The organism is Gemmatimonadota bacterium (genome assembly GCA_016713785.1).
Lineage (GTDB): Bacteria > Gemmatimonadota > Gemmatimonadetes > Gemmatimonadales > GWC2-71-9 > JADJOM01.
This window is the reverse complement of sequence record JADJOM010000003.1, coordinates 1,348,874-2,263,900: the sequence shown is the minus strand read 5'-3', so window position 1 is coordinate 2,263,900 and position 915,027 is coordinate 1,348,874. Positions and strand designations below refer to the sequence as shown.

818 protein-coding genes, 13 tRNA genes and 11 pseudogenes (2 of these 842 only partly in view) are annotated in these 915,027 nt (G+C 72.2%); 482 read left to right on the top strand and 360 right to left on the bottom strand.

Annotated features, from left to right (window positions below; translation table 11 throughout):
• Positions 1-458 carry the end of a PAS domain S-box protein gene (locus tag IPJ95_18265; protein ID MBK7925547.1) on the top strand. Its footprint begins 1,651 nt before the window's first position, so the window shows 458 of its 2,109 coding nt (coding positions 1,652-2,109); the start codon falls outside the window, past its left edge; the stop codon is at positions 456-458.
• A gap of 22 nt (positions 459-480) precedes the next feature.
• Positions 481-1,125: a hypothetical protein gene (locus tag IPJ95_18260; GenBank protein MBK7925546.1), complete on the top strand. Its 645-nt coding sequence runs from the start codon at positions 481-483 to the stop codon at positions 1,123-1,125.
• Here IPJ95_18260 and IPJ95_18255 read toward each other — a convergent pair.
• Positions 1,101-2,243: a glycosyltransferase gene (locus tag IPJ95_18255; GenBank protein MBK7925545.1), complete on the bottom strand. Its 1,143-nt coding sequence runs from the start codon at positions 2,241-2,243 to the stop codon at positions 1,101-1,103. The two genes, IPJ95_18260 and IPJ95_18255, sit on opposite strands and share 25 nt — an antisense overlap.
• Positions 2,240-2,797 carry a hypothetical protein gene (locus IPJ95_18250; GenBank protein ID MBK7925544.1) on the bottom strand — a complete coding sequence of 186 codons (558 nt, stop codon included), beginning with the start codon at positions 2,795-2,797 and terminating at the stop codon, positions 2,240-2,242. Before IPJ95_18250 ends, IPJ95_18255 begins: the two co-directional genes overlap by 4 nt.
• Positions 2,798-2,905: 108 nt before the next feature.
• Between IPJ95_18250 and IPJ95_18245 the strand changes: the two genes are divergently transcribed.
• The 8 genes from IPJ95_18245 (at position 2,906) to IPJ95_18210 (ending at position 10,430) form a co-directional block, all read left to right on the top strand.
• Entirely contained in the window at positions 2,906-3,868 is a 963-nt protein-coding gene (locus tag IPJ95_18245; protein ID MBK7925543.1) for an LD-carboxypeptidase, read from the top strand.
• Positions 3,868-4,701 carry an alpha/beta fold hydrolase gene (locus IPJ95_18240; GenBank protein MBK7925542.1) on the top strand — a complete coding sequence of 278 codons (834 nt, stop codon included), beginning with the start codon at positions 3,868-3,870 and terminating at the stop codon, positions 4,699-4,701. Before IPJ95_18245 ends, IPJ95_18240 begins: the two co-directional genes overlap by 1 nt.
• Positions 4,702-4,815: 114 nt before the next feature.
• Positions 4,816-5,046, top strand: coding sequence for a zinc ribbon domain-containing protein (locus IPJ95_18235; protein ID MBK7925541.1), 231 nt, complete (start codon positions 4,816-4,818; stop codon positions 5,044-5,046).
• Entirely contained in the window at positions 5,046-5,609 is a 564-nt protein-coding gene (locus IPJ95_18230; protein ID MBK7925540.1) for a CoA pyrophosphatase, read from the top strand. Before IPJ95_18235 ends, IPJ95_18230 begins: the two co-directional genes overlap by 1 nt.
• Before the next feature lie 88 nt (positions 5,610-5,697).
• Positions 5,698-6,753, top strand: a complete 1,056-nt coding sequence (locus tag IPJ95_18225) for a FeoA domain-containing protein (GenBank protein ID MBK7925539.1) — start codon at positions 5,698-5,700, stop codon at positions 6,751-6,753.
• A 1-nt stretch (position 6,754) separates the two neighbouring features.
• Positions 6,755-8,956 (top strand): ferrous iron transport protein B, encoded by a 2,202-nt coding sequence (feoB, locus tag IPJ95_18220; protein ID MBK7925538.1) that lies wholly within the window; start codon positions 6,755-6,757, stop codon positions 8,954-8,956.
• Positions 8,953-9,639, top strand: a complete 687-nt coding sequence (locus IPJ95_18215) for a metal-dependent transcriptional regulator (protein ID MBK7925537.1) — start codon at positions 8,953-8,955, stop codon at positions 9,637-9,639. Before feoB ends, IPJ95_18215 begins: the two co-directional genes overlap by 4 nt.
• Positions 9,636-10,430 (top strand): transporter, encoded by a 795-nt coding sequence (locus tag IPJ95_18210; protein MBK7925536.1) that lies wholly within the window; start codon positions 9,636-9,638, stop codon positions 10,428-10,430. The genes IPJ95_18215 and IPJ95_18210 overlap by 4 nt, the downstream gene beginning before the upstream one ends.
• Positions 10,431-10,452: 22 nt before the next feature.
• Here the strand turns inward: IPJ95_18210 and IPJ95_18205 are convergent, their stop codons facing one another.
• Positions 10,453-11,394 (bottom strand): hypothetical protein, encoded by a 942-nt coding sequence (locus IPJ95_18205; GenBank protein MBK7925535.1) that lies wholly within the window; start codon positions 11,392-11,394, stop codon positions 10,453-10,455.
• A gap of 151 nt (positions 11,395-11,545) precedes the next feature.
• Here IPJ95_18205 and IPJ95_18200 point away from each other — a divergent pair, with 151 nt between their 5' ends.
• From IPJ95_18200 to IPJ95_18185, 4 genes are read left to right on the top strand one after another with little or no spacing between them, the layout of a single operon-like run.
• Complete coding sequence (locus IPJ95_18200) at positions 11,546-12,412, top strand: ABC transporter permease (protein MBK7925534.1); 867 nt, start codon at positions 11,546-11,548, stop codon at positions 12,410-12,412.
• Positions 12,409-13,584, top strand: coding sequence for an ABC transporter permease (locus IPJ95_18195; GenBank protein MBK7925533.1), 1,176 nt, complete (start codon positions 12,409-12,411; stop codon positions 13,582-13,584). The genes IPJ95_18200 and IPJ95_18195 overlap by 4 nt, the downstream gene beginning before the upstream one ends.
• The gene (locus tag IPJ95_18190; protein ID MBK7925532.1) at positions 13,581-14,261 is read left to right on the top strand and encodes an ABC transporter ATP-binding protein; all 681 of its coding nucleotides are present in this window, start codon (positions 13,581-13,583) and stop codon (positions 14,259-14,261) included. Before IPJ95_18195 ends, IPJ95_18190 begins: the two co-directional genes overlap by 4 nt.
• A complete protein-coding gene (locus IPJ95_18185) occupies positions 14,258-15,694 on the top strand; it encodes a hypothetical protein (protein MBK7925531.1) in 1,437 nt (478 codons plus the stop codon). Before IPJ95_18190 ends, IPJ95_18185 begins: the two co-directional genes overlap by 4 nt.
• Positions 15,695-15,774: 80 nt before the next feature.
• Here IPJ95_18185 and IPJ95_18180 read toward each other — a convergent pair whose 3' ends face one another.
• From IPJ95_18180 to IPJ95_18170, 3 genes are read right to left on the bottom strand one after another with little or no spacing between them, the layout of a single operon-like run.
• Complete coding sequence (locus tag IPJ95_18180; protein MBK7925530.1) at positions 15,775-16,311, bottom strand: DinB family protein; 537 nt, start codon at positions 16,309-16,311, stop codon at positions 15,775-15,777.
• Entirely contained in the window at positions 16,311-17,780 is a 1,470-nt protein-coding gene (locus IPJ95_18175) for a tetratricopeptide repeat protein (protein ID MBK7925529.1), read from the bottom strand. Before IPJ95_18175 ends, IPJ95_18180 begins: the two co-directional genes overlap by 1 nt.
• Entirely contained in the window at positions 17,777-20,422 is a 2,646-nt protein-coding gene (locus IPJ95_18170) for a hypothetical protein (protein ID MBK7925528.1), read from the bottom strand. Before IPJ95_18170 ends, IPJ95_18175 begins: the two co-directional genes overlap by 4 nt.
• 39 nt (positions 20,423-20,461) lie before the next feature.
• On the opposite strand from IPJ95_18170, the gene IPJ95_18165 reads away from it, so the two are divergent.
• Entirely contained in the window at positions 20,462-20,842 is a 381-nt protein-coding gene (locus IPJ95_18165; GenBank protein ID MBK7925527.1) for a nuclear transport factor 2 family protein, read from the top strand.
• Here IPJ95_18165 and IPJ95_18160 read toward each other — a convergent pair.
• On the bottom strand, positions 20,839-21,312 hold the full coding sequence (locus IPJ95_18160) for a hypothetical protein (protein MBK7925526.1): 474 nt from the start codon (positions 21,310-21,312) through the stop codon (positions 20,839-20,841). The genes IPJ95_18165 and IPJ95_18160 overlap by 4 nt on opposite strands.
• Before the next feature lie 26 nt (positions 21,313-21,338).
• Between IPJ95_18160 and crcB the strand changes: the two genes are divergently transcribed.
• From crcB to IPJ95_18120, 8 genes are all read left to right on the top strand, one after another.
• On the top strand, positions 21,339-21,716 hold the full coding sequence (gene crcB / locus IPJ95_18155; GenBank protein MBK7925525.1) for a fluoride efflux transporter CrcB: 378 nt from the start codon (positions 21,339-21,341) through the stop codon (positions 21,714-21,716).
• A gap of 149 nt (positions 21,717-21,865) precedes the next feature.
• Complete coding sequence (locus IPJ95_18150) at positions 21,866-23,671, top strand: NAD+ synthase (protein ID MBK7925524.1); 1,806 nt, start codon at positions 21,866-21,868, stop codon at positions 23,669-23,671.
• Between the two features lie 168 nt (positions 23,672-23,839).
• Positions 23,840-24,298 (top strand): acyl-CoA thioesterase, encoded by a 459-nt coding sequence (locus tag IPJ95_18145; protein ID MBK7925523.1) that lies wholly within the window; start codon positions 23,840-23,842, stop codon positions 24,296-24,298.
• Entirely contained in the window at positions 24,295-25,140 is an 846-nt protein-coding gene (locus IPJ95_18140) for a patatin-like phospholipase family protein (protein ID MBK7925522.1), read from the top strand. The genes IPJ95_18145 and IPJ95_18140 overlap by 4 nt, the downstream gene beginning before the upstream one ends.
• Before the next feature lie 104 nt (positions 25,141-25,244).
• Complete coding sequence (locus IPJ95_18135; GenBank protein ID MBK7925521.1) at positions 25,245-25,652, top strand: CBS domain-containing protein; 408 nt, start codon at positions 25,245-25,247, stop codon at positions 25,650-25,652.
• Position 25,653: 1 nt separating this feature from the next.
• Positions 25,654-26,082, top strand: coding sequence for a DUF2203 domain-containing protein (locus IPJ95_18130; protein MBK7925520.1), 429 nt, complete (start codon positions 25,654-25,656; stop codon positions 26,080-26,082).
• Positions 26,079-26,525, top strand: coding sequence for a DUF2269 family protein (locus tag IPJ95_18125; GenBank protein MBK7925519.1), 447 nt, complete (start codon positions 26,079-26,081; stop codon positions 26,523-26,525). The genes IPJ95_18130 and IPJ95_18125 overlap by 4 nt, the downstream gene beginning before the upstream one ends.
• A 183-nt stretch (positions 26,526-26,708) precedes the next feature.
• Entirely contained in the window at positions 26,709-27,023 is a 315-nt protein-coding gene (locus IPJ95_18120; GenBank protein MBK7925518.1) for a four helix bundle protein, read from the top strand.
• Between the two features lie 393 nt (positions 27,024-27,416).
• Here the strand turns inward: IPJ95_18120 and IPJ95_18115 are convergent.
• Positions 27,417-27,821, bottom strand: a pseudogene (locus IPJ95_18115) (A/G-specific adenine glycosylase).
• Positions 27,822-27,852: 31 nt separating this feature from the next.
• On the opposite strand from IPJ95_18115, the gene IPJ95_18110 reads away from it, so the two are divergent.
• The 8 genes from IPJ95_18110 (at position 27,853) to IPJ95_18075 (ending at position 34,655) form a co-directional block, all read left to right on the top strand.
• Positions 27,853-28,638, top strand: a complete 786-nt coding sequence (locus IPJ95_18110; protein MBK7925517.1) for an ABC transporter permease — start codon at positions 27,853-27,855, stop codon at positions 28,636-28,638.
• A 52-nt stretch (positions 28,639-28,690) separates the two neighbouring features.
• A complete protein-coding gene (locus IPJ95_18105) occupies positions 28,691-29,443 on the top strand; it encodes an ATP-binding cassette domain-containing protein (GenBank protein ID MBK7925516.1) in 753 nt (250 codons plus the stop codon).
• Positions 29,444-29,446: 3 nt separating this feature from the next.
• The gene (locus IPJ95_18100; GenBank protein MBK7925515.1) at positions 29,447-30,337 is read left to right on the top strand and encodes an MCE family protein; all 891 of its coding nucleotides are present in this window, start codon (positions 29,447-29,449) and stop codon (positions 30,335-30,337) included.
• A 102-nt stretch (positions 30,338-30,439) separates the two neighbouring features.
• Complete coding sequence (locus IPJ95_18095) at positions 30,440-31,060, top strand: HD domain-containing protein (protein ID MBK7925514.1); 621 nt, start codon at positions 30,440-30,442, stop codon at positions 31,058-31,060.
• A gap of 97 nt (positions 31,061-31,157) precedes the next feature.
• Positions 31,158-32,096, top strand: a complete 939-nt coding sequence (rnz, locus tag IPJ95_18090) for a ribonuclease Z (GenBank protein ID MBK7925513.1) — start codon at positions 31,158-31,160, stop codon at positions 32,094-32,096.
• A 101-nt stretch (positions 32,097-32,197) separates the two neighbouring features.
• Positions 32,198-32,689, top strand: coding sequence for a DUF2238 domain-containing protein (locus IPJ95_18085; protein ID MBK7925512.1), 492 nt, complete (start codon positions 32,198-32,200; stop codon positions 32,687-32,689).
• Positions 32,690-32,693: 4 nt separating this feature from the next.
• Entirely contained in the window at positions 32,694-34,061 is a 1,368-nt protein-coding gene (locus IPJ95_18080) for a DUF3943 domain-containing protein (protein ID MBK7925511.1), read from the top strand.
• A gap of 186 nt (positions 34,062-34,247) precedes the next feature.
• Positions 34,248-34,655 carry an autotransporter domain-containing protein gene (locus IPJ95_18075; GenBank protein MBK7925510.1) on the top strand — a complete coding sequence of 136 codons (408 nt, stop codon included), beginning with the start codon at positions 34,248-34,250 and terminating at the stop codon, positions 34,653-34,655.
• Positions 34,656-34,694: 39 nt separating this feature from the next.
• On the opposite strand, the gene IPJ95_18070 is transcribed toward IPJ95_18075, so the two are convergent.
• The 8 genes from IPJ95_18070 to IPJ95_18035 all read right to left on the bottom strand — a co-directional run bounded on the left by IPJ95_18070 (position 34,695) and on the right by IPJ95_18035 (position 41,295).
• Entirely contained in the window at positions 34,695-35,777 is a 1,083-nt protein-coding gene (locus tag IPJ95_18070; protein ID MBK7925509.1) for a deoxyribodipyrimidine photolyase, read from the bottom strand.
• Positions 35,672-36,739, bottom strand: a complete 1,068-nt coding sequence (locus tag IPJ95_18065; GenBank protein ID MBK7925508.1) for a cobalamin B12-binding domain-containing protein — start codon at positions 36,737-36,739, stop codon at positions 35,672-35,674. Before IPJ95_18065 ends, IPJ95_18070 begins: the two co-directional genes overlap by 106 nt.
• Positions 36,637-37,212, bottom strand: a complete 576-nt coding sequence (locus tag IPJ95_18060; protein MBK7925507.1) for a MerR family transcriptional regulator — start codon at positions 37,210-37,212, stop codon at positions 36,637-36,639. The genes IPJ95_18065 and IPJ95_18060 overlap by 103 nt, the downstream gene beginning before the upstream one ends.
• Positions 37,213-37,289: 77 nt before the next feature.
• Positions 37,290-38,105 (bottom strand): hypothetical protein, encoded by an 816-nt coding sequence (locus IPJ95_18055; protein MBK7925506.1) that lies wholly within the window; start codon positions 38,103-38,105, stop codon positions 37,290-37,292.
• Positions 38,106-38,232: 127 nt separating this feature from the next.
• Positions 38,233-38,305 (bottom strand) — tRNA-Ala (locus tag IPJ95_18050).
• 288 nt (positions 38,306-38,593) lie between these two features.
• Entirely contained in the window at positions 38,594-39,238 is a 645-nt protein-coding gene (locus IPJ95_18045; protein ID MBK7925505.1) for a hypothetical protein, read from the bottom strand.
• Between the two features lie 165 nt (positions 39,239-39,403).
• A complete protein-coding gene (locus tag IPJ95_18040; protein MBK7925504.1) occupies positions 39,404-39,580 on the bottom strand; it encodes a hypothetical protein in 177 nt (58 codons plus the stop codon).
• Positions 39,577-41,295, bottom strand: coding sequence for a hypothetical protein (locus tag IPJ95_18035; protein ID MBK7925503.1), 1,719 nt, complete (start codon positions 41,293-41,295; stop codon positions 39,577-39,579). The genes IPJ95_18040 and IPJ95_18035 overlap by 4 nt, the downstream gene beginning before the upstream one ends.
• Positions 41,296-42,374: 1,079 nt before the next feature.
• Between IPJ95_18035 and IPJ95_18030 the strand changes: the two genes are divergently transcribed.
• The 3 genes from IPJ95_18030 (at position 42,375) to IPJ95_18020 (ending at position 44,088) form a co-directional block, all read left to right on the top strand.
• Positions 42,375-43,412: an HD domain-containing protein gene (locus IPJ95_18030; GenBank protein ID MBK7925502.1), complete on the top strand. Its 1,038-nt coding sequence runs from the start codon at positions 42,375-42,377 to the stop codon at positions 43,410-43,412.
• Positions 43,413-43,621: 209 nt separating this feature from the next.
• Positions 43,622-43,852: a hypothetical protein gene (locus IPJ95_18025; protein MBK7925501.1), complete on the top strand. Its 231-nt coding sequence runs from the start codon at positions 43,622-43,624 to the stop codon at positions 43,850-43,852.
• 163 nt (positions 43,853-44,015) lie between these two features.
• Positions 44,016-44,088 (top strand) — tRNA-Gln (locus IPJ95_18020).
• A 188-nt stretch (positions 44,089-44,276) separates the two neighbouring features.
• Here the strand turns inward: IPJ95_18020 and IPJ95_18015 are convergent.
• The 3 genes from IPJ95_18015 to IPJ95_18005 form a co-directional block, all read right to left on the bottom strand.
• The gene (locus tag IPJ95_18015) at positions 44,277-44,690 is read right to left on the bottom strand and encodes a site-specific integrase (protein MBK7925500.1); all 414 of its coding nucleotides are present in this window, start codon (positions 44,688-44,690) and stop codon (positions 44,277-44,279) included.
• A gap of 61 nt (positions 44,691-44,751) precedes the next feature.
• The gene (locus IPJ95_18010; protein MBK7925499.1) at positions 44,752-45,141 is read right to left on the bottom strand and encodes a hypothetical protein; all 390 of its coding nucleotides are present in this window, start codon (positions 45,139-45,141) and stop codon (positions 44,752-44,754) included.
• Positions 45,142-45,257: 116 nt separating this feature from the next.
• Entirely contained in the window at positions 45,258-45,620 is a 363-nt protein-coding gene (locus IPJ95_18005) for a hypothetical protein (protein ID MBK7925498.1), read from the bottom strand.
• Between the two features lie 437 nt (positions 45,621-46,057).
• Between IPJ95_18005 and IPJ95_18000 the strand changes: the two genes are divergently transcribed.
• From IPJ95_18000 to IPJ95_17965, 8 genes are read left to right on the top strand one after another with little or no spacing between them, the layout of a single operon-like run.
• Positions 46,058-47,563, top strand: coding sequence for an ATP-binding protein (locus IPJ95_18000; protein ID MBK7925497.1), 1,506 nt, complete (start codon positions 46,058-46,060; stop codon positions 47,561-47,563).
• Entirely contained in the window at positions 47,563-50,373 is a 2,811-nt protein-coding gene (locus IPJ95_17995; GenBank protein ID MBK7925496.1) for a Z1 domain-containing protein, read from the top strand. Before IPJ95_18000 ends, IPJ95_17995 begins: the two co-directional genes overlap by 1 nt.
• 59 nt (positions 50,374-50,432) lie before the next feature.
• Positions 50,433-51,356, top strand: coding sequence for a PD-(D/E)XK motif protein (locus IPJ95_17990; protein ID MBK7925495.1), 924 nt, complete (start codon positions 50,433-50,435; stop codon positions 51,354-51,356).
• A 2-nt stretch (positions 51,357-51,358) separates the two neighbouring features.
• Complete coding sequence (locus IPJ95_17985; GenBank protein MBK7925494.1) at positions 51,359-53,401, top strand: AIPR family protein; 2,043 nt, start codon at positions 51,359-51,361, stop codon at positions 53,399-53,401.
• Positions 53,402-53,452: 51 nt separating this feature from the next.
• Positions 53,453-54,472, top strand: a complete 1,020-nt coding sequence (gene dcm, locus IPJ95_17980) for a DNA (cytosine-5-)-methyltransferase (GenBank protein ID MBK7925493.1) — start codon at positions 53,453-53,455, stop codon at positions 54,470-54,472.
• Positions 54,379-54,714 (top strand): DNA cytosine methyltransferase, encoded by a 336-nt coding sequence (locus tag IPJ95_17975; protein ID MBK7925492.1) that lies wholly within the window; start codon positions 54,379-54,381, stop codon positions 54,712-54,714. Before dcm ends, IPJ95_17975 begins: the two co-directional genes overlap by 94 nt.
• A gap of 35 nt (positions 54,715-54,749) precedes the next feature.
• Complete coding sequence (gene vsr, locus IPJ95_17970; GenBank protein MBK7925491.1) at positions 54,750-55,166, top strand: DNA mismatch endonuclease Vsr; 417 nt, start codon at positions 54,750-54,752, stop codon at positions 55,164-55,166.
• Entirely contained in the window at positions 55,163-56,344 is a 1,182-nt protein-coding gene (locus IPJ95_17965; GenBank protein MBK7925490.1) for a restriction endonuclease, read from the top strand. Before vsr ends, IPJ95_17965 begins: the two co-directional genes overlap by 4 nt.
• Before the next feature lie 70 nt (positions 56,345-56,414).
• On the opposite strand, the gene IPJ95_17960 is transcribed toward IPJ95_17965, so the two are convergent.
• Both IPJ95_17960 and IPJ95_17955 read right to left on the bottom strand, forming a co-directional pair.
• Positions 56,415-56,879: a hypothetical protein gene (locus tag IPJ95_17960; GenBank protein MBK7925489.1), complete on the bottom strand. Its 465-nt coding sequence runs from the start codon at positions 56,877-56,879 to the stop codon at positions 56,415-56,417.
• Between the two features lie 144 nt (positions 56,880-57,023).
• Positions 57,024-58,130: a hypothetical protein gene (locus IPJ95_17955; protein ID MBK7925488.1), complete on the bottom strand. Its 1,107-nt coding sequence runs from the start codon at positions 58,128-58,130 to the stop codon at positions 57,024-57,026.
• Positions 58,131-59,744: 1,614 nt separating this feature from the next.
• Between IPJ95_17955 and IPJ95_17950 the strand changes: the two genes are divergently transcribed.
• Both IPJ95_17950 and IPJ95_17945 read left to right on the top strand, forming a co-directional pair.
• Entirely contained in the window at positions 59,745-59,873 is a 129-nt protein-coding gene (locus IPJ95_17950) for an SEC-C domain-containing protein (protein ID MBK7925487.1), read from the top strand.
• A 382-nt stretch (positions 59,874-60,255) separates the two neighbouring features.
• A complete protein-coding gene (locus tag IPJ95_17945; protein MBK7925486.1) occupies positions 60,256-61,209 on the top strand; it encodes a hypothetical protein in 954 nt (317 codons plus the stop codon).
• Positions 61,210-61,542: 333 nt separating this feature from the next.
• On the opposite strand, the gene IPJ95_17940 is transcribed toward IPJ95_17945, so the two are convergent.
• On the bottom strand, positions 61,543-61,995 hold the full coding sequence (locus IPJ95_17940) for a Uma2 family endonuclease (protein MBK7925485.1): 453 nt from the start codon (positions 61,993-61,995) through the stop codon (positions 61,543-61,545).
• A gap of 492 nt (positions 61,996-62,487) precedes the next feature.
• Here IPJ95_17940 and IPJ95_17935 point away from each other — a divergent pair, with 492 nt between their 5' ends.
• Both IPJ95_17935 and IPJ95_17930 read left to right on the top strand, forming a co-directional pair.
• Positions 62,488-62,817, top strand: a complete 330-nt coding sequence (locus IPJ95_17935) for a Uma2 family endonuclease (GenBank protein ID MBK7925484.1) — start codon at positions 62,488-62,490, stop codon at positions 62,815-62,817.
• Positions 62,784-63,077, top strand: coding sequence for a Uma2 family endonuclease (locus IPJ95_17930; GenBank protein MBK7925483.1), 294 nt, complete (start codon positions 62,784-62,786; stop codon positions 63,075-63,077). The genes IPJ95_17935 and IPJ95_17930 overlap by 34 nt, the downstream gene beginning before the upstream one ends.
• A 94-nt stretch (positions 63,078-63,171) precedes the next feature.
• On the opposite strand, the gene IPJ95_17925 is transcribed toward IPJ95_17930, so the two are convergent.
• Both IPJ95_17925 and IPJ95_17920 read right to left on the bottom strand, forming a co-directional pair.
• Positions 63,172-63,513, bottom strand: a complete 342-nt coding sequence (locus tag IPJ95_17925; protein ID MBK7925482.1) for a BrnA antitoxin family protein — start codon at positions 63,511-63,513, stop codon at positions 63,172-63,174.
• Positions 63,422-63,751, bottom strand: coding sequence for a BrnT family toxin (locus tag IPJ95_17920; protein MBK7925481.1), 330 nt, complete (start codon positions 63,749-63,751; stop codon positions 63,422-63,424). Before IPJ95_17920 ends, IPJ95_17925 begins: the two co-directional genes overlap by 92 nt.
• A 413-nt stretch (positions 63,752-64,164) precedes the next feature.
• Between IPJ95_17920 and IPJ95_17915 the strand changes: the two genes are divergently transcribed.
• The 3 genes and pseudogenes from IPJ95_17915 (at position 64,165) to IPJ95_17905 (ending at position 65,392) form a co-directional block, all read left to right on the top strand.
• Complete coding sequence (locus tag IPJ95_17915; GenBank protein ID MBK7925480.1) at positions 64,165-64,398, top strand: hypothetical protein; 234 nt, start codon at positions 64,165-64,167, stop codon at positions 64,396-64,398.
• Positions 64,392-65,018: pseudogene (locus IPJ95_17910) on the top strand (IS256 family transposase). Before IPJ95_17915 ends, IPJ95_17910 begins: the two are co-directional and overlap by 7 nt.
• Positions 64,940-65,392, top strand: coding sequence for a transposase (locus tag IPJ95_17905; protein ID MBK7925479.1), 453 nt, complete (start codon positions 64,940-64,942; stop codon positions 65,390-65,392). Before IPJ95_17910 ends, IPJ95_17905 begins: the two are co-directional and overlap by 79 nt.
• A 116-nt stretch (positions 65,393-65,508) precedes the next feature.
• On the opposite strand, the gene IPJ95_17900 is transcribed toward IPJ95_17905, so the two are convergent.
• Positions 65,509-66,093 carry a hypothetical protein gene (locus tag IPJ95_17900; protein ID MBK7925478.1) on the bottom strand — a complete coding sequence of 195 codons (585 nt, stop codon included), beginning with the start codon at positions 66,091-66,093 and terminating at the stop codon, positions 65,509-65,511.
• A 186-nt stretch (positions 66,094-66,279) separates the two neighbouring features.
• Between IPJ95_17900 and IPJ95_17895 the strand changes: the two genes are divergently transcribed.
• The 3 genes from IPJ95_17895 (at position 66,280) to IPJ95_17885 (ending at position 70,828) form a co-directional block, all read left to right on the top strand.
• Positions 66,280-68,703, top strand: coding sequence for an ABC transporter permease (locus tag IPJ95_17895; protein ID MBK7925477.1), 2,424 nt, complete (start codon positions 66,280-66,282; stop codon positions 68,701-68,703).
• A 225-nt stretch (positions 68,704-68,928) separates the two neighbouring features.
• On the top strand, positions 68,929-69,903 hold the full coding sequence (locus IPJ95_17890; protein MBK7925476.1) for a DUF2157 domain-containing protein: 975 nt from the start codon (positions 68,929-68,931) through the stop codon (positions 69,901-69,903).
• A 70-nt stretch (positions 69,904-69,973) separates the two neighbouring features.
• Entirely contained in the window at positions 69,974-70,828 is an 855-nt protein-coding gene (locus IPJ95_17885) for a hypothetical protein (protein MBK7925475.1), read from the top strand.
• Here IPJ95_17885 and IPJ95_17880 read toward each other — a convergent pair.
• Both IPJ95_17880 and IPJ95_17875 read right to left on the bottom strand, forming a co-directional pair.
• The gene (locus IPJ95_17880; protein MBK7925474.1) at positions 70,759-71,364 is read right to left on the bottom strand and encodes a DUF1460 domain-containing protein; all 606 of its coding nucleotides are present in this window, start codon (positions 71,362-71,364) and stop codon (positions 70,759-70,761) included. The two genes, IPJ95_17885 and IPJ95_17880, sit on opposite strands and share 70 nt — an antisense overlap.
• Positions 71,361-71,666, bottom strand: coding sequence for a hypothetical protein (locus IPJ95_17875; protein MBK7925473.1), 306 nt, complete (start codon positions 71,664-71,666; stop codon positions 71,361-71,363). The genes IPJ95_17880 and IPJ95_17875 overlap by 4 nt, the downstream gene beginning before the upstream one ends.
• Before the next feature lie 109 nt (positions 71,667-71,775).
• On the opposite strand from IPJ95_17875, the gene IPJ95_17870 reads away from it, so the two are divergent.
• The 4 genes from IPJ95_17870 to IPJ95_17855 are packed head-to-tail and all read left to right on the top strand — an operon-like array spanning position 71,776 to position 74,234.
• Positions 71,776-72,261 (top strand): hypothetical protein, encoded by a 486-nt coding sequence (locus tag IPJ95_17870; protein ID MBK7925472.1) that lies wholly within the window; start codon positions 71,776-71,778, stop codon positions 72,259-72,261.
• Between the two features lie 17 nt (positions 72,262-72,278).
• A complete protein-coding gene (locus IPJ95_17865; GenBank protein ID MBK7925471.1) occupies positions 72,279-72,905 on the top strand; it encodes a YceI family protein in 627 nt (208 codons plus the stop codon).
• Entirely contained in the window at positions 72,902-73,738 is an 837-nt protein-coding gene (locus IPJ95_17860) for an MBL fold metallo-hydrolase (GenBank protein ID MBK7925470.1), read from the top strand. Before IPJ95_17865 ends, IPJ95_17860 begins: the two co-directional genes overlap by 4 nt.
• Before the next feature lie 55 nt (positions 73,739-73,793).
• Complete coding sequence (locus IPJ95_17855; protein MBK7925469.1) at positions 73,794-74,234, top strand: (4Fe-4S)-binding protein; 441 nt, start codon at positions 73,794-73,796, stop codon at positions 74,232-74,234.
• 26 nt (positions 74,235-74,260) lie between these two features.
• Here IPJ95_17855 and IPJ95_17850 read toward each other — a convergent pair whose 3' ends face one another.
• The 3 genes from IPJ95_17850 to IPJ95_17840 form a co-directional block, all read right to left on the bottom strand.
• Positions 74,261-74,977 (bottom strand): hypothetical protein, encoded by a 717-nt coding sequence (locus IPJ95_17850; GenBank protein MBK7925468.1) that lies wholly within the window; start codon positions 74,975-74,977, stop codon positions 74,261-74,263.
• A 604-nt stretch (positions 74,978-75,581) separates the two neighbouring features.
• The gene (locus IPJ95_17845; GenBank protein ID MBK7925467.1) at positions 75,582-76,772 is read right to left on the bottom strand and encodes an AAA family ATPase; all 1,191 of its coding nucleotides are present in this window, start codon (positions 76,770-76,772) and stop codon (positions 75,582-75,584) included.
• A 651-nt stretch (positions 76,773-77,423) separates the two neighbouring features.
• Positions 77,424-78,497 carry a hypothetical protein gene (locus tag IPJ95_17840; GenBank protein MBK7925466.1) on the bottom strand — a complete coding sequence of 358 codons (1,074 nt, stop codon included), beginning with the start codon at positions 78,495-78,497 and terminating at the stop codon, positions 77,424-77,426.
• Between the two features lie 647 nt (positions 78,498-79,144).
• Here IPJ95_17840 and IPJ95_17835 point away from each other — a divergent pair.
• The 12 genes from IPJ95_17835 (at position 79,145) to IPJ95_17780 (ending at position 89,607) form a co-directional block, all read left to right on the top strand.
• Positions 79,145-81,943 (top strand): PD-(D/E)XK nuclease family protein, encoded by a 2,799-nt coding sequence (locus tag IPJ95_17835; protein MBK7925465.1) that lies wholly within the window; start codon positions 79,145-79,147, stop codon positions 81,941-81,943.
• Entirely contained in the window at positions 81,843-82,283 is a 441-nt protein-coding gene (locus IPJ95_17830; protein ID MBK7925464.1) for a PD-(D/E)XK nuclease family protein, read from the top strand. The genes IPJ95_17835 and IPJ95_17830 overlap by 101 nt, the downstream gene beginning before the upstream one ends.
• The gene (locus IPJ95_17825; GenBank protein ID MBK7925463.1) at positions 82,280-82,954 is read left to right on the top strand and encodes a UvrD-helicase domain-containing protein; all 675 of its coding nucleotides are present in this window, start codon (positions 82,280-82,282) and stop codon (positions 82,952-82,954) included. The genes IPJ95_17830 and IPJ95_17825 overlap by 4 nt, the downstream gene beginning before the upstream one ends.
• Positions 82,951-83,178 carry a UvrD-helicase domain-containing protein gene (locus IPJ95_17820; protein MBK7925462.1) on the top strand — a complete coding sequence of 76 codons (228 nt, stop codon included), beginning with the start codon at positions 82,951-82,953 and terminating at the stop codon, positions 83,176-83,178. Before IPJ95_17825 ends, IPJ95_17820 begins: the two co-directional genes overlap by 4 nt.
• The gene (locus tag IPJ95_17815; protein ID MBK7925461.1) at positions 83,124-83,627 is read left to right on the top strand and encodes a UvrD-helicase domain-containing protein; all 504 of its coding nucleotides are present in this window, start codon (positions 83,124-83,126) and stop codon (positions 83,625-83,627) included. The genes IPJ95_17820 and IPJ95_17815 overlap by 55 nt, the downstream gene beginning before the upstream one ends.
• Positions 83,602-83,853 (top strand): hypothetical protein, encoded by a 252-nt coding sequence (locus tag IPJ95_17810; GenBank protein MBK7925460.1) that lies wholly within the window; start codon positions 83,602-83,604, stop codon positions 83,851-83,853. Before IPJ95_17815 ends, IPJ95_17810 begins: the two co-directional genes overlap by 26 nt.
• Positions 83,854-84,160: 307 nt before the next feature.
• A complete protein-coding gene (locus IPJ95_17805) occupies positions 84,161-85,060 on the top strand; it encodes a PD-(D/E)XK nuclease family protein (GenBank protein MBK7925459.1) in 900 nt (299 codons plus the stop codon).
• A complete protein-coding gene (locus IPJ95_17800) occupies positions 84,994-85,368 on the top strand; it encodes a PD-(D/E)XK nuclease family protein (GenBank protein ID MBK7925458.1) in 375 nt (124 codons plus the stop codon). Before IPJ95_17805 ends, IPJ95_17800 begins: the two co-directional genes overlap by 67 nt.
• A 71-nt stretch (positions 85,369-85,439) precedes the next feature.
• Entirely contained in the window at positions 85,440-86,363 is a 924-nt protein-coding gene (locus IPJ95_17795) for a hypothetical protein (protein MBK7925457.1), read from the top strand.
• 40 nt (positions 86,364-86,403) lie between these two features.
• On the top strand, positions 86,404-87,519 hold the full coding sequence (locus tag IPJ95_17790; GenBank protein MBK7925456.1) for a WYL domain-containing protein: 1,116 nt from the start codon (positions 86,404-86,406) through the stop codon (positions 87,517-87,519).
• Complete coding sequence (locus IPJ95_17785; GenBank protein ID MBK7925455.1) at positions 87,519-88,439, top strand: WYL domain-containing protein; 921 nt, start codon at positions 87,519-87,521, stop codon at positions 88,437-88,439. The genes IPJ95_17790 and IPJ95_17785 overlap by 1 nt, the downstream gene beginning before the upstream one ends.
• A gap of 169 nt (positions 88,440-88,608) precedes the next feature.
• Positions 88,609-89,607, top strand: a complete 999-nt coding sequence (locus IPJ95_17780; protein ID MBK7925454.1) for a serine/threonine protein kinase — start codon at positions 88,609-88,611, stop codon at positions 89,605-89,607.
• Positions 89,608-89,672: 65 nt separating this feature from the next.
• Here the strand turns inward: IPJ95_17780 and IPJ95_17775 are convergent, their stop codons facing one another.
• Positions 89,673-91,079, bottom strand: a complete 1,407-nt coding sequence (locus tag IPJ95_17775) for a hypothetical protein (protein ID MBK7925453.1) — start codon at positions 91,077-91,079, stop codon at positions 89,673-89,675.
• 311 nt (positions 91,080-91,390) lie between these two features.
• On the opposite strand from IPJ95_17775, the gene IPJ95_17770 reads away from it, so the two are divergent.
• Positions 91,391-93,757, top strand: a complete 2,367-nt coding sequence (locus IPJ95_17770) for a hypothetical protein (GenBank protein ID MBK7925452.1) — start codon at positions 91,391-91,393, stop codon at positions 93,755-93,757.
• A 7-nt stretch (positions 93,758-93,764) separates the two neighbouring features.
• Here the strand turns inward: IPJ95_17770 and IPJ95_17765 are convergent, their stop codons facing one another.
• From IPJ95_17765 to IPJ95_17755, 3 genes are all read right to left on the bottom strand, one after another.
• The gene (locus IPJ95_17765; protein ID MBK7925451.1) at positions 93,765-95,639 is read right to left on the bottom strand and encodes a PQQ-binding-like beta-propeller repeat protein; all 1,875 of its coding nucleotides are present in this window, start codon (positions 95,637-95,639) and stop codon (positions 93,765-93,767) included.
• A gap of 53 nt (positions 95,640-95,692) precedes the next feature.
• Positions 95,693-95,887: a hypothetical protein gene (locus IPJ95_17760; GenBank protein ID MBK7925450.1), complete on the bottom strand. Its 195-nt coding sequence runs from the start codon at positions 95,885-95,887 to the stop codon at positions 95,693-95,695.
• Positions 95,888-96,106: 219 nt separating this feature from the next.
• Positions 96,107-96,799 (bottom strand): VTT domain-containing protein, encoded by a 693-nt coding sequence (locus tag IPJ95_17755; protein MBK7925449.1) that lies wholly within the window; start codon positions 96,797-96,799, stop codon positions 96,107-96,109.
• 98 nt (positions 96,800-96,897) lie between these two features.
• On the opposite strand from IPJ95_17755, the gene IPJ95_17750 reads away from it, so the two are divergent.
• Complete coding sequence (locus IPJ95_17750; GenBank protein ID MBK7925448.1) at positions 96,898-97,464, top strand: hypothetical protein; 567 nt, start codon at positions 96,898-96,900, stop codon at positions 97,462-97,464.
• 21 nt (positions 97,465-97,485) lie between these two features.
• Here the strand turns inward: IPJ95_17750 and IPJ95_17745 are convergent, their stop codons facing one another.
• Positions 97,486-99,195, bottom strand: coding sequence for a PQQ-binding-like beta-propeller repeat protein (locus IPJ95_17745; protein ID MBK7925447.1), 1,710 nt, complete (start codon positions 99,193-99,195; stop codon positions 97,486-97,488).
• A gap of 102 nt (positions 99,196-99,297) precedes the next feature.
• Here IPJ95_17745 and IPJ95_17740 point away from each other — a divergent pair, with 102 nt between their 5' ends.
• The 6 genes from IPJ95_17740 to IPJ95_17715 all read left to right on the top strand — a co-directional run bounded on the left by IPJ95_17740 (position 99,298) and on the right by IPJ95_17715 (position 107,967).
• Positions 99,298-99,828, top strand: coding sequence for a sigma-70 family RNA polymerase sigma factor (locus IPJ95_17740; GenBank protein MBK7925446.1), 531 nt, complete (start codon positions 99,298-99,300; stop codon positions 99,826-99,828).
• 50 nt (positions 99,829-99,878) lie between these two features.
• A complete protein-coding gene (locus IPJ95_17735; GenBank protein ID MBK7925445.1) occupies positions 99,879-102,599 on the top strand; it encodes a serine/threonine protein kinase in 2,721 nt (906 codons plus the stop codon).
• 95 nt (positions 102,600-102,694) lie between these two features.
• Positions 102,695-103,852 carry a hypothetical protein gene (locus tag IPJ95_17730; protein ID MBK7925444.1) on the top strand — a complete coding sequence of 386 codons (1,158 nt, stop codon included), beginning with the start codon at positions 102,695-102,697 and terminating at the stop codon, positions 103,850-103,852.
• Positions 103,797-105,098: a hypothetical protein gene (locus IPJ95_17725; protein ID MBK7925443.1), complete on the top strand. Its 1,302-nt coding sequence runs from the start codon at positions 103,797-103,799 to the stop codon at positions 105,096-105,098. Before IPJ95_17730 ends, IPJ95_17725 begins: the two co-directional genes overlap by 56 nt.
• 251 nt (positions 105,099-105,349) lie before the next feature.
• A complete protein-coding gene (locus tag IPJ95_17720) occupies positions 105,350-106,195 on the top strand; it encodes a hypothetical protein (protein ID MBK7925442.1) in 846 nt (281 codons plus the stop codon).
• Positions 106,192-107,967 (top strand): glycosyltransferase, encoded by a 1,776-nt coding sequence (locus tag IPJ95_17715; protein ID MBK7925441.1) that lies wholly within the window; start codon positions 106,192-106,194, stop codon positions 107,965-107,967. The genes IPJ95_17720 and IPJ95_17715 overlap by 4 nt, the downstream gene beginning before the upstream one ends.
• 81 nt (positions 107,968-108,048) lie before the next feature.
• Here the strand turns inward: IPJ95_17715 and IPJ95_17710 are convergent, their stop codons facing one another.
• On the bottom strand, positions 108,049-109,344 hold the full coding sequence (locus IPJ95_17710; protein MBK7925440.1) for a DUF445 domain-containing protein: 1,296 nt from the start codon (positions 109,342-109,344) through the stop codon (positions 108,049-108,051).
• Positions 109,345-109,488: 144 nt separating this feature from the next.
• On the opposite strand from IPJ95_17710, the gene IPJ95_17705 reads away from it, so the two are divergent.
• A complete protein-coding gene (locus tag IPJ95_17705) occupies positions 109,489-110,970 on the top strand; it encodes a calcineurin-like phosphoesterase C-terminal domain-containing protein (GenBank protein ID MBK7925439.1) in 1,482 nt (493 codons plus the stop codon).
• A 6-nt stretch (positions 110,971-110,976) separates the two neighbouring features.
• Here the strand turns inward: IPJ95_17705 and IPJ95_17700 are convergent, their stop codons facing one another.
• The 4 genes from IPJ95_17700 to IPJ95_17685 all read right to left on the bottom strand — a co-directional run bounded on the left by IPJ95_17700 (position 110,977) and on the right by IPJ95_17685 (position 114,559).
• The gene (locus tag IPJ95_17700) at positions 110,977-112,626 is read right to left on the bottom strand and encodes a M1 family metallopeptidase (GenBank protein MBK7925438.1); all 1,650 of its coding nucleotides are present in this window, start codon (positions 112,624-112,626) and stop codon (positions 110,977-110,979) included.
• A gap of 130 nt (positions 112,627-112,756) precedes the next feature.
• Positions 112,757-113,191, bottom strand: coding sequence for a hypothetical protein (locus IPJ95_17695; GenBank protein MBK7925437.1), 435 nt, complete (start codon positions 113,189-113,191; stop codon positions 112,757-112,759).
• A gap of 173 nt (positions 113,192-113,364) precedes the next feature.
• On the bottom strand, positions 113,365-113,583 hold the full coding sequence (locus IPJ95_17690) for a hypothetical protein (protein ID MBK7925436.1): 219 nt from the start codon (positions 113,581-113,583) through the stop codon (positions 113,365-113,367).
• 241 nt (positions 113,584-113,824) lie between these two features.
• On the bottom strand, positions 113,825-114,559 hold the full coding sequence (locus IPJ95_17685) for a hypothetical protein (GenBank protein ID MBK7925435.1): 735 nt from the start codon (positions 114,557-114,559) through the stop codon (positions 113,825-113,827).
• Between the two features lie 237 nt (positions 114,560-114,796).
• Between IPJ95_17685 and IPJ95_17680 the strand changes: the two genes are divergently transcribed.
• Complete coding sequence (locus IPJ95_17680) at positions 114,797-115,147, top strand: hypothetical protein (protein MBK7925434.1); 351 nt, start codon at positions 114,797-114,799, stop codon at positions 115,145-115,147.
• Between the two features lie 10 nt (positions 115,148-115,157).
• Here the strand turns inward: IPJ95_17680 and IPJ95_17675 are convergent, their stop codons facing one another.
• Positions 115,158-117,881 (bottom strand): protein kinase, encoded by a 2,724-nt coding sequence (locus IPJ95_17675; GenBank protein ID MBK7925433.1) that lies wholly within the window; start codon positions 117,879-117,881, stop codon positions 115,158-115,160.
• Complete coding sequence (locus tag IPJ95_17670) at positions 117,871-118,464, bottom strand: sigma-70 family RNA polymerase sigma factor (protein MBK7925432.1); 594 nt, start codon at positions 118,462-118,464, stop codon at positions 117,871-117,873. The genes IPJ95_17675 and IPJ95_17670 overlap by 11 nt, the downstream gene beginning before the upstream one ends.
• A 124-nt stretch (positions 118,465-118,588) precedes the next feature.
• Between IPJ95_17670 and IPJ95_17665 the strand changes: the two genes are divergently transcribed.
• Positions 118,589-120,187: a hypothetical protein gene (locus IPJ95_17665; GenBank protein ID MBK7925431.1), complete on the top strand. Its 1,599-nt coding sequence runs from the start codon at positions 118,589-118,591 to the stop codon at positions 120,185-120,187.
• A 71-nt stretch (positions 120,188-120,258) separates the two neighbouring features.
• On the opposite strand, the gene IPJ95_17660 is transcribed toward IPJ95_17665, so the two are convergent.
• Entirely contained in the window at positions 120,259-121,452 is a 1,194-nt protein-coding gene (locus tag IPJ95_17660; protein ID MBK7925430.1) for a hypothetical protein, read from the bottom strand.
• Between the two features lie 193 nt (positions 121,453-121,645).
• Positions 121,646-124,189, bottom strand: coding sequence for a protein kinase (locus IPJ95_17655; GenBank protein ID MBK7925429.1), 2,544 nt, complete (start codon positions 124,187-124,189; stop codon positions 121,646-121,648).
• 151 nt (positions 124,190-124,340) lie between these two features.
• On the opposite strand from IPJ95_17655, the gene IPJ95_17650 reads away from it, so the two are divergent.
• Positions 124,341-126,077 carry an aminotransferase class V-fold PLP-dependent enzyme gene (locus tag IPJ95_17650; GenBank protein ID MBK7925428.1) on the top strand — a complete coding sequence of 579 codons (1,737 nt, stop codon included), beginning with the start codon at positions 124,341-124,343 and terminating at the stop codon, positions 126,075-126,077.
• Position 126,078: 1 nt separating this feature from the next.
• Here IPJ95_17650 and IPJ95_17645 read toward each other — a convergent pair whose 3' ends face one another.
• Positions 126,079-126,621, bottom strand: coding sequence for a spore maturation protein (locus IPJ95_17645; protein MBK7925427.1), 543 nt, complete (start codon positions 126,619-126,621; stop codon positions 126,079-126,081).
• A gap of 3 nt (positions 126,622-126,624) precedes the next feature.
• Positions 126,625-127,608, bottom strand: a complete 984-nt coding sequence (locus IPJ95_17640; GenBank protein MBK7925426.1) for a nucleoside recognition protein — start codon at positions 127,606-127,608, stop codon at positions 126,625-126,627.
• Positions 127,609-127,728: 120 nt separating this feature from the next.
• Between IPJ95_17640 and IPJ95_17635 the strand changes: the two genes are divergently transcribed.
• Positions 127,729-128,619 (top strand): PDZ domain-containing protein, encoded by an 891-nt coding sequence (locus IPJ95_17635; protein ID MBK7925425.1) that lies wholly within the window; start codon positions 127,729-127,731, stop codon positions 128,617-128,619.
• A gap of 69 nt (positions 128,620-128,688) precedes the next feature.
• On the opposite strand, the gene IPJ95_17630 is transcribed toward IPJ95_17635, so the two are convergent.
• The 3 genes from IPJ95_17630 to IPJ95_17620 form a co-directional block, all read right to left on the bottom strand.
• The gene (locus IPJ95_17630; protein ID MBK7925424.1) at positions 128,689-129,456 is read right to left on the bottom strand and encodes a TonB family protein; all 768 of its coding nucleotides are present in this window, start codon (positions 129,454-129,456) and stop codon (positions 128,689-128,691) included.
• Positions 129,457-129,534: 78 nt separating this feature from the next.
• Positions 129,535-130,959: an AarF/ABC1/UbiB kinase family protein gene (locus IPJ95_17625; GenBank protein MBK7925423.1), complete on the bottom strand. Its 1,425-nt coding sequence runs from the start codon at positions 130,957-130,959 to the stop codon at positions 129,535-129,537.
• 44 nt (positions 130,960-131,003) lie between these two features.
• Positions 131,004-131,870 (bottom strand): serine/threonine-protein phosphatase, encoded by an 867-nt coding sequence (locus tag IPJ95_17620; protein MBK7925422.1) that lies wholly within the window; start codon positions 131,868-131,870, stop codon positions 131,004-131,006.
• Positions 131,871-131,963: 93 nt separating this feature from the next.
• Between IPJ95_17620 and hrpB the strand changes: the two genes are divergently transcribed.
• Positions 131,964-134,480, top strand: coding sequence for an ATP-dependent helicase HrpB (gene hrpB / locus IPJ95_17615; GenBank protein MBK7925421.1), 2,517 nt, complete (start codon positions 131,964-131,966; stop codon positions 134,478-134,480).
• Between the two features lie 44 nt (positions 134,481-134,524).
• On the opposite strand, the gene IPJ95_17610 is transcribed toward hrpB, so the two are convergent.
• Positions 134,525-135,415: a hypothetical protein gene (locus IPJ95_17610; protein ID MBK7925420.1), complete on the bottom strand. Its 891-nt coding sequence runs from the start codon at positions 135,413-135,415 to the stop codon at positions 134,525-134,527.
• 382 nt (positions 135,416-135,797) lie between these two features.
• Here IPJ95_17610 and IPJ95_17605 point away from each other — a divergent pair, with 382 nt between their 5' ends.
• Positions 135,798-136,454, top strand: coding sequence for a YceI family protein (locus IPJ95_17605; protein ID MBK7925419.1), 657 nt, complete (start codon positions 135,798-135,800; stop codon positions 136,452-136,454).
• On the opposite strand, the gene IPJ95_17600 is transcribed toward IPJ95_17605, so the two are convergent.
• Together IPJ95_17600 and IPJ95_17595 are read right to left on the bottom strand one after the other, a co-directional pair.
• Entirely contained in the window at positions 136,451-137,614 is a 1,164-nt protein-coding gene (locus tag IPJ95_17600) for an alanyl-tRNA editing protein (protein MBK7925418.1), read from the bottom strand. The genes IPJ95_17605 and IPJ95_17600 overlap by 4 nt on opposite strands.
• The gene (locus IPJ95_17595; protein ID MBK7925417.1) at positions 137,611-138,462 is read right to left on the bottom strand and encodes a serine/threonine protein kinase; all 852 of its coding nucleotides are present in this window, start codon (positions 138,460-138,462) and stop codon (positions 137,611-137,613) included. Before IPJ95_17595 ends, IPJ95_17600 begins: the two co-directional genes overlap by 4 nt.
• A gap of 282 nt (positions 138,463-138,744) precedes the next feature.
• On the opposite strand from IPJ95_17595, the gene IPJ95_17590 reads away from it, so the two are divergent.
• Positions 138,745-141,123, top strand: coding sequence for a transmembrane domain-containing protein (locus IPJ95_17590; GenBank protein ID MBK7925416.1), 2,379 nt, complete (start codon positions 138,745-138,747; stop codon positions 141,121-141,123).
• 80 nt (positions 141,124-141,203) lie between these two features.
• Here IPJ95_17590 and IPJ95_17585 read toward each other — a convergent pair whose 3' ends face one another.
• Both IPJ95_17585 and IPJ95_17580 read right to left on the bottom strand, forming a co-directional pair.
• Complete coding sequence (locus IPJ95_17585; protein ID MBK7925415.1) at positions 141,204-141,668, bottom strand: response regulator; 465 nt, start codon at positions 141,666-141,668, stop codon at positions 141,204-141,206.
• 143 nt (positions 141,669-141,811) lie between these two features.
• Positions 141,812-143,905: a hypothetical protein gene (locus IPJ95_17580; GenBank protein ID MBK7925414.1), complete on the bottom strand. Its 2,094-nt coding sequence runs from the start codon at positions 143,903-143,905 to the stop codon at positions 141,812-141,814.
• Positions 143,906-144,125: 220 nt separating this feature from the next.
• Between IPJ95_17580 and IPJ95_17575 the strand changes: the two genes are divergently transcribed.
• Positions 144,126-145,289 (top strand): diaminopropionate ammonia-lyase, encoded by a 1,164-nt coding sequence (locus IPJ95_17575; GenBank protein MBK7925413.1) that lies wholly within the window; start codon positions 144,126-144,128, stop codon positions 145,287-145,289.
• Here the strand turns inward: IPJ95_17575 and IPJ95_17570 are convergent.
• Positions 145,286-146,275, bottom strand: a complete 990-nt coding sequence (locus IPJ95_17570) for a nitronate monooxygenase (protein ID MBK7925412.1) — start codon at positions 146,273-146,275, stop codon at positions 145,286-145,288. The genes IPJ95_17575 and IPJ95_17570 overlap by 4 nt on opposite strands.
• Positions 146,272-146,751, bottom strand: a complete 480-nt coding sequence (locus IPJ95_17565; protein MBK7925411.1) for a DUF4442 domain-containing protein — start codon at positions 146,749-146,751, stop codon at positions 146,272-146,274. The genes IPJ95_17570 and IPJ95_17565 overlap by 4 nt, the downstream gene beginning before the upstream one ends.
• A gap of 74 nt (positions 146,752-146,825) precedes the next feature.
• Here IPJ95_17565 and IPJ95_17560 point away from each other — a divergent pair, with 74 nt between their 5' ends.
• A complete protein-coding gene (locus IPJ95_17560; protein ID MBK7925410.1) occupies positions 146,826-147,770 on the top strand; it encodes a YncE family protein in 945 nt (314 codons plus the stop codon).
• Here IPJ95_17560 and IPJ95_17555 read toward each other — a convergent pair.
• Positions 147,767-149,074, bottom strand: coding sequence for a hypothetical protein (locus IPJ95_17555; GenBank protein ID MBK7925409.1), 1,308 nt, complete (start codon positions 149,072-149,074; stop codon positions 147,767-147,769). The genes IPJ95_17560 and IPJ95_17555 overlap by 4 nt on opposite strands.
• 199 nt (positions 149,075-149,273) lie before the next feature.
• Between IPJ95_17555 and IPJ95_17550 the strand changes: the two genes are divergently transcribed.
• The 4 genes from IPJ95_17550 (at position 149,274) to IPJ95_17535 (ending at position 154,169) form a co-directional block, all read left to right on the top strand.
• Positions 149,274-149,675, top strand: coding sequence for a BlaI/MecI/CopY family transcriptional regulator (locus tag IPJ95_17550; protein ID MBK7925408.1), 402 nt, complete (start codon positions 149,274-149,276; stop codon positions 149,673-149,675).
• Entirely contained in the window at positions 149,665-151,857 is a 2,193-nt protein-coding gene (locus IPJ95_17545; protein ID MBK7925407.1) for a HEAT repeat domain-containing protein, read from the top strand. Before IPJ95_17550 ends, IPJ95_17545 begins: the two co-directional genes overlap by 11 nt.
• Positions 151,858-151,859: 2 nt before the next feature.
• A complete protein-coding gene (locus IPJ95_17540; GenBank protein ID MBK7925406.1) occupies positions 151,860-153,368 on the top strand; it encodes a HEAT repeat domain-containing protein in 1,509 nt (502 codons plus the stop codon).
• A gap of 117 nt (positions 153,369-153,485) precedes the next feature.
• A complete protein-coding gene (locus tag IPJ95_17535; GenBank protein MBK7925405.1) occupies positions 153,486-154,169 on the top strand; it encodes a YceI family protein in 684 nt (227 codons plus the stop codon).
• Between the two features lie 73 nt (positions 154,170-154,242).
• On the opposite strand, the gene IPJ95_17530 is transcribed toward IPJ95_17535, so the two are convergent.
• Positions 154,243-154,809 (bottom strand): hypothetical protein, encoded by a 567-nt coding sequence (locus tag IPJ95_17530; protein ID MBK7925404.1) that lies wholly within the window; start codon positions 154,807-154,809, stop codon positions 154,243-154,245.
• 51 nt (positions 154,810-154,860) lie between these two features.
• Here IPJ95_17530 and IPJ95_17525 point away from each other — a divergent pair, with 51 nt between their 5' ends.
• Entirely contained in the window at positions 154,861-155,727 is an 867-nt protein-coding gene (locus IPJ95_17525) for a sulfurtransferase (protein ID MBK7925403.1), read from the top strand.
• Positions 155,724-156,401, top strand: a complete 678-nt coding sequence (locus tag IPJ95_17520) for a hypothetical protein (GenBank protein MBK7925402.1) — start codon at positions 155,724-155,726, stop codon at positions 156,399-156,401. Before IPJ95_17525 ends, IPJ95_17520 begins: the two co-directional genes overlap by 4 nt.
• A 65-nt stretch (positions 156,402-156,466) precedes the next feature.
• Here IPJ95_17520 and IPJ95_17515 read toward each other — a convergent pair whose 3' ends face one another.
• From IPJ95_17515 to IPJ95_17490, 6 genes are all read right to left on the bottom strand, one after another.
• Entirely contained in the window at positions 156,467-158,623 is a 2,157-nt protein-coding gene (locus IPJ95_17515; protein ID MBK7925401.1) for a TonB-dependent receptor, read from the bottom strand.
• Positions 158,624-158,874: 251 nt separating this feature from the next.
• On the bottom strand, positions 158,875-159,543 hold the full coding sequence (locus IPJ95_17510) for a response regulator transcription factor (GenBank protein ID MBK7925400.1): 669 nt from the start codon (positions 159,541-159,543) through the stop codon (positions 158,875-158,877).
• Position 159,544: 1 nt separating this feature from the next.
• Entirely contained in the window at positions 159,545-161,203 is a 1,659-nt protein-coding gene (locus IPJ95_17505) for a GAF domain-containing sensor histidine kinase (protein MBK7925399.1), read from the bottom strand.
• A gap of 83 nt (positions 161,204-161,286) precedes the next feature.
• Positions 161,287-163,392 (bottom strand): S9 family peptidase, encoded by a 2,106-nt coding sequence (locus IPJ95_17500; protein ID MBK7925398.1) that lies wholly within the window; start codon positions 163,390-163,392, stop codon positions 161,287-161,289.
• Positions 163,393-163,438: 46 nt separating this feature from the next.
• Positions 163,439-163,858 carry a VOC family protein gene (locus IPJ95_17495; protein MBK7925397.1) on the bottom strand — a complete coding sequence of 140 codons (420 nt, stop codon included), beginning with the start codon at positions 163,856-163,858 and terminating at the stop codon, positions 163,439-163,441.
• Positions 163,858-165,798 (bottom strand): protein kinase, encoded by a 1,941-nt coding sequence (locus tag IPJ95_17490; GenBank protein MBK7925396.1) that lies wholly within the window; start codon positions 165,796-165,798, stop codon positions 163,858-163,860. Before IPJ95_17490 ends, IPJ95_17495 begins: the two co-directional genes overlap by 1 nt.
• A 201-nt stretch (positions 165,799-165,999) precedes the next feature.
• On the opposite strand from IPJ95_17490, the gene IPJ95_17485 reads away from it, so the two are divergent.
• Positions 166,000-167,340 carry a Gfo/Idh/MocA family oxidoreductase gene (locus IPJ95_17485; protein MBK7925395.1) on the top strand — a complete coding sequence of 447 codons (1,341 nt, stop codon included), beginning with the start codon at positions 166,000-166,002 and terminating at the stop codon, positions 167,338-167,340.
• Positions 167,341-167,390: 50 nt separating this feature from the next.
• Here IPJ95_17485 and IPJ95_17480 read toward each other — a convergent pair whose 3' ends face one another.
• Positions 167,391-169,403, bottom strand: a complete 2,013-nt coding sequence (locus tag IPJ95_17480; GenBank protein ID MBK7925394.1) for a family 20 glycosylhydrolase — start codon at positions 169,401-169,403, stop codon at positions 167,391-167,393.
• Between the two features lie 147 nt (positions 169,404-169,550).
• On the opposite strand from IPJ95_17480, the gene IPJ95_17475 reads away from it, so the two are divergent.
• The 7 genes from IPJ95_17475 (at position 169,551) to IPJ95_17445 (ending at position 179,936) form a co-directional block, all read left to right on the top strand.
• Positions 169,551-170,939, top strand: coding sequence for an ethanolamine ammonia-lyase subunit EutB (locus tag IPJ95_17475; GenBank protein ID MBK7925393.1), 1,389 nt, complete (start codon positions 169,551-169,553; stop codon positions 170,937-170,939).
• 2 nt (positions 170,940-170,941) lie between these two features.
• On the top strand, positions 170,942-171,691 hold the full coding sequence (gene eutC / locus IPJ95_17470; protein MBK7925392.1) for an ethanolamine ammonia-lyase subunit EutC: 750 nt from the start codon (positions 170,942-170,944) through the stop codon (positions 171,689-171,691).
• Positions 171,672-172,238 (top strand): hypothetical protein, encoded by a 567-nt coding sequence (locus tag IPJ95_17465; protein MBK7925391.1) that lies wholly within the window; start codon positions 171,672-171,674, stop codon positions 172,236-172,238. Before eutC ends, IPJ95_17465 begins: the two co-directional genes overlap by 20 nt.
• A 95-nt stretch (positions 172,239-172,333) precedes the next feature.
• Positions 172,334-172,897, top strand: coding sequence for a hypothetical protein (locus tag IPJ95_17460; GenBank protein MBK7925390.1), 564 nt, complete (start codon positions 172,334-172,336; stop codon positions 172,895-172,897).
• A gap of 103 nt (positions 172,898-173,000) precedes the next feature.
• On the top strand, positions 173,001-175,130 hold the full coding sequence (locus IPJ95_17455; protein ID MBK7925389.1) for a S46 family peptidase: 2,130 nt from the start codon (positions 173,001-173,003) through the stop codon (positions 175,128-175,130).
• A 97-nt stretch (positions 175,131-175,227) separates the two neighbouring features.
• Positions 175,228-178,452 (top strand): MASE1 domain-containing protein, encoded by a 3,225-nt coding sequence (locus IPJ95_17450; protein MBK7925388.1) that lies wholly within the window; start codon positions 175,228-175,230, stop codon positions 178,450-178,452.
• A 173-nt stretch (positions 178,453-178,625) separates the two neighbouring features.
• The gene (locus tag IPJ95_17445) at positions 178,626-179,936 is read left to right on the top strand and encodes a M48 family metalloprotease (GenBank protein MBK7925387.1); all 1,311 of its coding nucleotides are present in this window, start codon (positions 178,626-178,628) and stop codon (positions 179,934-179,936) included.
• Positions 179,937-180,008: 72 nt separating this feature from the next.
• On the opposite strand, the gene IPJ95_17440 is transcribed toward IPJ95_17445, so the two are convergent.
• Positions 180,009-181,292 (bottom strand): VWA domain-containing protein, encoded by a 1,284-nt coding sequence (locus IPJ95_17440; protein ID MBK7925386.1) that lies wholly within the window; start codon positions 181,290-181,292, stop codon positions 180,009-180,011.
• Here IPJ95_17440 and IPJ95_17435 point away from each other — a divergent pair.
• The 3 genes from IPJ95_17435 (at position 181,282) to IPJ95_17425 (ending at position 184,265) form a co-directional block, all read left to right on the top strand.
• Positions 181,282-182,562 carry an MFS transporter gene (locus IPJ95_17435; GenBank protein ID MBK7925385.1) on the top strand — a complete coding sequence of 427 codons (1,281 nt, stop codon included), beginning with the start codon at positions 181,282-181,284 and terminating at the stop codon, positions 182,560-182,562. The two genes, IPJ95_17440 and IPJ95_17435, sit on opposite strands and share 11 nt — an antisense overlap.
• Before the next feature lie 10 nt (positions 182,563-182,572).
• A complete protein-coding gene (locus IPJ95_17430; GenBank protein ID MBK7925384.1) occupies positions 182,573-183,193 on the top strand; it encodes a cytidylate kinase-like family protein in 621 nt (206 codons plus the stop codon).
• Between the two features lie 64 nt (positions 183,194-183,257).
• Complete coding sequence (locus IPJ95_17425) at positions 183,258-184,265, top strand: glycoside hydrolase (protein MBK7925383.1); 1,008 nt, start codon at positions 183,258-183,260, stop codon at positions 184,263-184,265.
• 30 nt (positions 184,266-184,295) lie between these two features.
• Here the strand turns inward: IPJ95_17425 and IPJ95_17420 are convergent, their stop codons facing one another.
• The gene (locus IPJ95_17420) at positions 184,296-185,768 is read right to left on the bottom strand and encodes a magnesium chelatase (protein ID MBK7925382.1); all 1,473 of its coding nucleotides are present in this window, start codon (positions 185,766-185,768) and stop codon (positions 184,296-184,298) included.
• A 248-nt stretch (positions 185,769-186,016) separates the two neighbouring features.
• Between IPJ95_17420 and IPJ95_17415 the strand changes: the two genes are divergently transcribed.
• Positions 186,017-186,190 carry a hypothetical protein gene (locus IPJ95_17415; protein MBK7925381.1) on the top strand — a complete coding sequence of 58 codons (174 nt, stop codon included), beginning with the start codon at positions 186,017-186,019 and terminating at the stop codon, positions 186,188-186,190.
• Between the two features lie 57 nt (positions 186,191-186,247).
• Here IPJ95_17415 and IPJ95_17410 read toward each other — a convergent pair whose 3' ends face one another.
• The 15 genes from IPJ95_17410 to dacB form a co-directional block, all read right to left on the bottom strand.
• The gene (locus IPJ95_17410) at positions 186,248-187,237 is read right to left on the bottom strand and encodes an NAD-dependent epimerase/dehydratase family protein (GenBank protein MBK7925380.1); all 990 of its coding nucleotides are present in this window, start codon (positions 187,235-187,237) and stop codon (positions 186,248-186,250) included.
• On the bottom strand, positions 187,234-188,241 hold the full coding sequence (locus IPJ95_17405; protein MBK7925379.1) for a hypothetical protein: 1,008 nt from the start codon (positions 188,239-188,241) through the stop codon (positions 187,234-187,236). The genes IPJ95_17410 and IPJ95_17405 overlap by 4 nt, the downstream gene beginning before the upstream one ends.
• The gene (locus tag IPJ95_17400) at positions 188,229-188,888 is read right to left on the bottom strand and encodes an HAD family phosphatase (GenBank protein ID MBK7925378.1); all 660 of its coding nucleotides are present in this window, start codon (positions 188,886-188,888) and stop codon (positions 188,229-188,231) included. The genes IPJ95_17405 and IPJ95_17400 overlap by 13 nt, the downstream gene beginning before the upstream one ends.
• A gap of 65 nt (positions 188,889-188,953) precedes the next feature.
• Positions 188,954-190,234 (bottom strand): 4Fe-4S dicluster domain-containing protein, encoded by a 1,281-nt coding sequence (locus tag IPJ95_17395; protein MBK7925377.1) that lies wholly within the window; start codon positions 190,232-190,234, stop codon positions 188,954-188,956.
• The gene (locus IPJ95_17390; protein ID MBK7925376.1) at positions 190,231-191,445 is read right to left on the bottom strand and encodes an FAD-binding oxidoreductase; all 1,215 of its coding nucleotides are present in this window, start codon (positions 191,443-191,445) and stop codon (positions 190,231-190,233) included. Before IPJ95_17390 ends, IPJ95_17395 begins: the two co-directional genes overlap by 4 nt.
• Positions 191,442-192,872 carry an FAD-binding protein gene (locus IPJ95_17385; GenBank protein ID MBK7925375.1) on the bottom strand — a complete coding sequence of 477 codons (1,431 nt, stop codon included), beginning with the start codon at positions 192,870-192,872 and terminating at the stop codon, positions 191,442-191,444. The genes IPJ95_17390 and IPJ95_17385 overlap by 4 nt, the downstream gene beginning before the upstream one ends.
• Positions 192,872-193,525: an LON peptidase substrate-binding domain-containing protein gene (locus tag IPJ95_17380; protein MBK7925374.1), complete on the bottom strand. Its 654-nt coding sequence runs from the start codon at positions 193,523-193,525 to the stop codon at positions 192,872-192,874. Before IPJ95_17380 ends, IPJ95_17385 begins: the two co-directional genes overlap by 1 nt.
• A 110-nt stretch (positions 193,526-193,635) precedes the next feature.
• The gene (locus IPJ95_17375; GenBank protein MBK7925373.1) at positions 193,636-194,529 is read right to left on the bottom strand and encodes an RNA polymerase sigma factor RpoD/SigA; all 894 of its coding nucleotides are present in this window, start codon (positions 194,527-194,529) and stop codon (positions 193,636-193,638) included.
• 288 nt (positions 194,530-194,817) lie between these two features.
• Entirely contained in the window at positions 194,818-195,951 is a 1,134-nt protein-coding gene (aroB, locus tag IPJ95_17370) for a 3-dehydroquinate synthase (GenBank protein ID MBK7925372.1), read from the bottom strand.
• Complete coding sequence (locus IPJ95_17365) at positions 195,951-196,496, bottom strand: cob(I)yrinic acid a,c-diamide adenosyltransferase (GenBank protein MBK7925371.1); 546 nt, start codon at positions 196,494-196,496, stop codon at positions 195,951-195,953. Before IPJ95_17365 ends, aroB begins: the two co-directional genes overlap by 1 nt.
• Complete coding sequence (locus tag IPJ95_17360) at positions 196,493-197,038, bottom strand: GNAT family N-acetyltransferase (GenBank protein MBK7925370.1); 546 nt, start codon at positions 197,036-197,038, stop codon at positions 196,493-196,495. Before IPJ95_17360 ends, IPJ95_17365 begins: the two co-directional genes overlap by 4 nt.
• Before the next feature lie 42 nt (positions 197,039-197,080).
• Positions 197,081-198,187: a hypothetical protein gene (locus IPJ95_17355; GenBank protein ID MBK7925369.1), complete on the bottom strand. Its 1,107-nt coding sequence runs from the start codon at positions 198,185-198,187 to the stop codon at positions 197,081-197,083.
• Positions 198,187-199,566 carry an FAD-dependent oxidoreductase gene (locus IPJ95_17350; GenBank protein ID MBK7925368.1) on the bottom strand — a complete coding sequence of 460 codons (1,380 nt, stop codon included), beginning with the start codon at positions 199,564-199,566 and terminating at the stop codon, positions 198,187-198,189. Before IPJ95_17350 ends, IPJ95_17355 begins: the two co-directional genes overlap by 1 nt.
• Before the next feature lie 51 nt (positions 199,567-199,617).
• Positions 199,618-200,094, bottom strand: coding sequence for a histidine phosphatase family protein (locus IPJ95_17345; protein MBK7925367.1), 477 nt, complete (start codon positions 200,092-200,094; stop codon positions 199,618-199,620).
• Between the two features lie 4 nt (positions 200,095-200,098).
• Entirely contained in the window at positions 200,099-201,595 is a 1,497-nt protein-coding gene (gene dacB, locus IPJ95_17340) for a D-alanyl-D-alanine carboxypeptidase/D-alanyl-D-alanine-endopeptidase (protein ID MBK7925366.1), read from the bottom strand.
• 206 nt (positions 201,596-201,801) lie between these two features.
• On the opposite strand from dacB, the gene IPJ95_17335 reads away from it, so the two are divergent.
• Genes IPJ95_17335 through acpS form a run of 11 tightly spaced genes read left to right on the top strand, consistent with a single transcriptional unit; the run spans position 201,802 to position 215,512 of the window.
• Positions 201,802-203,892 carry a BamA/TamA family outer membrane protein gene (locus IPJ95_17335; protein MBK7925365.1) on the top strand — a complete coding sequence of 697 codons (2,091 nt, stop codon included), beginning with the start codon at positions 201,802-201,804 and terminating at the stop codon, positions 203,890-203,892.
• On the top strand, positions 203,892-208,316 hold the full coding sequence (locus tag IPJ95_17330) for a translocation/assembly module TamB domain-containing protein (protein MBK7925364.1): 4,425 nt from the start codon (positions 203,892-203,894) through the stop codon (positions 208,314-208,316). Before IPJ95_17335 ends, IPJ95_17330 begins: the two co-directional genes overlap by 1 nt.
• 3 nt (positions 208,317-208,319) lie before the next feature.
• A complete protein-coding gene (locus tag IPJ95_17325) occupies positions 208,320-209,225 on the top strand; it encodes a diacylglycerol kinase family lipid kinase (protein MBK7925363.1) in 906 nt (301 codons plus the stop codon).
• Positions 209,222-210,772 (top strand): GAF domain-containing protein, encoded by a 1,551-nt coding sequence (locus IPJ95_17320; GenBank protein MBK7925362.1) that lies wholly within the window; start codon positions 209,222-209,224, stop codon positions 210,770-210,772. Before IPJ95_17325 ends, IPJ95_17320 begins: the two co-directional genes overlap by 4 nt.
• A complete protein-coding gene (locus IPJ95_17315; protein ID MBK7925361.1) occupies positions 210,765-212,111 on the top strand; it encodes a sigma-54-dependent Fis family transcriptional regulator in 1,347 nt (448 codons plus the stop codon). Before IPJ95_17320 ends, IPJ95_17315 begins: the two co-directional genes overlap by 8 nt.
• A 20-nt stretch (positions 212,112-212,131) precedes the next feature.
• Positions 212,132-212,308, top strand: a complete 177-nt coding sequence (locus tag IPJ95_17310; protein ID MBK7925360.1) for a hypothetical protein — start codon at positions 212,132-212,134, stop codon at positions 212,306-212,308.
• Positions 212,305-213,090 carry a C40 family peptidase gene (locus tag IPJ95_17305; protein MBK7925359.1) on the top strand — a complete coding sequence of 262 codons (786 nt, stop codon included), beginning with the start codon at positions 212,305-212,307 and terminating at the stop codon, positions 213,088-213,090. Before IPJ95_17310 ends, IPJ95_17305 begins: the two co-directional genes overlap by 4 nt.
• A 14-nt stretch (positions 213,091-213,104) precedes the next feature.
• The gene (locus IPJ95_17300; GenBank protein ID MBK7925358.1) at positions 213,105-213,803 is read left to right on the top strand and encodes an HAD hydrolase-like protein; all 699 of its coding nucleotides are present in this window, start codon (positions 213,105-213,107) and stop codon (positions 213,801-213,803) included.
• Positions 213,793-214,389, top strand: coding sequence for a CYTH domain-containing protein (locus IPJ95_17295; GenBank protein MBK7925357.1), 597 nt, complete (start codon positions 213,793-213,795; stop codon positions 214,387-214,389). Before IPJ95_17300 ends, IPJ95_17295 begins: the two co-directional genes overlap by 11 nt.
• Positions 214,386-215,132 (top strand): hypothetical protein, encoded by a 747-nt coding sequence (locus IPJ95_17290; GenBank protein MBK7925356.1) that lies wholly within the window; start codon positions 214,386-214,388, stop codon positions 215,130-215,132. The genes IPJ95_17295 and IPJ95_17290 overlap by 4 nt, the downstream gene beginning before the upstream one ends.
• Positions 215,123-215,512 carry a holo-ACP synthase gene (acpS, locus tag IPJ95_17285; protein MBK7925355.1) on the top strand — a complete coding sequence of 130 codons (390 nt, stop codon included), beginning with the start codon at positions 215,123-215,125 and terminating at the stop codon, positions 215,510-215,512. The genes IPJ95_17290 and acpS overlap by 10 nt, the downstream gene beginning before the upstream one ends.
• Positions 215,513-215,524: 12 nt before the next feature.
• Here the strand turns inward: acpS and IPJ95_17280 are convergent, their stop codons facing one another.
• A complete protein-coding gene (locus IPJ95_17280; protein MBK7925354.1) occupies positions 215,525-217,075 on the bottom strand; it encodes an aldehyde dehydrogenase family protein in 1,551 nt (516 codons plus the stop codon).
• 89 nt (positions 217,076-217,164) lie between these two features.
• On the opposite strand from IPJ95_17280, the gene IPJ95_17275 reads away from it, so the two are divergent.
• Complete coding sequence (locus IPJ95_17275; protein ID MBK7925353.1) at positions 217,165-219,297, top strand: FTR1 family protein; 2,133 nt, start codon at positions 217,165-217,167, stop codon at positions 219,295-219,297.
• A gap of 434 nt (positions 219,298-219,731) precedes the next feature.
• Here the strand turns inward: IPJ95_17275 and IPJ95_17270 are convergent, their stop codons facing one another.
• The 19 genes from IPJ95_17270 to IPJ95_17180 form a co-directional block, all read right to left on the bottom strand.
• Complete coding sequence (locus IPJ95_17270) at positions 219,732-220,559, bottom strand: prolipoprotein diacylglyceryl transferase (GenBank protein ID MBK7925352.1); 828 nt, start codon at positions 220,557-220,559, stop codon at positions 219,732-219,734.
• Positions 220,556-221,626: a tRNA (adenosine(37)-N6)-threonylcarbamoyltransferase complex transferase subunit TsaD gene (gene tsaD / locus IPJ95_17265; protein MBK7925351.1), complete on the bottom strand. Its 1,071-nt coding sequence runs from the start codon at positions 221,624-221,626 to the stop codon at positions 220,556-220,558. Before tsaD ends, IPJ95_17270 begins: the two co-directional genes overlap by 4 nt.
• Positions 221,623-222,198: a TlpA family protein disulfide reductase gene (locus IPJ95_17260; protein ID MBK7925350.1), complete on the bottom strand. Its 576-nt coding sequence runs from the start codon at positions 222,196-222,198 to the stop codon at positions 221,623-221,625. The genes tsaD and IPJ95_17260 overlap by 4 nt, the downstream gene beginning before the upstream one ends.
• Positions 222,199-222,201: 3 nt before the next feature.
• Positions 222,202-222,867, bottom strand: a complete 666-nt coding sequence (gene rpe / locus IPJ95_17255; protein MBK7925349.1) for a ribulose-phosphate 3-epimerase — start codon at positions 222,865-222,867, stop codon at positions 222,202-222,204.
• Positions 222,867-223,640 (bottom strand): PASTA domain-containing protein, encoded by a 774-nt coding sequence (locus IPJ95_17250; protein ID MBK7925348.1) that lies wholly within the window; start codon positions 223,638-223,640, stop codon positions 222,867-222,869. Before IPJ95_17250 ends, rpe begins: the two co-directional genes overlap by 1 nt.
• On the bottom strand, positions 223,640-224,944 hold the full coding sequence (gene rsmB, locus IPJ95_17245; GenBank protein MBK7925347.1) for a 16S rRNA (cytosine(967)-C(5))-methyltransferase RsmB: 1,305 nt from the start codon (positions 224,942-224,944) through the stop codon (positions 223,640-223,642). The genes IPJ95_17250 and rsmB overlap by 1 nt, the downstream gene beginning before the upstream one ends.
• Complete coding sequence (locus tag IPJ95_17240; GenBank protein ID MBK7925346.1) at positions 224,941-225,747, bottom strand: thiazole synthase; 807 nt, start codon at positions 225,745-225,747, stop codon at positions 224,941-224,943. The genes rsmB and IPJ95_17240 overlap by 4 nt, the downstream gene beginning before the upstream one ends.
• An 86-nt stretch (positions 225,748-225,833) precedes the next feature.
• A complete protein-coding gene (gene thiS, locus IPJ95_17235) occupies positions 225,834-226,058 on the bottom strand; it encodes a sulfur carrier protein ThiS (protein MBK7925345.1) in 225 nt (74 codons plus the stop codon).
• Positions 226,040-226,675 (bottom strand): thiamine phosphate synthase, encoded by a 636-nt coding sequence (locus IPJ95_17230; GenBank protein ID MBK7925344.1) that lies wholly within the window; start codon positions 226,673-226,675, stop codon positions 226,040-226,042. The genes thiS and IPJ95_17230 overlap by 19 nt, the downstream gene beginning before the upstream one ends.
• Entirely contained in the window at positions 226,672-227,592 is a 921-nt protein-coding gene (locus IPJ95_17225) for a methionyl-tRNA formyltransferase (GenBank protein ID MBK7925343.1), read from the bottom strand. Before IPJ95_17225 ends, IPJ95_17230 begins: the two co-directional genes overlap by 4 nt.
• The gene (gene def, locus IPJ95_17220; GenBank protein ID MBK7925342.1) at positions 227,592-228,128 is read right to left on the bottom strand and encodes a peptide deformylase; all 537 of its coding nucleotides are present in this window, start codon (positions 228,126-228,128) and stop codon (positions 227,592-227,594) included. Before def ends, IPJ95_17225 begins: the two co-directional genes overlap by 1 nt.
• A complete protein-coding gene (gene yajC / locus IPJ95_17215) occupies positions 228,125-228,430 on the bottom strand; it encodes a preprotein translocase subunit YajC (protein ID MBK7925341.1) in 306 nt (101 codons plus the stop codon). The genes def and yajC overlap by 4 nt, the downstream gene beginning before the upstream one ends.
• A gap of 20 nt (positions 228,431-228,450) precedes the next feature.
• A complete protein-coding gene (gene tgt, locus IPJ95_17210) occupies positions 228,451-229,608 on the bottom strand; it encodes a tRNA guanosine(34) transglycosylase Tgt (GenBank protein ID MBK7925340.1) in 1,158 nt (385 codons plus the stop codon).
• Positions 229,609-229,656: 48 nt separating this feature from the next.
• On the bottom strand, positions 229,657-230,703 hold the full coding sequence (gene queA / locus IPJ95_17205; protein MBK7925339.1) for a tRNA preQ1(34) S-adenosylmethionine ribosyltransferase-isomerase QueA: 1,047 nt from the start codon (positions 230,701-230,703) through the stop codon (positions 229,657-229,659).
• A gap of 13 nt (positions 230,704-230,716) precedes the next feature.
• Entirely contained in the window at positions 230,717-231,751 is a 1,035-nt protein-coding gene (ruvB, locus tag IPJ95_17200; GenBank protein MBK7925338.1) for a Holliday junction branch migration DNA helicase RuvB, read from the bottom strand.
• 56 nt (positions 231,752-231,807) lie between these two features.
• Positions 231,808-231,984, bottom strand: coding sequence for a hypothetical protein (locus IPJ95_17195; protein MBK7925337.1), 177 nt, complete (start codon positions 231,982-231,984; stop codon positions 231,808-231,810).
• 38 nt (positions 231,985-232,022) lie between these two features.
• Positions 232,023-232,607 (bottom strand): Holliday junction branch migration protein RuvA, encoded by a 585-nt coding sequence (gene ruvA / locus IPJ95_17190; protein ID MBK7925336.1) that lies wholly within the window; start codon positions 232,605-232,607, stop codon positions 232,023-232,025.
• The gene (gene ruvC / locus IPJ95_17185) at positions 232,604-233,092 is read right to left on the bottom strand and encodes a crossover junction endodeoxyribonuclease RuvC (GenBank protein ID MBK7925335.1); all 489 of its coding nucleotides are present in this window, start codon (positions 233,090-233,092) and stop codon (positions 232,604-232,606) included. The genes ruvA and ruvC overlap by 4 nt, the downstream gene beginning before the upstream one ends.
• A gap of 13 nt (positions 233,093-233,105) precedes the next feature.
• Positions 233,106-233,855, bottom strand: a complete 750-nt coding sequence (locus IPJ95_17180) for a YebC/PmpR family DNA-binding transcriptional regulator (protein ID MBK7925334.1) — start codon at positions 233,853-233,855, stop codon at positions 233,106-233,108.
• A gap of 118 nt (positions 233,856-233,973) precedes the next feature.
• On the opposite strand from IPJ95_17180, the gene IPJ95_17175 reads away from it, so the two are divergent.
• Entirely contained in the window at positions 233,974-234,348 is a 375-nt protein-coding gene (locus IPJ95_17175) for a hypothetical protein (GenBank protein ID MBK7925333.1), read from the top strand.
• A gap of 20 nt (positions 234,349-234,368) precedes the next feature.
• On the opposite strand, the gene IPJ95_17170 is transcribed toward IPJ95_17175, so the two are convergent.
• Genes IPJ95_17170 through waaF form a run of 3 tightly spaced genes read right to left on the bottom strand, consistent with a single transcriptional unit; the run spans position 234,369 to position 236,667 of the window.
• Positions 234,369-235,244 (bottom strand): DnaB-like helicase C-terminal domain-containing protein, encoded by an 876-nt coding sequence (locus IPJ95_17170; GenBank protein MBK7925332.1) that lies wholly within the window; start codon positions 235,242-235,244, stop codon positions 234,369-234,371.
• Positions 235,245-235,270: 26 nt separating this feature from the next.
• Positions 235,271-235,660 carry a hypothetical protein gene (locus IPJ95_17165; protein MBK7925331.1) on the bottom strand — a complete coding sequence of 130 codons (390 nt, stop codon included), beginning with the start codon at positions 235,658-235,660 and terminating at the stop codon, positions 235,271-235,273.
• Positions 235,657-236,667 carry a lipopolysaccharide heptosyltransferase II gene (waaF, locus tag IPJ95_17160; protein MBK7925330.1) on the bottom strand — a complete coding sequence of 337 codons (1,011 nt, stop codon included), beginning with the start codon at positions 236,665-236,667 and terminating at the stop codon, positions 235,657-235,659. Before waaF ends, IPJ95_17165 begins: the two co-directional genes overlap by 4 nt.
• A gap of 102 nt (positions 236,668-236,769) precedes the next feature.
• Between waaF and IPJ95_17155 the strand changes: the two genes are divergently transcribed.
• From IPJ95_17155 to IPJ95_17145, 3 genes are read left to right on the top strand one after another with little or no spacing between them, the layout of a single operon-like run.
• Positions 236,770-238,338 (top strand): response regulator, encoded by a 1,569-nt coding sequence (locus tag IPJ95_17155; protein ID MBK7925329.1) that lies wholly within the window; start codon positions 236,770-236,772, stop codon positions 238,336-238,338.
• Positions 238,331-240,166: an ABC transporter ATP-binding protein gene (locus tag IPJ95_17150; GenBank protein MBK7925328.1), complete on the top strand. Its 1,836-nt coding sequence runs from the start codon at positions 238,331-238,333 to the stop codon at positions 240,164-240,166. The genes IPJ95_17155 and IPJ95_17150 overlap by 8 nt, the downstream gene beginning before the upstream one ends.
• Positions 240,163-241,158, top strand: coding sequence for a glycosyltransferase (locus IPJ95_17145; GenBank protein ID MBK7925327.1), 996 nt, complete (start codon positions 240,163-240,165; stop codon positions 241,156-241,158). The genes IPJ95_17150 and IPJ95_17145 overlap by 4 nt, the downstream gene beginning before the upstream one ends.
• Here the strand turns inward: IPJ95_17145 and IPJ95_17140 are convergent.
• Positions 241,155-242,096, bottom strand: a complete 942-nt coding sequence (locus tag IPJ95_17140) for a glycosyltransferase (protein ID MBK7925326.1) — start codon at positions 242,094-242,096, stop codon at positions 241,155-241,157. The genes IPJ95_17145 and IPJ95_17140 overlap by 4 nt on opposite strands.
• A gap of 38 nt (positions 242,097-242,134) precedes the next feature.
• Here IPJ95_17140 and IPJ95_17135 point away from each other — a divergent pair, with 38 nt between their 5' ends.
• Positions 242,135-242,995: a glycosyltransferase family 2 protein gene (locus IPJ95_17135; GenBank protein MBK7925325.1), complete on the top strand. Its 861-nt coding sequence runs from the start codon at positions 242,135-242,137 to the stop codon at positions 242,993-242,995.
• Here IPJ95_17135 and IPJ95_17130 read toward each other — a convergent pair.
• Positions 242,980-243,936: a glycosyltransferase gene (locus IPJ95_17130; protein MBK7925324.1), complete on the bottom strand. Its 957-nt coding sequence runs from the start codon at positions 243,934-243,936 to the stop codon at positions 242,980-242,982. The genes IPJ95_17135 and IPJ95_17130 overlap by 16 nt on opposite strands.
• On the opposite strand from IPJ95_17130, the gene IPJ95_17125 reads away from it, so the two are divergent.
• Positions 243,935-245,056, top strand: coding sequence for a glycosyltransferase family 4 protein (locus tag IPJ95_17125; protein MBK7925323.1), 1,122 nt, complete (start codon positions 243,935-243,937; stop codon positions 245,054-245,056). The two genes, IPJ95_17130 and IPJ95_17125, sit on opposite strands and share 2 nt — an antisense overlap.
• The gene (locus tag IPJ95_17120; GenBank protein ID MBK7925322.1) at positions 245,053-246,240 is read left to right on the top strand and encodes a glycosyltransferase family 4 protein; all 1,188 of its coding nucleotides are present in this window, start codon (positions 245,053-245,055) and stop codon (positions 246,238-246,240) included. The genes IPJ95_17125 and IPJ95_17120 overlap by 4 nt, the downstream gene beginning before the upstream one ends.
• Here the strand turns inward: IPJ95_17120 and IPJ95_17115 are convergent.
• A complete protein-coding gene (locus IPJ95_17115; protein ID MBK7925321.1) occupies positions 246,206-247,270 on the bottom strand; it encodes a patatin-like phospholipase family protein in 1,065 nt (354 codons plus the stop codon). The two genes, IPJ95_17120 and IPJ95_17115, sit on opposite strands and share 35 nt — an antisense overlap.
• A 65-nt stretch (positions 247,271-247,335) precedes the next feature.
• On the opposite strand from IPJ95_17115, the gene IPJ95_17110 reads away from it, so the two are divergent.
• A complete protein-coding gene (locus IPJ95_17110) occupies positions 247,336-248,487 on the top strand; it encodes an aminotransferase class V-fold PLP-dependent enzyme (protein MBK7925320.1) in 1,152 nt (383 codons plus the stop codon).
• 69 nt (positions 248,488-248,556) lie between these two features.
• Entirely contained in the window at positions 248,557-250,134 is a 1,578-nt protein-coding gene (locus IPJ95_17105; GenBank protein MBK7925319.1) for a DUF853 family protein, read from the top strand.
• A gap of 66 nt (positions 250,135-250,200) precedes the next feature.
• On the opposite strand, the gene IPJ95_17100 is transcribed toward IPJ95_17105, so the two are convergent.
• Both IPJ95_17100 and IPJ95_17095 read right to left on the bottom strand, forming a co-directional pair.
• The gene (locus IPJ95_17100) at positions 250,201-250,494 is read right to left on the bottom strand and encodes an MscL family protein (protein ID MBK7925318.1); all 294 of its coding nucleotides are present in this window, start codon (positions 250,492-250,494) and stop codon (positions 250,201-250,203) included.
• Positions 250,495-250,616: 122 nt separating this feature from the next.
• Entirely contained in the window at positions 250,617-251,879 is a 1,263-nt protein-coding gene (locus tag IPJ95_17095; protein MBK7925317.1) for a tyrosine--tRNA ligase, read from the bottom strand.
• A gap of 110 nt (positions 251,880-251,989) precedes the next feature.
• Here IPJ95_17095 and IPJ95_17090 point away from each other — a divergent pair, with 110 nt between their 5' ends.
• The 5 genes from IPJ95_17090 to IPJ95_17070 all read left to right on the top strand — a co-directional run bounded on the left by IPJ95_17090 (position 251,990) and on the right by IPJ95_17070 (position 259,387).
• Positions 251,990-254,749: an MASE1 domain-containing protein gene (locus IPJ95_17090; GenBank protein MBK7925316.1), complete on the top strand. Its 2,760-nt coding sequence runs from the start codon at positions 251,990-251,992 to the stop codon at positions 254,747-254,749.
• 9 nt (positions 254,750-254,758) lie between these two features.
• Entirely contained in the window at positions 254,759-256,939 is a 2,181-nt protein-coding gene (locus IPJ95_17085) for a PBP1A family penicillin-binding protein (protein MBK7925315.1), read from the top strand.
• Positions 256,936-258,225, top strand: coding sequence for an amidohydrolase family protein (locus IPJ95_17080; protein MBK7925314.1), 1,290 nt, complete (start codon positions 256,936-256,938; stop codon positions 258,223-258,225). Before IPJ95_17085 ends, IPJ95_17080 begins: the two co-directional genes overlap by 4 nt.
• Before the next feature lie 94 nt (positions 258,226-258,319).
• Positions 258,320-258,763 carry an arginine repressor gene (locus IPJ95_17075; GenBank protein MBK7925313.1) on the top strand — a complete coding sequence of 148 codons (444 nt, stop codon included), beginning with the start codon at positions 258,320-258,322 and terminating at the stop codon, positions 258,761-258,763.
• 117 nt (positions 258,764-258,880) lie between these two features.
• Positions 258,881-259,387: an HNH endonuclease gene (locus IPJ95_17070; protein ID MBK7925312.1), complete on the top strand. Its 507-nt coding sequence runs from the start codon at positions 258,881-258,883 to the stop codon at positions 259,385-259,387.
• Between the two features lie 95 nt (positions 259,388-259,482).
• Here the strand turns inward: IPJ95_17070 and IPJ95_17065 are convergent, their stop codons facing one another.
• The 6 genes from IPJ95_17065 to IPJ95_17040 are packed head-to-tail and all read right to left on the bottom strand — an operon-like array spanning position 259,483 to position 265,782.
• Positions 259,483-260,127 carry a hypothetical protein gene (locus IPJ95_17065; GenBank protein MBK7925311.1) on the bottom strand — a complete coding sequence of 215 codons (645 nt, stop codon included), beginning with the start codon at positions 260,125-260,127 and terminating at the stop codon, positions 259,483-259,485.
• A 3-nt stretch (positions 260,128-260,130) separates the two neighbouring features.
• Complete coding sequence (locus IPJ95_17060) at positions 260,131-261,879, bottom strand: BamA/TamA family outer membrane protein (GenBank protein MBK7925310.1); 1,749 nt, start codon at positions 261,877-261,879, stop codon at positions 260,131-260,133.
• The gene (locus IPJ95_17055; protein MBK7925309.1) at positions 261,876-263,279 is read right to left on the bottom strand and encodes a sigma-54-dependent Fis family transcriptional regulator; all 1,404 of its coding nucleotides are present in this window, start codon (positions 263,277-263,279) and stop codon (positions 261,876-261,878) included. The genes IPJ95_17060 and IPJ95_17055 overlap by 4 nt, the downstream gene beginning before the upstream one ends.
• Positions 263,280-263,315: 36 nt before the next feature.
• Entirely contained in the window at positions 263,316-264,524 is a 1,209-nt protein-coding gene (locus IPJ95_17050; GenBank protein MBK7925308.1) for a HAMP domain-containing histidine kinase, read from the bottom strand.
• 3 nt (positions 264,525-264,527) lie between these two features.
• The gene (locus tag IPJ95_17045; GenBank protein ID MBK7925307.1) at positions 264,528-265,142 is read right to left on the bottom strand and encodes a hypothetical protein; all 615 of its coding nucleotides are present in this window, start codon (positions 265,140-265,142) and stop codon (positions 264,528-264,530) included.
• Positions 265,066-265,782, bottom strand: coding sequence for a VanZ family protein (locus tag IPJ95_17040; GenBank protein MBK7925306.1), 717 nt, complete (start codon positions 265,780-265,782; stop codon positions 265,066-265,068). Before IPJ95_17040 ends, IPJ95_17045 begins: the two co-directional genes overlap by 77 nt.
• Positions 265,783-265,880: 98 nt before the next feature.
• On the opposite strand from IPJ95_17040, the gene IPJ95_17035 reads away from it, so the two are divergent.
• From IPJ95_17035 to IPJ95_16935, 21 genes are all read left to right on the top strand, one after another.
• Entirely contained in the window at positions 265,881-268,958 is a 3,078-nt protein-coding gene (locus IPJ95_17035) for a TonB-dependent receptor (protein ID MBK7925305.1), read from the top strand.
• A gap of 122 nt (positions 268,959-269,080) precedes the next feature.
• A complete protein-coding gene (locus IPJ95_17030; protein ID MBK7925304.1) occupies positions 269,081-269,971 on the top strand; it encodes a hypothetical protein in 891 nt (296 codons plus the stop codon).
• Positions 269,972-270,048: 77 nt separating this feature from the next.
• Entirely contained in the window at positions 270,049-270,528 is a 480-nt protein-coding gene (locus IPJ95_17025; GenBank protein ID MBK7925303.1) for a hypothetical protein, read from the top strand.
• A 183-nt stretch (positions 270,529-270,711) separates the two neighbouring features.
• Positions 270,712-271,218 carry a hypothetical protein gene (locus IPJ95_17020; protein ID MBK7925302.1) on the top strand — a complete coding sequence of 169 codons (507 nt, stop codon included), beginning with the start codon at positions 270,712-270,714 and terminating at the stop codon, positions 271,216-271,218.
• A 25-nt stretch (positions 271,219-271,243) separates the two neighbouring features.
• Positions 271,244-272,005: a hypothetical protein gene (locus IPJ95_17015; protein ID MBK7925301.1), complete on the top strand. Its 762-nt coding sequence runs from the start codon at positions 271,244-271,246 to the stop codon at positions 272,003-272,005.
• Positions 272,006-272,119: 114 nt separating this feature from the next.
• Complete coding sequence (locus IPJ95_17010; GenBank protein MBK7925300.1) at positions 272,120-273,025, top strand: DUF3473 domain-containing protein; 906 nt, start codon at positions 272,120-272,122, stop codon at positions 273,023-273,025.
• Entirely contained in the window at positions 273,022-274,047 is a 1,026-nt protein-coding gene (locus IPJ95_17005; GenBank protein ID MBK7925299.1) for a FemAB family PEP-CTERM system-associated protein, read from the top strand. Before IPJ95_17010 ends, IPJ95_17005 begins: the two co-directional genes overlap by 4 nt.
• Before the next feature lies 1 nt (position 274,048).
• A complete protein-coding gene (locus IPJ95_17000; GenBank protein ID MBK7925298.1) occupies positions 274,049-276,208 on the top strand; it encodes an HAD-IIIC family phosphatase in 2,160 nt (719 codons plus the stop codon).
• Between the two features lie 28 nt (positions 276,209-276,236).
• Positions 276,237-277,424 carry a DegT/DnrJ/EryC1/StrS family aminotransferase gene (locus IPJ95_16995; GenBank protein MBK7925297.1) on the top strand — a complete coding sequence of 396 codons (1,188 nt, stop codon included), beginning with the start codon at positions 276,237-276,239 and terminating at the stop codon, positions 277,422-277,424.
• 410 nt (positions 277,425-277,834) lie between these two features.
• Complete coding sequence (locus IPJ95_16990; GenBank protein ID MBK7925296.1) at positions 277,835-280,873, top strand: hypothetical protein; 3,039 nt, start codon at positions 277,835-277,837, stop codon at positions 280,871-280,873.
• 19 nt (positions 280,874-280,892) lie between these two features.
• Positions 280,893-282,098, top strand: coding sequence for an SGNH/GDSL hydrolase family protein (locus IPJ95_16985; GenBank protein MBK7925295.1), 1,206 nt, complete (start codon positions 280,893-280,895; stop codon positions 282,096-282,098).
• A 276-nt stretch (positions 282,099-282,374) separates the two neighbouring features.
• Complete coding sequence (gene asnB / locus IPJ95_16980) at positions 282,375-284,354, top strand: asparagine synthase (glutamine-hydrolyzing) (GenBank protein MBK7925294.1); 1,980 nt, start codon at positions 282,375-282,377, stop codon at positions 284,352-284,354.
• A gap of 8 nt (positions 284,355-284,362) precedes the next feature.
• Positions 284,363-285,232, top strand: a complete 870-nt coding sequence (locus tag IPJ95_16975; protein ID MBK7925293.1) for a hypothetical protein — start codon at positions 284,363-284,365, stop codon at positions 285,230-285,232.
• Entirely contained in the window at positions 285,162-287,159 is a 1,998-nt protein-coding gene (locus tag IPJ95_16970; GenBank protein MBK7925292.1) for a carbamoyltransferase, read from the top strand. Before IPJ95_16975 ends, IPJ95_16970 begins: the two co-directional genes overlap by 71 nt.
• Positions 287,156-287,542 (top strand): hypothetical protein, encoded by a 387-nt coding sequence (locus IPJ95_16965; protein MBK7925291.1) that lies wholly within the window; start codon positions 287,156-287,158, stop codon positions 287,540-287,542. Before IPJ95_16970 ends, IPJ95_16965 begins: the two co-directional genes overlap by 4 nt.
• A 27-nt stretch (positions 287,543-287,569) precedes the next feature.
• Positions 287,570-287,728: a hypothetical protein gene (locus tag IPJ95_16960; GenBank protein MBK7925290.1), complete on the top strand. Its 159-nt coding sequence runs from the start codon at positions 287,570-287,572 to the stop codon at positions 287,726-287,728.
• 14 nt (positions 287,729-287,742) lie between these two features.
• The gene (locus IPJ95_16955; protein ID MBK7925289.1) at positions 287,743-288,960 is read left to right on the top strand and encodes a glycosyltransferase family 4 protein; all 1,218 of its coding nucleotides are present in this window, start codon (positions 287,743-287,745) and stop codon (positions 288,958-288,960) included.
• Between the two features lie 5 nt (positions 288,961-288,965).
• Complete coding sequence (locus IPJ95_16950) at positions 288,966-290,423, top strand: O-antigen ligase family protein (protein ID MBK7925288.1); 1,458 nt, start codon at positions 288,966-288,968, stop codon at positions 290,421-290,423.
• A gap of 19 nt (positions 290,424-290,442) precedes the next feature.
• Positions 290,443-291,333 (top strand): polysaccharide deacetylase family protein, encoded by an 891-nt coding sequence (locus IPJ95_16945; GenBank protein MBK7925287.1) that lies wholly within the window; start codon positions 290,443-290,445, stop codon positions 291,331-291,333.
• Positions 291,324-292,445 carry a glycosyltransferase gene (locus IPJ95_16940; protein ID MBK7925286.1) on the top strand — a complete coding sequence of 374 codons (1,122 nt, stop codon included), beginning with the start codon at positions 291,324-291,326 and terminating at the stop codon, positions 292,443-292,445. Before IPJ95_16945 ends, IPJ95_16940 begins: the two co-directional genes overlap by 10 nt.
• A complete protein-coding gene (locus IPJ95_16935) occupies positions 292,442-293,329 on the top strand; it encodes a sulfotransferase (GenBank protein ID MBK7925285.1) in 888 nt (295 codons plus the stop codon). Before IPJ95_16940 ends, IPJ95_16935 begins: the two co-directional genes overlap by 4 nt.
• On the opposite strand, the gene IPJ95_16930 is transcribed toward IPJ95_16935, so the two are convergent.
• The 3 genes from IPJ95_16930 to IPJ95_16920 are packed head-to-tail and all read right to left on the bottom strand — an operon-like array spanning position 293,241 to position 297,056.
• Entirely contained in the window at positions 293,241-294,635 is a 1,395-nt protein-coding gene (locus IPJ95_16930; protein ID MBK7925284.1) for a glycosyltransferase, read from the bottom strand. The two genes, IPJ95_16935 and IPJ95_16930, sit on opposite strands and share 89 nt — an antisense overlap.
• A gap of 4 nt (positions 294,636-294,639) precedes the next feature.
• A complete protein-coding gene (locus tag IPJ95_16925) occupies positions 294,640-295,563 on the bottom strand; it encodes a sulfotransferase (GenBank protein ID MBK7925283.1) in 924 nt (307 codons plus the stop codon).
• Entirely contained in the window at positions 295,560-297,056 is a 1,497-nt protein-coding gene (locus IPJ95_16920) for a lipopolysaccharide biosynthesis protein (GenBank protein ID MBK7925282.1), read from the bottom strand. The genes IPJ95_16925 and IPJ95_16920 overlap by 4 nt, the downstream gene beginning before the upstream one ends.
• Positions 297,057-297,263: 207 nt before the next feature.
• Here IPJ95_16920 and IPJ95_16915 point away from each other — a divergent pair, with 207 nt between their 5' ends.
• The gene (locus IPJ95_16915; GenBank protein ID MBK7925281.1) at positions 297,264-298,538 is read left to right on the top strand and encodes a hypothetical protein; all 1,275 of its coding nucleotides are present in this window, start codon (positions 297,264-297,266) and stop codon (positions 298,536-298,538) included.
• Here IPJ95_16915 and IPJ95_16910 read toward each other — a convergent pair.
• Complete coding sequence (locus IPJ95_16910; protein ID MBK7925280.1) at positions 298,523-299,995, bottom strand: glycosyltransferase family 39 protein; 1,473 nt, start codon at positions 299,993-299,995, stop codon at positions 298,523-298,525. The two genes, IPJ95_16915 and IPJ95_16910, sit on opposite strands and share 16 nt — an antisense overlap.
• Positions 299,996-300,109: 114 nt before the next feature.
• On the opposite strand from IPJ95_16910, the gene IPJ95_16905 reads away from it, so the two are divergent.
• Positions 300,110-301,948, top strand: coding sequence for a glycosyltransferase family 39 protein (locus tag IPJ95_16905; protein MBK7925279.1), 1,839 nt, complete (start codon positions 300,110-300,112; stop codon positions 301,946-301,948).
• Here the strand turns inward: IPJ95_16905 and IPJ95_16900 are convergent.
• Positions 301,854-302,882 carry a flippase-like domain-containing protein gene (locus IPJ95_16900; protein ID MBK7925278.1) on the bottom strand — a complete coding sequence of 343 codons (1,029 nt, stop codon included), beginning with the start codon at positions 302,880-302,882 and terminating at the stop codon, positions 301,854-301,856. The genes IPJ95_16905 and IPJ95_16900 overlap by 95 nt on opposite strands.
• A gap of 53 nt (positions 302,883-302,935) precedes the next feature.
• Between IPJ95_16900 and IPJ95_16895 the strand changes: the two genes are divergently transcribed.
• On the top strand, positions 302,936-303,943 hold the full coding sequence (locus IPJ95_16895; protein MBK7925277.1) for a sulfotransferase: 1,008 nt from the start codon (positions 302,936-302,938) through the stop codon (positions 303,941-303,943).
• Here IPJ95_16895 and IPJ95_16890 read toward each other — a convergent pair.
• The 5 genes from IPJ95_16890 to IPJ95_16870 are packed head-to-tail and all read right to left on the bottom strand — an operon-like array spanning position 303,940 to position 311,661.
• A complete protein-coding gene (locus IPJ95_16890) occupies positions 303,940-305,652 on the bottom strand; it encodes a nucleotide sugar dehydrogenase (protein ID MBK7925276.1) in 1,713 nt (570 codons plus the stop codon). The two genes, IPJ95_16895 and IPJ95_16890, sit on opposite strands and share 4 nt — an antisense overlap.
• A gap of 9 nt (positions 305,653-305,661) precedes the next feature.
• Positions 305,662-307,545 (bottom strand): asparagine synthase (glutamine-hydrolyzing), encoded by a 1,884-nt coding sequence (gene asnB / locus IPJ95_16885; protein MBK7925275.1) that lies wholly within the window; start codon positions 307,543-307,545, stop codon positions 305,662-305,664.
• A 12-nt stretch (positions 307,546-307,557) separates the two neighbouring features.
• Entirely contained in the window at positions 307,558-308,571 is a 1,014-nt protein-coding gene (locus IPJ95_16880; protein MBK7925274.1) for a polysaccharide deacetylase family protein, read from the bottom strand.
• On the bottom strand, positions 308,568-309,911 hold the full coding sequence (locus IPJ95_16875; protein MBK7925273.1) for an NAD(P)/FAD-dependent oxidoreductase: 1,344 nt from the start codon (positions 309,909-309,911) through the stop codon (positions 308,568-308,570). Before IPJ95_16875 ends, IPJ95_16880 begins: the two co-directional genes overlap by 4 nt.
• Positions 309,904-311,661, bottom strand: coding sequence for a glycosyltransferase (locus tag IPJ95_16870; GenBank protein ID MBK7925272.1), 1,758 nt, complete (start codon positions 311,659-311,661; stop codon positions 309,904-309,906). The genes IPJ95_16875 and IPJ95_16870 overlap by 8 nt, the downstream gene beginning before the upstream one ends.
• 242 nt (positions 311,662-311,903) lie before the next feature.
• On the opposite strand from IPJ95_16870, the gene IPJ95_16865 reads away from it, so the two are divergent.
• From IPJ95_16865 to IPJ95_16780, 18 genes are all read left to right on the top strand, one after another.
• Positions 311,904-312,626, top strand: coding sequence for a glycosyltransferase family 2 protein (locus IPJ95_16865; GenBank protein MBK7925271.1), 723 nt, complete (start codon positions 311,904-311,906; stop codon positions 312,624-312,626).
• Between the two features lie 153 nt (positions 312,627-312,779).
• The gene (locus tag IPJ95_16860) at positions 312,780-314,405 is read left to right on the top strand and encodes a hypothetical protein (protein MBK7925270.1); all 1,626 of its coding nucleotides are present in this window, start codon (positions 312,780-312,782) and stop codon (positions 314,403-314,405) included.
• Positions 314,406-314,714: 309 nt separating this feature from the next.
• Positions 314,715-315,092 carry a hypothetical protein gene (locus IPJ95_16855; GenBank protein ID MBK7925269.1) on the top strand — a complete coding sequence of 126 codons (378 nt, stop codon included), beginning with the start codon at positions 314,715-314,717 and terminating at the stop codon, positions 315,090-315,092.
• Positions 315,093-315,111: 19 nt separating this feature from the next.
• A complete protein-coding gene (locus IPJ95_16850; protein ID MBK7925268.1) occupies positions 315,112-315,561 on the top strand; it encodes a hypothetical protein in 450 nt (149 codons plus the stop codon).
• Complete coding sequence (locus IPJ95_16845; GenBank protein ID MBK7925267.1) at positions 315,549-316,007, top strand: hypothetical protein; 459 nt, start codon at positions 315,549-315,551, stop codon at positions 316,005-316,007. The genes IPJ95_16850 and IPJ95_16845 overlap by 13 nt, the downstream gene beginning before the upstream one ends.
• A gap of 42 nt (positions 316,008-316,049) precedes the next feature.
• Entirely contained in the window at positions 316,050-317,558 is a 1,509-nt protein-coding gene (locus IPJ95_16840; protein MBK7925266.1) for an NAD(P)/FAD-dependent oxidoreductase, read from the top strand.
• 3 nt (positions 317,559-317,561) lie between these two features.
• A complete protein-coding gene (locus IPJ95_16835) occupies positions 317,562-318,737 on the top strand; it encodes a glycosyltransferase family 4 protein (protein MBK7925265.1) in 1,176 nt (391 codons plus the stop codon).
• On the top strand, positions 318,734-319,978 hold the full coding sequence (locus IPJ95_16830) for a glycosyltransferase family 4 protein (GenBank protein MBK7925264.1): 1,245 nt from the start codon (positions 318,734-318,736) through the stop codon (positions 319,976-319,978). Before IPJ95_16835 ends, IPJ95_16830 begins: the two co-directional genes overlap by 4 nt.
• 79 nt (positions 319,979-320,057) lie before the next feature.
• Positions 320,058-321,032, top strand: a complete 975-nt coding sequence (locus IPJ95_16825) for a GDP-mannose 4,6-dehydratase (GenBank protein MBK7925263.1) — start codon at positions 320,058-320,060, stop codon at positions 321,030-321,032.
• A 40-nt stretch (positions 321,033-321,072) separates the two neighbouring features.
• Positions 321,073-321,822, top strand: a complete 750-nt coding sequence (locus IPJ95_16820) for a polysaccharide deacetylase family protein (protein ID MBK7925262.1) — start codon at positions 321,073-321,075, stop codon at positions 321,820-321,822.
• A gap of 17 nt (positions 321,823-321,839) precedes the next feature.
• A complete protein-coding gene (locus IPJ95_16815) occupies positions 321,840-322,931 on the top strand; it encodes a glycosyltransferase family 2 protein (GenBank protein ID MBK7925261.1) in 1,092 nt (363 codons plus the stop codon).
• A gap of 48 nt (positions 322,932-322,979) precedes the next feature.
• The gene (locus IPJ95_16810; protein ID MBK7925260.1) at positions 322,980-323,360 is read left to right on the top strand and encodes a hypothetical protein; all 381 of its coding nucleotides are present in this window, start codon (positions 322,980-322,982) and stop codon (positions 323,358-323,360) included.
• Between the two features lie 34 nt (positions 323,361-323,394).
• A complete protein-coding gene (locus tag IPJ95_16805; GenBank protein ID MBK7925259.1) occupies positions 323,395-323,688 on the top strand; it encodes a hypothetical protein in 294 nt (97 codons plus the stop codon).
• Between the two features lie 11 nt (positions 323,689-323,699).
• Positions 323,700-324,605, top strand: a complete 906-nt coding sequence (locus tag IPJ95_16800) for a decaprenyl-phosphate phosphoribosyltransferase (GenBank protein MBK7925258.1) — start codon at positions 323,700-323,702, stop codon at positions 324,603-324,605.
• A gap of 175 nt (positions 324,606-324,780) precedes the next feature.
• The gene (locus tag IPJ95_16795; protein ID MBK7925257.1) at positions 324,781-324,942 is read left to right on the top strand and encodes a hypothetical protein; all 162 of its coding nucleotides are present in this window, start codon (positions 324,781-324,783) and stop codon (positions 324,940-324,942) included.
• A gap of 19 nt (positions 324,943-324,961) precedes the next feature.
• Positions 324,962-326,806, top strand: a complete 1,845-nt coding sequence (locus tag IPJ95_16790) for an adenylyl-sulfate kinase (protein MBK7925256.1) — start codon at positions 324,962-324,964, stop codon at positions 326,804-326,806.
• Complete coding sequence (gene cysQ, locus IPJ95_16785; protein MBK7925255.1) at positions 326,800-328,137, top strand: 3'(2'),5'-bisphosphate nucleotidase CysQ; 1,338 nt, start codon at positions 326,800-326,802, stop codon at positions 328,135-328,137. Before IPJ95_16790 ends, cysQ begins: the two co-directional genes overlap by 7 nt.
• Positions 328,138-328,151: 14 nt before the next feature.
• Complete coding sequence (locus IPJ95_16780) at positions 328,152-329,033, top strand: sulfate adenylyltransferase subunit 2 (GenBank protein ID MBK7925254.1); 882 nt, start codon at positions 328,152-328,154, stop codon at positions 329,031-329,033.
• An 84-nt stretch (positions 329,034-329,117) separates the two neighbouring features.
• Here IPJ95_16780 and IPJ95_16775 read toward each other — a convergent pair whose 3' ends face one another.
• The 4 genes from IPJ95_16775 to IPJ95_16760 all read right to left on the bottom strand — a co-directional run bounded on the left by IPJ95_16775 (position 329,118) and on the right by IPJ95_16760 (position 332,279).
• Positions 329,118-330,404 carry a tryptophan 7-halogenase gene (locus IPJ95_16775; GenBank protein MBK7925253.1) on the bottom strand — a complete coding sequence of 429 codons (1,287 nt, stop codon included), beginning with the start codon at positions 330,402-330,404 and terminating at the stop codon, positions 329,118-329,120.
• A gap of 272 nt (positions 330,405-330,676) precedes the next feature.
• Positions 330,677-330,880 (bottom strand): hypothetical protein, encoded by a 204-nt coding sequence (locus IPJ95_16770; protein MBK7925252.1) that lies wholly within the window; start codon positions 330,878-330,880, stop codon positions 330,677-330,679.
• Positions 330,881-330,999: 119 nt separating this feature from the next.
• Complete coding sequence (locus IPJ95_16765; GenBank protein ID MBK7925251.1) at positions 331,000-331,962, bottom strand: tryptophan 7-halogenase; 963 nt, start codon at positions 331,960-331,962, stop codon at positions 331,000-331,002.
• Complete coding sequence (locus IPJ95_16760; protein ID MBK7925250.1) at positions 331,935-332,279, bottom strand: tryptophan 7-halogenase; 345 nt, start codon at positions 332,277-332,279, stop codon at positions 331,935-331,937. Before IPJ95_16760 ends, IPJ95_16765 begins: the two co-directional genes overlap by 28 nt.
• A gap of 377 nt (positions 332,280-332,656) precedes the next feature.
• On the opposite strand from IPJ95_16760, the gene IPJ95_16755 reads away from it, so the two are divergent.
• The gene (locus tag IPJ95_16755) at positions 332,657-333,802 is read left to right on the top strand and encodes an acyl-CoA dehydrogenase family protein (protein ID MBK7925249.1); all 1,146 of its coding nucleotides are present in this window, start codon (positions 332,657-332,659) and stop codon (positions 333,800-333,802) included.
• 131 nt (positions 333,803-333,933) lie between these two features.
• On the opposite strand, the gene IPJ95_16750 is transcribed toward IPJ95_16755, so the two are convergent.
• Positions 333,934-334,233 carry a hypothetical protein gene (locus tag IPJ95_16750; GenBank protein ID MBK7925248.1) on the bottom strand — a complete coding sequence of 100 codons (300 nt, stop codon included), beginning with the start codon at positions 334,231-334,233 and terminating at the stop codon, positions 333,934-333,936.
• 217 nt (positions 334,234-334,450) lie between these two features.
• Here IPJ95_16750 and IPJ95_16745 point away from each other — a divergent pair, with 217 nt between their 5' ends.
• The 11 genes from IPJ95_16745 (at position 334,451) to IPJ95_16695 (ending at position 349,308) form a co-directional block, all read left to right on the top strand.
• Complete coding sequence (locus IPJ95_16745; GenBank protein MBK7925247.1) at positions 334,451-335,035, top strand: hypothetical protein; 585 nt, start codon at positions 334,451-334,453, stop codon at positions 335,033-335,035.
• Positions 335,032-336,570 carry an SGNH/GDSL hydrolase family protein gene (locus tag IPJ95_16740; GenBank protein ID MBK7925246.1) on the top strand — a complete coding sequence of 513 codons (1,539 nt, stop codon included), beginning with the start codon at positions 335,032-335,034 and terminating at the stop codon, positions 336,568-336,570. The genes IPJ95_16745 and IPJ95_16740 overlap by 4 nt, the downstream gene beginning before the upstream one ends.
• Before the next feature lie 2 nt (positions 336,571-336,572).
• Positions 336,573-336,827: an acyl carrier protein gene (locus IPJ95_16735; protein ID MBK7925245.1), complete on the top strand. Its 255-nt coding sequence runs from the start codon at positions 336,573-336,575 to the stop codon at positions 336,825-336,827.
• Between the two features lie 4 nt (positions 336,828-336,831).
• Positions 336,832-338,400, top strand: a complete 1,569-nt coding sequence (locus IPJ95_16730; protein ID MBK7925244.1) for an amino acid adenylation domain-containing protein — start codon at positions 336,832-336,834, stop codon at positions 338,398-338,400.
• Positions 338,397-340,943: an SGNH/GDSL hydrolase family protein gene (locus IPJ95_16725; protein MBK7925243.1), complete on the top strand. Its 2,547-nt coding sequence runs from the start codon at positions 338,397-338,399 to the stop codon at positions 340,941-340,943. The genes IPJ95_16730 and IPJ95_16725 overlap by 4 nt, the downstream gene beginning before the upstream one ends.
• Positions 340,944-340,965: 22 nt before the next feature.
• Positions 340,966-342,378, top strand: a complete 1,413-nt coding sequence (locus tag IPJ95_16720) for an oligosaccharide flippase family protein (protein MBK7925242.1) — start codon at positions 340,966-340,968, stop codon at positions 342,376-342,378.
• A gap of 94 nt (positions 342,379-342,472) precedes the next feature.
• On the top strand, positions 342,473-343,195 hold the full coding sequence (locus IPJ95_16715) for a polyphosphate polymerase domain-containing protein (protein ID MBK7925241.1): 723 nt from the start codon (positions 342,473-342,475) through the stop codon (positions 343,193-343,195).
• Positions 343,196-343,245: 50 nt separating this feature from the next.
• A complete protein-coding gene (locus tag IPJ95_16710; GenBank protein MBK7925240.1) occupies positions 343,246-343,935 on the top strand; it encodes a DUF4956 domain-containing protein in 690 nt (229 codons plus the stop codon).
• On the top strand, positions 343,932-345,068 hold the full coding sequence (locus IPJ95_16705) for a hypothetical protein (GenBank protein ID MBK7925239.1): 1,137 nt from the start codon (positions 343,932-343,934) through the stop codon (positions 345,066-345,068). The genes IPJ95_16710 and IPJ95_16705 overlap by 4 nt, the downstream gene beginning before the upstream one ends.
• Positions 345,065-348,283, top strand: a complete 3,219-nt coding sequence (locus tag IPJ95_16700) for a right-handed parallel beta-helix repeat-containing protein (protein MBK7925238.1) — start codon at positions 345,065-345,067, stop codon at positions 348,281-348,283. The genes IPJ95_16705 and IPJ95_16700 overlap by 4 nt, the downstream gene beginning before the upstream one ends.
• Positions 348,280-349,308, top strand: a complete 1,029-nt coding sequence (locus tag IPJ95_16695; GenBank protein MBK7925237.1) for a metallophosphoesterase — start codon at positions 348,280-348,282, stop codon at positions 349,306-349,308. The genes IPJ95_16700 and IPJ95_16695 overlap by 4 nt, the downstream gene beginning before the upstream one ends.
• Here the strand turns inward: IPJ95_16695 and IPJ95_16690 are convergent.
• The 7 genes from IPJ95_16690 to IPJ95_16660 all read right to left on the bottom strand — a co-directional run bounded on the left by IPJ95_16690 (position 349,305) and on the right by IPJ95_16660 (position 358,154).
• The gene (locus tag IPJ95_16690; GenBank protein ID MBK7925236.1) at positions 349,305-350,258 is read right to left on the bottom strand and encodes a glycosyltransferase; all 954 of its coding nucleotides are present in this window, start codon (positions 350,256-350,258) and stop codon (positions 349,305-349,307) included. The genes IPJ95_16695 and IPJ95_16690 overlap by 4 nt on opposite strands.
• A 3-nt stretch (positions 350,259-350,261) precedes the next feature.
• Positions 350,262-351,779, bottom strand: a complete 1,518-nt coding sequence (locus tag IPJ95_16685; protein MBK7925235.1) for a DUF2079 domain-containing protein — start codon at positions 351,777-351,779, stop codon at positions 350,262-350,264.
• A gap of 7 nt (positions 351,780-351,786) precedes the next feature.
• A complete protein-coding gene (locus tag IPJ95_16680; protein ID MBK7925234.1) occupies positions 351,787-352,956 on the bottom strand; it encodes a radical SAM protein in 1,170 nt (389 codons plus the stop codon).
• A 207-nt stretch (positions 352,957-353,163) separates the two neighbouring features.
• Positions 353,164-354,588 carry an FAD-dependent oxidoreductase gene (locus IPJ95_16675; protein MBK7925233.1) on the bottom strand — a complete coding sequence of 475 codons (1,425 nt, stop codon included), beginning with the start codon at positions 354,586-354,588 and terminating at the stop codon, positions 353,164-353,166.
• Positions 354,581-355,552, bottom strand: a complete 972-nt coding sequence (locus IPJ95_16670; GenBank protein ID MBK7925232.1) for a flippase-like domain-containing protein — start codon at positions 355,550-355,552, stop codon at positions 354,581-354,583. The genes IPJ95_16675 and IPJ95_16670 overlap by 8 nt, the downstream gene beginning before the upstream one ends.
• Positions 355,549-356,442, bottom strand: a complete 894-nt coding sequence (locus tag IPJ95_16665; protein ID MBK7925231.1) for a glycosyltransferase family 2 protein — start codon at positions 356,440-356,442, stop codon at positions 355,549-355,551. The genes IPJ95_16670 and IPJ95_16665 overlap by 4 nt, the downstream gene beginning before the upstream one ends.
• A complete protein-coding gene (locus IPJ95_16660; protein ID MBK7925230.1) occupies positions 356,439-358,154 on the bottom strand; it encodes a glycosyltransferase family 39 protein in 1,716 nt (571 codons plus the stop codon). Before IPJ95_16660 ends, IPJ95_16665 begins: the two co-directional genes overlap by 4 nt.
• 250 nt (positions 358,155-358,404) lie before the next feature.
• Between IPJ95_16660 and IPJ95_16655 the strand changes: the two genes are divergently transcribed.
• Positions 358,405-359,859 (top strand): amidohydrolase family protein, encoded by a 1,455-nt coding sequence (locus tag IPJ95_16655; protein MBK7925229.1) that lies wholly within the window; start codon positions 358,405-358,407, stop codon positions 359,857-359,859.
• Between the two features lie 8 nt (positions 359,860-359,867).
• On the opposite strand, the gene IPJ95_16650 is transcribed toward IPJ95_16655, so the two are convergent.
• Genes IPJ95_16650 through IPJ95_16595 form a run of 12 tightly spaced genes read right to left on the bottom strand, consistent with a single transcriptional unit; the run spans position 359,868 to position 380,502 of the window.
• Positions 359,868-361,394, bottom strand: coding sequence for an SBBP repeat-containing protein (locus IPJ95_16650; GenBank protein MBK7925228.1), 1,527 nt, complete (start codon positions 361,392-361,394; stop codon positions 359,868-359,870).
• 17 nt (positions 361,395-361,411) lie between these two features.
• Complete coding sequence (locus tag IPJ95_16645) at positions 361,412-363,181, bottom strand: hypothetical protein (GenBank protein MBK7925227.1); 1,770 nt, start codon at positions 363,179-363,181, stop codon at positions 361,412-361,414.
• The gene (locus IPJ95_16640; protein ID MBK7925226.1) at positions 363,178-364,593 is read right to left on the bottom strand and encodes a glycosyltransferase family 39 protein; all 1,416 of its coding nucleotides are present in this window, start codon (positions 364,591-364,593) and stop codon (positions 363,178-363,180) included. The genes IPJ95_16645 and IPJ95_16640 overlap by 4 nt, the downstream gene beginning before the upstream one ends.
• On the bottom strand, positions 364,590-366,434 hold the full coding sequence (locus IPJ95_16635) for a sulfatase (GenBank protein MBK7925225.1): 1,845 nt from the start codon (positions 366,432-366,434) through the stop codon (positions 364,590-364,592). The genes IPJ95_16640 and IPJ95_16635 overlap by 4 nt, the downstream gene beginning before the upstream one ends.
• The gene (locus IPJ95_16630) at positions 366,431-368,224 is read right to left on the bottom strand and encodes a sulfatase-like hydrolase/transferase (GenBank protein ID MBK7925224.1); all 1,794 of its coding nucleotides are present in this window, start codon (positions 368,222-368,224) and stop codon (positions 366,431-366,433) included. Before IPJ95_16630 ends, IPJ95_16635 begins: the two co-directional genes overlap by 4 nt.
• A complete protein-coding gene (locus IPJ95_16625; GenBank protein ID MBK7925223.1) occupies positions 368,221-369,735 on the bottom strand; it encodes a hypothetical protein in 1,515 nt (504 codons plus the stop codon). Before IPJ95_16625 ends, IPJ95_16630 begins: the two co-directional genes overlap by 4 nt.
• Positions 369,732-371,501, bottom strand: coding sequence for a sulfatase (locus IPJ95_16620; GenBank protein ID MBK7925222.1), 1,770 nt, complete (start codon positions 371,499-371,501; stop codon positions 369,732-369,734). The genes IPJ95_16625 and IPJ95_16620 overlap by 4 nt, the downstream gene beginning before the upstream one ends.
• A complete protein-coding gene (locus IPJ95_16615) occupies positions 371,498-373,375 on the bottom strand; it encodes a sulfatase (GenBank protein ID MBK7925221.1) in 1,878 nt (625 codons plus the stop codon). The genes IPJ95_16620 and IPJ95_16615 overlap by 4 nt, the downstream gene beginning before the upstream one ends.
• Complete coding sequence (locus IPJ95_16610; GenBank protein MBK7925220.1) at positions 373,339-375,078, bottom strand: sulfatase-like hydrolase/transferase; 1,740 nt, start codon at positions 375,076-375,078, stop codon at positions 373,339-373,341. The genes IPJ95_16615 and IPJ95_16610 overlap by 37 nt, the downstream gene beginning before the upstream one ends.
• Entirely contained in the window at positions 375,075-376,862 is a 1,788-nt protein-coding gene (locus tag IPJ95_16605; protein MBK7925219.1) for a sulfatase, read from the bottom strand. Before IPJ95_16605 ends, IPJ95_16610 begins: the two co-directional genes overlap by 4 nt.
• A gap of 26 nt (positions 376,863-376,888) precedes the next feature.
• The gene (locus IPJ95_16600) at positions 376,889-378,694 is read right to left on the bottom strand and encodes a sulfatase (GenBank protein ID MBK7925218.1); all 1,806 of its coding nucleotides are present in this window, start codon (positions 378,692-378,694) and stop codon (positions 376,889-376,891) included.
• The gene (locus IPJ95_16595) at positions 378,691-380,502 is read right to left on the bottom strand and encodes a sulfatase (GenBank protein ID MBK7925217.1); all 1,812 of its coding nucleotides are present in this window, start codon (positions 380,500-380,502) and stop codon (positions 378,691-378,693) included. Before IPJ95_16595 ends, IPJ95_16600 begins: the two co-directional genes overlap by 4 nt.
• Positions 380,503-380,761: 259 nt before the next feature.
• Here IPJ95_16595 and IPJ95_16590 point away from each other — a divergent pair, with 259 nt between their 5' ends.
• The gene (locus IPJ95_16590; GenBank protein ID MBK7925216.1) at positions 380,762-381,892 is read left to right on the top strand and encodes a glycosyltransferase; all 1,131 of its coding nucleotides are present in this window, start codon (positions 380,762-380,764) and stop codon (positions 381,890-381,892) included.
• Positions 381,883-383,055 carry a glycosyltransferase gene (locus IPJ95_16585; GenBank protein ID MBK7925215.1) on the top strand — a complete coding sequence of 391 codons (1,173 nt, stop codon included), beginning with the start codon at positions 381,883-381,885 and terminating at the stop codon, positions 383,053-383,055. Before IPJ95_16590 ends, IPJ95_16585 begins: the two co-directional genes overlap by 10 nt.
• Positions 383,056-383,073: 18 nt before the next feature.
• Here IPJ95_16585 and epsI read toward each other — a convergent pair whose 3' ends face one another.
• Genes epsI through IPJ95_16565 form a run of 4 tightly spaced genes read right to left on the bottom strand, consistent with a single transcriptional unit; the run spans position 383,074 to position 386,163 of the window.
• The gene (epsI, locus tag IPJ95_16580; GenBank protein ID MBK7925214.1) at positions 383,074-383,709 is read right to left on the bottom strand and encodes an EpsI family protein; all 636 of its coding nucleotides are present in this window, start codon (positions 383,707-383,709) and stop codon (positions 383,074-383,076) included.
• Positions 383,702-384,562 (bottom strand): exosortase/archaeosortase family protein, encoded by an 861-nt coding sequence (locus tag IPJ95_16575; GenBank protein MBK7925213.1) that lies wholly within the window; start codon positions 384,560-384,562, stop codon positions 383,702-383,704. The genes epsI and IPJ95_16575 overlap by 8 nt, the downstream gene beginning before the upstream one ends.
• A 45-nt stretch (positions 384,563-384,607) precedes the next feature.
• The gene (locus IPJ95_16570; protein ID MBK7925212.1) at positions 384,608-385,354 is read right to left on the bottom strand and encodes a sugar transferase; all 747 of its coding nucleotides are present in this window, start codon (positions 385,352-385,354) and stop codon (positions 384,608-384,610) included.
• A 32-nt stretch (positions 385,355-385,386) separates the two neighbouring features.
• Positions 385,387-386,163, bottom strand: coding sequence for a hypothetical protein (locus tag IPJ95_16565; GenBank protein ID MBK7925211.1), 777 nt, complete (start codon positions 386,161-386,163; stop codon positions 385,387-385,389).
• 496 nt (positions 386,164-386,659) lie between these two features.
• Here IPJ95_16565 and IPJ95_16560 point away from each other — a divergent pair, with 496 nt between their 5' ends.
• Positions 386,660-387,580: a response regulator gene (locus IPJ95_16560; protein MBK7925210.1), complete on the top strand. Its 921-nt coding sequence runs from the start codon at positions 386,660-386,662 to the stop codon at positions 387,578-387,580.
• A 10-nt stretch (positions 387,581-387,590) separates the two neighbouring features.
• Here the strand turns inward: IPJ95_16560 and IPJ95_16555 are convergent, their stop codons facing one another.
• Entirely contained in the window at positions 387,591-389,999 is a 2,409-nt protein-coding gene (locus tag IPJ95_16555) for a polysaccharide biosynthesis tyrosine autokinase (protein ID MBK7925209.1), read from the bottom strand.
• Positions 390,000-390,380: 381 nt separating this feature from the next.
• Between IPJ95_16555 and IPJ95_16550 the strand changes: the two genes are divergently transcribed.
• The 5 genes from IPJ95_16550 (at position 390,381) to IPJ95_16530 (ending at position 396,460) form a co-directional block, all read left to right on the top strand.
• Positions 390,381-391,907 (top strand): sigma-54-dependent Fis family transcriptional regulator, encoded by a 1,527-nt coding sequence (locus tag IPJ95_16550; GenBank protein ID MBK7925208.1) that lies wholly within the window; start codon positions 390,381-390,383, stop codon positions 391,905-391,907.
• On the top strand, positions 391,907-393,010 hold the full coding sequence (locus IPJ95_16545; protein ID MBK7925207.1) for a HAMP domain-containing histidine kinase: 1,104 nt from the start codon (positions 391,907-391,909) through the stop codon (positions 393,008-393,010). The genes IPJ95_16550 and IPJ95_16545 overlap by 1 nt, the downstream gene beginning before the upstream one ends.
• Positions 393,007-394,098, top strand: a complete 1,092-nt coding sequence (gene wecB / locus IPJ95_16540; protein ID MBK7925206.1) for a UDP-N-acetylglucosamine 2-epimerase (non-hydrolyzing) — start codon at positions 393,007-393,009, stop codon at positions 394,096-394,098. The genes IPJ95_16545 and wecB overlap by 4 nt, the downstream gene beginning before the upstream one ends.
• A 185-nt stretch (positions 394,099-394,283) precedes the next feature.
• Entirely contained in the window at positions 394,284-395,855 is a 1,572-nt protein-coding gene (locus IPJ95_16535; protein ID MBK7925205.1) for an NYN domain-containing protein, read from the top strand.
• Positions 395,856-395,857: 2 nt separating this feature from the next.
• Positions 395,858-396,460 (top strand): DNA-3-methyladenine glycosylase, encoded by a 603-nt coding sequence (locus tag IPJ95_16530; protein MBK7925204.1) that lies wholly within the window; start codon positions 395,858-395,860, stop codon positions 396,458-396,460.
• Positions 396,461-396,529: 69 nt separating this feature from the next.
• Here the strand turns inward: IPJ95_16530 and IPJ95_16525 are convergent, their stop codons facing one another.
• The 7 genes from IPJ95_16525 to IPJ95_16495 form a co-directional block, all read right to left on the bottom strand.
• Positions 396,530-397,213: a hypothetical protein gene (locus tag IPJ95_16525; GenBank protein MBK7925203.1), complete on the bottom strand. Its 684-nt coding sequence runs from the start codon at positions 397,211-397,213 to the stop codon at positions 396,530-396,532.
• Between the two features lie 143 nt (positions 397,214-397,356).
• Positions 397,357-398,556 (bottom strand): glycine C-acetyltransferase, encoded by a 1,200-nt coding sequence (locus IPJ95_16520; protein ID MBK7925202.1) that lies wholly within the window; start codon positions 398,554-398,556, stop codon positions 397,357-397,359.
• Positions 398,553-399,596 (bottom strand): L-threonine 3-dehydrogenase, encoded by a 1,044-nt coding sequence (gene tdh, locus IPJ95_16515; protein MBK7925201.1) that lies wholly within the window; start codon positions 399,594-399,596, stop codon positions 398,553-398,555. The genes IPJ95_16520 and tdh overlap by 4 nt, the downstream gene beginning before the upstream one ends.
• Positions 399,597-399,678: 82 nt before the next feature.
• Complete coding sequence (locus tag IPJ95_16510) at positions 399,679-400,572, bottom strand: alpha/beta hydrolase (GenBank protein ID MBK7925200.1); 894 nt, start codon at positions 400,570-400,572, stop codon at positions 399,679-399,681.
• Complete coding sequence (locus IPJ95_16505) at positions 400,572-401,357, bottom strand: SDR family oxidoreductase (protein MBK7925199.1); 786 nt, start codon at positions 401,355-401,357, stop codon at positions 400,572-400,574. The genes IPJ95_16510 and IPJ95_16505 overlap by 1 nt, the downstream gene beginning before the upstream one ends.
• 45 nt (positions 401,358-401,402) lie before the next feature.
• Complete coding sequence (locus IPJ95_16500; protein MBK7925198.1) at positions 401,403-402,362, bottom strand: squalene/phytoene synthase family protein; 960 nt, start codon at positions 402,360-402,362, stop codon at positions 401,403-401,405.
• Positions 402,359-403,234, bottom strand: coding sequence for a UbiA family prenyltransferase (locus IPJ95_16495; protein ID MBK7925197.1), 876 nt, complete (start codon positions 403,232-403,234; stop codon positions 402,359-402,361). Before IPJ95_16495 ends, IPJ95_16500 begins: the two co-directional genes overlap by 4 nt.
• A gap of 142 nt (positions 403,235-403,376) precedes the next feature.
• Between IPJ95_16495 and IPJ95_16490 the strand changes: the two genes are divergently transcribed.
• Complete coding sequence (locus IPJ95_16490; GenBank protein ID MBK7925196.1) at positions 403,377-403,901, top strand: hypothetical protein; 525 nt, start codon at positions 403,377-403,379, stop codon at positions 403,899-403,901.
• Positions 403,902-403,979: 78 nt separating this feature from the next.
• On the opposite strand, the gene IPJ95_16485 is transcribed toward IPJ95_16490, so the two are convergent.
• From IPJ95_16485 to mobB, 6 genes are all read right to left on the bottom strand, one after another.
• Positions 403,980-405,767, bottom strand: a complete 1,788-nt coding sequence (locus tag IPJ95_16485; protein ID MBK7925195.1) for a UbiD family decarboxylase — start codon at positions 405,765-405,767, stop codon at positions 403,980-403,982.
• 157 nt (positions 405,768-405,924) lie between these two features.
• Entirely contained in the window at positions 405,925-406,179 is a 255-nt protein-coding gene (locus IPJ95_16480) for a formate dehydrogenase subunit delta (GenBank protein MBK7925194.1), read from the bottom strand.
• Positions 406,176-409,028: a formate dehydrogenase subunit alpha gene (gene fdhF, locus IPJ95_16475; GenBank protein MBK7925193.1), complete on the bottom strand. Its 2,853-nt coding sequence runs from the start codon at positions 409,026-409,028 to the stop codon at positions 406,176-406,178. The genes IPJ95_16480 and fdhF overlap by 4 nt, the downstream gene beginning before the upstream one ends.
• 28 nt (positions 409,029-409,056) lie before the next feature.
• On the bottom strand, positions 409,057-410,616 hold the full coding sequence (locus IPJ95_16470; protein ID MBK7925192.1) for an NADH-quinone oxidoreductase subunit NuoF: 1,560 nt from the start codon (positions 410,614-410,616) through the stop codon (positions 409,057-409,059).
• The gene (locus IPJ95_16465; GenBank protein ID MBK7925191.1) at positions 410,613-411,101 is read right to left on the bottom strand and encodes a formate dehydrogenase subunit gamma; all 489 of its coding nucleotides are present in this window, start codon (positions 411,099-411,101) and stop codon (positions 410,613-410,615) included. The genes IPJ95_16470 and IPJ95_16465 overlap by 4 nt, the downstream gene beginning before the upstream one ends.
• On the bottom strand, positions 411,091-411,723 hold the full coding sequence (gene mobB / locus IPJ95_16460; protein ID MBK7925190.1) for a molybdopterin-guanine dinucleotide biosynthesis protein B: 633 nt from the start codon (positions 411,721-411,723) through the stop codon (positions 411,091-411,093). Before mobB ends, IPJ95_16465 begins: the two co-directional genes overlap by 11 nt.
• Before the next feature lie 178 nt (positions 411,724-411,901).
• Here mobB and fdhD point away from each other — a divergent pair, with 178 nt between their 5' ends.
• Positions 411,902-412,735, top strand: coding sequence for a formate dehydrogenase accessory sulfurtransferase FdhD (gene fdhD, locus IPJ95_16455; protein MBK7925189.1), 834 nt, complete (start codon positions 411,902-411,904; stop codon positions 412,733-412,735).
• On the opposite strand, the gene IPJ95_16450 is transcribed toward fdhD, so the two are convergent.
• From IPJ95_16450 to aroH, 4 genes are all read right to left on the bottom strand, one after another.
• Positions 412,732-413,652: a LysR family transcriptional regulator gene (locus IPJ95_16450; GenBank protein ID MBK7925188.1), complete on the bottom strand. Its 921-nt coding sequence runs from the start codon at positions 413,650-413,652 to the stop codon at positions 412,732-412,734. The genes fdhD and IPJ95_16450 overlap by 4 nt on opposite strands.
• 38 nt (positions 413,653-413,690) lie before the next feature.
• Complete coding sequence (locus IPJ95_16445; protein ID MBK7925187.1) at positions 413,691-414,560, bottom strand: hypothetical protein; 870 nt, start codon at positions 414,558-414,560, stop codon at positions 413,691-413,693.
• A gap of 114 nt (positions 414,561-414,674) precedes the next feature.
• A complete protein-coding gene (locus IPJ95_16440) occupies positions 414,675-415,835 on the bottom strand; it encodes a class I SAM-dependent rRNA methyltransferase (protein ID MBK7925186.1) in 1,161 nt (386 codons plus the stop codon).
• A gap of 60 nt (positions 415,836-415,895) precedes the next feature.
• Positions 415,896-416,288, bottom strand: a complete 393-nt coding sequence (gene aroH, locus IPJ95_16435) for a chorismate mutase (protein MBK7925185.1) — start codon at positions 416,286-416,288, stop codon at positions 415,896-415,898.
• Here aroH and thiE point away from each other — a divergent pair.
• Entirely contained in the window at positions 416,287-416,928 is a 642-nt protein-coding gene (thiE, locus tag IPJ95_16430; GenBank protein MBK7925184.1) for a thiamine phosphate synthase, read from the top strand. The genes aroH and thiE overlap by 2 nt on opposite strands.
• Here thiE and mltG read toward each other — a convergent pair.
• The 3 genes from mltG to rho form a co-directional block, all read right to left on the bottom strand.
• Positions 416,925-417,878: an endolytic transglycosylase MltG gene (mltG, locus tag IPJ95_16425; protein ID MBK7925183.1), complete on the bottom strand. Its 954-nt coding sequence runs from the start codon at positions 417,876-417,878 to the stop codon at positions 416,925-416,927. The two genes, thiE and mltG, sit on opposite strands and share 4 nt — an antisense overlap.
• A gap of 89 nt (positions 417,879-417,967) precedes the next feature.
• A complete protein-coding gene (ruvX, locus tag IPJ95_16420; GenBank protein MBK7925182.1) occupies positions 417,968-418,411 on the bottom strand; it encodes a Holliday junction resolvase RuvX in 444 nt (147 codons plus the stop codon).
• A 47-nt stretch (positions 418,412-418,458) separates the two neighbouring features.
• Positions 418,459-419,706 (bottom strand): transcription termination factor Rho, encoded by a 1,248-nt coding sequence (rho, locus tag IPJ95_16415; GenBank protein ID MBK7925181.1) that lies wholly within the window; start codon positions 419,704-419,706, stop codon positions 418,459-418,461.
• 241 nt (positions 419,707-419,947) lie between these two features.
• Between rho and IPJ95_16410 the strand changes: the two genes are divergently transcribed.
• On the top strand, positions 419,948-421,078 hold the full coding sequence (locus IPJ95_16410; GenBank protein ID MBK7925180.1) for a site-2 protease family protein: 1,131 nt from the start codon (positions 419,948-419,950) through the stop codon (positions 421,076-421,078).
• A 96-nt stretch (positions 421,079-421,174) separates the two neighbouring features.
• Positions 421,175-421,360 carry a hypothetical protein gene (locus IPJ95_16405; GenBank protein MBK7925179.1) on the top strand — a complete coding sequence of 62 codons (186 nt, stop codon included), beginning with the start codon at positions 421,175-421,177 and terminating at the stop codon, positions 421,358-421,360.
• A 94-nt stretch (positions 421,361-421,454) separates the two neighbouring features.
• On the opposite strand, the gene IPJ95_16400 is transcribed toward IPJ95_16405, so the two are convergent.
• Complete coding sequence (locus IPJ95_16400; GenBank protein MBK7925178.1) at positions 421,455-423,239, bottom strand: stage II sporulation protein M; 1,785 nt, start codon at positions 423,237-423,239, stop codon at positions 421,455-421,457.
• Between the two features lie 91 nt (positions 423,240-423,330).
• On the opposite strand from IPJ95_16400, the gene IPJ95_16395 reads away from it, so the two are divergent.
• The 7 genes from IPJ95_16395 to IPJ95_16365 are packed head-to-tail and all read left to right on the top strand — an operon-like array spanning position 423,331 to position 431,624.
• Positions 423,331-424,101 (top strand): hypothetical protein, encoded by a 771-nt coding sequence (locus IPJ95_16395; protein ID MBK7925177.1) that lies wholly within the window; start codon positions 423,331-423,333, stop codon positions 424,099-424,101.
• Entirely contained in the window at positions 424,098-424,721 is a 624-nt protein-coding gene (locus IPJ95_16390) for a DUF4129 domain-containing protein (protein ID MBK7925176.1), read from the top strand. Before IPJ95_16395 ends, IPJ95_16390 begins: the two co-directional genes overlap by 4 nt.
• Positions 424,705-425,910: a hypothetical protein gene (locus IPJ95_16385; GenBank protein MBK7925175.1), complete on the top strand. Its 1,206-nt coding sequence runs from the start codon at positions 424,705-424,707 to the stop codon at positions 425,908-425,910. Before IPJ95_16390 ends, IPJ95_16385 begins: the two co-directional genes overlap by 17 nt.
• Entirely contained in the window at positions 425,907-426,869 is a 963-nt protein-coding gene (locus tag IPJ95_16380; protein MBK7925174.1) for a MoxR family ATPase, read from the top strand. The genes IPJ95_16385 and IPJ95_16380 overlap by 4 nt, the downstream gene beginning before the upstream one ends.
• On the top strand, positions 426,866-428,779 hold the full coding sequence (locus IPJ95_16375; protein MBK7925173.1) for a M1 family metallopeptidase: 1,914 nt from the start codon (positions 426,866-426,868) through the stop codon (positions 428,777-428,779). Before IPJ95_16380 ends, IPJ95_16375 begins: the two co-directional genes overlap by 4 nt.
• Positions 428,776-430,098, top strand: coding sequence for a DUF58 domain-containing protein (locus tag IPJ95_16370; GenBank protein ID MBK7925172.1), 1,323 nt, complete (start codon positions 428,776-428,778; stop codon positions 430,096-430,098). The genes IPJ95_16375 and IPJ95_16370 overlap by 4 nt, the downstream gene beginning before the upstream one ends.
• Positions 430,099-430,142: 44 nt before the next feature.
• Complete coding sequence (locus IPJ95_16365; protein ID MBK7925171.1) at positions 430,143-431,624, top strand: caspase family protein; 1,482 nt, start codon at positions 430,143-430,145, stop codon at positions 431,622-431,624.
• Between the two features lie 73 nt (positions 431,625-431,697).
• On the opposite strand, the gene IPJ95_16360 is transcribed toward IPJ95_16365, so the two are convergent.
• The gene (locus tag IPJ95_16360; protein MBK7925170.1) at positions 431,698-432,975 is read right to left on the bottom strand and encodes an aromatic ring-hydroxylating dioxygenase subunit alpha; all 1,278 of its coding nucleotides are present in this window, start codon (positions 432,973-432,975) and stop codon (positions 431,698-431,700) included.
• On the opposite strand from IPJ95_16360, the gene IPJ95_16355 reads away from it, so the two are divergent.
• Complete coding sequence (locus tag IPJ95_16355; protein ID MBK7925169.1) at positions 432,955-435,624, top strand: hypothetical protein; 2,670 nt, start codon at positions 432,955-432,957, stop codon at positions 435,622-435,624. The two genes, IPJ95_16360 and IPJ95_16355, sit on opposite strands and share 21 nt — an antisense overlap.
• A gap of 3 nt (positions 435,625-435,627) precedes the next feature.
• On the opposite strand, the gene IPJ95_16350 is transcribed toward IPJ95_16355, so the two are convergent.
• Positions 435,628-436,971 (bottom strand): aminotransferase class V-fold PLP-dependent enzyme, encoded by a 1,344-nt coding sequence (locus IPJ95_16350; protein ID MBK7925168.1) that lies wholly within the window; start codon positions 436,969-436,971, stop codon positions 435,628-435,630.
• A 26-nt stretch (positions 436,972-436,997) separates the two neighbouring features.
• Between IPJ95_16350 and IPJ95_16345 the strand changes: the two genes are divergently transcribed.
• Positions 436,998-437,438, top strand: coding sequence for a RidA family protein (locus tag IPJ95_16345; protein ID MBK7925167.1), 441 nt, complete (start codon positions 436,998-437,000; stop codon positions 437,436-437,438).
• Between the two features lie 7 nt (positions 437,439-437,445).
• Here the strand turns inward: IPJ95_16345 and IPJ95_16340 are convergent, their stop codons facing one another.
• The 3 genes from IPJ95_16340 to IPJ95_16330 all read right to left on the bottom strand — a co-directional run bounded on the left by IPJ95_16340 (position 437,446) and on the right by IPJ95_16330 (position 440,073).
• A complete protein-coding gene (locus IPJ95_16340; protein ID MBK7925166.1) occupies positions 437,446-438,222 on the bottom strand; it encodes a glycerophosphodiester phosphodiesterase in 777 nt (258 codons plus the stop codon).
• A gap of 71 nt (positions 438,223-438,293) precedes the next feature.
• A complete protein-coding gene (locus IPJ95_16335; GenBank protein MBK7925165.1) occupies positions 438,294-439,118 on the bottom strand; it encodes an ABC transporter permease in 825 nt (274 codons plus the stop codon).
• Positions 439,108-440,073 carry an ABC transporter permease gene (locus IPJ95_16330; protein MBK7925164.1) on the bottom strand — a complete coding sequence of 322 codons (966 nt, stop codon included), beginning with the start codon at positions 440,071-440,073 and terminating at the stop codon, positions 439,108-439,110. Before IPJ95_16330 ends, IPJ95_16335 begins: the two co-directional genes overlap by 11 nt.
• An 84-nt stretch (positions 440,074-440,157) precedes the next feature.
• Between IPJ95_16330 and IPJ95_16325 the strand changes: the two genes are divergently transcribed.
• Genes IPJ95_16325 through solA form a run of 9 tightly spaced genes read left to right on the top strand, consistent with a single transcriptional unit; the run spans position 440,158 to position 449,918 of the window.
• Complete coding sequence (locus tag IPJ95_16325; protein ID MBK7925163.1) at positions 440,158-441,570, top strand: ABC transporter substrate-binding protein; 1,413 nt, start codon at positions 440,158-440,160, stop codon at positions 441,568-441,570.
• Positions 441,567-442,586 (top strand): hypothetical protein, encoded by a 1,020-nt coding sequence (locus IPJ95_16320; protein ID MBK7925162.1) that lies wholly within the window; start codon positions 441,567-441,569, stop codon positions 442,584-442,586. The genes IPJ95_16325 and IPJ95_16320 overlap by 4 nt, the downstream gene beginning before the upstream one ends.
• Entirely contained in the window at positions 442,580-445,321 is a 2,742-nt protein-coding gene (locus IPJ95_16315; GenBank protein ID MBK7925161.1) for a heparinase II/III family protein, read from the top strand. The genes IPJ95_16320 and IPJ95_16315 overlap by 7 nt, the downstream gene beginning before the upstream one ends.
• Positions 445,318-446,490, top strand: a complete 1,173-nt coding sequence (locus tag IPJ95_16310; protein MBK7925160.1) for an aminotransferase class III-fold pyridoxal phosphate-dependent enzyme — start codon at positions 445,318-445,320, stop codon at positions 446,488-446,490. Before IPJ95_16315 ends, IPJ95_16310 begins: the two co-directional genes overlap by 4 nt.
• A 47-nt stretch (positions 446,491-446,537) precedes the next feature.
• A complete protein-coding gene (locus IPJ95_16305) occupies positions 446,538-447,332 on the top strand; it encodes an amidohydrolase (GenBank protein MBK7925159.1) in 795 nt (264 codons plus the stop codon).
• Positions 447,329-448,114 (top strand): amidohydrolase family protein, encoded by a 786-nt coding sequence (locus IPJ95_16300; protein ID MBK7925158.1) that lies wholly within the window; start codon positions 447,329-447,331, stop codon positions 448,112-448,114. The genes IPJ95_16305 and IPJ95_16300 overlap by 4 nt, the downstream gene beginning before the upstream one ends.
• Entirely contained in the window at positions 448,111-448,449 is a 339-nt protein-coding gene (locus IPJ95_16295; GenBank protein ID MBK7925157.1) for a PilZ domain-containing protein, read from the top strand. The genes IPJ95_16300 and IPJ95_16295 overlap by 4 nt, the downstream gene beginning before the upstream one ends.
• A gap of 7 nt (positions 448,450-448,456) precedes the next feature.
• Positions 448,457-448,789 carry a PilZ domain-containing protein gene (locus IPJ95_16290; protein ID MBK7925156.1) on the top strand — a complete coding sequence of 111 codons (333 nt, stop codon included), beginning with the start codon at positions 448,457-448,459 and terminating at the stop codon, positions 448,787-448,789.
• Positions 448,686-449,918 carry an N-methyl-L-tryptophan oxidase gene (gene solA, locus IPJ95_16285; GenBank protein ID MBK7925155.1) on the top strand — a complete coding sequence of 411 codons (1,233 nt, stop codon included), beginning with the start codon at positions 448,686-448,688 and terminating at the stop codon, positions 449,916-449,918. The genes IPJ95_16290 and solA overlap by 104 nt, the downstream gene beginning before the upstream one ends.
• 79 nt (positions 449,919-449,997) lie before the next feature.
• Here solA and IPJ95_16280 read toward each other — a convergent pair whose 3' ends face one another.
• From IPJ95_16280 to IPJ95_16270, 3 genes are read right to left on the bottom strand one after another with little or no spacing between them, the layout of a single operon-like run.
• Positions 449,998-451,050 carry an ABC transporter permease gene (locus IPJ95_16280; protein ID MBK7925154.1) on the bottom strand — a complete coding sequence of 351 codons (1,053 nt, stop codon included), beginning with the start codon at positions 451,048-451,050 and terminating at the stop codon, positions 449,998-450,000.
• On the bottom strand, positions 451,043-451,969 hold the full coding sequence (locus IPJ95_16275; GenBank protein ID MBK7925153.1) for an ABC transporter ATP-binding protein: 927 nt from the start codon (positions 451,967-451,969) through the stop codon (positions 451,043-451,045). The genes IPJ95_16280 and IPJ95_16275 overlap by 8 nt, the downstream gene beginning before the upstream one ends.
• Positions 451,966-452,232 carry a DUF4031 domain-containing protein gene (locus IPJ95_16270; protein ID MBK7925152.1) on the bottom strand — a complete coding sequence of 89 codons (267 nt, stop codon included), beginning with the start codon at positions 452,230-452,232 and terminating at the stop codon, positions 451,966-451,968. The genes IPJ95_16275 and IPJ95_16270 overlap by 4 nt, the downstream gene beginning before the upstream one ends.
• Positions 452,233-452,347: 115 nt before the next feature.
• Between IPJ95_16270 and IPJ95_16265 the strand changes: the two genes are divergently transcribed.
• Positions 452,348-452,887: a GNAT family N-acetyltransferase gene (locus IPJ95_16265; GenBank protein ID MBK7925151.1), complete on the top strand. Its 540-nt coding sequence runs from the start codon at positions 452,348-452,350 to the stop codon at positions 452,885-452,887.
• On the opposite strand, the gene IPJ95_16260 is transcribed toward IPJ95_16265, so the two are convergent.
• The 6 genes from IPJ95_16260 to IPJ95_16235 all read right to left on the bottom strand — a co-directional run bounded on the left by IPJ95_16260 (position 452,884) and on the right by IPJ95_16235 (position 463,328).
• Positions 452,884-455,502 carry an alpha/beta fold hydrolase gene (locus IPJ95_16260; protein ID MBK7925150.1) on the bottom strand — a complete coding sequence of 873 codons (2,619 nt, stop codon included), beginning with the start codon at positions 455,500-455,502 and terminating at the stop codon, positions 452,884-452,886. The genes IPJ95_16265 and IPJ95_16260 overlap by 4 nt on opposite strands.
• A complete protein-coding gene (locus IPJ95_16255) occupies positions 455,499-456,236 on the bottom strand; it encodes an NRDE family protein (GenBank protein MBK7925149.1) in 738 nt (245 codons plus the stop codon). Before IPJ95_16255 ends, IPJ95_16260 begins: the two co-directional genes overlap by 4 nt.
• Positions 456,224-456,760: a hypothetical protein gene (locus tag IPJ95_16250; GenBank protein MBK7925148.1), complete on the bottom strand. Its 537-nt coding sequence runs from the start codon at positions 456,758-456,760 to the stop codon at positions 456,224-456,226. The genes IPJ95_16255 and IPJ95_16250 overlap by 13 nt, the downstream gene beginning before the upstream one ends.
• A 2-nt stretch (positions 456,761-456,762) precedes the next feature.
• The gene (locus tag IPJ95_16245) at positions 456,763-457,506 is read right to left on the bottom strand and encodes a 1-acyl-sn-glycerol-3-phosphate acyltransferase (GenBank protein ID MBK7925147.1); all 744 of its coding nucleotides are present in this window, start codon (positions 457,504-457,506) and stop codon (positions 456,763-456,765) included.
• A gap of 16 nt (positions 457,507-457,522) precedes the next feature.
• Positions 457,523-458,371, bottom strand: coding sequence for a GNAT family N-acetyltransferase (locus IPJ95_16240; GenBank protein MBK7925146.1), 849 nt, complete (start codon positions 458,369-458,371; stop codon positions 457,523-457,525).
• A gap of 172 nt (positions 458,372-458,543) precedes the next feature.
• Complete coding sequence (locus tag IPJ95_16235) at positions 458,544-463,328, bottom strand: CHAT domain-containing protein (protein ID MBK7925145.1); 4,785 nt, start codon at positions 463,326-463,328, stop codon at positions 458,544-458,546.
• A gap of 182 nt (positions 463,329-463,510) precedes the next feature.
• Here IPJ95_16235 and IPJ95_16230 point away from each other — a divergent pair, with 182 nt between their 5' ends.
• From IPJ95_16230 to IPJ95_16220, 3 genes are read left to right on the top strand one after another with little or no spacing between them, the layout of a single operon-like run.
• A complete protein-coding gene (locus IPJ95_16230; GenBank protein MBK7925144.1) occupies positions 463,511-465,619 on the top strand; it encodes a caspase family protein in 2,109 nt (702 codons plus the stop codon).
• A gap of 29 nt (positions 465,620-465,648) precedes the next feature.
• The gene (locus tag IPJ95_16225) at positions 465,649-467,088 is read left to right on the top strand and encodes a caspase family protein (GenBank protein MBK7925143.1); all 1,440 of its coding nucleotides are present in this window, start codon (positions 465,649-465,651) and stop codon (positions 467,086-467,088) included.
• Between the two features lie 9 nt (positions 467,089-467,097).
• Positions 467,098-467,850 carry a hypothetical protein gene (locus tag IPJ95_16220; protein ID MBK7925142.1) on the top strand — a complete coding sequence of 251 codons (753 nt, stop codon included), beginning with the start codon at positions 467,098-467,100 and terminating at the stop codon, positions 467,848-467,850.
• Here IPJ95_16220 and IPJ95_16215 read toward each other — a convergent pair.
• Positions 467,840-468,901, bottom strand: a complete 1,062-nt coding sequence (locus IPJ95_16215) for an acetate kinase (GenBank protein ID MBK7925141.1) — start codon at positions 468,899-468,901, stop codon at positions 467,840-467,842. The genes IPJ95_16220 and IPJ95_16215 overlap by 11 nt on opposite strands.
• Positions 468,902-469,079: 178 nt before the next feature.
• Between IPJ95_16215 and IPJ95_16210 the strand changes: the two genes are divergently transcribed.
• Complete coding sequence (locus IPJ95_16210) at positions 469,080-469,919, top strand: serine acetyltransferase (GenBank protein MBK7925140.1); 840 nt, start codon at positions 469,080-469,082, stop codon at positions 469,917-469,919.
• Between the two features lie 160 nt (positions 469,920-470,079).
• Positions 470,080-470,991: a cysteine synthase A gene (cysK, locus tag IPJ95_16205; GenBank protein MBK7925139.1), complete on the top strand. Its 912-nt coding sequence runs from the start codon at positions 470,080-470,082 to the stop codon at positions 470,989-470,991.
• A 49-nt stretch (positions 470,992-471,040) separates the two neighbouring features.
• On the opposite strand, the gene hypE is transcribed toward cysK, so the two are convergent.
• The 14 genes from hypE to IPJ95_16135 all read right to left on the bottom strand — a co-directional run bounded on the left by hypE (position 471,041) and on the right by IPJ95_16135 (position 485,600).
• Entirely contained in the window at positions 471,041-472,099 is a 1,059-nt protein-coding gene (gene hypE, locus IPJ95_16200; GenBank protein ID MBK7925138.1) for a hydrogenase expression/formation protein HypE, read from the bottom strand.
• A complete protein-coding gene (gene hypD, locus IPJ95_16195) occupies positions 472,096-473,214 on the bottom strand; it encodes a hydrogenase formation protein HypD (GenBank protein MBK7925137.1) in 1,119 nt (372 codons plus the stop codon). Before hypD ends, hypE begins: the two co-directional genes overlap by 4 nt.
• Complete coding sequence (locus IPJ95_16190; protein ID MBK7925136.1) at positions 473,211-473,510, bottom strand: HypC/HybG/HupF family hydrogenase formation chaperone; 300 nt, start codon at positions 473,508-473,510, stop codon at positions 473,211-473,213. The genes hypD and IPJ95_16190 overlap by 4 nt, the downstream gene beginning before the upstream one ends.
• A gap of 10 nt (positions 473,511-473,520) precedes the next feature.
• Positions 473,521-475,842 (bottom strand): carbamoyltransferase HypF, encoded by a 2,322-nt coding sequence (gene hypF, locus IPJ95_16185; GenBank protein ID MBK7925135.1) that lies wholly within the window; start codon positions 475,840-475,842, stop codon positions 473,521-473,523.
• Complete coding sequence (gene hypB / locus IPJ95_16180) at positions 475,839-476,513, bottom strand: hydrogenase nickel incorporation protein HypB (GenBank protein MBK7925134.1); 675 nt, start codon at positions 476,511-476,513, stop codon at positions 475,839-475,841. The genes hypF and hypB overlap by 4 nt, the downstream gene beginning before the upstream one ends.
• The gene (locus tag IPJ95_16175; GenBank protein ID MBK7925133.1) at positions 476,491-476,751 is read right to left on the bottom strand and encodes a hydrogenase maturation nickel metallochaperone HypA; all 261 of its coding nucleotides are present in this window, start codon (positions 476,749-476,751) and stop codon (positions 476,491-476,493) included. The genes hypB and IPJ95_16175 overlap by 23 nt, the downstream gene beginning before the upstream one ends.
• Positions 476,744-477,244: a HyaD/HybD family hydrogenase maturation endopeptidase gene (locus tag IPJ95_16170; GenBank protein MBK7925132.1), complete on the bottom strand. Its 501-nt coding sequence runs from the start codon at positions 477,242-477,244 to the stop codon at positions 476,744-476,746. The genes IPJ95_16175 and IPJ95_16170 overlap by 8 nt, the downstream gene beginning before the upstream one ends.
• Complete coding sequence (gene cybH / locus IPJ95_16165; GenBank protein ID MBK7925131.1) at positions 477,234-478,004, bottom strand: Ni/Fe-hydrogenase, b-type cytochrome subunit; 771 nt, start codon at positions 478,002-478,004, stop codon at positions 477,234-477,236. The genes IPJ95_16170 and cybH overlap by 11 nt, the downstream gene beginning before the upstream one ends.
• Positions 478,001-479,716 (bottom strand): nickel-dependent hydrogenase large subunit, encoded by a 1,716-nt coding sequence (locus IPJ95_16160; GenBank protein MBK7925130.1) that lies wholly within the window; start codon positions 479,714-479,716, stop codon positions 478,001-478,003. The genes cybH and IPJ95_16160 overlap by 4 nt, the downstream gene beginning before the upstream one ends.
• A 14-nt stretch (positions 479,717-479,730) precedes the next feature.
• Positions 479,731-480,879 (bottom strand): hydrogenase small subunit, encoded by a 1,149-nt coding sequence (locus IPJ95_16155; protein MBK7925129.1) that lies wholly within the window; start codon positions 480,877-480,879, stop codon positions 479,731-479,733.
• A gap of 279 nt (positions 480,880-481,158) precedes the next feature.
• Positions 481,159-482,799, bottom strand: a complete 1,641-nt coding sequence (locus IPJ95_16150; protein MBK7925128.1) for a DUF4445 domain-containing protein — start codon at positions 482,797-482,799, stop codon at positions 481,159-481,161.
• Positions 482,800-482,810: 11 nt separating this feature from the next.
• Positions 482,811-483,491: a hypothetical protein gene (locus IPJ95_16145; protein ID MBK7925127.1), complete on the bottom strand. Its 681-nt coding sequence runs from the start codon at positions 483,489-483,491 to the stop codon at positions 482,811-482,813.
• Position 483,492: 1 nt separating this feature from the next.
• The gene (locus IPJ95_16140; protein MBK7925126.1) at positions 483,493-485,037 is read right to left on the bottom strand and encodes a trimethylamine methyltransferase family protein; all 1,545 of its coding nucleotides are present in this window, start codon (positions 485,035-485,037) and stop codon (positions 483,493-483,495) included.
• Complete coding sequence (locus tag IPJ95_16135) at positions 484,938-485,600, bottom strand: corrinoid protein (protein ID MBK7925125.1); 663 nt, start codon at positions 485,598-485,600, stop codon at positions 484,938-484,940. Before IPJ95_16135 ends, IPJ95_16140 begins: the two co-directional genes overlap by 100 nt.
• Positions 485,601-485,757: 157 nt before the next feature.
• On the opposite strand from IPJ95_16135, the gene IPJ95_16130 reads away from it, so the two are divergent.
• The 3 genes from IPJ95_16130 (at position 485,758) to IPJ95_16120 (ending at position 488,137) form a co-directional block, all read left to right on the top strand.
• Positions 485,758-486,639 carry a homocysteine S-methyltransferase family protein gene (locus tag IPJ95_16130; protein ID MBK7925124.1) on the top strand — a complete coding sequence of 294 codons (882 nt, stop codon included), beginning with the start codon at positions 485,758-485,760 and terminating at the stop codon, positions 486,637-486,639.
• Between the two features lie 90 nt (positions 486,640-486,729).
• The gene (locus IPJ95_16125; GenBank protein ID MBK7925123.1) at positions 486,730-487,746 is read left to right on the top strand and encodes a lyase; all 1,017 of its coding nucleotides are present in this window, start codon (positions 486,730-486,732) and stop codon (positions 487,744-487,746) included.
• A 154-nt stretch (positions 487,747-487,900) separates the two neighbouring features.
• Positions 487,901-488,137 carry a hypothetical protein gene (locus tag IPJ95_16120; protein MBK7925122.1) on the top strand — a complete coding sequence of 79 codons (237 nt, stop codon included), beginning with the start codon at positions 487,901-487,903 and terminating at the stop codon, positions 488,135-488,137.
• Between the two features lie 67 nt (positions 488,138-488,204).
• On the opposite strand, the gene IPJ95_16115 is transcribed toward IPJ95_16120, so the two are convergent.
• Positions 488,205-489,131: a LysR family transcriptional regulator gene (locus IPJ95_16115; GenBank protein ID MBK7925121.1), complete on the bottom strand. Its 927-nt coding sequence runs from the start codon at positions 489,129-489,131 to the stop codon at positions 488,205-488,207.
• Between the two features lie 117 nt (positions 489,132-489,248).
• On the opposite strand from IPJ95_16115, the gene IPJ95_16110 reads away from it, so the two are divergent.
• The 9 genes from IPJ95_16110 to IPJ95_16070 all read left to right on the top strand — a co-directional run bounded on the left by IPJ95_16110 (position 489,249) and on the right by IPJ95_16070 (position 498,831).
• The gene (locus tag IPJ95_16110) at positions 489,249-490,739 is read left to right on the top strand and encodes a form I ribulose bisphosphate carboxylase large subunit (protein MBK7925120.1); all 1,491 of its coding nucleotides are present in this window, start codon (positions 489,249-489,251) and stop codon (positions 490,737-490,739) included.
• Between the two features lie 18 nt (positions 490,740-490,757).
• Positions 490,758-491,201 (top strand): ribulose bisphosphate carboxylase small subunit, encoded by a 444-nt coding sequence (locus IPJ95_16105; GenBank protein MBK7925119.1) that lies wholly within the window; start codon positions 490,758-490,760, stop codon positions 491,199-491,201.
• 18 nt (positions 491,202-491,219) lie between these two features.
• Positions 491,220-492,170, top strand: coding sequence for a CbbX protein (gene cbbX / locus IPJ95_16100; GenBank protein ID MBK7925118.1), 951 nt, complete (start codon positions 491,220-491,222; stop codon positions 492,168-492,170).
• Between the two features lie 25 nt (positions 492,171-492,195).
• Positions 492,196-493,290, top strand: coding sequence for a class 1 fructose-bisphosphatase (locus IPJ95_16095; protein ID MBK7925117.1), 1,095 nt, complete (start codon positions 492,196-492,198; stop codon positions 493,288-493,290).
• 28 nt (positions 493,291-493,318) lie between these two features.
• Positions 493,319-494,203, top strand: coding sequence for a phosphoribulokinase (locus IPJ95_16090; GenBank protein ID MBK7925116.1), 885 nt, complete (start codon positions 493,319-493,321; stop codon positions 494,201-494,203).
• Positions 494,203-496,254: a transketolase gene (gene tkt, locus IPJ95_16085; GenBank protein ID MBK7925115.1), complete on the top strand. Its 2,052-nt coding sequence runs from the start codon at positions 494,203-494,205 to the stop codon at positions 496,252-496,254. Before IPJ95_16090 ends, tkt begins: the two co-directional genes overlap by 1 nt.
• 8 nt (positions 496,255-496,262) lie before the next feature.
• Positions 496,263-496,952 carry an HAD-IA family hydrolase gene (locus IPJ95_16080; protein ID MBK7925114.1) on the top strand — a complete coding sequence of 230 codons (690 nt, stop codon included), beginning with the start codon at positions 496,263-496,265 and terminating at the stop codon, positions 496,950-496,952.
• Positions 496,949-497,722, top strand: a complete 774-nt coding sequence (locus IPJ95_16075; protein ID MBK7925113.1) for an HAD-IA family hydrolase — start codon at positions 496,949-496,951, stop codon at positions 497,720-497,722. The genes IPJ95_16080 and IPJ95_16075 overlap by 4 nt, the downstream gene beginning before the upstream one ends.
• A gap of 71 nt (positions 497,723-497,793) precedes the next feature.
• Positions 497,794-498,831 (top strand): fructose-bisphosphate aldolase class II, encoded by a 1,038-nt coding sequence (locus IPJ95_16070; GenBank protein MBK7925112.1) that lies wholly within the window; start codon positions 497,794-497,796, stop codon positions 498,829-498,831.
• A 55-nt stretch (positions 498,832-498,886) separates the two neighbouring features.
• On the opposite strand, the gene IPJ95_16065 is transcribed toward IPJ95_16070, so the two are convergent.
• Positions 498,887-498,960 (bottom strand) — tRNA-Arg (locus IPJ95_16065).
• Between the two features lie 33 nt (positions 498,961-498,993).
• A complete protein-coding gene (locus IPJ95_16060; protein MBK7925111.1) occupies positions 498,994-500,442 on the bottom strand; it encodes an alkaline phosphatase family protein in 1,449 nt (482 codons plus the stop codon).
• Between the two features lie 135 nt (positions 500,443-500,577).
• On the opposite strand from IPJ95_16060, the gene IPJ95_16055 reads away from it, so the two are divergent.
• Complete coding sequence (locus tag IPJ95_16055) at positions 500,578-501,678, top strand: hypothetical protein (GenBank protein ID MBK7925110.1); 1,101 nt, start codon at positions 500,578-500,580, stop codon at positions 501,676-501,678.
• A gap of 53 nt (positions 501,679-501,731) precedes the next feature.
• Here the strand turns inward: IPJ95_16055 and IPJ95_16050 are convergent.
• From IPJ95_16050 to IPJ95_16025, 6 genes are all read right to left on the bottom strand, one after another.
• Positions 501,732-501,806: transfer RNA gene (locus IPJ95_16050), tRNA-Pro, on the bottom strand.
• A gap of 48 nt (positions 501,807-501,854) precedes the next feature.
• Positions 501,855-501,928: transfer RNA gene (locus IPJ95_16045), tRNA-Arg, on the bottom strand.
• Positions 501,929-501,930: 2 nt separating this feature from the next.
• Positions 501,931-502,004, bottom strand: a tRNA-Val gene (locus IPJ95_16040).
• Positions 502,005-502,055: 51 nt separating this feature from the next.
• Positions 502,056-502,129, bottom strand: a tRNA-Met gene (locus tag IPJ95_16035).
• 47 nt (positions 502,130-502,176) lie between these two features.
• Positions 502,177-502,249 (bottom strand) — tRNA-Gly (locus IPJ95_16030).
• Between the two features lie 123 nt (positions 502,250-502,372).
• Positions 502,373-502,445, bottom strand: a tRNA-Ala gene (locus IPJ95_16025).
• Positions 502,446-502,712: 267 nt separating this feature from the next.
• On the opposite strand from IPJ95_16025, the gene IPJ95_16020 reads away from it, so the two are divergent.
• From IPJ95_16020 to IPJ95_15995, 6 genes are all read left to right on the top strand, one after another.
• On the top strand, positions 502,713-503,612 hold the full coding sequence (locus tag IPJ95_16020) for an RNA polymerase sigma factor RpoD/SigA (GenBank protein ID MBK7925109.1): 900 nt from the start codon (positions 502,713-502,715) through the stop codon (positions 503,610-503,612).
• Positions 503,613-503,715: 103 nt separating this feature from the next.
• Positions 503,716-504,465 carry an ABC transporter permease gene (locus tag IPJ95_16015; GenBank protein ID MBK7925108.1) on the top strand — a complete coding sequence of 250 codons (750 nt, stop codon included), beginning with the start codon at positions 503,716-503,718 and terminating at the stop codon, positions 504,463-504,465.
• Positions 504,466-504,472: 7 nt separating this feature from the next.
• Positions 504,473-505,234, top strand: a complete 762-nt coding sequence (locus tag IPJ95_16010) for an ATP-binding cassette domain-containing protein (GenBank protein ID MBK7925107.1) — start codon at positions 504,473-504,475, stop codon at positions 505,232-505,234.
• Positions 505,231-506,235, top strand: coding sequence for an MCE family protein (locus IPJ95_16005; GenBank protein MBK7925106.1), 1,005 nt, complete (start codon positions 505,231-505,233; stop codon positions 506,233-506,235). The genes IPJ95_16010 and IPJ95_16005 overlap by 4 nt, the downstream gene beginning before the upstream one ends.
• A complete protein-coding gene (locus IPJ95_16000) occupies positions 506,235-506,753 on the top strand; it encodes an NUDIX hydrolase (protein ID MBK7925105.1) in 519 nt (172 codons plus the stop codon). Before IPJ95_16005 ends, IPJ95_16000 begins: the two co-directional genes overlap by 1 nt.
• Positions 506,753-507,526 carry a helix-turn-helix transcriptional regulator gene (locus IPJ95_15995; GenBank protein ID MBK7925104.1) on the top strand — a complete coding sequence of 258 codons (774 nt, stop codon included), beginning with the start codon at positions 506,753-506,755 and terminating at the stop codon, positions 507,524-507,526. Before IPJ95_16000 ends, IPJ95_15995 begins: the two co-directional genes overlap by 1 nt.
• 7 nt (positions 507,527-507,533) lie before the next feature.
• Here the strand turns inward: IPJ95_15995 and IPJ95_15990 are convergent, their stop codons facing one another.
• A complete protein-coding gene (locus tag IPJ95_15990; GenBank protein MBK7925103.1) occupies positions 507,534-509,288 on the bottom strand; it encodes a chloride channel protein in 1,755 nt (584 codons plus the stop codon).
• 99 nt (positions 509,289-509,387) lie between these two features.
• On the opposite strand from IPJ95_15990, the gene IPJ95_15985 reads away from it, so the two are divergent.
• The 7 genes from IPJ95_15985 to IPJ95_15955 all read left to right on the top strand — a co-directional run bounded on the left by IPJ95_15985 (position 509,388) and on the right by IPJ95_15955 (position 515,395).
• Positions 509,388-510,965: a F0F1 ATP synthase subunit alpha gene (locus tag IPJ95_15985; GenBank protein ID MBK7925102.1), complete on the top strand. Its 1,578-nt coding sequence runs from the start codon at positions 509,388-509,390 to the stop codon at positions 510,963-510,965.
• Positions 510,965-511,852: an ATP synthase F1 subunit gamma gene (atpG, locus tag IPJ95_15980; GenBank protein MBK7925101.1), complete on the top strand. Its 888-nt coding sequence runs from the start codon at positions 510,965-510,967 to the stop codon at positions 511,850-511,852. The genes IPJ95_15985 and atpG overlap by 1 nt, the downstream gene beginning before the upstream one ends.
• Positions 511,853-511,953: 101 nt before the next feature.
• A complete protein-coding gene (gene atpD / locus IPJ95_15975; GenBank protein MBK7925100.1) occupies positions 511,954-513,366 on the top strand; it encodes a F0F1 ATP synthase subunit beta in 1,413 nt (470 codons plus the stop codon).
• Positions 513,366-513,614 carry a F0F1 ATP synthase subunit epsilon gene (locus tag IPJ95_15970; protein MBK7925099.1) on the top strand — a complete coding sequence of 83 codons (249 nt, stop codon included), beginning with the start codon at positions 513,366-513,368 and terminating at the stop codon, positions 513,612-513,614. Before atpD ends, IPJ95_15970 begins: the two co-directional genes overlap by 1 nt.
• A 3-nt stretch (positions 513,615-513,617) precedes the next feature.
• Positions 513,618-514,226: a hypothetical protein gene (locus IPJ95_15965; GenBank protein MBK7925098.1), complete on the top strand. Its 609-nt coding sequence runs from the start codon at positions 513,618-513,620 to the stop codon at positions 514,224-514,226.
• Positions 514,227-514,373: 147 nt separating this feature from the next.
• Positions 514,374-515,030, top strand: a complete 657-nt coding sequence (locus tag IPJ95_15960; GenBank protein MBK7925097.1) for a hypothetical protein — start codon at positions 514,374-514,376, stop codon at positions 515,028-515,030.
• Positions 515,030-515,395 (top strand): hypothetical protein, encoded by a 366-nt coding sequence (locus IPJ95_15955; GenBank protein ID MBK7925096.1) that lies wholly within the window; start codon positions 515,030-515,032, stop codon positions 515,393-515,395. The genes IPJ95_15960 and IPJ95_15955 overlap by 1 nt, the downstream gene beginning before the upstream one ends.
• 21 nt (positions 515,396-515,416) lie before the next feature.
• Here the strand turns inward: IPJ95_15955 and IPJ95_15950 are convergent, their stop codons facing one another.
• Positions 515,417-516,712, bottom strand: a complete 1,296-nt coding sequence (locus IPJ95_15950) for a hypothetical protein (GenBank protein ID MBK7925095.1) — start codon at positions 516,710-516,712, stop codon at positions 515,417-515,419.
• Positions 516,713-517,021: 309 nt separating this feature from the next.
• Between IPJ95_15950 and IPJ95_15945 the strand changes: the two genes are divergently transcribed.
• Complete coding sequence (locus IPJ95_15945) at positions 517,022-517,747, top strand: CPBP family intramembrane metalloprotease (GenBank protein MBK7925094.1); 726 nt, start codon at positions 517,022-517,024, stop codon at positions 517,745-517,747.
• An 18-nt stretch (positions 517,748-517,765) separates the two neighbouring features.
• On the opposite strand, the gene IPJ95_15940 is transcribed toward IPJ95_15945, so the two are convergent.
• The gene (locus IPJ95_15940; protein MBK7925093.1) at positions 517,766-518,437 is read right to left on the bottom strand and encodes a DsbA family protein; all 672 of its coding nucleotides are present in this window, start codon (positions 518,435-518,437) and stop codon (positions 517,766-517,768) included.
• Positions 518,438-518,499: 62 nt separating this feature from the next.
• Positions 518,500-519,240 (bottom strand): hypothetical protein, encoded by a 741-nt coding sequence (locus IPJ95_15935; protein MBK7925092.1) that lies wholly within the window; start codon positions 519,238-519,240, stop codon positions 518,500-518,502.
• A 139-nt stretch (positions 519,241-519,379) separates the two neighbouring features.
• On the opposite strand from IPJ95_15935, the gene IPJ95_15930 reads away from it, so the two are divergent.
• Genes IPJ95_15930 through IPJ95_15915 form a run of 4 tightly spaced genes read left to right on the top strand, consistent with a single transcriptional unit; the run spans position 519,380 to position 523,170 of the window.
• Positions 519,380-520,123 (top strand): TPM domain-containing protein, encoded by a 744-nt coding sequence (locus IPJ95_15930; GenBank protein ID MBK7925091.1) that lies wholly within the window; start codon positions 519,380-519,382, stop codon positions 520,121-520,123.
• The gene (locus IPJ95_15925) at positions 520,124-520,843 is read left to right on the top strand and encodes a nucleotidyltransferase domain-containing protein (protein ID MBK7925090.1); all 720 of its coding nucleotides are present in this window, start codon (positions 520,124-520,126) and stop codon (positions 520,841-520,843) included.
• Positions 520,840-521,409, top strand: coding sequence for a LemA family protein (locus IPJ95_15920; protein ID MBK7925089.1), 570 nt, complete (start codon positions 520,840-520,842; stop codon positions 521,407-521,409). The genes IPJ95_15925 and IPJ95_15920 overlap by 4 nt, the downstream gene beginning before the upstream one ends.
• A 3-nt stretch (positions 521,410-521,412) precedes the next feature.
• Entirely contained in the window at positions 521,413-523,170 is a 1,758-nt protein-coding gene (locus IPJ95_15915) for an ABC transporter permease (protein MBK7925088.1), read from the top strand.
• Between the two features lie 77 nt (positions 523,171-523,247).
• Here the strand turns inward: IPJ95_15915 and IPJ95_15910 are convergent, their stop codons facing one another.
• The 6 genes and pseudogenes from IPJ95_15910 to IPJ95_15885 form a co-directional block, all read right to left on the bottom strand.
• The gene (locus tag IPJ95_15910) at positions 523,248-524,099 is read right to left on the bottom strand and encodes a M23 family metallopeptidase (protein ID MBK7925087.1); all 852 of its coding nucleotides are present in this window, start codon (positions 524,097-524,099) and stop codon (positions 523,248-523,250) included.
• A 230-nt stretch (positions 524,100-524,329) separates the two neighbouring features.
• Positions 524,330-525,850 (bottom strand): methionine--tRNA ligase, encoded by a 1,521-nt coding sequence (locus IPJ95_15905; protein ID MBK7925086.1) that lies wholly within the window; start codon positions 525,848-525,850, stop codon positions 524,330-524,332.
• 501 nt (positions 525,851-526,351) lie between these two features.
• A pseudogene (locus tag IPJ95_15900) lies at positions 526,352-527,263 on the bottom strand (hypothetical protein).
• Positions 527,263-528,225, bottom strand: a complete 963-nt coding sequence (locus tag IPJ95_15895) for an acetyl-CoA carboxylase carboxyltransferase subunit alpha (GenBank protein ID MBK7925085.1) — start codon at positions 528,223-528,225, stop codon at positions 527,263-527,265. The pseudogene IPJ95_15900 and the gene IPJ95_15895 overlap by 1 nt, the downstream one beginning before the upstream one ends.
• 9 nt (positions 528,226-528,234) lie before the next feature.
• A complete protein-coding gene (gene dnaE, locus IPJ95_15890) occupies positions 528,235-531,717 on the bottom strand; it encodes a DNA polymerase III subunit alpha (protein MBK7925084.1) in 3,483 nt (1,160 codons plus the stop codon).
• Between the two features lie 81 nt (positions 531,718-531,798).
• Positions 531,799-532,446: a bifunctional phosphoribosyl-AMP cyclohydrolase/phosphoribosyl-ATP diphosphatase HisIE gene (locus IPJ95_15885; GenBank protein ID MBK7925083.1), complete on the bottom strand. Its 648-nt coding sequence runs from the start codon at positions 532,444-532,446 to the stop codon at positions 531,799-531,801.
• A gap of 76 nt (positions 532,447-532,522) precedes the next feature.
• Here IPJ95_15885 and IPJ95_15880 point away from each other — a divergent pair, with 76 nt between their 5' ends.
• The 4 genes from IPJ95_15880 to IPJ95_15865 are packed head-to-tail and all read left to right on the top strand — an operon-like array spanning position 532,523 to position 537,166.
• Positions 532,523-534,211 (top strand): hypothetical protein, encoded by a 1,689-nt coding sequence (locus IPJ95_15880; protein MBK7925082.1) that lies wholly within the window; start codon positions 532,523-532,525, stop codon positions 534,209-534,211.
• Positions 534,208-535,092, top strand: a complete 885-nt coding sequence (locus tag IPJ95_15875) for a hypothetical protein (protein MBK7925081.1) — start codon at positions 534,208-534,210, stop codon at positions 535,090-535,092. Before IPJ95_15880 ends, IPJ95_15875 begins: the two co-directional genes overlap by 4 nt.
• A 17-nt stretch (positions 535,093-535,109) precedes the next feature.
• Positions 535,110-536,192, top strand: coding sequence for an aminopeptidase (locus IPJ95_15870; GenBank protein ID MBK7925080.1), 1,083 nt, complete (start codon positions 535,110-535,112; stop codon positions 536,190-536,192).
• Positions 536,193-536,203: 11 nt separating this feature from the next.
• A complete protein-coding gene (locus IPJ95_15865; GenBank protein MBK7925079.1) occupies positions 536,204-537,166 on the top strand; it encodes a hypothetical protein in 963 nt (320 codons plus the stop codon).
• 6 nt (positions 537,167-537,172) lie between these two features.
• Here the strand turns inward: IPJ95_15865 and IPJ95_15860 are convergent, their stop codons facing one another.
• Positions 537,173-538,216 carry a DUF4097 family beta strand repeat protein gene (locus IPJ95_15860; GenBank protein MBK7925078.1) on the bottom strand — a complete coding sequence of 348 codons (1,044 nt, stop codon included), beginning with the start codon at positions 538,214-538,216 and terminating at the stop codon, positions 537,173-537,175.
• Positions 538,217-538,346: 130 nt separating this feature from the next.
• Between IPJ95_15860 and IPJ95_15855 the strand changes: the two genes are divergently transcribed.
• From IPJ95_15855 to IPJ95_15795, 13 genes and pseudogenes are all read left to right on the top strand, one after another.
• Positions 538,347-539,189 carry a serine/threonine protein kinase gene (locus IPJ95_15855; protein ID MBK7925077.1) on the top strand — a complete coding sequence of 281 codons (843 nt, stop codon included), beginning with the start codon at positions 538,347-538,349 and terminating at the stop codon, positions 539,187-539,189.
• Between the two features lie 6 nt (positions 539,190-539,195).
• Entirely contained in the window at positions 539,196-540,410 is a 1,215-nt protein-coding gene (locus tag IPJ95_15850) for an HDOD domain-containing protein (GenBank protein MBK7925076.1), read from the top strand.
• A 73-nt stretch (positions 540,411-540,483) separates the two neighbouring features.
• Positions 540,484-540,804: a hypothetical protein gene (locus IPJ95_15845; protein ID MBK7925075.1), complete on the top strand. Its 321-nt coding sequence runs from the start codon at positions 540,484-540,486 to the stop codon at positions 540,802-540,804.
• 65 nt (positions 540,805-540,869) lie between these two features.
• A complete protein-coding gene (locus tag IPJ95_15840) occupies positions 540,870-541,889 on the top strand; it encodes an alpha/beta hydrolase (GenBank protein MBK7925074.1) in 1,020 nt (339 codons plus the stop codon).
• A 171-nt stretch (positions 541,890-542,060) separates the two neighbouring features.
• On the top strand, positions 542,061-544,835 hold the full coding sequence (locus IPJ95_15835; protein ID MBK7925073.1) for a carboxypeptidase regulatory-like domain-containing protein: 2,775 nt from the start codon (positions 542,061-542,063) through the stop codon (positions 544,833-544,835).
• 1,276 nt (positions 544,836-546,111) lie between these two features.
• Positions 546,112-546,504: pseudogene (locus IPJ95_15830) on the top strand (PKD domain-containing protein).
• Between the two features lie 249 nt (positions 546,505-546,753).
• Positions 546,754-547,665, top strand: a complete 912-nt coding sequence (locus IPJ95_15825) for a PKD domain-containing protein (GenBank protein ID MBK7925072.1) — start codon at positions 546,754-546,756, stop codon at positions 547,663-547,665.
• A gap of 304 nt (positions 547,666-547,969) precedes the next feature.
• Positions 547,970-549,805 carry a carboxypeptidase regulatory-like domain-containing protein gene (locus tag IPJ95_15820; protein MBK7925071.1) on the top strand — a complete coding sequence of 612 codons (1,836 nt, stop codon included), beginning with the start codon at positions 547,970-547,972 and terminating at the stop codon, positions 549,803-549,805.
• Positions 549,806-549,879: 74 nt separating this feature from the next.
• Positions 549,880-552,183, top strand: a complete 2,304-nt coding sequence (locus IPJ95_15815; protein MBK7925070.1) for a hypothetical protein — start codon at positions 549,880-549,882, stop codon at positions 552,181-552,183.
• A gap of 98 nt (positions 552,184-552,281) precedes the next feature.
• Positions 552,282-553,667, top strand: a complete 1,386-nt coding sequence (locus IPJ95_15810; GenBank protein MBK7925069.1) for a hypothetical protein — start codon at positions 552,282-552,284, stop codon at positions 553,665-553,667.
• Positions 553,651-555,795, top strand: coding sequence for a hypothetical protein (locus tag IPJ95_15805; protein ID MBK7925068.1), 2,145 nt, complete (start codon positions 553,651-553,653; stop codon positions 555,793-555,795). The genes IPJ95_15810 and IPJ95_15805 overlap by 17 nt, the downstream gene beginning before the upstream one ends.
• Before the next feature lie 100 nt (positions 555,796-555,895).
• Positions 555,896-557,197 (top strand): carboxypeptidase regulatory-like domain-containing protein, encoded by a 1,302-nt coding sequence (locus IPJ95_15800; GenBank protein MBK7925067.1) that lies wholly within the window; start codon positions 555,896-555,898, stop codon positions 557,195-557,197.
• A gap of 4 nt (positions 557,198-557,201) precedes the next feature.
• Entirely contained in the window at positions 557,202-558,542 is a 1,341-nt protein-coding gene (locus IPJ95_15795) for an HDOD domain-containing protein (GenBank protein ID MBK7925066.1), read from the top strand.
• Between the two features lies 1 nt (position 558,543).
• Here IPJ95_15795 and IPJ95_15790 read toward each other — a convergent pair whose 3' ends face one another.
• On the bottom strand, positions 558,544-559,638 hold the full coding sequence (locus IPJ95_15790; protein ID MBK7925065.1) for a tetratricopeptide repeat protein: 1,095 nt from the start codon (positions 559,636-559,638) through the stop codon (positions 558,544-558,546).
• A gap of 158 nt (positions 559,639-559,796) precedes the next feature.
• Here IPJ95_15790 and IPJ95_15785 point away from each other — a divergent pair, with 158 nt between their 5' ends.
• Positions 559,797-561,164 carry a dipeptidase gene (locus IPJ95_15785; protein MBK7925064.1) on the top strand — a complete coding sequence of 456 codons (1,368 nt, stop codon included), beginning with the start codon at positions 559,797-559,799 and terminating at the stop codon, positions 561,162-561,164.
• A gap of 87 nt (positions 561,165-561,251) precedes the next feature.
• On the opposite strand, the gene IPJ95_15780 is transcribed toward IPJ95_15785, so the two are convergent.
• From IPJ95_15780 to IPJ95_15710, 15 genes are all read right to left on the bottom strand, one after another.
• Positions 561,252-561,815, bottom strand: a complete 564-nt coding sequence (locus IPJ95_15780) for a hypothetical protein (protein MBK7925063.1) — start codon at positions 561,813-561,815, stop codon at positions 561,252-561,254.
• 127 nt (positions 561,816-561,942) lie between these two features.
• The gene (locus IPJ95_15775; GenBank protein MBK7925062.1) at positions 561,943-562,569 is read right to left on the bottom strand and encodes a sulfite oxidase-like oxidoreductase; all 627 of its coding nucleotides are present in this window, start codon (positions 562,567-562,569) and stop codon (positions 561,943-561,945) included.
• 10 nt (positions 562,570-562,579) lie between these two features.
• A complete protein-coding gene (lipB, locus tag IPJ95_15770) occupies positions 562,580-563,302 on the bottom strand; it encodes a lipoyl(octanoyl) transferase LipB (protein ID MBK7925061.1) in 723 nt (240 codons plus the stop codon).
• Complete coding sequence (locus tag IPJ95_15765; GenBank protein MBK7925060.1) at positions 563,299-563,766, bottom strand: hypothetical protein; 468 nt, start codon at positions 563,764-563,766, stop codon at positions 563,299-563,301. The genes lipB and IPJ95_15765 overlap by 4 nt, the downstream gene beginning before the upstream one ends.
• 71 nt (positions 563,767-563,837) lie before the next feature.
• Positions 563,838-565,232 carry a dihydrolipoyl dehydrogenase gene (gene lpdA / locus IPJ95_15760; GenBank protein MBK7925059.1) on the bottom strand — a complete coding sequence of 465 codons (1,395 nt, stop codon included), beginning with the start codon at positions 565,230-565,232 and terminating at the stop codon, positions 563,838-563,840.
• A 72-nt stretch (positions 565,233-565,304) separates the two neighbouring features.
• Positions 565,305-566,603 carry a 2-oxo acid dehydrogenase subunit E2 gene (locus IPJ95_15755; GenBank protein MBK7925058.1) on the bottom strand — a complete coding sequence of 433 codons (1,299 nt, stop codon included), beginning with the start codon at positions 566,601-566,603 and terminating at the stop codon, positions 565,305-565,307.
• A 3-nt stretch (positions 566,604-566,606) separates the two neighbouring features.
• Positions 566,607-567,587, bottom strand: coding sequence for a pyruvate dehydrogenase complex E1 component subunit beta (locus IPJ95_15750; protein ID MBK7925057.1), 981 nt, complete (start codon positions 567,585-567,587; stop codon positions 566,607-566,609).
• A gap of 1 nt (position 567,588) precedes the next feature.
• The gene (pdhA, locus tag IPJ95_15745) at positions 567,589-568,602 is read right to left on the bottom strand and encodes a pyruvate dehydrogenase (acetyl-transferring) E1 component subunit alpha (protein MBK7925056.1); all 1,014 of its coding nucleotides are present in this window, start codon (positions 568,600-568,602) and stop codon (positions 567,589-567,591) included.
• Between the two features lie 6 nt (positions 568,603-568,608).
• Positions 568,609-569,583: a lipoyl synthase gene (gene lipA / locus IPJ95_15740; protein ID MBK7925055.1), complete on the bottom strand. Its 975-nt coding sequence runs from the start codon at positions 569,581-569,583 to the stop codon at positions 568,609-568,611.
• Between the two features lie 233 nt (positions 569,584-569,816).
• Positions 569,817-570,230, bottom strand: coding sequence for a hypothetical protein (locus IPJ95_15735; protein ID MBK7925054.1), 414 nt, complete (start codon positions 570,228-570,230; stop codon positions 569,817-569,819).
• Positions 570,231-570,368: 138 nt separating this feature from the next.
• A complete protein-coding gene (locus tag IPJ95_15730) occupies positions 570,369-571,523 on the bottom strand; it encodes a porin (GenBank protein ID MBK7925053.1) in 1,155 nt (384 codons plus the stop codon).
• A 327-nt stretch (positions 571,524-571,850) separates the two neighbouring features.
• Entirely contained in the window at positions 571,851-572,393 is a 543-nt protein-coding gene (locus IPJ95_15725; GenBank protein ID MBK7925052.1) for a hypothetical protein, read from the bottom strand.
• Between the two features lie 88 nt (positions 572,394-572,481).
• On the bottom strand, positions 572,482-574,149 hold the full coding sequence (locus IPJ95_15720) for a PQQ-binding-like beta-propeller repeat protein (protein MBK7925051.1): 1,668 nt from the start codon (positions 574,147-574,149) through the stop codon (positions 572,482-572,484).
• A 193-nt stretch (positions 574,150-574,342) separates the two neighbouring features.
• A complete protein-coding gene (locus IPJ95_15715; GenBank protein ID MBK7925050.1) occupies positions 574,343-574,480 on the bottom strand; it encodes a hypothetical protein in 138 nt (45 codons plus the stop codon).
• Positions 574,481-574,508: 28 nt separating this feature from the next.
• Positions 574,509-575,939 carry an OFA family MFS transporter gene (locus IPJ95_15710; protein ID MBK7925049.1) on the bottom strand — a complete coding sequence of 477 codons (1,431 nt, stop codon included), beginning with the start codon at positions 575,937-575,939 and terminating at the stop codon, positions 574,509-574,511.
• 93 nt (positions 575,940-576,032) lie between these two features.
• Here IPJ95_15710 and IPJ95_15705 point away from each other — a divergent pair, with 93 nt between their 5' ends.
• Entirely contained in the window at positions 576,033-576,551 is a 519-nt protein-coding gene (locus tag IPJ95_15705) for a hypothetical protein (GenBank protein MBK7925048.1), read from the top strand.
• A gap of 20 nt (positions 576,552-576,571) precedes the next feature.
• Here the strand turns inward: IPJ95_15705 and IPJ95_15700 are convergent, their stop codons facing one another.
• The 8 genes from IPJ95_15700 to IPJ95_15665 all read right to left on the bottom strand — a co-directional run bounded on the left by IPJ95_15700 (position 576,572) and on the right by IPJ95_15665 (position 583,318).
• Positions 576,572-577,750 (bottom strand): TlpA family protein disulfide reductase, encoded by a 1,179-nt coding sequence (locus tag IPJ95_15700; protein MBK7925047.1) that lies wholly within the window; start codon positions 577,748-577,750, stop codon positions 576,572-576,574.
• Between the two features lie 33 nt (positions 577,751-577,783).
• Positions 577,784-578,590, bottom strand: coding sequence for a DUF1684 domain-containing protein (locus IPJ95_15695; protein ID MBK7925046.1), 807 nt, complete (start codon positions 578,588-578,590; stop codon positions 577,784-577,786).
• 6 nt (positions 578,591-578,596) lie between these two features.
• Positions 578,597-579,385, bottom strand: coding sequence for an anti-sigma factor (locus tag IPJ95_15690; protein ID MBK7925045.1), 789 nt, complete (start codon positions 579,383-579,385; stop codon positions 578,597-578,599).
• Positions 579,382-580,107 carry a sigma-70 family RNA polymerase sigma factor gene (locus tag IPJ95_15685; GenBank protein MBK7925044.1) on the bottom strand — a complete coding sequence of 242 codons (726 nt, stop codon included), beginning with the start codon at positions 580,105-580,107 and terminating at the stop codon, positions 579,382-579,384. The genes IPJ95_15690 and IPJ95_15685 overlap by 4 nt, the downstream gene beginning before the upstream one ends.
• A gap of 84 nt (positions 580,108-580,191) precedes the next feature.
• Positions 580,192-580,629: a hypothetical protein gene (locus tag IPJ95_15680; protein MBK7925043.1), complete on the bottom strand. Its 438-nt coding sequence runs from the start codon at positions 580,627-580,629 to the stop codon at positions 580,192-580,194.
• On the bottom strand, positions 580,629-581,927 hold the full coding sequence (locus IPJ95_15675) for a tetratricopeptide repeat protein (protein ID MBK7925042.1): 1,299 nt from the start codon (positions 581,925-581,927) through the stop codon (positions 580,629-580,631). Before IPJ95_15675 ends, IPJ95_15680 begins: the two co-directional genes overlap by 1 nt.
• 73 nt (positions 581,928-582,000) lie before the next feature.
• Positions 582,001-582,561, bottom strand: coding sequence for a DUF4331 family protein (locus IPJ95_15670; GenBank protein ID MBK7925041.1), 561 nt, complete (start codon positions 582,559-582,561; stop codon positions 582,001-582,003).
• Positions 582,562-582,586: 25 nt separating this feature from the next.
• Positions 582,587-583,318 (bottom strand): DUF4331 family protein, encoded by a 732-nt coding sequence (locus IPJ95_15665; GenBank protein ID MBK7925040.1) that lies wholly within the window; start codon positions 583,316-583,318, stop codon positions 582,587-582,589.
• Positions 583,319-583,616: 298 nt separating this feature from the next.
• Between IPJ95_15665 and IPJ95_15660 the strand changes: the two genes are divergently transcribed.
• Both IPJ95_15660 and IPJ95_15655 read left to right on the top strand, forming a co-directional pair.
• Entirely contained in the window at positions 583,617-585,677 is a 2,061-nt protein-coding gene (locus tag IPJ95_15660) for a TonB-dependent receptor plug domain-containing protein (protein MBK7925039.1), read from the top strand.
• A 94-nt stretch (positions 585,678-585,771) separates the two neighbouring features.
• Positions 585,772-586,125, top strand: a complete 354-nt coding sequence (locus tag IPJ95_15655) for a hypothetical protein (protein ID MBK7925038.1) — start codon at positions 585,772-585,774, stop codon at positions 586,123-586,125.
• A 72-nt stretch (positions 586,126-586,197) separates the two neighbouring features.
• Here the strand turns inward: IPJ95_15655 and IPJ95_15650 are convergent, their stop codons facing one another.
• The 7 genes and pseudogenes from IPJ95_15650 to IPJ95_15620 form a co-directional block, all read right to left on the bottom strand.
• Complete coding sequence (locus IPJ95_15650; protein MBK7925037.1) at positions 586,198-587,610, bottom strand: FAD-dependent oxidoreductase; 1,413 nt, start codon at positions 587,608-587,610, stop codon at positions 586,198-586,200.
• A 70-nt stretch (positions 587,611-587,680) separates the two neighbouring features.
• Positions 587,681-588,643, bottom strand: a complete 963-nt coding sequence (locus IPJ95_15645; protein MBK7925036.1) for a hypothetical protein — start codon at positions 588,641-588,643, stop codon at positions 587,681-587,683.
• Positions 588,640-589,395: a DUF3108 domain-containing protein gene (locus IPJ95_15640; GenBank protein MBK7925035.1), complete on the bottom strand. Its 756-nt coding sequence runs from the start codon at positions 589,393-589,395 to the stop codon at positions 588,640-588,642. Before IPJ95_15640 ends, IPJ95_15645 begins: the two co-directional genes overlap by 4 nt.
• Positions 589,392-590,192 carry a glycosyltransferase family 2 protein gene (locus IPJ95_15635; protein ID MBK7925034.1) on the bottom strand — a complete coding sequence of 267 codons (801 nt, stop codon included), beginning with the start codon at positions 590,190-590,192 and terminating at the stop codon, positions 589,392-589,394. Before IPJ95_15635 ends, IPJ95_15640 begins: the two co-directional genes overlap by 4 nt.
• A 5-nt stretch (positions 590,193-590,197) precedes the next feature.
• Complete coding sequence (locus IPJ95_15630) at positions 590,198-591,265, bottom strand: glycosyltransferase (GenBank protein MBK7925033.1); 1,068 nt, start codon at positions 591,263-591,265, stop codon at positions 590,198-590,200.
• Positions 591,262-592,125: a response regulator gene (locus tag IPJ95_15625; GenBank protein MBK7925032.1), complete on the bottom strand. Its 864-nt coding sequence runs from the start codon at positions 592,123-592,125 to the stop codon at positions 591,262-591,264. Before IPJ95_15625 ends, IPJ95_15630 begins: the two co-directional genes overlap by 4 nt.
• Before the next feature lie 247 nt (positions 592,126-592,372).
• Positions 592,373-593,155, bottom strand: a pseudogene (locus IPJ95_15620) (PAS domain-containing protein).
• On the opposite strand from IPJ95_15620, the gene IPJ95_15615 reads away from it, so the two are divergent.
• Positions 593,154-593,834, top strand: a complete 681-nt coding sequence (locus IPJ95_15615) for a hypothetical protein (protein MBK7925031.1) — start codon at positions 593,154-593,156, stop codon at positions 593,832-593,834. The pseudogene IPJ95_15620 and the gene IPJ95_15615 overlap by 2 nt on opposite strands.
• Here the strand turns inward: IPJ95_15615 and IPJ95_15610 are convergent.
• On the bottom strand, positions 593,785-594,561 hold the full coding sequence (locus IPJ95_15610; GenBank protein ID MBK7925030.1) for a gamma-glutamyl-gamma-aminobutyrate hydrolase family protein: 777 nt from the start codon (positions 594,559-594,561) through the stop codon (positions 593,785-593,787). The two genes, IPJ95_15615 and IPJ95_15610, sit on opposite strands and share 50 nt — an antisense overlap.
• Complete coding sequence (locus IPJ95_15605; protein ID MBK7925029.1) at positions 594,558-595,094, bottom strand: hypothetical protein; 537 nt, start codon at positions 595,092-595,094, stop codon at positions 594,558-594,560. Before IPJ95_15605 ends, IPJ95_15610 begins: the two co-directional genes overlap by 4 nt.
• 32 nt (positions 595,095-595,126) lie before the next feature.
• Between IPJ95_15605 and IPJ95_15600 the strand changes: the two genes are divergently transcribed.
• From IPJ95_15600 to IPJ95_15590, 3 genes are read left to right on the top strand one after another with little or no spacing between them, the layout of a single operon-like run.
• A complete protein-coding gene (locus tag IPJ95_15600) occupies positions 595,127-595,699 on the top strand; it encodes a hypothetical protein (protein ID MBK7925028.1) in 573 nt (190 codons plus the stop codon).
• Between the two features lie 23 nt (positions 595,700-595,722).
• The gene (locus IPJ95_15595; GenBank protein MBK7925027.1) at positions 595,723-596,811 is read left to right on the top strand and encodes a DUF1028 domain-containing protein; all 1,089 of its coding nucleotides are present in this window, start codon (positions 595,723-595,725) and stop codon (positions 596,809-596,811) included.
• A gap of 22 nt (positions 596,812-596,833) precedes the next feature.
• Entirely contained in the window at positions 596,834-598,342 is a 1,509-nt protein-coding gene (locus IPJ95_15590; protein MBK7925026.1) for an MFS transporter, read from the top strand.
• An 81-nt stretch (positions 598,343-598,423) separates the two neighbouring features.
• On the opposite strand, the gene IPJ95_15585 is transcribed toward IPJ95_15590, so the two are convergent.
• The 4 genes from IPJ95_15585 to IPJ95_15570 form a co-directional block, all read right to left on the bottom strand.
• Positions 598,424-599,437: a cytochrome d ubiquinol oxidase subunit II gene (locus IPJ95_15585; GenBank protein ID MBK7925025.1), complete on the bottom strand. Its 1,014-nt coding sequence runs from the start codon at positions 599,435-599,437 to the stop codon at positions 598,424-598,426.
• Positions 599,438-599,440: 3 nt separating this feature from the next.
• Positions 599,441-600,781: a cytochrome ubiquinol oxidase subunit I gene (locus tag IPJ95_15580; GenBank protein MBK7925024.1), complete on the bottom strand. Its 1,341-nt coding sequence runs from the start codon at positions 600,779-600,781 to the stop codon at positions 599,441-599,443.
• 117 nt (positions 600,782-600,898) lie between these two features.
• Complete coding sequence (locus IPJ95_15575; protein ID MBK7925023.1) at positions 600,899-601,438, bottom strand: superoxide dismutase family protein; 540 nt, start codon at positions 601,436-601,438, stop codon at positions 600,899-600,901.
• 44 nt (positions 601,439-601,482) lie between these two features.
• On the bottom strand, positions 601,483-601,941 hold the full coding sequence (locus tag IPJ95_15570; protein MBK7925022.1) for a DUF1499 domain-containing protein: 459 nt from the start codon (positions 601,939-601,941) through the stop codon (positions 601,483-601,485).
• A 180-nt stretch (positions 601,942-602,121) separates the two neighbouring features.
• On the opposite strand from IPJ95_15570, the gene IPJ95_15565 reads away from it, so the two are divergent.
• Positions 602,122-602,463, top strand: a complete 342-nt coding sequence (locus IPJ95_15565; GenBank protein MBK7925021.1) for a hypothetical protein — start codon at positions 602,122-602,124, stop codon at positions 602,461-602,463.
• Positions 602,463-602,687: a hypothetical protein gene (locus IPJ95_15560; protein ID MBK7925020.1), complete on the top strand. Its 225-nt coding sequence runs from the start codon at positions 602,463-602,465 to the stop codon at positions 602,685-602,687. The genes IPJ95_15565 and IPJ95_15560 overlap by 1 nt, the downstream gene beginning before the upstream one ends.
• Positions 602,688-602,720: 33 nt before the next feature.
• On the opposite strand, the gene IPJ95_15555 is transcribed toward IPJ95_15560, so the two are convergent.
• The 3 genes from IPJ95_15555 to IPJ95_15545 are packed head-to-tail and all read right to left on the bottom strand — an operon-like array spanning position 602,721 to position 607,659.
• Positions 602,721-605,492 carry a TonB-dependent receptor gene (locus IPJ95_15555; GenBank protein ID MBK7925019.1) on the bottom strand — a complete coding sequence of 924 codons (2,772 nt, stop codon included), beginning with the start codon at positions 605,490-605,492 and terminating at the stop codon, positions 602,721-602,723.
• 2 nt (positions 605,493-605,494) lie between these two features.
• Positions 605,495-606,592, bottom strand: coding sequence for a hypothetical protein (locus tag IPJ95_15550; GenBank protein MBK7925018.1), 1,098 nt, complete (start codon positions 606,590-606,592; stop codon positions 605,495-605,497).
• Positions 606,589-607,659, bottom strand: coding sequence for a hypothetical protein (locus IPJ95_15545; protein ID MBK7925017.1), 1,071 nt, complete (start codon positions 607,657-607,659; stop codon positions 606,589-606,591). Before IPJ95_15545 ends, IPJ95_15550 begins: the two co-directional genes overlap by 4 nt.
• A gap of 370 nt (positions 607,660-608,029) precedes the next feature.
• Between IPJ95_15545 and IPJ95_15540 the strand changes: the two genes are divergently transcribed.
• From IPJ95_15540 to IPJ95_15450, 19 genes are all read left to right on the top strand, one after another.
• Positions 608,030-609,274, top strand: a complete 1,245-nt coding sequence (locus IPJ95_15540; GenBank protein ID MBK7925016.1) for an HlyD family efflux transporter periplasmic adaptor subunit — start codon at positions 608,030-608,032, stop codon at positions 609,272-609,274.
• Between the two features lie 57 nt (positions 609,275-609,331).
• Entirely contained in the window at positions 609,332-610,042 is a 711-nt protein-coding gene (locus IPJ95_15535; GenBank protein ID MBK7925015.1) for an ABC transporter ATP-binding protein, read from the top strand.
• Between the two features lie 67 nt (positions 610,043-610,109).
• Complete coding sequence (locus IPJ95_15530) at positions 610,110-612,569, top strand: ABC transporter permease (protein MBK7925014.1); 2,460 nt, start codon at positions 610,110-610,112, stop codon at positions 612,567-612,569.
• A 46-nt stretch (positions 612,570-612,615) separates the two neighbouring features.
• Positions 612,616-615,054, top strand: coding sequence for an ABC transporter permease (locus IPJ95_15525; protein ID MBK7925013.1), 2,439 nt, complete (start codon positions 612,616-612,618; stop codon positions 615,052-615,054).
• A 2-nt stretch (positions 615,055-615,056) separates the two neighbouring features.
• Positions 615,057-617,498, top strand: a complete 2,442-nt coding sequence (locus tag IPJ95_15520; GenBank protein MBK7925012.1) for an ABC transporter permease — start codon at positions 615,057-615,059, stop codon at positions 617,496-617,498.
• Positions 617,499-617,520: 22 nt separating this feature from the next.
• Positions 617,521-618,198, top strand: a complete 678-nt coding sequence (locus IPJ95_15515; protein ID MBK7925011.1) for an ABC transporter ATP-binding protein — start codon at positions 617,521-617,523, stop codon at positions 618,196-618,198.
• Positions 618,128-619,099: a hypothetical protein gene (locus IPJ95_15510; GenBank protein ID MBK7925010.1), complete on the top strand. Its 972-nt coding sequence runs from the start codon at positions 618,128-618,130 to the stop codon at positions 619,097-619,099. Before IPJ95_15515 ends, IPJ95_15510 begins: the two co-directional genes overlap by 71 nt.
• 3 nt (positions 619,100-619,102) lie before the next feature.
• On the top strand, positions 619,103-620,470 hold the full coding sequence (locus tag IPJ95_15505) for a sigma-54-dependent Fis family transcriptional regulator (protein ID MBK7925009.1): 1,368 nt from the start codon (positions 619,103-619,105) through the stop codon (positions 620,468-620,470).
• Between the two features lie 10 nt (positions 620,471-620,480).
• A complete protein-coding gene (locus tag IPJ95_15500) occupies positions 620,481-621,827 on the top strand; it encodes a PAS domain-containing sensor histidine kinase (protein ID MBK7925008.1) in 1,347 nt (448 codons plus the stop codon).
• Positions 621,828-621,868: 41 nt separating this feature from the next.
• On the top strand, positions 621,869-627,175 hold the full coding sequence (locus IPJ95_15495; GenBank protein MBK7925007.1) for a hypothetical protein: 5,307 nt from the start codon (positions 621,869-621,871) through the stop codon (positions 627,173-627,175).
• A 99-nt stretch (positions 627,176-627,274) separates the two neighbouring features.
• The gene (locus IPJ95_15490; GenBank protein ID MBK7925006.1) at positions 627,275-627,895 is read left to right on the top strand and encodes a hypothetical protein; all 621 of its coding nucleotides are present in this window, start codon (positions 627,275-627,277) and stop codon (positions 627,893-627,895) included.
• A gap of 61 nt (positions 627,896-627,956) precedes the next feature.
• Entirely contained in the window at positions 627,957-628,271 is a 315-nt protein-coding gene (locus IPJ95_15485; GenBank protein MBK7925005.1) for a transcriptional regulator, read from the top strand.
• 65 nt (positions 628,272-628,336) lie between these two features.
• On the top strand, positions 628,337-629,047 hold the full coding sequence (gene uppS / locus IPJ95_15480; protein ID MBK7925004.1) for a di-trans,poly-cis-decaprenylcistransferase: 711 nt from the start codon (positions 628,337-628,339) through the stop codon (positions 629,045-629,047).
• Positions 629,044-630,510 carry a DUF4173 domain-containing protein gene (locus IPJ95_15475; protein MBK7925003.1) on the top strand — a complete coding sequence of 489 codons (1,467 nt, stop codon included), beginning with the start codon at positions 629,044-629,046 and terminating at the stop codon, positions 630,508-630,510. The genes uppS and IPJ95_15475 overlap by 4 nt, the downstream gene beginning before the upstream one ends.
• Before the next feature lie 97 nt (positions 630,511-630,607).
• Positions 630,608-630,787 (top strand): hypothetical protein, encoded by a 180-nt coding sequence (locus IPJ95_15470; protein MBK7925002.1) that lies wholly within the window; start codon positions 630,608-630,610, stop codon positions 630,785-630,787.
• A gap of 115 nt (positions 630,788-630,902) precedes the next feature.
• Complete coding sequence (locus tag IPJ95_15465) at positions 630,903-631,157, top strand: hypothetical protein (protein ID MBK7925001.1); 255 nt, start codon at positions 630,903-630,905, stop codon at positions 631,155-631,157.
• A gap of 136 nt (positions 631,158-631,293) precedes the next feature.
• Positions 631,294-632,415, top strand: coding sequence for a sulfotransferase domain-containing protein (locus tag IPJ95_15460; protein MBK7925000.1), 1,122 nt, complete (start codon positions 631,294-631,296; stop codon positions 632,413-632,415).
• 116 nt (positions 632,416-632,531) lie between these two features.
• Positions 632,532-633,263, top strand: coding sequence for a metallophosphoesterase (locus IPJ95_15455; GenBank protein ID MBK7924999.1), 732 nt, complete (start codon positions 632,532-632,534; stop codon positions 633,261-633,263).
• Positions 633,264-633,265: 2 nt separating this feature from the next.
• Positions 633,266-634,366 carry a hypothetical protein gene (locus IPJ95_15450; GenBank protein MBK7924998.1) on the top strand — a complete coding sequence of 367 codons (1,101 nt, stop codon included), beginning with the start codon at positions 633,266-633,268 and terminating at the stop codon, positions 634,364-634,366.
• Between the two features lie 37 nt (positions 634,367-634,403).
• Here IPJ95_15450 and IPJ95_15445 read toward each other — a convergent pair whose 3' ends face one another.
• The 16 genes from IPJ95_15445 to IPJ95_15370 form a co-directional block, all read right to left on the bottom strand.
• A complete protein-coding gene (locus IPJ95_15445) occupies positions 634,404-635,063 on the bottom strand; it encodes a hypothetical protein (GenBank protein ID MBK7924997.1) in 660 nt (219 codons plus the stop codon).
• A complete protein-coding gene (locus IPJ95_15440) occupies positions 635,060-636,712 on the bottom strand; it encodes a hypothetical protein (GenBank protein ID MBK7924996.1) in 1,653 nt (550 codons plus the stop codon). Before IPJ95_15440 ends, IPJ95_15445 begins: the two co-directional genes overlap by 4 nt.
• Positions 636,712-640,065, bottom strand: coding sequence for a PD40 domain-containing protein (locus IPJ95_15435; GenBank protein ID MBK7924995.1), 3,354 nt, complete (start codon positions 640,063-640,065; stop codon positions 636,712-636,714). The genes IPJ95_15440 and IPJ95_15435 overlap by 1 nt, the downstream gene beginning before the upstream one ends.
• A 125-nt stretch (positions 640,066-640,190) precedes the next feature.
• Positions 640,191-641,498: a hypothetical protein gene (locus IPJ95_15430; GenBank protein MBK7924994.1), complete on the bottom strand. Its 1,308-nt coding sequence runs from the start codon at positions 641,496-641,498 to the stop codon at positions 640,191-640,193.
• A gap of 86 nt (positions 641,499-641,584) precedes the next feature.
• Positions 641,585-642,379 (bottom strand): PhzF family phenazine biosynthesis protein, encoded by a 795-nt coding sequence (locus IPJ95_15425; GenBank protein ID MBK7924993.1) that lies wholly within the window; start codon positions 642,377-642,379, stop codon positions 641,585-641,587.
• Complete coding sequence (locus tag IPJ95_15420; GenBank protein ID MBK7924992.1) at positions 642,376-642,762, bottom strand: RidA family protein; 387 nt, start codon at positions 642,760-642,762, stop codon at positions 642,376-642,378. Before IPJ95_15420 ends, IPJ95_15425 begins: the two co-directional genes overlap by 4 nt.
• A gap of 59 nt (positions 642,763-642,821) precedes the next feature.
• The gene (locus tag IPJ95_15415; protein ID MBK7924991.1) at positions 642,822-643,220 is read right to left on the bottom strand and encodes a response regulator; all 399 of its coding nucleotides are present in this window, start codon (positions 643,218-643,220) and stop codon (positions 642,822-642,824) included.
• Complete coding sequence (locus tag IPJ95_15410; GenBank protein ID MBK7924990.1) at positions 643,217-644,761, bottom strand: response regulator; 1,545 nt, start codon at positions 644,759-644,761, stop codon at positions 643,217-643,219. The genes IPJ95_15415 and IPJ95_15410 overlap by 4 nt, the downstream gene beginning before the upstream one ends.
• A gap of 49 nt (positions 644,762-644,810) precedes the next feature.
• The gene (locus IPJ95_15405; GenBank protein ID MBK7924989.1) at positions 644,811-646,160 is read right to left on the bottom strand and encodes a response regulator; all 1,350 of its coding nucleotides are present in this window, start codon (positions 646,158-646,160) and stop codon (positions 644,811-644,813) included.
• Positions 646,111-646,857 (bottom strand): hypothetical protein, encoded by a 747-nt coding sequence (locus tag IPJ95_15400; GenBank protein ID MBK7924988.1) that lies wholly within the window; start codon positions 646,855-646,857, stop codon positions 646,111-646,113. The genes IPJ95_15405 and IPJ95_15400 overlap by 50 nt, the downstream gene beginning before the upstream one ends.
• Before the next feature lie 22 nt (positions 646,858-646,879).
• Entirely contained in the window at positions 646,880-647,257 is a 378-nt protein-coding gene (locus tag IPJ95_15395) for a response regulator (GenBank protein ID MBK7924987.1), read from the bottom strand.
• Positions 647,258-647,290: 33 nt separating this feature from the next.
• On the bottom strand, positions 647,291-647,626 hold the full coding sequence (locus IPJ95_15390) for a hypothetical protein (GenBank protein ID MBK7924986.1): 336 nt from the start codon (positions 647,624-647,626) through the stop codon (positions 647,291-647,293).
• 624 nt (positions 647,627-648,250) lie between these two features.
• Positions 648,251-648,655 (bottom strand): flagellar export chaperone FliS, encoded by a 405-nt coding sequence (gene fliS / locus IPJ95_15385; GenBank protein MBK7924985.1) that lies wholly within the window; start codon positions 648,653-648,655, stop codon positions 648,251-648,253.
• 100 nt (positions 648,656-648,755) lie between these two features.
• Positions 648,756-649,058 (bottom strand): hypothetical protein, encoded by a 303-nt coding sequence (locus IPJ95_15380; protein ID MBK7924984.1) that lies wholly within the window; start codon positions 649,056-649,058, stop codon positions 648,756-648,758.
• A gap of 2 nt (positions 649,059-649,060) precedes the next feature.
• Positions 649,061-651,421 (bottom strand): flagellar filament capping protein FliD, encoded by a 2,361-nt coding sequence (gene fliD, locus IPJ95_15375; GenBank protein ID MBK7924983.1) that lies wholly within the window; start codon positions 651,419-651,421, stop codon positions 649,061-649,063.
• A 105-nt stretch (positions 651,422-651,526) separates the two neighbouring features.
• A complete protein-coding gene (locus IPJ95_15370) occupies positions 651,527-652,639 on the bottom strand; it encodes a flagellin (GenBank protein MBK7924982.1) in 1,113 nt (370 codons plus the stop codon).
• A 286-nt stretch (positions 652,640-652,925) separates the two neighbouring features.
• On the opposite strand from IPJ95_15370, the gene IPJ95_15365 reads away from it, so the two are divergent.
• Genes IPJ95_15365 through IPJ95_15355 form a run of 3 tightly spaced genes read left to right on the top strand, consistent with a single transcriptional unit; the run spans position 652,926 to position 658,620 of the window.
• On the top strand, positions 652,926-655,010 hold the full coding sequence (locus IPJ95_15365) for a tetratricopeptide repeat protein (GenBank protein ID MBK7924981.1): 2,085 nt from the start codon (positions 652,926-652,928) through the stop codon (positions 655,008-655,010).
• Entirely contained in the window at positions 655,007-656,497 is a 1,491-nt protein-coding gene (locus IPJ95_15360) for an FkbM family methyltransferase (protein MBK7924980.1), read from the top strand. The genes IPJ95_15365 and IPJ95_15360 overlap by 4 nt, the downstream gene beginning before the upstream one ends.
• 20 nt (positions 656,498-656,517) lie before the next feature.
• Positions 656,518-658,620: a tetratricopeptide repeat protein gene (locus IPJ95_15355; protein MBK7924979.1), complete on the top strand. Its 2,103-nt coding sequence runs from the start codon at positions 656,518-656,520 to the stop codon at positions 658,618-658,620.
• Positions 658,621-658,638: 18 nt separating this feature from the next.
• On the opposite strand, the gene IPJ95_15350 is transcribed toward IPJ95_15355, so the two are convergent.
• Together IPJ95_15350 and flgL are read right to left on the bottom strand one after the other, a co-directional pair.
• Entirely contained in the window at positions 658,639-660,000 is a 1,362-nt protein-coding gene (locus IPJ95_15350; GenBank protein MBK7924978.1) for a glycosyltransferase family 4 protein, read from the bottom strand.
• Positions 660,001-660,334: 334 nt separating this feature from the next.
• Positions 660,335-661,207: a flagellar hook-associated protein FlgL gene (gene flgL / locus IPJ95_15345; protein ID MBK7924977.1), complete on the bottom strand. Its 873-nt coding sequence runs from the start codon at positions 661,205-661,207 to the stop codon at positions 660,335-660,337.
• A 173-nt stretch (positions 661,208-661,380) separates the two neighbouring features.
• Between flgL and IPJ95_15340 the strand changes: the two genes are divergently transcribed.
• From IPJ95_15340 to IPJ95_15165, 36 genes are all read left to right on the top strand, one after another.
• Positions 661,381-662,805, top strand: coding sequence for a sigma-54-dependent Fis family transcriptional regulator (locus tag IPJ95_15340; GenBank protein MBK7924976.1), 1,425 nt, complete (start codon positions 661,381-661,383; stop codon positions 662,803-662,805).
• Positions 662,806-662,839: 34 nt separating this feature from the next.
• Positions 662,840-665,647: an MASE1 domain-containing protein gene (locus IPJ95_15335; protein MBK7924975.1), complete on the top strand. Its 2,808-nt coding sequence runs from the start codon at positions 662,840-662,842 to the stop codon at positions 665,645-665,647.
• A 215-nt stretch (positions 665,648-665,862) separates the two neighbouring features.
• Positions 665,863-666,156 (top strand): hypothetical protein, encoded by a 294-nt coding sequence (locus IPJ95_15330; protein ID MBK7924974.1) that lies wholly within the window; start codon positions 665,863-665,865, stop codon positions 666,154-666,156.
• Positions 666,149-666,577 (top strand): flagellar basal body rod protein FlgC, encoded by a 429-nt coding sequence (flgC, locus tag IPJ95_15325; GenBank protein MBK7924973.1) that lies wholly within the window; start codon positions 666,149-666,151, stop codon positions 666,575-666,577. The genes IPJ95_15330 and flgC overlap by 8 nt, the downstream gene beginning before the upstream one ends.
• 13 nt (positions 666,578-666,590) lie before the next feature.
• Entirely contained in the window at positions 666,591-666,863 is a 273-nt protein-coding gene (locus IPJ95_15320) for a hypothetical protein (protein ID MBK7924972.1), read from the top strand.
• Positions 666,864-666,866: 3 nt separating this feature from the next.
• The gene (gene fliE / locus IPJ95_15315) at positions 666,867-667,169 is read left to right on the top strand and encodes a flagellar hook-basal body complex protein FliE (protein MBK7924971.1); all 303 of its coding nucleotides are present in this window, start codon (positions 666,867-666,869) and stop codon (positions 667,167-667,169) included.
• 66 nt (positions 667,170-667,235) lie between these two features.
• Positions 667,236-668,771, top strand: coding sequence for a flagellar M-ring protein FliF (fliF, locus tag IPJ95_15310; protein ID MBK7924970.1), 1,536 nt, complete (start codon positions 667,236-667,238; stop codon positions 668,769-668,771).
• The gene (gene fliG, locus IPJ95_15305; GenBank protein ID MBK7924969.1) at positions 668,771-669,793 is read left to right on the top strand and encodes a flagellar motor switch protein FliG; all 1,023 of its coding nucleotides are present in this window, start codon (positions 668,771-668,773) and stop codon (positions 669,791-669,793) included. Before fliF ends, fliG begins: the two co-directional genes overlap by 1 nt.
• Positions 669,774-670,400, top strand: a complete 627-nt coding sequence (locus IPJ95_15300) for a hypothetical protein (GenBank protein ID MBK7924968.1) — start codon at positions 669,774-669,776, stop codon at positions 670,398-670,400. Before fliG ends, IPJ95_15300 begins: the two co-directional genes overlap by 20 nt.
• A gap of 16 nt (positions 670,401-670,416) precedes the next feature.
• On the top strand, positions 670,417-671,766 hold the full coding sequence (locus IPJ95_15295; GenBank protein ID MBK7924967.1) for a FliI/YscN family ATPase: 1,350 nt from the start codon (positions 670,417-670,419) through the stop codon (positions 671,764-671,766).
• Positions 671,763-672,218: a hypothetical protein gene (locus IPJ95_15290; protein ID MBK7924966.1), complete on the top strand. Its 456-nt coding sequence runs from the start codon at positions 671,763-671,765 to the stop codon at positions 672,216-672,218. The genes IPJ95_15295 and IPJ95_15290 overlap by 4 nt, the downstream gene beginning before the upstream one ends.
• The gene (locus IPJ95_15285; GenBank protein ID MBK7924965.1) at positions 672,215-672,748 is read left to right on the top strand and encodes a hypothetical protein; all 534 of its coding nucleotides are present in this window, start codon (positions 672,215-672,217) and stop codon (positions 672,746-672,748) included. The genes IPJ95_15290 and IPJ95_15285 overlap by 4 nt, the downstream gene beginning before the upstream one ends.
• 8 nt (positions 672,749-672,756) lie before the next feature.
• Positions 672,757-675,261, top strand: a complete 2,505-nt coding sequence (locus tag IPJ95_15280; protein ID MBK7924964.1) for a hypothetical protein — start codon at positions 672,757-672,759, stop codon at positions 675,259-675,261.
• A gap of 6 nt (positions 675,262-675,267) precedes the next feature.
• The gene (locus tag IPJ95_15275; GenBank protein MBK7924963.1) at positions 675,268-676,005 is read left to right on the top strand and encodes a T9SS type A sorting domain-containing protein; all 738 of its coding nucleotides are present in this window, start codon (positions 675,268-675,270) and stop codon (positions 676,003-676,005) included.
• Positions 676,006-676,012: 7 nt separating this feature from the next.
• Positions 676,013-678,103: a flagellar hook-basal body complex protein gene (locus tag IPJ95_15270; GenBank protein MBK7924962.1), complete on the top strand. Its 2,091-nt coding sequence runs from the start codon at positions 676,013-676,015 to the stop codon at positions 678,101-678,103.
• A gap of 297 nt (positions 678,104-678,400) precedes the next feature.
• Positions 678,401-678,985, top strand: a complete 585-nt coding sequence (locus tag IPJ95_15265) for a flagellar basal body-associated FliL family protein (protein MBK7924961.1) — start codon at positions 678,401-678,403, stop codon at positions 678,983-678,985.
• A gap of 7 nt (positions 678,986-678,992) precedes the next feature.
• Entirely contained in the window at positions 678,993-680,000 is a 1,008-nt protein-coding gene (locus IPJ95_15260) for a flagellar motor switch protein FliM (GenBank protein MBK7924960.1), read from the top strand.
• Between the two features lie 2 nt (positions 680,001-680,002).
• Positions 680,003-680,392 carry a flagellar motor switch protein FliN gene (gene fliN / locus IPJ95_15255; protein ID MBK7924959.1) on the top strand — a complete coding sequence of 130 codons (390 nt, stop codon included), beginning with the start codon at positions 680,003-680,005 and terminating at the stop codon, positions 680,390-680,392.
• Positions 680,393-680,613: 221 nt separating this feature from the next.
• Positions 680,614-681,486 carry a flagellar type III secretion system pore protein FliP gene (gene fliP, locus IPJ95_15250; protein ID MBK7924958.1) on the top strand — a complete coding sequence of 291 codons (873 nt, stop codon included), beginning with the start codon at positions 680,614-680,616 and terminating at the stop codon, positions 681,484-681,486.
• Positions 681,487-681,489: 3 nt separating this feature from the next.
• A complete protein-coding gene (gene fliQ / locus IPJ95_15245) occupies positions 681,490-681,759 on the top strand; it encodes a flagellar biosynthesis protein FliQ (protein ID MBK7924957.1) in 270 nt (89 codons plus the stop codon).
• Entirely contained in the window at positions 681,756-682,559 is an 804-nt protein-coding gene (locus IPJ95_15240; protein ID MBK7924956.1) for a flagellar biosynthetic protein FliR, read from the top strand. Before fliQ ends, IPJ95_15240 begins: the two co-directional genes overlap by 4 nt.
• 3 nt (positions 682,560-682,562) lie before the next feature.
• Positions 682,563-683,651 carry a flagellar biosynthesis protein FlhB gene (gene flhB, locus IPJ95_15235; GenBank protein ID MBK7924955.1) on the top strand — a complete coding sequence of 363 codons (1,089 nt, stop codon included), beginning with the start codon at positions 682,563-682,565 and terminating at the stop codon, positions 683,649-683,651.
• Positions 683,652-683,758: 107 nt separating this feature from the next.
• Positions 683,759-685,819, top strand: coding sequence for a flagellar biosynthesis protein FlhA (flhA, locus tag IPJ95_15230; GenBank protein ID MBK7924954.1), 2,061 nt, complete (start codon positions 683,759-683,761; stop codon positions 685,817-685,819).
• A complete protein-coding gene (locus IPJ95_15225) occupies positions 685,809-686,687 on the top strand; it encodes a hypothetical protein (protein ID MBK7924953.1) in 879 nt (292 codons plus the stop codon). The genes flhA and IPJ95_15225 overlap by 11 nt, the downstream gene beginning before the upstream one ends.
• A complete protein-coding gene (locus IPJ95_15220) occupies positions 686,684-687,511 on the top strand; it encodes an AAA family ATPase (GenBank protein ID MBK7924952.1) in 828 nt (275 codons plus the stop codon). The genes IPJ95_15225 and IPJ95_15220 overlap by 4 nt, the downstream gene beginning before the upstream one ends.
• 5 nt (positions 687,512-687,516) lie before the next feature.
• Positions 687,517-688,311, top strand: coding sequence for a FliA/WhiG family RNA polymerase sigma factor (locus tag IPJ95_15215; protein ID MBK7924951.1), 795 nt, complete (start codon positions 687,517-687,519; stop codon positions 688,309-688,311).
• Entirely contained in the window at positions 688,308-688,883 is a 576-nt protein-coding gene (locus tag IPJ95_15210) for a hypothetical protein (GenBank protein MBK7924950.1), read from the top strand. The genes IPJ95_15215 and IPJ95_15210 overlap by 4 nt, the downstream gene beginning before the upstream one ends.
• Before the next feature lie 72 nt (positions 688,884-688,955).
• A complete protein-coding gene (locus IPJ95_15205; GenBank protein MBK7924949.1) occupies positions 688,956-689,660 on the top strand; it encodes a flagellar hook basal-body protein in 705 nt (234 codons plus the stop codon).
• Between the two features lie 90 nt (positions 689,661-689,750).
• On the top strand, positions 689,751-690,545 hold the full coding sequence (flgG, locus tag IPJ95_15200) for a flagellar basal-body rod protein FlgG (GenBank protein MBK7924948.1): 795 nt from the start codon (positions 689,751-689,753) through the stop codon (positions 690,543-690,545).
• Positions 690,546-690,588: 43 nt separating this feature from the next.
• Positions 690,589-691,260 (top strand): flagellar basal body P-ring formation protein FlgA, encoded by a 672-nt coding sequence (flgA, locus tag IPJ95_15195; GenBank protein ID MBK7924947.1) that lies wholly within the window; start codon positions 690,589-690,591, stop codon positions 691,258-691,260.
• Positions 691,257-691,907 (top strand): flagellar basal body L-ring protein FlgH, encoded by a 651-nt coding sequence (locus tag IPJ95_15190; GenBank protein ID MBK7924946.1) that lies wholly within the window; start codon positions 691,257-691,259, stop codon positions 691,905-691,907. The genes flgA and IPJ95_15190 overlap by 4 nt, the downstream gene beginning before the upstream one ends.
• On the top strand, positions 691,904-692,998 hold the full coding sequence (locus IPJ95_15185; protein ID MBK7924945.1) for a flagellar basal body P-ring protein FlgI: 1,095 nt from the start codon (positions 691,904-691,906) through the stop codon (positions 692,996-692,998). Before IPJ95_15190 ends, IPJ95_15185 begins: the two co-directional genes overlap by 4 nt.
• Positions 692,995-693,312 carry a rod-binding protein gene (locus tag IPJ95_15180; protein ID MBK7924944.1) on the top strand — a complete coding sequence of 106 codons (318 nt, stop codon included), beginning with the start codon at positions 692,995-692,997 and terminating at the stop codon, positions 693,310-693,312. Before IPJ95_15185 ends, IPJ95_15180 begins: the two co-directional genes overlap by 4 nt.
• The gene (locus IPJ95_15175; protein MBK7924943.1) at positions 693,309-693,845 is read left to right on the top strand and encodes a hypothetical protein; all 537 of its coding nucleotides are present in this window, start codon (positions 693,309-693,311) and stop codon (positions 693,843-693,845) included. The genes IPJ95_15180 and IPJ95_15175 overlap by 4 nt, the downstream gene beginning before the upstream one ends.
• A gap of 2 nt (positions 693,846-693,847) precedes the next feature.
• Positions 693,848-695,218 carry a flagellar hook-associated protein FlgK gene (gene flgK, locus IPJ95_15170; protein ID MBK7924942.1) on the top strand — a complete coding sequence of 457 codons (1,371 nt, stop codon included), beginning with the start codon at positions 693,848-693,850 and terminating at the stop codon, positions 695,216-695,218.
• Positions 695,219-695,247: 29 nt separating this feature from the next.
• Complete coding sequence (locus IPJ95_15165; GenBank protein ID MBK7924941.1) at positions 695,248-695,490, top strand: carbon storage regulator; 243 nt, start codon at positions 695,248-695,250, stop codon at positions 695,488-695,490.
• A 26-nt stretch (positions 695,491-695,516) separates the two neighbouring features.
• Here the strand turns inward: IPJ95_15165 and IPJ95_15160 are convergent, their stop codons facing one another.
• The 4 genes from IPJ95_15160 to motA form a co-directional block, all read right to left on the bottom strand.
• Positions 695,517-696,263 carry a HAMP domain-containing histidine kinase gene (locus IPJ95_15160; GenBank protein MBK7924940.1) on the bottom strand — a complete coding sequence of 249 codons (747 nt, stop codon included), beginning with the start codon at positions 696,261-696,263 and terminating at the stop codon, positions 695,517-695,519.
• Positions 696,264-696,332: 69 nt separating this feature from the next.
• Positions 696,333-697,520, bottom strand: coding sequence for a response regulator (locus IPJ95_15155; protein ID MBK7924939.1), 1,188 nt, complete (start codon positions 697,518-697,520; stop codon positions 696,333-696,335).
• Positions 697,517-698,371, bottom strand: coding sequence for an OmpA family protein (locus IPJ95_15150; GenBank protein ID MBK7924938.1), 855 nt, complete (start codon positions 698,369-698,371; stop codon positions 697,517-697,519). The genes IPJ95_15155 and IPJ95_15150 overlap by 4 nt, the downstream gene beginning before the upstream one ends.
• Positions 698,372-698,374: 3 nt before the next feature.
• A complete protein-coding gene (gene motA / locus IPJ95_15145; GenBank protein MBK7924937.1) occupies positions 698,375-699,241 on the bottom strand; it encodes a flagellar motor stator protein MotA in 867 nt (288 codons plus the stop codon).
• Between the two features lie 104 nt (positions 699,242-699,345).
• On the opposite strand from motA, the gene IPJ95_15140 reads away from it, so the two are divergent.
• The 25 genes from IPJ95_15140 to IPJ95_15020 all read left to right on the top strand — a co-directional run bounded on the left by IPJ95_15140 (position 699,346) and on the right by IPJ95_15020 (position 730,458).
• On the top strand, positions 699,346-700,209 hold the full coding sequence (locus tag IPJ95_15140; protein ID MBK7924936.1) for an HDOD domain-containing protein: 864 nt from the start codon (positions 699,346-699,348) through the stop codon (positions 700,207-700,209).
• A gap of 588 nt (positions 700,210-700,797) precedes the next feature.
• The gene (locus IPJ95_15135; GenBank protein MBK7924935.1) at positions 700,798-702,063 is read left to right on the top strand and encodes a carbohydrate porin; all 1,266 of its coding nucleotides are present in this window, start codon (positions 700,798-700,800) and stop codon (positions 702,061-702,063) included.
• 259 nt (positions 702,064-702,322) lie between these two features.
• The gene (locus tag IPJ95_15130; GenBank protein ID MBK7924934.1) at positions 702,323-704,059 is read left to right on the top strand and encodes a methyl-accepting chemotaxis protein; all 1,737 of its coding nucleotides are present in this window, start codon (positions 702,323-702,325) and stop codon (positions 704,057-704,059) included.
• A 34-nt stretch (positions 704,060-704,093) separates the two neighbouring features.
• Positions 704,094-706,433: a HAMP domain-containing protein gene (locus tag IPJ95_15125; protein MBK7924933.1), complete on the top strand. Its 2,340-nt coding sequence runs from the start codon at positions 704,094-704,096 to the stop codon at positions 706,431-706,433.
• Between the two features lie 167 nt (positions 706,434-706,600).
• On the top strand, positions 706,601-707,365 hold the full coding sequence (locus IPJ95_15120; protein ID MBK7924932.1) for a hypothetical protein: 765 nt from the start codon (positions 706,601-706,603) through the stop codon (positions 707,363-707,365).
• Positions 707,366-707,463: 98 nt separating this feature from the next.
• Positions 707,464-709,752, top strand: coding sequence for a chemotaxis protein CheW (locus IPJ95_15115; GenBank protein ID MBK7924931.1), 2,289 nt, complete (start codon positions 707,464-707,466; stop codon positions 709,750-709,752).
• Positions 709,753-709,756: 4 nt separating this feature from the next.
• The gene (locus tag IPJ95_15110) at positions 709,757-710,200 is read left to right on the top strand and encodes a chemotaxis protein CheW (protein MBK7924930.1); all 444 of its coding nucleotides are present in this window, start codon (positions 709,757-709,759) and stop codon (positions 710,198-710,200) included.
• A gap of 531 nt (positions 710,201-710,731) precedes the next feature.
• Positions 710,732-712,009, top strand: coding sequence for a hypothetical protein (locus tag IPJ95_15105; GenBank protein ID MBK7924929.1), 1,278 nt, complete (start codon positions 710,732-710,734; stop codon positions 712,007-712,009).
• Positions 712,010-712,017: 8 nt separating this feature from the next.
• Complete coding sequence (locus IPJ95_15100) at positions 712,018-713,922, top strand: GAF domain-containing protein (protein ID MBK7924928.1); 1,905 nt, start codon at positions 712,018-712,020, stop codon at positions 713,920-713,922.
• 34 nt (positions 713,923-713,956) lie between these two features.
• Positions 713,957-715,615, top strand: a complete 1,659-nt coding sequence (locus IPJ95_15095) for a hypothetical protein (protein MBK7924927.1) — start codon at positions 713,957-713,959, stop codon at positions 715,613-715,615.
• A complete protein-coding gene (gene cheB / locus IPJ95_15090; GenBank protein MBK7924926.1) occupies positions 715,612-716,712 on the top strand; it encodes a chemotaxis-specific protein-glutamate methyltransferase CheB in 1,101 nt (366 codons plus the stop codon). Before IPJ95_15095 ends, cheB begins: the two co-directional genes overlap by 4 nt.
• A 16-nt stretch (positions 716,713-716,728) precedes the next feature.
• Positions 716,729-717,553, top strand: coding sequence for a protein-glutamate O-methyltransferase CheR (locus IPJ95_15085; GenBank protein ID MBK7924925.1), 825 nt, complete (start codon positions 716,729-716,731; stop codon positions 717,551-717,553).
• Between the two features lie 9 nt (positions 717,554-717,562).
• Positions 717,563-718,021, top strand: coding sequence for a chemotaxis protein CheX (locus IPJ95_15080; protein MBK7924924.1), 459 nt, complete (start codon positions 717,563-717,565; stop codon positions 718,019-718,021).
• A 9-nt stretch (positions 718,022-718,030) separates the two neighbouring features.
• Positions 718,031-718,417 carry a PilZ domain-containing protein gene (locus IPJ95_15075; protein MBK7924923.1) on the top strand — a complete coding sequence of 129 codons (387 nt, stop codon included), beginning with the start codon at positions 718,031-718,033 and terminating at the stop codon, positions 718,415-718,417.
• Between the two features lie 119 nt (positions 718,418-718,536).
• Entirely contained in the window at positions 718,537-720,147 is a 1,611-nt protein-coding gene (locus tag IPJ95_15070; protein ID MBK7924922.1) for a methyl-accepting chemotaxis protein, read from the top strand.
• A complete protein-coding gene (locus tag IPJ95_15065; GenBank protein MBK7924921.1) occupies positions 720,148-720,720 on the top strand; it encodes a response regulator in 573 nt (190 codons plus the stop codon). It abuts the gene before it with no gap.
• Positions 720,721-720,749: 29 nt separating this feature from the next.
• Positions 720,750-721,121: a response regulator gene (locus IPJ95_15060; protein MBK7924920.1), complete on the top strand. Its 372-nt coding sequence runs from the start codon at positions 720,750-720,752 to the stop codon at positions 721,119-721,121.
• Positions 721,122-721,124: 3 nt separating this feature from the next.
• Complete coding sequence (locus IPJ95_15055; GenBank protein ID MBK7924919.1) at positions 721,125-722,240, top strand: chemotaxis response regulator protein-glutamate methylesterase; 1,116 nt, start codon at positions 721,125-721,127, stop codon at positions 722,238-722,240.
• An 18-nt stretch (positions 722,241-722,258) separates the two neighbouring features.
• Complete coding sequence (locus IPJ95_15050; GenBank protein ID MBK7924918.1) at positions 722,259-723,107, top strand: protein-glutamate O-methyltransferase CheR; 849 nt, start codon at positions 722,259-722,261, stop codon at positions 723,105-723,107.
• Positions 723,104-723,688: a response regulator gene (locus IPJ95_15045; protein ID MBK7924917.1), complete on the top strand. Its 585-nt coding sequence runs from the start codon at positions 723,104-723,106 to the stop codon at positions 723,686-723,688. The genes IPJ95_15050 and IPJ95_15045 overlap by 4 nt, the downstream gene beginning before the upstream one ends.
• Positions 723,689-723,707: 19 nt before the next feature.
• The gene (locus IPJ95_15040; protein ID MBK7924916.1) at positions 723,708-724,067 is read left to right on the top strand and encodes an Hpt domain-containing protein; all 360 of its coding nucleotides are present in this window, start codon (positions 723,708-723,710) and stop codon (positions 724,065-724,067) included.
• A 3-nt stretch (positions 724,068-724,070) separates the two neighbouring features.
• Positions 724,071-724,451, top strand: coding sequence for a hypothetical protein (locus tag IPJ95_15035; GenBank protein MBK7924915.1), 381 nt, complete (start codon positions 724,071-724,073; stop codon positions 724,449-724,451).
• Positions 724,444-725,295: an HDOD domain-containing protein gene (locus IPJ95_15030; protein MBK7924914.1), complete on the top strand. Its 852-nt coding sequence runs from the start codon at positions 724,444-724,446 to the stop codon at positions 725,293-725,295. The genes IPJ95_15035 and IPJ95_15030 overlap by 8 nt, the downstream gene beginning before the upstream one ends.
• Positions 725,292-727,787, top strand: a complete 2,496-nt coding sequence (locus IPJ95_15025; GenBank protein MBK7924913.1) for a response regulator — start codon at positions 725,292-725,294, stop codon at positions 727,785-727,787. Before IPJ95_15030 ends, IPJ95_15025 begins: the two co-directional genes overlap by 4 nt.
• The gene (locus IPJ95_15020; protein MBK7924912.1) at positions 727,780-730,458 is read left to right on the top strand and encodes a response regulator; all 2,679 of its coding nucleotides are present in this window, start codon (positions 727,780-727,782) and stop codon (positions 730,456-730,458) included. The genes IPJ95_15025 and IPJ95_15020 overlap by 8 nt, the downstream gene beginning before the upstream one ends.
• 16 nt (positions 730,459-730,474) lie before the next feature.
• On the opposite strand, the gene IPJ95_15015 is transcribed toward IPJ95_15020, so the two are convergent.
• The 10 genes from IPJ95_15015 to IPJ95_14970 form a co-directional block, all read right to left on the bottom strand.
• Positions 730,475-731,449 carry an ATP-binding cassette domain-containing protein gene (locus IPJ95_15015; protein ID MBK7924911.1) on the bottom strand — a complete coding sequence of 325 codons (975 nt, stop codon included), beginning with the start codon at positions 731,447-731,449 and terminating at the stop codon, positions 730,475-730,477.
• The gene (locus tag IPJ95_15010) at positions 731,446-732,429 is read right to left on the bottom strand and encodes an ABC transporter ATP-binding protein (GenBank protein ID MBK7924910.1); all 984 of its coding nucleotides are present in this window, start codon (positions 732,427-732,429) and stop codon (positions 731,446-731,448) included. Before IPJ95_15010 ends, IPJ95_15015 begins: the two co-directional genes overlap by 4 nt.
• A complete protein-coding gene (locus IPJ95_15005; protein MBK7924909.1) occupies positions 732,426-733,253 on the bottom strand; it encodes an ABC transporter permease in 828 nt (275 codons plus the stop codon). The genes IPJ95_15010 and IPJ95_15005 overlap by 4 nt, the downstream gene beginning before the upstream one ends.
• Positions 733,250-734,224 carry an ABC transporter permease gene (locus IPJ95_15000; protein MBK7924908.1) on the bottom strand — a complete coding sequence of 325 codons (975 nt, stop codon included), beginning with the start codon at positions 734,222-734,224 and terminating at the stop codon, positions 733,250-733,252. Before IPJ95_15000 ends, IPJ95_15005 begins: the two co-directional genes overlap by 4 nt.
• Positions 734,221-735,858 (bottom strand): peptide ABC transporter substrate-binding protein, encoded by a 1,638-nt coding sequence (locus IPJ95_14995; protein ID MBK7924907.1) that lies wholly within the window; start codon positions 735,856-735,858, stop codon positions 734,221-734,223. Before IPJ95_14995 ends, IPJ95_15000 begins: the two co-directional genes overlap by 4 nt.
• 50 nt (positions 735,859-735,908) lie before the next feature.
• Complete coding sequence (locus IPJ95_14990; protein ID MBK7924906.1) at positions 735,909-736,673, bottom strand: hypothetical protein; 765 nt, start codon at positions 736,671-736,673, stop codon at positions 735,909-735,911.
• 45 nt (positions 736,674-736,718) lie between these two features.
• Positions 736,719-739,619 carry an aminomethyl-transferring glycine dehydrogenase gene (gene gcvP / locus IPJ95_14985; protein MBK7924905.1) on the bottom strand — a complete coding sequence of 967 codons (2,901 nt, stop codon included), beginning with the start codon at positions 739,617-739,619 and terminating at the stop codon, positions 736,719-736,721.
• A 179-nt stretch (positions 739,620-739,798) separates the two neighbouring features.
• The gene (gcvH, locus tag IPJ95_14980) at positions 739,799-740,188 is read right to left on the bottom strand and encodes a glycine cleavage system protein GcvH (GenBank protein MBK7924904.1); all 390 of its coding nucleotides are present in this window, start codon (positions 740,186-740,188) and stop codon (positions 739,799-739,801) included.
• A gap of 95 nt (positions 740,189-740,283) precedes the next feature.
• Positions 740,284-740,910 (bottom strand): dephospho-CoA kinase, encoded by a 627-nt coding sequence (locus tag IPJ95_14975; protein MBK7924903.1) that lies wholly within the window; start codon positions 740,908-740,910, stop codon positions 740,284-740,286.
• 62 nt (positions 740,911-740,972) lie between these two features.
• Positions 740,973-741,578, bottom strand: a complete 606-nt coding sequence (locus IPJ95_14970; protein MBK7924902.1) for a thymidine kinase — start codon at positions 741,576-741,578, stop codon at positions 740,973-740,975.
• A 72-nt stretch (positions 741,579-741,650) separates the two neighbouring features.
• Here IPJ95_14970 and IPJ95_14965 point away from each other — a divergent pair, with 72 nt between their 5' ends.
• Positions 741,651-742,022 (top strand): HU family DNA-binding protein, encoded by a 372-nt coding sequence (locus IPJ95_14965; GenBank protein ID MBK7924901.1) that lies wholly within the window; start codon positions 741,651-741,653, stop codon positions 742,020-742,022.
• On the opposite strand, the gene IPJ95_14960 is transcribed toward IPJ95_14965, so the two are convergent.
• On the bottom strand, positions 741,955-743,427 hold the full coding sequence (locus IPJ95_14960) for a DbpA RNA binding domain-containing protein (protein ID MBK7924900.1): 1,473 nt from the start codon (positions 743,425-743,427) through the stop codon (positions 741,955-741,957). The two genes, IPJ95_14965 and IPJ95_14960, sit on opposite strands and share 68 nt — an antisense overlap.
• Positions 743,428-743,622: 195 nt before the next feature.
• Here IPJ95_14960 and IPJ95_14955 point away from each other — a divergent pair, with 195 nt between their 5' ends.
• From IPJ95_14955 to IPJ95_14945, 3 genes are read left to right on the top strand one after another with little or no spacing between them, the layout of a single operon-like run.
• The gene (locus IPJ95_14955) at positions 743,623-744,822 is read left to right on the top strand and encodes a pyridoxal phosphate-dependent aminotransferase (protein MBK7924899.1); all 1,200 of its coding nucleotides are present in this window, start codon (positions 743,623-743,625) and stop codon (positions 744,820-744,822) included.
• Positions 744,819-745,748: a hypothetical protein gene (locus IPJ95_14950; GenBank protein ID MBK7924898.1), complete on the top strand. Its 930-nt coding sequence runs from the start codon at positions 744,819-744,821 to the stop codon at positions 745,746-745,748. Before IPJ95_14955 ends, IPJ95_14950 begins: the two co-directional genes overlap by 4 nt.
• Positions 745,745-747,673, top strand: a complete 1,929-nt coding sequence (locus tag IPJ95_14945; protein MBK7924897.1) for an ATP-binding protein — start codon at positions 745,745-745,747, stop codon at positions 747,671-747,673. Before IPJ95_14950 ends, IPJ95_14945 begins: the two co-directional genes overlap by 4 nt.
• Positions 747,674-747,745: 72 nt before the next feature.
• Here IPJ95_14945 and IPJ95_14940 read toward each other — a convergent pair whose 3' ends face one another.
• The 3 genes from IPJ95_14940 to IPJ95_14930 all read right to left on the bottom strand — a co-directional run bounded on the left by IPJ95_14940 (position 747,746) and on the right by IPJ95_14930 (position 751,987).
• Positions 747,746-748,513, bottom strand: coding sequence for a DUF481 domain-containing protein (locus IPJ95_14940; protein MBK7924896.1), 768 nt, complete (start codon positions 748,511-748,513; stop codon positions 747,746-747,748).
• Between the two features lie 62 nt (positions 748,514-748,575).
• Positions 748,576-751,476, bottom strand: coding sequence for a tetratricopeptide repeat protein (locus tag IPJ95_14935; protein ID MBK7924895.1), 2,901 nt, complete (start codon positions 751,474-751,476; stop codon positions 748,576-748,578).
• Positions 751,477-751,588: 112 nt separating this feature from the next.
• Complete coding sequence (locus tag IPJ95_14930) at positions 751,589-751,987, bottom strand: hypothetical protein (protein MBK7924894.1); 399 nt, start codon at positions 751,985-751,987, stop codon at positions 751,589-751,591.
• 144 nt (positions 751,988-752,131) lie between these two features.
• Between IPJ95_14930 and IPJ95_14925 the strand changes: the two genes are divergently transcribed.
• The 3 genes from IPJ95_14925 to IPJ95_14915 are packed head-to-tail and all read left to right on the top strand — an operon-like array spanning position 752,132 to position 756,688.
• Positions 752,132-753,310, top strand: coding sequence for an exonuclease SbcCD subunit D (locus IPJ95_14925; GenBank protein MBK7924893.1), 1,179 nt, complete (start codon positions 752,132-752,134; stop codon positions 753,308-753,310).
• Positions 753,310-755,736, top strand: a complete 2,427-nt coding sequence (locus IPJ95_14920) for an SMC family ATPase (GenBank protein ID MBK7924892.1) — start codon at positions 753,310-753,312, stop codon at positions 755,734-755,736. Before IPJ95_14925 ends, IPJ95_14920 begins: the two co-directional genes overlap by 1 nt.
• A 31-nt stretch (positions 755,737-755,767) precedes the next feature.
• The gene (locus IPJ95_14915; GenBank protein ID MBK7924891.1) at positions 755,768-756,688 is read left to right on the top strand and encodes a GNAT family N-acetyltransferase; all 921 of its coding nucleotides are present in this window, start codon (positions 755,768-755,770) and stop codon (positions 756,686-756,688) included.
• A gap of 12 nt (positions 756,689-756,700) precedes the next feature.
• On the opposite strand, the gene IPJ95_14910 is transcribed toward IPJ95_14915, so the two are convergent.
• Positions 756,701-757,936: an AI-2E family transporter gene (locus IPJ95_14910; protein MBK7924890.1), complete on the bottom strand. Its 1,236-nt coding sequence runs from the start codon at positions 757,934-757,936 to the stop codon at positions 756,701-756,703.
• Complete coding sequence (locus tag IPJ95_14905; protein MBK7924889.1) at positions 757,933-758,100, bottom strand: hypothetical protein; 168 nt, start codon at positions 758,098-758,100, stop codon at positions 757,933-757,935. The genes IPJ95_14910 and IPJ95_14905 overlap by 4 nt, the downstream gene beginning before the upstream one ends.
• A gap of 341 nt (positions 758,101-758,441) precedes the next feature.
• Between IPJ95_14905 and IPJ95_14900 the strand changes: the two genes are divergently transcribed.
• The 5 genes from IPJ95_14900 to IPJ95_14880 are packed head-to-tail and all read left to right on the top strand — an operon-like array spanning position 758,442 to position 762,376.
• Positions 758,442-758,855, top strand: a complete 414-nt coding sequence (locus tag IPJ95_14900) for a 6-carboxytetrahydropterin synthase (protein MBK7924888.1) — start codon at positions 758,442-758,444, stop codon at positions 758,853-758,855.
• Entirely contained in the window at positions 758,833-759,438 is a 606-nt protein-coding gene (gene folE / locus IPJ95_14895) for a GTP cyclohydrolase I FolE (GenBank protein ID MBK7924887.1), read from the top strand. The genes IPJ95_14900 and folE overlap by 23 nt, the downstream gene beginning before the upstream one ends.
• Positions 759,435-760,148, top strand: a complete 714-nt coding sequence (locus IPJ95_14890) for an SDR family oxidoreductase (GenBank protein MBK7924886.1) — start codon at positions 759,435-759,437, stop codon at positions 760,146-760,148. Before folE ends, IPJ95_14890 begins: the two co-directional genes overlap by 4 nt.
• Positions 760,149-760,165: 17 nt before the next feature.
• Positions 760,166-761,770, top strand: coding sequence for a M23 family metallopeptidase (locus IPJ95_14885; protein MBK7924885.1), 1,605 nt, complete (start codon positions 760,166-760,168; stop codon positions 761,768-761,770).
• 9 nt (positions 761,771-761,779) lie between these two features.
• Positions 761,780-762,376, top strand: a complete 597-nt coding sequence (locus IPJ95_14880; protein ID MBK7924884.1) for a hypothetical protein — start codon at positions 761,780-761,782, stop codon at positions 762,374-762,376.
• Between the two features lie 15 nt (positions 762,377-762,391).
• Here IPJ95_14880 and IPJ95_14875 read toward each other — a convergent pair whose 3' ends face one another.
• From IPJ95_14875 to IPJ95_14865, 3 genes are read right to left on the bottom strand one after another with little or no spacing between them, the layout of a single operon-like run.
• On the bottom strand, positions 762,392-764,212 hold the full coding sequence (locus tag IPJ95_14875) for a long-chain fatty acid--CoA ligase (GenBank protein MBK7924883.1): 1,821 nt from the start codon (positions 764,210-764,212) through the stop codon (positions 762,392-762,394).
• 20 nt (positions 764,213-764,232) lie between these two features.
• Positions 764,233-764,928, bottom strand: coding sequence for a hypothetical protein (locus IPJ95_14870; protein MBK7924882.1), 696 nt, complete (start codon positions 764,926-764,928; stop codon positions 764,233-764,235).
• The gene (locus IPJ95_14865; protein ID MBK7924881.1) at positions 764,925-765,368 is read right to left on the bottom strand and encodes a tetratricopeptide repeat protein; all 444 of its coding nucleotides are present in this window, start codon (positions 765,366-765,368) and stop codon (positions 764,925-764,927) included. The genes IPJ95_14870 and IPJ95_14865 overlap by 4 nt, the downstream gene beginning before the upstream one ends.
• A 166-nt stretch (positions 765,369-765,534) precedes the next feature.
• Between IPJ95_14865 and IPJ95_14860 the strand changes: the two genes are divergently transcribed.
• Genes IPJ95_14860 through IPJ95_14850 form a run of 3 tightly spaced genes read left to right on the top strand, consistent with a single transcriptional unit; the run spans position 765,535 to position 768,700 of the window.
• Entirely contained in the window at positions 765,535-766,041 is a 507-nt protein-coding gene (locus IPJ95_14860; GenBank protein MBK7924880.1) for a phosphoribosyltransferase, read from the top strand.
• Positions 766,038-767,414 carry a TldD/PmbA family protein gene (locus IPJ95_14855; protein MBK7924879.1) on the top strand — a complete coding sequence of 459 codons (1,377 nt, stop codon included), beginning with the start codon at positions 766,038-766,040 and terminating at the stop codon, positions 767,412-767,414. The genes IPJ95_14860 and IPJ95_14855 overlap by 4 nt, the downstream gene beginning before the upstream one ends.
• Positions 767,411-768,700, top strand: coding sequence for a TldD/PmbA family protein (locus IPJ95_14850; GenBank protein MBK7924878.1), 1,290 nt, complete (start codon positions 767,411-767,413; stop codon positions 768,698-768,700). Before IPJ95_14855 ends, IPJ95_14850 begins: the two co-directional genes overlap by 4 nt.
• 160 nt (positions 768,701-768,860) lie before the next feature.
• Here IPJ95_14850 and IPJ95_14845 read toward each other — a convergent pair whose 3' ends face one another.
• The 3 genes from IPJ95_14845 to IPJ95_14835 form a co-directional block, all read right to left on the bottom strand.
• Positions 768,861-769,418 carry a hypothetical protein gene (locus IPJ95_14845; GenBank protein MBK7924877.1) on the bottom strand — a complete coding sequence of 186 codons (558 nt, stop codon included), beginning with the start codon at positions 769,416-769,418 and terminating at the stop codon, positions 768,861-768,863.
• Between the two features lie 72 nt (positions 769,419-769,490).
• On the bottom strand, positions 769,491-771,494 hold the full coding sequence (gene ligA / locus IPJ95_14840; GenBank protein ID MBK7924876.1) for an NAD-dependent DNA ligase LigA: 2,004 nt from the start codon (positions 771,492-771,494) through the stop codon (positions 769,491-769,493).
• 11 nt (positions 771,495-771,505) lie between these two features.
• Positions 771,506-772,282: a GAF domain-containing protein gene (locus IPJ95_14835; protein MBK7924875.1), complete on the bottom strand. Its 777-nt coding sequence runs from the start codon at positions 772,280-772,282 to the stop codon at positions 771,506-771,508.
• A 90-nt stretch (positions 772,283-772,372) separates the two neighbouring features.
• Here IPJ95_14835 and IPJ95_14830 point away from each other — a divergent pair, with 90 nt between their 5' ends.
• Positions 772,373-772,702: a YtxH domain-containing protein gene (locus IPJ95_14830; GenBank protein MBK7924874.1), complete on the top strand. Its 330-nt coding sequence runs from the start codon at positions 772,373-772,375 to the stop codon at positions 772,700-772,702.
• Here the strand turns inward: IPJ95_14830 and IPJ95_14825 are convergent.
• The gene (locus tag IPJ95_14825) at positions 772,699-773,523 is read right to left on the bottom strand and encodes a hypothetical protein (GenBank protein ID MBK7924873.1); all 825 of its coding nucleotides are present in this window, start codon (positions 773,521-773,523) and stop codon (positions 772,699-772,701) included. The genes IPJ95_14830 and IPJ95_14825 overlap by 4 nt on opposite strands.
• Before the next feature lie 102 nt (positions 773,524-773,625).
• On the opposite strand from IPJ95_14825, the pseudogene IPJ95_14820 reads away from it, so the two are divergent.
• Both IPJ95_14820 and IPJ95_14815 read left to right on the top strand, forming a co-directional pair.
• Positions 773,626-774,947: pseudogene (locus IPJ95_14820) on the top strand (thymidine phosphorylase).
• On the top strand, positions 774,947-775,174 hold the full coding sequence (locus IPJ95_14815) for a hypothetical protein (protein ID MBK7924872.1): 228 nt from the start codon (positions 774,947-774,949) through the stop codon (positions 775,172-775,174). Before IPJ95_14820 ends, IPJ95_14815 begins: the two are co-directional and overlap by 1 nt.
• A gap of 50 nt (positions 775,175-775,224) precedes the next feature.
• Here the strand turns inward: IPJ95_14815 and gyrB are convergent, their stop codons facing one another.
• The 4 genes from gyrB to IPJ95_14795 are packed head-to-tail and all read right to left on the bottom strand — an operon-like array spanning position 775,225 to position 779,931.
• Positions 775,225-777,174, bottom strand: coding sequence for a DNA topoisomerase (ATP-hydrolyzing) subunit B (gyrB, locus tag IPJ95_14810; protein ID MBK7924871.1), 1,950 nt, complete (start codon positions 777,172-777,174; stop codon positions 775,225-775,227).
• Between the two features lie 57 nt (positions 777,175-777,231).
• Positions 777,232-778,671, bottom strand: a complete 1,440-nt coding sequence (gene recF, locus IPJ95_14805) for a DNA replication and repair protein RecF (GenBank protein MBK7924870.1) — start codon at positions 778,669-778,671, stop codon at positions 777,232-777,234.
• The gene (locus IPJ95_14800; GenBank protein MBK7924869.1) at positions 778,671-779,096 is read right to left on the bottom strand and encodes a hypothetical protein; all 426 of its coding nucleotides are present in this window, start codon (positions 779,094-779,096) and stop codon (positions 778,671-778,673) included. Before IPJ95_14800 ends, recF begins: the two co-directional genes overlap by 1 nt.
• 52 nt (positions 779,097-779,148) lie before the next feature.
• Complete coding sequence (locus tag IPJ95_14795; GenBank protein ID MBK7924868.1) at positions 779,149-779,931, bottom strand: enoyl-CoA hydratase/isomerase family protein; 783 nt, start codon at positions 779,929-779,931, stop codon at positions 779,149-779,151.
• 523 nt (positions 779,932-780,454) lie between these two features.
• Between IPJ95_14795 and mtnA the strand changes: the two genes are divergently transcribed.
• The 3 genes and pseudogenes from mtnA (at position 780,455) to IPJ95_14780 (ending at position 783,962) form a co-directional block, all read left to right on the top strand.
• A complete protein-coding gene (mtnA, locus tag IPJ95_14790; protein MBK7924867.1) occupies positions 780,455-781,477 on the top strand; it encodes an S-methyl-5-thioribose-1-phosphate isomerase in 1,023 nt (340 codons plus the stop codon).
• A 14-nt stretch (positions 781,478-781,491) separates the two neighbouring features.
• Positions 781,492-782,972: pseudogene (gene glpK / locus IPJ95_14785) on the top strand (glycerol kinase GlpK).
• Between the two features lie 3 nt (positions 782,973-782,975).
• Positions 782,976-783,962, top strand: a complete 987-nt coding sequence (locus IPJ95_14780) for a UbiA family prenyltransferase (protein ID MBK7924866.1) — start codon at positions 782,976-782,978, stop codon at positions 783,960-783,962.
• A gap of 18 nt (positions 783,963-783,980) precedes the next feature.
• On the opposite strand, the gene IPJ95_14775 is transcribed toward IPJ95_14780, so the two are convergent.
• On the bottom strand, positions 783,981-785,582 hold the full coding sequence (locus IPJ95_14775) for a hypothetical protein (GenBank protein MBK7924865.1): 1,602 nt from the start codon (positions 785,580-785,582) through the stop codon (positions 783,981-783,983).
• Positions 785,583-787,124: 1,542 nt separating this feature from the next.
• On the opposite strand from IPJ95_14775, the gene IPJ95_14770 reads away from it, so the two are divergent.
• Complete coding sequence (locus IPJ95_14770; protein MBK7924864.1) at positions 787,125-787,193, top strand: hypothetical protein; 69 nt, start codon at positions 787,125-787,127, stop codon at positions 787,191-787,193.
• A 925-nt stretch (positions 787,194-788,118) separates the two neighbouring features.
• Here the strand turns inward: IPJ95_14770 and IPJ95_14765 are convergent.
• Both IPJ95_14765 and IPJ95_14760 read right to left on the bottom strand, forming a co-directional pair.
• Positions 788,119-790,161, bottom strand: a complete 2,043-nt coding sequence (locus IPJ95_14765) for a hypothetical protein (GenBank protein ID MBK7924863.1) — start codon at positions 790,159-790,161, stop codon at positions 788,119-788,121.
• The gene (locus IPJ95_14760; protein MBK7924862.1) at positions 790,161-791,000 is read right to left on the bottom strand and encodes a hypothetical protein; all 840 of its coding nucleotides are present in this window, start codon (positions 790,998-791,000) and stop codon (positions 790,161-790,163) included. Before IPJ95_14760 ends, IPJ95_14765 begins: the two co-directional genes overlap by 1 nt.
• Before the next feature lie 380 nt (positions 791,001-791,380).
• Here IPJ95_14760 and IPJ95_14755 point away from each other — a divergent pair, with 380 nt between their 5' ends.
• Together IPJ95_14755 and IPJ95_14750 are read left to right on the top strand one after the other, a co-directional pair.
• Positions 791,381-792,727 carry an NAD(P)-binding domain-containing protein gene (locus IPJ95_14755; GenBank protein ID MBK7924861.1) on the top strand — a complete coding sequence of 449 codons (1,347 nt, stop codon included), beginning with the start codon at positions 791,381-791,383 and terminating at the stop codon, positions 792,725-792,727.
• A 45-nt stretch (positions 792,728-792,772) separates the two neighbouring features.
• On the top strand, positions 792,773-793,198 hold the full coding sequence (locus IPJ95_14750; protein ID MBK7924860.1) for a cytochrome c maturation protein CcmE: 426 nt from the start codon (positions 792,773-792,775) through the stop codon (positions 793,196-793,198).
• Between the two features lie 104 nt (positions 793,199-793,302).
• On the opposite strand, the gene IPJ95_14745 is transcribed toward IPJ95_14750, so the two are convergent.
• From IPJ95_14745 to IPJ95_14730, 4 genes are all read right to left on the bottom strand, one after another.
• The gene (locus IPJ95_14745; protein ID MBK7924859.1) at positions 793,303-794,742 is read right to left on the bottom strand and encodes a hypothetical protein; all 1,440 of its coding nucleotides are present in this window, start codon (positions 794,740-794,742) and stop codon (positions 793,303-793,305) included.
• Positions 794,739-796,229 carry a hypothetical protein gene (locus IPJ95_14740; GenBank protein MBK7924858.1) on the bottom strand — a complete coding sequence of 497 codons (1,491 nt, stop codon included), beginning with the start codon at positions 796,227-796,229 and terminating at the stop codon, positions 794,739-794,741. The genes IPJ95_14745 and IPJ95_14740 overlap by 4 nt, the downstream gene beginning before the upstream one ends.
• Positions 796,226-798,175 carry a hypothetical protein gene (locus IPJ95_14735; GenBank protein MBK7924857.1) on the bottom strand — a complete coding sequence of 650 codons (1,950 nt, stop codon included), beginning with the start codon at positions 798,173-798,175 and terminating at the stop codon, positions 796,226-796,228. Before IPJ95_14735 ends, IPJ95_14740 begins: the two co-directional genes overlap by 4 nt.
• Before the next feature lie 103 nt (positions 798,176-798,278).
• A complete protein-coding gene (locus tag IPJ95_14730) occupies positions 798,279-799,838 on the bottom strand; it encodes a hypothetical protein (protein ID MBK7924856.1) in 1,560 nt (519 codons plus the stop codon).
• Between the two features lie 260 nt (positions 799,839-800,098).
• On the opposite strand from IPJ95_14730, the pseudogene IPJ95_14725 reads away from it, so the two are divergent.
• The 4 genes and pseudogenes from IPJ95_14725 (at position 800,099) to IPJ95_14710 (ending at position 804,107) form a co-directional block, all read left to right on the top strand.
• Positions 800,099-800,245 (top strand): annotated as a pseudogene (locus IPJ95_14725) (zinc ribbon domain-containing protein).
• A 633-nt stretch (positions 800,246-800,878) separates the two neighbouring features.
• On the top strand, positions 800,879-802,927 hold the full coding sequence (locus IPJ95_14720; protein MBK7924855.1) for a heme lyase CcmF/NrfE family subunit: 2,049 nt from the start codon (positions 800,879-800,881) through the stop codon (positions 802,925-802,927).
• A 2-nt stretch (positions 802,928-802,929) separates the two neighbouring features.
• Positions 802,930-803,574, top strand: coding sequence for a cytochrome c-type biogenesis protein CcmH (locus IPJ95_14715; GenBank protein ID MBK7924854.1), 645 nt, complete (start codon positions 802,930-802,932; stop codon positions 803,572-803,574).
• Entirely contained in the window at positions 803,574-804,107 is a 534-nt protein-coding gene (locus IPJ95_14710) for a zinc ribbon domain-containing protein (GenBank protein ID MBK7924853.1), read from the top strand. Before IPJ95_14715 ends, IPJ95_14710 begins: the two co-directional genes overlap by 1 nt.
• A 6-nt stretch (positions 804,108-804,113) precedes the next feature.
• Here IPJ95_14710 and IPJ95_14705 read toward each other — a convergent pair whose 3' ends face one another.
• Positions 804,114-804,725, bottom strand: a complete 612-nt coding sequence (locus tag IPJ95_14705) for a hypothetical protein (protein ID MBK7924852.1) — start codon at positions 804,723-804,725, stop codon at positions 804,114-804,116.
• Between the two features lie 57 nt (positions 804,726-804,782).
• The gene (locus IPJ95_14700; protein ID MBK7924851.1) at positions 804,783-805,985 is read right to left on the bottom strand and encodes a hypothetical protein; all 1,203 of its coding nucleotides are present in this window, start codon (positions 805,983-805,985) and stop codon (positions 804,783-804,785) included.
• 168 nt (positions 805,986-806,153) lie between these two features.
• Between IPJ95_14700 and IPJ95_14695 the strand changes: the two genes are divergently transcribed.
• Positions 806,154-807,113: a threonine dehydratase gene (locus IPJ95_14695; GenBank protein MBK7924850.1), complete on the top strand. Its 960-nt coding sequence runs from the start codon at positions 806,154-806,156 to the stop codon at positions 807,111-807,113.
• Positions 807,114-807,125: 12 nt separating this feature from the next.
• Here the strand turns inward: IPJ95_14695 and IPJ95_14690 are convergent, their stop codons facing one another.
• Genes IPJ95_14690 through IPJ95_14670 form a run of 5 tightly spaced genes read right to left on the bottom strand, consistent with a single transcriptional unit; the run spans position 807,126 to position 812,358 of the window.
• Complete coding sequence (locus IPJ95_14690; GenBank protein ID MBK7924849.1) at positions 807,126-808,832, bottom strand: hypothetical protein; 1,707 nt, start codon at positions 808,830-808,832, stop codon at positions 807,126-807,128.
• Entirely contained in the window at positions 808,816-809,571 is a 756-nt protein-coding gene (locus tag IPJ95_14685) for an ABC transporter ATP-binding protein (GenBank protein MBK7924848.1), read from the bottom strand. Before IPJ95_14685 ends, IPJ95_14690 begins: the two co-directional genes overlap by 17 nt.
• Entirely contained in the window at positions 809,568-811,073 is a 1,506-nt protein-coding gene (locus IPJ95_14680; GenBank protein ID MBK7924847.1) for a transglutaminase domain-containing protein, read from the bottom strand. Before IPJ95_14680 ends, IPJ95_14685 begins: the two co-directional genes overlap by 4 nt.
• Positions 811,070-811,564 (bottom strand): macro domain-containing protein, encoded by a 495-nt coding sequence (locus IPJ95_14675; GenBank protein MBK7924846.1) that lies wholly within the window; start codon positions 811,562-811,564, stop codon positions 811,070-811,072. The genes IPJ95_14680 and IPJ95_14675 overlap by 4 nt, the downstream gene beginning before the upstream one ends.
• Entirely contained in the window at positions 811,561-812,358 is a 798-nt protein-coding gene (locus tag IPJ95_14670; GenBank protein MBK7924845.1) for a tetratricopeptide repeat protein, read from the bottom strand. The genes IPJ95_14675 and IPJ95_14670 overlap by 4 nt, the downstream gene beginning before the upstream one ends.
• Before the next feature lie 122 nt (positions 812,359-812,480).
• On the opposite strand from IPJ95_14670, the gene IPJ95_14665 reads away from it, so the two are divergent.
• The 27 genes and pseudogenes from IPJ95_14665 (at position 812,481) to IPJ95_14535 (ending at position 833,070) form a co-directional block, all read left to right on the top strand.
• Complete coding sequence (locus IPJ95_14665) at positions 812,481-813,257, top strand: hypothetical protein (protein ID MBK7924844.1); 777 nt, start codon at positions 812,481-812,483, stop codon at positions 813,255-813,257.
• 1 nt (position 813,258) lies between these two features.
• Positions 813,259-813,651, top strand: a complete 393-nt coding sequence (locus tag IPJ95_14660; protein ID MBK7924843.1) for a hypothetical protein — start codon at positions 813,259-813,261, stop codon at positions 813,649-813,651.
• A 79-nt stretch (positions 813,652-813,730) separates the two neighbouring features.
• The gene (gene uvrA, locus IPJ95_14655; GenBank protein ID MBK7924842.1) at positions 813,731-816,589 is read left to right on the top strand and encodes an excinuclease ABC subunit UvrA; all 2,859 of its coding nucleotides are present in this window, start codon (positions 813,731-813,733) and stop codon (positions 816,587-816,589) included.
• Between the two features lie 46 nt (positions 816,590-816,635).
• A complete protein-coding gene (locus IPJ95_14650) occupies positions 816,636-818,270 on the top strand; it encodes a serine/threonine protein kinase (GenBank protein ID MBK7924841.1) in 1,635 nt (544 codons plus the stop codon).
• Positions 818,271-818,317: 47 nt separating this feature from the next.
• Positions 818,318-818,995, top strand: coding sequence for a hypothetical protein (locus IPJ95_14645; protein ID MBK7924840.1), 678 nt, complete (start codon positions 818,318-818,320; stop codon positions 818,993-818,995).
• Between the two features lie 77 nt (positions 818,996-819,072).
• A complete protein-coding gene (locus IPJ95_14640) occupies positions 819,073-821,328 on the top strand; it encodes a S9 family peptidase (GenBank protein ID MBK7924839.1) in 2,256 nt (751 codons plus the stop codon).
• A gap of 2 nt (positions 821,329-821,330) precedes the next feature.
• On the top strand, positions 821,331-823,175 hold the full coding sequence (locus IPJ95_14635; protein ID MBK7924838.1) for a protein kinase: 1,845 nt from the start codon (positions 821,331-821,333) through the stop codon (positions 823,173-823,175).
• Between the two features lie 84 nt (positions 823,176-823,259).
• Positions 823,260-823,418 carry a hypothetical protein gene (locus IPJ95_14630; GenBank protein ID MBK7924837.1) on the top strand — a complete coding sequence of 53 codons (159 nt, stop codon included), beginning with the start codon at positions 823,260-823,262 and terminating at the stop codon, positions 823,416-823,418.
• A 66-nt stretch (positions 823,419-823,484) separates the two neighbouring features.
• Positions 823,485-824,150: an L-serine ammonia-lyase, iron-sulfur-dependent, subunit beta gene (gene sdaAB, locus IPJ95_14625; protein ID MBK7924836.1), complete on the top strand. Its 666-nt coding sequence runs from the start codon at positions 823,485-823,487 to the stop codon at positions 824,148-824,150.
• Positions 824,150-825,034 carry an L-serine ammonia-lyase, iron-sulfur-dependent, subunit alpha gene (sdaAA, locus tag IPJ95_14620; protein MBK7924835.1) on the top strand — a complete coding sequence of 295 codons (885 nt, stop codon included), beginning with the start codon at positions 824,150-824,152 and terminating at the stop codon, positions 825,032-825,034. Before sdaAB ends, sdaAA begins: the two co-directional genes overlap by 1 nt.
• Before the next feature lie 237 nt (positions 825,035-825,271).
• Positions 825,272-825,535, top strand: a complete 264-nt coding sequence (locus tag IPJ95_14615; protein MBK7924834.1) for a hypothetical protein — start codon at positions 825,272-825,274, stop codon at positions 825,533-825,535.
• Positions 825,532-825,855 carry a hypothetical protein gene (locus IPJ95_14610; protein ID MBK7924833.1) on the top strand — a complete coding sequence of 108 codons (324 nt, stop codon included), beginning with the start codon at positions 825,532-825,534 and terminating at the stop codon, positions 825,853-825,855. The genes IPJ95_14615 and IPJ95_14610 overlap by 4 nt, the downstream gene beginning before the upstream one ends.
• Positions 825,855-826,103: a hypothetical protein gene (locus tag IPJ95_14605; GenBank protein ID MBK7924832.1), complete on the top strand. Its 249-nt coding sequence runs from the start codon at positions 825,855-825,857 to the stop codon at positions 826,101-826,103. Before IPJ95_14610 ends, IPJ95_14605 begins: the two co-directional genes overlap by 1 nt.
• Positions 826,103-826,357 (top strand): hypothetical protein, encoded by a 255-nt coding sequence (locus IPJ95_14600; GenBank protein MBK7924831.1) that lies wholly within the window; start codon positions 826,103-826,105, stop codon positions 826,355-826,357. Before IPJ95_14605 ends, IPJ95_14600 begins: the two co-directional genes overlap by 1 nt.
• Positions 826,357-826,716, top strand: coding sequence for a hypothetical protein (locus IPJ95_14595; GenBank protein MBK7924830.1), 360 nt, complete (start codon positions 826,357-826,359; stop codon positions 826,714-826,716). Before IPJ95_14600 ends, IPJ95_14595 begins: the two co-directional genes overlap by 1 nt.
• Positions 826,716-827,006, top strand: a complete 291-nt coding sequence (locus tag IPJ95_14590) for a hypothetical protein (GenBank protein MBK7924829.1) — start codon at positions 826,716-826,718, stop codon at positions 827,004-827,006. The genes IPJ95_14595 and IPJ95_14590 overlap by 1 nt, the downstream gene beginning before the upstream one ends.
• Positions 826,999-827,289: a hypothetical protein gene (locus IPJ95_14585; protein MBK7924828.1), complete on the top strand. Its 291-nt coding sequence runs from the start codon at positions 826,999-827,001 to the stop codon at positions 827,287-827,289. The genes IPJ95_14590 and IPJ95_14585 overlap by 8 nt, the downstream gene beginning before the upstream one ends.
• On the top strand, positions 827,289-827,654 hold the full coding sequence (locus IPJ95_14580) for a hypothetical protein (GenBank protein MBK7924827.1): 366 nt from the start codon (positions 827,289-827,291) through the stop codon (positions 827,652-827,654). Before IPJ95_14585 ends, IPJ95_14580 begins: the two co-directional genes overlap by 1 nt.
• On the top strand, positions 827,651-828,001 hold the full coding sequence (locus IPJ95_14575; protein ID MBK7924826.1) for a hypothetical protein: 351 nt from the start codon (positions 827,651-827,653) through the stop codon (positions 827,999-828,001). Before IPJ95_14580 ends, IPJ95_14575 begins: the two co-directional genes overlap by 4 nt.
• An 11-nt stretch (positions 828,002-828,012) precedes the next feature.
• The gene (locus tag IPJ95_14570; GenBank protein ID MBK7924825.1) at positions 828,013-828,294 is read left to right on the top strand and encodes a hypothetical protein; all 282 of its coding nucleotides are present in this window, start codon (positions 828,013-828,015) and stop codon (positions 828,292-828,294) included.
• Positions 828,295-828,303: 9 nt separating this feature from the next.
• Positions 828,304-828,636 carry a hypothetical protein gene (locus IPJ95_14565; GenBank protein MBK7924824.1) on the top strand — a complete coding sequence of 111 codons (333 nt, stop codon included), beginning with the start codon at positions 828,304-828,306 and terminating at the stop codon, positions 828,634-828,636.
• A gap of 6 nt (positions 828,637-828,642) precedes the next feature.
• Positions 828,643-828,882 carry a hypothetical protein gene (locus IPJ95_14560; protein ID MBK7924823.1) on the top strand — a complete coding sequence of 80 codons (240 nt, stop codon included), beginning with the start codon at positions 828,643-828,645 and terminating at the stop codon, positions 828,880-828,882.
• A 41-nt stretch (positions 828,883-828,923) separates the two neighbouring features.
• The gene (locus tag IPJ95_14555; protein MBK7924822.1) at positions 828,924-829,316 is read left to right on the top strand and encodes a hypothetical protein; all 393 of its coding nucleotides are present in this window, start codon (positions 828,924-828,926) and stop codon (positions 829,314-829,316) included.
• A gap of 6 nt (positions 829,317-829,322) precedes the next feature.
• Positions 829,323-830,090, top strand: a complete 768-nt coding sequence (locus IPJ95_14550; GenBank protein ID MBK7924821.1) for a PspA/IM30 family protein — start codon at positions 829,323-829,325, stop codon at positions 830,088-830,090.
• A 165-nt stretch (positions 830,091-830,255) separates the two neighbouring features.
• The gene (locus tag IPJ95_14545) at positions 830,256-831,329 is read left to right on the top strand and encodes a DUF1611 domain-containing protein (GenBank protein ID MBK7924820.1); all 1,074 of its coding nucleotides are present in this window, start codon (positions 830,256-830,258) and stop codon (positions 831,327-831,329) included.
• A gap of 10 nt (positions 831,330-831,339) precedes the next feature.
• A pseudogene (locus IPJ95_14540) lies at positions 831,340-832,280 on the top strand (ATP-binding cassette domain-containing protein).
• A gap of 25 nt (positions 832,281-832,305) precedes the next feature.
• Positions 832,306-833,070 (top strand): ABC transporter permease, encoded by a 765-nt coding sequence (locus IPJ95_14535; protein MBK7924819.1) that lies wholly within the window; start codon positions 832,306-832,308, stop codon positions 833,068-833,070.
• A gap of 16 nt (positions 833,071-833,086) precedes the next feature.
• Here the strand turns inward: IPJ95_14535 and IPJ95_14530 are convergent, their stop codons facing one another.
• From IPJ95_14530 to IPJ95_14500, 7 genes are read right to left on the bottom strand one after another with little or no spacing between them, the layout of a single operon-like run.
• Positions 833,087-833,878, bottom strand: a complete 792-nt coding sequence (locus IPJ95_14530; protein ID MBK7924818.1) for an ABC transporter permease subunit — start codon at positions 833,876-833,878, stop codon at positions 833,087-833,089.
• Positions 833,875-834,591 (bottom strand): ABC transporter ATP-binding protein, encoded by a 717-nt coding sequence (locus tag IPJ95_14525; GenBank protein ID MBK7924817.1) that lies wholly within the window; start codon positions 834,589-834,591, stop codon positions 833,875-833,877. Before IPJ95_14525 ends, IPJ95_14530 begins: the two co-directional genes overlap by 4 nt.
• Positions 834,588-835,808, bottom strand: a complete 1,221-nt coding sequence (locus IPJ95_14520) for a nitrous oxide reductase family maturation protein NosD (GenBank protein MBK7924816.1) — start codon at positions 835,806-835,808, stop codon at positions 834,588-834,590. Before IPJ95_14520 ends, IPJ95_14525 begins: the two co-directional genes overlap by 4 nt.
• Complete coding sequence (locus IPJ95_14515; GenBank protein ID MBK7924815.1) at positions 835,808-836,275, bottom strand: nitrous oxide reductase accessory protein NosL; 468 nt, start codon at positions 836,273-836,275, stop codon at positions 835,808-835,810. The genes IPJ95_14520 and IPJ95_14515 overlap by 1 nt, the downstream gene beginning before the upstream one ends.
• Positions 836,275-836,889: a hypothetical protein gene (locus tag IPJ95_14510; protein ID MBK7924814.1), complete on the bottom strand. Its 615-nt coding sequence runs from the start codon at positions 836,887-836,889 to the stop codon at positions 836,275-836,277. The genes IPJ95_14515 and IPJ95_14510 overlap by 1 nt, the downstream gene beginning before the upstream one ends.
• A gap of 58 nt (positions 836,890-836,947) precedes the next feature.
• Complete coding sequence (gene nosZ, locus IPJ95_14505; protein ID MBK7924813.1) at positions 836,948-838,906, bottom strand: Sec-dependent nitrous-oxide reductase; 1,959 nt, start codon at positions 838,904-838,906, stop codon at positions 836,948-836,950.
• Between the two features lie 52 nt (positions 838,907-838,958).
• Positions 838,959-839,441: a cytochrome c gene (locus IPJ95_14500; protein ID MBK7924812.1), complete on the bottom strand. Its 483-nt coding sequence runs from the start codon at positions 839,439-839,441 to the stop codon at positions 838,959-838,961.
• A 161-nt stretch (positions 839,442-839,602) separates the two neighbouring features.
• On the opposite strand from IPJ95_14500, the gene IPJ95_14495 reads away from it, so the two are divergent.
• Positions 839,603-840,019, top strand: a complete 417-nt coding sequence (locus tag IPJ95_14495) for an Rrf2 family transcriptional regulator (GenBank protein MBK7924811.1) — start codon at positions 839,603-839,605, stop codon at positions 840,017-840,019.
• On the opposite strand, the gene IPJ95_14490 is transcribed toward IPJ95_14495, so the two are convergent.
• Genes IPJ95_14490 through IPJ95_14480 form a run of 3 tightly spaced genes read right to left on the bottom strand, consistent with a single transcriptional unit; the run spans position 840,016 to position 841,946 of the window.
• On the bottom strand, positions 840,016-840,432 hold the full coding sequence (locus tag IPJ95_14490) for a hypothetical protein (GenBank protein MBK7924810.1): 417 nt from the start codon (positions 840,430-840,432) through the stop codon (positions 840,016-840,018). The two genes, IPJ95_14495 and IPJ95_14490, sit on opposite strands and share 4 nt — an antisense overlap.
• Complete coding sequence (locus IPJ95_14485; protein ID MBK7924809.1) at positions 840,432-840,857, bottom strand: hypothetical protein; 426 nt, start codon at positions 840,855-840,857, stop codon at positions 840,432-840,434. Before IPJ95_14485 ends, IPJ95_14490 begins: the two co-directional genes overlap by 1 nt.
• Before the next feature lie 12 nt (positions 840,858-840,869).
• Entirely contained in the window at positions 840,870-841,946 is a 1,077-nt protein-coding gene (locus IPJ95_14480) for a hypothetical protein (protein ID MBK7924808.1), read from the bottom strand.
• A gap of 73 nt (positions 841,947-842,019) precedes the next feature.
• Here IPJ95_14480 and IPJ95_14475 point away from each other — a divergent pair, with 73 nt between their 5' ends.
• A complete protein-coding gene (locus IPJ95_14475; protein MBK7924807.1) occupies positions 842,020-842,676 on the top strand; it encodes a phosphoribosyltransferase in 657 nt (218 codons plus the stop codon).
• A 40-nt stretch (positions 842,677-842,716) separates the two neighbouring features.
• Complete coding sequence (locus tag IPJ95_14470) at positions 842,717-843,586, top strand: CHAD domain-containing protein (protein ID MBK7924806.1); 870 nt, start codon at positions 842,717-842,719, stop codon at positions 843,584-843,586.
• Here the strand turns inward: IPJ95_14470 and IPJ95_14465 are convergent.
• The 11 genes and pseudogenes from IPJ95_14465 to ccoN form a co-directional block, all read right to left on the bottom strand.
• The gene (locus IPJ95_14465) at positions 843,583-844,035 is read right to left on the bottom strand and encodes a DUF302 domain-containing protein (GenBank protein ID MBK7924805.1); all 453 of its coding nucleotides are present in this window, start codon (positions 844,033-844,035) and stop codon (positions 843,583-843,585) included. The genes IPJ95_14470 and IPJ95_14465 overlap by 4 nt on opposite strands.
• Positions 844,032-844,358, bottom strand: a complete 327-nt coding sequence (locus IPJ95_14460; protein MBK7924804.1) for a hypothetical protein — start codon at positions 844,356-844,358, stop codon at positions 844,032-844,034. Before IPJ95_14460 ends, IPJ95_14465 begins: the two co-directional genes overlap by 4 nt.
• A gap of 119 nt (positions 844,359-844,477) precedes the next feature.
• Positions 844,478-844,939 carry an Hsp20/alpha crystallin family protein gene (locus IPJ95_14455; GenBank protein ID MBK7924803.1) on the bottom strand — a complete coding sequence of 154 codons (462 nt, stop codon included), beginning with the start codon at positions 844,937-844,939 and terminating at the stop codon, positions 844,478-844,480.
• Positions 844,940-845,043: 104 nt separating this feature from the next.
• Positions 845,044-845,472 (bottom strand): cytochrome c, encoded by a 429-nt coding sequence (locus tag IPJ95_14450; protein ID MBK7924802.1) that lies wholly within the window; start codon positions 845,470-845,472, stop codon positions 845,044-845,046.
• Positions 845,473-845,560: 88 nt separating this feature from the next.
• Positions 845,561-845,701, bottom strand: a complete 141-nt coding sequence (gene ccoS, locus IPJ95_14445; protein MBK7924801.1) for a cbb3-type cytochrome oxidase assembly protein CcoS — start codon at positions 845,699-845,701, stop codon at positions 845,561-845,563.
• Complete coding sequence (locus IPJ95_14440; GenBank protein ID MBK7924800.1) at positions 845,702-848,104, bottom strand: heavy metal translocating P-type ATPase; 2,403 nt, start codon at positions 848,102-848,104, stop codon at positions 845,702-845,704. It lies immediately after the preceding gene.
• Positions 848,073-848,222, bottom strand: a complete 150-nt coding sequence (locus tag IPJ95_14435) for a hypothetical protein (protein MBK7924799.1) — start codon at positions 848,220-848,222, stop codon at positions 848,073-848,075. Before IPJ95_14435 ends, IPJ95_14440 begins: the two co-directional genes overlap by 32 nt.
• On the bottom strand, positions 848,212-849,543 hold the full coding sequence (ccoG, locus tag IPJ95_14430; protein MBK7924798.1) for a cytochrome c oxidase accessory protein CcoG: 1,332 nt from the start codon (positions 849,541-849,543) through the stop codon (positions 848,212-848,214). Before ccoG ends, IPJ95_14435 begins: the two co-directional genes overlap by 11 nt.
• A 26-nt stretch (positions 849,544-849,569) precedes the next feature.
• Entirely contained in the window at positions 849,570-850,136 is a 567-nt protein-coding gene (locus tag IPJ95_14425; protein MBK7924797.1) for a c-type cytochrome, read from the bottom strand.
• The gene (locus IPJ95_14420; protein MBK7924796.1) at positions 850,133-850,312 is read right to left on the bottom strand and encodes a CcoQ/FixQ family Cbb3-type cytochrome c oxidase assembly chaperone; all 180 of its coding nucleotides are present in this window, start codon (positions 850,310-850,312) and stop codon (positions 850,133-850,135) included. The genes IPJ95_14425 and IPJ95_14420 overlap by 4 nt, the downstream gene beginning before the upstream one ends.
• Positions 850,309-852,442, bottom strand: a pseudogene (gene ccoN, locus IPJ95_14415) (cytochrome-c oxidase, cbb3-type subunit I). Before ccoN ends, IPJ95_14420 begins: the two are co-directional and overlap by 4 nt.
• Positions 852,443-852,571: 129 nt before the next feature.
• On the opposite strand from ccoN, the gene IPJ95_14410 reads away from it, so the two are divergent.
• Positions 852,572-853,246, top strand: coding sequence for a sulfite exporter TauE/SafE family protein (locus IPJ95_14410; GenBank protein ID MBK7924795.1), 675 nt, complete (start codon positions 852,572-852,574; stop codon positions 853,244-853,246).
• A gap of 108 nt (positions 853,247-853,354) precedes the next feature.
• Here the strand turns inward: IPJ95_14410 and sulP are convergent, their stop codons facing one another.
• The 5 genes from sulP to IPJ95_14385 form a co-directional block, all read right to left on the bottom strand.
• A complete protein-coding gene (sulP, locus tag IPJ95_14405) occupies positions 853,355-855,061 on the bottom strand; it encodes a sulfate permease (GenBank protein ID MBK7924794.1) in 1,707 nt (568 codons plus the stop codon).
• Between the two features lie 2 nt (positions 855,062-855,063).
• Positions 855,064-855,462, bottom strand: a complete 399-nt coding sequence (locus IPJ95_14400; protein MBK7924793.1) for a DUF983 domain-containing protein — start codon at positions 855,460-855,462, stop codon at positions 855,064-855,066.
• Positions 855,463-855,505: 43 nt separating this feature from the next.
• The gene (locus tag IPJ95_14395; GenBank protein ID MBK7924792.1) at positions 855,506-857,350 is read right to left on the bottom strand and encodes a heavy metal translocating P-type ATPase; all 1,845 of its coding nucleotides are present in this window, start codon (positions 857,348-857,350) and stop codon (positions 855,506-855,508) included.
• Positions 857,347-858,054 (bottom strand): response regulator transcription factor, encoded by a 708-nt coding sequence (locus IPJ95_14390; GenBank protein ID MBK7924791.1) that lies wholly within the window; start codon positions 858,052-858,054, stop codon positions 857,347-857,349. Before IPJ95_14390 ends, IPJ95_14395 begins: the two co-directional genes overlap by 4 nt.
• A gap of 62 nt (positions 858,055-858,116) precedes the next feature.
• Positions 858,117-859,361: a GAF domain-containing sensor histidine kinase gene (locus IPJ95_14385; protein ID MBK7924790.1), complete on the bottom strand. Its 1,245-nt coding sequence runs from the start codon at positions 859,359-859,361 to the stop codon at positions 858,117-858,119.
• Between the two features lie 116 nt (positions 859,362-859,477).
• Here IPJ95_14385 and IPJ95_14380 point away from each other — a divergent pair, with 116 nt between their 5' ends.
• From IPJ95_14380 to IPJ95_14365, 4 genes are all read left to right on the top strand, one after another.
• Positions 859,478-860,329: a universal stress protein gene (locus IPJ95_14380; GenBank protein MBK7924789.1), complete on the top strand. Its 852-nt coding sequence runs from the start codon at positions 859,478-859,480 to the stop codon at positions 860,327-860,329.
• A gap of 11 nt (positions 860,330-860,340) precedes the next feature.
• On the top strand, positions 860,341-860,679 hold the full coding sequence (locus IPJ95_14375) for a hypothetical protein (protein ID MBK7924788.1): 339 nt from the start codon (positions 860,341-860,343) through the stop codon (positions 860,677-860,679).
• Positions 860,680-860,711: 32 nt separating this feature from the next.
• A complete protein-coding gene (locus IPJ95_14370) occupies positions 860,712-861,119 on the top strand; it encodes a hypothetical protein (GenBank protein MBK7924787.1) in 408 nt (135 codons plus the stop codon).
• Positions 861,120-861,378: 259 nt separating this feature from the next.
• Positions 861,379-862,422, top strand: a complete 1,044-nt coding sequence (locus IPJ95_14365) for a DUF4010 domain-containing protein (protein MBK7924786.1) — start codon at positions 861,379-861,381, stop codon at positions 862,420-862,422.
• A 64-nt stretch (positions 862,423-862,486) separates the two neighbouring features.
• Here the strand turns inward: IPJ95_14365 and IPJ95_14360 are convergent, their stop codons facing one another.
• Positions 862,487-863,737, bottom strand: a complete 1,251-nt coding sequence (locus tag IPJ95_14360) for a methyl-accepting chemotaxis protein (protein ID MBK7924785.1) — start codon at positions 863,735-863,737, stop codon at positions 862,487-862,489.
• Positions 863,738-864,105: 368 nt separating this feature from the next.
• Here IPJ95_14360 and IPJ95_14355 point away from each other — a divergent pair, with 368 nt between their 5' ends.
• From IPJ95_14355 to rpoC, 20 genes are all read left to right on the top strand, one after another.
• A complete protein-coding gene (locus IPJ95_14355) occupies positions 864,106-865,035 on the top strand; it encodes a universal stress protein (protein MBK7924784.1) in 930 nt (309 codons plus the stop codon).
• The gene (locus tag IPJ95_14350; protein MBK7924783.1) at positions 865,032-866,156 is read left to right on the top strand and encodes a DUF2157 domain-containing protein; all 1,125 of its coding nucleotides are present in this window, start codon (positions 865,032-865,034) and stop codon (positions 866,154-866,156) included. Before IPJ95_14355 ends, IPJ95_14350 begins: the two co-directional genes overlap by 4 nt.
• Positions 866,153-866,626: a hypothetical protein gene (locus IPJ95_14345; GenBank protein MBK7924782.1), complete on the top strand. Its 474-nt coding sequence runs from the start codon at positions 866,153-866,155 to the stop codon at positions 866,624-866,626. Before IPJ95_14350 ends, IPJ95_14345 begins: the two co-directional genes overlap by 4 nt.
• A complete protein-coding gene (locus tag IPJ95_14340) occupies positions 866,610-867,131 on the top strand; it encodes a hypothetical protein (protein MBK7924781.1) in 522 nt (173 codons plus the stop codon). Before IPJ95_14345 ends, IPJ95_14340 begins: the two co-directional genes overlap by 17 nt.
• Positions 867,132-867,211: 80 nt before the next feature.
• On the top strand, positions 867,212-868,195 hold the full coding sequence (locus IPJ95_14335) for a mechanosensitive ion channel family protein (protein MBK7924780.1): 984 nt from the start codon (positions 867,212-867,214) through the stop codon (positions 868,193-868,195).
• 35 nt (positions 868,196-868,230) lie between these two features.
• Positions 868,231-869,736 carry a cysteine--tRNA ligase gene (locus IPJ95_14330; protein ID MBK7924779.1) on the top strand — a complete coding sequence of 502 codons (1,506 nt, stop codon included), beginning with the start codon at positions 868,231-868,233 and terminating at the stop codon, positions 869,734-869,736.
• Entirely contained in the window at positions 869,733-870,503 is a 771-nt protein-coding gene (locus tag IPJ95_14325; protein ID MBK7924778.1) for a 2,4-dihydroxyhept-2-ene-1,7-dioic acid aldolase, read from the top strand. The genes IPJ95_14330 and IPJ95_14325 overlap by 4 nt, the downstream gene beginning before the upstream one ends.
• 84 nt (positions 870,504-870,587) lie before the next feature.
• Positions 870,588-870,660: transfer RNA gene (locus tag IPJ95_14320), tRNA-Thr, on the top strand.
• A 40-nt stretch (positions 870,661-870,700) separates the two neighbouring features.
• Positions 870,701-870,784 (top strand) — tRNA-Tyr (locus IPJ95_14315).
• Between the two features lie 57 nt (positions 870,785-870,841).
• Positions 870,842-870,914: transfer RNA gene (locus IPJ95_14310), tRNA-Gly, on the top strand.
• A gap of 63 nt (positions 870,915-870,977) precedes the next feature.
• Positions 870,978-871,050 (top strand) — tRNA-Thr (locus IPJ95_14305).
• Positions 871,051-871,069: 19 nt separating this feature from the next.
• Positions 871,070-871,222 carry a 50S ribosomal protein L33 gene (gene rpmG, locus IPJ95_14300; GenBank protein ID MBK7924777.1) on the top strand — a complete coding sequence of 51 codons (153 nt, stop codon included), beginning with the start codon at positions 871,070-871,072 and terminating at the stop codon, positions 871,220-871,222.
• Complete coding sequence (secE, locus tag IPJ95_14295) at positions 871,219-871,461, top strand: preprotein translocase subunit SecE (protein MBK7924776.1); 243 nt, start codon at positions 871,219-871,221, stop codon at positions 871,459-871,461. The genes rpmG and secE overlap by 4 nt, the downstream gene beginning before the upstream one ends.
• Complete coding sequence (nusG, locus tag IPJ95_14290) at positions 871,458-872,012, top strand: transcription termination/antitermination factor NusG (GenBank protein ID MBK7924775.1); 555 nt, start codon at positions 871,458-871,460, stop codon at positions 872,010-872,012. The genes secE and nusG overlap by 4 nt, the downstream gene beginning before the upstream one ends.
• Before the next feature lie 122 nt (positions 872,013-872,134).
• Positions 872,135-872,560: a 50S ribosomal protein L11 gene (gene rplK / locus IPJ95_14285; protein MBK7924774.1), complete on the top strand. Its 426-nt coding sequence runs from the start codon at positions 872,135-872,137 to the stop codon at positions 872,558-872,560.
• On the top strand, positions 872,560-873,249 hold the full coding sequence (rplA, locus tag IPJ95_14280; GenBank protein ID MBK7924773.1) for a 50S ribosomal protein L1: 690 nt from the start codon (positions 872,560-872,562) through the stop codon (positions 873,247-873,249). Before rplK ends, rplA begins: the two co-directional genes overlap by 1 nt.
• A complete protein-coding gene (locus IPJ95_14275) occupies positions 873,246-873,740 on the top strand; it encodes a 50S ribosomal protein L10 (protein ID MBK7924772.1) in 495 nt (164 codons plus the stop codon). The genes rplA and IPJ95_14275 overlap by 4 nt, the downstream gene beginning before the upstream one ends.
• Positions 873,741-873,754: 14 nt before the next feature.
• Positions 873,755-874,135, top strand: coding sequence for a 50S ribosomal protein L7/L12 (gene rplL / locus IPJ95_14270; GenBank protein MBK7924771.1), 381 nt, complete (start codon positions 873,755-873,757; stop codon positions 874,133-874,135).
• A gap of 202 nt (positions 874,136-874,337) precedes the next feature.
• A complete protein-coding gene (gene rpoB / locus IPJ95_14265; GenBank protein MBK7924770.1) occupies positions 874,338-878,801 on the top strand; it encodes a DNA-directed RNA polymerase subunit beta in 4,464 nt (1,487 codons plus the stop codon).
• Positions 878,802-878,811: 10 nt separating this feature from the next.
• The gene (rpoC, locus tag IPJ95_14260; GenBank protein ID MBK7924769.1) at positions 878,812-883,329 is read left to right on the top strand and encodes a DNA-directed RNA polymerase subunit beta'; all 4,518 of its coding nucleotides are present in this window, start codon (positions 878,812-878,814) and stop codon (positions 883,327-883,329) included.
• A 78-nt stretch (positions 883,330-883,407) separates the two neighbouring features.
• On the opposite strand, the gene IPJ95_14255 is transcribed toward rpoC, so the two are convergent.
• On the bottom strand, positions 883,408-884,283 hold the full coding sequence (locus tag IPJ95_14255; GenBank protein ID MBK7924768.1) for a neutral zinc metallopeptidase: 876 nt from the start codon (positions 884,281-884,283) through the stop codon (positions 883,408-883,410).
• A gap of 220 nt (positions 884,284-884,503) precedes the next feature.
• Between IPJ95_14255 and IPJ95_14250 the strand changes: the two genes are divergently transcribed.
• A complete protein-coding gene (locus tag IPJ95_14250) occupies positions 884,504-885,094 on the top strand; it encodes a hypothetical protein (protein MBK7924767.1) in 591 nt (196 codons plus the stop codon).
• On the opposite strand, the gene IPJ95_14245 is transcribed toward IPJ95_14250, so the two are convergent.
• Positions 885,039-886,019 carry a hypothetical protein gene (locus IPJ95_14245; protein ID MBK7924766.1) on the bottom strand — a complete coding sequence of 327 codons (981 nt, stop codon included), beginning with the start codon at positions 886,017-886,019 and terminating at the stop codon, positions 885,039-885,041. The genes IPJ95_14250 and IPJ95_14245 overlap by 56 nt on opposite strands.
• A gap of 116 nt (positions 886,020-886,135) precedes the next feature.
• Between IPJ95_14245 and IPJ95_14240 the strand changes: the two genes are divergently transcribed.
• The 29 genes and pseudogenes from IPJ95_14240 (at position 886,136) to map (ending at position 907,532) form a co-directional block, all read left to right on the top strand.
• A complete protein-coding gene (locus IPJ95_14240; protein MBK7924765.1) occupies positions 886,136-889,360 on the top strand; it encodes a protein kinase in 3,225 nt (1,074 codons plus the stop codon).
• 982 nt (positions 889,361-890,342) lie between these two features.
• Positions 890,343-890,753: a 30S ribosomal protein S12 gene (locus tag IPJ95_14235; protein MBK7924764.1), complete on the top strand. Its 411-nt coding sequence runs from the start codon at positions 890,343-890,345 to the stop codon at positions 890,751-890,753.
• Positions 890,750-891,220, top strand: coding sequence for a 30S ribosomal protein S7 (gene rpsG, locus IPJ95_14230; GenBank protein MBK7924763.1), 471 nt, complete (start codon positions 890,750-890,752; stop codon positions 891,218-891,220). Before IPJ95_14235 ends, rpsG begins: the two co-directional genes overlap by 4 nt.
• 510 nt (positions 891,221-891,730) lie before the next feature.
• Positions 891,731-893,827 (top strand): elongation factor G, encoded by a 2,097-nt coding sequence (fusA, locus tag IPJ95_14225; GenBank protein ID MBK7924762.1) that lies wholly within the window; start codon positions 891,731-891,733, stop codon positions 893,825-893,827.
• Between the two features lie 13 nt (positions 893,828-893,840).
• Positions 893,841-895,040 (top strand): elongation factor Tu, encoded by a 1,200-nt coding sequence (tuf, locus tag IPJ95_14220; GenBank protein ID MBK7924761.1) that lies wholly within the window; start codon positions 893,841-893,843, stop codon positions 895,038-895,040.
• A gap of 86 nt (positions 895,041-895,126) precedes the next feature.
• On the top strand, positions 895,127-895,435 hold the full coding sequence (gene rpsJ, locus IPJ95_14215; protein MBK7924760.1) for a 30S ribosomal protein S10: 309 nt from the start codon (positions 895,127-895,129) through the stop codon (positions 895,433-895,435).
• 2 nt (positions 895,436-895,437) lie between these two features.
• Entirely contained in the window at positions 895,438-896,061 is a 624-nt protein-coding gene (gene rplC, locus IPJ95_14210) for a 50S ribosomal protein L3 (protein ID MBK7924759.1), read from the top strand.
• Positions 896,054-896,917, top strand: a complete 864-nt coding sequence (gene rplD, locus IPJ95_14205) for a 50S ribosomal protein L4 (protein MBK7924758.1) — start codon at positions 896,054-896,056, stop codon at positions 896,915-896,917. The genes rplC and rplD overlap by 8 nt, the downstream gene beginning before the upstream one ends.
• On the top strand, positions 896,918-897,205 hold the full coding sequence (gene rplW, locus IPJ95_14200; protein ID MBK7924757.1) for a 50S ribosomal protein L23: 288 nt from the start codon (positions 896,918-896,920) through the stop codon (positions 897,203-897,205).
• 1 nt (position 897,206) lies between these two features.
• Positions 897,207-898,055, top strand: coding sequence for a 50S ribosomal protein L2 (rplB, locus tag IPJ95_14195; protein ID MBK7924756.1), 849 nt, complete (start codon positions 897,207-897,209; stop codon positions 898,053-898,055).
• Positions 898,056-898,346 (top strand): 30S ribosomal protein S19, encoded by a 291-nt coding sequence (rpsS, locus tag IPJ95_14190; protein ID MBK7924755.1) that lies wholly within the window; start codon positions 898,056-898,058, stop codon positions 898,344-898,346.
• Between the two features lie 3 nt (positions 898,347-898,349).
• On the top strand, positions 898,350-898,706 hold the full coding sequence (gene rplV / locus IPJ95_14185) for a 50S ribosomal protein L22 (GenBank protein ID MBK7924754.1): 357 nt from the start codon (positions 898,350-898,352) through the stop codon (positions 898,704-898,706).
• Complete coding sequence (gene rpsC, locus IPJ95_14180) at positions 898,706-899,365, top strand: 30S ribosomal protein S3 (protein ID MBK7924753.1); 660 nt, start codon at positions 898,706-898,708, stop codon at positions 899,363-899,365. Before rplV ends, rpsC begins: the two co-directional genes overlap by 1 nt.
• 3 nt (positions 899,366-899,368) lie before the next feature.
• A complete protein-coding gene (rplP, locus tag IPJ95_14175) occupies positions 899,369-899,782 on the top strand; it encodes a 50S ribosomal protein L16 (GenBank protein MBK7924752.1) in 414 nt (137 codons plus the stop codon).
• Positions 899,783-899,785: 3 nt separating this feature from the next.
• On the top strand, positions 899,786-899,980 hold the full coding sequence (gene rpmC / locus IPJ95_14170) for a 50S ribosomal protein L29 (protein ID MBK7924751.1): 195 nt from the start codon (positions 899,786-899,788) through the stop codon (positions 899,978-899,980).
• Positions 899,981-900,006: 26 nt separating this feature from the next.
• Positions 900,007-900,279 carry a 30S ribosomal protein S17 gene (gene rpsQ / locus IPJ95_14165; GenBank protein MBK7924750.1) on the top strand — a complete coding sequence of 91 codons (273 nt, stop codon included), beginning with the start codon at positions 900,007-900,009 and terminating at the stop codon, positions 900,277-900,279.
• Between the two features lie 42 nt (positions 900,280-900,321).
• Positions 900,322-900,690 carry a 50S ribosomal protein L14 gene (gene rplN / locus IPJ95_14160; GenBank protein ID MBK7924749.1) on the top strand — a complete coding sequence of 123 codons (369 nt, stop codon included), beginning with the start codon at positions 900,322-900,324 and terminating at the stop codon, positions 900,688-900,690.
• Positions 900,691-900,754: 64 nt separating this feature from the next.
• Positions 900,755-901,072 (top strand): 50S ribosomal protein L24, encoded by a 318-nt coding sequence (gene rplX / locus IPJ95_14155; GenBank protein ID MBK7924748.1) that lies wholly within the window; start codon positions 900,755-900,757, stop codon positions 901,070-901,072.
• A 122-nt stretch (positions 901,073-901,194) separates the two neighbouring features.
• Positions 901,195-901,758: a 50S ribosomal protein L5 gene (gene rplE / locus IPJ95_14150; GenBank protein MBK7924747.1), complete on the top strand. Its 564-nt coding sequence runs from the start codon at positions 901,195-901,197 to the stop codon at positions 901,756-901,758.
• A gap of 53 nt (positions 901,759-901,811) precedes the next feature.
• A complete protein-coding gene (locus IPJ95_14145) occupies positions 901,812-901,997 on the top strand; it encodes a type Z 30S ribosomal protein S14 (GenBank protein MBK7924746.1) in 186 nt (61 codons plus the stop codon).
• A gap of 13 nt (positions 901,998-902,010) precedes the next feature.
• Complete coding sequence (gene rpsH / locus IPJ95_14140) at positions 902,011-902,406, top strand: 30S ribosomal protein S8 (GenBank protein ID MBK7924745.1); 396 nt, start codon at positions 902,011-902,013, stop codon at positions 902,404-902,406.
• A 9-nt stretch (positions 902,407-902,415) separates the two neighbouring features.
• Positions 902,416-902,955: a 50S ribosomal protein L6 gene (rplF, locus tag IPJ95_14135; protein MBK7924744.1), complete on the top strand. Its 540-nt coding sequence runs from the start codon at positions 902,416-902,418 to the stop codon at positions 902,953-902,955.
• Between the two features lie 2 nt (positions 902,956-902,957).
• Positions 902,958-903,330 (top strand): annotated as a pseudogene (locus IPJ95_14130) (50S ribosomal protein L18).
• 2 nt (positions 903,331-903,332) lie between these two features.
• Positions 903,333-904,010, top strand: coding sequence for a 30S ribosomal protein S5 (gene rpsE / locus IPJ95_14125; protein MBK7924743.1), 678 nt, complete (start codon positions 903,333-903,335; stop codon positions 904,008-904,010).
• A 3-nt stretch (positions 904,011-904,013) separates the two neighbouring features.
• The gene (rpmD, locus tag IPJ95_14120; GenBank protein MBK7924742.1) at positions 904,014-904,274 is read left to right on the top strand and encodes a 50S ribosomal protein L30; all 261 of its coding nucleotides are present in this window, start codon (positions 904,014-904,016) and stop codon (positions 904,272-904,274) included.
• 21 nt (positions 904,275-904,295) lie between these two features.
• Positions 904,296-904,733 (top strand): 50S ribosomal protein L15, encoded by a 438-nt coding sequence (rplO, locus tag IPJ95_14115; protein MBK7924741.1) that lies wholly within the window; start codon positions 904,296-904,298, stop codon positions 904,731-904,733.
• On the top strand, positions 904,730-906,043 hold the full coding sequence (secY, locus tag IPJ95_14110) for a preprotein translocase subunit SecY (protein MBK7924740.1): 1,314 nt from the start codon (positions 904,730-904,732) through the stop codon (positions 906,041-906,043). Before rplO ends, secY begins: the two co-directional genes overlap by 4 nt.
• Before the next feature lie 137 nt (positions 906,044-906,180).
• Complete coding sequence (locus IPJ95_14105; protein MBK7924739.1) at positions 906,181-906,744, top strand: adenylate kinase; 564 nt, start codon at positions 906,181-906,183, stop codon at positions 906,742-906,744.
• A 38-nt stretch (positions 906,745-906,782) separates the two neighbouring features.
• Positions 906,783-907,532, top strand: a complete 750-nt coding sequence (map, locus tag IPJ95_14100) for a type I methionyl aminopeptidase (GenBank protein ID MBK7924738.1) — start codon at positions 906,783-906,785, stop codon at positions 907,530-907,532.
• On the opposite strand, the gene IPJ95_14095 is transcribed toward map, so the two are convergent.
• Both IPJ95_14095 and IPJ95_14090 read right to left on the bottom strand, forming a co-directional pair.
• Positions 907,522-908,160: a cyclodeaminase/cyclohydrolase family protein gene (locus tag IPJ95_14095; GenBank protein ID MBK7924737.1), complete on the bottom strand. Its 639-nt coding sequence runs from the start codon at positions 908,158-908,160 to the stop codon at positions 907,522-907,524. The genes map and IPJ95_14095 overlap by 11 nt on opposite strands.
• Positions 908,157-908,951, bottom strand: coding sequence for an inositol monophosphatase (locus IPJ95_14090; protein ID MBK7924736.1), 795 nt, complete (start codon positions 908,949-908,951; stop codon positions 908,157-908,159). The genes IPJ95_14095 and IPJ95_14090 overlap by 4 nt, the downstream gene beginning before the upstream one ends.
• Positions 908,952-908,987: 36 nt before the next feature.
• On the opposite strand from IPJ95_14090, the gene trpS reads away from it, so the two are divergent.
• The 5 genes from trpS (at position 908,988) to ypdA (ending at position 914,529) form a co-directional block, all read left to right on the top strand.
• Positions 908,988-909,983: a tryptophan--tRNA ligase gene (trpS, locus tag IPJ95_14085; protein ID MBK7924735.1), complete on the top strand. Its 996-nt coding sequence runs from the start codon at positions 908,988-908,990 to the stop codon at positions 909,981-909,983.
• Between the two features lie 36 nt (positions 909,984-910,019).
• Positions 910,020-911,042, top strand: coding sequence for a PilT/PilU family type 4a pilus ATPase (locus IPJ95_14080; GenBank protein MBK7924734.1), 1,023 nt, complete (start codon positions 910,020-910,022; stop codon positions 911,040-911,042).
• Entirely contained in the window at positions 911,039-912,115 is a 1,077-nt protein-coding gene (locus IPJ95_14075; GenBank protein MBK7924733.1) for a M28 family peptidase, read from the top strand. Before IPJ95_14080 ends, IPJ95_14075 begins: the two co-directional genes overlap by 4 nt.
• A gap of 135 nt (positions 912,116-912,250) precedes the next feature.
• Positions 912,251-913,534, top strand: coding sequence for an adenylosuccinate synthase (locus IPJ95_14070; GenBank protein MBK7924732.1), 1,284 nt, complete (start codon positions 912,251-912,253; stop codon positions 913,532-913,534).
• Positions 913,531-914,529, top strand: a complete 999-nt coding sequence (ypdA, locus tag IPJ95_14065) for a YpdA family putative bacillithiol disulfide reductase (GenBank protein MBK7924731.1) — start codon at positions 913,531-913,533, stop codon at positions 914,527-914,529. Before IPJ95_14070 ends, ypdA begins: the two co-directional genes overlap by 4 nt.
• Before the next feature lie 199 nt (positions 914,530-914,728).
• Here the strand turns inward: ypdA and IPJ95_14060 are convergent, their stop codons facing one another.
• Positions 914,729-915,027: the end of a pilus assembly PilX N-terminal domain-containing protein gene (locus IPJ95_14060; GenBank protein MBK7924730.1), read on the bottom strand. It continues 1,678 nt past the right edge of the window; the window shows 299 of its 1,977 coding nt (coding positions 1,679-1,977); its start codon lies beyond the right edge, outside the window — the gene reads right to left on this strand; the stop codon is at positions 914,729-914,731.

The window sequence follows — 915,027 nt, the reverse complement described above, 5'->3', positions numbered from 1 at the left end:
CCGTCCGGATCCACTTCCCGCTCGCCCGCGAGGACCACCCCCTCACCGAGATCACCCCGCCGCCGGTGGGGCTCCGCGGCGGCCGCGAGACGATCCTGCTGGTGGAGGACGAGGAGGGCCTGCGCCGCGTGGCCCAGCGCGCCCTCGAGAAGGTCGGCTACAAGGTGCTCACCGCCGGCGACGGCCTCGAGGCGCTGGAGATCTACCACCACCGCTCCCACGAGATCGACCTCATCATCACCGACGTGGTGATGCCCAAGCTCGGCGGCATCGCGCTGTACCGCACCCTCCGCCAGGATGGCCACGCCCCCCGCTTCCTCTTCACCTCGGGCTACGCCGCCCACGAGGTGATGCGCGGCGACGTGCCCGACACCGACCTGCAGCTGCTGCAGAAGCCCTGGACCCTCGCCGACCTCACCCATCGGGTCCGCGAGGTGCTCGATCGCGGCACCCGCTGACCGGCCCCTCCCGGGAGCTCCCATGCCCGACGCCCCCCTCGTCCGCCCGCTCGCCTGGCTGCTCCTCCTCGGCAGCCTGCTGCTGCTCGCCTGCAGCGCCGTCCACCCGATGCTCCCGCTCACCGCCGCCGGCGACCTGGCGCTGATCGCGGCCACGCCCTGGTGGCGCGGCATCCACCTGGGCCTGCTGCACGCCACCGGCCTCTGCCTCGTGGGGCTCTGGGCCCGGTGGCTCGCCGCCGATGGCGCCGAGCGCGCCGGACTCGGCGTGGCGTTCGCCGTGGCGGGGGTCGGCATGGCGCTCAACGGCGTCAACATCGCCTACATGACGGGGGCGGGAACCTACTTCGCGGAGCAGGCCCGTGCCGGCGCCGACGTCGCCGTGGCCTATGAGGCGACCCATCGATTCGCGGTGATGTGCGGCCGGCTGGCGGGGTTCGTCGTGGCGCTGGCGGCGGGGGTCATCGCGGCGGTCACCGCGCGGCGCGCGGACGAGCCGCGCGGGCTGGTGGCGGTGGCGGCGCTGGCGTGCGGCGGCGGGCTGGTGGGGAACCTCGTGGCGCCGCCGGGCCACCCCGTGATGCTCACCTCGGTGGGCGTCCTCGGCGTGTGGCAGGCGGCCACCGCCGTCCGGCTGCTGCGCTACCGGTTGACGCGCCCGTCGTAGGTGCGGCCCTTCCACTCCACCCGCGCGGCGCCGCGCAGGGTGGAGCGCAGCACGATGTACAGCGTCACCAGCGCCCCGACCGGGTAGCCCAGCCCGTACCAGGGCGGGATCTGCATCCCGATCGCGACCAGCGTCCAGTAGAGCAGCGAGGCGCCGGTGGCCACCCACGCCGCCACGCCGAGCCCGGGCAGCGGCAGGACGGCGCCCGCGGCGAGGGTCGCCGGCGGCAGCAGCCAGAACAGCATCGCCCCGCCCAGCATCACCGGCACCAGGGCGCGCAGGAGCGGCTCGTCCGGGTAGGTGCGGCGACCGCCCAGGTACACGTTCTTGGACCATCCCTCGACGAGGTGGCGGAGCCCGGTGTACATCCGGGTCTCCATCATCGTCTCGGCAAACGCAAAGTGCAGCGTCAGCCGGTGCCGCCACAGCGCCTGCGCCAGGGCCAGGTCCTCCGCCACCTCGGCGCGCACCGCCGCGTGGCCGCCGATCGCCTCGTACGCCGCGCGGGTAAAGAGGATGAACTGCCCGTTGGCGATGACGTCGCCGGCGCGGCGCGGGTGATTCACCCGCTCGGGCTGGAACCGCAGCCCGAGCAGCACCCACACCTGCGGCATGACCAGGCGTTCCCAGAAGCTCACGCAGCGCTGCCGGGGCGCCACCGTCACCGCGTCGGCCGGCCGGGCGCGGAGCGCCGCGAGCGCGCGGCCGAGCAGCTCGGGGCCGTGGCGGGTGTCGGCGTCGGTGAACACGAGCAGCTCGCCGCTGGCCGCGACCGCGCCCTGGTGGCAGGCCCAGGGCTTCCCGTACCAGCCGTCGGGGAGGTCGGCCCCCGGCACCAGGCGGAGCCGCGGATCGGACGCGGCGAGGCGCCGCACGATCGCGGCGGTGTCGTCGCTGGAGCGGTCGTCGACCACCAGCAGCTCGACGTCGGGATAGGCCGTGGCCAGTACCGAACGCACCACCGTCTCGATGACGGCGGCCTCGTTGCGGGCCGGGATGATGACGCTGAGGCGGGGACCGGCGACGGGCGGGAGCTCGGCGAGGTTGGGGCGGCGCCGGCCAAGCCGGAGGAGCGTAAGCAGGAACAGCAGCCAGGGCAGGGCGGGCAGCACCGTCACCGGTGCTTCACCACCGCCGCGAGCTCGGTCTCGATCTGCTCCAGCTGCTTCTGGATGTCGTGCTGGTCGAGCGCGCTGTCCGGCGCCGGCACCCCGTTCTGGGTGAACAGCGTCGCCACCAGCGCGTCGGTGTAGCCGACCACCGCCACGGCGATCCCCTTGTCCAGGATCGTGTTCAGGCGGAGAATGATGGCCATCGCCTGGCGCTGCCGCAGCGGGGTGAGCACCGGCCCGATGCGGCGGATCAGCAGCTCGCGGAGGTACTGCAGCTCCTCCACGATCTCGCCGGCCGCCAGGCCCCGCGCGGCGCCGAAGCGGCCGTAGTGCTCGGCGGCGTGGTGCCACACCTCGTTGACCGACCGCCGCAGCGGGCCGACGCTCTCGATCATGATATTGTACAGCAGGCGCAGCTCGCGCTCGATCGTGCCGGGGGGCATCCGGCCGGCGCTGGCCACCCGCGCATCGAGCCAGCTGGTCCACTCCTGGATCACGGCATCGCGATGGTCGGCCATGGCGCGGCCCACGGTCAGCAGCGTCGGATGCGATGCGCGCAAAGAGGGGGCTCCGGGGGTTCAACCGGGCGCAAATCTACACCCGCAGGGATGACGCGGTCAAAACAACCCGGGCCGGCGCAGCGCGACCGGCAGGAGGCAGACCCAGGCATGTCCATCGTTCCCCGGCGCCCGCCCCGGATCAGCCCCGGCCAGCGGGTGGCGCTCATCGCCCCGGCCGGCCCGCTCTCCGAGCGTGACGACCTCGCCCGCGCGCAGTGGCTCTGCGCCGGCCTCGGCGTGGAGCCGGTGCCCGGCGCCCACTGCCTCGATCGCCACGGCTACCTGGCCGGCACCGACGAGGCGCGCCTCGCCGACCTCAACCACGCCCTCACCGACCCCTCCATCGACGCCGTCTGGTGCCTGCGCGGCGGCTTCGGCGTCACCCGCATCCTCGACAACGTGGCCTTCGGCGCCTTCGCCGCGCGCCCCAAGCCGGTGCTCGGCTTCTCCGACATCACCGCGCTGCTCGTCGCCCTGCACCAGGTCACCGGGGTCACCACCTTCCACGGCCCGATGTCCCGTGCCCCGCTCACCAGCTTCAGTCGCGGCCACCTGGAGCGGGTGCTCACCGCCGCCGCGCCGGCCGGCCGCCTCGGCACCCTGCCACCCCCGGCCGGCGTGCTCGCGCCCCGGAGCCCGCGGCTCATCACCCTGCGCGAGGGCATCGCCGACGGCCCGCTCATCGGCGGCAACCTCACCCTGCTCGCCGCGCTCGCCGGCACCCGCTACTTCCCCGACCTCGACGGCGCCATCCTCTTCCTCGAGGACGTGGGCGAGGACCTCTACCGCGTGGACCGGCTGCTGGCCCAGTTCCGGATGATGGGCGCGCTCGACGGCCTGGCCGGCGTGCTCATCGGCCAGTTCACCGACATGAAGCGCGGCGCCGGCGACGGCGGCGCGCTCCGCTTCGACGAGGTGCTGGAGACCTACCTCCTCCCCCTCGGCATCCCGGTCGCCTACGGCTTCCCCTTCGGCCACGTGGACGACCAGTGGACCCTGCCGCTGGGCGTGCGCGCCCGGTTCGACGCGGGGCAGGGCACCGTGGACCTCATGGAAGCCGCGGTGTCCTGATGGCCACACCCTCCCTCACCCGGCACACGCTCGACGGCGCCCTGGGGCCGCTCCTGGTGGACGTCCGCACCAGCGACCGGCAGCTGCCCCGGCCCGCGGTGCTGATCGTGCACGGGTTCAAGGGATTCAAGGACTGGGGGATGTTCCCGCCGCTGGCCGAGCGCATCGCCCGGGCGGGGTTCAGCGCCGTCTCGTGCAACCTGAGCGGCAGCGGCGTCGATGCCCGGGGCGAGTTCTCCCTGCCCGACGCCTTTGCCCGCAACACCTACTCGGCCGAGCTCGCCGACATCCGCACCCTGCTCGACGCGCTCGAGTCCGGACGCCTCGGCATGCCACCCACGCCGCACGTGGGACTGGTGGGCCACTCGCGCGGGGGCGGCATGGCCATCCTCGCCGCCGCGGGCGATCCCCGGGTGCAGGCGCTGGTGACCTGGGCCGCGATCTCGAAGGTGTCCCGCTGGGATGGCAAGGAAGCGGCCTGGCGCGCGGCGGGGTACCTCGACTCGGTGAACACCCGCACCGGCCAGGTGCTGCGCATCAACACCGACGTGCTGGACGACGTGCGCGATCACGCCGCCGCGCTGGACATCCTCGCCGCCGCCCGCCGACTGGCGCAGCCGTGGCTGCTGCTGCACGGCGCCGATGATGAATCGGTGCCCGTGGACGAGGCACGGGCCCTGGCCGACGGGTGGCGGGCCGAGCAGTCGCGGCGATTCCACCTCGTCGAGGGCGGCGGCCACACCTTCGGTGCCGTGCACCCCTTCGCCGGGATGACCCCGCCCCTCGCCGAGGCGTTCGACGAGACCCTCAAATGGCTGGGGCGGCACCTCTAGGCACGGCCGCTCACCATTCCGCCGAGCCGTCCCCAGGGGGATTCCCTCGCGCCCGGGTCGCGGCTTCGCCGCTCCCGAAGGGCGCTCGGTCACCGAGCCGCCTATATTTCCCCCATGCCCATCTACGAATTCCACTGCCCGTCCTGCGGCAAGGCGTTCGAGCGCCTGGTCCGCGGCGACACCAAGGTCAGCTGCCCCGCCTGCGAGAACACCAAGGTGGAGCGCCTCATGTCCGCCCCGGCCCGCCCGGGCAGCGGCAACTCCGACTTCAACCTCGGCTCCCTGGGACCGATGGGCGGCTCCAAGGGCGGCGGTTGTGGCGGAGGCGGCTGCGGCTGCCACTGATGCCGGTGCAGGACCGGCTGGCCGCCGCCCTCGGCGGCCGGCAGCCCCAGGAAGGCCCCGCTGACCAGGATACCCAGCGGGCCGCCGTCGCCGTCCTCCTCTCCCCCGATCCCGACGCCGTCCTCCTCATCCGGCGCGCCGAGCGCGTCGGCGATCCCTGGTCCGGCCACCTCGGCCTCCCCGGGGGCCGGGTCGACCCCGACGATCCCGATCTCTGCGCCACCGCCATGCGCGAGACGGTCGAGGAGGTCGGCTGCGTCCTCTCCCGCGACCGCCTCCTCGGCATGCTCGACGATGTCTGGCCCCGCTCCCCGCTCCCCCGCCTGATCATCATCCGTCCGTTCGTCTTCGGGCTCGCCGACCGGCCGCCGCTCGCCGCCAACTCCGAGGTGGCCGACGCCTTCTGGGTGCCCCTGGCCGAACTGCGGGATCCCACCATCTACCGCGATGCCACCGTGCACCTGCGCGGCGAGTCACGGGTGTTCCCCGCCTACCACCTCTCCCAGGGGGTGGTCTGGGGCCTCACCGAACGGATCCTCACCCCCCTGCTCGACCTGCTGTAACCCCGCCCGCCGCCGACTGGATTTCGCACCCTTGATATTTCGTACATACTAAATTATTTGTTGCCTTGTACAACCAAGGGACTACTCCGTGCTCCAGCAGGCCCAGACCGTCGCCCCGGCCGTCGCCCTCTCGCTCTTTGCGCTGGGGGCGGGCGTCGTCGCGCTCATCGCCTGGCCGCGCCGGGGGCTCATCGCCCGCGCGCTCCGGATCTCCCGGATGACGGAGCGGGTCTGGCTGGAGGATGCCCTCAAGCAGATCCGGCAGATGGAAGAAGGTGCGCGGCCGGCCACCATCGATGCCCTGGCTGGCGCGCTCGAGGTCGGCCGCGCCCACGCCATGCGGCTGGTGGAACACCTGGCGGAGCAGGGGCTGGCGCTGAGCGACGACGGCCGGCTGTCGCTCACCCCCGCGGGACGCGACTACGCGCTCCGCATGGTGCGCACCCACCGGCTGCTGGAGCGGTACCTCGCCGACCAGACCGGCGTGGCGCCGGCGGAGTGGCACGAGGAAGCCGAGCGGCGGGAGCACCGGCTCACGGCGGCCGAGACTGAACGGCTCTCCGCCACCCTCGGCCACCCGCGCTTCGATCCCCACGGCGATCCGATCCCCACCAGCACCGGCGAGCTGCCGGTCCGCGCCGACCGGCCCCTCTCCGCCTTTCCGGAGGGAGCGGCGGTGACGGTGGTGCACCTCGAGGATGAGCCCCGCGAGGCCTTCGAGCGGATGCTGGCGCTCGGGCTCCGGCCCGGGGTACGGCTGCGGCTGCTCGCATCCGGGCCGCAGGAGGTGAGCTTCCGCTTCGACGGGCAGGTGCACGCCATCCCGCGCGTGGTGGCCGACCAGGTGAGCGCCGAGCCGCTGGCGGGGGGCGAGCCGCTCGACGAGCGGATCCACGGCAGCCTCGCCGCGCTCCGGCCCGGCGAGTCGGCGCAGGTGGTGCGGATCGCCGCGGCGTGCCAGGGTCCGGCGCGGCGGCGGCTGCTCGACCTGGGCGTGGTGCCGGGCACCGTCATCACCGCCGAATACGCCAGCCCCGGCGGCGATCCGGTGGCCTACCAGATCCGCGGGGCGCTGATCGCCCTCCGGCGGGTGCAGGCGGAGCTGATCCAGGTGGAGCCGCTCCCCGCGGCGCGGGCCTCCTGACGTGACGGCCACCCCCCTGTCCCGCCCCGCCCCGAAGGCCGGTGAGCTGGTGCAGCTCACCAGCCGCACCGGCCGCCACGACTTCCTGGTGGGCCTCGCCGGCAACCCGAACACCGGCAAGAGCACCGTCTTCAACGCCCTCACCGGGCTGCGGCAGCACACCGGCAACTGGCCCGGCAAGACCGTGAGCCGCGCCGAAGGCGTCTTCTCGCACGGCGGCAAGCGGATCCGGCTGGTGGACCTCCCCGGCACCTACTCGCTCCAGGCGGGCAGCACCGACGAGGAGGTGGCGCGCGACTTCCTGCTCTTCGGCCGCCCCGACGTGACCGTGGTGGTGCTCGACGCCACCCGGCTGGAGCGGAACCTCCACCTGGCGCTGCAGATCCTGGAGATCACCGACCGCGTGGTGGTCTGCCTCAACCTGATGGACGAGGCCCGGCGGCACGGCATCGCCGTCGACCCCGCCAAGCTTGAGCGGGAGCTCGGGGTGCCGGTGGTGGCCGCCGCGGCGCGCCGAGGCGAGGGCATCCCGGCGCTGCTCGACGCCATCCTGGCGGTGGCCTCCGGCCAGCGCGGCACCGCGCCGTACCGGCTGGAGGCCTATCCCCCCGAGGTGGACCGGGCCCTGCGCGAGATGCTGCCCGCGGTGGAGCGCGCCTTCCCCGCGCTCCCCAACGCCCGCTGGGTGGCGCTGCGGCTGCTGCAGGGGGACCAGCGGATCGAGGAGGCGGTGCGCGAGGGCGTGATCGGCGAGGAAGGGACGCCGGGGATCCGGGCGGTGGGGCCGGACGCCGCCAGCGCCCTGCTCGACACCGTGAACCGCCTCCGCTGGCAGCTGCAGCCGAGTTTCGAGGACAGCCTGGCGGAAGGGGTGTACCGCGCGGCGCAGGGCATCGCGTCGCGGGTGGAGCTGCGGGGCATCAAGCGGGCCCGGTTCGACTTCGACCGCCGGCTGGACCAGCTGCTCACCAGCCGGAGCTTCGGCTTCCCGGTGATGCTGCTGATCCTCACCGTGGTCTTCTGGCTCACCATCGCCGGGGCCAACGTCCCCTCCGCGATGCTGGCCGACGGGCTGATCGACCAGCTGCAGCCGTGGCTCAAGCAGGGCGGGGTGGCCATCGGCCTGCCCGCCTGGCTCAACGGCCTGCTGTTCGATGGCATCTACCTGGCCACCGCCTGGGTGATCAGCGTGATGCTGCCGCCGATGGCCATCTTCTTCCCCGTCTTCACCCTGCTCGAGGACTTCGGCTACCTGCCGCGGGTGGCGTTCAACCTCGACGCGCTGTTCCGCCGGGCCGGCGCGCACGGCAAGCAGGCGCTGACGATGTGCATGGGCTTCGGCTGCAACGCGGCGGGGGTGGTGGCCACCCGGGTGATCGACAGCCCGCGCGAGCGGCTGGTGGCCATCCTGACCAACAACTTCTCGCTGTGCAACGGCCGCTGGCCCACCCAGATCCTCATGGCCACGATCTTCGTGGGCGCGGTGGTGCCGGCCCCGCTGGCCGGGCTGGCCGCCGCCAGCGCGGTGGTAGGCGTCGCGGTGCTCGGCATCGTGCTCATGTTCGCCTCGTCCTGGCTGCTCACCCGCACCGTGCTGCGCGGCGAGGCCACGACCTTCAGCCTCGAGCTGCCCCCCTACCGGCCGCCCAGCATCCTGCGGACGCTGTACACCTCGCTGATCGACCGCACCCTCATCGTGCTGTGGCGGGCGGTGGTCTTCGCCGCGCCGGCGGGGGCCGTGATCTGGCTCATCTGCAACATCCACGTGGGCGGGGCCAGCCTCGCCGCCCACGCGGTGGACGCCCTCGATCCCGTCGGCATCCTGCTGGGCCTCAACGGGGTGATCCTGCTGGCCTACGTGGTGGCGATCCCGGCCAACGAGATCGTCATCCCCACCGTGCTGATGCTCACGGTGCTCACGGCGCGGATCGCCGGGGTGGGGCCGGGCGACGGCGTGATGTTCGAGCTCGACAGCCCCGCCGCCGTGTCCGCCCTGCTCCACGGCGCCGGCTGGACCGCGCTCACCGGCATCAACCTGATGCTCTTCTCGCTGCTGCATAACCCGTGCAGCACGACGATCTACACCATCTACAAGGAAACGGGCAGCACCCGCTGGACGGTGCTCTCGGTGCTCCTGCCCCTCGGGCTGGGGTTCGTGGCCTGCTTCCTCGTGGCCCAGCTCTGGAGGCTCGTCGCCCCATGACCGGCCAGCTCCCCCGCGAGCCCCTCACCCGCTCGGCCGAGGACTACCTCAAGGCCGTCTTCCACCTCTCGGCGGGGGGCAGCGCCGCCGGCACCACGGAACTGGCCCAGGCGCTCGACCTCGCCCCCGCCTCGGTGAGCGGCATGGTGCGCCGCCTCGCCGAGCAGGGGCTGCTGGCGCACGAGCCCTACCGCGGCGCCACTCTCACCGCCGAAGGCCGCCGCATCGCGCTCCGCATGCTGCGCCGGCACCGGCTGATCGAGTCCTACCTCGTGGCGCACCTGGGCTACACCTGGGACACCGTGCACGAGGAGGCGGAACGGCTGGAGCACGCCGTCTCCGACACCCTGGTGGAGCGGATGGCCAAGGTGCTCGGCGACCCGCTCGAGGATCCCCACGGCGACCCGATCCCCGGGCCCGACGGCACGCTGGCGGAGATCGTCTACGTGGCGCTGGCGGAGGTCCCGGTGGGGAGCGAGGTGGAGATCCGGCGGGTGCAGACCAGCCAGCCCGATCGGCTGCGCTACCTGAGCGCCGCGGGGCTGGTGCCGGGCGCGCGGGTGCGGGTGGTGGCGCGGGAGCCGTTCGCCGGCCCGCTTCGCCTCCGCATCGGCCGCAAGGAGCAGGTGGTGGCGCACGACCTGGCGGGCATGCTGCTCTGCGCCCCGGGCAGCCCCGCGTGAGCCGCGCCGCCGCGGCGCTGCTGCTGCTCCTCCTGCCGCGCGCCCTGGCGGCCGTCCAGGAGGAGCCGATCCGGGACAACAGCTTCCTCATCGAGGAGGCCTACAACCAGGACGCCGGCGTGGTGCAGCACATCAGCACCTTCAGCCGCTCGCCGGGGGGCGCCTGGGCCGCCAGCTTCACGCAGGAGTGGCCCTGGCGCGGCCTGGCCGACCAGCTCAGCTACACCGTCCCGCTGCAGCGCGAGGGCACCACCGGGTTCGGCGACATCCTGCTCAACTATCGCCGCCAGGCCGTGGGCAGCGGCGAGACGATGCTTGCCATGGCCCCGCGGCTCTCCCTGCTCCTCCCCACCGGCTCGGTCCGCGCCGGGCGCGGCCGCGGCGGCGTGGGCCTGCAGGCGGCGCTGCCGGTGAACCTGCAGTTCTCCCCCCGCTTCACCGCCGTCCTCAACGCCGGCGGCACCTGGATCCCCCGTGCCCACGACACCCGCGAGCACGTGGCGGCGAGCCTGGCGGGCTTCGCGGGCGGGAGCGTCATCTGGTCGGCCCACCCGCGGCTCAACCTGCTGGTGGAGGGGCTCTGGGCCCGCACCGGCGAGGTGATCGGCGACGGCCGCACCCGCGGGCGCTCGGAGGCGTGGCTCAACCCCGGCGTGCGCTGGGCGTTCAACGGGGCGAGCGGCTGGCAGGTGGTGCCCGGCGTGGCGTACACCCGCGGCCTGGGGCCAAGCGCGGGGGAGGAGGCGCTGTTCCTGTACCTGAGCGTGGAGCACGCCTTCAAGCGGCGGTAGGGCGGTAAGGCGGTAGCGGGGGTTATTCCCGGATGGCGCCGAGCATGCGGACCAGCCGCTGCAGGCGGGCCTCGCGCAGTTCGTCGGTGTGCGGGGTGTAGGCCCGGTCGATGAGCTTGATGACCCGCTTCTGCTCCTCCGGCGGCAGGTGCTTCCAGTCGGCGAGCGACTGCCAGATGGGCTCGTGCTCGGCGAACAGCCGCGAGAGGTAGAGCTCCACCCCCCAGCGCCCGGAGTCGAGGTGGTGATCGAGGTGGGGCCCGGTGGCCACCCACTCGAGCGCCGGGCCGATGGAGACCGCGCGGTCCACGTCCTCGACGTCCAGCACGCCATCGACCACCAGCTGGATGCACTCCCGCCACACCGCCGCCGAGAGCCGCCCCGCCAGGTTGCCAGGCACTTCCTTCTTGAGCACCACCGGCGCCCGGCCCAGCATGCTGAGCCAGAACCGGATGTCTTCCACGCAGGCCGGGTCGGTGTGCGGGCTCGGCACCACCTCCACCAGCGGGATGAACTCCACCGGGGTCTGGGGGTGCGCCACCAGGAACCGGTCGGGCCGCTCCAGCCGACTGGAGAGGGCGGTGGGGCCGTGGGCGCTGGCGCTGCTGGTGATGATCGCCGCGCGCCGCGCCACCTGCTCCGTCAGCTGCAACGCCTTGACCTTGACCTGCAGCTCGTCCGGCACCGCCTCGATGATCCAGTCCGCCTCGCCCACCGCCTGCAGCAGGCTGCGGCCCACCACCATCTGGTTGAGCGCCACCTCCGCCACGGTCGGGTCGGCGCGCTTGAGCCGCAGCAGCGCCACCACCCGGTCGGCAATGGCGTCGGCCGCCCGCGCCAGGGCGTCGGCGTCCGCGTCGTAGATGGTGATGGGCCACCCCGCCGCGATGCAGAGCGCGGACCAGCCCCGGCCGATCTCTCCGGCCCCAACCACGGAAACCCGCGGCGTCTCGAATCGTGTCATGGGTGTGACACTACACTAACGTTGAACCGGTCCCCCGCCAAGAGTGGGTAGATTGCCCGCTCCGTGGCGCGGTGACCGAGCGCCCCTCGGGAGCGGCGACGCCGCGACCCGGGCGCGAGGGAATCCCCTTGGGGACGGGTCGGCGTCTCGAGTGTGGAGGTGGGACCTGCAAATCTGGACGTTCATCGCCCTGGCACTGGCAACCGGCCTGGACAGCACCGCACTCCCCCAGCCGCCGAGCCGCCGAGCCGACGAGCCGTCTCCCATCGCCCTCGAGCGCCGGCTGGCCGCCGCCCTCGGCGCGCAGGTGGGCGACACCCTGGACCTCGGCATCGAAGCCGGGGCCCTCGACCGCCGGGTGGTGGTGGCCGCCATCTACGAGCCCAGCGCCGATCCCTCCACCATCACCCGGCGCGACTACCACCTCCGCTTCCACCTTCCCGACCTGGCCGCGCTGCTCGGTGCCCCGGACCGGGTGGACCGCTTCGGGGTGGCGCTCCGGCCCGGCGTGGCGCCCGCCGCCGCGGCCGCCGAGCTCAACACGGTGGCCTTCGGCTTCCGTGCCTACCCCTCCGCCGAGATCGCCCGCGAATCGTCGCAGACGTTCCGGGTGGTGAGCCGCTTCCACGACGCCATCGCCGTGATCTCGGTGGTGGCGAGCGCCATCTTCCTCCTCTGCATCATGCTGCTCAAGGTCGAGGAGCGGCGCCGCGACGCGGCAGTCATGCGCTTCACCGGCATCAGCCGGCTCACGATCTTCCTGGCCCTGCTGCTCGAGGCCATCCTGGTGGCCGCGGTGGGATCGGTGCTCGGCGTGCTCCTCGCCGCCGCCGCGAGCGCCGCGACCAACCTGTACTACCAGCGCTTCTTCGACACCACGCTGGTCTTCTCGGTGGTGACCCCCGCGATCATCCGCTTCAGCGTGGCCCTGTCGCTGGGACTCGGGCTCCTGGCCGGCGCGCTCGCGGCGTGGCGGCTGGTGCGGACCAGCCCGCAGATCCTGTGGGGACGGGGATGATCCGCAACCTGTTCCGTCACCCGGTCCGCACCCTGCTCGCCATTGCCGGCATCATGGTGACCACCGCCATGCTGCTCGACATGGTGCTGCTGGCCGGCGGGATCGAGCGGTCATTCGCGCAGCTCCTGCTGGGGCGCGGGTACCAGATCCGGATCTCCCCCAAGGGCACGCTGCCCTTCGATTCCGAGGCGACGATCCCCGACGCCGCGGGCGTGGCCCGCGTGGTGGCGGCCGATCCCGCCGTGACCTCGGTGGGCGCCGCGCTCGGCACGGCGATCTACGCGCGCCGCGGCGACTCGCTGGTGACGCTCTTCGGCAACGGCATCGATCCCGCCGCCCAGGCGGTGTACCAGGTGGAGGAGGGCGCCGATCTCGCCCCGGGCGACAGCACCGGCCTGCTCCTGAGCCCCCCCGCCGCCGCGCTCCTCGGCGCCCGCCTCGGCGACACGCTCACCCTGGTGAGCCGGCTCGACCCGCAGGTGGCGCTGGCGGGCACCGAGCGGCGGCTGGTGGTCCGCGGCACGGTGCGCTGGCTCTACGACTATCGCGGGCAGCCCTCCATCGGCACCCTGGTGCCGGTGCTGCAGGCGCTCGCGGGGAACCGCGCCGAGGACCGGGTGTCGCTCTTCGTGGTGCGGGTGCGCGACGACACGCTCGCCGCGGCGGCCACGGCGCGGCTCCGGGCCGCGCTCCCCACCCTCGAGGTGAACAGCGTGGCCGACCTCGTCATCCGCTTCCGGGAGCGGCTGGTCTACTTCCGCCAGCTCTCCTACATCCTCGGCGTGATCAGCCTGGGCGTGACGGTGCTGCTGGTCTCCACCCTGATGACCATCACCGTCAACGAGCGGCTGGGCGAGATCGCCACCCTGCGCGCCATCGGCATCGCGCGGGGCACCATCGTCCGTGGCGTGATGCTGGAGGGCGCGCTGCTCACCCTGATCGGCGGGCTGCTCGGCACCGGCCTCGGGGTGCTCACCGCGCGGTTCCTCGACCGGATCCTCACCAGCTTTCCCGGCCTCCCGGCCGCCATCTCGTTCTTCGTCCCCGAGCCGCGGAGCCTCGCGGTGGCCGCGCTGGTGCTGGTGAGCACCGGCATCCTCGCCGGCGCCTATCCCGCGCTGGTCGCGGCCCGGGCGCCGATCGCGGCCACGCTCCGCACGGAGGCCACCTGAGCACGCTCATCGCCACCGACCTCGCCAAGGACTACCCGATGCACGGCGAGGTGGTGCACGCCCTCCGGGGCGTCTCGCTCACCATCCGCCCCGGCGACTACGCGGCCATCGTGGGGCCGAGCGGCTGCGGCAAGTCCACCCTGCTGCAGCTGCTGGGGGGCATCGACACCCCGAGCCGCGGCACGGTGGAGATCGGCGGCGTGGTGCTCGGCGCGCTCCCCGACCGCGCCCTTACCCGGCTCCGCCTCACCCGGCTCGGCTTCGTGTTCCAGCGCTTCCACCTGCTGCCGGTGCTCACCGCGCAGGAGAACGTGGAGCTGCCGATGGCGGAGGCGGGGCTGGACCGGGACGCGCGCCGCGCCCGCGCCCGCGAGCTGCTCGACTACGTGGGCCTCGGCGCGCGCGCGGGCCACCGCGCCACCCAGCTCTCCGGCGGCGAGATGCAGCGGGTGGCCATCGCCCGCGCGCTCGCCAACCGGCCGGCGCTCATCCTGGCCGATGAGCCCACCGGGGAACTCGACGCCGCCACCGGTCGCGGCATCCTCGACCTGTTCCGCCGCCTGGCGCTCGACGGCACCACCCTGGTGGTGGTGACCCACGACGAGCGCCTCGCCGCCGAGGCGGGCCGCGTGGTCCACATGCTCGACGGCCGGATCTCCGCCGACACCGTCCGATGATCACCATCCTGGCCTTCCGCCACCTGCTGGTGAAGAAGGGCCGCTCGCTCTTCCTCCTGCTCGGCTACGGGCTGGGGGTCGGGGTGATGATCGTGCTGCTCTCGGTGGGGCAGGCCATGCTGGAGCAGTCGCAGGACGTGTCGCTGGTGGGGGGCGGCGAGCTGACCGTGCTGCCGCAGGGCATCGACGTCGAGGCGATGCGCACCGGCGGGGTGAGCGGGATGTTCTTCGGGATCGCGCGGGCGCGGTTCCTCACCCGCCAGCTGCTCGGCGGCGCGCGCCACGCCGCGCGGGTGGCGGCGGTCTCCCCCGCGCTCGAGAACAAGCTGGTGTACCTCCGCCACGGCGCGCGCTCCGTGGTGGCGCGGGCCGGCGGCGAGATCCCGAGCCGCGCCGCGGCGCTGGGCGCCGGGCTCAAGCTCCGCGCCGGCCGCTGGGCCGATCACGCCGCCGATTCCGCCTGGCTCGCGCCCACCCCCGGCCAGCTCTACGACGAACTCGACCGCTTCCACCTGCCGACCACCCCCGACTCCACCTGGGGGGAGTGGCACTACTTCAACGTGGCCGCCGGTCCCGACGAGTGGTGGTACATCACCTACCTGGTCGGCGGCGCGGTGCCCACCGGCCGCTGGGGCGGGCAGCTGCTGGTGACCCACCGCCAGCCCGGCGGCCGCTACACCCGCTACAGCGCCAGCTTCCCGTCGGACTCGGTGGTGTTCGATACCACCCGCGCCGACCTCACCCTCGGCGGCAACACCGTGCGCCAGGCCGATGGCCGCTACACCCTCGAGGCCGCCAGTGGCGGCCCCGGCGGCGCGCTCCGCCTGTCACTCACCGTGGTGCCGGCGCCCCATCGCTTCTTCCCGCCGGTGGAGCTGCGCGAGGGGGCGTCCCCCTCCGGCTACGTGGTGCCCGCGCTCGCCGCCACCGCGAGCGGGCGCATCTGTGTCGGGGCGCGCTGCACCACCCTGGCCGGCGCGCCCGCCTACCACGACCACAACTGGGGCGTGTGGCGCAACGTGACCTGGGACTGGGGTGCCGCCAGCGGCGCGCGGTTCAACATCCTCTACGGCGCGGTGTACGCCCCGGAGGACACCCTCACCCGCACCGGTGCGCCGCCCATCTTCGTGGCGCTGGTGGATTCGCTGGGCGTGCGGCAGATCCTGCGCTCCCACGTGGTGCGCTACGACGGGCGCCTTCCCGGCCGGGGCAACGTGGCCGTGCCCGCCCGCTTCGAGTTCCTCGCCGCCCGCGACGCCGACACCCTCCGCGTCCGTGCCACGATCCTCGACGCCCAGGCCACCCGCATGGGCGCGGGCGCCATGGGGCGCAGCTTCCTGCAGATGCGGGGGCGCTTTACGCTGGAGGGAACGGTGGCGGGAGCCGCGGTGGCCGACAGCGGGAGCGGGTTCTTCGAGACGTACGTGGAGTGACTGCGGGAAGCGGGAAGCGGGGGAGCGAGGCGGGTTCCAGCTTCGGTCCGTTTCCCGTTTCCCGTTTCCCCGGAGTTCTCTCATCCTCCCGTCGCCGCGTACTTCGCCCTCACCTCCCGCACCTGCTGCGCATGGCGCCGGGCGTGCGCGGCCAGCAGGATCATCCACTGCACCCCGTCGAGCATGCCCAGCATCGGGTGGGGCGAGCCGTAGCGCCGGAGGTCGGTGTCGGCGTGGGCCTCGACCCAGGCGATCTGCGCCTCGGTCGAGGCGGTGAACACCTGGGCGATCTCCTCCCGGCTGCTCCAGCGCCCCTTCGGGTTCACCATCTCGGGGGCGCGGACCGGCCGGCCGCCGGCGGCGAGGAACCGCGCGATGTCCTCGTCGCTGTGCTGCGGCTGCGCGGTGTCGGGGGTGAGGGGCTGCCCCAGCAGCTTGGCGCTGAACAGCCGCTCCACGCCGCGCTGCACGGTGCAGGTATGCTCCGCGATCTCGTACACCGACCAGCGGTCGGGGGCGGGCTTCCAGCCCCACTCGGACCGGGACGCGCCCTCGAGGGTGGCGAGGAACTCGGCGGTGGCGGCGCGCATCTCGCCGCAGTACGAATCGAGGCGCATCAGAGACCCAGCCTGAGGTTCAGGACCAGCGTGTAGTAGTCGAAGGCGCCCGTGGTGCTGCTGATGGCGCTGTGGGAGTATCCCAGGGCGAGCCCGGCCTCGTTGATGGTGGCCCAGCGGCGGGCCAGCCGGGCCTCGAGGTGCCCTTCGGCCTGCGCGGAACCGCCGCTCCCCACCTGCTGCACCCCGAGCCCGCCGGAGAGCCGGGTTTCCCAGCGCGACACCGCGTAGGTCCACGCCGCGCGCCCCTCCGCCACCAGGAACCGGTCGGGAGAGAAGTACCCCGTGCCCTTGCCGCGGTAGCTGAGCGAGCGGCCATACACCCCGATCGTGAGCCGCGGCGCCACCCGCTGGGTGAGCGCCACCACGGCGGAGGTCCGGCGGTTGTCGTCGGAGAGGAAGCCGATCCCGCCGCCCACCCCGAGCGAGAGCGACCGGGTCAGCTCCACGTCGCCGTCGGCCGAGAGGTCGTGGATGTCGAGGCCGCCGCCGATCAGCGCGGCGGTCTCGTCGAAGCTGGTGCGGGCGTACCCCACGCCGACCCCCGCGGTGGGGCTCAGCCGGAGCCCCAGCGCGGTGCGGACGGTGGCGGTGGAGCGGTCGATGCCGAAGTCGGACCGCAGCCGGCGGGCGCCGACCGCGCCGGTGAGCGAGAGGTCGCCACGCCACCAGGTGGCGCCGACTTCTCCGTGCACCCGGGTGCCGTCCTGCACCGGGTCGCTGGCCTCGAGGGCGCCGACCCCCGCGAACCCGCGCAGGCCATCCGCCACGATCAGCGAGGTGGTGACCGTCTGCCACGCGGTGTTGTTGTCGTCGGAGTCGTGCCCGAAGCCGAGCACCACCTCCACCCGGGGCCGGCTCAGCACCCGCGCCTGCCGCTGGATCGCCCGCGCCGCACGGTCCTCCGGCGCCACGGTCAGCGCCAGCGCGGCGTAGTGACTCGCCTCGTCGGGCCGTCCCTGCCACTGCCGCAGCTGCGCCAGCGCCACCAGCGCCTCGGCATCCGCCGGATCGGCCGCCACCAGCGCGCGGAACTCCCGGTCGGCCTCGGCGTGGCGGCCCGACCAGGCAAACGCCTGCGCCCGCCCGAACCGGGCGTCGCGGTGGCCGGGCTGCTCGGCCAGCAGCGAGTCGTAGCGCAGCGTGGCCTCGCGGTAGCGCCCCTGCCACGCCAGCACCTTCGCCTCCCACGCCCGCACGTCCGGCTCCGCCGGCTCCATCTCGCGTGCATCACGCAGCAGCGCCAGGGCCGAGTCGAGGCGGCCGTCCCACGCGGCGAGGATGCCGAGGCGGTACAGCCCGCGCACCCAGCCGGGGTTGTCGTGCAGCGCCCGTTCGTAGGCCCCCCGGGCGGCGGCGTACTCGCCCGCGGCCCACAGCGAGTCGGCGGTGGCCGACTGCGCGCGGAGCGCGGGCGCGGCGCACAGCAGGAGGGCCGCCGGCAGCAGGTGGCGCGGGGAGATCGTCATGGCCTGGACCACACCGCCTTGAGGGAGTCGTACACCGGCTTGAGGCGCTCATGATAGCGCGGGACGGTCCAGGTGGGCCACTCCCAGCTGGGGAAGTCGGCGGCGCCCCAGGTGCCATCCGGCCGCGCCGCGGGCAGGGTGGCCAGCAGCGCCGGTGCGGCACCCGGCGTGGCCGCCACCCGCGCCACCCCGATCCGGAACCCGTCGCTCCGCGCGGTGCCGATGTCGTCCCCGGCGCGCTCCTCGTACAGCAGGGTGGCGGTGGAGGGGTCGCTCACGTTGAGCAGGTTCCAGGGGAGGCGGAGCTGCAGCATCCCCGCCGCGCGGTCCCAGGTCCAGTCGCTCAGCGTGGACTGCGCCGCGGTGCCGTAGCGCAGCCGGCCGCGGTTGTGGCCCGAGGCGGGGAAGAAGCGCCCGTCCCGCGCAAAGCGGGCCCGGTTGGTGATGACGAACATCGAGTCGTAGCGGCCGTCGGCGAGCGCCGGGATGGTGATGGGGCGGCGGGCAAAGCGGCTGTAGTCGTCGCCCAGCGTGTCGATGGCCTCACCCCCCACGTACGGGCTGTACCCCGGCACGATCCGCAGCTCCGCGTCGGCGCTGTCGCGGAAGATCGCCGCGAACTCGAACCCGACCTCGCCGCTGAGCAGCCCGCCCGGCAGCGCGCGCTGGCCCAGGTCGCGGCGGTAGGTGTCGAGCGCGACGATCACGTCCTCGGTGGCCCAGGGGAACGGCTGCCCGGCCAGGTCGGGGAACTCCACCGCCAGGTAGAGGTACGACTCGTCGCTCCCCGCGCGCAGCGCCGGGCGCGCCCGCGCCTCCGCTCCCACCGGCGGGGCGGGGTAGGGCAGGGCGGGCATGCCCCGCCAGCGCGCCGCCGCGCCACCGAGCGGCCGCGCCGCCGTGTCGCTCCCGGCGTACATCCCGAGGATGCCGTAGTGCTGCTCGGCGTCCTCGACGTTGTGCCACTGCCGGGTGTTCTCCAGCGGGCGCTCGTACTCGAGCACCAGCCAGTTCTTCTTGAACCACTCGTCGATCCAGGCAAAGATGATCCCGCCCGCGGCGCCGCTCTCCCGGATCTCGCGGGTCAGCCGGGCGTCGATGCGCGCCATGGCCACCTCGTCGTGGCCGCCGTGGTGCCAGCCCTGCGGCTGGAGGTGCGCCATGCCGCGGCTCGAGGGCACCCCGTACTCGGAGAGCAGCAGCGGCACCCCCCGGTGGTGCCGCTTGAGCTCGCGCAGGTAGCCGAAGTAGTTGGACCGGCCCGCGCGGGAGCGGGTCGTGTCGTACCCCGGGTCGTACAGCATGAAGTCGGGGTAGTAGGGATAGGCGTGGTAGCTCGCGAACCAGCCGGCGGGGTTCTTCGCGGTGGCGCGCACCGCCATGGCGTCGAGGCCGATGGCGTCGTTCTCGTACTCCGCCGGCGCGCGCGGCACCGGCCGCCCCACCCGGTCCCGCCAGGCCTGCTCCTCGTCCCCGGTGGATTCCGTGGGGTGGGTGAGCGGGTCGAGCGTGGGCCAGTTGGTGTAGGCAATCGGCCGGAGCGTGTTGTAGCGCTCCACCTCGTAGCGCAGCAGGTCGTCGCAGGCCTCCGCCATCCACGCGTCGATGTGGAGCGCGAAGCCCGTGGTCTCGAGGTAGCGGCCGCGGTAGCTGTCGCCCATGCCCCGGAACCGCGCCTCGAACGCCGCCACCGCGTAGGGCTCCCACTCCCGTCCGATGATGTACCCCAGGGTCCAGCGGGAGACGTCGGCGTCGTAGCGCCCGCCGGCGTGGCCCGGCCGCACCGGGATCTCGGCGTGGCCGTGCAGCAGGTCCACCACCCGCCGCATCTCCTGCCGGAACTCGCCGCTCCACGCCGCGTCGTTGAAGTCGTGCTCGGGCGGCAGCTCGGTCCACACCCCGTGCACCAGCCAGAGCGCCTGCGCCGGATGCGCCCGGTTCCAGGCGCGGAGCGCGCGGTAGAAGGCGGGCGGCAGGATGGTGTAGAGCCGCAGCGTGTTGGCGTGCATCCCCGCGATCAGGCGGAACCACCCGGCATAGGTGGCCGAGTCGGGGGGGAACTCCGAGGGGAACTTCCCCGGCAGCGCCACGCCCATGTTCACGCCGTTCACGTAGAACCGGCGCCAGCCGCCGGCCGTCGGGACCTCGAAGAAGTCGCCCCGGGTGCGGGCATCCACGCGCAGGGTGGCGGGCCGCCGCCCCGGCGTGCGCGAGACGGGGCGGTCCCAGTCGGGGTCGATCCGGGTGAGGAGGTCGCGGGTGGTGGAATTGTCGGGGTGCAGCCGGAGGGCGATGCGGCCGGCGGCGAGGGCCCCGGCGCGGTCGCCGCGACGCCAGCGGGTGAGCACCAGGCCATCCCAGGCGTCGCCGTTGAGCGAGTCGCGCCGGGTCACCAGCGCAAAGAGCGAATCCGCCGCCCCCGCCTGGTCCTGCCGGAGCAGCGCGTAGCCCAGGCCGACCTTGGCGTCGAGCTGGCCCTCGCAGAGCCGGTCAGCCTGCCGGAAGCGCTCCGCCGCCGTGGGGATGGAATCGGCCCGGTAGGCCGTCCATCCCGCCGCCACGAGGCGACCGGCGTCCGGGGGGCAGGGCGGGGCCTGGAGGGTCGCGCAGAGGACCAGCAGCGCATGTAGATTCGGGGCCATGAGCGGTCCCGAATCATACCCATGGAGTGAGTGCCACGCATGACTGACAGCACGGGTGACATCCGCGCGCTGGGCCGGACCCTGGTCGACGAATTCGGCCGCGGCTGGGCCAGGGGCAAGGTGGACGTGATGATGGGCGTCTTCGCGCCGGAACCGGTGTTCCAGGAGACGCCCTTCAGCGAGCCGCTGCGGGGGATGGACGCGGTGCGGGGCTACTGGGCCGACGTCCCGCTGCACCAGTCGGAGATCAGCTTCACCGCCGGCGAGATCTTCATCGTCGGCCCCTGGTTCGCCACCGAGTTCAAGTGCACCTTCCGCCGCCGCCGTACCGGCGAGTGGGTCGATGCCCGCGGCGCCATGTTCTGCGAGACCGCGGACGGCAAGGTCACCGAGATGCGGCTCTACTGGGACCGGCGCTAGGCCCCGCTGCCCTGACGGTGGCGCCGGGAATAGTCGAGGCCCCACTGCTCCAGCTCCGGCGCGCGGAGGCCCACCCGGCGCGCGATCACCAGGGCGTCGTCCTCTTCCATGTCATGGTCGAGGATCAGGTGCGGCAGCAGCGCCCCGCCCACCCGGTTGGCGCTGGCGCAATGGAAAAAGATCGTCTTGCCCGCGTGGCCGCGCAGCACGTCGAGGATCTCCGCCATCAGCTGGTCGCTGAGCGGCGCGGTTCCCACCGGGATGTTCACGTAGGACATCCCCCGCGTGGTCACCTCCCGGGGCTCGTCGTAGCCGCGTGGCTCGTGCGGGGCGCGGAGGTCGAGCACCACGGCGCAGCCCGAGTCCCGGAGCCCGTCGAGGTGGTGGAGGTCGGGCTGGCCGCCGGTCAGGACGGTCGGCAGGGCCTGGCAGGCGTTGAGGACGCCCTGGATCGCATCGAAGCTCGTCATGGGGCGGTAAACTAAGGACTCCCGGCATGATCTGGTACATCGCACTGGGCAGCGCCATCGGCGGCGTCCTCCGCTACCTCCTGGGCGGCTGGGTCCAGCGCCTCGCCGGCCCCGCGTTCCCCACCGGGACCCTCCTCGTCAACATCTCCGGCTCGCTCCTGCTCGGCTTCCTGCTCCGCTGGGCCAGCCATCCGCCGTCCCTGAGCGCCGAGGTGCGCGCCTTCCTGACGGTGGGGCTGTGCGGCGGCTACACCACGTTCTCCACCTTCAGCGCCGAGTCGGTGACGCTCATGCAGGATGGGCAGTGGGGCAAGGCCCTCACCTATGTCGGGGCCAGCGTGGCGCTCTCCCTCGCCGCGACCGCCGCCGGCTTCGCCCTCGGCACACCGCTGGCCAGCCGCTAGCCTCCGAGTGTCGCTCGGGGCGGCCCGCGCGGCGGACGCCCAGTCCCGCCCCACCCCTCCGCCCCGTCGGACGCCCGCCGTGCGGGCCCCCCCTCGCTTCCCCAGCCGCCGAGCCGCCGAGCTGCCCCACCGCCTGCTATCTTCCCCCCATGCTCCAGATCGCCATCGCGCAGTTCCGGCCCGACAAGGGCGAGTACGCCGCGAACCTCGCGCGCGCGGGCGAGGTGTTCCGCGCCGTCGCCGCCTGGGACGAGCCGCCGGCGCTGGTGGTGTTTCCCGAGGCCGCGCTCACCGGGTACTTCCTCGAGGGCGGGGTGCAGGAGCTGGCGCTCCCGGCCGAGCGGCTGTTCGAGGACCTGGCCCGGGTGCACCGGGAGAGCGGCGCCCCGCCGCTCGAGGTGTGCGTGGGCTTCTACGAGGTCTGGAACAGCCACCTCCACAACTCCGCGCTGTACGCCAGCCTGGGCGGCGCCGACGCCGGCATCCGGCACGTCCATCGCAAGGTGTTCCTGCCCACGTACGGCGTCTTCGACGAGGAACGCTTCGTGGAGCCGGGCCGCTCGGTGCAGGCCTTCGACACCCGCTTCGGCCGCGCGGCGATGCTGGTGTGCGAGGACGCCTGGCATTCCTTGGCCCCCACGCTCGCGGCGCTGGATGGCGCCCAGGTGATCCTGGTGCCGAGCGCCACGCCGGCCCGCGGCCTCGCGCCGCGCGCCGGCGGCTCCCGCCCCGCCAACCTCGACCGCTGGGACCGGCTGGCGCAGGGGATCGCGGAGGAGCACGGGGTGTACGTGGTGGTGTCGCACCTGGTGGGGTTCGAGGGGGGGAAGGGGTTCGCGGGGGGCTCCATCGTGGCGGGGCCGCGCGGCACGGTGCTGCTGCAGGCGCCGCTGTTCGAGCCGGCCACGGTGCCGGTGGCCCTCGACTTCGACGAGATCACCCGCGCCCGGGCCGAGGCGCCGCTGCTGTCGGACCTGCAGCTCCGGCTGCCGCACCTGCTCGGCGATGGGCGGCTGGGCGGCTGGGCGGTTCGTCCGGGGGGCGCTCCGGAGGGACCCTCGCGGGCCCCCACCAGTCCCCCGAACCGGCGAACCGCCGAACCGCCTCCCGCCGTGCCCCGCCCATCCGCCGGGGCCAGCGATCCCCTCGCCATCGATCCCGAGCTCACCCGGACGTGGCTGGTGGAGTTCCTCCGCGACGAGCTCACCCGCCGCCGCAAGTTCGGCAAGGCGGTGATCGGGCTCTCCGGCGGCGTGGACAGCGCGCTGGTGACCTTTCTGGCCGTCGAGGCGCTCGGCAAGGAGAACGTCACCGCCGTCCGCATGCCCTACCGCACCTCGAGCCCCGAGAGCCTGGCCCACGCGCAGCTGGTCATCGACCAGCTCGGCATCCCCAGCCGCACCGTGGACATCTCCGCCGGCGTCGACGGCATCGTGCAGGCCGTGGGCGGCGACTCCACCCCGGCGCGCCGCGGCAACGTCATGGCCCGGATGCGCATGATCACCCTCTTCGACCTCTCCGTGGAGCTCGGCGCCCTCCCCCTCGGCACCGGCAACAAGACCGAGCGGCTCTTCGGCTACTTCACCTGGCACGCCGACGACAGCCCGCCAGTCAATCCCATCGGCGACCTCTTCAAGAGCCAGGTCTGGGCCCTCGCCCGGCACCTGGGCGTCCCCGACGTCATCGTCACCAAGCCGGCCAGCGCCGACCTGATCCGTGGCCAGACCGACGAGGCGGACTTCGGCATCTCGTATCCCCGCGCCGACCTGATCCTCCACTGGCTGCTGCAGGGGTACCCGGCCGAGCAGGTCGTGCCCCGCGGCTTCACCCCGGCGGAGGTGGCCCTGGTGGAGCGGCGACTCGAATCCACCCACTGGAAGCGCCGCCTCCCCACGGTCGCCATGCTCTCGCAGACGGCGATCGGGGAGTATTATCTGAGGCCGGTGGATTACTAGGCGGTAGGGCGGTAGGGCGGTAGGGCGGTAGGGCGGTAGGGCGGTAGTGAGCCATCCCCCATCCCCCTTCCCCGTTCCCCCTTCCCCTCTTCCCGTTTCCCTCTTCCCGTTTCCCTCTTCCCGTTTCCCTCTTCCCGTTTCCCGTTTCCCTCTTCCCGCTCCCGGCCCATGCCCGACTCCCACCCGATGTCCTTCAGCAAGGCCGAGCTCACCACGCTCGTCATGCCGCACATGCAGAACGTGCTGGGCGACCTCTTCGGCGGGCACCTGCTCGCCATGGTGGACCAGGCGGCGGCGGTGGCGGCGATCCGGCACGCGGGCGGTCCGGCGGTGACGGCGAGCTTCGACCGGGTGGACTTCAAGGAACGGATCCCGGTGGGGGCGCTGGTCACCTGCCACGCCTCGGTGGACTACGTCGGGAACAGCTCGATGGACGTCTCGGTCGAGGTGTACTCCGAGAACGTGGCGAGTGGCGAACGGCGGCACACCCACACCGCGCGGGTGGTCTTCGTGGCCATCGACGACACGGGGGAGCCGCGCCGGGTGCCCCGGCTGGTGCCGGAGACGCCCGAGGAGCAGGCCCGGCACGAGCGGGCGCGGCGGCACCGGGAGGAGCGGAAGCGGTGAGCCCGGCGGGGATCACCCTCGTCTGCGGGGGCGGTGGCGCCAAGGCGGCGGCGCACATCGGGGCGCTGCGCGCCCTCGAGGAGGCGGCGCTGGTGCCCACCCGCTTCTTCGGCACCTCGATGGGGTCGGTCTTCGCGGCGCTCTTTGCCTGCGGGGTGACGGCGCCGCAGGCGCTGGAGAAGATCGCCACCCTGGGCGAGCGGGAGATCGTGCAGACCGACCCCTTCGCCATCTTCAAGGGGCTGTGGGCCCGGGCGCTGCTCAAGCCGGAGCCGTTCCGCGCCGCGCTGGCGCGACTGGTCCCGGCGCGCCGCTTCGGGGAGCTGGTCCACCCGCTCACCGTCACCGCGGTGGCGCTCGACAACGGGGAACTCGCGCTGTTCGGGGACGGCGGCCGCGAGGCGCCGCTGCTCGACGCCCTCTACGCCAGCTGCGCCCTGCCGCTCTTCCTGCCGGCGGCGGAGATCGGGGGGCGGCGCTACGCCGATGGCGGGCTCCGCGCCGTGGTGCCGCTCGAGGCCGCCGCCATCCCGCCGGCCCGCCTGGTGGTGGCGGTGGACGTGGGCCCCGGCTTCGACGAGCTGGCCCAGCCCGGCCCGCCCAGCGGCCTCCCCCCGGTGGTCGACGCCCACAACGAGGCGCTCGGCATCCTGATGTCGGGACAGACCGCCGCGCAGTTCGCGCTGTGGCGCGCCAGCCCCAACCGGCCGCCGCTGCTGCACGTCCGGCCCCGCACCCGCCGCGGCTCCACGTTCAAGGTGGACCAGGTCCGGAGTTACGTCGAGGAAGGGTACGTGGCCACGCGCGCGGCGCTCGCGGGCTTGAATTCGGGGCCCGGATGAGCAAATTGCGGCCGTAGCGTGCCTGCCGCCATTCCGGCCCGGGGCCGTCCGCGGGCAGGATTCCCCCCAGGGCGCGCCCTTCCACTCCTTCAACCGGCTGAGCAATGAAAGCCTCCGACGCCATGGTGCCCAACCCCTTCGTGGCGGTGGCGAATGCCTCCGCGAGCGAAGTGGCGATCATGTTCCGGACCCGCAACATCTCCGTGGTGCCGGTGGTCGACGACCACCGCGCCCGCCGGTTCCTGGGGTGCCTGAGCGACCGCGACCTCGTCACCCGCTGCCTGGCCATGGGGCAGGACCCCCAGACCACCCGCGCCGACGAGATCATGCGCACCGACAGCTCGGTGGTGGGCCCCGACACCGAGCTCGACGGCTTCGCCATCTACCTCAACCAGGATCCCAGCGAGTCGCACCTGCGGCCCACCATCACGGTGGTGGACTCCGAGCACCGGGTCATCGGCTTCATCAGCCACCCGGAGCAGGTCGCCGGGATCCGGATCGTGTGGCGCTAGCATGACCGGGCCCCGCATCTTCACCGTCCGCGAGGCCACCGCCACCCTGCCGCTGGTGCGGCGGGTGGTCGGCGAGCTGCTCCTCGCGCACCCGCGGTGGAAGGAGCTGGTGGCCCGCTACGAGCTGCTGTGCGCGCCGCGGCGGGCGGAGCAGGGGGAGTCCGAGGAGATCCAGGCGCTGCGCGAGGCGGCCAGCCGCGAGGCCATCCGCATCAACGACTGCCTGGTGGAACTCGAGTCCATCGGCTGCGTCTTCAAGGGCTTCGAGGCGGGACTGGTGGACTTCTACGCCCTGCGCGAGGACCGGCTGGTCTTCCTCTGCTGGCACCACGGCGAGGACCGGATCGCGCACTGGCACGAAGTGGACGGCGGCTTCGACGGGCGCCAGCCCCTCGACGAACTCATGCTCATGGAAACGGTGGCCGGATGACGCTCTCCTACCTTGCCCACATCCTCGGATTCACCCTCTGGCTCGGCGGCGGCATCGCCGCGATGCTCATCGGCATCCGCGGGCGCAAGGAAGAGCGGGCCACCCAGGCGGTCATCGTGCGCATGCTGCACGGCATCCACCGCACCCTGATGCTCCCCGGCATCATCCTCACCATCCTCTCCGGCTTCCACCTGAGCGTCCCCGCCGCCCGGCAGGCCTCGCCCAGCTCCTGGCTCATGGCCATGCAGCTCTTCGGCGTCATCGCCGCGCTGCTGGTGCTCTTCGTCTCCCTCCCCGCGCTGGGCCGCCTCACCCGCATGTCGCCCACCGGCGACTCCGCCCCGCTCTTCGACGCGCTGCGCAAGCGCCAGTCGATGGCCGGGATGATCGCCGGCAACCTGGGACTCATCGCCCTGCTGGCGGGGGTGTTGCACAAGTACTAGGACGGTGGGAAGCGGGAAGCGGGAAGCGGGAAGCGGGAAGAGGGAAGAGGGAAGAGGGAAGAGGGAAGAGGGAAGAGGGAAACGGAACGGCGTGCGTTGATGTGGTGCCTGCAGGGCGGCCGCCCCGCTTCACCATGTGGCATGCACGGTCATCGCTCGCTCCGGGCCTGGCGGTCTGCCCGCGTGGTATCCCGCGAGTGTTTCCTCCTCGCCCGCGACTGCTGGGTGCCATGGGCCACGGCCCTGTTCGGACAGCTCCAGCGGTCCGCGCTCTCCGTGCAACTGAATATCGCCGAAGGGTGGAGCTTCGGTCCCGGCGCGAACTACACCCGCCACCTCGGTATTGCCTACGGCTCCGCGGTGGAGACCGCCGAGCTGCTCGACCTCGCCCGGGAGCTGGCCCTCATCCCCGCCGAGCGGCTCGGTCCCATCGCTGAGATGAACCAGCTCTCGCGACGGCTCCTCCAGGGACTACTCAGATCCCGTCGCCCGCTCTAGCCTTCTGCCCCGCTTCCCGCACTCCCTCGCGCCCGAGTCGCCGCTGCGCGGCTCCTGAAGGGCGCTCGGTCGCCGCTTCCCGCTTCCCTTCTTTCCTGTCCTGCACACCGCCCGCACCGGGCACACTTCGCACTTCGCCACCCGCGCCGTGCACACCAGCGCCCCCAGCTCCATGATCGCCTGGTTGAATGTCCAGGCCGCGTTCCCCGCGCGCGGCTGCAGCCCCGCGCCGATCTCCCAGATCCGGTGCTCCCGCGCCGCCGCGCCTGCCGCCGCACCCCGTTTCCCTTTTCCCCTTTCCCGTTTCCCGGCCTTCGCCGGTCGGGCCCTGGGCATGAACGCCCGTTGAATCACCCGTCCAACGTTCGTATCCACCGCCGGATGCGCCTGTTCGAAGGCAAAGGTGGCCACCGCGCCGGCGGTGTAGCGGCCCACCCCGGGCAGCCGGCGCAGCGCCGCGGGATCATCGGGCAGCACCCCGGCGTGCTCCGTCACCACCACCTGCGCCAGCCGGTGCAGGTGCATGGCGCGGCGGTAGTAGCCGAGGCCCTGCCAGGTCTCGCGCACCTGCCCGGGTGGGGCGGCGGCCAGGGCGTGGATGGTGGGGTAGCGGTCCAGGAAGCGGGGGAAGTACTCGGTCACCCGGCTCACCTGGGTCTGCTGCAGCATGAACTCCGAGACCAGCACCTGGTACGGGTCGCGGGTGCGGCGCCAGGGGAGGTCGCGGCCCTTGCGCCGGAACCAGCGCATCAGTCGCTGGCGGAAGGCCCGCATCTCGGGGGTGGACTTGGGGGGCATGGGGGGGCAAGATATTAGGGCCACGGGCCTCATGACTACGACCACGTTCGACCTCCGCCGCCCCCTCGGGCGCCTCGTCCTCACTGGGCTGGCTCACGTGGGCCGGCTGAGCCTGCTCGTGGCCGAGATGGTGCGGGGCCTCTCCGAGTGGCGGGTCTGGTTCCCCCGGACCATCATCGAGGCGTGGAACATCGGCGTGGGCAGCCTGCCGATCATCCTCCTGGTGGCCGGTTTTGCCGGCGCCGTCACCGCCCTGCAGACCGGCTACCAGTTCAGCGGCAACATCCCCTACTACGTGGCCGGCTCCCTGATCGTGGAGTCGGTGGTGCTGGAGCTGGGGCCGGTGCTCACCGGCCTCATCCTGGCCGGCCGCATCGGGGCCCGCTACGCCGCCGAGCTCGGCACCATGCGGGTCACCGAGCAGATCGACGCCCTCGAGACCCTGGGCCGCTCCCCGGCGAGCCACCTGGTGATCCCCCGGGTGCTCGCCGGCCTGGTGATGATCCCGGTGCTCACCGTCATCGCCAACGTCACCGGCATCTACTCCGGCTGGGTGGCGGTGCAGGCGGTGCTGCCGGTGACCGACTACGACTTCACCTACGGCGCCCGCATCTTCTGGCGCCCCTTCGACGCCTACTACTCCGTCATCAAGGGCTTCTCCTTCGCCGTGTGCATCACGGTGACCTCGTGCTACTTCGGCTTCAGCACCGAGCAGGGCGCCGAGGGGGTGGGGAAGGCCACCACCAGCGCCGTCGTCGCGAGCTGCGTGATGATCCTGCTGCTCGATACCCTGCTGGCCAAGCTGCTGCTGCACTGATGACCGGGAACCGCGTGCGCACGCTTCCCGCTTCCCGCTTCCCGGCGGTTCGATGATCGAACTCCAGGGCGTCAAGAAGCGCTTCGGCCAGCAGGTCGTCCTCGACGGCGTGGACTTCACCGTCCAGGACGGCGAGACGCTCGCCCTGCTCGGCCCCTCGGGCACCGGCAAGAGCGTCCTGCTCAAGCACATCGTGGGGCTGATCCACCAGGACGCCGGCACCGTGACCGTCGACGGCAAGGACGTGGCGAAGCTCAAGCGCGACGACCTGCGCGCGCTCCGTTCCACCATCGGCTACGTCTTCCAGAACGGCGCCCTGTTCGACTCCATGACCGTCTTCGAGAACATCCGCCTGGGCATCACCGACGACGAGAAGTACCGGGACGAGGACTACTGCCACGAGCGGGTGCACCGCTGCCTGGGCCTGGTGAACCTCACCGCCGAGACCGGCGACAAGTACCCGGCCCAGCTCTCCGGGGGGATGCGCAAGCGGGTGGGCATCTCGCGGGCCATCGCGGGGAGTCCCAAGTACCTGCTGTACGACGAGCCCACCAGCGGCCTCGACCCGGTGAACTCGGACATCATCGACGAACTGGTGAAGACCCTCGCCAGCGAGCTTCACGTCACCAGCGTCATGGTGACCCACGACGTCCGCGGCGCCTTCAAGGTCGCGGACCGCCTGGCCCTGCTCACCCGGGGCAAGATCGTGCAGCAGGGGACGCCCGAGGAGTTCCGGGCGTCCACCGTCCCGGAAGTCCGCGAGTTCCTCGAGCGCGACTTCGGCACTCACCCCTTCGCCGCCTGAGCCATGGACCTGCACTACCAGAAGGAAATCGCGGTCGGCACCCTGGTGCTCACGGGTGTGGCCCTGTTCGTCGGCGGCACCATGTGGCTCAAGGGCACGAGCTTCCGGCCCACCGCGCGCACCGCCGAGGTGGCGTTCACCGAGATCGGCACCCTGCAGAAGGACAACGAGGTGGCGGTCTCCGGCTACGCGGTGGGCAAGGTGACCGCGGTGAACTTCGTCGGCCCCGGGCGGATCCTGGTGACCATCACCCTCCCGCCCGAGCTCGACCTCCACGCCGACGCCTCGGCCAGCCTGCTCACCAGCCTCTTCGCCAGCGGCACCCGGCTGGCGCTCGATCCCGGCACCCCCGGCGCCGGCCCGCTGCCGCCCGGCCAGCCCATCCGCGGCACCACCGCCTCCGACCTCTTCGCCCGGGGCGCGCTGCTCGCCGACCGCGCCGATTCGGTGCTCATCGGGGTGCAGGCGCTCGCCAACCAGCGCACCGCCGATGAGCTGGTGGCCACCCTCAAGGCCATGCAGCGCACCCTGAACACCCTGAGCCAGCGGCTCCCCGCCACCACCGACGAGGCCGACGCCACCCTGCGCTCCATGCGCCGGCTGGCCGAGCGGCTCGACAGCACCATCGCCGTCCTGCCGGTGGGCAACGCCATCGAGCGCGCCGACACCCTGGCGCGGAACCTCTCGACCATGTCCATCCAGCTCACCGCCACCGGCGCCCGGCTCGACACCCTGCTGCAGAAGGCCAACAGCGGCGAGGGGACCATCGGCAAGTTCGTGGCCGATACCGGGCTCTACAGCGACAGCCGCGCCGCCCTGCAGTCGCTCAAGACCCTGATCGACGAGCTCAACAAGCACCCCGGCAAGCTGACGGTGCAGGTCAAGCTGTTCTAGACGGGAAGCGGGAAACGGGAAGCGGGAAGGGGCGCGCTCCCCTGTTCCCGTTTCCCGCTTCCCGCTTCCCGGCCCCCAACCTCCGGTCACCCCCGAGGCCGCTTGCCCGAACACGGCGCCACCCCCACCCTCACCCCCAAGTTCAACGAGGCGCTGCTCTACGCCGGGGAGCTGCACGGCCGGCAGCGGCGGAAGGGGAGCGGCATCCCCTTCCTGGCCCACCTGCTGGGGGTGGCGGCCATCGTCCTCGAGGACGGCGGCGACGAGGAGGAGGGGATCGGCGCCCTGCTGCACGACGCCGTCGAGGACCACCCCCGCCGCGGCGCCACCGAGCGCGAGATCCTCGAACGCTTCGGCCCCCGGGTGCACCGCATCGTGATGGGCTGCACCGAACCCGACCCCCACGCCCTGGACCACGGCATCAAGGGGCCCTGGGAGGACCGCAAGCGACGCTACATCGAGCACCTCCGCACCGCCGCCGACGCCTCGGTGCTCCGGGTGGCCACCGCCGACAAGCTCTACAACGCCCGCTCCATCATCAACGACATGCGCATCGTCGGCGAGGAGGTCTGGAGCCGCTTCTCCGTCCCCCGCGAGCAGACCCTCTGGTACTACAAGACCGTCACCGAGGCCCTCCGCGCCGCCCCCGCCAGCCCCGGCCGCCTGGTCCGCGAACTCGGCGGCATCGTCGCCGCCCTGGAGCGCGGGGTGCAGCGGATGTAAACCACGGGGAAACGGGAAGGGGGAAGCGGGAAGCGGAGTCGTCGCGGCGTCCGCTTCCCGTTTCCCGTTTCCCGCTTCCCGCTTTACCTTGTGTCCCATGTTGAAGCTCACCTTCCTCGGCACCGGCGCCGCCTGCCCCACCATCGACCGCAACGTCTCCGCCCTCGCGCTCGCCCGCGAGGGGGAGACCCTGCTGTTCGACTGCGGCGAGGGCACCCAGCGCCAGATGATGCGCTACGGCGTGAGCTTCACCTTCCGCGACATCTTCTTCACCCACTGGCACTCCGACCACCTCCTCGGCGTCATCGGCCTGCTGCGCACCCTCGGGCTGCTCAACATCTTCGGGGGCGCCGAACGGCAGGACGGGCTCACCCTCTACGGCCCCAAGGGCGCCCGGCGGGTGCTCAACCACGCCCTCGAGGTGGGGATCGAGCGGGTCAAGTTCCCGGTCGAGATCGTGGAGCTGGCGGTGGGCGACATCATCAAGCGTCCCGACTACGACATCGTCACCTTTCCCACCGAGCACCGCGCCGACACCATCGGCTACGCCCTGGTGGAGCACATCCGGCTGGGCCGCTTCAACCCGGAGCTGGCCCGCGCGCTCGGCATCCCCGAGGGGCCGCTCTGGGGCAAGATCCACAAGGGCGAGACCATCACCCTCCCCGACGGCCGCCGCGTGGCGCCGGAGGAGCTGGTGGGCCGCCCCCGCGCCGGCCGCAAGGTGGTGATCTCCGGCGACACCCGCCCGGTGCCCGCGCTCCGCGACGCCGCCAAGGGCGCCGACCTCCTGGTGCACGAGGCCACCTTCAGCCAGGAGGACGCCGCCCGCGCCCGCGAGACCGGCCACTCCACCGCGCAGGAGGCCGCCGCGATCGCCCGCGACGCGGAGGTGAAGCGCCTGGTGCTGACCCACATCAGCCCGCGCTACTCCCGCGAGGCCCCCGAGCTCGTGGCCGAGGCCCGCGCGGTGTTCCCCAACACCCAGATCGCCCGGGACGGGATGGAGATCGAGGTGCCGTTCGAGAGCGAGGAGTAGTGCGGGCCGCCCTCCTGGCCCTCGTCCTCGGCGTCCTCGCCTGGTCCGGCCTCGCGCCCCATGATCGCTTCACCTGGTTCCTCGAGGTGGCCCCGGTGCTCATGGGGCTCCCCCTGGTGCTCCTTACTGCGCGCCGCTTCCCGCTCACCCCGCTGGCGTACACGCTGCTGGCGCTGCACGCCTGCATCCTGATGGTGGGCGGGAAGTACACCTACGCCGAGGTGCCGCTGGGATTCTGGGTGCGCGATGCGCTGGGCTGGACCCGCAACCACTACGACCGGCTGGGCCACCTGGCGCAGGGCTTCATCCCGGCCCTCGTGGCGCGCGAAGTCATGCTCCGCACCTCCCCCCTCCGGCCGGGGAAGTGGCTCTTCTTCCTGGTGCTCTGCGTCGCGCTCGCGCTCTCCGCCACCTACGAGCTGATCGAGTGGTGGACCGCCGCCGGCACCGGCGAGGCCGCCGACGCCTTCCTCGGCACCCAGGGCGACGTCTGGGACACCCAGTGGGACATGATGCTCGCCGGCATCGGCGCCATCCTCTCCCAGCTGCTGCTCAGCCGCTGGCACGACCGCCAGCTCCGCGCCCTCCCCTGATGCGCTGGGCGCCACTCGCCCCTGGGCCTCACCCTGCTGGCGCCGTCCGTGGCCGCCGCGCAGGACTCCGTCCCGCCGCCCTCGCCGCCCGGCAGCGGCCTGGCTCGCCGTCGCCGAGGCCATCGGCGTCAACGTCTTCGTCAACCGGTTCGACGCCTGGGCCACCGACCAGGCCTGGGCCCGCGTCTCGCCCTCCAGCTGGCGCCGCAACCTCCGCCTCGGCTGGGAGTGGGACGAGAACGAGTTCGGCACCAACCTCTTTGCCCATCCCTACCACGGCGGCCTCTACTTCAATGCGGGGCGCGCGAACGGGCTCGACTTCTGGGAGTCCGCCCCGCTCGCCTTCCTGGGGTCGTGGAGCTGGGAGTACCTCGGCGAGCGGTTCCGCCCCTCGCTCAACGACTTCTTCATGACGAGCCTCGGCGGCATCGCCCTCGGCGAGAGCTTCCACCGGGTGGGCGCGAGCATCCGCGACAACCAGGCCCGGGGCGGCGGCCGGATCCTCCGCGAGATCGCCGCGCTGCCGCTCGACCCGATGGGCGGCCTCAACCGGCTGGTCCGCGGGGGAGTGGACGGCCATCGGCCCCAACCCGCCCGAGCACGACCCCTCCGGCTTCGCCCTCCGGCTGGCGGGCGGGGTGCAGGTCACCCAGGACACCTTCAGCACCGACCGCGACATCGAGTCGGCCACCCTGGTGGCCGACCTCCTCTACCGCGACCCGATCACCCAGCCCTACCAGGCCCCCTTCGACGTCTTCGGGGTCCGGGCCCAGGTGAGCGCCCACGGCGCCCTGCACCTGCTGCGCGCCTCCGGCCGCCTCTACGGCGCCAACCTCAACGGCACCACCCGCCGCCACCGCCACCTCTTCGCGGTGAACCAGCGCTTCGACTACGCCCGGAACCCCGCCCAGGAGTTCGGCGGGCAGAGCGTCGAGGCGGGGATCTACTCCCGCTGGCGCCTCTCGGAGCACTCCGGCCTCCGCACCCAGCTCTTCGTCGATGCCATCGTCCTCGGCGCCATGGACGCCACCGTGGCCGGCACGGGGCTCCGGGGCTACGACTTCGGCCCCGGGCTGGGGTGCGCACCGAAGTGGCGTTCGAGCGGAAGGGCGTCACCTGGCTCCGGTCGTGGGCCCGCTCCGAGGTCATCCACTCGGTGAGCGGCGCCCCGGCCGACCACGAGGCGAGCTTCGGCGGCTTCGAGGCGGTGGTGCCGCTCCCCTATCGCTTCGGCGTGGGGCTCCACACCGGCTACTTCCGCCGGGTGAGCCGCTACCCCGGCAAGGTCAGGGAGAAGCGCGACTTCACCGAGGCACGCCTGTTCATCAGCTGGGCCGCGGTGGGCAGCAACGCCCTGGTGGGCGCGCCATGAGCGCGGCGCGGGGAGTGCTCCTCCTGCTGGCGCTGGCCGCGGCACCCTCGCGGCGCAGCGGCCGCACCGCGGCGGGTTCTGGTTCGAGGTCGGCGGCGGCCCCGCCACCGCGCGCGTGGCCTGCGCCGGCTGCGCCGAGGTGACCACGGCCACCGGCTCGGGCGGCTACCTGCGGATCGGGGGACGGTGTCGGATGGGGTGCTGCTCGGGCTCGAGAGCTTCAGCTTCTCCGACGAGAGCTTCGGCTTCCGCAGCGATCCCGACCGGCGGGTCACGGCCGAAACCACCAGCCTCGGCGTCATCGGCCTCTGGTACCCGTGGCGGGCGGGCTTCTTCCTGAAGGGCGGGGTGGGGATCGCGGGCGGGGACTTCACCGTGAAGCCCGACAGCGGCCAGCGGCGCACGGTGAAGGGCACCGGGGTGGGGATGACCTTCGGGGTGGGCTACGACCTCAATCTCTCACGCCGCTTTGCGATCACTACCACCGGCGCCGCCTACGTCGCCGCCATCGGCGACCTGGTGCTGCCCACCGTGACCGTCGACGACGCCATCGCCTCCATGTACCACCTGACCATCGGCCTCACGATCCGGTAACCCACCCTTTTCCCTTTTCCCGTTTCCCCCTCTCCCTCCTCACGAATACCGCCCGACGTACCTCCCCACATCGAACTTGTCCTTCGCCGCCTTGAGGCTCTGGTAGCGCACCAGCCCGTAGATGGGGCGGGGGTAGAAGGGCCGGTCGAACTTCCCGAAGATCCACAGGATCCCGCCGTAGGAGTTCGGGTCGCGGCCGTCGAGGGCGTACTTGTTGTTGAGGTGCTCCAGCACCCGCAGGCACTCCGCCGCGTTGGCCGTCCACTGCAGCACCGTCTTGCCCCACAGCATCCGCATGTAGTTGTGCATGAACCCCTCGGTCAGGTACGAGCGCTGCGCCGCGTTCCACAGCGGCTCGGCGGTGCGCGCCTGTTCCATCTCCTCCATGCCGTAGAGGTGCGGTCGCGGGTCGGCCTCGTGGTCGGAGAGCTGCTGCCGGGCCCAGCCGGGGATCGCCTCGACGGTGCGGTGCTTCGGGTTCCAGTGGCAGAAGTTGTGCGCCAGCTCCCGCCACACCAGCGCCTCGTCGAGGAACTTGGCCACCTGGTCGCCCGGGCCGGTGCGCTGCACCGCCAGCAGGATCTCATGGATGGAGAGGTTGCCGAAGTGCAGCCACGGCGAGAGCCGGCTCACCGCGTCGGGCTGGTTGGGGTCGTTGCGGTCCTCGGTGTAGCGGGGCAGGCCGGTCTTGAGGAAGTCCGCCAGCCGCGCCCGCCCCGCCCGCGTCCCCCCCCGGAAGGTGGTCGACGGTGGCACCCCGTGGTCCACGTCGCACCCCGCCACCACCTCGGCGATGCTCCGGCCGGTCCCCGCTTCCCGCTGCCCGCTTCCCGTGTCCCGGATCACCGTCGGCTCGAACTCGAGCGACACCCGTGTACGCACCCGCGGCTCCGGATTCGCCACCGGCCACAGGTAGTGCGGCAGCGCCTCCATCAGCACCGGCCGGATCCCGCGCGCGGTGGAGTGCTCCTTCTGGTGATAGCGCAGCGGCACCACCGTGCACGAATCCACCGCGATCACCGGCGTCTCCACCTTCTCCCGGAGCCCCCGGAGCTGCCGCGGCACGATGAAGGTGGGGAAGTAGTCGGTAACCACCAGGGCGGCGCGACGCGCCAGGGCCACCAAAGGCGTCGGGGAATCGGGACGCGGGAATCGGGAACCGGAGGTGGAGCGGGCAGTTCCGCTTCCCGCTTCCCGCTTCCCGCTTCCCGTGGTTCTGCGCCCCGCCGGCCACTCCGTGTACTCCCCCCGCGCCCGGTCCAGCCAGAACGCGTACTGGATCCCCTTCGCCTCGAAGTCGGCGTAGAGGCCGGCCACCAACTCGAGGATCCAGGTGTGGAGGCGGTCGCTGGCCCAGGGTAGTCGTGCCGGAGGCCGTGGTACACCAGCACCGGCAGTCCCAGCTCGTCGGCGCGCGCGATGGCGTAGTTGAGGGCGAAGTTGTCGTGCGCCCGCATGGTCGTCTGCATCCAGTACAACACGAATTCCCCGCCGGCGCGCGGGCGCGCAGCGGCGGGGGCGTGGAGCCGGAGATCGTCGTCGGGTGCTGCGGTCACGTGCCTGCCAGGTTGAATTCCCGCCGGCTCAACATCCCTCTTCCCTCTTGCCTCTTCCCTCTTCCCGCTTCCCGCTTCCCGCTTCCCTCTAGATCGGCCTGAGATGCGTCCCCGCGCCTTGAGCTCCTGCAGCCGGAGCCGCAGGCTCGCGAGGTCGGGCAGCGCCTCCACCCGGCGCGGATTGAGCACCGACACATATCCCGCCGCGGCGGCGCCGCCCAGGAAGAGGTGGCAGGTGGGGGGCAGGGCGCGCTCCAGGTCCACCAGCTCGCGCGCCAGCACCATGTCGTCGGCGGGATGCACCAGCGAGCGCCCCACTGCCTGGGCGCCGGTGGCGCGGGCGGCGTGGACGATGTCGTCCACCGGCAGGTCGGCGCCCAGGTAGGTGAGCCGCCAGCCCAGCACCGCGGCGGTCACCGCCACCATCAGGGCGCCGAGTTCGTGAGGCTGGCGGCTCGGCGTGGCCACCAGCAGGTGGGGGCGCTCGGCGGGGCCGGCGCTGAAGTCGGTGAGCAGCCCGGCGAGCACGCGGTGCACCGCGGCGGAGGCCAGGTGCTCGTGGGCGGGGTCAGGTCGGCGGCGTGCCACCGCTCGCCGATCTCGGCCAGCATCGGGCTGACGATCAGGTCGAGCCCGCGGTGCACGCCGAGGCTGGTGATCGCCCGGCGCAGCGTGGCCTCGACGCCGGGACCGTCCAGCCGTTCCACCAGCTCCAGCGCGTCGGTGAGCAGCTGCTCCGCCTCCGGCGCCGCGGTGGGCGCGGAGTGGCGCGGCGCCTGCTGGTCGGCGCGGATCAGGTCCTGCAGCTGGTCGTTGGGGAGGCTCGCGATCTGGCCGATGTTCCGCCCCGCCTGGGTGGCGAGGTTGAGCAGCCGCAGCCGCTCGATGTCGGCGTCGGAGTACAGCCGCTGCCCGCCGGCCGACCGCGCCGGCTCCACCACGCCGTACCGCCGCTCCCACACCCGCAGCACGTGCGGCGTCAGCCCGGTCCGCTCACTCACCAGCCGGACCGGGTGTCTCGAGCCCGTCGATTTTGGGGGATTCATGGGTGTCAACTTGCAGCCCCGTCGAACATCCGTCAATACAAAAATATCGACGAATATTCGACGTTTGGCAGATGTTGACGGTCGTTGTTCAACGATACTTCGACATTATCGCCCGATTTTCCGGCACTCCTGCCCGCTCCCGCCGTGGCCCGGCCCTCGTCCGGGCCGCGGCGGGCGCGGTCAGCCGCAGACCGACGCGGTCCAGTTGCTCCCGTTGAGGTGCCGCTGGCGCCGCTGGCGCCGAAGGTCCCCGTGCCGGAGTAGCCGTTGGCGTCGTACTGCAGGCCGTTGCCGTTGGTCGTGCCCTCGACGGCGGTGCCGAAGTTGCTGTAGCCCCGCATCACCCCGCTCGAGACCACGAACACGAAGCGCTGGAGCCCGCTGCCCACGTCCCACTGCCCGCAGTAGGCGGTGCCGGCGCCGCCCTTGAGCGCGGTCCAGATGCCCGACGTCCCGGCGGTGTAGTCGATGCTCCCGCCGATCTGGTTGAGCGGGACGAAGTAGCCGCCGGTGATGGTGGCGAAGTTGCTGCTCAGGTCCAGGGTGTTGAGGCTCTCGTCCCAGGTGCCGCTGAAGCTGGCCGATCCGCCGTTGCCCCAGCCGACCAGGTTGCCGGTGGCCGGCACCTGGGCCACCAGCGAGGCCTCGGTGATCCCGCGGGTGCCGCTGACGCTGAAGCTGGTGGTATGGACGGTGAACGTGATGACCCCGATCGAGGAACCGTCCAGGTCGGCGTAGGCGCCCTTGAAGGTGGTGCGGCCGTTGCTCGACCCGCCCGAGCTGCCGCAGGCGATGGAGCCGACGATGGGAAGGGCGAGGCCAAGGAGGATCGGGACCAGCTTGCGCATGGGGCACCTGTCCGGAGAGGGTGGGCCGGCCGGCGTGACGCCCCTGAACGGAGGGATCCCCCCGATCCTCTCACCCCCCCCACGACAAAGGCCCGGATCCTTGCGGACCCGGGCCTGGTCGATGCCATGGAGCTGAGGGGGATCGAACCCCTGACCTCTGCAGTGCGATTGCAGCGCTCTCCCAGCTGAGCTACAGCCCCGTTTGGGGAGGGTTAAAGTACCCAGCCGCAGGGGCTTGGTCAACTTTGAGCCCAGCGGAAGGGCTCCCTCCCGCGTGACGGGAAACGGGAAGCGGGAAAAGGGAAACGGGGAAGGGGACCTCCCGCCCCCCAACGGCTGTCATTCCGAGGGCCCGCAGGGCCCGAGGAATCCCTGCGGGTCCGGCGCGGACCTGAAGGGATTCCTCGCTGCGCTCGGAATGACAGGTGGTAGCTTCGTGCCGCCTATTGGAAACTCGGCCGCCCCGGCTCCATCCCGCAGCGCGTCCCTCATCCACCACCGCGTCCGTCGCGTCCCACACGAACGTCACCGTGCTCGGCACCGTGAGCGGGTTGGCCAGCTGGATCACCTGCCCGTGCGAGAACCCCGCCCCGAACGCCGCGGTGGTGTCGGTCGCGAAGAAGATCCACGGCCGGTCGTTGCTCGGCGTGCTGTCGGTGCCGGTGGCCACGATCGAGTCCTGGTTGATGTCCAGCCACTGCTCGTTCGACTCCGGGCCGGTACACGTCGATGGTGTAGTCCACCCCGGTCTGGCAGGAGAGGCTGTCGGTGTCGCTGCGGAAGCCGATCACGTCGGAGAGCTTGATCGCCACGCACGGGTAGCTCCCCGAATCCACCTGCGCCTGGAACAGCGTCGGGGACTGGGTGAAGTCCTTCACCTGTCCGTTCACGCCGTAGTCCTGCACCTCCACCGCGCCGGTGCAGTCGGCGTTGGGCGAGAGCGCCAGCTTGTACATCGAGATGCTCATCGAGGCCGGCGCGCCCACCGGGGTGGAGATGGCCTGGAGCGGCCCTGACAGCCCCGCCGAGCCGAGGATGGTGAGCATGCTGGCATTGCCGCCGCCGCCATCGGTGGACGAGGCGCAGCCGAGCGCCAGGGCAAGGGTCGCGAGCAGCGTGGGACGGGTACGCATGGGCCGGGTCTCCAGAGGTGGGGCGGCTGAGTCGGACGTATCTGTCCTCCTATCGGCGCCGGACCTCCCGGAGTTGAGCGGAATCGCGACAGTCCAGATTCCCGTTTCCCGCTTCCCGCTTCCCCCTTCCCGTTTCCCTTTTCCCGCTTCCCGTCCTCCCCCCCCCTAGTTCACCGTGATCACCTGCACCCGCGTGTTGTTGCCCAGGTTCGGGTCCGGCTGATTGGCGCTGATGGTGTAGCTGGTGCTGTAGCTGCCCGCGGCCAGCGCCGCGAGCGTCACCGTGAAGTCGGTGCGGGCGCCGCTCGCCAGGCTCGGCAGCTGGCAGCTGGTTCCGGTCACGAGGTCGTAGCTGCAGCCCAGGTGCCGCTGCTGCCGGTGTAGGTGAAGCCGGCGCTCACCGGGATGGTGAAGGTGGACCCCACGGAGCTGTTGGGCCCGAGGTTCTCGTTCTGGAGCGTGACGGTGAAGCGGGCGCCGACGGCCACCACCGGCGGCGCGCTGAAAACGTGGAGCTCGAGGTTGGTGCTGGCGTCGTTGTCCGTGATCGACACCGTGACGGCGCCCGGCTTGGCCGCGGCGTAGGCCGGGTCGGTCGAGGTCACGGTGTGGGTCATCGACGCGGTGTGCGGCGAGGCCTCGAGCATGGTATCGTCGACCGCGGTCACGGACACGGGGCGAGGGAGGGCCCAGGTGAGGAGCCCGAAGACCTGCGCCCCCGGCGCGACGACCTGGCCGCCGCCGGAGGAGGGCGTGACGGTCACCGTGGCGCCGGGCAGCGGGGCGCTGCGGAGGCAGAGGGCGTAGCTCGCCGTGGTGCCGCCCTCCAGCACGCTGACCTGCCCCGGCGCGAGCGAGATGGCCTGGGTCGGATCGTGGCCCACGAGCTGGAGCACCCCGGCGGGGTTGTGCACCCGCCACCCGCGCGTGGGGGCGGGGGCGAGCCCGGTGATGGTCGCAAAGGCGCCGCGGCTGGCGCCACCGGAGCCGTCACTGATGAGCGGCAGCACCTGCCCACAGCCGCCGCCGAGGAACGGGAGTCGCTCGCGGATCGAGAGGGTGCCGCCGTAGGTGATCGCCCGCTGCACGTCCAGGCTGTCGTGGGCCCCGGTGGCGAGGCCCTGCAGGTCGAACCCGAGCGTGCTCGTGGCGTCGAGCGTGAGCGCGTCCGCCCTGAGAGTCCCGATCCCCGGGCTGGCGGGGGAGCTCCAGGTGCCGCCGGGCTCGATGGTGGAGGCGACGGCGGTGACGGTGCCAACGTTGCCCATCCCCCGGAGGGTGCTGTGGTCGAGGATCAGTGGCCCCCATTGGTAGCTCCCCCGCTCCGCGTTGTACTCCACCGACTCGAGCGTGAGGCTGCCCTCCACATCGAGCCAGCTCCGGTTGCGTAGGAGCATGGTGCCGGCCACGGTCACGTCGCTGATGATCTGCACCCTTCCGCTGTTGTTCACCAGGCTGTCCATCGAGAGCCTGCCCTGGTACACCTGGAAGTCGTCGGCGTTCAGGAGGCCGGGCCCGGTGACCTCCACGGTGTCGGGGCCGCCGGCGATGGCGTGAGCGCCGATGCTGAGCCTGCCGAGGTTGGTCATCGGCCCGGACTGGAGGTTGCGGAGCACGGTCACGGCCCGCGCCGTGGAAGGCGGTGGCGCGCCGGCCACGTCCAGCCAGACCCCCGGCCCGATGTCGCCGGTGACGTGCGGCGCGGCGTAGGTCTGGATGGCGCCCTGGAGCGCGGTGTTGGTCAGGCGGAGGTTGATCTCCTTCACCACGAACGAGTGGTGGCCCGGCTCCAGGATCCCGCCGCTCCAGACGAAGCTCATCGGTCTGGCTGGCAGGATGGTGGTGGCGCCGCTCACCGAGATCAGGCTGCCGACGGCGCTGCCGCCCTCCATCCAGGCCTCGCCACCGTTCTGGACCACGAGGTCGAAGTGGCAGGCGCTGAGGGTGCCGCTGTTGCGGAAGCCGATGGCGCCGGCGGTGGTGATGACGGGGTACGGAATCACCGCAGGGCTGCCGGAGTTGACGGAGAGGACGCCCCGGTTGACCAGGGAATCCACGAAGAACGGGGTCGCGGCGGCGGCCCCGGTGCGCAGGGTACCGCTGACCTCGATGTAGCCTGCGCTGACGGTGAGGCTGGAGTCGAGGGCCAGGGGTGGCGCCGCTGCGCACGTCGATGCCGCTGGTGGCCATCCACATCTGCCCTGGGCTGCCGAGGTAGCGGAGCGTGGGGAAGGCGCCGCTCCCGCCGACGATCACCGCCTGGACGACGGGGGCGCTGGTGACCGAAACGGTGTAGACGCCGGGCGCGTCAATGCAGGCCACGTCTACGGCGCCGGGCACTCCGATGGGGTTCCAGTTGACGCCCAGGCCCCAGATGCCGTTGACCGGGTTCTTCCAGTGCTTGGTGCAGGCCGGGAACGCGGCCACCGCCGGGGTGACACCGGGCGCGCGGGCGGGAAGCGCCGCCGGCTCGGCCAGCGGCTCCTGGCAGGCCAGGACCAGGGCGAGGAGCGGGAGGATGCAGCCACGGACCGACATACGGGCCTCCGACAGGGGGGGGATCGGGTCTTGTCGGAATGGCGCCAGGAGGCGCGAAAGCTGGACAGCGGTGGGGAAGCGGTCCTCCCGCCTACCCCTCTGTTCCCGCTTCCCGCTTCCCGCTTCCCCCCCTTCCCGCAGCTCCCGGCCCGCCTCTTGCCGAAATACCCGGCATGTCCCCGCTTTTCAACGACTTGGCCCCCGTCGCCCGGCCCAATCCCGGCATTCCGCCAGACCGGGAGCCGGCCGAGGTGCGTCTGTCGGAGGTGGTGTCCGCCCTCTCCTTTGCCCTGGACATCACCGAGGGCCAGCCGGCGGGGCACGCCGTCCGCACCTGCGTCATCGGCATGCGGCTGGCCGACCAGCTGGCCCCTCACCGCCGCCGAGCGCTCCGACCTCTTCTACGCCCTGCTCCTCAAGGACCTGGGCTGTTCCAGCAACGCCGCCCGGCTCGCCCGGATCTTCCAGGCCGATGACCTGGCCCTGAAGCGCGCCCACAAGGTCACCGACTGGACCCAGGGCGGCGACGCCGCCCGCTACGCCTTCGAGCACGCCCTGCAGGGGCGGCGCCCATCCGCTGCGGCGGGCCTGGCACACCGTGCTGATCGGGCTCACCGAGAAGGGCAGCGGGCGGGAGATGACCGAGACCCGCTGCGAGCGGGGCGCCGACATCGCCGGGCTGCTGGGCCTCACCCCCGCCACCCAGGATGCCATCCGCGCCCTCGACGAGCACTGGGATGGCGCCGGGCTCCCCTACAGCCGGAGCGGCGACGCCATCCCCCTGCTGGGCCGCATCGCCGGCCTGGCGCAGACGGTGGAGGTCTTCGCCAGCGGCTTCGGGGTGGAGGCGGCCTTCGAGGTGGCGCGGGCCCGGCGGGGCGGGTGGTTCGACCCGGCGCTGGTCGACGCGCTCTGCGCGCTCGAGTCCGACCACGCCTTCTGGAGCACGCTGCTCGCCACCGACCAGCTGGAGCACGTCTCCGACCTCGAGCCGCGCGACCGGGTGCTCCTGGCCGACGAGTCGCGGCTCGACCAGGTGGCCGAGGCCTTTGCGCGGGTGATCGACGCCAAGAGTCCCTACACCGCGCGCCACTCGGCGGGCGTGGCCGCCATCGCCGTCGCCATCGGCCGCGGGATGGGGTGCGGGCCGGCCGACCTGGTCACCCTGCGCCGCGCCGGCCTGCTGCACGACATCGGCAAGCTCGGCATCAGCAACCTCATCCTCGACAAGCCGGGCCGGCTCACCGACCCGGAGATGGCGGAGATGCGGAAGCACCCCCGCTATTCGCTCGAGATCCTGGTGCGGGTGCGGCGCTTCGCCGAGTTCGCCGAGCTGGCGGCGGCACACCACGAGCGGCTCGACGGGCAGGGCTATCACCTGGGACTCGGCGGCGCGCAGCTGGGCCCCCTGGCCCGGGTGCTGGCGGTGGCGGATGTCTGCGAGGCCCTGAGCGCCGAGCGGCCCTACCGGAAGGCGCTGCCGCAGGACGAGGTCCTGGCCATCATGCGGAAGATGGTGGGGACGGGGCTGTGCCTGGTGGCGTTCGAGACCCTGACGGGCCTGGAGACGTGGCCTGGTGGGGTGAGGTGGGGAAGGGGGAAACGGGAAGAGGGGAAACGGGAAACACTAGGGTAAGAGGGGAAGGGGAACGACACCCGCCCGGCGTCCGCTTCCCGCTTCCCGCTTCCCGCCCTAGATTGAAGACCACATAGCGACTGGGCCCCGGCCCTGTCCCCTTGGCGGCTGGCGGATTTGCGCCAGCAGTTGAAGGCGCGTCTCGGAACCCCTGCGGGGGCCCGGCCGCGCCTTTCGTGCGTTTGGGACCCTCACCCCTGGAGGCATAGATGAAACCCCTCGCGATCCTCGGCCTGCTGCTGGCGCTGGCTGGCGGCTACCTGCTGGCCAATGGCGGCAACTTTGCCATCCGGAAGGACGTCGTGAAGATCGGCGACGTGAAGATCACGGCGCCGGAGGAGCACTCCCTGCCCACCTGGGCCTCGGCGGCGCTGCTGCTGGGCGGGCTCGGGCTGATGGGGGTCGGGCTGCGGGGCGGGGGCCGCGGGCGGATGATCTAGCGCGGCGGGAAGGGGGGCGGGGAGCACCGGTTGGGTGGTTGTGGCAGTTGGGGGCTTCCCGTCTCCCGTTTCCCGTCTCCCGCGTCCCGCTTCCCGTCCCCCCCCGGGGGGGGGGCAGGGCTACCGCAACCCGGCCCCCGTGGGTAGTTTATCCCCCTCCTGATGCCCCTTGGTGTAACTGGCAACACGCCTGACTCTGGATCAGGAGAGTCCTGGTTCGAGCCCAGGAGGGGCAACTGAAGGCGCCGCATCGGCTTAGCCGACGCGGCGCTGCTTCGTTTCTCAGGCCTCGTTGTGTGTGATTTTGCCGGGACTCACACCATGTCACACGGTGTTGTGACCTTGGTTCAGAGCTAAGTCCCTGACAATCAACGACAATCTGCTGAACGACTGAGGAGAGTTGTCGGACTCTCCTGATCCCGCGTCATGACATCAGCGCGGGCGCCGAACGCAGCGTGGCCTTCGCGGGCTTCTCGAAGTCCACCACCTCCCGCATCGTCTCTTCGTCCGGCTGCTGGTAGCAGGTCATCAAGGTCTGGATGTCCCGCCATCCACCGGCAGCTGCCACATCCTTCGGCGGAAGGTGTTTCCGTTCGGTCGCCCAGACCCGGCGGAACACATGCCAGAGACTGCCGTCTGAGCGTCCGATCATTGCGAGCTGGTAGGCCCGCTTGAGCCAGTAGGCCGCGAGATGCCGGGTCACCGGCTTGCCCGGATGACGATCCTGCCTTGGGTGCGGAAAGAGCAGGCTCGCGCCGATCGCGCGCTGACTGAGCCTGAACCGCTGCAACTCCTTCCACGCCTTCTTCGGGATGGGGATCACCCAGGTCTTCCGCATCTTGTCGGTCTCGGCCCGCGCCGGCTGGCCGCGGCCGCTCGCGGCCGGCCAGCCAAGTCCTTTAGGGCCAGCGAATGGTGTTCTTCTCGAAATCGATGTCGTCCCAGCGAAGCCCGAGAATGGCGCTCAGCCGTCGCCCGGTGGCCTGGGCCAGGAGGATGATGGTCTCGAGGAACGGGTGTACCTCATCGGCGACATCCCGCAGAGCCTGCGCGGTCTGTCGGTCGATCACAGGCCGTTTGGGGTCCTTCTCCCGGGGGAGCTTGAGCTTCTCCATCGGGTTACGCGGCATGAGTGGCTGGCCGTCATCATCGTGAACGCTGCAGGCGAAGTTGAGCGCCGCCTTGAGCAGCCCTAGCCCACTCTCGATTGCGCCGGCTTTGACTGTCCGGCCAGAAATGAGACACTGGTTGCGCTCCGGGCGGTGTCCGAGAAGCTTGTCCTCATTCATAATCCTTGGTTTTCAAAGAGCCGTCTGCGTGGTACTTCCCGTCGGTAACGAACCGCCGGAACACCTCGCTCAGGGTGAGCTCGGGGTCACGGGCGCCGACAGGGCCCGCCATGCGCTTACGAGTGGCCATTGGGGCCTCCCTTGCAGGCGGGTTCGTGCTCGTCCGTGGCCTCAGTATGCCGCCCGGCGGGGCGGCGGGGAAGGTCCCCGCGGCGGAACAGGAGCCGGCCACGGTGCCCGGCCGGGCGCCGATCGGGGAGGACGCCCTGGCGGACCAGGCGGGCCAGGTGATCCGGGTGGTACCCAGACTCCTCAGCGGCCTGCCGGAGGCCCAGGATCTCATCCTGGTCCCCGAAGAAGGCGTCCTGGGCATCCTTGAGGACCGCGTCGAGGAGTGCGACGGGATCGACGCGCTGGTTGTAGCGGCCGAGCTGCTCCTGCTCGGCCCGCCACTTGGCGAGAAAGTCATTGATACGCACGACAAAACCCCGGAGGGCGAGTCCGATACTGGTGCTGCGGACTTTCCGCTGAGGGTTATTCCGGGGGAACAGCGCAGCGGTGGCGCAAAGAAAGGCCTGACGATCTCACAGGTGTTCGGAAAAGTCAACCGGTGTCAGGCAGGGTGGAGGGATTCGGGGACTTGGGGGGACTAAGGGGAGATAGGGGTTAGGGGGAGGTTGACGTTTGCTAATTGGAGGGAACATTTCATCGGCCCAACCTGCTAACCAACCGGACTTCCCGCCGGACTTCCCGCCGGACTTTCGCGGGACCTCCGCTGGACTTCCCTCTGGAAACTCCCACAGGACTCCACCGCGTAGAAGTCCGGGGAGAGATTCAGCGGCCGGTTCACTCATGGTCGACCCACGCTCCATTCTCAACGGGTATTTCTGTACTTCATCGCAAGCAAGGAGCTGGGATGGAACCCGTAGCCGGTGAACATGCGGTCCCCCATGCGGCGCCTTTCCTCGAGTCGATGCGAGGGGTTGGGTACTCATTGGAGAGTTCGATCGCAGATCTGATTGATAACAGTATTTCAGCGGGCTCACGAAATGTCTGGCTGGACTTTCGCTGGGCGGGGTCCACCTCCATTGCAATCATTGCCGATGATGGTTGTGGCATGTCAGAGGCTGGCTTGGTCGAAGCCATGCGGCCGGGAACCGAAGGGCCCCTTGCTATTCGCGGAGCGCGCGACCTCGGCCGGTTTGGCTTGGGCTTGAAGACGGCTTCCTTGTCTCAGTGCCGCCAGTTCACAGTAGCAACAAAGCGGCAAGGCGAGGATGCAGTGTCGGTGCGCTCATGGGATCTGGATTTCGTGGCGACCGTGAAAGACTGGATTCTCAGGCGTGATGTTTCGCCGGCATCGGAGGAATCCGTCAAACTGCTCGCGCCTATGGCTAGTGGCACCGTGATTACTTGGGAGCGCATGGACCGAGTGGTCGGATACGAGCAAGACAACAACCGGCAAGCGGAGGAGCACTACCTGCGACGTGTTGAATCCGTTCGCAACCACCTGGCCATGGTCTTCCACCGCTACTTGGAGGACACATCAGAAGGGGTGAGAGTCTACCTGAATGGCCATGAGGAGCGACACCGGATCCGGCCTTGGAATCCCTTCCTGGTCAGCAAGTCTGAGTCTACACCCGTGGAGAGGATACCCTGCCACGGCACCCACGTGTATCTGCAGGGGCACGTATTGCCACACAGGGATAGACTGTCTGACAAGGAGTACGATCTTGGCGGTGGACCAGCCGGCTGGAATGCACAACAAGGCTTCTATGTCTACCGCAACAGGCGAATGCTGGTGTCTGGGGGCTGGTTGGGTCTCGGCGAATCCCGTCCGTGGACACAAGAGGAGTACTACAAGCTTGCACGAATCTCGGTCGACTTTACCAACGACCTAGACTCGCAATGGCATATCGACATCAAGAAGTCGGTGGCGTTTCCTCCGCGGGCTATTCGGGACCGCATGATCCAACTTGCCAGAGAGGTGCGCGAAACGTCTCGACGAATCTACGCTCATCGAGGGGCGGGCCCAGACCATCAGGGAGGGGCCGAAGACATTCGCATCTGGGCGGTCCGCGAGACCGGGGCCGGCCCTAGATACAGGGTCAACAGGAATCATCCACTCCTCGTTGAGCTATTTGGTTCTCAGGAGGCTCGGTCGCTGTCCGAACAGGTTCTGAAACTGATTGAGATGAGCGTACCCATCCAGCGGATCTGGCTGGACGCCGCTGAGTCGGGTGACAAGCCCGTTTCGGAGCAGGATCTCCTTCCGGTCTCAGAGGTTCTACCGATCGCCCTCAAACTGGTTGCGGCGTTAACGGATTCCGCAGGGATGAGCCAGGACGCCGCCAGGCGGACTGTCTTGGCAACAGAGCCCTTCGCTTCATACCCGGCACTCACTGAACTTCTGAGGACGTAATGGATCGCCAACAAGCCTTGGAAATTGGCCAGATCATGCTAGCGGGACGGAAGGCTTCCGGCCAAGTGGTGACGCCAGAGGTCATCCGCGAAGTGGTCAGTGATGTGGCGGTCGTCGCACCGATTGCCAAGTTCGAGGGCGACCGCATCTGGCTGACCGAGGAGCTGGAACGGCGCTTCAAGGTCTTTGTCGGCAAGGGGATCATCCTAGAGGACCGGTCGGACCATGTTGAATGGCTGTCCGTTCGAAGCAAGGAGATCTTGTGGCAGTATTGGCCGCGCTATCGGACATTCCTTGCTCGTAGCATGGCGCCGGAGTCCATAGATCGCTTGGCGGAGCTCACAGATGACATACTTGGTCGTCTTGAGGACCCGCGTCGCCCCGGTGCCTGGAGCCGCAGAGGGTTGGTAGTGGGGCACGTGCAGTCTGGGAAGACCGCGAACTACGTTGGCCTCACCTGCAAGGCCGCAGACGCTGGCTACAAGCTAGTTGTTGTCTTGGCAGGGATCCACAATAGCCTCCGCGCTCAAACCCAGATGCGCCTGGAGGAGGGGTTTGTCGGGTACGGACAGGAAGGTAATCCGCTTCTCGGTGGGCCAAAGATGGCAGTCGGCGTCGGCTTGCTTGACCCCTCGCTGGTTGCCAACGCGGCAACTAGCCGGGCGAACAATGGAGACTTTAACGCGGCGGTCGCCAGCAACTGGGGTATCCACCCGGACCCTGGCACCCGGCCCCTTCTCTTCGTGGTAAAGAAGAACGCTCGGGTGCTCAAGCATGTGGTCGACTGGGTCCAGGCTTACGCATCCGAGGAGGTGTCCACCGGCCGGAAGTATGTGCGGGATGTACCGCTTCTCCTGATCGATGACGAAGCGGATCAGGCCTCAATTGATACCAATCCTCTCCTGTCCGATCCCAAAGGGTTCCCCGATCCGGATCATGAGCCAACTAGGATCAACAGCCTCATCCGCAAACTCCTGTACGCATTTGAGAAGAGCGGGTACGTCGGATATACCGCGACTCCGTTCGCAAACATTTTCATTCACCCCCAAGCTCCGACTAAGGACGAAGGTGAGGATCTCTTCCCTCGGAGTTTCATCGTAAACCTGCCGGCTCCTTCGAACTACTTTGGGCCGACGAAGTTGTTCGGGAAGCATGAGCTGGATGCGATCGCCGATATCCCAGGAGAGCCGCCTAGTCTGATACGTTTCGTCGAAGACTACCAGGACGCCAGAGGCACCGGCTGGATGCCAGACAGACACAAGTCAGACCATGAGCCCATGTTCGAGGGACGCTCTGAGCTGCCTTCCAGCTTGCGGATTGCCATCAAGGCCTTTGTGCTCGCTTGTGCGGCTCGCTTTGCTCGCGGCCAGGAACTCCAGCACAAGACAATGCTCGTACACGTTACTCGGTTCACGGCCGTGCAGTCGCGAGTATTCGAGCAGGTGCGATCTGAGCTTGAGAGCTTGCGGCGTCGGTGGACCTTGGCCTCCGCCCAGACTGAAAGTGAGATGCGTGCCGTGTGGGAGGCCGAGTTTGTTCCGACCTCCCTGACTCAACAGGCAATCGGTCCGACTCAGTCGCAATGGGAAGACGTTCGCTCACGGATCGGTGAGGTCCTCTCGCTGATCGAGATCCGGATGATCAACAACACGTCGAGGGATGTGTTGTCTTATCTCGAGCATCGAAATACGGGCTTCCATGTCATTGCAGTCGGGGGAAACAAGCTCTCCCGCGGGCTTACGTTGGAAGGATTGACTGTCAGCTATTTCCTTCGCGCATCACGAATGTATGACACACTGATGCAGATGGGGCGATGGTTTGGGTACCGCCCAGGATACGAAGACCTTTGTCGTCTGTACATGACGAAGGAACTGAATGAGTGGTTCGAGCATATCACCGATGCGTCGGAGGAACTCAGGGAGGAGTTCGACAGGATGGTCGCCGTTGGCCAGACACCGGTTGACTATGGCCTGCGGGTCAGGGCTCATCCGGCGCTGATGGTCACGTCCGCCCTAAAGATGCGCACCGGCGAGGAATTGGAACTCTCTTTTGCCGGCGATATCCTTGAGACGGTGGCCTACCACAAGGATCGTCCTGCACTCATCGATAATGAGCGGGCTCTTGCCGGGCTCGTGTCGTCTCTCGGAAACCCGCTCCTGAACCCGAGGCGCTCCAGGCCGGAGGGAGGAGCTCAGTGGGACGGCACGCGGCTTTGGGAAGGAGTTGGGCCGACGGCAGTTCTCGCCTTCTTGAAGCAGTACCGCAGCCATGAGGCGAACCGGAAGGTGCGTACTGAGCTTATCGGATCCTACATCCAGAAGCAGGTGGCGCGGGGTGAGCTCACGGAATGGAGCGTTGCCCTGATATCGAAGGCTGGTAGTCCGGAGCCATATGCTGGCCTGAGCCTTGTCCCGATCGAACGAGGGCTCCGTGTAGGTCGCTTGGATGACATGAGTGACCGTTATCAGATTCGCAGGCTCGTAAGCCCCAGAGACGAGGCGATCGATACCGAGGTGATGGAATGGGCGGCAGCTCTGAGGTTTACCAGAGACGAATGGCAGGCAGACCCTGGTCGAGGGCAGGGCGAGGAACCACCGGACGAGCCAAGTGGCAAGCATATCCGGGCGATGCGTCCGCTGAAGCGCGGCCTCATGATACTTTACCCCCTCAGGCTTCATGATGCCTCCACTGCACTATCATCGATCGTGCTGGGACTGGCAGTGTCATTCCCGGAGAGCCCAAACGCACCGCGCGTGAGGTATCAGGTGAATGGCATCTACTACGAACAAGAGTTCGGGCCTGACGAATGAACTCCAAGGCAAGACTTGCTGAGCTAGCCGACGACACGGGGGCAACGGCGGACGGCTGGATGCAACTGCGGGTGGATGCCCCGGCCGGAATGGACCTGTTTCTCGCGGTCAGGCACCCTGATCGATGCCCTGCGTTGATTGTCGAGGTCGCAAAGGAGAGCATCCCTCGTGGCTGGAGGGTCCCGGACGTCAGAGGACTACATGCGCTCCATGGACCGGGTCAGTACAGATCTGCGCGGATCGCCGTCATTGCCACGAAAGCAAGCTTTTGGGAGCCCTTTGGGGTTGTGGCTGATGACCTGATCAGCCATGTGAATGGGGCCGAGACCCCTGCAGCTGCTCTGGCAGTGATTGCACGCCGCTTGGAAATGTGGGCTCGGTTCTTTGACAAGGCTCCCTCAGGGAGACTGGCGCGTTCGGAGCGCCTTGGGCTCCTCGGCGAGCTTTACCTGCTCGCTCAGCATCTGCTCCCCGCCTCTGGGGGGCGTGCATTGCTGGGCTGGAAGGGGCCGGAAGGTGGCCCCCATGACTTTGTCATCGGCTCTGTAGGCGTCGAGGCAAAGTGCACCACTGCCCAAGAGCCAGTGCAACTGGAGATCACGTCTGCCAGGCAACTGGATGGGCAAGCACTCGATAAGCTGTTCCTCTATGGACTTTGCCTTGTCGAGGGCCCGGCGGGCGAGCTGACATTGGCCGGGCAGGTGTCATCATTGCGGTTGATGATCAAACAGCATCACCCAGAAGCTGGAGTCCGCCTGGAGGACCTTTTGCTACAGGCGGGGTATTCCGACGATCATGCGGCGTTTTACGGTGAAGACCACTACAGCGTCAAGCAGGACGGCTTTTTCCGGGTCGTCTCAGGCTTCCCGCGGATATTGGAATCTGACCTTCAGGCGGGTATCGGCAACGTGAGGTATACGGTGGATTGGTCGGCTTGCAGGCCCTTTGTGATACCTCCGTCAACCGCTCTCCTCGGACTATAGCAATGGCAGACGAGGCCCTCGAAGGCTTTGCCCGGAATCTGCACGCGGATGTGCTCTCTCGCGCGGCGGACGGGTCCATTGACGCCGAGCACCTCACATATGGCACTTTCAAGGAAGTTGTTTTCACGCAGCTGGTTCTTGAGCAGCTCGAGGAGCAGGGAATCACCGAGGAGGCGCAGGCGCTCCATTATGAGGGCCAACCCAGGCGGCGGATTCTTCGCATAAGTGGATATTCCCTGCGTAACCTCGAAGGAGAGGATGGGGTCGGAAAGATTGACCTGTTTACCACGGTATACCTGGATTCGCCTGACCTCATCGCGGTGGACCGGGCGAGCGCGAAGGAGGCCCTGGAGCGTGCAAGGCGGTTCCTGGAGGACATGCTAGGCGGTGATTACGAGAAGCTTGATCCATCTTCGGAAGCGTACGCACTGGCGAAGTCCATTTGCGACCGGCGAACGGCCATCAAGCAGGCGAAGGTCCTTCTTCTCACGGATGGCCTGCTCAAGAGCAAGGATGTGGAGCTTGATTCCCTCCCCGGAATCGAAGTCTCATCGGAGGTATGGGATATCGAGCGGCTCCAGCGAAGCCAGGCCAACTCTTCGCACCCCGCCGAAATCGAGATAGATGTTCGACAGGAACTCGATGGGAAGGGGCTGCCGTGTCTCAAGGTTCCGGCTTCCAGTGACGATTACGAGTCATTCCTGTGCGTCATTCCGGGGGATCTCCTGTACAAGTTGTATGAGAGATTCGGCCAACGGCTGCTCGAACTGAATGTTCGCTCCTTCCTCTCCATAACCGGGAAGGTAAACAAGGGAATTCGCCAGACGATCAGGGAAAACCCGGCACACTTCTTTCCATTCAACAATGGCTTGGCCCTCACTGCCGCTGGCGTAGAGACGTCGTGGACCCCCGAGGAAGGTACGATCATTACAGGCATCCGAGGGCTCCAGATTGTGAACGGGGGACAAACGACAGCCTCCATACACCGTGCTCACAAGGTCGATGGAGCTCCGTTGGAGGCGGTACATGTCCAGGCAAAGCTCACCGTAATTCGGACCGAGGGTGATGACGACCGATTTTTCGACCTTGTCCGACAGATCTCGCTATTCGCGAATAGTCAGAACAAGGTCAATATGGCTGACCTATCCGCGAATGAACCTTTTCATGTTGAGCTGGAGCGAATTGCGCTGAGGACCTGGGCCCCAGGCGAACAGAGTCAATGGTTCTACGAGCGCGCCCGTGGTTCTTACCAGGCAATCAAGGCCAAACAAGCCACGACGCCAGCTCAGAAGAAGTCATTCGATCGCAGGTATCCGTCGAATCAGCGATTCTCGAAGACCGACCTTGCAAAGGCCTTGAATGCCTGGGCGCCGAAGCCGCATGTCGCCAGCCTTGGTGGCGAGAAGAGTTTCGTTCACTTCATGCAGGGCCTGGGTGTTAAGGCCACCGAGCCGAAGCTGTCTGTTGAATTCTTCAAGAACCTGGTCGGTCTCTTGATCCTCTATCGACGCACGGAGAAGATCGTTCGTGAGGCGGAGATTCCGTCATACAGGGCCCAGGTCGTGGCATACCTGGTCGCCTATTTGTCCTGGCGAACCAACAAGAAGATCAATCTTCTCGACGTCTGGAACCAGCAGAAGGTGCCAGACCAGCTGGCTGGGACGATAAAGGGCTGGGCCATGCCGATCTACGATGCAATTCGCCAGAGTGCCGGCGCAGGCAATCCGGGAGAATGGTGCAAGAAGGTGGCCTGTTGGGATCACATCAGCCGGATGGATCTTGTAGCCGGGAAGAGTCTCGGGGGTATGGCGCAGGAAGGATTCGAATTGGTCGACACGGAAGGTCTACGATACATCAAGCTTCTAGTTGACATGCCCCCAGGGGACTGGGAGGAGATTCTGATGTGGGCTGCGACGACCAACCAACTCACCTATACCGAGAAGGGTGTTCTCCAGACTCTGGCCGGCTATGCGCTCTCGGGATGGAGTAAGCAGCCTTCTGCCAAGCAAGCATCGATTGCGCTTCGGGCCCTCGCCAAGCGTTAGACGCTCGGCCTGGTTGCGCGGGGGACAACTTGGTGACATATTGTCACCATCATGTCCCGCCGATCAAAGTCCGAAACTAGTGACTTTCGCCAACTTCGTGTCAGCTCGGGACTTACGCAAGCCGAGCTCGCCTCTCTTTCCGGGTTCAACGTCCGGGAGGTGAAGCGATGGGAAGCGGGGGATGCGTCCCCACGCGCGGGTGTCTGGGAGTTGTTGAGAGCGCGTCTCGCAAACCAGGCCCGCGCCTCCGCGGCCGGAGACTTCACCTTCATCGATCTGTTTGCGGGAATCGGAGGCCTGCGGCTGGGCTTTGAGGCCGCAGGTGGGAAGTGCGTGTTCACTTCTGAGTGGGACACCTACAGCCAGAAGACCTACAAGGCGAACTTCGGAAACGACGAGATTCATGGCGACATAACCCAGATCGACGCCAGGGAAGTGCCTGACCACGACGTGCTCTTGGCTGGATTCCCTTGCCAGCCCTTCTCCCTCGCGGGTGTTTCGAAGAAGAATGCCCTTGGTCGCCCGCACGGATTTGCCTGCGAGACCCAAGGGACCCTGTTCTTCGACGTTGAGCGGATTATCGCCGAGAAGCAACCCAAGGCTTTCTTGCTCGAGAACGTAAAGCACCTCGTCAATCACGACGGTGGGCGCACGTTTGCTGTGATTCAACAGGTCCTGAAGGAGAAGTTGGGTTACTACGTATTTCCCAAGCTAATTGACGGACGCCAATTCGTACCCCAGCACCGTGAGCGAATCTACCTCGTCGGATTCCGCGAGGACGTCGCGTTCTCATGGGATGAAATTGCTTGGCCAGCCGGGGAGACTGGCCCACTCTGGGGTCCATTCTGCATCCCGAGAACGGTTCCGAAGCGGGTGAGGCGCCTTTCACCAACGAGAAAGGGAAGGTTGATCCGAAGTACACGCTTAGTAACAAACTATGGCAGTATCTCCAAGCCTATGCTACCAAGCAGCAAGCAATGGGCAACGGCTTTGGGTTTGGCCTGGTTGGACCTCAAGATGTCGCCAGAACCCTCTCAGCCCGCTACTACAAGGACGGCTCCGAGATTCTGATTCGGCAGAAAGGCAAGAACCCGCGTCGCCTGACGCCGCGCGAGTGTGCTCGTCTCATGGGCTTCGACCGAGGCGGGCGCCGATTCACGATCCCGGTATCTGATACTCGTGCGTACAAGCAATTCGGTAATAGTGTGGTCGTCCCTGTGGTCGAAACCATTGCCAAGGCCATGCGGCCGTATATTCTCGGGGAGAAGGATCGCGAGGAACAACTTGACCTCGCTCTCGCCATGGCCGGATAGCGGGCCGGGGCAGTGCCTTCCCACCAGGTGCCTCTTTGACCGACATCGTCGACAGGGCTACACGCAGTAAGATGATGTCCGGGATAAGGGGGAAGGACACCAAGCCCGAGCTGCTCGTTCGCCGCTACCTGCATCGTGCAGGCCTGAGGTACCGCCTCCACGCAAAGGCGCTTCCAGGCCGCCCCGATCTGGTTCTCACGAGATACAGAACAGTCATCCAGGTGCACGGTTGTTTTTGGCACCGGCACCGTGGATGCCGGTACGCCTATTTCCCGTCGTCAAATGTCCCCTTCTGGCGAGCGAAGTTCTTCGAGAACACCTCAAGGGACAGGCGGAACGACCGTAAGCTCCGTGCGTTGGGGTGGAAGGTGCTCACCATCTGGGAGTGCGAGGCTTCGAAGCCGCAGAAGCTTGCAGGCCTGCTGGACCGAATCCGCGAGAAGCGGGCATGAGTTTCGACCTGCTGAGGTGGTTCGCGGAGGTCGCTTCCCAGGACTGGATTTGGTATGCCAAGTACCTGGCTGCGAATGACACGCTCGCCACGGGCGGCCACCAGGTTGGGCTCTACATTCCCAAGGTTGTTTTTGGGACGTTGTTTCCTACCGCAGTCTCAAGCCACACCCCGAATCCATCTCACACATTCCCGGCGGTCGTCGCTTCTGAAGGAAGGGAGAGGGTAGTACGTGCCATCTGGTATAACAAGCGGGTCTTGGGCCAGGGCACGAGGGACGAGTGCAGAATCACTCGGTGGGGAGGGCAGAGTTCAGACATTCTCGACCCTGAAGCAACTGGGTCGCTGTGCATCTTCGCGTTTCGGTTGGGTTCAACAAGAGATGCTGAGGAATGCCGGGTCTGGTTGTGCCGGGACCTCGTTGAAGAGGACATCGCTCAGGATTGGCTTGGGTTCGTCGATCCAGGTTCAGGTGCCCTCGTAAGCCCCTCCGGCCAGCAGCTCCCGGATGTGGCGATCTCGGAAGCGGACAGCCCTTGCGTCCTCTCGCCGGAGCGGATGCCAGCCGAGTGGCTCAAGTCTTTTCCGGACCCGACCGAGCTTGCGGCCCGTGCGGTGTCAAATCTTCCGACCGCTCGTCGCAAGCCCCCGGATGACCGGCTCCTCCTCAGGCGCGACTGCGAGTACCAGCTCTTCCGCTCGGTTGAGGAAGTGCATGTCTTCCCTAGAGTGCAGGAGGGCTTCTGCGGCGTCGACGAGTTTGTGGGTTACGCAAATGCGGTGACTAATCGGCGGAAATCACGAAGCGGTAGCTCGCTGGAGTTGCAGGTGAAGACAATTCTCGAAGAAGAGAAACTGCCCTTCTCTCACGACGCTGTTTCGGAGGCCAATAAGCGACCCGATTTCCTGTTTCCGTCTGCCGATCGCTATCGCGACGAAGGATGTCCTCCAAGCAAGCTTCGGATGCTTGGTGTGAAGACAACCTGTAAAGATCGATGGCGTCAGATACTCGAGGAAGCGGATCGCGTTCCTTACAAACACCTCCTGACGCTTCAGCGGGGTGTAAGTTCTACTCAGTTCAAGCAGATGAATTCCAAGTGGAATACGCTTGGTTGTACCAAGCGCGCTCCACACGTCGTATCCAAAGGAGGTGCAGGGCAGTCTACTGACATTCGCTGACTTCATCGCTGAGGCTCGTGCTGCTTGCGAGTAGCTTGCCTCACCTTCGGACCCGCCTGATTTGAGGTTCTCAGCGATCTGGGCTCACTAGTCCCGGAACCTCAGCATCGCGCCTCCATCGCATCCTGCGGCTTGCCTCCGGGCTGGTTAGCATCTGGAACTCGGGGATGATCCGCCCGAATACGAACCGGATAACTGCCGCGGTCTCCGGATCCCGTAGGGCGCTCCCCGCCTCTGCCTTGAGCCATCGCCCGGGCCCGGGATAGGGCCCATCCCGGAGGAAGCGGATGAAGAGCGCCGCCCGGTCCGACTGTGCCAGGCGGCCGATGGCCGACGCCAGGCCAGCCCGGAACACCTCCAGCGGCTCCCGGCCCGCCGGATGCACCGCCCCGCGGCCCAGGGCCAGCCCCAGCGCCGCCTCGAGGTCCCCGCCCAGCGCCTCGCCGGCATGCTCGAACTCCACCTCCCGCGCCAGCTCGGCGCCGTCGAGCGCCTGATGGATCAGGGCAGGGGAAAGGGCAGGCGATCGGGGCATCGGGGGCCCAGGGCAGAGGTGGGCGCTCGGAGGTGCCTCTCCAGAGGGTAGTAGTGGGCCGTCAGGGCGGCGTCAATCGCCTGATGTGGTGCGAGACCAGGGAGCCCCGCCGTGATCCATCGCTCCCTGGCCTCAGGCCGGCAACTACCGCGTCTGTGAGACGCATTCGATGAAGGCAATGCGCCCGCCTGCCGCCGCCTTCCGATCGAAGCACGCGGCGAGGCGGGAGGTTCCAGCTGGGACAGACCCTTGCACGCTTCGGGGCTGCGGCGACGGCGTCGCCAGGAGCCCGGGGGGGAGCTTCCATGCCGTAGCGTGGTAGCCCGATGCCGTGAGGGTGCCTCCGACGACGATCCCCTTGTCGTTGATGGCAATCGCGAAGGCGCTCGAAGGATCCGTGGGTGCGAGGTCTACCACCCCTCCCGACACTGGCCAGACGACCGGGCGGCTGACGTCCGACACTTCCAGCAGAACCTGGCCCACGACCCTGCCGAAGAGGTCAATGTCTGACCCAAACGCCACCTCTTCGGCCGTCGGGTCGAAGGGCGGGAGGATCTTGAACCCGTGTATCGGCCCCCACGAGTACGAGTAGAGCCCACCGGAGAGTGGGGCATCCCCCCACCCGACGTACTCACCCAATTCATTCATCTGACCGCCGCCGAAGTGCCCGTAGGGGTCAGCTTCCGGAGGCTGACCAAGGCTGACGAACCCGGTGAGTAGAGACCAGGTGAAAGGGCGGTACCAGCAGCCCACCGCGCAGTCGACATATGAGCCGATCACGACTCCATACGCGGTCATGTCCGCGGGGTAAACCTCATTGTGCCCTAAACCTGGTTGAATCAGGTCGAGCAGGCCCGTCTGCCGGCTCCAGAAGAACCCTTTGGCTGAGATATCGCTGTTGCCGGCTCCACCGGTTGCTTGCCGGAGGTCATTGATGGCCGTGATCCAGCCGTAGGTACTGCCCGCCGGGTACGGTACCTTGAGTCGCGAGGGCACACCCAGCGCATTCCACGTGACCGGCTGCCCCGATCCGCCAGTCGTATCGCTCACCCCGAGGATAGTCCCGGCGGGCGTGATCTGGTCCGCCCGGCTCCACTGGTGGCCGGGTAGGAGCGGCAGGGCCACCATTCCACTCTTGGACGTCCATCGGAACCCCCGCATCGTCCCCTGCGGCGTGTCGGACCATCCGACTGCCGTCCCTGCGTTGTTGATATCCGATGCCCAGGCATTGGCCCCGCCGAGGGTGCCCATGTCGATTCGGGAAATCGCCTCGGCGCCAACGCTCGCGGGCGCAGCTCCCGCAGCCGCGGTGGCTGTAGGCTCGGTGGCGTCACACCCCAGGATGCCGGAGAGGGCAAGAAGTGCGATCGAAGCTCGTCGGTTCACAGTCAGCCTCCAGGTGGGTAAGGGGAGACCTATGGTCGCATGAGCCTGTGACACGGCTGCGGACTGGCAGACTCGAGTGACTTCCACTTGTTGTTGCGATGCTTCGACAGCGGGCCTCGTCCCGGTCCGAGACACCGGTCTCTCGGATGCATGAACCGTGACGCGTGCGGGATTTCCGCCATGGAAGCGGCCTCCCGGCCCCGCAGTGAGGCTGTGTGATGCAGATTCAGCGGGGTCGACGTGTGAGGCGCCCGTATCTCCGCAAGTTCCGAGCCTCTGGGAAGGCCAGTTCAGCAGAGGAAACCGCACCTGCGCCGGCCCGCAGAGCACGGCTGACCCAACCCGCTCGCAGCCTGCACCGGTTGTCGGGTCGTGTCTGGTGCCGGCGCGGCCCAGGCGCATCGGCAATGGTGTGAGGCATGCCATCAACGAGTGGGAAGCCAGGCCGGATGGAACTCAACCCTTGCGCGTGGCCGGTGTGTTTGCTAGACTGTTCCCCGTTGTCCGGGAGTCGCGTCCCGTAGGTCATCGGCCTGACACCCGCCCACCGGGCGGGACCAGCGCCGCCGCAGCCGAACTTCGTTCGCTGCCGGAGACCTCGGAGACGCGACTTTTTGCGTTTCGGTACCCGTACCACCGTGCCACCAACTGGAGCCCTGGCCGTCCCATGACGCCCGCCGTGTCATGCCCCACCCGTTCCGCCCCGCGCGGCCACTCGGCCCCCCGCGGCAGCGCCAGCTACGCCCGCGGCCGGGGCCGGGGCTCGTCCTGTTCGGCCGGCATCGCCTTGCCGATGCGGCCGGCACGGGCGCGGGGCCGACGGGCGAGCCATTCGAGCCGCGGGGCGCAAAGGCAGGGAAGGGGAGGCGTGGGACCGGCAGGATAACATGACGCAGGCGGGAGGCACCGAGCCGGGACCGTGAGGCCACCGGTCCAGTCCACCTCCCACGGGGAGCCGATCGCCCCACCTGCGCGCACATGCGACGGGTGGGGCGATTGGCGTTGCAGGACCGTGGCCGGCGGACGGACGGCGTGTTCACACGAGATCACGCGACTCCCGGGTGGAGACGTCAGCCGTTCGTCGTGCCACGGGGGGGCGGTAGGGCGGTAGGGCGGTAGGGGCGCCGACGGAGCCCTTGCCGGGTTCGAGGGAATCCTCGGTCGCTGCGCTCCCTCCGAATGACAAGGAGGCGTGGCCGGCCGGCGCTTCAGCGCCTGATGCCGAGCCGCGGCTTCAGCCGCGAGCTCGCGGTCGCTGCGCGCCCTCGGAATGACGGGGAGGCGTGGCCGGCCGGCGCTTTAGCGCCTGAGGCCGAGCCGCGGCTTCAGCCGCGAGCTCGCGGTCGCTGCGCTCCCTCGGAATGACAGGGAGGGGGGAAGCCTCGGCTTCCCGCTTCCCTCTTCCCGCTTCCCCCTTCCCGTTCCCCCCTTCCCCTCTCCCCCCGCTTGCCCCGCCCACCCCCCGCCGTACCTTGAGGCATGATCGAGCCCCTCGGTCGCACCGGTCCCTGCCCCTGCGGCTCCGGCCGCAAGCTCAAGCTGCTGCGGGCGCCAGGGCGCCGAGCGGGCCCACCCCGGCGCCCCCGATCCCGCCACGGCGGTGGATGACCGCGAGTGCTGGGCGGGCTGGGGCTACACCCGCGCCGAGGTCCGCCTCCTGCTCGATGCGGCCGCCGAGTGCTTCGCCGCCGCCCCTGGGCCACCGTCGGCCCCGACCAGCCCCTCTTCCTCTGCCTGCCCGACGGTGAGGAGTGGCTCCTCAGCATCGAGGGCCCGAGCGATGACCTGGGCGGCTCGCTGCACCTCTACGAGGAGCCGGAGGACTACTTCGCCCTCGCCGCCGCGACCACCCTGGCGGAACCGCCGCTCACCGGCCAGCGGCACGGCCTCTGGTTCGAGACCCGCGACCAGGTGGCGCCGGTGGGACAGCGGGAACTGCTCGCGCACGGGTGGCCCCATACCCGCGGCGCCACCTGGCCGATCCTCCTGGGTGCAGGCGCCACCCGGCGCCGACTCGGCCCCCCTCCTGGCCGAGACCCTCGCCGCCTGCTGGCGCGCCACGCTCGCGTTCATCCGGAAGGAGCGCCCGCTGCTGGCCTCGGGAGAGCGCCCCAAGGCCATGGTGGAGTTCACCGACCCCGCGACCGGCATCACCTGCTCCTACGACGGCGTGCTCGGCGACACCTGGGACGCCATCTGGCCGCTGCCGGAGCACCTGACCCCCGCGCTCCCCCAGGGCTCCGCCGCCCGGCCCGCCGCCGCCCTGCTGACGCGCGACCCCGACGCGCTCGGCGCCGAGATGCTGGCCATGGTGCGGCGCTTTGAGGAGCGGCCCCTCGCCGAAGGGATGTCGCGCCGCACCGTGCGGGCTCCACGCCGCCAACGTGGAGCGGATGGGGGCATGCTGGCGGAGAGTGGTGTCCCCTGGGCGGCCCTGAGCGAGCTCGACCTCCGCATCTTCCTCTATCTCGATTGCTTCGACCCGGAGGCCGGCTTTTCGACCACCGCGCTGGAGGCGCTGCCGTCGTCCCTCGAGAAGCTCGTCATGGTCCTGCTGGAGCAGGGCATCGAGTGCCTCTGGGCCCTGCCGATCCTGGCCGACCGCGCCGCCTTCGCCGAACGGTGGGAGACCTTCCCCGCGGGCGACACCGAGGATGGGGCCATCGAGGCGTGGGTGATGCGGCTCGTGGACGACCTCATGGACCGCGCGCTGCTCCTGCCGCACCCCGATTGGCCGCCCGAGCTCGGACCCACCGGGCTCGTGCTGGAGGCCGAACTCACCCGCCGGGTGCTCGACTGGCGGGAGGAACTCATTCACGCGGGCGTGACCCGGCCGGCGGACGTCAGGGCCCGGCTGGAGCAGCGGCGGCAGGCGTGGCAGGAGACCCCGCACCCCGGCTTCCCGGGGCGCACCCCGCTCGAGGTGATCCGGGCAGGGGAGTAGGGGGTGCGGCGGTAGGGCGGTAGGGGCGATAGGGGCGGTATGGCGGTAAGGCGGTAGGGCGGTAGGGCGGTAGGGGCGAGGCGGGCCCTCAGGCATCACCTGTCATCCCGAGGGCCGCAGGCCCGAGGGATCCCTCGAAGTCCGCGCCGAACCCGCAGGGATTCCTCGGTCGCTGCGCTCCCTCGGAATGACAGAGAGGGGAGGCCGGCCGGCGCTTTAGCGCCTGATGCCGAGCCGCGGCTTCAGCCGCGAGCTCGCGGTCGCTGCGCTCCCTCGGAATGACAGAGAGGGGAGGCCGGCCGGCGCTTCAGCGCCTGAGGCCGAGCCGCGGCTTCAGCCGCGAGCTCGCGGCCGCTGCGCTCCCTCGGAAAGAAAGGCACGTGACGAACCGCCGAGCCGCCGAGCCGCCGAGCCGCCGAGCCGCCGAGCCGCCGAGCCGCCGAACCGCCGAACCGCCGAGCCCAGCCCTACCCCGGCATCCCCTCGAACAACGACTCCACCCCCAGCCGGAACTCCGCAGACGCGGGGGAGACTCGCCAGCACAGCTCGTCGGTCACCACCTCGGGGCGGTCGTCGCCAGGGGCCCCACACCTCCACCAACCGCGCCTCCGGGTCGACGATCCAGTAGCTCCCGACGCCCTGCGCCTGGTAGAGCCGGCGCTTCTCCACCCGGTCCATCCGGCGTGAGCCCGGGGAGACGATCTCCACCGCCAGCCGCAGGTCCCGGTAGGTGCGCCAGTCGTTCGTGGCCTGCGCCGCCGGCACCACGAACAGGTCCGGCTGCACCAGCGTCTGCGCATCCCGGAAACATCCGCCGGACTCGCCACCAGGCGGAACGGCTCCGGCTGCGCCTCGAGGTACAGGCTGAGCCGCACCACCAGCCGCCGCAGCAGCTCCTGGTGCCGGGGCTCCGGCGCCGGCGTCACGAGCAGCCCGCCACCCACGAGCTCGTACCGCCGCCCATCGGCCGGGAACCCCAGCACCTCGGCCACCGTGTACCCGCGCGCGGAGAGGGACATGACCATAGTATGGCGGCTCGGCGACAGGGTGGGCAACTCGGCATCGGCCACGATGGGGGCGGCCGCGCCTGGCCAGGGCATCATGGTGACGCAGGCCGGAGCGGCAAACACGGTAGGCCGGTAGGGGTACGGGCAAGGTATCGAAACACGCGCATTCGGACCACTCGGCGTTGTTGGGATACCCGATTCCCGACGGTCGCCTCGTACCGTGGCCGATGCCGAGTTGCGCCCTATCGCTGCCGAGGCGAATCTCATGGGTATGCCCGAGACGACCGAACCCGCCTACTGGACGGCCGCGATGGCGCGGGAGCTGCCCGACGACGGCCGGCGCTACGAGGTCGTCCACGGGGAGCTGCTGGTGACCCCGGCGCCGCGGGCCCCTCACCAGCTCGTTGTGCAGCGACTCCACCTGCGCCTCGCGGCCTATCTCGATACCGAGTCGGTCGGCCACGTCTGGCTGAGTCCCGCCGACATCAGCTGGGACCCCGGCACCCTCGTGCAGCCCGATCTCTTCGTCGTGGATCCGGCGCAATCGCGCACCTCGACTGGGGCGCCATGCAGCACCTGCTGCTGGTCATCGAGGTGCTGAGCCCTTCGACCGCGCGCGCCGATCGCTTCACCAAGCGGCGGCGCTACCAGGAGGCGCGCGTGCCGCTGTATTGGATCGTCGACCCGGAACGGGCGCAGGTCGAGGTCTGGACCCCGGACGCCGTCCTGCCCCCTCTTCGAGGCCCGCCAGCTCACCTGGCACCCCGCCGGGGCGCGGCAACCGCTCCAGATCCCGCTGCCGGAGCTCTTCCGGCCGCTGTAGGGGTGCGGCTGAATGGCGGTAGGGCGGTAGGGCGGTAGCGGCGACGGAGCCCGTGCCGTGTTCAAGGGATTCCTCGGCCGCGGCGCGTCCTCGGAATGCCAGCCATCCTTGCCGCCGAGCCGCCGCTTCCCTTCACGCCTTACGGTGCGCCCGCGCGGTTCCCGCCCGCCCCAGGTGCGCCTGCATGAAGACCCGGAGCGCCTGGTTGATTCGGGTCTGGTAGCCCGGCCCCCCCGCCTTGAACCACGCCAGTACATCCGGGTCCAGGCGCAGGAAGACCCCCTGCTTGGTGAGCGGCGGGAGCGGCGTCGCCGCGCGGAACCACGCCGCCGGGAGGAGCGGCGCCGCATCCGGATCGCCCGCCACCGCCGCGGCGATCTCGTCATCGGTCTGCCGATCCACCCGGTCCCAGTCCGTCCGGCCCCGCCGGCCCTTCGAGCCGGACCGAACGGTACGCTTTCGTTTCGCGGGCATTGGCCCTCCGCGCCGAGATGATCCTGAGGGTCGCGTCACGCAGGGAGTACACCACCACCAGCAACCGACCCGCCACCGGTCCGGTTGCCACGAACCGGGGTTCCCCGTACGCCCGGCGCAGGTCGGGGCGGTGCAGGGCCAACCCCTCGAACACCAGGGCGGCGTCGACGAAGTCGATGCCGTGCTTGGCCAGGTTGCTTCGCCGCTTGGCCGGATCCCACGTCACGCCCGGCGTCATATATACAGCGTGTATATACACGCGGGCAAGACGTGGGAGGCGGCCATGCCCCCATCGTGCACCGGGGCGACGGGCTGGACGTACCGCGCCGACGCCGGTCGGTGCGGTTCCGCGCGGCGTGTCGCGGGGCGGTATGGCGGTACGACGGAAGCCACTCACCTGTCATCCCGAGGGCCGCAGGCCCGAGGGATCCCTCGAAGTCCGCGCCGAACCCGCAGGGATTCCTCGGTCGCTGCGCGCCCTCGGAATGACGGGGGGGCGTGGCCGGCCGGCGCTTCAGCGCCTGAGGCCGAGCCGCGGCTTCAGCCGCGAGCTCGCGGTCGCTGCGCGCCCTCGGAAGGACAGGGCGTGGGGAAGCCGGGAGTGTTTGAAAGTTTGTGTATGAGCCATATCCTAGGGAGGGAGGAGGGGATATGGCACGGAAGAAGCGCCCGGCCGCGGACCCGCAGGAGGCTGCTGCCCTGGAGACCCTGCTGGCCCAGGTGCAGACGCCGGAGCAGCTCGAGGCGGTGTTCCGGCGGCTGAAACAGCGGATGGTCGAGCGGGTGCTGCAGGCGGAGCTGACTGAGCACCTGGGGTACGCCCCGGGGCCGGCCGCGGGCCCGACGGCAATGCCCGGAACGGGACCACGCCCAAGACGGTGCTGACCGACGAGGGGCGCTGCCGCTGGCGATCCCGCGGGACCGGGAGGAGCTTCACGCCGGCCTTCGTGCCCAAGGGGGTGCGCCGGCTGCCGGGCTTCGACCAGAAGGTCCTGTCGCTCTACGCCCGGGGCCTGACGGTGCGGGAGCTGCAGGCGCACCTGGAGGAGTGCTACCAGGTGGAGGTGTCGCCGGCGGTGATCACGGCGGTGACCGACGCGGTGCTGGCCGAGGCGGCGGCGTGGCAGCAGCGGCCGCTGGAGCCGGTGTACATCGCCGTCGTGCTCGACGGGCTCCGCGTGAAGATCCGGACCGAGGGGCTGGTGCAGCAGCAGGTGATCTACCTGGCGCTGGGCATCCGGCCGAGCGGCGAGAAGGAGGTGCTGGGTTTCTGGCTCGCGGCGGCGGAGGGGGCGGCCTTCTGGCAGCGGGTGCTGAGCGACCTGCAGGGGCGCGGGGTGCAGGACATCCTGATCGCGCTGGTGGATGGGCTGCCCGGCTTTCCGGACGCCATCCACGCGGTCTTTCCCCAGACGGTGGTGCACCAGTGCGTGGTGCACCTGGTGCGGCAGAGCCTGGCGCAGGTGAACTGGCGGGAGCGGAAGGCGGTGGCGAGCGCCCTGCGGGGATCTACCAGGCGCCAGGCGAGGCGGCCGCGCAGCAGGCCCTCGCCGACTGGGCCGCGAGTCCCCTGGGCCAAGCACATTCGGAGATCACGGCGCTGTGGCAGCGGCACTGGGAGCGGCTGGCCCCGGCGCTGGCGTACCCGGTGCCGGTCCGGCGGCTGCTCTACTCGACCAACGCGATCGAGAGCCTGCACCGGACGCTGCGGAAGAGCCTCAAGGTGCGGGGGCACTTCCCCTCCGCGGAGGCGGCGAGCAAACTGCTGTACCTGGCGCTGCGGAACGCGCAGGCGAAGCTCGGCACGCCGCAGCACTGGGTGGAGGCGCTGCGGCACATCCGGCTCCTCTTCGGGGACCGGGTCCCGGCATGGCAGTGAACCAGGCTCATACACAGAGAAACTGACACTCCCCCGCGCCGACCGCGAGCACGCCCGCACGCCGACCGAGCCTCGCCTCCCGCTTCCCGCTCCCCGTTTCCCGTCGCCCCCCTCCCCTACAATCCTGCCTTTCCTCCCACGCTCGCCCATACCGCACGCTCCACCATGGCCGGCGTCCACCCCTTGCCGAGCGCGGCGGCGCGTGCGCGGATCTGGTCGGCGTAGCGGGCATAGTAGCCCAGCGTGAACTTCACCTCGCCGAGCCCGGGGATCGCGGCGGCCACCAGTTCATCGAAGAACGGGTACGTCTCCGGCGCGGCGGCGGCCACCACCGCGGAGGCCGTCGCGGGGCCCACGCCCTCGAGCTCGGCGATGGTCGAGATCGGCGCCGTGGGGTGCGGCATCGCGGCCAGGCCGGCGGCCGTGGCGGCCTTCACCGCCTCGGCGCTGTTGCCCTGCACCAGCACCAGGTTCCGCGCCCGCCACTTGCCGCGCGTCATCTTCCATTCGGTGAGCTTCACCAGCTCGGGCAGTGTCACGTGCGGCGGGCGCCGCGCCGCGATCGCCCCCGGCAGCGTCTCGTGATACCAGCGGTCGCGGTCGGGGAGCTTGGCGCTCTCCTGCCGCGCGATCACGGCGTCGTAGCTCGCCAGCGCCGCCTTCCAGGCGGGGAGGCTGGTGGACGTCCAGAGCGATGGCATGCAGACCCCGAGGTGGTGGCGGCCTCAAGTTGCGCCACGCCGGTGCGGGGGGCTAGGGCACGCGAGGCCCAGGCCGTGCGGCCTGAAACCTCCCCCCGGCGGCGACACGTACGGCCCGCCCATCCTCACCCCTCCGTTCCGACACGACCTTCCGCGGCTGAGCGACTTCCCTCCACGGAGCCGGCCATGACCTGGACGTTGCACGAGTGGTCCACCGACCTGCGTCACGCCGCCCGCGCCCTGCGCCGCACCCCGGGCTTCACCGCCCTGGCGGTGGGCATGCTCGGCCTGGCCATCGGCGTCAACGCCGGGATGTTCGGCGTGGTCAACACCGTCCTGCTCGATCCGCTCCCCTATGCCCATGCCGACCGGCTGGTCCACGTCGCGGCGTCCGCGCCGGGCACGGACTTCCCGGAGGAGTTCGGCGTGGGGCCGGAGTTCTACCTGCAGTACCGGGAGCAGTCGCGCCTGCTGGAGGAGGTCTCCACCTACAACTCCTTCACCTCCACCCTCCGCGCCGACAACCGGGTGGAGCGGATCCGGATGTCCGCGCCCACCAATTCCCTCTACGCCACCCTCGGCGCCACGCCCATCCTGGGCCGCCTGCCCGTGGCCGAGGACGAGAACCGGGTGGCGGTGATCAGCTACGCGCTGTGGAGCTCCTGGTTCGGCCGCGACTCCTCGGTGGTGGGGCGCACCTTCTACATGGCCGGGCAGGACCGGACCGTGATCGGGGTGATGGGACCCGCGTTCGGGTTTCCCACCGAGGGCACCATGCTCTGGATCGCCAACGAGATCCGGCCCGCGGATGTGGAGCCGGGGCAGTTCGGCCAGGGGCTGGTGGCGCGGATGGCGCCGGGCGCGAGCCTGGCGGATGTGGCCACCGAGCTCGATGCCCTCGCCCGCCGGCTGCCGGAACGCTTCGGGGGGCCGCCCAGCTACGCGCGCATGATCGAGAAGCACCACGCCGTGGTGCGGCCGCTCGCCGACCAGCTGCTGGGGCAGGTGGTCCAGCCGCTCTGGGTGCTGCTCGGCGCCGTGGGGATCGTGCTGCTCATCGCGTGGGCCAACGTGGCCAACCTGTTCCTGGTGCGTGCCGAGGGGCGGCAGCGGGACCTCGCGGTGCGACGGGCGCTCGGGGCGGGGCGGGCCCAGCTCGTCCGGCTGCAGCTGCTGGAGGCCGGGATCGTGGCGGCGCTCGCGGGAGGGGTGGCGGTGCTCATCGCGGCGCTGGTGTTCCCGCTGTTCCTGCAGGCGGCCCCGCCCGACGTGCTGCGCCTGAGCCAGGTGCACCTCGACCTCCCGACCATCCTCTTTACCCTCCTGGCCGCGACGGGATCGGCGCTGGCCTGCGGCGCGGTACCCGCGCTCCGCGGCTCGGCGCCCGACCTGCAGCGCCTCCGGAACGGCGGGCGCGGCGCCACCCGGCGGCAGCACTGGGGCCGCCACGGCCTGGTGGTGGCGCAGACGGCGCTGGCGCTGGTGCTGCTGATCGGCTCGGGGCTGCTGGTGCGGAGCGTCTCGGCGCTGCGGCAGGTGGATCCGGGGTACGACACCCGCGACGTCTTCACCTTCCAGATCGCCCCCGACCGGCCCTCGCTCAACGACGGCCCGGGCTTCGCGCAGTTCGAGCTGGCCTTCATGGACCGGCTACGGGCGCTGCCGGGTGTCCAGGTGGTGGGGCTGGTGGACAACATTCCCCTCGACGAGGGCACCCGCACCCTGCGCTTCCGCGGCGAGGGCACCGACGCCGACGGCGGCACCCTGCTCCATTCCACCACCGCCGCGGGCGACTACTTCCAGGCGATGGGGATCGGCGTGCTGGAAGGCCGCCCCTTCGAGCCCACCGACCACACCACCGCGCTCGGCAACGTGGTGGTGAGCCGCTCCGCCGCGGCCGCCCTCTGGCCGGGCCAGGGCGCCCTCGGCCGCCAGCTCCGCGCCCAGGGGGACAGCGGCTGGTCCACCGTGGTCGGCGTGGTGGAGGACGTGCTGCAGGACGACTTCCGCGACGACCCGCAGCCGGTGGTCTATTACCCGCTGGTGGGCCCCACCGCCAGCGAGTGGCGCACCAGCTCCCCGGCGTACGTGCTCAAGACCACGCGGGCGGAGCAGATCGCCCCGGAAGTGCTGGCGCTGGTGCGCGAGGTGGCGCCTGAGGCCCCGATGTACCGGGTCTACACCATGGCGGGGCTGGCCCGGACGTCGATGCTCAACCTGTCGTTCACCATGCTCACGCTCGGCATCGTGGCGGGGCTGGCGCTCATCCTCGGCGCGGTGGGGCTGTACGGGGTGCTGTCCTACGTGGTGGCGGAGCGCACGCGGGAGATCGGCGTGCGCATGGCGCTCGGCGCCCAGGCGGCGCAGGTGCGCGCCATGGTGGTGGCCCAGGGGGCGCGGGTGGTGGGCGCCGGGATCCTCATCGGCGTCGGGGTGGCGCTCGCCTCGACCCGTGCGCTCAGCAGCCTGCTCTTCGGAGTCCGCGCCCTCGACCCGATCACCTTCCTGGCCATGCCGGCGGGGATGGTGGCCGTGGGGCTGCTGGCGAGCTACCTGCCCGCCCGCCGTGCCTCGAACGTCGACCCGATCGAGTCGCTCAAGGGAGAGTGAGCGGACGGGCGCGGTCTACCCGCCGAGCCCCAGGGCCCGCGCCGCCACCGCCGTGAGCCCGGCAACCCCGCGCGAGCGCCTGATCGCGATCAGGGTACGGCCCGCGGGGCACGCCGGGACGGTCCGCGATGCGTGCGCCAGCATGGCACGGCGGATGCTCCGGGCCGGATTCACCGACCGCGTGCCGCCCTATTTCCCTTCTCGCCGCTCCGCCTAGCTTTCCGCATGCCCTCCGAGCCGCAGGAACGGGTCGGCGCCATCCTCGCCTTCCGCGAGGAGCTCGCCCGCCTCGAAGCCGACGGGATCGCGCGCCTCGAGCCCACCGCGAAGGACCGGATCCGGGCCCACCACGACGCGGTCCTCGCCACCCTCGCGGCGTCGGGCGAGGTCGACCTCTCCGCCCGGGCCGCCCGCCTCTCCATCGGCATGCGGGTGGCCACGCTGCTCGGCACCATCGCACTCTCGGCGGCGTACGCCTTCTTCGTGAGCGCCCACTGGGGCCAGCTCGGTGAGGCCGCACAGCTCGCGCTCGTCATCCTCCCGCCGATCCTGCTGGTGGGCCTGACGCACCTGGCCGCCCTGCGCGAGCGCTCCGGCTACGTCGCCGCGCTGCTCGCGACCGTCGCCGCCATCGCCCTCGCCGTCAACCTCGGCACCCTCGGCACGCTTTACAACCTGCCGGACTCCCGTCGCGTCTTCCTCGCGACCGGCCTCTTCGCCCTGCTGCTCGCCTACGGCTATCGCCTGACGCTCCCGCTCCTCGTGGCGATCGGCGGGCTCGGTGGCTGGCTCTGGAGCCTCGGCGCCATCCCGCTCGGCCTCTGGTGGCGCGATGGCTTCATGCGCATGGAGCCGCTGCTCCTCGTCGGCGCGCTCGCCTTCGCGGTGCCGGCCCTGACCCGGGGGCCGGCGGCCTTCGCCCCCTGGTGGCGTGGCGTGGGCACCGCCGCCATCGTCCTCGGCCTCCTGCTGGTCCAGGGCAATGGCAACCTCTCGATGCTCACCACGGTGGCCCCGGAGACGGTGGAGCTCGCCTACAAGATCCTCGGCGCCGCCGTGCTCGTCGCGCTCATCACCTGGGGCATCCGGCACGGGCGGCCGTGGTCACCCGCATCGCCACCACCGGCGCGGTGCTCTACCTCCTCATGCGGCTGGTGGACTGGTTCTGGGACCGGGTGCCCAAGTGGGCCTTCTTCCTGATCGTGGGCGGCTTTGCGCTGGCGGTGCTGTTCGGCCTCCGGCGACTGCGGCGGCTCGAAGGGGCGCGCGCATGAGGTGGGCCCTCGGTGGCATCGCGCTGGTGGTCGTGGCCAACGCCATCGCGCTGGTGCCGGCGCGCCGGGAGCGGGCCGAACCGGCCGCGTTCAGCACCATCGCGCTCTGTCCCGGACAGCTCGTCGGCGGCGCCGGTTCCGACCTGGCCCCCGCCATCCGGCTCGTCCTGGCGCCGGACAGCGGCCCGCCCGCGCCCGGCCTCGACGCGGAGGGGCTCCGCGCGCTGGGATTCACCGAGCGGGTCATCGCCGTCATCGGCCAGGAGCGCCCGACGGGATTTCACTGGCCGTCGCCGCGCCCGGCGTGGGTGCGGCTGCGCCAGGCGCCCGAGGACTCCCTGCGCCAGTTCGTGGCGGCCGAGGTGCGGCCGCGGCGGGAGCTGCTGGTGGCGGACAGCGGGTCGATCGTCATCCGCGCGCTGGTGGGGCTGCGGCAGCGGATGGCCGCGCCCGCGGCGCCGCCGACGGAGGGGCACGATCACGGCGGGGCGGCCCGGCCGCCGGTGCCCGCGCTGATGTCCGCAAGCGTCCTGGGAATTGCTGCCCAGCCAGCTGCACCTCGACTGGGCGCAGGTCACCGCGCTCCGCGCCCTGCCAGGCGACAGCACCGCCTGTGGCGGCGCGCGCCGGGTGCGCATCGCGAACGGCGCGGAGGGTGGGATCTGGGTGGCGGGGGTGGCCACGGAGTGAGGTCTGGCGGTTCGGCGGTGCGACGGTTCCCGCTTCGCCAGAGCCGCATCAGCCCCACTTCCCGCTTCCCTCTTCCCTCTTCCCGCGTCTCCTACTCGACAACCAGGCGTAACGGCCTGGCCACCATGATCCCCGTCGCGCGCCGGATGGCCGCGACGTAGTCGGTCAGGGGGAGCCGCGCGATCTCTACCACGCCGCCCGAGAGCGGCGCGTGCAGCACGCCGAGCACGCCGTCGGGGCGGCGCCAGGCGAGGGCGGTGTGGGTGACGTCGAGCCCGGGGATGGCGGTGGCAAAGGCCAGCACGTCGCCGGTCTCGATCCGGCCGCTGGCTTCCGCGATGCGGGGGGTGGGGATCACCCGGCGCGGGACAGCGTCGAGGGTCCGCTCCATGGCGCCGATGGCCGCGAACGTGGTGTCGTCGGCGAGGGCGGTGTAGCTGGCGCGGTGCTCGGTCATGAAGCGGAGCGGGCGGGGGTCGGGTGCACCGCCGAGGTCCGCGGTGAGGTCCTGCAGGAGGCCGCGCCGTGCCCCGTCGGCGATCCACTCGCTGAAGTAGTGCAGCCGGCTGGCGTAGCCGCGGCGCCGGCCGTCGCGGTAGCGCATCCGCTCCATCTCCGTCCCGAACCGCGCCCACATCCCCTTGAAGGGATCCTGCGCCAGTCGCGCCACCGCGATGCACGACTCGACCAGCGTCACGCAGTCGAAGCGGGTGAGGAGAGCGCGAGTGGTTCCGCCGCGGGGTCCCCGCCGGCGCGGAGGTACTCCTCGAGCGTGCCCGCCACGTAGGGCGTGCCGAGCGCCAGTTCGGCGGCGTGGGCCACCGCGCGGCCGAAGGGCGCGTCCTCCGCCAGGAACCCCTCCGCGCGGAGCCGCTCCACCCAGGCGATCAGCCGCTGGATGTCGGGATCGGTGGCGAGGAGCGGGCGCGGGAGGCCGAGGGCGGCGGAGAGCAGCAGCAGCCGGGCGAGCGCCTCCCGCCGGGTGGGGTCGGATGCCATGGCGGAAAAGTAGCCGACGCGCCGGCCCGGTGCGGCACGCGGCGCCGCGGACGTCTCCGATGCACACCCCACTCTTCCATTGCTCACCCCGTGCCCCGGAGGCCCGCCCGTGGCAGCGCCGACCGCGACCGCTGATCGTCCCTCGCCCATCCTCCCCGTGCTGGCCGGCGGGTTCCTCGCCGGCACCATCGACATCCTGTACGCCTGGATCTTCTGGTCCTTCAAAGCGGGGGTCGGGCTGCTCCGGATCTTCCAGTCGGTGTCGGCCGGGCTGCTGGGTAAGGCCGGGCTCGAGGGCGGCCTCCCTACCGCGTTCCTCGGGGCGGCGCTCCACTACACGATCGCCTGTGCGATGGCGGTGACCTACTACCTGGTGGCGCGGCGGGCGCCGGTCCTGGTGCGGAACGCCGTGCCGTGCGGCCTGGCCTACGGCGCCCTCTGCTACGCTATCATGCACTACGTGGTGGTGCCGCTGTCGCGGGCCGGGGCCGGATCGCGGGACCCGCTCTGGGTGGGGCTCAGCATCGTGGTGCACGTGGTGGGGATCGGCCTGCCGATCGCGCTGGCCACGCGGCGGGCGCTCCGCGCCGCCTGAACCGACCGGGAGGATGGATGCTGCAGCATCGCATGGGATGCGCGATCGCCCTGGCCCTGGTGGCCCTTCCGCACGCCGCGCCGCTCGCGGGGCAGGGTGCCGCGGGATCGTACGTCCTGCTCCCCACGAGCCGGCTCGACGTGAAGACCGGCAAGTCCGGCCTCCTGGGCTTCGCGGGGCATGAGCACCTGATCCGCGCCCGCCTCTTCGAGGGCCGCGTGGAGTACGACCCGGCGCATCCCCAGGGCACCACCGTCCGGATCGCGCTGCGCACCGATGGCCTCGAGGTGCTGACACCACCCGACACCGCCGAGATCCGGAAGGTCACCGCCGCGATGCGGCGCGACGTGCTGCACACCGACAGCTTCCCCGAGATCACCCTGGTCTCCCGCAGCGTGACCGCGACGGCGGAGGGCTATCGGCTGGTGGCGGAGTTCACCATGCACGGCCGGAGCCGTGAGGTGACCATCCCGGTGATGGTGGCCTTCCGGGGCGACACCCTGGTGGCCACGGCGGCCTTTACCCTCAAGCAGACTGACTTTGGCATCCGCCCGTTCCGGGGCGGGCCCGGCGGCACCGTGCGGGTGGCCGACGAGGTGAAGTTCACTATCGATGCGCGGGCGCTGCCGGCGGGGCTTCCGTGAAGCGGCTGCTCTCTGCGCTGCTGGCGCTGCTGCTCGGCGCGCCGCTCGCCGCGCAGGGCGGGCCCGGCGCCGGGCCGCTCGAGATCCACTTCCTCGACGTGGGGCAGGGGGACGCCATCCTGATCCGCCAGGGCGGGGTCGGCGTGCTGGTCGACGCGGGGCGGGGCGATGACATCGTCCTGTGGCTCGAGGAACTGGGCATCGACTCCCTGGCCGCCGCGATCGGCAGCCACAACCACGACGACCATGTCGGCGGGATGGACGCGGTGCTCGCCGACGTCCCCGTCGGCGCCTACTACTACAACGGACGCCCGCCCGGGAACCGCAACGCGGAGGCGGTCGAGGACCTGATCCGCGAGGAGGGGATCCCCGCGCCTCCACCGCCCTGGGCGCCGATCCGGCTTGGCGACGCGCGGATCACGGTCTTTCCCTCGCGGCTCCGCGGCGCTGAGGTGAGCGAGAACAACAGCAGCCTCGGCGTGCTGGTGGAGCGGGGGCGGTTCCGGGCCCTGCTCACCGGCGACAGCGAAATCGACGAGCTGAACGCCTGGATGGACGCGGGCGACATTCCCGAGGTGGACGTGCTCAAGGCGGCGCACCACGGGTCCCGGGACGCGGTGACGCCGGGGTGGATCCAGCGCACCCGGGCCGAGGTGGTGGTGATCAGCGTGGGGGCCGGCAACAGCTACGGCCATCCGCACGAGGCGGCGCTGCGCTACTACCGCACCGGGCGGCGCCAGGTGCTGCGCACCGACCTGGATGGCACGGTCACCGTCACGGTGGACCGGGCGGGCGGGTACGAGATCACGACCAGCGGGGCCCGGGAGCGGTAGCGCGGCCCGGGTTCCCATTCGCCTCCGCGCCAGCCATGTTGAGGCAGGAGGGGCCATGCCCAAGCCGCTGCAGGTGGTGCACACCGCCGACATCGCCGTCACCTTCGATCCCAACATCTGCCGCCACGCCGGGGAGTGCATCCGCGGGCTGCCCAAGGTCTTCGACGTCTCCCGGCCCGACTGGATCCACCCCGGCGCCGCCTGGCCGGAGGAGATCCTGGCCGTGGTGGCCCGGTGCCCGAGCGGCGCCCTGCAGGCGGTGCGCGCCGGCCTGGCGCCGCAGAAGCCCGTCGACCTGCCGCTGGCCGGCGTCTCGGTGAACCCGAGCAAGGACGGCCCGATCATCATCAAGGGCCCGGTCATGCTGGAGTACGCCACCGGCAAGAAGGAGAAACGCTCCAGCGCCATTGCCCTGTGCCGCTGCGGCCAGACCGGCAGCTCGCCGTTCTGCGACGGGAGCCACAACCGGGTGGGCTTCACGTCGCGGGACGGGTGAGGCGGCACTGACCGCGGGGCCTTCCACTACTCCACGCGCACGGTGATCACCGCCGCGCCAACGGCCGTCGGCACCATCGCACGGGGGCCGAACTCCACATGGTTTCGCAGCTGCTGAATGGTCATGCTCCCCGTCTGCCTGGCCGCGTCGAGGTCGCGAGCTCCCCAGCCGGAGAGGTCGTTGCCGTCGCCCCAGACTGGCTCACCGATGGTCCAGTTGGTTCCCGACATCACGTAATCGCAGGACCGATCCGCGTACAATGCGAGGATTATGTGGTGCATCCCCGGGCTCACCGGCCCCTTGATGTTGAGGGTCGCGGTGCGCTTGGCGCCCTCGGCGGGCGTGGCGAGCGGGTACACCGTCCACCACGAGGCGGCGGGCTGGCCCCAGGACGTGCCGCCGCACATGAAGACCGCTGCCGCCGACCAATACGTGGAATACGACATCTCCACCGTCCCGACGATCGCCTCTCCTGGCCGGATCGTGGTCTCCGGATTGTCCGGGCGAATCGGGCGGTTGTTGAGTGTGCCACGAAGTACCCGGAGGCGGGGCGGGTTCGCCGAGGTCAGCCCTGCCCGGATGGTATCGCTGACGACCGGAGTGAACCCCGGGCTGGTGAACCGCAGGACATAGTTGCCGGGCACCTGGAGGTCGAGATCATCGAAACGGGCCCGGCCGTCCACCACTGCCACGGCGACGTTCCCGACGAGCGCTCCCGGGCCAGACGCGACTTCGACGCGCACCGTGTCTCCGGGGCGGCTGACGGCCCGGCCGGTGATCCCACGGAGCTCCACGGTGGGCGGTGGAGTGAGCGGCCCGGCTCCGGAGAGGGGTGGCCACGAGGTCAAGGTGGGGACGCTGCAGGAGGAGTGCGCCCGCGAGCAGGAGCGGGACCAGGCCGGATGCCACCATCGCCGCTCGTCGGGGGAAGTGGGGAATCCGGAGGGAGAGGGAGCTCCCGCAGCACCGACCGAACGAGCACGTCCTCCAGGCCGGTCCCGAGGAGGTCCGCGACGATGGCACTCGCCGCACGCGGGTCGCCGGTTGCCCGCCGCAGGCGGAGATACCCGATCGCGGCCCGGCGAACTCCCGCAATGTCTCGGCCGAGGCGCAGGTGAAGCGCCGCCTTCCGAAGCGCCGCGACGCTCCCGTCCGCGTGGTCCAGCAGCGCCAGGCCGATCCGCCGGTGGGCTGCTGGAAGCTCCTCCCCCAGGGTCTCGAGCAACAGGTCCCGGGTCCGATCGTGCGCGACCTCCCAGCCGCCGGGGCCCGAGCGCGCGAGGCCGTCGCGTTCGAGCGCCACGAGCGACTGGGCTGTGACTGCATCCGACTGACCCCCAATCACGCTCAGGCTGGTTCCAGGCAGGGGAGTGCCGGCAACGGCGAGCGCGACGAGCAGCTCCCGCCGGGAGGGTTCCAGCGCCTGGATGATGGCGCCGACGGACCCGCCGCGGCGCAGCTGTGCCTCCAGCACGTCCGGCAGGGGCGCATCCCATTCGCCCTCGCGGATGGCCAGGGCGCCGGTGCTGATGGCGTAAGCCAGCGATTCGATCGCGGCGAGGGTGAACCCTCGGAGGCCTGGTGAACGCTGCCCGGCAATCGGGCGGCCCACGCTGTCCCGGGCAGTCGCGCCAGACTGGTCACGAGGTCGAAGGTGGCTTCGGGGGGCAGCGGGTCGATGGTGATTTGCTGAGTCGCCAGCCCGCGGAGGTCCGGCCGGTAGTCTGGCCGTGAGGCGGTCACCAGGAGGAGCGGTTGCCGCTCCAGGCGGTTGACGAGCACCTGCAGGGCATCGTATGACGCGTCATCCGCCCAGTGCAGGTCATCGATCAGGAGGGCGAGCGGGGCCTCTTCGGTGACCGCGTTGATCAACTCGGTGACGGCCATGGCGCGACGGCGCGGCAGTTCCCGGAGGGGCCCGGGGGGCGGGGCTGCGCCAAACCGTGAGGACAGCCCCGGGGCGAGGTCAACCAGGTCCCCCAGGACCGCCGGGGGGACGGCCCCGGAGCCTGGAACGGCCCCGAGGGTGCCGGCGAGGTCGCCCGCGAGGGTCCAGGGAAGCTCGCGCTCACCGGGCCGGGCACGCTGGGTGAGCACGACCGCGCCAAGCCCCCGCAGGCGCTGCCGCAGGTCCGCGAGCAGCCTCGACTTGCCCAGGCCGGCCGCGCCCGTCAGGTGCACGTGCGTCGCGCGGCCGCCTTGTGCAGCCGTCCAGGCTGAGATCAGGGTCGCGAACTCCCGCTCCCGTCCGACCAGGTCCGGGCGGAGGGTCGCGGGTGGTGGCGACTCAGCCATCGACGCGGTGCTGCGGAGGCGACGGATCCACTCGGCCGTCGCCGGTTCGGGCTCGCGGTGTTCCCCTGTCAACATCGCGTCCAGCGCATCCAGCTCGACCGCCAGTCCGAGCCAGTCACCGCTGGCGCTGAGGGCCTCGAGCAGGAGGCGCCAGCCGCTCTCGCGCAGGGGGTCTTCCGCGTTGATGCGGCGCGCAAGACTGGTCGCGGCGGTGGGCTCGCCGCGGCCGAGCTGTGCTCGCACGACCGTTTCCCCCGGCGCGGAGGAACGCCGTCCGCAAGCGCGCTCGCTCGCCGTCGGCCCACTGCTCGAACGCCAGTCCGCCGGGCACGGCAAAGGCGGGAAGAAACGGGCCGGCATAGCGTGCGACAACGGCCGCCGGATCCGCCCGCTCGATCGCCTGCAGCATCTCGTCCCGGTCGGACACGATATCGGGGGAGAGCGTCACGGTGTCGTCGTCGCCAGTAATGACGGTGTCGCCGAATCTCTGCCGCAGGGTCCAGATGGTCTGGCGAAGCGAGTTGCGGCCATGGGTGACGTCGCGATCGGCCCAAAGCAGTTCCACCGCTTCCTCGCGCCGGATGGTCTGGTGCGGCGCGCAGGAGAGGTACGCGACGAGCGCGAAGGCCTTCCCGGGCCCGAGCACGACCTCCGCCCCGCCGGGCCCCGGCCGATGAAGCCGCATGCCGCCGAGGAGGCGCAGGCGGAGCGGGGCGTGGTGGGACGGGTGGGCCGACATGGCGGTCAGGCTCTCGGTGTGGCGGGGCGGACGGTCGCCGGGACGCGGCGCACGGGGTCGAGCCGCTGGCATGGCCAAGGATGCGCCAGGGTGGCGCAGGGCGCCAGACGGGCTGCCGGACGGCAGCCCGTCGTGCGGTGCTCAGCGGGCCCAGGTCACGGGAGCTTGTAGCTCCAGGCATCGTCCTGCCAGGACTGTCCATCGAGCCCGGAGATGAGGATCAGCCGGTGCCGGGGCGCGTCATAGTAGAGGCCGGCCTGGGTTCGGGGGCTCGGCGGTGAACCAGTGTTCCTGATGCGGGTCCAGGCGGGGCTGGCGCTGCCGGGCCGTGCCGAGCGCAGCTCATTGGTCATCGTGGAGCAGACGCCGGCGCCGCCGATGGGGGAACAACCGCCGAACCGGTAGAGCAACCGGGTGCGACTGGCGTACGCCAGCGCGCTTCCCAGCCGCGCATTCGCGCCACTGTCCGGGGCGATGAGGTTCCGCCAGGTGTTGGTGCGGAGGTCCAGGCTCCACAGGTCGTCATAGCCACCGCTGGCGGCGCCGAGGGAGCGTTGTCCGAGGAAGGCCCGCTTGCCGCCTTCATCCACCGCCACGGTGGAGGGCCCATGCCCGAAGCGTGGCGCCGGACGCGGTGAGGACTGCGGCGTATTGACCCACTGGCTGCCGGCACCATCCCATTCCCAGAGCAGGTCCTGCCAGGCGCCGAAGCCGTAGCCGGCAAAGACCGACAACCGGCGGCTCACCGGATTGAAGAAGGCGTAACCCTCATAGTACTGGTCCAGGTTGCCTGCGAATCCCTCGGGGATCCAGGCGCCGCCGGTCTCCGGGATCGAGTAGACCTGGCCCAGCCCGTCCCAGTAGGTGAGCAGGCGGCGATTCGGGGCGTCATAGATCAGGTTGCGGTACTTCCCCAGCGGCCAGTTGGTGGCCGTCAACTGGCGCCAGCTGTTGGTCCGCAGGTCGAAGCGCCACAGCGTCCCCGCCTGATCGTCCCACATCCTGGCGGCGAAGATGGCCTGGAGGCCGGGCGCATGGGTCGAGGCGTTGATCTCTGCCGGCCCACTGCCCTTGGGGGCAAGCAGGTGCCAGCCGGTCCCGGACCCATCCGCGCCCGGCGTCGTGAGTGTCGGATCAGTGGCCCCATCGCTGGTGATCACTTCCGCGCCGCATCCCGCCAGCAGGAGGCAGGTGGCGCCAATTCCCCAGAACTGTCGCGTGAGCTGCATGGGCTTCCCCTTGTTGTGTAGCCTTGTCGGAAGGAGGGCCGGGTCGCCTGCTGGCCTCCTCCGCCATGCTACGGGGGCGGCGTCACCAGGGCGTTAGGGGCCACGGCGACCGGCTATGTACAATCCGTACCGTGGCTTCCGCGGGAGGGTCTGGGGGACGGGAGACGCCGCCGCGCCGCGTGAGCTGTAGATTGGCTAGCCTCCGGGTGGACCGTAAGCCGCTTTCCCGGGGGGGTACGCCGCACCACGAACCACTCCGCGGCGCGCGAGTTCCCGTCGCGGGTGCAGGACAGCGCCGTGGCATTCGCCATCAATCTGCGGGCTCTGCCCGCCCCGGGGAGGTACCCCGTGCTCTACGTCGCCGAATGGAGACCGAGGCCCTGTACATCGCCTCTGGCACCAACTGGGTCTGCGGGCGCCCGATCTGGGGTGACGGCAACGATGTCGATGACTGGCCGTCAGAACGCGTTGTCGCCGCCGCGCACGATGGCTTCGTGGCCGGGGTGCCCTGGGACCTGCCCGTTGGCGATCCCGTGAAATCCCGGTCCAGGCTCCCTGTCCCCGAGCGGCGACGGCGCACCGCCCCGGCGACGTCAACTTCCCGGTCGCGTTGACCCGCCCGCGACCTTTCGCCGAGCCGCCAACTCATGCCCGCTTCCCTCCTCCTCCTCCACGGCACCGACCCCCGCGAGCTGCTGCTCCACGCGGCTGACGGGTTCCTGGCGCCGCCGGCGCCGGAGGATCCCGCGGCCTTCCCCCCTCGCCCCCTACCTCCTGGCGCTGCGGCAGGGGGCCTCCGCGAGGACCTGATCCGGCTCGCCGCCGAGCGCGGCCACCCCGGCTGGCTCGACCCGCCGCTCTGCACCTTCCAGCAGCTCCCCGAGGTCCTCGGCGCCACCGACCGCCGCCCCTGCGACGACTTCCAGCGTTCCACCATCCTCGCCATGCTCATCCGGCGGGGGAGCCGCGGCCCGCTCGGCCGCCTTCGCAACCCCGAGGCGTTTGTGGGCGCCGTGGATCGGCTCTTCGGCGAGCTGCTGTCGGAGGGGATCACGGCCGATGCGTGCGAGGCGGCCGTGGCGCCGGCGGCGGGGAAGGGGGAGTTCGAGGCCGCGCGCGACACCGAGCTCGCGACGCTCTACCGCGACCACCTGGCGCTGCTGCAGGGCGAGGGGCGCCGCGACGGCCGCGACCGGCTGCTCGACGTGGCGCTGGCCATCGCCGATCCGGCGCGGCTCACCGAGCGGCTCGGCGGCCGGCGCGAGATCCGCTTCGCGGGGCTGCAGGACCTCCGCGGCGGCTGGCGCGCGCTGCTCGGCGCGCTCTGCCGGTCGTCCGCCCTCGACCGCATCGTCATTTACTCCGCCGAACCGCTCGACCTGGGCCCCGACCTCCCCGCCATCGTCCAGCCGCTCGGTAGCGGCCACGCCCTCGCCACCCGGCTGTTCACCGAGCGCCAGGAACAGGTGCCGGGAGTGGTGGTGCAGGCCATCGCCGCACCGGATGCCGAGCGTGAGCTGGAGGAGGTCGCGCGCCGGGTGCGCGCGCTCGCGGACGGCGGCACGCCGCTGCACCGCATCGCGGTGGTGGCGCGGCAGGCGCGCCCGTACCTGGACCTGGCGCTGCACGCGCTGGAACGATTCGGCGTGCCGGCCACGGCGCGGCGCCGGGTGGCGCTGGTGGAGGTGCCGGCGGTGCGCGCGCTACGGGCGCTGCTCTCCGCCGCCGCCGATGGCTGGTCGCGCCACGGGCTGGTGGAGCTCGCGGAGCAGCCGTACTTCGCCAGCGGGCTCGACGCCGCGGTGCTCAACTACGCCGGCTACCGGCAGCGGGTCTCCGGACTGGACGCGTGGCAGGCTGCGCTCACCGCGCTGGCGGCGGAGTCGGCCCGGAGCGAGGCGGCCCGGGAGCGTGGGGACGACGAGGAACGGCGCGCGGGCCGGCCGCGCGCCGCGCGGGCGCGGCTGGCCGCGGACGGCTTTGCGCGGTTCGCGGCGCTCGCCGCCCCGCTCGATGAGCCGCGCAGCCTCGGCGCATGGGCCGACTGGCTGGTCACCTTCCTGGAGCAGGATCCCTGGGGCGTCCGGGAGCGGATGATGGAGGTGCCGGCGGGCCGCCTCGACGTGGTGCGGCTCGACCTCGCCGCCTGGCGCGGGCTCGCGGACGCGGCGACGCGCTGGCGGGAGGCGCTGGCCCGCTGGGGCGACACCGCGCCGATGACCGTGGACGACTTCCGGCGCCGCGCCGAGAGCCTGCTCGACGGCGACGTGGCGCTGTGGACGCCGAGCCAGGACGGGGTGCAGGTGGTCGAGGGGCTGGCCGCGGCGTACCGGCCGTTCGAGCAGGTCTTCCTGGTGGGGCTGACCGCGGGGCAGTGGCCGCTGGCCGCGCCCCGGTCGCCGGTCTTCGACGAGAGCGAGCGCGCCGCGCTCACCGCCCGGGGCCTGCCGCTCGAGTCGGAAGCCACCTGGGACCGGCTGGAGCGGGGGCTCTTCCGGGTGCTGGTGGCGGGGGCCGAGCGGCAGCTCACCGTCAGCTGGTCACAGCTCGACCCGGGGGGAGCGGACACCGTCCCCTCCGCGTACGTCGAGGCGCTGGGCGACGTGGCGCGGATGGACGGCGCGGCGGAAGGGGAGGAGATCCCCGCCACGCGGGTGGTGACGCCGGGGGCGCGGATCTACCGGGGTGCCGATGCCCTGGCCCGGGCGCGGCACGCCGCGCCGATCGAGCATGGACGCCAGTCGAAGGCGGTCTCCCCGTGGAATGGCGGGATCGAGGATCCCGCGTTGCTGGCGTGGCTCGCCCGTGAGCTTGGGGAGCAGCGGCAGTGGAGCCCCACCCAGCTCGAGGCGCTCGCCAAGTGCCCGTGGAGCTGGTTCTCCTCGCGGCTGCTCCACCTGGAGCGGCAGGACGATCCCGACGAGGCGATGGACCACCTCACCCGCGGCACCCTGCTGCACCGGATCCTGGCGCGGTTCTTCGAGCGGGCGGCGGTGCAGCTCGGCACGCCGGCGCGGCTGCTTCCGGGGCACCTCACGTGGGCGCTCCCGCTGCTGGCGGAGACGGTGGCCGCCGCCCTCACCGAGGCGGGCGACGCCGGTGAGTGGCTGGGGCACCCGGCGCTGCTGGCGGCGCGCCAGGGGGAACTCACCCGCCTGCTCACCCGGTACCTCACGTGGGAGGCGGAGGAGCACGACGCGCAGGAGACGAGCAACCGCGGCAACGCGCCCAGGCGCATCCGCACCGGGGTGGTGGCGCACGAGGTGAGCTTCGTGGACCAGGTGCTGGAGGTGGGGTGGCCTGCGGGTGCGGATCCGGGGCAGCGTGGACCGCATGGAGCGCGGGGTGGACGAGCGCTTCGCGGCGGGGGCGTACATCGCCGCGGTGGACTACAAGACCACCCGCTACGCCGCGCCCGGGGCGGGCAAGCCCGGCGCGTGGGATGACGGCGTGGTACTGCAGGTGCCGCTCTACGCCTGGGCGCTGGCCCGGCTGCACGAGGGGGCCACGGTGGCGCGGGTGGAGTACCGCAGCCTCAAGAAACCAGGCAGTCACCACCTGCTGGAGCTGGCGCAGTACGACCGCAAGGCGGGCGCCGTGGTGGCCGACCCGAAGCACGTGGCGCGCTACCAGGCGGCGCTCGCGGCGGTGGCCCGGCACGTGGAGGGCGCCCGCGCGGGCCGGTTCCCCGCGGCGCCCGCGCCCTCGTGCGGCTGCCCCAGCTTCTGCCACGCCATCGACATCTGCCGCGTGGCGGGGGGGCCGGTGCAGGCGGGGTGGCCATGAGCGCGCGCCGCCCGCCCACGCCCTCGCAGTGGGCCGCCATCGAGGCGGTGGACCAGCATGTGCTGGTGGCCGCCGGCGCCGGCACCGGCAAGACCACCACCGTGGTGCAACGCATCCTCTACCAGCTCGGCGTGGACTTCGAGGGCCGTCGCTGCCCCGCGCCCCTGGCGCTGCGCGACCTCGCGGCCATCACCTACACCAACGCCGCCGCCGCCGACCTCAAGCGGAAGCTGCGCGAGGAGCTCCGCGCGGTGGGGCTGCGCCAGGTGGCGTGGGAGGTGGACACCGCGCGCATCGGCACCATCCACGGCTTCTGCGGCGACCTGCTGCGGGAGTTCGCGCTGCGGGCGGGGCGGAGTCCCGCGCTCCGGGTGCTCGACGAGGGGGAATCCACCGCGCTGGTGGCCACGGCGGTGCACGATGCCGTGGTCGAGGCGGTCGAGCGGGAGGCGGTCCCGGGCATCGGGCTGCTGTTCGAGCGCGCCGACGCCGGCACCGTGGAGCAGTGGGTGGCGCGGCTGGCGGCCGACGAGTCGCGGCTCGAGGCCCTCCGGCGGCACCGCGACGCGCACCCCGAGGCGGAGCGCGTGCTCCTCGACCTGGCCTGGCTGGCGCGTGATACCATCCGCGACCGGCTGGACCGGGAGGGGCGGTCGACTTCGACCGGATGATCGTGTGGACCCGCGACCTCCTGGCCGGCGACGCCGGTATCCGCGCCGCGATCCGGCGGCGCATCCGGATGCTGATCGTCGACGAGTTCCAGGACGTGGACCCGATCCAGCGGGAGATCGCCTACCTCCTGGGGATCCCGAGGCGCGCGATCCCGCCACCACCCGCCTCATGCTCGTGGGCGACCCGAAGCAGAGCATCTACCGCTTCCGCCGCGCCGACGTGACCGTGTGGCGGCGGGTCGAGGACGACTTCACCACCCGCGGCCTCGGCCGCGTCCTGCCGCTCACCGACAACTTCCGCTCCCTCCCGCCGATCCTCGGCTTCGTGGAGGCCACCGTCGGTCAGCTGCTCGACCAGCCGATCGACGGCGCCACCCTGCAGCCCTTCGAGGTGCCGTTCCTTCCGGTCGACGCGCGCCGTGACCCGGTGCCACCGGAGGCGGAGCCGGTGGTGGAACTGCTCCTGGCCGAGCCGCCGGACGACGAGAAGGTGCTCGCGGACCCGCTCCGCGCCGCGGAGGCGCGGGCCATCGCGGCGCGGGCGCTGGAGCTCCACGCCGCCGGCACGCCGTGGCGCGAGATGGCGCTCCTGCTCCCGGGGTGGGGGCTCCCTCGAGCGGTACGAGTCGGCGCTCGCCGCGGCGGGGGTGCCGACCTACGCCCTGCGCACTGAGGGCTTCTTCGAGCGGCGCGAGGTGCTCGACCTGCTGGTGGCGCTGCAGGTGCTGCGCGATCCCACCGACGACCTGGCGCTCACCGGCTTCCTGCGCGGCCCCTGCGTGGCGGTGCGCGACGAGACGCTGCTGGCCCTGGCGCGCGCGGGGCCCCATCATTCCACGCGGCGCTCACCACGGTGGTGTGCGCCGAGGCGCCGCTGCTCCGCTGGGCGGCCGCGCTGATCGAGGAGCTGACCCCGCTCCGCGACCGGATCCCGACCGCGGAGCTGCTGGAGCTGCTGCTCGACCGGACCGGATACCTGGCCCACCTGCTGCTCTTCGGCGACGCGGGGCGGCAGGCGGTGGCCAACGTGCGGAAGCTGCTGGGTCTCGCGCGCGCGCATCGCGCCGGCGGGCTCGGCGACTTCCTCCGCATGGTGCAGGAGGTCCGGCGCCGGGGCGACCGCATCGGTGAGGCCCGGCTCCACGGCGCGCAGGACGAGGTGGTCACCATCACCTCGATCCACAGCGCCAAGGGGCTCAGTGGCCGGTGGTCTTCTGGGCCGACCTGGGCCGCATGCCGCCCCAGGACCGGGGAGAGAGCCTGCTGGTGGGCCGGGAGCGCGTGGCGCTCAAGGATGCCGATCTCGAGACCAGGGAGCAGGACGCCGCGTACCTGGCGCTCCTGGCGGGGGAACAGGCCGAGGCGCTGGCGGAGCGGAAGCGGCTCTGGTACGTGGCGGCCACCCGGGCAAGGGACCTGCTGGTGGTGTCGGGGTTCCAGACCGGGGAGCAGCAGAAGGAATCGGCCGCCGCGCGCATCCTGCCGCTGCTCCAGCGGGAGCGGAAGGACCGCTTTCGTTTCCAGGCGCGGTCGGGGCACCACGAGGGCGCCGTGCGCCCGGTGGCGCTCGAGGGTGCGCCGACCGATGCGGCCGCGCCGGCGCCGCTGCCGGCGGTGGAGATCCCGGCGCCGCTGCCGCCGCTCACCGTGTCGGCGGGCCGCGGCCGCCACTCCGCCACGGAGTTGATGGCCCACGAGCGCTGCCCGCGCCGCCGGTGGCTGCGCTACGTGGCGGGGCTGCGGGAGCCGGCGGTGGAGCGGAGCGGCGGCGCCTTTCTCGGCGCGGTGGCGCGGGGGTCGCTGGTGCATGACGTGCTGGAGCATGCCCGTGAGGGGCTCGAGTACGAGACCGCGCTCGAGGCGGCGATCGGCCGCTGGGACCCGGCGGCGCCCCGCCCGACTCCCCCGAGGGGCAGGGCTATCGTGAGCGGCTCCGCGCCGAGATCGACGGGATCCTCGCCGATCCCGGCTATCGCGCGCTCGGCGCGGCGCCCGAGGCGCGGCGGGAGCTGCCGTTCCTGCACCTGGTGGGGCCCGGGGTGGCGCTCGAGGGGAAGATGGACCTGGTGGCGTGGCGGGCCGGCGGGTACGCCATCCTCGACGTGAAAACAGGCGGGCCCGACGAGGCGACGGCGCGCCACAAGGCGGGATGGTACGCGCCCCAGCGGCAGGTCTACCTGGCCGCGCTCGCGGCGATCACCGGGAGGCCGGTGACGCAGTTTGCCTTCCACTTTACCGGGACCAACCTCCAGGTCGGGGGGCCGGTGACGCCGGGGGAGGTGGCGCAGGCCGCGGCGGCGGTGCGCGAACGGGCCGAGCGGATGCGCGCCGGCGAGCCCGCGCTCACCGACCGGCCCGAGGAGTGCGGCTTCTGCGGCTACCGGGCGGTGGGGTGGTGCCCGGGGGTGGGGTGAGTGTCCCAGGGGGCCGTTAGGGTTGGGCCGGTGGCACCCTGTCGCCACCGCCCCAACCCCGAGGAGGCTCCATGTCCCTGGTGGTCGATACCCTGGCCCGGCTGCGCCTTGGCGTGCCGACGACGCGCCAGAACCTCACCCTCTTCCCGCTGCTGGACAGCGACGCCGGCGGGCCGCAGTATGTCACCCTGCGCACCGCCCTCTCATCAGGCCGGCTCGAGGTCACCGAGGTCTCCGAGGCGGGTAGCGTGCCCACCCTCGTCGCCCGCAACCTGGGTGAACACCCGGTCCTGATCATCGATGGCGAGGAGCTGGTGGGGGCGCGGCAGAACCGGGTGGCCAATGTCTCCATCCTCGTGGCCGCCGGGAGCACGGTGGCGATTCCGGTGTCCTGCGTGGAGCGCGGCCGGTGGCGGTGGCAGAGCCCCCAGTGCAGCGACTCGAAGCAGGCCATGCATGCCTCGGGGCGGCGGAAGAACATCCGGCAGGTGAATCAGTCCCTGCGCAGCGACCGCGCGTACCGCGGGGACCAGGGCGGCGTCTGGGAGGAAGTGGAGCGGATGGCCGTGCACCTGCGGGTGGAGAGTCCCACGGAGTCGCTGGGGGACGTATTCCAGCAGCACGAGCAGGCACTGGCGGCCTATGCGGAGGGCGCCGCGCCGGCGCCGGGGCAGTGCGGCGCCGTCTTCGCGGTCAACGGGATGGTCCGGGGCGTGGAGGTGTTCGAGGACCCCGTCACCTTTGCCGCGGTGCTCGAGAAGCTGCTCCGCAGCTACGCGCTCGAGGCGATGGACCAGCCCGGGCCATCGGGCCCCCCGGCGGATCGCGCGGCGGTGGAGGCCTTCCTGGCCGCCGTTGGGGCCGCGCCGGTGCAGCGGTTTCCCGGCGTCGGGGGTGGCGAAACGCTGCGGCTCGAGAGCCGCGAGGTGGTCGGGGCGGGGCTCGCGGTGGCCGACCGGATCGTTCACCTGGTGGCCTTCGCGGCCGCCGGATGACAGGGGGAGACGTGATGCGGCACGATGGGAGCGCGGTCCGGTGACACGGCCCAGGCGGAAGCCGACGACGGTCCGGCGGGTGAGCCGGACCGAGCGCTGGCTCAACCTGCTCGCCTTCCTGCTCGACCGCCGCTATGCCGTCACCCGCAACCAGATCCTGAGCGAGGTGGACGACTACCGCGCCGACTGGCTGGGCGGATCGCAGGCCACCCGCGAGGCGGTGCGGCGCAAGTTCGAGCGCGACAAGGAAGGCCTGCGCGCGCTCGGCATCGTGATCGCCCCCGATGCGCAGAAGGTCGAGGCGGAGCACACCGACCAGGAGGTGGAGGCGTACCGGCTGCGGCCGCGCGACCTCTATCTCCCTTACCTCGAGCTCACCGCGGCGGCCGGCCGCCCGCGGCAGGGCTACCCCATCCCGAGCATCAGCCTCAAGCCCGACGACCTCGCCATCCTGCGCCGGGCCGCGGAGCGGGTGCTCGCCCTCGGCAGCTCCCCCCTCGGCGCCCCCGCCGCCTCGGCCCTCCGCAAGCTCTCGTTCGACCTGCCGGTCCAGGCCGCCGGCGACGCCGAGGTGGTGCTGACCCATCCGGTGGGCGCCCAGGCGGAGAAGGTGTTCCGCACCCTGCGTGAGGGGGTGGAACGGCGGCTCGCGGTGCGGTGCCGCTACTACGCCATCCGGCGGGATGAGGAGGCGGAGCGCGACATCGAGCCGTACGGCCTGATGCTCACCTGGGGCCACTGGTACTGCATCGGCCGCGCGCGCGACCGCGACGCCCTGCGGGTGTTCCGGCTGGACCGCATGCGCGCCGCCGCGCTGCTCGACGGCGCGGACGCCCGGTTCGAGATTCCGCCCGGCTTCTCGGTGCAGCAGTACCTCGACCGCGCCCCGTGGGAGTTGTCCGACGGCCCGGCAACGGCGGTGCAGGTGCGCATCGCGTTCCCCCACTCGCGCTGGACCCTCTCCGAGGGACTCGGGCGAGTCATCGAGTCGCTGGAACCCGATGGCAGCGCGGTGCTCGAGTTCGACGTGCGCGCCCCGGAGGCCTTCCTCCGGTGGCTGCTTCCCTTCGGCGCCCAGGCCGAGATCCTCGGGCCCGCGGAGTTCGTGACGCGACTGGCCACGGAGCGCGCCCGGGTGCGGGCGCTGTACGCCTGATGGCCGAGCTCGCCGAGACCCAGGTGCAGCGGCTGGTGGCGCTGGTGGCGTGGATGTCACAGCGTGACACCGGCCGCCCGGTGCGCTACCGCGATGCCGCGCGCGCCCTCGGCCTGTCCGAGGAGCTGCTGGAGGCGGACCTGCAGGTGCTCCTCAGCCTCACCGACAGCTACAAGCCGTGGCTCAGCAGCCTGAGCGTGGCGCTGGTGGCCAACGGCTTCACCCTGAGCAGCCGCGGGGCGTTCCGGCGCCCGCTCCGCTTTTCCCATGACGAGGCGCTCGCGCTGCTGGTGGGCCTGGCCGGGCTCCGCGGGGCCGCCGCGCTCGCGGGGAAGCTCGGGGCGGGGTTCGCCGCCGCGCCGCCGGTCACCGAAGTGGAGCGCAGCTGGGCCATGGGGCCGACGCCGGCCGAGCCGGTGGCGCCGCTGCTCGCGCTCTTCCGCCGGGCCCGGGATGAGCGACGCAAGGTGGAGCTGCGCTACTGCGGCAGCGGTGGCGAGCCGTCGAGCCGGGTCGTGCACCCGCACCAGGTGGTGCAGGCGGCGCGCGCCTGGTACGTGGTGGCCTGGTGCGAGCGGGCCCGCGCCCCGCGGCACTTCCGGGTGGAGCGGGTGCTCGGGGCGCGCGCCCTCGAGGAGGGTTTCGAGCCGCGGAAGGAGCTTCGCCGGGTGACCCGTGTCCGGGACCTCCTCGCCGCCGACGGCGCCGTGACCGCCACCGTCGCATTCAGCCCGGTGATCGCCCGCTGGATCCGGGAGCTGTACCCGGACGGGAGCGAGGGGCCGGATGGGCGCTACCTGGTGCGGCTCCCCGTGGCCGACCCCCGCTGGCTGGCCCGCGAAATCCTGCAGTACGGCGCCGAAGCGGAGGTGCTGGAACCGGCCTCCCTGCGGGACTTCGTCCGTGCTGTGGTGAGCTAGCCTCCGGCCGAGCCTCCCCTGCAACCATGTCCGCTTCTGGGACGTCCAATACCAGTAGCGGACGATCTGCCTTCCGGGCCTTCCGCTACCCATTGTCCCACAAAGAGTTGAGAATCCCGGATCGGGCACGGCGCCTGCCTTGTCTCCGGGCAGACCCTCTGGAGCAGGCATGCCCGCTGTCCTCACCGATCCGCAGCCGATGTCCCCCGCCGCCGAGCTGGAACGGTGGGGGGCGGGTGTGGCGCGGCTGACCGGTGGCCGGTATGAGGTGCGGCGGCTGATTGCGCGCGGGGGGATGAGCGTGGTGCTGCTGGGCTGGGACCTGCACGAGGGGCGGCACGTGGCCCTCAAGCTGCTCGATCCCGCCGAGGGGCAGTCGTTGGAGAACCGGGAGCGGTTCCGCCGGGAGGCGCGGATCGCGCGGGACCTGGCCCATCCGCATGTCGTGCCCTGCTACGGCTCGTTCCACCAGGATGGACTGACCCTCACCGTGCTGCGGTTCATCCCGGGGCAGTCGCTGGCCGACCGGCTGGAGCGGGTGGAGCGGCTCGCGGTGCGCTCGGCGCTCAACCTCCTCATCCCGGTGGTCGATGCGCTGGCGCACGTGCACCAGCGGGGCGTGATCCACCGTGACGTGAAGCCAGCCAACATCCTGCTGCACCAGGACGACGACTGGGTGTTCCTGACCGACTTCGGCGTGGCGACGCTCCGGACCTCGGAGCACTCGCGCTCGGAGGTGGCGAAGGGCTTCGGGACGCCGGCCTACATGGCGCCGGAGCAGGTGCTCGCGCGCTGGGACGCCGACGCCCGGACCGACATCTATTCGCTCGGGCTCGTGGCGTACCAGGCGCTGGCGGGGCGGCTGCCCTTCGTGAGCGAGACCACCATGGGGAGCGCGGTGCAGCGGACGGTGTGGGATGCGCCGCCGCTGCGGCAGTTCGCGCCCGAGGTGCCGGAGCGGCTGGCGGCGATCATCGACCGCTGCCTGGCGCGCGAGCCGGGGAGGCGGTGGCGGAGCATGGCTGAACTGCGGCGCGCGCTGGAGCGGTGCCGCCGCCGGCTGGTCGCCGCGGAGGCCCGTCCGTCACGGCTCCGCGCCTTGATGGAACGGCTCGCCGGGCGCGCGCTCTCCGCGGCCCCGCGGCTGGCGTCGCTGCTGCTGCTGTAAGTCACGGGGCGGCCGGCTGAACCACGCCGGCCGCCCCGTCCTGCCCGTCAGACCTCCGCCCGCGACTACCGAACCGTGACCGTCACCACATTGCTGGTGTCCGCGGCGCCCTGTGCGTCGGTCACCAGCATCCGGACCGTGAAGGTGCCGCGCTTGGTGTACTTGCGGGTGGCGGTGATCGTCCCGGCCGTGGTGCTGGTCCCGCTGGTCTTGCCGTTCCCCCAGATGAAGGAATAGCGCCACGGGCCGTTGTCCGGATCGGTGAAGGTGCCCGCCATCCGGACCGAGCCGTTCAGGCGGATCGTGGTCGAGGTGGTGGCGGCCAGCGTGGCCACCGGAGCCGTATTCCCCGGGGTGCCGCCGGTCGTGATCTTCCACGACAGCGCGTGCACCGGGCCCCCCGGCACCAGCGGACCCTCGCCGACGATCTCGGCGTTGTTGTTGATGCTGCGGGCCAGGGTCTGGGTGGCGCCGGGCCAGGGCGGCAGCAGGATCGCCTGGCCGTTGCGCCAGAACGCCGAGGCGTAGAGCACGCCCGGCGCCGTGGACGTGCCCCAGCCGACGATGTCACCGGCGTCATTGACGTCCACCGGGGTCGGCTGGATCACGCCGGCGGGCACCGGCAGCGACTGGATCGCGCCGTTCACCCAGCGCACCGGGAAGCCGCCGTTGCTGGTGCCGACGATGGTCCCGGTGTTGTTGAGGGCCAGGGCGGCCGAGGCGGCGCCCGCGGAGAGCGCGCCGAGGTTGGTGAAGCCGCCGGCCTGCCAGAGGAACGCGGTGGAGCTGAAGGTCGTGGTGTTGGTGCTGATTCCCACGACGCTTCCGGCGTCGTTGATATCCTGTGGGTTGGTGCTGGCGTAGCCCGCCAGCGCCCCGATGTCCTGCAGGAACGCGCCGTTCTGCCACAGGACGCCATGGGTGGTGATGGTCAGGTTGGGCTCGCGCACCATGCCGACGATCCGGCCGGAGGTGTTGATCCCCCGCGCCGTGACCCGGAGGCTGTCGCCGCCGGGGAACGGCGGCAGGCGGTGGTAGGCGCCGCCGGCGTCACGCCAGATGGCGTAGTTGATGGAGGTCCCGCCGATGTCCTCGTTCAGGATCACCTCGCCCGCGTCATTGGTACGGACCGGGATCAGCACGCCCGCCCCGTTGTAGTTGGGGATCGCGGTGATGGTGCCGGTACGCCACAGCGCGGGGCCCAGGTTGACCGTGGGGCTGCTCGCCACGCCGGCGATGAGGCCGGTGTTGTTCAGCGTGTAGGCTGACGAGTACGTGCCGCCGGGGAGGACGCCGAGGTCGGTGATGGTGATGGTGTACGGACCGACCACGACATCAACCGATGCCGTCTGGGCCAGGCCGCTAAACGGGGTGTCCACGGCGGCCGTGGGCGAGGGCTGATCGGCGCAGGCGGTCGCCAGCGCGAGGACCAGGACGAGGCCGAGGCCCCGGGAGCGTGCGGTGGATGGCATGAACGGGGGAGCCTTGAGAAGAGTGGGGAAAGGCCGAATGGCGAATGCAATGATAGTGATCGCCGGTGAACCAACCATGAACCAGCCGTGCGCAGCGTTGCGCTACGCCGGGTGTCAACGCAAGCGGTGGGCCTCGCCTAAGTCGTTGGGCCGCAACGGCACAAGTCCATCGGGCGACTCGATTCGGGACGGCTGCATCGCGGTGTGCGGGCTGGAGCATCCCGTAGGGGGCGCGGGCCGCGGGGGCCGGGATGTCCGGTGCCGCAGGGAAATGCCGCCATGCCTCAGGACCCCATGGAGGAGCGGTACCGATGCTCGAGCTTCGCCGGGCGGCCCCCCTCGCCGCCGCCATCCTGCTGGCCTGTGCCCCTGACCCCAATGCCCCGGCCCCAGTCGGCCCGCCGACGGTGGCTTCAGGGCCCGCCGGGGTCGCGGCAGCCGTCCTCCCGTGCGCCAAGCGCTGGAAGGCCGCCGTGAGCGGTGACTGGAACGTCGCCGGCAACTGGACCCCCGCCGGGGTACCGCGCGCGGGCTCGGTGGTCTGCCTCGATGCCCTCGGCAAGGTGCCGTACACGGTGACGCTCACGACTGATGCCACGGTGGCGGTCCTGCGGGTCGGGGGCGGGCTCGCCGCCGCCAAGGCCACCCTGACCTTCACGCCGGCGGGGGCGGCCCGCACCCTTGCCGTAACCGGGGAGGTGCAGGTGGCGCTCGGCGGGACCCTCCGGATGGCCACCAACGGGTTCGATGGAACGCTGACGGGTGACGCCCTGGTGATCGATGGGACCGTCCACCTGGGGGCCACGCTTCCCCTGACCACCAACTACATCACCGTGGATTCCCTGGTGAACCGCGGGCTGCTCGCGGTGGACACGGTCATCGTCGGGACCTACATCACCCTGACGGGCCCGATGGCCCTGCGGAACGCCGGCCAGGTCCAGATGGCGGCCGGCGTGCACGTGATAGCGACCGCGCCCGCCGCGAGCGCATACCTCGAGGGCGGGGGCATCTCGGGCATCAGCCTCCTGACATTCGGTGGAGGAGGGGGGAACACGGTCTTCGATGTCTGGTGGACCGGTGGCTCATTCACGGGGACAGACCTCGCGGTCAACAGCGGCACCCTGCACCTTGGCAACACCGCGCTGCAGGGGGTTGCCGTCCTGGATCCCTACGGCGGCACCTCGATCCTCGAGGGGGATATCGGGCCCGGGGTCCATGTGCATGCCCGGGCGGGGCCGACCGGCGGCACGCTGCGGCTGCAGGCCCCCGCCGGCGGCGTGCTTCGCAATGAAGGTACGCTCGAGTTCTACTCCCAGACGGACACGCTCCTGGTGCAGGGGGCCAGCCTCGCCAACGCGGGCCTGGTCCAGAAGTTTGCCGGCGTCACCGACCTGGACCTCGACAGCGTCACCAATGCCGGCACGATCCAGGCCCAGGGCGGCACCCTCCGGCTGGTCCGGAACACGGGCTTCCTGCGGAACGCCGGCACGATCGACGGCGGGCATTCGATACCCCACGTGATCCTGAGCGGCGCCGAGTACATCAGCGAGGCGGGCGGTGTGCAGACGGGTGGGCTCTGGGTCGAGAACGCGGTGGTTTCGGGAACCGGCGCGCTCGGGGACGTCACCCTGGTGAGTGCCTCGCTCGAGCCTGGCGCCCCGGTCGGCGTGCTCACGGCGACCTCACTCACCATGGATCCGGCGTCAGGCATGATCTTCGACGTGGCCGGGGAGACGGCGGGGAGCTACGACGTGCTGGACGTGGCCGGGCAGGTATTGCTTGCCGGCAGCTTCACCCTGCGGGAGGTGGCCCCCTTTGCCGGTGGCACCTGCGGCCAGGCGCTGCCGCTGATCCTGGACCAATCGCCGCTGCCGCGCGGCGCCTTCACCAAGCTGACCGGGCTCTCCCCGGGGCTGGGGCGAGGGTACCGGCTCTTTGCGCCGGCGGGCAGCACGTACCTCGTGGGGTACAACCCGATCCCGCTGGTCTCGCTCGCCCCGGCCACACTCGCGGTCGCGGAAGGCGGGCCCGCGGCGGGTTACGCCATTTGCCTCCAGCACCTCCCGACCGCGAGCGTGACCGTCAGCCCGGCGTCCGTCCTCGGGCAGCTGCAGTCCATGGCGCCGGTGACCTTCCTGACCGCCGACTGGGGTCTGCCGAAGTCGGTGACGGTGATGGCCGTGGACGACATCCTGGTGGAGCCCGGACCGCAGGCCGACGAGGTCATGCACACCGTGACCAGCACCGATCCCCTGTATGCGCCGGCCGGATTGTCGAATGTGGCCGTCAGCATCACTGACAACGACGGCAGCGCCAATCTCGAGCTTTCGGTGACCAGCGCCCCACCGGTCGTCCCCGGCGGCGCCCTGTTTACGCTCGCGTTCCGGGTGGGGAACAGCGGCCCGGACGCCTCGGTGGGCAGCAGCTTCGCGATGCCCGCGAGCGCGGGGTATCACTACGTGAGCTCAACGGGCGTGCTGGGCTGCAGCGGAGACCCGGTCACGGGCGTGCGCTGTGACCTGCCAGGAGTGGCGAGTGGCGGGGCATCCTTCACGTTCACCGTGACATTGGGCGCGGATGCGCCGGGCAGCTACCCGACGACGTACAGCCTGACCTCGGTCCAGGCGGACCCGGCGCCCGCCAACAACTCCCGGGTCCAGACCATCACGGTCCAGTAGCCGCCGCTCAGGGCCCCTGGAACCGCCGCAACAGCCCGTACTCCGCCGCGGCGCGAACCATGGGCAGCCGCTCGACGGTGGCGCCGAGGCCCCAGAGCTGCACGTAGCCCGCCCAGGGGCGGTCGGCACGGAACGAGACCTGCCAGGCGGTGGCCCAGCCATCGGTGTCGGTGGCCAGGACGCGAGTCACCACCGAGGGGGCCGTGGGCATGTCGCCGCGCCACTGGCCGTGGAGGCCCCAGCGTTCCCCCTCCGCGGTGGGCCGTGAGGGATACTCGTTCCAGTCGGTGGAGTCGGTCTCGAGCCCGGCCAGCCCGCGCGCCAGCGAGAGGTCGTGGCCGAGCGGCGTGCCGGCGGAGTCCCACACCAGCGCTCCCGGGAGTGGCCCCAGCCAGACGATCTTGCCGCCCGCGGCGAGGTAGCGCTGCCACCGCCCGTTCCGCCCGGTGTCCGCGCGGATGGTCTCTGGCAATGCGTCGAGCGCGAAGACCACGACGCTCGGCGCCTCGTCGGCCAGCTGCGCCGCGAAGAACCTCCCGAGCGCCGCGCCATCGAGCACTTCGTAGCCCAGTCCCGCAAAGTACTCCCGCGCCAGCCGCGCCCCCGGCATCATCCCCCGCGGCGCCAGGACCGAGTCGTAGTAGACCGCCAGCCGGGCGGGCGCGGGCGCGGTCTCGCCGATGGCGAGCAGGTCCCCGGCGTCGGTGCCCACGTAGATCCTGTCGTCGGCCACCACGGGGGAGCCGTACAGCGCCTCCTCGAGGCGCAGCCGCCACACCAAGGCGCCGGTGGCCGGGTCGAGGGCCAGCAGGTCGCCCCAGGGAGAATCGTTGGCCTCGGTGCCCACCACCAGCCGCTGCCCCGCGAGCACGGGGGAACTGAGCACGTTGGCGCCGGTGGCGTAGCGCCAGCGTTCCGTGCCGGTGGCGGCGTCGAGCGCCTGGACGAACTGCCCGTCCGAGCTCCCCACGTACACCGCACTCCCGGACACCACCGGCGAGGCGCAGACCCAGGAGCCGCGGTGGGTAGCGCGCCACAGTCGCTCGCCCGTGGCGAAGTCCAGCGCGTACAGCCCGCCGTCGCGCGAGCCGACGAAGACCCGGCCCTCGTCGATGGCGGCGGAGCCCTGGATGGCGCGCCGGTCGAAGCCGAAGGCCTGTGAGTCGAGCGTATCGCCGATGGTGCGGTGCACCCACTTCTCGGCGCCGGTGGCCAGGTCCAGGGCGTAGACGCGCCCATCCCACGAACCGATCACCACCGTGCCAGCCGCGATGGCCGCGCTGGCGCGCACCCGCCCGCCGGTATTGGCGGTCCAGCGCACCGCGCCGGTCATGAGGTCCAGCGCATAGACCCGTCCGTCGGCACCGCCCAGGATCACCGTGCGGCCGGAGACGGTCGGGGAGGAGGCCCAGAGATCCCAGGCGCCGGCGGGATAGGTATTGAAGGGGAGGGCGGGGCCGGCGTGGCGCGACCAGCGTAGCCGGCCGGTGGCGGCATCCACCGCGAAGAAGCGGCCGGCGTGGGTCGCGGCGATCACCAGGCCATGGGCCACCGCGGGTGAGGCCGTGACCGGGTCGCCGGCGGCGAAGCGCCACACGATGCGGCCGGTGGCACGGTCGAGGGCGTAGAGGGTTCCATCTCCGGCGCCGACGTAGATCCGGCCCGCCGTGACGGCCGGCGTGCTCCGGATGGCCCCGCCCAGCTGCCGACGCCAGACGATGCCGCCCTGGCCGGTGAAGAGGGGCGCGGCCGAGACGCCGGTGTGCGCCGCGTCGCCGCGGAACATCACCGGGCCGGCCTGAGCCGGGAGCGATCGTGCCGGACCTGCCAGCAGGAGAACCAGCACCGCGAGTGTGCCGGGGTGGAACGCGGATCGTGTCATGGAAGGGGCGCCCTTGGGGTTGCCGGGCTCCTACGATACCGCGTGGTGCGGAGTTACGCACGCTCCCGGGCCGCGCTCCAGGCGGCAAAGGCGGGATGCCGGGTCACTGGCAGCCAGCGCTGCGCGGCGGAATGGAACACCTCCCAGGCGGCGGTCACGCCCCCGCTCCGGATCGCGTCGGCGAGTTCCTCGACACTGCTGAAGGAGAATTCGCTCCCTGAGTCGTTGCGCACCTTGATCTCCGCCATCACCACCGTGCTCCGGGGTTGGGGTCGACCCCCTGGAGTAGCAACTCCCGGACCCGAACCGCTAAGCGGTTGCTTCCGAAGCGCTTCCTTGGCGGCCGTCGCGGGATCGGGCGGCGGCGGGGCGGCGCAGGATGCACGGCGGCGGGAGCGCGGGCGTGGCGCCACAGGGCGTGGTCACCGTGGGGGTGTGCGCGGGGTACGTCGGGGCTGTGCGGCCGGTCACCCCCTGGCGAGGCGCCGGTGCAGCATCCGGTACGTCCCCGCGCTGAGCGCCAGCGCCGCCACCGCGATGCCGGCCACGAGCGCCACCCGCCGCTCCATCACGCCCGCGCCCAGGGCCACCGTCACCAGGGCCCAGGGCAGCTCCGCGATCGCCAGCGACAGGAGGTACCGGGGAAAGGAGTAGTGCACCAGCCCCAGCAGGTAGCCGGGAATCTCCGAGGGAAGCGCGAGCTGGAACAGCAGCACCAGCCCGAAGGGGGCGCGGTGGGAGACGAACTCCTCGTAGCGGGTGAGCTGTGCCGCGGAGGCGAGCCGGTGGATCACCGGACGCCCCAGGGTCCGGCCGATGGCGTAGGCCAGCATGCCCCCCAGGAGCCAGCCCGACCAGAGCAGCAGGCCGGCGACCGGTGTGCCGAAGGTCGTGGCCAGGAACGGCGCGATGGCCGCGGTGGAGACGAAGGCAAGCATGGCGCTCACCGCCGCGAACAGCACCACCAGGAGCATGGCGGTCAGGGGGTGGGCCGCCTCCACCCGCTGGATGACCCCGGCCAGCTCGAGCATCGGTTCCCGCGCCTGCTCGGCAAACAGCACCAGGGCGAGCAGGGCGGCGAGCACGGCCACCAGCAGCGCCCGCCGGGAGGCCAGCGGGTGGTGCGCGGGAGGTGCGGCGGTGGCGGCAGGATCGGGCATGGGCTTAAGGGAATCTACTCCCGCCTTGTCTCCGGCTTCATGGACCGGGAGGTACGATGCCATCCGGGGAAGCCCGTCCGCTCGGCAGGGGAGGCGACATGTCCAGCATCCTCATGGTCTACGGCTCCACCCACGGCCAGACCGGCCGGATCGTGGAGCGGCTCGCGAGCAACCTGACGGTGGCGGGCCACCGGGTCACCACCTGGAAGGGCGACCAGCTCCCGGCGCGGCCGGTGCTCGCCGGGTACGATGGCTACGTGATCGCCGGGTCGGTGCGCTACGGCAAGTACCAGCCCTACCTGGTGGAGTTTGCCCGGGCCAACGCGGAGCGACTCTCCGCGATGCCGAGTGTCTTCGTCTCGGTGTGTGGCGCCCTGATCGGCGACTGGGCCGCGGGGCCGGCGGAGGCACGGAAGTACGAGGCGTCGTTCCAGCGGCTGACCGGCTGGACGCCGAGCCTGGCCCGCTCCCTGCCCGGGGCGCTCAACTACACGCGGTACGGGATGCTCACCCGGTTCATCATGCAGATGATCAGCCGCAAGACCGGCCGTCCCACCGATACCAGCCGCGACTGGGACGGGACCGACTGGGCCGCGGTCGACCGCCTGGCCGGGGAGATCGGGGAGCTGGTGCGTGCACCGGCGGTGGTGCATACGGTGGAATAGCGGCTCGGCGGCCTTACCGCCCTATCGCCCTATCGCAAACGCCACCACCGCATCCCCCTGCGTGAAGCCGAACAGCGCATTGCCGCCCGCCGCCACGGCCACATACTGCCGGCCACCCACCGCATAGCTGATGGGCGGCGCGTTGACGCCCGCCTCCGCCTGGTACGACCAGAGTTCCTGCCCGCTCGACGCGTCGAACGCCGCAAAGCGACCCTTGCCCGCCCCCGAGAAGACCAGTCCCCCCGCCGTCACCAGCACGCCGCCCACCAGCGGTTCCGGGGTGCGTACCTGCCAGGCCAGTCGGCCGCCGTTGGCCAGGTCGAGCGCGGTCAGGGTGCCCCACGCCTCGCCGGTGTTCTGGGTGCTGGCGTACTCGAGCACGCTGCCGTCGGGCCGGGTCACCCGGTGGGCGATGTAGCGGGTGGGCAGGTGCAGCGCGCCGACGTAGAACAGCTGCAGGCTCGGGTCCCAGGCGGAGGGCGACCAGTTGGCCCCGCCGGCGATGCCGGGCGCCACCACCACGCCCTCGCCCGGCTGCGGCGGGGTGAACAGGTTCCGCTGGGGGACGAAGGCGTCGGAGCGGAACAGCAGGGACCCGTCCCGGCGATCGTGCACGAAGACCCAGCCGAGCTTGCTGGCCTGCGCCACCGCGGGGACGCGGCGGCCGCCGTGGGTCACCTCGAGCAGGACCGGCGCACTGGCCACGTCGTAGCCCCAGCGGTCGTGCGGTACCTGCTGGTACGCCCACACCAGCGAGCCGGTGCGCTCGTCGAGCGCCACCAGCGACGAGGTGTGCCGGTTGTCGCCGGGGCGGGAGGCGTCGGCCATCTGGGGCGAGGGGTTGCCGGTGCCGAAGATGAGCAGGTGGCGCTGCCGGTCGATCACCGGGGTCGCGTAGATGGAGCCGCCGCCGTATCTCCACGCCTCCGCGTGCGCCGGCGCCGCGGCGCGCTCCGCCGCGAGGTCGCGATGCAGCGGCATGCCGGCCGCGTTGGCGGTGTACGGTCCCTCCCAGCCGGCCGCGGTCACGTCGAACTGCCACAGGCGCGCGCCGGTCTTTGCATCGAACGCCGCCATCAGGCCGGGGCGTCCGTACTGCCCCGACACCCCCACCACCGCGAGCCCCTGGTCGGGGTGCAGGCCGTACCCCACGCCGGCGATCCCGACGAACACCCGTCCGTCGTGCACCAGCGGTGCCGCGCTGATGCCCACGCCGGTGGAGCCGGTGGCGCCGACCTGGCCCAGGGGATCATCGGCGCGGAGCTGGCTCGAGGCCTCGGTGGTGCCCGCGTACTCGGCCACGGTCACGTCCCAGCGCACGGCGCCGGTGGCGGCGTCGAGCGCGATCAGCCGGCCATCGACGGTGCCCACGTACACCAGCCCATCCGCCACCGCGACGCCGCGATTGGCCGGCCCGCAGCAGAGTTTCTCGCTGCGCGACGCGTGCCGGTAGCGCCACCGCTCGCGGCCAGTGGCGGCGTCGAGCGCCGCCACGCCGCTGTACGGCAGGGAGACGAACATCACGCCGCCGGCCACGATCGGGGTGGCCTGGAAGGTGGCGGTCACCCCGCTGTGCCAGGTCCAGGCCGGCGCCAGGTGGCCCACCGTCGCGGGGGTGATGGCCGTGAGGGGCGAATGGCGCTGCCCGCCAAGGTCGCGGCCGTGCAGGGGCCAGTCCTGCGCCGCGAGGGTCGCGGGGAGGAGCAGGGCGAGCAGGAAGGGGTGGCGCATGCGTCTCTCGGGTGAGGGCCGGTACGGGAGAATACTCGTGCCGGCCGGCCGCGTCAGCCGGCGTGGCTTGAAGCGTTCCCGATTCCGCCCCATCTTGGCGCCATGCCCGACACCGCGGCGGACCTCATTGCGCTGCACTACGACGAACTCCGGAGCCTGGCCCGCGGGCTGCTCCGGCGGGAGCGGGTGGGCCACACCCTTGACACCGGCGGACTCGTCAACGAAGCCTGGCTCCGGCTCGCGGCGCAGGCCGGCCTGGGAGAGCCCGAGCGGGCGCGGTTCTTCGCCATCGCGGTGACCACGATGCGGCGCATCCTCGTGGACCACGCCCGGAGCCGCCTGCGGCAGAAGCGCGGGGGCGGGGCCCAGGTGGTGTCCCTGGATGACGCCGACCAGCTGCTCACCACCGAGGAGGCCGATCACCTGGTGGTGCTCGACGAGGCCCTCGAGCGCCTGGAGCAGGTGAGTCCCCGGTCGGCGGAGGTGGTGCGCTACCGGTTCTTCGGCGGTCTCTCCCTGGAGGAGACCGCGGCCCTGCTCGGCATCTCCGGCAAGACCGTCCAGCGCGACTGGCTCGCCGCGCGCGCCTGGCTCCGCAAGGAAGTGGCCCAGGCGCTCGACCTGCCCGACTGACCCGCGCGCCGGTGTCCGTCCGGCGCGGCGAATCTCGCCATGTGGCAAGGATGCCCGACACCAACCCGACCCCCCAGCAGCGCTGGACCCTGATCGCGGAGCTGTTCGCCGGCGCGCTCGAGCTGCCGGCGGAGGCCCGCGCGGCCTTCGTGCGCGCCGGTGCCCCGGGCGATGCGGCGGCCCAGCAGGAGGTCCTTGCCATGCTCGACGCCCACCACTCGGGCGAGCCGCTGCTGCTGGAGGAGGAGCGCCGGTTCCGCCCCTCGGACCCGGCGCTGCGCGCCGGCGACCTCCCGCCCGGCACCCGGATCGGGCCGTGGCGCGTCGAGCGGCTGGTGGGGCAGGGCGGGATGGGCGAGGTCTATCGTGCCGAGCGGGTGGATGGCGCCTATCGCCAGGCAGTGGCCATCAAGGTGCTCCGCCCGGGCTACCACACGGCGGAGACGGTGCGCCGCTTCCGGGTGGAGCGGCAGGCGCTGGCCCGCCTGGTGCACCCCGGGATCGCCGCGATCATCGACGGCGGGGCGCTGGAGGACGGGCGGCCCTACCTGGTGCTGCAGCATGTCGACGGGGTGCCGATCACCCGGTACTGCACGGAGCGCGGGCTCGACCTGGCCGCACGGCTCCGGCTCTTTGTCCGGGTGGCACGGGTGGTGGAGTTCGCCCACGGGCAGCTGGTGATCCACCGGGACCTCAAGCCCTCCAACATCTTCATCGAGGCCGACGGCACGCCGCGGCTGCTCGACTTCGGCATCTCCCGGATGCTCGATCCCGGCCTCGACGCCTCCCTGGTGCGGCCCACCCGGCCCGAGGGCCGGCTGCTTACGCCGGAGCACGCGGCGCCGGAGCAGCTGCGGGGCGAGCCGTGTGACACGCGGACCGACGTGTACGGGCTGGGCGTGCTGCTGTTCCAGCTGCTGACCGACCGCACGCCCTTCCCCGCGGCCCGGCGCACCCTGCTCGACCTGGAGCGCGCCATCCTCGACGCGCCCGCCCCGCTCCCCAGTGCCGTCGTGGATGGCCCCGCGCGGCGCCGGGCGCTGCGGGGCGACCTCGACGTCATCACCCAGGCCGCGCTCCGGAAGGAGCCCGACCGCCGCTATCCCTCCGCGGCGGCGCTGGCCGACGACATCGAGCGCTACCTCGCCGGGCTGCCGGTACGGGCCCAGCCGGACCGGCTGGGGTACCGGGCGCGCAAGTATCTCCGGCGCAACGGGGTGCTGGTGGGCAGCGGCGCGCTGCTGGCGCTGCTGCTGCTCGGCTTCGCGCTGACCGCGGCCACCCAGGCCCGGCGGCTGCGGGTGGAGCGCGACGCGGCCGAGCGGGAGCGTGCGGTGAGCGCCGACGTAGTGCAGATCCTCGCCGCGCTCTTCGAGCGCGCCAACCCGCGCAAGGTCCCGGGCGGAGACACGGTGCGAGTATCGGCGCTCCTCGACGAGGCCGAGCAGCGCATCGAGCGGATGGTGGACGACACGGCGCGGCAGGCGGCGCTGCTCCGCGCGGTGGGCCAGATGCACCTGGCGCGGGGCCAGTACAAGCGCGCCGAGCGCCTGCTGCGCCGGTCGGCCGAGCTCCAGTGGGTGGTGCGGGGCCCCGAGGACCTCGAGGCGGCGCGGACCTACCACGAGCTGGCCACGGTGGTGCACTTCTACCGCGGGTCGACCGCGTCGCAGCCGATGTTCGACTCCTCGCTGGCGCGCTTCCGCCGGCTGCAGGGACCGGACGGGCCGGATGTGCAGGTGGCGCTCACCGACCTGGCCACCGCCACCGCGGCGCCGGGGCCGCGGCGCGCCCTGCTCGATGAGCTGGTGGCGATCCAGGCCCGGCAGCCCGGGGTGGATTCCATGGCGGTGGCCGGGCGGCTGCACGCCCAGGCTGAAGATTTCCTGGGCCAGGGACGGGCGCGGGAGGCGGCCGGGCTGTTTCAGGCCACGCTCGACATCCTCGCCGCGCGCCTGCCCCCCGACCACCCCGACCGGCAGACCGTGACCAACAATCTCTCCGTGGCCCTCGGCAACGCCGGTGACCTTGCCGCGGCCGAGAGCCTGCAGCGCGCCGGCCTGGCGCGGGTACTGGTCCAGCAGCCGTCGGCCGACGTGCGCGCCGGGGCGCAGGAACGCCTGGCGCTCACCCTGGCGCACCGCGGGCAGCTGGAAGAGGCCGAGCAGCTGGAGCGCGCGGCCATCGCCGGGCTGCGGGCGGGGCTCGCGGCCGACAACCCGCTGATCGGCAGCTCCCTCCGCAACCTGGCGCTGATCCTCGCCGCGCGCGGACGGCTGGTGGAGGGGCTCGCCTACCTCGACTCAGCCATCGTGCAGGGCCAGGCGGCCGGCGCGGCGCGCGATCCCCTCGGCGCCGCGTACCTCATCGGCCAGCGGTCACCGATCCTGCTCCGGCTCGGCCGCCTCAACGAGGCCGTCGCCGCCGCCCGCTTCGGGGACAGCGTCATCCAGTCGAACCGGGACACGCCGGTCCGGCGCCGCGCGGATGCCGACCGCTGGATGGCGCTGGTGAGCTATGCGCTGGGCGCGCACGACACGGTCATTCTCCGCGCCACCGCCCACCTCGAGGCCCAGCCCCCGAATGGCGGGGTGCTCCGGCCGGAGTCGGCGCAGGTGGAGTGCGTGCTTGGCGCCGCGCTCGCGGCACGGGGGCGCCGGGAGGAAGCCCGCCGGGCGCTCGAGCATGCCTGCCCGGTGCACGACGCGTGGGGCCTCGCCAATCCGATGGTGACGGGCTGGGGCCGGGAGGCGCTCGCGCGGCTGCGCTGAGCCCGCCCCCGCCGCACGTCCCGGGATGTCCAGTCTGGCTCGCATTCCGCGCCACTCCACTCGGTCCCTCATCCTCACCGAGCCTGGAGACTGTCATGCCGCGGAACCGCCTCCGCCTCTGCCTTGCCCTCCTCGTGCCGCTCGTCGGGTGCGCCGACGACCCGGCCGGCCCGCGCGACATTGCTGCGCCGAAGCCAGCCGATGCGGCCCCCGCGTCGATCGTGAAGCTGCCGCCGTGCACCGCCCACTGGGCCGGGCCGGTCAGCGGCGACTGGGCGGTGGCCGGCAACTGGTCCCCCGCCGTGGTCCCCGGCTGGAATGCCGTGGCCTGCCTCGATGCCGTGGGTACCTACACGGTCACGCTGAATGGCCCCCGGGTGGTCAACGCGATCGTCGTGGGGGCCAAGGGGGCGGCGGTGACCCTGAGCTACTCCAACGCCGGCGTCCTCGCCGCCTGGAACGTGACCACCGGCATCCACGTCAAGGTGGGCAGCACCCTCAAGTGGAACGATCCGGTCGACCTGACCACGGGGTTCGTGCAGGTGGACGGCACCTGGCGGGCGGACTTCCCCGGGGAGGCGGCGGTGGTCGACGCCGATTCGATCCGCATTGGCGGGACCGTCGACGTCAACGGGGCCGACCTGGCGCTCAACGTCGGCGCCTTCCACAACACCGGCACGCTGCAGGCCACCGGCTCCGCCGCGACCCTGACCATCACCGGCGACGCCTTCGGCGCGGTATGGATGGAAGGCGGGACGGTGAGCGGGCAGGGGACGGTCGTCGCGACGACGGTTCCACCGTCCCTCGGCTGGCCGGTGCCGCCGTACTGGCCGGCCGTCTTCCACTGGACGGCGGGGACCATCCCGGCCCGGCTGACCGGACCCGGCGCCCGGCTCCGGGTGATCGGCATGCCGATCAGCCTCGACGCCACCACCCTCCAAGGAGTCATCGAGCTCGAGACGGTCTACATCAACTTCCTCGGCGTGATCTGGGCCACGCCGGTGGTCACCTCGGACGGGAGCCTCCCGGCCGGGGTGCGTCTCGACATCACGGGCAACGGGCAGGCGAGCCTGCCGCAGGTCAATCGCGGCACCATCACGGTCACGCCGACGGACAGCATGACACTCTGGGCCCCCGTGAGATTCCTCGACAACGCGAGGCAGCTTCATCATCAACGGTGGCACGGCCCGGGTCCGCATGGAGACGGACAGCGTGGAGAACAGCGGGACGCTGACGCTGGGCGGCCCCGCTGACTTCCCGACACTCGCGCGGATCCACAACCGGGGGACGATCACCTCCTCGACCGCCGCGCCGCTCGACCTCGGCGGCGCCGACTTCGTGGCCGAGTCGGGGAGCAGCCAGTCTGGCCCGCTCTCCCTCGAGGGCGGGGTGCTCTCGGGCACGGGCGCCGTTGGCAATGTGACCTCGGTGGGCGGCACGATCTCCCCCGGGGCCGCCCCGGCCTCGCCGGCGCTCCCCGGCCTGGGGACCCTCACCCTGGCCTCGCTGTTCCTGGATCCGGCCAGCACCGTCAGCCTCGACATCGCCGGCACCGCGCCGGACAAGCACGACCTGCTCGCCGTCACCGGCCTGGTGGTGTACAACGGGGCGCTGCGGCTGATCGAGTCGTCCGGATTCCTCGGTGGGCATTGCGGGGAGGTGGTGCCCATCGTCACGGACGGTTCCTTCCCGCTCGTCCGCGGCGCGTTTGCCAGCACCACGGGGCTGACCCCCGGCGCGGCCCGGGGCTGGCGGCTCTACAACCCGACGGCCAGCCTCCAGCTGGTGGGGCACGACCCCTCGGTGCCGGTCAGTGTGTCGCCGGCGGGGGTGACGGTCACGGAAGGCGGCGCCGGTGCCTCGTACAATGTGTGCCTTCGCAGCGCACCGACCGCCAACGTCACCCTGACGCCGAGTGCGGCGGGCGGACAGCTGGCGGCCTTCGCGCCGCTGACGTTCTTCACCAGCTCGTGGGCGCTGCCCGGGTTCGTGACGGTCGGTGCGGTGGATGACGCGGTGGTGGAGCCGCCACCGCAGCTGGCCACCATTGCCCACGCCGTGGCCAGCGCCGACCCGGCCTACGCCGGCGCCATGCCCGCGCCGGTCACGGCCACGATCGTCGACAACGATGGCGTCACCAACCTGGAGCTGCACGTATTCAGCGCCCCGCCGGTGGTGACGGTCGGAAGCAGCTTCACCCTGACGCTCCAGAACGAGAACCTGGGGCCCAACACCTCGGTGGGCGCAACCTTCACGATCCCGGCGAGCACCGGATTCAGCTACTCGAGCAGCACCGGGACGCTCGGCTGCAGCTACGACGGCATCAGCGGGACCACCTGCCAGCTGCCGAGCCTGGCGAGCGGGGGCAAGACCGACTTCACGGTCACGCTGACGGCCGTCCTGGCCGGCGTGTACCCCACGGTCTACACCATCAGCACCATCCAGGGCGACAGCAACCCGCTCAACAACGCCCGCTCGCAGACCATCACCATCAACTGACGCGGAGGGATGCCGGCGGCGCGCCCTCGATGGGCGCCGCCGGTCGCTGTTTCGAAACAGGTGAGGGTGCACCGATCCGAGTGGGCCACACGGCGCGCGCGCACGCGGGTGCCTGGCCCGTAACTCCATGCCGTGCCGCGAGCTGTCGCAGGTTCGCCACGGTGATGCCGGATGGTGCAGCTCCTGCCTAGCTCCAGGGTGTTCGCGCTCCATGAGGGAGCGCCGCGAGCCCTCACCCCCTGGAGGATCCCATGTCCCGCCGACTTCCGCGCTCCGTCTGGCGCGCGCTGCTCGCCGCCGTCCTGTCCCTCGCCACCCAGCCGCTGCTGGCGCAGGGTGCGCCGTCGCGCCCGTTCCTCGAGCTGAGCGCGTGGGGCGTCTACTCGCGCTTCAGCAACCCGCCGCGGGCCACCGCGAGCGACAAGGCCGATGGCGTGGGGATGCGGTCGGTGGAGCTGGCGGTGTGGCCCGCCGCGTCGTTGCGCCTCTTCGGCCGCTATGACAACAGCCTGAGCCTCGACAACCTCTCCCTGCTGCGCGCCGGGCGACGGGTCCCGACCTGGTCGGGCGGCGCGCTGCTCGACTGGGGTGGGCGGTTCACCACCGTGGTCCAGGTCGGCCGGCGCACCCTTCCGGGCCGCGTGGGCCAGACACTGCTGGGCCTGGAGCAGGTGGCCTACACCGCCGGCGGCACCGCGTGGAAGGCGGGGGTGGAGGTGGGTCCCCGCGCCGATGACCGCATCGAATGGGTCGGGCATGCCGGCGTGAACCTGCCGGTGACCGGGCGGCTGCGGGTGGAGCCGGTCGTGTTCTACGCGCGGAGCGGGCTCGGCGCCGAGGCCCAGTGGCGTGCCCTCCTCGCCGGGGAGCTCGGTCTGGGCGGCGTATCGGCGCTGGGCGGCGGGATGGCGGTGGGGCGGATCAGCGACTCGCCGGCCGGGCTGGATGGCACGGTGTGGGATGGTCATGCGCGCCTCACGGTCGGGACCGGCGCCGGGAGCCGGGCCCACCTGCTGCTCCGGCACGAGCGCGCCCCGGGCGCGAGCCCCCTGACGTCGGTGGCCGTCGGCCTGTCGTTCGCGGTGCGGCGGCCATGAAACCCCCGCGCCCCGTCGCCGCCCGCCCCACGCTCTACCTGACGATCTTCATCGCGTGGGCGGCCGCCCTGGCCTGGTTCCACCCGCGCCTGATGGGCCTGCTCGACCTGGCCCACGGACCGGTGGCCACCGTGGCGGTGCTGTACTTCATCATCTTCACCGAACTGGCCTGGCTGTATGGCATCTATAACGTGTGCGTGGTGCTGTTCGCCGCCCTGCACCAGCGGCGCCGGCGCCTCCACGGCGTGCGCCTGCCGCCTCCGCTCACGGTGGACCCCCCGGCGGTGGCGCTGCTCTACCTCACCTGCAACGACTTCGTGGAGGAGAGCGCCCACTCCTGCCTGGCCCAGGACTACCCCACCTGGCGGCTGTACCTCCTGGATGACAGCAGCGACCCGGTGTACCGGGCGCGGGTGGACGCATTCGCGGCCCGGCACCCGGAGAAGGTGCAGGTGGTGCGCCGGCCGGACCGGTCCGGGTTCAAGGCCGGCAATACCAACCATGGCCTTCGCACCGCCGCGGTCACGGAGCCGGTCTTCGCCCTGGTCGACGCCGACGAGATCCTGCCGCGCGACTTCCTGCGCCGCATGGTGCCGATGCTGTACGCCCACGAGCGCACCGGCTTCGTGCAGGCCACCCACCGCTCCAACCCGGAGGGCCGCGGCGCGCTGCAGTCGGCGGTGGGCGTGGGGATCGACATCCACTGGCGCTGGTACCACCCGCTGCGCAACCGCTATGGCTTCGTCATGCTGCTGGGGCACGGGGCGGTGGTCCGGCGGGAGGTGTGGGAGGAGGTGGGCGGCTTCCCGGAGATCGTCTCCGAGGACCTCGCCTTCTCGCTGCGGGCCCGCCAGCATGGGTGGCACGGGGTGTTCGCGGAGGACGTGATCTGCTACGAGGAGTTTCCCGAGACCATCCGCGCCTTCCGGGTGCGGCACATGAAGTGGACCCGGGGCACCTGCGAGTTCTTTGCGCGGGAGATGTGGCCGGCGCTGCGCTCCGGCAAGGTGCCGCTGGTGGAGAAGCTTGACGTGCTCTTTCCGGCGCTCAGCCTGCCGCTCGCGCTGGTGTACTTCCTGTTCGTCATCGACGCCAACATCGTCTTCGCGTTCCTCTTTACCCAGCCCCAGCCACTGACCCTGGAACTGGGCGGCCACGCCCTGGTGCTCCCGGTGCGCGCCCTGCATCCGGGGTTCGCGGTGGTGCAGAGCTGGGACTTCTTCCTCATCACCCTGCTCACCTTCGTGGCGCCGATCCTGTGCTTCGTGATCGACCTGGCGGGCAAGCCGCGCCAGCTGTTCCGCTTCCTCTGCCAGAGCACGGTGATGTACGCCGCGCTCGGGCCGATGAGCTCGCTCGGCGTGCTGGGCTATCTCATCACCGGCAAGGCCACTTTCCTGGTCACCGGCGATCGCGGCCGCGCGGTCACCGACGGGGGCCCGGCGCCGACGACTCCCTGGGCACGGGCGTGGCGCGGGCTGCAGCGGGTGGCGGGCGGAAGCCATCCGGATCACCCGCTGGTGCAGGGATTCGAGGTCGCGTGCGGGCTGGTCTTCGGCGTGGCCTGCCTCCAGCTGGTGCAGCTCTCGTTCCTCGGGCTGGCGTTCGCCTTCGTGCTGCTGCCGGTCCTGCATCACGTGCCCTGGGACAACCCGCTGGTGCAGCGGCTGGTGTACGTCCCGTTCCTGTTCATCCTCGGCGGGCTCCTGATCGGCGGGCTCGGGCTGCTCGGGCTGCAGCCGGTGTTCTTCGGATACGGCTTCCACTTCTAGCCCCGGGGACCCCTGATGCACCACGCCCCCGGATCCTGGCCAGGACCCCGGGGGCGTGCGGCGTCGGGTGCGACCGGCCGCCTAGCCGCCCAGCATCCTGGATACCACGTAGATCACCAGTCCGGCCAGCCCGCCCACCAGCGTGCCGTTGAGCCGGATGAACTGCAGGTCCCGGCCCACCGCCAGCTCCAGCCGCTCCGCGGCCACCTCCGGGTCCCACTGCCGCACCGTGTCGGCGATCAGGGCGCCGACCTCATGCCGGTGCCGCTCCAGCACCGAGGCCGCGAAGCCGGTGAGGAACTCGTCGAGCTCGGCCAGGCGGTCGGGATTCGCGGCCAGCGAGGTGCCCACCGAGCCGATGCCGCGGGCCAGCGGGGCGAGCGCCTGGTCGTCGGCGTCGGCGGTGAAGCGCTCCGCCGCCCCGCGCGCCTGGTCCCAGAGCGTGGCGGCGAACTCCCCCACCGCCGGGTGCGCCAGCAGGTCGGCCTTGAGGGCCTCCGCCCGGGCCTGCACCTCCTGCGAGCTCTTCAGCCGCTCGATGAACTGGCGGAAGGCGATGTCGAACTTGAGCCGGAGCGGGTGGTAGGGATCGGCCTTGACCTCGTCGATGAGGCGCTGGCTGGCCCCCTCGATCTTCTTCTGGAAGGCGTGGTCCACCGCGGTCGGGACCCACCACGGGCTCTCCTCCTTGATGCGGCGGCCGAGCTCGTCGCGGTTCTTCTCGATGGCCTCGCCCGCGATGCGGAGCGCCTCGTCGAGCAGCACCTGGTGCCGCTGGTCGGTGGCCACCACCGACAGCAGGTTGCCCAGCAGCGGGGCCAGCTGCAGCGCCTGCAGCCGGCCGATCGCGCTCTCGTGGATGAGCGCCCGGGCCTGGGTGTCCTCGACCGTCTTCATGGCCTGCACCACGCCCGCCGCGAGGTGCCGCGCCAGCCGGCGGCTGTTCTCCGGCTCGCTCAGCCAGCGCGCCGAGCGCTCGGCCACCTTCATGGTGGCGAGCCGCGTGACCAGGATGTCCTTCGAGAGGAAGTGGTTCTGCACGAAGTTGCCCAGCACCCGGCCGATCCGCTCCTTCTGGGTCTGGATGATGGCGGTGTGCGGGATGGGCAGGCCGAGCGGCCGGCGGAACAGCGCGGTGACGGCAAACCAGTCGGCCAGGCCACCGACCAGCGCAGCCTCGGCGGTGGCGCGCACGAAGCCGAGCCAGGGCCACCGGGTCTCGAGCCAGAGGGCCAGCAGGAAGATCACGAGCGCCACGACCAGCAGGCCGTTGGCCACCCGCTTCATCTTGAGCAGCTCGGCGCGACGGGTGGCGTCGTCCTTCCGCGGAGGCGCGGGGGGCGCGGGGTCCGGGACGGGGGGGAGGGGTGCGGGCATCGCCTGCAAAGAAATCATCTCCGGCGTGGTGGGGGTATCCCCGGGGTGGGTGCGGAGGGCTGGGGGTGGACAGGCCCCCCGCCGGGGCGGAGCTTGTGTCGGCGCCGCGACCCGTTCGTGACCACCCCCACCCAGGTTCCCCGCATGAGCCACTCCACTCGACGCGACTTCCTGCGCGAGGTTTCGGCCGCCTCGCTCCTCACCCTTGGCCTCACCCCCGCGCGCCTCCCGCGTCCGTGGCGACGGGCCCCGATCCGGGTCCGGGGCCGGGTCACCGCCGCTGGACGGCCCCTCGCCGGCGCCGGGGTGAGCGACGGCCGCACCGTGGTCCGCACCGATCGAGGCGGCGCCTACGAACTGGTGAGCGATGCCGGGCAACGCTGGCTGCACCTCTCGCTCCCCGCGGGGCACGAGATCCCCCGGCAGGCGAGCGGCACCGCGCAGCTCTTCCGCCCGCTGACCCCGGATGCGCGCGGCGAACTGCGCGCCGACTGGGCCCTCACCCCGCTCGCCGGCGGCGACGCGGCCCACGCCTTCTTCCTGGCCGCGGACCCGCAGACCCAGAACCGCTACGAGACCGACCTGCTCCACGCCGAGACCGTGCCCGCGCTGCGCCGCGCCCTGGCGGGGCTCGGGGGCGTGCCCGCCTTCGGGATCGCCTGCGGCGACATCATGTACGACGACCTGTCGCTCTATCCCGAGTACGAGCGTGCGGTCCGCGCGGTGGACCTGCCGTTCTTCCAGGTGGTCGGCAACCACGACATGGACTACGCCGCCCGCACCGACGAGGCCTCGACCGCCACCTTCGAGCGGCACTTCGGGCCGGCGTGGTACTCGTTCAACCGGGGCGAGGTGCACTACGTGGTGCTGGACGACGTGCTGTGGCACGGCGACGGCTACATCGGCTACCTCTCCGCCCCCCAGCTCGAGTGGCTGGCCGCGGACCTGGCGCTGGTGGAAGCGGGGCGCACCGTGGTGGTGGCGCTCCACATCCCGCTGGCCAGCTCGCTTCCGGCGCGCTCCGGCGATGCCGAGGGGCGGCACACCTCGATGGTAAACAACCGCGAGGCGCTCTACCGCCTGCTGGAACCGTATCGCGCGCACGTCCTCTCCGGGCACACCCACGAGCACGAGCACCTCTTCGAGGGTGGGGTGCACGAGCACGTCCACGGCACCGCGTGCGGCGCCTGGTGGAGCGGCCCGATCTGCTACGACGGGACCCCCGATGGGTTTGGCGTCTACGAGGTGCGCGGCAGCGAGCTGCGCTGGCGGTACCAGCCGTCCACCGCCGCCGCGGGCGAGGCGATGCGCCTCTACCGCCGGGGCGCCGACCCCACCGCGCCGGACGAGGTGGTCGCCAACCTCTGGGACTGGGATCCGGAGTGGACGGTGGTGTGGTACGAGGATGGCCAGCCCCGCGGCCGCATGGCGCGGCGCACGGGGCTCGACCCGCTGTCGGTGGAGCTGCACCGCGGGCCCGAGCTGCCGGCGCGGCGGAAGTGGGTGGAGCCGGTCCCCACGGCCCACCTGTTCTACGCCACCCCGGGCGCCGGGGCCACCGAGTGCCGGGTGGAGGCCACCGACCGCTGGGGCCAGGTGCGCACGGAGCGGCTGGCGCTCCGGTAGCGCCCGCTACTCGACCGGCGCCGCCTGGGTCTTCACGTAGTAGTCGGGGTGCACGGACAGGCTGTCCGTGGCGCCGCGGGTGTAGCGCACCGACTGCCAGGCCCCGGACGGGTGCAGGGTGGTGTAGCCCTCGCCCTCGAGCTTGACGGGCAGGGGCAGGTCGAAGCCGGGCACCACGTCCACCCAGCGATAGTGAAGCCGCCGCCCCGCGATGCGGTACTCGAGGGTCGGGATCTTCGTGGTGGTGAGGTACTGGGCGAAGATCCGGCTCAGGTCGCGACCCGCCTGCCAGCTGATGTAGTCCTGCACCTCACGGCCGGTGACCACCTGGTGGCGATACACCTCGTTGAGGCCCCGCAGCGTCCGCCGCCAGACCTCGTCGTCGCCGACCACCTGCCGGATGGTATGCAGCATGTTCCCGCCCTTCGGGTACATGTCGCCCGAGCCCTCGCGGTTGAGCCCGTACTCCCCCACGATGGGCGCATCGTTGCGGATGCTGCGTCGGTTGCCGCGGTTGTACTCGGCCCCCGCCTCCTTCCCCTGGCTGCACTCGACGAAGAGCCCCTCGGCGTAGTTCGCGAAGCTCTCGTGCACCCACATGTCGGCGATGTCTGCGGTGGTGAGGTTGTTGCCCCACCACTCGTGCGCGCTCTCGTGGATGATGATGAAGTCCCAGGACAGCCCGCGGCCGCTGCCGCTCAGGTCCCGGCCCAGGTAGCCGTTGAGGTAGCGGTTGCCGTAGGCCACCGCGCTCTGGTGTTCCATGCCGAGATGCGGGGTCTCCACCAGCTGGTAGCCGTCGGCGTACCACGGGTAGGGACCGAACCAGTGCTCGAAGCAGGCCAGCATCGGCTTGACCTGCGCGAACTGCCGCCGCGCCGCCTCGAGGTGATAGTCGAGCGGCCAGTAGTTGAGCGTCAGGCGGCCACCCTCGCCCTCGTAGCTGTCCTCGAGGTGCCCGTAGCTCGCGGCGTTCACCGCGATGTCGTAGTTGTTGATCGGGGAGGTGACGAACCACTCCCAGGTGGTGGTGCCGTCGCCATTGGGGGTGGACGAGCGCAGCCGCCCGTTGGAGATGTTCCGGATGGCGTCGGGCACGGTGATGGCCACCCGCTGGCTGTCCGGTTCGTCGGACTGGATGTCCTTGGTGGGCCACCAGATGCTCGCGCCGGTGCCCTGGCAGGCGGTGGCGATCACGGTGCGGCCCAGGCTGTCGGCGGTGAACACGAAGCCGCCGTCCCAGGGCGCGCGCTTGGCAACGTGCGGCTTGCCGCCGTAGAACACCGCCAGCGTGGCGGTGCTGCCGGCCGCCTGCTCGGCGGGGAGCGTCACGATGTAGGCGTTGCCGTCGCGCCGGCTCTGGAGTACCCGGCCATCCTGGACAAAGCTGTCGGCCACCAGCGGCTGCTGCAGGTCGATCTGCAGCGTCCGGCCCGGGGCCAGCGCGCGGTAGGTGATCCGGTTCGCCCCGCGGATGGAGCTGTCGGCCGGCTGGATCCGCACGCTCAAGTCGTAGTACGCGACGTCCCACCAGGCCCGCTCCGGGGTGACCGAGCCGCGGAGGCTGTCGGCGTGCAGCGTCGCGGCGTCCTGCTGGGCCGTGAGGGCGGCGCAGGGAGCCAGGAGCAATCCGGCGAGGAGGTGACGCAGGCGCATGCGGAGCGGCTCCGTGACGGTGTTGGCGGGTGGCGGGATGCCGGGACGAATGGCCCGGAAGGTGAACCCTCCCGGGGATGGAGGCAACTCTACGAGGTGGGGTGCCGCGAGGTGTCGGCGGCGGGTCGGCTCAGCGCTGGTGCACCAGGGTGGCCACTCCGAGGAGGGCGCGGGAGAAGGTCGGGACGGTGCGGAGGGCGGTCTCGAGCACCGGGTTCGAGGGGCGGGGTCGCGCGGGGCGGGCGGCCTCGGTCGGGGCGCGCTCGGGGGTGCGGTCGAGGTCTGGAGCGGCGAACTCGCCGGACGGGCGCACTTCCACCGAACCGTCGGGGTGAATCAGCACCAGGTCGGGGCTCCGCTCGGTCACCGCCACCCGTGGGGCCCAATTGGCGGGCCGCACGTGGAACGCGGGGTGCGCGCTCACCGGCAACCACTGCCGAGTCGTGGCGTGGTAGATCCGCCACTGCTCCCGCACCTCGCCCCGGAGGACGGCCAGCGCAAACTCCTCCCGGGAGGGGTAGCTCTGGTGCGTTCCGGAAGGACTCTGCAGGAGAACAGCCGGCATTCGTGACGCGCCTCACAAGGGGGTCAGGTCTGCCCTCCGGGATTTGCAACCTGTGGGCCAAGTGCGGAAAACGCTCAATGGCAATGACTTAGGTCATTTCATCGAACCCGAACCCGCAACGAGAAGGACCAGGTGTTGTAGCGGTGCGGCGGCAGGTCACTGACCACGGGCGATCAGGCCGCCGGAAGGTCCCCGCCGCGGGAGTCCTCCGGAACCACGCGGCGACGGCGAAAGGCCGGGTGCAGGCTGAGCGGGAGCCAGGTGCCGCCTCGAGCGTGGAAGACCTGCCACGCCTGGGTGATGCGGCCACCATCGAGCGCCCGCTCGAACTCCTCCTCGGTCTCGAAGGAGTACTGGCCACCATTCGGGTGGCGGAGCCTGATCCGCGCCATGACGACCTCCGATTTCGGGTCGCCTGGACCAGGGGCAACTCCCGCACCGGAGGTGAAGTCACCGCGCCGTAGCGGCTTGGCTGCTCATGAAGGCCTGGGCGCCCCGCCCAGCGTCACGTGCCGATGCACCGCTTCGTTCCAGCGACGGTCGTGGACGTGTGCGCAGGATCACAGGGACCAGACGCACACGCGCCGCGACGAGGAACTCGTCGCGGCGCGCGGAGCCGGTGGGAGGGTGGCGCTAGCCGGTGACGTTCAGGCTGAGGCCGGTCTGGGTGAAGCTCCCGGAGTTCCCGCCGTAGCTCCAGCTCACCTGGAGATACGAAAGCGACAGGCTGTACCCGGCCGCCGGGGATCCGGTGGTCGGCGTGCCGCCCGGCGTTCCGCTGGCCGGCGCCGTTCCGCCCGTGGAACCGGCCGGCGTGGTCCCGGTGGTCGGCGCGCCGATCTGCGGCACGGTGGCGCTGGCCCCGCCGGTGGCGGGCGCCCCGATCTGCGGCACGGTGGCCGCCGGCTGGGCGGTACCCGGCAGGCCGCCCTGCGCCGAGACGGTGAAGCCGAGCTGGGCGAGCACCTGGTAGACCACCTGGGGAATCCCGACGGGCTGGGTGCTGACCTCACCCGGATTCGGCACCGGCTGGATGCTCATCTCCGGCGGCGGGGGGCTGCCCCCGTCGCGGATGGCGCCGCGGAGGGCGTCGAAGGCCCCCTGCGCGCCGGCGAGGTCGCCGGCCTCGAGCGCCGTGCCCACCGCGGCGAACTTCGTCGCCAGATCGGTGGCGGCCGGGCTGGTCCCCTGGAAGCGGCGGCCTGGGCCGGCCTCCTTGAGGGCCTGATAGGCGGTGCCTGCCGCCTCCAGGTTGCCGGTCTCGAGGGCGCCGGCCAGGGCCCGCAGGGCCTGGCGCCGCTCGTGACCTTCGCCCCGGACCCCGTGGGTGAACCGGGTGTTGTTGAACGTGATCCCTGCGATGGACATGGCCTGCTCCCTGTGCATACGGTGTCGGACCCTCCATGGTCCGTTGTGGTACCATCGGCAGGGAGGTCGCCTGACTTTATACCTCCTTCATGCGGTCTTGCAGGCTGCCTGTCGCACCCCCTTGGCACATTGCAAGGTGCGGGGTTTGACGATCGGGTGACGGAGGAGGGACAGATTGGCGTGGGGCAGGCTGAGGCCGGGCAGGGGCCCGGGACCTTCAATGAGAGGCGGGGAGGCATGTGGATCGTCACCACGGTCGGCTTCTTCAGCGTGGTGGAGAAGCCGTGGGACCGGGCGCAGGGCACGCTCACCATCCGCGCCCGGGTCCGGGAGGACCTGGAGGCGCTGGGCGGGCTCTGCCTCCCGGTGCTGAGCGCCATCGCGGAGGACGGCGAGGCGGACTACCGCTTCCGCGCCCAGGCCCCCCGGGAGGCCGTCGCGGTCGCGATGGCCACGCTGGTGCGCGGGGTGGACTACGACAACTTCAAGGCGGCGGTGGGCCGGCGGCAGGGTGCCTCACGCGAGGCGGTCTATCACGATGCGTGGCGGGCCTTCTACCAGCTGCAGCGCGGCGAGGGCGGGGGGTAAGCCGGCGCGGTCACGGGGTGGTGTCCGGCTGCATCAGGGTCGCGTAGCGCGGATCGCCCACCAGCCCGCCGAAGTCGCGGAACGCCACCGCGTGGAGCCAGGGGAGCGACTCGTACCCCTCGGCCACGGCCTGGGCCAGCAGCGAGATGGCGTGCTCGCGGCGGCCCGCGATGGCGGCCAGCCGGGCGCGGTAGAGGGTGTGCTCGGCCGGGGTGAACCGGGGCCGGGGGCCGAGGCGCTGCTCCGCCGCGGCGGCACGACCGGCGCGTGCCAGCACCAGCGCCTCGAGGCCCCGGTACTGCAGCCGCTCCGGGAAATCCTCCGCCAGCGACGCGAAGTACGGCTCGGCCGACTGCCACTGGCCGGCGTCGTAGAGCGCCGTGCCCATCCAGTACCGGTGGGCCCGGTGGTGCGGGTCCCGCGCCAGCTGGTTGGCCAGCCAGCGGACCGCGCGGCGGAAGTAGGCCGGGCTCGCGAAACCGCGGCCGTGGGCGTTGAGCTCCTCGCCCGCCACCACCAGCGCCGCCCCCTCCGACCAGTAGCTGTCGGGCGAGAGCCCCCCCGCGACTGTCAGCAGCGAATCGACGGCCCGGGTGTCGCCCTGCGCGGCCGCCGCCCGCACCTCCAGCACCAGCGCGATCCGGCTCTCGGGGTGCCGCTGCTGCATCTGGCGGGCGCTCTCCCGCTCCGTCACGAAGCGGCCCACCCGGTGCTCGGCGTGGGCGCGCTGGATCCAGTACGGCGCCCAGCGACGCACGCTCCCGGCGTCGGGATCGATGCGCTGGAGCGCCGCGAGCGCCGCCGCCGGCCGGTTGGTGGCGTTGGCGATCCATGCCACGGCGTTGAGCCCGCGGGTGTCGCCGGTGAGCTCCGCCGCGCGCCGGGCCAGCGCGTAGGCGCCTTGCCCGTCACCGTCGAGCAGCGCCCGCAGGTAGCCGACCTGGAGCTGGTGGTACTCGGTGAGCTGCAGCCGGCGTGATCCCAGCAGGGCGACCACGGAATCCACCGCGACGTAATCGTCGGTGTTCCACAGGTCCACGGCTGCGGAGAACAGGGCCACGCCGAAGGTGGAGTCGAGCGCAAAGGCCTGCCGGAAGGCCGTCACCGCCTCCCCGTAGCGCTGCGCATCGTGCAGCTCGAGCCCGCGATCGAACTCCCGGTAGGCGTCGAAGGTGGGCGGGCGTTCCGCCAGCCCGGGAATGGCGGCCACCCGCTCGTCCTGCCGGATGGCGAGGGCTCCCATGACCCGGCCGCGCAACAGGCGCAGCCCCTCCGCCACCGAGTCCCGGCTGGTCTCCACCGGCTCGGGATAGGCCAGCAGCGTGCCGCGCACCGCATCGGTGATCTGCGCCTGGAAGCGGAGCCGGTCGCCGACGCGATAGTACGAGCCGGTGATCACCGTGCCCGCGCCGGTTTCCTCGCGCATCAGGCGCACCTGGTCGCCGCCCGCCGTGTGGCGGCCGGCCGCCTCCCGGGCATTGGGCCAGGGGATCACGGTGAGCGTCCCCGTCTCCTGCAGTCCCTGGGTGATCCAGTCGCCGGCCATCCGTCCCCACACCGCCAGCGCAGTGTCGCCGGTCTCGTTCTCCAGCGGCGCCACCGCGACCGGCAGCGGGAGGCTCCCGAGCGGCACCGGCGCCGGCCGGCGGCCCATGGTCCACCAGGCGGCGCCGGCCAGCAGTCCCACGCCCAGCAGCAGCAGCGGCAGCGTCCGGCGGCGGCGGGGGAGCGGCACGGGATGCTGGAGATCCGGCCGGACCAGGGGAGTGAGGGTGGCCAGCACCTCGTCCATGTCGGCGGGTCGTGCCGCGGGGTCGGTCTCCAGGCAGCGCTGCAGCAGGGTGCCGAGGGCCGCCGGCGTCTCGGGGGGGAGCGTTTCAGGGAGGATGCTGGTGAAGAGCCCCGGTTCCATGCCGGTCAGGAGTTCCCGCCCCACCACGCCGAGCGCGAAGATGTCGGCGCGGTGGTCGGTGTGGACCCCGGCCTCCTGCTCCGGCGCCATGTAGCCCATGGTGCCGACGACCGTGCCCTCGCCGGTGACCCGATCCGCCGTATCCGTCATCCGGAGCTGCGCGATCCCGAAGTCGAGGAGGTAGGCGTGGTCGCCGACGAGGAGGATGTTCTCGGGCTTGAGGTCCCGGTGCACCACGCCCGCGCGGTGCGCGCTGGCCAGCGCGTCCGCGAGGTCGCGCAGGATGCGGCACCCCGTGGCCACCGGGAGGCGCCGCTCCCGCCGCAGCCGGGTGCGCAGCGTCTCGCCGCCCAGCCATGGCATCACGTAGTACAGGAGCCCGTCGGCCTCCCCCGAATCAAGCAGCGCCAGGATGTGGGGGTGGGAGAGTTGCGCGGCCACGTGGATCTCGGCGAGGAACCGCTCGGCGCCGAAGGCCACCGCGGTTTCCGGCTTGAGCACCTTGAGGACCACCGGGCGCTCGTGCTTCCGCTCCCGGGCCCGGTAGACCGTGGCCATCCCGCCATGGCCGATCTCCTCGTCGATCTCGTAGCGGTCGTCGAGCGCCGCCTCGAGGCGGGCACGGATCGAGAGGGGCGAGACGTCGAGCGGGCGGTCGAGCGGCCCCTCGGTGGCGTGCGCGGCGAGCATGCGGGCCACCAGTGCCCGGAGTTCCGGGTCCCGGGTGGCGGTGGCGAGCCACGCCAGCCGGTCCGCGGGCGGGAGGTCGAGCGCTGCGTCGAAGAGCCGCTCGACCTCCGCCCATTCCGGTTCAGCGGCCACCGGCCGCTCCCTCGGGCGCGAGCGCCTGGTGCAGCCACGCCCGGGCCCTGGCCCAGTCCCGCTGCACGGTGCGGCTGGTCACTCCCAGCACCTGCGCGATCTCCTCCTCTTCCAGCCCGGCGAAGAACCGGTACTCGACCACCTGGCGCAGCCGCGGTGACTGCTGCCCGAGGCGCTCCAGCGCCTCGTCGAGCACCAGCAGCTCCTCCGGCGCGAGCGTCGCCGCGGCGCCCGCCTGCTCCAGCGTGACGGCCCGGACCCCGCCCCCGCGCTTGAGGGCCAGCCGCCGCCGCGCGTGATCGACCAGCACCTGGCGCATGAGCCGGGCGGCAATGCCCACGAAGTGCTGCCGGCTCTCGATGCGCGACGGTGCCTGGCCGGCCAGCCGCAGCCAGGCCTCGTGCACCAGCTCGGTGGGTTGCAGGGTGTGGCCCGGCCCTTCGCGCCAGAGGAGGCGGGCCGCCGCGGCACGGAGTTCGGTGTGCACCAGCGGGAGCATCCGGGCGAGCGCGTCCGCGGCCTCCGCGGCCGCGGGGGGAGCGGGTACATCACCCGGAGGATGGGGGTCGCCGTGAGGGGGCATCGGGCGCGGTCGGGCCGGGATGTCGGGTGGGTGTGGGATTGCCCGCAATATAGGTTTGACCCCCCGGGCCGGCCATGCGCCGTCCCCAACCATGGAGGCTCGCATGTCCCGTTTCCGTCACCTGCTGGCGCTGGGCGCCGCCCTCCTGCCCGGCGCCCTCGCCGGCCAGGGGCACGAGCAGCACGGCACCACCGACTCAATGCCCCTGTACGCCAATCTCGGCGCCCTGCACTATGCCATCACCACCGGCGACCCGATGGCCCAGGCCTACTTCGACCAGGGCCTGCGGCTCTACTGGGCCTTCAACCACGCCGAGGCGGTGCGGGCCTTCGCCGAGGCGGAGCGGCGGGATCCGGCGTGCGCCATGTGTGCCTTCGGTCAGGCGCTGGCGCTTGGCCCGAACATCAACGCGCCGATGGACAGCGCCACCGGGATGCAGGCATGGGCGGCGGCCCGGCGTGCGCTGACCCTCCCCGGGCGCGGGGAGCGGGAGGAGGGGATGATCCGCGCCCTGGGGGAGCGGTATGATCCCGCGCGGAGCCGCGCCGCGGCCGACACCGCGTGGGCCGACGCGATCGGCCGCGTGGCCGATCGGTACCCGGAGGACCTCGACCTGCAGGCGTTCCACGCCGAGGCCCTGATGGACCTGAGTCCATGGCGGTACTGGATGCCGGACGGCAGCGCGCGTCCGGCCACGCTCACCATTCTGGCGCGCATCGAGCGCGTGCTAGCGGCCAATCCGGATCACGCCGGGGGATGCCACCTGCTGATCCACGCGGTGGAGGCGGTGGAACCCGAGCGCGCCGTGGCCTGCGCCGAGCGGCTGGCGGGGCTCATGCCCGGGGCCGGCCACCTGGTGCACATGCCCGGGCATATCTACATCCGGGTGGGACGGTACGCCGACGCCATCCGCGCCAACGAGCACGCGGTGCACGCCGACGAGCACTTCTTCGAGGGGCCGAACGTGAGCCGCCAGGGGCTCTACGGCCTGGGCTACTATCCGCACAACTGGCACTTCATGAGCTTCGCCGCCTCGATGTCGGGCCGGCGGGCCGTGGCGCTGCGCGCGGCGCGGCGGGTGACCGAAACGGTGGGAAGCGAGCAGGCCCGCGCGCAGCCCTGGCTCGAGGCGGTCACGCCGGTGGTCTACTACACCATGGTCACCTTCGGCGACTGGGGCGGGATCCTGGCGGAGCCGCTCCCGCCCACCGACCTGCGCTTCACCACCGGGATGGCCTACTACGGCCGCGGGGTGGCCTTCGCCGCCCGCCGCCGCTGGGCCGAGGCGCGCGCGGCGCTCGACTCGGTCCGCGGCATCGTGCGGGGGCTGCCCGACGGGGACAACCGGATCGCCATGCAGATCGCCGAGCGGATGCTCGACGGAGAGATCCTGCTCCGGTCCGGCGAGCCCCGCGCCGCGGTGCGCGCGTTCACCGAGGCGGTGGCGCTGGAGGATGGGCTGGCCTACACCGAGCCGCCCACCTGGTACTACCCGGCGCGGCACTCGCTCGGCAAGGCCCTGCTGGCGGCCGGGGCGGCCGCGGAGGCGGAGCGGGTGTACCGCGAGGACCTCCGGGACTTCCCGGAGAACGGCTGGTCGCTGTTCGGGCTGGCCCGCAGCCTGGAGCGGCAGGGGCGCGCCGCCGAGGCCCGGGAGGTGGAGGCCCGCTTCCGCGCGGCGTGGAAGGACGCGGACGTCACGCTCACCGCCTCACGATTCTAGGCCGGGAGCCAGACGCCGCCGCCGGCGGACCAGGGGTCCGCCGGCGGCGGCGTGTACGGAGGGGACCGCGATCAGGGCAGGGTGGCGGTGAAGCTCAGCCCGTTGCGCGCGATGCCGCTGCCGGGGATCGGCGTGCCGGTGGCGATCACGGTGTTCGGCAGCGCGCCGGGACCCAGCACCCAGCCGCCCAGCCGCGCGATGCCGTTGGCGTCGGTCACCTGCATGGCGCCGCTGACCGACCCCTCGCTGCCGGCGGGCACGGAGAACGTGATGCTGATGCCCGGCACCGGCCGGCCGCTCGGCGTGATGATCTGCACCGCCGGCAGCAGGTTGGCCGGCATCGGGGTATTGGGCGTGCCAGGCACCGAGCGGAACGACGCGGCGTCCATCGTGGTCAGGGTGTCCACCGCGCCGAAGGGGCTGAAGTTCCTGGTGGTCCCGCCCAGGCAGCAGGTGCCATCGGCGGAGACGTCGCCGGTGCTGGCGAGCCCCGTGCAGTCGAGGAAGGCCGGCGCGGCCTTGGGCAGCAGCTCGAAGCCGGTCCCGCCCAGGTTGTGGCCCAGCTTGAGCCGCCCGTAGTCCACGGGGGCGAAGGTCCCCAGCTGGCAGGCCCCCACGATCACGTCCTGGGTGAAGCTCACCACCGGCGACACCTGGAACTCGTAGTAGGCGGGGTACTGGTCCAGCGCCGTGTTGAGCGGGTTCGGGGTGTCGGGCAGGCGGTAGACCGCGAGCACCGTCGTGGCCGGCGTCGCCGCGGCCGGCAGGGCAACCCCCGCCTGCGCGCTCGGAGTCACCACCGTCTGGGCGGGCGTGGTGGGACCGATGACCGCCACCACCCCGTCGTCGCCCAAGGCGCCGATCGGGATGTGCGGCGAGGCGAGCCCCACGTAGCAGTAGAGGTTGTCGACGAAGCTCACCACGGTGGCCTGGGTAGTGGCGCCCTGGTCGCCGATCAGCAGGTGGGCGTAGTAGTTCTTGATGGTGTAGTCCACCAGCGCCAGCATCTTGGCCTGGGCGGTGGGCAGGTCGGGCTGCTTCACCGACTTCTGGATCTGGGTGATCCAGGTGCTGGCCTCACGATTGAGCTTCCCGGCGGGGAACAGCGCGTTCACCTGGAGGCGCAGGGCGTCGATCGTGGTGCAGGCATTGGCCACCACCGCGCCGCGCGGCAGGGCCAGGCCATCGGGGCCCGACGGCGCGTCGCCGGAACAGGACAGGAGCAGGGCGAGACCGGCGAGGGCCGGCAGGGCGAGGGGACGCATGGGGGAATGCCTCGGGTGATCGGGAAGGAATCCGGAACTTTTGATGCAGGATATGTGCGCGGCATCACCGATCGGGGTCACGATTCGGTCAGCGCCATAAGCCCTTGCTGGTATTTGCTTTACGGTACTCGCCCCAGGCGGCGCTCGGCCCCGTCGAGCCCCCCGATTGCAGGGATACCACAGCAGGTGATGATCAGGCCCCACCAACCAGCTGCTTGAACCCCGGGTCCGTCGCCAGCTCCCGGAACCACCATCCCGGGTCCTCGGCCAGGTCCTGGGCCCGCCCCGGATTGGCCACCAGATAGGTCCGGAGCGCGTCCAGGGCCGCCTGGTGGTCGTTGAGCAGGGTGTAGACGAAGGCACCGGTGAGCATCAGGTCACGGGTGGGATCGAGCGTCGCGTCCCCGCGCGAGCGCGCCACCAGGTGCCGCGCGCTGTCGGCCTGCCCGGCCCGCGCCAGCACGGCGGCCACCAGCATCTGCCCGTTCAGTCGTTCGTACTCGCGCCCCCCCTCGGGGGTGAGTTGCACCAGGGTGTCGGCCAGCGCCCACGCCGCCGCCGGCGCCGGGTCGGTGGCCTTCATGGTCTGCAGGACCAGGCGACAGTAGACGAACTTGGCGTCCGCGGGGTACCGCCGGCGGCCCTCGTCGCACCAGTGGGCCACCTTGAGGGCGTCGCCCAGGTCGTAGGCGGAGAGGAACAGCCGCTGCAGGATCTTGTCGGCATTGCCGAGGAAGGCGTCCGCCTCGAAGGCGCGTCGCGCCGCGTCGTACACCTCGACCGAGGTGCGCGCCCGGGTGTAGAGGTGGGACAGCGTGGCCCACGCCCCGGCCTGCTGCGGGTTGAGCTCGGTGGCCTTTTCCAGGTTGGCGCGGGCGCTGTCGAGCAGCGCGCGGGCCCGCCCCGGGTCCTGTTCCAGCCCGAGCAGCAGGCGCCAGTAGCGGAGGTTGCCCAGCGTCTCGAGCGCGTCGGCGCTGGCGCCGTCGATCCGGAGCGCGCGCGCCGCCTCGGCCATCCCCTGGTCGATGACGCGGCTGGCGCGGAGCGGGTCGTCCCCGAGCTGCCGCGAGCGGCTGTACAGCAGCTGGGCGCGCAGCACCACCGGCTCGGCCCATTGCGGGTCGAGCGGCTCGGCCTGCGCCAGCAGCGAATCGGCCACCCGGTACTCGCGGCCCATGCCCGCGGTGTCGCCCTGCGCGGCGAAGGCCAGCCCGCGCCGCCGCGCCTGCTCCGCCCGCTGCACCAGCGACCAGGCGTTGACGTCGCGGGTGCCCTCCCGGCTGGTCCGGAGGCGGATCTCCTCACCCAGCTGGCTGCGGATCAGGCGGGCGGCCTCGCTGGCGAGCGAGTCGCGCAGCGCGAGCGGGTCGCCGCTGCCGGCCTCCACGGTGGCGCGGTCGAAGTCGGCGCCGCTGTTCCCATCCACCAGCCGGAGCCCCACCGCGATCCGCCCCCCGGTCTGCTCCACGGTGCCCACCACGAGGGTCCCGGCCTGGAGCGCCCGGGCGATGCTGTCGCGCGCGGCGCCCGAGCCCCGGAACTGCTCCACGCCGCCCCGCGACACCACCGAGAGGCCCTGCACCCCGGAGAGCGAGGTGATCAGCGCATCGGTGAGGCCGTCGGCCAGGTAGCCCAGCTCGTGGTCCCGGCTCAGGTCGTCGAAGTAGAGCACCGCCACCCGGTGCGGGTCGAGCCCGCCGGCGGTGGTGCGCGCCCCGCCGGGCCGCCCCATGAGGTACCAGCCCAGCCCGCCGAGTCCGAGCGCCAGCAGCGCGCCACCGATCCCGAGCGCGAACAGCGAGCGCTTCTTGACCGTCACCGTGACGGAGCCCGCGGGCGGGGTGCGCACCGCGCGGCGGGTGGCGGTGACGCGGGAGGCGGCGTAGCGGGTGGCGGTGCCACCGGCGGGGGCGCCGAGCAGTTCGGCGAACTGTGCCGCGGTCTGGGGCCGGTCGGCCACGACCTTGTTGAGCGCGGCCATGATGGCGTCCTCGACCTGGTCGGGGACGGTGTCGCGCACCACCTGGATGCTGGGCACCTGCTCCATGGCGTGCCGGGCCATGATCTGCCGGGCGTTGCTGCCGGAGAAGGGCGGGTGCCCGGCGAGCATCTCGTAGAGCACACAGGCGAGGGAGTAGATGTCGCTGGTGGGGCCCACGGTGTCGCCGACCGACTGCTCGGGGCTCATGTAGAGCGGGGTGCCCACGGCCATCCCCGTCTCGGTGAGCTTCTGGCTGCTGCCCGCCTCGGTCACCGCCCGCGCGATGCCGAAGTCGGCCACCAGGGCGTGGCCGCCGGAGAGCATGATGTTCTCCGGCTTGATGTCGCGGTGGACGATGCCCAGCATGTGGGCGTAGCCCAGCGCGTCGGCCACCTCCAGCGCCACGTGGACGGCGAAGTCCACTGGCAGCATGTGGTCCCGCTCCAGCCGCTCCCGCAGCGACTCCCCGTACACGAACGGCATGACGTAGTAGAGCAGGCCGTCGGCGTCGCCCGAGTCGAACAGGCCGAGGATGTTGGGGTGCTGGAGCTTGGCGGCGAACTTGATCTCGCGGTCGAAGCGCTCCGGCCCCAGAGTGGCGGCGAGCTCCGGGTGCAGCACCTTGATCGCCACCTCGCGGTCGTGCTTGAGGTCGGTGGCGAGGTAGACCGTGGCCATGCCGCCGCGCCCCAGCTCGCGCTGGATCCCGTAGCGGTCCTTGAGGGCTGCCTGGAGCTTGGCGAGGGTGTCGGACACGGCACCGTGTGAGGGTTCGGGACGAGGGCGGGGCAACCTTTCAATAATAGGCCACGCCGGAGACGGGGGCCAGCAGTCCCGGCGCACTCCGGGCTTCCGCCCCGGGGGGTGGCATCGGTACCTTCGGCCGACCCCACCCAAGGGACCGCGCATGTCCGGGTCGTTCCCGCTGCCGCCGCATCCGCTCATCGACACCATCGGGTCCTCGGTGGTGGGGGCAGATGCCGCTGTCCAGACGCCGTTCGGTCTGCGCCGGGTGACCTACGCGGATTACACCGCCTCGGGCCGGTCGCTCGGGTTCGTCGAGGACTTCCTGCGGGAGCACGTGCTGCCGCTGTACGCCAACACGCATACCGAGACCTCCGGCACCGGGCGGCAGACCTCGCGGTTCCGCGAGGAGGCGCGGGAGATCATTCGCGCCGCGGTGGGTGCCACCCGGGCAGAGCACGCGGTGATCTTCGTGGGCTCCGGCTCCACGGGTGCGGTCGACCGCCTGGTGAACATCCTGGGGCTCCGCCTCCCGGTGGAGCTGGCAGAGCAGCTCGGCCTGCAGGCGCGGATCCCGCCGCACCGGCGCCCCGTGGTCTTCGTGGGGCCGTACGAGCACCACTCCAACGAGCTGCCGTGGCGCGAGTCGATTGCCGATGTGGTGGAGATCGGGGAGGACGCCAACGGCGCGATCGATCTGCTGGAGCTGGAACGACGCCTCGAGGAGTACCAGGACCGCCCCCTCCGGATCGGGAGCTTCTCGGCGGCGTCCAATGTGACGGGCGTCATCTCCGATACCTCGGCGATCTCGTCCCTGCTGCACCGGCACGGCGCGCTCTCGTTCTGGGACTTCGCCGCCTCCGCGCCCTACGTGCAGGTCGAGATGCGCTCGCCCACGGCCCATGGCACCGACTTCAAGGACGCGGTCTTCCTGTCGCCCCACAAGTTCATCGGCGGGCCGGGGACGCCCGGGATACTGGTGCTCCGTCGGGACATCCTGCGGAACCGGGTGCCCGGCGTGCCGGGTGGCGGCACGGTGCAGTACGTGAACCCGGAGGGGCACCGGTACCTCGAAGATCCCGAGCACCGGGAGGAGGGTGGCACGCCGGCGATCATCGAGTCGATCCGCGCGGGGCTGGTCTTCCAGCTGAAGGAGGTGGTCGGGATCGAGGAAATCCGCCGACGGGAAGAAGCGTTCATCCGCGGCGCGATCGCGGCCTGGTCGGCCAACCCGCGGCTGCAGATCCTGGGGCACCCGGACGCCGAGCGGCTGTCGATCGTTTCCTTCGTGGTGCACGCCCCGCCGGTACTGGCGAACGGCTCCGCCCGCTACCTGCACCACAACTTTGTCGTGGCGCTCCTCAACGACCTGTTCGGCATCCAGGCCCGGGGAGGCTGTTCCTGCGCCGGGCCGTACGGGCATCGGTTGCTGGGGATCGATCTCGAGACGAGCCATCGGTTCGAGTCCGTCATCACCCAGGGGTGTGAGGTGATCAAGCCCGGCTGGGTCCGGGTGAGCTTCAACTACTTCATCGCCGAGGCGGAGTTCCGCTTCCTGCTGGACGCGGTGGACCTGGTGGCCCGGGAGGGCTGGCGGCTCCTTCCGCAGTACCACTTCGCGGTGGAGACCGGGGTCTGGCGCCACGCCACCATCACCCCCGAGCCGCCCATGACGCTGGCCGCGATCCGCTATGAGGACGGCCAGCTCCGGTTCGACGGGCGGCACTACCGGGAGCCGATCTCGCGGCTGGCCGCATATCTCGAGGAGGCGCGACGCGTCCTCGGGGCGGCGTCCCGTGCCCCGGGGCCCCCCGATCGGGGCGGGGGCCAGGCGCCACTCCCCGAGGCCGCCGAGCAGCTGCGGTGGTTCGTGCTGCCGACAGCGGCGGCGGCCGTCTAGCTCAACCGAACAGCCAGCGCACCACGTACACCGCGAAGAACATCGCCGAGATGTCCGCGATCAGGCCCGCGGGCACCGCGTGGCGGGTCTTGCGGATGTTCACCGCCCCGAAGTACACCGCGATCACGTAGAAGGTCGTCTCGGTGGAGCCGAACATCGTCGCCGCCATCTTCACGATCAGCGAGTCCTCGCCGTACTGCTTGATCAGGTCCAGCATGATGCCCGCCGACCCGCTCCCCGTGAGCGGCCGCACGATCCACATCGGCAGCGTCTCCGGCGGCACCCCGAGGGGCGCCAGCACCGGCCGGAGCCCCTCCACCAGGAAGTCCATCGCCCCCGAGGCGCGGAACATCCCCACCGCGAAGAGGATGGCCACCAGGTAGGGGATGATGTTCACCGCCACCTGGAAGCCCTCCTTGGCCCCGGCCACGAACTCCTCGTACACCGGCACCCGCCGGTACAGCCCGTAGAGCGGGAATCCGATGATGATCAGCGGGATGATGAACACCGCCAGCACGTCGAGCCCGGCGCGGAAGGCTTCCATGGCTCAGCCCTCCCCGGTGGCGGGGGCGCGCATCGGGTCGCTCTCGCGGTAGCCGCGGAGCCGGCCCAGCAGCTTCACGGAGGCGATCCCCACCACCAGCGACAGTCCGGTGCACAGCAGGATGGAGAAGAAGAGCTGGTTGATCTGCAGCCCCATGATCGCCACCAGCAGCACCGGCGGCACGATCTGCACGCTGGCGGTGTTGAGGGCGAGCAGCATGACCATCGAGTTGGTGGCGGTGTCCTGCTTCGGGTTGAGCTTCTGCAGCTCCTCCATGGCCTTGATGCCCATGGGGGTGGCGGCGTTGCCCAGCCCGAGGACGTTGGCCGAGAGGTTGAGCACGATGAACCCGAGGGCCGGGTGCCCCTTGGGGATCTCGGGGAAGAGCGGCCGGAAGACCGGCTCGGCCACCCGTACGATGACGTTGATGAGGCCCGCCTTGTCGGCGATGCGGAGCATGCCGAGCCACAGCGCGATCACCCCGACCAGGCCCAGGGCCAGCGTCACGGCGGTCTTGGCGAACTCGATGGCCGCCTTGCTGATGGCCACCATCTTCACGAACCGCACCGGGGTGAAGGCGACCGACGCCGGCGCGAGCGTGTCACCGGCCGCCGCGGCGAGCGCCAGGCGCCCGCGCAGGTCGTTGTCGCGCTCGGAGGTCATGCCCCGGATGGTGGCGAGCGGCTCCGGCAGCGTCGCGTCCTTCGCGAAGCGGAGCTCGCGGCCGTCGGCGTTCTGCAGCAGCTCCCCCGGATAGTCGGGGGCCAGCGCGAGCGCCCGGCCGTAGTGGCCGGCCAGTGTGGCGCTGTCCAGCCGCACCCGCACCGGTACGCTCCGGGCGGCGGGGTCGTAGCCGCCCGGGAAGGCCAGCGCCACCGGCACCGGCTGTCCGTTGCGGTAGGTGTCGCGGGAGAGTTCCCCCACGTCGGTGACCAGCGCGAACACGAGGCTCAGGATGATGAGCCCGGCCCAGATGTAGTTGAGCATGCGGGGGTGGGGAGAGAGGGTGACGCAAGGTAGGTCCCCGGCCGGGCCCGGGGGAGGGGGCTGCGACCCTTCCCCGGCCCCCCGCATCCCTTCCGGCGAACCCTGCTCACTGGAGCCACCATGCACCGCCGCTGGTCCGGGACCCTCGTCGTCCTCGCCTCGCTCGCACCGGCCTTCGCGCCGGCCACCCCGCTCGCCGCCCAGGAGCACGACGACGGCCCCATGCGGGTCTACAGCTTCACCGCCGGCCGTCCCCGCATCGGCGTCACCGTCGACATGCGCGCCGGCCGTGACAACGACAAGCTCGGCGCCACCGTCAAGGAGGTGACCGACGACGGCCCCGCCGACAAGGCCGGCCTCAAGGCGGGCGACATCATCACCCGGTTCCACGGCGTGTCGCTCGCCGGCGCGAGCGGCGACGACGAGGGCGGGCCCGGCGCCCGCCTGGTGGAGCTGGCCGGCAAGCTCGAGCCCGGCGACACCGTGGACGTCGAGTACCGCCGCGGCGGCGACAGCCGGAAGGCGAAGATCATCGCCGCCGACCTCGGTGGGGTGAACCTGGCCCGCGGCTTCCGCTTCGAGATGCCCGAGATGAACGAGATGCGCCTCGGCCCCGGCGAGATGCCCCGGATGATGCTTGACCACGGGCCCGGCGACGTACGGGTCTTCATGCGGCGCGCGGACGGCCTGGAGCTGGCCGAGCTGAGCCCCGAGCTGGGCGAGTACTTCGGGACGAAGGAGGGGATCCTGGTCCTCCGGGCGGCCGCCGACGGCTCGGAACTCCGCGCCGGCGACGTGATCCTCTCGATCGACGGCCGGGTCCCGACCTCCGAGGCGCACGCCCGCCGGATCCTCGGCAGCTACGACACCGGCGAGACCGCCAAGCTCGAGATCATGCGCAAGCAGAAGAAGCAGACCCTCAGCTGGAAGGCGCCGGAGCGGGAGCGCGACTTCCAGTGGAAGACCCCCGCGCCCGCCACCCGCGGCCGGGTCCGGGTGGAACGCAGCTGAGGCCCCCCCCCCCCGCCGCAGCGACGAAGGCCCGCACATCCGTGCGGGCCTTCGTGCGTCGGGGGGGCGTCAGTTGCTGGTGAGGGCGAACCGCACCGGCCACTTGCTCAGCTGGCGCACCGGGTGGCCGCCGTAGCGCGCCGGCTCGAACCGGGCCTGCAGCACCCCTTCCTTGGCCGCCGTGCCGAACGCCTCGTGGGTCTTCTCCAGGACCTCGAGGCTCGCCGGCTCCACCCGGCCCAGGGTGTCGATCACGAACTGGATCACGGCGCGTCCCGGCACGCCGGCGTCGAGCAGGATGGGCGGGAAGCGGAACTCCGGCCGCTCGACCAGCTCCGCCGGCACGAACCGGACGTCGCGGGTCTCGGCGCTGTAGAGCAGCTCCGCGATCTCCGCCGGCGGCTGGTCGGCCGGCCCCTTGCCGCCCACCACGCCCCAGCCCACGCCGCCTTCCACGCCACGCCCGGTGAAGTCGCGCGCGTCGATCGCGCGCATGTTCGGGTCCACCGGGGGGATGTCGGTGGGGATGGCGCCGATGGCATCGATCACCTGGAAGCCGCGGGCCGGAGGATTGGTGGTGATGATGAGGGCGCCTTCGCTGCCGCCACCCCCGCGGCCCCCGCCGCCCGGGTGCGGGCTCCGGTCGACCTGCGGGGCCGCCAGCCGTGGCAGGAAGACGAGCGTGGTGTCCGCCACGATCTCCCGGACCGTCTGCACCGCGGTATGGGTGGTGAGGATGACGAGGAACAGCAGGCCGGTGTGGAGGGTCGTCGAGGTCGCAAGTTCGGCGAAACCTGCCTGTCGCCGGGGATTCGAGGCCACCAGCACGTCCAACATGGCCGCCTCCCGTTGGGGCTCGGAGGGACCATAGCACCGGGGGGGTGACCGGGCGGTGACGCCCCCCTGAAGGTTCCTTCAGCGCTGCTTCACCCCCAGGAAGATCTTCTCCCCCACCAGCAGCTTGAGCTCCTCGCCGGCCCGGCGGAGAATCCCGCCCGCGCGGCTCAGGAAGTCCCCGAATTCCCGGGTCCAGTCGGCGGCGCGGGGGGCCTCGCCGTCGGCCAGGGCGGCCAGAATCTGGGGGCGCAGCTCGAAGAGGATCGGCGTGGCCACCAGCAGCGGGTTGAAGGTGGCGTCGTAGCAGGTGCCCAGCCCCTCGATCAGGGCGGCGGTCCGGGCAAAGTAGACCAGGTCGCCCGGGAGGACGATGGGCCAGTCGTACATCTCGGAGAGCAGCTGCTGGCTCAGGTACTCGATCCGCTCGGTGGCGGTGGTCCGGCGGTCGGCCAGCGCGAGCATGGCGTCGGCGAGGGCGCGGATCCGGGCCCGCTCGGTGCCGGGCTCCACCATGCCCAGGGCGAAGAAGCCGTCGACCACCCCCTCGGGATCGCGGCGGATCGAGGCGAGGGCGGTGTCGAGGATCTGGCGGCGCCGGGCGCGGCTCACCTTGACGACCATCCCGAAGTCCACCAGCACCAGGGCGCCGTCGGGGGCGAGCAGGACGTTGCCGGGGTGCGGATCGGCGTGGAACAGGCCGTCCATGAGCATCATCCGGATGTAGAGCTCGAGCACCCGGCGGACCACCGTATCGGGCTGGATCTCCCCGCGGGCGATGCGGTCGTGCAGCTGGTCCACCCGGTCGCCCTCGCAGTACTCGAGCACCAGCACCTGTTCCCGGATCATCTCCTCGATCACGCCCGGGATCCGGATGCCGCGGATGCCCGCGAAGCGCCGGCCGAACTCCATGGCGTTGGCGCCCTCGAGCCGGAAGTCCATCTCCTCGTGGATGCGGAGGGCGAACTCCTCGACCGCGGTGCGCAGCCCCCGCAGGTGCGGGTGGTCGAACCAGCGGGTGGCCACCCGGAGGATCCGGCGGGCGGACACGATGTCCTGGTCCACCAGCTCCGCCACGCCCGGGCGGAGCACCTTCACCGCCACTTCCTTCCCCTGGTAGCGGGCCCGGTGCACCTGGCCCAGGGAGGCGGCGGCGATCGGCTGGGGATCGAAGAACTCGAACAGCTCGGTGTAGGGCCGGCCGTAGCTCTCGAGGATGACCCGCTCCACCTCGCCGAAGGCGATCGGCGGCACCCGGTCGGTGAGGGTGGCGAACGCCCGGGCGTAGGGCTCGGTCAGGAGGTCGTTCCGGCCGGCGAAGACCTGGCCCATCTTCACGAAGGTGGGCCCCAGCCGGCCGAGGGCGGCCACCATCCGATCGGCGCGACGGGTGTGGAAGGCGGGTGACCGGGTGACCGGGCCCCCGAAGTACAGGAACCGCCGCTGGTCCCGGACAAGGCTCAGGGTCAGCGGCAGCAGTTCCCGCAGGATGGTCAAGGTGCGCATGGTCTGTCCGCGGGTACCCGCCCACCGGGCGCGGGTTCCCTCCGTTACGGCTGAGCGGGACGGCGCAGCCGTCCAACGATCAGGGTGGTGTTGTCGCTGCCACCGCGCTCGAGCGCGAGGGCGAGCAGTTCCCGGGCGGTGGCCTCGGCGCTGGTGGAACGCAGCAGCGCCTCACGAAGTTCGTCGTCGGTGACGTGCTTGGTGACCCCGTCGCTGCACAGCAGCATGACGTCGTCCCAGCGCACGTCGGTGGCGAGGGTGAACGGCTCCGCCCGGGTGGCACCCAGCGCGCTGTAGAGCACGTGCTTGAGGCTGGAACGCTCGGCCTGGTCCTCCGAGAGCGCGCCGGCGTCGACCATGGCCTGGGCCATGGTCTGGTCCCGGGTAAGCAGCTCCAGCTTCCCCTCCCGCAGCCGGTAGCACCGGCTGTCCCCGACGTGCACGAGGTAGCCGCGCGGCCAGCGGATGCAGACCATGGTGAGCGTGGTGGCCATCCCCGCGCGCTCCTCGTCACCCTCGCCCGCGGCCCGGACCGCCTCGTGGCTGCGCTGCACCGACCGCACCAGGTCGGCCAGGAAGACCGGCTCCACGTCGGGATCCATCTGCACGTACAGGTCCATCATGCGCAGCACGTAGTCCACGATCGCGCGGAGGGCGGTCCGGCTCGCCTCCTGCCCGCCCGGCACCCCGCCCACGCCGTCGGCCACCAGGAACACGAACCCCCGCGAGGGGCTGCGCAGCTCGCCCAGCGACTCCTCCGGCAGGCTCGACTGCAGCACGTTCATGGTCTTGTGGATGCTGCCCACCAGGAAATGATCCTGGTTCTCGGTCCGGACGCGCCCGGGGTGCGACACCCCGAAGACGTCGATCTGCTCGCTGTGCGGGCGTTCCGGCGTCAGGGCTTCGGTCACGGCAACCTCCGGGGACGGGTCAGATCTCCCGGGAAGGTATGTCGGCCGGGAGATGCATCAAGCGGGTGGGACGCTATCCTTTAACGCGTGCCCCTGCCCGTCCTTCCCATCACCCCGGTCCTGCCCGACCTGCGCCGCGCCCTGGCCGACCGCGGACTGGCCGTCCTCCAGGCGCCTCCCGGGGCCGGCAAGACCACCCTCGTCCCCCTCGACCTGCTGTCCGCGCCCGGCCTGGCCGGGCGGAAGATCCTGCTGCTCGAGCCCCGGCGACTGGCCGCCCGCGCCGCCGCGCGCCGGATGGCCTCCCTCCTCGGCGAGCGGGTGGGCGAGACGGTGGGCTATCGGGTGCGTCGCGACACCGCGATCGGTCCCCGCACCCGGATCGAGGTGCTGACCGAGGGCATCCTGACCCGCATGGTGCAGCACGACCCGGAGCTCGCTGAGGCCGGTATCGTCATCTTCGACGAGTTCCATGAGCGGAGCCTGCACGCCGACCTGGGCCTGGCGCTGGTGCTCGAGTCGCGCGCGGTGCTGCGGCCCGACCTGCGGCTGCTGGTGATGTCGGCCACCATCGACGGCGCCGCGGTGGCCACGCTGCTGGGTGGCGCGCCGGTGCTCACGAGCGAAGGCCGGAGCCACCCCGTCACCACGCGCTACCTGCCGCGACGGCCCGACACGTGGGTGGAACCGGCCACCGCCGCCGCCGTCCGCCAGGCCCTGGCCGAGGAGCCCGGCGATGTGCTGGTGTTCCTGCCGGGGCAGGCGGAGATCCGGCGAACGGCAGAGCTGCTCGCCGAGGAAATCGCCGCCCGCCCCGGGACCGACCTCTACCCGCTCCACGGCCTGCTCTCCGGCGAGGCGCAGGACGCGGCGATCCAGCCCAGCCCCGCCGGCCGGCGGAAGGTGGTGCTCGCCACCGCCATCGCCGAGACCAGCCTGACCATCGAGGGGGTCCGGGTGGTGATCGACAGCGGTCTCTCGAGGGTCCCGCGGTACGCGGCCCGCTCCGGGATGACCCGGCTCACGACGGTGCGCGTCTCGCGCGCCTCGGCCGACCAGCGGCGGGGCCGGGCCGGCCGCACCGCGCCGGGCGTCTGCTACCGGCTCTGGGCCGCGGGCGAGGACCAGGCGCTGCTCCCGCGCGCCACGCCCGAGATCCTCGAGGCCGACCTCGCGCCCCTCGCGCTGGAGCTCGCCGCCGCCGGAATCGCCGATCCCGCCCGCCTCACCTGGCTCGACCCTCCACCGGCCGGCGCGCTGGCCGAAGCGCGCACCCTGCTCGCGGAGCTCGGCGCCGTCGATGGCGCCGGCGCCATCACCCCGCACGGGCGCCGCATGGCCGCGCTCGGCACCCATCCGCGGCTGGCGCACCTGCTCCTCGCCGGGGCAGCGCGCGGCGCGCTGCCCGAGGCGGCCCGGCTCGCCGCGCTGCTCGAGGAGCGTGACATCCTGCGCGCCCCGCCCGGCGAGGGCGACCCCGAGCTCCAGCTCCGGCTCGACCTGGTGGCGCAGCGCGACACCCCCGCGATGGTCCACGGCCTCACGGTGGACCGGGGCACGCTGCAGCGGGTGCGTGCCGAGACGCGGGAATGGGAACGCCAGCTGCGCGCCGAGGCCGGCGCCGGGGGGAGCGGCGGGGGCCCCGCCTCGGTGGGCGCCCTGCTGGCGCTCGCCTACCCCGATCGCGTGGGGCTGCGGCGCGCGGGGCAGGGGGGTCGGTTCCTGCTCCGGAACGGGCAGGGGGCGTTCACCACCGCGCCGTCGCTGCTGCTGAGCGAGTGGGTGGTGGCCGCCGAGCTCGACGGCAACCCGCGCGAGGCGCGGATCTGGCTCGGCACCGCGATCGAGCGCGCCGAGGTGCTCGCGCTCTTCGCCGACCAGGTGACCGCCGAGGATGCCGTCTCGTGGGATCCCCAGGCCGACCTGCTGCTGGCGGTCCGGCGCCAGCGGCTGGGGGCGATCGTGCTGGAGGAGAAGCCGCTGCGTGACCCCGACCCGGCGCTGCTCCAGGCCGCCGTCGCCGGGCAGGTGCGCCGGGAGGGGCTCGGCCGGCTGCGGTGGGACCCCGCCGCCGTCGAGCTGCGGCAGCGGCTGGCGTTCTGTCACCGGCACCTCGGCGGCAGTTGGCCGGCGGTGGACGATGCCGTGCTGCTCGAGCGGCTCGAGGACTGGCTCGGCCCGCTGCTCGGCGCGGTGCGCCGGCGCGCGGATCTCGACCGCCTGGACCTTGGTGCCGCGCTGCTCACGCTGCTCGGCTGGGAGGAGCGGCGGCGGCTCGAGGCGGTGGCCCCGACCCACCTCACCGTGCCCACCGGCTCCCGCGTCCGCGTGGACTACGCCGACCCGGCGGCCCCGGTGCTGGCGGTGCGGCTGCAGGAGGTGTTCGGGCTGGAGGAGACGCCACGGGTCGGCGGCGGGGCGGTGCCGGTCACGATGCACCTGCTCTCGCCGGCGCACCGGCCGGTGCAGGTGACCCGCGACCTCGCGGGCTTCTGGCGCACCAGCTATTTCGACGTGCAGAAGGACATGAAGGGCAGGTACCCGAAGCACCACTGGCCCGACGATCCGCTGGACGCGGAACCCACCCGGCGGGCCAAGCCGCGGCGATAGGGCGGCAAGGCGTGACCGCCCGGCCGCCCTGCCGCCTTGCCGCCCTAGCGCTCCACGACAATCAGGTACCGGCTCGGTTCCCAGAAGCGGTCCGCGTCGCCGATGGCGATCCGGTCCTTGACCGTGCTGCGGTCGCCGACCCACGAGGTGAGGTGGGCCAGGTTCTGCCGCGACACGATCCGGTACTTCTGTCCCACCCGCGGCAGCGGAATCTCGTGGATCGCCGCGCGGTCGATGCTGGTGAACTCGCCCAGCGGCAGGTCCCGCGCCGGCGACACGCCGCGCCGCCCCACCAGCGGGATGGCGCGATGCCCATCCTCCACCAGCACGCCCTTCTGCAGCAGCTCCTCCCGGGTACCCACCACGAAGTACGCGGTGTTCCGGTCGTCGGTCAGGTGGCGGACGCTGTCATCCAGGGTGAGCGCCACGGTGGTGAGCGCCTCGACCTGGGTGGTGAGCGCCGTCACCTGCTCCCGCTGCTGGCCCACGATCTCCACCAGGTCGGTGATGGTGCTCTTCGCGGCGGTCAGCCCGGTGCCGAGGCTGTCGACCGCCCGGGTGAGGCGGCGGGCCCGGCGCTCGCTCTGCGCCAGCTGGGTTTCCGCCGCCTTGAGGCGGCCGGTCAGGGCCTGCACCCGCTCCAGCACGATGGTGCGGGTGTCCTTGGTCACTTCCAGGGCCGGGGACTCCGGCTGCCCCGGCCGGGGCTTGGGCGCCGACGTCGCCAGTTCGGCCTCGAGGTCGGCGAGGAGGCGGGCATTTGCCGCGACCTCCAGGAGGAGGCTGTCGCGCTCGGCGCCGAGGCTCAGCTCCTGCAGCTGGCGGTCGAGGCCCGCGGAACGCGGGGTGGCGGGTTCGGAACGGCACGCGCTGGTGACCAGGATCGCGGTCAGGAGCCACGCGCCGCCCGTGGTGGGGCCGTAGATGGCACGCATGGGAGGTACTCGCTTTCGGTGTGGGACTGCACGCACTCCCCGAGTCGGGTGACTGGCTTCCCGTCGCCCCGGCCGGCGGCTCGGGTGCCGCGCGGAGGGACGCCGTGTCTCCGCCCTGGGGGGCGGGCCGGTGGGATAGGGGTGCCTCGGGAACATGCGCGCGGCGATCCAGCAAGGGGACGGCGCCATGATAGGGGGCGGAGATGGAGCGGCCTAACAACTTGGATGACGTTTTCCCGTCCGCTCCATGACAAGTTTCCATGAAGCCGGTGTGAACCGCGTCACATCCCCCGCCCATGCCCGCTTCCGGGGACGGCGCGCATGTTGCCGCCGAGCCTGTGCGGCGAACCGATCAATCCAAGGGAGTGGAACGATGCGTGGGATGGCGAGGAAGCTGGTACTGGTGGCGCTGGCGGGGCTGCTGCCCCTCGGCCTGGCGGCCCAGGCGGCGCAGCATCCGGACACGGTCCGGGCCAACGCCCGGGGCCAGACCCAGGGCCGCACCTTTACCCGGCAGCCGGCCGGGACGGCGTGGCGGGTGGACCCGACCCACTCCGAGGTGGGATTCCGGGTCCGCCACCTGCTGGGCCGGGTCCGGGGGCAGTTCACCGAGTGGTCGGGGGTGATCGTCACCCGCGGGACGGACTGGCAGAAGGGCACGGTGAACATCGTCATCCGCAGCCGGAGCATCGATACCAATAATGATGGGCGGGACGCCGACCTCCGCTCCCCCCGCTTCTTCGCCACGGACAGCTTCCCGGAGATCACCTTCGAGAGCACCGGGATCGTGGCCGAGGACAGCAAGTTCGAGATGAGCGGACTGCTGACCATCAAGGGGCACACCCACCCGGTGGTCTTCCGCGGGCAGTACCTGGGGCTCGGGCCGGACCAGAACGACAAGGAACGCATCGCCTTCGACGGCACCGCCGTCATCAACCGGCACGACTACGGCATCACCTGGAACCAGGTGGTCGATCGCGGCAGCCTGCTGGGGGATGAGGTGGAGCTGGAGATCGCCGTGGAGGCGGTCCGGAACTAGCCGGCGAGCGTCCGCACCACCTGCGCGAGCAGGTCGGACGAGGGGGCGGTGCCCTGCGCGACGCGGGCACTGCCCCCGCCGCGTCCCCCCACCTCGGCGAGCAGCGGCTTGAGCCGGGCCCCCGCATCGACGCCGGTGTCGGCGGAGGTGGCCAGCAGTACCGTCGGCGGACTGGCCAGGGTCCCCACCACCAGCACACCCGGCCGGGCTATCAGCGCCTGGGCCAGGCCACGCAGGCTCTCGAGGCTCCCCGTCTCGGCGAGGAGGATGGTGCGGCGGCCCGCGGCGTCCGGCGCGGCCGCGTGATACAACTCACCGGCGCGGTAGCCGTGCAGCGCCTCCTCGAGCTTCCGTCGTTCGGCCTGGGCGGCGGAGAGGTCGCCCCGCTGCTTCTCGAGCACCGCCGCAAGGTCGTCGATCCCCGCGGAGCAGTGGGCGGCGATGCCCGAGAGGAGGTCGAAGTCCGCGCGGGCGCGGGCCACCGCCCGGCCGCCGCAGCGGAACTCCAGCCGCACCTGCTGCTTGACCCGCTCCACCCCACGGACCACGATCGGCCCGACCTCGCCGGTGGCGCGGACGTGGGTGCCACCGCAGGCACTCCGGTCCAGCCCCTGGATCGTCACGATCCGGAGCAGTCCCTCCCGTTCCGAGGCCTTTCGCAGGCCGCTGGCCGTCGCGGCCTCCTCGAACGCCACCGAAAGCGGCCGGTTCTCGGCGACGATGGCGTTGGCCCGCGCCTCCGCCTGCCGCACCTGGTCCGGGGGCAGCGCGCCCGCGTCGAGGTCGAGGGTGGCGTACACGGCGCCGAAATGGACGCTCACCGTGCGGTACCCGAACAGCTCCTCCAGCACCGCCGAGAGGAGATGCTGGCCGGTGTGCTGCTGCATGTGGTCGAAGCGGCGGGACCAGTCGACCTCGCCGGCCACGTGGTCGGCCGCGAGTGGCGCGGCGAGGCGGTGCACGATCGTCTCACCCTCGTCCAGGACGTCGAGGACGGGGATGCCGTTGAGGGTGCCGAGATCGTGGGGCTGGCCGCCGGAGGTGGGGTAGAACGCGGTGCGGTCGAGCACGATCCGCCGGCCATCCTCCGCCCGGCCCTGGACCGTCCCCTCGAACCGTGTCAGGTAGCTGTCGGTGTAGTAGAGGCGCTCGGTGCTCACGCCCGAAGGCTAATGGCCGCGGGCAGGGAGCTGAAGTCCGTGACAGGCCCCGGGGTGAGGACCTCCGCCAGGCGCCCGGCTGAACCGTAGCGGTCCGCCGGGAGCGCGGCGGTGGCGACCGCCACGGCCTCGTCCAGCCACGCCGGGATGCCTGGGACCCACCTGGCCGGCCGATGGCCATCGGCGGCGGGGAGCGGTGGCCGGCTGGGGTCCTGCCGGACCGGGAGGCGCCCCGTCAGTCCATAATAGAGGCACATGCCGAGGCTGTAGACGTCGGCGCGCGCGTCCGCGGCCTGGCCCGAGATCACCTCCGGCGCCTGGAAGTCGCGGCCGCTTCCCGCCGGCGCCCCCGCGCCGGCCGAGCCGAAGTCGGCGAGGCAGGCCCGGGTCTCGCCCCCGATCAGGATATTGCCGGGTGAGACGTGGCGGTGGAGGATCCCGCGGCGGTGGGCCGCGCGCAGCGCCAGCGCGATACCACGGCCCACCGCCGAAGCCTCGTCGCTGGTCAGCGGCCCGCGCTCGACGACCCGGCGGCCCAGATCGAGGCCCTGCACGTGGTCCATGACCACGCAGCTGAGCTCCCCCTCCTCGAAGCAGCCGTGCACCCGCACGATGTGGTCGTGCGCGATGTCCCAGGCGGCGAACACCTCCCGGCGCAGGCGAGCCTGCTCCTGCGTGGCCAGCCGGACCACCCGCACCGCCACCTCGGTGGCGCGCTGGGTGTCGAAGGCCAGGTAGACCGTCGCGGCGCGGCCGCGACCGATCTCCCGCTGCAGCCGGAAACGTCCGGAGAGGAGGGTGCCCATCGGCAGGACGAAGGCGGGACTGTTGTGGTACTGCGACACCATGCAATTCCCCGTGAGAGGCGCGGGATGCGCGGCGCTGCGCTGGCGATCCCGGGCGTACGTGAAAGACTGGCAACGCGTGGGCCACCGCACGGGCGGGGTGAACGCCAGCGTCCCTGGGTGATGCGGGTCACGCGGGCGGGGCGACCAGCAGTGCTATCCTGCAGAAGGGTGTCATGGGATCTGACACCGACCAGTTCCTCCGGATTGTGCCGCGGCCCCCGGGCGCCGATGATTGCCCGAGTCCCGGCCGTCCCGCTCCCCGATCATTGAGGGTCCCCCGAAATGCGACAGCTCCCCGGTCGCTTCGCCATTGCATTCAGCCTGCTGGTGATGGGCTGCGCCGCCGAGTCCACCGGGCCGGGCGGCGGGCCGCCGGTCGGTGACCTCAAGGCCTGGTCCGATCCGGCCACCTGGCCCTCGGGGCAGGTCCCCGCGGCCGGCGATTCGGTGGTGATCCCCGTTGGCCTGGCGGTGGAACTGGACCAGAGCCCCCCGGCGCTGCACAGCCTCACCGTCAACGGCGACCTGGCGCTCGGCACGAACGACGTGGCGCTCACGGCCGGCTGGATCCTGGTCAACGGCAGCTTCACCGCCGGCAGCGAGCAGAACCCCTATACCCACCGCGCGCTCATCACCCTGACCGGCACCGCCGGCAACCCGGACGTGAGTGGCGTCGGGAACAAGATGATCGGCGTGTCCGGGCGGCTGGAGCTGCATGGCGAGACGCGCGGGGGGTGGACCCACCTCGATGGCACCGCGCCCCAGGGCGCCACCAGCGTGACGCTGGTGCGGAACCCCGGCTGGCGGGTCGGCGACCGGATCGTGCTCGCCTCGAGCGACTACAACCAGAGCCGCGCGGAAGAGGCGGTGATCGCGGCCGTCAGCGGCCGGACCCTCACCCTGGCGGCGCCGCTGGCCCGGGAGCACTTCGGCGAGGTGCTCACGGTGAGCGGGGTGTCGCTCGACGAACGGGCGGAGGTGGGGCTCCTGAGCCGGAACATCACCATCCAGGGCGACACCGGCGCGACGCCGGGCTTCGGGGGGCACATCATCGTGCTGTCCGGCGCCACGGCGCATGTGGAGGGCGTCGAGCTCTTCCAGATGGGCCAGCGGGGCAACCTGGCGCGCTACCCGATGCACTGGCACATGGCCGGGGACGTCACCGGCCAGTACCTGCGGAACAGCTCGGTCTGGCGCACCTTCAGCCGCTGCGTGACCGTCCACGGCAGCGACAACGCGGCGGTGCAGGACAACGTCTGCTACGACCATACCGGGCACGGCTATTTCCTCGAGGACGGCGGCGAGAGCGGCAACCTGATCGAAGGCAATCTCGGCCTCACCAGCCGGGTGCCGCAGGGCGCCGATCGCCTGCTCGCCTCGGACGCCACCCCGGCCACCTTCTGGATCACCAACCCCGACAACACCATCCGCGACAACGTCGCGGCGGGGTCGGCCGGGTTCGGGTTCTGGTGCGCCTTCCCGGCGTCGCCCACCGGGCTCTCCACCGGGCAGCCCGACCTCCCCCGCACCACGCCGCTGCGCGAGTTCTCGGGCAACGTGGCGCACTCCAACCACAACGGTGGGCTCTTCGTGGATGACGGGCCTCTGCCCGATGGCACCACCGAGGTCACCAACTACGAGCCGCGGGCGGTCCCCTCTGACCCGAACTCCGCGCCGGTGCTGGCCGACTTCACCGGGTTCCGCGCTTACAAGCACTACTTCCGCGCCGTCTGGCTCCGGGGCACCTACCTCCGCCTTTCCCACGCACTGCTGGCCGACAACGCCATCGGCGCCACCTTCGCGGCGTACGAGACCTCGGTGACCAGCAGCACGTTCATCGGCCAGTCCGGCGCGATCGCCCAGCTGCCCTCCGGCAGCTACCTGCGCGGCTACGAGTTCTACGACGGCCGGGTGTGGGCCGACCAGGTCACCTTCATCAATTACACCGCCGCCACCACCGTGCCGGCGAGCGCGCTCGGCTACAACCGGACCAACGCCTTCCCGATCAACCCGCGCAACTACGCGGGGGGGATGACGTTCGTGAACGCCACGCCGGTGTTCCTGGAGAACCCGCACGCCGACAAGGACGGCGACAAGTCGGCCGTCTTCCTGGACCAGGACGGGGCGGTGACCGGCAACGCGGGGCGGTGGGTGGTCGCGAACACCCCGATCCTGCTCTCCCCGGGCTGCGCCTTCCAGGCCGCCTGGAACGCGCACGTCTGCACCAGCCGCTTTGCCAAGCTCTCGGTGGGAAGCGGGGCGTCGGAGCCGGTGGCGCCGCTCACCGTCACGCGGGACGACGCCGTGGCGCTCGACCTGAGCGGCACCGGCAACGGCACCGACCACGCCGCCCTCTCGGTGCTCCCGGCGCGTGGCTACGCGGTGACCTGGTCGGCGGCCACGCCCGCGCAGCCGCGGTTCTACCTGGACAACGCGCAGGCCGGTGACGCGGTGACCCTGTCGCTGCCCTATGCGGCGGCTCCCGGCCAGGTGATCCGCGACTACTGGGCGGGGAACCCGATGTCCGCCGCGGGCTCCCTCGCGGAGCTCCTCGCCTCGGCCGGCGACAAGTTCTTCTATGATGGCGCCACCGGGCGGCTCCACCTCAAGCTGGTGGTCATGGCCGACCGGGACTGGGCGACGCTGTTCGTGAAGCCCTGACGCGCCCGTGCCGCCCGAAACGCCAGAGGGGCACCCGTCCGCGGGTGCCCCTCTGGCGTTGCGCGCGCCGGCGGCGTCGCTCAGGCCCCGAGTTCGAGCGCCGGGCCGAGGATGCCGACGCCGTCCGGCGCCGGGAGGTCGAGGACGGCCTGGACCAGGCCCAGGAGTTCCGCCGGAAGGAACGGCTTGGCGAGGAACCGGGTGGGGCCGGGTGTCTCGACAGCCAGGCGCGCGTTGCGCGGCTCCCCGGAGACGAACAGCACCGGGAGCTCGGGCCAGGTCTCACGCACCCGCGCCGCCAGCTGCCCGCCCTGGATCCCGGGCATCTGGACGTCGGTGACCAGCAGGTCCACCGGGATGTGGGTGCCCTCGAGCAGCCGCAGCGCATCCTCGCCGTGCTCCGCGACGATCACGCTGAAGCCGGCGCGCTCCAGCACGCGGCGCATCGCGGCGCGGGCGGTGACGTCGTCGTCCACGACGAGCACCTGCACCGGGAAGAAGGTGCAGCGGAAGGCGGCGATGAGTTCGTCGAGCGACGCAGGCATGGGCAGGGCGGAGTCAGGGTGAATCGCGAGGAGGGCCCAAGTTGTCGCGCGACAGAATCGCCGTCAAGCCGCGCGGTGCGCGACTTGACGGAGCGAAGTTGTGGATTCTGTGGAGGGCTGTGGAAAGCTGTGGATAAGGGCGATCACTGCGCCGCGGGGAAGCCCTCGCCCAGCGCGCGCAGCAGCGCGGTCACCGTGTAGGGGCGGGCATTCTCCGGCTGCGCCCGCCAGGTGCCCATCCGCTGGTCGACCCAGGTCCGGATGCTCAGGTAGCGCGGCACCGCGCCGGTGGCGGTGAAGGCGATGCGATCCCCCTTCACCGTGTACTGCCCGTCGGACGCGGCCAGCAGGTCGAGCCCTTCGCTCACCTGGGCCACCATCAAGTCGGTAAGCTGGGCCACCTCGGCGGGCTCCGCGGCCGTCTGGCGCGCCGACCAGGCGCGCAGTTCCTCCGCCGGCCAGCGCTGGGCCCGCTGCGACGTCAGCGCGCTGTCCTCGTAGGCCTGCCCCAGGCGCGCCAGGCGGGAGCGGTACTGGCGGAGCGCGTCGGCGCCGGCGCCCCACGCGGTGCGGGCACGCGCGGCACCATCCGCGGTGCGGAGCCGCTCGGGGGTAAGCAGGTCCCGGAAGGCGCCGAGCCGGCCGGTGAGTTCCTCCTGCAACTGCGACTCCGCGCGCACCAGCCGCCGCGCCAGTTCGCTCGGGGCCACGGCCGCCGCGCCGGGTTGGGCGGCGGGAAGGTCCCCACCGATCGACAGGCTCGCGGCGCCGACATCCACCTCAGGCCGGAAGTTGGGCCGCGCCGCGGCGATGATCTCGTCCTTCGGTTCCTCGACCGCGCTGTCGGGCGTCGGGACGGCGCCCGCAGGAGTGCGGCCCGCGCTGCCGGCGAGCGGCCTGGGGGGCACCGACACGGCCGGCGCCCCGACCAGCGGGGTCGTGGTGGCGCTCTCGGCGGGGGCACTCGACGCGGGGCGGGTCACCGGCGGGGGGGCGGGCGTGTCGCCCGTGCCCCGGGCCCAGGGCTTCCAGGCCGCCACGGCGACGCCCAGCACCAGCACGAAGGCGCCGGCCCCGTAGAGCATGCCGGTGCGAGCCCGTGCGCCACCTGCCGCCGCGGGCGCGACCGGCGCCAGCGCCGGCTCGGTGAGCAGCGAGGCGTCGGGAATGTCGAGATCCACCTCCGCCACGGCAGGCGGCGGGGGGACGGGTGCCGCGGGCGCGGCCGGCTTGAGCGTCGCGAGCCGGGGCGCGGAGGTCTTCAGGGCCTCGAGCCGAGGTGCGGAGGCGCGGGCGGGCTCCGGTGTGGGCGCTACCGGCTCCGCCTTGGGCTGGGCCACGGGGGCGACGGTCTCGACCTGCTCCGCCGTGGGCGCGGGTTTCGGCGCCGGCTTCACCACCTCGAGCCTCGGTGAGGAGGCCCTGGGCTGCGGCGCCGGGGCGGGTGCGGGCTTCGGCGGCTCCGGCCGGGGCGGTTCGGCCACGGGGGCAGAGGCGGCCGGACGCACCGTAGTCTCGACCTTGGGCGGGGCGGGCGGAGCCGGCGGCGGGGCGACGGCCACGTTGCTCGCCGCGGGCAGCGGTGCATCGAACAGCAGGTCGAGATCCTCGGCCACGGTCCGGTGCCCGGCGGAGTTCCGCACCGGCGACTCGATGCCACCATCCATCACCAGGAACTGGATCTCGGTGCCGTGCTGCGGATGCTGCGGGGCGGGCGTCGGCTTGGGCGCCGGCTTCTGCGCCTCGACGATCGTCACGTTCTGCTTCTTGGGCGGCGCCGGCTCACCGAGGTCGATAAACGCGAGCTCCCGGCTCTTGCGCGGCGGGCCAGGAGCCGCGGGCGGCGCCGCAGCCGGAGTCGCCGCGGCCGTGACGGGGGGCCGGTCGGCCACCAGCTGCGGCCGGAGGACGGTCTGCTGGGCGGTGGCCGCGGGACGCGCCGGCTCGGCAGCCTGCGCCCGCGCCTCCGCGGCCTGCGGGGCCGGCGCGACGCGCGGCGCGGGCGCGGGCGGATGGGCAGCCACCGGCGGCGCCGGCGGCAGCGACGGCTCCCCCGAGCCGTTCCAGCCCACCGCGCTCCGGTAGTGCGGGTGACTCTTCACGTCGAGCCAGCGGTTGGCCCGGGTATGGAAGATTTCGTCCTCGGCGTCGACCTCCCCGCGACGGACCGCCGCGTGGAACTCCTCGAGCGAGTTGTAGACCGCTTCGCTCCCTGAAGCTGACCGGATCCGATACATGGCACCCGCCTCCGCACCCCGAGTCGTTGCAAAGCCCTGCTGATTGCGCTTCCTTAAAGCAACAGTTGGGCCCATACTTCATCTCGTTGTGCAACAACAGCTTGCATGACACACGCCGACCCAGCCCCACGCCCACCGGTGCGGTATTCTGCGGGGCCGCTGCGCGGCTCGACGGGCTGACCGGTATCAGGCCGACCAGAAATTGGAGACTCAGGTCACCATGAGTGAGCTGCTGCGCAATCCCCTCAGGCGCCCCGCGCTGCGCTACCCGGAACCCGACACCGCTCCCCGCGGCGTGCACCGCCGGCTGCCTGGCTACGCACCAACCCCGCTGCGGTCGCTCGCGCCGGTGGCCGCGCGTTTCGGGCTGGGGGCGGTCTGGCTCAAGGACGAATCGAGCCGCCTTGGCCTGCCGGCGTACAAGGTGCTGGGCGCCGCCTGGGCCACCTACCGCACGCTCGCGGCGCGGCTGGGTACCGCACCCGAGCCGTGGCGCGACGTCGAGGAGCTCCGGGCTCGCATCGCCGGGATGCCGCCGCTGCGGCTCATCACGGCCACCGACGGCAACCACGGCCGGGGGGTGGCCCGGGTGGCCCGCTGGCTCGGGTGGCCCGCCCGGGTGTACCTGCCACAGGGTTCCGCGCCCGCGCGCCTCGCGGGGATCCGCGGCGAGGGGGCGGAGGTGATCGAGGTGGCGGGGACGTACGACGCCGCGGTGGCACGCGCGGCGGAGGCCGCGACCGGGACGGACTGCCTGCTGATCCAGGATCATGGGTGGCCTGGGTACGAGGAGGTGCCGGCCTGGGTGGCGGAGGGCTACGAGACCATCTTCGCCGAGGTGGACGAGGCGCTCGACGCGGCGGGCGAAGGCCCGCCCGACGTGGTGCTGGTGCAGGTGGGGGTGGGGACGCTCGCGAGCGCGGTGGTGCGGCACTTCCGCCGCCAGGGGCTGGGGCAGCTCCCCCTGCTGCTCGCGGTGGAGCCGACGGGCGCCGCCTGCGCGCTGCGCTCGATTGCCGCCGGGGCACCCGTGCTGCTCGAGGCGGGGGCCGACGCCTCGATCATGGCGGGGCTCAATTGCGGCACCCCTTCCACGGCCGCCTGGCCCGACCTGCGGGACGGCGTCGACGCCTTCGTGGCGGTGGAGGACGCGCAGGCGGCGGAGGCCATGCGGACGCTGGCCGGGCTCGGAGTGGTGGCGGGGGAGTCCGGCGCCGCCGGGCTGGCGGGGCTCATGGAACTGATGGCGCCGCGCCACGCGGCGGCACGCGCGGCCCTCGGCCTCTCCGGCGGGAGCCGGGTCCTGCTGCTCAACACGGAGGGCGCCACGGACCCGGCGAGCTGGGAGCGGATCGTGGGCCACGCCCCGCCGATGCCGCGCTAGCCGGCGCCGGCCGCCGCGGCGAACCGCCGGAGGATGTCGGCGGCCGGCTCGATCCGGTCGATGGTGGCCACGCTCTTCCCCGCCTGCCAGTAGTCCTGCTCGCCCGATTCGTCCAGCGAGGCGCGCTTGAGCTGCCACAGCGAGCGCAGCGCGTACACGGTGCGCATCAGGTGCTTGGTGCGGCGGTGGCGGAGCATCCACCGCGCCACCGGCCCGGCGCGCAGCCCGATCCGCTCGATGTAGGGCGTGCGGATCACCGCGACCGGCACCCCGGTGATCCGCTCGCTGTGGACGATGTCGTCCTCGCCGGCCGCGAGGATCGCCTGCTTGTAGGCCTCGCTGGTGCGGCACTCGGTGGTGGCGATGAACCGGGTGCCCAGCTGCGCGCCGGCGTAGCCCATCCGCAGCGTGGCCACGAAGTCGCGCTCGTCGCCGATGCCCCCGGCGCAGACCAGCGGCGCCCCGAGCCCGCCCAGCTCCTCGAGCAGCTCCTCCGCGGTCCGGCTCCCGGCGTGCCCGCCCGCCCGCCGGTTCACCGCGATGAGCCCGTGGACCCCACCGGCGAGGCCCTTCTCCGCCCACTTCCGCTCGGTGACGTCGTGATAGACGATGCCGCCCACCGGGGTCACCCGGTCCACCACCCAGCGCGGGTTCCCGAGCGAGGTGATGAAGAACCGCACCCCCTCCTCGAGCGCGATGTCGATCCAGCGGGTCATCCGCTCGTGGTAGGTCTTCGACGACTGCTCGATCAGCGCGTTCATCCCGATCGGCCGGCTGGTGAGCCGGCGGATCAGCCGGATCCCCTCGCGGAAGTCGTGGCCGTGCACGTAGGTGAGGGAGATGGGCTGGATGATCCCGATCCCGCCCGCCTCGGACACCGCGGCGACCAGCTCGGGGTTGCTGCAGGGATACATCGCCCCGCAGATGACCGGGACCTCGATCCCGGCGTGGCGCGCCAGCGGCGTGTCGAGCAGGGAGGGGCTCATACCGGCGCGAGGCGCCAGTGCACCGTGGCGCGCGCCACCACTTCGCCGGCGGTGTCGGTGATGAGCGCGGTGACCTCGTAGTCGGTCGGCTCGGTGACCACTGGTATGGTCACCCGCGACTCGGCCGTCAGGGTGCCGCGCGCCTTCTTGAAGTACTCGATGCCGAGGCGGGTGACGATCCCGCGGACCCCTGGGGGGAGTCCCACCAGCATGGCCAGTCCGCTGGCGACCTCCGCCAGGTTCACCAGCGCGATCGCGTGCACCGAGCGCAGGTGATTGCGCACCGCGCGGCGGTCCCGGAGCACCACCCGCGCGTGGCCCGGCCCGAGCGTCACGACGTGGGCGCCGATGGAGCCGGTGTACGGGACCATCCAGCCGAGCACCCGGCTGAACAGCCAGGTGCCGCCGGGCAGCGGGGACAGCCGCGCCCACAGTCCGGCCAGGCGCGCGCCGGGGGCTTCAAGGGAAGGAGGCATGGGGGGAATATCAGGGAAGTGAAACCCGCCGTCTATGCCTCACCGTACGTCTGGCACTTCCTGAGGAGTCATTCATGGCCCTGTCGTCCCTCGCCCTGGCGGCGCTCGTCGCCCTCGCGCCCGATACCGTCCTGCTGGTGCTCAACAAGGCCGAACATACGCTCGTGGTCGTCGATCCGGTGGCGCTCCGCGTGGTGGGGCGCGTGGCCACCGGGACCGGCCCGCACGAGGTGGCGGTCGCCCCCGATGGCCGCACCGCCTACGTCACCAACTACGGCGACCGGCAGGCCGGGCACTCGATCTCCGTCGTGGACCTGGGCACGCTCACCGCCCGGGAGCTCCCGCTCGATTCCCTCGGGCGGCCGCATGGCATCGTGATGGCGGGGGGACGGGTGTACTTCACCGCGGAGGTCAACCAGGCGGTGGCGCGGCTGGACGAACCGGCCGTCGGCGTGGACTGGGTGGCCCGGACGGGACAGCTGGCCACCCACATGGTGGTCGCCTCGCCGGACGGCCGCGCGCTCTACACCGCGAACGTGGGATCGGCGAGCGTCACCCGGCTGACCCTCGCCACCGGGGAGGCACGGCACATCGCGGTCGGCCCGCAACCGGAGGGGATCGCGCTCTCGCCGGACGGTGGGGAATTGTGGGTGGGGCACAACGGCGACGGCGCCGTCTCGGTGATCGACGTCCGCACCGAGGTAGTGATCGCCACCTTGCCCGTCGGGACCATGCCCATCCGCCTTGCCTTCACGCCCGACGGCGGCCGGATTCTCGCCTCCGACGCCCGCGCCGATGCCGTGGTGGTCATCGATGCGCACCGACGCGCGGTCATCGGCCGGATCCCGGTGCCGGGCACGCCGATCGGCCTGGTGCCCTCGTCCGACGGCCGGCGGGCGTTCGTCTCGCGCAGCCAGGCCGGCGGGATCGCGGTGCTCGACCTGGAGCGCCTGGCGGTGGTGGCGGAGGTCGAGACCGGGCTCGGCCCTGACGGCCTGGCCTGGGCCGCGCGGCCTTAGCGCGGGCGGAGCCGCGCCACCCGCGCGCTGGTGCGGGACGGCGAGGCGCCGTAGGCGAGCCAGACGTCGCCGCTCGAAGGGTCGATGGCCAGGTGACGGATCAGTGCCCCCGCGCTCGGCAGCGGGTAGGCGGTGAAATCCTCGGTGTGCGGATCGAAGCGGAACACGAGGTCGGCGCCGGCGGTGCCGATCCAGACGGCGTTCCGCGCGGGGTCCACCCGCACCACGTAGGGCAGCGCGTCGGGCACCGGCAGCGGGAACTCCGAGAAGCGCTGCCCGGTCGGCTCGAAGCGGATGAGCATGTTCGACGCGTAGCCCGGGATCCACAGGGTGCCGCCGGGCCCGATGTCGAAGCGGCGCGGACCGCTCATGGGCGTCGGCAGGTCCCACACCCGGCTCCGGCGCGTGGCGGGGTGAAACGCGAAGATGCGATTGCCCTGCAGTTCGGAGCCCCAGATGGTGCCGTCGCTTCCGGCGCGCAACTCGTAGGGGATGGGCCCGCCCGCGGTGCGCGCCAGGCGCGGATGCGGGGGCAGGTCGAAGACCTCCACCCGCCCACTCGCCGGGTTCACCCGCCCGATCTGCTCCGGGAAGCGGGTGAAATGCCCGTTGAACCAGGCCACCCCGTCGGGGTCGAGTGCCACGCTGTGCGGGTACATCCCGAGCGGCCAGGTGGTCCACCGCCCGCTGGCCGGCGCATACCGCCCCAGCAGCCCCGCGCCCCCCAGCAGCACCCACCAGTCGCCCTGCTGGTCCACCTCGATCGCGCGGGGGCCCCCCTTGGGCACCGGCAGCGCCACCGGCGTCATGATCCCGCGCTGCGGCTCCAGCCGGTACATCACGTGGCTGAACATCCCCGTGATGACAACCTGGCCACCGCCGTCGATGGCGACGTCGTGGGGCAGGTCGGTGGCCAGGGGCATCGGGAACTCGGTTACCTCGGCGCGGCCGAGCCGGGGAGGCGGCACCGCCGTCGGGCGGCGCCCCGCCAGCTGCGCGACCAGCCACGCCGCGGTGGAGTCGGGGTCCCGGCCGGCGGAGATGATCGGAAAGCTGGTGGAGCTCCCGGCGTACTCGAGCATCTTGCGCACCGCGGCCGCCCACTCGTCCCGGGTCCGCTCCCGGCCCTCGGGCAGGGCCACCACGCTGTCGAACTGGTGGCAGTTGGTGCAGTCGATGATGAACTGTCGCTTGGCCACCCCGCCCGGAAGGAGCGAGAGCCACGCCGAACTCGATGGGCCGCGGGTCTGGCCATCAAGTGTGGCGGGAAGGAACAGCCCTGCGGCCAGCAGGAGGTATCGCATCCCGGATGCCTTGGGAGAGGGGTGAACCCGCGAGCTACGAGTGGGGCGGCACCCCGGTTTCCCGGAGGGCCGGCGCACCCTGAAACCGCGCGGAGGAAGTTCCCGTCTTGACGGAATCACTACAAGCGTAATATTACAGGTGTAGTCGGTGCCGGCCCCGAGGCCGGCGTGGCAGCTCCCCCGGGTCCGACGAGGTACCATGTCCGACATCCACCAGCTCACCGAACTCCAGATCGCGATCCTGCGGGTGCTCTGGGAGCGCGGCCAGGCCACCGTCGCGGACATCTGCGAGGCGCTCAGGCCGGAGCGAGGCCTGGCCCTGACCACCGTGGCCACGCTGCTCTCCCGGCTGGAAAAGCGCGGGGTGGTGGCCCACGAGACCCGCGCCCGGCAGTACGTGTACCACCCGCTGGTCACCGAGGCGGACGTGCGGCACTCGATGGTGCGGGAACTTACCGAACAGCTCTTCGACGGCAACGTGGCGGCGCTCGTCTCGCACCTGCTCAGCGAGCGGGAGATCAGTCCCGGCGACCTGGACCGGGTGCGGGCCATGCTCGAGCAGGCCCAGGCAGGGAAGGGAGGAGACTCCGATGCCCAGTAGCTTCGAGACCTTTGCCGGCAGCTGGCTGCTGACCTACGCGCTCCACAGCACCCTGCTGCTCGGGCTGACCTGGCTGCTGACGCGGCGGCCCGGCGTGAGCGCCTCGCGCCGCGACGTGCTCTGGAAGGCCGGGATGGTGGGGGGATTGCTCACCGCCACGCTCCAGACCGCCCTGCCGTTCGAGCCGCTGAGCGGCGTGCTGGCGCTTTCCACCGCCGTTCGCAACCCGGTGACAGCGTCCCAGGCGGCGGAAGTCTCCTGGCAGGGACTGCTGGCGGCCCCGGTGCCCGCGGCGGTGAGCCCGGAGGTCACGACCTCGTTTCCGGCGGCACCTCCCGCGGCACCAGTGGTCGCTGGGGATGGTTCGCCGGTCGTGGGGGCAACCGCGGGCGGGGCAGGGCGCGGGCTCACCCTGGCCCTGTGGGGCTGGGCCGGCGTCGGCGCCGCGCTGCTCGGGCTGTACCTGGTGCAGCGCCGCCGCGCGCTGCAGGGGATGGGCCCCCGGGTGCCCGTCACCGACCCCGGGCTGCTGGCCATGGTGGCCGAGTTGCGCCGGGCCGGGGCGGTCCGCCGGCCGGTGCGCCTGACACAGGCCGCCGGGCTGGCGAGCCCGGTGGCCTTGGGCCGCGACGAGATCGTGCTGCCGGGCGTGGCGCTCACCGAGCTCGACGCGGCCCAGCAGCGCTCCCTCCTGGCGCATGAACTGGCGCACCTGGTGCGACGCGACCCGATGTGGCTCGCGCTGGGGTGTGCCCTCGAGCGGGTCTTCTTCTTCCAGCCGCTCAACCGGCTGGCGCGCGTGCGGCTGCAGGAAGCGGCCGAATATCTCTGTGACGACTGGGCGGTGCGTCGCACCGGCTCCGGCGTGTCCCTGGCCAGCTGCCTGGTGAAGGTGGCGGAGTGGGTCACCGCCACGCCGCAGCCGGTGCCCCTCGCGGGCATGGCGGAGCGCCGATCCCAGCTGGTCACCCGCATCCACCGTCTGATCGAGGGTCGTCCCATGCCGAACGCTCCACGTACACTCTGGTTCGCCGCCGGCGCCGTGGCGCTGCTTGGCGTCACGGCGATCACCGTCCCGACGGTGACCGCGCACGCGCAACAGCCCGTGGCGCGGGACAGCGTCGCCACCGACAGCGCCGGGAGCGACAGCAGCGGCACCCTGCGCCGACTCTGGACGCGGATGCGGTCCGCGGAATGGCGCGCGGCGCGGGCCGACATGGCCCGGCTGCGGAGTGAGGCCTGGGCGCCGGCGCGCGCCCCGGTCGCGCCGGAGCCGCCGCGTGCGCCCCGGGCGCCCATGCCGGCCCTGGCGCCCATGGCCGTGGCCGGTGCGGATGCCTGGCGCGAGCTGGCGGCTGCCCGGGCGTACTCCGGGTTCGAGCGGGAGCGGCCGCGCGACACCACGAGCATCGCGGTGCCCGCGCTGATCGGCGCGCTCACGGATCGCGACGTGGATGTCCGGCGCGCCGCAGCGCAGGCGCTGGCCAACCTCGAAGACCCGCGGGCGGTCCCGGGCCTGATCGCGGCGCTGGAGGATGGTGACGCGCAGGTGCGGGCCTACGCGGCGCTGGCGCTGGGCTCGCTGGAGGATCGCCGGGCAGTGCCGGGCCTGCTCGGGCTGCTCAAGGACGGCTCGGTCGAGGTGCGCCGCCACGCCCTCTCCGCGCTCAGCAGCTTCCCGGACGGGGTGCCGGTGGATGTGGTGCTCAGCACCATGAACGACGCCGATCCCGAGATGCGCCAGGTGGCGATCTCCTACGCGCTGAGCCACCTCCACGAGAGTGAGGAGGACGGCCCGGCCGACCCGCGGTTCGTCGCCGCGTTCACGCGGCTGCTCAAGGACCCCGCGGCGGACATCCGGCAGATGGCGGTCAACGCCGTGGCCGAGGCCGGGCTCACCCAGGTGCCGGCCGAGTTGCTGGCGATGTCCACGGACCGGTCGGCCGATGTGCGGCAGCAGGTGGCCTACGCGCTGGGCCGCATCGGCGACGCGAAGTCGGTGCCGGCGCTCAAGACCCTGCTGGCCGACGCCAACGCGGACGTGCGCGAGGCCGCCATCAACGGGCTGAGCGAGATCCGGGACCGGAGCGCGCTCGAGGCGCTGGTCGGGGCGCTGCGCTCCGATGATCCGGTGATCCGTCGTCAGGCGGCGATGGCGCTGGGCCAGCGGGAGTCGGAGTAGCCGTGGCGGCCGGATTCCTGGCCCTTGGCGCGGCGGTGCTGCTGCAGGCCGCCGCCGCGCCCGCCCCGGCGCCCCCGGCCCCACCGCGGCCGCCGCGCGCCATGGTGGCGCCGATGGCGCTCGCGATGCCCGGTCCGCGATTTCACATGCCGAAGATCCGGGCCCCACGGCCACCGCGCTGGTCCCGGCAGGACGCGCGCCACGGCCCCGACTCGGCGCAGGTCGGGGCGCTGCTCACCGCGCTCGCGTCCACCGACGCCTCGGTGTGCGAGCTGGCCGTCGACATGCTCGGCAACGGCTGGTGGGGCGGTGGCCTGGAGGTCGCCGCCCTTCGGGATCGTCGGCCGGCGGTCGACTCGGTGCGGCGCTCCTATCAGGGCGGGGTCCTCGACCGCCGCGCCGTCCCGCTGCTGCTCGCGGCGCTTGCCCGGCCGGAGCCGTGCGTGCGACGGGCCGCAGCGCGGCTGCTGGGCATGAGCCCGCTCCCGGAGGCGTCGGCGGGCCTGCGCGGCAGCCTGCGGCACGCTGAGGGGCGGGTGCGTGAGGCGGCACTGCTCGGCCTGGGGACCTCCGAGGACCCGGCCGCGTTCGAGGCGGTGCAGCAGGCTCTCGCGGACCGTGACCCGGACGTGGTGCGACTGGCGGCGTGGGCCCTGGGCGAGTACGAGGATGCCCGGGCCGTGCCGGGCCTGGTCCGGCTGCTCGACCGGCCCGAGGCGGGGGTGCGCCGGGCGGCGGCCTACGCGCTCGGAGGCATCGAGGACACGCGGGCCACCCGGCCCCTGCTCCCGCTGCTCCGCGACCGCGACCCGGCGGTTCGTCAGGAGGCGGCGCGAGCGCTCGGGTCGATCGAGGATGCCGCCGCGACGGCCGCCCTCGTGGATGCCCTCGACGACCGCGATCCCGAGGTTCGGCTCGCGCTGGTGGAAGCGCTGGGCTCGATCGAGGATCCCAAGGCGGCGCGCCCGGTGGCGGAGCTGTTGCGCGACCCCAGTCCGGACCTGCGCCGCGCGGCCGCGGAGGCACTGGGCAGCATCGAGGACCGGGCGGCGGTGCCGGCCCTGATCCGGGCGCTCGAGGACCGGGTGGCCGAGGTGCGGGCGGCCGCCGCGTCGGCGCTCGGCAGCATCGAGGACCCCGCCGCCGCCGAGGCACTGGGGCGTGCCACCGGGGATCCCGACCGGTTCGTGCGGCACGAGGCGATCAGCGCGCTCGGGTCCCTGGACGCCCTGGACCGTGCCCCGGAGTCGCTCATCAATGCCCTGCGGGACCAGGATGCCGAGATCCGGCAGTCCGCCGCGAGCGCGCTGGGCTCCATCGGGGACCCGCGGGCGGTGGCCGGGCTGGGCCGGGCGCTGGAGGACCCCGACGTGCAGGTGCGTCGCGAGGTGGTGAGTGCGCTGGGGTCCATCGAGGATGCCACGGTGACTCCGCTGCTGGTCCGGGCCATGAAGGACGCCGACCCGGAGGTCCGTCGCATCGCCGCCGAAGGGCTGGGGCAGCACCGCTAGGGGAACCGGCGGGCCGGAGCTGGGTACTCAACGGAAGCCCCGTCCACGGCGTACCCTACCGTGACGGGGCGCCGCTATTTTCCGGTGCCCAGAGCCCTTCCCCTCACTGGAGTCTCCATGCTGGCGCTTGCGACCTCCCTTGCCCTCCTCGTGGCCCCGCCCGCCACGCCGCCGGTCGCGGCGGCCGCCCCCGACACCGGCGCCGCGACCACCTGGCAGATCGATCCCACCCATTCGGAGCTGCTGTTCCGGATCCGGCATCTCGTGGGCCGGGTCACCGGCACCTTCACGGACTGGGAAGGCACCATCACCGGGGAGCCGGCCGACTGGGCCAGGGGCTCCGTCAAGGTGATCATCCGGGCCAAGAGCATCTCCACCAACAACCAGCGCCGGGATACCCACCTCCGCTCCGACGACTTCTTCGCGACCGATTCCTTTCCCGAGATCACCTTTGTGAGCACCGGGGTGGCCGTCAAGGGCGAGGAGATCAGCCTCACGGGTGATCTCACCATGCGGGGCCGGACCAGGCGTATCACGCTCACCGGCACCTACAACGGGATCAGCCCCGGCAATCGGGGCCGCGACCGGGTGGGCTTCGCGGTGTCGACGAAGATCAACCGGCTGGACTATGGCGTGGCCTACAACCGGGCGGTGGAAGGGGGCGGCGTGCTGCTCGGCGACGAGGTGACGCTCGACATCACCATCGAGGCGGCGAAGGTCGTGCCCGGCGCGGACGGCCCCGGCCAGGGCCCCCCGCCGCCGCAGCCCGCCCCGGCGGCACCCCAGCGTCCCTCCCGCTGAGGCCCCCGGAACGGCACGAGGGCTCCCGTCGTGGACGGGAGCCCTCGCGTGCTTCCGGGAGTGCCGGCGCGGGTCAGCAGCCGGGCGAGGCCCAGGAGGTGCTGGTGCCGCCGCCGTTGTCCCGGCTGTTGAAGTAGGTGCAGCCGTTTTCGTCGCCGGCGATGAAGTTGTTCCCCTGGTTGGTGTACATGGACCAGCTCCGGCCGCCACGCTGCCGGGCGAGCATCCAGAGGTTGCCCAGCGCCGGTCCGCCCTCGGCGCCGAAGTTGCCCCGGGCATCCACCCACCACCGCCCGCGGTACACCGGCGTGATCTGCATCAGGGCGCGCACGTCCTGGTCCGGCAGCTGGCGGCCATTGATGAACACGCCGGTGGCGCCGTTGGAGGCATCGGGCGGCAGCCCGCCGCCGAGGGCAAGCCCTGGGAGGATCCAGCCGGCCGTCGGGCCGCCGTCCATGCCCCAGGCGCCGGACGTCGCGTCGTACCAGTAGCGGCCATCGCGGACCTGTACCGACCACCGCGTCTCGAGGTCCCGCACCTGCTGGTCGGGGAGGCGGACCCGGTTCACCACCACCGCCCGCTGCTGCGCGGCGAGCGGCGTGGCCAGCAGGGCAGCCAGGATCAGGGTGTGGGCGCGCATGGGATTTCCTCTCGCTCAGGTCCGGGGTTCCAGCTAAGATACGGCCCAACCATGACGACTTTCTCAATGCCTCCGGTGGTCCCCGACGCCTGGCTGGCCGAACGCCTGGGGACCCCCGGACTCGTGGTGCTCGACGCCTCCTGGTACCTGCCTCCCACGGGCCGGAATGCCCGGGCGGAGTTCGAGGCCGGCCACCTGCCTGGGGCGCGCTACTTCGACCTCGACGCCGCCAGCGATCCCGCCTCGCCGCTGCCGCACACCCTTCCCTCCGACGCCGCCTTCGGGGCCTACGTGGGCGGACTCGGCATCGGCAGTGACGACGCGGTGGTGGTCTACGACGGCTCCGGCACCAACCTGAGTGCCGCGCGGGCGTGGTGGATGTTCCGCGCCTTCGGGCACCGCGCGGTGGCGGTGCTGGACGGCGGCTCGGTGCGCTGGCGCGCGGTGGGCCGGCCGATGGACGCCGGTGCCGTGACGGCGGCGACGCCCCGGGCCTTCACCGCACGCCTCGATCGTGGCCTGGTGCGGAGTGCGGACGACGTGGCGGCGGCCCTGACACAGGGGACGGCCCAGGTGGTCGACGCGCGTTCGGCCGGCCGGTTCGAGGGGCGGGATCCTGAGCCGAGGCCGGGGCTCCCGAGCGGGCACATGGCGGGGGCAGTGAACCTCCCCTACACCGACCTGGTCGGGGCCGAAGGTCTCGTGCTGCCGGCGGAGGAGGTACGGGCGCGGCTGCAACGAGCGGGGATCGGCCTCGACCGGCCGGTCATCGCCACCTGCGGCTCGGGGACCACCGCCTGCAACCTCCTGCTCGCGCTGGAGCGGATCGGCGCCGCGCCGGGGGCGCTCTACGACGGCTCCTGGACCGAATGGGCCAGCTCGGGCCGGCCGATCGCCACCGGGACGGCGGGCGCATGAGCGGCCAACCGTGGGACGCCGAGAAGTGGGCCTCGGGCCGGATCGAGGACGACTACAAGAACGCCGGGTGCATCCTGACGGGGCTGGCGGTGGTCTTCAATGTGGTCGGATGGTCGGTGGCCCTGACGGTGACGCGCCAGAACCCGGGGGACGGGGGGGCGCTGTTCGTCTGGCTCTTCCCGCTCGTGGCCCTCGGGCTCGCCGCGGCCGCGGTGCATCAGACGCTGCGCAAGCGGCGCTTCGGCTCCCCGGTCTTCGAGCTGGCCACCCGTCCGGGGGTGGTGGGTCGCGCGCTGGCGGGGCAGGTGCTGGTGCCGCGGGGACTCCCGGCCGAGAGCGACGTCAAGGTCACGCTCAAGTGCCTGCGCCTGGTGACGACCGGGTCCGGGAAGAACCGTCGGACCACGACGTCCACGCTGTGGGAGCGGGAGCAGCAGCTGCCGGGTTCGCTGGTGGCGGGAGAGGGGCTCCGGATCCCGGTGGCCTTCGCCATTCCGTCGGACGCGCCGCCCACCGACGAGCGCAACTCCCGGGACACGGTCCGCTGGGACCTCGAGGTCCAGTCGGCGTTGCCCGGGGTGGACTTCAAGGCGCGGTTCGAGGTGCCGGTGTTCGTGACCCCGGAGAGCGCCAGGCCGCTCACGGACGAGGAGCGCCAGCGCCTCGGCGGATGATGCGACTCGACGGAACGCCACGGGGGCCGGACACCAGGGTGTCCGGCCCCCGTTTCGTTGCCGCCTCAGAAGTCGACGCGGTACGCGGCGGTGAGGCTCCGGCCCGGGGCGGGGCGGAAGAAATTCGAGTTCGAGGCCTCGCTGTAGAGCGTGTTGCCCAGGTTGTCCAGCACGAACGTCACCGAATGGCTGCTGCGGCCGGCCGTGAAGAGCCGCATGCCGGCCCGGGCGTGCATAATGGTGAACGAGGGCACCGGCGAGCCCACCGGGCTCAGCGTCACGGCGATATCCTTCTGCTCGCCGTTGTGCCGCACCCCGTAGGCCAGCCAGAACCGGTTGCCCGGATGGTCGTACCGGGCCTCGCCGCCCACCCGCAGGCCGTAGCTCTGCGCCACCGGGTTGGTCGGGTCGCGGACATCCTTCGAGTCGAACACGGTGAGGTTGGCCGCGGTGGAGAAGCCTCGTCCCAGGTTCAGCCGCCCGCTGGCCTCCACGCCGAGCACCCGGAGCTTGCCGAAGTTCACGTTCTCGTAGGTGGGCAGGAACTGGCCCGGGCCGGCGGCGATGCTGTCGCCGGTGGGGACGAGGCCGATGCCGTTGGTGATCTCGTTGCGGAACCCGAAGGCCTCGAGGGTGACGCGGGGGTCGCGATAGCGGAACCCCACGTCCACGTTGATGCTGGTCTCGGGCTTGAGGTCGGGGGTCCGCACCTGGTAGCCGAAGCCCTCGGGGGTCGGGCCCTCGAAGAACCGCTCGATCAGGTTGGGGGAGCGGAAGCCGCGGCCCACCGAGGTGACCAGGCTGACCCGGTCGCTCAGCAGGTACTCGGCGTTGAGGGTCCCGACCGCGGTGGCGTGCTCATCCGAGACCAGCGGCAGCGTCACGCCGGGCGTGGGCCGGGTCTCCGCCTTGATGCTCTGCAGCCGCACGCCCGCGATGACGTTGAAGCGGTCGCCGAGGTGGACGTCGCTCTGCAGGAAGCCGCCGATGCTGCGGAAGATCGCGTTCGGCGTCTTGGAGACGGGATCGGTGGACGGCGGGCCGAACCCGGTGGTGGTGCTGGTGTCGCTGTTGTTGGAGCGGTCGCGGAAGGCGTCGGCGCCGTAGGTGAGCAGCACGCTGCCCACGGCCTTGGCGGCTTCCAGCCGGACCCCATAGGTGTCGAGGTCGGTGTGGTTCCGGGTGGAGATCTGGCCCTGGGAGCCGGGCCCGGTCGGGATGATGATGTCGAAGTTGAGGCGGCGGGCGTTGCTCACGTAGTACGTGGTGACGTCGAGGCGGTCGGCGACCGCGATGCCCAGGGTGCGGTTGGTGTAGCCGAGGGAGACGCGGTCCACGCCCTGGGTCGGGTAGCGGATCTGGATGGTCGGATCGCTGGGACGGTTGAGGTCGGTCGGCTTGACGTAGCCGAAGCCGGCATCGGCGGCGCTGTAGCGCTCGTACCGGGCGCTCACCCCCTGCGTCTCGGAGAAGTTGTAGCCGAGCTGGGCGGCGTAGTTCTGGTCGCGGACGCCGCTGTCGCGCACCTTCACGTCCCTGGGGAGCGGCAGCTGGCCGAAGGTACCGGCGGGCGCGGTGTAGTCGCCGGCGTCGCGGTAGGAGCCGAAGGCGAGCCAGTTGAAGCGGCCCACCTGCCCGGCCGCCAGGCCCCAGGGGCGCTGCTGGCTGCCGGCGCTCTGGTAGCGGTAGCCCACGCTGCCGCGCACGCTGCTGCCGCTGATGGCGGCGGGCGGCTGGCGGGTGATCAGGTTCACCGCGCCGCCGATGGCGTCGGTGCCGTAGAGCACCGAGGTCGGCCCGCGGACCACTTCCACCCGCCCCAGGGCCTCGAGGCCCACGAGGGAGGGGATCTCGCCGAAGTCCGACTCGCGGCGGGAGTTGTTCATGCGGATGCCGTCCTGGAGCAGCAGGATGCGCTGTCCGAGGAGGCCCCGGATCATCGGCCGTGACTGGCTCGGGCCGATGCCGTTGACGTCGAGACCCGGCAGGTCGTAGAACAGGTCGGTGATGCTGCCGGGGGCGCGCCGGGCGAGCGTGGTGGAGTCCACCACGCTCACGGGCGCCGGGGTGCGGAAGACTTCGCGCAGGTCACGCGTGGCCGTGACGGTCATCTCCTGCAACTCGATGACGGTGTCCCGGGTCACGCGTTGCGGCGTGGCCTGCGCGCTGAGGGAGGAAGCCGAGAGCACTGCGATTGCGAGGCACGAGCGAGGGAAACGCATTCAGGTAGTCCTGCCGCAGGTTGGGAGTCCGCACCCATGTGGGTGCGGGTCTACGGTAGTGCCCGACCTGATTCGCGGTAATTCGGGAAGCTGCGGGGCTCGCGCTCCGTAGAACTACGGACGCGTCCCGCGTCCCTTGGCGCACCTGCATGCAGGCCAAGCAGTTGCGCGGGAACGCTGGAACGCGTGCGGGGGGGTACGTCGTGCGAGGGTGAGGGAAGCTTCACGCCGGCCGGAGCCGGCCGTTCACGTCAGCCGCGGGGTTCCTTGGCCAGCCCCGCCTCCACCGCGAAGCGGGTGAGCCCGGCGACAGTCTTGATGTCGAGCTTGCGGGCCAGGTTCTCGCGGTAGGTCTCGACGGTGCGGGGGGAGAGTCCGAGCCGCGCGGCGATGGCCCGGCTGGTCTCGCCGGCGGCGATCCCGGCCAGGACCTCGCGCTCGCGGGGCGTGAGCCGGGCCAGCCGGGTGGCGGCATCGTCCGCCGGGGTGTCCCCGCGGAGGGCCGCGCTCAGGTGGCGGGCCACCGGCGGGGAGAAGTACGACTCGCCCCGGGCCACCGCCCGCAGCGCCTCGCGGAGCTCGGCGGGTGAGGTGTCCTTCCGCAGGTAGCCCTGCGCTCCCGCGCGCACCGCGCCGAGGACGTACTCGGGATGGTCGTGCACGCTCAGGATCAGCACCCGCACCGTGGGCAGCAGGGTGCGCAGCCGGGTGGTGACCTCGAGGCCGCCGGCTCCCGGGAGCGAGAGGTCGAGCACCACGACGTCGGGGCGGGCCTCCTGCGCCAGGGCGAGCGCCACCTCGCCGTCGCCCGCCTCGGCCACGACCTCGACGCCGGGCGTGCCGGTGAGCACGTGCCGGATCCCCTCGCGCACCAGCACGTGGTCATCCACCAGCATCACCCGCAGGATCGGATCGGCCATATCAGTGCTCGGGGGCCAGCGGGAGGTGCAGGGTGAGCCGGGTGCCGCCGGTCGCGCCCGGCTCCAGGGCGACGGTGCCCCGGAGCGCCGTGAAGCGTTCCCGCATGCCCGCGAGGCCGGTGTGTTCCTCCACCACTGCGCCGTCGGCGAAGAGGCCGCGGCCATCGTCCTCGAGGCGGATGGTGAGGCCGTCGGGTCGCGCGGCGAGGGCCACGGTGGCGGTGGCGGCGTCGGCGTGGCGCGCCACGTTGGAGAGTCCCTCCTGCACCGCGCGGAAGATGGCGAGTTCGGCCAGCGTGTCCACCGGCGGCAGGCGCTCGGGGGCCGCGAACGTGACGACGATCCCGGTGCGGCTCTCGAAATCGGCCACCAGCGCCCGGAGCGCGGGGAGCAGGCCGAGGTCGTCGAGCAGGGACGGCCGGAGCTGGTCGGTGACACTGCGGATGCTGGCCATCCCTTCATCGACCAGCTCGGTAACCCGGGCCAGCCGCTCGGCCTGCGGCGCGGGCACCTCCTCGCGGACGATGCCCAGCTGCAGCTTCACGGCGGAGAAGACCTGGGCGGTCTCGTCGTGCAGCTCGAGGGAGAGGCGGCGGCGCTCCTCCTCGTGCTGCTCCACCATGCGCACCGAGAGCCGCTCCAGCTCCTCGGTGCGGCGCCGCAGCCGGCGGTCGAGGTCGGCGTTCTCGAGCGCCGCGCCCACCTGCTGCCCCAGCGCCTGCAGGAACGAGGCGTCGAGCGCGGCGAAGGGATCGCGGGCGTCGCCGACGATGAGCATGGCGCCGGCCACGGCATCGCGCCGCATGACGGGAAGCGCCGCGATATAGGCGAACACCCCGCTGCTGCCGGAGGCCGGCCGCCCGGTGGCGAGCACCTCCTCGATCAGCGCCTGGGTGTCCCCGTTCGGGGGGTGGCCTTCCCACGGGGCGCAGGCGCCGAGTCCCCGCACCACCTCGGCGCGGGTCCGGTCGTAGAGTGCGCCGCCACGCACGCCCGGCAGCACCAGCGCGCGGCCCAGGAGGGCGCCGACCTCGTCGGCGCCACCCTCGCCGCGCTGCAGGTCGCCCGAGAGGGTGGAGAGGGCGCGCAGCCCGCGCTCCAGGTCCTCGATGACCAGGATCAGGATCCCGCCGCCCACCAGCAGCGCGAAGACGATGTCGAGGTAGTAGCCCCAGGGGTTCCAGGCGCCGCGGGCCCGGAGCACCGGATAGTCGAGGTGGTGCAGCCCCCACAGCAGGAAGGCGAAGGCGAGCAGCAGCGCCCCCGGCGAGCCGGTCTTGCGGCGGAAGTGGAAGAACACGCCGGCGGTCCACAGTGTGGCGCCGCTCAGGAACGCCACCGCGGGCAGGGCGGCGTAGAGGAACCGTTCCTCCACGCCGAGGTGATAGATGGCAAAGTAGGACCAGAGCGGGGGGAAGAGCACTGCCACCCAGAATCCCGGGCGGAAGCGGGAGCCGCGGGAGAAGACCACCGCGCTCCACAGCAGGGCAAGCGCCGTCCAGCCGGTGGCCACCTGGTGGGCGTAGAGCCAGAATGGCCGCCCGGACGGGACGTAAATGAGGATGGCGCCGAGGCGGGCCAGGTACAGGCTCCACGCCACCGCCCACCAGAAGAAGTACGGCTTCCGGAACCGGGCGTAGAGCAGGCCGCAGACCGCCACCAGGCCGAGCGTGATGGTGGCCTGGAGCAGGGCGGCGTGCAGCTCGCTCAGTGGGGTGAGCCCGGCGGTCTCCAGGGGGTGGCCTACGGCGTGGCGGGCGCGGGCATCAGCTGCCGCTGGAGGAAGGTCCAGGCCAGCGCCGACATGAAGGCGGCCTGCCGGTTGTCGGCGGCGCCCGCGTGGCCGCCCTCGATGTTCTCGTAGTAGAGCACGTCGTGACGCTGCTCCAGCATCCTCGCCACCATCTTGCGCGCGTGCCCGGGGTGCACCCGGTCATCGCGCGTGGAGGTGGTGAAGAGCGTGGGCGGGTAGGTCACGCCCTCGCGCACGTTGTGGTAGGGGGAGAACGTCCGGATGAACTCCCACTCCGCCGGGTCGTCGGGGTTGCCGTACTCCCCCATCCACGAGGCGCCCGCGAGCAGGGTGTGGTACTGCCGCATGTCGAGCAGCGGCACCTGGCAGACGATGGCGCCGAACAGGTCCGGGCGGCGGGTCAGCATGTTGCCCATGAGGAGGCCGCCGTTGCTGCCGCCCATGATGCCGAGCTGTGCTGGCCGGGTGACGCCGCGGCGGATCAGGTCCTCCGCCACCGCGATGAAGTCCTCGTACGCCTTGTGGCGGTTGGCCTTGAGGGCGGCCTGGTGCCAGCGTGGCCCGAACTCGCCGCCGCCGCGGATATTGGCCAGCACGTACACGCCCCCCGGTTCCAGCCAGGCCGCCCCCACGGAGGCGCTGTAGCTGGGCAGCATCGAGACCTCGAAGCCACCGTAGCCATAGAGCAGGGTCGGGTGCCGGGCGTCGCGGGAGAGGTCGCGCCGCGCCACCTCGAAGTACGGGACCCGGGTGCCATCGGCGGACACCGCCTCATGCTGGCTGACCCGCAGTCCGTCGGCACTGAAGAAGGCCGGGAGCTGCTTGAGCCGCTCGGCCGGCCCGCCGCCCACCGTCCCGTAGGCCAGGCTGGTGGGGGTCAGGAAGTCGGTGATCGTCAGGAAGTAGGCGTCCGACTCCTCCGGGTCCACCGCGCTCATCCCCACCGCGCCGAACTCGGGGACGCCGGGGAGCGGGGCTCGCTGCCAGGCGCCGTCGCGCCACGTCAGCACGTACAGCCGGTTGCGGACGTTGTCGAGTTCGTTGACCACCACGTGGTGCCGGGTGACGCTGAAGCCCGCGAGCGACTTCCGGTCGGTCGGGAGGAACAGCGCCTCGAGCGCCCCCCCGCCCGCCAGGAAGTCCTCGAACCGGGTGGCCAGCAGCGCCCCCGCGGGCCAGGTGCGGCCCGCCACGGTCCAGTCGCTGCGCAGCTCGAGCAGGAGCCACTCGCGAAAGACGCTGGCGTTGGCGTCGTCGGGCTTGGGGATCCGGTGCAGCACGCCGTCGCGCCGCAGGAACATCTCGTTGCTGTAGAAGGTGATCCCCCGGGCCACGAACTCGCGCTCGAAGCCCCGCGTCAGGTCGCGCCAGCCGTAGGCCCAGACGTCGTCGGGCCGGCCCTCGTAGACCGTCTCCGCCTCGGCCAGCGGCGTGCCGCGCCGCCACAGCTGCACCAGCCGCGGATAGCCCGAGGTGGTCATGGAGCCCGGCCCGACGTCGGTACCGACGAAGATCGCGTCGTCGTCCCGCCAGGCCACGTTCGACTTGGCCTCCGGCAGCGTGAAGCCGCCGGGGAGGAACTGGCGCGTCACCAGGTCGAACTCGCGCACCACGTCGGCGTCGGCGCCGCCGCGCGAGAGCGACACCAGGCAGCGGCGGTAGGCCGGCTGGAGGCACGCCGCCCCGTGCCACACCCAGTTCTCCCCCTCGGCTGCCCCCAGCGCGTCGAGGTCGATCACCGTCTCCCAGGCGGGCGCGGGCGTCCGGTACTCCGCCAGCGTGGTGCGCCGCCACAGCCCCCGGGGGTGGGCGGCGTCGCGCCAGAGGTTGTAGTAGTGGGGCCCGATCTTCTCGACGTAGGGAATCTTGGCGTCGGAGTCGAGGATCGAGAGGATCCGCTCGCTGAGCGGCGCAAAGCCAGGGTCGGTGGTCAGCGCCCCGGTGCTGCGCGCGTTCTGGCCGCGCACCCACGCCAGCGAGGACTCGGCGCTGACCGCCTCCAGCCAGCGGTACGGATCGTCGGTGGCCTGCGCGGCCAGGGGATCGGTCATCGGGAGGAGGAGGGTGAGGGCCGGCAGCAGGCGGCGGAGACGCATGGGCGCGGTCCTGGCGAGGGGAGGCACGACGCGACGGGACGCCGGGTCAACGCGCGAAGATCCGGCTCATGTCGCGGAAGGTCTTGAACTCGAGCGCGTTGCCGGAGGGGTCGAGGAGGAACATCGTGGCCTGCTCACCCACCTGGCCCTGGAAGCGGATGCCGGGTTCGATGATGAAGCGCACGCCGGCCGCCCGGAGCCGATCGGCCAGCGCGTGCCATGCGTCCCAGTCGAGGATCACGCCGAAGTGCCGGACCGGCACGTCCTTCCCATCCACCTGGTTGGCGGCGGCGGGGCGGGCCTCCGCGGGCGAGAGGTGCGCCACCACCTGGTGCCCATGGAAATCGAAGTCCACCCAGTGTTCGGAGCTGCGGCCTTCGGCGCAGCCCAGGAGCCCGCCGTAGAAGGCGCGGGCGGCGGCCAGGTCGTGCACCGGAAAGGCGAGGTGGAACGGTGGCATGGGCATCAGGGGGCTTTCTCCGCGCGGATCTGGCGCCACCCCTGCGGGCCCAGGGTCAGCTGGGTCCAGAGGAGCCGGTCGCGTTTCTTCTCGATCTTCCCGTTCTGGCGGACCAGGGTGAGGATCTCCTTCACCCGGGCGTAGACCACATCCTCGGTCCGGCTGACGGTGCGCACCTCGTACAGCGCCTCGATCCGGGTGGTGCGATCATCCTCGAGGATGCCGCGCCAGTCGCGCTCCTCGGACTCGGTCATGTTGGGCAGCAGGCGCCGCACCTCGCCGAGCTGGCGGGAGCGGATGGCCTGCTGCAGCTCCAGGTAGAAGCGGACCACCGCCACCGAGTCGGACACCGGCTGGCCGCTGGCGCCCAGGGAGTCCGCCCGCGTGGTGGTGCCGGGGCGCGGCACCACCGGTGGAGTGCCGGGGCGGGCGGGGGTGGGACCGGGGCGGCGCGGCGGGGTGGATTCGGCCGGCGCCGCGGCCTGCGGCACGGGGGTGGCCACGCTCCAGAGGTTGGCGGCCCGCTCCAGCAGCACCGCGGCCTCCGGCTTCTGGCCCAGCGCCGCGAGGGAGTCGGCGAGGAGCCGGATCGAGTCGCCCGCGGCGATCGCGGCCGCGCTGGCCCCGCCGGTCACCGCCACCTCCCGGGCGTACTCCGCCCGGCCGCGCGCCACGATGAGCAGGCTGTCCATCCGGGCGGCCAGGGTGTCACGCGGCGGCGGGAGCGAATCGGCCACCGGCACCTGGCTCAGCTGGCCGCGCACCGCGAGGATCGCGGCCACCGCGCCCAGCCCGGCCAGGAAGAGGCCGCCCAGCACCCGGGTGAACTGCACCCGCCGCTGCCGGGCCATGGTCCGGGTGCTCGGGGGCACGCGCGCAAGCGGGGCGGGGCTCGCGGGCGTGGCGCGCGCCTCGCCCACCGGGCGGCCGGGCCGCGCGACCGCGAGCAGGCCGATGTGGCTGCGCACGTGCTCGTCGGTGCTGGTGAGCCCGTCGCCGGTCCGGCCCGAGATGCGGGCGCCCGAGATCGCGGCCCCCGCCTCCTTGAGCGTGGGGAAGCGGTCGGCGGGCGCCTTCTCCAGCATCCGCATGATGGAATCGCGCAGGTCGCGCGGGCAGTCGGGCCGCAGGTGCTCGCTGGGGCGCGGCGGCGCGTGCACCTGGGCATACATCATCCCCAGGCTCGACTCGGCGCTGAACGGCAGCTGGCCGGTGATCATCTCGTAGCCGACGATGCCCAGCGAATACTGGTCGGCCGCGGGGCCGGTGGACTCCCCCGAGCAGGCCTCGGGGGAGAGGTAACTCGGCGTGCCCACCGTGGTGCCGCTGCGGGTGAGCGTCTCGCCCTGCGCCGCCTTGGCGATCCCGAAGTCGGTGATGACCGCGAACCCCTCCTCGTCGATGAGGATGTTCCCCGGCTTCACGTCGCGGTGGATGACGCCCTGGCGATGGGCGTAGTCGAGCGCCGAGCCGATGTCGGCCAGGATGGAGCGCACCATCGGGAAGGGGAGCGGGCCGACGTCGCGGAGGATGGCGTCGAGCGGCCGGCCCTGCACGTACTTCATCACGAAATACAGCACGTGCTGCGACTCGCGCACGGCGTAGATCGGGATGATGTGCGGGTGGTTGAGGCTGGCCGCGGTGCGCGCCTCGCGCTTGAACCGCTCGATCATGTCCGCCCCGTGGACCAACTGGGGCGACATCACCTTGATCGCCACCTTCCGCGCCAGCGCGATCTCGTGGGCCAGGAACACCGTGGCCATGCCACCCTGGCCGATCTCCCGGAGCACCTCGTACTCCCCGAGCGTGGCCTGCTGCAGCACCTGGGTCAGGGTCGGCAGCGGGGCCGTCTGCTCGCCCGACACGCTCAAGCCGCAGACCTGGCAGAACCGGGCCCCGGAATCGAGTGGCGTCTGACAGCGATGGCAGGCGGAGGTCACGGACATCAGGAACCGGGCGATGGGCTATGAAGGAGGGCGGCGAGGGCCGCCGGCCGGATCGGGATTCTAGCACCCCCGGGCGTCCGGGGCTATTTCCCGGGGGCCCCGACCGTCTAGAGTTACTGACAGCGCGGGAGACGCGGAAGGCCGCGGACTCCGCACGCCGGCGCCACCCGGCCCGGTCCACCCACCCCAGCCCCCGCATCCATGACCGCCGACCCTACCCGTCGAGACGTTGTCCGTGCCGGCGCCGCCCTGGCCCTGGGGGGCAACCTCCCCCGGATCCTGCCGCCCGCGCCGCCGCACCCCGGCCCCGCCGCGCCGTTCCGCGCACCGCCCCTGGACCGGGTCCGCGTGGGGTTCGTCGGGGTGGGGGGAATGGGGTCGGTCCACGTGGAGAACCTGCTGGCCCTGGAGGGGGTGGAGCTCCGGGCGGTGTGCGACATCCGTGAGGCGCACGCCCGGCGCGCCAGCGAGACGGTGGTGGCCGCCGGCCAGCCCGCCCCGGCGCTCTACACCCGCGGACCGCGCGACTTCGAGCGGATGTGCGCCGAGGCCGAGCTCGACCTGGTGTACACGGCGACCCCGTGGGAGTGGCACGTCCCGGTGCTGCTCGCGGCGCTCCGCCACGGCAAGCACGCCGCCACCGAGGTGCCCGCGGCCATGAGCGTGGACGATTGCTGGGCCCTGGTGGAGGCGGCGGAGAAGTACCAGCGCCACTGCGTGATGATGGAGAACTGCAACTACGACCGGTTCGAGCTCATGGCGCTGCACCTGGTCCGCCAGGGGCTGCTGGGCGAGGTGCTCCACGGGGAGGCCGCGTACCTGCACGACCTCCGCGGCATCAAGTTCTCCACCGAGGGCGAGGGGCTGTGGCGCCGGGCCTGGTCCACCACCCACAACGGCAACCTCTATCCCACCCACGGCCTTGGCCCGGTGGCGAACTGCATGGACATCAACCGGGGTGACCGCTTTCTCCGGATCAGCTCGATGAGCTCGCCCAGCCGCGGGCTGCAGGCGTGGCGCGAGGAGCATCTCCCCGCCGATGACCCGCGCCGGACCGAGCGCTATGTCCTGGGCGACCAGAACGTGAGCCTGATCCAGACCGCGCGGGGGCGGACGATCTACCTGGCCCACAACACCAACAACCCCCGGCCCTACAGCCGGCTGCAGCTGCTGCAGGGAACCCGGGGGATCGTGAGCGGATGGCCCCACCGGGTGCACCTCGAGGGCCGCAGCGCGGGGCACGGGTGGGAGGACGCCGAGCAGTACTACCCGGAGTTCGACCACCCGCTGTGGCGCTCGGAGAAGATCCAGCAGATGGACCGGGGGCACGGCGGGATGGACTTCCTCGAGGACTACCGGCTGATCGCCTGCCTCCGCGCCGGGCTGCCGACCGACGCCAACGTGTACGATGCGGCGGCGCTGTCCTCGATGGTGGAGCTGAGCGTGCGCTCGGTGGCGCGGCAGGGCAAGCCGCAGGAGGTTCCGGACTTCACCCGCGGGCGGTGGACGAGCTGGGAGCCCTGGCCCATCGTCGGCGAGTAGCGCGGGGCTGCGCCGACGCTCGCGCGGCGGCGGCCGCTGCCATCCTCAGGCTAGGGCGTTCCCCGCACCAGGGTCCGCACCGCGTCCACGCCCGCCAGCCGCAGCAGGCCCTGCGGCTGGGCCAGGCTGTCGAGCCGCGCCAGCGCGGCCGCCCCCCAGGCCCCGTCGCTGCCGCCCGCGCCCCGGCGATCGAGCGCCTCCTGGCCGAGTCGTCCCAGCTCACCCATCGCCACCGCGGCCGGGATGCCGTCCGCCGCGAGCGGCACGGTGTCCGCGAGGGCGCGGATCGCCGCGCCGAGGGTCTGCCACCCCGCGAAGGCCCCCTGCAGCTCCGCGCGCGCCTCGACGGCCCCGGCGGGATCGGCGACCACCCGCCGCGCCTGCTGCTCCAACCGGGAGCGGAGCCAGGGATCGGGCCGCGCGGCGTCGACCAGGCGGGTGAGCGGCGTGGACTGGATGGGCCGCTGCAGCTGGGCCCGCTGCCCGAAGCTCGGCGGCATCGTGGCGGTGAGCAGCGCCTCGAGCAGCGGGTTGTCCCGTCGCCCGGTGAGCTGGCGGAGCATGCGCGCAGTGTGGCCCTCCTGGGTGAGTCCCACCCGTTCCAGCTCCAGGCTCACCTGGGAGAGCCGGCGATACATGTCCGGCACGTCCCGCACGCTCGCGGCGCTCCAGAAGCGCTCGGCCAGCGCCGCCATGCGCGGCCAGATGCGCGAGTCGACCGTCTCCGCTCCCACCTGCTCGGCCCACATGCAGGCCTCGGCGCCAAGGATGTTCGCTTCCTCCTCGGCGGTAAGCTTGAGGCCGGACGGGAGCGGGTCCACCACGTAGACCTCCGCCGCCGTCCGCATGTGGTCCAGGTAGTACGGCGCCGAGAGGATGCCGCGCAGCCCCTGCCGGGCGGCCTGGCCGAGGTACTCCGTACCGCGCCACGACTGGATCACGGTGCCGGAGGGGAGGGTGGAGTGCAGGATCTCGTCCCAGCCCACCATGCGGCGGTGATACTTCGTCAGGATCCGGCCGAGCCGCTCGTTGAAGTGGGCCTGCAGCGCCTCGTTGTCGCGCAGGTTCCGGGTGCGCCTGAAGCGCTGGATGCGGGGGTTCTGGTTCCACTGCGTCGGGTCGACCTCGTCACCGCCGATGTGCCAGTACGGGTCAGGGAAGAGCGTGGTCATCTCGCCGATGAAGCTGTCGATGAACGCGTAGGTCTCTTCCCGGGTCGGGTCGAAGGTCGGCTCGAAGACCCCGAAGCGCCGTTCGATGGTGTAGGGGCCCGGCGCGCTGGCGAATTCGGGGTACCCCACGAACCAGCTGGTGGCGTGGCCGGGGATGTCGAACTCGGGGACCACGCGGATGCCGCGATCGCGGGCGTAGGCCACGATTTCCCGGAGCTCCTGCTGGGTGTAGTAGAGGCCGTCGGACCCCGCCTGGTGCAGCCGCGGATGCCGGAGGCTCTCCACCCGGAAGCCCTGGTCGTCGGAGAGGTGCCAGTGCAGCACGTTGAGCTTGACCACCGCCATGCCGTCGAGCGTGCGCTTGACCACCGCGGGCGGCATGAAGTGGCGGCTGGTGTCGAGCAGCAGCCCGCGCCACCGGAAGCGGGGCCGGTCGGTGATGGTCGCCGCCGGGAGCTGGAACCCGCCCGGGGCGGGGGCCACCAGCTGCAGCAGGGTTTCCAGCCCGCGCAGGGCGCCCACCGTCGTCGGGGCCGTGAGCTCGATGCGCTCGGGGGTGATCCTGAGGTCGTAGGACTCGTCCTCGTCCGGGGTCTGGACCGCCTGGCCGGGACTCGCCACCGTCACCACCAGCCGCGCGGCGGGATCGGTGCCCGCGCCGGTGGCCACCCGCTGCCCGATGCGCCGGCCGAGGCGGCCCAGCGCGCGGGCCAGTCCGCGCTCCAGCCGATCGTCGGGGCTGGCCACGACGCGGGCGGTCAGGGTCGAGTCGAGCGGCAGCACGCCTGGGTCCCAGCGCAGCTGCACGGGCAGCGGCATCAGGGCGCCGGGGGCCTGGGCGGTGGCGGGCAGCGCGGCGAGCGAGAGGAGCAGCAGGGCGGCACGGGACACGGGTGCTCTCGGGGGAGGGAATTGCCGGGGAAGGTAGCCACCGCCCGGGGCGGGGCGCGAGCCCTCGATTGACGGCGATCCCCCTCGCGGCCCATCCTTGAGGCGCGCCGGTGGCGCGCGCGGTCCACCCCGGGAGACTCCACGGCGATGCACACCCACTCGGTCGGCGGCACCCGCTACCGCTTCGCCGACCTCCGCACCCTGCTGGCCCGCGCCACGCCACGCCGCTCCGGCGACGAGCTGGCCGGCCTCGCCGCGGCGAGCGCGGAGGAACGGGTGGCGGCGCAGCTCGCGCTCGCCGACCTGCCGCTCACCGCCTTCCTCAACGAGGCGGTCATTCCCTACGAGACCGACGAGGTCACCCGCCTCATCGTGGACCGCCATGACGCGACGGCGTTCCGCCCGGTGGCGCACCTGACGGTGGGTGGCTTCCGTGACTGGCTGCTCGACTACCACACCGACGCGGCCGCGCTGACCGCCCTCGCGCCGGGCCTCACCCCCGAGATGGTCGCCGCGGTGACCAAGCTGATGCGGGTGCAGGACCTGGTGCTGGTGGCGCGCAAGTGCCGGGTGGTCACCGCCTTCCGCACCACGCTCGGGCTCGAAGGCCGGCTCGCCACCCGGCTGCAGCCCAATCACCCCACCGACGACCCGCGCGGCATCGCGGCGAGCCTCCTCGACGGGTTGCTCTACGGCAACGGCGACGCGGTCATCGGCATCAACCCGGCCAGCGACGATCCGGAGGCCGTCCGGGTGCTGCTCGAGATGCTCGACGCGCTGCGGCTGCGGCTCGCGCTCCCGGCGCAGAGCTGCGTGCTGGCGCACGTGACCACCACGCTCGACCTGATCCACCGCGGCGCGCCGGTGGACCTGGTGTTCCAGTCCATCGCGGGCACCGAGGCGGCCAACGCGAGCTTCGGGGTCTCGCTCGCGCTGCTGCGTGAGGCACACGACGCGGCGCGCGGCCTGGGCCGCGGCACGGTGGGGCGGCAGGTGATGTACTTCGAGACGGGGCAGGGGAGCGCGCTCTCCGCCGGGGCCCACCACGGGGTGGACCAGCAGACCTGCGAGATACGCGCCTACGCGGTGGCCCGCGCCTTCGACCCGCTGCTGGTGAACACCGTGGTCGGGTTCATCGGCCCCGAGTACCTCCACGACGGCAAGCAGATCCTCCGCGCCGGGCTCGAGGATCACTGCGCCGGCAAGCTGCTCGGCCTGCCGATGGGCTGTGACGTCTGCTACACCAACCACGCCGAGGCCGACCAGGACGACATGGACGCGCTGCTCACCCTGCTCGGCGCCGCCGGCTGCACCTACATCATGGGCGTGCCCGGCGCGGACGACATCATGCTGGGCTACCAGAGCACCAGCTTCCATGACGCCCTGTACCTCCGGCAGCTGCTGGGCCTGCGGCCGGCGCCCGAGTTCGAGGCCTGGCTGGCGCGGATGGGCATCTGCGACGCGGCGGGCCGCCTGGCGCCGGTCAACCCGCGTGCCCTGCCCCTCGGCGACGCCATCGCGGCGCTGGCCCGGTGAGCCTGACCCCGGCGGATCCCTGGGCGCCGCTCCGCGCGCTCACCGCGGCGCGGATCGCCCTGGGCCGGGCGGGGAGCAGCCTGCCCACTCAGGCGCATCTCGCCTTCCAGCTGGCGCACGCGCAGGCACGGGACGCCGTGCACCACGTCGCGGATCTCGACGCCATCGCCGCGGCGCTGCAGGCCGGTGGCGCTGCGCCAGTGCGGGTGGACAGCGCCGCGCCCGACCGCGGCACCTACCTGCTGCGCCCCGACCTGGGACGTCGCCTCGCGGAGGGGGCGTCGGCCGTGCTCGCCGCCGCGGCGCCGCCGGGCGGCGTGGACCTGGCGGTGGTGATCGCCGACGGCCTCTCCGGGGTGGCGGTGGAGCGGCACGCCGCGCCGCTGGTCCAGCTGCTCTCCCGGGCCCTGGCCGGGGACGGCTGGACCCTGGCGCCCCCGGTGCTGGCGCGGCAGGGCCGGGTGGCCCTGGGCGACGCGATCGGCGTCGCGCTCGGCGCCCGGCTGGTGCTGGTGCTGATCGGTGAGCGGCCGGGCCTGTCGGCCGCCGACAGCCTCGGCGCCTACCTGACCCATGACCCGCGGCCCGGCCGCACCGACGCCGACCGCAACTGCGTGTCGAACATCCGGCCCGACGGCCTGCCGGTGCCGGCCGCGGCACGAAAGCTCGCCTGGCTGCTGGCGGAGGCGCGGCGCCGGTGCATCACCGGCGTGACCCTCAAGGACGATTCGGATGCGACGCTTCTTCGCTGAGGCCGAGGCCTGGGCGGCCGGCCGCTGGTGGCTGTGGCGGCTTCCGCTGCTGCTGCTGTTCGCGTGGGACGGCCGGCGCCAGCTGGTGGATCCCGAGGCGAGCGGCCTCTTCGGCGGCATCACGTTCGGCGCGCACGAGTTCGGGCACCTGTTCTGGTCGTTCCTCGGGCAGTTCATGGGCGTGGCGGGGGGCAGCCTCAACCAGGTGCTGATCCCGGTGCTGGCGGGCGTGCTGCTCTACTCCCATCGCGACTACTTCGGGCTGACCGCGGCCGGCGCCTGGCTGGCCTCGAGCCTGGCCCACATGGCGCGCTACATCGCCGACGCGCGCGCCAACGACCTCGACCTGGTCTCGTTCGGCGAGGACGCGATCCATGACTGGACCTGGCTGCTGGGGCGCTTCGGCGTGCTGCAGCATGACCTCGCGATCGCGGGGCTGGTGCGGGACCTGAGCGGGCTGGTGCTGCTCCTCACGCTGGGCTTCGGGGCCTGGCTCTGCCTGGTCATGGCGCGGACCCCGGCGCCGGAGGGTGTCACGCGCGGGTGACGGTGGCGCTGTCAGGTCGGTATGGCACACCTTGACCCGGGCCGGTTCGGCTGTAGATCGAGGGCGTGGTTCCCCTCCCCCCTCTGGAGTCGCCCATGGTGTCCCTCGCACAGCTCTGGCTGCCCATCCTCCTCTCCGCGGTCTTCGTGTTCCTGGCCAGCAGCGTCATCCACATGGCCTTCACCTACCATAACAAGGAATACCGCGGGCTGAGCAACGAGGACGAGGTGCGCGCGGCCCTGCGCAAGTCCAGTCCCGCGCCGGGGCTGTACTTCATTCCCTATTGCGCGGACATGAAGCAGATGGACACGCCGGAGATGAAGCAGAAGTGGACCGACGGTCCGAACGCGATGCTCACCATCTCGCCTTCGGGGGTGCCGAACATGGGGCCGCAGCTGGCCCAGTGGTTCGTGTACTCGGTGGTGGTGTCGCTGATCGCGGGCTACCTGGCCTCGCGGACGCTGGCCCCGGGGGTGGGGTACCTGCCGGTGTTCCGGGTGGTGGGGTGCGTGGCGTTCGTGGCGTATGGCTTTGCCTACATCCCGACCTCGATCTGGTTCAAGCGCCCCTGGTCGGCGACCGGGAAGGACCTGCTGGACGCGCTGGTCTACGGCCTCCTGACGGCGGGGACCTTCGGCTGGCGGTGGCCTGCCGCCTGAGTTCACGCTTCCTTCATCCGCAGGGCGGCATACTCCGCGGCCGGTTAGCTTACGGCCGCGGAGTTTTCGCGCCGTGCAGGCCCACCCCGACCCCGCTCATCCCATGCGATCCTCACGACTGCTGTCCCTCCTGGCCCTGCTGCTCCTGGCCGTGGTCCCGGCGCGCGCGCAGGCCCTGCTCGAGGGCGAGTACCCCGGTCTCGAGACCGGCAAGATGTGGACCTTCGACGTGCCGCCCAAGGAGTACTGGGCCACGCGCTACGGCTTCACCCCGTCCGACCAGTGGATGGACCACGTGCGGCTCTCCGCGGTGCGGTACGGCGGCGGCTGCTCGGCCTCGTTCGTCTCCGGCGACGGCCTGGTCATGACCAACCACCACTGTGCCCGCTCCTGCATCGAGAGCGCCACCCGGGAGGGCGAGGACTTCCTGACCAACGGCTTCTACGCCGGCAGGCGGGAGGACGAGCGCGCCTGCCAGGGGCTCTTCCTGGACCAGCTGCAGGCCATCACTGACGTGACCGACCGGGTGACCCGCGCCGCCGCGCCCACCGCCGACGCCAAGACCGCCGCCAGCCAGCGGGCCAAGGCCATCAAGGCGATCGAGGACGAATGCGGCGCCACCGAGCCCGACGCGGCCTGCCAGGTGGTGACGATGTACCGTGGCGGGCAGTACAAGCTGTACCGCTTCCACCGCTTCAAGGACATCCGCCTGGTCTTCGCCCCGGAGGGGCAGATCGCCTTCTTCGGCGGCGACCCCGACAACTTCACCTACCCGCGCTGGAACCTCGACATCTCGTTCGTGCGGGCGTACGTCGACGGCAAGCCCGCCGCGACCCCGCAGCACTTCACCTGGAGCCAGAACGGCAGCAAGGAAGGGGACCTGATCTTCGTCATCGGGAACCCCGGCTCCACCGGCCGGCTCAACACCATGGCCCAGCTCGAGTTTCTGCGCGACGTGCAGTACCCGGTGCAGCTGGACCAACTCAAGCGGGTGATCGGGACGTACCACGCCCTGGGGCGCGCCGACTCGGTCCGCGGCAAGGCGCTGCGCAACTTGATCTTCGGCCTCGAGAACACCCAGAAGGCCATCCTCGGCTACCAGTCGGGGCTGCTCGATCCCCGGCTGATGGAGCACAAGCGGGGCTGGGAACGCGCCTTCCGCGCCAAGGTCGATGCCGACCCCGCGCTCAAGCGGCAGTACGGCCGCGCCTGGCAGGTGGTCACCGAGGTGTCCGCGCGCCGGAAGGCCATCGACGTCCGCCGCCGCTACCACGCCGCCGGCGCCTATGGCAGCCGGCTGCTCAACCTGGCCCTCGCCGTGGTGCGCTACGGCGCCGAGACCGCCAAGCCCGACGCCGACCGGCTGGCGCCGTACCAGGACGCCAACAAGGCCGGGCTGGAGCGGAACCTCTTCGGCGGCGCCCCGGTCGATGCGGTGCAGGAAGCGGCGCTGCTGACGGCCTACTTCACGGCCATGCAGGCCGAACTGCCGGCGACCGACCCGGTCCTGCGACAGGCGCTGCAGGGCCGCACCCCCGAGGCCGCGGCGCAGGCGATGGTGGCGGCCGCGACCCTGACCACCGGCGATGCGCGCAAGGCGCTGGCCACCGGCGGCGCCGCCGGCCTGGCCGGGTCGCAGGATCCGTTCGTGCGCCTGGCACGGGTCATCGACCCGCTGGAGCGGGCGCTGGCCCGGGAGGCCGCCGACCTCAACGACCGCGAGGCCCAGGCCAACGAGCAGGTGGCGCGGGCGCTGCTCGCCGTGTTCGGCAACTCGGTGGCGCCGGACGCGACCTTCAGCCTCCGCATCTCGGACGGCGAGGTCCGCCGCTACCCGATGAACGGCAGCGTGGCCGCGCCGTACACCACCTTCAACGGGCTCTACGAGCGCGCCAGCGCCTTCGGCGGGCAGCCGCCCTTCGACCTGCCCCCGCGGTGGACCGAGCGCCGCGACTCGCTCGCGCCCGACACGCCGTTCAACGGCGTGGGAACCAACGACATCATCGGCGGCAACTCGGGCAGCCCCGTGGTCAATCGCGACGCGGAGGTCGTGGGCCTCATCTTCGACGGGAACATCGAGATGCTCCCGAACCGGTTCCTCTTCACCGAGCGGGTGGCACGCTCGGTGTGGGTCGACTCCCGGGCCATCACCCACGCCCTGCGCCGGATCTACGACGCCCAGCCCCTGGCCGACGAGCTCGAGGGGACCCGTCAGGCGCGTCCCGCGATGTAATCGAGTCTTCATCCTTTCTTCGACCGGCCCGGCGCTCGCCGGGCCGGTCGGCGTTCGGGCCTCTGGCGCCGCGGCGCCGGGCTCGTGACTATTGGGCATGAGCCGCATCGGATACGCGCTGCTGCGGGGCGGGGTGTTCTTCATCTCCCTGCTCATCGCGGTCTTCCTGCGCGAGCAGGGCGACGCCGTGGACATGGCCATCATCTGGCTGCCCACCGGCGTGGCCGTGGCCGGCCTCTGGCTCCTCGGCCTGCGGTACTGGTGGGTGGTGGCGGCGGCGACGCTGGTCCAGCGCGCCTCCCTTGGCTACTACCCCAGCGTAGCCTTCCCCGCCGCCCTGGGCAGCACCGCCGAGGCGGTGTGCGGCGTGCTGGTGCTGCGGCGCCTCGGGTGCCGGGGCCGGTTCGACTCCCTCCGCGACGTGCTCGCCCTCTTCGCCGCCGCCCTCCTCGCGCCCCTTGCCAGCGTCCTGGGGTCCTACCTGGGCCGGCTGTTCCTGTGGACCCACCCCGACATGCCGTTCTACTCCGGGTGGGACGGCTGGTGGCGCATGAATGCGCTCGGCCTCCTGGCGGTGGTCCCGGTGGCGCTGACCTGGCTCGGCGCTCCGGTCGCGCGGCCCCGGACCCGGGACATGCTCGAGGCGCTGCTGGTCGCGCTGGTCACAGGGGCCATCCTCTGGTCCGTCATGACCGCGGTGCCCGCCGGCACCACGGCGGTCATCCTGCTCTTCCTGGTGCTCCCGGTGGCGCTCTACGCGGCCATCCGGTTCGGCCCGCGTGGCGCGGCGTCGGCCGCCGTGATCGCCGCGGTGGTGGTGGCCATCCTTGCCACCCATGGCATCGGGCCGTTCATGGTGGTGCCCAAGCCCGAGCGGCACGTGGCCATCCAGGTGTTCGAGGTCATGCTGGTGACCATCCCCCTGGTGCTCGGCGCCCTGCTGGCGGAGCGCGAGGTCAGCGCCGCCCGGCAGCTCGAGAGCGACGTGGCGCGCGAGGCCTTCGAACGGCTCATCCCCGACATCACCTACCGCATCCGCGCCGATGGCACCTACCTCGACGCCCACGTGCCCCCCGGCGCCATCGTCACGGTCCCGCTGGGCGAGATCCTCGGCCATCGGGTGCGGGAGGTGGTCCCCCATGTGGCCGCCGTGATGGAAGGCGCGATCGCCGCGGCCCTCCGTGGTGAGCAGCCGGCCCCGGTGGAGTACGAGGTGGTGCGCGGGGGCCAGCGACGCATGCGTGAGGCGCGGTACGTGCGCCTCAACGACCAGGAGGTCCTGGGCCTGGTCCGGGACATCACCGAGCGCCGCCGGGCGGAGCAGGTGCTGGCCTGGCAGGCGGAGGTGCTCGAGCGGATCGCCACGGCGCAGTCCCTGCCGGACATCTTCGACCTCCTGGGCCGGGGGATCGAGGGGCTGTGCGACGGTGGCCTGGCCTCCGTGCTCCAGCTGGAGGGACGCCTCGTCTCCGTGGCCTGGGCGCCGGGGCTCCCGGCGGCCTACTCCGCGGCCCTCGAGGGCCGGGAGATCGGCCCGGCCGCCGGCTCGTGCGGCACCGCCGCGCACGAGAACCGCACCGTCGTGGTGAGCGACATCGCCACCGATCCACTGTGGGCCGCCTACCGCGACCTGGCGCTCGGGCATGGGCTCCGGGCCTGCTGGTCGGTGCCGATCCGCGCGCCGGGGGGCCAGGTGCTCGGCACCTTCGCGATCTACTATCGGGAGCCGCGCGCCCCCGGCGCGGGGGAGATCGCCCTGGTGGAGCGTGCCGCGGTCCTGGCCGGGATCGCGATGGACCGCGCGCAGCGCGAGGACCTGCTCGCCTCGATCAACCGCAACGTGAACGAGGGGCTGTACCGCAGCACCCCGGAGCGCGGACTGGTGTACGTGAACCAGGCGTTCGCCCGGATGTTCGGGTACGCCAGCCCGGAGGAGATGCTGGTGCTGACTTCCGGCATGCTCTACGAGGACCCGGACCGGCGGGAGCAGCTCAAGCGGCAGATCACGGCGCACGGCTTCTTCGTCAACGAGGAGGTCCGCTTCCGGCGGCGCGATGGCGCGGTCTTCTGGGGCCTGGTCTCGAGTACCGGCATCCCGGGGACCGACGGGCAGGTGGCCTACTACGACGGGGCCGTCGCCGACATCACCGCCCGCAAGGCGCTGGAGGAGCAGCTGCGGCAGGCGCAGAAGATGGAAGCCGTGGGCAAGCTGGCGGGCGGCATCGCGCATGACTTCAACAACCTGCTCACCGCCATCTCCGGCTACGCGGAAGCGATCCGCGAGGCGGTCCCCGCGGCGGGTGAGGTGCGCGCGGACGTGGAGGAGGTCCTCAAGGCCGCCGACCGGGCCGCCAGCCTCACCCGCCAGCTCCTGGCCTACAGCCGTCAGCAGGTGCTCTCCCCCCGGGTGCTCGACCTCACCGCCGTGGTGGAGCACCTGGGCGGCATGCTCCGCCGCCTCATCGGCGAGGACATCCGGCTCGTCATCCGCCACCACGCCGGCGACTCCCACGTGCGGGTCGACCGCAGCCAGCTGGAGCAGGTCATCCTCAACCTCGTGGTGAACGCGCGGGATGCGATGCCCGCCGGCGGCACGCTGACGATCACCACCACGGCGGTGGAAGTCGACGAGGCGCTCGCGGGCCGCCAGGTGGACCTCGAACCCGGCCCGTACGTGGCCCTCGCGGTGCAGGATACCGGCGTCGGGATGGCCAATGAGGTGCAGCGGCGCGCCTTCGACCCCTTCTTCACCACCAAGGAACAGGGCAAGGGCACCGGCCTCGGGCTGTCCACCGTGTACGGCATCGTCAAGCAGAGCGGGGGCGCCGTCTGGCTGGAGAGCGCCCCCGGTGCCGGGACGACCGTGTCCATATACCTTCCACGCGTCGCGGCCGCTCCCGAGGTGCTGGACGCCGCCGCCCCGGAACCCGCCGCCGCCCCGCGGGGTACGGTGCTCGTGGTCGAGGACGAACGCATGGTCCGCGACCTGGTGCGTCGCACCCTGGCCCGCGCGGGCTACCAGGTGCTCGAGGCCGCCGATGGCGAGGCGGCACTGGCCCTGGCCCGGACCGAGCCCGGCACGATCGACCTGCTGCTGACCGACGTGGTGATGCCGCGGCTGGGCGGGCGGCAGCTGGCCGCCCGGCTCCAGGTGGAGCGACCGGGGCTGCGGGTGCTGTTCATGTCGGGGTATGCCAGTGACGCCGGCGACCTGCACGACCTCGTGCTCGGCGCCGGGGACTTCCTGCAGAAGCCGTTCGCGCCCTCCCGCCTCCTCGAGCGCGTCGGCGCGCTCCTCGCGCCCGGGACGGTGCCGGGCTGACGCTCCCCCAATCCCTTCCCGTGGAGGTGGTCGTGCGTGTTCCATCCCCCCTCAGCCGCCTCGCCGGCCCGTGCCTCGCCGGGTGCCTGGCCCTCAGCGTCGCCACCTGCGCCACCAACCCGGTCACCGGCCGCCGCGAACTCTCCCTGGTGTCGGAATCCCAGGAGATCGCGATGGGCCGGGAGTACTCGGCGCAGGTGGCGCAGGAGATGGGCGTCTACCCCGACTCCGCGGTGCAGGCCTACGCCTCCCGCCTGGGCCGGGAGATCGCCGCCACCACCGAGCGCCCGAAGCTCCCCTGGACCTTCACGGTCATGGACGACCCCCAGGTCAACGCCTTCGCGCTGCCGGGCGGCTACATCTTCATCACCCGCGGCATTCTCACCCACATGAATTCCGAGGCCGAACTGGCCAGCGTGCTGGGCCACGAGATCGGCCACGTCACCGCCCGGCACTCGGTGCAGCAGATGACCCGGCAACAGCTGGCCCAGATCGGCCTCATGGCCGGCGCCATCGCCTCCGACCGGATCGCGCAGAACCTGGGCATGATCAGCCAGGGGCTCGGCGTGCTGTTCCTCAAGTACGGCCGGGACGACGAGTCACAGGCCGACGGCCTGGGCTTCCGCTACGCCCTCACCGATGGCTACGACGTGCGCCGCATGGTGGACATGTTCCAGATCCTGCAGCGCGTCACCGCCCGCGCCGGCCAGCGCATCCCCGAATGGCAGTCCACCCACCCCGATCCGGGCAACCGCATCGAGGCCACCGAGCGGCGGATCGCCAAGCTCACCGTGCCGCTCGACGGCACGAAGGTGAACCGGGATGCCTTCCTGCGGACCATCGACGGGATGGTCTACGGGGAGAACCCGCGGCAGGGCTACTTCAAGGACGGGACCTTCCTCCATCCCGACCTGGCGTTCCAGCTGGACTTTCCGGCGGGCTGGCAGACGGCCAACCAGCCTTCGTCGGTGATGGGGGTGAGCCCGCAGCAGGACGCGCAGCTGCAGCTGTCCCTCGCCGGCCAGGATCCGCCGTCCACCGCACTGCAGAAGTTCCTCGGCCAGCAGGGGATCCAGCCGGGACAGGGGCGCTCGCTCACGCTCAACGGCAATGCGGCGGCGCAGGCGCCCTTCACCGCGCAGACCGAGGACGGCCGCACCCTCTCCGGCCTGGTCACCTTCGTGTCCTACGGGGGGACCACCTACCAGCTGCTCGGCCTCACCGCCGCCGCGTACGCCACCTACGACCGGGCCTTCCAGTCCTTCGCGGGGAGCTTCCGCAAGCTGACCGACCCGGCTGCGCTCGGCGTCAAGCCGAACCGGATCCAGGTCACCCGGATCTCCCGGGTCATGACGCTCGCCGACTTCCACCGGCAGTATCCGTCGACCATCAGCCTCGAGGACCTGGCGCTGATCAACGGGCTGGCCGACGGCAATGCGACGATCGCGGCGGGGGAGTCGGTGAAGCGGGTGGTCGCGAAGTAGGGCGGGGAAGCGAGACGGGGGAGGGGGCAACCGGCCGCCCCTCCCCCCATGCCGGGCCATCGAGGGTCCCGGCTAGGAAACGCGCCGCGTCTTCCGCTTCATGAAGTCCATGAGGATGAACTGCCCCAGCGTCATGGTGCTGGTGAAGTACGCCTTCCCGCGGCAGATCTCCGAGACCCGCTTCACGAACTCCACCAGGGACCGCTCCCGCGCCAGCATGAACGTGTTGATCATGATGCCGGCGCGGCGGCAGTTGGCCACCTCCCGGTAGGTCTCCTGCAGGATCCGCGGGTCGAGTCCCATCGAGTTGACGTACACCTGTCCGTCGGGAAGGGTCATCGCCGAGGGCTTGCCGTCGGTGATCATGATGACCTGTCGCATGTCCTTCTTCTGTGCCATCAGGATCCGGCGGGCGAGCTTGAGCCCTTCGGCGGTGTTGGTGTGGTAGGGCCCCACCTGCACCTGGGGCAGCGCCGCGAGCGGGATCTCCTCCGCGGTGTCGTGGAACAGCACACAGCGGATGGAATCGCCCGGGAACTGGGTGCGGATCAGGTGGGTGAGGGCGAGGGCCACCTTCTTGGCGGGGGTGAAGCGGTCCTCCCCGTAGAGGATCATCGAGTGGCTGCAGTCGAGCATCAGGACGGTGGCCGCCGACGAGCGATACTCGGACTGGTGCACCATCAGGTCGTCGTACTCGAGGTTGAGCGGGACGCCGAGCCCCTCCCGGGCGAGCGCGCGGCCGAGGGTGGCGGGGACGTCGAGGTTGAGGGTGTCCCCATACTCGTACGGCTTGCTGGCCACCTCGGACTCGATGCTGGTGGCGAAGTGCGGCGTGTCGTGGGCGCCGGCGCTCGACTTGCCCACGGTCCCGAGCAGCCCCTTGAGCGTCTTGTAGCCGAGGAAGTCGGCGCCCTTCTCCGTGAGGCCGAACTGCACCTGGCGGGCCGCCGCGCGGGCCTGCCCGTCCGGTCCGGCCACGGCGGAATACCCGGCGGGCAGCTGCGGCGCCTCGGCCAGGTTGAGGTACCCCTCGTCCATCAGGCGCTGGACGATCTGGTCGAGCAGCTGGGCCAGCTGCTGCTCCACCTCCTGGTCCCGGGTGCTGTCGCCGGTGGATTCGCCCCGGAGCAGCTGCATCATCTCCGGGGTGAGCTGCCCGGACTGCATCAGCGCCCGGAGGATGGCGTCGCGCAGGGACTCCAGGGAGCGGTCCCCCTGGTCCTCGCCACCCCACCAGCTCTCCCCGCCGGCGAACCCGGACTGGAGCAGGAAGTCGCCCAGCTGGTCGAGCAGGGCCTGGAGGTTCACCGCCTCCGCGAGCCCGGGGACGTACTTGGAGTAGGTGGTGAAGCGCATATCCTACTATACACCTTACCTTTCGTTTGTGCTCCCCGGCGCCCAGAACCCCTTCCACGCCCTCCGCCACCGGAACTTCCGGCTCTTCTCCATTGGCCAGTTCATCTCCCTGGCCGGGACCTGGATGCAGGTGGTGGCCCTCGGCTGGCTGGTCCTCGAGCTGACCGACTCCCCGTTCTACGTCGGGCTGGTGAGCACCCTCACCTCACTGCCGATCCTGCTGTTCACGCTCTGGGGCGGGGTCCTCGCCGACCGCGTGCACCGGCGCCGGGCGCTCATCCTGCTCCAGTCGCTGATGCTGGGCGATGCCCTGGCCCTGGCGCTCCTCACCGTGACCGATCACGTGACGGTGGGGTGGGTCATGGCGCTGGCGCTGGTGCACGGCACGTCGGCCGCGTTCGAGGTGCCGATCCGGCAGGCGTTCATCGTGGAGATGGTGGGCAAGGACGACCTCATGAACGCCATCGCGCTCAACTCGTCCAACTTCAACCTCACCCGCATCTTCGGGCCGGCGCTCGCGGGGGGGATCGTCGCCTGGATCGGCGTGGCCCCCTGCTTCTTCATCAACGCCGCGAGCTTCCTGGCGGTGATCGCCTGCCTGCTGCTCATGGATGATTCCGGTGGCGCGGTGCCCGCGTCGGGGCGCTCGGCGCTCTCCACCCTGCGCGAGGGCACCCGCTTCGTGGTGGAGACCCCGCTTCCCCGGGCGCTGCTCACCCTGACGGCCCTGTACGCCATCTTCGGCTTCGCGTTCATCAGCATGCTGCCGGTCTTTGCCCGCGACGTGCTGCACACGGGGGCCGAGGGGTACGGCGGCCTGATGACCGCGGTGGGGGTGGGCGCAAGCGTCGGGGCCCTGGGCATGGCGGCGATCGGGCACCGGTTTGCCAGGCTCCGGATCATCCGATCGGCCGGGATGGTCTTTGCCCTGACGCTCGCCGCCACCGCGCTGGTGGACCGGTGGTGGTTCGCGGCGGTGGCGCTGGCGGTGGCGGGCTGCGCCATGATCCTCAACAACGTCAGCACCAATACCCAGCTGCAGATGACGGCGCCGGACCATCTCCGTGGCCGGGTCATGGGGTTCTATTCGCTCATGGTGCTGGGCATGGCGCCCTTCGGGTCGCTCCAGGCCGGGTGGGTCTCGGAACACCTGGGGGTGCCCATGTGCCTGGCCCTGGGCGCGCTGGTCACGGCCGCTGGCACCCTGTGGCTGGTGCGGCCGGGGGGTGTGCCGGCGCCCCCGTCTGGCGCCGCCGGGGCCGGCGCGTAACGTTGACCCCATGCTGATCACCCTGTCCCGGCAGTATGGCGCCGGTGGCTCCGAAGTAGCCCGGCTGGTGGCCGATGGGCTCGGCTGGAGCGTGCTCGACAACGAGATCGTGGACCGGGTGGCCCAGCGTGCCGGGGTGGCGCCGGAGGTGGTGGCCCTCGAGGACGAACGGGCGCCGACCTTCGTGGAGCGGCTGGCGCAGGCCCTCGCCGCGTCCTCCCAGGAGTACGCGGTCCCCGAGCTGGGCATCGCGCTCCGGCCCGGGGAGCCCGACCTGGTCCGCCTGACCGAGCTGGTGGTGCACGAGGCGGCGGTGCAGGGCCGCGTGGTGCTGGTGGGGCGTGCGGCCCCGGCGGTGCTGGGCACGGCCATCCAGGCGCTGCACGTGAAGGTGATCGCCGCCCGGCCGTTCCGGATCCAGCTCGGCATGCAGGCCTCCGGCCTCGAGGCCCGCGCGGCGGAGCAGCTGATGGACGACACCGACGCCCGCCGCGCGCGGTACCATCGCGAGCACTACGGCCGCGACTGGGACGACCCGTCGCACTACCACATGGTGCTCAACACCGGCCTGCTGGGCCTCGACGGCGCCGCCGGCATCATCCTCGCCCGGGCCCGTGCGCTCGGCTGGTAGGCGCCGCCTCGCCGCCCTCGCGCTCGGCGCGCTGCTGGCGTGCGCCCCCGCGCGGCCCTTCGTGGTGGTCGGCTACTACCCGGGCGATGCCAGCGCGGTGCATGCCTATCCCGTCGGCGACCTCACGCACCTCATCTACAGCTTCGGGCACCTGCAGGGCGCGGCGCTGGCCATCGACAGCGTGGCCGCCCGCACCACCATTCCCGCCCTGGTGGCGCTCAAGCGGCGGCACCCGGACCTCAAGGTGCTGCTGTCGCTGGGGGGGTGGGGGGGCTGCGGGCCCTGCTCGGAGGTCTTCGCCACCGACAGCGGTCGCCGCGCCTTTGCGCGTTCGGTGGGGCGGCTCGGCGACTCGCTCGGGACCGACGGGATCGACCTCGACTGGGAGTACCCCGCCATCCCGGGATTCCCCGGGCACCGCCACGATCCCGCCGACCGGGAGCACTTCACCGCGCTGGTGGCGGCGCTCCGCGAGGCGCTCGGCCCGCGCGGCGAGATCACGTTCGCCGCGGGCGGCTTCACCGAGTACCTGCAGGCGTCGGTGGACTGGGCGCGGGTGATGCCCCTGGTGGACCGGGTGCACCTGATGAGCTACGACCTCGTGCATGGCGTCAGCACGCGGACGGGGCACCATACCCCGCTCTACAGCACGCCCGCGCAGGTGGAGTCGGTGGACCACGCCGTGCGGCTGCTCGATTCGCTGGGGGTGCCGCGGCGGAAGGTGGTGATCGGCGCCGCGTTCTACGCCCGGGTGTTCGGGGAGGTGGATCCGGTCGATGGAGGGCGGTACCGCCCGGGGCGGTTCGTGCGGGGGGTGAGCTGGCGCGGCCTGGCGCAGGGTCTCGGGCCGGGGTTCGTCCGGCAGTGGGACTCGGTGGCCGCCGCCCCGTGGGCCTACGACGCGGCCGCGCGGGAGTACGCCACCTACGACGATCCCCGCTCCGTCCGGCTCAAGACCCGCTACGCCCTCGACCACGGGCTCGGGGGGATCATGTTCTGGCAGCTGCTCGACGACCTGCCGGCCGGCGGCCTGCTCGAGGCCATCACCCGGGAGCGACGCGGCCCCCGGTAACGCCCCGGGCCGGGCCGCGCGGCCGGTGGGCTAGAGCAGGCCGCCCTTCCCGTGGCCATGCCCGCCCATCGGGTCCTTCCGCTCGGGCCGGGCGCGGGTGTAGCCCAGCTCCTCGTTCCGGCTGATGCGCTTCTCCGCCGCGAGTCCCTCGAGGATCAGTTCGCAGGCGGCCACCAGGACCCCCGATTGGTCGCGCCGGGCCAGGCCGCCGGCCACCGCGGCATCCACCAGCCCCGGCACCACGGCGAAGCCCTTGAGGCAGAGGTCGGTCTTCTCGTCGCCGCGCACCTTGAGGGCGCCGCCTCCGTCGAACCAGCCCACCACGCCATCGAGCCCGATCTCGCCCATTCGCTCCTCGAGCGTGCGGCCGGCGGCGCGGCGGACCAGCTCCCGCGCGATCGTGTCGCCGCCCTGCATCTCCCCCTCGTACTCCAGCTCGAGCTTTCCGGTGATCGAGGGCACCGCGGCGTAGATGTCGCTGATGCGGGGCACCACCACCGGCTCGCCGCCCAGCAGGGCCCGGCGTTCGGCGTTGGAGAGGGCGTGCTCCAGCACGCTGATGGGCAGGCGCTGGCTCACCCCGGAGCGCCGGTCCACCCGCTTGTCCTCGCGGGCCTCGAAGGCCACCCGCTCCACCACCTCCCGCACGAAGTCGGGCACCTCCACCGGCTGTCCGCCCCGCCCGGTCCACGCCTCCTGGGCCGTGATCGCCATGCCGAGTTCCACGGAGCGGGGGTAGTGGGTGATGATCTCGGAGCCGATCCGGTCCTTGAGCGGGGTGATGATCTTGCCGCGCGCGGTGTAGTCCTCGGGATTGGCGGTGTAGGCCAGCAGCACGTCCAGCGGCAGGCGCACGGGGTAGCCTTTGATCTGGACGTCGCCTTCCTGCATGATGTTGAAGAGCCCCACCTGCACCTTGCCCGAGAGGTCCGGCAGCTCGTTGATGGCGAAGATCCCGCGGTTGGCCCGGGGCAGCAGGCCGAAGTGCATGGTGAGCTCGTCGGAGAGCAGGTGCCCGCCACGCGCCGCCTTGATCGGGTCCACGTCGCCGATCAGGTCGGCCACGGTCACGTCAGGGGTGGCCAGCTTCTCGACGTAGCGCTGGTCGCGGGGCAGCCACGCGATCGGGGTGCGGTCGCCCAGTTCCTCCAGCCGCTCCCGCGCGTACTTGGAGATGGGCGCAAAGGGGTCGTCGTTCACCTCGCTGCCCGCCACGATCGGCACCCGCTCGTCCAGGAACCGGGTCAGCTGCCGCAGGATGCGGCTCTTGGCCTGGCCCCGGAGGCCGAGCAGGATGAAATGGTGGCGGGCCAGGAGGGCATTGGTCAGCTGGGGGAGGATCGTGTCCTCGTACCCCACGATGCCGGGGAAGAGCGGCTCCCCGCGCGCCAGCAGGCGGAGCAGGTTGCCGCGGAGCTCGTCCCGGACGGGCCGGGACCGGAGGGGGGCGTCCGCCCAGGGGGAGCCCTTGAGGTCCCCGAAGGTCAGCGGGAGGGTGGTCATGACCCTAAGGTAACCCTGAAGGTCGGGGCGAGTTCCGGCCCGGCGGGCACGTGTTGCGGCCCCGGGAGCGTCACCCGGAGGGGGGCGGGTGATCCCGGTCACCTGCCGGGGAGTGGGGCGCCCGGGGGCGGTGCTTGACAACCCTCAGCCCGCGACTAACTTGCCCGCGGTTTTTGTGGCCTCCGGGGAGGCCTGACAGAGCCGTCACCGTCCGTTTTTCATCATTTTTCATCCTGTAGAGGGAAGCCATGAAGAAGTATCTCGCGCTGGCCGCGGTGCTCGTCATCGCCGCTTGCGGCAAGAAGGAAGAGGCCGCTCCGGCCGTTGACACCACCACCGCCGCCCCCGCCGTCGCGCCCGCCGCGGACTCGGCTGCGCCGATGGACACCACGATGGCCCGGGACACCGCCCACGCGATGTAAGGGCGTTGCCGGACCAGTGGTTGACGCGGGCCGCCCAGGAGGCGGCCCGTGGTCGTTTCAGGGGCCAGGGCGGCGCGCGGCATCCCGCACGGCGGCGGGCAAGGCGGTGGCGTGTGCCACCACCGGGCGCCACCCCAGGCGGGTAGCCAGGGCGCGGGCATCGTAGGGATTCCCCCCGCGGAGGAACCGGACGGCCGACCGGTAGCCCGGGAAGTGCCGGCCCAGCAGTCGGCGGATCCCGTCTGCCGCCGCCGCCCCACCCTCCGCCAGGAGGGTCGGGATGCGCACCACCCGGATCGGGTGGCCCAGCCCCGCTGCCAGCCCCGCCACGAAGGTCTCGCCGGTCAGCTCGCCATCGCTCGTCACGTTGAAGGTGCCGCCCAGGGCCCGGGGATCGTCCAGCGCCAGGGCCACCGCCGCGGCCACGTTCCGGGCGTGGACCAGCACCAGCGGCAGGCGGCCGCTGCCCACGAGGGGGAAGAAGCCGCGCCGGGCGTGGCGCACCACGTTGGGCAGGAAGAGGCGATCGCCCTCGCCATAGACCACGCAGGGCCGGAGGATCACCGCCTGGAGGCCGCGCGCCATCTCCTCCCGGACCGCGTCCTCCGCCAGCCGCTTGGACCGGGCGTAGTAGTTCCCCCGGGTCCGCGACCCGAAGGGGTAGTCCTCCGCGACGGCGCCGGGGCCCTCGTCACCGGCGGCGTCCCCGTAGACCGCGATGGACGAGAGGTGGACCAGGGGGACGCCCAGGGCGCGGGCACGTCGCGCCGCGAGGCGGGCGGCGTGGACATTCACCGCCTCGTAGTCGGACCACCCGCCGCCGCCCGCGATCACCGCGGCGGCGTGCACGATCCCCCGGACGCCCTCGACCCGGTCCCAGGCCGCCGGGTCGGACACGTCGCCATGCAGCGGACGGGCACCGCGGGCCGCCAGGGTTGCGGCGGCGGGCGCGCCACGGGCCAGGGCGAGGACCTCGCCGCCGCGGTGCCGCTGGTCTTCGAGGATGTGGAGGCCGAGCAGACCGGAGCCGCCGGTCAGGAAGATCACCCGGCGGCCTGGGAGAGGCGGGAGAGGTCGAAGGGCAGGGCGACCACCCGGGCGGCGCGATTGCCGGCGGTGATGGTGGCGCCGGGAGTCACCTCGCGGCGGATCACCGCCAGGCCCAGGCTCATGGCGTCGAGGTCGAGCACGGAACTCACCTGCCCCACCTCCTTGCCGTCCACGCCGCGCACCAGGGCGTCCTCCAGCAGCGGGGTGCCGTCCCAGACCAGGCCGCGCAACTCCCGGTTGGCGTGGCCGCGGAAGTGCAGCCGGGCCACGGTCTCCTGGCCGGTGTAGCAGCCCTTGGTGTAGGACACGCCGCCGATCTCGTCGTAGCGGACTTCCTGCGGCAGGGTCTTGTCCTGGATCTCGGCGCCCAGCAGCGGCCAGCCCGCCAGGACCCGGGCCGCCTCCTGCTCGGCCACGCCGCCGCGCAGGGCGCCGGCGCGCTCCAGCGCCGCCTCCGCGGCGTCGAGGGTGGCATTGCTGCCGAGGAGGAGCGCGCGAAAGGGCGCCCCGGGGGTGGGTCGGAGCAGCGCCAGCGTCTCAGCGCCCTCCCCGCTCAGGGTACCGTGGCCCTCGGCGTCGGGCACCGGAAGGTGGGCCGCGGCCAGCGCGGCGATGGCGAGGTCGCCGTAGAGCCAGCTGCCCTCGAGCGTCCCGGTACAGTCCTCGACCCGCGCCAGGCGCGGGGGGAGCCCCCGCGCAAAGAGCTGGCGCACCGCGTCCCGCGCGCCGGGCGCCGCCACCAGGAGGAAGCCGGCCGGCCCGCGGTGCACCCAGAGGTCCACGACGATCATGCCCTTGGGGGTGAGCAGGGCGCCGTAGACCACCGCGCCCTCGCCCGGCTTGTCGAGGTCGTTGGTGAGCAGCCCCTGCAGGCAGGCGAGCGCGCCGGGGCCGGTCACCCGGAACACCGCGGGCGCGGTGCGCGCCAGCAGCACGCCATGCTGCAGCTGGGAGAACCGGCTCCCGTCCAGCGCGGCCCGCCGCAGGATCAGCTCCGCCATGGCAGGTCGTCCGGGTGATGGCCCTCGAGGGAGTCCCAGACCAGGTCGGCGCCGGCGAGGTCGGCGGCGGGGTGCGACGTGGTGATCATGGCGCAGCGGGCACCGGCGCGCCGCGCCGCCTCGAGGCCGGGGAGGGAGTCTTCGATGACCACGCAGTGCTCCGGGGCCACGCCGAGGGCCTGCTGCGCCGCGCGGTAGCCCTGCGCGTCGGGCTTGCACTGGTCCACGTCCTCGGCGGCCACCACCACGGGGAAGTGTTCCTGCAGGTTGGCGGCGCTGAGCACCAGGTCGATCTCCCGCCGCAGCGCGCCTGAGACCACCGCCAGCCGGTAGCCGGCCGCGGCGGCGGCGCGGATGAAGCCGGCGGACCCGGGCACCAGCTCGAGGGAGGCGCGGATGGCCCGCTCGTACAGCACCGCCTTCCGTTCGATGGCCTCGTGCAGCTGCGCCGCGTCGGCCGGGCGTCCCATGCGCTCGAAGGTGAAGCGGAAGCACTCCCGATCGTCGAAGCCGAGGTAGTCGCGATAGTACCCCTCGCGATCGAGGGGATAGCCGTAGCTCGCCAGGGTGGCGATCAGGGCTTCGCAATGCTGCGGCTCGTCGTTGACGATGACGCCGTTGAAGTCGAACAGGATGGCGCGGGGCATGCCGAACGGTAAACGGGGCGGCGGGAGAATGGGAGAACGATCGGCGCGGATACCGCCTTACCGCCTTACCGCCTTACCGCCTTACCGCCCTCATACACCCCCCCCGCCGCGTACGACCAGTCCAGCAACTCCACCGGGTGTGCCACCCGGATGGGGAGCCCGGCGGCCGCGAGCCCGCCGCCGATCTGCATCAGGCAGCCCGGGTTGCCGGTGACGACGAACGCGGGGCGGGGCATCGCGGCGGCGATGCCCTCCACCTTGGCCTGCAGCACCATCTGCGACATTGCCGGTTCGAGGAGGGAGTAGATCCCCGCGCTGCCGCAGCAGCGGTCGTGGCCCGGCAGCAGCGCCAGCCGGAGGTCCGGGATGGCGCGGAGCAGCGCCAGCACCGGCTCATGCACCCGCTGGGCGTGCTGCAGGTGGCAGGGCGCGTCGTAGGCCACGTCGAGCGCGAGGGCGCCACCAGGGCGGGGGCCGCGCTCGGCGAGGAGTTCGCTCACGTCGCGGACCCGGGCCGCGAACGCCGCCGCCGCGGCGTCGCCGAGGAGGTGGCCGTAATCCTTGAGCAGCGCGCCGCAGCCGGCACTGTTGACCACGATGATGTCGGCTTCCGCGCCGAAGGCCGCGAGGTTGCGTCGCGCCAGCGCGCGGGCGGATTCGGGATCGCCGGCATGGTCGTGCAGGGCCCCGCAGCAGACCTGGCCCGGCGCCTCCCGCACGGTGTAGCCGTTGGCCTCGAGGGTGCGCCGGGTGGCCGCGTGCACGTGGTCGAAGAGCGCGTCCATCACGCAGCCGCGGAAGAGCGCTACCGTCGGCCCGGGAGCGGCCGCCCCACCCACGACCGGGCGGGCCGCGCCGCGCCGGGCCGGCGCGGTCGCCGCGAGCATGGCCAAGCCGAACCGCCGGTCCGAGGCCAGCAGGCTGGCCACCCCGGCCTCGCGCAGCAGCCGCGCGGCGCCGAAGATGGCCCGCCAGGCCCAGGTCCGGGCAAAGACCGCGAGCACCAGGCGCGCCAGCGGCCGGAAGCCCCGCTCCCGCGCCAGCAGGGTCCGCGCCGCTTCGAGGCCGCGGCCATAGCCCACGCCCGCCGGGCAGACCGGCTCGCAGCCACGACAGCCCAGGCAGGCGTCGAGATGCTGCAGCATCGCCTGGTCGGTGGGCGCGATCTCCCCCCGCTCCAGCGCGCGCATGAGGACGATGCGGCCCCGCGGGCTGTCGGCCTCGTCGCCAGTGGCCAGGTAGGTGGGGCAGGCCGGCAGGCAGAACCCGCAGTGCACGCACGGGTCGAGCGCGGCGAACGGTGAGGCGGCGGGCGTCGGTGGCCCGCCGGTGGCGCCGGCGCTCACTCCGGCGCGCCCTCGAGCGCTACCGCGATGACGCCCTTGGGGTCGAAGGTCTCCCGCAGCCGCCCCACCAGCATCCCGACGCCCTCGCGGTAGGCGCCGAAGTGCCCCACGGCGCGGCGGACCTCCCATGGGGCCCGCTCGAGCGTGACCGGGATCTCCCGCTGCGCGGCCCGGTGACGCAGGGCGCGGAGGCTGGCCACGTCGGCCTGGCCCGCCCAGCGGAGCTGGCCGCTGCCGAGCCCGGTGGCCAGCAGTCCCTCGCCCAGCTCCGCGATGATCAGGTCCATGGTGTCGTCGAGGGTGTCCACCAGGGCGCCGAAGCGGACCGAGACCGCGCCCTCGAGCGGCGCCCGCGCCACCAGCGTCCACAGGGCCAGGGCCCGTTCCGCGGGCAGCGCCTCCCAGCGCGCCCCGCCGCTGGCCGTGAGCCGCGCGGCCTCGGCCGCCACGCCCGCGGCGGTGCCGGTGAGCCGCGCGGCGAGGGTCCACTCCGCCGTGGCGGCGAGGGCGGGCGTGACGAGCTCGAGGGCGGAGCAGCCGAGTCCCTCGTGCAGCAGGACGCGCCCGGCATCGAAGAGCGCCTCGCGCGGGCCCTGCGCCACCAGCGTCAGGTCGGCGGCGGGCAGGGCCCGCACCCGGAGGTTGATCCCGGTCAGCACGCCGAAGGCGCCGAAGCCGCCGACGTGCAGCTTGGTGAGGTCGTAGCCCGCGACGTTCTTGACCACCCGTCCGCCGGCCTCCACCAGGCGGCCATCACCGGTGACCACGGTGCTGCCGAGCACATGGTCGCGCACCGGGCCGAAGCCGTGGCGCAGCGGGCCCGCGGTGCCGGTGACCACCACGGAGCCGATGCTGCGGTCGCTGCGGCCCGGCGGGTCCAGCGCGAGCCACAGGCCCTGCGCCGCGAGCGTGGCGCGGAGCACATCGAGCGGCACCCCCGCCTCCACGCGGCAGACGAGGTCCTCCGGGCTCACCTGGACGATGCGGGTGAGTCCCCGGGTGCTCAGCGCGAGGTCGGCCGGGGCGTCGGGCGCAAGCCAGCTGCCGCGGCCCTCCAGCCGCATCCGCCAGCCCTCGTCCTGCGCCGCCTGGCACACCAGCGCCAGCGCGTCGTCGCTTTCGGGCACGGCGCGGGGCAGGCCGCGCGGATCGCGCTCCACCCCCTCCGGGCCCAGCAGGCGGGTCAGCCGCTGCCACACGGCGTCGGTCATGCCACGCCTCCCCGCCGCCATTCGCGGCAGACATGCACGGGAAACACCTTGCCGGGATTGGCGCGCCGGTCCGGGTCGAAGGCGCGGCGCACTTCGCACATCACGTCGAGCGCCGCGGGCCCGAAGGCCCGGGGCATGTAGGCCATCTTGTCGCTGCCCACGCCGTGCTCGCCGGTGATGCTGCCGCCGGCCGCCAGGCACGCCTCCATGATCTCCCGGCTGGCGGCGTCCACCCGCTCGGCCTGGACCGGGTCGCGCCGGTCGAAGCTGATGCAGGGATGCAGATTGCCGTCGCCGGCGTGGAAGACGTTGCTGATCTGCAGGCCGTGGCGATCGCGGATGGCGGCGATCTGGTCGAGGATGGCCGGCAGCACCGAGCGGGGCACCACCGCGTCCTGCACCGCGAGGTCGGGGGCGATGCGGCCGAGGGCCCCGAACGCCTTCTTGCGGCCCTGCCACAGCCGGGCCCGGTCGGCGGGCCGGGTGGCCACCTGCACCTCGCGCGCGCCGTGGGCCCGGAGCAGGCGCTCCACGATGGCGCCCTCCGCGCCCGCCGCCGCCGGGCTGCCATCCACCTCCACCAGCAGCACCGCGGCCGCGTCGGTCCGGGCGCCGGTGGCGTAGATCGACGCCTCGACCGCCCGGATGCAGGACTGGTCCATCATCTCGAGCGCCGCCGGGACGATGCCCGAGGCGATGATGGCGCTGACCGCCTCGCTCGCGGCGCGCAGGGCCAGGAAGTCGGCAAAGATGGTCCGGACCTCCTGCGGCACCGGCTCGAGCCGGACGGTCACCGCCACGGCCACCCCGAACATCCCCTCGCTGCCGATGAAGAGCCCCACGAGGTCGGGGCCCCACGGCTCCCCCTGCGGCGAGCCGAGGGTGGTGGCGCTGCCGTCGGGGAGAATCACCTCGAGCGCCACCACGTGGTTGGTGGTGACGCCGTACTTGAGGCAGTGCGGTCCGCCCGCGTTCTCGGCGACGTTGCCGCCGATGGTGCAGGCGCTCTGGCTGGAGGGGTCGGGGACGTAGTGCAGGCCGTAGGGCGCGGCGGCCTCGGAGAGGCGGGTGTTGATCACCCCCGGCTCCACCACCGCGCGGCGCTCCGCGGGGTGGAGGGACAGGATGCGATTCATCCTGGTGAGGGTGACCAGCACGGCGCGCGGATCGGCGAGGGCGCCGCCCGAGAGGCCGGTCCCCGCGCCCCGCGCCACGAACGGAACCTGCAGCAGGTGCAGCAGGCGCAGCACCCGGGCCACCTCGTCGCGGGAGCCGGGCAGCACCACCAGGCCGGGGAGCGACTCGTGGGTGGGCAGGCCGTCGGCGGCGTAGGTGGCCAGCTCGGCGGGCCGGTGCCGCACCCATCGCGGCCCCACGATGCCGCCCAGTGCCTCGATCAGGCCCCGCTCGGCGCCCGGGCGTTCCATCAGCCGGTCACGATGTCGTGGCCGTGGTGGCCCTTGCCGTTGCTGCGGGCGCGCACGTGCACCTCTGCCCGGCCCTCGATGGCGTGCAGCCGCGCCGGCAGCAGCGCCAGCAGCGCGCGCACCCGGTCCCGGGTGCTCCGCTCCGCGAGCAGCGGGCCCCGCACCACGGGGTCGGCCTCGAGCAGGGCCGCCGCCTGGAACGAGAACGCCTCGGCATCCTCCGCCCATGCCGCCGGCTCGGGCGCCGCGTCGCTCAGCACGCCGAGCAGGGTGCGCAGCTGCCCCGCCAGCCCCTCGAGTTCGGCACGCTCCGCGGGGAGCGGGGCGCTCTCGGCCCGATCGCGGTAGGGTTCGACCGCCGCGATGAGGTAGGGCGTGCCCTCGTCGAGCAGCGCCCGGATGCCGAAGCGCCCCTCGCCCAGCACCACGATGTTCGAGCGGCCGTCGGGCATCGGGTCGGCGCCGCGGATGCGGGTGGTGGTGCCGAGCGCCCCGGGCCGGGGGGGCAGGGTGGCGGTGATGCCGAAGCGCTGGTCGCCCGCGAGGCAGTCGGCCAGGAGCTGGCGGTAGCGGGGCTCGAAGATGTGCAGCGGGACAAGCTCGCCGGGAAATACCACCAGGTCGAGCGGGAACAGCGGGAGGCGGGCGGGCATGCCGGGAATCTACGGGGATGGGTCGAACCGCGAAAAGGGAAACGGCCACGGGGAGGCGCGCCTGGCGCCTCCCCGTGGCCTGTCCGGTGCCGCGGGCCGGACCGCGGCCGCTAGGCGGCCACCCAGAACCCCTTGAGCCCCTTCACGTCGGGCGACTCGCGCAGCTTCTCGAAGGCGCGCTCGCGGATCTGGCGGATGCGCTCGCGGGTGACCCCGAGCAGCTCGCCGATCTTCTCCAGCGTGAGCGCCTCGCTGCCCTCCTCGAGGCCGTAGTAGAGGTACAGGATCTTGCGCTCGCGGGGCGTGAGGTAGCGGGTGAAGATGCGGTCGATGAACTCGCGCATCAGCCGGGCGTCGGTGCGCTCCTCGATGTCGCCGCCCTCGGTCCCGGCAAAGCGCTCGCCCATGGTGCCGCTGGTCTTGTCGCCCCGCTCCACCGGCGCGTCGAGCGAGAGCTCCGCGGAGGTCATGCGGCGGGCGGAGCGGATGTTCTCGGGGGTGTCGTTGAGGGCGGTGGCGATCTCCTGGTCGGTCGGCTCGCGGCCGAGTTCCTGGGAGAGGAACGTCTCGGCCCGCGACATCTTGATCAGGGCGCTGTTCTGGTTGAGCGGAATGCGCACGCTGCGGGTCTGCTCGGCCAGCGCCTTGAGCACCGCCTGGCGCACCCACCAGACGGCGTACGAGATGAACTTCACGCCGTGCTCGGGGTCGAACTTCCGGACCGCCTTGAGCAGCCCCTCGTTCCCGATCGCCACCAGCTCGGAGAGGTCGAGGCCGTGGCCCTGGTACTTCTTCACGTACGAGATCACGAAGCGGAGGTTGGCCGTCACCAGGCGTTCGGCCGCTTTTTCATCGCCCTTCTGGGCGAGCCGGGCCAGCCGCTTCTCCTCGGCCGGGTCGGTGATCATGGGGAGCTTCTGGATGTCCTGCAGGTACTGATCAAAGGCACCGGTGGCCACGGGACGAAAGAAGGCCTTGGACCGGCTGGAGTGCGGCGACGGCATGACGGCTCCGCGTGGAGAACGACCCGCAGGTTGTCGCTGGCTGGGCGCGGCCTGGGGTGGCCGCTTGAGAAGGTGTGCGAATATAGGACGCGCCAAAAAACCGGTCAAGAAGAAAATTCTTTCCACATCACAAATCGTTTGTTTGCTTCCCGTTGCGGCGTTTGTCCACCTCCCGGGCAGCTCCACGGTCACCTACCTGCAGGAAGGCTGCAGGTAAGCTATTGTCTAATATGTTGTTAGCTGTATTGCTCAGGTGGAGCCCCGGCAGGAGGTGCCGGGGAATCGGGCTCAGGCGAGCCCGGCAACCGCCGCCGCCAGATGGTCTTCCGTGACCGGCACCGTCCAGTGGCCGTCGCCCGGGTGCATCGCCCCCAGGCCGGTGGCCAGCGCCAGCCGCACCTGCCCCTCGCGGTTCTTCTTGTCGTGGATCATCGCCTCGAGCACGCGGGGCACCGCCACGCCGCTCCCGCTGCGCGTGGGGAGCCCCAGCGCGCGCAGCACGCCCAGCACCCGCTCCGCCAGGCCGACAGGCGCCAGCCCGAGCCGCTCCGCGATCCGGCACTCCCCGATCAGGCCCAGGGCCACGGCCTCGCCGTGGGGCAGGCGGTAGTGGGCCGCCAGCTCCAGCCCGTGCGCGATCGTGTGCCCGGCGTTGAGGATCGCCCGCTGGCCGCCCTCCCGCTCATCGGCGCTCACCACCGCCGCCTTGATCTCCACGCTGCGGTGCACCAGGTGGGTCAGCGCGTCGAGGTCCCGGGCCAGGAGCCGGCGGGCGTTGGCCTCGATCCACGCGAAGTACGCCGCGTCCGCGATCAGCCCGTGCTTCACCGCCTCGGCCATCCCCGCCTTGTACACCCGGTCCGGCAGGGAGAGCAGGGTCAGCGGGTCGGCCACCACGATGGCAGGGGGATGAAACGCCCCGATCAGGTTCTTGCCGAGCGAGGTGTCCACCCCGACCTTGCCGCCCACCGACGCGTCGAGCATGGCGAGCAGGGTGGTCGGGACCTGGGCGTACGGTACGCCGCGGAGAAACGTGGCGGCGACGAAGCCGGCGAGGTCGCCCACCACGCCCCCGCCCAGCGCCACGATCCCGGCCTGCCGGTCGAGCCCCTGGCCCAGCATCTCGTCCGAGAGCCGGATCCAGGTCTCGCGGGTCTTGCTCTCCTCGCCGGCGGGGAACGAGAGCCGCGCCTCGCAGCGCAGCCGGATGCCGGCGTCGCTGGAGCGGGCGCCGAGGGCCCGGGCCTCGGCGGTCCCGCGGGTCCACTCGTCGTAGTAGCGGCCCACGATGTCGTCAGTGATGAGCACCAGCTTGCGCCGGCCCAGGGCCGCGGTGAGCAGTTCCGGCAGCGAGAGCAGGATCCCCGCCTCGATGTGCACGTCGTACTGGCCGGTGGCGTGCCGGACGGGGACGACGGGCATTACCAGGTCACGTCGCCGGCGCCCTCGCGGTGGTTCGCGAGGCGGGCCAGGGTGAAGAGGAGGTCGGAGAGCCGGTTGAGGTAGATGACGAACAGGTCCGGGATCGTCGCCTCGTGGGAGAGCGTGACCACGTTGCGCTCGGCGCGGCGGCAGACGGTCCGGGCCAGGTGCAGCGCGGCCGCCTTGGGGGTGCCCGCCGGCAGCACGAAGGCGCGCAGTGGCGGCAGCTCGCGCTCGGCCTCATCCATGACCCGCTCGAAGAGCGTCACCCGCGCCTCGGTCAGTTCCGCCTTCTCCAGCGCCTTCTGCACCTTCTCCGGGTCGGGCGTGGCCAGCTGGCCGCCGAGGGCAAAGAGGTCCCGCTGGATGGACTGCAGCAGGTCGTCGAAGAAGTGCACCGGCTGGGTGGCGCGCACCAGGCCCAGGACCGAGTTGAGCTCGTCGACGTCACCGTACGCCTCGACCCGGGCGTGGTCCTTGAACACGCGCCCGCCACCGAAGAGCCCGGTCTCGCCCGCGTCGCCGGTCTTGGTGTAGATGGTCATGGCGTGGCCCCCGGCCGGATCTCGTAGAGCAGCACGTCGTCGATCTCCTCCTCCCAGACCGTCCCCGCCACCCGCATCCCCACCTTCTCCGCCACGCGGCGCGCCGGGACGTTGTCCGGCGGAATGCTCGCGCACACCCGTGCCACGCCGCGCTGGCCCAGGGCCCACCGGACCAGGGCCAGGGTGGCCTCGGTGGCGAGTCCCTGGTGGGTGGCGCCGGGATAGGTGGCGTACCCGATCATCACGCCGCCCTCGGCGTCGGGCGGCCCGCCGAAACCGAGGGCGCCGGTCACCTGCCCGGTGGCGCGGTCGATGGCGAGCCAGGTCCACCATCCCGCGGTGCCGGGATCGGTCCGGAGCCGGTCGCGGACCAGCGGCAGCACGTCTTCCATGAGCGGCGGCGGGCGCAGGGGCCGGGGAAAGCTGCCGCCGGCCAGCTGGTCGGCACGGGCGGCGTCGCCGGCCAGCAGGGCGTCGATGGCGTCGGCGCCGAAGGGGCGAAGCCGCAGCCGCGGGGTCTCGATCTCGAGGGTACTGGGCATCGGGGCCTCAGGGGTGCCGCGCGGCCGCGGCGGCGCGGAGGGTCAGCACGGTCCATCCATGTCGGCGGCGGCCACCACGGTGTTACTGCGGGGTTCGAGGATCACCCACAGCACGCGGCCCGCCTCGACATCCACCTGCTCCATCCAGAGGTAGTCGCGCCCGTAGGCAAAGCCGCTCACCGGGGCCAGCCGCCGCCAGAAGAGCGGCGGGGTGGTGCCGTGGCCGCGCACCAGCCGGTTGCGCCGGTACTCCAGCAGCGTGGGACGGAAGATGACCTGTTGCCACGCGCCTGTCGCGTCCCAGGCCATGACGATCGCCGCCAGGACCTCGGTGCCCTGGGCGGTCCGGCGCCGCTCCCGCAGGGAGACCGCGTAGCGGATGCGGCCGTCGTCCAGCCGGAAGGGCTGCAGGTCGGCGGCGTCGTCGTCTTCCAGCCCGTTGAGCGCGAGTGGCGCGGCCGGGGCCGGGGTGAGCGGCAGGTCGCGCGCCGTGGCGCGGAGCGCCACCAGCGAGTCCATGGCCCGCCGGGTCCAGCCCACAAGGCTGTCCTCGAGGGCCGACGTCGGATCGGGGATCGGGTCGCGCCAGGCGCGATTGAGGGCGGCGTAGTAGTCATCGGGCGCAAAGAACGCCCCCACCACCGGGCCGCGCAGCGAGGGGCCGCGACTCGCCCCGGTCTCGCGGACCACCAGCTCTGCCTGGGCGCCGAGCGGGCCGCAGCTCGGGGCGCGCAGCGTGATGCTCTCCAGCCGCACCGGCGTGTGCCCCTCGGGGGAGCCCACCAGGATGTGCTGCCCGCGGAGCACGGAGTCGCGCGCCGGGTCGAGGGGGATTACCACGCTGCGCTGCGTGGCGAGCCACTCCCAGGTATCGTCGCGGCGCGCGTCGACCGGGCGGTAGCGGCGCGCCAGGGCCCCGATGAGGGCGGTGTCGCTGGAGAGCAGGTGGACCGCGCGGCTGGTGCCTTCGCCCACGAAGCTCCCGGCCACCGCGCCGCTCGGGTCGAGCCGGGCGTCGCTCGCCACGGTGGCTTCGTCGAGCGGGGCGGGGGGACGCTCGGTGCCGAACTCGTTCAGGAAGCCGCCCAGCGCGGCGCAGCCCCCGAGGGCCAGCCCCAGCGCTGCCGCGCCCCACGCCCGCCCGCGCATCAGGCCCGGTCCAGGGCCGCGAGCATCTCGGCCACGCGGGTGAACTTGAGGCGCGGCCGGCCGAGTGCCTTGCCGTGGCCCTGCTCCAGCTGGTCGAGTCGCTGCCAGTCGCTCCACCCGACCACCCGCACCCCGCGCGTCGCGAGGAGGCGCTCGATCCCGGCCCGGCCCGGTTCCGCCGCGGGGTTGAGCCGGCCCGCGGCGGCGTCCTCGAGGAGGAGGTCGGCGCTCTCCACGGCGTCCGGCTTGTTGGTGCCGATCACGCCGCTCGGGCCCCGCTTGATCCAGCCCACCGCGTACTCGCCCGGCGCGCAGGCGCCGTCTGCCGTCAGCACCCGGCCCTGCTGGTTGGGGATCACGCCCCGCTTGCCGTCGAAGGCCACGCCGGGAATGCCGGTGCCATAGTACCCGACCGAGCGGAAGACGAGGCCGGTCTCGAGGGTCTCCCGCTCGCCGGTCGCCTCCGCCTTGATGTCTCCCCCGGGGCTGCTCACCAGGCGGTTGTGCCCGAGCACCATCCGCTGCACCCGGCCGGCGCCCTGCAGTTCCAGCGGCGAGCGCTGGAACCGCAGGTGGATCACCTTGCGCTTCCCGGTGGGGCGGCGGGCCGCGAAGGCGCGCAGGGTCTCGATGTTCCGCTCCAGGCCCTTGTCGTCGCCCCGCGCGAGCACGGCGGCGCTGCCCGGGTCGAGCGCGAGGTCCTCCGGGCGCACCAGGATGTCCGCGTCGGCCATCTCGCCCAGCTCCTTGAGCTCGGGATTGGTGAAGGCGCCCTGCACCGGGCCGCGCCGGCCGATCATGTGGATGTGGCGCACCTGGCTGTGCGTCAGGGCCTCGAGCGCATGGCCGGCGATGTCGGTGCCGTGCAGTTCCGCCGGGGTCCGGGCCAGCACCCGCACCACGTCGACCGCCACGTTCCCCATGCCGATGACCGCCACGCTCTCCTGCGCGAGGTCGAAGACCCGGTCGCGGTAGTCGGGGTGGCCGTTGTACCAGCCCACGAACTCGGTGGCGGCGTGGCTGCCCGGCAGCTCCTCGCCGGGGACGCCGAGGGCGCGATCACTCTGCGCGCCGCAGGCGTAGATCACCGCGTGGTAGTGCCGCAGCAGCTCCTCGCGGGAGAGGTCGGCGCCGATCCGCACGTGCCCGAAGAACCGGAACCCGGGATGCGCGGCGATCTTTTCGTAGACCCGGGTGACCGACTTGATCTTCTGGTGGTCGGGGGCCACGCCGCCGCGGACCAGGCCGAAGGGCGTGGGGAGGCGGTCATACAGGTCGAGCGCCACGCCGGGGAGCTGCTTGAGCAGGTGCTCGGCGGCGTAGAACCCCGAGGGGCCGCTGCCGATGATCGCGACGGAGTACGCGGGTGTGGTGGACATGGCGGGGGAAAATACAGCGCCGTGGCGGGGACGGCGACCGTGCCGCCGCGGCTAGCGGCGCCAGAAGAAGGCGAGGCGTGCGCCACCGGCCTCGAGGCCGCCGCTCTCCAGCCCGAGGACCCCGCTCTTCGGGACATCCACCGCCATGCCGGTCGCATTTCCGGTGAGCAGCAGCGCCGCCAGCTGGCCGAGCCAGGGCTCGTGCCCGACCAGGGCCACGATCGCCTCGGGCGGCTGGGGGCCGAGGGCCCGCGCGAGGGCGCGAAGGTCCGGGGCCGCAGCCAGCGCGGGGCAGGCCACCGGCGCCGGGCACCGGGTGACCTCCGCCGTGAGCAGCGCCGTCTGCCAGGCGCGGAGCCAGGGGCTCGCCAGCAGCAGCGTGGGCGCGACCTTCCGCCGCCGCAGCCGGCGGGCCACCCGCTTGTGCCGCTTCGCGCCCGCGTCGGTCATGGGGCGCAGGGTGTCGTCGGGCCAGCGGGAGGGGTCGTGCTCGCCGGCGTCGGCGTGGCGGATCAGCAGCAGGTGCATGGCATCACCTCCGGGTCACGCCGCGGGCCATCGCGGTCACGATGGCGTCAATCTGGCTGAGCGTGCGCCGGCCTCCCTGCACGTGGTGGTTGGCCTGCACCGAGAAGGTGAACGTGCGGCCGTCGGGCAGCTCGAGGTAGCCCGACAGGGTGTTCACCCGCGAGATGCTGCCGGTCTTGGCCCACACCCGTCCCTCGAGCGGGGTGCCGAGGAACCGGTTCTTGAGGCTTCCGGTGTTGCCCGACTGCGGCAGCCCCGGCGCGAAGCTGGACGCGTAGTGGGGGTGCTGGCGCATGAACCGCAGCAGCCCGGTGAACGCCAGGGGCGCCACGAGGTTGGACGCGGACAGGCCGGAGCCGTCCGCCAGGGCAAAGAGCGTCGAGTCGATCCCCATGGAATCGATCAGGAAGCGGCGTTCCACCGCGAGGCCGCCCGCCCAGCTGCCGCCGCCGCCGAACTGCCGGCCCAGCTGCTTGAGCAGCATGTCGGCGTACCAGTTCTGGCTGGTGTTGAGGATCGGGAAGATCCAGTCGCTGAGGGGCCGGCTGGCGGTCTCGGCCAGCGGCTCGCCCTGGCGGGCCGCGTGGTACTTGAGCGAATCGGCGGTGCTGCGAGTGGTGCCGAGCACGCTGATGCCCGCCTCCTCCAGCGCGCGGCGGAAGGCGCGCGCCGTGAAGAGGCTCGGGTCGGGGAGCGCGAACGACTCGGTCCCGCCGCGGGCGTCGAGCGCCACGGTGCCCTCGGCCCAGAGGTGCAGGGTCCCCGGCTCGCGGTACATCCGGTCACCGATGTCCGTCTCGCCCCCGGCGGCCACGGTGCGGGTACGGTTTTCCAGCGCCACGTCGCCGAAGTCGGGGTCGAGCGTCAGCCGGGCCGGGGCATCCTCGGTGGCGGCGGGGCTCCAGGCGATGTCCACGCTGTTGTCGTTGAAGCCGAGGCCGGCCACCGGCGCGGCATACCACCAGTTGAGGTCGTAGTTGCCCCAGTCGGGGTGGACCAGCTCCCCGTCGAACCAGCTGCCATCGCCGACCAGATCGCCGGCCACCACCCGGACCCCGCGGTCGTGCAGCGCCACGGCCAGGGCGCGGAGCCGGGTGAGCGGATCGCGGTCGCAGACCCCGGCCCGGGTGGTGTCGGTGTGGTAGCAGCGGCGCCCGAAGGTCGGGTCGCCGCGGCCGTAGAGCACCAGGTCGCCGTGGACGGTGCCGCCGTCGAGGGGGCCCGCGGCGTAGACGCTGGTGGGGATGGTCCAGTCGGGGGGAAGCCGCGCGGCGGCGACGGCACTCACCACCAGCTTGGTATTGCTGGCGGGGATGAACAGCTTGTCGGCGTTGCGGCCGTAGACCAGGCGGCCCTTCTCGTCCACCAGGGCCACGCCCCAGAGGTTGCGGTGGAATGGCGGGGTGTCGAGCAGGGAATCCAGCTCACGCACCGCCTTGCGCGACAGCTGCGCGGGGAGGCCTGCCGGGGTCACTAGCCCCAGCAGGAGCAGGGGCAGCAATCCCCGTCCGGCTGACCGCCGCACCCCGCGCCACACCCGCCACCATGTCGAAATCATTCAGTCTCCGGATTGGGGCTGCAACACGCGTTGACACTCCCGTGTAACCCCGCCATCCTACAGCACTTGCAGTGTGTCGTCAATTCGGGGAACCGGGCCGCCGGGAGTGTGGGTCTCTGTCTGATTTTCTGACGCGTCGTGCCGGGGTGATGCTGGCCCTGCTCTTCGGTGGATCCGTCGCCGCGCCGGTCGCGGCGCAGGATACCGTCGTGGTGCGGGGGCTGCACTTCGAAGGCAACCACGCGATCGATGACTATACCCTCGGCGTGGCCATCGGCACCACGAACTCCAGCTGGTTCGCGCGCAGCGCGCTGGTGCGCTGGATCGGGCTGGGCGAGCGGCGGTACTTCGACCCCGTGGAGTTCCGCCGGGACGTCCTGCGACTCACCCTGTTCTACCGGCAGAGCGGCTTCATGGACGTGACCGTGGATACCACGGTCGAGCGGCGCCGGCGCGAGGTGGAGCTGACCTTCCGGATCACCGAGGGCCCGCCGATCGAGGTGCGCGCGATGGCGGTCGAGGGCCTCGATTCCCTGGCCGTCCGGGACGAGGTCCTCGCCGACCTGCCGCTCCGCACCGGCGCGCCGTTCAACCGCTTCCTCTTCCAGGCCACGGCGGACACCATCATCAACCGGCTGCGCAACCGGGGGCATCCGGGCGCGGAGGTGTTCCGCAACTACGAGGTGGACCGGGCGACGCGGACCGCGCGGGTGTCGCTCCTGGTGGTGCCGGGGCCGTTCGCGCGGGTGGGGCCGGTGCGGGTGGAGGGGGGCACCCGGGTGGACTCGACCTTCGTGCGGCAGCTGCTGTCGGTGCGGGAGGGCCAGCCTTTCGCCCAGCAGGACATCTTCCAGAGCCAGCGCAAGCTGTACCAGACGGAGCTGTTCCGGCTGGCCACCGTGACCGTGGATTCGAGCCGCTACGCGGCCGACAGCACGGTGGTGCCGATCACGGTGCAGGTCTCGGAGGGACGGGCGCACCGGCTGCGGAGCAGCGTCGGCTTTGCCACCAACGAGTGCTTCCGCGGCGGGGTGGGGTGGACCGACCGCAACCTGTTCGGCACCGGCCGCCTGTTCGACATCTCGGGCCGGGTGTCCCAGGTGGGGGTGGGCACCCCGTTCGATTTCGGGCTCGAGTCCTCGATCTGCAAGGGCCTCGCGGGCGACACGATCGGCTCCTCGAAGGCCAACTACAACGTCACCGCCCTGGTGCGCCAGCCGCGGTTCTTCACCCCGGACATCACCGGCACGGTGAGCCTCTACGGCGAGCGCCGCAGCGAGTTCACGATCTACCGCCGCGAGGAGGTGGGCGTGAGCCTCCTGCTGCAGCGCGAGACCGTGCGGCGGGTGCCGATCGCGCTCTCGTACCGCCTGTCCTTCGGCGGGACCACCGCCAGCGCCGCCACCTTCTGCGCCTTCTTCAACGCCTGCAGTCCGGAGGACGCCACCCGCCTGCAGGAAGAGCGGCTGCTCGGCGTGGTCACCGCGGGGGTCAGCTGGCCCCGGCAGAACAACCCGCTCGACCCGAGCCGCGGCCACCTGATCAGCTTCGACGTGAGCCACAGCTCCCCGATCACCGGCTCCGCGCGCTTCCAGACCTTCACCCGCGTCACCGGCGACGCCGCGTGGTACCGCCCCCTCGGCACCGGCGGGGCGGTGCTCTCCTGGCACCTGCGCGGCGGGCTGATCTTTGCGCCGACGGTGTCCATCGACAGCGCCAGCGGCAGCTTCATCCCGCCCGAGCAGCGCTTCTATGCCGGCGGCCCCAATGACGTCCGCGGCTTCGACCGCAACGCGCTCGGGCCGGTGGTCTACGTGCTGGCGCGCGACACCATCACGCCCGAGCGGCAGGACTCGCTCGACCGCGGCACCCTGCGGCCCCGCTACAGCGCCACCGGCGGCAACTCGCTCGGCGTGGCCCAGCTGGAGCTGCGCTGGCCCGCGCCGGTGTGGAGCTCGCGCCTGCGGCTGGCGCTGTTCGTGGATGCCGGCACCCTGTACCAGCGCGGGGAACGCGGGCTCTCCCCGTTCCAGGTCCGCGTGACCCCCGGCGCCGGGCTCCGGCTCAGCACCCCCCTCGGGCCGGCGCGCTTCGACGTGGCCTACAACGGCTACGACCAGCCGTCCGGCGCGCTCTACCTGCAGAAGAGCGACGGCACGCTCAGCCGGGAGCCGAACGACTTCGTGCAGCGGCGCCGGAGCCGCCTGACCTACCATTTCAGCTTCGGGCAGGCGTTCTGATGCGCCGCCACCTGCGGCGCTTCCCCGCCGCGCTGCTCCTGGCGCTGGCGCCCACGGTGCTCGGCACCCTCACCGCGCTGCTCTATACCGAGGCGGGGCACCGCACCCTCGGGCGGGTGGCCAGCCAGGAGCTCACCCGGATGTTCCGGGGGCGCTTCACGGTGGGCCGCGTCTCCGGCTCGTTCCTCTCCACCATCGAGCTGGAGCGGGTGGCCATCCAGGACACCCTGGGCGAGCCGTTCGCCACCGTCGACCGGATGGCGGTGCGCTACCGGCTCGCGGACCTCCTCGCGGGGCGCATCGTCTTCGCCGGGGCGGAGCTCGACCATCCCGACGTGCGGATCGTGAAGCGGCAGAACGGGCGGCTCAACCACCAGGAGATCTTCCGCCTCGGGGAGGGGCCCGGGGGCGGGGCCTCCCCACTGGTGGAGGTGCGCGATCTGCGCATCCGCGGCGGGCGCATCGAGCTGCGGCTCCCGTGGCATCCCCCGGACACCGCGCGCACCGCGGCCCTGGTGGCCGAGGCGCTGGCCCGCGACCGCGCCCGTCCCGGGCGGGTGGTGCTCGCCACGCCGGACGGGCTCCGCCGCGTGGTGGTGCTCGACTCCCTGCACGCGCGGCTGCCGCGCCTGGTCATCAGCACCCCCGACCACGCCCCGCTCACCTTCGACGTCGACAGCCTGCGCACCCGGGTGAGCGACCCGGCGGTGGCCGTTGTCGACCTCGCCGCGCACGCCTGGACGCACGGCGACAGCCTGGCCTTCACCGCGCACCGGGCCGCGCTGGCCCACAGCCGCCTGAGCGGCGGCGGCATCCTCACCTGGCCACGCGGTCCGGTCCTCTACGACTTCACCCTCACCGCGGACACCCTCGACCTCGCGGACCTGCGCTGGATCTCCCCCGACTTCCCCGCGCTCACCGGCCGGACGGTGGTCACCGCGCGCTCCCGCTCCGACCAGCTCACCGCCTACACCCTGCAGGGGCTCGACCTGCGCGGTGCGCCGGGCCGGCTGACGGGCACCGTGACTGCGCTGGTGGACCAGCGGCGCGGGCTCGGGGTGGAGGCGATGACGCTCGACCTCGAGGGCCTCGACCTCGACGTGCCGCGGCCCTATCTGGATACCCTGCCCCTCCACGGCGTGCTCGATGGCCGCCTGGTCGGCGCCGGCTTCCGCGACGGCCTGGACCTCACCATGGACCTCGCCTTCCGCGATGACAGCGTCCCCGGCGCGCCGGTCACGCTCCTGGCCGGCGGGGGCCACCTGGTGCTGGGCGGCCCGACGGGGACGCTGTTCGACAGCCTCGAGCTGGTGCACGCCGATGTGGACCTGGGCACGGTGCGGCGGCTGGCGCCCGCGGTGGAGCTCCGCGGCCGGGTGCAGCTGGCGGGCGTGCTGCGCGGGCCGTGGCGCGCGGTCACGTACGAGGGCCAGTTCGCCCACCGCGACGGCGACCTGCCGGAGAGCCGCGGCGCCCTGCAGGCCCTGCTCGACACCCGGCAGGACACCGTCCACTTCGACGCGCTGTTCGACGCCGCGCCGCTCGTCTTCGACGGGATCCGCCCCGGGTATCCCGCGATCCCGGTGCAGGGCGCGGTGGAAGGGCCGATCGCGGTGCGCGGCACCACCGACCGGTTCTTCACCCGGCTCGACGTCACCGGCGACCTCGGCCGCCTGGCGCTGGAGGGCACCATCGGCCGCGCGCCGGGACGGATCGTGGCCGAGAGCCTCACGGCGCGCTTCACGGGGCTCGACCTGGCCCGCCTCCGCGGCACCGGGCCCGCCACCCGGCTGACCGGCGCCCTGCGCGCGGATGGCGCGCTCGACAGCCTGGCCGGTCCCTCCGGCAGCCTGGCGCTGGACCTGGGCCGGACGCGGCTGGGGCGCTTCACCCTCGACACGGTGCACACGCTGGCGCGCGCGGTCGACGGCGTGGTCCTCGTCGATACCCTCGAGGCGGGGTGGCGCGCCGGCGGCCTCGCCGCGAGCGGGCGCCTGGCCTGGCAGGGCGAGGAGGCGGGCCGCGTCACCGGGCGGTTCACCGCCGACAGCCTCGCCGCCTTCGCCCCGTTCCTCTCGGGCCTGACCGTCCCGGGCGAAGACTCCACCGCCGCCGCCGATTCCCTCGACGGCAGCGTCACCGGCGAGGTGCAGCTCTCCGGCACCGGGCGCGAGCCGCGGTTGCTGCTGCAGGCCCGCGGCACCGCCCTGGGCTGGCGCGGCGTCCGGGTGCCCGCCGCCGCCGCCGCCCTCGGATGGCGCGGCGTGGCGCGCCCGGAGGTCGGCGGTGGACTCCGGGCGGACTCGGTGGTGGTGGGGCGCTGGCGGCTGGAGGACCTCGACCTGGTGGTCGGGGGCTACCAGGACTCGCTCCGCTGGGGTGGGCAGGGCCGCCTCGCCGGGCTGGCCACGGTGGGCGCCGCCGGCAGCTTCCGCGCCCCCGCCGACTCGCAGGTGATCGTGGTCGACTCCCTGGCCGCCGACCTGCCGCACCACGACTGGGCGCTCACCGGCCCCGCCACGGTGGTGCTGGCCGGCGGGCGCGTGGCCCTCGCGGGCGTGACCCTGGCCGCCAGCGACGGCTCCGGCGCGTTCTCCGTGCAGGGCACGGTGCCCCGCGCCGCCCCGGGCGAGCTCGCCATCAGCGCCACCGGCGTGGACCTGCGCGACGTCTACGCGCTGCTCGAGCGCGACACCGCCGGCATCGCGGGCGCGGTGCAGCTCGACGTCGCCGTCGGCGGCACCGCGCGATCCCCCACGCTGCAGGGCACCGGGTCGCTCGCCGACCTGTCGGTGGGGGAGCTCGGCTCGCCGTTCGTGCAGGGGATCATCAACTACGCCGACCGCCGGCTCGACGCGAACCTCCTGCTGTGGCGCACCGGCGAGCCGGTGCTGCGCCTCGAGGCCGAGCTGCCGCTGGATCTCGCCCTGCAGGCCGTGCCGCGCCGGCAGGTGGAGGGACCGCTCCGGGTGCGCGCGATCGCCGACAGCACCGACCTGGGCGTGGTCGAGGCGTTCACCCGCAACCTGCGCCGGGTGCGCGGCACCCTCCGCGCCGATGTGGCCGTCGAGGGGAGCTGGGATGCCCCGCGCCTGGCCGGCCGCCTGGCCATCGAGGCCGCCTCCGCCCAGGTGCCGGGACTCGGGGTCCGCTACACCGGGGTCCATGCCGCCGCGCACCTCGTGGGCGACTCCATCGTGGTCGACTCGCTGCTCGCCCGCAGTGGCGAGGGGACGCTGCGGGCGGGCGGGACGGTCCGCCTGGCGCGCCTCACCCGGCCCGTGCTCGGCCTGACCCTGCGGGCCCGCCGCTTCCGCACCATCGACGTGCGGCGCTTCCTCACCCTCGATGCCAGCGGTGCCGTGGAGCTGACCGGCCCCGTCTTCGGCGCGCACCTGACCGGCCGGGTGACGGCCGACGCCGGCAACCTGCACTTCGCCGACCTCATCACCAAGCGGATCGTGGACCTCGAGAATCCCGGCGACAGCGGGCTCATCGACCTCGACCTGGTCCGTACCGAGCGGCTGGGCGCCAACTTCCAGAGCCGGTTCCTCGATTCGCTCGCCATCGACACCCTGCAGGTCCAGATGGGCGAGAGCTTCTGGCTCCGCTCCAACGAGGCCAACATCCAGCTGGACGGCAGCCTCGGCGTCAGCAAGGTGCGCGACCGCTACCGCTACGACGGCTCGCTCACCGCGCTGCGGGGGAGCTACACCCTGCGTATCGGGGGCATCGTGGCCCGCGAGTTCACCGTGGAGCGCGGCACCGTGCGCTACTTCGGGACGCCGGACCTCAACGCCGGGCTCGACATCGAGGCGCGCCACACGGTCATCGCCGCCGAGACCAGCGAGGAGATCCCCGTGATCGCGCGGATCACCGGGACCATGCTGCAGCCCAGGCTGGAACTCTCGAGCCCCCCCACCTCGAACCGTCCGGCGCTCTCCCAGACGGAACTGGTGAGCTACCTGATGTTCAACCGGCCCACCTTCAGCCTGCAGGGGCAGGCGGGGCAGGGGAGCCAGTACGCCGCGGTCGAGACCGGGCTCTCCTACCTCTCGAGCGCGCTCTCCAGCGAGATCCAGCGGACCCTGATCAGCGACCTCGGTGTCCCCATCGACTACATCGACATCCGCGCCGGCGGCGCCGGCGCGGCGGGCCTCGGCGGGCAGACCGGCGCGGCCCAGGTGGCGCAGGTCGCGGCCGGTTGGCAGATCGGGCGCCGCTGGTTCGTCACGGTGGTGGCCGACCTCTGCACCAACGCGCGGCGGTTCTATCCCAACGCCGAGTTCCGGGTGTCCCGGCAGCTCCGGCTCAAGACCAGCGTGGAACCGGCCTACTCCTGCCAGGTGGCGCTCAACCAGCCGACGCTGTCGGTCAACAAGTACCAGGTGGGCTTCGATGTGCTCTGGGACCGGGAGTACTGACGCGTGACCCGCGCCCTCGTCATCACCAACCCGGCCGCCGCCCGGACCGAGGAGGTCTCGGTCCAGGCGGTGGTGCAGACGCTGCAGCGCGGCGGCTGGGACGTGGTGCTGCGCGCCACCGGCGGCGCCGGGGACGCCCGGCGCTTCGCCGCGGAGGCGGTGCGCGACCGCTTCGACGTCGTCGGCGTCTTCGGGGGCGATGGCACCACCATGCAGGCCGCAGCCGCGCTGGTGGGGACCCCCGTGGCGCTGGGCGTCATTCCCGGCGGCACCGGCAACCTCCTGGCCGGCAACCTGCGCATCCCCACCCACCCCGTCCGCGCCGCGCGGGCCCTGCTCCAGGGCACGGTCTGCCCCCTCGACCTCGGGCGCATGGAGCGGGACGATGGCACCCACTACTTCGCGGTGGCCTGCGGCGCGGGCTACGACGCCCGGGTGATGGCCGAGACCACCACCCTCGACAAGCATCGCTGGCGCCTCGCCGCCTACGTGGCCACCACCCTGCGGCTGATGCCGGAGCTGCGCAGCGCCCACCACCTGATCACCGTCGACGGCGTGGAGTACGAGGCGCAGGCCGCGCTGGTGCTGGTGGCCAACTGCGGCGAGGTGATCCCGCCCTTCATCAAGCTGCGCCGCGGCATCGCCCCCGACGACGGGCTGCTCGACGTGGTGGTGGTCCGCGCCGAGAACTTCACCGAGAGCATGCAGGTGGTCTGGGAGCTGCTCCGTGGCCAGGCCGATGCCGGTACCCACCCGGCCCGGGTGGCGTACGCCCAGGGCCGCGTGGTCCGGGTGGAGACCGTGCCGGTGGAACCGGTGCAGCTCGACGGCGAGTCCCACGGCGCCACGCCGTTCGTGGCCGAAGTCGTGCCCGGCGCCATCCGGGTGATCCGGCCGCCGGCCCCATGATCCCCGCCGCCTACCTCGCCGCGCTGAGCCGGGTGGCCCGCGTCCTCGCCAACACCGAGGATGTCGGCGAGACCATCGCCGCGGTGGCCGCCGAGGGTCGCCGGGTCTTCGGCGCCGAGCGGGCCAGCGTCTTCCTGCTGCGCGAGGACGGCGAGGTCCTGCCGGTGGCGTCGGAGGGGCTCTCGGACGAGTACCTGGCGGCCGTCGCCACCCATTTCCGGCAGATGGCGGCGTGGCAGTCGGTGCTGCGCGGCGAGGCGTTCTTCACCACCGACGCCCGGACGCTCACCGCGAGCCCGGTGCACGCGGAGGTGCTGGCGGAGGGCTTCGCGGGGCTGGCGGCGCTCCCCCTGGCGTACGGCGGCCGGGTGATCGGCTGGCTCGGCTTCTACCACGACGCGCCGCGGGCGTACGGTGAGGCCGACCGGCTGCTGGCCAGCGCCTTCGCGGACCAGGCGGCGCTGGCCATCGGCCGCGGCCGCCTGCTCGCCACCGTCACCCGGGTCAAGCAGGAGTGGCAGGCGGCCTTCGACGGCCTGGGCAGCGGGCTGGCGCTGGTCGACCGCCACGGCCGGATCGAGCGCGCCAACCGCTACATCGCCGACCTGGCCGGCGTGGAGCTGACGGCCCTCCGCGGCCTGCCGCTCGCCTCGCTGTTCGCCGCCTGGCCCGCCGACGGGGCCGAGCTCGCCACCCTGGCGCAGGCCGGTGGGCACCGCGTGAGCTGCTACCTCGACGGGCCCGGCGGCCGGCACCTGGCCATCATGGCCTCACCCCGCGCCGGCGGCGGGTTCGTGGTCGGGGTCACCGACGTCACCGACGAGCTCGAGCTGCGCCAGCGGCTCACCCAGACCGAGAAGCTCGCCGCCCTTGGCACCCTGGTCTCCGGCACCGCCCACGAGCTCAACAACCCCCTCGCGGGCATCAGCGCCATGGCCCAGGCGCTGCTCATCGAGGCGGAGGGCGAGGAGCTGGTGCAGGGGCTCCAGACCATCCGCCGCGAGGCGATGCGCGCCGCGCGGATCGTCAACGACCTGCTCGCCTTCGCGCGGCTGCGTCCGCTGGAGCGCCGCGACACGCAGCTCAACCAGATCGTGCGCGAGACCTTCGCGGCCACCCCCTCGCTCTCCAGTGACGGCGCGGTGTGGATCCTGGGCCTCGACCCCACCCTCCCCGCCGTGAGCGGCGACCCCGACCAGGTGCGCCAGGTGATCACCAACCTGCTCATCAACGCGGCGCAGGCCATGGCCGAGGCCCCGCGGCGCGAGGCCCACGTGCGCACCGCGTGGGACGCCGACTCCGTGAGCTTCGAGGTGCTCGACAGCGGGCCCGGCGTCCCGGCCGACGCCATGCCGCGCGTCTTCGAGCCGTTCTTCACCACCAAGGGGCACGGTGAGGGCACCGGCCTCGGCCTGTCGATTTCCCACGGCATCATCCGCGCCCACGGCGGCGAGATCGCCGGCGAGAATCGCCCCGAGGGGGGCGCCCGCTTCGGCTTCCGCCTCCCGCGCGTCCCGACCCGCCTTCCGAGGACCAGCCATGCCTGATTCCGTCCTGCTCATCGATGATGACGTCGGCGTGCTCCGCGCCGTCGGGACCGTGTTCGAGCGCGCCGGCTACGAGGTAGCCCGCGAACTCGATGCCGAGAGCGGCCTCGCCGCCTACGACCGGCTCCGGCCCGAGGTGGTGGTGCTCGACCTGCACCTGCCCGGCATGGACGGGCTCGAGGCGCTGCGCCGCTTCCGCGAGCGCAACGCCTCGGTCATCCTGCTGACCGGCCATGGCGACGTCGCCACGGCCGTGCAGGCCATGCAGCTGGGGGCCGAGAACTTCCTGGCCAAGCCCATGGACGTCGAGCACCTGCTCGCCGCCGTGGCCCGCGTGGCCGACAAGGTCCGGCTCCGCCGCCTCAACGAGCTGCTCCTGCTCCGCGCCCAGCCCGGCGAGGGCCTGGAGGCCCTCGGTGATTCTCCCGCCATGCGGGAGTTCTCCCGCCAGGTGGGGCTGGTCGCGCTCTCGGAACGCACCCCCGTGCTGCTCATCGGGGAGAGCGGGGTCGGCAAGCACTGGCTGGCGCAGATGATCCACCAGCTCTCCCCGCGGGCGCAGGCGCCCTTCGTGGACGTCACCGCCTTCGGGAAGCCGGCGGCCGACCTCGATGCCGAGCTCTTCGGCACCGAGTCGGCGTCGGAGAAGGAGGGCCGCGAGCGCCGCCCCGGGCTGCTCGAGACCGCGGCCGGCGGCACGCTCTATTTTGACGAGATCACGGACGTCGCCTCCGAGCTGCAGCCCAAGCTCCTCCGCCTGCTCGAGACCCGCACCTTCCGCCGGGTGGGCGGCACCCGCGAGCTGGCCACCGACGTCCGGCTGATCGTGGCCAGCGCGGCCCCGCTCGAAGCCGCGGTCGAGGCCGGCCGGTTCCGCGAGGACCTGGCCTACCGGCTGAGCGTCATGCCCCTGCACATCCCGCCGCTCCGCGAGCGGGAGCGCGACGACCGGCTGGCGCTGCTGCTGGCCCTCATGAACGAACAGCAGCGGGTCATCACCGGCGCCCCCGCCGCCCTGGCCCCCGACGCCCTGGAGCGCTTGCTGAATCACGTCTGGCCGGGCAACGTCCGGGAGATGCGCAACGTGCTGGAGCGGGCGCTGATCCTCGGCCGGGGCCAGCCGGTCATCGGCCTGGAGCACCTGCCGGGCGAATTCCGCAACCGCCCCGGTCCCGGCGACCGCCGCCACACCCCGATGACCCTGGACGAGCTGGAACGGGCCCACATCGAGCGCACCCTCAAGCACCACGGCGGCAACCGGACCCGCGCCGCCCAGGAGCTCGGGATCTCGCGCGCCACGCTGATCAACAAGATCAAGCGGTACGCCATCGCCGGCTGATGGCCACGGAGGACGGGCAGATGAAGAAGGAAGACCTGAAGGAGAAGGACGCGATGGGCTGCCGGGCCTGTGGCCGCGAGGAGCGTGCCTCCGAGGGCTACCCCTGCGACAAGTGCGGCACGTTCATCTGCATCATGTGCAGCTTCAAGGGCATCACCCGCTGCCAGGCCTGCGTCAAGGAGCACGGCCCCGCATGACCACCACCGCGCTCATCGGCCACGCCGGCGTCACCCCGGTCTACCGCGAGCCGAACCTCCGCGCCGAGCAGGTGACCCAGTTCGTCCTCGGCGAGACCGCGCGGGTGCTCGAGGCCCAGGGCGACTGGCGCCGGGTCCGGCTGGACCTCGACCGCTACGAAGGCTGGGTGCACCGCGGCTACGCCCTCGAGACCGACCACGAGGTGGCCCGCGGCTGGCGCGACAGCGCCGGCGGCTGGAGCGAGGGCGCCGTGGTCCGCACCGAGGACGGCGTCATCGTCCGGCTCCCCATCCGCGCGCGGGTGGGGCTGGCCCACCCCCGGGTGGACCTCCCCGACGGCCGCCGCGGCACGGTGATCGCCGGGGAGATCACGCCGTACGACCGCGTGATCGCGCGCGCCCGCGCGGTCTCGCCCGACCTCTGGGCCCGCCGGGCCTTCGCCGGCACGCCGTACCAGTGGGGCGGGGTCACCCCCTGGGGCGTCGACTGCTCCGGGCTGGTGCAGACCAGCTTCCTCGTGCGGGGGATCACCCTGCCGCGGGACGCCGCCCAGCAGGCCACCGTCGGCGAGGCGGTGCCCCCCGGGCAGCACCGGCCCGGCGACCTGCTCTTCTTCTCCGAACGCGGGGAGCGCGTCACCCACGTGGCGCTGGCGGGCCCGTCCGATACCCTGGTCCACTCCACCGTCGCCTGCGGCGGATTCGTGCTCGAGCCCTGGAGCCCCGGCACCCGCGCCATGCTGCTCCGGGCCCAGCTGGTGGCGGTGCGGCGGGTGGAGTGACGAGATTGCCCTCCATGCGGACCCTCGTCCTCTTCGACATCGACGGCACCCTCCTCCTCACCGCGGGGGCCGGCCGCCGCGCCATCACCGCCGCGCTCTACGCCGAGCTCGGCGGCAGCGACGCCTTCGAGCGGGTGCGCTTCGACGGCAAGACCGACCCGCAGATCGTCAGGGAACTGCTCGACCTGGCCGGCCATCCCGGCGCCACCGACGCCGACTTCGTGTGGAGCCTGTGCCGCCGCTACGTCAGCTACCTCGCCGAGGAGCTGCGGCACCCGCGCAGCGAGACCACCGTCATGCCCGGCATCACGCCGCTGCTCGAGGCCCTCGAGGCCCGCGACGACGTGATGCTCGGGTTGCTCACCGGCAACATGCGCGAGGGCGCCGCGCTCAAGCTGCAGTCGGCGGGGATCGCGCCGGCCCGCTTTCCCGTGGGCGCCTTCGGCTCGGACTCCGCCCGGCGGCCGGACCTCCCCGCCATCGCCACGCAGCGCGCCGAACCGCACTTCGGCCGGCGACCCCATGGGCGCGAGGTCATCATCATCGGCGACACCCCCGCCGACGTGACCTGCGGCCGCGGCATCGCCGCCCGCGCCATCGGGGTGGCCACCGGCGCCTACCCGGTCGCCGAACTCGCGGAGGCCGGCGCCGACCACGCCTTCGAGGACCTGAGCGACACCGCTCGCGTCCTGGAGGCGATCCTTGGCGAGTGAACTGGAGCTCAAGGCCGTGGTCGAGGACCCGCACCGGGTCCGCGCCGCGCTCGCCGCGGCGGGCGCGACGCCCGTCTTCCGCGGGCTGCTCCGCGACACCCGCCTCGATGCGGCGGGCACGCTCACCGGGCGGGACCAGGTGCTCCGCCTGCGCCGCTGGATCCCGGACCGCGGCGCCGAGCGGGCCGAACTGGCCTGGAAGGGGCCCACCAGCGTGAACCCGGCGGGCTACAAGCACCGCGAGGAGCTCGAGCTCGGCGTGTCGGATGGGGCCGCGGCCCTGGGCCTGCTGGGGGCCCTCGGCTACGCGGTGACCCACGCCATCGACCGCGCGGTCGAGGTCTATCGCCTCGGCGAGACCGTGGCCCGGCTCGAGTGGTACCCCCGCATGGACGTGCTGGTGGAGATCGAGGGCCCCCCGGAGGGGATCGAGCGGATGATCGCGGCCACGGGACTGCCCCGCGCCGCCTGCACCGCCGACGCCCTGGTGGCCTTCACGGCCCGGTTCGAGGCCCGCACCGGGCGCCCGGCGGTCCTGGCCGAGGCTGACCTCGCCGGCGAGGCGCCGGACTGGGCGCGGCGATGACCCCGGCCACCGATCGCGCCGCGCTCCTGGTGCCCGAACTGGGGCCCGGCCTCGGCCGGCTGGTCGCGCCCCCGCCCGCCCCCGGCGCGCCCCAGCACTGGATCGCGCTCGACGACATCCGCCTGGCGCTGGTCACGCAGCTCTTCGACCTGGCCGGCGACGCCCGCCGCTGGGCCCGTGAGGGCGATCGCGAGCTCGCGCTCGCCACCCTCGACGGCGAAGCCTGGTCGACTGCCTGGCAGGTGGCCGTCGGCACCGTGGCCCAACGGGCCGCCGCCGCGATCAGCGCGCGGCTCCTCGCCGCGGCCGCGGAGGTCCGCCTCCCGGCCGCCCGGGCCCGGCGGCTCCCGCTCGACCAGCAGGAAACCCTTGCCCTGGCCGGCCGCCTGGGCCGCGGGACCGGCGCGCTGCAGGCCGCCCTGGCGGCGCTCGACCAGGCCATCCCCGGCGCCCGTGCCGCCGGGTCGGGCCAGCGCGCCTGGCAGGACGCGGTGGGTGCCTGCGCGCGGCGGCTCGAGGCGGCGTGGATCGCGCTTGAGGAGGCGCTGCACGAGGAGTGGCGCCGGTGGGACGCGGAGATCGCCGATCTCCGCGCCTGGCGCCGGCCCCGGTGGCCGCTCGTCCTCTCCGGCCTGGCGCTCTTCGGCGCCGCGGCCTGCCTGGGGTTGGTGCTCGGCGGCTACCTGCCGGTGCCGGACTTCCTGCGAAGCTTCGTGGAAATGGTCTGGGCACGATGGAACTGATCGGCGTCGGCATCGACCTGGTGGATATCGTGCGCGTGGAGCGGATGCTGGCGCGCCACGGGGACCGGGTCATCGCCCGCTTCCTCACCGACCGTGAGCGCGCGTACGTGGTGGGCAAGTACCGCCCGGCGATGCACATCGCCGCGCGGATCGCCGCCAAGGAGGCCGCCTACAAGGCGCTCCAGTCCCTCCCGGGGGCCCGGGCCGTGAGCTGGCATCACCTGGAAGTGGAACGGGAAACCGAGGGGCGGCCGTACCTGGTGCTGAGCGGCCTGGCGCACGAGCTGGCGGAGCGGCATGGCCCGCTCGAGATCCAGCTGTCGCTCTCCCACTCCGACGCCACCGCGGGCGCGGTGGCGGTCCTGCTGCGCCGGCGCTAGGCCCGGCGCGCCCTACATCGGCCGCCGGTTCCGCAGCAGGCGCAGTGCCCCGGGGATGGCCTTGATCCGTTCCCACCAGCCGGGCGCAAAGGCAAACCGCAGGAACGCATCCCGCTCCGCCAGGCTCTCCGCCTCGTAGCCGAACCACCACGGCTTCCGGATCAGGTCCAGCCGGTCGCTCCCCACGAACCGCACCCGGCAGGTCTCGTACAGGCCGTACTCCCCATGGGTGCGCCCGAGACCCGATGCCTTCTCCCCGCCGTGTGGCACCTCGGCGGCGCCGACGTGGAAGGTCGCGTCGTTCACGAGCACGGCCCCCGCCTCGATCCGGCGCGCCAGCCGCTCGCCCCGCGCCCGGTCGCCGGTCCAGATGCTGGCGGAGAGCCCGTAGGCGGTGTCGTTGGCGATGCGGATGGCCTCCTCCGCGTCGGCGGCCGGCACCACCGGCAGCACCGGGCCGAAGACCTCCTCGCGCCACAGCGGCGCGTCGAGCGGGAGGTCCGTCACCACCGTGGGCTGGAAGAAGGTCGGTCCCACCGCCGGCAGCCGGTGTCCGCCGGTGCGCACCCGCGCCCCGCACGCCACCGTCTCCGCCAGCTGGCGCTCCACCTCGCGCAGCTGGCTTTCGCGGATGAGCGGGCCCACCTCGACATTGGGCTCGGCGCCGGGGCCGACCCGGAGCCCAGCCACCTGCTGCACCAGCCGCTCCACGAACCGATCGTACAGGGGCCGCTCCACGATCAGGCGCTTCGCCGCGACACAGGTCTGCCCGCCGTTGGTGAAGCGCGCCCAGATCCCGCCGCTCACGGCGCGCTCCAGGTCGGCATCGGCGAGCACCACGCAGGGATCGCTGCCCCCAAGCTCGAGGCTCACCGGGATCATCCGCTCCGCGGCGGCGAGGGCCACCTTCTGCCCGGTGCGGGCGCTCCCGGTGAAGAAGACCTTGTCGGGACCGGCCGTCACCAGCGCCGCGCCGACCTCCCCCGCGCCAACCAGCACCTGGCACAGCGCCGGCGGCAGCCCCGCCTCGTGGAGCAGGTCCACGCCGGCGAGCGCGGTGCGCACCGTGAACTCGCTGGGCTTGAGCACGACGGCGTTGCCGGCGAGCAGCGCCGGGAGCAGTTCCCCGAAGGGGAGCAGCAGCGGATAGTTCCATGGGGAGATGATGGCGATGACGCCGAGCGGCTCGTGGTACACCCAGCCCCGCTTGCCCAGGAAGGCCAGGTTGCCGTGCCGGATCCGCCGCGGCCGGAGCAGGCGCTCGCTGTGCTGCAGGTAGTATCGCGCCAGGTCGAGCGTGACCGCGACATCGGTGAGCAGCGCTTCCGCGATCGGCTTGCCGTTCTCGCGCGTAATCAGCTCGGCCAGCGGCCGTCGCCGGGCAAAGAGCAGCGACTGGAACCCCGCGACGATCCGGAGGCGCTCAGCCAGGGGCCGGGCGGCCCAGGCCGGCTGCGCCTCGCGGGCGCGCGCCATGGCCAGTGTCACCTCGAAAAGCGGGGTCGCCGGCGTGTCGGCGAAGATCTGCCCGGTGGCCGGGTCGATGGCGGGGATGGAGGCCATGGGCCAAAGCTAGCGGTCCCGGGGGCCCGCCTCTAGCAATTCCGATGTACGTACTCTAGAATGTACGCAGACTTCAACAGCGATTGAGAATGGTTCTCATTTCTGCGGTCAGCCTGCTGGCGACCCTCCTCTCCGCCGTCCCGGGCGTTCCCGACCAGGGCGACCAGGCTCCAACTGTCAGGCGGATCGCGGCCACGGCGGCGCTCGCCGCCCAGGAGTACGACATCGGGGTCGAGGGCGGCCGGATCATCGCCGCGGCGGAGGTCGAGGAGGCGACCCTCTTCCTGACCGAGGCCCGGCGGACGGCGGGGCTGATGCCCGCCGTCGCGGCGAAGCCGGCCATCGCGGAGCTCGATCAGCTGCTGGCGATGGTGGCGCGGGTGGCGCCTCCGGAATCGGTGGCGGTGCGGGCCCGGCAGCTGGCCGAGACCCTCGCCAGCCGCTTCGGCGTGAGCCTCGAGGAAGTGCCGGCGCGGGCGCCGCTGCTGAGCCGGGGCGCCGAGGTGTACCAGGCCCAGTGCGCCTCCTGCCACGGCACCGTCGGGCGGGGCGATGGCGCGGCCAGCGCCGGGCTGTCGCCGGTCCCCTCCGACCTCACCGATTTCCGCAATCTCGCCGACCGGACTCCCCTCGACTTCTACCGCCGCGTCACCATCGGGGTGGCGGGCACGGCCATGCCGGCCTTCGAGAGCCGCCTGACCACCGAGGAACGCTGGGCCGTGTCGCTCTACGCCTCGGCCCTCCGCCTTCCGGCGGCGCGGGGCGAGGTGCCGGCCGGGCTGCGCGAGTTCCCCACCACCGCCCGCCTGAGCGACTCGGCGCTCGCCGCCGCCGTGGCGCCCGGCGCCGACCCGGCCTCCCCCGACACCCGGACGCGGGTGGCCGCGGTGCGCATCTACGGCGCCTCCAGTGAGGGTGCCGAGGATGCCGGCCCGGTCTTCCAGGCGGTCCGGGTGCAGCTCGATTCGGCCCTGGTCCAGGCCGATCGCGGAGAGGCGGAGCGGGCCAGCGCCACGGCGTTCGATGCCTACATGACCTTCGAGAAGGTGGAGCGCGGCGTCCGGGCCAAGAACGCGGACCTGGCCGATGCGCTGGAGGCGGCGTTCGCCACCCTGCGCACCCGGGCCGCCGGCGGGGCCACGCTCCCCGAGCTGCGCACCATCCACGCCAGCCTGCTGGGCGAGCTCGAGAACGCCGAGCGCACCATCGCCGACCGGCTCTCGCCCCTGAATCTCTTCTTCCAGTCGTTCATCCTGCTGCTGCGCGAGGGGCTCGAGGCGATCCTGGTCGTGGGCGCGCTGATGGCCTTCCTGGTCAAGACCGGCGCGCAGGAACGCCGGCGGGACATCCACATCGGGGTGGGCGCGGCCCTCGGCGCGAGCCTGCTGACCGCGGCGCTCCTGGAGACCATGTTCCAGGTGAGCCAGGCCCGTCAGGAGGCGCTGGAAGGCGGTGTGATGCTGATCGCCACCGCGATGCTCTTCTACGTGAGCTACTGGCTGCTGTCCAAGATGGAAGTGGCCAAGTGGAACCGGTTCGTGAAGGGACGGGTGCAGGATGCCGTCTCCAGCGGCTCGGCGCTGGCGCTGGCCTCGGTGGCCTTCCTCGCGGTGTATCGCGAGGGCTTCGAGACGGTGCTGTTCTACAAGGCGCTGTTCCTCGCCGGCGCGGGCTCGGTCTTCCCGGTGCTGGCGGGGATGCTGCTGGGCGCGATCGCGCTCGCGGTGGTGTACTACGCCATTAACCGCTGGGGGGTGCGAATCCCGCTCCGGCCGTTCTTCGCGGTCACCAGCGCGTTCCTCTACTACATGGCGTTCGTGTTCGCGGGGAAGGGCATCGCGGAGCTGCAGGAGGGCAACGTCGTCGGGATCACGGTGCTCTCCTGGGCGCCGCGCTTCCCGGCCCTCGGGGTGTATCCGACGGCGGAGTCACTCGCCCTGCAGGGATTGCTGCTCCTGCTGCTGACCGCGGGTCTGCTCTGGACCTTCGTGCTCGAGCCGCGGCGACTCCGCCTCACCGGGCACCTGGTGCCGGAGCCGGCCGCCACGGTGGCGGCGGCCGCCCTGCCCGTCGAGGGACCGATTCCAGTGGAGCGGGCGCTCAAGCTCGAGGGGGACATGCTGCGGTCGCTGGAGCGGATGGACGCCGACCTCGCCGAACTGCGGTCGGAGGTCGAACGGCTCCGGGGGCTGCTGGTCCGCTCGGCGCGGCGCGTCGAGTAGCGCCGTCGGCGCGGCGGGGGGAAATGACAAACGCCTGCCGAGTGGCAGGCGTTTGTGCGAGTAGGGTGGCAGGTCGCCCCCTGAGTTGTGGACGGAGACGAACAGAGTGTTCGCTCCACTCTTCTTCGACCTGCCACTTTCCTGCACCGTCCCCGCTGGCCCGGTGCGTCGGGGAGGTGATAGGCCGCCCCCTGAGTTTGTTCGGAAACGAACGGAGATGTCCGCTCCCACTCTTCTTCGGCCTATCACTTTCTCGTTGGCGCTTGGCGCCGACGCACCATTTCTTTGCACGACATGTGCCAAATATCACAAAATCCGTATGTCATTAAATTGAAATGACTTACGTGAGATATCCGAACATGCCGACTCGGAACAAAATGCCGGAACTGGAAAGAAGTTCCGGCACAAATTTCCTGGTGTGGCAGTTCCTGCCGCTAGGACGGGGTCTGCCGCAGGTACGGGCCAGGGGCGAGGTCGTCGTCGTTCCGGAAGGTCCCGAGGATCAGCGCCCCTCCGAGGCAGAGCGCGATGCTCACCAGCTGGGCGATGGTGAGGGGGCCGAAGAGCCGGTCGTCCTTGGCGCGGAAGATCTCGATGATGAAGCGCTCGATGCCCGCACACACGAGGTAGACGCCGAAGATCCACCCGACGGGGCGGGCCCGGAGCCGGAGCCGCCACAGCACCGCGAACGCCGCCAGCATCAGGATGGCCTCGTACAGCTGGGTGGGGTGCACGGCGAGGACCGCCGCCGGATCGGTGCCCGGTGGCAGCGTGAGGCCGAACTGCTCCTGCAGGTTCTGGGCGGTGGAGGGGGGGAGGCCCTGCGGGAACCTGACTCCCCACGGCAGGTCGGTGGGCCGGCCGTAGTCGTCGTTGACGATGAAGCAGCCGATGCGGCCCAGGGCGTACGCGGCCGCGAGCGCCGGGGCGCAGAGGTGAAAGGTCCAGCGGATCGGCACCTTGAGCCGCCAGCCGTTGAGCATCACCGCCAGGAAGCCGCCCACGAAACCGCCGTACCAGACCAGCCCGCCGCGGGAAAAGAGGCTGCCGCCGTTGAGCACCCAGTACCACAGCTTGGCCCCCACGATGCCGCCAACCACCGCCGCCACCGTGATGTCCGAGGCGTACTCCTCATAGAGGCCGCGGCGGCGGAGTTCGAGGGCGATGAGCCACCCGCCGACCAGGAAACCGACCATCATCATGATCCCGTAGCCGGTGAGCTCGACGGGACCGAGTTTGACGATGAAGGGATAGATGTTCATCGAGGGCTGCCCAGCGGTTCGGGGGAGGTGAGGAGGCCCGGGAAGGGGAGGTCGGCCCGGGCCTCGAGGTCGGCGTCGTGGCGCTCGCCCTGGCTGAGGCGGCGCCACCCTGCGGCGCCGATCATCGCGGCGTTGTCGGTGTTGAGGCGGTGGGACGCGGTCACCACCCGCGCGGCACCGGCCAGGCGGGCGGTGGCGGCGTCGCGCAGGGCGGTATTGCACGCCACGCCGCCCCCCAGCACCAGGACGGGGAGGTCACGCTGTTCCACCAGCATGGCGGCCTTCTCCACCAGCACCGCGACCAGCGCGTCCTGGAACCCGCGCGCCAGGTCGGCGCGGTCGGCGTCGAGGTCAGTGCTGGCCTGGACCGCGCGGAGCACCGCGGTCTTGAGCCCGCTGAACGAGAAGGTGTACCGGTCGGGCCCCTCGTGGCCCAGGGTATCGAGCATCGGGCGGGGAAACCGGTACCGCCCGGGCCGGCCGGTGGCGGCCAGCCGCTCGAGGGCGGGGCCCCCGGGGTAGCCCAGCCCGAGCAGGGTGCCCACCTTGTCGAAGGCCTCGCCGGCGGCATCGTCGCGCGTGGTGCCGTGGAGCCGGTAGCGGCCCCACTCCTGCACCTCGAGGAGCAGGGTGTGCCCGCCGCTGACCAGCAGCGCGGCGAAGGGTGGTGCCAGGTCCGGGTGCTCGAGGGTGGGCGCGAAGAGGTGCCCCTCGAGGTGATGCACGCCATGCAGGGGCACGCCGAGCCGGCGCGCCAGCGTCTTGCCGTACATCACGCCCACCAGCAGCGCGCCCACCAGCCCGGGCCCGGCCGTGACCGCGATGGCGTCGACCTCCTCGAGGCTCACGCCGGCCTCGGCGAGCGCCTGGTCCACCACCGGCCCGAGGGTGGTGAGGTGGGCACGGCTGGCCAGTTCGGGGACCACGCCGCCGAAGATCCGGTGCACGTCCTGCGACAGGATCACGCAGCTCGCGAGCGCGGGCCCCGCGGCCCCGCGCCGCAGGACGGCCGCGGACGTCTCGTCGCAGGACGTCTCGATGGCGAGCAGCGTGCCCGGGGTGGTCACCGGGCGGCGGGGAGGGTGTCGGCGGCCGGCGCGGCGGCCGCCGTGTCCCCGAGCAGCCGGCGGATCAGCGCGCGGTTGACCGGCGAGACCCAGTCGTGCGCCCCGATCACCCGCTTCATGATGACGCCGTTGCTGTCGAGCAGGAAGCTCTCCGGCACGCCGGTCGTCTGGTAGGCCTGCTGGATGGTGCCGGTCTGGTCGTGCAGGATGTCGAAGCTGAGCCCGAGGTCGCGGGCGAACTCCCGCACCACCTCCGGGCCCTCCTGGTCGATGCTCACCGCGGCGATGCGGAAGCCGCGCGGCGCCAGCGAGTCGTAGAGCTGCTGCATGGCGGGCATCTCCTGGCGGCAGGGCCCGCACCAGGTGGCCCAGATGTTCACCAGGGTCACATGGCCCCGGTACTTCTGCCGCAGCCCGACGCTGTCGCCGGTGGCGAGGTCCACCACGCGGAAGTCGGGCGCCTTGGCGCCGACCGCCACCGGCTGCACCTCCGGCCCGTACCAGACCAGCAGCGCGCTGCCGATCACCAGCCCGCCGATCACCGCGAGGACCAGCACCCACTGCTTCGACATCGGCTAGGCCCTTTCGCGGCAACGCTGCCGGAGCGCCGTGATGGCCGCGCCGATGTCCGGCTGGCCGAAGACAGCCGTGCCCGCGACGAAGGTGTCGGCGCCCGCCCGCCAGGCTGGCTCGATGGTCTCGACCGTGACGCCGCCGTCCACCTCGAGCACCGCCCGGGAGCCGGCACGATCGAGCAGGGCCCGGGCGCGGCGGATCTTGTCGGTGGCCCCCGGCAGGTACGATTGCCCCCCGTAGCCGGGATTCACGCTCATGATCAGCAGGAGGTCGAGGTCGGGCACCACCTCTTCCACCAGCGCGAGCGGGCTCGACGGATTGAGGGAAAGCCCGGCCAGCATGCCCCGCTCCCGGATGGCGCTCAGGTGCCGCTGGACATGCACCGTGGCCTCGGGATGGAAGGTGAACACGTTCGCGCCGAGGTCGGCGTATTCCGTGATGTAGCGCTCCGGTTCCACCACCATCAGGTGCACGTCGATCGGCGCGTCGGTGAAGCGGCGCAGCGCACGGATGAGGGGGGCGCCGAACGTCAGGTTCGGCACGAAGCGGCCATCCATCACGTCGACGTGCAGCCACTCGGCACCGGCGGCGAGGGCCGCCTCGACCTGCTCGCGCAGGCGGCCGAGGTCGGTGGAGAGGAGGCTCGGGGCAATCCGGACGCTCATCAGGGTCCCTTCCTCGTCACGATCAGTTCCATGGCGCCGCCGCGCGGACTCCGGGTACCGCCTGGGGGGCGCTGGTCGACCACCACCCCTTCCGGCTGGCCCGGGACGATCCGGTAGCCGACCCGGCCCACCACGAGTCCCGTGCCGGTGATCCGGTCGCGCGCCTCCGCGAGGGCCAGCCCGACGACGCCGGGCACGGTAAGCTCGGCCGGGCCAGAGCTGATGACAAGGTCGACCGGCGTGCGTGCCGGCCGACCCACGCCCGCGCCGGGCCGGGACTGGACCACCATGCCCGCCTCGCCGGCGGCGGGCAGGGTATCCAGGGTGCCGACGATGAAGCCGGCCGCCTTGAGCACCCGTTCGGCCAGCGCGCGGGGGAAGCCCGCAACGTCCGGCACGGGGACGTCGGGCGGCCCTTCGCTCAGCGTGAGCGACACCGGCGCATTGGGCGGGAGCACTACCCCGGGGGGTGGATCCTGCCAGATCACGGTGCCGCGGGGCGCGGACGGATCGGTCTGCTGATCCTCGATCCGGGGCCGGAAGCCCTGCTTTTCCAGGGTGGCACGGGCCGCGGTCACCCCGACGTCCATGACCGTGGGGACCATGTGCTCCCGCGACCACAGCGGGGCCGGAAACAGGGTGAACATCGTCACCAGGTAGCCGAGCAGGAAGGCCGCGACCACCACCAGCGCCTGCCGGCGCAGCCGCTGGCCGGCGATGGTCTGGAAGTACCCCTTGGCGGGCTGCGCGCCCGAGGGCCGGCGGAACTGCATCAGGCCCGCTTCCGCAGGCGGGCCGCGAAGGCGCCGTCGGTGCCGTGCCGCTGGGGCAGCAGCTGGAGGTCCCCGGAGGGAGTCAGGAGCCCGTCCGGCATGGGGGCCGGATCACGGTGGAAGTCGGGATGGCGGCTCAGGAACCGGTGCACCTGCTCCTCGTTTTCCTCGGGTTCGAGCGAACACGAGGCGTAAACTAACCACCCGCCGGGCCGGACGACGGCTGCCACCGACTCGAGCAGCCGCTCCTGTTCCCGGGCCAGCCGTTCGAGGGCGTCCGGACCTACCCGCCACCGGGCGTCGGGGTGCCGGGCCAGGGTGCCGGTGCCCAGGCAGGGCGCGTCGAGGAGGACCACATCCACCGGGCGGCAGGGTGGCGCGGCTGCCGATGCCACCACCACGAATTCCCGCCCACTCCCGGCCCGGGCCAGGTTCTCCGCCAGCCGCCGGGCGCGCGCCAGGCGCAGCTCCCCGGCCAGCACCCGGCCGGCCTGGTGGGCCACCGCGATGGTCTTGCCGCCGGGCGCGGCGCAGGCGTCGTAGACCGTGGCGCCGGCGGGGCAGGCGACGAACCGTGCCACCAGGGCCTGGGCGGCGTCCTGCACCATGAAGCCCCCGTCGGTGAAGCCCGGCAGCTCCGCCGGCCGCACCCCTTCCACCACCAGGCCGGCGTCGCAGGGGGCGCGCCGGGCGCCCACGCCGCCCGACCAGAGCGCGCGCTGCAGGTCGTCGAGCGTGGCGCGCGCCGGCTGCAGCGTGAGCGGCGGGCGCTGGTTGTCCCACGCGAGCAGCGCCTCGGTCTCTGCGTCCCCGAAGCGCGCCAGCCAGCGGCGGACCAGCCACACCGGGTGCGAGTGCACGCTCGCCAGCCGGACGGCGGGGTCGGCGTCGTCGGACGGGGGCGCGGCGCGGCCGCCCACCCCGCGGAGGATCGCGTTGGCAAACTTCGCCGCCTTCTCGCCCAGGACGGCGCGGGCCAGGTCCACGGTGGTGGAGACCGCGGCGTGCAGCGGGACACGGTCGAGGGCGGTGAGCTGGTAGGCTCCCAGGCGGAGCACGTCGCGCAGGTCGGCGGGGACGGAGGCCCAGCCCCGGTGGACCAGCGGCTGCAGCCGGGCATCGAGGTCGGTACGGCGCCGGAGCACGCCCGCGGCGAGCTCGTGCGCCAGCCGACGGTCGGCGTCCGCGAGGGGCTCGAGGCCGCGGTCCAGCGCCTGGTCGAACGGCACGCCGTCGTCCACCGCGCGGAGGATGGTCCAGGCCGCCCGCCGGGCGGGAAGTCCGGCGGGATCGCGGTGGGTCACCCCGCCATCCCCGAGGTCGGGCTCGAGGGCACGGCCACCTCGCGGCGCGGCATCCGGCCGGCCAGGTAGGCCAGCCGCCCGGCCTCGACGGCGTGCTTCATCGCCGCCGCCATGGCGACGGCATGGGTTGCCTCGGCGATCGCGGTGTTCATCAGGATCCCGTCCACGCCCTGTTCCATGGTCACGCAGGCATCCGAGGCGGTACCGACGCCGGCATCGACCAGCACGGGGACCTTCAGCCGCTTCTTGATGGTGCGGATGCTGTAGGGGTTGAGCAGCCCGAGCCCGCTGCCGATCGGTGAGGCCAGCGGCATCACCGCCGCGGCGCCGGCGTCTTCCAGGCGCAGGGCCATGATGAGGTCGTCGTTGGTGTAGGCCATGACCTGGAAGCCCTCCTGCACCAGGGTCCGGGTGGCCAGCAACAGGCCGTCGGTGTCGGGGAGGAGGGTCTCGCGGTCGCCGATGACCTCGAGCTTGACGAACTCGTTGAACCCGGCCTCGCGGGCCAGGCGGGCATAGCGGATGGCCTCCTCGGCGGAGTAGCAGCCGGCGGTGTTGGCCAGCAGGAAGTACCGCTTCGGGTCGAGGTGGTACAGCATCCCTTCCTCGCGGGTCCGGTCCAGGTCGACCCGCCGCACCGCGACGGTGACGACGTCGGCGCCCGAGGCCTCGATGGCCTGTACCATTTCGGCGTTGCTGCGGTACTTGCCGGTGCCCACCAGGAGGCGCGAGCCGAGGGTCCGGCCGCCGATGACGAGCGGCGGATCGGTGAGGCCGTGGGTGCTCGAACGGGCCGTGCTCATCTCATGACTCCATGCCCTGCGGTGTAGGTTGAGCCCGGGAACGCGCGCGGGCCCGTCGCGAGTGCGCGCGGTGCCACGGCCGGCGCCTAGCCCCCGCCCACGAAGTGCACCAGCTCGATCGTGTCGCCCGCGTGCAGCGCGACCTCGTCGTGGCGCGCGCGCCGGATGATCTCGCGGTTCACCTCGACCACCACCATGCGCGGATCGAGTCCCAGGTGCGCCAGCAGGGTGCGGACCGTGGCGGGACCGGGGACGGCGCGGGCGTCACCATTGACGGTGAGCTGGAGGCTGCTCACGCCGCCTCCCGCCATGGGGCGAGCATCGCGGTGGCGGCCGCGGCCGGATCCGCGGCATCCCACAGCGCGGTGATGGCCGCGACGCCGAAGGCGCCGGCCTGGTGCACCGCCGCCGCGCGGGCCGGGGTGATCCCGCCGATGGCAATCACCGGGCAGGGTCCGCGGGCGATCGCGGCGAGGGCCGCGAGGCCGAGGGCTCCCCGGTCTGGGTGCGACACCGTCGGGAAGATGCTGCCGAGCAGGAGCCAGTCGGCGCCGGCGTCGGTGGCGGCCGCGGCCTCGGCGATGCTGTGCACCGAGACGCCAATCTTCCCGCCCCAGGTGGGCCCGAGGACCGTGCGCGCTTCGCGGGGCGAGAGGTCACCCTGGCCGAGCTGGAGCCCGGTGGCCCCCGCGGCGAGGGCGAGGTCGGCCCGGGCGTTCAGCACCAGGGCGGCGCCGGCGCCGTGGGCCACGTCGCCGAGGAGGGCGGCGCGCTGCAGCAGGTCGCGGGCGGGGAGGGCGCGATCACGGGCGTGGAGGGCAAGCGCCGGCCCGGCGGCCGCGGCGAGGCTGGCGGCGCGGGCCGCGAGGTCGGGGAGGGCCAGGGTGCGGGCGTCGGTGACGGCGTGGAGGCGGGGCAGGGCGATCATGTGAAGCGCTGGCCGACGGCCACCCCCCGGCCGCGGACCCACGCCTCGACCGGCATGCGCTTCTTGCCCGACGGCTTGACCTCGGTAACCTCGAGCGCGCCCACCTGGGCCGCCACCTGCAGGGTGGCGCCGGCGTCCAGCACCGTGCCCGGCGGCCCGCCGGCATTGGCCACGCGGCCGCCGAAGAGCTTGACCTCCTGCCCCTCCAGTTCGGCCCAGGCGCCCGGCTCCGGGTCGAAGGCGCGCACGGCGCGCGCGAGGGTGGCGGCGTCGGCGTTCCAGTCGAGGCGGGTCACGGCGCGGCCGATCTTGGGGGCCAGGGTGGCGCGCGCGTGCTCCTGCGGCACGGCCTGCGCGGCGCCCCCGTCGATCATGGTCAGTGCCTCGATGAGCGCGGCGGCGCCCAGCTCGGCCAGCCGCTCGGCGAGCTCGCCACCGGTCTCGTCGGCGGCCACCTCGGTTTCGATGCGGTGGAACACCGGCCCGCTGTCGAGCCCGGCCTCCATCTGCATGACGCTCACCCCGGTGGTCTCCAGGCCCTGGAGGATGGCCCACTGGATGGGGGCCGCGCCGCGGAGCGCGGGGAGCAGCGAGGCGTGCACGTTGATCATGCCGAGGGGCGGGATGGCGAGGATCTCGGGGCGGAGGATGTGGCCGTAGGCCACCACCACGCCGAGGTCGGGCGCCGCCGCGCGGAGCGCCTCCGCGAAGGCGCCGACCGGCCGCTCCGGCTGCAGCACCGGGAGGCCCTCCTCGAGCGCCACGCGCTTGACCTCGGGTGGGACCAGCTGGCTGCGCGAGCGGCCCTGCGGCCGGTCGGGCTGCGAGATCACCAGCTGCACGTCGAAGCCTTCCTCGAGCAGCGCCCGCAGGGACGGGACCGCGAATGCCGGGGTGCCGAAGAAGGCGACGCGCATCAGCTGGAGCCGGCGGGAGCGGCGCGCACCGGGCGGGTGTGGCCGATGTCGTCGGCGTGTTCCTTCCGCCAGCGGGCCAGCAGCCGCTTCCGCTTGAGGATGCTCAGGTGGTCGAGGAAGAGGATGCCGTCGAGATGGTCGATCTCGTGCTGCACCGCTCGGGCCGCCAGGCCGGTGAGATCCGCCCGGTACGGCTGGCCCTGCTCGTCGAGCGCCTCCAGCACCACCCGGTCGGGGCGGGTCACGTCGGCGTAGAGATCGGGCACGGAGAGGCACCCTTCCTCGCCGGTCTCCTTGCCCGACGCCTCGACGATGCGCGGGTTCACCAGCACCAGGCGCCGGTCCTCGGCGTCGACCACGGCGATGCGGGTGGCGACGCCCACCTGGTTGGCGGCGAGGCCGACGCCCTTGGCGGCGTACATGGTCTCCCACAGATCGGCGATGAAGCGCCGGACGGCATCATCCACCACGGGGACCGGCTTGCTCGCCTCGCGGAGCACCGGCGATCCCAGCAGGTGGAGGTCGAGCAGGCTCATCCCGCGACTCCCTGCGCCGCCTGGTCCCCCACCTTGACGATACGGGCCCGGTCCACGACCACGGCGGCGGTGCCGGACTCGATGGTCACCCGGTCTTCCTTGATGTCCTTCACCTTGCCCATCAACCCGCCGACGGTCACGACCTCATCGCCCTTCTTGAGGTTCTTGAGCAGCTCCTCGTGCTTCTTCCGCGCCTGCTGCTGGGGGCGGAGGATCAGGAAGAAGAACACCAGGCCGATCGCGCCGATCTGGAGCAGCAGCATGGTCAGGCCGGCGGACGAGCCGTCAGGGGCCGGGGCCATCAGGGCCAGCAGGGAAAGCGTCACGAGTCTCCTCGATGGTGATAGCGCTCGAGCCAGACGGCCCGGAAGCGCTCGAACGTGCCCTGGCGGATCGCCTCCCGCGCCTGCTCGGCGATCCGGATCAGGAACCGGATGTTGTGAATCGACACCAGCCGGAGGCCCAGCATCTCCTCCGCCATGAACAGGTGCCGCAGGTACCCCCGCGGGAACCGGGTGCAGGTCTCGCAGTCGCACGCCGGGTCGAGCGGGGCGTCGCTCAGCTTCAGGTGGGCCGCCCGGATGTTGACCTTGCCCGTGCTGGTCCACGCGCTGCCGTGGCGCCCGTTCCGCGTGGCGGCCACGCAGTCGAAGAGGTCCACCCCCCGGGCGATCCCCTCCAGCAGGTCGTCCGGAAACCCGACGCCCATAAGATAACGGGGCATCTCGGCCGGGAGCGCCGGGCCGAGCCCCTCCAGCACCCGGTGCATCACCGGCTTGGGCTCCCCCACGGACAGCCCGCCGATGGCGATGCCGGTCCACGGGCCCCGGGCCAGGGTGCCCTCGAGCGAGCGCATCCGCAGGTCGGCGTGGGTCCCCCCCTGGACGATGGGCCAGAGGGTCTGGGGGCTCGGCGGCTCGCCGGCTCGGCGGCTTGCCCCGGCGTCGGCGAGCTGCGCATGCCGGGTCCGGCAGCGGTCGAGCCAGCGCAGGGTGCGTTCCATCCCCTCCTCGGCCAGCTCCCAGGTGGCCTGGCCCGGCACCACGTGGTCGAAGACCATCGCCACGTCGGCGCCGAGGGCCCACTGGATCTCCATCGACGACTCGGGGGTGAGGAGGCGCGCCGAGCCGTCGATGTGGCTCACGAACTCCACGCCGTGCTCGCTGATCTTGCGGAGCCCCTCCAGCGAGAAGACCTGGAAGCCCCCCGAGTCGGTGAGCATGGGGCGGTCCCACGTGGTGAAGCCGTGCAGCCCGCCGAGCGCCGCCACCACCGATTCGCCGGGGCGGAGGTGCAGGTGATAGGTGTTGCCGAGGATGATCTGGGCACCGGCCCGGCGGACTTCCTCGGGGTGAAGGCCACGGACGGCGCCGTGGGTGCCTACCGGCATGAACGCCGGCGTCTCGACCACGCCGTGCGGCAGGGTCAGCCGGCCGGCGCGCGCGCCGCCCTCGGTGGCCTCGAGCGCGAACTCAAACATGGGCAGATGGTAAGCGCGCCCGGCCGCGGGCGCCACCGATCCGGGCCCTCAGCGCAGCACCATCGCGTCGCCGTAGCTGTAGAAGCGATAGCGCGCGTCCACCGCGTGCCGGTAGGCGGCCATCACCCGGTCGTAGCCCCCGAAGGCCGCGACCAGCATCAGCAGGGTGGAACGGGGCAGGTGGAAGTTGGTCAGCAGCCGGTCCACCACGCGGAAGTCGTAGCCGGGGGTGATGAGCAGCCGGGTGTCGCCCCGGCCGGCGCGGACGGTGCCGCCGTCCGCGGCCGCGCTCTCGAGGGCGCGCACCACCGTGGTGCCCACCGCCCAGAGCTTTCCGCCGCGGGTGCGCAGCCGCCGGATGGCGTCCGCCGCCGGGCCGGGGATGTCGTACACCTCGCGGTGCATCGGGTGGGTGGCCGGATCCTCGACCTCCACCGGCTTGAAGGTCCCCGGCCCCACCTCGAGCGCGATTCGCGCCAGCTCCACGCCCCGCGCCTCCAGCGCCGCGAGCAGGGCCGGGGTGAAGTGCAGCCCGGCGGTGGGCGCCGCCACGCTGCCTTCCCGCTCCGCGAAGACGGTCTGGTAGCGGGTTTCGTCGGCCGGGGTCGGGGCGCGGTCGATGTACGGGGGGAGCGGCAGCCGGCCGGCGACGGCCATCGCCTCCTGGGCGGTGATGCCCACGAACCGCACTTCGCGATAGCCCTCCTCCAGGACGGCCACCGTCTCGATCCACGCGGCGGGGCCGATGGCCACCCGCTTGCCAGGCCGCAGGGCCGAGCCCGGCTTGCCGATCGCGATCCAGTGCTCACCCTGCGCGGGGTGGATGAGCAGCACCTCCGCCGGGGCGCCGCTGGGCCGCGTGGCCAGGAAGCGCGCGTGTCGCACCCGCGTGGTGTTGAGCACCACGAGGTCGCCCGCGGGGACCAGGGCGACGAGGTCGGGGAACTGCAGGTCGGTGCAGGCACGCGCCGGGTCGGGGGCGGTGCGGTCCACCAGCAGCAGGCGGCTCTCCCCCCGTTCGGCGATCGGCTCCTGCGCGATCAGGCCGGGGGGGAGCTCGTAGGCGAAATCACGGGTCTGGTAGGCGGGGGGCACGCCGGGCCGGTCGCTACGCGTCGCGCTCGAAGATGGTCCGCTGGGTGCCGGGGGGCGGGGTGATCCCGAACCGCTGGTAGGCGAGCGCGGTGGCCACGCGGCCGCGGGGCGTCCGCTCCAGGAATCCCTGCTGGATGAGGTACGGCTCGTAGACATCCTCGAGCGTGCCGGCATCCTCGCTCACCGCCACCGCGACCGTGCTGAGCCCCACGGGGCCCCCGCCGAACTTCTCGATGATGGTGGTGAGGATGCGGGCATCCATGTCGTCGAGGCCGAACTCGTCCACGTTGAGCCGCGCCAGCGCCTCGCGGGCCACCGGCCCGGTGATCCGGCCCTCGGCCCGGACCTGCGCAAAGTCGCGCACCCGGCGCAGCAGCCGGTTGGCGACGCGCGGGGTGCCGCGGCTCCGCCGGGCGATCTCGGCGGTGCCCTCCGCGTCGGCGGGCACGCCGAGGATGCTCGCCGAGCGCGCCACGATCACGCCGAGGTCCTCGGGCGGATAGAAGTGCAGCCGCTCGACCATCCCGAAGCGGGCGCGCATCGGCGGGGTCAGGAGCCCGAAGCGGGTGGTGGCGCCGATGAGCGTGAAGCGCTCGATGGCCATCGGGATGGTCTGCGCGTTGGGGCCATCGGCGATCCGCACGTCCACCCGGAAGTCCTCCATCGCGGGATAGAGGAACTCCTCGAGCACCGGGCGCAGCCGGTGAATCTCGTCGATGAAGAGGATGTCGCCCGGGGTGAGCGTGGTGAGCAGCCCGACGAGGTCGCCGGGCTTCTCGAGGACCGGGCCCGAGGTGGTGCGGAGCTGGACGCCCATCTCGCGCGCCAGCAGCATGGCCAGGGTGGTCTTGCCGAGACCCGGCGGTCCGAAGAAGAGCAGGTGGTCGAGCGGTTCCTTGCGCGCCTTCGCCGCGTCGATCGCGATGCGGAGCGACGCCTTCACCTGGCCCTGGCCCACGAACTCCTCGAGATGCCCGGGGCGGAGCGCGGCTTCGGCGCCCACCTCCTCGGGGAGGGAATCGGGGGTGGTGATCTCGAGGCGGCTCATGAAGATGGCTCGGCGGCTCGGCGGCTCGGCGGCGATCCGCCCAGCCACCCGGCCGTCTAGTCTTCCAGCCTCGCGTCCCAGCGCACCGGGCGCTTGCCCGGCTCGAGGACGTGCCGGGCGTGGCAGTGATTGCAGCGGTCGAGGGTGCGCGGCGTGCTGGCCGCGACCAGCACCCGGTTGGTGCTGCCGCACCGGGTACAGAGCCACTCGGCGGTGGTGGCGGGAACGGTCATGGTCTGGCTCCTCGTTGCTCGGCGGCCCGGTCGCGGGGCTACCGCTTGGTGGACAACCACTGCAGGGCGTACCGGATCACCTTGGCGGTCTCGGTGATCCCCTCCGCGATCGCCCGCCGCGTGGCGTCTTCCGCCTGCGGCGCCGGGTATCCCAGGCGGACGAGTGCCTGCACCGCTTCGCCGCCGGGGCCGGGGGCGACCGGCAGGTCCGCCGGCACCGCCGCAAAGCGGTCGCCCAGCTCCACGATCAGCTTCTCGGCCTTCTTCCGCCCGATGCCCGGCACGGTGGCGAGGGCGGCGATGTCCCGCTCCTTGAGGCTGCGCACCGCCCGCTCGGGGCCCAGTGTCGAGAGCACCGCGAGCGCCAGCTTGGGCCCCACGCCGCTCGCCGAGAGCAGCCGCTGGAAGACGGTCCGCTCACCGGTGCGGTCAAAGCCGTAGAGCGACCAGCCGTCTTCCCGCACCACCAGCTCGGTGTAGAGGCTGAGCCGGCTGCCCGGCGCGGGGAGCCGTTCCAGGACGCCGAGTGGCACGGTGACCGCGTACCCCACGCCCCCCGTCGTCTCGATGAGGGCGGTGTCCCCGTGAAGCTCGCGCAGCGTGCCGGTGACGAAGGCGATCATCGCCGCACCCGGCGGCGGGTGCCGAGGAGGTGGGTCAGCGCCACCGCGCAGCCATCGGCGGCGTCGGCCGGCCGGGGCACCGCCTTGAGGCGCAGCAGCTGGGCCACCATGAATGCCACCTGCGGCTTGAGGGCCTGGCCACGTCCGGTCACGGTCTTCTTGATCTCCGCCGGCGAATACTCCGCGATGGCGACGCCCGCGGCCGCGCCGGCCAGCAGGATGACCCCGCGGGCGTGGCCCAGCACCAGGGTGGTGCGCGCGTTGCGGGCGTGGAACGCCTCTTCCACGGCCAGCACCTCCGGCTGGTGCCGCGCCACCAGGCCGGCGAGCTGCTCATGGATCTGCAGCAGCCGGTGCGGCAGGGTGGCGCCGCGCTCCGGCCGGATCACCCCGCATTCGAGCAGCCGGTACATCCCGGGTCCCGCATCCTCGACCACGCCGTACCCGGTGGCGGCGGTCCCGGGGTCCACCCCCAGCACCTTCACCGGCCGCCACCGGTCAGGACGAGGCCTCCGCCAGCTGGCTCGCGTCGATGTCGAAGTTGGAGAAGACCTTGGAGACGTCGTCGAGCTCCTCCAGCGCTTCCATCAGCTTGATCATCTGCTCGGCCTGCTTGCCCTCGACCTTGACCGTGCTCTTGGGCACCATCGCCACCTCGGCCGACTCGAGCTCCAGCTGGCGCGCCTTGAGCGCCTCCTGGACGGCGTGGAAGGTGGGGACGGTGGTGGAGACGACGTACTGGTCGCCATCCCGGGCAAAGTCCTCCGCGCCGGCCTCGAGGGCGGCCTCGAGGGTGGCGTCCTCCGGATAGCGGGTGGCGTCGAGAAAGATCTGGCCCTTGCGGTCGAACATCCACGACACCGAGTTGGTGGCGCCGAGGTTGCCCCCATTGCGGTTGAAGGCGTGCCGCACCTCGGCCACGGTGCGGGTGGAGTTGTCGGTGGTGGCCTCGATGATGATCGCGGCGCCGCCCGGCCCGTAGCCCTCGTACATCACCTCTTCGTAGACCGCCCCCTCCAGCTCGCCGGTGCCCTTCTTGATGGCCCGGTCGATGTTGTCGGCCGGCATGTTCACGGCCTTGGCGGCGTCGATGGCGGTACGCAGGCGCGGGTTGCCGCCGGGATCACCGCCGCCGGCCTTGGCGGCCACGGTGATCTCGCGGATCACCTTGGTCCACGAGGCGCCACGCCGGGCGTCGGTGATCGCCTTCTTCCGCTTGATCTGCTTCCACTTGCTGTGGCCGGCCATGGGGAGGCTCCGAAGGGTGGTACGGGGCAGGAAAATAAGGGAAGCGGACCCCCGTGGCTACGCACCGGGCCGGCCTCCCTTGCCCGGAGACGGGCCGGGGCGCTACTCTCTCCGCCATATGCGACGCTCTCTCATGCTGGCGGGCCTGCTGCTCACCCTCGCCTGCCAGGAACAACGCCCGGAAGCCCGGCTGTCCGATGTCATGCCCACCATCCCGCTGCCACCGGCGGCGGAGGTGATCTCCCGCGAGGGGGGGGAGGATGCGCTCAAGATCCGCTTCCGCTCCACGTCCTCGCCCGACGCGATCGCAGCGTACTACCGGGAGGTCCTGAGCAAGGGCTCGTGGCAGCTGGTCAGCGACACCAAGCTGGAGGACGGCTCGGTGGCCCTCTACGCGGAGCACTCGAAGGGCCCGCCGCTGTGGGTCACGATCCAGAAGGCCGACGGCGCGTCGGGGACGTTCGTGGACCTGGCGGGCGCCAAGGCCAAGTAGCCGGAGGGCCCCGGGGCCGGCTAGCGGTCCGGGTCGAGCATGTCCTCGAAGCGCAGCCAGTGGCGGTAGAAGTAGAGGTCGAGGTAGCCGGTCCCGCCGTTGCGGTTCTTGCCGATGATCAACTCCACCGCGCCCTCCACCCCGGGCGCGGGTCGGTACATCTCCTCCCGATAGATCGCCAGCACCACGTCCGCCACCTGCTTGACCACGCCCTGGCCCCCCAGATCGTCGAGGGTGGGACGCGGGTCGCGTCGGCCGGCCCGGAACCGGGGCAGCTGCGCCGCGGCGAGGATGGCCACGTCGCGCTCCAGCGCCAGGTTCTTGAGCGCCCGCGCGGTGGCCGCGGTGCGCTCCTCGCCCTGCGGGGCGGGCAGCGGGCTGCCGGCCAGCTGCAGGTCGTCCACCACCAGCAGGCCCCGGCGGGGCACGGTATCCAGGGACGCCGAGATCTCCTCGAAGCGCTCGCCGGCCATGGGGCGCACCTGGAGCGGGAGGTCGCGCAGGCGGAGGGCGGCCGCGCCGACGGCGGAGCGGTTGAGGTCATCGAGGTCGCCGCCCCGGAGCGTGTCCACGGGGACGCGGGCCAGCAGCGCCAGCGCGCGTTCCAGCAGGCGCTCCTCGGTCATCTCCCCGGAGAGGTAGGTGACCGGGATGCCGGCCCCGGCGGTGCGGAGCGCGATGGCGAGCGCGAAGGACGACTTCCCCGCGCCCACGTCCCCGGCCAGGATCACGAGGTCCTGGCGCCGGAACCCGCCGCCCAGCTGGCGGTCGAGTGAGGGAAAGCCGGTGGGGACGCCATCGCCCCGGTCGCCGGTGCCGGCCTGCGCGTCGAGCCGGGCGACGAGCGCCTCGGCCGGGGAGGGGGCGCGGGAGGAACCGGGACGGGGTGGGCGCATGGCTCCCAAGATAGGAAGGGAGCCCCTCAGCGGGACAGGCTGGCGGCCGCGGCGCGGCGGGCCCGGGCGGCGCGCTGGACCGCGTCGGCCGCCTCGCCGCTCACGGTGTCGCGGGCGGGCGCCACCAGGGAGGCGAGCACCAGGGGCACCCCCGCCGCGCCTTCGCTGCGGAGCCCGCCGAGCGCCGCGCCCAGCGCGCGGCGCAGGGGGGGCGGCAGGGTCAGGCTGGAGAGTCGCCGTTCCAGCGCCTGCAGCCGGCGGCGGCAGGCCCGCTCGGCGAGGGGCGGCTCCAGGAGCAGGTCTTCGGCCACCCGGAGGGTGAGCCAGAGCGCGAAGGTGCCATCGCGCCGCGGCCCGCGGGCGGCACGGGGCAGCAGCTCCAGCAGCCCCTGCTGGCCGGTGTTGCCGTCGCTCACTGGCCGAGCTCCAGGGCGCGGCCGAGCACGAGGTCCGGCATCATCTCCTCCATGCACTGGTGATGGGTGAGGGGGCAGCGCGGCCCGCCCTTGCTGCTGCAGGGCCGGCACGGCATCGGGCGTTCCAGCACGGTGGCGCGGCCCCGGTAGGGGAAGAACCCGAACTGCTCGACGGTCGGGCCGAACAGCGCCACCACCGGGGTCCCGACCGCGGTGGCGAGGTGCATCGGCCCGGTATCGCCGCTGACGGCGACGGCGGCGCGGCGGAGCAGGGCGCCGCTGGCCTGCAGGTCGAGCTCCCCGGCCGAGCTGGCGGCCCGGCGCCCGGCCGCGGTGGCGATCTCGGCCGCCACCACCCGATCGCCCCCGCCGCCCAGCAGCGCCACCCGCCAGCCCCGCCGGACCAGGTCGGAGGCGAGCCGCCGCCAGTGCCGCACCGGCCACCGCTTGGTGGCGTGGGCGGCGCCCGGGATGAGCACCGCGAGGGGCGCGTCGAGATCGAGCCCCACCCGGAGCAGCCAGGCCTCCGCCCGGGCCTCGGCGGCGGGGCTCACGAACAGCTCCGCCGGACCGCCGTCGGGCACCACGTCGAGCGCGGCGGCCGCCTCGAAATACCGCTCCGCCACCGGCACCCGGTCAGAGTAGCGGTCCTCGTGCTGCCGGATGAGCCGCTGCCGGGGCCCGCGTCGCGCGTCGAACCCGGTCCAGGGTCCCGGCACCAGGAGCCGGAGCACCCGCGTCCGGACGCTGCCGTGCAGGTCGAGCAGGTGGGTGTAGCGGGCCGCCCGGAGGGCCCGGGCCAGCGGCACCAGCGACTGCCCCGGGGCCACGCTGATGACTTCATCGAGGTGGGGGTTGGCGGAGAGCAGCGGGGCCCACCCCTGCTTGGTCAGCGCGGAGAGTGTGGCGGCCGGATGGCGGGCCCGCAAGGCCCGGATCAGCGGCGTCGTGAGCACGACGTCGCCGAGCGAACTGAACCGCACCAGCAGGATGCGAGGGGAGGACACGACCGAATAGTAAGAGGATGCGGGGGCTTCGGGGGCCCCGCCGGCGGGCGGCCCCGCCGGCGCCGCGTCCCGGTTGCCGCGGTTCCCCCCTATCTTGGGGGCATGCCACGCCCCCGCAGCATCCTCTGGGTCGATGACGAGGTGGAGAGCCTCTCGTCCCACATCCTGTTCCTCGAGGAGCAGGGCTTCACCGTGGAGAAGGCCGCCCACGGCGACGACGCCCTGGTCCTGCTGCAGCGCCAGCCCTTCGGCGTGGTGCTGCTCGACGAGCAGATGCCGGGCCGGCGCGGGCTCGACCTCTTCCGTGCCATCCGCAGCATCGACACCACCATGCCGGTGGTGATGGTGACCAAGAGCGAGGAGCCGGCCACCCTCAAGGACGCCATCGGGGCCGAGATCTCGGACTACCTGGTGAAGCCGGTGAACCCGCGCCAGGTGCTGTCGGTGGTGACCCGGCTGCTCGAGGGCGACCGGATCCGGCAGCAGCGGCTCTCCCGCGACTTCGCCACCCGCTTCCGCGAGCTGGAGGCGAGCCGCCACCCCGACATGAACTGGCGGGAGTGGACCGAGCTGGTGGTGGAGCTGGCGGAGTGGGAGGTGCGGCTCGGGCTGGCCGACGAGCCGGGGCTCTCCGAGGCGCTGCGGACGCTGCAGGAGAGCCTGCGGGCGGAGTTCGCGCGGTTCATCGAGCGGCACTACGCCGGCTGGCTGCGGGGCAGCCGGGCGGAGCGGCCGCCGCTCAGCGTGGACATCGTGCCGGAGTTCGTGGAGCCGGCCTACCGGCAGCACGGCAAGGCGCTGCTGGTGGTGGTGGACTGCCTGCGGCTGGACCAGTGGGAGGCGATCCGCCCGCTGATCAGCACGCGGTTCGACGTCGAGACCTCGTACTACTTCTCGATCGTGCCCACCGCCACGCCGTTCGCGCGCAACGCGATCTTCAGCGGCCTGCTGCCCCGCGACCTCGCCGCGCGCTACCCCGGCTGGTGGAAGGACCAGGACGAGAACAGCCTCAACGCCCACGAGGCCTCGCTGCTGGCGGCGCAGCTGGAGCTGCGCTACGGCCGGGTGGTGCCGGTGCGCTACGAGAAGGTCTTCACCGCCGCCGACGGCGAGTCGCTGCTGACGCGGCTGCCGGCGCAGCTGGCCGCCGAGGGGGTCACGGCGCTGGTGTTCAACTTCATCGACCAGCTGACCCATGGCCGCACCGAGAACTCCACCCTCTTCGAGGTGGCGCGGGACACGCCCGCGCTCCGGAGCCTCACCCGCACCTGGTTCGAGCGCTCGCCGCTGTGGGCGGCGCTGCGGGAGGCGGAGCGCCGCAACGTCCCGGTGCTGCTCACCACCGACCACGGCTCCATCCACTGCCACACCCCGGCCACGATCTTCGCCCGGCGCGACGCCACCCAGAACCTGCGCTACAAGTTCGGCGAGGACCTGAAGACCCAGGAGCGCGAGGCCGCGGTGGCGGTGGACGACCTCCCCGCGTGGGGACTGCCGCCGCGACCGCCGGGCACCCGGCTGCTGCTCGCCACCGGCGACCGGTTCTTCGTCTACCCGACCAAGCTGCGCGAGTACCAGGCGCGCTATCGCGGGGCCTTCCTCCACGGCGGCGTGACGCCGGAGGAGATGGTGCTGCCCATCGCGCTGCTCACCGCGAGGCGGAGTGGCTGACGAGGGACGCCCGGCCGCGCGGCGGCTCGGGGGCTGGCTGTGGCCCTACCGCGGACGGCTCCTCTTCGGCATCGGGGCCACGACGCTCGCCTCGGTGCTCGACGGCGCCACGCTCCTCTTCCTGATCCCGCTGCTCCGCCACCTCTTCGGCTCCGCCGGGGCGCTCGCCGCGCCGGGCGGGCTGGAGCGCCTGGTGGACCAGCTGCTCGGCCCGCTGCTCGGCGGGCTCACCCCCGCCGGCATCACCGTGCGGCTGGTGGCGCTGCTGTGGGGCACCCTGCTCCTCAAGAACGGGCTGGCCTATTTCGCCGGCGTGGCCAGCGTGCGGGTGCAGGAGGGGCTGGTGCGGGACCTGCGCGGCGCGCTGTTCGAGCACCTGCTGCGGCTCGACCTGGGGTGGCTGGAGCGCACCCGCGGCGGGCAGGTGGTGGCGCGGGTCATGACCGACGCCGACCAGGCCAAGGGCGCGGTCAGTGCCGGCCTCGCCTCGTTCTTCCAGAACGCGGTGCTCATCCTCACCACCCTGCTGGTGCTGGCGCAGCTCTCGTGGCGGCTCACGGTGCTGACCCTGGCCGCCGCGCCCCTCCTGCTGGTGGGCATCCGGCTGCTGATCCGCCGGCTCAAGCGCCACGCGCGCTCCCGCGCCGAAGAGGCGGGGGAGATGACCGCCACCCTGAGCGAGCGGCTGGCGGCGGTGAAGCTGATCCGGCTCTCGGGGGCGGAGGCGCGCGAGGGCGAGCGCTTCCGCGCCCAGGCCGACCGTTACCGCCGCTCGGTGGTGCGGACCCAGCAGTTCGCCACCCTGACGAGCCCGGTGAGCGAGCTGTTCGGCGGCCTGCTGCTGGTGCTGCTCATCGCGGCCGGCGCCTCCCCCGGGTTCCGCGGCGGCTCGCTCTCGCCGGAGGGGCTGCTGGTGTTCATCGTGGCCGCCCTGCGGGTGATGGCGCCGCTCAAGGCCATCACCCAGTTCCCCGGCCAGATGGCCCTGGCCCTCGCCGGGGCGGAGCGGGTGTTCGACGTGCTCGACCTGCCCCCGGCGGAGCGGGATCCCGCGGGGGCGGCGGGGGCGCGATTCGAGCGGGAAATCCGGTTCGAGCAGGTGGGCTTCCGCCACGCGCCGGACGCGGCCTTCGCGCTTGCGGGCATCGACTTCACCCTGGCCCGCGGGGAGACGGTGGCGCTGGTGGGTCCCTCCGGCGCGGGGAAGACCACCATCGCCGAGCTGCTGCCGCGGCTTCGGGAGCCGACGGAGGGGCGGATCCTGCTCGATGGCGTGCCGCTCCCCGCACTGACCCGCGCCTCCGTGCGCGCGCTCATGGCGGTGGTGAGCCAGGAGACGGCCATCTTCAACGACACGGTCCGCGCGAACATCGCCTACGGGCGCCCGTCCGCCAGCGCGGCGGAGATCGAGGCGGCGGCCCGGGCGGCCCACGCCGACGGCTTCCTCGCGCAGCTGCCGCAGGGCTATGACACACTGCTGGGAGAGCGGGGCACCCGGCTCTCCGGGGGGCAGCGGCAGCGGATCGCGCTGGCCCGCGCCATCCTCCGCGACCCGCCGATCCTCATCCTCGATGAGGCCACCAGCGCCCTCGACTCCGAGTCGGAACGGCTGGTGCAGGACGCCATCGTGCGGCTGATGGCGGGGCGGACGGTGCTGGTCATCGCGCACCGGCTCGGGACGGTGCGCCACGCCGACCGGATCCTGGTGGTGGACGAGGGGCGCATCGTGGAGCGGGGGCGCCACGAGGAGCTCTACGCGCGCGGGGGGCGGTACCGGCGGCTGTGCGACGGGCAGTTTGCTGATAAATTGTCCCCCACCACGCCATGACTGCCCCCTTCGCCGGCCTCCGCCTCCTGTACGTCGCGCCCATCGACGACGCCGACCTGGCCCACAACGCCCTGCGGCGCCGCGCGCTCGAGCGCCTCGGCACCCAGCTGGTGCACCTCGATCCCGAGCGGGCCGGCTGGCTGGAACGGCTGGTGCGGCGCGATCTCGAGCACCGGCTCCGCTCCACCCTGGAGCAGCACGTCCCCGACGTGGTCCTGGTGGCGGGGCACGGCGTGGTCCCCGGCGAGGTGGTGGACCAGGTGCGCCCCGCCTTCAAGGCACGCTGGGTCCAGCTGCTCGGCGAACAGGTGACCGACCTCGGCGCCGCCACCCGCGAGGCGATGGCCTACGACCAGGTCTTCGTGGGGGGGAGCGGCATCGTGCGGGCGTTCGACCGCGAGGGGGTGAAGCACACCGACTTCCTGGCCGTGGGCTGCGATCCATCGGTGCACAAGCCGCTCAGCGCCCGCGGCCCCTTCCGCGCCAACGTGGTCTTCGCGGGAGCGGCCACGCCGCGGCGGGAGCGCCTGCTCTCGGAGCTGGTGGAATTCGGGCTGGCGCTGTGGGGGCCGGGGTGGCGCAGGACGTCGCTGCGCGACTACTGCCGGGGCGAGCTGCCCAACACGGAGGACTTCGTGCGGGCCTACGCCGGCGCCACGGTGGGCGTCAACATCCACCGCTTCGAGGCCGACGACCCGACCGGGAGCGGCAGCGCGGTCAACCGCCGGCTGTTCGAGATGGCCGCCATCGGCGTGCCCCAGGTGGTGGATGCCCGGGCCGACCTCCCGCTCCATTTCGAGGAGGGCTCGGAGGTGCTCACCTTCACCACCGCGGAGCAGCTCAAGGGGCAGGTCAAGCGCGCCGTGCAGGAGGACCAGTACCGGCAGCGCCTGGCCACCAACTCCCGCCAGCGCACCCTGCGCCAGCACACCTACATGCACCGGATGTCCGCGCTGCTCGGCGCGGTGACGGGGACCGGTCCCGGGGCCTAGGCGCCCGCCGCCGCGGTGCGCTCTCCCGCCGGAAGGACCCCGCCCGCCAGGAAGCCGGCGTACATCCGCAGGTATGCGGCGGTCATGGTGCGATGGGTGAAGTACCGTTCTGCCCGGGCCCGGCAGGCCTCCGGGTCCTTGGCCGCCGCCGCGCCGATCCGCGCCACCAGCTCCTCGACCGTGTCACCGCACTCCGCCACCTCGGGACTCAGGATCTCGGGCAGCGCCCCGCGCCGGGTGCCCAGCACGGGCGTGCCGGAGAGCAGCGCCTCGATGAGCGTGAGCCCGAACGGCTCGTCCCACTGGGCCGGCATCCACAGCAGCCGGGCGCCCGCCAGCCACGCTGCCTTGGCCGCGCCGCCCACCTCCCCGACGAACCGGACGTAGCGCGAGAGCGAGGGCCGCCAGCCGCCCGCCACCACCAGCTTGCGTTCCGCCGCCTTGGCCCCGGCGATGGCCCACTGGTACCCCTTGCTCTGGTGCAGGCGGCCGAGGAAGAGGTCGTAGTCGCCCTTCTGGCGGCGGAACTGGAAGTCGGCGGGGTCGAGGCCGTTGTAGACGAACGCGCTGGCCTGGTGGCGTGCCGCGTGGTCGGCGCTGACGTAGATGGTGTTCGGCGGGCGCACGGTGCCGGGCTTGGTGGTCCCCTCGAGGGTCCAGAGCCAGGGCAGCGAGGGCGGCTTGCGCAGCGGGTAGAAGGCGTGGAGGAGGTCGGTGCCGGGCGGCACGTGCGGCGTGAGGTCGAAGCCCTGGTCACCGAAGCGGCCGGGGTCGAGCGGGATCACCCGGGCCTCCGGCACCCGGGTGCCGGTCGGGGCGAGCAGGCTCACCTCGTGGCCGGCCTCCGCCAGGCCGCGGGCCAGGGCCACCACCACGCGCTCGGTGCCGCCGTACCCGTCGACCGGCAGCCGCGTGTGATGCACCAGCGTGATCCGCATATCTTTCCGTCGTCTCTTCCCCGCGCGAAAGTCCCGCGATGCGCGTCGTCGGTGTCAGCCTGGTGGCCAATGCAGTGCGGCTCGACTTTCCCATCGTCGAGGCGCTCCGCTCGATCCTGCCCCTGGTGGATGAACTGGTGGTAAACGTGGGCCGGTCGGGCGACGGCACCCGCGACCTCGTGGCCAGCCTGGCGGACCCGCGGCTGCGGATCCTGGACCACGCCTGGGACCCCTCCGCCGGCAGCGCGCTGCTGGCCACCGAGACCGATCGGGCCCTCGCCGCGTGCACCGGCGACTGGGCAATCTACATCCAGGCCGACGAAGTGCTGCACGAATCCGGGGTGGCGTCGCTGCGCGCGGCGCTTGACACCGCCCACGCCGATCCCCGGGTGGATGCCCTGCTGGTCGACTTCCTCCACTTCTACGGCGGCCCCGACCATGTGGCCGGCAATCGCTCCTGGTACCGCCGCGAGGTGCGCGCCCTCCGGCTCGGCCGCGGGCTCCGGAGTCACGCCGACGCCCAGGGGTTCCGACAGGCCGACGGCCGCGGCAAACCCCGCGTGCGGCGCAGCGGGGCCACCTATCATCACTACGGCTGGGCCCGTCCCCGTGCGGCGCTGGCGGCCAAGCGTGAGATCGACAACGCGCTCTACCACCCCGCCGGGCCCGGCCGCGCCCCGGTGGCGGCGGCGCTGCCGTGGGAGGTGGGACTCCGCCGCTTCACCGGGCGGCATCCGGCGGTCATGGAGGCGTGGCTGGCGCGGCGCCGGCCGGAGGCGCCGGTGGCCTTCGGACCGCGCCCCTGGGATGCCCGGCGCCTGGCACTGCTGGCCTCGCTGGGCGTGGAGCGGCTCACCGGGTGGCGGCCGTTCGAGCGCACCAACTACGTGGAGGTGTAGCCCTGTCCCGCGAGCAGCCGCTGGAGCCGGTGGGCGTAGGTATGCTGCGCCAGGACGTGGGCCCGGCCGGCCGCCGCGAGGCGGGCGCGCTGCGCGTCGTCGGCCAGCGCGCCCCGCGCCAGCTCCACCGCATCCGCGGGGTGGCGGTACCAGAGGGCATGGACCCCGTGCCGGGCGAACTCCTCGACGTTGTCCACGTACTCGCCCAGGTAGCACCCCCCGGCGGCGAGCACGCGCCACAGCCGGTTCGAGGTTCCGCCGCGTGCCTCCGCGCGCTGCGCCTCGAGCGCGTCGACGCCGAGCATGAGCCGCGCCCCGCGGGCCACCCGCGCGAACTCCGCCGCGCGCACCGTGCCGCCGGCCACCGGGAGCTGCCCCGCGAGTGCCGCCCACCCCGGGCCACGCACCTGCAGGGTGAAGTGCCGGGCCAGTGCGGTCAGCACCGCGTGCCGCCTCGGGTAGTCGCCCGACCCGACGAAGGCGAGGTCGCAGTGGTAGGCCGACGGCGCCGTCTCCGCGGGGCGGTCGAGCGCGGGATCGGCGCCCTGCGGCAGGAACTCGGCCCGGAGCCGGAGCGCCCGGAAGGCCTCGACCTGGTAGCCGTAGGTGGCAAAGACCGCGTCCACGCCGCGCGCCAGGGTCACCACGCGCCCGGGCAGCGGCTGCACGGCATCGAAGTACCAGAAGGCGCTCCGCCGGCCGCGCACCAGGTGCCGGAGGGTGCGCTCGCCGGCGCTGGCCGCGTGCCGGGTGCAGAGCACCAGGTCGGGCGCAAAGCGATCGGCCTGCCAGCGGAGCACCAGGCCGCCGGCCTCGCCGAGGCGCCGCCGCCAGCCGAGGGCGTCGAGGACGCGGGCCTCGTGGCCCAGGGTCCGCGCGGCGCGGGCCAGGGAACTCTCGGTGCGTTCGGCACCGGCAGCACCAACCACCAGGATGCGCATGCGTGAGGCGAAAGCTGGACCGGTGCCGGCCCCGGCGGTAGCGCCGCTCCGGGTCCTCGTCTCCCTCCACCAGGGGGGCGGCTCGGGCGCGGTGAACTCGGTGCTTCACCTGGCCCGCGGCCTGGCGCGGCGCGGACTCGTGGTGCGGTTCGTCTGCCCGCCCGACAGCGGCGTGGAGCTGGACGCCCGCCGGGCCGGGCTCGAGGTGCACCCGATCCCGCTGGCCACCGGCACCCGGCTCAAGAACGCCGGCGCGCTGGCCAACCTGCTGGCGGTCCACCCGGTAGACCTGGTGGACGCGCACGGCTCGCGCGACCGCGAGGCGTTCACCTGGCTCGGGCTGAGCGGGCGGCTCCCGGTGCCCGCCATCTTCACGCGCCGCTCCTGGCCCCGCACCACGCGGCTCGAGAACTGGCTGGCGGGCCGGGTGGCCCGCCGGGTGGTGGCGCTGAGCGAGCCGGTCGCGACCCGGCTGGCGGCCACGGGCATCCCGGCGGACAAGCTGCGGGTGATCCACAGCGGCGTGCTGCTCGACCGAATCGACCGGCCGGTGGTCCCCGACGACGTCGAGACCTGGCGCCAGCGGGTCGGCTGGTCGGCGGCGCGCCCGACGCTCGCCGTGGTGGCGCGACCCAAGGACCAGTCGGTGGTGCTCGAGGCGCTGGCCCTGGTGCAGACGCCGGTGCTGCTGGTGCTCACCGGGCTGCATGGCGAGGCGCTGAGCGGGCCGCTGCCGCCGATCCCCGAGCGCCACCTGGTGGTGCGGCTCCCCTTCCTGACCGACGTGCGGCCGTTCTACGAACTGGTCGACGTGGCGCTGCACCCGTCGCGCTGGGACGCGCTGCCGCAGGCGGTGCTCGAGGCCATGGCGCTGGGCAAGCCGGTGATCGCCTCCCACGCCACCGGCAACGCGGTGATCATCCGCGACGGGAGCGACGGGGTGCTGGTGGAGCCGATGGCCCCGGCGGCATGGGCGGCGGCCATCGACGCCCTGCTGGCCGACCCGGCGCGCCGGACGGGGCTCGGCGCCGCCGCCCGCCAGCGGTCCCGCGAGGGCTTCCCGCTCGACCGGACCCTCGACGCCACGATCGCGCTGTACCACGAGGTGCTGGGCCGGTGAAGGCCCTGCTGCTCGCGCGGGACTTCCCCCCCGAGGGGGGCGGCATCGCCCGGGCGCTGGGCGAGGTGGCGCGCCACGCGCCCGCGGGCACGCTCACCGTCTGCACCGGGCGGATGCCGGCGTCGGCGGCGTTCGATGCCGCCTGCGCGGCGCCGGTGGTGCGGGTGGGGGTGCCGTGCGACCGGCTGCGCACCCTCCCCGGGCTGGTGCGCTGGGGATGGCGGGCCGACCGGCTGGCGCGGCACGCCGACTTCCTGTGGGCCGGCAACGTGAAGCCGGCGGGCCACGTGGCGCGCTGGGTCGGGGGGCGCCGCGGCCTCCCCTACGGCCTCATCGTCTACGGACTCGACCTGCAGCTCATCGCGCGCCAGGCGGCCGCCGACCCGGCGCGCCGGCGGCGGGCCGCGGCGCTGCTGTGGGACGCCGCAGGCACCGTGGCGATCAGTCACTGGACCGCCAGCCGCTTCACCGCGCTGGCCGGGGAACTCGGCGTCGCCGATGCCGCCCGCCACCTGCGCGTGGTGCCACCGGGCGTGGATGCCGCGCGCTTCCACCCCGGCGCCAGCACGGCGGCGCTCCGCGACCGGTACGGCCTGGTCGACCGGCCCTGGCTCCTGACCGTTGCGCGGCTCATGCCGCACAAGGGCATCGACACCGGGCTCGACGTGCTGCAGGCGCTTCGGGCCGCGGGGCACGAGGTGGGATACATGGTGGCCGGCACGGGCCCCGACGCCGAGCGGCTGCGGCGGAAGGCCGACCGACTCGGCGTGGCGGCGGACGTCCGCTGGCTGGGCCGGGTGCCGGAGGAGGATCTCCCTGGCCTCTACGGCGCGGCGACGGTGTACCTGGGGCTCTCGCGGCAGGAGGGCGACGAGGTCGAGGGGTTCGGGCTGTCGCTGCTCGAGGCGCAGGCCTGCGCGGTCCCCGTGGTGGCGGGGCTCGAGGGCGGCACCGAGGACGCGGTGACCCACGGCGTCACCGGCTTCCTCGTGGACCCGGGGACCGAGGTGGCGGCGGTCCGGACCGTGGCAGCGCTGCTGGCCGATCGGTCGCGCACCCGGGTGCTCGGCCTGGCGGCCCGGGCCCGGGTGGAGCGGGAGTTCGGCTGGCCGCGGGTGGTGCGCGAACTCGCCGAGGCGGCCGCCGCGTTCAGGGGCGGGCGGGGGGCGCGAGTCGGGCGCTGATGGCGTAGGTCGGGCAGTTGCGCACGTAGGCGCCATCGAGCGGGGACCACGACTGGATCGCCTGCCGCACCACCGCGCGGCCCGCCTCGTCCAGCTCGAACACCCAGGGCGCGTGCATCACGCAGGCGCTGCACCCGACGCAGCGCTCCCGGTCCACCCGGATCTGCACCTTCCGCTGCGGGTGGATCCCGTGGCCGGCCGGGTCGAAGTCGGGGCCGAGCTGGTCGAGCAGGTCGGCGGTGGCGCGGTACCCCTCCTCGATCAGCTCGCGGTTGTGGCCGAAGGCGAACAGCGACACGTGCTCCACCCGGGGATGCACCAGGACCAGCGGGGGCGCGGTCCAGTGCCGCAGCCGGCTCTCCATCATGGTCTGCATCACGATCTCGAGCCCGCGGATGTAGGTGGCCGCGAAGCCGTCGTGCTGCACGTTGCTGCGGAGCGCGCTGGTGGCGCCGACATCCACCGCCATCACCGGGCCTTCCCCCTGGGCGGCGGCGATCTGCACCGGCATGTTCTCCGTCACCGCGCCGTCCACGAACCAGCGGCCGTCGATCTCGCGCGGGGGGAAGATCCCGGGCAGGGCACAGGAGGCGAAGACCGCGTCGGCCACCCGCGCCTGCCGCAGGCCCGGCAGGCCCCAGAACACCTGCATGCCGGAGTTGAGCTCCACCGTGTTGATGAGCAGGGGGCGGGGCAGCTGATCGAAGGTGCGGCTGCCCACGAGACTGTCGATCAGCGCGTCGAGCGGCTCCCGGCGATACACCGCCGGCGCGCGCATGCGCTTGAGCGCCATGTCCACGTGGGCCACCTGGAAGATGTCCTTCCGCCGCACCGCGAGCCCCCGCTCGGTCATCTCCGGGATCGACATCCCGGAGGCCCAGGCGGCCGCAATCAGCGATCCCATGCTGCTCCCGACCACCAGGCCGGGGTGCAGCCCGCGCTCCTCCAGCGCCCGGAGCACGCCGATGTGCGCCAGGCCCTTGAGGCCGCCGCCGCTCAGCACCAGCGTGAAGGGACCGCGAAAGGCCATTACCTTCTTCCACCGTGGTTGGGAGACCGTCGAAACGTACGCCGGTGACCGGAGGGATGAGAAGAGTGGCCTATGACATCGCGGCCCTGCGCGCCCAGGAGTTCCCCTGGGCCGGCGGGACGACCTACCTGGATCACGCCTCCATCGGCCCCACGCCCGAGCGTACCCGCCGCGCCGGCGAGGCCTACCTGGGACGACGGTCCCGGCCCTACGAACTCACCCACGACGACCTCTTCGGGGCCTTCGACGCCGCCCGGCGGGCGGTGGCCGGGCTCATCGGCGCCACGATCGACGAGATCGCCCTCGCCACCAACACCAGCTACGGGCTGGGCGTCGCGGCCCGCGCCCTTCCGTGGCTCCCGGGCGACATCGTGGTGGCGAGCGACCGGGAGTTCCCCGCGAACGTCTATCCCTGGAAGCGCCTCGCGGACCGCGGCGTGTCGCTGGAACTCGTCCCCACCACCGGCGCCGGCTGGCCCGACGAGGACCGGCTGGTGGAGCGCCTCGCCGACCCGCGGGTGCGCTGCCTGGCGGTGTCGCTCACCCAGTTCGCCAACGGCTATACCGTGGACCTCGCCCGGCTCTCCCGGGTCACCCGGGAGCTGGGCAAGTACCTCGTGGTGGATGCCATCCAGGCGGTAGGCCAGCGGCCGCTGGATGTCCGCGAGACCCCGGTGGACATCCTGGCGTGCGGGGCCCAGAAGTGGCTCCTCTCGCCCTGGGGGAGCGGCTTCCTCTATGTCCGTCGTGAGCTCATCCCCGCGCTCGAGCCGGTGCTCGCCGGCTGGATGGCGTTCGAGGGCACCGACGACTTCAGCCGCATGACCCAGTACCAGGACGCCCTGCGCGAGAACGCCCGCCGCTTCGAGCTGATCACCCTGCCGTACCAGGACTTCGTGGGCATGACCGCCTCGCTCGGCCTGCTGGCGGAGCTTGGCGTCGAGGCGATCGCCCGGCACCTCGCCACGCTCCAGGGGCCGGTCCTGGCCTGGGCCGACCATCACGGGGTGCGGGTCACCTCCCCGACCGGCGCCGCCGGCTCGGGCATCATCTGCGTCGCCCCGCCGCGCCTGGAGGAGTCGCACCGCGCCCTGCGCGAGGCCCGCATCTACTGCAGCCTGCGCGAGGGCGCACTCCGGTTGGCCCCGCACTGCTACAACACCCTCGAGGAGATGGGGCGGGTAACCGAGGTGCTGGAGCGGGTGCTGCGGCGGTAAGGCGGTAAGGCGGTAAGGCGGTAGATTTCCCGGTCCGTTTCCCGTTTCCCTCCAACACCCTGCGCCCCCATGCCCGGCACACTCGCTGACCAGCTCGCCACCGGCTACGGCTTCTCGGGCCCGGCCATCGTCCTCGGCGCCGCCCTCGAAGGCTCGCGCCTCCACCCGGAGCCCAAGGTCCGGATTCCCCTCGCCATGACCAATCGTCATGGGCTCATCGCGGGGGCCACCGGCACCGGCAAGACCAAGACCCTGCAGCTCCTCACCGAGCAGCTCTCGGCCGCAGGCGTCCCGGTCTTCGTGGCGGACATCAAGGGCGACCTCTCGGGGCTCGCCATGCCGGGGCAGCCGGGGGAGCGCATCACGCAGCGGGCCGGCGATGTGGGCTGGACCTGGACCCCGGCGGGGGTGCCGGTCGAGTTCGTGAGCCTCTCGGGCCGGCTGGGGGTGCAGCTCCGCGCCACGGTCTCGAGCTTCGGGCCGCTCCTGCTGGCCAAGGTGCTGGGCCTCAACGAGACCCAGACCAGCGTCCTCACCCTGGTCTTCAAGTACTGCGACGACCAGCAGCTCCCGCTGCTCGACCTCACCGACCTGCGCGCCGTGCTGCAGTACCTCTCCGGCGACGACGGCAAGGCCCAGCTCGAGGGCTATGGCGGGATGTCCCAGGCCACCGTCGGGGTGCTGCTGCGCAAGATGATCGAACTCGAGGTGCAGGGGGCCGAGCAGTTCTTCGGGGAGCCCGAGTTCGACGTGCACGACCTCCTGGCCACCACCCGCGAGGGCCGGGGGGTGGTCACCTGCCTGGAGCTGGGCGACGTGCAGGACAAGCCGCGGCTCTTCTCCACGTTCATGATGTGGATGCTGGCCGAACTCTACCACGCCCTGCCCGAGGCCGGCGACCTCGAGAAGCCCAAGCTGGTCTTCTTCTTCGACGAGGCGCACCTGCTCTTCAACGACGCCTCCAAGGCGTTCCTGGAGCAGGTGGAGCAGGTGGTGCGGCTCATCCGGTCCAAGGGTGTCGGGGTGTACTTCGTCACCCAGACGCCCAAGGACGTCCCCGCCGATATCCTGGCCCAGCTCGGCAACCGGGTGCAGCACGCCCTCCGCGCCCACACCCCCGACGACGAGGCCGCGCTCAAGGCCACCGTGCGCACCTTCCCGAAGACCGAGTACTACGACCTGCAGGCCACCCTCACCTCCCTCGGCATCGGCGAGGCGGTGGTGACCGCCCTCGACCCGCGCGGGGTGCCCACCCCGGTGGTGGCGGCGCGGCTGATTCCACCGTCGTCGCGGATGGGGCCCCTGACGCCGGAGGAGCTGGCGGCGGACATCCAGCAGTCCGACCTCCTCAAGGAGTATGGCCAGGCGGTGGACCGGGAGAGCGCGCGCGAGATGCTCGCGGCGCGCCTGGCCAGGCCGGCGGGCTCCGCGCCCGAGGACCGACCGGGCCCACGCGGCCAGGCGCCCGCCCCCGCGCCTGCGGGAGGGCGGGCCAAGATGTCCACCGGGGCCAAGCTCGGGGCCGCGGTGCTCGGCGCACTGGGGACGACCATCGCGCGGTCGGTGGGCCGGGAGCTGGTGCGGGGCGTGCTCGGCGGCCTGCTCGGCGGCAAGACCACGCGGAGCACCCGCCGGACCCGCTGGTAGGCTGCGTCGCGACGCACCACGGGGGCGCGCACCACCGGTGCGCGCCCCCGTGGCGTGCGCGGGGTGCTACTTCTTGGTGACGGTCTCTTCCTTGAGCACCTTCTTGGAGAACATGAACACCAGCCAGGCCACGATCACGAAGTTGAGGAGCGCGCCCAGCACCGGGCCGATCTGGAACGGGCCCACCGCCCAGGACTGCCATGCGCCGCCCGGCAGGACCAGGCCCACGACCGGCATCAGCAGGCCATCGACGATCGTCTTCACCAGCTCGCCCGCCTTGCCGCCGATGATCACGCCGATCGCGAGGCCGATGACGCCGTACTCCTTCAGGAACTTCATGAACTCGCCTTGCATAGCCACTCCGCTCTAGGGGGGTGAGACTGGAAGGGCCCGGCGCGTCCCTGCGCCGAGCCCGGCGAATATCCATGCATGGTCGGAACTGCGCCAGCGCGGCTGACCCGCGCGCCTGTCGATCCGGGGTGTCAGGTCAGCGTGACGAGCGCGTAGCTGCGCTTCCCCTTCTGCAGCAGCAGGTACCGCCCCGCCAGCACGTCCGCCTCGCCCAGGGTGTATTCGGCGTCGGTGACCTGCCGCCCGTTGAGCGAGTACGCCTTCTGCGGCAGGCCGCGCCGGGCCTCGCCCTTGGAGGCGGCGAGGCCGGTCCGCACCAGGGCGTCCACGATGCCCAGGCCCGGCAGCTCCACGCGGGGCAGGGCGGTGGTGGGGATCTCGGTGGCCAGCACCTCGAAGACCTCCGCACCGGCCTCCGCCAGGTCGAGGCCGCCGAACAGGAGCCGGCTGGCCCGTACCACCCCTGCGGCGGTGGCGGCGCCGTGCACCCGCGCGGTCACGTCCTCGGCCAGGCGGCGCTGGGCCGGCCGCTTGCCCGGGTCGGCGGCCTGCGCCGCCACCAGCGCGGCAATCTCCTCGAGCGACAGGAAGGTGAAGAAGCGCAGCAGGCGCTCCACGTCGCGGTCGTCGGTGTTGAGCCAGAACTGGTAGAACTGGTACGGCGAGGTGCGGGCGGGATCGAGCCAGACGTTGCCCGACTCGCTCTTGCCGAACTTGCCGCCGGCGGCGTTGGTCAGGAGCGGGAACACCAGCCCGTGGGCGGCCCCACCCTCGCGGCGGCCGATCAGTTCGGTGCCGGCGGTGATGTTGCCCCACTGGTCGCTGCCGCCCAGCTGCAGCTCGCAGCGATCGGTCTTCCACAGGTGCCAGAAGTCGTACGCCTGCACCAGCATGTAGCTGAACTCGGTGTAGGAGATCCCGGTTTCCATCCGGCTCTTCACCGCGTCCTTCTGCAGCATGTAATTGATGGTGAAGTGCTTGCCCACGTCTCGCAGGAAGTCCATGAGGCCGAGCGGCCGGAGCCAGTCGGCGTTGTTGCGTACCCGCGCGGCGGTGGGACCGTCGAAGGAGACGAACCGCTCGAGCTGGGTGCGGATCCGGGCCACGTTGTGGTCGATCTGGGCCACATCGAGCATGGGCCGCTCGTTGCGCTTGCCCGACGGATCTCCGACCATCCCCGTGCCGCCGCCGACCAGCACGATCGGCGTGCCCCCGAGCCGCTGCAGCCAGGCGAGACCCATCACCGGCACCAGGTTGCCGACGTGCAGGGAATCGGCGGTGGGGTCGAAGCCCACGTAGCCGGTGACCGGGCCCTGGGCGAGGCGGGCGGCCAGTCCGGGGGTGGCGTCCTGCACGAAGCCGCGGGCCGTCAGGATCTCGAGGAGGGTGCTCATGGGCGCCAATCCTAGGGCGGCCACCGGGTGCGCCGCAAGCGGGTACCGCTTGATTCTCTCCAGCCCCGTGCGCATATAGAGGAACTTTTCACCCTCATGGTGGCTCGTCCGTGCCGACCTCGCGGCATCCGGGCCTGACGGCGCTCGGCGTCGCGGTCCTCTGCTTTCTCCTGGGTTGCGCCCTCCAGTCGGGGCTGCTGCCCGTGGGACTGGTGCACCTGTGGCCGCAGACCGGCGTGGTGGTCGCGGCGCTGCTCACCACCCGGCGGGGGTGGCCCGCGATCCTCGCGGCCGGTTTCGGGGCCGAGGTCGCGGCGGTGGCCGTCTTCGGGGGGCTCAGTGTCCGGACGCCCCAGATGGCCGCCATCGGGGCGCTCTCCGCCTGGCTGGCGGCGCGGCTGCTGGGCAGCCGGGCGTGGCGCGGGCCGCTCCTCGATACGCTGGCGGAGGTCGCCCTTCTCGGACTCGCCACGATCGTGGCCACGACCGTCGGGGCGACGGCCGGGCTCCTGCTCGAGGCGCTGAACGGGTGGCGGATGCCGCCGGGCTTCTGGATCAACTGGGCGTCCACCCACGCCATGAGTGTGCTGCTCATCGCGCCCGCCATCCTTGCCCCGGTCACCCACCGCCTGGCGGAGCCCCTGGGCCGTCGGCGGCGGGTCCTCGAGGCACTGGCGCTCGCGGGGACGCTGGGCGTGCTCCTCTTCCAGCTGTTTGCCCGGCCGGCCACCCCGGTCGTCTCCCCCTCCTGGCTGGCCCCGGTGCTCCTGTGGGCGGCGGTCCGCTTCGGGTCGTCAGGGGCGGCGCTGGCGTGCCTGGCGGTGGGCGTCGTGGCGTTGCCCGCGGCGCTGAGCGGCCTGGGGCCGATGGGCTATGCGCCGGCGATCGCCGATCGGCTCTTCGGCACCCAGGCCATGCTGGCGATCTCCGCGGTCACCTCCCTTGCCGCAGCAGCCGTGGTGACTGAGCGCCGGCGGGCCGAGGAACTGCTCCGCGAGAGCGTCAGCCGCTTCGGGCGGATCTACCACTCCAGCATGGTCGGGGTGCTGGTGTTCGATGAGCAGGGGCGGGTGGTCGAGGCCAACCACTACGCGCTCGGTCTCCTGGGCTACACCCCGGAGGACGTCGCGGCCGGTGAGGTCACGGGCGGCCGGATCACGCCGCCCGAGCGACAGGCGGAGGCGCGCCTGGCCTGGGACACGCTGCGGCGGGAGGGGGTCACGCCGGCGGCGGAGATCAGCTGCCTGCGGAAGGATGGTGCCCGTGTCTGGGCCGCGCTCAGTGCGGCGCGCCTGGTGGGCGAGACGCCACGCTACCTCGCGCTGCTGCTCGACGTGACCGCGGAGCGCCGGCAGCTGACGCTCATGGCGGAGACCCAGTCCAGCGCGCGCATCGGCGGGTGGGAGTTCGAGCTGGCGACCGGCGCCACCTTCTGGACCGCGGAGACCTTCCGCCTGCACGGAATGCCCCCGGCGAGTCAGGTGCCCGACCTGGCCGTGATGGCGGCGCGCTATCCCTCGCCGGGACGGGAGCGGCTCCTGGCCGCCCTGCACCGGGCGCGGACCGAGGGGACCCCCTTCGACCTGGAGCTGCAGCTCCGCGCGGACAGCGGCGCCGAGCTGGACGTGCGGGTGACCGGTCGTGCCGAGCTCCGCCAAGGCGCCGTCACCCGTGTCTTTGGCACCCTCCAGGACATCACGGGCCGCAAGCGGCTGGAGCAGCAGTTCCTCCAGGCGCAGAAGATGGACGGGCTGGGGCGCCTCGCCGGCGGCGTCGCGCACGACCTCAACAACATCCTCACGGCGATCTTCGGGCACACCGCGTTGCTGGAACGTTCCCTGCCCGAGGGTGACCCCGTCCGGGAGGATGTCGAGGCCATCCATGCGGCGGGCGACCGCGCCGCCTCGCTGGTCGCCCAGCTGCTGGCGTTCGCGCGGCGCCAGACACTCGCGCCCCAGCCCGTGGACCTCGTGGCCCTGCTGCGCGGCCTCGAGCGGATGCTCGGGCGCGTGATCGGCGAGGACATCGTGCTGCGGGCCGAGCTCCCCGCGGAGCGGTGGCTGGCCCTGGCCGATCCGCACCAGCTGGAGCAGGTGGTGGTGAATCTCGCGGTCAATGCGCGCGACGCGATGCCGGGGGGCGGTGAGCTGTGCCTCGCGGTACGCCACGCCGTGCTGAGTCCCGCCGAGGCGGCGCTCCGGCCGCCCCTGCCGCCCGGGCCGGCCGTCTGCCTTGCGGTGACGGACCAGGGGGAGGGGATCCCGGCGGAGGTATTGCCCCACATCTTCGAGCCGTTCTTCACCACCAAGCCGCAGGGGCGCGGCACCGGCCTCGGGCTGGCCACCTGCTACGGGATCGTGCAGCAGGCCGGGGGGATGATCGAGGTGGAGAGCACGGTGGGGCGGGGCAGCACCTTCCGGGTCTGGCTTCCGCGGGTGGAGCCAACGGCCCCGGCCCGCCCGGCCGACGGCCGGACCCCTGCGGCCACCCGGGGCACCGAGCACCTGCTGCTCGTGGAGGATGACCCGGCGGTGCGCGCGCTCGCCCTGCGGGCCCTCGAGGGTGCCGGGTACCAGGTCCGGGCGGCGGGACGGGCCGGCGAAGTGCTGGCCCTCGACGCGCAGGATCTGGCCGGCGCGGCGCTGCTGGTGACTGACGTCATCATGCCCGAGATGAGCGGGCTGGCCCTGGCGGCCGAGCTGACGGCGCGGTTCCCCCGCCTGCGCGTGCTCTACATCTCGGGGTATGCCCCGGAGGTGATCGGCCGCGGTCTGGCGCCCGCCGGCGCCCGTCTCCTGTCGAAGCCGTTCACCCCCGACGCGCTGGTGCGCGAGGTGCGGGAGGTGTTGGACGCCCGGACGCCCGCCTAGATTCCCTCCATGGCCTTTCGTCCCCTGAGCACCCTGCAGCGGTGGTGGTATACCCCCCGCATCCGCAGCAACTTCCTGACCGCGGTGCTTGCCGTCCTCATGCTCGGGCTCGGCGTGGCGGTGGCGGCGTGGACCCGGGCGTGCGCCAACAGCGCCTGCCCGTCCATCGCGCCCCTGGTCCGCACCTACGATCCGGCGCAGGCCTCCAAGGTGTATGCGGCCGATGGCCGCCTCATCACCGACCTCGGGGCCGAGCGGCGCACGGTCGTCTCGCTCGAGCAGATGTCGCCGGCGGTGGTGGCCGCGTTCGTGGTGGTGGAGGACAAGCGGTTCTACGAGCACGAAGGGGTGGACTGGGTGCGGGCGCTCGGGGCGCTGCGCCACACCGCCGTCTACGTCCTGACGCACCGGGGCCAGATGCAGGGGTTCTCGACGATCACCATGCAGCTGGCCGGCAATCTCTTCCCCGACGACCTCAACCGCCGCGACCGGACGGTGAAGCGCAAGCTGCGGGAGATGCACGTCGCCTTCGAGATCGAGTCGAACTTCGCCAAGGGCAAGATTCTCGAGTTCTACCTCAACCAGATCAACCTCGGCAACGGGGCGTTCGGGGTGGAGGCGGCGGCCGAGCGGTACTTCGGAAAGACCGCCCGCGAGCTGAACGTGGCCGAGGCGGCGACCCTGGCGGGGATCCCGCGCTCGCCCACCCGGTACAACCCGCGGCGGAATCCCGACCTCTCGGTGGAGCGCCGCAACCTGATCCTCGAGCTGATGGCCGAGGAGGGCGTCCTGACCCGCGCGGACGCGGACCGGTGGAAGGCCTACCCGCTGCTCCTCTCCACCCGCTCCGACTTCAGCGAGGTGGCGCCGTACTTCACCGAGTACGTGCGGCAGCAGCTGCAGACCCGCTTCGGGTCCCAGCTCTACAAGGACGGGCTGCGGATCTACACCACCGTGGACCTCGACATCCAGCAGGCGGCGGAACGCGCCCTGGCCCGCCAGCTCGACGAGATCGAGCGCAACAAGGCCCGCTACGGGAAGTACCCCCGGCCCACGTATGCCGACTACCTCGAGAAGCGCGGTGACGACACCGACCTGCCGGCCGAGTCGCCCTACCTCCAGGGGCTGGCGGTGGTGCTCGAGGCGCGCACCGGCAAGCTCCTCGCCATGGTGGGCGGCCGGGACTTCAACGACAGCAAGTTCAACCGCGCGGTCCAGGCCGTGCGGCAGGCCGGCTCGACCTTCAAGCCGATCGTGTACACCGCGGCGCTGCGGGCGGGGCATCCCTGGTCGGAGATCATCGAGGATACCCCGCTCAGCATGGAGATGACGCCCGGGGAGCCGGCGTGGGAGCCGCAGAACTACGACAACAAGTTCGCCGGCCCCATGTCGCTCAAGGAGGCGTTCTACGAGAGCCGCAACATCCCCGCCATCCGCGTCGGGGATGATATCGGCCCCGGCGCCGTGGTCGGCGAGGCGGCGCGCTTCGGGATCAGCACCCCGGTGCCGCCGTACCCGTCGACCTACATCGGCGCGGCGTCGGTGATTCCGCTGGAGATGATCGCCGCGTTCAGTCCCTTCGCCACCCTGGGCATCCGGACCACGCCCTACGCGATCGAGCGGGTGGAAGACCGCCGGGGGAACGTGCTGTGGCAGCCCCGGCCCCGCTCCGAGGTGGTGATGGACTCGGCGCTGGCCTGGCTCATGCTCGATGGCCTGCGGGACGTCGTGCGCCGCGGCAGCGCGGCCGGGACCGTCGGCAGCCAGCTCGGCCCGATCCCCGCCGGCGGCAAGACCGGCACCACCAACGACGGCGCCGACGTCTGGTTCATCGGCTTCACCCCCGACCTGGTGGCGGGCGTCTGGATGGGCATGGACCGGCCGCAGAAGATCATGGACAATGCCCAGGGCGGCCGGCTCGCCGCGCCGGCGTGGACCATGATGATGAAAGAGGTCTACGAGCGCCGCCCCGTCCCCGCCGGCTGGCCGCGGCCCGACGGCCTGACCGTGGTCGAGGTGGACCGGCAGACCGGGCGCAAGTTCACGCCCTTCTGCCCCAAGGACTCGCTCGCGGTCGAGTCGTTCCTGATCGGCACCGAGCCGCGCGACTTCTGCCCCATCCACAACCCCTGGGGCGCCGGGGCGGGACCCGCCGCCGGCGGCAATCCGCTGCAGAACAGCCCGCCATGACCGGGGTGGCCCGGCGGTTCACCGCCGGCTGGGTGGTGCCAATGGGCGCGCCCCCGATCGCGGGCGGTGCGGTGCTGGTCGGGCCCGATGGACGCATCGCCGCCGTGGGCCCCGCGGCCACCGTGCCGCTCCCGCCGGGCGTCCCTGAGGAGGCCTGCCCGGGGATGGTCCTCCTGCCGGGGTTCATCAACGTCCACACCCACCTCGAACTGACCGGCCTCGACGGGCAGGTGCCCGAGGCCGACTTCCCGGCCTGGATCCGGCACATCATCGCGCTGAAGGCCGGCCGCACCCCGGCGGACTTCCTCGCGGCCGCGCGCCGGGGCCTCCAGGACTGCTGGGCCGCCGGCGTCACCACCGTGGCCGACACCGGGGATTCCGGTGCCGTCATCCAGGCGCTGGCCGAGGCGGGCGGCAGTGGCATCGCGTACCACGAGGTGTTCGGTCCCCACCCCGCCCAGGCGGACGAGGCCATTGCGAGGGCGGCCCGGCGGCTTGACGAGCTCGCGCCGTTCACCTCCGAGCGGGTTCGCCTGGGCCTGTCGCCCCACGCGCCCTACAGCGTGAGCGGCGCCCTCTACGCCCACGCCGCGCGGCTGGCCACGGCGCGCGACCTGCCGCTGGCAGTGCACCTGGCGGAGTCCGCCGACGAGTCGCTGCTCCTGGCTGAGGCCACTGGCGGGTTCGCGCGGGCCTGGGAGGGGCGGGGCATCCCTCTGCCGCCGCTGCCGGGTCGGACCCCGGTGGCGTGGCTCGACCAGCACGGCGTCCTGGGGTCACGGACCCTCTGTATTCACCTGGTGCGGGTCTCGGCGGAGGATGTCACCCGGCTGGCGCGCGCCGGAGTGGCCGCGGCGCATTGCCCACGTTCCAATGCGCGGCATGGGCACGGCGCGGCGCCGCTGCAGGCGCTGCTCGAGGCGGGGATCCGGGTGGGCGTCGGGACCGACTCGGTCGCCAGCGTGGCGCCGCTGGACCTGCTGGCCGAGGCCCGGGCCGCGCGGGCGCTGGCCGGACTCGGCGCGGAGGCGGCGCTCCGTCTGATCACCACCGGTGCCGCGCGCGCGCTTGGGCTCGAGGGCGAGGTGGGCAGCCTGACCCCGGGCCTCTGGGGAGACGTGGTGGCCGCCCGGCTGCCGGCCGGGCGCCGACCCATCCCGGATTCCGGAAGCCGTCTTGTCCCTCGGCCGGGACGCGATATTCTTGACCTGCCTCGCGGGCCGTCCACGGTACCGCGGGGAGAGGCTGTGACAGCTGAGTGCTGTCAGCTATCAGCCGCCGGCTGAACTGTGGGACGCCGCGCGCCCGCGGGGCTCCCATCGCTGACTCCAACCCGCTGCAGCGTCCCGCGCTGACAGCCTCCCGGGAGTTCCACTCCACATGAAGCTCCAGCGTCACGCGGCCATCCTCCGCATTGTCCGCGAACGCCGCATCCAGAGCCAGGATGACCTGCGCGAGGCCCTCTCCACCGAGTCCATCTCGGTGACCCAGGCCACCCTCTCCCGCGACATCCGGGAACTCGGCCTCGCCAAGCTGGTCGACCCGCAGGGCGGCTCTTACTACGCCAACCCGCACGAGGGCTCGCTCCGGCCCGACCTCGGCCAGATCCTCCCGACGCTGATGGTGAGCCTGGAGAGCACCGGGCCGCTGATCGTGATCAAGACGGCCACCGGCGGCGCGCCGGCGGTGGCCGCCGCGCTCGATCAGGCGGGGTGGAAGGAGATCATCGGCACCCTCGCGGGCGACGACACCCTGCTGATCATCGCCAAGAACCCGCGGATGCGGCAACTGGTCGAGGGGCGGCTGGCGGCGCTGACCCGGTAACCGGACCGTTGCTTGCGCCGCCCGGGCGCGCCGGAGTACGATTCACGGTCCCCTGACGGTGGAGTGTTGCCTCTGGTGCGGTGCCTGGCGCTCAACGCGTCGTTCGAGCCCCTGACCATGGTGCCCGTGCGGCGCGCCCTCAGACTGGTGATCGAGGGCAAGGCGGAGATCGTCGAAGCGGAGGGACGGGACGTGGTGCGCAGTGAGCGCCTCGTCCTCCCCAAACCGGCGATCATCCGGCTGGTCAAGTTCGTGCACGTCCCCCGCCGCTTCCGCCGCCAGGTCACCAACACCTTCCTCTTCGCTCGCGACGGCTATCGCTGCCAGTATTGCGACCGCTCCCCGCTCGACCTGCGGGGCCGCGAGTGCCTCACCCGCGACCACCTGGTGCCCCTCTCCCGTGGTGGCACCAACGAGTGGACCAACGTGGTGACCGCCTGCTCCACCTGCAACACCCGCAAGGGCAACCGGCTTCCCGAGGAGTGCGGCATGCAGCCGCACTCCCACCCGCATGAGCCGCACTTCGTGCACCTGGCCTGGGCCGTCCGCCGGCTCACCACGACCCAGTCCAAGTACATCAAGCTCTTCTACGGCGCCGACGCCCTGAAGGCCCTCGGCGGCTGACCGGCCGTGGTCCGGAATGGCAGGAGGGTGGGGCCCCGGACCGGGACTCCACCCTTTCTCGTCCGAACGCCCCATCGCCCTGCCGCCTTACCGCCCTACCGCACCTCGAACGGCTCGGACCGGCCACTGCGCTGCAGCGTGGGCAGGCCGGCCAGCCGGAGGACCAGCCGCCGGGCCCGGTCCACGAACGAGCCGCCGCTGTTCTCTCCCTGCAGCTCGCCACGCAGCAGGCGCTCGAACTTCTCGAGGTCCGTCTCCGAGAGGGTGACCACGTCGAGGGAGGCGGCGTAGTAGTACCGCCCAGCCACCTTGGGTCCGATCCGGAACTGGTAGGTCAGGCCGAGGACCTCGGCCAGGGCACCCGCGGTGCCGACCCTCCGGGTGGTGGAGAGGTTGCCCGGGCCCAGGCGGGTCACCGAGAACTGGTCGAGCAGCGGCTCGTGACGGACCACGAGGGTCCAGTCCAGGGTGCGGTCCACCTCGTCCAGCCACCCCTCGCGGGAACGCCAGGTCTCGAGCCGATACTGCAGCCGGACCGGCAACCCCTCCCGCAGGGCGGAGAGCCACGGCGTGTCCTCGAGCAGGTTGCGGGTCCGGACGATCGGGTCACGGGCCGGCCCGGTGACGCCGACCTCCAGGGTGACCTGGGTGGAATCCTGGGCGGCAACGCCACTGGGGGTGGCGAGGAGGGCCGGCACCAGGGCCAGCCCTCCAAGGACGAAGGCGATCCGCCGGGTCACGTCCTAGAACCGGCGATCCAGCCGGAGGAACACCCGCACCGGCTGGCCGTCCGTGACCGACTTGGCCAGGTACACCGCCACGCCGCCGGCATCGAGGCCCACCCCGACGTCGGCCTTCCATTCCGTGAGCGCGCGGATGCGGTCGGCGGGAACGCGGCCCGGCCCGTCCCCGGCCAGCCACGCGGACCCGGCGTCGCCGAAGATGACCAGGTCGGGATCCTCGAAGCCGACGAACCGGTCCAGCTCCTGGTGGGCGCGATCGCGGACGGTGTATCCGGCGCGCAGGCGGAGCCGGTGACGGAACTCCGCCTGCGCCACCAGGGCGCGGTCGCACAGCGCGGCCTGCGCGGGATCGTCGAAGCCGGCGGGGGCGCAGTCCAGCGACCGGAACAGGTACCCCGGGAGCAGGTCGGTGCCTCCGAGGGAGAGCCGCCGCTGCACCGGCAGCGGGTCACCGGAGAGCCAGCCGCCGGCCCACACCCGTGCGTTGAGCTGGATCTCGGGCGAGAGCCGGTTGTAGCGGCGCAGGTCGAGGGTGAAGCGGTTGAAGCCGTAGTCGCTGGTGGGCAACGGGCGTCGCACCGCCGCCGGCAGCGCCACGGGCGCCACGTCGTCGCTCGTGGCGTGCTCCACGCTGCCGCGCAGCCACCAGCCGGAAGACGGCGCGTCGGTCACGTTGCGGCTGTCGTAGGCGGCCGAGAGCGCCAGGATGGTGTAGTGCCCGTCGTCGATCAGCGGGTTGGGGCGCCAGCGGTCGCTGTTGCGGAACAGGGTCCAGGGATCATTGGCGCGGACCGAGCCCTGCTTCTCATAGCGCAGGGCCCCATCCACCCGGAGGCGCGGGTGCAGGTAGGCGTAGGCGGTGGCGCCGACTCCCTCGCTGGCGAAGTAGTCGCGGTTGTCACGCTGGAACAGGAACGCGTTCCACCCGATCTCGTCGCGCGGGAGGGTGTGCTCCTCGATGCCCGAGATGAGTGAATAGGTCCGGGCCCCGAAGCCGAAGCCGCGGGCGCCGTGGAAGCGCCAGTCGGTGCGGATCAGCCAGCCGAGGTCGCGCCGGAAGGGAGAGTTGTCGGGGGCGGTGCGCAGGATGCCGCGCAGGTCCAGCGTGGCGCTGGTGTGCGCCCCCGGGCGCCACGCGAACGCAGGCCCGAAGACGATCCCCAGGCCCTCGATGCGGTTGTAGGTCTGCGTGGTGGTGAGCCGCAGCGTGGTGGCGATGCGGCCCGACTGGAAGGTCCGCTCCGCCGTCGCGAGCGCGCCGATGGGCCGGCGGCGTTCCCGGACGCCGAGGGTGCCGTCCGATTGGCGGGTCACCGGTGCCGCGTCCCAGTAGACCCGCGCCTCCCCTTCGTGCAGCGCGCCGGCGCCGATGGTGAGCCGGCCCCCCGCCACCAGGATGGGGCCACGCACCACGCCGCCCGGCAGCAGCACCAGGTCGCCGTTGATCACCGTGAGGGTGCCGCGAATCTCCCCGGCCACCCGCAGCGTGCCGCGAAAGCTCGCGACGGTCCCCTCGAGGCGCGCGCCACCCGGGAGCGTGAGGCCGCCGGGCAGGCGGATGGTGGCGCTGTCGTTCCAGGTGGCGAGCAGCTCCTGCAGCACCTCGGGGGCGAGGCCGGAGACCCCCGAGTCGGCCCCCGGCACGTCGGGGTCGATCACGACGACGCTGTCCTGCGCCGCCGCCCCGCGCGCCGCGAGCAGGAGGACGCCGGCCAGACCGAGGACCCGCCGGGCCGCGCGCGCCGTCACCGGTCCTCCACCACCGGCTCGGCCCGGGCGGTGAGCCCGAGCCGCTTCATCCGGCGGTAGAGGTTGGCGCGGTCGGTCACCAGCACCCGAGCCGCCTCCGCCACGTTGCCTCCCGCCTGCTCCAGCGCGCCGGCGATGAGCGAGCGCTCGTAGTCGTCCAGCGCGTCGGTGAGCGGGAGCCCGGTCGCGGGGACCGGCGCCCCCTCGCCGGCGTGGCGGGGGGCCGGTCCCTCCGCGCGTTTGCCGGCGCCCGGGAGGATCGCGGCCACCTCGGGCGACCCGAGGGTCTCGCCGCCGATGATCGCCAGGCGCTCCACCACGTTGGCCAGCTCCCGGATGTTGCCGGGCCAGTGGTGCTGGCGGAGCAGCGCCAGCGCCTCGCCGGCATACTGCTGGGGCCGGCCCGGGCGCGCCCGCCGGGCCAGGTGCTGCACCAGCGCCGGCAGGTCCTCCAGGCGCTCACGCAGCGGGGGCAGGTGAATCGGGAAGATGTTGAGCCGGAAGAAGAGGTCCTCGCGGAACTGTCCCGCCGCCACCGCCTGGTCCAGGCGCCGGTTGGTGGCCGCGAGCACCCGGACGTTCACCAGGGTGGGCTGCTCCGCGCCCAGCCGCTGCAGCACCCCGGTCTCGAGCGTCCGGAGCAGCTTGGCCTGTGCCTCGAGGTTGAGGTCGCCCACCTCGTCGAGGAACAGGGTCCCGCCGTCGGCCAGCTCGAAGCGGCCCAGCCGCCGCTCCGTGGCGCCGGTGAAGGCGCCGCGCTCGTGGCCGAACATCTCCGACTCGACCAGCTCGCGCGGGATCGCGGCGCAATTGACCGTGACGAACGGCTCGGTGGCGCGGCGGCTCGCGCGGTGGATCGCGGCCGCCACCAGCTCCTTGCCGGTGCCCGACTCCCCGGTGATCAGCACCCGGGCGTCGGTCGGTGCCACCTGCTCGATGAGCCGCCGCACCTGCCCGAGCGCGGGACTCTCGCCCACCATCTGCTCCCGGGCCTCGAGGGCCTCCCGGAGCGCCCGGTTCTGGTGCCGGGTGCGCCCCAGTTCCACCGCGGAGCGCAGGGTGACCAGCACCGCCTCGGGGCTGAGCGGCTTCTCCAGGAACTGGAAGGCGCCGAGTTGCGTGGCGCGCACCGCGTCGGCGAGCTGGGCCTTGCCGCTCATCATGATGACCGGCACGTCGATGCCGCGGGCGCGGACCTGGGTGAGCGTCTCGAGGCCGTCCGGCCCCGGCGGCATCAGGAGGTCAAGGAAGATCGCGTCCGGCTCGAGCTGGTCCAGGGTGAGCAGGCCGGCGTTGCCGCTCCCCGCTTCCTCCACCGTGAAGCCCTCGGCCCGCAGCAGGGCCGCCAGCATCCGGCGGATGTTGGGCTCGTCATCGATGATCAGGATGCGGTGGGCCATGCGCTCAAATGTAGACGGACCGGCGGGGAGGCGCGCCTAGGCGGCCGGCCGCCGCAGCCGGGGCAGGGTGACCACGAAGGTGGCCCCGCCGCCGGGTGTGGGCTCGTGGCGCACCCGGCCCCCGTGCGCCTCGACCGTCTGCCGCACGAGGGCCAGGCCGAGGCCGGTACCATCGGCCTTGCCGGCGGTGACGTAGGGATCGAACAGGCGATCCTGCAGGTCGGCGGCGACGCCCCGGCCGTGGTCGGCGATCCGCACCTCCGCACCGTTCTGGCCCAGCGGGCTGCAGCTCACCTCGAGCCCGGCCGGACCGGTCCCCGCCTCCACCGCGTTGCGGAGCAGGTTGCTGAAGGCGCGCCGGAGCGGCTCGTAGTGGCCGGTGATGCGGGGCGTGGCCGGGTCGCAATGCACCTGCACCGGCACGTCGGCGGGGATGAGCGTGCGCAGCAGCTCGGCGAGGAGTTCGCCCAGGTCCACCTCGGCCATCGGCCCCTCGGGCAGCCGGCCCATCTCGGTGAACTCCCGCGCCAGCTGCTCCAGCCGGTCCGACTCGGTCGCGAGCACCTCGAGGGATTCCTGCTGATCCGGCCGCGCCGTCCGCCGGAGCGCGCTCACCGCGAAGCGGATGGGTGTCAGGGGGTTCTTCATCTCGTGGGCCACCCGTCGCGCCACCTCGCGGAAGGCGGTCAGGCGTTCCGCTTCGAGCTGCCGGGCCCGGGCCTCGGCCAGCCCGGCGGCCATTTCCCGGAAGGCCCCGCGGAGCGCGGCAAACTCGGGCGCGCCTCCCTCGTCCACGTCGGGCGGGAGCGGCTCCTCCCGCTGGATCCGCCCGGTCCAGCCCACCAGTTCATCGATCGGCCGGCTCAGCTGGCGCGACAGGTACCCGCCGACCCGCACTGAGGCGTAGAGCACCAGCGCGCCCAGGCCCAGGATGATCGCGGCGTAGACCGCGGAGTAGTAGGTGGCATAGGTCTCCTGCCGCTTCACGCGGGAGAGCGCCTCGTTGAGCGCCTGACTGTGGGCGGCCAGGGCGCGGCGTTCCTCCCGGCCCAGGCGGGTGGAGTCCACCGTCTCGACGAGGGCGCGACCGGTCTCGCGCAGCGATTCCACGGTTTCCCGGGTGGTGGCGAGGCCGCCCACCGGTGGCCGCACCGCGAGCGCCCAGCCGATCACCGCGACCGCGGTCGGGACGGTGCCGAGGGCCACCAAGGCGAGCAGGATCCGCCGGCGGAAGGGAAGCGCCATGCTCTAATGTAAGGTGGCCGGCGCGACCCGTCGGGCATCGCCCCGGCTCCACCGGCCGACGCCGGTCCCGGCCAGGCCGCCCACCGCAGTGCCGACCCACTCCGCGGCGGGTGGCGGGGCGAGGCCCGCGAGGTGGCCGGCCAGCCAGAGCATGCCCACCGCGAGTCCCGCGACGAGCAGGCCCGGGATCCGGCCTCGCCCGGCCCAGTACCCGGCGGGGAAGAGCAATGTGCCCAGCCAGAGCCCGGACCACACCGCCGCGAGCGGGCCAAGCACCGGGTGGTAGGGGATGAGGCTGGCCCAGAGCAGGCCGGCCTCGAAGGGGATCCAGCGCTCCACGCGCGCCGTGCCCGACGCCACCGCGACATACCACGCGCCGTGCACCACGCCGCCACGAACGGTCAGCGTATCACCCGGGCGGATTTCCGGGGGGGCGGGGAGGAAGGCGGTCAGTTCCCCGAGCTCGATGGCGCTGAGCCCTGTCCGCATCCGGAAGAAGAACTCGCCCCGGCGCTGGCCCAGCACGAAGATCTCGCGCTGCTCACTGTCGAAGATGCTGACGATGGGGGCAAAATCGCGCGTCGGGGGGCTGGCCAGCACCCGGGCCTCGACCAGCACCGAGTCCTGTAGGAGCAGCGCCCGCACTTCCTCCGAATTCCGGAGGCGGCCGGCCGGGAGTGGCTGGTCGGCGACCGCCGCGGCGAGCACCGCCCCCCCCCATGGGGCGAACTGCCCCAGTTCCGGCGCCCACTGTCCCCAGTAGACCGACCGTGGCAGGGAAGGGCGCAACAGGTACGCCGTCAGGGCTACGCCACTCAGCCAGAGCACGGCAGCCACGGCTGCGAAGCAGGCGCTGCGGCGGGGGGCGGGAGGACCAGGCCACGCCAATGGCCCCGGCACACAGCACGCCAATCCCGCCACCCAAGCTGTTGGTGAGGATATCGCGCAGGCTGGCATCACGGCCGATGAGCCAGTGGTACTGGGCGAACTCCACCGAGACCGTGGTGAGGAACACCAGGAGGAGCGCGCGGATCGGGTGCCCCATGGCCGCCAGTGCAAGGCCGAGTGGCACGAAGAGCGCGACATTGAGCACCGCGTCACGCAGCCCGTAGTCGCCGCAGGGGTAGAGGCAGGTCCAGGGCAGCCGGGCCGCCGCCTCGGCATCGTCCAGGGAGGGGCGGAGCGTGAACCAACCGATGATGGCCAGGGAGGCCAGCGTGAGGGGGAGTCCCCACCTCGAGCGTGGTTTCAGTGCCACATTTCTCCGGGTTTCGGCCCGCTTGCGCCGGTGGCATCATAACTGCACTATCCTTCAGCCCGACAGTGACCGCCCTTTCCTTCATTCCCGGACCCCCTATGCCTGCTGTCCGTCTGAAGCGCTTTCATTGGTATGCGCCGACGGTGGCCGCCATGATGCTGGGCATGCTGGCGCTCCCGCTGCATGGCCAGAGCCTCACCGAGGGTGCCCTGAACGGCGTCATTGCGCTGGCCGACGGGACCCCGGTGCCCGCCGCTACCCTCACCCTGGAAGACGTGTCCGGGGTGGTGGTCAGTCGCCTCAAGTCCGATTTCCGCGGCCGCTTCACGGTGCCACTGCTGGCGCCTGGCCGGTACGCTGTCCTGGTGGAGAAGGCGGGCTACCAGCCACTGCGGCAGCGCGGGGTCGACATCGCCGCCGCGGCGGCGACCCAGCTCACCATCCGGGTAGCGCGGCGCCCGCCGCCGATTTCCCAGGTCGAGGAATCGGTGGTGGCGGAGCAGCGCCTGGCGTGGTCGATGCCGGCGGTGGCAAGCGTCCTGACCTCGCCCACCGTTCCGGATCTGACGCCCCGCGGTGATATCACGGAACTCGGGCGCAACGCGGCCGTCATTGCCGGTCCCCGCGAGGGGACGTCCGGGTTCGCGACCGCGTTTGGTGGCCTGCCGCAGCCCTATGCTCGCCTGATAGTGGATGGCCTTCCCGGGAACTGGTTCCGACACCCCGGACTCGACACGGACGTCGGTGGGACCCCGGCCATCGGCCAGAGCCTGTTCGGCCAGATGCAGGCGTTCACCCATGTGCCCGACGCCGAACTGAGTGGGGGCAATGCGGGGATGGCCACCGCGGTGTCACGGCGGGGAACCAACCGGTTCCGGTTTGCGCCCTACGCGTCCTGGAGCGGGGCGATCGGCCAGCCTGCGATCCAGAATCCGGCCGATTCCTCGGTCAGTTCCTTCATGGGTGGCGCCACGATCTCGGGGACGCTCATCCCTGACCGGGCCAACTACATCGTGGGGGCGGAGTACCAGTCGCTCGATCTCCCGTCCTCCAATCCGTGGGACAACGACGCCGCCACGTTCGATGGCGGGGCCGTCTCGCTGCGGGGCGCCATCGCCCGGATTGCCCAGGACAGCTTCGGCCGAACGGTGAATCGCTTTGTGGCGCCGACGGTGCGTCACAGCACTGGCGGGTCCGGTGGCTTCCGGGTGGACTGGCGGCTCAGTAACAGCCATACCCTGGTGACCCGGGCCAACTTCGCCCGCCACAGCGAGACCAGCCCCGAGGCCCCCGGCGACGTGCTCAACGGCGCAGGCGGCGACCTCGACGCCCGCGATTTCTCCTCCGCCGTCTCGGTGATTTCCACCTTCGGCCCCACCATGGCCAACGAGTTCCGGTTCGGCATCCGCCGGACTACCCGGGCCTGGTCGGGATCGAGCCTGCCCAGCAGCTACTTCGTGGCCGACGGTGCGGGGATCGGCACCGCGCCGACCCTGCCGGGCGAGTTCGTCCGGAAATCGGTCGATTTCGCCGAGACGTTCCAGTACAGCTTCGGCCCCGGGGCCGTGCATCGGGCCAAGGTCGGCCTGCAGTATTCCAACGGGAGCTGGGAGCAGGACTACCTCTTCGGCCAACCGGGCATCTTCTCCTTCGGCAGTCTCGACGGGTTTTCCCAGGGCCGTGGGGCGTTCTTCGTCGCGGAGGCGCCATCGACGCGGACCACGACCACGCTCGAGGAGATCGGCCTCTTCGGCCAGGTGATCTACCGGGTCGGGCCCGGCCTGTCGGCGTTCGGTGGCATCCGGTGGGACCGGCAGAAGTACCCCCGGCAGAACGACTTGCCCATCCAGCGCGACGCACAGTTCAACGCCCTCTTCGGCCTCCCCAACTCGCGGGTCCCCGACGACAACAACAACGTCGGGCCGCGTCTGGGTGTGCGCTTCGAAGGGGGCCGGAATCAGGAGTGGACCGGCGGCTTCGCGCTCTCACGGCAGTATGGCGGGCTCAATCCGGCCACCTTTGCCGAGGCACGCCTCAACGACGGCGGCGTGACGATCCGCCGCGGGATCGGGGCCTTCGGCGCATGGCCCGCGTTGCCGGACACCGTGTTCGCGCCCCGGGTGGGCAAGCAGATCACCCTGTTCAGTCCCGACCGAAAGGGGTACAAGAACCCCCGGAGCTTCAAGGCGGACCTGGAGCTGTCGCGGGCGATGGCCTCGGGCCTGGTTATCCGGGCCTACGGCGGGTACCACCACACCGACTTCCTGCTCCGACGCACCGACCTCAACATCCTGCCTGGGCCGACGGGCCTGACCCAGGAGGGGCGGCCGGTCTACGGCACCCTGGTCCAGGAAGGCGGGATGGTGGTGGTCACGCCGGGCAGCAACCGGGCGATCGCCGGATTCGACCTGGTCTCGGCGCTCGCATCCACGGGGTTTCAGGACCACTACGAGGCAGGCCTCTCGGTAGGCCGCGAGGCGGCCGTCGGTTTGTCTGTCGTGGCCTCCTATACCTTTTCCCGCACGCGGGACAACTGGCTGCTCAGCTGGAGCGGCGACCCGAGTGACGCGCTGTCGCCGTTCCCCGAGGACCGGATCGGCCATGAGTGGGCCGAAGGGGTGTCGGACTTCGATGTGCCCCATCGGGCGGCTGTGCTGGCCAGCTGGCGCGCGGCGGGTTCGGTGCCGGTCACGCTGGCCGCGCGCTACCGTTTCCGTTCCGGCCTGCCCTTCACGCCTGGCTTCCGGCCCGGTGTCGACGTCAACGGTGACGGGAGCGGCCGCAACGACCCGGCGTTCGTGGACGATGCGATCCCCGGTCTCAGTCAGGTCATCGGTGATCACGACTGCCTGGCCGAGCAGGTCGGCCACATGGCCAAGCGGAACAGCTGCCGGGCCGACGCCAACCACGCGCTCGATCTCTCCACCGCGGTGGGCCTTCCGCTACGGTCCCTGGGCGGGCGGGTGGAACTGACCGTGGACGTGCTGAACCTGGTTTCCACACCTGTCGGCATTGTGGACCGTGCGCTGGTGCTGGTCGACCCCGCCGGGGCGCTCACCACCGATCCGCAGGGCAATGTCACGCTGCCGCTCGTCGCCAATCCGCGGTTCGGCAAGTTCCTGAGCCGCCGCACGGAGCCCCGGATGGTCCGGTTCGGCCTCCGGCTCGCGTACTGATCGAGGCCCCTATGCCGCGCACGTTTCGCACTTACCTCCGGCCGGGGCTCCTCATCGCCGCCAGCCTGGTCGTCGGAATCGCCTGTGGAAACGCGGGTGATGGGCTCGGAATCACCCCTCCGGTGAAACGGGCGGTGGTGGGGCAGCTCTTTGTCGATCGCGACTTCAACGGCGTGCTCACCCAGGCCGACACGCTCGTGGCCGGCCTGCGGGTCTTCCTGTTGGTGGCGGGCGGGCAGGGGGACACGGTGGCCGTGGACACCACTGACGTCAACGGCGCGGTGGGGTTCGACAACCTCCCGTTCGGACCGTACACCGTCTCGGTGGACTCGGTGCCCGGCCTGGGCGATTCCCTGCGCACCTTCCTGACGCCAGCGACGGTCCAGGTCGACGCCACCGGCACGACCCCGCTCTTCGCGATCCGCCTGGGCTACCCGTCGGACAACGTGATCGGGGTGCGAGGTAGCGCCCTGGGCCGGCGGGTGGTCACCTCGGGGACGGTGCTGGCCGGACAACAGTCCTTCGGCGATACCAGCGCCTACTTGCGGGACACCGGCGCCGCCCTCCGGCTCACCAACGCCCTCGTGACGGTGGGGAATTTCGTGGCGCCGGGGGACTCGGTCCGGGTACTGGGCACCGTGGCGGTGCGGAACGGCCAGCCGGTCCTCGACAGCGCGCGCATCGTGCTGCTGCGACCGGGCACCACCGCGCCTGCCGCCGATACCGTGACCACCGCCGAGGCCGCCGCCGCGCTGGCCGGCGCCCGCGACGCCGACCTGGTCCGAATCCAGGCCTCGAGCGTCACCGACTCCGCCACCACTGGCGCCGACTACACCGTGACCGTCGATGATGGCTCGGGTCCGCTGGTGGTCGTGCTCGACTCGGTGCAGGGCATTCCCTCCACCGCCGTGGTGCCGGGCGATTCCCTCCGCGTCAACGGGGTGCTGGTGCCCACCGGCACCGGGAGCTGGCGACTCAAGCCGCGGGTGCAGGCCGACCTGACGGTCTACTAGGTGCCTGACCGACCCATCCCGGCGGGTCTAGCCCCCGACGGCCACCCGCCGTCCCAAGTGCGAGAGGAGCGCGGAAGGTGAGCGACCGCCGCAGTCTGCCGCCCAATCAGGCCCTGCTCTGGCGCATGGTTGCCGTGCTGGGGTTCGCCTTCCTGCTCGCCGGGCTGCTCAACGCCGGCACGCTCTGGTTCCCGCTGGAGCTCGGCGAGTCAGAGTGGGAACTGGGCACCTCGAGCAGCTTCTTCGACACCTTTCCGATCCTCGGGCTGGGCATCGGCTTCCTCGCGGCGAGCTCGGTGGCCCTGGGCCGGAAATGGAGCGCCCGCTCGATCGCGGCCGCCTGCATCCTGATCGCCGTCTTCATGTGGCTGGCGTTCGCGCTGTATGCCACCGTCCTGCCGCTGGTCCTGCGGGTGATCAAGAATCCGGTCGCCTTGACCCCGATCAAGAAGGCCGCGGCCAAGACCGTGGTCCAGGCGCTGGTCTATCCGTTCGCCCTCCTCTGGGTGGCCGGTGTGGCCTGGCGGGCGACGCTGCGGCGTCGGGGTAGCGCCTAGTCGGGGCGGAGTTGTTGTTGTGTCACGACAACAAGTCACTTTGCCCTGCGCCGACGTTCCCTCTTTTGTGTTTCTCAACGTGTTGTCACATATCATCTTAACAGAGGCTGTCCGCGCTCGTCGATCTGGCCCGAACCCTGCACATGACAGCGGCGTGGCCAACGGGTGCGGGACAAGAAAGAGATGACCGGTTCCCGTATCCTGATCAAGTCGGACGAGAAAAACCGCTCCACCCTCGACCCCAATCCGGAGTCCGGGTGGTACCTGCTCGGAGGCATCGGGCTGGTGTTCTCGGTGGTGGCGCTCGCGGATCTGGTGCTGGCCTGGTACCCCCTGCAGTTCGGGGATGCCGAATGGGAGTTCGGGACCGCGACGACGGTTCTGGGTGGGATGCCGCTGCTGGCGATGGGGCTCGGGTTGAGCTTTGGCTCAGCGGTGGCGCGGGGCAGGCTGGCGATGGTGCGGGGCCTGGCCGTGGTTTTCGGCCTGCTGGCCCTGCTCCTCCTCGGGGTTCTCGCCCTATACGCCGGTACCATCACGACGGCGCTCGCCACGATCCAGCCGGAGCTGAAGGCAGGGCTGCAGAAGGCGATCCTCAAGACGGTGGCGCAGGGCCTGCTCTACCCCGCCGCCTTCCTCTGGATCGGAATCACTGGATGGAAGCACGCCCGCACGGGCGTGTCACCATAGTTCACCAACTGACGAGGAAGTCACAATGAAGACCGGCCGGTTTGTCGTCCTCCTGGGCGCGCTCACGTTGGCTCTTCCCGCTGCGGTGCACGCCGACGGGTTCCGGAGCTACCGTGTCTGCGGCGGCGACCAGTTCGCCACGTGTGCCGCCGTCAACATCAGTGTCGTGGGCTCCAACGTGACGGTGCGCCTCTGGAACCTGAGCGGCAACGCCGCGGGGACCTGGGGCCATGGCGCGGGGACCTACGCCGGGACCGTCTTCAACGGCATCGGGTTCTACAACACCACTGGCGCCTCCGCCGTGCTCGGCTCGCTCTCGGTGAACGGCCCGGCCATGGCCGGGACCAGCCCCGGCAGCTGGAAGCTGACCAACAACTCCCGCGTGAACTTCGGCGTGGATTTCCGGGTCGGCTCCCAGGGTTCGAACAACATGGACAATGGCGTGGCGAGCGGCTGCGGGTCCAGCGCCGCGTTCCCGACAGGGGTGGACCTCTACTCCAATCCGTGCACCTCGGTCACCGGCAACACCAATGACTGGGTGACCTTCAGCTTCAAGATCTCGGGTAACTGGGATCCCAATGCCTCGGACATCGTGATCCGCGGCATCAACGGCCCCACCGGCAACGCGACCGAGTGCTGGACCGGGAGCACCCCGGCCGGGACCCCGAGCAACTGCACCACTATCACCCCGGAGCCGGTCTCCATGACCCTGCTCGCGACGGGGTTGGCCGGGATCGGTGGCGCGGGCGCCTTCCGCCGCCGGAAGCAGAAGCAGGACGCCGCCTAGGCTCTACCGCAGTCACTTGGTGAACTGGCCCCGGGGTTCGTCACCCCGGGGCCGCTGCGTTCGGGGCCTGAAGCTTGCCTGCAAATGGCCCCATATGCGTAAGTTACGGCAGGTATGACCGGCCATCTCGCAGGACCGTCGCTTCCCGCCACACCCGGCGCACCCCACCTGTTCACGGTGGACGTCGAGGACTACTTCCAGGTCGTGGCCTTCGAGGGGGTCGTGGATCGCGCCCGGTGGGGCGACTACGCCAGCCGGGTCGAGGCCAATACCGACCGCCTGCTCGAGCTGCTCGCGGGCCAGGGCGTCCGGGGGACGTTTTTCACCCTCGGCTGGGTGGCCCAGCACCATCCGGGGATTGTCCGCCGGATCGCCGCCGCCGGGCATGAGGTGGCTTCGCACGGCCAGTGGCATCGGCGGGTCAGCACCCTCACCCCGGAGGAGTTCCGGCAGGACCTGCGGGAGTCCAAGGCCCGGCTGGAGGCGGTGAGTGGTCAGCCCTGCCTCGGCTTCCGCGCGCCGTCATTCTCCATCGTGCCAGGCCTCGAGTGGGCCTTCGACGTGCTGCTCGAGGAAGGCTACCGGTACGACTCGAGCCTCTTCCCGATCCGGCGGCCGGACTACGGCTATCCGGGCGTCCCTGACGGACCGTTCCTCATCCCCCGACCGGCCGGGACCCTGCTCGAGCTCCCGCTGGCGACCCTCCGCTTCATGGGAATGACGCTTCCCGCCGCGGGCGGAGGGTACCTCCGGCAGCTGCCGCTGGGCCTCCTCCAGCGCGCCTTCCGCCAGCACGCGGCGCGCGGCGCCTCGGCGATGTTCTACATCCACCCTTGGGAGTACGACGTGGAGCAGCCCCGCCTGCCGTGCGGCCGCGTGACCGCGCTGCGGCACTATCGCAATCTCGACCGCACCTGGCCGCGGATGGCGGCGCTGCTCCACGAATTCCGCTTCACCAGCGTGGCCGAGCGCTTCGGCATGCTGGCCGAGTTCGGCATGGCGGCGGGGGGGGCGCGATGAGCATCGCCGTGGGGCCCTTCGCGGGCACGGCCGCGGAGTGGGATGCGTTCGTGGCAGCGCAGGAGGGCTGGACGCACTTCCACCGTTACGGCTGGCGGGAGGTGTTCGGCAGCGTGTTCGGGCACGAGTGTCTGTACCTCGAGGCACGCGGGCCCGACGGCGCCCTGGCGGGCGTCCTGCCCCTGGTGCGGGTGAAGAGCCTGCCGTTCGGGCACTATCTCGTGTCGCTGCCGTTCGTGAACTACGGCGGCCCGCTCGGGACCGACGCGGCGGTGCGCGCCCTGGTGGCGTGGGCGGCCGCGCGCGCCACGCAGGATGGGGTGAAGCTGCTGGAGCTGCGCAGCCGGCGCCCGCTGCCGGTCGAGCTTCCGGTCTCACACCGGAAGATCACCGTGGTCCTCGATCTCCCGGCCGACCCCGAGAAGCTGATGAAGAGCTTCGAGGCCAAGCTGCGCAGCCAGGTGCGCCGTCCCGCCAAGGAGGGGATCACGGTGCGGTTCGGTCCCGACCAGGTGGCGCCGTTCTTCGAGGTCTTCGCGCGGCACATGCGCGACCTCGGCACGCCGACCCAGTCGCGGCGGCTCTTCGAGCGCATTGTCGAGGTCTTCCCCGACACCTGGGTCGGCTGCGCCTGGCTGGGCGACGTGCCCGTCGCGGGCGGCGTCGGGTTCGTCTGGGGGCGCGAGTTCGAAATGACCTGGGCCAGCTCCCTCTACGCCTACAACAAGCTCTCGCCCAACATGGGGCTGTACTGGGCGTTCATGGAACGGGCTTGCCGGGAGGGCCTCACCCTCTTCAACTTCGGCCGCTGCTCGCCCGGGGCCGGGACGCATCGCTTCAAGAGCCAGTGGGGCAGTCGCGACGAGCAGCTCTGGTGGTACCAGGTGGCCCGGGGAGGAGGGGAGGCCTCGACTCCCTCACCGGACGCCGGCGCCTATGCCTGGGGTCCACGAGTCTGGCGCAAGCTCCCCCTGGGCCTCGCCACCGCCCTGGGTCCGCACGTCGTCCGGGGGATTCCCTGACATGACCATGCCATCCGTGATCGTCGCCGCTCCAGACCGCGCTCGCCCGATCCCGCCATCCCCTGACGCGGGGCCGGACCGCGCGCTGCGGGTGCGCATCGCCGCGAGCCTCCGGCCGCACCGGGCCGCGCTCGTTGAGCGATGGTACGGCAATCAGTTCGATCCCGCCCTGGTTGGGCGCTATGCGGTCGCGGGCGTTGCCGGCGCCGATCCCGGGGAGCTCCGGCAGCGGTACGTGGGCCCGCTGCTCGATCTCGTCCTGGCCATGTTGCCGGCCGACGATCCGCGGCTCGCCGACGTCTACCTCGACGAGCGGCGCCGCTATGCGCCACATCTCCAGGCGCCGGAGGTGCTGCAGGCCTACTTCGCGGAGGTGCTGCCCCGGGACGCCGGCGCCCTCCTCGATCTTCTTGGGGGCGAGGAGCGCGAGGGGATGCGGCGCTGGCTCGAGACGCTGCACCGACCGCTCGTTGCCTCCATTTCGGGTGCACCGCTCCGCATCCTCGCGCTCGGGGACTGCCTGCTCGGGGAGGTCCGGGTCTTCCTGCTGGGTCACGCCCGGCGCGCGGGGTGGTCGGTGGACCTGCGCCAGCTCTACTTCAGTGCGCCGCAGGGCCGGGCCCTCGGCACCGACGAGGCCATCGGGATGCTGGCACAGTTTCCAGCCGACGTGGTGACCATGAGTTTTCTCTCGTACGAGGGGATCCCGCCGTACGCCGCGCTGCTGCGCGACGCCGACCGGCTCCGGGCCGGAGAGATCTGCGCGAGGGTCGGGGGGGTGCTAGGGATGGTGCGCGGCTACGTCGAAGCGCTCCGCGCCAGGACCGATGTCCCCTTCCTGCTTCACAACGCCTCGGGGCTGCCGCTCACCGGGTGGCGCCGGCGCTTCGGGTTCCTGACACCGCTTTCCCCGGGGCGCCGGCGCGTCCTGGCGGAGGTCAACGAGGGACTGGCCGCGCTTGCGGCGGGGCTCCCGAACGTGATCCTCCTTGACGAGGCTGGGGTGGTGGCCAGGCACGGGGCGCGCGAAGCCTCGCGCCCGGTGGTACCCCCGAGCGTGGTCTCCGATTCGTTCTTCCACGCCGCCAGGCTCGGCCAGTTCCTGGTGGAGCCCTACGCCGACGTCCTGGAGTCCTACCGGGCGCTGGCCCGCATCAAGGTGCTGTGCGTGGACTTCGACAACACGCTGTGGGAGGGCGTGATGGCCGAGGGCCCGGTGCGGCATTTCCGCGAGCGTCAGGAGCTCCTGCGGCGCCTCAAGGAAGCGGGCATCCTGCTGGTGGCAGTGAGCAAGAACGACCCGTCAAGTATCCGCTGGGATGAGCTCGTGCTCACGCCGGACGACTTCGTGCTGCACAGAATCAACTGGGACCTCAAGTCCCAGTCGATCCGCACGGCCGCGGAGCAGCTCGACCTCGGCCTCGACAGTTTCGTCCTCCTGGACGACAACCCGGTGGAGCGGGAGCTGGTGGAGGTCCAGCTCCCGAAGGTCCGCGCGCTCGACAGTCTGGAGCCGCGAACCTGGCAGTGGCTGGAGCGGATGCTGGCATTTCCCAACACCAGGGAAACCGCGGAGGCACGACAGCGGACCGAACTCTACCGCCAGCAGGCCCAGCGGAAGGAAGCGCTGGCTGGGGAGGTGGACTACCCTGCCATGATGGCCTCCCTCGGTCTGGTGGCGGAGTTCGGGCCGGTCACCCCGCGGGACCTGGACCGGGTGACGGAGCTGGTGCAACGCACTAACCAGTTCAACACCACCACCATCCGCTACGGCCGGCAGGCCCTGCAGGGCATGCTGGAGTCGGCAACACACGCGGTGTACGCCGCCCACCTCGCAGACAAGTTCGGCGCGGTCGGACTGGTGGGCGTCGTGATTGTGGAGCGTCAGTCCGGACGGGTCGTGCTCGATTCCTTCATCATGAGTTGCCGCGCCATGGGCTTCGAACTGGAACGGCTGATGCTGGCGTTGGTTCGGGAGGCCGAGGGGTCCGGGCGCGAACTCGTGGGGCGTTTCGTGCCGACCGACCGGAACGGTCCGGCAAGCGGGTTGTATCCGGGGCAGGGTTTCGAGCCCGCGGGCCCGACCGAGTGGCTTCTATCGGCCGGGGCCGCCGGGCCGGAACGCCCGGCCTGGTTCACCGTGCGACCGCGCGCCTCGTGAGGCGAGCCTTGCGCGCCGGCAGGGGGACATGAGCCTCGGCCGGCGCCCGCCGGTCGCCTCGCCGGTGCCGCTTCGGGGGTTCGCCCAGGCGGTGGGTACCGCGCTGCTGCCGGCCCACCGGGAGCGCGCCGCTGCGGCCATGCACGCCTGGCTGCGGAACCGCTTCGGCGGGAACGCCGCGCTCCTCCTGGACAGCGGAACCACGGCCCTGACGCTGGCGCTGGTCCTTGCCGTCAAGGCCACGGGGCGACGGAAGGTGGCGTTGCCGGCCTACGGCTGCTTCGACCTGGCCACCGCCTGCGATGGGGCGGACGTCGAGGTGGTGCTCTATGACTTGGCCCCGGGCACGCTGGGCCCGGACTGGGACTCACTGGCGCGCGCGGTGGACCGGCAGACGGCCGCCGTGGTGGTGGCGCACCTCTATGGCATCCCCGTGGACCTCGCGAGGGTCCGTGCCCATACCGGTCCCGCAGGTGTGGTGCTGATCGAGGATGCCGCGCAGGGGATCGGCGGGAGCATCGACGGGCGCCCGTTGGGCAGCCATGGCGACCTGGCCATCCTGAGTTTTGGTCGGGGGAAGGGACTCACCGCCGGCGGCGGAGGAGCGCTACTCTGTCACGCGGAATGGCTGGCGGCCCGGGTGGTGGCGGCGGGGCGCGATCTGGTACGCGGAGGGAGCGGCCTCAAGGGTCTCGCCATCTCGCTCCTGCAGTGGGGGCTCGGACGGCCGGGGTGGTACTGGCTGCCCACCGGCCTCCGGTTCCTGGGGCTCGGCGAGACCCCGTATCACGTGCCGTCCCCCCCCCGTGGCCTCTCCGCCGCGGGTCATGGGCTGCTGTCGGCCGCGATTGTGGTGGAGCCGTTGGCCTCCGACGTCCGCCGCGTGACCGCCGCCGCGCTGCGGAGCGCACTGGCCGGAGGCGCCGAGTTTGGCATCCCGGACGTGCCGGCGGGCGGCACCGCGGGCTACCTGCGCTTCCCGGTCGTGGCGCGGCCCCCGCTGGCAGAGCGGCTCCGGGGATCCGATGCGCGGGAGGAGGGGATCATGCCAGGCTACCCGCTGTCGCTTTCCGACCTCCCGGGCTTTCGGGAGCGGGTCTTGACCGGATTCGGCGAATATTCGGGCGCCAAGTCCCTCGTGGGCGGGCTTTTTACCCTGCCCACGCATCGATGGGCCCGGACCGCCCGTCTGGCGCGTGTCGTTCTCGGGCCATAGCAGGTGTGGAGTTTAGCCCAGAGATGCCGAAACTAACCTGTAGTTGTAACTTGACTTAGAGTTCATATAACAGAAGCGGAGCGCTCCGCCAGCGGCGCCGGTTCCGGAGAATGTGATCGCGGTCAGCGAACCACACCCCCGCGCCGGCTAGGTTGGATGCATCTCCCGACATGGGCATCCCGGACCGCCGTGCGGCGTTCCGGGCGGCTCTTGGATCACCCAAACCACTCAGCGGTTAGCGAGCGCGTATGCCTGCGCATCTTGTCACCAGCCGACGATCTTTCCCCCCCTTCTCCCGGGCCCTGCCGCTGGGCGTTGCCGTCCTGCTTTGGGCGTGCACCGCCGAATCGCGAGTGGGGACATTGCCGCCGCCACCGAATCTGCCGCAGCTGGTGGTCGCCCCGTCGGTCGTGAATTTCCAGTACGCGCTGGGCGGGACGGCGCCGGCGCCCGTGGCCGTGAACGTCACGGACAATGGCGGGACGGTGACCGGGCTCCAGGTCGGCACCATTCTGTACAATCCGATTTCCTCCGGCTGGCTCGCGGCGGACTATGCCGGCGGTGCCTCCAGCACGCCGACCACCATCGTCCTGACGCCCACCCCCCCGCCGGACCTGACGCCAGGGACCTACGTCGCGTCAGTACCGGTGCAGTCCACGGTGGCCGGGGTGCAACCGCAGTACGTCCTTGCCACGCTGACCATCGATTCGATCCCCGTGGTGGAGCTGTCCCCGGACACCGTGCTCATGGCGGCGACCGTGGGTGGCGCGAGCCCCTCGGCCCAGACGGTGCAGGTGGTCAACGCCGGAGGCCTGACACTGTCCGGGCTCTCGGTGGGCACCATCGGATACAGTGGGGCGCAGAGCGGCTGGCTCACCGCCTCCTTCAATCAGGCCACCGCGCCCGCGACGGTCACCCTCCAGGCCAGCACCTCGGGACTGGCCGCGGGGACCTACCTGGCCCAGGTGCCGATCCGTTCGAGTCTGGCCGGCGTGGTCCCCGACACGATCACCGTGAGCGTGGGTGTGGGTGCGCTGCCAACCCCGCCGTCGATCGCGCTCTCGCCGACCAACCTCGCGATGTCGGCCACAGTGGGCGGCGCCAATCCCTCGCTGCAGCTCGTGGGTGTCTCGAACGGGGGTGGTGGCACACTCTCGGGGCTGGCGCTGGGCGGGATTACCTATGTGAGCGGGCAGGGAGGGTGGTTGTCGGCCACCGTGAATGGGACCACCGCGCCGACGACCGTGAACGTGCAGGCGACGACCGGGGTGCTGGCGGTGGGGAACTACGTCGCGGATGTGCGGATCTCCTCCAGTCTGCCGGGCGTGGCGAGCAAGACCTTCCGGGTGACGTTCACCGTCGGGGCCGGCACCTCCCCCCCGGTGATCAACGTGGCGCCGTCGGCGATCCCGCTCGCGGCCAGCGAGGGAGGCGCGAGCCCGGCCCCCGTGACGGCGACGGTCTCCAACGGCGGCGGGGGCGCGCTCAACCTGCTGGCCCTCGGGACGGTGGTGTACACCGGCGCGGCCAGCAGCTGGCTTTCCACCGCCCTCAGCAACACGACGGCGCCCGCAACGATCACCCTGACCCCGAGCACCGGGGCGCTGGTGGCAGGGACGTACACGGCGACCGTTCCGGTGACCTCGGGGGTGGCGGGCGTGGCCGCCTCGAGCATCGTAGTGACACTGACCGTGACGAGCCAGACCGCCGCCCCGCTCATCGCGCTGTCCCCGGCGGACTTCAACCCGAACGTCACGGTTGGCGGCGCCAATCCCGCGCCGCAGGCGATCAGCATTTCTAACGCCGGCGGCGGCACGCTCAACCAGCTGGCCGTAGGGCCGGTGAACTACACCGCCGGGGGGGCCACCGGCTGGATCAGCGCGGCCCTCAACCAGACGACCGCGCCTGCGACCGTGACCCTGACCACGAACATCGCCGGCCTGGCCGCAGGCACCTACCGCGCGCTGATCCCGGTGAATTCACCGGTGGCCACCAACAGCCCGCGCAACATCGCAGTCCGCCTCACGGTTGGGTCCACGCCCGCCCTGACTCTCACACCCTCGAGCGTGGTCTTCACCGCCACCACCAGCGGGAGCAACCCGACCCCGGCCACCGTCACCGCCGCCAACAGCGGGACGGGGACCATCAGCGGGCTGAGCGTCGCCTCGGTGACCTATGGTGCGGGCCAGCCCACCGGCTGGCTCGCGGCCAACCTGAGCGGCGCTACCGCCCCGGCCACGCTGGCCCTCACCCCGACGACCGGTACACTCGCCGCGGGCAGCTACACCGCCACCGTGACCGTGACGTCCACCACGGCTGGGGTGGCCAGCAAGACGGTCACGGTCAGCCTGGGCGTGGGCGCGCCGAGCGGCGGCTTCGTGATCCTGCAGGGGAACAACCAGAGCGGCAACGTGGGCACGGTCCTCCCCGTGGCGCTGAAGGCACGGCTGCTGGATGCATCGAGCAACCCGGTGCCCAACGCCGCGGCCGTCTGGCAGGTGACCAACGGAGGCACCCTGCAGAATGTGGTGTCCACCACGAATTCCCTCGGCGAGGTGAGCGCCAATTGGCTGGTCGGTCCGTTGGCGGGCATTCATACCGTGACGCTCTCGGCGCCGGGTGTGCCGCCGGTGACGTTCTTCGCCGACGTGCTGCTCCCCGGAAACCCGAACGCGCATCCGAATGAGCCACCGAGCTTCGCGGCCTTCGCGGAACACAACCTCAGCTCCATCCCGAGCGCCCAGCGCTCTTTGGGTGGCCTGCTGGGGCAGTGGTATGGCCCGGGCACGGGGACGCTCAATCTGTCGGTGGTCTTTCCTGACCTCACCGCCCCGGAAAGCCCCCCCAACGTGCACCGCACCCGGTTCCCCAACGGCCTCAGGGCCGGCACCGGCCCCACCGACTGGGGCGGCTGGGACTCACAGGGGCTCTCGGCCACGAAGAGCAAGATCTACTTCTCGATGTGGCTGCAGATCGAGGGTGCCGACTTCGAGCAGAACAACAACGGCACGAAGATGGGCTACTTCGGGTACGGCCGCGCCGTGAACACCTCGGCGGGTAACGAGGGCATCATCATCCTCGAGGGCCAGGGGAGCCAGCACTTCATCGCGAACGCCTTCAAGATCCACTACTACCAGGGTGGGCACATCACGCCGGCGCGGATCATCTACCAGAACGCGGATACCCGGAAGCTGTTGACCGTCGGCGTCTGGCACCACATCGAGATGGTGAATGAGCTGAACACGCTGGGGCAGGCGAACGGGATCCTCAAGATGTGGGTCGACGGCATCAAGATCCTCGACTACAACGACCTCGAGTACATCACGGCCGGCAACACCGCCGGGTTCTGGTCGTGGCGCTGGAATCCCACCTGGGGCGGCGGGCTTGGCCCCAAGACCCGGGATGACTACATGCGCATGGACCACGTCTACATCTCCGGGGTGCCGTGATCGCCGGGCCCGCCGGGCAATGACCGACGCGACCACCGCCGAGCCCACCCCTACCCGGTTGCGCCGCTGGCACCTGTTGATGCTGGCGGCGCTGGGGGTGCTTGTCCTGCTTGGCATCGCCGAGGGCGCCTCGCGCCTCTACCTGCGCGCCGCCGAAGGCTACGACGGCGCGCATCTCTACCAGTTCCGGTTCGATCCTTACAAGAACATCCTCCCGGCGCCTGGATACGTCGATACCCGCGGGATCCGGCACAACAAGGCTGGCTTCCGCCGCACCACCGAGGTGAGCCGGGAGAAGCCGGCGGGGACCTACCGGATCTTCCTGATGGGCGCCTCGACGGCGTACGGGTTGGGCGGACTGTGGCCCCACCTCGACCCCAGCTGGCCGGTACTGCCCAACGATTCTACCATCGATGCCTACCTCGAGCGGGAACTCGGGGGCCGCTTCCCCGGCACGAAGGTTGAGGTCATCAACGCCGCGATCACCAGCACCTGGACGCACCACCACCTGATTTACCTGAACCAGCGCATCATCGGGTACCAGCCGGACATGGTGCTGTTCCTCGACGGCTACAACGACTTCTACTTCTTTAATCGCGACCACGACCAGTTCGACAGCTACGGCTACAACCTGGAAAGCCAGAAGATCCTGGGGGATCCCACTCTCAAGTCGCTGGGGTACGGCGTGGGATGGTGGTTCTACCGTCGGAGCGCGTTCATCCACCTGTTGGGGCAGGGGGCCCGCAACGTGGTGCTGCTCGCCAAGGGCAAGCCAGTGCAACGGCCAATGGCGGTGGATTCCGCCGTGGCGGGGTTCGAGTCGGTGTTCCCCCGCAGCGCCCTCAAGATGCACGAGCGGGCCGGTCTGGTCCTCCGCAACGAAGGGATCGTGCCGGTGTTCATGATGCAGCCGATGCTGCTGCTGGAACGCGGGAAGCCCAAGGACGCGGTCGAGGAGAAGCTGTTCCAGTTCGACGTCGGTTCCTGGAGGCCTGGCTACGAAGAGTACCTGCACCGGGTCGTCCCGATCGCCCGGGATTCCGAGGCGGCGATGGCTGCACGGGTCGGGGGCATGGCCATCGACCTCACCGACATCTTCCGGGCTATGCCGGAGCGGACCTACACTGACTACGCCCACCTCACGCCGCTCGGCAACCGGGTCCTGGCTCATCTCGTGGCCGAGCGCATCGCCCCTGCCATCGCCGACAAGCTCCAGCAGCCATAGCCTGAATGTCGTCCCGTCGCCACGGGGCGCCTCCGGGACGCTACACAATCCTCTGTTCTGTTGCGTGGATGCAACACCCACCGACCTCCCTTTGGACCGCGCTGCTGCTACAGTTCTTGCACTGAAAGGGCTGCGTGCAGCCGGGAGGTTCCCGGCAGGCGCTGGTTCCAGACCCTGCATCCCGGGCTTCCTGCCGAATGACAGCACCACGGGCAACGTACCGCACTCCTTCCGGCGCGATCACACGACCCCGCACCTGCCGACGGGGGGGCTAGCATGTGCGGGCTGGCGGGACTGATCCAGGCCGAGCCGGGGAGCCGGGAGGTGGTGTCGGCGGTCGTGAGCGCGATGACCGAGACACTTGAGCACCGGGGTCCGGATGACCAAGGGGTCTTCGTTGATCCGGCGGGGCGGGTGGCGCTCGGTTTCCGGCGACTGGCCATCACCGACCTCTCCGCGCTCGGGCACCAGCCCATGGTGTCGGCTTCGGGGCGGTTCACGATGGTCTTCAACGGCGAGGTGTTCAATCACCAGGCGCTGCGCCGGGAACTCGCTGCGGGCGGCGCCACCTTCCGGGGCCATTCCGACACGGAGACGATCCTCGGCGCGTTCGAGGCGTGGGGCATCCGGGCTGCGGTGCGTCGGTTCGTGGGGATGTTCGCCATCGCAGTGTGGGATGGGGAACAGCAGGAACTGACGCTGCTGCGGGACCGTCTCGGGATCAAGCCGCTGTTCGTCTACGCCGAGCCGGGGCTGGTCACGTTCGGTTCGGAGCTCAAGGCCCTGCATCAGGGCCCCGCTTTCGACCCCTCGCTCGACTCCACCGCGGTCCTGGCCTACCTCCGGTACCTCTACGTCCCCGCGCCGGCGACGATCTTCCAGCGGGTCCGCAAGCTGGAGGCCGGTCACCTGTTGACGATCCGCGACCCCGCGCAGCCGCTGCCAGCCTCCGAGCCGTTCTGGTCGCTCGCGGAGGTGGCGGCGGCGGGGCAGGCCTCGCGGCTGGGTGGCTCCGACGCCGAGGTCGAGGCCCAGTTCGATGCGCTCCTGGTCGACGCGGTCCGGCTCCGGATGGAAGCCGACGTGCCGCTCGGCGCCTTGCTTTCCGGCGGCGTGGATTCGAGCACGGTCGTCGCGGTCATGCAGGAGCTTTCGCCCCGGCCGGTTCGCACCTTCACCATCGGCTTCGACCGCGCGGAGCATGACGAAGCGGGCTACGCCCGCGAGATCGCGGCTCACCTCGGCACGGACCACACCGAGCTGTACCTGACCGGCGACGCGGCCTTGGAGGTCGTTCCCCGGCTCGCGGAGATGTACGACGAGCCCCTCGCCAATCCGTCGCAGATCCCGACCTACCTGGTCTGCCAGCTGGCTCGCCAGCACGTGACCGTGGCGCTCACCGGTGACGGGGCCGATGAGCTCTTTGCCGGCTACAATCGCTACGTGCACGGCGAACGCATGATTGCGCGGGCGGCCAGCCTGCCCGCGCCGCTGCGGCACCTGGTCTCCCGCGGCCTCTCGGCGGTGGGACCCGAGGGCTGGGACCGGGTCGAGCGGGTGGCCGGTCGGCTGGTGCCGGGGGCCGGGCGCGTCCGCCTGGCGGGGAGCAAGGCCCACAAGCTGAGCCGCCTCATGGCCGCCGACTCGGCGTTCGAGCAGTACCGCTCGCTGATGTCCATGTGGGACGCGCCCGCGCGCCTCCTGCGGCGAGCGGGGCCCGAGGTGGACCGGACCCGAGGCGTGTTCGAGGGCCCCGCGCCGCTCCTGGAGCGGATGATGCTCGCCGACCAGATGACCTACCTGCCGGACGACCTCCTCGCCAAAGTGGATCGGGCCAGCATGGCGGTGAGCCTCGAGGCGCGGGTTCCGCTGCTCGACCACCGCCTGGTCGAGTTCAGCTGGCGGCTGCCCCGCCAGTTCAAGGTGCGGGACGGGCGCGGCAAGTGGATCCTGCGCCAGTCGGCCTACCGGCGGGTGCCCCGGGCGCTGCTGGAACGGGAGAAGGTCGGCTTCACGGTCCCGATCCGCGAATGGCTGCGCGGTCCCCTGCGGCCCTGGGCGGAGGCGATGCTCGCGCCGGAGAAGCTGGAGGCCACGGGGCTGCTGGCACCGGCGGCCGTTCGGGCGGCGTGGGACCGGTTCCAGGGGGGCCAGGGCGATGATGGCCTGGGGCTGTGGGCGCTGTGCCAGCTCCAAGCCTGGTGCGAGCGGTGGCAGCAGGCGCCACGGATGACCAGCGCGGGAGGGATGCGATGAGCGGCGCCATGCCGGCCCTGACGTGGCTGCTGCTGCCGGCGGCGCTGGCGGCCCAGGACCCGTCCACGGCGACCTGGCGCCCGCACGAACCGACCGGTTACGAGCGTTTCGTCGAGGCCGACTTCAGCAACCCGGAGGGCGCCGGCGAGGCGGCCGCGACCCGGGTGGGCAAGTGGGAAGGTCGCGGGCCGCGGCAGGGCAATCTGCGGTTCGAGACGGATCCGTCCGCGCCGCACTCGGCCCCCGGCGTCATGACCACGCGCTTCCCGCGGGGACTCCTTGCCGGGCGTGGCCCGGTCGAGGTGGGCGCGTGGGCGCAGTCGGAGGGACAGGGGCGGCGCCGGTACCGGAGTATGTACTTCACCATGTGGGTGAGGATCCAGGGGACCGATTTCTACCAGAACTCCTCCGGCACCAAGATGGGGTACTTCGGGTATGGGCGGTCGCCGCAGCGGTCCCCCGGCAACGAGGGGATCATCATCCTCGAGGGCCGCGGGGCGCAGCACTTCACCGCCTCCGCCTTCAAGCTGCACTTCTACCAGGGCGGGCACACCCGCCCCGAGCGGGTCCTGCGGCAGAACGTGGAACGGCGGGAACTGATGACGGTCGGTGCCTGGCACCAGTGGGAACTGCTCATGCAGGTCAACGACATGGGACAGGCCAACGGGATGCTGCGCATGTGGATCGACGGCACGCAGATCATGGACTATCGCAACATCACGTTCATCACTCCCCAGGCGCCCAACGGGTTCTATTCCTGGCGCTGGAACCCGACCTGGGGTGGCGGGCAGGGGCCACGCATCCGGGATGACTTCATGCAGATTGACCACGTCTACATCTCGGGCCAGCCGATGGCGGGCGGGGACGACGCAGAATGAGGCAGGTGGCCTGCTTCTTGCCCGTCTGGCCGCGTTCGAACGCCGCCCGGCCGCGCCGGGCGGGAGTCCTGTCTCGCTGGGGGGGTGCGTGAGCGTGGCCCGTCGTCCGGTGTACATCCTCGGCATCTCCGCCTTCTATCACGACAGCGCGGCCTGCCTCCTGCGCGACGGCGAGATCGTCGCCGCGGCGAGCGAGGAGCGCCTCACCCGGATCAAGGGCGACCCCGCCTTTCCGCTGAAGGCGAGCGAGTTCTGCCTGCGCCAGGCCGGCATCACCGCCGCGGACCTCACCGCCGTGGGCTTCTACGACAAGCCGCTGCTCAAGTTCGAGCGGATCCTCGAGACGTACCTCGGGGTGGCGCCCCGGGGCTTCCGCCAGTTCCTGATGGCGGGCCCGCTCTGGGTCAAGGAGAAGCTCTTCCTGGATCGCGAGATCCGCGAGGCGCTCCAGTACGAGGGCGAGATCTACTACGCCGAGCACCACGACTCCCATGCGGCGAGCGCCTACTACCCGTCACCGTTCGACGAGGCCGCCGTCCTCACCATGGACGGCGTCGGCGAATGGGCCACCGCGTCGATCGGGGTAGGTCGCGGGGCCGAGCTGACGATGCTCCAGGACCTGCAGTGGCCTGACTCGCTCGGCCTGCTGTACTCCGCCTTCACCTACTACACCGGATTCAAGGTGAACTCCGGCGAGTACAAGGTGATGGGCCTCGCACCCTACGGGGAGCCCCGGTACGTAGACCACATCTTCCGCGAGCTGATCGACCTCAAGGAGGACGGCAGCTTCCGGATGAACCAGCGCTACTTCCGCTACCTCGACGGGCTCACGATGACGAGCCCCGCCTTCGACGAGCTGTTCGGCGGGCCGCCACGGGTGCCCGAGTCGAAGCTGACCCAGAAGGAGATGGACCTGGCCCGGTCGGTTCAGGCGGTGTGCGAGGAGATCATGCTTCGGATGGCGCGCACGGCCCACAAGGTGACCGGCCTGCCTGACCTCTGCCTGGCGGGGGGCGTGGCGCTCAACTGCGTCGGGAACGGACGCCTGCTGCGCGAGGGGCCCTTCCGCCGCCTCTGGATCCAGCCCGCGGCTGGCGACGCCGGCGGGGCCCTCGGCGTGGCCCAGCTGGTCTGGCACCGGCAGCTCCAGCAGCCGCGTCCATCGCCCCACGGGCGGGACGCCATGCGGGGGGCCTACCTCGGTCCGGACTACACGCCGGAACAGATCGAGACGTACCTCACAAGCGTCGGGGCGCGCTACGAGCGCCTCGACCGGGAACCGCTGCTGGAACGGGCCGCGGCGCTGCTGGCCGACGAGAAGATCGTAGGGTGGTTCGATGGTCGCATGGAGTTCGGGCCCCGCGCCCTGGGGGCGCGGAGCATTCTTGGCGACCCGCGCAGCCCGCGCATGCAGGCACAGATGAACATCAAGATCAAGTTCCGCGAGGGCTTCCGCCCCTTCGCGCCAAGTGTGCTGCGAGAGCGGGTCCAGGACTACTTCGAGCTGGACGGCGACTCGCCCTACATGCTGCTGGTGGCGCCGGTGAAGCGGGAGCGCCAGATCCCCATGACCGAGGCCCAGCGCAAGCTCTGGGGGATCGAGCAGCTCAACATTCCTCGCTCCGACATCCCGGCGGTGACCCACATCGACTACTCCGCCCGGATCCAGACTGTCACCGCCGACGTGAGCCCGAACTACCACGGCCTGATCCAGGCCTTCGAGCGGCGGACCGGCTGCCCGGTGGTGGTGAACACGTCATTCAACGTGCGGGGCGAGCCGATCGTGTGCGATCCGGCCGATGCCTATCGCTGCTTCATGCGGACCCACATCGACGCGCTGGTCCTGTATCCCTTCCTGCTGCGGAAGGAGGACCAGCCCGAATGGAAGGAGACGTCGGATTGGCAGAAGGAATTCCAGCTCGATTGAGCGCGGCGGAGAACCGGAAGTTCGGGCTCACCGTCGGCGGGGCCTTCGCGGTCTTCGGCGCGATCTCGCGCTGGCGAGGCCACGACGTGGCACCCTACGTCCTGTGGAGCCTCGGCGGCGCACTGCTCGCCGGGGGACTGCTGGTGCCACGGCAGCTGGACGCCGTGCGCCGAGGATGGATGGGCTTTGCCCATGCCCTCTCCAGGGTCACCACCCCGATCTTCATGGGCGTGGTGTACTTTGTCGTGCTCACCCCCATGGGGGTGGTGCGCCGGCTGTTCGGACACAACTCCCTGGTACGCGCGGCGCAGCCCGGCCAGGGGTACTGGGTGACGCGCACGCCCCGCCCTGACGCGGACGAGGCGATGCGGCGGCAGTTCTAGACGTGTATCTCCAAGCCAGGAGGCGCAGTGGCGAAGTCGAGTCTGATCGGCGAGTTGTGGGCCTTCATGCGGGTCCGGAAGAAGTGGTGGCTGCTACCCCTGATCCTGATCCTCACGCTGGTGGGTACGCTGCTGGTCTTCGCGAAGGGCTCGGCGCTGGCGCCGTTCATCTACACGATCTTCTAGTGGCGGATACGGCGGTGGCGGGACCGCGGCCGGCCCGGCGACCCCGGCGGCTGGTGTATGTCTATGACGGCGACTGGCCCAAGGGTGCCACCCGGGTGGTCAAGGAAACCCGCAGCCTCGCGGCCGCGGGCCATGAAGTACACCTCGTGGCCCGGAACGAGACCCGGGATCCCCGGGTGGAGCAGACCGGCTGGATGACCGTGCACCGGCTGCCGGCGCTCGGGCCCCGGCTGGTCAACAAGGCGATCAACTTCCCGTACTTCTTCAACCCGTTCTGGATCCTCGCGATCTGGCGGGTGGCGCGGACGGTCGGCGCCGACGGGATCCTGGTGGCCGACCTGCCGCTCGGGCCCACCGCGCTATGGGTGGGCCGGTGGCTCGGCCTGCCGGTGTACTTCGACATGGTCGAGGTCTATCCCGAGTTCCTTCGAACGCTCTGGCAGTTCGAACCGATGGGGTGGTCCGACCACCTGGTTCGGAATCCGCGGGTGGCCGAGTGGCTCGAGCGCCTGATCCTGCCCCGGTTCGAGGTGGTGTTCGTGGTTTCGGAGGAATCGCGACAGCGCGCCGTCGCCCTCGGGGTCCGGCCCGAGCGGCTGGTCATCCTGGGCAACACGCCAGAGCATCCGGAGGACTTGGCCGGGGACCGTCCCATGCCACCGCCACTGCTTCCCTACCAGGGCCGCCCGGTCCTGCTCTTCGTGGGCACCATCATCCAGGACCGCGGCGTGCTGAAGGCGGTCGAGGCGATGCCGCTTGTGCTGGCGAGCATGCCCGGCACCCTGCTCGTCGTAGTGGGTGACGGCCCCGCGCGGGCGGAGGCAGAGGCGGCGGCCGGTCGACTGGGCGTCGCCGAGCACGTGCTGTTCGCCGGTTGGCGTCCGCACGCCGAGTTGGCCGCGTGGTACCGGCATGCCGACGTTGGCCTGCAGCCGTTCCTGGACGGGAGCCACGTGCGCATCACCCTGGCCAACAAGCTGTTTGACTACATGGCGGCCGGCCTGCCGGTGGCCGCTACCGATCTTCCCTCCACCCGGCGAATCCTCGAGGATGCCGACGCCGGCATCCTGCTGCCCGTGGACGATGCACGGGGTTTTGCTGACGGGCTGATCGGCCTCCTCCGGGACCCGGAGCGCTGCCGGCGGCTGGGTGAGAATGGCCGTCAGGCGGTGGCAGACCGTTACGCCTGGCGTCACGATGAAGCGCGGCTCCTGGCCGCGCTGGAGTGCTGACCGCGATGGCCACCACCGCGTTGTCCTCTCGCTCGCTCCTTCCCCGGTTCGACCTGTACCGGGCGGCGCTGTTCCTGCTCATCATCGTCGCCGTCGGCAAGAGTCACCTGCACTTCCCGATCATGGTGCAGTTGCGGCCCGCGCTGGTGCTCACCGGGCTCACCATGGCCTATGCCATGATGAACCCCTCGGGCCTGGCCGACCGATCGGTCCTCAAGCTGTGGCCGGCGCGGCTCATCGCCGCGCTCGGCGTCTGGTCGGTGGCCAGCATTCCGCTCAGTATCTCCCCGGGCGGCACCGCGATGTTCGTCTTCACCGAGTATTCCAAGACCATTGTCCTTGCCCTGCTGCTGATCCTCGCAGTGCGCGACACCCGTGACCTGCTGACGCTCCTGTGGGGATTCGTGGCCGCCGTGGGCTCCCTCGCCATCCTCTCGATCCTGGTCTTCAAAGTGACGCAGCACGGCGACGACGAGATCGCCCGGATCCAGAACGGCTACGCCTACGACTCCAACGATATCGGGCTGGTGGCGGTGGTCGGGATCGCAATCACCCTGCTTCTGTTCCAGTCATCCAAGGGCATGGGAAAGCTGTTCAGCATGGCCACGCTCGCCGCGCTGGGTGCCACGATCGCCCGGACCGGCTCGCGCGGTGCGTTCGTGGGCCTGGTGTGCGTGGGGGGGGGGCTGCTGGTCTTGTTGCGGGAGGTGCCGATCGCCAAGCGCATGGCCTTCGTGGTCCTCTGCCTGGTCGGCGTCGGTGTCGCTGCGCCCGCCGGGTATTGGGAGCAGATGCAGACCATCCTCGTGCCTTCGCAGGACTACAACTGGGACGCCAGCCAGGGCCGCATGGAGCTGATCAAGCGCGCTTTCGGCTACATGATGCGCAATCCCGCGACTGGCCTCGGCGCCGGGCAGTTCGGGCGGGCCGAGGGCACCATGTCGCCGCTGGCCACCGCCCACAGTGAGGACCCGGGGTCGGCAGGCGTGAAGTGGTCCGCCGCGCACAACTCCTTCATGCAGATCGGGGCCGAGATGGGCGTCCCCGGGCTGGTGCTGTTCGGCATGCTGGTGTTCGGCTGCATCCTGGAGGGGCTCCGGCTGCAGCGACGCTTGCCCGCCTCCTGGCGACAATCGGATCCCGAGCGGAGGCTGCTCTATTCCTGCGCCACCTACCTGCCGGTGGCATTCCTGGGCTTCGCTTCCGCCGGGTTTTTCGTCTCCTTCGCCTACCTGGACGTGATCTACGTGCTCACCGCGTTCCACCTGGGCATGCTGCGCTGCATCCAGATGAAGGAGCAGGAAGAACTGGGTGGCGGGACGGGGGGAGACATCCCCGTCGCCGTGCCGCGCCGCGGCCGCGGCGGCGGCTGGGGCCCCGCGGTCCCGGCCCCATGGCCGCTCCCGCCGCCTGGCACGCCTGCCCGCCCGCTGGCGCCTGAACTGCGGGAACGGTCGCGGTGAGCCTGGCGGGCGTCCGAACGTGAGCCTCAAGTCGCTGGTCGAGCGTGGCCTCCTCCATTCCGGCGCCGCGGCGCTGCACCGGCGGCGGATGCGCGGCTGGGCACTGGTTCTTGCCTACCACAATATCCTGCCGGAGGGCGTGCTGCCCGCGGGCGACCGCTCGCTGCACCTGCCGGTGCGACGCTTCGCCGAGCAGCTCGATGCGCTCACCGCCGTCGCTGACGTGGTCCCTCTGGCCGAGCTCGATACCGCCATCACCACTGGCCGGCCACGGGTGGCGATTACCTTCGATGACGCATATCTCGGCGCGGTCACTGCAGGCTTCGATGCCCTGGCGCAGCGGGGGTTGCCCGCGACCCTGTTCGTGTGCCCCGGGATGCTGGACGGGGTGACCTTCTGGTGGGACGCCCTCGCCGGCGCGGAGCTGGCCCCTGCGCACCGTGACCACGCCCTGACGCACTGTCAGGGGCGCCAGGCGGAGGTCCTCGCCTGGGCGCGCGGGGCCGGGCTCCCGGTGGCCACGATGCCGGCCCCCTGCCGCAGTGCGCCGATGGAGGCGGTCATGGCGCTGGCCCGCCGCCCCGGTGCGACCCTCGGGTCGCATACGTGGGGTCACCCCAGCCTCCCGCGGCTCGATGGGGCGCTCCTCGCCGAGGAACTGGCCCGGCCACTGGCGTGGCTCCGCGAGCACGTCGGTGCGCCCGCCCCAGTACTCAGCTACCCGTACGGCCACAGTTCCCCGGCGGTGGCGGCCGCGGCGGCGGCCGCTGGGTACACGATGGGGCTGCTGGTCGAGGGCGGGTGGCGGGGACCGGAGCACCATGCGCTGGCCGTGCCGCGGTATAACGTGCCGGCCGGCCTCTCGCTCGAGGGGTTCCAGCTGCGCCTCGCGGGGCTGCTGTGCCGGTGAACCGCCTGCGGGTGCTCCATGTCGTGCAGAACCTGGGGTATGGGGGCATGGAGCGGGTTTTTGCCGACCTGGTGCGGCGCCTGGACCCATCCCGCTTCGAGTCCCATGTGCTGGTGCTCAGCTACTTCGGGGTGAACGCCCAGGGGCTCGAGGCCTTCGCGACAATGCACCAGCCGTTTAATCAGGGGCGCCTGTCACTGCTGCGCCCGGCCGCCTTCGCGCGCGTCATTCGCGAGATTGCCCCGTCGGTGGTGCACAGTCACCAGGGGGTCTGGTACAAGACGGCGCGGGCCGCCCGCCTCGCCGGGGTGCCCTGGGTGGTGCACACCGAGCACGGGCGGCAGCATCCGGATCCGTGGACCGCACGGCTGATCGGCAACCTCGCCTCCCGCCTGAGCGATGTCATCGTCCCGGTGTCGCAGGTGCTGCTGGACCAGATGGCCCGGTCGGTCGTGGCCCACCCGAAACGGTTGGTGCTGGTCGAGAATGGAATCGACACCGACGTCTACGCCCCCCGGCCCGACGATGGCCTGCTGCGGGCCGAGCTCCGGCTCGCCCCCGACGTGCCGATCATCGGCAGCATCGGGCGCCTGGAGCCGATCAAGGGGTACGACGTGATGGTCGAGGCCTACGGGGAGTTCCGGCGCCAGTGGGACGGCCACCCGGTGCCAGTGCTGGTGATTGCCGGGGACGGCAGCCAGCGGGAAGCGCTGCTGGCGCGGGCGCGGGAACTGGGGATCAGCGACGGCGTGCACCTGCTCGGCTGGCGCGACGACACCACCTCACTGCTCTCGGCGTTCAGCCTGTTCACCCTCTGTTCGCGCAGCGAAGGCACTTCCATCGGGGTGCTGGAGGCAATGAGCGCCGGCCTCTGCCCCGTGGTGACCGACGTGGGGGGGAACGCGCGGGTGCTGGGCGAGGCACTGCGGCACCGGCTGGTGCCTCCGGTCGATCCGCCCGCGATGGCGCGCGCCTGGCGCCACGCGCTGGGAGGCGACGCCCAGCGGGCACGCGACGTCGCCGCCGGCCGCGCCCGGGTGCTGGAGCAGTTCGGGCTCGATGCGACCGTGCGCAAGTACGAAACCCTCTACCAACGGGCGTTGCCGCGATGAGTCTCGACCGGCCAATCGTGATCGTGGGTGTCGGGCGGAGCGGCTCGACCGTCTTTCACCACCTGTTCACCCGGCACCCCCACGTGGCCTGGCTTGCCGATCTCGAGGATCGCTGGGCCTACAAGCCGTGGATCAACCGGCTGGTGCTGCGGGGCGTGGACCTGCCGCTGCTGGGCCGCGGCTTCCGGCACACCTTCGACCCGGGGGAATCGTACCCGTTCTGGGACGCGGTCTTCCCGGGTTTCACCATGCCCCACCGTGACCTCCGGGCCGACGACCTGCTGCCGCACGTGCAGCGGGCCCTCCTGGCCCGCTGCGCCACCGTGCCCACCGGGGCCCGCCAGCGGCTGCTCTTCAAGGTCACCGGTTGGCCGCGGGTGGGGTTCTTCAAGGCGCTGTTCCCGGACGTGCGCCTGATCCACGTCTCGCGCGATGGCCGTCCGGTGACGGCCTCGATGCTGCGGATGCCCTGGTGGAGTGGCTGGCGGGGCCCGGAAGGGTGGGGCTGGGGGGAACTCTCCGCGGAGCACCGCGCCGAGTGGGAACGGCACCACCGCTCCTTCGTCGCCCTCGGTGGCATCCAGTGGAAGATCCTGATGGAGGCGATGGAGGAGGGAAAGCGCGCCGTGGCGCCCACCGAGGTGCTGGAACTGCGCTACGAGGACATCTGCCGCGACCCGATCGCCGCCTATCGCTCCGCGGTCGCCTTCGCCGGGCTGGAGTGGACGCCGGGGTTCGACGCGGTGGTCCGGGCCCACCCCTTCCGCAGCGAAAACGACCGGTGGCGCCGCGACCTCACCGCGGAGCAGCAGGTGGTGCTGGAGTCGGTGCTGGCGCCGGCGCTGGCGCGCTACGGCTTCGGGGGGGCACCACCGACTCGATGAGCTCGACCAGCCGGCGCATCTGCACCGCGCTGGTCCACTGCGAGAGCAGCCCCGCGTCGGGGGCGCGCGCAGTGGGGTCGGCGACGAGGCCCAGGGCGCGCTCCAGGGCCAGCACCGCCGTGCCAGCGTCGGTGTCGGTGACGACCTGGTGCCCGCCCACCTGTCGCAGCATGACCGCACATTCCCCCTCCGCGTCCACGAAGGCCAGGATCGGCCGGCGGGTCCCCAGGTATTCGTAGAGCTTGTTGGGAATCTGCACCGGCTGTCCGCGGGCCAGCAGCAGCAGGAGTGACGCCCCGCCGACCAGCCGACGGCTCTCCTCGTGCGGCACCCAGTCGCGGAAGGTGACGCGGTCCTCGAGGTCGAGCCGGCGTACCTCGGCCTCCACGTCGACGGTCCCGAAGCTCCGGCAGTGCCCCACGAAGTCCACCAGCAGGCGGTCCCGGATCCCCGGGTGCCGCGCCACCACCGTGGCCAGCGCCTCCAGGAAGAGCCGCGGGTCCCGGTCGAGGTAGAACGACCCGACGTAGGTGATCCGGAGCGGGGCGCCCGGCAGGGGCGCCTCCGGCACCGGCGCTAGGTCGTCGATGCCATTCCGGACCGTCTCGACCCTGGCCCGCAGCGCTGGCGGCAGCTTGGCGGCCAGCAGTCCCGCGATCCCGTCGGAGACGGGGATGACGCGCACCGAGGCCCGCAGGCAAGCGTGCTCGAGCCAGCGGCCCACCGCCTCCGCCGGGCGGCTCCGGAGCCGGGCTGGCTTCCACGGATTGTCGCTCCACGGATCACGAAACTCGGTGATCCACGGCAACCCGGTGCGCCACGCCAGCCAGAGGCCCGCCAGGTGGGTGGAGAAGGGTGGGGCCGTGGTGTAGAGGACGTCTGCCGGGTCGGCCGCGAGCCGCTTGCGTGCGGCACGGGTCACGGCCGGGATGAAGCCCTGGCGGTAGTCCGGCAGCCAGAGGAACGAGAGGATCCAGCGTTTCCACCGCGGCACCCGCTCCTCAGGGTCCCAGCCACGATTGGCGGGCGCCGCGGCAGGCGGCGCGGGCTCCCCCTGAGTCGGCGCGGCGCGGGTCCGCCAGTCGTGCCACGCCTGCTGCGGATGCCGCCACGGGACCACCGTCTCCACGCGCAGCCCCGGCTCCTCCACCCGGATCCGCGCCCCCTCGTTCGGGAGGCAGGCGGTGAGCACCGTGACCCGGTGGCCCCGGGCGCGGAGCGCGGCCGCGACCTTGGCGGCGCGGAGGCCCCCCACCTCGGGCGCCGGCGGATAGAAGTAGCTCACCAGGAGCACGTGCAGCGTCATGCGCTCAGGCTCCGGCACGGGCACGCAGGGCGCGCCAGTAGCGGCGGCCCAGGAGGCGGAGTTCCGTGAAGGGCGCGCGGGGCAGCGGCGAGGGCAGGGTCTCGTACCCCAGTTTGGCGAGCATTCGCCCGGCGCGACGCTCGAAGCAGATCCGCTCGCCCGCGGTCATCCCCTCCCGCCAGCGGCCGGCGTTGTCGGCCACCGGGCGCTGGTTCAGCAAGGGCCAGAGGTGGCGCTTCTCCTCGGGGACCGAGCGGTCTACCCGCTCATGGTAGGTGAGCATCTCGGGCGCCCACGGGAGCCCCAGGAAGGCGGCTACGCCCCGGAGCACCTCCTCGGGCCGCGCGACGAGGTCCTCGTACTGCAGCTCGTGGTACCGGGAGGCGCCGAGGAGTACGCCCATCCGGCGCACCCACTCGACCTGCTCGCGCCACAGGTCGGCGCACTCGGTGAGGTCCTGCACTCCGAAGGACTGTCCCCGATGCGAGAGGCAGGCGTCCCGCCCATCACGGATGATGTGCACGATGCGGCAGGTGGGAAACCAGCGGTGCAGCCGGTCGATGCGATGCATGTTGCCCGGATCCTTGTCGCCCCACTGCCGCTTGCCGCGCGCCTCCGCGTAGGCCAGATGGAACGCATCCATCAGGCCGGGCAGGCCCGGGTAGCGCCGGAGGGCAAGGATGTGGTCCGCCGCCAGCGGGACCTGCCACAGCCGGATCCGTTCGTCGGCCAGGATGTCCCGGACCATGCGGCCGACCTCGGCCTCGTCGGCGAGTCCGCCATAGTCCGCCAGGCGGTCCTCGTAGCGGGCCCATAGCCCCACGGTGTCGAGCGGGATCGCGATGTCGGGGTGATTGTCCAGCATCAGCCGGAGCAGCGTGGTGCCGCTGCGCTGGAAGCCGACAATGAAGAACGGCGGCGCGGTCATTTCCGGATCTCCCGGGCCAGGGCTTTGAGGCTGCTCAGGCGGTCGCCGAAGGCAAGCAGCATAACGGCAGGGTAGGCCACGGCGCCCGCGAGCACGGCCGCGCCGAGATGCCAGGCGTCGGACCAGGTGCCCGGCATCACGAGCCGGACGGCCAGTACGACCGCGGCCATCGCCACCGAGGCGATCAGGGGCGGCCGCACGGCGTCGAGGTACTCGCCGAAGCCCAGTCCGGCCGCCCGCTGGACCGCGCGGAACTGGACCAGCACGAGGAACGGGTAGCCCACCACCCAGCCCATCGCCACCCCGGCCAGCCCCCAGTGGGACCCGATCAGGAACAGCGGCAGCAGGATCGCGATGCCGAGCAGATTGAGCCGCATGGCCAGCCCGGACTGCCCGACCGCCTGCAGCACGTGGGGGTAGGTGGCGGTGATGGAGCGCAGTCCGCCGTAGAATGTCAGGATCGCCAGGGGCGCGATCGCGGGCCACCAGCGATCGCCGAGGACCACCACCACGAAGAGGTCGGTGATGGAGGCCAGCCCGAATGCCAGCGGGAAAGTGAGCAGCGCGAGCCCCTCGGTCACTTTGAGCAGGTAGCGCCGCAGGGCCGGGAGGTCGTGCTGGACCGCGGAGAAGATTGCGGGGGTGACCTGGGCCACCAGGCCGCTGATGCGATCCACCGGGAGGCTGGCGAGGGTCCACGCGTGGTTGTAGGCGCCGAGCAGCACCTGTCCCAGCCGCTTGCCGACCACGGCATTGTCGGCGTTCGAATACGCGTACCAGGCCAGGCGGGACACCATGATGTGGGTGCCAAAGCCCACCGCGCTGCTCACCTCGCTCCACCTACGGGGCCAGGCGATGCGATGGGGCCGCCACATGAGGGCGAGTGTGGCGCTCACCACGGCGCCGAGCACCATCCCGGCCATCAGGGACCAGAAGCGGAAACCGAGCAGCGCCAGGATGAGGGTGGCCACGCCCTGGCAGCCGGCCTCGATCGCGTCGAGCGAGGCCACCCGGCGGAACTGGAGATCGCGCGAGAGCAGCGACTTCGGCAGTACCTTCAGGGCGGTGGTGATGAACAGGCCGCTCAGCAGCACCAGCGGCCAGCGCAGGTCGGGCGCGTTGAAGAAGGCTGCGACCAGGGGCGCAGTGAGGAACGAGAGGCCGAACAGACAGAGCCCGAGTGCCATCGATAGCCCGCCCAGGGCGGAGATCTGGTGATCGTCGAGGTCACGGCGACGGACGATCGCGGCGCCGAGCCCGAACTCGTTGACCAGCTGCACCAGATTGACGTACAGGGTGGCGTAACCGTACAGACCGTAGTCCGCGGGGCTGAGCACTCTGGCAAGCGCGATCGTGATGCCCCAGTTGAGCAGCTGGGTGATCCAGCGGAAGGCACCGGTCCAGGCGACCCCGTGAATCAGGGCGCGATCGAGCCCCCGCCGGTCGGGCGTCGCCGGGGGGACTGGGGCCGGGGTGTCAGGGATCCGATCCATCCTTGGCAGGGCGTGAGGCGCGTGAAATTCGCAAGATCGAGGCCAGTCCTAGCCGCATCATGGCGCCGGCCAAGACTCTGGTCAACGCCAGCAACATAATAGGGCACAATGTCTTACGCCTTGTTACGTTGGTGTGGGGCGCCGCGGGCCGTGGCACCCATCCCGGCACCAACCGTGCAGTAGGCAAGGAGCTCCTGAAACACGACCATGACTGCCGACTCCCAGACCCCGTCGTTCCGGAACCGCATCGCCCGCTCCCTGGCGGCCCGCTGGCGCACCCTCCGCGCTGCGCCGCTCTTCAACCCGCTCGGGCGGGCCGAGCTGGCGCGGGAGCGCGCCGGTGGCCACCCGGTCGATCCCGACCATCGCTCCCACCTGCGGGAGGCGATCGCGTGGGTGTGCCGGGCCCAGGACGCCACGCCGGATGATGGCGTCGCCCGCGGCTACAGCGTCTTCTACAGCCCGTACTTCCAGGGGCAGGGGTGGCAGCCCTCCTATCCCGAGACCACCGGCTACCTGATCCCCACCCTGCTCGAGGCCGCGCGGGAGCTGGAGGATCCGGCCCTGGTCGAGCGGGCGCTCCGGGCGGCGCGGTGGGAAATCGCGATCCAGCTCGAGAGCGGCGCGGTGCAGGGCGGGGTGATCGGCGAGGGACGCACCCCGGCCATCTTCAACACCGGGCAGGTGATGTTCGGCTGGCTCGCGGCGTTCGAGCACACCGGCGAGGGGATCTACGCCGATGCCCTCCGTCGCGCCGGCCGCTACCTGGTACAGTCGATGGACGGGGAGGGGCAGTTCCGGCAGGGGGAGTCGGACTTCGCGCGGAAGGACGCCACCCTCTACAACGCGCGGGTGACCTGGGCGCTCGCGGAGACCGGCAAGGCGCTGGCGGAGCCGGCGTTCGTCGCGGCCGCGGCGCGGCACCTGCGCATGGTCGCCGGCCGACAGCATGCCAACGGCTGGTTCCCCCACTGCTGCCTGAGCGATCCCGAACGCCCCCTGCTGCACACCATCTCCTACACCGTGCGCGGGCTGCTCGAGGGGGGCCGGGTGCTGGAGGACGCCGCCATCTTCGGCGCGGGGGTGCGCGCCGCGGAGGCGCTGCTGCCGCTGGTGCGCGCCGACGGGTTCCTGCCCGGGCGTTTCTCGGCGGACTGGACGGGGGCGGTGGACTGGAGCTGCCTGACGGGCGACGTCCAGGCGGCCAACAACTGGATGCGGCTGCACCTCATCACCGGCGAGGCCCGCTGGCTCGAGCCGGTGCCGCGGGTGCTGGCCTTCGTCAAGCGGACCCAGAACCGGACCTCGGACGATCCCGGCCTGCGCGGGGGGATCAAGGGCGCCGCGCCCATGAGCGGGGACTACGGGCGGCATGAGATCCTCAACTGGGCCACGAAGTACTTCGCGGACGCGCTGCTGCGGGACGGCCAGCTGGCCCGCGACACGGCGCGGGACCGCATGCAGCCCTATCGCCTGGCCTGATCCCCGGGAATGACCGCCAGGCGGCGCACCCGGGTCCGGCCCAGTTGCACCTGGTCCGTCGTCGCGAGCGAGTCGCCGGTGTATCGCCCGAGCGTCACCAGCGCGGAATCCGCCGCGATTGCGCCACGCTCCACGATCCAGAACGCTCCGGCCTCGCGAGCCTCGGCCAGGACCTGCCGCGCGATGCCCTCGTCCGAGGGCCGCATCTCCAGCTGGGCGCGCGGCCGCTTCCAGTTCGGCACCGGCAACGTGTAGACCGGGTTGGAGCGGGGAAAGTAGTACGCCAGCGGGAGCGCGCCGTCGGTGGCAAACAAGAGCACCGGGTCGGCGGCATGGATGTTCATGTTGAGGTACCGGCCCACCGCCTTCCAGTCGGCCTGGCCGCGGTAGTTGCGCGCGTAGCTGACCGTGCCGAGCGCAAAGGTCGCCAGCAGCAGCGCGCTGGCGACCCGGCGCGGCCATCCGGGCGCGGCGCCGGCCAGCACCAGGCCCGGCAGGAGCAGCAGGCCGGGGACCGCCACCACCCAGTGCCGCTCCTCCACCAGGGAGAGGTTGGTCACCCGCAGCAGCAGCAGCACGCCGACCGGCGTGGCGGCGGCGAGGAGCATCTGGCCCTCGGTGCCGCCCAGCCGCCGGCTGCCGCGGCGCAGCCGCGCGGCGAGGACGCCCGCGACACTGGCCAGGACCAGCGCCAGCCCGGCCGGCGTCCGCATGAACGGCGTGAACCGGAAGATGGACTCGACGACCGTGGCGAGGGACCAGCCGCCCGCCGCGCGGGCCAGCGTCGGCCCGGGCGGGAGCGCGGTCCAGTCGAGCGGTGGGAGGTAGTTGAGCCGCGCCTGCAGCTGGTCCAGGACCCCCGGGATCCAGGGGAGGAAGAGCAGGCCGACGGCGCCCAGCGCCACGGTCATCTCCCGGGCGCGGGAGGAGCGGAGCGCCGCGATCGCGTGGCCCAGCAGCACGAAGCCGGTGTAGTAGAAGGTGAGCAGGCCCAGGTAGGAGACCGCGGCGTAGGCGAGCAGGTCGCGGTCCCGCATGGGGCGGTCGGGGTCGAGCAGCCGCAGGAACAGCCAGGTGCTCGCGGTGACCGAGAGGATGGCGAGGGCGTACACCCGCGCCTCGGAGGCCGCCCAGAGGAGTTGCGGGGTGAGCGCGCCGAGCAGCGCCAGGTCCCAGCCCCGCGATCCGATGCGCAGGTCCCGCGAGATCCGGGCGAGCAGCGTGATCGTCCCCAGGCTGATCACGACGGACAGCAGGCGCAGGAACTCGACAGACGGGTGCATCACCCGCCAGCTCCACGCCAGCAGGAAATAGAGTGGCGGCTGCTGCTCGAAGCGCAGCGCCCGGCGCAGCGCGTCGCCGGGCCCGGCGGCCGTGGTCGCGAGGGTGCAGGCCTCGTCGTACCACAGGCTGTTCCGCAGGCTCATGAAGGTGCCGAGGGCGGCGACGATGGCCACGCCCGCCAGCCACGGCCAGCGTGGCGCGTGGCTTGACCCTGTTCCCGCCACCTCCCTACCTTCGTCCGTACGCACCATGCCTCCGGTTCCCCGGGAATCCCGGACCTCTACCTGATGCCCCACACCCCGCCGCGCCCGCCGCTGCTCCGTCGCCGGCGGCACGACCTGCTCGCGCTCGCGCTGGTCCTGCTGGTCGCGCTGCTGCCCCGGATCGTGGAGCTCGGCGCTGATCCGCCGGCCCGGGTCCTCGGCGCGTTCCTCAGCGACGAGGGCTGGTGGGCCCAGAATGCGCGGCAGCGGGTGCTGTTCGGCGAATGGGTCATGGACGAGCACAACCCGGCCCTCTTCGCCGCGCCCGCCTACACCGCGGCCCTGACCCTCACCTACCAGCTCGCGGGCCTGGGCCTGACGCAGACCCGACTGCTCAGCGCGCTCGCCGGGGCCCTCGCGTGCGGGGTCTTCTACCTGGGCCTGCGGGCCGTGATGCCCACCCGTCGCGCCCTGCCTCCCGCGCTGCTGCTCGCCCTCGGCGGCTTCGGGATCCTGCTCAGCCGCATGGCACTGGTCGAAACGCTGCAGCTGGCCTTTGCCATCCTGGCCATGGCCGGCGTGCTGGCCGCGACCCGCTATCCCCCGCTCGGGGCCCTCGGCGGCCTGGGGCTGGTCGGGGCCGTGCTCAGCAAGCCCAATGCCGTCATCCTGGCGCCGGTGTTCGCCGTGGCCTGGTGGTTCGACTATCGGCAACGGCGCCGGACCGAGGAGCCGCTGCGCCCCCTGGCCCTGCAGATCGCCGCATTCTCGGGCGCCGTGGCCTGCAGCGTGGTGGCGGTCCTGGTCTTCTTCATCTGGCCCAACTGGATCGCGGTGCGGGACCAGCTGGCGGTGAGCCTGGCCAACGTCACCACCCAGAACAACCGGCTCGCTGATGGCGGCGTGCTGGTGTTCTTCCTGCCCTTCCTGAGCCTTCGTCCCAGCCTGCTCTTCCTCGAAGGTGTGGTGCCGATGCTGGGGCTGGCGCTGCTGGCCTGGCGGCGGGTGGCGCGCCCCCTGGCCGAGCCGCTCGACGCCGCGGAACGGCTGGGCTGGGCCTGGTGGTGGGGCGTCCTCGCGTACGTGGCGAGTCAGGCCTACCAGCCCGACCGGCGGTTCCTGCTGCTGGTGCCCGCGGTGGCGCTGCTCGGCGCGCGGGGGCTGTTCGAGCGGGATGCGGGTGCATCCACGGCGCCGGCGCCGGTCTGGCGCGGCGCCTGCGGCGGCGCGCTCGCGGGGGCCGTGCTCGGGCTCTACGTCATGGCGTGGGGGATCCCGCCGCTCGTGGCCCTCACGTCGGGGCTGCACGTCGGGGGAGAGGATGGCATCTCGGTGTACCCCATGCAGCTGGGGCTGTGGCACCTGGCCGTGCTGGGCGGCGCCGCCATCGGCGCCTGGCTTGCCCCGCGGCCGGGGGCGTGGCGGTGGTCGGTGCCGGCCGGCGCGTGGGTGGTGCTCTTTGCCCTGACCGAACCGCTGAGCATTGCGCGGGACCTGCTGCGGCCAAGCTTCTCGGAGCGTGATGCCGCCCGCGCGATCGCGCAGGTGTCACGGGTGCTCCGGCCCGAACGGCGGGTGATGACCGGCTTCCTGGCCAACTCCCTCGCCCTCGAGAGCGACATCTTCCCGTTCTACATCCGGAACGAGCCCGGCATCGGTGCCGCGATGAACCTCGATGGCTGGGAGCGGTTCCGCCCGACCCTCGCGGTCACCGCCGCACGCAACGGCGTGCGGATGGGCCTGCCGCTCGACCCGGCGCGCCACGGCCTGCGGCCGCTGTGCCGGATCCCGCTCTGGCACGAGGTGCGCAACGCGACCCCGATCGAGGTCACCCTCTGGTTGACTCCGGACCAGCCGCCGCCGGCCTGTCCCCCGCCCGCGCGGCCGGTGGCGGGAGGCCGGGCCCTGCCCCCCGTGCCGTGAACAGCGCGCCCCCGACCAGCCCCGCGAGGAGCGGGCAGGCGAAGTAGCTCAGGCTGAGCGCCACGGCGTCGCCGGAGGGGACCCCGAACGGGGCCAGGAACCACACCCATGCCCACTCCCGCACCCCGAGCCCCGCGAGCGAGAGCGGCAGCATCGTGGCGAGGGAGACCAGCGGCACCCCCACCAGGAAACGACTGGCCGGCAGGGACAATCCCACCCCGCGCGCGATCACCATCCAGAGCAGTACCATCAGGGCCTGCACCGCGAGGGAGACGAGCAGCGCAAGCGCCGCGCTCCGGCCACGCGCCAGCGTGGCGCGGAGGGCGGCCGCGAGGGTCGCCGGCAGCGCCCGGAGCCGCGGCTGGCGTCGCGCCAGGAGGGCGAGGATCGCCAGGCCGGTGAGGCCGGCGGAGACGAGGAGCAGCAGTCGCCCCGGCGCCAGGGCCCCGGCCAGCCGCACGCCAAGCCCGCCGGCGCTGGCCGGATCGAGCAGGACGCCGGCCACCCCGAACAGGAGCAGCGCGAGCACGCCGAAGACGCGGTCGAGCACGACGCTGAGCACTGCCGCCTCTGGCTCCGGGGAGGACCGCGCCACCATGGTGGCGCGAAAGGCATCGCCCCCGACGGCGGTCGGCAGGAACAGGCTGAAGAACGCCCCCACCAGGTAGAGGTGGATGAGCGCGGAGAGCCGGGGCGCCCCGGGGCCGAGCAGCAGGCGCCAGCGGACCGCTGCCAGTGCCTGGGACAGCAGGAGGAGCACGCTGCCCGCCAGCACGGCCGGAAGCGTGGCCCGGGAGAAGCGCGCCCCGAGGGCCTCTGCCCCGGCGCCGCGCAGCACCAGCCAGAGCAGCGTGATGGCGATGGCCGCGCGGAGCGCGAGCCAGCCACCGCTTGACCCGGTTCCCGTGTGCGCCCTAGTTTCGGCCAGTGTCATCCTCCCCAGGTTCCGTCGAGTCGCGCGGCGTCCGGCGACTGTTGCATCGCTTCGTGCCCTCTCACTTCCAGGATCCGGTCGGACTCGCCCGCCGCCTGGTGGGGAGCCGGGACCCGGACGCCTACGCCGCGATGGGCCACGCGGCGCTGGGGCTGGCCTGCACGCCCCTCGACATCGCGCTCGCCGCCGGCGAGCAGGCGCTGTACCGCGCCGCCCCGCCGCCCTCGCAGCCGATGCTCTTCGTGTGCGGGCCGCCGCGCAGCGGGACCACCCTCGTGGCGCAGACGCTCATGGCGCACCTCGAGGTCACCTGGCTCACCAACCTGATGTCCGTATTCCCGCGTGCGCCACTCCGCGCGACGGCGCTGTTCCACGCCCGCCTCGCCCCCTGGCGCCCCACCTACCGCAGCTTCTACGGGCGCAGCCGGAGCCTCGCGGCTCCCAACGACTCCCTGGCGCTGTGGGACCGCTGGCTGGGCGCGGACCGGTCGCGGGTCCGCACCAGCCTGACCGGGGCGGAGCAGGCGGGGCTGGTGCAGTTCTTCGGCGCGCTGGAGCGCCAGGCGGGACGGCCGGTCGTCACCAAGAACAACAACCTCAACTGCCAGGCGCTGCCGGTGGCGGCCGCGCTGCCCGGCGCGCGCTTCCTGTGCCTGGACCGGGACCCGCTGTTCCTGGCGCAGGCGCTGCTCACCGCGCGCCGGCAGATCCACGGTGATGCCCGGGTGCCCTATGGCCTGCACCCCGCCTTCGACCCGGCGGACGACCCGGTGACCAGCGTCTGCCGGCAGGCGCGGGCCCACCACGACGCGGCCCTCGCCCAGGCCACGGCGCTCGGCCCCGAGCGCTTCCGGCGACTGTCGTACGAGACCTTCTGCGAGCGCCCGGCGGAGGCCATCCAGATGGTGGCCACGGGCCTGCTCGGCCTGCCGGCGTCGGCGATCCGCCCCGTCGATACCGGGCTCCGCTTCACCGCCTCGCGGTCGGCGCGGCTCGACCCCGCGGAATTCCGCGCGCTGGAAGCGGGGCTCGCCGCGCTGGAGCCTGCGCCCCCCGCCTAGACCGCCCGGCGCACCAGGTCCGAGGCGAAGCCGCTGCCGCCCGCGGGCGCCCGCGCCACGCCGGGCGCCACGATCGCGCAGCCGGTGACGCAGGTCCCGGCGATCCGCTGCACCTCGCTGAAGCGCACCCGGTTGAAGTCGTCCGGGGCATACTGTCCGTTGAGGAACTCCACCAGCGCGTGCACCTCGTTGGCCACGCCGGTCTCCACCGCCCGGAAGCCCTCGAGCACGTCGGCCACCAGCTCCGCCGACGGCGCCGTGCGGCCGCGCCCGATGCCGGCGTACCTGAGCCCGCGCCCGGTCACGTCCGCGGCGTGCCAGAGGTTGCAGCCGTCCACGACGCCCACCGCATGCCGCGCGGCACCGAGCAGCGCCTCCCGCTCGTCGAGGTAGACGCGGTGCGCGGTGCACATGATGAGCACCTCCGCCGGGGCCACCGCCGCCTCGAGGTCGCGGGTGAAGAAATCCGCCAGGCCGGTGCGGCGCAGGTTCTGGTCGGTGGGGTAGACGTAGGGGTCGTGGATGGTGACCCGCGCGCCGCGGTCGAGCAGCAGGCGGGCGAGCACCAGCGTCGGGGAGTTCCGGGTATCCTCGGAATTGAACCGGTACGCCGCGCCAAGCAGCGCCACCGCCCGCCCGTTGAGCGGCCCGAAGGCGCGCTCCGCGAGCGCGAGGGTCTGGGCTGGGGAGTCGTCGTTGATGCGCCGGGCGTCGAGGATCAGGCTGCGTGAGGTGTCGCGCTTCGCCTCCAGCGCCCGCCACCAGAGCAGGATGCCGTCCTTGGGGAGGCAGTGGCCGCCGACGCCGACCGTCGGCACCAGCAGGCCGCCGCTCGGCACCGCGTTGGGGTCGGCGCTGGCCTGGTCGGCCTGGGCGAGCCGGCTGTTCACCTGGTCCCGCAGGGCGTAGAAGTCGAGGTCGCGCTGGTCGCAGTGCCGCACGACCTCCGCGGCGAAGGCGATGCGCACGTCGCGGTACGCGTTCTCCAGCGTCTTCACCACCTCGGCGGTCATGCTGTTGGTGGGATGCAGGGTCCCGCGGGTCACGATGCGGGCGTACAGCCGCTGGATCAGGCCTGGGGTGTCGGGGTGCAGCCCCGCCACGAGCTTGTCTGAGGTGGACACCCGCTCCACCAGGCGGCCCGGCATCACCCGGTTGGGGCTGTTGCCGAGCAGCACGTCCCGCCCCTCCACCAGTCCGTGCGTCGCGAACAGGTCCCGGACCAGGGTGGTCATCGTGGAGGGTGCCAGGGTCGACTCGAAGATGATCACCGGGACGTTGCCGGCCGGCCGCTCGCGCAGGGCTGCGGCGAGGCCGTCCAGCGCCTCGAACAGCGGCCCGTAATCCGGGGCCATGCCGCGCTTGTCGGTCTGGGTGCAGATCAGCACCACGTCGGCGTCCCGGGCCGCCGCGTACTCGTGGCTGGCCGAGAGCAGGCCGGCCTCCACGGTGTCCGCCACCACCCGGTCGAGGTCGGGCTCGATCCCGCCGATGGGGGACCGGCCGGCGTTGATGGCGCCCACCTTCCAGCCCGAGGTCGGCGAGTTGCGCTGGATCACCGTCACGGTGGCCGGCTGGTCGCTGCCCTCGCGGATGCGGGCGTGCGCGAGCATGGCGGCCATCGGCATGCCCACGATGCCGGGCCCCACGACGGCGATGCGACGGACGGACCACTGGGTGACGCGCTGGTCGGTGAACGTAAGCGGCATAGGGTCGGGTCAGTCCCGGTCGATGAAGGTTCGGTACCACAGCTCGAGGTTCAGCAGGCCCCACAGCCGTCGGCTGAAGGCCGGTTCGTACTCCATCAGCTTCTCCACCTGGGGCACGTCGAACAGGCCGCGCTCCCGGCAGCGCCGGGACAGCAGGATGTCGGCGAAGAACTCCCGCGACCGGCCCCGGGCCCACAGGTGCAGCGGCACGGGAAAGCCCATCTTGTCCTTGCGCTCCAGCACCGCCCGCGGCAGCAGGTCGCCGATGGCGCGCTTGAGCACGTGCTTGGGCTCGCCGCCGTGGAACTTCATCCCCGGGGGCATGCTGGCCACCAGGTCGGTGATCCGGTGGTCAAGCAGCGGCACCCGCGACTCGAGCGAGTGGGCCATGGTCACGCGGTCCTCCACCTGCAGCAGCGCCGGGAGGTTGGTGACCATGTCGTAGTGGGTCATCTTGTTGTAGTACGAGCCGGTGTCCGGGTGGTTGAACACCGCCTGGAACCGCCCGAAGATCCGCTCCCGGTCGTACCCGGCGCGGTACCCCGCCGAGAGCAGCGAGAGCGCGCCGCCGCTGCGGTCGGTGAGGTGGAAGTAGCGCCGGTCCATGTCCTCGAACATGCCGCTGCGCCAGAACTGCTGCAGCATGGGGACGTACTGCCGCAGCACCGGCAGGTTCGGCAGGATCGAGGCCAGCGAGACGATGTGTTCCGCCTCCTCGTTGGTCTCATGGATGGCGCCCTTGAGGGCCTGCTCCAGGTACGCCACCAGGTAGCGGGCGTAGCCGCCGAAGATCTCGTCCCCCCCCTGGCCGCCCAGCACCACCTTGACCTGGCGCGCGGCGAGCCCCGAGACCATGTACTGCGGGAAGAGGCCCGGGCCGGCGACCGGCTCGTCCATGTGGTAGACCAGCCGCGGCAGCGCGTCCACGAACTGCGCTTCCGTCGGGGTGATCACCTCCATCCGCGCCCCGAGCTGCTCCGCCACCAGCCGGGCGTAGCCCGATTCGTCGAATTCCGGTCCCTCGTCGAAGCGGCCGGTGAAGGTGGTCAGCGTGCCCGGCGCCACCCGCGCCGCCAGCGCGGTCACCAGGCTCGAGTCGAGCCCGCCACTCAGGTAGGTCCCCACCGGCACGTCCGAGCGCATCTGCAGCCGCACCGCGTCCTCGAGCAGCCAGCGCAGCTTCTCCACGAAGTACGTGTCGGTGTGGGCGACGTCCACCTGGAACCGGGGCTCCCAGTACTGCACCGTGCGGTGGCTGCCCTGCGCCAGGTCCACCAGGTGATACTCGCCCGGCAGCACCTTGGTGATGCCGCGGAACATGGTCCGGTCGGCCAGCACGTACTGGAAGGTCAGGTACTCCTGGACGCCCTCGCCATCCGCCTCGGCCCGCACCTCGGGGTCGGTGAGCAGCGCCTTGATCTCCGAGGCGAAGAGCAGCCGGGCCGGCGTGGCGTGGAGGTAGAGCGGCTTGATGCCGAAGTGGTCCCGGGCCAGCAGCAGCTGGCGCTCCACCCGGTCGTAGAGCACGAAGGCGAACATCCCGTTGAGCCGCGCCACCGCCTCGGCGCCGTACTCCTCGTACAGCTGCAGGATCACCTCGGTGTCCGAGGCGGTCCGGAAGGTCCGGCCCCGCGCCATCAGCTCGCTGCGCAGTTCCAGGTAGTTGTAGATCTCGCCGTTGAAGACGATGACGGCCCGCGCGCTCTCCATCGGCTGGTGCCCGGTGGCCAGGTCGATGATCGACAGCCGCTGGTGCGCCAGCCCGACCGCGCCGTCGGTGAACACCCCACGGTCATCCGGGCCGCGATGCTCCAGCACCCGGCTCATGCGGGCGAGCAGCTCGGGCTGGGCGGGGCCCCCGTCAAAGCGGATGATGCCGGCGATACCGCACATGGGGCGTGCCGCCTACGCGGCGGGCCTCGGCGCGGCCGCCGGAGCGGCGGGTCGGCCGTCATCGGCGAGGCGCCGGGGCAGGCCGCCCCGGGCCAGGATGGCGCGCGCGTGCGTGCTCATGTCCACCAGCCGGAAATGCGCGCCCAGCCGGCGCAGCACCCGCAGGAAGAGCTGGATCTTCCGGGCGCCGGTCAGGTCCATCCCGGGGAAGAACGCCAGCTCCCGCACCTGGTCGCCGCCGAGCAGGTCGAGCGGGTGCAGCAGGAAGCTCGGCTCGGTGCCGGTGGCCCGGCACACCGCCAGGGCGGTGCCCAGGTAGGCGTGCATCAGCCCCTCGGAGAAGCGGCTGAGGTAGAGCAGGTAGCTCAGGTGGAACGGCACCTTGAGCACCGGCATGGTGGTCACCGGCAGCTCCAGCAGGGCGCGCCCCGAGGGCAACTGCCAGTGGTAGGGCCGCACCGGCCGCCGCCCATCCGCGAAGGTCCCGAAGAGGTGGGCCCGCTCCCGGCGCTGCTCCGCGCTCAGCTGGGCCGTCATGAAGTAGTACCGCCGCGCCAGCGGCCCGAGGTAGGTCGGCAGCGTGGAGGCGTCGTAGAGGTAGCCGCGGTCAGCCAGGATCTCGAGCAGGGTGGTGCTCCAGCTGTAGCCGGGTCCCCGGAAGCCGATCGGGCGCTGCCCCGTGGCCCGTTCCACCGCCTGCTCGGTGCGCTCGAGCTCGCGCACCAGCGCGTCCGGCGCGTAGAGGTGCAGCCAGGGCTCGTGCTCGTAGGAGTGATTGCCCACCTCGTGGCCCCGCGCCGTCAGCGACTGGAATGGCCGCAGGTTCTCCTCGCGGTCGGCGTCCACGCCCACGCAGAAGAACGTGATCCGGAGGCCGAGCTCGTCGAGCGCGTCGAGCACCGGGGGGAAGAAGCGGTCGAGGTAGGTCGGCCGCGCCTCCCACCCCGCGTCCCCGTGCGTCTTCATGTAGGACCAGAGGTTGTCCACGTCGAGCGAGACGCTCGCCAGCGGGCGCGGGTCGGTCATCGGGCCGGGGCGTCCGCCGGCGCCCGCCGTCCGAGGCGCGCGCCGATCTCGCGCGCCTTCGCGGTGGCCAGCCCGACGGTCTCGTTCAGGTTGAGGGTCCCGTTGGCGATCTGCGCCGAGTTCACCAGGTGGACGCCCGGCAGCGAGGTCGGCGTGGGCGGCAGCCGCTCGGCGCTGTAGTTGAGGGTGGAGAGCGCCAGCACCTCGCGCACCCGGGATACCTGGAAGGCCAGCACGTCGGCGGGCCGGAACGCCGGGTACATCCGGGCCAGCGCCGTGAGGAACTCCTCGCGGATCTCCGCGTCCGTCCGCTGCCAGAAGGCGTCGTCCTGGGTGAGGTAGCGCGGCAGGTACACCAGGCTGTGGCCGCCGAATGTCGCGCGGTCCACCAGGGTGGTCATCTCGATGACCGCGGTGAAGGGGACCCACGACTCGGTGATGTTGGTGACGTAGTAGGGCGCGAGCGGCTGCCGCAGCAGGACCGAGGCGCACGCGATGCCCTGGTAGGTCACGCCGCCGAGCCGGGCGCGTTCCTCCGGAGTCAGGCCCGGGCAGAGCGCGCCCACGCGGCCGCAGGGGACGGTCAGGATCACGTCGTCGAACTGCAGCGCCGTGCCGCCCTCCAGCGTCACGGTGACCCGCGGTTCGGTGCCCGATTCCACCCGCGTGGCGGCGCGCCCGGTGCGCAGCACGACGCCGGCCGCCTCCAGCCGCTCGCGAAACCGCCGCAGGACCGCCGCGTACCCGCCCTCCACGTAGCCGAACTTCTCCTGCTTGAGCCCCGAGCGGCGCGCGGCGTACATCCGCGCGATGATCGCCCAGATGAAGGAGGCGCTCGCGTGGCGGTAGTTCTCCCCCAGCTTGCTCTTGAGCAGCGGCAGCCAGATCCGGGTGAAGGTCCGGTAGCCCGACCACTTGATGAGCCAGTCCGTCACCGGCACCCGCTCCAGCGGGCGCCCGTCGGCGATCCGCGAGGCGCGCAGGATCGTCGCCGCCAGGCGCGCCTTGTCGATCAGGCTGAGGGGCGGGAACTGCAGGAACTCGAGGCTGGTCGAGAGCGAGTACAGGGTCCCGTCGGTGTAGAACCCGGTGCGGGTGGTGCCGAACCGCAGGCGGTCCTCCAGGCCGAGTTCGGCCAGGAGCCCGCGGAGGTGCTGGTCCGAGAGCAGGATGACGTGATAGAAACGGTCCCAGGTGAACCCGCCCAGCTCGGCCGGGGCCGCCAGGCCGCCCGGCTCGGCCGCCGCCTCGATGACCGTGACCTGGTGGCCCTCGGCCCGCAGCCGCCACGCCAGGGTCAGGCCGAGGAAGCCGCCCCCGACGATGCCGACCTCAGACACGGCGGACCTCGCCGCTCGGGCGCGGGGCGGGCAGGGGGAGCGGCGTGCTGGTGGCCCGCACGAGGGGGCGGACGCTGCCGCGCAGGCGGGCCAGGGCGAGGCGGGACAGCAGCCCCAGGTGCCCGAGGATGGTATGCACGATCTTCATCTTGGACCGGCCGAGCATGCGGACCTGGAGCGTGGTGGGGAACTCCACGATGCGTCCCCCCGCCAGGTCCAGCCGCCCCACCAGTTCGGCCACGCCGAGGAACCGGGTATCACTGATCTCCACCTGCTGCACGATGCTCCGGCGGTACACCCGGAAGCAGCTGGTGTAGGTGGCCAGCTTGTGATGCAGCACCAGGCGGTAGATCCGCGACAGGGTGCGGGACAGCACCAGCCGCCACTCGGGCACGTTGCGGACGTTACCCGCCGGGTGGTAGGGCGACGCCACCACCAGGTCTACCTCGGGGGTCAGCAAGGGCACCATCTCGCCCAGCAGGTGGGGGTCATAGGTGCAGTCGCAGTCGATGGAGCAGACGATTTCGGTCTGGGCGTGCTGCAGCCCGGTGCGCATGGCGCCGGCCACCCCCTGGTTCACCGTGTGGCGCACGAACCGGCAGTCGCGTCGCCGGCTGAACACCCGCTGCAGCGCCTCCCAGGTGGCATCAGTGCTGGCGTCGTCCACGAAGAGCCAGGTGATGTCGTACCGCGTGGCCAGCCGGGTCCAGACGCTGCGCAGCGTGTTGGCCAGGTAGGGGAGGATCAGCTCCTCGTTGAAGCACGGGATGACCACGGTGATGGGCACCAGCCCTTCGGCCGGAGTCCCGGTCGTGACCGTCAGGTGCTCCGGGCCCGTCGGGACGGGCGTCGACGTCGGGACCACGGGCTGGGAGCGGCGCCCTCCCGGCAGCTGCACCGCCAGCCCGAGGTGCTCGGCGATCGAGGCAAAGCGGTACTTCTCGAGGAAATACCCGAGCCGGGCCGGCATGGCCTCGAGGTTCCGGTAGGTCCGCACCCGCTGCAGCCACGGCGCCGCGCTGATCTTGGGCAGGTCGGGATCCAGCTCCCAGGCGTGGAAGTACATGACGAAGGGGGCGGTGTAGGTCCGGTGCCAGTGCGCCACGGCCCGGCGCACCAGCGCCTGGGGGATCTGCCGCAGCCAGTTGCCGCCAGCGACGGGCACCATCCAGCCCAGCACGTCCGCCGCGGAGATGGGGAACTCCCAGAGCGTGCGGGTCCCGAACTGGTGTTCGTGCGCAAAGCGGCGCCACGGCTCCGCCGCGAAGCGCCGGCCGATGGGCCCGACGCTCGAGTCGTAGTCGTAGCCCTCCTCCGCCAGGACATTGAGCGCCCACAGGTCGGCGGGGGTGAACCAGTCGTCGGCCACCCGATAGCCGAGCACCCGCTGACCGGAGGCGCGCTGCAGCGCCTCGCGCGCCCGCGCCAGGTCCTCGCGGAACTCCGACGGCGTCATCCCGCGCACGCTGCGGTGGTAGTAGCCCTTGCTGGCGATCTCGTGTCCGCGCCCCGCCACCTCCGCCACCAGCTCCGGCATGGTATCCGCGACCCAGCCGAGCACGAAGAACGTGGCACGGTGCCCGCGGGCCTCGACGAGGTCGAGCGCCCGGCGGGTATTCCGCGCCAGCCGCGACTCGAAGCGGTACCACTCCCCACGCTGGATGAGGTGGTTGAAGGCGCCGAGCTGGTAGTAATCCTCGAGCGCGATCGTGAGGAGGTGTGGGCCGTTGCTGTGCAGGCGAGGGTCCATGCGAAGTCGGGAATTGAGGTGGTGCCAGGACGGGCTATCCGCCAAGCAGTGCCAAGTTTGCAAGGTTTGCGCCTCCGCCGGGGACGGAGCGGCGACGGGCCCGGAATCGGCGCGGCGGGGGGGCCGGGCCCCCCCATCGGCACGGCTCTTGCCCGTCCGGCCTCAACTCTCGCATATCATCTATCACCGGGGCTCGGCTGGAGCTCCGGCGGTGTCATCCAGTGACGTTGTCTGGAGGGGGGATGGAGCAGTCGCTCGGCCTGTCGGTCATCGTGCCGGCCTACAACGAGGAGCGGACGGTGCGCCAGCTCATCGAGCGGGTCCGGACGGTGCCGCTCGCCATCGAGATCGTGGCGATCAACGACGCCTCCCGCGACAAGACCGGGGAGGTCCTGGAGCAGCTCCGGACCGAAGGCCTCATCGACGTGGTGGTCCATCACCCGCACAACCGGGGCAAGGGTGCCGCGATTCGCACGGGCATCCAGCACGCCACCCGGGACGTGATCGTGGTCCAGGACGCCGACCTCGAGTACGACCCCGCCGAACTGCCCCAGCTCCTCCGGCCGATCGCCCGGGGCCAGGCCGATGCCGTCTTCGGCTCCCGCTTCCTCGGCGCGGAGCATCGGGTGCTGTATTTCTGGCACTCGATGGGGAACAAGCTGCTCACGCTCCTGTCGAACATGTTCACCGACTTGAACCTGACCGACATGGAAACCTGTTACAAGATGGTCCGCGCGCCGCTCATGAAGCAGCTGATCTTCACCACCGATCGCTTCGGCTTCGAGCCCGAGATCACCGCCCGCCTCTCGCAGGCCCGGGCCCGCATCTGGGAAATGCCGATCTCCTATGCCGGTCGGACCTACGCCGACGGCAAGAAGATCGGCTGGAAGGACGGGGTCGCCGCCCTGTGGCACATTGTCCGGTTCAACCTCCTCCCGCCCAAACAGCCGATCTGGAGGGAGTGATCACCAACCCTGTTGCGCGTACGCAACAGGTGAGGCTTTCGTACCGGTTCCTTGCCGCCTGAGCCGTTTCAGCCGTGGCTTGCGTTACACTATCGCGTTGGCAGGACGCAACAGGTGTTGCGCTTTGGCGGACCCAGCCGGAGGAGCTGAGCGATGAACGGAGCCGAAGGCAGCCCGACCGCAGGCTCCCGGCTGTCCACGCTCGCCGTGGCCGCGCTGGTCCTGCTGCTCGGACTTCACCTCGTGCTGGCCTGGCTGATTCGCGAGCCGGGCATCACCGTCCGCAACGACGACGCGCTCTACCTCCTGCTCGCCCGCTCCCTGGCGCACGGGCAATTCCGCGATCTCCACCTGGCCGGGGCTCCCCCGCACGCCCTGTATCCCCCGGGGTATCCCGTCTTCCTGCTGGTCCTCGGCGCCCTCGGCGGCGAGCGGATCGACCTGTTCCTCGCCGCCAACATCTGCCTCTCGGTGGCGAGTCTCTGGCTCACCTTCGACCTGGTGCGCCGGCGGTGGTCGGTACCCGTCGCCTTCCTGGTGCTGATTCCCCTGGCAGTGAACAACACCCTGGTGCGGTACGCGGGCAGCCTGATCTCGGAGCCGCCCTACCTCTTCCTCGGTACCTTCGCGCTCTGGCTGCTGTCCCGCGGCGCGGTCGGTCCGCGGCTGCTGGCGGCCGGGACCGTGGTCATCGTCGCCGCCGGCCTCACCCGGTCGGTGGGGGTGGTGCTGCTCGCCGCCGTGGTCGGGTGGCTGTTCCTCGAGCGGCGTCCCCGCGCCGCGATCCTGGTCGGGGCGATCGGTGGGCTGTGCATCGGTGGCTGGCTGCTCCGCACCTTCCTCCTGCCGGATGAGTTCCGGACCATCGGCCGCTCCTACGCCGAGGACCTGGAGCGGATGGTCCACCTGGGCGGCGATTTCTACCTGACCAAGCGCTTCCGCATCGGGGTGTTCTACGCCACGGTCTTCCTGCCGGAGGCGCTGCCGATCCCCGGGGTGCGCGAGGGTACGCAGGCGATCACGCTCTGGGGCGCCGCGCTGGGCGCCCTGGTGCCGGTGGGGCTGGCCTTGTGGTGGCGGCGCGGCTGGACCCTCGGCGCTGCGTACGTGGTGGGCTACATCGTCCTCCTGGCGATGTGGCGCATGTCCTCACCCCGCTTCCTCGCGGTGATCCTGCCGCTGCTCATGGCGGCGATCGTCGTCCCACTCTCGGGGTGGCGGGGCCCGGCCCTGCGGCGCGTGGGGCTCGGGCTCGCCGGGCTGCTGGTGCTCCTGCTGGTCGTCGAAGCGGGACGCCGCTGGAACGCGGACTGGCGGGCGCTCGCGGGATGCGACCGTGCCGACCCGCTTGGCGCGCCAGGGTGCTTCCCCCCGGATACGCGCAGCTTCTTCCGCCTGGCCCGCCGGGTCCCGGAGGTGGTGCCTGCCGATGGGGTGGTGCTCACTGCCCGGGAGGCGACGTTTGCCTACTACAGCGGCCGCACCGGAGCGTACCTCAACCGGGCCTTCACGCCGGACAGCGCCCATATCCTCCCCGGCCTGGAACGGCAGGGCGTCGGCTATGTGCTCCTGGGCCACACCCATTCCACCGAGGTCCGCCTGCTGGCGCCCGCGCTGGCGCGGGACTGTCAGCGGCTGGACCTGCTGCTGACCGAGCCCGAGCGGAGTGCGCTCTTCCGGATCCGGGGTCCAGCCGAAGGGCCGGGGGACCTCCGCGCCTGCACCGCCCTGGAGCTCTACCGCGCCGACTCCACCCCGGTCGCGCGCCAGCGGAAGTGACGGGAATCGCCCCTCTTCACCCACCCCGCCGGACCGGTGCATCCCTGCGGCAGGCCTCCGCCGCCGGGATCGGGCGTCGAATGTCGACACAACTCTTTGTAAATCAACGTGTTTGGTCCTGGCGATGCCCCGCTTCACCTCGCCTTGGCGGGCTCGATGACCGTGGCACCACACTTGCCCCCCTCCGGCCCGGAAACCTGACAACCCACCATGCCATCGGGAGTTGGACGATTGACCAGCGGCAGCCCATCCACCGCACGAGGCAGCGAGACGGATACCCCGCCGGGCGTACCTGCCCCGAGCGTCGGTGTGGCCGTCCTGGCGCTGGGGACCTCGGCGGAGTTGAGCGCACTGCTGGCGGCGCTGGTGCCGTCCTCGCGCGAGTATCGGGTGGAGGTGGTGGTGGTGGCCCGGGGCGCGCCGGATCAGGCGGTCGAGGAGACGGACCTGCTGCGCGTGGTGGCGCTGGGTGCAGAGGCCACGGAAGAGGCCATGCGACGCCAGGCGCTGATCGAACTCACGACCGACGTGGTGGTCTTCACCAGCGACCGGGAACCCCTGGCGGCCGACTGGTCGGCGGTGCTTCCGCGTCTCACGCAGGTGGTGGTCAGCCGCGAGGAGGCAGTCTCCTCGACGGACTGGTTCGGGGTGTTGCGGCGGCTCGATGCCGCCGAGCCGGGGGCCTGATCGCGCGGGGGGCGAGCCGGTGAGTGCCGCCGTCCTGTCGGTGGTGGTGCCCTGGGTGAATGACGCGGCGGACCTGGCGGGCGCGTTGGCCGCACTCGCGCGGGAGCGGGAGTCGCTGGCGCTCGAGGTCCTGGTGCCGGCGCGCCAGACGCCGCAGGCCGTGGCCGAGATGGCGGCGCGCTTCCCCTGGGTACGGCTGCTCCCGGCCCCCGTGGAGTGCACGATCCCCGAACTGCGGGCCCTCGCATTCCGGACGGCGAGCGCCCCCGCGGTGGCGGTGATCGAGGATCACGTGCTGGTGCCCGAGGGCTGGGCCGGGGCCATGCTCCGGGCGCTGGAATCGGGGGCGGTGGCGGTGGGGGCGCGGTCGAGAATGCCGCGACTGAGACGCTCCTCGACTGGGCCGCGTTCCTGTGCGAGTACAGCCAGCTGCTGCCGCCGCTCGCGGCCGGCGAGGTGGGCGGGCTGACCGGCAACAACACGGTGTACCGCCGGTCGGCGCTCGAGGCGGCCCGGCCCGCCTGGGAGGCGGGCCGCTGGGAGGATCACCTGCATGCGGCGCTGCGGGCGGCGGGTGGGCGCCTGGAGCAGCGTCCGGAGATCGTGGTAGGGCACCGCAAGCACTACACGCTCGGCGAGTACACCGGGCAGCGGTACCTCTACTCCCGGGCGTGGGCCGGGATGCGGGCGACGGGATGGTCGGCCGGGCGCCGGGCCGCCACCGGGGCGGTCGCGCTGGCGCTGCCGCCGGTGCTGTTCGTCCGGATCGTGCGCACGGTGTGGGGCAAGGGCCGGCACCGGGGACTGCTGCTGCGGTCCCTGCCGTTGCTGGCGGTGTTCGTGCTGGCGTGGGGGTGGGGCGAAGTCGTGGGCTACTGGGCCGGGGCCGGGGCGTCGCTCCGCCGGGTCCGGTAGCCCTGCCGGGTGGGTCGTTCCGTCATTCCGATCGGAGACGTGATGTCGTCTGAGACTGCCGCGCCGCGCACCGTGACCCGCATCAAGCCGGGCGACCGGGTCGTCGTCATCGGGGCCGGGCCCGCGGGCCTGACCGCCGCGTACCTGCTGTCCAAGAAGGGGTACGCCGTCACGGTGCTGGAGGCCGACGACATCGTCGGCGGGATTTCGCGCACGGCGCAGTACAAGGGCTATCGGTTCGACATCGGGGGCCACCGCTTCTTCACCAAGATCAAGCCGGTCGAGGACCTCTGGTACGAGATCCTGGGCGAGGACTTCATCTCGGTACCGCGGCTCTCCCGCATCCACTACGACGGCAAGTTCTTCGACTACCCGCTCAAGGCGATGAACGCCCTGCGCGGCCTGGGCCTGTGGAACGCGATCACGATCATGCTGAGCTACCTGCGCTGGCACTGGTGGCCCAACCCGGTCGAGGAGAACTTCGAGCAGTGGGTCACCAACCGCTTCGGCAAGAAGCTCTACTCCATCTTCTTCAAGACCTACACCGAGAAGGTCTGGGGCATCCCCTGCACCGAGATCCGCGCCGAATGGGCGGCGCAGCGGATCCAGGGGCTCTCGCTGGCCAAGGCCATCCTGAGCGCCGCGAACCTCAACCGCCGCTCCGACAGCATCAAGACGCTCATCAACGAGTTCCAGTACCCCCGGCTCGGTCCCGGCCAGATGTGGGAGACCTGCACCGACCGGATCCGCGGCATGGGGAACCAGGTCCTGATGCGGCACTACGCGCACGCCATCGAGACCCGCGACGGGCAGGCGGTGGCGGTCCGCGCCCGGACCGACGCGGGTGAGCTCCGGTTCGAGTGCGAGCACGTGATCAACACCGCCGCGGTGCGCTCGCTGGTGCGGGCCCTCGACCCGGCGCCGCCGCCCGCGGTGACCCGCGCGGCGGAGGGGCTCAAGTACCGCGACTTCCTGGTCGTGGCCCTGATGCTCGAGGCCGAGAACCTCTTCCCCGACAACTGGATCTACATCCACACCCCGGGCGTGAAGGTGGGCCGCATCCAGAACTTCAACAACTGGAGCAAGGCGATGGTCCCGGTGGCGGGCCATACCTGCCTGGGCCTGGAGTACTTCTGCTTCAAGGGTGACGGCCTGTGGGACTCGCCCGACGCCGACCTGGTGAAGCTGGCCACCGAGGAGTTCCTCTCGCTCGACCTGGCGCCGCGGGATACCCGCGTCGTGGACGGCGCGGTGATCCGCATGCCCAAGGCCTACCCGATCTACGACTCCGAGTACCGGGCGCACCTCGACGCGGTCCGGGCCCACATCGACACGATCCCGAATCTCCACACCGTGGGCCGCAACGGGATGCACAAGTACAACAACGCCGACCATTCGATGCTGACGGCCATGTTCGCGCTGGAGAACATGCACGGGGCGAAGCACGACGTCTGGGCCGTCAACACCGACTACGAGTACCACGAGGAGCAGAAACTCGAGGAACAGCAGGTCGGGGGCCGGAGCGGCGCAGCCGCCGCGACCGCTGGCTGAGGCATGCGCATCGGGGTCGACGCCACCAGCTGGGCCAACGGGCGGGGCTACGGCCGGTTCATCCGGCACCTCCTCCCCGCGATGGTCCGCCAGGCGCCGGAGGACGAGTTCCTCTGCTTCCTGGACCCGGCGTCGGCCGGGGCGTTCGCGCTGGAGGCGCCGAACGTGCGGCGGGTGGTGGTGCAGCAGGGGGCGGCACCCACCGCCGCCGCCGCGGCCGACGGCTACCGGGCGCCGCTCGACATGCTCCGGCTCACCCGGGCCGTGTGGGGCGCGCCCACGGCGGTGTTCTGGTCGCCGACGGTGTACACCTACTTCCCGCTCCCGCCGGGCCAGCGGGCGGTGGTGACGGTGCATGACGCGATCGCCGAGCGGTTCCCGGAGCTCACGCTCCCCTCGCCGCGGGCGCGGCTGTTCTGGAAGCTCAAGGTGCGGCTGGCGCTGGCGCAGGCCCGGCTGGTGCTGACGGTGTCGGAGTACTCGGCCCGCGACCTGGCCACGGTGCTGGGCGTGGACCGCGCCCGGATCCGGGTCACCGTCGAGGCCCCCGCGGAGGCGTTCCGGCCGAGCGAGTCGCCGGAACTCGCGGCGGCGGCGGCGGGGCGCGCCGGCGTCCCAGCGGGAGCGGCGTGGTTCACGTACGTCGGGGGCTTCAACCCCCACAAGCACGTGGACACGATCGTCCGGGCCCACGCGGCGGTGTGCCGCGGGCGCGCCGAGCCGCCGCACCTGCTGCTCGTGGGCACCGTGGACAAGGATGTCTTCCACGGCGACCAGGCCGGGATCCGTCGGGCCATCACCGCTGCGGGCACCGAGGCCCTGGTCCACTGGACGGGCTTCGTGCCGGACGAGGAGCTGCGGCACCTGCACAGCGGGGCGGTGGCGCTGCTGCTGCCCTCCGCCTGTGAGGGGTTCGGCCTGCCGGCCGTCGAGGCGGCGGCGTGCGGGACCGCGGTGATCGCCACCACGGCGAGCCCGCTGCCGGAGCTGCTGGAGGGGGGCGGGGTGTTCGTGCCGCCGGGCGACGCCGCGACGCTGGAGGCCGCGATGCGGCGCCTGCTGGACGACGGGCCGTTCCGGCGCGGACTGGCGGCCACGGCGCGGACACGGGCGGCGGGACTGTCCTGGGACCGGGGCGCGGCGGCGGCGCTGGCCGCGCTGCGTGAGGCGGCGGCGTGAGCGGGCTGCGGTTCGCGTTCCTGACCACGTTCTACCCACCGCACAACTTCGGCGGGGACGGGATCGGGATCCAGCGGCTGGCGCGGGGGCTGGTGCGGGCGGGGCACCACGTGACGGTGATCCACGACGTGGATGCCTACAACTCGCTGCGCCAGGGCGCCGAGCCGGAGGCGCCGCCGGAGCCGGCGGGGCTGGAGGTGATCCGGCTGCGCAGCGGGCTCGGGACGCTGTCGCCGCTGCTCACGCAGCAGCTGGGGCGGCCGGTGGTGAACGGGCCGCGGATCGCGCGGATCCTGGACGAGGGGAAGTTCGATGTCATCAACTTCCACAACGTCTCGCTGATCGGCGGACCGGGCCTGTTCAAGTACGGCCGCGGGCTCAAGCTGTACATGGCCCACGAGCACTGGCTGGTCTGTCCCAGCCATGTGCTGTGGCGCCATAATCGTGAGCTGTGTACCGGGCGGCAGTGCTTCCGCTGCCAGGTGAGCTACCGGCGGCCGCCGCAGCTGTGGCGCTGGACCGGGTACCTCGAGCGCGAGCTGCGGCACGTGGACGCGTTCATCGCGATGAGCGAGTTCAGCCGGCGGAAGCACCAGGAGTTCGGCTTCCCGCGGGAGATGGAGGTCCTGCCGTACTTCCTGCCGGATCCGGAGGCGGGCGGGGCCAGGGTCGGGGGGGCCTCCCCGCATCCGCGGCCGTATTTCCTGTTCGTGGGGCGGCTGGAGAAGATCAAGGGGCTGGACGACGTGATCCCGGTGTTCCGCGACTTCCCGGATGCCGATCTCGTCATCGCCGGCGACGGCGAGTATGCCGCGACCCTGCGGGGGATGGCGGAGGGACTGCCCAACGTCCGGTTCCTGGGGCGGGTGGCGCCCGAGGCCCTGCGGCGCTACTACGAGCACGCGATCGCGCTGGTGGTGCCGTCGGTCTGTTTCGAGACCTTTGGCATCATCCTGATCGAGGCGTTCAAGCAGGGGACGCCGGTGATCGCGCGGCGGATCGGGCCGTTCCCCGAGATCGCCGCCACCTCGGGCGGGGCGGCACTGTTCGCCACGCCGGAGGAGCTCCGGTCGATCCTGGTCCGGCTCCAGGCGGAGCCGGCGGAGCGGGACGTGCTGGCGCGGGCGGCCAGCGACGGCTTCCTCGCCCACTGGACGGAAAGGGCGGTCATTCCGCGCTATCTGGCCATCGTCCGTCGGGCGGCGGAGCGCAAGGCCGCCGCGGAGCACAGCAGTCGTTGACCGGCGGGCCATCGTGGCCCGCCCGGGGCACTCCTGCCCCATCCCGGCGCTCCGGCGTCGCGGTGCCTTAGGGGGACGCATGCGGGTATTCATCACGGGCGGCGCGGGGTTCATCGGATCCCACCTGGCCGAGCGGCTGCTGGCGCGGGGCGACCGGGTGCTGGTCCTCGATGACCTCTCCACGGGCACGATGGACAACATCCAGCACCTGGTCGGGCAGCCGGGCTTCGAGTACCGGATCGGCACCGCGCTCGACCTCCCGCTGGTCACCGAGTGCGTGGACCGGTGCGACGTGACCGTCCACCTGGCCGCCGCCGTGGGCGTCAAGCTGATCGTGGAGCGCCCGGTCCACACCATCGAGACCAACGTCGGCTGCACCGAGGCGGTCCTCGACGCCGCCGCCAAGAAGCAGAAGCTGGTGCTGGTGGCGAGCACCTCGGAGGTCTACGGCAAGAGCGGCAAGATCCCCTTCAGCGAAGAAGACGACCTGCAGCTCGGCCCGACCAGTCACAGCCGCTGGGCGTACGCCTGCTCCAAGGCGCTGGACGAGTGGCTCGCGCTGGCGTACCTGCGGGAGAAGAAGGTGCCGGTGATCCTGGCCCGCTTCTTCAATACCGTCGGCCCGCGGCAGACGGGGCGCTACGGCATGGTGCTCCCCAACTTCGCCGCGCAGGCCCTGGCGGGGGATCCGATCACGGTCTACGGCACCGGCACGCAGTCGCGCTGCTTCGGCCACGTCAACGACGCGGTGGAGTCCATCCTGCGGCTGATCGCGACGCCCGCGGCCGTGGGAGAGGTGTTCAACGTCGGCAACGACGAGGAAGTGACGATCCTGCAGCTGGCCGAGCGGGTGCGCGCCGCGGCGGGCTCGAGTTCCGAGATCCGGCTGGTGCCGTACAACGAGGCGTATCCGGAAGGGTTCGAGGACATGCACCGCCGGGTGCCGGATGTGCGGAAGCTGGAACGGGCGATCGGCTTCCGTCCCCGCACGCCGCTGGTGCAGATCATCGCCGACGTGCTGGCGGACCAGAAGCTGAGGCTGGCGGCACGGTAGGCGCCGGGGGCGCCTGCCGCCGCCGCCCGGGCACCGGACGATGCGCGCGATCCTGACCTATCACTCGCTCGACGGATCGGGCTCCCCGATCTCGGTGGCCCCGGAGGCGTTCGGCCGCCACGTGGCCTGGCTGGTCTCGGGCCGGGTCCGGGTGGTGGACCTGGCGGAGCTGCAGGCGCTGCCGCCGGAGGCCGACGCGGTGGCGCTGACGTTCGACGATGCGTTCCAGAACTTCGTCGCCGTGGCCGCGCCGCTGCTTCGGGCGCATCGGCTGCCTGCGACGGTGTACGTGGTGCCGGGGCACGTGGGTGGCACCAATGCGTGGGGCGGGGTCAGCGACCCGCGGGTGCCCACGCTGCCGCTGGCGGACTGGGATGCGCTCGGCCGGCTGGTGGAGGCGGGGGTGCGGCTGGGCGCGCACACCCGGAGCCACCCGCACCTGACCCGGGTGCCGCCGGCCCAGCTCGCGGACGAGCTCGTCGGGGCGCAGGAGGCCATCCGCCAGGCCACCGGGCAGCGGCCGGACTGCATCGCCTATCCCTACGGGGACGTCGATGCCACCGTGGCCGCGCGGGCGGCCGCGACGTACCGGCTGGGGGTGACGACGGAACTGCGGGCGATGGGCGCGCGGGAGGACCCGCTGCGGCTGCCGCGCCTCGACATGTACTACCTGCGGGACCCGGGCCGGCTGGAGGCCTGGGGCAGCACGGCCTTCGCCGGCCGGCTGTGGCTCCGGGCCCAGGCCCGGCGGCTCCGCGCGACACTGGATTCGGCAGGGGGAGGCTGGTGAGAGCAGAGCATCCGCTGATGTCGGTGATCGTCCCCGTGTTCAACGGGACGCGCGTGCTGCCCAGGGCGCTCGCGGCGCTTGCCGCCAGCGACCTGCCGCGGGCGTGCTGGGAACTGATCGTCGTGGATGACGGCAGCACCGACGACACCCCCGGGGTGGCCTCGCGGTGGGCGGACCTGGTGGTGCGCATTCCCGGCGTGCCGCACGGGCCCGGGTACGCGCGGAACCGCGGGGTCGAAGCCGCCCGGGGCGAGGTGGTCGTGTTCATCGACGCCGACGTGGTGGTCCACCCCGACACGCTGCGGCGGATCGCCTGGGTATTCGCCCACGATCCGGGGCTCGGCGCCCTGTTCGGTTCGTACGACGACCGCCCCCCGGCTCCTGGGCTGGTGTCCCGCTATCGCAACCTGCTGCACCACTGGCATCACCAGCAGAACCCCGGGCCGGCGGAGACCTTCTGGGCCGGCTGCGGGGCGGTCCGTCGGCGGGTGTTCCTGGCAGCGGGGAAGTTCGACGAGTGGCACTACCGCAGGCCGAGCATCGAGGACATCGAGCTGGGCCATCGCATCGCGCTGATCGGCGAGCGGATCCTGCTGCGGCCGGAGATCCAGTGTGCGCACCTCAAGCAATGGACGCTGTGGAACGTGGTCCGGACGGACATCAAGGACCGCGGCATCCCGTGGATGCGGCTGCTGCTGCAGGAGGGGAAGCTGGGCCAGCGGCGCTCGCTCAACCTCAAGCCGATCGAGAAGATCAACACCGCGCTGGTGGGACTCGCGGTGCTGGCGCTCGCGGCGGCGGTGGCGCTGCGGGACCCGCGCTGGCTGCTGGTGGTGCCGGCTGTTGCGGCCTTCGTGGGCCTCGCCAACCTCCGGTTCTACGGCTTCCTGGTGCGCGCCGGCGGGCTCGGGTTCGCCTTGGGCGCGTTCCCGATCCACCTGCTCTACTACATTGTGAACGGCGTCTGCGCCGCGGGCGGATACGTGGCGCACCACCTGATCGGCGAGCCGGCCCCGGAGGCGGCGGTGCAGGCTTACGCCGAGGTCGGGGTGCGTCGCTGGCCGCCGATCCCGGCGCGGGCCCCGATCGGGGCCTGGGCGCCGCGATGACCCGCGGCCAGCGCTATCTTTAGAGGGTTGCCCATGACGGAGGCCCTGATGTCCCAATCGCGTCTCACCCCGGCGGACGGCTCGCTGCCGCCGGAACTCGAGCTGGCCTTCTCGCCGCTGCACAAGCGGGCCTTCGGCCTGGCGGTCGGCGCGGCGCTTGGCCTGCTCATCGCCGGCTTCACCCTCGTCTACGTGGCCAGGGCCGAGCCCGGAGATCTCCCGGAAATGGCACTGCTCCGCAATTACTTCGCGGGCTACACGCCCACGGTTCCGGGGGCGGCGATCGGTGCGCTGTGGGGCCTCTTCGTCGGCTTCGTGGGGGGCTGGTTCTTCGCCTTCTGCCGCAACTTCGCCGTCGCGCTCTCGGTGTTCATCATCCGCGCCAAGGCGGAGCTGAACCAGAGCCGCGACTTCCTCGACCACATCTAGGCCACCCGTGACCCGGACCGCCCGAGAGGGAACGATGGACCAGACCCAGAAGGACCTGAACGACGTCATCCTGCGCCTGAACGGCCGCTCCTGGGGGATCGCCGCGGGGCTGCTGCTCGGGTTCGGCCTGTTCCTGGCCACCAATATCCTGGTGCTCAAGGGCGGGCACGAGGTCGGCAAGCACCTGGGCCTGCTGCGGGTCTTCTTCCCCGGCTACTCGGTGACCTTCGTCGGCAGCGTGATCGGCTTCATCTACGCCTTCGTCCTGGGCTATGCCCTGGGCCGCGTGGTGGGGACCGTGTACAACCGCCTGGTCGCGGCGCGCTGAGCGGACCGTCCGTGGCCACCTCCGCGCCCCTCGCCCGCTCCGCGGTGCTCGCGGCCTGGATCCGCCTGCTGCGGCCGCAGCAGTGGGTCAAGAACGCCTTCGTGCTCACCCCGCTGGTCTTCTCCGGCAAGTTCCTGCAGGGGGAGGCGGTGGAGCAGGCGCTGGCCGCCTTCTGCGCCTTCTGCCTCGTGGCGAGCGGCGTGTATGCCGGCAACGACGTGGTGGACCGGCACGCGGACCGGGCCCACCCGGTCAAGCGGAACCGGCCGGTGGCGGCGGGGATCATCCCGGTGGGCGGGGCCCTCGCCATGGCGCTCTCGGCCGTCGTGCTCGCGCTTGCCATCGGGGTGGCGGTGCACCCGGCGCTGGCCGGGATCATCGCGGCCTACCTGGGCCTCAACGTGCTCTACACCCTGTGGCTCAAGCACATGGTGCTGCTCGACGTCTTCACCATCGCGGCCTTCTTCGTGCTTCGCCTGCTGGCGGGCGCCACGGCGATCGCCGTGGCCCCGTCGATCTGGCTGCTGCTCTGCGGCGGGCTGCTGGCGCTCTACCTCGGCTTCGCCAAGCGGCGGCACGAGCTGGTGCTGCTCGGCACCCAGTCCTCGGAGCACCGCAGCGTGCTGTCCGAGTACAGCCCGATGTTCCTGGACCAGATGTCCACCGTGCTGCTGGCGGTCACGGTCGTGTCCTACATCATGTACACGGTGTCCCAGGAAAAGCTGGCCGAGGTGGGATCGTACGCCCTGACCGGGAGCACGGTCTTCGTGCTCTACGGGGTCTTCCGCTACCTGTACCTGGTGCACCAGCGACAGGGGGGGAGTCCGACCGAGACGCTGCTCACCGACCGCTCCCTCATGGTGGCGGTGGTGCTGTGGTTTGCCTACTGCGGCATGGTGATCTACCTGCCCCTCTGAGCCGGGCATCGTGGTGTATCACTATGCAGCACAAGGACTTTTGGAATGCCGCCGGGACGGTCTCCCGGCGGGTCGAGGGGCCGTAAAGTGGCATGCCTATTGCACTTCGGCCATTGCTCCGCGGGAAGCAGCCGTGCTCCCGCGCACCACCACCGTGTCGTGAAAAGGTCGCCCCATGCCCACGCCCCTGCTCGCCGCGCATCTCGCCCTGTATGTCGGCCCGGACCAGCTGCTCCCGCTCACGTCGATCCTCGGCGCCATCGGTGGCGCCCTCATGATCTTCTGGCGCCAGGTCACCGGCTTCGTCAAGAAGATCTTCAAGCGTTCGTCGAACTAGTCCCCTGCCCGGCGCCCCGATGACTTCCTCGACCCTGCCCGCCCAGTCCGCCGGTGTCCGCGCCGAGGACACCCTGAAGGAACGGATGAACATCGTGATCGGCGGCCACGTCGACCACGGCAAGAGCACGGTCGTGGGCCGGCTGCTCGCCGACACCGGCTCGCTCCCCGAGGGGAAGCTCGAGGCGGTCAAGGCGCTGTGCGAGCGGACCGCGAAGCCGTTCGAGTACGCCTTCCTGCTCGACGCCCTCAAGGACGAGCAGTCACAGGGCATCACGATCGACGCGGCCCGGGTCTTCTTCAAGACCGCCAGGCGGCACTACATCATCATCGACGCGCCGGGGCACATCGAGTTCCTCAAGAACATGATCACCGGCGCCTCGCGCGCCGAGGCTGCCCTGCTGGTCATCGACGCCAAGGAAGGGGTGCAGGAGAACAGCCGCCGGCACGGGTACATGATGTCCATGCTCGGCATCCGCCAGCTGGCGGTGCTGGTGAACAAGATGGACCTGGTGGGCTACAGCCAGGCCCACTTCGACGGGATCGTCCGGGAGTACTCGGAATTCCTGGCCAAGATCGGGGTGCACCCCGCCTGCTTCATCCCGGCCGCCGGCCGCGAGGGCGACAACATCGCCGCGCGCTCGGCCGCGATGCCGTGGTACAGCGGCCCCACCGTGCTCGAGGCCCTGGACCAGTTCCACACCGAGCGGCCGGCGCTGGACAAGCCGTTCCGCATGCCGGTGCAGGACGTCTACAAGTTCACGGCGCAGGGCGACGAACGGCGCATCATCGCGGGCACCGTCGAGACCGGGGTGCTCCGGGTGGGCGACGAGGTGGTCTTCTACCCGTCGGGCAAGAAGGCGCGGGTGAAGACGATCGAGGCCTTCAACCGTCCGCCGCAGGAGGTGGCCTTCGCGGGCCAGGCGGCCGGGTTCACGCTGGCCGAGCAGATCTACGTGGGCCGGGGCGAGGTGGCCACGGTCGCGGACCAGGGCAAGCCCGAGGTCACCACCCGCCTGCGGGTGAGCCTGTTCTGGCTGGGCAAGCAGCCGCTGGTCAAGAAGAAGGACTACATGATCAAGATCGGCACCGCGCGGGTGCCGTGCCGGCTGGAGGAGCTGCATCGGGTCATCGACGCCAGCAACCTGAACGCGAGCGAGACGAAGGACCGCATCGACCGCCACGACGTGGCCGAATGCACCCTCAAGCTCAACCGGCCGGTGGCGTTCGACCTGGCCGACGAGCTGGCGGCGACGTCGCGCTTCGTGCTGGTGGACGACTACGAGATCCGCGGCGGCGGCATTATCCGCGAGGCGCTGGCCGACCGGCAGTCGGACATCCGCGAGAAGGTGATGCTGCGGAACTTCAAGTGGGAACCGAGCATCATCCCGCCGGAGCGGCGCGCCGAGAAGTTCAGCCAGAAGGCCTCGCTGATCCTGATCACCGGCGCGCGCGACGCCGACCGGAAGACGCTCGCCAAGGACCTCGAGGCGCGCCTGTTCGAGGACGGCCGGGTGGTCTACTACCTGGGCATGGCGAGCGTGGTCTACGGGGTGGACGCCGACATCGCCCGCAAGTCGGAGAACCGGGCGGAGCATCTCCGCCGGCTCGGCGAGGTCTCGAACATCCTCATCGACGCGGGCGCGATCCTCATCGTCACCGCGCAGGAGTTGACCCAGGACGACCTCGAGGTGGTCAAGACCGCGGTCGATCCCGACCGGATCGAGCTGGTCTGGGTGGGCGACCACGTGACCACCGACGTGAGCTACGACCTGATCCTCGGTGACCAGGAAGCCTCCTCGGAGGGCGTGGACCGGATCAAGCGCCTGCTGCAGGACAAGGGCCTCCTCTTCCGCCCATGGTAGGCGCGGTGGAGCAGGCCACCGACGGCGGCGTGGTCACGGTCAGTCCCGACGCGCTGGTCCGGCTCTGCGCCCTCGCGGTGGAGGCCGGCCGCGCCACGCTGGTCCACTACCACGCCGGCGTCAAAGTGGAGCAGAAGGGCGACAAGGGCCCGGTGACGGCGGCCGACCACGCCGCCCACGCCGTCATCGCGGCCGGGCTCGCCGCCTGGGACCCCGGCGTGCCGGTGATCTCCGAGGAAGCGGAGCTGCCCGGCTACGAGGCGCGCCGGGCCTGGCCGCGGTTCTGGCTGGTCGACCCGCTCGACGGCACCAAGGAGTTCATCCAGCGGAACGGCGAGTTCACCGTCAACATCGCCCTGATCGACGGCGGAGTGCCGGTGCTGGGCGTGATCTACGCCCCGGCCCTGGACCTGTTGTACTACGCCGGCCACGGCCTCGGCAGCTGGAAGCGGGAGGGCGGCGGCCCGCCGGTCCGCATCACCTCCCGCCCGCCACTGCCCCAGCATGCCCTCCGCGTGGCGGAGAGCCGGTCCCATCCCTCCAAGGAGCTGGAAGCGTACCTCCAGACCATCCAGGTCGCGGAGCGGGTCCCGGCGGGCAGCTCGCTCAAGTTCTGCTGGGTGGCCGAGGGCAAGGCCGACATCTACCCCCGTCTCGGGCCCACCATGGAGTGGGACGTGGCCGCGGGCGACTGCATCTTCCGGAATTCCGGGGAGGGCCGGCCGCGGCGCTCCGCGCTGGTGTACAACCAGCCGGAGCTGAAGAACCAGGGGTTCGTGATCGGCCTGGCCGACAGCGAGCTCGAGACCGGCAGCGGGGCGGGGCGGGTGATCTGGTTCACCGGACTCTCCGGCTCGGGGAAGAGCACCATCGCCCGCCGGGTGGTGGAGGCGCTGGAGGCGCGCGGCGCGGCGGTCGAGTACCTCGACGGCGACGCCATCCGCGACATCTTCCCGGCCACCGGCTTCACCCGGCCCGAGCGCGACGCGCACATCCGTCGGGTGGGCTGGGTGGCCAGCCGGCTGGAGCGGCACGGGGTGACGGTCATCGCCTCGCTGGTCTCGCCCTACGAGGAGTCGCGCCGCTTCGTGCGCGGGCTCGCGGGCCGGTTCGTCGAGGTGTGGGTCTCCACCCCGTTCGACGAGTGCGCCCGGCGCGACATCAAGGGGCTGTACGCCCGGGCGCTGCGGGGCGAGATCAAGCACTTCACCGGCCTGGACGATCCCTACGAGCCGCCCAGCGCGCCGGAACTGAGCATGGATACCACGCACCTGACGGTGGACGAGGCCGTCGCCCGGGTGCTTCGCTACCTGGAGGAACACGACGCATGACCACGACCGCCACCATGGACCACCTCGACCAGCTCGAGGCGAAGAGCGTCCACATCTTCCGCGAGGCCTACGCGAACTTCAAGAGCCTCTGCATGCTGTGGTCCATCGGCAAGGACTCGACGGTGCTGCTGTGGCTGGCGCGGAAGGCCTTCTACGGCCACGTGCCGTTCCCGCTGGTGCACATCGACACCGCGTTCAAGATCCCGGAGATGATCGCCTACCGCGACCGGCTGGCCGCGGAGTGGAACCTCAACCTGATCTACGGCCAGAACGTCGCGGCCCTCGAAGCCAAGCGGACCTTCCCGGACGGCGCGATCGACCGCATCGCCTGCTGCGGCGCGCTCAAGACCGAGGCCCTCAAGAAGACGCTCTCGGGCGAGTGGCCGCGGTGGAAGTTCAACCACGCCAAGAAGGGCTACGAGATCGACCGCAACAGCGAGCCCTATACCGGCGTGATCGTGGGGGCCCGGGCCGACGAGGAAGGCAGCCGCTCCAAGGAGCGGTACTTCTCGCCCCGCAACCAGCAGAGCACCTGGGACGTCGGGGACCAGCCGCCCGAGTTCTGGAACCAGTACAAGACCGACTTCGCGCCCGGCACGCACCTGCGGATCCACCCGCTGCTCGACTGGACCGAACTCAACATCTGGGAGTACATCGAGCGCGAGAACATCCCCACCGTGTCGCTCTACTACGACCACGGCACCGGGATCCGGTACCGCTCCCTCGGCTGCGGGCCCTGCACCAAGCCGGTGGAGTCGACCTCCCGGAACGTCCAGGAGATCATCGCGGAGCTCAAGACCGGCAAGTTCGCCAACATCGCCGAGCGCGCCGGCCGCGCCCAGGACAAGGACGATGGGGGCGGGCTGGAGACGCTGCGCCGCGACGGCTACATGTAGGCCTGGCCCCGCGGTTCCGGGCCGGAACGACGGACGGGCGGCGCTCCCAGGGGAGCGCCGCCCGTCGGCCGTCAGGGGGACCACCTAGCGGAGGAGGTAGCTGTCCTCCGGCTCCCCGGCCGCCTTCATGATGGACTCCATGTCCACCTTGTCGTACCCGCCGGAGAGCAGGGTGATGAACCGCTCGCGGAGCATCGGGATCTCCCGGGCCCGGCTGAAGATGCTGTTGGCGTCCTTCTTCTCCAGGATCCGGTACCAGTTGTAGATCATCTTCACGATCCGCTCGAGCGGATGCCGGACCCGCTCCTCGTAGACGGCCAGGCGGGCGGCACTGAAGTCATTCCCGTGCGCGAAGCAGTCCAGGATCGCGTCGGCGGCGTACACGCCGCCCCGGGTGGCCAGGGTCACGCCGGCCGAGAACACCGGGTCGATGAAGACCGCGGCATCGCCCACCAGCACGAAGCCGTTGCCCACGAAGTGGTCCGTGAGGTAGGCGATGCTGGAGATGGTCTTCATCTCCATCGTCTGCGTCGCCCCGGTCATCCACTCGCGCACGCAGTCACAGCTGGCGATCGCCTGGTCGAAGCGCTCCTGTGGCGACTCGCCCAGGGTCTTCGCGAACCGGGCATCGAGCACCACGCCGACGCTGGTCACGTCATCCTTGAGGGGGATGTACCAGACCCAGCCGCCCTCGATGGTGTGAATGTCGGTGGTCACCGAGTTGGGAATCACCTCGCCGATGGTGATGATGTCCTTCGGGTCGCGCCGGAAGGCCCCGGTGAAGTGGCTGAAGTGGCTGATCTTGTTGAGCTCGGGGTGGGGCCGCCGCCAGCCGAACTGCCGGGCGATGTGGCAGTCGCGCCCGGAGGCGTCGATCACGACCGACGCGTACACCGGGTGGGCCGGGGCCCCGTTGGGGCCGGCCATGACGCCGATCGCGGTGTTCCCCTCGAACAGCACCTCGGCCACCGACCACTCCTGGCGCACGTCTGCCCCGCTCTCCGCCGCGTGGTCGAGCATCACCTCGTCGAACCGGGCCCGCTCCACGTGGTAGGTCCACGGCTTCTCGAAGTACTCGGGAAACTCCGCCGTCATCAGCACCACCGGCGGCTTCTGGTTGAACATCCCGAAGTTGATGCCCTGCTTCACCGTGAAGCCCTCGGCCGCGAACTTGTCCACCACGCCGAGGCGGCGCCAGAGGTCCCAGCCGCCGGGCAGCAGCGACTCCCCGATCATGAAGCGCGGGAACCGCGCCCGCTCGAAGACCACCACGCGCTTGCCGGCACGGGCCAGGATGGTCGCGGCGCTCGCTCCGCCGGGCCCGCCGCCGATGATTGCCACGTCAAACCGCTCCTCAACGGGTTGCACCATGTTCCGGTCCGGGGTTGTGGGGAAGGCTCTGGCCGCTGATGCAGGGCCGCGGAGTCGTGAGCAAGTGTGCAGAATCCATGCGCAGCCTCTACCGGCCCCCGGAGGGGGCCTGGCCTCGCTAGGCTCTGGTAAGTGATTATGAAATAATCACTTGCGATACAGAATTGGGAGCAATGTTCTCCCATTCTGTCTCGCGGATTCGGCGGAGTGTGGGCAGGACGCTACTGACCGGGCCCCGGGGCAGGCTCTCGCGGACCGGTCGCGGGGCCGGTTCAGCGCAGCGGGCAGGTGTCCTCGCCCCCGCCCGCGGCGTGCATGATTGCTTCCATGTCGACCTTTTCGTAACCGCCGGAGAGCAGGGGGATGAACCGGTCGCGGAGCATCGGGATCTGTCGCGCCCGGCTGATGATGTTGTTGGTGTCCTGCCGGCAGAGGATCTTGTGCCAGTTGCAGGTCATCTTGAAGATCCGGCTCATCGGGAGGCGGATCCGCTGCACAACCTCCTTGAACCCATGCCGCGCGCAGCACTGCGCCAGGGGAAGCAGAAAGGCCCCCCGGGGTTCCCCGGGGGGCCTCGGTCAGGTGGTGGACGGGCTCAGGCGGCGCTGCCCTCGGGCTCGGCCACCGGGCGCGCCGTGGCGGCCAGCTTGATGAGCTGCCGGAGGCCGGGGCTCTGCTCCTCGGGGTAGATCCGCCCCGCGAAGAGATCGATGATGTCGTCCCGGCAGGACGACTGGTGCACCAGGTGCGCGAAGCCGATCGGGTTCTCCCAGAAGCCGTCGATCAGCGCCTGCACGTTGTCGAGACCGCGCTCCAGCCGGTCCTGGTGCGCCTTGAACGGGTTGCCCTCCCGGGGCAGCTGATCGTCGAAACAGGCGCGGATGACCGGCGCGGCCAGCCGCGCCTCCTGCATGGACACGTAGAGCCCGAAGGAGAAGATCGGGTCGATGAAGCGGTGGGCGTCGCCGATGGCGATCCACCCCTTCCCGGTGAAGGTGCGGCAGTGATAGGAGTAGTTGGGAATGGCCCGGGCCTCCTCGGTGAGCGTGGTGTCGACCAGCCGCCGGGTGAGTTCGGGGTTCAGCTCCTGCAGCTCCCGCTTGAGGTAGGCCTCGCGGCTCTCCTTCTTCTCGGCGAAGTAGGCGCCAGGCGCCACCACGCCCAGGCTCACGGTCTCGTCGTCGAGGGGGATGAACCAGGCCCAGTGGAACTTGCTCTTGTAGAAGATGAGGGTGTTGTCGGGGTGATCGGACCGTTCCGGGCCGTGATCGCGGAGCGGGTTGGCCACCTGGGAGAAGATGGCCACCTGCTTGTCGTAGCGGCCCGGAACCTTGTCCGAGGTCAGGCCCTGGTGGGCAAAGAAGGTGCGCTTGCCGCTGACATCCAGCGTGACCCGCGCCTCGACCCGCTCGGTCTGCCCGTCGGGGTGCCGGACCAGGACGCCGCAGACGCCGCCCTCGTCGTCCTGGAGCACCTCGACCGCTTCCGCCCGGAGGAACTCGGCCCCGCGGGCCATGGCCTCGTCGAGCATCATCTTGTCGAACTCGGAACGGCGCACCTGCCAGGTGAAGGCCGGTGTGAGGGTGTCCGGGCGGTCCGCGCCATGACCGGGACGAACCAGCCGTTCTTCCCGGTGGGGCCGAAGACCTTCACGCCCTGCTTGGCCGGGTGCCGCGCGGTGCGCATCTTCTCCTCGAGGCCCAGATCGCGCAGGATCCCGCCGCATTCCCCGGTCATCGATTCGCCGATATGATAGCGGGGAAACTGGTCCCGTTCGATGATCAGGGGGCGAAGTCCCTCGCGCAGGAGGTACATCGCGGCCGTGGTCCCTCCGGGGCCGCCGCCGATGATGGCGACGTCGGTCTTGATCGTCATGGTCGGGCTCGATGGTGGGTGAAGGGTGCAATGCCGCCGCAGCTTGAACAGGGGACATTGCGAATTCCATGCTACGTGCCGGGAAATCCTTCCGCGCAGGACCGGCCCATGGCTGCGTCGTAAGTGCATGATAGAAAACAACTTGACAATCATTTTACCTCGAATGATTCACCTGAACCGTGGATCCTGGGCCGGCGCTGTTGGCGAAATCCGACACCAGTCGCCGGCTGCCAGCCCATGAGGCCGCCCCCGTCCGAGCCCGGTGATGGACCCGGGGGGGGGGCGCCCTTCGGGGCCGGGTCAGCACGGATTCTGCTACGCGGGGGCCCGTGCCCTGCTGACGCGGGCTGCATCCCACTCCCAACTTCTGGTCCTCCATGGATTTCGCCTGGTCTGCCGAGCAGCTCGAGTTCCGGGGCATGGTGGTGGATTTTGCCCGCAAGGCCCTGCAGGACGACCTCATCGCCCGCGACGCGAAGGGAGAATTCTCCCGCGAGCACTGGCAGCGGTGCGGGGAGTTCGGCATTCAGGGGCTGCCCTTTCCGGAGGCGTACGGCGGGGGCGGGCGGGACATCCTCTCCACCATCCTGGCGATGGAGGCCCTGGGTTACGCCTGCAAGGACAACGGGCTGCTGTTCGGCCTGGCGGCGCAGATGTGGAGCGTCCAGATGCCGATCTTCCGGTTCGGCACCGAGGCGCAGAAGCAGAAGTACCTGCCGCGGCTCAACAGCGGCGAGTGGGTCGGGGCACACGGCATGAGCGAGCCGGACTCCGGGTCGGATGCGTTCGCCCTGCGCACCACGGCGACCCAGGATGGGCAGAGCTGGGTGCTCAACGGGACCAAGACCTTCGTGAGCGAGGCGCCGGTCGCGGATGTCTTCGTGGTGTTCGCCACCCTCGACCGGGGGAAGGGGGCCCTGGGCCTGACCGCGTTCCTGGTGGAGCGAGATACGCCGGGCTTCGGGGTGGGCAAGAAGATCGGCAAGATGGGGCTGCGCACCTCGCCGATGGCGGAACTTTTCTTCGACAACTGCCGGCTCCCGGCGGAGTGCCTGCTCGGCCGCGCCGGGCGCGGGGTCCAGATCTTCAACGACTCCATGGAATGGGAACGGGCCTGCATCCTCGCGAGCAACCTGGGCACCCTGGAGCGGCTGATCGAGGACAGTGTCCGCTATGCCAAGGAGCGGAAGCAGTTCGGCCAGGCCATCGGGGCGTTCCAGGCGGTGTCGCACAAGCTCGCGGACATGCGGACCCGGCTCGAGGCGGCGCGGCTGCTGCTGTACCAGGCGGCGTGGGCCAAGGACGTGGGCCAGAACCCCGGCCCCGCGGCCGCGATGGCCAAGCTCTATCTGGGAGAGGCGATGGTGCAGGCCTGCCTCGACGCGGTGCAGATCCGGGGAGGGTACGGCTACACCACCGAATACGAGGTGGAGCGGGACCTGCGTGACGCGGTGGGCGGCACGCTCTACTCCGGCACCTCGGAAATCCAGCGGAATCTGATCGTCCGTAGCCTGGGGCTCTGATCCGGCGGGGCTGGGGGAGTCCCCGGGGCGACAGGGTTTGTAGCGGCAATACAGCACCCTGTCGCGTATCCGCCACATTCGAGGGCGTTCCGCAGGATGCGCCACCGGCCGGCAGCCGGTGGGGCGCCACTTCATGGTGGCACGTTCTTGGCTAGTCGGGAACCCATCGCTTCCCGACCGGGCCGCTTCTGCGTCGGGTTGCCGGTATCCAAGCCATTGTCAAAATGAGGGTTATGACGACGTCGATCGGCCGGATGCCGGCTGCCGCTGCCGACAGCATCGACCGGGCAGTTGTAGAGAAGTCGCCCGTGCGCGTGGCGCTGCCTGCCCTCCAGCTGGGGCTGGTGGTGCTGCTGGTCTGGCTGTTCCGGCTGGAGAGTCGTGCCTTCTTCCACATGATGCTGGTCCTGTGGGCCGGGTTCACGGTCCACGCGCTCCTGCCGCTCCGCTTCCGCCTCCAATTCTATGTCCTGCTCTGCCTGACCAGCCTCGGGGTGCTCTTCGGCACCGCGGGCTCTGGATCGTGGCGCTCGTGGCCGCGTTCGTGGGCCTCGCGCACCTGCCCACCACGTTCTCGCTGCGGGTGGGCATCCTGGTGGTGGCGGGTGTCGCGGCGGGCGCCCTGCGGGCCGGGGCGGTCCCTCGCCGGTGCCGCCGGCGGTCTGGCCCATCGCCGCGTCGATGCTGATGCTCCGGCTCTCCGTCTATCTGTACGACCGGGAGCATTCCACGCTGCCGCGGAATCTGTGGCGCACCTTTGCCTATTTCCTGATGCTGCCGAACCAGGTCTTCGGCTGGTTCCCGGTGGTGGACTACAAGGCGTTCGAGCGGAAGTATTACGACGAGGATGCGCAGGTCATCTACCAGCGCGGGTTGCTGTGGATCGCCCGGGGCATCACCCACATGCTGGCCTACCGCTACGTCTATGCGGTCCTGGCGCTCGACCCCTCCGACGTGCGGGACCTGGGCGACCTGCTGCAGCACGTCGCCGCCGCCTTCCTGACCTACCTCAAGGTGACCGGACAGTTCCACCTCATCGCCGGCCTCCTGCTCCTGTTCGGCTTCAACCTGCCCGAGACCAACCACCGCTGGCTGCTTTCCACCAGCTTCGTGGACCTCTGGCGGCGGGCCAACATCTACTGGAAGGACTACATGCAGAAGCTGGTGTACTTCCCGCGTATTTCCGGCTGCGCCGGAAGTGGGGAGACACCCGCGCCCTGGTGCTGGCCATGATCCTGGTCATGTTCGTCACCTGGCTGCTGCACGCCTACGCCTGGTTCTGGATCATCGGGACGCCGCTCTTCACCGCCACCGACATGGCCTTCTGGGGCCTGCTGGGCGCCCTGGTGGTCATCACGGCGGCCCGCGACGCCCGGGGCGGCGCGGCGCGCCAGGCCGCCGCGCGGCGGCGCACCTGGGACTTCGGTCGCGGGGTGGCCACCTTCGCGACCTGCGCCACCCTCTGCGTGCTCTGGTCGCTGTGGACCGCGGACTCGATCACCGACTGGCTGGCCATGTTCGGCGCGGCGAAGGTGGTGACCGTGGGCGCCGTCGCGGCGCTGGTGCTGGTGGCCGCGGGCCACATCACGATCGCGGCCTACAACTGGGAGCAGGCCCCGACGCTGCCCGCATGGGCCCGGCTCGCGGCCTGGCAGCGCCAGGCGGTCCAGTCCGGCGCGCTGCTTGCGGGGATGGCCGTGCTCGCGCTGCCCGGGGTGGCGGGGCGCCTGGGCCGGCCCACCTTCGAGGTGATGCAGGTCTTCCGGCAGGGGATCCTCAACCAGCGCGACCTGGCCCGCGAGGTCCGGGGCTACTACGAAAACATGGGCGACGCCGGGGCCGACCTGCTCAAGCCGTGGGAGGGCACGGCCCCACGGGCAGAGACCATCATTGAGGCGGGGGTGGGGTTCCGGCGCGACGATTTCATGATCTACGGACTGTACCCCTCGGTGTCCAGGACGTACCAGGGCAAGCGCTTCACCACCAACCGCTGGGGCATGCGGGACCAGGACTACGAGCTTGCCAAGCCGGCGGGGGTGCGTCGGATCGCCATCCTCGGGCCCTCGGACGTGATGGGGTACGCCGTGGACGACGGGGAGCCCTACGAGGCGGTGCTGGAGGCGTCCCTGAACGCGCGGGGCCGCGGGCGCTACGAGGTGCTCAACTTCGGGGTGCAGGCGTTCAGCCCCCTGCAGCAGGCGCTCTACATCGACGAGACGGTGCTGCGGTTCAGCCCCGACCTCATCATCATGACGCTGCACAACCAGGACCTGGGGCTCATCGCCCGCCGGGTGGTCGGGGTGCTCAACAACCGCTTCCCCATCCCGGTGCCCCCCCTGGCGGCGGCGGTCGAGGGGGCCGGGCTCGACTCGGGGGCCACCTTCGAGCAGGTCTACCGGGCCCTGCGGCCGACCGGCGACGACATCCTGTTCTGGGCGGTGGACCGGGCGGCCAGCCGGGCGGCCCAGGCCGGGGCGCGATTCGTGCTCATGGGGGTGACCCTCCCCACCGAGCGGCCCGGCCGGAACATCGCCGCCATCCGCCGCGAGGCGCTGGCCCGGGGCTACCAGTACATCGACCTGACGGACGTCTGGGACGGGTCGGAGCGGAAGGACATTCGTGTCGGGCCCTGGGACCAGCACCCCAACGCCGCGGGGTACCGCCTGATCGCCGCGCGGCTGGAACGCGAATTGATTGCACGTGACAGCATCCTCCACCTCGGCCTTGGCCAGGGGTCGGAGGCCACCACCACCGGAGGGGGGCAGTAGCCATGGAAGACATTCAGGGTCAGGTCAAGCAGTACATCCTCGCGACCTTCCTCAAGGGCGAGGACCCGTCGGCCCTCCGGTCCGACACCCCGCTGATCACCGGCGGCATCCTCGACTCGCTCGCCACCCTGGAGCTGGTCTCGTTCCTGGAACAGAAGTTCGGGATCCAGTTCGAGGCCCACGAGGTGGACGCCGAACGGCTCGACACCCTGGACGCCATCACGGCGATGGTCCAGGGCAAGATGGCCCGGGTCTAGGCTCATGGCCTGCCTGCATGGCTGGCTCGACGCCTCCGCGGCCCGGGCGCCGGGGAGCACGGCCATCGTGGACCCCGGACGGGGCACGATCACCTACGGCGATCTCGCGCACCTGTCGGACCGGGTGCGGGACCGCCTGTGGGCCATGGGGGTACGGCCGGGCGACCGGGTCGGGATGTTCCTCGGCAAGTCCATCGACTCGGTGGCCACCATCTTCGGGATCCTCAAGGCCGGCGCGGCGTACACGCCGGTGGATCCGGACTCGCCCGGCGGTCGCGCGGCCTTCATCCTCACCAACGCGGCGGTGCGCGTGGTAGTGGTGGAAGAGCGGCGGGCCGCGGAGCTCACCGCCGAGGCCACCACGCTCGGAGCGTCACTCCCGCTGCTGCGGCTGCCCACGACCGGTGGCGGGGCGGGGCTGGTGGCGGCGCTCGACGCCGCCGACCGCTCCACGCCGGTGCCCGTGGTGCCCAGCCATGACCCCGGCCTCGATGGCCTCGCCTACATCCTGTATACCTCCGGGTCCACCGGGAAGCCCAAGGGCGTGATGCTGACGCACCGGGCCGCGATGAGCTTCGTGGACTGGTGCACCGACATCTTCGCGCCGACCGCCGACGACGTCTTCAGCTCGCACGCGCCGTTCCACTTCGACCTCTCGGTGCTGGACCTCTACCTCTCGCTCAAGCACGGCGCCACGCTGGTGCTGATCGGGGAGGAGCAGGGCAAGGACCCGGCGACGCTGGCGCCGCTGATCGCAGAGCAGCGCATTTCCATCTGGTATTCGACGCCGAGCATCCTGAGCCTGCTGGCCCAGTACGGCAAGCTGGAGCGCCACAATTATGGCCGCCTCCGGCACGTGCTGTTCGCCGGCGAGGTCTTCCCGGTGCCGCAGCTCCGGGCCATCAAGGCCGCCTGGCCGCACCCGCGGTACTGGAACCTGTACGGCCCCACCGAGACCAACGTCTGCACCTACTACGAGGTGCCGGCCGGGCCGATCCCGCCGGAGCGGAGCGAGCCGTACCCGATCGGGCGCTGCTGCGAGCACCTGCGCTGCCGGGTGGTGGACCTCGATGACCGCGACCTGCCGCGGGGCGAGGAGGGGGAGCTGGTCGTGGCCGGACCGGGCATCATGACCGGCTACTGGAACCTCCCGGACCGCAATGCCACCGCCTTCCTGGTGGATGAGGCCGGGGTGCCGTGGTACCACACCGGGGACCTGGTCGTGGAGGAGCCCAATGGCGACTACATCTTCCACGGCCGCCGCGACCGGATGGTCAAGCGGCGCGGGTACCGGGTGGAGCTCGGGGAGATCGAGTCCGCGTTTGCCGCGCATCCGGACGTCCGGGAGGTGGCGGTGGTCTCGCACAGCGCGGCCGACGGCGCGGTGACGATCACCGTGTGGCTGGCGCCCAAGACCGGGGACCGGCTGTCGATCATCGCCCTCAAGAAGTACGCGATGGAGAAGCTCCCCAAGTACATGATCCCGGATGCGTTCGGCTTCGTTCCCGCCCTCGACCGCACCTCGACCGACAAGATCGACTACCAGACGCTCAAGGCCCGGGGCACGCCATGACCAGCATTCCCTCCGGCCTGCCCGTCGGGGCGGCCGCCGCGCGCGCGGGCGCCGACGCGCGCGCCACGGCGGTGACTCCCGCCGCCCTCGTCCTGGCCACCGCGCAGCTCGCGCTGCTGGTGCTGCTGGTGCGGATCTTCCGGCTGGAGAGCGTCTCGTTCTACCAGGTGATGCAGCTGATGCTGGTGGGCTTCGTGGTCCACGCGCTGCTGCCGCTCCGCTACCGGCTGCCCTTCTTCGTGCTGCTGTCCTTCGGCGCGCTCTACGTGGTGCTCAACCGCGATGCGCTCTGGGTGATCGGCCTGGGCCTCGGCCTGATCGGGCTCTGCCACCTGCCGTTCCGCTGGCCGGTCCGGCTCGGGGCGGTGCTGGTCGCGGTGGCCCTGCTGGCCCTGCTCCGCACCCAGGCGCTGGCCAACGGCATCCCGCCGCATGTCTGGCCGGTGCTCGGCGGGCTGTTCATGTTCCGCCTGGCGGTGTACCTCTACAACCTCAAGCACAACGAGGTCCCCACCTCGCCGTGGCGCAGCCTGGCGTACCTGTTCATGCTGCCCAACCCGAGCTTCACGCTCTTCCCGGTGGTGGACTACAAGACCTTCGCCCGGCAGTACTACGACGCCGACGAGGGCCGGATGTATCGGCTGGGGCTCAAGTGGATGCTGCGGGGCATGGTGCAGCTGCTCGGCTACCGGATGGTGTACCATTTCATGGTGCTCGACCAGAGCGAGCTGGGCTCGCTGTCCGAGGTGGTCATCTACGTGGTGGCCACCTACGGCCTGTACCTGCGCGTCTCGGGCCAGTTCCACCTGATCATCGGGGCCCTGCACCTCTTCGGGTTCCGCCTGCCGGAGACGCACCACCGGTACTACCTCTCCAGCAGCTTCCTGGACCTCTGGCGGCGGATCAACATCTACTGGAAGGACTTCATGATGAAGCTGGTGTACTATCCCAGCTTCTTCCGGTTCCGCGCGCGCGGCAGCACATTCGCCCTGATGGCCGCCACGGCGATCGTGTTCGTGATCACCTGGCTGCTGCACTCCTACCAGTGGTTCTGGCTGCGGGGGAGCTTCCCGCTCCGGTTCACCGACCTCGTCTTCTGGCTGATGCTGGGCGTGGCCGTGGCGGTGCTCACCCTGCGCGAGTCGCGGGCGCCGAAGGTGAAGAGCCTCAAGCGCCGCGGCTGGAGCCTGGGCACCGGGCTCAAGACGGCCGGGTTCTTCCTGCTCATGTGCACGCTGTGGTCGTTGTGGAGCTCGGCCACCTTCGCCGAATGGCTCTCCATCTGGCGCCCGGCGCTCAACGTTGACCTCAAGGGCGTGCTGCTGCTCGCGGGTATCATCGTGGGCTTCACGCTGGTGGGCGGCTATCCCTGGGGCCCCGCCGACCTGGTGCGCCCCGACCAGACCCGCCTCGGCACCCTCGACTACGCCCGGTCCTTGGCGCCGCAGGCCGCCATGGCCTGCGGGCTGATGGCGCTCTGCCTCCCGGCGACGCGCGAGGCGTTCGGCCCGGAGTACAACGGCGTGGTGGCCCTGGTGCAGGATACCCGGCTCAACCGGCGCGACCAGCAGCTGGAGCAGCGCGGCTACTACGAGAACCTCGACGTGGCGCGCTTCGACACCCGGGCGTGGGAGTCGCGGATCCAGAAGCCGCTCGACTGGGTGGAGCTCAAGGAAACCGAGGCCTTCCTGCCGCGGCGCGACTTCCTGATGGCGGACAACCGGCCCGGCGTGTTCCTCCCGAAGCACAAGGGCAAGCCGCTCACCATGAATCGCTGGGGGATGCGGGACCAGGACTACGACCAGGTCAAGCCCGCCAGCACCTATCGGGTCGCGCTGCTCGGTCCCTCCGACATCATGGGCTCCGGCGTGGGCGACGGCGAGACCTTCGAGGCGGTGCTCGAGCGGCGGCTCAACCTCGAGGTCGCGGGCGAGCGCTACCGGCGCTTCGAGATCCTCAACTTCGGCATCCCGGGCATCGGGGTGATCCAGCAGCTCTTCGTGCTGGAGGACCGGGTCATGGCGTTCCAGCCGGACCTCATCGTGGTGTCGGCGCACGCGCAGGACGCGCGGACGGTGGTGCTCCACCTGAAGCGGGTGGTGGACTCCGGCTTCCCGATCCCCTATCCCTTCGTACAGCAGGTGGTCGAGGCGTCCGGGGTCACCCCTGGCATGGGTGAGACCGAGTTCCAGCAGCGCATGCGCCCGCACCGCCAGGCGCTGTTCGACTCGACCTACGCGCACCTGGCCCGCGCCGCGGCGGCCACCGGGCAGCAACCGATCGTGCTGCTGCTGCGGCCGCCAACCGACGACGTGGACCCGATGGACATCACCCGCGACGCGGCGGCGCGCGCCGGGTTCGACCTGATCGACCTGAGCCGCGGGGTGTATCCGATGCTCAGCGAGCCCGGGTACCGGGTGGCACCGTGGGACTACCATCCCAACGCCGAGGCCCAGAAGCTCACCGCCGACCGCCTCTACGAGGAGCTGAGCCGACGCGACGCCAGGCTGCAACTGGGGTTCACCCGAGCGCCGCGCCCCTGACGGGGCGCGGCTCCGGCGCGTCGTGACCGGCACTGAGCGCCCCGTCGCCCGGGGCTTCCTGGCCCTGGGCCTCGGCGAGGCCCTGGCCCGGCTGCTGGCCTTTGCCGCCATGGTGGTGGCCGCCCGCCGGCTGGGTCCCGCGATGTACGGCGTGGTCGGCGTCGCCAGCGCGCTCACCCTGTATCTCAATCGGGTCGTCGACTGGGGCCTGGAACTCGGGCTCGGCGTGCGCGAGGTTGCCGCGCGGCGCGAGAGCCTGGCCCGCGCGCTCCCGGCCCTCCTCACCAGCCGCCTCCTGCTCGCCAGCGCCCTCATCGCCGCCGCGGTGGCGCTGAGCCTGGCCGTGCTGCCGGCGCCCGACGCCGCGGTCGTGGCCACGACCACCCTGACCCTGACGGCCGTGGCGCTCGGCACCCGGTGGGCGCACATCGGGCTCGGCCAGACCCGCACGGCGGCGGTCGGAACCGTGGTGGGGCAGGCGCTCTTTGCGGTGCTGCTGGTGGCGCTGGTGCGCGGCCCGGGCGACGTGGCGCGGGTGCCACTGGCCCAGCTGGCCGGCGACCTCGGGGCGGCGCTGCTGTGGCTGCTGGCGCTGCGCCGCGCGGGCCAGCCGTTGCCCGTGCGCCTCGACCGCGCGGTGGTGGCGCCGCTGGTGCCGCGGGGCGCCGCCCTGATGGCCAGCGCGCTCCTCGGCATCTTCATTTTCAACGCGGGACTCATCTTCCTGCGCACGCAGCGGGGCGCGGCCGCCGCGGGCTATTACACCGCCGCGTACACCCTCGTCACCTTCTTCCTGAACGTGGGCATCGCCTACAGCCTGGCGCTCCTCCCGGAACTCACCCGGACGCGGGACGATCCGGGGGCCCAGCGGCGGGTGGCGCACACCGCCGCGGCCCAGGTGCTTACCCTGAGCCTGCCCATCGCGGTCGGCGGCGCGCTGCTGGCCGGCGAGGTTGCGAGCCTGTTCTACGGCCCGGGCTACGGACCGGCCGGACGGCCGCTCGGCATCCTGCTATGGACCCTGCCGCTCTGCGTGCTGCGCGATGTCCCGATCATGGTGCTGCAGGCCACCGGGCGGGAATCGGCCGTGCTGCGCCTGACCGCCTGGGCGGCCGGGATCAACCTCGTGCTGACGGCGGTGCTCGTGGCGCGCTACGGCCTGGTCGGCGCCGCATGGGCGGGGGTGGCTACCGAGGCCGCCCGACTGGCCCTGGCCTACGGGTCGATCCGGCAGCAGGGTCTGGACCTGCCCCCGATCCGCCGGCTGTGGCGGACCGGGCTGGCGCTGGCGGCGATGGCCGGGGCGGTGCTGGCGGTGCCCGGCCTGATGGTGCTCCTCCGTGTGGGGATCGGGGGGGTGGCCTATCTCAGCGTCCTGACCCTGACCGGCGCCATCCAGCTGCGGGCCGGGGGTCGGCCCCGCCTGGCCGTCTGAGCCGCGGAAGGGCCTCAAGTCGTTCAGCGGCATAGGTTTTGCCTGAGAGTGACGTCCAGTCTCGAGTCCGTTACCCCCTCACGCGCCGAGCGGCATGCCGACGTATACCGCCACCCTCAATCGCTTCGAGGTGAAGTACCTGGTGGCCACCCGCCGGGTGCCCGAGTTCCTGCGCGAGCTGGGGGACTACACCACCCCGGACCCGCATGACCTGGGGGGCCGGGGCTATGGCATTCTGTCGATCTACTGGGATACTGCCGACTGGCGGCTGTTCTGGGAGAAGGTCGAGGGACTGAAATTCCGGCGGAAGCTGCGGTTCCGGCGCTACGGGGACAGCAAAGACGTCATGATCGAGGTCAAGCAGCGGGAGGACCGGACGGTCCAGAAGCGGCGCGCCAACTGGCCGCTGGCCAGGCTGCGGGAGGCCTTCCCCCTGGGGGGACGCCCCAACTGGGACGCCGTGGGTGACGACCCGGTGGGCACCGAGGCCACCCTGATGATCGAGCGGCTGCACCTCCTGCCGCGGATGGCGGTCCTGTACCGGCGGCGGGCGCTGTTCGGTGCCTTCGATCCGGAGCTCCGGATCACGCTCGATTCCCGGATCCAGTACTCCACCACCGCCCTCGACCTGGGGCAGCCGCTCGAGACCGGGAAGTACGTGATGGACCCGCGGGTGACGGTGCTCGAGGTCAAGTACAACCATCGCGCGCCGGTCTGGTTCTCGAAGGTGGCGCGGCGGCACGAGCTGTCGATGGTGCGGATGTCCAAGTACTGCACGGCCGTGGACAAGGCGTGCTTCGGGCACCAGCTGACGTAGTCCGGCCCGGGCCCTGAACGGCCCGGACCACCACTTTTCCTGGGGGCGTTGTGGACGAATTCATCCGGCAGGCATCGGGCGGCGGGGTGTCGGGGTTCGGCGTCGCGGAGACCTTCGCGGCGCTGTTCCTGAGCTTCGGGCTGTGCCTGATCCTGGCGTACATCTACCGGCAGACGCACCGCGGCCTGTCCTACTCGGTGTCGTTCGTGCACGCCATGATCCTCATGGGCGTGACGGTGGCGGTGATCATGCTGGTCATCGGCAGCAACATCGCCCGGGCGTTCACGCTGGTGGGTGCGCTGTCGATCATCCGCTTCCGGAACGCGGTGAAGGACTCCCGCGACGTGGCATTCATCTTCCTCACCATGGCGGTGGGGATGGCGGTCGGCACCGGGTTCTACCTGACCGCGGTGATCTTCACGATCTCGGTCTCGTTCATGGTCTACTTCCTGTCGCGGTTCGAGATCGGCGCCACGGTGAGCCGGGAGCAGCTGCTCAAGCTGCACGTGCCGCCCGAGGTCGAGTATCACACCGCGTTCAACGACCTGTTCTTCCGCTACGCCCGGGAGCAGGCGCTGCTGTCCGTGGAAACCCTGCGGGACGGCGGCGCCCTGGAGCTCATCTACTCGCTGGAGCTCAAGCCCGACGCCGACGAGGCGAAGTTCCTCGGCGAGCTGCGCGGCATTACCCGCGGTGGCAAGGTGGCGCTCCTGACGGGCAAGGAAAACATCGACGTATGACCGGCCAGCCCCTCGTCCCGCCGGCCTGGCGGGAGGGGTTCCGGCGGCACGAGCGGGCCGTGGCATGGACCTACGTGGCGCTCGTCGCCGGATTCCTGGCGCTGCTGGTCCTGCCCCCCAGCCGGCACTGGCTGCTTGGCCGGGTGGAGGCCGGCGTGCGCGCCTCGGAGGGCCGCTGGACTTCCCGGCTCGAGGAGGGTGAGCGGCTGCTGGCCGCGGGGGACTACGCGCGCGCCGCCGAGCGGCTGGAACTGCTCAACCGCGAGTTCCCGGCACGGGATGTCCGGCACGGCCGTGACAAGGAAAAGGAGCGCGTGCTGCTGGCGCTCACCGCCGCCTACACCCGCCTGGAGCAGAAGGGCCGTGCCCTCCGCGCCGCGCAGGCCCTGGCCGCCTTCGACCCGCTCAACTATCGCAACCACTACGCCCTGGCCCTGGTGTCCGACCACTTCCTGAGTGGCTGGGCGCTCGCGCCCGAGGCCCGGGATGCCTACGCCGCCGTGCTGGCCATCCACCCGAGTCACATGCCGTCCATGCGCGGCTACGTGGCCTACTACGCGGCCCGTGGGGAGTGGCCCGAAGTCCGCCGGATCTGGGAGGTCTACCTCGACGCGTTCCTGCTGCAGCCCGTCACCCTCCGGGCCGGCCGCGCCAGCGTGACCGTGATGGCCAATGCCACTGGCCGGCCGCAGGAGGTGGAATTTCTCCTCCCCGCCGGCAGCACCGCTGACAGCCTCCACTTCGACGCCCGCGGCATGGCCCTGGCCGTGGACCGGGTGGCGCTGGTGCGCCCGCTCCGCGCCGGCCTCCTCGAGCGACGGGCGGACCTGCAACTGGCCCTGGCGGGACCGCTCCGCGGCGACACGGCGCTCACCGTGGCATTGCCGCCCGGCGCGGGGGCGCTCGAGCGGGTACGGGTGACGCTCCGGCTCTTCAAGCCCGCCGACAAGTCGCTCCGGAACAGCGTGGCCGCGGCCTATCGCAGCCTGCTCGACTGGGATGGACTGGCGGCGGCGGAGGCCCGGTTCGACGTGGTGCCGCGGCCCGGCCTGGCCGACTCGGTGCTGGCCCGCCAGGAATGGGCCACCGAGGGCCAGGCCGGGCGGCGGGACGAACAGGAGTTGCTGCGATGAACCGCCTGCGCGCGCTGCGCCTGGTCGACGCGGTGGTCCTCACCACGGTGCCCCTGCTGGTCGGCGTGTACCTCGTCTGGTCCGCCGCGGAGGCATTCCGGCGGGACATCCAGTTCGACGACTGGTGGTCCGCGCGCTCCTCGGTCGCGTCCCGCTTCGACGCGCGGGTCCGCGCCTTCCGCAACCTGCCCCAGCTCCTCCGGGTGGAGCGTCGGCTCGATGCCGGGCAGAAGGACGCGGGAATCGTCCGGCTCAACCTGCCCAGCGACGACTGGACCCGGATGTGGACCGACCCGCAGCTGGGATGGGGAGTGTGGACCGATGCCGAGCTCGCGCGGGATGGCAGCACCCTCCCGGTCAAGCTCCGCAAGCGCGGCGACAACAGCGTCCACTGGTCCACCGACAAGCACACGATCACGGTCCGGACCCCACGCGAGGAGTTCTTCAAGCGCTATCGCGCCTTCGGGCTCTCCGTGAAGGACCCGCTGCAGGCCTTCCTCGCCAACCGGCTGGCCGGGGAGTTCGGCCTGCTGGCGCCCAGCACGACGGTGGTGCCGGTCTTCCTCAACAACCGCTTCTCCGGGCTGTACCGCTTCATCGAGCCGGTGGACGAGTCCTTCCTCCGCCCGTTCGACCGCATGCCGGGGAACATCTTCCGCGGCGACGCGGCGGAGCGCAGCGACTACTTCAAGGGCCTCCCGCGCGACGTCTTCCAGAATCCCTACATCTGGAACCGGGTGGCGATGAACGACCGTCCGACCGGGCCCGGCACGTCGCAGCTCGCCCGGTTCCTGGCCGACGTGAACGGGAGCACGTTCGAGCGGCACCTGAGCCTGATGCACCGGCTGGACCGGGCGGAGCTTACCCGGCTCCTCGCCTACCTGCTGCTGACCGGCGACCCGTACCACATGGACGCGGTCCACAACCAGATGTGGTACGAGGACCCGTCCACCGGGATGCTGCACCCGATCCCGTGGGACACCCGGCTGCTCCGCCTCTCCCGCCAGGACCAGCGGCTGAGCCCGGTGTTCCGCGCCCTGCTGCGCGACCCGTTCCTGGTGGACGGAATCCTGCACGAGGTGCGGCAGCGCCTCGACGGGGGCTTCCTCGTGACCGCGGACAGCCTGCTCCGCGCGGTCGTGACCCGCTATCCCGACGCCATCGCCTACGACCAGCTCCGCACCGGCCTGGTCCCCGATCCGGGTGACCCCGACGCCGCGATCGGCGTGCTCCAGGCCAACGCCACGGAGCTCCGCCGCTGGCTCGACCAGGCGGAGGTGGCGGTGGCCGCCGGGCGCGCGGAGGGGCTGACGGTCCTGGACCTGGACCTCCGCGGCTACGTGGGGGTGGACCTGACGGCCCTCGCGCTGCCGGGCACGGCCACCACGCCGGCGCTCTTCCTCGACCGAAACCGGAATGGGGCGCTCGATCCCGGGGATCCCGCCGTGCGCGGCACGTTCCGGGCGGGCGTCTTCACCCCGGCGGCGCCCGTGGCCCTGCTCCCGGGCTGGCGCACCGATACCCTGGGCGTGCGCCCGGGCCGGCTCGCCTATCGCCTCTTCGTGCGTGGTGCGGCCGGCGCGGTGCGCCCGGTCCTCACGAATCGGGTCACCGGGGCCGCGGTGGAGCCGGGGCAGTGGACCGGCGGCGAGGCCATCCCCGCCACCCGCTCCTACAGCCCGTGGGCCTTCCCGGTGCCGGGCCACACCGTTCACCGGTGGAGCGGCACGGTGCGCCTCACCGAATCGGTCCGGATTCCCGAGGGCGACACCCTGATCGTGGCCGCCGGCACCACGCTGCGCCTCGCGCCCGACGTCAACGTCGTCTCCCGGGGCCCCATCCTGATGCAGGGCACCCGCGAGCGGCCCATCAACGTGATCCCCGATGTCCCCGGCAAGCCGTGGGGCGCCTTCTCGGCCCTGCGCCACGGCGCCGACGGGACGACCGTCACCTGGACCCGCTTCTATTACGGGGGTGGTGGATTCCTGGACGGGGTGGAGTACATCGGGATGGTGAACCTGCACCGGGTGAACCGGGCGCTGTTCCGCCACGTCACCTTCGAGCAGAACGTCCGCAGCGACGACACCTTCCACGCGCTGCACAGCCAGATCACGCTCGACAGCTCGGAGTTCATCAACGCCAACTCCGACGCCGTGGACCTCGACATCTCCACCGGCGTCATCGCCCACAACCGGTTCCGCAACTCCGGCGGCGACGCCATCGACCTCATGACGTCGACCCCGCTGGTCTACGGCAACCACATCGTGGCCTCGGGTGACAAGGGCGTCTCCATCGGCGAGGCCAGCAGTCCGCTGGTGTTCAACAACTACATCGAGGGCGGCAAGCGCGGCGTGGAGGTCAAGGACCGCTCCACGCCCCTGGTGCTCAACAACCACCTGGTCCGCAACGGCGTGGGGATCTACCAGGACCGGAAGAACTGGCGCTACGGCGGCGGGGCCTGGGCCACCGTGGCCAACAACCTGTTCGAGGGCAACACGCTCGGCATCCAGAGCGACGCCTTCTCGCGCCTCACCCTGGCCGACAACCCGGGGATCGACTCGGCGGTGGGTGCGGGGGCGGCCTGGGTCGCACGGCCCGCCGCCGTCGCGCCACCACGGGAACAACTCGGCTGGCTCTACGCGCTCTACGGCATCCCGGCGCTCGCCGACACCGCGGGGCCCGTTCCCGGGCTTGAGCCACGGCACCAGCCCGACCTGGTCGAATGGCAGGAGTTCGAGGACGACTTCGGTGCCTACACCGACGGCTGGACCGCGGCGGAGAACATCGTGCGGCTGACCAAGCGGCGGTCGACGCTGGTCCTCAGCGTGGAAGCCCGGCCCGCCGCGATCACGCGGGCCGTGGACTGGACCGTGCCCCCGGGCGAGGAGTGGATGGTGGTGATCGAGGCCTCGACCGCCGAGCTGACCGGCGCCGCGCTCGAGGTGCAGGGCGCCGCCGGCACCCTGGCGCGGCCGCTCGAGCTGACCGGCGACCCGCTGCTCTTCCGCCTCACCGGGATCCGCCTCCCGCCGGGGCACTATACCGGCCTGCGGCTCCGCGCCGCGCCCTCGGCCAGGGTCGAGAAGGTGGCCACCAAGACCGGCTGGATCGACCTCAAGCCGAGCGAGCTGTACCTGCGTGGCTGGCGGCTGGTCCGCCTGCCCGCCGCGCCCGTCTCCACGGCCCTCGCGGCGCCCTCCCCGGAGCACCCGTGATCTACCGGCACCTGGCACTGGCGCTGACGCTGGCCGGCGGGGCGCCCCTCGCGGCGCAGCACGAGGCCCCCTACACCTTCGTGGTGCTGGGCCACGTGCGGGGCGGCGCCACCGGCGAGCTGAGCCCCAAGCTCCCCGAACTGCTGCAGCGGGTCCGGGCGGAACGCCCGGCGTTCGTGGTCATCAATGGCGACCTGATCTGGGGGGACATCGACCACAACCCCACGCGCACCGAGGTCCTCGAGCGCCAGTGGGACCAGCTCGACTCGGCCCTCGCCACCCTCGGCGTGCCGGTCTACCGGACCCCCGGCAACCACGACATCAGCGACCTGCCCAGCCGCGACGTGTGGGTGCGCCGCTATGGCGCGCCGGCCATGGCCGTGGAGCAGCATGGCAGCCGGTTCATCCTGCTGCCGTCGCCCTGGATCCCGCCCGACGGAGACCTCCGGCACAACCCGTTCGTGCGGCCCACCGCGCTCGACAGCGGCAAGGTCGCGTGGTTGCGCGCCGAGCTGGGACGTGCCGGGCCGTGGGACCACACCTTCGTGGTGATGCACCACCTGCTCTGGTGGGATGCCAGCGCCCCCTGGTGGCGCGACGTGCATCCCCTGCTGCAGGCGGCCGGCGTGCGCTGGGTCTTCGGTGGCGACCTGGGTCCGCTCAAGTTCAGCTGGGTCACCAGGGACAGCGTGCGGTACGTGCAGTCGAGCATGGAGGCGGGCACCCAGCTGCAGACGCTGCGGAACCTCGAGAAGAGCCGGCTGCTCTCCTCGCAGTTCGATACCTACCTGGTGGTGCGGGTGGACGGACCGGCGGTGGATGTCGCGGTGCGGACCTTCGGCGAGTTCACCAACCCCATGTTCACCCCGGAACGCTACACCGCGATGCTGGAGCCGGTGCCGGTGCCGGTGCCGGCCAGCGCGCGCTGGGCGGCGATGTTCTCGGTGAAGCGGGTGCTGGCGGGGTTGCTGGTGCTGCTCACGGGGACGGCGCTGGGCTGGCGCCTGGCGCGGAGGCGCCCCTAGCCACGCGTCGCCGCACCCGCCGCCGCATCCCGCGCCGCCGCCCGCAGCTCCGGGGCGGCGTTCACGTGCGCGGGCGGGCCGTCGGTCACGTACCCGAGCCACTCCCCCCAGGTCCAGGCGCCGACCATCGCCAGCAGGGGCACCAGCGACCGCAGGTACATCACGCCGGCGGCGGGCGAGCGGAACGCGCGCCGGGCCATGCGCCACATGATCAGCGGCGGCAGCAGCGGGGCCAGGCAGGCGTACACCACGCGGCGCGCCGGCGAGCCGCCGAACCGGTTCCGGTTGCAGGCGAACATCCGCCCGAAGGCGTAGCGCTCGTAGACCGCGTCGGCGAAGGTCACGGCCCTGCGGGTGTGCACTTCCGCCTCGGGCACGATCCAGAGCACCCCGAAGCGCTCCGCCAGTGCGGCGTTGACCGCCGTCTCGTGGAAGGTCTCCCGCCACAGCGCTCGGACGGCCTCGAGCTGCTCGCGCCGGTACGAGACGTTGCACACCGTGAGGGCGGGCGCGGGCCCCGCCGTGCAGGGGCGCATGTACCGGTAGTAGTCCACGAGGTAAAACGCCCAGGTGACCGCGCTGCCCGCGTGGTCGGTCTCCACGGCGCCGCCCACGACGGCCCGCCCCGGCGCATGGGCACCGACCAGGCGGCGAAGCCAGTCGCGGGCGGGGCGGCAATGGTCCTCGGTGAGGACGATGATGTCGCCGGTGGCCTCACGCAGCGCGCGGCTGGCGATCTCGATCGGGGTGCTCTGGCCTTCGTTGCGGATGATCCGCACCGACGGGAAGCGCGGCGCCAGCTCCGCGACCCCGGGGAGGTTGGGGTCGGCGACCGCGAGGATCTCGTGCGGCGCGGGGCCCTCCTGCGCCAGCACCAGTTCCAGGCACCGGGCCAGGTGCTCCGCCCCGGCGATGGCGCACACCAGGACCGAGACGCGGGGTTCGGCCATCGGTCAGGCGTCGCCGGCTGGCTGGAAGGGCGCGTCGCGCCACAGCAGCCAGAGGATCACGCCGGCCAGCAGCAGGACCATGATCGGCGTCCCGCCCCGCGCGAGCGCCGGCAGATAGGCCATGGCGGTCTTCTGGAGCACGGTGTGCCACGGCAGCTCCGGCCCCAGGGCGAAGACCCGGAGCAGCGCGGTGAAGACGTTCTCGCGCGTCATGGCCATGGCCCACGCGATCGTCAGGGTCGGCACCACCAGCAGCCACGTGACGGCGCGGGGCAGGTGCAGCAGCACCGGCACCAGGGCCACGAAGAGGAGCGGTACCGCCGGCACCAGGTAGCGCACGCCCGTGTTCCACTGCAGCGCGGCGAACGACACGGCCGAGCAGAACAGGTACAGCGCCAGGCTGGCGCCGAGGAGCAGCGTGAGCTCGGCCCCGCCCGCGGCCCCCGGCCGGCGACGGTAGCGCGGGGCCAGCAGCGCCGCGAGGAGCATGGGGCAGGAGACGAGCAGCCCATACCGCGGGTCGAGCAGGTTGCGCCACAGCAGGTCTGGCGTGGGCACCTGCAGGCCGTTCCAGCCATCCGTGCTCAGGTCGGTGGCCGGCATGTAGCGCTGCGCGGGGAACCAGGGGCTCCCGAAGGCCACGGCCTGGTAGGCCAGCAGGGCCGCGATGGGGCCGACGGCCCCCAGGGTAAAGTCGGCTCCCTGCCGAACGCCGAGGGCGAGCCCGCCGCGGCGCCACCCGGTCGCCACGAGCCACACACCGAAGGCGATGAGCAGCGGCGCCGCGGAGTAGTCGCACAGCAGCCCGAGGCCCAGGGCAAAGCCGGCCCAGCGCACCCGTCCCCGGGGCAGGGGCCGGTCGGCAGTGGTCTCGCCGCCGTGCCAGGCCAGCGCCAGGTAGGCCGCCAGGGTGCAGTAGGCCAGGGCGAGGTTCTGGTTGAGGAATGCCGAGCGGAAGAAGACCGGCGTGCCGAGCGCAAAGAGCAGCGCCAGCCAGAGGGCGGCCCGCTCATCCCGCAGCCGGGCGCGCAGGAACAGGAACAGCACCACCGCCGCGAGCGCGCCCAGGGGGACGTTGAACAGGAGGTGGATGGCGGCCGCGGCCAGCCCGAGCTTCACGTCGAGGCCGCGGGCCCGCATTTCGTTCATGAAGCGGGTGCGATTGGGCCGCGGATCATCATAGGTGGCCGGCGGCTTCGGCGCCGCGAGGCTTGGCACCGCGCGGAGCAACCCCTCGATCGCCGGGGAGGCCGCGGCGTACGGGACCGCCGCGAGCAGCGAGACGCCGGGGTTGTTGTTGATGTAGGCGCCGCGGCCGGGAATCTCGAAGAGGTCGGGATGCAGGCCGAGGTAGCGATCCACCCGCACCGACGCGCTTTCGCCGAGCGCGATGGCGAGGTAGGTCTCCCGCACCACGTTCGGCGCAAAGTGGATGGCGTAGACCAGCGCCACCGTCAGGAAGAGACGGCCCGGGAGACCGAGGCCCCCGGGCCGTCGCGCACCTGCCAGCCCTTCGGTCATCGCGCGGTCAGTACGCCGATTCCTCGGCGGTGGCCGGCTCCGGCTCGCCACCGGGGGTCGGGCCGTCCGCCAGGCTCACCGGCAGGCGCTCGGAGGGGTGCAGCGGGAGCGGCTTGCTCCACACCTTGCCCTTGATCGTGGCCTCGAGCAGCGGCAGCGGCTGGTACACGATGCTCGACCACATGAAGACCTCCGTGGTGCACCAGCACTCCTTGCGCGCGATCGAGGCGCGCAGCGCCTTGGCCTCGGCCGAATGCCAGATCTCCGGGAAGGTCTTCTGCCGCAGGTTGCCGATCGGCTTGTGGATCTCGCAGACGCCGACGTCGCCGTTGGCGTAGACCACCCCGCTGATCTTGCCCGCCTTGCAGGGCACGACCTGCCGCTCCTGCTTCACGGATTCCGTCTTGGCCCACTGGAGCATCGGCTCCACCGCCGAGCCCGTGCGGCCCTCCTCGCGCGGCGCCCACAGCCGGCGGATGTACTCGTAGAGGTCCTCGTACTGCTTGAGGCTCGGGCCCTTGAGGGTCGGGTTCTTCCGGTCGCCGCGGATGATGGCCAGGTTGTGGTGGTCCATCTGCGGGCAGCGCTCATAGAGGTAGGTCGTGAGCTTCTTGATCTCCTCCATGTTCACGTCGGTGGCGGTGGAGATGGAGTGCACCCGGACCCGCGGGTCCTCCTTCTGCAGCTCGACGAGGGCGTCGTAGGTCTCCATCGCCTTCTTGAAGGCGTGGCGCGCCACCCGGAACTTGTCGTGGAACTCGGGCATGCCGTCGAGGGAGATCTCGGCCACGAACAGGTCGAGCGACGGCTCCTTGAGCACCTCGCGGATGGCCGCGATGCAGCGCTCGGTGAAGTAGCCGTTGGTCGGCACGTAGATCTGCTTGACGCCGTTGGTGCGGATGAACTTGCGGCAGATCTCGCCGAATTCCTTGCGCAGGAACGGCTCGCCGCCGGAGAGGTTCAGGTTCTCGATCTGTCCCAGGGAGTCGGAGAGCGCAAACATCTCCTCCTTGGACAGGTCGTCCTTCTTGTTGAGGCTGGTCCAGTAGAAACAGTGCTCGCACTTCATGTTGCAGATGCTGTTGATGAACAGCACCAGGAAGGGCGGGCTATCCATGTCGCGATAGGAATAGCTCGTCAGGCGCGCATGGCGGGCGATGCGCTTGATCGGGTTCATTCCAGCTCCTCACTCGGTGCGGCGAAACGACGGGTCGAGATTCGAGGCTGCAGGGAGCAAAGCTCATGCCCTGCGCCAGCTTAAGCGGATCGGCGGGAATATCCGACCCCGGTTCTGGTATTCCAAGGAGGACCCTGGAATCGGGCCCTCTCTACCGGTTTATGTTGCACAATCGCAGCGCATGTGGCGAGCACGCAACACTTCGGCTCAGTCCTCGACCACGTGGGTGCGAAAAACCTCGCGGAAGGCCTGCCACCGGGCCTCATCGAACCGGCCGTCCTTCAAGCACTCCACTGCGCTGTAGGCCATGAACAGCGCATGGTGCGTGTTGTCGTGCGCAAAGAGGCCCTGCCGGCCGTAGCTGATCATCTGCGGCAGGCTGTCCGCCCAGCGATCCAGGACCCCGAAGGGCACCTCGTAGCCGTTCAAGTACACCGGGTAGGCCTGACGCAGCCGCCGGGTGTAGACCGCCGTGGGCGCCGCGGGAAGGGAGAGGCCGGCCCGCGCCAGGTCGTCACCGACCAGCGCGCCGAGCGCGGCGTCGTCGAGCTTCCAGGTCGCGTCGTCGACTTCGCACGGCAGCTCGGCGCAGAGCGTGGTCCGGCCCGGGAGGTCCTGCCGGTCGGCGTAGTGCTTGGGCTCCGACAGCCGGGTGATCCGGATGCCCGCGTCGGGGAAGTAATGTGCGTCGTACTCGGTGAAGCGGTCGACCGGCAGGTCGAGGTAGATCAGCAGCATGGCGCGGTAGCTGATCTGGCCCGCCGCGGCGTGTACCTCGGCCGGGGTGCGCTGGCCCATGGCCCGCGCCAGCGCGGTGATGGGGATGCTCGACCAGACGTAGTCCGCCTCGAGCGTCGTGGGTCCCTGCGGCCGCTCCACCTGCACCGTCCACCGCCCGCCGGGCGCCGCCGGCGGGGTGAGCCCGGCGACCCGGCTCTCCATCCAGAACTCCGCGCCCATCCCGCGCGCCGCCTCGGCGTAGGCCTCGCTGATCTGGCCGAAGCCGCGCCGGGGGTAGAAGAACCGTCCGCTGCCCGGCGGCTTGAGTCCCGGGACGGCGGTCAGGACTTTCTTCACCAACTTGCCGAACGAGCCGGCGGAGACCCGGCGCCGGGCCTGGATGCCCGAGAGCTCCTCCGGCGTGCGGCCCCAGATCTTCCGGGCATACGGAAAGTAGAACTCGCGGCAGATCGTGGGGCCCAGGTTGGCCCACAGCACCGAGGCAAAGGTGTCGCCCTCGTCGGCCTTGCCGCCCAGGGCCTTCCGCGCCATGTCGCCGAGGGTGCCGAGCGCGAAGCCCGGGTCGAGGCGCAGCAGGAGGTCCACCGGCTTGAGCGGGAAGTGCACCAGGCGCCCGCGCAGGTGGATCCGGCCGTGCCGCGGCCGGTCGAGCAGGTCGGGGCCGAGCAGGCGCCGGATGTCGGCGAGGATCTCCGGCTCGCAGGCCGGGTGCAGGCGGTGACTGCCGAAGTCGAGGCGCTGGAAGCTGCCGTCGAAGCTGCCGGAGTTTCCGCCGACGACCGGGTGCTGTTCCAGCACGGTCACCCGCGCCTTGCCGGTCTGCCGCAGCCGCCAGGCCGCGCCGACGCCGGCGGGGCCGGCGCCCAGGACAACGATGTGGGGTTCAGCCATGCCCGGGGTGTGTCACCTGGTGAATGATGGCGCCGGGGCGGTCCACCGTGCCCTGGCGGGTCCGGCTGAGCACCAGCCAGACGAGGCCGCCGAAGAGCCCGCCGCCGATGAGCACGGTCTGCCACAACAGCGAGCAGACCACGCCCAGCGCGAAGGGCACGCCGAAGGGGGTAAGGAGGGCGGCCAGCGTGGTCTCGCGCACCGCCAGCCCGCCCAGGCTGATGGGCATCAGGCCGGCGATCTTGGCCAGCGGCCAGACGAGGAACCAGACCGAGAGCGGTACCCGGATGCCCAGCTGGTACCCCAGCCAGGCGTTGAGCAGCACGAACCCACCCTGGATGGTGAGCGAGAGGCCGAGGCCCTGCAGGCCGTGGGCCGGGTCGCGGGCCAGGCGGCGCAGCGCCACCAGCGTGCGGCCGATCGGCCGCCGCAGCTTCCTGGGCCAGCGGTGGAGTGGGCGCCGCAGCACGAAGGGCAGGGAGAAGCCCAGCGCCACGAAGCCCACCAGCAGTGCCACCGTGAAGACGCCCTCGCCCCAGCCGGGGAGGTCGTTGCGGGCGAAGAGCGCGCCGCCGGCCACGAGGATCGCCATCGCGATCATGTCGGTGAGGCGGTCGAGCACGCCGCCCAGGAAGGCGGCCTCGGGACGGCGGGTGAACTTGCCCGCCAGCGCCATGCGGAGCACGTCCCCGCCCACGATGCTCGGCAGGCACAGGTTGGCGAAGAGACCGGCGCCGTAGCAGAGCGCGGCGTCGCCCAGCCGGAGGGCGGCGTGGCCGGCGTTCACGAACAGCCGCCACTTGAGCACGCCGAGCGCATGGCCCGACACGAAGCCGAGCAGCACGAGCGTCCACATGCCCGGTGAGAGCCGGCGGATCGCCTCCTCGACTTGGTGCCAGGGCAGCACCCAGGCCAGCAGGCCGAGCAGCCCGAGGCTGACGGCGACCTTGAGCCAGACCTTCATCGCTTGAGCCCGATGCGCGCGTTCTGGTCGGCCAGCAGGCCGACGGCCCACACGATCAGCGCGCCCAGGAAGCAGAGGACGACCGTCTCGGAGAGGTTGTCCCGGTAGATGTCATAGGCCAGCTTGCCGAGGCCCACCAGCGACAGCCCCGCGCCCAGGGGGATGAAGACCTTGAGCGGGTTGAAGTAGATGATGGTCCGGAAGGTCAGCAGCGCGAAGTCGTAGGCGTGGCGGGGCCGGATCTTGGACTGGCCCTTCCGCGAGTGGTAGTCGATCGCGATGTACTCGACCGGATGCCCGTTGCAGTTGGCGGCCAGGGTGATCGTGGTGGTGAACGAGAACCCGTTGGGGAGCAGGTGCTCGTAGCGCGCGATCAGGTCCCGCCGCATGAGCCGCAGCCCCGAGTTGATGTCCGGGATCGGCCGCTCGCTCAGGTAGCTGGCCAGCCAGCGCAGGAAGGCCTTGGCGGGGCGGCGTACCAGCGGCACCTGCACGGTCTCCCCGGTGCGGGCGCCCACCACCATGGCGTTGCGGTCGGCGGCGGCGAGCAGCACCGGGATCGCGCTCACCGGGTAGGTGCCGTCGGCGTCGGTGATGAGGATCCAGTCGTGCTTCGCGCGGTGGATCCCCAGCTTGAGCGCCGCGCCGTACCCGCGGTTGGGCCGCCGCCGCAGCACCCGGGCCCCGGTGGTGTCGGCGGCCTCCGCGGTGTTGTCGCGGCTGCCGTCGTCGACCACGATGATCTCGTAGGTCCAGCCGGATTGCCGCAGCACCTCGTCCACGTCGCGCACCTGCTGCGCCACGTGCGCCCCCTCGTTGTAGGCGGGGATCACCACGGAAACGGCGTGGGGCAGGACGCCGGCGGCATCCTCGTAGACGTCCTCGATCACTCGGCGGTCCTCGGGGTGGAAGCGGAATCGGCCGGCACCGGCGGGCGGCTGGCCAGCACCACGATCGCGCCCCCCCCGACGGTGCCGGGGAAGGTGGCCATCTGCTGGTAGTCCGCGAGCTCCTGCCAGACGTCCGGATACGCGGCGGCCAGCCGCACCGGGAAGGTGTACAGCACCCAGGTGCGCGGATGGGCGCCGGCCAGCTGCCGCAGCGCCGTCGCCTGCTCCACCGGGACCCAGTCGCGAGCATAATAGCGCGTCAGCGGATAGGTGGTCAGGTCCACCGTGGCCACCGCGTCGTCCGGGCCGCGCTGGGCATCGACGTAGCGCATCGCCGCCACGAAGTCCTGCTTGGGCCCCCAGGCGCGGGGCACCGTGAGGGCACTGGCGAGGATCACCACCACGGTGCCCGCGAGTGCCAGGCGGCCGCCGTGCGCGCGGGTGACCATCCGCGACAGGCTGAACCCGCCCCGGATCACGATCAGGACCGCGAAGGTGGCGGAGAAGAAGAAGAACCGCGGCCACAGGTTGTGCCGCAGCAGGATGATCGCGGCCAGCGTCACCAGGCCGGGCAGGACCATGGCGCCCAGGATGGCGAGGCCCTGTCGGGCGTAGCTCACGAGGCCCGCGACCAGCACGCCGGCGCCGAGCCCGAGCGCCACCCAGCCGCCGGGCAGGCCGCCGGCCAGGCCGCGCATGGCCTCGAGCGCCATCCAGGTGGGGTTTTGCCACTCGGTCTCCGCGTGGAAGGCCGAGGGCTCGGTGAGCGTGGCGGCGAACTGCGGCAGCACCGGCGCGTAGAGCAGCAGGCTGAGCGAGCCCGCCAGGACCAGCCCGAGGAGCGAGGCCAGCGCCGGACCGCCGCGCGATTCCGGCCACCGCCGAAGCACGAGCAGCGCGAGGATGCCGGCATGGGCCACCGCCACCAGCACGGCGGTGGCGTGCGTGTAGACCGCCAGCGCCATCGCGAGGCCGTAGAGCAGCGCCAGGCGCCGCCCGTCCTCGTAGACGCCGGAGAGCAGGCGCAGGAAGCACCCGGTGGCGACCACGGTCCACAGCAGCAGGCCGGTGTAGCCCCGCGCGTTCTGCGAGAACCAGACATGGTGGTAGGAGACGGCGAGCAGTGCGGTGGCCAGCAGCGCCTCGCGCCAGCCCGCCACCGTCCGCCCGAACCGCCAGGTGGCCCACAGGCTCGCCACCCCGAAGGCCACCGCCGGCAGCCGGAGCGTGATCGCGCCCTCGCCTCCCAGGGTGGTGACCAGGCGGGCGGTCACGGAATAGAGCAGGTGCTGATTCTGGCTGTCGAACCGGGTCACGATCTGGCCGAGCGGCAGCCGGACGTACTCGACCAGCGTCTGGATCTCGTCAAACCAGAGTCCATCGGCGAGCGCCGGCAGGCGCAGCCCGAGCCCCAGGAGCACCAGCGCGCCGGCGGCCCATGCCGCCCAGGCGGGCTCCTCGCTCCCCCGGGCCAGGCTGCGGGGCGAGAGCAGCGCGGCACCCTCAGTGAGCAGCGGGAGCCGCCCCCAGGCGAGCAACAGCCCGCCGTGCAGCACGAGCATCAGCTTGAACAGCCACAGCCCGGTGGTCACCTCCCCGGCGTGGTGCAGACTGACGGGGGAGACCGCCGTGCCGAGGCTCCCCGCCGGCAGCGCGAGGCCGGTGAGCAGGAGGATGATGCCGAGCGCTGTCAGTAACTGCTTGGATCGCATCCGGTTGCGGGCGTTGAAGTGAAGCCTCCTGCCCAGCAAGCCCCGGACCACGAGGCGGCGGGCTGGGTGGGCGGTCGGTTCCGGGGGACGCGTCCGGAGGCTATATTCTAAGCTGTTGTCACGTCGCGTGTTACAGATTTGATCGCCGGGCGTGACATGGCGCGGTGGCGGGCCGGCCCACCCCCACGCTTCGTTCTGCAGGATGGCTTGGATTGTGCCCTTTGTCCCCCGCCTCCAACGACGGTCCGTGATGCTGCTCTTTCTCGCGCTCCCCCTGCTGGCCGCCCCGATGGTTGCGGACACGGTCCGGCCGCCGATCGCCATCACCGGCGTCACCGTGATCGACGCGACCGGCGCCGCGCCCGCCCCGGGCATGACGGTCCTCATCGCGGGCGACCGCATCGTATCGGTCACCCCCGCGGGCGCGGCGCGGCCGCCACGCGGCGCGGTCGTGGTGGATGGTCGCGGGAAGTTCCTGATCCCGGGGCTGTGGGACATGCACATGCACCTGGCCAACCGGCCGCTCCGGCCCGACAGCAACCGGGTGCGTGGTCTCGAGCGGAACCGCGCCGCGGTCTTTCCGCTCCTGCTGGCCTCCGGGGTCACCGGCGTCCGCGACATGGCGGGCGACCTGGCCGTGCTGCGGCGCTGGCGCGACGAGGCGGCGACTGGCGCCGTGCCCGGTCCACGGCTGGTGATCACCGGGCGAAAGGTCGGCAAGAACCCGGTCACCCCGGAGGCGCCATTCCCGATCGGCTCCGATGCCGACGTGCTCCGCTCGGTGCAGCTCCTGGTGGAGGGCGGCGCCGATTTCGTGAAGGTCGACGGCCTCGAGGGGCGCTACTACCTGCGCCTCTTCCAGGCGGCCAACGCCGCGGGGCTCAACGTGGCGGGACACACCGCCATCGACCTCGGCGCGGTGACCGTGGCGCGGATGGGCCAGCGGAGCATCGAGCACCTCGATGGTGTGGTGCTCGCCTGTGCCGCCGACGAGGCGTCGATCCGCGCCGATGCCCTGGCCGAGGAGGGATGGTGGCGGCGCCTGCTGGCCCGGGTGGGACTGTCGCACCCCGAGGAGAACTTCCGGCGTCGCTACCGGGAGATGCTGGCCACCCAGAGCGACCCGCGCACCGACAGCGTACTGGCGGGGTTCCGGAGCCACGAGACGTGGCAGGTCCCCACCCTGGTCATGCTGCGGGACATCCGGTTGGTGCCACCCTCGGCGGAGCTGGCGGGGGAGCTGCGCCGGTTCCCGGGCCTCAGCAGCGGCGAACCGTCGACCGACGTGCGCTGGGCCGGCGATACCACATTGGCGCACCAGCTCTATCGGCGAGAGCTCGCGATTCTCGGCGGGATGATCCGGCAGGGCGTGCCGATCCTCGCCGGCACCGACGGGCCGGGCGGGACCCGGCTTCCCGGGGCGAGCCTGCACGACGAGCTGGCGCTGCTGGTGGAGGCGGGGATGTCGCCGATGCAGGCGCTGCAATCCGCCACCCGCGAGGCGGCCCGGTTCCTGGGCCGGCAGGATACGCAGGGGACCATCGCCGTCGGGCAGGCGGCCGACCTGGTGCTGCTCTCGGCTGATCCGCTGGCGGACATCAGCAACACCCGGCGGATCGCCGGGGTGGTGGCGCGGGGGCGCTACTACGGGCCGGCCGCGCTCGATTCCCTGCGGGCCGTCGCGGCCGGCGCCTCGGCCCCGTAGCCGGACGGCTACTCCGGGTCGAGCCCGACCACGAAGGCGTCGATCACGCCGCCGAAGCCGACCTGGAGCGCGCCGAGCACGGGGAGGCTCTGCGACGTGGTCTGGCCCGTCAGGTACACGGTGCCCTGGGGCGACACGATGATCGACCGCCCCCGGTCATCGCCGGCCCCGCCCACCACCGCCGCCACGAGGAGCTGGCTCAGGTCCGGCGAGAGCTTGGCGAAGAGCAGGTCCTGGCCCCCGGCAAAGTTGTTGCCCAGGTTGGTGGGGAAGTTGCTCGAGGTGGTATAGCCCGTCAGGTAGATGTTGCCCCGGCTGTCGGTCGCCACGCCCTCCGCCCGTTCCGCCCCCGACCCTCCCAGGTACGTCATGGCCAGCAGGGCGCCCGCCGGGCTCACCTTGGCCACCATCGCGTCGGTCCCGCCCCCCGCGGGCTGCCGTTGGACGGCGGTGCCGCTGGTGGGCAGGTCGCTCGAGGAGGTGGGGCCCACCACGATCGGGTTGCCGGAGGGGTCGAGCGCCAGCTGGTGGGTCTCGGTGTCCTCGGTGCCGTTGCCGCCGACGTAGGTGCCCCAGAGCAGGCTGGCGCCGTCGAGGCTCAGCTTGGCCAGGTAGATGTCGGAGGTCCCGCCCAGGGTATGGTCGAATCCGTTCGGCGTCGGGATGTCATCGGAGCGGGTGAGGCCGTCCACATAGACGCCGCTCGCGTCCACCCGGATGGAATTGGTGTTGGCCTCCTGGCCGCTGCCGCCGAGGTAGGTGGCCCACAGCACCTGGGTGCCGTCGCCCTTGACCTTGGCCACCAGCATGTCGCGGCCGCCGGCGATGGCCGGCTGGTAGGCGTTGGCAAACCAGCCCGACGGGAAGCCCCCGACCGAGTCGGAGGTGACGATGTAGATGTCGTGGTTGGCATCCACCGCGATGTCGCGGATCGGCACGTAGTCGGCATTGCCGAAGTAGGTGCAGAACACCACGGAGGCCCCCGACGGGCTCAGCTTGCAGAGGAAGCCATCCTGCGGGCCGTACTCCGGGCCGCCATTGCCGCCGGCGAAGGTGCCCTGAAGCGCGCCCGCCGTCGGGGTGAAGCCGCTCCCCGCCCGTCCGGCCAGGTAGACGTAACCCTGGTCGTCCACCTCGATGGCGTAGGCGCGCTCATACTCCGGCCCACCGAGGAAGGTGCCCCACCCCTCCACGCCGGCGGGGGAGAGCTTGAGCGCAAACGCGTCGGACGGGAAGCCGCCGGCGCCGTTGTAGGTGACGTCGAAGCTGCCGGGGGTCACCGGGAAGCTGGCGGACTTGGCGCTGCCGGAGATGTAGCCGTTGCCCTGCGCGTCGGTCGCGGCGTCCCGCCCCATGTCCTCGCTCCCGCCCCCGGCGTAGGTCACGAAGCCCATGGTCAGCCCCTCGCCGGCGGGCGGGGGGGGCAGGGTGTCGGTGCCCCCGCCGCCGCCGGTGGGATCCCCGCCACAGGCGAGACCGGCGGTCAGGCAGGCGACCGTGGCGAGTCCCGCCAGGGTGGCGTCGCGGTGGGACATCGTGGGCACTCCCTCCGTCAGGGCGCCGCGAGGGGCGCCAGGCTCACCTGGCCGTCCCGCTCGATCCGGAGGCTCAGGTACTGCGATCTCGGGTAGCGCTGCCGCACCTGCGGGTTCAGCGCCGGGTCATCCCGGACAAAAAGTACCCGGTTCCGCTCCAGCGGGTACGCATTGAGCGGGAACGCGAACTTCCATCCCCATCGATGTTCGTCGACGAAGACCAGCGCGTCCGTGACGCCCGCCACATGGACAGCGTCCCGGATCCGGCCGTCCACCCCCCGGTAGAGCTGGCGGTACTCCCGGACCAGGGGCGGGTAGGCGAACAGCACGGTGAAGCACACCAGGGCCGCGACGATCGCGCGGCCGCGGCGGGTCGTCTCTTCCGTCCCGCGTTCCAGCCAGTCGGCGGCGGGACGCGCCATGAGGAGGGCGATCGCGGGGGTGGCCAGGTAGAGGTGCCGGGAACCGTAGGCCACCCCATGGTAGAAGTGCAGGAAGTACACGCCGGTGAGCGAGGCCGCGGCGGCCACGCTCACGCCGAGCCACTCGTCCCAGTCACGGCGGCGACGCACCGCGAGCACCATCGCGGCGATCGGCAGCAGGGGCAGGCCGTAGAGGTCGAGGAACAGCTGGCTCAGGCGGTAGGCGGTCACCACCACGGCATCGGCCGGGGTGAACCCGGGCCACTCCTCGCCGTGGAGCTTGGTCCCCATCTCGGGGCCGAAGCCGAGGCCGAACTGCTCATGCGGGTTCCGGACCTCGAAGTACCGGCTCACCGTCATCTCGGTGGCATGGCCGGTGAGCGCGCGGTTGTAGGCCAGGGTGGCCAGCACGCCGAGGCTCGCGGCCGCCAGCGCCAGCGCAAAGAGCGGCACCAGCCGCGGGCCGCGCCGCAGGCGGAGCAGGCCCTGCACCGCGAAGGGGACCCCGATGGCGACGGTGTCCACCGGGCGCACCAGGAAGCACGCGCCGAGCGCCAGCCCGGCCACCACCGCGTCGCGGCGCTGCTCCAGGCGCAGCAGGCGCGCCCAGCGCCAGCAGAACAGCCCGAACAGGACCAGGGTCGTGGCGTGCGACATGTAGGTGCCGTTCATGAAGACGAGGAACGGCGAGACGGCAAGGAGGAGGATGGCCAGGCGCGCGGTCCGCCCGGTGACACCCGCCTCGTGGAAGAAGCCGCGGAAGCACCACAGCGCCAGCACGCCGAGCAGCGGGTTGACCAGCCACGGGGCGCGGACCAGGAAGCCGAGGGCCAGGAAGGCGGGCCACCCCGGGTTCATGATGCCGTACCACTGGCCATTGTCCACCAGGGTGTGCAGGAAGACGAACGATTCCCGCGGCTCCGGCGGTGGCAGGCTCAGCCGGCCGAGCGCCATGGTCTTCGCCTGGAACAGGTACGCCACCTCGTCGCTCACGTGCGGGAACCCGTCGAAGACCAGCCACCCGGCGAGCAGGCTGGCGAGCATCCCCGCGCCCGCCACCTGCGCAAAGCTGCGCCGGTCGAGCCACTCCACCAGGCGGGCGGTGTGCGGCGCCAGCCCTTCGGCCAGCATGTACAGCGCCAGGAAGCCGACGGTACTGACCACGGTGCGCTCGGCGTACCCGGTCACGTCGAGGTAGCGCCGGGCGAGGAGCGCCAGCGTGCCGGCCACGACGAGGGTGGGCACCACGATGCGTGCCCCGAAGAGGGTGCGGGTGGCGCTCCGCAGGCTCAGTAGCCCGCTGGCGTGGCGCGGAGCCCCGAGCGCGAGCAGCACCAGGAAGACCGTGAGCAGGAGGCCGGTCATGGCTGTGGCCCTCCCGCCTGCTCCATCCGGAAGCGGTGCGCAGCGCCCTGCCGGAGCAGCATGTCACCGAGCAGCGGCACGTCGCGGACCCAGCCCGATCCCACCAGGACCAGCAGCAGGACGAGGGCGGCGCGCGCGGGGCGGGCGGCCGACCGCCAGCGCTCCAGCGGCCCGCCCGTGGCGGTGAGCAGCGCGGCGGCGCCGAACGCCAGCAGCGGGTGCAGCGTCAGGGAGTAGCGGGAGAGGGCGTACGTGGCGCCGAAGAGGAGCACCGTCTGTCCCACCAGGAGCACCGCCAGGCGGGAGAGCGGCGGCCGGGAGTCCAGGAGCAGCCCCGCCAGGCCGGCGAGGACCAGCAGGGCGTAGAAGCCCGCCGACGCCACGGTGACGAGCGGGGTGACCCAGCCCGGGAGTCCCTGGCCGTACCATCCGTTCCGCAGGTGGCGCAGCAGGAAGGAGTCGAGGGTCCACAGGTGCCCCGCTTCCCACAGGCACTTGGCCAGGAAAGCCGCCGGGTCGGCGGCGATGTTGACCTTCGCCTGCGCCATGGCCCCGCCCTGGGCCCGGGCGGCATCGGTCAGCACCAGCTCAGTGTACGGCTGCCCGTCCACGCGGCCATAGCGGCTGGACCAGACGTCGTCCTTGTCCACGAACCGTGCCTCGGGCTGGCTGCCGACGAGGAAGTTGAAGGGGCCGTTGCTGTCGATCAGGATGAACGTCCCGGTCACCCGCTGGTTGCGGGCGCTCCAGGGCAGGATCACCAGCAGGCAGGCCAGGCCGAGCCCGAGTGTCTGCAGCACGGGGCGGGCGAGGCGCAGGCCGTCGGCGCCGCGGTCGCGCCAGGCGTTCCAGAGGAACCACACGCCGATGAAGGGCAGCGAGGTGACGACCATCGGCCGCACCAGCGCGCTCGCGCCCAGCACCAGGCCGGTCAGCGCCACGCGACGCCAGCCCGGCGCCCGGGCCACGAGGAGCAGCTGGTCCAGCGCCACGAGGAACAGGGCGATGAACAGCGTCTCGGACCAGAGGCGGTGGGAAAAAGCCACGAGCAGCGGGTCGAAGGCGAAGATCAGCACCGCCACCCGTGCGGCGCGCTCCCCCGCCTCCCGTGCCACGATCCGGTGCAGGAGCACCGTGGAGGCGAGCGAGAGTGCCACCTGGACCAGCCGGATGCCGAGCGTGCCCGCCCCGAGCCACAGCCAGAAGGCCATGAAGGCCGGGTACCCTGGTGGACGGAAGGTGCCGGCAAAGCCGCGGCCCGCCGCCAGGCCCTGCGCCAGCTCCAGGTACGCGCCCTCGTCCAGGATCGCGTCGTGGTGCCGGACGGCCACCGCAAGGGCCAGCTTGAGCAGGCCCGAGGCCAGGAGGACGGCGGCGAGGAACCGGGGCGTGCCCCACGGCGTGGTCTTCACGGCAGCTCCGACGCGGGGCCGTCCGGTGGGAACTCCGCGACCTCACGGAGCAGCGCCAGGTAGCCCTCGGCGAGGGCGCGTCCCGGCGGGGAGCGGTACAGGTTCTCCCGCTCCTCCGGGTCCGTGGGCCACGCGAAGAGCTGGTGACTCCCATCGGCGTGCTGGATGAACTGGTAGGCCGTGTCGGTGAGCGACCGGAGCGCGCCGTGGGCGCCGGGGTACCACTCCGGCATGCGGATCGCCTTCTGCACCTCGGTGAGGACCGGCGCCTCCGGCGCGGGCACGCTGTCACCGAAGAACCGCTGCAGCGGGCGGCCCGGGAAGGCGCTGCCGGCCGCGGGGGTGAACTCGAGCAGCGTGGCAGGGAGGTCGCGCAGGCTCACGGGCCGGGCCACCCGGCGCGCCGCGGGCACGCGGCCCGGCGCCCAGAGGAGCAGCGGCACGTGCACCGCGTCACGGAACAGCGTGTGCCCGTGCAGGTAGGCCCCGTGCTCACCGAATTCCTCGCCATGGTCCGAGGTCACGACAACGATGGTGTTGGCCAGCACCCCGCGCGCCTCGAGGCTGTCGAGCAGCTGGCGGATGGCGTCGTCGAGCCAGGCGATGGACGCCTCGTAGGCGTCCCGCTCCAGCTGCACGTCGGCCGGCCGCATGCCAGCGTGACGCCCGGCCATCCCCAGCCGCCGGAAGGGGCTCAGGTGGCTGGGGCGGTCGTGCCCGGCGATGCGGCGGAACCAGTCGTCCGGCGGCAGGTACGGGTCGTGGGCGTCGAAGTAGTTGAGGAACGCGAAGAACGGCCGCTCGCCCGTGGTGGCCTGCCAGTCCAGGAATTCCGCGTTGACGACCGCCGCGTGCTTGCGGCCGAGGACCTGATCGGTGCCGAGCCAGCGCCGGAACGCCCGGGTGTCGCTCAGGCGGCGGGTGAGGGTGCAGCTCCGCAGCAGCGTGGCGAGGCCCAGGGGAAAGTCCTCGTACCGCTGGAACCCGCGGGCCAGTCCCTTCTCGTAGTCGGTGTAGATCAGGTTGGCCACGAAGCCGCCGGTGCGGTAACCCCGGGCGGCGAGCGCCTCCGCCAGGGTGGAATCCCGCGCGTCGAGCGGGCGAAACCAGCCGGTGGAGAGCTCATGGGGCCAGCGGCCGGTGAACATGCTGGCGTGGGAGGGCAGGGTCCACGGGGCCGGCGCGAGCGCCTGGTCGAAGACCACCCCTTCACGCCCCAGCCGCTCGAGCTCCGGCGAGGTGGGTCGGGGGTGCCCGTAGAGGCTGAGGCTCGCCGCCCGCACGGTGTCGAGGACCAGGAACAGGATGTTCGGTGCCCCGGGCGCCGCGGCCGGCAGGGCGGCGGCGGCCTGCCGCTCCCGGCGGGCCCGCCCCCCCAGCTGCACCGCGGCCACCGCCAGCAGCGCGACCAGCAGCCAGGGGGCGGCGCGGCGCGCCAGGCGGAGCGTGGCGGCTTCACGGGCCGCCGCGAGGCGAGCCGCCTGCGCACCGAGGCCCAAGGCCAGCAATCCCAGCGCGGCGGGGTGGAGTCGCTGGCCCAGCAGCAGGAAGGTCACGCTCAGCGCGATCCCGGCGGCCGCGGCGAAGACCGTCAGCCACAGCGCGGGGAAGCGTGGCCGCCGCCACGCGATCAGGCCCAGCAGCAGCGCGCCCAGCGCAAAGACGAGCACGTACCCCAGCGGCGCGAGCCACAGGACGTCACGGCTGCGCGCCGTGAACTGGCCCAGCCAGGCGCGCCGCAGCAGGACCGTCGCCACGTCCAGCGCGCCGCCCACGACGCCGAGCCCGGCGGCGAGGCGCAGCAGATCCAGGATGCGGCCCGCCGGTCGGGCATCGCTCACTGGCCGCCCGCCTGGCGGGCTGGGGCCGGCAGCGCCGCCGCGGTCGCCGAGGCCCGCAGCCGGCCCAGCACGTCCGAGTCGGCGGAATCCGCGGCCAGGTTGTGCCGCTCGGCCGGATCCTGGCTCAGGTCGTAGAGCTCCTCGCGCCCCTCGAGGTTCCGGATGTAGTGCCATTGATCGACGACCACCGCCACCAGCGGGCCCTTGGCGCTCGGGCCGCGCGCCTGCCGCTCGGGACTCGCCTGCACGGCGGCGGTGATGGTGTCCGGGACGGTGCGGCCGCAGGCGGGCGCCCGCCAGCACGCGGCGAAGGACTGCCCCGGGAACCGGGGCCGCGCGAGGCCGGTGAGTTCCTGCACCGTGGCGGCGACGTCCTCGAGGCTGGCGGGGGTGCGGACGCGCACGCCCTTGGGCACGCCGGGCCCGAGCATGAGCAGCGGCACGTGCAGCAGGGGGACGTACAGGCTCTGGGCGTGGCCGTGGAGGCCGTGCTCGCCGAAGTGCTCGCCGTGGTCCGAGGTGATGATCACCACCGTGTGCTCCAGGATGCCCTGCGACTCGAGGTCCCGCAGCAGCGCGCCGATCTCGCGGTCGATCGACCAGATGGCGATGTCGTACCGGTCCTGCTCGGTGCGGGTGCCGCCGAAATCGGGGTGCCCCGTCACCGGCAGGAAGTAGGGCTTGTGGGCGTCGAAGAAGTTGAGGAAGCCGAACCAGGGCCGGTCGGGGTTGCGGGCGAGCCAGCGGCGGAACCGGGTCTGGACCACGGCGGCGTCCATCTCGTCCGCCTCGCGTTCCTTCTCGTACCGGCCGAAGATGCGCCCGGCCACCATCTGGCCGGGTACCGACGACAGGAGCAGCTGCCGCACGGTCCGGGGGTGGTCCACGAACAGGTCGAACCCGCGGGCCAGGCCCGATTCCTCGGTCACGTAGAAGAAGTTGGCGGACACCCCGGCGGTGCGGTATCCCGCCGCGGCGAATGCCTCGGCCAGCACCGGCTGGGTCGTGTCGAGCGGCTTGAGCCAGTTCACCGAGAGCGCGCGGTGCGGCTCGCCGGTGAACAGCGTCCCGTGCGAGGGCAGGGTCCACGGGGCGGGCGAGTAGGCCGAGTCGAAGACCACACCCTGGGCCGCCCAGGCCTCGAGCATCGGGGTGGTCGGGCGGTGGTAGCCGTAGAGGCTGAGCGCGCTGGCCCGGACGGTGTCGAGGATCAGGATCAGGACATTCGGCGCGCCCGCCACCGGCGGCGGCGTGGCCGCCAGCCTCCGCCGCACCTGCCAGGGCTGCACCAGGAAGCTGTACGCCGCGGCGATCAGCACGCCCGCCAGCATCACGCTGGCCATCCACCGGACGTGGCGCCGGAGGCCCGCGCTGTACGCGCTCACCAGCCGTGAGCCCTGGATGCCCAGGCCAACCGACAGCAGCACCCGGGCCGCGATGTGCAGGCCATCGCCGAAGGTCACGGTGAGCGCCGAGAAGGCGGAGATCCCGATCAGGAGGCCGGTCACGAGGGTGGGATGCCGGTGCCGGGGCCGCAGGCGCCAGAGCACGATCCCGGGAAGGAACACCGCGCCGTACAGGAAGAGATAGGACAGCGGCGTCATCCAGGCGGTGTCCGGGCCGGCCCAGGTAAACGTCTGCTGGACCACCCGCCGGAACGCCAGGATGCCGACGCCGATCCAGCCCGACCCCAGGGCGAGGGCGGCGTAGAACGCCAGCGCCTCCGACGGCGCGAAGCGCTCCGTGGCGGCCGTGGCGCGGGGTGTCGCGCGGGGTTCGGACGAACTCATGACGGGTCCTCAGGGAGGGGGCGCAGGGCATCCCGCCGCACCAGCAATACGAGCGTCAGGGCGAGCGGCGCCCCATACAGGGGCAGGTCGAACCAGGGTCGCAGGCTCCAGTCGGGCCGGAGCACCCACGCCAGGTCGAGCACGGGAGTCAGGAGCAGGAACGCGAGCGCCACCGCGCTCCAGGGCGTCGGCCACGCGAGTGCCACCACTGGCACCAGCCAGAGCGCAAACCAGGGCCAGACGTGGCCGGTGAGTGTGGCCAGCGTGAAGCCGATGATGGCGGCCGCGCTGGCCAGCCATCCGGCCGCCGTGGGTGCACGGAGGTCCCGCCCCAGGAGGACGGCGACCCCCGCGAGGCCCACCACCGCGACGGCCAGGTCGACGGTCCGCTCGGGCAGGGCGTGCCCCGCCAGGCCGGTCACGGTGGTCACGAAGGTCGTGGGCACCCAGAAGATCCACCGCTGCATGGCGGCCGTCGCCGCCATGAAGCCGGGGCCATCGTAGTACCGACCCAGGCAGAGCGCCACGAGCAGCGCCGCCACCGCCCCGGCTCCCCAGTAGCCCGGTCGCCGGAGCGCCCCGGTGCGGGCCGCCAGCAGGAGTTCCAGCCCGAGCAGCGGGGCCGCCACCAGCTTCGTCAGGCAGGCCAGGACCAGCCAGAGCGGGGTCCAGCGGTGGTCCCGGCGGTCCGCGGCCTCGAGCCAGAGTGCCACGAACATCAGCATGAACATATCGTTGTGGCCCTCCGCCAGGCCAAACAGCAGCAGCGGCGGCAGCCACGCCGTCAGGCAGGCGGTGCGCAGCGCGGCCCGCACCCCCCGCCTGCCGGCGGCCCTGGTCAGGGCGCCGACGGTCACCGCCCAGGCCAGGAGCAGCACCAGCTTGCCCAGGACGAAGGCCGCCGCCGTGCGGTCGCCGGCCAGCACGGCCAGGCCGTGGCTCAGCAGCGCCCACAGCGGTCCGTAGGTGAACCGTTCCGTCTCCTCGAACCCGCCTCCCGGGATCCCCTGGAACGCCACATGGGTGAACGGCAGGTAGTAGGCGTTCTGGCCGACCGCGAACATCCTCCCCCATGCCACCGAGAGCCAGAAGTCCACGGTATAACTTGGCACGGCGCAGCTGGCCACCACACCGAGGGCGAGGCCCACGCCGAGGACCAGGCGGAGCTGGCCGGCGTGCAGCGCCTCGGCCGGCTGGCGCTCCACCCAGCGGAGCAGGGCCAGCATCGCCGCCGTGGCGAGGAGCACCGGCCCGAGGACCGCGACCATCCGCAGGTCGGGATCGGCCAGGGGGCCGGCGCCCCGGGCCGCGAGCCGGATGGCCTCGGCGAAGGCCGGCACCGCGGCGAGCCCCTGACTCAGGTGGTCCAGGAAGGTGATTTCGTCCCGTTGCAGGTAGAGCGTGGGCGAGAACCCGGCCAGCAGCGGCGACAGCAGCACGAGCGCCAGCATCGCCACGAGGCTCAGGAGCCCGGCGCCAAGAATCGTCGCGGGCGGCGGCGATCCCTTCACTGGCCGACCTTGCCCACGGTGCCCGGGGCCGGCACCGGCGCGCTGCCCTGCCAGCCGGGCGTGAGGAGGGCGCGGAGGGCCGCCCGTGCCGAGTCGAGCACCGCCTGCTGCGCCGGCTGGGCCGCCAGGTTGGTGGCCGCCGCCGGGTCGGTCGACAGGCGGTACAGCTCCTCCCGCCCATCCCCCCAGAGCACGTAGTGCAGGTCATGCCCGAGGACGGCGTTCATGGTCCCGCTGGTTACCGGGTCGGAGGGCGGCGTGTTGATGCCCTTGATGATCTGCGCCAGCACCGGGCTCGGCGTGGCGCTGTCGGCGCCCTGCCACAGCGGCGCCAGCGAGACGCCCGGGAAGGGCGCGCCCGGCAGCTGCACGGTGGCCCGGATCGTCTCGGCCAGGTCTCGCAGGGTCACCAGGCGTCGCACCCGCGCCCCCGCCGCAACGCCCGGGCCGCGGAGCAGCAGCGGCACGTGGAGCACCGGCAGGTAGAGGCTGTTGCCGTGCTCCTTCAGGCCGTGCTCCCCCATGTGCTCGCCGTGGTCGGAGGCGATGACCACCAGCGTGCTGTCGAGGATGCCCCGCGCCTGGAGGGAGTCCAGCAGGGCCCCCACATAGCCGTCGGTCAGGTTGATCGCGTAGTCGTACCGGTCCTGCAGCCGGTTGCCGGCGTCCCAGGGGCTCCCCGCCGGGATCCGCGGACGAGGGGCGTGGGCGTCGAAGAGGTTCAGGAAGACGAAGAAGCGCTCCGGTCGCCGCGCGTCGAGCCACTGCAGGAACTCGGCGTTCACCTCCGCGCCGGACTTGGGCTCGTTGTCCCGCCTGAACCGCTTGGTGCCGGTGTAGCGGAGGGTCACGCCGGCGCAGAGGCTGCAGTCGAGCCACGCCTGACGCAGGGTGAACTTGTAGTCGCGGAAGGTCTCGAAGCCGCGGGCCAGGCCGCTCTCGCGGGTGGTGTAGGCCAGGTTGGCGACGAAGGCCGCGGTGCTGTACCCCGCGTCCCGAAACGCCTCGGCCAGCACCCGGTCGGCGGCGTCGAGCGGCCGCAACCAGTCGGTGCTGATCTCCTGGTGATAGCGCCCGGTGAACATCGACCCGTGGCTGGGCAGGGTCCACGACGTCACGCTCATGGCGCTGTCGAAGACCACGCCGCCGCGGGCGAACTCGTCCATCCGCGGAGTGGTGGGGCGGGGGTAGCCGTAGAGGCTCAGGGACTCCGCCCGCACCGTGTCGAGGATGATCAGCAGCACGTTCGGCAGGGCGGTCCCCGCGCGGCCAGCCGCCAGCGCCACGCGGCGGGACCAGAGTCCCGCCCCCGCGCCGGCCGCGGTGACCAGCAGCAGCGCCAGGCTCGCCCGCCGGAGCCCGGGGGCCCAGCGCGCGAACCGGGCACCGATCCACTGCCCGCCCCGGATCCCGACGCCCAGGCTCAGGAGCACCAGCGCCGTGGTGGCCAGCCGGTTGCCGGCAAAGATGAACAGCAGCGTCGCGGTCAGGAGCGTGAGCGCCACCGCGGGGGCGAGCAGGGGAGCCCAGGCCGGCCGGAGGAGGCCCACCAGCAGCAACGGCAATCCCAGCCCCAGGAACACCGCGGCGTATACCGGGGGCGCCACCCAGAGCGCCTCGGGCGGGATGAAGGTGATCTGGTGCAGCGCCACGCGCTGGAAGGCGAACCAGCCGGCATCCAGGAGCCCGGTGAACAGCCCTGCGCCGAGCAGGAACAGGAGGCCATCGAGGAGGCCGACGGTGGCAGGGGTGCGCGGGTCCGTCATGGAGTCGTCCGTGGGGCGGGGGATCGCCAGCTGAGGCCATGGCCGGCGAGGGTCGAGGCCAGCCGGGTGCTGAAGTCCGCGAGCAGCGGTGCCCGCGCCGGTTCCGCGGCGAGGTCCGTCAGCTCCCGGGGGTCACGGCCCAGGTGGTACAGCTCCGCCCGGCCGTCTTCTTCCTCGATGTAGTGCAGGCTGTCGGTCACCAGCGCGGCCACCGACCCGCGCGAGGCGGGCCAATTGGACGGCACCGAGGAGCGCCGGGCCAGCTCCGTCTGGACCACCGTCCCCGGCCGCTCCACCAGCGGGAGCGGGTCGCCGGGAAAGGCCGCGTGCCCGAGCCCCAGCGCATCGAGGACCGTCGCCGGCACCTGGGTCACCCCCACCGGGGTCGTGATCACCCGCCCACCGTGACGTCCCCCCGGCCAGCGGACCACGAGCGGCACCGACGTCTGCTCCTGGTAGAGGCTGTGCCCATGGTAGATCATCCCGTGCTCCCCCCAGCTCTCGCCGTGGTCGGAGGTGATGATCACCAGGGTGTTCTCCAGCAGCCCGCGGGCGCGGAGCGCGGCGAACAGCTCGCCCAGCGCGGCGTCCAGGGACAGGATGGACTCGTCATAGGCATTGCGCAGGGCCTCGAGCCGCTCCGGCGGCGGCAGCTGCATCGTGGCGCCGATCGCCCCGATGTCGATCTCGCGTGCCGTCCCCGCCGTCGTGTCGCCACCGAAGCGGCCGGCGTAGGGCGGGGGCGGCGCCAGCGGCGCGTGCACGTCGAAGTAGTTCACGAACGCGAAGAAGGGCCGGTCGCCGAGCCCGTCGAGCCAGGCGAGCAGGTCCCGGTTGAGCCGGGGGGCCCATTTCCGTCCGGGCATCGCGGTCCACCCGAAGCGCGGCAGCACCTCGTACGCCAGCCGCCGGCCCAGCGTGGTCCGGGCCAGCGCGTCGCCCACGGTGCCGTAGAAGTCCTCGAAGTGGGTGAAGCCCCGGGCCAGGCCGGTCTGCCGCCCGACCCAGAACGTATTCGCGACAAACCCCCCGGTGCCGTAGCCCGCGTCACGCAGCGCCTCCGCCACGGTGGGAAACCGGCCATCGAGGTACGGACGGCGGAGGATGCCCGCCCGGTGCTGGTGCAGCGGCTGGCCGGTGAACATCCCGGCGTGGCTCGGCAGCGTCCACGACGAGGGGGCCGAGGCGTTGGCGTAGCGGACCGCCTCCGCGGCGAACGCCGTCAGGGCCGGCGAGGTCGGACGGCCATAGCCGTAGAGCGACAGGTGGTCGGCACGCTGGGTATCGAGCAGCAGCAGCAGGACGTTCGGGCGGCCGCCCGGGCCCGACGGCAGCCCCGCCAGCGCGCGGCGTTCGCCGAGCCGGCGTCCACCGATCGTGGCCAGCGCCAGCACCGCCACCACGGCGGTCAGCGGAAGCGCGGTGCGGGCGCAGAAGGGCAGCAGCCGATCGCGCCGGGCGCCGTACCAGCGGAGCACCACGGTCGTCACCCCCGCGGCGAGGAGGAGCGCGGCGACCTCCGAGAAGACCTGCCCCTGCAGCGTGGCCACCAGGTAGGCGCCCAGGAAGGTCACGAGGCCGACCAGCCCGAGATCCCACCGCCGCGGCTGGCGTGCCGGCGCCGCGGCGAGCGCCGCCATGGCACCCAGCGCCAGGCCAAGCGTGCCCATGACCAGCGGCGCCATCCAGATGGCATAGGAGGAATTCCCGGTGCGCCAGGAGAGCGCGCCGGGGATCAGGCCGAGGGCCAGCCACTCGACGCCCTCCACCAGGCCCACGACCAGCCCCAGCCACAGGCCGAGGCGCAGCAGGTCGGTGGCGGACGGCGCGCGTGGGCTCACGGGCGCCGGCCCCGCGCGGTGTCCGCGTGCCATGTGGCGGGGATCCTGGCACGCAGCGCGTCGTGCAGGGTATCGATGGTCCCGCGTCGCGCCGGCTCGGCCGCGAGGTCGTGCGTCTCGGACGGGTCGGCCCGGCGATCGAACAGCTCCAGCGCCCCGTCACCATTCACGATGTAATGCAGCCCGCCGCTGAGGACCGCGCTCATGTTGCCCCGGGTCACCGGCTCCGTCGCGGGCGTGTTCACCCCTTTGGGCACCCCGGCGAGGATCGTGTCCGGGGGCGCGGCGCTGTCGCGCCAGGCGCGGGCCAGCGTGGCTCCCGGGAACGGATGCGGCTCCCCCGGATAGGCCAGGTCGAACACCGTCGCGGGGAGGTCGCGCAGGCTCACCTCGCGCGGGATCCGCCGCCCCGCCGGCACCCGCCCCGGCGCCCAGATCACCAGGGGCACGTGCAGCACCTGACTGTAGAGGCTGTTGCCATGCTGGTGCAGGCCGTGCTCCCCGAAGAGCTCCCCGTGGTCGGACGTCAGGATCACGATCGTGCTGTCGAGCACCCCCCGGGCCGCGAGGGTGTCGAGCAGGCGCGCCACCTCCTGGTCGAGCAGGGCGATGGCCCCGTCATACTTGTCGATGAGCTTGACCGGTCCGTTGAACCGCGCCCGGTAGCCGGGCGGCGGGTAGTAGGGATCGTGCGCGTCGAAGTAGTTGAGGAAGGCGAACCACGGCCCCTCGCCGCGCCCTTCCCATGCCAGGAAGTTGTCGGTGATCGCCGCCGCCCGCAGCGGTTCGTAGATGCGCATCCCTCCCCGGAAGAAGGGGCGCCAGCGATCCAGCCGCTGCCCGAGCAGGGTGCTGCGCACGGCGGTGCCCACCGTGAACGGGAAGTCCTCGTAGCGCCCGAAGCCGCGGGCCAGCCCGCTTTCGCGCGAGGCCGCCACCAGGTTGGCCACGAAGCCCCCGGTCCGGTACCCGCGCGAGGCGAGCTCCCCGGCGAGGGTCGGCGCGCTGGTGCGCAGGGGCGTCCGCCAGCCTACCGAGAGGTCCTGCGTGTACAGGCCGGTGAACATCCCCGCGTGCGAGCCAAGGGTCCACGGCGCGGTGCTCATGGCCTGTTCGAAGGTCACGCCCGAGGTCGCGCGGCGGAGCGTCTCCGGCGTGGTGGGGCGGGCGTAGCCGTACAGGCTGAGGCTCTCCGCCCGCACCGTGTCCCAGATGATCAGCAGCACGTTCGGGCCGCGGCCCGACGCCGCGCCGCGCACGGCGCGTCGTTCCCGCAGCCGGTTACCCGCGACGAATCCGACCGCCACCAGCAGCACCGCGGCGACCAGCCACGGCAGGCGGCGGCCGGCCAGCGCCGGCGGGGCCACGCGACGGCTGTACTGGAGCCCGATCCCGACGGCCAGCAGCAGGTGCGCCGACCAGTGCAGCAGGCCTCCGAACAACAACGCCGAGAGCACCGCCGCGCCCAGGAACCCCGCCACGCCCGCCAGGCGGGCCCAGGAACACAGGCGCGGGGCCAGGCGGATGGCCAGGGCCGCGGCCACCGCGAGGGGGATCGCCGCCGTCAGGTACACCAGGGGCGCCATCCAGAGGACGTCGGCCGGCGCCCACACGGACTGGTGCTGCACGAACCGGCGGAAGGTGAGGATCGCGCCCTCGACCAGGCCGGTGAGCAGGCCGGTCCACAGCAGCAGGCGCGCGCCATCCATGGGACGGGCGGGGGTGGTTTGGGTCATGGGAGAAAGTGGACGCGGTCCATCATCGCGCGGAAGACGGGAAGCCGGGCCTGCCCCACGCTGTCCGGCGCCAGGTTGTGCGCCTCCAGCGGATCGCGCTCGAAGTCGAAGAGGCGTTCGTCCCGGGTGTCGAGGTTGCGGATGTAGCGCAGCCCCTCGCTCGTGAGCACGGCGAGGTTGCCCTGGGCGGCGGGATAGAACTCGGGCTGCCGGATCGCGCGCCGCACCCCGCCCAGCAGTGAGTCCGCCGGCACCGTGTCACCGAGGGCGCGGGTCAGCGAGCGCCCGGGAAACGCCGGACCACCGCGAATCCCCGCGAGGTCGAGGATGGTCGCCGGCAGGTCGCGCAGGCTCACCGGGGTCCCCACCCGCCCGCCGGCGGGGAGCCGCGCCGGGTAGCGGACCACCAGCGGCACCTGCATCGCCTGGCGGTAGAGGCTGTTGCCATGATCGAACAGTCCGTGCTCGCCGAATTCCTCGCCATGGTCCGAGGTGATGATCACGATCGTGCTGTCGAGCAGCCCGCGGCGCTCCAGGTCGGCCAGCAGCTGCCCGAGCTCCCGGTCCAGGAAGGCCAGCCCGCCATCGTACGCGTTCACCGCCCAGGCGGTCTTCTCCACCCGCGCCGTGTCGCCCGGCTGGGCGGTGCGCGCGGGGCGCGGGTCGGGCTGGGTGCCCTCCGGCACGAACATCCGGTCGTAGGGCGCCGGCGGCAGGTAGGGCCGGTGGGCGTCGTAGTAGTTGAGGAACAGGAAGAAGGGACGGTCGGTCGGCCGGCGGTCGAGGAACCGCGAGGCGCTCCGGTTGATCTCGGCCGCCCCCTTCCGCCCCAGGGCGTCCTCGGCCCCGAGGAACCGCTTCACGGTGCGGTTGCGGCTCACCACCCGGACCAGGGAGCTGTTGCGCAACAGCAGCCCCGGGCTGAGGACGTAGTCCTCGAAGGTGACGAACCCGCGCGCCAGCCCGACCTCCGCCGAGACGTAGTTGAGGTTGCCCGAGATGCCGGCGGAGTAATAGCCCGCGCGGCCGAGCGCTTCGGCGATGGTCGGCGGCCCCGGCTCCAGGGGCTCCAGCCAGTCAGCGCGCAGCTCGTGCGCCCAGTGTCCTGTGAACATCGAGGCGTGCGAGGGGAGCGTCCATGGCGCGGTGGAAAAGGCGCGGTCGAACGTCGTCCCGCCCGCGGCGAACCGCGCCAGCCCGGGCATCGTCGCGCGTCCGTAGCCGTAGAGCTCCAGGTTGAACGCCCGCACCGTATCCAGGACGATGAGCAGCACGTTGGGGGCCCGCAGGCCTGCCGGTCCCAGCGCCCGGGTGGCCGCGCGCTCGGCCAGCGCCTGGCGGCCCCGCACCCCGGCAAACAGCAGCAGCACCGCGCCGGCCAGGATCGGCAGGGCTCGCCGGGTCACCGCCGTGAGGCGCTCCTCACCGAGCCCGGCCGCCCACCGTCCCGCCTGGACGCCGACGCCCAGGGCCAGGGCCAGCGCCGCCACCCGGTGCAGTTGCGCGAAGATGTAGAGCATCCCGAACGTGCCGAGAAACAGCCCGGTGCCCACCAGCGTGGCGCTGGTGATCCGTGACCAGAACTGCGCCGCCACCCAGCAGATGAACCCCAGGCCGAGGAACAGCACGGCGTTGACGAGCGGCGCCGTCCACAGCACGTCCGGCCCGAGGAACAGGAACTCGTGGAGCAGGGCGTGGCGGATCCAGTGACCGGCAAGCTCGAGGAAACCCGCCAGGAGGCCGGTGCTGAGGGCGATGGCGAGAAACCGGCGAAGACGGGGCATGAGCTCTCGGGTTGACTCCAGAACGATCAGGGCGCGCGACGCACCGGCGGGCCCATGACCCGGTCCAGCTGCTCGGTGAGGGCGGCCCGCTGGGTGCTCCACGCAGGGAGCGGCGCCAGGTTGCGGGTTTCCAGTGAATCGGTGGCGAGGTCATAGAGCGCGATCCCGCCATCGGCCTGCCGGATCAGGTGGAGGTCTCCCACCACGACACCCTGCAGGTCGCCCAGACTCGTCGCATCCCAGGTCGGTCGGTTCCGGGCCAGGCGGGTCTGGACGTACAGGGTGTCCGGCGTGGCGCTTCCCTTCAGCCAGAAGCGGGCCAGCGAGGCCCCTGGAAAGGGGTTGGCCCCCCCAGGGGCCGCCAGGTCCAGGATCGTGGCCGGCAGGTCCCGGAGGCTGACCCGATCCCCCACAACTACGCCCGCCGGGATTTGTTCGGGGAGCGCAAGGATCGCCCCCACGTTCAGCGCCTGCTGGTTGAGGGTGTGGCCGTGCCCGTACAGCCCGTGCTCGCCGAATTCCTCCCCGTGGTCCCCCGTCACGATCACCAGCGTCCGCTCCAGTTCCCCCCGCGCCGCCAGGCTGTCCAGCAGCCGGCTGATCTCCCGGTCCAGGGTGGCCAGCGCCTGGTCGTAGGCGCGCTCCTCCCGCGGGCGGTCGTCCGGGTGGTCGCCGCCGTGGCGGCTGGGACGGGGCGGGGGATACGGCGGGGTCCCGAAGGCCGTATCAAAGGGCGCCGCCGGGAGGTAGGGATCGTGCGCGTCGAAGTAGTTGAGGAACGCGAAGTACGGCCGGCCCGGCGCCCGGTCGAGCCAGGCGAGCAGCGCCGCGTTGACCTCCGCCGCGGTCTTGCGGTGGTAGCCCTTGTAGTACGGGGCGAGCAGCGGCTTCACCCAGCGGCGGCTGGTGAGCCAGCTGGTCCAGGCGGCGCTCCGGGCCATCTGGGTGAGGCTCACCGGCACATCCTCGAAGTGGGCGAAGCCGCGCCCCAGCCCGACGCTCCGCCCCGCGTAGGAGACGTTGGCCACGACGCCGGCCGTCCGGTACCCACGCGCCGACAGGGCCTCCGCCAGCGTGAGCGTCGAGTCATCCAGCGGAATAGTCCAGCTGGCGCTGAGCTCGTGCGCCCAGCGCCCGGTGAAGATCCCCGCGTGGCCCGGCAGGGTCCAGGGCGCGGTGCTGATGGCATTGTCGAAGCGCGCGCCCCGCGCCGCCAGGGCGGCGAGGCCGGGCGTCGTCGGTCGCGTGTAGCCGTAGGCGCTCACGTTGAGCCGCCGGGCCGTGTCGAGCACCAGCAGTAAGACGTTGGGCGCGCCGGGGCGGGCCGCCGGCAGCGCGGCCAGCGCGCGGCGCTCCCGCAGCCAGTAGCCCCCCGAGACCCCGAGGGCGAGCAGGGCGGTGACCGCCCCCGCGAGCAGCGTCACCGTCGGCAGCCATCGGCGCACCCGGTCCGGCCGCGCGCCCAGCGCGCGTGACCCCTGCACGGCACAGCCGAGCGCCAGGAGGTCCACGGTGTAGACGGAGAGCGTGGCATCGAGGACGCGGAGGGCCGCCGCAGCCGTCAGGAACAGGAACACGAGCAGTGCCCGCGGCAGGGTCACCAGTCCGGGGCGGACCGCCGCCAGCAGCACCAGGACGGCACCCGCCAGCAGGAAGAACGCGGCGTTGGCCACCGCGGGCATCCACAGGGTGAACCACCCCAGCGGGAGCATCCCGTCGCAGCAGGCGTGGCGGATGAACTGGCTCGCGGATTCCAGCAGGCCGGCGACCAGCCCGCACCCGGTGGCCAGGAGCAGGAGATCCCGCGGGCCTGGCGTATCGCGCCCGTTCATGGCGCGGGCCGGTAGCCCGTATGGAGCCGCGCCGGGCCCACCTGCGCGGTGAGGACGGCACCCAGGGCATCCGCCCGGGCCATCCCCGTAGGGGTCCCGATCAGGTCCGACGAGGTGAGCGGGTCGGTGGCGAGGTCATACAGCTCCCGGCGACCGTCCGCCTCGCGCACCAGCAGGTCGTTCCCGGCGAGGAGTCCGTGCAGGGTGCCTTTTGAGGTGGGATACCAGGGCGGATTGTTGGCAGCGAAGCGCGAGCCCGCGTAGAGCGTGTCGGCAGCCGGGTCCGGGGCGCCCCAGGCGTGGGACAGGGGAGCGGCCGGGAAGGGCTGCGGAGCGTCGGGGGCCGCCAGCGCCATGATGGTGGGGGCCAGGGCCTGCAGGCTGACCCACGCCGGCACCCGGAGCCCCGCCGGGACCCCGGGGCCGGCCACCAATAGCGGGACCTGGAGCATCGGAAGGTACAGGGTGCTGCCATGCCCGTAGATGCCGTGCTCGCCGAAGGCCTCGCCGTGGTCCGCCGTCACGATCACGATCGTGCGCTCGAGCAGTCCCCGCGCCGCCAGTCCCGCGAACAGCTGCCCCAGGTCGTGGTCCAGTGAGGCGATGGCCTGGTCGTACGGGCGCATTTCCCGGGGGCGATCGAGCCCGGGACCGTCGGCGCGGGTCGGCAGCATCGGCCCGTACGTCGGGCTCGCGAACAGGGTGTCGAAGGGCGGCTGGGGCCGGTAGGGGTCGTGCGCGTCCATGTAGTTGGCGAACGCGAAGAACGGCCGGTCTCCTCCCTGGTCCACCCAGGCCAGCAGCGCGCGGTTGATGTCCGCGGCCGTCTTCCGCACGTAGTTGATCCGCGCCTCCGGCAGCCAGCCGCCGAAGGGCAGGGCCTTGTAGAGCTGCCCCGGCAGCTTGGCGCTCACCAGCACCTGCGGGAGCGACACCAGGTGCGCCTCGTAGTGCCCGAAGCCCCGTGCGATTCCCGCCGCCGGGGTGGTATGGGTGAGGTTGGCCACGAAGCCGCCGGTCCGGTAGCCGAGCCGGTCGAGCGTCTCGGCCACGGTCGGGTAGCGGGCGTCGAGCGGCACCAGGTGGTCCGCGGTGAGCTCATGCTCCCAGCGCCCGGTCATCATGCTCGCATGGGAGGGGCGGGTCCACGGCGCGGTCGCGATCGCCCGGTCGAACACCACCCCGCGCGCCGCCAGCCGCTCCAGCTCCGGGCTGGTGCGGCGCGCGTACCCGTACACCGAGAGGTTCATCGCGCGGACCGTGTCCAGCACCAGCAGCAGGACGTTGGGCCTCCCCGCCTGCGCGGCCGGCAGGGCGGCCAGCGCCCGCGCTTCGTTGCGCCGATCCCGCCAGATGACGCCGCCGGCGATCGCCGCCACAAGCAGCGCGCCACCCCACGCAGTCCGGTGCAGGTGCCGCCGACGCGCGGCCAGCCAGGGGCCGAGCCCCTGCCCGGCGCGGACGGCAATGCCCGCGGCGACCAGGTTCACGGTCCAGACGCCCAGCAGGTTGTCCAGCAGCCGCAATCCTGACAGCACGGCCAGCCCTGCCAGGAGGCCCGTGAGCGCGCGCCACGATCCGAGCCAGCGCCAGGCCCGCCCCACGGCCCAGGCCAGCCCCCCGGCCAGCAGCAGCAGGACCGCCATGGCCACCGCCGGCATCCAGGCCAGGTGCGCCCCGAGCATGAGGCGCCCCTCGCTTGCCGCGGAGATATCGCTGAGCAGCAGGAGCAGCTCGAGCGTCCCCCCGGCGATTCCGAGAACCAGGGCCAGGGCCCCGACATCCCCCAGGGTAGGGGACTCCTCCATTCGGGTATCGTCGCTCATGCGGGGTGGCGTCGGGTCTGCAGGGGTCAGCCTCGGGCAGCCAGGGGCGTCGTCAGGGGTGGTGCGGGTGGGTCCAAATCTGGGGCCGGCGCGGGGGACGCGGCAGGGGGCGTGTCCCGTCCGGGAGCCGGGCTCCAGCGGCCTGCCGGGGGAGTGTAGCTTTCGCGCCTCACCCCACGACCGGTCCGTGGCATGACCACCGCGGCGGGACAGTACAGCTCTTGCTCCAAGAGGGCGTTCCATGCCTGCCTTGCTCCCCCGCGTGCTTCATGCGCTGGCCCCCGGCCCCGCCGGTGGGCTGGAAAGCGTCGTCCAGATGCACGCCAGGGGCTGGGTGGCCCAGGGTGGGGAGGCGGCTGTCGCCCTGGTCCTCGATGAGGGGGCGGACCTGCCTGAGCCCTTCCGGGCCCTGGCAGACGTCGGGGTTCGGGTGTTCTGCCACCCGGTGCCGCACCGCGCCTACCTGCGGGAGCAGGCGCAGTACCGCTCGGTCCTCGCCACTTGGCGGCCGGATGTGGTGCACTGCCACGGGTACCGAGCCGACCTGATCGCTGGCCGTGCCGCGCGGACCGCCGGGATTGCGCGGGTGAGCACGGTGCACGGCTTCACCGGCGGGGACTGGAAGAACCGCCTCTACGAGCGGCTGCAGCTACGGAGCTTCCGGCGCTTTTCCGGCGTGGTGGCGGTGTCCCGTCCTATCGCGGCCCGGTTGGTCTCCACCGGCGTGCCGCGGGACAGGGTGCACCTGATCCCGAATGCCTGGGCACCGGGGCTTCCCCCGCTCGCCCGGGCGGAAGCTCGCGTGCGGCTCGGGGTCGGCCCGGCCGACCGGCTCATCGGATGGGTGGGGCGGCTCTCGCGCGAGAAGGCGGCGGACGTGCTGCTGGAGGCCCTCGCGCGGGTGGAGCAGGTGGCCGTCGTCGTGGGCGATGGCGGTGAACGCGACGCGCTGCGGCAGCAGGCCGGAGCGCTGGGCGTGGCGGGCCGGGTCCGGTGGGCGGGGCTGGTGCCGGAGGCGGGGCGGTACTTCTCGGCCTTCGACTGCTACGTCCTCAGTTCGCGGACCGAGGGGACACCCATCGCGCTCTTCGAGGCCATGGCCGCCGGCGTGCCCATCGTCACCACCCGCGTCGGCGGCGTGCCGGATGTCGTCGGCACCGCGGAGGCGCTGCTGGTGCCGCCGGAGGATCCGGCGGCGCTCGCGTCCGCGATCGACGCCGTGTTCACCGACCCGGGCGCTGCCGCCGCGCGCGCGGCCCGCGCCGCCGCGCGCCTGGCCGACGAGTACGCCCTCGAGCCCTGGCTCGAGCGGCACGCCGAACTCTACCGCGCCGTCATGGCGCGCCGTCCCGGGGACCTGGCATGCACCTGATGGATGTGGAAGTGCTCCTCGCCCTGTCGCCGGGGCTGCTGTTCGGGTACGCCTACTTCGTGTACCCGGCGCTGCTCAAGCTCTGGGGCGGGCTCCGGCCGGCCCCGCCGGTGTACCCGGACCCGCCCGAGTGGCCGGCGATCTCGATCGTGGTGCCCGCGTACAACGAGGTCCACGCCATTCGGCGCACCCTCGACTCCCTGCTGGCGATCGACTACCCCGCCGACCGGCGCCAGATCCTGGTCGTCTCCGACGCCTCGAGCGATGGCACCGACGACGTGGTGCGGGAGTACGCCGACCGTGGGGTCGAACTGCTCCGCCTGGCCCAGCGGTCGGGCAAGACCGCCGCGGAGAACGCCGCCCTCGCGGAGCTGCGTGGCCGCATCGTGGTCAACACCGACGCGACCATCCGGATCCTCCCCACCTCGCTCAAGCCGCTCATCCGGGTCTTCCAGGACCCGGCGATCGGCGTCGCCTCCGGACGTGACGTGAGCGTGGGCGACCTGAGCATCGAGGCCAATGAGGGGGAATCCGGCTACGTGGGCTACGAGATGTGGGTCCGCTCGCTCGAAACGCGGATCGGGTCCATCGTGGGCGCCAGCGGCTGCTTCTACGCCATCCGGCTGGAGTTGCACGAGACGCTGGTGCCGGCCGCGCTCTCGCGCGATTTCGCCTCGGCCCTGACGGCCCGGGAGCACGGCCTTCGGGCGGTGTCCGTGGATGAGGCGGTCTGCCTGGTCCCCCGCACCTCCTCGCTGCAGCGCGAGTTCCGGCGGAAGGTCCGCACCATGGCCCGCGGTCTCGAGACCCTCTGGTTCAAGCGCCACCTGCTCAATCCGTTCCGCTATGGCCGCTTCGCGTGGATGCTCTGGTCCCACAAGCTCGTCCGCTGGCTCGTGTTCCTGGCGGCCCCGGTCGCGGTGGTGGCGGTGGCGCTGCTGGCGGTGGACCATGTGGCGGCCCGGGTGATGCTGGCGCTCATCCTGGCGGGCGCGGGGCTCGGCGCCGTGGCGCTGCGGGCGCCCGAGGGGCGGCGTCTGCCCCGCCTGGTGTCGCTGTGCGGTTTCGTGCTCACCACGCACCTGGCGGGGTTCCTGGCGTGGAGCAAGGCGCTCCGCGGCGAGCTGAATCCGATCTGGGAACCGACCCGCCGCCCGGTGTAGTCCCGCGCCGGGCGCCGGTCAGCGCGGGGGGAGCGCCGCAAAGACCTCGGGAATCAGGTCCGTGGCGGCGCGCGTGGCCCACGCGGCCGCCACGTCCTCCGGGGTCTCCGGATTTAGCCAGACCACGATGCGCACCAGCGCTTCCTCCGAGCGGCCCAGCAGCGCGGCGTCACGCAGCAGCTCCCACTTGACCCGGTACTCATTGGCCGCCACGCGGCCCCGGCCCTGGTACCAGTAGAACACCAGGGCGCGCTGGTCCTTGCGCTGGAGCAGGTACCGATTGACCATCCACGCCCCGGCCGAGGTCGGGACGCTCGTCGTGGTCTGCTGCAGTGCCTCCCACCCGGAGCCGGGGAGGCAGTTCTTGGGGGAGTGGATGGTGCGGCCCTGGGTCTGCTGCTCGTAGTACCCGACGTAGATCTCGAACGGCGCCACCGCCCCCTCGAAGCGTCGCATCAGGTAGGTGGACACGCCCGCCACCGCGAGCTGGTCCTCCGGCAGCGTGCCGCGCAGGCCGGCCCGCCCGGCGAGCGTGTCCGCGATCTGGTCGAGGGGCCGGACCATCGGCATGGGGTGCTGGCGGTCCACCGCGAGCGTGAAGATGCACCCCAGGGCGAGCACGCCGCTCGGCAGCCAGCGCGTCCAGTCAGGCATCGGCGGGGGCCCCCGCACGCCGGTGCTCCACCCAGGCCACTGCCCAGGTGAAGGCGCCCAGAATCAGGAAGGCCATCACGAACATCAGCCATCCCTCGCTGAGGTGCATGAACCCCTCCCCGAGCTTGGGGTCCACCCAGTAGACGAGGTACCCGGTCAGGAACACCCGCACCGCGTTCACGACCATCGCCACGGGGATGGCCAGTGCCACCAGGAGCAACCGGCTGAGCGGGTGCCGCAGCCACAGCCCCCCCACCAGGACGCCGAGGGACAGGAGTGCCGTCAGCGATCGGAGTCCGCTGCAGGCCTCGGTGACGAACAGGTCCCGCAGGGGCTGGCCGGCGGGGTCAAGCAGCCGGATGATGTTCCCGGACAGTTCCACCGGCACATGGCGGACCGCGAGCATCGCGGCCCCCCAGCGGGACGCACGGAGCTGCAGCGGCAGCGCCAGCGAGGTGGTAAGCACGTCGGGGATCGGGATCGAGAGCGCCAGCAGCAGGATCGGCAGCCACCAGTGCAGCGCCTGCCGGATGCCGCGAAAGAACAGCACCAGGGCCACGGCCGCCAGCAGCATGGATCCGCGCATGGTGAACAGCTCGGCGGCCAGACCGGAGAGGTAGCGGATCGCCACCGCCGTCACCAGGAGCAGCAATCCCAGGAGGCGCTCGGGCGCGGCGGACACCAGGCCGCGCCGCCACGCGAGCCAGGCCGCCAGTGGCGCGAGGAGCAGGCCGTGCCCCGCGTCCGGGTCGTTCCACCAGTCGCGCAGCAGCAGCTGGAACGGCTGCCGGAAGAGCAGCAGGAAGAGGACGGCGGTGAGGACGAGCGGGGCGAGACGGAGAGGGTCCCGCACCAGGGCGGGAGGGCGGTCAGCTGGGAGCGTGGCAGCCACCCGGTGTTACCACCCACCCCGACGGAAGAGGATCACCGGGACCGTCTTGAGCATGATGAGGATGTCCTGCCACAGGCTCTGCCGCTTCAGGTACTGCAGGTCGTAGTCGAGCTTGTTCCGGACGTCGTCCAGGCACTGGTCGTACTGCTGGTTGACCTGGGCCAGGCCGGTGATCCCCGGCTTGACCCGCTGGCGCGCCTCGTAGCCGCGGATGTTCTTGCGCAGCTGTGCGAAGATGCTGGGCCGCTCCGGCCGGGGCCCGACGATGTTCATGTCGCCGGCCAGCACGTTGAAGAGCTGGGGCAGTTCGTCCAGCCGGTACTGCCGCAGGAACTTGCCGACCGGGGTCACCCGCGGGTCTTCCTTGGCGGCCCACACCGCGCCGGAGAGGTGCTCGGCGTTCACGCACATCGTGCGGAACTTGTAGATGGTGAAGACCTGGCCGCCGAGGTCGTGCGAACGCAGGGTCTCGCCATCAGGTGGCGGGGCGCGGTTCCACCGGCGGTCGAGCCCGATCCGGGTCTGGGTATAGAACACCGGGCCGCGACTGGTCAGCTTGACCGCGACCGCGATCAGCAGGAGCAGGGGGGCGATCAAAATGATGGCCAGCAGCGCGAGGCCGAAGTTCAGCGCGCGCGACAGCGCCTCCGATCGGGTCTGGGGGACGATCGGATCCTCCACTTCCTCCACCAGCTTGAGCCAGCGCTCTCGCGGGGTCACTCGGGCCGTGCGCGAGGTGCTACCGGTCGCCATGGTGCGGTCCGCTGCCTGGGTCTGCTGCACGCCTAGAAGATGCCGAACAGTTTGCCGATGCCGTACGTGCTGATGATCAGGGCGGGAATCACCGCGATCGTCCGCAGCGTCGTGTACCAGTCGCTGGGCTGCTTGATGCCCACCTCCACCACATCCCCCGCCCGCAGGTTCAGCTGGTCCAGGGTGACGCCGTCCGTGACGGCCTTGTTGAAGGCCTCGCCGTCCATGATCTGGTCCTCGCCCCGCAGGATCTTCGAGTCCTTGAGCTCCGTCTGGTTGCCGATCCCGCCGGCCTGCATGAGCGCGTCGCTCAGCATGATGTCGGCATCCATCTGGTAGAAGCCCGCCTTGCCCACGCCGCCCATGAACGTGAGCCGGATGGTCGGCCGCGCCTTGATCTGCGGCTCCCGCACGTAGCGCCCCACCTGCTCGGTCAGGTACGCCTCCAGCTCCGAACGCAGCACGCCACGCATGGGGATGTCCGGCAGGCCGGGCAGGGTCAGCACCCGGCCGGGGCCAATCGCCTTGATGCCGGTGGTGCCGCTGTCGCCGATCATTGTGATGTTGATCTGGTCGCCGACATAAAAGTCGCCCTCCAGCAGCCGTTCCCGGATCAGCGCCGCCTCGTCCCGCTTGGCCTCCCGGAAGCTGGCGCTGTACGCATCGGAGTTGGCCAGCGCCTCCGCCGCCTCCAGTGACTGCTGCAGCTGGGCCCGGGTGACTACCGGCCGGCGCCCGGAGGTGCCCGGATCGGCCTCGTCCTGGGCCCGGAGCGTCGACGGGCCGGCGAACACCGCGGCCACGAGCAAGGCCCATACCGACCACCGGCGGGCAACCGACAACGGAAGGGAACAGACGAAGGTCATAGGTCTCGGATCTCTCGGTGCACACCGTGTGCTAGGTTGAACGGCCGCGGTCCGGCCTGGAGGCGCTGGCCAACTGCCTGTGCTTGAAAGACTTGGGAAAGTGTGGCGCTCCACGCTGTGGACACAAGCCTACACCGTCCGATGCGTCCGCGCCACGCGCCGCGTCACAGAGTCCCGTTCCGCGTACCTCGGCCGTATCGGGCGCGGCTGGGTCGACAGGCACGGCATGCGAGCAATTCGCACTCTCGCGCCGCATTTCGTATTGCCCCGCGCGGCACCCGTGCGTATCCTACCATTGTCAGTGCGCGTTGGCCCCCGTCAGCTCCCGCCGAGCCGTCCTGGGTCGTCCGCCGCACTCCCATCTCCAGCAACCTGGGATCCCCGCAGTGCCGCCCCGCTCGCTGGGCGGCGGCACGCGGCGGTTGGCTCCCGAGGGATCATGACCGAACCCGTGATGTCGTCACCCCCGCTGGTCCTGATCGCCAACGACCAGGAGTGGTCTGCCCGGTCGCTGGAGAGCATCCTTGCGCCCAACGGCTACGCGGTGCTCCGGGCCTACACGGGGCAGCAGGCGCTCGATCGCGCCCGGAGTGCCCGACCCGACCTGGTCATCCTCGATGCCCAGATGCCGGACCTCCACGGCTTCGAGGTCTGTCGGCAACTGCGCGCCGATCCGCGCTTCAACGCCACCACGCCGATCATCATCACCACCGCAGGCCCCTCGGGCCGCGCCCAGCGGCTCGACGCCTACCGCGCCGGCGCCTGGGAGTTTCTCGGCCAGCCGCTCGACGGTGAGAGTCTGCTCCTCAAGCTCGCCACCTTCCTCGCCTCGAAGCTCGAGTCCGACCGCCTGCGCGAGGAGAGCTTCCTCGACCAGCTCACCGGCCTCTACAACATGCGCGGCCTCTCCCGCCGGGCGCGCGAGATCGGGGCGGAGGTCTCCCGTCGGCACCAGCCGCTGGCCTGCATGGTGTTCGCCCCCGAAGCCGGCGACGCGCAGGTCGAGGACCAGGCGCTCGAGCGCATCGGGCAGGTCCTGCGCGCCCAGGGCCGCTCGTCGGACGCGTTCGGCCGCCTCGGCGACGGCGAGTTCGCCGTCGTGGCCCCGGATACTCCATCGATCGGCGCCGTGCGGATGTTCGAGCGCCTGGAGGCGCTGCTGGCCCCCGCCAACGCGAACGGCGCAGGCCGGCTCCCGCTGCGGGCCGGTTACTGCGCCGTTCCGAACTTCGCCGAGTCCAGGGTCGACGCGGTGGAGATGCTGCTGCAGGCCACCTCGGCCCTCCGCCAGCTGCAGGCCGCCGACGGCGCCGAGCGGATCCGGGCCTTCGCCCCGGCCCCCGCGCCCGCCGCGGGCTGACGCCCGCCGCCTACTCCCCGCCGCTGGTCCCCGCGCTGGACTGGGCCGCCACCTGCGGCGGCGCCTGTTCCTCGTCGGACGAGTAGCCGTACAGGTACGAGTAGTACCGGTACACCCCGTCCGCCTGAATCTCGTTCAACACCGCCCCGAGTACCCGCACCGGCAGCCGGTCCAGCAGCCGGAGCTTCGCCTCGGCCATCTGTCGGTCGGTCTCGCCGGAGCGGAAGACCATCACCATGTGGCCGGTGGCCGTGCCCAGCACGAACGGGTCGATGCCGGCCCCAAGTGGCGGGCTGTCGACGATCACCACGTCGAAGCGGGCCTTCATCTCTCCCATCAGTTCGGCCATCGCGGCCGATCCGAGCAGCTCCGGGCCCTGGTGCCGGCGGGTGCCGCACGGGATGACCGACAGCCCCCGCTGGCTGGTGGGCCGGATGATGTCGTCGAGCGGCGCCTCGCCGGTGAGGTAGTCCAGCAGCCCGGGGCGACGGTCCACGCCGAACATGCGGTGGATCTCCCCGCGGCGGATGTCACCGTCGATCAGCAGCGTGCGGTACCCGGCCTCGGAAAAGGAGACCGCCAGGTTGGAGGAGACCAGTGACTTGCCGTCGCCGGCGCCTGCGCTGGAGATCGTCAGGGTTACCGGACCGGCCGCACCGTAGGAATGCGCCAGGTTGAGGCGCACGGTGCGGAAGGCCTCGACCACTTGGGCCGCCTGGTCCGCGGCGAGTTCACCGCGCCGCGTTTTCTTGATGGCGGGAATCGCGCCCAGGATCGGCAGCCCCAGCTCGCTCGACACCTGTTCCGGGTAGCGGAACCGCTTGTCCAACTGGTCGAGCAGCAGCGCCAGGCCCACCGCCAGGCCCACGCTCGCGCCCAGGGCCATCAGGATGATCTTCGGCGCGGAGTTGCTGGCTGGCTTCTGCGGCGCCACGGCCCAGTCCAGCACCCGGACATCGGGGATAGCGGAGAGCTCGGAGAGCTTGGCCTCCTCGAGTCGTCCGTTGAGCATCTTGAACAGCTCATCCGCCGCCTGCAGGTCCCGGGTGAGTCGCGTTTCCGTGATGGTCACCGTGGGCACGGCCGCCAGTTCGGTGGCGCTTTGCCGCAGCCGACCCTCGAGATCTGACTCCTGGTACCGGAGCTGGTCGATGAGGGCCTGCGCATACTGCGGAATCGCCTGGTTCCGGAGGTGGTCGATCGTCTGCTGGGTGGACTTCACCATCGGGTGGTCGGGCGTATACCGCTGGAGCAGCGCGGACATCTCCGCTTCCCGGATGGTGAGGTCGGAGAGGGCCTGCTTGAGCTGCGGGGCCAGGTTCACCGAGGGGATGGTCTGGAAGGCATCCACCGTGATGGCCCCGGCCCGTCCGCGCTCGAGCACGGCCTCGATCTGCTGCCGGTCCCGCCGGAGCTGGTCCAGCTGCACCCGCTGTTGCGTATAGAGCGCCGTGGCATCCCCGGTGGTCGTCGACAACCCGGGGGAGACCGGCAACGCCCCGGAGCGGGGCTGAGTGATCGTCGCGATCTGGAAGTTCTTCAGGCGTGCCTCGGCCTCCCGCAGATTCTGGTAGGCCGTCGTCACCTGGGAATCCAGGGCGACACGCAACTCGGTCAGCTTGCGGCGCTTGAGGTCCGCGGCGATGTCCACGAACTCCTGGCTGATGGCGTTGAGGACGCCGGCCACGCGGTTCTTTTCCTTGCTGGCCAGCGACACCCGCATGAAGGTGCCCTTCTCCGGCATCTGCGCCCGCAGGTCGGCCATCAGCTTCTGCAGCTCGAGGCGCGGATCGGTCAGCTTGAACTCGATCTCCGCGCGGCCCTTGAACAGCGCCGACGCAGGGGCCCACAGCCAGCCCTGACGGCGGCCGATGGAGTCCCCGAGTTGCCCGGTCTCGATCTCCTTGCCGGCCCGGAAGAGCGTGTACTGCTTGCCCCCCTCCTGGATGGTCAAGCTGAACTTCCCCGTCCGGAACCGCTCGCCAATGTCGAACGTGCTGAACAGCACGGTGTCCCGGATCTGCTTGGGCGCCACGTAGAGGCGCAGGCGGTGCACCACCGGTTCATACACCATCGGCGTCTGCAGCAACTGGACGTAGCCAAACTGATTGAAGAGCTCGCCGGACCGGAGCGGACCGGAGCGGCCGCCCTGGTCCTCGATCCAGATGGTGGCGGTGGCCATGTACTCCGGCGGGACGAACTTGGTGGCAACCACGCCCAGGGTGGTGCCCAGCAGCAGGATGAGCAGCATCAGCCACCGGTACCGCTTCAGGGCGGAGAGGTAGCGGCCGAAGTTGACGCCCTCTTCCCGGGGCTCCGGAGCCCCGAGCGGGGCGCCGTGTCCCTGGAACGGCGTGATGTCGACGGCGCGGTCACTGGTGAGCGCTGCGCTCTTCGACGTGACGATTTTGCCTGCCATTGGCGTCCTGGCGTCTGCTGGGGGTTCCGAACGACCCTGACGGTCGCTCATGGTCGGCTGACCCTAGTGCAAAGTCAATACCGCGGCGAGTCGGTGGGAGATGCGAGCCGGACGCCGACTTGCACCCTGCGAGGGGCCCCCCGTTTCAGGCTGGGATACCCCTAGGTGTTGCGTTCACGCAACATTGTTGCTCGCCGAAGGCAATAGAATGTAGCTTGTGCAACATCCTGCTGACTCCTCCACGCACCGGGGTGTGGCACCAAGGATGCAAGGTAAAGGTGTCTAACCACCGTTTGCGGCCCCACCGGCCGCGCGAGACACCGGAATCTGGCGGTTTTGCATGGTCCCCGGGGCCCCCCGGCTGGACCGAAGGAGTGACCGATGGGATCCTCGCTGACGCACACCCCCCGGCGGCCCGATGGGCCGCCGGGCGAATCCGGCGGACGGGATCCCCTCTCCATCCCCGGTGAGGTCAAGGCCAGCATCCGCATCCTCATCGTGGACGATGAGCGGACCCTCCGGGAGAGTTGCGCGAGCGTCCTCCAGATGGACGGCTACAACGTCACCCTCATCGGCCGCGGGGAGGAGGCGCTGGAGGTGGTCAAGCGGCGGAAGTTCGACATCATCCTCGTCGACCTCTACATGTCGCAGACCTCCGGGATGGACATCCTCCGCTCGGCCCTCGAGTTCAACCGGGATACCATCGTGGTGGTGATGACCGGCAACCCGAGCGTGACCAGCAGCATCGAGGCCCTGCGCGCCGGGGCCTGGGACTACCTGCCGAAGCCGTTCTCCGCCACCCACCTGCAGGTGCTCATCGGCCGCGCGTCGCATGCCGTCATGGTGGCGCGCGAGACCCGGGACCTCAAGCAGCAGCTCGCCACCCAGGGCGGTCACAGCGACAAGATCTCGCTCATCGGCATCTCGCCCCTGTTCCGCAAGGCGGTGGACCTGGCCCGGAAGGTCGCGGCCACGGATGCCTCGGTGTTCATCTCCGGCGAGAGCGGGACCGGCAAGGAGGTCATCGCCCAGTTCATCCATCAGCACAGCCGGCGCGCCAGCCGGACCCTGGTGCCGATCAACTGCGCCGCGCTGCCCGAGCCCCTGCTCGAGTCCGAGATGTTCGGCCACCGCAAGGGCGCCTTCACCGGCGCCGACCGCGACAAGCCCGGGCTGCTCGAGACCGCCAACGGCGGTACGCTGTTCCTCGACGAGCTCACCGAGATGTCGATGCCGCTGCAGGCCAAGCTGCTGCGGGTGATCCAGGACGGGGTGGTGCGCCGGGTGGGCAGCGAGACCCAGGACGCCGTGGTCGACGTGCGGTACGTGGCGGCCACCAACCGCGATCCGCAGGAAGCCGTGAATCAGGGCATTCTGCGTGGCGACCTGTTCTACCGCCTGCGGGTGGTCCCGATCAAGCTGCCCCCCCTCCGCAAGCGGCCGGAGGACATCCCGCTGCTGGCCAACCACTTCCTGACCTACTACTGGCAGCGGCACCGCCAGATGGGCGACCGCCTGCCCAAGCTCACCGACGCCAGCATCGCCTTCCTGCGCTCGCGCCCGTGGCGCGGCAATGTGCGTGAGCTGCAGAACGTGATCGAGCACGTGGCGGTCCTGGCTGAGCCGGACCAGATGATCCAGCCCAATGACATCCCGATCTACGAGGATGGCTCCGAGTACCCCTCGGAGTCCGCGATCGCCGCGCCGGTGCTCGATGAGGCCTACCACGTCGCGAAGGACCGGGTGGTGGCGCAGTTCGAGAAGGAATACCTCACCCGGCTGATCGGGCGGGCCGGCGGCAACATGTCCAAGGCGGCACGGCTGGCCAACATCGACCGGACCACCCTGTACCGCCTGATGGACAAGCACAACTTCCAGCGCGACGATCTCTCGGGGTCCGCGGAGTGATGGCACGCGCCGGCGAGCCGGTCTGCGCACGCGCCGGCGGGCAGGAGATCACCGCAGAGCTCTGGGACGCCTTCGACCGCGCGATCACCGCTGTCGGGGCGGATTGGGAGCAGGTGGCCGAGGACAGCCCGGCGCAGGAGGAGGTCCGCGGGCTGCTGGCCCAGGTCGCGGCCGCGGTGGGTCGGGCCGCGCGCGGCGAGGCGGCGGCTGTCGACGGCCTGCCCCGCACGGTGCTCACCCGGCGCCTGGTGGATCTCACCCGGCGGCACCTGGTGGGGCAGGCGGAGCGGCTCTCCCCCCCACCGGACGGTGCTGCCCTGCTCGGCCTGCTCTGCGCCATCGAGAAGGTGCACTGGGCCCTGGAGCCGGACTGGGCCCAGCACTTCGCCGACCGGCTCTCGGGGCCGGACGGCATGGAACTGGTGGTCGAGGTGGCCCACGACCTCCGCTCCCCGCTGACCTCCATCCTCTTTCTGGCCGAGACGCTGCAGCGCGCCCGCAGCGGGCCGATCAACGCGGTGCAGGAACGCCAGCTCGGGCTGATCTACTCCGCCGCGTTCGGGCTCTCCTCCCTCGCCAGCGACGTGATCGAGCTGGCGCGTGGGGGCGATCGGCTGGTGGACCTCGACCCGCTGCCCTTCTCGATCGCGGACATCTTCGAGTCGGTGCGGGACATCGTGCAGCCGATCGCCGAGGAGAAGGGGCTGTCGGTCCGCCTGTTCATGCCGCCGGAGGACTTCCGGGTGGGGCACCCGGTGGCGCTTTCCCGGGTGCTCCTCAACCTGACCACCAACGCGCTCAAGTTCACCTCGGAAGGGTACGTGGAGCTGCGGGGCGACCAGGGCGTCGGGAACACGGTGCAGTTCTCCGTTCGAGACACCGGCCGCGGGATCCCCCCCCACGCCATGCTGACGCTCTTCGAGCCGTTCCGGCGCCGCCAGAAGCAGGGCGAGTACGCCTTCTCCGGCGCCGGACTCGGCCTCTCGATCTGCCGGAAGCTGGTGGAGGCCATGCGATCGACCCTCAAGGTCGAGACCGCCACCGAGACCGGCACCCGTTTCTTCTTCGAACTCGACCTTCCGCTCGCCTCCGAACGGCAATGACCCGTCTCCTGCATATCGTCGGTGCCCGGCCCAACTTCATGAAGGTGGCGCCGGTGCTCCGGGCCGGCCGCGCACGCGGCGGCGTCGAGCAGTTCCTGGTCCACACCGGCCAGCACTACGACGCCGCGATGAGCGACCGGTTCTTCACCGACCTCGAGCTCCCGGCCCCGGACGTGAACCTGGGGGTGGGCTCGGGGAGCCACGCGGTGCAGACCGCCAGGATCATGACGGAGTTCGAGCCGGTGCTGGAGCGCCTGGCCCCCGAGTGGGTGGTGGTCTACGGCGATGTCAATTCGACGATGGCCTGTTCCCTGGTGGCGGCCAAGCGTGGGGTGAAGGTGGCGCACGTGGAGGCCGGGCTCCGCAGCCGTGACCGCGCCATGCCGGAGGAGATCAACCGGCTGGTGACCGACGTCCTCGCCGACCGGCTGCTCACGCCGAGCCGGGACGCCGACGCGAACCTGCTGGCGGAAGGGGTCCCCGCGGAGAAGATCCGGTTCGTCGGCAACGTGATGGTCGACACCCTGCTCACCCTGCGCGGGAAGGCGGCGGCACTCGGGGCCCCGGAGGCGCACGGCGTGGCCGGGCGACCGTACGCGTTCTGCACCTTCCACCGGCCCTCCAACGTGGACCACCCTGAGCTGCTCCGGGAGATCCTCGGCGCCCTGGACGACCTGGCCGGGCAGATGCCGGTGATCTTCCCGATCCATCCCCGGACCCGGCAGCGCATCGGGGAGTTCGGCCTGTCGGAACTGGCCCGGCGCGTGACCCTCCTCGACCCGCTCAGCTACCTCGAGACCGTCTCCCTGGTGGACCGCGCCACCCTGGTGCTGACCGACTCCGGCGGCCTGCAGGAGGAGACCACGGTGCTCGGCGTCCCGTGCCTGACCGCACGCCCCAACACCGAACGGCCCGTCACGATCACCGAGGGCACCAACCGCCTGATTCCCTCCAGCCGGGAGGGGATCAACCTTGCGGTGGCCGCGGTGCTGGCCCGGCGGGCGGGCGGCGGCTACCAGCCGGGGCGCCCGGAGGGCTGGGATGGCCGCGCCGGGGAGCGGGTGATCGCCGCCCTCTGTCTTCCCTGACCCCCTCGCCGCCGGACGGGCACCCGCTGTAGATTTGTCCCCTGATCCCGGCCTGCTCAGGACCGCCATGGTGGCGGCCGCGCCGGGATCCGCGATGGCGAGGCGGGCACGGAGGAGTGAGCGGCGCGAGCCCTCCCTCCCTTACGCCCCGCGCTCCCCCCGCGATCCCAGACCCAAGACGGAATGTGACCACACCCCACCTGCGACACCTGCGTGCCGGGGATCCTCCCCTCCACGCGCCCAACGCCGCGTTGATGATCGACTTCGACAACGTCACGCTGGGGATCCGCTCGGACCTCACCAAGGAACTGAAGCACCTCCTCAACAGCGACATCATCAAGGGCAAGGTCGCGGTCTCCCGCGCCTACGCCGACTGGCGCCGGTACCACCAGTACATCGTGCCGCTGTCGGAGTCGTCGATCGACCTGATCTTCGCCCCGGCGTTCGGCACCAACAAGAAGAACGCGACGGACATCCGCCTCGCCATCGACGCGATGGAGCTGGTGTTCACCCGCCCCGAGATCGGGACCTTCATCCTGCTCTCCGGGGACAGCGACTTCTCGATGCTGGTGATCAAGCTCAAGGAGTACGGCAAGTACGTCATCGGGGTCGGGATCCGGGAGTCGGCCAGCGACCTGCTGATCCAGAACTGCGATGAGTACTACAGCTACTCCGACCTGGCCGGCCTCACCAAGGAAGCCGACGCGCCGTCGACCCAGAAGGACCCCTGGGCCCTGGTCCAGGAGGCCGTGGCGACGATGGCGCGCGACGGCGACGTGATGCGCTCCGACCGCCTCAAGCAGGTGATGCAGCAGATCGACCCGAATTTCGACGAGAAGAACGCCGGCTACAGCCGGTTCTCGAAGTTCGTGCTCGAGGCGAGCCACAAGGGGCTGATCAAGCTCTCCAAGATGGAGAACGGGCAGTACGAGGTGGCGCCGCTGGGGGGTGCCGCCGAGGCGCCCGCCCGGGCGCCCACGCGTGCCCCCCGGCCGGAGGCCGTGGAACCTGCCGAAGAGGGGGGAGCCGGCGAGGAAGGCCGGAGCCGCCGCGGCCGTGGCCGCCGGGGCCGGGGCCGGGGCCGGGGTGGCGAGCGCGAGGCGCGGGACAGTGGAGAACACGCCCGTCCGGCGGAGGAGCGTGCGCCCACCGCGGCCGCCCCCGCCGCGCCGAAGCAGGAGGGCCTGACGCTCGCCCGGGCCTTCGATCTCCTGCGCCGGGCGCTGGCGGAACTGCCCTCGCCGTCGGGGCATGATGCCGTCCGCAATCGGATGTCGGCCCTCTACGGCCGTCAGGACCCCCTGCTCGACAGCGGCCGCTTCTTCCGCCTCCTGCGGCAGGCCCACGACGCCGAGGTGGCGGATGTGCGGAAGCTGGGCGAGGACGACTACGAGGTCATCGGGCGGCGCACCGACTCCGGCCCGGTGCCCGGGATCGCGCCGTCCGCGGCCACCGACGCCGCTGGCGGTGAGGACCAGCCGGCCCCTGCCACCAATGCCGAGGCGGCGTCGGTGCGCGGCGGCCTGCGGTTCCGTCGTGGTACCCGGCTCGGGTCGGCCTCCGCGGTGATCCCGATGATCGGCGTGGTGAACCTCGAGGAGGAGGCGCCCGCAGCCGAGCCGGTGAAGAAGGGCCGGGCCCCCGCCCGGAAGAAGGCGGCGAAACCCGCGCCGGAGGCATCGGAGGAGGCCGAGGCTCCGCCGCCAAAGAAGAAGGCGGCGCCCCGGACCCGGGCCAAGAAGAAGGCGGAGGAATAGCGATGCAGGCGGGACAACGGGCAGCCTCGCTGCCCGTTTCCTTTTTCCGGCGGGATGCCAGCATCGTGGCCCGCGAGCTGCTCGGGGCCGTCCTCGTCGTGGGCGCGGGCGGTCGCCGGGCGAGCGGGCGAATCGTGGAGGTCGAGGCGTACCTCGGCGCCGAGGATCCGGCCTCGCACGCCTACGGGTTCCGGCGCCACCGGCAGAACGCCGCGATCTACGGGCCGCCGGGGACCTGGTACGTGTACCGGAGCTACGGGCTGCACTGGTGCGCCAACCTGGTCACCGGTCCGCCCGGCCAGGGTGCCGCCGTGCTGCTCCGGGCCCTGGAGCCGCTGGAAGGACTGGCACTCATGCGGCGCCGTCGCGGTGGGGTGCCCGACCGATTACTCTGCGCCGGGCCCGGTCGGCTGTGCGCAGCGCTGGGCATCACCCGAGTCCTCGATGGCGCCCGGCGCCACCCGTCCACCGCCGTGGTACTGCGCGGCGAAGCGGCAGGCGCGGAGGTGGTGGCATCGCTGCGGATCGGGATTTCGCGGGCGCGCAACTGGCCCCTGCGATTTACCCTCCAGGGCTCGCCCTGGCTCTCACGACCGGTGCCCTGAAACAAAGCGGGGCGGGCCACCGTGGCCCGCCCCGTTGGCGTGGGCACCTGCAGGCCGCGCCCGTGAGGGCTAGTCGCCGCCGCTCGTCCCGCTGGCGCCGTCCGAGCCCTCTCGGGCACGGCCCAGGCCGAAGCGGATCCCGCCCATGAAGGCGTGCGTCGGTCCGACGAGCAGCTTTCCGTTCTGGGGTGCTGAGGCCAGCATGTACTGACCGAAGAGCATGATCCGCGACACGCGGAACTGTACGCCGCCCACCAGGCTGATGAACCCGCTGCCGCCGAGCCGGCTGGCGAGCGCCTCGGCGCTGTCGGCGTCGGCGGGGGTGGCGAAGAACCCCTGCGGGTAGTTCTTCACGGTGTGGATGTATCCAGCCCCGACGCCCACGTACGGCTGGGCGACGGTCTTGAGCGGGAACACCACCAGCGAAGCGGAATACTTGCGGATGTTGTTGAACAGGACCTGCCGCGAGCCCCCGAGTACCGTGGCGTCCGCGTAGGAGCTGCCCTGGTTCTTCTTGAAGCCCTCCTCCACGGCCAGGATGAGGCCGGTGCGCTTGGCCGTGACCAGCATGTGGACGCCGCCGGTGATGATGGCGCCTTTGGTCTGGGTCTCGGTTTCGAAGATTGTGGCGCCAGCCTGAGCCCCGATGTACCAGCGGTACGTCTCGAAGCCCGTCACCTGGGCGGCGAGGGACGGGGCGAGAGCCAGTGACGCCAGCCCGAGCACCGTCACGGTGCGACCGAGCATGCGCATCGCGATGCCTCCAGATGAGTGCGTGAGAGCCGCTATGGGCTTTTCCAGCTTCTGCTTGGAGCGTTGAGCTTCCAAACTACTTGAAGTCTACCGAACCCACAAGACTCCAAATACCCAAAGAGATGCCGAAGGTGTGCCGCCGGTCACACGATGCCGAGGCGCTGCCCCACCTTGCGGATGGCCCGGAGGGCCTGGTCCAGGTCATCCCGGGTGTGGGCCGCCGAGATCTGGCAGCGGATGCGGGCCTGGCCCTGGGGCACCACGGGGAAGCCGAACCCGGTGACAAAGACGCCCTCGGCCAGGAGCTGACGGCTCATCTCGATGGCCTTGGCGGTCTCGCCGAGGATCACCGGCACGATGGGCGTCTCGCCGGGGTGGGGGGCGAAGCCGCTGGCAAGCAGTTCCTCCCGGAAGTAGCGCGCGTTCTGCCGCAGCGTCTCGACCCGCTCGGGGTGGTGCTCGAGGTACTCGACGCTGGCGAGGGCGCTCGCCGCCACCGTGGGGGGGAGCGCGTTGGAGAAGAGCTGCGGCCGGGCACGCTGGGTGAGGAAATCGCAGACCGCGGGGGTCGAGGCGACGAACCCGCCCGCGGCGCCCCCGAGCGCCTTGCCGAGGGTGGAAGTGATGATGTCCACCTCGCCGACCATGCCGAAGTGCTCCGCCGTCCCGCGGCCGGTCTTGCCGAGCACCCCGGTGGCGTGTGAATCATCCACCACCAGCACGGCATCGTGCCGGCGGCAGAGCTCGGCGATGTCCGGCAGCCGGGCAATGGCGCCTTCCATCGAGAAGACGCCGTCGGTGATCACCATCCGCACCCGGCGGTCCTTGGCGGCCACGAGCCGGGCCTCGAGGTCGGCGAGGTCGGCGTGCTTGTAGACGGCGGTCTGGCACTTGGTGATGGCCTTGGCCAGGCGGACGCCGTCGATGATCGAGGCATGATTCAGCTGGTCGCTGATGACGATGTCCTCCTCGCCGAGGAGGGTGCCGGGCACCGCCTCGTTGGCGTTCCAGCAGCTCACGAAGCTGAGCGAGGCGGCCGTGCCGACCAGGCGCGCGCAGCCCGCCTCGAGGGCGCGGTGCACGGTGAAGGTGCCGCAGATGAAGCGCACCGACGCCGTGCCAGCCCCGTACCGATCGAGCGCATCCTTGCCGGCCCGGACCACCTCGGGGAGGTTGCTGAGGCCGAGGTAGTTGTTGGACGAGAGCACGATCACCTCGCCGTGCCCCTCCATGCGGACCCGGGGACCCTGGGCGCCGTCGATGTAGAGCAGGTGCTTGTAGACGCCGTCGCGCCGGAAGCCGTCCAGTTCGGCGGCCAGCCGCCGGTCGAGTGCCTCGATCATGCGCCGATCTCCAGGATGACCTTGCCGGCCTGCCCGTCCTTGATGACCTGGATGGCCTCGGCCATCTGCTCCAGGCGGAAGCGGTGGGTGACGACCGGCCGCGGGTCGAGCTGGCCGGCCCGCAGCAGCCGGAACATCTGCTGCCAGGTGTCGTACATCCGCCGGCCGGTCACGCCATAGAGCGTGAGGCCCTTGAAGATCACGTCGCGGGCGAAGTTCACGTCCGTGGTGCGGCTCGGCGTGCCCAGCAGGTTCACGCGGCCGGCCAGGCGCGCGGCGCTGAAGGCGGTCTGGTGGCCGTTGGGGTGCCCGCTCATCTCGCAGACGAGGTCCACGCCGTCCCCGCCGGTCAGGTCGCGGATGCGACCCACCACGTCGTCGGTGGCCGGATTGAGGGTGACATGGGCGCCCATGCGGCGGGCGAGGTCGAGGCGGGTGGGGTTGAGGTCGCTGGCGATGACCAGGGACGCGCCGGCCGCGCGGGCCACCCCGACGGCAAAGCACCCGATCGGCCCGCAGCCGAGCACCAGCACCGCGCTGCCCGCCACGTCGCCGCCCTCGAGGACGGTGTGGACGGCGTTGCCCATCGGGTCCATGATGGCCCCGATCTCGGTGGGGATGCCATCGAGCTTCATCACGTTCGAGGCCGGCATGGCGATGAACTCGGCGAAGGCGCCGTCGCGGTCGACCCCGATGATGCGGGTCCGGCGGCAGACGTGGGCGTCACCGGTGCGGCAGGGGAGGCAGTGGCCGCAGACGATGTGCCCCTCCGCGGTGACCCGGTCGCCGACGGCGAGCAGTCCCTCGGCCCGCGCCTCGACGCCCAGCTCCACGATCTCGCCGGCGAACTCGTGGCCGATGGTCACCGGCGGCTTGAGGCGCGCGCTGGCCCAGGCGTCCCATTCCCAGATGTGGAGGTCGGTGCCGCAGACCCCGGCGTAGTGGACCTTGATCAGGACGTCGCTGGGGCCGCAGGGCGGGACGGGCACGTCCCGGACGACCATTCCGGGACCGGCTTCGGTCTTGACGAGTGCGCGCATGGGCAGGGAGCGGGAGTCAGTCGGCGGCCCGGCGAGTCCGGGGGCACGGGCGACAAAGCTAACGGCTGCACGGCGCCCGGGGCTACGGTGCGCCGGGTTGCATGAAATCCCGCACCGCCGCATTGACCGAGTCGGGCTGGGAGCGGGGCAGGGTGCGCCCGCCGAGCGGAATACTGTGGAGCTGCGCCCGCGGGAGGCAACGCGCCAGCGTCGCGAGCGTCCCCCGCTCCTCCGGCGGTCCATCCGCGCTGCCCAGCAGCAGCACGGGAAGGTCGATCGACTGCAGTTCCGCGCAGCTGATGGCTGGCTGCGGGGCGGCCGCCGTGGGGAGCGTCTGCGCGTTGGCCAGCAGGCGCTCCCGGGTGTCACCCGGCAGGGCCTCCAGCGTGATCCCGGGCCCGAACCAGGCCGCAAGCAGCCGGTTCACCGCCGGTCCGGGCGCCCGGGCATCGAAGACCTGCAGCGCCTCGTCGTAGGCCTGTCGCCGGGCCGCCGCCACCGCGGCCCGGCGGGCGGGATCGGGAATCAGGGAGTCCACCACCGGATTCACCAGCACCAGTCCACCCACCAGCCCGGGAAACCGGCGCGCGAGTTCCAGCGCCGCGGGGGCGGCCCACGAATGGACCATCACGACGGGCCGCTCCAGGCGCAGGGCCCGGATGATGGCGGCCAGGTCGGCGGCGGTGGTGGTGAAGCCCGCGGGGGGATCCTCGGGGCGCCAGGGATTCGGGTAGTGCGCCCGGCGGCTCAGGGCGAGGACGCGCGCGCCGCCGGCGAGTCCGTCCAGCTGTGCGGTCCAGAAGCGGAGGTCGGTGAGCGCTCCATGCACCAGTAGCAGCGGCGGCCCGCTCCCCCGGTCGGCAAAGGCAAAGCGGTAGCCGTTGGCAAGCACCGCCTGCAGCGGCGGGGTGTCCGCCTGGGCCCGTACGGCGGCGGGAGCGGCCAGGAGCGCCAGCGCGGCCCAGGCGGCGCGCATCAGAGAATGGAGCGGGTGAGGCCGCCGTCCACGCTGAGCACCGCCCCGGTGATGTAGCGGGCGGGCTCCGAGGCCAGGAAGAGGGCGGCGGCCGCGAGCTCCTCGGGGGTGCCGATCCGGCGAATGGGCACCGACGCCCCCATCTCCGCCAGGACCTCCGCGGCGCCCCGACCCTGCGGGCCGCCGCGCGCCGCCGCGAGGCTGGTGAGTCGATCGGTGCCGAAGTAGCCGGGGCAGAGCACGTTGACGGTGATCCCCTGGGCCGCCACCTCATCAGAGAGCGACTTGGCGAACCCGAGGACGCCGGCCCGTGCCGTGGTGGACAGGATCAGCGCGGACGCCGGTTGCCGGGCCGCGACGGAAGTCAGGCAGAGGATGCGGCCCCAGCCCGATGCCCGCATGTGCGGCACAGCGGCCCGCGCCAGGTGCACGACGCTCAGCAGCGACACGTCGAGCGCCTGCTGCCAGGCCTCGGCGTCGTGGGCCTCGAACGGCCCGGCGGGCGGGCCCCCGGCATTGCAGAGGAGGATGTCGGGGCCGCCGAGGCGGGCGTGGACCTCCGTCACCAGGGTGGCGGCCTCCGGGGGGCGGGACACGTCGGCGGGGAAGGCGACGGCACGGTCGCCCGCATTGAGGGAGGTGAGGGCCTGCTCGAGGCGGGCGGGGTTGCGGCCGTTGAGGGCCACGCGCACGCCCTCCGCCAGCAGCCCGCGCGCGATGGCCAGGCCGAGGCCCGACGAGCCGCCGCAGACGAGCGCGACGCGATCACGAATGCCAAGGTCCATGGGGGAAACATGGCCCCGCCCCGAGGGGAATGGAAAGTGCCTCGGTCAGCGCCCCGCGGCGGGGTTCGCCCCCGGCCAGCCGGCGATGGCCGTGTGGAGGGCGGGATCGTGGGGCGGTTCCTCGGTCAGTCCGAGGATGCGCGGGTCGAGGGCAATCGCGGCCAGCTCGATGAGCCGCCACACGCGCATCCCCGCGCCCACCCTGTCAGGGGTGGATGGGGCGTCTGCGCGGCGGGCGGCGGCCCGCCCCATCCCGCCGTAGACGCGCCCCAGCAGCAGGATCCCGTGGCGGTAGCGAAGCGGGGTCCGCCACGCGGCCAGCTCGGCGCTGGCGTAGTACGCCTCCCCCAGCCGTGCGAGGTCCAGGAGCATGGGGCGGAGGCGGTCATGGTTGATGCCGGCGAGCACGTCGTCCGGCGTCAGGCCGTGCCGGGCCAGCCGGGTGGCGGGCAGGTAGACGCGATCACGTGCCGCATCGGCCCGGACACCCAGCAGGATGTTGCTGACCTGCAGCCCGATGCCCAGGTCGACCGCCCGTGTCAGCGCCACCGGGTCCCGGATCCCGAGCAGCGGGGCGAGCATCTGCCCCACGGCGGCGCTCACCTGGTAGCAATAGCGGAGGAAGGCGGTGTCATCGGGGATACGGACCAGGCCCAGGTCGCTGCGCATGCCGTCGAGCAGGTACCGGGTGCACCCGAGCGGGAGCCCGCTCCGGGCGGCCCCGGCACGGAAGGCGGCGATCAGCGGCCGGGGCTCGGCGCGCCCGACAGACTCGGCCTCGATCGCATCGAGCGCCGCGCGGGCGGCGCCTGGGCTCGGCGCCTCATCCACCGCGTCGTCGAGGTGGCGGCAGAAGCAGTAGAGCAGGGCCACGTCCTCGCGGTCCACCGGGGGAATGAGTCCCGGAATCAGGCCGAAGGCCCGGGCGGTCCGGTCGAACTCCTCCCGGGCCGCCGCCACGGTGTCTGCCCACCGGGCGTACCCGGGCCAGGCGGGACCGTTCATCCGACCAGGCGGTCGAGCAGGGCGAACGCGAAGACCGTGGAGGACATGACCGCGTTCATGGTGAAGAACGCCGCGTCGAGGCGGCGCAGGTCATCGGCCCGGATGAGCGAATGCTCGTAGAGCAGGATCCCGGCGGCGACTGCGACCCCGGCGAAGTACCACGCGCCGAGCCCGGCCCCGACCCCGAAGGCAGCGAGGGCGGGGATGGTCAGGGCATGCAGCACCCGGGCGATGCCGAGACTGCGCGCCACGCCGTACCGCGCGACCAGGCTCCGCAGCCCCTGGGCCCGGTCGAAGCTCTCGTCGGGCAGCGAGTAGAAGATGTCGAAGCCGGCCACCCAGGTGGTCACGGCCAGAGTCACCGCGGCGAGTGTCCACCAGGGCTGCGACCAGGCGCCGGTCACCGCGAGCCAGCCGCCCACCGGGGCGATCGCGAGCGAGAGGCCGAGCCAGAGGTGGGGCCAGCTGGTGAACCGCTTGGCCAGGCTGTAGCCCATCACCCACAGCAGGGCCACGGGTGAGAGCCTGGCGCAGAGGGGATTGATGCTCCCGGCGGCCAGGAAGAACACGGCCGCCGCCACCAGCACCGAGGCCCACGCCTGCCCCACCGTCAGGGCGCCCCGGGGGAGTTCGCGGGCCTGGTTGCGGGGGTTCCGGCGGTCGAATGGCAGGTCCGCGATCATGTTGAACCCGAGCGCGACCCACCGCGCGGCGGTGAAGGCCGCGATGGCAAGCGCCAGTGTCCGAAACGGGACCGGGGCCTGCCGGGCGGCGGCGACGGCGCCGAGGAGGGCAAAGGGCAGGGCGAAGAGGGTGTGCGGGAACTTGACCAGGTTGAGATAGCGGACCAGCACGGATCCGCCCCGCAGCACCTGACCGTCCGGATTGGCGACGACCGTGCCACCAGGAGGCCCCGCTCTGTCAGGTCCCCTCATGTTTGCTTCATTGGGCATGGGCTATCTTGCGCCGGTCGCGGGAAAACTATCATGAAGCCGTACTCACCGAGGAGCAGACATGATGGATCGTGAGACGATCGTCCGACTGGTGCGCGAAAGTGACGCGTTTCAGGGCGAAGCCCGCTACCTGGAGCGCGGCGGTTATCAGCTGACCGAGGAGCCCCGCCTGTTCAAGCACCTCGAGGACGACCTGGTCCGGGTGGTCTTCGCGACCAGCGCCACGGAGGTGATCGAGGGCACCGTGGTGGCCATGGTCACGCTGTTCGACCAGCGGCAGAAGTACAACATCTACGCGCACGCCATCTGCGCCGGCCCCGGCGTCAACATCCTGCTCAAGGCCCGCTTCAACCCGATGCCGCAGGCGCGGCCGCAGCCCGGCGTGGCCGGCGAGGCGGCGATCGCCAAGTTCGTGACCTGGAAAGAGGCCAGCTGGACCAAGTTCCTGAACGACGAGCTGGTGCTCGGCACCGAGGCGGCGTCGGCCATCTGGCTTGCCTGCTTCTGGAAGGCGCTCGACCGGATGTTCGGCGGCGGCCACCTGGTGAACTACGATCCGGACGCGATTCTCGCCGCGCACGTCTAGTCGCCGGCGGGGAGGGAAGGGGATTGGGGGAAGCCTGGCCGGCTTCCCCTTTCTCATTGCCCGCCCACGGGCCGGCCGCTACCGCCGGAGCCCGCCCGGGCCGAAGTACTCGGCCCAGCGCTGGTCCACCTTCCGGATGATCTCCTCGGGCATGGTCACGGGGAGGGGGTAGCCCTCCTTCCACGTGGCGTCGATCGCGATGGGGCCGGTGTAGACCGGCCGGGCCCCCACGAACTCCTGCCGCGCGAAGATCATGTCGAGCACCGGGTCGAACCGGTTGAAGATCCCCCAGAGCAGGCTCATCTCGTCCTGCAGGTCCACATCGCGACTGACCGCCGCGACGAACTTCACCTCGCCGAGGCCGGGCCAGCGGAGCAGTGTCTCGAGCACGGCGCGCGGGTCGCGGTCCACCGTGACCACCAGGAAGCCGCCGTCGAGCAGCCGATGGGACACCACCCGGCGGTCCGCGGTGGCGGGGTCGGGGAGCGAGGTCGGCGGGGGGCGGTCGGTCACCGCCTCGCCGGTGGCGTCGAGGACCACCTTGCTGCCCACGTGCATCACGTACGAGGTGTAGTCCAGCGTGTCGAGGGCGCCGATCGGCAGCAGCAGCATCCGCTCCCGGGGCTCGAAGCGGTACCACAGCTCCCGCAGCAGGGCGCTGAAGTTCCGCACCGGGACGTCCTCCCGCACCATCACCGCCACCTTGGTCAGCGCCAGCTGCCCCGTACCGAGGAGGGCGAGCGCCGTCTTGAGCACCTCCTTGGGGTGCCGTTCCTTGAGCGAGACGCCGATCAGGTTGTGGAAGCTCGCCGAGTCGTAGGCGTAGAGATCGGTGACGTTCGGGTTGAACAGGCGGATGAGCGGGCTGGTCATCTCGCCCACCGCGTTGCCGAGGTACTTGTCCTCCTGCGGCGGCTTGCCCACCACGGTGGCGGGGTACATCGCGTCCCGCCGGCGGGTGACGCGCTCCACGTGGAACACCGGGAACTCGGCCGCCTCGGAGTAGTGCCCGTAGTGATCACCGAAGGGGCCCTCCATGCGGCGCTCGTGCGGCGCCACGTAGCCCTCGAGGATGATCTCGGCGGTGGCGGGAACCAGGAGGTCGCCGGCGATGGTGCGGACCACCTCGGTGCGGGCGCCGCGGAAGAAGCCGGCGAAGGCGAGCTCGTCGAAGTCCTCGGGGAGGGGGAGGATCGAGGCCATCATGGTGAGCGGATCGCCGCCGAGCACCACCGCGGTGGGCAGGCGACGATCGAGCTTCTCGGCCTCGTAGTGGTGTGACCGGCCACCCTTGAGGCTCTGCCAGTGCATGCCGGTCTCGGCTGCGTTGAAGACCTGCAGCCGGTACAGCCCGAAGTTGCGCCGGCCGGTGAGCGGGTCGGCCGTCAGCGTGGGACCCCAGGTGACGAAGGGGCCGCCGTCGCGGGGCCAGCTGGTGATGTGCGGAAAGGCGTGCAGGTCCGGCGGCTCGACCACCGCCTGCACCGGGGCGCGGGAGACCACCCGGGGCCGGACGAAGCGCCCGCGGGCCAGGAACCCGCGCGAGGCCCAGAGGGAGGCGAGCGACGGCGGGTTGAGCCGCTGGATGGCGGCCACGAGCTCCTCCCCGATCTCGGCGGGGTCGCGGCCCAGCGCCAGCTGCACCCGCCGCTCCGCGCCGAAGAGGTTCATCACCAGCGGGAAGCGGGACGCGCCGGGGCGCTCGAAGACCAGCGCCGGCCCGTCCTCGCGGATCACCCGCTGGACCAGCTCGGAGACCTCCAGGTGCAGGTCGACCGGCGCGGCCACGCGGCGCAGGTCGCCCTGTCGCTCGAGGGCGGCGAGGAAGGACCGGAGGTCGGGAAACGCGGGCAGGGGCGCGGGCATCGGGGAGGCTCGGAGAAAATCGACCCCGTAGGCTAATCACGCCGGGGGATTCGGCAACGGCCCGTCGCGCCGGCCCGCGTCACGTGAACATTCCTTGCGACACGATGCGGCGCCGCGCCCCGGACGGGGCGCGGCGCCGCGTCGTGTCGGGGCTACCTCAGGTGCTGGCGGGCGTGGGCTTCGGCCTGGGCCGGAGGTCCGTGGCGCGGGTGCGGAGGGTCTCCAGCACCAGCGGGTGGAGGCCCTCGCCATGGTGCTGATCGAGGTACGCGTAGATGGCCGTCCGCATCCGCGGCTCCCAGAACCGCCGCAGGTGGGTGTAGATCCCCTCGATGGCCTCGGCATGCTCGGGGAAGGCCTCGTGGTACTGGGCGATCTGGTTGGCCATCTGGATCAGGTGCTCGGTGTTCATGGCCGGGCACCGGGGCTGGCCTGCTGCAGGAGGGCCAGCTGCTCCTCGGTGAACTTGCGGAAGCGGTTCTGCCACTCGGAGGTGCCGAAGACCGGCAGCACCTGCACCGCGGTGACCTTGTACTCGGGGCAGTTGGTGGCCCAGTCCGAGTTCTCGGTGGTGATCACGTTGGCGCCCGATTCCGGGTGGTGGAACGTGGTGTACACCACCCCCGGCTGCACCCGCTCCGTGATGCGGGCCCGCAGGGTGGTCTCCCCGGCGCGGCTCACGATCCCGACCCAGGCGCCTTCCGTGATGCCCCGCTCCTCGGCGTCGTGGGGGTGGATCTCGAGGCGGTCTTCTTCATGCCACTGGACGTTCGGGGTGCGCCGGGTCTGGGCGCCCACGTTGTACTGCGAGAGGATCCGGCCGGTGGTCAGGATCAGCGGGTAGCGGCCGTTCACCCGCTCCTCGGTGGCCACGTACTCGGTGATCATGAAGCGCCCCTTGCCGCGCACGAAGGCCGTCTCGTGCATCACCGGGGTGCCCTCCGGGTGGTCGGCGTTGCAGGGCCACTGGATGCTGCCGAGTTCCTCGAGCCGCGCGTAGCTCACCCCGGTGAAGGTCGGGGTCAGCCGGGCAATCTCGTCCATGATCTCGGAGGGGTGGCCGTAGCGCATCGGGTAGCCGAGGGCGTTGGCCAGGTCCACGGTGATCTCCCAGTCCTCCTTGCCGGCGAGCGGCGGCATCACCTTCCGGACCCGCGAGATGCGGCGCTCGGCGTTGGTGAAGGTCCCGTTCTTCTCGAGGAACGAGGAGCCGGGGAGGAAGACGTGGGCGAACTTCGCGGTCTCGTTGAGGAACAGGTCCTGGACCACGATGCACTCCATGGCCTCGAGCGCCGCGGTCACGTGCTGCGTGTTCGGGTCCGACTGGGCGATGTCCTCGCCCTCGAGGTAGAGCCCCTTGAAGCTTCCGTCGATGGCGGCGTCGAACATGTTGGGGATCCGGAGCCCCGGCTCCGGCTCCAGGGTCACGCCCCAGCTCTGCTCGAAGAGGTGGCGGGTGCCGTCGTCAAGCACGTGGCGGTAGCCGGGCAGCTCGTGGGGGAAGGACCCCATGTCGCAGGAGCCCTGCACGTTGTTCTGGCCGCGGAGCGGGTTCACGCCGACCCCCTCGCGCCCGATGTTGCCGGTGACCATGGCCAGGTTGGCGATCCCCATGACCGTGGTCGAGCCCTGGCTGTGCTCGGTGACGCCGAGCCCGTAGTAGATGGCGCCGTTGCCGCCGGTGGCGTACAGCCGCGCCGCGCCGCGCACCTCCGCGGCCGGGACGCCGGTGACGGCCTCGAGGGCCTCGGGGGAGTGATCGGCCCGGGCCACGAACGCCTTCCACTGCCGGTAACTGGCCACGTCGCAGCGGGCCTCGGCGAAGGCGTCATCCGCCAGGCCTTCGGTCACGATCACGTGGGCCAGGGCGTTGACCAGCGCCACGTTGGTGCCGGGCCGGAGCTTCAGGTGGTATTGCGCCTCGACGTGCGGGGTGCGCACCAGGTCGATGGCGCGGGGGTCGGCGACGATGAGCCTCGCCCCCTCACGGATGCGCCGCTTCATGGCCGAGCCGAAGACCGGGTGCCCGTCCGTCGGGTTGGCGCCGATCACGAAGATGACGTCGGTCTTGCGGATCGAGTCGAAGTCCTGGGTGCCCGCGGACTCGCCAAGGGTCTGCTTGAGCCCGTAGCCGGTGGGGGAATGGCACACCCGGGCGCAGGTGTCGATGTTGTTGTTGTGGAAGGCCGCGCGCACCAGCTTCTGCATCAGGTACGTCTCCTCGTTGGTGCAGCGCGAGGAGCTGATGGCGCCCACGGCGTCGCGGCCGTAGGCGGCCTGCAGCCGGTGGAACTCCGCGGCGGCGTAGCTGATGGCCTCTTCCCAGGAGACCTCGCGCCATGGGTCCGTGATCTTCCGGCGGATCATCGGCTTGGTGATCCGGTCGGCGTGGGTGGCGTAGCCCCAGGCGAACCGGCCCTTCACGCAGGAGTGACCGTGGTTGGCCTTGCCGTCCTTGTGCGGGGTCATGCGGACCACCTCGGTCCCCCGCAGCTCCGCCGCGAAGGCGCAGCCCACCCCGCAGTAGGCGCAGGTCGTCACCACCTCGCGCTGCGGGGTGCCCGCCTCGATGACGCTGGTCTCCATGAGGGTGGCGGTGGGGCAGGCCTGCACGCAGGCGCCGCACGACACGCACTCGGAGTCCATGAACGATTCCATCTGGCCCGGGGAGACCTTGGAGTCGAAGCCGCGGCCGTCGATGGTCAGCGCGAAGGTCCCCTGGACCTCCTCGCAGGCGCGCACGCAGCGGGAGCAGACGATGCACTTGCTCGCGTCGAAGGTGAAGTACGGATTCGACGTATCCTTCTCGGCCCGCAGGTGGTTGGCCCCCTCATACCCGTAGCGCACCTCGCGCAGGCCCACCGCGCCCGCCATGTCCTGCAGCTCGCAGTCGCCATTGGCGGCGCAGGTGAGGCAGTCGAGCGGGTGGTCGGAGATGTAGAGCTCCATCACCCCGCGCCGGAGCTGCGCCAGCCGGTCGTTCTGGGTCACCACCCGCATGCCCGGCTCGGCCGGCGTGGTGCACGAGGCCGGGAAGCCCCGGCGCCCGTCGATCTGCACCAGGCAGAGGCGGCAGGAGCCGAAGGCCTTGAGGCTGTCGGTGGCGCACAGCTTGGGCACCGCGATGCCGGCCTCTGCCGCCGCCCGCATCAGGGAGGTGCCGGCGGGCACCGTGACCGGGATGCCGTCGATGGTAAGGCTCACCATCGTGGCGCTCTCGGCGGCCGGGGTGCCGTAGTCGATCTCGTGGACAGCGGTCATCATTCGTCTCCGTCAGGCGAATGCAGGGTCAGCGGGCGGCCGCCGCCGCGGGGGCGGCGGGGAGGCCGAAGTCTTCCGGGAAGTGGTTCAGGGCGCTCAGCACCGGATACGGGGTCATCCCCCCGAGGGCGCAGAGCGATCCGGCGAGCATGGTGTCGCACAGGTCGCGGACCAGGGCCAGGCCGGCCTCCCGGTCGTCGCCGGCAATGATGCGGTCGAGCACCTCCACCCCCCGGGTGGAGCCGATGCGGCAGGGGGTGCACTTGCCGCACGATTCGATGGCGCAGAACTCCATGGCCCAGCGGGCCTGGCGCGCCATGTCCACGGTGTCGTCGAACGCGACGATGCCGCCGTGGCCCACCATCGCGTTGAGGGCGATGAAGGCCTCGTAGTCGAGCGGCGTGTCGAACTGCGACTCGGGCAGGTAGGCGCCGAGGGGGCCGCCGATCTGCACCGCCCGGATGGGCCGGCCGCTGAGCGAGCCGCCGCCGAAGTCGTACAGCAACTCCCGCACGGTGACGCCGAAGGCCTTCTCCACCAGGCCGCCGAACCGGAGGTTCCCGGCCAGCTGCACCGGGAGCGTGCCCCGCGAGCGGCCCATGCCGTAGTCGCGGTAATAGTCGGCGCCCCGGTCGAGGATGATCGGCACCGAGGCGAGCGAGATGACGTTGTTGATGACCGTCGGCTGGCCGAAGAGCCCCTCGATGGCCGGCAGCGGGGGCTTGTAGCGCACCATGCCGCGGCGCCCCTCCAGGCTCTCCAGCAGCGCGGTCTCCTCGCCGCAGATGTAGGCCCCGGCCCCGATGCGGACCTCGAGGTCGAAGGCCCGCCCGCTGCCGAGGACGCTGGCGCCGAGATAGCCCCCCTGGCGGGCGTGGCCGATGGCCTCGTTGAGGGCCGTGGCCGCGTGCGGATACTCGCTGCGGAGGTAGATGTAGCCCCGGGTGGCGCCCACGGCGAGGCCGGCGATGGTCATCCCCTCGACCAGCACCAGCGGGTCTCCCTCCATGATCATGCGGTCGGAGAAGGTGCCGGAGTCGCCCTCGTCGGCGTTGCAGACGATGTACTTCTGGTCGGCGGTGGTGCCGAGGACCGTCTTCCACTTGATGCCGGTGGGGAAGGCCGCGCCGCCGCGGCCCCGCAGGCCGCTCTGGGTCACCTGTTCCACGATGGCGGCGGGCGCCAGCGTCAGGGCGTTCCGCAGCCCGCGGAAGCCGCCGTGCCGTTCGTAGTCGGCGATGGACACCGGGTCGGTGATGCCCACCCGTGCGGTGGTGAGCCGCTCCTGCCGGGCCAGGTAGGGGATCTGCTCGGTGGGGCCGTGGGCCAGCGGGTGCGCGCCGCCGGTGAGGAAACCGGCCTGGAACAGCCCCGGCACCTCGGCCGGGGTCACCGGGCCGTAGGCCACCCGGCCCGCCGCCGTCTCGACCTCGACCATCGGCTCCAGCCAGTACAGCCCGCGGGAGCCGTTGCGGACGAGGGTCACCGCCTGGTTGCGGACCGCGGCCTCGGTGGCGATGGCGCGGGCCACCGCCTCGGCGCCCATCGACAGGGCACCGGAGTCGCGGGGCACGAAGACCCGGGTCACGAGGGCCTCCGGAGTCCGGCCACGATGGCGTCGAACCGGGCCGGCGTCACGCGGCCCACCACCTCGCCGTCGACCAGGAGGGCCGGGGAGAGGGCGCAGTTGCCGAGGCAGTAGACCGGCTCCAGCGTCACCGCGCCGTCGGCGGTGGTGCCGTGCAGCTCGATGCCCAGGCGCTGCCGCGCGTGCGCGGCCAGGTGCTCGCAACCGACCGCCTGGCACGACTCCGCCAGGCAGACCTTGATCACGTGCCGGCCCGCCGGGTGGTCGCGGAAGTCGTGGTAGAACGTCACCACGCCGTGCACCTCGGCCCGCGAGAGGTTGAGCGCGTCGGCGATCACCGGCACCGACTCGGGGGGGACGTAGCCGAGGTGGTGCTGGATCTCGTGCAGGATGGGCAGGAGGGCACCCGGCCGGTCCTTGTGGGCGTCCAGCGACTGCTGGACGGCGGCGGCCCAGGGGGCGTCGGTGGTGGTCTCAGGCGGCATGGATCACGGGAAGGTCGGCCGTGGCGGCCAGGTGAGCAAGCACGAACCGCGCGACGGCGTCGGCGGCGTTGAGGTCGAGGCGGTGCGCCGGCGGCGCGACGTCGAGCGGGGCGTCGGTGGCCACCGCCACCACCCGTGGGTCGGTGGGCCAGCACTTGGGCGGCTCGCCATGGGCGGGGCGGTAGACCTCGATCTTGGGAACGGCCTCTCCGGCGAAGCCCTCCACCAGCACCAGGTCCACCCGGGACCGGTCGAACCGCGCCAGCAGCTCGCGGAACGGCGGCTCGTCCCGCTCGCCTTCGCATTCGCCCAGCAGCACCCAGCGCGACCGGGAGGCCACCAGCACCTCCGCGGCGCCCGCCGCGCGGGCCCGGTAGCTGTCCTTCCCCGGCTGGTCCATGTCGAAGCCGTGCCGGGCATGCTTGAGCACCGCCACCCGGAGGCCAGCCTCGCGGAGGCACGGCAGGACCGCGGTGATGAGCGTGGTCTTGCCGCTGCCGCTGCTGCCGACGAACCCCACGGCGGGGAGCGGCAGCGGGTCGGGTCGGAGCGGAACTTCGTTGGTCAACGGACCTCCCGAACAACGGTCAGGGGCTCGGCGCGCAGGCCGGTGCGCCCCCATTTCTGAGGAGGCTCGGCCGCCTTCAATAAAACTTGACGTTCAGCCGGAAAGTGGCAAATCGACACACCCAATCGGCCCATTGACGGGGGCAATCGGCGCCCGGATGGCGGCGCCCTATATTCCGCCGGTCCACCGCTCCGCCTTCCCCGGAGACACCATGGCCAACGAACTCGAGCAGATGGAGCATCCCCTGGGGCTGCGGCGCCTGGGCTACGCCGGGGCCACCCTGGCGCAGGCGGCGCTGGTCTACGGTCCGGCCGGGGTGGTCCCCTCCGACGAGGTGGTGGCGGAGGAGGTCCCCGTGGCCCTGGTGTACAACGGGGTTCCTCACGCGGTGATGATGGCCACCCCCGAAGACCTCGAGGACTTCGCCGTCGGTTTCAGCCTGACGGAGGAGCTGGTGCCGGCGCCCGCGGACATCCGGGGCCTGCGGGTGGACCGCTACGCCCTCGGCATCGAGGTCCAGGTCAGCGTCAGCGAGGCCTGCGCCGCGGCGATTGCCCGGCGCACCCGCTCCCTCACCGGGCGGACCGGCTGCGGCATCTGCGGCTCCGCGACCGTCGAAGGGGTGCTCAAGCAGCTGCACCCGGTGGCGGCCGGTCCGGCCATCAGCACCACGGCCATCCGGCAGGCGCTGGAGCAGCTTGAAGCCCGGCAGCCGCTCAATGCCCGGACGGGGGCGGTGCACGCCGCCGCCTGGGCCGCCCTCGACGGTGGCCTCTGCCTGGTGCGCGAGGACGTGGGCCGCCACAACGCCCTCGACAAGCTGGTGGGCGCCCTCGCCCGCGGTGCCACCCGGCCCGAGGGCTTCGTGGTGGTGACCAGCCGGGCGAGCTTCGAGATGGTCCAGAAGGCCACCGTGCTCGGGGCGCCACTGCTGGCGGCGATCTCCGGCCCCACCGGCCTCGCGCTCCGGGTGGCCCAGCAGGCCGGCCTCACGCTGGTGGGCTTTGCCCGCGGGGAACGACTGACCGCCTACACCCACCCCGAGCGGTTGCGGGCGCCGGCCTAGCCGGGCGCCGGGCCGCCGGCCTCGAGCGCCCGGGCCACGTCGAGCTTTTCCGCGATCCGCAGCAGCTCCCGGGCGGAGGGCGTGAGCGGGTCGCGGTCGGGTACCACCAGCCCGATGGTATGGTCGTGCTCCCCCGGCTCCAGCGGGATGGCCCGGGTCCCGGGTGGTTCCCCGAACAGGTACAGGAACGGGTGCGGCAGCACGGTGCACCAGGCCCCGGAGCGGACGTGGGCCCACAGGGTGAGCACCGAGTTGGTCTCCACCATGGCCCGCGGCTCGGTGCCGGCCTCGGCAAACTGCGCGTCGAGGATGCGCCGGTTCTGCATGTCCGGGGTGAGCAGGCAGAGCGGCTGCGAGGCCGCCTCCTGCCACGAGACCCGGGACCGGTCGGCGAGCGGCCCGCCGGACGGGGTGAAGCACAGGAACCGTTCCCGGTAGAGCGGGATGGTCCGCACGTGGGTGAGCGGCTCGTTGTCGAGGTAGGTCACCCCGGCGTCGAGGCTGAAGTCGTCGAGCCCGCGCTGGATGTCGATGCTGGTGAGCGAGAGGATCGTGACGCTCACCCCGGGGTGGCTGCGGCTGAACGGCCCGGTGAGCAGCGCCAGCATCGGCAGGGTCACCGGGATCGCCCCGATCCGCAGCCGCCCCACCAGCCCCTCCCGCAGCTCGCTCGCCTCCTGCTCCAGGCTCTCCGTGTCAGCCAGGATGCGCCGGGCCCAGCCGAGCATCCGCTCGCCCTCGGCGGTGAGCCCCTCGAACCGTTGTCCCCGGCGCACCAGCAACAGGCCCAGCTCCTCCTCCAGCTGCTTGATGCCGGCGGAGAGCGTCGGCTGGGTCACGTCGCAGGCGCGCGCCGCGCGGGCAAAGTGTCCCTCGCGCGCCAGCGCGGCCAGGTACCGGAGGTTGCGGAGGAGCATGCGGCGGGGTGGGGGAGTATCGGTGGGCGCGCGGCGCCTCAGGCCGATACGCCCCGCGACTGGTGGGCCGCGGCGGGCGGGTCGGTCACCTCGGGCGGCTTGCTGAGGAGCAGCCCGGCGGACCGCGCGGCCCGTCGCTTCTCCGAGGGCGCGTCCTCCCGCACCCACTCGCCGTAGTGGGACAGCAGCGCCTCCGGCTTGAGGGCGTGCTCGCTGGGCAGGATCAGGTGCACCCCGCAGGGCGCGGTGCGCGCCATCAGCCGCTCCAGCACCACGCGGCGGCGGCCGGAGGGTTCCGCCTCGAGGGTGGCGGTGTCGATGGCCACGACCTGGATCCGTTCCGGCATGAAGTGCGGGATCTGGCCGGTCGGGGCCACGTAGGTGCTGCAGTAGTAGCCGAGCGCCTCCTCCGCGACCCGTGACTCGACCTGGTCCACGAAGGTCATGTCGCTGCCGCTGAAGACCACCTCGACATCGAACGCGGCGAGCAGAAAGGCGAGCGGCGCGGCATCGTTGCCGATGATGAGCGCGGTGTCGCCGGGCTCGAGCCGGGGAAGGATGGCCTTCACCGGGCAGCCGGGATCGACGCCCCAGTGGGTCGGCTCCCGCTGCGCCTCGCGCAGCTGCCGGAAGTGGCGGGCCCAGCGGTTGTACGGCTGCAGCCGGAGCCGGCGGTAGATCAGCCGGTCCACCCAGTCGGTGAGCAGCACCTCGGTGAGCAGGAACTGGGCGCCGTCCGCGGCGGCCATCTCCCCGGCGGCGGCATCCCCGAGCTCGAGCAGCTCGCGGCGCGAGAGGCTGTTCTTGTAGCCCTCGATGCGCTGCAGGATGTACTCGTGGTACTGCTGCTTGAGCGACGGGAGGGCGCGCCGGCGCCGCTGCTGCTGGAGCTGGAGGGCTGTCAGCATGGAGGTTCGTTCTGCCCGTTCCGGCGCCTGGGGGGAAGTGCTCTGGGCGACTGCTACAAAGTCGTCGGGGCGGGGTCCAAGTGTCAATCCTGCCTGAGGTTCCGGCCCCGGGCCTCAGCAGGCGCGGAGGGCCGCGCCCTTGAGATATCCGGTCTCCGGGATGGTCACGATCTCGGGGTGATCGGCCCCCTGCCCGAGCTGGTGGGTCAGTGCCAGCTGGCGCCCGCTGTCCCGGGCGGCGTCCTCGAGCATCCCGTAGAAGTGCTCCCGTCGCAGGTGGAACGAGCAGCTGGCGCTGACCAGCGTGCCGCCGGGGGCAAGCAGGCGCATGGCCCGGAGGTTGAGCTCCTTGTAACCGCGCACCGCCTGGGCCAGCGCGCCCCGGGTCTTGGCGAAGGCCGGCGGGTCCACCACCACCACGTCGAACCGGCGCTTCTCCCGCTCGTAGCTCCGCAGCAGCTCGAAGGCGTCGGCCTCCACCCACTCGATGTTGTCACGCCCGTTGAGCGCGGCGTTCTCCCGCCCCCGCGCCAGCGCCGCGGCGCTCGCGTCGACGGCCGTCACCCGGGCGGCGTGGGTGGCGAGGTGCAGGGCAAAGCTGCCATGATACGTGAAGCAGTCGAGCGCGGTGCCGCCCGGCCGGGTGAGCGCGGCGGCGAGCACCCGGTTGGGGCGCTGGTCGAGGAATGCGCCGGTCTTCTGGCCGGTCCACGGGGCGGCGAGGTAGCGGACCGGTCCTTCCCGGACCTCGATGGTCTCCGGGACCGATCCCGCGACCAGCTCGGTCTCCTCCGGGAGGCCCTCGTGGCGCCGCACCCCGACGTCGTTGCGGAGCAGGATCCCCTCGGGGGCGAGGATGGACTGGATGGCCTCGAGGATCAGCGGGCGCTGGGTCTCGAGGCCGGCGGAGAGGAGCTGGGCCACCACCCAGCGGTCGTAGCGGTCGATCACCAGGGACGGGAGGCCGTCCCCCTCGCCGTGCACCACGCGCCAGGCGGTGGCGTCGATCCCCGCCCGCCGCGCCACGGCGCGCGCCAGCTGCTCGCGCCACCACCCGCCATCCACCGGGCGATCGCTCCGCTCCAGCAGCCGCAGCCGGATCTCGGACCGGGGGGAGACCAGCGCCGTGCCCAGGAACCTGCCGCGCCGGTCCTGCACGGCGGTGATCCCCGGCTCGGCCGGGGCGGCGAGGACGTCGCTCCGGTAGATCCAGGGATGGCCCTGGGCCCAGCGGGCGGCGCCCTTGTCGGAGACGCGGGCGGTGGCAGCGGACATGGTCGGTGGCTCGGTGGCTCGGTGGCTCGGTGGCGGATGCCGCCGGACCGCCCAGCCCTCCTACCGCCGTCCCCCATCCGCCCGGTCCGGACGAAGCGCGACCGCGCCCCGGAGATAGACGTGCCGGATCTCCTCGCGGGTGCGCGCGGTATAGGCGTGCACCAGCAGGCGGATGCAGCGGGGCAGCGACCCCGGCACGGGGATCTCCGTGGAATGAAGCAGGGCCACGATATTCCAGCCGTAGACCTCCGCCGCGCGGGCAGGGAAGGCCGCGTTGAGGTCGGCGGTCATCGTGAACAGGCCGCTCACGATATCATCAGGCTGGAGGCTGTTGGCCTGGATGAGTTCGCGCAGGAGCTCGTCGGTGGCCTCGAGAATCTGCTGGGCCTCGTTCGCTTCCACGGTGATGGCGCCGCGGATGCCCTGCAACCGGATCGGGTGGGCTTCACTCATGGCGTCTAATCTAGCGCAGCAGCTGCGGCTCATGCTGGTCACCGACGACCGCCTCCTGGCCGGCCGGGACCTGGTGGACCTGGCCCGGCGGGCGGTCCGGGGTGGGGTCACCGCCGTGCAGCTGCGCCTCAAGCAGGCAAGTGCCCGGGAGCTGGTGGACCTAGCCCGCGCCCTGCGCGCCGCGGTGCCCGTGCCCGTGCTGGTCAACGATCGCCCTGACGTGGCCTTTGTGGCCGGCGCCGGCGTGCACCTCGGCCCCGACGACGTGCCGGTGGAGCTTGCCCGCCGGCTGCTCCCGCCGCCCGCGATCGTCGGCGCCTCCGCCGGCACCCTCGCCGAAGCGGAGGGGGCGCGGGGAGCCGACTACTGGGGCGTGGGGCCGTGGCACGCCACCGGCACCAAGGCCGATGCCGGCGGCGCCATCGGCGCCGCGGGGTTCCGCGCCATCGTGGCGGTCTCCGGGGGGATCCCGTGTGTCGCGATCGGGGGGATCCGGCCCGAGGACGTGCCGGCCGTCCTCGGGGCCGGTGGCGTGGGGGTGGCGGTGGTCTCGGGGATCCTGGCCGCGGACGACGTCGAGGCGGCGGCCCGGGCCTACGCCCGGATGTTCGGTGAGGGCGGCGCGGCGGGCGCCGGCTAGCGGGCGCTGCGGGGGCGGCGGACGTCGCCGATGGCGCGGTTGTGCTCCACCAGGGTGCGACTGAAGCGGTGGCTGCCGTCGCCCACCGCCACGAAGTACAGCCAGGGGACCTCCGCCGGATACAGCGCGGCGGTGATGCTCGCGAGGCCCGGGGAGTTCACGGGCCCGGGCGGCAGGCCGCGTACCCGGTAGGTGTTGTACGGCGAGTCGATCTCGAGGTCCTTGAACAGCAGCCGCGGCTTGCGGGCGCCGGTCTTGAGCTGGATGGCGTACTGCACCGTCGGGTCGGCCTGGAGCGGCATCCCGATCCGGAGCCGGTTGGTGTAGACCCCCGCGATGGTGGCCCGCTCGTCATCCCGCCGCGCCTCGCCCTCCACGATCGCCGCCAGCGCCAGCAGCTCGTGCCGGCTCCGCCCCAGCGAATCGAGCCGCGCCGTCCACGCCGGGTTCCACCGCCGGGTGAACTCGGCGGTCATCGCGTCCACCAGCGCCCCCGCCGTGACCGGGAGCGGCAGGGTGTAGGTCTCGGGGAGGAGGTAGCCCTCGAGGCTCGGGGCCGGCACGCCAAGCGCGCGGAGCCGCGCCGAGTCGCGGGCGGCGGCGGCCACCGAGTCGGCGGCGATGCCGAGCCGCGCCTCGACCAGGTCGCCGAGCTCGAGCAGGGTGAGACCCTCAGGGGCGGTGAACCGGATGGTGGCGATGCGGCCCCGCTCCAGCTGGGTGAGCAGCTGCCACGCGCTGGCGCCGGCGGGGAGGTCGTACACGCCGGCCTGCACCTTCCGGTCGATGCCGCGCACCCGGGCCAGGACGCGGAACCAGGGCCGCGACCCCACCAGCCCGCGCGCCACCACGGTGTCGGTGACAGCCCGGAAGGAAGAACCCGGGGGGATCGTGACCCGGACGGGCGGGCCGGCGGGGCCCGGGCGGGCGCAGGCCAGCGTCAGCAGCAACAGAGAAAGGGGAAGCGGGAAGGGGGGAGGGGCGCGCCGCGGCCGGCCCGCCTTCCCGCTTCCCGCTTCCCCCTTCCCTAACCGATGGCTCATCCGCGCGTGTTCCTTCGTCGGTCCAGGTAGCCCTGCAGCAGCACCGCCGCGGCGAGGGCGTCCACGTCCTCCCGGCGGCCCCGGGCCGAGCCACCCTGCGCGTGGATCTCGCGGTGGGCGCGGGCCGTGGTGAGCCGTTCGTCCTCCAATATGGCGGGGAGCGCCGTGCGGGCGCTCACCTGGGCGGCGAGCTCGCGGGTGAGCCGGGCGTTGTCACCCTCCAGGCCCTCGAGGGTGAGGGGCAGGCCCACGACGATCCCCACCGGCTGGTGCTCGGCGACGAGCTCGAGGAAGCGGGGCATGGGGAAGCGCTTCCCCGGCCGGCGCACCAGGGTCTCGAGCGGCGTGGCGAGGGTCTGGGTCTCATCAGAAAGGGCGAGGCCCAAGCGGACCTCGCCCCAGTCGATGGCGATGACGCGGCCGGCGGTCGGGATGGGCATGGGCTCGCGGGACGATGGCGCCGGGGGCCCGCACGGGGCGCGCGGGCCTATTGCGCCATCGTCGCGAAGAACTCCTTGTTGGTCTTGGTGCGCTTCATCCGCTCCAGCAGGAACTCCAGCGCCTCCACGGGGGGCATGTCGGCCAGGAAGTTCCGCAGCAGGTACACCCGGTTGAGCTCGTCCTTGTCCATGAGGAGCTCTTCCTTGCGGGTGCTGGTCCGCTGGATGTCGATGGCGGGGTAGATGCGGCGGTCGGCCAGGCGCCGGTCGAGGACCAGCTCCATGTTGCCGGTGCCCTTGAACTCCTCGAAGATCACCTCGTCCATGCGGCTGCCGGTGTCGATCAGCGACGTGGCCACGATGGTGAGGGAGCCGCCGCCCTCGATGTTCCGGGCGGCACCGAAGAAGCGCTTGGGCTTCTGCAGCGCGTTGGCGTCCACGCCGCCGGAGAGGATCTTGCCGGAGTGGGGCACCACCACGTTGTGGGCGCGGGCCAGGCGGGTGATGGAGTCGAGCAGGATCACGACGTCGCGGCCGTGCTCCACCAGGCGCTTGGCCTTCTCGATGACCATGTCGGCCACCTGCACGTGCCGGTCGGCGGGCTCGTCGAAGGTCGAGGCGATGACCTCGGCCTTCACGTTCTCCTGCATGTCGGTCACTTCTTCCGGCCGCTCGTCGATGAGCAGCACGATCAGCACGCACTCCGGGTGGTTCTCGCTGATCGCGTTGGCCAGCTTCTGCATGAGGATCGTCTTGCCCGCCTTGGGCGGGGCCACGATCAGGCCGCGCTGCCCCTTGCCGATGGGGGAGAGCAGGTCGACCACGCGCATGGAGAGGTCGCCGGTGGCGCGCTCGAGGCGGATGCGCTGGTCGGGATAGCGCGGCCGCAGGTTGTCGAAGGCGATCCGGTGCTTGGTCTTCTCCGGCTCCTCGTAGTTGACGCTCTCGACCTTGAGCAGCGCCAGGTACCGCTCGCCCTCCTTGGGGGGGCGGACCTGCCCCATGACGGTGTCGCCGGTGCGCAGGTCGAAGCGCTTGATCTGGCTGGGCGAGACGTAGATGTCGTCAGGGCCGTAGAGGTAGTTCCAGTCCTGGCTGCGCAGGAAGCCGTAGCCCTCGGGCAGGATCTCCAGCACCCCTTCGCCGCGGATGACCGTGTCCTGGTCGAGCAGCGTCTGCTCGATGCGGAAGATCAGGTCCTGCTTGCGGAGGCCCGAGTAGTTGGTGATGTTGAGCTGTTCCGCCAGCGCATGCAGCTCGGCGACGGATTTCTGCTTGAGTTCGGCGATATCCATGGGCGCAGAACTCCGCTCAGTGGGATTGCGCTCGGTCGGACTCCGCTCGGGAGTGGGCCGCCGATCAGCGGGCGGACGAGCCTTAGGGGCGGGCAATTGGGATTGGGGCTAGAAGTGACAGCGGGCCGGAGGGTCCGGCCGAGGCGCGCAGTGGCTGGGTTGGGTCGGTCAGGAAAGGTCTCAGAATCTACAGGGAGCGCCCCATAATAGGATGGGGCGCCACCAGCGTCAAGGGCAATCGGTGGACGCCATCACTCGGTGTTTTGACGCCTGGCGGCTGATCCGCGCCGGGCAGCGGGAGATCGTGGAAGGACTGGTGGCGCCCGCCCATCGGGGACCCTCGCCCGAACTCGCGGCGGCGCTCGCCGCGTGGCCCCACGTCCACTACTGGGCCACCCCCGACCGCTCCGAACTGGTGCTGGTGCGGCCGCTGGTTGCCCGGCGGCGGGAGGCGTGGGCCCTCCACCTGCTGCTCTTCCTCGTCACGATCGTGTGCGCCCTCGGCGCCGGCGCCGCCCTCGAGGGGAGCTACCACCCCCTCATCGGCCACGACCTGCTGAGCGCCCTCCGCGCCGGGGGGAGCTTCTTCCCCCAGTTCCTGCAGCTGGGCGAGGCCACCATCCTGAGTGGCTGGCGCTTCGCCGTCCCGCTCCTCGGCATCCTGCTGGTGCACGAGCTGGGGCACTACTTCGTGGCCCGCCGCTACGGGATCGATGCCTCCCCGCCCTACTTCCTGCCCATCCCGCCCTCGCTTTCCCCCATCGGCAGCCTCGGCGCGTTCCTGCGGCTCCGCTCGCCGGTCGTGGACCGCCGCCAGCTGCTCGACGTGGGCGCGGCCGGCCCCCTCGCCGGCTTCGTGGTGGTGCTCGGGGTGCTGGCCTGGGGCTACGCCAGTTCCGCCTCGGTGACGCCGGCCTTCGCGCCCACGGGCTCCTTCATCGAGTTCGCCGGTTACCAGTACGTGCTCGGGGACTCCCTCCTCACCCGGGCGTTCCGCGACTACTTCCTGCCCGGCGCGGTCTCGGTGCACCTGAGCGCCGCCGCCTTCGCCGGCTGGGCCGGCGCGCTGATCACCGGGCTCAACCTGCTGCCCCTGTCACAGCTCGATGGCGGTCATGTGGCCTTCGGCCTGCTCGGGCGGCGGCAGACGCCGCTCGGGCTGGCGGTGCTGATGGGCCTCATCTACCTGGCGCAGTTCTGGACCCCGTGGCTCCTCTGGGTGGCGATCACGCTCGCCGTGGGGGGGCTCCGGTGGACCCACCCCTCCGTGATGTGCCCCGAGCGCTCGGTCCCGACCAGCCGGCGGGTGCTCGGGCTGGTGTGCGTGCTCGTTTTCGTCCTCACCTTCATGCCGGTGCCCTTCGGTTCCTGACGTGGCCACGGCGCCGGGCGGGTTTACGGACCGGAATCCGTCCTTATATTCCCGCAGCCGGCCCGGCCGGTCTCCCCCCACGCCAGGTGTACGCACGTGACGTCCGAAAGCGACCGCTTCCACAAGCTGCGGCACGACCTGTCGAATCCACTCTCCGCGCTCCTGGCGGAGACCCAGCTCCTGCTGCTCAATGAGACCCGTCTCGACCCCGAGACCCTGACCAGCCTGCGGGAGATCGAGGCGCTGGCGGTGCGGATGCGGGGCATCCTGCGGGAAGGCTGAGCGGCCGGCGGCCTGCCGCCGCTCGGACACCGCGCGAGGGATCCTGCCGGGGACGCTCCCCGGGGGGATCCCTCGGTCGCTTCGGGGGGGGAACTCAGGCCGGGCCGGGCGCCGCGCGGCGGAGCGCCGTCCAGCCGTTGTACAGGTAGGCCAGCAGGAAGACCAGGCTCGCCGAGCTGACGCTGAGCCGGTAGGCGAGGCTCTGGGTGCTGGCGGAGACGAAGCCCTCGATCAGCCCCGCGATCACCAGCAGCAGCACGGCGGCCCCGACCATCCGGAGGGCCAGGCGGCCCGCGTGCACCAGCGCCTCCGCGCGGCTGAACGACCCCGGCGCGATCAGGGCGCGCCCGAGCAGGAAGCCCGCCGCGCCGGCCACCCAGATGGCGAACAGCTCCAGCACGCCATGCCCGATCACGAAGGTCCACAGATAGTCCAGCAGGCCCACGTTCGCGAAGTGCCCTGAGATGGTGCCCATCGAGAGCCCGTTGAACGCCAGCAGCACCAGCGAGCCCACGCCCGCGAAGATGCCGCCGGCAAAGCAGTAGAACGCCACCCCGATGTTGTTGGTCATGATCGACGACGCCATCAGCGGCCGGTCCTCCGCCTCCGCCTCGAAGTACCCCCGGCCCTCCCGCTCCCGCGTGACACCGGCCTCTGCGCGCTCCAGCATCACCTCGGGCAGGACCTGTTCCGCGAGCGGCGGGTCCTCCCGGAGCAGCGCGTAGCCGGCGAGCCCGGGCAGCGTGAACACCAGGAAGGCGAGCAGCACCGCCCGGCGGGCCTCGAGGATACCGGCAGGGCACTCCTCCATGAGGAAGCGCCAGATGCGCCCTCCGGTGTGGCGCTCGTCGCGGTAGAGCACGTTGTGGCCCGCGGCCACCAGGCGTTCGAGCCGGGCCCGGGTGGTGGCGGGGGCGCCGTAGGTACGGGCGCGGGCCAGGTCGGCGGCCACCTCGCGATAGCGCGCGGCGAACTCCGGCAGTTCGGCCCCCGTGAAGCTGTCGAGGCCCTGGGTGGCGGCCCGCTCGGCCAGCGCCTGGAAGGCGTCCCACCGGGGCGCCTGCCGCGCCACCAGGCGCTCGGCCGCCCCCGCGCCGGGGGTACGGCGGTCGCCGGCGGGCGCGGCCTGCCGGGCGCCGAAGCGGCCACGCCGGCGCGCCTGCTCCTCCTGGTGCAGGGTCGCAAGGAAAAGCCCGGGGTCGGCGGCGCGGACCGGGTAGCGGGGACCGAAGCGCTCCACCAGGCGGGCGGCCAGCCGGTCCCGGACCGGGGCGGGGAGGCTCGCCGCCCGCTCCACGTATTCGCGGAGCAGCCGGAACTCCTCGTCGTCGAGTTCGGGCACGCCCAGGAGGTCGGCCGCGGCGGGATCGAGGGCGGGGGCGGCGGCGGCGTGTTCGACGGGGCGGTCGCGGACCACCACGGTGCCGGCGACGAGGTCGCCGAGCCGTTTGCCGCGCGGATGCACCGCCACGGCGATGGCGCCGATCAGGTAGGGCGGCGGGAGGAAATCGGCGACGCGGAGCAGATTGCGGACCGCGGCGGCCCCGAAGGTGAGGGCGTGGCCGCTGTCGCGCACCACCCGGATGCCCAGTCGCCGCTTGCCGGGGGTCTGGCCGTGCCGCAGGCCCTCGAAGAAGGTGAAGTACCCCCACACGGACGCGAAGCCCACGAGCGTGAAGAGGGCCACGGCCCACTCGCCGAGCCCGGTGGCGAGCAGGGAGAACGCCACGCCGAGCAGGATGCCCCAGAGCCCGAGGATGCCGGTGTCCACGAGCGCCGCGAGCGCGCGGGAGCCGAGGCCCGCGATCTCGTAGTCGAGCAGCACGTGCTCGGGGGTTTCGACCTCGAGGTGCTGCCGGAAGTCGGGCGTGGTGGTCATGGGAATGCGGCAATCTACGCGGACGCGGCGCGACTTCCCAAGGCCGGGCACGGCGGCCATCTTAGACCATTCACCCCTGGAGCCCTCCGTCATGACGCCGCCGGTTCTCCGTCCCCTCTCGCTGGGCGAGATCCTGGATGTGGCCTTCGGGCTGTACCGGAGCCTCTTCCTGCCGCTGCTGGTGGTCACGCTCGTGACCAGCGCGCTGCCGGTGGTGCTGTCGGTGTACATCGAGTCGGCCGGCGGGGCGCTGCTCAACCTGCCGATGTACTTCCTCAACCTGCTGCTCAATGCCGTGCTGGGGGCCATCGCCTCGGCGGCGGCCACCTTCGTGGTCTCCGACAGCTACATGGGGCGCACCATTTCGGCGCGCGACGCCTTCGCCCGGGCCACCCCCTTCATCGGCCGCCTGATCGTGCTCGGGGTGCTGATGAGCCTGGTGATCGGGATCGGGCTGGTCTGCGTGATCATTCCCGGCGTGATCCTCTTCACCGGCCTGGCCCTCTCCACCCCGGCGCTGGTCATCGAGGAGCTGCCGAGCGCCAATGCGGCGATGGGCCGGTCGTGGGCGCTCACCCGCGGCTTCCGCGGCAAGCTGTTCTGGGTGCTGCTCACGGTCCTGGTGCTGATCCTGCTGCCGACGATCGCCCTGGGCGGTTTCGCCGCCGCCTCGGGCGACGCGACGCTGCTCGAGCCCACGGTGTCGCCCGCGACCCTGGGGTGGCTGGTGGCGGCATCGCTCATCCAGCTGCTGATCTATCCCCTCTTCTACTGCGTGCTGACCGTGGCGTACTACGACCTCCGGGTGCGCAAGGAGGCCTTCGACCTCGAGGTGCTGGCCTCGGGGCTCTCACCCGCGTGACCCTGCCCCAGGCGGATGGCGCCGGGCCCGAGGCGCTGCGGGCCGTGCTCGACACGGTGTTCCAGGGGGGTGAGTACCGCTGGGTGCAACGTCCGCATCCGTTCGCCTTCCTGGCCCGCTGGTGGGACGCCCTCCGTGAGGCGCTCGCGGGGCTCGAGGAGACGCACCCCGACCTCTTCTGGGTACTGTTCTGGGCGCTGGTCGGGGTGCTGCTGCTGATCTTCGCCCACGCCGCCTGGGTGATGGTGCAGACCATCCGCGCCGCCGCGGCGCCGCCCGCCGGCGCGACCTCGCCCGCCGCCGTGGCGCGGGGCGCCGCCTGGTACCGCGCCGAGGCGCGGCGCCTGGCCGCCGGGGGGGCGTATGCCGAGGCGATGCAGGCGGACTTCGTGGCGCTGGTGCTCGAGCTCGATGCCCGGCGCGTGGTGCGGTTCCATCCGAGCAAGACCCCCAACGAGTACACCTACGAGGCGGGCCTGGGCACCGGCGAGCGGGAGGCCTTCCGCGACCTGGTGCGGGCGCTGTACGGCTACGCCTTTGCGCGGCGGCCGTGCGGCCCCGACGAGTACCGTGCGTGGCTCGTGGCCGCCGCGCCGGAGCGGTATGCGCCCGCGCACTGAGGCGCTGGCCGGCCTGGCCATGCTCGGCATGCTGGTGGCCATGGCCGGCGCCCTGGGCCAGCGGGACCGGCGCGACACCGGCGAGAACCCGCTGGCCTCGTCGTTCGTCACCGGGCCCGCGGGCACCAGCGGCCTGGCCCAGGCGCTGGGGCGGCTGGGCCTGGAGGTCCGGCGCCAGCGCGGGACCCTGCGGCACTTCCGGGCCGACACCGCCGCCGCGCCCGCGACCGCGCTGCTGGTGCTCGATCCCCTCGCCCCGATGGCCGGCGCGGAGCTGGAGCAGCTGGTCGGGTGGTCCGAGGGTCCGGCGGGCGGGGACCTGGTACTGGCGGGGCCCGGCGCGGCGCGGGTGATGCGGTGCTTCGGCGCGGCACTTGACTGGCGCGACGGGGACAGCGTGACCGTGGCGGGGGGGCGCTTTCCTCCGCTGGGCGGGGTCCTGGCCTCCACCTCGGAGGGCTTCGTCACCGACTCGTCCCGCGCCGCCGACGCCGGGACCACCGGCTGCACCGTGCCGCCGATGGCGCGGGCGGAGACGCTCCTCACCACCATCAGCGGCCGGGTGGCCGCGCTGCGCCTCACGCGGGACGACACCGGGCGGAGCGTCGTGCTGCTGGCGGACGCGGGGCTGCTCCGCAACCGGGCCTTGCGCGACACCGATGCCGGCCCCTTTGCCCTTGGGCTCTTCGTGGGACGCTACGACCGGGTGATCTTCGAGGAGTCCCACCAGGGCTACGGCGAGGGTGGCTCGCTCCTGGCCGCGCTGCTCGGCTGGAGCCGCCGTTCCCCGTTCGGCTGGGGGCTGTGGCAGCTCGCGCTGGTGGGGCTGCTGGCGCTGCTGGCGGGGGCGGTGCGGTTCGGCCCCATCCGGAGCACCCTGGTGCGGCGACGCCGCTCGCCGCTCGAGCATGTGCGGGCACTGGCCACCGCGCTGGCCGCGGCCCGGGGCCACGACGTGGCCATCGGGCTGACCATCGAAGGGCTGCGCCGCCGGCTCCTGCCGGCGGGGCAGCGGCCCACCGGGGACCGCGGCGCCTGGCTGGCGCAGCTGGCCCAGCACGTCCGCACCGCCCGCGCGCGGGACGCGGTGCGCACCCTGCAGACACTCAACCGGCCCGGACACGACACCGACCAGGTGCGCCGCGCCGCCAACGCCGTGGAGGATGTGTGGGAGGAACTACGCCCGTGACCCCGGACGAACTCCGCCAGCAGGCGGACGTCGCGCACCAGCTCCTGGCCCAGCTCGGCCGCGTGGTGCTCGGCCAGGAGGCGGTGCTGCGCGAGGCGGTGCTCGCGCTGGTGGCGCGGGGGCACGTCCTCTTCGAGGGCGCGCCCGGCACCGCCAAGACCCTGCTGGTCCGCACGCTCAGCGAGACCATGGGGCTCGACTTCCGGCGCATCCAGTTCACCCCCGACCTGATGCCGAGCGACATCACGGGCGTGAACCTGCTCACCGGGCCCGGCGGCTTCACCTTCCGCCCGGGGCCGTTGTTCGCCGACCTGGTGCTGGGCGACGAGATCAACCGGGCCCCGGCCAAGACCCAGGCCGCGCTGCTCGAGGCGATGCAGGAGCGGCACGTGACCGTCGATGGCACCACGCACCCTCTCTCGGCCAGCTTCACGGTGTTCGCCACCCAGAACCCGATCGAGTTCGAGGGCACCTACCCGCTGCCGGAAGCGGAGCTGGACCGGTTCCTGATCAAGAGCCTGCTGGCCTACCCCGACGCCGCGGCGGAGCAGGGCGTGCTCACCCGGGTGCTCGAGGGCTTCGAGGCGGCGGAGCCGGCGAGCTTCGGCGTGACCCAGGTGCTCGATGCCGCCGGCCTGGCGCGGCTCCGTGCGGCCGCCCGCGCGGTGCGGGTGGAGCCGAGCCTCGTCGGGTACATCACGGCGCTGGTGCGGGCCACCCGCGAGGCGCCGGCGCTCACGCTGGGGGCCAGCCCCCGCGCCAGCGTGGCCCTGCTCAAGCTGGCCCAGGCCGCCGCGCTGCTCGATGGCCGCGACTACGTGGTGCCGGATGACGTGAAGACCCTGGCGCCGCCGGTGCTCCGGCATCGGGTGGCCGTGGCGCCGGAACTCGAACTCGAGGGCGTCACGCCGGACCAGGCGCTCCGTACCATCCTAGAACGGATCGAGGCTCCCCGATGAAGACCCTGCTGCTGCTCCCGTTGCTCGCGCTGCCGCTCGCCGGCCAGGAGCCGCCGCGCGCCATCCGGCGCACCGTGCCGATCACCCGCAGCTTCGAGCGGGCGCTCCGCCTTGGCACCCGAGACTCCACCGGCCACCCCGGTGCCAGGTACTGGCAGCTCACCACCGACTACCGGATCGACGCCCGGCTGGACGCGGTGGCGGGGCGGGTGACCGGCCACGCGACGATCACCATCCACAACCCGTCGGACAGCGCGCTCAAGCAGCTGGTCCTGCGGCTGTACCAGAACCGCTTCAATCCCTGGGCCCCGCGCAGCCGCGTGCCCCCCTCGATCACCGGGGGCACCGTGCTCTACCGCCTCAACGCCAACGGTGAGGAAGTGGACGTCAAGAGCATGGCGGCCCAATGGGCCGCCAGCACCGTGCTCGGACTGACCCTCGCCAACCCGATCCCCGCCCGCGGCACCGGCACCGTGGAGGTGGACTGGGCGGGCGACATCCCCGACATCCCGCAGGGCCGCGGGTCGGCCCGCGGCGGCCGGCGCGGGCTCAGGATCTTCCAGCTGGCGCAGTGGTACCCGCAGGTGGCGGTCTACGACGACCTGCGCGGCTGGGACCGCGAACCGCACCTGGGCGGCAGCGAGTTCTACAACAACTTCGGCCGCTTCGAGGTGAACCTCGACCTTCCCGGCGGCTACCTGGTGGGGGCCACCGGCACCCTCACCAACCCGGACGAGGTGCTCGCGCCGATGGTGCGCGAACGGCTCGCCTCGGTGCTCGAGAGCGACAGCCAGCGGACCATCGTGGGCGAGGGCGAGCGGGGGCCCAGCAAGGCGACCCGCGGCGGCAGCCGCCTGGTGTGGCGCTTCGTGGCCGACACGGTGAACGACTTTGCCTGGGCCGCCTCGGCCGACTTCGTGTGGGACGCCACCCGCGCCACGATCCCGGGGCGCGGGCCGATCCCCGTGCATGTCCTCTACCTGCCGGAGAACACCCGCTACCGGCAGACCGGGGCGCTCGCCCGGCACGCGCTCGAGTTCTACTCGACGCTGTGGTTCCCCTACGCCTTCCCCCAGTTCACCCAGGTGGATGGCCCCGAGAATGGCATGGAGTACCCGATGCTCACCATGAGCGGACCGGGCTTCGGGGTGACGGACCACGAGATCGGGCACCAGTGGTGGCCGATGATGGTCAGCAACAACGAGACCTGGTACGGCTGGATGGACGAGGGATTCAACGAGTACATGAACGTCCTCTCCGAGGCGGCCCACGAGGGGCGTCCCCCCGTGCTCGACAGCCTCGGCGGCCGTGCCGGCGCCCTGGCGGGGAACGAAAGCCAGGCGCCGATGATGTGGGACAACAACTACGGCGGTCCGCTCACGACCTACGTGACCTACTCCAAGGCGCCGATGATGCTCTCCATGCTCGGCGCGCTCGTGGGGGACAGCGCGGTGGCCCGGGCCATGAAGGCCTACGCCGCCGACTGGCGCTTCCGGCATCCCTCGCCCTGGGACTTCATGTTCGCCATGAACCGCGAGCTCGGCCGCAACCTCGACTGGTTCTGGTACAGCTGGCTCTTCACCACCGAATCGGTGGATGGCGGCATCGAGCGGGTCGTGGAGCGCGGCCGCGCCTGGGAGGTCACGGTGCGTCAGCGGGGGGAGATGCCCGCGCCGATCGTGCTCGCCGCCACCCTGGCCCCGGGGGGACCCTCGCCGCGGCTGCCCCGCAACGCGGTGCTCCGGGGCGACACCGTGACGGTGACCTGGCCGGTCGAGACCTGGTTCGACGGCCGGCGCAGCCGGCCGGTCACGCTCGACTTCGGCGGTCGGCGCATCACCGCCGTGACCCTGGACCCGGGGGCGCGATTCCCCGACCGGGACCGGACCGACAACCGCTGGCCGCGATGATCTACCTGCCGGACCGCCGCTGGTATCTCGGCGCGGCGGGGCTGGCCCTGCTGTGGCCGGTGGCCCTGGCCTGGCCACCCGCGGCCGTCGTGCTCCTGGCGCTCGACGCGACCTGGCTCCTGCTCCTGCTGAGCGATGGGTGGCGGCTGGCCGCCCTCGAACCCGCGAGCCTCACCGTGGAACGGGAGGCGCCGCCCGCGTTCTCAGTGGGCCGGGCCCTCCCGGTCGGCTACCGCTGGGCCCACCCGCTGCCCTGGCGGGTCACCCTCCGGATCCGGGAGGAGTACCCGGCCCTGCTCACGCCGCCGACGGTGGAGCGCCGCCTGGAGCTCCCGGCGGCGGGGAGCCAGCGTGAGGAGGTGCTGCTCCACCCCAGCCAGCGGGGCCGGGGGGCGGGGGGCCGGATCCACCTGCGGCTCCGGGGCCCCCTCGGCCTGTGCTGGCGGCAGCTGCGGCTGGAGCGGCCCTGGCAGGTGGTTGTGTATCCCAACCTGGTCGGCGCGTCCTTGCGCTCACTACCCACCCAGGCGCAACGGCGCCGCGAGGCCGGGTTCCGCAACATCCGCCGGATCGGCGAGGGGCGGATGTTCGAGAGCCTCAAGGAATGGGTTCCGGGGGAGGACACCCGGACCATCGACTGGAAGGCCACGGCGCGGCGGGGCAAGGTCATGGCCCGCCAGTACGAGGACGAGCGGCGGCAGCAGGTGCTGATCGTGATCGACGCGGGGCGGATGCTGACGGCCGAGGTGGACGGCCGCTCCCGGCTGGAATCGGTGATCGAGGCGGCGCTGCACCTGGCCCACAGCGCGGTGGAGCACGATGACAACGTCGGCCTGCTGGTGTTCGCCGACACGGTCCAGCAGTGGGTGGCGCCGGCCCGGGGGCGGCGGGCGCTCCGGGCGGTGCTGGATGGGCTGGCGGGGGTCGAGGGGCGGCTGGTGGAACCGAACTACCCGGCGGCCTTCGCGTACCTGGCGGCCCACAACCGGAAGCGGGCGCTCACCGTGCTCTTCACCGACGTGATCGACCGGACGGCGAGCGAGGCGCTGGTGGCGCAGGTGGGGACGCTCCGGCCGCGCCACGTGCCGCTGGCGGTGACGCTCCGGGAGCCGGGGCTCGAGCGCCTGGCCACCGCCCGGCCGGCCACCACCGCCGCGGCGTTCGAGCGGGCCGCGGCCGAGGAACTGCTGCTCTCCCGCGCGGCCGCGCTGGCCGAGATGCGGGGCCGGGGCATCCTGGTGCTGGACGTCCCGCCGGCAGGGGCCAGCGGGGCGGTAGTCGAGCAGTACAACCGGCTCAAGCGCCGGGGTGTGATCTAGCAGGCACTCGAGGCGGACGGGATCAACCACTTGAAGGGGGAGACATGCGTGCGGTCGTGATGGGGGGCCTTGGGTCCCTGATGCTCCTGCTGGCGGCCGAACCGGCCGCGGCCCAGGGCCAGCCGTCGCTGCGGCGACTGGTGGCGGCGCAGGCCCGGGCCGCGCGGGGCAATCCGAGCGAGCGGGCCTTCACCTCCACGCCGCTCATCCGGCCCAACCAGTTCCTCCCCGGCGAGCTCGGTGCGGGGGATGGGCAGCTGCAGAACGGCTGGGTGGTCGACCAGTGGACCTACCAGGGCGCCCGCAACGAGCTGGCCGCCTTCACGCTGAAGGCACCGTACGAGGTGACGCTCGCGATCTTCCTGCAGCAGGGCACCGAGCTCAAGTACTTGGGCGAGGTGAAGCCGGCCGCGGGCGCGGTGACCCTGGAGCTCAAGCTCCCGGTGGACGGTACCTACACGCTCTACGTGATCGGCACCCAGCCCACCTCCCGCGGCGCCTACACCCTGGCCACGAAGTCGCAGGGCTCGGTCACCAGCATCGACTACGCGCGGCTCTACCCCGGCGGCGGCGACCCCAACGGGCGCTACGCCCTGCTGGTGGCGGCCGATGACTACCCCGGCGAGGAGAGCGACCTGGTGGGCGGGCCCACCAATGACGTGATGCTCATGCGCCAGCTGCTGGTGGAGCGGTACGGCTTCCGGGCGCAGGACGTCGTGATCCTGCGCGACGTCGAGGCCAACCGCGACCAGATCATCGAGGCGTTCCGCCGGCACCTGGGGCAGGCCGGCCCCAACGGCGTGGCGGTGTTCCACTATTCGGGGCATGGCATGCAGCTGCCGGACAACCGCGGCTACACCGGCGCCGACGACCCCGAACCCGACGACAAGGACGAGGCGATCGCCACCTGGGGCACCCAGGGCGACCTCTACGGTTACCTCCTCGACGACGAGCTGGGCGTGCTCACCGCCGAGCTCCGCGCGGGCCGGGTGCTGATTGCGCTCGACATGTGCCACGCGGGGACCGGCACCCGGGGCGGCCCGGCGACCGCCCGCACCTGGGAGGAGGCCCTCGGCGCCGCGGCCCCGGCGGTGGCCAGCCGGTTCCGGGTGGCGGGTCCGGGCGCGGTGCCGGCGACGCGCTTTGCGCGGTACCGGGACATCGCGGCGCAGGTGGAGACGCCATCCACCTACGTGACCACCGGCAACACCCGCGGGGTGGGCAGTGAGTATGCCCAGCCGGCCAATCACATCCTCCTGGCCGCGGCGCAGCCCACGGAGACCTCGGCGAACTACATGCTGCGGCTGCAGAACGGCGAGACGGCGCGGGTGGGCTTGTTCACCATCCTGCTGTACCAGGCGCTGATCCAGAGCGGGCCCGACCTGACCTTCTCGCAGCTGATGACCCAGATGGCCCCGGAGGCCAACCGGCTGGCGATCGAGTTCAAGGAGTCGTCGCAGAACCCCGCGGTCGAAGGCGCCCGCGCCAACGAGTCGATCGCGCGCTTCCTGGGATCGCTGCGCTAGGCAGCGGGCGGGGGCCACAACGCGACGGGCGGGCCCGCGAGGGCCCGCCCGTGGCGTCTCCGGGAGGGCGCGGTCAGCCGGCCTGGTTCGGGAAGATCGTGTGGATCGGGTGGCCCATCGCCTGGAGGTAGTCCCGGTCGAAGGCGGCGGAGATGGTCTCGCGGCGGCTGTAGGGGCCCGGGGTGTAGGCGCGGCTGGTGACGCCGGCCTGGCTGAGTTCGCAGACGTGCCAGTCCTCGCGGTTGGTCATGTCCCAGAACCGGACGCCGTCCTCGATGTCGAAGGCGCCCGGCTGGAGCGACGCCTCGTTGAAGAGCCAGTGGCAGAAGATCGTCGTCCGGTCCGGCGCCACGGGCCACAGCACGTGGAACATCACGTAGTCGGGGTGCAGCGAGAGCAGCATGTTGGGCATGATGCTGTAGTAGTACACCCGGTCATGGTCCTCCACCGGGAGCCCGGGATCCACGGGCAGGCCGCAGACCCGCCCGCTCATGGTCATGCTCTTTGCGTCGTCGGCGAGGATCATGTACCCGCCGAGGAAGGGGCCCTCGACCAGGTCGTTCTCGCCCAGGGTGGGCGGGGTGCGCTTGGTGAGGGTCGGGTGCACCAGCGGGCAGTGGTAGCACTCGCTGTAGTTCTGCACCACCAGCTTCCAGTTGGCGTGGACGTCGTACGCGATGGTGCGACCCACCTTGAGCGACGGCAGGTTGAACCGGGTGAACCGGGTGAGCAGTGGCGCGTGGGACTCCTCGAAGGGCACCGGGTCGGCGGCCAGGTTGAGGAAGATGAATCCCTCCCAGAGGTGCACCGCCACCGGCTTGAGCGGCCAGTCCTGCTTGCGGAAGCCCTCGAGGTCGTGGGTGGCGGGGGCGCCGATCAGGCGGCCGTCGAGCCCGTAGGTCCAGGCGTGGTAGGGGCACTGCAGGGTCTCGGACAGCTGGCCCTGGTGCTCCTCGCAGAGCTTGCTGCCGCGGTGGCGGCACACGTTGTAGAAGGCGCGGACGGTGCCGCCCTGGTCGCGCAGGATGATGATGCTCTCGCCCGCGAACTCGTGCAGGAAGTAGTCGCCCGGCTTCGCGATCCGTTCCTCGCGATCGATGCAGAGCCACTGCCGGGTGAACAGCCGCTCGACTTCCTCGGCGAGGATCTCGGGCGCCGTGAAGTAGCGGCGCGGCAGGGTGGTCTGCCCGTGGGTGGGGAGTTCTCGAGGCTTCCAGACGGTCGTGGTCACCGGGTCCACCTGCGGCAATGAGGGAGGCGGAAATCTGGCACCGCGCCCGGGGGCGCGGAAGGGTCGCGGCCCTCCCCCGGCCCGGCTAGGATTCCCCCGATGCCCCGACCCGTCGTGCATCTCATCGCGCACACGCACTGGGACCGCGAGTGGTACCTGCCGCTCGGGGCGCTCCGCGCCCGCCTGGTACCGATGCTCGACGGGCTCCTGGCCCAGCTCGAGACCGACCCCCGCGTCGCTTCCTTCCTGCTCGACGGCCAGACCATCCTGCTCGAGGACTACCTCACCATCCGCCCCGAGCAGCGGGAGCGCGTGGCGGCGCTGGTGCAGGCGGGCCGCCTCGGCACCGGCCCGTGGTACGTGCTGGCCGACGAGCAGATTCCCGCCGCCGAATCGCTGCTGCGCAACCTGTTGGCGGGCCGGATGCACCTGCGCGCGCTGGGCGCGCCGGAGCACGGTGTGCTGTACTCCCCGGACGCCTTCGGGCACCCGGCGGTGCTGCCCGCGCTCGCGGCGGAGGCGGGCCTGACCGACGCGGTGCTGTGGCGCGGGCTCTCGCCCGAGCAGACCCGCGGCGGCGACCTCGCCTGGTGGGAGGGGCCGGATGGGCGGCGGGTGCTGGTGTATCACCTGCCGCCGGAAGGCTACGAGATCGGCGCCAGCCTGCTGGTGGCCGGGGACGCCCTCGCGGCGGCGTGGGCCGCGGTGCGCGCGCGGGTGCTGCCCCGGGCGGCCACGCGGCATGTGGCGGTCTTCGTCGGAGCCGATCACCACGCGCCCGACCCGGAACTCGGCGGGCTCGCCTCCCGGCTGGCGGCGGTCGACGCGTCCGTCGAATTCCGCTCCAGCAGCCTCGCCAGCTTCTTCCGCGCCGCGCGCGGCGACCTCGGCGACCTCCCCCTGCTGGCCGGCGAGCTGCGGTGGTCGTACGGCTACACCTGGACCCTCCAGGGGGTCCATGCCACGCGCGCCCCGCTCAAGCGGCGCAACAGCCTGGTCGAGCTGCTGCTCACGCGCCTGGCCGAGCCGCTCGCCTCGCTTGCGCCGCACCCCGGCGAGGCGGCGGTGCTGCGCCACGCCTGGCGCGAGGTCCTGCAGTGTCACTTCCACGACGCCATCGGCGGATGCTGCGCCGATCCGGTGGCCCGGGCGATGACCACCCGGTTCGAGGATGCCGAACGCGCGGCGCATGAGGTGGTGACGATGACGCTGCACCGCCTGGCCGGGCATGACGCCGACCGGGCCCGCGAGGGCGCCCCCACCGAGCCGATGCTGGTGTTGTGGAATCCCGCCGCCCGGGCGCGGCATGGCGTGGTGCTGGCGGAGGTCACCGGCTTCCGGCGCGACGTACTGGTGGGCCCACCCGGCGGACGCACACCGCGACGAGGGCGGGGCCTTCCCGCCTTCCAGTTCGGCTGGACGGCCGCCGATGGCAGCGTGCTCCGGGTGGCGCCGCAGGTGCTGGAGCGGCGGGTGCGGCCGGACCGGGTGGATGCCCCGCGCCACTACCCGGACCAGGATGAAGTGGACGCGGTCCGCGTGGCCTTCCCGCTCCCGGAGGCGCTGGAACCGCTGGCCGGGCGGCTGGTGTCCATGATGCCGGGGGACGGTCTGGCACTCGAGGCCTTTGCCCAGGCGCAGGGGCGGCTGCTCTGGAACGGGCGGGCGGAGCTGGCCCTCGACGATGACGGGACGGCCGTGCTGCAGGCGCCAGGCGCGCCCGCCGCCCTCCCGGGCCTGCTGGCGCTCGAGAGCGAACTGGATCGCGGGGACACCTACACCTTCTGCCCGGTGCGCGGGGACCGGGTGCGCCGCCCCGCGCGCGCCATGCGCGTCCGCGTCTCCGCGCCGGGGCCGTTCGTCGCCGGGCTCGAATGGGCCGTGGCGCTGCAGGCGGGGCGCGGACCGCGGGGCCGGCCGGGCCGGGTGGAGGCCCAGTTCCGGGTGGAGGCGGTGGGAGATTCGCCCGTGCTCCGGGTGCGCCTCACACTGGACAACCGGGCCCGCGATCATCGCCTGCGGCTGCGCTTCCCTACCGGGCTGGCACGGACCGGCATCGTGGCCGGGGCGCAGTTCGGCACCGTGGGCCGCCCCGCGCCGGGCCGCCACCCGGGGCGGTACCCGGCCGAGACGCCGGTGGCCACGGCGCCCGCGCACCGCTGGGTGGCGGCGGCCCAGGGCGCACGGGGGCTCGCCGTCTTCGCGCCGGGGTTCTTCGAGTACGAGTGGACCGCCCGGGGCGACCTGCTCGTGACCCTGCTCCGCGCGGTGGGGGAGCTGTCCCGCGACGACCTGGCCACGCGACGGGGCCACGCGGGCTGGCCGACCCCGACGCCCGGAGCGCAGTGCGAGGGCGTCGAGGTGATCGAGCTGGGACTGGCCGCGATGACGGAGGATGACCTGCGCGCGCCGGAGCGGCTGGAGCGGTGGTGGGAGGATGCCTTCGTGCCTCCGCTGGCCGTCTTCGTGCGGGACTACTGCGCCACCGACGTGCCCCTGATCGACGCGCGCCCGGTCGCGCTGCTGGGCGAGGGGCTGGTGTTCACCGCCATGAAGCCGGCCGAGGATGGGATGGGGTACATCCTGCGGTGCGCCAACCTGCGCGGCGAGGCCACGGAGGGCGCGTGGCGCTGGGCCGCCCCCCCGGCGCGGGTGACGCGGGTCCGGGCCGACGAGACCACGCTCGCGCCGATGGCCTGCGATGGCGCCGAGCTGCGCTTCGAGGTGGGGGCCGGCGAGGTGTGGTCCTTCCGGGTAAGCCCGGTCTGAGGGTCAGGTCGCGTCGGTGGCCGCGCTGAGGCGCTCCCACAGCGCCGGCAGCCACGCCAGGTGCTCCGGCTTCATGAGCACGGATCGCAGGCAGGTGAGGGTGGGGCGGTCGCGGACGAGTTCCCCCGCCGGGTCCACGAGGTCGGGCGGGAGCTCCGCCAGCGCCAGGTGCAGGTCGCGGCGCGCCGCCTCCTCGAAGATGCGCCGGGACCGGGCGCTCGCCGCCGCGACGCCGGCGGCCCGTGGGGTCCACACCACGATATCGAGCTCGGGCACCAGCCCGGCGAGGACGCGCGGGTCCGCGGCCAGCCGGCCGTGCAGCGCGAGCGCCGCGGCCCGGCTCGTGGCCAGTCGCCCGGCGAATTCGCCGCCGGGCACCGGCGGGAGCAGCCGCTGGGTGGCCCACAGCGCCACGGCCGCCGCCCCGGCGCGTGAGCACTCCAGGCTGATCTCCCCCAGGTGCAGCTCCGCCGAACTGAAGTAGGTGTAGGGGGAATCGTGCCGGTAGAACCGGCCCACCGACGGGTCACGGAACAGCACGGCGCCACAACCATAGGGCTGCAGGCCGTGCTTGTGCGGGTCGATCACCACGCTGTCCGCGGCGCCGATGACGTCGAAGGCGGCCCGCGCCGCGGGGGCGAGGTTGTCTGCCAGCCCGAAGTAGCCCCCGTACGCCGCGTCGACGTGGATCCGGAACCCCGCCTCGTGCTGCAGCGCCAGCAGGCCGGGCAGGGGATCCACCGCGCCGACGGCGGTGGTGCCGAGCGTGGCCACCACGGTGCCGACCGGCCCCGTGTCGAGCAGGGCGCGCAGGGCCTCGAGGTCCATGCGCCCGGCGCGATCGGCCGCGACGGTCGAGAACGGAAGGCCCAGGACCGCCGAGATGCGCTGGTGGGTGTAGTGCGCCTGCGCGGAGGCCACGATCCGCTCGCCCGGGCGGCACTGCCCGGCGACCCACAGCGCCTCGAGGTTCGCCATGGTACCCCCACTGGTCAGGTGACCGAGGTGCTCGGTCCAGCCCAGCAGGGTGGCCAGCGTCGCGACCGACTCCCGCTCCATCCGGGAGCTGGCGCGGCCGCCATCGAGGGCGTGATTGTTGGGGTTGAGATGGAGCGCCAGCATGTAGGCCAGCCGCGCCATCCGGTGCGGCGGGGTGAGCATCTGGCCCGCGTACAGCGGGTGCGGGTAGGGGAAGTTGTCGTGCAGGCGGTCGGCCACCTCGTCGAGCACCGCGGCGATCCGCGGATCGTCCGGGGTGGCGGCGGGGGGCAGGTCGCGGAAGCCCGTCTCGAGGCGGGCCAGGGCCCGGTCGAGGTGGGCCAGCGCGGCGCGGTCGAACAGGGTCATGTCACCATCAGCGGTCGGAGGATTGCATGCGATGGATCGAAGTGGCGCTCCTGGCGGGCTGCGTGGCCCCGGCACTGGCCGCGCAGGAGAAGGAGGTGCTCCCGGTGCCCGGCGCGGTGGCCGGCCTGCCGTTCTCGCCCGCGGTGCGGGTGGGCAACATCATCTATCTCTCCGGGCAGATCGGGAACCGGATCGGGACCCGCGAGGTCGTGCCCGGCGGGGTGGCCGCCGAGACCCGGCAGACGCTGGAGAACATCCGCGTCATCCTCCAGGCCGCCGGCAGCACCATGGACCGGGTGGTCAAGTGCACGGTCTTCCTGGCCGACATCGCTGACTATGCCGCGATGAACGAGGTGTACGCCACGTACTTCCCTGCGGCGCCGCCGGCCCGTTCCACCGTGGCGGGCAGCGGCCTCGCGCTCGGGGCCCAGGTGGAGATCGAGTGCTTCGCCACCGCGGGGAGCTGAGCGGGTCCTAGAGCCGGCCGGCCGCCATCGCGTCGCGCGCCGCGCGGATCACGTCGGGGCGATTGCTGACCATGCCGTTGGCGCCGTGGCGCCACAGCCGGAGCGCGCTCCGCGCGTCGTCCACCGTCCAGACGTGCACGGTCGCGTGCCGCGCGGCCGCCCGCCGGACAAACCGCCGGCTCGGGATGGTCAGCCCATGGTACCGCTCCGGCACCGCAAAGAGCCGGCAGCGCGGGTCGGGGGCGCCGAGGCCGAAGAACACCCGCGCGATGTCCCGCCGGCTCGCGCCGAGCTGGAACGGCGCGGTGCCGAAGGCCACCAGCGCCCGCCAGTCATCGCCCGCCACCACCGCACGCCCCGCCGCCCCCCCCTCGAGGAGCGCGCGCGCCGCCGCCTCCTGCACCTCGCGCTCCTTGATCTCGATCAGCAGCGGCGTGTCCGGAAAGGCCGCGAGGACCTCGGCCAGGGTCGGGATGCGCACGCCCTGGCCCCGCCACGGGGTGGCGCCATCGGCATCCACGAACCGATGGCCGGCGTCGACCTGCTGCAGCTCCGCGCAGGTCAGGGCCGCCACGGGGCCGCTCCGGTCGGTGGTGCGGTCGAGGGTGGGGTCATGAAAGACCATCGCCACGCCGTCGCGGGAGCGGCGGATGTCGAACTCCAGCGCCTCGGCGCCCTGCGCGAGGGCCAGGCGGAAGCTCTCGAGGGTGTTCTCCGGCGCGTACGCCGCGGCGCCGCGGTGGCCGATGACCGGCCGGGCGGACCGGTCGAGCAGCAGGGTCATGCCGGAGCGTACTGCCCTCGCGACCGTTCGCGCAACGTGCATCGCCCCGCGCCGGAAGTGCGCCGGCAGGGTCAGCGGCGGTCGAGCCGGTCCCGCAGTGCGTCGCCGATGAGGGTCGAGGCGATCACCACCAGCACCAGGGCCACGCCCGGCGCCACGGCGACCCAGGGCGCATTCACCAGGGTGTCACGGCCCGAGGCGATCATGCCTCCCCAACTGGGGAGCGGCGGCTGGGCGCCGAGGCCCAGGAAGGACAGCCCCGCCTCGAGGGTGATGGCGTTGCCGACGCCGAGCGCGGCCGCGACCGTGACCGGGGTCCAGGCGTTGGGCAGCACGTGGAGCAGCGCGATGCGCAGCCGGCCCTGGCCCAGCGCCTCCGCCGAGCGCACGAAGGGGCGGGCCCGCAGCGTCTCCGCCTCGCCGTAGACCAGCCGCGCCACGCTCATCCACCCGGTGAGTCCCAGCACGACCACCACCAGCGCCGCGCTCGGCGACCAGAGCGCCGCCAGCAGCAGCAGGAGCACCACGCGGGGCAGCGCCAGGGCGAAGTCCGTGAGCGCGAGGAGCGCGCCGCGGGCCGGTCCCCGCAGCACCGCGGCGCCGAGGCCCACCCCCACGCCGATCGCCACCGAGAGCACCGTGGCCAGCACGCCGGTGGCGAGCGAGATCCGCGCGCCGTACACCAGGCGGCTCCAGACGTCGCGCCCCAGCCGGTCGGTGCCCAGGAGGTGGAAGCCCCCGAGGCCGTCGTGGGCGAACGGGGCCGCGAAGCGGGTGCGGACCACGTCGGTCTGGGCGATGGGGTCGTAGCCCGTCACCAGCGGCGCGCCCAGGGCGAGCAGGACCATCACCCCCAGGACCGCGAGCCCGATACGGGCGCGAGTGTCAGCGGGCATGGCGGAGGCGTGGGTCCACCCACGCACGGAGCAGGTCGGCCAGCAGGTTGCCGGCCACCACGAGCAGTGCGCTCACCGTCGCGCCGGCCATGACCACCGGGTAGTCGCGCGCCTGCACGGCACTGATGAGCACCCGCCCCACGCCCGGCCAGGCAAAGATCCCCTCCACGAACACCGCCCCGGAGAAGAGCGCCGGCAGCGAGAGGCCGAGCAGCGTGACCACCGGACCGAGGGCGTTGCGGAGCAGGTGCCGCAGCAGAAGGCGGGTGGGGGCCAGGCCGCGGGCCTCGGCCGCCAGCACGAAGGGCTCGTCCCGGACGTCGAGGAGGGCGCCGCGCACAAAGCGCGCGGCCCCGCCCGCGCCGATCAGGGTGAGGGTGAGGAGCGGCAGGGCGAGGTGCCGCAGGCGGTCCACCAGGGCGGCGCCCGGCGGGAGGAAGTCCGCGTCGAGGCCGGCCGCGCCGAAGGCGGGGAGCAGGCGCCAGTGGTAGGTGGCGAGCCACACCAGCATCACGCCGAGCCAGTAGCCCGGCATCGCGAACAGCGTGACGCTCGCCAGCGTGAGTGCGGTGTCCGTCCGGGGCCCGCTCCGGGCCTGCCACAGGCCGATGGCGATCCCGCCGAGGTAGCTCAGGGCCAGGGAGAGGGCCACGAGCAGGGCGGTGGCGGGCCACGCCTCGCCCAGCATGCGCGCCACCGGCCGGCCGGTGGCGAGGCTCCGACCCCAGTCGCCTCGCGCGGCGCGGGACAGCCACTCGCCGAACTGGACCGGCAGCGGCCGGTCGAGCCCCAGCGCCGTCCGGGTGGCGGCCACCTGCTCCGGGGTCGCGGCGGGACCGCTCAGGAGCGCGGCGGGATCGCCCGGCGCCAGGTGCAGCAGGAGGAAGGTGAGGGCGACCACGCCCAGCACGATCAGGCCGCCGATGGCCAGCCGGCGCGCGAGCAGGACGAGCATGCGGCGGAATGTGGCCCCGGCCCGGGGTCCCCGCCAGCCGCCCGGGGGCGTTTGCTTTCCGGCGGGCGCGCCGCACCTTTCGGCATGCTTCGCCGTGCCCTCGCGCTGCTCCCCCTGCTGCTCGCGGCCTGTGCCCCCGACGCCACCCGCCGGGGCAGCACGGTGCTGTTCGCCTCGGGCGCGGACCTGCAGAGCATCAACCCGCTCTTCACGGTGCACCCGCTCGCCCGGCAGGTGCAGCGGTACGTGCTCCTGACCACGCTGGTGCGCCGCGACTCGAGCCTGGCCATCGAACCGTACCTTGCCCGCCGCTGGGCCTGGAGCGAGGGCGGCCGGCGGCTGACCCTGTTCCTTCCGGGGGCGCCGCGATGGCATGACGGCCGGCCCACCACCGCCGCCGACGCGGCGTGGACCCTCGAGCGCGCCCGCGATCCGGCCATTGCCTACCCGCGCCGGACCGACCTCGCCACGCTCGTGGCGGCCACCGCGCCCGACGACACCACGCTGGTGCTCCAGTTCTCGGCCGCGCCGGGGACGATCCCCGACGTGCTCACCGACCTGGCCATCCTGCCGCGCCACCTCCTCGACACCGTGCCGCCGGCACGGCTCCGCCAGGCGGCGTGGCAGGAGGCGCCAGTGGGGAACGGCCCGTTCCGCTTCGTGGCGCACGAACCCAACCGCCGCTGGGTCTTTGCGCGGAATCCCGACTTTCCCGCCGCGCTGGGCGGGCCCCCGGTGCTCACCCGCCTGGTGCTCGCCGTGGTGGACGAGCCGATGACCAAGCTCGCCGCGCTCACCTCGGGAGAACTCGACTTCGCCGGCATCCAGCCCGCGCATGCCGCCTTCGTGGCGCGCGACCCCGCGCTCGCCGTGCGCGACTACCCGCTGCTGCTGACCACCGGCATCGTGTTCAACGCCCGCCGGGCCCCCTTCGCCGCGGCCGCCGCCCGCCACATCGTGTCGGCGGCGCTCGACCGCGCGGCGCTCGTCGACGGCTTCACCTACGGCTACGGAAGCGCGGCGACCGGTCCGCTGCCCCCCGAACTGGCGCCGGCACCCGTGGCACCACCGTCCGCGCCCGCGGGCATGGCGTCCGGCCTCGCCTTCGAGCTGCTGACGGTGGGCTCCGGGGAGGCGGCGCTGGAGCAGATGATCCAGGCCCAGCTCGCGGCACGGGGCATCACGGCGCGCATCCGGCAGCTCGACCTCTCCACCTACCTGGACCGGGTCTACGGCGCCCGGCACGACTTCGACGCCGCGGTCGTGGGCACCACCGGTGACCTGGGGCTCGGGTACCTGCAGCCGCTCGCCGCCCTGTCGGGCCTCGACGCCCCCACTGACACCGCGGCGCTGCTCCGGCTGTTCCGCGAGGCGGCGCCGGTCGCGTTCATCTATCATGCCCGTGGGTTGCAGGGCGTGAACCGGCGGGTCCGTGGGGTCGAGCTCGGGCTCCGGGGCGAGCTGGCGAGCGTGACCCGCTGGAGCGTGGCGCCATGACGGATGGCACCGCCCGGATGCTGCCGCCCACGGTGCGGGCCAGCGCCCCGGTCCGGCTCGACTTCGCGGGCGGATGGACCGACGTGCCGCCCTTCGCCACCCGCGAGGGTGGGGTGGTGGTGAACGCCGCGATCGACCTCCGGGTCGAGGCCGAGTTCGAACCCGGCCGCGGGGGGCTGCTGCTGCGGTCGGAGGACACTCGTCAGGCAGCGATGGTCCGGCACGCGGGCGAACTCACCGCCGACGGGGTGCTCGACCTGCACAAGGCCGCGGTCCGCATGCTCCCGCCCGGGCCGGGCACGCTGCGCACGCGCTCCCCCGTGCCGCCCGGGTCGGGCCTCGGCAGCTCCGGCGCCCTCGACGTGGCGATGGTCGCGGTCCTCTCGCAGGCCCGCGGCGAGCGGTTGGCCGCCGCCGCGATCGCGCATGAAGGGTGGCATCTCGAGGCGGTGGAGGCCGGCCTGCCCGGCGGGCGCCAGGACCAGTACGCGGCGGCCCTGGGCGGATTCCACCGGCTGGCGTTCCAGGCGGACGCCGTGGAGGTGACGCCGCTCGCGGTGCCGGCGGCGGCCGCCGCCGACCTGGAGCGCCGCCTCGTCCTCTGCTACACCGGGCGCTCCCGTGTCTCGGGTGAGACCATCGCCCGGGTGATGGCGGCGTATGCCGCCGGCGACCGGACCGTCGCCGGCGCGCTCCACCGTCTCCGCGAGATCGCGGAGCGGATGGCCGCGGCGCTCACCGCGGGCGACCTGGCGCAGGTCGGCGCGCTCCTCAGCGCCAACTGGGCGGCGCAGCAGGCGCTCGACGCGGGGATGTGCACCCCGGAGATGGCCGCGCTGGAGCAGGGCATGCGCGACGCCGGCGCGATCGGGGGCAAGGCGGCCGGTGCCGGCGCCGGTGGCTCGATGTTCTTCCTCATGGGTGATGACCCGGAACCGGGACGCCGCGCGGCCGCGGCGCAGGGGGTTACGCTCCTCCCGGTCCGGTGGACCAGTGCCGGAGTCGAGACATGCTGACGTACGATGAGATCGAGGCGCGCCGCGCCGCGATCGAGGGCTCCCCCGACCTGACCGCGCTGCGCGACCAGCTGATGGCGGCCGCGGCGAGGGTGGCGGAACGGGCGCCGGCCCTGCCGCGGAGCAAGGGGATGCTGAGCGCCGACGGTGGCGTCTGCCCCTCCGACCACCGGCCGCTGGTCTTCGATCCCTGGTCGCCCGACGGGCATCGCTGCCCCGGCTGCGGGGTGGTCCACCGGGGCCCGCGGCACGACCGCCGCTGGGCCTGGCTGGCCCACCTGTGGCGCGCCGAACGCCTCGCCACCGCCGCCTGCGTCGGCACCCTCGCGGGGGATGGCGAGCTGCTCGGCTGGGCCGCCGACGCGGTGACGGAGTATGCGGAGCGGTACCACGACTATCCCAATCGCGACAACGTCCTCGGTCCCTCGCGCCTGTTCTTCTCCACCTACCTCGAGTCGGTGTGGCTGACGAACTACGTCGCGGCGGCGTTCCTGCTCCGGGAGCAGGGCGCGCTCGAGGACGCGGCGCTCGCGGCGGTGCATGCCACCATCGAGGAGTCGGCCAACCTGATCGGAGAGTTCGACGAGCGGCTGTCCAACCGCCAGACGTGGCACAACGCCGCGCTGGCCGCCGCGGGGGTGTGGTTCGAGGACGAGGACCTGGTGCAGCGCGCCATCGAGGGGCCGCGCGGACTGGTGGGGCACCTGGTGGACGGCTTCGGCGCGGACGGCATGTGGTATGAGGGGGAGAACTACCACCTCTTTGCGCTGCGCGGGCTGCTGGTCGGGGCCGACTGGGCCCGGCTGGCCGGGGTGGACCTGTTCGAGGCGGACGCCGGGCGCGACCGCCTGGCCGCGGCGCTCCGCGCCCCGCTGCTCACCGCGCTCCCCGACCTGCGGGTCCCCGCCCGGAAGGACGCGCGCTTCGGCCTCTCGCTGGCCCAGCCGATGTATCTCGAGCTCTGGGAGCGGGGCCTGGCGCGGCTGGCGGAGGCCGGGGCCGCGGAGGCCGCCGTGGAGCTGGCGGGGGCGCTGCGCTCGCTGTACGCGCTGCCGGCGCCGCCCGCCGAGACCTTCGACAGCTACCTGCACGAGGCCGGGGATCCGGTCCCGGCCGCCCGCACCCGCGCGTCGCTGTCCTGGTGGATGCTCGCCACCATGGCCCCGGAGCTGCCGGAGGGCCCCGGGTGGCAGCCTGGGAGCACGCTGCTGCCCGAGCAGGGGCTCGCCGTGCTGCGCGGCGCGGGCCGCTACGCCAGCCTGGAGTGCGGCGAGTACGGCGGCGGGCACGGCCATCCCGATCGCCTGCACCTCACCCTCCACGCCGGCGGCGTGCACTGGCTCGCCGACCCGGGCACCGGCTCATACGTCGATCCGGTGCTGCACTGGTATCGCTCCACCCTCGCCCACAACGCCCCGCGGATCGATGGTGCCGACCAGCCCATGGAAAGCGCCCGCGCCGAGATGTTCGAGCCGCGCGATCCCTGGGGCTGGGTGCGGGGGCGGTTCGGGCGGCTCACCCGCACCGTCGTCGCGGGCCCGGCCCACCTGGTGGACGTGGTCGAGTTCGCTGACGAGCAGGAACACCTGGTGGAGCTTCCCTGGCACCTCGACGGCACGGTCGAGCTGTCTTCGCCGGGGACCTGGGAGGCCGCGCGGCTCGACGAGCCGTGGGTCGGCGGCGCCGAGCGCTTCGTGCCCGCGGCCGCCGGGCCCATCCGCTGGCGCGCCACCCAGGGGGGCGCCACCCTGGAGGGCTGCTTCGAGGGCGGCGGCGAGCTCCTGCGCGCCCAGGTGCCCGGACGTCCCGGCGAGGCCGCCGGGCGCGCCATGCTCCTGCTGCGCCGCACCGGGCGCTATGTGCGCTTCGTGTCGGTGCTCGCGTGGGAGGGGCCGGCGCTCACCGGCCTGCGCGTGGCGCCCTCGGAGATCGTGGTCGAGACGGCGGCGGGCGAGACCACCCACCAGCAGACCAGCGAGGGGTGGGAGGTGCGCGACGGCGCGGTGGCCCACCCGCTTCGCGGGCTGCGCCGCGCGCTGCCGCGGATCGAGCTCACGGCCGCGGTGCGCGACAGCACGCGGGATGTGCCCGCCGCGGCCGTGGCCTATCACCTGGCGCAGCCACCGGCGCTCGACGGCACCCTGGCCGGCTTCGTGACCGAGGCCCCGCTGCACCTCGACCATGATGACCAGTACCGGCGGACGGAGGAGCCGTACCCGGGGCCGGAGGCGCTGGCGGCGCGCGCCTGGCTCGGCTGGGACGAGCGGGAGCTGTTCGTGGCGGTCGAGGTCGATCACCCCCGGCCGGTCTTCCGCTCCGCCGCCGCGCCGCCGCTCCTCCTCGACAACGAGCCCGACCTGATCCATGCCGACGGGATGCAGCTCTACCTGCAGCCGCCCCAGGGCGAGGTGCACGGCTGGCTGGTGGCGCCCGACCCAGGCGGCCCCGGGCTCGGCGTCCGCGTGGTGCAGGGCCTCGCGGGGGACGCCACGGCGGTGCGCGGCGCCTGGCGCCGCACCGCGACGGGCTACTGCCTGACACTGGGCCTCGCGGCGGCCGGCTGGCCGCCCGGCGCCAACGCCGGGCCCGCGCGCTTCGACCTGATCGTCAATGAAATGGCGGAGGGCCGGGAGCGGCGCCAGGGGCAGCTGGTCTGGTCGGGTGGCGGCGGCTGGGCCTACCTGCGGGGCGACCGGCAGGACCCCGCCCGCTTCGGCACGGTGGACCTCGCGTGAGGATCCCCGGATTCACCTCGACCGGCAGCAAGCGGCCGGACGCGCTGTTCGGCCCCGCCGCGCCGCGCGGGCTGCCCGTCAGGTTCACGCGCAGCGCGGGCGCCCGCCTGTGGGACGCCGAGGGCCGGGAGTACCTGGACCTCGTCATGGCGCTGGGGGCGGTCGGGCTCGGCTATGGGCACCCCGCGGTGGCGCGCGCCGCGCATGCCGCCATCGATGCCGGGGTGGTCGGTTCGCTGCCGCCGGAACTCGAGGAACGGGTGGCCGAGCGGCTGGCGGCGCTGGTGCCGGGCATGGAGCGAACCCGGTTCCTCAAGACCGGCGCGGAGGCGGTGGCGGCCGCCGTGCGGCTGGCGCGGGCCCACACCGGGCGGGAGGCGATCCTGCGCTGCGGCTACCACGGCTGGCTCGACTGGTGCCAGCCCGCCGGCACGCCCGGAGTGCCGGGCGCCGTGGCCGGCCTCCTCGGTGAACTGCCCTTCAACGACAGCGAGCGGGCCCGCTTCCTGGTCCGCCGCGCCGGCGAGCGGCTGGCGGCGGTGGTGATCGAGCCGGTGGTCGAGGCCGCGCCCGATCCCGAGTGGCTCGAGGTGCTCCGCGAGGAGACCCGCCGCGCCGGGGCGCTCCTCATCTTTGACGAGATCAAGACCGGGTTCCGCGTGGGCATCGGGGGCGCGGCCGCACGCTACGGCGGTGCCCCGGACCTGCTGGTCTTCGGGAAGGCGCTTGCCAACGGGTTTCCGCTGGCCGCCGTGGGCGGACGTCGGCCCGTCATGGAGGATGCCCGCCGCACCTGGATCTCCTCCACCCTTGCCACCGAGATGGTGGCGCTTGCCGCCGCCGACGCCACCCTCGAGGTCGCGGCCCGGGAGCAGGTGCCCGCACACCTCGAACGGGTCGGCACGCTGCTGCTCGACGGTCTCTCCCGGCTCGCCGCGCGGTATCCCGGCCTGCTCGGCCCGCCGATCGGCGTGCCCGAGATGTGCGCCCTGACCTACCCCAGCGAGGAGGCGGGCATCCGGCTGGCGCGGTTCGCGGCGGAGCAGGGGCTCCTGTTCAAGCGGAACGCCTACAACTTCGTGTCCCTGGCCCACGGGCCGGCCGAGGTGGCGCAGGCGCTGGCGGTATTGGAGGAGGGGTGCCGGATCCTCGAGGGCGATGGCACCTGAACCGGAGGCGCCCTAGCCCGCCGCCCCGGGCCACCCCAGATTCCGGCATGCTCATCGACGTGCACGCGCACTTCTTCCATGAGCGCGCCGGCCGCGCGGACTGGCAGGAGCGCAACGCCAGCCGCCTGGCGGCCGGCGAGCGCATCGGCATCCGCTGGCACGTGGCCTCCATCCTCGGCAGCTGGGGCCACACCTCGCCGGTCTACTTCCCGTCGCCCGACGACGTGACCTTCGCCAACCTCCGCCTGCGGGACCTCGCCGCCGCGCACCCCGCCCGGGTGCGGGGGTACGTGGTGGTCAACCCCAACCACACCACCCACGCGCTGGCGGAGATCGCCACCGGGGCGGGGCAGGGGATGATCGGCGTGAAGCTCGCGGCCAGCCGCCGGGCCGACGACCCGCTGCTCGATCCCGTCTGTCAGGCGGCCCGGGAGCACCGGCTGCCCGTGCTGCACCACGTCTGGCAGCACCGCCGGCGCGAGTGGCCGGGCCAGGAGGCCTCCGACGGCGTGGAACTCTGCCGGCTGGCCGCGCGGCATCCGGAAGTGTGGTTCCTCCTGGCGCACATCGGCGGCGGCGGCGACTGGCTGCACACGCTGCGGGCCGCGCGGGGCGCGCGCAACGTGCTGCTCGACCTGTCCGGCAGCGGGGTGGACGGCGGCATGCTCGACGAGGCGCTGCGCGCCGTGGGCGCCGAACGCCTGGTCTGGGGCGCCGACGTGACCCTGTGCACCGGCTGGGCCAAACTGCGGTACCTCGAGCGGCGCCTTCCCCCCGCGGACGTGGCGCTGGTCTGCGGCGGCAATGCGCAGCGCATCTTCCCCCCCGGGGCCTTCGCATGATCGACGTGAACGCCTTCCTCGGCGCCTATCCCTGGCGCCGGGTGCCCGGTACCTCGGCCGCGGGCCTGATCGAGGCCATGGACCGCGCCGGCATCGCGAGTGCCTGGGTGTCGCACCTGCCCGGATTCTGGTGGAAGGACCCGGCGGCCGGGAACGGCTGGCTGTTCGAGGCGGTGGCGCGGGAACCGCGCTTCCGGTCGGTGGCCACCATCCACCCCGGGCTCCCCGGCTGGGAGGATGACCTTACCACGGCCGTAGAGGCCGGGGCGGTGGCCGTCCGCGCCGATCCGGGCTACCTGGGGCTCTCCCCCGCGGGGCCGGAAATGCTGGCGCTGGTGCAGGCCGCGGGCGGCGCCGGGATTCCCCTCCTCGCGGCCGTCCGCCTCGAGGATGGCCGGGGCCGCCACCCGCTCGACGTGGCCCCCGAGCTCACGCCCTGGGCCGTGCGGCAGTGGATCCGGGCCAGCGCCACGGTACGCCTGGTGATCACCCACGCCGACCGGGGCTTCATCGAGGAGGTGCATCACGGATCCACCCCGGCCGAAGCGGGGCGGATCTGGTGGGACATCAGCTGGGTCTGGGGCCCCCCGGACGACCACCTGGCCCTCCTGCTTGCCACGATGGGCGCCGCACGCTTCCTTTTCGGCAGCGGGCAGCCGCTGCGCCTGGCGGAGACGCCGGGGGCGCGGCTTGATCTGCTGTCCCTCCCGGCGGCGGACCGGGCGGCGATCACCCACGACAACGCGGCCCAGCTGGCGGGCCGGCGGAGTCCACCGGCATGACCGAACCTTCCCGACGGCACCTGCCGCGCCTCTCGTTCCAGGGCCGCCCCGCGCCCAAGCTCGAGACGCCGGGCCACAGCTACGAGGTGCTCGACCTTTCGCCGGAGGGCCTCCGGTTCCGGGTGGCGACCGCCGACCGCCCGGCCGTCACCATCGGCGACGTGCTCCGGGCCACGCTCCACTTCCCCGCCGATCGCTCGGTCGAGATCGAGGGCCGGGTGCTCCGCGTGGTGGGCGACGAGGCCGCCGTGCGGCTCGATCGCGGGCACGACCGCATCGCCTCCACGCTCCCCGCGGGCCCGGCCCGGCCGCGGCGGACGGGACTGGCCTGGTAGGCGCGCCATGGCCTGGGTGCATGAGCGCGAGCATTACCGGGTGGCCTATCCCACCCAGCTGCGGCCGAAGTTCCTGGTCCAGGGATTCGCCTTCGACGTGATCGACATCTCCGAGCGCGGGCTGCGCTTCCGCCTGGCCGACGCCGCGACCCCCGAGGCCGGCAACGAGGTCCAGGGCACGGTCCGCTTCCGCCGCGGCGAGACGATCACCGTGCGCGGCGCCGTGCTCCGGGTGGATGGCCGCGAGGTCGCGGTCCGGCTCGAGGAGGGGGTCCCGCTGCGGGTCATCATGGAGGAGCAGCGCTACCTCCTCGACCGCCACCGTCACCTCGGCATGTAGGGTGGCGGCCGCCCCGCACGTCCTCGTCGTCGGGCTCGGCGCCACGGGCAGCGCCGCCGCGCTCACCCTGGCCCGCCGCGGCATCCGGGTCACCGGCCTCGACCGTTTCCGCCCGCCCCATCCACACGGCAGCTCCCACGGGCGCTCGCGCGTGATCCGCGAGGCCTACTACGAGTCGCCGGTCTACGTGCCGCTCATCCGTCGCGCCTACGAACTCTGGCAGGCGCTGGAGCGGGATGGCGGCCGTCCCCTCCTCCGCCAGACGGGCGGCCTGATGCTCGGGCCCGAGGGCGGCCCGCTGGTGCGCGGCGCCCGCCACAGCGCGGTCGAACATGGCCTGCCGTTCGAGTTGCTGGATGCCGCCACGATCCGCCGCCGGTTCCCCGCCTTCCACGCGCCGGCCGGCACCGTGGGGGTGCTGGAGCCGCGGGCCGGCTTCCTGGATCCCGAGGCGGCCATCGAGACGTCGCTCACGCTCGCGGCGCGCGCCGGGGCGGACCTGCGGTTTGATGTGGCCGTGGCCGGCTGGCGGGCCACCGCGTCGGGCCTTGCGCTCGACACCTCCGCCGGCCTGCTCGAGGCGGACCGGGTGATCCTCACCGCGGGCGCCTGGGCCCCGGCGCTGCTCGCGGGCGCCGCAGTGCCGCTCCGCGTGGAGCGGCAGGTGATGTACTGGTTCGCGCCCGCCAGGCCGGAGGGATTTGCCGCGGGCACGCTGCCGGTCTTCATCTGGGAGTGGGAGCCGGGGCGCCTCTTCTACGGCATCCCCGATCACGGCGCCGGCTTCAAGGTGGCCCAGCACCACGGCGGGGAGGCCACCACCGCCGACACCGTGCGCCGTCGGGTGCTGCCGGAGGAGGTCGCGGGCATGCGTCAGCTGCTGCGGCGCTTCCTGCCCGACGCCGACGGGCCGCCCACCGATGCCGTCACCTGCCTCTACACCAACACGCCGGACCACCACTTCGTCCTCGGGGCCCACCCGGGCGATCCCCGCGTCATCCTGGGCAGCGCCTGCTCCGGCCACGGCTTCAAGTTCGCGACCGTCCTCGGCGAGGTGCTCGCCGACCTCGCCCTGACCGGTCGCTCCAGCTTCGACCTCACCCCGTTCCGCCCGGGGCGCTTCGGCTGACGCGCCATGAGTGGTGTGCGGGGAACACAACGGCCCGGGCCTGCGCCCGGGCCGTCGCGGTTCCTGCACCCGGCTCCCGCTACTGCCAGCGGAAGATGCGCAGCGCCAGGAGGAAGCCGAGCACCAGCCACACCACCAGCACCGCGAGCTGGCTGGCCACCGCCGCGAGCCCGGCCCCCTCGAGCATGATGAGCCGCAGGGCATCGACCAGCGCCGTCAGCGGCAGCGCCCGGATCAGCGGCTGGATCACCTCGGGGAAGCGCGCGGAGGAGAAGAACACGCCGGAGAGCACCCACATGGGCATCAGCACCAGGTTCATCAGCCCCGAGGCGCCCTCGATCGTGGTGGGGCGCGCGGCGGCGAGCAGCCCCAGCGCCCCGAAGGTGAGCGAGCCGATGACGGCGGTGACGCTGAGCGCCAGGAGCGACCCCCGGATCGGGACCCCGAAGGCCAGCACCCCGAAGAGCAGGATGGTGCCGACCTCGAGCACCAGCAGCAGCAGCTGGGCCAGCGGGAACGAGGCGAGGTACTCCCCGCGCGACATCGGCGTGGCCAGCAGCCGCTTGAGCAGCTTGCGGCGCCGCGCGTCGACGATCGAGAATCCCGTGCCCCACACCCCGCTGCCCATCACGTTGAGGCCGATCAGGCCCGGCAGCAGGAAGTCGATGTAGCGCGAGCCCCGCTCGTGGACCACCTGGTCGGTGGTGCCCGCGGGATCAGCGCGGCCGGCGGCGCGCTGGAGCCGGTCGTCCACGCGGAGCCGCGCCATCGCCGCCTCGGGCCGGGTGTCGTCGAAGCGATACGCGTACCCGCCCCCCGCCGCGGGCACCACCACCAGCGCCACCTTCCCGGCGCGGAGCGCCAGCGCCGCGGCCGTGGAGTCGGGATAGCGCGTCACCACGAAGGCCGAATCGCCGGCGAGGGCCGCGGCCGTCGCGGTGGCGCTGCCATCCGTCCACTCCGCCACGCCCACCGGCACCTGGTCGACCGGCTTGTCGCGGAACGCGATGCCGAGCCCGCCCGCCAGCACGATCGGAAAGCCGTAGGTCCAGAACACCGCCTCCGGCTCCCGGAAGAACTCGCGCAGCCGGACCAGGATCATCGCGCGGATGCTCGTGCCGAACTCAGCCATCGCGCAGGTGCCTCCCGGTGAGGGCCACGAACACATCCTCGAGGGTCGGGGCGTGGGTGCGCAGCTCCTCGAGCGCCACCCCGGCCGCGGTCAGCAGGGCGAGCAGGCCCGGCAGCGCGGTGTGCAGCTGGCGCACCCGGAGGGTGACCGTGCGCCCCACCTGCTGCACGCCAAGGACGCCGGGCACCTGGTCCCACGCCGGCGCCGGCCCGCCGGCCCCCTCCAGCAGCATCACCTCGATCACCTGCTCGGCCCCGATCGAGGCGATCAGCTCGCGCGGGGTGCCCAGAGCGATCACCTTCCCCCGGTCCACCACCGCCACCCGGTCGCACAGCCGCTCCGCCTCGTCCATGTAGTGCGTGGTGAGGATCACGGTGCGGCCCTGGGCCCGGAACCCGGCGATGAGCTCCCACAACTGGCGCCGCGACTGCGGGTCGAGCCCGGTGGTCGGCTCATCGAGGAACAGCAGCTCCGGTGCGCCCACCAGCGCGCAGGCGATGGCCAGCCGCTGCTTCTGCCCGCCGGACAGCTGGCCCACCCGCGCGCCCGCCTTCTCGGTGAGCTGCACCCGGGCCAGCACTTCCGCCGGCGGCGCGCCGGCGGCGTAGAAGCTCCGGAACAGCGCCACGGTCTCGAGGGTGGTCAGCTTGTCGGAGAACTGGGTCTCCTGCAGCGACACGCCGATCCGCTCGCGCAGCGCCGCGCGGTCTCGGCGCCAGCCGAGGCCCAGGACCTCCACCGTGCCATGGTCGGGCTCGAGCAGCCCTTCGCAGATCTCGATGGTGGTGGTCTTCCCGGCGCCGTTGGGGCCCAGCAGCCCGAAGCACTCGCCGGGCCGGACCTCGAGGTCGAGCCCGTCCACCGCCCGCACGTCCTTGTACGCCTTGTGAAGGCCGGCGAGCCGGAGCGCGGCGGTCATGCGCCCCCCCGCGGCTGGCAGGCCGCCCAGTAGCGGAGCAGGTCACGGGTGGAGTCGAAGACCCGCACCGCGGGATCGGCCAGGGCCCGTTCGCGCGCCTCGAGCTTGAGGTCGAGGTGCGGCCGGCCGTCGCGCAGGTGGAAGGCGCGCCGCGGCGCGCCCACCCGTTCGCGCAGCGCGTCGAGCTCGGCGAGGTCGTTGGTGCTCGAGAGCACGTGCGACCAGCCCGGCACCATGAGGTTGTCGCGATCCATGAGGAGCATGCGGCGGAATCTGGGCGCCGCACGGGGCGGAAGTCCAGTCACGGGGCTCGACGCCCCGGCGCCGGGGTGAGTAGAATTCGGCCTGCCCCAACCGCCCATGATCGCCGGAGCCGCCGTGCCCGACCGCCCCGACCTGCAGGATGCCATCGCCGTGCCCCGCCTCGCCGCCGAGCAGCTGCTTGCGCGCGCGGGGGAGGTGGAGGTGCTCCTGCTGACCAACCAGTCTCCCGAGTCGGACCGCGCGCTGGCGGAGCAGGTGGCGCGGCGTGCCATGCGCGACACGCCGTTCCACGACCCCGCCTTCACCGTCGCCGATCGCGAGGACAGCCGCCTTTTCCTGGCGCGCGAGGCGGGCGTGGCGGTGGGGTTCGCGGTGTTGCGGCTGCGGCCGCGCTGGGCCTGGTGGTCGTGGGACGACTGGGACGCCGAGCGGCGTCCCTCGACCGGCGTGGCGCCGATGAGTTCGTGGACCGTCGAGACCATCTGGATCCACGCCGGCTGCCAGGGGCATGGGCTGGCGAAGCGCCTCCTCGACGTGGCGGCCGCGCAGGTGGGGCAACCCATCGAGTCATTGGGGTGGCACCGCCCCTTCACGCCCTCGGGTGAGGCGTTCGTGCGCCGCTGGTGCCCCGAGGGGATCTGGGTGCCGGACTAGGCCGCGTGCCCGCGCAGGGCCCGGGCGTGGCCGCGCAGCAGGGCCCACAGCTCCCGCAGTGAGGCCGGGCGCGCCCCTCGTGCCACGTTGGCTGCGGCAATGGCAAAGAGCAGCCGCCACTGGGCAAAGAGGGTCCGATACGCCGTGCCCAGCGCGTTCGCCGGATCGTAGATGCTGGTCGCCTCCGCCGTCGCCCCGTTCAGCTCCACCACCTGGAAGTCCTCGCCCCGCTGGAACGCTGCCACATCCGGCGTGCGGATATCGTAGCGCCCGAACCAGAAGCCCGCATACCCCTGGCTCAGCCCGTCGATGGCGGCCGCGAGTGCCGGCGTCTCCACCCAGCCGCCGTCGAGGAACACCGCCCCGCGGCAGTGCGTCCCGAGTTCCACCAGCGGGACCACCTCGCCGGCGGCCGGCACCCAGGTGAGCCGCGCCGCGTGCCGGCGGAAGTGAAAGGGCGCCATGCACAGCGCGCGCTCGTCCCGCAGGATCAGCTCCTCGAGGGGCGTCACGCCGTCACCGGTGAGGGTGGGGAGCCGCTTCTCGGTGATCGAGAAGATGCGGCCCGCCGGTTCGCCGGGGTGGCGCACGTAGAACACCCCGAACTCCGCTCCAGGCGCGAAGGCCTGCGCGATCGTATCCCCCGTGGCGCGCGCGAGGTACGCCTCCACCTCGCCCTCGCTGCGGGTGATCGCCACCCCCGAGCCCCGCTCGCCGATGTCGGGCTTGAGCACCAGCGGCCAGGGTGCCGGCAGGGTGGCCTGGAAGGCGCGCGCCGCCGCCACGCGCCCGGGGGCGGGAAGCGCCGCGGGCACCAGCGTCCAGGGGGCCACCCGTTCCGGGTTGCCCGCCAGCCCGCGGAGGATGGCAGACTTCGACTCGCCCACGAAGCCGCCGCCCGGGATCGCCGGGTTCACCGCGGTGAACAGCAGCAGGGAGCGGTGGCGCAGCGCGAGCCACAGGATGTAGAGAGCCACCGGTGGGTAGAACGCCCAGCGGGGCCAGAACTCCCAGCGCGTGAGGCGCCGCCAGCGGGCGAGCAGCAGCCGCCGGCCCCGCCAGGTCACCAGCGGAATCAGCAGCTTGAGCAGCACGAACAGCACCAGCGCGGTCACCAGCAGGTAGAGCGCCGCGTGCTCCCGGAAGACCGCCAGCGCCCGCTGCACGGCCTCGCCGAAGGCGACCGACACCCCCACGATGATCGGCGTCCAGATGGCACAGCCCACGAAGAAGTACAGCGCGAACGTCGCCATCCGGGTGCGGAGCATCCCCGCCGCGAAGTAGGTGGGGAGGCGGGTGCCCGGGAGCACGCGGGTGAGGAACACCAGCGCCGCCCCCCGCCGCTCGATCCACTGGGAGCTCCAGGCGATGGCCTCCGGGGTGATGAACCAGCGGACCGGCGCCCGCGCCAGCACCGCCCGCCCGAACGTGCGCCCGGCCTGGAACACCAGCAGGTCGCCGAGGAAGATCCCGGTGAAGCACGCCAGCGTGCCGGTCCAGAATCCCAGCGTGCCGCGTGCGATCATCAGGCCGGCGGTGATGCAGGTGAGGTCCTCGCTGATCAGCGTGGCCACCGCGAGCAGCAGGAACACGATCCCCAGCGCCAGCCCCTCGATGCGCGGCAGGCTGCGCGGGTCGAACGGCCGGGCGGCCGCCGCCAGGCGGTCGGCGGGCGCGGTGGCCCGGGTAACCGCGGCACCCGCCTCGACGGCGTCCACGAAGCGGCCGATGGGGTCCGCCACCGCCTCCGGGTGCGTGAAGGTGGTGAAGTGGTCGCCGTCGTCCAGGCGCAGCTCCGCCTGGGGCACCAGGCGGGCATGCTCCCGCGCCGCGGCCGGGCTGACCAGCACGTCCCGCGCGCCGTGGAGGATGAGCATTGGCCCGGCGTAGCGGGACAGGATGCCCCGGTACGGCCGCTGGTCGGTGTCGTAGAAGTTCCGGGCGTACGCCACGCTCAGCATGCCGTCGTCCAGCCAGCCGAAGTGCGGCACGCCCTCGCGCAGCAGCCACAAGCCCGCCAGCTGCACGCCGTGGATCAGGTGGTTCAGGTGGTAGTCGCCCAGCAGTTCGTACTCCTGCGCCCCGATGGCGGAGAGCAGCGTGAGCGAGCGGACCCGGGCCGGCGCCAGCGCCTCCACCTGCAGCGCGACCCCGCCGCCCATGCTGAAGCCCACGAGGTGCGCCGCGGGCACGCCGAGCGAATCGAGCAGTTGCAGCAGGTACCGGGCATGGGCCCGGTTGGAATACTCCGCCACGTCCCGGCTCGAGCCGCCGAAGCCTGGCAGGTCGGGCGCCAGGACCCGGTACCGCGTGCCCAGGATCCGCCCGAGCCCACGCACTTCGTCGTTGTCACCGGGGCTCCCGTGCAGCAGCACGATCACCGGGCGGGTCGCGGCGGAGTCCGCCGGGGCGTCCTCGCGATACGCGATGCGCACCGGGTCGGTGCCCTCCCGGTCACCCGCCACCGCCCGGACCGTGCGGGTGCGTTCGTCCGCATCGGCGGGGATCGTGGCGGGCGAGGCCAGCCGGAAGCCGTGGCTCGCCACCAGCAGGACAAGGTACGACCACGGCAGCCAGCGCCGTCGCGGCGCCGGCTCAGGCGGGCCGGCGGTCACTCAGGCGCGGGGCAGGGGAGGGCGCGGCGATCCAGCGTGAGCGGCGGGAGGGGCAGGCCGCGGCAGGGGGCATCGGGCACATGCAGGAGGGTAACCCGGTCGGGAGTCACCGTCACCTGCGAGAAGCTGCGCGTCTCGGCATCCTCCCGGTGCATGCAGACCGAGCGCTTGCCACGGTCCGGGTGATGGCTCCGGTGCAGCGCCGCCAGCTCCGCGGCCGTGCCGGGCGCCGCCGCGGCGAACTGGGCGCGCCGGGACGCGGCCACCTCCGGCGCCGTGACCGCCGAGCTGGTGAGCAGCAGGCCCGGCGCGTGGTGCGTGGCCATGGCGAGCGCGGCCCCGTCCCACTCCGCGATCCGCGGCGGCCGGTCCGGCTCGAGCGCCACCAGCAGGAACGGGGGGGTGCGACGCAGGTCCGAGCGTTCCAGCGCCTGCAGCGCCCCGGCCACGTCCGCCGCGGCGATGAGGCCGAGGATCACCAGGCCGCGGCTTCGCGCCGGCCCGGCCGTCACCACCGCCCCGGGACCGTAGCGGTTGAGCAGTCCCAGGGTGAGGCCGCCGTCGTTCACCGCGAGCCAGGTTCCGCCATGGTCGCTGTCGAAGGGGGCGAGGAACACCCGCCCCGACGCCGCCCGCCGCTCCGGCGGAAGCGCCGGGCCGCGGGTGTGCCGCTCATCGCGATTGAAGCAGAGGGTGTATCCGCCGGCGGCCGGCAGCCAGCTCACCGTGCACATGCCGTCTCGCGGTCGCGCGCCTGCAGCGTGGAGGGGGCCACGCCGAACTCGGCGCCCGGGTCGAAGCCCTCGCGCCGCAGCAGCTCCTTGATCAGCGCGTAGTGGTGCACCGTGTGGCTCACCAGGAACTGCAGCTCGCGCTTGACGCTCGAGTCGCTCCAGTCGGGCTCGCTGCCGCTCCCCGCCACGCTCCGGAGCGTCACCCGCACCGGCCGGCTGGCGATCTCGGACGGCAGGCGGGCCAGGTCGCCCAGGTAGCCGAGCGCCGTGGCCAGGGCCAGGGCGCGGTCGGTCTCGAGCGGGACCTGGCGCGTCCGGGCATCGTAGTCGATGGCCCCCGCGGCGAGGCCCGCCAGGAAGGCCTGGTAATGGTCGAAGACGTGGCGGAAGTGCACGCCCACGGGCGAGATCCCGGGGGCCGCGCCGCCGCCGGCGTACGTGGCGTCGTCCAGCCGGCGCAGCGCCGCGATCGCCTGCTCCAGCACGATCAGATTGCCCGCCACCGCTTCGAGTCGCTCCGGCATCCTCACTCCACGACAACAGGGATGAACTGGGCCGAGACTGCCGCGTGCAGCCGGCCCGCCAGCCGTTTCCGGTCCTGCTCCGCGATCGGTGCCGCGCCGAAGCGCACCGTCGCCGCCACCCAGGGGAGGCGCGCCAGCGCCGCCAGGTGATCGCCGAACGTCATCTCGCCCCACCAGCACACCGCCAGGTGCGCCGGCGGCCCGCCCGGCGGTGTCGCGTACGCGATGCTGGCGTAGTGCACCGGGTGCCCGGTGCGCGCGGCCCACTCGAGCAGCGCCGGCCGAAACGGCAGGACCCCATGCCCCGCGGTGCTGGTGGCCTCCGCGAAGACCAGCACGCCGTCGCCCTGGGCGATCGCCTCCGCCATCGCATCCAGGGTGCGCACGGCGTCGCGCTTCACCTCGCGGTCGATGAAGATCGTCCCCATCGCCGCCGCCGCCGCCCCGACCAGCGGCCACCGCCGGACCTCGCGCTTGGCCACGAAGCGCACCGGCGACAGCGCGGCGTAGACCAGGATGTCGAGGTAGCCCAGGTGGTTCGACACCAGGTAGAAGGGCGCCGCGGGAGGCCGCCCCTCCACCGCCAGCCGGATGCCGAGGATCCGCGTCCCCAGGCGTCCCCAGGCGCGCAACGCCCCGCGCCGGACCGCCCGGCGCGCGCCCGCCACCGGCGCCACCAGCAGCGTGAGCACCGCCCAGCTCCCGATCGTCGCGCCCGTGAGCAGGGCCAACAGGGTCAGCCGCACCGGCCCCCGCACCCGTTCAGCCCCGCCGGAAGAAGAAACGGTAGCTGTGCGGGTCGAGCGCCAGGGCGTCGAGCGAGACCAGGAAGTCGATCGTCTTGAACTCGCGGTCGATCGCCGGGGGTCCGAAGATCTTGGCGCCCAGGTTGAGGTAGCTCGCGAACAGGGGCGGAATGTGCACCGGCGCCGCGGCGACCGCGGCCGGGTCGGCAGCCTCGCAGCCCAGCCCGGGGAGCGGTGGCGCCAGCAGCGTCGGGTGCACGTGCCCGTCGCGCGCCAGCTGCCGCATGGTGGCCTGGCCGAGCGCCGGATCCTGCGAGGTCAGCGAGCAGCAGCCGAAGAGATAGCGCTTGCGGTTCCACAGCAGGTAGAGCGCCAGCCCGCGCCACAGCAGGTTGAGCACCCGGCCGTTCCGGTGCCCGCGCGCCACGCAGGCGCGGCCCACCTCCACCGCCTGCGCCAGGTAGTCCCGCGGCAGGCCGCCCAGGTCGAACTCCCCGGCGGAATAGAACCCCGCGCGGCGCTCGGCCATCTCGGCGGTCTGCAGGCGGTAGGTGCCCACGATCTCGCCGGTCTCGCCACAGGCGATCAGCAGGTGGTGGAAGTGCGCGTCGAGGGCGTCCTCGTCGCGGCCGGTCTGGAAGGCGCTGTCGAGCCCCTCGCCCAGCTCCAGGTTGAAGATCGCGAACCGCAGCCGCTGGATGGCGTCGAGGTCCTCGACCGAGCGGGCGAACCGCACCCTATAACGCCCCGCGACCACCTCGCCGTCCGGCAGCAGGGCCGGGAAGCTGGGGTAGGGGGTGCCGATCTCTCGGCGGGCAAACCCGGTGGTGGCGCGCGAGGCGCGGGGATCAGGGATGGGCGTCATAGGGACCCTCCCGTCCGGGGAGGGGGCACAGCCACAACGAGCCGGGGCGGCATTTGGTTCCTCCATTGGGGGTCCTGAATGGAGGACGGGGCCGGTCACGGGGCGGTCACGGCGGGGTCCCCCGCCGCCGGAGCCTAATGTCGGGCCGGGGGCGGCGGGGCGCTAGGGTGCCTCAGCGCCAGTCGCCCACCAGGACCCAGGCGCCCCAATAGTAAGGATGGGCGTACTTCGGGTTCGCCTTGACGGTCTGCTGGGCCTGCCGCAGCGCCGTGGCCGTGTCCATCGTCCGGAGGTTCCGGTAGAAGGCGGTGATCAGCAGCTCGGTGGCGGCATCGTCCACCGGCCAGAGCGAGGCGAGCACCGCGTCGGCGCCCCGCTTGAGGAAAGCGGTGGCCGGGCTGAGCGGCCACCCCGGCACCGCGCTGCTCGACACGGCCGTGTTGCACGCCGACAGCACCACCAGCCGGCGCTGGCGGAACACGGTGGAGCCGAGCACCTCGGTGATGGTCAGGCGGCCGTCCTCCTTGCCGTCGGCGCTGGGATAGAGGCTCAGGTAGCTGTCGCTGAACCGCTTGTAGTCCAGGTTGCCGTGGGTGGCAAAGTGGATCACCGTGAACTGCGGGCCCAGGGTCTTGGCGGCGCGCTCGTTCGCGTCGCGCCGGGTGTACACCTGCGCCGTGGGGAAGAGCCGCTTGAGGTCGCCCACCTCCCGCTCCGCGCTGGTGAGCAGCGAGTCCGCGGGCCCGAACGCCGCCAGGCGCACCGCCGGCCGCGGCCCGCGCGCCGCGGGACGGATGGTGAGGTCGGTCTCGTAGAAGACGGTGCGCTCATCCGCGAGGCGGCGGAAGCCGCCCTTGCCGTCGGGGGTGCCGAGGATCTGGAACGGCAGGTAGAGCAGCGCGCCGCTGGGCACGATGGCCAGCCGGGGACGGGCGCCGATCACGGGCAGCGCCGGCGCCACGAGGATCTGGTACAGTTCCGCGGCCAGCGCCAGGGGGTCGCCGGTCGGGGCCGGGCCCGCCTGGCCGGCCGCGCCCGCGCGATTGGGCAGGCTGGCATCGCCGGGCACCCGGGAGAGCGCCACCAGCTGCTCCACCCGCCGGGTCAGCTCGTCGCGGCCGATGGGCACCACCCGCGCCACCACGGTGTCGGTGGTGGCCACGAAGACGTACAGCTCCTTCGCGCCGGGGAGGTAGGTCAGCAGCGCCACGTCCCGGGGCAGCTCGGCGTTGGCGGTGGGCAGGTCGGTCAGGTTGATGCTGGCCAGCTCCCGCAGGTCGGGCTGCGCCTCCGCCATGCCGTAGACGAACGAGAGGTACTGGCTGTCGGCGATGGTCCGGATGCTGTCGAGCGCCCGCAGCTGCGCCTGCTGCTGGCCCGCGGCCGGGGCGGCGCGCACGGCCGCGATCTGGGCCTCGATGCCGTCCACCCGCGCCTTGAGCTCGCGCTCCTGGGCCAGGGTGCGCGCCTCGGTGGAGTCGCTGAGCCGGACGCCGAGGGCGCGGAACCGGCTGCGCAGCTCCTCGCTGTTGCTGCGGTCGAGCACGGCCAGCGCCCGTCCCACGTCGCCCCGGCGCACCAGCAGCCCCACCAGCAGTTCGTACGCCTGGTCGTAGTCCGCGCCGGAGGAGAAGCGCTTCTGCGCGTCCTGCCCCCCGACCACCCGGGCCCGCAGCGCCTCCAGCACCTTCGTCGCCTCCTCAAGGCGGCCCAGCGCCCCGGCCGAGTCGCCCTGGGCCAGCTGCAGCCGGCCCAGGTAGAACAGCGGCTCCCACAGGAGCTTGGTGGCGCCGATGGCGCGGGCGCTGTCGGCCGCGAGGGTGTAGTACCGGCCGGCCGCGGGCCGGTCGCCCCGGCGCTCGGCCAGCCGGCCGCGCTGCGTGGCGATCGCGGCGGCGTCCGCCCGGAGCCCCGCCGCGCGGACCAGGCTGTCCGCCAGGCGCAGCTCGCGGTCGGCGTCGTCGACGCGGTCCGTGGCGGCGTAGAGCTTCCCCAGGATGGTCCGCGCGCTCGACGCGATCCGCACCGAGCCGGCCCGCTCCGCGAGCGCCAGGCCGGACCGGAGCTTCGGCTCGGCCTCGGCGTACCGCCCCTGCTCGTAGTAGACCTCGCCGAGGTTGGTGGTGTAGGTCGCCGGGGCATCGCCAACGTCGGCGTCGGGGCCGGCGGTGGCCAGCAGCCGCAGCGCCTCCTCGAACTGCGGGATGGCGTGCTCGTAGTCGCGCTGCCAGAAGTAGATGGTGCCGATGTTGTTGACCGGGGTGGCCCGCGCCTCGGCGCGGTTCCCCGCCGCGTGCAGGCTGTCGGCCAGGTGGTAGAACCGGATGGCCTCCTGGTAGTCGCCGAGCTCGTTCTGGATGTTGCCGAGGCCCACGTAGGAACGCGCGATCCCCCAGCCGTTGCGGACCTCTTCGCTGAGGGCCAGGCTCCGCTCCTCGATCCGGGTGGCCTCGGCGTAGTTTCCCTGCAGCGTGGCCAGCCAGCTCAGGGAGGAGAGCGCGTCCGCCAGGCCCTTCCGGTCCCGGGCCGAATCGGCCCGCGCCGCGGCGTCGTTGAGCAGGGTGGCGGCGGCGCGGAAGTCCCCGCGGAAGGTCGCGAGGTCCCCCCGCGCCACGTCCACCCGCGCCGTCCAGCCCGCGTCGTTGACCTGCCGGTAGAGTTCGCGGGCGCGGCCAAAGGCGGCGGCGGCGCTGTCGAGCGCGTTCGCGGCGCGGTAGCGCCGGCCCACGGCGTACTCCAGCCAGGCGATGTCGGTCTTGCTCCCCGAGCGGGTGGCGAGCACCATCCCTTCCCGGTAGAAGGAATCCACCACGGCCGCGGGCTGGCGCAGGTTCTCGGCGACGAGCCCCAGGTTGGACAGCGACTTGGCCTGGCCCACCATGTCTCCCGTCTGGCGGTAGAGCGCCAGCGCCTCGCGGTAGGTCTCCAGCGCGCAGTCCCACCGCTCCTGGGCGTAGCAGGCCTCCCCGATGTCGTAGAGGGTGGCCGCCGCGTCGGCGGTGAGTCCGAGCCGCCGCTGTACCTCCAGCCCGGTCCGGTAGGTGGCGATCGCCGCCGGGTAGTCCGCCTGCGAGGAGTAGAGGTCGCCGAGCTCATTGCGGACCTCGGCCTCGCCCGCGGGGTCCTGCGCGTCGTGGTAGAGCACCGCCGCGCTGTCCAGATAGGCGAGGCCGCGGGCCGGATCGCCGGAGTCGCGGAACAGCGCCCCGAGCTTGCGGAGCGAGTACGCCGCCCCGCTGCGGTTGCCGGCCTGGCGCCGCAGGGCCACCGCCTCCTGGTGCGCGGCGATGGCGCCCGGAAAGTCGCCCAGCGTCCAGCGCGACTGCCCGATCTGGGACAACGCGTAGGCGGCATCCCCCGGGTTGCCGGTCTGCTGGTGCAGCGTGCGCGCGGTGTCCCACAGCGCGATCGCCGCGCGGTGCTCCCCCAGGCGGGAGAGGTTGTAGGCGATGTTGTCGAGCTGGTCGGCCTCGCCCTCGCGGTCGAGCAGGTCCCGATAGAACTGCAGCGTGGTCCGGTAGGTGGCGATGGCGCGGGCGTAGTCGCCCCGGTTGCCGTGAATGCTGGCCTGGCGGGCGCGCGCGTCGGCCTCGTCCCGGGCGGCGGTTTCGGTACTCGCGCCGGCGAACATCCGTTCCGCCTCTGCCAGGGCGGCCAGCGCGTCGTCCCACCGGCCCAGCTTCTCCAGCGCCCGGCCGCGCCCCATCATCGACTGGCCCAGCCGCTGCAGCGCAATGCCGGTCGAGTCGGCGCCGAGCCAGGCGCGCTTGGCCACGATGGCGGAGTCGTACGAGGCCAGCCCCTCCGCGCCCCGGCTCAGCCGGAGCTGGATGTCCCCGATGTTGTCCGCGGCATAGCCGGCGCCCTGCCACTCGCGCGCCGCGCGGAACAGCGCCAGCGCCGCGCGGTTCGCCGCAATCGCCTCGTCGAACTTCTCCTCGGCTTCGAGCAGCTGGGCCCGCCGCAGCTCCGACCACCCCTGGTTGGCGGTGTCCCCGAGCACGACCGCCACCTCGTACGCCAGCGTGCTCAGCCGCCGCGCCTCGGCCAGGCGGCTCCCCCGCACGGCCTCGGCGGCGTCGTTGTTCCACCAGGTCAGGAAGTTGTTCCGGATGTCCCCCGCGTGGGCCAGCACCACCGGTCGGCGCGCCGCCGCCGTGGGCAGCGCCAGCAGGCTGTCGCGGAGGTCGTCCTGGCCGAAGGGCGCGTCGTTGATGAGCCAGGTGGCGAAGGTCTCGTTGATCTTCCACCGCTTGCCCATGTACTTGCCGGGCCACGACCGGACGAAGACGAGGAACCGGCGCACGTCGGCCGGGGTGGCCGTCTCCATCACCCGGAAGGCCGACCGTCCCTGGTAGCGGCCCGCCGCCCGGACCCGCTTGAGGTCGCTGGTGGAGTCGAACATGTCGCGGACGAAGTCCGCCGTCTCGTGGATGTCCGCGGTCATGCTGTCGAGCATCACCCGCTCCAGCGAGTCCCCATCCAGCCGCAGGATCTGCCGGCGGGGGAGGAAGTCCTGCCGCGAGAGCCCGACGAACTCGATCCCCAATTCCATGAGGTCCGTCAGGATCCCGGCGCGGGGCGGGGTCGGCAGCCGGGTGGGGAGCGCCACTAGGTTCAGCCGCTCCAGCCGGAGGCCGGCCCCGGGTACCATGACCACCTGCACCACCGCGGAGTCGGGTCCCAGCAGCCGCACCGTCACCGCCCCCAGATACCGATCGCCGTTGGTGGCCCGGCCGCGAGCCCCCTCGAACAGGCCGTCGCCGCTGCCCGCCCGGATCACGCCGAGGGCGGTGTCCCCCCGCTGGCCCAGGAGGCTGTCGACGGGGTAATGGACCAGGCGGGACCGCAGGGGGCGCTGGTCCTGGCCCTGGAGGCCGGCGGCAGCGCCGAGTGAGAGCCCGGTGAGGGCCAGGATCCAGATTGGGAGCCGGAAAGACGAGGCAGGCCGAGGCATGGAATCCCTGGTTGGCACGGGGCAGTCGGGGGAACGGCAAGCTTCCTGCAGAACGCGGGCCGACAGCTAAGTCGCACGTCGCCAGCAAATTACAGCGTTGTCATCTGCAGTTCCACGTGCAAGTCGCGCGGGCGGGCGCATTCTCTGGCCCAAACACCCCACGGACCCGAACCCGAGCCGGTATGTCGCCGAGAACGCTCCCGCACCTCCCGCTGCTGGGTGCCCTGCTGCTGCTCCCCCTCTCCCAGCCGGCCCCCGATGGGGCATGGGATGGGGTGGGTCGCGGCGCCGCCACGGGAGTCCGGGCCGACAGCGGCCGGAAGCTGGCCCTGATCATCGCCATCGCCCGGTACCCGCGCGCCAGCGGCTACAGCCGGCTCAGCTCCGACAACGACGTCCCGCTCATCCGCGCCGCGCTGCTGCGGCAGGGGTTCGACTCGGCCGCCATCCGGGTCCTCGCGGATACCCAGGCCACGCGGGCCGGCATCCTCCGCGCCCTCGACGACCTGGCCGGTGCCGCCCGTCCCGGGGATGTAGTGGTGATCCACTACAGCGGGCACGGGCACCAGATCACCGATGACAACGGCGATGAACTCGACGGGCTGGACGAGGTGCTGGTGCCCTTCGACGCCCGGGCCGACGTCGATCCCGCGACCTACCATGGCGAATTCCACGTCCGCGACGACGAGCTGGAGCCTCGGCTCCTGGCCCTGCGGACCCGGGTGGCCGGGGGCGGCAACGTGGTGATGTTCATCGATGCCTGCCACTCCGGATCGGCCACGCGCAGCGCGCTGCCGGTGCGGGGCGGGCTGCCGCCGATCGGCACGCCGGCGCGCGCCGCCACGCGCGGCGGCGCCGAGGGCGGCGACTGGGTCCGGACCGCCGCGCCCACCCGGGGCGGGGGCGCGAGCGCTGATGGGTTGGCACCGATGGTGATCTTCTCCGCCGCGCGGCAGGACCAGCTGGCGAGCGAGGTGGAGCTCAAGGACCAGGACGAGACCGCCGGTTCACTCTCGGTCGGGCTCTCGCGGGTGCTCGCCAACCTGGACGGGGGCGCGCGCCTCACCTATCGCGGGGTGTTCGACCAGCTCAAGGGCTGGATGCAGGGCGAGGTCCCCCTGCAGACGCCCCAGCTCGAGGGCGACGCCGACGTCCAGCTCTTCAGCGGCCGGGCGGTGGTCCAGAAGCCGTATCACCGGGTGCGCGCGCTCGAGGGCGACTCGCTGCTCCAGCTCGACGGCGGCACCCTGGTGGGGCTGCTGCCCGGCTCCCGGCTGGCCTTCCATGCCGTGGGCACCGCCGACCCCTCCGCCGCCACGCCGGTGGGGCAGGGCGTGGTGGTCCGCGCGGACGAGCTGGGCGCGGTGGTGCGTCCCGACGCCCCGGCGCGTGTCACCGACCTGCGGTCCGCCTGGGCCTTCGTCACCGAGTACGCCTTCGCCGAGTTCCGGGTGCGGGTCCGGCTCGATCCGGCCATCCCGGCGGGGCTGCGGCAGGCCATCGCCGCCGACTTCAGCCGCAGCGGCGTGATCCAGCTCTCCGAGCACCTGGGCGAGCTCATGATCCGGCCGGTGGGCGCGCTCACCCGCGGGGCCGCGCCGCTGACCGTGGCATGGACCGAGGACACCACGGTGGCGCTGCTCGCGCCGGTGGATGCCACCACGCCGGCGGGCCGCGCCACGCTCACCGAGCGGGTCCGCACCCTGGCGCGGAGCGCCTACCTGAAGCAGGTCGCGATGGTCGACCCGCGGATCCGGGTGCGGATCGAGCTGGTGCCCGCCACCCACGTCTTCGGCACCGACGGGAGCTGCGACTTCCGGCAGTCGGACACCACGCGGGCGCGGGCCCACCTCTCGGCCGGGAACCAGTGGGTCCTGCAGCCGCAGGACGGTTTCCTGCTCCGCTTCATCAACGAGGGCACCGAGCCCGCCTACATCGCGGTGCTCGACCTCATGCCCGATGGCGAGATCGGCCAGCTCTTCCCGCGGCCCGAGCTCTCCGGCGAGGACAACCTGCTGCCCCCGGGTGGCCGCTACACCTCGACGCTCTGCTACTACGCGACGGAGCCGTTCGGGACCGAGGTGTTCAAGCTCTTTGCCACGCGCCGCCGGGTGGACTTCCAGCCCGTGCTCACGCAGCGCGGTCCCACCCGAAGCGGCTCGGCGCACCCGCTGGAGCGGCTCCTCGGCGAGACGTACACCACCACGCGCACCGGCACCGCGGCGGCCCCCCAGGGCACCGGCACCACCGCGACGCTCACCCTGCAGATCGTTCCCCCCACGGCGCCATGAAGCGCCCCATCCTTCACTCAGGAGCACGCATGTTCGACCGTTCGGCCCTGCGCCCGCTGCCCGGGCGCCTGCTGCTCGGTGCCCTCGCGCTGACCCTCGCCGCCGGCCCGGCCGCCGCCCAGCAGCAGAAGGCGATGAAGCAGTCTCCCGCCCGCAGCAAGGGGCGCGTGACCCTCGCGCAGGCCAAGGCCGTGCGCGGCAACACCACCCTGCTCCCGGGGCTCAACGCCCGCGGCGAGCTGGACCAGGCCGATCCCGTCATGGGCAACGACAAGACCCCGTATGAGGTCTGGTCGTACAGCGGCAAGGCGGGCGAGGTGCTCACCATCACCATGCGGAGCTACAAGGCTGACGCCTACCTGCTGGTGGTCCGGCAGACGGCCAGCGGCCTCGAGACCCTGGCCGAGGATGACGATGGCCTGGGCGGCGGCACCACCGACGCCGGGCTCCGCCTCCGCCTCCCCGCCGATGGCGACTACCTCATCGTGGCCAACGCGGCGACCACCCTCGGCGCCGAGTTCTTCTACGGCGCCTACACGCTCGAGCTGGTCTCCTCCCTCAGCAACCCCTCCGCCACCAACTTCGCCGCGCTCTACCCGGGCGGCGGCGCGGCCGGCGAGAAGTACGCGGTGGTCGTCGGCATCGCCGACTACCCCGGCGAGGAGGAGGACCTCACCGGCCCGCGGCAGGACGCCGCGATGTTCCGCGAGGTGCTCATCAGCAAGTACGGCTTCAAGGAGCAGAACATCGTCACCCTGACCGACCGCAATGGCAGCCGCGACCAGATCGTCAATGCCTTCCGGCGGTTCCTGGCCCAGGCCGGCCCCAACGGCACGGTGGTCTTCTACTACTCCGGGCATGGCACCCAGCTGGACGAGAACGTGGGCCTTACCGGGGCGGACGACCCGGAAGAGGATGGCAAGGACGAGGCGATCTACGTCTGGGGCAACACGGCCGAGGAGAAGGGGAGCCTGATCCTCGATGACGAGCTGGGCATCCTCGCCAACGAGCAGGGCGCGGGGCGGGTGCTGCTGGTGCTCGATGCCTGCTTCTCGGGGACCGGCAGCCGGGCCGGCGGTGGCACGCCCAAGCTGGCGCGCTTCAAGGACATCAAGGCCGTGGTGGACCTGCCCAAGGCCTACGTGGCCCCGACCGGGCGCGCCGCGGGCATGAAGATGGCCTCGGTGCCGGAGCCGGGGCGCCACGTGCTCCTCGCCGCCTCCAGCGACAAGGAAGTCTCGTGGACCGCCGGCGGCTGGCCCACCCGCGGCGGCATCGCCAGCGTGTTCACCTACTACCTGGTGGAGGCGATGGCCAAGGCGCCGGCCGGCGCCACGATCGACCAGCTGATGGCCACGATCACCAGCCAGACCAACACCTACGCCAAGGACAAGTACGGGAAGACCCAGACGCCCCAGGCGGAGGGATCCCGCCGGACCGACGCCCTCGCGGCGTACCTGGGCAACTAGGACCCCGGCATGGCGAGCGTCAGCTACCAGGCCAACTACGCGCCCCAGGGGCGCCTGCTCGGCCTGGCCTGGCGCTCGCTGCTGCTGCCGGGGATGCTGCTGTCGGGAATGCTGTATCTCGGGGTGCCGGTGGGGCTCGCGATCGTGGGCTTCACCGGCGCCATCACCTGGTCGCTCGCCAGCCGCATCCGCCGCGGCACCTTCACCCTGCACGATGGTGGCGTGGTCGAGGAGCTCGTGCCCTTCCTGGGGCGCGGGTCCGCGGCGCAGGTGGCACGGCGGGAGTGGCGCTGGGACCAGGTACGGCACTGGTCGCTGGAGGAGGAACTCACCCGGGGGCTCGAGGTGCGGCGCCGCCTGACGATTGCGCTGGCCGAGCCGGCGTGGCGGATCCGGCTCGATGAGGTGGGCGACGAGGCCCAGCGGGCGGCGTACGCGCGGTTCGTCAACGCCTTTGCCGCGCGGGCGCAGGGCGGGGCGCTCCCCGACCCGGCGGCCCTGCCCGCGGAGATCCCCGACGCGCTGCTCAGCCGGGCCCCGGCCCCGGCCGCGGTCGGGGCCGCCGGCGTCATTCCCCGGCGCGCGGCCTTCTGGGACCGCCCCACCGGCCAGGCGGTGGGCCTGGCCCTGATCCTGCTCGTCGCGGTGGTCGCGGCGGCGCTGGTCCTGCTCGGCGGCAGCGCGTCGAGCTGGTTCCGGCTGGTGGCGGTGATGCTCCCGGGCGCCGCCTGGATCTACTGGCGGCTCTTCCTCAAGCGCTGAGCAGGCGCGCGGTCTCCCGCGCGATCAGCTCTTCCTCACGGGTGGGAATCACCCACACCGCGAGGCGGCTCTCCTCCCGCGAGATCCGCTCCTCCCGCACCCAGTCCCCATCCTCCCCCAGCACCACCCCGGCCCACCCGAAGGGCGCCGCGATCCGGCCCCGGATGACGCTCGAGTGCTCGCCGATGCCGCCGGTGAAGATGATGGCCTCCGCCGCGCCTTCGAGCACCGCAAGGTAGGCCCCCACGTACTTCCGCACCCGGTAGCAGAACAGGTCGATGGCGAGCCGCGCCTCCGGATCCTCGCGGGCGAGCAGGTGGCGGAGGTCCGCCTCGCCGGCGAGGGCCGTGAGCCCCGAGCGCCGGTACAGCAGGTCGGTGAGGGAGGCCTCAGTGTGCCCCTCACGCAGCAGCTCCAGCAGCACGCCGGCGTCGAGGTCGCCCGGGCGGGTGCCCATCACCAGCCCCTCGAGCGGTGAGAGGCCCATCGAGGTGTCGACCGAGCGTCCGTCACGGATCGCCGCCGCGCTGGCACCGCTGCCCAGGTGCAGGATGATGAGGCTCGGGTCGGCGCGACCGGTGAGCTCGGTGTAGCGCTCCAGCACCGAGAGGTAGGACCAGCCGTGGAAGCCGAAGCGGTGAATCACCCGCGAGGCGGGCACGGCGTATCGGGTGGCCACCGGTGGCAGGGTGCGGTGGAAGGCGGTATCGAACGCGGCCACGTTCGGCACCGGGAGGTGCCGAGTGGCGCGGATGCCGGCCAGCGCGGCCTCGCCGTGGAGCGGGTCGAGGGGCACCAGCGCCTCGAGGTCGGTGAGGACGGCGTCGGTGATCGGGGCCAGCGCGCCGAACCGGTCCCCGCCGTGGACGCAGCGGTGGGCCACCGCGTCGGGCGGCACCGGCAGGGTGCCCAGCAGGTGCGCCACCGCGCGGCCATGACCGGCCGCCAGCTCCTCCCGACCCTGCGCCACGATCGTCAGGGCCTCGCCCACCACCCGGACCAGCTTGTACTTGAGCGTGGCGCTGCCCGCATTGATCACCAGGACGTGCATGCACTCCCTCCGTTCGGCGCGGAAGGATACGCCGTCCCTTCCTGTCGGGCGAGGGGTGTCCGCTTCGTGGATGAGGAGCCCTTCACCCATCGGCCGCAGCCCCGCGTTGTGCCGGCTCCCGTGGGGGAGTGGACCCGGGCCGCTCCCCGTCCGGCGGGCGGCGGTTAGCTTGCAGGGCATGACCGACGACCTGCAGGGCTTCATCGGCCGGGTGAGCGCCGCGCGCGAGGGCTACGCGCTGCCGGTGCAGGCCGGCCGGCTCGCGGAGGAACTCACCCACGCCGCCCTGGCGCTCCTGTTCCCGCACTTCGCCGCCAGCCAGAGCACTGCCGCGGCCGAGATCCGCGGGGAGCTGGAGCGGCTCCGGGGGCAGCTCGACGCGTTCCTCCTGGCCCAGGGCCTGGGCCCGGAGCGCGCGACGGCGGTGGGCCACCGCTTCGTGGCCGCGCTGCCGGCGCTCCAGGAATCACTGGCCCTGGATGCCCGCGCCACCTGCGAGGCGGACCCGGCCGCCCGGAGCGTGGACGAGGTGCTGCTCGCGTACCCGGGGTTCCTGGCCCTGGCCTGCTACCGGATTGCGCACGCCCTCTGTGCCGAGGGCGTGGTGCTCCTGCCCCGCCTGATCGCGGAGTTCGCCCACCGCGAGACGGGCATCGACATCCATCCGGGGGCCCGCATCGGCCGGTCGCTCGCCATCGACCACGGCACCGGCATCGTCATCGGCGAGACGACCGTGATCGGCGACGGGGTGCGGCTCTACCAGGGCGTGACCCTCGGCGCGCTGAGCGTGCGGAAGGACCTGGCCCGCCAGAAGCGGCACCCCACGATCGAGGACGATGTCGTGATCTACGCCAACGCCACGATCCTGGGTGGCGACACCGTCATCGGGGCCGGGAGCGTGATCGGCGGCAACGTCTGGCTCACCCACAGCGTGCCGCCGGGCTCGGTGGTGACACATGGCGCGACCGTCGAGCGCCCCCGGGTCGCGGACGAGCCGCTGCTGGAGTACAATATCTAGCATGGTATCCGCCTACCTCATCCGAGCGTGGCCCGCGCCGCCGGCCCGATGTCGGCCGGCGTCCCGGCATCCTCACCCCTCCTGATCGCTCCGCTCCGCCCCGGCCCGCACGGGCGCGGCTGAGCGGTTCGACCCGCTTCCCGCTCCGGAGACTCGCGCCATGAAGGCCAGGACCATCCTCGAGACCATCGGCAACACCCCGCACGTCCGCATCAACCGCCTCTTCGGGGCCCAGTCCGAGGTCTGGCTCAAGCTCGAACGCGCCAACCCCGGCGGCAGCATCAAGGACCGCATCGGCCTTGCCATGATCGAGGACGCCGAGAAGCGCGGGGTGCTGACCAAGGCCAGCGTGATCATCGAGCCGACCTCCGGCAATACCGGCATCGGCCTGGCCATGACCGCGGCGGTGAAGGGCTACCGGCTGATCCTGGTGATGCCGGAGTCGATGTCGGTGGAACGCCGCCGCATCATGGCGGCGTACGGCGCGGAGCTCGACCTCACGCCGCGGGAGAAGGGCATGAAGGGGGCGATCGAGCGCGCCAGGGAGCTGCTGGCCGCCACCCCCGGCGGGTGGATGCCCCAGCAGTTCGAGAACCCGGCCAACATCGAGGTGCACAAGCGCACCACGGCGCGGGAGATCCTGGCCGACTTCCCGGAAGGGATCGACGTGCTGATCACCGGGGTGGGGACCGGCGGGCACCTCACCGGGGTGAGCGAGGCGCTCAAGGAGAAGCTGCCCCGGCTCCAGACCTACGCGGTGGAGCCGGCCAAGTCGCCGGTCATCTCGGGCGGCCAGCCGAGCCCGCACAAGATCCAGGGCATCGGCGCCGGATTCATCCCGGCCAACCTGCACACCGCCACCCTCGACGGCACCATCCAGGTCACCGAGGAAGAGGCGTTCAGCTACGCGGCGCGCGCCGCGCGCGAGGAGGGGATCTTCGTCGGGCCCTCCTCCGGGGCCTCCCTCGCCGCGGTCGCGAAGAAGCTGCCCGAGCTCGCGCCAGGGGCGCGGGTGCTGGTGTTCTGCTACGACACCGGGGAGCGGTACCTGTCGATCGAGGGGTTGTTCTAGGCGGTGAGGCGGTAAGGGCGGTAGGTGCTACCACCCTACCGCCGTACCGTCAGCAGATCCGCGGCAGCTGGTCCCCGGGGAGCATGTCGACCACCCGGGTCCCTCCGATGCGCGTCTCCAGCACCACATACCCGGGATGGTTGGCGGTCACGGTGCCGATGATGCAGGCGGCGGCGCCGGTCGGGTGGCTGCGCAGGGCGGCCAGGGCGGCCTCGGCGCGTTCCGGCGCGACGATTGCCGTGAGCACCCCTTCGTTGGCGACATACATCGGGTCGAGGCCGAGCATGTCGCAGGCGGCGGCAACGTCGGTCGGGACCGGGATGCGGTCCTCGCGCAGCTGCATGCCTGCCTTCGAGGCCTGGGCGATCTCGTTGAGCGCGCTGGCGAGGCCGCCGCGGGTGGGGTCGCGCAGGGCGCGCATGGCGTCGCCGGCCGACGCCTTCAGGCGCTCCACCAGCGGCGCCAGGTTGGCGGTGTCGCTGGTGATGGCGCTCTCGAACGCCAGGCCCTCGCGCGCGGCCATGATGGCCATGCCGTGCCGGCCCAGCACCCCGCTCAGCAGGATCACGTCGCCCGGCCGGGCGCGATCGGGGCCGGGCCGGAAGGCCGGGTCGACCAGGCCCAGGCCGGTGGTGTTGATGTAGAGGCCATCGGCCTTGCCCCGCTCCACCACCTTGGTGTCGCCGGTGACGAAGGGGATCCCCGCCGCGTTCGCGGCCGCCGCCATGCTGCGCACGATCCGCTCCAAGGTCTCGAGCGGCAGCCCCTCCTCCAGCACGAAGCCGGCGGTCAGGAAGCAGGGCCGTGCCCCCATCATCGCCACGTCGTTCACGGTGCCGTGCACCGCGAGCACGCCGATGTCCCCCCCGGGGAACTCGAGCGGGCTGACCACGAAGGTGTCGGTGGAGAGGACCGCCTCCGCCCCGCCGATGGTCACCACCGCGCCATCGCCCAGCTGGGCAAGCCAGGGGTTGCCGAGGTGCGGCAGGAAGCGCTCCCGGATGAGCCGGGCGGAGAGCTTGCCGCCCGAGCCGTGCCCCAGCTGCACCCGCTCGGTGTCGTCGAGGGGCACCGGGCAGGAGAGGCCGTCGAACCGGACGCCGGTCATGAGCCCACTCCCGTGGGGCCCGCGGGTTCGCGGAAGCGGGCGTAGTTGTAGTAGGCGGCGCACGCGCCCTCGGACGACACCATCGGCGCGCCGAGGGGATGCTCCGGGGTGCAGCGGGTGCCGAAGGCCGCGCAGCCGTTCGGCTTGAGCATGCCGCGGAGCACGTCCCCGGCGCGGCACTCGCGCGGTTCCTGCGCGGTGATGTCGCCCAGCCCGAAGCGCACCTCGGCGTCGAAGTCGGCGTACTCCTCGCGCAGGCTGAGGCCGCTGCCGGGGATGGTGCCGATCCCGCGCCACTGCCGGTCGGTGAGGCGGAAGACCTTGCGCACCAGCGCCTGGGCAGGGGGCGTGCCTTCGCGCCGGACTGAGCGGACGTACTGGTTCTCCACCTCGTGCCGCCCCTCCTCCAGCTGCCGGACCGCCATCAGGATCCCCTCGAGAATGTCCACCGGCTCGAAGCCGGTGACCACGATCGGCACGTGGTGCCGCGCGGCGATCGGCTCGTACTCCTCCCAGCCCATCACGGCGCAGACGTGCCCGGCCGCGAGGAACCCCTGCACCCGGTTGTCGGGGGCGGAGAGCAGCGCGGTCATGGCCGGCGGCACGGTGACGTGGGAGACGAGGATGCTGAAGTTGGGCACGCCGAGCTCGCGGGCGCGCCACACCGCCATGGCGTTGGCCGGCGCGGTGGTCTCGAACCCGACGGCAAAGAACACCACCTGCTTGTCGGGATGCCGGAGCGCGAGCTCCAGGGCGTCGAGCGGGGAGTAGACCACGCGGATCTGCCCGCCCCGGGCGCGGACCTGCAGCAGGTCGCAGGTGGAGCCGGGCACCCGCAGCATGTCGCCGAACGACGTGAAGATCACGTCGGGCCGGCCGGCCAGGTGCAGCGCCTTGTCGATCTGCTCCAGCGGCGTCACGCACACCGGGCAGCCGGGGCCGTGGATCATCTCCACCGCGCCCTCGAGCAGCTGGTCGAGTCCCTGGCGGACGATCGTGTGGGTCTGGCCGCCGCACACTTCCATCAGCGTCCAGGGCCGGGTGGCGGTGGCGCGGATCTTCGCGATCAGCCCCCGGGCCACCGCGCCGTCGCGGTACTCGTCGAGGTATTTCATGGCTGCTCCCGCGGCGGGGCACCCGCCAGGCTCTGTTCGGCCACCTCGCGCATCCAGTCGAGCTCCTCCAGCTGGCTCATCTCCTGGAGCACCTCGAAGGTGCGCCGGGCCTCGGCCTCATCCACCCGGCTGATGGCGAAGCCCACGTGCACCGTGACGTAGTCCCCCACCTTCACCTCGTCCGCCACGTAGGCCAGGCAGACCTCGCGGCGGACGCCGCCGAAGTCCACCGTGCCCATCAGCAAGCCCCGGTCGTCCCGGGTGTCGAGAATGCGGCCGGGAATGCCCAGGCACATGGGATCCTCCTCAGGTAGCGGTGAACTCCGCCCGGCGGGCGAGTTGGGCGGCGGCGATGGCCGCCTGGCCGTAACTCACCGCGCCATCGTTGGGCGGCAGGTCACGGGCGGTCAGGACGCGGAACCGGCAGCGTTCGAGCCGGGTCCGCAGGGACGCGAGGAGGCGGGCGTTCTGGAACACCCCGCCGCCCAGGACCACGGTGTGCAGCTGCGCCTGCTCCGCCACCCGGCGCACGGCCAGCTCGGTGCCGCGGGCGATGCTGGCGTGGAAGTCGGCCGCGAGGTCGCCGAGGTCGCCGCCGCGCTTGCGGCGGAGCCCGAGCCGCACCAGCATCGGCAGCGGGTCCAGCACGAAGGTCCCGTCGGGCTCATCCTCGAGCGGCATCGGGTACTCCGAGGCGGTGCGGCCGTCGGCCAGGGCCTCGAGCTCCATCGCCGCCTGGCCCTCGTATCCCACCACCTCGCGCAGGCCCAGCACCGCCGCGGCGGCATCGAACAGCCGGCCCATGGACGAGGCCAGCGGGGCATTGAGGCGCGCCGCCAGCTGGCGCTCCACCAGGGAGAGCTCCGTCGGCGCGACCTGCGCCGTCACCGGCTCGATCACCGTGTGCAGCGAGCCGTCGAGCGAGGCGTACCCCATCAGGGCCCGCCATGGCCGCCGCGCCGCCAGGTCGCCGCCGGGGAGCGGGGCATAGCGCAGGTGGGCCATGCGCCGGTAGCCCGTGAGGTCGGCCACCAGGATCTCGCCGCCCCACACCGCGCCGTCCGGGCCGTAGCCGGTGCCATCGTAGGCCACGCCGATCACCGGGCCGGTCTCGCCATGCTCCGCCAGCACGGCCGCGATGTGGGCGTGGTGGTGCTGCACCGCGAGGGTCACCGGCAGGCCCAGCTCCTGGGCCACCCGGGTGGAGAGATACCCCGGGTGCAGGTCGTGCACCACCGCCTCGGGATCGATCGCGAACAGCCGGCGGTACCCCGCGAGCGTGTGCCGGAAATGCTCCAGCCCCTCGAGGTTCTCGAGGTCGCCGATGTGCGGGCTGAGCCACGCCTGATGCCCGGCCGCCACGGTGAAGGTGTTCTTGAGGTGCGGCCCCACCGCGAGCAGCGGGACCGGCGCGGGCACCGGCAGGCGCGCGGGGAGCGGGGCGTACCCGCGCGAGCGCCGCAGGAAGAGGGGCGCGTCCGCCACCACCCGCAGCACGCTGTCGTCGGCCCGGCTGAGGATCTCGCGGTCGTGCAGCAGGAAGCCGTCGGCGATCACCGCCAGCCGGCGGCGGGCCTCCTGGTTGCCGATGGCGATCGGCTCCTCGCTCAGGTTGCCGCTGGTCATCACCAGCGGCCGATCCAGCGCCTCGGCCAGCAGCAGGTGCAGCGGCGTGGCCGGCAGCATCACGCCGATGGTGTCCATCCCCGGCGCCACCCCGGGCGCGAGGCCGGCGCCGCTCCGGGCGCGCAGCAGCACGATGGGCCGCTCCGGCCGCTCCAGCATCGCGGCCTCCGCCGGGCTCACCGTGGCGAGCGCCCGCGCCGCCGCCACCGATCGCACCATCACCGCCAGCGGCTTGGCCTCGCGCCCCTTCCGCACCCGGAGCGTGTGCACCGCGGCCTCGCTGGTGGCATCGGCGGCCAGGTGGAACCCGCCGAACCCGCGCAGCGCCAGGATCCCGCCGGCCGCCAGCAACGCGGCCCCGTCCCGCAGCGCCCCCTCGTCCCAGGCGGCCGGCGCGCCCTCCCCGCCGGTCTCGAACCAGAGCGCCGGGCCGCAGGCGGGGCAGCTGTTGGTCTCGGAGTGATGCCGCCGGTCGCCCGGCGTCTCGTACTCGCGGCGGCAGTCGGGGCACTGGGTGAAGGCCCGCATCGTGGTGCGTTCGCGGTCGTACGGCAGGCGCTCGATGACGGTGTAGCGGGGGCCGCAGTCGGTGCAGGTGATGAACGGGTAGCGGTAGCGCCGGTTCATCGGGTCGAGCAGCTCGGCCTCGCAGGCGGGGCAGAGGGCCACGTCGGGGGGCACCGGCAGCCGGGCGCCCGGCACCTCGGCGCTGGGCTCGATCCGGAACCCCTGCAGCCCCTCCGGGTCGGTCCAGGCCACCGCCACCGACTCGATGGCCGCGAGCGGCGGCGCCTCGGCCCGCAGCTCGGCCAGGAACGCCTCCAGCGCGCCTCCCTCGCCCTCGAGGCCGAGGGCCACCTCGCCGGAGGCGTTGCGGACCCAGCCGTCGAGGTGGTGGCGGAGCGCGAGGCGGTGGACGAACGGCCGGAACCCCACGCCCTGCACCACGCCCTTCACCGAGACGCGGCAGGCGAGGCGCGGGGCCGGCGGGGCGGCGGTCACCGGTGGGCGGGGGCCCGGGCTTCCGCCCGGAGGAACTGGAACCACTCGTCGAGGCCCTCCCCGGACCGGGCGGAGGTGAAGAAGAACCGCAGCTCCGGGTTGATCTCGCGGGCGTAGCGGACGGCCAGGTCCAGGTCGAAGTCGAGGTGCGGCAGCAGGTCGATCTTGTTGAGCACGGCGTAGCGCGCCATGCGGAACATCTTGGGGTACTTGAGCGGCTTGTCCTCGCCCTCGGTCACGGAGAGCACCACGATCTTGGCGGTCTCGCCGAGGTCCCAGCTCGCGGGGCAGACGAGGTTGCCGACGTTCTCGATGAACAGCAGCCGGGTGCACTCCAGGTCGATCGCCTCCAGGGCGGCCGTGACCTGCGCGGCGTCGAGGTGGCAGGCCCCGCCGGTGACCACCGCCTGCACCAGGCGTTCGGTGCGGCGGGCCAGGCGGTCGGCGTCGTTCTGGGTCTGGACGTCGCCGGTCATGACCGCGATCCCGAGCTCCTCGCCGAGCACCTCGAGGGTGCGCTCCAGCAGGCTCGTCTTCCCGGAGCCGGGCGAGGAGACCAGGTTGAACGAGGGCACGCCGGAGGCCTGGAGCCGCTGCCGGACCAGGGCGGCGAGCTCGTCGTTCTTCGCCATGACCCGCTCCCGCACGTCAATCGTCCGGACGGCCATCATCCACCTCCAGGTGGGTCACCCTGAGGTCCGTGCCGGGGAGGGTCGTGAGCTCGGCCCGCGCGCCGGCGAACGGCACGTCGGAGAGCAGCGCCTCCAGGCAGAACCGGAAGTTCTCGAGCTCGATCCCCGCGTCCTCCCCCACCTCGACGGCGACGGCCCGCACCGCGCGCGCCGGGTGGGGTGCCGCGCTCGCCTCGGCGATGCGGCAGACTTCAAGGGCGAGGCTCAGCTCATGCATGGGCCAGCTCGGCGCGGCGCACCGGGCGGTGGCCCCAGTGCGCCAGGCGGTCCACCGCCCGGAGCACCACGTCCTCCACCCGCGCCTCGACGGCTGGCGTGAGGCTGGTCCCCAGCTCGACGTCCTGCGGCTCGGCGCCGATGGCCACCGCGAGCGCGGGCAGAGTGCCCCGCAACTCGGCCAGGCCGAGCACCTCGCGCAGGTCGATCTGGTGGGGGGAGATCTTGAGGCTGAAGTACCGGGGCAGGTCGTCCCGCTCGATCACCACCAGGGTGCCCGGCGGGGTGCCGGCCCGGATGGCGTCGAGCAGGATCAGCTGGTCCGCGGTCTCGATCTGGGGCAACAGGTTCATGCCCCACGTGCCGCCGTCGACCAGGGACACCGACGGCGGGAGGTCCCAGTCCCGGGCCAGCCGCGCGAGCGCGGCGAGGCCCAGGCCATCGTCCCCCATGATGGGATTGCCCAGCCCGAGCACCAGCGCGTTACATGTCATCCTGGTCCACGTAGTGCTGGGTGGCCGGGACGAACCGGCCGCCGGTGATGATCGAGGAGATCACGCCGGTCCGCTCCAGGTGGTCGGCGCGGATGGCCAGGTAGATGTGGATCGGGATGAACGCGACGAACACCCAGGTGAGCACGTGGTGGACGAACCGCACCACCGGGAACCCGCCGAACGCCATGCCCACCCAGTTGAAGCCCTTGTAGATCAGTCCGTCCGGGTCCGCCTGCCCGTACATCGCGAAGCCGGTGACCACGGCGAGGATGCCCGCGAGGTAGATGCCGGTATAGCTCATCTGCTGCAGCGGGTTGTGCCCCAGGTAGTGGGGCGCCTTCTCGGGCTCCACCATCAGGTAGTACTTGACCTGCTGCACCATGTTGACCCAGTCGCGCGGGCGGAGCGGGAAGAGGGCGCGGAGCCGCTCGAACTTGTTGCCCGCAAGCAGCCAGTACATCCGCACGATCCCGGTCATCACCAGCAGGCAGGCCGCGATGTAGTGCGCCAGCCGGAACCAGCCCATCACGAAGTGGTCCCGGGTGTCGCCCGAGGTGATGAAGTACGGCTTGCCGATGTAGAGCCCGGTGACGGCCAGCACCAGCAGGCTGATGGCGGCCACCCAGTGCATGGCGCGCAGGGGGGCGCCCCAGAGGTACACCCAGCGGTAGTTCCCGCTTGGCGGCGGGACCTTCCGGGCCAGGGTGAAGCCCTCGGCGTTGCCGCCGGGGGCCCCGGCGGCGGGAGTGTGGGCGGTCATTGCACCTTCACCTCAGTCACCTTGTTGCCCTGGGCGTCGAGCACGTGCACGCCGCAGGCCATGCAGGGATCGAAGGAATGGATGGTGCGCAGGATCTCGATCGGCTGCTCCGGGTTCACCAGCGGGTGGTTGTCGGTGAGCGCCGCCTCGTAGGGACCCATCTGCCCCTGCTTGTCGCGGGGGGAGCAGTTCCACGTGCTCGGCACCACGCACTGGTACCGGCTGATCTTGCCCTCCTTGATCTGCACCCAGTGGCCCAGCGCGCCGCGCGGGGCGTCGAGGTAGCCGTACCCCTCGCAGCTGGCCGGCCAGGTCGACGGCTCCCACTTCTCGCCGGCGAAGGTGCGGGTGTCGCCGCCCTTCACCCGCTCGATGAGCGCGTTGAACCAGGTGTCCATCCGGCGGGCGATCAGCACCGTCTCGAGCCCGCGGGCCGCGGTGCGGCCCAGGGTGGAGAACAGCGCCTCCGGCCCCACGCCCAGCTTGCCCAGCGCCTCGTTCACGATGCCCTGCACGTCGTCATGCCCGCTGGCATAGGCCACCAGCATGCGGCTGAGCGGCCCCACCTGCATCGGCTTGCCGTCGTACCGCGGGGCCTTCATCCAGGTGTACTTGTCGAGTCCCTGCAGGTACTGCCACGGGGTCGGCGGGCCGGAGTACTTGGCCTTGGTCTCGCCCTCGAAGGGATGCAGCCCGACGTCGTCGCCGCCCGGGTACTCGTACCAGGAGCTGGTGATGTACTCCTTCACCAGCTTGTGGTCGTACTCGTGCACGGTCGAGAGGTCGCCGTTGAGGATGATGCCGCGGGGGAAGTAGAGGTCCTTGAGGTCGTTGACGCCGCCCTCGGGGAACTCGCCCACGCAGAGGTGGTTGCGGGTGCCGCCGCCGATCGCCGCCCAGTCCTTGTAGAAGCCGGCGATGGCCACCAGGTCCGGGTAGTAGACCTGTTCCACGAACTCCCGGGCGCGGCGGATCATCGCCTGCACGTCCACCAGCTTCTCGGCGTTGATCGTCCCGGTGTCCTCAAGGTTGATGGCGCAGGCCATGCCGCCCACCAGGAAGTTCGGGTGCGGGTTCTTGCCGCCGAAGATGGTGTGCAGCCGGATGACGTCCCGCTGCCAGTCGAGCGCCTCGAGGTAGTGCGCCACCGCCATGAGGTTGGCCTCGGGCGGGAGCTTGTAGGCCGAATGGCCCCAGTACCCGTTGGCAAAGATGCCGAGCTGGCCGCCGGCCACGAACTTCTTGAGCCGGTCCTGCACCGCCTTGAAGTAGCTCTCGGAGTTGTTCGGCCAGGGGGAGATCGACCGGGCCAGGCGGCTGGTGCCGCCCGGGTCGGCCTTGAGGGCGCTCACCACGTCCACCCAGTCGAGGGCGTGGAGGTGGTAGAAGTGGATCACGTGGTCCTGGATGAACTGCATCCCGTGGACCAGGTTGCGGATCAGGTTGGCGTTGGTGGGGATGGTGATGCCGAGCGCGTCCTCCACCGCCCGGCACGAGGCCACCGCGTGCACCACCGTGCACACGCCGCAGATGCGCTGGGTGAACGCCCAGGCGTCCCGGGGATCGCGGCCCTGCATGATGATCTCGATGCCGCGGAACTGCGTGGAGGTCGCCCACGCGTTGCTGATCTTCCCGTTCTCGGCCTGGGCCTCGATCCGGAGGTGTCCCTCGATGCGCGTGATCGGATCGACGACGACTTTCGTTGCAGCCATGGGTGTCTCGCGCCTCACGCGTTAGGGGTGCCGGGGCCACCGGACGGGGAGTCGATCACGGGCAGGGAACGCTTGCGCTCCCGCATCTGGTGCACGCCCGTCGCGGCCGCGTGCGCCAGGACGCCCGCCGTGGCGCCGACCGCCAGCGCCGCCCCGAAGATGTCCACCTTCTGCTCGATGCCGAACCCGCCCACGTCCGGCAGCCGGTCGTAGAACGGCGTCATGGTGTCCCAGAACCCGCGCTCGGTGCAGCCGATGCACGGGTGCCCCGCGCCGATCGGCCAGTCGGTCTTGCTGTTCCACTGGAAGATCGGGCAGGGGGAGAACGTCGCCGGTCCCTTGCAGCCCACGTGGTACAGGCACCACGCCTTCTTGGCCGCCTCGTCATCGAACTTCTCGACGTACTGCCCGGCGTCGAAGTTGGCCCGCCGCGGGCACTGGTCGTGGATCCGCGCCCCGTAGGCGAACAGCGGCCGCCCGTCGGAATCCACCGACGGCAGCCGGCCGAACGTCAGGAAGTGCGCCACCGTCGCCGTCACCACGTCGGCGATCGGTGGGCAGCCGGCGATGTTGACGATGGGACGGTTCTTGATGATCTCCGAGATCCCCACCGCCCCCGTCGGGTTGGGCCGCGCCGCCTGCACGCTGCCCCAGTGGGCGCACGCCCCCAGCGCCAGGATCGCGGCCGCGCCCTCGGCCGCCTCCTCCAGCACCGTCTGCGCCGTCCGCCCGCCGATGGTCAGGTAGATCCCGCCATCCGCCGTCGGCACCGAACCGGTCACCACCAGCAGGTACTTGCCCTTCTCCGCCTCCATCACCGTCTTCGCGGCCGACTCCGCCGCGTGGCCCGAGGCCGCCATCAGGGTGTGGGAGAAGTCGAGCGAGATCTGGTCCAGCACGAGGTTCCCGATCGACGGCTCCGACGTCCGGATGACGCTCTCCACGCAGCCCGTGCACTCCTGCAGCTGGATCCAGATCACGCTGGGCCGCCGGTCCGCCAGGATCGCCGCCGCCATCTTCGGCGCCGCCGTCTTCCCGACACCCAGGACCACGCACAGGCTGCTGCAGTATTCCATGAACTCGCGCCGGGAAACCCCGTGGCGCTCGAGTTCTTCCTCCACCGATCCGCTGGCGGGGAAGAGGGAGGGTACGACTCCGGACATCGGGACTACCTCCGGTTCAGTGGGAGGAACCAGTGACCCATGCGGGCGAGGCTGGAGGCGGGGGATGCAGCAATCCAGCATGAATTGGGTCGGGATGTGGGGCGGAAGATCGGGGCAATCTCCTGAAGGAAACCTGAAGGGCCGGTGAAAGGGCTCGGTCGTCCTTCATCAACGGCTTCCGGCGCCTGAAGTTGGACAGGGGTGGAGGGATTTGGGGCAGCGCCGATGGGCGCACCGATGCGGCCCGGCACCAACGTTGGACGGGGCCCGGTGCCCGGATCAGCGCACCGCGCCGCCCACCCCGCCGGGGTGGCGGTGCGGAATCCACAGCGCGCCCAGGTAGCGATCGCGGAAGGAGGGCTCCCCGCTCAGTTCCACGTGCTCCGCCCGCCCCGCCAGCGCCTCCCCCCGACGCCGCCGCGCCGGGGAGACCAGCAGTTGCCGCGCGCCCAGGCCGGCGGCGTTGCCTACCTGCCGGATCCGGCCCCTGGGCACCGGGGGGAACATGCCGATGCGCAGCGCGCTCCGCAGGTCGAGGTAGCTGCCGAAGGCGCCCGCCACCAGCACTTCGTCCAGGTCCTCCGGTCCGAGGCCGGCCCGGTCGAGCAGCACGTCGATGCCGCTCCGGATCGCGGCCTTGGCCATCTGGATCTCGTGCAGGTCGCGCCGCACCACCGTGAGGTCCCGGCCCGTGCCGGTCTCCCGCGCCCCGGCCAGGACGATCTCCGGCCCCTTGGCCCCGGACCGCAGCGCCGGGTGGCTGCCCTGGAGGGTGCCGCGCTCGTTGAGCAGCCCCGCCTGCCGCAGCTCCGCCATCAGGTCGAGGATGCCCGAGCCGCAGATGCCGATCGGCGGCGCATCGTCGATGGTGCGCACCTGCACCGTGTTGCCGCGGATCCGGACCGCCTCCACCGCGCCCGGCGCGGCCCGCATGCCGGTGGAGAGGTGGGCCCCCTCGAAGGCCGGCCCCGAGGGCGAGGAGCAGGTGCGGAGGCGGCCGCCATGCAGCAGCGTCATCTCGGTGTTGGTCCCGATGTCCACGGCCAGCACGGTGCCGGCGCGGCGGTCGAGCCCGGTGCCGAGCAGCATGGCCACGTGATCGCTGCCGACGAATCCCGCCACCACCGGCGGCAGGTACACCCGCGCCCCGGGCTCGAGGTCGAAGCCCAGGTCCCGGGCCGCGAAGTCGAGCGGGCCCGTCATCGCCGGCAGGTACGGGGCCAGCCCCAGCTGGCGCACCGGGAGGTCGGCCAGCAGGTGGTGCATCGCGGTGTTCCCGACCACCACCACCTCCCGCACCGCCGCCCGGCGCACCCCGGCCGCGTCGCAGACCTCGCGCGCCAGCACCACCAGCGCATCGCGGATCTGGCGGGTGAGCTGGGCCGCGCCGTCCGGCTGCTGTCCGGCGTACGCCACCCGGCTGATGACGTCCTCGCCGTACGCGATCTGGGGATTGGGGGCCGCGCGACTGGCGATCGTCTCCCCGGTGGCCAGGTCCACCAGGTACATCGCCACCTTGGTGGTCCCGAGGTCGACGGCGAGGCCCAGGCCGCCGGGTCCCGCCTCGAGCGGGTCCACGGTCACCGCGCCGTGCGCCTCGAGCTGCAGCCGCTGGGTGGTGCAGAGGGAGTCGGCCGGGAGGTGCACCCGCGCGTCGGAGAGGGCGTAGGCCTGGCACGCCAACCGGAGCCCGGTGGCGCGCTCCGTGGCGTCGAGCTCCATCAACTCCACCGCCGTGGCGGGCGTGAGCTCCCCGCTGATCCACTGCACCCGGCAGCTGCCGCAGGTGCCGGCGCCGCCGCAGGTCGCCTGCAGGGCCACCCCGGCGGCACGCGCCGCGTCGAGCAGGGTGGCGGTCGGTTCCGTGTCCACCCGGCGGCCCAGCGGCTGGAAGTCGACGGTGCGGAGGGGCAGGGCCATGGCCGGTCGCCTCAGCCGGCCGGGCGTTGCTTGCAGCGCCCGCCCTGGTCGCAGGTGGCGCACGGTTCCCCGCCGGGCGAGAGGCCGCGCCCGAGCCCGAGCAGGAAGGTGAGCGACTTGGCCGGGGTCAGCATCCCGCTCTCCAGCACCGTGAGGCCGGCGGGGGGCGTCTCGAGCAGCGCCAGCAGCTCCCGCTGTCCCGGGTGCACCGGCCACCCCGGCATCCCGGGCCCGAACGGCGTGCCCGCCACCAGTCCGCGGGCCGCCCCCTCGACGCGCAGCTCCTCCCGCGTCTCCGCGGCGAGGGCCTGCACCAGCGCGGCCCCCGCGGCGTCGAGCGCCAGCGCCAGGCCGGGGGCCGTTTCCGCGTACGCCCGGACCCGTGCCTCGAGCGCCGGCCCGAGGGTGAGCGCCGCCGCCACCAGCTCCTCCGCGCCGGCCAGCGCCGCCGCCACCGCCGGCTGCCGGAGCCGGTGCCCCCCCTCGAGCAGCACCACGTCGGCGTGGCAGGCGGCGACCCGATGGCGGGTCACCGCGATCCCGGGCTCGGCCAGCGGCCGGGCCAGCGCGAGCGCCTGCTCCGCCAGGGCCACCAGCCGTCCCGCCCGCGCGCCCAGCCGGGCGGGGTCGGCACCCTGGGCCCGCAGCACCTCGGCGGCGTTCACCGCGGGCAGGGTTGGAAGGGTGCGCACCTCAGGTGCCCGGCAGCGTCGTGAGGCCCACCCGCGCGGCCTCGGCGCGCATCAGGGTGAGCATCGCCGCCTCGCGCTCGGGCGCGAGCGCCGGCCGCCGGTACTCCGCCACCAGCTGGTCGGCCCGCGCGCGGGCCCGCGCAAAGGCGTCCAGCGCCCCCGCGTCCTGCCAGCCGCGCAGCGACGCCCGGTCGATCACCGGCGAGGGGAGGTACTGCTCCTCGCGGAAGAGGTTCCGGGTCTCCTTGAGCTTGAGGAACTCCCCGCTACGCCCGGTCCGCGCGAACATCGCCAGTGCCAGCGACTCCCCCCGCGCCTCGATGCCCCGCCCGAAGCGCTGCGCGAACGCGATCGCCTCGGCGTCGAGCACCAGCTTCTCCGCGCTGTGGCAGGCCAGGAAGTCGAGCATCCCCGCGCCGGAGATCATGCTGATTCCCGCGAGCACGCCGGTGAGCGCCGCCATGCCCGTCTCGAGCCCCGCCTGGGCATCGACCACCTTCGCGTCGCTGCCGCAGAGGTAGCCGTGCGTGGGCAGCCCGAACGACCGGCCCACCTGGCTGCAGGCGGCGTTGAGCATGGCCGTCTCGATGGCGCCCATCGGCGCGTTGCCCGTCCGCATGTCGAAGATCGCCGGCGCGCCCCCCCACACCACCGGCGCTCCCGGGGCCGCGTGCTGATGGATGGCCAGGCCGGCGAGGCACTCGGCGGTGTGCTGCACCACCGCGCCGGCCAGCGTGACCGGGGCGGTGGCCCCGGCCAGCGGGACCGACACGATCTCCGCCGGCACCCCCGCGCGCGCCAGCAGGATCAGGCTTTCGCCGGCGTAGTCCGACCAGAGCAGCGGCGGCACCGGGCAGACGTCGAACACCGCGCGGGGCCGGGCCCGCAGCGCCGCCGCGCCGCCGCACTCCGCCTCGAGCAGCGCGAGCATCGCGCGGGTGGTCCCCGCGGAGAAGGCCCCGGTGACCACCGGCTTGCCCGAGTACCACAGCACCAGGAAGAGCCGGTAGAGGTCGGCGATCTCCTGCGGGATCTCGTCGCACACCATCGCCGTGGACTGGGCCGCGTACGCCGGCAGCCCCTCGGCCACCTGCACCAGCCGCACCAGGTCGGCGGCCATCGCGGGGCGCTGGGCCCGCGTGTCCGGGTCGAGCACGTTGACGCAGGAGGAGCCCGGGTCGAAGTGCGACCGCTCCCCGCCATACTCCACCGCCGGCGCGCCGGCCCGGTCGTACAGGTGGAACCGCGGCGGCGCCGTGGCCAGGGCGGCGCGGAGCATCGGCTCGGGGAACCGCGCGATGCCGTCGGCCACCGTGGCGCCATGGTCGGCCAGCAGCGCCTGCGCGGCCGGGGCCTGCACCCGTGCCCCCGTCTCCCCGAGGAGGGTGATGGCCTCGCCGGTGATCCGGGCGAGCAGGGCCTCGTCGAGCAGCGTGACGTGCGGCCTCATGCGGCGGGCGCCTCCCGTCCGAGCAGCGCCTTCACCAGCGTCACCGCGCGCATCGCGTCCTCGCCGTAGCCGTCGGCCCCGATCTCGGTGGCCCATCCCTGGCTCACCGGCGCCCCGCCGACGATCACCTTCACCTGCTGGCGGAGCCCCTCGCGCTCCAGCGCCTCGATCACCAGCCGCTGGCCCGGCATGGTGGTGGTCAGCAGCGCCGACATCCCCACCACGTGGGGCTTGAGCTCACGCACCGCGCCCACGAACCGTTCCACCGGCACGTCCACGCCGAGGTCGTGCACCTGGAAGCCGCTGGCGCTGAGCATGGTCTGCACCAGCGTCTTGCCGATCTCGTGGATGTCGCCGCGCACCGTGCCGAGCACCACGGTGCCGAGGCTCTCCCGCTGGGCGCCGCGCCGGGCCAGCTCGGGCTCGAGCACCGCCACGGCCGCCTTCATCGCCTCGCCGCCCAGCACCAGGTCGGGCAGGAACATCTCGCCCAGGCCGAACTGCTCCCCGACGTGCGTCACGCCCGGCACGAAGCCGCGGTTGATCGCCTCGAGCGGGTCGATGCCGAGCGCCAGCGCCCGCTGCGCGAGCACGCGCACCTCGTCCGGATCACCATCGATGACCGACTGCCGCATCGCCGCGAACAGCTCCTCGTGCATGAACCCCTCTGGGTGAATGGTCGGGACGGCGCAATATTCTGGGGCCACCAAGGGGTCCGCAATCACCGACGCGCAGGTCCCGTTTCCGGTCGCGCGCCGGGGGGCGGTTCCGCTCCACGACGCGCGACTCGCCCCAGAGAGAAAGGACGCGCTCCGCATGACCCGATGGGATGAGCTGCTCGCCACGCCCGGTGCCATCCTTGCCGACGGCGCCATGGGCAGCGCGCTCATGGCGCAGGGACTCGAGCTGGGCGCCGCGCCGGAGCTGTGGAACGTGATCCACCCGGAGCGGGTCGGCGCGGTGCATGCCGGGTACGCCGCCGCCGGCTCGCGGATCATCCTGACCAACAGCTTCGGGGCGAGCCGGTTCCGCCTGGAGCGGCACGGCCTGGCGGACCGCCTCGACGAGCTCAATCGCGCGGCCGTCGCGGTGGCGCGCGCCGCGGCGCCGGGGGCGCTGATCGCCGGGGACATCGGGCCGAGCGGGCTGATGCTCGCGCCGCTGGGGCCACTCTCGGTGGCGGAGGCCCGCGAGGGCTTCGCGGCCCAGGCCCGGGCGCTGGTGGCGGGGGGCGCGGACCTGATCTGGATCGAGACCATGGCCGACCTGGCCGAGGTGGCCGCCGCGGTGACCGGGGTGCAGGACGTCGCGCCCGGCCTGCCGGTGATCGCCACCATGACCTTCGACACCAAGGGCCGCACCATGATGGGGGTCCGCCCGGAGCAGGCGGTGAAGGAGCTGACCCGGCTCGGCGTGTCGGCCCTGGGCGCCAACTGTGGCAACGGGCCCGACGAGATGCTCGAGGTGATCGGGCGCATGGTGGCGGTGGCCCCGTCGGTCCCGGTGGTGGCCAAGGCCAACGCCGGGATGCCGCGGCTGGTGGAGGGCCGCGCCGTCTACGATGCCGGACCCGAGGTGATGGCGCGCTACGCCCTCGCCGCCCGCGACCGCGGCGCGCGCATCATCGGCGCCTGCTGCGGCAGCACCCCGGCGCACCTGGCCGCCATGGGAGCGGCGCTCGGCGCGGGCCCCGCGTAGCGAAACCCCGCGCGCGCCGCGGGGGTACAATGGTGGACCCGTGCCGTCCCGTGGCACGGCATCCGATCCCCTTCACCGGAGCCCGCCGCCATGCGCCATCCCTCAGTGGCCGTGATCCCCCTGCTGGCCGCCCTCGCCGCGCCCGCCGCCGCCCAGCAGGCCACCGTGACCGAGTGGACCGTTCCCTGGTCCGATACCCGTCCGCGCGACCCGACCGTGGCCGCCGATGGCCGGGTCTGGTTCGTGGGCCAGGTGGGGAACTACGTTGGCGTCCTGGACCCGGGCACCGGCACGTTCCGCCGCTTCGAGCTCGAGGCGGGAACCCTGCCGCACAACGTGGTGATCGGGCCCGACGGCGCCCCCTGGTTCACCGGCAATCGCAACGGCACCATCGGCCGTCTCGATCCCGCCTCCGGGCTGGTGCGGACCTGGCCCATGCCCGCGGCCGACCTGAGCGACCCGCACACCCTGGCCTTCGCCCCCGATGGCAGCCTCTGGTTCACCCTGCAGGCGTCCAACGCCGTGGCCCACCTCGACCCCCGGAGCGGCGCGATCCGCGTGGTGCGCATGCCGCTCCCGGGCTCCCGGCCCTACGGGATCGGCCTCGACTCGAAGGGGCGCCCCTGGTTCGTGGAGTTCGGTGGCAACCGCATCGGCACCATCGACCCGGTCAGCTACGCGCTGCGCGAGTTCACCATTCCCGATCCCGCCGCCCGACCGCGCCGGATCGTCATCGCCGCGAACGACCAGGTCTATGCCGGCGACTACAACCGGGGCAAGCTGGTGCGGCTGGACCCCGCCACCGGGAGCTTCTCCGAGTGGCCGAACCCCGCCGGCGCCCGCTCCGCCCCCTACGCCATGGCCGGGGACGACCAGGGCATGGTCTGGCAGGTCGAGACCGGGGTGCAGCCCAACCGGCTGGTGAGCTTCGATCCGCGGACCGGCCGGTTCGGGACGCCGGTTCCCATCGCCGGGAGTGGCGGGGTGGTGGTGCGGCACATGGTGTTCGACCGGAAATCGCGGAGCCTCTGGTTCGGGACTGATGCCGGGACCATCGGGCGGGCCACGCTCGGGCCTGGCACGCCGGCCACGGGGGCGACCCCGTAGCCGGCTGGCCCCCACGCCGCGTGATCGCACACCCCGAGGCGGCGTCCCCGCCGCTCGAGCCGCCCGCGAAAGCCCCTCGGACCCCTTCACGCCATCCCCACCCCCGCTTCAGTCCCCGGTCCCTACATATAGGAAGGGCCCACAGGAGGGTGCGATGACACGGCTGACCAGGAAGCTCGCCGCGAAGGGACGGGAGGCGGCGCGGAAGGCGTACCAGAAGGTGGAAACCCGGGTGCTGGTGGCGGAGGGCCGGAAGGCGGTGAAGGCCAAGGTGCGGGCCACCGGCAAGGTAGGCGCCAGGGCCGCGAAGACCGGCGCGCTGGTGGGCGCCCTCGCCGCCGCGGCGGTGGTGGTGCGCGAGGTGCGGAAGCGCCGGGCGCTCGACGCGTGACCGCCCGGGGACCTGGGTAACGCCCCGCCGCGCCCTGCGCGACGGGGCGTGGTGCGTCCGGCGGGCGCTACGCCGCCGTGGGGGCCTCGCCCGCGAGCAGGTGCGCCTCGCCGTGGGCCAGGATGAACTGGCGGAACCGGTCCGCCGCGGGCGAGAGGAGCTTGGACTGCAGGCTCACCACGTTCCAGGTGCGCATCACGGGCGTGGCCTCGAGGTCGAGCACCCCCAGCAGGCCGCTCCGCAGCTCCAGGTCGAGGGTGTGGCGGGAGAGGAACGAGAGGCCCATCCCGGCCATCACCGCCTGCTTGATGGTCTCGTTGCTCGAGGTGTCCATGGTGATGCGCGGCATGAAGCTCTGCTCGGCGAAGTACTGCTCCATCGCCGCCCGGGTCCCCGAGCCCGGCTCCCGCACGATGAACGGGTAGTCCGCGAGGTCGGTCACCTGCAGCCGGCCGATCGCGAGGAGCGGGTGGCCCGCCGGCGCCACGAACACCAGCGGGTGCTGGGCGAACACCTCCGCCCGCGTGGCCAGGGTGCGGGGCGGGCGGCCCATCACCGTCAGGTCGGCCTCGCCGGCCATCATCAGGTTCACCAGCGCCTCGCGGTTGCCGGCCACCCGGAGGCGCAGCTCCACCCCGGGCGCCGTCAGCCGGAAGCGGGCGAGCAGCCGGGGCACGAAGTACTTCGCCGTGCTCACGATCCCGATGGTCAGCAACCCCTCCTCCAGCCGGCGGAACCGCGCCATGGCGTCCTCGGCCTCCTTGAGCGAGGCCATCAGCTTGCGCGCATGCTCCAGGAACCACTTGCCGCCGGCGGAGAGGCTGAGCTTCCGCCCCTCCCGGTCGAACAGGGGCAGCCCGACCTGGGCTTCGAGGTCGCGGATCACCATGGAGATGGCGGGCGGGGTGACGTGGAGGGTGGCGGCCGCCCGGGCCATGCTGCCTTGATGGGCGACGGCGATGAAGACACGAAGCTGTCGGAAGGAGACTTCCATGGATAAGCCAAGGCTTATGTGAGCCAAAGGAAATTGTGACTTTCGCTTATTCGATAGTGATCCTAAGTTGGCATATCCGCAGTGTCAATCGTGCACGACAGACCTCCAGGAGCTGCCATGGCCGGCCATGTGGATCCCGCGACCCCCGCCGACGCGAATGATCTCGCCCGGGACAAGAAGAAGCGGTATGCCGCCGGGGTCCTGAAGTACCGGCAGATGGGGTACTGGGATCCGGACTACCAGCCCCGCGAGACCGACGTCATCTGCCTGTTCCGGATCACCCCGCAGGAGGGCGTCGACCCGATCGAGGCGGCGGCGGCGGTGGCGGGCGAGTCGAGCACGGCCACCTGGACGGTGGTCTGGACCGACCGGCTGACCGCCTGCGACAGCTACCGGGCCAAGGCCTACCGGGTGGACCCGGTGCCGAACACCCCGGGCCAGTACTTCGCGTGGGTGGCGTACGACCTGATCCTGTTCGAGGAGGGGTCGATCGCCAACATGACGGCGAGCCTGATCGGCAACGTCTTCTCGTTCAAGCCGCTCAAGGCCGCGCGGCTGGAGGACATCCGGATCCCGGTGGCCTACGTGAAGACCTTCAAGGGCCCGCCGACGGGCCTCGTGGTGGAGCGGGAGCGGCTGGACAAGTTCGGCCGGCCGCTCCTCGGCGCCACCACCAAGCCCAAGCTCGGCCTCTCGGGCCGCAACTACGGCCGGGTGGTGTACGAGGGGCTCAAGGGCGGCCTCGACTTCATGAAGGACGACGAGAACATCAACAGCCAGCCGTTCATGCACTGGCGCGACCGGTTCCTGTACGTGATGGACGCGGTGAACAAGGCCAGCGCGGCCACCGGCGAGGTGAAGGGGTCCTACCTCAACATCACCGCCGCGACCATGGAAGACATGTACGAGCGGGCCGAGCTCGCCAAGCAGCTCGGCTCCGTGGTGGTCATGGTCGACCTGGTCATCGGCTGGACCGCGATCCAGTCGATGGCCAACTGGTGCCGCAAGAACGACATGCTCATGCACATGCACCGCGCCGGCCACGGGACCTACACCCGCCAGAAGAACCACGGGGTGAGCTTCCGGGTGATCGCCAAGTGGCTGCGGCTCGCGGGCTGCGACCACCTGCACACCGGCACCGCCGTCGGCAAGCTCGAGGGCGACCCGATGACGGTCCAGGGCTACTACAACATCTGCCGGGATGCCTACACCAGGCAGGACCTCCCGCGCGGCCTCTTCTTCGACCAGGACTGGGCCGACCTCAAGAAGGTCATGCCGGTGGCCTCCGGCGGCATCCACGCCGGCCAGATGCACCAGCTGCTCGACCTCTTCGGCGATGACGTCATCCTGCAGTTCGGCGGCGGGACCATCGGCCACCCGTCGGGGATCCAGGCCGGCGCGGTGGCCAACCGGGTGGCGCTGGAGGTGATGGTGAAGGCGCGCAACGAGGGCCGCGACATCCTGCGGGAGGGGCCCGACATCCTGGTCGAGGCGGCACGGCACTGCACCCCGCTCAAGCAGGCGCTCGACACCTGGGGCGAGATCACCTTCAACTACACGTCGACCGACACCAGCGACTTCGCCACCACGCCCACCGCGTCGGCGTGAGCCGAGGAGATCCCGACCATGATGACCAATCCGACCGGCCGCCTGACGCAGGGGCAGTTCAGCTTCCTGCCGGACCTGACCGACGCCGAGATCACCCTGCAGGTCGAGTACGGGCTGCGGAAGCAGTACGCCTGGAGCGTCGAGTACACCGACGACCCGCATCCCCGGAACACCTACTGGGAGATGTTCGGGAACCCGATGTTCGACCTCAAGGACGCGGCGGGGGTGCTGCTGGAGCTCAACGCCTGCCGCAAGACGTTCCCGAACCACTACATCCGCCTGATGGCGTTCGACTCCACCCGCGGGGTCGAGTCGATCGCGATGAGCTTCCTGGTCAACCGGCCCCGGCACGAGCCCGGCTTCCAGCTGGAGCGGAACGAGGTCGACGGCCGCTCGCTGCGCTACACCACGCGGGGCTACGCCGCCGACGCGCCCGAGGGCGAGCGGTACCGTGACGGCTGAGGCCGGCCGGGGCGCGGCGTGAGCCAGCCGCGCTACGTCATTCCCGGCGCCACGCCCGCCGCGCCGCCCCCCCCGCCCCCGGCGGCGGAGGGGCTGCCGGCGGCGCGCACCGTGGCGGAGGTGCTGGCGCAGAGCCAGGTCGAGTCGGTGTTCACCGAGCTCGACCGCGACCTGATCGGCCTGCAGCCGATCAAGCAGCGGCTGCGCGACATCGCGGCGCTGCTGGTCATCGACAAGCTGCGGCTCAACTTCGGGCTGGCCGCCGAGACGCCGTCGCTGCACATGAGCTTCACCGGCAACCCGGGCACCGGGAAGACCACGGTCGCGATGCGCATGGCCGAGATCCTCCACCGCCTGGGGTACGTCCGGAAGGGCCACCTGGTGGCGGTGACCCGGGAGGACCTGGTGGGGCAGTACATCGGCCACACCGCGCCCAAGACCAACGAGGTGCTCAAGAAGGCGATGGGCGGCGTGCTCTTCATCGACGAGGCCTACTACCTCTACCGCCCCGAGAACGAGCGCGACTACGGCCAGGAGGCGATCGAGATCCTGCTCCAGGTCATGGAGAACAACCGGGCCGACCTGGTGGTGATCCTGGCCGGCTACAAGGACCGGATGGACACCTTCTTCCGCTCCAACCCCGGGATGAGCTCGCGGATCGCGCACCACCTCGACTTCCCGGACTACAGCCACGACGAGCTGCTGCAGATCGGCGACCGGATGCTCGAGGGGATGAGCTACCGCTTCGGCCCGGGCGGCCGGGAGACGTTCGCCGAGTACCTCACGCTGCGCCTGGCCCAGCCGCACTTCGCCAACGCGCGCAGCGTGCGCAACGCGCTCGACCGGATGCGCCTGCGCCAGGCCAGCCGGCTGTTCGCCCAGCCGGAGCGCGAGCTGTCGCGCGACGACCTGACGACCCTGGAACCCTCGGACATCCGCGCCAGCCGGCTGTTCGGCGGCGCCCGCTGACCCCGCCCGACCCCCGAGACCCGCCATGCCCCTGTCGCGCCGCTGGACGCTCACGCGGTACCTGATCGAGGAGCGCCGCCGCTTTCCCGAGGCGAGCGGCGACCTCAACGCCCTGATCCTCGACGTCTCGCTCGCCTGCAAGGCGATCGCCCGGATCGTGGCCTTCGAGGACCTGGCCGAGGCGCTCTGCCCGGGCGTGCCGGCCACCGCGGGGGGGATCAACGTGCAGGGGGAGGAGCAGAAGAAGCTCGACGTGGTGAGCAACGAGCTCTTCACCCGCATGAACGAGTGGAACGGCCACCTCGCCGGCATGGCCTCCGAGGAGATGGACGTGCCGTGGCAGATCCCGGCGCAGTACCCCCGGGGCAAGTACCTGCTGGTGTTCGACCCGCTCGACGGCTCGAGCAACCTCGACGTGAACGTCTCGGTGGGGAGCATCTTCTCGATCCTGCGGGCGCCGGCCGAGGTCTGCGAGACCGGGCGGGACGTGACCGAGGCCGACTTCCTGCAGCCCGGGGCCACCCAGGTGGCGGCGGGCTACGCCATCTACGGCCCCACCACGATGCTGGTGCTGACGGTGGGCAACGGGGTGGTGGGCTTCACCCTGAACCCGAACCTGGGCGAGTTCGTGCTCACCCACCCGCAGATCACGGTGCCCGCGGACACCCATGAGTTCGCGATCAACAGCTCCAACAGCCGCTTCTGGGAGCCGCCGGTCAAGCGCTACGTCGACGAGTGCCTCGCGGGGAAGACCGGGCCCCGGGGCAAGGACTTCAACATGCGCTGGATCGCGTCGATGGTGGCCGAGGCGCACCGCATCCTGATGCGCGGGGGGGTGTTCATGTACCCCCGGGACACCAAGGACCCCGCCAAGCCGGGCCGGCTGCGGCTCCTGTACGAGGCCAACCCGATGGGCTTCATCATCGAGCAGGCGGGCGGGCGGGCCAGCACCGGCCGGCAGCCGGTGCTCGATGTCGCGCCCAGCGCGCTGCACCAGCGCATCGGGCTGGTCTTCGGCTCCCGCCACGAGGTGGAGCGGATCGAGCGCTACCACCAGGAGCCGGCGTCCCGGGACACCGGGGCCCCGCTGTTCGGCGAACGCAGTCTCTTCCGCGACTAGGCCACCACCGACTCCACGGGACCAGGGCATGTCCGAACGGCACCCCATCGTCGCCATCACCGGCTCTTCCGGCGCGGGCACCACCTCGGTGACGCGCACCTTCGAGAACATCTTCCGGCGCGAGTGCCTCAAGGCCGCGATCGTCGAGGGCGACAGCTTCCACCGCTACGACCGGGCCGAGATGCGGCTGCGGCAGGCGGAGGCCGAGAAGGGCGGGAACAAGCACTTCAGCCACTTCGGGCCGTCCAACAACCTCTTCCCGGAGCTGGAGGCGCTGTTCCGCGCCTACGCCGAGACCGGGCGGGGCCGCAGCCGGAAGTACCTGCATGACCCCGTGGAGGCCGCCCCGTACCGGCAGGAGCCCGGGACCTTCACCCCCTGGGAGGACATGGGCGAGGGCACCGACCTGCTGTTCTACGAGGGGCTGCACGGCGCGGTGGTCACCGAGGAGGTGAACATCGCCCGCTACCCGGACCTGCTGATCGGCGTGGTGCCGGTGATCAACCTGGAGTGGATCCAGAAGCTGTGGCGCGACAAGCACGTCCGTGGCTACTCCGCCGAGGCCGTCACCGACACCATCCTGCGCCGGATGCCGGACTACGTGCACTACATCTGCCCCCAGTTCGCGCACACCCACGTGAACTTCCAGCGGGTGCCGATGGTGGACACCTCCAACCCGTTCATCGCCCGCGACATCCCGGCCGCGAGCGAGAGCATGGTGGTGATCCGCTTCGCCAACCCCAAGGGCATCGACTTTCCCTACCTCCTCTCCATGGTGGACGACTCGTTCATGTCGCGCGCCAACACGATCGTGGTGCCGGGGGGCAAGATGGAGCTGGCCATGCAGCTGATCTTCACCCCGTTCATCTGGCGGATGATGGAACGGCGCAAGCGCGCGATCGGGGCCCTCTGATGAGCAGCGCCTCCGCCGACCGCGTGGTGCGGCCCGACCACGGGCACCGCGACGTGATGGCCAACGCCCTCCGGGCGCTGGCGATGGACGCCGTGCAGCAGGCCAACTCCGGCCACCCTGGCGCCCCGATGGGCATGGCCGAGATGGCGGTGGCGCTGTGGCACGGCCACCTGCGCCACAACCCCGCCAACCCCGCCTGGCCGGACCGCGACCGCTTCGTGCTCTCCAACGGGCACGCCTCGATGCTGCTCTACGCGCTGCTGCACCTCACCGGCTACGACCTGCCGCTGGAGGAGCTCAAGCGCTTCCGCCAGCTGCACAGCCGGACCCCCGGCCATCCCGAGCGCGGGCTCACCCCCGGCGTGGAGACCACCACCGGCCCGCTGGGGCAGGGGATCAGCAACGCCGTGGGGATGGCGCTGGCCGAGAAGCTGCTGGCCGACGAGTTCAACCGCCCGGGCCACGCCATCGTGGACCACCACACCTACACCTTCCTGGGCGACGGCTGCCTGATGGAAGGGATCAGCCACGAGGCCTGCGCGCTCGCGGGAGCCTGGAAGCTCGGCAAGCTGATCGCGCTCTACGACGACAACGGCATCTCCATCGACGGCGCGGTGGCGGGGTGGTTCGTGGACGACACCGCGGCGCGGTTCCGGGCCTACGGCTGGAACGTGCTCGGGCCGGTGGACGGCCACGACACGGCCGCCGTCGGCCGGGCCATCGGGGAGGCGCGGCAGTCGGCCGACCGGCCGACGCTGATCGTGTGCCAGACCACCATCGGCAAGGGCTCCCCGGGCCGCGCCGGGAGCGCCAAGGCGCACGGCGAGCCGCTCGGGGCCGACGAGGTGCGCGCCACCCGGGCGGCGCTCGCGTGGCCCGAGCCCGCCTTCGAGATCCCGGCCGCGATCGCCGGGCAGTGGAATGCCCGGGCCGCCGGGGCCACCCGCGAGGCGGCGTGGCGCGGGCGGTTCGAGGCCTATCGCGCCGCGCATCCCGCGCTGGCCGCGGAGTTCGCGCGCCGCATGGCGGGCGAGCTCCCCGCCGACTTCGCCGAGACCCGGCGGGCCACGCTGGCGCTGGGCGACGCCCCCGAGGCCATCGCCTCCCGCAAGGCCTCGCAGAAGGCGCTCGCGGTCCTCGGCCCGCGGGTGCCGGAGCTGATCGGTGGCAGCGCCGACCTCACCGGCTCCAACCTCACCGACTTCCCCGGCTGCGGCGCGGTGCGCGGCGGCGAGCCCGGGGGCCGGCACATCAACTACGGCGTCCGCGAGTTCGGGATGGCCGCGATCATGAACGGGATGGCGCTCCACGGCGGCTTCATTCCCTACGGCGGCACCTTCCTCACCTTCAGCGACTACAGCCGCAACGCGCTCCGGATGGCCGCGCTGATGAAGCTCCGGGTGATCCACGTCTTCACCCACGATTCCATCGGCCTCGGCGAGGATGGCCCCACCCACCAGGCCGTGGAGCACGCGGCGAGCCTCCGCCTGATCCCGAACCTCGAGGTGTGGCGGCCCTGTGACGCGGCGGAGACCGCCGTGGCGTGGACCGAGGCGCTGGCCGCGGCCGAGCGGCCGGCGGCGCTGCTGCTCTCCCGCCAGAACCTGCCCGCCCAGGCCCGCACGCCGGCGCAGGTCGAGGAGATCCGCCGCGGCGGCTATGTCCTCAGCGACCGGCCCGCGCCGGTGGCGGCAATCCTGGCCACCGGGTCCGAGGTGGGCCTGGCCATGGCCGCGCAGCAGCTCCTCGACGCGCGCGGGGTGCCGGTGCGCGTGGTGTCGATCCCCTCGACCACCGCGTTCGACCGGCAGGAGCCGGCGTGGCGCGAGCGCGTCCTCGGCCCCGGACTCCCGCGGGTCGGGATCGAGGCCGGCGTCAGCCGCTGGTGGGCGCAGTACGGCTGCGGGGCGGCCCTCGGCGTGGACACGTTCGGGGAATCGGCGCCCGGGCCCGCCGTGTACGCGCACTTCGGCCTCACCGCCGAGCGGCTGGCCGAGACGGTGGAGCGCTGCGCGGCCGGGGCGGCGTCGCCGGCCGGGCCGCGGCGGTAACGCCCGCGGTGCGGTATGACCTCGTCAGCTTCGACCTCGATGGGACCCTGGTCGATACCGCCGCGGAGATCGCGGAGGCGGCGTGCCGCGCGCTCGAGGAGCACGGCATCGCCCGCCGGCCGGTGCCGGAGATCGTCGGGTTCATCGGGCACGGCACCCGCGAGCTGATCCTCCGGCTGCTGGGCCGGGTCTTCGAGGAGCAGCCGGGGCTGGCTGCTTCGGTGCCGGTGGATCGGGTGCAGCAGAGCATGGATCACCACTACGCGCTGACGACCGGCACGACCGCAGCGCCGTACCCGGGCGCCGTCGCCGCGCTGCGACGGCTCGGGGCCGCCGGCGTGAAGGTCGCCTGCGTCACCAACAAGGAGGCCCGGCATGCGCACCGCGTGCTCGAGGTCACGGGCCTGGCCGGGTTCTTCGCGCTGACGATCGGCGGGGACACGCTGCCGCACAAGAAACCGGATGCGCGCGTGCTCCGGTACGTGGTCCAGGTGCTGGGCGGCGAGCTGTCCCGCTCGGCGCACGTGGGGGATTCCGCCATCGACGTCCAGGCCGCCCGGAACGCCGGGGTGGCGGCGTGGGCGGTGCCCTACGGATACAACGGCGGCTCCCCGATCACCGCCGCCGACCCGGACCGGGTCTTTCCCGGGCTGCTGGACGTGGCCGACTTCGCCCTCGGGGTGACGCCCCGCGCGTGACGGGACCCGCCGCGCTGCTCTGGGACGTGGATGGCACGCTGGCCGAGACCGAACGGGATGGCCACCGGGTGGCCTTCAACGGCGCGTTCGAGGCCCTCGGGGTGCCCTGGCGCTGGGACGCGGAACGGTACGGCGCGCTGCTCGCGGTCGCCGGCGGGCGCGAGCGCCTGCTGCACGACATGGCCGCGCGGGACGACGCGCCCGCTACGCCCGACGAGCGCCTGGCCCTGGCCCGGGAGCTCCACGCGCGGAAGAACGCGATCTACGCCGAGCTGGTGGGCGGCGGGCGCGTACCGCTGCGGGCCGGCGTGCGGGAGCTGCTGGAGGAGTGCCGCACGCAGGGCCTCGGTCTGGGCATCGCCACGACCACCAGCCGCGCCAACGTGGCGGCGCTGCTCGAGGGCCACCTGGGGGCGGCGTGGCCGGCATGGTTCGGCGTGATCGTCTGCGGCGAGGATGTGGCGCGGAAGAAGCCCGACCCCGCCGTGTACCAGGCGGCGCTGCACGGCCTCGGCCTGGTGGCGGCACGGGCGCTGGCCATCGAGGACTCGCCGGCGGGCGTCGCGGCGGCCCGCGCGGCCGGCGTGCCGGTGATCGTGACCCGGAGCGTGTACTTCGCCACCGGCGAGCTGCCGGGGGCTCTGGCCGTGGGCGACGGGCTGGACCAACCGGCGACCTGGCACCCGTCCCCGGCCGCTGCCGCCACCGGCCGGGTATCCCTGGACGACCTGCGCCGGTGGCACGCCACCGGGGAGCACGCCCCCGACTGATCCCCGCATGCCGCCGGCCCCGCCGGCGGCCCGAGCGATACGCCCGTCACCTACCCTGGAGAGGATCCGGCATGGCCTTCGTGTCCCTGCGTCAGCTGCTCGACCACGCCGCCGAGCATGGCTACGGCGTCCCCGCGTTCAACGTCAACAACCTGGAGCAGATCCAGGCGATCATGGAGGCGGCCCAGGCCACCCAGTCGCCGGTGATCCTGCAGGCCTCGGCGGGCGCGCGGAAGTACGCCGGCGAGCCCTACCTGCGCCACATGGTGCTGGCGGCGGTCGAGTCGCACCCCGACATCCCGGTGGTGCTGCACCAGGACCACGGCACCTCGCCCGCGGTCTGCCAGCAGTCCATCCGCTCCGGCTTCACCAGCGTGATGATGGACGGGTCGCTGCTCGCCGACGCCAAGACGCCATCCTCGTACGAGTACAACGTCGGGGTGACCCGGAAGGTGGCGGAGTTCGCCCACGCCGTGGGCGTGTCGGTGGAGGGTGAGCTGGGCTGCCTCGGCTCGCTCGAGACCGGCGAGGCGGAGGCGGAGGATGGCGTCGGGGCCGAGGGGAAGCTGAGCCACGACATGCTGCTCACCGACCCGGCGCAGGCGAAGGACTTCGTGGCGCAGACCGGGGTGGATGCGTTGGCCATCGCCATCGGGACCAGCCATGGCGCGTACAAGTTCACCCGCAAGCCGACCGGCGACATCCTGGCGATGGACCGGATCGCGGAAATCCACGCGGCGCTCCCCACCACGCACCTCGTGATGCACGGCTCCTCCAGCGTGCCGCAGGAGTGGCTGGCGATCATCCGCAAGTACGGCGGGGAGATCAAGGAGACCTACGGGGTGCCGGTGGAGGAGATCCAGCGCGGCATCAAGACCGGGGTGCGGAAGGTGAACATCGACACCGATATCCGCCTGGCGATGACGGGCGCGATGCGGCAGGTCTTCGCCGAGCACAAGAGCGAGTTCGACCCGCGCAAGGCGCTGATCGAGGCGCGGAAGGCGGCGAAGGGCATCTGCGTGGCGCGGTTCGAGGCGTTCGGGTGCAACGGGCAGGCGGCCCGCATCACGCCGGTGCCGCTGGAGGAGATGGCCCGGCGCTACCAGTAGGGGCCCCCGGCAACACGAAGCCCCGCCGTCAGCGGTGACGGCGGGGCCTGGTGCATGCGCCCGAGACGATTCGAACGTCCGACCTCTTGCTCCGGAGGCAAGCGCTCTATCCAGCTGAGCTACGGGCGCGTTGGGGGAGGGAAAATCGCCTCCCCACCGCGTTTACGCAACCGCCGGGACTGCTCCCGGGCTCCAGACCCGCTGCCCGTCGATTCCCCCGGGGACCGGCACCTCCAGCCACTCGAGCATCGCCGGAAAGACGTCCACGGTGCGGAGCGCGTCCGAGGGCACCGGCACGCTGGCCCAGACCGGCACCTGCATGTGGGCCCGGATCAGGCTGCCGTGCCCCGCCTTGTGTTCCGGCACCTCGAACCGTTCGCGGAAGTCGTAGCCCTCGCGCGCGATGACCAGCAGGTCGGCGGTGCGGGGGGCGCGGAACTGGTCGAGCAGCTGCACCACGCCATCGGGGTAGGGTCCGTCCCAGGTGGCGGCGAGCCACTCCGCCGCCGTCAGGGAGCGGTCATCCCTGACGCCCAGCGGGTCGCCGGTGAGGCGCCGGTACGCGATCCGCTCGCCCGCGGATTCCAGCAGCGCCTCGCCGCCCCCGTCACCCGCCGCCACCCGCACCACGCCGGGCCGCTCTTCCGCCGCCACGCACGCCACGGCGGGTTCGGCCAGCAGGGCGGCGATGACATCCTGCGTGACGCCGAAGCTGGCGCTCTCGCGCAGGCGCGCCAGGGGCCAGCGCTCCCGTCGCGGCACGCCGGGCCGCGCATAGACCATCGCCGAGCCGTTGCCGGCCACCATCACGGCCGCGGCGGGGTCCCGCTCCCAGATCACCGGGTGCGACAGGGTCCGCACGCCCTGGCCGCGGAACCAGGTGGCGAGGTCCAGGTGGGTATGCACGACCGAGGCGCCGTGGTCGCTGACCATCACGATCAGGGTGTCGTCGAGTTCGCCGCGCGCGCGCAGGCGGGCCACCACGCGGGCCACCGTCGCGTCCACCAGGCGCAGCGCCCGCAGCACCTTGGGACCGTCAGGGGTGCTCTGGTGGGTATAGCCATCCACCGCGGGGAACTGGGCAAAGATGAAGCGCCAGCCTGCGTCCACCCCGCGGAGCAGGTGCCGGGTCACGGCATCGTCGGAGGGCTGGTGCCACTCGGCATAGTGGGCCAGCGCGCCCCAGAACTGGCGCTCGCCGCTGGCGGGATTGCGCGCGGGCGTGAGGCCCTGGGCCACCGGGGTGAAGATGCCGAGGCTTTCCGGGACCAGCTCGAAGATGGTGCGGATGCCGGGGGTTACGTCGCCGTCGAGCCGCCCCGCCTGGTAGCCGCAGTAGCTGCGGACCAGGTCGCGTTCCGCCCACCACCGGCCGGTGTAGCGCTCGCGGTCCAGCCACCGGATGGAGGGGATGTTGCAGCGGCCCGGCGTGCAGCCGGTCAGGAAGGGGAGGTAGGCCACGCTGGTGGTGGAAGGGAAGACTGTGATGCCGCGGGTCCGTCCCTGCGCCCCCGTCAGGGCGGCGAGCGCGGGCAGTTCGCCGCGGGCCAGCGCGGCTTCGGCGACGTCGGGGCGGAGGCCATCCACCAGCAGCAGGAGGCAGCGCTTCATGGCCGCCAACCGTAGCCGATCGCGCGGGCCCGGGCAAGCGGGCGTCGCGTCTCGAGCCGGCCCGGCGGCAGCGTCCGGGGATCGCGTTAGTATTCGCGGACGGAGTTCGCCTCATTCCTCCATCGTGAGAACCTCATGACACGCCAGCCGGTGTGGTTCCTCGCCGCGCTGGGGCTGCTGCTCGTCACGCCGCCCCAGGCCCTCACCGCCCAGGACGAGGTGCTGGAGGCGGCGTTCAGCGTGGCCGTCGATTCCGCCCATCACGACGTGGTGCTGACGATCGGGCCGTTCGTGCTGCCGTCGATGGCGCCGGGGGGCGCGGGCGGCCATGCGCACGCCGGGCACGACGAGGCCCAGATGCCGCAGTTCAACTACAAGTTCGCGTGGCCGGTCGGGGGCACCGGCCGGGGGTTCCGGATGGAACTGCGCGACGCCGAGGGGAAGAAGGTGTCGCAGCGGGTGCTGCACCACCTGCAGATCATCAACCAGGACCGGCGCCAGTTGCTGCTGCCGATGCAGGAAAAGATGATGGCGGTGGGGCGCGAGACGCCGAACATCATGCTCCCCAACACCATCGGGCTGCCGCTGGCGGCCGGGACCCGGCTTCGCCTCAACATCATGTGGCACAACGAGACGCCACGCGACATCGAGGCGGTCTGGATGACGCTCCGGATCCGCTACTCCCCGGAGAACCTGGTGCCGCGGCCCACCCTGGTGCTGCCGCTTTCGCTCGACGTGGCCGACATGAAGGGGCGGCCCAACACCTTCACCATCCCGCCGGGGGATCACCAGATCACCCGTGAGTTCCGGCTGCCCGTGTCGGTGCGGCTGATCGGGGCCACCGGGCACCTGCACGACTGGGGACAGGAGCTGCGGCTGGAGGACGCCGAGACCGGTCGGGTGCTCACCCGGGTGCGGACCGACCTCGATGCCGCGGGCCGGATCCGGGCGATGCCGGTGAAGCTGTACGGCATCGTGGGCGATGGCCTCCGGCTGCGGGCCAATCACCGCTACCGGATCGTGGCGCAGTACCACAACCCGACCGGCCAGCCGCTCCCCGGGGCGATGGGGCACTTCAACGGCCTGGTCTCGGTCAGCGACCGGGACCTGGCGCGCTGGCCCCGGCTGGGGGCACCGGACATCGCGTACCTTGATGAGGGGGCCTGGCGGGCGGAGTACCGCCTGGAGCCGCCGGCCCCGGTCGCTCCCGCCGACCCGCAGCCCTCCGCGCCGTAGCGCCGGGGCCGGGCAAAGGCCCCGCCGACTGGGCGGGGCCTTGTGCATTTCCATCGGGGCGCCGGGATTTGAACCCGGGACCTCCTGCTCCCGAAGCAGGCGCGCTAACCGGGCTGCGCTACGCCCCGCTTCCTCCAGCCTGCAGAGGAGCGCCACGGACCATCCTGGCGCTTACACGGGCCCTGAGGGACTCGAACCCCCAACCTTTTGATCCGTAGTCAAATGCTCTATCCAATTGAGCTAAGGGCCCGATGGGCGGTACAAGACTCGAACTTGTGACCTCCACGATGTCAACGTGGCGCTCTAACCAACTGAGCTAACCGCCCGAAACGCGGAGGGGCGAGGCGGAGCCTCGCCCCTACAACGCTGACTGCGAATAGCGGGGGTGGGATTTGAACCCACGACCTCCGGGTTATGAGCCCGGCGAGCTACCAGACTGCTCCACCCCGCGACGGATTCCTGCGTGTGCGAGCCAAGGCATGCCTCGGCAGTGTACAGAGCGGGAAACGGGACTCGAACCCGCGACCCCAACCTTGGCAAGGTTGTGCTCTACCAACTGAGCTATTCCCGCAGAGCGCCGGAGTTTATCGACCGGATCGCTTCTACGCAACCACCCTGGTCATGCTTCCCGCTCCGGCCGCCGATGATGGGCGAGGGAGGGGGAGCACCGATCCGGGGCCAGCGGGGCGCAGAGTGGAGGCGAGGGGGATCGAACCCCTGACCTCGTGAATGCCATTCACGCGCTCTCCCAACTGAGCTACGCCCCCATTATATTTGCGCGCCCGCTGGCCCCCGGATCGGGAGCACGACAAGCTACTCGGCTGCCGCCGGGCATGTCAAGCGAGCGGGCCTACTTTCGTGGGGTCGGAGGGGTCTTCGCGGTGAAGAAGAAGAACGGGTCCAGCGCCAAGCCAGAGAAAGCCAAGGCCGCCAAGCCGGTCAAGGCCGCCGCCAAGCCCCGCAAGGCCAAGGAGGCCGCGGCCGAGCCCGCCCCGGTGCGCGAGCGCAAGCTCACCCCGGTGCAGCAGATCCTGGTGAACAACCAGCCCACCAAGAAGCCGCGCCGGGGCAAGCGGGAGACCTCGAAGACGCTCGGCGTCTACGATGCCGACCGCGACATCCTGGACCAGTACCTCTACGAGGTGAGCCAGACGCCGCTGCTCACCACGCCCCAGGAGATCGCCATCGCCCGGCTGGTGCGCGAGGGCGACCCCGAGGCCATGCAGGAGCTGGTCAAGCGCAACCTCCGCTTCGTCATCTCGGTGGCCAAGAAGTACCAGAACCGCGGCCTCCCGCTCACCGACCTGATCGGCGAGGGCAACGTCGGGCTGCTGACCGCCGCGCGGAAGTTCGATCCCGACCAGGGGGTCAAGTTCATCTCCTACGCGGTCTGGTGGATCCGGCAGGCCATCCTGGCCTCGCTGGCGCGCCAGGGCCGCACCGTGCGGGTGCCCCTCAACCGCACCGCCGACCTCTCGCGCATCGTGCGCACCGCCGAGGCGCTCCGGCAGGAGCTCCGCCGGGAGCCGACCCCCGAGGAGATCGCCAAGTCCACCGGGCTCTCGCTGGAGGTGGTGCAGTCGCTGGCCGCGCTCAACACCAGCGACGTGCGGCTCGACGCGCCCCTCGACCCCGATGGCGACCGCTCCCTCATCGAGCGCTTCATCGCCGACGACCAGTCCGACGCCGAGGAGCAGGCGATGGACCGGTTCCTCACCGACGAGATCGAGAACGCGCTCAACACCCTCCCGTCGCGCGATGCCAAGGTGCTGCGGCTGTACTTCGGCCTCGACGGCGGCCGCGAGCACACCCTCGAGGAGATCGGCGGGATGCTTGGCGTCACCCGCGAGCGGGTCCGCCAGCTGCGCGACCGTGCCCTCAAGCGGCTGCGCGAGGGTGACGTGGGCAAGGCGCTGGCCAGCTTCGCGGCCTAGGCCTGCGGCCTGCCGGGGCGGGGCCGTTCCGGTCCCGCCCCTCCGCCGTACCGACCCGCGCGTCCCCTTACGCATCGCGGCTCCCGCTCCTACCTTAGCCGGCGTGAATCAGGCCTCTTCCTCGCGTGCCCCCTGGGTGGCCCGGGTGGGCCGGTGGGGCATCGACAGCGCGCATGCGGTCGCCGACGTCCGGACCTGGGCACCCCACGTGCTGCCCCAGATGCGGCGCCTCGGCGTGGACTCCGTGCCCATCGCCCTGTTCATCGCGACCTTCACCGGCATCGTCCTGTCGCTCCTCTCCAAGTACATCTTCACCGGCGCCGTCCCCCTCTACTTCGTGGGCGCGCTGGTGGGGAAGACCATCATGATGGAGCTCGGCCCGGTGCTCACCGGGCTGGCCCTCGCCGGCCGGGTCGGCGCCAACATCGCCGCCGAAGTCGGGACCATGCGGGTCACCGAGCAGGTCGACGCGCTCGAGACCCTGGCCTACAACCCCAACAGCTACCTGGTGGTCCCCCGCGTGGTGGCGGGCATGCTGATGTTCCCGGTGGTCACCGCGCTGGCGGTGGCGCTCGGGGTCACGGCGGGGTGGATCACGGCCATCAACCTGCTCGACCTCTCCACCCTCGAGTTCGTGAAGGGGCTCCGCCTCTTCTACCGTTTCAAGGACATCTGGTTCGGCCTGATCAAGGCGGCGAGCTTCGGCGCGGCGGTGACGCTGGCCGGCTGCCTGATGGGGCTGGCCACCCGCGGCGGGGCGGAGGGGGTGGGCCGCAACACCACCCGGGCCGTGGTCATCGGGTGCGAGGCGATCCTGGTGCTCGACGCCTTCTGGGCGCTGGTGCTGCTGTGAGCCGGCCATGATCCGCTTCACCGACGTGCACAAGGCCTTCGGGGCCAAGGTGGTGCTGGAGGGGATGACGCTCGACATTCCCGACGGCCAGACCACGGTGATCATCGGCTTCTCCGGCACCGGCAAGAGCGTGGCGCTGAAGCACATCGTCGGGCTGCTGGCGCCCGACCAGGGCCAGGTGGAGGTGGACGGCGCGGTGGTGCACCAGCTGGGCGCGGAGGCGCTCTCGGCCCTCCGGGGCCAGGTGGGCTACGTCTTCCAGTTCGCGGCGCTGTTCGACTCCATGACCGTCGCGGACAACATCCGGATGGGGCTCACGCGGCGCGGCCTCGGCCCCGACGAGGTGGCCACCCGGGTGCGGGAGAGCCTGCGGCTGGTGGACCTGCCCGGGGCGGAGGAGCGGTTCCCGGCGGAGCTCTCGGGCGGCATGCGCAAGCGGGTCGGCATTGCCCGGGCGATCGCGCTCAGGCCGCGCTACATTCTCTACGATGAACCCACCACCGGCCTCGATCCCGTGACCAGCGCCGTGATCGACGAGCTGATGGTCCGCGCCCGGCAGGAGCTGGGCGTGACCAGCGTGGTGGTCACCCACGACATGCGCAGCGCCTACACCGTTGGAGACCGCATCGCGATGCTCTACCAGGGCCGGATCCGGCAGGTCGGGACCATCGAGGAGATCCGCCACACCGACGACCCGGTGGTGCGGAACTTCATCGAGGGGCGTCCCTCCGACCCGGACCGGCTGCTGCCGGCGGTGGCGGGCGCATGAAGGGGCGGAACGAGTTCCTCGTCGGGCTGGTGCTCCTCGTCACGCTGCTCGTGGTGGTGGGCGGGGCGCTGTGGCTGTCGGAGTCGGACATCGGGCAGCGGGAGTCGCTGCACGTGGCGCGGTTCCGCACCGTGGGCGGCCTCACCCCCGGCGCGCCGGTCACCTACCGCGGCGTGCGCGTGGGGCGGGTGGAGGCGATCCGGCTGGCCGACCAGTTCGTGGAGGCCGACCTCAAGGTGTACCTGGGCGTGGAGCTGCCGGCCAAGCCCGCGGTGATCGCGGCTTCGCAGAGCCTCTTCGGTGAATGGGGCGCCACGATCATCTCCCGGGACCAGCCCCAGGACGACCCGAACGTCCGGATCATGCTGGCCGAGACCGCGCGGCCCGGCGGCGACCGCTGGCCCGGGGCCACCCTCCCCGACGTGGGGCAGCTCACCGCCCAGGCCGGCCGCATCGCCACCGATATCGCCGCCGTGGCCGCGCGGGTGCAGGAGACCTTCGACTCGAGCGCGGTGGCGGAGCTGCGGCGGAGCATCCGCGACTTCGGCGAGATCGCCGACAAGCTGGTGCGCTTCACCGAGAGCCAGACGGGGCGGCTCAACCAGGTCACCAGCAACGTCGAGCGCACCTCCGACGCCGTGCTCAGCGCCTCCGGCCACCTGGAGAACACCCTGGCCCGGGTGGACTCGGCCACCGCCGACCACCAGCTGCAGGAGATCCTCGACAACGCCCGGAGCGGCTCCGGTGACCTCCGCGCCGCGTCGCAGGACCTCCGCGCCCTGCTCGCCACCGCGCGGGGCCAGGAGGCGAGCCTGGTGCGGACCCTGCTGGCGGCCGACTCCATCCTGACCGGGATCCAGTCGGGGCAGGGGACCATCGGCCTGCTGGCCAAGGACCCGGCCCTCTACAACGAGACGATCGAGACCATGCAGGAAATGCGGCGGCTCATCGCCGACATCCAGATGAATCCCCGGAAGTACTTCAAGTTCTCGGTGTTCTAGTGGCCAAGCCCAAGCGCAAGCCGGAACGCGAGGTCTCCGCCGGCGGCATCGTCTTCCGCCGCCAGCCCGATACCAGCGCCCGGTTCCTCCTGATCCGCGACCCCTACGAACACTGGGGCTTTCCCAAGGGACACCTCGAGGGCGAGGAGTCGCCGGCCGAGGCCGCCTTCCGCGAGACCGCGGAGGAGACCGGCCTCAGCGACCTGGTGATGCTCGGCCCGATCCGGATCATCGACTGGCACTTCCGCTTCCGCGGCCGGTACATCCACAAGTACTGCCACTTCTTCCTGTTCGAGAGCGCCGCCGCCGACGTGGTCCCGCAGCAGGACGAGGGGATCACCGACTTCCGGTGGCTGGAGCTCGAGGCCGCGCTGGAGCAGCTGTCGTATGACAACGCGCGCGGCGTGCTCAAGCGCGCCGGGGAGATGGCCCGGACCCTGGTGGCCATGGGGCAGGGCCGGCCCCGGCGGCCCGCCGACGCCGCCCCGCCCGCGCCGCCGGCCACCGCGGGCAGCTGATGCCGGTCGTCGCCGCGCTCACCGGCGGCGCGGAAGCCGCCCAGGCGCTGCGCCGGAGCCTCCCGCCCGCCTCGCCCTGGACGGTGACGGCGTGCCGCACCGTCCCCCAGCTGCGCCAGCTCTTCGCCACCCGCCTCGTGGACGCGGTGATCTTCTCGCCGGTGGCCACGCCGCCGGCCGACCTCGCCCCGCTCCGCACGGCGTTTCCCCAGGTGCCGTGGATCGCGTTCGCCCCCTTCCGGCCCGACGACGCGCCGCTGCTGCTCCGGCTGGCGGAGGGCGACGTGCGCCTGGTCCTGGTGGATGGGGTGGACAACGCGGTGGCCGGCGACCTCGTGGTCCGGCACTCGGCGGCCGCGGAGCGGGAGGTGGCGCTGCGTGACGCGGTGCGGGTGCTGCGCCTGACGGAGACCCTGCAGCAGCAGGTCTGGCAGGCGCTGCTGGCCCGGGTGGACCAGCCGCTGCGCACCGCGGAGATCGCCCGGACGCTGGGCTGCTCGCGGGAGCACCTGTCGCGGCAGTTCGGCGCCGGCGGTGCGCCGAACCTCAAGCGGGTGATCGACCTGACGCGGATCGCCTGCGCGGCGGACCTGCTCCGCAATCCGGGGTACGACGTGGCCACCGTGGCCCGGATCCTCCGCTTTGCCACCCCGAGCCACCTCTCCGCCACCGCGCGGCGGATCGCGGGGGTGGCGAGCCGGGGCCTGGCCCCCCTGGGGCCCCGGGGCGTGCTGGCCAGCTTTGCCCGGGGCAAGACCCGGAGCCGGGTGTAGCCTGCCCTCAGGCGCGGGCCCGCTCGTACGCCGCGAACACCTCCCGCCGCCCGATCGCGCCCAGCACCACCCCGGTGGCGGGATCCACCACCGGCAGCAGGGCCGCACTCCCCTCGGAGAGCCGCCGGAGCGTGGTCAGCAGGGTGTCGGCGGGCACCACGCTGGAGCCCGCGGGGCTGGCCACCGTGGCGATGGGTCCGGCGAGTTCCTCCTGGGGGCGGCGGCTCGCGCGGCGCCAGTCCACCACCGTGAGCATCCCGGTGAGATGGCCCCGGGCGTCGACCAGCGGAAACTCGAGCTGGCTGCTGCCCTCCACCTGCGCCAGCGCCAGCCCGGCGGGCAGCGTGTCCAGCAGGACGGTCGCGTCCCGGCTCATCGCTTCAGCCACCCGAAGGCGTGACAGCAGTCCCTCGTCGGTCCCGTGGGCAATGTGCACCCCGCGCCGTGCCAGCCACTCCGTGTACACCGATTCCGGGTTCAGGCCGCGCGCCACCACCAGGGCCAGGGCCGCCGAGAGCAACAGGGGAAGGATCAGGCCCCAGTCACCGGAGAGTTCGAGCACGATGAAGATCGCGGTGAGCGGGGCGTGCGCGCTGCCGGCCACCAGCGCCGCCATGCCGAGGAGGGCGAACGCCGGCAGGGAACCGGCCGGGGCCAGGCCGGAGGCGATGGCCAGCTGGCCCAGCGCGGCCCCGGCCAGGCCGCCGGTGACCAGCGCCGGGGCGAAGAGCCCACCCACCTCCGCCGCGGCCACGCACAGCCCCGTGATGATCATCTTGGTCAGGGCCGCGAGCAGGAGCCAGCCCGCCGCATGCCCCGCGAGTGGCGTGAGGGCAAATGCGCCGACCCCGAGGCGATCGCTGCCGAACAGCGCGTAGGCACCGGCCACGGCGCCGGCGGCGAGCAGCAGCCGGAGCGCCATCGGCATGCGGCGCAGGGCGTCCCGACAGCCCCAGATGATGCGGGAATAGCCGGCGCCGAGGGCGCCGCCGCCGATGCCGACCAGGGCACTCAGCCAGAGGGCGGGGAGCAGCCCCGTGCCGAGGCCCGCCGGCACCCCGATGAGGGCGTGTCCCGGGGGCATGAAGTTGTGCGAGACGGCCGCCGCCGTGGCGCTGGCAACAATCACCGGGGTGAGGCTCGTGGGGGCCAGGCCGCCCAGGATCTTCTCGGTGGCAAAGAACAGCCCCGCGATCGGTGCCCCGAATGCGCCGCTGATGCCGGCGGCGGCCCCGCAGCCGACCAGGAGCCGGAGCCGTTCCGGCCCCAGGCCGAGCCACCGTCCCCAGGTGCTGGCGGTGCCGGCGCCCAGGACGGCCACCGGTCCCTCGGCCCCGATCGAGCCCCCGGTACCGAGGATGATGGCGGAGGCCACCGTCTTGGCGAGGATGGGTCGCTCGGGCAGGTCGCCGTCGCCGCGGGCCACGACACGCATGAGGTCGGGGACGTTCTCGCCCGGCGAGTCGTGGGCCCCATACCGGACCAGCAGGCGGGCGAGGGTCAGGCCCAGCAGCACGATCCCCGCCTGGACGGCGTAGTCGGCGAGGGGGAGCCGGGTGGTGACGGCGGCGGCGAGGTCGGCGGCGAGGGCCAGGAGGCGGTAGAACCCGACGATGGCGCCACCGGCCAGCAGGCCGGTGGCGGCCGAGACGAGCACGACCAGGGCGGTCTCGCCCAGGCCAAGGCGGTGCCACAGGCGGGGGAGGGCCGTCCCCAGCCGGAGCAGGTGGAGGCGAGCGGAGGTGTGGATCGGGTGGCCCATGGCCGAGTATAGTACAGCCGGACGGTTGCTTGGAGCGCGACCTTGTGATAGTTTTCACAAGCTAGGCCGGAACCTTCATCATCTACAACCCCGAGTGATATGGCGACCGAATCCGTACTCCGTCCGGGCGAGCTCAAGGATGTGCTGCTCCGGGAGATCGAGAAGGCCGACCTGGCGTCGGTCGACGTCAATGAAGTCGGCACGGTGCTCGAGGTGCGCGACGGCGTGGCCCGCATCTACGGCCTGACCAAGGCGGTGGCCGGGGAGATGCTGGAGTTCACCGCGACCGAGACCGGCGACACGGTGACGGGGATGGCGCTCAACCTCGAGGCGGACAACGTCGGCGCGGTGGTGCTGGGCGACTACCTGAAGCTCAAGGAAGGCGACGAGGTGCGCTGCACCGGCCGCCTGCTCGAGGTGCCGGTGGGGCCGGGGATGCTGGGCCGGGTGGTGAATGCGCTGGGGCAGCCGGTGGACGGCCGGGGCCCGATCGCGGCCAAGGGGGCGCGGGCGGTGGAGATGGTGGCGCCGGGCATCATCGTGCGGCAGCCGGTGAAGGAGCCGCTGCAGACGGGCATCAAGGCGATCGACGCCATGATCCCGATCGGGCGCGGCCAGCGGGAGCTGATCATCGGCGACCGCGGCACCGGCAAGACCGCCATCGCGGTCGACACGATCATCAACCAGAAGGGCACCGGCGTCGTCTGCGTGTACGTGGCGATCGGCCAGAAGCGCTCGACGGTGGCCACGGTGGTGGAGAAGCTCAAGGAGCACGGCGCGATGGAGTACACCATCGTGGTCGTGGCCAGCGCCTCCGACCCGGCGCCGCTGCAGTACATCGCCCCCTACTCCGGCTGCGCGATCGCCGAGTACTTCATGTACGAGGAGGGGAAGGCCACCCTCTGCGTGTACGACGACCTCTCCAAGCAGGCCGCGGCGTACCGCCAGCTGTCGCTGATCCTGCGCCGCCCGCCGGGGCGCGAGGCCTACCCGGGCGACGTGTTCTACCTGCACAGCCGGCTGCTGGAGCGGGCGGCCAAGATCTCCGAGGACCCGAACGTGGTGAAGCTGGACGGCCGCATCAAGACGCCGGGCGGCTCGCTCACCGCGCTCCCGATCATCGAGACCCAGGCCGGCGACGTCTCGGCGTACATCCCGACCAACGTCATCTCGATCACCGATGGGCAGATCTTCCTCACCACCGACCTGTTCTACTCGAACGTGCGGCCGGCGGTGGACGCGGGCATCAGCGTGAGCCGGGTGGGCGGCAACGCCCAGATCAAGGCGATGAAGCAGGTGGCCGGCCCGCTGCGGCTCTCGCTGGCGCAGTACCGCGAGCTCGAGGCGTTCGCCCAGTTCGGCTCCGAACTCGACGCCGCGACCCAGCGGCAGCTGGCCCGCGGCGCGCGCACGGTGGAGGTCCTCAAGCAGCCGCAGTACGCGCCGGTGCCGGTCGAGAAGCAGGTGGCGATCATCTACACGGTGGTCAACGGCTTCCTCGACGACGTGGACGTGAAGCACATCCGCAAGTGGGAGGCGGATTTCATCAGCTACCTCGAGTCGGCGCACGCCGGCATCCTCGAGGGGCTCCGGACCAAGAAGGCGCTGGACGACGACCTCACGGCCCGGCTCAAGGCCGCGATCGCGGCGTTCAAGCCGATGTTCAAGGCCGAGTAATGGCGAAGGCCTCGAAGGCGCTCCGCGGGCGGATGCGCTCGGTCCAGAACACGCGGAAGATCACGCGGACGATGGAGCTGGTGTCCACGTCCAAGCTCAAGCGGGCCCAGGACCGGGTGGTGGCCGCGCGGCCGTACGCGGCGGCGCTGGCCGAGGTCATCGCGGACCTGGTCACCCCGGAGCTGGCCGAACGGTTCCCGCTGCTGCGGCGCCCGGCGCCGCCGGCCAAGGGCGGTCCCCGGCGGGCGGCGGTGCTGCTGGTGACCAGCAACCGCGGCCTCTGCGGCGGGTTCAACGCCAACCTGATCAAGGAAGCCCGCAAGCGGGTGGCGGCGCTGGAGGCGCAGGGCTACGAGGTCGAGCTGCACCTGGTGGGCCGCAAGGCCATCGGGTTCTTCAAGTACATCGGCCGGGCCATGGCCACCCAGCGCATGGACATCGGCGACAAGCCGACCGCCCAGCACGCGGTGGAGCTGGTGGCCCCGCTGATCGCGGACTACGAGGCGGGGCGGCTGGCCAGCGTGGACGTGGTGTACGCCCGGTTCGTGTCGCCCATCTCCACGCCGCCCACCACCCTGGGCGTGCTCCCGGTGAGCACCCCGGCGGCGCAGAAGGGCGGGGTCCGGGCCGATTACATCCTCAAGCCCGGCGCCGACCAGATCCTCGCCGAGCTGCTGCCGCTCTACGTCCGCAACCAGGTGTACCGCGGGCTGGTGGAGACGGCGGCGGCGGAACACGGCGCCCGGCGGACGGCGATGAAGAACGCCACCGACAACGCCGGCGACATCTACGAGATCCTCAAGCGCACCTACAACCGCCAGCGGCAGGCCGCGATCACGCAGGAGATCGCGGAGATCGTGGGCGGGGCGGCGGCGCTGGAGGGGTAGTCGGGAGCGACGGGAGCGGCAGCAGGCTGGGACGCGCGCACGCCCGTGCGCGGCAACAGGCGACCTCGATAAGGATCGATGCGACAATGGCGACGGCGACCATGAAGAACGTTGGCAAGGTAGTCCAGGTGATCGGCCCGGTGCTCGACGTCGAGTTCGAGCCCGCCCACCTGCCCGAGATCTACAACGCGCTGGTCATCGAGGACGCGAGCGGTCCGCTCCCGATCCGGCTGACGGCCGAGGTGCAGCAGCACATCGGGCAGAACCAAGTCCGGGCGGTGGCGATGTCGACCACCGACGGCGTGGTCCGCGGCATGTCCGTGACCGACACCGGCGCGGCGATCTCGGTGCCGGTGGGCAGCGCGGCGCTGGGGCGCATCCTCAACGTGCTGGGCGAGCCGGTCGACGGCGGCGCCCCGATCCCGGCCTCCAACGAGCGCTGGCCGATCCACCGCGAGACCCCGAAGTTCGTCGACCTCGAGCCCAAGACCACGATCTTCGAGACCGGCATCAAGGTCATCGACCTGATCGCGCCGTTCGTGAAGGGCGGCAAGATCGGCCTCTTCGGCGGCGCCGGCGTGGGCAAGACGGTCGTGATCATGGAGCTGATCAACAACGTGGCCAAGGGCCACGGCGGCAAGTCGGTATTCTGCGGCGTGGGCGAGCGCACCCGCGAGGGCAACGACCTCTACCTCGAGATGGAGGAGAGCGGCGTCATCAAGAGCTGCGCCCTCATCTACGGCCAGATGAACGAGCCGCCGGGCGCCCGGCTGCGGGTGGGGCTGTCGGGCCTGACCGTCGCCGAGTACTTCCGCGACGTCGAGGGCCAGGACGTGCTGCTGTTCGTCGACAACATCTTCCGCTTCACCCAGGCCGGCTCCGAGGTCTCCGCGCTGCTCGGCCGGATGCCCTCCGCCGTGGGCTACCAGCCCACCCTGGCCACCGAGATGGGCGACCTGCAGGAGCGCATCACCTCGACCAAGAAGGGCTCGATCACCTCGGTGCAGGCCATCTACGTGCCCGCCGACGACCTGACCGACCCCGCGCCGGCCACCGCGTTCGCGCACCTCGACGCCACGGTGGTGCTCTCCCGCGCCATCTCGGAACTCGGCATCTACCCCGCGGTCGATCCGCTCGACAGCTCCAGCCGCATCCTCGACCCGCAGTACATCGGCGAGCGGCACTACAACGTGGCCATCGGCGTGCAGCGCACCCTGCAGAAGTACAAGAGCCTGCAGGACATCATCGCCATCCTCGGCATGGACGAGCTCTCCGAGGACGACAAGCTGGTCGTGGCCCGGGCCCGCCGCATCCAGCGCTTCCTGTCCCAGCCCTTCTTCGTGGCCCAGCAGTTCACCGGCTTCGAGGGCAAGTACGTCAAGCTGGCCGACACCATCGAGAGCTTCGAGCGGGTGCTTTCCGGCGAGTTCGACGACCTGCCGGAGCAGGCGTTCTACATGGTCGGCGGGATCGAAGAAGCGGTCGAGAAGGCCAAGAAGCTGGCGAGCGCGTGATGCGGGTCACGGTGATCTCGCCCGAGTCCGCCATCTTCGACGGCGAGGCCGACGCGGTGACGGCGCCGGCCTACGACGGCCAGGTCGGCATCCTGCCCCGGCATGCGCCGTTCATGACGCTGCTCGGGCGCGGCCCGCTGGTGGTCAAGGCCGGTGAGACCATCCACCGGTTCCGGGTGCAGGGTGGGTTCCTTCAGGCGGTCAACAACACCGTCCGCGTGGTCGCGGAACAGGTCAAAGGAGAGTAACGCATGCGTCGGATGATCTTCAGTGCGGTCCTGCTCGCCGCGCTCGGCACGACGGCCGTCGAGGCCCAGACCCTCGCCACCCCCGTCATGAAGAGCCCGTACACCTCGTTCAAGCACACCGAGCTCGGGGCCTACATCTCCGACCCGGGCGAGGCGTTCAGCGTCGGGCTGCAGGGCGAGTACCGCATGGCGCGCAAGAAGTTCGACTTCGGCTTCGGGCTCGGCTACCTCGACACCAAGGGCAACGGCAAGAGCGTCTTCGCGCTGGGCGTCGATGCCCGCGCCCCGATCGCGCGCCACACCCGGGACTTCCCGCTCGACGCCGCGCTCACCGGCGGGTTCGGCACCCTCATCTCCGACGGCAAGACCGGCTTCCTGATCCCGGTCGGCGTCACGGTCGGCCGCCAGGTGCTGCTCGAGGAGTCGAACATCAGCTTCACCCCGTACGTGAACCCGGTGGTGGCCCCGACCTTCGGCGAGCTGCTCGATGACGTGCAGTTCGGCATCGGCCTCGGGGTCGATATCGCCCTTACCAAGACCTTCGACATCCGGGTGAGCGGCTCCCTCGGCGACCTCGAGGGCATCGCCATCGGCGCCGCCTGGCATCGGTAGACGGCTCGGCCGTCGGCCGCAGGTGACGCGAGGGGCTCCCCCGACCGGGGGGGCCCCTCGTTCCCTTCTGGACCGGTGCAATTGACTTATCCCCATGCGGGACGGTAGCTTGCGGCGCTTTTCCACCACGGCCGTCCTGGAGGTGTCATGCTGCGTAACGCTGTCCGATCTCTCGCCCTGCTCGGGGCGATCCTCGTCCTGGCGCGGCCCGTCGCGGCCCAGGTGACCGGGCTGCCGGTCCGCAACGCCGGCGTCACCGGCGGGCTCACGATCGGCGCCGAGATCGGCTTCCCGGACGCCGATTACGGCAAGGGCACCGCGTTCGGCGCCCGGGGCGCGCTCGGGCTCGGCCCCCTCGGGGTGAGCGCCGTGGCGTCCCGCTGGAATCCCAAGGGCCCCGCCGACGCCCAGACGGCGGTCGGCGGCTACCTGAGCCTCAAGGTGTTCGGCGGCCCGCTGATCCCGCTCTCGGTGACCCTGCAGGGCGGCGCCGAGTACAGCAGCAACAGCGGCGTGAAGGGCGTGCACGCGCCGATCAGCCTCGGCATCGCGCTCAAGATCCCGAACCCCGCGCTGGCCATCAAGCCGTGGATCGCGCCCCGGCTCGACGTCTTCCGGGTGAGCGGGACCGGCATCAACAGCGACACCGAATCCAACTTCGGCCTCAGCGGCGGCGTGGACTTCAGCCTGCTCGGCGGGCTGGGCTTCGGGCTGGCGTATGACCGGACCTGGGCGGGGAACAGCGTGAATCCCTCGGTGCTCAGCGCCGGCGTCAACTACTCGATCAAGGTCCCGGGCCTCTGATGCGCGCCCGGCTCAGGATCGTGCCGCTCCTCGCGGCGGCGCTGTTGTGGTCCGGCTGCTCGATGACGCTCGACGCCACCCGGCTCGGCGTGCCCGCGACGCTGGCCAGCTCGGCCAGCACCCCGGCGGTCGGCGATTCGTTCAGCGTCACCAGTCACGCGGTGTACGGGCTGTGGGGCGCGGTCAAGTTCTCCGAGCCCTCGCTCAAGAAGGCGCTCGCGGCCCAGCTGGCCGGCGGGCAGGAAGTGGCCGACGTGCGGGTCCGGGTACGCAGCCGGCTGAGCGACATCCTGATCACCGGGCTCACGCTCGGCCTCATCGTGCCGCGGTCGGTCACGGTCGAGGGCGTCGTCGTCACGAAGTAGCGCCGGCTCCCACCGAGGCCGTCAGGGGCGGGCCTCCGGCCCGCCCCGCGTCGCATCCCCCATCAACCGTTCCACCAGGGCCGCCGAGCGGTCGGCGGCGCCACGGCCCGTGGCCACGCACTCGCGGGCGCTGGCGCCCGCGCGGCGGCACCACTCCGGGTCGGTGAGCCAGGTGGCCCACCACGCCTCGAGGACCGCCGCGGTGCGGCGCCGGGGCAGCCACTCCAGGGCGCCGACCTCGTTGAGCCGGACGGCATCGGGGCTGCGGCGGCCTTCGGCGCCCACCAGGATCGGCACGCCCGCCGCCGCCGGCTCCAGCACGGAGTGCAGCCCGGCCCCGCCGAGCCCGCCCCCGACGTAGGCGATCCGGCCCAACCCGTACAGCAGGGCCAGGCCCCCGACACTCTCCACCACGCGCACCGGCGCCGCCGCATCGGCGGGACCGAACGCGGGCACCTCACCGAGGCCGGCGGCACGGGCACGTGCCCGCAGGCCGGCCAGGTGGCCGGGCGTCGGCTCATGGGGCACAAGGAGGAGCCGGGCCGCCGGCTGCAGCTCGCGCACCGAGCGGAAGGCGGTGAGGAGCACGGCTTCGTCCTCGGGCCAGGTGGAACCCGCCACGAGGGTGCAGGGCTCCGGGCGGGGTGCCGGGCCGCGTTCCAGGCGTTCGAGCACCGCGTCGGCGCGGGGGTCGCCGGTGACCACGAGGGCCTCGTCCCGGGCGCCGAGGGCACGGAGCCGCGCGGCGTCGTCCGCGGTGATGGCGCCGACGGCGTCGAGCGACCGCAGCGCCCGGGTCAGCAGGGGGCGCGCCGGCCAGCGGAGCCGTCGGCTCCACGGCGGAATCGTCGCCGCGAGCAGGCCAAGGCGGATGCCCCGGGCCGCCGCCGAGTCGAGGAGCTCCGGCCACAGCTCGGCGCGGGACAGGACGATGGCGGTGGGGCGCAGCTGGTCGAGCAGGGCGCTGACGTCGCGCGGCGTGTCCCAGGGGAGCAGGCCGCTCTGGTCGGCACCGAGCGCCGCGGCCACCAGCAGGCCCGAGGGGCTGAAGCAGGTGACGGCGAGCTGCCAGCCGGGGTGGCGGGCGCGGAGGCGGAGCACCACCGGCTCCACCTGGCGCAGCTCGCCCGCGGAGGCGCCATGCACCAGCAGGAGCGGGCGGGCGGGGTCGCGGTGCTCGGCGCTCCAGCGCGCGAGGCGGTCCGCGCCCTCCCGTCGGCCCGCGAGGCCGGCGGCGAGCTTGGGCGACCAGCGCGCGGCGAGGGGCGCCAGGGACGCGACCGCGCGGATCGCAAGACGGTATGGTAACGGCGTCACGGCGGGGCGGGCCCGTCTTGCGTGCGCGCCGCGTGTTTCCTAGGTTGCATCGTCCGCCCGATGTTTCACCCGTTGAGAGGAGGTGATCCATTGTCTAGTGACAGTTGCATCCATGGCTCGAACAGGGCAAGCGATCGCCTGGTGAGCTGCTGATTCCTGGTGGGCCGGGCATGCCCGGCCGCAGATCCCCCGGGATCGCCTCGAGTCCGATGCACCCGTGAGGGCGGAGCCGATGCTCCGCCCTCACCGCTTTCCGCCATCCTCGCCGCCCCCTTCCGGCCGGCCGCTCCGCCCGCTTACGATACGGCCATGGCCTCCTACTGGCGCGACACCCGCGCACCCCGCTACAGCCTGCTGTTCGCGCTGCCGCTGCTGGCCCTCTACGAGCTGCTGGCCCGGCTGGTGACGGCCGACAGCGGCATCCGCAACGGCGCCGACGTGCTGCTCAAGAGCCTCTTCCTGCTGCTCGGCGGGCAGCACGGGCTGACGCTGTTCGCCGCGGTGGTGCTGGGGACGGGGCTGGTCCTGGTGATCCGCGACTGGCGCAAGAGCGGCGCCCCGGCCGGGGGCTGGTTCCTCGGCATGTTCGCGGAATCCGCCCTGTACGCCGCCTGCTTCGGCGGGATCACGAGCCTCCTCACCGGGCTGCTGCTGCGCGGCCCGGCGGCCCTCGCGCTGGTGCAGGGGAAGGACCTGGGACTGCCGACGGAGCTGGTGGTGTCGCTGGGCGCCGGCATCTACGAGGAGCTGCTGTTCCGGGTGGTGCTGGTGGGGCTGCTGGCCCGGCTCGCGCTGGCGGGCTTCGGGTGGCGTCCCTGGGTGGCCGGCGTGTTCGCCACGGTGGTGGGCGCCGCGATCTTCTCGGCCTTCCACTACATCGGGCCGCTGGGCGACACGCTGGAACTCCGCTCGTTCACCTTCCGGCTGGTGGCCGGCCTGCTGCTCTCGGGGCTGTTCCTGGCGCGGGGCTTCGGCATCGCCGCCTGGACCCACGCGCTGTACGACGTGTTCCTGACCCTGCGCGGCGGTTTCTAGGCCGCGCGGTCCCGTGCCCTAGCGGGTGCCGGCGCGCTCGGTGTAGAGCGAGTCGAGCACCTGCTTGTAGACCGCAAACGGCATGGCGCCGCGGAGCAGGCCCGCCCCCTCGATGTACACCGTCGGCGTGCTCTCCACCCCCGACTTGGCCGCCCCCTCCGCCTCCGCCTGGACCAGCGCGCGCATCTCGCCGTTCTGCAGGCAGGGGAGGATGTCGTCCCTGGGGATGGCGGCGCTGTCGGCCAGGGAGAGCAGGAACGGCACCGGGTCCTTGAGCGGCGCCCACTTGCCCTGGTAGGTGAAGAGGAGGTCGTGCGCCGGCCAGAACTTGTCGAGCTTGGCGGCACACATGGCGAATTCCGAGGCCGCGAGGGCGTTGGGGTGGATCTGGGTGAGCGGGAAGTTGAGGAAGATCCAGCGGACCTTGCCCGTGGTGATGTACTCGCGCTCGATGGCCGGGAAGGTCTCCACCGCCTGCCGGCGGCAGAAGGGGCACTGGAAGTCGGAGAGTTCGTAGATGGTGATGGGCGCGCTGGCCGCGCCGCGGGTCCGCTGGGTGATCAGCGGATCCCCCTGGCGGTAGGCGGCGGGCCGGGCGCCGGGCGCCCCGGTCCACGCCTGCCAGCCGAGGACGGTGGCCAGTCCCACGGCGCAGGCGGTGAGGGTGATGGACTTGCGCGAGACGCCCACGGGTTCTCCCTTGCTGTAGTTCCGAGCCGCCGAGCCGCCGAGCCGCCGAGCCGCCGAGCCGCCTAGTACCGCGGTACCCGCCGGCCGCTGGCGCGATCGAGCACCAGGCGCTCCCCGGTGACCTTCACATTCCAGTACCACTCGCTGTTGGGGTCCCAGGTATCCCAGGAGCGGGCGTAGACCCACCAGTCGCCGCTGGAGAGGCGCAGCGTGGCCCGGCCGTCGGCGCCGGTGCTGTCGCCGAAGGGCTCGCGGCCCAGGCCGGTGCCGAGCGACTTGGTGAGGCTGTCGTACGCCCGGTAGGCGCTATCTTTCCAGCGGCCCATCTGGCCGCGCAAGCTGTCGATAGCGGGGCCGTAGTCGTTGCGGGCCACCGCGAGCTTCTGCTGGGCGGCGTCCCGGCGGCGGAGCAGCGGGGCCAGGCTGTCGGAGCCGGCCGCGAAGGCGCGGTAGAGCGAGTCGTAGGCGGGACCCTCGCGCGACAGGGTATCGAGCCGGGCCTTGAGCTGGGCCAGCCGCGCCTGCTCACGCTGCGCGTGGTAGGCGGCGCTGGCGTAGGTCATGAACGGGGCGCGGTAGAGCTGAAACAGGCTGTCGAGCTGGCGCGTAATCGCGCTCGGCCGCGGGTGGGCCGCTTCAAGGAGGGCGAGCACGCTGTCACGATCGTACGGCAGGGCCACGAATCCCAGGTGCGCCACGGGGGCGTCCACGGAATCAGGACCGGGAATGGCCACTTCGAGCTGGACCTCGCGGCCGCCGCAGGCGGCCAGGCCGAGGAGCAGGACAATCGCACGAGGGGACACGGGCGGCGCACTCCGGCAATGGACGCGGAAAGCTACCTGCCTGCTCGGGCTCCTACAACTCGTCCCGGCGCTGCTTGCCGCACAGGGCGAGCGGCTCGCCGCGCTGTTTCCCGCCCGCCCCGCCGGCTACCTCACCGACGTGGCCGGGATCGTGGGGGGCGGGGAGGCCGTGGAGATCGCGGACTGGGCGGAGCGGCTGCGCTCGGCCACGGGGGCCGAGCTGGCGGTGGTGACCCTGCCGACGATCGGGGACGCGGCGCCGTCCGACGTGGCGCTGGCCATCGGGCGGAGCTGGGGCGTCGGCGCCCAGGGCGAGGCGGGCGACTCGGCCAAGAACGCCGGGATCGTGCTGCTGCTGGTGCCGCAGCAGAACCACCAGCCGGGCACCGGCCGGCTGTGGATCGCCACGGGGCGCGGCATCGAGGGCATCATCACCGACGCCATCGCCGGGCGGATCACCGACCTCATGGTGCCGGCGCTGCAGCAGGAGCAGTATGGCCCGGCGCTCGCGCTCGGCGCGCGGGCCATCGCGGCCACCGTGGCCAAGGGGTTCGGGGTCTCGGACTCCGCCCTGGTGAACGCCGATCCCTTCCGGGGCGGCAATGGCGGCGAGGCCGAGAGCCCCTTCGCGGGGATCCTGGTCGTCATCGTGATCATCGTGGTGCTCACGATCATCGCCCAGAACAGCGGCGGGGGCCGCGGGGGCCGCGGGGGGCGGCGCCCGCGCTACGGCGGCACCAGCATCGGCTGGGGCGGCGGTGGCGGCAGCTGGGGTGGGGGCTGGGGTGGCGGGGGCGGCTTCGGTGGCGGGGGTGGCGGCGGGTTCGGGGGATTCGGGGGCGGGGGCGGGTTCAGCGGCGGCGGCGCCGGAAGGAGCTTCTAGATGACGCAGGTACAGCCTCTCCTCGACCGGTTCCTCGCCGACTTCGACCGGCTGGGACTCGACGACGCGAGCGTGGTGCTGCACGGGTCCGCCGCGCGCGGCCAGCACGTCCCGGGCTTCTCCGACGTGAACCTCCTGCTGGTGCTGCCGGCGCTTCCCACCGCCACCCTCGAGGCGCTCCGGCCGCTGCTCCGCTGGTGGAAGGTCGAGGCCCGCTCGGTACCGCTGCTGCTCACCGGGGCGGAGTGGGGCCGCGCGGCCGACGCCTACCCTCTCGAGATCGCCGAGATGCGCACCGGCTACCGGGTGCTCCGGGGCACCGATCCGCTGGCCGGCCTGGAGGTGCGCCCGGCGGACCTGCGCCAGGCGCTGGAGCGCGAGTTCCGGGGCAAGCTGCTGCGGCTACGGCAGGTGTACGCGCTCCTGGGGGATGACGCGCCGGCCCTCGGCGACGTGGTGCGGCAGAGCATCCCGGCGATCCTGCTGCTCTGTCGCGGGCTGCTGGTGCTCGCCGGCCAGACCCCGCCGGGCGATCCGGTGGAGCTGGTGAACCAGGCGGGCCGGGTGGCGGGCTTCGCGGGGCCGGCGGTGGCGCGCATCGTCACCCGCCGGGGGCAGGAGGGCTGGGCATGCAGCCCGGAGGATCTTCGCGGGTACCTCGCCGCCGTGGAGACGGCGGCGGGTTTCGTGGACCACTTTCAGATCGGAGAACGCCAATGACGCGGTCGCTTCGGGTGCTCCTCATCGGGGCCCTCGCCCTCACCGCGAGTGGGTGCGGGTACAACCGGATCCAGACCATGGATGAATCGGTGGGCAAGGCGCAGGGGCAGATCCAGGCCCAGCTGCAACGCCGTGCGGACCTCATCCCCAACCTCGTCGCCACCGTGAAGGGCTACGCCCAGCACGAGGAGTCGATCTTCACCGAGGTGGCCAACGCCCGGGCGCGGCTCAACACCTCGCTGCAGGGCGGCAACCTCGAGGACATGGCGGCCGCCAACCAGGCCATGAACGCGCCGCTGGGCCGGCTGCTGGCGATCGTGGAGTCCTACCCCCAGCTCAAGGCGGACGCCAACTTCCGCGCCCTGCAGGACGAGCTGACCGGGACGGAGAACCGGATCGCCACCGCGCGGCAGGATTACAACGACGCGGTGAACGGCTACAACAGCTTCATCCGCTCCTTCCCCTACAACCTCACCGCCAAGCTGTTCGGCGCCAGCGGCCCCAAGCCCTACTTCGAGGCCAAGGACGGCACCGACGCGCCGCCGCCCGTGAACTTCGGGAACTGAGCGGTGGGCGCCACCGCGCTGGCCCTGCTCCGGGCCTACCGCCGCACCGCGCTGCTGCTGGCCGCGGCGCTGGCGGTCGCGCTCGGGGCGGGGCTCCCGGTGGCGCTGGCCCGGGGCCGGCTGGTGGTCGACCCGTCCCGGGCGCCGCTCGAGGGCCTGGCCTGGAACTCCCCGGTCACCCCGCCGAACGCGCTGCGCCAGCAGGCGGTGGACGGGTTGTTCGGGGCGCTGTTCGGAGCGGCCGGCCTGGTGGTCGGGGTCGCGGCCCTGGCGCTCATCGCCCTGGCGGCGGCCCGGATGGCCCAGCGCGAGCGGGAGGTGGCGGTCCGGCGCGCCGTCGGGGCCTCGCGCCGGATGCTCCTGGGGGGCTTCCTCCTCGAGGGCGCCGCGATCGCCGCGGTGGGCGTCGCCGTGGGCCTGCCGCCCGGGGTGCTCCTCGCCCGCCGGCTGGTCGCCGCGTGGCCCGAGCAGACGGTGGCCGGCGGGTTCCTGCCCGCGGCGGTGTTCGCCGCGGTCCCCCTCGCGCTGATCGTCCTGGGCGCGCTCTTTCCGCTCTTCTTTGCCCGGCGGCCGGAAATCACCGAACCCGCCGACTCGGGCATCGCGCTCCGGATCCCGTCGCTCCTGCTGGGTCTCTCCCTGGCCACGCTCGCCACCGGCCTGCTCCTGACCCGCCACATGCGGTCGCTCATGGCCCGGGGCGGCACCGACGCCCCGGAGACCCGGGTCTACCGGCTGACCATGACCTCTGGCGACTTGGCGCGGCGCGGGGCGGCGCTCGACTCGGTGCTGACCCGCCTGGCCGCGACCCCGGGCGTCACCGCGCCGAGCCTGGTGCAGCCCGGGGCCCTGTTCGGGCTCGCGGCGGCGAGCATCGCGCGCGCCGATTGCGGCCCTTGCTGGCCGCACCGGTTCCGGCCCAGGCCGGCAGCGCACTACTACGTGAGCGCCGACAGCTTCGACGCGATGGGGGTGCGGCTGGTGGAGGGACGGGCGTTCACGGCCGCCGATCGCTATGCCGCCGAGCCGGTGGCGATCGTCAACGCGGCGTTCGCGCGGGAACAGTTCCTCGGCTCGGCGCTGGGCAAGGCCGTGATGGTGGGCGACGACCGCGACCGCTGGTACCGCGTCATCGGGGTGGCCGATGACCCGCCGCCCCGCGGCCTCGGCGCACGCCAGCGCCCCGACTACGCCGTGTACCTGAGCATCCTCCAGCACCCTCCGCAGGCGGTCGACCTGGTGGTCCCTGACGCCGCCGGCCTCGATGACGCCATCCGTGCCGCGCTCGCCCCGATCCCGGGGCTGCAGCTGGCCGGCGCGGCGCAGCCGGTGGCCGCCCTGCTGGCGGCGGAGCAGGCGCCATTGCGCTGGTTCGGGCCGGTGTTTTCCGGGCTGGGCGTGGCCATGCTCCTCCTGGCCACGGTGGGCACCTTTGCGCTCATCCGGCTCTGGGTGCTGTCACTCTCCGGCGAGATCGCGGTGTGGCGCGCGGTGGGGGCGCGACGGCGGCGGGTGCTGGCCCTCCTGCTGCGCCGGGCCGCCGGCGCGGGGCTCGGGGGCGTGCTGCTCGGTGCCTGGCTGGGACCGCTCTTCTGGGAGGCCTTCCGGCTCTGGCTGCCCGGGCTGGGGGGCTGGGAGGCGGGGCTGCTGCTGCCGGTGGCCACCCTGCTGCTGGGGGTGGCGGTGCTCGGGGCCTTCCTGCCGGCGCGGGAACTGCTCTCGCAGCCGCCGGTGGCGCTGTTCGGGGTGCACGAGGACTGACCCGCCGGGCGCCCGACGCGACGCGGGGTCCGGCCGATGGCCGGACCCCGCGTTGGCATGCCGGGGACGCGTGGCGGTCAGTCGACCACGACGTCGGGGAGCACGTAGCGGAGCGGGTCGACCGGCTTGCCATTGACGTGCACCTCGTAGTGCAGGTGCGGGCCGGTGGCGAGGCCGGTGTTGCCCACCTCGGCGATGACCTGGTTGCGCTTGACCCGCTGGCCGCGCTGCGCGAGGAGCTTGGAGCAGTGCGCAAAGCGGGTCACGATGCCGTAGCCGTGGTCCACCTCGATCACGTTGCCGTAACCGCTCACCCAGCCCGCGGAGACCACGGTGCCGCCGGCGGGCGCCTGGATCGGCGCGCCCATCGGGGCGGTGACGTCGATGCCCTCGTGCGGCCGGGCGATGTGCAGGATCGGATGCTCGCGCATCGACGTGAAGGCGCTGGAGAGCCAGCCCGCCGTCGGCATGATCGACGGCATGGCGGCCAGCCGGTCGCGATGGTGGGCCAGCGAATCGCTCGCCTCATCGAAGGAGGCGGCCAGCAGGTTGGCGCGCCGGATCAGCGCACCCAGGTCCACCCGGACCTCCGCGGCGCGGCGTCCCAGCGTCCCGTAGCGGTCCTGCCACTTGCCGGCGGAGTCGCGGCCGCGCGGGCCGCCGATGCCGGCCAGTTGCACCCCGGGGTCGTTGGGCTCGAGATTGGCGAGCAGGCGGATGCGCGCGTCGCGTTCGGCGATGGTGCGGAGGGTGTCGCTCAGGGTCGAGAGCTCACCATGCAGGTGGGTGAGTTCCTCGGCCAGGGCGGCGTTCTGCCGCTCCAGCTCCGCGCTGCGCCGCAGGTCCACCGACCGCGAGACCGCGCCGTAGCCCAGCAGCAGCGCCAGGAGGGCTACCACGGTGGCGATGCCGGTCGCGGCCTTCAGCACGCGCTGCGACACCTCGATCATTCTCGAGGCGCCGGAGCCCGGCGGCACGACAACCAGCGTCCATTTCCGTGGCGGCATACTGACACCCATTATCGACGGGATACCCCGTCGGTATGAAAGTCCCGTGCCTGAATGGGGGGCCCGGCCGATGGGCCGGGCGAGGGCGGGATAACATGCCCCTGGGTACCGGGGCCGTCAAGTGAGATTTGTCACGTACAACTCCTTGACTGTCAAGGAGTTGTAGGGGCAGGCCGGGGAAAGAGTCCTTCAGGCTTGCGTACCTGGGCGCCAACTCCCTGCGGTGCCTCAGCCTGCGCCCAGGATGCCGCAGGCGACGCGGATTGCCCGAGGTAGCCCCAGAGCTCCCCGGCCTTGGCGGGCATGAACGGGAAGACCAGGACGGCCAGGCGGAGCAGGCAGCCGGCCAGGGCATGGAGGGCATCGTCGAGTTCCCCGTCCTTCCCCTGCTTGGCCAGGGCCCATGGGGCAGTCTGCACGATGTACTGGTTGGCTGCGGTGACCAGCTCCCAGGCGGCCTCGGCCCCGCCCCGGAGGTCCAGGGCGTCCATGGCGGCGCGGTACTGGGCGACCGCCTCCGCTCCCGCGGCATCGAGGCTGGTGGACTCCCCGGCCGGGACCCGGCCGCCGCGGTACTTCTCGATCATGGCCAGGGTGCGGCTCGCGAGGTTGCCGAGGCCATCGGCCAGGTCGGAGGTGTAGCGCTCATCGAAGCGCTCCCAGGTGAAGCTGCCATCGTTGGCAAACCCGACCTCGCGCAGCAGGAAGTAGCGCAGGGCATCGGGGCCGTGCCGGGTGATCGCGTCGCGCAGGTCGAGGCGCACCCCGGCGCTCTTGGAGAGCCGGTCGCCGCCGAAGTAGATGAACCCGTGGGCCCACACCCGGTCCGGCAGCGCCTCGCCGGCCGCGTGCAGCATGGCCGGCCAGATCACGCAGTGAAACCGGGTGATGTCCTTGCCGACGACGTGGAGCTGGGCCGGCCAGCTGGCGCCCGAGCCACTGAAGCGCGAGGCGGTCCAGTAGTTGGGAAGCGCGTCAAACCAGACGTAGGTGGTCTGCGCCTCACCATCGGTGGTGGGGCGGGGGAAGGGGACACCCCAGGTCACGCGGCTGCGGCTCGCGGAGACGTCCTCCAGGCCCTGGCGCAGCAGGCCCAGGATCTCGTTACGCCGGATCTCGGGCTGCACGAAGTCGGGGTTCCGCTCGAGCAGGTCCTCGAGGAAGCCCTGGTAGCGGCTCAGCCGGAAGAACCAGTTCCGTTCCTCGACGTCCTCGAGGACGCGCGTGGGGTGCAGCACGCACTTGCCGTCGACGATGTCGGCGTCGGTCTTGAAGGCCTCGCAGCCGACACAGTAGCGCCCCCGGTAGCGGCGCTCGTAGAAGTCGTCCGGGTTGCGGGCGAAGATCCGCTCGATCAGGTCGGTCACCCCGGCCTTGTGCTCGGCGGCGGTGGTGCGGATGAACTGGTCGTTGGAGATGCCGAGGTCGCGCCAGGTGGCGAGGAAGGTGGCGGCGATCTCGTCCGTGAGCGCCTGGGGGGACACGCCCCGGTCCTGGGCCACCTGCGCCACCTTCTGGCCGTGCTCGTCCATGCCGATGAGGAACCAGACCTCGTCGCCGCGGAGTCGGCGGTACCGGGCGATGGCGTCGGCGCCGATCTTCTCGAAGGCGTGCCCCATGTGGGGATCGCCGTTGGCGTAGTCGATGGCGGTGGTAATGAAGAAGCGCGCCACTCAGGCCTCGGGCGGGGTAGAGGGACCGGCGCTCTCGCCGGCGGGGCCGCGCCCGCCTCGCCGGCCGCGGCGGCGGCGGCGGGACTTGCGCGGCTGGTCGCCGGGTCCGCCCGCGGCGGGGTCGGCCTGGGGCTGAGCCGGCGCCGGTGCGGGCGCCGTCGGCGGCCGCGGGGCCGGGGGCGTGGCGGGGCGATCACCGCGGGGCGGTCGTCCAGGGGCCTCGCGGCCGGGGCGGCGCTCGGGGCGACCGGCACCGCGCTCCGGTGGGCGCTCCGACGGGCGCTCCGGTGGCCGCTCCCGCCGCCCTTCCGGGGCCGGCGGCCGCGGCTCGCCGCGGGGACGCTCGGGCCGGGGTCCGGAGGGCGCGCCGGGGCGTTCCCGCGCCTCTCGGCGGGGTGGCGGTGGCGCGGGCTGCGCGGCCAGGGCCTCGAGCGAGGGCGCGGTTTCCATCTCCTCGCGCAGCTGCAGCAGCGGGATGATGCGGGAGCCCTGCTCGTCGTGGCGGAGGAACACCCGCTCGCGGAAGATGTCCACGGCGATGACCTTCTCCCGGCCGCGGGCCGTGGCGATCGCCTTGCCCTCGCGCGGGAAGCGCTTGCGCGCCGCCACGTAGAACTCGTGCTCGTACTTGAGGCAGCAGAGCAGGCGGCCGCAGCCGCCGGAGATCTGGGTGGGGTTGAGCGAGAGGTGCTGGTCCTTGGCGAGGGCCAGGCTCACCGGGCTCAACTCGCCGAGCCAGGTGGAGCAGCAGTACTCGCGGCCGCAGCGGCCCACGCCACCCAGGCGCGCGGCTTCATCGCGGACGCCGATCTGGCGCAGCTCGATGCGGGTGCGGAAGATGCCGGCGAGGTCCCGCACCAGGGCGCGGAAGTCCACCCGCTTCTCGGCGGTGAAGAACACGGTGAGCTTGCTGCGGTCCCACTGCCACTCGAGGTCGCTCGCCTTCATCTCCAGCTTGTGGTGCCGGATCTTCTCGGCCACCTGCCGCCGGGCCTCCTCCTCCTGGCGACGGAGATCGTCGGCGGCACGGATCTCGTCCGGATTGGCGCGGCGGAGGACGGGGCGGAGGGTGGACGACTCGGCGGCTCGGCGGCTTGGCGGCTCGGCGGGCTCGGCGGGCTCGGCGGGTTCCGGTGCCTCGGAGGGAACCGGGTCGGCGCCGGGGAAGGCCTCGCCGGCCTCGCCGGTCGCGACGAGCGGGGTCTTGTCCGCGGTGCCGCGGTCGCAGCCGCCGCAGCTGGTGCCGCACTTGGCTTCGGCCGCCGCGCCGGCGGTGTGGACCCGTCCGAAATCCAGGCCCCGCTCCGCCTGCACGATCACCGCCTCGCTCAGGCGGAGCGGATCATGGGCGTCGGGCCACAGGAAGAAGTCCCGGCGGATCCCCTTGAAACGGACCTCGATGGTCTGCGGCATCACGCCTCGGAGTACGCGCCCATCGCCGCGAACTTGTCGGCGCGGCGGCGGACCAGCTTCTCCGGGCGGACCTTGCGCAGCTCGTTCACGTGGCGGATCAGCACCTCGCGCAGCGCCTCGCCGGTGGCCTCGGGGTCGAGGTGGGCGCCGCCGATCGGCTCGGGGATGATCTCGTCCACCAGCTTGGACTTGAGCAGGTCCTGCGCGGTGATCTTGAGGGCATCGGCCGCGCGCTCGCGCTGGCTGGCATCCTTCCACAGGATGGCGGCGCAGCCCTCGGGGGAGATCACCGAGTAGACCGAGTTCTCGAACATGAGGATCCGGTCGGCGGTGCCGAGCGCGAGGGCGCCGCCGGAGCCCCCCTCGCCGATCACCACGGCGACGATCGGGGTGGGGAGGGCGGCCATCTCGAGGATGTTCCGCGCGAGGGCCTCCGACTGGCCCCGCTCCTCAGCGCCCAGTCCAGGGTAGGCGCCGGGGGTGTCGATCAGCGTCACGACCGGCGCCCCGAACTTGGCCGCCAGCTTCATCAGGCGCAGCGCCTTGCGGTAGCCCTCGGGGTGGGCCATGCCGAAGTTGCGCTTGAGGTTCTCCTTCGTGTCGCGGCCCTTCTGGTGCCCGATGACCATGACCGAGGTGCCGGCCAGGCGGGCCCAGCCGCCGACGATCGCGGGGTCGTCGCGGAAGAGCCGGTCGCCGTGGAGCTCGATGAAGTCGGTGAAGATCGTGCTCAGGTAGTCGAGCGTGTAGGGGCGGCGCGGATGGCGCGCCACCTGCACCCGCTGGATGGGGGAGAGGTTGTGGTAGATCTCCGACCGGAGCGTGTTGAGCCGGACCTGGAGCAGCCGCGCCTCCTCGGAGACGTCGATCTGTCGCTCCTCACCCAGCTTCTGCAGGTCCTCGATCTGCCGCTCCAGCTCCTGCAGCGGCTTCTCGAAATCCAGCGAGTAGTTCGATGCCATGAGGGCTCCTCAGCCAGCCTTGACGAACGCCACGGCCTCGGGCCCGAGCAGCCGCCGGAGGCCCGACACCAGTTCTTCTTCCGCGGTGACCCGCACCCGCCGGGAGCGCGCCCGCAGCCGCTCGCCGTTGCCGTCGCTCCATTCAATATAGAGCGGGACTGGCCCCGGGTGCCGGGTGCAGAGGGCCACCGCCTGCTGCAGCAGGTCGGGCGCGGGCGCCTCGGGCAGCTTCCAGCGCAGCGCCAGGCCCAGCGCGCCGGAGCCCTTGAGGTCCTCGAGCGGCCGGGCCGCCTCGATGACGAACGGCGCCCGGTCCTCGCCCCGGTCCCGGGCGCTGTACCCGCCGGTCAGCAGCACCGCCAGGTCCTCCTTGATCACCGAGTTGAGCTTGGCCCAGGCGTCGGGGAAGACGATGGCCTCGGCGGTTCCATGGAAGTCCTCCAGGATGAGCCGCGCGTATTCCTTGCCGGTCTTCTTGGAGATCTGCCGCTTGGCCTGGGTGATCACGGCCGCCAGCGTCACCTGGTGCTCGCTCCATTCGTGCAGCGTGGCGGTGGTGCGGGAGCCGAAGACTTCCACCTCCGCCCGGAACCGCTCCAGCGGGTGGCCGGAGATGAAGAAGCCGATGACTTCCTTTTCCCGGGCCAGGCGTTCCTGCTCGGTCCAGGCGGGGAGGTCGGCGAGCACGCCGCTGGTGGGGCGGGGGGCCTGTTCGGGCGCATCGCCGAACAGGGAGGCCTGCCCCGCCTCCTTCTCCTGCTGGAGCAGCTGCGCCTCGCGGAGCGCCTCGTCCAGCGCGTGGGTGAGTTGGGCCCGGTGGCCGCCCATCCCGTCCATGGCGCCGGCGGCGATCAGCGACTCCAGCACCCGCTTGTTGCACAGCCGCAGGTCCACCCGCTGGGCGAAGTCGGGCAGCGTGGTGTAGGGCGCCGCCTGCCGGCCGGCGATGATGGACTCGATGGCGCCGCGCCCCACGTTCCGCACCGCCCCGAGCCCGAAGCGGATGCGTCGCTCGCCGATGACGGTGAACTTGAACCCCGACTCGTTGACGTCGGGCGGCAGCACCTCGAGACCGAGCTCGCGGGCCTCGTTGATGTACTGCACCACCTTGTCGGTGCTGCCGATTTCCGACGACAGCAGCGCAGCCATGAACTCGGCGGGGTAGTAGGTCTTGAGCCAGGCGGTCTGGTAGCTCAGCACCGAGTACGCCACCGAGTGCGACTTGTTGAACCCGTACCGGCCGAAGGTCTCGATCTGGTGGGCCAGGTCCTCGGCCAGCTTGCGGGGGTGGCCGAGGGCCACCGCGCGCTCCACGAAGGTGCCCAGCTCCTTGCGGATGAGTTCCGCGTCCTTCTTGCCCACCGCCTTCCGGAGCACGTCGGCCTCGGCGAGGCTGAAGCCCGCCAGCACGTTCGCGATCCGCATCACCTGTTCCTGGTAGGTGATGACGCCGTAGGTGGGCTCGAGGACGTCCTTGAGGCTCGGGTGCGGGTAGCTCACCGGCTCCTGCCCGAGCTTCCGCTTGATGAACACCAGGTGCATCCCGGTGTCGAGCGGGCCGGGGCGGAGCAGCGCGTTGGAGGCGACCAGGTCGTCGAACCGGTCGCACTTCATGTTGCGCAGGGTCTCGGTGGCCAGCGGCGACTCGAACTGGAAGACGCCGGCGGTGCGGCCCTGGCGGAGCAGCTTGTAGACCCCCGCGTCCTCGAGGTCGAGCGTGTCCATGTCGAGGGCGACGCCGTGCCGCTCCCGCACCATGGCTACCGCGTCGTGGATCACGGTGAGGGTCTTGAGGCCGAGCATGTCCATCTTGAGCATGCCGACCTTCTCGAGCGGCCCCATCTCGAACTGGGTGATGATGGAGTCCTCGCCCTCGGCCGACTGGCCGGCGCCCTTGGTGGGGGCGGTGCACACCGGCACGTAGTCGGCGAGCGGGCCCGGGGCGATCACCACGCCGGCGGCGTGCACCGAGGCGTGCCGGCTGATCCCCTCGATGCGGCTGGCCAGCTGCACGCAGCGCTCGTACTGCGGGCTGGTCTCCACCAGCTCGCGGAACTCCTTGACCTTGTCCATCGCCTCCTCGACGCCGAGCGCGAACGCCGGGCCCGAGGGGATGAGCTTGGTGAGCTTGTCGGCGTCGCCGGGGGGGATCCGCAGCAGGCGGGCCACGTCCTTCACCGCGGCGCGCGCCTTGAGGGTCCCGAAGGTGATGATCTGCCCGACGCTGGCCTTGCCGTAGCGCTGCCGGACGTACTCGATCACCTCGCCCCGGCGCTCGAAGCAGAAGTCCACGTCGATGTCGGGCATCGACACCCGCTCGGGGTTGAGGAAGCGCTCGAACAGCAGGTCGAACTTGAGCGGGTCCACGTTGGTGATGCCGAGCCCGTAGGCCACCAGGGAGCCGGCGGCCGAGCCGCGGCCCGGACCCACGGGGATGCCGCGGTCGCGCGCCGCCTGGATGAAGTCCTGCACGATCAGGAAGTAGCCCGCGTAGCCGGCCTTGTTGATCACGCCGAGCTCATAGGCCAGCCGTTCCTGCACCGGCGGCGGCAGCGGCGTGCCGTACCGCGTGGCGGCGCCCTGCGTCGCGAGGGTCTCGAGCAGCGCCTCCTCGGTCAGCCCCTCGGGGCGGGGGAAGGCGGGGACGTAGTACTTCTTCTCGAAGCTGAACTCGCAGGCGTTGGCGACCGCCTGGGTGTTCTCCAGCGCCTCGGGGTGGTCCCTGAACAGCGTCCGCATCTCGGCTTCGGACTTGACGTACGATTCCTCGCCGGTGAACCGGAAGCGCTTGGGGTCGTCGAGCTCCGCGCCGGTGCCGATGGCGAGCAGCACGTCGTGCGCCTCGGCGTCCTCGCGGCGCAGGTAGTGCGCGTCGTTGGTGGCCACCACCCCGAGCCCGAGCTCCTGCCCCAGGCGGAACATCCCCTCGTTGACGCCCTGCTCCTCGGGGATGCCGTGCAGCTGCACCTCGAGCCAGAAGTGCCGGTCACCGAAGGTGCGGGCGAACCACTCGGCCGACTTCTTCGCCTCCTCGTAGTTGCCCTGGCGCAGGAACAGCGCGATCTCGCCCGACAGGCAGGCGGCGAGGCCGGTGATGCCCTCGCTGTGCGCGGCGAGCACTTCCTTGTCGATCCGGGGCCGCCGGTAGAAGCCCTCGAGGTACCCGATCGAGGAAAGCTTGATGAGGTTCCTGTACCCCGTGCGCGAGTGGGCCAGCAGCACCAGGTGGCTGTACTGGGCGGGGGCCCACGACGGCTTCTGCATCGAGGTGCGCGGCCCGAACGCCAGGTAGGCCTCGAATCCCAGGATGGGGCGCAGGCCCTTGGCCTTCGCCTCCTCGTAGAACGACCAGGCGCAGTGCATGTTGCCGTGGTCGGTGACGGCCAGGCTGTCCATGCCGAGTGACTGGACGTGCTGGACCAGCTCCGGGATGCGGTTGGCGCCGTCGAGGAGGGAGTACTCGGAGTGGGTGTGGAGGTGGACGAAGGCCATGGCGGCTCGGCGGCTCGGCGGCGCGGCGACTCGGCGACTCGATCGGGGGTCGAGGGGGCGGGCCACGCGCTGCCTGGCGGCCTATTTCTCCCTTGCTTCGAGCACCTTCAGGACGTCATCCAGCGCGACACCCCGGGCCTGCAGCAGGACCAGGAGGTGGAACAGCAGGTCGGCGGCCTCGGAGGCCAGGCGGGGACCGCCCTCCGCGTTGGCGGCCACCACGACCTCGATGGCTTCCTCACCGACCTTTTGCGAGACCTTCGCCACACCGTGATCGAGCAGTTGCACCGTGTACGACCCGGCGGGCCGTTCGGCGGCGCGGGCGGCGATGGTGGTGACCAGGCGGCCCAGCAGGTGCCCGCCGGGATCGGCGCCGGCGGCGGTGCTGCCATCCGGGCGGACTACGGTGGAAAAGCAGGTCGGGGCCCCGGTGTGGCAGGCCGGTCCTTCCTGCTCCACCCGGTAGAGGACGGTGTCGGCGTCGCAGTCGAGCCGGATCTCCACCACCCGCTGGGTGTGGCCGGAGCTCTCGCCCTTCCGCCACGGCGCCTGGCGGCTGCGGCTCCAGTAGTGCGCCTGGCCGGTCTCGAGGGTCCGGGAGAGGGCGTTCCGATCGGCCCAGGCCAGCATCAGCAGGGTCCCGTTCCGCCGGTCCTGGGCCACGACCGGGACCAGTCCATCCGCGGAAAACCGCACCTGTTCGAGCCAATGGTCACGGGTCACGGCCACAAGGTATCGGCGGGTGATATGATTGTCAAAAGCCGTTGTGGCGCCTTATCTTGCCTTCACTCTACCCCCACCTTCCATGACCCGACGCTCCGCTCGCCCACCGCTGCTGCTGTCCCTGTCCCTGTCGGCCCTCGCGCTGGCCGCGTGCGGCGGCGGGTCCGATCCGGTGACCCCCACGGTCGATTGCGACGGGGTGACCGTCACCACCCTCGCGGTGGGGGGGCATGCCATCGTGGACCCGACCGCGTCCAACGGCTGCCTGCGGCTCCCGGCCGCCGATCCGGCGGGGGCCGAGTACCTGGTGGTGGCCTATTCGGCCAACGGGCAGGAGACGACCAACGGCGTGAAGGGGTCGTTCAGCCTCCGCGGGGTGACCGATGACTTCGCGGCGCTGCGCGGCACCACGGAACCTTCACCGCGGCTGGCCGCCTTCCAACCGCCGGCGGAGCCGGAGTCGTTCCACCAGATGCTGCGGGCCCGGGACCGGGCGCTGTCGCGGAGCCCGGCGGCACAGCTGGGGCGATACCGCGCCCCGCGCGCGCTGGTGCCCCCCACCGTGGGCTCCACTCGCGATTTCGAGGTCTGCAAGACCACCAGCTGCACCTCGTTCGTGACGGTGGCGGCCACCGCGCAGTACGTGGGGGGCCGGGTGGCGCTCTACCTCGATGATTCCGTTCCCTCGGGGGGCCTGAGCGGCGCCGACATCACCGGCTTCGGTGACCTCTTCGACCAGCAGCTCTATGGTTTCGACACCACCGCCTTCGGCCGCGAGTCGGACGTGGACGGGAACGGGATCGTGGCCGTGCTGCTGACCGACCAGGTCAACGCGCTCTCGCCCAACTGCGAGACCACCGGGCAGATCATCGTCGGATATTTCTTCGGCCTGGACCTCCTGCCGGGCCAGGCGCACTCGAATGATGGCGAAGTGTTCTACGGCCTGGTGCCCGACCCCTCGAAGCCCATCTGCGCCGCGAAGGCGCGGGTGCTCGACCTGCTGCCGCCGACGCTGATCCACGAGTTCCAGCACATGATCAGCTTCAACCGCCACGTCCTGCTCGGGGGCGGCGCCGCGGAGGAGACCTGGCTCAACGAGGGGCTGTCGCACTACGCGGAAGAGCTGGGGGGGCGCCAGGCCAACAACGCCAGCTGCACCGCCAACAACTGCCTGGACCAGTTCGCGGCCGGCAACCTGCTCAACGCCTACGACTACCTGACCGCGCCCGAGGTCACCTACCTGGTGGAGCCGGGGACGTCCGGCGGCACCCTCCGCGAGCGGGGCGCCAACTGGCTCTTCGTGCGCTGGCTGGCCGACCAGTCGCCCACCGACACGCTGCTCGGCACCGACATCACCCGCCGGCTGCTCGGCGCCGACCAGGCCGGCGGCCTCGCCACGACCGGCGCGGCCACGGCGGTCGCGGCGGCCCAGCTCTTCCAGCCCGGCATCACCTTCGCCACGCTGGCCGGCCAGTTCCACCTGGCCAACGGGGGTGAGGCCGTCACCGGCTTCACCGAGCCGAGCGGGCGGCTCCGATTCAAGAGCTGGAACCTCGCGGTGGCGTTCGACCAGGTGTTCCCGGGCCCCTATCCGCTCTTCCCCGACTCCACCGCCGGGCCGGGGTACGCCGGCGCCGGCACCCTGCGTGGCGGCTCCGGGACGTACGTCCGGGTGGTCCAGCCCGGCGACGCGGCCGCGGTGGCGCTCAGCCTGTCGGTGGAGAATGCCGGGGCGGTGCAGCCGCAGTACGCGGTGCTGAGGATTCGTTGATCGACCGGGCGGCGCGGCGGGCGCTGCTCGCGCTGCTGCTGCCCGCCGGCCTGGCGGGCCAGGCCCAGGCGCCGCTGGCACCGCTCATCCTCACCCTGCCCATCTCGGTCCGTTCCGCCGGCCTCGGGGGCGCGAGCGTGGCGCTCAACGGCGATGCCAGCGCCACGTTCCTCAACCCGGCCGGACTCGCCACGATCCGCAACATCGCCATCGAGGGCGCGGCCCAGCGCTATCCTGATGGCTCGCTCGAGGGCTTCGCGGCGGCGGGGTTCCGGTTCCTGCAGTTCGATTTCGGCGGGGGCATCCACTACCTCCGCTTCAGTGATTCCTCCGCCGTGGTGGACAACCTGCAGTGGACCGCCTCGGCGGTGTACCGGGTGGGCCTCATCGCCGCCGGCAGCACCCTCCGCTACGTGTCGCTGGAGGATTCCACCGGCGACACCCGCCGCACCGCCGCGCTCGATGCCGGGCTCGGGATCCACGTCTTCGACCTGATGACGCTGGCCTTCTCGGTGCGGAACCTCGAGAGCTGGCGGGTGACCGGCGGGCCGCTCCTGCTGCCGGTGAGCAAGCATGCGGCATTCGCCTTCAACTTCACCGATCCGCAGCTCACCGCCCGGGTGCTCGGCACCGTCGAGGTGGTGTGGCAGGCGCGGGCGGCGCGGCGTACCGTCATCGGGGTCGAGGCGGGGGCGGTGCTGAGCGGGGTGGGGCTGGTGGGGCGGGTGGGATACGGCGCCCCGCCCGAGGGCTCGGGGCAGAAGGAGATCTCCCTCGGGGCCGGGCTGGTGCTCAGCCGGTTCAACATCGACTATGCCTGGCAGCGGCGGACCCGGCTGGGCCGCGAGGTCCACCGCCTGGGGCTGCGCTTCACCCTCTGATGCGCCGAAAGGGCTGCATGATCCTCCTGATCCTCGCCGGGGCGCTCATCGCCGGCTATGGCACCGCCTACGTGGCGAGCGAGGACGTCCGCTACCTCACCCGCGCCGGGCTGGAGCAGACCAAGATCCTCGAGGCGCGGACCCCGATCGCCGAGATCCTGGGTCGCGCCGACACCCCGGCGGAGACCCGGGCCCAGCTCCAGCTGGTGCTCGACGCCCGGAACTTCGCCGCCGAGATCGGCTACGAGGCCAGGGAGACGTACACCACCTACGCCGACGTGGGTCGTGACACGCTGCTGCTGGTGCTCTCCGCCAGCCCGCGCAACTGCCTCTGCCCCTACCTCTGGAAGTACCCGATCGTCGGGCGCATCCCGTACAAGGGGTTCTTCGACCCCGCGATGGCGCGGCGGGAGGCCGGCCGCCTGGAGCAGCGGGGCTACGACATCTACCTGCGGCCGGCGGGCGCCTTCTCCACGCTCGGGTGGTTCAACGACCCGCTGTACTCCACCGCGATGAGCCGTGACTCGGTGGAGCTGGCCGCCACGGTGCTGCACGAGATCGCGCACAACACGCTCTACCTCAAGAGCGCCACGCCGTTCAACGAGAGCTTTGCCCAGCTGGCGGGGTACCGGGCCGCGGAGGCGTTCTTCCGGCGGCGGGGCTCGGAGGCGGCGGCCCAGCAGGCGGCCGATCGCTGGCTCGACGAGGTGGTGCTCAGCGGCTACTACACCACCCTCGCCGACCGGCTCGATGCCCTCTACCGGGTGGCGCCCGATTCCGCCGCGGTCGACAGCGGCCGGGCCGCGCTCGGCCGCTGGGCGCGGGAGCAGCTGGAGGGGACGGTCGGCCGGCAGCTCCGCACCTACACCATCGGCCCGATGGCCGATCGGCCGGTCAACAACGCGCGGCTGGTGGCGGCGCGGATCTACCGCACCCGGCTGGAGCTGTTCGAGGAGTGGTACCAGCGCCACGGCGCGGACATCCGGGCCTCGGTGGCCGCGCTCGATTCCCTGATGCAGGGGGTGGAGGGGGACAGCGCCTTTGCGCGTCTGGCCGCGGCCCTGGCCCCCGCGGCGGTCCCCGGCGACCCCGGGACCTGAAGGAGGAGCCCATGAGCGAGGGGGAGATCCGGGCGCGCAATCCCGCGATTGCGGGCGTGCTGTCGCTGCTGCTGCCCGGGCTGGGCCAGCTGTACAATGGGCAGCCCGGGCTGGCGCTGGGGGTCTGCCTCGTGGTGTATGGCTCCGCGCTCCTGGGGCTCTCGCGGGTGATCGCGCTGCTCGGCGCCACTGACCCGCGGCCGCTCATCACCGGGGTGCTGGTGCCGGTGGGCGTGTTCACCATGGGCTGGATCGGGTCGGTGGTGCTGGCGGTGTTCACCGCGCTCGACCGGCCCGAATACGAGCTGCGCCCCTACAACCGCGGCCTCGTGTATGCCGGGTTGCTGGTGTTCGTGTACGTGGTGTTCCCGGTGGCGACCACCGATGGCGTGCTGCGCTGGCTGCTGGCCCGCAACGGCATCCGCACGCCGGAGCAGGTGGCCGCGTGGGGCGCGCGGGTGGAGGCGCTGCGGGCCAGCGCGCGCCAGCGCGGGACGGCGGTCGCGGATTCGATGGTGGAGATTCCCAACCTGGAGATCGCCACCCCGCCCGATCCCGAGGTGCTGGCCCGCGACGCGGCCACGGTGATCCACCTGGTGCTGGTCGGGGGGCCCGATGGCGGCGTGTACGACGTGTTCTCCACCCCGCCGTCCTGCACCTACCGGGGAGGCGCCGCCCCGAGCTGGGCCAACCTCTACACCGACCCGTCCGACTCCCTGGGGATCACGGCGGTCCAGCTCCAGGTCGACGCCGACACCGGCACCACTCGCGCCTTCCAGCTGAGCGTGAACGTGGGCAACCTGCCCACGGGCCGCAGCTACGTGGTGGACGGTCGCTCGGTCCGGGAAGACACCCCGCCCAGCGCCGTGGTGGAACGACGCGGGGCGGGGGCGGTGCTTCGGCTGGTGGGGACGACCGAGACCGGCGTGCGGGTGGAGGCCACGGTGCAGTGCCGGGTGCTCGCCGCCCCCTGAGCCGGGCTAGCGGGTGAGGCTGATGTCGCCCGAACCGGTCTCGATCTCGATCCGGCCGCGACCATCGCCGAGCGTGCCGCGGATCTCTCCCTCCGACTTGCGGACCAGCTGGAGCGGGAGGGCCAGGTCCAGGTCGCCGCTGCCGGTTTCGAGGTCCACGGTGGCGTTCACCGACTCGGGCAGCCGCACGGTGACGTCGCCCGACCCGGTCTCCACATGCAGGCGCGCCAGCGTCCCGGTGAGCGAGATCCAGATCGAGCCGCTGCCCGCCTCGAGGGTGGCGTCGGGGACCTGGGTCCCTTCCACGCGGATGTCGCCCGACCCGGTGTCGATGGCGAGGGTGCGCGCGGCGATGTCGCGGGCCCGTACCTCCCCGCTCCCCGTGTCGACCGTGAGGTCCCCTTCCCTCATGTCCGAGACCTCGACGTCGCCCGAGCCGGTGTCGAGGGACAGCGAGCCGCTGGCGCCGGTCACCGTCACGTCGCCCGAGCCGGTGTCGATGCTCAGGCTGCCCCGGGTGCCACGGGCGATGACGTCGCCGCTCATGGCGTCGAGGTGCAGGGTACCGTTGACGTTGGTGGCCTCGATGCGCCCCACGCCGAGGTAGATCGCCACCCGGCGCCCCTCCGGCACGCTCACGGTGAGGTCGGCCGCCGCCTCGAGGCCGTCGCCGGACCCCCGGATGGTGACCTTGCGGCCTTCGCCGCGGCCCCAGCGGTGGTCGCCGTCGCCCCAGGTGCCGTCGGGGCGGATGGTGAAGTTGGAGTTGGAGCCGTGACCGAGCGCCGGGTACACGATCCGGTCCCCGGGGTAGACGACCCGCAGGGTGGTGCGGCCGCGGAGGTCGCCGGTCTCGACCGAGAGCCGGCCGGCATCGGCGCCGGTGGGGGTCACCGCCACCGTGACCGCCCCGCCACGGCCCCCTTCCACGCGGACCACGCCGGCGATGTTGTAGACGGCCACCGACTCGCCGGACAGGGCATAGCTCCTGGCCCCCTGGCCGGCGAGGGGCAGGGCCAGGAGCAACAGGGCGGGAAAGGCGGCACGCATGCGGAGACTCCGGGTCGGGGTATGCGGGTTGGACCGCGTCGGGAGGTCAGGGGTTGGAAGGGCCCCTTGCGGCCCCGTGTCACCTCCCCCTACTTACCCATTCCCCCTCAGGATTCACCGCGGAGCAGGCATGGCCCGCGATCTACTCCCGCTGGTGCGGCAGGCCCTGACCGGGCGCTACAGTATCGAGCGCGAGGTCGGCCGGGGCGGCGCGGCCCGGGTCTTCCTGGCGCACACGCCGGGGGGCGCCCCGGTGGCGCTCAAGGTGCTGCACCCGCAGCTCGCCGCCAGCATCACCGCCGACCGCTTCCTGCGCGAGATCGAGCTTGCCTCCCAGCTCAGTCACCCCCGGATCGCCCGGCTGCTCGACTACGGCGAGGGGGACTGGCTGCTGTGGTACGTCATGGAGTACGTGCCGGGACCCTCGCTGCGCCAGCACCTGGAACGGGTGCGCCGGGTGCCGGTCGCGGACACGGTCCGGCTGGCCCACGACCTCTGCGGCGCCCTGGGCGCTGCCCACGCCAGGGGCATTGTCCACCGCGACGTCAAGCCGGAGAACATCGTGGTCTCCCCGGAAGGCGCGGTGCTGGTGGACTTCGGGATCGCCAAGGCGGTGGCCGCGGCGGGCTCCGACCGGCTGACCCGCAGCGGCTTTGCCGTGGGGACCTCCACCTACATGAGCCCCGAGCAGATCACCGGCTTCGACGGCATCGACCCGCGGTCGGACCTCTATTCCCTGGCCTGCGTGCTCTTCGAGTGCCTGGCGGGCCACCCGCCCTACGACGATCCCTTCGAGGACCTGGTGCTCACCAGGCACCAGACCGCGCCGGTCCCCGACATCCGTCCGTTGCGGCCGGACACCCCCGAGTCCCTCGCCGCCGTCGTGGAGCGCGCGCTGGCCAAGGACCGGGCCGACCGCTGGGCCGGCGCCGCCGAGATGGCCGCGGCGCTGCCTTCCCTCGCCCATATCTGACCGCCCGTGGACATCTTCGTCGCCCGGCAGCCAATCTTCGATCGGCGGCGGAACGTGGTGGGCTACGAGCTGCTGTTCCGCTCGAGCCTGCAGAACGTCTTCGGCAAGCACGACCCCAACAAGGCGTCGCTCCAGATGATGGACACGACCTTGCTGGGGTTCGGGCTCGATGCGCTGGTGGGCGACAAGCCCGCCTTCTTCAACGCCTCCCGCGACGTGCTGGTGAAGGAACACTGGGCGGTGCTGCCGCCGGCCAAGGCGGTGATCGAGGTGCTGGAGACGATCGAGCCCGACGCGGAGGTGGCCGCGGCCTGCGGGGCCGCGCGCCGGGCGGGGTACCGGCTGGCGCTGGACGACTTCGTCTTCCGCCCCGAGTACGAGGCGCTGCTGCCCTACGCCAGCGTCATCAAGATCGACTTCCTGATCACCCGGGGGGCCGAGCGGGCGGAGCTGGTGCGCCGCTTCGCGCCGCGCGGCATCCAGATGCTGGCCGAGAAGGTGGAGACCTACGAGGAGTTCCACGAGGGGCTGCAGGCCGGCTACGAGCTGTTCCAGGGCTACTTCTTCTGCAAGCCGGAGATGGTCACCGGGAAGGACGTCACCCCGGTCAAGGCCAACCTGGTCCGCCTGATCCAGGAGGTGAACCGCCCCGAGCTTGACTTCGACGCACTCGAGGCGCTCATCAAGCGGGAGGTGGCGCTCTCGGTGAAGCTGCTGCGCTACCTCCACTCCGCCGGCTTCGGCTGGCGGCACGAGGTGAGCACCATCAGCCAGGCGCTGCGGGTCCTGGGGGAGCGGCCCACCCGGAAGTGGGCCTCGCTGGTGGCGCTCACCCTCATCGGCGAGGACAAGCCGGTGGAGCTGGTGGTGACCAGCCTGGTCCGGGCCCAGTTCTGCGAGGAGCTCGGCGCCGAGGGGGCGCTGCCCGAGACCGTGGCCGACCTGTTCCTGACCGGACTCCTCTCCACCCTCGACGCGCTGCTCGACCGGCCGCTGGAGCAGGTGCTGGAACAGATGGCCGTGAGCGACGACATCCGCCACGCCCTCCTGGGCGGGGACAATCACCTGGCGGACACCCTCGGCCTGGCGGTGGCGTATGACCGTGCCGACTGGGAGCGGGTCGAGCTCCTCGCGCGGAAGATCGCCTTCCCGGAGTCCCGCGTGCCCGAGGCCTACCGGCGCGCGGTCGAGTGGGTCTATCGCATTCTCTCCGGCGGCTGACCGGGCCGGTGGCGTCATCGGCCCCTGACGCGGCCGTCATCGGGACGTGATGCGCCGGGCCCATGCTGCTCGCATGGTGCGTCCTTTCCTCCTCTCCCTGCTCCTGCTGCTCCTGGCCATCCCGGCCGCCGCGCAGCACTCCGTCGCGCGCAGCACCCTCCAGCGCGGAGTGGCCGCGATCCGGCTGCGGGCCATGCTGGCGGGGCAGGGCACCGCCCGCCCCCCCGCCGCGGCCCTCGTGGTCGATCCCCGTGCCGCCATGCCGCTCCGGATTCCGGATCGTGCCGGCCGCCTGGTGACGATTCCCCTGGCCTCGGCGCTCGACCTGCGTGCCGGCATCCTCTGGTGGCCGACCGGGCCGCGGGCCCTGGCCGGGTTCCGCTACCGCTACTAGCGGCCGTTACCGCATCCTGTCTCCCGGCGTGACGGGCACGTGACGGCGGCGCGTACCCTTCTCGCATGTCACGCCGCCTGCCGCCGGACCGCGGACGCCTCCGCGCCCTGCTCACTTTCCTGGCCCTCGCCCTGCTTGCCTGTCGCGCCCCGGCCCCGCCGCTGGCGGCGGAGGGGATGATCGCGGTGCCTGGCGGGGATTCCCTGCACTACCGGATGGTCGGTGCGGGGCCCGACACGGTGCTCTTCCTGGCGGGGGGCCCGATGCTTGGCGTCGGCTACCTGCAGCAGGCCTTCGGCCGGCTCGGCGACCGGCACGCGCTGCTGTTCCTCGACCTGCGCGGGCGGGGGGAGTCGCCGGCGGTGCGCTCCGCCGATGCGCTCCGGCTGGAGACCGACGCCACCGACCTCGAGGCGGTGCGTCAGCACTTCCAGCTGGAACGCTTCGCGGCGGTGGGCCATCACTGGGGCACGGCGGTGCTGCTCAAGCATGCGTTGCGCTTTCCCGGGCACCTGACGCGCAGTGTCCTCCTGGCCCCCTTTCCCCAGCGGGCCAACTTCGTCTTCGAGCTGATCCGGCAGCCCCACGACACCGCCGCCCAGCGGCGGCACGGCCTGGCCCGCGCGGCCCGCGCCGACACCACCGACCCCGCGGGATACTGCCGGGCCTACTGGGGCTTCGCGCTGTCACCCAGTGAGGAGACCGACCCTGCCGTGGTCCGTGCGCTCGCCCCGGCGGTCTGCGCCGGCGATCCCGCACGGCTGCTCGCGCGCGAAGGCGAGCAGCGCCGGTTCTACCAGGCGATCGGCACCTGGAACTGGTGGGACTCGATCCCCCGCCTCGGGGGCGAGGCGCTGGTGCTGCTCGGCGATGGCTCCCCGATCCTCGCCTGGGGCGCCCGCGGCTGGGCGGGGCGCCTGCCGGGGAGCCACCTGCTGGTGGTGCCGGGCAGCGCGCTGTTCCCGTGGGTGCGCTCGCCGGCGGTGGTCGAGGAGGCGGTCCGCGGGTTCCTCGCCGGACGGGTTCCCGTCGACGCGAGGCGGGTGGATGCGCCGCCCGACACGCTCCTGGCCCAGCATGAGTGACGCGGCGGCGGGTCACGAACCTCATCGCTTCCTCGTGACCAGCTCGTGACGGCATCGGGCTGGAAGTCCCGCATGGGGGCGCGATACTACCTCGCCTTCCGCCGGCCGGCGTCACGCGCCGGTTCCGGCATCATGCTGGCGCACCCGTCACGCTGCCCCGAGCGAATCCCCATGCGGATTGTCCTCCCCGCGACCACCGCGCTGTTCCTGCTCTTCTCCGCCGTGCCGGCGGAAGGCCAGGAGCCGGCGCCCGCGCCGACCCCTGCGCCCGCCGCCCAGGCCCCGGTGCCCACCGGTCGTGTCACGGGACGGATCATCGACCGGGAGACGGGCCGGCCCATCCAGGGGGTGCGGGTCTCGGTGGTGGGGATCCCGGGCGTGGTCGAGACCGACCTGGACGGGCGCTACCGGACGGCGGCCGTGCCGGCCACCCTGCAGTCCGTGCTGGCGGCCTATATCGGCTACTCCCCCACGCGGCGGGACAGCGTGAAGGTGATCGCCGGCCAGACGATCACGGTGGATTTCGCGCTCTCGGTGAAGGCCGTGGAGCTCGAGGAACTCGCGGTCGAGGGCGCGGTGCCCTCCGCCCCCAAGACCGACGCGGGGCTGCTCGCGGCGCAGCAGGCCGCTCCCGGCGTGAGCGACGGGATCAGCGCCGAGGCGATCAGTCGCAGTCCCGACTCCGACGGCAGCGACGTCATCCGGCGGGTCACCGGGGTGACGGTGTTCGACAAGAAGTTCGTGCTGGTCCGCGGCCTCAACGAACGCTACAGCAACACCACGCTCAACGGCGCCGACCTGCCGAGCCCGGAGCCCCTCAAGAAGGTGGCGCCACTCGACATCTTCCCCGCCAGCCTGCTGGAGTCGATCGTCACCGCCAAGACCGCCACGCCCGACAAGCCGGGCGACTTCGCGGGCGGGTCGGTGGAGATCCGCACCAAGGACTTCCCCGAGAACTGGGTGATGCAGGTCGGGGTGTCCCAGGGGTTCAACAGCCTGACCACGTTCCAGCCGATGGCCCAGGCGCCGCGGACCACCAGCGACTTCTTCGGGTTCGGCGATGCCCGGCGGCGCCCCAACGCGGACGCGATCGCCGGCCGCCTCAACGAGCGCGCGCTCGAGTCCTACCGCAACGTGTGGACGGGGCGGCGGGTGGACGCGGCGCCCAACCTCGGCGTGTCGCTGAACATCGGCGGCCAGTTCGGTGAGGCCCTCCCGATCGGCTTCTCGGCCGCGCTCACCTACGGCAACAAGCGCAGCTACACGCCCGGCAAGCTGCTCGCCTACATCCCCAACAAGGACGGCCAGGGCGGCAACGGCCGGGTGCTCGACGAGAGCGCCGCGGAGGTCGAGGTCGGCGCCCTGGCCAACCTCTCCATCCGGCTGGGGAGCAGCAGCAAGCTGGGCTGGAAGAACCTCTACACCCGGAACGCCGAGGAGATCCTCAGCAACGGCTCCGGCTACAACACCGAGAACAGCACGATCTTCGACACCTATGGCGTGCAGTATGTCGAGCGGGAGCTGATGCAGTCGCAGCTCTCCGGCGAGCACGTGCTGGGGTTCCTGGCCGGCTCCCGGCTGGAGTGGAAGGGCACCCTGGCCCTGGCGCGGCGGCGGGAGCCTGATCAGCGGCGGGCCAACTACATCAAGAATACCGGGCTGCCGACGCTGTCCCAGTTCAGCGTCTTCCAGACCCGCGACCTCGAGGACCAGATCCGCACCGGTCAGGCGGACCTGACGGTGCCCTTCTCGCTGCGCCATGAATCGGACGCGATCCTCAAGTTCGGCGGCCTGCTGCGGGACAAGCCCCGGACCTTCACGTCGTCCTACACGCAGATCCGCACCCAGACCACCGACGAGGCGATCCTGAGCCTCCCCCCGGAGCGGCTCTTCGCGCCGGAGAACATGGGGAGCGTCCTCACGGGGCAGGCGCTCGACTTCGGCGGGGCCTACGCCTCGGACGACGACCTCACCGCCTTCTACGGCATGGCCGACCTGGCCCTGCTGCCGTCGGTGCGGGTGGTGGGGGGGCTGCGGGTGGAGCACTGGCGGCTCAACGTCTTCGAGGGCGGCCGGCAGGCCCCCGACTCGGTGACCTGGCTCCGCCCCTGGGACTACCTCTGGTCGGCGAACCTGACCTGGTCCCTCAGCGACCGGATCAACATCCGCCTGGCCGGCTTCCGCTCGGTGGTGCGCCCCGACCCGCGGGAGCTGGTCAACGACCGCTACGTGCCGATCGGCTCCGAGTGCGACATCACGGGTGATCCCGGGCTCCGGCCCGCCCGGATCCTCAATCTCGACGCCCGCTGGGAGTTCTATCCCCGGCCCGCGGAGCTCTTCGCGATCAGCGGCTTCTACAAGAGGTTCGATGACCCGCTGGTCGAGGTCATCCAGGAGTCGGCCAACGTGTGCACCTCCTTCACGGCCAACGGCGGCACCGCCCGCAACTACGGGGTGGAGCTCGAGGGCCGTCGCGCGCTCGACTTCCTCCCCGGATTCCTGGGTGGGCTTGCGGTGGGCGTCAACGCCACGATGCTGCAGTCGGAGGTCACGCTCGACCCGATCCGCTTCGGCGGCTCCAAGGGCCTGGGGCTGCAGGGACAGTCGCCGCTGCTGCTCAACGGCTCGCTGTCGTGGGCCAACGAGGCGTCCCGCACGTCGATCTCGCTGCTGTACAACTTCTTCGATACGCGGATTGCCCGGTACGGCGGGGCCCAGCCGTCGCAGCCCGATGTCCGGCCGGCCAACGTCCTGGAGCGCGCCCGGTACAGCCTGGACGCCAAGGTGCAGCAGGGGTTCGGGCCGATGAAGATCTCGGTCTCCGGCACCAACCTGACGGGCCAGCAGGTCCGCTGGGTCCTCGAGGGCTCCGGCAACCGGGTGCAGACCCGCCGGGCGCCCATCGGCACCTCCTGGTCGGTCGGAGTGACCTATGATGTCTTCTAAGTCCTGGCGCCGCCCGTGGGCCCTCCTCGGCCTGGCCCTGGTGGCCTGGGCCTGTGGCGCCGGCGAATCACTCGGCCTCGGCGGCGCCAATGCCCCGACCGAGGTGCGTGCGACGGCACTCAACCTCAGTACGATCCGGCTGGAATGGACGCTCCCGTCGGGGGTGACCGACCTGCAGCTGCTGCGGATCGAACGGCGGGTGGACCTGCACGGCGAGTTCAGGCTCCTGGCCGAGGTGGCGCCGAGCGCCACCAGCTACTTCGACGGGAGCCTCTCGCCGGAGACCTACTACGGCTACCGGATCCTCACCGTGGACCAGGTGGGCGACCGATCCCGCCCCAGCACCGTGGCCGGCGCCCTCACGCCCCCGCTTCCGGGCCTCGTCCTGTCCACCGCGCTCCAGGGCACGGCCCAGGGGGCCGAGGATCCCAACGGCTACCGGGTGGACATCAGCGGCCCCCTGGATACCTCGATTGCACTCGGATCGGTGGCGCAGCAGACGCTCTCCCCGCTGCCGGCGGGCACCTACACGGTGACCCTGCGCGACGTGCTTCCCACCTGCTCCTTCACCGCCGGGGATTCCGTGCGCACCGCCGTGGTGGCGGATACCGGCCTCAATACCCGGACCAGCATCGGGTTCTCGCTGTCGTGCGTGGACCCCACCCGCGGGCGGATGGCCGCGCGCGTGACCGTCACCGGCGACAGCGTGGATACCGACGGGTACCGGGTGGACTACGTGGGGATCGTGAGCGGGGACACCCTGCCAGCCCTGGGGGCGACCACGCTGAGCGGCTTCGGTGGCGTGCAGGGCTTCGCCAACCTGCGCCCGGGCGACTACGAGGTCACCATCAGCGATGTGGAGGCACCCTGCCTGCTGTCCGGCGTGGCGAGCCGGAGCGTGCAGGTGGCCCCGCTCTCCGCCGACACCGTCAGCTTCGCGGTGTCGTGTCCCACCAGGGGCGGCGGCAATCCGAACGCGCCGTTCATCCTGCGGAATGTGTGGACGCCGTCGCAGGCCGGGGCGGGGCAGACCATCACGCTCGACGTGAGCCTGGACCTGTCGGCGGTGAGCGGGCAGGACGTGGGCGCGGTGCAGGCGAGCCTGCAATACGACGCGGCGGTGCTCACCTACGTGAGCGCGACCGCCCCGGCCCCCGCACTGATGAACAACCTCACGGTGAACACCGGGACCCCCGGCACCATCACCTGGCTCAACTTCAGCACCGGCAGCACGCCGCCGACGGGCGTGGTGCCGGTGGCGCGGTTCACCTTCACCGTGGCGGGAAGCACGGGACAGACCGCCCGCACCCAATCCAGCATCGCGACCATCGGCAACTTCGATGGCAGTCAGACCCTCGAAACCCAGTTCCGCGTGGTGGAGGACACCTTCACGGTCGGGGCCGGCTCCGGCGGCGGCAACCAGAACCCGGTGGCGCAGGCGGGCGGCCCGTACACCGGCAGTGCCGGGAGCGCCATCAGCTTCAGCTCGGCCGGATCCAGCGACCCCGACGGGAACATCGCCAGCTACGGGTGGGCCTTCGGCGACGGCACGACCAGCACCCAGGCCAACCCCTCCAAGGTGTACGCCACCGCGGGGACCTACACCGCCACCCTGACGGTGACCGACAACCAGGGCGCCACGGCGACGGACCAGGCCACCGTGACCGTCACCGGGGGCGGGGGGGGCGGGGCGCAGCCGTTCACCTACCGCAACGTATTCACCCCGCAGACCGCCTCCAGCGGCCAGACCGTCACGCTCGACATCACCCTCGACGCCTCGGCCCAGCCCTCCCAGAACGTCGGCGCGGTGCAGGCGATCACCACCTTCAATCCCTCGGTGCTGCAGTACGTGAGCAGCACCGCCCCCGCCCCGACCCAGATGAACAACCTGACGGTGAGCACGGGGACGCCGGGCCAGATCTCTTGGCTCAACTTCACCACCTCCGCCACCCCGCCGACGGGCCTGGTGTCCGCGGCGCGCTTCACGTTCACCGTGATCGGGAACGGCTCCTCGATCACCGGGACCAGCATCGCGGCGATCGCGGACGCGGCGGGCAGCGTCACCCTGGACACCCTGTTCCGGGTGGTGGAAGACACCTTCGCCACCGGGGCCGGCGGCGGCAACCAGGGCCCGGTGGCCCAGGCGGGCGGCCCGTACACCGGCACGGCGGGCCAGGCGATCAGCTTCAGTTCCGCCGGTTCGTCGGATCCTGATGGCAGCATCGCCAGCTACGGCTGGACCTTCGGCGACGGCACCACGAGCACGCAGGCCAACCCATCGAAGAGCTATGCCGCGGCGGGGAGCTACACGGCCACGCTGACCATCACCGACAATCAGGGTGCCACGGCCACCGACCAGGCCCCGGTGACGGTCAGCGCGGCGGTCACGCCGATCACCTGGACCAGCGCCTTCGGCGGTTTCAACGCCGGCCTGGCCGCCTACCCGCTCGTGGTGACCCTCAACCTGAGCCAGGACATCCCGCAGACCTCGGGGCCCGAGGCGCTGGGGAGCTACGTGGTGGATTCACTGGTGTGGGACCCGGCGGTCCTGGAATATCACTCGCTGGTCTTCGCCAGTGGCGGCGGGTCGTCGAACATCACGAACGCCACCGGGGGCTGCAAGTGCAAGCTGAGCTTCACCGGGGTGGCGCTCTCGCCGAACACCGGGCTCGTGCCGGTGGCGACGATCAACTTCCGGCCCAAGGGCGCCAGCGGCAACACCGCGACGCCACGCTTCTACCTGAGCAGCGTGCTCAGCACCGCCGCGCTCGGCTCGTTCAACTACCTCGGTGTCCTGCAGAGGGTGGAGGGCAGCCTCACGCTGCCCTGAGCCGTGACAGAGTGTCGTATCCGCGCCGCGTTCGGGCAGCCGCTGTGGCGTCCCGGGGGCGGCGCTCCCCGTTGGTGTGGCGGCGCCCCGGCACTTCACGAATGTCACAAGTCCACATCACGGTCCCGTTTCTTCCCCACAGACTTTGGCCCGCTCGCCCGTGACCGCTCGTGGCCGCAACCGATACCGCGACGCGGCGAGGCCTTGCTGTTATCGGCCGACTTTACCCGCGGCTTGAGAGCCCGGCCGTCCCGAGGCCGTTCGGGGCCGCTGTCCTTCCACCATCAGTTCCTCTGGAGGTTCCATGCAGTTGGTCCGCCGTCTCGGTGGGCAGGCCCGGCGTGTGATGTCGGTCGGCGCGATCGTCGCCACCGCCGTCGTCGCCGGCGCGTGCTCGTCCGACAACACGGGCGCTGGCCCGGTGCTCCCCGGCACCCCGCAGCCCAACCCGCAGATCACCCGCGCCGCCTTCCTCGCCGACGTCAACGTGCGCACCGGCGAAGTGAAGATCCGCGCCCCGCAGCTCACCGGGACCCAGAATGGTCTCGGCGCCCTGCGCGGCGAGGACATCGACGCGAGCCTGCGTGGCGTGGATCTGTCGCTGGTCGGTGGTGACGTGGTCAACATCACCACCTCGAACTTCGTGGCCTCCGCCGTCGGCGCCTTCGCGCCCGGCAAGGTGCGGGTGACGTTCGACGTGAACATCACCAACAAGCTCTCCGGCGTGCAGCTCGTGGGCCCGACCGTCTTCCCGGCGCCCCCGGCCGGCACCACCGGCCCCATCCTGTTCCCCTACGACATCGCGGTGGCCGTCACCGCGGGTGGCACCGCCACCGGCGGCCAGGGCAACGACGTGATCGTCACCCTGCCGAGCTACGGCCTGGTGGCGCCGAGCACCGACTGGAACGGCGCCCCCCACAGCTTTTTCAACGACGTCTCCTGCACCCCGCCGAACAACGGCGGCGGCGGGAGCGGCGGGCAGGGCAGCGGCGGCGGGTTCGGCCAGAGCAACGGCTCGGACTGCTTCCGCTGGGAGGAGTTCGCGGGCCCGATCTTCCCGGGCTCGACCACGGCGGCGAGCGGCGTCGGCTTTGACCTCGACCCGACCGTCGGCCAGTTCACCGCCCGCCTGATCGTGGCGGCGGACCTGCAGAACAGCGGCCCGGCCCCGACCGGCACCATCGACGGCACCGTGACCTCGCCCCAGCTGGGCGCGCTCAACGGCGTGACCGTGACTGCCACCAGCGGCATCACCAGCCTCCCGGGCACCACCGCCGGCGCGGGCGCGTATGCGATCGCCAGCGTCCCGACCGGCCCGGCGTCGGTGGCCATCACCGGCGGCCTGCCGGCCGGCTGCACCAACCCCGGCAGCCAGGCGGCCACCGTCACCAACGGCGGCACCGCGACGGTCAACTTCACCGTCACCTGCCCGGTGCCGAACGGCAGCATCGCGGGCCAGATCACCTTCACCGGCTTCACGCCGGCCGGGGCCGCCATCGACGGCATCACCGTGAGCGCCACCCCGACGGGCGGCAGCGCGGTCTCGGGGAACGTCACCAGCACCGGCGCCCTGAGCATCAGCGGCGTGCCGATCAACCTCTCGGCGGACGGCGCCGTCGCCCTCGGCAACCTGCCGGCCGGCTGCACCGCGGTCCCGGCGGGCTCGTACACCGGCCTCACCAACGGTGGCAGCCAGACCGTCAACTTCACCGTGCCCTGCGTGGCCCCGCCGGCGTTCTATCAGTACAACGGGACCGCGGTGGACAACGGTGCGACCGTGACGATCAGCTACACGATCGACATGACCACCCGCGATGACGCGGCGATCCCCGGCGCGGATGATATCTCCGCCATCCAGGGCTCGTTCACCTACAACAGCGCCCGCCTGAGCGCCCCGGTGTGCGGCAACGTGTCCGGCTCGGGCCTGACCAACGGCACCTTCAACACCAGCACCGCCGGTACCATCGGCTTCCTGAACTTCACCACCACCGGCATCCAGACCGGCGTCCAGGGCGTGCTCACCTGCACGTTCACCGACGCGGGCAGCGGCGCCCTGACCACGCTGACCACGCTGACCGTGGCCGCCAGCGACAACGGCACCGACCTGCTGCCGAACACGCAGCGCAACGACATCCCGTAACCCGGCGGGACGGAGGCGGGCGCCCCACCGTGGGGCGTCCGCCCATCCGTTCAGACCTACAGGAGAAGCCCCACATGCAGAAGTCCTTCACCCGGCTCTACGTCCGCCCGGTCGTCGCGATCGCCGGCGTGGTAGCCGCTTTCTCCGCCTGCTCCGGGGATGATCTGACCCCCCTGGGCGGCAACCAGGCCGGCGCGGACCTCGCGATCGGTGTCGCGGTGTCGTCGGCGCACGCCGGCGCCGGCCAGCAGGTGGCCGTGGCGGTGCAGGCCGAAGGCCGCGAGGCCCTCGGTGGCCTGCAGGGCACGCTGTCCTATGACGCCTCCCGGCTCGAGTTCGTGGGCCAGGCGCCCGAGGGCGCCAAGGTCACCATCCTGAACACGACGAAGGCCGCCCGCGGTGAGCTCAAGCTCATCAGCTACCAGGGCGGCACCGGCATCGGCGGCCGTTCCGGCACGCTGGTGTTCGCGGTCAAGGGCGGCGACTACACCCAGTCCCTGAAGTTCGATCTGGAGATGGCGACGGACGTCAACGGCGCCCGGGAGATCGCCCGCTACACCCGCGCCGGCACGGCCGAGCTGGCCGACCTCGCGCTGCCGTCGGCCGCCCGCGCCATGTCGATGGCCGACTGGAACGAGGCGCTGTACCCGGAGGTCGTCAAGCAGGAGCGGAAGGTGATGCCGCACGTGGCCGGGCAGTACCTGGCCAACCTGCACTACGGCAACGCCAACCTGAGCGCGGAATCGGGCGCCAGCTGCACCTCGGTGAACGTGCTCGACGCCAGCTACATCGGCAACATCGCCGTCGGCAACAACTCCGTGCTGGCCACCGACTTCCCCACCCGTGACCCGGTCGTCGCGGGCAACGTGGCCCCGAACTCCTCGCCGATCCCCGGCGTGGGCGCGGGCGGCACCCGGGTGATCGACGTGCTGGACGCCCAGGCCGTCGCCAACGAGGCGGTGGGCAACCTCCGCCCGGTGGTCTGCGACCTCATTCCGGGCCGGTCGCCGCTGACGACCAACATCGCCACGGTCTCCGGTGCCATCACCAGCAACCGCACCTTCTTCAGCGACACGATCTACCGGATCAACGGCGTGGTGAAGGTCAACAGCGGCGCCACCCTGACCATCCAGCCCGGCACCCGCATCGAGGGCATGTACCTCGGCGCCGGCACCTTCCAGATCTCCGAGCTCATCATCGAGCGCGATGGCCGGATCGACGCCCAGGGCACCCCGCTGCAGCCGATCGTCATGACCTGCGACCAGACCCCCAAGTTCAAGGGCTGCTGGGGCGGCCTGGCCATCATGGGCAACGCGTCGGTCAACGCGGCGCAGTCGGCGGCGCTCACCAGCCCGGTGATCGCGGGGCGCGCGGCCACCGGTGGCTGCTTCGAGGTGGTCTTCGAGGGCACCACCGGCACCCCGTCCGAGACCCGGTTCGGTGGCTGCAACGATGCCGACTCGAGCGGCGTGGTGCGCTACGCCCAGATCGAGTACGGCGGGTACGCCTTTGCCGCCAACACCGAGCTCAACAACCTGACGGTCGGGGGCGTGGGCAGCGGCACCGTGCTGGAGTTCATCCAGCTGCATGCGGGCCTCGATGACGGGTTCGAGATCTGGGGCGGCACGTTCAACACCCGCAATATCGTCATGACCGCCAACTCGGACGACGACTTCGACTTTGCCTCCGGGTGGAGCGGCAAGGCCCAGTTCCTGATCAGCCAGAAGGACTCGCTGGACGGGGAGAAGACCTTCGAGATCGACAACACCGAAGTGGCGGCCACGTACAACAGCACCCCCCGCGTGAACGCCCAGATCTACAACGTCACGATGGTGGGCGCGGAGGCGCCGTCCAGCACCAGCGGCACCGCCGGCAACAACGTCAACGACGCGATCCAGCTGCGTCGCGGCGCCTGGCCGGACTTCTCCAACTTCGTGGTGATCGGATACCCGGTCGTCCTCGATATCGACGACGCGGCCACCTGCCCATCGGGCGCCGACCTCGACACCGAAGTGCTGTTCCAGTCCTTTACCTGGTTCAACGTGGTGGCCGTCGGCAACACCGACACGGACTTCCTCTGCCAGCCGTACACCATCGCCGGTGGCGCGGATCTCGAGGCACAGGCCCTCAACGACGTGGATCGTGGCAACACGGCCGCGGCCACCAACCCGCTGATCGCGCCGTACAACGTCATCACCCCGGACTTCCGTCCGGTCAGCGCGTCCGCGGTCTCGCAGGGCACCAGCATCACCCCCCCGAACGACGGGTACTTCGACGCCACCGCGAACTACCGCGGCGCCGTGGCCCCGCTGACCTCGGGCGGCATCCCGTGGTACGCCGGCTGGACCCGCACCTGGACCAGCGCCACCACGCCGTAAGGCGGCACGACCCCGTGCCGATGTCGCGCACACGAAGGCAAGGGCGGTCGGCCCGGAGTACCGGACCGGCCGCCCCGTCTCGCTCGCAGGAGTGTCCCATGGAATCGCTCCGACCCCGCTGGCTGCCCCGCGCCGGACAGCCGCCGCTTCCCCCCACGAGCCGGCGGCGGTGGCTGGGACGGCTGGCCACCCGGCTGCTGCTGCCGGCGCTGCTCGGAACCCTGCTGCTCGGGCTGGGCGGGTGCGACGAGAGCACCGGCCCGGCCGAACCACCCTACATCGCGATCGTCCCGGTGATCACCGCCGAGCCGGGGACCGATGTCGGGCGCGAATACACCTATCGCATCACCGAGATCTCCGGCACCCTCCACATCGACGAGATCCGCCGGGTGGCCCCGGGCGACACCGTGATCGTCCCGGTGAAGCCGGCCACCTACCGGGTCACGCTCAGCGGCCTGCCGTCGCAGTGCCAGGTGCAGGACGGGGCGGAGATCTACCTGCTGGTCCCGGAGAACAGCAACACCGCCCTGTGGCGCTTCCTGATCAGCTGCGAATCGCTGATCCGCGTCACCACCGCCACTGACGGCTACCAGAACGATGCCACGTACGCCTGGACCATCAGCCAGGCGGGGGCCACCGTCCGTTCCGGGGTCCTCGGCGCCAACGACACGTTGCACATCGACGACCTGCCGTCCGGCGAGTACGACGTGGACCTGCTCCACGTCTCCGGCAACTGCACCATCATCAGCGATGGCAGCCGCCGCCAGCACTTCACCGTCACCGGGAAAGGGGGCGCCAAGGCGGACTACCGGGTGGTCTGCTCGGACCCCGCCCAGCGGCCCGAGTTCCTGTCCGTGGCCACCTCGTACCACGACGGCGTGAGCGGCTTCATGTTCAGGGTGGCCGACCCTGACGGCGACGCCGAACGGTACTTCTGGGACATCACCGACTGCCACGGCACCAGCGTCATCACCACCGGCGGCCGGCAGCGGCGGGGCCTGCTGACCGGCGCTCCCTTCGGGCCCGATACCGCCACGATCTTCGGTGCCATCGAGCTGGGACTCCCCGACACAGACCTCCAGGGGCGATGCACCAGCCTCCGGGTACAGGACTGGAACGGGAACACCACCGCCATCGTCGAGGAGCCCATCGGCAATGAAGCCGGCGCCGGTCCCCAGCCCGCGGCCTTCAACGCCAAGCTGAGCACCACCGCGGCGCTCACCACCGTGCTGCAGGTGACCGAGCCGGACTATGCCGGCTTCTTCGGCGCGGCCACCCTCCGCGACGGCATCCTCTTTACCCCAGACGGGCGCCCCGACGTGGGGGTGTTCAACGCCTTCGGCTTCGAGGGCGATGTGCTGGTGCCGACCATCCCCCTCGGCGGCGGCCGGCCGCAGTACTACGACTACTACTCGGTGATCCTGTACCTCTTCGACCAGAACGGCAACTTCACGAGGATCGAGGACAATGACCTCTTCCAGTGAGCCGGGCCGGCGCCAGGCGCTCGCCGCCCTCTGGCTGGCCACGGCCGCCCTCGCCGCCGCCGGGTGCAGCCGCGACCTGCTCCCATCGGGGACGAGCCCGGTGACGGAGCCCCTCGCGGTGGGCCTGGCGGTCAGCCGCGCCGTCGCCCTCCCGGGCGACACCGTGGCCCTGTTGCCGCTGGTGCGGCGGACCGACCGCGGACCGCTGGCCGGCGTGCAGGGGACGCTCCGCTTCGACGCCACGGCGCTGCGCTATCTCGGCCAGCCCCTGGAGGGAGAGGCCTTCATCCTCGTCAACAGCGAGCGTGCCGGCGCGGGCGAACTCCGGGTGGCAAGCCTCCGGCTGGCCGGCTTGCCGGAGGTCACCGCCGACCTGCGGTTCGAGGTGCTCCGCCCGGGGTGGGCGGACCGGCTCGGCTATGACCTGGAGGAAGCGGCCACGCCGGCGGGCCAGGCGCTGTACCGCGCTGAACGACTGCCGCTCGAGGTCCGGGCGGTGGCGCCCGCCGCGGTGGCGCCCCGGACCCTGGAGGACTGGTGGGCCTACTTCCGGCTCACCGAGCGGGTCCTGCCGCGGATTGCGGGGCAGGGGTTCAGGTTCGGCGACGTGACCCTCAACAGCACCGTCGATGTGCTTGACGCCTCCGCGGTGGCCAACCTGGCGGTGGGGAATCGCGCGCTGCTCACCGAGGTGAATCGCGACTACGTCATCGCCGGCGATGTGGCCCCCGCCAACGGCCCCGGCCTCGGCGAGGCCGGGGACCCGATCCCGCCGGGGCGGAACCCCGATGGCAGCTACGGCATCACGGTCCTCGACGCAGTGGAGATCAACAACGAGGCGGTCGGCAACGATCGCGCCATTCCCGGTGAGCTGGTGCCGGGGCGCACGCCGCGACCCTTCACGGCCGTCCTCAGCGGGCTGCTCGCCACCAGCCGGACGCTCTACCGGGACACGGTGTACGAACTGCAGGGCAGCGTGATCGTCGGCCCCGGTGCCACCCTGACCGTCCAGCCCGGCACCCAGGTCGAGGGCGACCCCGCCACCCGTGGCGCCCTGGTGGTGGCCCGGGCGGGGAACGTCCTGATTCGCGGCACCCGCATCGAGCCCATCATCTTCACCTGCAAGGGCGCCACCAAGTCGCCGGGGTGCTGGGGCGGCATCGTGCTGAACGGGCTGGCGCTGCTCAACCACTCCGATCCCGGCACCACCGGCTTCTGCCCCGAGAAGTTCAGCATCGGGACCACCGAGCTGTACGGGGGCTGCCTGGTGGAAGACACCACCGGGGCCATCGAGTACACCCGCATCGAGTACGCCGGCATGGGCGTCGGCACCGGCCCCGTGGGTGGCCTGGCGCTGCTCGGCGTGGGCAGCGGGACCACCATCGATCAGGTGCAGGTGCACGGCTCCCTGGGCGACGGCGTCTATGTCTCCGGCGGCAACGTGAACCTGCGTCATGTGGTGGCCACCGGGAACTTCGGGGCCGGCCTGCACTGGGAACACGGCTGGGGTGGCAACGGCATCGGCGGCGGCGTGCAGTTCCTGCAGGTGCAGGTGCCCCAGAACGGCGCCGACGCCATCCTCGGCGGCAATCTGGTTGGGGCGCCCAACACCCTGCCGCGCTCCGAGCCGGACCTTTACCACGTGACCGTTATCGGCAACAGCGTGGGAGGCGGCCGGGGCTTCGTGCTGCAGGATGGATCCGCCGCCACGCTGCGCGACGCGATCGTCCTGGGCACCGCGGCCGACGGTTTCGACGTGGAGGGGCCGGACGCCTGCGGCCAGTTCGGGGCCGGGCTCGCGTTTCTCGACCATTCGATCTTCTTCGGCGCGACTCCCAACTACGCCGCCGACGCCGACTGCCTCGACGAGGCAGCCTACGCCACCACCCCCGTGCTCCAGAACCGGGAGGTGGATCCGATCCTCGTGGCGGGCACCAGCACCCAGACGCCCGATACGCGGCCCCAGCCGGGCAGCCCGGCGGTGACGGGGGCCGTAACGGCACCCTCCAACCTGTTCTTTGACCTGACGCCGACCTGGGTCGGGGCGGTGGAACCGGCCAACGCCACCCGGACCAATGTCCCGTGGTATGCGGGCTGGAGTCGCGGCTGGACCGGGGTGGCACCCTGAGGGGCCCATGGCCTCGTGGTTCGAGGCCGATGCGTCACCAGGCCGTCACCTCGTCGTGACGCCCGGCGGGGAGCTTGTACCCCCTCATGAGGAGTGGCTGATGCGAATCCCCCGGTCGCGTCGCCCCGCCACCGCGCTTGCGCTCCTGCTCGCGTCCCTGGTGCTCGGGTGCACGGCAGAACTGAAGACGCTCGGCCCCTACGGCATCCCCGAGGTACCCGAGGTGCCGGCCAGCGGCGTGGCCCGTGCAGCCTTTCTGGCTGAGGTCAACGTCCGCACCGGGCGCATCCGGATCTCCGCGCCCTCGACCGGCCTCGGTGGGATGGACGAGCGTGCGGACGGGCTGAGCCTCTCGCTCCTCGGCGGCGACGCCACCCTGCTGACCACCTCGAACTTCAGCGCCTCCGCGGTCGGGGCGTTCCAGCCCGGCAAGGTCCGGGTCAGCTTCGACATCGCGATCACCAACCGGCTCTCGGGCGTCGACCTGGTCGGTCCGACGGTCTTTCCCGCCCCGCCGCCCGGCAGCACGGGTCCGCTCCTCTTCCCCTATGACATCGCCATCGCCGTGACCGCCGGGGGCACCTCCACCGGGGGATCAGGGAACGACGTCATCGTGGTGCTGCCGAGCCGTGGGCTGGTGGCCGCGAGCCCCGAGTGGGATGGCGCGCCCTGGAACTTCTTCAATGACAGCAGCTGCGTCGGCGCGGACGACTGCTTCCGGTACGAGGAGTTCGCGGCGATTGCACCGGGGACTACCACGGCATCGTCGCGGGTCGGCTTCGACATCGATCCCACGGTCGGGCAGTTCACCGCCCGGCTGATCGTCGCCGCTGACCTCGCGGACCTGAGCCCGCCACCGCTCGGGTCGGTGCAGGGCAGCATCAGCTCGCCGACGCTCGGGCCCCTCGCGGGCGTCACCGTCCTCGCCACCCCGGGTGGCGCCTCCGCCATCACCGACGCCACCGGGGGCTTCACCCTGGCCGGCGTGCCGGTGGGCGCGGTGTCACTGACCCTCAGCGGCCTGCCGCCGATCTGCAGCGCCCAGCCCGGGTACCCGGTGACGGTGCAGTCAGGGATCGTCACCAGCTTTGGGCTGTCGCTCACCTGCACGGCACCCACGCTCCTCGGGACCATCACCGGGTCGGTGACCGACGCCCTGGGGGCTCCGCTCGGCAACGTGCTGGTGGCTGTGGCGCCCACCGGGCTCGCGGGGGAGCCCCTCGTGGCCACCGACGCCGCCGGCCAGTTCACCGCCCTCGATGTCGACGTGAGTGACGGTACCGGGACCATCACCCTCTCCAACCTCCCCCCGGCCTGCACCGATCCCGGGCCGCTGCCCTACTCCGGCCTGGTGAATGGCGGGTCGCTGACCCTGCCCCTCACGCTCACCTGCGGGCCGTAGCCGAGTGATCCCGCGCCGGGTCAAGCCCGGCGCCCCCCTGTCCGATACTGAGTGCGGGGATTCCGGCCGGCAGGAGGCCGACCGGAAACCATCCGCCGCCAGGGAGGGCACCATCACCGGCACATCCGTCACCAGCGAGATCTTCGTCGCCCGGCAGCCCATCCTCGACCGCCAGCAGGCGGTGGTCGGGTATGAGCTGCTGTTCCAGTCCGGGCTCGGGAGCGGCGCCGACGGGGAGAGCCCGGACCAGGCCTCCTTCGAGATGCTGCACACGGTGCTGCTCGGCTTCGGGCTGGACGCGCTGCTCGGGGACAAGCTCGGCTTCGTCAAGGTGGCGCACGACGTGCTGATGCAGGAGCTCTACCTGGTGCTGCCGCGGGAGCGCACCGTGCTCGAGCTGGTGGAGACCGTGGAGCCGTCGGCGGAGGTGCTGGAGGCCTGTCGCGCGCTCAAGAGCGCCGGCTACCGCCTGGCACTGGACGACTTCGTCCGGCGGCCGGCGCTGGCCCCCATGGCCGACCTCGCCGACATCATCAAGGTGGACTGGCAGGCCACCACGGAGGCCGAGCGGCGGGCGCTGGTCCGCGAGTTCGCGCCGCGGAAGGTCCAGCTGGTGGCGGAAGGGGTGGAGACCCGGGAGGCGTTCGCCGCCGCGGTGGAGGAGGGGTTCACCCTGTACCAGGGCTACTTCTTCTGCGAGCCGGAGCTGCTGCGGACGCCCGACGTGCCGGCCTTCAAGCGGAACTGTGTCCAGTTCATGACCGAGCTGCACCGGCCCGAGCTCGACTTCGACCGGCTGGAGCGGGTGATCAAGCAGGAGGTGGCGCTGGCGGTGAAGCTGCTGCGCTACCTCAACTCCGCGGGCTTCGGCTGGCGCCACGAGGTGACGTCCATCAAGCACGCCCTCCGGGTGCTCGGCGAGCGGGCCGCCCGGAAGTGGTGCTCACTCATCGCGCTCACCGTGCTGGGCAGCGACAAGCCGTCGGAGCTGGTGGTGACGTCGCTGGTGCGCGCCCAGTTCCTGGAGCAGGTGGGGCGTGAGGCCGGTCTCGGCTCCCGCGACATGGACCTCTTCCTGACCGGCCTGCTCTCCACCCTCGACAGCCTGCTGGGCCAGCCGATGGAGGAGGCGCTGGCGCACATGCCGGTCTCCAACGAGATCCGCCACACCCTCTGCGGGCGCCGGACCAGTCTCTCCGCCGTCTGGGCCCTGGCGCTGGCCTACGAGCGGGGCCAGTGGGGCGAGCTCAAGGAACTCGCCGAGCAGGCCGATGTGTCGGTGGGCCGACTGCCGGGCCTCTACCGCAACTCGGTCCAGTGGGTGAACCGGATCTTCCGGGGCTGAGCTACTGGAGGGTCCGGCCGGCGAGGCGTCCCTCGGGATGGCGGCCGGCCTCCACGGCAAAGGGGCCGTCCACCGCGGCGTCGGGCACCTCGCCGAGGTAGCCGCAGAGGTCCGCCGCCACCACCTCGGCGGGCTGCCGCAGCGCGAAGGTCGCCCCGCGCCCCGCCACTTCCACCTGCTCGACCACCCGGGCCCACTGCGGGATGGCCTCCGGTCGGCGCGCGACCACCAGCGGGATGGCGGCCAGGTCCCCGGGGAGCTCCGCCGCCACCGGGAGCTGGAGCGCCTGGGCCAGGTCGTACCAGCCGGGCCACGCGTCGAGGGCCACCACCACCGTGCACCGCCAGCCGAGCTCCTGCGCCAGCCGCGCGAGCGCCTTGCCGATCTCCGCCTCGGTCGCTGCCGGGCCACTGGCGCCGGTCAGCGGCACCGCGCCCTCATCCGCGAACCAGCGCCGCGCCGGGGCGAGCGTGTCGGGCCGGGTGCCGGGAAAAGTGGCGAAGCGCCGGGTCACCCGGATCTCCCGCGCGGCCGCCTCCCGCTGCACCGGGAACTCCGCCGCCTCCGCCGCACCCTCGAACGCCACCTCCGCCGCGAGGTAGCGGCCCGCCTGACGCAGCACCTTCCCGCGCAGGTGGAGGGTGCCGCTGTGCGGCTCCAGCGCAAAGGCGCGATCGAGCGCCATGAGCGCCCGGGAGAGCTCCCCCAGGCGCCATGCCGCGTACCCCGCCTCGTGCCAGATGAGCCCCAGGTCCGGGTCGAGGCAGGCGGCCTCGTCGAGGGACTCCAGGCCGTCGCGGAAGCGCCCCAGCTCCACCAGCGCCGCGCCGCGGAGCGCCAGCGGCAGCGCGTCGGTGCCGAACTGCACCGAGGCCTCGCCCGCCAGCGCCAGCGCTTCCGCGTGGCGGCCCGCCTGGCGCAGCAGCGCAAAGTACTCCATCCACGCCGTCCTGAGGTGCGGCTCCAGGCTCAGCACCGTGCGGTAGGCCTGCTCCGCCTCCGGGAGCCGCCCCTCCGCGACCAGTCGGCGGGGGCGGGAGAGCGCCCGCTCGGCGGGCGCGCTGGGGAAGACCCGGTACTGGTCGGTGGAGTACATGGGCGCGAATGTACCGCGCGCCGGGCCCGGCGCCAGAGGGTCATCGGGCACCGCCGGGACGAGGCGGCAGCGTCCCGGCAGCGGCCAGCCATCGCCGGGACGGCACGCTGGGCGCCTCCCTTCACGGCCCCTTTCCGGCGCTGTACCTTTGCAGCACCATGGATACCTCATTTGTGACCCGCGAGCAGCCGCGCCTCCTGCGCGAGCTCACCGAGTTCCTCAGCATCCCCAGCATCAGCGCCCTCCCCGATCATGCCGCCGACTGCCGCCGTGCCGCCGACTGGCTCATGCAGGACCTCCGGCGGCTGGGCTGCCCGGTGGTGGAGCTGATCGAGGGCAAGGGACATCCCGTGGTCTGGGCCGAGTCGCCACCGGTGCCCGGGGCCCCGACGCTCCTCATCTACGGCCACTACGACGTGCAGCCGGTCGACCCGGTGGATGAATGGCACACGCCGCCCTTCGAGGCCACCGTCCGCGACGGCAAGCTCTACGCGCGCGGCACCGCCGACGACAAGGGGCAGGTCTTCTGCCTGCTGCGGGCCTACGAAGCCATCCGCGACGCCGACGGCCGCCCCCCGCTCAACGTGCACTTCCTGATCGAGGGCGAGGAGGAATGCGGCGGGCACGTGCTCGAGGAGCTGATCGCGAAGGAGCCGGAGCGGGTCAAGGCCGACGCCGCGCTCGTCTGCGACATGTCGTACTACGCCCCGGGCATCCCCGGCGTCTACACCGCGCTGCGCGGCATGTGCTACGCCGAGATCTCGGTGCGCACCCTCCAGCGCGATCTCCACTCCGGCACCTACGGCGGCGTGGCCCCGAACGCCATCGAGACCCTGGTCCGCCTCCTCGCGGACCTCAAGGACGAGACCGGCCGCATCAACATCCCCAAGATCTACAAGTCGGTCATCCCGCCCACCAAGGCGGAACGGCGCGACTGGGACCGCCTGCCGTTCAAGAAGAAGCAGTACCTGCAGGAGGAGATCACCGGCAAGGCGCTGACCGGGCTGCAGAAGTACTCTGTCTTCGAGCGGACCTGGGCCCTGCCCACCTTCGAGATCCACGGTATCCGCGGCGGCTTCGTGGGCGAGGGAGCCAAGACGGTCATCCCCGCGGCCGCCACCGCCAAGGTGAGCCTCCGGCTGGTGCCGGGGCTGCCCTTTGCCCAGGTGGCCAAGTGGCTGGAGAAGGCCGCCAGGGCCGCCGCGCCCAAGTACGCCGAGGTCGAGGTCAAGATCCTCCACGGCGGCGACCCGGTGCAGGTCGACGTGAACCACCCGGCCTTCGCGGTGCTTGATGCGGCCTTCAAGGAAGTGGTGGGGAAGCCGGCGGTCAGGGTCCGCGCCGGTGGCTCCATCCCGATCGTCCCGCGGCTCGGCGCCATGGGCGCCCCGGTGCTCCTGACCGGCATCGGCCTCCCGGACGACGGGCTGCACTCCCCCAACGAGAAGCTCGACCTGGCCCAGCTGTGGGAGGGGATCACCGTGTTCGGGCGGTTCATGGAGCTGTTCGCCCAGACCCGCGCGTAGCCGCCACCGGGGCGGGGGGGGCAAGACATGAGGGCCCCGGCCGGCTGGCCGGGGCCCTCGTCCTTGCCGCGCCGCCGGTGAAGGAGGCTACTCGTCGTCGGTCACCGGCTGTTCCCCGGTGCTGCGCCGGCCGCCGGGGTACTGGGCCTCGGTGCGGGCATGCAGTTCGTCGATGCCGAGGACCGCGCGCACCGACGCGATGACGCCGGCCACGACATCGTCCGCCCAGTACGGGTCGGGGCGCTGGTCCTCCGGCGTGTGCCGGGCGCACCCCTCCAGGAACTGCACCGCGACGGTGATCCACTCCCCCTGGGCGGTGGGGACCAGCGCCCAGGAACTCGTCGACTTGAGCTCCAGCTCGCTCAGCGCCGCCAGCGGCTGCTCCAGCCCCTCCGTCACCGCCTCCGAGGCCAGCCGCCTGGCCACCAGCTGCAGCACGTTGGCCCGTTCCGCTTCCTGGGGCCCCGGGAGGGGCGCAAAGTAGTTCCGCTGGTCGGCCACCATCTCGGCCAGCCGGATGCACACGGCACGCACCGGTGGCATCAGGGCCGGGGGCGCTTCCCGCGCCCAGCCGTGTGCCGCCTTCAGGATGTCGCGGACCAGTTGGTCCGCCTGCGCCTCGGGACTGCGGCGCTCGGTCGGTGCCGTCATGGGAGAGAGAATGTTGCGCCCCGCCGGGAAACGCAATGGCGGGCGCGAAACGGGGCCGGGCCCGTTGACAACCGGTTGCCCGACCCCTATGCGCCGCGCCCGCCGGTCCGCCCGGGAATCCCGGGGGCTACTTCCGCGGCCCCCGCCGCATCCGGGCCGGATCGGGGCGCCCGTAGCGCTCCTCCGCCCAGGGCTCCCCCCGCATGTGGTAGCCGTTCTGCTCCCAGAACCCGGGGTAGTCCTCCTCCATGAACTCGAAGCCCCGGATCCACTTGGCGCTCTTCCAGAAGTACAGGTGGGGGATCACCAGCCGGACCGGGCCGCCATGCTCCGGATCCAGGTCCACGCCGTTGTGCTGGAGGGCCAGCAAGTTGGCCGGGCGCGACAGGTCGTCCAGGGGGACGTTGGTGGTGAAGCCATGCTCGGCGTGGACCAGCACGTACGCCGCCTGGGCCCGGGGGCGCGCACGCTCCAGGATCGGGGCCAGCGGGATCCCCGTGAACACGTTGTCGTACCGGCTCCAGCGGGTCACGCAGTGGATGTCGCAGGTGGTCTCCTGCCGGGGCAGGGCGAGCAACTCCTCCCACCCCAGCTCGAACGGCTGCTCCACCGCGCCGCTCACCTGGAAGCGCCAGCTCCGGGTATCCACGTGCGGCACCGTGCCGTAGTGCAGCACCGGCCACTTCTGCGTGATGATCTGTCCGGGCGGCAGGCGGTCCCGGTCCCGGGTCCGGACGTCGTGTCGAAGGGTCATGGTAGCAGTATTACGTCGTGGAAGGCGTCGCGGTTCCCCCGGCGAGGACCTGCGGCAGGGTGGCGGCCACCGGCGCCAGCCCGAACACCTCGGCGAACCCCCGGGTGACCGCGGCCGTGGCGGCCGTCCAGAGCGCGGCTGCGTCGCGCGTCCCGCCCAGCTCCTGCGCCAGGGTGGTCATCCGCACATCCGGGATGCCGCAGGGAACGATCAGGCCGAAGTCGGCCAGGTCATTGGAGACGTTGAGCGCGAACCCGTGGGTCGTCACCCACTGCCGCACGTGGATGCCGATGCTGGCGACTTTCCGGTCGTCCACCCACACCCCGGTGAACCCCGGCCGCCGGACTCCCGTCAGGTCCAGCGCGCGCAGGGCCACGATCAGCGCCTCCTCCACCGCGCGCAGGTACCAGTGGAGGTCCTGGCGGTGCCCCGTGAGGTCGAGGATCGGGTAGCCCACCAGCTGTCCCGGCCCGTGCCAGGTGACGTCCCCACCGCGCTCCACCTCCGCCACCGTCACCCCGCGCCGTTCCAGCTCGGCCACCGGCAGCGGGAGGCTCGAGTCCCGGCTCCCGCGGCCCAGGGTCACGGTGCGCTCGTGTTCGAGCAGCAGCAGCAGGTCGTGCTCCAGTGCGCGGGCGATCCGGTGGTCCGCCAGCCGCCGCTGCAGCGCGTGTGCCTCGGCGTAGGGTACCCGGCCGAGCTCCAGGACCTGCAACTGGCGGGGGGCGCTCACCGCTGGCCGTGCCGCCGGGCCGCCGCGCGCGCCACCCACCAGGCCAGCCCCCCCGTCGTGGCCGCCAGCACCAGGAGCCCCGGGCGCCCGAAGAGGCTGTCCACCGGCGCGGTGACAAAGGAGACCAGCAGGCTGGCGAAGCCGGCGACCATCGCCAGTCCGCCCCGACGGTAGGCGGAAGCGAGGGGCCGCATGACCACCCAGGCGGCCAGCGCCCCCGCCGCCGCGCCGCCCAGCCAGCCGAACAGCACCAGGTTGACGATCGGGTCGTGGGCCGTGGGGGCTGGGGGGGCGGTGCCGCTGGCCTGCAGGGCGCGGTAGGTCCACATCATCGCGGCCACGAAGGCCACGCCAGCGAGCGTCCCCGCCGCGATGGCGCGGAAGGCGAGCCCGACGTGATCCGGCGCGGCCGGTTCACCGGTGGGGGAGAGCTCCGGCTGCGTGTTGCGGTACGGCTCTGACATGACCCCACCCGGCCCCTTCGCCGCGTTGACCAATCACACCCCGTCGACCACCAGTGGCGCCGTCGAGCCGCCTAGATGTGCATCACCCGCCCCAGCGAATCGAGCGCGGCCTCCGCGATCGCCTCCGACAGGGTGGGGTGGGCATGCACCAGCAGGTCCACTTCCTCGACGGTGTACTCGTTCTCGCGGGCCAGCCCCAGCTCGTGGATCATCTCCGAGGCGTGCCCCCCCACGATGTGGGCCCCGAGGATCTCGCCGTACTTCTTGTCACGGATGATCTTGACGAAGCCCTCGGTCTCGTTGGAGGCGCGGGCCCGGCCGTTGGCGCTGAACGGGAAGCGGCCGACCTGGTAGTCGAGCTTCTTGTCCTTGCACTGGTCCTCGGTGAGCCCCACGCTCGCCACCTCGGGGTGGCAGTACGTGACCGACGGGATGTTGTCGTAGCGGATCGGGTGCGGACGGTGGCCCGCGATCCGTTCCGCCACGTTGACGCCCTCCCGGCTGCCCTTGTGCGCCAGCATGGGCGGGCCGGCCACGTCGCCGATGCAATACACGCCGGGGGCCGTGGTCTCGAGGGTCTCGAGGTTCACCTTCACCCAGCCGCGGTCGGTCAGCTGCACCCCGGCGTCCTTGAATCCCATGTCCTCGGTGTTGACCGCCCGGCCCGCGGCCATGAGCACCTTCTCCGCCTCGACCGTCTGGCTCTTGCCGCCGGCCTCGAGCGTCAGGACGACCTTGTCCTTGCCCACGTCGGCCTTGACCACCTTGGCGCCGGCGATCACGTCGATCCCCCGCTTCTTGTAGCTCTTGGCCAGGGCGTCGGAGCACTCGGCGTCCTCCAGCGGGAGGATGCGGGGCAGCGCCTCGATGACCGTGACCTTGCTGCCGAAGGCGTGGAAGATGTCGGCGAACTCGCACCCCACCGCGCCCGCGCCGATCACCGCGATCGAGGCCGGCGCCTTCTCCAGGAACAGCGCCTCGTCGGAGCTGATCACCGTGCTCCGGTTGATCTCGAGCCCGATCTGGGGGATGCCCTTGACCCGCGAGCCGGTGGCGATCACGACCGCCTTCTTCGCCTCGTGCGTCTCGGCCCCCACCTTGACCTTCCTCCCGGGGAGCAGGGTGCCGGCGCCCTTGAGCACTGTCACCTTGTGCTTCTTCATGAGGAACTCCACGCCCTTGGAGTTCTGCTCCGACACCTTGCGGGAGCGCTTCATTGCCACGCCGTAGTCGGTCTTGACGCTGCCGACCTCGATGCCGAGGTCTTTCGCCTCGTGCGCGACGATCCCCGCCACCCGCGCACTGTGCAGCAGCGCCTTGGTGGGGATGCAGCCGATGTTCACGCACACGCCGCCGAGCTTGTCCTTCTCGACGACGGCGGTGTTGAGCCCGAGCTGGGCGCAGCGGATGGCGCACACGTAGCCCGCCGGGCCGCCACCGATGATGATCACGTCAAACGATGCCACACTGGCCTCGGGATGGAGGTGAGGTGTCTATCAGTCGAACTTCCGTTTTCGCCGAGCCGCCGAGCCGCCGAGCTACCACACCAGCGCGAGCGGGTTCTCCAGCATGTGCTTGAACGTCTTGAGGAAGGTGGCGCCGGTGGCGCCGTCGATCACCCGGTGGTCGCACGACATCGTGACCCGCATCCGCTTGCGCGGGACCACGGCGCCGCCATGGACCACAGGCTTCTCCACGATGCTTCCAACCGCCAGGATCCCCGCCTCGGGCGGGTTGATGATCGCGGTGAACTGGTCGATCTCGAACATGCCGAGATTGGAGACCGAAAAGGTACCACCGGAATACTCCTCCGGCTTGAGCCGCCGCTCCTTGGCCCGGCCGGCGAGGTCGCGAACTTCGGTGGCGATCTCCCGCAGCGACTTCTGGTCGGCGTGGCGCACCACCGGCGTGATCAGTCCGTCCTCGATCGCCACCGCCACGCTCACGTGGATCTCGTTCCAGTAACGGATCCGGTCGTCCTGCCACCACGCGTTGCAGGCGGGATGCTGCCGGAGGGCGAGGGCGGTGCACTTGAGGACGATGTCATTGTAGGAAATCTTCGTCTCGTCGGCCCGGGCCGCCGAGCCGCCGAGCCGCCGAGCCGTCTCGTTCAGCGCCTCGCGCGCCTCCGCCACCCGCTCCATGTCCACCTCGGTGGTCAGGTAGAAGGTGGGAACGGGGCCGATCGACTCTGCCAGCCGGCGGGCGATGGTCTTGCGGATCTGGGTAAGCGGGACGTCGGTGAAGGCGGCGCCTGAAGGTCGCCACGACGCCACGGCGCCGGGAGTCGAGGGCGCGCTGGCCGCAGGGGGCGCGGCGGCGAGGTCGCGTACCACGATCCGCCCCTCCGGCCCGGAGCCCTGCAACCGGGCCAGGTCGAGACCCTGTTCGGCCGCCATCCTCCTGGCGAGTGGCGAGGCCTTGACCCGGCCTCCCGGCGCAGGTGGGGCGGCCGGCGGCGGCGCTGCGGCCGGCGCGGCAGGTGCGGGGACACGGGTCGGCGCCGCTGGCTGGGCCGGGGCGGGCGCCGCCGCCGGCCTGGGTGGGGCAGGGGGCGCGGCGGGAGCCGCGGAGCCCAGCAGCGCCGAGACGTCCTCGCCCGCGGCCCCGATGACGCCGACGATGCGGCCCACCGGCACCGTGGTGCCGGCGGCGATGCCGTGCTTGAGCAGCACCCCCGCCGCGCGGGCCAGCAGGTCCATCACCGCCTTGTCGGTCTCTACCTCGGCGAGCACGTCACCGACGGCGACCGCATCGCCCTCCTGCTTCTTCCATTCGACGAGGCGCCCCTCTTCCATCGTGGGGGACAGCGCCTCCATCAGCACTTTGGTTGCCATGGCCTATTCGAGGTAGAGGACCTGTTTCGCCGCCGCGACGATCTTGTCGGGATTCACCTTCGCCGCCTTCTCCAGATGCTTGTTGTACGGCATCGGGACGTCCGCCCCCGTCACCCGCAGCACCGGCGCGTCGAGCTCGTCGAAGATGGTCTTCTGGATCTCGTCGACCACCTGCGCCCCCGCGCCCGCGAAGGCCCAGCCTTCCTCCGCCATCACCGCCCGGTGGGTCTTGCTCACCGAGGTGAAGATGGCCTCGAGGTCGAGCGGGCGGATGGTCCGCAGGTCCACCACCTCCGCCTCGATCCCCTCGGCCGCCAGCTGTTCCGCGGCCTTGAGGCAGAGCGAGACCGTCTTGGAGTAGCAGAGCAGCGTCACGTGGTCGCCCGGGCGCTTGATGTCCGCCACGCCGATGGGGACCAGGTGCTCGCCCTCCGGCACCTCGCCCTTGGTGTTGTAGAGCATCTCGCCCTCCATGAAGACGATCGGGTCGTCGTCACGGATGGCGCTCTTGAGCAGGCCCTTGGCGTCGGCGGGTGTGGCCGGCATCACCACCTTGAGCCCCGGGATGTGGGCGTACATCGCCTCGAAGCACTGGCTGTGCTGGGCCGCCAGCTGCAGCGCCGCGCCGGCCGGGCCGCGGAAGACGATCGGCACCCCCACCTGGCCCCCGGACATGTAGCGCATCTTGGCGGCCGCGTTGATGATCTGGTCGATCGCCAGCAGGGCGAAGTTCCAGGTCATGAACTCGATCACGGGCCGCAGCCCCACCATGGCGGCCCCGACTCCCACCCCGGCGAAACCGAGCTCGGTGATCGGCGTGTCCACGATCCGGGTGGGTCCGAACTCCTCCAGCAGCCCCCGGCTGACCTTGTAGGCTCCCTGGTAGACGCCCACCTCCTCGCCCATCAGGAACACGTCCTTGTCCCGGGCCATCTCCTCGCGGAGGGCCTGGTTGAGCGCGTCACGGTACGTGATCACCGGCATGTCAGCGCCCCTCCCCGGTCGGTGCGTAGACGTCCTTCCACAGCATCTCCGGGTCCGGATCGGGCGACTGGTCGGCGAACTCGTACGCGTCCTGCACCTCGGCCTTCACCTCGGCGTCCAGCTTCTCGAACGCCGCGTCGTCCAGCAGCCCCTCGGCCTTGAGCTTCTCGGCCCACAGGGTGATCGGGTCGCGCTTGCGGTGCGCCTCGACCTCTTCCTTGGTCCGGTAGTGGCCATGGATCGGGTCGGACATCGAGTGCCCCACGAACCGGTAGGTGCGGATCTCGAGCAGCGTCGGCGCCGAGGGACGGCGGGCCCGGACCACCGCCCGGTCCATGGCGGCGATCACCTCGCCCAGGTCCTGGCCGTCCACCACCTCGCGCGACATGTCATAGCTGGTGGCCCGCTCGGAGATGTTCCAGGTGGCCGTGGCCCGGTCGAGGGCGGTGCCCATGCCGTACCGGTTGTTCTCGCAGATGAAGATGCAGGGGAGCTTCCAGATCCCGGCCATGTTGAGCGCCTCGTGGAAGGCGCCGTTGTTGATGGCCGCCTCGCCGAAGAAGCACACCGCGACCTGGTCGGTCTGCCGGTACTTGAACGCGAATCCCATCCCGGTGGTGAGCGGGATGTGCCCCCCGACGATGCCGTGCCCGCCCAGGAAGCCGAGCGAGGCGTCGAAGATGTGCATCGAGCCGCCCTTGCCGCCGGAGCAGCCGGTGGCCTTGCCGAACAACTCGGCCATCACCGCGCGCGCGGGGATGCCGCGGGCGAGCGCATGCCCGTGCTCCCGGTAGGTGGCGGTGATCGCGTCACCCTGCCGGAGCTGGGAAAGGCACCCGACCGCCACCGCCTCCTGCCCGATATAGAGGTGGCAGAAGCCGCCGATCTGGCCCAGGCTGTAGGCCTCGCCCGCCTTCTCCTCGAAGCGGCGGATCAGCAGCATCTGCCGGAGGTACTGGCGGTACTTCTCGGCGGTCTTGGTGTCGGCCTTCCGGCCGGCTTTGGGGGTCGCCATAGTGCCTCAGGGATGGGTGACGGCCGAGGCGCCGAACCGCCGGGTCGCCGTGTCTGCCTGCTCCCACGCATGGTACGACGACCGCGTCAGCGGGCTCGCCTGCACGTGGGTGAAGCCCAGCTGCATCCCGATCTCGCCGAGTTCACGGAACTCGTCGGGGGTGTAGTAGCGGGCGATCGGGAGGTGACCGTCGGTGGGGCGCAGGTACTGACCCAGGGTGAGGATGTTCACGTCGCTCCGCCGCAGGTCCCGCATGCAGGTCACGACCTCGTCCCACTCCTCGCCCAGGCCAAGGATGATCCCGGACTTGGTGAGGCCGTCCGGGCCGATCCGGCGGGCATTGGCCAGCAGGGCGAGTGCCCGGTCGTAGCGACCGCCCGGGCGGGCCAGCCGGTAGAGCCGCTCGCAGGTCTCGAGGTTGTGGTTGAGGATGTGGGGCCGCGCCTCCAGGACGATCCGGAGCGCACGCTCCGATCCCTTGAAATCCGGGATCAGCACCTCCACCGTCGTCTCCCCCCCTTCCGAGCCGGCGGTCCGCGATCGGATCTCGGTGACGCAGCCGGCAAAGGCTTCGGCCCCGCCGTTCTCCAGGTCGTCCCGGTCCACCGAGGTGATGACGACGTGCTTGAGCCCCATCCGGGTCACCGCCTCGGCCAGACGGACCGGCTCGACCGGGTCGTACGGTGCCGGCGTGCCGTGCGCCACGGCGCAGTAGGCGCAGTTCCGGGTGCAGACGTCGCCCAGGATCATGAACGTGGCCGCCCGGTGCTCCCAGCACTCCCCGATATTGGGGCAGCGCGCCTCTTCGCAGACGGTGTGGAGCCCGAGTTCCCGCATCATGCCCTTCAGCTGCAGGTAGGTCCCCCCGCCCGGGGCCTTCACCTTGAGCCAGGAAGGCTTGCGGACCAGCGGGAGCAGGGCCGGTGGCCCGGCCCCCTCCCCGGTGGTGCCCCGTGTCAGCTGAACGAGCGGTGTGGCCATCCCGGGATCCCCCAGGGGTGAGCGTCCGGCGCCGGCGAGCGGAACCAAGCTAGTGGCGAGGGTCCGGATCGGAAATGGGGAACGGGCCTGTTTTCAACCAGATGGTTGAGACGGCTGTCCGAAAGCCGTTCACCGAGCATCGACGGGGAGGGGGTGGATCCTGAAGCCGAGCCGCCCCGGCCCGCGGCGGGAGCCGGGGCCCGGGCGCCGGGGCGGGCGGGGGCGGGGTGGACCTACTTGGCGCAGGCCTGCTGGAGGATCTGGGCGTCGAGCTTGGCCCGCTCCGTCACCTGCCGCTCCTGGGAGTCGGTCCCCCGGGCGTTGGTGTACTCATCGAAGGACTTCGCCGTGATCTCGAGGACGGTGCTCCCGCTGGCGTCGGGCCGGACCCTGGTGTCGAGGACGTTCTTGGTGCCCCGGTAGAGCCCGCTCGGCACCCGGGTGTCGGGGTCGGCCTTCTGGGCCACGTACCACCGTTCCAGGGCGTCATACTGCAGCCGGTTGTAGCCCATGGTCTTGAGCTGGTTCTGCACGCAGGCAAAGATGTCGTCCGGGGCGGCGGAGCTGCTGGTGCGGGTGGTGGAGACCAGCGTTCCCCCACAGCCGGCGAGGAGGGTGCAGGCGACGAGCAGCGCGGACGACTTCACGGGAGGACCTCCGTTGGGGGCGCATGGGGCGAATGGGGAAGAAACCTAGTCGGCGGCGGGGCCTTCCGGCAGCAGCCGGCAAGAGAACGGCCCCCCCGGTAGCCGGGGGGGCCGTGCCCTGCAGCGAATGGCCTGAGCCTAGTAGAACAGCATCATGCCGAAGGCGCCGGTGAACGCCTTGTTCTTGCCGCTGCCTTCCTTGTCCTTCGACCACATGTAGTCGCCTTCGCCCACGATCTTGAGCGACTTGGTGGCCTGGTAGTAGATGCCACCGGAGACCAGGCTGTTCTCGGTCTTGAAGTTGTTGCCATCATCGGCCAGGAAGCTGGAGCCGAAGCTGCCGGCCAGCGTCATCTTGCTGTTGGCCGGGGTGAAGGTCAGCTGGCCGTAGTAGCCGTACGACTTGGTCAGCTCGCTGCCCGACTGCGAGTTGGCGTTGAACATCAGGGTGGTGCTGATGCCCTTGCCGTAGTAACCGGAGCCGTGGATCGAGAAGGTGCCGGTCTTGTAGGTCAGGCCGCCCGAGGCGCCGACCGCCGTCTTGCTCTCATCGGCGATCGGGTCCTTGCCGTTCTGGGCGGTGCCGCCCACGAACACGCTCAGGTTGTTCCCGGCCTTGAAGCTCACCTCCGCCTCGAGGCGGGGGATGGTCAGCTCGGTGTAGGCGCCGAAGGTGCTGGGCTCCATCAGGCCGATGTTGAAGCTGGTGGTCTTGCCGGCCGGCGAGGAGTAGCTGAACTGGGGGACGAAGTTCGGGTACACGTAGCCGAAGCCGATGCGGCCCAGGGTGGTGCCGCCCGGGGCGATGCCGCCGCCGCCGACGCCGAACAGGGTCTGGTCGTTCAGGATGTTGGAGCGCTGGTAGATGCCGAGTTCCTTACCGGCGGTGATCGTGCCCCAGCTGCCGCCGACCGTCATGAACACCTGACGCATGTCGATCTGGGCGCCGAAGCAGTCGTGGGCGTTGCCGCCGCACTGCACCTGGGGCGCAAAGCCGAACTGCACGCCGAGGTCGGTGTTGCCTTCCTTGCCCTTCGCCGTGAACGTGGCAAAGGCGGGGAGCAGGCCGGTGCCGTAGTACAGGCCCTTGGTGTCGGCGCCGGTCACCAGCTGGCCCGGGGAGCCGGTCGCGTTGTTGCTGGAGCTGACGCTCTGGTACATCGCGAAGATGTTGACGTTGCCGGCAAAGCCGAAGGTCCAGCCATTGCTCATCTGCATCGAAAGGGCCTGGGCATTGGCGCCGCTCGCGGCGCCGAGCATCAGGGCCCCGAACAACAGAGCGCTACGCTTCATCGGTGCTTCTCCTGACTAGAAGAGGACTGAAAACGACTGGTACGCTTCAGCACTTCCTGCCTGCACCTGCGTGCTTCGATTCCGACGATGTCTGGTGGGGCCCGGCACCTGGGGGAGGCGGCCAAAGCCGTGGGAGACACCTCCTGAAAGGACGGAACGGCCAGGACGCCGGTGGATTCCTGCCCGGGCGCGGTCCGCTATGTGGTGGAGCGCTCCTAAGATACGCGGTCCGGCGATGGCCGCAACCCGATGCGGCGGAATTGCGCCACACCTGTTCGGATAATCATGCGGCCGGGGGAATGCCCGCAAGGGGGGGCCGCCCCCTCCCTACCGGTTGGTAGGGGCCTCGAGCATCGCCGGGGCGGTCGCGGTCGAGTCGACCGAAAACCGGATCCACATGCCCGAGAGGCCATGGCCCGGCACCCCGCAGAAGATCCGGTAGGATCCCGCCGGGGCCGCCTTGAACCGGATCACGTCGGTGGCGAAGTACCCCAGCCCTTCCAGTGCCTTGATGGAATAGGCCCGGGGAATGGCCGACTGGTCGGACATGCTCGGCATCGGCTCGCTGTCGGGGATCACCACGGCACTGTGGGGGGTGCCGTCCTCGTTGACGAAATTGAACACCACGGTGGCCCCCATCGGGGCCACCAGCGTGAATTCCCCGTCGGTGTAGCCGTTGAAGTTGAAGGGGCTCTTGGCTCCCCGGCCGGTCAGCCCGGCCACCAGCTTGAACTTCATGGTCCGGGTGGTGGGGTTCCAGTCGAGCCAGGTGGAATCGGGAACGACCGGCCGCGGCCGCGCGGGCCTGGGGACGTTCGCGGAGGCGCCGGCCACCAGGGCCAGGACCAGCAGAGTGCGGAACACCGGCATCAGACCCCTCGTGTCGGGCGGAAAAGGGGCGGGAGCGCCCGCATCGGACGCCCCCGCCTGTCCTGCCATGCGACCAGCGTACCGGAACTTAACGCATTGCCGCGGTGAACGGCTTCGGCAGGCCGAAGACGTAGACCGAGTTCCCCAGCGGGTAGTTGAGCTGGAAGTTCCCGCCGCAGGCCACCGCGATGAACTGCTCGCCCTTGTAGGAGAAGCTCATGGGGGCGCTGTTGCAGCCGGCGCCGCCGTTGAACTGCCACAGCAGCTTGCCGGTGCGGGAGTCGTAGGCGTTGAAGTTGCCGTTGCCTTCACCGGTGAAGGTGAGGCCGCCGGCGGTCGCCAGGGCGCCACCCATCATGGGCTGCGGGACCTTGTTCTGCCACACGATCTTGCCCGTCGCCAGGTTGATCGCGGTGTAGGTGCCCCACTGCTCCTCGCCGGGGATCGCCACGAAGGCGGAGCCCAGCCAGAGCCGGCCCTTTTCCCACGGGGCGTTGTGGGTGATGTAGTTCATCGGCTGGTGCAGGCCGGTCACGAAGGCGTAGCCAAGCCGGGGATCCACCGCGATGGGCGACCACTCGGAGCCGCCGTTGGCGCCCGGGAGCATCCGGGTGCCCTGGGCGGACGGCAGGGCGAACATGTTCTCCTGCGGGGTGAAGTTCTCGGTGCGGCGCACCAGCTTGCCGCTGGCGGCATCGAGGACGTACACCCAGGCGGTCTTGCCGGCGTGCACCACCACCTTCTTGCCGCCCAGCGTGGTGACCACCGGGGGCGAGACGGCGTCGAGGTCCCACACGTCGTGCGGCACCGTCTGGTAGTACCACTTGGTCTTGCCGGTGGTCGCGTCGATGGCCACGACGCAGTCGGTGTACAGGTTGTCGCCGGGGCGGACGGCGCCGTCGAGGTCCGGCGACGGGTTGCCGACCGCCACGTAGATCATGTTGAGCGCCTTGTCGTACGCCGGCGTCATCCAGATGCCGCCGCCGCCGCGGGTCCAGGCGTCCGCATACTTCGCGCTGTCGGCCTTCTCCGCCGCCACGCCGCGGTTCAGGTCGGCCCCGTCGGCCGTATGGGTGGGCCAGGTGCCCCACCAGCCGTTCGGCGCGATCGGGTCGAAGGTCGGGTCGCCCTTGGGGGCCGGGATGGAGTACCAGCGCCAGGTCTGCTCGCCGGTCATGGCGTTGTAGGCGGTGACGTGACCGCGGATGCCGTACTCGCCGCCCGAGACGCCGACGATCACGTTGTCGCCGATGATGAGCGGGGCGTGGGTGATGCTGTACCCGTACGCCGGGTCCGCCACCTCGATGTCCCAGAGCACCTCGCCGGTCATCCGGTCCAGGGCCACCAGCCGCGAGTCGAGGGTGCCCATGTAGACGTGGGGACCGTGGACCGCGACGCCGCGGTTGTTCGGGCCGCAGCAGTAGATCGAGGTGCCGAGCTTGTGCTCGTAGCGCCAGACCTGCTTGCCGGTGCTCAGGTCGTACGCGATGGCCGTGTTGTACGGCGTGGTCACGTACATCATGTTGTCCACGACGATCGGGGTGTTCTCGAAGCTCCCCAGGCGGCTGATGCCGGTCTGGAAGACCATCCGGGGCACCATGTTCCGGACATTCGTCGTGTTGAGCTGGGCCAGCGTCGAATAGCGCTGATTCCAGTCGTTGCCGCCGTAGGTCGTCCAGTTGGCCTGGGCGGATAGAGTGGTCGCTCCGGCTGCGAGCAGCACGAGCGACAGACCCCACTGCGTCTGCCTCCGCATGGAATCGTTCTCCTGATAGGTTGTCGATGAACCGAGGAAACTGCTGGAACCAGCAACGCCCGAGGGCGATCGCTTTACTGGGAAGAGGCGCGGCGGCCCCGGCCAGGCCGCCATGCCGGTGGGTGGCCGCGAACGGCCCCTGCATGTGTGACTGGAATATTCCCCGTTCGGCCCCGGCGTCAAGCCAGCCTGACTACTTGAACAGCAGGGAGGCCTTGCGGATGGTCATGTAGATGCCCCAGAGCATCGGGATCCCGACCGCGATCCACGCCAGCAGCAGCACCGCCAGGCCGGACCCGCCGGCGGGGGCGTCGTTCCGTGTCTCGTCCATCCCGTCTCCTCCTGCGAGGCGCCCGCGGCTACTTGGCCGGGGCGAGCCCCTCGCGGCGCAGGTCGTCGTCGCTCATGAAGTGCTGTTCCGCCACCGGGCGGACCATCAGGTTGCAGCAGAAGCCGACCACCAGCATCCCGGCCAGCACGTACATGGTGAACGCGTAGGCCTCCACCGGTGCCGCGCCCCGGGCCAGCTGCCACTGCCGGAGGTAGCTGACCACCGCCGGGCCCACCAGCCCCGCCACCGACCAGGCGGTGAGCAGCCGGCCGTGGATGGCGCCCACGAACGCGGTGCCGAACTTGTCGGCCAGGTAGGCGGGGATGGTGGCGAATCCGCCCCCGTACATCGTCAGGATGAGGCAGAAGATCGTCGCGAACAGCGCCACGCTGCCGCCGCGGCCCGCGCCGGGCACCGCCGAGTAGAGCACGGCGCCCAGGGCAAAGAAGATGGCGTAGGTGGCCTTCCGCCCGATGAAGTCGGAGGCCGAGGCCCACAGGAATCGGCCCAGGATATTGAAGAAGCTGAGCAGCGCCGCGAACGCGGCGCCGATGGTGGCCACCTGGGCCTTCTGGGCCTCGTCCAGGTCCACGAGCGCCGTCGCCACGCCGATCAGCCGGCCGCCGAAGATCTCCTGGATCATCGGGGAGGCGAGGCTCAGCACCCCGATCCCGGCGCTCACGTTGAGGCAGAGCACCGCCCACAGGAACCAGAACTGCGGGGTCTTCCAGGCCACGTCCACGTGCACGTGCCGGGTGGTCTGCGCCGTCTTCTGGGTGACGGGCGGCGTCCATCCCGCCGGCCGCCAGTCCTTGGCCGGGATCCGGTAGCCGAAGGCGCCGCAGAGCATGGCCACGAAGTAGAGCAGGCCCAGCACCACGAAGGTCTCCCACACGCCCACCGAGGTGGGCGTGGCGAACCGCTTCATCAGCAGGTCGGCCAGCGGGGCGCCGATCATGGCGCCGCCGCCGAATCCCATGATCGCCATGCCGGTGGCCAGGCCGCGGCGGTCGGGGAACCACTTGATCAGGGTGGAGACGGGGGAGATGTACCCGAGTCCCAGCCCGCAGCCGCCCACCACGCCGAGCCCGAGCCAGAGCAGCGGGAGGATGTGGAGCTTGACCCCGACCGCCGCGATCAGGAACCCGCCCCCCCAGCAGAAGGCCGCGGCCACGCCCGCGCGCCGCGGGCCGACCCGTTCCAGCCACCGGCCGAAGACCGCCGCCGACGAGCCGAGGAAGAAGATCCCCAGCGCGAAGGTGAGGTTTACCTGCGAGATGGTCCAGTCGCCCTCGATCGGGCGGGTGACGCCGAGGGCCTGGGAGAGGGGCTTCCAGAAGACGCTGAGGCCGTATGCCATGCCGATCGACAGGTGGATCGCCAGGGCGGCGGGCGGGACCAGCCAGCGGTTGTAGCCGGGCCTGGCGATGATCCGTTCGCGGTCGAGCAGACCGGCCATCAGGGGACTCCAGGGATAGAGGGGAACCTGCAGACGGGATACATTATCGTACACCTGGCGAAAACGCCATCTCCTCCGGATGCCGAGGTCGCTGTGAATCGTCGTGCCGTTGCGCTGTGGCTGCTCGTCCCGTGCGCGCCCGCCGCGCTGCGTGCGCAGGTGCCGGCGCTGCCCGCGTGGGTGGTGGCCGATTCGGCGGGCCGGAGTGTCCGCCTCACGCTCGACGCCCTCCCGGGTGGTCCCGAGGGGATCGCCACCCTGAATGGCCTGCATCATGGCGCCGTGCAGCTGGTGGTACCGCAGCACTGGACCGTGCAGTGGACGTGGGTGAACCGCGACAGCACCCAGCCGCACAGCCTCGTGGTGATGGCGGAACGGGAGAAGCTGCCCATGGAGGGCGGCCGTCCCGCCCTGGAGAACGCCGTGAGCCGCGCCGTCACCACCGGGCTCAAGCCGGGCCAGCGCGACCTGACCACCTTCGTGGCCGAGGACGCCGGCTGGTACTGGCTCCTCTGTGGCGTCCCCGGCCATGCGATCCGGGGCGAGTGGATCGGCCTCAAGGTGGACCGGGAGGCGTCCGGGCCCGCCGTGGTGGTGAAGGCGGCGCCGTAGGCCCGCACGATCCTGCGAGGCTAGCGCCGCGCCGGCTCCGCCAGCAACCGCTCGACTTCCCGCGTGAACTCCGCCACCAGCGCCTCGTGCGCCGCCCCGGTGGCGGGGCCGTAGAACCCGGCATGGATCCGCCGGATCCGCCCGTCCCGTCCCACGAACAGCGTCGTCGGGTAGGCGGTGAACCCTTCCAGCTGCGGGAAGGCCGCGCTCACCGCCTCCACCTCGCTCACCCCGCCGAGCAGGAGGGGGAACGGGATCCCGAACTTCTCGCGGTAGCGCCGCACCAGCGGCGCATCCTGGGCGCTGTCGCCGGTCACCTCGAAGGCGATCCCCACGACCTCCAGGCCCCGCTCCCGGAACCGCTGGTACAGCCCCACCAGCGCGGGTGCCGCATCGTGGCAGGTGGGGCACCAGGTGCCGAAGAGGTCCACCAGGACCACCTTGCCATGGAAGCGGGCGTCGCTCGACGAGACCATCCGTCCGTCCACGTCGGGGAAGCGGAACGCGAGGGGCGCGCTGCTGTCGGCGCGGGTCACGGCCGTCGGGGGTGTGAGGTGCGGCCGGCCGGTGGCCCGGGTGGCGACGAACGCCGTGCGGGTCCGGAGTCCGGCGTGAAAGCTGCCCCGGAGGGTGTCGCCGTCCAGGCGCCCGGTGAGCAGGTAGACGAACGAACCGTCGAAGTGTCCCAGGGCCAGGCTGTCGCCAGTGGCCCGGCCCGCGAAGAGCCCGTAGTCGCCCGAGTTGGAGATGACTGCGCCCTCGAGGCCCTGTGGGCCGTTGCGGATCTCGAAGACCCGCGGCGTCTGCTCGAAGCCGCTCTGGAACCACGCGTCCCACCGGCCCAGCAGCGCGGCCCCTCCGGCGGTCCCGGTCCAGCGTCCCCGGCTGGCGCGGAGCGGGATGGTCCGCGGACCGCGCCGCCCCACGTTGTGGTACCGTCCCACCAGCGAGTCGCCCCGCGGCACCACCGCCATCGAGGCGGCGTAGTCCCCGAGTTCCAGCACCAGGCTGTCACCGTCCCAGCGCACGGCGGAGAAGGGGGTGCAGCTGCCGGCATTGCACAGCTCGCCCCCCAGTCCCGCCGTCGTGGAGGTGAGCACCAGGCCGAACTCGAGCGGCCCGCCGGCGAGGTCGAGGGTGGCGCGCCAGGGACCGGTGACGTCCGGGGTGGCGAGCAGCAGCGCGAGGAGGGAGAGCATGCGGGAAATCAGGTGGGGGAGCCCACCCGCGCGCTAGGGCGCGTGGTACTGCTCGCCCGCGCGGACCGCGGCCGCCAGGCGGTTGCCGGGCCACGGCGCGGGGCAGGGGAACACCGAGCTGTAGGCGCAGTACGGATTGCGGGCGCGATTGAAGTCCAGCTCGTACGCCCCGTCGGCCGAGGGCAGTAGTTCGATGAACCGCCCCGCGGGGTAGGTCTCGCGGCCGTTGGTGGCGTCGCGGAAGTAGATGAACAGCGGCGCCTCGTCATCGTCGGCGGCCCCCAGCCGGTACACGCGCAGCCGCGTGGTGGCGCCGGCCATCGTGACGCGCACGAGCCCGGCCTCGTTGGCGTCGGTCTCGGCGCCGTCGAGGCCCAGGACCGGGAACCGCCCTCGCCGCTCCGGTGGCTCGAGCCGGACGGCGATCCGCAGGCTCGGGGCGTATGCGAAGAACTGTGGAGGCGTGGCCCCTCGAACCGTGCCGAAGCTGGCCGCCACCGCGCGTCCGGGGCCGCCGGTGATGACCAGCCGCGCCGTCGCGGAGAGCGGCACCGCACGGCCGCGGGGCAGGATCCGCCGCGCGCCGTCGGTGGTGAGCACGACCGACGACCCCGCCTCGGTGAGGATACCACGCGGCACGCCGGCGAGCGGCAGGTCGCTCGGCTCCGCCCCCACGCTGATCCCCGGCCCGATGGGCTGGAGCCCGAGCGCAGCATACGGCGAGAGCGGATCGGTGGCCAGCCAGGCGGTGAACTCGGCCCGTTCCCGCCCGACCTCCGCGGCCGGCGTCTGGGCCCGCAGCGGGAGGGCGGTCAGGAGCAGCAGGGCCAGGCCGCGCATCGCGGGTCAGGATTCCGCGCGCGAGAACGTGCCGACCAGCAGCACCGGCGTGGTGGGCTGCGCCGAGCCGCTGTCGGGCTCCTCGGTGATCGCGGCGGCCGTCAGCTCCACACCCTCCGGGACCGGGACCGCATGCACCAGGCCGTGGCCGCTCGGTTCGGTGTTGAAGGTGACCGAGGCGATCGGCGCGCCGGTCCGCGGGAGGAACCAGAGCTGGTACGCCCGCCGCTGGCCCGCCGGCGCCAGCTGGAACGCGTGCAGCAGGAGCCGGTTGGATTTCCGGTTCCAGAACAGCTGGATCACGGGCCGCGGCGTCCCCGGCTCGCCCATGCGGGTGAGCAGCACGTTGGGATCGAGGATGGCGTTGAGCTCCGACTCGCGCAGCGCCAGCTGCTGCTCCCGGCCGCGCAGGCTGTCCTGCAGCGCCGTGACCGCGGCGGTGGCACCGGCCAGGGCGCGCCGCGAGGAGAACCACGCGGCGCTGACCCCCGCGAGCGCCACCAGCGATGCCGCGAGCGCCAGCCACGCCAGGCGCGGGGCGCGGGGAGCCAGCGCGGCCTCACGGGTGGCCGTGGCGCGTGCCACCACACGGGCCCGCAGCTCCGGCGCGGGCGTGGTGGCCCCTCCGGCGCCGAGCGCGAGCAGGGCGTTCACCTCACGGTACTCGGCCACCTCCCGCGCCGTCTCCGGCGAGGTGGCCATGAAGGCCTCGAACGCGCGAGCCTCTGCCGGGTCGAGTGCGCCCAGGGCATACGCCGCGGCGAGGTCGCGCAGGTCCTGCGGGCCGCCCGTCACACTGCCCCCTCGAAGTAGTACGGTCGCAGCGCCTCGCGGAGCTTCAGCATCCCGAGGCGCATCCGGGTCTTCACCGTGCCGAGTGGTTCCTGCAGCCGCTCGGCGATCTCCGACTGCGACAGCCCGTCGTAGTAGGCCAGCTCGATGGCCGTCCGCTGCGGTGGCGACAGGGTGGCCAGCGCGGCGCTCACCGCGCGGCTACGCTCCTCCCGCTCGAGCCCGCTCCCCGGCGGGGGAAAACCGGCGCTCATGGCGGGGGCGGTCTCCGCGGTGTCGCGCGCGGCGCTGTCGGTGGCGCGGGCGCGCCGGGACTGCGCCCGCACAAGGTCCAGTGCCCGGCTGCGCGCCATCACGGTGAGCCACGCCGCGACCGAGCCACGCGCCGCATCGAAGCGCGGCGCCTCGCGCCACGCCTGCGCGAAGGCCTCCATCACCACCTCCTCGGCATCGGCCGCCTGCCCGACCACCCGGAAGGCCACCGCGTACAGGACCACGCCGAACCGGTCATACAGGAGGCCCAGGGCACGGTCATCGCCGCGCGCCATCTGCTGGACCAGGTCGATGTCATGCGGGGCGGAAGAACGGTCGGTCATCGGCCGGTCGGTGGCGGTGTGAGCGACGGCGTCGAGGGCGGCGCCATGCTGCATCAGTCTATCCCGCATCCGGAGCGGGGCACAAGGCAACCCGGCGGCGCCGGGTGGCCAGGGCAGGGCGGAGGTCATGGGGTGAGGCATCGCTCCCGGGGGTCGGGCGGCCGCGCGGATGCGGCCGCCCCTGCCACTCTACGCCGGCCACCACGCCCCGGTTCATGGGAGTGTTTTCGGCCGGTCGCCCGGCAGGAAGAGCAGGCTCGCGTCGCCGGCCGGGCGACGCACCTGCACCACGTTGACCTGATCGTCGAACAGCTCCGTGAGCATCTCCTGGCGCAGCGTGGCGCCCGCCATTCCCTGCCGCGCCACTGCGGTCAGGGTCAGGAAGGTCATCTCGCCATCGACCCGCGCCCCGGCCCAGGCCAGCGGGATCTCGCGCCCTCCCGCGTCACGCAGCCCGAGCCGGCCCCGGACATACCGGGCCAGGCTCGAGTCGTCTGCTGCCCCCTGGGCCCGCCGCGCCGCTGCCTGCAGGTCCTCCGTGAAGGCGCGTACCGTCACCGTCAGCCGGCCCCCGGGCTCCTCGCGGAGTTCGGTGTGGGTGCTGTGCAGCGGGTGCGCCGCCAGGGCAAGCGCCAGCACGAAGACACGCATCAGCGATGCCCGAGTGCGGCGAGGAGGCTCCGGGCCTCGGCGGCCTGGCGATGGTGGAAGGCCGGATCGACCGCGAGTGCTTCCTTCAGGCGGCGCCGGGCCGTCGCCGTGTCTCCCACCGCGAGGGCGATCCGGCCCCCGTGATAGAGCAACGTGGCATCCTCCACGCCGCGGCTGAGGGCCTCGGCGACCAGGGGCGCCGCCGCCGCCGTATCCCCGGCACGGAACGCGGCCCAGGCCGCGAGGTCGAGGCCATGCACGTCGTGCCGGCTGCTCAGCCCGGCGGTGGCGCGGGCCCGCAGCTCCGCGATCCGCTGCCCGTGGTCGAGCAGAAAGAGACCCCACGCACGGTGGAATCCACTCCCGGCCTGCGACACCGCCACCTCGAGCGCGCGGGCATGCTGTTCGGCCGCCGCGCTGTCGCCGACGGCCTCCGCGGCCTCGGCCAGGAGGATCAGCGCCGCCGGGTCGAGTCGCTGGCCCAGGGCCCGGGTGCCCAGGTCGCGGGCCCGGGCCGGGTGACCGGTGCGGAGTTCGAGCGTCCCCAGCGCCACCAGGACCCGCGGATCCTCCGGAAGGCTGGAGAGGGCCCGCTCGAAGGCCGCGCGGGCCAGGTCCGGCCGGCCATGGTGCGCTGCCAGCTCGCCCAGCCGGAGATCGAACCAGGCCAGTTGGTCTGGGGTGGTGCGGAATCCCGCCGCGAGCGAGTCCCGCAGGGATGTGAGGAGTTCCCGGGCTTCCCCGCTCCGGCCGCTCAACTCGAGCCACCGGGCGTAGCGTGGGCCCACCGCGCCGGTGTGCCGGAGCAGGGCGAGGGTGCCGAAGAGGCGATCGGCCTCGGCGTAGCGGCCGAGCTCCAGGGCGATCTCGCCGAGGGTCGCCCGGGTGATCGCGTCGGTCGGGTCGGCGGCCAGGCGCGCCGCGGTGAGGTCGTACGCCTCGGGGAACCGGTGCTGCGCCATGAGTGCGCTGGTCAGCACAGCCGCCGCACCGTCATTGCGGGCGTGGCGTGTGCCAAGGCTGGCCCGGGCCAGCGTTTCCGCCCGGCGCACGTCACCCTCCGACCCGGTGGCGCGACTGCGGTCGAGGTAGAGCGCCGCGAGCATGGCCCGGTCGCGCGCGCCATAGGGGTCGCGTGCGGTCCGGGCCGTATAGAACGCGATGTCCTGCTCGCGCACTTCGGCGGCTTGGCGGCTCGGCGGCTCGGCCCCCGGGGTGACGGCCGATGCCCGTCCGCCACCACCGAGCAGCACCCCGCTGACCCCGACGACGAGTGCGATCGTGATCCACCACCGCATCTGGCATTTCCTCCACGGGCGGCGCCCGGTGGCTCGGCGATCCAGCCGCCGAGCCACCGAGCGACCGAGCCGCCTAGTTGGGTGGCGCGAGATAGGGGAAGGTGGCGAGGAACGGCGAGTCGCTGGCCACGTTGTCGGTGGTCAGGCTCGGGGTGGTGTGGGTCGGGTCGGCGCCGAACGGATCACCGAAGACCGCGAGCAGGGCCAGGTCCACCACGTCGTCGTCGAGCTTCCGCCCGCCCCAGCCGTTGGCCAGGGGCGGCACCCCGACCCAGTTGAGCCAGCTGGCGGTCGCGGGGTCCTTGTCGGTCTGCACGATCAGCATGTCGGGTAGCAGGACGCTCGCGAGGATCCCCACGTAGGCCGAGTCGCGGCCGGCGATGGTCGTCGGCGAGCCGAGCACCAGGTGCCCATAGAGCTCCGGGCCGATCAGCGCGCCGTCCTGGTCGGGCCCGATGGAGCCGTGGGTCGGGTGGCTGCGCTTGTCGAGCAGCACCTCGCTCAGCAACGGGTTGCCCAGCCGCTGGACCTGGTTGTAGGTGGTGGTCTTGCCGGGACCGGTCCCGGCGGAGGAGTCGTCGCTGCAGGCGGCCACGGTCAGGGCCAGGCCGAGCAGGAGGAAGGGGGCACGCATGGTCGGGTGTCTCCGGGGTCGTGGGTCAGCGGCTCAGGGTGCCCCAGATGCCGAGCTTCCCGGGCGCGCCATTCTCCAGCAACGACGAGGGAAGTTCCACGACAACCGAGAGCACGTTGTAGCCGGCGATGTAGTTGACGGCCTGCCCGGGGGCGCGGAAGCCCACGCTCGGCAGGGCACAGGGTCCCGCCAGCGCGCCACCGGCCGGACGGCGGTCGGGCAGGATGCAGAAGGCCGCCTCGAGGTCGAGGAAGAACGAGTCGTCACGCGGGCCCGCGAAGGCCTGGATGCCGGTGGCCGAGCCGAAGCTGGTGTTGAAGCTGCCGCGGAGGGTGGGGGCATTCTGGTCCACCACGTTCATCATGGCGCCCGGGACCACCGGGGCGTCGGGGCCACGCACCACCACCGTCTGGCCGGTGCCTTTCCCCTCGAAGCTGACCTGGATCACCTTGTCCTCGAGCGCGTCCCCGTCGTTGTCCACCTTGAACTGGTAGAGGATGTTGGGGTCGAAGGCCGCGGCCGCGGTCTGGGCCGGGGAGAGGAACCCGCTGGTGTTCATCACCAGCGCGATCCGCCCGGGCGCTGAACCGGGGAAGGCATAGACGTCGGTCAGGTCCATGCGGGGATTGAGCTCCACCAGGGGGGTGTCCTGGTGGTCGGAGGCGACCACCACCCCCGCGCCGCCGGCGAGTGCGCCGGTGACCGCGAGGAGGATGGCGAGCCGCTGGAAGCGCGAGAGCGCGCGCCAACGCATCATGGGGGGACTCCTGGAGCTGGGGGTGTCGGAACCCGGCGGGCTGCCGGGTCGGCCGGCGCGATCCGCGCCGCCGATTGCACCCCTTCTACGCCGCTCCCCCGCGACCGGATGTCCGGCCCGCGTGACGGATGCCATTGAGGGCCGTATGTTCCCGTGAGCTCCGGGCGCCGGCCCGGTCCATCCGATTCCCGCTGCCCGCCGTAGGAGGTGTGTCGCCCGAACGTCCGCCGTCCACAGTCGTCGCGTTTGACATCCTCTCTGAGGAGTTCGGTTCATGAGGCCCCCTGCCCGAATCCTGTTGGCTGCCGCACCGCTCCTGCTCGCCGCCCTGCCGGTCGTGGCGCAGGATTCCATTCCGTCGCCGGTGGCGCGGGACACCGCCCCCCGGGTCCTCACGCCCCTGACGGTCATCGGGCGCGCCGATGAGCTCATCGGCGTGGCGGCCACCGCCTCCCAGGGCCACGTGGGTGCCGCCGACCTGCGTTCCCGCCCCCTCGCACGCGAGGGGGAGCTGCTCGAGACCGTCCCCGGGTTCATCGCGACCCAGCACTCCGGCGATGGCAAGGCCAACCAGTACTTCATCCGCGGCTTCAACCTCGACCATGGCACCGACTTCCAGACCCGCCTCGAGGGGATGCCGGTCAACATGGTGTCGCACGCCCACGGCCAGGGCTACACCGACCTCAACTTCCTGATTCCCGAGGTGGTGGAGTACCTGGATTACCGCCTGGGCGTGTACCACGCCGACATGGGTGATTTCGGCAGCGCGGGCGGGGCCGAGTTCTTCCTCGCCCGGCGCCTGAGCCCCTTCGCGGTGGCCACCGGAGGCGCCAACGGCATGGCCCGGCTGGCCGCCGGTGGTTCACGACGCGCCGGTCCCGGCGACCTGCTGCTTGCCGGTGAGCTCAAGCGCTACGATGGCCCCTGGGTCCTCGACCAGGCCCTGCGCAAGTACAGCGGGCTGGCGCGCTACTCCTGGCGGCGGGGCGGCTCCGAGTTCTCGCTGCTCGGCATGGCCTACCACAACCGCTGGAACTCCACCGACCAGATCCCCCTCCGCGCGATGCAGGCCGGGAGCATCACCCGCTTTGGCAACCTCGACGACACCGACGGCGGGCGGACCCGACGCTACAGCCTCTCCGGCTCCTGGCGGCATTTCGGCGGGAGCTCCGTGCAGGACGTGCAGGTCTACGCCATCTACTCCGACCTGAGCCTGTTCTCGAACTTCGCCTTCTTCCTGGACGACACCACGAACGGGGACCAGTTCAACCAGCGGGAACGTCGCGTCGTGGTCGGCGCCAACCTCAAGCACCTCCAGCCGCTCCGGTTCCTCGGCCAGGAGCACGTGGCCAAGGCAGGATTGCAGACCCGGGCCGACCTGATCTCCGGACTGGGCCTCCACCATACCGTGGGACGGCGGCGGATCGGGACGGTGCGCGAGGATGACGTCCGGGAATGGGGCACCGGCATCTACGCGGAACTGGAGTCCCGCTGGCGGCCGTGGCTGCGCTCGGTGGTGGGGGGGCGAGCCGATGCCTACGCCTTCCATGCCGCCGGCGATATCCCCGCCAACAGCGGGAGCCGGAGCGCGGGGATCCTCAGCCCCAAGGCGTCGCTGGTCGTGGCGCCCAGCGCGCAGGCGGAGTTCTACCTGAGCGCCGGGCTCGGGTTTCACAGCAACGACGCGCGCGGCACGACAATCACCGTGGACCCAGTCGGGGGTGGTCCGGCAGCGCGGGTCGATCCGCTGGTGCGCTCCCGGGGCGCCGAGATCGGCGCGCGGGTGAGCCCGCTCGATGGCTGGCGCTCCACCCTGTCGGTGTGGGTGCTCGGCCTCGACAATGAACTGCTGTTCGTGGGGGATGGTGGCGCCACCGAGCCGTCGTTCGAGAGCCACCGGGCTGGCGTGAGCTGGGCCAACTACTACCGGCCGACGCCCCGGCTCGCGCTGGACCTGGACCTCTCGCTGGCGCGCGCCCGGTTTGCCGGCGTGCCCGGCGCCGTCGACCGGATCCCGGGGGCGCTCGAAAGCGTGGTGGCGGCGGGGGTGACATGGATGGCGCCGGAGCACGGGCCGTTCGCCACCGTGCGGCTGCGCCGGTTCGGCTCGTACGCGCTGGTGGAGGACAACAGCGTCCGGGCCCGCGCGTCGACGCTGGTGAATGCGGAACTGGGATACCGGTTCTCCGGCGTGCGCCTCGAGGCCAGCATCCTCAACCTGCTCAACTCCCGCGACCGGGACATCCAGTACTACTACGCCTCGCGCCTCCCGGGGGAGCCAGCCGCCGGCGTCGACGACGTGCATTTCCATCCCGCGGAGCCGCGGCAGGTCCGGGTGTCGCTGGCGTGGGGACTCTGACCGCCGGGCGCTCGGCGCGATAGGTTTGAGCAAGCCGGGAGGCAGTGCCTCCCGGCCTGCAGCGCACCGTCCACTGGTCATGGAGGCCGAGACCATGCCCTACCGCAAGGGCCTGTCCCACGAACACCCGCACCCCGACACGGGGGCGCCGCACGACCACCCGCACGAGCACGAGCACGAACACGGTCACGCCCACCCGCACGTCCATGCGCATGCGCACGAGCACCGGCACGGCGACACGGTGCACAGCCACCCGCATGGCCACGAGCATCGCCACCTGCACGCGCACCGGCACTCTCACCCGCACGGCCATGGCCCGCACGGGGTGGACCCCACCAGCGAGGCGCCCGCGCACTCGCACGCGCACGACCGGCCGGAGCACGATCATGCCCATCCCGAGCTGGAGGAACCTGGGCACGCCGGCGAGCCCCACGACCACGCCCACTGACCGGGGCCCTGACGCGCGCGAGCCCGCGCCGGGGCGCGGGCTCGGGGGGCGGCCGGGCGGGAGGCCGTCAGGCTACCAGTTGTAGAAGCGCTCGGGGCGCAGCGCCGCCAGGTGCTCGATCTCGTTCTCGCCGTTGAGCAGCCGCGCCAGCACCACGCCGGTGATGGCGGCGAGCAGGACCCCGTTGCGACCGTGGCCGGTGGCGTACCAGAGCCCGGAGAGGCGGGGCTCGCGGCCAATGATGGGGAGGCCGTCAGGGGTCACCGGGCGAAGCCCTGCCCAGGTCCGCAGCACTTCCCCCCGGGCCAGGGCGGGGCAGAGTGCGCTCACGCCCGTGAAGAGGTCCGCCAGGCCTGCCGCCGTGACCTCGGGGGCAAATCCGGCATGTTCCATGGAGCTGCCCACGATCGCTTCGCCGTCGCGGCTGGCCAGGTAGCAGCCGCGACCGAGCACGATGGAGCGCGGCACTCCCTCCGGCCAGGCCAGGGCGGCCATCTGGCCCCGGATCGGCTCCACCGCCAGCGGCCGCGGCATGCCACCCACCAGCCGTGACCAGGGCCCCGCGGCCACGATGACGTCCGCCGCGGCGTAGCTCTCCCGGCCGATGACCCCGGTGACCCGGTCGCCGCGCCGCTCCACCGCGCTGACCCGGTCCTGGATCACCGTCGTGCCGAGTCGCACGGCATCCTGGGTGAGCGCTTCGACCAGCCGCCCCGGGTGCAGGGCCGCGTCCCGCGCCGCCCACAGGGCGCCGCTGCTCGGCCCCATCCAGGGCCACCGTGCCTTCACCTCGGCGGCGTCGAACCAGTCGCAGGCATGTCCCTTCTGCCGCTGCCAGGCCACCTGGGCACGCAGGTACCCGGCGTCGGCATCGTCCACCGCCAGCCGGGTGATCCCCTCCTGCCAGAGCCCGATGTCGATCCCGGTGCTGGCCTGGAGCGCGGGCGCAAGCTCCACCAGGAGTTCACGGCCGGCCATGCCGAGCTCGAACAGCGGGTCTTCCCCATGGGAGCCCGCCTGCGCCGCGAGCATCCCCGCTGCGGCGCGCCAACCCTCCCCCTCGTCGCCATCCCGTTCGAGGAGGAGTACCTTTCGACCGGTATTGGCCAGCTCGCGGGCGCAGGCGGCACCCACCGGACCGCCGCCGACGACGATGACATCGTAGAGTTGAGTCACGGGTCCCGTCACGAAACTTTCTGGAACATCGACCGTACTGGCCACCACGTCTGACTTCCGCTGGGGGAAAATAGCATGTTCCGCAACCTGATCGGGTTTGCCGTGCTGGCCGTCGTGGCCTGGGTGGCGTTGCAGCTGGTCTTCGGGCTCTTCGGCATCGTGATCGGCTTGCTCGGCAAAGTCCTGTGGCTGGCGTTCCTGGGCTTCCTGGTCTACCTGGTGCTCCGGGTGTTTGCCCCGGCCACCGCGGACAAGGTCAAGGACACCATCTCCGGGAAGCCCTCCTCGTCCTTCTAGGGCGCAGGGCATACAGCACACGCAGCGGGCGGGGGATCCACGGGATCCTCCGCCCGTTCGTGTCTCCGCCCCGCCGGACCCGTCAGGCCGGCCGGTCGAGCGCCTCGCGGACGGCCCAGGCGAGGAGTGGGAGCATCAGTTCGTGGTGTCCGGTGAGCTGCACTCCGGTGCCGCCCGCGCGGGTGGGCCGTTCCACCACGTTCACCCGCGGCCGGTAGTGCCGGATCATGTCAAAGTCGGCGGCCAGGAACCCACGCGGCCTGCCCTCGCCGATGTTGCGGGCGATGGTCAGCGCCTTGAGGAAGACCTCGGGGAGCACCACTGCGCTGCCGAGGTTGAGCACCACGCCACCGTCGTGGAGGTCCGGGAGCGAGCCGGCCAGCCGGCGAAAGTCCCGGTGACTCGTCTCGCCGAGCGCGGCGCCGTCGGCGGAAGGGTGCTGGTGGGTGATCTCGGCGCCGATCGCCGCGTGCACCGTTACCGGCACGCCATGCGCGTGGCAGGCCATCAGCACCGACGCCGATGCCCCTGGGAGCCCCGGCCGGCCGGCCAGGTCCCGGGCCAGCCCCTCGCCGAAACCCCAGCCCGAACGATGGGCCGCCGTCACCGCGCGGTTCATCTCGGCCCCCGTCTCTTCGGCCATCCCGAAGGTGCCGTCCCCGATCCCGCGCTCCACCTCCTCGCTGGTACCCCCGAAGGCGGCCAGTTCGAAGTCGTGGATCGCGGCCGCGCCGTTGAGCGCCACATGGGTGAGGATGCCGGTGCGCACCCAATCGGCGAGCAGCGGCCCTAGGCCCACCTTGATGACATGCCCGCCCACCAGGGCCACCACGCCACGCCGGGCCCGGGCCGCCGACGCGATCGCGGCCGCCACCTGGCGCAGGTGGTCGGCCGCGAGGACGTGCGGGAGGCTCTCGAGGAAGGCCCCGAAGGAGCGCCCGGCTCCCGGGGGCGTCGCGAGGAGCGATCCATCCACCTTGTTCGGCCGGGCCCCGATGGGCACCGTCCGGACCCGGCTCAGGTCGGCCTCGCGATAGCCGCTCATGGCCGCGCGGGGCCCGCCACAATGCTCTCCAGTCGGAGGGTGACGGTCCCGAAGGGCAGCTTGGAGCGGATCTGGACGGGGATGCGCTTCTCATCCTCCGTGATCCACAGCTGCGCCTGTGCCCGCGGCGCGAAGACGCCATCGTCCCCCACCACCGGATTGAGCACCAGGCAGTTGACCTCGCGCCCGTCGGGCAGCTCCATCTTCTCCCGCTTGACCACCTTGATGGTCACCGGGTTGAGCTCCTTCCGGAAGTAGCGCTCGTAGCGGTACGTCTTCCCCACCTCCAGGGACAGCGTGCGCAGGAAGTAGAAGAAGGCCGCGTCGTCGAGCGGGTCGCTCACCGACGGCTTGGCGCCGGGGCGCTCGCGCTGGTTGAAGGACTGCGAGTCGGGGAAGATCTCGTAGTGGCGAGGCCGGGGCTTGCCGTTCTCCACCAGGTCCTGCTCGAACCGGCGCGAGATCAGGTCCTGGGTGCCGGTCCACGAGGTGAGGACGTTGCGCGCCTTGTAGAAGGGCGCGGACGCCTCGAGGCCGAACTCGAAGATGTACGACTCGTGGCCCCGGACGCTGTCGAGCCCGTTGACGGACATCCACGCCGTGCCCAGGCGCAGGAAGCCGAGCTTGGCGGAGTACTGGAACCGCTCACCGACCTGGAACGGGACGTCCAGGGGCGGCAGGGCGGGTCGGGGCGCCGGGGGGGCGGCGCTGAGGGTGGCCCCGGCGAGCAGGGCGAGGGTCAGGGTCTTCACTTGGATGCTTCCTCCAGCTCCGGTTCGTCGGCGGCGCGGGCGGCCGGTCCACGCCGGCTGTCCGCTGGCGGCCGCCCCGCGATCCGGAGCTGGCCGCCCACCCGCCACAGTTCCTTGGCCAGGGGCCAGGGGTCCACCCGGCTGGCCCGGTGACGGAGATCGAGTCGCTCGATCACGTCCACGGTGTCCACCCGGCGGGCCTGCTGGGCCACCCGCCCGATCAGTTCCGCATTGGCCGCCCAGCCATCACAGGTGAGGAACGGGCCCTCCTGGGCCCGCAGCGCAGTCTTGAGGCTCATCAGCCGCGCGGCGACATATCCGGAGCAGATGTCTCTGACGCCGGACACTTTCACCCCTCTGAGCAGCCATTTGGCATGCCTGCGCAGGAGGCGTGCCGCGCGGCGGGGCTCCCCCTGGAGTGTGGCCTGCGTCACCACCAGGTCGGCGCCGCTTTCCAGGCGACGGGCGATCTCGGGGAGATATTCGGGCCCGTGCGCGAAATCGGCGTGCAGGAGCACCGCGGCGTCGCGCTTGGGCCGGTCGGTGCGCTCCACGGCCATGCGGAGGAGTTCCTCGACCGACCGGGCATACCCGTGCCGCTCGCCGTGGCGCACGACGGTGAGCGGGAGCGCCTTGGTGTACGGCTCGAGCACCTCGGCGGTCGCGTCGGTGGAGCCGTCGTCGACCACGAGGATCTCGTACTCGCGGGTCGAGGGCTGCAGCGACTTGCGGATCTTCCACAGCAGCAGGCCGACGGTCTCGGCCTCGTTGTGGCTCGGGATGCAGAGGTAGAGCATGGTCCTCAGGGTTGGATCAGGGCCGAACGATACACGGCTGCCGTGCGGGCGGCCACTCCGGCGACGTCGTACTCCCGCACCCGTTCCTGCGCCCGGCGGGCGAGCGCCGCGGCCGGCGCCGGGGCGGCCAGCAGGTCGAGGACGGCCGCGGCAAGCGCGGCCGCGTCGCCGGGGGGCACCAGGCGGCCGTGGCCATCGCCTAACAGGTCCACAAGGCCGCCGGCGGCGCACGCCACCACGGGCGTGCCGACGGCCATCGCCTCGAGCACGGCGGTGCCGAGCGCCTCACGGCGGGAGGGGTGCACCAGGAGGGCCGCGCCGGCGATCCACGCCGGCGCATCGGGTACCTCGCCGGGCCAGGTCACCCGGTCCGCCAGGCCCAGGCGCGCCGCACGGCCCGCGAGCGCGGCGCGCTCGGGCCCGTCGCCGAGCACCGTGAGGCGGGCCGCCGGGACCTGCCGCGCCACGATCGCGAAGGCCTCCAGCAGCGTGGCGTGGTCCTTCTCCCGCGTCAGCGCGCCCACGGCGAAGAGGCGCGGGCCCCGCGGGCCGGGCGCGGCGGCGAGCGGTGCCAGCGCCCCGAGGTCCACCGCCGTGGGGATCACCACGATCCGTGCCTCGGGGACCCCGGTCTCGCGGAGGTGCCGTTGCACCGCGGGGGAGAGGGCGATGACACGATCAGGCCGGCGCCACAGCGGGCCGGCCGGGGTGTCGCTCCGCCGGGTGGCCACCAGCGGGAGCCGCCCGATGCGGGCGAGCAGCAGTCCGAGCTGGAGGGCGTGCGCATCGTGCGCATGGAGCAGGGCGGGATCCGGGCTCGCGCGACGCCAGGCCCGGAGCGCTCCCACCGCGGCCCACAGGGCGCGCGGGTCGAGGGCCCACCGCCATGGCACGGTCAGGGAGGGGATGTGGTCGGCCGCCAGGGCGGTAGCGAGCGCCGAGCCGGCGGCCGTCAGGACGGTGGGATCGACCGTGGGGCCACCGCGCTGGGCGCGGGCCAGCAGCCGCACCTGGCGCTCGCCCCCGCGCCACTCGCGCCCGCGCGAGAGGTGCAGGACGCGGATCCGGCTCATTCCCGCGCCGCGTCGCGCAGGAGGGCGCGCAGCTCGGCGAGGCTGAACGGCTTCTGCAGGCAGGGCCGTCCCTGCACCTCGAGGAAGCGCAGGGTGTCGCCCCGGACCGTGTCACCGGTGCTGAACGCCACCCGGCGGGCCACCTCGGGCGCCCGCCGCTGCAGCGCCTCGAAGAACTCCCGGCCGCCCAGCCGCGGCATCCGGAGGTCGGAGAGGATCAGGTCGAACGGCTCGGCGATCGCGCGCTCCAGCGCCGCCTCGCCGTCGCTGACGGTCGTCACCGCATGGCCCCAGGCCTCGAGGGTGGCGCGCATGTAGTGGAGGATGTGCTGCTCGTCGTCGACCACGAGCACCCGGAGCGGGTGGCCGGCGTCCGGCCCCGGCTCGGCGCTGGGCAGCGGCCGCGCCCCGACCGGGCCCGGCAGCTCCACGGTGAAGCAGGAGCCCGCCCCGGGCCGCGAGGCGAGCGTGATCCGCCCGCCGTGTTCCTTGACGATGCCCTGGCTGATGGATAGCCCGAGGCCGGTGCCCTGGCCCTCGGGCTTGGTGGTGAAGAAGGGCTCGAACACCCGCGCGGCGGTGCCCGGCTCCATGCCGCACCCATCGTCGCGCACCTCGACCGAGGCGCCGTCCATCCAGCGCTGGGCCGCGATGCGGATGGTGCCCGGCCGGCCCGCGCTGGTGATCGCGTGCGCCGCGTTCTGGATCAGGTTGACGAACACCTGCTGCAGCTGGTTCGGGTTCATGTCGAGGTCGGGCAGGTCGGGGGCGATCTCGCACTCGAGCACCACCCGGTCGGCGTCCAGGTAGTTGCGGAACAGGCCGATGGTGGCCTCCAGCATCGGCCGCAGCGAGGGCAATCTGGCGCGTCTCCTGGCGCCGCGCGAAGCTGAGCAGGTTCTTGACGATCTTCGAGGCCCGCTCGGCCTCCTGCTGGATCACCCGCAGCGGCTCGCGAATGCGGGGCGGGGTCTCGGCCGACTCGGCCAGGAAGTCCGCGAAGCCGACCACCGAGGTGAGCGGGTTGTTGAGGTCGTGGGCCACGCCGGCGATAAGCTGGCCGATTGCCGAGAGCTTCTCGGCCTGGAGCAGGCGATCCTGCAGGCCGCGCCGGTCGGTCTGGTCCTCGAGCAGGAGCACGGCGCGCCCTCCGGCGGGGGCGTGGAACACCGAGACCGCGATGGTCCGGCCCTCGAGGTGGAACTCGCGCTCCGCCGGGTCGCGATCGGCGAGGGCCGCGGCCACGTCACCCTGCCAGGCGGACGGGAGCACTTCAGCCCAGGGCCGCCCCGCCAGCCCGGCCCGGGGTGCCCGCAGGATCTCCGCGAAGGCCCGGTTGGCCCGTTCGACCCGGCCGCCGCGGTCCACCACGCAGAGGGCGAGGCGGATCGCATCAACCGCCTCTTCCCACGCCTGCCGCTGGCGGTCCGCGGCCTCCAGCAGCAGGGCGCCCTCGAGCGCCACCGCCGCCACGGCCGCGAACGCGGCGAGCTGGTCGCGCTCCGCCGCGGTGACCGGCCGGGGCAGCGCCAGGCCGACGGCGCCGAGCAGTTCGCGCCGTCCCTCGAGCGGGAAGGCCGCCGCGTGGAGTGTGCCATCCGAGCGCTCGTCAGACGTTCCCGTCTGGAGGACGGCGGCCAGCGCCTGCCGCAGGGGAGGCGGCAGCGGCCGTCCGTTAGCACTCTCGACATGCCCCTGCTCATCCAGGAGCACGGCGCGGACGGCCTCCGGCGCGAATCCTGCCTTGACTTCCTGCTCGAGGCGGTCGAGTACTGAGAAGGGGCGCAGCGAACCCGCCACGCCCCGGGCGAAGGCGGCAAGACGCGGGGGTGGCACCGGGCCGGCGGGATCCGGCAGCATCAGTGACTCATGGTCGGAGAGGGGGCACATGATTCTCGCGAACGTGCGCGGCCGGCTCTCCGCGCGTGACCTCGACCTCGTGATCCTGCTGCTGAGCCAGGGCTCGGCCGCGCGGCGCGGCGCGCTGGAGCGCCAGCTGGGCACCGAGGGGCCGGATGCGCTGCTCGACGACGAGGACCTGGCCGAGCGCCTGCTGGCGGTGCGGACGCTGCTCGCGCCGAGCGAGGTGCTTTTCCTTTATGTGATGGTCCGCCAGGCCCTGCGGAGGGGCGGCGTGCCCCAGCGGGAGCTGGCCGACTACCTCGCCGCGTTGCTGCTCGAGTTCGGCCGCCGCGACCGCGCCACGCGGGTGGGCTGGAACGATGACCACAGCCACCACTACCTGGTGGACATCCTCGCGGACCTCGAGGCCACCCAGGGGGAGCGCCGGTTCCGGGTGATGGTCCATCTCGGCAACTACGCGCTGTGGCTGGCCGGGCTCTTTCCGCAGTACGTGGAGGCGCGGCGGCTGCGCCGCGGCGGCCCGGACCTGAGCTACTACGACCGCCTGGGGCGCCAGGGCTTCGCGATGGCCTCCGACCACGAGGCCGCCGACCGCTACCAGCTGGAGGGCATCCTCGACGCCGCCGCCGAGCGCTACCCCGACGTGCGGGCGGCCCTCAACGGGCTGAGTGCGCGGGTCCTCTTTCCTTCGGGGTACGGGCAGTAACCGCGGTCCCGCGACGGGCCTCGCGGATCAGCGCATCGAACAGCCCGTGATCGGGCGCCGCGCCATGCTGGTGGAACTCCTCGGGGTGCCACTGCACCGCCAGCATCCAGCCATCCTCCCCTGCCGTCTCCACCCCTTCGATCTCCCCGTCCGGGGCACGCGCCGTCACCAGCAGGCCGGGCGCCAGGTCGCGAATGGACTGGTGGTGGAAGCTGTTGACCTCGCAGCAGGTGGTGCCGAGCGCGTCGGCCAGGCGGGAACCGGGGGTGATCTCCACGGGGTGGGTCCGGTCGTCACGCCCGGTCCCCTGGGCGTGCGGCATCGCCTCCGGCCGTTCACTCGGGATGTCCTGCCACAACGTTCCCCCGAGGGCCACGTTCACCAGCTGGATGCCGCGGCAGATGGCGAGCACCGGGAGCCGTCGGGCCGCGGCATCGCGGTAGATGGCGAGCTCGAAGGCGTCGCGCAGCGGATCGACCGCGCCGAGATCGGGGTGCGGCGTGTGGCCGTAGTGCGCGGGGTCCACGTCCTCGCCGCCGCTCAGGACCAGGCCGTCGAGGGCGTCGAGCAGGGTGCCATTGTGGGCCACCCCGATCAGCGGGGAGAGCACCAGCGGCACGCCGCCGGCGCGCAGCACTGCGCGAACGTAGGCGGCGTTCACCCCGGTGCGGTCGGCCCCCGACACGGTCCGGGTGATGCCGGTGATTCCGATGCGCGGGGCGGTCACGGCAGGATGCTGTCCGGGAAGAAGGGACACCCGGGGTCCTCGAAACGCGACGGGTCGAGCTGGATGCCGAGGAGGGGGAGCATCAGCGTGTCGACGCTGATGCGCCCGATCTCGGGCGCGCCGCGGATGGGGGCCGATTCGTAGATCATCACCCCACGGGCGGTGCCCGCGGGGTCGAGCACCAGCACGCCGAAGGCCGGGCGGATGGGCGCCTGGATGCTGCCCTCGATCCCGATGATCCAGCCGCTGTCGGAGGTGCGGCCGACCACGGCCTCGTACGCGGGGCCCGCGGCCACCCGCGCCACCAGGCGGGGCGGGAGCTGGTCCGGTGGCTCGCCGAGGGTCTGGTCGGGCGTCCCGAACTCCTGCAGCAGCATGGTGGCGCCAGCGATGGCGGAGATCCCGCAGGCGCCGCCGGACCGGGGGGCGCCGCAGGCGGCGAGGGCCAGTGCAAGACAGGGGAGGGCGGCGAGGCGCATTCCCAAAAGTAACGCGGCGGCTTCCTTGACGCCCCCCGGGGCGGCCCGTACCATTCGGCGACTCCCGCGCTCTGGATGATCCCACCGTGTTCGAAGGGCTCAAGGCCCGGCTCGAGAAGCTCCTCGCTGAACACACCCCTCCGGGCGACCCGCGCGCCCGGGCGGCGGAGCTGCACGCCGCGCTGCTGGAAACGAAGGTCGCCGTGGGGACGTTGCGCGACGCGCTGGTCCAGACCGAGCAGGCACTGGCGGTGGAGCAGCAGCTCCTGGCCGACGCGGAGCGCCGGGGCCGGCTGGCGGCGCAGATCCCCGACCCCGAGACCGTGCAGGTGGCCGAGCAGTTCGCGGCCCGGCACCGCGAGCGCACCGCCATGCTGGAAAAGAAGCGGCTGGCGCAGCAGGAGGAGGTGGCGCTGGCCGAGCGCGACCTCGCGCAGCTTGGCTCGGAGTACCGCGCGGCCCGGCAGGGGACCGAGTCGGCCCGCACGCCCGCGCAGGAGGCGGCGTGGCGCGACCTCGAATCGGCGGGGGGCGCGCGGCCGGAGACGGACGTCGAGGGCGAGCTGCTCAAGAGCCAGCTCCAGCGGCAGCAGCTGGACAAGGCGGTGGACGCACAGCTGGAGCACCTGAAGCGCAAACTCGGGAAGGACGGGACGTGAGGGACCATCCACGCGTGCATCGCATGCCCCGATCGACGGTCCGCCGGCGCCTCGCGCTGGCGGGCCTCTGCCTCGCTCCCCTCGCCCCCCTCGCCGCCCAGCAGCCGCTCGCTCCCCCCGCCCACTTCCAGAAGCTGGCCCATACCTACAGCATCGTCGCGTGGGACTCCGTGACCGGAGACCTCGGCGTGGCGGTGCAGTCGAAGTTCCCGAACGTCGGCGGCATCGTGCCCTGGGCGCGGGCCGGGATCGGGGCGGTGGCCACCCAGAGCCTGGGGAACACCGCGTACGGCGAACGGGGGCTCGAACTGCTCGCCATGGGCGCCACCGCCGAAGAGGCGCTGCGGGTCGTGATGCGGACCGACACGATGCTGGGCGACCGCCAGGTGGGCATGGTGGACGCGCGCGGCAACGCCGCCAGCTTCACGGGCGACCGGACCTTCGACTGGGCCGGGGGGCGGGTGGGATGCGGCGGCACGCCGGCCGGCCGCGCAGCGATGACCATCGAGACCGCGGGGCCGGGCGGGTCCTGCGAGGTGGTGGGCGGCAAGGGGCAGGTGATCGTGGGGCGGGGCTTCGCCGCCCAGGCCAACATCATGGTCTCCGACCGCACCGTGCTCAACATGGCCCGGACCTTCGAGACCGCGACCGGCAGCCTGGCCGACCGGCTGATGGCCGCCCTCCGGGCCGGCCAGGCCGGGGGCGGTGACAAGCGCGGCATGCAGTCGGCCGCGCTGCTCGTGGTCCGGAAGGACGGCGGCTACCTCGGCGCCAACGATCGCTTCATCGACATCCGCGTGTATGATGCCGTGGAGCCGATCGCCGAGCTCGAGCGGCTGCTCGCGCTGCACCGGCTGCACTTCTTCCCGAGCGCGCCGGCCGACCTGGTGGCGATCGGCCCCGAGATCCAGCGCCAGCTGGAGGCCATCCTGTTGCGGGAGCCGCCCGGGCAGGCCCAGAAGTGGCTGTCCCGCCCGCAGGGCCGCCTCACCCCGGAGTTCCTCGCCGCGCTCCGGGATTTCATGTACTGGGAAAACTACGACGTCCGGGTCCGGATGGATGGACAGATCGACCGCCAGGTCCTGGCCGACATCCTGCGGAAGCACCGGTAATCACCCTCACGGGAGCACACGCATGAGCAATGGACAGGGTTCGCCCCAGGGCGAGGCCGCCATCCCGCCGTTCCGGCAGGTCCTGGGCCACCCCGGCCCGCTGTGGATGCTGTTCATGGCGGAGTTCTGGGAGCGCTTCGCCTTCTACGGCATCCGCTGGGCGCTGGTGCTCTACATCGTGGCACAGTTCCACGGGGGCGCGGCCAGCGGGCAGGCCGACGCGAACCTGACCTATGGCTCCTACCTTGCCCTGGTGTACGCGGCCGCGATCCTGGGCGGCTATGTCGCCGACAAGTACCTGGGCCACCAGCGCTCCATCCTGATCGGCGCGGTGTTCATGGCGGCGGGGTTGTTCCTGATCGCCGTGCCCGACCCGACGGTGTTCAAGTTCGGCCTGGCGACGATCGTGTGCGGCAACGGCATGTTCAAGCCGATCATCTCCACCCTGGTGGGCCGGCTCTACGCCACCGGCGACGAACGGCGGGACAGCGGCTTCACGATCTTCTACATGGGCATCAACTCGGGCGCCTTCCTCGCGCCCCTGCTGACCGGCTGGCTGGCCAATACGGTCTTCGGCAGCGAGGGGATGCCGGCGTACAAGTTCGTCTTCATCGCGTCGGGCGTCGGCATGCTCATCAGCCTGGTGTGGTTCTACCTGGGCCGCAGCCAGTTGCAGGGCATCGGCGCCCCCGCCCCGGAGGCCACGGGCAAGCACCGGGTGTTCGTCGTGATGCTGGGCACGCTGGCGACGATCCCGCTGGTGTACGCCCTGCTGGCGGTGGGCGGGAAGCCGCTGCAGTACGTCCTGTCCGCGCTCTTCGTGATCCTGGTGTTCCTGCTCATGACGGAGGCCATCCGCGAGGGCAAGGTGGCGCGAGACCGGGTGATCGCCATGATGATCATCTTCCTCTTCAACATCCTGTTCTGGATGTTCTTCGAGCAGGCAGGCAGCTCGTTCACCTTCCTCGCCGACCAGATCGTCAACCGCGACCTCGGCGGGTTCACCTTCCCGACCGCCTGGTTCCAGAGCGTCAACTCGATCGCGATCATCGCCCTGGCCCCGGTGCTGGCGTGGGTGTGGGTGAAGATGGCGCTGCGCAACGTGAACCCGTCGATCCCGCGCAAGTTCGGCCTCGGCCTCCTCTTCAACGGCCTGGCGTTCCTGCTGCTGATGTTCGCGCTCTCGTCGCTGGTCAGCGCCGAGGGGAAGATCCCCTTCTGGACCCTGGTGGCGGTCTACTTCATCCAGTCGGTGGGCGAGCTGTGCCTCTCGCCGATCGGCCTGTCCATGGTGACCAAGCTGGCGCCGTCGCGCCTGGGGGGGCTGGCCATGGGGGGGTGGTTCGTCTCGATCGGCATCGGCAACAACCTGTCGGGCATCTTCGCCAGCGCGGTCAGCGGCGAGGCGGGGATGACCACCGCCTCCGCGCTGGGCGGGTACACCTTCGGCTTCTGGACGCTGTTCGGGGCAGGGGCGCTGCTCTTCCTGACGGCGCCGCTGGTCAACCGCCTGATGCACGGCGTGAAGTAGCGACCGGGCCGCAGGCGCGCCGAGCGGCCGCGGGCACGCGGCACAACGAGGCTCCTCCCGAGGGCGGGAGGGGCCTCGTGCTCATTCCGGCGGGCGGGTCTTGAAGACGCGGAACAGGTAGAACAGGGAGGGAAAGAGGACCAGTGCCCCCAGCCCCAGCGCGCCAAGCGTGAGCTTCAGGGTGATGGCCGGGGCGGCGGCGCCGGCGATGTCGAGGCCGGGGGGCAGCAGGTACGGGTACTGGGCCAGCGCCCAGCCCCAGAGGATGAAGCTCACCTGCGCCGCGGCGGCCACCCGGGCGAGTGGGAAGCGCCGCCGCCACAGCGCCCAGAGCGCCACCGTGGCCGCGACCCCGGTGAGCGCGTGCACCGGCAGCGCCCGCGTGCTGGTGGTGAGGCCGTGCCACACGAGCGGCGCCTCCCGCCAGGCCAGCCCGAGCGTGGTCATCGCGGCGGCGAAGACGGCCACCCCCGCGCCGAGGGCCCGGCGGCGGAAATCCTCCGCCAGTTCCTCATCCGGGCTTTCGAGTGTCAGGTAGACCGCCGCGAGGAACGCGAACAGCACCAGGGTGAACACCCCGACGCTCACGGTGAACGGGGAGAGCCACGGGTCCACGTAGTCGGCGCGGAACCCCGCGCCCGAGGGCGGCACCACCCGGCCCGCCGCGATGGCGCCCACGGCCACCCCGAGGAGCAGCGGCGTGACCAGCGATGCCACCGCGAACACCCGGCCCCAGCGCCGCTGCGCCGGCTCGTCCTCGCCGCCGTAGCTCCGGAATGTGAAGGCCGAGCCCCGCAGGACCACGCCCACCAGGATCAGGGTGAGGGGCAGGTGCAGGGCGATCGCCAGCCGGCTGAACACGGGCGGGAAGCAGGTGAAGAGCAGCACCACCACCAGGATGAGCCAGACGTGATTGGCTTCCCACACCGGACCGATGGCGTGGGCGATGAGGTCGCGCTGCCGCAGGCGGCGCGGGCCGGTGGCGAGGAGGTCCCACACGCCGCCGCCGAAGTCTGCCCCGCCGAACAGCACGTAGGCGTTGAGCGCCACCACCACGGCGCCCGCGAGGAGCTCCGCCGCACCGATGTCCGGCATCGCTCAGGTCCCGCCCCGCGCGGGGTGGTAGAGGCGATGCCACTCCTGCTGCCGGGGGCTCCGGATGATCTGCGCGTAGAGCAGCCAGGCGACGACCACGCCGAGAAAGAGGTAGAGGAGCGTGAAGCCGAGCAGGGTGTAGGCGAGGCCGGGCATGGGCGTGACCGCCTCGCTGGTGCGCAGCACGCCGTGGATGATCCAGGGCTGTCGCCCCACCTCGGTGACCACCCATCCCGCCTCGATGGCGATGAAGCCGAGGGGCGCGCACGCCGCCACCGCCATCAGGAGGGGCCGCCGGGTGCCGAGGTCCTGGCGGCGGAGCAGGGCCAGCAGCCCCCAGGCCGCCACCGCCGCCATCGCGGTGCCGATGCCCACCATCACCTGGAAGGCCAGGTGCACGGTGGGCACGTGGGGCCAGTCGGCGCGGGGAATCGAGTCGAGCCCGATGACCACCGCGTGCGGGTCGTGGTGGGCGAGCAGCGAGAGCCCATACGGCAGCTCGAGCCCGAACCGTACGGTGCGGGTGTCCATGTCGGGCCAGCCGCCCAGCAGCAGCGGGGCGCCGGCCTGCGTCTCGAAGAGGGCTTCCATCGCCGCCAGCTTGGCGGGCTGGAACGCCGCCACCTGCTGCGCGCTCAGGTCCCCCGAGAGCGGCTGCAGCAGCGCCGCGGGGCCGCCGACCAGCAGGCCCAGGGTGAGCGCCCGGCGGTGGAAGGCGTTCATCGGGTCCCGGAGCAGCAGGAAGGCGTGGATGCCCGCCACGGCAAAGCCCGTGGCTGCGTACGCCGCGAGCGTCATGTGGAGTGTCTGCTGCAGCGCGGCGGGATTGAAGATGGCCTTGATGGGATCGATGTTCGCAGGGACACCGTCGACCAGGTCGAAGCCGGTCGGCGTGTTCATCCAGGCGTTGGCGATCACGACGAAGACCCCGGAGAGCATCCCGCTCACCGCCACCAGCACGCCGGCGAACAGGTGCGCCCGCGGCGGGATCCGGTCCCAGCCGTAGAGGTAGATCCCGAGGAAGATGGCTTCCGTGAAGAAGGCAAACCCCTCGAGCGAGAACGGCATGCCGATGATCGGCCCGGCCATCTCCATGAACCCGGGCCACAGGAGCCCGAGCTCGAAGCTGAGCACCGTCCCCGAGACCGCGCCGACGGCAAAAAGGATGGCCGTGCCCTTGGCCCAGCGCCGGGCCAGTTCGAGGTCCACCGGGTCGCGGGTGGCGAGCCAGCGACGCTCGGCGGCGACCATCAGCAGGGGCATGCCGATCCCCACCACGGCGAACAGGATGTGGAAGCCGAGGGACATGGCCATCTGGGTGCGGGCGGCGAACAGGTCGCTCATGCGGATCCCGAGGGGCAGGGTCTTGTGAAACTGTTCACAATGACCGGCTGCGGCAAGCGGACCGCCCGACCACTGGTACAGAAAGGTTGGACCCGGCCGGGCGGTACGGCCACCGGTTCAGGGCGCGGGGGCGATGCCGACGACCGCGCAGGCCAGTCGGGGACCCGAGTTGCCGGTCGGATCGGTGGTGCCGTCGTCCTTGCCGGCGTGGATCACCAGCGCGGTGCCCGGGACGCCGATCGAGTGGGGCCCGGCCGTGAGTGTCAGGCCCTCGAGCCGGACCTGCGCCCGGCCCGTGCCGTCGGGCTGCACCTGGAGGTTGGGCAGGTCGCCGGCGTGTGGCCCCTCGGGATTGTCGCGGCCGTGCTTGCGGCCGGTCGGGTTGAAGTGCCCGGCGGCGCTCAGGAAGGCGGGCGGCTCGCAGGCCGGGGCCGCGTGGAGGTGCATGCCGTGCGGACCGGGGGTGAGCCGGGTGACCAGGAGCTGCAGTACGACCCCACCGGGGTCCTGCACCGCCGTGACCTGCCCGATGCGGTCACCGCTCGAGTCGATCACGGCGAAGGTGGCGCGGACCGGCGGGGGGCCGTCGGGGGCATCCTGCGCCCCGAGGGAGGCCGGCAGTCCGGCAAGGGCAGCGAGCAGTAGCGAACGGTGCATGGCGGTGCCTGAGGGGAGAGGGGTCGGGGGCGGCAGCGGGCGCCTCATGGCGCGCGACTTCGGGCCAGGGCGGCCCACAGCTCCGCGAGGTTGCGGCGGTTCTGGCCCAGGTCGCCCTCGCCCAGGCGGGAGGCGCTCCGGGCCAGCACCAGGGTCGAGTCGCCGCGGGCCTCGGCAAGGAGATAGATGTCATCGACGAACCGGAACAGGCGGGTGGTGCGGGTGGCCCAGAGGACCGGGCCCGCGCTATCCCTCACCGCCCATCGGGGCAGCCCGGCGATGGCCTCGAGCAGGCGGGCCCTGGCTACGGCGGGCTGCCCGGGGACGGCGTGCGGCTGCAGCCGCCGATCCTCCGCCGAGTCGGCGGTCACGGCGATATTGGCGCCGCCGCCCTCCGCCAGCAGGGCCCGGAATCGGGCCTCGTCCGGGACCCCGCCGGCAGGCGGGGTCCCGGTGCAGGCCGCAAGGAGCGCCAGAAGGGTGAGGGGCAACTCGATTCGCATGCTGAGATTGTACCGTTTCCAGCCAACAGGGTTCCGTGGATTAACCGCTTGCCCAACCGGAGGATAGCGTATCTGCGGCGAAGGCACATGCGGGAGCGATTCCGGGGCGGCTGGCCCCGGCACCCGACTTGCACCCCTGACACGGACGTCCGCGTCTCGCCGAACGCCCCGGAGGGTCCGATGAAAATGCTCGTGGTGCTTGCCGCGCTGGTGGCGGGCGCATACCTCTTCTACAAGCCGCTCCCCCCGGGGAAGGGCCCGAATGCCGCCGCGGGCATGCGCGCGGGCGGGACCATCGTGCAGGTCCTGGAGGGGTATCGGAGCAGCCGGGGGATGTACCCGCAGAGCCTCGAGGACATGGTGCCGGAGTACCTGGCGGGCGTGCCGCATCTCTCGAATGGCAGCAGCTTCGAGTACGAGCGGCTGGGCGCGAACTTCAAGCTGACCTTCAACTACACCAACCCACTCCCGGTGCATTGCAGCTACCAGCCCGCGACGCGCTGGGCGTGTGAGTGGTTCTGATGGGGTGGATGCTGGCGCTGGCCGCCGCGGTGCTCGCGGTGCTGGTGCTGCGCTCCCCGCGAAGGCGCTCGGCCCGCGGCACGGGGGCCGGCGATGCCGGGACTACGGCCGGGGACGGCGGGACGCTGGATGCGGGGGCGGGGGATGACTGCGGCGACGGGGCCGGCGACGGGTGCGACGCCGGGGGGGACGGGGGCGGAGGCGATGGCGGCGGGGGAGACTGACGGGGCGGCCGGGACGGCCGCCCCGTGTTGCGTTCAGAAGGTGAACTCCATCCCGAGCCGCACCAGGCGCGGCGCGCCGTAGTAGAAGATGGGCTGGAAGAAGTCCTTTGCCGCCGCGAGGAACAGGGGCTGGAGTTCAGCGGCACCGTCGACGTACCCGTTGTTGTCGAGGTCGGCCCAGCGGCGATAGCGCGGCGATTCATACGGGATCGGCGAGGCGTTGGCCTGGTAGGCGGAGTCGGCCAGCGCCGTCAGCTTCTCGACCGTGAGGGCGGTCTTCCCGGTATCCCGGCGCACCGCGATCACGTTGCGGCGGTTGAGCAGGTTGCGGACGTCGAGGTAGATGCTGCCGCCCACCCGGCCCAGGCGGATCGGGCGGCGGAGCAGCAGGTCCACGGTGCTGGTGCCCGGCAGCCGGCCATCGTTCGGCAGGCCGAGGATGGAGTCGCCGGCGGTATTGGTCCTCGAGAAGGGCAGCCCCGAGGCGTAGCGCACGATCGTGGTGGCCTCGAAGGCCGCGAACGGCCGGACGCCGAACAGCCGCGGCCCGAAGGCGGCCGGGGTGGTGCCGGTGAGGATCGCGGTCAGGGTGTGGCGCCGGTCGAAGTCGAGGGGAAACTCGACCTTGGCGGGCAGGATGGTGTCGCCCGAGACCGGGTCGATCTCCGCGCCGCGCCGCACAAAGAAGGCGTCGGAGGAATTGGCCGTGGCCTCCTGCAGCGTGTAACTCACCCGCGCCGCCCAGCCGCGCGCCATCTCCCGTTCCGCCAGCAGCTCGAAACCCTTCACCGAGCCCGCGTCCACGTTCCCGAAGATGCTCGAGTCGGGATTCACCCCGAGCGGCACCGAGGCCACCAGGCCGTCGAGCCGGCGGACGTAGATGTTGGCGCGGAGCGAGGTGACCGGGGTGGGCCGCACCCGCAGGCTGAACTCGTACTGGGTGGATTCCTCGAATCCGAGGTCCGGGTTGCCCTGCCGGAAGCGCCCGGTGCGGGTGGTGTCGTCGAACGCCGCGTCCACCAGGTACTGGTAATCCGGTGCCTGGCGGAACTTGCCGAAACTGGCGACGAAGGTGGCGCCCTTGAGCACGGTGCTGACGGCCACGCGGGGCGAGAGGGCCCGCTGCGTCCCGGTTGCCTTGCCGGGGAGGTCGTCGCGGCCGCTGAACTGGTCGTAGCGCACGCCGACGGTCAGGGCCAGATCGCGGGAACGGCCCTGGACCTCCGCGTAGAGCGAGCCCGCCCAGGGGGTGAAGTCGGAGGCCGAGGTGGCGGGCACCGAGTCGCCCGCGGGCAGGTAGCCCTGCACCCGCTGGAAGGTCTTCACGTGCTGGGCGGAGTACTCCCCGCCCACGTAGAAGTCACTCCAGCTCCCCGCGGGGAAGCTCACGTCGAGGCGGGTGCGGGTCTCACGGTACTGGTTCCAGGCCAGGCTCCCGCGCGAGGCGCGCCCCAGGAAGAAGGCGGGGACGCCCCACGGGGTCCGGTCGCTCCAGGTCGGGGCGATCATCCCCGGGAGGCCCGCGTTGGCGCTCACGGTGTCCTGACGCCGCGCAATGTCCTCGCCCAGGATGCCGAGCGAGGAGCCGGTGAAGGCGCCGAAGGCGTAGTCGGCGGTCTCGGTGGCGGTCCCCCGCAGGAACTCCCGGTCGAAGTAGCCCACCCGGAGGTCGGCGATGATGCCGGACCCGGAGAACGTGCGCTGCAGGTGGCCGTTGAGCAGGTTGCCGCTGGTGCGCCGCACCGGGGCCAGGTCCTGCTCGTACTTGTAGGCCTGGTCGTAGAGCAGGCGCTGGTCCGCGGAATGGAGCCCCAGGATCCGCAGGGTCTGCCGGGTGCCGAGGGGGATGGTGAGCTTGGCCGCGAGGTCGGCCTGCTCGCCGCTGTTGTGCGGCAGGAGGGCCGGGCCGCCGCTGCGGGGGTCGCGGGGGTTGCCGGGCCGGGGGGCATTGACCGGGTCGGCGTCGAGCCGGGCGGAGACGTCGGCCACGGCGAGGAGCCGGATGCCCGCCGGCAGCGGCCCGTCGACGCCGAGCAGGAAGCGGTCGAGGCCGAAGTCGTTGTTGGCGCCCATCGGCCGGTCGGTCTCGTAGGCGGCGCGGCCGCCCCAGTGGTCGCCGCCGTCGCGGGTGGCCAGGTTCACCAGCGCGGAGACCGCCTGTCCGTAGCGCGCCGAGAAGCCGTTGGTGATGAGTGAGGCCTCGGCGAGCATGTCGGGGGGGAGGCGCACGCCGAGGGAGCCGGTGGAGGCGTCGAGCTGGTTCTTGAGCCCAAGGCCGTCGAGGATGAAGGCCTGCTGGCCCAGCCGGCCCCCGCGATAGCTCTCGCCCACGGCGCCGGAGGAGAGGGCGATCGCCTCCTCGATGCTCGAGACCGGCAGCCGGCGGAGCTCCTCGGCGGTGAAGCGCTGCTGGTCCTGGATCGCCAGCGGGTCGAGCACCGAATCCACCCGGTCGGCGATGACCTCCAACGGCTCGAGGCCGACGGGGTCGGGCTGCAGGGCGAAGTCGAGCGGGGTGGTCTGGCCGGCCCGCACCAGCACGCTGTCGCGGCTGACCGGCCGGTAGCCGATGGCGGTGGCGCGCACCACGTGCCAGCCGGCGGGCAGTTCGCGGAGCCGGTAGACGCCCCGCGCGTCGGAGGTGGTGGTGTAGCGGCCGTTGTCGAGCGTGACCCGGGCACCGGCGAGCGGCTGGCCGCCCGCGCCGGCCTCCCGCACGATCCCGGCCACCGCGCCGACCGCCTGCGCCCGGAGGGGGAGGGCCCCGCCCGCCAGCAGCATCGCGCCCACGAGGATTCGCCGCACGCCTATTCCTCCAGAAGCCAGAGATCGGCCCACCGGCTCACGCTGGTGTCCGCCAGGATGATCGTGCCCGTGCTGTCGCGCAGGACGTTGATGGTCATCGGGTAGCCCTCCACCGCGAGCGCGCCGCCCCCGGGCGCCAGCCGCGGCCGCTTGTACAGGTGCAGGGTGTCCCCCTGCCGGGTCTCGGTGCCCGTGGCCAGGTCCACCGCCACCAGCGTGCCGCCGTAGTCCACCTGCACGTCATCGAATGGAGGCAGGTCGGTGAACCCGTCGTGCCCGTCCACGATCGCGAAGAGCGTGGTGCCGCGGAGCTGCGGGTCGCGCGCCACCCGGCCCGGCCCGAAGTCGTGCAGGGTGTCGACCTGCCCGGTCGTCAGGACCTGGGCAAAGACGCGGCTGTCGCCCGCGATCGTGTAGTAGATGGTGGCCCCATCGGCGGCCGCCTGCACCGCGCTGGCCCGGGTGGTGCCGGGCACGAAGCTCCGGACCGGCGCGGCGCCGCCCACGTCGAGCAGCACCACCTGCTCCCCGAAGCGCATGGTGTCCTTCCGGCAGCAGCCGTTCTCCGCGCCGATGAAGAGCAGGACGTCGTCGCGCAGCCACTGCAGGAAGAGCGGGGCGTCGTGGGAGCGGCCGGAGGGCGCGGTGTAGGGAAAGTCGAAGAGCCGCGTGGCGGGGGCAAAACTCGAGTCGCGCGCGAGCCACAGCGCGATCCGGAACGGTGAATGCTCGTCCACGCCGAGCGTGGACGAGGCATACACCAGCCGGCCGCCGCGCGGCGCGGGCTGGTCGAGGATCTCGGTGGTATCATTGCCGCCCGGGTCGGCGGGGCAGGCGAGCGGGCTGCGGGTCCCGCCGCCGCCCGGCATCCGCACGATGCAGCGGTCCTTGTCCACCGTGAACGTATCCTGCGCCGAGTAGTACAGCGTCGTGCCATCGGCCGACCAGGCGGCCCAGCCATCCTGCCCGATGTTGTAGGTCAGGCGCACCGGCGCCGTGGCGTCGCGTGGACCGCCGTCGCCCGGCGCATCGGTGGTGAAGGGCTCGGCATGACCGCAGCCCGCCAGCACGACCAGGAGGATGCAGCGCAGCGGCTTCACGGCAGGGTATAGAGGAAGAGGTCCGGGATGAATGGGCCGGCGGTATCGGTGGCCTCCGCCGCCACCACGCCCCGTCCGGCGACCGGCGCCGCATGCCGCAGCAACTGGTTGTCGGGACTGAGCGCCGTCGGGGTCGGCGAGGTCAGGTCCACCAGGTAGAGCGTGCCGCCGCTGTCGCGCTGGACCGGCCCGAGCAGCGGGTCGATGCCGAAGCTGACCCGTCCGCCCACCACCGCGGTGAGCTGGCTTCCGATCAGCCCGGCGTCGCGCGCGATGCCGAGGCCGCCGAAATCGAAGACCGTGTCGACCACCCCGGTCGCGAGCTGTCGCCGGAAGACCTGACTGTCCCCCCCCAGGGTATAGAGGATGCTGCCGCTCCCCGGCCACACGCTGGTGGCGCCCGCGGTGCCGGGCACGATCGCGAGCGTGGCGGGATCGGTGGCCAGGTCGAGGGTCACGACGTCGTGCCCGATCACGAGGGTGTCGAGCTTGCAGCCCTGGCAGGCCCGCGAGGTCACCACGTCCGCCCCGACGTACACCACCGTGTCTTCCCCGAGCCAGCCGAGGTGGGTGGCGGTGGCGTGGATGGCGCCGCTCGGGGCCAGGTAGGGCAGGGCCCGCAGCACGCGGAGCGACGCCACGGGGTCCAGGGAGCCCACCGCGATGGCCCCACTCGACGGGGTGCGGAACCCCGCCGGTCCATGCTGCTCCACCCAGGCCACGCGCCCGCCGGCGCTGGCCGCGGCCCATTCATAGACGTCCGTGGAATCCCCGCCGGCGTCGACAATCGGGCACTTCTCGGCCTGGCGGGTGCCGCCCAACGCCGGGAGCAGCCCGAGGCACCGGTCGAGATCGGGCCGCTCGGCCTGGTCGAAGGCATAGAGCAGGGCGGAGCCATCCGGATACCAGGAGGGCGCCTGGTCCACCGCGGGGTTGAGCGTGAGCCGCTGCGGGGGCGGACCGGAAAAGGGGCCGTCGTCGCCCGGGTCGCCGGAAGGGAAGGCATCCGGGTGGCTGCAGGCGCAGAGGCACACGACGACCATGACCCGCGAGAGCGATCGCGACATGCGTTCCAGGGGCTGGAGCGCGGCGCCCCCTCGGGGGGCGGAGCGCGGTGGTGGCGCGGTTGTGGTCCGGGATGCAGAGTAAGGCCGTCGGGCACGCACGGTCGGCCCAAGGTACTCCGGGCTAGGGGACGACGTAACCCCGGTGAGCGACACGCGGCCGGTTGCCCCGGGGCACACTGTCCGGTTCTGGGACGGCGAATCCCAGCGGCGGACGCAACCCTGGCGGGGCGGCAAGGGTCTGAATCGTAACCCGATGTCCCAAGGCGCTTTGTGGCGGCCGTGCCGAGGGGCACATCGGCACGCATCTTCCCATTGGGTCGGCACACCCTCGTAGGTGCGTTGATCATCACCTTGCCGCCAGGACCCGTGCGTGGACATTCCCCGAGAGCGCCGTCCGGACCGCCGCCGCTTCATCCTCATGGGGTCGGGGCTGCTGGCCCTGGTGGTCATCACCGTCGGGCTGTCGCGGCTCAAGCCCGCCGCGCCCTCAGTGGAGGGTGGCACGCTCTGGACCGACACCGTCCGGCTGGGACCGATGGTGCGCGAGGTGCGGGGGCCCGGGTCCCTCGTCCCGGAACAGATCCGCTGGGTGTCGGCGGTCACGCCGGGGCGGGTGGAGAAGAAGCCGATCCAGCCGGGGGCGCGGGTCACGGCCAGCACGATCCTGCTCGAGCTGAGCAACCCCGACATGGAGATCCAGCGGCTGCAGGCGGAGCGGTCGCTGACCGAGTCGCAGGCCCAGCTGGTGTCGCTCCGGACCCAGCTCGAGACCCAGCGGCTCAACCAGGCGGGGACGGTGGCCTCGGTGCGGTCCGAGTACCGCGAGGCGATCCGGAAGGCGCTGGCCGACTCCGCCCTGGCCGCGCAGAACCTCATCTCCACCTCGGAGTACGCCCGCTCCCGGGACAAGGCCGAGGAGCTGACGGAGCGGCTCGCGGTGGAGCAGCAGCGGCTGCAGATCTTCACCGACAACATCGCGGGGCAGCTGCAGGTGCAGGAGGAGCAGGTCCAGCGGCTCAAGGCCGTGGCCGACTTCCAGCGCTCGATGGTGGACGCGATGACCGTGCGGGCGGGCGCCGACGGGGTGCTGCAGGAGCTGCCGCTCGAGGTGGGCCAGTGGGCCATCTCGGGCGCCACGCTGGCGAAGGTGGTGCAGCCGGAGCGGCTCAAGGCGGTGCTCCGCATCCCGGAGACGCAGGCCAAGGACGTGGTGATCGGCCAGGTGGCGGCGATCGACACGCGCAACGGCATCATCAAGGGCCACGTGGTGCGGATCGATCCGGCGTCGCAGAACGCGACCGTGACGGTCGACGTGATGCTCGACGGGCCGCTGCCCCGGGGGGCGCGTCCCGACCTGAGCGTGGATGGCACGATCGAGCTGGAGCGGCTCGACCGGGTGCTGCACGTGGGGCGCCCGGCCTACGGCCAGGCCAACAGCACCGTGGGCCTGTTCCGGGTGATTCCCGGCACCGACGAGGCCGAGCGGGTGCGGGTCGAGCTGGGCCGGAACTCCGTCAACGCCATCGAGATCATCCGCGGGCTCGCCGAAGGCGATGTCGTGATCCTTTCCGACATGTCGCGGTGGGACGCGGTCGAGCGGGTCCGTCTCAAGTGAACCAGTCGTTTCCCTTCCCTCTTCCTCCCTCAGCCTGAACGCCGCCCTGGAGCGCGCATGACGACGAACGGCCAGCCCCTCATCCGCCTGGATGGCATCAAGAAGGTCTTCTACACCGACGAGGTGGAGACCCACGCCCTCGCCGAGGTGCATCTCGAGATCCGCAAGGGCGAGTACGTCGCCATCGCGGGCCCGTCGGGATGCGGCAAGACCACCCTCCTGTCGCTGCTCGGCCTGCTCGACACCCCCACGGGCGGCGAGTACTGGCTGGATGGCAAGCCGGTGGCGCAGCTCTCTCCCGCGGAGCGGGCCCGCATCCGCAACCGCGAGATCGGGTTCATCTTCCAGGCTTTCAACCTGATCGGCGACCTGACGGTGTACGAGAACGTCGAGCTGCCGCTGACCTACCGCGGGCTGGGCGCCGCCGACCGCAAGCAGCGGGTGCTCGCGGCGCTGGAGAAGGTAGGGATGTCCCACCGGATGAAGCACTACCCCTCCCAGCTCTCGGGCGGCCAGCAGCAGCGCGTGGCGGTGGCGCGGGCGGTGGCGGGCGAGCCGCTGATCCTCCTGGCCGACGAGCCCACCGGTAACCTCGACTCGACCAATGGCGAGGCGGTGATGGGGCTGCTGCAGGAGCTGCACCGGGGCGGCGCGACCATCTGCATGGTGACCCACGACCCGCGCTACGCGGCCCATGCCGACCGTCCGATCCACCTCTTCGACGGGCGGGTGGTCGAGGACCACCTGGTGGAGACGGCGCGGGGCTGATCCCCCGCCGGGCCATCCCCACGCGCGGCGGCACTCCGCCGCCGCGACCCGTTCCCGAGGCTCCGCCATGGATAACGTCCGGCAGGACCTTCGCTACGCCCTGCGCAGCCTGGCGCGGAGTCCCGCGTACGCCTGCGTGGCCATCGCCTCGCTCGCGCTCGGCATCGCGGGCAACGCGGTGCTGTTCACCTTCGCCAACGGGCTCCTGTTCAAGCCGCTCCCCGTGGGCGAACCCGACCGCGTGGCGGCGCTCTACACCAGCGACTTCAGCGGCACCCGCTACGGCGCCTCGAGCTACCCGGACCTGGTGAGCTTCCGGGCGCAGCTGCCGGCGTTCGACCATGTCGTCGGGATGCAGCTGGTGCCCACCAGCCTCTTCGAAGGAGGCAACACCTCGCGGATCGTCGCGGGGCTGGTCTCCGCCGACTTCTTTACGGGCATGGGCATCCCGCTGGCCCTGGGGCCGGGCTTCCGCCCGGACCAGGAGCGTCCCGGCGCGGACGCCCACACGGTGGTGCTGAGCCACGCCCTGTGGCGGGCCCGGTTCGGCGGGGACCCGGCGATCGTCGGCCGGTCGGTGACCCTCGGCGGGCAGCCCTTCACGGTGGCCGGCGTGGCCCGCCCGGGCTTCAGCGGGCTGCTCCGCGGCATCGGGCAGGACGCCTGGGTGCCCTTCGGCGCCTCCGGCGCCGTCAATCCCGGCAATGACTTCTTCGGCGAGCGGGGCAATCGCAGCCTGCTGCTCTTCGGGCACCTGGCGCCGGGCGCCACGCTGGCGCAGGCCACGGCGCAGGCCGCCGTCGCCGCGCGCGCCCTGCGGCAGGCGGAGCCCGCGATGTGGAGCACGCTCGACGGCGCGGGGCGGGACCTGACCGTCCTGCCCGAGGCCGCGGCCCGGGTGTTCCCGGACGCGCGGACGCCGGTGGTGCTGGCGACGCTCCTGCTCTTCCTGGTGGTGGGCGCGGTGCTGCTCATCGCCTGCGCCAACGTGGCCAACCTCTCCCTGGGGAGGGCCCTGGCCCGCCGGCGGGAGATCGCGATCCGGATCGCGCTCGGGGCGGAGCGGCGGCGCCTGGTGGCGCAGCTGCTGACCGAAAGCCTGCTGGTGGCCCTGGCCGGCGGCGCCCTTGGCCTCGGGGCCGCGGCGTGGCTGCACGGCCTGGTCTCCTCGCTGCAGCTGCCCCTGCCCGTGCCGGTGTCGCTGGACCTCACCCTCGATGGGCGGGTGCTCGGGTTCACGCTGGTCGTCAGCCTCATCGCCGGCCTGGTACTGGGACTGGCCCCCGCGCTGCAGGCCACGCGCCCGAGCCTCATTCCCGCGCTCAAGGACCAGGGCGCCCTGCTGGTGATGGGACGCAGCTGGCTGCGGAGCCTGCTGGTGGCCACGCAGGTGGCGTTCGTGCTGCCCCTCATCGCCCTGGCGTTCCTCTTTGGCCGCAGCCTGGCCCGCGCGTCCGCGCTGGATCCGGGCTTCGGCGCGCGGGACGGGCTGGTGCTCGCCACCGACTGGGGGCTCACCGGCTGGTCCACGGCGCGCGGACACCAGTTCCAGCGGGAGCTGGCGGAGCGGGTGCGGGCGCTGCCGGGGGTCACGGCGGCGGGGCTGACCGAGACGCTGCCGCTGTCGCTGGGCGGGAATCGCTCCGGGATGACGCCGGAGGGCTACGCCCCCGCGCCGTCGGAAGACATGGAAGCCGGTCGCGTGGCGGTGGGTCCGGGGTATTTCGAGGCGCTCGAGCTCCCGCTCCTCGAGGGACGGCGCTTCACCGACACAGACGCCGCGGGCGCGCCGGGCGTGGCGATCGTCAACGCCGCCTTCGCGGCGCGCTACTGGCCGGGGGGCTCCGCGATCGGGCGACGGCTCAGCTACCAGGGGCCCGAGGGGCCGTGGGTGACGGTGGTGGGCGTGGCAGGCGACGTGACGTACGGCAGCCCCGGGACACCGGCGGCGCCGTGCTTCTACCTGCCACTCGCGCAGGTGAGCGCGCACCGCACCACCCTGGTGGTCCGCAGCGCCGGCGATCCGCTCGCGCTGGCCGGCCCGGTGCGCGAGGTGATCCGCGACCTCGACCCCGCGCTGCCGGTGGAGGGTCTCGGGACGCTCAAGGCCTCGCTGGCCCTCTCCCTGCTTCCGGCACGGATCGGCGGGGTGGCCGCGGGGGCCTTCGGGCTGCTGGGCCTGCTGCTCGCGAGCCTCGGGGTATACGGCGTGGTCGCCTTCGGGGTCGGCCAGCGGCGCCGGGAGATCGGGATCCGCCTGGCCCTCGGGGCCGGGGCCGCGCAGGTGGTGCGGCAGGTCGTGGGGGACGGCCTGCGCCAGGTGGTCGTCGGAGTCTGCGTCGGGGTGGCGCTCACCATCGGGGCGAGCCTGGTGGCCCACCGGGTGCTGTTCGGCCTGGCCCCGCTGGAACCGGTGGCGCTGCTGGGCGGGCCGGCGCTGTTCCTCGCCGCCGCGCTGCTCGCGGCCTGGCTGCCCGCGCGCCGGGCGGCCGCGATCGACCCGTTGACGGTGCTGCGCGCGGAGTAGCCCGGTTCCCCGGCCGGTCCCGCCACCCCACCAGGAGACGCACGCCATGCTGAGCGGAGTGCTGCAGGACCTGCGATACGCGGTGCGCGCCCTGCGCCGCAGCCCGGGGTATGCCGGGGTGGCCATCACCACGCTGGCCCTGGGGATCGGCGCCACCACCGCGATCTTCTCCGTGATCAACGCGGTGCTGCTGCGCCCGCTGCCGTACCAGGACCCGGACCGGCTGGTGGTGGTGGAACACTTCTACCCCTCCCTCAACAACATGGAAGCGCCGGTGTCGGTGCCCGGCTTCCGCGACTACCAGGAGCAGCGGCAGGTCTTCCAGTCGTCGGCGGTCGAGATGGGGTGGGCCCCGAACCTCACCGGCCATGGGGAGCCGGAGCGGATCGCCGGGCTCCGGGTGGCCGGGGACTACTTCCGGACCTACGGCGTGCCCGCGGCGCTGGGCCGGGCACTGGGGCCCGATGACGCGGCCGCGGACGATGATCATGTGCTGGTCCTGAGCCACGGCGCCTGGCAGCGCCTGTTCGGCGGCGACCGCGACGCGGTCGGGCGCTCGGTGCTGCTGGACGGCGAGCGCTACCAGGTCATCGGCGTGATGCCCGCGAGCTTCCGCGGCTTCCGGTTCCGCGCGGCGCAGTTCTGGACCCCGCTCCGCTTCCAGCCCGAGCAGTTCAGCGACACCCGCCGCACCAACGAATTCCTGAACTTCACCGGCCGGCTCGGGGACGGCGTGACCCTGGAGCGGGCTCAGGCGGAATTCCATGCCCTGGCCACCCGGCTCAAGGCCGATTACCCGGACGCCTACCCGGCGGATTGGGACCTGCACGTCACCACCCTGCCCGAGGAAGAGAACGGCGGCTCGCGGGGCGCGCTGCTGGTGCTGCTCGGCGCGGTGAGCCTGGTGCTGCTGATCGCCTGCGCCAACGTGGCCAACCTGCAGCTGGCGCGGGCGGCGGGGCGAGGGCGCGAGATCGCCGTGCGGGTGGCGCTCGGCGCCTCGCCGGCGGACCTGGTCCGGCAGCTCCTGGCCGAGAGCGTGCTGCTGGCCCTCCTCGGTGGCGGGCTCGGGGTGGTGCTCGCGGTCTGGGGGGTGCCCGCGCTGCTGGCCATCAACAGCGGGAGCCTCACCCCGAGCAGCGACCTGGTGCTCGACCGGACGGTGCTCGGTTTTGCGCTGTTGCTCTCGCTGGTGACGGGCCTCCTGTTCGGGCTGGTGCCCGCGGTGCGGGTGGCCCGGACCTCCCTCGCCGAGACGCTGCGCGAGGGCGGGCGCGGCACCGCCGGCGACCGCGGCGGCATGGCACTCCGCCGCGGGCTGGTGGTGGCCACGGTGGCGCTGGCGCTCACCCTGCTGGTGGGGGCCGGGCTGCTGGTGCGGAGCTTCGCGCGGCTGGTCGGCGTGGACCCGGGCTTCACGCCCGAGCACGTCCTCACGTTCAACGTCACCCTGCCCGCCGCCAGCTATCCCAACGACACCCTGCGCAACGCCTTCTATGACCGGGCCATGGCCGCCATCGCGGCGGTCCCCGGCGTCACGGCCGTGGGCGGCACCTCGGTGCTGCCGTTCGGGGGCAACTGGTCCACCTCCGGTTTCGGGGTGGAGGGGTACCAGGCGCCGGCCGGCACACCCGGGCCCTGGGGCGACGTGCGGTTCGTGACGCCCGGCTTCTTCGCCGCGCTGGAGATCCCGCTGGTCCGCGGCCGCGGCTTCACCGCGGACGACGATGGCGACGCGCGCCGCGTGGTGGTGGTGGACGAAGAGATGGTCCGCCGCTACTGGCCCGACACCGACCCGATCGGCAAGCGCATCACCTTCAGCAACCCGGGCGACTCGGTCATCGTGTGGATCGAGGTGGTGGGGGTGGTGGGGCACACGATGCACGAGGGACTGGATGGCGGGCAGCGGGTGCAGGTCTACTTCCCGCTGCAGCAGACGGGGATCCCGTTCCTGGCGTTCGCGGTGCGGACGGCGGGCGAGCCGCTGGCCGCGCTGCCGGCGGTCAAGGCGGCGGTGGCCGGGATCGACCGGAACCTGCCGCTCTCCACCCCGGCCACGCTGGTGTCGCTGGTCGAGGGCACCACGGGGCCGCGCCGGTTCTCGATGGTGCTGCTCACGCTCTTTTCCGGGCTGGCGGCGGCGCTGGCCGCGATCGGGCTCTACGGGGTGATGGCCTACACCGTGACCCAGCGTTCCCGCGAGATGGGCGTCCGGCTGGCACTCGGCGCCGCGGCCGGCGACGTCCTGCGGCTGGTGCTGGGGCAGGGCATGCGCCTGGTGGCGATCGGCCTGGGGATCGGGCTGGTGGCCGCGCTGCTGCTCACCCGCCTCATCCGGTCGATGCTTTTCGGCGTGAGCGCCACCGACCCGGTGACCTTCCTGCTGATTCCCCTGCTGCTGGCCGCCGTCACGGCGCTGGCCACCTGGCTTCCCGCCCGGCGCGCCACCCGGGTGGATCCGGCCACCGTCCTCCGGGAGGAGTAGTCATGCTGCACGACCTGCGTCAGGCCTTCCGCGCCGTGCTCCGCGCCCGCGGCTTCACGCTCACCGCCGCCGCCACGCTCGCCGTGGGCATCGGGGCGGTGACCACGCTGACCAGCGTGCTCGACATGCTGCTGCTGCGGCCCCCGGCCGGTGTCGAGGAGCCGGGCCGCGTGACGCGGTTGCTGTTCCACCACCGGAACCCGCAGTTCGGCGAGTGGACCAACTCCTCGGTGAGCTATCCCGACTTCACCGACCTCGGCCCGGCGAAGAGCTTTGCCACGGTCTCGGCGCAGTACATCTCGCGCGCCTCGATGGGCCGTGGGGCGGAGGCCAAGCCGGTCTCGGCGGCGGCGGTGACCGGGGAGTTCTTTCCGCTGCTCGGGACCCGGCCCATGCTGGGCCGGCTGCTGGGGCGCGACGACGATCGGCCCGATGCCGGCATCCCGGTGGCGGTGCTGAGCGAGCGGCTGTGGCGCACCCGGTTCGGGGGTGACCCGGCGATCCTGGGCCGCACCTTCCCGCTCGACGACCAGACCTACACCGTGGTCGGCGTGGCACCGCCGGCGTTCGACGCCGGCGACTACGACGCGCCGGACCTCTGGGTGCCCTTCACGCCGGTCGCCCGCCGGATGCAGGGGAACGACGAGTACCGCACCGACCGGGGCTGGTATTTCATCTCCCTGATGGCGCGGCTGGCGCCCGGCATCACCCCCGAGCAGGCCACGGCCGAGGCCACCGCGCTCATCCGCGCCGGGCGGAGCGACTCGACGACGGCCAACGGCTTCCAGGACGTGCGCCTGGCGCCGGTGCTCGAGGCGGCGGGTCCCGACTTCAGCGCCACCGCCGGCCTGGCCCGCTGGCTCGCGGCGATGTCGCTGCTGGTGCTGCTGATTGCCTGTGCCAACGTGGCCAACCTGATGCTGGCCCGCGGGCTCGCCCGCGCACGCGAGCTCGCCATCCGCAAGGCGCTGGGCGCCGGGCAGGGCCAGCTGGTGCGGCAGCTCTTCCTCGAAGGGATGCTGGTGTCGCTGCTGGCGGGCGGCCTGGGCGTGTTGGGGGCGGCATGGGGCGGCGGGCTGCTGCGCGGGTACATCCTGCCCGAGGCCATGGCCGAGCGGTTCAGCGCGGATGGCCGGGTGTTCGCGATCGCGCTGGGCGCCACGCTGCTCGCGGCGCTGGCCTCGAGCCTGATCCCGGCGGTGCAGGTGACCCGGAGCGACCTTACCCCGGTGCTCAAGGAAGGGGGCCGCGGCAGCGGCTTCCGCCGGTCCCGGCTGCGCTCGGGGCTGGTGGTGGCGCAGGTGGCCCTGAGCGTGCTGCTGGTGGTCGGCGCGGGCCTGTTCCTGCGCAGCCTGCGCAACCTGCTGGCCATCGACATCGGCTACGACCGCGAGCACATCATCCTGGTGGACGCCGATCCCGCCGGCGCGGGCTTCAGCGGCCAGCAGACCGGCGCCGCCTTCGAGGCCATGGCCGCCGCCGCGCGGGCGCACCCCGGCGTGGCGGCCGCGGCCCTCAACTACGGCGAGCCCTTCGGCTGGAGCCTGGTGGAACGGCTGCGCATTGCGGGCCGCGACTCGCTGCCCCGGCTGTCGAGCGGCGGGCCCTACATCCAGCGCACCACCGCGGACTACTTCACCACCATGGGGCTGCGGCTGCTGCGCGGCCGCGGCTTCACCGACGCCGACCGGCGCCCGCACCCCGCCGTGGCGGTCATCGGGGCCACGATGGCCCGGCGCTATTTCGCCGACCAGGACCCGATCGGCCAGTGCCTGCTGCTCGGGAAGGACGCCACCGAGTGCACCGTGGTCACCGGCGTCGCTGAGGACGGCGTGCGCTACAGCCCGCAGGAGGAGCCGCAGGCCATCTACTACGTGCCGCTCCCGCCCACCAGCGGCGCCACCAGCCACCTGACGCTCTTCCTGCGGACGCGAGGACCGGCGCGCGACCTGGTCGCGGACCTGCGCCCGCTGCTGCAGACCGCGGTCCCGGACCTGCCGTACGTCCAGGCGCGGTCCCTGGAGGAGGTCCTCGAGCCGCGGTACGAGGCCTCCCGGCTCGGCGCCACGCTGTTCGGGCTGTACGCCGCGGTGGCGCTGCTGCTGGCCGGGCTCGGGCTCTACAGCGTGCTGGCGTACGCGGTGCGCGGCCGTACCCACGAGCTGGGCATCCGGCTGGCGCTCGGTGCCGCGCCGCGCAGCCTGGTGCAGATGGTGGTCCGGGATGGCGTCCGGCTCACGGCGATCGGCGCGGCCCTGGGAATCGGCGGGGCACTGGCGGCGGGGCGGGCGCTGGCGAGCCAGCTCTATGGGGTGCCGGCCTGGGACCCGCTGACCATCGGCCTGGCCACCCTCACGGTGCTCGCGGCGGCCGTCGGCGCGAGCCTGCTCCCGGCGCGCCGCGCGGCGGCCGTGGACCCGGTGACCGCCCTGCGGTCCGACTGAAGGTGCAAGGAGCGTTGATCCGATGATCCGACTCGTCCACGTCGAGAAGGCCCTCGACACCCGCCCCAGCCCGACCTGGCTGCTGCGCCGCATCGGCCTCGAGATCCCGGCGGGGGAGTTCGTCACGATCATGGGTCCCTCCGGGGCGGGGAAGTCGACCCTGCTCTCCATCCTGGGCCTGCTGGATGCCGATTTCCGGGGCGAGTACTGGCTCGACGGCCAGCCGGTGCACCGCCTCAAGCCCAAGGAGCGCTTCGCGCTGGGGCGGCGCTGCATCGGCTTCGTGTTCCAGCAGTATCACCTGCTGGATGACCTCACCGTGGCGGAGAACCTGGACGTGCCCCTGGGGTACCGCGACATGAAGTCCGCCGAGCGCGCGGCGCTGGTGGCCGACACGCTGGACCGCTTCCAGATCGTGGGGAAGAAGGACCTGTACCCGCGGCAGCTCTCGGGCGGTCAGCAGCAGCTGGTGGCGGTGGCCCGCGCGGTGATCGCCAGCCCCCCCGTGCTCCTCGCCGATGAACCGACCGGCAACTTGCACTCCGAGCAGGGCCGGGAGATCATGGAGCTCTTCCGGCGGCTCAACCAGCAGGGCACCACCATCGTGCAGGTCACCCATTCGGAGGAGAATGCCCGCTACGGCCATCGCGTCATCCGCCTGCGGGACGGCTGGCTCGCGGAGCAGGCTCCCGCGGCCTGAGCGGCTGCTGCTCTCCCTGCTGCTCGCCGCGGCGCCGGTTGCCGGGCAGCAGGTGCCCGACACCGCCTTCCGGCCGCCGATCACCCACCCCGCCCATCCCGCCGGCCGGGGCCCCCTCATCGCGGTCGACGGGGCACATCACAACTTCCATACCGCCGGCGGCCGCTACGCACCGTTCGCGGCGCTGCTCGCGCGCGACGGCTACCAGGTGGTGCCCCTCGCCACGCCGTTCACCGACGCGACGCTCGCGCCGGTGCGGCTCCTGGTGGTGGCCAACGCCCTGGCGGCGGCCAACGAGACCCGCTGGGTGAACCCGGTGCTGCCGGCGTTCACCCCGGCGGAGGTCGCGGCGGTGCGCCGCTGGGTGGAAGGGGGCGGCGCGCTCCTGCTCATCGCGGACCACATGCCCTTCGGTGGCGCGGCGGCCACCCTGGGCGAGGCCTTCGGCTTCCGGCTGGCCAACGCCTTCGCCCTGGACTCGGCGGGCAGCGACCTCGCGCCGTTCACCCGCGCGGCGGGTACGCTCGCGGATCACCCGGTGACCCTCGGCCGGGGGCCGGGTGAGCGGGTGGAGCAGGTGCAGACCTTCACCGGCCAGGCCTTCCCGCTCCCCGCCGGCGCGGCGCCCCTGCTGCTGCTGCCGCCGGGCAGCCGCCAGCTCTATCCCGACACCGCGTGGTCCTTCTCCCCGGCCACCCGCGTGGAGCCGGCGGGTGGCCTGGCGCAGGGCGCCCTCCTCCAGGTGGGCCGCGGCCGGGTGGCGGTGTTCGGTGAGGCCGCGATGTTCTCCGCCCAGCTCGCCGGACCCGCGCGGCGGCCCGTGGGGATGAACGCGCCGGCCGCCCTCGGCAACGCGACCCTGCTCCGCAACCTGGTCCGCTGGCTCACCACGGCGCCCTGACCCATGCCCATCCCGACCGGTGTCCCCACGATCCTCATCGCCGACGACCAGCCCGATGTGCTGCAGGCGCTCCGGCTGCTGCTCAAGGGCGAGGGCTTCGCGGTGGAGACCACCCACAGCCCCGGCGGCGTGCTGGCCTGCCTCGAACGGAGCGACTACGACGTCCTGCTGATGGACCTCAACTACACCCGCGACACCACCTCGGGGATGGAGGGGTTCGACCTGCTCTCGCGGATCCGCCTGCTCGACGGCTCGCTGCCGGTGGTGGTGATGACCGCGTACGGCAGCGTGGAGGGGGCGGTCGAGGCGATGCGCCGCGGCGCGCGGGACTACCTGGAGAAGCCGTGGGACAACACCCGGCTGGTGGCGCTGCTCCGGGTACAGGTGGAGCTGGGCCGCGCGCTGCGGCAGGGCCAGCGGCTGGAGAGCGAGAACCAGTCGCTGCGGCGGGAGGGGCTCCCCGACCTGGTGACCGAGTCGCCGGCGATGCGCCAGGTGGCGCGCCTGATGGAACGGGTGGGGCCCTCGGAGGCCAATGCCCTGATCCTCGGCGAGCATGGCGTGGGCAAGGAGGTGGTGGCCCGGTGGCTCCACGCCTCGAGCGCGCGGGCCACCCGGCCCATGATCACCGTCAATGTCGGCGGCCTGAGCGAGGGGGTGTTCGAGAGCGAGCTCTTCGGCCACCTCAAGGGCGCCTTCACCGACGCCAAGACCGACCGCATCGGCCGGTTCGAGCTGGCCGACCACGGCACGCTCTTCCTCGACGAGATCGCCAACATCACCCCGTCGCAGCAGGCCCGGCTGCTCCGGGTGCTCAACACCGGCGAGTTCGAGCGGGTGGGCTCGTCCAAGAGCCGGAAGGTGGACGTGCGGGTGCTCGCCGCCACCAACGTCGACCCGCGGGCCGAGGTGCAGGCCGGCCGGTTCCGCGAGGACCTGCTCTACCGGCTCAACACCATCGAGATCCTGATCCCGCCGCTGCGCGACCGCCGGGAAGACCTCCCGCGCCTGGCGGCGCTCTTCCTGCAGCATCACGCCACCCGCTATCGCAAGGCGGTCGGCGGCTTCCGGCCCGAGGCGATGGAGGCGCTGCTCCGCTATGGCTGGCCCGGCAACGTGCGCGAGCTGGACCACACCCTGGAGCGCGCGGTGCTGCTCGCCGACGGCGCCGAGATCCGTGCCGCCGACCTGGCGCTCGCCCCGCCACAGGACGCCGCCACCCGCCTCGACCAGCTCACCCTCGAAGAGGTCGAGAAGGTGCTCGTCCAGAAGGCCCTGGCCCGCGCCGGCGGCAACGTGACCGAGGCCGCGCGCGCCCTCGGCCTCAGCCGCTCGGCCATGTACCGCCGGCTCGAACGCTACGGGCTCTAGCCCGGCCGTGATGCCCAGCCACCCCCGACGGGTCCTGCTGGTGGCGGTGGCCGCGGCGCTGCCCGCCATCCTCACCGCGCTGCTGCTGCTGTGGCGGGGGGACTTCACCCTCCGCCTGCAGTGGACGCTCACGCTGGTCATCGCGGTGGCGCTGCTGCTCGGGCTGCTCTCCCTGCACGAGCGGGTGGTGCGGCCGCTGCAGACCCTCTCCAACGTCCTGGCCGCCCTCCGCGAGGGGGACTACTCGCTCCGCGCCCGCGGGGCAGACTCCACCGACGACTCGCTCGGCCTGGTCTACCTCGAGGCCAACCAGCTCGCCGATACCCTGCGGGGCCAGCGCCTCGGCGTGCTGGAGGCCACCGGCCTGGTCCGGGCCGTGCTCGCTGAGATTGATGCGGCGGTCTATGCGTTTGATGATCAGGGGGTACTGCGCCTGGTGAACCGGGGTGGGGAACGCCTGCTCGGGCAGCCCGCCGAGCGCCTGCTGGGCCGGGGCGCGGCGGCGCTCGGACTCGAGGCGTGCCTCACGGGGGAATCGCCCAGGGTGGTGGAGCATCCCGCCGGGCAGGGGGGCCGCTGGGAACTGCGCCGCAGCGGCTTCCGGCAGGAAGGGCGCCCCCACCAGCTGGTGCTGCTCACGGACGTGGGCCGGACGCTGCAGGCGGAGGAGCGCCAGGCGTGGCAGCGCCTGGTGCGGGTGCTGTCGCACGAGATCAACAACTCGCTGGCGCCGATCCGGTCACTGGCGGGAAGCCTGCGATCGATTCTCGACCGGGGCGCCGCCGGGACCGAAGCCCAGACCGACCTGCGGCAGGGGCTCGAGATCATCGGCCAGCGCAGCGAGGCCCTGGGGCGATTCATGGCCGCCTACGCCCGGCTGGCACGCCTGCCCCGGCCCGTGCGGCGACCGGTGCTGGTGGCGGAGTGGGTGGGCCGGGTGGCGGCGCTGGAGCGCCGGCTCGCCGTCCGGGTGGAGCCGGGCCCTTCCCTGCTGCTGCAGGCGGATGGGGACCAGCTCGACCAGCTGCTGATCAACCTGGTGCAGAACGCGGTGGATGCCACGTACGAGAGCGGGGGCGGGGTGACGATCGGCTGGCGGCGGGAAGGGGCCCGCCTGGTGCTGGAGGTGCTCGACGAGGGCCCCGGGGTCGGGGAGACGGCGAATCTCTTCGTGCCGTTCTTCACCACCAAGCCCGGGGGCTCCGGCATCGGGCTTGCACTGTCCCGGCAGATCGCGGAGGCGCATGGGGGGTCGATCACCCTGGCCAATCGTGACGACCGGCGGGGGGCCCGGGCCCGATTGCTCCTGCCGCTCACCGGCGGGGAGTTGTTTGACACCCCCCAGGCCCGTCCCTAGCTTGCGCTTGACCCCTTAACCAAAGCGCCTCCGTGCTGCCTATGCCGGTTCGACGCCATCGCCTAGTCCGCGCACTCCGAGCATTCTTCGGCGCGCTGCTGCTGACCACCTGCTCGACGGATGCCCCGGTGGGACCGCGGCAGACCGTGGTGGCCAGCATGGACGTGACCGGCCTGCTGCGGGCCGGAGGGCTTATCCCGGTGCCGGTGGACACGGTCTACATCGAACTCCGCCGCGCGAGCGATTCCTCCCAGGCGTTTGCCAAGTACCTCTCCGCCGCCGACTTTGCACAGCGCAACGATTCCCTGATCGTGCCGGTCCGGGTGGACCTGGCCACGTCGCCGGAACAGTTCTATCTCTACGCCGAGGCGCGCGGCGGCGGCGTGCTGTACTACACCGTCCGCTCCGTGGTGACCGCCTCCGCCGGCGCCAGCACCCCGACCGCGCCACTCGCCCCGACCTACGTCGGGCCCGGGGCCGCGGCAGATAGTGTGCGCCTGGTGCTGACCGCAACGGCCGTGGCGGCGGGCGACAGCGTGCTGGCCTATGCCGTGGTGTACCAGGGGGGCGCAGCCGTCACGGGCGTGCCGGTCGGGATCATCCCGGTGGACTCCCTGCTGGCGCGCAGCCGGGCGGTGGGCGTCGACAGCGCCTGGATCTTCGCGGCCCCCGCCGCCGTGGGCAGCGTGGCCATCGCGGCCGAGACGCCCACGGGCCTGGCCGATACGCTCACGCTTGCCTTCAGCGCCGCCGCCGATTCCCTCGCCATCGTCAGCGGGGACAGCCAGCAGGTGCTCACCGGAGGTTCGTCGCAGCCGCTCGTGGTCCAGGTGCTCGATGCGGCCGGCCAGCCGTATCGCGGCGGGCACCCCGTGACCTTCGCGCTGCTCTCGCCGCCGGCCGGCGCCACCATCGCGCCGACCTCGACCACCACCGACACCAATGGGTACGCCCAGGCGGTGGTGACGGCGGGGACCGGGACCGGGGCGCTCAACGTCGGCGTGGCCGCCGCCGGGCTCAAGGGCTCGCCTGCCGGCTTCCGGCTGGACATCCTCCAGGGGAGCAGTGGCCCGGCCACGATCACGGCTGCGACCGCCACGTCGCAGGCCGGCGTAGTGAACCAGCTCGTCACCCAGGTGCCGACCGTGCTGGTGCGGGACTCCGCGAACGCGCCGCTCGCCGGGGTGAGCGTCACCTTCGCGGTGGCCAGCGGCAGCGGGAGCGTGACCGGCGGCAGCGCCGTCACCAACGGTTCCGGACTCGCGGCGCTCGGCACCTGGCGGCTCGGGCAAGCGGCGGGCGCCAACACGGTCACCGCCACCGTCACGGGGCTACCGGTCGTCACCTTCTCCGCGACGGCCGCGCCGACGGCCGTGGCCGCGCTGGTCCGCATCCAGGGCGACTCCCAGGCCGACTCCGCGGGCCGCACCCTGGCCGTGCCGCTCGTGGCCGAGGTCCAGGACACCTTCGCCAACCCGGTGCCGGGCGTGCCGGCGGCGTGGAGCGCCACCGACGGCTCGGTGACGCCGGCCGCGGACACGAGCGATGCGCAGGGCCGGGTGCAGGGCAGCTGGACGCTCGGCGCCACGCAGTCGTCGCCCACCGCCACGGTGGTGGCCGCAGGGGCCCAGACCAGCTTCACCGCCACGACGTTCTTCGGGCAGCCGACCATCCTGCTCAGTTTCGTCGGCATCCCGGGCGTCGGGGTGGGACTGACCGCGCCGGTGCTGGTGACCCTCAACGCTCCCGCGCCCGTGGGCGGCACCACGGTGTCGCTGGCGAGCAGCGACGCGAGCCGCTTCACGGTGAACCCGGCCAGCGTGCTCATTCCGCAGGGCGCCACCCAGGATACCGTGGTGGTCACCGGGGTCGGGGCGGGGACGGCCACACTGGATGCCACGGCCTCCGGCTACACCGCCGGGGCGCTCACGGTGGACGTGCAGAACCGGAACATCTCCGTGCCGCCGACGCTCTCGGTGCCCTACGGCCAGACCCAGTCGCTGCCGATCGTGCTGCCGGCGCCGGCGCCGCCGGGCGGCGTCACCTTCACCGTGACCAGCGGCACGCCGTCCCTGGTCGGGGTGCTCACGCCGACGGTGACGATCGCCGCCGGCGGCCAGTCGGCCAACGCCACGCTGTCGGGCGTGCTGCCGGGGGCGTCCACCATCACGGTGAGCAACCCGAGCTACCTCGACGGCACCACGGTGGCCACCACGGCGGCCGCGCTCCGGATCGTGCAGACGAGCCTGACGATCAACGCCAGCTTCCCGAGCCCGATCACCGTCAACTTCGAGAGCAACGGCTCGGCCACGGCCGCCCCGGCGCCGGGGATCCCCGTGACCCTCACGCCGCTCCACCCGGCCTGCGTGGCGGCGACCTCGCCGGTCACCATCATCACCGGACAGGTGAGTACCACGTCGTCGGTGAGCTATGGCGGGGTGGCCAGCCTCCCGTGCACGGACACGCTCATCGCCACGGCCACCAACCTGCAGCCGGACAGCCTGATCGTCACCGTGAACCCGGCGCCGCCGATCACCGTGGCCACCAACTTCAACCAGGTGGGCCAGGGCCTGCTGGAGGTGGGGAGCGTCTTCCTGGGCGCCTCCAACCACGGCGGCGTGACGGTCACGCTGACCAGCTCCGACAGCAGCCTGTTCGTGCTCTCCACCTCGGTGGGCACTCCCGGGACCGGGAGCATCACGGTGCCGGTCCTGCCGCTGGGGACCAGCTTCACCTACTACGCCCATGCCCTCGAGGGGGTGACCGGCACGGCGGTGGTCACCGCCACCGCGCCGGGGTTCGCCGCGGTGCCGGATACCCTCACGGTGGTGGCGGCCGGCATCGAGCTGCAGGGCCTGCCCACGAGCACGACCACCCTCTCGACGGTCAACAACCTCTACGCCCAGGTGGGTGTGCCGAACGGCCCGTTGACCGCGCTCAGCCGGGTGCAGAATCACCGGCCGGGGGTGGCGCCGGTGCCGGTGACCTTCGCGCTGCAGGGGGGCACCTCCGTCGGCCTGATCGTGGACAGCCTGACCCCGGGCGGGGCCCAGACGGGGCAGGCGGCGATCGGGTCGGCGGTGTACTACACGCCCACCAGCGGGCCGGCCTCCGGCGGCATCAGCTTCAAGCCGGCGGGGCAGGGCACCGACTCGGTGTCGGTGTCGGCGTCCGGGTTCATCAGCCTGGCGAACGCCACCCGCGGCATCACGGTGACCCAGCCCACCGCCAGCCTGAACCTCAACTTCGCGCAGGTCGGGGTGGGGCTGCAGGAGGCGGGGTCGGTGTTCCTGAGCGCCAGCCAGCACAACGGGGCCTCGGTCACGCTCTCCTCTCTCGATCCGACGGTCTTCGTGCTGGACACGCTGGTGAACGGGCCCGGCCACGACTCCATCGTCAAGACGCTGCCCAACGGCCAGACCAGCTTCACCTACTACGTGCAGGTGAAGGAGTTCAGCCAGTTCCTCCAGGGCTACCTGCGGGTGTCGGAGCCGCGGTTCGCGGCGGACTCGGTCCTGGTCACCGCGGTGCAGCCGGCGCTGGATCTGCAGGGCCTGCCCGCGAGCACCACCACGCTGACCGGGGTCAACAACCTCTACGCCCAGGTGGGGGTGCCCAATGGCCAGTTCACCGCGCTCGCCCGGGCGCAGAACCTGCGCGGCGGGGCGCCGTCCCCGCTGGCGGTGACCTTCGCCAGCCTGCCCGGTGGCACCGGGATCCTGGCCGACTTCGCCACGCAATCGACTGGTGGCTCGGACACCGTCACCGCCCTGATCGATACCACCGGCAGCCTCTACTACACCCCCACCAGCGGCCCGAACGCGCAGGGCGTCGAGTTCCGGCCCCAGGCGGCGGGCAATGACACGGTCCGCGTGTTCGCCGTGGGGTACGCGACGGTGAACACCAGCACCCGCGGCATCGCCGTGACGCAGCCGACGACCAGCATCGGCGTCAACTACCCGACGCTCGGCGGCGGGCTGCAGGAGGCCGGCAGCGCCTTCCTCTCGGCCAGCCAGCATGGCGGCGCGGCGGTGACCATCACCTCGCGGAACCCCGCGGTGATCCTGGTGGATTCCGTGGCCAACGGTCCGGGGCGCAGTTCGTTCGTGAAGGCGCTCACCAACGGCCAGTCCAGCCTGACGATCTACTACCAGGCGCTCGAGGGCGTGGTGGACAGCACCTGGGTGGTGATCTCGGAGCCGCGGTTCGCGCCGGAGAGCGTGCTGGTGCGCACCGTGGTGCCCGGGATCGATGTGCAGGGCGTGCCCACGCAGCTCACGCCATTCGACCTGGACGCGAACTTCTACGCCCAGATCGGGGTCCTCAACGCCGGCAACACCGCCCTGGCGCGGGCGCAGAACCGGCGGGGCGGGGCGCCGGGCGTGCTCACCGCCACCTTCACCAGCAGCACCCCGGCCATCGGCACCGTGATCGACAGCCTGGCCGAGGAGGCCGGCAGCGGCGGCGGCGCCACGGGGACGGCGCGCATCGCGCCCAACGTGTACTACACGCCGACCAGCGGGCCGGCCACCGGCGGGATGGCGTTCCGCCCGCTGCTCGTGGGCACCACGAGCATCTCGGTCAGCCTGCCCGGGTTCACCACGGCCACCATCGCCGGCACCCGGACCGTGAACGTCCTGCAGCCGGGCATCACGGTCAGCACCAACTACCCGTCGGTGGGGAGCGGCCTGCAGGAGGCGGGCGGTGTCTTCCTCGGCGCGAGCCAGCACGGGGGCGTGACGGTGACGCTCACCTCCTCGGACAGCACCATCCTCAAGCTCGCGCCCAACGCCACCACGCCGGGGAGCGCGTCCATCCAGGTGCCGCTCCTCAACGGGCAGACCAGCTTCAGCTACTTCGCGCAGGGGATGGAAGGGATCAGCTCGGCGACCACCGTGACCATCACGGCGGTTGCCTCCGGGTTCACCAACGGTACCATCGGCATGACGGTGGACCAGCCCGGGGTGGAGGTGCAGGGTCTGGGCGGCCCGTACACCGGCGGCGGCGCGGACGTGAACTTCTACGCCCAGGTCGGCATGCCGAACGCGCAGGGCAGCGGCCTCATCCGGGCGCAGTCTGTCCGCGCCGGGGCCGCGGCGCCGTTGACGGCGAGTTTCACGAGCACCCTGCCGGCGGCCGGTACCCTGGTAGACAGCAGCGGGGTCGGGACGTTGCGGACGGCCCAGGTCAGCAACGCCGGGGGCATCTACTACACGCCGACGGGCGGCCCGGGGCAGGGCGGGGTGGCCTTCCGGCCGGTGGCGCCCGGGAGCACGACGATCTCGGTGGCCATCCCCGGTTACCTGACGATGACCACCAACGGCGTCCGGGTCGTTACGGTGCAATAGGGGCGGGGCGGCGCCACCGGCGCCGCCCCGTTGTCCGGGGCCTGTACTTTGTGAAACAAAGCACTTGACGGAGCGGGGGCGCTGCGGTAGACTGGACCCATGGCACGAACCCGGCCCGCGCGCGCGCCCCGACCCCCGACGGAGGACGTCCCCCTCCACGACCGGGCGTTCGAGAACCTCGCCTTCATCCGCGACACCATGGAGCGCGCCGGCGCGTTCACCGGGGTGCCCGGGTGGGGCGGGGTGGGCATGGGGCTCACGGCGCTGCTCGCCGCCTGGATCGCCCACCGGCAGCCGACGGTGGACCGCTGGCTCCTGGTCTGGCTGGGGGAGGGCTGGCTGGCGTTTGCCATCGGCGGCCTCGCGATGGTGCGGAAGGCCGCCGCGGGGGACACCCCGCTCACCAGCCGTCCGGGCCGCCGCTTCGTCCTGGCCTACACGCCGCCGGTGCTGGTCGGCGGGCTGCTCACCCTGGCGCTCTACCGCGCCGGGCTGGTCACGCTGCTGCCGGCCACCTGGCTGCTCTGCTACGGGGCCGGCGTGGTGACCGGCGGCGCCCTGTCGGTGCCGGTGGTGCCGGTGATGGGCGCCTGCTTCATGGTGCTGGGGGCCGCGGCGGTGTTCCTGCCCGCGGCCCTGGGCGACCTCCTGCTCGCCCTCGGCTTCGGCGGGCTGCACCTGGGATTCGGCTGGTGGATTGCGCGGAGGTACGGTGGCTAAGTCGAATGCGGCGCGCCGGGGCGACGGCGCGGAAGGCGGGCGCCGGCGGACGCTCGCGGGCGTGGCGGGCGGCCGTGCCACGCTCGCGCCGGACCTCGACAAGGTCATCCACGAGCGGCTCCGGCTCGCCATCGTGAGCGCGCTGGCGGTCAACCCGTCGCTCACGTTTAACGAACTCAAGGCGCTGCTCAAGACCAGCGACGGCAACCTCAGCGTGCACGCCCGCAAGCTCGAGGACGCGGGGTACATCCTGTGCGCCAAGTCGTTCGAGGGGCGGATGCCCCGTACCGAGTATCGCCTGGCCGCCGCCGGCCGCCGGGCGCTGGAGCGGTACCTGGAGCACATGGAATCACTGATCCGGATGACCCGGGGCTGATCCCGGCCGTCCACGTCGTTCCGGGCGACCTCGCGGTCGCCTCTTCTTGGAGGCTGTACTTTGTTATGCAAAGCACTTCGCTGCACGCCGCGATCATCATGGATGGCAATGGCCGCTGGGCCGAGCGACGGGGCCGGCCCCGCGCCGCGGGGCACCGCGCCGGCGCCGACCGGGTGCGCGAGATCGTCCGCGCCGCCCCCGACCACGGCATCGGCATCCTGACCCTCTACGCCTTCTCCTCCGACAACTGGCAGCGGCCCGCGGCCGAGGTGCGGACGCTGCTCGGGCTGTTCACCGAGTACCTGGGCCGTGCCCGTGACGATGCCGCGGCCGCGGGCGTCCGCCTCAGCGTCATCGGCCGCCGCGACCGCCTGCCCCTGGCGCTCCGTTCGGCCGTGGCGATGGCCGAGCGCGCCACGCGCGAGGGCAGGCGGCTCTGGCTGCGGATCGCCATCGACTATTCCGCCCGGGACCAGATTCTCCGGGCTGCGCGCCGCGCGCCCCCCGGCTCACCCCTCACCCGCGAACGGTTCGCCGCGCTCCTGGGGCAGGCCGGCCATGGCGCCGGCCCCGCCCCGGACGTGGACCTGCTGATCCGCACCGGGGGCGAGCGCCGCCTGAGCGACTTCCTGCTCTGGGAGGCGGCCTACGCGGAGCTCTGGTTCTGCGAGCGCTGCTGGCCGGAGTTCACGGCCGACGACCTCGCCGCCGCGCTCGCCTCGTTCCGCGGGCGGGATCGCCGCTTCGGCCGCCTGCGTGTCGGGGAGGGCGCATGACCGCGCCCATCCCGCGGGACCGCGCCCTGCTCTGGCCCGTCCTGCTGCTGGGGGTGCTGGGTGACCTCCTGTTCCGGGCAGGCGAGCTGGGCCTCAACGTGACGCTGTGGCTGTGGCTGGCGGCGGGACTCTGGTACCATCACCGCCGCACCGACGGCGCGGGGGTGGGCCCCCTTGAGGGGCGCCTGCTCCTCGGCGTCGTGGCGGTCGGGTTCGCGTGGATCTGGCGTGCCAGCGAGATGCTGCGGCTCCTCGATACCGCCTGCCTGCTGGTGGTGGCGGCGCTGCTGCCGCTGGCGGCGCAGGCGGGCCACCTGGCCGACCTCACCGTCGGGCGGCTGCTGCGCGCCGGCGGAGTCCTGGGCTGGCGCGGGGCCACCGGCGCCCTGCCCGTGCTCTTCGACGCCCAGCGGGATGCCTCCGCCCAGGGGGGCGGACCGGCGCGGGTGCTGCTCCCCGTGGCGCGGGGCGCGTTGCTCGCCGTCCCGGCGCTGCTGGTGTTCGGTGGGCTCCTGACCTCCGCGGACCCGGTCTTCGGCGACTTCCTCGGACGCCTGGTCCGGTTCCGCGTGGATGTGGCGATGTCGCACGTGTTGGGCACCGCGCTCGCCGCCTGGATCGGCGCCGGCTTCCTCCGCGGGGCGCTGCCGGGCGCCACCCGATGGGTCGACGCCCCCCTGCCGGTGCGCCTCCCGACGCTGGGGCCGGTGGAGGTCGGGATGACCGTGGGGCTGGTGGACCTGCTGTTCGCGTCGTTCGTGGTCTTCCAGCTGCCGTACTTCTTCGGCGGCGCCGCGTGGGTGCAGCAGGCCGCGGGCGTCACCCTCGCCGACTACGCCCGCCGGGGCTTCTTCGAGCTGGTGGCGCTTTCGGCGCTGGTGCTGCCCCTGCTGCTGCTGGTGTCCAGCCGGCTGGAACCCGGCCAGGCGCTCGCCCAGAGGATGTACCGCTGGCTGGCGGGGGCGCAGGTCGTCCTGGTCCTGGTGATCATGGCCTCGGCGGCGCACCGCATGGCGCTGTATCAGGCCGAGTTCGGCCTCACCGAGGACCGGTTCTTTGCCTCGGCGCTGATGGCGGGGCTCGCCGTCTCGGCGCTCTGGTTCGCCGCGACCGTCCTGCGCGGCCGGCCGACGGCCTTCGCGCGGGGCGCGCTCCTGTCCTGGGGGGTGTGGCTGTTCACGCTCAACGTGGTGAATCCGGAGCGGGTCATTGCCGAGACCAATGTTCGGCGCCGTGCCGAGACGGGGCACTTCGACGTCGAGTACCTCACCCGGCTGGGGCCGGACGCGGCGCCGGCCCTGGTGGCGGCCCTGCCCCGGCTCACGGAATGGGAGCGCGGGGAGGTGCGGCGTGCCCTGGAGCAGCGGTTCGGCCCGGAGACCTATCCAGACGCGCGCGCCTGGGACCTGGGGACCGCCCGAGCCCGTGCCGCCGTGGCCTCCCTCACGCCTGGGCGGCCATGATGGTGACGCCGGGGTGCCCGGCAGCCGTCCCGGGGATTGCGCCGTCCCGGGGTGGGCCGGCAGGGTGGCCGCGCTCCCCTGGCCGGTCCGCCACCCCATGACCCTGGTGGAGACGCTGCCCCTGCTTGCCGCCGCCATGCTGCTCACCGCGCCGCTCGCCTGCGGGACCGAGGGGTCGCGGCGTGGGGCGGAGGGGGACCCGGCGGACTGGCCGGCGGCCTGGGAGTGGATCTGGCTGCTGCCGGCGGCGCTGGCCCTGCTGGCCGGGAGCGGCTAGACTCCGGCCTCCACCCCTGGAGGGCGAGATGGGACGGATGCGTCGACGCGCGGGAATGGGCGGGACCCTGCTTGGGCTGGTACTCCTTGCTGCCTGTCCCCCGAAGGGAGCCAACATGCCGGCGCTGGCCACCGACGAGTTCCGGGCGACCGGAACCGTCAGCAAGACCGCGGTGGGCGTGAACTGCTGGCGGTTCGAGGCCACCGACGGCAGCGGCTACGAGCTGCGGCCCGACCAGGCCCCCGCGGAGGTCCTGGCCGATGGCAAGCGGTTCACACTGATCCTCAAGAAGCGCACCGACGTGATGAGCACCTGCATGGTCGGGCCGATCGTCGACGTGATCCGCATCGAGCCGGAGCCGGCCCCGTAGTCGGTCCCGGGGGTCCGCGGTAGATTCCCCACCCTGGCCGGCCACCGGCCGTGTTCCCCCCAGCGCAGGTCCCCGGTCGACCCCCGTCGCAAGGGTGTTCCGGCCGGCGCATCCGTCATCCTGGAGACCGGATTCCATGTCGCTCGTCTGGTGGATCCTCACGCCCATCGCCGTGCTCATCGGATTGTACATCGTGCTGGGGGTCTACCTCTCGATGGTCCTCAAGTGGGAGGACGAGCAGTCGGTGGGACTGCGCTACTACGGGCTGCCCCCGGCGGGCCGGGACGCCTTCAAGCGCACCCTGGCGCGGCACGCGCGCCTGCTGGCGCCGCTGCTGTGGCTCAACGCGAAGCTCGCCCGGATGGACTTCCGGCGGGTCGGCTTCCAGTACAAGGGCGTGGCGGCGCCGCACGGGAGCTGCAGTCCCGAGACCTTCGCCCGGGCGGAGGCATACGCCCCGCGGCCGGAGGACGTGTTCGTGGCCACGCAGATGAAGTGCGGCACCACCTGGATGGAGCATATCGTCTACGAGGTGCTGCACCGCGGGGCGGGGCGCCTGGTCGAGAGCGGCACGGCCCTGTACGCGGTGGCGCCGTGGCTCGAGGGGCGGAAGAGCGTCTCCCTGGAGGAGGCGCCACGCCTCGGGACCGAGCGGCCCTCCCGCATCATCAAGACGCACCTCCCGGCGCAGCTCTGCCCGAGCGCCGCCGCCGCCCGCTACATCTACGTGGCGCGGCATCCGGTCTCGTGCTTCGCGAGCTGTATCGACTTCGTGCTGACCAACGTCGGCGGGATGGCGCCGGAGCTGCCGGCGTTCGAGGAGTGGTACTGCTCGCCGGAGCTCATGTGGTGGGGCACCTGGCCGGACCACGTGCGGGGCTGGTGGGAGCGCAGCCGCCGTGACGGCAACGTGCTGTTCGTGCTCTTCGAGGACCTGAAGCAGGACCCGGCGGCGGTCATCCGCCAGGTGACGCAGTTCCTGGGGATGGCGCCGCTCACGGATGCCGAGCTGGCCCAGGTGGTGGAGAAGACCAGCTTCAAGTACATGCAGCGGCACCAGGGCAGCTTCGAGATGCATCCCCCGCACATCCTGCAGACCAACGCCGAGCTGTTCGTGAGCGGCACCGCCAACCGGCACGAGGACGTGCCCGAGGCGGTGCGCCAGCGGATCGCGGGGTGGAGCGTGGCCGCGCTGGCGGGCAGCGACGTCCCGGTGGCGCGGATGTACCCGGACCTGCCCGCGGCGGGCGGCGCCTGAGCCGGCGCGGCGCGCCGCTCTCCCGCCGCGCCTTTCTCGTCGCGGCGGGTAGCCTCGCGGCCGGAGCCGCCGGCGCCGGGGGCGATGCCTTCACCTGGGCGCTGCGGCGGGTCCAGGTGAGCCGCCACGCGGTGGCCGTGGCGGGCCTTCCATCAGGGCTCGACGGCCTCACCATCCTCCACCTGACCGACCTGCACCTGTACGCCGGCCTCCACTCGGCGGCGCGACGGGTCATGGCGCTCGCCGCCGAGCTTGCCCCCGACGTCACGGTGGTCACCGGCGACCTGGTGGAGTCCACCCTCCAGCTCCGGGAGCTGACCCCGTGGCTGGCCGCGTGTCGCGGGCGCCTGGCCACGGTGGTGACGCTGGGCAACTGGGAGCACCAGGTCGGGGTGACGCCCGACGCGATGGAGCGCACCGCCGCCGCCGCCGGGGCCACCCTGCTCTACAACCGGAGCCTGGTGGTGGAGCGGGGCGGGGCGCGGCTGACGCTCGTGGGCCTCGACGATGCCCGCTCGGGCGCCCCCGATCCCGAGGGTGCCCTGCGCGACACCGCGCCAGGCTCGCCGCAGGTGTGGGTGTTTCACGCGCCCGGGTACGCGGACGTGCTCCGGTCGCGGGCGCTCCCGCGGCCCGCCTTCGCGCTGGCCGGGCACACGCATGGCGGCCAGATCCGGCCACCGCTGCTCCCGCCCATCACGCCGCCGGCCAGCGGGCGTTTCGTGGCGGGCTGGTATCGTGACACCTTTGCGCCGTTGTACGTCTCCCGTGGCATCGGGACCAGCGGGATCCGGGCCCGCTTCCGTTGTCCCCCAGAGATCGGGGTCTTCACCGTGCACCGTTCCTGACGTTGCGCCCGCACCGCGGGCGGCTCGGGGTCCTGCTCCTCGTCCTCGCGGGGTGCGGCGACAGCACGGGCCCGGGCACGGGCGGCGGAATGCCGGTCACCCTCGTGGCCGCGGCCGGGGACTACACCTGTGCGGTGGACCTCGCGCGCCACGGGTGGTGCTGGGGCGCCGGCCTGACCGGGCAGCTGGGCAATGGCGATACCTCGATCTACCGTACCCCCCAGGCCCTGGTGCTCCCGCTGGAACTGCGTGCCATCTCCAGCGGCGAGTTCCATTCCTGCGGCCTCACCAGCGACGATGCCGCCTGGTGCTGGGGCACCAACTTCATCGGCGTCCTCGGCATCGGGCGGCTCTCGGGGCGGGAACCGGTGCCGCTACTGGTCTCCGGCGGGATCCGGTTCCGCGGCATCACCGCCGGGAACGCGCACACCTGCGGGCTGGATCGCTCCGGGGCGGCCTGGTGCTGGGGTCAGGGGGAGGATGGTCGCCTGGGCGTCGGCGATACGCTCGACCGGCTGGAACCGACCCCGGTGCAGAGCACCCTCCGCTTTGCGCACCTGGCCGCGGGCGGGGCCCACACCTGCGGCGTGACCGGAAACGGCGAGGCCTGGTGCTGGGGGGCCAACTTCCGGGGCCAGCTCGGCGCCGGCGACACGGTGGCGAGCGCGCTGCCCCGGCTGGTGGGTGGCGGGCATCTGTTCCGGACGGTCGAGACCGGCAACTACTACAGCTGCGGCCTGGCGCAGTCGGGCGCGGCCTGGTGCTGGGGCGACAACCTTACCGCCGAACTGGGCAACGGCGAGCTGTCAGCTGTCCCGGCCGTCCTCCCCGTGGCGGTGACGGGGGCGCGTCACTTCACCGCCCTCACGCTGGGGCGGCGAGCATGCCTGCGCGGTTACGGCGGAGGGCGAGGCGTGGTGCTGGGGATCGAGCATCTACGGCAAGCTGGGGAACGACGACTTCCTCCCCACCCCGGTGCCGGTGGCGGTGGCGGGGGGGCTGCGCTTCTCCTCGCTGGCCGCCGCGGGCAACCATACCTGTGCCGTGACCGCCAGCGGCGCGGTGTATTGCTGGGGGCGGAACAACGTGGGGCAGTTCGGTGATTCCACCCGCGCCGACGCGCTGCAGCCGACACCGGTGCTACCCTTCCCGGTCCCCTAGGCTCTCCCGCTTCATCTCCTGTAGCGCCCGCGCCGCCTCGGCGCCCCCCCGCGTGCCCCGGTAGCGCTCCGCAAACCGCGCCAGTTCGCTCATCAGGCGTCCCCGCTGGCCGGTGGCGCGATAGAGCTCGATCAGCAGGTTCGCCACCAGCACCTCCTCCCGCGGGCTTTGCGCCGAGCGTCGCACCTCGAGGTACAGCCGCTCGGCCGCCTCCGGCGCGCCGAGGTGGGCCCGGTGCACCTCCGCCAGCTTCACGCGGGCCAGGTTGTCCGTCGGATGGGCCACGAGGTGGGCGCTGTAGGCCTCCGCCGCCTCGCGGTAGAATCCGCGCGCCACCAGCGATTCGTAGCCCGAATGGGCCGGGTCGGGGGGGATGTTGCCGCCACCGAGCACCGTCTGGGTGAAGCCGGAGGCGGCTCTCTCCATCAGGCCGAAGAGGAGCCCCGTGGCGAGAAATACCAAGGGGATGTTCAGCACATAGATGACGAGGAGGGTGCCCCCGCCGTACCAGCCCCGGCCCATGCCCGCCGCCTCGCCGGCCATGAGGAGCGGCAGCCCGAAGATGAGCACCCGGATGAAGAGCGAGAGGAACTGGGCGCGGTCGGCGGCGTCGGTCGCGGAGAGCGGCGTGCGGATCATGGGTGGAGGCGGCCGAGGTCGGTGAGCAGCGCCTCGCTCGAGAGCGGGCGGCCGAGAAACGCCTCGAGCACCGCGCGCGAGGGTCGCGCCAGCCCATCCTGGTAGAGTGTCCGGGAGAGGACGGGATAGGTGCCGGGATCGGTCCAGGCCCCCGGGCCGAGCTGCGCGAGCACCCGGGCACGGATGTCGGCCACCATGAAGGCCCCCAGGGCGTAGTTGATGAGGTAGCCCGGATCCTCCACCAGCTGGCCGCGCAGCGCCCACCAGGCCCACTCCGGATGCGGCCGGATGCCCAGGTAGGTCGAGGTGATGTCGGCCCAGACGCGGTTCGGGTCGGCCGCGGCGGTGCGGTGCACCCGGAGCTCGAACAGCGCCCACGCCATGTCCAGCATGATCCCCGCGTAGCGGGCGCGCAGGGAGGCCGCTATCGGCGCGCTGTCGCCGAGGAAGCGGAGCTGCCACGCCGGCTCGTAGGCCTCCTGGGCGGCGAGGTCCGCCAGGGCCTCGGTGAAGGTGTCGTTGTCGGGCCAGTCGGCCAGGGCGGAAGGCCCCCGGATGGCCGCGATGTGGATGGCGTGGCCGGTCTCGTGGAGAAGCTCCGCCAGGTTGTCGAGCCCGCCCTCGAGGTAGCTGGCGAAGACCCACGGCTCGGCCGGGTGGAGCCGGCCCGCGGCATCGACCCGGCGATGGGCCCCGAAATCGGTGTATGCCACGGGGTACTTCCCTGGGCGCGGCGCCAGGTCGAAGTGCACGCCGAGCCGGTCGAGATCGGCGCCGAGCGCGGCGTGAAAGGCGCGGTTCACCTGCGCGATGGCCGCGACCGTGGCGATCCGTGGGCCGAGCCGTCGGCTGGCGGCGCCGTTGGCGTGGTACCAGTCCCATGGCTCGAGCAGGTGGTCGGGCCCGGTGCGGCGCCAGGCCGAGAGCGCGGCCACCAGCCATTCCTCCAGCGTCTCGGTCGGCAGGCCGAAGGCAGGGCCCTTCCGGGCCATCGGGGTAGGCCCGGTGCCCCAGGCGGCGCGGCGTAGGCGGAGCAGGGTGCGATAGCGGCTGTCGGGGCGGTTGTCCCCGTTGACGCTTGCCCACACCGGGGCGAGGGCCAGGAAGAGCCGACGCCGCGTGGCGCTGTCGTCGGCCTGGGCCAGGCGCCCGAGCACCGCCAGGCGGTTGAGGGTATCGCCCTCGACGAGGACCCGATTGGCGGCCTCACCGTAGCAGGCCATCGTGAGCGCGGTGAGCTCCACGAGGGTCGGTGACGGGCCGGTACCGTCGCGGCAACGGGCGGGGATCGGCTCGCCATCTCCGGGGTCCGCGGGAGCGAAGCCACGCCGGGCCGCACGGGCCAGGACGGCGTGCACCGCGCGATCGGTCGAGTCGAGGGGCACGCCGCCGAGCCGCGCAAACGCCGCCCGGAACCGCCGGGCATGTAGGGCCAGGCTGTCGCGGGCCTGACGGGCGGGGATGGCATCGGGCGTCGTGTCGCTCGCGAGCGAGGCGACGAGCCGGACCCGGTCGTCCCAGTAGCGGGCCGCCTCGTAGGCGCGCTCCGCCGCGGCGAGCGGTCCAGCGGGGGCCTGCTGCGCCCGCGCCGGCACGGCGGAGAGCAGCAGCAGCGCCGCCGTGCACCCCGCCAGGCCACCCCGGCGCATCACTGCTCCGCGGGCACGTCGTCGCCGTGGCTCACGCCTGGCGCCCCCACCCCGGCCTGCGCGTCCCACCACCACTGCGCCTCGAGTGCCCGCTGGCGTGGGTAGACCTCGTCCAGCGTATCCCCGGCGTAGAGGCGGCCATTCTTCATCACGTAGCGGATGCTGTTGGTCTGGTGGATGTCCTCGAGCGGGTTGCCGTCGAGGACCACGAGGTCGGCGAGCTTGCCGGGCTCGAGGCTGCCCAGGTCATGGTCCAGCCCGATCGACTGGGCGCCGAAGATCGTGCCGACCCGGAGCACGTCGAGCGGCCGCATCCCGCCGGAGGCGATGGCCCACAGCTCCCAGTGGTCGCCGAGGCCATCGAGCTGCCCATGCCCGCCGAGCCCCACCTTGCCGCCCGCCTCGACGATGCGGCGGGCCCCCTCGGCGAGGCGCTGGAAGACATACTGGTTGTCGCGGAACCAGGGCCGGCGCTCGGCCCGGGCGTCGATGGCCGCATGGGGGATGAAGCGCCGCACCTTGGGGTCGTCGTGGATGTCGTAGTGTTCGTAGAACCAGTTCTCGCTCCACGGGCCCCCGTAGGCGACCAGGAGGGTCGGGGTGTAGGTGATGCCGGCCCGGGCCCACATCGTCACCACGTCCTGGTAGAGCGGCATGATGGGCAGGCTGTGCTCGTGCCCGGGGTAGCCGTCCATGGCGATCGTCAGGTTCATCTTGAAGTCGAGCCCGCCCTCGGTGGTGGGCATCAGGCCCTGCTCCTTCGCCGCCATGATGACCCACTGCCGCTGCTTCCGGTTGCCTGCCATGTACTGCTTGATGGTGTTGGTGCGGTAGAACTCGCTGTAGCGGCGCAGAGCGTGGCGCACGTCCTCGAGGGACGTGAACGGCTCCTCGATGTAGGGCCCGAAGACCCCCGGTCCGGTGTGGTAGATCCGGGGCCCGAGGAGGCCACCCGCTTCCACGCGGTCGGCGTAGGTGAGCACGTCGGTGGTCGAGGTCTGCGGGTCGCGGGTGGTGGTGACCCCATACGCCAGGTTGGCCAGGTACTTCCACACCTGGGGCTGGTGCACGCCCCAGGCCGGCCAGGGGTGGGCGTGCACGTCGACCAGTCCGGGGATGATCGTCTTGCCCTCGAGGGGAATCACCTTGCTCCCGGCGGGCACGGGACAGTCGAGGGCCACGCAGGTGATCCGGTTGTCGGTGATCACCACGGTGCCGCCCTCGAGGACCTCGTCCCCCTTCATGCTGATGACGCGGGCGCCGGTGAGCGCCACCGTCCCGCGGGGCACGTCGCGCGGCACCCGCACCGCGACGTCGAGCCGGGCCGCCTCGTACGCCGGGGCCTTGGCGAGGGAGTCGATGCGCGCCTTGAAGGCGGAGTCGGGCTTGTCGCCCGCCTGCTTCAGGGAGTCGGCCCGCGCGGAGTCGGCGGACGCCTTGAGGCGGGCGAGCGAGTCGGCGCGGGGGAGGTCGTAGCGGAAGACGCTCCGGCCGATGGCCCAGGTCACGCCGCGCCCGTCGGGCTGCCAGGCGATGAAGTCCCCGCCGATCGTCGTCAGGCGCCGCGCGGGGAACGCGGTGGCGGCCGGGTCGGCGACATTGAGGACCAGCGGCTGCTGCCCGGTCAGCGGCAGGGGAACGAGGTAGACGTAGTTGTTGACCAGCGCGAGCGCCCGGGTGCTGTCGGGCGCGATCAGCAGCTCGTCGGCGGCGTTGGGCTCCGCGCCGGGGCTGTTGATCGTGAAGCCGGTGACCTTGAGGTGCGCCCGGCGGTCGGTGCCATCGAAGCGCATGGAGACCAGGCCGTCCCCGGGGTCGTAGAGGTAGATGCGGCCCGGGTCGCGGGCAAAGTGGGGCCGGCCACCGGGGGTGATCGGCGCCACCCGGGTGGGCGTGCCGCCCGCGGCCGGGATCCACACCAGCTCGTACCCGGGGCCGAACGACTCGGTGACCCGCGCCGCGCGGGGGCCGCGGATGGCCACGATGCGCGTCCCGTCGGGCGACCAGGCGGGATGCTGGTAGAAGGCGGGCGCCGCGGTGAGCCGGACGGGCTTGCCGCGCCCATCGGCGCTCATGCGCTGGATGTGCCCGCCGCCATTGCCCCAGGTCACGTACACCACCGTCCGGCCGTCCGGCGACCAGCGCGGCTGCTGTTCCAGCACCGTGTCGGTGGTGAGGCGGCGCGGCGTGCCGTTGGGCAGCGCCATCAGGTACACCCGGTCGAGGGCCGAGAAGAGCAGCCGGGTGCCATCCGGGGAGAACGACGGATCGCGCACCTGGCGGAGCAGGATGTCGCCGGTGTCCACCGGCGTGGCCGCCTGCACCAGCGGTCCCATCTCCAGGCGCACAGGGGCCACGAAGGGGATCTCGGTGGCCGCCTCGGTGGCCAGTTCCACCCGCCAGATCCGCCCGCCCCAGGTGGTGATGAACGCCTTGCTGTCCGGCGTGAACGCGGCGCCGGGCATGAGGTCCCGGGTGAAGCGCGACTCCTGGTCGTCGCGCTGCACGGGGTACTTGAGCCAGCGCTCGTCGCCGGTCTCGAGGTCGCGCAGGCGGAGGCCGGTCTCGGCGTCGTGGCGGACGGCGTACACCAGCCACCGCCCATCGGGGGAGAGGGCCGGGCGCATGGCGCTGCCATAGACGTCGGTCTGCGGGATGATGCGCCCGGTCTGCCGGTCGAAGATCGCCAGCTGCCACTGCGAGATGTCGATGTTGTAGCCGAAGCCGCCCCGCTTGCGGGCGTACCAGAGGTAGCGCCCATCCTTCCCGAAGGCGGCGCCGAGGCTGTTGATGTTGGTGCCGCGGCCGGAGCCGAGGGCGCCGGTCCCCTTGTCGTCCTTGGTCAGGCTCTGGCCCGGCCCGCCGTCCTTGTGGAACAGCCAGAGCTGGTAGCTGCTGCCCAGCGGCGCGTTGGTGCGGGAGACGACGATATAGTCGCCGTCCGGGGTCCACTCGGGCGAGGCGTAGAGGTTGTTGTCCCCCTTGCTCACCGCCTTCGTGCGGCTGCCGTCGGGATCCATGGTCCAGACGTTCTCGCCGCCGTCACGGTCGCTCAGGAACACGATCCGGGTCCCGTCCGGCGACCACCGGGGCTGGGAGTCGAACGCCGGCCCGCGGGTGATGGCGGTGGCGCGTCCCCCGGCGATCGGCAGGGTGTAGATGTCGCCCAGCAGCTCGAAGGCGAGGGTCCGCCCGTCCGGCGACACGTCGAGGGAGAGCCAGGTCCCCTCGCTGGTCTCGAACTCCACCGTCCGGGTGGGGACCAGCGGCAGGCTGTCGGTCTTCTTCCGCGTGGTGTCCGCGGCGGGGCGTACGAGGGACCCCACGAGGGCGAGCGTGGCGAGGGCGAGCATCCAGTCTCCGGTGACAGCGTTGCGTCGTGGGCGCGGCCGGGCGCGTGGTCGGTGCCACGGGGCCGGCCCTGAGGGTCCTCCAGCGAAGGTACTGCGTGGCGGCGGCGCAGGCCAACCCGCCGGGGTCAGCGGGGGCGGAGCGTCACCCGGCGGTCCGTGGTGTCCGCCGCGAGCCCGGTGAAGCGCCCCTCGATCCCGGGGGCACGCACCAGCACCGAGTCCCCGCGCACGGTGAGCTCCGGCGGCCGGTCGAGTCCGGTGAGGGTGACCGTGCGGATGCCGTTGAAGAGCGGGTGGGCGCCGGCCGGGACGGTGAGTGCCCACGCGCCGACGATATCGAGGCTGCCGTGCGCGCCCCCGAGCGTGAGCTGGCGGCGGTGCAGTACCTCGCCCGCGGGCAGGGGGGTCACGTTGAGCGGGTCGAAGCGCTGCGGCCACAGCGGCGTCGCGGGCGGCAGCTCGAGCACCAGCCCCCAGCCCGGCCGGCCGAGGAAGGCGGCCCGCAGGGAGTCGCGAGCAGCCAGCACCGACGCCACCTCGCGGCCGGCCAGCGCCGCGACCGAATCGGTCTCCGCCCGGGTGAAGTCGGCGCGGCAACGCACCGGCGCGAGCGCCTGGTCGAGCAGGCCGTCGAGGGTGCGGGCGGTGTCGGCGCTGAGCTCGGCCTTCCAGCGCGGCGCGAAGCGTTCCAGCAGCTCCGCCTGCGCCGGGCCGACCGCGTAGGTGCGGTCCCGCACGCCGTCGGGCCCGAACCCGGCGGCGGGGATGATGGAGTCCCACGGCCCGCGGCGCGCCACCCATTGCACCCAGGTGGCGAGGCCCTCGTTCAGGTCGTTGCCGCGCTCGTAGGCCATCGCGTCGGCGCCGATCCGCCCGGCACGTTCCCGCCGGAGGGCCAGCGCCCGTCCGCCCCAGCAGGCGGACGAGCCCGGCCCGGCCAGCGCGCGCCGGAACGCCTCGGTCTCGAGTCGCTGCAGCGCCTGGGCGGCGGAGTCGGTGACGGGATAGGTGAAGCGATGGGCCTCATTGCCGAACCAGGTGGGATGGGCCCGGGCCTGGTACACGTGGAAGGCCTCGTGGATGAGCACCGCGGCCAGGGTCGTCGGCTCGCCCCCCGCGGCGGGCCACAGCAGGGTGGCGGTCGGGGTCCCGTTGATGTCGGCGTGGGTATTGGCCCGCACCGCGGCCAGGCGGCCCACGATGACGTGGGCCCCGGGGACCAGTGTGGTGCCCTGGAAGCCCTCGGGCGGATGCGGGTGTCGCACCAGCCAGGTCCGGGTCCCGTCGTAGATGGCCACGGGCGTGGCGGCGGGGGTGAAGCCGGGCCACAGCGGCCGCGCCGCCATGCGGTCGTACGCGGTGACGAGCGCGGCCACCGGTTGCTGGGCGGCGAGAGGGGCGGCGAGGAGCAGGCTGGCCAGCAGGAGGCGCATGATGGCTCCGGGATTCGGGTCCATCCTCTGATGCCCGCCGCGCCCGAGGGGTCGCGGCGCCCGCGGGGGCGGGCGGGGGGCCCGCCTCAGAGCAGCGAGGCCCGCAGCACCGTGACCGCCTGGCCGCCGAGCAGCACGCGATCGCCGCGGCAGGTGACGTGCACCGTGCCGCCGCGGGCGGACGCCTGGTAGCCGGTCAGGGCGTCCCGGCCGAGCCTGGCGCCCCAGTACGGCCCGAGGGCGCAGTGTGCCGACCCGGTGACCGGATCCTCGTCGATGCCCGCGCCCGGCGCGAAGAAGCGTGAGACGAAGTCATACGGGCGGCCCGGGTCGGCCAGGCTGGTGACGATGACCCCCCGGATGCCGAGCGAGCGCAGCGCGTGGAAGTTCGGCGCGAGGGTCCGCACCTCGGTTTCGCCACCGACCTCCACGAGATAGTCGAACCGGTTCCGACCCACCCACCGCGCCGCCCCGAGGCCCAGGCCGGGGAGCAGGTCGGCGGGCGCCGGCACGGCTTCGGCGGCCGCGCGGGGAAAGTCGAGTTCGATGCCGTCGCCCGCTTGCACGGCGGTGAGCCGGCCGCTCCGGGTCTCGAACCGGGCCATCTCGCCGGGCACGAGGTGCGCCTCCTCCCACAGCACGTGCGCGCTCGCGAGGGTGGCGTGGCCGCAGAGGTCGACCTCGACGGTGGGGGTGAACCAGCGGAGCGCAAAGGCCTCGCCGACGCGGTGCAGGAAGGCGGTCTCGGCGAGGTTCATCTCCCGCGCCACGTCCCGCATCCAGGCCTCACTGGCCGGGGCGGCGAGGACGCAGACCGCGGCCGGGTTGCCGGCGAAGGGGCGGTCGGTGAAGGCGTCGACCACGAAGATGGGCTGGCTCACGGCAGGATCGCGTCGGCTTCGATCTCCACCAGCATCGCCGGGTCGATCAGGCGGCGGACCTCCACCATGGTGGCGGCGGGGCGGATGTCACGGAAGCACTCCCCGTGCGCCCGGCCCACCTCCTCCCACCGCCCGATGTCGGTGACGTACATCCGGGTCCGGACCACGTGCGCCAGGGTCGCGCCTGCCTGCTGCAGCGCGCGCTCGATGTTGCGCAGCGCCTGCGCCGCCTGGGCGTACATGTCGCCCGGGCCCACGATGGTGCCGTCGGGGCCGGTGGCGGTGGTGCCGGCCACGTGGATGTAGCGGTCGACGCGGACCGCGCGGGAGTACCCGACGATCGGCTCCCAGGGGGCGCCGCTCGAGATGTTGGTGCGAGGCATGGGAGAAGCGTACTGCACCGGTCCCGAGGCCGGCAAGCCGGTCCCGCCCCCGGCGGAGGTCAGGCCCGGTCGATGGCCGCCGGGTCGGGGAGGAGGGTGGGCAGCAACCGCTCCAGCCGGCGGAAGGTCTGCTCCATGTCGATGGGCTTGACGAGGTAGTCGGTGATCCGGAGCTCCACCAGCTTGAGCACGAGGTCCCGGTCCTTCGCCGAGGAGATCATGATCACCGGGAGCGTGGCGTACTCGGGCATCGCGCGCAGCCGGGTGAGGAACTCCACCCCGTCCATGTTCGGCATCTGCACGTCGGAGAAGATGATCACCGGCCGCTCCCGCTCGAGCAGCGCCAGCGCCGCCTCGCCGTCGGCGGCCTCCAGCACGTTGTGCGGGAAGAACCGGGTGAGGAGGCGCTTGAGCATGAGGCGGGTCATCGCGTCATCCTCGATGATCAGGGCCTTCATGCCGGGGTCCCGTCCTGCTTGAGCAGCCGCCGCACCTCGCCGGTGAGCTCGGCCAGGTCGTAGGGCTTGGGCAGGTAGGCGTCGGGCCGCGCCGGGTTGGCGGGGGGCGTGCTGTCCTCCCGGGTGTAGCCGCTGGTGAGGATCACCGGCAGGGCCGGGGCGCGGGCCTTAAGCGTGGCCAGCACGTCCCAGCCGGAGAGGCCGGGCATCTTGACGTCGAGGATCACCAGGTCGGGCGGGGTGGCGGACTTCTCGTGGATCTGCAGCGCCTCGCTGCCGTCGCGCGCCTCGATCACCGAGTAGCCGCACAGCGCCAGGGCCTGCCGCAGCGGCCGCCGGACCGAGGCCTCGTCGTCCACCAGCAGGATGGTGCCCGAGCCGCTGCCGGGGGCGAGCACCAGGGTCTGCATCGGCTGGGCGAGGGGATCGCGGGTGCGGGGCAGGAAGATCTGGAAGGTGCTGCCCAGCCCGGGTGCGCTCTCCACCGAGATGCCGCCCTCGTGCTGCTGCAGCACCGTGTACGCCGTGGCCAGGCCGAGGCCGGAGCCGCGGCCCGCCTCCTTGGTGGTAAAGAACGGCTCGAAGATGCGCGGCAGGATCTCGGCCGGGATGCCGGTCCCGGTGTCGCGCACGTCCACCCGGAGGTACTCGCGGCCGGCGGCGCCCTGCGGTGCCCCGGGCCCGAAGCCGCCCGCGACCCGGTGGGTGGCAAGGGTCAGCACCCCGCCGGCGGGCATCGCCTCGAGGGCGTTGTGGCCCAGGCTCACCAGCAGGTCGGTCAGCTGCTCCAGGTCGGCCTTGATATGCCAGTCGCCGTGGTCGAGATGGGTGACCAGCGTGATGCGGGGGTCGAGGTCGCGCCGCAGCACCTGGGCGGCCTCCTCGAGGAGGTGCCCCGGGTCGAGCGGGCGGCGCACGCCGGGCGCGGGGCGGGCGAAGTTGAGCAGGCGGCGCACCAGGCGCGCGGCGGCCCGGGTGGCCTCCTTGGCGTCGAGCAGCTCGCGGGGGGGCACCCGGTCCTGCGACACGATGCGCAGCCGGGCCGCCTCGATGCTGCCGCTGATGGCGGCGAGCGCGTTGTTGAAGTCGTTGGCGATGCCGGAGGCCAGGGTGGCCACCGCCGCCATCTTGGCCGACTCGCGCCGCTGCACCGAGGCGAACTCGCGCGCCCCGGTCTCCTGCACCACCACCACCCAGCGCCCCGGCGCCCCCCGGCCGGTGAGCGGCACCGCGGTCACGTCACAGGCGAACTCGCTCTGCTCCCCGCCGCGCCCGCGGCAGCCCGCCCAGCGGAGCGTCCCCTCGGTCCGCGCGGCGCGCAGCTCCACCGCGAGGCTCGCCGCCGGGTCGCCGCGGCTGAGCAGGCGGTCGAGGGGCATGGCGCGGAGCCCGTCCGCGGTGCGGCCGAAGAGCCGCTCCGCCGCCGGGTTCGCATCGCGCACCAGGCCGAGCGGGTCCACGACCAGCAGGCCGTCGGGCAGCGCGGCGAAGACGACGCGGTCACCGGTCGGGGTCAGGTCGGCGGGGATGAAGGAAGCCATCGGGATGCTCGTGAACGGGGCGGGGGATCCTGGCACGGGAACGTCCGGCTCAGGCGGAGGCCCGCGTCGCGGGCGCCGGGAGCAGGGAGCCGATGAGCTGGACCAGCTCGCCCAGTTCGTAGGGCTTCTGCAGCGCCGGGCAGCCGGCGGTGTGGAGGAAGTCCTGGGTCTCATCGCGCAGCATGTCGCCGCTGGTGAAGATGATGCGGCGGCGCATCTCCGGATGCTCCCGCTCCAGCCGGCGGAAGAACTCCTCGCCCGAGAGCCCGGGCATCCGGAGGTCCGAGACGATCACGTCGTAGCGCGCGGTGCTGAGGGCGTTGAGCGCGGCCTGGGCGCTCGGCACGTCGGTGACCTGGTACCCGGCGCGGCGCAGGTAGCGGCCCACGCTGCGCCGGATGCCCGACTCGTCGTCGACCAGCAGGATCCGCTGCTGCTCTCCCGTGACCAGGGGCGCCGGCGGCTCCGGCAGCGACAGGGTCGTGACCTCCGGGCGGTCCGGGGTGCCTGGCGCCGTCCCCAGGCTCCGGTCGGACGCCGCGAGCGAGGGCAGGCCGAGGCGGAAGGCGGCGCCCCCGCTGGTGTGGGCCGTCACCGCGATGCTCCCGCCGTGCGCCCGCACGATCTCGGCCGAGACTGACAGGCCCAGCCCGGTGCCCTGGCCGCGCGGCTTGGTGGTGTAGAAGGGGCGGAAGATCGCCTCCTGCTGCGTGCTGGGCACGCCGGGCCCGTCATCCTCGACCGTGAGGAGGATCCGGTCCGGGCCGTCGGGCGCCAGGGTGATCCGGACCGTCCCGAAGCCGCGGTGGGCGGTGATCGCCTGCTGGGCGTTGATGACCAGGTTGAGCAGCACCTGCTGCAGCTGGTTGGCGTCGCCCCGGATCCGGCTCCAGAGGGGGTAGCCCTCGTGGGGGTCGAAGTAGGGCGCCTGCAGGGTGACGTTGTGCAGCTTGAGGTGGTGGCGGCAGAGGCCGACGGTGCGGCGCACCACGTCGGCCAGCGACACGATGCGCCACTCGGGCGGATCCTGGCGGGCCGAGGCGAGCAGGCCGTGCACGATGTCGCCGGCGCGGCGGGCCTCGGCCAGGATGAGCTCCAGGTCCTCGCGCAGCTGCCGCAGCGGGACGCCCGAGGGTGTCCAGTCGGCCGGGGCCCCCGCGACCTCGCGCGCGCCGGGCGGCCCGCCGCCGCGGGGCCAGAACGAGAGGATCGCCTGGGTGCTGGCCACGATCGTCGCGAGCGGGTTGGACAGCTCGTGCGCGATGCTGGACGCCATGTGCCCGATGAGCGACAGCTTGTCCCGCTGGATGCCATCCAGCAGGGCGGGGCTGTCGGGCGCGGCCGGCGCCTCAGGCGCGGGCGCCGTCGGCGGCGCGGCTGCCGGAAGCGGTCGCACCATTCCGGGCCCCCTTGAACGCTTCATCGATCATGGCCTGGTCGGCGTGCGATCGCTTCATCGTCGCGTCGGGGTTGAAGGCGAGGTGGGTCGAGGAGGTGTCCATCGCCTTGCGCAGGATCTCGGCCTTGGTACCGTCACGCAGCGCGCTGTCGAACAGGGCCGCGACCGCGGCCACCCGCACCTCGAGGTCGAGCAGCGCGTGCCCGACGCCCTGCAGCTGCTGGGCGGTGATGTCCTGGAACTGGAGGTGGTTGTAGAGGGCGCTGACCTGGTCGCGCAGGTGCTGGAACCCGTCGGCCGAGGCGCTCACCGCCGACTGGCCCTCCAGGCGGTTGATGAGCTCGAGCGACCGGTCCAGGCCGTTCATGAGCTCCAGGGTGGCGCTCTCGGTCGTGGAGGTCACGTCGGACAGCTTGTCCTTGGTGTCCCGGATCCGCTCCACGGCGTGGGCCTCGATGGCCTCGCGGGTGAGCCGGATGCCGCCGAGGATCTCGGTGATGTCGGCGTGGGCGCGCAGCAGGACCGCCGGCAGCTCGGCCAGGTTGGGCCGGGTGGCCAGGGTGCTGACGATCTCGGTGGCGCGGCTCGACGTCGGCCACTGGCCCCGGTGGCTGGTCAGTTCCTCGATCAGCTCGCCGAGCAGCCCGAGCGTGGTTTCCAACTCGGTGGCCAGCGCCTTGACCTGGGCGGCATCCATGTCACCCTCCGTGGCGGACGGCTCAGGCCGAGCCTGAGGCGAGCGAGAGGATCTGGTCGATCTTCTCTTTGAGGACCTGCGGCGTAAATGGCTTCAGGATGTAGCCCGACACTCCCGCCTCGACCGCCTGGAGGATGTCCTCCTTGACGCTGCGGGTGGTGACCATGAGGATCGGGGTCTTGCCGTGCTGCGGGTTGGCGCGCATCGCCTTCACGAAATCGAGCCCGCCCATCACCGGCATGTTCCAGTCGGTGATCACCAGCTCCACCGAGGCATCGCACTTCTGCAGGGCGTCGCTGCCGTCGCCCGCTTCCGCCACGTCGTCGTACCCGATGCTCTTGAGGGCATTGACCACGATCCGCCGCATGGTGGCGCTGTCGTCCACGACCAGGCACTTCATCCGCTCGCTCCGTGAGCTGGTGGTTCGGACCGGCTATGCGGGGGTGGACCCGCCGAGGGCGTCCGCAACCTTGCGGGCGACCTTCTCCACCACCTGCGGGCTGTCGTAGTAGCCGGAGGTGACCCGCTTGAGGATCTCCTGCATCCGGTCCGCCGAGAGCCCCGAGGGGCTGGTGCCGGGCGCCGGCCGCGCGGCGCGGGCCTGCTCCGACAGCTGCACCTGGTCGTCGGCCGCGGCGCTGTCGCGCTCGGTGACTGCTGGCCGGGCCTGCCCGGACTGCCGGGCCGCCTGGTTGCCCGACGCCTGGTCGAGACGCGCGCCCGTCAGGGGGGACTGCGCTCCGCTCGCCTTCGTAGGATCGATTGCCATGGGACTCCTCGTTGTGACTCAACTGTCGGCATGCCGGCCCGGGACTTGAGGGGAATACAGCCATCCCTCGCGGCCGGGCCACCGGGGGCCCGGCCCGTCGCGGCACCGGTGGTGCGGATTACTCTCGGTCGTCGGCGCGGACCGGGTCCGACGGGGCACGAATGCCCGCCAGCTCCCGGAGCTTGCGCGGATCCAGCTGCAGCCCCTGTCCGCTCTCGGTGGCCGTTGCCGTCCCCGAGAGGGTGGAGGCGCTGGAGGAAGCCGCGGCGGAAAGCCGCCGCCCCTCCTCCGACACCTGGACCTGGTCCTGTGGTGCCGCGGGGGCGTGCCCCTCGGCTCGCCCGCGCGGGGCGCCATGGCCCGGCTGGACCGCCGGAACCCGCTCAACATTCGATGTCTGGATCGCCTGGACTGACATGCTGCCTCCCAGCTGCAAGGTCCCTCTCCCGGACAGTATCGTCCGGGACCGGCAAACCTTGAGGGGCAGAAACGACCGGGCGGCAGGTGCGGCGGGGTGGGGCGGGTGTTGCTGCCGGGCCGCGTGGCAAGTCCCGGCTCGGCAAGCACTTGGGTCTCAACCTCGGGGCGGGCCCGGCACCGGCCGGGCCCGTCGGTCCTGCGGGGCTACTCGCCGACGGCCGCCGCCGGGTGCAGCTCCGGCACCTGCGCGGCCGCCTGTTCCCAGGCCGCATGCAGCTCGGCGACCATCGCGGTGAGCCGCTCCAGCCGCTTCGGGTCCCGGCGGCGGTCCACTTCCAGCGTCTCGTCCATCATCCAGAGATAGAGGCTGGCCAGGTTCGCGGCGATCTCGCCCCCCTCCTGGAAGTTGAGGGTGCAGAGCAGCTCCCCCATGATGTCGCGGGCCCGGGTGAGGGCGCGGGAACGGGCCTCGACCTCTCCCCGCTCGAGGAACCGGCCCGCCTGCCGCAGGTTCGCCACCACCTGTCCGTACAGGAACACGAGGCGGCGGGCGGGCGACATCGAGAAGACGTCGTTCTGCTGGTACTTGGCGACGCCAGCGTAGCTCACGGAGGACCTCCACGGACGATGCGAGACGGTGACGCTCCTGCGGACCCCTCCAGTATCGGCACGCCCGGGGATCTTTGAAGCAACGCCGGGCCCCGGGGGGCTACCCGCGCCAGTCGATGGCCGGGGTCCGGGCCAGGGGTGACCGGTAGCCCTGCCGCTGCAGCGATTCCCGCTGCAGGGCCCCGAGCTCGCGCGCCACCTGCTGCTGCTCCCGCTCCAGGACCGCGAGGGTCCGCTGCAGGTCGGCCTGCAGCGCCTGGAGCAGCGCCGGGTCGCGCCGCTGGCCGGCGTCAGAGGCCAGGCCGCGGGCCTCGCAGAGCGCCAGCTCCAGCGCCTGCGGGGCGTCCACGCGCGCCAGGTCCACGATGGCCGAAAGGATCGGCCGGATGCGGTTGGCGGGCATGGTCAGCTGCTCGACTTGCTGAAGGACTGCAGCATCGCGGTGACGCTGCTCGAGGTCTGCTGCAGCCGGGCGATCGCGGTCTCCATCTGGGCGAACTGCTTGAGCAGGCTCTCCCGGCGCCGGTCGAGCCGCGCGTCGATGAGCAGCGCCTTGTCCTCCAGCGTCTTCACCCGGCCGGTGAGGGAGGCCTCCTTCTTGGCCATCGTGCCGGCATTGGCCTCGAGCCAGCTGTCGAGCGCCCGCTGCAGCTGCGCCGCGGTGCCCAGGGTGACGCTGACCGACCCCGCCGCGCCGGTGGCGGTGCCGGTGTAGCTCAGGGTCAGCCCCTCGACCGCGGTGCCGTCCCCGCCCACGAGGGTGCGGCCCGCGCCGGTCGCGGCGTAGCCGCCGATGGTGCCGGTCACGTCGAGCCCGCTGTAGGTGCCGGCCGCCAGCCCGAGCTGCGCGGTGCCGTCGGCGCCGCCCGCGGTGTACGCCAGGGTGAAGCCCGGGCTGCTGCCCCAGGCGGTGGCATTCACCTGCAGCTGTCCGCCCACGTCCGAGGCGGCGAGCGAGAGGATCGGGCGGCCGGTGGCGAGCGTGGTGGTGGCGCCGAAGTCGAGCGTGCCGCCCCCCTCGTTGCCGGGCGTCAGGGTGAGCGCCAGCTGCGAGGTGCGGCCCTGGCCGTCCTCCACGACGATCTGGCCCCCGCTCACGCTCACCGCCGCCCCGCTGCCGTACGCCGCCTGCACCTGGGTGACCAGGTCACCCACGGTCAGGCTGCTGGCGCTGGTGATGCTGAAGGTGCCGGCGAAGGTGGTGCCGTCGCCGCGCTTGCCGCTGAAGGCGATGGTCTGGCCGTCCACCACGCCGAAGGTCCCGCCGCCGGCGCTCCGCAGCTCGGAGAACTTGGTGGTCCCGGTCATCGGGACGGTGCCGGCGGCGTCGCCGTAGAGCACGGTGCCGGTGGCGACCTTGTGCTTGACGGAGGCGCCGAAGGCGCTGGTGAGCGCGCTGGCGATCTGGGCGGTGGTCATGCCGTTGGTGAGCTGGATGCTCACCGCCGCGCCGCTCCCCTTCTCGGTGACCGTCAGGGTGTCGGCGGTGCCGTCGTCGGCATAGGTGCCGCTGAAGCCGGTGCCGAGCAGCAGGGCCTGGGTGGCCGCCTGGGTGATGTCCACGGCGTAGGTGCCGGGCTGGGTGTCGCTGCCGGAGCTGACGTAGCTCACCCGCGCGTCGGTGGCGGTGCCCACCTGGCTGAACAGGGTGCGCAGGTCGTTGAGCCGGCCCTTGAAGGCGGTCTCGAGCTTGGTGGCGTTGAGGGTGAGCTTGCCGTCCTGGCCGATGCTCAGCCCGGCCATGCCGGCCGTGGCGAGGTCGGCCTGGGCCCCGGGCACCCCCGTCAGCAGGGTGCGCGCCAGCGAGGCCGAGATGGTGCGGAGCAGCGACTCGTTGTACAGCGTCGGCGCGGCGACGCCCTCCTTGGGCGGGGTCCGCTGCTCCTTGGTGAAGTCCACCAGCTTGTTCCAGGCGTCGGCGAAGGCCTGCACCGCCTTCTGCGCGCCATCGAAGGAGCGTTCGATGCTCACGCTGGTGACCGCGCCCGCCTCTTCCGCCGTGAGGGAGAGGGTGACGCCCTGGATGGCGTCGGTCACGGTATTGCTGGACCGCGTCATGGCGATGCCGTCCACCGTGAACTGGGCGTCGGCGCCCGCCACGAGGAGCGCGCTGCCGAGGATCTGGTTGCTGCCGTTGGTGAAGCCGAGCGCCTGCGGGACCCCGCCCGAGACGTCCGTCAGCGTCATGCCGGCCACGCCAGTCTCGTCGCTGGTGAGGACCAGGCGGTAGTTGGTGGCGCTCACCTGCAGGATCGAGGCGGTGACCTTGCTCGCGCCGGTGCCGCTGTTGGCGGCGTTGAACTTGTCGCGGATGCTGGTCAGGGTGTCGTTGGCGTCCACGGTGATCGTGGCGCCGTTGACGGTGAAGCTGCCGGCCGTCAGGCCGAGCGCGGTGCTCGGGCTCGCGGTCCAGCCGCTGCCGAGCTTCTGGGCCTTGGCCAGCGCGGTGACGCCCACCCGGTAGACGCCGGGGGCGGCGGTGCGGCTGCCGGTGGCGGAGACCACCGTGCGGGTGCCGGAGAGCGCGGCGGTGGTGGCCGAGACGGCGTCGAAGGCGGACCCGTCCTGCAGCGCCTTGGTGGCGGTCTGCAGCGCGGTGACGAGCTCCTTGTACTTGCCCAGGGCGGTGAGCTGCGCCTGGAGCTTCTTCTCCTGGTCCCGGAGCCGGGTGGCGCCGACCCCCTCGTTGGTGATGATCTGGTCCACCAGCGAGCGGTAGTCGATGCCGCTGACGAGCCCGGAGACGGAGCTGCTCGATGTCGCCATGATGCGGGTCCTCGGTCCGTGGGTCTGCTGCGACGACGAGCCCCCGGAAACCGGTGCTCCGGTTGCCGGGGGTCGTGCGTCAGGTCACCTGAAGCGGGCTCCGGGCTACTGGAGCAGCTTGAGGATGCTCTGCGGCGCCTGGTTGGCCTGCGCCAGCATCGCCGTACCGGCCTGCTGCAGGATCTGGCTCTTGGTGAAGACGGTCATCTCCTGCGCCATGTCGGCGTCGCGGATCGTCGACTCGGCCGCGGTGAAGTTCTGGATCACCGAGGTGATGTTGCTGCTCGAGTAGTCGAACCGGTTCAGCGCGGCGCCCAGGTCACCGATGGCGGTGTTCACCAGGGTGATGGCGCTGTCGATCTTGGTCAGCTCGGCCGCGGCGTTGGTCATGCTGTCGAGCACCGTGCCGCCGGTGGTCAGGCCCAGCGCGCTCACCGAGAGGTTGAGGCTGGACGCGGACACCGACACCAGGTCCTGGCCGCCGACGCCGTACGAGCCGCTGGAGGAGACCATGAAGTCGGCCTGGGTGGTGGCGCCGACGGTGACGTTGGTGCCGTTGAGCGCCAGCGCGCCGACCCAGCTCGACCCGCCGTTGACCGTGATGCCGAACTTGTCGAACGTGGCCGACCCGTTGGCCGAGGTGCTGATGCCGGTGATGATCTGGCTGCCGGTCGCCGCGCTCAGCGTCGCCGCCGACGCCGCCGCCGCCAGGGTGTAGGACCCGGCCGCCGCGCCGTTCAGGGTCACCTTGGACACGCCCGTGGCCGCCAGGGCGGTCGAGGAGGTGTTCACCGTCGCGCCGAAGGTGCCGTTCACGAGGCTGGCGCCCTGATACTTGGTGGTGGCCACGATGCGGTCGATTTCCTGCGTGATCTTCTGGTACTCCGCCGACAGCTTCGGCGCTTCCGCGCCGATGCTCGCCGAGTTGGCCTGGGTGGCCAGCTCCTTGAGCCGGTCCAGCATCCCGCTGATCGTGTTCACCGCGCCGTCCGCGATCTGCAGCATCGCCGACGCCTGCGAGGCGTTCCGCTGCGCCGACTGCAGCGAACGGATGTCGCTGCGCAGCTTGTTCGCGATCGCCAGGCCCGCGGCATCGTCGGCCGACCGGTTGATCCGGAACCCGCTGGAGAGCTTCTCGATGCTCTTCTGCAGGTTCATCGACGTCCCGGCGAGGTTCCGGTACGCGTTGTTGGCCGAGATGTTGGTCTGGATCTTCATATAGCGACTTCTCCTGAGTGCCCTGCGCTCCGGGGCGTCCCTGCTCCGGCACTGCGGTCTGACGGTCCGGTGTGACCGTCTGCCTCCACGTATCGGCGGGGCGGGGTCGAACTTGAGGCCCGGGGGGTCGTTTCCGCCGGGTGCCGGGAGCGCTGGCGGCAATTCGTACCGGTCCGCCCCCGATCGGCGGCGCCCCGAGCCGTTGATCAAGTCATTGCAGGGCAATCGCTTGGGGCGCCAACCCCGATCGGCACCGAGCGGTACGCCGCTTGCCCTTGCCCCCCGCATGGCTCCCAAGACCGCCGCGACCAGCCGCCCCGCGCCCGCCGCCGCACGGCTCGAGGAAGGCGTCCGCCACCATCAGGCCGGCCGGCTCGCCGACGCCGAGCTCTGCTACCGCGCGGTCCTGGCCGCCGAGCCCGGGCACCCCGACGCGCTGCACCTGCTGGGGCTCGCGGCCTTCCATCGTGGGGATCTCCCCGCCGCCGCGCGGCAGATCCGGCAGGCCCTGGCCCGCCGGCCCAGCTTTCCCGCCGCGCAGTCCTCGCTCGGCAACGTCCTGGCCGCCCTCGGGGAGCCCGCCGCCGCCGTGGCCGCGCACCGTCAGGCGCTGGCCGGCATGCCTGGCGATCCCGAGGTGCTGCACAATCTGGCCGCCGCGCTGGCAGCCAATGGGGAGCTCGACGAGGCCAGCACGGCCTATCGCGCCGCGCTGGCCCGCAACCCCGCCCAGCTGGTGTCACGCCTGGCTCTGGCCCGCACGCTCTGCGTGGCGGGCCACCTGCCGGAGGCCGCGGCCGAACTGCTCGCGCTGGTCACCGCCGAGCCGTCGCACGCCACGGCCTGGACCCTGCTCGGGACCATCCGCACCGATCTTGGGGATCTCGATGGCGCCGGCCGCGCCTACGCGGAGGCCGCCCGGCTGGCCGCGGCCGACTTCGACGTGCAGACCGGTCTCGGGGTGGTGGCGCTCCGCCGCGGGGATGCCGTCGAGGCGCTGCGGCAGTTCGAGCACGCCCACCGGCTCCGCCCCGACTCGGTCCTCGCCCTGGCCAACCTGGGTGCCGCGCTGCGCTCGGTGGACCGCCACGCCGACGCCCTCCCGGTGCTGGAGCGGGCGGTGGCGCTCGAACCCGGCCATGTCCTCGCGCTGTGCAACCTGGGCGCGGTGCACCTCGACCTGGGGCACCCGGCCGAGGCGCTGCGCTGGTTCGACGCCGCCGTGGCCCGCGATCCCCGCGCGGTGGAGCCGCGGAGCAATCGTGCCGTGGCGCTGTCGGACCAGGGGGACTACGAGGCCGCGGTGCCCGCGGCCGAGGCGGCGCTCCGGCTCGCGCCCGACACGCCCGGGGCGCTGGCCACCCTGGGGCGCGCGCTGGGGGAGCTGGGCCGCCACGCGGAAGCGATCGCCGCCTGCCGCCGGGCGATCGCCCTCCGGCCCGACTGGAGCGAGGCCCACTGGAACCTGGCGCTGCCGCTGCTGCGCACCGGCCAGTATGAGGAAGGGTGGCGGGAATTCGAGTGGCGCTTCACCGCGGCGCGGCGCCGGCTGCGGCCCGTGCCGTCCGCGCTGCCCGCGTGGCAGGGGGAGCCGCTCGCCGGCCGCACCCTGCTGGTGTACTGGGAACAGGGGTTCGGCGACACCATCCACTTCTGCCGCTACGTCCCGCTGCTCGCGGCCGCGGGGGCGCGGGTCCTGCTGCAGGTGCAGGCGCCGCTGCGGCGGCTGCTCGCGGGGCTGGCCGGGGTGGCGGAGTTCGTGGGCGAGGACGCGAGCGCGGTGCGCGCCGACTACAAGGTGGCGCTGATGAGCCTGCCGCACCGCTTCGGCACCACCCTCGAGACCATCCCGGCCACGATCCCCTACCTCGCGGCCCCGACGCGGCCGGAGGCGCTGGCGCTGCCGCGCACCGGCCGGCGCCGCGTCGGCGTGGCGTGGGGCGGGTCGCCGGCCCAGACCAACAACCGCTTCCGCTCCCTCCCGCTGGCCGAGCTTGCGCCGCTGTTCGCGCTGCCTGACGTGGACTGGTACGCGCTCCAGGTGGGCGGCCCCGCCGACGAGGCGGCCGCACTCGCCGCCGCGGGGGTCACCGACCTGGCCCCGCGGCTCGGCGACTTCGCCGACACCGCGGCGGTGATGGAGGAGCTCGACCTCGTGGTCACCGTCGACACCGCGGTGGCGCACCTGGCCGGGGCCCTGGGCCGGCCCACCTGGATCCTGCTGTCGCACACCTGCTGCTGGCGCTACCTGCTCGACCGCTCCGACAGTCCCTGGTACCCGACCGCGCGCCTCTTCCGGCAGCCGGCCCGGGGTGCCTGGGCCCCCGTCGTCGCCGCCGCCCGCACCGCCCTCGAGGAATCCCGTTTATGAGCAGCTCCGTCCTGCCGTCCGCCGACCACCGCGCCGCGCGGTTCGACGCCTTCCTCGACCGCCTGCGGGAGGATGTCTACCCCGAGCCGCCATCCGGCCAGCATTCCGAGATCACCCGGCAGATGTGGGCCCGCCTGCAGGCCCAGGTGAAGCTGCCGGCCGGCGCCCGGGTGCTCGATGTCGGCTGCGGGCAGGGCCTGGCGCTGGAGCTGTTCCGCGCCGCCGGGCACCGCGCGGTGGGGATCACCATCGGCCACGAGGACCTGGCCGCCTGCGTGGCGCAGGGCTACGAGGCGCTGGAGATGGACCAGTCCTTCCTGGACTTCCCGGAGGGAAGTTTCGACCTGGTCTGGTGCCGGCATGCGCTGGAGCACAGCGTGGCCCCGTACTTCACCCTGGCCGGGTTCCACCGGGTGCTGGCGCCGGGCGGCACGCTGTACGTCGAGGTGCCGGCGCCCGAGACGGCCTGCCACCACGAGCAGAATCCCAATCACTACAGCGTGCTGGGCCAGCCGGCCTGGCTGAGCCTGATGCAGCGGGCCGGCTTCGAGCTGCTCGACGGCATCCAGATCAACTTCGCGGTGCCCGCCGGGCCCGATACCTACTGGGGCTTCATCCTCCGGAAGCGCGCGGCGGCTCCCCGCCGGAGCGAGCCGGCGCCCGCCGGCGACCCCCTGCGGGAGATCGAGTTCCACTTCCCCGCCGCGGGCACGGAGCAGGCGCTCACCCTCCGCCTCGACACGCGGGAGGACAGCCAGGCCACGATGGCGGCCGAGCTGGCCGCGGGACGGTTCTACGAGCCCGAGGTGTCGTACTTCCTGACCAACGTGCTCGAGGCGGGCGACACCTTCATCGACGTCGGCGGGCACGTCGGGTACTTCACGCTGCTCGCCTCGCGCGCGGTGGGCCCGTCGGGCCGGGTGTACGCCTTCGAGCCGGAGGCGGGCAACGCCCGGCGGCTGCAGGGGCACCTGGCGCTCAACGACGCCGGGAACGTGACGCTGCTGCCGCAGGCGCTCGGCGAGACCGAGGGCGAGGTGCTGCTGCACGTCAACGCCGACAACGCCGGGGGCCACGCGCTGTGGGACGTGCGGGAGTTCCCCACCAACCACCAGACCCGGGCGCGGCCCGAGGTGCGGCGCGTGCCGCTCACCACGCTCGCCGGGCTGCTGGAGCGCACCCAGGGGGAGCGCGTGAAGGTGGTGAAGGTGGACGCCGAGGGATCCGAGCACGCGATCCTCAAGGGCGGGATGCTGCTCTTCATGGCCCGCGAGGTCCCGTTCATCATCTGCGAGATCAACGAGTTCGCGCTGCACCAGATGGGAGCGTCGGGGCGGGGGATGCGCGGCTTCATGGCGGCCTGCGGCTACCAGTGCTACCGCCTGAGCGCGGAGGAGCCCTGCCTCATCCCGTTCCCGCCCGAGGAGGAGCACGCCACGCCGTACGTCTACAACGTGCTGTTCACCACCCAGCCGGTGCTGCCGTGACCCACCCGGAGCGCGCGCCCATGCTCACCCTCGGCGCCGTGCCGCCGCCGCCCGCCGCCCGCGGCGCCCGTCCCACGCTGGACGAGATCACCGCCCTGCTGCGGGGCGCCAACGAGTATCACCTCGCGGGCCGGGTCCGGGACGCGGAGCTCCTGCTGGAGCAGGCGCTGCAGCTGGCGCCCGAACTCCCCGAGGTGCTGCACCTGGCCGGGGTGATGGCGCAACGGGCCGGCCGGCCGGTGGAGGCGCTCGAGTACCTCGACCGCGCGCTGGCGCGGTATCCGCGGCTCGCCGCCGCCCACACCGACCGCGGGGACATCCTCCGCGGCCTGGGCCGCGCCGATGAGGCGCTGGCCGCCTACCGGCAGTCGCTGGCGCTGTGGTCCGGCAGCCCGGTCGCCTGGTGCCACCTGGGCCACGCGCTGCGGGAGCTGCGCCGGCCCGATGAGGCACTCCGGGCCTATCGTGAGGCGGTGGCCCGCGACCCGGAGTCGGCCGAGGCGCGGCTGCACCTCGGGATCGTGCTCACGTCGCTCGGCGACCATGCGGAGGGCCTGGAGGCCCTCGAGGCCGCGGTGCGGATCGCGCCGGAGTCGGCGGTGGCGTCCGATCACCTGGGCGTGGCGCTGCAGCGGGCCGGCCGCCTCGACGAGGCCCTCGAGGCGTTCCGCCGCGCCGTCGCCCTTGATCCGCGGCACCCGGCGGCCTGCTGCCACCTCGGCGCGGCGCTGGTGGAGGGCGGGCAGTACGAGCAGGCCGCGGACGCGCTGCAGGCCGCACTGGCGCTCGATCCCGACGCCCCCGACGCGCACAACGCGATGGGACGGGTGCGCCAGGGACTCGGGTACCTCGACCAGGCGCTCTCCGCCTATCGGCAGGCGCTCGCCATCCGGCCCGACTACGCGGAAGCGCACCTCAACCTCGGGGCGCTGCTCGATGAGCTGGGGCGCCCGGTCGAGGCGCTGGCCAGCTGCCGGGCGTCGCTCACCTTCCGTCCCGACTGCGCCGCGGCCTACCGCCGCATGGGCGGCGTGCTCCGGCAGCTCGACCGGCGGGCCGAGGCGGTCACCGCCTGCCGCCGCGCGCTGGAGCTGGCGCCCGACCTCGCCGCGGCATGGACCGAGCTGGGCGACGTGCTGCGCGAGCTGGGCCGGTTCCCCGAGGCCATCGCCGCATACGACGAGGCCATCGCCCGCGACCCCGCCGCGGCGTGCGCCCGGTGGCGGCGCGGCCTGGCGCACCTCGCGCTGGGACACTATGCCGCGGGGTGGGAAGGCTACGAATGGCGCTATGGCGCCGCGGAGGCGGGGCTCGAGGCGCGGGCGTTCACCGCGCCCCGGTGGGCGGGCGAGCCCCTCGCGGGCCGCACCATCCTGGTCTACGCCGAAGCGGGGCCGGGGGAGACGCTCCAGTTCGCGCGGTACCTGCCGCTGCTGGCCGCGCGCGGGGGCCGGGTGGTGCTCGAGTGCGCCCCGGCGCTGCGGCGGCTGCTCGAGGGACTGCCCTGCGTGGCGCAGGCCATCGCGGCCGGGGAGCCATTGCCCACGGTGGACTACCAGCTGCCCTTCGGCAGCCTGCCCGCGGCGCTCGATGAAGGCCTCGACGCCCTGGCCGGCACCGTGCCGTACCTCCCGACTCGCATCTGGTCGGCGCGGGTGCCGCTGCTGCCGCCGGGGGAGGGCCTGCGCGTGGGGCTGGCCCTGGGCGCCGACGCGGCAGGCGAGCGGCTCTCCCCGGCCGGTCTCGGCGCGCTGCTCGGGACGCCGGGCGTGACCTGGTACCAGCTCGATGCCGGCGCGTGGCCGGTTTCCGAGGGTGCACTCGCGGCGGTGCCCGTGCACGCGCTGGCGCCGCTCATCCGCGACGCCGCTGACGCGGCGCCGCTGCTGGGGCAGCTCGACCTGGTCATCACGGCGGACCCCGTGGTGGCGCACCTGGCCGGTGGGCTGGCCATTCCCGCCTGGGTGGTCACCGACCCGGTCCCGGAGTGGGCGTTCTGTGGCGAGGGCAGCCGGAGCGCGTGGTATCCGGAGGCCAGGGTGTTCCCGCGATCACGCATGTCGGAGTGGGGGGCCGTCGTGGACCAGGTGCGCGCCGGCCTGCTCGAGATCGTCCGGGGCTAGGCGCGACGCCCGGCGGCGTCAGGCGGGCAGCGCCTCGAGCAGTTCGGCCGCGCGACGGCGCCAGCTCCACCGTTCCTGCATGAGCCGGGCGGCCGCGATGCCCCGGTGCGCCGCCTCGGCGCGATCCCGGTGGGCCGCCTCCAGGCACTCGACCATCTCCTCGACCGCGCTCTCACCCCAGTCGTCCATCCCGCGGTAGAGCGGGCAGCCGCCGCGCGGCCGCCCCTGGTGGTCGAGCCGCCAGGAGGCCTCGGGATCGGCGAGCAGGTCCAGGTGGCCGGTGTTGGCGGAGAGGATCACCGGCACCCCGCAGGCCATCGCCTCCATGGCCACCAGGTTGGTGCCGCCCTCGCAGCGGTTGGGGAAGAGCGCCACGTCCGCCTCGCGGAGGGCGGTGGCCATCCGGTGGTTGGGCAGCACACCGAGATCGAGGAACGACCCCGCGGGGAGCCCGTTGGCGAGCAGCCACGGCTCGAGGGCCAGCCGCCCGTAGGCATCGACCGAAGGAAGGCCCTGCACGTGCCCGGTGGTCTCGAGGCCCACCATGGTGCGCGGCCAGGCGTTGTGCCAGGCGGTGAGCAGGAGGGCTTCGGGGTGGCGGCGCTGGAAGGCGCGGAACGCCGCGATGACCAGGTCCTGCCCCTTGCGGTACTCGAGCTTCCCGCCCGAGAACACCACGAAGCGCCCCGCCAGGCGGCCGGCCCGCGGGGCAGGGTGGAACACCGCGGGGTCGATACCCTGCGGCACCACCCGGACGGCGTCGAGCCCGCGCGCGGCGAGCACCCGTCCGTTCCACGTCGATCCCGCGATGATGCGGTCGAAGCGCCAGGCCCGGTCCAGGGCGGCGGCGTCGAGCGCGGTGTCCTCGAAGAAGATCACCCCCACGTTGCGCTCGCTCAGCAGGCGGCGGCTGCCGTCGTTGCCCTGGAATCCATTGCCCAGGGCGCGCAACACCGGGTACTCGCAGGTGAGCCCGGCCTCGCCGGCGGCGGCCAGCATGGCGCGGAGGCCGGGTTGCTGGGCCAGCGGAAGGGCGAGCGCGTGACGCTGCAGCGGATCGAACTGGGTGAGGTCGGTCGGTTCCAGCAGGAGCGGGGTGACCCGGCCGTCCCGCAGCAGCTCGAGCGCGAGGTTGAGCCCGAACACCTGCCACCCGGTGGTGGTCCCGACCTGCCAGTCGAGGACCAGGGCCTGCGGCAATGGCGGCGGCGCCGCCGGACCGGGCGCCCCCGCGGGGCGCGCCTCGGCGACCGTCACCGCAGCTTGTCCCGGAGGTTGATCGGGTGCCGGGTGTGGTAGCGGGGGTCCTGCAGGATCACCTGCCGCGCCGTGCGGGCCGGCAGCTGCAGCACCAGCGGCGCCTGCAGGTTGCAGGTGCATTCCTCGCCCGGCTGGCGCGGCAGGGTGACGATCACCATGACCGCCACATCCCCGGGCGCCACCGACTCGGGAATCTCCGGGACGTCGGCCTCGTAGCCGGCGAAGAACGGGAACGGGTCCACCAGCAGGAAGATGAGGCTGCCGTCGTCCACGCTCTGGAGCCAGAAGATCCCGTCCGGCGCGGCGGGCAGCAGCACGAAGCGGCGCTCCCCGGCGAAGCCGAGCATCCCCTCGGGCATGCAGAGGATGTCCTCCCGGGGGACGGACAGCGGACCGAAGAGGCGGGAGGCGACCCACACCGTCTCGCCGGTCGCGGCCGGCGTCAGGGGTGCCGTCACCGCAGGTAGTCCGTCAGGCTGGTGCTGAGCAGCCGCGAGGTGGACAGCAGCGCCGCCTGCAGCGTGTTCTGGGCGCTCACGAAGCGGCTGGTGGCCGCGGCCACGTCGATGTCCTGCGCGTCGCTCTTGCGCTGGGTGTGGGTCGCCTCGAGGGCGTCGGAGTTCTGCATGGCGGACTCGATCTGGCGGGCGCGGGAGCCGTTCACGGCGAGGAGCGCCTGCACGTTGTCAAAGGCGGTGTCGATGCTGCCCGCCACCGGACCGATGGTGGACGGGGACCCGGTGCCGAGTTCGGTGCTGAGCTGCCGCAGCGCGGCGATCACGCCGCTGTCCACCAGCAGTTCGCGCCCGCTGTGGTTGGCCGGCATGGTGTACCCCTGGCCGACCTCCACCATCCGCTGCCCCGCATCGCCGAAATAGGCCCCGGTCGGGTCGAAGGGGACGGTGCCGGTCTGGTGCCCGGCGAAGACGTACTCGTTCCCGACCTGGGTATTCCCGAGGGCGATGACCTGCCCGAGGATCTGGTCGATCTCGGACTTCACCATGGCGCGGGTCTGGGGGGTGCTGCTGGCCGTACCTTCCTGGATGGCCAGCTCCTTGGCCCGGGTCAGCAGGTCGGTGACCTGGCCCAGGATGGACTCCTCGGCGTCGATCCGGGTCTGGGCCGCCGTCGAATTCCGGCGGTATTGCGCGATGGCACGGAGTCCCTGATCGGCCCCGAGCACCTGGATGCCAGCGAGCGGGTCCTCGCTCATCGCCTCAAAGCGTTTGCCTGTAGAGACTTGCGATTGTGCTGCGGCGAGGCGTGCGAGATTGCCCTGGAGGTCCCGGAGCACCCGCTGCTGCGTGAGACTGTTCGAAATGCGCATACCAGTGCCCGAGGCGGAGGGTGGCAATATTTTCCGTATCGGCTACATTATATGAAAGCTTTAGGCCACGGCCCCCGGACTTCGCTGACAGGGACACCCCCAGCCCCTCCACCGTCTCCCGTCCGGGCCGATTCGCAGCTCAGACCCGTTCTCCAGGGAGTCCCGCCGGGGGTATGGCTACCATTCTGTGTGTCGACGACGAACCGGCCACCGGCGTCGTCCTTGAGCACCACCTCACCCGCATCGGGCACCGGCCGCTCCTCGCTTCCAGCGTCGAGGACGCCCTCAAGACCATCGCTCGGACCCCCGTCGATCTGATCGTTGCCGACTACCGGATGCCCAAGGCCACCGGGCTCGACCTGCTGAGCGTCCTCGAAAAAGAGGGCTACCAGATCCCGGTCATCATCATGACCGGCTATTCCAGTATCGAGCACGCGGTCATTTCCATTAAGTCCGGCGCCATCGACTACCTCACCAAGCCCATCCGGCCGGAGACCCTCGAGATCGCCGTCACCCAGGCGCTCGAGGTGGTGCGGCTCCGCCGGGAGAACGAGCAGTTCCGGCGCGAGATCAACCGCTTCCGCTCCACCCGCGCGCTGGTCGGGGAGAGCCCACACTTCCGCCGGGTCATGGAGACGATCTCGACCGTCGCCCCGACCAAGGCCACCGTCCTGCTCGAGGGCGAGTCCGGGACCGGCAAGGAGCTCTTTGCCCGCGCCGTGCACGACCAGAGCCCGCGCCACGAGGGCCCGTTCATCGCCATCAACTGCGCGGCGATGCCCGACGGCCTCATCGAGAGTGCGCTGTTCGGCCACGAGAAGGGCGCCTTCACCGGGGCCACCACCCGCTCGGCGGGCGCCTTCGAACGGGCCCACGGCGGCACCCTCCTGCTGGACGAGATCTCCGAGATGCGGCTCGACCTGCAGGCCAAGCTGCTGCGCGTCATCCAGGAGCACGAGTTCGAGCGGGTGGGCGGGCACCAGGCCATCCGGGTGGATGTCCGGCTGGTGGCCACGACCAACCGCGACCTCCGCGCCGAGGCCGAGGCGGGCCGGTTCCGGACCGACCTGTTCTACCGGCTCAACGTGGTGCCGATCAAGACCCCGCCCCTGCGCGAGCGGCGGGAGGACATCCCGGTGCTGGTGCAGCACTTTGCCCGGCGGGCGGCGGAGGAGATCGGGGTGGCGGTCAACGCGGTGTCGCCCGAGGCGGTGGACCTGCTGATGCGGCACTCCTGGCCCGGCAACGTGCGCGAACTGGCCAATGCCGTGGAGCGCGCGGTGATCCTCTCCCGTGGCGGCGTGCTGCGGCCCGAGGTGTTCCAGGGCACCCTCGATGTGGCCCTCAAGCCGGCCGCGCTGCCGCCGCCCAGCGTCACCAACCAGCTGGGCGGCACCGTGGCCGCCGTCATTCCGGCCCCCGCGGGCGCGTCCGACGCCTTCAACCTCGACGAGCTGGAGCGGCAGGCCATCCAGCGTGCCCTGGTCGCCACCGCCGGGAACCGCACCCGCGCCGCCAAGCTGCTCGGCATCAGCGAACGGACCCTCCGCAACAAGCTCAATGGGCGCCGGGAAGAGCCGGCCACCGTCGAGGACTAGGACCCCACCCGCTCCGATGCCCGCCCCGACGGACATGGACCGTTCCGCCCGCCGCTGGGGCGGTGTGGCCCTCCTGGCCCTCGCCTCCGGGGGCGCCGGGCAGCTCCTCCATGCCACCATTCCCCAGGATCGCCTGCACCTGCTGTTCTGGCCGCCGGCGGGCATCGCCGTCGGGGCCCTGGTCCGGTATGGCGCCCGGCTCTGGCCCGGCGTCTTCCTCGGGATCTGCCTGGCGGAGGTGGGGGGACGCCTCGCGCCCGCGGCCATCCTGGCCCTGGCACTGGCGGGTACCGCCGGGGCCCTCGTGGCCGTCTGGGGCATGCAACGGGACAACGGGTTCCGCATGGACCTCAGCCGGCGGGTGGACGTCGGCCGCTTCGTGTCCTGGACCATGGGCGGCGCGGGGATCAGCGCCACGCTCCTCGTGGTGGCGCTGTTCCTGCTCGGCGAGCTGGTGCCGGGCTGGGGCGCCGCGCGGACCGCCTCGAGCTGGATCGGCATCCTGGTCGGCACGCTGGTGGGGGCCCCCCTGCTGCTGCTGCCGCGCCGCCGGACCCGTCCGTCGCCAGACCAGGTGCTCGAGTACCTGCTGCTCTCCGGCACCACCCTCGCCGTCGGCTCCCTCATCTTCTCGGCCGCGGACCTGCACACGGTGGCCTTCCTCGGGCTGATGCCGCTCCTGTGGGGGGCGCTGCGCTTTCCCGGGCTGGGCGCGGCGCTGCAGATGGCCCTCATGGCGGCGATCGCGACCTCGGGCACCCTGGCCAACCGGGGCCCGTTCGCCACCGCGGCCGGCGGGGACGAGTTCCTCCTCCTGGCCACCTTCCTCGCGTCCGGGGCGCTGCTCCACCTGGTCCTGGCGGCGCTCCTCGCGGAGCGCCGGGCGAGCGAGGTGCGGGCATCGGCTGGGGAGCAGCGGATCCGGCTCGCGATCGAGGCCGGGCGGATGGGAACCTTCGAGTGGCATTCCGCGACACGGCGCCTCGTCCTCGACGGCCCGAACGCGGCCCTGTGGGGCTTCGCGCCCGGGGAGTTCGACGGCACCTGGGCGACCTGCGCGCGGCGGATCCACCCGGACGACCTGCCCGGGCTCGAGGCCGCGCTGGTGGAGACCCACGCCCAGGGGACCGACCTGCTGCGGGAGTTCCGGCTGCTGCTGCCCGACGGGAGCACCCGCTGGATCCGGAGCCGCGGCCAGCGGCTCCTGCCCGACGGCGCCCCGCCGATGATCGTCGGGGTGGCCCAGGACGTCACCTCCGAGCACACCGCGACGGCCGCGCTCCGCCTGAGCCAGGCCCGCCTGCAGAGCGTCGTCGACTCGGCCCTCGACGCCATCATCACCCTGGACAGCTCGCACCGCGTCCTGGTGTTCAATCGCGCGGCCGAGCAGATGTTCGGCTGCCGGGCGGCCGAGGTGGTGGGGCAGCCCATCGAGCGGTTCCTGCCGCCGCGCAGCCGGGACGTCCACGCCGACCAGGTCCGGCGGTTCGGTGCCACCAACGCCTCGACCCGCCCGATGGGCGTGGGGCTGGAGGTGACGGGGATGCGGGCCAACGGGGAGGAATTCCCGCTGGAGGCGTCGATTGCCAGGATGGAGGTGGAGGGCGAGGTGGTCTTCGGCGTGGCGATGCGCGACTTGAGCGAGCGGCGGGTCCAGGAGCAGGGGCGGGATGAACTGGAACGACAGCTGCGCCAGGCCCAGAAGATGGAAGCCATCGGGACGCTCGCCGGCGGCATCGCGCACGACTTCAACAACATCCTCGGCGCCATCCTGGGGAACGCCGAGCTGGCGGCGGAGGACCTCCCGGCGACGCACCCCGCGCGCGAGAGCGTGCGGCACATCCACCAGGCCGGGCTCCGGGCCCGGGACCTGGTGCACTCCATCCTCACCTTTTCCCGCCAGCGGGAGCCCTCACGGGCATCCCTGGACCTTTCCGGGGTGCTGGGGGAGACGCTCGCGCTGCTCAAGGCCACGCTTCCCGCGACGATCACCATCCGGACCGCGGTGAGCCCGGAGTGTCCGCCGGTCTTCGCCGACGCCTCCCAGATGGGCCAGGTGCTGATGAACCTGGCCACCAACGCGCTGCACGCCATGCAGCCGGCGGGGGGCACCCTGGAGCTGGGCCTCGGGCCGGCGCCGGTGACACCGGGCGACCTCCCCCCCGGTCGGTACGTGCACCTGTGGGTGCGCGACACCGGGAGGGGCATGACGCCCGACGTGCTGGAACGAGCCTTCGACCCCTTCTTCACCACCAAGCCGCCCGACGAGGGCACCGGCCTGGGGCTGGCCGTGGTGCACGGCATCGTCCGCGCCCACGGGGGCGCCATCACGGCGCGGAGTGAACCGGGGCGAGGCACCCAGTTCGACATCTTCCTTCCCGCGGTGGCCTCGGCGCCACCCGTGGCAGCCGCCTTGGGGGAAGGCCCCGCTGGGGGCGCCGAACGGATCCTGCTGGTGAACGATGAGCCGGCGCTGGTGGCGCTGGGGCAGCGGCAGCTCGAGCGGATGGGGTACCGGGTCCGCGCCTTCACCAGCCCCACCGACGCCCTCGCCACCATCGCCGCCGACCCGGCGGACCTCGACCTGCTGATCACCGACCTCACCATGCCCGGCATGCGCGGCACCGACCTGGCGCGTGCCGCGCTGGCGCTGCGGCCCGACCTGCCGATCCTCCTCTCCACCGGGTATGGCGGCGCCGTGACACCGGAGGAGATCCAGGCGGCCGGGGTCCGCGACGTGCTCGCCAAGCCGATGACGCGCGAGAACCTGGCCCGCGCGGTACGGGCGGCGCTCGACCCCATCGGGGCGCCGATGCCGGTGGTGCCCGGAGGTGCCACCTAGCCGGAAGATTGTGCCGTCGTCCCTGCCGGCTCTGCCGTCCAGATGCTGGCCACTCGTGCCGCAGCCCCGCGTTCTCCCGCCTCGCCGGTCCGCCCCAACCCATCCCGCGACAACGACTTGCCCATGCAGCGCCGGGTCGGCGCGGCACGCCCGACCGAGACGGCACCGCGATTGCCTTAGCCGGGGGTGGACCCTTCCGCCCGAGCGAGGCCTCGATGTTCTCCGCGTTCTTCGGTAACCAGACCCGCATCGGCGGGTTGCGCTGGAGCCTGGATGATGCCAGCCGCACCCAGCGTGGCATCGCGGCGCGGGTGGCCAGCGCCCTGCCGGCGAGCGGAAACGCCGATTTCGACCAGGCGCTGGCGGGGCAGCAGGCCGGTGCCCCGAAGGTGGACCTGGAGAAGGAGATGGTGGACCTGGCGAGCACCCAGCTGCGCTACGACGCGAGCGCCAAGCTGCTGTCGCAGGCCTACCAGGGACTCCGCACCGCGATCAAGAACAATGGCTAGGATCCCCGGCGCCGGCGCCTGGCCGCCCCGACCGGTGCGTTCGCTGCTCAAGCCGCTGGGCGTGAGCGGGGCGGGGATGGGCGCCATGAGCCGCGCCCTCGACATCATCTCCCAGAACATCGCCAACGCGGAGACCACCCGCACGCCGGACGGCGGGCCGTACCAGCGGCAGGTGGTCGTGTTCCAGCGCGACGCCGCCGGCGGGGTGCAGGCCGCGGGGGTGGTGCAGGACACGCGGCCGGGGAGCGAGGACTACGACCCCGGCCACCCCGACGCCGACGCGAACGGGTTCGTCAAGCGCACCAACGTGGACGTCAACACCGAGATCGTGGACCTGATGATCGCGCGCCGGGTGCACGAGGCCAACGCCACCGTCTTCCAGGCGGCGAAGGCCATGCTCAAGCGCGCCATCGACATCTGAGCGAGACGGCCCCATGCAGATTCCCGGCGGTTCCTCCCCGTTGCCGTCCGCGCTCCGCGCGGCACGGGCCTATGGCATCACCCCCCGGCTCCCGGCCGCGGCGCCCGCGACGCCGGCCGGGATGGCGCCGTCGCAGGCAGAGCAGCTCCGCTCGGTCCTGACGGACGAGGAGCGGGCCTACTTCGACCAGATCGCGGCGCTGGGACAGATCACCTACGCGCGGGGCGGGCACGCCGGCCTCACCCCCGACGCGCCGCGGGGCCTGCGGCTCGACGTGACAGGCTGAGCGATGACCGCGCCGATTCGCCCTGATGGCCCGCGCCTCACGCCGCTCGACCGGGCGCTGGACCGGTTCCAGGCCCCCGCGAGCGGGCCGTCCTTCGCCGACACGCTGGCACGGGTGGTGAACGACACCCACCAGATGCAGGAGGACGCCTCCGCGCTGATCGCGCGCTTCGTGCGCGGGGAGCCGGTGGAGCTGCACCAGGTGATGGCCGCCAGCGAGGAAGCGGGGATCGCCCTCGAGTTCCTGGTGGAGATGCGCAACAAGGTCACCGACGCCTATCGGTCGGTGATGAACATGCAGATCTGATGACGGCGGCGTCCCGGCCCGCGCCGCGGGCCGGGCGCCGCCCCCTGAGCGAGAGATCCTGACGCAATGACCAGCGCGCTTCCGCCCGGCATGATCGACGGTGTCCGCGGCCTCAACGGCACCCGGCGGTTCCTCGCCTTCGGCGCGGTGGCCGTGGCGCTCATCGTCATGTGGACGATGTACCGCTACGCCGACCAGCCGACGCTGGTGACGCTGTACCGGGGCCTGGAGCTGCGGGAGGCGGCCGCGATGGCCGACGCGCTGACCAAGGGCAGCATCGCGTTCGAGCTGACCAGCGGCGGGACCGAGATCCTGGTGCCGGCCGCGGCGGTGGCGCAGGCGCGGGTGGCGATCGCCAAGCAGGGCATCCGCGCCGACGGCGAGAAGCCGGGCAACGAGCTGCTCGACGGCCCCAACTGGGGCCGCACCGAGAGCGAGATGAAGAGCCTGGAGCGGCGCGCCCTCGAGGGGGAGCTGGCCAAGACCCTGGAGCAGCTGCACGGCATCGAGCGGGCGGCGGTGCACCTGGGCGTGCCGGAGACGAGCGCGCTGCGCAAGCTGGACCGGCCGGCCAAGGCCTCGGTGGTCATCACCGCGCGGGGCGGCCGGGCGCTCAGCTCCGAGGAGGTGGCCAGCATCACCTACCTCGTGGCGAACGCCGTCCCCGCCCTCAACCCCGACCAGGTGGCGGTGCTCGATGCCGACGGCCGGCTGCTCTCCGCCCCCAACGACGCGGCGGCGGGAGGCCTGACCTCCCGCCAGCTGGACCAGCAGAGCCGGGTGGAGCACTACCTGGCCGCCAGCGCGGAGAAGATGCTCGCCACGGTGCTCGGCACCGGCGGGGCGCAGGTGACGGTGAGCGCCCGGCTCGACGTGGAGCAGAAGGAGACCACCAGCGAGAGCTACAACCCCGACGGCGCCGTGCTGCAGAACGAGCAGCGCAGCGAGGCCTCCGGGGCCGACAGCCTCGACGGCGGCACCTCGACCGTGGTCAACAACACCTACCTCAATTCCCGGGTGGTGGAGAAAGTCACCGGCGCGCCGGGCCAGATCGAGCGGCTCACCGTGGCCGTGCTCATCGACCAGAAGGCGATCGAGAAGGTGGCCGGTCCCGGCGCCTCCCTGGCGCAGGAGCTGCCGCGCTACGAGCAGATCGTCCGCGACGCCATCGGCATGGACTCCACCCGCGGCGACCGGATCACCGTGAACGCGCTCCCGTTCGAGCCGCTCGTGCTGGTGGCCGACTCCGGGACCAGCGAGGGCGGCGGCACCGAGCAGGTCCTGGTGGTGGTGGAGCGCTTCAGCCGCCCCGTGGTGGGCCTGGTCGGCATCCTCGCGGCCTTCCTCCTGGCGCTCAAGGCGCTCAAGCCGGCGCGTGGCGGGGCCACGGGTGGCGGGGCCGCGGGGACCGGGGGCCGCAGCCTCGGGGGGGCGGGGGGCGGGGATGACGACGGCGACGGGGAGCGGGAGCTCCCCGCGGTGAAGGTGCCGGCGCTCTCCGCGTCGACCAGCAAGCTCAAGAACGAGGTCCAGGCCGAGTCCACCCAGCGCCCGGACATGGCGGCGTCGGTGGTCAAGGCCTGGCTCACCCAGGACGCCTGATGGCCACCGCCGCCGAACGCGAGCCGCTGAGCGGCGCCCAGAAGGCCGCCGTCCTGTGCATGTCGCTCGGGACGGAGGTGGCCTCCAAGGTCATGCAGCTCCTCGCCCCCGAGCAGGTGGAGGTGGTGTCGCGCGAGATCGCCGCGATGCCGCTCGCCGACACCCGCACGGTCGAGGGCGTGCTGATGGAGTACCGCCAGGTGGCGCGGGCGGTGCAGTCGCTTTCCGAGGGCGGCCTGGGCCGGGCGCAGGAGATCCTGGAGCAGTCCTTCGGCCCGGCCAAGGCGCGGTCCATCCTGGAGCGGATCAAGGAGCAGCTCACCGACAGCGGGCTCAAGAAGCTCAAGAAGGCGGCGCCGGAGGTGCTGCTCTCGGTGCTGCGCGGGGAGCACCCGCAGACCCTGGCGCTCATCCTGGCCCACCTGGAGACCAAGCAGGCCGCCACCGTCATCGAGGTGATGGACACCGACCTGGCCAGCGACGTGCTCTACCGGGTGGCCCGGATGGAAAAGGTGGCGCCCGACATGGTGGCGGTGGTGGAGCAGGGCCTCTCCAGCAAGACCGACCTGACGCTGTCGCAGGAGATGACCCTCTCCGGCGGGCCGGCGGCGGTGGCCAAGGTGCTGACGCTCGCCAGCGGTTCGGTGGAGAAGGCGATCATCGAGTCGATCACCCAGCGCAACCACGACCTGGCGCAGCAGATCACCAACCTGATGTTCGCCTTCGAGGACCTGATCACGCTCGACGGCAAGTCGATGCAGCGGATCCTGCGCGACGTGGACAGCAAGGAGCTGGCGCTGGCGCTCAAGGCGGCCAGCGAGGAGCTGCGCCAGCACATCATGAAGAACATGTCGGAGCGCGCCGCCCAGGCGCTCCAGGAGGAAATGGAGTTCCTCGGCCCGGTGCGGGTGAAGGACGTCGAGGCCGCGCAGCAGCGGATCATCGCCGCGGTGCGCACCCTCGAGGAGGCCGGCGAGATCGTGCTGGGCGGACGGGGCGGGGATGACGAGCTCATCGTCTGACGTCGCGGCGGACGGGACGCGTGCCCCGGCCATCGCGAAGTTCTCCCTGTGGCCGCTGCCGGAGCTCGCGGGCCGGGCCGGGGCCGAGGCCGCCGACGCGGAGCCCGTGGGGCCGGACCCGGTGCAGGAGGCGCTGGCCCGGGGGCACGAGCGGGGGCGCGCCGAGGCGATGGACGAGGCCAACCGGACCCTCAAGCGGGCGGCGGGCCTGCTGGTCTCCACCGCCGAGGCGCTCGACGCGGCACGGCTCGGCGTGGTGCGCGAGCTCGAGGACAGCGTCTACGTGCTCGCCCTGGCGATCGCGCGGCAGCTGGTGCAGCGGGAGGTGATCGCGGACCCGACGATCGTGCGGGACCTGGTGCAGAAGGGGCTGGAGGCGTTCCCGGTCGGGTCACGGGTGGAGATCCACCTGAACCCGGAAGACCTCTCGGCGCTGCGCAGCCAGTTCGGGCTCCCGGGAAGCGATGGGCGGGCAGCCGACCTGCAGTGGGTGGCGGACGCGTCGATCGAGCGGGGGGGCTGCACGCTCGAGACGCCGCACCGGGTGGTGGACGGCCGGGTGGACCTGGCCCTCAAGGAAATCTATCACAAGATGCGCGATGACTGAGCTCCTCCACGGCGGGATGCTGTCGCTCCAGGAACGGGCCGAGCAGGCAGCGCAGCGGGCCGCCGATGCCCCGCGCTTCCTGGTGCACGGCCGCGTCACCCGGGTGATCGGCCAGGTGGTCGAGGCGTCCTCGCTCGACGTGGCGCTGGGCGAGCTGTGCCGGATCGAGAGCCACGGGCGGCCCCGCGTCACCGTGCAGGTGGTGGGGTTCCACGAGCGGGGCATCCTGCTCATGCCGCTGGGCGACCTCGAGGGCATCCACCCCGGCGCCACCGTGCGGCCGCTGCGGCGCTCGCTCGACGTGAAGGTCTGCGACGGCCTCATCGGCCGGGTGGTCGACGGCCTGGGCCGGCCGATCGACGGGCTCGGCCCCATCGGGCCGGCCACCCGCTACGCGCTGTCGGCGGAGCCGCCCCACCCGCTGGAGCGGAGCCGGATCGAGCGGCCGCTGGGCACCGGGGTGCGCGCCATCGACGGGCTCATCACCCTCGGCCGCGGGCAGCGGATCGGCATCATGGCCGGCAGCGGCGTGGGCAAGAGCGTGCTGCTCGGCATGATCGCGCGGCGCACCACCGCCGACGTCAACGTGATCGCGCTGCTCGGCGAGCGCGGGCGCGAGGTGCGGGAGTTCATCGAACGCGACCTGGGCGTGGAGGGACTGCGCCGCTCGGTGGTGGTGGTGGCCACCAGCGACCAGCCCGCCGTGATCCGCGCCACCGGGTCGTTCGTGGCCACGGCCATCGCGGAGTACTTCCGCGACGCCGGCAAGGACGTGCTGCTCATGATGGACTCGGTGACCCGCGTGTGCATGGCGTGGCGCGAGATGGGGCTGTCGGTGGGCGAGCCGCCGACCACCAAGGGCTACCCGCCGTCGGTGTTTGCCCAGCTGCCGCGCCTGCTGGAGCGGGCCGGGGCGGGGCGGCGCGGCACCATCACCGGGCTGTACACGGTGCTGGTCGAGGGCGACGACTTCAATGAGCCGGTGGCGGACGCCGCCCGCTCCATCCTCGATGGTCATATCGTCCTCACCCGGAAGCTGGCCGCCCAGAAGCACTTCCCCGCCATCGACGTGCTCGACAGCGTGAGCCGGGTGCGGGACCAGGTCATCGCGCCCGAGCACCTCAACGCCGCCAACGTGCTGCTGCGGCTCGAGGCGGCCTGGCGCGCCAACGAGGACCTGATCGCGGTCGGCGCCTACAAGGCGGGCGGCGACAAGCTGGCGGACGCGGCCATCCAGCTGCGCGACGAGACGCTCAACTTCCTGCGCCAGCGGGCGGAGGATGGCACCAGCTACGAGGAGACCCGGGTCCGCCTCGCGGCCATCGCGCAACGGACGAACGCGATGCTCGGCGGGAGGCCCGGATGAAGCGCTTCAGCTTCCGGCTCGAGCGGGTCCTGCAGCTGCGGGAGATGGCCGAGCGCGAGCAGGCGCGCGCACTGGCCGGCGCGCTGCGCGAGGAGGAGGAACGGCGCGCCGCCGCGCTGGCGGGCGAGGCGCGCCTGGCCCAGGCCCGGCACCAGTTCCTGGAGACCCCGCGCGAACTGTCCCAGGCCGGGACGCTGCAGAACCTCGATCTGGCCATCGAGGCGCTCTCCGCCGAACTGCGCACGCTGGCCGACCACCACGAAGCGAGCCTTGAACGCGTGGAGGCGGAGCGGAGCCACTTCGAGCAGGCGCGGATGGCCCGGCGGGTGATCGAGCGGCTGCGGGAGCAGCGGCGCGAGGCGTGGGGCGAGGAGCTGTCGCGCCACGAGCAGGGGGTCAGTGACGAGGTCGGATTGCAGCGCAGCCAGCGCAACGGGCAGGAGGCGACGTGAAGAAGGCGCTGCTCTTTGCCCTGATCGCGTTCCTGGTCTCCACCGGGGCGACCACCGCGTACCTGGTGAAGACGGCGCCCCCTCCGGTGGCGGCGCCCGACTCCGGCGCGGCGGACCACGACAGCACCGCCGCCGATCCCGGCGCGGCGGACAGCCTGGCGGCGCGGGACTCGACGGCGCAGGACAGTGCCGTCGCCGCGGCCAGTGACAGCGCCACGCAAGCGGCGAGGGACACCGCCGCCCGCCCGCCGGCGCCGGTCCGTCCGGCGGCGGCGCGCACCGGACCACCGCCGGTGGACCCGGCCGCCAGGGCCCAGGCCAACAAGCAGGTGGCCCGGGTGCTCTCGGCCATGAAGCCGCCGGAGGCCGCGAAGGTGCTCGCCTTCCTCTCCGATGATGAGGTCGAGGGGATCCTGCGCGCCGTGGGTCCGCGCCAGGCCGCCGACTTCCTGACCAATCTCCCGAAGGAACGGGCCGCGGCGCTGAGCCGGCGCCTGCTCCAGCCCCAGCCGAAAGACGCCACGCGGTGACCAGTCCCTTGAGCCTCCTGACCGCGCTGGGTGCGGCGGAACCCGCCAGCACCGCGCCGGTCCCCGCCCCGGAGGACCCGGGGCTCTTCACCGCCGCGCTCACGGCGGCACTGCAGGCCGGAATCGCGCCGCAGGTGCCGCTGGCGGCCGCCGTGCCCGTGGCGCTCGAGCCGCCGCCGATGGCAGAGCAGGCGGACGCGGACGGGGCGGACGAAGGCGATGCCACCACCGCCTCATCGGTGGACAGTGGCGCCGAGACCCCGGGCGCCACCGGGAAGGCCGACCCGACTCCCACGACGGAGGCGCCGGACGGCGGCCCCCGCGCACCGGTACCCACCGGGCGCCCCTCCGGCGCATCGCGGCCCCGGCAGGAAGACGGGGCAGGGGCCGGGCCTGTCCCGACGGGCACGAAGCGCTCGCTGGCTGCTGGTGCGCCGGCCACGGCACGGGATGCAAGTCCCGAACGCGCCTCGAAGGCGGCACGGAACGCCCGCGCGACGGCGCGTGCGCTGGCACTGCTGGAGTCGGAGCGTCCGGCGCCGCGCCTGGCCGGGGAGATCGCGCGGGGGCGGACGACGGTCCCGGTGACGACGGTGACCACGCCCGCCGCGGCCGGCCACGTCGACGCCGGAACGACCTTCCGCGCCGACGCGGACGCGCGGCCCGCCCCTGCGGACCTGGGAGCGCCGAGTGCTCCGCCAGCGCCCGCGGAGCCCGGGGTGGGCGCAGCGCCGCCGCCCCAGGTGAGCGTCCCCCCGCTGGCCGACCCCGTGGCCGCGGTGCGCAGTCCGGCGATCGGGGCGGCCACCGTCGGCGAGCCCAGACCCAGGCGCGCGCCGCACACGGCGCCCGCCAGCTCCACTCCGGCGAGCGGGTCGGTGCCCCCCGTGGTGGGCACGCCGGTGCCGCTGACCGGTGAGCGCGCCGTGCCGCAGCCGGCGCCGCTTCCGGCTGCGTGGAACGCCGCGCGGCGTGCCGCGATGCCGGTGGAGCGAATGGCGCCGGAGGCCTCGACCGGGTTGGCGGCCACAGCCGCGCGGCCGGCGCGCGAGGAGGCCGCGGACGAGCGCGAGCCCGCCACGGCGACCGCAGACGGCCGCGCACGAGGCGAGGCGGTGGTGTCTGACCCGCTGCCGACGGCCAGGGTGCCCGTGGCGGCGCCGCCCGTGAGCCCGCTGGACCGGGCGGGGCGGCCGCCGGCGGCCGAGGAGGATGAGGCCGAGGCACTGATTGCGCGGGCGCGGCGCAACCTCGAGCAGCCGGAGGGGAGTGCTCCCGCCGTGCCTCGGACACGGGTGGTGGGGGCTCCGCCCCGGGCGGAACCCCGCGGAGCGCCGCAGGGCGGTGCTTCCGCGATGGCCTCGGGTTCGGCCTTCCCCGCGGGCGCATCCGGCGGCGTCATGCGCGCGGCGCCCACGGTGCCCGCCGTCGAGGCGCTCATGGAGGCGCTCGGCCGCACCCTCGAGGGCGCCGAGATCGCCGCGGTGCGGGTGACCATGGGGCAGGGCCGGTCCACGGGGGTGGGGCGAGCCGAACTGCCGGACCCTGCCACCGCCGGGGAGGCCGCCGGGAAGGCGGCGACGCCGACCGTCAGCGACCCGGCCACGGGGGTGGCGGCGCCGAAGGTGACTGTTTCGCGGGAGCCGGTGGAGCGCGGAGCGCCGGTGGATCGTCGGCCACGCGCCCCCGCCCCGGCCGGTGCCGCGGACGATGGTGACACGGTGGCGGCGCCGGTGGATCGCCTCGTCGTGGAGCGGGCGCCGACCCGGGTGGGGCGCGCCGACCTGACCGGCTTTGAGCCGACAAGCCGGGCGCTGCGTGAGGCGGTCGCGGCACGACCGACGGCGCGGCCGGCGCCAGATCTGCCGAGTGACCGGCAGGAGCTTCCTGTGACGGCGTCGGGTGGCGCACCGCGCGCCGCGCGCCGGGACCGCGAGGAGCGTACGGCCGAGCCGGCGCCAAGTGACGCCGGGGCACGCGGTTCCGCGCATGGGCCTGACGGGAGCCTGCGCGCCGCGCGCGCCGCGGAGGGTGCGGAACGCGGCGGCGTGCGCGAGGCACACGAGTTGCGCGAGGCATGGGTGGAGCGCGGACGACCGGCAGGAGCTGCCGACCGCGTGACGCTGCAGGTGGCGGACAGCGATGGACGCCAGACCCGGATCAGGGTCGCGGTCCTGGGTGACCAGGTCCGCGCCACGATCCTCCCGCCGGACAGCACGTCGGCGCGACAGCTGGAACAGCGGATGGACGAACTGCAGGCCGCCCTGGTGCGCCAGGGCTTCACGGACGCGAAAGTGACGGTGCAGGCCGGGCGAGGGGACGGGGCGCTGCCGTGGGGCGCCGGCCAGCCGGTCGCGCCACACGAGCTTCGCTCCTCCAGCGGCACGGACCAGCCGCCGGGCGATCAGCGCCAGGGAACCGGGCGACGGGATGGGGAACGGCAGGGGGATGGCCAGCGCCATCCGCACCAGCGGCCCCGCGAGCGCGATCTGAACGATCGCCGGAAGGAGTAGGAGCACATGCTGCAGGCCATCACGGGCGCGCGCTTCACGGCCGGGCCCACGACCACCTCGGACACCGGGACCCGCACGGGGACCGGCAGCGCGGAGCTGGGCAAGAGCGAGTTCCTGAAGCTGCTCATCACCCAGTTGCGGTACCAGGACCCGATCAACCCCTCGAAGCCCGAGGAGTTTGCCAGCCAGCTGGCGCAGTTCACCAGCCTGGAGCGGATGCAGAACATCGAGGACATCCTCGCGGGGCAGACCGACACCACCGCGCTGACCACCCTGGCCCTCAAGGCGGACCTGGGGGCGTCGTTCATCGGCCGGCAGGTGCTGGCGGCCGGGGAGACGCTCGCGGTGGGGAGCGATGGCAAGGCCACCGCGACGATCGACGTCGGCACCGGCGGCGGCAAGACCAAGGTCACCGTCTACGATGCCGACGGCAAGGAAGTCCTCAGCAAGGAGATGGGCTTCCGCACCGCGGGCCGGCAGGTGCTCACGCTCGGCAGCCTGCCCGCCGGGACGTACACCTACAAGGTCACGGCGACGAGCCTGGCCGGGTCGGACGTCCCGGTGCAGACGTACACGGCCGGCATCGTGGACGGGGTCTCCTTCCAGGGGGGCACCGTGATCCTCAAGTCCGGCACACTCACCTTCCCGCTCGACAATGTCGTGGAAGTCGAGCAGGCGCCCGCGGGCGCGGCGGCGCTGGCCGCCGCGAGCAGAGCCCGCATCATCCCTTCACCGACGGAGTAGTCCAGCCATGATGCGGTCGCTCTTCGCCGGCGTCTCGGGTCTGCGCAACCACCAGACCCGCATGGACGTCATCGGCAACAACATTGCCAACGTGAACACCGTGGCGTACAAGTCGTCACGGGTGACGTTCGCCGAGGCCTTCGCGCAGCTGCTGCAGGGCGCGTCCCGTCCGCCGGGCGACCTCGGCGGCGTCAACCCGATCCAGATCGGCCTCGGTAGCAAGATCGGGAGCATCGACCAGAACTTCGCGCAGGGCAACCTCGAGTCGACCGGCCAGAACACCGACCTGGCGATCCAGGGCGACGGCCTGTTCGTGCTGAGCGACGGCAGCCGCAACTACTTCACCCGCGCGGGCAATTTCCAGCTCGACGCGAACGGCCGCATGGTGTCGCCGGCAAACGGCTTCAAGGTCCAGGGCATCAACGCGGACTCCGACGGCGTGCTGTCCACCGGCTCGGCGATCACCGACATCGCGCTGCCGTTCGGCAAGAAGTCGCCGGCGCGGGCCACCACCTCGGTGACCATGACCGGCAACCTGGACGCCCGGGCGCAACCGCTGGGCACCATCCTGGCCACCCAGGGCAGGGTCTACGGGGTGGAGCAGGCCAGCAGCAACGGTGGCCTCGGGTCCGACCTGAGCGGCCTCTACGCCTCCGGCGCGGCCAACGGCGGGATCTTCGGCATGGTGCCGGACAGCACCACCGTGACCATCAGCGACGGGACCAACGCGCGGACGTACACCTACGTCAACGCGGACACCGGCGTGGGCACGCTCGACTTCCACTCGCTCAAGGACCTCGTGGGCGAGATCAACAACGACTTCGGGGCCGCCGGGTTCAACACCCTTACGGCCGCGCAGAACAACAGCACCGGCGCGCTCGACTTCACCGCGATCGCCGGCATCACGCTCGACATCGACAGCTCCAACCCGGCGCTGCTCAAGGCGCTGGGCTCCGCCAACGGCACGCTGGCCGCGGCGGCCACGTCCTCGACCGACCAGTTCAGCCACATCGCGGTCGCGACCGACCTGGTCACCAACCTGCGCAACGGCACCGGGCAAAGCCTCGGCCTGGGCGCGGGCGACACCGTCCTCATCGACGGCAACAAGGGCGGCACCGCCGTGACCTCGGGCAGCCTCGCCGTGGCCGCGGGCACCACCTACAGCCAGCTCCTGGCCCAGATCGGGACCACGCTCAACCTGACCAACATCACCGGGGCGGGGATCGACCCGACCACCGGCGCCATGACCATCAACGGCGACGGCGGCCTGGTGAACGCCCTCACCGGCGTGAACATCCGCTCGGCGGCCGCGGGGGCCACCAGCTTCAACGCCGTCTTCGACAGCCGGCCGGGCAACTACGTCGAGCGCCAGGCGGCGAGCGACGTGACCCACCAGGCGGCCATCACGGTGTACGACTCGATCGGCACCCCGATCAGCCTCACCATGACGTTCACCAAGGACCCGACGGCGCCCAACCGCTGGCTGTGGGATGCCAGCGTGCCCTCGCCGGCGGCCATCACCGGCGGCGGGAGCGGGTTCGTCACCTTCGACACCGACGGGCGGCTCGAGACCTTCGCCTACAACGGCGGGGCGAACAGCCTCCAGTTCGATCCCGGCAGCGGTGCCACCGCCCCGGTGGACCTGCAGCTCGATTCCGGCGTCCTCGGCGACATCAACGGCCTGTCCCAGTTCGCCAGCGCGTCCAACGCGGTGGCCTCGAGCCAGGACGGCTACCCGATGGGGAACCTGCAGGACATCAGCGTCGACTCGCGCGGCGTGATCACGGGCTACTTCACCAACGGCGTCAACCAGACGCTCGCCCAGATCGCCCTGGCCTCGTTCAACAACCCGACGGGCCTGCTCCGCGCCGGCAACAACATGTACGGCGAGTCGGCCAACTCCGGGAGCTCGATCATCGGCTTCTCGGGGACCAGCAACCAGTCCACGATCACGCCGGGCGCGCTGGAGAGCTCGAACGTGGACCTGTCGGAGGAGTTCACCAACATGATCATCGCGCAGCGCGGCTTCCAGGCCAACGCCCGCGTGATCACCACCGCCGACGAGATGCTCACCGAACTGGTGAACCTCAAGCGGTAGGCAGGCGCCGGGCCGGCGCCCCCCGTCCGGGGGTGGCCGGGCCCGGGCGGGCGGGTCGCCGGCGTCCGGCGGTCAGCGAAGCGAAGGCCGGCACCCCGCGGGGCGGCGCACCAGCGCCGCCCCGCACCCGTTTCCTCCCCCGGCAACTCCCGCCCCGCGGGCTCGGCACAAAGTTCCTCCCCGGCGCCGATCCGCCACCGTCCAAAACACCAAGGCATTGCCGCGCAACCACTTGGCCCCGTGCCACGGGATGGTACGCGCGTTGCCTTTCCCCACCGCAGAGGTTCCACCGTTCCGGTGATCCTGTCCACCTGGGAGAAGGCGACGATGGCGGAAGCAGCGGCGGTGCCGGCCGAGGGCGCGGCGCCGGAAGGCGGCAAGAAGACCGGGCTGATCGCGGCCCTGACGTTCGGCGGGGCACTGCTCGGCGGCCTCGCGGCGAGCCTCGTGGTGGCGCCGAAGATCATCGCGCGGCAGCAGCCGGCCGCGGCCCACGCCGACTCCGCCGCGGGGGGTGAGGCGGCGGCGGAAGGGGAGCACGGCGCCCCCGCGGAAGGGGAGCACGGCGGGGGCGAGGGGGAGAAGAAGTTCATCGAGCTGAGCAACATCGTGGTCAACCCGGCGGGGTCGCAGGGCAGCCGCTTCCTGATGCTCAGCGTGGCGATCTCGGTGGGCAACGAGGAGGCGCACAAGGTCCTGCAGGATCGTGAAGTGGAGATGCGGGACAAGGTGACCGGCCTGGTGGAGAGCATGACCCTGGCCCAGCTGACGGCCCCGGGGGTGCGCGACACGCTCAAGGCGCGGATCGCGGTGGCGGCCGGGACGATCGTCGGCCCGAAGGTGCCCGTGAAGGTGTTCCTCCCCCAGTTCGTCATCCAGTGAGCATCTGATGGCCGACGTCTTCTCCCAGAAGGACATCGACAGCCTGCTCAAGGGCGCCGCGCCGGTGGCGATGCCCGACCAGGCGCTCGAGGTCATCCCGTACAACTTCCTGCGCCCGCCCCGGATCGCGAAGGACCGGCAGGCGCTGCTCAACGGCATCTACCAGCGGATCGCGGTGTCGCTGCAGGCGCTGTTCTCGTCGCGGCTGCGCACCTCGGTGGACGTGGTGCTCTCCAGCGTGGAGCAGGCCACCTTCGCCGAGTTCATCTTCTCGCTGGCCACCCCGTGCGCCGCCTACGTCTACGAGCTGGGCGACAAGATCGGCGGCCAGGGCGTCCTCGACCTCGGCACCGACTTCTCCTACCACCTCATCGACCGGCTGTTCGGCGGGCCGGGCGAGGCGCAGGAGATCAAGCGGCCCCTCACCCTGCTGGAGCGGGCGGTGGTGCGCGGCGTCGCCGACAAGGTCTGGGGCCTGGTGGAGGAGGCGTGGGCGGACCACCTCGCCTTCCAGCCGGCCTACACCGGCTTCGAGTCCTCCCCCGACGCGCTGCAGATCGCCAACCGCGAGGACAACGTGCTGGTGAGCAACATCGAGGTGCGGTCCGGGCCGTTCTCCGGGCTGATCACGATGTGTTTGCCGCTGCTCTCGCTCGAGTCGTTCCTGCAGGAGAAGCCCACCCGGCACTTCCACACCGTCAAGACCTCGCCCGCCGAGCGCGAGGCGGCCCGGCACCACATCGAGGAGGCGCTGCGCGCGGCGCGGCTCGACGTGCGGGCCCGGTTCCCGATGTTCCAGCTCCGGGCGCGTGACGTGGGCCGGCTCGAGGTGGGCCAGGTGATCCACACCGGCCATTCCTCCGACGTCCCGGTGGAGCTCCACGTCCGGGGCCAGCGCCGCTTCCTCGGCGTGCTCGGACAGAGCCGGCGCTACGTCGGCCTGCGCATCAGCAACGTCCTCCATTCCCAGCGCCTCGAGGGCGCGCCCAAGGCCTCCCGCGGAAGGCTGGTGTAGTCATGGATCAGAACGAGATCGACAAGCTGATGGGCGGCGGGGCCGCCCCCAAGTCGCCCGACCTCTCCGAGCTCGCGCCGGCGGCCGCCGCGCGGCCGGCGGGCCTGGCCGCCGTCCCCGGCGGCGGCTCGCTGGAGACCCTGCTCGACGTGTCGCTGCCGGTGGCGATCGAGTTCGGCCGCACCCACATGACGGTGCAAGAGGTCCTCGAGCTCGGCAACGGCTCGGTGATCCAGCTCGACCGCATGGTCGGCGAGCCGATCGACATCTTCGTCTCCGACCGCAAGCTGGCCGAGGGCGAGGTCGTGGTGATCGGCGAGCACTTCGGGGTGCGCATCACCCGCATCGTCGCCGGGAACGACCAGCCCGCCGTGGCCCGGGAGATGGCCTGATGCTCTCCGCGGTCGCCTCGCTGCTGGTCACGGTCGGGCTGCTGGCGCTCGGACTGTGGGCGCTCAAGCGCTTCGTGCCCGGCGCCGTCCGGGCCGACGGCGCGGCGGGGCTGCCCTTCCGGCTGCTGCGCCGCCTGGCCACCGGCCCCAAGCACGCGGTGGCGCTGGTGCAGGTGGGAAGCCGGGTGCTGGTGGTGACCCTCGCGGAAGACGGCGCCCGGATGCTCACCGAGCTGGAGGGCGAGGACCGCGCCCTGGCGCTGGGCGAGCCGGCGGCCCGTCCCGCGGCGGTCCCGGCGCGGCCGGCCTTCCTCCGCTTCCTGCCGGTGGTGGCGCTGCTGCTGCTCGCGCCGGCGGCGGCGGGGGCCCAGGCGGCCGCGCGGCCGGCCACGGCCGCATCGGCGGTGACCGGCCCGGTGGCCCCGAAGGTGACGCTCACCATCGGCCAGGGCGCCGACCAGCTGCAGCTCTCGGGCGCGGTCGGGGTGGTGGTCTTCATGGGGGCGATGACCCTGCTCCCCGCGATGTTCCTGCTGATGACCAGCTTCACCCGGATCCTGATCGTGCTGCACTTCGTGCGGTCGGCGCTCGGGACCCAGAGCGCGCCACCGGGCCAGCTGCTGGTGGCGCTGTCGGTGCTGCTGACCGGCGTGGTGATGCAGCCGGTGATCCAGCAGGCCAACACCGACGCCATCCAGCCCTACCTGAGCGGCCAGCTGCCCCAGACCGAGGCGTACCACCGCGCCCTCGCGCCGCTCAAGACGTTCATGATCGCCAACACCCGCGACAAGGACCTGGGGATGTTCGCCGAGCTGACCGGCCAGGAGGAGGCCGACAGCGTCGAGGCGCTCCCCATCCTGACCGTCACCGCCGCGTTCGTGACCAGCGAGCTGCGCACCGCGTTCCAGATGGGCTTCGTGATCTTCCTGCCCTTTGTGGTGGTGGACCTCATTGTGGCCTCGGTGCTGATGAGCATGGGCATGTTCATGCTCCCGCCGGTGATGATCTCGCTCCCCTTCAAGCTCATGCTGTTCGTCCTCGCGGACGGCTGGACCCTGGTGGTCCAGCGCCTCGTCACCGGCTTCCAGGTCTAGCCCATGTCCGCCGGCCTCGCCATCGAACTGCTCAACCGCGCGCTGCTCACCGGGCTCATGGTGGCGGCCCCGCTGCTGCTGACCGCCCTGCTGGTGGGCGTGCTCATCAGCCTGATCCAGGCGCTGACCCAGATCCAGGAGCAGACGCTCACGTTCATCCCCAAGCTGGTCGCGGTCGGCGTGGTGATGCTGCTGGCGCTGCCGTGGATGGTGCGGGAGCTGGTGGGCTACATCACCCAGACCTTCAACCTGCTCCCCGGGCTGGTCGGGTGACGGCCCCCGGCCTGCTCGACCTGGTCGGGGTGCAGGACATGCCCGCCTTCGTGCTGGTGAGCGCGCGGGTCTCGGGGCTCTTCCTCGCGGCGCCGCTGTGGTCGATGGCGGGGATGCCGAAGAGCGTCCGCGCGGCGGCCGCGGTGCTGCTGTCGGTGATCCTGCTGCCGGCCCTGGGGCCGGTGCCGCGCCTTCCCGATGACCAGCTCGCCATGAGCGTGATCCTCGCGAGCGAGACCCTGGTGGGCCTCGCCATCGGGCTCACGGGCGCCTTCCTGATGCACGGCGTGGTGCTGGCGGGCGAGGTCATGTCGATGCAGATGGGCCTCTCGCTGGGCCAGGCGCTGGGCTCGCTGCCCGAGGGCGCCACGGTGGGCGTGGGCCAGCTGCTCGGCTACTTCGCGCTCACGATCTACCTGACCTTCGGCGGTCACCTGACGCTGTACCAGGGCCTCGCCGCGAGCTTCGCCGCCATCCCGCCGGGCCAGGCGCTGGTGTCCCTGGCCGGCGGCCGCGAGATCGCGGACCTGGCCGGCACGGTCTTCAGCGTGGGCATCCGGGCCGCCGCGCCGGTGATGGTGGCGCTGCTGCTCGCCAACCTCGCGCTGGCCATCCTGGGCAAGGCGGTGCCGCAGCTCAACGTCATGATGCTCGCCTTCCCGGTCACGATCTCCATCGGCCTGGTCGCCTTCGGCGCCGCGCTCCCGTTCCTGGCCCAGTTCCTGGCCGCGGGGGTGGAGGGGCTGCCGGGGCAGGTGGGCCGGACCATCGGCGCCTTCACCGCGGTCCCGGTGAGGTAGCGCATGTCCGACGCCGACGGCCAGGAGAAGACAGAGGCCGCCACGCCCCGGCGACGGGACGAGGCGATGAAGGAAGGCCGGGTACCCCGGAGCGCCGAGCTCTCGGCGGCCACCCTGCTGCTCGCGGGCACCAGCATGCTGGCGCTGGCCGGCGGCACCGCCCTGGCGCGGCACGCGGTGCAGCTGATGCGCGAGGGGAGCACCTGGCTCGTGGCGGCGCCGATGTCGCCCGGCATGGCGATCGGCATCGTGGAGCAGGTGGGGCGGACCACGCTGCTGGCGCTGGCGCCGTTCCTGGCCGGCGTGCTGGCCCTGACGGTGCTGGTGAATGCCCTGCAGGCGCGCGGCGTGATCTCCACCGACCCGCTGGTCCCCAAGTTCTCCCACGTGGACCCGGTGGCCGGCCTCAAGCGGCTGTGCAGCCTCGAGGCGGTCTTCAGCCTGGTCAAGGCCGTCCTCAAGCTCGTGATCATCGGTACCGTGGCGTGGCTGGTGCTGCGCCGGGCCTGGCCCGAGCTGCTGTCCACCACCGGCGCGGGCGTCCCGATCATCTTCGGCGTCACCCGGTCGCTGGCGCTCCGCATGGCGCTGTTCGTGGGGCTGGTGTTCCTCGCGGTGGCGGCGCTCGACTACGGCTTCCAGGTCTGGCAGTACGAGAAGAGCCTGCGGATGACCAAGCAGGAAGTGGTGCAGGAGCATCGCGAGACCGAGGGCGACCCGGCGGTGAAGGGACGCATCCGCCAGCTGCAGCGCGCCATGGCCCGCAAGCGGATGCTCGCCAACGTGGCCACCGCCGACGTGGTGGTGACCAACCCGACCCACATCGCGGTGGCGCTCAAGTACGACCCGCTGGTGGCCCCGGCGCCGATCGTGCTCGCCATGGGTGAGCGGCTGCTGGCCCAGCGGATCAAGGAGATCGCGTTCCGGGCCGGCATTCCGGTCATCGAGAACAAGCCCCTGGCGCGCGCGCTGCTGGCCAACGCCAAGGTGGGCAACCCGATCCCGCCGGCGCTCTACATCGCGGTCGCCGAGGTCATCGCCTTCGTGCTGCGCAAGAAGGGCGCGCCGCTGCCGGCGCGGAGGGATAAGTGACGGCGCCGAGCGCGGCGGTAGGGTCGGTGGGGGCCACCGGACCGGGCGTGGGCGCCGGCGCGCCGCGGGCGCGGGGGCAGCGCGCCCCGGTGGGCGCGGGTGCCAACATGCTGGCCCGGCTCTCGGCCGGGGCGGAGGTCTGGCTGGCGCTGGCGGTGGTGGTGGTCGTGGCGCTGCTGATCGTGCCGCTGCCGCCGGCCATCCTCGACGCCCTGCTGGCCACGTCGCTCGCGATCTCGGTGCTGGTGCTGCTGGTGACGCTCTCGGTCACCGACCCGCTCGAGTTCAGCATCTTCCCGAGCCTGCTGCTGCTGGTGACGCTGCTCCGGCTCGGGCTCAACGTGAACAGCACCCGGCTCATCCTGAGCCACGGCCACGCCGGCGAGGTCATCGCGGCGTTCGGCAACGCGGTGATCGGCGGCAACTACGTCGTCGGGCTGGTGATCTTCCTGATCCTGATCGTGATCAACTTCATGGTGATCACGAAGGGCGCGGGCCGCGTGGCCGAGGTGGCCGCCCGCTTCACCCTGGACGCCATGCCGGGCCGGCAGATGAGCATCGACGCCGACCTGGGCGCCGGGCTCATCGACGAGACCGAGGCGCGGCGGCGGCGCGAGGAGATCCAGCGCTACGCCGACTTCTACGGCGCGATGGACGGCGCGGCCAAGTTCGTCCGCGGCGACGCGATCGCCGGCCTGATCATCGTGGCGATCAACCTGGTCGGCGGCTTCATCATCGGCGTCACCCAGCAGGGGATGTCGGCCACCGAGGCGCTGGGCACCTTCACCAGCCTCACCGTCGGCGACGGCCTGATCACCCAGATCCCGGCGCTCATCGTCAGCACCGCGGCCGGCATCATCGTCACCTACGGCTCGCACAGCCCGTCGGTCGGCCCCGCCATCGCGGCCCAGCTCACCCGGCACCAGAACGCGCTGTGGATGTCCTCCGGCATCATCGGCGGGCTCGGGCTGGTGCCCGGGTTCCCGTTCCTGCCGTTCTTCGTGCTGGGCAGCGCGCTGGGCGGCATCGCCTGGCTGGTGCGGGGCCGCGACGCGCGGGCCCGGGAGCCGGAGGCGGTGGTGGTGTCGCGGGGCCAGGCGCCCAAGTCGGAGCCGGCGCCCATCAAGGACCTGCTGCAGGTGGAGCCGCTCGAGGTCGAGGTGGGCTACGCGCTGGTGCCGCTGGTGGACGAGGCCCAGAAGGGCGACCTGCTGCAGCGCATCGGCCTGATGCGGAAGCAGCTGGCCATGGAGCTCGGCATCATGGTGCCGCCGGCCCGCATCCGGGACAACATCCAGCTCCCCGCCACCGAGTACGCCATCAAGCTGCGCGGCGTGCGGGTGGCCACCGGCGAGATCCTGCCCCGGTACCAGCTGGCGCTCGACACCACCGGCATCGCCGCCCCGATCGAGGGGATCCGCACCACCGACCCGAGCTTCGGGCTGCCCGCGGTGTGGATCACCGCCGACCGCCGCACCGAGGCCGAGGCCAACGGCTACAGCGTGGTGGAGCCGCAGACGGTGCTCGCCACGCACCTGATGGAGACCATCAAGGCCCACGCCGCCGAGCTGCTGTCGCGGCAGAGCGTGCGGGAGCTGCTCGACGGCCTCAAGGAGACCCACCCGGCGCTGGTCGATGACACCATCCCCGGCAAGCTCTCCCTCGGCACCGTGCACCGGGTGCTGCAGCGGCTGCTGCGTGAGGGCGTGCCGATCCGCGACCTGGCCCTCATCCTCGAGACCCTCTCGGATGCCGCCGAGGTCACCAAGGACCCCGAGGCGCTCACCGAGCAGGTGCGCCGCTCCCTGGCCCCGGTGCTGGTCCAGCTCTTCGACGACGGCGATGGCGCCATCAGCGGGATCACCATCGGCCCCCGGCTGGAGACCGCGCTCATGGGCCTGTTCAGCCCGCGGCCCACCCGCGAGGGGCAGCGGCCGATGGAGCCCGAGGACCTCACCACCGCGCTGCGCCAGCTGAACGACCTGATGACCGAGTACCGCCGCGACGGCCAGCTGCGGCCGCTCATCACCCCGCCCGCGTTGCGGGTGGGGATCCGGCGGCTGGTCGAACCCGTGATGCCCAACGTGCCGGTGCTCTCCCTGGGCGAGCTGCCGGCACAGACCCCGATCCACAGTCTCGCCACCTGGGAGCTCACCCGTGCCGCTTGAGTCCTTCACCGGCCCCGCCATGGACGGGCTGCTCGTCCGCGCCCGGCGGTCCCTCGGCGCCGAGGCCGAGATCCTCGCCGTGCGCACCCTGCGCGGCCCCGACGGCGCCACGGTCTACCAGGTGCTGGCCACGGACGCGGAGACCGCCGCGGGGGAACGCCGCCGCATGGCGCCCGATGGCGGCAGCCACCCGCTGCTCAAGAGCGCGCCGGGCCTCGCGGACCTGGCCCGCCGCCGCGAGTCGGTCACGGGCCCGCGGACCATCGCCTTCGTCGGCCCCACCGGGGTGGGCAAGACCACGTCGGTCGCCAAGCTGGCGACCCACCCCGACTACTTCGGCCGGCAGCGCATCGGGTTCCTCTGCCTCGACACCTACCGGGTGGGGGCGGTGGAGCAGATCCGCACCTACGCCGACATCGCCGGGCTGCCGCTCGAGGTGATCTACGAGGCCAGCGACCTGCCGGCCGCCCTGCGTCGCCTCGGCGACCGCGACCTGGTGTTCGTCGACACCCCGGGCCGTGGCCCGCGGAACCACTCCGACAGCCAGCAGGTGCGGCAGTGGCTGGCGCAGGTCCAGCCGGACGAGACCCACCTGGTGCTGCCCGCCGGCCTGCAGCCCGACCTGGTGCGGCGCACCCTCGAGGCCTACCGCCCGCAGGGGGTGACCCACCTGCTGCCGAGCAAGCTCGACGAGGCGCCGGACGACTGGACGCTCTTCGACCTCGCCGCCGAGGCGCGGCTCCCCATGCGCTGGGTGGCCGACGGGCAGGAGGTGCCCCGGGACCTCAAGGCCGCCGCGCCCCGCCTGCTGGCGGCGGTGCTCGCGCTCCGGGTCCGCACCGCGCAGGCGTCGGAGGTGGTCGCATGACCGACCAGGCCGCGCTGCTGCGCGCCATGATGGCGGCCCGCCGGCCCGAACCGGCGGAACCGACCGGCCCGCCCGCGATCGTCGTCGGCAGCGGGAAGGGCGGGGTGGGGAAGTCGGTGGTCAGCGTGCTGCTGGCCCAGCGCCTGGCGCAGGACGGCCGGCGGGTGCTGCTGGTCGACGGCAGCCAGAACCTCGGCAACCTGCACGTGCTCCTCGGCGTGCAGCGCAGCCACCGGCTGGAGCACCTGCTGCAGGACGCGATCAGCCCCCGGGACCTGCTGGTGCCGGTGACCGAGCAGCTGATGCTCCTCCCGGCCGACAGCGGGGCCGAGAGCCTGTACGCGATGTCGGCGGTGGACCGGGCCCGGCTGCACCACCGCCTCAGCGGGCTGTACGACGACTTCGACGCCGTGATCATCGATGCCGGGCCCGGCCTCGAGAGCGTGGTGCGGGTCGCGACGATGCGGGCCACCCGCTGCATCGTGCTGGCCGCGCCGGAGCCCGCGGCGCTGACCGACGCCTACGCCACGATCAAGATCGTCGGCCTGCAGGTGGCGGACATGGGCGTGGACATCCTCGTGAACCGGGTGATGGACCCGCACGAGGGGTACGAGACGTTCGAACGGCTGGCCACGGCCACCGAGCGGTTCCTCCATCGCCGCCTCCGGTACCTCGGGGCGCTGTGGGAGGATGACGACATCCGGCGGGCAGTACGCGTGCCCGGACACCTGGTCCAGGGACTGCCCCCGGGCCCCAACCATGACGTGCTGACCACGGCGCTCGATCGACTCGAGGTGCCGTCGCCGGCGAGGGTAGCGGGATGAAAACCATGAAGCGGAATGAGAGCACGACCCAGGCGCCGCAGCCCATCGCCGACGCCCTGTGGCAGCGCTACCGGTCCACCGGCGATCCCGAGGCCCGCACCCAGCTGCTCGACCGGTACCTCGGCCTGGTGCACCACGTGGCGCGGCAGGTGGCGGCGCGGGTCTCCGATGTCGTCGAGGTCGACGACCTGGTGAGCGCCGGCACCCTCGGCCTGGTGCAGGCCCTGGAGAGCTTCGACCTCTCCCGCGGCCTGGCCTTCAGCACCTACGCCATGCGGCGCATCCGGGGCGCCATCCTCGATGAGCTGCGCAGCCGCGACTGGGTGCCCCGGTCGGTGCGGGCCAAGGGCCGCCAGATGGCCGCCGTGGTGGCGAGCCTCGAGAGCCGGCTGGGCCGCTCGCCCGAGCCGACCGAGGTGGCCGGCGCCCTCTCGCTCGACATGGAGACCTACTGGCGCTGGCGCGAGGAGGTCGACGGCGCGGTGCTGGTCTCGCTCGACGGCAGCGTCACGCTCGACCACGCCGAGGCGGCCTCCCTCGAGGAGACCCTGCCCGACCAGTCGGTGCGCCTGCCCGGCGAGGCCCTCGGTGAGCAGGAGACCGTGGCGACCCTCAAGCAGGCCATCGCCATGCTCCCGCCCAAGGAGCGGACGGTGCTGGCGCTGTACTACTACGAGGAACTCAACCTCCGGCAGATCGCCGAGGTGCTGCACGTGACCGAGTCCCGCGTCTCGCAGATCCGCACCCAGGCGCTCAAGCGGCTGCGGCAGCGGATGTCCCCGTCGGAGGACGTGGCATGACCCCCATGATGCGCCGCCTGGTGGCCGGCTTCCTCGCCATCTTCGTGCTGCTGTCGCTCGCGCCGTACGCCCCGGAGGGACTCGCCCTGGCGCGGCGGGCCGCGCCCGTCGTCGGGGCCGCCCTCGCCACCGTGGCGGCCTTCGCCGGCGGCTGGCTGGGCACGATCGACCTCACGGGCCCCGTCGCCGACCTGCTGCTCGTGGCGGCCGCCGGCCTCACGCTCACCCTGCTGGTGCTGCTGCTGGTGCGGCACCGGGCCGAGGCGCCCCGCCGCCGCGCGGGTCGTCCCCCCGCGCGCGGCGCCGTCGCGCGCCGCGCCGCCGCCGCGCCGGCCATCTCGATGCTCAGCCGCCGGCTGCGCGAGGCCGCCCACGGCGGGGAGCGGGTGCCCGAAGTGGCGCGCCGGTTCCAGCTCTCCCAGGACGCGGTCCGGGTGGCCATCGGCCGGCCCGCGCCCAGCCCTGCCGCCCCGACGGGAAAGAGTTTCCGGTCCCGGCAGCCTGTGCTCCCTGCGAAGCCCCGGGCCACGCCCCTGGCCTCCGGGCGAAACCCTTACAAGGCATTGGCTTAGCAATCTCCGCCGGGCGGGTCTATCGGGGCATGGCGATTGCCCCTCCTCGGCGGGAACCAGGAGGATGCACCGATGGGCCTCAACGCGCTCCGCAGCACCGCTCAGACCCTGAGCTTCTACACCAGGATGCAGGCGCTGACGGCGAACAACCTCGCCAACAGCGAGACCGAGGCGTTCAAGGCGGACGTGATGTCGGCGCGGCTGATCGGCGACGCGACCTTCCCGGTGCCAGTGACCCGGACCGACCTCTCGCAGGGCGCCATGCAGCAGACGGGGCGGCCGCTCGACCTGGCCTTGGACGGGCCCGGCTTCTTCGTGGTCCGGCTGGAGCAGGGGGGCGAGCGGCTCACCCGGGGCGGCTCACTGGCCCTCGACGGGGCCAACCGCCTGAGCGACCGGCACGGCAACCTGCTGCTGGGCGAGAACGGCCCCATCGCGATCCCGCTCCGGCACGCCACCCTCGAGGTGCAGGCCGATGGCGACGTGGTGGTGGACGGCGTGCGGCTCGACCGCCTGCGGGTGGAGAACGTCGAGAACGCCGCGAGTCTCAGCAAGGACGGGGCGGGGCGCTACCTCGCGAGCCAGCCCACCGTCCCGGTGGACACCACCACCACCCTGGTGCGCCAGGGCGAGGTGGAGGAAAGCAACCAGGACACCCTGCGCGGCGTGGTGGACCTGGTCACGATCCAGCGGGCCTACGCCGCCAACGTCGACAGCCTCAAGGCCCTCGACGGCGTGCTGGCCAACGTGGTCAACGAGGTGGGCAAGGTCGGCTAGCGCCGGCGCACCCGCAGGCACGGACGCACGGCGACGTGCACAACCAGGAACGCGCGCACCCCGGTGCGCGCGGCCGACAGGGAGCAGACGATGAACCCCGGACTCCGCGCCTCCGCCTCGGGCATGCGCGCCCAGCAGACCCGCATCGACGCGATCGCGAACAACCTCGCGAACGTGAACACCACCTCGTTCAAGCGCAGCCGCACCAACTTCGAGGACATGCTCTACGAGACCCTGCAGGGGGCGCAGCTGGTCCGCTACGAGGGCACCGAGACCCTGGCCCCGATCCAGATCGGCCGCGGCGTCCGGCTGGCCGACGTGCAGCGGGTGCACACCCAGGGCTCCTTCGAGGTGACCAACAACCCGTTCGACTTCGCCCTCGAGGGCGAGGGGTTCTTCCAGCTCCAGATGCCCAACGGCAGCACCGCCTACACCCGCGACGGCACCTTCACCCGCGCCGCCGACACCGGCGCCCTGGTGACCCACGCCGGCTTCATGATCCAGCCCGAGATCACCGTGCCCCCCGAGGCGGTCCAGATCACCGTCTCGACCACCGGCCAGGTCAGCGCCGTCCTCGGCAACACCGGCGAGACCGTGGACCTGGGGCAGCTCGAGCTGGCCCGCTTCGCCAATCCCAGCGGGCTGCTCTCCCTCGGCGGGAACAACTACCAGGCCACCGCCGCCTCCGGCGATCCGATGACGGGCGTGCCGATGGAGGATGGCTTCGGCGCGGTGGTGCAGGGATCGCTGGAGGCGTCGAACGTCGAGATCGTCCAGGAGATGGTGGACATGATCGCGGCCCAGCGCGCCTACGAGGTCAACTCCAAGGCCATCAAGACCGCCGAGGAGATGATCCAGACGGTGACCAATGAGCTCATCCGATAGGGACCGCGGACCGGCCCGGTGGCCGGTCCGGCTGCTGACGCTCATGACGCCCTTCCTCGCCCTCTTCACCCCGCTCGCGGGGCAGCAGGCCGCCCGCCTCACCGCGGTGAGCGGCGCGCTCTCCCCCCGCCTCGCGGCGCGGGTGGCCGAGGCGGTGGCGCGCTCGTGGGCGGTGGATACCACCGGCCTGGTGCTGAGCTGGGGCAGCGGCGCGCTCGGCGACCTCCCCGATGCGAGCGGCTTCCGCCTGCTCGGCAACGGCGACGGCGGCTGGTATGCCGTGACCTTCGAGCCGCGGGGCCGGCCGCCCGTGGCGGTGCGGCTCCGGGTGGGCGTCACGGTGCCGCGCCTGGTCGCGGCCCGCGCGCTCCGCCCGGGGATGACCCTGGTCGAGGGAGACCTCCGCGCCGAGCCGCACGTGCAATGGGGACCGCCCCTGGCCGATCTCGCGCCGCGACCGGCCGCCGGCTGGCTGGTCCGCCGGGCGGTGGCGGCGGGGGAGGCGCTGGTGCCGCCCCGGGTGGCGCCGCCGCCGGTCATCGCCGCGGGGCAGCCGGTCCGGGTGCACTGGAGTGAAGGCAACGTGTCGGTGGCCCTCGAGGGCACCGCACTCAATGACGCCGTGGTCGGTGAGACCGTCCGCGTGCGCACCGGCCGGCGGACGGGGGTGCTCATCGGCACCGTCGTCGCGCCCGGCGAAGCGAGGATGCCATGAGTCGTTCGTTCCTCCGCGCCGCGGTCCTGCCGCTGGCGCTCCTCGGCGGCGCGGCGGGCCTGGGGGCGCAGGCCGCCCCGGCCGCGCCGAGCACCGCCCAGCCCGCGCCGGCCGGCGCGCCGGCGGTGCAGGCCGCCCCGGTCGCCGCCCGCGCCGGCTGGTTCAGCGACAAGCGGCCGCTGATGGTGGGCGACATCGTCACCATCGTGGTGGACGAGACCGTCAACGCCAGCGAACGGCAGAGCCAGAACGCGGTGAGCAACCGCAAGCAGGAGATGGGGCTCAACCTGAACGTCGGGACCGACCTCGCCATCGGGCCGCAGAAGGGCTTCCAGAGCGGGGTCAACAACAACAGCCGCAACACCGCCGACGCCGGCCGCCAGGGTGACCTCACCGCCGTGATCAGCGTGCGGGTGGTCTCCATCGAGCCGTCGGGCATCGCCCACCTCAAGGGCGAGAAGACCGTGGGCGTGGATGGCCGCAACCAGGTGATCCAGGTCGAGGGCGTGGTCCGGCCGGAGGACGTCTCCTCCCAGAACACGGTCCCCTCCTCGCGCATCGCCGAGTCGGTGATCAGCTACAAGGGCAAGAAGATCGGCCCGGCCAAGGGGATCCTTGGCAGCATCCTTTCCATCTTCTGGCCATGAGCGCGCCGCGACGGCTGGACCTCGTGGCGGCGCAGGCGCTGCGCATCCTTGCGGCGCTGGCGCTCCTGGGTGGACCGCTCGGCGCCCAGGCCACCCAGCGGGTGGGCGACCTCGTCACCCCGGCCGGGAGCATCCCGCGCCGGGTGATCGGCTACGGGCTGGTGATCGGCCTCGAGGGCACCGGGGACCGCTCCTTCGGCACCGCCAACGGCGGTACCCAGACGGTGCGGTCGATCGCCAATGCGCTGCGCCGCTTCGGGCTCGAGGTGCCGGCCGAGCGGCTGCGGCCCCGCAACGTCGCTGCCGTCGTGGTGACGGCCGAGATGTCGCCGTACCTGCGGGCGGGCGGCCGGTTCCCCGTGGAGGTGAGCTCCATCGGGGACGCGACCAGCCTCCGGGGCGGGGTGCTGTGGATGACGCCGCTGGTCGGGGACGTCAGCCAGGCGCCCGTGGCCACCGCGCAGGGCCCCTTGCTCCTCGCCGACCAGGAGGTCCGCTACGCCGGCCGCCGGGGCAATTCGGGCAGGATCCCCGAAGGGGGCGTGCTCGAGGTGGACCCGGCCACCATCGTGGCGCTGACCCCGAAGCTCCTGTTGCGCCAGCCGGGCCTCGCCACCGCGCAGCGCGTGGCGCAGGCCATCAACCAGGGGCTGGGCGACAGCGCCGCCGCCCGGGTGGATGATCCCGGCTCGATCACCCTCAACCCCGGTACCCGGGGGGCCGATAATCTCATCGGCTTCCTCGCCGCCGTGGACACGCTCCCGGTCCGAATGGTCCCCGAAGACCGGATCGTGATCGACGCCCGGAGCGGGACCGTCGTCGCCGGCGGGAACGTGCGGGTGGCCGCGGCGACCGTGAGTCACCGGGGCCTCACGCTGCGGATCGGCGGGCCGACGGTGGTGGCGGCGGCGCCGGCGGACTCGGGCCGGTCGGCACCGCCCGAGGGGCTGCTGGCGGTGGGTGACGGCGCCACGGTGCAGGAGGTAGCGGCTGGCCTCCACGCCGCGGGCGCCAAGGCGGACGAGATCGCGGCGATGTTCCGGGCCCTGCACGACGTCGGCGCGATCGGCGCCGAGGTGGTGGTCCGGTGACCGCGCCGGTCGGGGGCGCGGGGGGGGGCCGCCCGGCGGAAGCTGGCCTGACCGGGGAGCACGCGCGGCTCCGCAGGGCGGCGCACGACCTCGAGGCGGTGTTCGTCAACGAGCTGTTCAAGGCCATGCGGGAGACGGTGCCGCACGAGGGGATCCTGTCCCAGGACCCGGGGCAGGAGCTGTTCACCGGGGTGCTGGACCAGCGGCTCGCGGAGGTCTATGGCGAGCGGGCCCGGGGCGGGGTCGGCGAAGCGCTCTACCGGCAGTTGAGCCGCAGGCTGCCGGACCCAGGTCCGGCGACGGGAGTCCCATGATCGTCCACGGAGTCCAGGAATCGATCGCCGCAGAGCCCTCGCTCGCGGAGCGCACCGCCGACCTCGCGGAGGCGCTGCTGTACGAGGCGCATGTCATCGAGGAGCTGCGCCAGGCGCTGCTCCGGCAGCGCGCCGGCGTGGCGGCCGATGATCCGGAACTGGTGGAGGCCAGCGTCCACGCCATGGGGCGCACCCTGCTCACGCTCGACGAGGCCAAGCGCCGCCGGGCCGCGCTGACCTCGCTGATCACCGGCGGGGAGGCGGTCCCGATGGACCGGCTGGAGACGATGCTGGGCGGGTCGCTGCCGGCCGAGGTGGCGGAGGCGCGGGCGCTGGTCAAGCGGGTGGCGCTGCTCACCGCCCAGGACGTGGCCATCAACCAGCACATCCTCCGCCGGGCCCTCGAGGCCGGCGACACGTTCCTGCAGAAGCTGTTCTCGATGGCCGGTGACCCCGCGCCGGGCTACCAGCGCCATGAGCCGGCGGGCGACCCGCCCGCGCGCAGCGGCGTCATCCTCAACCGGATGGCCTGACGATGAGCCTCACGAGCCTGCTCTCCATTGCCCGGTCGGCGCTGCTCACCCAGCAGAAGGCGATCGACACCACCGGGCACAACATCGCCAACGCCAGCACCGACGGCTACACCCGGCAGCGGCTGCGGCTCGGGGCCGCCGACCCGCTGGTCACCCCGATCGGGCAGCTGGGCCGCGGCGTGGTGGCCGAGGGGATCGACCGGATCCGGGACCAGTTCCTCGACGTCTCCTACCGCAAGGAGAACGGCGACTTCTCCCGCTTCGCCACCCAGCGCGACCTCCTCGGCGGCATCGAAGGGATCTTCGGCGAGCCGTCCGACACCGGGCTGGCGGCGGCGCTGGACGGCTTCTGGAGCGCCTTCGGCGACCTCGCCAACGACCCGACCGGCCAGGCGCCGCGCGAGCTGGTGCGCCAGGCCGGCGCCGACATCGCCCGCCGGTTCCAGCAGGCGGACAGCCGGCTCTCGGAGGCGCAGGCCAGCGTGATCGCGCAGATGGAGTCGCGGGTCGACGAGGTCAACGAGATCATGCGGGAGATCGCGGACCTCAACACCCGCATCCGCTCGGTGTCGGCCGGCCAGCGCGAGGCGCCCGACGTCAAGGACCAGCGCGACCGGCTGATCGACCGGCTCTCCTCGATCGTCGGCGTGCGGGTGCTGTCGCGCACCGACGGCACCGTCGGCGTGGCCGCCGGCGACGCGCTGCTGGTGGACGCGGGGCAGTTCACCGCGTTCGAGGTGCGCGATCTGGGGAACGGCCGCTACGGCGTGGGCGTGAAGGGCGGGATCGGCACCATCAACGTGCAGAGCGGCGAGCTGGGCGCCCTGGCGGAGCTGTCCGGCACCACCCTGCCCGACATTCGGGCCCAGCTCGATGCGCTGGCCCGGGGGCTGGTCACCGAGGTGAACGCGCTGCACCGCGGCGGGAAGAACCTGGCCGGCGCCACCGGCATCGACTTCTTCAATCCGACCGGGCTGACCGCCGCCAGCTTCCAGCTGAGCGTGGCCCTGACCACCTCGACCGACAACATCGCGGCGGGCGCGAGCGGCGGCGTGGGCGACAACAGCGTGGCGCTGGCGCTCGCGGGGCTCCGCACGGCCGGGGCGGCGAGCTTCGGCGGGCAGCCGGTGGGGACGGCCTACCAGAAGCTGGTGTCGCGGCTCGGCGTGCAGCTGCGCGACGCGACCGACAAGGCCACCGCGCAGGAGGCGGTGGTGAACCACGTGGACGGGCTCCGCAAGAGCGTCAGCGGGGTCTCGGTGGACGAAGAACTGACCAACCTGATCGCGCAGCAGAACGCGTTCGCGGCCGCCGCCCGGATGGTGACGGTGGCGGACGAAATGATGCAGTCCGTCATCGGCATGGTGGGCTGACGGGTGCGGGAAGGAGGCGGGACGGCGCCGTGCTGATACTGAATCGTCGCCAGGGAGAGGCGATCATCATCGACGGAGGGATCCGCATCGTCGTGCTGTCGAGCGACCGGCGCGGCGCGCGCATCGGGATCGAGGCGCCGACCTCCATCAACATCCAGCGCGAGGAACTGGTCTCCCGGGTGGCCGAGGAGAACCGGCGGGCCAACGCCCGCTCCACCGGGACCGAGTGGCTGGAACAGCTCCCCTTGAGAAAGCCGGTCCCCGAGCCCTGAGGGCGCGACCGCGCCCGCGGGGGGCCCTAGCCCCCGCGGCGCCAGGTCGGGAGCCGGAGCATGGCCCGGGTGCCGCCCGTGGGGGCGGTCGCCAGCTCGAGGCTGCCGCCATGCCGCGCGGCCAGGCAGCGCGCCACCGCCAGGCCGAGCCCCAGGTGGCCCTCGCGGCCGTGCACGAACGGCCGGAAGGGATCGGCCGCCACGGCGGCCGGGAGCCCCGGCCCGATGTCTTCCACCACGATCCGCACCATCCCGCCTTCCGTCGCGGCCAGCAGCCGGAGCGCCGGCTGGGGCAGCTCCGCCATGGCCCGCTTGGCGTTGGAGATGAGCCCGAGCAGGATATGGCGCAGCTGGGCCTCGTGCCCCCGCACGGGCGGCAGCCCGCCGGGGAGCTCCAGCTGGGTCTCCACCGCGGGCAGGCTGCGCTGGTAGCGCTGCAGGTCCACCACGTAGGCCAGCAGGTCTTCCACGATCACCGGTGCGGGATCGGTCTCCAGCGGCGCGTACACCTGGCTGAAGCAGCCGATGGTGTCGGCGAGGTGCTGCACCGATTCGCTCACGGCCTGCCGCAGCCGCGCCCCCTCGGGCCCGCCGAGCAGGTCGGCGTTGGGGTCAACGAGGAGGGTGAGGGTCTGGAGCGGGCCGCGCAGGTCGTGGGCCATGCCCCGGGCAAGGGAGGCAATGACCTGGGCGCGGTCGGCACGGATGAGGAGTTCTTCGAACTGCGGAGACGACACCTGCGCCGAGAGGCTCGGCTGGGCGGTGACGGTCACGGCTGTGTTCTCCCGGGGGGATGGAAGGTTAATGCGGTCCCCCCGGGCCCGACAAGCGCCCGCCGTGCCTCAGCGCCGCGCGATCCAGACCCCGTCGATGATCGGGTCGGCCAGGTGGCGCCGCTGGATCACGTCGAGCATGCTGGCGGTGACCGTGGCCCCCTTCGCGAGCAGCTTGACCCCCGAGCTGGTCGAGAGGTCCGCTGCGAGCACCATGCCCTCGTGCAGCTGGTCCACGCCCACCTGCATCCGGCTGGTGCGCCACTCGCTGCGGGGCCGGTCCAGCACGATCGACTCGAGGTGCACCACCGCGAGCGGGTCGTACCAGGTCCCGCTGTGCTCCTTGAGCACCTCGATCGCGGCATCCGGGGCCAGGCCGCCCCGGCGGCCGTCGCCGTCGACCAGGCGGTAGAAGTCGGTGGCGATGCGGAGGATCCGGGCGCGGAGCGGGATCTGCCCCGACACGAAGCGATTGGGCATCCCGGTGCCATCCCAGTTCTCGAACATGCCGCCGATCAGCTCCGACGCCCCGCGCAGCCGGGCCACCTGCTCCAGCAGCGAGCCGGTCACGACGGCGTAGTGCCAGTCGGGCTGCGCCGGGGCGCCCAGCGCGTGATGGGCGGCGTCCACCACCTTGCCCACCTCGTGCAGCTGGGCGGCGAGTTCCAGGTCGGCCAGCAGCTCCACCGGCACCTCGAACCGCTCGCCCACCTGGCGGGCGAGGGCGGTGAGGCGCCGGCCCCGGTCGGCGGCGCCGGGGAGGCCCAGGTCCACCAGGTGGATCAGCAGGTGCAGCAGGCCGTCGAAGCTGTCGCCGAGCTCGCCGTGCAGCCGCTCCAGCTCCGACTTGCCGTTGCGGAGCTCGTCCTGCAGCCGCTTGATCCGCAGGCTGGCCCGCACCCGCGCGATCAGCTCGGGGATCTCGATCGGCTTGGTGAGGTAGTCGTCCACGCCGAGATTGAGGCCCCGCACCTTGAGGCTGGTGTCCGTGAAGCCCGAGAGCACCACGAACAGGCACCCCTCCAGCGCCGGCTCCTGCTTGACCCGCTGGCAGAACTCGAACCCGTCCATCTCCGGCATCATGTAGTCGGAGATGATCAGGTCGGGGAGGATCTCCCGGGCCCGCGCCAGCCCGTCCCGCCCGTTGATGGCGGTGGCCACCCGCAGGGCGGGCTCGTGCTCCAGCACCGCCTTGAAGTGGGCGAGGGTGGTCGGATCATCATCGACCAGGAGGATCGTGCTGACGAGGCTGGTCATGGCGCGTACGCCGCCCCGCCGGTGGAGTCCGGCGCGTAGCCGGCCGCCAGGGTGTCGGTCGGGAAGCCGAGGGTATCGGCGGCGGTGACCGGCGGCAGCAGCATCGTGACCGTCACCCGGCGATTGCTGTCGGCCTGGGGGTGCTCCGGGTCGCGCAGGCGGCGATCGGCCCAGCCGCGCACCTGCTGGAGCTGGGCGTCGTTGAGCCCGCCGGCCAGCATGATCCGCCGGGCGGCGTTGGCCCGGTCCACGCTGAGCTCCCAGTTGCTGTACCCGTCGGCGCGGTGGTAGGGCCGGGCGTCGGTGTGCCCCTCGATGACCACGGCGTTCGGCATGCCCCCCAGCTTCTTGCCGAGCAGCTCGAGCAGCGCCGCGCCGGCCGCCTTCGGGGCCGCGCTGCCGGACTCGAAGAACACCCCGGTGGAGTCCTCCAGCAGCTGGATCCGGAGCCCTTCCTCGGTGATCTCGACCTCGACGTGGTCGGCGATCTCGGCCAGCGCCGGGGTTTCGCGGATCTCCTGCTTGATCTGCTCGGCCACGTAGCGCAGCCGGTCCCGCCGCAGGTCGATCACCTGCTGGGCGGTCATGGGGCGGGGACTCTGGGTCTGGGCGCCTTCGCCGGGCATGATGGAGCTGCCGAACTCGTCGGCGCGGCCCAGCGGATCCTGGAAGTAGCCGGCGATGGCCGACTTGACGTCGCTGGACTGGTTCACCAGCCACAGCACCAGGAACATGGCGAACATGGCCGTCATGAAGTCGGCGAAGGCCACCTTCCAGGCGCCGCCGTGGTGGCCGTGCCCGTGGCCCTTCTTCTTGATGATGATGATCGGCTGCTCGCGCGCCTTGTTCACGGGCTACTTCCCGGCCTTGGCCGCCTGCTTGCAGGACGATTCCATCTCCTGGAAGGTGGGACGGGCAGTGGAGTAGATCGCGCGGCGGGCGAACTCGACGGCCACGATGGGGGCGAAACCCTTGGCGAACGCGACCACGCTGGCCTTGAAGAACGCGAAGAAGCGGCTCTCCTCGGAGTTGGCGCCCTCGATCGCCCCGGACATCGGGGCGATGAACCCGTAGGCCATGTACACGCCGAGGAAGGTGCCGGTGAGTGCCGCGGCGACGTGCTCGCCGATCTGCTCCACCGGCCCCGAGATGGCGCCCATGGTGATGACGATGCCGAGCACCGCCGCCACGATGCCGATGCCCGGGAGCGCGTCGCCGACCTTCTGCAGCGCGGCGGCGGGCTTGGCGGCCTCCTCGTGGTGCACGTCCATCTCGGCGTCCATGAGGGCGTCGAGGTCGTGCGGCGGGACGCTGCCCACCAGCACCAGGCGGAGGGAGTCGCACAGGAACTCCATCGCGTGGTGCTCGTGGAGCACCTTGGGGTACTTCTTGAAGATCGCGCTCTTCTCGGGGTCCTCGATATGCGCCTCGATCGCCACCAGGCCGTCCTTGCGGGCGATCTGGAACAGCTCGTAGAGCATCCGCAGCGCGTCGAGGTAGAGGTCCTTGGTGAAGCGATTGCCCTTGAAGACCACCGCCAGCTTGGCCCCGATCGCCTTGAGCACCGGCGCGGGCGTCGAGATCAGCACCGTCCCCAGGGCCACGCCGCAGATGGTGACGATTTCCGAGGCGTGGAAGAGGGCCATGAGCTGGCCCCCGGCCATGGTGAATCCCACCACCACGGCGCCCAGCACGATCACCAGGCCGATAATCGCGATCATGGCGCAGCCGTCCCTTGCATGGCTGAAGTATCGGAGCCGCTTGCCGATACCTTGAGCAGGGATGGATGGACCACACGGGGCCGGTCAGGCCCGGAGGGAAGGGATTGCCCTACATCATCAACGGCATGCGGGACCTGCTCGCGCGGGGGGAGAACCTGCCCACCCTGCCGACCGTGGTCTTCCAGCTCCACAAGGTGCTGGACAACGAGCACGCCGGGGCGTCGGACGTGGCCGCGATCATCGAACGCGACCCGGCCCTCACCGCCCGCCTGCTCCGGGCCGCGAACTCGGCCGCCTTCCATCGCGGGGGCGACCGGATCGGCTCCATCCTCACGGCCGTCTCCCGGCTGGGCATCAACCAGGTCCGCGCCATCTGCATCGTCCTGGCGGTGGTCAAGGCGTTCCGCACCCGGACCGGGGGGCTCAACCACGAGGCCTTCTGGATCCACTCGGCGGCCGTCGGGATGACCGCGCGCATGCTGTGGGAACGGTTCGGCCAGCCGGGGGAGGTGACCACCGACGACGTGTACGTGGCCGGGCTGCTGCACGACGCCGGCCTGCTGGTCCTCGAACAGCACTTCCCCCGGGAGTTCGCCGAAGTGATGACCGCCCGCGCCACCCTGGGCGGCCGGCTGTGGCAGTATGAGGAAGAGCACCTGGGGATGGACCACGGCGCGGTGGGTGGCCTCCTGCTGGGGCGCTGGTCGCTGCCACCCTTCATCGCCGAGGCGGTCACCAACCACCACCACCCGCACCAGGCCGACGACGCCTTCCAGCACCTCGCCCGCGTCATCCAGGCGGCCGAGGTGCTCTGCACCGACCTCGGCGCCTCGCTCCACGAGGAAGGCAACGCCGACTGCTCTGCCGCCGACGTCCTCACCGAGCTCGGCGCCACCGACGAAGACGTCGCGTGGCTGACTGCCGAAGTGCCGCGGACTGCGGCGCGGGCCCAGCAGTTCCTCTTCTAGGCCCGCGCGGGACGGGGACACACGAACGGGGCGGCCGTGATGGCCGCCCCGTTGGCGTATCTAGGCTGGACCGTGCCGCCCTCAGGCGAGTGAATGCCGGGTGAGTCGCTGAACCATCCGGGCCGCGTAGTCGTTGCTGAGCACGATCATGACGAACAGCGCCTTGAGCATCGAACCTCCCGGGTGATTGGACTCTGTACAATTCGTCGCGCTGCAACATCGAGGCCATCGTCCGTCCCGCCCTCGTCCTGCTCGCCCAAGTCTCGGAAAGCCGTTGAAAAACATGAGGATAGGGGACAATCGCTGCCCCGATACCGACGCCGCCAGGTTGGGGGACGGGCGCATCGCGTGTCGGTCCCGGACACAGTTACCGGGGCCGGTCGGCATGGGACCCGGAGGCCGACCCGCCGGTATCCGTGTGAGCCTCGCCCGTTCGATGTGGGTATTCGGATGTTCAAATATAGTTCGTAGTTGTATCTTGCGGCGCATGTAAATACTTGTTACGTATTGTTTTACGCAACTTGCAATAGTGACTAAAGTTTTCGCTGGCTGTGGCGATACTGAGGCTGAACCTCCGTGGAGCGCCGCATGTTCTCGCATCGCTGGTCCCTGTACCTGGTCGCACCCCTGCTCTCAGGCCCCCTGGCAGGCCAGATCGAGTTCGCCGCCCTGACCCCTGCGGCCGCCCTGCTCGACTCCACCGTTGGTGCCTCGTCGTCGGTTGCTTCCGCTCCCGAGCGCGTCGTCCCCCTGCCCTGGGTCCGCTGGGCCGAGGCGACCGGTGGGTGGGGTGGTGTGCGTCCGCGGCTGGGCGCCGCCGGCCTCGTGCTGGAGGCGAGCTATGTCTACGATCTCTCCGGCGTTGCCCGAGGCGGGCTCCGACGGGGCCGCGCCGGTCGTGGGCTGTTCAGCGCCGGCCTGTCGGGCGATCTCGAGCAGCTGGTCGGCCTGCCCGGCGCGAGCGTCTTCGTGGGGATGCAGTCCCAGGGTGGGGCCAATGGGTCGGCGCTGGCGGGGGACTTCCAGGCCTTCTCGAACATCGACGCGGAGCACTTTCACCGCCTGGCGGAGGCATGGTACGAGCAACGGCTGGCGGGCGACCGTGTCCGGATCAAGGCGGGCCAAGTGGATGCGAACAGCGAGTTCGCGGTGCTCGAGCCCGCCGGGGAATTCCTGAATGCCTCCGGCGGGTTCAGCCCCACCATCTACGCGCTCCCGACGTACCCTGAGCCGACGCCCTCAGTGAGCGCCTTCGTGCGGCCGACGGGCTGGCTCGGCGTCTCGGGCGGGCTGTTCCGGGGATCGCTGGCGCGGTCGGACCGGCCTGACGCCCCGACCGGCGCCGCGTTCGTCATCGGCGAGGCCGCGGCACAGTGGGCCTCGGGCCATCTGGCGCTCGGGTACTGGCGGCATCCCGGCGGGTACGCGGAGCGGTTCGCCGGCGGGTTCGCCGCCGCGCCCAGCGGCTTCTATCTCACGGCCGACCAGCGCCTGTCCGGGACGCCGGGCACGGAGGAGCAGGGGCCGAGCGGGCTGGTGGCCCTGGCCAAGTTCGGGTGGGCTGATGACCGGGTCAGCGAGGCGGGCCAGCACCTGATGCTGGGCGTAGTGGCGGAGGCGCCCTTCGGCCGGGGTGGGGAGGCGGCGGGTCTCATGGTGAGTCACGTGGACCTGAGCGACGACCCGGCGGCTGGTTTCGCGGGGGACGAGACCGCGGTGGAGCTGTTCTACCGGCTGCCCGCCATGGGGTTCCTCACCCTGCGGCCGGACCTGCAGCTGATCGTCCGGCCTTCCGGGGACGTCCGGGTGGGCAACGCCCTGGTCGGCACCCTCCGCGCCGAGGTGGCCTTCTAGCGGCGGCCCGCCCCCGGTCGCCGCACCCACGCCCCCGTCCGGCTCTGCCGGGCGGGGGCGCGGCGCGTCGTGCCCCCCGGCCGATGGGCTGGAGGACTCCAGGCGGGCGTCCAACCCCGCTGTCCAGCATCCGGCGGCGGGTGGCATCGCCTCCCGCTGGAGAAACGGCCCTGCTTGCCGATACTCGGACTGACTCACCGGGCCGGCATCAGTGCCGGGGCCGGCTTCCATTCATGACAGCCACGAGAAGAAGGACCCCATGCTCGGATTCCGCGACTGGAGCGTCAAGGCCAAGCTCACGCTCCTGGTAGGCTTGAGCGCCGTCGGCCTGATGGCCGTGGCCGCCCTCAGCATCCGGACCATCAACCACGTCAAGGTCTATGGCCCGTTGTTCCAGGAAATCGTGATCCAGAAGGACCTGCTGGCAGACGTCCTGCCGCCGCCGGTCTTCCTGCTCGAGACCTACCTGGTCGACAACCGGATCGTCATGGAAGCGCACGAGGGTGGCCGGCGGGAATACCTGGCCCGAGGTGACCAGCTGATCAAGGACTTCGCGGCCCGGCGCGAGGTCTGGGCGCGGGACTTGGTCGAGGGCAAGGAACGCGACCTGGTGCTGCAGCAGGTGGTGCCCACCGCGGTGCGGTACCTCGCGGTGCGCGACAGCGCCTTCCTGCCGTCCGTGCGCGCCGGCGACCTCGCCGCAGCGCGGCGCGTGGTCGACGGCCCGCTGACCGAGGCGTACAAGGCGCACCGGGCAGCGGTGGATGAACTGGTGCAGCTGTCGACGGCCACCTACGCGGAGCTCGAGGGTCAGGCCAAGGTGATCGACGTCCTGCCCAAGCGGGAGATCTTCGCCATCAGCGTTGGCATCCTGGTCCTGATCGGCGTCCTGGGCGGACTGGTGGTGCGCCAGGTGGTCTCGAGCCTCGGGCGGACGGTCGCGGCGCTCAACACCGCCGCCACCGGCGACCTGACCACCAGCACGGGGGTCACCACCCGGGACGAGTTCGGCACGATCGCGACGGCGCTGGACCAGTTCCTGGCCACGCTGCGGACCAGCATGGGCGCCATCGGGGAGAACTCGGCGGCGCTGGCGGCCACCTCGGAGGAGCTGACCCGGGTGAGCCAGACCATGAGCGCCGGGGCCGAGGAGACGTCGGTGCAGGCCAACGTCGTAGCCCGGGCGACCGACGGTGTCAATCGCAACATCCAGACGGTGGCCACGGCCTCCGAAGAGATGAGCGCGAGCATCGTGGAGATCAGCAAGAACGCCTCCGAGGCGGCGCGGATCGCGGCTGAGGCGGTGGGGACGGCGGAGCAGGCCAACGCGTCGGTGCAGCGCCTGGGGAGCTCCAGCGAGGAGATCGGGCAGGTGATCAAGACGATCACGTCGATCGCCGAGCAGACCAACCTGCTGGCGCTCAACGCCACGATCGAGGCGGCGCGGGCCGGCGAGGCGGGGAAGGGCTTCGCGGTGGTGGCCAACGAGGTGAAGGAGCTGGCCAAGGAAACCGCCCGGGCCACCGACGATATCAGCCGGAAGATCCAGGCCATCCAGACCGACACCACCTCCGCGGTGGCGGCGATCCAGGCCATCACCGAGGTGGTCTCGAGCATCAGCGCGGCGCAGAACACCATCGCCAGCGCGGTGGAGGAGCAGACCGCCACCACGACCGAGATCAACCGCAACCTGGCGGAAGCGGCGGGGGGCGCGTCGGAAATCGTGCAGAACGTGGGCGGGGTGGCGACGGCGGCGGAGGAGACCACGCGCGGGGCCACCGACACGCAGTCGGCGGCGCAGGAGTTGTCGCGGATGGCGGCGGGGCTGCAACAGCTGGTGGGCCAGTTCCGGATCGATGATGGCGGGCCGACCCCACCGCGGCGCGCGGCGCCCGCCCGGCCGGGCACCGCGGCGGCCGCGCCGGACGGGCTGAGCGACTACGCCCAGGCCTTCGTGGCGGAGCGCGCCGGGCGCGACGCCCTCGCGGGTCGCTAGGCGGGCGGGAATCACACGAGCCGTGGGGGGGCGGATGCGGTGGACGGTACAGCGGATTCTCGGGGCCTCGGCGTGCCTCAGCGCAGTGCTGCTGGCGCTGAGTCTCTCAGTGGCCAAGTGGCAGGGGCGCCGGCACGACGAGATGACGGCGCGGATCGTGGTCGCCGAGACGGCGCTGCGCAATCATCTCGAGGGGGACATGATGCACGACGGCATCCGCGCCGACGTGCTCAACGCCCTCTTTGCCTCCCAGTTCAATCCGGGGGAGCGGGACGCCGTGCTGGCCCAGCTTGGGGAGCATGCGCAGTGGTTCCGCGATGCCCTGGCCCGCAACGACTCCCTCCCGCTCAACCCCGAGATCCGCGCCCAGCTCCAGGAACTCCGGCCCGCGCTCGAGACTTACCTCGCGGCCGGGGAGCGCCTGGCCGTCACCGCCTTCCGCAACCCCGCGGCCGCGCGGCGGGAGCTGCCGGCGTTCCAGCAGGCCTTCGAGGACCTCGAGACCAGGCAGGAGGCGCTCAGCGACCGGATCGAGGCCAACGTCGGGACCGTGATGCAGGCGGCGGCACGGGTGTCCCGCCAGGCCGACCAGCTGGACCTGCTCCTGCTGGTGGTGGGGGTGTCACTCACGCTGGCAGTGGGCTGGTGGGTCGGGCAGCGGATCGCCCGTGACGTCGGCGTGCTGGCAGCCGCGAGCGCGGCGGCGGGCGCCGGCGACCTGACGGCGCGGGCGCAGCTGGAGGGCGACAACGAGCTGGTGGACGCCGCGCGGGCCCTCAACCGCGCCATCGAGGGGATGCAGCAGGCGCTGGACGCCTCCCGGGTGGACTGGCGCGCGGTGGGGCAGCAGCGCAAGGAGGTCACCCTCATCAAGCAGCTGGTCGAGAACGCGCCCATCAACATCATGTATGCTGACCGCGACCTGGTGCTGCGCTACCTCAATCCCGCGGCGCAGCGGACCTTCCAGCGCCTCCAGGCGCACCTTCCCGTCGCGGCCGACCAGATGGTCGGGCAGTCGATCGACGTCTTCCACAAGCACCCGGCCCACCAGCGCGCCCTGCTGTCCGACGCCTCGAAGCTGCCGCACCAGGCGCGCTTCCCGCTGGGACCCGAGACGCTCGACTTCCTGGCGGCGCCGATCCTCGACGAGGAGGGGGCGCTGATCGGGACCATGGTGACGTGGGAGGTGGTGACGGAGAAGCTGCGCGCGGAGCGGGTGGTGGCCGAGGCCAGGGCGACGCAGGAGCGGGTGGCGGAGGAACGGCGGATCGCGGAACGCGGGGACGCCGAACGCCGGCAGCGCGAGGCCGCCGAGCGCGAGGCGGAGCAGCGCGGGAGCGCGGAGCGCGAGCGGGCCCAGGCGGCCGAGCTGCGCGCCAAGGTCGACGCGATCCTGGCGGTGGTGGAGGCCGCGGGGGAGGGCGACCTGACCCGGGAGATCCCGGTCCGCGGCGAGGACGCCGTCGGGCGGCTGGCGACGGGTCTCGACGCCTTCTTCCAGAACCTGCGCGGCAGCATCGCCAACATCGCCCAGACGGCGGGGACGGTGGCCCAGGCCACCGGTCAGGTGACGAGCGTGGGCCGCCGCCTCAGCGCCTCGGCCACCGAGACCTCCGCCCAGGCGGGGGTGGTGGCCTCGGCGTCGGACGAGGTGTCACGGAACGTCCAGACCGTGGCCAGCGGGACCGAGGAGATGTCGGCGAGCATCCGGGAGATCGCCAAGAACGCGGCCAGCGCCGCGCAGGTGGCGGCGCAGGCGGTCAAGGTGGCGCAGCGCACCAACGGCACGGTGGGCAAGCTCGGCGCCTCCAGCGACGAGATCGGCAAGGTGATCAAGGTCATCACCTCCATCGCGGAGCAGACCAACCTGCTGGCGCTCAACGCGACCATCGAGGCGGCCCGCGCGGGCGAGGCGGGGAAGGGGTTCGCGGTGGTGGCCAACGAGGTGAAGGAGCTGGCCAAGGAGACCGCCCGCGCCACCGAGGAAATCGGCCGGAAGGTCGAGGCGATCCAGGCCGACGCCGGCGAGGCGGTGACCGCGATCCGCGAGATCAACACGATCATCGACCAGATCGGCGAGATCCAGACCACCATCGCCGGCGCGGTGGAGGAGCAGACGGCCACCACCAACGAGATGAGCCGCAACATCGGCGAGGCGGCGCGTGGCGCGCAGGAGATCGCCCATAACATCCAGGGCGTGGCCCGGACCGCGGACGAGGCGAGCGGCGGCGTGGCCGAGAGCGAGGTCGCGGCCCGCGACCTGGGCCGGGCCGCGGAGGAGCTGCAGATGCTGGTGGCGCAGTTCCGCATCGGGGGCACCACCGGCGCCCGGGTGTCCGGGGCGTTGCGGCGTCCGGCCGGCGCGGCGCGGTAGTCCCCGGGGGGCGGGGTGCCTGCCGGCGCCCCGTCACCCAATCCCGGTGGCGGCGGTCCCCCTTCAATCTTGCCTGTCGGGTTCCGATACCTCCGGGAGGCTCGCGGGCGACCGCCCGGCCCTGGCGGGGCGGGAGCCCGGCGACGTCCCAATGACAGGAGCACACGATGGCACGCTGGTCGGATCTGCCGGGCACGGGGAGCATCCGCGGCCGGATGGCCTGGCTTGCCGCCCTGACGGCGGTCGGCTTCGCGCTGTTCACGGTCGTCGCCTTCCGGGCGCTGGACCGCCTGCGGGTGAACGGGCCGCTGTACGGGCAGATCGTGATGGGGAAGGACCTTGTCGCGGACATCCTCCCACCGCCGGCCTACATCATCGAGGCGTACCTCACCGTGCACCGGCTGCTGGATGAGCCGGACCCCGCCGTGCGGCAGGGCCTCATCGAGCGGGGCCGGGTCCTCGCGGCCGACTTCGAGTCGCGCCAGGCGTTCTGGCTCACCCAGCCGCTGCCCGACGGATTGCGCCGGGGGCTCACCGAGTCCGCGGCGGCGCCGGCGCGGGCGTTCTTTGCGCTGCGGGACACCGCCCTGGTCCCGGCGGTGCATGCCGGAGACCACGCCCGGGCGCTGGCCCTCTCGCAGGGGCCGCTGCTCGCCCTGTACGAGGCGCACCGGCGAGCCATCGACGAGGTCGTGGAGGAGGCCGGCCTGCGGATCGCGGGCCAGGAGGCGGAGGCGCAGGCGCTCGTGGCCACCGGGCGGCGCCGGCTCCTCCTGACTGGGGTGGGGCTCGCTGGCGTCCTGTCGGCGCTGGGCCTCCTGCTGGCCGGCGCGGACACGCGCCCCGCCGGGCGGCCGGGCGAGGCCCCGAGGCGGGGGGCGGCCGGTCCGGCGCCCGGAAACAGGGCGGGTGCCTTGCGCACGGGCGGCTGAGCGCTCAACGAAATCCGGCGGGCGGCCGATACTCCGCTCATCAGTGGTCCTTCCTCCCAGCAGGACGCGCCGCGAAGGCGGGCGCCGGAGAGCCGAGCATGAGCGACATGGACGACATCGTCAAAGAGTTCCTCGTGGAGAGCAGTGAGGGGCTCGACACCCTGGATCGCAACCTGGTGGCGCTGGAGCAGAACCCGGGCGACAAGAACCTGCTGGCCGGGATCTTCCGCTGCATCCACACCATCAAGGGCACCAGCGGGTTCCTCGGCTTCGGCCGGCTGGAATCGGTGACGCACGTGGGGGAGAGCCTGCTCTCCGACCTCCGCGACGGCAAGAAGACCCTGACGCCCGAGATCACGAGCGCGCTGCTCCAGCTGGTGGACGCGGTCCGGTCGATGCTCTCGGCAGTCGAGAGCACCGGCACCGACGGGCAGGAGGGCTTTGCGTCCCTGGTGGAGCTGCTCACGCGGCTGCAGAAGGGGGAGCCGGCCGCCTCGGGAAAAGCTGAAGGGGCGTCGCGGGCCAAGGGCGGCCGGAAGAGCGGCCCGCAGGCGGCTCCGGTGGCGGAGGTGCCGCCGCCCGCGGCCGTGGCGCCCCCGGTTCCCGCGCAGGTCCCCGAGCCGGTCCCGGCCCCCGCGGCGCAGGTGGCGCCGGTGGCCGCGGCCGAGCCGGCGGAGGTGAAGGCGCCGGCGGCTTCGGACAGCAACATCCGGGTGGATGTGGGGCTGCTGGACAAGCTCATGAACCTGGTGGGCGAGCTGGTGTTGGCCCGCAACCAGATCCTCCAGTACACCACGACCGCCGACGACTCGGGGTTCGTGGCGACCTCGCAGCGCCTGAACCTCATCACCACCGAGCTGCAGGAAGGGGTCATGAAGACCCGGATGCAGCCCATCGGGAATGTGTGGGCCAAGTTCCCGCGGGTGGTGCGCGACCTTGCCCTGGCGTGCAAGAAGCAGGTGCGCATCGAGATGGAGGGGAAGGAGACCGAGCTCGACAAGACGATCATCGAGGCGATCAAGGACCCGCTGACGCACATCGTGCGGAATTCGGTGGACCATGGCATGGAGCTGCCGGCCGAGCGGGTGGCCCGGGGCAAGCCGGCCGAGGGGCGGCTGCTGCTGCGCGCCTACCACGAGGGTGGGCAGGTCAACATCGAGATCTCCGATGACGGCGGCGGGGTCAACACGGAGCGGGTGAAGGCCAAGGCGATCCAGAAGGGCGTCATCACGGCCGAGCAGGCGGCGCGGATGGGGGACCGGGAGCTGGTGAACCTGATCTTCGCGCCGGGCTTCAGCACGGCGGAGCAGGTGAGCAACATCTCCGGCCGCGGCGTGGGCATGGACGTGGTGAAGACCAACATCGAGAAGATCGGTGGCACGGTCGACGTGCAGAGCGTGGCCGGCCAGGGCACCACCCTCAAGATCAAGATCCCGCTCACGCTGGCCATCATCCCGGCGCTGGTCGTCACCACGGCCGGGGACCGCTTCGCGATCCCGCAGGTGTCGCTGCTGGAGCTGGTGCGGCTGGAGGGCGACGAGGCCGAGGCGGGCATCGAGATGGTCTACGGGGCGCCGGTGTACCGGCTGCGGGGCCGGTTGCTGCCGCTGGTGAACCTGGCGCACGCCCTGGGGCTGCAGGAGGGCTTCCGGTCCACAGGGGCGCAGGAGGCGGTCAACATCGTGGTGCTGCAGGCGGACGAGCACACCTTCGGCCTCGTCGTGGACGAGATCAACGACACCGAGGAGATCGTGGTGAAGCCGCTGGGCAAGCAGCTCAAGGGCATCGGGGCCTTTGCCGGGGCCACGATCATGGGTGATGGCCGGGTGGCGCTGATCCTCGACGTGCTCGGCCTGGGCCAGCTGGCGCAGGTGGTCACCGAGTCGGCCCGCAAGGCGCCGGGCGCGGTGGTGGAAGCGGCGCGCGCCGGGGAGGCGGAACGGCTGATGCTGCTCCTCTTCCGGCTGGGGGCCGAGCGGCGGATGGCCATCCCCTTGTCGATGGTGGCGCGGCTGGAGGAATTCCCGCAGGGCACGATCGAGCGGGCGGGGGCGTACCAGGTGGTGCAGTATCGCGGGCGGCTGCTGCCCCTCATCCGGCTCACCGAGCTGCTGGGCGAGCCGGGCGGCGCGGAGGAGCGCGACCCGCTCCAGGTGGTGGTCTACCGTCACGAGGGCCGGGACGTGGGCCTTGTGGTGGAGAACATCGTCGACATCGTCGAGGAGCAGCTCACCGTGCACCGGCGGGAGCGGCAGGGCGCCGTGTACGGCACCGCGGTGATCCAGCAGAAGGTGACCGACCTGCTCGACGTGCGGGCACTCATCGAACAGGCGGACGTGCTGCTCTTCGCGGGCTCGGACGCCGAACCAGTCGGCGCGGGGGTCTGAGGCCATGGCCATGGAACGCCAGTTCTGCACGTTTCAGCTCGATCGCCTGTTCTTCGGCATCGAGGTGCTGCAGGTCCAGGAAGTGATCCGCTCGCAGCAGATGACGCGGGTGCCGCTCGCGGGGCGGGCGGTCCGCGGGCTGATCAACCTCCGGGGACAGATCGTCACCGCGATCGACCTCCGCGAGCGGCTCGGGCTGGCGCCCTTCGCCGCCGACCGGCAGCCGATGAACGTGGTGGTGCGCACCGACGAGGGCGCGGTCAGCCTGCTGGTGGATGAGATCGGTGACGTGCTGGAGACCGAGGAGTCCGCGTACGAGGAACCGCCGGAGACCCTTCCTCCGGCAGCCCGCGAGATGATCCGCGGGGTGTACAAGCTCCCCGGCCGCCTGCTGCTGGTGCTCGATACGGAGAAGGCGCTTGCCCTGGAGCCCACGGGCGCGCGCTGACGGATGGCAGACCCCCTCGAACGGTGACGCAAGGAGCGCGTACCGATGACCGCATCCCCGGAACCTCACGCCCGTGTGCTGCCCCAGGCCGCCGCGGTGACCGACCCGCTGGCCACGCCCCGCCTGCTCGGCGGGATCACCGAGGCCGCGGCCATCCTATTCCTGGCCGACCGGCACCAGCGGGTGCTGCACGCCAGCCGCCAGGCCGAAGCGGCGGTGGCGAAGCTGGGCTACGCCACCGGCCCGGTGGCGGGGCAGGAGCTGGCCACCCTGCACGGCGCCCCCGCGGGCTTCCGTGAGGCGGTGGCCGACCCGGCGCGGCTGCCTTACGAGCACAAGATCAAGACCGAGGGGGCGGTCTACAAGTGCCTGGTGCACGCGGTGCGGGACGAGGCCGGCGCGCTCACGGGATACGTGGCGGCCTGGGAAGACCAGACCAAGCGGAACCGCGTGGAGGTGGAGCTCGGCCGGGTGCTCTCGATGATCGAGAGCTGCCCCACCAACATCATCTGCGGCGACCCCGACCTCACCATGCAGTACGTGAACCCGGCCGGTCGGGCCTCCCTGGAGCGGCTGGGCCGGGTGCTGCCGGTGACCGCCGACGGGGTCCAGGGCGCATCGATGCTGGTGTTCTTCGAACGCTCGGACGACCTGCGGCGCCGCCTGCTCGACCCGGCGGCCCTCCCGTACCGCGCCCAGGTCACGTTCGGCCCGGAGACCCTCGACCTCACGGTGTCCGCCACCTTCGACCACCAGAAGCGCTACATCGGCCCGATGCTCACCTGGGAGGTCGTGACCGAGACCCTGGCCGCCCAGCGGGCCGTGGCCGACGCCCACGCCCGGGAGCAGCGCGAGGCCGCGGAACTGCGGAGCAAGGTGGACCGGATCCTGGGCGCGGTCCACGCGGCGGCGACCGGCGACCTCACCCGCACGGTGGGGGTCGAGGGCCAGGACACGATCGGGCAGCTGGGCCGCGAGCTGGCCACGTTCCTCACGGACCTGCGCCAGAACATCGGCCAGATCGCGGGGCACGCCGACACCCTGGCCGCCGCGGCGGAGGAGCTCTCCGCGGTCAACCGGACCTTGGCCACCGGGGCCGCCGACACCAGCACGCAGGCCGCGGTGGTGAGCAGCGCCTCCGAGGAGGTGACCCGCAACGTGCAGACCGTGGCGGCGGGCACCGAGGAGATGGGGGCGAGCATCCGGGAGATCGCCAAGAACGCGTCCGAGGCGGCGAAGGTGGCCACCGAGGCCGTCGGGCTCGCCGGGCGCACCAACGAGATGATGGCCCAGCTGGGCGGCTCGAGCCAGGAGATCGGCAAGGTGCTCAAGCTGATCACCACGATTGCGCAGCAGACCAACCTCCTGGCGCTCAACGCGACCATCGAGGCGGCGCGGGCGGGCGAGGCGGGGAAGGGCTTCGCGGTGGTGGCCAAGGAGGTCAAGGACCTGGCCAAGGAGACCGCGCGCGCCACCGAGGAGATCGAGCAGCGGGTCGAGGCCATCCAGGGCGACACCGGGCGCGCGGTGCAGGCCATCCGCGACATCGGGCAGATCATCACCCGGATCAGTGACATCCAGACCGTCATCGCCGGGGCGGTGGAGGAGCAGACGGCCACCACCAACGAGATGGCGCGGAACATCACCGACGCGGCGCGCGGGGCGCAGGAGATCAGCCACACGATCGCGACGGTGGCCGGCTCCGCCCGGGCCACCAGCGAAAGCACCGGCAACAGCGACCGGGCCACCGCGGAGCTCGCCGCCATGGCCACCGAACTGCGCCGCCTCGTCGGCCGTTTCACCCACTAGGCGGCCCGATGATCGCTCCGACCGAGACCAGCGTCGCGGCCCCCGTGGCCCCGCGCGCCCGCGCCGCCGACGTTCCCACCGGCGGGGAAGTCGTGACCCGTGCCATCGAGGCCGTGACGCGCGCCGCCACCGTGAAGGGCGCCGTGGCCAGCGTGCTGCAGCTGCTGCGCGAGGGCCAGGGCTGGGACTATGCGGCCTGGCTGCGCCGTGACCCGATCGACGGCCTGCTCAAGTGCAGTCTGGATTCCGGCCAGGTGGCCGACGAGTTCCGGGAGAAGACCCGCGCGGCCCAGTTCCGCGAGGGCGAGGCGCTGTCGGGCCGCGCCTGGCGGGCCGGCGACCTGGTGGTGGTGGACGACTTCGGCGCGGTGCCGGAGTTCGCCCGCGCCCCGGTGGCCCGGCAGGCCGGGGTGCAGACCGCCGCGGCGGTGCCGCTCCTCGTCAACGGCGAGATCGTCGGGACGCTGGAGGTCTACGCCACCTGCCGCCGGACCCTCTCCGCGGCCGAGAGCGATGCGCTCCGCAAGGTGGCGGGCCAGGTGGCCGGCGGCATCGCGCGGGTGGAACTGGCCCGCTATGCCTCGATGGTCCGCAACTCGCCGATCAACATCATCTCCGCGGACCGGGACCTGGCCATCCAGTACCTCAACCCTGCGGCCCACGCCTGCCTGGCCCAGCTCGAGGAGTTCACCGGCGTGGCGGCCGACCAGCTGCTGGGCCGGTCGCTGGAGCTGCTCCATCCCGAGCTGCGGGCGCTCCGCGCCCGGCTGCTCGACCCCAAGCAGCTGCCGCACGGGCTCCGCCTCGGCGTGGGGCCGGAGACGCTTGAGATGGAGCTCAGCCCGACGTACGACGCGGGGGGCCAGTATCTCGGCCCGATGGTCACCTGGGAGGTCATCACCCAGCGCCTGGAGGTGGAGGCGCAGATCGCCGCGGCGCGCGAACGGGAGCGCGCCCAGGCCGCCACGCTGCAGGCCCAGGTGGACCAGATCCTCGCCGCCGTGCGCGATGCCGCCGCCGGCGACCTGACGGTCGATGTCCCGGTGCGCGGGAGCGACGCCGCCGGGCAGCTCGGTGAAGGCCTCGCCGCGCTCCTCGCCGGCTTCCGGGCGCAGGTGGCGGGCATCGGGGGGCACGCCCGGACCCTGGCGGGCGCCTCGGAGCAGCTGTCGGGGATCAACCGCACGCTTGCGGGGAGCGCGGAGCAGACCTCGGCCCAGGCGCGGATCGTGTCGAACGCAGCCGCGGAAGTCTCCGGCAACATCACCGTGACCGCCAGCGGCACGGAGGAGATGGGGGCCTCGATCCGCGAGATCGCCCGGAACGCGGCGGACGCCGCGCGGGTGGCGCGGCAGGCGGTGCAGGTGGCCGACCGCACCAAGGCCACGGTGGCGAGGCTGGGCGAGTCCAGCACGGAGATCGGCAAAGTGGTCAAGGTGATCACCGCCATCGCGCAGCAGACCAACCTGCTCGCCCTCAACGCCACCATCGAGGCGGCGCGCGCGGGGGACGCGGGCAAGGGCTTCGCCGTGGTGGCCAACGAGGTGAAGGAGCTGGCCAAGGGCACCTCCAAGGCCACCGAGGAGATCAGCCGGAAGATCGAGGTCATCCAGGGCGACACCCGGGACGCGGTCGGCGAGATCCATGAGATCGCCGGGATCATCGAGCAGATCAGCGGGATCCAGACCACCATCGCCGGCGCGGTGGAGGAGCAGACCGCCACGACCAACGAGATGAGCCGCAACGTGAGCGAGGCCGCCCGCAGCGCGGGCGCCATCGCCGAGAACATGGTCGGGGTGGCGGAGGCCGCGGACGCGACCACCACCAGCGTTACCCAGAGCCAGGACGCGGCTGACCAGCTGGCACGGCTGTCGGAGCAGCTCCACGGCATGGTGGGGCGGTTCCGGTGCTGATCACGGAAGCAGGAGTGCACACATGTCAGGAGTGATGTCTTCGAGCCCCGCGCGAGCCGGGCTGTTCGACCGCCTCGGCGGATTCGACGCCCTCGACCAGGCGGTGGCGCGGGCCTTCGTCCGCGCCAGCGCCGACCCGTCCCTGGCCGGGCGCATCCCGGCCGCGCCCGGCGCCGACGCCACCTGGCAGGCCCAGATGTTCCTGACCGAGCTGACCGGCGGCCCCATGGCCTACGATGGCCCGGACCCGCGCGGGGTGGCCGCGCGGCTGGCGCTGACCGGCCAGGATGTCGGCACCCTGGGCGCCCATCTCGGTGCGGCCTTCGAGGCCGCTGGTGTCCCCGAGGCGGCGGTGGCGGAGCTGCGTGGCCTGCTGGCCCGGGAGGCCGCGCGCCTCGGGCTGGGCGGCGCCCCGGCCGACCCGGTGCCACCGGCGGTCCCGTCGGTGTCGCCGGTGGAATCGCTCGTGGCCGCGGCGGTCCTGGAGGCGGCACGACTCGGGCTGGATGACGGCAACCTCTTTGTGCTCGATGCCCAGCTCACGCTGGTGCACCTCAACCCGGGGGCCGTGGCGGGGGTGCAGGCGGCGGACGGGGAGCTCCGGCGGGCCTTCAACCTCGGCGCCGCAGAGCTGGTGGGCCACCCGATCATCCGGATCCACCCGGCCCCGACCCAGTTCTCCGCCCTCTTTGCCGATCCCGACCGCCTGCCCCGCGAGACCACCTGGTGCTTCGGGCGCGCGGTGTGGAAGGCCCACCCCTTCGCGGTGCGCCAGGCGGGCGGGGTCGTGGGGTATGGCGTCGCGTGGCGCGATCTCTCGGAACAGCACCGGAACCAGGCGGTGTTCCAGCGGCTGCGCAGCCAGGCCGAGGACTTGCCCGTGCCGGTGATGCTGCCCGACGCCACGCTGGAGCGCTGGTTCGGCAACGCCGCCTGCGAGGCGGCGCTGGCGCGGCTGGCGCCCTACCTGCGGACGCCGGTCCAGGCCAGCGATGGCGTGCCGGTCGGGATCTTCTTCCCCGATGTCGCGGCGCGGCGGGCGCTCTTTGCCGATCCCGCGCAGCTGCCGCACAAGACCCAGGTGCAGTTCGGCCCGGAGACGGTGGCGGTCCTGGTGTCACCCGTGCTGGACCAGGATCAGCGCTACGTCGGGCCGCAGATCACCTGGGAGATCGTGCATCGGACGCCGCCGGCCCCGGTGCCGGGCCCGACCCCGGCGCCGGACGCCGCCCCGGTCACCATGCCCTCGCCCGACCCCGTGGCCACTGGGGCGCCGGGCGTGGCGGTGCTGCGGCAGGAGGCTCGGGCCCTCGAGGGCGTCTCGGCCGATCTCCTTACCCTGACCCGGCTGCTTGACGCCGTGGCCGAAGAAGCGGAGCAGGCCGGGCTGCCGGTGCCGGACCCGGGGAGTGACGCGGCCACGCGGCCGGAGGCGCTGCGGCGGGCCGACCAGGCGGTGGTCGAGGCGCTGCGCGCGGTCCAGGCAGCGGCCGCCGAGGCCGCGGCGGCGGTGGCGGCCGAGGCGCAGGGGTTGTCGGGGACGTTCGGCTCACGGCTGACCGAGGCGGTGGACCGTGCCCAGGCCAGCGCCGACGCCATCCGCCGGATCCGTGCGCTGGCGGCGGGGCTCGCGGAACTGCGCGGTGGCGCCAGTCCCGAACCGGCGGTGCCCGCCGCCGCGTGGGTGACGTGAAGCGGCTCCGCGTCCTGGTGGTGGACGATGCGGTGATCGTCCGCCGGGTCATTGCCCAGGCGCTGGGGCGCGAGCCGGACATGGAGGTCGTCGGGACCGCGAGTGACGGCGACCTGGCCCTCGGGGTCATCGCCGAGCAGGGTCCCGACGTGGTCACGCTCGACATCGACATGCCCGGGCTCGACGGCCTGGAGACCCTGCGCCGCCTGCGGGCGCAGTGGCCCCACCTGCCGGTGGTCATGTTCACCGGCGTGAGCGCCCCCGGTGTCGCGGAACTCGAGGCCCTGGCGCTCGGCGCCGACGACCTGATTCCCAAGTTGCCCCACGAGGGCAACATGGTGAACGCCATCGAGTGGGTCAGCCGCCGCCTGGCGCCCCGGGTCGCGGCGCAGGTGGCCCGGGCCCGGGCGCTGGCGGCGGCGCCACCGCGGCCGGTGGCGCGCGTGACGGCGGGGCCGCGGGTGGCGCCGCCCCCGTCGGCGGGGCGGATCGCCGCGAGCCTGCCGGAGGTGCTCGCCGTGGCGGCGTCCACCGGCGGCCCCAACGCCCTGGAGGCGCTGCTCACGGGCCTGCCCGCGGACTTCCGGGTGCCGATCCTGATCACCCAGCACATGCCCACGGGATTCACCCGCCTGCTGGCCGACCGCCTGCGGGCGGCCACGCACTTCCAGGTGGACGAGGCGGTCCCCGGCGCCCACGTGGCGCCCGGCCAGGTCTGGATCGCCCCCGGCGACCACCATTTGGTGGTCCAGCGAGTCGGGATGGAAGTCGTCCTTCAGACAAACCAGTCAGCACCCGAGAATTCCTGCAGGCCCGCGGCGGACCCGATGTTCCGGTCGGTGGCCCGGGTGTACGGCCCGCGTTCCCTGGCGGTGGTGCTGACGGGGATGGGACAGGACGGGATGGCCGGCGCCGGCAGCATCACCGAGGTGGGAGGCCGGGTCCTGGTCCAGGACGAGGCCACGAGCGTGGTCTGGGGCATGCCGGGCGCGGTGGCCCGCGCCGGACTGGCGGAGGCCATCCTGCCGCTCGGTGAGTTGCCGCAGGCCATTGTGGAACGCTGCCGGGGCGGTGTCGCCCCGGTGCTGATGCGCTGAGTCAGGAGAGCGGCCGATGGCCCTCAACCCGATCGATTTCCAGTTCGTGAGCACGCTGGTCCGCCAGCGGTCCGCGATCGTGCTCGAGCCGGAGAAGAGCTACCTGCTGGAGGCCCGGCTCACGCCGCTGGCCCGGGCGGAGGGCTTTGCGTCGCTCGAGGCCCTGGTGGCCCAGATGCGGGCCCAGCCCTTCAACGGGCTGCACCGCAAGGTCGTCGAGGCGATGACGACCAACGAGACCAGCTTCTTCCGCGACCTGCACCCGTTCGCGGCGCTGCGGCAGGTGGTGATTCCCGAGGTGCTCAAGCACCGGCAGGCCACCCGCACGCTCAACATCTGGTGCGCGGCCTGTTCCAGCGGGCAGGAACCCTACACCGTCGCGATGACGCTGCTGGAGCACTTCCCCCAGCTCACCGGATGGAACTTCCGGATCCTCGCCACCGACCTCTCGGGCGAGATGGTGACGCGTTCCCGCGCCGGGCGCTATGGCCAGATCGAGGTCAATCGCGGGCTGCCCGCCAACCTGCTGGTGAAGTGGTTCGAGAAGAAGGGGATGGAGTGGCAGGTGAAGCCCGAGGTGCAGCGGTACTGCGAGTTCCGCGAGATGAACCTGATCGAGCCGTGGGGCCCGCTGCCGGCGATGGACGTGGTGTTCCTGCGCAATGTCCTGATCTACTTCGACGTCGAGACCAAGCGGCAGATCCTCGGCAACGTCCGGAAGGTGCTGCAGTCGTGGGGGTACCTGTTCCTGGGCGGGGCAGAGACCACGATCAACCTCGGTGACACGTTTGAGCGGGTGCAGTTCGACAAGGCCGGTTGCTACCGGATCAAAGGCAGCTAGGAGGCGGTGATGCAGTTCCTCGAGGAAGAGATCCGGCAGGTGGCGGAAATGGTCTGGGACTCGGTCCTGGGCACCCCCCTGGTCCGGTCGCCGGAGATCCCGCCGCCGCCGGACCGGGTGGTGTCGGGCTGGGTGCACTTCACCGGCGCGTGGGAGGGCGCGGTCACCATCGAGTGTTCGGCCGAGTTCGCGCGGACCGCGGCGGCCACGATGTTCGGCGTGGACCTGGCGAACGCCACCCCATCCGACATGCAGGATGCCATGGGTGAGCTGACCAACATGACCGGGGGCAACGTCAAGGCGCTGCTGCCCGAGGGGTGCCGGCTGTCGCTCCCCACGGTCGTCGAGGGCAGCGCCTACACCGCGCGGGTCCCCGGCAGCGAGTTGGTGACCAGCGTGGGGTTCAAGTGCCAGGGCTCACCCGTCGTGGTGCGGCTGCTCAAGAAATCCGAGAACGGGAAGCACTAGGAGGCCCAGATGACCGACGTACCCTTGCCCCACCGCCGCGAATTCAGCCGGGTGCCGGTGCACCTCCAGGCCGAGGTGACCCTGGATGGGGGCACGCGCCTGGACGGCACGCTGGAGAACCTGAGCCTCAAGGGCGGCTTCCTGCGCACGGCGGCGGCGCCGGCACCGGGAACGCCCTGTGACATCCGGATGCACCTGGAGGGGACCGAGATCGTGGTCCACGCTCAGGGCGCCGTGGTGCGTCCGGGCCCCGGGGGTGTCGCGATCCAGTTCACCGAGATCGTCGGCATCGACAGCCTGGAGCACCTGCGCAACCTCATCCTCTTCAACACCCACGATCCGCACCAGGTGGAGCAGGAGTTCCACGACCACCTGGGCCTCAAGCGGGACGCCTGATCCCACCTCCCGGCGCGGGTCAAGCCCGCGCCCCCCGCTGCCGATACCAGTGACGTGGGGGCATGCGCCCGGCGACCGCCGGGCCCGGGCCCCGGACTCTTCACAGGTCAGGGCGCTCCATGGCGTGGACCATCCGTCGCAAACTCTTCGGGCTGGGCTGGGTCTCGGTGGCGCTGGCGGCCGCGCTCGCGGGCATGTGCTTCTGGAGCGTCCGGCAGCTGGAGGCGGCCATCGAGGACCTGCACCTGAGCGGGACAGCGCTGGCCAACCACCAGCAGGCCGACATGATGCACGACGCCATTCGCGGGGACGTCCTGGCCAGCCGGCTGGCCTCCGGGCCGGCCCTGCGGGCGGAGGCGCGCGCCGAGCTTGATACCCACTTCGCCGCGTTCGACTCCCTGGTGCAGGCCAATGGGGCGCTCGACCTGACGCCGGAGACCCGGGCGGCCCTGGCGGGCCTGGCCCCGCTGCTGGCGCGCTACCACGAGAGCGCCACGTCCGCGATGGACGGGCGCGAGACGCTGGAGCAGTTCCAGTCGGTCTTCCGGGAGGTGGAGCGGCAGGCCGAGGCGGTGCGCGCCGTGATTGAGGCGGCGAATGACGCCAGCGTGGCCGCCGCGGGGACCAGGGGGCGGCAGCTGGAACGGCTCGCCCTGGGCCTGGCCGTCGGCGGCGCGGGGCTGCTCGGGCTGGTGCTGACGCTGGTCGGCCGCTCGATCCTCACGCCCATCCGCATGGTGGGCCATCGGCTGGCGGAGGTGGCGGAGGGCGACGGCGACCTGGGCGCGCGGGTGGAATACACCGGCGAGGACGAACTCGGGGAGCTGGCCCGCTCGTTCAACACCTTCGTGGCCAAGATCGAGCAGACGGTGGTGCTCATCGCCGAGAACGCGACCTCGCTGGCGGCGGCCGCGGAGCAGATGTCGGCGGTGAGCCGCCAGCTGACCGTCTCGAGCGATACCGGCCGGGCGCAGTCGGGCCAGGCCGCCAGCACGGCGGGTGGCGTGAGCAACAGCGTGCAGAGCATCGCCACGGGGGTGGAGCAGCTCTCCTCGGCGATCAAGGAGATCGCGCGCAGCGCCGCCGAGGCGGCCACGGTGGCGTCCGAGGCGGCGGTGCTGGCCGGCGAGGCCGACCGGACGGTGGAGCGGCTGGGGCAGGGCAGCGCGGAGATCGGGGTGGTGCTCACGTCCATCACCGCGGTGGCGCAGAAGACCAACCTGCTGGCGCTCAACGCCACCATCGAGGCGGCGCGGGCGGGCGACGCCGGCAAGGGCTTCGCCGTCGTGGCGCACGAGGTCAAGGACCTGGCCAACCAGGCGGCGGCCTCGAGTGAGGACATCGCCCGGCGGATCGAGGCGGTGCAGCAGCAGGTGGGCGAGGTGGTCCAGGCCATCCGGCGCATCGCCAAGGTGGTGGACCAGATCAACCAGTACCAGGGCGGGATCGCCAGCGCGGTGGAGGAGCAGAGCGCGGTGGCCAACGAGATGGGCCGCGGGGTGCAGGACGCGGCGGGGGGCACCACCGAGATCGCCCAGGTGATGCTCGCGGCGGCGCAGACGGCGGAGGAGTCGAGCACGGCGGCCGGGGAGGCCGCCCGCACCGCCGCCGACCTGGCCCGCATGTCGTCGGCGCTGGAGCGCCTGGTGGGGCAGTTCCGGACCGGGGGGCAGGGCAGGGCGCGGCGCACCGGGGTGCGCCCCGAACCACGGGTGGCGGCAGAGGTCTAGGTGCGGATCCTGATCGCGGAAGACGATACCACGTCCCGGCTGGTCCTGGAGCGGACGCTCAAGAAGCTGGGCTACGGCGTGCTGGCGGCGCGGGACGGCGCGGAGGCGTGGCAGCTGTACGAGCAGGAGCGCCCGCCGGTGGTGATCACCGACTGGATGATGCCGCGCCTCGACGGCCTGGACCTCTGCCGCCGGGTGCGGCGCGACGCGCCGGATGACCGCTACACCTGGCTGGTGGTGCTGACCGCGCTGGGCGGGAAGCAGAACTACCTCGAGGCGATGAACGCGGGGGCGGACGACTTCCTCACCAAGCCCTTCGACCCCGACGAGCTGGTGACCCGGCTCCGGGTGGCGGAACGGATCCTGGGGATGGAGTCCAAGCTGGCGTACCTGGAGGCGATGCATCACTGCTGCCCCGGGTGCGCCCGGGTCCGGCAGGACAATGGCCGCTGGGTGGACCTGCGGCAGGTGGCGGCAGAGGTGCGGCGGCGCAACCCGCGCGTGCAGTGCCCCGAGTGCCGGCGGCGGGACGCCCGCCCGGCGCGGGTGTCCGAGGCGGTCGAGCAGGGCTGACGAGCTAACCCTGGAGCAAGGAGGCGGCAGTGCGTGCGCTGGTCGTGGATGATTCGCGGGCAATCCGCAGCATCATCGGGAAGACCGTCAAGGAGCTGGGCTTCGAGCTGTTCGAGGCCGGCCACGGCAAGGAAGCGCTGGACCGCCTCGCCGAGGTCGGCAAGGTGGACCTGATCCTGGTCGACTGGAACATGCCCGAGATGAACGGCTTCGACTTCCTGGTGGCGGCCCGGGGCAACCCGGCGTGGAAGGACACGGTCATCATGATGGTCACCACCGAGACCGAGATGAGCCAGATGCAGCGGGCGCTCGAGGCGGGGGCCAATGAGTACGTCATGAAGCCCTTCACCAAGGACGTGCTGCACGAGAAGCTGCAGCTCGTGGGGCTCGCCGCGGGCTGAGCCATGGCGAAGATCCGCGTGCTGGTGGTCGATGATGCGGTGGTGGTGCGCCGCATCGTCACCGACGTCCTCTCGTCCGATCCGGACATCGAGGTGGTGGGCACCGCGGCCAACGGCCGCCTGGCGCTGCAGAAGCTGGCGGGCCTGAAGCCGGACCTGGTGACCCTCGACATCGAGATGCCGGAGCTGGACGGGCTCGGGACGCTGGTGGAGCTGCGCAAGCTCTACCCGCGCCTCCCGGTCATCATGTTCAGCACCCTCACCGAGCGCGGCGCCGCCGCCACGCTCGAAGCGCTGACGCGCGGCGCCTCGGACTACGTCACCAAGCCGGCCAACGTCGGCAGCGTGACGCTGGCCCAGGACCGGGTGCGGGACGACCTCATCCCCCGCATCAAGGCGCTGTGTGGCCGGGGCGCCGTGCGGCCCCGGCCCGCGACCGCGCCGCCCCGCGCCCCGGCGGCGGCCGGCGCGGCCCCGCGGCCGGCGCTGCCGCAGCGGGTGGACCTGCTGGCCATCGGGGTCTCCACCGGCGGCCCCAACGCCCTCGCCAGCGTCATCCCGGCGCTCCCGGCGGACTTCCCGCTGCCGGTGGTGATCGTGCAGCACATGCCGCCGGTGTTCACCCGGTTCCTGGCCGAGCGGCTCGCCTCCACCTCCCGGCTCGCGGTGCGCGAGGGAGAAGAGGGCGGGGTGGTGGAGCCCGGCGTGGTCTGGGTGGCGCCCGGAAGCTCCCACATGGTGCTGCGGCGGGACGGCGAGGTGCTCCGCCTGCGGCTCACCCAGGACCCGCCGGAGAACTCCTGCCGGCCGGCGGTCGACCCGCTCTTTCGCAGCGCGGCCGCCCTCGTGGGGAACCGGACGCTGGGCCTGGTGCTCACCGGGATGGGGCAGGACGGGCTCCGCGGGGCCGAGGAGATCCGGAAGGCGGGCGGGGTGGTGCTGGCCCAGGACGAGGCCAGCGCGGTGGTCTGGGGCATGCCGGGCGCGGTGGTCGGCGCCGGCCTGGCCGATGCCGTGCTGCCGCTGGAGAAGGTGACGGCGGAGCTGATCCAGCGGGCCGGCGTGGGACGCCTGGCGCGGATCGGCGGCGTGCCACCGGTGACGGTGAGCGCCCGATGATCAGGGAGGATCGCGGCGATGCTGGGACCGGCGGAGTTTGACTTCCTGCGGGGGCTCGTGCGCGAGCGCTCCGCCATCGTGCTCGAACCGGGAAAGGAATACCTGGTGGAGAGCCGACTGGTCCCGTTGCTCCGCGACCGCCAGCTGCCCTCGCTCGCGACGCTGGCCGCGGCGCTCCGCGCCGACCCGCGGGGCGAGCTGGAGCGGGCCGTGGTGGAGGCGATGACCACCAACGAGACCAGCTTCTTCCGCGACCATCATCCGTTCGAGGCGCTGCAGCACCGGCTGCTGCCGGAGCTGATCGCCGCCCGGGCCAGCGAGCGCCGCCTGCGCTTCTGGAGCAACGCCTGCTCCAGCGGCCAGGAGGCGTACAGCCTGGCCATGCTGCTGGCGGAGCACTTCCCCGGGCTGCGCGCGTGGGACGTGAGCATCCTCGCCACCGACCTCTCCCGCGACATGGTGCGGCGCACCCAGCAGGCGAGCTACGGCCAGCTCGAGATGAACCGTGGGCTGCCGGCGCCGCTGCTGGTGAAGTACTTCGACCGGCAGGGCACGCGGTGGCAGGTGAAGCCCGACCTGCGCCGCTGGGTGCAGGCCCGTGAGATGAACCTCATGGAGGGGTGGCCGCCCCTGCCCCGGTTCGACGTGATCTTCCTGCGCAACGTGCTGATCTACTTCGACCTCGACACCAAGCGGGCCATCCTGCGCCGGGCCCGGCAGGCCCTGCGCCCCGACGGCTTCCTCCTGCTCGGCAGCGCGGAGACCACCGTGATGGTGGACGACGCCTGGGAGCGGGTGGTGGTCGGCGGCTCGGTGGCGTACCGGGCCGGCGGCGCCAGCCTGCGGGCGGCGGGGAGCGCGGCATGAGGGTGCTCGTGGTGGATGACGATCCGGTGTCCCAGCGGATCCTGGTGGCGACCCTGACGCAGCTCGGTCACGCGACCGTCGCGGCCGATGACGGCCAGGCGGCCTGGGAGGCGTTCAGCCGCGAGCCGGCCGACGTGGTGATCACCGACTGGATGATGCCCCGGATGGATGGGCTCGAGCTCACCCGTCGCATTCGGAGCCGCGCGGCCGACCGCTACACCTGGGTGGTGCTGCTCACCGCCCTGGCCGGGCATGACCGCTGGCTCGACGGCATGAATGCCGGCGCCGACGACTTCGCCACCAAGCCGCTCGACCGGGCCGAGCTGCACGCCCGGCTGCGGGTGGCGGAGCGGGTGCTCGGGCTGCAGCTCGAGGTGAAGCAACTCGAGGGGCTGCTCCCGATCTGCTCATACTGCAAGCGGGTCCGCGATGAAGGGGACCACTGGTGCCAGGTCGAGGAGTACGTCTCGCACCGCACCGAGGCCCAGTTCAGCCACGGCATCTGCCCCGAGTGCTACGACACGCAGATCCGGCCCCAGCTGGAACGCGCGGAGCGCCACGACCCTGGCGCCCGCGCCTGAGACGGAAGGAGGCACACCCATGGCCGAGCGGCCCGTGTTGGACCCGCAGATCCTGCAACGCCTGCAGGGGATGGACGACGACGGCACCTTCGTGGCGGAGCTTGCCCAGGTGTTCCTGACCGAGGCCCCGATCCGGTGGACCGCGATCGCCGGCTGCAGCCGTGCCGGCCGTGCCCCGGACGTGGTGGGCATCGCGCACGCGCTCAAGGGCTCCGCGGCCAGCCTGGGACTGGTCCGGGTGCAGGAGGCGAGCCGCGCCATCGAGGCGACCGCTCGCGCGGGACAGGTGCCCGGCGCCGACGCGCTGGCGCTGCTGGAGCGGGAACTCGGGGCGGCGCGCCAGGTGCTGCAGCCGCTGGCCCGGCCGGTCGAGGCCTGAGGCATGGCGGCGCCCCTGCAGGCACGCGTCCAGGGTGTCCCGACACCGGTCGATGACCTGGTGGCGGGCATGGTCATCGCCGAGGAGGTCCGCGACCAGCAGGGCCGGTTGCTCATGCCCGCCGGCACCGCGCTCACGGATCGGCACCTGCGCGCCTTCTCCCTGTGGGGCATCATGACCATCCGGGTGCGGGGCGAGGGCGGCGCCGACGCCGAGGAGGCGCCGCTCGAGCTGACGCCGGAGCAGGTGGCGGAGGCGGAGGCCATCGTCCGCGCCCGCTTCCCGGTGGCCGACCTGGACCACCCCTTCATGGCCGAGCTGCTCCGGCTGGCGGCGCTCCGCGAGGCGCGGCGCCTGGCCCTGGAGGGCCGGCGCCATGGCTAGGGCCTCGGAACTGCTGCGCGGGGTGCAGAGCGTGGCGTCGCTGCCGGGGGTGTACCTCCGGCTGTCCACGGTGGTGAGCGACCCCCGCTCCTCCGCCGCCGATGTCGGCAACGTGATCGCGGAGGACCCCGGCCTGACGGCCCGGCTGCTGCGGCTGGTCAACAGCGCCATGTACGGGTTCCCCTCGAAGATCGAGACGGTGAGCCATGCGATCTCGATCGTCGGCACCGCCCAGCTGCAGGACCTGGCCCTGGCCACGTCGGTGATCCGGCTGTTCGCCAACATGCCCGAGCACCTGGTGACCATGGAGTCGTTCTGGCGGCACTCGGTGGCCTGCGGGGTGGCGGCCCGGGCGCTGGCCGCGCGGCGCCGCGAGGCGAACGTGGAGCGGTTCTTCGTGGCCGGGCTGCTGCACGACATCGGCCGCCCGATCATCTACATGCAGGCGCCCGACGCCGCGCGCGAGGCCGTGACCCGGAGCCGGGAGACCGGCCGGCCGCTGTACGAGCTCGAGCACGAGGTCCTGGGCTTCGACCATACCCACGTGGGGCACGCCCTGCTGGAGCAGTGGAAGCTCCCGTCCAGCCTCCGCGAGGCGGTGCTGCACCATCACCACCCCGATCGGGCCCAGCGCTTCCCGATCGAGGCCGCGATCGTCCACATCTCGGACCTGCTGGCCAACGCCATGGGCTTCGGCTCGAGCGGCGAGAGCGGCGTGCCGCCGCTGTGCCGCAAGGCGTGGGACACCGCGGGGCTGCAGCCCGACCTGGTCGAGGACGTGGTGGACGAGGTCGAACGCCACTACGAGGCGGCGGTGCAGGTCATCGCCACGGATCGCGCATGACCGGGCCCCAGGCGTCCGCCGGCGATCCGCAGTGGGTCCTCGAGGCGCTCGACCTCGTGGCCGCGCTCGGCTCCTTCCGCGCCGACCAGCCGAAGGAACGCACGCCCGAGGCGGTGCTGAGCGCCGCCCGCCCGGTGCTGCGGCGGCTGCTGCCGCTCACCCGCTCCGCCTTCTTCCTCCTCGAGGAGGATGGGCTGGGCCTGGCCCTCGTCGACGCCGATCCCGCCGGGGACGCCGCCGCGCTGCAGGCCGAGGTCGACGCCCAGGTGGCGGCCGGGATCTACGCCTGGGCGGCGCAGCGGAACAGCGCGGTGCAGGTGCCGGCACTCACCGTCCCGGATGGCACGGTGCTGCTGCATGCCCTGGCCACCCGCTCCCGGGTGCTCGGCATGTTCATCGGCCTCGGGGGCGAGGAGCTCGGCCGGACCCCGGAGGCCAGCAGCAAGCTGCTGGCGATCCTGCTCGGCAACGTCTCCGCGGCCCTGGAGAGTGCCGACCTCTATCGCGAGCTGGCCACCTACAGCGAGGGGCTGGAGCGGCTGGTGGACGAACGGACCCACGCGCTGGTGGAGTCGAATGAGCGGGCCCAGGCGGCGAGCCGCGCCAAGAGCGAGTTCCTCGCCAACATGAGCCATGAGCTCCGGACCCCGATGAACGGGGTGATCGGGATGGCCAGCCTGCTGCTCGATACGGAGCTCGACCCGGAGCAGCGCGACTACGCCGAGACGGTGCATCACTCCGCCAACGCCCTGCTGGTGCTGCTCAACGACATCCTCGACCTCTCCAAGATCGAGGCGGGCAAGCTCAGCCTCACGCCGGTGCCGATGTCGCTGCGCGACGAGATCGAGGAAACCGCCGCCCTGCTCGCCGTCCGCGCCGCGGAACGCGGGCTCGAGTTCGTGGCACGGGTGGCGCCGGAGGTGCCGGAGGAGGTGCTGGCCGACCCGGTGCGGATCCGCCAGATCCTCACCAACCTCGCCGCCAACGCCATCAAGTTCACCGAGCGCGGCCACGTGCTGGTGGACGTGTCCGTCGCGGAGCGCAGCGGCTCGCGGGTGGTGATCCGGCTGGCGGTCGAGGACACCGGCATCGGCATCCCCGCCGACAAGCTGGACCACATCTTCCACAAGTTCACCCAGGCCGATGCCAGCACCACCCGGCGCTACGGCGGGACGGGCCTGGGGCTGGCCATCACGCGCGAGCTGGCGGAGATGATGGACGGTCAGGTCGGCGTGGAGAGCGCCGAGGGGCGGGGGAGCGTGTTTACCGCCCTGATCACCCTGGAGGACACCGGGCGCCCCGCCGTGGCCGGGATGCTGGCCGGGCACCGGGTCCTGATGTGCCTTCCCTCGGATCTCGAGGGCCAGGTCGTCGGGGAGCTGCTCACGGCCGACGGCGCCACGGTGATCCAGGTCGCCGGGGCCGAGGCGGCCCTCGGGCAGCTGGCCAGGGAGCGGGCGCGGGGCGAGCCGTTTGCGGCCGTCATCGTGGACGGCGCCCTTGGCGCCGCGCCCCTGCGGGCCCTCCGTGCCGCCACGGGCGTCGAGACACGGCTCGCGACCTGTGGAGGTGCGCGGCAGCCCGGGTATGAGATGCTGAACCGGCCGGTGCGCCGCGGCGAACTGCGCGCCTGCATCCGGCCCCATGCGCCTGCGCCCGTCGAGCCGGCGCCCGTCCCCGTCCCCGACGCCGAGCCCCACGAGGATGTCCGCCTCGGCCCGGCGCGGGTGCTCCTGGTGGATGATGCCGCGGTCAATCGCAAGGTGGTCACCAGCATGCTCCGCCGCCTGGGGTGCGTCATCGAGCTGGCGGAGAACGGCCAGGAGGCCCTGGCCCGTCTCGGCGAGGCGCCCTACGATCTCGTGCTGATGGACTGCCAGATGCCGGTCATGGATGGCCTGGCCGCCACCCGGGTGCAGCGGGCCCGCGAGGCGGTCGGCGCCAGCCGGACCACGATCGTGGCCCTGACGGCCCACGCCATGCGCGGCGACCGGGAGCGGTGCCTCGAGGCCGGCATGGATGACTACCTCTCCAAGCCCGTGCAGCGCGAGGAACTGGAGCAGGTCCTCGAGCGCTGGCTCCCGGGACGGTACCTGCCCAGCGCCGTGCGGGGCCGGCACCGTGCCGCCGCCGATGCCGGCCGGCCGCTGGATGAGGTGGTGCTGGCGGGCCTGCGGGCCATCGAGGCCGACGGCATGCCCGGGTTCGTGTCCGAGGTGGTGGAGCTGTTCGCCTCGCAGGGCCGGCTGCTGCTGGATCAACTGGCGGCGGCGCAGCACGCGGGGAATGCCGGCGCGTGGCGGTCCTCGCTGCACCTGTTCAAGGGCAGCGCCGGCTCCGTCGGGGCCGCCAGCCTGGCGGCCCGGTGCGCCGGGCTGGAACAGGCGGCGGAGGCGGATGCTCGCCCGGACCCGCGGGCCATCGCCGAGTTGCGCGAGGAGTTCGAGCGGGCCCTCACCGCGCTGACCGCGGAGGGGGTGCTCCGTGCGTAAGGGACTGGTGCAGGTGCTGCTGGTGGTGTTCGTGACCGAACTCGTGATGATGACGGTGTTGCCCTCGTTCGAGGCGGGCCTGCCGTGGTGGCTGGTGACGCTGCTCGATGCCACCGCGATCCTGCTGGCCGGCGGGCTGTCCCTGTGGCTGCTGGTGCTGGTCCCGGAGCGACGCCGCACCGAGGCCGCGGTCCGGAGCAGCCACGAGACGCTCCAGGCCGTGGTCGAGTCGGTCGGCGAGGTCATCTTCCGCACCGACGCCGCCGGCACCTGGACCTACCTCAACCCGGCCTGGGAACGGATCACCGGCTTCCCGGTGCTCGAGACCCTGGGCCACCCGTTCCTCGCCTCCGTGCACCCCGACGATCGCGAGGAGAACGAGCGCCTCTTCGGGCCGCTGATCGCCCGGGAAAAGGAGCACTGCCGCCACGTGGTCCGGTATCGCACCGCCCAGGGCGGCGTCCGGTGGATCGAGGTGCACGCGCGCCTGCTGGTCGACCGCGCCGGCACGATCACCGGCACCTCCGGCACCCTGCGCGACGTGAGCGACCGGCACCTCGCGGAGGTGGCGCTGGCGGAGCAGGCGGCGGTGCTCGCGCGCCAGGCGGCGGACCTCGAGGAGGCACGGGATGCCGCGCTCAGCTCCACCCGGGCCAAGTCGGAGTTCCTGGCCAGCATGAGCCACGAGATCCGCACCCCGATGAACGGGGTCCTCGGCATGGCGGGGCTCCTGCTCGACACCGCACTCGACCCCGAACAGCGCGACTACGCCCAGTCGATCCAGCGCTCGGCCGACGCGCTGCTCGGGATCATCAACGACATCCTGGACTTCTCCAAGATCGAGGCCGGCAAGCTCACCATCGAGCCCATTTCCTTCGACCTCCGCGTGGCCGTCGAGGAAGTGGCCGACCTCCTGGCCCAGCGTGCCCAGGAGAAGGGCCTGGAGCTGATCGTGCGGGTGGCGCCGGACGTCCCCCGCCACGTCCTCGGCGATCCGGGCCGGATCCGGCAGATCCTCACCAACCTCGCCGGGAACGCCGTCAAGTTCACCAGCCGGGGCCACGTGCTGATCAACGCGGAGCTCGACAGCGGTCCCGGCGCCGCGGCATGGGTGCGGTTCGCGGTGGAGGACTCCGGCATCGGCATCCCCGCCGACCGCCTCGACGCGGTCTTCGAGAAGTTCTCCCAGGCGGACCACACCACCACCCGGCGCTTCGGCGGGACCGGGCTCGGGCTCACGATCTCGCGCCAGCTGGCCGAGCTCATGCACGGGCGCATCGGGGTCCAGAGCATCGAGGGGCAGGGGTCGACCTTCTGGGTGCTGCTGCCGCTCCCGGTGGACCACGGCGCGGTCACCGCCCGCCGCCCGCGGGCGATCCCCCCGGGGCTGCGCGCACTCGTGGTCGATCCCGACGCCACCAGCCGCCACGTCCTGGCCGAGCAGCTCGACGGACTCGGCCTCCGGCCCTGCACCGTGGCCAACGGGGAGGAGGCTCTGGCCGAACTGGCCAGCGCCGCCGCGCAGGGAGACGGCTACGGCGTGGCGCTCCTTGCCTCGCAGCTGCCTGACATGGACGGGGAGGCGCTGGGGCGGCTGATCACGGCCGACGCCCGCCTGCAGCAGCTGGTGCTGGTGTACCTCACCACCCAGGGACGCCCCGGTGACGGCCGCCGGACCCACCAGGCCGGGTTTGCCGCGTACCTGGTCAAGCCGCTGCACCACGATGACCTGCACGACGCCATGGCGCTCGCCTGGGAGACCCGCGCTGCGCCGGAGCGCCTGCCGCTCATCACCCGGCATTCGCTGGAGGAGGCGCGCGCGGCGGAACGGCCCGCCCACACCCCGGAGCAGCGCGAGGTGCCGGCCCGGATCCTCCTCGTCGAGGACAATCCGGTCAACCAGAAGCTGGCGATCCGCCTGCTGGAAAAGCTCGGCTGCCGGGTGGACGTGGCGGCGAATGGTCGCGAGGCGGTGGAGATGCTGGCCACCCTGCCGTACGACCTGGTGTTCATGGACTGCCAGATGCCGGAGATGGATGGCTACGAGGCCACCCGCGCCGTCCGGGCGAGCGACACGCCCGCCCGGCAGGTGCCGATCGTGGCCATGACCGCGAACGCGATGCAGGGCGACCGCGAGCGGTGCCTCGAGGCCGGCATGGACGACTACATCTCCAAGCCGATCCGCCGCGAGCACCTGGCGGCCATGCTGGCCCGGTGGATCTCCACCGAGCACCCGGGCGAGCAGGCCGCGGGCGGCTGGGCCGAGGCCGGGCACCCGGAGACGGTCGAGATCACGCCGCTGGAACAGCTCCGCGCGTACGACCAGAGCGGGGGCTCGCGGCTGGTGGAAGACCTCTGCCGGCTCTTCCTGTCCGACACGCCCAGGCGGCTCGCCGACCTCGAGGCGGCGGTGGCCGCCGGCGACGCGCCGCGGATCCACCTGGTCTCCCATACGGTGAAGGGCGCGGCATGGCTGGTGGGGGCGCGGCAGCTGGGCGCGGTGGCACAGACGATCGAACAGCTGTCCGGGAGCGGCGTGCTGCGGCGGGTGCCGGAGCAGACGGCCCGGCTGCTGCGCGAGTACGAGCGGATCCGGCCGTTCTACGAGCGGGCCCTGGAGGCGGCGGCCAGCGGCGCACCCCTCCCGGCCGAACTCGAGGTGGTGGAGTAGCCGGGCGCCGCCCCGTTCAGGCGGTCGGCGTCGCGTGGTGGCAGGCGGCCAGCCCCGGACCAAGGGCGCGCAGGGCCGGGCGCTCGGCGGCGCAGCGGCCGTCGCGGGCGGGGTGGAAGCACCGGGGGTGGAATGCGCATCCCGCGGGCGGCGCCAGCGGGCTCGGTGGCTCGCCGCTCAGCACGATCCGTCCCGATGCCCCTCCGCCCACCAGGGCGGGCACCGCCGAGATCAGCGCCTGGGTGTAGGGATGGGCCGGCGCGGCGAGCACCGCCTCGGTGGGCCCCATCTCCACCACCCGTCCCAGGTACATCACCGCCACCCGATGGGCCACCTGCCGCACCACCGCCAGGTCGTGGGCGATGTACAGGTACGCCAGGCCACGCCGCTGCTGCAGGTCGAGCAGCAGCGTGAGCACCTGGGCCTGCACCGACACGTCGAGGGCCGAGACCGGCTCGTCGAGGATCAGGAACGCTGGCTCCACCGCCAGCGCCCGCGCGATCACCACCCGCTGTCGCTGGCCGCCGGAGAGGGCCCGGGGATAGCGGCCCGCCAGGTCGGGCTCGAGTCCCACCTCCTGCAGCAGCGCGCGTACCCGGTCCGGGCGCTCGTCGGGCCGGCAGAGGCGGTGGATCTCGAGCCCCTCCGCCACGGCGTCCCCCACCGTCATCCGCGGGTTGAGCGCGCCGGACGCGTCCTGGAAGACGATCTGCATCCGCCGGCGGAGCGCCCGCAGCGCCTCGCCCGTGAGCCCCCGCACGTCGGTGCCTTCGAAGCGCACGGTGCCCGCGTCCGGCTCCTCCAGCCGCAGCAGTGCCCGCGCCAGGGTCGATTTGCCGGAGCCGCTCTCCCCGACCAGTGCCAGGGTCTCACCGCGCGCCAGTTCCAGGGACACGCCCTCCACCGCGCGGACCACGGGCCCGGGCCGGAGCCAGCCGCCGCTCGGGTAGTGTCGGCAGAGATCCTGCACCACCAGCAGCGGCTCGGTCACGGCGCCGCCACGCCAGCCGGTCCCGCCAGCCAGCAGGCCGCGCGGCGGGCCTCGCCCACCGGCAGCTCGGGCGGTTGCGTGCCGCAGCGCGCCTCGGCCACCGGGCAGCGGGGCCGGAAGCGGCAGCCGTCCGGCCACTGCGACGGATCGGGGACGTTGCCGGGAATGGCCACCAGGGGCCGCCGCGGGCCGCGCAGCGACGGGAGCGAGGCCAGGAGGCCCCGCGTGTAGGGATGTGCCGGCGCGCCGAACACCGCCGCCGTCGGCCCCGTCTCGACCAGCCGACCGGCATACATCACGAGGGTGCGATCGGCCCGCCCGGCCACCACGCCCAGGTCGTGGGTGATGAGCAGCACCGAGAGGCGCCGGCTGGCCCGGAGCCCGTCAAGCAGTTCCAGGATCTGCGCCTGCACCGTGACGTCGAGCGCCGAGGTCGGCTCGTCCGCCACCAGGAGCTCGGGCTCCGCGGCGAGCGCGATGGCGATCAGCGCGCGCTGGCGCATGCCGCCGCTCAGCTGGTGCGGGTACTGCCGTGCCCGAAGCGCCGGCTCGGCCAGGCCCACCTCGCCGAGGAGGGCCACCGCCCGGTCTGCCGCCTGGCGGGCCGATCCGGGAAGGTGGGCGCGGATCGTCTCGGCCACCTGGTCGCCGATGGTGAGCACCGGATTGAGGCTCGTCATCGGGTCCTGGAACACCATGCCGATCCGGCGTCCACGCACCCGCCGCAGCGCCTCGCCGGTGAGCGGCAGGAGGTCGGTGCCTCCCAGGCAAACCACGCTGCCCTGCTCGATGCGCCCGGGTGGCGGGATGAGCTGCAGCAGCGCCAGGCTGGTGAGGCTCTTCCCCGAACCGGACTCTCCCACCAGCGCCACGGTCTCGCCGTGCCCCACGGTGAACGAGACGCCGTCCACCGGCTGCACCCGCCCGTGGCGGCCCGGGAAGCTCACCCGGAGGTCGCGCACCTCGAGCAGCGGGGTCATGTGGCGGCCTCGCCGGCGGGATCCTGCAGGGCCTCGCCCACCAGGTTTACCGCGAGCACCGTCAGCACGATCGCGACGCCCGGTGCGAGGCTCACCCATGGGGCGTTGACCAGGTCGGAGCGGGCCGCGAGGATCATCCCGCCCCACGAGGGGGTGGGTGGCTGCACCCCGAGCCCCAGGAACGAGAGCCCGGCCTCGAGCAGGATGACGTCTCCCACGGCGAGGGTGGTGGCCGCGGCCAGCGGACCCAGCACGTTCGGCAGGAGGTGCCGGAACACCACCCGGCGCGGCCCGGCTCCCAGCGCCTGCGCGCCGCGCACGAAGTCCAGCGTGCGCAGCCGCAGCACCTCGGCGCGCACCAGGCGGCTGGTGCCGAACCATCCGGTGGCGCCGATCGCGACGATCAGGACGCCGAGCGGGATCCGCTCCATGATGCCGACGATGATCAGCAGCAGGAACAGGCGCGGCACCGCGAGCGCGGCATCCACCAGCCGCATGAGCAGCTGGTCCACCCAGCCGCCGAGGTAGCCGGCGGTGAGCCCCACCAGGGTCCCGAGCGTGACGGAGAGCAGCACCGCGCCGGCCGCGACGGCCAGCGACACGCGGCCCCCGGCCACCACCCGCGCCAGGACGTCCCGGCTCAGGTCGTCGGTGCCGAGCAGGTGGCCGGCGCCGGGCGGCAGCAGCCGGCCATGCTCGGGGTCGGGCTGGAGGTAGGGCGCCGGGAGGAAGGGCGGGGCCAGCAGCACCAGCAGGATGAGCGCGCCGAGCAGGAGCATGCCGGCCCGGCCGCCGGCGTGGCGCCACAGGACGGCCGCCGTCATGCGGCGCGCAGCCTCGGGTCGAGCCAGCGCTGCAGCACGTCGGCCAGCAGGTTGCCCCCGACGATCGTCGTGGAGACCAGCAGCGTGGCGCCCATGAGCACCGGGTAGTCGCGGGTGCCGATGGCATCCGCCACCAGGCTGCCCAGCCCGGGCCAGGAGAAGATCTGTTCCACGAACACCGAGCCGGCCACCAGGAGCGGCAGCCACAGCCCGAAGAGGGCGAGCATCGGGCCGAGGGCGTTGCGCCAGGCGTGCCGCCAGCGCACCGCGCGCTCCGGCAGCCCCTTGCTGCGCGCCGTCCGGACCGCGTCGAGCCGCAGCGCCTCGATCATCGCGGCGCGCTGGAAGCGGACGGTGGCCCCGATGGTCCCGGCCGACAGGGTCACGACGGGGAGCACCAGGTGCCAGAGCAGGTCCCGGAACCGGGTGAACGGATCCGCGTCCGGGGGGAGCCACACGGCATGCATGAAGCCGACGGGGAACCAGCGCAGCTCGGTGCCCAGCCCCCAGGCCAGCACGATGCCGAGCCAGAACGACGGGGTGGCGTAGGCCACGAGGGTGAGCACCGTCGCGGCGTGGTCGGCGGCGCCGCCCCGCCGGGCGGCCTGCCACACCCCGAGCCACACGCCAAGCGTGAAGTTGAGCAGCAGCGCCGACCCGCCCAGCAGCAGGGTGGCCGGCAGCCGCTCCCCGAGAAGCGTCCGCACCGGGCGGCCACCGTGCTCGATGGAGCCACCCAGGTCGCCGCGGAGCGCGCCGCCGAGGAAGGCGGCATACTGGCGGGGCAGGGGCTGGTCGAGGCCGTAGCGCGCCCGCAGGGCGGCGATGGCCTCGGGCGGCAGGGGGCGATCCTCGCTGAGCCGGGCCAGCGGGTCGCCCGGGGTGAGGCGCATGAGGAAGAAGACGAGCGTGATCGCGAGCAGCAGCGTGACCGCCGCCCCCAGGAGGCGGCGGAGCAGCCACCGGCTCACCGGCCGTCGCGCTCCAGCGCGAGCTCGGGCCGGAGGCTCCAGCGCCAGGCGTCCGCCCAGGTGGATTCCGCGCGCAGCTGCACCCGCGTGAACCGGCGGTGCACCACGATCCCGGCCACCGGCGCGGCCAGGAAGATGGCCGGCTGGTCGGCGGCGATGAGGCGCACCGCTTCCTTATAGTAGCGGCCGGCGTCCCGGGTGCTGAGCTGCCCCCTGGCGAGCAATGAGTCCACCCGCGGGTTGCAGTAGTGGATCACGTTGGACCCCCCGGTGCCGGTGCAACTCCAGCTCTGGGTCAGCCCAGAGGGGGTCGGGTCCTGGTTGACCCCGTGCATCGCCACGTCGAACTGCCCCGCGGCAAACCGGGCGCTGTAGACCGCGCGCTCCACCTGCTCGACCTCCGCGCGGATCCCGAGCCGGCGCCACGCCTCCTGCATCTCGGCTGCCATGCGGATCCGGCTCGCGGACACCGATGGCACCATGACCCGGAAGGTGAGCGCGCGCCCGTCGCGATCGAGGACCCCGTCGCCATCGTGATCCCGCCAGCCGGCCGCGGCCAGCGTCCGCCGGGCGGCCGCGGTGTCGTACGGAGGCGGGGGCGGCGCGTCGAGGCCGCGCCCCACCAGCGCGGAGACCGGGCCCGAGGGCGCGTGGGTGAAGGGCCCGTACGCCGTCCGGCTCATCGACTCGCGGTTGACCGCGAGCGTCAGGGCGCGCCGCACCGCCACGTCGGCCAGGACGGGATGCGGCCGCGCGGTGTCGGCGGGGTCCCGGAGGTTGAGGCTGGCGAAGTTGAGGACGAGCCCGGGGAGCGGGTAACGCTGGAACTCCGGCGCGGCCTCGAGCCGGGCCGGGTTGGGGAGGGCGTAGATGTTGTCCATCGCATCGGCCTCGCCCGACAGCAGCAGGTTGACCCGCGCCTCGGGCGAGGGCGCCAGCAGGAAGATCAGCCGCCCGATGCCCACCCGGCCCAGGAAGAACCGGGGGTTGGCCACCAGCGTCACCTGCTGGCCCGCCACCCGCTGGCCCAGCCGGTAGGGCCCGTTGCCCACCGGGCGCTGCACGAAGGGGCTGGTACCCACCGAATCGGGGGGGAGGGCCGCCAGCAGGTGGGCCGGGAGCGGCGGCGCGTGGAACACGGCATCGTAGAACTGCTCGCTGTAGCGCTCGCGGAAGCGGAACACCACCACCCGCTCCGACTCCGCCGTGACGCTGGCGACGCGGCGGAGCAGCGTGGCCAGGGCGCCGCCCAGGCGCGGCTCGCGGGCCCGGTCCGCGGCGAACGCCACGTCGCGGGCGGTGACCGCCACGCCGTCTTCCCAGCGGGCCCGTGGGTCGAGCTCGAAGGCGAGGGTCAGCGAATCGCGCCGCCGCCAGCTCCGCGCCAGCGCGGGCTGCCAGGCCTTCTCGTCCGTCAGGCGGTACGAGGGGTCGGGCGTGGCGAGGTGCAGGAACAGGAGGTCGGAGACCTCGCGATTGCCCTGGTCCCCGCGCCAGAGCGTGGGCACCGGGCTGGTGGGCTCCGAGGCAACCACGATGACGAGGGTCCCGCGCCCTGGGGTGGCCTGGGCGGCGAGTGCGGGGGCCCCGGCGAGCAGGGCGGCGAGCAGATATGGGAGGCGTGTGGGCGTCACGCCTAGGATAGTAGCCCGGGGCTCCGCACCCGCGCTACGGGCGGCGGCGCTCAGCGGCGCCAGGTCCACGCGGGATCGCGGAACCGCGCGGCGTGGCTGGCCGCGACCGCGTCCAGGACCGGGCCGCCCGTGACCTCGGTCCACTGGCCCGGCCAGGCGCGGAACGCCGCCGCCACCGCGGCCGCCACCTCGCCGAACGCCACGGGCCGGCCACACGCCGCCACCAGCGTGGTCTCGCCCCCGGGCGGGACGGTGCCGCGGGTGAACGCCGCCACGGTCGATTGGTCATCCTCGAGCAGCAGGCTGCCGTGCTGCAGCAGCGCGCTGCCCTGCCGCAGTTGCGCGCTGCCCACCAGCTTGCGCCCCCCGACCAGCACCTCGCCCCCGGCCGGGCTCGCGAAGCAGGCGCCGGCGCCGGGATCGAGCGGCCGCGCCGCCGGGGCCAGCGAGGCCGCCACGCCGAGCCGGCCCAGGGCCATGGCCAGCCCCTCGTGGATGGCGTGGTACGAGGCCGCCAGCGAGCCGAGCACCGCGAGCGGCGCCGCGACGGCGTAGGTGAGCTCCCGCGCATGCCACACCGCGCGCCCCCCGGTGGGGCGGCGCACGACGTCGATCCCGGCGGCGTCGAGCCGGGCGCGGTCGTAGCGCCGCAGGGCGGGTTCGTGCCGCCCGAACGAGAGACACCAGGGCGCCCAGCGGTAGCAGCGCACGAAGCCCTCGCCGGTCTGCTCCGCGCGGTCGAGGAGCGCCTGGTCGAGGGCCATGTGCCACCAGCCGGGATGACCGGCCGGATCGGTGATCAGGGTCCAGCGCATGGCGCGTGGGCGACCGGACGCCGGGGCGAGGCGCCGGGACGCCGCCTACGACCCATACTCCGCCATCGGCGGGCAGGTGCAGACCAGGTGGCGATCGCCGTAGGCACCGTCCACCCGGCCCACCGTGGGCCAGCTCTTGTGCTCCCGCAGCCCCGGCATGGGGAAGGCCGCCTGCTCCCGGCTGTAGGGCCGGTCCCAGGCGTTGCCGATCACCTGCACCAGGGTGTGCGGCGCGTTGGTGAGCACGTTGTTGTCCCGCGGGACCTTGCCCTCCTCGACCTCGCGGATCTCCTGCCGGATGCTGATCATCGCGTCGATGAAGCGATCCAGCTCCTCCCGCGGCTCGCTCTCGGTGGGCTCGATCATCAGGGTGCCCGGGACCGGGAACGAGACGGTCGGCGGGTGGAACCCGTAGTCGATGATCCGCTTGGCGATGTCCTCGACCTCGATCCCCGCCGACTGCTTGAAGGGCCGCATGTCGAGGATGCACTCGTGCGCCACCAGGCCGTGGGCGCCGCTGTAGAGCACCGGGAAGTGGGGCGACAGCCGGTGCGCGATATAGTTGGCGTTGAGGATCGCCACCTTGGTGGCCTCGGCCAGGCCGTCGCTGCCCATGAGCGCGATGTAGGCGTAGCTGATCGGGAGCACCGCCGGGCTGCCCCACGGCGCCGCGCTGATGGTGCCGCAGCTCTGCGGGATGCCGAGCGGCACCACCGGGTGATCGGGGAGGTGCGGGGCCAGGTGCCTGGCCACGCAGATCGGGCCCATGCCCGGGCCGCCGCCGCCGTGCGGGATGCAGAAGGTCTTGTGCAGGTTGAGGTGGCAGACGTCCGCGCCGAAGTCGCCGGGGCGGCACAGGCCCACCTGCGCGTTCATGTTGGCGCCGTCCATGTAGACCTGCCCGCCGTGCTGGTGCACGATCGTGCAGATCTCGCGGATGGTCGGCTCGAACACCCCGTGGGTGGACGGGTAGGTCACCATCAGGCAGGCCAGGGTGGCGGCGTGTTGCGCCGCCTTGGCCCGGAGGTCGGCCAGGTCCACGTTGCCCTGCGGGTCGGTGGCCACCGGCACCACCGTGAGGCCCGCCATCACCGCGCTGGCCGGGTTGGTGCCGTGCGCCGACATCGGGATCAGGCAGGTGCGCCGGTGGCCCTCGCCACGGCACTCGTGGTACTTCCGGATCACCAGCAGCCCGGCGAACTCCCCCTGGCTCCCGGCATTGGGCTGCAGCGACACCCGGTCGAAGCCGGTGATCTCCGCCAGCGAGGCCTCCAGCTGGCTGAACAGCTGCAGGTAGCCCTGCACCTGCGAGGCCGGCTGGAAGGGGTGCAGCCGGTTGAACTCGCGCCACGAGACCGGCATCATCTCGGTGGTGGCGTTGAGCTTCATGGTGCACGAGCCGAGGGGGATCATCGCCGAGGTGAGCGAGAGGTCCTTGGCCTCCAGCCGCTTGATGTACCGCAGCATCTCCGTCTCGCTGTGGCAGCGGTGGAACACCCGGTGGGTCAGGAAGGGCGAGGTGCGGCGGAGCCCGTCCGGGATGCCCGGCCGCACGTGGCTCGCGGTGTCGCCCAGCATGCTGGGAAGCGCCACGTCGAGCGAGAAGATGGAGATCAGGTCGGAGAGGTCGGCCACCGACACCGACTCGTCCAGCGCCACGGTGATGTGGTGGCTGTCGAGCACCCGCAGGTTGATCTTGCGCGACCGCGCGGCGTCGAGGATGCGGGGCAGGTTGGCCGGCCGCACCTCGACGCAGACGGTGTCGAAGAAGTGGTTGTGCACCACGTGGTAGCGCAGCTGCCGCAGCGCCGCCGCCAGCATGGTGGCCTGGGTGTGCACTCGCTCCGCGATGCGCGTGAGCCCCTCGGGGCCGTGGTACACCGCGTACATGCTGGCCATGACGGCCAGCAGCACCTGCGCGGTGCAGACGTTGCTGGTGGCCTTGTCGCGCCGGATGTGCTGCTCCCGGGTCTGCAGCGCCATGCGCAGCGCCAGGCGGCCGCTCGAGTCCCGCGAGACGCCGATGATCCGGCCGGGCATGTGCCGCTTGTGCTCGTCCCGGACCGCGAAGAACGCCGCGTGCGGGCCGCCGAAGCCCATCGGCACCCCGAAGCGCTGGCTGTTGCCCACCGCGATGTCCGCGCCCCACTCGCCGGGCGGCGCCAGCAGCGTGAGCGCCAGCAGGTCGGTGGCCACCGTGACCAGCGCCCCCGACTGGTGCGCCCGGGCGCACACCGCGGCGTAGTCGTGCACGCCGCCGTCGGTGGCCGGGTACTGCACCAGGCAGCCGATCACGTCCCCGCCGAACTGGAAGTCCTCCGCGCGGCCCCGCTGCACGGTGATCCCGCGGGCCCAGGCGCGCGTCTCGACCACGGCGATGGTCTGGGGGTGGCAGCGCTCGTCCACCAGGTAGACCGGGGTGCCGTTGACCTTCTTGACCGCCAGGGTCATGGCCATGGCCTCTGCCGCCGCGGTGCCCTCGTCGAGCAGGGAGGCGTTGGCCACCGGCAGGCCGGTGAGGTCGGAGACCATCGTCTGGAAATTGAGCAGCGCCTCGAGGCGGCCCTGCGCGATCTCCGCCTGGTAGGGGGTGTAGGCGGTGTACCAGCCCGGGTTCTCCAGGATGTTCCGCTGGATTACCTGGGGCGTGAAGGTGCCGTAGTACCCCATGCCGATGTAGTTGCGGCACAGCCGGTTCTGCGCGGCGATCCCGCGCAGCGCCACCAGCGCCTCCCGCTCGCTGCGGTTGGGCGGAAGGTCGAGCGGGTCCCGGAGGCGGATGTCGCCGGGGACCACCGCGTCGATGAACTGGTCGAGGGTCTCGTAGCCGATGAGCCGGGCCATCTCCCGGATGTCCTCGGGGCGGGGGCCGAGGTGCCGGTGCACGAACCGGTCGGTGCGGAGCAGGGTGTAGGAGGCGTGGGTCTGGCTGGTGGCGTCGGGCATGCGCGGGGTGGGCTCGTCTGCGTGTCAGGAGAGGGGGCGCCGGCCAGCGGCCACGCCCGGGAACGATCTCGCTGCCGACGGCTCACCGACCATCCGGCACTGTCGGGAGCGCGCCCGCGCTCCCCCTGCGACGCGGCGCCCCCGGGACACTGCCCGTGAGGCGCCGCGGGGGGCGGGCGTCAGCCCGCGATCTTGGCCGTGTAGTCGGCGGCGCTGAGCAGCGTGCCCAGCTCGGAGGGGTCGGACAGGGTCAGCCGCACCATCCAGCCGGCGCCGTACGGGTCCCGGTTCACCGTCCCCGGGTCGCCGTCGAGCCCGGTGTTGGCCTCCGTCACCGTCCCCGACACCGGGCAGAAGAGCTCGGAGACCGCCTTCACCGCCTCGACCGTGCCGAAGACGCCCATCCGGCTGAAGCTGGCGCCCGCCTTGGGGAGGTCCAGGAAGACGATGTCGCCGAGCTCGCCCTGGGCGAAGTCGGTGATCCCGATCTCCACCACCTTCGGGTCCTGGGTTTTCCGCACCCACTCGTGCTCGGGGGTGTAGAGGAGGTCGGCGGGAACGTTGGCCACGGGAAGCTCCGGATGGGTTGCGTGCGGCAACGATAGACGCCGCCGGATGTCAGATCAAGTAGGGGCCGGCCCGGGGCGGGCCGGTGCATATCCATTCATCCGGGCGGCAGGCGGGCCTGGAGCGCGTCCCACACCGCCCGGGTGCGACTGGCGAGCGTGGCGCGGTCGCCATCATTCTCGATCAGCAGCACCCCCTCCCCCCGCGGGCCGCGCCACCCCCGCTTCCGCTCCGCCGGCACCTGCGCCGCGACCAGCGCCCGCGCCTCGGCCGCGCTGAGCCCCGGCCGGGCCGCGAGCCGCGCCAGGCGCACCGCCTCCGGCGCGTCCACCAGGATCACCGCGTCGAACGCCGCGGGATCGAGCGCCTCGAAGAGGAGCGGGATGTCACTCACCACCAGCCGGTCGCCCCGGGCCGCGGCCTCCCGCACCAGGGCCTCCCGCCGCGCGGCCACGGCCGGGTGCACGATCCCCTCGAGAAGCCGGCGCCGCGCCGGGTCGGCGAGGACGATGGCCCGCAGCCGCGCCCGGTCGAGCGCGCCGTCCGCGCCGAGGATCTCCGGTCCGAACGCGGCCGCGATGGCGGCGAGCGTCGGGGTGCCCGGGGCCTGTGCCTCACGGGCCAGCTGGTCGGCGTCGATGACCGTGGCACCCCAGCCGGCCAGCAGCGCGGCCACCGAGGACTTGCCCGCGGCGATGTTGCCGGTCAGCGCGACGTGGACCATGGGCGAGGGCGGGGTGGGAGGTGGGACGCGGGGACTGCCGACAACGGCCCCCGCCGCGCCGCCTACAGCAGCGCCGTCTGGTCCTCGTCCTTGCGGGGGACACGGTGACAGTGCCGGCAGCGGGCCTCGTAGGACTCCCGGCCGCCGACCAGGATCGTCGGGGAGTCGTAGCGCGCCGGCTTGCCGTCCACCAGGCGCTGGTTGCGGGTGGCGAGGTCGCCGCAGATGACGCAGATGGCCTGCAGCTTGTCCACCGTCTCGGCGATGGCCAGCAGGTTCCCCATGGCGCCGAAGGGCTCGCCCCGGAAGTCGGTGTCGGTGCCGGCAAGGATCACCCGCACCCCCCGCGCCGCCAGCGCGCTGGCCACCGTCACGATCTCGGGGTCGAGGAACTGCGCCTCGTCGATGCCCACCAGTTCGGTGTCCGGCCGCACCAGGCGGAAGATCTCCGCCGCCGCGTCCACCGGCGTGGCCTCGAGCTCGCGCCCGTCGTGGGTGGAGACCGTGTAGAGCCCGGCGTAGCGCGAGTCGAGGTGCGACTTGAACACCTGGACCCGGCGGCGCGCGATGATGCCCCGGCGGATGCGGCGGATGAGCTCCTCGCTCTTGCCGCTGAACATGACGCCGGTGATGACCTCGATCCAGCCGGGTCGCGAGCCGTGGTACATCCGGCCAGCCTCTGGGGTGGGAGTGGGAGCGCTGAGGATACGGCGGGCGGCCAGCGGGGTCAAGCGAGCGTGATGGCGCGGCTTGCGGCGCGTCGGAGCGGGGCGCTATTATGCCCGCCCTCTTCCTGCCACCCATCGACGCCGCAGGAGCGCCTCGTGACCAAACAGCAGCTCGCGCGGGCCCTCGCCACCACCCTGGATCGCTCCAAGGCCGACGCGGTGCGCATCGTCGAGGCCATCTTCGGCGCCGACGGCCTCATCGCCGCCGAGCTCCGCCGGGGCCGCAAGGTCCAGATCACCGGCTTCGGCAGCTTCGAGACCCGCAAGCGGGCGGCGCGCACGGCCCGCAATCCCCGGACCGGGCGCGCCATGACCATCAAGGCTTCCGTGGCGCCGGTTTTCCGCGCCGGATCGGCTTTGAAGGACCGCGTGAATCGCCGCTAGGCGCCGGGCGGCCCTGGTCCACCTTCGCCACCACCTGCCGCCGCCGGATCGTCTTCCCGCTGATGGCGCGCGCGATGCCCTCCGCGTCCGCCGCCGGCACCTCCACCAGGCAGAAGAGCTCCCGCAGCTCGATCCGACCGATCTTGTCGGCCTGCACCCCGGCGTCCCGCGCCAGCGCGGCCACCACGTCGCCGGGGCCGGCGCCATCCTTCTTGCCCACGCCGATCCACACCTGCGCCTTGCCGGCGGCGGAGGCCGGCGCGCCGTCGCGCGCGGGGGCCGCGTCCGTGGGGACCGGCCGGTCGCGGAGCAGGCGGGCCAGCGCCGCCGCCACCAGCGCGGGGTCGTGGCGCTCGAACAGCGGCGCGAGCGCCAGCAGTTCCCCCTCGAGGTCGCCCCGGGCGATCTCCGCCTCGGTGGCCTCGCGCCGCCGTGCCGCCGCCTCACGGGCCTGGTCGGCCGGTCCGGCAAACCGCACCCGGCCGGCCTTGGCCGTCACCTGCGTCACGTACCCCACGGCGTGCGGCGGGACCAGCAGCACCACCTCGCCCAGCGCCCGCAGCTCGGCCAGCCGGGCCGGAGCGGGAAGGTCCCACGCCACGATCAGGCTCCCCGGCTCCGGCATGCCCGTGGTCACCACCAGCGAGGCATCGGCCACCGGGAGGTCGGCGCTCGCCTGCGCCGCGCTCCGCGCATCGGCGCACCAGACGGTGACCCGCGCGGGATCCTCGGCTTCGAGGAGGCGGCTCAAGGTGCTCCCGCGCTGCGCCCAGCCCGCCACCGCCATCCGCACATCCACCGGGGCGGCACGCTCGGTGGTGGTGGCGCCCGAGAGCGGGCCGAGCAGCAGCGCCCGCCGGGCGTACCGTTCGAGCACCGGATGGCTGGCGGCGGCACGGGCGAGGACCACGATCCGCTGCGCCTCCGCCGGGACGTCCTGCATCAGGGCGGCCAGCGGCTCGTCGGCGGGGTAGAGCTCCGGCCACGCCAGCACGACGTGACCGAGCGTCTCGGCCTTGAGCGCGCTGCGGGTGAGCAGGGCGAGGGCCGTCTCGGGGGTGGTGAGGAGGAGGCGGAGCCGGCCCTCACGGAGGCGCCGGGTGGCGCGGGCCGGTTCCTGGGTGACCGCGGCCGGGAGGCCGGCGGCCTGGACCAGGGGGAGGAGGACGGCGGCCCACTCGTCGAGCGCGTGGGGCGGGACCAGGATAAGCGCCTGGCGGTCGCTCTGGGTGAGCGCGCTGACCAGCCCGGCCAGCGCCGGCGCGGCGTAGCGTGCGGCCGGCGGCCACGCCAGCGCGAGGTTGGTGCCCCGCGCGGCGGGGGGCACCTGGTCGCGCACCGCGGGGTCATCCGCCGTGCAGCCAAACGACTCCAGCGCCCCCGCCACCGCGGGCGCGAGCGACAATTCCGTCAATCCCGACATCGCCGTCCTCAGTTGTCAAAAAGCCAGTGTGAATCGCGGCCGGAAGGTAACCCGCGGGGCGCCGATTGACCAGTTGACATGGCTTCGCGCCAGAGGGACTTTACGCCATCCGCCCAGCCGCAGTCGATGGTCGCTCCCCCATCCGTCGGCGTGCATCCACCCCAGCAGGACTCTGGCATGTCCGACAGCCTGTCGCCGAACCTCGCCTACCTGAAGCCGTCCGAGACCGTCGCCATCAGCAACGAGACCAAGCGTCGTCGGGCGGCGGGCGAGGACATCATCGACATGAGCGTCGGCGAGCCCGACTTCGACACCCCGAAGCTGGTGGCCGACGCGGGCATCCAGGCGATCCAGAAGGGGTACACCCGCTACGCCGCGAACCCGGGCATCGTGGAATTGCGCGCCGCGGTGGCGCGCAACCTCTCGCTCATGTCCGGCGGGCGCGCCATCAACCCCGACCAGATCATCATCAGCAACGGCTCCAAGCAGTCGATCTTCAACGCCTGCTTCTCGCTGTTCGGCCCCAAGGACAAGGTGCTGATCCCCACGCCGGCGTGGGTGTCGTACCCGCAGATCGTGCACCTCTGCCGCGCGGAGCCCATCGCCGTCACCGGCGATCCCGAGTGGGGGCTCAAGGTCAGCGTGAAGGACCTCGAGGCCAGGTACGACAAGCTGGTGAAGGGGCTCATCCTCTGCTCCCCCTGCAACCCCACCGGCGCCACCTACTCCGCCACCGAGATCAAGGCCATCGCGGAATGGGCCCGCACGCACGGGGTGTGGATCATCGCCGACGAGATCTACCGCCGGATCTACTACGGCAATGGCCCGGCGCCCTCCTTCCTCGACCTGCCGGACGAGCTGCTGGAGCGGGTGGTGCTCATCTATGGCGCCGCCAAGGCCTACGCCATGACCGGCTGGCGCATCGGCGCGGCCTACGCCCCGATGCCGCTGGTGCGCGCCATGGGGGCGCTGCAGTCGCAGACCACCACCGCCGCCAACCACCCGGCCCAGTGGGCCGCCGCCACGGCCTTCGCCGACGAGCGGGTCGACGCCGACGTGGGGAAGATGGTGAGCGCCTTCCGCCGCCGCCGCGACACCGTGGTGGCGCGGTTCCGCGCCGAGGCCCCGGGGGTGGAGTTCGTGGAGCCGACGGGCGCCTTCTACTTCTTCTTCCGCGTGGATGGCGTCACCCGCCTCCACGACTACACCGGCACCGCCTTCTGCGAACGCGCCATGGCGGCCGGGGTGGCGCTGGTGCCGGGCGCGGCCTTCGGCGACGACCGCTGGGTCCGCATGAGCTACGCGCTCTCCGACAAGGACCTCGACACCGCGCTGGCGCGGCTGCTGAGCCTCATCAAGACCCTGGGCGAGACATGACCACGCGGGGGTGGACCCGGCTGCGTCGCGCGGTGGCGGCGTGCGGGTTCACCCCCGCGACCTGGATCCCCGCCGCGAGCGAGGGCCGGGCCGAGGAGGCCACCATCCGGCCCGCGCGGCTGGTGGAGGACCTCCGCGTGGGCGGGCACCCGGTGGGCGTCCCCGAGCCGTGGCCCGGGACGGTCGCCTTCCTCGACGGCACTCAGCGCTATGAAGTGATGGCGTACGCCGGGGCGAGCCCGGTGGTGGTGGCGGAGATCGCGGCGGCCGTGCTGGAGCGGCGCGACCGCCAGCTGCACGTGGCGGAGTCGGCGCGCCGCCGGCTCGTGATCGCCCGCCCCGAGGTGTTGCGCGACCTGGGCGACGCCATCGAGGGCCACGCCGCCGTCGAGATCCCCGAGGACGAGCCCGCCCACCCGGTCAAGGACTTCCAGCTGGCCCGGCGTGAGGTCGATGCCGCCCGCGGCCGCCTGGAGGTCGAGATCGGGCACCGCTACCGCAGCGCCTCCAACGCCTGGCTGCTCATCGACGGCGCGCTCTCCGAGAGCCCCCAGTGGGCCACCGATGGCCGCATGCTCGGCATCGCCAAGAGCCACGCCACGCTGCCCTTCGGCGGCGGCGACCTCGAGCACTACCTCCGGCTTCCCGCCGGCACCCGCTCCCCGGTGTTCGAGCCGGCCGGCGGCCGGGTGGCCCCGGTGTACTCCTGGGCCCTCCGGCTCTGGCCCTGGCAGGGGAAGAACCTGCTCCATGGCCTCGTGCGCATCGAGGCGGCCGCCACGCCCCAGACCGTGGCCCAGGCCGACCAGCTCTCCCGCTGGCTGCTGGCCGAGCGCTGCCCGGTGAGCGCCCCCGATCCCCGCTGGGACCGGCTCCTCTACGGCATCCGCGCCGTCGAGCAGTACCTCCGGGCGAGCGGCGAATGACCACCCCCATCGGCCGCGTCGTCGCGACCGAGCTCAAGCCCTCCACGCCCCACCAGTTCCACTTCTGGACCGCGCGGGAGTCGCCGGTGGGCATCGGCGCGATCGTGCGGGTCGAGGCGCCGGGCCGCACGGTCTTCGGCATCGTCACCGATGGCTTTGCCTATTCCGACCTGCTCACCCCGATCCACGACGTCATCGGCGCCGATGGCGATCCTGCCACCGCCGGCGACGCGCCCACCGAGCGCACCGAGATCCGCCTGTACACCGCCGCGGTGCTGCGCCAGCTCCCCGAGGAGCCGCTGCAGCCGGTGCCGCTCGGCGCGGTGCACCTGGCCGGCGACGCCGACGTGGTGACCGCCCTCCGGATGGACGCCTTCCTCCATGGGGGGAAGCCGACCGGCATCCCGGCGGGGGTCTACGCCGCCGGTGGCCTCGAGGCGCCGATCTACCTCGATGCCGACTTCCTGCTCGGCCCCGAGGCGGCCCACCTCAATATCACCGGGGTCTCCGGCCTCGCCACCAAGACCAGCGCGGTCGAGTTCCTGCTCTCGAGCATCTTCCAGACCTTCCCGGCCCACAAGGGCAGCGTGGCCGCGGTCTGCTTCAACGTGAAGGGCCCGGACCTCTGCTTTCTCGACCAGCCGGCGGACCTCTCCGACGAGGACCGCCGACTCTATGACCGGCTCGGCCTCCGCCCGGAGCCGTTTCCCGACGTCACCTATCACGCGCCCTACAAGGCCGACGGCGTCAACCTCAACACCCTCCGGACGCACGAGGCGCTGGCCGGCAACACGGTGCCACTGGTGTGGGGGCTGCGCGAGGTGCTCGACTACGCCGAGGTGCTGCTCAACAAGGACGACGTCGACGCCAAGGCCGGGGCCTTCATCGACTTCCTGGGCGAGCGGGTGGTGGGTCGCGAGTTCCGCGACATCACCCTCTCGGAGGAGACCCTCGAGGTGCGCAGCTTTGCCGACCTCGAGGACTTCTTCCGCCGCATCTTCGACTTCATGGAGGTGCAGGCCAAGGGGAGCGAGGTGTGGCGCAACCACCACCTGGCCACCATCCGGAAGGTCCGCAACCGCCTCGGCAACATCAGCGTCCGCGCCAAGGGGCTGGTCACCGATGACGGCCAGTCGAGCGACCTCCCGTGGGGCGCCTTCCGCGACCGGAGCGTCCACGTCATCGACGTGGCCGGGGTCGACCCGCTGGCGCAGGACCTGGTCTTTGCGCGCGTGGTGAACAAGCTCAAGGAGCACCTGGAGCGCCGGGACCTGGGCGTGGACCACGTGGTGGTCTTCGTGGACGAGCTCAACAAGTATGCTCCCGCCGACGGCCAGGATACCTACGTCCGGCGCATGCTGCTCGAGCTGAGCGAGCGCGGCCGCTACCTCGGCCTGGTGCTCTTCTCGGCCCAGCAGTTCCGCAGCCAGGTGCTGCGTCGGGTCGTGGGGAACGCCGGCACCGCGCTGCTGGGGCGCATGGACATGGACGAGATCGCGACGCCGGGCTATGCGATCCTGTCGCCGGCCACCCGGGCCAAGCTGGCGGCGCTCCCCAAGGGCGAGCTCATGGTGCGCCACCCGCACTTCACCCAGCCGCTCTTCGTGCGGTTCCCGCGGCCGGCCATGCTGCCGGGGCGGGCCGGGGTGGAGCGCTTCCCGCCGGCGGCCGACCTGCCATTCCCCCAGGCGGTGGCCCGCCAGCTGCGCGCGCTGGACCCGTCGGTGACGGCCCCGAAGGTCGAGGCCGTGATCGACGGACGGCGCGAGGACGACGTGCGCCGGGCCCTGCACGCCACGCGCCGCGCCCGCCCCGACCACGTGCTGGCGTACTTCACGGCCCAGCTCGGCAAGCGGGTGGAGCGGCAGGAGCCGACGGGTCGCAGCGTCACCGGGCTCAAGCGGACCACCGACCCGTACGGCTGAGGTGGTGCCTCGCACGCGACGAGGGCTCCAGGCCGGTCGGCCCGGAGCCCTCGTCGCGTCGGTCCCGCCCGGCTAGCGCAGCTCGACGATCAGCCCCGTGGTGATCGCCCGGTCGGAGCGGCTGGTGACCCCCGGGGCGGGGGAGGAGTCGTAGTTGTACTGGTAGCTCGTCTGCAGCGCGAGCCCGCCGGTGAGCAGCACCCGCAGCGAGGTCTGCGAGCTGAACAGGTAGTCCCCGAGGTGACCGGCCACCGGCTCGTACTGGGTGCGGTGTTCCGCCGTCACGCCCTTGCGGAGCACCGGCCGCGCCACGAAGCGCAGGTTGAACCGGGTGAGGGAGACGGTCTCCGCCGAGGTGCTCCCTTCCGGCAGGAGCCGGCGCTCGTAGTCCTGCAGGATGGCCACGCCGAGCGAGACCCGCTGGTCGGTCGGCTGCAGCAGGTTCACCTCGGCGCCCGCCGCCGCGGCGACCCGCACGTCGACGTTCTTGAGCCGGTCCCGCGAGGCCTTGCTGTAGAAGAACGGCGAGACCCACGAGGCCGGCCGGAAGCGGGTGCTGAGTTCGGCATCGTAGTTCTCCGCCGCCACCTCGCCTTCGCTCTTGCCGTAGCGCATCCCGGTCTGGAAGACGAGCTCGAACACCCGCCCCCCCTGCCGCTTGAACCCGAAGCCGGTGCTGAAGAGCGAGAGCGACTTGTTGCCGTTGACGTCGGTGTACGAGAGCTCGGCGGTGGCCGACCAATGGGCGGTGCTGTCATCGGGCGCCCACGCCGCCAGGCGGGCGGGAGCGAGGCCGGCGAGCAGGACCCAGGCGGCCGGCAGGAGGAGGGGGCTTCGCATGGGCGGAGAAGATAGCCCGGCGCTGCGGCCGGGGAAGTCGGGGCGGGCGCCGCGGCGCGTGGTCAGCCGGGCCGGGGCGGTCCCGCCTGGACCCGCGCGAGTACCCGCGCGAGGTCGGCCGGCAGGAACGGCTTGGCGAGCGCCGCGGCGAAGCCCGCGGCGCCGAAGTTGGCCATGGTCGGGTCATCCGAATAGCCGCTGGCCACGATGGCGCGGGCGCGGGGATCGTGCGCGTGGATCTCCGCCAGCGCCTGACGCCCGCCCATGCCACCCGGGATCGTCAGGTCCATGATGAGCAGGTCGAAGGGTGCCCCGCCCCGCCGCCGCTCGAGGTAGCGCTCGACGGCCATCCGGCCCTCGGGCACGACCTCGACCTCGTAGCCCCACTGCTGCAGCATGCGGCGCAGGACGTTCTGCACCAGTGGCTCGTCTTCCAGGACCAGGATCCGTCCGCCGCCGCGCGGCGTGGCGGCTGCGACGGCCTCGGGCACCACGGGCGCCTCGGCGGCCGCGGGGACGATGGCCGAAAAGGTGGTGCCGCGTCCCTCCTCGGAGGTGCAGGTGAGCTGGCCGCCGTGGTTCTGGCAGATCGCGAACGCCGTGGCCAGCCCGAGGCCGTTGCCGCCCCGCTTGGTGGTGAAGTACGGCTCGAAGACCCGGTCACGGATCGCGGCGGGGATGCCGGAACCGTTGTCGCGGAAGTCGATGCGGACGAACCGCTGCCCATCCGGCTCGGTGCCGCCCGACGCGCGGTCGAGGACGTTCGCGGCCGTGATCAGCAGCCGCCCGCCCTCACCGGTGGCCTGGGCGGCGTTGATCACCAGGTTGCTCACCACCTGGCTCAACTGGCCGGGGTCCACCTGCCCGGGCCACAAGTCGGCGGGCAACTCGAGATCCACCCGCATGTGCGAGCCCGCGCCGGCCAGCACCACCGCATCGCGCAGCAGGCGCGCCAGGTCGGTGGGCCGCCGCTGCGGCTGGCCCCCCTTGGCGAACGCCAGCAGCTGCACCGTGAGGCGGCTCGCCCCGACGGCGGCCTGCTCCGCGCAGTCGAGCAGCTCCCCGCGCTCGGCGGGGTCGGCGTCCTTGGCGAGCGCCACGTGGCCGAGGATCGAGGTGAGCGCGTTGTTGAAGTCGTGGGCGATCCCGCCCGCCAGGACGCCCAGCGACCGCAGCTTTTCCTCCCGCTGGCGCGCCTCCTCCTGGACCCGCACCTCCGTGGCGTCGCGCAGCGTCACCAGGCGACAGGCCCGGCCTCCGAGTGCCACCTCGCTGCCGCGGATCTCCGTCCACCGGACCTGGCCGCCGGGCCCGGTCCAGCTGTCCTCGAGGGCCAGGTGGTCCCCGGTCACGGGTTCCAGCGCCCGGCCCAGGGCCCGCCGCAGCCACTCAGGGGCCATGGCCTCGACGTCGACCGGCGCCGACCACGACATGAGGCCGGCGAGGGCGCGCGCCGGCGCGTTCAGGTCGAGCACCTGGCGCGCGCCGGTGTCCAGCAGCAGCGTCGGCACCCCGGACGTCTCGAACAGGGCGCGGTAGCGCAGCTCCGATTCGGCCAGCGCCCGCTGGCCCCGTACGCTGCGGGCGTGGACCACGGCCAGGAGCCCGAGCGCGGTGGCCAGCACGATGGTCCCGGCGACCAGCCACCACAGGCGCCGCCGGCGCTCTTCCGCCTCGGTCCGGGCCGCCAGCAGCTCGCGTTCCCGTTCCCGGGCCTGGTACTGCGCGTCGAGTTCGGCGGTCCGCCGGCCCAGGGCGCTGTCGGACTGGGCCACCGTCAGTTCGTGGAGGCGCCGGAGTGCCCGGAAGGCGCCCGCGGTGTCTCCCGTGATGGCCTTGATCCGGGAGAGGGTGTCGAGCTGGTCCGCCTCGTCGAGGGAGCTCTGGAGTTCCCGCGCCAGTGCGCTGGCCTGCTCCAGCATCCGGATGGCCCCGGCCGTGTCGCCCGCCACAAGCGCCAGCTCCCCCAGCGCCCCCCGGGTGCGGGCCACGCCGTCCTTGTCCCCGATCTCCACCCGGATGGCCAGCGCCTGCCGCTGGTATTCCGTGGCGCGGTCGTACTGCTTCAGCTCCTTGTAGCACCAGCCCAGGTTGCTCAGCTCCTTGGCCTGCCCGAACCGGTCGCCCGAGGCGCGGTCCAGGACCAGGGCGCGCTCGAGGTAGGGGATGGCCTCGCGCGGCCGGTCCATCTCGAGCAGCACCAGCCCGAGATTGTTGAGGGTGTTGGTGAGGCTCGGCTTGGCGCCCGGTTCGAGCAGCGCCAGCGCCCGCTGCAGCGCCGCGAGCGCATCCGCGAAGCGATTGAGATCCCAGTAGGCCAGGCCGATGTTGTTGTGCGCCCGGGCGATCATCTCCTCGTCGCGGAACTCCTCCCCGAGGCGCAGCGCCGCCAGGTAGCGATCGAGGGCCGCATCCAGGTTGCCCATGCCATGATGGATGCCGCCGACGAGGTTGTAACTGCGGGCCAGCGCAATCGAGGGGCCCCGGGCCCCGATGCGGGCGGCCGCGGACTCGGCCCTGGCCAGCGCGGGAGCGAAGCGCGACAGGCGCCACAGGGCACGCCCCGCAGCGATGCTGGCTGCATCACGGAGGGTGTCGGCGTGCAGCGTCACGGCCAGCGACTCCGCGCGCTCCGCCTCGGCCAGCGAGGCGGGGTATTCCCCCTGCATCTCGAGCGCGGTGGCCCGCAGCAGGCGGGCCTGCGCCTCGGACGCCGGCGCCGGGTGTCCGCGCAGCAGGGCGAGTGCCTCATCGGCCAGGCGCAGCGCCTCGATGGGCTGGTGTTCGCGCAGTGCCGCGAGTTCGAGCAGGAGGGGAATGCGCGCCGCGTCACGAGCGGCGGCCAGCTGTCGCGCCACGAGCGCGGAGTCGCGCGGCGGGCGCGCCTGCGCCACTGCGGCCGAGGCAACGGTCGACAGCAGCAGGCACCCGGCCAGACGGACAGCGTGGCGGATCGCGAACATGCGCTCTAAGTGTAAGGCGACGGGCGGGGTGGCGGCCAGAGGCGCCCGGGCGAAAGCACGCACCGGGGGATCGGGATTGCGCCCGGCAGGTGCCCGATGCCGTGCTGCGCCGCTACTCCGCCTCGAGGATCAGGATCTGCCGGCAGGCGTGGCACTTGAGTTCCCGCGGCAGCCGGTAGGGTGTCCCGGTGAGGCCCAGCGACTGCTCCTGCCCGCAGCAGGGGCAGGTGCCGCGCGCGGCGCCAAACAGCGCCCGGACCAGGCCCCGGCGGACTCCCAGCACCACCCCGGTCAGCAGCGCCACGGGCGGCAGGACCAGGTGGATGATCGGCACCGGCAGTACCGCGACGGCCACCACGAGCCCCCCGAGCGGGCCCAGCGCCGCCCGCCGGAGCCGGGCCGCGGGCCCGAGGCTGCGGACCGGGAAGCGCACCGGCACCGGCGCCGCGCCCAGGCCGCGGAGCCGTGCCGCCTGGGCTCGGTCGGGGTCCGCGCGTGCCAGGCTGTCCATGGCTGGTATGGTCGCTGGGAGGGGCGGGAGGGGGCAAGGTGCGGAAATGGCGCGTCGCCCGGCGGGCCCGTGCGACCGGCCCGCCCCCGCACGAGGCCCCTCGCCGCCCTTACGCGATGTCGTGCCCGGCTTAGAATTCCCCCCGTGAAGATCGCGCACCTCGCCGACCTGCATCTCGGCTTCCGCCAGTTCCATCGCCAGACCGCCACCGGCCTCAACCAGCGTGAGGCGGACGTCGCGCATGCCTTCCGCCGCGCGGTGGACCAGGTCATCGACGCCCGGCCGGCGGCCATCGTCGTGGCCGGCGACCTCTTCCACTCGGTCCGGCCCACCAACCACAGCATCCTCTTCGCCTTCCAGCAGTTCCACCGGCTGCGCGAGGCGCTGCCGGAGGCCCCGCTGGTGCTCATCGCCGGCAACCACGACACCCCACGCTCCACCGAGACCGGCTCCATCCTGGGCCTGTTCGAGAGCCTGGGCGCCGACGTGGTGGCCGATGAGCCGCGGCGGCTCGCCTGGCCGCGGCTCGGCCTGTCCGTGCTCGCCGTGCCCCACATGGCGCTGATCACCGGCGAGCGCCCGGTGCTGCAGCGGGAGGGCGGCGAGCCGCACCAGGTCCTGATGCTCCACGGCGAGGTGGAGGGCATCTTCCCCTCCGACCGCTCCTCCGCCGAGTACGGCGGCGCGCTGCTGGCCCGCGACGAGCTGGCGCGCGGCGGCTGGAGCTACGTGGCGCTGGGCCACTATCACGTGCAGCGCGAGGTGGCGCCGCGGGTCTGGTACAGCGGCGCGCTCGAGTACGTGAGCCCCAACCCCTGGGGCGAGCTCGCTGACGAGCGGGACCAGCGCATTCCCGGCAAGGGCTGGCTGCTGGTGGACCTGGAGAGCGGCGCCGTCGAGCGGCGGCCAGTGCCGCTGGCCCGGCGGGTGCTCGACCTCCCGGCCATCGACGGCGCCGGCCGGACCGGGGCGGAGATCGATGCCGAGCTGTCCCGCGCGCTCGAGGCGGTGCCCGGCGGCTATGCCGACCAGGTGCTCCGCCAGGTGGTGCGCAACATCCCGCGGCACACCGGGCGGGAGCTCAACTACTCGGCCATCCGAGGCTACAAGGCGGCCGCGCTGCACTACCAGCTGGACCTGCGGCGGCCCGAGTCCCATCGCGAGGTGGGTGTGGGCGCCCCGGGCCGTCGCCAGACCCTCCCCGAGATCGTGGAGGACTACCTCGGCCGCCGGCTGCTGCCCGGCGAGGTCGACCGCGAGGCCTTCGTCCGGGCCGGGGTGGAGATGATGGCGCAGGTCGAGCGGGAGTGGGCGGAGGGCTGATGCAGATCGAGCGCCTGCGCCTGCTCAACTTCCGCCAGCACGAGGACACCGAACTCGTCCTCGGGGCCGGGCTCACGGGCATCATCGGCCCCAACGGGGCGGGGAAGACCACCCTGCTCGAGGCCATCGCCTGGGCCCTCTACGGCGCCGACGCGGCGCGCGGCACCCGCGAGACCATCCGCCGCCGCGGCGCGGGGCCCCGCGCCCCGGTCAAGGTGGAGCTCGACTTCGCCCTGGGGCCGCATCGCTACCGCGCGGTCCGGACCCTGAACGGCGCCGAGCTGTACCAGGACAACGACACCGCCCCGGTGGCCAACAGCCTCCAGGCCGTCACCGAGAAGGTGAGCCGCCTCCTCGGCATGACCCGCGAGGAGTTCTTCAACACCTACTTCACCGGGCAGAAGCAGCTCGCGGTGATGGCCGCCATGAAGCCGGTGGAGCGCGCCCAGTTCCTGGCGCGGGTCCTGGGCTACGACCGGTTGCAGCGGGCCCAGGAGCGCCTGCGGGAGGAGCGCACCCGCATCCGCGCCACCCTCACGGCGCTCGAGGCCCAGCTCCCCGATCCCGCCGAGCTCGACCGCGAGGCGGCGCGCGCGGCGGAACGGCAGGCGACCGCCGCGCGGCTGGTGGCGGAGGCGGTGGCGGCCATGGAGGCGGCCGAGCGCCGGCGGGGCGAGGTGGCCCCGCGCTGGCAGGAGATGCAGGCCAAGCGCGATCAGGTGGCCGCCATCCAGGGCGACCTCCGCCTGGCCGACCACCGGGTGCAGACCGCCCGGGAGCGGTTCCAGCAGCTCGACCGCGAGCTGGTCGGCGCCAATGAGGCCCGGGGGCGGCTGGAGGGTCTCCGGCAGGAGCTGGCGCCCCTCGAGGAGCTGCGTGCCGAGCGGCATCGGCTGGACGAACTCGCGGGACAGTACGCCAAGCGCCAGGTGGCCCAGGCCCAGTTGGAGGAGACCCGGGCGCTGCTGCAGCAGGTGCGGGCGCGCGCCGCGCGGCTTCCCGCGCCGGAGCTGCTGGAACGGGCACGGGTGCGGCTGGCGGAGTACCGGCAGCGGCACGAGGCGCTCGAGGAGGCGGCGCGGGAGCGCCGCTCGGCCTGGGACCGCGACCTGCAGGACGCCCGCACCAAGCGCGAGGCGCTGCGCGACCAGTACAAGGAGCTCAAGGACCAGCTCGACAAGATCACCCAGACGGGTCCCGATGGCGCCTGCCCCACCTGCGAGCGGCCGCTGCGCGCCGAGTACCCGAACGTGGTCGGGATCCTCGACCGTCAGCTGCAGGACGTGCTCTTCAACGGGAACTACTTCAAGTCGCGCATCGACCAGCTCGCCGCCGAGCCGGCGGAGCTCAAGGAGCTGGAGCGGCAGCGGGCCGAGGCGGAGAAGAGCCTGGCCCACGCCAGCGCCGAGATGGCGCGGCTCGAGACCCAGGCGCAGGAAGGGCCCGGCCTCACCGCCGAGCTAGTCCGCCTCGATGCCCGCGCGGCCGAGCTGGCGCTCGTGGCCCGGGAGGGGCCGGCCAACTACGACCCCAACCGCCATAGCGAGGTGCGGCGGATGCTGGCGGCGCTCGACCCGGTGGCGCTGCAGGCGGAGCGGCTGCGGGTGGCGGCGGAGCGCGCCGAGGCGCTGGTGACCGAGGCGGAGTCCGCCGAGCGCGAGCTCACCGGGCGGGAGGCGGAGGCGCGCGCGCTGCGCGACCGGCTCCAGGCCCTGGGCTACTCCGACGAGGCGTGGGGCGAGGCCCGTGCCGCCGCCGAGGGTGCCGATCGCGCCCGGCGCGAGGGGGAGATGGCCGCGGTCCGGGCCCGGGCGGAGCAGGGCGCGGCGGCGGAGGCCGCCACGGCCGTGGAGCGCCGGCGCGAGGAGCGGACCCGGCGCGAGGAGGAGGCGCGGCGGGCCGCCCGCGACCTCCTGCTGCACAACGAGCTCGACCGGGCCTTCACCGACCTGCGCACCGACCTCAACCAGCAGCTGCGGCCGGACCTGGCCGAGCTGGCGAGCGGCTTCCTCCGCGACCTGAGCAACGGCCGCTACGGCGAGCTCGAGCTCGACGAGGACTACGTGGCCACGATCATCGAGGGGGGCGAGCCCAAGCCGGTGATCTCCGGGGGCGAGGAGGACATCGCCAACCTGGCGCTCCGGCTGGCCATCAGCCAGATGATCGCCGACCGCGCGGGGCAGCCGCTGTCGCTGTTGGTGCTCGACGAGATCTTCGGCTCGCTCGACGAGGAGCGGCGCGCCGCCGTGGTGGACCTGCTGCGCAGCCTGGCCGACCGCTTCCCGCAGGTCATCCTGATCACCCACATCGAGGGGGTGCGCGAGGGGATGGACCGCGTGGTGCGGGTGGACCTGGATGGCGAGCGCGGGGTGGCGCGGGTGCACGACGACCTCGGCGGGGGCACGGGCGATGGCCTGGCTGCCTGAACGTGATGTCGTCGGCCCCGAGCGGCCCACCATGCGCGATGTCGAGGCGCTCAATCGCGTCTTCTCGGAGGCGTTCACCGACCGCTACCGCCGCGACGGGATGAGCGGGGTGCGGGTCCCGCACCTCAATCCCGTGATCTGGCGCTACGCGGTGGATGACGCGGGCGATGGCGCCATGATCTGGCGCGACGCCGATGGCGAGCTCTGCGCCTTCAACATGGCCCACCTGTCGGGCCGCGAGGGCTGGATGGGCCCGCTCGCGGTCCGTCCCGACCGGCAGGGCGCCGGCCTCGGCAAGACCATGCTGCTCGCGGGCCTCGCCTGGCTCAAGGACCGGGGCGCGAGGACCATCGGCCTCGAGACCATGCCGCGGACCATCGAGAACATCGGGTTCTACAGCCGGCTGGGCTTCGTCCCCCGGCACATGACCGTCACCCTGGTGCGGGACCTGCCGCGGCGGCCGGTGCTCCATCCGGAGGTGCTCTCCACCGCCGGCCCGGCGCGGGCCGAGCGCCTGCGGGAGTGCCGCGACCTCACCGGCCGGCTCCAGGCCGGTACCGACCTCTCCCGCGAACTCAGCATCACCGCCGACCTCCGCATCGGCGATACCCTGCTGCAGCGGGAGCCCGCGGGCGCGCTCCGCGGCTTCGCGCTCTTCCACACCGCCGCCCTCGCGGCCGGGCGGCCGCAGGACGAGCTCCGGGTGCTCAAGCTGGTGGCGGGAGACCTCGACGCCTTCGAGAAGCTGGTCGCGGGGCTCGAGGCGGCGGCGCTCGCCGCCGACATCCGGCGGGTCACCTTCCGCTGCCAGACCGCCTTCAGCGAGGCCTACCTGCGGCTGGTCCACCTCGGCTACCGGACCCACTGGACCGACCTGCGGATGACCCTGGCCCAGCACGCGGAAGTGGCCGTGGTGCCCGGCGCGGTGGTCTGGTCCAACTGGGAGATCTGATCCCCGGCGCCGCTACCCCGTGCCGCCCGCGTAGACCGCGCTTTGCCGGTAGCGGACCAGGAGCCGGCTCCCCAGCATCTTGAGCAGGACGGCCAGCGGCACCGCCAGCAGCAGCCCCGCGAAGCCGAGCATCGCCCCGCCGAACGCCAGCGCCAGCATGGTCACCACTGGATGCAGCCCCACCGAGCCGCCCACGATGCGCGGGCCGGTGACCGACCCGTCGATGAACTGCACCACCAGGAACACCCCGCCCACCCGCAGCAGGCCGCCGACCGGATCGTCCATGGTGAGGGCCACCACCAGCGCCGGGATGGCCGAGATGGCGATGCCGATGTAGGGGACCAGGTTGCAGAGGCCGGCGATCACCCCGATGAGCAGCGCGCTCGGCACGCCGAGCACGGCGAGGCCCGTCCCGGTGAGAATGCCCACCAGCGTGGCCTCGATCAGCTGGCCTCGGAAGAACTTGCCCAGCGAGCCATCGTATTCCTCGATGAACGCCACCAGCGCGGGCCGCCGGGTGGGCGGGATCAGGTCTTCGAGGAAGCCGAGCAGCGGCCGCCAGTCGCGGAGCAGGTAGAACGCCACCACGGGGGTCACCACGAGGTAGCCGAGGAAGCCGAGCAGCGTCCCCAGCCGGCGGCCGAAGGCGAGGCCCCACTCGGCCAGGGCGCGCAGCAGGCCGTCGGCATTCTCCTGCAGCAGGGCGGCGAGTTGCTGCGCGTCGAGGGTGTGCAGCCAGTCACGCTGCGCCGCGGTCAGGAACGGGAGGCCCTCGAGCCGGGTGCGGAGGGTGGTGACGAAGCTCATCAGGGTGGTCGCGAACCGCGGCAGCGCCGAGACCAGCGTCACCGCCTGGTTCCATACCTGCGGCCCCGCCAGCGCCGCGAGCAGCGCCAGTCCGAGGATCGGGGGCAGCGCCACCAGCAGGATCGCCGTCCCGCGGCCGATCCGCCGCTGCTCCAGCCGGGCCACGAGGGGGGCCAGGAGGTAGGCCACGGCGAGCGCCAGCAGGAACGGCCCCAGCAGCCCACCGTAGAGCTTGAGGCCCCACACCAGCGTGAGGGCCACCGCGATGCCCATCGCCACGCGCACCCCCGGCCGGTCCCGGAGGGGCCACAGCGCCAGCAGCGCCAGCGGCAGCACCAGGGGCGGGGCGAGGATCTCCCGCAGCGTGACGAGCAGCAGGACGTACATCATCCCGCCCAGCACGGCGGGGAGCGTGTCGCGACCGGGCGCGGGGCCGGTCATCGGCCGGGCTGGCGCAGCGCCCACCAGCGCACGAACAGCACCCCGGCGGCACCCAGCAGCAGGTGCAGCACCGTCGCGGCGGGGCCCAGCGGATACAGGAACGTGACGACGATCCAGACCAGCAGCGCGACGATCGCGCCCACCAGCGGGAGTGCCATGGTCATGCGCCTCGGGTTTGTTGACGGTCCGTGGACCGGGTCCTATCTTCGGGACAGAGGGTGGCGTCGAGGAACCACGTTATTGAGCCAACAGGTCCGGTGAGGGGCCCAGATACCGAGTCTGATGCCACGCCCCCTCGGGGGGAAGACAGACGACCTGGTGAGGGTGCCACATTTCTTCGTCGGGCTTCAATAAACCTCTTCGGCGCTGCCCAGTTCTGTCCCGGGGGCACCGGTCCCAGTGGCCGGTGCCCCCGTTGTTCAAGGCTGTGGCCGGCCGCCTTGACCCGCGTCCCGGGTGCGCCATCTTCCAGCCATCCGCGTTCCCCGGGGACGGAACCAGTCGCATGCCGATCGTCAGCGTCACCCGCCGGGTGCACTTCAATGCCGCGCACCGGCTGTACAATCCCGCGTACCCTGAGGACTGGAACACGCGGATGTTCGGGGTGTGCGCCAACCCGAACTACCACGGGCACAACTACGAGCTGGACATCACCGTGACGGGGCCGGTGGCCGCCGAGACCGGCTACGTGCTCGACATCAACGTACTGAAGCGGCTGGCCGAGGAAAAGCTGCTCGACCACCTCGATCACCGCAACCTGAACCTCGACGTGGCCCACTTCCGCGCGGTGAATCCCACCGCCGAGCACATCGCGATCTACTGCTGGGACGTGCTGCGGCCGTCGGTTCCCGCCGACCTGGCCCTGCGGATCCGGCTCTGGGAGACCCCCCGGAATTATGTCGACTACGAAGGCCGCTAGGGCGGCCCGGCGCGCCCGCACCACCCCCTTCCAGGCCGAGGTGCGCCACATCCTCGCCGCGCTGGGGGAGGACCCCAAGCGCGAGGGACTGGTCAAGACACCGGAGCGGGTCGAGAAGGCCTTCCGCTGGCTCACCCGCGGCTACGGCCTGTCGGTGATGGACGCCGTCGGCGATGCGCTCTTCGAGGAAGAGCACAACAGCATGATCCTGGTGCGCGACATCGAGCTGTATTCGCTGTGCGAGCACCACATGCTGCCGTTCTTCGGCCGGGCCCACGTGGCCTACATCCCCAACGGGCGGATCGTCGGCCTCTCCAAGCTGCCCCGCCTGGTCGAGATCTTCGCCCGGCGCCTGCAGGTACAGGAGCGGCTCACCGACCAGATCGCCGACGCCATCATGGAAGTGCTGGAACCGCACGGCGTCGGCGTGCTGATCGAGGCGACCCACCTCTGCATGGCCATGCGCGGCGTCGAGAAGCAGAACTCCCGCACCGTCACCAGCGCGGTGCGCGGCATCTTCCGCAGCGACATCCGCAGTCGCGAGGAGTTCCTCCGCCTCGTCTATGGACGGGGGGGCGAGTGAAGCCCCTCGAGGGCCGGCTCGCGGTGGTCACCGGCGCCAGCCGGGGGATCGGCGCCGCCAGCGCCGCCGCCCTCGCTGCGGCCGGCGCCACGGTGGTGCGGCTCTCCCGCTCCCTGGGCGAGGGCACCCACGGGCCGTTCCGCGACCTGACCTGTGACCTGGCCCGGACCGACGAGATCGTCCGCACCACCACCCGGATCCTCACCGAGTGGGGCACCCCCGCGGTCATCGTCCAGAACGCCGGCCTGTTCGTGCTCAAGCCGTTCGAGATGACCGACCCGGCGGAGCTCGAGCAGCAGCTCAACCTCAACATCCGGGCCCCCTTCCTGCTGGCCCAGGGGCTGCTGCCCGCCATGCGCGGCGGCGCCGGCGGGTTGCATATCACCATCGGGAGCACCTGCGACCACCGGGGCTTTCCCGACAACGCGGCCTACACCGCGAGCAAGTTCGGGGTGCGCGGCCTGCACGAGGCGCTCGCCGCCGAGTATCGCGGCACCGGGGTGCGCTTTTCCCTCATCTCCCCCGGGTCCACCGACACCCCGATCTGGGATCCCTTCGATCCCGACGCCCGGCCCGGCTACCTCCGCCGCGCCCTGATGCTGCGCGCCGAGGATGTCGCCGAGGCGGTGGCGTTTGTGGCCACCCGGCCCGCCCACGCCACCGTCGAGTGGCTGCGCCTCGCGCCGACGCCGGTGGATCCCGGCAGCTGACTTCCCAGGATGGTCCCGTGGCTCCCCTGATGCGTCGCTTCCGCCGCCCGGCTCCGGCCCCGGCCGCCGTGCTCGCCGCGCTCCTGCTCGCCGCCCCGACCCTCGCCGGCCAGGCGTTGCCGCGTCTGCCCGACCCGACCGGCTTCGGCATGCCGGTGCTCGCCGTCACCCGCGACCCCCGCGGCGGGCTCTGGGTGGGCACGTATGGCGAGGGCATTTTCCGGCTGCGGCCCGGCGCCACGGCGTGGGAGCAGGTCCGGCACGATACCACCGGTAGCAGCATCTCCTGGGATTTCGTCCACGCCTTCGCCTTCGGGCCCCGCGGCGAGATCTGGTACGGCACCGTGGGCAACGGCTGGGGCCTCTCCACCGACGACGGCCAGACCTGGACCAACTGGACCTTCACCCAGCTCGGGCCCCAGTGGCAGTACGTGGCGCCCGATGGCATCGTGGTCCGCGGCGACACCGTCTGGGTGGGCACCGCCGACGGCGTGCAGATGACCACCGACGACGGCCAGCACTGGATGGCCTTCACCGACCGCACCGGTCCCGCGGCCCGCGGCCCGGCCGACACCGCCCTCACCGTCCTCGGCAACGAGTACATCCGGCGCATCGGGCTGGACCGCCGGCGGGGCATCCTGCTCACCACCCTCAAGGGGAACGAGCGGCTGGCCCTCGGCCTCACCGGCTGGGGCGCGGAAGCGGTGCCGTCCGCCGCCTTCGCGCCCCGCAATCGCTTCCTCCTCAACGGGGTCCCCTGGCGCGGCTCCCCCTGCGGGCTGCGTCCCGTCGCCGACACCTTGCCCTGCCTGCGCACCGCCCCGAAGACCGGGGAGGCGCCGCGCTTCCCCCGGACCACCTGGTACCGCCGGCCCATCGAGCGCACCGACAACCCCCAGATCGACCAGACCTACCGGTACGGGTCCACGATGGGCGGGAACTTCCAGCAGCACCAGGGGGTGGAGTTCAACAACCCCGACGGCACGGCGGTGCACGCCATCAGCGACGGCCGCGTGGTGTACGCGGGCCCGGCGGAGCAGGGTGCGCTCACCGTGGCCATCCGCCACGACAGCATCCTGGTCGCCCCCACCGGCCCGCGCCGGATCTTCAGCGTGTACTATCACAACAGCGCGCTCAAGGTGAAGGTGGGCGACCGGGTGCAGGCCGGCCAGGTGATCTCGCTCGTGGGCAACACCGGCCGCGCCACCAACGATCACCTCCACCTCGAGGTGCATACCGTCCCGCTGCCTGGCGAGGACGTCCGGGAGGTCGTGGACTCGCTGGAGCGCTTCCCGGCCTTCACCACCAACCCCGAGCTGTGGATCGAGCCGCTGGCTGGCACCGGGATCGTGGCGGGCCAGGTCTTCGACGCCGCCGGCCAGCCGGTGCCCCAGGCGCGCATCTACGGGCTCGCCAAGCCGGAACCGGCGGAGACGCCGTACGTCTACGCCGAGACCTACGGTGACAAGGCGCACCCCCATCCGCTCTACGGCGAGCACTTCGCCGTCAGCGACGTGCCACCCGGATCCTGGGTCCTCGGCGTCGACATCGGGGGGAAGAAGGTCTACCGCCGCGTCACGGTGGAGGCCGGCAAGCTCACCTGGGTGGTCTTCCGCCCGTAGGGCCCGCCGATGTTCATCGAACTCACCGATCATCTCCGCTGCCCCGCGGAGCACCCCGAGTCCTTCCTGGTGCTGATCCCGCACCGGATGGACGGTCGGCGGGTGCTCGAGGGGCTGCTGGGCTGCCCGGTCTGCCAGGCCGAGTACCCGATCACCGCCGGCGTCGTACGGTTCGGCGATCCGCTGCCGCCCATGCCGGCCCCGGGCGCGGCCGCCGACCAGCCGCCGGCGTCGGCATTGCACGCCTTCCTGGGCCTCGAGGGGCCGGGGGGATACGTCGGGCTGGTGGGGGAGGCGGCCGCCGCCGCCGACGCGCTGGCCGGGCTGCTGCCCGGGGTGCACCTGGCGCTGGTCAATCCCCCCGGGGTGCCGCTTCCCGCGGCCGCGACGAGTGTCTTGCGGTCGCCCCGCCTGCCGCTCAAGGCGCGGTCCCTGCGGGGCATCGTGCTCGGGCGGCCCTGGGCCGATGCGGAGGGGTGGATGGCGGCCGGGGTCGGGGCGGTGCTGCCGGGACTCCGCGCGGTCGGGCACGGCGAACCGCCGGCGCTCCCGGGGTTCGAGCTCCTGGGGGCGGCCGGCGGCTGGTGGGTGGGGCGGCAGGGCTGAGGCGCCCCCGGCGGCTCAGTGCTCGGTGGTGGCCCCGCTGCGGTCGGCGTAGGCGGCCTCGATGGCGGCGTTGTAGTTCTTCTCCACCACCCGGCGCTTCACCTTGAGCGTGGGGGTGAGCTCCCCCGACTCGATCGAGAAGTCGTTCTGGATCAGCACCACCTTCTTCGGCATCTCGAACTGCGCCAGGTCGCGCAGCGACTTCTTGACCTCCCGCTCGATCTTCTCCACCGACTCCTTGCTGGCCACCAGCGCGGCATCGTCGGGGTAGGTCCGCCCCTCGCTCGCCGCCCACTCCCGCAGCGCGTCGAGGTTCGGCACCACGAGCAGGATGGGGAACTTCCGCTTGTCCCCGATCATCACCGCGTTCACGATGAACTTGTTGGTCTTGACCCGGCCCTCGATCGGCTGCGGGGCGATGTTCTTGCCCCCCGCCGTGACGATGATGTCCTTCTTGCGGTCGGTGATCTTGAGGAAGCCGTCCCCGTCGATCAGGCCGATGTCGCCGGTGTGGAACCAGCCCCCCGTGTCGATGGCCTCGGCGGTGGCCTGGGGCTTGTTGTAGTAGCCCTTCATCACGTGGGGGCCGCGGGTGAGGATCTCGCCGTCCGCGGCAATCGTCACCTCCACCCCGGGGATGGGCCGGCCCACCGCGCCCAGCTTCACGTGGGTGCGGGAGTTCACCGAGATGACCGGCGAGGTCTCCGTCAGGCCGTACCCCTCGTAGATCGGCAGCCCGGCGGCAAAGAAGAACTTGGCGATCTCCGCCGAGAGCGGCGCGCCGCCCGAGACGAAGTACCGCAGCCGCCCGCCGGTGCGCGCCACCAGCTTGGAGAACACCAGCTTGTCGGCCAGCGCCTTCTTCACGCCGAGCGCAAACGGCACCGGCTGGCCCGCGAGCACGGTCTCCGCCCACGCCTCGCCCGCCGCCCGGCACCAGTCGAAGATCCGCTTCTTGAGCGGGGAGGCCGCGGCCCCCTCGACCACCTTGGCGTAGATCTTCTCGTACAGCCGCGGCACCGACAGCACCACCGTGGGCCGCACCTCGACCAGGTCGGCGGAGACGGTGTCCACGCTCTGGGCGTAGGTGATCACCGCCCCCGACTGCCACATGCAGTAGTGTCCCGCCATCCGCTCGAAGACGTGGGACAGCGGCAGGAAGGACAGGCAGGAGTCCTCGGTGCGGAGGTCGAGGTACTGCAGGCCGCCCACCACGTTGCTGGTGAGGTTCCCGTGGGTGAGCATCACGCCCTTCGGGTCGCCGGTGGTGCCCGAGGTGTAGATGAGCGTCGCGAGGTCGTCCGGGCTGGCCTCGAGCGCCTCCTCCCGCCACCGCGGGTACTTGCCCAGGGCGGCGCGGCCGCGGGCCACCAGGTCGGCGAAGGGCATGACGCCCGGGCCCGTGGCGTCATCATCCATCGCGATGATGTGCCGCAGCGCGGGGGTGACGTCGGGCTGGCGGATGGAGAGGATCTTCTCGAGCTGTGCCTTGCTCGACACGAAGACGGCCACCGCCCCCGAGTCGCGCAGGATGTAGCTGATCTGCCCCGCGGGCAGCGTGGGGTAGATCGGCACGTCGGCGCAGCGGGCCGTGAGGCAGGCGAAGTCGACGAAGGCCCACTCCGGCCGGTTCTCGCTGAGGATCGCGACGTTGCTCCCGGCGACCACCCCGAGTTCCCGCAGGCCGGCGGCGAGGCACCGGACCGTGTCCGTGACCTCGGCGTAGCCGATGTCCCGCCACGCCCCGCCGCGCTTGGCGCGGAGGACGACGGGGCGCGTGCCGAAGCGGTCGAGGCTTCCGAAGAAGAGCTCGTTCAGGGTGCGGGGCGTGGCCATCTGCGTGGCCTCCGTGGAGTTTACGGGAATGTGAGCGTGAACAACTGCCCGGACCCGGGGACCGGGGTGCCGCTCGGCCGGGTCGCGCTGACCCGGACCTGGACGGTCGCCGGGGGCGTCGCCCCCGGCACCTTGCGGAGGGTCACCGCTGGCGACGGCGTGCCCCCCGTGGCGGTCGTGGCGCGGAAGACCAGCACGTCCCCCGCGAACCGCACCAGGCCGCGCGCGGCGGCCGTGTCGACCACTTCATACAGGATGCCGGCCCCGCTGATCCCGCCCGCGGGGTCGTTGCTCTCGAGCGCCGCGTCGAGCGGCCCCGAGGCGGTGTCCCCGGCCAGGACGGTCAGGGTGTCCGGCACGGTCAGGCGCAGGGTATCCGACCGGGGACGGATGGTGAATCCCGGGCTGGAGACCGCGGAGTAGAGGTTGCCCGCCCGGGCCTGCACCCGCCCCGTCCCCGACGTCAGGGCCGTCGTCATCCGGCCCGTGCTGTCCACCAGTATGAGGGTCGTATCGGGGGTGCGCCAGTACACCGGGAGATCGAGGCTGTCCCCGTCGATGTCGTAGGCGACGGCGTGCAGCGTCAGGGTGTCGAGCGGTTCGACCACGGGCGGGGAGGGGAGCCGGAGCTCCAGGGCCACTACGCCCTTGCTCCCGGAGATGTCGCTGCAGCCGGCGAGGAGCGCCAGCGCCGCCACGAGTCCGCGCCGCGTCATTCGGGGGCCCGGTCCGGCGTCGACTCGATCTCCCTGAGGGTGTCCTCGGCGTGCCGCACCCAGCGGTCGGCGTCGGGCCCCCTCGGGGGCCGCGCCAGGAACTTCCGCAGGTGCTCCGCCGCCTCCTGGAACTCCCCCCGCTCCTTGAGCCGGAACGCCAGGCCGTAGTGCGCGCCCACCAGCGTGTCGTCCAGCCCGATGGCGCGCCGGTAGTGCCGGATCGCCTCTTCCTGCTGGCCGGTCTTGGTGAACGCGATGGCCATGTTCTGCAGGATCCGCGGGTCGTTGGGATTGTCCCGCAGCGCCAGCCGATAGGAGGTCAGCGCTGCCTCGAAATCACCCTGCCGCTCGAGGGCCAGCGCTTCATTGAGGTAGTCGAGCCGTTGCGGTTTCAGCCCTTCGGTCGGGCCGCCGCCGAGCAACCGACGCCAGAAACTCATTGAGGGACAACGTCCTCGCGGGTCGGGAAGGAAGGATGGGCGTAACATAGTCCCGCCCCGGGGGGGCCGCAACGTAGTTTACGCCGCCCCCGACGGGGGGTAGTATTGTTCTCCAGCGCCGTTACCCGACCGCCTCCCCGACGATCCCATGAAACGACCCCCTGCCGTGCCCCAGCCTCGCGGTGTCCTCGAGGTGGACTGGCCCTTCTTCGGCGAGATCTGCCGGGCCCTCGCCCTCAAGGTGGTGCGCGACTTCGAGCCCGAGGTGGTGCTCGGCATCGCCAAGGCCGGGGTCATCCCCGGCGTGGTGGTCGCCTCCATCCTGCAGGTGGAGTTCGCGTCCATGGCCGTCACCCGCCAGGACGCCGGCGGCGAGCCCATCCTGGTCACCGGGCCGCCGCCCAGTATCCGCGGCCGCCGCGTGCTCCTGGTGGACGAGACCTGCGATACCGGCTCCACCATCAAGCTCGCGCTGAACGAAGTGCGCGCCCTCAAGCCGAAGGAAGTGCGCACCGCGGTCTCGTTCAAGACCGGGGGCTACACGCCCGATTTCCACGCCTTCGCCACCGAGCACCTGATCATCCTTCCCTGGGACCGCGAGATCATCGCCGACGGCGAGCTGGTGACCCGGCCCGACTACGTCCAGTGGCTCAAGGGGAATCCGGCGGGGTGAACGACCGGCTGGCCGAGGCGCTCCGCGCCGCCCGCGCGGACTTCACCGAGATCCGGCTCGAGCGCACCTGGGCGAGCGCCGTGGCCTACCGCGGCAGCCGGCTGGAGGGGGCCACCACCGCGCGCGAGGTGGGCGGCATGGTCCGCTGCCTCAATCACGGCAAGGGCTGGGGTGTCGCGAGCTTCACCGGCCTCGACCAGCTCGGCGCCATGGTGGCCCGGGCCCATGAGCTCTCGCTGGCCCTGCCCGTCGACGCGCCGATCCGCCTGGCCGAGATCCCGGTCCGCGTGGCCGACCATCCCGCCGACCTCGATGGCGACGTCCGCGAGGTCCCCCTCGCCGAGAAGCGCCAGCTGCTCGAGCGGCTCAACCAGGAGATGCTCGCCAGCGACCGGCGCATCGTCGACGCCCGCGCCTCCTACGAGGACCGGGTCACCGAACGCTGGATCGCCACCTCCGCCGGCGTGATGGTCTCTGACCGCCGCCCCGAGGTCCGGCTCGCCGCCGGCGCCATCGCGCGCGAGGACAGCTTCCTGGAGCGGGCCTTCGAGTCGTGGGCGGTGCGGGGCGGCTGGCGGGCGGTGCAGGAGACCGACCACCTCTTCCGCACCGCCGCCCGTCGCGCCATCGCCCTCCTCAACGCGCCCCGGGTCCAGGCCGGCAGCTATCCCGTGGTCCTCGACCCCCGGTGCATCGCCGCCCTGCTGCACCAGACGGTTGGCCACCTGAGCGAGGCCGACACCCTCGCCGCCCGGCCGGACCTGCACCAGCTCATGCCCCCCGGGCGCCGGATCGGCTCCGACCTCCTCACCATCGGTGATGACGGCAGCGCCACCAGCCTGCCGGGCTCGCTCGCCTTCGACGACGAGGGCGCGCTCACCCAGCACACCCTGCTGGTGCAGCACGGCGTGGTGGTGGGCCGGCTGCACACCCGCGAGACCGCCGGCCGCGCCGGGACCCGCCCCACCGGGAACGCCCGCGCCCCGTCGTTCCGCCAGGTCCCGACCGCCCGCCTCACCAACACCTACCTCACCAACGGGCAGGGCACCCTCGACGACCTGATCCGCCCCATCCGGCACGGGATCTACTGCTGCGACGCCATGGGTGGCAACGTGCACCACGGCCGCTTCACCCTCACCACCGGGTACGGCCAGGTGATCCGCGACGGCCGCCTGGCGGAGACCGTGCGGCCCCTCGTGCTCCAGGGCGATGTCACCGAGACGCTGCTGCGGCTGGATGCCATCGCCGGCGACTTCCGGTGGAACCTGCAGGCCACGGGCTGCGGCCAGCCGCCGGCCGGCCGGATCACCGTGGCCGACGGCGCCCCGCACGTCCGGTTCGAGCAGATGACGGTCGGGGGCGAGAGCGCATGATCCTCCCCCTCCTCGAACGCGCCGCCCGCCGCGCGGCGCTCGCCGATGCGGTCCACAAGACCGACGAGACCACCACGGTGACCTTCGTCGATGGGTGTCCCGTCGGGGCCCGCACCACCCTGTACCAGGGGGTGAACCTCCGCGTGGTGAGCGAGGGGCGGGCCGGCACCGCCGGCAGCGTGGTGGAGGATCCCGACGACCTGCTCGATCGCGCGCTCGCCTCGGCCGCGCTCGGCGAACCCACCAGCCTCAGCCTGCCGCGCCAGGCCGCGCTCCCCGCGGTGGTCACCCACGTCCCGCGCGCCGCCGCCGCCACCCTCGCCGAGCTGGCCGACCTGGGGCACTTGGTCCGTGACCGCCTCGGCAGCGAGCGGGTGAACCTCGGGCTCACCATCGAGCGCTCCCTGGGCCAGGTGCGGGTGGCCAACACCGCCGGTCTCGATGCAGAGTACGATGTCTCGCTCGTCGTCTTCGCGGTCCAGGCGGCGCGGCAGCAGGAGGGCCGCCGCCTGGTCGTCGAGGCGGCCCTCGCCGGCGCCGACCTGCCCTCGCTGACCGATCTCGAGCTGCTGGTGGCCATGCTGCGGCAGCGCTTTGCCTGGGCGGAACGGAATGCCGAGGCCCCCATGGGCCGGCAGCGCGTGGGCTTCCTCCCGACGGCCCTGCCGCCGCTCCTGGCGGCGGTGGAACAGGCGCTGGTGGGCAAGGCGGCGCTGCACGGCGGCTCCCCACTCGCGCGCCAGCGCGGGGCCCGGGCCTACAGCGAGCTCCTCACCCTGGTCGACGATCCGCTCCTCGACGGCCGTCCCGGTTCCCGCCCGCTCGACGACGAGGGCGTCACCAGCCGCCGCCTGCCCCTGGTCGAGGCGGGGCAGGTGGCCGGGATCATCTATGATCTCGAGACGGCGGGGCGGGTGGGCGCCACGCCCACGGGTCACGGACGGCGGAGCACCTTCGCCAAGCCGCAGGCCGCCTGCACCAACCTGGTCCTCGAGGCGGGGGCCGCCAGCTGGGACGACATCCTCGCGACGATCGGTGACGGCCTGGTGGTGGAGCAGCTCCGGCCGGGCACCCATGCCGACATGATGGGTGGCACGTTTGCGCTGCCGGCGGCGCTCGCGTGGCGGGTGCAGGGGGGCGAGATCGTGGGGCTGGTCCCGGAGGTCACGGTGGCCGGCAACGTGCACGACCTGCTGGCCCGCCTGCTGGCGGTGGGCCGGGACCTGATGTGGGTGGGGAGCCGCGCCATGCCGCCCGTGGTGGTGGACGGCGTGTCAGTGTTCTAGAAGAGGTACCGCCGGGCCAGCCAGTAGACCAGGTACAGCGCCCCGATCCCCGCCGCCCAGATGCCCAGGTCCCGGAAGAAATCCAGCGTCCGGGCAGCCCCGGACGCCGGTTCGTGGTCCACCGATTTGTTCTTCCGGACGTTATAGGCGCACATCGGGCTCAGGCGCCCAGGGCGTCCAGGTAGTTGGCGCCCTCCGCCATCCGGCCGTAGAGGATCTGCAGCGTCTCCGGCGCTCCGGCCAGGAAGCGGCAGCGTGCCTCGCCGCGGGAGCGGCACTCCACTTCCATCACGCCCAGCGTGGTCTCCGACACCCGGCTCAGGAACTCCGCGAGCAGGCCGGAGGAGATGTGGCAGGACGGGTAGGCGGCCCCGGAGGTCGGGTCGGCCTCGGCCCAGTCGGTGGAATCGATGGCGATCACGGCGGGCGTGACCGGCGAGACCCGGACCGTGCCCCAGCCATATTCCTCGAAGAACGCCGACAGCGTCTCGCCCAGGTGCCGCACATCCAGGGAGGCGGGCCGGCGCACCGCGTAGTGCTCCGCCAGCCAGCCGGCGTAGACCTCGTACAGCGCGGCCCCCCCCGCGAAGCCCGCCTCCTGGAGCCAGGTGGCGGCCTGGATCCCCGCATCCCGCTCCAGGACCTGGCGCAGGTGGTGCAGGGTCTGCCGGGACAGGAGGACGGCCTGGGCCGGGGCGGCGACGGCGGACGGCGACATGCGGTAGGCTCCGAAGGGACGACGAAGGTTAGGGTCGGGCACAGCGACGGGCAAGCCCCGCGGGGAGGGTGCCTATCCCCCGGCGCGGCGGAGGAGCTCCGCCTCACTGATGATCTCGATGCCCAGGGTGCGGGCCTTCTCCAGCTTGCTGCCGGCGTCGTCGCCGGCCACCACCGCGTCGGTCTTCTTGCTCACGCTGCCCGTCACCCGCCCCCCCGCCTGCTCGATCAGCTCGGTGGCCGCCTGCCGCGACAGGGTAGGCAGTGTGCCGGTCAGCACGTAGGCCTTGCCCGCGAGGGGGCCACCGGCCGCCACGGCACGGGGCTCCGTGAGGGAGAGCCCCGCCGCCGCGAGGCGCGCCACCAGCCGGCCGCTGTCGTCGGCCGCGAAGAACTCCACCACCGCCGCCGCGATCGTCGGGCCCACTCCCGGCACCGCCTCCACCTCTTCGAGCGTGGCGCGGGCCAGCGCCTCCATCGTGCCGAACCGGCGGGCCAGCACCTGGGCCACCGTCTTCCCCACATGCCGGATCCCGAGCCCGAACAGCACCAGCGCCAGCGGCCGGGACTTCGAGGCGGCGATGGACGTGACCAGCTGCCCGGCTGACTGCTCGGCGAAGCGGTCCAGCGCCACCAGCTGGTCCGTCCCGAGGTCGTAGAGGTCGGCCACGTCGCGGATGAGCCCCTCGTCCAGCAGCTGCCGCACCCGCTCGTAGCCCAGGCCCCGGATGTCCATCGCGTCGCGGGAGGCGAAGTGGACGATGCCCTCGAGCACCCGGCCCGGGCAGGCGGGATTGGGGCAGTAGCGGACGGCCTCCTCCGCATCCCGCAGCACCGGGGTGGCACAGCGCGGGCACTCCGCCGGCATGCGGAAGGGCCGTTCGGTGCCGTCCCGCCGCGCCGGCAGCGGCCCCACCACCTGCGGGATCACCTCGCCGGCGCGGATGACCTCCACCCAGTCACCGATCCGGAGGTCCTTGGCCTCGATCAGGTCCTCGTTGTGGAGCGTGGCGCTCGACACCGTCACGCCCCCCACCTCCACCGGCGCGAGCACCGCCCAGGGGTTGAGCGCCCCGGTCCGGCCCACGTTGAGCTGGATGTCGAGCAGCCGGGTGACCGCCACCTCCGGGGCGAACTTCCGCGCGATCGCCCAGCGCGGCTCCCGGTCGCTCACGCTGCCCAGCTCGGTGTGCAGCGCCAGCCGGTCGATCTTCACCACCACCCCGTCAGCGTCGAAGGGCAGGGCGCGCAGCTCGGCGTGCAGGGCGGCCACCGCCGCGTGCACCGAGGCGAGGTCCGCGTGCCGCGCCCGGTGCGGCTCCACCGGGAATCCCCAGCCGGCCAGCTGCTCCAGGATCTCCCACTGGCTGCGTGCGGGGAGCGTCCCGTCGATCACCTCCACGTGGAAGGCGTACATCCGGAGCCGGCGGCGGCGGGTGACCTTCGGGTCGAGCAGCTTGAGGCTGCCCGCGGCGGTGTTGCGTGGATTGGCGTAGAGCGGCTCGCCCGCCTGTTCCCGCTCCCGGTTGAGCCGCTCGAACGCCTGGCGCGGGAGGTAGACCTCGCCCCGGATCTCCATCAGCGCCGGCCAGGACACGCCCGCCAGCCGGAGCGGGACATCGGGGAGCGTTTTCAGGTTCTCGGTGATGAGTTCGCCCACCCGGCCGTTGCCGCGGGTGGCCCCGCTCTCCAGCCGCCCGTCGCGGTACGTCAGGCTCACCGCCGAGCCGTCGATCTTCACCTCGGTGGTGTAGCCGCCCGCCCGGGCATCCTCGGTGATGCGCGCGTTGCGGTCCTCCCACGCCGTGAGCTCCTCGGGCGTGAAGGCGTTGGCCAGCGACATCATCGGGCGCAGGTGGGTGTGCTTGCGGAGGGCCGCGGCGGGCTCGGCCCCGACCCGCTGGGTGGGACTGTCCGGGACGCGGAGCGCGGGGTGGGCCTCCTCGAGCGCCCGCAGCTCCACCATCCAGCGATCGTACTCGGCGTCCGGGACCTCCGGCGCGTCGAGGACGTAGTAGGCGTGGTTGGCGCGGTCGATCCGCGCACGCAGCCGCGCGGCCTGTTCGGCGGGGGTCATGGAGGCGGGCCCTACCGCGCCGCGGCCTCCTGCTGCAGCACGGTCAGCGCCACGCCGACCAGCCGCTCGATCTCCTCCGCGCTCGCCTTGGCGAGCACCCCCTCGCTCCACGGCCCCTCCCGCGAGGCGAACTCGTCCAGCAGCCGGCGCAGGAAGCCCACCAGCGCCACCCGCTCCCGTTCCACCGCCCGGCTGCTGGTGTCGCCCACCCGCTGCTGCAGCTTCTCGAAGCGGTGGGCGTTGCGGAGCGCCTTGGCCGTCAGGCTGGCCACCACCTGGCAGAAGCGCACGTCGGCCTCCGAGAAGGCCGGGCCGTCCCGGAAGGTGCGCAGCAGGATCGCGCCGATCGAGACGCCGCGCCAGGTGATCGGCACCACGGTGATCGCCCGGACCTTGCGGGTGTCGAAGGCGCCCTTGAGGTGCGCCATCGTCGGGTCCAGTTCCACGTCGGGGATGTAGACCGTCTCGCCATCGGTGAGCGCCCGGCGGAGCTCCGGGTAGCGGTCGAGGTCGACCACGTAGTTCCGGATGCTCGGGTCCTCGAAGCTGGCCACCAGCCGCGCCGTCCGGCCGTCGCGCTCGGCCAGGAAGATGGACGACCGGTCCAGCCCGAACGCCTCCCCCAGCCGCCGCGCGATCGACTGCATGATGTCCACGAAGTGCAGCGAGCCGGCCAGCTCCTGCAGGATCTCGATGATGGCGAGCAGGTGCTTCCGCTCGTGTTCCAGCTCCCGGACCCGGGTCTGGAGGCGCTCCACCTCGTCGGACAGGACAGCCTGAACGGTCATGGGATCGTCTGGTAGGGGTGACGAATTGTCACCGCATGGCGGAGGTCGGTCAAGCGGGGGTACCTTTCTCCCCCATGCCAAGGAGGACCGATGCGTGAGGACCGTGAACGCCGCCCCAGGCCGGCGGACGACGACGAGGATGGCCCCGGCGGCCCGACCCGCGACCGCTCCAGCTTCCTGACCGGCCTGGTGATCGGCGCCGCCGTCGGCGCGGGCCTGGCGCTGCTGTTCGCCCCGGCCTCGGGCGAGGAGACCCGGCGGATCGTCCGCAAGCGCGGCCGGGCCCTGGCCCGGGATGCCCGGGAGGGGGTCGAGGCGCTCCGCGCCGGGGCCGGCCGGACCCTGCGCGAAAAGAAGGAAGCCCTGCGCGAGCGGCTCGCGCAGGGCCTCGACGACCTGGGCGAGGAGCTGGGCGTCTAGCGGCCCTTGTCCTCGCGGCCATGGATGCGGCGCTCCAGCGCCTGGGCCTGGTCCTTGTACGCGGGATCCATCACGTCGAACACTGGCAGGCGCGCCACCTCCTCCAGGTGGCGCCGGGCCTCGGTGTAGCGCCCCCGCTCGGCCAGGATCTCCGCCAGGTCCAGGTGGTGGTAGATGGTCTCCGGGCTCGCGGCCACCGCGCGGTCCATGTACACCACCGCGCTGTCCCAGCTCGCCGCGCTGAAGATCTTGCCCCCGAGGAAGGTCTTCGCGAAGAACCGCTCCAGCCCCGACAGCCGCATGATCTCGGCGTTCCACCGGCCCAGCACGTGGTAGGCCTTGTGGTTCGACGCGTCGAGCTCGAGCGCCGTGAGCGCCTCCGCCCGGATCTCGGCCGCCCGCCGCACCCGCTCCTTCTTGCTCTTGGTGAGGGAGGCCCGCCCGATCGCCGCCGCAAGCACGTACCGCCCGTCGGTGCCCCCCGGGTTGAGGGCCACCGCCTGCCGCCCGTAGCCCTCCGCCCGCGCGTACAGTGAATCACGGGCCGGACTCTTGACCGTGTCCGGGGTCTGCTTCCCGATGTCCAGCAGCGTCTCGCCGGCGCGCCACGCAGCCTCGTAGCTGGTGGAGTCGGCGGCGAGCGCCGCCTCGAACCGGGCCAGCGCCGTCGGCATGTCCCGCGCCAGGTGTGCCGCGATGCCCTCCTGGACCAGCGCCGTGGCATCCGGCGCTGCCTGTCCCACCGCCACCTCGGCCAGTCCCAGCAGCGCCACGAGCAACACGCCGGCGCTTCGCTTGCGCCCCGCGGTCAGTATCGGCATCCTTGCTCCCGTTTCCCGTTTCCCGTTTCCCGTTTCCCGTTTCCCGTTTCCCGTTTCCCGTTTCCCGTTTCCCGTTTCCCTCGCCCTCCACTCGCAGGCTCAATGCTCGTCCAGTCTCTCATCGAGCGCAAGCGTGACGGCGGCGCCCTCTCCCCGGCCGAATGGGACGCACTGCTCGCCGGCTATCTCGCCGACCAGGTGCCCGACTACCAGATGGCGGCCCTGCTCATGGCCATCGTCTGGCGGGGGCTCACCCCGGATGAGCTGACGGTCCTCACCCGGCTCATGCGCGACTCCGGCGCGCGGCTGGAGTGGCCAGCCGGCTTCCCTGCGCGGGTGGACAAGCACTCCACCGGCGGCGTGGGCGACAAGGTCTCGCTGGTGCTCGCGCCCCTGGTCGCGAGCCTCGGCATCGCGGTGCCGATGATGTCCGGCCGCGGCCTGGGGCACACCGGCGGCACCACCGATAAGCTCGAGTCCATCCCCGGGTTCCGCACCGACCTCCCGCTCGCGGCGGTGCAGGCCCAGGTGGCCCGCCTCGGGGTGGCCATGTTCGGCCAGACCGAGGCCATCGCCCCCGCCGACCGGCGGCTCTACGCCCTCCGCGACGTCACTGGCACGGTGCCGGCGATCCCGCTCATCGCCGCCAGCATCCTGTCCAAGAAGCTGGCCGAAGGGCTCACCGGCCTGGTGCTCGACGTCAAGGCCGGGAGCGGCGCCTTCCTCCCCGCGGTGGACGACGCCCGCGCGCTGGCGCGCACCATGGTCGACCTGGGTGAAGCCGCCGGCTGCCGCACCACCGCGCTGGTCACCGCCATGGACCGGCCCCTCGGCCGCGCCATCGGCAATGCCCTCGAGGTCGAGGAGACCCTGCTCGCGCTCTCGGGGCAGGGGCCGGAGGACCTCCTCACCGTCACCCGGGCGCTGGCCATGGAGATGGTGCTGCTGGCGGGGCGGGCCCCGATCCCGCCGCGGCCCGCCGCCTGGTGGACGACGCGCTCGCCTCGGGTGCCGCGCTCGACCGATTCCGCGAGCTCATCGAGGCGCAGGGCGGTGATCCCGCGGTGGTGGACGATCCCGGGCGCCTGCCCCAGGCGGCGGAGGTGGAGCTCTTCGAGGCCCCCGCCGCGGGCACCATCGCGGCGGTCGATCCCCGTCCCCTGGGCGAGGCGGTGGTGGCCATGGGCGGCGGCCGGCGCCGCCTGGGCGACACCATCGATCCGAGCGTGGGCTTCGTGGTCTCGGGGCGGCCCGGCGCGCCGGTGGCCAAGGGGGAGCCGATCGCCTCGGTCTTCGCCGCCGACCCGGCGGGGATCGCCGTGGGCCTCGCGGCGCTGGGCCGCGCCATCCGCTTCGGCGAGCCGGCGCCGCAACTGCCGCTCCTGGTCAGCCGGATCACCGCCCAGGGGGAGACCCGCACCTGATGGGCGCGCTGTTCACCACGGTCCTGCTCGCGGCGGTGCTGGCGTGGCTCCTCGCCCCGGGGCGGGCCCGGGCGCCGGCCCCCGACGATCCGGTGGAGCCGCCCGAGGCGGACGAACTGGAGGCCGCGGAGCGGGAGGTTCGCGACCTCGACCTGCACCAGCGCCCCGAGGAGGGCTTTCAGGGCGACGACTGGGGACCGGGCGCCGGGGGTCCACCAACGCGATAGGGGTGGAGCCGCGGCTCCACCCCCACCTTCCCACCGACCCGCCGAGCCGCCTAGACGTCCAGGTGGCTCACGTACTTCGCGTTCCGCTCGATGAAGAGCCGCCGTGGCTCCACCTCGTCACCCATCAGCTCCTCGAACAGCTTGGAGGCCTCCACCGCGGCATCGAGGGTGACCCGCAGGATGGTGCGCCGCGACGGGTCCATGGTGGTTTCCCACAGCTGGCCCGGGTTCATCTCGCCGAGACCCTTGTAGCGCTGGATCACCACGCTGCCCTTGCCGTCGCCGCCCGAGACGCGCTTGACGTACTCGTCGCGCTCCTTCTCGTCGTAGGCGTAGTACTTCTCCTCCTTCTTGCCGGCGCCGCGCGCCACGCGGAACAGGGGCGGCTGGGCGATGTAGATGTAACCCGCGTCGATCAGCTCCGGCATCTGCCGGAAGAAGAAGGTGAGCAGCAGGGTGCGGATGTGCGCGCCGTCGACGTCGGCGTCGGTCATGATCACGATCTTGTGGTAGCGGACCTCGTCGAGCTTGAAGTCCTCGCGCACGCCGGCGCCGATCGCCGTGATCATGGAGCGGATCTCCTCGTTGGAGAGGATCTTGTCGATCCGGGCCTTCTCCACGTTGAGGATCTTGCCCCGCAGCGGCAGGATGGCCTGGAACTGCCGGTCCCGGCCCTGCTTGGCGCTGCCGCCGGCCGGAGTCCCCTCGACCAGGTAGAGCTCGCAGAGCGCCGGGTCGTCGAGGGAGCAGTCGGCCAGCTTGCCGGGGAGCACCGCCCCCTCGAGGCCCGACTTCTTGCGCACCAGGTCGCGGGCCTTGCGGGCCGCTTCCCGGGCCCGCGCCGCGCTCACCGCCTTCTCGATGACGGCGCGGCCCACCGCCGGTTTCTCGTCGAGGAAGGTGCGCAGCTGGTCGTACACCACCTGCTTGACGATCCCCTCCACCTCGGAGTTGCCCAGCTTGGTCTTGGTCTGGCCCTCGAACTGGGGCTCCCGGACCTTGCAGTGCACGATGGCCGTGAGTCCCTCGCGGATGTCCTCGCCGGTGAGGGTGAAATCCTCCTTCTTGAGCGACCCCTGCTGCTTGGCGAACTCGTTGATGGCGCGGGTGAGGGCCGCCCGGAACCCGGTCAGGTGGGTGCCGCCCTCGTGCGTGTTGATGTTGTTGACGAAGGTGAAGATGTTCTCGTTGTAGCCATCCTCGTACTGGATGGCCACGTCCACCTCGACCTCGTCCTTGGTGACGGTGAAGGCGATCGGCTTGGGGTGCAGCGGCTTCTTGTTGCGGTTGAGCCACTCCACGAACTGGACCAGCCCGCCCTTGGCAAAGAACGTCTCGGCCCGGGGCTCGTCCGGCCGGTCGTCCTTGAGGCTGATGTTCACGCCCTTGTTCAGGAACGCGAGCTGCCGCAGCCGGTCGGACAGGGTGTTCCAGCTGTACTCGAGGACGTTGAAGATCTCCGGGTCCGGCTTGAAGCGGACCAGGGTGCCCGTCTCCTTGGCCTTGTCGAGCTTCTCCAGCTTCTTGACCGTCTGGCCGCGGACGAACGTCATGCGCCACTTGAAGCCGTCGCGCCGGACGATCACCTCGGTCCGCTCCGAGAGGGCGTTCACCACCGACACGCCCACGCCGTGCAGGCCTCCCGAGACCTTGTAGTTCGACTTGTCGAACTTGCCGCCGGCGTGCAGCACCGTCAGCGCCACCTCCACCGCGGGCAGCTTCTCGGTCGGGTGCATGTCCACCGGGATGCCGCGCCCGTTGTCCTCCACCGAGATCGAGTTGTCCTTGTGGATGGTGACCTTGATGTCGTCGCAATAGCCGGCCAGCGCCTCGTCGATCGAGTTGTCCACCACCTCGTAGACCAGGTGGTGCAGCCCGTTCTCGCCGGTGGAGCCGATGTACATCCCCGGCCGCTTGCGGACCGCCTCCAGCCCCTTGAGGACCTGGATCGACTCCGCGCCGTACTCCTGCTGCTCGCCGTTCCCGTTTTCCTTGGCCATGCCCCATCCGTTCTGGTGATCCGTTGGGCTGCGTCCCTTCGCGTACCGCCCTACCGCCTACCGCTCCACCCCGCCCGCCAACCAGCGGATCTGCTTGATCCGCCCCGTGCGCCCGGTGTTGAGCCGGGCCAGGATCTGGGGCGACATGAGCGAGAGCTCCGAGGCCCACGCCGCCGTGGCCACCCGCACCCGCAGGATCCCGTCGGGCGTGACCGATTCCGCCGCCGTGACCTTGGCGATCTGCGGCCCCACCAGCTCCGCCCAGGCCTCGATCACCCCGGCCTGCCCGATCCGCTTGGCGAGCCCGGCGCGCTTGAGGTAGCCGGCGATCACCTCGCCGAGCGGGGTGGGGCGCACCGGCCCGCGATCGTACTTGATCCCCATGCTCCTCCCTCCGCCGGTGCCTGGCCGGCTCAGCGCTCCTCGGACACCGCGCCGGCCGCCACCCGCCACACCGGGAGCTCCAGGTCCGCGGGCAGTTCGTCCTCGCGTGGCGCCGAGACGAAGACCTGCGCCGGCCGGCCGCCGAAGAGCCGCCGCGACAGCCGGGCCTGCCGGTCCGGGTCGAGCTCCGCGAAGACGTCGTCGAGCAGCAGGGCGGGGCAGCGCCCCGTGGCCCGCTCGATGGTCTCCAGCTCGAGCAGCTTGAGCGCGATCGCCGCGCTGCGCTGCTGCCCGGTGGAGCCGAAGTCGCGCAGCGCGCCCGCCCAGCCGCAGCTCGAGGTCGTCGCGGTGCGGGCCCACGGTGGTCATGCGCCGCGCCAGGTCCCGCGCCGCCGCCTGCGCCAGCCGCTCGGGCCACGCGCCCGGGTCGGCGAGCTCCGGGTGCCCATGGTACGCCAGCGTGGAGGCGCCGCCGTGCTCGCCGAGAGCCACCAGCGCCGCGGCAAAGGGCTCGACCGCCCCGGCCACCCAGGTGGTCCGCCGCGCCACCACGATCGCGCCGGCCTCCGCGAGCGGCGCATTGAACGCCGCCGCCAGGTCTGGCCGCCCCTGCCGCAGCGCGGCGTTCCGCTGGGCCAGCGCCGCGCGGTACCGCGCCAGCGCGGCGAGGTAGCCCGGGTCGGAGAGCGCCAGCGTCCGGTCCAGGAAGAGCCGGCGCCCGGTGGCCGGCCCCGAGGCCAGCCGCACGTCATCCGGAGCGAACACCACCGCGAGCCAGGCGCCGGCCGCATCGACCAGCCGCGCCGTCGGCGCGCCGTCCACCTGCAGCTGCTTCTTCCGGCCCAGCGCCCGGAACGTCGTGGCCACCTCGTGGGCGCCGTCCCCCTTGAGGAACCCGAGTTCCACGTGGAAGCCGCCATCGCCGAACCGGACCAGCTCCGCGTCGAGCACCGTGCGGAAGGAGCGGAACAGCACTGGGTAGGCGATCGCCTCGAGGAGGCTGGTCTTGCCCTGCCCGTTGGCGCCGAGCAGCACCGCCCCCGCGTGCGGGACGGCCAGGGTGGCGTCCGCCAGGTTGCGGAAGCCCCGCACCGTCAGTCGCTGCAGCCGCATTACTCGACCGCGATCCGCCGGGTCGCGGTATCGCCCCGGTTGCCCAGCCGGTCGGTGCCGAAGACCCGGAGGGTGAGGGTGTCGCCTGCCAGCCCGCTGGTGGTCAGCGGCAGCCCGAACCGGACGCTGTCCTCGCCACCGGTGAAAGGCGGGAACCCCGAGGCGCCGCCCTCGGTCTCGAAGTACAGGGTGTCGATGCCATCGGGATCGGTACTGAGGCCGGTGACCACGTAGCCGGGCCCCGCGGTCACGGTGGTGTCGGCGGCGGGCACGTCGATCAGGGTCAGCGGCCCGGTTCCCCCCGGCCCCACCGGATCCGGGAAGAGGAGCCGGTCCCGGGTCTGGCAGCCGAGCAGCAGGCCGACGGCTGCCGCCGCCATGCCCCGGACGACCCGCCGGTCCGGGATCCGGCGCCCAGGTTCCATGCGGGGAAAATTAGCCGCGTTCGAGGGGGATTGGCAGTCGTCCCGGGGCGGGTCAGCGGCCCTCGAACCGGGCGGGACGCTTCTCGAGAAAGGCCCGCATGCCTTCCTGCATGTCAGCCGTGGCGGAGAGCAGGCCGAAGTGGTTGGCCTCGAGCAGGAGCGCCTCGTTCTGCGGCATCTCGAAGCCGGCATCCACGGCCTCCAGGACAGCGGCCACGGCGAGGGGGCCCATGGCCAGCATGGTCCGCAGCATGGCCTCGGTCGTGGGCAGCAGCTGCTCCGCCGCGACCACCCGGTTCACCAGGCCGATCCGCAGGGCGTCCTCCGCGGCGATCATCTCGCCGGTGAGCAGCAGCTCGAGCGCCCGCCCCCGGCCCACCAGCCGCGGCAGGCGCACCGTGCCGCCATAGCCGGGACCGATCCCCAGCTTGACCTCCGGCTGCCCGAACCGGGCCGTGGTGCTCGCGATGCGGAGGTGACACGCCATCGCCAGTTCGCACCCGCCGCCCAGGCAGAAGCCGTTGACGGCGGCCACCACCGGCTTCCGCAGCGCCTCGAACTGCCGGAACACCGCCTGGCCTTCCAGCGAGCGCCGCTTCCCCTCGAGGGGGCCCTGGCTCGCGAGTTCACTGATGTCCGCCCCGGCCACAAAGGCCTTGGCGCCCGCCCCGGTGAGGATCGCGCCGCGAATCGCCGCGGTGGCCGCCAGCTCCGCCGCCGCCTGACCCAGTTCGGCGATGACGGTGCCATTCAGCGCGTTGAGCTTGTCGGGGCGGTTGATGGTGACGGTGGCGAGGCCGTCGCTGACCGAGAAGAGCAGGGTGGTGTACGACATGGCCGGGTCCTGGCGCTGGGGAGCGGAGTGGGAACGGTGGCGGAAATTAGCGCGCCGCCGCCTTGTGTGCTCGCGATGACAGCCTGATGGCGGCAGGCGCGGACTGCACCCCCGGTGGGCGGGCGCCGTCGGCGGGGACTCGATTCCGAGCGCAACTATCACCGCCCACCTCCCGGTGATTCTCCAGGTGATCAACGACTTGTGAGATAGGTGATGTTTTGTAATCAATTACTGCATAAGTACTTAGATGTGTATCGCTTGCCGTGCATGACAAGATCGCTGACAGTCGAACCACCACGATGGATTCGCGGTGCCCCTCCGCTGGCGAGCGATGCTTCACCCGTCCGGTCACTTCACTCTGCCCGCCCGAACCCGGCCCGAGCAGAGACGATGCTGCACCCCCGGCGGCCCTGTTGCCAGCCCCGCCCCAACGGCCGACGCGCGCCGCCGACCGGCTCGGGCGCATGCAGGTAGCGGCCGCGGACGCCTCCCCCCCGCTGCGGCCGCGCGGTACCTTCCCGGCATGGAATTCCATCCGATTGCCTGGGCCGACCCGGCCGCCGTCCGCATCCTCGACCAGACCCTGCTCCCCAACGACGAGCGCTATCTCACCCTCGAGACGCTCGAGCAGGTCGCCGAAGCCATCCACAGCCTCCGGGTGCGGGGGGCACCGCTGATCGGCATCTCCGCCGCGATGGGACTCGCGGCCCTCGTGGCGCGGCTGGGGGCCGCCGCGACCCGGGCCGAGGTGGAGCGCCTGGCGGCGCTGCTGCAGGCCACCCGTCCGACGGCCGTGAACCTGGCCTGGGCGCTGGGCCGGATGCGCGCCCGGGCGGCGGCCGTCGCCGAGGGTGAGGTGCTGGTCGCGGCGCTCCGCGGGGAGGCGCAGGCGATCTGGGATGAGGACCGCGCGATGTGCCACCGCATCGGCGAGGCGGGGCTGCCGCTGCTGCCCGATGGCGCCACCATTCTCACCCACTGCAACGCCGGCGCCCTGGCCACCGGCGGCGTCGGGACCGCGCTGGCCCCGATCTACCTGGCCCACGCGGCGGGGCGACGGATTCAGGTCATCGCCGATGAGACCCGCCCGCTGCTGCAGGGGAGCCGGCTCACCGCCTGGGAGCTGTCCCGCGCCGGCATCCCCACCACGGTCATCGCGGACAACATGGCGGCCAGCCGGCTGCGCCGGGGCGACGTCACCTGCGTGATCGTCGGGGCCGACCGGATCGCCGCCAATGGCGACGTGGCGAACAAGATCGGGACCTACCCCCTGGCGCTCGCGGCGCGGGCCCACGCGGTGCCGTTCTACGTGGCGGCGCCGCGTTCCACCTTTGACTTTGCCACGCCCGATGGCGCCGCGATTCCCATCGAGGAGCGTCACGCCAACGAGGTGCGTCACCCGGGTGGCGCCACCCGCCCCACCGCGCCCGCCGCCGCCGCCGTCTGGAATCCCGCCTTCGACGTGACCCCCGCCGCGCTGGTGAGCGGCTACCTCACGGACGCGGGCCTGCTCGACCGGGACACGCTGGCCCGGCTCCGCGACTAGCCCGCGCCGAGCCCATGCCCGCGATCCTTGCCCTCGACCAGGGCACCACCGGGTCCACCGCCCTGGTAATCCACCAGGACGGCCAGGTCCTCGGCCGCGGGTACCGTGAGGTGACCCAGCATTTCCCCCAACCCGGCTGGGTGGAGCACGACCCCGAGGAGATCTTCCGGATCACCCTCGAGGCGGCCCGGGAGGCGATCGCCGCGGCGGGGGAGCGCCCCGTGGGCCTCGGTATCACCAACCAGCGCGAGACCATCGTCCTCTGGGATCGCGCCACCCTGCACCCCGTGGCGCCGGCCATCGTGTGGCAGGACCGCCGCACCGCGGAGCGCTGCCGCGCGTTGCGGGCCCTGGGGCACGAGGCTCGCCTGCGCCGGCGCACCGGCCTGGTGCTCGATCCCTACTTCTCCGCCACCAAGCTTGAGTACCTGCTGCAGGATGCCGCGCTCGCGCGGCGCGCCGGCCGGGGGGAACTCGCGGCAGGGACCATCGATGCCTGGCTCGTGGCGCGCCTGACGGGCGGCCGGGTCCACGTGACCGACCATACCAACGCCTCCCGCACCCTGCTGTATGACCTGGCGGCGCGGGACTGGTCGCCGGAGCTGCTCGAGCTCTTCGGCGTGCCTCGGGAGATCCTGCCAGGGGTGGTGGCCTCCGCCGGCGTGGTGGGGATGACCGATCCGGAGCACCTCGGCCTGAGCCTGCCGGTGGCCGGCCTCGCGGGCGACCAGCAGGCGGCGCTCTTCGGCCAGGGGTGCGTGGGCGAGGGGCAGGCCAAGAACACCTATGGCACCGGGGCCTTCCTCCTGACCTACACCGGCCAGCGGATGCCGGCCTCGGAGCATGGGCTGCTGCTCACGGCGGCGGCCGGCCCGCGGGGCGAGCCCGCCTACGCGCTCGAGGGGAGCGTGTTCATCGCGGGGGCGGCGGTGCAGTGGCTGCGCGATGGCCTGGGACTGGTGGCCCGCGCGTCGGAGACCGAGGGCCTCGCGCGGAGCGTCTCCGACACCGGCGGGTGTACTTCGTGCCGGCCTTCGTCGGGCTCGGTTCGCCGCATTGGGAGGCCGAGGCGCGGGGCACGATCGTCGGCCTGACCCGGGGCACCTCGCGGGCGCACCTGGTCCGCGCGGCGCTCGAGGCCATGGCCTTTTCCAGCGCCGACCTGCTGCACGCCATGACCGCCGACGCCCACCTCGACGTGCCCGCCCTGCGGGTGGACGGCGGCGCCGCCGCCAATGACTGGCTGATGCAATGCCAGGCGGACCTTCTCGGCGTCCCGGTGGAGCGCCCGGACAATGTCGAGACCACCGCGCTGGGCGCGGCCGGGCTGGCCGGCCTGGCACTCGGCGTCTGGCGCTCCGTCGACGACTTTCTTTCCCACCGCCGCTTCGCCCGCTTCGAGCCCCAGCTCGATGAGGCGGGCCGCGCCCTCCGCTGGGAGGGTTGGCGCCGTGCCGTCGGCGCCACCCTGGCCTGGGCCCGCCACCCTTCCTGAACCATGCCTGAGACGACCCGCAGCTTCGGCGCCGGTTTCTGGCGCCTCGCCGACCCCAAGATCTCCCTGGCCTCATTTGCCTCCCTCTTCCTCGGCGCCGCGGCCGCGGCGGCGGGCGGGCCACTGCACTGGGGTTGGCTGGCGGTCACGGTGGCCGGCATCTTCGCGCTGGAAGTGGCCAAGAATGCCTCCGGAGAGGTCTTCGACTACGACTCGGGGACCGACCTCGCCATCCGGCCCGAGGACCGGAGCCCCTTCTCGGGTGGGAAGCGGGTGCTGGTGGACGGCCTCCTCTCGCGGGGCGAGACCTGGGCGATCGCGGTGGCCGGCTACGCCCTCTCGGTGGCGGCAGGTCTTGGCATCGTTGCTTTCCGGGAGCCGCGGGTCCTGTGGATCGGCCTGGCCGGGGTGGCCTGCGCGTACTTCTACCACGCGCCGCCCCTCCGGCTCGCCTATCGGGGCCTGGGGGAGCTCGCCGTGGCGTTGTGCTACGGGCCCCTGATCGCGGCCGGCGCCTACCTGGTCCAGCGGGGTGAACTGCCGGTCGGGATCATGGTGCTGGGGATTCCGCTGGGGCTCCTGATCGGCGCCTTCCTCATCATCAATGAGTTCCCGGACTACCTGGCGGACCGGGGCAGCGGCAAGCGCACCCCTGGTGGTCCGCCTGGGCCGGGTGGGGGGCAGCCGGCTGTTCGCGCTCGTGGTGGGATCGGCGCTGCTGTGGTCGCTGCTCCTGCCGATCGCCGGCATGCCACTCCCGCTGCTGCTGGGGCTCCTGGCCGCCGCGCCGGCCGTTGCCGCGGTGCGGACGCTGCTGCGGAGCCCCGAGGTGACGGCGGCGATCGTCCCGGCGCAGGGCCAGGCGCTGCTGGCATTCCTGCTTTATGCCGTGGGCGCGGGCATCGGGTTGCTGCTCGGCGCCTGAGCCCTGATTGCGGCGGGCACCAAACACGCGGGGCGGCCGGTCACCGGCCGCCCCGCGTCACGTGACACCTGTCCCGGGGAGCGCTAGAAGCGCCAGGTGATCCCGCCGTAGAACTGGTTGGTATTGCCGTCGGGGCCGTTCTCGCGCTGGGCGGAGAACGACATGAACCAGGCGCGGGCCAGGCTCACGTCGAAGTCGAGACCATACCAGGTGAACTTGCGGATGTTGGTGCCGGCGGCCGGGTTGTCCTCGCGGCGCAGGCCCCCGTTCAGGTCGACGTGGATCGCCTGCCAGGGGTCGGCGCCCACCCGGAGCGTGTAGAGCTGGCCGTCGAGCGTGGGGTTGGTGTACCACGTGCCGCGGGTGGTGAACGACAGGTGCAGCGGGGTCACCCGGTCCATGCCGAAGGTCCCGCTGTACGAGGTGGCATTGCCGGCCGAGGCGCCGTCGGAGCGCCGGACCTCGCCCCCCAGCCGGACGCGTCGGCCGATGATCGAGATGCCTCCCGCGATCCCCTGCCGGTAGGCGTCGTCGAACGCGATGGCCGGGTCCAGGAAGTCCCGGTACAGCCGGACATTGCGCCGGTTGTCGTAGGAGCCGTTGAACGCGAGCCACCGATAGGGCCGGAGCGACGTGCTGATGTAGGTGCTGGTCCAGGAGAGCGAGTTCTCCCCCGCGGCGACCTTCCAGTCCCGGTAGTAGTCGACTTCCTGCAGGGCGTAGATGGAGAGCGGCCGGGTGCTCACCGACAGCTGCGCGAACCCGAACTCGCGGTTGGCCTTGCCGCTGGCGTAGGACCCGACCGCGCCGGTGGTGAGCGCCCAGATATTCGGGCTGCCCGGCCGGCTGTGGAACTGGGTGTAGGCGCCGAAGTCCTGGATGTCGCTCGAGAAGCCGAGATCCACCGGCTCCGGCTCCATGCCGCCGAAGGCGCCGAAGGAGAACCGGGAGCCGTTGAGCTCCACCAGGCCGCCGTCGAACAGGCTGATAGAAGTGACCGCCGTGAGGTACTGCCGGCCGAGCACGGTATGGAAGCGCGCGCCGGGGGCGTTCCAGTGCAGCGCGGCCTGGTACACCCGGGTGTGCCCGTCCACGGCGCTGGAGCCGTCGGCGCGCGTCGTCGTCGTGCGCCGCGTGCGCAGGTCCACCGCCAGGCCGATCGGGCTGCCGCCGATCCGCTGCCCGTCGAGGCGCAGGTCGGCGTTGGGCTGGCTGAAGCCGCTGTTGGTGGAGTCCTCCTTGGCCACGAAGTAGCGGGCGCCCACCCGGCCGTGGATGCCCGGGCCGCTCAGCCGGCGCGCGCCCTGCCGCCGGGGCGTGGCGGCAGCCGTCGTGGGCGTCGTTGCGGAGGGCTGGCTCGGGATGTAGCGGACGAGCTCGCCCACCAGGATGTCGGTGGCGCCGCTGATGACGGTGCAGGAGGCCTGCCGGGAGGAGAGGAACACCACCCGGAGGGTGGCCGCCACCGCGTCCCGGCGCAGCACCTGGAGCTCCTGCCCCTCGACCAGGCCGTCGGCGCGGCCGGCGCCGACGTAGATCGAGGTCCCGGCCAGGTAGGTGACCGTGGTGGTGCGGACGGCGCTGCTGTCCTGCGCCGCCAGCGGGCGGAGCCCGGCGGCGGCGAGCAGCAGCCCGGCGAGGGCAAGACCGGAGGCGGCGCGCCTCAGGAACCGCGAGGATGGCATCGCAGGCACTCCGTGCTGATGTACGCGTACCCCGACCGGCCCCGGTGCTCGCTGTCCATCGAGCTCTTGTTGTGCTCGTGGCAGGTCAGGCAGGTGAACTGGCCGTAGTCGGTCGGCACCTGGTGGCATTCGCTGCAGGTGCTCCACTTGTTCTTGTGCTTCCCGCTGTAGATCGGGAAGAACTGCCCGTCGTGATCGAACGTGGCGCCGAGCCAGGTGGTGGTGGTATGGCAGGAGACGCAGTTGTTCGAGAAGCCCGACGCCGTGTGGTTCGGGTTGGTGGTCTGGTTGTAGTCCGTCTGGTGGCAGCTCACGCAGGTGGTGGGCTTGCCATTGTAGACCCCGTCGGCGTGGCAGGCGCTGCAGGCCGTCGTGGTGTGGGCGCCCGTCAGCGGGAACTGGGTGGTGCTGTGGTTGAAGGTCCCGCCCACCCAGGTGGTGGTCGTGTGGCACGGGGTGCACGTCGTCGAGAACCCGGCGGCCTGGTGCGGCGGGTTGGTCGTGGTGTTGAAGTCGGTCTGGTGGCAGCTGATGCAGGTCGTCGGCTTGCCGTTGTAGACGCCGTCGGCGTGGCAGCCGCTGCAGGCCGTGGTCACGTGGGCCCCGGTCAGCGGGAACTGGGTGGCGCCGTGGTTGAAGATGGCCCCGGTCCACTGGTTGGTGCTGTGGCACGACGTGCACGTGGTCGAGAACCCGGCCGCGCCGTGCGGCGGGTTGGTGGTGGTGTTGTAGTCCGCCTGGTGGCACCCGATGCAGGTGCTGGGCGTGCCGGTGTAGATCCCGTTGGTGTGGCAGTCGGCGCAGAGCGTGGCCTGGTGGGCGCCGGTCAGCGGGAAGGCCGTCAGGCTGTGGTTGAAGGTCGCCCCCAGCCACGACGTGGTGGTATGGCACGCGGTGCAGTTCGTCGGGAACGACGGCTGGGTGTGCTTCGGGTTGGTGGTGCCGTTGTAGTCCGCCTGGTGGCAGCTCGCGCAGGCGGTCGACTTGCCGTTGTACACGCCGTCACTGTGGCACTGGGCGCAGGTCGTGGCCTTGTGGGCGCCGGTGAGCGGGAACTGGGTCGCGTCGTGGTTGAACACCGCCCCGGTCCACAGCGTGGTCGAGGTGTGGCACGCCTGGCAGTCCGTCGGGAAGCCGGCGGTGGTGTGGTTCGGGTTGGTGGTGGCGTTGAACTCGGCCTGGTGGCAGCTCACGCAGGTCATGGGCGTGCCGGCGTACTGCCCGTTCTTGTGGCACTGGTCGCAGGTGGCCGCCCGGTGGTTCCCGGTCAGCGGGAACCGGGTCAGGTCGTGATTGATCGTCGCGCCCAGCCAGGCGACGGTCGTGTGGCAGGTGGCGCAGGTGCTCGGGAACGCCGGCGTGGTGTGCTTCGGGTTGGTGGTGGCGGTGTAGTCGGCCTGGTGACAGGCGGAGCAGGCCGTCGGCTTGCCCTTGTAGATCCCGTCCCCGTGGCACTGGGCGCAGGTGGTGGCCTTGTGGGCGCCGGTGAGCGGGAACTGGGTGGCGTCGTGGTTGTAGACCGCGCCGGCCCAGACCACCTCGGTGTGGCAGGCCTGGCAGTCCGTGGGGAAGCCCGCGCTGCTGTGCTTGGGCGTCGTCGTGTTGTTGTAGTCGGTCTGGTGGCAGCTCACGCAGGTGGTGGGCCGGCCGCCGTAGATCCCGTCGCCGTGGCACTGCTGGCAGGTCACCGCGCTGTGGGCGCCGTTGAGCGGGAACTGGGTCTTCCCGTGGTCGAAGCCGGTGTTCCAGGCGGTGGTGACGTGGCAGCCCACGCAATCGGTGGTGAAGCCCGCCTGCCGGTGGTTGGGCTGGGTGCTCCGGTCGAACTGGGTCTGGTGGCAGTCCACGCAGGTGAGCGGGGTGCCCTGGTAGCGCCCGTTGGTGTGGCACTCGGTGCAGACCGCGGCGCGATGCGCGCCGGTCAGCGGGAACCGGGTGGCGTCGTGGTTGAACTTGCCCCGGCCCCACATCACGGTGTTGTGGCACCCGGAGCAGTCGTGGGGCATGCCGCTGGCCACGTGGTCCGGCGCCTTCGCCGCGGTGAACTGCGGCTGGTGGCAGCTCCAGCAGTCGGCCGACATGGCCACGAACTGCATCCGCCCCTGGTCGGTCGGCTTGTGGCAGTTGGTGCAGTCGGTGGTGAGGTGCCCCCCCTCCAGCGGGAAGCGGGTGGACTGGTGGGCCCGGGTCATGGTGGAACGGTCCAGGAAGCTGCGCGGCGTGTGGCAGCGGGTGCAGTCCGCGCCGAGCTCGCCCCGGTGCACGTCCTGGTGGCAGCTGGCGCAGGTGGTGGTCGCTTCCTTGAAGTCGAGCCCCTCATGGCAGCTGCGGCAGCTGGAGGTCTTGTGGGCCCCGACCAGCGGGAAGCCGTACCGGGAGTGGTCGAACACCCGGCTGATCTTGGCCGGCGTCCAGCCATCGGACCGGTGGCAGGTCTCGCACTCGAGCGCGAGCTCGCCATGCGGCGAACGGGTCCGGTCCTGGGCCGCGAGGGGGGCGGCGAGGGCCAGCGCCAGGCCCAGCAGGAAGAGAGGCCTCATTTGGGCTCCTTGCCGTGGCAACTCTCGCACTTGCCCTGGACCGGCCGGTAAATCAGCCGTTTCGGGTCGGTGCTGGTGAGGTCCGAGGGGTGACAGCGGTTGCAGGGGACGCCTTCGTGGCCGCCCCGCAGCTTGAAGGTCGCGTCGCGATCGTGGTTGAACGTGTTGGCAGGGACGAAGGCATCCTCGCCGTGACAGGCGTCACAGGCGCCCTTGTCCTTCCGCGCGTCGAACTGGGTCCCGTGGACGGTCTCGTGGCAGTCCACGCAGGTCTTCTTGGCCTCCAGCCGCAGCACCCCGAAGGTGCTGCCGGCCCGGACCAGCGAGGACCGGCGCCCCGGCGGCCGGCGCTCCAGCTCCTTGTGGCAGGCGGCGCAGGGCGTGGCCCGGTGGGCGCCGTTGAGCGCAAAGCCGAAGTCCTTGTGCGCGTCGATCCCCGCCGTCGAGGGCGTGAACACCCGGGTGTCATGGCAGGCCGCGCACCCCTGGACCTTCGGGCGGGCGCCGCGCGCGGCGAACCGCCCCTCGTGCGGGTCCACGTGGCACGCGGTGCACTCGATCTCCGGCACCTTGAACAGGAACGTCGCCTTGCCGAGCCTGGCCGGGGTGGCGATCGGGGGCAGGGACTTGCGGTCGGTCCCATGGCAGGCGCGGCACTCGACGTCGGCGTGCCGCCCCTCGAGGGCCAGCTTGAGCCGGCCGTGCCGCACCCGGTCGTAGGTGCTCGGCGTCCAGCCGTCCACCTTGTGGCAGTCCGCGCACTCGCCCTTGTCGGGCTGGGCGGCCAGCTGCCCCCCGTGGTCGTCGGCATGGCAGTCGAGGCAGCGGGCGAACGCCGGCCGCAGGATCACCTTCGAGGTGCCCCACCGCGCGGCGAGCGCGGGCGTCGCGGCCTGGCCATGGCAGCTGGTGCACTTGACCGTCTGGTGCTTGCCCTCCAGGGCGTACTTGCTGGTCCGGTGCTGGGCCACGGTGTAGGTGGAGGGCGTGAACCCGCTCACGTTGTGGCACTTCTCGCAATCCACCACCTGGCCGGCGAGGGTGGCCGTCTTGTTGTGGGCGTCCTTGTGGCAGGCCCCGCAGGTGGCGAAGGCCGGCTTCTTGAGGGCCGGCGTGGAGAAGTTCCCGTGGCAGTCCACGCACTTCACCGCCGCGTGCTTGGCCCGCAGCGGGTACTTGGTCTTGTCGTGGTTGAAGCGGTCGCGGTCGATCCGCTTCCAGTCGACCGTGGTGTGGCAGTCGGTGCAGGTCGGGCCGAACTGCCCCTTGTGCACGTCGGCGTGGCAGTCGGCGCAGCTCTCGTGCGGCACCGGCTGGTAGACCGGCACCAGGTGGCCCCGCCCGTCCGGCTTCGGGCGCAGCGACTGGGCCAGGTGGCAGTCGTCGCACGTGACCTTCTCGTGCTTGCCGTCGAGCGCGTAGCCGGTGGTGTCGTGGTCGAAGCCGGGCGTGACGGTCCACTTGCCGGCATCGTGGCACTTCACGCAGTCGGCGCTCTTGCCCAGCGCGCCGCGATGAATGTCCTCGTGGCAGTCGGTGCAGCCGGTCTCGAGGCCGGTCCATCCGGTGCCGGTCTTCCGCGCCGTGAGCCGGGAGGCGGGGGAGACCTGCAGCTTCGTGACGTGGCACTCCTCGCACTTGAGCTCGGCGTGGGACTGCTCCAGCTCCCACCCGGCCCGCAGGTGGTCGAAGCGCTCCGCGCTGCCGTCGGGCCACTTCACCATCGGGAAGTCGAGGCCGGCGTGGTCGGGGTGGCAGGAGGCGCAGGTGGCCGCCTTGGTGGCCCGCCCGCCATGGAACCCCCGGTTCCGTTCCGCCAGCCAGCCGATGTCCTTGTGGCAGCTCAGGCAGCGTTCCTTCATCCCCGCGTTGCCGCCCCCGTGGCACTTGGTGCACTTGAGCGTGCCCTCCAGCTCCGCGTGTGGCTTCGCCAGCGGGCCAGGGGAGACCTGGCCCTCGAGCCGCGATCCGCGGCCCTCGGCAAGCGGTGCCACCACCAGACCCAGGAGCAGGATCCCTCCGAACCGAAGCAGCCGCATCACCAGAACCAGGTCATCCCCATGAAGACCACGACGACCACGTGCAGGGTGACCGCGGCCAGGGCCGCGATCGCGAACGGACGGTGCGCCACGTGCCAGAAGCGGAAGACCTCGTGAATGGCCTCCAGCATCCGCGCCTGCTGGGTGAGCGCCATCTCCCGGTTGGCGAGCTGCAGCACGTTGGCCAGCGCCTTCCGGTCGAGCTTGGCGCCGGAGCGGTGTGCCACCATGCGCCGGAGCGCGCGCGCGGCCTTCCGCCGGGTCAGGTCGTCGCGCACCATCAGCTGTAGGGTCTTGAGGAGGCCCGCGCCCTCCATCGGCGAGGGGTCCGAGCGCAGGAGCGCCTCGACCTGGGGGCCGGCCAGCCCCGATGCCGCGGCCAGTTCACCCATCAGCTCCCGCCGCTCGACGGCAATCTCCTCCGCGGTGAGCTCCAGTCCATCGGCCCGTCGCGGGATGTGCACGTAGAGGTAGCGCCCGACGATCCCGCTGGCGCAGACCACGATCATCGACCAGAAGCCGAGGCCGATGACCCCGCCGAAGCGCCAGGTGGCATGAATGGCTGTAATGAATGGCACCACCAGGGCGACGGCGACGTGGGAATCCAGCCACTTCGACATCATCCCGGTCCATCCCAGCCAGCGGTACTTCTTCCGGAGGGGGTAGAGCCAGAGAAAGATGAAAATGACGAACGCCAGAATCCCGGCGCTTTGCCCGATGTAGCCCGAGGGGCGGAGCCAGGGGTGCAGGGGGCTCCGGACCCGGTCGGAAAGGGGGGCGAGATAGTAGGAACTGCCGGCGATGCTCCCGGCCAGCAGCGCGGTGATGGCGAGGTACACCCAGGCCAGCGCAAGCCCCTTGCGGGCAGGCTTGGCCGTGGCTTTCGCGGGGGAAGTGTGCGGCGGCGTGGCCGGGCTCGTGGGCGCGCCTGCGGCGGTGGGAGGGACGGGAGAGGGCGCATGCTGCGAAGCAGACAGAGGCCGGGTCATCACTGCTCGGTCAGGAGTTGAGGCTCGAATTGTCGGGCTTGCCATGCGTCGTTACGGCACAAACCGTGCGAGGTATGAGGTCGGCATCATGAGACTGCATAGGCACTTGGACCGCTATAACTCGTTGCTGGCTCGGCCTGTCCCCTCGTGGTGAGAGGCGTCACACGTTCATCTTCTGGCACGGTTCGATCCGGCTGGAACGAAACATTCCTGTTCATGAATAGGACCTCGTGACGGACAGCCTTATCTACCTCGCCTTTGCCCTGGTCCTTTTTGCCGCGGTCGCCTCACACGTCCGCGGCCTCAAGCGCCGTGAGGCGAAGGCCCAGAAGGCTGCGGAGAAGGCGGGCCTGCGGAGCGATGGGCCGCGGGCGCAGCATCCCCACATCGACGTGAACTGGTGTATCGGCTGCGGCGCCTGCGTCACCGCCTGCCCGGAGGGTGACGTCCTCGCTGTTATCGGCGGGAAGGCCGCGCTGGTCAACGGTCCCAAGTGCATCGGCCATGGGCTGTGCGCCGACGCCTGCCCCGTCGGCGCCATCGAGATCGTCATGGCGCCCCCCAGCATGACCGCCGACATGCCGGCGCTCACGCCCCAGTACGAAACCAGTGTGCCGAACCTCTTCGCCGTGGGCGAACTCGGCGGGCTGGCCCTCATCAAGAACGCGGTCAACCAGGGCCGCGACTGCGTCGACGTCATCGCCTCCCGGGTGGCGGGCCTGCGGCGGCGACGGGTCGGCGAGGTGGTGGACGTCGCGATCATTGGGGCCGGCCCCGGCGGCCTGAGCGCCTCGCTCCGCGCCATCGAGAAGAAGCTCAGCTACCTCACGCTCGAGGCGGAGGACTTCGGCGGGACGGTGGCCAAGTACCCGCGCCAGAAGCTGGTGATGACCAGTCCGGTCGAGTTCCCGATGCACGGCAAGTGGACCAAGCTCGAGATCACCAAGGAGCAGCTGCTGGCCTTCTGGGATTCGGCAGCGCGGAAGGCGGGGCTCAAGGTGAACACCCAGGAGCGGGTGGACCACATCCAGCTCGAGCCGGACGGGGCATTCACCATCGAGACGGTGAAGGGCCGCTACCGGGCCCTGACCGTGGTGCTGGCCATCGGGCGGCGCGGCACGCCGCGGAAGCTGGGCGTCGCCGGGGAGCAGCTGCCCAAGGTGATGTACAGCCTGATCAGCGCCGAGTCCTACACGGGCAAGCACATCCTCGTGGTGGGCGGCGGGGACAGCGCCGTCGAGGCCGCCATGGGGCTGGCGTACCAGAAGGGGAACAAGGTCACGCTGTCCTACCGGAAGGACGTCTTCAGCCGGCTCAAGGAGCGCAACAACCAGCGCATCCGGGAGTGCATCAAGAGCGGCAAGCTCACGGTGATCTTCAACTCCCAGCCCGTCGAGATCCGGGAGCAGTCGGTGATCCTGGAGGTGCAGGGCGGCCGGCGGGAGATCCCGAACGACTACGTCTGGGTGTTCGCCGGGGGGACCCCCCCCAATGCCTTCCTGGAGAAGATCGGGGTCCGCCTGGGGCAGACCGACCTGGCTGCCCGGGTCAAGGCGGAGTCGCGCGAAGTTGCCTGAACGGGAGTATATTTCTCCCTGCAGACCCAGCCAGAGGATGACCAGATGAAGGCAGGCACGAAGTTCCTGATCGGCGCGGGCATCATCGTCGGGGCCACCACCATCCTGATGGCCCAGGGCGTCAAGCAGTTCGGGCAGTACTCCCTCAAGCCCTCGGAGCTCGCCCAGCGGGTCGAGCGGGATCCGAGCCTCTACGAGACGGGCGTCAAGATGGAAGCCAAGGTGGTCCCGGGCACCATCCGGCGGGACGCGGCCAGCCAGACCATCCAGTTCTCGGTCAGCGACGGTCTCAAGACCATCCCGGTGACCTACCGGGGGTTGGCCCCGGACACCTTCACCGACGCGCAGGAAATCGAGGTGGTCGTCGAGGGGCGCCTGAGCAAGGATGGCGTATTCCACGCCACCACCCTCCTGGCCAAGTGCGGGTCCCGGTACGAGGCCCAGTACAAGGAAGAGGGCACGCAGGCCTGAGTGGGTCCCGCCGCCGCGGCGGCCCGGTGACGAAACACGAGGGGGTGGGCTTCCACGGGAAGCCCACCCCCTCGCCGTTGGCGCCCCTCCCGGTCGGCCGAAGGCTAGTCGCCGCCGGGGATGTTCCGGCCGTGGCAGGCGGCGCAGGTCTGCGGGTTCTTCCGGCGCAGGCGCTCGGGGTCGAATCCCGGGCCATGCGGGTTGAAGCGCCGGGTCTGGGCCGAATGACAGGCCAGGCAGTCCCGCTCAGTATGGCAGGTGACGCAGCTCTCCAGGTTCTGCCGGGCGGCCGTGCCGTGGCTCAGGAGGAAGGACCCCCGCGAGTCGTGGTAGCCCCCGGACAGCGCCCGGCCGGTGCCCGCCAGCCCGGACTGCTCGTGGCAGCTGGCGCAGAAGTTCGCCTGGTTGTGGCAGGTGGCGCAGTCGGACTCGCGCGAGAACGCGGCGGACGGGTGCCGCACCAGGAAGCCAGCCGCGTGGTAACTCCCCTCCGCCCCGGCCGCGGGCCGGTGGCAGTCGAGGCACTCGGTCCGGGCATGGCAGGCGGCGCAGGTCTTGGGCGAGGCACTCGCCTCCGGCCCGTGCAGGTCCGCGAATCGGACGGTGTGGGTGGCCGGCTTCTTCCGCTCGATCCTGGCGCCGATGCCGCGTCCGGCGCCCGCCGCCGGCATCGCCACGGCCACGGCCGGCTGGGAGCGGTGGCAGGCGATGCAGCTCTGCTGGGTGTGGCAGGAGGCACAGCTCTCCGGCTCGCGCCGGGATGCGGCGCCATGCCGCGCCAGGAAGGTCCCCGCCGTGTGGCCGGCAGGGGCCTCCAGCTTGGCCTCGATCGCCGTGGAGCGCGGATCCGGGGCCAGCGCCTGGATGAGGCGGATCTCGGGCGCATTCACGTGGCACTGGGCGCAGAAGTCGCGCGCGTGGCAGGTGGCGCAGTTGGGAGAGACGTCCCAATGGCCGCCAGCCGGTGGCTTCGCGGCCTGGCCGTGCCCCTTCTCGGTCAGGAAGTCCTTCGCCTCGTGGTTGGCAGGGACCTCGAACTTGGCGATCCGCTCCCGGGGCAGGGTGGTCGCCTCCGCCAGCGTGAGGTGGCAGGTGGCGCAGGCCGTATCGGCCGCGGCCATGTGCTTCTCGGGCAGCTCATGGCAGGAGCGGCACTCGGCCGAGCGGGTCCGGGCCACCGCCATCCACTTGCCGTCCGTGGCGATGTGGCATGACCGGCAGGCCAGCGTGGAGTCGGCGGGCAGCTTGGCGGCCGCGGCTTCCCCGTGGCGCGCGTGGGTGAAGCGCAGGTTGGTGGGCGGTACCCGGGTGGGCGTCGTCCAGTTCACCTTCTCCTCGACCTTGCCGTCGTGGCAGCTGGCGCACGATTCCACCGTGGGCCAGACCGCCCGGGTGGAATCGGTGATGCCGGCGTGGCAACTCTCGCAGCTCGGGAAGAGCCGCGCGTGCTGCTCATGGTCGAAGCCGTCCTTCTCGAGGGCGGAGACCCCGGCGGCGCCCGCCAGCAGCGCCCCGGTCAGCAGGAGGAAGCGTGACAGGTTCATCGGCCACGCTCCCGGCGGATGGCGGGGGGCAGGGGCATCTGGTCGGCGGAGGAGCCGAAGACCCAGCTCAGCCCGGCGCGGAGCCGGGTCTGCGACCAGTCGATGCTCGAGGCATCCCCGCGGCGGCGGTTCTCGTCATACCGGGTCGCCGCCACCGAGAGGCGCAGCCGGTCATTCGGGCGGACGTCGAGGCTCACCCCGTACCAGGTGAGCGCCGGGTCCTCATTGCGGAACTCTAGGGGGCGCACCAGGTGGCCACCCTCGGCCGTCAGCGAGACCGCGCGGCTGGGGCGCCAGCTCAGGCTCCCCTCCCCACCCTGCGATGCCGCGCCCGGCCCGAACTCGGCGTGATACCCGCCGTCGATGCTCCAGGCGTCGGAGAGGGCGTAACCCAGCCCCGTGTTCCAGCGCCAGCCATCCTTCTCCTCGCTGACCAGCGGCGAGTTGGTCTCGGTGTCGTCATAGCGGTAGCGCTCGCCACCGACCCGCAGGGTCAGGCCATGGAGCGGGGTGACCCAGAGGGAACCACTCAGGGCGTTGTACGGCACGGGGCTGAAGACTCCCCAGATGGTCCAGAGGTCGAAGTAGGGCCGGTAGCGCCGGACGCCCGCCGCCGCCCCACCCCAGCTCCGGGTATGGCGCAGGGTGAGGTCGGAGCTGCCCCACCAGCCGTAGGCGAGGTCATACTCGGTGCCGCCGGTCAGGCTCCAGCCGGTGAACGGCCGCAGCGTGGCCGACAGCGCGGCACGCTCGGACACGAGATTCCGCGGGTCGCGGTCGACCTCGCGCAGGTAGTCGATCCGGGCATCCACCCGCGTCGTCTGCCATTCGACCGCCGCGCCGGCCAGGAGCTGCCGCTGGCGGGGCTGGAACTCGTCGAGGGGGTTGAGCACGTCACTGGTGACCGGGAGCGCGGTGGCCCGCGCCAGCCCGAAGCCGCCGTAGCCGATGACGGCAAGGCCCGCGGACGGGAAGCGCCAGGAGAGCCGCGCGCCGTCGTAGCCGGTGTACCCCAGCCGGGAACGCTCCACCTGGCGGCCCAGGCGGCCGGTGAGGCGGGCGGAGGCGTACTCGCCGTAGCCCTCGTTGAGCTGCAGGGCGGGCTTGCTGCCGGGCCAGACCGCCGAGGAGCCCAGATCCACCCCCAGGCGCCCGTTGAGGTGCAGGCTCACGCCCCGGAGCCCGAAGCCCCAGGCGGTGAGGTCCACGGTGGAGGTCAGCGGCCCGCCCCGGCGCACGGCGCCTTCGCGGAAGAAGCTGCAGTGGGTCCGGCCGCGTACGCAGGTGACGGCGTAGCCATCGGGCGTCACCAGCCCGCCGGATCCGCTGGTGTCCACGCTGCCCACGGGGATGCTGTCGAGCTTGACCCCGCGGTAGGCGGCGCTCTGTACCCGCGTGTCGAAGCGGACCAGGTACTCCTGGGCCCCGGCCGGCGCGGCACCCAGCGCGGCCAGGCCGAGCAGGAGGATCGTCGGGCGCGCGGTCATCGGGTGCTCCGGGCCCGGAGCAGCCTGGGGCGATAGTCGTCCGGGTGCGCCTGCAGGTGGCAGGTGGCGCACTCCCGCTCGGGGTAGTGATCCACCGCCGGCCCATGGCAGGCCAGGCAGAACGACCGCGTGGGCCGCAGGGAGGCGATCCGGTCGGTGGTATGGCAGGCATCACAGGCCACGTGGGTCCGTGCCGGCGCGCTGTGCGCGGCCACGCTCTGGGCGGTCCGGTGGCAGGCCCCGCAGTCCCGCGCGGGCTCGTGATGCTCCTCGTGACAGCCCTTGCAGCTCAGCGCCGAGTCGACAACAGCCAGGGTCACCCGCTGGGCGTGGCAGGCGGTGCAGCTCACCGAGTCGTGCGCCGCGTGGGCGAACCCGGTGGTGCGCTCGCGCGCCGGCTTGCCCGCGGCGGCGACCGTGAAGGTCACGGCGGTGGCGGCGGGGAGGCTGGTCTTCTCGTGACAGCTGGTGCAGTCGCTCTTGTCGGGCGCCTGGTGGTGGCAGATCTGGCAGCCGCGGGGCTGCTCGAAGGTCAGGGTCTCGCCTGTGGAAGTGGAGTGGCAGGTCAGGCAGGCGAGCTTCTTGTGCGTCGGGTGGGAGAAGGAATCGGCCGGAAGGGGGGGCAGCGACGCCACCCCCCGCTCCGGTGGACCGTCGTCGGGGGGGGCGTCACCCTTCACCTTGCTGGGCCGCTCGTGAAAGACCGGGTCCTCGTGGGGCGGCGCCGCGGACTGCAGCGCCTTGAGGGTGTCGAACGGCACGGGCGGCTTGAGCCAGCGGCCACCCGGCCGGGAGCGGACGTCTTCATGACAGCCGGTGCAGTCGCTGGCATCCACCCGCGAGCTGTGCGGGTTGTGGCAGGTGATGCACTTCTCGCCCTGCTTCTTGTGCTGGGCGCCCACGTGGAAGGGGATCTTCTTCCAGTCGGCGTGGCAGCCCGCCGTGGCGCACGACTGCTTGGTGTCCGACGCCACCTTCTGCTCGTGCGGGTTGTGGCAGGTGCCGCAGGTGCCCCCGTGCGGATCGTCGATGGAGGTGAAGCTGGGCAGCTGGTCCTTCATCTGGTGACAGGAGAAGCACTCCTCCATCCCCGGCCGCAGTGCCCCCGCGGCCGAGTCCCGGGTGGCGAGCAGCGCCACCGGACGGCTGAATTCGTGACACAGGGTACAGTGCAGGTCGCTCTGCCCCTGCATCTTGCCCAGGACGATCTTGGTCTCGTCGGTGAGGTGACACCCCTTCTGCACGCAGGTGCTGTCCGCCGGCAGGAACCGGTGGGCGGTCCGGGCGTGGCAGGTGAGGCACTCCACCTTGTCCTTGAGCGCGCTGGAGTCGGACTCGAAATGGGTCCGGTGCCCGGCGGTGGTGGCGATGGTCTGCCAGGTCTCCTTGGCGGCGCCCTGGACGTGGCAGCCCTCGCAGGTCTTGCGGGGCACCTTGCCGTGCTCCGGGATCTTCTCGTCCCGGACGCCCGACATCCACAGCACCATCTTCACCGCCTCCTTGGCGGGCTGGAGCGCGTGGCAGGTGTGGCAGTTGATGGTGTCGTGCTTGCCCTCGAGCTTGGGCACCAGGGAGTAGTAGCCGGTGTCCGGCTGCACCCACGCCTGGCCACTCGGCACGAAGATGTGGCAGCCGTTGCAGAACCGGCGGTCCGTCTCCATGAAGTGGAAGCCTTCGTAGCCCGCGAAGGCCGCGGCCAGGACGGCGAGGAACGCCGACCCGACCATGGCCAGCTTGACGGCCTGGCTCCGGGTGGCGAGCCAGTGGAGGATTGCCTGCCGCCTGGGCCACAGCCACCGCAGGATGAAGAACGCGATGACGGCGCCGACGACCACGCCGCCCCACATGATCCAGGGCTCCTGCTGGAACACCCACTGGATGACGGGGGTGACCCGGTCGCCGAAGATCGTCTTGTCCACCAGGGAGTCCACGGGGTGGACCCCCATGCGGGCGACCGAATCCTGGATGCCGGGGGCGCCAAGTACAGCCGCCCCGGCAAGGCGAGCCTTGCCGGGGCGGATGGTGCCTTCATGTTGCAGAATCATTCAGTTAGCGCGAGCTGAGTGGGACTGCCGCTCCACGAGCCTTCGCCTTGGCCACGCCCTGGTCCATCAGCGCCTTGATACCGGCCGGCGGCGCCGGGAGGAAGGGATACTGGGCCTGCATCGCCGCGATCGTGGCGGCCAGCTGACGCTGGGCCAGGAACGGGTTGTGGGTGCCGAAGGACTTGTCCGGGTGATTGGCGAAGTTCTCGCCCCAGAGCTGGACGTTGTACAGGGCGCCCTCGGCCACGCTGAGGAAGTTGTCCGTCGTGTTGAACTCGGTCGTCGGTACCAGCGAGAGGTACCCACCGTCGGTGGCCGAATCCACACGCCGGTCGCCGTCGGTGTCGACGAACAGCTGGTTCACGAGGGTCTGCAGCACCGCGCGGCTGGCGCTGAGGGCATTCGCGGCCTGCGTCGGGTTGGCGTGGCAGCCGCTGGTGGTGCAGGTCGACCAGTTCCGCGACGCCGCATCATAGGCGCAGGTATTGTCGGAGCCCGGCAGCGGGTTGCCCTGGGCGTCGGCGCAGGGGATCGGGCGGAACAGGTGCCCGACCGACTGCAGCTGGAAGGCGCCACTGGTGTCGTTCACCGTGAAGGCCGTGACGTGGCAGCCGGCGCAGAGGCGCGGGTTGAGCGTCGGGTCGCCGTGGGTCGTGGCCTGCGGCGTCGTGTCAGAACCCGACGGCCACCAGCCGGCCGTGCCGAGCAGCGCCGGACCCTGCGGACCGTGCGGGCCCGAGCTGTTCGAGGTCGTGGTCGGCTCGAACCGGCGGGAGTGGCACTTCATGCACAGGTTGTTCTCGAGCGACGGATCGTCGACCGGGAAGCGGAGCTGGCCGGGCTGGCCGTTGCCGTGCGGATCGTGGCAGACGGTGCAGGTGATGGCCATCGCGTTGGTGGTGTCGACGACGTCCAGCTTCTCTTTGTAGTTCGCCGTCACGCCCCAGGCGCGCAGCACGCCGCGGCCTTCGTGGCAGGGCTGGCAGGAGGCGTTGGTGGCGGTGTGGGTGTTGGGTTCGCCGTGGCGGGATTCACGCCACTGCTCCACGAAGGGGTGGTGCACGCCGGTATGACACTCGGCGCAAGTGCCGGAGCCGAGGAGGCCGGTGTCGGCCTGGGCGCTGGCGAGCGGGGCCGCCGAGGCGTCCGGGGTCTTCACGTGGGTCTCGCCCGGGCCGTGGCAGTTCTCGCACTGCACGTCGTGGTAGGCGTTGTCCTGCTTCACGTTCCAGCCGGCCGCGCTGTCGACCGCGTTGCCCAGCTCGCTGACCGTGTGGCAGCCATAGCAGAAGCTCTGGGCATGGCCCGAGTTCTCGAGGGTCGCAAAGGCGCCCGAGTGCCCGTGCTTGGTCCAGTCACCCTGGTGGTCCACGTGGCAATTGCCACAGGTGGTCTGCTGCTCGTCGGCCGAGAAGTAGCCGAGGAAGCCGCTCGCGGCATCCGGCGGCGGGTTGAAGGGGGGACGGTCGCGGTAGACCGTGTCAGTGCAGGCGCCCAGCCATGCTGCGGCTGAGACAAGCAGCGCCAGGGACCCGAGGCGGGACAGGATCGGCGTTCTACGCATGGGCGTTAACCGTGTTGTAAGGGTTTCGCGCCTACAGTAAGCGATTCCGGATAACGGTCAAGACATTTCGCGGTGAGACTTTCTTCATGGATTCGCTAAGTTCCGCTCATGTACGGTGTTCTTCATAGCGACCCGCGGAACGTTGGGCAGATCGGGCGCTTGCATCGGGCCCGCCGGGACCTAGCTTTCGTTGTCGTTCGGGGTAGTCGGCTTTCGCGCAGTCTTCTCGTTCCCTGCCAATTCTCTGTGGAGTTCCCCCGGTGAGCGCCACCTGTCCCAGTTGTGGTAAGGAGTCCGGCGGCAAGTTCTGCCGCCATTGCGGCGCGACCCTCGACGCGCGGTCGTGCGGCAAGTGCGGCCAGGCGCTCGCCCCGAACGCCCGATTCTGCGCCAGCTGTGGTGCCAGCACGGCGGCCGTTCCGGCCGGACCCGCGGGCAATCCCATCCTCTGGTTCGCGGCGGGCGGCCTGACCGTGGCCCTGGTGGGCGCGGCGGTGCTGGCGCTCTCCAAGGGAAACGCCGCGGCTCCCGAGGTCGCAGCCGCCACCGCGCCCTTCGCGGCCGGCGCCGATGATCCGAGCGCGGTGGACCTCGCGAGCATGACCCCGCGGGAGCGCTTCGACCGGCTGTTCAACCGGATCATGCGCTCGGCGGAGCAGGGGGACGCCAACACCGTCACCAGCTTCGCGCCCATGGCGCTGCAGGCCTACGGCATGCTCGACACCGTAGACGCCGATGCGCGCTATCACGCCGCCCTGATCATGCTGCACACCAGTGACGTGGACGGCGCCCGCGCCCTGGCCGACACCATCCTCAAGCAGCAGCCCGGGCACCTCTTCGGGTACGTCATCAAGGGGACCATCGCCCGGTTCCAGTCGGACCAGGCGGGCCTCAAGAAGAGCTACGCCGACTTCCTGGCCCACTACGACACCGAGTCGAAGCAGGCCCGTCCCGAGTACAGCGAGCATCCCCGCGCCCTCGAGGAATTCCTCAAGGCCGCGCAGGCCGCCCGCGGTCAATCCTGAGCTGGAGCCCCTCCCATGACCCTCCTCGGCCAGTTTGCCCTCTGGGCCGCGTTTCTCCTCGGCGGGTGGGCCGCCGTGGTCGGCTTCTCCGGCCGCTGGCACGGCCGGCCCGAGCTGGCGCTCTCCGTCACCCGGGCGGTCTACGCCCTCTTCGGGGTGCTGGTGGTGGCGGCGATCTCCCTGTGGAAGGGGATCATCGTCCACGACTTCAACATCGAGTACGTCGCGGCCTATACCTCGCGGAACCTGCCCGGCTACTACCTGGTGTCGGCCTTCTGGGCCGGCCAGAAGGGCTCCCTGCTGTTCTGGGCGATCGTGCTCTCGTTCTTCGCGGCCCTGGCGCAGTGGCTCACCCCCGCGCGCTACCGGGCGCTCATGCCCTACGTGGCGGCGGTCACCAGCGCGGTCACCGTGTTCTTCGTGATGGTGATGCTGTTCGCCTCGAACCCGTTCGAGCGGCTGCCGTTCACCCCGCCGGACGGCAACGGCCTCAACCCGCAGCTGCAGAACATCGGCATGGTGATCCATCCGCCGATGCTCTACCTGGGCTACATCAGCATCACCCTGCCGTTCGCGTTCGCCATCGCGGCGCTGCTCTCCCGCCGGCTCGACACGGGCTGGCTGCAGGCCATCCGCAAGTGGACGCTGATGAGCTGGCTGTTCCTGTCCATCGGCATCACGCTCGGCATGTGGTGGGCCTACGTGGAGCTGGGCTGGGGCGGCTACTGGGCGTGGGACCCGGTGGAGAACGCGAGCCTGCTCCCCTGGCTGACCATGTCGGCATTCCTGCACTCGGTGATGATCCAGGAGAAGCGGGGGATGCTCAAGCGCTGGAACATGACCCTCATCATCGGGTCGTTCCTGCTCAGCATCTTTGGCACGTTCATCACCCGCAGCGGCGTCATCGCCTCGGTGCACAGCTTCACCCAGTCGAATGTCGGCTACTTCTTCCTGGGCTTCCTGGTCACGGCGGCCATCCTGTCCTTCACCCTGCTGTACACCCGCTGGGACCGGCTCGAGGCCGACGTCCAGCTGGAGAGCATGGTGAGCCGCGAGGCGGCGTTCCTCTTCAACAACCTGCTGCTGGTGGGCATCGCCTTCTCGGTGCTGTGGGGCACGCTCTTTCCGATCCTCTCCGAGGCGGTGCGGGGCACCAAGATCTCCGTGGGCCCCCCATTCTTCAACAAGGTGAACGTGCCTCTCGGCCTGCTGCTGCTGGGCCTGACGGGGATCGGGCCGCTCATCGCGTGGCGCAAGGCCTCGACGGCCAACCTCAAGCGGCAGTTCACCTGGCCGGTGGCGTCGGGCGTGGTGGTGATGCTGGCGCTGCTGGCCTTCAAGGTGACCGACTTCTACGCCCTCATGGCCCTCGCGCTCGCGGGCTTCGTGGTCGGCACCCTGACGCAGGAGTTCGTCCGGGGCACCCGGGCCCGGCACCGGATGTACGGGGAATCGGTGCCGACCGCGTTCCTGCAGCTGGTGGCGCGCAATCGTCGCCGCTACGGTGGGTACGTGGTGCACCTGGGGATGGTGATCTACTTCGCGGCCTTCGCGGGCTATGCCTTCAAGACGGAGATGGAGGCCACCCTGCGGCCCGGCGACTCCGCCACGCTCAAGAGCCCCTTCGGCCACACCTACACCTTCACCCACCTCGGGGTGTCGCAGTTCGAGCAGCTCAACCGCGTGGTCACCCAGGCCTCGGTGCAGGTGTCCAAGGACGGGGTCCCGGCCGGCGTGATCAACTCGGAGAAGCGGCAGCACTTCTCCGAGCCGGCGCCGGGGGTACGGCAGAAGTCGTTCGAGCCCTCGACCGAGGTGGGCATCCGGAGCACGATGCAGGAAGACCTGTACATCGTCTATGCCGGCTCCGTGGAGGGCACGGAAGAGGCGGTGTACCGCTTCACGATCAACCCGCTGGTGCTGTGGGTCTGGATCGGCGGCGTGGTCCTCGTCGTCGGGGGACTGATCACCATGTGGCCCGGCGGCACGGGTGGCGCCGTGGTGCGGCCGCGCCAGGCCGGCTACGAGGTGCAGCTGGCCGGCAGCAGCGGGGCGGGGGCGTGACCATGAACCGACGGGGGTTTCTCGGTGGCCTGGGCCGCGCAGCGGCCGCTGGCGCCGTCGTGGCCGGGCTCGCGCCCCGCGCCGGGGTGGGGCAGGGACAGGAGGTGCTGCCTGGGCAGGGGGAGGCGGGAACGCTGCGCGATCCCGCGTCGGCCGGCCGGTCCCGGGAGCGGGTCACCGACCACGACAACGACGCCATGATCACCGGCGTCGAGAAGCGGATGCAGTGCACCTGCGGCTGCACCCTCGACATCTACACCTGCCGGACCACCGACTTCACCTGCACCTACTCCCCGGCGCTGCACAAGGAAGTGGTGGCGCTGGCCCAGGACGGGAAGACCGCCGACGAGATCGTGGCGGCCTTCGTGGAGAAGTACGGCGAGAAGGTCCTGATGGCTCCCAAGCCGGAGGGATTCAACATCGCCGGCTACGTGGTGCCCGGGGTGGCCATCCTGCTGGTGGCTGGCGCCATGCTGGTGATCCTGCGCCAGCGGACCCGTTCCCTCCAGCTGCGGACCGTGGCGGCCGTCCCGGGCGACGCTGCCCCGATGGCGCCGGGCACCCTGCGGGCCGTGACCGCCGCGCCGCCGGCCTCCTCCGATGAGCTGGCCCGACTCGAACGTGAACTGCGGGAGCTCGACTCGTGATGCTCGCTGAAGTCCTGGCCGCCGTGCTGGTGGGCCTCGTCGTGGTGGCCGCCATCATCAGCCCGCTGACCCGCCCCGGCGTGACCGCCCCACCCGGGGCGGACGAGCCGGAAGACCTCGAGGAAACGCCCAAGGGCATCGCCCTGGCGGCGCTGCGCGAGATCGAGTTCGACCGCGAGACGGGCAAGCTCTCGGACGAGGACTACGCCACGCTCAAGGGCCGGTACACCGCCGAGGCCCTCGCCATCCTCCGTCAGGAGGAAGGACCGAAGGTGCCCGAGGCCAGCGCGACGCCGACGGACGCCCCGGGGGTTCCCGGCGACCCGGTGGAGGCCATGATCGCCGAGCGGGTGAAGAAGCTCTCGGGCCCGGCCATCCGCTGTCCCGGCTGCGGCCCGAGGCCGGAGACGGACGCGCTGTTCTGCTCCGGCTGCGGCCGGTCCCTGACGGTGGGGGGCTGCGCCAGCTGCGGGTCGCCGCTGGTGCCCGGCAGTCAGTTCTGCGAGGGGTGCGGCACCGCCGTCGCGCGCTGAACCCCGCTACAACCCGATCCGGAGTCCCGCGCCCACGCCCAGCGTGCGCAGGCTCCGGATCTCCGCTTCCGGGGGGAGGGTCTCGCGCCGGAAGGGCGATCCGCCGAGGCCGCCGAACACCCGGTGCTCGAACTCGACCCGGTTCCCCAGCGGGAAGCGGAGCGCCAGGCCCGCCTGGACGGCGAACGTCGTCCGGCCCCCGTAGCCCCCGAGTTCCCAGTGGTCCACCGCCGGCCCGCCGAGCAGGGTCAGCGTGGCGTTCCCCAGGTGGGCCAGCCGTCGCCCTAGGAGCAGGGCAGCGCGGTACCGGGTCACGTCGGCGATCCGGTCGTCGAGCTGGAGCTCGTCGGTCACGGCGCGCAGGGCGCCACTGCCATAGCCCAGCTCGACGCCCGCCTCCCAGGCACCCCATCGCCGATGCAGGCCGGCGGCGAACGCCAGCCGCGAGGCCGGCCGCACCTCCACCTCGGTGCCGGCGATCGTCGAGGTATCCGCGGACGCCCCGCCGAACGCCTCGAGGGCGGTGCCGATCTGCAGGCGCCAGCGGTGTTCGGGGGCCTGTGCGGCGAGGGCGGAGGTCACCAGCAGGAATCCACAGGCCAGCCAGGTCGAGCGCATGAGGCACGTCCTCGGGTCGGGGGGGAGGCCGGCGGGAAGCTCCCGCCGGCCCGTGGGTCACTTCATCTGCAGGTTGAGCCAGCCATTGGTCACGTTGTCGTCCGCCCGGAGAATCCAGTTGTAGCCCGGGTGGAATTCGCCGACCACCTTGTCCTCCATGGCGTTGCCGATCAGGTCGTCGTTGGTCTTGATCACGGCGCCCAGCCTGCTGAAGAACTTGCGCAGGCTGCGCCCGGCCGCGAGGAACCTGGTGACGCTCCCCGAGTCGATGGCGCCCGTGACGTCCTGGTACAGCGGGCCGATGGTGCCCACGAAGCTGGCCCAGCGGTTCTGGTCGACCTTCAGCTCGCAGGCCGTGTCGTCGTCCTCCACGGCGACGATCCGGAACGCCTCGCCGGGGTGGGCCTGGTGGTAGCTGTTCATCTCCGCCTGGCTGAAGAGCAGCACGCTGCCGGACCAGTCGGTGTCGCCGTTCCACTGGTAGGGGCTTGGCTGGTGCTCCGCCGAACACCGGTACTTGGTGAGCGAGTCGGTGGTGCCCGCCTGGCCCAGGACCTGGATCTCAAGTTCGGGACTGCCCTTCAACCAACTCTCAAAATCGTCCACGAAATGGGCCTTGGTCATGTACAGCCCCGGGGCCACCAGCGACCCCCCGCCGCCGCAGGAGCTGGGCGGGAGGCAGGTGGCATCGCCGTTCACCGGCGCCTGGTCGAAGTCGGTCTCGACCGGGACCACGGCGAGCACCGGGGTGCGGGGCGGCCGGGTGGGATCGAGCAGGTGCCGGCCCCCCGCGAGGTCGAAGGCGACGGGGAGGTCGCCGTCGCGGGCGGCGGTGGCCACCAGCAGGCCCGCCTCGCCCTGCCACCGCTCCCGGTGGACCGGGACGGGGAGGTACACCTCGAGGGCCTGGGCGGCGCCGAGCACGGAGTCGGTCTGGCGGTCGGGCTCACCGTTCAAGCGGGCCACCGCCCGCAGCTCGGCGCCGCCCTCCCCGGCCAGGGTGCGCTGCAGGTGCAGCTTGTGCTCGGGGAACGGGGAGGCCTCGAGGCGGGCGCGGAAGCGCGCCCGGAAGGCCGGGTCGCCCAGGGCGATGGCCAGGCGCCGCGCCAGGCCTTCGAGGCGCGCGGTTTCGGGACTCACGCGGATGCCGGGGTCCACCCGGGACGCGGGGCGATCGGGGACGGCCACGGGTTCCGGCCCGGCACAGGCGGCCAGCAGCGCCGTGCCGGCCAGGCAGGCAAGGAGCAGACGGGGTGACATGGGTGCCTCTCAGGTTGGGGTTGTGTGCGGTCAATCCGCACGCCCAACCTCCGCCCGACCTCATGAATCCTTGGGCTCGGGGAAACGCCACGCGGCGCGAAAAACGGCGCGGCGCTTCCGCGCCCGTGGCTAGATTGCGTGTCATCTCCCTCGTGCCGGAGCCTTCACATGTTCACTCGTGACGACCTGGAAGCCACCAGTCGCTGGCTCGGCGGCCTGGTGCCGCCGACCCCCCAGATCGCCTGGCCGCTGCTGGCGGAGCGCTACGGCGCCGCGGAGGTGTGGGTCAAGCACGAGAACCACCTGCCCACCGGGGCCTTCAAGGTCCGCGGCGGCCTGCACTACCTGGAGCACCTCCGCCGGGAGGAGCCGGGCTTCGGCGGGGTGATCACCGCCACGCGGGGCAACCATGGCCAGAGCATCGCCTTCGCGGCGCGCCGGCTGGGGCTGCGCGCGGTGATCGTGGTGCCGCAGGGCAACAGCCGCGAGAAGAACCGCGCGATGCGGGCCCTCGGGGCGGAGCTGGTGGAGGCGGGGCACGATTTCCAGGCGGCGCGGGAGCACAGCATCCAGCTGGCGGAGCAGGAGGGGCTGCACCTGATCCCGTCGTTCCATCCGCTGCTGGTACGCGGGGTGGCCACCTACGGACTGGAGTGGCTGCGCGCGGTGCCGGGCCTGCACACGGTGTACGTGCCGATCGGCATGGGGTCGGGGATCTGCGGGGTCATCGCGGCGCGCGACGCGCTGGGCAGCGCCACGCGCGTGGTGGGGGTGGTGGCGGAGCGGGCCCCGGCCTATGCCCTCTCGTTCGAGGCGGGCCACCCCGTGGCGACCGACCGCGCCGACACCTTTGCCGACGGCATCGCTACCCGGTCACCGGACCCCGACGCGCTCGCCATGATCCGGCGCGGCGCGGAACGGGTGGTGCAGGTGAGCGAGGAGGGCATCCGGGAGGCGATGCGGGCGTGCTTCAGCGACATCCACCAGGTGGCGGAGGGCGCCGCCGCGGCGCCGCTGGCGGCGCTGGCGCAGGAGCGGGACCGGATGCGGGGACGGAAGGTGGGGGTGGTGCTGAGCGGCGGGAACATCGACCGCGAGGTCTACGCCGGCATCCTCGCGGGCCGGTAGGGTCGGGCCGGGCTAGAACTCCATCGCCTCGATGCGCCGCAGGCCGAGGCGCAGGGGAATGATCGTGGCGGCGATGCAGACCACCACCACTGCCACCAGCGAGCCTACCATCCACGGTCCCGGGACCGGCGTGTCGCCCTGCAGCTGGGCCCGCAGGTAGCCGAGCACGGGGGCGGCCTCGAGCACCAGCACGACGCCGAGCAGCACGATCGCCGACATCATGAACACCATGCCGCCGAAGCTCGTGGGGATCTGCGCGGCGTTCTCGGTGTCGAAGCGCGGGTACAGTGCGCCGAAGCCCAGGGCCATGGCGCTGATCGCGAAGGTGAGCAGGACGATAGTGCCGAGGCTGATGGCCATCATGAAGGTCGTGGCGCGCAGCAGCACATTGGTGCTGAAGGTGATCACCACGGCCAGGACGAGCAGCGGCAGGGTGCCCGTCCAGTACTTGCTCCACAGCAGCGCCTGGAGGTCGAGCGGGCTGGAGCGGAGCAGCCACATCTGCTTCCCCTCGAGCGAGACCGCGGGAAAGACGAACCGCGCCGCGATGGCGGCGAGCACGAAGCCCGCCAGTCCCAGGTTGAGGAACACCACCAGCGACACCAGGAACACCGGGACCTTCTCGCCCGAAAAGAGCGGCAGGGACTTGATGTTGAAGACGTAGACCACGAGCAGCACCGCCAGCAGGATGAGCTGGCTCCACTGCGTGGTGTCGCGGAAGAACACCCGCAGGTCCTTGAGCACGAACTCCCGGCGGGCCGGCGGCATCCCCCGGAACAGCCGCGCCGTGATCCCCGACCAGCCCCGCGCCCGGACGAACTTCTCCGCCCCCTCCTGCGCCTTGGAGTAGCCGGCGTGGTACAGCCGCGCGTGCAGCATGGCGCCCAGGACGATGAACGCCGGCGCCGTGGTCCACAGCAGCAGGATGGGCAGCGGGTCGGCCACCTGGCGGAGCCAGTTCATGATCATCGCGGTGGCCCATTCGCTGGGCAGGAACGGGCTGGTGGGGGCCTGCAGTCCGGAGAGGTAGTCGAGCAGGTTGCGCACCCCCTCGGGGCGCACCAGCTGCTCGGGCCGCACCAGGCGGAAGAGCAGGGCCAGGCCGCCGAAGGCGCCGAGCGCGATCAGGCTGAGCAGGTCCCGGGTGCGCCGGGCCGGGAAGACGTTGACCAGGATGAGCGTGATGGCGGAGCCCAGCACCGAGGGCAGGATGAAGTAGGGCAGCAGCGCCCCGATCACCACCAGGGGGAAGAGGGGGCCGCCCTCGAAGACCATCCCGTAGGCGGTGAAGATCGGCACCGCCATCAGCGCCACCATCCACGAGGAGTGCAGCAGCGTCTCGCCCAGCTTGGCCAGGTACAGGCGGAGCCAGTCGGTGGGCGAGGAGACCAGCAGGTCGAGGTCCTTGGCCAGGAAGAAGCTCGACAGCGCGGTGATCAGGTTGGAGAGCAGCAGCAGCGAGGCGAAGGCGAGCAGGATGATGCTCAGGAACTTGGCGGCGAGCGGGACGCCCACCTCGCTGGTGGACTGGATGTAGTTCAGGATCTTGTAGCTGAGCCCGAACACCGCAGCCCAGAACCCGAGCGCCACCAGCGCCAGCAGGAAGAACTTGCCGTTGCCCCCGGCCCGCTCCTGGCGCAGCCGGTTGAGGGCGCTGCGCCACTTGGGCGTGGTGATGGTCTGCAGCGACGGCTGGGGCAGCTCACTCGAGGATGGCATCCATCTCCCGCTCGATGATGCCGCCGGTGAGCTTGAGGAACAGCTCCTCGAGCTTCTGGTCGCCGCCCTGGAACCGCTGCCGGATCTCGGCCATGGTACCGCAGGCCAGGATCTTCCCGCCGGCGATGATCCCGATGCGGTCGCACATCTCCTCGACGGTGTCGAGGGTATGGGTGCTCATGAGCACCGTGCCGCCCCGCTCCACGAAGGCGCGGAAGAGGTCCTTGAGGAACTTCTGCCCCTTGGGGTCGAGCCCGACCATGGGCTCGTCCACCACGATCACTTCGGGCTTGTGCAGCAGCGCGCTCGAGATGATCAGCTTCTGCCGCATGCCGTGGCTGTAGCTCTCGACCAGCTCGTCCTTCCAGGGCGTGAGCTCGAAGAGGTCGAGCAGCTCCGCCATGCGGCGCTCGATGGGCTCGCCGTCCTGTCCGTAGAGCGCGGCCACGAACCGCAGGAACTCCGCCCCGGTGAGCTTGTCGTAGACGAATGGCCGGTCCGGGATGAACCCGAGGCGGCTCTTGGCGCGGATCGGGTCGCGGGCGAGGTCATCGCCGGCGATCTCGATCCGGCCCGCGGTGGGCTGGAGGATGCCGGCGATCATCCGCATGGTGGTGGTCTTGCCGGCGCCATTGGGGCCCAGGAAGCCGAACAGCTCGCCCCGCCGGATCTCGAGGTCGATGGCATCCACCGCGGTGAACTTGCCGTAGCGCTTGGTCAGGCCGGTCAGCCGGATCATCGGTCGTCCTCGAGAACCTGGAGCCGGAGCGCGCCCGCGCCGACGGCGAGATCGAGCAGGCGTGGCTGGCCCCCGGTGGCCAGGCGCACGCGATCGGCGCCGGGCGGGATCGCCGCGACGTCCGGGTCCACCGCGAGCCAGCGGTCGGCCCACACCTCCACCCAGCCGCGCTGCTGCCAGCGGCCCTCCACCAGCGCCAGGCCCCAGACCCGGCGGGCCCGCAGCCCCGCGGTCCGCGCCAGCCCCACCAGCAGGCTGATCCGCTCCGCCGGCGAGCCCCGCCGCCGGGCCAGGGTCACCGCGGCGGGCGCCTGCCCGGGCCCCTCCCGAACAGTAATCGACCGCCGGACCCAGTCATTCAGCCGCCGGGCCATCACCTCGGGCCGCCGCTCGGCGCCCACGATGGCCGCCGCCTCGCGGGCGAGGGTGCCGTCGTCGGCCAGCAGCGGTTCCGCCACCGGCGGCATCGGCGCCAGGCTGTCATCGGCCATGGTGGTGTCCCGGCCCAGGGTATCCGCGCGCCACGCCTGTCCGGCGCCGGCCATTCCCGCGGGGATGGGCAGGTGCATCGGGCGGCCGCCCTGCCGGCTCGCGACGGCGCGCAGCGTGCCCCGCCGTGCGGGCAGCCCGCCGAAGCGCCGCAGGTCGGGGGCGGCGACCGTGGTGTCCCAGTACGCCCGCTGCTGGGCCCGGAAGTTGGTCTGCACCAGCTCGAACGCGGAGCGGTCCAGGGTGGCGCCGAGCGGATGCTCCACCCGTACCGGCATGCCCGCGGCGTCGATCCATCGCGCCACGGGCAGCCCCGCCTCCGCGCCGTCGAGTCGCCAGGCGCGCACCGTGTCGCTGTGCACCGCCGCCCAGCGCCGGAGGTCCGGGGAGAACTCGGCGCTGTCGGCCACCGTGAACAGCGACTCGGCCGTGACCTGGAGCCGGGCCAGCCGGACCTCGTGGTCCAGCGGGTCGTAGACCTCGAGGTTGAGCTTGTCGCCCACGCGCGGCAGCCGCCGCGAGGCGACCACCAGGGTGATCGCGCCCGGCAGGATCACCGGCCGGCGCAGCCGCACCTGCAGGGTCTCCGGCGTCGCCCCGGCCGCCGTCACGATCTCGGTGAGCAGCGTATCGCCTGAGACTGTCCCCTCGGAGGCCACCCGCCCCTGCTCGGTGAGCACGTCGGCCTGCCACCGGAGCAGCTGCAGCCCGCGCGAGTACATCGCCACCACCCGGGCGCTGGTGCGGCGCGGGGTGGTGTCCACGGCGGGGAGGTCAATGGTGGTGAGGTCGCTGACCCGGAGGCTGTCGCCCAGGGTATCCACCGTGGCGGTGGCGAGCCCGATCTGGCGGTCGCCGAGCCGCACGGCGAGGAACGCGGAGCCGGGCGGCACCGGCCAGCGCGCTGCCGACTCGGCACCGCCGGGGCCGGGGCCGTACTGGCGCTGCACCAGCCAGCCCAGGGCCCCGAACCACGCCAACAGGATGAGCCCGGCGAGCGTCCGTCGGCTCATCGCGCCCCGTCGCCGAGCCAGGGCGCCAGGGCCTGGCGCTGCTCCGGCCGGTCGATGGTCACGTGCAGCTCGGCCGGGAATCCGGTCGCGTCGGGCCGGTCGCGGAAGCTCTCCACCAGGGCGTGGGCGGCATCGTCATCCCCCACGACCAACCCGGAGAGCGCCGCTCCGACCGAGCGCAGCTGCCATCCCTCCGCCCGGTGCCAGGCGGAGGCGAGGGCGCGGCGGAGCGTCTCCCGCGTGGCGGGGCGGTCGGCGTCCTGGACCACCACATGGAGGATGAACTCGGCGGCCAGGTCACCGGCCCCGGTGATCACCGCGGCGCCGACCTGCAGCGGGGCCTGCACCCGCCGCTGCGCCTCGCCCGCGGGGCCGGCCGCGGCATCGAGCTGCCGGCTCACCAGCCCCACGGGGCCGAGCGTCTCATCCGCGGCGCGGACCACGGCGTCCACCGGGAGGCCGGCGAGCGGCTGTTCGACCACCTGGATCATGCGTCGCCCACGGCCTTCGCGCGGCGGTACATGGCCATGGCCTCGTCCGGCTTGCCGAGGCGGTCGAGGACCCGCCCCAGCAGGCGAAAGGTGCGGCCATGGTCGGGGCCGAGGGTGGCGGAGGACTCCAGCGCGGCGCGGGCGCCGGGCAGGTCCCCGGCCTGGTTGAGCGCCTCGCCCAGATAATAGAAGGCGGTGGCGTTCCCGGGCTCCAGGGCGATGGCTCGCCGCAGCGCCTCGGCCGCTTCCTTCGGCACACCCTTGCGCCACAGGATCAGGCCCAGGGTCAGGTGGGCCTGGGGATGTTCGGGGGAGAGGCGGAGGGCGCGACGCAGGTCCTGCTCGGCGTCGCCGTACGACTTGAGCCGGCCGTGGATGGCCGCCCGGGAGACCAGCATGTTGACGTTGTCGGGGGCCACCCGGAGCGCGGCGCTGAGCTGCTCCAGTGCCTCGGCCGGGTCGCCGGTGGTCTCGAGCAGCGCGGAGAGATTGTTCCGCGCACTCACGTTGCCCGGATCGACGGCCAGGAGCTCGCGATACCGGTGGATGGCCTCGCTCACCCGCCCGCGGCTGGCCGCCTCCACCGCGCGCCGATACAGCCGTTCGGCCGGCGACTCGTCGGTCCGTGGCTCGGTGGCCACGAGATCATCCTGCGGCGACGCTCCGGCGAACGGACGCAGCGGGTAGCCGGCATCGGGGATGTCCGCCGGGAGGTCGCCCTCGAGGCCCGCGGTGCCGAACAGCTCGTCGAGCAGCGAATCGAGGCCGGTGGCCCGGCTCCGGTACGAGGTCATCAGCGGGTCGGGAAGGGGTGAGGGCCCACGCGCACGCCGCCGAATAATAGCCCGGTCCCGTTCGCCTTTCACCACGCCACCGCAAGGTTGAACGCCTCCACCCTGCCGCCTACCTTGCGGCCATGCCCCCGCCGCCCCGGATCGTCAGTTCGCCCTCGCCCGAACGGGTGGCGCGGCTGGAGCGCGTCCGCGAGCTGCTCGAGTTCCGGCGCAACCCCTCGCGGCGGGTGGGGATCTTCTCCGCGACCAATCTCACCCGGCTGGTCCTCCGCTTCGGCGCCATGGGCGTGGCCGCCGGCCTGGTCCGGGCGCTGTTCGGCACCTCGGTGTTCCAGGTGCCCGCGGCGGCGATCGCCATCGGCGTGGCCGACCACTACACCGACCTGCTGTGGCGCCGGATCCGGGAGCGGGTGCGCAAGACCTGGAACCTGGTGGGGCTGGTCGGCGCGGCGGTCCTGGTGCTGGTCGTGGTGGTGGGGCAGGCGGCACCGGATGCGGCGCTCACCCGCGGGGTCCGTGGCTGGGTCGGGGGCTGGGTGGACCGGCAGAACGCCGCCATCGACGCCCGCGCGCGCGGCCGGCGCACCCCGGTGGACTCCGCCGCGGCCGTCGACCCGCACTGGGTGCTCCTCTCGGACAGCGGCTTCGTCCGGCGCGGGACCTTCGCGGAGGCCCGGGAATGGTGTGGTGCCCTCGGCCCGGGGTGGTCGCTGCCGGCGGGGCTCGGCGCGCTGCCCGAGCTGAGCCGGTGGCCCGACGTCGGGTCGCTGTTCTACGTCTGGACCCAGGGCGGGATGGGGCTGCAGGTCGGCGACGGACAGAAGCCCGGTGTGGGCGTCTCGGGCGCGACCCGTCCCACCGAGACGCGGGCGGTCCTCTGCCTGCGGGCGGGGGGCTAGCATGGCCTTCGAGATCGGCACCCTGCGCGATGAGGACCTTACCCAGTTCAGCGACACGGAGCTGGCGGAGCTCGAGGACGAACTGCTGCTGGCCGAGGAGCTGGACCTCTCGAGCCGGGCGCGCTTCACCGCCGGACGGCTGGTCGTGTACGCGCTCAGTGCCGTCGGGATCGTCCTGATGCTGGCGCTGTTCTCGCGCCTGCCCACGGAGAGGCTCGGGCCGCTGAGCATTCCGATCTACCTGCTGGCGTTCGGGCTCGGCGCGGCGGGGGCCCACCTGGCCTGGGCGCGCGCCGGCCGGCGGGTCCGGGAGGGGGTGCGCTGGGCGCTGGGCCACTGGCCGCTGCTGCTCTACGCCGTCGGCGTGGTGTACCAGCTGACGCGCGCGGGGTAGGCCGCCCGGGGACACCCGCCGCTGCGGGGGATTTCCGAGGATTGAATCCCCCTCCCGCCGCGGGTACGTTCCCCTGCTTATGGCCCAGGAATACCTCGTCGTCCGCGGCGCCCGCGAGCACAACCTCAAGAACGTCTCGGTCCGCATCCCGCGCGACCGGCTGACCGTGATCACCGGGCTCTCGGGCTCGGGCAAGTCGTCGCTCGCGTTCGACACCATCTACGCCGAGGGGCAGCGGCGCTACGTCGAGTCGCTCTCGGCGTACGCCCGCCAGTTCCTCGGCCTGATGGAGAAGCCGGACGTCGACGCCATCGAGGGCCTCTCGCCCGCGATCGCCATCGAGCAGAAGACCGCCGGCCACAACCCCCGCTCCACCGTCGGCACCGTCACCGAGATCTACGACTACCTGCGCCTGCTGTGGGCGCGGGTGGGCGTGCCGCATTGTCCCAACGACGGCAGCCCGATCGAGCGCTCCAGCGCCACCCAGATCACGGACACCATCCTTGGCTGGCCGGAGGAGACCCGCATCGAGGTGCTCGCGCCGCTGGTCCGGGGCCGCAAGGGCGAGTTCCGCGACCTGTTCGAGGACGTGCAGAAGCGCGGCTTCGTGCGGGTCCGGGTGGACGGCGAGACGTACGACGTGAACGACGTGCCCACCCTCAACCGGCGCCAGAATCACGACGTGGCGGTGGTGGTGGACCGGCTGGTGGTGCGCCCCGCGGACCGCGGCCGGCTGGCCGACTCGATCGAGACGGCGCTCAAGGTGGCCGACGGCATGGTCGAGGTGATGCGCCACGCCGCGCGGGGCGGGCGCCCGGTGCCGGTGACCTTCTCGGAGCGCTTCGCCTGCCCCACCTGCGGCCTGTCGCTGCCCGAGCTGGAGCCGCGGCAGTTCTCGTTCAACTCCCCCTTCGGCGCCTGCGGCGAGTGTCACGGCGTCGGGGTGCGGCGCGAGGTGAACGCCGAGCTGATCCTGGGCGACGGCAGCATCTCCATCCTCGAGGGCGTGGTGCTCCCCTGGGGGGAGCCCACCGGCTACCTGCGGAAGGTCGTGCTCCCGACCCTGGCAAAGACCTTCAAGTTCGACCTCGCCGCCCCGTGGCGGGACCACAGCGCCGCCGCGAAACACGCGCTGCTGCACGGCGCGCCCGGCAAGAAGCTCAAGTACCAGGTGGAGGGCGCCCGGGCCCGGGACGACTACGAGAGCGAGTGGGAGGGCATCGTCGCCAACGTCTCCCGCCGCTACCGGGAGAGCTCCAGCGACGCGGTGCGCACCCAGCTCGACCAGTTCATGGTGGAGGAGCCGTGCCGCGCCTGCGGCGGCAAGCGGCTCAAGCCGGAGAGCCTCGCCGTGCACCTGGCGGGCCGGGGCATCGGCGAGATCGTGGACCTGCCGGTGTCGGAGGCGTACGAGTTCTTTGCGGGGCTGCCGATCCGGCGCGACGGGGGCGCCGGGCTGGACCCCGAGATCGCCGGCCCCATCCTCAAGGAAGTCTGCGACCGGCTGCGCTTCCTGCGCGACGTGGGCCTCGACTACCTCACCCTCGGCCGCTCGGCGGGTTCGCTCTCGGGGGGCGAGGCCCAGCGGATCCGCCTGGCCACCCAGATCGGCAGCCGGCTCACCGGCGTGCTCTACGTGCTCGACGAGCCCAGCATCGGCCTGCACCAGCGGGACAACGAGCGGCTGCTCGCCACGCTGCGCGACCTCCGCGACCTTGGCAACACCGTGCTGGTGGTGGAGCACGACGAGGACACCATCCGCGCCGCCGACCACGTGGTGGACCTCGGGCCGCGGGCCGGCCGCTTCGGCGGCGAGGTGGTGGTGGAGGGCACGGTGGACGACGTCCTGGCCCATCGCGACTCGCTCACCGGCCGCTACCTGCGCAACGAGTTGCGCATTCCCATCCCGCCCCGGCGGCGCGCCGGGGATCCGGGCCGCCGCCTCCGGCTCACCGGCGCCCGGGCCAACAACCTCCGCAACCTGGACGTCGACATCCCGCTCGGCCGGTTCGTGGCCGTCACCGGCGTGTCCGGCTCGGGGAAGTCCACCCTGGTCACGGACATCCTGTACGCCGCGCTGGCGCGGCACTTCTACCGCGCCAAGGTCATCCCCGGCGCCCACACCGCCCTCGAGGGACTCGACTTCCTCGACAAGGTCATCGACATCGACCAGAGCCCGATCGGCCGCACCCCGCGCAGCAACCCGGCCACCTACACCGGGCTGTTCACCCCGATCCGCGAGCTGTTCACGCAGCTGCCGGAGGCCAAGCTCCGCGGCTACGGGCCGGGGCGCTTCTCCTTCAACGTGAAGGGGGGGCGCTGCGAGGCCTGCGAGGGCGACGGGCTGGTCAAGATCGAGATGCACTTCCTGCCGGACGTCTACGTGCCGTGCGAGGTGTGCAAGGGCAAGCGCTACAACCGGGAGACGCTGGAGGTCCGCTACCGGGGCCGCAGCATCGCGGAGGTGCTGGACCTCACCGTGGGCGACGGGCTCGAGTTCTTCGAGGCCCAGCGCCGCATCGCCGAAAAGCTCGAGCTGCTCAACGACGTCGGGCTCGGGTACATCCACCTGGGCCAGGCGGCCACCACGCTCTCCGGCGGCGAGGCGCAGCGGGTGAAGCTCGCCACCGAGCTCGCCAAGCGGGACACCGGGCGCACCCTCTACATCCTCGACGAGCCCACCACCGGGCTCCACTTCGAGGACGTGCGGCTGCTGCTCGAGGTGCTGCACCGGCTGGTCGACAAGGGCAACAGCGTCCTCGTGATCGAGCACAACCTCGACGTCATCAAGACCGCCGACTGGATCATCGACCTGGGCCCCGAGGGGGGCCAGCGGGGCGGCGCCATCGTGGCGGCCGGTACCCCGGAAGAGGTGGCCCGGGCGCCGGAGAGCCACACCGGGGCGTTCCTCCGCCGGACCCTCGGGATCGGGGTCTGAGCCACGGGCTCGCGGGCACCGCCCCGCGCGCTGTACCTTCCGCCTGGTGACCACCCCCATCGACGCCCTCGCCGACCTCCGCGCCCAGCTGGGCGAGCGCTACGCGTTCGAGCGGGAGCTGGGCCGCGGCGGGATGGGGGTGGTGTACCTGGCCCGCGACCGCCAGCTCGACCGGCCCGTGGCGCTCAAGGTGCTCCCCGCGGAGCTCGCCGCGAATGCCGAGTTGCGCGAGCGGTTCCTGCGCGAGACCCGCACCGCCGCGTCGTTCTCCCATCCCAACATCGTCCCGGTGCATGCCGTCGAGGAACGGGCGGGGCTGCTGGCCTTCGCCATGGGCTTCGTCGAGGGAGAATCGCTCACGGGGCGGGTGCGCCGGAGCGGGCCGCTTACCGTGCGGGAGGTCGTGCGCCTGCTCCAGGACGCCGCCTACGCGCTGGCCTACGCCCACGGCCGCGGGGTGGTGCACCGCGACATCAAGCCCGACAACATCCTGATCGAGCGGGCCACCGGGCGCGCGCTGGTCACCGACTTCGGCATCGCGCGGGAGATCGCGCCGGTGGCCGCCCGGCCGGGCCTCACCCGGGTGGGTGAGGTGGTCGGGACCCCGGAGTTCATGAGTCCCGAGCAGGCGTCCGGGGACACCGTGGACGGCCGGAGCGACCTCTATGCCCTGGGGCTCACCGCCTACTTCGCCCTGACCGGCACGCCGGTGTTCACCGGCACCTCCACCCAGCAGCTGCTGGTCAAGCAGCTCACCGAGCCGGCGCCCCCGATCGCGTCGCTCCGGCCCGACATCCCCGCCGCGCTCGCCGCGGCCATCGACCGGCTGGTGCGCAAGGAGGCGGCGGAGCGCTTTGCCACCGCCGAGGCGCTGGTCGAGGCGCTGGAGACGGCGCAGCTGGCCGGGCCGGAGGTGCCCCTCCCGGTGCGGCTGTTCGCCCAGGACGCTGGGCAGGCCTCGCTGATCCTGGTGGGGGCCATCATCATCGGCTGGCTGCTGCTCCAGGTGCTCGGGCAGGTCTACGGCGGCGATCTCGACGTAGTGCTGCCGGTAGTGATGTTCGCGGCGGTGGTGTGGGGCCGGCTGGCCCAGACGGTCCAGCAGGCCCGGCGCCTGCGGCAGCGCGGCTTCGACGTCGCGGACATCCAGGCGGGATTCCGCGCCATCCTGGCCGAACGCGAGGCGGAGCGGGCCCAGCTGCGCACGGACAACGCCGTGGTGGCCCGCCGGCGCCGGCAGCTCGTCATCCTGGTGGCCATGTTCGCCGCGACCTTCGCGCTGCAGTGGTGGGTCAAGGCGGCGATGCGCACCGAGGTGCGGCCGGGGTGGTTCGAGGTGTCGCGCCCGGGTGTGTTCATCATCGTATCTGCCTACGTGATGCGGGGGCTGGCGATCATCGGGATCCTGCGCAGCCCGCTCCGGGCGCCGATCGGCGAGCGGCTCTTCCGGCTGTTCTGGGCCGGGGCGCCCGGCCGCGCCATCCTCGCGGCGGCGGGAGGCCGGGGACCGCGGCCGCCGGGCGGCGTGACCCTCCCCCCCTCCAGCCGCCCGGTGCCGCCGCCGGCGGCTCGTGCGGCTGCGACCGCGCCCGCCGCTGGCGAGGACCGGCTGGCCCGGCTGGAGTCCCGGGTCTCCGACCTTGAACAGTGGCGGGAGGCCGGCGGCGGCCCGGGCCGCTAGCTTTGACTGGAACCCGGCCCGGCCTCCACCCGTCCTACAGGAAGATCGTGCAGCCCTCCTCCCGTCTGCTCCTGCTGGCCGCCCTGGTGGCGTGCCCCCTCTCGGCCCAGGGCCCGAGTTCCCCCGGGCGCGCCATCGAGGTGCTGCGCGACGTGCCCGTGTTCATAGCCATGGACGCCAGGGGGACGCCGGTGGTGGCTACCCCGCCGGGCGGCGGCAAGCCGGTCGTGGGGCTCTTCCTGCGGCGGGGCACCGCCAACGGCTTCCTCGCCAACCTGCAGCGGCAACGGCCGGACCTGGCCCGGCAGGTGGTGATCCGCGCCGCGTCTCTCGGCAACACGCTGCGCCTCTTCACGACCGGCCAGCCGGTCGAGTACGCCTACGTGCCCGACCCCGATGAGGTCGCCGCCGCCACCCGCGTGCTCGCGGCGCAGGGCAAGCCGACCGAACTGCCGGGCACCCCGGTCTTCATGGCCAAGGCGGCCGATGGCGGGTACCTCACCTACACCCAGAATGGGCGGACCGTGGTGCCGGGATTCCTGAGCCTGCGGGAGCTCGAGTCGTTCCGGGCCCGGTACCAGCAGACACCGGGCGCCGGACAGGTGTCGGTCGAGGTGAGTACCCTCGAGGTGCTGGCCCACCTGCTCAGTACGTCCACCGATCCCCTGCTGGCCGAGCTCGACATCGTGCCGGCCAGCCGGGCGGTGGACGAGGCGCGCCCCTGACCGGGACGCGCGTGCCGTTCCCCCGAACCGAGGTGCCCGTGCGGACGTCCCGCTCCCTTCGCTGTTTCCTCGCGGTCCTGGCCCTGGTGCTGCTCCCGGTCCGGGCGCTCCCCGGCCAGGCCGCCGACCCCAGCCTGCTCACCATCGAGCGGGTGTACGCCTCCGGCGACTTCCGGCCCGAGTTCTTCGGCCCGGCGCGGTGGCTCGCCCGTGGCGCGGCCTACACCACCCTGGAGCGCTCCCGCGAGGGGAAGGGGGGACAGGACCTGGTCCGCTACGACGTGGAAACCGGGGTGCGGACCGTCCTGGTGCCGGCCACCCGCCTGGTCCCGCGGGGCGACAGCGTCCCGCTCACGGTCGAGAACTACCTCTGGTCGGCCGACGAGCGGCAGCTCCTGGTCTTCACCAACAGCGCCCCCGTGTGGCGGCAGAACACCCGGGGCGACTACTGGACCCTCGACCTCCGCACCTGGCGCCTGCGCAAGCTGGGCGGGCCGCGGGCCAGGCCGTCCACGCTGATGTTCGCCAAGTTCTCCCCGGACGGCGGCCGGGTGGCCTACGTCCGGGAGAACAACCTCTACGTGGAGCAGCTCGCCACCGGCCGGGTGGTGCAGCTCACCCGGGACGGGTCACGCACGATCATCAACGGCACCTTCGACTGGGTGTACGAGGAAGAGCTGGACCTGCGCGACGGCTGGCGCTGGAGCCCCGACGGCCGCAGCATCGCTTTCTGGCAGCTCAACGCCGACAGCGTGCGCAATTTCACGCTCATCAATGACACCGATTCGCTCTACGCCCAGGCGATCGAGATCCAGTACCCCAAGGCCGGCGAGTCCAACTCCGCCGCGCGGGTGGGCGTGGTGCCGGCGGCCGGTGGCCGCACCACCTGGTTCCGGATCCCCGGCGACCCGCGCAACCACTACCTGACGCGCATGGAGTGGGCGGCGTCGAGCGACGAGGTGGTGATCCAGCAGCTCAACCGGCTGCAGAACACCGATCTCGTATACCTCGGCGCGCGTCGTGACGGCAGCGTGCGGCCGCTCCTCGAGGAGCGGGACAGCGCCTGGGTGGACTTCCCCGACGAGACGCCCTGGCTCGATGGCGGGCGCAGCTTCCTGTGGGAGAGCGAGCGCGACGGCTGGCGCCACGTCTACCGGGTGTCCCGCGACAGTGCCCGGCTCACCCCGCTCACGCCCGGCGAGTACGACGTCGCCAGCCAGGCCGCGGTGGACACCGTGGGCGGCTGGCTCTACTACATCGCCTCGCCCGGCAATCCGACCCAGCGCTACCTCTACCGGGCCCGGCTGGATGGCCGCGGGGAGGCCGAGCGGGTGACGCCTGCCGACCAGGCCGGCACCCACGCCTACAACATCGCGCCCGATGCCCGGGTGGCCTTCCACACCTGGTCGCGCTTCGGGGTCCCGCCGGTGACGGAACTGGTGACCCTGCCGGCGCATCGCCCGCTGCGGACACTGGTGGCCAATGCCCAGCTCACGGAGCGCGTCGCGGCCCTGCGCAAGGGCCCGGCGGAGTTCTTCCAGGTGGACATCGGCGACGGCCTCCGGCTCAACGGCTGGATGATGAAGCCGGTCGACTTCGACCCCGCGCGGAAGTATCCCGTGTTCTTCTCCAACTACGGCGGGCCGGGGTCGCAGACCGTGCTCGACAGCTGGGGCGGCACCAACTACCTCTGGAACCTGCTGCTCACCCAGAAGGGGTACATCGTCGCGAGCATCGACAACCGCGGCACGGGCATGCGCGGGCGGGCCTGGCGCAAGATCGTCTACCGCCAGCTGGGGGTGGTGGAGACCCAGGACCAGGCCGCCGCGGCGCGAGCCATCGGGCGCTGGGCCTTCGTCGATTCCACCCGCATGGGCGTCTTCGGCTGGAGCTACGGCGGGTTCATGAGCCTCAACGGGCTGTTCCAGGCCCCCGACGTCTACAGCATGGCCGTGGCGGTGGCGCCGGTGACCCACTGGAAGTTCTACGACAACATCTACACCGAGCGCTACAACGGCCTGCCGCAGGACAACGCGGCCGGCTACGACAAGGGCTCGCCGCTCAGCTACGTGGACCGGATGCGGGGACGCCTGCTCCTGGTGCACGGCACCGGGGACGACAACGTGCACTACCAGAACTCGGAGAACCTGCTCAACCGCCTGGTCGCGGCCAACAAGTCCTTTGACTTCATGGCCTACCCCAACCGCAACCACGGGATCTTCGGGGGCAACACCACGCTGCACCTGCGCACCCTGATCACCAACTTCATCGACGAGACGCTGGGTCCCCCCCGGGCGCTCCCGGCCGGCGCCCCCGGCCCGCTCACCAACTGACCATGACCGATCCCGTCCGCGCCGCGCTGGAACCCCTGCTCGCCGGCAGCTACCAGATCGAGCGGGAGCTCGGTCGCGGCGGCATGGGCGTGGTGTACCTGGCCCGGGAGCTCCGGCTGGAGCGCCCGGTGGCCATCAAGGTGCTCCCCCCGCACCTGACCGGCGACGCCACGGTGCGGGAGCGCTTCCTGCGCGAGGCGCGGACCGCGGCCCAGCTCTCCCACCCGCACATCGTGCCGATCTACCGGGCGGAGGAGGCCAACGGCTGCGCCTACTTCGTCATGGCCTTCATCGAAGGCGAGAACCTCGCCGAGCGGGTCCGGGACCGGGGCCCGCTGCCGGCCGTGGAGGTGGTGCGGCTGCTGCGCGAGGCGGCCTGGGCACTGGCGTACGCCCACCTGCGCGGGGTGGTGCACCGCGACATCAAGGCCCCGAACATCATGGTGGAGCGCGGCAGCGGGCGCGCGGTGGTGACGGACTTCGGCATCGCCCGCGATACCCACGCCGCCGGGCTCACCCAGGCGGGCGAGCTCGTGGGCACCGTGCACTACATGAGCCCCGAGCAGGCCAACGGTGAGCCGCTGGACGGCCGGAGCGACCTCTATTCGCTTGGCGTGGTGGGATACTACGCCCTCTCCGGCCGGCTGCCCTTCGAGGGGGACAACCCGGCGGCGGTGCTGCTCGCGGTCGCCTCCCGGACCGCCCCGTCCCTCGCGTCGGTGGCGCCCGGGGTGCCCCGCCCGCTGGTCGAGGTCATCGATCGCTGCCTGCGCAAGAACCCCGCCGAGCGCTTTGCCACCGGCGAGGAACTCGCCGAGACGCTGGGACGGGCCATTGAGAAGGTGGGGCCGGCTTCCGCGGGGACCACGCCCGACCGGATCATCCCCATTGAACGCGCCGAAGCCATCTGGCTCCGCGCCGCGCAGCTGCAGGCCGATGCGGCCACCCGCCTGGAGCAGCGCTCCCGTCAGGGCACCGGCCTGACGGGCATCACCAGCGCGCTGCCCACCGGCGGCTACCGCCTGCGCGACGTCGAGGCGGCCGCGCAGGAGGTCGGGATCGCCCCGGAGTTCGTGGCCCTGGCGCTGGCGGAGCAGCCGGCACCCAATGCGCCCGCCGTGGCCGTGACCGGCACCCGGCAGGATCGGCTCACGACCCGGCTCCTGGGCACCAGCGAGCGCAGCCTCTCGGTGTCGCGGGTGATCCGCGGCACGCCCCGCTCGGTGCTCGAGGCCATCGGCCGCGTGTGCCCCGCGCGGCCCTACCTGATGAGCCTGCGGGACACGGTCGGGGGGCACCCGCTCGATGGCGGCGTGCTGGTGTTCAGCGTCCCGAACATGATGAAGACCATGGTCGCCGGGTCCACCGAGTCCTACACGCCCTTCACCTATCGGATGTACCAGCTGGAGCTCTTCCAGCTCAACGTCACCCTGCGCCCGCTGCCGGCCGGCGGTGGCTGCGAGGTCACCATCTACGGCGACCTCCGCTCCGGCCTGCGGAAGAACCTCAAGGCTGATGGCTGGATCGCCGCCGCGCTGGCCGCCACCGGCGGCACGGTCGGCACCGCTGCGGGGGCCACTGGCATGGCGCTGGGCATGCTGGCGTTCCTCCCGGGAGTGGCGGCCGCGGCCGCGATGGGCGGCGGCAGCCTGCTCTGGTACCGCTGGCTGTACCGCTATGCGCTCCGCAAGGCCACGGAGGAGCTGGAAGGGCTGCTCGGGTCCGTCGAGGGGGTCCTCCGATCCCAGAGCGTCTTCGGGGTCATGCCCCCGATGGATCAGGGCCCGGTATACCGGCCTCCCAGCGACGACGGCGGCATGGGCGGCGTCATCGCCGCCATCGGGTAGCGCGACCCCCGCGCGCGGGAGGCCCCCCTGGACTACGAACAGATCGTCGCCGTCCTCGGCTACGCCGGCAGCAACGAGCTGCCGGTGCGGATCGTCACCCGGGACGGCCAGGAAGTGACCGGTATTCCGACGAGCGTGGACACCCACGTCACGGCCCACGAGGTCTACCTCCACCCCTCGGGCGACGACACCACGGAGATCGCGCTGAGTCTTGGCGTGATCCGGCAGGTCGAGCTCCTCTAGGCCGACCGGGGTGCGGGTCGGGGCATTCCCTGTTCCCCGTACCACGTATGCCGTAACTTCCCCGCCATGATCTCCCTGCTCGATATCATCGGCCCGGTCATGGTGGGGCCCTCGTCATCCCATACCGCCGGTGCCTGCCGGATCGGCCTCTTCGCCCGTGGCCTCATCGGAGGCCAGCCCGACAGCGCCGAGGTGGAGCTGCACGGCTCCTTTGCCCGCACCGGCACCGGTCACGGCACCGATCGCGCCATCGCCGGGGGCCTCCTCGGCTTCTTCCCCGACGACGAGCGCCTGCGGGAGAGCATCGACCTCGCGGCGGCGGCCGGCTTGCAGGTCAGCTTCCGCAACACCAAGCTGCACGGGGAACCCCACCCCAACACCACCCGCATCACGCTCCGGCGCGACCAGCACCAGGCGGTGGTCACCGGCTCCTCCCTTGGTGCCGGGCGGATCCAGATCACGGAGATCGACGGCTTCCCCGTCGAGGTGAACGGCACCCTGCCGACCATCGTATTCGTGGCGCAGGACGTCCCCGGGATCGTCGCCGCGGTCACCAGTGCCCTCGCGCGCCAGGGCGAGAACATCGCGACCATCAAGGTGTCCCGGCGCCAGAAGGGCGGGGAGGCGATCCATATCTACGAGCTGGACCACCCGCCGCACCCCGAGACGCTGGGCGTCATCCGCGCGCTCCCGGCGGTGAGCCAGCTCCGCGCCCTCGCGAGGATCGCCTGATGTTCGAGTCGCTGGGGGACCTGGTCCGGCGGGCCGAGCAGGATGGCATCTCGCTCGGCGAGCTGGGGCTGCGGCTCGAGGCCGAGGCGGGGCTGCGCACCCGGGAGGAGATCGAGAGCGCGCTCACCCGGGCTCTGGCGGTCATGCGGCACGCCATCGAACGGGGCCTCCCCGGCGACCTCCGCAGCGTGAGCGGGCTGGTGGGTGGCGACGCCGCCCTGCTCACCCGCCCGGTGGGACCGCTCGCCGGCACCGTCTTCACCGACGTGCTCGCCTCCGCCCTCGCGGTGCAGGAGGTGAACGCGGCGATGGGGGTGATCGTCGCCGCCCCCACGGCCGGCGGGGCGGGGGTCCTGCCGGGCGTCCTGCTGGGTCTGGCCAAGCACCGCCCGGTGACCGACGCCGCCCTGGTGCGCGCCCTGGCCACCGCGGGACTGGTCGGCGCCGTCGTGGCGCACCGGGCCTCCCTCTCCGGGGCCGAGGGAGGATGCCAGGCGGAGACCGGCGCCGCGGCGGCCATGGCGGCGGCGGCCGGCGTGGAGCTGCTGGGTGGTTCGCCCACGGTGGCGGCGCACGCCGCCGCGCTCACCCTGCAGGGCACGCTCGGCCTGGTCTGCGATCCGCTCGGCGGGCTGGTGGAGGTGCCCTGCGTATACCGGAATGCCACGGGGGGAGCCATCGCCCTGGCGGGGATCGAGATGGCCCTGGCCGGGGTGCGGTTCCCGATCCCGGTCGATGAAGTCATCGACACCATGGGCGAGATTGGCCGGTCGATGGATGTCCGCTACCGGGAGACCGCCGGGGGTGGACTCGCCGCCACCCCCACGGGCCGACGCCTGGCCCGGGAGCGCCTGGTCCAGCTCAAGCGGTCGCCCGAGCCCTAGCCCCGACTGGGGTTCTGCGGCATGAAACAAGTTGAAACATGCGTCCGTACGTGGCCAGACCACGGGGACGGTCCCGCCCCGGGTGATCCGAGACACGGCTGGCGCAAGGAGGCTGGATGAGCGGCGCGGAAGTGCTGATTCCCATCGGCTTCTTCGTCATGGACGGACTGGTGTTCCCCTCCCGGTCCGAGATCGGCAAGGTTTTCACGCACGACCAGCTGCCGCGGGGATAGTCGCATGGATCCGGGACAGGCCATCGTCGCCATCGCCGGGATGCTGACCGGCATCATCACCACCGGGGTGATCGCCTGGGCCATCGTGCAGGGGCTCCGGGCGCGCTACAAGGGCGTGACGCTCTCGCCCCAGGTGGAGGAGGAACTCGCCGCGCTGCGCGAGCAGGTGGATGGCCTGCAGCAGGCGCTGGCCGAGACGCAGGAACGGGTGGATTTCACCGAGCGCCTCCTGACCCGGGGTCAGGCCGAACGCGAGGACGTGCATTGACCGCAGCCCTGGTCCTGGTGCAGGGAGTGAACGACGGCCCGAGCGTGGGGCAGCTGCTCGCCATCATCGGTGGGGCGATCCCGATCATGGGGATCCTCGGCTACACGGCGGTCAAGATCCTTGGGCCGATCGCGCAGGCATTCGCGCGGCGGATCGGCGGGGGCGGGGCAGACGGCGACGCCCTGCGGGGCGAGGTGGACGACCTGCGGGCCGGCATGGAGGAGCTCCGTCACCAGCTGATGGAGACCCAGGAACGGCTGGACTTCACGGAACGCTTGCTGGCGCGCCAGCGCGCGCCGGAACAGCTGCCGGGGGGCTGATGGAAGACATTCTGGCGCTCATCCTGATCTTCGGCGGCGGCACGCTGATCGCCATCTCGTTCAGCCCGGTGGGGCGCGCCATCGCCGACCGGATCCGCGGCCAGGCTCCCCAGGAACCCGACCAGGCGCTGTACGAGGAGCTGGAACGGGTGCGCGGGGAGCTGTCGGAGCTGCACGAGCGGGTGGACTTCACCGAGCGGCTGCTGGCGCAGCGCCGCGAAGAGGGCCAGTTGCCGGGAGGTCACTGATGGAAGGCGTCCTGTTCATCCTGATCTTCTTCGGCGGCGGGATGCTGTTCCTGCTCTCCAAGACCGAGATCGGCCACGCCATCGCCGACCGGATCCGCGGGGTGCACGCCGAGGCCGCCCAGGACCCGGGGTTGCTCGAGGAAGTGGACCGGCTGCGCACCGAGGTGGCCGACCTGCAGGAGCGCATGGACTTCGCCGAGCGGCTCCTGGCCCGCGGGCGGGAAGCCGGGCAGCTGCCCGGCGGGGAGGCCTGATGCAGGTCGCCGCGCCGCCGCTGCCCCCGATGCCGCCGGTGATCGTGCAGTCGCCGGAGGTCATCCTGCCGCCGTGGATGACGCTGCCGCCCGGCGTGACGATGCTGGTCGCGCTCGGGTTCCTCGCCACCACGGCGATCGTGCTCTACCCGCTGATGCGGGCGCTGGGCCGGCGCCTCGAGGGGCGGGCTCCCGGGCTCGACCCGGAGACCCGGGCCGAGCTGGACCAGCTCCGGGAGCGCGTGGCGGAGCTCGAGGGGATGCAGCACCGGATGCTGGAACTCGAGGAGCGGGTGGACTTCGCCGAGCGGCTGCTGTCCCAGCGCCGTGAGGCCGAACGCCTGGCGCGGGGCGACTGATGGACGACGTCGCCAAGATCCTGGGGATCCTGCTCGCCTTCGGTGGCGCGGGGACGATCTCCTACGCCCTGATCCGGCTGGTGAACGTCTTCTCCCGCCGGCTCGAGCGGGCCAGCGGTCCGGAGCTGCAGGCGATCGCGGCGGAGCTCGATGAGCTGCGGGCCCGCGCCGCGGGCGCCGAGGAGCTGCAGCATCGGGTGGCCGAGCTCGAGGAACGGCTCGACTTTGCCGAGCGGATGCTCGCCCGGCAGCGGGAGCCCGGGGCCCTTCCCGGCGGGCACGATGGGTGAGCCGCTCATCACCCGGCTTCTGGTCGAGAACCTGGCCACGATCCTCGCCATCACGGGGATCCTCGGGTTCGTCGCCCTGGGACCGATTGGACGGGCCCTGGCCCGGCGGATCGAGGGCCAGGCCACCGGCCCTGGGGAATGCGGCGACCTGGAGCGGCGCCTGATGGAGCTGGAGCACCAGGTGGCCCGCACCGCTGAGCTCGAGGAACGGCTGGAATTCGCCGAGCGCATGCTGCTCCAGGGTCGGGAGGCCGGTCGCCTGCCGGGGCAGGGGAGCAGCTGATGGCGCGCCGCGGGCTTGGCCTCGACTGGTTCGACCTGCTGCTGCACGCGGGCGTGACCTTCGCGCTCTGCGTGGTGGCTGGAAGCGTGGCCACGGAACAACCGGAGGCCCTCATCGGCACGGTGGTGGCGGCCTCGCTGGTGGCGCTGGGATTGCGCCGCAAGCGGGCGCTGCAGCAGGCGCCGGGGGAGACGACCGGTGAGGTGCAGGCGGAGCGGATCTTTGCCCTGGAAGACCGGGTGGCGGAGCTGGAGGCCACCCAGGGACGGACGCTGGAGCTCGAGGAACGGCTCGACTTTGCCGAGCGGCTGCTGGCGCAGCAGCGGGAACCGGCCCGGCTGCCCGGGGAGCGGCCGGCGCCATGAGCTACAGGATTCTCGGGCTCGACTGGTTCGACGTGCTGGTGCATGGAGCCGTCACGCTCGCGCTCGGCATCGGCGTGGACAGCATGTTCCTCGGCCCGACCAGCGACTTCGCCATGGGGGTGCTGCTCGCCTCGTCTCTCGGCGTGCTGGGCTGGCGCCGGAAGCGCGCCCTCGCCCTCGGGGCCGAGCCGACGGACTCCGGCCGGTGGGAAGCCGTCGAGGCGCGCATGGGCGAGGTGGACCACCTGGAGCAGCGCGTGATGGAGCTGGAGGAGCGGCTGGACTTCACCGAACGCATGCTGGCCCAGGCCCGCGAGAAGGACCAGGCGCGGCTGCCGGGGAGCTGAGGAGCGAGGCCATGAGCGGGGCATTCTGGGTGGCGCTCAGCGCCTTGGGGATCGCGATGTTTCTCGGCCCGGTGGGCCAGGCGCTCGGATCATACCTCGAGTCGCGCCGGCGCCCCGTGCCGCCTGGGGCCGATGCGGAGGAAACCGAGCTGCGGCTGGCCCACCTGGAGGCCATGGAAGCCCGGGTGGAGGAGCTCGAAGAACGGCTGGACTTCACGGAACGCATGCTGGCACGAGGGCTGCCGGGCCCCGAGGCGGACACGCCGCCCGAGCCCGTCGAGTCGGCCCGCTAGGAGGAGCCCATGGGCGACGGCATTGGAGACCTGGCATTCTGGCTGGCGGTCGGCTTGATCGGGCTCGGGGTCACCACCGGCCCGCTCGGCCGGGCCATCGGTCGTGCGGTGACGGTGTCCGTGGAGCTGGTCATGGGCCGCCTGTTCGGTGGTGGGACCGCAGGCACGGACGCGGAGGTCGCGCGTCTGGCACAGCGCCTGGAGGAACTGCAGGGGGTGGAGCACCGCGTGCTCGAGCTGGAGGAGCGGCTGGACTTCACGGAACGGATGCTCGCCCGCGGGCTGCCGGCACCCGGCCGTCCGGCGGACACCCCGCCCGAGCCGGTGGCAGCGGCCCGGTAACGACCGATGGAAACCGTCGTGGTCGTGATCCTGCTCGGCGCGGGCGCCACCGCCTCCTGGGCCCTGTTCATGGGGCCGATCGGGCGCGCGGTGGCCCGCTGGATCGAGGCCCGCACCCCCCAGGCCCACGGCCAGCTGATGGCCGACCTGGCGGAGCTGGAGGGCCGGGTGAACCGCCTGGAGCGGCTGCTCCGGGAGGCCAGCACGGCCCGGGGGGCCCGGCCCGGCCGGGGCAGGGCTGATTAGATTGGGGAGCCGGTAGCCCGAACCGCCCAAGGAGGGCGTGGATGCGAGCCAAGGACGACATCGAGAACTTCCTCGACCGCCTCGACAGCGGCAGTGCCGATGTGCGGGAGATCGAGTCCGGACTGTGGGTGGTCCGCACCACGGCCGGCGCCGAGGTGGTGGTCCACTTCGCCCCGCCGGTGGTCATCCTCCGGGTGACCGTGATGACCCTCCCGGTCGGCGCCGAGAAGCAGGCGGAACTCTGCCGGGCGCTGCTCGGCTACAACGCCCGCGACCTGGTGCACGGCGCCTACGGCCTCGAGGGAGACCGCGTGGTCCTGGTCGACACGCTGGAACTGGAGAACCTGGATTTCAACGAGTTCGAGGCGAGCTTCGATTCGCTGACGCTTGCCCTGGCCACGCATCTCGGCGCGCTGGCGCCGTACCGGGAGTGACATCGCATGGGGATCTTTGACCGTCTGTCCACGCTGATCCGGTCGAACCTCAACGACCTCATCTCGCGGGCCGAGAACCCGGAGAAGATGCTCAACCAGCTGATCGCCGACATGAAGGGCCAGCTGGCCAAGGCGAAGCAGCAGGTGGCCTCCGCCATCGCGGACGAGAAGAAGCTCCAGGCCGACGCCGAAGCCATGCGCAAGCAGGCCGAGGACTGGGAGCGTCGCGCCATGCTCGCCGTGCAGGAGGGCCGGGACGACCTCGCCAAGCAGGCGCTGCTGCGCTACAACGAGGCGATGCAGGGCGCCCAGCAGCTGCACGAGACCTGGGTCAAGCACAAGGCCGAGACCGAGAACCTCAAGGCCTCGCTGCGCGGCCTCAACGACAAGATCGAGGAAGCCAAGCGGAAGAAGAACATCCTCATCGCCCGGGCGCGCCGCGCGGAGGCCCAGCAGCGCATCCAGGAGACGATGTCGGGGATGTCCGACAAGTCCGCCTTCGAGTCGTTCGAGCGGATGACCGAGAAGATCGAGCAGCAGGAGCGCAAGGCCATCGCCGCGGCCGAGCTGCAGAACGAGTTCGAGGGCGACCAGCTGCTGCAGCAGTTCCAGGCGCTGGAGTACAAGGGCGCCCCGGACCAGCAGCTGCTCGAGCTCAAGGCCAAGATGGGGATGCTCGGCGCGGGCAGCGGCGGCCCCGCCAAGCAGCTCGGCAAGGGCGCCGGCGAGGCCGTCGAGGCGGAACTGGTCGACGACGAGGACGAGAAGAAGTAGGCGTCCGGGGCCAGCCAGGGGCCGGGAGGGAAGGGGGCGGCCTCGGCCACCCCCTTTGCCGTTGCCTGTTTCGCCGCGGTTGGCCCGGTGATACCTTACTGCCCGATCGCGGGGGGCGGATGCCCCCCGGTGCACCGCTCCCCCTTCCCCATTCCCCAAGCTCCCATGCACGGCTCCCGCTTCCTCATCCTGGCCGACGGCGAGTTCGGCCCGCTCACCTCCAAGACCGCCAACTCGGTGATCCGCTACCTCCCCGACCGGATCGCGGCGGTGGTGGACCGCGTCACGGCGGGCCAGACGGTGCAGCAGGTCCTCGGCTTCGGCGGTGACATCCCGGTGGTCGGTTCCATGGCGGAGGGCCTGGCCCGCCAGCCCGACCAGGTGCTCATCGGGATCGCGCCCATGGGGGGCAAACTGCCGGAGGAGTGGCGCGGGTGGCTGCTCGCCGCGCTGGACGCCGGCTGTGACCTCTGGAGCGGGCTGCACACCTTCCTGGCCGACGACCCCGCCCTGGCGGCGCGGGCACGCGAACGCGGGCGCGTCATCCACGACCTGCGGCGGCCCCCGGCGCACCTGCCGGTGGCCTCGGGCAAGGCCAAGGAGGTGGAGCCGTTCGTCATCCTGACCGTGGGCACCGACTGCAACGTCGGCAAGATGACCAGCCAGCTCCAGATCACGAAGGATCTCAATGCCCGGGGACTGCGCACCCGGTTCGTGGCCACCGGCCAGACCGGCATCATGATCGAGGGCTGGGGTCTCGCGGTCGACGCTGTGGTGGCCGACTTCATCGCCGGCGCGGCCGAGTGGCTGGTGCTCGAGGGGAGCACGGACGCGGATATCGTGCTGGTGGAGGGGCAGGGGAGCCTGAACCACCCCGGGTACTCCGGGGTGACCTGCGGGCTGCTGCACGGCTCCTGCCCCGACGCGCTGATCCTCTGCCACCAGGCCTCGCGCGAGTATATCGGGGACTACCGCGAGGCCTCGTGGCTCCGGATCCCGCCGCTCTCGGAGTACGTGCGCCTGTACGAGACCGTCGCCGGGTTCGTGCATCCCACCCGCACCATCGGGATCGCGCTCAATACCTACGACCTCTCCGAGGCTGACGCCCGCGCCGCCTGTGACGCGGCGGCACGGGAGACCGGCCTTCCCTGCACCGACCCGGTGCGCTTCGGCCCCGGGCCGCTGGTCGAGGCGGTGGTCCGGGCGCGCCTGGCCTACGTCGCGGGCCGGAAGGCCTGAACGGAGGCGCGTGGCCCCGGCGCTGCTGATCGAAGGACTCCGCAAGACCTTTCCCGGCCCGCCCCCGATCGAGGCGGTGGCGGGCATCGACCTCGAGGTGGCCCCCGGCGAGATCTTCGCCCTGCTCGGGCCCAACGGCGCGGGCAAGACCACCACCGTCGGGATCTGCACCACCCGGGTGCGCGCCGGCGCCGGCCGGGTGCTGGTGGGCGGGCGTGATGTCACCGCGCACGGCGCCGCCATCAAGCGGTCCATCGGCGTGGTCCCGCAATACAACACGCTCGACCGCGCCTGCACCGTCCACGAGAACCTCTACTATCACTGCCGCTACTTCGGCTTCTCCGGGGCCGAGGCCACCCGCCGCACCGCGGAGCTGCTGGAGCAGTTCCGCCTGGCCGACCGCGGCGCCAGCATGGCGCTGAGCCTGTCGGGGGGCTCGCCCAGCGGGTGCAGATCGCGCGGGCCATCGCGCACCGCCCGGCGATGCTCTTCCTCGACGAACCGACGGCGGGCCTCGATCCCCAGAGTCGGCTGGCGCTGTGGGAGCTGGTGCGCGGCCTCAAGGCCGCCGGCATCACGGTGCTCCTCACCACCCACTACATGGAAGAGGCGGACCGCCTGAGCGACCGCCTGGCCATCATGGACCACGGGCGCATCCTGGTGACCGGCACCCCGGCCGAGCTCAAGCAGCGGGTGAGCGCCGCGACGGTGATCGAGCTCGACGTGGAGCGGCCCACCGAGGCCCTCCGCGCGGCGGTGGCCGCCCTCCCAGCGGTGCGGGAGGTGCACCCGACCGGCACCGGGTACCGGGTGCTGGCCACCTCGCGCGAGGGGCTGCTGCCCCGCCTGGTCGAGCTTGCCGTCCCGGCCGGCCTGCGCGACGTGGCGATCCACGACCCCACCCTGGAGACGGTGTTCATCCAGCTCACCGGAAGGGAGCTCCGTGACTGACGGCTACCTGCGGCCCCTCTGGGGGATGGTATTGCGCGACCTCCGGGTGCTGCGCCGCGGCTTCCTGCCGCTCATGACCCGCACGGTGATGAACCCGCTGCTGTTCGTCTTCGTGTTCACCTACGTCTTCCCCCACATCGGCCAGGGCTTCCAGGGGGGGGCGGCGGGGGTGAACTACGCCACCGTGGTGGTGCCTGGCCTGGTGGCGGTGGGGATGGTGTTCACCGGCATCTCGAGCGTGGCACTCCCGCTCTCGATGGAGCTCGGCGCCACCCGCGAGATCGAGGACCGGGTCCTCGCCCCGGTGCCGGTGGAGCTGGTGGCCATCCAGAAGCTGGTCATGGGCGCCGTCCAGGGCGTGATCGCCGGGCTCGTGGTCTTCCCGCTCGTGGCGTTCATCCCCGCCACCCCCGTGGCGCTGCACGTGACCAGCTGGCCGCTGCTGGTGGCGGTGGTGCTGCTCGCCAGCCTCACCGCCGGGGCGCTCGGGCTGGCGCTGGGCACCATCGTCCGGCCCCAGCAGATCGGCCTCATGTTCGCCGTGGTGGTGGTGCCGATCACCTTCCTGGGGTGCGTCTATTACCCGTGGGCCACGCTGCGCCCGCTGCGCTGGCTGCAGGTGGCGGTCCTGGTCAACCCGCTGGTCTACATGAGCGAGGGACTGCGCGCCGCGCTGACGCCCGAGCTGCCCCACATGCCGCCGTGGGCCTTCCTGGGCGCGCTGGGCTTCGCCACGCTCGCGCTGGGCGCCGTCGGCGTGCGGGCCTTCGTGCGGCGGACCATCAGCTAGGCAGGGAGGGTGGGCCTCAGAAGTCGCGGCGCCGGAAGCGCCGGAGGCCCAGGGCGAGCGGCACCGCGGTCCACAGCAGCAGCGCCCCGACGGCCACCGCCATCCCGAGCGGCGTGCCCAGGAAGCGCTGGAAGACGGCGCCGGTGTAGCCCAGCAGGGCCGCCACGTCGAAGTCGAGCAGCAGCAGCACCCGCCCGAGGTCCAGCGGATTGAGCAGGGTGAGGACCAGCAGCGGCGTCTCCAGCGGCCAGCGGCTGAACAGCGCCACCACCAGCAGGACCAGGCCGTCATACAGCACCGCGCAGCCCAGCCAGGTGAGGAGCGCCACCCCGAAGCCGCGGGCCCGGTCTTCCCACCAGAGCGCGATCAGGAACGCGATGGCCGTGAAGGCCAGGGTCAGCAGCACCCCCGTGCCGAGGAGGACCAGCGCCGGCCGGAGCGGCGCCGCGCCGTCCCCCAGGTGCAGGAGGAAGGGCAGGCCCACCCCGGCGACCAGCGCCCCGGACAGCGGGAGCGCCAGGCCGGCCCACAGCCCCGCGAACATCGCCCCCCGACCCACCGGCTGCGCCAGCAGCAGCTCGATGAACTCCCGCGCCGAGTAGAGGTAGAGCGTGCCGAAGACCAGGGCCACCAGCGGCACCAGGATCAGCACCAGGTTGAGCAGGGAGAGCACCACGCGCCCGGCGTCTCCCCCGAGCTGGAACAGCGCCTCGGTGAGCAGGAGCAGCAGCCCCGTATAGCCGAGCACCCAGCGGTTCCTGGCGATGTCGCGCAGCTGGTAGCCGAGGATCTTGCGGGCGGTCCTCACGCCGGCCCCCGCAGCATGAGCGACGCCACCGCCCGCTCCAGGTTGGCGAAGCCGGTCCGGGCCTTCAGGTCGGCCAGGGGCCCGTGGAAGCAGACCCGTCCCTCGAGCAGGAAGACGATGTCGTCGGCCAGCGCCTCCAGCTCGCTGAGGGTGTGGGTGGCCAGGAGGATCGAGGCGCCCCGCTCCCGGGCCGCCGCCAGCGCTTCCTTGAAGATGCCGCTGGCCACCGGGTCGAGCCCGGCGGTGGGCTCATCGAGGATCAGCAGGTCGGGCCGGAACAGGAAGGCCACCGCGGCCGAGAGCTTCTGCCGGGTCCCGCCCGAGAGGGTCCGCACCGGCTTGCCGAGTTCGGCGCCCAGGGCGAAGCCCTCGAGCAGGCCCTGGTCCAGCGGCACGGTGCTGCCCCGGAGGTCGCGGACCATCGCGAGGACCTCGGCGCCCGTCAGATTCTCGGGGAAGCGTGCCGCCTGCGGCATGTAGCCGATCCGGTGGCGATACCGCTCGTCGCCATTGACCGCCTGGCCGAGCACGGAGAGCTCGCCGGCGTCCGGCCGCACCAGGCCCAGGATCGCCTTGATCAGGGTGCTCTTGCCGGCGGCGTTCGGCCCCACGAGTCCCGTGATGCGGCCCGCGGGGACGGTGAGGTCCACGCCCCGGAGCGCCTCGAGGCGCCCGAAGCGCTTGGTGATCCCGCGGGCGGTGACGGCGGTCATGGGGCCGTCGCGGTCCACTGCATCATGGGGCGGGGGTCTTCCATCGTCCGGGGCGTCAGCACCGGGGCCACCCGTTCGGCGGCGTCGAGCAGCGACACGAAGAAGCTGCGCAGCAGGATCAGCGCCGGCTCGTGCTGCTGCACGACCACCGCGAAGAGCCGTACCGGCGCGAAGGGCACGTCGCCATAGCCGTCGCGGTCGAGGTCGTAGCCGGTGTACCGGTCCCAGGCGTTCTCCCGGAAGGCGCTGGCCGCGTTCACGCTGTTGGTGCTCACGTCAAACGAGTTGCCCGCGAAGCGGTTGCGCTCGAAGCGCGTGTCCTGCGCGTCGGCCATCACCTGCACGCCCCAGCCGTTGCCCAGGAACTCGTTGCCCCGCGCCAGCACCCGGTTGGTGCCCTCGGCGTACAGTCCGATGGTGTTCTGGTCGAACCGATTCCGCTCCAGCCGGCTGTCGCTGATCTCCTTGAGGAGCAGGCCGTAGGCCGCGCTGCCCCAGCTGCGCCGGAAGGTGTTGCCCGTCATGACCACGTGGTGGCTGTACATCACGGCCACCCCGGCCCCGTTCCCGTCGAAGGTATTGTCCTGGTAGCGGCACCCGTTGGAGAACATGAAGTGCAGGCCGTAGCGCAGCTGGCCGGTGCTGGTGTTGCCACGCACGGTGGCGTCGCTGGTGAACTCGAAGTAGATGCCGTCGCGGTGCCCCCGGACCACGTTGTCCTCGATCAGCAGTCCGCTCGAGCTCCAGGCATGAATGGCATTCCCGGTCAGGGCCTCGGTCGTGCCATGGCCGCGCACCCGGTTGCCGCGCACGACGCACCCGGTGACCCCGGACAGGTAGATCCCGAAGAAGGTGTCGAGCAGGGTGTTGTTCTCCAGCCGGCAGCCGCGGGCCTCGCGGACCTTGATGGCCGCGCGGTCGTCGGTGGCGCTCGGGCTGATGTCCCGCAGCACCAGGCCCGTGATCGTCACGCTGTCGGCGGTCACGGTGAGGATCTGGTGGTTCCCCCCCACGAGCACCGGCCAGCCCTCGCCCCGCAGGGTGAGCCGGCGGCTGATCCGCAGTTCGGGCTCATGGTAGGTCCCCGGGCGGATCACGATGGTGTCACCATCCCCGGCCAGGGCCAGCGCGGCGCTGACCGTCGACAGCGGGCCGCCAGGCTCGACAACATGGGTGCGCGGGGGGAGCGCGGCGAGGGTGACCGCGAGGAGCAGCATCAGGACGCCGGTGGTGGGGGGCGGGTGTTCCGGATCTCGGCCCAGGCGCGCAGGGCGCCGCCGAGGGCCGCCCGGAGGCTGTCGGCCCCGGTGCCGGGACGCGCCGCCGCGAGGTTGCCACCCATCGGGGTCCGGAGGCTGTCGCTGTGGATATACACCGCGTCGGCCGCCGGCAGCCAGCCCTCGCCCGGGACCGCGCTCCACACCCAGACCGAGGCCGGGACGTCGGGGCTGGCCGCCAGCCAGCTGGCCAGGCAGCCCACGTCGTCGAAGACGAAGGACTTGCCGGTCGGCAGGATGGCCTGCGCCGTGAAGCGCTCCTGCATGATGGTCATGTGGCAGTGGGCGCACGGCTCGCGGCCCAGCGCCAGCGGGCGGGGCCCGCGCGGGGCGCAGGCCACGACCAGCAGGGCGAGGAGCACCCCACCGGGGACGCCGGCGCGCCAGCTCCCGGGCCACGTCCGCATCAGGCGATGACCGCGGCGGAGTGCGGTACCGCCGGCGTGCGGCGCGCCCCGCGGTATTCCCGCGCCGCGAGGACCACGCCCACGAGGATGGCCGCGATCAGGACCATCCCGCCGGACGCGGGCCACGAGGTGGCGTAGAAGTTGAGCAGCTGCTTGGCGCCGAGGAGGGGCGGCTGGTACGTCATGCCGGGGATCTTGATGATCGCGTCCGGATCGAGGTTGTGACCGTAGTCATAACCCCAGCGGTAGAAGTCGGCGAGTCCCGCCAGCGCGCCCGCCAGGAACAGTCCCACCCAGGCATAGAGCAGCGGCCGCTTCCCGGTCAGCGCCGCCAGCAGCCCGATGCCCATGAGGCCCGCGACCAGCCACGGCATGTACCGCAGTTCCGGGATGTCGGCCGGGGTGATGCGCTTCATGCCGATGTAGTGATTCAGGTTGTTGATGCTCTCCAGGTCCTGGGGCTTCTCCCCCACGATCCGGTTGACGGCGATGTAGAGCCCGAGCCCCTCGGGGTACTGCGGGGCCTGGAGCCCGATATGCCACAGCGGCAGCCAGTAGACCAGCGCCAGCGAGAGCGCGGCGGCGGCGAGCCAGAGACGGGAGGTGCGTGCCATGGGTCTTCCTGCCCGATGGCCGGCCCGGGGCGGAGCGCCCCGGGCCGGCCGTCCGGGGTCACTTCGAGGTATTGAAGGTGAGCGGAACACCCGCTCCCCGGGCCGAGATCCGGATGTAGCCCTGCATCTCCTGGTGCAGCGCCGAGCAGAAGTCGGTGCAGTAGAAGGGCAGCACGCCCGGCCGCTGGGGCACCCACGCGAGCGTCCGCGTCTGGCCCGGCATCACCAGGAGCTCGGAGTTGTTGGCTCCGGTGATCGCGAAGCCGTGCGGCACGTCCCAGTCCTGCTCGAGGTTCGTCACGTGGAAGTACACGCTGTCGCCGACCTCGATCCCCTCGATGTTGTCGGGCATGAAGTGGCTGCGGATCGCGGTCATGTAGACGTGCACCACGTTGCCCTTCCGCTCCACCCGGGCGTCCTTCTCCTGCCGCGTCGCGAACGGGTCCGTGTTCTCGGTCAGCGGGAAGGTCCGGATCTGCCGGTCGCGGATCGCGGAGGCGGCGATGGCCTGGGCGTAGTGCGGCTCGCCGATGGTCGGGAAGTCGAGCAGGAGCTGCATCTTGTCGCCCGTGATGTCGATCAGCTGCGCCGACTGGGCCAGCTCGGGGCCGGTGGGGAGGTAGCGGTCCTTGGTGATCTTGTTGAGGGCGATCACGTACTTGCCGTCGGGCTTCCGGGTGTCCCCCCCGGGGACCAGCAGGTGCCCGATCGCGTAGTAGGTCGGGATCCGGTCCAGCACCGCGCAGTCCTTGACCCGCCACTTCACGATCTCGGACGAGACGAACATGGAGGTGTAGGCGTTGCCCTTGTCGTCGAACTCGGTGTGCAGCGGGCCCAGGCCCGGCTCCTTCACCTCGCAGGAGATCACCGACTCGTACGTGAGGACGGGGATGCCGCCGATCTCGCGGTCCACGGCCTTGTCGGCGATGGCCTTCGCCATGCGGCTGTACCCGAAGACCGGGATCACGGTGGCGAGCTTGCCGCCGGCGGAGATGAACTCGCCGGTCGGGTCGACGTCCACGCCGTGCGGCGACTTCGGGGTCGGCAGGTAGTACACCATGCCGGGGCAGTCCGACGGCTCCAGGACCGTCGAGCCGCTCACCATCTCCGAGTGCGCCACGTCCCCGGCGTCCACCCAGTTGTGGGCGTACCGGGTGGGCCAGCGCTTCGCCTTGCCCTGCGCCACGCACTGCTCGGCCACCTGCCAGTTCACCGCCGCGATGAAGTCCTTGTCATTCTGGGAGGCGTTCCGTTCCTTGAGCGTGTTGGCCTGCTCGCTGTTGTATGACGTGAAGAACGCCCAGCCGTGGGACGGCCCCTTGCCCGGCCGGGCCAGGTCATAGTCGAAGCCCGGCATGTGGATCTGGAAGGCGAGGGTCATCTTCCCGGTCTTCGGGTCGACCGCGATGAACGAGATCTGCCCGCCGAAGTTCTCCTTGTAGCTCGCGATCGGCACGTCCCGCTGCGGGGTCGGGACGCTGAACCGGGTGGCGGCCACCACGTACTCGGTCCCCTGGGTGACAAACGGCGAGGCGTGATTCCCGGCCGCGTTCGGGATCTCGATGATCTCCTTGGTGTTCATCTCGGCCAGGTCGATCCGCGCTACCCGCGGGGTGTTGTTGCCGTTGATGAAGATCCAGCGGCCGTCGTTCAGCGCGTCGGTCTTGGAAAGGGACGGGTGATGGGAGTCGTCCCACGGCACGAAGCCGTAGCTCGTCTGCAGCATCGGCTTGCTCTGCTCGCTGTAGCCGTAGGCCTTCTCGCCGTCCTGCGAGAAGACCGGGATGACGCGGAGCAGCCGCCCGGACGGGAGCCCGTAGACGGCCAGCTGCCCCGAGAACCCGCCCGAGGCGAACATGTAGAACTCGTCGTACTGCCCGGGGGCGACGTAGACGCGGCTGGCCGCGTCGCCGGTCCCGCCGGCCTGGGCGGCCGGCTTGGCGCAAGCGGTCGCCAGCACGGCGGCCGCGAGGCCGGCGCTGGCCAGAGAGGTGCGGAAGAACGGGAGTGCGCGCATCGTGTGGATCTCCAGGTTCATGCCATTCGGACCATCGCGGTCCACTGCCGGATCACTTCGGGGCCTGCGTCCGCAGGTACTCCACGACCTCCCGCGCCTGGTCCCGGGTCAGGGCCAGGTTAGGCATCTGGGTCATGTATTCGCCCAGCAGCTGCCGCGCGGCCGGGTGCCTGACGTACATTTCCTCGGGGTTGAGGAGCATGTTCATCACGTAGGCCGGCGAGCGGCGCGTCGTGACGTCCCCCAGCGGGGGACCCACGTACTTGTCCGTCATCTTGTGGCAGGCGGAGCACTTGCTGTCGAAGGTGGCCTTGCCCGCCGCCGCCAGCGCCGCGTCGACCGGTCCGAGGGTGACCACCTCGGTCACCGGGCCGATGCCGTGCTCGATCTGGAAGGGGGTCAGGCCGCCGGGCGCGGCCGGGGCCGCCGACGTGGTGGCGGCCGGGGCCGGGGCCTCGGATTTCCCGGAGCAGCCAAGCAGGAAGGCCACCGCCAGCGTGCCGAGCCGGAGGGTCGGGGTGAGCGCGTGTCGCATCTGGGGACTCCGTCGCGGTGAAGACTGTTTCATGGAGATCGTTGGGGTCTCTGCGCCGGCTGGCGCCATCTTGCAGGCACAGTATCGCGATATTCGCATGAATAGATGTGAATTGGGTCCATGAAATCACCTTCAGAGAACCGTTGTCAGCAGGGGGCGTGGTGCTGAGCCAGACGGCCGAGTACGCGTTGCGGGCGGTCCTGACGATCGCCGAGGAGCCGGGGGGCCAGCCCGTCGGGGCCTATCGGCTCGCTGATGCGCTCGGGATCCCACAGAACTACCTGTCGAAAACGCTGCACCAGCTCGCCCGGGCCGGCATCCTCGACTCCACGCGCGGCAAGCTCGGCGGGTTCCGGCTCGCCCGGGACCCCCGCGAGATCCCCCTCGTCGAGGTGGTGGGCCTGTTCGATGATGTCACGGGGAAGCGCACGTGCCTGATGGGTAGGGCCAACTGTACCGACCACAACTCCTGCGCGGCGCACCGTCGGTGGAAGGGCGTGTCGGAGCGGATCTCGGAGTTCTTCCGCGAAACCACCGTCGCGGACCTGGTCAGCGAGCGGCGCGCGGTGCGCTCCTAGGGCCGGGCTCGGCCGGCGCCGAAGGGCCGGACCCGTCCCCACAGCAGGCCGATCAAGCCCGCCGCGCCCACCGCAAGGCACAGGGCGCCGGGCGCCGCCAGCCGCCCCCCGCCGGGAACCAGGCTCGCCAGGCGCAGGCCAAGGCCCGCGCCATAGGCTGCCACCGCGGCCCGCCCGAGGGTGGGGACGCCGCGTCCGGGACCGGTCGCGTGCCGAGGCAGCATCCAGTAGGCCGTTCCCAGGACAAACGGCAGCAGCCAGCCGAAGAGCAGCAGGAGCAGGTGGGCCTGCCGCAGCCCCGGGTGCAGTGCTCCCGCGGCGGGCGCGCCGGCCAGCAGGAGCGCGCCCAGGATGGTCCCGCCCACGAGGCTCGCGAGGGCGGCGCGCAACAGCCAGACGGTAAGGGGGGGCATCAGTCCTGCCCCGGCAGTGCCCGGATCCTGGGCCACAGCAGGCGGACCAGCAGGATCACCGCGACGAGCTGAAGGGCGGCCGAGAGCTGGAGCGGCCAGGCGGGCCCATGCCACCCCATCTGCCACGACTCACCCACCACCCGGCAGAGCAGCCCCGTGTTGAGCAGCGCCCAGCCCGCCCACCCCGGCCCGGTCCGGCCGCGCGGCGGGTCGCTGGGATGCCGCGGAAACATCCAGTACGCCACCCCCGTGATCAGCTGCAGCAACCACCCCACCGTGAGCAGGTGCAGGGCGGTCAGGTGGAGGGCGGCGCGCGGCAGCGCGGGCCAGAGGCTCGTGGGGCGCACCTGCAGCAGCTCCCCGGCGAGGGCGAGCAGCAGGGCGACGAAGCCGGCCTTCACGAACGCGCGGGAGAGCGGCGGCATGGCGTGCCTGGCTCAGCGATGGGTGAGGCTCAGGATGATCTCGATCGCGATCAGGATGATCACCACCCATTCCAGCCCCTCCATCCGCACCCCGGCCGCGCGGTCGGAGAGCTTCTGGTAGATGCTCTCGATCGTGCCGAGCTTGCGGGTGATCGACCCATCCAGCTCGCCCAGCTGGAACCGGCTGGCCGCCAGGCGGTAGATCCGCGTCAGGTACTCCTCGCCGAACACCTTCAGGGCGTTGGAGACCCGTTCCAGCATGACGGCGCTCTCCAGCTGCAGCTCCGCGACCTGGTGCAGGTCGGCGCTGGCGGAGGAGGGGAGCAGCAGCCGGAGTCCCTGCGGCCGGCCCAGCAGGTGATAGGAGCGTTCCATGGCCCGGTCGAGCTGCAGGTCGAGCCAGCGCATCTCGAGCAGCTGCACGTTGGCGAACTCGAGCACCGCCCGCACGTCCTCGGGATCAGGGTCGAGCACGAACGCCGCGTCCCAGTCGATGATGGTGACGTCGTCCGGGCCGAACGAGATCCGCACCTCGGTGGCGTTGGCCACCTCCTCCGCCGACAGGCCGCCCGCGTCCGGCCGCAGGATCCGGGCGATCAGCCCGGCCTGCGCCTCACAGAAGGCGGTGGCCGTGCCGCCGCCGGGCAGCTGCCGCATGCCGATCAGCGTGTAGTCCTCGGTGAAGTCCGCCACCCGCGGCCGCTGGACGGCGGCACCGACCGAGGTGAGCAGGGCCTCCACCCGCGCGTGGGCATCGAGCCGCAGCACCTCCGAGCGCCGCAGCGCGATGCTCGCCTCGAGCAGCGCCTCGAGCCCCCCATCCACGGGGAGCTGGTAGGTCACGGTCGCGGCGCCGAAGTCGTAGAGGACCAGGTCGATCTGCGGCTCGGTGGCCCACCGGTCGATGACGAGCGACGCACGTTCCTGCGAGATCCGCAGTGGCGCCGGGCGATACTGGAAGAACGAGGTGGCCCGGCCGCGATGGCGGAAGGTCTGGCGCGCCGAGGTGCCGCCCAGTAGCCGCTCGACCTGGTCGAGGTCGATGGCCTGCGCCACCTCGAACACGAACATCGGATGGATCTCGGGCATCCCTCACCGCTCCTTCATTGTTTGCTCATGTCGTTGCCCCGACATTTTCGTTGCCCCTCATCTGGAGGACCTCATGCTGATCCTGACCCGGGCCGAAGCAGGGCGGCGGCTGGCGGTGGGGCTGGGCGCCCTGGTGCAGGATGTCCCCGTGGTGGTGGCGCTCTCGGCGGGTGGCGCGCGGGTGGCAAGTGAAGTCGCTCGTGCGCTGGAGGCGCCGCTGGATGTCATCGCCGTCTGCCGGCTGGAGGTCCCGGGCCGGGCGCATGGCGCGTTCGGCGCGGTGGCTGATGGCGCGGTCTCGCTGGAATCCGAGCGGCTCCGGGCGCTGGACCTCCCTCCCGACTACACCGAACGCCTTGTCGCCGAAGCCTCCCGCGCCGCAGAGCGGCTTGCCCGCTCCTGGCGCGGGGGGGCCGCGCCGGTGCCGGTGGCGGGCCGCACGGTGATCCTGACGGATGACGGCCTCGCCGAGGCCATCACGGTCATCGCCGCAGCGCGGGCGCTCCGCGATCAGGGAGCGGTGCGGGTGATCTTCGCGGCGCCGAGCGCCAGCCGGGACCTGGTCCGTCGCCTCGAGGCGCTGCCCGCTGTTCCGGTGTTGCTCTACCCGGTGGAAGCGCCGGTGGCCGCGATGATCTGCGACCCGACTTTCGAGCAGACCACCGGGGGCGAGGTCGGCTCGATGGTGCGCCACAGCCGGCCCGGGCTCCCTGCGGTCCTCGGCGGCTGAACCGCGAATCTACCGGGTGCCCCCCGGGGAGGGGAGGGCCGTGTCCGCCCCGCTTGCACCGGCCATCGCCGACGCGCTGGCGCAGCGGCTTGACGCCTTCCGCGGGGCCGCGGAGGCCAGTGGCGACACGGGCGACGACGAGGCCGCGCACCGGGTGCGGGTCACCGCCCGACGGCTGCACGCGGCCCTCCTCCTCTGGCGCCCGCTGCTGGCGCTACCCGCGGCCGCGCGGCCCGGAGTCCTCCGCCGGGTCGAGCAGCGGTTCGGCGCGCGCCGGGACCTCGACGTGCTGCGCGCGCGCGTCGAGGCGCTGCGCACCAGCGAGCGGCCGCTCGCCGACGTGATCGCGACACTCCGGGCGCGTACCGACGACGCCGAGGAGCGGGGCCGGCTGGTCCTGCGGCGGCGCTCCACCCGCCGCATGATCGCGGCGCTCACGGAGTGGATCGCCACGCCGGCATGGACTCCCCTCGCCACCCTCTCCCCACCACACCTCCTCCCCTGGCTGATCGCGCCCACCGCGTCCCGGGTGCTGGTCCACCCGGGGTGGGCCGTGGCGGGCATCCCGGAACCCGACGACCCGGGTGGCCGCCCGCTGCACCGCCTGCGCCGACGGCTCAAGGCGCTCCGGTACCGGCTGGAGTGCCTGTCGGGCTGGTACGGTGCACCGATCGAGGCGTGGCTCGCCGAGCTGCACGCCATGCAGGACGCACTCGGGGCCTGGCACGATGAAGGGGTGATGCTGCGGATGCTGGTCCACGCCGGCCTCGAACCCGCGCTCGGCGCGGTGGCGCGCACCCGGGCCGCCGCCGCGATGGCCCCGTGGCCGGCGTGGCGGGCGCGCTACCTGGATGCCGGCGTGCGCTCCCGCTGCTGGGCGTTGTTGGGCCCGCCGTCAGCGGCGGTCTAGAACGCGATCGTCCGGGCGTGGGCGCGGAGGTGATCTGCCACCCGGCCCAGCAGCTCTCGCGCCTCGGCCGCCACGGTGGCGAGGGCTCCATCGCCGGCGATGGCCGCGGGGTCCGCGATCCGCACGACGGTCCCACCGGCCGGGTCCGCCTCGACCGTGACCGGGCAGGGCAGGTGCAGCCCGGCCTCAGGGTCCGCCTCGAGGGCACGGTGTGCGAGGGACGGGTTGCAGACGCCGAGGATCAGGTACGGCCGATAGGTCAGGCCCAGCTTCTCACGAAACGTCGCCTGCAGGTCCGCGCGGGTGACGATCCCGAACCCCTCGGCGGCGAGCGCATGGGTCAGCCTGGCCACGGCCTGTGCCTGCTCCACGGGCAGCTTGACCCGGAAGGCCCGGGGTGACGCCGGGGCGGGCGCTGTGGCCTGCCCCTCAGCGATACGGAATGTCATGGGACCGCCACAGTCGTCGGGTTTGGCTGCGTGCCGCGGTAGTCGGCCAGTTGGAGCCGGGCGGCGGTGAAGGCGTCGGCCAGCGCCTCCGTGAAGCCTGGTTTCGCGGGCCGGGTGATGGCCAGTTCGGCGTCTTCCACCGTGAGCCCAAGCCTGAACGAAACGGCGCCAGGCTCGCCGTGGGCGTTGCGGAAGGGCACGCTCAGCACCACGTGGCATTCCGCCAGCTCCGGGAACTCGGAGGCGAGGATCGCCGTCGCGGCCTCGATGGCCTGCTCTTCCAGCGAGGTGGGACGGTGGCCGCGCCCGCTCAATCGCAGCATGGATGCTCCCGCGGCCCGAGGCCGCCACAGGGTGGTAGGCCGGGGTGAATCGCACCTCTGCCCCTGAAGCCAACGCCGCCCCGGTCCAGGGGGCCGGGGCGGCGCGGGGTGGCGGGAGCTCAGGCCTTGATCAGGATCTTGTTCTTGACTGCGGTTTCGATCTTGGGCAGGCGCACGGTCAGGATCCCGTCCGTGTAGTGCGCATCGACCTTCGTCGGGTCGACCGGGCGGGGCAGCCGCAGCGTCCGCACGAACTTGCCCGTCTCCCGCTCCTCCCACAGCACGTTCTCGTTGGTCTCGCGGACGACCTTCTCCCGGTGGCCCGTCAGGGTCAGGATCTCCCCCTCGAGGTGCACATCCAGGTTTTCCCGCGGGACCCCAGGCACCTCGGCGCGGATCACGAACTCCCGTTCGGTCTCCGTCAGGTCGAGCGCCGGCATCCAGGTCCCTTCCATGGCCCGCTTCAGGGGCTCCAGGTTCATCGCCGGGAAGGGCAGCGGCCCGTTCAGCAGCCGGTCGAACACCTCGTCCATGTCACGGACGATCGTCGGCACGCCTGCCTGCATCTTGGTGAGTTTCATAGGATCCTCCTTGCGAAACCGTTCACCGGTGCGATGCTGACTCAGGCACGATCAAGCTAGCCATCGACCGCTGAAGCGCGGCTGAACCACCACCGAATCTTCGCTCATGAAGGCGGGCGCGGCGCCGCGGGCGCGGCCCACGCGTGGCTCAGGCGCCACACGTAAGCGGCCACGTCCCTGGCCTGCAGGTCCGTGAGCTCCGCCCACCCCCGCATCGGCATGGTGACCCCGCGGGTGGTCCACGCCTTGGGCAGGCCGTGAATCACGCGGTTGAGGATCCCCTCGAAGCTGTCGGAGCCGTGCAGCCAGACGCCCTGGGCGAGGGCAGGGCCGCTGTCGGTCCCCACGCCTTCAAGGCCGTGGCAGGCCACGCAGTTCGCCGAGCCGTGGAAGAGCTCGCGCCCGCGCGCCACGGCGGAATCGGTCACCTGGCTGGGCGGGGCCATCGGCGGCATGCTGGGGTCCTGGCCGGCGAGTGGCGCGACGGCGCTGAGCGCAGCGAGCAGCAGGGGCAGGAGGCGCGTGGCGGGCATGGGGCCTTCCCGAGGGGGTACCGGCAAAGCTGGCGCGCGGTACGTGAAGCGCCCTTCAAGCGGCGCTGAAGGGGCCTTGTGGCGGGGATCAGTCCTGGTCGTGCAGGATGCGCTGGGGCGGGTCGTCCAGGTCGTCGAACTGGCCGTCCTTCATGGCCTTGAGCAGCAGCCCGAGGAAGATGGCCCCCACCAGCAGGGCCAGCGGCAGGAGGAGGTAATAGGCGCGCATTCAGTCTCCGTTCCGCACCAGGCGTTCCACCCGGGTGGCGTTCCAGATCACCAGGGTGCTCGAGATGGGCATCAGGATGGCGGCCACCAGCGGGTTGACGAGCCCCAGCGCCGCGGCACCGACCGACACCACGTTGTAGATGATCGCCTGGCGCAGGCTCGAGTTCACCATGCGCCGGGCGGCCTGCCCGGCCCGGATGCCCGCGACCACCGGGCCCAGCGCGCCGGTGGAGACAATGCCATCGGCGACCAGCACCGTGCTCGCGGCGCCGCTGGCCATGGCGATGCCCACGTCGGCGGCGGCAAGGGCGGGGCCGTCATTGAGGCCGTCCCCGGCAAAGAGCACCCGCTCGCCGGCCTGCTGCTGCGCCCGCACCCACGCCGACTTGGCGGCGGGGTCGCGGCGCGCCTGCACCGCGGGAATGCCCGCATCCTGCCCCACGCGCTTGGCGGCGGCGGCATGATCGCCCGTGAGCAGCACGCTCCGGATGCCAAGGCGGCGGAGCGCCTCGACCGCCTGCCGGGCATCGTCGCGGGTCGTGTCTCCGAGCCGGATCAGCGCCGGCCCAGGCGCCCCCGTGCCATCCTCCGCCGTCAGCCGGACCGCGCCGGCGCCGGCGCTCGCGAGGCTCCAGCGACGGCCGTCGATCTCCCCGCTGATCCCGGTCCCGGGCAGCTCGCGGACGTCGCGGGGCTGTGGGAGCGGGATGCCGCGCCGTGCGGCCTCCGCGGTGATTGCGCGGGCGATCGGGTGCACGCTGTAGCGCTCGAGCCCCGCCGCCACCCGGAGGGTCGCGTCGCTTGCCTCGGTCACGGTGATCGTGCCGGCGGTGAGGGTGCCGGTCTTGTCCAGGCCCGCGACGGTCACGTCGGCCAGCCGGAGGAGGGCGTCGCTGGAGCGCAGCAGCAGGCCGCGCCGGGCGGCGCTGGCCAGGCCGGCGGCGGCGGCGAGGGGGTGGGCCAGCGCCAGGGCACAGGGGCAGGCCACCACCAGCACCGCCACGGTGTTGGCGATCGCGGGCCCGAGGCCGCGGGCCACCCACCAGCCCGCCAGCGTGAGGGCCGCCACCACGAGCGTGCCGACGGTGAACCAGGGGGCGATGCGATCGGCGGAGGTGGGCGCCAGGCCGCGGTCCTGCGCCGCCCGCAGCTCGGCCGCCATGCGATGCACGACCGTGGCCCCGCCCACCGCCTCGACCCGGACCGTGATGGCGCCGTCCACCAGCAGCGTGCCGGCCACGACCTGGTCGCCGGGGCCGACCAGGACCGGCGCCGCCTCGCCCGTGAGCAGGGCGAGGCGCACCTGGCCCGACCCCTCGACCACGGTCCCGTCTGCCGCCAGCTCCTCGCCGGCGCCGACGTCGATCCGGTCGCCGGCGTGGAGCGCCGACACCGGCACCACCTCGAGCGTCTCGCCGGGGGTTCGCGCGCCGGTGGGGGCGGGGGTCGCCGCGTCGGTCAGGCGGCGCGCCGTCTGGGGCACGGTCCCGACCAGGGCGGCCGCGGCATCCGTGGTGCGCCGGCGGCTGCGCGATTCGAGCACCCGTCCGGCGAGCAGCAGCGCCACCAGCATGGTGAGGGAGTCGAGGTAGGCATCCTGGCCCAGCAGGGTCGCCACCAGGCCGTGCAGGTAGGTGATGGCGATCCCGAGGGCGATCGGCAGGTCCATGTGCAGGACTCGGTTGCGCAGGCCTGACCAGGCGCCGGCGAAGAACGGCTCGGCGCACCAGAAGGTCACCGGGGTGGACAGCAGCAGGCTGGTCCACCGGAACAGCGTCGCCAGCCCGGGATCGATGCTGCCGTACCACCAGCCCGCATAGAGCCCCTCGTAGAGGCCCATGGTGGCAATCGCCACGATGGCGGCGAATCCCATCCGGAGCAGGAGGCCACGGTCGGGGGCGGTGTCGCCGCCGAGGGGGCGGGGCCGGTAGCCCAGGGCGGCGATGCGGCGCGCCAGCGCGGGGAGGTCCACCTTGGCCGGGTCCCAACGCAGGGTGGCGCGGCCCGTGGCGTAGCTCACCATGGCGTGCTCCACCCCCGGGGTGCGCTCCAGCACCTTCTCGGTGACCCAGACGCAGGAGGCGCAGCGGAGGCCGTCGACCACCAGGCGCGCCTCGCAGCGGCCCGCGGGGTCGGTGGCCACCTCGACCCGGGACCAGTCCTCGCCGAGCGCGGCGTCGGGGCGGGGGGCGAAGTCGGTGCGGTCCTGGTAGTAGCGCTCCAGTCCCGCGCCCCGGATGATGGCCGCGGCCATCTCGCAGCCACGGCAGCAGTAGGCGTTGGTGTCGCCCTCGACGGCGGCACCGCAGTGCGGACAGCAAGCGCCCGGGGCGGCGCGATCGCTCGCGGCGCCCCGGGCGCGGTCCGGCCCGTTACCGGGCTTCGGTGTTGTAGGAACTGACAACGTCGTCCGCGCCGTGGATGGCCAGGTAGGCGAACAGGACATTCACCACCACCACGAGGAACAGGCCGATGGCGATGGCCCGGGGCCAGCGCCGGCCGGCGGGGCTGCTAGTTGGCAACGTGACCTCCGGTCTTGAAGGTGGCGGCGACCTCCACCTCCTTGGTGGGCGAACTCACGTGCACCGCGATCGGGATGGTCCGCGCCATGTCCGGTGTCGACTTGACCCGGATGATCAGCGGCACCGTCTGGCTCTCGGTGCTGCCCAGGGCGAGGTCCTGCACCAGGATCTCGGCATCCGGCAGTCCCTCGACCCGCACGTGGAACCGGATCGGTGCGGCGGCCTGCTGCTTGTTGGTCACCCTGAGCAGGAAGGTATTGCGGACGTAGCCGTCGGCATCCTGGGTGTAGAGCGTGCCCGGCGCCCGCTGCACCGCGGCGTCGAACGGGGCGCGGGCCACCATGAGGATGGTGCCGGCGGCCGCGATGCCCGTCAGCAGCCCACCATACACCACGGTGCGGGGCCGCAGGGCCCGGGGCTTCCGGCCCCGCTGCTCGGCGATCGAGGCGAAGCTGATCAGGCTCTCGTGCCCCTGCTTCTCCATCACCATGTCGCAGGCGTCGATGCAGCGGGCGCAGGCGATGCACTCGAGCTGGAAGCCATTGCGGATGTCGATCCCCGTGGGGCAGACGAACACGCACTTGTTGCAGTCAATGCAGCGGCCCACCTCCTTGGCGTTGAGGCCGCCACGGGGCTCGCCCCGGGTGATGTCGTACTGGACCAGCACCGTCTCCTCGTCCGTGAGCGCGCTCTGGAAGCGGGCGTACGGGCAGAGGTAGGTGCAGAACTGCTCCCGGAACCAGGCCAGGTCGAAGTACCAGCCCACCGCGAAGATGCCCACCAGGGTGTACGAGGTGCGTCCGGCGGTGCCGCTCCACAGTTCCCGGGCCCCGGCGAAGTAGCTCATGAACGCCATGGAGATCAGGAACGAGAACAGCGCGAAGACGCCCCACTTGGCCGCCTTGCGCCAGGCCTTGTCGACCGTCCACGGCCCTTCGTCCCGCTTGCGGCGCTTGGTCCAGTCGCCCTCGATCCAGCGCTCCACCGGCCGGACCCAGGCGTCGAGGAACACCGTCTGCGGGCAGGCGAACCCGCACCACAGCCGGCCGAACAACGAGGTGAAGAAGAACAGCGAGAAGGCGAGGAACAGGAGCAGGAACAGCAGGAAGATCGTGTCGGCGGCGGTGAAGATCCCGCCGAACGCGAACAGCCGCCGGCCCGGCAGGTCGATGCGCAGGGCCGGGTTGCCGTTGATCGTGACCCAGGGGGTCACGAACAGGATCAGGTGCAGCGCCCCGAAGGTCCAGCCGCGGAGCCGCTGCCACTGGCCCGTGACCGTCTGGGGATAGATCCACTTCCGCTTGTGGGTGAAGCCGATCATGCTCTCCGCCTTCTCGTTGTCCGGTCTTACGACTGGCCCGCGCTGTCGGGCTTGGTGTCGGCGTCCCCGCCCGTGGTCCCGGTGGCTTCCCGGTTCTTGTGCACCAGGTACGCGGTCACCTGGGCCACCTTTTCGGGGCCGAGGATCGGGCCCCAGGTCAGCATGCCCTTGTCCGGCACGCCCACGGTGATGGTGTGCTGGATGTTCTCCGGGGTCCCGCCGTGGATCCAGGTCGTGTCGAGCAGGTTGGGCCCGATCCCGCCCTTCATGTCCGCCCCATGGCAGGCGACGCAATTGGCGGTGTAGATGCCCTCACCCGCCTCCACGTTCGCCTCGGACAGGTCCACGGTGACGGCGGCGGCGGCCGCCGCCTGCTGGGGCCAGCGCTGCTTGGCGTCCTCCATTTCGGCCGCGAGGGCGGCCACCTCGGAGCGGTGCGCCACGAAGTGATAGTGGATGCCGTAGACGATCGCCCAGACGATCGTGAAGTAGAACAGGCCCAGCCACCAGTTCGGCAGGGGGTTGTCGTATTCCTCGATGCCATCGGCCTCGTCGGCGTGCCCCAGCACCTGGTTCAGTTCCTGCTTGCTCACGCGTCGCCTCCGTCATTGAAGGGGAGCCGGCTGGCCGCCTCCCACCGGGTCTTGTGCTTGTCGGTCCAGGCCCACCAGGTCCAGAACAGGAAGGCCGCGAGGAACAGCACCGTCGTGGTGCCCAGGAGCCACCCGAGCTGGACGCTCTCGGCCGCTTCCCGGAAGAGCGGGTTCATGGCGTCACCCCCTGCTCCGGGGCCGGGGCCGTCGCGGCCTGCACGGCGGGCGCGGCCGGGGTGGGCGCCGGGGCGGTGGCCCCGGCGGCGATGGCCGCCCGGCCATCCTTGCCCAGGCGCTGGAGGTACGCGATCATCGCCACGATCTCCTTCCCGGGATCGGCATCGATCCCGGCGGCCTTGAGCCGCTCGCTGATCCCGGCGGCCTGGGCCTGCATGTCGGCCGGGGCGCCGGCGATCTGCTCGTCGGTGTAGGGCACGCCCACCTTCTTGAGCGCGCGCAGGGAGGCCTGGATGTCGGCCGGATCATAGGCCTGCCGGTGCAGCCAGGTGTAGGGCGGCATGACGCTGCCCGGGGAGGTGGCCCGCGGGTCCCGCATGTGCTCGAAGTGCCAGGCGTCGGGGTACTTGCCGCCCACCCGCTGCAGGTCCGGCCCCAGCCGGCGGGAGCCGAGCAGGAACGGGTGGTCGTACGCGTACTCGCCCGCGCGGGTCCACTCGCCGTAGCGCAGCACCTCGGCCCGCATCGGCCGCACCATCTGCGAATGGCAGGTGTAGCAGCCCTCGCGGACGTAGATGTCCCGGCCCGCGACCTCCAGGGCGGTGTACGGCGTCACGCCCGCCAGCGCCTCGGGCCCGTAGGTGGTGGAAAAGAGCGGGATGATCTCGACGATGCCGCCGATCAGGATGGCCACCGTCACCATGACGGCAAAGAGCGCGCTCTTGCCCTCCAGGGTGCGGTGCGCCGAGGTGTAGCCAGTCTCGTTCGGAGTGCTCATGGTCATGTCCTCAGCGCGCGGCGGCCGGGGCGGGCGCCGGGGCGGCCGCGGGTCCGGACACGGTCTTGACGAAGTTGACGGCGAACATGACGGCACCCGTGAAGAACAGGAGGCCGCCGAGCAGGCGCAGCAGGTAGAACGGCTGCAGCTGGTGCACGATGTCGACGAAGTTGGGGTACTTGAGCTGGCCCGCCGCGTCGAACGCGCGCCACTGCAGTCCTTCGGTCAGGCCCGCGGCCCACATCGACACGGTGTAGAGCACGATGCCGATGGTCGCCAGCCAGAAGTGCGTCGTGGCCCAGCCCGGGTAGGCCAGCGGCTTGTTCCACAGCTTCGGGACCAGCCAGTACAGGATGCCGAAGGTGAGCATCCCGTTCCACCCGAGCGCGCCCGAGTGCACGTGCCCGATGGTCCAGTTGGTGTAGTGCGACAGGCTGTTCACCGCCCGGATGGACATCATCGGGCCCTCGAACGTGCTCATGCCGTAGAAGCTCACCGCCACCACCAGGAACTTGAGCACCGGGTCGGTGCGCACCCGGTCCCACGCCCCGCGCAGGGTCAGGAGGCCGTTGAGCATGCCGCCCCAGGAGGGCGCGATCAGCATGATGCTGAACGTCATGCCCAGCGTCTGGGCCCATTCCGGCAGCGAGGAGTACAGCAGGTGATGCGGCCCCGCCCAGATGTAGAGGAACACGAGCGCCCAGAAGTGGATGATCGACAGCCGGTAGCTGAAGACCGGGCGCCCCGAGATCCGGGGCAGGAAGTAGTACATCAACCCCAGGAACGGGGTCGTCAGGAAGAAGCCCACCGCGTTGTGCCCGTACCACCACTGCACCAGGGCGTCGGTCAGTCCGGCGTAGATGGGATAGGAGCGGAGCAGGGTGGCGGGGATGGCCAGGCTGTTGACGATGTGGAGCACCGCGATCGTGATCACGAACGACATGTAGAACCAGATGGCCACGTACAGGTGCTTCACCTTGCGATTGTAGACCGTGCCGAAGAAGTTGATGGCGAAGACCACCCAGATCAGCGTGATCAGCACGTCGATGGGCCAGATCAGCTCGGCATACTCCTTGGACTGGGTGAGTCCGAGCGGCAGCGTGATCGCCGCGCCGACGATGATGAGCTGCCAGCCCCAGAAGTGGATCCGCGACAGCGCGTCGCTGAACATCCGGACCTTGAGCAGCCGCTGCATCGAGTAGTAGATCCCGGTGAAGCAGATGTTGCCGCCAAAGGCGAAGATGACCGCGTTGGTGTGGAGCGGGCGCAGCCGCCCGAAGGTCGTCCACTGAAGGCCGAGGTTCGCGGGCCAGTATGCGATCTCGAGCGCGATCCAGACTCCCGCCAGCATGCCGACAACCGCCCACACCACCGTCGCAGTGGCGAACAGCTTCACCACCTCGTCGTCATAGCGGGCTTCGTCCGCGGAACTCACCGCAGTAGTTTGCACGGCGTCTCTACCTCCCCCATAGGCGCATGTATGGTTGAACTGCTCTCGGCTGCATTCCTCGCGGGGCTCCTGGGGAGCCTCCACTGTATCGGCATGTGCGGTGCCTTCGCGGCCAGCTGCGGCCGGGTCCGGGGCGGCCTAGCCGCCTGGCATGCGGGCCGGCTGACCACCTACGCCCTGCTCGGCGCCCTCGCCGGCACCTTCGGTCGCCTGCTGCCCGGTCCGGCCTGGCTGCCCGGGGCGGTCGCGGCCGCCCTGCTGGTCTGGTTTGCCCTGGCCCTGGCCGGCCTGGTGCCCGAGCCAAGGCTGGTGCCCCTCAGGCTCACCACGGTGGGTGCCAAGGCCGCCGGCAATCCCGGCCTGGCCGCCCAGTACCTCTTTGGCGTGGTCAACGGGTTCCTGCCGTGCGGCATGGTCTACGCCGCCCTCGCCCTCGCCGTCGCGGCCACCCTTCCCGCCGCGGGCGCCCTGGCCATGCTGGCCTTCGGGATCGGGACCGTTCCGGCCCTCTCCGTCGCGGCGGTCGGGGTGCAACGGGTGCTGCTGGGCTCCCGCTGGCGCCGGCGGCTCTTCGCGGGTGTCACTCTGGCGATCGGGCTGTGGACCATCTGGAACCGCGCCACCATGAGCATGGGCAGCACCGGACACCAGCACCACCAGATGGCACCGGCCACGTCAGGTCCCGAAATTCCGCCGGAACACTAGGCCGGGAGGTGTGAAGCGAGGGGGGAGTCGAGATGAAGACGCCTTCACGCAGGCGTCCGGCGGAGGGGGGCCGGCGCGGAGCGGAGTGCCCGGGTGGCCCGGGGGCAATCAGTCAGTCGCAGCGCCGGGGGAGAGGAAGGCCGGGCGCTCGGCCGTGGGCAGGCCCAGGTACATCCGGGCCCGGTCCAGCGCATCGTCCAGGGTGCCGGTGAGGTTGTCCTCGCCCAGCTCCTCGTAGAACGCCGACCGCGTCAGCGCGATCACCGGCTGGGAGTGCACGTCGGAGAGGATCACCAGGGTGCCCTCCTGGCGGCTCCGGTGCACCACGTCCCGGAGCGCGGCCAGGCCGGTGGAATCGATGGCCGGAACGCGGCGCATCCGGATGATGAGCACGCGCGGACGCCGCGCCACGTTGCCGATCGCCGACTTGAACGACTCGGCCGCCCCGAAGAAGAACGGGCCGTCGATCTCGTAGATGTCCACTCCCTCGGGCACCTCCCGCAGTCCCGTCGCCCCCGGATCGCCGCCCTCGGGTTCCTCGGCATCCCCGAACTCACGGCTCACCAGGCTCGTGTTCGTGACCTCGCTCATCCGCTTCATGAAGAGGAAGGCCGCAAGCACCATCCCGACCTCCACCGCCACCGTCAGGTCCACCAGGATGGTCAGGGCGAAGGTCACCAGCAGCACCGCCACGTCGCTGCGCGGCGCCCGCAGCTCCCCGCGAAAGCGGCGCCATTCGCTCATGTTGTAGCTCACCACCACCAGGATCGCCGCCAGCACCGCCATCGGGATCTTCGCCGCCCATGTGCCGAAGAACAGCGTGATCAGCAGCAGGGTGATCGCATGGATGATCCCGGCCACGGGGGTGCGGCCGCCGTTCTTCACGTTGGTGGCCGTCCGCGCGATCGCCCCCGTGGCGGGCAGGCCGCCGAACAGCGGCGAGACGATGTTGGCCACCCCCTGCGCCACCAGTTCCATGTTGGAGCGGTGCCGGGAGCCGATCATCCCGTCCGCCACCACCGCGGAGAGCAGCGACTCGATCGCCGCCAGCAGGGCGATGGTGAGCGCCGGGCCACTCAGCTCCCGCAGCAGGGCAAAGGTGACGGTCGGGAGCCGGGGCGCGGGCAGGACGGCGTGGATCGCGCCGAACCGGTCACCGATGGTCTCCACCGGGAGGTGGAGCAGCTGGGCGGCGGCGGTGCACGCCACCAGGGCCACGAAGGGCGCCGGAAGCCGCCGGCTGACCCGGGGCCACAGGAGGATGATGGCCAGCGCGGCGCCACCCACCGCGAGCGCCCACGGATTGAAGGTGTCGAGGTGGGCGGCGTAGCTCTCCCACTTGGCGAGGAACTCCGCCGGGACCGCGGGCATCCGCAGGCCGAGCAGGTCCCGGACCTGGCTGGAGAAGATGATGATGGCGATGCCGGAGGTGAATCCGGTGGTGACCGGGAAGGGGATGAACTTGATCGCCCCCCCCAGCCGCGCCACGCCCAGGATGATCAGCATCACCCCGGCCATCATCGTCGCGACCGCCAGGCCCTCCATGCCGTACTGCTGGATCACCCCGTACACGATCACCACGAAGGCCCCGGTGGGCCCGCCGATCTGCACCCGCGAGCCGCCGAGCGCGGAGATCAGGAAGCCCGCGAGGATCGCGGTGTACAGCCCCGCTTCGGGGGTGGCCCCGCTCGCGATCCCGAAGGCGATCGCCAGCGGCAGCGCCACGATGCCCACCACGAGGCCCGCGGAGAGGTCGCCGAGGAAGTCCGCGCGGCGGTACCCGCGCATCGTGGTGAAGAGTTTCGGGACGAGCATGGTCAGGCGAGGTCCCGGGCCTCCGGAGGACGGATGCAGAGGTCGAACGCGAGGAACAGCGTCCGGGCAAAGGGCCAGACCAGGAGCGGCATCACGACCGCCTCGATGGGCCCCACCACCTGCAGCACGTCCCACGGGGGATCGGGCCAGGTCCGCACCAGCGTGAGCACGAAGGACGACATGGTGATCAGCTCGGCCAGGAACAGGTTGAACCAGAGCGCGCCGAGCGTGTACCCATCCTCGCCCCGCCGCATCCGCAGGTGGCAGGAGGGGCACCGGTCCCGCATCCGGAACCAGCCGGCGAAGAGCGGGTGCCCGTCGCAGGCCGGGCAATGGCGCTGGAGCGCGCGGGTGAACATCACTCGCCGGGACGGCAGGGTGGGGAGGGACGAGGGGGTCATGGCCTTCGCATGCTGGGGAGGTGGGGGCGCGGCGGAATATACATCAGCGGGTGCCCCCGGCTCCGTCGGCGCTGGCGCGCAGGGCATTGAGGATCACGGCGACGTCGATGGCCTCCTGCAGCAGGGCGCCCGCCACCGGGGGGATCGCGCCGAAGGCGGCCGCCATCATGGCCAGCGCCGAGAGGCCGAGCCCCGCCCACACGCTCTGCCGGGCGATCCGCATGGTGCGGCGGCTGATGGCGATGGCCTCTGCGACCCGGCCCGCGTCGTCCGCGAGTACCACTGCGTCCGCCGCTTCGGCGGAGATCCCGCCACCGTGGGAGGCGAGGGCCACGCCGACCGAGGCACGGGTGAGCGCAGGGGCGTCGTTGGTGCCGTCGCCCACCATCAGGACCCGCTCGCCGGCCAGCTCCAGTTCCTCCACCACGCGCACCTTGTCCGCGGGGAGGAGTCCGGCGCGCACCTCCCGGATGCCCGCGGCCCGGGCCACGGCCGCGGCGTGCCCGGCATCGTCGCCGGTGACCATGATGATGCGCCGCAGGCCGAGGGCAGTGAGCCCGGCCACCAGCCGGCCGGTCTCCGGTCGGAGGCGGTCGGCAAATTCGATGGTGCCCCCGGCCCGGCCGTCGATGGCCAAGGTCGCCCGGAGGCCCATCGTGGCCGCCTCCGGCCAGGTCGTCCCGAGGTCCGGGTACCGCGAAAGGATGTAGGACCGCGACCCGAGCGCGATCTCGTGGCCGCCCGCCCGACCGATGACCCCCTGGCCCGGGCTCTCGGCGATGCCGGTGGCGACGGGCAGCGTGAGGCCGCGATCGGCCGCCGCGTCGACCACCGAGCGGGCCAGCAGGTGCCCGGACCCGAGGTCCGCCGCGGCCGCGAACGCCAGGACCTCATCCTCGGTCCAGGGGGGCGCCGGCAAGACCGCGGCGACCGCCGGGCGGCCGATCGTGAGGGTCCCGGTCTTGTCCAGCAGCGCCACCGTCACCCGGCCCAGCTGCTCCAGCGCCGTCCCGTGCCGGATGATGATGCTGCGGCGCGCGGCCCGATTGAGTCCGCCGATCAGCGCCACCGGCGCCGCGAGCAGCAGGGGGCAGGGGGTGGCTACCACGAGCACCGCCAACACCCGCTCCGCTTCGCCGGTGACCAGGTAGGTCGCCATGCAGACAGCGATCGTGAGGGGCGTGAAGTAGACGGCGTAGCGGTCGGCCATCCGCTGCAGCGGCGACTTGCTGGCCTGGGCGCTCCGCACCAGCTGCACGATGCGGGCGTACTGGCTCTCGCTCGCCACCGCCCGCGCCTCGACCGTCAGGGGGCCCTCGATATTCTGGCTGCCGCTGAGGAGCAGCGTGCCCGGCTCGGCGGCCACCGGCATCGGTTCGCCGGTGAGGCGGGAGGCGTCGACGTGGGAGTAGCCATCGATCACGACAGCATCGCAGGGGACCAGGTCCCCGGGGCGCACCAGCAGGCGATCGCCCGGCCGCACCTGGTCCGCAGGGATCTCCTCGGTCGCCCGGCCCCGCAGGCGCAGGGCCAGGCGTGGAGCTTCGGCCTCCAGCGCCGATACGGCGCGCGAGGCGCGCCCGGCGGCGTAGGTCTCGAGGGCCTCACCCCCCGTCTGCATCAGCACTACGACCAGCCCGGGGAGCGGGTCCTGCATCAGGGCGGCCACGAGGATGGCCAGGCTTGCCACCAGGTCCGCGGCGAACCGCCCATGGAGCACGCCCCACAGCGTTCGCCAGATGACCGGGAGCCCCAGGACCACGAGGCCGACCAGCCACACCCGGTCCCGCCACACGCCAAGCGGCCCCGCCGTGAAGGCGAGGCCGCTGCCGATGACTGCCGCCGCGCCGAGGGGCGCGAGCCAGATCCGGATGCTTCGTCGGGTCACGAGGCCTGGGCGTCGGGCTCCGCAGCGCCAGCGAGTTCACGGCGCAGCGTGAAGCCCACCCCGCGCACCGTCTGGATGAGGTTCTCCCCCGCCGCCTTCTGCAGCTTCCGGCGGACATTCCCCACGTGCACGTCCACCACGTTGCTCTCGGGGTCGAAGTGCATGTCCCACACCTTCTCGAGCAGCGTGGTGCGGCGCACCACCTGTTCAGGGTGCAGCAGGAAGAACTCGATGATCTGGAATTCCTTGGGCGTCAGGTCCATCGCCTTCTCGTTGATCAGCACCACGTGCCGCAGCCGATCCAGGGTCAGCGGGCCGTAACGCAGCACCTCGAGCCGCTCCGCGCCACCCCGCCGGGCCAGTGCCCGGATGCGGGCCAGGAGCTCGTCGAACCGGAAGGGCTTGGCGAGGTAATCATCCGCCCCCGCGTCCAGGCCCCGGACGATGTCTTCCACCGCGTCCCGGCTGGTCAGCATCATGATCGGGGTGTTGCGGCCCTCGCGCCGGAGTTCCATCGCGATCTGGAACCCGTTCTTCTTGGGCAGCACCACGTCGAGGAGGATCACGTCGTACTCGTAGACGTGGGCCAGGGTGGTGGCTTCCTCGCCGTCCGCGGCGATATCCACCACGTAGCCTTCTTCCTTCAGGCCCTGCTCGATGAAGCCCGCGACCTTCCGGTCGTCTTCCACCACGAGGATTTTCATGATTGCCAACCTACATGCGGGCGATGAACCCCTCGCAAACCCTTTATGAAGATGTCTTTATCCTACACCGGTACGGAGGGGAGTTGCAAGACGAAGCAGCCGCCCCCGGACGGATGCGCTTCGGCCCGGAGCTCGCCTCCCAACAGCCGGGCCAGCCGACGACTGAGGGGGAGGCCCAGCCCGCTGCCTTTCCCTTCTTCAGCCTTGGTCTGGTAGATGTCGAAGATGCGGTCCAGGTCGTCGAGCGGCACCCCGGGGCCCTGGTCCTCGATCCGGAACACGACGTCGCCGCCCAGGGGCTCGACCGCCGCGCGCACGACCGAGCCTTCCGGCGTGTGCCGGATGGCGTTGGAGAGCAGGTTCACGAGGATCTGTTCCACCCGGTGGGGATCGGTGCGACAGGCGGGGGGCTCGGCCGGCAGATCCGCCTGGAGGCGCACCCGCTTGCCGTCCGCCGCGGGTGTCACCCGGCTCAGCGCCTGCCGGACCACCCCGCCGCAGTCCACCTCGCGGATCACCGGCTTGAGGCGGTCCTCGTCGAGGCGCGAGAGGTCCAGCAGGTCGTTGATCAGGCTGATGGCCTGTTCGGCGGAGTCGAGCACCTCGAAGGCGGCGCGCGGGACCGAGCCGGGCTCCTTGCGTCGGACCAGCATCTCCGCCCACCCGAAGACGGCGGCGAGGGAGTTCCGCAGCTCGTGGTTCACCATGGCGAAGAACCGCTCGCGCGAACGGTGCAGCTGCTGCACCTCCTCGAGCAGCCGGGCGCTTTCCTCGTGCAGCCGGGCGTTCTCGATCGCCGCCGCGGCCTTGGCGGCAAGGAGGGTGGCGATGTGCTCGTCCTCCGCGGTGAACTCCGCGCCACCCACCTTCTCGGTCAGGTAGAGGTCCCCGAGGACGCCGCGCTTGCCGACAATCGGGACGCCCAGGAAGGGCCGCATCACGGGGTGATGGGCGGGGAACCCGTACCGGGCCGGGTGGGCGGTGAGGTCGGCCAGCCGGACCACCTGGCCCTTGTGAATCACCAGGCCGAGGATCCCGTGCCCGCGTGGATGCGGCCCGATGCGTTCCCGTTCCTCGCCGGTCATGCCGGTGGTCGTGAAGGACGCGAGGGTCCGGCCATCCGGATTGAGCATCCCGACGGCGGCGTAGCGGGCATCGAGCAACTCCGCGGCCAGGTCGGCCACCCGCTGCAGGACGCCCTCCAGTGACAGTTCGGTGATGAGTCCGGGGACGGCCGCCACCAGGCGCTCCAGGCGCGCGGCAAGGGCCTGGGCCGGAGGTGGCGTGGGTGTCGAGGCGGGGTTCATCAAGCTAATCCTAACGGCTCCAAGGAGTTCCGGCGACCCGTCTTGTTCCCGGCCCTTTCACGCTGGCTTCATGCGCGGGGCCGTACCCTAAGCCAGATGCCATGGGAGGGGCCGCTGTGCAGTTGCGACATCTGGTGGTGGGCGCGGATCATTCGGAGGAAGGCAAGGCTGCAGTGCTCGCGGCCGCACGGCTCGGACAGCGCTGCGGGGCGAACGTGACCGTGGTCACCGTGACCGCGGCCCCGGCCGCCAATGGCAGCGCCCGGCGGGAGATGGACGATCTCCGGAGCATGGTGGAATCGGCGCTGCGGCCGGTCACCGATGCGCCGGCGCCTCGCCTGGCGATCGTCTCCGGGCTTCCCGGCGTCGAAATCGGGCGCTACGCCGAGACCCATCACGCGGACCTGGTGCTGGTGGGGCGCAAGCGCCGGACCGAGATGCAGCGGCTGCTCATCGGCGATACCGCCGACTCCGTGGCGCGCCGCAGCGGCATCCCCTGCCTCTTCGTAACGCCGGGTACTTCGACCTTCGACCACGTCCTCGTGGCGCTCGACGGGACCGAGCGCGGCATGAGCGTGCTGGTCTCCGCCATGGATTTCACCCGGGACACCGGCGGCCGGCTGCATGGCGTGTGCGTGGAGCCGGCGTATGAGAACGAGCGCGATGCCCCGCACCTGCTCACCACCCGTAGTGCCCGCCTCATGGAGGCCGTGGACGAACTGCGGCATCACACCAGCCTGGGCCGCGGAGGGTGGGAGGCGAGCTCCCCGGCGTCCGCCGAGTCACCGATCGTCTTTCACCGTGGGCGGGTGGTGGAGGAGATCGCCCGCGAGGCCATCGACAGCCGGACCGACGTCCTCGTGGTCGGCTATCGCCGCGGCGGCCCCGCCGGCATCATCGAGGCCGGCAGCGTCGCGCGCCGGCTCGCGCATGAAGCTCCCTGTTCGGTCCTGACGATCCCCTTGTGAGGAAGCTCCCGGTGCGCACTGCCCTTCGCTGGGTCGCGCGGCTGGCCAGCCTGGCCGTCGCGGTCCTGTTCGTGCTGTTCTGGTGGCACTCGCCCCCGCGCCTGCCGGAACTCTCCGGCACCCTGCGCTGGCAGCTGGCCGCGATGGTGACCGGTGTCGTGGGCCTGCTCGTTGGCGTGTGGCGGGAGCGCCTCGGGGGGCTGCTGGCCCTGGTCGGGTTCGGCGGCTTCCTGCTGCTCGAGGGGTTGCACATTCGCACCTTCCCCAACATCCCCGCAGTGTACGTCATGATGCTCCCGGGGCTCATCTACCTCCTCGCCGGACCCCGGTCGCGCCCCGCCGCGGCCTGAGGGCCCGGCGGACCCCAGCCGAGGTCGCCCACATGCCGCGCTCCATGAAGCTCCTGCTCGTGTCCGCCGTTCTGCTTGCCGGGCCGCTCAGCGCCCAGGCTCGGTCGGATTCTGCCATGGCCTGCGCCGGGATGGGGCAGGGCAGCGGGATGTCGATGGACCACCAGGCCATGCGCCGGATGGAAGTCATGGATGCCCGCCTCGACAGCCTGGCCGGTGTGCTGCGGTCGTCCCGCGGCAACCGCCGCCTGGACGCCATGGCGGAGGTCCTCGGGGAGCTGGTCGAGCGCCAGCTGCAGATGCGGCGCGAGATGCACCAGCGTATGATGCAGGCGGAGGGCGGCTGCGGCATGCCGCGTGAGGGCGCCGGGATGCGGGATTGCCCCATGATGCGGCCCGACAGCACGGCGGCCGGCGGCGGACACCAGATGAACCACTGAGCCCCATCCGGGGCAGGAGGAGGCGCCGATTCTCCCTGCACTCGAGACGGCGGCCGGCCTCGCGGTCGCAGGACTCGTCGGTCTCGCGGTCGGGATCGAACGGGAATGGTCGGGACATGCCACCGGTCCGGGTGCCCGCTTTGCGGGCGCCCGGACCTTCCTCCTGCTGGGGCTGCTTGGCGGGATCGCGGGCCACCTCGGACTCCAGGGCCACGCCCTCCCGGCTGCCGTACTCCTAGCTGGAGGCGCGGGGCTCGCGGTGGCCGCATACCTGACGGCCGCGCGACGGGCCCTGCCCGACGCGGTGGACGGCACTACCGAGGCGGCCGCCCTCACGGTGCTCGCGCTGGGCCTGCTGGCGGGCCTCGGGGAGTTGCGTCTGTCCGCGGGCATCGGTGCGGTGATCGTGCTCGCGCTCCGGGAGAAGTCCGCCATCCAGGGCTTCGTCCGCCGCCTCGGCGATGTCGAGTTGCGCGCGGCCCTCCAGTTCGCGGTGCTCGCGCTGGTGCTGCTCCCCATCCTGCCGGAGGGTCCCTTCGGGCCGCTGGGCGGGGTGCACCCGCGCGAACTCTGGATGGTGGTGCTGCTCGTCAGCGGGCTCAACTTCGGGGGCTACCTCGCGCGGCGGCTGGTGGGCGAGACCGCCGGCACCGCGGTGGCCGGCATCCTGGGCGGGCTGGTTTCTTCCACGGGCGTTGCCCTGAGCTTTTCCCGGCAGAGCCGGGATGCCGACGGCCGGGCCTCCGCCCTCGCCCTAGGCGTGCTCGGTGCCTGCACCACGCTGCTGCCCCGACTCACCCTGCTGACGCTTGCGCTGCGACCCAGCCTCACGCCCCTGCTCGCCCCGCTGTTCCTCCCGCCTTTCCTGCTGGGCCTGGGCCTGGTGGCGTTCGGGCTGTGGCGGTCGGCGGGCCGGAGCGAGGGGCGGCCCGAGCCCGAGGGCAGGAATCCGCTGCGCCTCGGCTCCGCGATCGCGCTGGCGCTGGGCTTCCAGGCCGTGCTGATGCTGATGCACTGGGTGAACGCCCGGTTCGGCACCGGCGGCGTGCTCGCCTCGGCGGCGCTGCTCGGCCTCACCGACATGGACGCACTCACCCTGTCCATGGTGCGCCTCGCCGCGGAGCCCGGGCTGGGCCCCGTCGCGGCCGGGGCCATGGGCATCGGCGTCCTCGCCAACACGTTGCTCAAGCTCGGGGTGGTGCTGTCGCTCGGCGGCGGACGCTACCGGTGGCAGGCGGGGCTGTCACTGGCCGGGCTGGCACTCATGAGCGTCGCCGGACTCTGGCTGGCGGGCTGGATCTGAGACGGACGTACGCGGGGCCCGGGCCGCCTGGCGGCCCGGGCCCCGCGTGCGTCCGTCCGCCCGCTCAGCGGGGCACGGAGCGGCCCGGGCTCGCCGGCACCGGGGCCGCGGCATCGCTCACCCGGAAGCGGGCCACGAGGGACTGCAGCCGGCCGGCCATCCGCGACAGGTCCTCCGCCGCGCGGCGCGTGTCCGCCGCGCCCTTGGTGGTGTCCCGGGCCGCGGTGGCCACGCCGCCGATGTTCCGGGCGATCTCCACCGAGCCCCGCGCCGCCTCGCTCACGTTGCGGGACATCTCGTTGGTCGTGGCGGTCTGCTCCTCCACCGCGCTCGCGATCGTGCCCTGCAGGTCGCTGATCCGCGCGATGGTCTCGCCGATCCCGCGGATGGCCCCGACCGCGAGCGAGGTGTCGCCCTGGATGGCATCGATCCGCTGGCTGATGTCCTCGGTGGCCCGGGCGGTCTCCTTGGCCAGCTCCTTCACCTCGTTGGCCACCACCGCGAAGCCCTTGCCCGCCTCGCCGGCCCGCGCCGCCTCGATCGTGGCGTTGAGCGCGAGCAGGTTGGTCTGGGCCGCGATCCGGGTGATCACCTTGATCACCTTGCCGATCTCCGTGCTGGAGTCACCGAGGCGGCTCACCGTGCTGTTGGTGCTCTCCGCCTCGTGGACCGCCTGGGCCGCCACCCGCGCCGCCTCGGTCGCCGACTTGGAGATCTCCCGGATGGACGCGCTCATCTCCTCGGTGCCGGCGGCCACCGTCTGCACGTTGTTGGTGACCTCCTCCGACGCCCCGGAGACCACGGTCGCCTGCGCCGAGGTCTCTTCGGCGGTGGACGACAGCGACATGCTCACCGCCGTCAGCTCCTCGGCCGCGGCGGCGAGGGTCTTGGCGCTCTCGCTGATGCCCTGGATGCTGGTGCGAAGCTCCCCGAGCAGCGTGCCGATCCCCTGGCCGAGCTGTCCCATCACGTCGGAGCCCATCGTGGGCAGCGTGGCGGTCAGGTCACCCGCCGCGGCGCGATTGACCACCGTGAGCAACTGGTCCACCTGCTGCCGGAGCGCGGCAGACTGCTCCCGCTCCCGCTCCTGGGCCAGCTGCACCTCGCGCTCGGTGGCCGCCTGCCGCGAGACATCCTCCCAGTTGACGATGTAGGCCACGGTCTCGCCCGCGGCGTCCGTCACCCGGTTGATGCTGGTCCGCAGCGAGATCTGCCCGAAGCTGAAGGTGGCCTCGTGCGGCAGGGCGCGCGGATCCTTGAGGATCCGCTCGATCCGCGCGGGGTCCTTGTGGAAGCGGTGGATCGACCCGCCCATCAGGTCCTCGATCCGGACGCCGAACATGCGCTGGATCTCGGGGCCCACCGTCCGGAGCGTCTCCCGCGCCTTGCGGTTGTGGTACACCAGGTGGAGGCCGGCGTCGGCGATGAAGATGTTGGTGTGAATCCCGTCGAGCAGCGCCCGCAGGGTGTCGGATGACTCGAGAAGCTGGGGCTGCACGGCGGTTGTCATGGACAGGACTGGTGATGAGGACAGGGGTTGCCCCTGTTGTCGGCAGTTGGCGTCCACACTTGACGTCCGAGGGAATGATGACTTCTTCATGAGAGGGTTCGCCGGTGCTTCAGCATGTCCTCATGCCACCGGACGCAGTTTCGGAGGGGATTCCCTCTGCCTGGGAGGTCAGCATGTCCGCCGCCATGTTCCGCTCCATCTATGTGCCACTCGATGGTTCGCCCTTCGCGGAGCAGGCCCTCCCGCTGGCCGCGGAGATCGCGCGGCGCTCCGGGGCCCTGCTGCAGGTGGCGCTGGTGCACCACCCGGTGCCGGCCCTTGCCACGGCCCTCGAGGTGCCCGAGATCGAGGCGCAGCTGGACCAGGAGGCGCGCGCGCGTGAGCAGGTGTATCTCGACGGCATCGTCGAGCGGCTCCGGGCCACCGTCAACATCCCGGTCACGGCGGCCTTGCTCGACGGCCCGGTGGCCGATGCCCTGCACGAGCACATCGAGAAGTCCGGCGCGGACCTCGTGGCCATCACCACCCACGGGCGCGGACCGGTGAGCCGGTTCTGGCTGGGCAGCGTGGCCGACCAGCTGATGCGTCGGCTGCACGTGCCGATCCTGCTGCTCCGTCCCGGCGGCGAGCGAAAGGCGCCCGCCACCTTCCGCCGGATCCTGGTCACGCTCGATGGCTCGCCCTTCGCCGAACGGGCCATTGAGGCCGCGCTGATGCTGGGACGCCCCTTCGGTTCGGAGTACACCCTCCTGATGGCGGTCGAGCCGCCGCTGCCGATCGCGGACCCGAGCGGCATGATGGTCGTGCCGGCCGACCCCGAGGCCGAGCGGAAGATGCGCGAGACCGCACGCGCCTACCTCGATCGGCAGGTGGCGCAGTTGCGCGGCCTGGGGGCCGCAGCCACGGCGCTGGCCGTCGAGGGCGGAGGGGCCGCCCAGGCGATCATCGCCCAGGCCGACCAGACCGGCTGCGACCTGGTGGCGATCGCGAGCCACGGCGCGGGCGGTGTCGAGCGCCTCGTGGTGGGGAGCGTGGCCGACAAGGTCATCCGCGGGTCCACCCATCCGACCCTCGTCATCCGGCCACCCCGGGACGCCAGGTGATCGAGGCGGCCATCGCGCGCTGGCGCGCGGCGGGCCTGCTCGACGCCGAAACTGCGGAACGGATCCTCCGCTACGAAACCGCCCGGGGCGAACGCCCCGGGCGGTTCCGTTGGCCGGTGATTCTCGCGCTGGTGGCGGGGGGCCTGATGTTGTCGGCCGGCGCGCTGCTGTTCGTGGCGGCGCACTGGGACACCTTGGCGCCCGGCGGCCGGGTGGCCCTGCTGGTCGGGGGCCTGGTTGCCTGCCACGGGGCAGGGGTGCTGTCCGCGGAGCGGTTCCCGGCCCTGGCCGTGACCCTGCACGCCGTCGGAACGGCCGCCCTCGGCGCGACGGTCTTCCTGCTGGGCCAGACCTACCACCTGCATGACCGGTGGTCCGAGGGGTTCCTCCTCTGGGCCCTCGGCGGCTGGACCGGGTGGCTCCTGCTCCGCCAGTGGCCCCAGGTGCTCTATGCCGCGGTGCTGACCCCGGCGTGGATCGTCGCGGAGTGGACCGTTCGGGCCGAGCGGTTCGGGACCGTGGTCCCGGCCGCGCCGATGGCCGGCCTGCTGTACCTCGCGCTGGTGTACTTGCACGCTTCGCGCCCGGGGGGCATGTCTGCGGAGGCCTGGCGCACGGCCCTGGCCGGCATCGGGGCGGTGGCGCTCATCCCGCTCGCCATCGGGCTCCGCCTGGTGCTGGGCGACCTGGGCCCGATCCTCACCTGGGCGGCACCCGGCGGATTCCGCAGCCTGAGCTGGGGTCTCTTCCTCGGGCTGCCGGCGCTGCTGGCCATCGCGCTGCGCGGGCGCCACCTGGTGGGGCCGGGAGTGGCGCTCGCATGGGTACTCGCCGGGGTCCTCCTGCCCAAGGATGCCGGTGCCTGGTCATTCCTCTGGGGCGGCCTCGGCGCCATCGGTGTGGCGGCCTCGGGAGTGGCCGCGGGCTCGCGGCTCCGCATCAACCTCGGCCTCGGCGCCTTCGCGCTCACGGTGCTCCTCTTCTACTTCTCCTCGGTGCTCGACCGGCTGGGCCGCTCGGCCAGCCTCCTGGTGGGCGGGCTGCTCTTCCTGGGGATTGGCTGGGGCGTGGAGCGCGTCCGGCGGCGCCTTGTGGCGCGGGTGATGGAGCAGGTCTCGTGACCGCCGTCCAGCGGGGCCTCCTCCTGCTCCTGCTTCACCTGGGGTTGGCGCTCGCGGTGCTCGGCCGGTTCAGCTACGACCGGGCCGCCCTGCCCAGGGTCTGGGCCCGTACCGTGCCCTGGGATCCCTCCGATCCCTTCCGCGGCCGCTACGTCCGGCTGTGGCTCGACGCCGACGACCAGCGGAGTGCCGCGGACTCCCTGGCCACGGTCGAGTTCGCGGTGGTCGGCGAACGACTGGTGGTCCGCCCGGCACACGGCTGGTCCGGCCTCCGGGTCCGGGAGCCGGCCCCCCCAGGGGCGCGGGGTGTGGTGGTCTGGGAACCGGTAGCGTTCTTTATAGCAGAGCACGCTCCCGATCCCTCCGTGCTCGCCGCGGGACAGACCCTCTGGGTCGAGGTGACGGTCCCCCCGCGGGGACTGCCCCGGCCCATCCGCCTCGAGGTGCGGACCGATGCCGACCAGCCGTAGCCGACTTGCCAGCCTGCTCGCCCTCCTGCTCGCCGTTCCCGCCGGGGCCTCCGCCCAGGTGCCTCTCGTCGCCTCCGGGATGGCGGGGGTGTCCTTCGACCTCGACGACCGCGATCCGGTCTCCGGCGGCGGCTTCTCCTTCCTGACGCAGGTCGGGTTGGCGCTCTCCCGCATCGAGTTCGGGGCCGAGGTCGGGCAGCACCAGCTCGGCAGCGACCGGAAGGCCAGTCAGTACGGCGCCTTTCTCCGGTTCACGGCCCCGGCGCTGCGGCGCGCCGTGCCCTACCTGGTGGCCGGGCTGGCCCAGTACCGCTACAGCCCGGCCGGCAGCGGGACCTCGCATGCCCTGGGCGGCAGCCTGGGACCCGGCGTGCGCCTGCGGCTGGACGAGGCGCACCTCTCCCTGCTGCTCGAGGCACGGTTTCACACCTCGTTCGAGCGGATGCGGGTGATCTCCAGCCAGGACTTCATCGCCGTCTCGGCGGGGCTCCGCCTCGCGCTGTGACCCCGCGGGTTGATAGGCCGGGCGGGGGCTCCTAAGTTCCTGCCCCGGCCGACGGCGGCCGGCTTCACCCGGGGTCGTTCGTGCATCTTCTCCTGCTCGCCATCCCTCACTGGCTTCGCCAGTTCGCCGAGGTGCTCCAGGTCGATGCGTCGGAGCTGACGCGCGACCTGCTGCGCGTGGCGGTCATCGCTGTCCTCTGCTACGTCGCGCTCCGGATCGTACGCCTGGTCGCCCGCCGCATCGAGATGGCGGTGGACGATGGCAACGACGCGACGCTCACCGAGCGGGAACAGCGTGGGCAGACCATCTCGCAGCTGCTGCGGAGTGTGGGCAAGGTCGCGGTGGTCGTGGTCGGATTGCTGCTTGCGCTCAATGTCTTCATCGACATCGGCCCGCTGCTGGCCGGCGCGGGAATCCTCGGCCTGGCCGTCTCGTTCGGGGCGCAGAGCCTGGTGAAGGACGTGATCTCCGGCTTCTTCTACCTGCTCGAGGGCCAGTTCGCGGTCGGCGACGTCATCGAGGTGGCCGGCAAGTCCGGGGTGGTGGAGCGGATGACGCTGCGGATGGTGGTGCTGCGCGACCTCCAGGGAGTCGTGCACATGGTGCCCAACGGGCAGATCACGACGGTCAGCAACATGACCCGCACCTGGGCCCGTGCGGTGGTCGACGTCGGCGTGGCCTACGGCACCGACCTGGATCGCGCCCTGGTGATCTTCGGCGAGGAGGCGCGCCGCTTTGCCCACGACCCGGAGTGGCAGCCGCGCTTCGACGGGGAGCCCGAGGTGGTGGGCGTTCAGGGGCTCGACGAGAACCAGGTCACCATCCGGACCCAGCTGCGGACCCATGCCGGCCAGCAGTGGGCGGTGGGGCGGGAGTTCCGGCGGCGCATCAAGAACCGGCTGGATGCGGAAGGGATCGAGATCCCCTACCCGCAGCGGACCGTGCATTTGCGCCACCATGGCCCCGGGGCGGGGAGCGGGTTCGATCCCGCGCTTGAGTCGGACGACCGCCGGCCGCCGCGCCCGAGCCAGTTCCGTTCCTCCGAGGGCAGCGGCGACGCGTGAGCGCTGCCGCCCCGCCCCCCGCCCGGAAACCGCCCATGTCCCTCCACCTCTACAACACGCTGACGCGAGCCGTGGAGCCCTTCGCGCCCCAGGTGCCGGGGCGGGTGTCGATGTACACCTGCGGCCCGACCATCTGGAACTACGCGCACATCGGGAACTTCCGGACCTTCCTGTTCGAGGACCTGCTGCGCCGGTGGCTGGAGGCGTGCGGGCTGCGCGTGTTCCACGTGATGAACCTGACCGACGTGGATGACCGCATCATCAAGGAGGCGGGCGCCCGGGGCGTCCCCATCCGGGACTTCACCGAGCCGTTCGCCCGGGCCTTCTTCGAGGACCGGGACTTCCTCCGGATCCGGCCGGCGCACGAGTACCCCCGCGCCACCGACTACGTGGCGGCGATGATCGGCCTGGTGGAGGGGCTCCTCGCCAAGGGCGTCGCCTACCAGGGCGACGACGGGTCGGTCTACTTCGCCATCCAGCGGTTCCCCGCCTATGGCCAGCTCTCCCAGCTCGACCGGCGTTCCCTCAAGGCCGGGGCCAGCGGGCGCGTCTCCACTGACGAGTACGACAAGGAGAACGCCCAGGACTTCGTGCTGTGGAAGGCCGCGCGGCCCGAGGACGAGGCGGTCGCCGCGGCGTGGGACGCGCCCTTCGGCCGTGGCCGGCCCGGGTGGCACCTCGAGTGCTCCGCCATGGCGCTTGCCCTGCTGGCGCGGGAGGGTCTCGGCACCGTGCTCGACATCCACGCGGGTGGGGTGGACCTGATCTTCCCGCACCACGAGGATGAGATCGCCCAGAGCTGCGCCTTCACCGGCGAGCCCCACTTCGCGCGGGTCTGGATGCACGGCGAGTTCCTCAATGTGCGCGGCACCAAGATGTCCAAGCGCTTCGGCAACATCACCACCCCCCGGGACCTCAAGGCCGACGGGGTCGATGCCGGCGCCCTCCGCCTGCTGGTGTTCCAGACCCACTACCGCCAGAAGCTCGACCTCACCGACGAGGGCCTGGCCGCGGCGCGGGAGGGCTCCCGTCGGCTGGGGGAGTTCGACGCCCGCCTGGGGCGCGCCGCCGGCGGGCCGCCGGAGGCGGGGGCCGCCTGGCGGCCGTGGGCGGAGCAACTGGCCCGGCAGGTTCACGCCGCCCTCGATGACGACCTCAACGCCCCCCAGGCCATCGCCGCGCTCTTCGAGGCGCTGCGCGAGGGCAACCGCCTCCTCGACCAGGGGATCCCGACGATCCCCGAGGCGCGCGCGGCCTGGGACGGCGCGATGACGGTGCTCGATGTCCTCCCGGCGAGCGGCGCCGGCGGCACCACGGTGGCCAGCGGGGCGGAGGGGGAGGAGGGGAGCGCCCTGGCGGAGGGCGCGCCCGCCGAGCCGGCCGCGGTCGAGCCGTGGGCGCTGGCGTGGGCGCGCCGCCGCCTCGCCGCCAAGACGCGGAAGGACTACAAGGAGGCGGACCGCATCCGTGACCTGCTCAAGGCGGCCGGCTGGCAGATCCGGGACAACAAGGACGGCACTGTCGAGGTCCGGCGGGGATGAGGCCCTTCCGGTCCCGGCTGCGCGCCGGCGAGCGCCTGTGCGGCACCCTGCTCAGCATCCACGCCCCCGAGGTGGCCGACCTGCTGGCGGGGGCAGGGTTCGACTGGCTGTTCCTCGACGCCGAGCACGGCGCGATCGACCCCAGGGGTGTGCTCGATCTGCTGTACGCGGTGGCCGACCGGACGCCCTGCCTGGTCCGCGTGCCGGCCCTGGAGGAGGACTGGATCAAGCGGGTCCTCGATGCCGGCGCCGACGGCATCATCGTGCCGCAGGTTGGCAGCGCGGCGCAGGCGGAGGCCGCCGTGCGGTTCGCGCACCATCCACCGCGCGGCACCCGCGGGCTGGGAACCTCCCGGGCCAACCGCTATGGGCTCGACCTGCCGGCGTACCTTCGTGAGGTATCGGAACGCGTCACGGTCGTGGTGCAGGCAGAAACGTCTCAGGCCGTGGCCGAGATCGAGGCGATCGTCCGGGTGCCGGGCGTCGACGCGGTCTTCGTGGGCCCCTTCGACCTCTCGGCCAGCCTCGGACGGCCCGGGGAGGTCACCCATCCTGAGGTGGAGGGGGCCATCCGGCGGGTCCGGGAGGCGGCGGCGGCGGCTGGGCTCCCGGCCGGGATCTTTGCCCTGGGGCCGGCCGGGCTGGCACGCTGGGCGGCGGAGGGCTTCACCCTGCTGGCGGCCGGGGTGGACGCGGCCCTGCTCGGGGCGGCGGCGGCGGACCTGCTGGGCGGGCTCCGGCGCCTGCCGGGCCCCGGGTCGGCCTGAGCGGTGGGCCCCGGTCCGAGGGTGCCCCGTTGACATACCCCTAAGTCCCCAACTATCATGTCGTTCTGCTCGTTTTAGCTACCCGCTGACGTAGCTCAACTGGCAGAGCACCGGTTTTGTAAACCGGCGGTTGAGGGTTCGATTCCCTCCGTCAGCTCTGCGGTGGCGTGTGTAAGGCGGGCGGCGCGCGAGCGCTCGGTGGGGTGGCCGAGTGGCTAATGGCAGCAGACTGTAAATCTGCCGCGCTTTGCGCTACGTAGGTTCGAATCCTACCCCCACCACTCAGGACCGGAGCGCCACGGGGGCGCGCCGCACAATTGACGGACCGGGTGGCACTCGCGGGCGTAGCTCAGTTGGTAGAGCGTCAGCCTTCCAAGCTGAATGTCGCGGGTTCGAGCCCCGTCGCCCGCTTTGCACTGTCGGCGCGCACCAGTTGGGGCGCGCGGTTGTCGTGTCGCCGGATGCGAGATTCCCGCTCGCGTAGCTCAGTCGGTAGAGCGCATCCTTGGTAAGGATGAGGTCACCGGTTCAATCCCGGTCGCGAGCTCTCAAGGAGGGTAGTCGTCATGCCGCGTGAAAAGATCATTCTCGAGTGCACCGAGTGCCGTGACCGCAACTACTTCACGGACAAGAACCGGCGCAAGCACCCGGAGCGCGTCGAGTGGAAGAAGTACTGCCCGCGGTGCAACAAGCACCAGGCGCACAAGGAGTCCAAGTGAGCCCCGAGGCGGCCCCGTCGGCGCCCGCCGGCCTCGCCCGGTTCACGGGGGGGACGGTGGAGTTCCTGCGCGCGGTCCGCGCCGAGCTCACCAAGGTCACCTGGCCCACCAAGGACGAGCTGGTGGGCGCCACCCGGATGATCGTGGTGCTGTCGATCATCCTGGGGCTGGCCATCGGGTGGATGGACCTGCTCCTCAACCTCGTCCTGGTGGACGGGGTGGCGGCCCTGACGCGGTGAGTGACGCGCCCGAGTACCGCTGGTACGCCATCCAGACGACCGCCGGCCACGAGAACAAGGTCCGGTCGCTGATCGCGCAGCGGATCGCCCAGGACCCCCGGCCCGAGGCGCAGCGCCTGATCCGTCAGGCGCTGGTGCCGGTGCAGGAGGTCGTGGAGATCAAGAACGGCAAGAAGGTCGCGGTGGAGCGGAAGCTCTACCCGGGCTACGTCCTGGTCGAGATGCTGATGAACCAGGAGGCCCTGCACGTGATCAACAGCATCCAGGGCGTGATCAAGTTCGTGGGGGCGGGGAAGTTCCCCCAGCCGCTGCGGTCGGACGAGGTCAAGCGCCTGCTCGGCATCGCCGAGGAGGTGGCGGAGTCGGAGCCCAAGGAGGAGATCCCGTTCCTGGTCGGCCAGGTGGTGGAGATCACCGAGGGGCCGTTCTCCGACTTCAGCGGCACCGTCGAAGAGGTGCTGTCGGACAAGGGCAAGGTGAAGGTGTCGGTGAGCCTGTTCGGGCGGCCGACGAGCGTGGAGCTGGACTACCTCCAGCTCCGGGGACACTAGGGGCGCGGCCGGGGCTTCGGCCCGGGCCGCCCCGCTGACGGCTGACGGCTGGTCAGCCCCGCCACCGCGCGGATTCGCGGGAGCCCACGGGACCCTGGTCCCGGGCGACACGAAGGAGATGTATGGCCAAGAAGGTCACCGCAGTCATCAAGCTGCAGTGCCCGGCGGGAGCCGCCAATCCGGCGCCCCCCGTCGGTACGGCCCTGGGTCCGCACGGCGTGAACATCATGGAGTTCTGCAAGCAGTTCAACGCCCGGACCCAGGCGCAGTCGGGGATCGTGATCCCGGTGCTGGTCACGGTCTACCAGGACCGGACCTTCTCGTTCATCACGAAGACCCCGCCGGCGCCGAACCTCCTGCTCAAGGAGGCGGGCCTGGAGAAGGGCAGCGCGTCGCCCAACCGGACCAAGGTGGGGCGCGTCACGCGGGCCCAGCTCAAGAAGATCGCCGAGCTCAAGATGCAGGACCTCAACGCCGCTGACCTCGAGGGTGCCATGCGGATGATCGCAGGCACCGCGCGGAGCATGGGCCTGGAGGTCATCGACTGATGCGGACCCACGGCAAGAAGTTCGGCGTGGCGCTGGCCAAGGTCGATCGCGCCCGGGAGTTCCCCGTCGCCGAGGCGGTCAAGCTGGTCAAGCAGGCGGCCTTCGCGAAGTTCAACGAGACGGTGGACGTGGCGGTCCGGCTGGGCGTCGACCCGCGGCACGCGGACCAGGTGGTCCGGGGCACCGTGGTGCTGCCGCACGGCACCGGCAAGAGCGTCCGGGTGCTCGTGATCACGCAGGGCGAGAAGGTGAAGGACGCGGAGGCGGCGGGCGCCGACTTCGCGGGGATCGAATACGTCCAGAAGCTCAAGGACGGCTGGCTCGAGTGCGACGTGATCGTCGCCACGCCGGACGTGATGGGGCAGCTGGGCCAGCTGGGCCGGATCCTCGGTCCCCGCGGCCTGATGCCCAATCCGAAGGCGGGCACGGTCACGATGGACGTGGGCCGGGCGGTCCGTGAGATCAAGGCGGGCAAGATCGAGTTCCGGGTGGACAAGACCGGGAACGTCCATGCCCCCATTGGCAAGATCAACTTCTCGGAGCAGCAGCTGGCCGAGAATCTCCAGGCGTTCATGGATACCATCGTCCGCGCCAAGCCCTCGGCGGCGAAGGGGCAGTACATCCGGAGCGCGACGGTGTCCAGCACCATGGGCCCCGGGGTCCGACTCGAGACGGCGGTGTATCGATGAGCAAAGTTGAACGCCAGGCCGAGGTCGACGCCCTGACCGCGGCCCTCACGGGGGCGCCCAGCGTCTACGTGACCGACTTCGCCGGGCTGGACGTGGCGAAGATGACCGAGTTCCGCCGCCGGCTGCGGGGCGCGGGCGCCAAGTACATCGTCGTGAAGAACACCCTGGCCGAGCGGGCGCTGGAGAGCCACGGGATCACGGCGCTCAACGCGCACCTGAAGGGCCCGACCGGGCTGGTCCTCACCCAGGACCCGCTCCCGGCCGCCAAGGTGCTGACCGAGTTCGCCAAGGAGTTCCAGAAGCCGGGCATCCGCGCCGGCCTGGTCGACGGGGCGCCGGTCACCACGGCCCACATCCAGCGGCTGGGGACCATCCCCGACCGCCAGACCCTGCTCGGCATGGTTGCCGGGACGCTGTCCAACATTACGGCTTCATTTGCTGGCTGCCTCGAGGCGCTTCGCGACCAGCGCGCCGCAGCCTCTAACGCCTGAGGGAGAACACCGAGATGAGCACGACCACGCTGAGCAAGGACGAAGTTCTCGAGGCCATCGGCAAGATGAGCGTTCTCGAGCTGGCCGATCTGATCGAGGCCTTCAAGGCGAAGTTCAACGTCACCGTCATGGCGGCCGCGGCGGCGCCGGCGGCGGGGGGCGCGGCGGCCGCGGCGGTGGAGGAGCAGACGGAGTTCTCCGTCATCCTCAAGAGCGGCGGCGAGAAGAAGATCCAGGTCATCAAGGTGGTGCGCGAGCTGACCAGCCTGGGCCTGAAGGAAGCGAAGGACCTGGTGGACAACGGCGGGACGATCAAGGAAGGCGTGGCGAAGGCCGAGGCCACCGAGATGAAGAAGAAGCTCGAGGACCAGGGCGCCGTCGTCGAGCTGAAGTAGGCCGGGTCGGGTGCGGCGCCGCACAATGGTGCGGTGCCGCCGGGCGCCGGCGACGGACGCCCAGCTGACCCCCTACTTCGGTGAGACGACATGAGCGCTGGACGGCTTCGATAATCTGCAGGCTATCCGAGCCCCGCGTGACCCCGCCGCAATCGGCGGAGGGGTACGCGCCGGGGCCATTTGTGTTGCGCGAGTGGAACCGATGACGGCAACGCGACCCCAGATCGTGTTTTCGAAGCGGGACGTGGGCATGCCCATGCCCAACCTGCTCGACATCCAGACCCGGGCCTTCCAGAGCCTCCTGGTCCCGGACGACGTGCACGGCGAGCGGCAGGACGTCTCGCTGGAGCGGGTCTTCCGCGACCTCTTCCCGATCAGCGACGTGAACGGGAAGTACAGCCTGGAGTTCATCGCCTACAACCTGGGCGAGCCGAAGTACTCCGTCGAGGAGTGCATCGAGCGGGACATGACCTATGCGGCCCCCCTCAAGGCCACCCTCCGCCTCGACGTGTTCGAGGAGGTGGACGGCCAGCGGCGGCTCAAGAACGCCATCGAGAAGGAGGTCTACCTCGGGGAACTCCCGATCATGACCCCCCTCGGGACGTTCGTGATCAATGGCGCCGAGCGCGTGGTCGTCTCCCAGCTGCACCGCTCGCCGGGCGTGGTGTTCGAGGAGGACACCCACCCGAACGGGCAGCGGCTGTTCTCGGCCCGGATCATCCCCTTCCGGGGCTCGTGGGTCGAGTTCACGATCGACATCCACGACGTGATCTACGTCCACATCGACAAGAAGAAGAAGTTCCCCGCCACCGCGCTGCTGCGCGCGTTCGGCTACGGGACCAACGCGGAGATCCTCAAGCTCTTCTTCGCCACGAAGGACATGGACATCACGGGCAAGCTCGAGGGCCGGCAGGAGCGGCGCGAGCTGATGGGCGCCCTGATCGCCGCCGACGTGCCGAACCCCGAGGAGCCGGGCGGGAGCCCGCTGGCGATCGTGGGCGACGAGCTGAGCACCGAGCGGCTCAACCAGCTGCGGCACGTGGGCGTGAAGCAGGTCACGGTCTTCGCGGGCTACACCACCATCGACCTGCGCGATGACGAGCAGCCCACCACCACCCGCGAGCGGGCCCGGCAGGTGCTGGCGTTCGACGTGGCCGACCCGGAGACGGGCGAGGTGGTGGCCGAGGGCGGGCAGGAAGTGACCGACGCGCTGCGCAAGAAGCTCATCAAGGCCCAGATCACCAAGGCCGAGGTGCTGCTGCCGGCGGGGCGGGGCGAGTCGCCGCTGATCAAGAACACGCTGACCAAGGACCCGACCCACAGCGAGGCCGAGGCACTGGAGCAGATCTACGCCCTGCTGCGGCCCGGCGAGGCGCCCAACCTGGAGACCGCCCGCGAGGCGCTCAAGCGGCTGTTCTTCAACCCCAAACGCTACGACCTCGGGCGGGTGGGGCGGTACAAGATCAACCAGCGGCTCAAGACCCGGATCCCGCAGAACCACACGGTCCTCACGGAAGAGGACTTCATCGCGATCATCCGGTACCTGATGGACCTGAACGACGGCCGCGGGTTCACCGACGACATCGACCACCTCGGCAACCGCCGGATCCGGTCGGTGGGCGAGCTGATCGCCAACCAGTTCTCGGTGGGCCTCTCGCGGATGGCGCGCCTGGTCAAGGAGCGGATGAGCATCAACTCGGACCCCGAGAAGATCTCGCTCGACGACCTGGTCAACGCCCGCACGGTCTCGGCGGTCATCCAGGCGTTCTTCGGCAGCTCGCAGCTGTCGCAGTTCATGGACCAGACCAACCCGCTGGCCGAGCTGACCAACAAGCGCCGGCTCTCGGCCCTGGGCCCGGGCGGCCTCACCCGCGAGCGGGCGGGCTTCGAGGTCCGCGACGTGCACTACTCGCAGTACGGCCGCATGTGCCCGATCGAGACGCCGGAAGGCCCGAACATCGGCCTGATCACCAGCCTCTCGACCTACGGCCGCATCAACGACCTGGGCTTCATCGAGACCCCCTACCGGGTGGTGAAGAACGGGAAGGTGACCGACGACATCCGCTGGCTGTCGGCCTCGGAGGAGGAGGGCTACGCGGTGGCGCAGGCCAACGCGCTGCTCGACGAGGCCAGCAAGTTCAGCGAGGACCTGGTGCTGTGCCGCAAGGGCGACGACTACCCCCTGCTGCCGCCGGACCGGATCGACTTCATGGACGTGGCGCCGGAGCAGCTGGTCTCCATCGCCGCGGCGCTGATCCCGTTCCTGGAGCACGACGACGCCAACCGCGCGCTGATGGGCAGCAACATGCAGCGCCAGGCGGTGCCGCTCCTCTTCCCGCAGTCGCCGACGGTGGGCACCGGGCTCGAGGGCAAGGTGGCCGCCGACTCGGGCGCCGTGATCGTGGCGCGCCGGGGCGGGACCGTCACCCGGGTCACCGCGGACGAGATCATCGTGGACTCGGGCGAGCAGGGGAAGGTGGACCTCACCATCCCCCTGGCCCGGCTCACCCAGCACGACCGCTACCGGGTGCGGAAGTTCTGGCGCACCAACCAGGACACCGCGATCAACCAGCGGCCGCTGGTCCGCGTGGGCGACAAGGTGGCCCAGGGCCAGGTGATCGCCGACGGGGCCGCGACCGAGGCGGGCGAGCTCGCCCTCGGCAGCAACGTGCTGGTGGCGTTCATGCCGTGGTACGGGCACAACTTCGAGGACGCGATCGTCCTCTCCGAGCGGCTGGTCAAGGACGACGTCTACTCCTCGATCCACATCCAGGAGCTGGAGCTGCACGTCCGCGACACCAAGCGGGGCCAGGAGGAGATCACCCGGGAAATCCCCAACGTCTCCGACGAGGCGCTGGTGGACCTCGACGAGCGCGGCATCGTCCGGATCGGCGCCCACGTGAAGCCGGGCGACATCCTGGTGGGCAAGATCACGCCCAAGGGCGAGACCGAGCTGTCGCCGGAAGAGAAGCTGCTCACCGCGATCTTCGGCGAGAAGGCCAAGGACGTGAAGGACAGCTCGCTCAAGGTGCCGCCGGGCATGAAGGGCGTGGTCATCGACGTCAAGATCTTCAGCCGGGTCGAGGACCAGGTGGTGGAGAAGGACCGCGGCGAGCGGATCGGCGAGGTGCGCCGGGTCGAGACCGACGAGAAGGCCCGCATCAGCGCGGTCATGCTCGAGGAGCTCGCCCAGCTGCTGGAGGGCCAGGAGGTGGCCCTGATGCTCAAGGCGGGGACGGTCGAGGAGGCGGTCCCGGCGGGCACCAAGCTCACCCGCGGCGCGCTGGCCGAGCTCGACCTGGGCGACGTGGACCTCAAGACGCTCCGGGTGGCGCACAAGGGCGCCAACGAGCGGATCCGCGCCGCCATCGACACGGCCGCGCGGGAGCGGGCCAAGGTCGAGGAGAAGGCCGAGGACCAGATCGACAAGATCCTCCAGCCGGATGAGCTGCCCCCGGGCGTGATCCAGCTGGTGAAGGTGTACATCGCCGAGAAGCGCAAGGTCTCGGTGGGCGACAAGATGGCCGGCCGCCACGGCAACAAGGGCATCGTGGCGCGCATCGTCCCCGAGGAGGACATGCCGTTCCTCCCGGACGGGTCGCCGGTGGACATCGTGCTCAACCCGCTGGGCGTGCCGAGCCGGATGAACGTGGGCCAGATCCTGGAGACGCACCTGGGCTGGTGCGCCACGATCCTCGGCTTCAAGGCGAAGACCCCGGTGTTCCGCGGGGCCGACGAGCACGAGATCGGCGTGCTGCTGCGGATCGCGGGGATCCAGTGGGCCTCGCGGGCGCTCGCGCTCAAGCATCCGGCCCCCGCGCCGGAGGCGACGGGCATCGCGACCGTGGTGGCCGACCTCAAGGCGGTGCACCACAACCTGATCGAGGCCGGCATCGCCGACCTCTCGTTCAAGGGCGCGGGCCCCGTCACGAAGGAACTCTACGGCGCCATCAAGGCCTTCCTGGCCGCGGCCGCGAAGGAACTGGCGACCCGCGAGCTGGCCCAGCGGAAGCAGGAGCTGGCGTACCACCAGCACCGGCTGGCCACCGCCACCGGGGCGGAGCAGAAGGCGATGCAGAAGCTGGTGAAGGACCAGGAGAAGGCGGTGGAGCTGTCGGCCGCCGAGCTGCTCGAGTCGGTGGGCCGGCCGGCGCTGGCCGCGATCGCGGCGGGGCACACCGAGCCGGAGGACGTCTCGAAGGCGGCGGAAGAGCTGATCCGGGCCGCGGGGCTCACCCCCGGCGGCAAGGCGCGGCTGCGCGACGGCCGCTCGGGGCAGGAGTTCGAGGGCGACGTCACCGTGGGCACGATCTACATGCTCAAGCTGTCGCACCTGGTCGATGACAAGATCCACGCCCGCAGCATCGGGCCGTACTCGCTGGTGACGCAGCAGCCGCTGGCGGGCAAGGCGCAGTTCGGCGGCCAGCGCTTCGGCGAGATGGAAGTGTGGGCGCTGGAGGCCTACGGCGCCGCGCACGTGCTGCAGGAGATGCTGACGGTGAAGTCGGACGACGTGAACGGCCGCAGCAAGGTGTACGAGGCGATCGTCAAGGGGCAGAACCTCCCCGAGCCCGGCATCCCCGAGTCGTTCAACGTGCTGGTGAAGGAACTCCAGGCCCTGGGCCTCAAGGTCACGCTCGGCACCAGTGCCGACGGCGACGAATAAGGACGGACCAATGATCGATTTTCGCAGCGGACGCGAGCCCAAGAGCTCGAGTTTCGACTACATCAGCATCCGCATCGCCTCCCCCGAGGAGATCCGCGGCCCCCGCGACACCAAGGAGCGGGAGCGGCTGGAACTCCAGGGGCAGCGGTACTGGTGGTCCTGGGGCGAGGTGACCAAGCCCGAGACCATCAACTACCGCTCGTTCAAGCCCGAGAAGGACGGCCTGTTCTGCGAGCGGATCTTCGGCCCGGTCAAGGACTGGGAGTGCCACTGCGGCAAGTACAAGCGGATCCGCTACCGGGGCGTGATCTGCGACCGCTGCGGCGTGGAGGTGACGCTCAGCAAGGTGCGGCGCGAGCGCATGGGCCACATCGAGCTCAGCGTGCCGGTGGCGCACATCTGGTTCTTCAAGACCCTGCCCTCGCCGATGGGCAACCTGCTCAACGTCACGCTGCGTGACCTGGAGCGGGTGATCTACTACTCGAGCTACATCGTCATCGAGCCGGGCGACCAGGACGTCGAGGCCAACCAGCTGCTCGACGAGGACGAGTTCCTCCAGCTGCGGCACAAGGCCCGGGAGGAGGGCGACCACGCCTTCAAGGCCGACATCGGCGCCCCGGCGGTGCGGGAGCTGCTCAACCGCATCGACGTCAAGAAGCTGGCGGAGGAACTGCGGGGCTCGGTGGCCACCGAGACCAGCCAGCACCGCAAGAAGCAGATGCTCAAGCGGCTCAAGATCGTGGACGCGTTCCTCACCTCCGGCGAGAACGGCGACGTCCCGAACCACCCCGCGTGGATGATCCTGGACGTGATCCCGGTGATCCCGCCCGACCTGCGGCCGCTGGTGCCGCTCGACGGCGGGCGCTTCGCCACGTCGGACCTCAACGACCTCTACCGCCGGGTGATCAACCGCAACAACCGGCTGCAGAAGCTGATCCAGCACAAGGCGCCGGAGGTCATCCTCCGCAACGAGAAGCGGATGCTGCAGGAGGCCGTCGACGCGCTGTTCGACAACGGCCGCCGCTCCAAGGCCATCCGCGGGCGCGGCAAGCGCCCGCTCAAGTCGCTGTCCGACATGCTCAAGGGCAAGCAGGGCCGGTTCCGCCAGAACCTGCTCGGCAAGCGCGTGGACTACTCCGGCCGGTCGGTCATCGTGGTGGGCCCGGAGCTGCGGCTGCACCAGTGCGGCCTGCCCAAGGCCATGGCGGTGGAGCTGTTCAAGCCCTTCATCATCCACAAGCTGGTGGAGAAGGGCATCGCCGAGACGGTGAAGCGCGCCAAGAAGATCGTGGAGAAGGAGAGCCCGGAGGTCTACGAGATCCTGGAAGAGATCATCCAGGACCACCCGGTGCTGCTCAACCGCGCGCCGACGCTGCACCGGCTGGGCATCCAGGCCTTCGAGCCGGTGCTGGTCGAGGGCAAGGCCATCCGCATCCACCCGCTGGTCTGCGCCGCGTTCAACGCCGACTTCGACGGCGACCAGATGGCCGTGCACGTGCCGCTCTCGTTCGAGGCGCAGCTCGAGGCGCGGATGCTGATGATCTCGTCGAACAACATCCTCAAGCCCTCCGACGGCCGCCCGGTGGCGGAGCCGTCGCAGGACATGGTGCTGGGCAGCTACTTCCTCACCAAGCTGCCGCGCGGCGCCGAGGAACCGAAGGACGGCAAGCCGGCCCCGGCGTGGGACAAGGCCAAGCACTACGGCTCGCTCGCCGAGATCGAGCTGGCCCTGCTGCACCGCCGGATCAGCTTCCACACGGCCATCCACTTCTGGTACCAGCCGCCGCGCGACGCGGCGGAGCCGAAGCCGCGCTGGGTGCGGAGCACCGCAGGCCGGGTACTGTTCAACAGCATCCTGCCCCGGCAGGTCGTGGCCAACCACGGCTTCCGCAACGACCTGATGCGGAAGAAGGCGCTGTCGGAGCTGGTGCTGCAGAGCTACCGCGAGGCGGGGCTCGCCGACACGGTGGTGTTCCTGGACCGGCTCAAGGAGTTCGGCTTCCGCTACGCCACCCAGGGCGGCATCTCGATCGGGGTCGAGGACCTCGAGATCCCGGGCGAGAAGGTGAAGCTGCTGGAGGAGGCCGACAAGCGCGTGCAGCGGTTCCAGCGCGCCTACAACACCGGCCAGATCACCTTCGGCGAGCGGTACAACAAGGTGATCGACGCCTGGACCCACGCGAACAACGACGTGGCCGAGGCGATGGTCAACAACATGCGCCAGAGCCGGGGCGGCTTCAACCCGGTGTTCATGATGTTCGACTCCGGCTCGCGCGGCTCGCGCGACCAGATCCGGCAGCTGGCCGGCATGCGCGGCCTGATGGCCAAGCCGCAGAAGAAGCTGACCGGCGGCATCGGCGAGATCATCGAGAGCCCGATCAAGTCGAACTTCCGCGAGGGCCTGACCGGCCTCGAGTACTTCATCTCCACCCACGGCGCCCGGAAGGGCCTGGCCGACACGGCGCTCAAGACCGCCGACGCCGGCTACCTGACCCGCCGCCTGGTGGACGTGGCCCAGGACGTGACGATCACCGAGGAGGACTGCGGCACCATCCAGGGCCTCGAGATCTCGGCGCTCAAGGAGGGCGAGGACGTCATCGAGCCGCTCAAGGAGCGGATCCTCGGCAGCGTCGCGTCCGAGGACGTGTTCGATCCGCATGAGCTCGACGAGGACGGCGACCCGCGCCTGCTGGTGCAGTCGGGCAAGCTGATCGACGAGGAACTGTCGATCCGCATCGACGAGGCCGGGATCGAAAAGGTCAAGATCCGCTCGGTGCTCACCTGCGAGGCGCGGCGCGGCTGCTGCCGCATGTGCTACGGCCGCAACCTGGCCACCATGGACATGGTCGACATGGGCGAGGCCATCGGCATCCTGGCCGCCCAGTCCATCGGCGAGCCGGGCACCCAGCTGACGCTGCGCACGTTCCACATCGGCGGCGCCTCGTCGCGCATCGCCGAGGAGGCGGAACGCCGCGCCCGGGCCAGCGGCCTGGTGAAGTACACCAGCGGCCTGGAGTTCGCCGACGTGTCCGTCGAGTACGAGGACGGCACCACGGCCATGGTGCGCATCGCCCTGACCCGCGACGACGAGTCGGCGGACGAGGAGTCGAAGGAAGGCATCCTCGTGGTGGACCCGAACGATCCCAAGCGGGTGCTCAACCGCTACCCGGTGCCCGAGGGCGCGCTCATCCAGGTCAAGGAGGGCGACACGGTGCAGGGGAAGAACTCGATCCTCTACACCTGGGACCCGTACAACGACCCCAGCATCATCAAGCTCGACGGCGAGCTCCGCTGGAAGGACCTGGTCCCCGGCTCCACGCTGCGCGAGGAGCTGGACGAGTCCACCGGCCTCCGCTCGATCGTCGTCATGGCCGACCCCGACCGCGAGCTGCACCCGTCGGTCCTGGTCTACGCCCCGAACCGGAAGGACCCGCAGGAGTACATCCTCGCGGAAGGCTCCCGGATCATCCTGGGCAGCGACGCCGACCAGATCACCCGGGCCATGGACCTGCCGGACGAGGGGAACCCCTGGTCCACCAAGTTCAAGGTCGACGAGTACCCGATCAACGTCGCCTGGCCGAGCAAGAGCAAGAAGGAAGCGAAGGACAAGACCGTCTACCTCTCGCCCGCGGTGAAGATCTCGCGCGGCGTGACCGTGACCAAGATGCCGCGGCAGGCCTACAAGACCCGCGACATCACCGGCGGCCTCCCCCGCGTGGCCGAGCTGTTCGAGGCCCGGCGGCCCAAGGACCCGGCCACGATCTCCGAGATCGACGGCATCGTGAAGTTCGGCGAGATCAAGCGCGGCAAGCGCGAGATCTACGTCTACCCGGTGGTCGAGCCGGGCCGGAAGGGCGAGCCCGAGCCGCCGCAGCTCTACGAGGTCGGCGCCGGCAAGCACCTCCGGGTGCACGAGGGCGACCGCGTCCGCGCCGGCGACCGCCTGACCGAAGGCCCCGTGAACCCGCACGACATCCTGCGGATCAAGGGCCCCCGCGCGGTGCAGGAGTACCTGCTCAATGAGGTGCAGGAGGTCTACCGCCTGCAGGGCGTGCGGATCAGCGACAAGCACATCGGCACCATCGTGCGCCAGATGCTGCAGAAGGTGCGGGTCACCGACCCGGGCGACACCGACTTCCTCGAGGGCGAGACCGTCGACAAGCTCACCTTCCGGGACGAGAACGAGCGGGTCATCAAGAAGAAGGGCGCCCCGGCCCAGTCCGAGCCGGTGCTGCTCGGCATCACCAAGGCCTCGCTGACCACGCAGTCGTTCATCTCGGCCGCGTCGTTCCAGGAGACCACCCGCGTGCTCACCGATGCCGCGATCCGCGGGGCCAAGGACGACCTCCTCGGCCTCAAGGAGAACATCATCATCGGCCACCTCATCCCGGCGGGGTCGGGTATCTACCGCTACGCCGAGATCGAGATCGAGCCGCCCGCGGGGTACGAGCCCCCGCCGCCGAGCGAGGCGCCCGTCGAGGCCCCGGCCCCGGTGCCGGTGGCCCTGCTGGCGGACGACGAGGAGTAGGCGCGGCAGGCAGCATGCAACGCGGGGCGGACCATCCGGTCCGCCCCGCGTTTGTCATGCGCCCTCCGGCCGGACGGCTCAGGGCGCGCCGGCGCCGAAGGTGTCGCACCGGGACAGGTCCCCGGAGCGGAACCCCTCGTTGAACCAGCGCATCCGCTGCTCGCTGGTCCCGTGGGTGAACCCCTCCGGGCTCACGTGACCGGTGGCCATCTGCTGCAGCCGGTCGTCCCCGACCGCGGCCGCCGCGCCCAGGCCTTCCTCGATGTCGCCCGGCTCGAGCATCCCCTTGGCCGCCGCGTCCCGGCCCCAGATCCCCGCGAAACAGTCCGCCTGCAGCTCCATCCGCACCGACAGCTCGTTCTGCTGCTCCGGGCGGCGCTGCTGGGCCTGGCGCACCTGGCGCTCGATGCCCAGCACGTTCTGCACGTGGTGCCCGATCTCGTGGGCCAGCACGTAGGCCTGCGCAAAGTCCCCCGGCGCGCCGAATCGGCGCTGCAGTTCGTCGTAGAAGCCGAGGTCGATGTAGACCTTCTCGTCGCCCGGGCAGTAGAAGGGCCCGGTGGCCGATTCCGCGAAGCCGCAGGCCGACTGAATCGCGTCCCGGAAGAGCAGCAGCCTGGCCTCGCGGTACGCGGTCCCGTGGCGGGGCAGCTCGGCCTGCCAGAACCCCTGGGTGCTGTCGAGCACGGCCGAGACGAATTCCACCATCGTCTCCTCCTCAGCCGAGGCCTGCACCGGGCCGGCGTCCACCTGCCCGGGGGCCCCGGCGGCCATCCCCCCGGTCCCGCCGACCAGCTGGAAGAAGTCGCGCTTGAAGACCATGCTCAGCACCAGGAGCAGCAGCATGCCCCCCAGGCCGAGCTTCATGCCGCCGCCCCCGCCCGAAAAGCGGCCACCGCCGGCCCCGCGCATGTCCTCGAGGTTCTCGCTCCTCCCGCCACGGTTCCAGCGCATCCTGCCTCCTCTTGGGAATTTCGGCGCCCGGCCCACCCTGCCCGCGGGAAATATCCCCGTTTTCCGACCGGCCGCCAGCGACCAGCGGCTGGCGACGGCGGGGTGCCCCTGGAGCGGTGCTGGCCAACCGGGGGCCCCGGCCCCCTGCGAAGCGTCCTGCGGGGGGGCCGGTGACCGGGTGATGACGGTTGTCTGACACCGGGAGCCTACCCTTGGGGCCATGGCGACGACCGAACCCAGGTCCCATCTCGACCGGCTGACCGAGGCCGCCTCGCTCCTCCTGGAGGGGCGGGGGGTCACGGAGATCGCCGGGATGACCGGCCTCGCCGAGTCGGAATTGGAGGAGCTCCGCCGGAAGATCCTCCGGATGGGGGTCGGAACGCCGGAGGCGGCTGGCGGGGGACTGCGGCGTTCGGGGGGGCTGCTGGAACGCCTGGGCGCCGCGCTGGGATGGCGCAACAGCGGACCGGCCCAGAACAGCGTCCCGCTCGGTGCGGGGCCCGAGACGGCCCCCGGCGTCACTGCCTGGAGCCCGTGGCAGCCGGTACCCGCCGTGCTCGGGCTTGAGCTCCGGCTCGCTCGCCGGTCCCCGCCCCCCGGGATCGCCGGCGAGCTCTGGCTCTACGAATTCCGCTCCACCCTGACGGTGCCGGTCACCTTCCGCTTCCGGATCGCCACCGACCCCGGCGGCGAGTACCCGCGCAGCGTGCGGGCGCTCCGGCCCGGGGAGGTCAGCGCCGGGAGCCTGGTGCTTCTCACCCAGGGCCCGGTCTGGGCCGGGACCGCCATGGAGGAGCGGCTGCTCCCCTAGCGGGTGAGCCGGAGCAGGGCGTAGCCCAGCAGCACCAGGGCCAGCGCGGAGCCCGCCACCAGCCAGAGCCTGGCGGGGCCGGCCGGCGGAGCGGGGCGGGGCAACGGGGGGGAGCCGGTGCCGGTGCCGGGGTCGTGGTCGGCGCGACGGCGGGGGCAGGGGAGGCGGCCGGCGTGGCGCTGGCGTGGGGCGCATCTGGCTGGCCGACGGGGCGCGCCCGGGCCTGCTCCACCAGGCGCCGGATCTCGGGATCCGGCGTGATGTCCAGCTCCTTCCGGATCAGCGCCATGTGCCGCTCGGCGTAGCGCAGGGCGCGGGGGCGGTCTCCCGCCTGGAGCAGGGCGTGCAGGAGGCCGGTGACCGCCCGGGTATCGAAGGGGTCGTGCTCCGTGAGGCGGAGCCACCAGTCGGCGGCTTCGCGGGGGAGATTCCGGCCGCTGGCCTCCAGCGCCAGGCGCTCCAGCAGCGCGCTCATCCGGCGGGCCAGCCGGTCCCGCTGTTCATCCACCCAGCGCTCGAACTCCGGCGCGTCGGAGAGGTGGAACCCATCCAGGAAGTGGCCGGTGTAGCAGGTGGCGGCGCCCGCGCCGTCGCCGGCCGTGGCCAGCCGCTCGAACTCCCACAGGTCCATGGTGATGGCGTCGGGATTGAGCCGGAGGTCGGTGGTGCCGAGGAAGAGCTCCGGCCCGCCCTCGAACTCCTTGCGGAGCACGTAGAGGGTCTGCTTGAGGACGCCGCGGGCCCGCTCCGGGTCGCTCTCGGCCCAGAGGTAGCCGGCCAGCTTGTCACGGCTCACCCCGCGCTCGCCGGCCGCGCCGACCAGGGCGAGCAGGGCCAGCGGCTTGCGCCGGCTGTCCGTGAGGCCGGTCGGGGAGCCTTCGCGGGTGAGCGCGAGGCCGCCGAATGAACGGAGGTGCAGGGGCACGAGGGGGAATGCCTGTTTGACCGTGAAGTGACTGGGGGCTTACCCGGCTGCCGTACACTATCTCCCGCTCGCCCGTCCCCGCAACCCGGCCCAGCCCCCCCCAAAGTGATACCCGGATGCGCTTGCCGGAATTCCCGACGACCTGCACCTTAACTCCGGTCGACCGCCCGTCAGGGGCGGACCACCCCGGGGGAGTTCTGGCGCCGAGCGACCTGCTCAGCACCGTTCGCGAGGCACTGCAGGACCGTTACGCCGTCGCGGGCGAGATCGGCCGCGGCGGCATGGCCGTGGTCTGTCGCGCCACCGACCTGCGCCACGGGCGCGAGGTGGCGATCAAGGTCCTGCTCCCCGAGCTGGCCCGGGCCGTCACCGGCGACCGGTTCCTGCGCGAGATCAGCATTCTCGCCCGCCTGTCCCATCCCAGCATCCTGCCCCTGCTCGACTCGGGTACGGTGGAGGTCGTCCCCGGCCTCGACGTGCCGTGGTACGTCATGCCCTACGTGGCGGAGGACACGCTGCGCGCGCGCCTCGAGCGTGAGGGCCCGCTCCCGGTGGACCAGGCGCTGCACCTCACGCGGGAGCTGTGCGGTGCCCTGGCCCACGCCCATCGCCAGGGGATCATCCACCGGGACATCAAGCCGGAGAACATCCTGCTCTCCGGGGGGCGGGCGGTGCTGGCCGACTTCGGCATCGCGCGGGCAGTGACGCTGTCGGGGACCTCGAGCCTGAGCAGCACGGGGCTGGTCATCGGGACGCCGGCCTACATGAGCCCGGAGCAGTCAGCGGGGAGCGAGAAGCTCGACGCCCGGAGCGACCTCTACAGCCTGGGGGTGGTGCTGTACGAGATGCTGGCAGGGCAGCCGCCGTTCACCGGGGCCACGCCGCAGGCCATCAGTGCCCGGCACCAGTTCGAGACCCCGCCCCCGATCCGGGTGGTCCGGCCCACGATCCCGGTGGGGGTGGAGGCGGTGCTGTCGCGGGTGCTGGAAAAGGTGCCGGCGGACCGGTATGAGAGCGCGGAGGCGCTAGGGCGGGCGCTGGAGGGGGCGCCCACGGGGGCAGGCCGGACGGTGACCCCGACGGCCGAGGTCCTCCCTTCACGGCGGCAGGGCCTCAGGGCCAGGTGGCTCGTGGCCGGGGGCGTGGCGGTCGGGCTTGGGATTGCGGCGGTCGTGGCGGCGCGGCCCGGGGGGCTCCTGGGTCCAGCCTACGACCCCGAACAGGTCGTCGTCCTGCCCTTCAAGGGGCAGGACCCGGGGCTCGACTCGGTCCTGAGCGGCGAGGACATCGGCCGCCTCGTGTACGACGGGCTCGACGGGTTCCGGGACCTCCACCGGGTTGAGCCGCTGGTCGTGTCGGATGCCATCGCCCGCGCGGGGAGGCCGGCGACGGTCGAGGCCAGCCGGGCGATGGCCCGGCGGCTCGGCGCGGGCCGGTTCATCTGGGGGGAAGTCACGCGCGCCGGCGATTCCATCCGGGTGCGTGGCCTGTTGTTTGACAGCCGCGGGGGTTCCACCGAGCCGGTGAAGCGTCGGAATGCCACCCTCCCGCTTGCCATCGCCTCGGTGGGGAGCAGTGGACTGATGGACGAACTGAGCCGGATGGCCCTCGGGCTCGTCGTCCCGGAGGGGGACTCGCTTCCGCTCCCGGCGCGTCCAGGCACCAGCTCACTCGAGGCCCTGCAGCACGCCCTGCGCGGCGAGGCCGCCTTTCAGTCCTGGGACCTCGACGCGGCACGCGCGAGCTTCGGTGCGGCGCTGCGGCTCGATCCGGCATTTCCGCGCGCCAACCTGCGCCTGGCCCAGATCGGTCAGTGGGTCCGGGATTCGGCGACTGCCTGGCGGCCCTTTCTCACGATAGCCGAGCAGGCCGAAGATGGGTTGACCACCGGCGAGCGGCTCGCCGCCCGGGGGCTCAGGTTCCTGGCCGACAGCGCCTATCCGCAGGCCTGCGAGGCCTACCGACGGCTCCTCGCCTCCGATTCCCTCGACTTCGTCGGCTGGTTCGGGCTCGGGGAGTGCCATCTGTGGGACGAGCAGGTGCTCCCGGGCCCCGGTGCGGCGGGGCTCGTGTTTCGGGGCAGCTACGCGGAAGCCCAGCGGGCCTACCTCCGTGCCCTGGCCGCGGTACCGCTCGCGCACCGCGCGGCACGCGAGGTCGTCATCCCGCGCCTGTTCCTCGTGTTGCCGACAAGTACATGGCTGCGGCCCGGGCGCCGAGGGTCCACCTACTACTCCGCCTGGGTCGACTGGCAGGCGGACACGATCGCCTTCCGCCCGCTGCCGACCGTCGACCTCACCTCGGGCAAGGCGGAGGGCCCCCCTCCGCGCGGGGCCAAGGCCTTCGCGCACAGCCGTCAGGTGCTCCGCTCGGTGGTGGATGAGTGGGTTCGGCTCTACCCCGGCAGCGGCCCCGCCTGGACCGCGCGGGCGGCGGTGCTCGAGCGCCTGCTGGTGCTCCAGGGCGACTCGTCAGCCGTTGCGGCCGTCGCCCGCGCCCTCGACCTGACCACTGACTCTGCTGCCCGCGCGCGGCTGATGATCGATCAGGCACGCCTCGCCCTCAAGACTGGCGACTTCGCGCTGGCCGGCTCCGCGGCCCGTGCAGTGCTGGATACCTGGCGGCCCTCCACTCCGGCGGATGCCCTCCGCCTGGCACCCCTGGCGGCGCTGGTGGGGCGCACGGCCCAGCTCGTGGCACTGCTGCGGCAGGGTGCCAGCGCATGGGAGTTCGCGACGCCCGATGGGACGCCGGTCCACCCGCCGCAGTCCCTCGCAGCGGAGGCACTCACGCTGTATGCGTACGCCGTCATGGGGTCCTCCGCGGACAGCGTGCAGTCCCAGGAGGCGAGGGTCCTGCGGCTGATCGATGGATGGGCACCCCGCCAGGAACAGAACGCGATGATCCTCGCGCTGACCGAGGACGCCGCCTTCTACGCGTTCGCGACGACCGGGCCGCTCACAGCACATCAGACCCCTGGGCACAATAGTTCGCTGGAGCCACAGAGCGCGCACTCACGAGGGCGCTCGGCTGTTGTGCGCGATGCCGTGGCGCGATGGTCCCGGGCGGCCGAGATGAGCGATGCGGGGGAGGTTGCTCCGGAATCAGCATTGGCGCAGTCTAACTTGTGCCTCTTGATCGCGGACACCGCTACGGCACTCCAAGTGGCGGCGAGGGCAATCTCGGGAATCGAACTGCAGGATCACCTGCTCCTGCTGCCGCAGGCGGCTGGTTCACTCAGGCGGTTGCTCAGCCTGATCTACGCCGCTGGACAACAACAGGACCCAGCGGCTGCCATGCGAGCCGATGCGATCCTTTCTCAGCTCCGGCCGGCTGAGTAGCGCACGATGTGCATCTGGTTAGCGAAACCACTTATCGCCAGGAGCGCCAGTCATGGATTCTCGATTTCTTGGCCATCGCCAACACGCCCTTCCACTGATTGCCCTATTCCTTTGTCTCTCCGGAATCGCCGGACGAGCGAGTGGGCAAACGTACGACGTCCAATGTGAGAAGCGGGACTATGGGAGGCGGCTTGAAACTCCGCCGTTCACCGGGGATCTCACCGTCAGCGCGGATATCGAGTCTTACGTGAGGCAACGGTGCTTTCTCAAGAGATTCGGCCTCGAGGGCCACGGGATCATCATCGGTGGGAAGCCGCCGAAGGCCGTGGCTTCAATCTGGCCTGAGTACGGCGCCATGAACCTTACCGAGGCCGACCTGTTGGGCGGGGGCAGGGTAGTGGCGGAGGTCCGTGTAAGAAGCAATAACCAGAGTGGTGTCAATGAGCGGAAGTACGCCGAAGGCCGGAACTTTCTCTTCGTCGGGCGAATCGGGGCTCTCGGACAGAAGCCGCCACTTTACATCTTGCACGCGACGAGCCCCACGGATGCGACATGGGTGGCGGAGCTTGTCCCGCCTGAACAATATGACGTAGAGTATCACGGGCATGACCCTCGCACCGGCGAGATCTACCCGCGATTCTCGTCCTCGGTCCAAGACTGCAGTGACTGGGGGCGGCGGGCCTGCTTTATTGATTCAGACAAAGTGCAGGATGTGACGAACTTCTTGGCCCTTGGTCAGGCCGGTGAAGACCCCGTGCAAAGCCTCTCTCCGGCCCAATGGACCCGAGGAATCGGCTACTTGGGAAAGTTGGGGGTTGCTGTGACTTCCACCGGTACTTGGGTCATGGTCGGGGGAATGTGTATCTGCCAAGGCACCGGCTGCCACTGATTCCTCCTTGACCCAACCCCTTCCCCCGGCTACCTTTGCCGTTCTCTCCCGGACTAGGCCGGGGGAAGGTCTCGTGCCCCGAACCGCAGGCGTATGCCGACTATCAATCAGCTCGTCCGGAAGAACCGCAAGGCGCCTGTCTACAAGGACAAGTCGCCGGCGCTCAAGCAGAACCCGTTCCGCCGCGGGGTCTGCACCCGCGTCTACACCACCACCCCGAAGAAGCCGAACTCGGCCCTCCGGAAGGTGGCCAAGGTGCGCCTGACCAACGGGTTCGAGATCATCGCCTACATCCCGGGCGAAGGGCACAACCTGCAGGAGCACTCGATCGTCCTGGTCCGGGGCGGCCGCGTGAAGGACCTGCCGGGCGTCCGCTACCACCTCGTCCGCGGCGCGCTCGACGCCGCCGGGGTGAACGACCGCCGCCGCAGCCGCTCCAAGTACGGCGCCAAGCGCCCGAAGGCCGGCGGCGCCGCCGCGGCCGGCAAGGGAGGTAAGAAGTGAGCCGCCGCACCAAGGCCGTGAAGCGGGTCGTGCCGCCGGATCCCCGCTACGACAGCCAGACGGTCTCCAAGTTCATCAGCTCGCTCATGTACCAGGGCAAGAAGAGCACCGCCGAGCGGATCTTCTACTCCGCCATGGACATGATCGAGGAGCGCACCGGCCAGCCGGGCGTCACCGTCTTCAAGCAGGCCATCAGCAACGTGAAGCCCGCCCTCGAGGTGAAGAGCCGCCGGGTGGGCGGCGCCTCCCTCCAGGTGCCGGTGGAGGTCCGCCCCGAGCGGCGCACCGCCCTGGCCATGCGCTGGGTGATCGACTTCGCCCGGGGCCGCTCCGAGAAGACCATGCAGGAGCGCCTGGCCGCCGAGCTGATCCTCGCCTCCAAGGGCGAGGGCAACGCCATCAAGAAGAAGGAAGACACCCACAAGATGGCCGAGGCCAACCGGGCCTTCGCGCACTACCGCTGGTAGACGCGGATGGACGGCGGGGCAGGGACGACGGGGCGACCAGCGCGGTCGCCCCGTTCGTCGTTCCGGGTCTCCGGGTGGGTCCGCGGCGCGGCGGGGTGCGGAATCAGCCCCCCGCTGGCTGGGCTGGTCCGGGGACCCGTTGACATTGCCGGACATCGGGTTACCTTTGCCGGGCTTCTCAGGACCCGCGCGTTCGAATGGGTTCCCAGGAACGAGACATCCGGATCGTGTGACGGCCGGCCCCAGCGCACCGGGACTCCGCTAGCCACCTCCGATCCTTCAGAAGTGGGTCCGTATGTGTGAGCCCCGTGGGGGCCGCAGATATGCGGCCCCCACGAATGCAATGGACCTGTAATGGTCCCCGTCCCGGCGCCAGGCGCGGGATGAGTGCGGAGCGAAACCACCGGGCGCGCCCGGGTCGGTCGCCCCGCTTTTTCGCTGGAATGGGTCGGACTGGGCACGACGCGCGCACGACGGGTGCGCACGAACCGAAGAGATCAGGGTCACGGCATGGCGCGCGAAACACCGCTCGATCGGTACCGGAACATCGGCATCATGGCTCACATCGATGCCGGGAAGACCACGACCACCGAGCGCATCCTCTACTACACCGGCAAGAACTACAAGATCGGTGAGGTGCACGAGGGCGCGGCCACGATGGACTGGATGGAGCAGGAGCAGGAGCGGGGCATCACCATCACCTCGGCTGCGACGACCTGCTTCTGGGTGCGCGACGACATCCAGTACCGGATCAACATCATCGACACCCCGGGCCACGTGGACTTCACGGCCGAGGTGGAGCGGTCCCTGCGGGTGCTGGACGGCGCGGTGACCCTGCTCGACTCGGTGGCCGGCGTGGAGCCGCAGACCGAGACGGTGTGGCGCCAGGCGGACCGGTACGGGGTGCCGCGGCTGGTGTTCGCCAACAAGATGGACCGCATCGGGGCCAACTTCTACCGCTGCCTGGACATGGTCCGGGACCGGCTGACCAAGAAGGCGCACCCGCTGCAGCTGCCGGTGGGCAGCTCGGACACCTTCACCGGCCACGTGGACCTGATCCGCAACGTCGAGATCGTCTTCCACGAGGAGACGCTGGGCAAGACGTTCTCGGAGATGCCGATCCCCGACGCCATGAAGGAGCAGGCGGCCAAGTTCCGCCATGACCTCATCGAGTCGGCCATCGAGCACGAGGACGCGCTGCTGGAGAAGTACCTGGGCGGCGAGGAGCTGACCGAGGCGGAGATCCGCGGCGCCATCCGCAACGCCACCATCAAGCACGGGTTCGTGCCGGTGCTGTGCGGCGCGTCGTTCAAGAACAAGGGCGTGCAGGCGCTGCTCGACAGCGTGATCGACTTCCTGCCGTGCCCCACCGACGTGAAGGAGATCGAGGGGCACGTGCCGCTCCACGATACCGAGCACATCACGCGGACCCCGAAGGACGACGCGCCGTTCGCGGCGCTGGCGTTCAAGATCATGACCGACCCGTTCGTGGGGCGGCTGACCTACTTCCGGGTGTACTCGGGCAAGCTGGACGCCGGCAGCTACGTCTACAACGCCACGAAGGACAAGAAGGAGCGGGTGGCGCGGCTGCTGCAGATGCACGCCAACAAGCGCGAGGAGATCCAGGAGGTGCTCGCGGGCGACATCGGCGCCGCGATCGGCCTCAAGGACACCCGGACCGGGGACACCCTCTGTGACGAGGATAGTCCGATCATCCTCGAGGCGATGAAGTTCCCGAACCCGGTCATCGACGTCGCCATCGAGCCGAAGACCAAGGCGGACCAGGACAAGCTGGCGATCGCCCTGCAGAAGCTGCAGGAGGAGGATCCCACCTTCCGGGTGCGGACCGACGCCGAGACCAGCCAGACGATCATCGCCGGCATGGGCGAGCTGCACCTCGAGATCCTGGTCGACCGCATGAAGCGGGAGTTCAAGGTCGAGGCGAACGTGGGCCAGCCGCAGGTGGCCTTCCGCGAGACGATCACCCGCAAGGTGAGTGACGTCGAGGGCAAGTTCATCCGGCAGTCGGGCGGCAAGGGCCAGTACGGCCACGTGGTGATCCACCTCGAGCCGTCGAAGCCCGGCGAGGGCTTCATCTTCGAGGACAAGATCGTCGGCGGCGTGATCCCCCGGGAGTTCATCAAGCCGGTGGAGGCGGGCATCCGCGAGGCGCTGGAGAACGGCATCCAGGCCGGGTACCCGGTGGTCGACGTGAAGGCGACGCTGGTCTACGGCAGCTACCACGACGTCGACTCGAGCGAGATGGCGTTCAAGATCGCCGGCTCGATGGCGTTCAAGACGGCGGCGTCGCAGGCCAAGCCGATCATCCTGGAGCCGGTGATGGAGGTCGAGGTGGTGACCCCGTCGGACTTCCTCGGCAACGTCGTGGGCGACCTCTCGGGGCGCCGCGGCAAGGTCGGCGGGATGACCCAGCGGGGCGAGGCCCAGGTGGTGGCCGCGCACGTGCCGCTCAAGGAGATGTTCGGGTACTCCACCCAGCTGCGCAGCATGACGCAGGGGCGGGCGGTGTACTCGATGGAATTCGCGCACTACGAGGAAGTTCCGAAGTCGATTGCCGAAGCGATCATCGCGAAAAAGAAGGGATAACCACGAGGACCCCATGGCCAAAGCCAAATTCGACCGGACCAAGCCCCACGTGAACGTCGGCACCATCGGGCACGTGGACCACGGCAAGACCACCACGACGGCCGCGCTCACCAAGGTGACGGCCGACAAGGGCCTCTCGGCCTACGTCCCCTATGACTCCGTCGCCAAGGCGTCCGAGTCGCAGGGCCGCCGCGACCCGACCAAGATCCTGACGATCGCGACGAGCCACGTGGAGTACAGCACCGAGAAGCGGCACTACGCCCACGTGGACTGCCCGGGCCACGCCGACTACGTGAAGAACATGATCACGGGCGCGGCGCAGATGGACGGCGCCATCCTCGTGGTGAGCGCGGTCGACGGCCCGATGCCGCAGACCCGCGAGCACATCCTCCTGGCCCGCCAGGTGAACGTGCCGTACGTGGTGGTGTTCCTCAACAAGTGCGACCTGGTCGACGACCCCGAGCTGCTGGACCTGGTGGAGCTCGAGGTGCGCGAGCTGCTGAGCAAGTACGAGTTCCCGGGCGACGAGCTCCCGGTGATCCGCGGCTCGGCGATCGGCGCGATCAAGGGCGAGGAGCAGTGGGTCAAGAAGATGTGGGAGCTCCTCGACGCGCTGGACGTGTCGATCCCGCAGCCGAAGCGCGAGGTGGACAAGCCGTTCCTGATGCCGGTCGAGGACGTCTTCTCGATCACCGGCCGCGGCACGGTGGCCACCGGGCGGATCGAGCGCGGCAAGATCAAGGTGGGCGAGGAAGTCTCCCTGATCGGCTTCAACTCCGACAAGAAGACCACGGTCACCGGCGTCGAGATGTTCCGCAAGCTGCTCGATGACGGCCAGGCGGGCGACAACGTCGGCCTGCTGCTGCGCGGCGTGGAAAAGACCGAGATCGAGCGCGGCATGGTGCTGGCGAAGACCGGCAGCATCACCCCGCACACCGAGTTCATGGCCGAGGTCTACGTCCTGACCAAGGAAGAGGGCGGGCGCCACACCCCGTTCTTCAAGGGGTACCGGCCGCAGTTCTACTTCCGCACCACGGACGTGACGGGCTCCTGCGAGCTGCCCGAGGGCGTGGAGATGGTGATGCCGGGGGACAACATCCAGATGCGCATCACCCTGATCATCCCGATCGCCATGGACGAGGGGCTGCGCTTCGCGATCCGCGAGGGTGGCCGGACCGTTGGCGCGGGCGTGGTGACGAAGATCCTGAAGTAGTCGGCTCGGCGACTCGGCGGCTCGGCGGCTCGATTGAGCCTGGCCGAGCCACCGGGCCCGCCAGCCGCCGAGACGACGAGGAACGAATGGCACAGCGTATTCGCATCCGGCTCAAGGCGTTCGACCACGGCGTGCTGGACCAGGCCGCGGCGGACATCGTGCGCACGGCGGAGAAGACGGGGGCCCAGGTGTCGGGGCCGATCCCGCTGCCGGTCAAGATCGAGCGGTGGACCGTGCTCCGCAGCCCGCACGTCGACAAGAAGAGCCGGGAGCAGTTCGAGCTCCGCACCCACAAGCGGCTGCTCGACATCAACGACTCCCGCCCGCAGACCATGGACGCGCTGACGAAGCTCGACCTGCCGGCCGGCGTGGACGTCGAGATCAAGGTCGAATAGCCATGGCGAATGGACTGATCGGGCGGAAGCTCGGCATGACCCGCGTCTTCCTGGACGACGGCGCGTCGATCCCGGTGACGGTGATCGAGGCGGGCCCGTGCCGCGTCCTGCAGGTGAAGGCGGACGCGGTGCAGCTGGGCTTCGGGGCGAAGCTGCCCACGCGCGCCACCGGCGGGGAGCTCGGGCACGCGAAGGCGGCGACGCTCGAGGCCGCCCCCAAGATCCTGAAGGAATTCGGGGCCAACCAGCAGGCCTACAAGCCGGGTGACACCGTGACCGTGGGCATCTTCGCCCCCGGGGAGCTCGTGAAGGTCACCGGCACCAGCAAGGGCCGGGGCTTCCAGGGCATGGTGCACCGCTACGGCGCCGGCGGCGGCCCCGCCAGCCACGGCAACACGCGGCACCGCAAGCCGGGCTCCATCTCCCCGGGCACCGACCCCTCGCGCGTCATCAAGGGCAAGCGGATGCCGGGCCACATGGGCGCCGAGCGGCACACGGAGCTCGGGCTGCGGGTGGTGAAGATCGATGCCGAGCGCAACCTGCTGTTCGTGCGGGGCGCGGTCCCCGGCGCGAAGCACGGCATCCTGCTCGTCAACAAGCAGCACGGCCGGAGCCGCCATGATTGAGGCCCCGCATTTCTCGCCCGCCGGCGCGCCCAAGGGCGCCCTGGCGCTGCCGGAGCCGCTGTTCGACGGCACCGTGAACCAGCCGGTGCTGCATGAGGCGGTGAAGGTCTACCTGGCCAACCAGCGCCAGGGCACGCACAGCACCAAGACCCGGAGCTTCGTCTCCGGCGGCAACCAGAAGCCCTGGAAGCAGAAGGGCACCGGCCGGGCCCGGCAGGGCTCGACCCGCGCGCCCAACTGGCCGGGCGGCGGCAAGGTGTTCGGCCCGCTGCCGCGCGACTACCGCATCGGCATCCCGCGCAAGGTGAAGCAGCTCGCCCGCAAGAGCGCGCTCAACGCCCGCGCCGCCGAGGGCCAGCTCTACGTGGTGGAGCGGTTCGAGCAGCAGAGCCCGAAGACCCGGGTGCTGCAAGAGCTGCTGGCCACCCTGGGCGTGGCGGAGCGGAAGGTGCTCATCCTCACCCACGGCGTGAGCGAGGCGCTGTACCTGAGCGCCCGGAACCTGCCGCGGGTGGACGTCCTGCCGTTCAGCGACGCCGGGGCCTACGACATCCTGTGGGCCGAGGTGGTGGTGGTCGAGGAGCCGGCGCTGGCCGGCGAGCCCGCCCAGCCGTTCGTGCGGGCGATGGTGCCCTCGGTGAAGGCGGCGCCGGGGCCGCGGGCGGCCCGGCCCAAGGCCGAGCCCAAGCCGAAGGCGGCCAAGCCGGCCAAGCCGGCCAAGGCGCCGAAGGCGGCCAAGCCCAAGGCGGAGCCGAAGGCGGCCAAGCCGGCCAGGAAGGCGGCGCCCAAGGCCAAGGCCGCGCCCAAGAAGCCGGCCGCCAAGAAGGCCGCGCCCAAGAAGAAGGGGGGCAAGTAAGTGCCCAGCCTGCATGAGACGATCGTGCGGCCGGTGGTGACCGAGAAGTCGTCGGCCGCGTACCAGCTGCGGAAGGAATACGCCTTCGAGGTGCATCCCGAGGCGAACAAGTACCAGATCCGCGACGCGCTGAAGGAGCTGTTCGGCGTCACCGCCACCAGCGTGCGCACCATGCGGATGCGGCGTGACCAGGTGGTGCGGGGCCGGACCAAGGGCCTCACGGCGCGCTGGAAGAAGGCCATCGTGACCCTGAAGGACGGGGAAACGCTTCCCGTGTTCGAGGGCTGATATGGGCATCCGTCAATTCAAGCCGGTCACGCCCGGCACCCGGTTCCGGTCGGTCTCGGATTTCGCCGAGATCACCAAGACCACGCCGGAGAAGAGCCTGCTCGAGCCGCTGCGCAAGAGCGGCGGCCGGAACAACCAGGGCCACGTCACGATGCGGTACATCGGCGGCGGCCACAAGCGGATGTACCGGCGCATCGACTGGAAGCGGAACAAGTTCGGGATCCCGGGCAAGGTGGCGGGGATCGAGTACGACCCGAACCGCAGCGCGCGCATCGCGCTGATCGTGTACGCCGACGGCGAGAAGCGCTACATCCTGCACCCCAAGGGGCTGAACGTGGGCGACACGGTGCTGTCGGGGCCGGGCGTGGACCCGCGGCTCGGCAACGCCATCCCGCTCGGCGAGGTGCCGCTGGGTGAGACGGTGCACAACGTGGAGCTCAAGATCGGCAAGGGCGGGCAGATGATCCGCACCGCCGGCGGCGGGGCCCAGGTGGTGGCCAAGGAGGGCGACTACGTGACCCTCCGGCTGCGCTCGACCGAGATGCGGCGGGTGCACGCCAAGTGCCTCGCGACGATCGGCGAGGTGGGCAACGCGGAGCACGAGCTGCTGTCGATGGGCAAGGCGGGCAAGACCCGCTGGCTGGGCAAGCGCTCGCGGGTCCGCGGCGTGGCGAAGAACCCGGTGGATCACCCGCTGGGCGGCGGCGAGGGCAAGACCTCGGGCGGCCGGCCGCCGGTGAGCCCGTGGGGCAAGCCGGAAGGCCGGAAGACGCGGCAGCCGAAGAAGGCCTCGACGCAGTACATCGTCCGCGGCCGTCGGCGCGGGAAGGCGACCGGAGGGGGTTCGTAAATGTCGCGCAGCATCAAGAAGGGTCCGTTCGTCCAGGCGGCGCTGCTGGGCAAGGTCCAGGCGATGAACACCCGCAACGAGAAGCGGGTGGTGAAGACCTGGAGCCGGGCCAGCACCATCCTGCCCGAGTTCGTGGGGCACACCTTCGCGGTCCACAACGGGAACAAGTTCGTCCCGGTGTACGTGACCGAGAACATGGTGGGGCACAAGCTCGGCGAGTTCGCGCCCACGCGGCTGTTCCGGGGCCACAGCGGCAAGCTGGTGGCCGACAAGAAGGCCAAGGCGGAGTAAATCATGGAAGCCCGAGCGATCCAGCGCTATGCGCGCCAGTCGTCGCGGAAGATGCGGCTGGTGGTGGACCTCATCCGCGGCAAGGACGTGAATGAGGCCTTCGCGATCCTGAAGTTCAACAAGAAGTACGCGGCCAAGCAGATCGAGAAGACGCTGCGGTCCGCGGTGGCCAACGCCGAGCAGGCGGCCCTGAAGGCCAACGAGAGCCTGGACGTGGATGACCTGCGGGTGACCAAGGCGGTCATCAACATGGGCACCCCGCTCAAGCGGTTCTCGGCGGCGGCGCAGGGGCGCGGGGTGCCGATCAAGAAGCGGACGTCGCACGTCGAGATCCACGTGGGCACGAAGGAGAGCAAGTAATGGGGCAGAAGACCCATCCGACCGGCCTCCGCCTCGGCATCGTCAAGCCGTGGACGTCCCGCTGGTTCGCGACGAAGGAGATGCCGGCCCTCCTCAAGGAGGACGAGCTGATCCGGAAGTACCTCAAGGCGCGCCTGGGCCACGCGGCGATCGCGCAGATCGACATCGAGCGCAAGCCGGGCAAGGTGACCGTGACGGTGCACACCGGGCGGCCGGGCGTGGTGATCGGCAAGCGGGGCGCCGAGGTGGACAAGCTGCGGGACGAGCTGGCGCAGCTGACCGGCAAGGAAGCGGCGATCAACGTCGAGGAGATCAAGCGGCCGGAGCTGTCGGCGCAGCTGGTGGCCGACAACATCGCGCACCAGCTGATGCAGCGGATCTCGTTCCGCCGGGCCATGAAGCGGGCGGTGCAGAGCGCCATGCGGATGGGGGCGCAGGGGATCAAGGTGCGCGCGGGGGGCCGCCTGGGCGGCGCCGAGATCGCGCGGGTCGAGGGCTACCGGGAGGGGCGGGTGCCGCTCCACACGCTGCGGGCGGACATCGAGTACGCCACCAGCACCGCCATGACGACCTACGGCACCATCGGGATCAAGGTCTGGGTCTTCAAGGGCGAGGTGGTCGAAGACCTGTCGGGCCGTACGTACAGCACGGGGAACTGAGCGATGCTGGCACCGAAGCGGGTCAAGTTCCGCAAGACGTTCAAGGGGCGGACCAAGGGGATCGCCACCCGCGGCAATACCGTGGCGTTCGGGGAATACGCCCTGATGTCGCTGGAGCCGGGGTGGGTGAGCAACCGGCAGATCGAGGCGGCCCGCGTGGCGCTTACGCGCGAGATGAAGCGCGGCGGCAAGGTGTGGATCCGGATCTTCCCGGACAAGCCGATCACCAAGAAGCCGGCCGAGACCCGCATGGGCAAGGGCAAGGGCAACCCGGAGGGCTGGGTGGCCGTGGTGAAGCCGGGCCGGATGCTGTTCGAGGTGGAAGGGGTGGCCGTGGAGCTGGCCAAGGCGGCCCTGGCGCTGGCGGCGGCGAAGCTGCCGGTGCGCACGCGGTTCGTGAAGCGGACGGAGGACTGAGCCATGAAGACCAGTGCACTGCACGAACTGTCGGTGGATGACCTCAAGGCGCGGCTGTCCGAGCTGACCGAGGAGCGGTTCCGCCTGCGGTTCCGCTCCGCCACGGAGTCGATCGAGAACCCGATGCGGTTCCGCAGCCTCCGGCGCGACATCGCCCGGATCCAGACCATCCTGCGGGCCCGGGAGCTGGGCCGCTAGCGCGGCCCCGACGAGCGAGACTAACGATGACCGAGCAGAAGACCGAGGCCCGCGCGCGGCGCAAGACCCGCCAGGGCGTGGTGAGCAGCGACAAGATGACCAAGACGGTCGTGGTGACCCTCACCCGGCGGTTCGCCCACCCGGCGTACGGGAAGCAGATGACCCGCACGGCCCGCGTGAAGGCGCGCGACGACAAGTTCGGCGCGAAGGTGGGCGACACGGTGCGGATCATGGAGACCCGGCCGCTGGCCAAGACGGTGTCGTGGCGGGTGGTCGAGATCATCGAGCGGGCGAAGTAGGGCGCGCACAGCCGTGCGGGCGGACCAGGAGCCGAGGATCCCATGATCCAGCAGGAATCGATCGTCAAGGTGGCCGACAACTCGGGGGCGCGGAAGGCGCTCGTCATCCGGGTGCTCGGGGGCAGCAAGCGCCGTTACGCCGGCGTGGGCGACAAGGTGGTCGTCGCCATCAAGGACGCCATCCCGACCGGCCAGGTGAAGAAGGGTGACGTGGCCAAGGCGGTGATCGTGCGGACCGTGAAGGAGACCCGCCGCAAGGACGGGTCGTACATCCGGTTCGACGAGAACGCCGTGGTGCTGATCAACGACCAGGGCGAGCCCCGGGCGACCCGAATCTTCGGGCCGGTGGCGCGCGAGCTGCGCGAGAAGCGGTACATGAAGATCGTCTCGCTCGCGCCGGAGGTGCTGTAGCATGAAGCCGCTCGTCTACAAGAAGGCCAAGCGCATCCGCCACCTGCCCCCGGTCCGCCAGCGGCTGGCGGTGACCAAGGGCGACACGGTGCAGGTGCTCTCGGGCGATGACAAGGGCAAGCGGGGCAAGGTGCTGCGGGTCTATCCCAAGACCGGCCGGGTGGCGGTCGAGGGGATCAACCTGGTCACCAAGCACCAGAAGCCGACCCAGACGGCGCCGGGAGGCAAGATCCAGCGCGAGGCGCCGCTGCACCACTCGAAGGTGATGCTGATCGATCCCAAGTCGGGCGAGCCGACCCGCATCCGCCGGCAGAAGGACGCCGACGGCACGCTGGAGCGGATCGCGGTGAAGTCCGGGCAGTCCATTGTGAGGAACCGCTGACGATGGCCGAGACGAAGGAGAAGGCCGCGAAGACGCCGAAGGCGGGCGCGCCGGCCAAGGGCGGCAAGGACAAGGGCGGCGCGGCGTACGCGACCGACCCGGCGCCGAAGTCGGTCGATGGGGTGCCGCGCCTCAAGACCTACTATGAGAAGGTCGTCCGGCCGAACCTGGCCAAGCAGTTCGGGCTGACCAACCCGCACCAGGTGCCGCGCGTGGTGAAGGTGGTGCTCAACGTCGGGATGGGCGAGGGGGCCAAGACCCCGAAGCTCATCGAGACGGTGGCGGAGGAGCTCGCGCTGATCTCGGGCCAGAAGCCGGTGATCCGGCGGGCCAAGAAGGCGATCGCGAACTTCGGGCTGCGCGAGGGCCAGCCGGTGGGCGTGTCGGTGACGCTCCGGAACGCGCGGATGTACGAGTTCCTGGACCGCCTCATCAACGTCTCGGTGCCGCGGGTGCGCGACTTCCGCGGGCTGCCGGACAAGAGCTTCGATGGCCGCGGCAACTACACCGTGGGCATCAAGGAGCAGATGATCTTCCCGGAGATCGACTTCGACAAGGTCGAGAAGATCCACGGGATGGACATCACGATCGTGACGTCGGCGGGGCGGGACGACCTGGCGCAGGCGCTGCTCCGGGAGTTCGGCTGGCCGTTCCGCGGCGGGACCCCGCTGCAGGTTGCTTCCTGACCCGGGCCATGGCATGCCTTGGCCGGGCCAAGGCGGATTGAGGAGAGGACTCGATGGCGAAGACGTGCTGGATCGAGCGGGCCAAGCGGACGCCCAAGTTCAAGGTGCGGACGGTGCGGCGCTGCCAGCGCTGCGGCCGCAGCCGGGCGGTGCTCCGGAAGTTCGGGCTCTGCCGGATCTGCTTCCGCGACATGGCGCTCCGGGGCGAGATCCCCGGCGTGCGCAAGGCCAGCTGGTAGGAGAGCATACACGATGAGCATGACAGATCCCGTCGCGGACATGCTGACGCGCGTCCGGAACGCCTGCGCCGCCGGCCACAAGCGGGTGGACATCCCGGTGTCCAAGCTCAAGAGCGAGCTGGCGCGGCTGCTGCGCGACAACCATTACATCGCGGATTACAAGATCCTCGACGACGGCGCGCGCGGCGTGCTCCGGCTGTACCTCAAGTACCACAATGACCAGCCGGTCATCCGCGAGCTCAAGCGCGTGTCGTCCCCGGGCCTGCGCCAGTACGTGAAGTCGCGCGAGATCCCGCGGATCAAGAACGGCCTCGGCATGGCGATCGTGTCCACGCCGAAGGGCCTCATGAGCGACCGCGACGCGCGGTCGGCGAACCTGGGCGGCGAGCTGCTCGCCGTCATCTGGTAAGAGGCGCGCATGTCCCGAATCGGCAAGCATCCGGTGGTGGTGCCCAAGGGCGTCACCCTCACCCTCCACGGGCACACCCTGTCCGTGAAGGGCCCCAAGGGCGAGCTCACCCGCACCTTCCATCCGGAGATCCAGATCGCGGTCCAGGGCGAGCAGGTGCTCGTCACCCGGCCCAGCGACGAGGCCCGGCACAAGGCGCTGCACGGCCTGACCCGCACCCTGGTCCAGAACATGGTGGACGGGGTGGCCAAGGGCTTCCTCAAGACGCTCGAGATCCAGGGCGTGGGCTACAAGGCCGAAGCCAAGCCGACCGGCCTGCAGCTGGCGCTCGGCTTCTCCCACCCGGTGCACTATCCGACGCCGGCGGGGATCAAGTTCACGGTGGACAACAACACCATCGTGAAGATCGAGGGCCCGGACAAGGAACTGGTCGGCCAGGTGGCGGCGGAGATCCGCAGCCTCCGGAAGCCCGAGCCCTACAAGGGCAAGGGCGTGCGCTACCAGGGTGAGACGGTCCGCCGGAAGGCCGGCAAGACAGGAGCCAAGTAACGATGCGTGCAGTCAAGTCGCCGTCCACGCGGCAGGAACTCCGGGCCCGGCGGCACCTCCGGGTGCGCAAGAAGGTCGCCGGCACGGCCGAGCGGCCGCGGCTCGCGGTGTTCCGCTCGCTCAAGCACATCTACGCCCAGCTGGTCGACGACGACCGCGGCGTGTGCCTCCTCGGCGTCTCGGATGTCTCCGAGGGCGTGACCCCCGAGGGCGCCGGGAAGGTCGGCAAGGCCAAGGGGGATGGGGAAGGTCCTCGCGGCGAAGGCCAAGGCCGCCGGCATCACCCGTGTCGTCTTCGACCGCGCGGGCTATCGCTACCACGGTCGCGTGAAGGCCGTCGCCGACGGCGCGCGCGAAGCCGGACTGGAGTTCTAGACATGGCGGACGAACAGGGCACCACCGGCGGCGAGACCGCCACTCCGCAGGGCGGCGGCGAGCAGCGCGGCCGGGGCGGGCGCGGCGGCCAGGGCGGCGGCGGGCGCGGCGGCCAGGGCGGGCGCGGCGGCCAGGGCGGCGGGCGCGGCCGGGGTGGCAAGCGCGGCGACCGCGACCAGGAGCACAGCGAGTTCATCGAGAACGTCGTGGCGATCAACCGCGTGGCCAAGGTGGTCAAGGGCGGCCGGCGCTTCTCGTTCAACGCCCTCGTGGCCGTCGGCGACGGCAAGGGCAAGGTCGGCATCGCGACCGGCAAGGCCAACGAGGTCTCCGAGGCCGTCCGCAAGGCGGTCGACGCGGCCAAGCGCACGATGGTCGAGCTGCCGCGCGTCGGCGCCACCATCCCGCACGAGGTCCTCGGCCGGCACGGCGCGGGCCGGGTGCTGCTCAAGCCCGCGGCCAGCGGCACCGGCGTGATCGCCGGTGGCCCGATCCGCTCGGTGCTGGCCTGCGCGGGCATCACCGACATCCTCACCAAGAGCCTGGGCTCGAACAACCCGCACAACATGGTGCGGGCGACGCTCAACGGGCTCCAGCAGCTGGTCACCGCGCGCCAGGTGGCGCGGGAGCGTGGCGTGGAGGCGGACCAGATCGCCTATCGCGCCCCGCAGGAGGCGTAACCGATGGGGCGCAATCCAGTCGTCGGGCGACAGGGCCCGGCCTATCACGCGGCGAAGGTGCCCACCGAGGCCCAGGCCAAGCGGCTGTGGGTGAAGCAGATCCGCTCGGGGATCGGGCACCCCGTGACCATGCGGCGGACCCTCAAGGCGCTCGGCCTCAAGCGGCACCAGTCGGTGTCCGAGGTCCCGAACACCGCCTCGGTGCGCGGAATGCTGTTCAAGGTGCGCCACCTCATCGAGGTGGCGCCGGCCCAGGAGAAGTAAATGGCGGACAAGAACTCCACGATCACGCTCTCGAACCTCCGGCCGGCCCGCGGGTCGACCAAGGGCAAGATGCGCGTGGGGCGCGGCCCCGGCTCCGGCAAGGGCAAGACCTCCGGCCGCGGCCACAAGGGCCACAAGGCCCGGCAGGGCGGTGAGACCAATCCGGGCTTCGAGGGCGGCCAGATGCCGATGTACCGGCGGCTGCCCAAGCGCGGGTTCACCAACCCGTTCAAGGTCATCGCGCAGCCGGTCAACCTGAAGGATCTCGGCGGCCTCACCGCCACCGAGGTCAATCCGGACACCCTCCACGCCGCCGGGCTCATCGCCAAGCGCGACGTGCCGGTGAAGCTCCTCGGGACCGGCGCGGTGGATCGCGCCTACACCGTCTCCGGGGTCAAGCTCTCCGGCGCGGCGAAGAGCAAGATCGAGCAGGCCGGCGGGAAGATCAGCGCCGAATGACCGCCGCCACCCGGCCCAGCCTCGGGATGGACCCGGAGCTGCAGAAGAAGATCGGGTTCACCCTCCTCGCCCTGGTGATCTACCGCGTCGGCGCGCACATCTTCGCGCCCGGCGTCAACGTCCAGGCCGTGACCGACTTCATCCGGAACTCGGCCGCCGCCGGGTTCTTCGGGCTGTACGACACCCTGGGCGGCGGGCTCTCCCGCGCCACGGTGTTCGCCCTCGGCATCATGCCCTACATCTCCGCCTCGATCATCTTCCAGCTGGCCGGGGGCATCGTGCCCTCGATCGGCAAGATGCAGAAGGACGAGGAGGGCAAGAAGAAGCTGACCCAGTGGACCCGCTACATCACGGTCGGCATCGCCCTGGCGCAGGCCTACACCTTCGCGGTCTTCACCGAGAGCATCCCCGGCGCGGTCCCGGTCCCGACCTTCTGGACCCGGCTCGCCATGGTCGTGGTGCTCACCACCGGCGCCATCTTCGTCATGTGGCTCGGCGAGCAGATCACCGAGCGCGGCATCGGGAACGGGATGAGCCTGCTCATCACCTTCTCGATCCTCGACCGCCTCTGGCCGGGCCTGGTGCAGATGGTCGGCTTCTGGCGCGAGGGCGCGCTGTCGATCGGCAAGATGCTGCTCTTCGGCGCCATCCTGGTGGCCGTGGTGGCCGCGGTGACCGCGATGCACCTGGCGGCCCGGCGCATCCCGGTGCAGATCCCCCGGAAGGTCATGGGGCGCGGCCGCATGACGCAGGGCCAGAAGACCTTCATCCCGATCCGGCTGATCACCGCCGGCGTGATGCCGATCGTCTTCGCCCAGACCATCATCATCGTCCCCGGGACCCTGGCCAGCTTCACCCAGAACACCTGGATGCGGAACATGGCCGACTTCTTCACCCCCGGCGAGCTTCCGTACGACCTGACCTTCGCGATCCTGATCCTGCTGTTCAGCTACTTCTACACGTCCATCATCTTCAACTCGGTGGACCTGGCGGAGAACCTGAAGAAGCAGGGCGGCTTCATCCCGGGCGTGAAGCCGGGCGCCAGCACCGCGGACTACATCGACAATGTCCTGGCCCGCGTGACCCTGCCGGGCGCGCTGTTCCTCGCGATCATCGCGATCATCCCGGTCACCATGACCAAGCAGCTCGGGTTCCAGCAGCAGTTCGGCGGCACCTCCGTGCTGATCGTGGTGGGCGTGCTGCTCGACACCATCGCGCAGATCCAGCAGCACCTCCAGCTCCGCAAGTACGACAGCTTCATGAAGACGGGGCGGATCAAGTTCCGCGGGCGGCAGCAGCGCTTCATGTGACGGCCGGCCCCGGGCCGACCGCCGTCCGGAGCGCCGCGAGGGATCCCTGAGTGCCACACCAGGGATCCTTCGTTGCTTCGAGCCTCCCCGATGACAGAGCGAGCCGGTCCCTCTTACCTTTCTGCACGGACACCGGTATGAACATCCTTCTCCTCGGTCCCCCGGGCGCCGGCAAGGGCACGCAGGGCGCCATCCTCTCCGAGCGGCTCGGCCTCCCCAAGTTCGCCACCGGCGACCTGCTCCGGGACGCCGTCAAGCGCGGCACGCCCGTCGGGCTCAAGGCCAAGGCCATCATGGAGGCCGGTCAGCTCGTCAGCGACGAGATCATCATGGGGGTGGTCCGCGAGGAGCTCGGCAAGCCGGAGGCCCGCAACGGGGTCATCTTCGACGGGGTGGTGCGCACCGTCCCCCAGGCCGAGGGCGTGACCCGCCTGCTCACCGAGCTGGGCCGGGCCATGGACCACGTGCTCTTCTTCGACGTGACCAACGAGGAGATCCTCGGCCGGATCGAGAAGCGCCGGACCATCGAGGGTCGCGCCGACGACGACCCGAAGGCCGTCGCCACCCGGCTCACGGCCTACCGGGAGCAGACCGCGCCGGTGCTGGCCTGGTACCAGGCCCGGGGCGGGGTGCACATGATCCACGCCATTGGCACCGTGGACGCCATCGCCGGCCGGGTGAAGGACCTGCTCGGCCGCTAGGGCCACCGGGCGGCCCGCCGCCCGGCCCCGCACCCGCCATGATCACCATCAAGTCCCCCCGCGAGATCGAGACGATGGCCCGCGCCGGGCACATCGTCGGCGAGACCCTGGCCCTGCTGGCCCGCACGGTGCGGCCCGGCATGTCCACCGAGGACCTCGATCGCGCGGCGGAGGAGTTCATCCGCAGCCACCCGGGCGCCACCCCGTCGTTCAAGGGCCTGTACGGCTTCCCCAAGACGCTCTGCACCTCGATCAACGAGGAGATCGTCCACGGCATCCCGAGCACCCGCCGGGTGCTCCGGGAGGGCAACATCGTGAGCATCGACGTGGGCGTACACCTCGACGGCCTGCACGCCGACTCGGCCACCACGGTGGCGGTAGGGGAGATCGCCCCGGAGGCCACCCGCCTGCTGCGGGTGACCCAGGAGTGCCTCGCCGCCGGGATCGCGCAGGCCACCATCGGGAACCACGTGGGCGACATCGGCCACGCCGTGCAGGCGATGGCGGAGGCGGCGGGATTCGGGGTGGTGCGGGAGCTGGTGGGGCACGGGATCGGCACCCAGTTCCACGAGGAGCCGCAGGTGCCCAACCACGGCCACCCCAAGCGGGGGCCGCGGCTGCTGGAAGGGATGACCATCGCCATCGAGCCGATGATCACCGCGGGGCACTACGCCACGAAGACCCTGCCGGACAAGTGGACGGTGGTGACCGCCGACGGCAGCCTGTCGGCCCACTTCGAGCACACGGTGGCCATCACCAAGGCCGGGCCCCGCATCCTCACGCAGTAGCCCCCCCGCGGCCCACGCCCAGCCGCTCCTCCACCGCCAGCCGGGCATCCGCCGCCGCGCGCTGGGTCTCCCGCAGCAGGATCTCCGATTCATCGGCCAGGACCCGCAGGTCCTCGGGCCGCCCCGCGGCGTTGAGGTTGAGCCGCAGGTTGACCTGCGAGCCGGCCGCCGCCGCCGCCGCGAGGAGCGCGGCCATGAGCGCATCGCCCTGGGCGCCCGGCAGCCCGTCGCGCGCCATCCGCCGGGCCAGCAGCGCCACCTCGCGGCAGGCGCGGATCACACCCGCCGGCACCCGCACCGCCTCCCGCCAGGCCGCGACCCTCCGCAGCCGCCGGTCTCCCTCGGTCCCGTCGGTGGCCCGCTGGGCCTCGAGCACCTGGCGATAGGCCTCCGCGTCACGCTCCGCCAGGGCGGCGAGCTGCGCGCGGAGGGCGTCGGCCCGCTCGATCAGCGACTCCACCCCCGGGTGCGCCTCCGGGGCGGCGCGGGGCAGGGCCAGCCGCCCGCACATCCCGGCGAGGGCCGCGGCGAGCGCCCCCGCGACGGCGGCGGCGGCTCCCCCGCCTGGGGCCGGGGTGCCCTCGGCGATGGCGCCGAGCACGTCTGCGAGGCGCTGGTCCGGGTTCACGCCGGGTCCTCCCTCATGATGTCGAGCAGCCAGTGGTGGATTGCGGGGTTGCCGGCGATCACCTCGCCGTGCTCCACGCCGAGGTCACGGCCGGTGCGGTCGGTGACCAGCCCGCCGGCCTCACGCACCAGCAGGATGCCGGCGGCGATGTCCCAGGCCGAGAGCCGCTGCTCCCAGAACCCGTCGAACCGCCCGGCGGCGACGTCGGCCAGGTCGATGGCGGCCGACCCGGGGCGCCGGATTCCGGTGGACCCGAGGACGACCCGACGGAACTGCCCGAGGTACTCGTCGAGCCGGTCGAAGTCGCGAAAGGGAAATCCGGTGCCGATCAGGGAGTGGGCCGGGTCATCGATGGTGGACACCGCCAGCCGGCGGCCTCCCTCCCAGGCCCCGCCCCCGCGGGTGGCGGTGCTCAGGCGATTGAGCGGCACATGCAGCACCACGGCCGCTTCCAGCCGGCCCTCCACCGCCGCCGCGATGGAGACGGCAAAGGCGGGGAAGCCGTGGAGGAAGTTGGTGGTGCCGTCGAGAGGGTCGACAATCCACACCAGGCCCCCGGTCTGCACCTCGGGGGTCAGCTCCTCGCCCACGATGCGTGCCCCGGGAGTCTCCCTGGCCAGGATCGCGCCGATGATCCGCTCCGACTCGCGATCGACCTCGGTGGCCCAGTCGGCGCGCCCCTTGGCGATCCAGGCGGCGGGCCCCGCGGGCCGGTCCACGGTGCGCAGGTAGTGGCCGGCCGCCTCGGCGGCGGCGCGGGCGGTGCGTAGTAAGTCGTTGGCCGATGCCATCTTGCGTGGCTCTCCCCGTCCCAATAGCTTGCGCCGATGCCTCGTATCTTTTCCGGAATCCAGCCCAGCGGCGAGCTGCACATCGGCAACTGGCTCGGCGCCGTCCAGAACTGGGTCCAGCTGCAGCAATCGTATGAGTGTCTCTACTGCGTGGTGGACCTGCACGCGATCACCGGTCGGTACGACGCCGGGACCCTCGCGCGGCGGACCTGGGAGATGGCCGTCGGCGTGCTCGCGGCCGGCGTGGACCCGGAGCGGGTGACGCTGTTCGTCCAGTCGCACGTCCCCGAGCACGCCGAGCTGATGTGGCTCTTCAACACGGTGACGCCCATCGGCGAGCTGGAGCGGATGACGCAGTTCAAAGATAAGTCTACCCGGGTCGAGAGCATCCCCGCCGGGTTGCTCAACTATCCGGTGCTCATGGCGGCCGACATCCTGCTCTACAAGGCGGACCTGGTGCCCGTGGGCGAGGACCAGGTGCAGCACCTGGAGCTCACCCGCGAGATCTGCCGCAAGTGGAACCAGGAGTTCGCCGGTGGCGAGCCGTTCTTCCCCGAGCCCAAGCCGATGCTCACCGAGGCCAAGCGGATCGTGGGCCTCGACGGCCAGGCCAAGATGTCGAAGAGCCTGGGGAACACCATCGGCATCCTCGAACCTCCCGAGCAGGTCTGGGAGAAGCTGCGGCCAGCCAAGACCGACCCGGCGCGGCTTCGGCGGCAGGACCCGGGGAACCCCGACAACTGCAACATCTACGCGCTGCACAAGCACTTCTCCGCGGCGGCCATGGTCGAGACGGTGGCCGGGAACTGCCGCACGGCGGGGTGGGGGTGCATCGACTGCAAGAAGGTGCTGGCGGAGGGGATGAACGCGGCCCTGGACCCGATCCGCGCCCGGGCCGCCGAGCTGACGGCGCACCCGGAGCGGGTGCACCAGATCCTCGGGGATGGGGCGGCGCGCGCCCGCCGCATCGCGGGCGAGACCATGCGCGCGGTGCGCGAGCGCATGGGCTTCCTGGCCCGGACCAACGCATGAGGGCGGGCCGACGGCCCGCCGTCACGGGGTAACCGCATGGAGAAGATCATCAAGGCGGCCGTGGAGCGCGGCGCGTCCGACCTGCACATCAAGGCGGGGGACGTCTTCCGGGCCCGCATCAACGGCAAGCTGGTCCCGCTCACCAAGCAGCGCCTCACGCCGGACCAGACGCGGGCGATCGCCCTCAAGCTGCTCTCGAGCGAGGAGGACCGCGCCCGCCTGGATCACCTGAAGGACTTCGACTGCTCCTGGGGGATGCCGGGGGTGGGCCGCTTCCGGGTCAACGTGCTGCGGCAGCGGTCCTCGTTCATGATCGTGATGCGGGTGATTCCCTTCGCCGTGCCCACCATCGAGGAGCTGCACCTCCCCGAGGTCGTGGCCCGGCTGGCGGAGCTGGACCAGGGGCTGGTGCTGGTCACCGGAGTGTCGGGGAGCGGCAAGAGCAGCACCGTGGCCGCCATGCTCAACCACGTGAACCAGAACCTGCATCGCCACATCGTGACGGTGGAGAACCCGATCGAGTTCCTGCACCGCGACGTCAAGTGCAGCGTCACCCAGCGCGAGGTGGGGGTCGACACCGAGAGCTTCGCCATCGGGCTGCAGGCGGCGCTGCGCCAGGACCCGGACGTCATCGTCATCGGGGAGATCAGTGACAGCGACACCCTCGACACGGCGATCAAGGCAGCGGAGCGGGGGCACCTGGTCATCTCCACGCTGCCGACGCCCGAGGTGGCCAGCACCATCGCGCGGCTGCACGCCATGTTCCCGAGCGTGGAGCGCGAGATCGGGCGGATCCGCCTCTCCGAGGTGCTCCGGGGCGTGATCGCGCAGCGGCTGCTGCCCCGGAAGGACGAGGGGGGCCGGGTCCCGGTGGTGGAGGTGATGGTGGCCACCCACGAGATCCGCGGCATCCTGCGCGAGCCCGAGCGCCTGGCCGGCCTCCGCCACCTGATGGCCGCGGGCGGTGGCGAGGGAATGCAGACACTCGACCAGCACGTGTCCCGCCTGCTCGAGTCCGGGGTCATCGCGTCGGAGACCGCCGCGGCGCTCGGCGCGTGACCCCGCGCGAGGTGCATGACGCGGTCATCGCCGCCCCCCGCGAGGCCGGCACCGAGGGCGCGGCGCGGGCCGTGGCCCTCCTGTCCACCCACCTCCGCGAACGCGGCTGGACCGTCCGGGAGCAACGCTTCCGATTCCAGCCCGCCTCCCTCCTGGCCTTTCCCCTCCTCGGCGCGGGTCTCGGCTGGCTCACCCTGCTGGAGCTCCCCTTGCTGCTCGGCCGCTTTCCCGCGGTGCTCGCCCCCCTGGTGTGGTTCGGGGGCGCGGCGGCGCTCGGGCTGCTCGCCTGGGGGATCGGGACCGGGGTGGAGGTTCCCGGCGCGGAACGGCGTGAGGACGTGAACCTGGTCGCCACGCGGGACGCCGAGCCGGTGCGACGGTGGCTGGTGGCCCATGTGGACACCAAGGCCCAGGGCCATTCGATGGCGGGCCGGCTGGTCGCGGTCTGGGTGATGGGGGCGGCGGGGCTGGTCCTGTCGGGGCTGGTGCTCTGGCGCCCCTTCCAGGCCGATCCACTCCCGGGGTGGGCCGTCGGGGTGGGGGCCGGGCTTTCGCTCGCTGGCGGGGCGCTGGCGGCCCGTGGGAGGCTCCGAGGCGGGACGGTCGGTGCCCGGGACAACGGTACCGGGCTGCTGGCCCTGCTCACCGCCGCGGATGGCCTCTCCGGCGCCGGTACCGGTTTGGTCCTGACCGGGGCGGAGGAGTTCGGGCTGGTCGGGGCCCGGGTCCTGGCCAGGACCCTCGAGCCGGCCGGGGTGGAGGTGGTGAATCTGGACACCCTCACCGACCAGGGGACGCTCTATCTGGTGGCCCACGATGCTCGGGGTGAAGACCTGGCGGGCCGGCTGGCGCCAGCGCTCGGGGGTATCACCCAGGGGCTCAGGGTGCGGCGGCTGCCGGCCGGGATCCTCACCGACAGCCTGCCCTTCGCGCGGGCCGGGTGCGCGGCGGTGACCATCGGCCGGCTCTCCTGGGCCGACCTGCGGCGGCTGCACACGCCACGGGATACCCCGGAAGCCCTGTCGCTGAATACCGCGGAGGCGGTGGGGCGGGCGCTCGGCGCCGCGCGTTGACTTTCGCCCGGCGCCGCCTAGCTTTCCCCAGAGGATGCACCGGAGCCCCCCGCGGGGCTCTTTTCTTTTTCCGGACCAGTGGACGAGCGGGCGGCGGCTCCGGCCGGGCCGGCCGCCCCGAGCCGTCGAGAGACCATGTTCAATCCGAAGACGCACTGCGTCGTTGTCGTCGGCGCCCAGTGGGGTGACGAGGGCAAGGGCAAGCTGGTGGATGTGCTCGCCGAGCGGGCGGACTATGTCGTCCGCTACCAGGGGGGCGCGAACGCCGGGCACACCGTCTGGATCGGCGATGCCCAGTTCATCCTGCACCAGATTCCCTCGGGGATCCTGCACGACCGGTGCACCTGCGTGGTGGGGAACGGGGTCGTGCTCGATCCCGAGACCTTCTTCACCGAGCTCGACGGGCTCACCGCCAAGGGCGTGAACACCAGGGGCCGGATCGTCATCTCCGACCGGGCTCACCTGGTGCTGCCCTACCACAAGCTGCTCGACAAGGCGCACGAGCGGAGCCAGAATATCGGCACCACGGGGCGCGGGATCGGGCCGGCGTACGAGGACAAGATCGGCCGCCGCGGGGTGCGGGTCGGCGACCTCCGGCACCTGGAGTCGGCCAAGGCGCTCCTCTCCGAGCGGGTGGCGCGCGCCAACCAGCTGCTGGCCATGATGGGCAGCAGCGAGCTCGCCTCCGAGCGGGAGCACCACGAGCTGCTGGAACGGCTGGCCCCGCGCCTCCTGCCCATGGCGGTGGACGCGGGCTGCATGGTGCACACGGCCCTCAAGGAGGGCCGCCGGGTGCTGCTCGAGGGGGCGCAGGGGGCGCTGCTCGACGTGGACCACGGCACCTACCCGTTCGTGACCTCGTCCAACACCACCGCCGGGGGCGCCGCGATCGGCGCGGGCGTGGGGCCCACCGCCATCGACGAGGTGCTGGGGGTGGTCAAGGCCTACACCACCCGGGTGGGTAACGGGCCGCTGCCCACCCAGGCGGAGCCGGGGGTGGAAGAGCACCTGCGCAAGCTGGGCGGGGAGTTCGGGGCCACCACCGGCCGGCCGCGCCGCTGCGGCTGGTTCGACGCCACGGTGGTGCGGTACTCGGTGCGGGTGAACGGCCTGACCGGGCTGGCGGTGACCAAGCTCGACGTGCTCGACACCTTCGCCGAGATCCCGGTGTGCACGGACTACACCCTCGAGGGCGAGGACTGCCACGAGATGCCATCGGACATCCGGACCCTAGAGCGGGTGACGCCCCGGTACGAGATGCTGCCCGGGTGGCGGAAGCCCACCACCGGCGCCCGCAAGCTCGCCGACCTCCCGCCCGAGGCCCGGGCCTACCTCGACCGGCTGCAGGACCTCTCCGGGGCGCCCATCCGCTTCGTCAGCGTGGGGACCCGGCGCGACCAGATCATCGGCGTGTCGTGAACGCCGAAGCCACCACGCTGCTGGTGATCGGCGCCGGGCCCTGCGGTCTGGCCGTGGGCGTCGCGGCCCGGCGCGCCGGGGTTCCGTGCCTCCTGCTCGACCGCCGCACGGTGGTCTCCACCATCGAGCGCTACCCGCTCAACATGACGTTCTTCTCCACCCCGGAGAAGATCGAGATCGGCGGCGTGCCGTTCATCGCCAGCCACGAGAAGCCCACCCGGCGGGACGGGCTGCTGTACTATCGCCGCGTGGCCGAGCACTTCGGGCTCGACGCGCGCCCCGGCGAGGAGGTCAGCGCCGTGGCCCGGCGCCCGGGCGGGGGCTTCGAGGTGCGGGTGCGCCGCCGCCACGACGACACCGTGTACCACGCCGACCACGTGGTCTTCGCCACCGGCTACTACGACTGGCCCAACCTCCTCGGCGTCCCCGGCGAGGACCTGCCGCACGTCTCGCACTACTTCACCGAGGGCCACCGGCACTGGCACCAGGACGTCATCGTCATCGGCGCGGGCAACAGCTCCGTGGACGCGGCCCTCGAGTGCTGGCGGGCCGGCGCCCGGGTGACGCTGGTGCACGTGGAGGAGGGCTTCGACCGGGCGGTGAAGCCCTGGGTGCTGCCCGACATCAACAACCGCCTCAAGGAAGGCAGCATCACGGCGGCGTGGCGGAGCCGGGTGGTGGCCATCACCCCGGCGGAGGTGGAGGTCGAGTCGCTGGCCGATGGCTCCCGCCGCCGCCTGCCGGCCGACGCGGTGCTCGCCATGACCGGCTACCACGCCAACACCGAGCTGCTGGAGCGCCTGGGCGTGCCGGTGGATCAGGCCACCGGGGTGGCGGCCCACGACGAGGCCACCATGATGACGCCGGTGGCCGGCTGCTTCCTGGCGGGCGTCATCGCCAGCGGCAAGGACGCCAACCGGCTGTTCATCGAGAACGCGCGGGACCACGGGGAGCTGATCGTGCGCGAGGTGCTCCGGCGAGGGGGCGGCGGATAGGCGGTTCGGCGGTTGGGCGGTTGGCAACCCGGCGCGTGGGCGATCAGGCGATTGGGCGATTGGCGCAAGGCAGCGGGGGCGGAATCCGAGACCGGATTCCGCCCCCTTGGTATGTCCGCCGGGCCGTCCCCAAGGGGATTCCCTCGCCCCCGGGTCGCGGCTTCGCCGCTCCCGAATGGGGCTCGGTCACCGAGCCGCCTTACTGCGACTGCAGCCGGGCGAAGAGCGTGTCCATCGGCATGGTGTTGAGCCACACCGGGTCGAGTTCGTAGTAGCGGTTCTTGATGTACCGCCCGGTGGTCGGGAAGTAGGGCGGGGGCGCGGTGGCGCCGCAGGGGTCGTAGGTATGCGCCTCCTGCCAGCCGGCGGAGTTGTACGTGGCGATGCGGATGAAGCCCTGGATCAGGCCGCCGGTGACGCGGACGTAGCCCCCCGAGCCGGCGGGTGACATCTCGCCGGGGAGCAGCGGCTCGGTGGCGTTGTAGTTCTCGCCGCCCC

Bases quoted from the DNA above. Each gene is read 5' to 3' on its own strand.
- IPJ95_18260 (MBK7925546.1), top strand. From the start codon at position 481: ATGCCCGACGCCCCCCTCGTCCGCCCGCTCGCCTGGCTGCTCCTCCTC.
- IPJ95_18245 (MBK7925543.1), top strand. From the start codon at position 2,906: ATGTCCATCGTTCCCCGGCGCCCGCCCCGGATCAGCCCCGGCCAGCGG.
- IPJ95_18240 (MBK7925542.1), top strand. From the start codon at position 3,868: ATGGCCACACCCTCCCTCACCCGGCACACGCTCGACGGCGCCCTGGGG.
- IPJ95_18235 (MBK7925541.1), top strand. From the start codon at position 4,816: ATGCCCATCTACGAATTCCACTGCCCGTCCTGCGGCAAGGCGTTCGAG.
- IPJ95_18230 (MBK7925540.1), top strand. From the start codon at position 5,046: ATGCCGGTGCAGGACCGGCTGGCCGCCGCCCTCGGCGGCCGGCAGCCC.
- IPJ95_18215 (MBK7925537.1), top strand. From the start codon at position 8,953: ATGACCGGCCAGCTCCCCCGCGAGCCCCTCACCCGCTCGGCCGAGGAC.
- IPJ95_18205 (MBK7925535.1), bottom strand. From the start codon at position 11,394: ATGACACGATTCGAGACGCCGCGGGTTTCCGTGGTTGGGGCCGGAGAG.
- IPJ95_18195 (MBK7925533.1), top strand. From the start codon at position 12,409: ATGATCCGCAACCTGTTCCGTCACCCGGTCCGCACCCTGCTCGCCATT.
- IPJ95_18185 (MBK7925531.1), top strand. From the start codon at position 14,258: ATGATCACCATCCTGGCCTTCCGCCACCTGCTGGTGAAGAAGGGCCGC.
- IPJ95_18180 (MBK7925530.1), bottom strand. From the start codon at position 16,311: ATGCGCCTCGATTCGTACTGCGGCGAGATGCGCGCCGCCACCGCCGAG.
- IPJ95_18175 (MBK7925529.1), bottom strand. From the start codon at position 17,780: ATGACGATCTCCCCGCGCCACCTGCTGCCGGCGGCCCTCCTGCTGTGC.
- IPJ95_18170 (MBK7925528.1), bottom strand. From the start codon at position 20,422: ATGGCCCCGAATCTACATGCGCTGCTGGTCCTCTGCGCGACCCTCCAG.
- IPJ95_18165 (MBK7925527.1), top strand. From the start codon at position 20,462: ATGACTGACAGCACGGGTGACATCCGCGCGCTGGGCCGGACCCTGGTC.
- IPJ95_18160 (MBK7925526.1), bottom strand. From the start codon at position 21,312: ATGACGAGCTTCGATGCGATCCAGGGCGTCCTCAACGCCTGCCAGGCC.
- crcB (MBK7925525.1), top strand. From the start codon at position 21,339: ATGATCTGGTACATCGCACTGGGCAGCGCCATCGGCGGCGTCCTCCGC.
- IPJ95_18150 (MBK7925524.1), top strand. From the start codon at position 21,866: ATGCTCCAGATCGCCATCGCGCAGTTCCGGCCCGACAAGGGCGAGTAC.
- IPJ95_18145 (MBK7925523.1), top strand. From the start codon at position 23,840: ATGCCCGACTCCCACCCGATGTCCTTCAGCAAGGCCGAGCTCACCACG.
- IPJ95_18135 (MBK7925521.1), top strand. From the start codon at position 25,245: ATGAAAGCCTCCGACGCCATGGTGCCCAACCCCTTCGTGGCGGTGGCG.
- IPJ95_18130 (MBK7925520.1), top strand. From the start codon at position 25,654: ATGACCGGGCCCCGCATCTTCACCGTCCGCGAGGCCACCGCCACCCTG.
- IPJ95_18125 (MBK7925519.1), top strand. From the start codon at position 26,079: ATGACGCTCTCCTACCTTGCCCACATCCTCGGATTCACCCTCTGGCTC.
- IPJ95_18110 (MBK7925517.1), top strand. From the start codon at position 27,853: ATGACTACGACCACGTTCGACCTCCGCCGCCCCCTCGGGCGCCTCGTC.
- IPJ95_18105 (MBK7925516.1), top strand. From the start codon at position 28,691: ATGATCGAACTCCAGGGCGTCAAGAAGCGCTTCGGCCAGCAGGTCGTC.
- IPJ95_18100 (MBK7925515.1), top strand. From the start codon at position 29,447: ATGGACCTGCACTACCAGAAGGAAATCGCGGTCGGCACCCTGGTGCTC.
- rnz (MBK7925513.1), top strand. From the start codon at position 31,158: ATGTTGAAGCTCACCTTCCTCGGCACCGGCGCCGCCTGCCCCACCATC.
- IPJ95_18085 (MBK7925512.1), top strand. From the start codon at position 32,198: ATGGGGCTCCCCCTGGTGCTCCTTACTGCGCGCCGCTTCCCGCTCACC.
- IPJ95_18055 (MBK7925506.1), bottom strand. From the start codon at position 38,105: ATGCGCAAGCTGGTCCCGATCCTCCTTGGCCTCGCCCTTCCCATCGTC.
- IPJ95_18045 (MBK7925505.1), bottom strand. From the start codon at position 39,238: ATGCGTACCCGTCCCACGCTGCTCGCGACCCTTGCCCTGGCGCTCGGC.
- IPJ95_18025 (MBK7925501.1), top strand. From the start codon at position 43,622: ATGAAACCCCTCGCGATCCTCGGCCTGCTGCTGGCGCTGGCTGGCGGC.
- IPJ95_18015 (MBK7925500.1), bottom strand. From the start codon at position 44,690: ATGCGGAAGACCTGGGTGATCCCCATCCCGAAGAAGGCGTGGAAGGAG.
- IPJ95_18010 (MBK7925499.1), bottom strand. From the start codon at position 45,141: ATGAATGAGGACAAGCTTCTCGGACACCGCCCGGAGCGCAACCAGTGT.
- IPJ95_18000 (MBK7925497.1), top strand. From the start codon at position 46,058: ATGGAACCCGTAGCCGGTGAACATGCGGTCCCCCATGCGGCGCCTTTC.
- IPJ95_17995 (MBK7925496.1), top strand. From the start codon at position 47,563: ATGGATCGCCAACAAGCCTTGGAAATTGGCCAGATCATGCTAGCGGGA.
- IPJ95_17990 (MBK7925495.1), top strand. From the start codon at position 50,433: ATGCAACTGCGGGTGGATGCCCCGGCCGGAATGGACCTGTTTCTCGCG.
- IPJ95_17985 (MBK7925494.1), top strand. From the start codon at position 51,359: ATGGCAGACGAGGCCCTCGAAGGCTTTGCCCGGAATCTGCACGCGGAT.
- dcm (MBK7925493.1), top strand. From the start codon at position 53,453: ATGTCCCGCCGATCAAAGTCCGAAACTAGTGACTTTCGCCAACTTCGT.
- IPJ95_17975 (MBK7925492.1), top strand. From the start codon at position 54,379: ATGGGCAACGGCTTTGGGTTTGGCCTGGTTGGACCTCAAGATGTCGCC.
- IPJ95_17965 (MBK7925490.1), top strand. From the start codon at position 55,163: ATGAGTTTCGACCTGCTGAGGTGGTTCGCGGAGGTCGCTTCCCAGGAC.
- IPJ95_17960 (MBK7925489.1), bottom strand. From the start codon at position 56,879: ATGCCCCGATCGCCTGCCCTTTCCCCTGCCCTGATCCATCAGGCGCTC.
- IPJ95_17955 (MBK7925488.1), bottom strand. From the start codon at position 58,130: ATGGGCACCCTCGGCGGGGCCAATGCCTGGGCATCGGATATCAACAAC.
- IPJ95_17950 (MBK7925487.1), top strand. From the start codon at position 59,745: ATGATCGAGCCCCTCGGTCGCACCGGTCCCTGCCCCTGCGGCTCCGGC.
- IPJ95_17935 (MBK7925484.1), top strand. From the start codon at position 62,488: ATGCCCGAGACGACCGAACCCGCCTACTGGACGGCCGCGATGGCGCGG.
- IPJ95_17930 (MBK7925483.1), top strand. From the start codon at position 62,784: ATGCAGCACCTGCTGCTGGTCATCGAGGTGCTGAGCCCTTCGACCGCG.
- IPJ95_17925 (MBK7925482.1), bottom strand. From the start codon at position 63,513: ATGCCCGCGAAACGAAAGCGTACCGTTCGGTCCGGCTCGAAGGGCCGG.
- IPJ95_17920 (MBK7925481.1), bottom strand. From the start codon at position 63,751: ATGACGCCGGGCGTGACGTGGGATCCGGCCAAGCGGCGAAGCAACCTG.
- IPJ95_17915 (MBK7925480.1), top strand. From the start codon at position 64,165: ATGGCACGGAAGAAGCGCCCGGCCGCGGACCCGCAGGAGGCTGCTGCC.
- IPJ95_17900 (MBK7925478.1), bottom strand. From the start codon at position 66,093: ATGCCATCGCTCTGGACGTCCACCAGCCTCCCCGCCTGGAAGGCGGCG.
- IPJ95_17895 (MBK7925477.1), top strand. From the start codon at position 66,280: ATGACCTGGACGTTGCACGAGTGGTCCACCGACCTGCGTCACGCCGCC.
- IPJ95_17890 (MBK7925476.1), top strand. From the start codon at position 68,929: ATGCCCTCCGAGCCGCAGGAACGGGTCGGCGCCATCCTCGCCTTCCGC.
- IPJ95_17885 (MBK7925475.1), top strand. From the start codon at position 69,974: ATGAGGTGGGCCCTCGGTGGCATCGCGCTGGTGGTCGTGGCCAACGCC.
- IPJ95_17875 (MBK7925473.1), bottom strand. From the start codon at position 71,666: ATGGCATCCGACCCCACCCGGCGGGAGGCGCTCGCCCGGCTGCTGCTG.
- IPJ95_17865 (MBK7925471.1), top strand. From the start codon at position 72,279: ATGCTGCAGCATCGCATGGGATGCGCGATCGCCCTGGCCCTGGTGGCC.
- IPJ95_17855 (MBK7925469.1), top strand. From the start codon at position 73,794: ATGCCCAAGCCGCTGCAGGTGGTGCACACCGCCGACATCGCCGTCACC.
- IPJ95_17840 (MBK7925466.1), bottom strand. From the start codon at position 78,497: ATGCAGCTCACGCGACAGTTCTGGGGAATTGGCGCCACCTGCCTCCTG.
- IPJ95_17835 (MBK7925465.1), top strand. From the start codon at position 79,145: ATGCCCGCTTCCCTCCTCCTCCTCCACGGCACCGACCCCCGCGAGCTG.
- IPJ95_17825 (MBK7925463.1), top strand. From the start codon at position 82,280: ATGAGCGCGCGCCGCCCGCCCACGCCCTCGCAGTGGGCCGCCATCGAG.
- IPJ95_17820 (MBK7925462.1), top strand. From the start codon at position 82,951: ATGATCGTGTGGACCCGCGACCTCCTGGCCGGCGACGCCGGTATCCGC.
- IPJ95_17815 (MBK7925461.1), top strand. From the start codon at position 83,124: ATGCTCGTGGGCGACCCGAAGCAGAGCATCTACCGCTTCCGCCGCGCC.
- IPJ95_17795 (MBK7925457.1), top strand. From the start codon at position 85,440: ATGTCCCTGGTGGTCGATACCCTGGCCCGGCTGCGCCTTGGCGTGCCG.
- IPJ95_17785 (MBK7925455.1), top strand. From the start codon at position 87,519: ATGGCCGAGCTCGCCGAGACCCAGGTGCAGCGGCTGGTGGCGCTGGTG.
- IPJ95_17780 (MBK7925454.1), top strand. From the start codon at position 88,609: ATGCCCGCTGTCCTCACCGATCCGCAGCCGATGTCCCCCGCCGCCGAG.
- IPJ95_17775 (MBK7925453.1), bottom strand. From the start codon at position 91,079: ATGCCATCCACCGCACGCTCCCGGGGCCTCGGCCTCGTCCTGGTCCTC.
- IPJ95_17770 (MBK7925452.1), top strand. From the start codon at position 91,391: ATGCTCGAGCTTCGCCGGGCGGCCCCCCTCGCCGCCGCCATCCTGCTG.
- IPJ95_17765 (MBK7925451.1), bottom strand. From the start codon at position 95,639: ATGACACGATCCGCGTTCCACCCCGGCACACTCGCGGTGCTGGTTCTC.
- IPJ95_17760 (MBK7925450.1), bottom strand. From the start codon at position 95,887: ATGGCGGAGATCAAGGTGCGCAACGACTCAGGGAGCGAATTCTCCTTC.
- IPJ95_17755 (MBK7925449.1), bottom strand. From the start codon at position 96,799: ATGCCCGATCCTGCCGCCACCGCCGCACCTCCCGCGCACCACCCGCTG.
- IPJ95_17750 (MBK7925448.1), top strand. From the start codon at position 96,898: ATGTCCAGCATCCTCATGGTCTACGGCTCCACCCACGGCCAGACCGGC.
- IPJ95_17745 (MBK7925447.1), bottom strand. From the start codon at position 99,195: ATGCGCCACCCCTTCCTGCTCGCCCTGCTCCTCCCCGCGACCCTCGCG.
- IPJ95_17740 (MBK7925446.1), top strand. From the start codon at position 99,298: ATGCCCGACACCGCGGCGGACCTCATTGCGCTGCACTACGACGAACTC.
- IPJ95_17735 (MBK7925445.1), top strand. From the start codon at position 99,879: ATGCCCGACACCAACCCGACCCCCCAGCAGCGCTGGACCCTGATCGCG.
- IPJ95_17730 (MBK7925444.1), top strand. From the start codon at position 102,695: ATGCCGCGGAACCGCCTCCGCCTCTGCCTTGCCCTCCTCGTGCCGCTC.
- IPJ95_17725 (MBK7925443.1), top strand. From the start codon at position 103,797: ATGGAGACGGACAGCGTGGAGAACAGCGGGACGCTGACGCTGGGCGGC.
- IPJ95_17720 (MBK7925442.1), top strand. From the start codon at position 105,350: ATGTCCCGCCGACTTCCGCGCTCCGTCTGGCGCGCGCTGCTCGCCGCC.
- IPJ95_17715 (MBK7925441.1), top strand. From the start codon at position 106,192: ATGAAACCCCCGCGCCCCGTCGCCGCCCGCCCCACGCTCTACCTGACG.
- IPJ95_17710 (MBK7925440.1), bottom strand. From the start codon at position 109,344: ATGCCCGCACCCCTCCCCCCCGTCCCGGACCCCGCGCCCCCCGCGCCT.
- IPJ95_17705 (MBK7925439.1), top strand. From the start codon at position 109,489: ATGAGCCACTCCACTCGACGCGACTTCCTGCGCGAGGTTTCGGCCGCC.
- IPJ95_17700 (MBK7925438.1), bottom strand. From the start codon at position 112,626: ATGCGCCTGCGTCACCTCCTCGCCGGATTGCTCCTGGCTCCCTGCGCC.
- IPJ95_17695 (MBK7925437.1), bottom strand. From the start codon at position 113,191: ATGCCGGCTGTTCTCCTGCAGAGTCCTTCCGGAACGCACCAGAGCTAC.
- IPJ95_17690 (MBK7925436.1), bottom strand. From the start codon at position 113,583: ATGGCGCGGATCAGGCTCCGCCACCCGAATGGTGGCCAGTACTCCTTC.
- IPJ95_17685 (MBK7925435.1), bottom strand. From the start codon at position 114,559: ATGTCCATCGCAGGGATCACGTTCAACAACACCCGGTTCACCCACGGG.
- IPJ95_17680 (MBK7925434.1), top strand. From the start codon at position 114,797: ATGTGGATCGTCACCACGGTCGGCTTCTTCAGCGTGGTGGAGAAGCCG.
- IPJ95_17670 (MBK7925432.1), bottom strand. From the start codon at position 118,464: ATGCCCCCTCACGGCGACCCCCATCCTCCGGGTGATGTACCCGCTCCC.
- IPJ95_17660 (MBK7925430.1), bottom strand. From the start codon at position 121,452: ATGCGTCCCCTCGCCCTGCCGGCCCTCGCCGGTCTCGCCCTGCTCCTG.
- IPJ95_17650 (MBK7925428.1), top strand. From the start codon at position 124,341: ATGTCCGGGTCGTTCCCGCTGCCGCCGCATCCGCTCATCGACACCATC.
- IPJ95_17645 (MBK7925427.1), bottom strand. From the start codon at position 126,621: ATGGAAGCCTTCCGCGCCGGGCTCGACGTGCTGGCGGTGTTCATCATC.
- IPJ95_17640 (MBK7925426.1), bottom strand. From the start codon at position 127,608: ATGCTCAACTACATCTGGGCCGGGCTCATCATCCTGAGCCTCGTGTTC.
- IPJ95_17635 (MBK7925425.1), top strand. From the start codon at position 127,729: ATGCACCGCCGCTGGTCCGGGACCCTCGTCGTCCTCGCCTCGCTCGCA.
- IPJ95_17630 (MBK7925424.1), bottom strand. From the start codon at position 129,456: ATGTTGGACGTGCTGGTGGCCTCGAATCCCCGGCGACAGGCAGGTTTC.
- IPJ95_17625 (MBK7925423.1), bottom strand. From the start codon at position 130,959: ATGCGCACCTTGACCATCCTGCGGGAACTGCTGCCGCTGACCCTGAGC.
- IPJ95_17610 (MBK7925420.1), bottom strand. From the start codon at position 135,415: ATGCGTGCCATCTACGGCCCCACCACGGGCGGCGCGTGGCTCCTGACC.
- IPJ95_17605 (MBK7925419.1), top strand. From the start codon at position 135,798: ATGGCGAGGAAGCTGGTACTGGTGGCGCTGGCGGGGCTGCTGCCCCTC.
- IPJ95_17595 (MBK7925417.1), bottom strand. From the start codon at position 138,462: ATGGTGTCGCAGTACCACAACAGTCCCGCCTTCGTCCTGCCGATGGGC.
- IPJ95_17590 (MBK7925416.1), top strand. From the start codon at position 138,745: ATGCGACAGCTCCCCGGTCGCTTCGCCATTGCATTCAGCCTGCTGGTG.
- IPJ95_17585 (MBK7925415.1), bottom strand. From the start codon at position 141,668: ATGCCTGCGTCGCTCGACGAACTCATCGCCGCCTTCCGCTGCACCTTC.
- IPJ95_17580 (MBK7925414.1), bottom strand. From the start codon at position 143,905: ATGTATCGGATCCGGTCAGCTTCAGGGAGCGAAGCGGTCTACAACTCG.
- IPJ95_17575 (MBK7925413.1), top strand. From the start codon at position 144,126: ATGAGTGAGCTGCTGCGCAATCCCCTCAGGCGCCCCGCGCTGCGCTAC.
- IPJ95_17570 (MBK7925412.1), bottom strand. From the start codon at position 146,275: ATGAGCCCCTCCCTGCTCGACACGCCGCTGGCGCGCCACGCCGGGATC.
- IPJ95_17565 (MBK7925411.1), bottom strand. From the start codon at position 146,751: ATGCCTCCTTCCCTTGAAGCCCCCGGCGCGCGCCTGGCCGGACTGTGG.
- IPJ95_17560 (MBK7925410.1), top strand. From the start codon at position 146,826: ATGGCCCTGTCGTCCCTCGCCCTGGCGGCGCTCGTCGCCCTCGCGCCC.
- IPJ95_17555 (MBK7925409.1), bottom strand. From the start codon at position 149,074: ATGCGATACCTCCTGCTGGCCGCAGGGCTGTTCCTTCCCGCCACACTT.
- IPJ95_17550 (MBK7925408.1), top strand. From the start codon at position 149,274: ATGTCCGACATCCACCAGCTCACCGAACTCCAGATCGCGATCCTGCGG.
- IPJ95_17545 (MBK7925407.1), top strand. From the start codon at position 149,665: ATGCCCAGTAGCTTCGAGACCTTTGCCGGCAGCTGGCTGCTGACCTAC.
- IPJ95_17535 (MBK7925405.1), top strand. From the start codon at position 153,486: ATGCTGGCGCTTGCGACCTCCCTTGCCCTCCTCGTGGCCCCGCCCGCC.
- IPJ95_17530 (MBK7925404.1), bottom strand. From the start codon at position 154,809: ATGCGCGCCCACACCCTGATCCTGGCTGCCCTGCTGGCCACGCCGCTC.
- IPJ95_17525 (MBK7925403.1), top strand. From the start codon at position 154,861: ATGACGACTTTCTCAATGCCTCCGGTGGTCCCCGACGCCTGGCTGGCC.
- IPJ95_17520 (MBK7925402.1), top strand. From the start codon at position 155,724: ATGAGCGGCCAACCGTGGGACGCCGAGAAGTGGGCCTCGGGCCGGATC.
- IPJ95_17515 (MBK7925401.1), bottom strand. From the start codon at position 158,623: ATGCGTTTCCCTCGCTCGTGCCTCGCAATCGCAGTGCTCTCGGCTTCC.
- IPJ95_17510 (MBK7925400.1), bottom strand. From the start codon at position 159,543: ATGGCCGATCCGATCCTGCGGGTGATGCTGGTGGATGACCACGTGCTG.
- IPJ95_17500 (MBK7925398.1), bottom strand. From the start codon at position 163,392: ATGCGTCTCCGCCGCCTGCTGCCGGCCCTCACCCTCCTCCTCCCGATG.
- IPJ95_17495 (MBK7925397.1), bottom strand. From the start codon at position 163,858: ATGCCCATGCCACCGTTCCACCTCGCCTTTCCGGTGCACGACCTGGCC.
- IPJ95_17490 (MBK7925396.1), bottom strand. From the start codon at position 165,798: ATGTCCGTGACCTCCGCCTGCCATCGCTGTCAGACGCCACTCGATTCC.
- IPJ95_17485 (MBK7925395.1), top strand. From the start codon at position 166,000: ATGACCGCCGACCCTACCCGTCGAGACGTTGTCCGTGCCGGCGCCGCC.
- IPJ95_17475 (MBK7925393.1), top strand. From the start codon at position 169,551: ATGCACACCCACTCGGTCGGCGGCACCCGCTACCGCTTCGCCGACCTC.
- IPJ95_17465 (MBK7925391.1), top strand. From the start codon at position 171,672: ATGCGACGCTTCTTCGCTGAGGCCGAGGCCTGGGCGGCCGGCCGCTGG.
- IPJ95_17460 (MBK7925390.1), top strand. From the start codon at position 172,334: ATGGTGTCCCTCGCACAGCTCTGGCTGCCCATCCTCCTCTCCGCGGTC.
- IPJ95_17455 (MBK7925389.1), top strand. From the start codon at position 173,001: ATGCGATCCTCACGACTGCTGTCCCTCCTGGCCCTGCTGCTCCTGGCC.
- IPJ95_17450 (MBK7925388.1), top strand. From the start codon at position 175,228: ATGAGCCGCATCGGATACGCGCTGCTGCGGGGCGGGGTGTTCTTCATC.
- IPJ95_17445 (MBK7925387.1), top strand. From the start codon at position 178,626: ATGGGCCGGGAGTACTCGGCGCAGGTGGCGCAGGAGATGGGCGTCTAC.
- IPJ95_17440 (MBK7925386.1), bottom strand. From the start codon at position 181,292: ATGCGCTTCACCACCTACTCCAAGTACGTCCCCGGGCTCGCGGAGGCG.
- IPJ95_17430 (MBK7925384.1), top strand. From the start codon at position 182,573: ATGCTGATCACCCTGTCCCGGCAGTATGGCGCCGGTGGCTCCGAAGTA.
- IPJ95_17420 (MBK7925382.1), bottom strand. From the start codon at position 185,768: ATGACCACCCTCCCGCTGACCTTCGGGGACCTCAAGGGCTCCCCCTGG.
- IPJ95_17415 (MBK7925381.1), top strand. From the start codon at position 186,017: ATGAAGAAGTATCTCGCGCTGGCCGCGGTGCTCGTCATCGCCGCTTGC.
- IPJ95_17405 (MBK7925379.1), bottom strand. From the start codon at position 188,241: ATGGCGGAGCTGATCCTGCGGCGGGCCGCGCTGGACGGGAGCCGGTTC.
- IPJ95_17400 (MBK7925378.1), bottom strand. From the start codon at position 188,888: ATGCCCCGCGCCATCCTGTTCGACTTCAACGGCGTCATCGTCAACGAC.
- IPJ95_17390 (MBK7925376.1), bottom strand. From the start codon at position 191,445: ATGACCGACGCCGTGTGGCAGCGGCTGACCCGCCTGCTGGGCCCGGAG.
- IPJ95_17385 (MBK7925375.1), bottom strand. From the start codon at position 192,872: ATGGAACGCCCGGGCGCCGAGCGGGGCCTGATCGAGGCACTGGGCGGC.
- IPJ95_17380 (MBK7925374.1), bottom strand. From the start codon at position 193,525: ATGCCCGCCCGCCTCCCGCTGTTCCCGCTCGACCTGGTGGTATTTCCC.
- IPJ95_17375 (MBK7925373.1), bottom strand. From the start codon at position 194,529: ATGCCGTCGCCGCACTCCAGCCGGTCCAAGGCCTTCTTTCGTCCCGTG.
- aroB (MBK7925372.1), bottom strand. From the start codon at position 195,951: ATGCCCGTCGTCCCCGTCCGGCACGCCACCGGCCAGTACGACGTGCAC.
- IPJ95_17365 (MBK7925371.1), bottom strand. From the start codon at position 196,496: ATGACCATCTACACCAAGACCGGCGACGCGGGCGAGACCGGGCTCTTC.
- IPJ95_17360 (MBK7925370.1), bottom strand. From the start codon at position 197,038: ATGCCCAGTACCCTCGAGATCGAGACCCCGCGGCTGCGGCTTCGCCCC.
- IPJ95_17355 (MBK7925369.1), bottom strand. From the start codon at position 198,187: ATGCGCGGGCGGGCGTGGGGCGCGGCAGCGCTGGGGCTGGCCCTCGGG.
- IPJ95_17350 (MBK7925368.1), bottom strand. From the start codon at position 199,566: ATGTCCACCACACCCGCGTACTCCGTCGCGATCATCGGCAGCGGCCCC.
- IPJ95_17345 (MBK7925367.1), bottom strand. From the start codon at position 200,094: ATGCACCTGCTGCTGATCCGCCACGCCGACGCCGGCGAGCACGACCCC.
- IPJ95_17335 (MBK7925365.1), top strand. From the start codon at position 201,802: ATGCTGGCCCTGCTCTTCGGTGGATCCGTCGCCGCGCCGGTCGCGGCG.
- IPJ95_17330 (MBK7925364.1), top strand. From the start codon at position 203,892: ATGCGCCGCCACCTGCGGCGCTTCCCCGCCGCGCTGCTCCTGGCGCTG.
- IPJ95_17320 (MBK7925362.1), top strand. From the start codon at position 209,222: ATGATCCCCGCCGCCTACCTCGCCGCGCTGAGCCGGGTGGCCCGCGTC.
- IPJ95_17315 (MBK7925361.1), top strand. From the start codon at position 210,765: ATGCCTGATTCCGTCCTGCTCATCGATGATGACGTCGGCGTGCTCCGC.
- IPJ95_17310 (MBK7925360.1), top strand. From the start codon at position 212,132: ATGAAGAAGGAAGACCTGAAGGAGAAGGACGCGATGGGCTGCCGGGCC.
- IPJ95_17305 (MBK7925359.1), top strand. From the start codon at position 212,305: ATGACCACCACCGCGCTCATCGGCCACGCCGGCGTCACCCCGGTCTAC.
- IPJ95_17300 (MBK7925358.1), top strand. From the start codon at position 213,105: ATGCGGACCCTCGTCCTCTTCGACATCGACGGCACCCTCCTCCTCACC.
- IPJ95_17290 (MBK7925356.1), top strand. From the start codon at position 214,386: ATGACCCCGGCCACCGATCGCGCCGCGCTCCTGGTGCCCGAACTGGGG.
- acpS (MBK7925355.1), top strand. From the start codon at position 215,123: ATGGAACTGATCGGCGTCGGCATCGACCTGGTGGATATCGTGCGCGTG.
- IPJ95_17280 (MBK7925354.1), bottom strand. From the start codon at position 217,075: ATGGCCTCCATCCCCGCCATCGACCCGGCCACCGGGCAGATCTTCGCC.
- IPJ95_17275 (MBK7925353.1), top strand. From the start codon at position 217,165: ATGGTTCTCATTTCTGCGGTCAGCCTGCTGGCGACCCTCCTCTCCGCC.
- IPJ95_17270 (MBK7925352.1), bottom strand. From the start codon at position 220,559: ATGAACATCTATCCCTTCATCGTCAAACTCGGTCCCGTCGAGCTCACC.
- IPJ95_17260 (MBK7925350.1), bottom strand. From the start codon at position 222,198: ATGTCGAAGCAGTGGGTGCTGGTCCTCGCGGTGATCGGCGGGCTGGTG.
- rpe (MBK7925349.1), bottom strand. From the start codon at position 222,867: ATGAGCGTCCGGATTGCCCCGAGCCTCCTCTCCACCGACCTCGGCCGC.
- IPJ95_17250 (MBK7925348.1), bottom strand. From the start codon at position 223,640: ATGCAGTTCCGCCGGCCCTCGGGCGCGCAGCCCGCCAAGGGGTACTTC.
- IPJ95_17240 (MBK7925346.1), bottom strand. From the start codon at position 225,747: ATGAGCACGGCCCGTTCGAGCACCCACGGCCTCACCGATCCGCCGCTC.
- thiS (MBK7925345.1), bottom strand. From the start codon at position 226,058: ATGGCGGGAGGCGGCGTGAGCAGCCTCCAGCTCACCGTCAATGGTGAC.
- IPJ95_17230 (MBK7925344.1), bottom strand. From the start codon at position 226,675: ATGATCGCCCTGCCCCGCCTCCACGCCGTCACCGACGCCCGCACCCTG.
- IPJ95_17225 (MBK7925343.1), bottom strand. From the start codon at position 227,592: ATGCGCGTCGCCTTCTTCGGCACCCCGGCATTCGCGGTCCCGTCCCTG.
- def (MBK7925342.1), bottom strand. From the start codon at position 228,128: ATGAGCCTGCTCGACCTCCACCTGCTGGGATCGCCGGTGCTCCGCGAG.
- yajC (MBK7925341.1), bottom strand. From the start codon at position 228,430: ATGGCCCCGGCCCCTGACGGCTCGTCCGCCGGCCTGACCATGCTGCTG.
- tgt (MBK7925340.1), bottom strand. From the start codon at position 229,608: ATGTTTGAGTTCGCGCTCGAGGCCACCGAGGGCGGCGCGCGCGCCGGC.
- ruvB (MBK7925338.1), bottom strand. From the start codon at position 231,751: ATGAGCCGCCTCGAGATCACCACCCCCGATTCCCTCCCCGAGGAGGTG.
- IPJ95_17195 (MBK7925337.1), bottom strand. From the start codon at position 231,984: ATGACCGTTCCCGCCACCACCGCCGAGTGGCTCTGTACCCGGTGCGGC.
- ruvA (MBK7925336.1), bottom strand. From the start codon at position 232,607: ATGATCGCCTTCGTCACCGGCACGCTGCGCGAGCTTCACGGGGACACC.
- IPJ95_17180 (MBK7925334.1), bottom strand. From the start codon at position 233,855: ATGGCCGGCCACAGCAAGTGGAAGCAGATCAAGCGGAAGAAGGCGATC.
- IPJ95_17175 (MBK7925333.1), top strand. From the start codon at position 233,974: ATGCGACGCTCTCTCATGCTGGCGGGCCTGCTGCTCACCCTCGCCTGC.
- IPJ95_17170 (MBK7925332.1), bottom strand. From the start codon at position 235,244: ATGCGCCCACCCCGTCCCGGTTCCTCCCGCGCCCCCTCCCCGGCCGAG.
- IPJ95_17155 (MBK7925329.1), top strand. From the start codon at position 236,770: ATGCCACGCCCCCGCAGCATCCTCTGGGTCGATGACGAGGTGGAGAGC.
- IPJ95_17145 (MBK7925327.1), top strand. From the start codon at position 240,163: ATGACTGCCCCCTTCGCCGGCCTCCGCCTCCTGTACGTCGCGCCCATC.
- IPJ95_17140 (MBK7925326.1), bottom strand. From the start codon at position 242,096: ATGCGGATCACGCTGGTGCATCACACGCGGCTGCCGGTCGACGGGTAC.
- IPJ95_17135 (MBK7925325.1), top strand. From the start codon at position 242,135: ATGCGCGTCGTCGGTGTCAGCCTGGTGGCCAATGCAGTGCGGCTCGAC.
- IPJ95_17125 (MBK7925323.1), top strand. From the start codon at position 243,935: ATGCGTGAGGCGAAAGCTGGACCGGTGCCGGCCCCGGCGGTAGCGCCG.
- IPJ95_17130 (MBK7925324.1), bottom strand. From the start codon at position 243,936: ATGCGCATCCTGGTGGTTGGTGCTGCCGGTGCCGAACGCACCGAGAGT.
- IPJ95_17115 (MBK7925321.1), bottom strand. From the start codon at position 247,270: ATGGCCTTTCGCGGTCCCTTCACGCTGGTGCTGAGCGGCGGCGGCCTC.
- IPJ95_17105 (MBK7925319.1), top strand. From the start codon at position 248,557: ATGCCCGGCACACTCGCTGACCAGCTCGCCACCGGCTACGGCTTCTCG.
- IPJ95_17095 (MBK7925317.1), bottom strand. From the start codon at position 251,879: ATGAGCACCCTCCTCGAGATCCTGACGGCCCGCGGCTTCGTGCAGGAC.
- IPJ95_17085 (MBK7925315.1), top strand. From the start codon at position 254,759: ATGGCCTTTCGTCCCCTGAGCACCCTGCAGCGGTGGTGGTATACCCCC.
- IPJ95_17080 (MBK7925314.1), top strand. From the start codon at position 256,936: ATGACCGGGGTGGCCCGGCGGTTCACCGCCGGCTGGGTGGTGCCAATG.
- IPJ95_17075 (MBK7925313.1), top strand. From the start codon at position 258,320: ATGAAGCTCCAGCGTCACGCGGCCATCCTCCGCATTGTCCGCGAACGC.
- IPJ95_17070 (MBK7925312.1), top strand. From the start codon at position 258,881: ATGGTGCCCGTGCGGCGCGCCCTCAGACTGGTGATCGAGGGCAAGGCG.
- IPJ95_17055 (MBK7925309.1), bottom strand. From the start codon at position 263,279: ATGGCCCACCGCATCCTGATCATCGATGACGAGCCCAACATCCGCCGG.
- IPJ95_17050 (MBK7925308.1), bottom strand. From the start codon at position 264,524: ATGGCGCTTCCCTTCCGCCGGCGGATCCTGCTCGCCTTGGTGGCCCTC.
- IPJ95_17035 (MBK7925305.1), top strand. From the start codon at position 265,881: ATGCCTGCTGTCCGTCTGAAGCGCTTTCATTGGTATGCGCCGACGGTG.
- IPJ95_17020 (MBK7925302.1), top strand. From the start codon at position 270,712: ATGACCGGTTCCCGTATCCTGATCAAGTCGGACGAGAAAAACCGCTCC.
- IPJ95_17015 (MBK7925301.1), top strand. From the start codon at position 271,244: ATGAAGACCGGCCGGTTTGTCGTCCTCCTGGGCGCGCTCACGTTGGCT.
- IPJ95_17010 (MBK7925300.1), top strand. From the start codon at position 272,120: ATGACCGGCCATCTCGCAGGACCGTCGCTTCCCGCCACACCCGGCGCA.
- IPJ95_17005 (MBK7925299.1), top strand. From the start codon at position 273,022: ATGAGCATCGCCGTGGGGCCCTTCGCGGGCACGGCCGCGGAGTGGGAT.
- IPJ95_17000 (MBK7925298.1), top strand. From the start codon at position 274,049: ATGACCATGCCATCCGTGATCGTCGCCGCTCCAGACCGCGCTCGCCCG.
- IPJ95_16995 (MBK7925297.1), top strand. From the start codon at position 276,237: ATGAGCCTCGGCCGGCGCCCGCCGGTCGCCTCGCCGGTGCCGCTTCGG.
- IPJ95_16985 (MBK7925295.1), top strand. From the start codon at position 280,893: ATGACCGACGCGACCACCGCCGAGCCCACCCCTACCCGGTTGCGCCGC.
- asnB (MBK7925294.1), top strand. From the start codon at position 282,375: ATGTGCGGGCTGGCGGGACTGATCCAGGCCGAGCCGGGGAGCCGGGAG.
- IPJ95_16975 (MBK7925293.1), top strand. From the start codon at position 284,363: ATGCCGGCCCTGACGTGGCTGCTGCTGCCGGCGGCGCTGGCGGCCCAG.
- IPJ95_16970 (MBK7925292.1), top strand. From the start codon at position 285,162: ATGACTTCATGCAGATTGACCACGTCTACATCTCGGGCCAGCCGATGG.
- IPJ95_16950 (MBK7925288.1), top strand. From the start codon at position 288,966: ATGGCCACCACCGCGTTGTCCTCTCGCTCGCTCCTTCCCCGGTTCGAC.
- IPJ95_16935 (MBK7925285.1), top strand. From the start codon at position 292,442: ATGAGTCTCGACCGGCCAATCGTGATCGTGGGTGTCGGGCGGAGCGGC.
- IPJ95_16930 (MBK7925284.1), bottom strand. From the start codon at position 294,635: ATGACGCTGCACGTGCTCCTGGTGAGCTACTTCTATCCGCCGGCGCCC.
- IPJ95_16925 (MBK7925283.1), bottom strand. From the start codon at position 295,563: ATGACCGCGCCGCCGTTCTTCATTGTCGGCTTCCAGCGCAGCGGCACC.
- IPJ95_16920 (MBK7925282.1), bottom strand. From the start codon at position 297,056: ATGGATCGGATCCCTGACACCCCGGCCCCAGTCCCCCCGGCGACGCCC.
- IPJ95_16915 (MBK7925281.1), top strand. From the start codon at position 297,264: ATGACTGCCGACTCCCAGACCCCGTCGTTCCGGAACCGCATCGCCCGC.
- IPJ95_16905 (MBK7925279.1), top strand. From the start codon at position 300,110: ATGCCCCACACCCCGCCGCGCCCGCCGCTGCTCCGTCGCCGGCGGCAC.
- IPJ95_16900 (MBK7925278.1), bottom strand. From the start codon at position 302,882: ATGACACTGGCCGAAACTAGGGCGCACACGGGAACCGGGTCAAGCGGT.
- IPJ95_16890 (MBK7925276.1), bottom strand. From the start codon at position 305,652: ATGCCGCTTACGTTCACCGACCAGCGCGTCACCCAGTGGTCCGTCCGT.
- asnB (MBK7925275.1), bottom strand. From the start codon at position 307,545: ATGTGCGGTATCGCCGGCATCATCCGCTTTGACGGGGGCCCCGCCCAG.
- IPJ95_16880 (MBK7925274.1), bottom strand. From the start codon at position 308,571: ATGACCGACCCGCGCCCGCTGGCGAGCGTCTCGCTCGACGTGGACAAC.
- IPJ95_16870 (MBK7925272.1), bottom strand. From the start codon at position 311,661: ATGGACCCTCGCCTGCACAGCAACGGCCCACACCTCCTCACGATCGCG.
- IPJ95_16865 (MBK7925271.1), top strand. From the start codon at position 311,904: ATGGAGCAGTCGCTCGGCCTGTCGGTCATCGTGCCGGCCTACAACGAG.
- IPJ95_16860 (MBK7925270.1), top strand. From the start codon at position 312,780: ATGAACGGAGCCGAAGGCAGCCCGACCGCAGGCTCCCGGCTGTCCACG.
- IPJ95_16840 (MBK7925266.1), top strand. From the start codon at position 316,050: ATGTCGTCTGAGACTGCCGCGCCGCGCACCGTGACCCGCATCAAGCCG.
- IPJ95_16835 (MBK7925265.1), top strand. From the start codon at position 317,562: ATGCGCATCGGGGTCGACGCCACCAGCTGGGCCAACGGGCGGGGCTAC.
- IPJ95_16825 (MBK7925263.1), top strand. From the start codon at position 320,058: ATGCGGGTATTCATCACGGGCGGCGCGGGGTTCATCGGATCCCACCTG.
- IPJ95_16820 (MBK7925262.1), top strand. From the start codon at position 321,073: ATGCGCGCGATCCTGACCTATCACTCGCTCGACGGATCGGGCTCCCCG.
- IPJ95_16815 (MBK7925261.1), top strand. From the start codon at position 321,840: ATGTCGGTGATCGTCCCCGTGTTCAACGGGACGCGCGTGCTGCCCAGG.
- IPJ95_16810 (MBK7925260.1), top strand. From the start codon at position 322,980: ATGTCCCAATCGCGTCTCACCCCGGCGGACGGCTCGCTGCCGCCGGAA.
- IPJ95_16805 (MBK7925259.1), top strand. From the start codon at position 323,395: ATGGACCAGACCCAGAAGGACCTGAACGACGTCATCCTGCGCCTGAAC.
- IPJ95_16795 (MBK7925257.1), top strand. From the start codon at position 324,781: ATGCCCACGCCCCTGCTCGCCGCGCATCTCGCCCTGTATGTCGGCCCG.
- IPJ95_16790 (MBK7925256.1), top strand. From the start codon at position 324,962: ATGACTTCCTCGACCCTGCCCGCCCAGTCCGCCGGTGTCCGCGCCGAG.
- cysQ (MBK7925255.1), top strand. From the start codon at position 326,800: ATGGTAGGCGCGGTGGAGCAGGCCACCGACGGCGGCGTGGTCACGGTC.
- IPJ95_16780 (MBK7925254.1), top strand. From the start codon at position 328,152: ATGGACCACCTCGACCAGCTCGAGGCGAAGAGCGTCCACATCTTCCGC.
- IPJ95_16775 (MBK7925253.1), bottom strand. From the start codon at position 330,404: ATGGTGCAACCCGTTGAGGAGCGGTTTGACGTGGCAATCATCGGCGGC.
- IPJ95_16770 (MBK7925252.1), bottom strand. From the start codon at position 330,880: ATGAGCCGGATCTTCAAGATGACCTGCAACTGGCACAAGATCCTCTGC.
- IPJ95_16760 (MBK7925250.1), bottom strand. From the start codon at position 332,279: ATGACGATCAAGACCGACGTCGCCATCATCGGCGGCGGCCCCGGAGGG.
- IPJ95_16755 (MBK7925249.1), top strand. From the start codon at position 332,657: ATGGATTTCGCCTGGTCTGCCGAGCAGCTCGAGTTCCGGGGCATGGTG.
- IPJ95_16740 (MBK7925246.1), top strand. From the start codon at position 335,032: ATGATCCTGGTCATGTTCGTCACCTGGCTGCTGCACGCCTACGCCTGG.
- IPJ95_16735 (MBK7925245.1), top strand. From the start codon at position 336,573: ATGGAAGACATTCAGGGTCAGGTCAAGCAGTACATCCTCGCGACCTTC.
- IPJ95_16730 (MBK7925244.1), top strand. From the start codon at position 336,832: ATGGCCTGCCTGCATGGCTGGCTCGACGCCTCCGCGGCCCGGGCGCCG.
- IPJ95_16725 (MBK7925243.1), top strand. From the start codon at position 338,397: ATGACCAGCATTCCCTCCGGCCTGCCCGTCGGGGCGGCCGCCGCGCGC.
- IPJ95_16715 (MBK7925241.1), top strand. From the start codon at position 342,473: ATGCCGACGTATACCGCCACCCTCAATCGCTTCGAGGTGAAGTACCTG.
- IPJ95_16705 (MBK7925239.1), top strand. From the start codon at position 343,932: ATGACCGGCCAGCCCCTCGTCCCGCCGGCCTGGCGGGAGGGGTTCCGG.
- IPJ95_16700 (MBK7925238.1), top strand. From the start codon at position 345,065: ATGAACCGCCTGCGCGCGCTGCGCCTGGTCGACGCGGTGGTCCTCACC.
- IPJ95_16690 (MBK7925236.1), bottom strand. From the start codon at position 350,258: ATGGCCGAACCCCGCGTCTCGGTCCTGGTGTGCGCCATCGCCGGGGCG.
- IPJ95_16685 (MBK7925235.1), bottom strand. From the start codon at position 351,779: ATGACCGAAGGGCTGGCAGGTGCGCGACGGCCCGGGGGCCTCGGTCTC.
- IPJ95_16680 (MBK7925234.1), bottom strand. From the start codon at position 352,956: ATGAACCCGATCAAGCGCATCGCCCGCCATGCGCGCCTGACGAGCTAT.
- IPJ95_16675 (MBK7925233.1), bottom strand. From the start codon at position 354,588: ATGGCTGAACCCCACATCGTTGTCCTGGGCGCCGGCCCCGCCGGCGTC.
- IPJ95_16670 (MBK7925232.1), bottom strand. From the start codon at position 355,552: ATGAAGGTCTGGCTCAAGGTCGCCGTCAGCCTCGGGCTGCTCGGCCTG.
- IPJ95_16660 (MBK7925230.1), bottom strand. From the start codon at position 358,154: ATGCGATCCAAGCAGTTACTGACAGCGCTCGGCATCATCCTCCTGCTC.
- IPJ95_16655 (MBK7925229.1), top strand. From the start codon at position 358,405: ATGCTGCTCTTTCTCGCGCTCCCCCTGCTGGCCGCCCCGATGGTTGCG.
- IPJ95_16650 (MBK7925228.1), bottom strand. From the start codon at position 361,394: ATGTCCCACCGCGACGCCACCCTGGCGGGACTCGCCACGGTCGCCTGC.
- IPJ95_16645 (MBK7925227.1), bottom strand. From the start codon at position 363,181: ATGACCGGCCTCCTGCTCACGGTCTTCCTGGTGCTGCTCGCGCTCGGG.
- IPJ95_16630 (MBK7925224.1), bottom strand. From the start codon at position 368,224: ATGAGTTCGTCCGAACCCCGCGCGACACCCCGCGCCACGGCCGCCACG.
- IPJ95_16620 (MBK7925222.1), bottom strand. From the start codon at position 371,501: ATGACGGACCCGCGCACCCCTGCCACCGTCGGCCTCCTCGATGGCCTC.
- IPJ95_16615 (MBK7925221.1), bottom strand. From the start codon at position 373,375: ATGGCACGCGGACACCGCGCGGGGCCGGCGCCCGTGAGCCCACGCGCG.
- IPJ95_16610 (MBK7925220.1), bottom strand. From the start codon at position 375,078: ATGACCCAAACCACCCCCGCCCGTCCCATGGATGGCGCGCGCCTGCTG.
- IPJ95_16605 (MBK7925219.1), bottom strand. From the start codon at position 376,862: ATGCCCCGTCTTCGCCGGTTTCTCGCCATCGCCCTCAGCACCGGCCTC.
- IPJ95_16600 (MBK7925218.1), bottom strand. From the start codon at position 378,694: ATGAACGGGCGCGATACGCCAGGCCCGCGGGATCTCCTGCTCCTGGCC.
- IPJ95_16595 (MBK7925217.1), bottom strand. From the start codon at position 380,502: ATGGAGGAGTCCCCTACCCTGGGGGATGTCGGGGCCCTGGCCCTGGTT.
- IPJ95_16590 (MBK7925216.1), top strand. From the start codon at position 380,762: ATGCCTGCCTTGCTCCCCCGCGTGCTTCATGCGCTGGCCCCCGGCCCC.
- IPJ95_16585 (MBK7925215.1), top strand. From the start codon at position 381,883: ATGCACCTGATGGATGTGGAAGTGCTCCTCGCCCTGTCGCCGGGGCTG.
- epsI (MBK7925214.1), bottom strand. From the start codon at position 383,709: ATGCCTGACTGGACGCGCTGGCTGCCGAGCGGCGTGCTCGCCCTGGGG.
- IPJ95_16570 (MBK7925212.1), bottom strand. From the start codon at position 385,354: ATGGCGACCGGTAGCACCTCGCGCACGGCCCGAGTGACCCCGCGAGAG.
- IPJ95_16560 (MBK7925210.1), top strand. From the start codon at position 386,660: ATGACCGAACCCGTGATGTCGTCACCCCCGCTGGTCCTGATCGCCAAC.
- IPJ95_16555 (MBK7925209.1), bottom strand. From the start codon at position 389,999: ATGGCAGGCAAAATCGTCACGTCGAAGAGCGCAGCGCTCACCAGTGAC.
- IPJ95_16550 (MBK7925208.1), top strand. From the start codon at position 390,381: ATGGGATCCTCGCTGACGCACACCCCCCGGCGGCCCGATGGGCCGCCG.
- IPJ95_16545 (MBK7925207.1), top strand. From the start codon at position 391,907: ATGGCACGCGCCGGCGAGCCGGTCTGCGCACGCGCCGGCGGGCAGGAG.
- wecB (MBK7925206.1), top strand. From the start codon at position 393,007: ATGACCCGTCTCCTGCATATCGTCGGTGCCCGGCCCAACTTCATGAAG.
- IPJ95_16530 (MBK7925204.1), top strand. From the start codon at position 395,858: ATGCAGGCGGGACAACGGGCAGCCTCGCTGCCCGTTTCCTTTTTCCGG.
- IPJ95_16525 (MBK7925203.1), bottom strand. From the start codon at position 397,213: ATGCGCATGCTCGGTCGCACCGTGACGGTGCTCGGGCTGGCGTCACTG.
- IPJ95_16520 (MBK7925202.1), bottom strand. From the start codon at position 398,556: ATGATCGAGGCACTCGACCGGCGGCTGGCCGCCGAACTGGACGGCTTC.
- tdh (MBK7925201.1), bottom strand. From the start codon at position 399,596: ATGCGCGCACTCGTCAAGACCGAAGCCGGTCCCGGAATGGTCGTCCGG.
- IPJ95_16510 (MBK7925200.1), bottom strand. From the start codon at position 400,572: ATGCGCGCCGCCTGGGCCGCGCTGGCGCTCCTGGCCGCTCCCGCCGCC.
- IPJ95_16505 (MBK7925199.1), bottom strand. From the start codon at position 401,357: ATGGACCTTGGCATTCGTGATCGCGTCGCGCTCGTCTGCGGCGGCTCG.
- IPJ95_16500 (MBK7925198.1), bottom strand. From the start codon at position 402,362: ATGAACGGTCCCGCCTGGCCCGGGTACGCCCGGTGGGCAGACACCGTG.
- IPJ95_16490 (MBK7925196.1), top strand. From the start codon at position 403,377: ATGATGGATCGTGAGACGATCGTCCGACTGGTGCGCGAAAGTGACGCG.
- IPJ95_16485 (MBK7925195.1), bottom strand. From the start codon at position 405,767: ATGCCCGCGCCCCTGCCCGCGTTTCCCGACCTCCGGTCCTTCCTCGCC.
- IPJ95_16480 (MBK7925194.1), bottom strand. From the start codon at position 406,179: ATGAACACCGAGCACCTGATCCAGATGGCCAACCAGATCGCCCAGTAC.
- fdhF (MBK7925193.1), bottom strand. From the start codon at position 409,028: ATGACCGCTGTCCACGAGATCGACTACGGCACCCCGGCCGCCGAGAGC.
- IPJ95_16465 (MBK7925191.1), bottom strand. From the start codon at position 411,101: ATGCCGCCTGAGACCACCACCGACGCCCCCTGGGCCGCCGCCGTCCAG.
- mobB (MBK7925190.1), bottom strand. From the start codon at position 411,723: ATGGGGGCGCACCGGCCTGCGCGCCGAGCCCCTGACCGTTGTTCGGGA.
- fdhD (MBK7925189.1), top strand. From the start codon at position 411,902: ATGGAGCATCCCCTGGGGCTGCGGCGCCTGGGCTACGCCGGGGCCACC.
- IPJ95_16450 (MBK7925188.1), bottom strand. From the start codon at position 413,652: ATGCTCCTCCGCAACCTCCGGTACCTGGCCGCGCTGGCGCGCGAGGGA.
- IPJ95_16445 (MBK7925187.1), bottom strand. From the start codon at position 414,560: ATGCTGACAGCCCTCCAGCTCCAGCAGCAGCGGCGCCGGCGCGCCCTC.
- IPJ95_16440 (MBK7925186.1), bottom strand. From the start codon at position 415,835: ATGTCCGCTGCCACCGCCCGCGTCTCCGACAAGGGCGCCGCCCGCTGG.
- thiE (MBK7925184.1), top strand. From the start codon at position 416,287: ATGGCGTCTAATCTAGCGCAGCAGCTGCGGCTCATGCTGGTCACCGAC.
- aroH (MBK7925185.1), bottom strand. From the start codon at position 416,288: ATGAGTGAAGCCCACCCGATCCGGTTGCAGGGCATCCGCGGCGCCATC.
- ruvX (MBK7925182.1), bottom strand. From the start codon at position 418,411: ATGCCCATCCCGACCGCCGGCCGCGTCATCGCCATCGACTGGGGCGAG.
- rho (MBK7925181.1), bottom strand. From the start codon at position 419,706: ATGGATATCGCCGAACTCAAGCAGAAATCCGTCGCCGAGCTGCATGCG.
- IPJ95_16400 (MBK7925178.1), bottom strand. From the start codon at position 423,239: ATGACCACCACGCCCGACTTCCGGCAGCACCTCGAGGTCGAAACCCCC.
- IPJ95_16395 (MBK7925177.1), top strand. From the start codon at position 423,331: ATGACGCCGCCGGTTCTCCGTCCCCTCTCGCTGGGCGAGATCCTGGAT.
- IPJ95_16385 (MBK7925175.1), top strand. From the start codon at position 424,705: ATGCGCCCGCGCACTGAGGCGCTGGCCGGCCTGGCCATGCTCGGCATG.
- IPJ95_16375 (MBK7925173.1), top strand. From the start codon at position 426,866: ATGAAGACCCTGCTGCTGCTCCCGTTGCTCGCGCTGCCGCTCGCCGGC.
- IPJ95_16370 (MBK7925172.1), top strand. From the start codon at position 428,776: ATGATCTACCTGCCGGACCGCCGCTGGTATCTCGGCGCGGCGGGGCTG.
- IPJ95_16365 (MBK7925171.1), top strand. From the start codon at position 430,143: ATGCGTGCGGTCGTGATGGGGGGCCTTGGGTCCCTGATGCTCCTGCTG.
- IPJ95_16355 (MBK7925169.1), top strand. From the start codon at position 432,955: ATGCCCCGACCCGTCGTGCATCTCATCGCGCACACGCACTGGGACCGC.
- IPJ95_16360 (MBK7925170.1), bottom strand. From the start codon at position 432,975: ATGCACGACGGGTCGGGGCATCGGGGGAATCCTAGCCGGGCCGGGGGA.
- IPJ95_16350 (MBK7925168.1), bottom strand. From the start codon at position 436,971: ATGACCCTGTTCGACCGCGCCGCGCTGGCCCACCTCGACCGGGCCCTG.
- IPJ95_16345 (MBK7925167.1), top strand. From the start codon at position 436,998: ATGCGATGGATCGAAGTGGCGCTCCTGGCGGGCTGCGTGGCCCCGGCA.
- IPJ95_16340 (MBK7925166.1), bottom strand. From the start codon at position 438,222: ATGACCCTGCTGCTCGACCGGTCCGCCCGGCCGGTCATCGGCCACCGC.
- IPJ95_16335 (MBK7925165.1), bottom strand. From the start codon at position 439,118: ATGCCCGCTGACACTCGCGCCCGTATCGGGCTCGCGGTCCTGGGGGTG.
- IPJ95_16330 (MBK7925164.1), bottom strand. From the start codon at position 440,073: ATGCTCGTCCTGCTCGCGCGCCGGCTGGCCATCGGCGGCCTGATCGTG.
- IPJ95_16325 (MBK7925163.1), top strand. From the start codon at position 440,158: ATGCTTCGCCGTGCCCTCGCGCTGCTCCCCCTGCTGCTCGCGGCCTGT.
- IPJ95_16320 (MBK7925162.1), top strand. From the start codon at position 441,567: ATGACGGATGGCACCGCCCGGATGCTGCCGCCCACGGTGCGGGCCAGC.
- IPJ95_16315 (MBK7925161.1), top strand. From the start codon at position 442,580: ATGCTGACGTACGATGAGATCGAGGCGCGCCGCGCCGCGATCGAGGGC.
- IPJ95_16305 (MBK7925159.1), top strand. From the start codon at position 446,538: ATGCTCATCGACGTGCACGCGCACTTCTTCCATGAGCGCGCCGGCCGC.
- IPJ95_16300 (MBK7925158.1), top strand. From the start codon at position 447,329: ATGATCGACGTGAACGCCTTCCTCGGCGCCTATCCCTGGCGCCGGGTG.
- IPJ95_16295 (MBK7925157.1), top strand. From the start codon at position 448,111: ATGACCGAACCTTCCCGACGGCACCTGCCGCGCCTCTCGTTCCAGGGC.
- IPJ95_16290 (MBK7925156.1), top strand. From the start codon at position 448,457: ATGGCCTGGGTGCATGAGCGCGAGCATTACCGGGTGGCCTATCCCACC.
- solA (MBK7925155.1), top strand. From the start codon at position 448,686: ATGGCCGCGAGGTCGCGGTCCGGCTCGAGGAGGGGGTCCCGCTGCGGG.
- IPJ95_16280 (MBK7925154.1), bottom strand. From the start codon at position 451,050: ATGGCTGAGTTCGGCACGAGCATCCGCGCGATGATCCTGGTCCGGCTG.
- IPJ95_16275 (MBK7925153.1), bottom strand. From the start codon at position 451,969: ATGACCGCCGCGCTCCGGCTCGCCGGCCTTCACAAGGCGTACAAGGAC.
- IPJ95_16270 (MBK7925152.1), bottom strand. From the start codon at position 452,232: ATGCTCCTCATGGATCGCGACAACCTCATGGTGCCGGGCTGGTCGCAC.
- IPJ95_16255 (MBK7925149.1), bottom strand. From the start codon at position 456,236: ATGTGCACGGTGAGCTGGCTGCCGGCCGCCGGCGGATACACCCTCTGC.
- IPJ95_16250 (MBK7925148.1), bottom strand. From the start codon at position 456,760: ATGCCGGAGCGACTCGAAGCGGTGGCGGGCAATCTGATCGTGCTGGAG.
- IPJ95_16240 (MBK7925146.1), bottom strand. From the start codon at position 458,371: ATGACGCCCATCCCTGATCCCCGCGCCTCGCGCGCCACCACCGGGTTT.
- IPJ95_16235 (MBK7925145.1), bottom strand. From the start codon at position 463,328: ATGCCTCGGCCTGCCTCGTCTTTCCGGCTCCCAATCTGGATCCTGGCC.
- IPJ95_16230 (MBK7925144.1), top strand. From the start codon at position 463,511: ATGTCGCCGAGAACGCTCCCGCACCTCCCGCTGCTGGGTGCCCTGCTG.
- IPJ95_16225 (MBK7925143.1), top strand. From the start codon at position 465,649: ATGTTCGACCGTTCGGCCCTGCGCCCGCTGCCCGGGCGCCTGCTGCTC.
- IPJ95_16220 (MBK7925142.1), top strand. From the start codon at position 467,098: ATGGCGAGCGTCAGCTACCAGGCCAACTACGCGCCCCAGGGGCGCCTG.
- IPJ95_16215 (MBK7925141.1), bottom strand. From the start codon at position 468,901: ATGCACGTCCTGGTGATCAATGCGGGCAGCGCCACGCTCAAGTACAAG.
- IPJ95_16210 (MBK7925140.1), top strand. From the start codon at position 469,080: ATGACCGACGACCTGCAGGGCTTCATCGGCCGGGTGAGCGCCGCGCGC.
- cysK (MBK7925139.1), top strand. From the start codon at position 470,080: ATGAAGGCCAGGACCATCCTCGAGACCATCGGCAACACCCCGCACGTC.
- hypE (MBK7925138.1), bottom strand. From the start codon at position 472,099: ATGACCGGCGTCCGGTTCGACGGCCTCTCCTGCCCGGTGCCCCTCGAC.
- hypD (MBK7925137.1), bottom strand. From the start codon at position 473,214: ATGAAATACCTCGACGAGTACCGCGACGGCGCGGTGGCCCGGGGGCTG.
- IPJ95_16190 (MBK7925136.1), bottom strand. From the start codon at position 473,510: ATGTGCCTGGGCATTCCCGGCCGCATTCTCGACACCCGGGACGACCGG.
- hypB (MBK7925134.1), bottom strand. From the start codon at position 476,513: ATGATGGCCGTCCGGACGATTGACGTGCGGGAGCGGGTCATGGCGAAG.
- IPJ95_16175 (MBK7925133.1), bottom strand. From the start codon at position 476,751: ATGCATGAGCTGAGCCTCGCCCTTGAAGTCTGCCGCATCGCCGAGGCG.
- IPJ95_16170 (MBK7925132.1), bottom strand. From the start codon at position 477,244: ATGACATGTAACGCGCTGGTGCTCGGGCTGGGCAATCCCATCATGGGG.
- cybH (MBK7925131.1), bottom strand. From the start codon at position 478,004: ATGACCGCCCACACTCCCGCCGCCGGGGCCCCCGGCGGCAACGCCGAG.
- IPJ95_16160 (MBK7925130.1), bottom strand. From the start codon at position 479,716: ATGGCTGCAACGAAAGTCGTCGTCGATCCGATCACGCGCATCGAGGGA.
- IPJ95_16155 (MBK7925129.1), bottom strand. From the start codon at position 480,879: ATGTCCGGAGTCGTACCCTCCCTCTTCCCCGCCAGCGGATCGGTGGAG.
- IPJ95_16150 (MBK7925128.1), bottom strand. From the start codon at position 482,799: ATGGCCCTGCCCCTCCGCACCGTCGACTTCCAGCCGCTGGGCCGCCGG.
- IPJ95_16140 (MBK7925126.1), bottom strand. From the start codon at position 485,037: ATGGGCCACCGAGATCGGGGCCGACGGCTACGGCGAGGACGCGATGCG.
- IPJ95_16135 (MBK7925125.1), bottom strand. From the start codon at position 485,600: ATGCACGAGGAGCTGTTCGCGGCGATGCGGCAGTCGGTCATCGATGGT.
- IPJ95_16130 (MBK7925124.1), top strand. From the start codon at position 485,758: ATGACCCGATGGGATGAGCTGCTCGCCACGCCCGGTGCCATCCTTGCC.
- IPJ95_16125 (MBK7925123.1), top strand. From the start codon at position 486,730: ATGCGCCATCCCTCAGTGGCCGTGATCCCCCTGCTGGCCGCCCTCGCC.
- IPJ95_16120 (MBK7925122.1), top strand. From the start codon at position 487,901: ATGACACGGCTGACCAGGAAGCTCGCCGCGAAGGGACGGGAGGCGGCG.
- IPJ95_16115 (MBK7925121.1), bottom strand. From the start codon at position 489,131: ATGGAAGTCTCCTTCCGACAGCTTCGTGTCTTCATCGCCGTCGCCCAT.
- IPJ95_16110 (MBK7925120.1), top strand. From the start codon at position 489,249: ATGGCCGGCCATGTGGATCCCGCGACCCCCGCCGACGCGAATGATCTC.
- IPJ95_16105 (MBK7925119.1), top strand. From the start codon at position 490,758: ATGATGACCAATCCGACCGGCCGCCTGACGCAGGGGCAGTTCAGCTTC.
- IPJ95_16095 (MBK7925117.1), top strand. From the start codon at position 492,196: ATGCCCCTGTCGCGCCGCTGGACGCTCACGCGGTACCTGATCGAGGAG.
- IPJ95_16090 (MBK7925116.1), top strand. From the start codon at position 493,319: ATGTCCGAACGGCACCCCATCGTCGCCATCACCGGCTCTTCCGGCGCG.
- tkt (MBK7925115.1), top strand. From the start codon at position 494,203: ATGAGCAGCGCCTCCGCCGACCGCGTGGTGCGGCCCGACCACGGGCAC.
- IPJ95_16070 (MBK7925112.1), top strand. From the start codon at position 497,794: ATGGCCTTCGTGTCCCTGCGTCAGCTGCTCGACCACGCCGCCGAGCAT.
- IPJ95_16060 (MBK7925111.1), bottom strand. From the start codon at position 500,442: ATGAAGCGCTGCCTCCTGCTGCTGGTGGATGGCCTCCGCCCCGACGTC.
- IPJ95_16055 (MBK7925110.1), top strand. From the start codon at position 500,578: ATGACACGCCAGCCGGTGTGGTTCCTCGCCGCGCTGGGGCTGCTGCTC.
- IPJ95_16010 (MBK7925107.1), top strand. From the start codon at position 504,473: ATGATCCGCTTCACCGACGTGCACAAGGCCTTCGGGGCCAAGGTGGTG.
- IPJ95_16005 (MBK7925106.1), top strand. From the start codon at position 505,231: ATGAAGGGGCGGAACGAGTTCCTCGTCGGGCTGGTGCTCCTCGTCACG.
- IPJ95_15995 (MBK7925104.1), top strand. From the start codon at position 506,753: ATGCCGGTCGTCGCCGCGCTCACCGGCGGCGCGGAAGCCGCCCAGGCG.
- IPJ95_15990 (MBK7925103.1), bottom strand. From the start codon at position 509,288: ATGGGCCACCCGATCCACACCTCCGCTCGCCTCCACCTGCTCCGGCTG.
- IPJ95_15985 (MBK7925102.1), top strand. From the start codon at position 509,388: ATGGCGACCGAATCCGTACTCCGTCCGGGCGAGCTCAAGGATGTGCTG.
- atpG (MBK7925101.1), top strand. From the start codon at position 510,965: ATGGCGAAGGCCTCGAAGGCGCTCCGCGGGCGGATGCGCTCGGTCCAG.
- atpD (MBK7925100.1), top strand. From the start codon at position 511,954: ATGAAGAACGTTGGCAAGGTAGTCCAGGTGATCGGCCCGGTGCTCGAC.
- IPJ95_15970 (MBK7925099.1), top strand. From the start codon at position 513,366: ATGCGGGTCACGGTGATCTCGCCCGAGTCCGCCATCTTCGACGGCGAG.
- IPJ95_15965 (MBK7925098.1), top strand. From the start codon at position 513,618: ATGCGTCGGATGATCTTCAGTGCGGTCCTGCTCGCCGCGCTCGGCACG.
- IPJ95_15960 (MBK7925097.1), top strand. From the start codon at position 514,374: ATGCTGCGTAACGCTGTCCGATCTCTCGCCCTGCTCGGGGCGATCCTC.
- IPJ95_15955 (MBK7925096.1), top strand. From the start codon at position 515,030: ATGCGCGCCCGGCTCAGGATCGTGCCGCTCCTCGCGGCGGCGCTGTTG.
- IPJ95_15945 (MBK7925094.1), top strand. From the start codon at position 517,022: ATGGCCTCCTACTGGCGCGACACCCGCGCACCCCGCTACAGCCTGCTG.
- IPJ95_15925 (MBK7925090.1), top strand. From the start codon at position 520,124: ATGACGCAGGTACAGCCTCTCCTCGACCGGTTCCTCGCCGACTTCGAC.
- IPJ95_15920 (MBK7925089.1), top strand. From the start codon at position 520,840: ATGACGCGGTCGCTTCGGGTGCTCCTCATCGGGGCCCTCGCCCTCACC.
- IPJ95_15895 (MBK7925085.1), bottom strand. From the start codon at position 528,225: ATGGCATCGAACTACTCGCTGGATTTCGAGAAGCCGCTGCAGGAGCTG.
- dnaE (MBK7925084.1), bottom strand. From the start codon at position 531,717: ATGGCCTTCGTCCACCTCCACACCCACTCCGAGTACTCCCTCCTCGAC.
- IPJ95_15880 (MBK7925082.1), top strand. From the start codon at position 532,523: ATGACCCGACGCTCCGCTCGCCCACCGCTGCTGCTGTCCCTGTCCCTG.
- IPJ95_15870 (MBK7925080.1), top strand. From the start codon at position 535,110: ATGATCCTCCTGATCCTCGCCGGGGCGCTCATCGCCGGCTATGGCACC.
- IPJ95_15865 (MBK7925079.1), top strand. From the start codon at position 536,204: ATGAGCGAGGGGGAGATCCGGGCGCGCAATCCCGCGATTGCGGGCGTG.
- IPJ95_15860 (MBK7925078.1), bottom strand. From the start codon at position 538,216: ATGCGTGCCGCCTTTCCCGCCCTGTTGCTCCTGGCCCTGCCCCTCGCC.
- IPJ95_15855 (MBK7925077.1), top strand. From the start codon at position 538,347: ATGGCCCGCGATCTACTCCCGCTGGTGCGGCAGGCCCTGACCGGGCGC.
- IPJ95_15845 (MBK7925075.1), top strand. From the start codon at position 540,484: ATGGTGCGTCCTTTCCTCCTCTCCCTGCTCCTGCTGCTCCTGGCCATC.
- IPJ95_15840 (MBK7925074.1), top strand. From the start codon at position 540,870: ATGTCACGCCGCCTGCCGCCGGACCGCGGACGCCTCCGCGCCCTGCTC.
- IPJ95_15835 (MBK7925073.1), top strand. From the start codon at position 542,061: ATGCGGATTGTCCTCCCCGCGACCACCGCGCTGTTCCTGCTCTTCTCC.
- IPJ95_15820 (MBK7925071.1), top strand. From the start codon at position 547,970: ATGCAGTTGGTCCGCCGTCTCGGTGGGCAGGCCCGGCGTGTGATGTCG.
- IPJ95_15815 (MBK7925070.1), top strand. From the start codon at position 549,880: ATGCAGAAGTCCTTCACCCGGCTCTACGTCCGCCCGGTCGTCGCGATC.
- IPJ95_15810 (MBK7925069.1), top strand. From the start codon at position 552,282: ATGGAATCGCTCCGACCCCGCTGGCTGCCCCGCGCCGGACAGCCGCCG.
- IPJ95_15805 (MBK7925068.1), top strand. From the start codon at position 553,651: ATGACCTCTTCCAGTGAGCCGGGCCGGCGCCAGGCGCTCGCCGCCCTC.
- IPJ95_15800 (MBK7925067.1), top strand. From the start codon at position 555,896: ATGCGAATCCCCCGGTCGCGTCGCCCCGCCACCGCGCTTGCGCTCCTG.
- IPJ95_15790 (MBK7925065.1), bottom strand. From the start codon at position 559,638: ATGTACTCCACCGACCAGTACCGGGTCTTCCCCAGCGCGCCCGCCGAG.
- IPJ95_15785 (MBK7925064.1), top strand. From the start codon at position 559,797: ATGGATACCTCATTTGTGACCCGCGAGCAGCCGCGCCTCCTGCGCGAG.
- IPJ95_15780 (MBK7925063.1), bottom strand. From the start codon at position 561,815: ATGACGGCACCGACCGAGCGCCGCAGTCCCGAGGCGCAGGCGGACCAA.
- IPJ95_15775 (MBK7925062.1), bottom strand. From the start codon at position 562,569: ATGACCCTTCGACACGACGTCCGGACCCGGGACCGGGACCGCCTGCCG.
- IPJ95_15765 (MBK7925060.1), bottom strand. From the start codon at position 563,766: ATGTCAGAGCCGTACCGCAACACGCAGCCGGAGCTCTCCCCCACCGGT.
- IPJ95_15755 (MBK7925058.1), bottom strand. From the start codon at position 566,603: ATGGCAACCAAAGTGCTGATGGAGGCGCTGTCCCCCACGATGGAAGAG.
- IPJ95_15750 (MBK7925057.1), bottom strand. From the start codon at position 567,587: ATGCCGGTGATCACGTACCGTGACGCGCTCAACCAGGCCCTCCGCGAG.
- pdhA (MBK7925056.1), bottom strand. From the start codon at position 568,602: ATGGCGACCCCCAAAGCCGGCCGGAAGGCCGACACCAAGACCGCCGAG.
- lipA (MBK7925055.1), bottom strand. From the start codon at position 569,583: ATGGCCACACCGCTCGTTCAGCTGACACGGGGCACCACCGGGGAGGGG.
- IPJ95_15730 (MBK7925053.1), bottom strand. From the start codon at position 571,523: ATGAAGCGTAGCGCTCTGTTGTTCGGGGCCCTGATGCTCGGCGCCGCG.
- IPJ95_15725 (MBK7925052.1), bottom strand. From the start codon at position 572,393: ATGCCGGTGTTCCGCACTCTGCTGGTCCTGGCCCTGGTGGCCGGCGCC.
- IPJ95_15720 (MBK7925051.1), bottom strand. From the start codon at position 574,149: ATGCGGAGGCAGACGCAGTGGGGTCTGTCGCTCGTGCTGCTCGCAGCC.
- IPJ95_15715 (MBK7925050.1), bottom strand. From the start codon at position 574,480: ATGGACGAGACACGGAACGACGCCCCCGCCGGCGGGTCCGGCCTGGCG.
- IPJ95_15710 (MBK7925049.1), bottom strand. From the start codon at position 575,939: ATGGCCGGTCTGCTCGACCGCGAACGGATCATCGCCAGGCCCGGCTAC.
- IPJ95_15700 (MBK7925047.1), bottom strand. From the start codon at position 577,750: ATGCTCTCCCTCCTCGCGCTGCTGCTCGCCACCCCGGACGTCACCGGT.
- IPJ95_15695 (MBK7925046.1), bottom strand. From the start codon at position 578,590: ATGCGCGGCCTGGCCCTGCTGCTCCTGACCGCCCTCCCGCTGCGGGCC.
- IPJ95_15685 (MBK7925044.1), bottom strand. From the start codon at position 580,107: ATGACCTCCGCCCTGCCCTGGCCACCCGGCGCCGCCGGGTTGCCTTGT.
- IPJ95_15680 (MBK7925043.1), bottom strand. From the start codon at position 580,629: ATGCGTGTCTTCGTGCTGGCGCTTGCCCTGGCGGCGCACCCGCTGCAC.
- IPJ95_15675 (MBK7925042.1), bottom strand. From the start codon at position 581,927: ATGCGGTGGTGGATCACGATCGCACTCGTCGTCGGGGTCAGCGGGGTG.
- IPJ95_15670 (MBK7925041.1), bottom strand. From the start codon at position 582,561: ATGCGTGCCCCCTTCCTCCTGCTCGGCCTGGCCCTGACCGTGGCCGCC.
- IPJ95_15665 (MBK7925040.1), bottom strand. From the start codon at position 583,318: ATGATGCGTTGGCGCGCGCTCTCGCGCTTCCAGCGGCTCGCCATCCTC.
- IPJ95_15655 (MBK7925038.1), top strand. From the start codon at position 585,772: ATGCCCTACCGCAAGGGCCTGTCCCACGAACACCCGCACCCCGACACG.
- IPJ95_15650 (MBK7925037.1), bottom strand. From the start codon at position 587,610: ATGCCCTGCGCCCTAGAAGGACGAGGAGGGCTTCCCGGAGATGGTGTC.
- IPJ95_15645 (MBK7925036.1), bottom strand. From the start codon at position 588,643: ATGAGCGGCTATCGCGAGGCCGACCTGAGCCGGGTCCGGACGGTGCCC.
- IPJ95_15635 (MBK7925034.1), bottom strand. From the start codon at position 590,192: ATGCTCTACCTCTGCATCCCGAGCCACAACGAGGCCGAGACCGTCGGC.
- IPJ95_15630 (MBK7925033.1), bottom strand. From the start codon at position 591,265: ATGAGCCGGATCCGCGTCCTGCACCTCTCGCGCGGGCGCGAGTGGCGC.
- IPJ95_15615 (MBK7925031.1), top strand. From the start codon at position 593,154: ATGATTCTCGCGAACGTGCGCGGCCGGCTCTCCGCGCGTGACCTCGAC.
- IPJ95_15605 (MBK7925029.1), bottom strand. From the start codon at position 595,094: ATGGTACGGGCCGCCCCGGGGGGCGTCAAGGAAGCCGCCGCGTTACTT.
- IPJ95_15595 (MBK7925027.1), top strand. From the start codon at position 595,723: ATGCCCCGATCGACGGTCCGCCGGCGCCTCGCGCTGGCGGGCCTCTGC.
- IPJ95_15590 (MBK7925026.1), top strand. From the start codon at position 596,834: ATGAGCAATGGACAGGGTTCGCCCCAGGGCGAGGCCGCCATCCCGCCG.
- IPJ95_15585 (MBK7925025.1), bottom strand. From the start codon at position 599,437: ATGCCGGACATCGGTGCGGCGGAGCTCCTCGCGGGCGCCGTGGTGGTG.
- IPJ95_15580 (MBK7925024.1), bottom strand. From the start codon at position 600,781: ATGAGCGACCTGTTCGCCGCCCGCACCCAGATGGCCATGTCCCTCGGC.
- IPJ95_15575 (MBK7925023.1), bottom strand. From the start codon at position 601,438: ATGCACCGTTCGCTACTGCTCGCTGCCCTTGCCGGACTGCCGGCCTCC.
- IPJ95_15570 (MBK7925022.1), bottom strand. From the start codon at position 601,941: ATGCGAATCGAGTTGCCCCTCACCCTTCTGGCGCTCCTTGCGGCCTGC.
- IPJ95_15565 (MBK7925021.1), top strand. From the start codon at position 602,122: ATGAAAATGCTCGTGGTGCTTGCCGCGCTGGTGGCGGGCGCATACCTC.
- IPJ95_15560 (MBK7925020.1), top strand. From the start codon at position 602,463: ATGGGGTGGATGCTGGCGCTGGCCGCCGCGGTGCTCGCGGTGCTGGTG.
- IPJ95_15545 (MBK7925017.1), bottom strand. From the start codon at position 607,659: ATGTCGCGATCGCTCTCGCGGGTCATGGTCGTCGTGTGCCTCTGCGCC.
- IPJ95_15535 (MBK7925015.1), top strand. From the start codon at position 609,332: ATGACGACGAACGGCCAGCCCCTCATCCGCCTGGATGGCATCAAGAAG.
- IPJ95_15530 (MBK7925014.1), top strand. From the start codon at position 610,110: ATGGATAACGTCCGGCAGGACCTTCGCTACGCCCTGCGCAGCCTGGCG.
- IPJ95_15525 (MBK7925013.1), top strand. From the start codon at position 612,616: ATGCTGAGCGGAGTGCTGCAGGACCTGCGATACGCGGTGCGCGCCCTG.
- IPJ95_15520 (MBK7925012.1), top strand. From the start codon at position 615,057: ATGCTGCACGACCTGCGTCAGGCCTTCCGCGCCGTGCTCCGCGCCCGC.
- IPJ95_15515 (MBK7925011.1), top strand. From the start codon at position 617,521: ATGATCCGACTCGTCCACGTCGAGAAGGCCCTCGACACCCGCCCCAGC.
- IPJ95_15510 (MBK7925010.1), top strand. From the start codon at position 618,128: ATGCCCGCTACGGCCATCGCGTCATCCGCCTGCGGGACGGCTGGCTCG.
- IPJ95_15505 (MBK7925009.1), top strand. From the start codon at position 619,103: ATGCCCATCCCGACCGGTGTCCCCACGATCCTCATCGCCGACGACCAG.
- IPJ95_15500 (MBK7925008.1), top strand. From the start codon at position 620,481: ATGCCCAGCCACCCCCGACGGGTCCTGCTGGTGGCGGTGGCCGCGGCG.
- IPJ95_15495 (MBK7925007.1), top strand. From the start codon at position 621,869: ATGCCGGTTCGACGCCATCGCCTAGTCCGCGCACTCCGAGCATTCTTC.
- IPJ95_15490 (MBK7925006.1), top strand. From the start codon at position 627,275: ATGGCACGAACCCGGCCCGCGCGCGCGCCCCGACCCCCGACGGAGGAC.
- uppS (MBK7925004.1), top strand. From the start codon at position 628,337: ATGCAAAGCACTTCGCTGCACGCCGCGATCATCATGGATGGCAATGGC.
- IPJ95_15475 (MBK7925003.1), top strand. From the start codon at position 629,044: ATGACCGCGCCCATCCCGCGGGACCGCGCCCTGCTCTGGCCCGTCCTG.
- IPJ95_15470 (MBK7925002.1), top strand. From the start codon at position 630,608: ATGACCCTGGTGGAGACGCTGCCCCTGCTTGCCGCCGCCATGCTGCTC.
- IPJ95_15465 (MBK7925001.1), top strand. From the start codon at position 630,903: ATGCCGGCGCTGGCCACCGACGAGTTCCGGGCGACCGGAACCGTCAGC.
- IPJ95_15460 (MBK7925000.1), top strand. From the start codon at position 631,294: ATGTCGCTCGTCTGGTGGATCCTCACGCCCATCGCCGTGCTCATCGGA.
- IPJ95_15445 (MBK7924997.1), bottom strand. From the start codon at position 635,063: ATGATCCGCACGCCGCTCTCCGCGACCGACGCCGCCGACCGCGCCCAG.
- IPJ95_15440 (MBK7924996.1), bottom strand. From the start codon at position 636,712: ATGCGCCGGGGTGGCCTGGCGGGGTGCACGGCGGCGCTGCTGCTGCTC.
- IPJ95_15435 (MBK7924995.1), bottom strand. From the start codon at position 640,065: ATGCTCGCCCTCGCCACGCTCGCCCTCGTGGGGTCCCTCGTACGCCCC.
- IPJ95_15430 (MBK7924994.1), bottom strand. From the start codon at position 641,498: ATGCGCCTCCTGCTGGCCAGCCTGCTCCTCGCCGCCCCTCTCGCCGCC.
- IPJ95_15420 (MBK7924992.1), bottom strand. From the start codon at position 642,762: ATGCCTCGCACCAACATCTCGAGCGGCGCCCCCTGGGAGCCGATCGTC.
- IPJ95_15415 (MBK7924991.1), bottom strand. From the start codon at position 643,220: ATGAAGGCCCTGATCATCGAGGATGACGCGATGACCCGCCTCATGCTC.
- IPJ95_15410 (MBK7924990.1), bottom strand. From the start codon at position 644,761: ATGGCTTCCTTCATCCCCGCCGACCTGACCCCGACCGGTGACCGCGTC.
- IPJ95_15405 (MBK7924989.1), bottom strand. From the start codon at position 646,160: ATGGTGCGACCGCTTCCGGCAGCCGCGCCGCCGACGGCGCCCGCGCCT.
- IPJ95_15400 (MBK7924988.1), bottom strand. From the start codon at position 646,857: ATGGATGCCGCCCAGGTCAAGGCGCTGGCCACCGAGTTGGAAACCACG.
- IPJ95_15395 (MBK7924987.1), bottom strand. From the start codon at position 647,257: ATGAAGTGCCTGGTCGTGGACGACAGCGCCACCATGCGGCGGATCGTG.
- IPJ95_15390 (MBK7924986.1), bottom strand. From the start codon at position 647,626: ATGGCAATCGATCCTACGAAGGCGAGCGGAGCGCAGTCCCCCCTGACG.
- IPJ95_15380 (MBK7924984.1), bottom strand. From the start codon at position 649,058: ATGCCCGCCAACCGCATCCGGCCGATCCTTTCGGCCATCGTGGACCTG.
- fliD (MBK7924983.1), bottom strand. From the start codon at position 651,421: ATGGCGACATCGAGCAGCTCCGTCTCCGGGCTCGTCAGCGGCATCGAC.
- IPJ95_15370 (MBK7924982.1), bottom strand. From the start codon at position 652,639: ATGAAGATCCAGACCAACATCTCGGCCAACAACGCGTACCGGAACCTC.
- IPJ95_15365 (MBK7924981.1), top strand. From the start codon at position 652,926: ATGGCTCCCAAGACCGCCGCGACCAGCCGCCCCGCGCCCGCCGCCGCA.
- IPJ95_15360 (MBK7924980.1), top strand. From the start codon at position 655,007: ATGAGCAGCTCCGTCCTGCCGTCCGCCGACCACCGCGCCGCGCGGTTC.
- IPJ95_15355 (MBK7924979.1), top strand. From the start codon at position 656,518: ATGCTCACCCTCGGCGCCGTGCCGCCGCCGCCCGCCGCCCGCGGCGCC.
- IPJ95_15350 (MBK7924978.1), bottom strand. From the start codon at position 660,000: ATGCACCTGCAACCTGCAGGCGCCGCTGGTGCTGCAGCTGCCGGCCCG.
- flgL (MBK7924977.1), bottom strand. From the start codon at position 661,207: ATGCGCATTTCGAACAGTCTCACGCAGCAGCGGGTGCTCCGGGACCTC.
- IPJ95_15340 (MBK7924976.1), top strand. From the start codon at position 661,381: ATGGCTACCATTCTGTGTGTCGACGACGAACCGGCCACCGGCGTCGTC.
- IPJ95_15335 (MBK7924975.1), top strand. From the start codon at position 662,840: ATGGACCGTTCCGCCCGCCGCTGGGGCGGTGTGGCCCTCCTGGCCCTC.
- IPJ95_15330 (MBK7924974.1), top strand. From the start codon at position 665,863: ATGTTCTCCGCGTTCTTCGGTAACCAGACCCGCATCGGCGGGTTGCGC.
- flgC (MBK7924973.1), top strand. From the start codon at position 666,149: ATGGCTAGGATCCCCGGCGCCGGCGCCTGGCCGCCCCGACCGGTGCGT.
- IPJ95_15320 (MBK7924972.1), top strand. From the start codon at position 666,591: ATGCAGATTCCCGGCGGTTCCTCCCCGTTGCCGTCCGCGCTCCGCGCG.
- fliE (MBK7924971.1), top strand. From the start codon at position 666,867: ATGACCGCGCCGATTCGCCCTGATGGCCCGCGCCTCACGCCGCTCGAC.
- fliF (MBK7924970.1), top strand. From the start codon at position 667,236: ATGACCAGCGCGCTTCCGCCCGGCATGATCGACGGTGTCCGCGGCCTC.
- fliG (MBK7924969.1), top strand. From the start codon at position 668,771: ATGGCCACCGCCGCCGAACGCGAGCCGCTGAGCGGCGCCCAGAAGGCC.
- IPJ95_15300 (MBK7924968.1), top strand. From the start codon at position 669,774: ATGACGAGCTCATCGTCTGACGTCGCGGCGGACGGGACGCGTGCCCCG.
- IPJ95_15295 (MBK7924967.1), top strand. From the start codon at position 670,417: ATGCTGTCGCTCCAGGAACGGGCCGAGCAGGCAGCGCAGCGGGCCGCC.
- IPJ95_15290 (MBK7924966.1), top strand. From the start codon at position 671,763: ATGAAGCGCTTCAGCTTCCGGCTCGAGCGGGTCCTGCAGCTGCGGGAG.
- IPJ95_15275 (MBK7924963.1), top strand. From the start codon at position 675,268: ATGCTGCAGGCCATCACGGGCGCGCGCTTCACGGCCGGGCCCACGACC.
- IPJ95_15270 (MBK7924962.1), top strand. From the start codon at position 676,013: ATGATGCGGTCGCTCTTCGCCGGCGTCTCGGGTCTGCGCAACCACCAG.
- IPJ95_15260 (MBK7924960.1), top strand. From the start codon at position 678,993: ATGGCCGACGTCTTCTCCCAGAAGGACATCGACAGCCTGCTCAAGGGC.
- fliN (MBK7924959.1), top strand. From the start codon at position 680,003: ATGGATCAGAACGAGATCGACAAGCTGATGGGCGGCGGGGCCGCCCCC.
- fliP (MBK7924958.1), top strand. From the start codon at position 680,614: ATGCTCACCGAGCTGGAGGGCGAGGACCGCGCCCTGGCGCTGGGCGAG.
- fliQ (MBK7924957.1), top strand. From the start codon at position 681,490: ATGTCCGCCGGCCTCGCCATCGAACTGCTCAACCGCGCGCTGCTCACC.
- flhB (MBK7924955.1), top strand. From the start codon at position 682,563: ATGTCCGACGCCGACGGCCAGGAGAAGACAGAGGCCGCCACGCCCCGG.
- flhA (MBK7924954.1), top strand. From the start codon at position 683,759: ATGCTGGCCCGGCTCTCGGCCGGGGCGGAGGTCTGGCTGGCGCTGGCG.
- IPJ95_15220 (MBK7924952.1), top strand. From the start codon at position 686,684: ATGACCGACCAGGCCGCGCTGCTGCGCGCCATGATGGCGGCCCGCCGG.
- IPJ95_15215 (MBK7924951.1), top strand. From the start codon at position 687,517: ATGAAGCGGAATGAGAGCACGACCCAGGCGCCGCAGCCCATCGCCGAC.
- IPJ95_15210 (MBK7924950.1), top strand. From the start codon at position 688,308: ATGACCCCCATGATGCGCCGCCTGGTGGCCGGCTTCCTCGCCATCTTC.
- IPJ95_15205 (MBK7924949.1), top strand. From the start codon at position 688,956: ATGGGCCTCAACGCGCTCCGCAGCACCGCTCAGACCCTGAGCTTCTAC.
- flgG (MBK7924948.1), top strand. From the start codon at position 689,751: ATGAACCCCGGACTCCGCGCCTCCGCCTCGGGCATGCGCGCCCAGCAG.
- flgA (MBK7924947.1), top strand. From the start codon at position 690,589: ATGACGCCCTTCCTCGCCCTCTTCACCCCGCTCGCGGGGCAGCAGGCC.
- IPJ95_15190 (MBK7924946.1), top strand. From the start codon at position 691,257: ATGAGTCGTTCGTTCCTCCGCGCCGCGGTCCTGCCGCTGGCGCTCCTC.
- IPJ95_15185 (MBK7924945.1), top strand. From the start codon at position 691,904: ATGAGCGCGCCGCGACGGCTGGACCTCGTGGCGGCGCAGGCGCTGCGC.
- IPJ95_15175 (MBK7924943.1), top strand. From the start codon at position 693,309: ATGATCGTCCACGGAGTCCAGGAATCGATCGCCGCAGAGCCCTCGCTC.
- flgK (MBK7924942.1), top strand. From the start codon at position 693,848: ATGAGCCTCACGAGCCTGCTCTCCATTGCCCGGTCGGCGCTGCTCACC.
- IPJ95_15155 (MBK7924939.1), bottom strand. From the start codon at position 697,520: ATGACCAGCCTCGTCAGCACGATCCTCCTGGTCGATGATGATCCGACC.
- motA (MBK7924937.1), bottom strand. From the start codon at position 699,241: ATGATCGCGATTATCGGCCTGGTGATCGTGCTGGGCGCCGTGGTGGTG.
- IPJ95_15135 (MBK7924935.1), top strand. From the start codon at position 700,798: ATGTTCTCGCATCGCTGGTCCCTGTACCTGGTCGCACCCCTGCTCTCA.
- IPJ95_15130 (MBK7924934.1), top strand. From the start codon at position 702,323: ATGCTCGGATTCCGCGACTGGAGCGTCAAGGCCAAGCTCACGCTCCTG.
- IPJ95_15125 (MBK7924933.1), top strand. From the start codon at position 704,094: ATGCGGTGGACGGTACAGCGGATTCTCGGGGCCTCGGCGTGCCTCAGC.
- IPJ95_15120 (MBK7924932.1), top strand. From the start codon at position 706,601: ATGGCACGCTGGTCGGATCTGCCGGGCACGGGGAGCATCCGCGGCCGG.
- IPJ95_15115 (MBK7924931.1), top strand. From the start codon at position 707,464: ATGAGCGACATGGACGACATCGTCAAAGAGTTCCTCGTGGAGAGCAGT.
- IPJ95_15110 (MBK7924930.1), top strand. From the start codon at position 709,757: ATGGCCATGGAACGCCAGTTCTGCACGTTTCAGCTCGATCGCCTGTTC.
- IPJ95_15105 (MBK7924929.1), top strand. From the start codon at position 710,732: ATGCAGTACGTGAACCCGGCCGGTCGGGCCTCCCTGGAGCGGCTGGGC.
- IPJ95_15100 (MBK7924928.1), top strand. From the start codon at position 712,018: ATGATCGCTCCGACCGAGACCAGCGTCGCGGCCCCCGTGGCCCCGCGC.
- IPJ95_15095 (MBK7924927.1), top strand. From the start codon at position 713,957: ATGTCTTCGAGCCCCGCGCGAGCCGGGCTGTTCGACCGCCTCGGCGGA.
- IPJ95_15085 (MBK7924925.1), top strand. From the start codon at position 716,729: ATGGCCCTCAACCCGATCGATTTCCAGTTCGTGAGCACGCTGGTCCGC.
- IPJ95_15080 (MBK7924924.1), top strand. From the start codon at position 717,563: ATGCAGTTCCTCGAGGAAGAGATCCGGCAGGTGGCGGAAATGGTCTGG.
- IPJ95_15075 (MBK7924923.1), top strand. From the start codon at position 718,031: ATGACCGACGTACCCTTGCCCCACCGCCGCGAATTCAGCCGGGTGCCG.
- IPJ95_15070 (MBK7924922.1), top strand. From the start codon at position 718,537: ATGGCGTGGACCATCCGTCGCAAACTCTTCGGGCTGGGCTGGGTCTCG.
- IPJ95_15055 (MBK7924919.1), top strand. From the start codon at position 721,125: ATGGCGAAGATCCGCGTGCTGGTGGTCGATGATGCGGTGGTGGTGCGC.
- IPJ95_15050 (MBK7924918.1), top strand. From the start codon at position 722,259: ATGCTGGGACCGGCGGAGTTTGACTTCCTGCGGGGGCTCGTGCGCGAG.
- IPJ95_15045 (MBK7924917.1), top strand. From the start codon at position 723,104: ATGAGGGTGCTCGTGGTGGATGACGATCCGGTGTCCCAGCGGATCCTG.
- IPJ95_15040 (MBK7924916.1), top strand. From the start codon at position 723,708: ATGGCCGAGCGGCCCGTGTTGGACCCGCAGATCCTGCAACGCCTGCAG.
- IPJ95_15035 (MBK7924915.1), top strand. From the start codon at position 724,071: ATGGCGGCGCCCCTGCAGGCACGCGTCCAGGGTGTCCCGACACCGGTC.
- IPJ95_15030 (MBK7924914.1), top strand. From the start codon at position 724,444: ATGGCTAGGGCCTCGGAACTGCTGCGCGGGGTGCAGAGCGTGGCGTCG.
- IPJ95_15025 (MBK7924913.1), top strand. From the start codon at position 725,292: ATGACCGGGCCCCAGGCGTCCGCCGGCGATCCGCAGTGGGTCCTCGAG.
- IPJ95_15010 (MBK7924910.1), bottom strand. From the start codon at position 732,429: ATGACCCCGCTGCTCGAGGTGCGCGACCTCCGGGTGAGCTTCCCGGGC.
- IPJ95_15005 (MBK7924909.1), bottom strand. From the start codon at position 733,253: ATGACGGCGGCCGTCCTGTGGCGCCACGCCGGCGGCCGGGCCGGCATG.
- IPJ95_14990 (MBK7924906.1), bottom strand. From the start codon at position 736,673: ATGCGCTGGACCCTGATCACCGATCCGGCCGGTCATCCCGGCTGGTGG.
- gcvP (MBK7924905.1), bottom strand. From the start codon at position 739,619: ATGCCCGACGCCACCAGCCAGACCCACGCCTCCTACACCCTGCTCCGC.
- IPJ95_14975 (MBK7924903.1), bottom strand. From the start codon at position 740,910: ATGGTCCACGTCGCGCTGACCGGCAACATCGCCGCGGGCAAGTCCTCG.
- IPJ95_14970 (MBK7924902.1), bottom strand. From the start codon at position 741,578: ATGTACCACGGCTCGCGACCCGGCTGGATCGAGGTCATCACCGGCGTC.
- IPJ95_14965 (MBK7924901.1), top strand. From the start codon at position 741,651: ATGGCGCGGCTTGCGGCGCGTCGGAGCGGGGCGCTATTATGCCCGCCC.
- IPJ95_14955 (MBK7924899.1), top strand. From the start codon at position 743,623: ATGTCCGACAGCCTGTCGCCGAACCTCGCCTACCTGAAGCCGTCCGAG.
- IPJ95_14950 (MBK7924898.1), top strand. From the start codon at position 744,819: ATGACCACGCGGGGGTGGACCCGGCTGCGTCGCGCGGTGGCGGCGTGC.
- IPJ95_14945 (MBK7924897.1), top strand. From the start codon at position 745,745: ATGACCACCCCCATCGGCCGCGTCGTCGCGACCGAGCTCAAGCCCTCC.
- IPJ95_14940 (MBK7924896.1), bottom strand. From the start codon at position 748,513: ATGCGAAGCCCCCTCCTCCTGCCGGCCGCCTGGGTCCTGCTCGCCGGC.
- IPJ95_14935 (MBK7924895.1), bottom strand. From the start codon at position 751,476: ATGTTCGCGATCCGCCACGCTGTCCGTCTGGCCGGGTGCCTGCTGCTG.
- IPJ95_14930 (MBK7924894.1), bottom strand. From the start codon at position 751,987: ATGGACAGCCTGGCACGCGCGGACCCCGACCGAGCCCAGGCGGCACGG.
- IPJ95_14920 (MBK7924892.1), top strand. From the start codon at position 753,310: ATGCAGATCGAGCGCCTGCGCCTGCTCAACTTCCGCCAGCACGAGGAC.
- IPJ95_14915 (MBK7924891.1), top strand. From the start codon at position 755,768: ATGCGCGATGTCGAGGCGCTCAATCGCGTCTTCTCGGAGGCGTTCACC.
- IPJ95_14910 (MBK7924890.1), bottom strand. From the start codon at position 757,936: ATGACCGGCCCCGCGCCCGGTCGCGACACGCTCCCCGCCGTGCTGGGC.
- IPJ95_14905 (MBK7924889.1), bottom strand. From the start codon at position 758,100: ATGACCATGGCACTCCCGCTGGTGGGCGCGATCGTCGCGCTGCTGGTC.
- IPJ95_14900 (MBK7924888.1), top strand. From the start codon at position 758,442: ATGCCGATCGTCAGCGTCACCCGCCGGGTGCACTTCAATGCCGCGCAC.
- folE (MBK7924887.1), top strand. From the start codon at position 758,833: ATGTCGACTACGAAGGCCGCTAGGGCGGCCCGGCGCGCCCGCACCACC.
- IPJ95_14880 (MBK7924884.1), top strand. From the start codon at position 761,780: ATGTTCATCGAACTCACCGATCATCTCCGCTGCCCCGCGGAGCACCCC.
- IPJ95_14875 (MBK7924883.1), bottom strand. From the start codon at position 764,212: ATGGCCACGCCCCGCACCCTGAACGAGCTCTTCTTCGGAAGCCTCGAC.
- IPJ95_14870 (MBK7924882.1), bottom strand. From the start codon at position 764,928: ATGACGCGGCGCGGACTCGTGGCGGCGCTGGCGCTCCTCGCCGGCTGC.
- IPJ95_14865 (MBK7924881.1), bottom strand. From the start codon at position 765,368: ATGAGTTTCTGGCGTCGGTTGCTCGGCGGCGGCCCGACCGAAGGGCTG.
- IPJ95_14850 (MBK7924878.1), top strand. From the start codon at position 767,411: ATGATCCTCCCCCTCCTCGAACGCGCCGCCCGCCGCGCGGCGCTCGCC.
- IPJ95_14845 (MBK7924877.1), bottom strand. From the start codon at position 769,418: ATGTCGCCGTCCGCCGTCGCCGCCCCGGCCCAGGCCGTCCTCCTGTCC.
- ligA (MBK7924876.1), bottom strand. From the start codon at position 771,494: ATGACCCCCGCCGAACAGGCCGCGCGGCTGCGTGCGCGGATCGACCGC.
- IPJ95_14835 (MBK7924875.1), bottom strand. From the start codon at position 772,282: ATGACCGTTCAGGCTGTCCTGTCCGACGAGGTGGAGCGCCTCCAGACC.
- IPJ95_14830 (MBK7924874.1), top strand. From the start codon at position 772,373: ATGCGTGAGGACCGTGAACGCCGCCCCAGGCCGGCGGACGACGACGAG.
- IPJ95_14825 (MBK7924873.1), bottom strand. From the start codon at position 773,523: ATGCCGATACTGACCGCGGGGCGCAAGCGAAGCGCCGGCGTGTTGCTC.
- IPJ95_14815 (MBK7924872.1), top strand. From the start codon at position 774,947: ATGGGCGCGCTGTTCACCACGGTCCTGCTCGCGGCGGTGCTGGCGTGG.
- gyrB (MBK7924871.1), bottom strand. From the start codon at position 777,174: ATGGCCAAGGAAAACGGGAACGGCGAGCAGCAGGAGTACGGCGCGGAG.
- recF (MBK7924870.1), bottom strand. From the start codon at position 778,671: ATGCGGCTGCAGCGACTGACGGTGCGGGGCTTCCGCAACCTGGCGGAC.
- IPJ95_14800 (MBK7924869.1), bottom strand. From the start codon at position 779,096: ATGGAACCTGGGCGCCGGATCCCGGACCGGCGGGTCGTCCGGGGCATG.
- IPJ95_14795 (MBK7924868.1), bottom strand. From the start codon at position 779,931: ATGTCGTACACCACCCTGCTCTTCTCGGTCAGCGACGGCCTCGCCACC.
- mtnA (MBK7924867.1), top strand. From the start codon at position 780,455: ATGGAATTCCATCCGATTGCCTGGGCCGACCCGGCCGCCGTCCGCATC.
- IPJ95_14780 (MBK7924866.1), top strand. From the start codon at position 782,976: ATGCCTGAGACGACCCGCAGCTTCGGCGCCGGTTTCTGGCGCCTCGCC.
- IPJ95_14775 (MBK7924865.1), bottom strand. From the start codon at position 785,582: ATGCCATCCTCGCGGTTCCTGAGGCGCGCCGCCTCCGGTCTTGCCCTC.
- IPJ95_14765 (MBK7924863.1), bottom strand. From the start codon at position 790,161: ATGCGGCTGCTTCGGTTCGGAGGGATCCTGCTCCTGGGTCTGGTGGTG.
- IPJ95_14750 (MBK7924860.1), top strand. From the start codon at position 792,773: ATGAAGGCAGGCACGAAGTTCCTGATCGGCGCGGGCATCATCGTCGGG.
- IPJ95_14745 (MBK7924859.1), bottom strand. From the start codon at position 794,742: ATGAACCTGTCACGCTTCCTCCTGCTGACCGGGGCGCTGCTGGCGGGC.
- IPJ95_14740 (MBK7924858.1), bottom strand. From the start codon at position 796,229: ATGACCGCGCGCCCGACGATCCTCCTGCTCGGCCTGGCCGCGCTGGGT.
- IPJ95_14735 (MBK7924857.1), bottom strand. From the start codon at position 798,175: ATGGGGGTCCACCCCGTGGACTCCCTGGTGGACAAGACGATCTTCGGC.
- IPJ95_14730 (MBK7924856.1), bottom strand. From the start codon at position 799,838: ATGCGTAGAACGCCGATCCTGTCCCGCCTCGGGTCCCTGGCGCTGCTT.
- IPJ95_14720 (MBK7924855.1), top strand. From the start codon at position 800,879: ATGACCCTCCTCGGCCAGTTTGCCCTCTGGGCCGCGTTTCTCCTCGGC.
- IPJ95_14715 (MBK7924854.1), top strand. From the start codon at position 802,930: ATGAACCGACGGGGGTTTCTCGGTGGCCTGGGCCGCGCAGCGGCCGCT.
- IPJ95_14710 (MBK7924853.1), top strand. From the start codon at position 803,574: ATGCTCGCTGAAGTCCTGGCCGCCGTGCTGGTGGGCCTCGTCGTGGTG.
- IPJ95_14705 (MBK7924852.1), bottom strand. From the start codon at position 804,725: ATGCGCTCGACCTGGCTGGCCTGTGGATTCCTGCTGGTGACCTCCGCC.
- IPJ95_14700 (MBK7924851.1), bottom strand. From the start codon at position 805,985: ATGTCACCCCGTCTGCTCCTTGCCTGCCTGGCCGGCACGGCGCTGCTG.
- IPJ95_14695 (MBK7924850.1), top strand. From the start codon at position 806,154: ATGTTCACTCGTGACGACCTGGAAGCCACCAGTCGCTGGCTCGGCGGC.
- IPJ95_14690 (MBK7924849.1), bottom strand. From the start codon at position 808,832: ATGCCATCCTCGAGTGAGCTGCCCCAGCCGTCGCTGCAGACCATCACC.
- IPJ95_14685 (MBK7924848.1), bottom strand. From the start codon at position 809,571: ATGATCCGGCTGACCGGCCTGACCAAGCGCTACGGCAAGTTCACCGCG.
- IPJ95_14680 (MBK7924847.1), bottom strand. From the start codon at position 811,073: ATGAGCCGACGGACGCTCGCCGGGCTCATCCTGTTGGCGTGGTTCGGG.
- IPJ95_14675 (MBK7924846.1), bottom strand. From the start codon at position 811,564: ATGATCCAGGTGGTCGAACAGCCGCTCGCCGGCCTCCCGGTGGACGCC.
- IPJ95_14670 (MBK7924845.1), bottom strand. From the start codon at position 812,358: ATGACCTCGTACCGGAGCCGGGCCACCGGCCTCGATTCGCTGCTCGAC.
- IPJ95_14665 (MBK7924844.1), top strand. From the start codon at position 812,481: ATGCCCCCGCCGCCCCGGATCGTCAGTTCGCCCTCGCCCGAACGGGTG.
- IPJ95_14660 (MBK7924843.1), top strand. From the start codon at position 813,259: ATGGCCTTCGAGATCGGCACCCTGCGCGATGAGGACCTTACCCAGTTC.
- uvrA (MBK7924842.1), top strand. From the start codon at position 813,731: ATGGCCCAGGAATACCTCGTCGTCCGCGGCGCCCGCGAGCACAACCTC.
- IPJ95_14635 (MBK7924838.1), top strand. From the start codon at position 821,331: ATGACCGATCCCGTCCGCGCCGCGCTGGAACCCCTGCTCGCCGGCAGC.
- sdaAB (MBK7924836.1), top strand. From the start codon at position 823,485: ATGATCTCCCTGCTCGATATCATCGGCCCGGTCATGGTGGGGCCCTCG.
- sdaAA (MBK7924835.1), top strand. From the start codon at position 824,150: ATGTTCGAGTCGCTGGGGGACCTGGTCCGGCGGGCCGAGCAGGATGGC.
- IPJ95_14615 (MBK7924834.1), top strand. From the start codon at position 825,272: ATGGATCCGGGACAGGCCATCGTCGCCATCGCCGGGATGCTGACCGGC.
- IPJ95_14605 (MBK7924832.1), top strand. From the start codon at position 825,855: ATGGAAGACATTCTGGCGCTCATCCTGATCTTCGGCGGCGGCACGCTG.
- IPJ95_14600 (MBK7924831.1), top strand. From the start codon at position 826,103: ATGGAAGGCGTCCTGTTCATCCTGATCTTCTTCGGCGGCGGGATGCTG.
- IPJ95_14595 (MBK7924830.1), top strand. From the start codon at position 826,357: ATGCAGGTCGCCGCGCCGCCGCTGCCCCCGATGCCGCCGGTGATCGTG.
- IPJ95_14590 (MBK7924829.1), top strand. From the start codon at position 826,716: ATGGACGACGTCGCCAAGATCCTGGGGATCCTGCTCGCCTTCGGTGGC.
- IPJ95_14585 (MBK7924828.1), top strand. From the start codon at position 826,999: ATGGGTGAGCCGCTCATCACCCGGCTTCTGGTCGAGAACCTGGCCACG.
- IPJ95_14580 (MBK7924827.1), top strand. From the start codon at position 827,289: ATGGCGCGCCGCGGGCTTGGCCTCGACTGGTTCGACCTGCTGCTGCAC.
- IPJ95_14575 (MBK7924826.1), top strand. From the start codon at position 827,651: ATGAGCTACAGGATTCTCGGGCTCGACTGGTTCGACGTGCTGGTGCAT.
- IPJ95_14570 (MBK7924825.1), top strand. From the start codon at position 828,013: ATGAGCGGGGCATTCTGGGTGGCGCTCAGCGCCTTGGGGATCGCGATG.
- IPJ95_14565 (MBK7924824.1), top strand. From the start codon at position 828,304: ATGGGCGACGGCATTGGAGACCTGGCATTCTGGCTGGCGGTCGGCTTG.
- IPJ95_14560 (MBK7924823.1), top strand. From the start codon at position 828,643: ATGGAAACCGTCGTGGTCGTGATCCTGCTCGGCGCGGGCGCCACCGCC.
- IPJ95_14555 (MBK7924822.1), top strand. From the start codon at position 828,924: ATGCGAGCCAAGGACGACATCGAGAACTTCCTCGACCGCCTCGACAGC.
- IPJ95_14550 (MBK7924821.1), top strand. From the start codon at position 829,323: ATGGGGATCTTTGACCGTCTGTCCACGCTGATCCGGTCGAACCTCAAC.
- IPJ95_14545 (MBK7924820.1), top strand. From the start codon at position 830,256: ATGCACGGCTCCCGCTTCCTCATCCTGGCCGACGGCGAGTTCGGCCCG.
- IPJ95_14535 (MBK7924819.1), top strand. From the start codon at position 832,306: ATGGTATTGCGCGACCTCCGGGTGCTGCGCCGCGGCTTCCTGCCGCTC.
- IPJ95_14525 (MBK7924817.1), bottom strand. From the start codon at position 834,591: ATGACCGCCGTCACCGCCCGCGGGATCACCAAGCGCTTCGGGCGCCTC.
- IPJ95_14520 (MBK7924816.1), bottom strand. From the start codon at position 835,808: ATGCTGCTCCTCGCGGTCACCCTCGCCGCGCTCCCCCCGCGCACCCAT.
- IPJ95_14515 (MBK7924815.1), bottom strand. From the start codon at position 836,275: ATGCGGACGTGGCCCGGGAGCTGGCGCGCCGGCGTCCCCGGTGGGGTG.
- IPJ95_14510 (MBK7924814.1), bottom strand. From the start codon at position 836,889: ATGGCACGCACCTCCCGTCTCTGGCTCGCCGCCGCCGCGCTCTCGCTG.
- nosZ (MBK7924813.1), bottom strand. From the start codon at position 838,906: ATGCGCGCACTCCCGTTCTTCCGCACCTCTCTGGCCAGCGCCGGCCTC.
- IPJ95_14500 (MBK7924812.1), bottom strand. From the start codon at position 839,441: ATGCGACACGCGCTCACCCCGACCCTCCGGCTCGGCACGCTGGCGGTG.
- IPJ95_14490 (MBK7924810.1), bottom strand. From the start codon at position 840,432: ATGCCCCCCCTTACCGTCTGGCTGTTGCGCGCCGCCCTCGCGAGCCTC.
- IPJ95_14485 (MBK7924809.1), bottom strand. From the start codon at position 840,857: ATGCCGCCGCTCTCCCGCGCGTTCGTGAAGGCCGGCTTCGTCGCCCTG.
- IPJ95_14480 (MBK7924808.1), bottom strand. From the start codon at position 841,946: ATGCCCGAGATCCATCCGATGTTCGTGTTCGAGGTGGCGCAGGCCATC.
- IPJ95_14475 (MBK7924807.1), top strand. From the start codon at position 842,020: ATGCTGATCCTGACCCGGGCCGAAGCAGGGCGGCGGCTGGCGGTGGGG.
- IPJ95_14465 (MBK7924805.1), bottom strand. From the start codon at position 844,035: ATGACATTCCGTATCGCTGAGGGGCAGGCCACAGCGCCCGCCCCGGCG.
- IPJ95_14460 (MBK7924804.1), bottom strand. From the start codon at position 844,358: ATGCTGCGATTGAGCGGGCGCGGCCACCGTCCCACCTCGCTGGAAGAG.
- IPJ95_14455 (MBK7924803.1), bottom strand. From the start codon at position 844,939: ATGAAACTCACCAAGATGCAGGCAGGCGTGCCGACGATCGTCCGTGAC.
- IPJ95_14450 (MBK7924802.1), bottom strand. From the start codon at position 845,472: ATGCCCGCCACGCGCCTCCTGCCCCTGCTGCTCGCTGCGCTCAGCGCC.
- ccoS (MBK7924801.1), bottom strand. From the start codon at position 845,701: ATGCGCGCCTATTACCTCCTCCTGCCGCTGGCCCTGCTGGTGGGGGCC.
- ccoG (MBK7924798.1), bottom strand. From the start codon at position 849,543: ATGATCGGCTTCACCCACAAGCGGAAGTGGATCTATCCCCAGACGGTC.
- IPJ95_14420 (MBK7924796.1), bottom strand. From the start codon at position 850,312: ATGAACCCGCTCTTCCGGGAAGCGGCCGAGAGCGTCCAGCTCGGGTGG.
- IPJ95_14410 (MBK7924795.1), top strand. From the start codon at position 852,572: ATGGTTGAACTGCTCTCGGCTGCATTCCTCGCGGGGCTCCTGGGGAGC.
- sulP (MBK7924794.1), bottom strand. From the start codon at position 855,061: ATGCTCGTCCCGAAACTCTTCACCACGATGCGCGGGTACCGCCGCGCG.
- IPJ95_14400 (MBK7924793.1), bottom strand. From the start codon at position 855,462: ATGACCCCCTCGTCCCTCCCCACCCTGCCGTCCCGGCGAGTGATGTTC.
- IPJ95_14390 (MBK7924791.1), bottom strand. From the start codon at position 858,054: ATGAAAATCCTCGTGGTGGAAGACGACCGGAAGGTCGCGGGCTTCATC.
- IPJ95_14385 (MBK7924790.1), bottom strand. From the start codon at position 859,361: ATGAACCCCGCCTCGACACCCACGCCACCTCCGGCCCAGGCCCTTGCC.
- IPJ95_14370 (MBK7924787.1), top strand. From the start codon at position 860,712: ATGCCGCGCTCCATGAAGCTCCTGCTCGTGTCCGCCGTTCTGCTTGCC.
- IPJ95_14360 (MBK7924785.1), bottom strand. From the start codon at position 863,737: ATGGGCGGGTCGATCCACCGCTTCCACAAGGACCCCGCGCGGATCGAG.
- IPJ95_14355 (MBK7924784.1), top strand. From the start codon at position 864,106: ATGTCCGCCGCCATGTTCCGCTCCATCTATGTGCCACTCGATGGTTCG.
- IPJ95_14340 (MBK7924781.1), top strand. From the start codon at position 866,610: ATGCCGACCAGCCGTAGCCGACTTGCCAGCCTGCTCGCCCTCCTGCTC.
- IPJ95_14330 (MBK7924779.1), top strand. From the start codon at position 868,231: ATGTCCCTCCACCTCTACAACACGCTGACGCGAGCCGTGGAGCCCTTC.
- IPJ95_14325 (MBK7924778.1), top strand. From the start codon at position 869,733: ATGAGGCCCTTCCGGTCCCGGCTGCGCGCCGGCGAGCGCCTGTGCGGC.
- rpmG (MBK7924777.1), top strand. From the start codon at position 871,070: ATGCCGCGTGAAAAGATCATTCTCGAGTGCACCGAGTGCCGTGACCGC.
- rplK (MBK7924774.1), top strand. From the start codon at position 872,135: ATGGCCAAGAAGGTCACCGCAGTCATCAAGCTGCAGTGCCCGGCGGGA.
- rplA (MBK7924773.1), top strand. From the start codon at position 872,560: ATGCGGACCCACGGCAAGAAGTTCGGCGTGGCGCTGGCCAAGGTCGAT.
- IPJ95_14275 (MBK7924772.1), top strand. From the start codon at position 873,246: ATGAGCAAAGTTGAACGCCAGGCCGAGGTCGACGCCCTGACCGCGGCC.
- rplL (MBK7924771.1), top strand. From the start codon at position 873,755: ATGAGCACGACCACGCTGAGCAAGGACGAAGTTCTCGAGGCCATCGGC.
- rpoB (MBK7924770.1), top strand. From the start codon at position 874,338: ATGACGGCAACGCGACCCCAGATCGTGTTTTCGAAGCGGGACGTGGGC.
- rpoC (MBK7924769.1), top strand. From the start codon at position 878,812: ATGATCGATTTTCGCAGCGGACGCGAGCCCAAGAGCTCGAGTTTCGAC.
- IPJ95_14255 (MBK7924768.1), bottom strand. From the start codon at position 884,283: ATGCGCTGGAACCGTGGCGGGAGGAGCGAGAACCTCGAGGACATGCGC.
- IPJ95_14250 (MBK7924767.1), top strand. From the start codon at position 884,504: ATGGCGACGACCGAACCCAGGTCCCATCTCGACCGGCTGACCGAGGCC.
- IPJ95_14240 (MBK7924765.1), top strand. From the start codon at position 886,136: ATGCGCTTGCCGGAATTCCCGACGACCTGCACCTTAACTCCGGTCGAC.
- IPJ95_14235 (MBK7924764.1), top strand. From the start codon at position 890,343: ATGCCGACTATCAATCAGCTCGTCCGGAAGAACCGCAAGGCGCCTGTC.
- fusA (MBK7924762.1), top strand. From the start codon at position 891,731: ATGGCGCGCGAAACACCGCTCGATCGGTACCGGAACATCGGCATCATG.
- tuf (MBK7924761.1), top strand. From the start codon at position 893,841: ATGGCCAAAGCCAAATTCGACCGGACCAAGCCCCACGTGAACGTCGGC.
- rpsJ (MBK7924760.1), top strand. From the start codon at position 895,127: ATGGCACAGCGTATTCGCATCCGGCTCAAGGCGTTCGACCACGGCGTG.
- rplC (MBK7924759.1), top strand. From the start codon at position 895,438: ATGGCGAATGGACTGATCGGGCGGAAGCTCGGCATGACCCGCGTCTTC.
- rplD (MBK7924758.1), top strand. From the start codon at position 896,054: ATGATTGAGGCCCCGCATTTCTCGCCCGCCGGCGCGCCCAAGGGCGCC.
- rplB (MBK7924756.1), top strand. From the start codon at position 897,207: ATGGGCATCCGTCAATTCAAGCCGGTCACGCCCGGCACCCGGTTCCGG.
- rpsS (MBK7924755.1), top strand. From the start codon at position 898,056: ATGTCGCGCAGCATCAAGAAGGGTCCGTTCGTCCAGGCGGCGCTGCTG.
- rplV (MBK7924754.1), top strand. From the start codon at position 898,350: ATGGAAGCCCGAGCGATCCAGCGCTATGCGCGCCAGTCGTCGCGGAAG.
- rpsC (MBK7924753.1), top strand. From the start codon at position 898,706: ATGGGGCAGAAGACCCATCCGACCGGCCTCCGCCTCGGCATCGTCAAG.
- rplP (MBK7924752.1), top strand. From the start codon at position 899,369: ATGCTGGCACCGAAGCGGGTCAAGTTCCGCAAGACGTTCAAGGGGCGG.
- rpmC (MBK7924751.1), top strand. From the start codon at position 899,786: ATGAAGACCAGTGCACTGCACGAACTGTCGGTGGATGACCTCAAGGCG.
- rpsQ (MBK7924750.1), top strand. From the start codon at position 900,007: ATGACCGAGCAGAAGACCGAGGCCCGCGCGCGGCGCAAGACCCGCCAG.
- rplN (MBK7924749.1), top strand. From the start codon at position 900,322: ATGATCCAGCAGGAATCGATCGTCAAGGTGGCCGACAACTCGGGGGCG.
- IPJ95_14145 (MBK7924746.1), top strand. From the start codon at position 901,812: ATGGCGAAGACGTGCTGGATCGAGCGGGCCAAGCGGACGCCCAAGTTC.
- rpsH (MBK7924745.1), top strand. From the start codon at position 902,011: ATGAGCATGACAGATCCCGTCGCGGACATGCTGACGCGCGTCCGGAAC.
- rplF (MBK7924744.1), top strand. From the start codon at position 902,416: ATGTCCCGAATCGGCAAGCATCCGGTGGTGGTGCCCAAGGGCGTCACC.
- rpsE (MBK7924743.1), top strand. From the start codon at position 903,333: ATGGCGGACGAACAGGGCACCACCGGCGGCGAGACCGCCACTCCGCAG.
- rpmD (MBK7924742.1), top strand. From the start codon at position 904,014: ATGGGGCGCAATCCAGTCGTCGGGCGACAGGGCCCGGCCTATCACGCG.
- secY (MBK7924740.1), top strand. From the start codon at position 904,730: ATGACCGCCGCCACCCGGCCCAGCCTCGGGATGGACCCGGAGCTGCAG.
- IPJ95_14105 (MBK7924739.1), top strand. From the start codon at position 906,181: ATGAACATCCTTCTCCTCGGTCCCCCGGGCGCCGGCAAGGGCACGCAG.
- map (MBK7924738.1), top strand. From the start codon at position 906,783: ATGATCACCATCAAGTCCCCCCGCGAGATCGAGACGATGGCCCGCGCC.
- IPJ95_14090 (MBK7924736.1), bottom strand. From the start codon at position 908,951: ATGGCATCGGCCAACGACTTACTACGCACCGCCCGCGCCGCCGCCGAG.
- trpS (MBK7924735.1), top strand. From the start codon at position 908,988: ATGCCTCGTATCTTTTCCGGAATCCAGCCCAGCGGCGAGCTGCACATC.
- IPJ95_14080 (MBK7924734.1), top strand. From the start codon at position 910,020: ATGGAGAAGATCATCAAGGCGGCCGTGGAGCGCGGCGCGTCCGACCTG.
- IPJ95_14070 (MBK7924732.1), top strand. From the start codon at position 912,251: ATGTTCAATCCGAAGACGCACTGCGTCGTTGTCGTCGGCGCCCAGTGG.